The 922,746-nt window shown below is 41.0% G+C and carries 698 protein-coding genes, 16 tRNA genes, 3 rRNA genes, 28 pseudogenes and 2 CRISPR repeat arrays; of the genes and pseudogenes, 378 read left to right on the top strand and 367 right to left on the bottom strand.

What is annotated here, in order from left to right; translation table 11 throughout:
• Window positions 1-87: 87 nt before the first annotated feature.
• The 3 genes from ahbC to cobA form a co-directional block, all read right to left on the bottom strand.
• The gene (ahbC, locus tag M886_RS16240) at window positions 88-1,287 is read right to left on the bottom strand and encodes a 12,18-didecarboxysiroheme deacetylase (protein ID WP_011032263.1); all 1,200 of its coding nucleotides are present in this window, start codon (window positions 1,285-1,287) and stop codon (window positions 88-90) included.
• A 110-nt stretch (window positions 1,288-1,397) separates the two neighbouring features.
• Window positions 1,398-2,189 (bottom strand): uroporphyrinogen-III synthase, encoded by a 792-nt coding sequence (locus M886_RS16235; protein WP_015411011.1) that lies wholly within the window; start codon window positions 2,187-2,189, stop codon window positions 1,398-1,400.
• A 27-nt stretch (window positions 2,190-2,216) separates the two neighbouring features.
• Window positions 2,217-2,984, bottom strand: a complete 768-nt coding sequence (cobA, locus tag M886_RS16230; RefSeq protein ID WP_011032261.1) for a uroporphyrinogen-III C-methyltransferase — start codon at window positions 2,982-2,984, stop codon at window positions 2,217-2,219.
• Between the two features lie 453 nt (window positions 2,985-3,437).
• Here cobA and rnz point away from each other — a divergent pair, with 453 nt between their 5' ends.
• Entirely contained in the window at window positions 3,438-4,355 is a 918-nt protein-coding gene (gene rnz / locus M886_RS16225; RefSeq protein WP_011032260.1) for a ribonuclease Z, read from the top strand.
• A gap of 269 nt (window positions 4,356-4,624) precedes the next feature.
• Here the strand turns inward: rnz and M886_RS16220 are convergent, their stop codons facing one another.
• The gene (locus M886_RS16220) at window positions 4,625-4,885 is read right to left on the bottom strand and encodes a hypothetical protein (protein ID WP_011032259.1); all 261 of its coding nucleotides are present in this window, start codon (window positions 4,883-4,885) and stop codon (window positions 4,625-4,627) included.
• Window positions 4,886-5,138: 253 nt separating this feature from the next.
• Complete coding sequence (locus M886_RS16215; RefSeq protein WP_011032258.1) at window positions 5,139-6,257, bottom strand: AAA family ATPase; 1,119 nt, start codon at window positions 6,255-6,257, stop codon at window positions 5,139-5,141.
• A gap of 746 nt (window positions 6,258-7,003) precedes the next feature.
• Here M886_RS16215 and M886_RS16210 point away from each other — a divergent pair.
• Entirely contained in the window at window positions 7,004-7,192 is a 189-nt protein-coding gene (locus M886_RS16210; RefSeq protein WP_048038048.1) for a hypothetical protein, read from the top strand.
• 374 nt (window positions 7,193-7,566) lie between these two features.
• Window positions 7,567-8,052, top strand: coding sequence for a hypothetical protein (locus tag M886_RS16205; RefSeq protein ID WP_015411007.1), 486 nt, complete (start codon window positions 7,567-7,569; stop codon window positions 8,050-8,052).
• 177 nt (window positions 8,053-8,229) lie between these two features.
• Here M886_RS16205 and glmU (M886_RS16200) read toward each other — a convergent pair whose 3' ends face one another.
• The 4 genes from glmU (M886_RS16200) to glmU (M886_RS16185) form a co-directional block, all read right to left on the bottom strand.
• Window positions 8,230-9,423 (bottom strand): bifunctional sugar-1-phosphate nucleotidylyltransferase/acetyltransferase, encoded by a 1,194-nt coding sequence (gene glmU / locus M886_RS16200; protein WP_048051514.1) that lies wholly within the window; start codon window positions 9,421-9,423, stop codon window positions 8,230-8,232.
• Window positions 9,420-10,724 carry a phosphoglucosamine mutase gene (glmM, locus tag M886_RS16195; RefSeq protein WP_048051513.1) on the bottom strand — a complete coding sequence of 435 codons (1,305 nt, stop codon included), beginning with the start codon at window positions 10,722-10,724 and terminating at the stop codon, window positions 9,420-9,422. The genes glmU (M886_RS16200) and glmM overlap by 4 nt, the downstream gene beginning before the upstream one ends.
• Before the next feature lie 86 nt (window positions 10,725-10,810).
• Window positions 10,811-12,667 (bottom strand): glutamine--fructose-6-phosphate transaminase (isomerizing), encoded by a 1,857-nt coding sequence (gene glmS, locus M886_RS16190; RefSeq protein ID WP_048051512.1) that lies wholly within the window; start codon window positions 12,665-12,667, stop codon window positions 10,811-10,813.
• Window positions 12,668-12,689: 22 nt separating this feature from the next.
• Window positions 12,690-13,907 (bottom strand): bifunctional sugar-1-phosphate nucleotidylyltransferase/acetyltransferase, encoded by a 1,218-nt coding sequence (glmU, locus tag M886_RS16185; protein ID WP_048038047.1) that lies wholly within the window; start codon window positions 13,905-13,907, stop codon window positions 12,690-12,692.
• 538 nt (window positions 13,908-14,445) lie between these two features.
• On the opposite strand from glmU (M886_RS16185), the gene M886_RS16180 reads away from it, so the two are divergent.
• Window positions 14,446-15,366, top strand: a complete 921-nt coding sequence (locus M886_RS16180; protein WP_048051511.1) for a glycine betaine ABC transporter substrate-binding protein — start codon at window positions 14,446-14,448, stop codon at window positions 15,364-15,366.
• A 24-nt stretch (window positions 15,367-15,390) separates the two neighbouring features.
• Window positions 15,391-16,515: an ABC transporter ATP-binding protein gene (locus tag M886_RS16175; RefSeq protein ID WP_048051510.1), complete on the top strand. Its 1,125-nt coding sequence runs from the start codon at window positions 15,391-15,393 to the stop codon at window positions 16,513-16,515.
• Here M886_RS16175 and M886_RS18760 read toward each other — a convergent pair.
• Complete coding sequence (locus tag M886_RS18760) at window positions 16,508-16,681, bottom strand: hypothetical protein (RefSeq protein WP_155401200.1); 174 nt, start codon at window positions 16,679-16,681, stop codon at window positions 16,508-16,510. The two genes, M886_RS16175 and M886_RS18760, sit on opposite strands and share 8 nt — an antisense overlap.
• Before the next feature lie 74 nt (window positions 16,682-16,755).
• On the opposite strand from M886_RS18760, the gene M886_RS16165 reads away from it, so the two are divergent.
• The 6 genes from M886_RS16165 to M886_RS16140 all read left to right on the top strand — a co-directional run bounded on the left by M886_RS16165 (window position 16,756) and on the right by M886_RS16140 (window position 23,278).
• Entirely contained in the window at window positions 16,756-17,418 is a 663-nt protein-coding gene (locus tag M886_RS16165) for an ABC transporter permease (protein WP_048040376.1), read from the top strand.
• Window positions 17,409-18,029, top strand: coding sequence for an ABC transporter permease (locus M886_RS16160; protein WP_048041897.1), 621 nt, complete (start codon window positions 17,409-17,411; stop codon window positions 18,027-18,029). Before M886_RS16165 ends, M886_RS16160 begins: the two co-directional genes overlap by 10 nt.
• 264 nt (window positions 18,030-18,293) lie before the next feature.
• Complete coding sequence (locus tag M886_RS16155) at window positions 18,294-20,132, top strand: cation:proton antiporter domain-containing protein (protein WP_048051508.1); 1,839 nt, start codon at window positions 18,294-18,296, stop codon at window positions 20,130-20,132.
• Window positions 20,133-20,893: 761 nt separating this feature from the next.
• Window positions 20,894-22,159: a replication protein A gene (locus M886_RS16150; protein WP_048051507.1), complete on the top strand. Its 1,266-nt coding sequence runs from the start codon at window positions 20,894-20,896 to the stop codon at window positions 22,157-22,159.
• Entirely contained in the window at window positions 22,160-22,729 is a 570-nt protein-coding gene (locus M886_RS16145; protein WP_011032246.1) for an RPA family protein, read from the top strand.
• 327 nt (window positions 22,730-23,056) lie between these two features.
• Window positions 23,057-23,278 carry a hypothetical protein gene (locus M886_RS16140; protein WP_011032245.1) on the top strand — a complete coding sequence of 74 codons (222 nt, stop codon included), beginning with the start codon at window positions 23,057-23,059 and terminating at the stop codon, window positions 23,276-23,278.
• A 151-nt stretch (window positions 23,279-23,429) separates the two neighbouring features.
• Here M886_RS16140 and M886_RS16135 read toward each other — a convergent pair whose 3' ends face one another.
• From M886_RS16135 to M886_RS16115, 5 genes are all read right to left on the bottom strand, one after another.
• Window positions 23,430-23,978, bottom strand: a complete 549-nt coding sequence (locus tag M886_RS16135; RefSeq protein WP_048038042.1) for a metallophosphoesterase — start codon at window positions 23,976-23,978, stop codon at window positions 23,430-23,432.
• 267 nt (window positions 23,979-24,245) lie between these two features.
• Window positions 24,246-25,034, bottom strand: a complete 789-nt coding sequence (locus M886_RS16130) for a DUF7839 domain-containing protein (RefSeq protein WP_011032243.1) — start codon at window positions 25,032-25,034, stop codon at window positions 24,246-24,248.
• Window positions 25,034-25,555 (bottom strand): ArsR family transcriptional regulator, encoded by a 522-nt coding sequence (locus M886_RS16125; protein WP_011032242.1) that lies wholly within the window; start codon window positions 25,553-25,555, stop codon window positions 25,034-25,036. The genes M886_RS16130 and M886_RS16125 overlap by 1 nt, the downstream gene beginning before the upstream one ends.
• A gap of 63 nt (window positions 25,556-25,618) precedes the next feature.
• Complete coding sequence (locus M886_RS16120) at window positions 25,619-26,656, bottom strand: deoxyhypusine synthase (RefSeq protein ID WP_048051506.1); 1,038 nt, start codon at window positions 26,654-26,656, stop codon at window positions 25,619-25,621.
• A 432-nt stretch (window positions 26,657-27,088) separates the two neighbouring features.
• Window positions 27,089-27,586 (bottom strand): pyruvoyl-dependent arginine decarboxylase, encoded by a 498-nt coding sequence (locus tag M886_RS16115; protein WP_015410996.1) that lies wholly within the window; start codon window positions 27,584-27,586, stop codon window positions 27,089-27,091.
• Window positions 27,587-28,213: 627 nt separating this feature from the next.
• Here M886_RS16115 and M886_RS16110 point away from each other — a divergent pair.
• Both M886_RS16110 and M886_RS16105 read left to right on the top strand, forming a co-directional pair.
• Entirely contained in the window at window positions 28,214-28,864 is a 651-nt protein-coding gene (locus tag M886_RS16110) for a hypothetical protein (protein WP_048038038.1), read from the top strand.
• Window positions 28,865-28,949: 85 nt separating this feature from the next.
• A complete protein-coding gene (locus tag M886_RS16105; protein ID WP_235203994.1) occupies window positions 28,950-29,888 on the top strand; it encodes a nitrilase-related carbon-nitrogen hydrolase in 939 nt (312 codons plus the stop codon).
• 357 nt (window positions 29,889-30,245) lie between these two features.
• Here the strand turns inward: M886_RS16105 and leuS are convergent, their stop codons facing one another.
• The 9 genes from leuS to M886_RS16060 form a co-directional block, all read right to left on the bottom strand.
• Entirely contained in the window at window positions 30,246-33,146 is a 2,901-nt protein-coding gene (leuS, locus tag M886_RS16100; protein ID WP_048051505.1) for a leucine--tRNA ligase, read from the bottom strand.
• A gap of 291 nt (window positions 33,147-33,437) precedes the next feature.
• Window positions 33,438-34,655 (bottom strand): threonine synthase, encoded by a 1,218-nt coding sequence (gene thrC / locus M886_RS16095; RefSeq protein ID WP_048040374.1) that lies wholly within the window; start codon window positions 34,653-34,655, stop codon window positions 33,438-33,440.
• 419 nt (window positions 34,656-35,074) lie between these two features.
• Window positions 35,075-35,407 (bottom strand): DUF1622 domain-containing protein, encoded by a 333-nt coding sequence (locus M886_RS16090; protein WP_015410990.1) that lies wholly within the window; start codon window positions 35,405-35,407, stop codon window positions 35,075-35,077.
• A gap of 91 nt (window positions 35,408-35,498) precedes the next feature.
• Window positions 35,499-35,831 carry a DUF1622 domain-containing protein gene (locus M886_RS16085; protein WP_015410989.1) on the bottom strand — a complete coding sequence of 111 codons (333 nt, stop codon included), beginning with the start codon at window positions 35,829-35,831 and terminating at the stop codon, window positions 35,499-35,501.
• 424 nt (window positions 35,832-36,255) lie between these two features.
• On the bottom strand, window positions 36,256-39,201 hold the full coding sequence (locus M886_RS16080; protein ID WP_048051504.1) for a M1 family metallopeptidase: 2,946 nt from the start codon (window positions 39,199-39,201) through the stop codon (window positions 36,256-36,258).
• Between the two features lie 163 nt (window positions 39,202-39,364).
• Entirely contained in the window at window positions 39,365-40,426 is a 1,062-nt protein-coding gene (locus M886_RS16075) for a DNA cytosine methyltransferase (protein ID WP_200880728.1), read from the bottom strand.
• 25 nt (window positions 40,427-40,451) lie between these two features.
• A complete protein-coding gene (locus M886_RS16070) occupies window positions 40,452-40,853 on the bottom strand; it encodes a very short patch repair endonuclease (protein WP_048051503.1) in 402 nt (133 codons plus the stop codon).
• A 42-nt stretch (window positions 40,854-40,895) separates the two neighbouring features.
• Window positions 40,896-42,011 (bottom strand): PD-(D/E)XK nuclease family protein, encoded by a 1,116-nt coding sequence (locus M886_RS16065; protein WP_160173172.1) that lies wholly within the window; start codon window positions 42,009-42,011, stop codon window positions 40,896-40,898.
• A 34-nt stretch (window positions 42,012-42,045) separates the two neighbouring features.
• On the bottom strand, window positions 42,046-48,027 hold the full coding sequence (locus M886_RS16060; protein WP_048051501.1) for a DEAD/DEAH box helicase: 5,982 nt from the start codon (window positions 48,025-48,027) through the stop codon (window positions 42,046-42,048).
• 103 nt (window positions 48,028-48,130) lie between these two features.
• Here M886_RS16060 and M886_RS16055 point away from each other — a divergent pair, with 103 nt between their 5' ends.
• Window positions 48,131-50,215, top strand: coding sequence for a hypothetical protein (locus M886_RS16055; RefSeq protein ID WP_048051500.1), 2,085 nt, complete (start codon window positions 48,131-48,133; stop codon window positions 50,213-50,215).
• A 623-nt stretch (window positions 50,216-50,838) separates the two neighbouring features.
• Here the strand turns inward: M886_RS16055 and M886_RS16045 are convergent.
• Complete coding sequence (locus tag M886_RS16045; protein WP_048051498.1) at window positions 50,839-51,039, bottom strand: hypothetical protein; 201 nt, start codon at window positions 51,037-51,039, stop codon at window positions 50,839-50,841.
• 335 nt (window positions 51,040-51,374) lie between these two features.
• Window positions 51,375-51,836, bottom strand: coding sequence for a protease inhibitor I42 family protein (locus tag M886_RS16040; protein ID WP_048051497.1), 462 nt, complete (start codon window positions 51,834-51,836; stop codon window positions 51,375-51,377).
• 652 nt (window positions 51,837-52,488) lie between these two features.
• Here M886_RS16040 and M886_RS16035 point away from each other — a divergent pair.
• From M886_RS16035 to M886_RS16015, 5 genes are all read left to right on the top strand, one after another.
• Window positions 52,489-52,734 (top strand): hypothetical protein, encoded by a 246-nt coding sequence (locus M886_RS16035; protein WP_048037279.1) that lies wholly within the window; start codon window positions 52,489-52,491, stop codon window positions 52,732-52,734.
• A 490-nt stretch (window positions 52,735-53,224) separates the two neighbouring features.
• Window positions 53,225-53,515: a hypothetical protein gene (locus M886_RS16030; RefSeq protein WP_011032221.1), complete on the top strand. Its 291-nt coding sequence runs from the start codon at window positions 53,225-53,227 to the stop codon at window positions 53,513-53,515.
• Between the two features lie 284 nt (window positions 53,516-53,799).
• Window positions 53,800-54,600: a helix-turn-helix transcriptional regulator gene (locus M886_RS16025; RefSeq protein ID WP_011032220.1), complete on the top strand. Its 801-nt coding sequence runs from the start codon at window positions 53,800-53,802 to the stop codon at window positions 54,598-54,600.
• Between the two features lie 941 nt (window positions 54,601-55,541).
• Window positions 55,542-58,094, top strand: a complete 2,553-nt coding sequence (locus M886_RS16020) for a PKD domain-containing protein (RefSeq protein WP_235203993.1) — start codon at window positions 55,542-55,544, stop codon at window positions 58,092-58,094.
• A gap of 161 nt (window positions 58,095-58,255) precedes the next feature.
• The gene (locus M886_RS16015; protein WP_011032218.1) at window positions 58,256-58,549 is read left to right on the top strand and encodes a hypothetical protein; all 294 of its coding nucleotides are present in this window, start codon (window positions 58,256-58,258) and stop codon (window positions 58,547-58,549) included.
• Between the two features lie 5 nt (window positions 58,550-58,554).
• Here the strand turns inward: M886_RS16015 and M886_RS18755 are convergent, their stop codons facing one another.
• Window positions 58,555-58,716, bottom strand: coding sequence for a hypothetical protein (locus M886_RS18755; RefSeq protein ID WP_155395197.1), 162 nt, complete (start codon window positions 58,714-58,716; stop codon window positions 58,555-58,557).
• Between the two features lie 427 nt (window positions 58,717-59,143).
• Here M886_RS18755 and M886_RS16010 point away from each other — a divergent pair, with 427 nt between their 5' ends.
• Together M886_RS16010 and M886_RS16005 are read left to right on the top strand one after the other, a co-directional pair.
• Window positions 59,144-59,551: a DUF1699 family protein gene (locus M886_RS16010; protein ID WP_015410979.1), complete on the top strand. Its 408-nt coding sequence runs from the start codon at window positions 59,144-59,146 to the stop codon at window positions 59,549-59,551.
• A gap of 694 nt (window positions 59,552-60,245) precedes the next feature.
• Window positions 60,246-61,043, top strand: a complete 798-nt coding sequence (locus M886_RS16005; protein ID WP_011032216.1) for a helix-turn-helix transcriptional regulator — start codon at window positions 60,246-60,248, stop codon at window positions 61,041-61,043.
• A gap of 141 nt (window positions 61,044-61,184) precedes the next feature.
• On the opposite strand, the gene M886_RS16000 is transcribed toward M886_RS16005, so the two are convergent.
• The 3 genes and pseudogenes from M886_RS16000 to M886_RS15985 all read right to left on the bottom strand — a co-directional run bounded on the left by M886_RS16000 (window position 61,185) and on the right by M886_RS15985 (window position 65,274).
• A complete protein-coding gene (locus M886_RS16000) occupies window positions 61,185-61,634 on the bottom strand; it encodes a flavodoxin domain-containing protein (protein ID WP_011032215.1) in 450 nt (149 codons plus the stop codon).
• 159 nt (window positions 61,635-61,793) lie between these two features.
• Window positions 61,794-63,251 (bottom strand): annotated as a pseudogene (locus M886_RS15995) (IS66-like element ISMma15 family transposase).
• Window positions 63,252-63,405: 154 nt separating this feature from the next.
• Window positions 63,406-65,274: a PAS domain-containing protein gene (locus M886_RS15985; protein ID WP_235203992.1), complete on the bottom strand. Its 1,869-nt coding sequence runs from the start codon at window positions 65,272-65,274 to the stop codon at window positions 63,406-63,408.
• 1,415 nt (window positions 65,275-66,689) lie between these two features.
• Here M886_RS15985 and ilvD point away from each other — a divergent pair.
• Both ilvD and M886_RS18750 read left to right on the top strand, forming a co-directional pair.
• On the top strand, window positions 66,690-68,351 hold the full coding sequence (ilvD, locus tag M886_RS15980) for a dihydroxy-acid dehydratase (RefSeq protein ID WP_048040082.1): 1,662 nt from the start codon (window positions 66,690-66,692) through the stop codon (window positions 68,349-68,351).
• Between the two features lie 341 nt (window positions 68,352-68,692).
• Window positions 68,693-68,854, top strand: a complete 162-nt coding sequence (locus M886_RS18750; protein ID WP_015410975.1) for a hypothetical protein — start codon at window positions 68,693-68,695, stop codon at window positions 68,852-68,854.
• Between the two features lie 113 nt (window positions 68,855-68,967).
• Here M886_RS18750 and M886_RS15975 read toward each other — a convergent pair whose 3' ends face one another.
• The 4 genes from M886_RS15975 to mtxX form a co-directional block, all read right to left on the bottom strand.
• Window positions 68,968-69,324, bottom strand: coding sequence for a hypothetical protein (locus tag M886_RS15975; RefSeq protein WP_152558055.1), 357 nt, complete (start codon window positions 69,322-69,324; stop codon window positions 68,968-68,970).
• A gap of 509 nt (window positions 69,325-69,833) precedes the next feature.
• Window positions 69,834-70,766, bottom strand: coding sequence for a tetrahydromethanopterin S-methyltransferase subunit H (mtrH, locus tag M886_RS15970; RefSeq protein WP_048051495.1), 933 nt, complete (start codon window positions 70,764-70,766; stop codon window positions 69,834-69,836).
• 141 nt (window positions 70,767-70,907) lie between these two features.
• Window positions 70,908-71,501 carry a tetrahydromethanopterin S-methyltransferase subunit A gene (locus M886_RS15965; protein WP_084685110.1) on the bottom strand — a complete coding sequence of 198 codons (594 nt, stop codon included), beginning with the start codon at window positions 71,499-71,501 and terminating at the stop codon, window positions 70,908-70,910.
• A complete protein-coding gene (gene mtxX, locus M886_RS15960) occupies window positions 71,498-72,355 on the bottom strand; it encodes a methanogenesis marker protein Mmp4/MtxX (protein WP_048051493.1) in 858 nt (285 codons plus the stop codon). Before mtxX ends, M886_RS15965 begins: the two co-directional genes overlap by 4 nt.
• Before the next feature lie 443 nt (window positions 72,356-72,798).
• Between mtxX and M886_RS15955 the strand changes: the two genes are divergently transcribed.
• The 3 genes from M886_RS15955 (at window position 72,799) to M886_RS15940 (ending at window position 76,358) form a co-directional block, all read left to right on the top strand.
• Window positions 72,799-74,616 (top strand): replication factor C large subunit, encoded by a 1,818-nt coding sequence (locus tag M886_RS15955; RefSeq protein WP_048051492.1) that lies wholly within the window; start codon window positions 72,799-72,801, stop codon window positions 74,614-74,616.
• A 292-nt stretch (window positions 74,617-74,908) separates the two neighbouring features.
• Window positions 74,909-75,130, top strand: a complete 222-nt coding sequence (locus M886_RS15950) for a hypothetical protein (protein ID WP_152558054.1) — start codon at window positions 74,909-74,911, stop codon at window positions 75,128-75,130.
• A 1,154-nt stretch (window positions 75,131-76,284) separates the two neighbouring features.
• A tRNA-Val gene (locus M886_RS15940) sits at window positions 76,285-76,358 on the top strand.
• A gap of 523 nt (window positions 76,359-76,881) precedes the next feature.
• Here M886_RS15940 and M886_RS15935 read toward each other — a convergent pair.
• On the bottom strand, window positions 76,882-79,812 hold the full coding sequence (locus tag M886_RS15935) for a TOTE conflict system archaeo-eukaryotic primase domain-containing protein (RefSeq protein WP_152558053.1): 2,931 nt from the start codon (window positions 79,810-79,812) through the stop codon (window positions 76,882-76,884).
• A gap of 2,240 nt (window positions 79,813-82,052) precedes the next feature.
• On the opposite strand from M886_RS15935, the gene M886_RS15930 reads away from it, so the two are divergent.
• Entirely contained in the window at window positions 82,053-82,853 is an 801-nt protein-coding gene (locus tag M886_RS15930; protein WP_160173171.1) for a DUF2971 domain-containing protein, read from the top strand.
• Between the two features lie 429 nt (window positions 82,854-83,282).
• Here the strand turns inward: M886_RS15930 and M886_RS15925 are convergent, their stop codons facing one another.
• A complete protein-coding gene (locus M886_RS15925; RefSeq protein WP_152558052.1) occupies window positions 83,283-83,624 on the bottom strand; it encodes a hypothetical protein in 342 nt (113 codons plus the stop codon).
• Between the two features lie 2,087 nt (window positions 83,625-85,711).
• Here M886_RS15925 and M886_RS15920 point away from each other — a divergent pair.
• Both M886_RS15920 and M886_RS15915 read left to right on the top strand, forming a co-directional pair.
• Window positions 85,712-86,497, top strand: coding sequence for a tetratricopeptide repeat protein (locus M886_RS15920; RefSeq protein WP_084685108.1), 786 nt, complete (start codon window positions 85,712-85,714; stop codon window positions 86,495-86,497).
• Between the two features lie 41 nt (window positions 86,498-86,538).
• A complete protein-coding gene (locus tag M886_RS15915; RefSeq protein WP_048051488.1) occupies window positions 86,539-87,342 on the top strand; it encodes a hypothetical protein in 804 nt (267 codons plus the stop codon).
• A gap of 344 nt (window positions 87,343-87,686) precedes the next feature.
• Here the strand turns inward: M886_RS15915 and M886_RS15910 are convergent.
• Window positions 87,687-87,771 (bottom strand) — tRNA-Leu (locus M886_RS15910).
• 406 nt (window positions 87,772-88,177) lie between these two features.
• On the bottom strand, window positions 88,178-89,227 hold the full coding sequence (locus M886_RS15905) for an integrase (protein WP_048051487.1): 1,050 nt from the start codon (window positions 89,225-89,227) through the stop codon (window positions 88,178-88,180).
• A gap of 208 nt (window positions 89,228-89,435) precedes the next feature.
• Between M886_RS15905 and M886_RS15900 the strand changes: the two genes are divergently transcribed.
• On the top strand, window positions 89,436-89,663 hold the full coding sequence (locus M886_RS15900; RefSeq protein WP_011032206.1) for a winged helix-turn-helix domain-containing protein: 228 nt from the start codon (window positions 89,436-89,438) through the stop codon (window positions 89,661-89,663).
• A gap of 19 nt (window positions 89,664-89,682) precedes the next feature.
• Here M886_RS15900 and M886_RS19430 read toward each other — a convergent pair whose 3' ends face one another.
• Complete coding sequence (locus M886_RS19430; protein WP_268745867.1) at window positions 89,683-89,811, bottom strand: hypothetical protein; 129 nt, start codon at window positions 89,809-89,811, stop codon at window positions 89,683-89,685.
• Window positions 89,812-90,099: 288 nt separating this feature from the next.
• Here M886_RS19430 and M886_RS15895 point away from each other — a divergent pair, with 288 nt between their 5' ends.
• From M886_RS15895 to M886_RS15865, 7 genes are all read left to right on the top strand, one after another.
• Complete coding sequence (locus M886_RS15895; RefSeq protein WP_011032203.1) at window positions 90,100-90,756, top strand: flavodoxin family protein; 657 nt, start codon at window positions 90,100-90,102, stop codon at window positions 90,754-90,756.
• Window positions 90,757-90,842: 86 nt separating this feature from the next.
• Window positions 90,843-93,137, top strand: coding sequence for a CDC48 family AAA ATPase (locus M886_RS15890; protein ID WP_015410969.1), 2,295 nt, complete (start codon window positions 90,843-90,845; stop codon window positions 93,135-93,137).
• Window positions 93,138-93,764: 627 nt separating this feature from the next.
• On the top strand, window positions 93,765-94,328 hold the full coding sequence (locus M886_RS15885) for a helix-turn-helix domain-containing protein (protein WP_015410968.1): 564 nt from the start codon (window positions 93,765-93,767) through the stop codon (window positions 94,326-94,328).
• Between the two features lie 324 nt (window positions 94,329-94,652).
• Entirely contained in the window at window positions 94,653-95,804 is a 1,152-nt protein-coding gene (locus M886_RS15880) for a pyridoxal-phosphate-dependent aminotransferase family protein (protein WP_048051486.1), read from the top strand.
• Window positions 95,805-95,890: 86 nt separating this feature from the next.
• Complete coding sequence (ribC, locus tag M886_RS15875; protein ID WP_011032199.1) at window positions 95,891-96,355, top strand: riboflavin synthase; 465 nt, start codon at window positions 95,891-95,893, stop codon at window positions 96,353-96,355.
• A 49-nt stretch (window positions 96,356-96,404) separates the two neighbouring features.
• The gene (gene ribH / locus M886_RS15870) at window positions 96,405-96,809 is read left to right on the top strand and encodes a 6,7-dimethyl-8-ribityllumazine synthase (protein ID WP_011032198.1); all 405 of its coding nucleotides are present in this window, start codon (window positions 96,405-96,407) and stop codon (window positions 96,807-96,809) included.
• Between the two features lie 53 nt (window positions 96,810-96,862).
• Window positions 96,863-98,005 carry a pyridoxal phosphate-dependent aminotransferase gene (locus tag M886_RS15865; protein WP_011032197.1) on the top strand — a complete coding sequence of 381 codons (1,143 nt, stop codon included), beginning with the start codon at window positions 96,863-96,865 and terminating at the stop codon, window positions 98,003-98,005.
• 23 nt (window positions 98,006-98,028) lie between these two features.
• On the opposite strand, the gene M886_RS15860 is transcribed toward M886_RS15865, so the two are convergent.
• The gene (locus tag M886_RS15860) at window positions 98,029-98,484 is read right to left on the bottom strand and encodes an adenylyltransferase/cytidyltransferase family protein (protein ID WP_011032196.1); all 456 of its coding nucleotides are present in this window, start codon (window positions 98,482-98,484) and stop codon (window positions 98,029-98,031) included.
• A 329-nt stretch (window positions 98,485-98,813) separates the two neighbouring features.
• Between M886_RS15860 and M886_RS15855 the strand changes: the two genes are divergently transcribed.
• From M886_RS15855 to M886_RS15845, 3 genes are all read left to right on the top strand, one after another.
• Window positions 98,814-100,316: an L-aspartate semialdehyde sulfurtransferase gene (locus tag M886_RS15855; protein ID WP_011032195.1), complete on the top strand. Its 1,503-nt coding sequence runs from the start codon at window positions 98,814-98,816 to the stop codon at window positions 100,314-100,316.
• 2 nt (window positions 100,317-100,318) lie between these two features.
• Complete coding sequence (locus M886_RS15850) at window positions 100,319-100,705, top strand: 4Fe-4S binding protein (RefSeq protein WP_011032194.1); 387 nt, start codon at window positions 100,319-100,321, stop codon at window positions 100,703-100,705.
• Between the two features lie 474 nt (window positions 100,706-101,179).
• Window positions 101,180-101,992 carry a DUF166 domain-containing protein gene (locus M886_RS15845; protein WP_011032193.1) on the top strand — a complete coding sequence of 271 codons (813 nt, stop codon included), beginning with the start codon at window positions 101,180-101,182 and terminating at the stop codon, window positions 101,990-101,992.
• 114 nt (window positions 101,993-102,106) lie between these two features.
• Here the strand turns inward: M886_RS15845 and M886_RS15840 are convergent, their stop codons facing one another.
• Window positions 102,107-102,832, bottom strand: coding sequence for an AIM24 family protein (locus M886_RS15840; protein ID WP_048051485.1), 726 nt, complete (start codon window positions 102,830-102,832; stop codon window positions 102,107-102,109).
• A 202-nt stretch (window positions 102,833-103,034) separates the two neighbouring features.
• On the opposite strand from M886_RS15840, the gene M886_RS15835 reads away from it, so the two are divergent.
• Window positions 103,035-103,397 carry an Mth938-like domain-containing protein gene (locus tag M886_RS15835; protein WP_015410962.1) on the top strand — a complete coding sequence of 121 codons (363 nt, stop codon included), beginning with the start codon at window positions 103,035-103,037 and terminating at the stop codon, window positions 103,395-103,397.
• 170 nt (window positions 103,398-103,567) lie between these two features.
• Here M886_RS15835 and M886_RS15830 read toward each other — a convergent pair whose 3' ends face one another.
• Complete coding sequence (locus M886_RS15830; RefSeq protein WP_048048634.1) at window positions 103,568-104,455, bottom strand: mechanosensitive ion channel family protein; 888 nt, start codon at window positions 104,453-104,455, stop codon at window positions 103,568-103,570.
• 360 nt (window positions 104,456-104,815) lie between these two features.
• Here M886_RS15830 and M886_RS15825 point away from each other — a divergent pair, with 360 nt between their 5' ends.
• From M886_RS15825 to alaXM, 3 genes are all read left to right on the top strand, one after another.
• The gene (locus M886_RS15825) at window positions 104,816-106,093 is read left to right on the top strand and encodes a hypothetical protein (RefSeq protein ID WP_011032189.1); all 1,278 of its coding nucleotides are present in this window, start codon (window positions 104,816-104,818) and stop codon (window positions 106,091-106,093) included.
• Window positions 106,094-106,426: 333 nt separating this feature from the next.
• Window positions 106,427-109,750, top strand: a complete 3,324-nt coding sequence (locus M886_RS15820; protein ID WP_235203991.1) for a NosD domain-containing protein — start codon at window positions 106,427-106,429, stop codon at window positions 109,748-109,750.
• Window positions 109,751-110,060: 310 nt separating this feature from the next.
• Window positions 110,061-110,816: an alanyl-tRNA editing protein AlaXM gene (gene alaXM, locus M886_RS15815; protein ID WP_048037132.1), complete on the top strand. Its 756-nt coding sequence runs from the start codon at window positions 110,061-110,063 to the stop codon at window positions 110,814-110,816.
• Window positions 110,817-111,042: 226 nt separating this feature from the next.
• Here alaXM and M886_RS15810 read toward each other — a convergent pair whose 3' ends face one another.
• A complete protein-coding gene (locus M886_RS15810; protein ID WP_048051484.1) occupies window positions 111,043-111,414 on the bottom strand; it encodes a VOC family protein in 372 nt (123 codons plus the stop codon).
• A 601-nt stretch (window positions 111,415-112,015) separates the two neighbouring features.
• On the opposite strand from M886_RS15810, the gene M886_RS15805 reads away from it, so the two are divergent.
• Window positions 112,016-112,687: a diacylglycerol/polyprenol kinase family protein gene (locus M886_RS15805; RefSeq protein ID WP_048037143.1), complete on the top strand. Its 672-nt coding sequence runs from the start codon at window positions 112,016-112,018 to the stop codon at window positions 112,685-112,687.
• 811 nt (window positions 112,688-113,498) lie between these two features.
• Here M886_RS15805 and M886_RS15800 read toward each other — a convergent pair.
• Window positions 113,499-114,548 carry a calcium/sodium antiporter gene (locus M886_RS15800; RefSeq protein WP_011032184.1) on the bottom strand — a complete coding sequence of 350 codons (1,050 nt, stop codon included), beginning with the start codon at window positions 114,546-114,548 and terminating at the stop codon, window positions 113,499-113,501.
• Window positions 114,549-115,190: 642 nt separating this feature from the next.
• On the opposite strand from M886_RS15800, the gene M886_RS15795 reads away from it, so the two are divergent.
• The 3 genes from M886_RS15795 (at window position 115,191) to M886_RS15785 (ending at window position 116,638) form a co-directional block, all read left to right on the top strand.
• The gene (locus M886_RS15795; RefSeq protein WP_011032183.1) at window positions 115,191-115,418 is read left to right on the top strand and encodes a hypothetical protein; all 228 of its coding nucleotides are present in this window, start codon (window positions 115,191-115,193) and stop codon (window positions 115,416-115,418) included.
• Between the two features lie 82 nt (window positions 115,419-115,500).
• Entirely contained in the window at window positions 115,501-115,689 is a 189-nt protein-coding gene (locus tag M886_RS15790; RefSeq protein WP_011032182.1) for a DUF2795 domain-containing protein, read from the top strand.
• A 736-nt stretch (window positions 115,690-116,425) separates the two neighbouring features.
• Window positions 116,426-116,638: a CxxC-x17-CxxC domain-containing protein gene (locus M886_RS15785; protein WP_048043029.1), complete on the top strand. Its 213-nt coding sequence runs from the start codon at window positions 116,426-116,428 to the stop codon at window positions 116,636-116,638.
• A 215-nt stretch (window positions 116,639-116,853) separates the two neighbouring features.
• Here M886_RS15785 and M886_RS15780 read toward each other — a convergent pair whose 3' ends face one another.
• The 4 genes from M886_RS15780 to M886_RS15770 all read right to left on the bottom strand — a co-directional run bounded on the left by M886_RS15780 (window position 116,854) and on the right by M886_RS15770 (window position 118,394).
• Window positions 116,854-117,258 (bottom strand): hypothetical protein, encoded by a 405-nt coding sequence (locus tag M886_RS15780; protein WP_235203990.1) that lies wholly within the window; start codon window positions 117,256-117,258, stop codon window positions 116,854-116,856.
• Window positions 117,227-117,787 carry a toll/interleukin-1 receptor domain-containing protein gene (locus M886_RS15775; protein WP_048051482.1) on the bottom strand — a complete coding sequence of 187 codons (561 nt, stop codon included), beginning with the start codon at window positions 117,785-117,787 and terminating at the stop codon, window positions 117,227-117,229. The genes M886_RS15780 and M886_RS15775 overlap by 32 nt, the downstream gene beginning before the upstream one ends.
• Before the next feature lie 15 nt (window positions 117,788-117,802).
• Window positions 117,803-117,946 (bottom strand): hypothetical protein, encoded by a 144-nt coding sequence (locus M886_RS19000; RefSeq protein WP_200880727.1) that lies wholly within the window; start codon window positions 117,944-117,946, stop codon window positions 117,803-117,805.
• Window positions 117,947-118,184: 238 nt separating this feature from the next.
• On the bottom strand, window positions 118,185-118,394 hold the full coding sequence (locus tag M886_RS15770; protein ID WP_048051481.1) for a TOBE domain-containing protein: 210 nt from the start codon (window positions 118,392-118,394) through the stop codon (window positions 118,185-118,187).
• A 682-nt stretch (window positions 118,395-119,076) separates the two neighbouring features.
• Here M886_RS15770 and M886_RS15765 point away from each other — a divergent pair.
• From M886_RS15765 to M886_RS15745, 5 genes are all read left to right on the top strand, one after another.
• Window positions 119,077-119,766: an META domain-containing protein gene (locus tag M886_RS15765; protein ID WP_011032177.1), complete on the top strand. Its 690-nt coding sequence runs from the start codon at window positions 119,077-119,079 to the stop codon at window positions 119,764-119,766.
• A 554-nt stretch (window positions 119,767-120,320) separates the two neighbouring features.
• The gene (locus tag M886_RS15760; RefSeq protein ID WP_011032176.1) at window positions 120,321-121,103 is read left to right on the top strand and encodes a sulfide-dependent adenosine diphosphate thiazole synthase; all 783 of its coding nucleotides are present in this window, start codon (window positions 120,321-120,323) and stop codon (window positions 121,101-121,103) included.
• Between the two features lie 176 nt (window positions 121,104-121,279).
• Window positions 121,280-121,352: transfer RNA gene (locus M886_RS15755), tRNA-His, on the top strand.
• Between the two features lie 155 nt (window positions 121,353-121,507).
• A complete protein-coding gene (locus M886_RS15750; RefSeq protein ID WP_048051480.1) occupies window positions 121,508-123,232 on the top strand; it encodes a radical SAM protein in 1,725 nt (574 codons plus the stop codon).
• A 396-nt stretch (window positions 123,233-123,628) separates the two neighbouring features.
• Window positions 123,629-123,874 (top strand): hypothetical protein, encoded by a 246-nt coding sequence (locus tag M886_RS15745; protein ID WP_011032174.1) that lies wholly within the window; start codon window positions 123,629-123,631, stop codon window positions 123,872-123,874.
• A gap of 125 nt (window positions 123,875-123,999) precedes the next feature.
• Here the strand turns inward: M886_RS15745 and M886_RS15740 are convergent, their stop codons facing one another.
• Window positions 124,000-125,133, bottom strand: coding sequence for a hypothetical protein (locus tag M886_RS15740; RefSeq protein WP_048051478.1), 1,134 nt, complete (start codon window positions 125,131-125,133; stop codon window positions 124,000-124,002).
• Between the two features lie 849 nt (window positions 125,134-125,982).
• On the opposite strand from M886_RS15740, the gene M886_RS15735 reads away from it, so the two are divergent.
• The 4 genes from M886_RS15735 (at window position 125,983) to M886_RS15720 (ending at window position 131,015) form a co-directional block, all read left to right on the top strand.
• Window positions 125,983-128,247, top strand: a complete 2,265-nt coding sequence (locus M886_RS15735; protein ID WP_226987667.1) for a hypothetical protein — start codon at window positions 125,983-125,985, stop codon at window positions 128,245-128,247.
• A 179-nt stretch (window positions 128,248-128,426) separates the two neighbouring features.
• Complete coding sequence (locus M886_RS15730; RefSeq protein ID WP_048051780.1) at window positions 128,427-129,035, top strand: hypothetical protein; 609 nt, start codon at window positions 128,427-128,429, stop codon at window positions 129,033-129,035.
• 52 nt (window positions 129,036-129,087) lie between these two features.
• Entirely contained in the window at window positions 129,088-129,903 is an 816-nt protein-coding gene (locus tag M886_RS15725; RefSeq protein ID WP_048051477.1) for a hypothetical protein, read from the top strand.
• On the top strand, window positions 129,900-131,015 hold the full coding sequence (locus M886_RS15720; RefSeq protein ID WP_048040980.1) for a PGF-pre-PGF domain-containing protein: 1,116 nt from the start codon (window positions 129,900-129,902) through the stop codon (window positions 131,013-131,015). The genes M886_RS15725 and M886_RS15720 overlap by 4 nt, the downstream gene beginning before the upstream one ends.
• 274 nt (window positions 131,016-131,289) lie before the next feature.
• Here M886_RS15720 and M886_RS15715 read toward each other — a convergent pair.
• Window positions 131,290-131,361 (bottom strand) — tRNA-Gly (locus tag M886_RS15715).
• Window positions 131,362-131,952: 591 nt separating this feature from the next.
• Between M886_RS15715 and M886_RS15710 the strand changes: the two genes are divergently transcribed.
• The 3 genes from M886_RS15710 to M886_RS15695 all read left to right on the top strand — a co-directional run bounded on the left by M886_RS15710 (window position 131,953) and on the right by M886_RS15695 (window position 135,467).
• A complete protein-coding gene (locus tag M886_RS15710; RefSeq protein WP_048051476.1) occupies window positions 131,953-133,338 on the top strand; it encodes a YVTN family beta-propeller repeat protein in 1,386 nt (461 codons plus the stop codon).
• A gap of 388 nt (window positions 133,339-133,726) precedes the next feature.
• Window positions 133,727-135,064 carry a DHH family phosphoesterase gene (locus M886_RS15700; protein WP_048051474.1) on the top strand — a complete coding sequence of 446 codons (1,338 nt, stop codon included), beginning with the start codon at window positions 133,727-133,729 and terminating at the stop codon, window positions 135,062-135,064.
• Between the two features lie 163 nt (window positions 135,065-135,227).
• The gene (locus M886_RS15695) at window positions 135,228-135,467 is read left to right on the top strand and encodes a KEOPS complex subunit Pcc1 (protein WP_048051473.1); all 240 of its coding nucleotides are present in this window, start codon (window positions 135,228-135,230) and stop codon (window positions 135,465-135,467) included.
• Window positions 135,468-135,653: 186 nt separating this feature from the next.
• Here M886_RS15695 and M886_RS15690 read toward each other — a convergent pair whose 3' ends face one another.
• The gene (locus tag M886_RS15690; RefSeq protein WP_048051779.1) at window positions 135,654-137,828 is read right to left on the bottom strand and encodes a lectin like domain-containing protein; all 2,175 of its coding nucleotides are present in this window, start codon (window positions 137,826-137,828) and stop codon (window positions 135,654-135,656) included.
• A 674-nt stretch (window positions 137,829-138,502) separates the two neighbouring features.
• Between M886_RS15690 and M886_RS15680 the strand changes: the two genes are divergently transcribed.
• The 4 genes from M886_RS15680 to M886_RS15665 all read left to right on the top strand — a co-directional run bounded on the left by M886_RS15680 (window position 138,503) and on the right by M886_RS15665 (window position 140,934).
• The gene (locus tag M886_RS15680; RefSeq protein WP_048037772.1) at window positions 138,503-138,772 is read left to right on the top strand and encodes a ferritin family protein; all 270 of its coding nucleotides are present in this window, start codon (window positions 138,503-138,505) and stop codon (window positions 138,770-138,772) included.
• A gap of 266 nt (window positions 138,773-139,038) precedes the next feature.
• A complete protein-coding gene (locus M886_RS15675; protein WP_048051471.1) occupies window positions 139,039-139,497 on the top strand; it encodes a DNA polymerase ligase N-terminal domain-containing protein in 459 nt (152 codons plus the stop codon).
• 449 nt (window positions 139,498-139,946) lie between these two features.
• Window positions 139,947-140,318: an STAS-like domain-containing protein gene (locus M886_RS15670; RefSeq protein WP_048051470.1), complete on the top strand. Its 372-nt coding sequence runs from the start codon at window positions 139,947-139,949 to the stop codon at window positions 140,316-140,318.
• Window positions 140,311-140,934 (top strand): type II toxin-antitoxin system VapC family toxin, encoded by a 624-nt coding sequence (locus tag M886_RS15665; protein WP_048051469.1) that lies wholly within the window; start codon window positions 140,311-140,313, stop codon window positions 140,932-140,934. Before M886_RS15670 ends, M886_RS15665 begins: the two co-directional genes overlap by 8 nt.
• Before the next feature lie 70 nt (window positions 140,935-141,004).
• On the opposite strand, the gene M886_RS18115 is transcribed toward M886_RS15665, so the two are convergent.
• Entirely contained in the window at window positions 141,005-141,148 is a 144-nt protein-coding gene (locus M886_RS18115) for a type II toxin-antitoxin system HicB family antitoxin (RefSeq protein WP_268745890.1), read from the bottom strand.
• 130 nt (window positions 141,149-141,278) lie between these two features.
• Here M886_RS18115 and M886_RS15660 point away from each other — a divergent pair, with 130 nt between their 5' ends.
• Entirely contained in the window at window positions 141,279-141,524 is a 246-nt protein-coding gene (locus M886_RS15660) for a type II toxin-antitoxin system HicB family antitoxin (protein ID WP_048051468.1), read from the top strand.
• The gene (locus M886_RS15655) at window positions 141,493-141,702 is read left to right on the top strand and encodes a type II toxin-antitoxin system HicA family toxin (protein ID WP_235203988.1); all 210 of its coding nucleotides are present in this window, start codon (window positions 141,493-141,495) and stop codon (window positions 141,700-141,702) included. The genes M886_RS15660 and M886_RS15655 overlap by 32 nt, the downstream gene beginning before the upstream one ends.
• 159 nt (window positions 141,703-141,861) lie before the next feature.
• Here the strand turns inward: M886_RS15655 and M886_RS18110 are convergent, their stop codons facing one another.
• Complete coding sequence (locus tag M886_RS18110) at window positions 141,862-142,020, bottom strand: type II toxin-antitoxin system HicB family antitoxin (protein WP_084685106.1); 159 nt, start codon at window positions 142,018-142,020, stop codon at window positions 141,862-141,864.
• Window positions 142,021-142,504: 484 nt separating this feature from the next.
• Here M886_RS18110 and M886_RS15650 point away from each other — a divergent pair, with 484 nt between their 5' ends.
• Window positions 142,505-142,804 (top strand): hypothetical protein, encoded by a 300-nt coding sequence (locus tag M886_RS15650; RefSeq protein ID WP_048051467.1) that lies wholly within the window; start codon window positions 142,505-142,507, stop codon window positions 142,802-142,804.
• An 88-nt stretch (window positions 142,805-142,892) separates the two neighbouring features.
• Here the strand turns inward: M886_RS15650 and M886_RS19265 are convergent, their stop codons facing one another.
• The 3 genes from M886_RS19265 to M886_RS18950 form a co-directional block, all read right to left on the bottom strand.
• Complete coding sequence (locus M886_RS19265) at window positions 142,893-143,126, bottom strand: hypothetical protein (protein WP_235203987.1); 234 nt, start codon at window positions 143,124-143,126, stop codon at window positions 142,893-142,895.
• Window positions 143,127-143,217: 91 nt separating this feature from the next.
• Entirely contained in the window at window positions 143,218-143,448 is a 231-nt protein-coding gene (locus M886_RS19260; RefSeq protein ID WP_235203986.1) for a hypothetical protein, read from the bottom strand.
• Window positions 143,449-143,450: 2 nt separating this feature from the next.
• Window positions 143,451-143,594 carry a hypothetical protein gene (locus tag M886_RS18950; RefSeq protein ID WP_164477373.1) on the bottom strand — a complete coding sequence of 48 codons (144 nt, stop codon included), beginning with the start codon at window positions 143,592-143,594 and terminating at the stop codon, window positions 143,451-143,453.
• A 413-nt stretch (window positions 143,595-144,007) separates the two neighbouring features.
• Here M886_RS18950 and M886_RS18945 point away from each other — a divergent pair, with 413 nt between their 5' ends.
• The gene (locus M886_RS18945; RefSeq protein ID WP_162197327.1) at window positions 144,008-144,226 is read left to right on the top strand and encodes a hypothetical protein; all 219 of its coding nucleotides are present in this window, start codon (window positions 144,008-144,010) and stop codon (window positions 144,224-144,226) included.
• A gap of 188 nt (window positions 144,227-144,414) precedes the next feature.
• Window positions 144,415-144,621 carry a type II toxin-antitoxin system HicB family antitoxin gene (locus tag M886_RS15635; protein WP_048037954.1) on the top strand — a complete coding sequence of 69 codons (207 nt, stop codon included), beginning with the start codon at window positions 144,415-144,417 and terminating at the stop codon, window positions 144,619-144,621.
• A gap of 171 nt (window positions 144,622-144,792) precedes the next feature.
• Here the strand turns inward: M886_RS15635 and M886_RS15630 are convergent, their stop codons facing one another.
• The 3 genes from M886_RS15630 to M886_RS15625 form a co-directional block, all read right to left on the bottom strand.
• The gene (locus tag M886_RS15630; protein WP_048037951.1) at window positions 144,793-145,164 is read right to left on the bottom strand and encodes a DUF2283 domain-containing protein; all 372 of its coding nucleotides are present in this window, start codon (window positions 145,162-145,164) and stop codon (window positions 144,793-144,795) included.
• Window positions 145,165-145,228: 64 nt separating this feature from the next.
• Window positions 145,229-145,384, bottom strand: coding sequence for a hypothetical protein (locus M886_RS18745; protein ID WP_155395749.1), 156 nt, complete (start codon window positions 145,382-145,384; stop codon window positions 145,229-145,231).
• 239 nt (window positions 145,385-145,623) lie between these two features.
• Window positions 145,624-147,036, bottom strand: coding sequence for an RNA-binding domain-containing protein (locus tag M886_RS15625; protein WP_052724800.1), 1,413 nt, complete (start codon window positions 147,034-147,036; stop codon window positions 145,624-145,626).
• A 415-nt stretch (window positions 147,037-147,451) separates the two neighbouring features.
• On the opposite strand from M886_RS15625, the gene M886_RS15620 reads away from it, so the two are divergent.
• Together M886_RS15620 and M886_RS15615 are read left to right on the top strand one after the other, a co-directional pair.
• The gene (locus tag M886_RS15620; protein WP_048040455.1) at window positions 147,452-147,667 is read left to right on the top strand and encodes a hypothetical protein; all 216 of its coding nucleotides are present in this window, start codon (window positions 147,452-147,454) and stop codon (window positions 147,665-147,667) included.
• Between the two features lie 107 nt (window positions 147,668-147,774).
• Window positions 147,775-147,981, top strand: coding sequence for a type II toxin-antitoxin system HicB family antitoxin (locus tag M886_RS15615; RefSeq protein ID WP_048051466.1), 207 nt, complete (start codon window positions 147,775-147,777; stop codon window positions 147,979-147,981).
• 26 nt (window positions 147,982-148,007) lie between these two features.
• Here the strand turns inward: M886_RS15615 and M886_RS15610 are convergent, their stop codons facing one another.
• Window positions 148,008-148,379 (bottom strand): DUF2283 domain-containing protein, encoded by a 372-nt coding sequence (locus tag M886_RS15610; protein WP_048051465.1) that lies wholly within the window; start codon window positions 148,377-148,379, stop codon window positions 148,008-148,010.
• Window positions 148,354-148,692, bottom strand: a complete 339-nt coding sequence (locus M886_RS15605) for a hypothetical protein (protein ID WP_048051464.1) — start codon at window positions 148,690-148,692, stop codon at window positions 148,354-148,356. The genes M886_RS15610 and M886_RS15605 overlap by 26 nt, the downstream gene beginning before the upstream one ends.
• 226 nt (window positions 148,693-148,918) lie before the next feature.
• Here M886_RS15605 and M886_RS18740 point away from each other — a divergent pair, with 226 nt between their 5' ends.
• The 5 genes from M886_RS18740 to M886_RS15575 all read left to right on the top strand — a co-directional run bounded on the left by M886_RS18740 (window position 148,919) and on the right by M886_RS15575 (window position 156,622).
• The gene (locus tag M886_RS18740; RefSeq protein ID WP_048051463.1) at window positions 148,919-149,104 is read left to right on the top strand and encodes a hypothetical protein; all 186 of its coding nucleotides are present in this window, start codon (window positions 148,919-148,921) and stop codon (window positions 149,102-149,104) included.
• Window positions 149,105-149,765: 661 nt separating this feature from the next.
• Window positions 149,766-150,248, top strand: coding sequence for a hypothetical protein (locus M886_RS15590; protein ID WP_152558050.1), 483 nt, complete (start codon window positions 149,766-149,768; stop codon window positions 150,246-150,248).
• Window positions 150,249-150,567: 319 nt separating this feature from the next.
• A complete protein-coding gene (locus M886_RS15585) occupies window positions 150,568-153,066 on the top strand; it encodes a site-specific DNA-methyltransferase (RefSeq protein ID WP_048051460.1) in 2,499 nt (832 codons plus the stop codon).
• Between the two features lie 13 nt (window positions 153,067-153,079).
• Entirely contained in the window at window positions 153,080-155,863 is a 2,784-nt protein-coding gene (locus M886_RS15580) for a BPTD_3080 family restriction endonuclease (RefSeq protein ID WP_048051459.1), read from the top strand.
• Window positions 155,864-156,295: 432 nt separating this feature from the next.
• Window positions 156,296-156,622, top strand: a complete 327-nt coding sequence (locus M886_RS15575) for a GYD domain-containing protein (protein WP_048051458.1) — start codon at window positions 156,296-156,298, stop codon at window positions 156,620-156,622.
• 139 nt (window positions 156,623-156,761) lie between these two features.
• Here the strand turns inward: M886_RS15575 and M886_RS19425 are convergent, their stop codons facing one another.
• Complete coding sequence (locus M886_RS19425) at window positions 156,762-156,890, bottom strand: hypothetical protein (RefSeq protein ID WP_268745866.1); 129 nt, start codon at window positions 156,888-156,890, stop codon at window positions 156,762-156,764.
• A gap of 106 nt (window positions 156,891-156,996) precedes the next feature.
• Between M886_RS19425 and M886_RS15570 the strand changes: the two genes are divergently transcribed.
• Window positions 156,997-157,323, top strand: a complete 327-nt coding sequence (locus M886_RS15570; protein WP_048051457.1) for a GYD domain-containing protein — start codon at window positions 156,997-156,999, stop codon at window positions 157,321-157,323.
• 81 nt (window positions 157,324-157,404) lie between these two features.
• On the opposite strand, the gene M886_RS15565 is transcribed toward M886_RS15570, so the two are convergent.
• From M886_RS15565 to M886_RS15555, 3 genes are all read right to left on the bottom strand, one after another.
• Window positions 157,405-157,659 carry a type II toxin-antitoxin system MqsA family antitoxin gene (locus M886_RS15565; RefSeq protein ID WP_048051456.1) on the bottom strand — a complete coding sequence of 85 codons (255 nt, stop codon included), beginning with the start codon at window positions 157,657-157,659 and terminating at the stop codon, window positions 157,405-157,407.
• Window positions 157,660-157,775: 116 nt separating this feature from the next.
• A complete protein-coding gene (locus M886_RS15560; RefSeq protein ID WP_048051455.1) occupies window positions 157,776-158,123 on the bottom strand; it encodes a HepT-like ribonuclease domain-containing protein in 348 nt (115 codons plus the stop codon).
• Complete coding sequence (locus M886_RS15555) at window positions 158,120-158,431, bottom strand: nucleotidyltransferase family protein (RefSeq protein WP_011032141.1); 312 nt, start codon at window positions 158,429-158,431, stop codon at window positions 158,120-158,122. The genes M886_RS15560 and M886_RS15555 overlap by 4 nt, the downstream gene beginning before the upstream one ends.
• A 277-nt stretch (window positions 158,432-158,708) precedes the next feature.
• Between M886_RS15555 and M886_RS15550 the strand changes: the two genes are divergently transcribed.
• Window positions 158,709-159,041, top strand: coding sequence for a GYD domain-containing protein (locus M886_RS15550; RefSeq protein WP_011032140.1), 333 nt, complete (start codon window positions 158,709-158,711; stop codon window positions 159,039-159,041).
• A gap of 156 nt (window positions 159,042-159,197) precedes the next feature.
• On the opposite strand, the gene M886_RS15545 is transcribed toward M886_RS15550, so the two are convergent.
• Together M886_RS15545 and M886_RS18735 are read right to left on the bottom strand one after the other, a co-directional pair.
• On the bottom strand, window positions 159,198-159,965 hold the full coding sequence (locus M886_RS15545) for an SDR family oxidoreductase (RefSeq protein WP_011032139.1): 768 nt from the start codon (window positions 159,963-159,965) through the stop codon (window positions 159,198-159,200).
• A 301-nt stretch (window positions 159,966-160,266) separates the two neighbouring features.
• Window positions 160,267-160,434 (bottom strand): hypothetical protein, encoded by a 168-nt coding sequence (locus tag M886_RS18735; RefSeq protein WP_015410925.1) that lies wholly within the window; start codon window positions 160,432-160,434, stop codon window positions 160,267-160,269.
• A gap of 298 nt (window positions 160,435-160,732) precedes the next feature.
• Here M886_RS18735 and M886_RS18730 point away from each other — a divergent pair, with 298 nt between their 5' ends.
• Together M886_RS18730 and M886_RS15540 are read left to right on the top strand one after the other, a co-directional pair.
• The gene (locus M886_RS18730; RefSeq protein WP_155395600.1) at window positions 160,733-160,879 is read left to right on the top strand and encodes a hypothetical protein; all 147 of its coding nucleotides are present in this window, start codon (window positions 160,733-160,735) and stop codon (window positions 160,877-160,879) included.
• Window positions 160,880-161,011: 132 nt separating this feature from the next.
• A complete protein-coding gene (locus M886_RS15540) occupies window positions 161,012-161,626 on the top strand; it encodes a 30S ribosomal protein S3ae (RefSeq protein ID WP_011032138.1) in 615 nt (204 codons plus the stop codon).
• Window positions 161,627-162,139: 513 nt separating this feature from the next.
• On the opposite strand, the gene M886_RS15535 is transcribed toward M886_RS15540, so the two are convergent.
• Entirely contained in the window at window positions 162,140-164,638 is a 2,499-nt protein-coding gene (locus tag M886_RS15535; RefSeq protein ID WP_011032137.1) for a DNA topoisomerase I, read from the bottom strand.
• A 779-nt stretch (window positions 164,639-165,417) separates the two neighbouring features.
• Between M886_RS15535 and thiC the strand changes: the two genes are divergently transcribed.
• Complete coding sequence (thiC, locus tag M886_RS15530) at window positions 165,418-166,704, top strand: phosphomethylpyrimidine synthase (RefSeq protein WP_048051454.1); 1,287 nt, start codon at window positions 165,418-165,420, stop codon at window positions 166,702-166,704.
• Between the two features lie 182 nt (window positions 166,705-166,886).
• Here the strand turns inward: thiC and M886_RS15525 are convergent, their stop codons facing one another.
• On the bottom strand, window positions 166,887-167,957 hold the full coding sequence (locus M886_RS15525; RefSeq protein ID WP_235203985.1) for a DUF2156 domain-containing protein: 1,071 nt from the start codon (window positions 167,955-167,957) through the stop codon (window positions 166,887-166,889).
• Window positions 167,958-168,401: 444 nt separating this feature from the next.
• Here M886_RS15525 and M886_RS15515 point away from each other — a divergent pair, with 444 nt between their 5' ends.
• Entirely contained in the window at window positions 168,402-168,899 is a 498-nt protein-coding gene (locus M886_RS15515; protein WP_048051452.1) for a GNAT family N-acetyltransferase, read from the top strand.
• Window positions 168,900-168,952: 53 nt separating this feature from the next.
• On the opposite strand, the gene M886_RS15510 is transcribed toward M886_RS15515, so the two are convergent.
• The 3 genes from M886_RS15510 to M886_RS15500 all read right to left on the bottom strand — a co-directional run bounded on the left by M886_RS15510 (window position 168,953) and on the right by M886_RS15500 (window position 176,632).
• On the bottom strand, window positions 168,953-169,384 hold the full coding sequence (locus M886_RS15510; RefSeq protein WP_235203984.1) for a DUF3303 domain-containing protein: 432 nt from the start codon (window positions 169,382-169,384) through the stop codon (window positions 168,953-168,955).
• A gap of 728 nt (window positions 169,385-170,112) precedes the next feature.
• The gene (locus tag M886_RS15505; protein WP_268745889.1) at window positions 170,113-175,560 is read right to left on the bottom strand and encodes a tetratricopeptide repeat protein; all 5,448 of its coding nucleotides are present in this window, start codon (window positions 175,558-175,560) and stop codon (window positions 170,113-170,115) included.
• A 547-nt stretch (window positions 175,561-176,107) separates the two neighbouring features.
• Window positions 176,108-176,632 (bottom strand): O-acetyl-ADP-ribose deacetylase, encoded by a 525-nt coding sequence (locus M886_RS15500; RefSeq protein ID WP_200880726.1) that lies wholly within the window; start codon window positions 176,630-176,632, stop codon window positions 176,108-176,110.
• Between the two features lie 563 nt (window positions 176,633-177,195).
• Between M886_RS15500 and mtaA the strand changes: the two genes are divergently transcribed.
• Window positions 177,196-178,215, top strand: a complete 1,020-nt coding sequence (gene mtaA, locus M886_RS15495; RefSeq protein ID WP_011032130.1) for a methylcobamide:CoM methyltransferase MtaA — start codon at window positions 177,196-177,198, stop codon at window positions 178,213-178,215.
• Between the two features lie 402 nt (window positions 178,216-178,617).
• On the opposite strand, the gene mtaB is transcribed toward mtaA, so the two are convergent.
• Both mtaB and mtaC read right to left on the bottom strand, forming a co-directional pair.
• A complete protein-coding gene (mtaB, locus tag M886_RS15490; protein WP_048051450.1) occupies window positions 178,618-180,006 on the bottom strand; it encodes a methanol--corrinoid protein co-methyltransferase MtaB in 1,389 nt (462 codons plus the stop codon).
• Between the two features lie 13 nt (window positions 180,007-180,019).
• Window positions 180,020-180,802 carry a methanol--corrinoid protein MtaC gene (gene mtaC / locus M886_RS15485; RefSeq protein ID WP_084685105.1) on the bottom strand — a complete coding sequence of 261 codons (783 nt, stop codon included), beginning with the start codon at window positions 180,800-180,802 and terminating at the stop codon, window positions 180,020-180,022.
• A 1,220-nt stretch (window positions 180,803-182,022) separates the two neighbouring features.
• Between mtaC and M886_RS15475 the strand changes: the two genes are divergently transcribed.
• The 4 genes from M886_RS15475 to rrf all read left to right on the top strand — a co-directional run bounded on the left by M886_RS15475 (window position 182,023) and on the right by rrf (window position 186,872).
• Window positions 182,023-183,497: ribosomal RNA gene (locus M886_RS15475) — 16S ribosomal RNA — on the top strand.
• Between the two features lie 83 nt (window positions 183,498-183,580).
• Window positions 183,581-183,653 (top strand) — tRNA-Ala (locus tag M886_RS15470).
• 115 nt (window positions 183,654-183,768) lie between these two features.
• Window positions 183,769-186,675 (top strand): 23S ribosomal RNA (locus M886_RS15465).
• Between the two features lie 75 nt (window positions 186,676-186,750).
• Window positions 186,751-186,872 (top strand): 5S ribosomal RNA (gene rrf, locus M886_RS15460).
• The 16S, 23S and 5S rRNA genes sit together here with 1 tRNA gene alongside, the layout of an rRNA operon.
• Window positions 186,873-187,227: 355 nt before the next feature.
• Here rrf and cbiZ read toward each other — a convergent pair.
• Complete coding sequence (cbiZ, locus tag M886_RS15455; RefSeq protein ID WP_048051448.1) at window positions 187,228-187,830, bottom strand: adenosylcobinamide amidohydrolase; 603 nt, start codon at window positions 187,828-187,830, stop codon at window positions 187,228-187,230.
• A gap of 786 nt (window positions 187,831-188,616) precedes the next feature.
• Window positions 188,617-188,916 carry a hypothetical protein gene (locus tag M886_RS15450; RefSeq protein ID WP_053228909.1) on the bottom strand — a complete coding sequence of 100 codons (300 nt, stop codon included), beginning with the start codon at window positions 188,914-188,916 and terminating at the stop codon, window positions 188,617-188,619.
• Window positions 188,917-189,323: 407 nt separating this feature from the next.
• On the opposite strand from M886_RS15450, the gene M886_RS19255 reads away from it, so the two are divergent.
• Together M886_RS19255 and M886_RS15435 are read left to right on the top strand one after the other, a co-directional pair.
• Complete coding sequence (locus M886_RS19255; protein WP_084685104.1) at window positions 189,324-193,340, top strand: PAS domain S-box protein; 4,017 nt, start codon at window positions 189,324-189,326, stop codon at window positions 193,338-193,340.
• A gap of 50 nt (window positions 193,341-193,390) precedes the next feature.
• Window positions 193,391-198,145 carry a PAS domain S-box protein gene (locus tag M886_RS15435; RefSeq protein WP_048051447.1) on the top strand — a complete coding sequence of 1,585 codons (4,755 nt, stop codon included), beginning with the start codon at window positions 193,391-193,393 and terminating at the stop codon, window positions 198,143-198,145.
• Between the two features lie 206 nt (window positions 198,146-198,351).
• On the opposite strand, the gene M886_RS15430 is transcribed toward M886_RS15435, so the two are convergent.
• Window positions 198,352-199,449, bottom strand: a complete 1,098-nt coding sequence (locus M886_RS15430; protein ID WP_048051446.1) for a cation diffusion facilitator family transporter — start codon at window positions 199,447-199,449, stop codon at window positions 198,352-198,354.
• An 870-nt stretch (window positions 199,450-200,319) separates the two neighbouring features.
• Window positions 200,320-201,768 (bottom strand): saccharopine dehydrogenase C-terminal domain-containing protein, encoded by a 1,449-nt coding sequence (locus M886_RS15425; protein ID WP_048051445.1) that lies wholly within the window; start codon window positions 201,766-201,768, stop codon window positions 200,320-200,322.
• A gap of 1,024 nt (window positions 201,769-202,792) precedes the next feature.
• Between M886_RS15425 and M886_RS15415 the strand changes: the two genes are divergently transcribed.
• On the top strand, window positions 202,793-203,119 hold the full coding sequence (locus M886_RS15415; RefSeq protein ID WP_048038529.1) for a DUF2769 domain-containing protein: 327 nt from the start codon (window positions 202,793-202,795) through the stop codon (window positions 203,117-203,119).
• Between the two features lie 580 nt (window positions 203,120-203,699).
• On the top strand, window positions 203,700-204,698 hold the full coding sequence (locus M886_RS15405; RefSeq protein ID WP_080925746.1) for a catalase family peroxidase: 999 nt from the start codon (window positions 203,700-203,702) through the stop codon (window positions 204,696-204,698).
• Window positions 204,699-204,921: 223 nt separating this feature from the next.
• On the opposite strand, the gene M886_RS15400 is transcribed toward M886_RS15405, so the two are convergent.
• The 9 genes and pseudogenes from M886_RS15400 to M886_RS15365 all read right to left on the bottom strand — a co-directional run bounded on the left by M886_RS15400 (window position 204,922) and on the right by M886_RS15365 (window position 215,779).
• Window positions 204,922-205,275: a DUF488 domain-containing protein gene (locus M886_RS15400; protein ID WP_048038679.1), complete on the bottom strand. Its 354-nt coding sequence runs from the start codon at window positions 205,273-205,275 to the stop codon at window positions 204,922-204,924.
• A 545-nt stretch (window positions 205,276-205,820) separates the two neighbouring features.
• A pseudogene (locus M886_RS15395) lies at window positions 205,821-206,377 on the bottom strand (glycosyltransferase family 4 protein); the annotation flags it as partial.
• Complete coding sequence (locus tag M886_RS15390; protein ID WP_048038526.1) at window positions 206,378-206,806, bottom strand: ester cyclase; 429 nt, start codon at window positions 206,804-206,806, stop codon at window positions 206,378-206,380.
• A 45-nt stretch (window positions 206,807-206,851) separates the two neighbouring features.
• Window positions 206,852-207,190 carry a cupin domain-containing protein gene (locus M886_RS15385; RefSeq protein WP_048038525.1) on the bottom strand — a complete coding sequence of 113 codons (339 nt, stop codon included), beginning with the start codon at window positions 207,188-207,190 and terminating at the stop codon, window positions 206,852-206,854.
• A 154-nt stretch (window positions 207,191-207,344) separates the two neighbouring features.
• A complete protein-coding gene (gene hcp / locus M886_RS15380; protein WP_048038676.1) occupies window positions 207,345-208,973 on the bottom strand; it encodes a hydroxylamine reductase in 1,629 nt (542 codons plus the stop codon).
• 443 nt (window positions 208,974-209,416) lie between these two features.
• Window positions 209,417-211,600 (bottom strand): amylo-alpha-1,6-glucosidase, encoded by a 2,184-nt coding sequence (locus M886_RS15375; protein ID WP_050035715.1) that lies wholly within the window; start codon window positions 211,598-211,600, stop codon window positions 209,417-209,419.
• Between the two features lie 28 nt (window positions 211,601-211,628).
• Complete coding sequence (locus M886_RS18725) at window positions 211,629-211,778, bottom strand: hypothetical protein (RefSeq protein ID WP_155397867.1); 150 nt, start codon at window positions 211,776-211,778, stop codon at window positions 211,629-211,631.
• 387 nt (window positions 211,779-212,165) lie between these two features.
• On the bottom strand, window positions 212,166-214,172 hold the full coding sequence (locus M886_RS15370) for an alpha-amylase family glycosyl hydrolase (protein ID WP_048038674.1): 2,007 nt from the start codon (window positions 214,170-214,172) through the stop codon (window positions 212,166-212,168).
• Window positions 214,173-215,131: 959 nt separating this feature from the next.
• Window positions 215,132-215,779, bottom strand: a complete 648-nt coding sequence (locus M886_RS15365; RefSeq protein ID WP_048038672.1) for a hypothetical protein — start codon at window positions 215,777-215,779, stop codon at window positions 215,132-215,134.
• A 513-nt stretch (window positions 215,780-216,292) separates the two neighbouring features.
• On the opposite strand from M886_RS15365, the gene M886_RS19420 reads away from it, so the two are divergent.
• Entirely contained in the window at window positions 216,293-216,424 is a 132-nt protein-coding gene (locus M886_RS19420) for a hypothetical protein (RefSeq protein ID WP_259637115.1), read from the top strand.
• 32 nt (window positions 216,425-216,456) lie between these two features.
• Here the strand turns inward: M886_RS19420 and M886_RS15360 are convergent, their stop codons facing one another.
• Complete coding sequence (locus tag M886_RS15360; RefSeq protein WP_053228908.1) at window positions 216,457-218,928, bottom strand: PAS domain S-box protein; 2,472 nt, start codon at window positions 218,926-218,928, stop codon at window positions 216,457-216,459.
• 339 nt (window positions 218,929-219,267) lie between these two features.
• Here M886_RS15360 and M886_RS15350 point away from each other — a divergent pair.
• A pseudogene (locus tag M886_RS15350) lies at window positions 219,268-220,701 on the top strand (IS66-like element ISMma13 family transposase).
• Here the strand turns inward: M886_RS15350 and M886_RS15345 are convergent.
• The 4 genes from M886_RS15345 to M886_RS15330 form a co-directional block, all read right to left on the bottom strand.
• Window positions 220,687-220,908 carry a hypothetical protein gene (locus M886_RS15345; RefSeq protein ID WP_152558049.1) on the bottom strand — a complete coding sequence of 74 codons (222 nt, stop codon included), beginning with the start codon at window positions 220,906-220,908 and terminating at the stop codon, window positions 220,687-220,689. The pseudogene M886_RS15350 and the gene M886_RS15345 sit on opposite strands and share 15 nt — an antisense overlap.
• 361 nt (window positions 220,909-221,269) lie before the next feature.
• Window positions 221,270-222,883 carry a sensor histidine kinase gene (locus tag M886_RS17560; protein WP_052716858.1) on the bottom strand — a complete coding sequence of 538 codons (1,614 nt, stop codon included), beginning with the start codon at window positions 222,881-222,883 and terminating at the stop codon, window positions 221,270-221,272.
• 451 nt (window positions 222,884-223,334) lie between these two features.
• Entirely contained in the window at window positions 223,335-223,823 is a 489-nt protein-coding gene (locus tag M886_RS15335) for a GbsR/MarR family transcriptional regulator (RefSeq protein WP_048038670.1), read from the bottom strand.
• A 72-nt stretch (window positions 223,824-223,895) separates the two neighbouring features.
• Window positions 223,896-224,213: a DMT family transporter gene (locus M886_RS15330; RefSeq protein WP_048038667.1), complete on the bottom strand. Its 318-nt coding sequence runs from the start codon at window positions 224,211-224,213 to the stop codon at window positions 223,896-223,898.
• A gap of 148 nt (window positions 224,214-224,361) precedes the next feature.
• Between M886_RS15330 and M886_RS19415 the strand changes: the two genes are divergently transcribed.
• The gene (locus M886_RS19415; protein WP_259637114.1) at window positions 224,362-224,490 is read left to right on the top strand and encodes a hypothetical protein; all 129 of its coding nucleotides are present in this window, start codon (window positions 224,362-224,364) and stop codon (window positions 224,488-224,490) included.
• Window positions 224,491-224,640: 150 nt separating this feature from the next.
• Here M886_RS19415 and M886_RS15325 read toward each other — a convergent pair whose 3' ends face one another.
• Together M886_RS15325 and M886_RS15320 are read right to left on the bottom strand one after the other, a co-directional pair.
• Window positions 224,641-229,038, bottom strand: a complete 4,398-nt coding sequence (locus M886_RS15325; protein ID WP_048038666.1) for a hypothetical protein — start codon at window positions 229,036-229,038, stop codon at window positions 224,641-224,643.
• The gene (locus tag M886_RS15320) at window positions 229,025-229,771 is read right to left on the bottom strand and encodes a DUF6063 family protein (RefSeq protein WP_048051443.1); all 747 of its coding nucleotides are present in this window, start codon (window positions 229,769-229,771) and stop codon (window positions 229,025-229,027) included. Before M886_RS15320 ends, M886_RS15325 begins: the two co-directional genes overlap by 14 nt.
• 46 nt (window positions 229,772-229,817) lie before the next feature.
• On the opposite strand from M886_RS15320, the pseudogene M886_RS18100 reads away from it, so the two are divergent.
• A pseudogene (locus M886_RS18100) lies at window positions 229,818-230,914 on the top strand (IS630 family transposase).
• Window positions 230,915-230,959: 45 nt separating this feature from the next.
• Here the strand turns inward: M886_RS18100 and M886_RS15305 are convergent.
• Both M886_RS15305 and M886_RS15300 read right to left on the bottom strand, forming a co-directional pair.
• Entirely contained in the window at window positions 230,960-232,534 is a 1,575-nt protein-coding gene (locus tag M886_RS15305) for a hypothetical protein (RefSeq protein ID WP_048038663.1), read from the bottom strand.
• Window positions 232,521-233,600 carry a Wadjet anti-phage system protein JetD domain-containing protein gene (locus tag M886_RS15300; protein WP_048038524.1) on the bottom strand — a complete coding sequence of 360 codons (1,080 nt, stop codon included), beginning with the start codon at window positions 233,598-233,600 and terminating at the stop codon, window positions 232,521-232,523. Before M886_RS15300 ends, M886_RS15305 begins: the two co-directional genes overlap by 14 nt.
• 208 nt (window positions 233,601-233,808) lie before the next feature.
• Between M886_RS15300 and M886_RS15295 the strand changes: the two genes are divergently transcribed.
• From M886_RS15295 to M886_RS15270, 5 genes and pseudogenes are all read left to right on the top strand, one after another.
• The gene (locus tag M886_RS15295; protein WP_048038523.1) at window positions 233,809-237,114 is read left to right on the top strand and encodes an ATP-dependent helicase; all 3,306 of its coding nucleotides are present in this window, start codon (window positions 233,809-233,811) and stop codon (window positions 237,112-237,114) included.
• Window positions 237,114-239,546 carry an AAA family ATPase gene (locus tag M886_RS17555; RefSeq protein WP_052718739.1) on the top strand — a complete coding sequence of 811 codons (2,433 nt, stop codon included), beginning with the start codon at window positions 237,114-237,116 and terminating at the stop codon, window positions 239,544-239,546. The genes M886_RS15295 and M886_RS17555 overlap by 1 nt, the downstream gene beginning before the upstream one ends.
• Window position 239,547: 1 nt before the next feature.
• Entirely contained in the window at window positions 239,548-240,285 is a 738-nt protein-coding gene (locus M886_RS15285) for a 5-methylcytosine restriction system specificity protein McrC (protein ID WP_048051442.1), read from the top strand.
• Between the two features lie 42 nt (window positions 240,286-240,327).
• A pseudogene (locus M886_RS18095) lies at window positions 240,328-241,424 on the top strand (IS630 family transposase).
• A 27-nt stretch (window positions 241,425-241,451) separates the two neighbouring features.
• Window positions 241,452-242,072 (top strand): annotated as a pseudogene (locus M886_RS15270) (5-methylcytosine restriction system specificity protein McrC); the annotation flags it as partial.
• A 193-nt stretch (window positions 242,073-242,265) separates the two neighbouring features.
• Here the strand turns inward: M886_RS15270 and brxL are convergent.
• Together brxL and pglZ are read right to left on the bottom strand one after the other, a co-directional pair.
• On the bottom strand, window positions 242,266-244,314 hold the full coding sequence (gene brxL, locus M886_RS15265; protein WP_048051440.1) for a protease Lon-related BREX system protein BrxL: 2,049 nt from the start codon (window positions 244,312-244,314) through the stop codon (window positions 242,266-242,268).
• Between the two features lie 74 nt (window positions 244,315-244,388).
• On the bottom strand, window positions 244,389-247,091 hold the full coding sequence (gene pglZ, locus M886_RS15260; RefSeq protein WP_048051439.1) for a BREX-1 system phosphatase PglZ type A: 2,703 nt from the start codon (window positions 247,089-247,091) through the stop codon (window positions 244,389-244,391).
• Window positions 247,092-247,445: 354 nt separating this feature from the next.
• Between pglZ and M886_RS15255 the strand changes: the two genes are divergently transcribed.
• The gene (locus tag M886_RS15255; RefSeq protein ID WP_048051438.1) at window positions 247,446-248,099 is read left to right on the top strand and encodes a hypothetical protein; all 654 of its coding nucleotides are present in this window, start codon (window positions 247,446-247,448) and stop codon (window positions 248,097-248,099) included.
• A gap of 373 nt (window positions 248,100-248,472) precedes the next feature.
• On the opposite strand, the gene M886_RS15250 is transcribed toward M886_RS15255, so the two are convergent.
• The 3 genes from M886_RS15250 to pglX all read right to left on the bottom strand — a co-directional run bounded on the left by M886_RS15250 (window position 248,473) and on the right by pglX (window position 253,768).
• Window positions 248,473-248,781, bottom strand: a complete 309-nt coding sequence (locus M886_RS15250) for a Fic family protein (RefSeq protein ID WP_327036898.1) — start codon at window positions 248,779-248,781, stop codon at window positions 248,473-248,475.
• 116 nt (window positions 248,782-248,897) lie between these two features.
• On the bottom strand, window positions 248,898-250,262 hold the full coding sequence (locus tag M886_RS15245; RefSeq protein WP_048051437.1) for an AlbA family DNA-binding domain-containing protein: 1,365 nt from the start codon (window positions 250,260-250,262) through the stop codon (window positions 248,898-248,900).
• Complete coding sequence (gene pglX, locus M886_RS15240; protein ID WP_048041776.1) at window positions 250,259-253,768, bottom strand: BREX-1 system adenine-specific DNA-methyltransferase PglX; 3,510 nt, start codon at window positions 253,766-253,768, stop codon at window positions 250,259-250,261. The genes M886_RS15245 and pglX overlap by 4 nt, the downstream gene beginning before the upstream one ends.
• Window positions 253,769-254,005: 237 nt before the next feature.
• Between pglX and M886_RS15235 the strand changes: the two genes are divergently transcribed.
• A complete protein-coding gene (locus M886_RS15235; RefSeq protein ID WP_048037386.1) occupies window positions 254,006-256,363 on the top strand; it encodes a tetratricopeptide repeat protein in 2,358 nt (785 codons plus the stop codon).
• A 75-nt stretch (window positions 256,364-256,438) separates the two neighbouring features.
• Here M886_RS15235 and brxC read toward each other — a convergent pair whose 3' ends face one another.
• The 5 genes from brxC to purD all read right to left on the bottom strand — a co-directional run bounded on the left by brxC (window position 256,439) and on the right by purD (window position 264,117).
• Window positions 256,439-260,077 carry a BREX system P-loop protein BrxC gene (gene brxC, locus M886_RS15230; RefSeq protein ID WP_048037387.1) on the bottom strand — a complete coding sequence of 1,213 codons (3,639 nt, stop codon included), beginning with the start codon at window positions 260,075-260,077 and terminating at the stop codon, window positions 256,439-256,441.
• Between the two features lie 123 nt (window positions 260,078-260,200).
• Window positions 260,201-260,773 (bottom strand): DUF1788 domain-containing protein, encoded by a 573-nt coding sequence (locus M886_RS15225; protein ID WP_011032107.1) that lies wholly within the window; start codon window positions 260,771-260,773, stop codon window positions 260,201-260,203.
• A gap of 711 nt (window positions 260,774-261,484) precedes the next feature.
• Window positions 261,485-261,569, bottom strand: a tRNA-Leu gene (locus M886_RS15220).
• Between the two features lie 169 nt (window positions 261,570-261,738).
• Complete coding sequence (gene argF, locus M886_RS15215) at window positions 261,739-262,647, bottom strand: ornithine carbamoyltransferase (RefSeq protein WP_011032099.1); 909 nt, start codon at window positions 262,645-262,647, stop codon at window positions 261,739-261,741.
• 168 nt (window positions 262,648-262,815) lie between these two features.
• Complete coding sequence (gene purD / locus M886_RS15210) at window positions 262,816-264,117, bottom strand: phosphoribosylamine--glycine ligase (protein WP_048051436.1); 1,302 nt, start codon at window positions 264,115-264,117, stop codon at window positions 262,816-262,818.
• Between the two features lie 466 nt (window positions 264,118-264,583).
• Between purD and M886_RS15205 the strand changes: the two genes are divergently transcribed.
• A complete protein-coding gene (locus M886_RS15205; RefSeq protein ID WP_048051435.1) occupies window positions 264,584-264,895 on the top strand; it encodes a carboxymuconolactone decarboxylase family protein in 312 nt (103 codons plus the stop codon).
• 276 nt (window positions 264,896-265,171) lie between these two features.
• Here the strand turns inward: M886_RS15205 and pyrE are convergent, their stop codons facing one another.
• Both pyrE and M886_RS15195 read right to left on the bottom strand, forming a co-directional pair.
• Window positions 265,172-265,735 carry an orotate phosphoribosyltransferase gene (gene pyrE / locus M886_RS15200; protein WP_011032096.1) on the bottom strand — a complete coding sequence of 188 codons (564 nt, stop codon included), beginning with the start codon at window positions 265,733-265,735 and terminating at the stop codon, window positions 265,172-265,174.
• Window positions 265,736-265,824: 89 nt separating this feature from the next.
• Window positions 265,825-266,373, bottom strand: a complete 549-nt coding sequence (locus tag M886_RS15195) for a CDP-2,3-bis-(O-geranylgeranyl)-sn-glycerol synthase (RefSeq protein WP_268745888.1) — start codon at window positions 266,371-266,373, stop codon at window positions 265,825-265,827.
• 258 nt (window positions 266,374-266,631) lie between these two features.
• On the opposite strand from M886_RS15195, the gene M886_RS15190 reads away from it, so the two are divergent.
• The 3 genes from M886_RS15190 to M886_RS15180 all read left to right on the top strand — a co-directional run bounded on the left by M886_RS15190 (window position 266,632) and on the right by M886_RS15180 (window position 270,200).
• Complete coding sequence (locus M886_RS15190) at window positions 266,632-267,621, top strand: cytochrome c-type biogenesis CcmF C-terminal domain-containing protein (protein ID WP_011032094.1); 990 nt, start codon at window positions 266,632-266,634, stop codon at window positions 267,619-267,621.
• Window positions 267,622-267,681: 60 nt separating this feature from the next.
• Entirely contained in the window at window positions 267,682-268,743 is a 1,062-nt protein-coding gene (ccsA, locus tag M886_RS15185) for a cytochrome c biogenesis protein CcsA (protein WP_011032093.1), read from the top strand.
• A gap of 1,061 nt (window positions 268,744-269,804) precedes the next feature.
• Window positions 269,805-270,200: a hypothetical protein gene (locus M886_RS15180; protein ID WP_015410893.1), complete on the top strand. Its 396-nt coding sequence runs from the start codon at window positions 269,805-269,807 to the stop codon at window positions 270,198-270,200.
• Window positions 270,201-271,022: 822 nt separating this feature from the next.
• Here M886_RS15180 and M886_RS15170 read toward each other — a convergent pair.
• The 8 genes from M886_RS15170 to M886_RS15140 form a co-directional block, all read right to left on the bottom strand.
• Complete coding sequence (locus M886_RS15170) at window positions 271,023-271,235, bottom strand: MoaD/ThiS family protein (RefSeq protein WP_011032091.1); 213 nt, start codon at window positions 271,233-271,235, stop codon at window positions 271,023-271,025.
• Window positions 271,232-271,360, bottom strand: a complete 129-nt coding sequence (locus tag M886_RS19410) for a hypothetical protein (RefSeq protein WP_015410890.1) — start codon at window positions 271,358-271,360, stop codon at window positions 271,232-271,234. The genes M886_RS15170 and M886_RS19410 overlap by 4 nt, the downstream gene beginning before the upstream one ends.
• Window positions 271,361-271,847: 487 nt before the next feature.
• A tRNA-Gly gene (locus M886_RS15165) sits at window positions 271,848-271,919 on the bottom strand.
• Window positions 271,920-271,930: 11 nt separating this feature from the next.
• Window positions 271,931-272,005 (bottom strand) — tRNA-Phe (locus M886_RS15160).
• A gap of 61 nt (window positions 272,006-272,066) precedes the next feature.
• A tRNA-Val gene (locus M886_RS15155) sits at window positions 272,067-272,140 on the bottom strand.
• Between the two features lie 65 nt (window positions 272,141-272,205).
• Window positions 272,206-272,277: transfer RNA gene (locus M886_RS15150), tRNA-Gly, on the bottom strand.
• Between the two features lie 12 nt (window positions 272,278-272,289).
• Window positions 272,290-272,364, bottom strand: a tRNA-Phe gene (locus tag M886_RS15145).
• A gap of 125 nt (window positions 272,365-272,489) precedes the next feature.
• Window positions 272,490-272,563, bottom strand: a tRNA-Val gene (locus tag M886_RS15140).
• A 548-nt stretch (window positions 272,564-273,111) separates the two neighbouring features.
• On the opposite strand from M886_RS15140, the gene M886_RS15135 reads away from it, so the two are divergent.
• On the top strand, window positions 273,112-273,720 hold the full coding sequence (locus M886_RS15135) for an MBL fold metallo-hydrolase (protein ID WP_048051433.1): 609 nt from the start codon (window positions 273,112-273,114) through the stop codon (window positions 273,718-273,720).
• Between the two features lie 360 nt (window positions 273,721-274,080).
• Window positions 274,081-275,397 (top strand): methanogenesis marker 16 metalloprotein, encoded by a 1,317-nt coding sequence (locus M886_RS15130; RefSeq protein WP_048051432.1) that lies wholly within the window; start codon window positions 274,081-274,083, stop codon window positions 275,395-275,397.
• Between the two features lie 68 nt (window positions 275,398-275,465).
• Here the strand turns inward: M886_RS15130 and comE are convergent, their stop codons facing one another.
• From comE to M886_RS15115, 3 genes are all read right to left on the bottom strand, one after another.
• A complete protein-coding gene (gene comE, locus M886_RS15125) occupies window positions 275,466-276,623 on the bottom strand; it encodes a sulfopyruvate decarboxylase subunit beta (protein WP_048051771.1) in 1,158 nt (385 codons plus the stop codon).
• A 128-nt stretch (window positions 276,624-276,751) separates the two neighbouring features.
• Entirely contained in the window at window positions 276,752-278,002 is a 1,251-nt protein-coding gene (locus M886_RS15120) for a cysteate synthase (RefSeq protein WP_048051770.1), read from the bottom strand.
• A 333-nt stretch (window positions 278,003-278,335) separates the two neighbouring features.
• Window positions 278,336-278,794: a hypothetical protein gene (locus tag M886_RS15115; protein ID WP_048037402.1), complete on the bottom strand. Its 459-nt coding sequence runs from the start codon at window positions 278,792-278,794 to the stop codon at window positions 278,336-278,338.
• A gap of 216 nt (window positions 278,795-279,010) precedes the next feature.
• Between M886_RS15115 and M886_RS15110 the strand changes: the two genes are divergently transcribed.
• Window positions 279,011-279,220 carry a zinc ribbon domain-containing protein gene (locus tag M886_RS15110; RefSeq protein WP_048038490.1) on the top strand — a complete coding sequence of 70 codons (210 nt, stop codon included), beginning with the start codon at window positions 279,011-279,013 and terminating at the stop codon, window positions 279,218-279,220.
• Window positions 279,221-279,575: 355 nt separating this feature from the next.
• Here M886_RS15110 and M886_RS15105 read toward each other — a convergent pair whose 3' ends face one another.
• Window positions 279,576-280,346: a tetratricopeptide repeat protein gene (locus M886_RS15105; protein ID WP_048037403.1), complete on the bottom strand. Its 771-nt coding sequence runs from the start codon at window positions 280,344-280,346 to the stop codon at window positions 279,576-279,578.
• Window positions 280,347-280,572: 226 nt separating this feature from the next.
• Here M886_RS15105 and M886_RS15100 point away from each other — a divergent pair, with 226 nt between their 5' ends.
• Window positions 280,573-281,013: a hypothetical protein gene (locus M886_RS15100; protein ID WP_048051431.1), complete on the top strand. Its 441-nt coding sequence runs from the start codon at window positions 280,573-280,575 to the stop codon at window positions 281,011-281,013.
• Between the two features lie 7 nt (window positions 281,014-281,020).
• On the opposite strand, the gene M886_RS15095 is transcribed toward M886_RS15100, so the two are convergent.
• Window positions 281,021-281,785 carry a tetratricopeptide repeat protein gene (locus tag M886_RS15095; RefSeq protein ID WP_048051430.1) on the bottom strand — a complete coding sequence of 255 codons (765 nt, stop codon included), beginning with the start codon at window positions 281,783-281,785 and terminating at the stop codon, window positions 281,021-281,023.
• 449 nt (window positions 281,786-282,234) lie between these two features.
• Between M886_RS15095 and lonB the strand changes: the two genes are divergently transcribed.
• Genes lonB through M886_RS15080 form a run of 3 tightly spaced genes read left to right on the top strand, consistent with a single transcriptional unit; the run spans window position 282,235 to window position 286,960 of the window.
• Entirely contained in the window at window positions 282,235-284,304 is a 2,070-nt protein-coding gene (gene lonB, locus M886_RS15090) for an ATP-dependent protease LonB (protein ID WP_048037408.1), read from the top strand.
• 2 nt (window positions 284,305-284,306) lie between these two features.
• Window positions 284,307-285,647, top strand: coding sequence for a TldD/PmbA family protein (locus tag M886_RS15085; RefSeq protein WP_015410880.1), 1,341 nt, complete (start codon window positions 284,307-284,309; stop codon window positions 285,645-285,647).
• A gap of 2 nt (window positions 285,648-285,649) precedes the next feature.
• Window positions 285,650-286,960, top strand: coding sequence for a TldD/PmbA family protein (locus M886_RS15080; RefSeq protein ID WP_011032080.1), 1,311 nt, complete (start codon window positions 285,650-285,652; stop codon window positions 286,958-286,960).
• A 136-nt stretch (window positions 286,961-287,096) separates the two neighbouring features.
• Here the strand turns inward: M886_RS15080 and M886_RS15075 are convergent, their stop codons facing one another.
• The 5 genes from M886_RS15075 to cooS form a co-directional block, all read right to left on the bottom strand.
• Entirely contained in the window at window positions 287,097-287,543 is a 447-nt protein-coding gene (locus M886_RS15075; RefSeq protein ID WP_011032079.1) for a universal stress protein, read from the bottom strand.
• A 728-nt stretch (window positions 287,544-288,271) separates the two neighbouring features.
• Entirely contained in the window at window positions 288,272-289,210 is a 939-nt protein-coding gene (locus tag M886_RS15070; RefSeq protein WP_011032078.1) for a nucleoside recognition domain-containing protein, read from the bottom strand.
• A gap of 142 nt (window positions 289,211-289,352) precedes the next feature.
• A complete protein-coding gene (locus M886_RS15065) occupies window positions 289,353-289,814 on the bottom strand; it encodes a universal stress protein (RefSeq protein WP_011032077.1) in 462 nt (153 codons plus the stop codon).
• A gap of 392 nt (window positions 289,815-290,206) precedes the next feature.
• Entirely contained in the window at window positions 290,207-290,749 is a 543-nt protein-coding gene (locus M886_RS15060; protein WP_011032076.1) for a 4Fe-4S dicluster domain-containing protein, read from the bottom strand.
• 15 nt (window positions 290,750-290,764) lie between these two features.
• Complete coding sequence (cooS, locus tag M886_RS15055; RefSeq protein WP_048051429.1) at window positions 290,765-292,639, bottom strand: anaerobic carbon-monoxide dehydrogenase catalytic subunit; 1,875 nt, start codon at window positions 292,637-292,639, stop codon at window positions 290,765-290,767.
• 692 nt (window positions 292,640-293,331) lie between these two features.
• Between cooS and M886_RS15050 the strand changes: the two genes are divergently transcribed.
• From M886_RS15050 to M886_RS19405, 4 genes are all read left to right on the top strand, one after another.
• Complete coding sequence (locus M886_RS15050) at window positions 293,332-293,514, top strand: methytransferase partner Trm112 (protein ID WP_015410876.1); 183 nt, start codon at window positions 293,332-293,334, stop codon at window positions 293,512-293,514.
• Window positions 293,515-293,522: 8 nt separating this feature from the next.
• Window positions 293,523-294,287, top strand: a complete 765-nt coding sequence (locus M886_RS15045; protein WP_235203983.1) for a DUF7524 family protein — start codon at window positions 293,523-293,525, stop codon at window positions 294,285-294,287.
• 483 nt (window positions 294,288-294,770) lie between these two features.
• Window positions 294,771-296,375 carry a glutamine hydrolyzing CTP synthase gene (pyrG, locus tag M886_RS15040; protein WP_048051427.1) on the top strand — a complete coding sequence of 535 codons (1,605 nt, stop codon included), beginning with the start codon at window positions 294,771-294,773 and terminating at the stop codon, window positions 296,373-296,375.
• A gap of 190 nt (window positions 296,376-296,565) precedes the next feature.
• Window positions 296,566-296,700 carry a hypothetical protein gene (locus M886_RS19405; RefSeq protein ID WP_268745865.1) on the top strand — a complete coding sequence of 45 codons (135 nt, stop codon included), beginning with the start codon at window positions 296,566-296,568 and terminating at the stop codon, window positions 296,698-296,700.
• Between the two features lie 111 nt (window positions 296,701-296,811).
• Here M886_RS19405 and M886_RS18720 read toward each other — a convergent pair whose 3' ends face one another.
• Window positions 296,812-296,964: a hypothetical protein gene (locus tag M886_RS18720; RefSeq protein WP_160173170.1), complete on the bottom strand. Its 153-nt coding sequence runs from the start codon at window positions 296,962-296,964 to the stop codon at window positions 296,812-296,814.
• A 79-nt stretch (window positions 296,965-297,043) separates the two neighbouring features.
• Between M886_RS18720 and M886_RS18715 the strand changes: the two genes are divergently transcribed.
• Complete coding sequence (locus M886_RS18715) at window positions 297,044-297,196, top strand: hypothetical protein (protein ID WP_160173169.1); 153 nt, start codon at window positions 297,044-297,046, stop codon at window positions 297,194-297,196.
• Window positions 297,197-297,478: 282 nt separating this feature from the next.
• Window positions 297,479-298,063, top strand: coding sequence for a DUF4013 domain-containing protein (locus M886_RS15035; protein WP_235203982.1), 585 nt, complete (start codon window positions 297,479-297,481; stop codon window positions 298,061-298,063).
• 299 nt (window positions 298,064-298,362) lie between these two features.
• On the opposite strand, the gene truD is transcribed toward M886_RS15035, so the two are convergent.
• From truD to nifS, 6 genes are all read right to left on the bottom strand, one after another.
• Complete coding sequence (gene truD / locus M886_RS15030; RefSeq protein ID WP_048051426.1) at window positions 298,363-299,679, bottom strand: tRNA pseudouridine(13) synthase TruD; 1,317 nt, start codon at window positions 299,677-299,679, stop codon at window positions 298,363-298,365.
• Window positions 299,680-299,898: 219 nt separating this feature from the next.
• Window positions 299,899-301,134 (bottom strand): transglutaminase-like domain-containing protein, encoded by a 1,236-nt coding sequence (locus M886_RS15025; protein ID WP_048051425.1) that lies wholly within the window; start codon window positions 301,132-301,134, stop codon window positions 299,899-299,901.
• Window positions 301,135-301,254: 120 nt separating this feature from the next.
• On the bottom strand, window positions 301,255-301,602 hold the full coding sequence (pth2, locus tag M886_RS15020) for a peptidyl-tRNA hydrolase Pth2 (protein ID WP_048051424.1): 348 nt from the start codon (window positions 301,600-301,602) through the stop codon (window positions 301,255-301,257).
• Window positions 301,603-301,875: 273 nt separating this feature from the next.
• Entirely contained in the window at window positions 301,876-302,850 is a 975-nt protein-coding gene (gene mptN / locus M886_RS15015; protein ID WP_048051423.1) for a tetrahydromethanopterin:alpha-L-glutamate ligase, read from the bottom strand.
• 134 nt (window positions 302,851-302,984) lie between these two features.
• Complete coding sequence (gene nifU / locus M886_RS15010; protein WP_015410867.1) at window positions 302,985-303,374, bottom strand: Fe-S cluster assembly scaffold protein NifU; 390 nt, start codon at window positions 303,372-303,374, stop codon at window positions 302,985-302,987.
• A gap of 28 nt (window positions 303,375-303,402) precedes the next feature.
• Window positions 303,403-304,593, bottom strand: a complete 1,191-nt coding sequence (gene nifS / locus M886_RS15005; protein ID WP_048051422.1) for a cysteine desulfurase NifS — start codon at window positions 304,591-304,593, stop codon at window positions 303,403-303,405.
• A 236-nt stretch (window positions 304,594-304,829) separates the two neighbouring features.
• On the opposite strand from nifS, the gene M886_RS15000 reads away from it, so the two are divergent.
• Both M886_RS15000 and M886_RS14995 read left to right on the top strand, forming a co-directional pair.
• Entirely contained in the window at window positions 304,830-305,231 is a 402-nt protein-coding gene (locus M886_RS15000; RefSeq protein WP_011032062.1) for a CidA/LrgA family protein, read from the top strand.
• A gap of 1 nt (window position 305,232) precedes the next feature.
• A complete protein-coding gene (locus M886_RS14995; RefSeq protein WP_048051421.1) occupies window positions 305,233-305,949 on the top strand; it encodes an LrgB family protein in 717 nt (238 codons plus the stop codon).
• Between the two features lie 109 nt (window positions 305,950-306,058).
• On the opposite strand, the gene M886_RS14990 is transcribed toward M886_RS14995, so the two are convergent.
• Window positions 306,059-306,463, bottom strand: coding sequence for an FxsA family protein (locus M886_RS14990; RefSeq protein ID WP_048038251.1), 405 nt, complete (start codon window positions 306,461-306,463; stop codon window positions 306,059-306,061).
• A 572-nt stretch (window positions 306,464-307,035) separates the two neighbouring features.
• Between M886_RS14990 and M886_RS14985 the strand changes: the two genes are divergently transcribed.
• Window positions 307,036-307,275, top strand: a complete 240-nt coding sequence (locus tag M886_RS14985) for a hypothetical protein (RefSeq protein ID WP_048040185.1) — start codon at window positions 307,036-307,038, stop codon at window positions 307,273-307,275.
• A gap of 862 nt (window positions 307,276-308,137) precedes the next feature.
• Window positions 308,138-309,325 (top strand): tetratricopeptide repeat protein, encoded by a 1,188-nt coding sequence (locus M886_RS14980; protein ID WP_011032057.1) that lies wholly within the window; start codon window positions 308,138-308,140, stop codon window positions 309,323-309,325.
• A 337-nt stretch (window positions 309,326-309,662) separates the two neighbouring features.
• Here the strand turns inward: M886_RS14980 and M886_RS14975 are convergent, their stop codons facing one another.
• Window positions 309,663-310,451, bottom strand: a complete 789-nt coding sequence (locus M886_RS14975; RefSeq protein ID WP_226987661.1) for a metallophosphoesterase — start codon at window positions 310,449-310,451, stop codon at window positions 309,663-309,665.
• 446 nt (window positions 310,452-310,897) lie between these two features.
• On the opposite strand from M886_RS14975, the gene M886_RS14970 reads away from it, so the two are divergent.
• The 3 genes from M886_RS14970 (at window position 310,898) to M886_RS19245 (ending at window position 312,596) form a co-directional block, all read left to right on the top strand.
• Window positions 310,898-311,251, top strand: a complete 354-nt coding sequence (locus tag M886_RS14970; protein ID WP_011032055.1) for a hypothetical protein — start codon at window positions 310,898-310,900, stop codon at window positions 311,249-311,251.
• 286 nt (window positions 311,252-311,537) lie between these two features.
• The gene (locus M886_RS19250) at window positions 311,538-311,924 is read left to right on the top strand and encodes a hypothetical protein (protein WP_226987660.1); all 387 of its coding nucleotides are present in this window, start codon (window positions 311,538-311,540) and stop codon (window positions 311,922-311,924) included.
• Window positions 311,925-312,596 (top strand): tetratricopeptide repeat protein, encoded by a 672-nt coding sequence (locus M886_RS19245; protein WP_327036905.1) that lies wholly within the window; start codon window positions 311,925-311,927, stop codon window positions 312,594-312,596.
• Window positions 312,597-312,639: 43 nt separating this feature from the next.
• On the opposite strand, the gene M886_RS14960 is transcribed toward M886_RS19245, so the two are convergent.
• The gene (locus M886_RS14960) at window positions 312,640-313,350 is read right to left on the bottom strand and encodes a DUF434 domain-containing protein (RefSeq protein ID WP_048051420.1); all 711 of its coding nucleotides are present in this window, start codon (window positions 313,348-313,350) and stop codon (window positions 312,640-312,642) included.
• 212 nt (window positions 313,351-313,562) lie between these two features.
• Between M886_RS14960 and ala the strand changes: the two genes are divergently transcribed.
• The 7 genes from ala to M886_RS14925 all read left to right on the top strand — a co-directional run bounded on the left by ala (window position 313,563) and on the right by M886_RS14925 (window position 323,142).
• Window positions 313,563-314,543: an alanine dehydrogenase gene (gene ala, locus M886_RS14955; RefSeq protein WP_048051419.1), complete on the top strand. Its 981-nt coding sequence runs from the start codon at window positions 313,563-313,565 to the stop codon at window positions 314,541-314,543.
• A gap of 565 nt (window positions 314,544-315,108) precedes the next feature.
• The gene (gene hdrC / locus M886_RS14950; RefSeq protein ID WP_048051418.1) at window positions 315,109-315,648 is read left to right on the top strand and encodes a CoB--CoM heterodisulfide reductase subunit C; all 540 of its coding nucleotides are present in this window, start codon (window positions 315,109-315,111) and stop codon (window positions 315,646-315,648) included.
• Window positions 315,649-315,679: 31 nt separating this feature from the next.
• Window positions 315,680-316,663 (top strand): CoB--CoM heterodisulfide reductase subunit B, encoded by a 984-nt coding sequence (gene hdrB / locus M886_RS14945; RefSeq protein WP_048036481.1) that lies wholly within the window; start codon window positions 315,680-315,682, stop codon window positions 316,661-316,663.
• A 170-nt stretch (window positions 316,664-316,833) separates the two neighbouring features.
• Window positions 316,834-319,878, top strand: a complete 3,045-nt coding sequence (locus tag M886_RS14940) for a CoB--CoM heterodisulfide reductase iron-sulfur subunit A family protein (RefSeq protein WP_048051417.1) — start codon at window positions 316,834-316,836, stop codon at window positions 319,876-319,878.
• Window positions 319,878-320,324 (top strand): hydrogenase iron-sulfur subunit, encoded by a 447-nt coding sequence (locus tag M886_RS14935; protein WP_200880725.1) that lies wholly within the window; start codon window positions 319,878-319,880, stop codon window positions 320,322-320,324. The genes M886_RS14940 and M886_RS14935 overlap by 1 nt, the downstream gene beginning before the upstream one ends.
• 2 nt (window positions 320,325-320,326) lie before the next feature.
• The gene (locus M886_RS14930) at window positions 320,327-321,556 is read left to right on the top strand and encodes a Coenzyme F420 hydrogenase/dehydrogenase, beta subunit C-terminal domain (RefSeq protein WP_048051416.1); all 1,230 of its coding nucleotides are present in this window, start codon (window positions 320,327-320,329) and stop codon (window positions 321,554-321,556) included.
• Complete coding sequence (locus M886_RS14925; RefSeq protein ID WP_048051415.1) at window positions 321,547-323,142, top strand: hypothetical protein; 1,596 nt, start codon at window positions 321,547-321,549, stop codon at window positions 323,140-323,142. Before M886_RS14930 ends, M886_RS14925 begins: the two co-directional genes overlap by 10 nt.
• A gap of 173 nt (window positions 323,143-323,315) precedes the next feature.
• Here M886_RS14925 and M886_RS14920 read toward each other — a convergent pair whose 3' ends face one another.
• The gene (locus M886_RS14920; RefSeq protein ID WP_152558048.1) at window positions 323,316-324,035 is read right to left on the bottom strand and encodes a hypothetical protein; all 720 of its coding nucleotides are present in this window, start codon (window positions 324,033-324,035) and stop codon (window positions 323,316-323,318) included.
• A gap of 607 nt (window positions 324,036-324,642) precedes the next feature.
• Between M886_RS14920 and M886_RS14915 the strand changes: the two genes are divergently transcribed.
• Window positions 324,643-325,119 (top strand): erythromycin esterase family protein, encoded by a 477-nt coding sequence (locus tag M886_RS14915; protein ID WP_268745886.1) that lies wholly within the window; start codon window positions 324,643-324,645, stop codon window positions 325,117-325,119.
• A 304-nt stretch (window positions 325,120-325,423) separates the two neighbouring features.
• Window positions 325,424-326,520 (top strand): annotated as a pseudogene (locus M886_RS18090) (IS630 family transposase).
• Window positions 326,521-326,629: 109 nt separating this feature from the next.
• Here the strand turns inward: M886_RS18090 and M886_RS14900 are convergent.
• Window positions 326,630-328,087 carry a cobyric acid synthase gene (locus M886_RS14900; RefSeq protein ID WP_048051767.1) on the bottom strand — a complete coding sequence of 486 codons (1,458 nt, stop codon included), beginning with the start codon at window positions 328,085-328,087 and terminating at the stop codon, window positions 326,630-326,632.
• 527 nt (window positions 328,088-328,614) lie between these two features.
• On the opposite strand from M886_RS14900, the gene M886_RS14895 reads away from it, so the two are divergent.
• The 12 genes from M886_RS14895 (at window position 328,615) to M886_RS14840 (ending at window position 342,083) form a co-directional block, all read left to right on the top strand.
• Complete coding sequence (locus M886_RS14895) at window positions 328,615-329,763, top strand: hypothetical protein (RefSeq protein WP_015410857.1); 1,149 nt, start codon at window positions 328,615-328,617, stop codon at window positions 329,761-329,763.
• A gap of 58 nt (window positions 329,764-329,821) precedes the next feature.
• Window positions 329,822-330,991: an ABC transporter permease gene (locus tag M886_RS14890; protein WP_048036614.1), complete on the top strand. Its 1,170-nt coding sequence runs from the start codon at window positions 329,822-329,824 to the stop codon at window positions 330,989-330,991.
• Window positions 330,992-332,056: 1,065 nt separating this feature from the next.
• Window positions 332,057-332,278, top strand: coding sequence for a hypothetical protein (locus M886_RS14885; RefSeq protein WP_015410855.1), 222 nt, complete (start codon window positions 332,057-332,059; stop codon window positions 332,276-332,278).
• Between the two features lie 641 nt (window positions 332,279-332,919).
• Window positions 332,920-333,126 (top strand): hypothetical protein, encoded by a 207-nt coding sequence (locus tag M886_RS14880; RefSeq protein WP_011032043.1) that lies wholly within the window; start codon window positions 332,920-332,922, stop codon window positions 333,124-333,126.
• Between the two features lie 372 nt (window positions 333,127-333,498).
• Window positions 333,499-334,374 carry a DMT family transporter gene (locus M886_RS14875; RefSeq protein WP_011032042.1) on the top strand — a complete coding sequence of 292 codons (876 nt, stop codon included), beginning with the start codon at window positions 333,499-333,501 and terminating at the stop codon, window positions 334,372-334,374.
• A 358-nt stretch (window positions 334,375-334,732) separates the two neighbouring features.
• Complete coding sequence (locus tag M886_RS14870) at window positions 334,733-336,253, top strand: AMP phosphorylase (protein ID WP_193334224.1); 1,521 nt, start codon at window positions 334,733-334,735, stop codon at window positions 336,251-336,253.
• Window positions 336,254-336,344: 91 nt separating this feature from the next.
• Window positions 336,345-336,878, top strand: a complete 534-nt coding sequence (locus tag M886_RS14865) for a tRNA (cytidine(56)-2'-O)-methyltransferase (RefSeq protein ID WP_048036609.1) — start codon at window positions 336,345-336,347, stop codon at window positions 336,876-336,878.
• A 358-nt stretch (window positions 336,879-337,236) separates the two neighbouring features.
• Window positions 337,237-337,653: a hypothetical protein gene (locus M886_RS14860; RefSeq protein WP_230625043.1), complete on the top strand. Its 417-nt coding sequence runs from the start codon at window positions 337,237-337,239 to the stop codon at window positions 337,651-337,653.
• A 255-nt stretch (window positions 337,654-337,908) separates the two neighbouring features.
• The gene (locus M886_RS14855; RefSeq protein WP_048036612.1) at window positions 337,909-338,418 is read left to right on the top strand and encodes a shikimate kinase; all 510 of its coding nucleotides are present in this window, start codon (window positions 337,909-337,911) and stop codon (window positions 338,416-338,418) included.
• A gap of 435 nt (window positions 338,419-338,853) precedes the next feature.
• Window positions 338,854-339,132, top strand: coding sequence for an ACT domain-containing protein (locus tag M886_RS14850; protein ID WP_011032036.1), 279 nt, complete (start codon window positions 338,854-338,856; stop codon window positions 339,130-339,132).
• Window positions 339,133-339,158: 26 nt separating this feature from the next.
• On the top strand, window positions 339,159-340,520 hold the full coding sequence (locus M886_RS14845) for a PFL family protein (protein ID WP_048051413.1): 1,362 nt from the start codon (window positions 339,159-339,161) through the stop codon (window positions 340,518-340,520).
• A gap of 408 nt (window positions 340,521-340,928) precedes the next feature.
• Window positions 340,929-342,083, top strand: coding sequence for a hypothetical protein (locus tag M886_RS14840; RefSeq protein WP_048051412.1), 1,155 nt, complete (start codon window positions 340,929-340,931; stop codon window positions 342,081-342,083).
• A gap of 151 nt (window positions 342,084-342,234) precedes the next feature.
• Here the strand turns inward: M886_RS14840 and M886_RS14835 are convergent, their stop codons facing one another.
• Complete coding sequence (locus tag M886_RS14835) at window positions 342,235-343,131, bottom strand: hypothetical protein (protein ID WP_011032033.1); 897 nt, start codon at window positions 343,129-343,131, stop codon at window positions 342,235-342,237.
• A gap of 409 nt (window positions 343,132-343,540) precedes the next feature.
• Between M886_RS14835 and M886_RS14830 the strand changes: the two genes are divergently transcribed.
• Window positions 343,541-344,254, top strand: a complete 714-nt coding sequence (locus M886_RS14830) for a phosphoribosyltransferase (protein WP_316242974.1) — start codon at window positions 343,541-343,543, stop codon at window positions 344,252-344,254.
• Between the two features lie 437 nt (window positions 344,255-344,691).
• Here the strand turns inward: M886_RS14830 and M886_RS14825 are convergent, their stop codons facing one another.
• The 3 genes from M886_RS14825 to M886_RS14815 form a co-directional block, all read right to left on the bottom strand.
• The gene (locus tag M886_RS14825) at window positions 344,692-345,402 is read right to left on the bottom strand and encodes a metallophosphoesterase family protein (RefSeq protein WP_235204037.1); all 711 of its coding nucleotides are present in this window, start codon (window positions 345,400-345,402) and stop codon (window positions 344,692-344,694) included.
• 647 nt (window positions 345,403-346,049) lie between these two features.
• A complete protein-coding gene (locus tag M886_RS14820) occupies window positions 346,050-346,310 on the bottom strand; it encodes a hypothetical protein (protein ID WP_048051411.1) in 261 nt (86 codons plus the stop codon).
• Between the two features lie 226 nt (window positions 346,311-346,536).
• Complete coding sequence (locus M886_RS14815) at window positions 346,537-346,956, bottom strand: plastocyanin/azurin family copper-binding protein (protein ID WP_048051410.1); 420 nt, start codon at window positions 346,954-346,956, stop codon at window positions 346,537-346,539.
• A gap of 478 nt (window positions 346,957-347,434) precedes the next feature.
• Here M886_RS14815 and aspS point away from each other — a divergent pair, with 478 nt between their 5' ends.
• From aspS to thsA, 3 genes are all read left to right on the top strand, one after another.
• Window positions 347,435-348,769 (top strand): aspartate--tRNA(Asn) ligase, encoded by a 1,335-nt coding sequence (gene aspS / locus M886_RS14810; protein WP_048051409.1) that lies wholly within the window; start codon window positions 347,435-347,437, stop codon window positions 348,767-348,769.
• 112 nt (window positions 348,770-348,881) lie between these two features.
• Window positions 348,882-349,586: a ribose 5-phosphate isomerase A gene (rpiA, locus tag M886_RS14805; protein WP_048051408.1), complete on the top strand. Its 705-nt coding sequence runs from the start codon at window positions 348,882-348,884 to the stop codon at window positions 349,584-349,586.
• Between the two features lie 431 nt (window positions 349,587-350,017).
• Window positions 350,018-351,655: a thermosome subunit alpha gene (gene thsA / locus M886_RS14800; protein ID WP_048051407.1), complete on the top strand. Its 1,638-nt coding sequence runs from the start codon at window positions 350,018-350,020 to the stop codon at window positions 351,653-351,655.
• A 196-nt stretch (window positions 351,656-351,851) separates the two neighbouring features.
• Here thsA and M886_RS14795 read toward each other — a convergent pair whose 3' ends face one another.
• Window positions 351,852-352,520, bottom strand: a complete 669-nt coding sequence (locus M886_RS14795) for a DUF2119 domain-containing protein (protein WP_230670744.1) — start codon at window positions 352,518-352,520, stop codon at window positions 351,852-351,854.
• Between the two features lie 16 nt (window positions 352,521-352,536).
• A complete protein-coding gene (locus M886_RS14790; protein WP_048036293.1) occupies window positions 352,537-353,229 on the bottom strand; it encodes a S4 domain-containing protein in 693 nt (230 codons plus the stop codon).
• 420 nt (window positions 353,230-353,649) lie between these two features.
• Here M886_RS14790 and M886_RS14785 point away from each other — a divergent pair, with 420 nt between their 5' ends.
• The 7 genes from M886_RS14785 (at window position 353,650) to M886_RS14755 (ending at window position 367,494) form a co-directional block, all read left to right on the top strand.
• Window positions 353,650-354,585: a bile acid:sodium symporter family protein gene (locus M886_RS14785; RefSeq protein WP_048051406.1), complete on the top strand. Its 936-nt coding sequence runs from the start codon at window positions 353,650-353,652 to the stop codon at window positions 354,583-354,585.
• A 556-nt stretch (window positions 354,586-355,141) separates the two neighbouring features.
• Window positions 355,142-356,854: a hydantoinase/oxoprolinase family protein gene (locus M886_RS14780; RefSeq protein WP_048051405.1), complete on the top strand. Its 1,713-nt coding sequence runs from the start codon at window positions 355,142-355,144 to the stop codon at window positions 356,852-356,854.
• Window positions 356,851-358,395: a histone deacetylase family protein gene (locus M886_RS14775; RefSeq protein WP_048051404.1), complete on the top strand. Its 1,545-nt coding sequence runs from the start codon at window positions 356,851-356,853 to the stop codon at window positions 358,393-358,395. The genes M886_RS14780 and M886_RS14775 overlap by 4 nt, the downstream gene beginning before the upstream one ends.
• Window positions 358,396-359,047: 652 nt before the next feature.
• A complete protein-coding gene (locus M886_RS14770) occupies window positions 359,048-362,143 on the top strand; it encodes a NosD domain-containing protein (protein WP_048051403.1) in 3,096 nt (1,031 codons plus the stop codon).
• A gap of 560 nt (window positions 362,144-362,703) precedes the next feature.
• A complete protein-coding gene (locus tag M886_RS14765) occupies window positions 362,704-364,710 on the top strand; it encodes a right-handed parallel beta-helix repeat-containing protein (protein ID WP_048051402.1) in 2,007 nt (668 codons plus the stop codon).
• A 588-nt stretch (window positions 364,711-365,298) separates the two neighbouring features.
• On the top strand, window positions 365,299-366,663 hold the full coding sequence (locus M886_RS14760) for a NosD domain-containing protein (protein ID WP_011032017.1): 1,365 nt from the start codon (window positions 365,299-365,301) through the stop codon (window positions 366,661-366,663).
• A 165-nt stretch (window positions 366,664-366,828) separates the two neighbouring features.
• The gene (locus M886_RS14755; protein ID WP_053228905.1) at window positions 366,829-367,494 is read left to right on the top strand and encodes a class I SAM-dependent methyltransferase; all 666 of its coding nucleotides are present in this window, start codon (window positions 366,829-366,831) and stop codon (window positions 367,492-367,494) included.
• A gap of 115 nt (window positions 367,495-367,609) precedes the next feature.
• Here the strand turns inward: M886_RS14755 and M886_RS14750 are convergent, their stop codons facing one another.
• The 5 genes from M886_RS14750 to M886_RS14730 all read right to left on the bottom strand — a co-directional run bounded on the left by M886_RS14750 (window position 367,610) and on the right by M886_RS14730 (window position 370,900).
• Window positions 367,610-367,894, bottom strand: coding sequence for a hypothetical protein (locus M886_RS14750; protein ID WP_048051401.1), 285 nt, complete (start codon window positions 367,892-367,894; stop codon window positions 367,610-367,612).
• Window positions 367,895-368,028: 134 nt separating this feature from the next.
• Complete coding sequence (locus M886_RS14745) at window positions 368,029-368,427, bottom strand: molybdopterin dinucleotide binding domain-containing protein (RefSeq protein ID WP_048051400.1); 399 nt, start codon at window positions 368,425-368,427, stop codon at window positions 368,029-368,031.
• Entirely contained in the window at window positions 368,427-369,671 is a 1,245-nt protein-coding gene (locus M886_RS14740; RefSeq protein ID WP_015410834.1) for a formylmethanofuran dehydrogenase subunit B, read from the bottom strand. Before M886_RS14740 ends, M886_RS14745 begins: the two co-directional genes overlap by 1 nt.
• Window positions 369,672-369,680: 9 nt before the next feature.
• Window positions 369,681-370,145 (bottom strand): (Fe-S)-binding protein, encoded by a 465-nt coding sequence (locus M886_RS14735; protein WP_011032012.1) that lies wholly within the window; start codon window positions 370,143-370,145, stop codon window positions 369,681-369,683.
• Between the two features lie 473 nt (window positions 370,146-370,618).
• Window positions 370,619-370,900, bottom strand: coding sequence for a ferredoxin-thioredoxin reductase catalytic domain-containing protein (locus M886_RS14730; protein WP_015410832.1), 282 nt, complete (start codon window positions 370,898-370,900; stop codon window positions 370,619-370,621).
• 821 nt (window positions 370,901-371,721) lie between these two features.
• Between M886_RS14730 and hdrA2 the strand changes: the two genes are divergently transcribed.
• Together hdrA2 and M886_RS14720 are read left to right on the top strand one after the other, a co-directional pair.
• Window positions 371,722-374,103, top strand: coding sequence for a CoB-CoM heterodisulfide reductase HdrA2 (gene hdrA2 / locus M886_RS14725; RefSeq protein ID WP_048051399.1), 2,382 nt, complete (start codon window positions 371,722-371,724; stop codon window positions 374,101-374,103).
• On the top strand, window positions 374,100-375,602 hold the full coding sequence (locus M886_RS14720) for a 4Fe-4S dicluster domain-containing protein (RefSeq protein ID WP_048041516.1): 1,503 nt from the start codon (window positions 374,100-374,102) through the stop codon (window positions 375,600-375,602). The genes hdrA2 and M886_RS14720 overlap by 4 nt, the downstream gene beginning before the upstream one ends.
• 357 nt (window positions 375,603-375,959) lie before the next feature.
• Here M886_RS14720 and M886_RS14715 read toward each other — a convergent pair whose 3' ends face one another.
• From M886_RS14715 to M886_RS14700, 3 genes and pseudogenes are all read right to left on the bottom strand, one after another.
• Complete coding sequence (locus M886_RS14715; protein ID WP_015410829.1) at window positions 375,960-376,430, bottom strand: universal stress protein; 471 nt, start codon at window positions 376,428-376,430, stop codon at window positions 375,960-375,962.
• A gap of 590 nt (window positions 376,431-377,020) precedes the next feature.
• A pseudogene (locus tag M886_RS14710) lies at window positions 377,021-378,454 on the bottom strand (IS66-like element ISMma14 family transposase).
• A gap of 236 nt (window positions 378,455-378,690) precedes the next feature.
• The gene (locus M886_RS14700) at window positions 378,691-379,107 is read right to left on the bottom strand and encodes a nuclear transport factor 2 family protein (protein ID WP_048037829.1); all 417 of its coding nucleotides are present in this window, start codon (window positions 379,105-379,107) and stop codon (window positions 378,691-378,693) included.
• A 738-nt stretch (window positions 379,108-379,845) separates the two neighbouring features.
• Here M886_RS14700 and gatE point away from each other — a divergent pair.
• The 4 genes from gatE to M886_RS14680 all read left to right on the top strand — a co-directional run bounded on the left by gatE (window position 379,846) and on the right by M886_RS14680 (window position 386,164).
• Window positions 379,846-381,747, top strand: coding sequence for a Glu-tRNA(Gln) amidotransferase subunit GatE (gene gatE, locus M886_RS14695; protein ID WP_015410826.1), 1,902 nt, complete (start codon window positions 379,846-379,848; stop codon window positions 381,745-381,747).
• Window positions 381,748-382,342: 595 nt separating this feature from the next.
• On the top strand, window positions 382,343-382,738 hold the full coding sequence (locus tag M886_RS14690) for a response regulator (RefSeq protein WP_011032003.1): 396 nt from the start codon (window positions 382,343-382,345) through the stop codon (window positions 382,736-382,738).
• 517 nt (window positions 382,739-383,255) lie between these two features.
• A complete protein-coding gene (locus M886_RS14685; protein WP_015410824.1) occupies window positions 383,256-384,734 on the top strand; it encodes an aldehyde dehydrogenase family protein in 1,479 nt (492 codons plus the stop codon).
• Between the two features lie 20 nt (window positions 384,735-384,754).
• Window positions 384,755-386,164 (top strand): aminotransferase class III-fold pyridoxal phosphate-dependent enzyme, encoded by a 1,410-nt coding sequence (locus tag M886_RS14680; RefSeq protein ID WP_235203980.1) that lies wholly within the window; start codon window positions 384,755-384,757, stop codon window positions 386,162-386,164.
• Window positions 386,165-386,771: 607 nt separating this feature from the next.
• Here the strand turns inward: M886_RS14680 and M886_RS14675 are convergent.
• The 3 genes from M886_RS14675 to M886_RS14665 form a co-directional block, all read right to left on the bottom strand.
• Window positions 386,772-387,284, bottom strand: coding sequence for a hypothetical protein (locus M886_RS14675; protein WP_011032000.1), 513 nt, complete (start codon window positions 387,282-387,284; stop codon window positions 386,772-386,774).
• A gap of 76 nt (window positions 387,285-387,360) precedes the next feature.
• Window positions 387,361-388,443 carry an ankyrin repeat domain-containing protein gene (locus M886_RS14670; RefSeq protein ID WP_011031999.1) on the bottom strand — a complete coding sequence of 361 codons (1,083 nt, stop codon included), beginning with the start codon at window positions 388,441-388,443 and terminating at the stop codon, window positions 387,361-387,363.
• Between the two features lie 309 nt (window positions 388,444-388,752).
• A complete protein-coding gene (locus M886_RS14665; RefSeq protein ID WP_011031998.1) occupies window positions 388,753-389,595 on the bottom strand; it encodes a tetratricopeptide repeat protein in 843 nt (280 codons plus the stop codon).
• A 595-nt stretch (window positions 389,596-390,190) separates the two neighbouring features.
• Here M886_RS14665 and M886_RS14655 point away from each other — a divergent pair.
• Window positions 390,191-392,833, top strand: coding sequence for a NosD domain-containing protein (locus tag M886_RS14655; RefSeq protein ID WP_011031997.1), 2,643 nt, complete (start codon window positions 390,191-390,193; stop codon window positions 392,831-392,833).
• A gap of 57 nt (window positions 392,834-392,890) precedes the next feature.
• Window positions 392,891-393,049, top strand: a complete 159-nt coding sequence (locus tag M886_RS18085) for a hypothetical protein (protein WP_080503006.1) — start codon at window positions 392,891-392,893, stop codon at window positions 393,047-393,049.
• Window positions 393,050-393,143: 94 nt separating this feature from the next.
• Here the strand turns inward: M886_RS18085 and M886_RS14650 are convergent, their stop codons facing one another.
• From M886_RS14650 to M886_RS14640, 3 genes are all read right to left on the bottom strand, one after another.
• Complete coding sequence (locus M886_RS14650) at window positions 393,144-394,064, bottom strand: glycine betaine ABC transporter substrate-binding protein (RefSeq protein WP_048051397.1); 921 nt, start codon at window positions 394,062-394,064, stop codon at window positions 393,144-393,146.
• 173 nt (window positions 394,065-394,237) lie between these two features.
• Window positions 394,238-395,068 carry an ABC transporter permease gene (locus M886_RS14645; RefSeq protein WP_048051396.1) on the bottom strand — a complete coding sequence of 277 codons (831 nt, stop codon included), beginning with the start codon at window positions 395,066-395,068 and terminating at the stop codon, window positions 394,238-394,240.
• On the bottom strand, window positions 395,065-396,417 hold the full coding sequence (locus tag M886_RS14640) for a quaternary amine ABC transporter ATP-binding protein (RefSeq protein WP_048051395.1): 1,353 nt from the start codon (window positions 396,415-396,417) through the stop codon (window positions 395,065-395,067). Before M886_RS14640 ends, M886_RS14645 begins: the two co-directional genes overlap by 4 nt.
• A 975-nt stretch (window positions 396,418-397,392) precedes the next feature.
• Here M886_RS14640 and carA point away from each other — a divergent pair.
• The 8 genes and pseudogenes from carA to M886_RS14590 all read left to right on the top strand — a co-directional run bounded on the left by carA (window position 397,393) and on the right by M886_RS14590 (window position 410,675).
• Window positions 397,393-398,499 (top strand): glutamine-hydrolyzing carbamoyl-phosphate synthase small subunit, encoded by a 1,107-nt coding sequence (gene carA / locus M886_RS14635; protein ID WP_048037758.1) that lies wholly within the window; start codon window positions 397,393-397,395, stop codon window positions 398,497-398,499.
• On the top strand, window positions 398,499-401,720 hold the full coding sequence (gene carB / locus M886_RS14630; RefSeq protein WP_048051394.1) for a carbamoyl-phosphate synthase large subunit: 3,222 nt from the start codon (window positions 398,499-398,501) through the stop codon (window positions 401,718-401,720). The genes carA and carB overlap by 1 nt, the downstream gene beginning before the upstream one ends.
• A gap of 425 nt (window positions 401,721-402,145) precedes the next feature.
• Window positions 402,146-403,330 carry an argininosuccinate synthase gene (locus M886_RS14625; protein ID WP_048051393.1) on the top strand — a complete coding sequence of 395 codons (1,185 nt, stop codon included), beginning with the start codon at window positions 402,146-402,148 and terminating at the stop codon, window positions 403,328-403,330.
• Between the two features lie 326 nt (window positions 403,331-403,656).
• Entirely contained in the window at window positions 403,657-406,464 is a 2,808-nt protein-coding gene (locus M886_RS14620) for a HEAT repeat domain-containing protein (protein ID WP_053228904.1), read from the top strand.
• Window positions 406,465-406,655: 191 nt separating this feature from the next.
• Window positions 406,656-407,318 carry a DUF5677 domain-containing protein gene (locus tag M886_RS14615; protein ID WP_048051392.1) on the top strand — a complete coding sequence of 221 codons (663 nt, stop codon included), beginning with the start codon at window positions 406,656-406,658 and terminating at the stop codon, window positions 407,316-407,318.
• Between the two features lie 21 nt (window positions 407,319-407,339).
• Window positions 407,340-408,773 (top strand): annotated as a pseudogene (locus M886_RS14605) (IS66-like element ISMma13 family transposase).
• Window positions 408,774-409,223, top strand: a complete 450-nt coding sequence (locus tag M886_RS14600; protein ID WP_268745885.1) for a DUF5677 domain-containing protein — start codon at window positions 408,774-408,776, stop codon at window positions 409,221-409,223.
• 1,104 nt (window positions 409,224-410,327) lie between these two features.
• Window positions 410,328-410,675, top strand: a complete 348-nt coding sequence (locus tag M886_RS14590; protein WP_230625044.1) for a hypothetical protein — start codon at window positions 410,328-410,330, stop codon at window positions 410,673-410,675.
• A gap of 135 nt (window positions 410,676-410,810) precedes the next feature.
• On the opposite strand, the gene M886_RS14585 is transcribed toward M886_RS14590, so the two are convergent.
• Genes M886_RS14585 through M886_RS14575 form a run of 3 tightly spaced genes read right to left on the bottom strand, consistent with a single transcriptional unit; the run spans window position 410,811 to window position 411,503 of the window.
• Window positions 410,811-411,053, bottom strand: coding sequence for a type II toxin-antitoxin system HicB family antitoxin (locus M886_RS14585; protein WP_048038361.1), 243 nt, complete (start codon window positions 411,051-411,053; stop codon window positions 410,811-410,813).
• Between the two features lie 2 nt (window positions 411,054-411,055).
• Complete coding sequence (locus M886_RS14580; RefSeq protein ID WP_048038359.1) at window positions 411,056-411,250, bottom strand: type II toxin-antitoxin system HicA family toxin; 195 nt, start codon at window positions 411,248-411,250, stop codon at window positions 411,056-411,058.
• A gap of 22 nt (window positions 411,251-411,272) precedes the next feature.
• Window positions 411,273-411,503 (bottom strand): type II toxin-antitoxin system HicB family antitoxin, encoded by a 231-nt coding sequence (locus tag M886_RS14575; RefSeq protein ID WP_048038358.1) that lies wholly within the window; start codon window positions 411,501-411,503, stop codon window positions 411,273-411,275.
• 419 nt (window positions 411,504-411,922) lie between these two features.
• Between M886_RS14575 and M886_RS14570 the strand changes: the two genes are divergently transcribed.
• Window positions 411,923-412,177, top strand: a complete 255-nt coding sequence (locus tag M886_RS14570) for a nucleotidyltransferase family protein (protein WP_235203979.1) — start codon at window positions 411,923-411,925, stop codon at window positions 412,175-412,177.
• 54 nt (window positions 412,178-412,231) lie between these two features.
• Complete coding sequence (locus tag M886_RS14565) at window positions 412,232-412,534, top strand: HepT-like ribonuclease domain-containing protein (RefSeq protein ID WP_048037757.1); 303 nt, start codon at window positions 412,232-412,234, stop codon at window positions 412,532-412,534.
• 269 nt (window positions 412,535-412,803) lie between these two features.
• Here the strand turns inward: M886_RS14565 and M886_RS14560 are convergent, their stop codons facing one another.
• The gene (locus tag M886_RS14560) at window positions 412,804-415,401 is read right to left on the bottom strand and encodes a UvrD-helicase domain-containing protein (RefSeq protein ID WP_048051390.1); all 2,598 of its coding nucleotides are present in this window, start codon (window positions 415,399-415,401) and stop codon (window positions 412,804-412,806) included.
• Between the two features lie 501 nt (window positions 415,402-415,902).
• Here M886_RS14560 and M886_RS14555 point away from each other — a divergent pair.
• Entirely contained in the window at window positions 415,903-416,835 is a 933-nt protein-coding gene (locus M886_RS14555; RefSeq protein ID WP_050035795.1) for a Fic family protein, read from the top strand.
• A 79-nt stretch (window positions 416,836-416,914) separates the two neighbouring features.
• On the opposite strand, the gene M886_RS14550 is transcribed toward M886_RS14555, so the two are convergent.
• Together M886_RS14550 and M886_RS14545 are read right to left on the bottom strand one after the other, a co-directional pair.
• Entirely contained in the window at window positions 416,915-417,139 is a 225-nt protein-coding gene (locus tag M886_RS14550; RefSeq protein ID WP_048037760.1) for a type II toxin-antitoxin system HicA family toxin, read from the bottom strand.
• Entirely contained in the window at window positions 417,140-417,358 is a 219-nt protein-coding gene (locus tag M886_RS14545) for a type II toxin-antitoxin system HicB family antitoxin (protein ID WP_048037761.1), read from the bottom strand. It lies immediately after the preceding gene.
• 433 nt (window positions 417,359-417,791) lie between these two features.
• On the opposite strand from M886_RS14545, the gene M886_RS14540 reads away from it, so the two are divergent.
• A complete protein-coding gene (locus tag M886_RS14540; RefSeq protein WP_235203979.1) occupies window positions 417,792-418,046 on the top strand; it encodes a nucleotidyltransferase family protein in 255 nt (84 codons plus the stop codon).
• Window positions 418,047-418,100: 54 nt separating this feature from the next.
• Window positions 418,101-418,403 (top strand): HepT-like ribonuclease domain-containing protein, encoded by a 303-nt coding sequence (locus M886_RS14535; RefSeq protein WP_048037757.1) that lies wholly within the window; start codon window positions 418,101-418,103, stop codon window positions 418,401-418,403.
• 488 nt (window positions 418,404-418,891) lie between these two features.
• Here the strand turns inward: M886_RS14535 and M886_RS14525 are convergent, their stop codons facing one another.
• Entirely contained in the window at window positions 418,892-419,089 is a 198-nt protein-coding gene (locus tag M886_RS14525) for a CxxC-x17-CxxC domain-containing protein (protein ID WP_015410804.1), read from the bottom strand.
• 204 nt (window positions 419,090-419,293) lie between these two features.
• Between M886_RS14525 and M886_RS14515 the strand changes: the two are divergent.
• A pseudogene (locus M886_RS14515) lies at window positions 419,294-420,727 on the top strand (IS66-like element ISMma14 family transposase).
• Between the two features lie 15 nt (window positions 420,728-420,742).
• On the opposite strand, the gene M886_RS14510 reads toward M886_RS14515, so the two are convergent.
• Window positions 420,743-421,258 carry a DUF421 domain-containing protein gene (locus M886_RS14510; RefSeq protein ID WP_048040065.1) on the bottom strand — a complete coding sequence of 172 codons (516 nt, stop codon included), beginning with the start codon at window positions 421,256-421,258 and terminating at the stop codon, window positions 420,743-420,745.
• 195 nt (window positions 421,259-421,453) lie between these two features.
• Window positions 421,454-422,410, bottom strand: coding sequence for a mechanosensitive ion channel family protein (locus M886_RS14505; protein ID WP_048051388.1), 957 nt, complete (start codon window positions 422,408-422,410; stop codon window positions 421,454-421,456).
• 379 nt (window positions 422,411-422,789) lie between these two features.
• Between M886_RS14505 and M886_RS14500 the strand changes: the two genes are divergently transcribed.
• From M886_RS14500 to M886_RS14485, 4 genes are all read left to right on the top strand, one after another.
• On the top strand, window positions 422,790-423,524 hold the full coding sequence (locus M886_RS14500; RefSeq protein ID WP_011035152.1) for an AzlC family ABC transporter permease: 735 nt from the start codon (window positions 422,790-422,792) through the stop codon (window positions 423,522-423,524).
• 65 nt (window positions 423,525-423,589) lie between these two features.
• Window positions 423,590-423,928 (top strand): branched-chain amino acid transporter permease, encoded by a 339-nt coding sequence (locus tag M886_RS14495; RefSeq protein WP_011035153.1) that lies wholly within the window; start codon window positions 423,590-423,592, stop codon window positions 423,926-423,928.
• Between the two features lie 76 nt (window positions 423,929-424,004).
• Window positions 424,005-424,886, top strand: a complete 882-nt coding sequence (locus M886_RS14490; protein ID WP_048051387.1) for a 4Fe-4S binding protein — start codon at window positions 424,005-424,007, stop codon at window positions 424,884-424,886.
• A 1,133-nt stretch (window positions 424,887-426,019) separates the two neighbouring features.
• Entirely contained in the window at window positions 426,020-426,214 is a 195-nt protein-coding gene (locus tag M886_RS14485) for a hypothetical protein (RefSeq protein WP_048051386.1), read from the top strand.
• Here M886_RS14485 and M886_RS14480 read toward each other — a convergent pair.
• The 7 genes from M886_RS14480 to M886_RS14450 all read right to left on the bottom strand — a co-directional run bounded on the left by M886_RS14480 (window position 426,211) and on the right by M886_RS14450 (window position 433,027).
• Window positions 426,211-426,558, bottom strand: coding sequence for a hypothetical protein (locus M886_RS14480; RefSeq protein WP_048051385.1), 348 nt, complete (start codon window positions 426,556-426,558; stop codon window positions 426,211-426,213). The genes M886_RS14485 and M886_RS14480 overlap by 4 nt on opposite strands.
• A gap of 514 nt (window positions 426,559-427,072) precedes the next feature.
• A complete protein-coding gene (locus M886_RS14475; protein WP_048051384.1) occupies window positions 427,073-428,131 on the bottom strand; it encodes a polymer-forming cytoskeletal protein in 1,059 nt (352 codons plus the stop codon).
• Window positions 428,132-428,366: 235 nt separating this feature from the next.
• Window positions 428,367-428,876: a nitroreductase family protein gene (locus M886_RS14470; protein WP_015413181.1), complete on the bottom strand. Its 510-nt coding sequence runs from the start codon at window positions 428,874-428,876 to the stop codon at window positions 428,367-428,369.
• A 198-nt stretch (window positions 428,877-429,074) separates the two neighbouring features.
• Window positions 429,075-429,497, bottom strand: a complete 423-nt coding sequence (locus M886_RS19240) for a serine O-acetyltransferase (RefSeq protein ID WP_015413182.1) — start codon at window positions 429,495-429,497, stop codon at window positions 429,075-429,077.
• Window positions 429,498-430,494: 997 nt separating this feature from the next.
• The gene (locus tag M886_RS14460; protein WP_048051383.1) at window positions 430,495-431,040 is read right to left on the bottom strand and encodes a ferredoxin-thioredoxin reductase catalytic domain-containing protein; all 546 of its coding nucleotides are present in this window, start codon (window positions 431,038-431,040) and stop codon (window positions 430,495-430,497) included.
• Window positions 431,041-431,052: 12 nt separating this feature from the next.
• Entirely contained in the window at window positions 431,053-431,355 is a 303-nt protein-coding gene (locus tag M886_RS14455; protein WP_011035160.1) for a glutaredoxin family protein, read from the bottom strand.
• A gap of 193 nt (window positions 431,356-431,548) precedes the next feature.
• Entirely contained in the window at window positions 431,549-433,027 is a 1,479-nt protein-coding gene (locus M886_RS14450) for an MFS transporter (RefSeq protein WP_015413184.1), read from the bottom strand.
• Between the two features lie 893 nt (window positions 433,028-433,920).
• On the opposite strand from M886_RS14450, the gene M886_RS18430 reads away from it, so the two are divergent.
• Window positions 433,921-434,130, top strand: coding sequence for a hypothetical protein (locus M886_RS18430; RefSeq protein WP_137726727.1), 210 nt, complete (start codon window positions 433,921-433,923; stop codon window positions 434,128-434,130).
• Between the two features lie 639 nt (window positions 434,131-434,769).
• The gene (locus tag M886_RS14440) at window positions 434,770-435,894 is read left to right on the top strand and encodes a DUF21 domain-containing protein (RefSeq protein ID WP_011035163.1); all 1,125 of its coding nucleotides are present in this window, start codon (window positions 434,770-434,772) and stop codon (window positions 435,892-435,894) included.
• 207 nt (window positions 435,895-436,101) lie between these two features.
• On the opposite strand, the gene M886_RS18075 is transcribed toward M886_RS14440, so the two are convergent.
• Window positions 436,102-437,233 (bottom strand): IS630-like element ISMma9 family transposase gene (locus tag M886_RS18075; protein ID WP_152558040.1). Its coding sequence is split into 2 segments (ribosomal slippage): window positions 436,102-436,801 and window positions 436,800-437,233, totalling 1,134 coding nucleotides; the frame shifts between segments, so codons are not numbered across the junction.
• A 46-nt stretch (window positions 437,234-437,279) separates the two neighbouring features.
• On the opposite strand from M886_RS18075, the gene M886_RS14425 reads away from it, so the two are divergent.
• Window positions 437,280-438,527, top strand: coding sequence for a hemolysin family protein (locus M886_RS14425; protein ID WP_048051382.1), 1,248 nt, complete (start codon window positions 437,280-437,282; stop codon window positions 438,525-438,527).
• A gap of 69 nt (window positions 438,528-438,596) precedes the next feature.
• On the opposite strand, the gene M886_RS14420 is transcribed toward M886_RS14425, so the two are convergent.
• From M886_RS14420 to M886_RS14410, 3 genes are all read right to left on the bottom strand, one after another.
• Complete coding sequence (locus M886_RS14420) at window positions 438,597-440,273, bottom strand: SagB/ThcOx family dehydrogenase (RefSeq protein WP_048039959.1); 1,677 nt, start codon at window positions 440,271-440,273, stop codon at window positions 438,597-438,599.
• Window positions 440,274-440,400: 127 nt separating this feature from the next.
• A complete protein-coding gene (locus M886_RS14415; protein ID WP_048039958.1) occupies window positions 440,401-440,943 on the bottom strand; it encodes a DJ-1/PfpI family protein in 543 nt (180 codons plus the stop codon).
• Window positions 440,944-441,136: 193 nt separating this feature from the next.
• The gene (locus tag M886_RS14410; protein ID WP_015413189.1) at window positions 441,137-442,498 is read right to left on the bottom strand and encodes a TIGR00297 family protein; all 1,362 of its coding nucleotides are present in this window, start codon (window positions 442,496-442,498) and stop codon (window positions 441,137-441,139) included.
• 438 nt (window positions 442,499-442,936) lie between these two features.
• Here M886_RS14410 and M886_RS14405 point away from each other — a divergent pair, with 438 nt between their 5' ends.
• Window positions 442,937-444,385, top strand: coding sequence for a dihydrolipoyl dehydrogenase (locus tag M886_RS14405; RefSeq protein WP_015413190.1), 1,449 nt, complete (start codon window positions 442,937-442,939; stop codon window positions 444,383-444,385).
• A 422-nt stretch (window positions 444,386-444,807) separates the two neighbouring features.
• On the top strand, window positions 444,808-447,912 hold the full coding sequence (locus M886_RS14400; protein WP_048037653.1) for an Eco57I restriction-modification methylase domain-containing protein: 3,105 nt from the start codon (window positions 444,808-444,810) through the stop codon (window positions 447,910-447,912).
• Window positions 447,913-447,941: 29 nt separating this feature from the next.
• Here the strand turns inward: M886_RS14400 and M886_RS14395 are convergent, their stop codons facing one another.
• Both M886_RS14395 and M886_RS14390 read right to left on the bottom strand, forming a co-directional pair.
• The gene (locus tag M886_RS14395; protein ID WP_048037652.1) at window positions 447,942-448,790 is read right to left on the bottom strand and encodes a class I SAM-dependent methyltransferase; all 849 of its coding nucleotides are present in this window, start codon (window positions 448,788-448,790) and stop codon (window positions 447,942-447,944) included.
• Window positions 448,791-449,050: 260 nt separating this feature from the next.
• Window positions 449,051-450,991 carry a helicase C-terminal domain-containing protein gene (locus tag M886_RS14390; protein ID WP_048051763.1) on the bottom strand — a complete coding sequence of 647 codons (1,941 nt, stop codon included), beginning with the start codon at window positions 450,989-450,991 and terminating at the stop codon, window positions 449,051-449,053.
• A 250-nt stretch (window positions 450,992-451,241) separates the two neighbouring features.
• Between M886_RS14390 and M886_RS14385 the strand changes: the two genes are divergently transcribed.
• The 6 genes and pseudogenes from M886_RS14385 to M886_RS14355 all read left to right on the top strand — a co-directional run bounded on the left by M886_RS14385 (window position 451,242) and on the right by M886_RS14355 (window position 456,843).
• A complete protein-coding gene (locus M886_RS14385; RefSeq protein ID WP_011035172.1) occupies window positions 451,242-451,667 on the top strand; it encodes an inorganic diphosphatase in 426 nt (141 codons plus the stop codon).
• Between the two features lie 185 nt (window positions 451,668-451,852).
• Window positions 451,853-453,286, top strand: a pseudogene (locus tag M886_RS14375) (IS66-like element ISMma14 family transposase).
• A gap of 194 nt (window positions 453,287-453,480) precedes the next feature.
• The gene (locus M886_RS14370) at window positions 453,481-454,620 is read left to right on the top strand and encodes a TIGR04083 family peptide-modifying radical SAM enzyme (protein ID WP_011035173.1); all 1,140 of its coding nucleotides are present in this window, start codon (window positions 453,481-453,483) and stop codon (window positions 454,618-454,620) included.
• 188 nt (window positions 454,621-454,808) lie between these two features.
• Window positions 454,809-455,987, top strand: a complete 1,179-nt coding sequence (locus M886_RS14365) for a metallophosphoesterase (RefSeq protein ID WP_011035174.1) — start codon at window positions 454,809-454,811, stop codon at window positions 455,985-455,987.
• A gap of 125 nt (window positions 455,988-456,112) precedes the next feature.
• Window positions 456,113-456,484: a hypothetical protein gene (locus M886_RS14360; protein ID WP_048051381.1), complete on the top strand. Its 372-nt coding sequence runs from the start codon at window positions 456,113-456,115 to the stop codon at window positions 456,482-456,484.
• A 113-nt stretch (window positions 456,485-456,597) separates the two neighbouring features.
• Window positions 456,598-456,843 carry a DUF5683 domain-containing protein gene (locus tag M886_RS14355; RefSeq protein WP_048043149.1) on the top strand — a complete coding sequence of 82 codons (246 nt, stop codon included), beginning with the start codon at window positions 456,598-456,600 and terminating at the stop codon, window positions 456,841-456,843.
• A gap of 209 nt (window positions 456,844-457,052) precedes the next feature.
• Here M886_RS14355 and M886_RS19235 read toward each other — a convergent pair whose 3' ends face one another.
• On the bottom strand, window positions 457,053-457,634 hold the full coding sequence (locus tag M886_RS19235) for a PEF-CTERM sorting domain-containing protein (RefSeq protein ID WP_235203978.1): 582 nt from the start codon (window positions 457,632-457,634) through the stop codon (window positions 457,053-457,055).
• A gap of 1,193 nt (window positions 457,635-458,827) precedes the next feature.
• Here M886_RS19235 and M886_RS14345 point away from each other — a divergent pair.
• Window positions 458,828-459,415 carry a flavin reductase family protein gene (locus tag M886_RS14345; RefSeq protein ID WP_011035177.1) on the top strand — a complete coding sequence of 196 codons (588 nt, stop codon included), beginning with the start codon at window positions 458,828-458,830 and terminating at the stop codon, window positions 459,413-459,415.
• 114 nt (window positions 459,416-459,529) lie between these two features.
• Here M886_RS14345 and uvrB read toward each other — a convergent pair whose 3' ends face one another.
• The 4 genes from uvrB to M886_RS14325 form a co-directional block, all read right to left on the bottom strand.
• Window positions 459,530-461,542 (bottom strand): excinuclease ABC subunit UvrB, encoded by a 2,013-nt coding sequence (uvrB, locus tag M886_RS14340; RefSeq protein ID WP_011035178.1) that lies wholly within the window; start codon window positions 461,540-461,542, stop codon window positions 459,530-459,532.
• Between the two features lie 82 nt (window positions 461,543-461,624).
• Window positions 461,625-463,196 carry an excinuclease ABC subunit UvrC gene (gene uvrC / locus M886_RS14335; protein ID WP_011035179.1) on the bottom strand — a complete coding sequence of 524 codons (1,572 nt, stop codon included), beginning with the start codon at window positions 463,194-463,196 and terminating at the stop codon, window positions 461,625-461,627.
• A 191-nt stretch (window positions 463,197-463,387) separates the two neighbouring features.
• On the bottom strand, window positions 463,388-466,375 hold the full coding sequence (gene uvrA / locus M886_RS14330) for an excinuclease ABC subunit UvrA (RefSeq protein WP_048051379.1): 2,988 nt from the start codon (window positions 466,373-466,375) through the stop codon (window positions 463,388-463,390).
• Window positions 466,376-467,440: 1,065 nt separating this feature from the next.
• Entirely contained in the window at window positions 467,441-467,764 is a 324-nt protein-coding gene (locus tag M886_RS14325; protein ID WP_011035181.1) for a DsrE family protein, read from the bottom strand.
• Window positions 467,765-467,919: 155 nt separating this feature from the next.
• Between M886_RS14325 and M886_RS14320 the strand changes: the two genes are divergently transcribed.
• Window positions 467,920-468,792 carry an epoxyqueuosine reductase gene (locus tag M886_RS14320; protein ID WP_235203977.1) on the top strand — a complete coding sequence of 291 codons (873 nt, stop codon included), beginning with the start codon at window positions 467,920-467,922 and terminating at the stop codon, window positions 468,790-468,792.
• A 289-nt stretch (window positions 468,793-469,081) separates the two neighbouring features.
• The gene (locus M886_RS19230) at window positions 469,082-470,098 is read left to right on the top strand and encodes a restriction endonuclease (protein WP_235203976.1); all 1,017 of its coding nucleotides are present in this window, start codon (window positions 469,082-469,084) and stop codon (window positions 470,096-470,098) included.
• Window positions 470,099-470,189: 91 nt separating this feature from the next.
• Here M886_RS19230 and M886_RS14310 read toward each other — a convergent pair whose 3' ends face one another.
• Window positions 470,190-472,838 carry a PAS domain S-box protein gene (locus tag M886_RS14310; RefSeq protein WP_048051378.1) on the bottom strand — a complete coding sequence of 883 codons (2,649 nt, stop codon included), beginning with the start codon at window positions 472,836-472,838 and terminating at the stop codon, window positions 470,190-470,192.
• 630 nt (window positions 472,839-473,468) lie between these two features.
• On the opposite strand from M886_RS14310, the gene M886_RS14305 reads away from it, so the two are divergent.
• Window positions 473,469-473,660 (top strand): hypothetical protein, encoded by a 192-nt coding sequence (locus M886_RS14305; RefSeq protein ID WP_048051377.1) that lies wholly within the window; start codon window positions 473,469-473,471, stop codon window positions 473,658-473,660.
• A 128-nt stretch (window positions 473,661-473,788) separates the two neighbouring features.
• Here the strand turns inward: M886_RS14305 and M886_RS18065 are convergent, their stop codons facing one another.
• From M886_RS18065 to M886_RS14295, 5 genes and pseudogenes are all read right to left on the bottom strand, one after another.
• Window positions 473,789-473,950, bottom strand: coding sequence for a rubredoxin (locus M886_RS18065; RefSeq protein ID WP_084685100.1), 162 nt, complete (start codon window positions 473,948-473,950; stop codon window positions 473,789-473,791).
• A 45-nt stretch (window positions 473,951-473,995) separates the two neighbouring features.
• Window positions 473,996-474,202: a hypothetical protein gene (locus M886_RS19400; RefSeq protein WP_268745864.1), complete on the bottom strand. Its 207-nt coding sequence runs from the start codon at window positions 474,200-474,202 to the stop codon at window positions 473,996-473,998.
• A gap of 115 nt (window positions 474,203-474,317) precedes the next feature.
• Window positions 474,318-474,626 (bottom strand): annotated as a pseudogene (locus M886_RS19395) (glutamate dehydrogenase); the annotation flags it as partial.
• Window positions 474,547-475,173: a Glu/Leu/Phe/Val family dehydrogenase gene (locus tag M886_RS19220; RefSeq protein WP_235204035.1), complete on the bottom strand. Its 627-nt coding sequence runs from the start codon at window positions 475,171-475,173 to the stop codon at window positions 474,547-474,549. The gene M886_RS19220 and the pseudogene M886_RS19395, both read right to left, overlap by 80 nt.
• Window positions 475,174-475,383: 210 nt before the next feature.
• Window positions 475,384-476,655, bottom strand: coding sequence for a geranylgeranyl reductase family protein (locus tag M886_RS14295; protein ID WP_048051376.1), 1,272 nt, complete (start codon window positions 476,653-476,655; stop codon window positions 475,384-475,386).
• Between the two features lie 425 nt (window positions 476,656-477,080).
• Here M886_RS14295 and M886_RS14290 point away from each other — a divergent pair, with 425 nt between their 5' ends.
• From M886_RS14290 to M886_RS14255, 7 genes and pseudogenes are all read left to right on the top strand, one after another.
• Window positions 477,081-479,297: a phosphoadenosine phosphosulfate reductase domain-containing protein gene (locus M886_RS14290; RefSeq protein WP_048051375.1), complete on the top strand. Its 2,217-nt coding sequence runs from the start codon at window positions 477,081-477,083 to the stop codon at window positions 479,295-479,297.
• 738 nt (window positions 479,298-480,035) lie between these two features.
• Window positions 480,036-480,614, top strand: coding sequence for a hypothetical protein (locus tag M886_RS14285; protein WP_048051374.1), 579 nt, complete (start codon window positions 480,036-480,038; stop codon window positions 480,612-480,614).
• Between the two features lie 341 nt (window positions 480,615-480,955).
• Window positions 480,956-482,413, top strand: a pseudogene (locus M886_RS14275) (IS66-like element ISMma15 family transposase).
• 422 nt (window positions 482,414-482,835) lie between these two features.
• Window positions 482,836-483,936: an AI-2E family transporter gene (locus tag M886_RS14270; RefSeq protein ID WP_048051373.1), complete on the top strand. Its 1,101-nt coding sequence runs from the start codon at window positions 482,836-482,838 to the stop codon at window positions 483,934-483,936.
• Window positions 483,937-484,207: 271 nt separating this feature from the next.
• Window positions 484,208-486,115 (top strand): threonine--tRNA ligase, encoded by a 1,908-nt coding sequence (locus M886_RS14265; RefSeq protein ID WP_048051372.1) that lies wholly within the window; start codon window positions 484,208-484,210, stop codon window positions 486,113-486,115.
• Between the two features lie 540 nt (window positions 486,116-486,655).
• Entirely contained in the window at window positions 486,656-488,839 is a 2,184-nt protein-coding gene (locus tag M886_RS14260; RefSeq protein WP_048051371.1) for a DEAD/DEAH box helicase, read from the top strand.
• Between the two features lie 706 nt (window positions 488,840-489,545).
• Complete coding sequence (locus tag M886_RS14255) at window positions 489,546-490,391, top strand: type II CAAX prenyl endopeptidase Rce1 family protein (RefSeq protein ID WP_048051370.1); 846 nt, start codon at window positions 489,546-489,548, stop codon at window positions 490,389-490,391.
• A 142-nt stretch (window positions 490,392-490,533) separates the two neighbouring features.
• On the opposite strand, the gene M886_RS14250 is transcribed toward M886_RS14255, so the two are convergent.
• Window positions 490,534-491,076 (bottom strand): putative ATP-dependent zinc protease, encoded by a 543-nt coding sequence (locus M886_RS14250; protein WP_235203975.1) that lies wholly within the window; start codon window positions 491,074-491,076, stop codon window positions 490,534-490,536.
• 162 nt (window positions 491,077-491,238) lie between these two features.
• Here M886_RS14250 and M886_RS14245 point away from each other — a divergent pair, with 162 nt between their 5' ends.
• The 3 genes from M886_RS14245 (at window position 491,239) to M886_RS14235 (ending at window position 494,209) form a co-directional block, all read left to right on the top strand.
• Window positions 491,239-492,075 (top strand): alpha/beta hydrolase, encoded by an 837-nt coding sequence (locus tag M886_RS14245; protein WP_235203974.1) that lies wholly within the window; start codon window positions 491,239-491,241, stop codon window positions 492,073-492,075.
• Between the two features lie 735 nt (window positions 492,076-492,810).
• Window positions 492,811-493,617: an ATP-binding protein gene (locus M886_RS14240; protein WP_048051368.1), complete on the top strand. Its 807-nt coding sequence runs from the start codon at window positions 492,811-492,813 to the stop codon at window positions 493,615-493,617.
• On the top strand, window positions 493,595-494,209 hold the full coding sequence (locus M886_RS14235) for a class I SAM-dependent methyltransferase (RefSeq protein ID WP_048051367.1): 615 nt from the start codon (window positions 493,595-493,597) through the stop codon (window positions 494,207-494,209). Before M886_RS14240 ends, M886_RS14235 begins: the two co-directional genes overlap by 23 nt.
• 5 nt (window positions 494,210-494,214) lie before the next feature.
• Here M886_RS14235 and M886_RS14230 read toward each other — a convergent pair whose 3' ends face one another.
• Window positions 494,215-494,448, bottom strand: coding sequence for a hypothetical protein (locus M886_RS14230; protein WP_048051366.1), 234 nt, complete (start codon window positions 494,446-494,448; stop codon window positions 494,215-494,217).
• Between the two features lie 311 nt (window positions 494,449-494,759).
• Here M886_RS14230 and M886_RS14225 point away from each other — a divergent pair, with 311 nt between their 5' ends.
• Entirely contained in the window at window positions 494,760-495,986 is a 1,227-nt protein-coding gene (locus tag M886_RS14225) for an ABC transporter substrate-binding protein (protein ID WP_048051365.1), read from the top strand.
• Between the two features lie 266 nt (window positions 495,987-496,252).
• Here M886_RS14225 and M886_RS14220 read toward each other — a convergent pair whose 3' ends face one another.
• The 4 genes from M886_RS14220 to M886_RS14205 form a co-directional block, all read right to left on the bottom strand.
• Window positions 496,253-497,020: an ABC transporter ATP-binding protein gene (locus M886_RS14220; RefSeq protein ID WP_048051364.1), complete on the bottom strand. Its 768-nt coding sequence runs from the start codon at window positions 497,018-497,020 to the stop codon at window positions 496,253-496,255.
• Window positions 497,017-498,102, bottom strand: a complete 1,086-nt coding sequence (locus M886_RS14215) for a FecCD family ABC transporter permease (protein ID WP_048051363.1) — start codon at window positions 498,100-498,102, stop codon at window positions 497,017-497,019. The genes M886_RS14220 and M886_RS14215 overlap by 4 nt, the downstream gene beginning before the upstream one ends.
• A 117-nt stretch (window positions 498,103-498,219) precedes the next feature.
• Window positions 498,220-499,173, bottom strand: coding sequence for an acetylserotonin O-methyltransferase (locus tag M886_RS14210; protein WP_235203973.1), 954 nt, complete (start codon window positions 499,171-499,173; stop codon window positions 498,220-498,222).
• A 32-nt stretch (window positions 499,174-499,205) separates the two neighbouring features.
• Complete coding sequence (locus M886_RS14205; protein WP_235203972.1) at window positions 499,206-500,294, bottom strand: ABC transporter substrate-binding protein; 1,089 nt, start codon at window positions 500,292-500,294, stop codon at window positions 499,206-499,208.
• Window positions 500,295-501,450: 1,156 nt separating this feature from the next.
• On the opposite strand from M886_RS14205, the gene M886_RS14200 reads away from it, so the two are divergent.
• Both M886_RS14200 and M886_RS14195 read left to right on the top strand, forming a co-directional pair.
• A complete protein-coding gene (locus tag M886_RS14200; RefSeq protein ID WP_048051361.1) occupies window positions 501,451-501,909 on the top strand; it encodes a MarR family winged helix-turn-helix transcriptional regulator in 459 nt (152 codons plus the stop codon).
• A gap of 466 nt (window positions 501,910-502,375) precedes the next feature.
• The gene (locus tag M886_RS14195) at window positions 502,376-503,194 is read left to right on the top strand and encodes a nitroreductase family protein (protein ID WP_048051360.1); all 819 of its coding nucleotides are present in this window, start codon (window positions 502,376-502,378) and stop codon (window positions 503,192-503,194) included.
• 43 nt (window positions 503,195-503,237) lie between these two features.
• On the opposite strand, the gene M886_RS19390 is transcribed toward M886_RS14195, so the two are convergent.
• Both M886_RS19390 and M886_RS19385 read right to left on the bottom strand, forming a co-directional pair.
• A complete protein-coding gene (locus M886_RS19390; RefSeq protein WP_268745863.1) occupies window positions 503,238-503,525 on the bottom strand; it encodes a DJ-1/PfpI family protein in 288 nt (95 codons plus the stop codon).
• Complete coding sequence (locus tag M886_RS19385; protein WP_268745862.1) at window positions 503,461-503,868, bottom strand: DJ-1/PfpI family protein; 408 nt, start codon at window positions 503,866-503,868, stop codon at window positions 503,461-503,463. The genes M886_RS19390 and M886_RS19385 overlap by 65 nt, the downstream gene beginning before the upstream one ends.
• Before the next feature lie 240 nt (window positions 503,869-504,108).
• Here M886_RS19385 and M886_RS14180 point away from each other — a divergent pair, with 240 nt between their 5' ends.
• The gene (locus tag M886_RS14180) at window positions 504,109-504,519 is read left to right on the top strand and encodes a GNAT family N-acetyltransferase (RefSeq protein WP_230626523.1); all 411 of its coding nucleotides are present in this window, start codon (window positions 504,109-504,111) and stop codon (window positions 504,517-504,519) included.
• A 45-nt stretch (window positions 504,520-504,564) separates the two neighbouring features.
• A complete protein-coding gene (locus M886_RS19215) occupies window positions 504,565-504,720 on the top strand; it encodes a hypothetical protein (RefSeq protein WP_230626521.1) in 156 nt (51 codons plus the stop codon).
• A gap of 107 nt (window positions 504,721-504,827) precedes the next feature.
• On the opposite strand, the gene M886_RS14175 is transcribed toward M886_RS19215, so the two are convergent.
• Entirely contained in the window at window positions 504,828-505,616 is a 789-nt protein-coding gene (locus M886_RS14175; protein WP_015413216.1) for an HNH endonuclease, read from the bottom strand.
• Window positions 505,617-505,970: 354 nt separating this feature from the next.
• On the opposite strand from M886_RS14175, the gene M886_RS14170 reads away from it, so the two are divergent.
• Window positions 505,971-506,366, top strand: a complete 396-nt coding sequence (locus M886_RS14170; RefSeq protein WP_235203971.1) for a DUF6326 family protein — start codon at window positions 505,971-505,973, stop codon at window positions 506,364-506,366.
• Window positions 506,367-506,638: 272 nt separating this feature from the next.
• Here M886_RS14170 and M886_RS14165 read toward each other — a convergent pair whose 3' ends face one another.
• Window positions 506,639-507,319, bottom strand: coding sequence for a phosphoribosylanthranilate isomerase (locus tag M886_RS14165; RefSeq protein ID WP_048044996.1), 681 nt, complete (start codon window positions 507,317-507,319; stop codon window positions 506,639-506,641).
• 217 nt (window positions 507,320-507,536) lie between these two features.
• On the opposite strand from M886_RS14165, the gene M886_RS14160 reads away from it, so the two are divergent.
• From M886_RS14160 to M886_RS18415, 3 genes are all read left to right on the top strand, one after another.
• Window positions 507,537-507,947 carry a hypothetical protein gene (locus tag M886_RS14160; RefSeq protein ID WP_015413219.1) on the top strand — a complete coding sequence of 137 codons (411 nt, stop codon included), beginning with the start codon at window positions 507,537-507,539 and terminating at the stop codon, window positions 507,945-507,947.
• A 381-nt stretch (window positions 507,948-508,328) separates the two neighbouring features.
• Complete coding sequence (locus M886_RS14150; protein ID WP_015411731.1) at window positions 508,329-509,813, top strand: IS1182 family transposase; 1,485 nt, start codon at window positions 508,329-508,331, stop codon at window positions 509,811-509,813.
• 872 nt (window positions 509,814-510,685) lie between these two features.
• Window positions 510,686-510,877 (top strand): hypothetical protein, encoded by a 192-nt coding sequence (locus M886_RS18415; RefSeq protein ID WP_152558045.1) that lies wholly within the window; start codon window positions 510,686-510,688, stop codon window positions 510,875-510,877.
• A gap of 133 nt (window positions 510,878-511,010) precedes the next feature.
• Here M886_RS18415 and M886_RS14135 read toward each other — a convergent pair whose 3' ends face one another.
• On the bottom strand, window positions 511,011-511,529 hold the full coding sequence (locus tag M886_RS14135) for an NUDIX domain-containing protein (RefSeq protein WP_048040619.1): 519 nt from the start codon (window positions 511,527-511,529) through the stop codon (window positions 511,011-511,013).
• A gap of 646 nt (window positions 511,530-512,175) precedes the next feature.
• On the opposite strand from M886_RS14135, the gene M886_RS14130 reads away from it, so the two are divergent.
• Window positions 512,176-515,727, top strand: a complete 3,552-nt coding sequence (locus tag M886_RS14130; protein WP_048051359.1) for a NosD domain-containing protein — start codon at window positions 512,176-512,178, stop codon at window positions 515,725-515,727.
• Between the two features lie 308 nt (window positions 515,728-516,035).
• Here M886_RS14130 and M886_RS14120 read toward each other — a convergent pair whose 3' ends face one another.
• The 6 genes from M886_RS14120 to M886_RS14095 all read right to left on the bottom strand — a co-directional run bounded on the left by M886_RS14120 (window position 516,036) and on the right by M886_RS14095 (window position 522,827).
• Window positions 516,036-517,349, bottom strand: coding sequence for an MFS transporter (locus tag M886_RS14120; RefSeq protein ID WP_052718760.1), 1,314 nt, complete (start codon window positions 517,347-517,349; stop codon window positions 516,036-516,038).
• 68 nt (window positions 517,350-517,417) lie between these two features.
• Window positions 517,418-518,251, bottom strand: coding sequence for a nickel transporter permease (gene nikC / locus M886_RS14115; RefSeq protein WP_048038401.1), 834 nt, complete (start codon window positions 518,249-518,251; stop codon window positions 517,418-517,420).
• Window positions 518,235-519,179, bottom strand: coding sequence for a nickel ABC transporter permease (gene nikB, locus M886_RS14110; protein ID WP_048037536.1), 945 nt, complete (start codon window positions 519,177-519,179; stop codon window positions 518,235-518,237). Before nikB ends, nikC begins: the two co-directional genes overlap by 17 nt.
• A gap of 72 nt (window positions 519,180-519,251) precedes the next feature.
• Window positions 519,252-520,817: an ABC transporter substrate-binding protein gene (locus tag M886_RS14105; RefSeq protein WP_235203970.1), complete on the bottom strand. Its 1,566-nt coding sequence runs from the start codon at window positions 520,815-520,817 to the stop codon at window positions 519,252-519,254.
• Window positions 520,818-520,915: 98 nt separating this feature from the next.
• Window positions 520,916-521,902, bottom strand: coding sequence for an ABC transporter ATP-binding protein (locus M886_RS14100; protein WP_011035212.1), 987 nt, complete (start codon window positions 521,900-521,902; stop codon window positions 520,916-520,918).
• Window positions 521,895-522,827 carry an ABC transporter ATP-binding protein gene (locus M886_RS14095; protein WP_048051357.1) on the bottom strand — a complete coding sequence of 311 codons (933 nt, stop codon included), beginning with the start codon at window positions 522,825-522,827 and terminating at the stop codon, window positions 521,895-521,897. The genes M886_RS14100 and M886_RS14095 overlap by 8 nt, the downstream gene beginning before the upstream one ends.
• A gap of 1,063 nt (window positions 522,828-523,890) precedes the next feature.
• Between M886_RS14095 and M886_RS14085 the strand changes: the two genes are divergently transcribed.
• Entirely contained in the window at window positions 523,891-525,444 is a 1,554-nt protein-coding gene (locus tag M886_RS14085; RefSeq protein ID WP_015413230.1) for a dicarboxylate/amino acid:cation symporter, read from the top strand.
• A 241-nt stretch (window positions 525,445-525,685) separates the two neighbouring features.
• Here M886_RS14085 and M886_RS14080 read toward each other — a convergent pair whose 3' ends face one another.
• The 6 genes from M886_RS14080 to M886_RS14055 form a co-directional block, all read right to left on the bottom strand.
• Complete coding sequence (locus M886_RS14080; protein WP_048051355.1) at window positions 525,686-527,452, bottom strand: aldehyde ferredoxin oxidoreductase family protein; 1,767 nt, start codon at window positions 527,450-527,452, stop codon at window positions 525,686-525,688.
• Window positions 527,449-527,967, bottom strand: coding sequence for a 4Fe-4S binding protein (locus M886_RS14075; RefSeq protein WP_011035216.1), 519 nt, complete (start codon window positions 527,965-527,967; stop codon window positions 527,449-527,451). Before M886_RS14075 ends, M886_RS14080 begins: the two co-directional genes overlap by 4 nt.
• Before the next feature lie 502 nt (window positions 527,968-528,469).
• A complete protein-coding gene (locus tag M886_RS14070; RefSeq protein ID WP_015413232.1) occupies window positions 528,470-528,895 on the bottom strand; it encodes a hypothetical protein in 426 nt (141 codons plus the stop codon).
• Between the two features lie 85 nt (window positions 528,896-528,980).
• On the bottom strand, window positions 528,981-529,685 hold the full coding sequence (locus tag M886_RS14065) for a type 1 glutamine amidotransferase (protein ID WP_011035217.1): 705 nt from the start codon (window positions 529,683-529,685) through the stop codon (window positions 528,981-528,983).
• Between the two features lie 229 nt (window positions 529,686-529,914).
• Window positions 529,915-530,565 carry an HAD family hydrolase gene (locus tag M886_RS14060; RefSeq protein WP_048037495.1) on the bottom strand — a complete coding sequence of 217 codons (651 nt, stop codon included), beginning with the start codon at window positions 530,563-530,565 and terminating at the stop codon, window positions 529,915-529,917.
• Between the two features lie 156 nt (window positions 530,566-530,721).
• Entirely contained in the window at window positions 530,722-531,774 is a 1,053-nt protein-coding gene (locus M886_RS14055) for a tetratricopeptide repeat protein (RefSeq protein ID WP_011035219.1), read from the bottom strand.
• Between the two features lie 655 nt (window positions 531,775-532,429).
• On the opposite strand from M886_RS14055, the gene M886_RS14050 reads away from it, so the two are divergent.
• Both M886_RS14050 and M886_RS14045 read left to right on the top strand, forming a co-directional pair.
• Window positions 532,430-533,884: a phytoene desaturase family protein gene (locus M886_RS14050; RefSeq protein WP_048051354.1), complete on the top strand. Its 1,455-nt coding sequence runs from the start codon at window positions 532,430-532,432 to the stop codon at window positions 533,882-533,884.
• Between the two features lie 376 nt (window positions 533,885-534,260).
• Window positions 534,261-534,611: a Rieske (2Fe-2S) protein gene (locus M886_RS14045; RefSeq protein WP_015413236.1), complete on the top strand. Its 351-nt coding sequence runs from the start codon at window positions 534,261-534,263 to the stop codon at window positions 534,609-534,611.
• On the opposite strand, the gene M886_RS14040 is transcribed toward M886_RS14045, so the two are convergent.
• Window positions 534,598-535,002 (bottom strand): hypothetical protein, encoded by a 405-nt coding sequence (locus M886_RS14040; protein ID WP_152558044.1) that lies wholly within the window; start codon window positions 535,000-535,002, stop codon window positions 534,598-534,600. The genes M886_RS14045 and M886_RS14040 overlap by 14 nt on opposite strands.
• A 314-nt stretch (window positions 535,003-535,316) precedes the next feature.
• On the opposite strand from M886_RS14040, the gene M886_RS14035 reads away from it, so the two are divergent.
• A complete protein-coding gene (locus tag M886_RS14035) occupies window positions 535,317-535,973 on the top strand; it encodes a methyltransferase cognate corrinoid protein (RefSeq protein ID WP_048046403.1) in 657 nt (218 codons plus the stop codon).
• 19 nt (window positions 535,974-535,992) lie between these two features.
• Window positions 535,993-537,369: pseudogene (locus M886_RS18060) on the top strand (monomethylamine:corrinoid methyltransferase).
• Between the two features lie 131 nt (window positions 537,370-537,500).
• Here the strand turns inward: M886_RS18060 and M886_RS14020 are convergent.
• Window positions 537,501-537,746, bottom strand: coding sequence for a DUF2769 domain-containing protein (locus M886_RS14020; RefSeq protein WP_011035225.1), 246 nt, complete (start codon window positions 537,744-537,746; stop codon window positions 537,501-537,503).
• A gap of 587 nt (window positions 537,747-538,333) precedes the next feature.
• Between M886_RS14020 and M886_RS14015 the strand changes: the two genes are divergently transcribed.
• The 3 genes from M886_RS14015 to M886_RS14005 all read left to right on the top strand — a co-directional run bounded on the left by M886_RS14015 (window position 538,334) and on the right by M886_RS14005 (window position 541,578).
• Window positions 538,334-539,161 (top strand): hypothetical protein, encoded by an 828-nt coding sequence (locus M886_RS14015; protein WP_048046401.1) that lies wholly within the window; start codon window positions 538,334-538,336, stop codon window positions 539,159-539,161.
• Between the two features lie 160 nt (window positions 539,162-539,321).
• On the top strand, window positions 539,322-540,155 hold the full coding sequence (locus tag M886_RS14010) for a hypothetical protein (protein WP_048040627.1): 834 nt from the start codon (window positions 539,322-539,324) through the stop codon (window positions 540,153-540,155).
• Window positions 540,156-540,690: 535 nt separating this feature from the next.
• Window positions 540,691-541,578 carry a hypothetical protein gene (locus M886_RS14005; protein WP_048046400.1) on the top strand — a complete coding sequence of 296 codons (888 nt, stop codon included), beginning with the start codon at window positions 540,691-540,693 and terminating at the stop codon, window positions 541,576-541,578.
• A gap of 764 nt (window positions 541,579-542,342) precedes the next feature.
• On the opposite strand, the gene M886_RS14000 is transcribed toward M886_RS14005, so the two are convergent.
• Complete coding sequence (locus tag M886_RS14000; protein ID WP_011035229.1) at window positions 542,343-542,543, bottom strand: hypothetical protein; 201 nt, start codon at window positions 542,541-542,543, stop codon at window positions 542,343-542,345.
• A gap of 323 nt (window positions 542,544-542,866) precedes the next feature.
• Here M886_RS14000 and M886_RS13995 point away from each other — a divergent pair, with 323 nt between their 5' ends.
• The 3 genes and pseudogenes from M886_RS13995 to M886_RS13980 all read left to right on the top strand — a co-directional run bounded on the left by M886_RS13995 (window position 542,867) and on the right by M886_RS13980 (window position 546,424).
• The gene (locus tag M886_RS13995) at window positions 542,867-544,120 is read left to right on the top strand and encodes a tetratricopeptide repeat protein (protein WP_011035230.1); all 1,254 of its coding nucleotides are present in this window, start codon (window positions 542,867-542,869) and stop codon (window positions 544,118-544,120) included.
• A 294-nt stretch (window positions 544,121-544,414) separates the two neighbouring features.
• Window positions 544,415-545,848: pseudogene (locus M886_RS13985) on the top strand (IS66-like element ISMma14 family transposase).
• A 228-nt stretch (window positions 545,849-546,076) separates the two neighbouring features.
• Window positions 546,077-546,424: a hypothetical protein gene (locus tag M886_RS13980; RefSeq protein ID WP_015413244.1), complete on the top strand. Its 348-nt coding sequence runs from the start codon at window positions 546,077-546,079 to the stop codon at window positions 546,422-546,424.
• A gap of 203 nt (window positions 546,425-546,627) precedes the next feature.
• Here M886_RS13980 and M886_RS18935 read toward each other — a convergent pair whose 3' ends face one another.
• The 16 genes from M886_RS18935 to M886_RS18050 form a co-directional block, all read right to left on the bottom strand.
• Window positions 546,628-546,801, bottom strand: coding sequence for a hypothetical protein (locus M886_RS18935; RefSeq protein ID WP_162829141.1), 174 nt, complete (start codon window positions 546,799-546,801; stop codon window positions 546,628-546,630).
• Between the two features lie 362 nt (window positions 546,802-547,163).
• Complete coding sequence (locus M886_RS13975; protein WP_327036904.1) at window positions 547,164-547,643, bottom strand: hydrolase; 480 nt, start codon at window positions 547,641-547,643, stop codon at window positions 547,164-547,166.
• A gap of 104 nt (window positions 547,644-547,747) precedes the next feature.
• Window positions 547,748-547,948, bottom strand: a complete 201-nt coding sequence (locus tag M886_RS13970) for a hypothetical protein (RefSeq protein WP_048051352.1) — start codon at window positions 547,946-547,948, stop codon at window positions 547,748-547,750.
• Window positions 547,949-548,203: 255 nt separating this feature from the next.
• Window positions 548,204-548,770: a plasmid pRiA4b ORF-3 family protein gene (locus tag M886_RS13965; protein ID WP_048051351.1), complete on the bottom strand. Its 567-nt coding sequence runs from the start codon at window positions 548,768-548,770 to the stop codon at window positions 548,204-548,206.
• 133 nt (window positions 548,771-548,903) lie between these two features.
• Window positions 548,904-549,071, bottom strand: coding sequence for a DUF3024 domain-containing protein (locus M886_RS19600; protein ID WP_445928352.1), 168 nt, complete (start codon window positions 549,069-549,071; stop codon window positions 548,904-548,906).
• A 269-nt stretch (window positions 549,072-549,340) separates the two neighbouring features.
• Window positions 549,341-550,255: an SEC-C metal-binding domain-containing protein gene (locus tag M886_RS13960; protein ID WP_080934480.1), complete on the bottom strand. Its 915-nt coding sequence runs from the start codon at window positions 550,253-550,255 to the stop codon at window positions 549,341-549,343.
• 299 nt (window positions 550,256-550,554) lie between these two features.
• Entirely contained in the window at window positions 550,555-551,487 is a 933-nt protein-coding gene (locus M886_RS13955) for a hypothetical protein (RefSeq protein ID WP_048039912.1), read from the bottom strand.
• 10 nt (window positions 551,488-551,497) lie between these two features.
• Window positions 551,498-552,325, bottom strand: a complete 828-nt coding sequence (locus tag M886_RS13950) for a putative CRISPR-associated protein (RefSeq protein WP_048039910.1) — start codon at window positions 552,323-552,325, stop codon at window positions 551,498-551,500.
• Between the two features lie 12 nt (window positions 552,326-552,337).
• Complete coding sequence (gene cmr6, locus M886_RS13945; RefSeq protein WP_052716861.1) at window positions 552,338-553,162, bottom strand: type III-B CRISPR module RAMP protein Cmr6; 825 nt, start codon at window positions 553,160-553,162, stop codon at window positions 552,338-552,340.
• A gap of 2 nt (window positions 553,163-553,164) precedes the next feature.
• A complete protein-coding gene (gene cmr5, locus M886_RS13940) occupies window positions 553,165-553,575 on the bottom strand; it encodes a type III-B CRISPR module-associated protein Cmr5 (RefSeq protein WP_048039908.1) in 411 nt (136 codons plus the stop codon).
• Window positions 553,576-553,587: 12 nt separating this feature from the next.
• Window positions 553,588-554,562, bottom strand: a complete 975-nt coding sequence (cmr4, locus tag M886_RS13935) for a type III-B CRISPR module RAMP protein Cmr4 (RefSeq protein WP_048039906.1) — start codon at window positions 554,560-554,562, stop codon at window positions 553,588-553,590.
• A 1-nt stretch (window position 554,563) separates the two neighbouring features.
• Window positions 554,564-555,733 carry a type III-B CRISPR module-associated protein Cmr3 gene (gene cmr3 / locus M886_RS13930; protein WP_048039905.1) on the bottom strand — a complete coding sequence of 390 codons (1,170 nt, stop codon included), beginning with the start codon at window positions 555,731-555,733 and terminating at the stop codon, window positions 554,564-554,566.
• Window positions 555,730-557,646, bottom strand: coding sequence for a type III-B CRISPR-associated protein Cas10/Cmr2 (cas10, locus tag M886_RS13925; protein ID WP_048039903.1), 1,917 nt, complete (start codon window positions 557,644-557,646; stop codon window positions 555,730-555,732). The genes cmr3 and cas10 overlap by 4 nt, the downstream gene beginning before the upstream one ends.
• Window positions 557,643-558,746 (bottom strand): type III-B CRISPR module RAMP protein Cmr1, encoded by a 1,104-nt coding sequence (gene cmr1 / locus M886_RS13920; protein ID WP_048039901.1) that lies wholly within the window; start codon window positions 558,744-558,746, stop codon window positions 557,643-557,645. Before cmr1 ends, cas10 begins: the two co-directional genes overlap by 4 nt.
• A 66-nt stretch (window positions 558,747-558,812) precedes the next feature.
• Window positions 558,813-559,535, bottom strand: a complete 723-nt coding sequence (locus M886_RS13915) for a CRISPR-associated endonuclease Cas6 (protein WP_235203968.1) — start codon at window positions 559,533-559,535, stop codon at window positions 558,813-558,815.
• 73 nt (window positions 559,536-559,608) lie between these two features.
• A complete protein-coding gene (locus M886_RS18050; RefSeq protein WP_160173168.1) occupies window positions 559,609-560,733 on the bottom strand; it encodes a reverse transcriptase domain-containing protein in 1,125 nt (374 codons plus the stop codon).
• Between the two features lie 392 nt (window positions 560,734-561,125).
• A CRISPR array of direct repeats spans window positions 561,126-564,946; the repeat unit is 37 nt; unit sequence GTTTCAATCCTTGTTTTAGTGGATCTTGCTCGCGAAT.
• Between the two features lie 270 nt (window positions 564,947-565,216).
• Between M886_RS18050 and M886_RS13905 the strand changes: the two genes are divergently transcribed.
• Window positions 565,217-566,461, top strand: coding sequence for an IS110-like element ISMma5 family transposase (locus M886_RS13905; protein WP_011032006.1), 1,245 nt, complete (start codon window positions 565,217-565,219; stop codon window positions 566,459-566,461).
• Between the two features lie 38 nt (window positions 566,462-566,499).
• Window positions 566,500-570,396: direct repeats of the CRISPR family, unit length 37 nt; unit sequence GTTTCAATCCTTGTTTTAGTGGATCTTGCTCGCGAAT.
• Window positions 570,397-570,604: 208 nt separating this feature from the next.
• Here M886_RS13905 and M886_RS13900 read toward each other — a convergent pair.
• On the bottom strand, window positions 570,605-571,387 hold the full coding sequence (locus tag M886_RS13900; protein WP_048051350.1) for a GNAT family N-acetyltransferase: 783 nt from the start codon (window positions 571,385-571,387) through the stop codon (window positions 570,605-570,607).
• 643 nt (window positions 571,388-572,030) lie between these two features.
• On the opposite strand from M886_RS13900, the gene M886_RS13895 reads away from it, so the two are divergent.
• From M886_RS13895 to M886_RS13870, 6 genes are all read left to right on the top strand, one after another.
• Complete coding sequence (locus M886_RS13895; protein WP_048051758.1) at window positions 572,031-573,635, top strand: ABC transporter substrate-binding protein; 1,605 nt, start codon at window positions 572,031-572,033, stop codon at window positions 573,633-573,635.
• A 478-nt stretch (window positions 573,636-574,113) separates the two neighbouring features.
• Window positions 574,114-575,793: an ABC transporter substrate-binding protein gene (locus M886_RS13890; protein ID WP_152558042.1), complete on the top strand. Its 1,680-nt coding sequence runs from the start codon at window positions 574,114-574,116 to the stop codon at window positions 575,791-575,793.
• A gap of 333 nt (window positions 575,794-576,126) precedes the next feature.
• A complete protein-coding gene (locus M886_RS13885; RefSeq protein WP_011031959.1) occupies window positions 576,127-577,119 on the top strand; it encodes an ABC transporter permease in 993 nt (330 codons plus the stop codon).
• Window positions 577,120-577,141: 22 nt separating this feature from the next.
• Window positions 577,142-577,999, top strand: a complete 858-nt coding sequence (locus M886_RS13880; protein ID WP_011031960.1) for an ABC transporter permease — start codon at window positions 577,142-577,144, stop codon at window positions 577,997-577,999.
• 35 nt (window positions 578,000-578,034) lie between these two features.
• Window positions 578,035-579,012, top strand: a complete 978-nt coding sequence (locus tag M886_RS13875; RefSeq protein ID WP_011031961.1) for an oligopeptide/dipeptide ABC transporter ATP-binding protein — start codon at window positions 578,035-578,037, stop codon at window positions 579,010-579,012.
• Complete coding sequence (locus M886_RS13870) at window positions 579,002-579,613, top strand: ABC transporter ATP-binding protein (RefSeq protein ID WP_011031962.1); 612 nt, start codon at window positions 579,002-579,004, stop codon at window positions 579,611-579,613. The genes M886_RS13875 and M886_RS13870 overlap by 11 nt, the downstream gene beginning before the upstream one ends.
• Window positions 579,614-579,697: 84 nt before the next feature.
• Here M886_RS13870 and M886_RS13865 read toward each other — a convergent pair whose 3' ends face one another.
• The 4 genes from M886_RS13865 to M886_RS13855 form a co-directional block, all read right to left on the bottom strand.
• Complete coding sequence (locus M886_RS13865) at window positions 579,698-580,990, bottom strand: TIGR00341 family protein (RefSeq protein WP_048051349.1); 1,293 nt, start codon at window positions 580,988-580,990, stop codon at window positions 579,698-579,700.
• 129 nt (window positions 580,991-581,119) lie between these two features.
• The gene (locus M886_RS19480) at window positions 581,120-581,635 is read right to left on the bottom strand and encodes a hypothetical protein (protein ID WP_320414841.1); all 516 of its coding nucleotides are present in this window, start codon (window positions 581,633-581,635) and stop codon (window positions 581,120-581,122) included.
• Window positions 581,580-582,413 carry a TIGR00341 family protein gene (locus tag M886_RS19475; RefSeq protein ID WP_268765614.1) on the bottom strand — a complete coding sequence of 278 codons (834 nt, stop codon included), beginning with the start codon at window positions 582,411-582,413 and terminating at the stop codon, window positions 581,580-581,582. Before M886_RS19475 ends, M886_RS19480 begins: the two co-directional genes overlap by 56 nt.
• A 186-nt stretch (window positions 582,414-582,599) precedes the next feature.
• On the bottom strand, window positions 582,600-583,220 hold the full coding sequence (locus M886_RS13855; RefSeq protein ID WP_048037790.1) for a DUF998 domain-containing protein: 621 nt from the start codon (window positions 583,218-583,220) through the stop codon (window positions 582,600-582,602).
• Between the two features lie 727 nt (window positions 583,221-583,947).
• Between M886_RS13855 and M886_RS18930 the strand changes: the two genes are divergently transcribed.
• From M886_RS18930 to M886_RS13835, 6 genes are all read left to right on the top strand, one after another.
• Complete coding sequence (locus M886_RS18930; RefSeq protein ID WP_015410794.1) at window positions 583,948-584,103, top strand: hypothetical protein; 156 nt, start codon at window positions 583,948-583,950, stop codon at window positions 584,101-584,103.
• A gap of 157 nt (window positions 584,104-584,260) precedes the next feature.
• The gene (locus tag M886_RS13850; RefSeq protein ID WP_011031966.1) at window positions 584,261-584,668 is read left to right on the top strand and encodes a DUF1699 family protein; all 408 of its coding nucleotides are present in this window, start codon (window positions 584,261-584,263) and stop codon (window positions 584,666-584,668) included.
• 617 nt (window positions 584,669-585,285) lie between these two features.
• Window positions 585,286-585,462, top strand: a complete 177-nt coding sequence (locus M886_RS18710; RefSeq protein ID WP_015410796.1) for a molecular chaperone DnaJ — start codon at window positions 585,286-585,288, stop codon at window positions 585,460-585,462.
• Between the two features lie 439 nt (window positions 585,463-585,901).
• Window positions 585,902-586,267 (top strand): DUF1428 domain-containing protein, encoded by a 366-nt coding sequence (locus M886_RS13845; protein ID WP_011031967.1) that lies wholly within the window; start codon window positions 585,902-585,904, stop codon window positions 586,265-586,267.
• Between the two features lie 344 nt (window positions 586,268-586,611).
• Entirely contained in the window at window positions 586,612-587,103 is a 492-nt protein-coding gene (locus tag M886_RS13840; RefSeq protein WP_011031968.1) for a hypothetical protein, read from the top strand.
• A 215-nt stretch (window positions 587,104-587,318) separates the two neighbouring features.
• A complete protein-coding gene (locus tag M886_RS13835; RefSeq protein ID WP_327036903.1) occupies window positions 587,319-588,014 on the top strand; it encodes an undecaprenyl diphosphate synthase family protein in 696 nt (231 codons plus the stop codon).
• A gap of 195 nt (window positions 588,015-588,209) precedes the next feature.
• On the opposite strand, the gene M886_RS13830 is transcribed toward M886_RS13835, so the two are convergent.
• Window positions 588,210-588,797, bottom strand: a complete 588-nt coding sequence (locus M886_RS13830) for a class I SAM-dependent methyltransferase (RefSeq protein ID WP_015410800.1) — start codon at window positions 588,795-588,797, stop codon at window positions 588,210-588,212.
• A gap of 525 nt (window positions 588,798-589,322) precedes the next feature.
• Between M886_RS13830 and M886_RS13825 the strand changes: the two genes are divergently transcribed.
• The 3 genes from M886_RS13825 (at window position 589,323) to eif1A (ending at window position 590,815) form a co-directional block, all read left to right on the top strand.
• The gene (locus M886_RS13825; RefSeq protein ID WP_015410801.1) at window positions 589,323-589,511 is read left to right on the top strand and encodes a CxxC-x17-CxxC domain-containing protein; all 189 of its coding nucleotides are present in this window, start codon (window positions 589,323-589,325) and stop codon (window positions 589,509-589,511) included.
• A 543-nt stretch (window positions 589,512-590,054) separates the two neighbouring features.
• On the top strand, window positions 590,055-590,237 hold the full coding sequence (locus tag M886_RS13820; protein ID WP_015410803.1) for a CxxC-x17-CxxC domain-containing protein: 183 nt from the start codon (window positions 590,055-590,057) through the stop codon (window positions 590,235-590,237).
• A gap of 242 nt (window positions 590,238-590,479) precedes the next feature.
• Window positions 590,480-590,815 carry a translation initiation factor eIF-1A gene (eif1A, locus tag M886_RS18040; RefSeq protein WP_080503005.1) on the top strand — a complete coding sequence of 112 codons (336 nt, stop codon included), beginning with the start codon at window positions 590,480-590,482 and terminating at the stop codon, window positions 590,813-590,815.
• Window positions 590,816-591,652: 837 nt separating this feature from the next.
• Here eif1A and M886_RS13810 read toward each other — a convergent pair.
• The gene (locus M886_RS13810) at window positions 591,653-592,474 is read right to left on the bottom strand and encodes a class I SAM-dependent methyltransferase (RefSeq protein ID WP_048051347.1); all 822 of its coding nucleotides are present in this window, start codon (window positions 592,472-592,474) and stop codon (window positions 591,653-591,655) included.
• A gap of 1,047 nt (window positions 592,475-593,521) precedes the next feature.
• Here M886_RS13810 and M886_RS13805 point away from each other — a divergent pair.
• The gene (locus M886_RS13805) at window positions 593,522-594,826 is read left to right on the top strand and encodes an ISNCY family transposase (protein ID WP_048050816.1); all 1,305 of its coding nucleotides are present in this window, start codon (window positions 593,522-593,524) and stop codon (window positions 594,824-594,826) included.
• 506 nt (window positions 594,827-595,332) lie between these two features.
• On the opposite strand, the pseudogene M886_RS13800 reads toward M886_RS13805, so the two are convergent.
• From M886_RS13800 to M886_RS13785, 3 genes and pseudogenes are all read right to left on the bottom strand, one after another.
• Window positions 595,333-596,766: pseudogene (locus M886_RS13800) on the bottom strand (IS66-like element ISMma14 family transposase).
• 182 nt (window positions 596,767-596,948) lie between these two features.
• On the bottom strand, window positions 596,949-597,875 hold the full coding sequence (locus M886_RS13790; RefSeq protein WP_048051346.1) for a mechanosensitive ion channel family protein: 927 nt from the start codon (window positions 597,873-597,875) through the stop codon (window positions 596,949-596,951).
• Window positions 597,876-598,925 carry a hypothetical protein gene (locus M886_RS13785; RefSeq protein WP_235203966.1) on the bottom strand — a complete coding sequence of 350 codons (1,050 nt, stop codon included), beginning with the start codon at window positions 598,923-598,925 and terminating at the stop codon, window positions 597,876-597,878.
• Between the two features lie 296 nt (window positions 598,926-599,221).
• On the opposite strand from M886_RS13785, the gene M886_RS13780 reads away from it, so the two are divergent.
• Entirely contained in the window at window positions 599,222-599,725 is a 504-nt protein-coding gene (locus M886_RS13780; RefSeq protein ID WP_230625049.1) for a Holliday junction resolvase-like protein, read from the top strand.
• 190 nt (window positions 599,726-599,915) lie between these two features.
• On the opposite strand, the gene M886_RS13775 is transcribed toward M886_RS13780, so the two are convergent.
• Window positions 599,916-601,136 carry a hypothetical protein gene (locus M886_RS13775; protein WP_048041447.1) on the bottom strand — a complete coding sequence of 407 codons (1,221 nt, stop codon included), beginning with the start codon at window positions 601,134-601,136 and terminating at the stop codon, window positions 599,916-599,918.
• Window positions 601,137-601,198: 62 nt separating this feature from the next.
• Here M886_RS13775 and M886_RS13770 point away from each other — a divergent pair, with 62 nt between their 5' ends.
• Complete coding sequence (locus M886_RS13770) at window positions 601,199-601,432, top strand: hypothetical protein (protein ID WP_048051345.1); 234 nt, start codon at window positions 601,199-601,201, stop codon at window positions 601,430-601,432.
• 476 nt (window positions 601,433-601,908) lie between these two features.
• On the opposite strand, the gene M886_RS13765 is transcribed toward M886_RS13770, so the two are convergent.
• Together M886_RS13765 and M886_RS13760 are read right to left on the bottom strand one after the other, a co-directional pair.
• Complete coding sequence (locus tag M886_RS13765) at window positions 601,909-602,250, bottom strand: hypothetical protein (protein ID WP_048040333.1); 342 nt, start codon at window positions 602,248-602,250, stop codon at window positions 601,909-601,911.
• A gap of 526 nt (window positions 602,251-602,776) precedes the next feature.
• Window positions 602,777-603,949 (bottom strand): annotated as a pseudogene (locus tag M886_RS13760) (IS1634 family transposase); the annotation flags it as partial.
• Between the two features lie 706 nt (window positions 603,950-604,655).
• Between M886_RS13760 and M886_RS17550 the strand changes: the two are divergent.
• From M886_RS17550 to M886_RS18030, 3 genes are all read left to right on the top strand, one after another.
• Window positions 604,656-605,144 (top strand): tetratricopeptide repeat protein, encoded by a 489-nt coding sequence (locus M886_RS17550; protein ID WP_053228902.1) that lies wholly within the window; start codon window positions 604,656-604,658, stop codon window positions 605,142-605,144.
• 230 nt (window positions 605,145-605,374) lie between these two features.
• Window positions 605,375-606,619, top strand: a complete 1,245-nt coding sequence (locus M886_RS13750) for an IS110 family transposase (protein WP_048051344.1) — start codon at window positions 605,375-605,377, stop codon at window positions 606,617-606,619.
• Window positions 606,620-606,712: 93 nt separating this feature from the next.
• Window positions 606,713-608,329 (top strand): restriction endonuclease, encoded by a 1,617-nt coding sequence (locus M886_RS18030; protein WP_084685097.1) that lies wholly within the window; start codon window positions 606,713-606,715, stop codon window positions 608,327-608,329.
• Window positions 608,330-609,368: 1,039 nt separating this feature from the next.
• Here the strand turns inward: M886_RS18030 and M886_RS13735 are convergent.
• From M886_RS13735 to thiM, 5 genes are all read right to left on the bottom strand, one after another.
• Window positions 609,369-610,742, bottom strand: coding sequence for a radical SAM/SPASM domain-containing protein (locus M886_RS13735; protein ID WP_048051343.1), 1,374 nt, complete (start codon window positions 610,740-610,742; stop codon window positions 609,369-609,371).
• On the bottom strand, window positions 610,739-611,083 hold the full coding sequence (locus M886_RS13730) for a hypothetical protein (protein ID WP_048051342.1): 345 nt from the start codon (window positions 611,081-611,083) through the stop codon (window positions 610,739-610,741). Before M886_RS13730 ends, M886_RS13735 begins: the two co-directional genes overlap by 4 nt.
• 605 nt (window positions 611,084-611,688) lie before the next feature.
• Entirely contained in the window at window positions 611,689-612,255 is a 567-nt protein-coding gene (locus M886_RS13725) for an HdeD family acid-resistance protein (RefSeq protein ID WP_048037042.1), read from the bottom strand.
• 523 nt (window positions 612,256-612,778) lie between these two features.
• The gene (gene thiE / locus M886_RS13720) at window positions 612,779-613,501 is read right to left on the bottom strand and encodes a thiamine phosphate synthase (protein WP_080929507.1); all 723 of its coding nucleotides are present in this window, start codon (window positions 613,499-613,501) and stop codon (window positions 612,779-612,781) included.
• 261 nt (window positions 613,502-613,762) lie between these two features.
• Window positions 613,763-614,548 (bottom strand): hydroxyethylthiazole kinase, encoded by a 786-nt coding sequence (thiM, locus tag M886_RS13715; RefSeq protein ID WP_048037040.1) that lies wholly within the window; start codon window positions 614,546-614,548, stop codon window positions 613,763-613,765.
• Between the two features lie 416 nt (window positions 614,549-614,964).
• Here thiM and M886_RS19595 point away from each other — a divergent pair, with 416 nt between their 5' ends.
• Complete coding sequence (locus tag M886_RS19595) at window positions 614,965-615,081, top strand: helix-turn-helix transcriptional regulator (protein WP_268745882.1); 117 nt, start codon at window positions 614,965-614,967, stop codon at window positions 615,079-615,081.
• 322 nt (window positions 615,082-615,403) lie between these two features.
• Here M886_RS19595 and M886_RS13710 read toward each other — a convergent pair whose 3' ends face one another.
• The 4 genes from M886_RS13710 to M886_RS18705 all read right to left on the bottom strand — a co-directional run bounded on the left by M886_RS13710 (window position 615,404) and on the right by M886_RS18705 (window position 617,836).
• Window positions 615,404-615,634 carry a hypothetical protein gene (locus tag M886_RS13710; protein WP_048036556.1) on the bottom strand — a complete coding sequence of 77 codons (231 nt, stop codon included), beginning with the start codon at window positions 615,632-615,634 and terminating at the stop codon, window positions 615,404-615,406.
• 323 nt (window positions 615,635-615,957) lie between these two features.
• Window positions 615,958-616,647 carry a TIGR00153 family protein gene (locus M886_RS13705; RefSeq protein ID WP_048041965.1) on the bottom strand — a complete coding sequence of 230 codons (690 nt, stop codon included), beginning with the start codon at window positions 616,645-616,647 and terminating at the stop codon, window positions 615,958-615,960.
• The gene (locus M886_RS13700; protein WP_048041963.1) at window positions 616,647-617,672 is read right to left on the bottom strand and encodes an inorganic phosphate transporter; all 1,026 of its coding nucleotides are present in this window, start codon (window positions 617,670-617,672) and stop codon (window positions 616,647-616,649) included. The genes M886_RS13705 and M886_RS13700 overlap by 1 nt, the downstream gene beginning before the upstream one ends.
• Window positions 617,673-617,680: 8 nt before the next feature.
• Window positions 617,681-617,836, bottom strand: a complete 156-nt coding sequence (locus M886_RS18705; RefSeq protein ID WP_155396005.1) for a hypothetical protein — start codon at window positions 617,834-617,836, stop codon at window positions 617,681-617,683.
• 692 nt (window positions 617,837-618,528) lie between these two features.
• On the opposite strand from M886_RS18705, the gene M886_RS18015 reads away from it, so the two are divergent.
• A protein-coding gene (locus M886_RS18015) for an IS630-like element ISMma9 family transposase (RefSeq protein WP_076611411.1) occupies window positions 618,529-619,660 on the top strand; the annotation gives its coding sequence in 2 pieces (ribosomal slippage) (window positions 618,529-618,962 and window positions 618,961-619,660; 1,134 coding nt in all).
• A gap of 34 nt (window positions 619,661-619,694) precedes the next feature.
• Here the strand turns inward: M886_RS18015 and M886_RS19210 are convergent.
• The 5 genes from M886_RS19210 to M886_RS13670 all read right to left on the bottom strand — a co-directional run bounded on the left by M886_RS19210 (window position 619,695) and on the right by M886_RS13670 (window position 623,145).
• Window positions 619,695-619,919 carry a hypothetical protein gene (locus M886_RS19210; protein ID WP_011035122.1) on the bottom strand — a complete coding sequence of 75 codons (225 nt, stop codon included), beginning with the start codon at window positions 619,917-619,919 and terminating at the stop codon, window positions 619,695-619,697.
• Window positions 619,901-620,368 carry a phosphoribosyltransferase gene (locus M886_RS13685; RefSeq protein WP_011035121.1) on the bottom strand — a complete coding sequence of 156 codons (468 nt, stop codon included), beginning with the start codon at window positions 620,366-620,368 and terminating at the stop codon, window positions 619,901-619,903. The genes M886_RS19210 and M886_RS13685 overlap by 19 nt, the downstream gene beginning before the upstream one ends.
• Window positions 620,369-620,502: 134 nt before the next feature.
• Window positions 620,503-621,213: an SDR family NAD(P)-dependent oxidoreductase gene (locus tag M886_RS13680; RefSeq protein WP_048051341.1), complete on the bottom strand. Its 711-nt coding sequence runs from the start codon at window positions 621,211-621,213 to the stop codon at window positions 620,503-620,505.
• Window positions 621,214-621,388: 175 nt separating this feature from the next.
• Window positions 621,389-622,225, bottom strand: a complete 837-nt coding sequence (locus M886_RS13675; protein ID WP_011035119.1) for an ABC transporter permease — start codon at window positions 622,223-622,225, stop codon at window positions 621,389-621,391.
• 2 nt (window positions 622,226-622,227) lie between these two features.
• Complete coding sequence (locus M886_RS13670) at window positions 622,228-623,145, bottom strand: ATP-binding cassette domain-containing protein (RefSeq protein WP_235204033.1); 918 nt, start codon at window positions 623,143-623,145, stop codon at window positions 622,228-622,230.
• A 317-nt stretch (window positions 623,146-623,462) separates the two neighbouring features.
• Between M886_RS13670 and M886_RS13660 the strand changes: the two genes are divergently transcribed.
• On the top strand, window positions 623,463-623,825 hold the full coding sequence (locus tag M886_RS13660; RefSeq protein WP_011035117.1) for a SpoIIAA family protein: 363 nt from the start codon (window positions 623,463-623,465) through the stop codon (window positions 623,823-623,825).
• A gap of 137 nt (window positions 623,826-623,962) precedes the next feature.
• Here the strand turns inward: M886_RS13660 and M886_RS13655 are convergent, their stop codons facing one another.
• Together M886_RS13655 and M886_RS13650 are read right to left on the bottom strand one after the other, a co-directional pair.
• Entirely contained in the window at window positions 623,963-625,183 is a 1,221-nt protein-coding gene (locus M886_RS13655; RefSeq protein ID WP_048051340.1) for an ATP-grasp domain-containing protein, read from the bottom strand.
• A gap of 124 nt (window positions 625,184-625,307) precedes the next feature.
• A complete protein-coding gene (locus M886_RS13650; protein WP_048036564.1) occupies window positions 625,308-626,753 on the bottom strand; it encodes a flippase in 1,446 nt (481 codons plus the stop codon).
• Between the two features lie 204 nt (window positions 626,754-626,957).
• Between M886_RS13650 and M886_RS13645 the strand changes: the two genes are divergently transcribed.
• From M886_RS13645 to M886_RS13630, 4 genes are all read left to right on the top strand, one after another.
• Window positions 626,958-627,866 (top strand): glycosyltransferase, encoded by a 909-nt coding sequence (locus tag M886_RS13645; RefSeq protein WP_048051339.1) that lies wholly within the window; start codon window positions 626,958-626,960, stop codon window positions 627,864-627,866.
• A 300-nt stretch (window positions 627,867-628,166) separates the two neighbouring features.
• Window positions 628,167-628,529 (top strand): VOC family protein, encoded by a 363-nt coding sequence (locus tag M886_RS13640; RefSeq protein WP_048051338.1) that lies wholly within the window; start codon window positions 628,167-628,169, stop codon window positions 628,527-628,529.
• A 258-nt stretch (window positions 628,530-628,787) separates the two neighbouring features.
• The gene (locus M886_RS13635) at window positions 628,788-629,114 is read left to right on the top strand and encodes a hypothetical protein (protein ID WP_048051337.1); all 327 of its coding nucleotides are present in this window, start codon (window positions 628,788-628,790) and stop codon (window positions 629,112-629,114) included.
• Window positions 629,115-630,039: 925 nt separating this feature from the next.
• Window positions 630,040-630,894: a helix-turn-helix transcriptional regulator gene (locus M886_RS13630; RefSeq protein WP_230633359.1), complete on the top strand. Its 855-nt coding sequence runs from the start codon at window positions 630,040-630,042 to the stop codon at window positions 630,892-630,894.
• A gap of 319 nt (window positions 630,895-631,213) precedes the next feature.
• Here M886_RS13630 and M886_RS13625 read toward each other — a convergent pair whose 3' ends face one another.
• Window positions 631,214-631,603 (bottom strand): hypothetical protein, encoded by a 390-nt coding sequence (locus M886_RS13625; RefSeq protein ID WP_226987644.1) that lies wholly within the window; start codon window positions 631,601-631,603, stop codon window positions 631,214-631,216.
• A gap of 796 nt (window positions 631,604-632,399) precedes the next feature.
• On the opposite strand from M886_RS13625, the gene M886_RS13615 reads away from it, so the two are divergent.
• The gene (locus tag M886_RS13615; RefSeq protein ID WP_048051336.1) at window positions 632,400-633,248 is read left to right on the top strand and encodes an EFR1 family ferrodoxin; all 849 of its coding nucleotides are present in this window, start codon (window positions 632,400-632,402) and stop codon (window positions 633,246-633,248) included.
• A 146-nt stretch (window positions 633,249-633,394) separates the two neighbouring features.
• On the opposite strand, the gene hcp (M886_RS13610) is transcribed toward M886_RS13615, so the two are convergent.
• A complete protein-coding gene (hcp, locus tag M886_RS13610; RefSeq protein WP_011035108.1) occupies window positions 633,395-635,017 on the bottom strand; it encodes a hydroxylamine reductase in 1,623 nt (540 codons plus the stop codon).
• A gap of 600 nt (window positions 635,018-635,617) precedes the next feature.
• Here hcp (M886_RS13610) and ppcA point away from each other — a divergent pair.
• Window positions 635,618-637,198, top strand: a complete 1,581-nt coding sequence (gene ppcA / locus M886_RS13605) for a phosphoenolpyruvate carboxylase (protein WP_011035107.1) — start codon at window positions 635,618-635,620, stop codon at window positions 637,196-637,198.
• A 640-nt stretch (window positions 637,199-637,838) separates the two neighbouring features.
• Here ppcA and M886_RS19550 read toward each other — a convergent pair.
• The 5 genes from M886_RS19550 to M886_RS13585 all read right to left on the bottom strand — a co-directional run bounded on the left by M886_RS19550 (window position 637,839) and on the right by M886_RS13585 (window position 643,251).
• Window positions 637,839-638,294 (bottom strand): cation diffusion facilitator family transporter, encoded by a 456-nt coding sequence (locus M886_RS19550; protein WP_011035106.1) that lies wholly within the window; start codon window positions 638,292-638,294, stop codon window positions 637,839-637,841.
• On the bottom strand, window positions 638,291-638,422 hold the full coding sequence (locus M886_RS19545) for a hypothetical protein (protein ID WP_394296564.1): 132 nt from the start codon (window positions 638,420-638,422) through the stop codon (window positions 638,291-638,293). The genes M886_RS19550 and M886_RS19545 overlap by 4 nt, the downstream gene beginning before the upstream one ends.
• Window positions 638,423-638,814: 392 nt before the next feature.
• Window positions 638,815-639,789 (bottom strand): AEC family transporter, encoded by a 975-nt coding sequence (locus M886_RS13595; RefSeq protein WP_152558041.1) that lies wholly within the window; start codon window positions 639,787-639,789, stop codon window positions 638,815-638,817.
• A 138-nt stretch (window positions 639,790-639,927) separates the two neighbouring features.
• Window positions 639,928-640,311, bottom strand: coding sequence for an ArsR/SmtB family transcription factor (locus M886_RS13590; RefSeq protein ID WP_053228901.1), 384 nt, complete (start codon window positions 640,309-640,311; stop codon window positions 639,928-639,930).
• Window positions 640,312-640,632: 321 nt separating this feature from the next.
• A complete protein-coding gene (locus M886_RS13585) occupies window positions 640,633-643,251 on the bottom strand; it encodes a DUF3656 domain-containing U32 family peptidase (RefSeq protein WP_048051335.1) in 2,619 nt (872 codons plus the stop codon).
• An 882-nt stretch (window positions 643,252-644,133) separates the two neighbouring features.
• On the opposite strand from M886_RS13585, the gene M886_RS13580 reads away from it, so the two are divergent.
• The 4 genes from M886_RS13580 (at window position 644,134) to M886_RS13565 (ending at window position 649,717) form a co-directional block, all read left to right on the top strand.
• Window positions 644,134-644,496 carry a response regulator gene (locus M886_RS13580; RefSeq protein ID WP_048044688.1) on the top strand — a complete coding sequence of 121 codons (363 nt, stop codon included), beginning with the start codon at window positions 644,134-644,136 and terminating at the stop codon, window positions 644,494-644,496.
• Between the two features lie 49 nt (window positions 644,497-644,545).
• The gene (locus M886_RS13575) at window positions 644,546-647,224 is read left to right on the top strand and encodes a hybrid sensor histidine kinase/response regulator (protein WP_048051334.1); all 2,679 of its coding nucleotides are present in this window, start codon (window positions 644,546-644,548) and stop codon (window positions 647,222-647,224) included.
• Between the two features lie 778 nt (window positions 647,225-648,002).
• The gene (locus M886_RS13570) at window positions 648,003-648,191 is read left to right on the top strand and encodes a hypothetical protein (protein WP_048051333.1); all 189 of its coding nucleotides are present in this window, start codon (window positions 648,003-648,005) and stop codon (window positions 648,189-648,191) included.
• Window positions 648,192-648,223: 32 nt separating this feature from the next.
• On the top strand, window positions 648,224-649,717 hold the full coding sequence (locus M886_RS13565) for an MATE family efflux transporter (RefSeq protein WP_048051332.1): 1,494 nt from the start codon (window positions 648,224-648,226) through the stop codon (window positions 649,715-649,717).
• Window positions 649,718-649,925: 208 nt separating this feature from the next.
• Here the strand turns inward: M886_RS13565 and M886_RS13560 are convergent, their stop codons facing one another.
• Window positions 649,926-651,233, bottom strand: coding sequence for an IS4 family transposase (locus tag M886_RS13560; protein WP_048051331.1), 1,308 nt, complete (start codon window positions 651,231-651,233; stop codon window positions 649,926-649,928).
• Window positions 651,234-651,552: 319 nt separating this feature from the next.
• Between M886_RS13560 and rnhB the strand changes: the two genes are divergently transcribed.
• Window positions 651,553-652,215 (top strand): ribonuclease HII, encoded by a 663-nt coding sequence (rnhB, locus tag M886_RS13555; protein WP_048038370.1) that lies wholly within the window; start codon window positions 651,553-651,555, stop codon window positions 652,213-652,215.
• Between the two features lie 245 nt (window positions 652,216-652,460).
• On the opposite strand, the gene M886_RS13550 is transcribed toward rnhB, so the two are convergent.
• The gene (locus M886_RS13550; protein ID WP_048051330.1) at window positions 652,461-653,303 is read right to left on the bottom strand and encodes an MBL fold metallo-hydrolase; all 843 of its coding nucleotides are present in this window, start codon (window positions 653,301-653,303) and stop codon (window positions 652,461-652,463) included.
• Window positions 653,304-653,567: 264 nt separating this feature from the next.
• On the opposite strand from M886_RS13550, the gene M886_RS13545 reads away from it, so the two are divergent.
• Window positions 653,568-654,314 (top strand): hypothetical protein, encoded by a 747-nt coding sequence (locus M886_RS13545; RefSeq protein WP_048038367.1) that lies wholly within the window; start codon window positions 653,568-653,570, stop codon window positions 654,312-654,314.
• Between the two features lie 48 nt (window positions 654,315-654,362).
• On the opposite strand, the pseudogene M886_RS19540 reads toward M886_RS13545, so the two are convergent.
• The 8 genes and pseudogenes from M886_RS19540 to M886_RS13510 form a co-directional block, all read right to left on the bottom strand.
• A pseudogene (locus tag M886_RS19540) lies at window positions 654,363-654,437 on the bottom strand (pentapeptide repeat-containing protein); the annotation flags it as partial.
• Between the two features lie 51 nt (window positions 654,438-654,488).
• Window positions 654,489-655,091 (bottom strand): aminodeoxychorismate/anthranilate synthase component II, encoded by a 603-nt coding sequence (locus M886_RS13540; RefSeq protein WP_175413339.1) that lies wholly within the window; start codon window positions 655,089-655,091, stop codon window positions 654,489-654,491.
• A 45-nt stretch (window positions 655,092-655,136) separates the two neighbouring features.
• The gene (gene trpE / locus M886_RS13535) at window positions 655,137-656,999 is read right to left on the bottom strand and encodes an anthranilate synthase component I (RefSeq protein WP_048051329.1); all 1,863 of its coding nucleotides are present in this window, start codon (window positions 656,997-656,999) and stop codon (window positions 655,137-655,139) included.
• Window positions 656,986-657,690 carry a phosphoribosylanthranilate isomerase gene (locus M886_RS13530; RefSeq protein WP_015412826.1) on the bottom strand — a complete coding sequence of 235 codons (705 nt, stop codon included), beginning with the start codon at window positions 657,688-657,690 and terminating at the stop codon, window positions 656,986-656,988. Before M886_RS13530 ends, trpE begins: the two co-directional genes overlap by 14 nt.
• Window positions 657,687-658,799 (bottom strand): anthranilate phosphoribosyltransferase, encoded by a 1,113-nt coding sequence (trpD, locus tag M886_RS13525; protein WP_011034728.1) that lies wholly within the window; start codon window positions 658,797-658,799, stop codon window positions 657,687-657,689. Before trpD ends, M886_RS13530 begins: the two co-directional genes overlap by 4 nt.
• Before the next feature lie 32 nt (window positions 658,800-658,831).
• The gene (gene trpA, locus M886_RS13520; RefSeq protein WP_015412828.1) at window positions 658,832-659,647 is read right to left on the bottom strand and encodes a tryptophan synthase subunit alpha; all 816 of its coding nucleotides are present in this window, start codon (window positions 659,645-659,647) and stop codon (window positions 658,832-658,834) included.
• Between the two features lies 1 nt (window position 659,648).
• Complete coding sequence (gene trpB / locus M886_RS13515) at window positions 659,649-660,860, bottom strand: tryptophan synthase subunit beta (protein ID WP_015412829.1); 1,212 nt, start codon at window positions 660,858-660,860, stop codon at window positions 659,649-659,651.
• A 148-nt stretch (window positions 660,861-661,008) separates the two neighbouring features.
• Window positions 661,009-661,812: an indole-3-glycerol-phosphate synthase gene (locus tag M886_RS13510; protein WP_048038360.1), complete on the bottom strand. Its 804-nt coding sequence runs from the start codon at window positions 661,810-661,812 to the stop codon at window positions 661,009-661,011.
• A gap of 496 nt (window positions 661,813-662,308) precedes the next feature.
• On the opposite strand from M886_RS13510, the gene M886_RS13505 reads away from it, so the two are divergent.
• The 3 genes from M886_RS13505 to M886_RS13495 all read left to right on the top strand — a co-directional run bounded on the left by M886_RS13505 (window position 662,309) and on the right by M886_RS13495 (window position 666,376).
• The gene (locus M886_RS13505; protein ID WP_235203965.1) at window positions 662,309-663,292 is read left to right on the top strand and encodes a TIGR03885 family FMN-dependent LLM class oxidoreductase; all 984 of its coding nucleotides are present in this window, start codon (window positions 662,309-662,311) and stop codon (window positions 663,290-663,292) included.
• A 206-nt stretch (window positions 663,293-663,498) separates the two neighbouring features.
• Window positions 663,499-664,119, top strand: a complete 621-nt coding sequence (locus M886_RS13500; RefSeq protein ID WP_015412831.1) for a cyclase family protein — start codon at window positions 663,499-663,501, stop codon at window positions 664,117-664,119.
• Between the two features lie 187 nt (window positions 664,120-664,306).
• Window positions 664,307-666,376 carry an amylo-alpha-1,6-glucosidase gene (locus M886_RS13495; protein ID WP_084685095.1) on the top strand — a complete coding sequence of 690 codons (2,070 nt, stop codon included), beginning with the start codon at window positions 664,307-664,309 and terminating at the stop codon, window positions 666,374-666,376.
• 149 nt (window positions 666,377-666,525) lie between these two features.
• On the opposite strand, the gene M886_RS13490 is transcribed toward M886_RS13495, so the two are convergent.
• Window positions 666,526-667,092, bottom strand: a complete 567-nt coding sequence (locus M886_RS13490) for a hypothetical protein (RefSeq protein WP_011034736.1) — start codon at window positions 667,090-667,092, stop codon at window positions 666,526-666,528.
• A 931-nt stretch (window positions 667,093-668,023) separates the two neighbouring features.
• Here M886_RS13490 and M886_RS13480 point away from each other — a divergent pair.
• The 6 genes from M886_RS13480 (at window position 668,024) to M886_RS13455 (ending at window position 674,250) form a co-directional block, all read left to right on the top strand.
• On the top strand, window positions 668,024-668,491 hold the full coding sequence (locus M886_RS13480) for a peptidylprolyl isomerase (protein ID WP_011034737.1): 468 nt from the start codon (window positions 668,024-668,026) through the stop codon (window positions 668,489-668,491).
• 581 nt (window positions 668,492-669,072) lie between these two features.
• Window positions 669,073-670,734, top strand: coding sequence for an adenosylcobalamin-dependent ribonucleoside-diphosphate reductase (locus M886_RS13475; protein WP_048051328.1), 1,662 nt, complete (start codon window positions 669,073-669,075; stop codon window positions 670,732-670,734).
• Between the two features lie 158 nt (window positions 670,735-670,892).
• Window positions 670,893-671,858 (top strand): DMT family transporter, encoded by a 966-nt coding sequence (locus M886_RS13470; protein ID WP_048051327.1) that lies wholly within the window; start codon window positions 670,893-670,895, stop codon window positions 671,856-671,858.
• A gap of 103 nt (window positions 671,859-671,961) precedes the next feature.
• A complete protein-coding gene (locus M886_RS13465) occupies window positions 671,962-672,879 on the top strand; it encodes a DMT family transporter (RefSeq protein WP_048051753.1) in 918 nt (305 codons plus the stop codon).
• Window positions 672,880-673,101: 222 nt separating this feature from the next.
• The gene (locus M886_RS13460; protein WP_011034741.1) at window positions 673,102-673,785 is read left to right on the top strand and encodes an ABC transporter ATP-binding protein; all 684 of its coding nucleotides are present in this window, start codon (window positions 673,102-673,104) and stop codon (window positions 673,783-673,785) included.
• A gap of 9 nt (window positions 673,786-673,794) precedes the next feature.
• Window positions 673,795-674,250 carry a PPC domain-containing DNA-binding protein gene (locus M886_RS13455; RefSeq protein ID WP_011034742.1) on the top strand — a complete coding sequence of 152 codons (456 nt, stop codon included), beginning with the start codon at window positions 673,795-673,797 and terminating at the stop codon, window positions 674,248-674,250.
• Window positions 674,251-674,410: 160 nt separating this feature from the next.
• Here the strand turns inward: M886_RS13455 and M886_RS13450 are convergent, their stop codons facing one another.
• The gene (locus M886_RS13450; RefSeq protein ID WP_011034743.1) at window positions 674,411-674,800 is read right to left on the bottom strand and encodes a transcriptional regulator; all 390 of its coding nucleotides are present in this window, start codon (window positions 674,798-674,800) and stop codon (window positions 674,411-674,413) included.
• A gap of 682 nt (window positions 674,801-675,482) precedes the next feature.
• Between M886_RS13450 and eno the strand changes: the two genes are divergently transcribed.
• The 3 genes from eno (at window position 675,483) to M886_RS13430 (ending at window position 680,788) form a co-directional block, all read left to right on the top strand.
• Window positions 675,483-676,769 (top strand): phosphopyruvate hydratase, encoded by a 1,287-nt coding sequence (gene eno, locus M886_RS13440; RefSeq protein WP_011034744.1) that lies wholly within the window; start codon window positions 675,483-675,485, stop codon window positions 676,767-676,769.
• A 653-nt stretch (window positions 676,770-677,422) separates the two neighbouring features.
• A complete protein-coding gene (locus M886_RS13435; protein ID WP_048051325.1) occupies window positions 677,423-679,018 on the top strand; it encodes an AAA family ATPase in 1,596 nt (531 codons plus the stop codon).
• A 123-nt stretch (window positions 679,019-679,141) separates the two neighbouring features.
• Complete coding sequence (locus M886_RS13430; RefSeq protein WP_048051324.1) at window positions 679,142-680,788, top strand: vWA domain-containing protein; 1,647 nt, start codon at window positions 679,142-679,144, stop codon at window positions 680,786-680,788.
• Between the two features lie 78 nt (window positions 680,789-680,866).
• Here the strand turns inward: M886_RS13430 and M886_RS13425 are convergent, their stop codons facing one another.
• Window positions 680,867-682,579, bottom strand: coding sequence for a thiamine pyrophosphate-binding protein (locus M886_RS13425; protein ID WP_048051323.1), 1,713 nt, complete (start codon window positions 682,577-682,579; stop codon window positions 680,867-680,869).
• A gap of 483 nt (window positions 682,580-683,062) precedes the next feature.
• Between M886_RS13425 and M886_RS13420 the strand changes: the two genes are divergently transcribed.
• Entirely contained in the window at window positions 683,063-683,521 is a 459-nt protein-coding gene (locus M886_RS13420) for a pyridoxamine 5'-phosphate oxidase family protein (RefSeq protein WP_048051322.1), read from the top strand.
• 240 nt (window positions 683,522-683,761) lie between these two features.
• Here the strand turns inward: M886_RS13420 and M886_RS13415 are convergent.
• From M886_RS13415 to M886_RS13400, 3 genes and pseudogenes are all read right to left on the bottom strand, one after another.
• Window positions 683,762-684,941: pseudogene (locus tag M886_RS13415) on the bottom strand (IS256 family transposase).
• Window positions 684,942-685,119: 178 nt separating this feature from the next.
• On the bottom strand, window positions 685,120-685,293 hold the full coding sequence (locus tag M886_RS19205) for a hypothetical protein (RefSeq protein ID WP_235203964.1): 174 nt from the start codon (window positions 685,291-685,293) through the stop codon (window positions 685,120-685,122).
• 1,078 nt (window positions 685,294-686,371) lie between these two features.
• Window positions 686,372-687,541, bottom strand: a complete 1,170-nt coding sequence (locus M886_RS13400; RefSeq protein WP_048051318.1) for an RNA-guided endonuclease InsQ/TnpB family protein — start codon at window positions 687,539-687,541, stop codon at window positions 686,372-686,374.
• A gap of 337 nt (window positions 687,542-687,878) precedes the next feature.
• Between M886_RS13400 and M886_RS13395 the strand changes: the two genes are divergently transcribed.
• Window positions 687,879-688,505: a serine O-acetyltransferase gene (locus tag M886_RS13395; RefSeq protein ID WP_048037677.1), complete on the top strand. Its 627-nt coding sequence runs from the start codon at window positions 687,879-687,881 to the stop codon at window positions 688,503-688,505.
• A gap of 246 nt (window positions 688,506-688,751) precedes the next feature.
• Here the strand turns inward: M886_RS13395 and M886_RS13390 are convergent, their stop codons facing one another.
• The 3 genes from M886_RS13390 to M886_RS13380 form a co-directional block, all read right to left on the bottom strand.
• On the bottom strand, window positions 688,752-690,980 hold the full coding sequence (locus M886_RS13390; protein WP_048040303.1) for a PGF-pre-PGF domain-containing protein: 2,229 nt from the start codon (window positions 690,978-690,980) through the stop codon (window positions 688,752-688,754).
• 817 nt (window positions 690,981-691,797) lie between these two features.
• Entirely contained in the window at window positions 691,798-694,911 is a 3,114-nt protein-coding gene (locus M886_RS13385; protein WP_235203963.1) for a PGF-pre-PGF domain-containing protein, read from the bottom strand.
• 774 nt (window positions 694,912-695,685) lie between these two features.
• Entirely contained in the window at window positions 695,686-696,108 is a 423-nt protein-coding gene (locus M886_RS13380) for a secondary thiamine-phosphate synthase enzyme YjbQ (protein ID WP_048046518.1), read from the bottom strand.
• Between the two features lie 653 nt (window positions 696,109-696,761).
• On the opposite strand from M886_RS13380, the gene M886_RS13375 reads away from it, so the two are divergent.
• Window positions 696,762-697,202, top strand: a complete 441-nt coding sequence (locus M886_RS13375) for an IS1/IS1595 family N-terminal zinc-binding domain-containing protein (protein WP_048040321.1) — start codon at window positions 696,762-696,764, stop codon at window positions 697,200-697,202.
• A gap of 770 nt (window positions 697,203-697,972) precedes the next feature.
• Entirely contained in the window at window positions 697,973-699,562 is a 1,590-nt protein-coding gene (locus M886_RS13370) for a COG1470 family protein (protein WP_048051317.1), read from the top strand.
• 136 nt (window positions 699,563-699,698) lie between these two features.
• On the opposite strand, the gene M886_RS13365 is transcribed toward M886_RS13370, so the two are convergent.
• Window positions 699,699-700,328 carry a hypothetical protein gene (locus tag M886_RS13365; protein ID WP_015412920.1) on the bottom strand — a complete coding sequence of 210 codons (630 nt, stop codon included), beginning with the start codon at window positions 700,326-700,328 and terminating at the stop codon, window positions 699,699-699,701.
• A gap of 940 nt (window positions 700,329-701,268) precedes the next feature.
• Here M886_RS13365 and M886_RS13360 point away from each other — a divergent pair.
• Window positions 701,269-702,639, top strand: coding sequence for an MBL fold metallo-hydrolase (locus tag M886_RS13360; protein ID WP_048036760.1), 1,371 nt, complete (start codon window positions 701,269-701,271; stop codon window positions 702,637-702,639).
• A gap of 109 nt (window positions 702,640-702,748) precedes the next feature.
• Complete coding sequence (locus M886_RS13355) at window positions 702,749-703,942, top strand: DUF1015 domain-containing protein (RefSeq protein ID WP_048036759.1); 1,194 nt, start codon at window positions 702,749-702,751, stop codon at window positions 703,940-703,942.
• Window positions 703,943-703,988: 46 nt separating this feature from the next.
• Here M886_RS13355 and M886_RS17995 read toward each other — a convergent pair.
• Window positions 703,989-705,120, bottom strand: a protein-coding gene (locus tag M886_RS17995) for an IS630-like element ISMma9 family transposase (protein WP_152558040.1) whose coding sequence is annotated in 2 segments (ribosomal slippage) — window positions 703,989-704,688 and window positions 704,687-705,120 — 1,134 coding nt in all. Because the reading frame shifts where the segments join, the coding sequence is not laid out codon by codon here.
• 637 nt (window positions 705,121-705,757) lie between these two features.
• On the opposite strand from M886_RS17995, the gene M886_RS13335 reads away from it, so the two are divergent.
• The 6 genes from M886_RS13335 to M886_RS13310 all read left to right on the top strand — a co-directional run bounded on the left by M886_RS13335 (window position 705,758) and on the right by M886_RS13310 (window position 711,297).
• Entirely contained in the window at window positions 705,758-706,087 is a 330-nt protein-coding gene (locus tag M886_RS13335; protein ID WP_048037685.1) for a double zinc ribbon domain-containing protein, read from the top strand.
• 5 nt (window positions 706,088-706,092) lie between these two features.
• On the top strand, window positions 706,093-706,773 hold the full coding sequence (locus M886_RS13330) for a zinc ribbon domain-containing protein (protein WP_048051316.1): 681 nt from the start codon (window positions 706,093-706,095) through the stop codon (window positions 706,771-706,773).
• 429 nt (window positions 706,774-707,202) lie between these two features.
• The gene (locus M886_RS17990; protein WP_048037686.1) at window positions 707,203-707,358 is read left to right on the top strand and encodes a DUF1328 domain-containing protein; all 156 of its coding nucleotides are present in this window, start codon (window positions 707,203-707,205) and stop codon (window positions 707,356-707,358) included.
• Between the two features lie 1,458 nt (window positions 707,359-708,816).
• A complete protein-coding gene (locus tag M886_RS13320) occupies window positions 708,817-709,197 on the top strand; it encodes a hypothetical protein (RefSeq protein ID WP_015412913.1) in 381 nt (126 codons plus the stop codon).
• A 13-nt stretch (window positions 709,198-709,210) separates the two neighbouring features.
• Window positions 709,211-710,752 (top strand): flippase, encoded by a 1,542-nt coding sequence (locus M886_RS13315; protein WP_011034829.1) that lies wholly within the window; start codon window positions 709,211-709,213, stop codon window positions 710,750-710,752.
• A gap of 320 nt (window positions 710,753-711,072) precedes the next feature.
• The gene (locus tag M886_RS13310) at window positions 711,073-711,297 is read left to right on the top strand and encodes a hypothetical protein (RefSeq protein ID WP_226987618.1); all 225 of its coding nucleotides are present in this window, start codon (window positions 711,073-711,075) and stop codon (window positions 711,295-711,297) included.
• A 273-nt stretch (window positions 711,298-711,570) separates the two neighbouring features.
• Here the strand turns inward: M886_RS13310 and M886_RS13305 are convergent, their stop codons facing one another.
• Entirely contained in the window at window positions 711,571-711,831 is a 261-nt protein-coding gene (locus tag M886_RS13305) for a hypothetical protein (RefSeq protein WP_152558039.1), read from the bottom strand.
• A gap of 74 nt (window positions 711,832-711,905) precedes the next feature.
• Between M886_RS13305 and M886_RS13300 the strand changes: the two genes are divergently transcribed.
• The 3 genes from M886_RS13300 (at window position 711,906) to M886_RS17540 (ending at window position 721,196) form a co-directional block, all read left to right on the top strand.
• Window positions 711,906-712,718 carry a YihY/virulence factor BrkB family protein gene (locus M886_RS13300; RefSeq protein ID WP_235203962.1) on the top strand — a complete coding sequence of 271 codons (813 nt, stop codon included), beginning with the start codon at window positions 711,906-711,908 and terminating at the stop codon, window positions 712,716-712,718.
• Between the two features lie 446 nt (window positions 712,719-713,164).
• Window positions 713,165-717,562, top strand: a complete 4,398-nt coding sequence (locus M886_RS19200; protein ID WP_235203961.1) for a hypothetical protein — start codon at window positions 713,165-713,167, stop codon at window positions 717,560-717,562.
• 493 nt (window positions 717,563-718,055) lie between these two features.
• Window positions 718,056-721,196 carry a hypothetical protein gene (locus M886_RS17540; protein ID WP_053228899.1) on the top strand — a complete coding sequence of 1,047 codons (3,141 nt, stop codon included), beginning with the start codon at window positions 718,056-718,058 and terminating at the stop codon, window positions 721,194-721,196.
• A 395-nt stretch (window positions 721,197-721,591) separates the two neighbouring features.
• Here the strand turns inward: M886_RS17540 and M886_RS13280 are convergent, their stop codons facing one another.
• Window positions 721,592-722,881, bottom strand: a complete 1,290-nt coding sequence (locus tag M886_RS13280; RefSeq protein ID WP_200880724.1) for a hypothetical protein — start codon at window positions 722,879-722,881, stop codon at window positions 721,592-721,594.
• 347 nt (window positions 722,882-723,228) lie between these two features.
• On the opposite strand from M886_RS13280, the gene M886_RS13275 reads away from it, so the two are divergent.
• From M886_RS13275 to M886_RS19535, 5 genes are all read left to right on the top strand, one after another.
• Complete coding sequence (locus tag M886_RS13275; protein WP_152558037.1) at window positions 723,229-723,768, top strand: GNAT family N-acetyltransferase; 540 nt, start codon at window positions 723,229-723,231, stop codon at window positions 723,766-723,768.
• 719 nt (window positions 723,769-724,487) lie between these two features.
• Entirely contained in the window at window positions 724,488-724,817 is a 330-nt protein-coding gene (locus M886_RS13270) for a carboxymuconolactone decarboxylase family protein (protein ID WP_015412905.1), read from the top strand.
• A 1,264-nt stretch (window positions 724,818-726,081) separates the two neighbouring features.
• Window positions 726,082-727,278 (top strand): aldo/keto reductase, encoded by a 1,197-nt coding sequence (locus tag M886_RS13265; protein WP_048051747.1) that lies wholly within the window; start codon window positions 726,082-726,084, stop codon window positions 727,276-727,278.
• Window positions 727,279-727,393: 115 nt separating this feature from the next.
• Window positions 727,394-728,590, top strand: coding sequence for an aldo/keto reductase (locus M886_RS13260; protein WP_048051313.1), 1,197 nt, complete (start codon window positions 727,394-727,396; stop codon window positions 728,588-728,590).
• A 131-nt stretch (window positions 728,591-728,721) separates the two neighbouring features.
• The gene (locus M886_RS19535; RefSeq protein WP_084685092.1) at window positions 728,722-728,973 is read left to right on the top strand and encodes an ATP-binding protein; all 252 of its coding nucleotides are present in this window, start codon (window positions 728,722-728,724) and stop codon (window positions 728,971-728,973) included.
• Between the two features lie 63 nt (window positions 728,974-729,036).
• Here the strand turns inward: M886_RS19535 and M886_RS13255 are convergent, their stop codons facing one another.
• Window positions 729,037-729,603: a flavin reductase family protein gene (locus M886_RS13255; RefSeq protein WP_011034818.1), complete on the bottom strand. Its 567-nt coding sequence runs from the start codon at window positions 729,601-729,603 to the stop codon at window positions 729,037-729,039.
• A 385-nt stretch (window positions 729,604-729,988) separates the two neighbouring features.
• Between M886_RS13255 and M886_RS13250 the strand changes: the two genes are divergently transcribed.
• The 3 genes from M886_RS13250 to M886_RS13240 all read left to right on the top strand — a co-directional run bounded on the left by M886_RS13250 (window position 729,989) and on the right by M886_RS13240 (window position 732,710).
• Entirely contained in the window at window positions 729,989-730,600 is a 612-nt protein-coding gene (locus M886_RS13250; protein ID WP_048051312.1) for a hypothetical protein, read from the top strand.
• 19 nt (window positions 730,601-730,619) lie between these two features.
• Window positions 730,620-731,126 (top strand): Ig-like domain-containing protein, encoded by a 507-nt coding sequence (locus M886_RS13245; RefSeq protein ID WP_011034816.1) that lies wholly within the window; start codon window positions 730,620-730,622, stop codon window positions 731,124-731,126.
• Window positions 731,127-731,639: 513 nt separating this feature from the next.
• Window positions 731,640-732,710, top strand: a complete 1,071-nt coding sequence (locus M886_RS13240) for a formate--phosphoribosylaminoimidazolecarboxamide ligase (RefSeq protein WP_048051311.1) — start codon at window positions 731,640-731,642, stop codon at window positions 732,708-732,710.
• Between the two features lie 241 nt (window positions 732,711-732,951).
• On the opposite strand, the gene M886_RS13235 is transcribed toward M886_RS13240, so the two are convergent.
• From M886_RS13235 to M886_RS13225, 3 genes are all read right to left on the bottom strand, one after another.
• The gene (locus tag M886_RS13235) at window positions 732,952-734,256 is read right to left on the bottom strand and encodes an ISNCY family transposase (RefSeq protein ID WP_048050816.1); all 1,305 of its coding nucleotides are present in this window, start codon (window positions 734,254-734,256) and stop codon (window positions 732,952-732,954) included.
• Between the two features lie 109 nt (window positions 734,257-734,365).
• Window positions 734,366-738,118, bottom strand: a complete 3,753-nt coding sequence (locus tag M886_RS13230; RefSeq protein ID WP_048051310.1) for a hydantoinase B/oxoprolinase family protein — start codon at window positions 738,116-738,118, stop codon at window positions 734,366-734,368.
• 364 nt (window positions 738,119-738,482) lie between these two features.
• Entirely contained in the window at window positions 738,483-739,595 is a 1,113-nt protein-coding gene (locus M886_RS13225) for a phosphoserine transaminase (RefSeq protein WP_048036393.1), read from the bottom strand.
• Between the two features lie 314 nt (window positions 739,596-739,909).
• Between M886_RS13225 and ade the strand changes: the two genes are divergently transcribed.
• On the top strand, window positions 739,910-741,577 hold the full coding sequence (ade, locus tag M886_RS13220) for an adenine deaminase (protein WP_011034812.1): 1,668 nt from the start codon (window positions 739,910-739,912) through the stop codon (window positions 741,575-741,577).
• A 59-nt stretch (window positions 741,578-741,636) separates the two neighbouring features.
• Here ade and M886_RS13215 read toward each other — a convergent pair whose 3' ends face one another.
• Window positions 741,637-742,218 carry a DUF2121 domain-containing protein gene (locus M886_RS13215; protein WP_011034811.1) on the bottom strand — a complete coding sequence of 194 codons (582 nt, stop codon included), beginning with the start codon at window positions 742,216-742,218 and terminating at the stop codon, window positions 741,637-741,639.
• 1,189 nt (window positions 742,219-743,407) lie between these two features.
• Complete coding sequence (locus M886_RS13210) at window positions 743,408-744,100, bottom strand: hypothetical protein (protein WP_011034810.1); 693 nt, start codon at window positions 744,098-744,100, stop codon at window positions 743,408-743,410.
• Between the two features lie 536 nt (window positions 744,101-744,636).
• On the opposite strand from M886_RS13210, the gene M886_RS13205 reads away from it, so the two are divergent.
• Window positions 744,637-745,560, top strand: a complete 924-nt coding sequence (locus M886_RS13205; RefSeq protein ID WP_015412894.1) for a pirin family protein — start codon at window positions 744,637-744,639, stop codon at window positions 745,558-745,560.
• A gap of 193 nt (window positions 745,561-745,753) precedes the next feature.
• Window positions 745,754-746,218 carry an IS200/IS605-like element ISMma21 family transposase gene (tnpA, locus tag M886_RS13200; RefSeq protein WP_011032309.1) on the top strand — a complete coding sequence of 155 codons (465 nt, stop codon included), beginning with the start codon at window positions 745,754-745,756 and terminating at the stop codon, window positions 746,216-746,218.
• Between the two features lie 69 nt (window positions 746,219-746,287).
• On the opposite strand, the pseudogene M886_RS13195 reads toward tnpA, so the two are convergent.
• Window positions 746,288-747,764, bottom strand: a pseudogene (locus M886_RS13195) (IS1182 family transposase); the annotation flags it as partial.
• A gap of 535 nt (window positions 747,765-748,299) precedes the next feature.
• On the opposite strand from M886_RS13195, the gene M886_RS13190 reads away from it, so the two are divergent.
• From M886_RS13190 to M886_RS13135, 12 genes are all read left to right on the top strand, one after another.
• Window positions 748,300-749,400 carry a hypothetical protein gene (locus tag M886_RS13190; RefSeq protein ID WP_048038008.1) on the top strand — a complete coding sequence of 367 codons (1,101 nt, stop codon included), beginning with the start codon at window positions 748,300-748,302 and terminating at the stop codon, window positions 749,398-749,400.
• Window positions 749,401-749,600: 200 nt separating this feature from the next.
• Window positions 749,601-750,380, top strand: coding sequence for a hypothetical protein (locus M886_RS13185; RefSeq protein ID WP_011034806.1), 780 nt, complete (start codon window positions 749,601-749,603; stop codon window positions 750,378-750,380).
• A 700-nt stretch (window positions 750,381-751,080) separates the two neighbouring features.
• Window positions 751,081-752,190, top strand: a complete 1,110-nt coding sequence (locus M886_RS13180; RefSeq protein ID WP_048038007.1) for a transposase — start codon at window positions 751,081-751,083, stop codon at window positions 752,188-752,190.
• A 971-nt stretch (window positions 752,191-753,161) separates the two neighbouring features.
• A complete protein-coding gene (locus tag M886_RS13170) occupies window positions 753,162-754,082 on the top strand; it encodes a pirin family protein (protein ID WP_015412890.1) in 921 nt (306 codons plus the stop codon).
• Between the two features lie 489 nt (window positions 754,083-754,571).
• Entirely contained in the window at window positions 754,572-754,967 is a 396-nt protein-coding gene (locus M886_RS13165; protein WP_015412889.1) for a hypothetical protein, read from the top strand.
• 20 nt (window positions 754,968-754,987) lie between these two features.
• Complete coding sequence (locus tag M886_RS13160; protein ID WP_015412888.1) at window positions 754,988-755,194, top strand: helix-turn-helix transcriptional regulator; 207 nt, start codon at window positions 754,988-754,990, stop codon at window positions 755,192-755,194.
• Between the two features lie 232 nt (window positions 755,195-755,426).
• Complete coding sequence (locus M886_RS13155; RefSeq protein ID WP_011034801.1) at window positions 755,427-756,140, top strand: ABC transporter ATP-binding protein; 714 nt, start codon at window positions 755,427-755,429, stop codon at window positions 756,138-756,140.
• 153 nt (window positions 756,141-756,293) lie between these two features.
• Entirely contained in the window at window positions 756,294-757,646 is a 1,353-nt protein-coding gene (locus tag M886_RS13150; RefSeq protein ID WP_011034800.1) for a COG1361 S-layer family protein, read from the top strand.
• Between the two features lie 25 nt (window positions 757,647-757,671).
• Window positions 757,672-759,030 carry an ABC transporter permease gene (locus M886_RS13145; RefSeq protein ID WP_015412885.1) on the top strand — a complete coding sequence of 453 codons (1,359 nt, stop codon included), beginning with the start codon at window positions 757,672-757,674 and terminating at the stop codon, window positions 759,028-759,030.
• Window positions 759,027-759,158 carry a hypothetical protein gene (locus M886_RS19370; RefSeq protein WP_015412884.1) on the top strand — a complete coding sequence of 44 codons (132 nt, stop codon included), beginning with the start codon at window positions 759,027-759,029 and terminating at the stop codon, window positions 759,156-759,158. Before M886_RS13145 ends, M886_RS19370 begins: the two co-directional genes overlap by 4 nt.
• A gap of 102 nt (window positions 759,159-759,260) precedes the next feature.
• Complete coding sequence (locus tag M886_RS13140; protein ID WP_011034796.1) at window positions 759,261-759,749, top strand: phosphate-starvation-inducible PsiE family protein; 489 nt, start codon at window positions 759,261-759,263, stop codon at window positions 759,747-759,749.
• A 185-nt stretch (window positions 759,750-759,934) separates the two neighbouring features.
• Window positions 759,935-760,690, top strand: a complete 756-nt coding sequence (locus M886_RS13135) for an endonuclease III domain-containing protein (RefSeq protein WP_015412882.1) — start codon at window positions 759,935-759,937, stop codon at window positions 760,688-760,690.
• Between the two features lie 335 nt (window positions 760,691-761,025).
• Here the strand turns inward: M886_RS13135 and M886_RS13130 are convergent, their stop codons facing one another.
• Window positions 761,026-761,238 carry a hypothetical protein gene (locus M886_RS13130; RefSeq protein WP_011034794.1) on the bottom strand — a complete coding sequence of 71 codons (213 nt, stop codon included), beginning with the start codon at window positions 761,236-761,238 and terminating at the stop codon, window positions 761,026-761,028.
• Between the two features lie 506 nt (window positions 761,239-761,744).
• On the opposite strand from M886_RS13130, the gene M886_RS13125 reads away from it, so the two are divergent.
• The 6 genes from M886_RS13125 (at window position 761,745) to M886_RS13105 (ending at window position 769,173) form a co-directional block, all read left to right on the top strand.
• Window positions 761,745-763,751, top strand: coding sequence for a histidine kinase dimerization/phosphoacceptor domain -containing protein (locus M886_RS13125; RefSeq protein WP_048036443.1), 2,007 nt, complete (start codon window positions 761,745-761,747; stop codon window positions 763,749-763,751).
• A 1,008-nt stretch (window positions 763,752-764,759) separates the two neighbouring features.
• Window positions 764,760-765,365, top strand: coding sequence for a M23 family metallopeptidase (locus tag M886_RS13120; RefSeq protein WP_048036425.1), 606 nt, complete (start codon window positions 764,760-764,762; stop codon window positions 765,363-765,365).
• Between the two features lie 283 nt (window positions 765,366-765,648).
• Window positions 765,649-765,783 (top strand): hypothetical protein, encoded by a 135-nt coding sequence (locus tag M886_RS19365; protein ID WP_268745861.1) that lies wholly within the window; start codon window positions 765,649-765,651, stop codon window positions 765,781-765,783.
• 167 nt (window positions 765,784-765,950) lie between these two features.
• Window positions 765,951-766,976, top strand: a complete 1,026-nt coding sequence (locus M886_RS13115; RefSeq protein ID WP_048051309.1) for a hypothetical protein — start codon at window positions 765,951-765,953, stop codon at window positions 766,974-766,976.
• A gap of 118 nt (window positions 766,977-767,094) precedes the next feature.
• Window positions 767,095-767,778, top strand: coding sequence for a DUF72 domain-containing protein (locus M886_RS13110; RefSeq protein WP_048036428.1), 684 nt, complete (start codon window positions 767,095-767,097; stop codon window positions 767,776-767,778).
• 297 nt (window positions 767,779-768,075) lie between these two features.
• Entirely contained in the window at window positions 768,076-769,173 is a 1,098-nt protein-coding gene (locus tag M886_RS13105) for a hypothetical protein (protein ID WP_048036429.1), read from the top strand.
• Between the two features lie 350 nt (window positions 769,174-769,523).
• On the opposite strand, the gene M886_RS13100 is transcribed toward M886_RS13105, so the two are convergent.
• Together M886_RS13100 and M886_RS13095 are read right to left on the bottom strand one after the other, a co-directional pair.
• Window positions 769,524-772,280, bottom strand: a complete 2,757-nt coding sequence (locus tag M886_RS13100) for a hybrid sensor histidine kinase/response regulator (RefSeq protein WP_048051308.1) — start codon at window positions 772,278-772,280, stop codon at window positions 769,524-769,526.
• Between the two features lie 35 nt (window positions 772,281-772,315).
• Window positions 772,316-772,693, bottom strand: coding sequence for a response regulator (locus M886_RS13095; protein WP_048040288.1), 378 nt, complete (start codon window positions 772,691-772,693; stop codon window positions 772,316-772,318).
• Between the two features lie 861 nt (window positions 772,694-773,554).
• On the opposite strand from M886_RS13095, the gene M886_RS13085 reads away from it, so the two are divergent.
• Both M886_RS13085 and M886_RS13080 read left to right on the top strand, forming a co-directional pair.
• Entirely contained in the window at window positions 773,555-774,973 is a 1,419-nt protein-coding gene (locus tag M886_RS13085) for a tetratricopeptide repeat protein (RefSeq protein WP_084685091.1), read from the top strand.
• Between the two features lie 263 nt (window positions 774,974-775,236).
• The gene (locus M886_RS13080) at window positions 775,237-776,097 is read left to right on the top strand and encodes an SDH family Clp fold serine proteinase (protein WP_324291894.1); all 861 of its coding nucleotides are present in this window, start codon (window positions 775,237-775,239) and stop codon (window positions 776,095-776,097) included.
• A gap of 161 nt (window positions 776,098-776,258) precedes the next feature.
• On the opposite strand, the gene M886_RS13075 is transcribed toward M886_RS13080, so the two are convergent.
• The 4 genes from M886_RS13075 to M886_RS19195 form a co-directional block, all read right to left on the bottom strand.
• Window positions 776,259-777,302, bottom strand: a complete 1,044-nt coding sequence (locus tag M886_RS13075; protein WP_048036436.1) for an AI-2E family transporter — start codon at window positions 777,300-777,302, stop codon at window positions 776,259-776,261.
• Between the two features lie 90 nt (window positions 777,303-777,392).
• A complete protein-coding gene (gene dinB / locus M886_RS13070) occupies window positions 777,393-778,502 on the bottom strand; it encodes a DNA polymerase IV (RefSeq protein WP_048051307.1) in 1,110 nt (369 codons plus the stop codon).
• A 149-nt stretch (window positions 778,503-778,651) separates the two neighbouring features.
• Complete coding sequence (locus M886_RS13065) at window positions 778,652-779,308, bottom strand: hypothetical protein (RefSeq protein WP_048051306.1); 657 nt, start codon at window positions 779,306-779,308, stop codon at window positions 778,652-778,654.
• Between the two features lie 406 nt (window positions 779,309-779,714).
• Complete coding sequence (locus tag M886_RS19195) at window positions 779,715-779,918, bottom strand: hypothetical protein (RefSeq protein ID WP_048044891.1); 204 nt, start codon at window positions 779,916-779,918, stop codon at window positions 779,715-779,717.
• Here M886_RS19195 and M886_RS13055 point away from each other — a divergent pair.
• From M886_RS13055 to M886_RS13045, 3 genes are all read left to right on the top strand, one after another.
• A complete protein-coding gene (locus M886_RS13055) occupies window positions 779,863-780,279 on the top strand; it encodes a mitochondrial ATPase complex subunit ATP10 (RefSeq protein WP_235203960.1) in 417 nt (138 codons plus the stop codon). The two genes, M886_RS19195 and M886_RS13055, sit on opposite strands and share 56 nt — an antisense overlap.
• 18 nt (window positions 780,280-780,297) lie before the next feature.
• Complete coding sequence (locus tag M886_RS13050; RefSeq protein WP_048051745.1) at window positions 780,298-781,443, top strand: PQQ-dependent sugar dehydrogenase; 1,146 nt, start codon at window positions 780,298-780,300, stop codon at window positions 781,441-781,443.
• Between the two features lie 131 nt (window positions 781,444-781,574).
• On the top strand, window positions 781,575-781,859 hold the full coding sequence (locus M886_RS13045; protein ID WP_048051304.1) for a ferritin family protein: 285 nt from the start codon (window positions 781,575-781,577) through the stop codon (window positions 781,857-781,859).
• A gap of 1,005 nt (window positions 781,860-782,864) precedes the next feature.
• On the opposite strand, the gene M886_RS13040 is transcribed toward M886_RS13045, so the two are convergent.
• The 4 genes from M886_RS13040 to M886_RS13025 form a co-directional block, all read right to left on the bottom strand.
• Window positions 782,865-783,140 carry a DUF1294 domain-containing protein gene (locus M886_RS13040; RefSeq protein ID WP_048051303.1) on the bottom strand — a complete coding sequence of 92 codons (276 nt, stop codon included), beginning with the start codon at window positions 783,138-783,140 and terminating at the stop codon, window positions 782,865-782,867.
• A 149-nt stretch (window positions 783,141-783,289) separates the two neighbouring features.
• A complete protein-coding gene (locus M886_RS13035) occupies window positions 783,290-783,772 on the bottom strand; it encodes a hypothetical protein (RefSeq protein WP_048051302.1) in 483 nt (160 codons plus the stop codon).
• 139 nt (window positions 783,773-783,911) lie between these two features.
• Window positions 783,912-784,538: a methyltransferase family protein gene (locus M886_RS13030; protein ID WP_048051301.1), complete on the bottom strand. Its 627-nt coding sequence runs from the start codon at window positions 784,536-784,538 to the stop codon at window positions 783,912-783,914.
• Between the two features lie 502 nt (window positions 784,539-785,040).
• On the bottom strand, window positions 785,041-785,439 hold the full coding sequence (locus tag M886_RS13025; RefSeq protein WP_048037367.1) for a PKD domain-containing protein: 399 nt from the start codon (window positions 785,437-785,439) through the stop codon (window positions 785,041-785,043).
• 1,048 nt (window positions 785,440-786,487) lie between these two features.
• On the opposite strand from M886_RS13025, the gene M886_RS13020 reads away from it, so the two are divergent.
• On the top strand, window positions 786,488-787,789 hold the full coding sequence (locus M886_RS13020) for a phenylacetate--CoA ligase family protein (protein ID WP_048051300.1): 1,302 nt from the start codon (window positions 786,488-786,490) through the stop codon (window positions 787,787-787,789).
• 385 nt (window positions 787,790-788,174) lie between these two features.
• On the opposite strand, the gene M886_RS13010 is transcribed toward M886_RS13020, so the two are convergent.
• From M886_RS13010 to M886_RS13000, 3 genes are all read right to left on the bottom strand, one after another.
• Window positions 788,175-789,674, bottom strand: a complete 1,500-nt coding sequence (locus M886_RS13010; protein WP_053228898.1) for a hypothetical protein — start codon at window positions 789,672-789,674, stop codon at window positions 788,175-788,177.
• A gap of 679 nt (window positions 789,675-790,353) precedes the next feature.
• Window positions 790,354-791,823: a hypothetical protein gene (locus tag M886_RS13005; RefSeq protein WP_084685137.1), complete on the bottom strand. Its 1,470-nt coding sequence runs from the start codon at window positions 791,821-791,823 to the stop codon at window positions 790,354-790,356.
• Window positions 791,824-792,725: 902 nt separating this feature from the next.
• Window positions 792,726-793,622: a right-handed parallel beta-helix repeat-containing protein gene (locus M886_RS13000; RefSeq protein ID WP_048051297.1), complete on the bottom strand. Its 897-nt coding sequence runs from the start codon at window positions 793,620-793,622 to the stop codon at window positions 792,726-792,728.
• Window positions 793,623-794,464: 842 nt separating this feature from the next.
• On the opposite strand from M886_RS13000, the gene M886_RS12995 reads away from it, so the two are divergent.
• The 5 genes from M886_RS12995 to M886_RS12975 all read left to right on the top strand — a co-directional run bounded on the left by M886_RS12995 (window position 794,465) and on the right by M886_RS12975 (window position 798,764).
• Window positions 794,465-795,313, top strand: coding sequence for a methanogenesis marker 8 protein (locus tag M886_RS12995; protein WP_048040275.1), 849 nt, complete (start codon window positions 794,465-794,467; stop codon window positions 795,311-795,313).
• 219 nt (window positions 795,314-795,532) lie between these two features.
• Window positions 795,533-795,766: a hypothetical protein gene (locus M886_RS18985; RefSeq protein WP_048051296.1), complete on the top strand. Its 234-nt coding sequence runs from the start codon at window positions 795,533-795,535 to the stop codon at window positions 795,764-795,766.
• Between the two features lie 441 nt (window positions 795,767-796,207).
• Window positions 796,208-797,080 (top strand): winged helix-turn-helix domain-containing protein, encoded by an 873-nt coding sequence (locus tag M886_RS12985; RefSeq protein WP_048051743.1) that lies wholly within the window; start codon window positions 796,208-796,210, stop codon window positions 797,078-797,080.
• A 298-nt stretch (window positions 797,081-797,378) separates the two neighbouring features.
• Window positions 797,379-797,618, top strand: coding sequence for an MTH865 family protein (locus tag M886_RS12980; protein WP_011034767.1), 240 nt, complete (start codon window positions 797,379-797,381; stop codon window positions 797,616-797,618).
• Window positions 797,619-797,912: 294 nt separating this feature from the next.
• Window positions 797,913-798,764, top strand: coding sequence for a methanogenesis marker 8 protein (locus tag M886_RS12975; RefSeq protein WP_011034766.1), 852 nt, complete (start codon window positions 797,913-797,915; stop codon window positions 798,762-798,764).
• Window positions 798,765-799,251: 487 nt separating this feature from the next.
• Here the strand turns inward: M886_RS12975 and M886_RS19360 are convergent, their stop codons facing one another.
• The 5 genes from M886_RS19360 to M886_RS12955 all read right to left on the bottom strand — a co-directional run bounded on the left by M886_RS19360 (window position 799,252) and on the right by M886_RS12955 (window position 803,957).
• Window positions 799,252-799,386 carry a hypothetical protein gene (locus tag M886_RS19360; RefSeq protein WP_015412858.1) on the bottom strand — a complete coding sequence of 45 codons (135 nt, stop codon included), beginning with the start codon at window positions 799,384-799,386 and terminating at the stop codon, window positions 799,252-799,254.
• A 351-nt stretch (window positions 799,387-799,737) separates the two neighbouring features.
• On the bottom strand, window positions 799,738-800,163 hold the full coding sequence (locus M886_RS12970) for a potassium channel family protein (RefSeq protein WP_235203959.1): 426 nt from the start codon (window positions 800,161-800,163) through the stop codon (window positions 799,738-799,740).
• 209 nt (window positions 800,164-800,372) lie between these two features.
• Window positions 800,373-801,815 (bottom strand): hypothetical protein, encoded by a 1,443-nt coding sequence (locus tag M886_RS12965; protein ID WP_053228897.1) that lies wholly within the window; start codon window positions 801,813-801,815, stop codon window positions 800,373-800,375.
• Window positions 801,816-801,838: 23 nt separating this feature from the next.
• Entirely contained in the window at window positions 801,839-802,603 is a 765-nt protein-coding gene (locus M886_RS12960; RefSeq protein ID WP_048043316.1) for an ABC transporter ATP-binding protein, read from the bottom strand.
• Between the two features lie 301 nt (window positions 802,604-802,904).
• Window positions 802,905-803,957 (bottom strand): AI-2E family transporter, encoded by a 1,053-nt coding sequence (locus M886_RS12955; RefSeq protein ID WP_048045940.1) that lies wholly within the window; start codon window positions 803,955-803,957, stop codon window positions 802,905-802,907.
• Window positions 803,958-804,246: 289 nt separating this feature from the next.
• Here M886_RS12955 and M886_RS12950 point away from each other — a divergent pair, with 289 nt between their 5' ends.
• Together M886_RS12950 and M886_RS12940 are read left to right on the top strand one after the other, a co-directional pair.
• Complete coding sequence (locus M886_RS12950; RefSeq protein WP_152558035.1) at window positions 804,247-804,450, top strand: hypothetical protein; 204 nt, start codon at window positions 804,247-804,249, stop codon at window positions 804,448-804,450.
• Window positions 804,451-804,540: 90 nt separating this feature from the next.
• A pseudogene (locus M886_RS12940) lies at window positions 804,541-805,998 on the top strand (IS66-like element ISMma15 family transposase).
• A 203-nt stretch (window positions 805,999-806,201) separates the two neighbouring features.
• On the opposite strand, the gene M886_RS12935 reads toward M886_RS12940, so the two are convergent.
• The 6 genes and pseudogenes from M886_RS12935 to M886_RS12905 form a co-directional block, all read right to left on the bottom strand.
• Window positions 806,202-806,561: a TrmB family transcriptional regulator gene (locus tag M886_RS12935; RefSeq protein WP_011034761.1), complete on the bottom strand. Its 360-nt coding sequence runs from the start codon at window positions 806,559-806,561 to the stop codon at window positions 806,202-806,204.
• Between the two features lie 144 nt (window positions 806,562-806,705).
• The gene (locus M886_RS12930) at window positions 806,706-807,182 is read right to left on the bottom strand and encodes a MarR family winged helix-turn-helix transcriptional regulator (RefSeq protein WP_011034760.1); all 477 of its coding nucleotides are present in this window, start codon (window positions 807,180-807,182) and stop codon (window positions 806,706-806,708) included.
• 704 nt (window positions 807,183-807,886) lie between these two features.
• Window positions 807,887-808,414: pseudogene (locus tag M886_RS12925) on the bottom strand (MMPL family transporter); the annotation flags it as partial.
• A 16-nt stretch (window positions 808,415-808,430) separates the two neighbouring features.
• A pseudogene (locus M886_RS17930) lies at window positions 808,431-809,527 on the bottom strand (IS630-like element ISMma8 family transposase).
• 28 nt (window positions 809,528-809,555) lie between these two features.
• Window positions 809,556-811,463: a hydrophobe/amphiphile efflux-3 (HAE3) family transporter gene (locus M886_RS12910; protein ID WP_152558034.1), complete on the bottom strand. Its 1,908-nt coding sequence runs from the start codon at window positions 811,461-811,463 to the stop codon at window positions 809,556-809,558.
• Window positions 811,464-811,593: 130 nt separating this feature from the next.
• On the bottom strand, window positions 811,594-812,079 hold the full coding sequence (locus tag M886_RS12905) for a MarR family winged helix-turn-helix transcriptional regulator (protein WP_011034758.1): 486 nt from the start codon (window positions 812,077-812,079) through the stop codon (window positions 811,594-811,596).
• A gap of 522 nt (window positions 812,080-812,601) precedes the next feature.
• On the opposite strand from M886_RS12905, the gene M886_RS12900 reads away from it, so the two are divergent.
• Window positions 812,602-813,771 (top strand): ABC transporter permease, encoded by a 1,170-nt coding sequence (locus tag M886_RS12900; RefSeq protein WP_048038190.1) that lies wholly within the window; start codon window positions 812,602-812,604, stop codon window positions 813,769-813,771.
• Between the two features lie 88 nt (window positions 813,772-813,859).
• On the opposite strand, the gene M886_RS12895 is transcribed toward M886_RS12900, so the two are convergent.
• A complete protein-coding gene (locus tag M886_RS12895) occupies window positions 813,860-814,672 on the bottom strand; it encodes a sulfite exporter TauE/SafE family protein (protein WP_011034756.1) in 813 nt (270 codons plus the stop codon).
• Between the two features lie 423 nt (window positions 814,673-815,095).
• On the opposite strand from M886_RS12895, the gene M886_RS12890 reads away from it, so the two are divergent.
• Window positions 815,096-815,737, top strand: coding sequence for a hypothetical protein (locus M886_RS12890; protein ID WP_048051293.1), 642 nt, complete (start codon window positions 815,096-815,098; stop codon window positions 815,735-815,737).
• A 322-nt stretch (window positions 815,738-816,059) separates the two neighbouring features.
• On the opposite strand, the gene M886_RS12885 is transcribed toward M886_RS12890, so the two are convergent.
• Entirely contained in the window at window positions 816,060-816,293 is a 234-nt protein-coding gene (locus M886_RS12885; protein ID WP_015412847.1) for a hypothetical protein, read from the bottom strand.
• A 712-nt stretch (window positions 816,294-817,005) separates the two neighbouring features.
• Between M886_RS12885 and M886_RS12880 the strand changes: the two genes are divergently transcribed.
• Window positions 817,006-818,355, top strand: coding sequence for an APC family permease (locus M886_RS12880; RefSeq protein WP_048038187.1), 1,350 nt, complete (start codon window positions 817,006-817,008; stop codon window positions 818,353-818,355).
• A gap of 141 nt (window positions 818,356-818,496) precedes the next feature.
• Complete coding sequence (locus tag M886_RS12875) at window positions 818,497-819,009, top strand: amino acid permease (protein WP_235203958.1); 513 nt, start codon at window positions 818,497-818,499, stop codon at window positions 819,007-819,009.
• An 8-nt stretch (window positions 819,010-819,017) separates the two neighbouring features.
• On the opposite strand, the pseudogene M886_RS17925 reads toward M886_RS12875, so the two are convergent.
• Window positions 819,018-820,114: pseudogene (locus tag M886_RS17925) on the bottom strand (IS630-like element ISMma8 family transposase).
• A 57-nt stretch (window positions 820,115-820,171) separates the two neighbouring features.
• On the opposite strand from M886_RS17925, the gene M886_RS12860 reads away from it, so the two are divergent.
• The 9 genes and pseudogenes from M886_RS12860 to M886_RS18385 all read left to right on the top strand — a co-directional run.
• A complete protein-coding gene (locus M886_RS12860; RefSeq protein WP_235203957.1) occupies window positions 820,172-821,017 on the top strand; it encodes an APC family permease in 846 nt (281 codons plus the stop codon).
• 265 nt (window positions 821,018-821,282) lie between these two features.
• Window positions 821,283-821,669, top strand: a complete 387-nt coding sequence (locus M886_RS12855; protein ID WP_048037196.1) for an SET domain-containing protein — start codon at window positions 821,283-821,285, stop codon at window positions 821,667-821,669.
• Window positions 821,670-821,875: 206 nt separating this feature from the next.
• Window positions 821,876-822,694, top strand: a complete 819-nt coding sequence (locus M886_RS12850) for a hypothetical protein (RefSeq protein WP_048051292.1) — start codon at window positions 821,876-821,878, stop codon at window positions 822,692-822,694.
• Window positions 822,695-823,052: 358 nt separating this feature from the next.
• Window positions 823,053-824,429, top strand: coding sequence for a TRAFs-binding domain-containing protein (locus M886_RS12845; protein ID WP_048051291.1), 1,377 nt, complete (start codon window positions 823,053-823,055; stop codon window positions 824,427-824,429).
• A 186-nt stretch (window positions 824,430-824,615) separates the two neighbouring features.
• Window positions 824,616-825,563, top strand: coding sequence for a caspase family protein (locus M886_RS12840; protein WP_048051290.1), 948 nt, complete (start codon window positions 824,616-824,618; stop codon window positions 825,561-825,563).
• Between the two features lie 304 nt (window positions 825,564-825,867).
• The gene (locus M886_RS12835) at window positions 825,868-826,509 is read left to right on the top strand and encodes a hypothetical protein (protein ID WP_200880722.1); all 642 of its coding nucleotides are present in this window, start codon (window positions 825,868-825,870) and stop codon (window positions 826,507-826,509) included.
• Window positions 826,510-826,650: 141 nt separating this feature from the next.
• Window positions 826,651-826,866 carry a metal-dependent hydrolase gene (locus M886_RS17920; protein ID WP_084685088.1) on the top strand — a complete coding sequence of 72 codons (216 nt, stop codon included), beginning with the start codon at window positions 826,651-826,653 and terminating at the stop codon, window positions 826,864-826,866.
• Window positions 826,867-827,200: 334 nt separating this feature from the next.
• A pseudogene (locus M886_RS12830) lies at window positions 827,201-828,232 on the top strand (IS110 family transposase); the annotation flags it as partial.
• Window positions 828,233-828,353: 121 nt separating this feature from the next.
• A pseudogene (locus M886_RS18385) lies at window positions 828,354-828,563 on the top strand (IS110 family transposase); the annotation flags it as partial.
• 420 nt (window positions 828,564-828,983) lie between these two features.
• On the opposite strand, the gene M886_RS12825 reads toward M886_RS18385, so the two are convergent.
• A tRNA-Leu gene (locus M886_RS12825) sits at window positions 828,984-829,068 on the bottom strand.
• A gap of 97 nt (window positions 829,069-829,165) precedes the next feature.
• On the opposite strand from M886_RS12825, the gene M886_RS12820 reads away from it, so the two are divergent.
• Together M886_RS12820 and M886_RS12815 are read left to right on the top strand one after the other, a co-directional pair.
• Window positions 829,166-829,921 (top strand): MBL fold metallo-hydrolase, encoded by a 756-nt coding sequence (locus M886_RS12820; RefSeq protein ID WP_011034843.1) that lies wholly within the window; start codon window positions 829,166-829,168, stop codon window positions 829,919-829,921.
• Window positions 829,922-830,197: 276 nt separating this feature from the next.
• Complete coding sequence (locus tag M886_RS12815; RefSeq protein WP_011034844.1) at window positions 830,198-830,542, top strand: hypothetical protein; 345 nt, start codon at window positions 830,198-830,200, stop codon at window positions 830,540-830,542.
• Window positions 830,543-830,872: 330 nt separating this feature from the next.
• Here the strand turns inward: M886_RS12815 and M886_RS12810 are convergent, their stop codons facing one another.
• The 3 genes from M886_RS12810 to M886_RS12800 all read right to left on the bottom strand — a co-directional run bounded on the left by M886_RS12810 (window position 830,873) and on the right by M886_RS12800 (window position 835,673).
• Complete coding sequence (locus M886_RS12810; RefSeq protein WP_235204030.1) at window positions 830,873-832,153, bottom strand: glycosyltransferase; 1,281 nt, start codon at window positions 832,151-832,153, stop codon at window positions 830,873-830,875.
• Window positions 832,154-832,272: 119 nt separating this feature from the next.
• The gene (locus tag M886_RS12805; RefSeq protein ID WP_048051288.1) at window positions 832,273-833,283 is read right to left on the bottom strand and encodes a glycoside hydrolase family 130 protein; all 1,011 of its coding nucleotides are present in this window, start codon (window positions 833,281-833,283) and stop codon (window positions 832,273-832,275) included.
• Window positions 833,284-833,288: 5 nt separating this feature from the next.
• Window positions 833,289-835,673, bottom strand: coding sequence for a glycosyltransferase (locus tag M886_RS12800; protein ID WP_048051287.1), 2,385 nt, complete (start codon window positions 835,671-835,673; stop codon window positions 833,289-833,291).
• 1,150 nt (window positions 835,674-836,823) lie between these two features.
• Here M886_RS12800 and M886_RS12795 point away from each other — a divergent pair.
• Both M886_RS12795 and M886_RS12790 read left to right on the top strand, forming a co-directional pair.
• Window positions 836,824-838,851 (top strand): disaggregatase related repeat-containing protein, encoded by a 2,028-nt coding sequence (locus tag M886_RS12795; RefSeq protein ID WP_011034848.1) that lies wholly within the window; start codon window positions 836,824-836,826, stop codon window positions 838,849-838,851.
• 308 nt (window positions 838,852-839,159) lie between these two features.
• Entirely contained in the window at window positions 839,160-839,684 is a 525-nt protein-coding gene (locus M886_RS12790) for a hypothetical protein (RefSeq protein WP_011034849.1), read from the top strand.
• Between the two features lie 372 nt (window positions 839,685-840,056).
• Here M886_RS12790 and M886_RS12785 read toward each other — a convergent pair whose 3' ends face one another.
• The 4 genes from M886_RS12785 to M886_RS12770 form a co-directional block, all read right to left on the bottom strand.
• Window positions 840,057-840,464 carry a DUF1699 family protein gene (locus M886_RS12785; RefSeq protein WP_011034850.1) on the bottom strand — a complete coding sequence of 136 codons (408 nt, stop codon included), beginning with the start codon at window positions 840,462-840,464 and terminating at the stop codon, window positions 840,057-840,059.
• 652 nt (window positions 840,465-841,116) lie between these two features.
• Window positions 841,117-841,189: transfer RNA gene (locus M886_RS12780), tRNA-Gln, on the bottom strand.
• A 415-nt stretch (window positions 841,190-841,604) separates the two neighbouring features.
• On the bottom strand, window positions 841,605-842,006 hold the full coding sequence (locus tag M886_RS12775) for a hypothetical protein (RefSeq protein ID WP_011034851.1): 402 nt from the start codon (window positions 842,004-842,006) through the stop codon (window positions 841,605-841,607).
• A 50-nt stretch (window positions 842,007-842,056) separates the two neighbouring features.
• On the bottom strand, window positions 842,057-842,389 hold the full coding sequence (locus M886_RS12770; RefSeq protein WP_011034852.1) for a DUF2551 domain-containing protein: 333 nt from the start codon (window positions 842,387-842,389) through the stop codon (window positions 842,057-842,059).
• A 1,145-nt stretch (window positions 842,390-843,534) separates the two neighbouring features.
• On the opposite strand from M886_RS12770, the gene M886_RS12765 reads away from it, so the two are divergent.
• The 4 genes from M886_RS12765 (at window position 843,535) to pap (ending at window position 849,982) form a co-directional block, all read left to right on the top strand.
• The gene (locus M886_RS12765; RefSeq protein ID WP_011034853.1) at window positions 843,535-843,999 is read left to right on the top strand and encodes a hypothetical protein; all 465 of its coding nucleotides are present in this window, start codon (window positions 843,535-843,537) and stop codon (window positions 843,997-843,999) included.
• Between the two features lie 1,143 nt (window positions 844,000-845,142).
• Window positions 845,143-845,271, top strand: coding sequence for a hypothetical protein (locus M886_RS19355; protein WP_015412935.1), 129 nt, complete (start codon window positions 845,143-845,145; stop codon window positions 845,269-845,271).
• 1,369 nt (window positions 845,272-846,640) lie between these two features.
• Complete coding sequence (locus tag M886_RS12760) at window positions 846,641-847,945, top strand: ISNCY family transposase (protein ID WP_048040114.1); 1,305 nt, start codon at window positions 846,641-846,643, stop codon at window positions 847,943-847,945.
• Between the two features lie 525 nt (window positions 847,946-848,470).
• On the top strand, window positions 848,471-849,982 hold the full coding sequence (gene pap / locus M886_RS12755; RefSeq protein ID WP_080932917.1) for a polyphosphate:AMP phosphotransferase: 1,512 nt from the start codon (window positions 848,471-848,473) through the stop codon (window positions 849,980-849,982).
• Window positions 849,983-850,139: 157 nt separating this feature from the next.
• Here pap and M886_RS12750 read toward each other — a convergent pair whose 3' ends face one another.
• The 7 genes from M886_RS12750 to M886_RS12725 all read right to left on the bottom strand — a co-directional run bounded on the left by M886_RS12750 (window position 850,140) and on the right by M886_RS12725 (window position 859,279).
• Entirely contained in the window at window positions 850,140-850,646 is a 507-nt protein-coding gene (locus tag M886_RS12750; protein WP_048051286.1) for a response regulator, read from the bottom strand.
• Between the two features lie 499 nt (window positions 850,647-851,145).
• Entirely contained in the window at window positions 851,146-851,622 is a 477-nt protein-coding gene (locus M886_RS12745; protein ID WP_048048005.1) for a response regulator, read from the bottom strand.
• A gap of 2 nt (window positions 851,623-851,624) precedes the next feature.
• Window positions 851,625-853,007: a histidine kinase dimerization/phosphoacceptor domain -containing protein gene (locus tag M886_RS19590; protein WP_449288742.1), complete on the bottom strand. Its 1,383-nt coding sequence runs from the start codon at window positions 853,005-853,007 to the stop codon at window positions 851,625-851,627.
• Between the two features lie 15 nt (window positions 853,008-853,022).
• The gene (locus M886_RS19585) at window positions 853,023-854,255 is read right to left on the bottom strand and encodes a cache domain-containing protein (protein ID WP_449288741.1); all 1,233 of its coding nucleotides are present in this window, start codon (window positions 854,253-854,255) and stop codon (window positions 853,023-853,025) included.
• A 111-nt stretch (window positions 854,256-854,366) separates the two neighbouring features.
• Window positions 854,367-855,152: a helix-turn-helix transcriptional regulator gene (locus M886_RS12735; RefSeq protein ID WP_048051285.1), complete on the bottom strand. Its 786-nt coding sequence runs from the start codon at window positions 855,150-855,152 to the stop codon at window positions 854,367-854,369.
• A gap of 2,098 nt (window positions 855,153-857,250) precedes the next feature.
• Entirely contained in the window at window positions 857,251-858,060 is an 810-nt protein-coding gene (locus M886_RS12730) for a helix-turn-helix transcriptional regulator (protein ID WP_048041219.1), read from the bottom strand.
• A gap of 346 nt (window positions 858,061-858,406) precedes the next feature.
• Window positions 858,407-859,279, bottom strand: coding sequence for a PAS domain-containing protein (locus M886_RS12725; RefSeq protein WP_011034861.1), 873 nt, complete (start codon window positions 859,277-859,279; stop codon window positions 858,407-858,409).
• A 112-nt stretch (window positions 859,280-859,391) separates the two neighbouring features.
• On the opposite strand from M886_RS12725, the gene M886_RS19470 reads away from it, so the two are divergent.
• From M886_RS19470 to M886_RS12685, 5 genes and pseudogenes are all read left to right on the top strand, one after another.
• Window positions 859,392-859,844 (top strand): DUF2769 domain-containing protein, encoded by a 453-nt coding sequence (locus tag M886_RS19470; protein WP_327036902.1) that lies wholly within the window; start codon window positions 859,392-859,394, stop codon window positions 859,842-859,844.
• Between the two features lie 464 nt (window positions 859,845-860,308).
• Window positions 860,309-860,953 carry a dimethylamine corrinoid protein MtbC gene (mtbC, locus tag M886_RS12705; RefSeq protein WP_015412949.1) on the top strand — a complete coding sequence of 215 codons (645 nt, stop codon included), beginning with the start codon at window positions 860,309-860,311 and terminating at the stop codon, window positions 860,951-860,953.
• Between the two features lie 117 nt (window positions 860,954-861,070).
• Window positions 861,071-862,474, top strand: a pseudogene (mtbB, locus tag M886_RS12700) ([dimethylamine--corrinoid protein] Co-methyltransferase).
• A 264-nt stretch (window positions 862,475-862,738) separates the two neighbouring features.
• Window positions 862,739-864,184, top strand: a complete 1,446-nt coding sequence (locus M886_RS12690; protein WP_048036517.1) for an APC family permease — start codon at window positions 862,739-862,741, stop codon at window positions 864,182-864,184.
• A 266-nt stretch (window positions 864,185-864,450) separates the two neighbouring features.
• Window positions 864,451-866,970, top strand: a complete 2,520-nt coding sequence (locus tag M886_RS12685) for a histidine kinase dimerization/phosphoacceptor domain -containing protein (RefSeq protein ID WP_048051736.1) — start codon at window positions 864,451-864,453, stop codon at window positions 866,968-866,970.
• A gap of 198 nt (window positions 866,971-867,168) precedes the next feature.
• Here M886_RS12685 and M886_RS12680 read toward each other — a convergent pair whose 3' ends face one another.
• Window positions 867,169-868,080, bottom strand: a complete 912-nt coding sequence (locus M886_RS12680) for an MBL fold metallo-hydrolase (protein ID WP_048051283.1) — start codon at window positions 868,078-868,080, stop codon at window positions 867,169-867,171.
• 857 nt (window positions 868,081-868,937) lie between these two features.
• Between M886_RS12680 and ileS the strand changes: the two genes are divergently transcribed.
• The 4 genes from ileS to M886_RS12655 all read left to right on the top strand — a co-directional run bounded on the left by ileS (window position 868,938) and on the right by M886_RS12655 (window position 877,117).
• Complete coding sequence (gene ileS, locus M886_RS12675) at window positions 868,938-872,114, top strand: isoleucine--tRNA ligase (RefSeq protein WP_048051282.1); 3,177 nt, start codon at window positions 868,938-868,940, stop codon at window positions 872,112-872,114.
• 78 nt (window positions 872,115-872,192) lie between these two features.
• Entirely contained in the window at window positions 872,193-872,834 is a 642-nt protein-coding gene (locus M886_RS12670) for a 6-hydroxymethylpterin diphosphokinase MptE-like protein (protein WP_011034869.1), read from the top strand.
• A 2,174-nt stretch (window positions 872,835-875,008) separates the two neighbouring features.
• The gene (locus M886_RS17905; RefSeq protein WP_011034871.1) at window positions 875,009-875,206 is read left to right on the top strand and encodes a hypothetical protein; all 198 of its coding nucleotides are present in this window, start codon (window positions 875,009-875,011) and stop codon (window positions 875,204-875,206) included.
• Between the two features lie 534 nt (window positions 875,207-875,740).
• Entirely contained in the window at window positions 875,741-877,117 is a 1,377-nt protein-coding gene (locus tag M886_RS12655) for an ATP-binding protein (RefSeq protein ID WP_011034873.1), read from the top strand.
• Window positions 877,118-877,165: 48 nt separating this feature from the next.
• Here M886_RS12655 and M886_RS12650 read toward each other — a convergent pair whose 3' ends face one another.
• The 9 genes from M886_RS12650 to M886_RS12610 all read right to left on the bottom strand — a co-directional run bounded on the left by M886_RS12650 (window position 877,166) and on the right by M886_RS12610 (window position 890,448).
• Entirely contained in the window at window positions 877,166-878,410 is a 1,245-nt protein-coding gene (locus tag M886_RS12650; protein WP_048051281.1) for a hypothetical protein, read from the bottom strand.
• Between the two features lie 454 nt (window positions 878,411-878,864).
• Window positions 878,865-879,518 (bottom strand): DUF6036 family nucleotidyltransferase, encoded by a 654-nt coding sequence (locus tag M886_RS12645; protein ID WP_011034875.1) that lies wholly within the window; start codon window positions 879,516-879,518, stop codon window positions 878,865-878,867.
• 1 nt (window position 879,519) lies between these two features.
• Window positions 879,520-880,413, bottom strand: a complete 894-nt coding sequence (locus M886_RS12640) for a hypothetical protein (protein WP_048051280.1) — start codon at window positions 880,411-880,413, stop codon at window positions 879,520-879,522.
• A gap of 221 nt (window positions 880,414-880,634) precedes the next feature.
• Entirely contained in the window at window positions 880,635-884,075 is a 3,441-nt protein-coding gene (locus tag M886_RS12635) for a DEAD/DEAH box helicase family protein (protein ID WP_048051279.1), read from the bottom strand.
• Window positions 884,075-886,183 carry a GmrSD restriction endonuclease domain-containing protein gene (locus tag M886_RS12630; protein WP_048036458.1) on the bottom strand — a complete coding sequence of 703 codons (2,109 nt, stop codon included), beginning with the start codon at window positions 886,181-886,183 and terminating at the stop codon, window positions 884,075-884,077. Before M886_RS12630 ends, M886_RS12635 begins: the two co-directional genes overlap by 1 nt.
• Window positions 886,184-887,347: a restriction endonuclease subunit S gene (locus M886_RS12625; RefSeq protein ID WP_048040349.1), complete on the bottom strand. Its 1,164-nt coding sequence runs from the start codon at window positions 887,345-887,347 to the stop codon at window positions 886,184-886,186.
• A complete protein-coding gene (locus M886_RS12620; protein WP_048044682.1) occupies window positions 887,344-888,882 on the bottom strand; it encodes a class I SAM-dependent DNA methyltransferase in 1,539 nt (512 codons plus the stop codon). Before M886_RS12620 ends, M886_RS12625 begins: the two co-directional genes overlap by 4 nt.
• 564 nt (window positions 888,883-889,446) lie before the next feature.
• Entirely contained in the window at window positions 889,447-889,869 is a 423-nt protein-coding gene (locus M886_RS12615; protein WP_226987623.1) for a hypothetical protein, read from the bottom strand.
• Between the two features lie 213 nt (window positions 889,870-890,082).
• Window positions 890,083-890,448, bottom strand: coding sequence for a ribbon-helix-helix domain-containing protein (locus M886_RS12610; protein WP_048036453.1), 366 nt, complete (start codon window positions 890,446-890,448; stop codon window positions 890,083-890,085).
• Between the two features lie 141 nt (window positions 890,449-890,589).
• On the opposite strand from M886_RS12610, the gene M886_RS12605 reads away from it, so the two are divergent.
• A complete protein-coding gene (locus M886_RS12605; protein WP_226987622.1) occupies window positions 890,590-891,879 on the top strand; it encodes a sensor histidine kinase in 1,290 nt (429 codons plus the stop codon).
• Between the two features lie 122 nt (window positions 891,880-892,001).
• Here the strand turns inward: M886_RS12605 and M886_RS12600 are convergent.
• Window positions 892,002-893,435: pseudogene (locus M886_RS12600) on the bottom strand (IS66-like element ISMma14 family transposase).
• A gap of 325 nt (window positions 893,436-893,760) precedes the next feature.
• The gene (locus M886_RS12590) at window positions 893,761-894,849 is read right to left on the bottom strand and encodes a radical SAM protein (RefSeq protein WP_015412966.1); all 1,089 of its coding nucleotides are present in this window, start codon (window positions 894,847-894,849) and stop codon (window positions 893,761-893,763) included.
• A gap of 616 nt (window positions 894,850-895,465) precedes the next feature.
• Between M886_RS12590 and M886_RS12585 the strand changes: the two genes are divergently transcribed.
• Both M886_RS12585 and M886_RS19190 read left to right on the top strand, forming a co-directional pair.
• Window positions 895,466-896,296 (top strand): CbbQ/NirQ/NorQ/GpvN family protein, encoded by an 831-nt coding sequence (locus tag M886_RS12585; RefSeq protein ID WP_048051735.1) that lies wholly within the window; start codon window positions 895,466-895,468, stop codon window positions 896,294-896,296.
• An 8-nt stretch (window positions 896,297-896,304) separates the two neighbouring features.
• Window positions 896,305-900,417: a nitric oxide reductase activation protein NorD gene (locus M886_RS19190; RefSeq protein WP_235203955.1), complete on the top strand. Its 4,113-nt coding sequence runs from the start codon at window positions 896,305-896,307 to the stop codon at window positions 900,415-900,417.
• 61 nt (window positions 900,418-900,478) lie between these two features.
• On the opposite strand, the gene M886_RS12575 is transcribed toward M886_RS19190, so the two are convergent.
• Window positions 900,479-900,679, bottom strand: coding sequence for a hypothetical protein (locus M886_RS12575; protein ID WP_048049090.1), 201 nt, complete (start codon window positions 900,677-900,679; stop codon window positions 900,479-900,481).
• Between the two features lie 252 nt (window positions 900,680-900,931).
• On the opposite strand from M886_RS12575, the gene M886_RS12570 reads away from it, so the two are divergent.
• Entirely contained in the window at window positions 900,932-901,708 is a 777-nt protein-coding gene (locus M886_RS12570) for a winged helix-turn-helix domain-containing protein (protein WP_048051278.1), read from the top strand.
• A 517-nt stretch (window positions 901,709-902,225) separates the two neighbouring features.
• Here the strand turns inward: M886_RS12570 and M886_RS12565 are convergent.
• Window positions 902,226-902,456, bottom strand: coding sequence for a ferredoxin (locus tag M886_RS12565; protein ID WP_011034885.1), 231 nt, complete (start codon window positions 902,454-902,456; stop codon window positions 902,226-902,228).
• Window positions 902,457-902,889: 433 nt separating this feature from the next.
• Here M886_RS12565 and M886_RS17900 point away from each other — a divergent pair, with 433 nt between their 5' ends.
• On the top strand, window positions 902,890-903,513 hold the full coding sequence (locus M886_RS17900; RefSeq protein ID WP_235203954.1) for a SagB/ThcOx family dehydrogenase: 624 nt from the start codon (window positions 902,890-902,892) through the stop codon (window positions 903,511-903,513).
• Window positions 903,514-903,800: 287 nt separating this feature from the next.
• On the opposite strand, the gene M886_RS12550 is transcribed toward M886_RS17900, so the two are convergent.
• On the bottom strand, window positions 903,801-904,526 hold the full coding sequence (locus M886_RS12550; RefSeq protein ID WP_048051277.1) for a histidine phosphatase family protein: 726 nt from the start codon (window positions 904,524-904,526) through the stop codon (window positions 903,801-903,803).
• 217 nt (window positions 904,527-904,743) lie between these two features.
• Window positions 904,744-905,394, bottom strand: coding sequence for an HD domain-containing protein (locus tag M886_RS12545; RefSeq protein WP_048051276.1), 651 nt, complete (start codon window positions 905,392-905,394; stop codon window positions 904,744-904,746).
• Window positions 905,395-905,684: 290 nt separating this feature from the next.
• Between M886_RS12545 and M886_RS12540 the strand changes: the two genes are divergently transcribed.
• The gene (locus M886_RS12540) at window positions 905,685-907,109 is read left to right on the top strand and encodes a DEAD/DEAH box helicase (RefSeq protein WP_048051275.1); all 1,425 of its coding nucleotides are present in this window, start codon (window positions 905,685-905,687) and stop codon (window positions 907,107-907,109) included.
• Complete coding sequence (locus M886_RS12535) at window positions 907,096-909,006, top strand: DUF790 family protein (RefSeq protein ID WP_048040361.1); 1,911 nt, start codon at window positions 907,096-907,098, stop codon at window positions 909,004-909,006. Before M886_RS12540 ends, M886_RS12535 begins: the two co-directional genes overlap by 14 nt.
• Window positions 909,007-909,164: 158 nt before the next feature.
• Here the strand turns inward: M886_RS12535 and M886_RS12530 are convergent, their stop codons facing one another.
• Window positions 909,165-909,356 carry a hypothetical protein gene (locus tag M886_RS12530; RefSeq protein WP_011034903.1) on the bottom strand — a complete coding sequence of 64 codons (192 nt, stop codon included), beginning with the start codon at window positions 909,354-909,356 and terminating at the stop codon, window positions 909,165-909,167.
• 912 nt (window positions 909,357-910,268) lie between these two features.
• On the opposite strand from M886_RS12530, the gene M886_RS18700 reads away from it, so the two are divergent.
• The gene (locus tag M886_RS18700; protein WP_155396013.1) at window positions 910,269-910,505 is read left to right on the top strand and encodes a hypothetical protein; all 237 of its coding nucleotides are present in this window, start codon (window positions 910,269-910,271) and stop codon (window positions 910,503-910,505) included.
• Window positions 910,506-910,683: 178 nt separating this feature from the next.
• Here the strand turns inward: M886_RS18700 and M886_RS12520 are convergent, their stop codons facing one another.
• The 4 genes from M886_RS12520 to M886_RS12505 form a co-directional block, all read right to left on the bottom strand.
• The gene (locus M886_RS12520; protein ID WP_011034904.1) at window positions 910,684-910,881 is read right to left on the bottom strand and encodes an MM0924 family protein; all 198 of its coding nucleotides are present in this window, start codon (window positions 910,879-910,881) and stop codon (window positions 910,684-910,686) included.
• A 220-nt stretch (window positions 910,882-911,101) separates the two neighbouring features.
• Window positions 911,102-912,361 (bottom strand): DUF7544 domain-containing protein, encoded by a 1,260-nt coding sequence (locus tag M886_RS12515; RefSeq protein ID WP_048046455.1) that lies wholly within the window; start codon window positions 912,359-912,361, stop codon window positions 911,102-911,104.
• A gap of 176 nt (window positions 912,362-912,537) precedes the next feature.
• Entirely contained in the window at window positions 912,538-912,990 is a 453-nt protein-coding gene (locus tag M886_RS12510; RefSeq protein WP_011034906.1) for a GNAT family N-acetyltransferase, read from the bottom strand.
• A 142-nt stretch (window positions 912,991-913,132) separates the two neighbouring features.
• Window positions 913,133-913,226: transfer RNA gene (locus M886_RS12505), tRNA-Arg, on the bottom strand.
• A gap of 422 nt (window positions 913,227-913,648) precedes the next feature.
• Here M886_RS12505 and M886_RS12500 point away from each other — a divergent pair.
• A complete protein-coding gene (locus M886_RS12500) occupies window positions 913,649-914,371 on the top strand; it encodes an ATPase domain-containing protein (protein WP_011034907.1) in 723 nt (240 codons plus the stop codon).
• Window positions 914,340-915,218, top strand: a complete 879-nt coding sequence (locus M886_RS12495) for a response regulator (RefSeq protein WP_011034908.1) — start codon at window positions 914,340-914,342, stop codon at window positions 915,216-915,218. Before M886_RS12500 ends, M886_RS12495 begins: the two co-directional genes overlap by 32 nt.
• A gap of 55 nt (window positions 915,219-915,273) precedes the next feature.
• Here M886_RS12495 and M886_RS12490 read toward each other — a convergent pair whose 3' ends face one another.
• Together M886_RS12490 and M886_RS12485 are read right to left on the bottom strand one after the other, a co-directional pair.
• Window positions 915,274-915,990: an RAD55 family ATPase gene (locus M886_RS12490; RefSeq protein ID WP_011034909.1), complete on the bottom strand. Its 717-nt coding sequence runs from the start codon at window positions 915,988-915,990 to the stop codon at window positions 915,274-915,276.
• A 480-nt stretch (window positions 915,991-916,470) separates the two neighbouring features.
• Window positions 916,471-918,291 carry a site-2 protease family protein gene (locus tag M886_RS12485; protein WP_048051274.1) on the bottom strand — a complete coding sequence of 607 codons (1,821 nt, stop codon included), beginning with the start codon at window positions 918,289-918,291 and terminating at the stop codon, window positions 916,471-916,473.
• Between the two features lie 773 nt (window positions 918,292-919,064).
• On the opposite strand from M886_RS12485, the gene cutA reads away from it, so the two are divergent.
• On the top strand, window positions 919,065-919,370 hold the full coding sequence (gene cutA / locus M886_RS12480) for a divalent-cation tolerance protein CutA (RefSeq protein ID WP_015412981.1): 306 nt from the start codon (window positions 919,065-919,067) through the stop codon (window positions 919,368-919,370).
• Window positions 919,371-919,550: 180 nt separating this feature from the next.
• A tRNA-Leu gene (locus M886_RS12475) sits at window positions 919,551-919,633 on the top strand.
• A 204-nt stretch (window positions 919,634-919,837) separates the two neighbouring features.
• On the opposite strand, the gene M886_RS12470 is transcribed toward M886_RS12475, so the two are convergent.
• Together M886_RS12470 and M886_RS12465 are read right to left on the bottom strand one after the other, a co-directional pair.
• Window positions 919,838-920,653, bottom strand: a complete 816-nt coding sequence (locus M886_RS12470) for a COG1470 family protein (protein ID WP_048037843.1) — start codon at window positions 920,651-920,653, stop codon at window positions 919,838-919,840.
• A 650-nt stretch (window positions 920,654-921,303) separates the two neighbouring features.
• Window positions 921,304-922,479 (bottom strand): DUF2117 family protein, encoded by a 1,176-nt coding sequence (locus M886_RS12465; protein ID WP_048037842.1) that lies wholly within the window; start codon window positions 922,477-922,479, stop codon window positions 921,304-921,306.
• Window positions 922,480-922,746: the final 267 nt, after the last annotated feature.

Genomic DNA, 922,746 nt, shown 5'->3' with positions numbered 1-922,746 from the left:
AGAATGGTATAGTTCAAAAAATAACAGGAATTAAGGAACATTGAAATTTAAAAGAAACATTGAAATTTAATAAAGCCTGAATTGTTTTCAGGCTTCATCGTATCCTATTTCTTCTTTTGTAAGATAGCAAGCCGGGTCATCCGCCCATACGTTTCCGTATACTGCTTCGGCTCTTACCCTGAAGTTTCCGTTGCATACATCAAACCATTTGCATTTTGCACATCGGTCTCCGTTAGCCTGGATGAGGGGCTTCCTGTACTTGAGCCCTGCCATAAGTTCGTCACTGAGGTCGGTCCAGATCTCGCTGAAAGGTCTTTCCCGCACATTTCCGAAGGAGTAGTGCCTCCAGAACTGGTCGGCGTGGACCGAACCGTCCCAGGAAACGCATCCTATCCCTATTCCTGAGGAATTTCCCTGGTTCATTGAAAGGAGCTCAAAAATTTCGGCAGCCCTTTCAGGGTTTTCTTTCAGCATTTTCAGGTAAATGTAGGGGCCGTCGCAGTGGTTGTCCACGGTAAGTACTTCTGCAGGGAAGCCTTTTTCGTGCAGTTCCCTGGTCCTTTGCATGATCAGGTCAACAGCCTTTCTGGAATCTTCAAGAGAGAGGTCTTCATCCACCATTTTCGAGCCCCTGCCGGCATAGACAAGGTGGTAAAAGCAGATCCTGGGGATATTTTCTTTCTCAAGAAGGTCAAAGATCGCAGGAATATCCTTTACATTTTGTTTGTTGATTGTAAAGCGAAGACCTACCTTTATGCCTTCTTCCTGGCAGTTGTACAGGCCCCTGAGAGCCGCATCAAAAGCTCCAGACATGCCCCTGAATTTATCGTTAGTCTCCCTTATGCCGTCAAGCGAGATCCCCACATAAGAAAGCCCGACTTCCTTTAGCTTTTTTGCCAGGTCCTTATCAATGAGGGTGCCATTTGTTGAGATTACAGCTCTCATACCTTTTTCGCGGGCATAGGCTGCAAGTTCGGGCAGGTCCTTTCGAATAGTGGGCTCGCCACCCGAAAAGAGCATAACCGGGGACCCAAAAGCTGCAAGGTCATCGATAAGGGCTTTTCCTTCTTCTGTTGAGAGCTCGTTTTTGAACTCTTCATCCTTTGCCTGAGCGTAACAGTGGACACACTTCAGGTTGCAGCGGCGGGTCATGTTCCAGACCACAACCGGCTTTTTATCTTTTGAAAACTGCAGAAGGTGAGAGGGGAGCTTCTTTGAGTCCCTTCCATAACGAAGGGCGTCAGAAGGTTCCACGGTTCCGCAGTAAAGTTTTGAAATTCCTATCATATTGATCCTTAAAAGTGAGATTGTTTTCCAGAACCAGATTGTTCCACAGAACTATAATAAATATTGTTTTTTAACTGGAAATATTTTTAACCGGCTCTGGAACCGACTTTTCAGAACTCTTTCTTCATAGCCTTTATAAGGGCTTCAAAGGTGAACTCATCAGGGATCACGTTTGCATTGACCCCGTGTTTTTTCAGGGTATTTCCTGTCGGAGTCCCAATTGCGCCCACAACAGCCCTGCTGAGAATTTCTTTTACAGCTTCTGAAGCTCCCAGGTTTTCTGCGTGCTTCATAAATCCCCTGACCATCATAGAGCTTGTAAAGGCAAAGGCGTCAACCTCTCCCGAAAGGGTGCGCTCTATGAGCTCTTTCTGGGCTGCTCCTTCAGGGATGCTGAGAGTATATACATGGGTCTCGTAAACCGTTGCCCCACATTTTTCAAGGCCGTCTATTAAGAGTTTTGCCCCATAAGCGCTCCTTGCAAGGTCAACAGTTTTTCCTTTCACTTCAGGACAGAGAGCTTCTACGATTCCCTCGGAACTGTAATCCGCAGGCATGAAGGAGTTCTCAATTCCTATTCTCACAAGCTCTTTTTCCGTGTTGGGACCGATTGCTATTACTTTTCTTTTTTTAAGGGCTGTGATGAAGTTTTTCTTTTCATCTTCCGTTAGTTTATCCAGTGTGAAAGTTATCCCGTTTGCACTTGTGAAAACAACGTAGTCCGAAGTCCCGTCAATGACCCTCTGAATAAAAGGCTCGAAACCGTCATCTTTTATGCCTTCAAGCTTTATCATCGGGACACATAAAGGCTCAAATCCATAGTCCCTGGCAATAGCTTCGGATTTTTCGCGGTAACTTTCCGGCCTCATGATCGCAAGCACGGGAATTTTCTCTTCTGCCATATTTCTTTCTCCTGTCACTTCAGCAAGTTAAAACTCAGCCCCTGTAAGCTGTTCCCCTAGAATTTCGTGCAGGTTAACTACCTCTCCTACGACTGTGATGGCAGGGGCTTTTACTTTTCTCTCTTCCGCCAGGTCGGCGATATTTTCAAGGGTGCCCACGGTTACCCTCTGGTCAGGCCGGGTTCCCCTTTCAATGACTGCCACAGGGGTTTCAGGGTCTTTGCCGTGCTTTATGAGCTCTTCTGCATTTCGCCTGAGCATCTTTACGCCCATGAAGATTACAATGGTTCCGTTAAACTTTGCCAGAGTCTTCCAGTCGAGTCCGCTTTCTTCCTTTGTTGGGTCTTCGTGGCCGGTTATGAAAGTAACCATTGAAGTGCTTTCCCTGTGGGTTACAGGAATTCCGGCGTAGGCAGGCACTGCGATTGCGGAAGTGATCCCTGGCACGACTTCAAATTCTATACCTTCTGCTACAAGTACCTCGGCTTCCTCTCCTCCTCTTCCGAAAACGTAAGGGTCTCCCCCTTTCAGGCGGACTACCATTTTGCCCTCTTTTGCTTTCCGCACAAGTACATCGTTGATCTCAGACTGAGTCATGGTATGGTTGCCCGCATATTTTCCTACATCAATTTTTTCTGCGGTTTCCGGCATTGAGCTTAAAATTGTTTTTCCCGGAAGCTGGTCATAGATTATGACTTCAGCACTGTCGATCAGCCGGCGGGCTTTCAGGGTAAGAAGCTCAGGGTCACCTGGACCGGAACCCACAAGATAGACTTTTCCGTAATTTCCTGACATGTAACAACGGTTCCTTTTTTCTTTATTTATAATTGGTGATGGATTCTTCTTTGATGAATAATTCTCTTCATATACACCCAGGGAGATTATTCGTACCCGAATGGAATTTTTCCATAGCAGGCAGCTTCTGGGGAAGGTAAGATTCTTAGAAGAGATGTTAACAGAAATGCAAATCTGTAGGTTTTAAAGAGCTTTTATAATAAATAGTATCCCATCTTTATGCAGATTTATTACATATCTTCTATATATTATATCTCATATTTTTGTAATTCAATATCAATCACACCTGTTCACTGCGTATACTGAAAAAGTACCTGCAGATGGGCAGGAATCAATAAATACCCCTGATGTAATTATGAGTCCTTTATTACCAGCCAGTTTATCACAAATGGCCGTTTTATCATAAATGAATGGTCATCACATCAGTATTCAGCATAAATCAGTGAGTTCATCATGCTTCGCATTATTTTTCTCGGCACTGGAGGCTCTCTCCCGACCCGCAACAGAAACCCGTCTGCAGTGATTGTCAACCTGAAAGGGGAGCTCCTCCTCTTTGACTGTGGTGAAGGAACCCAGCAGCAGATGATGAGGGCAAAGACAGGAATGATGAGCCTGTCTTCTATTTTTGTCAGCCATTTTCATGCTGACCATTTCCTCGGGATTCCCGGCCTTATTCAAACAATGTCTTTCCTCGGCAGGAAAGAGCCGCTGACGATTTACGGACCTGAAGGGACAAAGGAGTTCACCGAGGTTTTTAAGGTCCTTGGATATTGCAACCTTAAATACGAAGTCAGAGGTGTCGAACTGAGTCCTGGGGACATTGTGGAAGGAAAAAATTATGTGGTCCGTGCTCTGAAGACCGAACACAGCACTCCGAGCCTCGGGTATTCTCTTATTGAAAACCCCAGGCCCGGACGTTTCAACAGGGAAAAGGCAGTAGAGCTTGGAGTTCTTCCTGGACCTCTTTTTGCGAAACTGCAGAAAGGCAACCCTGTAGAAGTAAATGGAAAGCTTGTAAAGCCCGAAGAAGTTGTGGGAGCTCCAAGGCCCGGAAGGACGGTTGTATACTCAGGAGACACCCGGCCCTGTGAAGCAGTGCTCGAAGCCAGCAGGGATGCTGATGTCCTGATTCATGATGGCAGTTTTGCAGACGAGATGGCAGGCTGGGCGGAAGAATCCATGCATTCGACAGCAGGCGAGGTTGCATCTCTCGCTAAAGAAGCCGGAGTCAGGCAACTTGTCCTTACCCATATCAGTTCACGTTATACTGATGATGTGGGACCTATCCTGAATGATTCGAGAAAAGTATTTGAAAATGTTATTGTAGCCGAAGACCTGATGGAACTTGAAGTCCCTTACAGACCTGATTGAGTCCACTGCTGAGGATATTAATAATTTAATTTTTAGAAACAAAGATTGAGATTCAGGTTACAGGATTTAAAAAGTAGATTCCAGGTTTAAAAAATGGGTTACAGGATTTAAGGTACAGGATTTAAAAAATAGGTTACAGGATTTAAGGTATATGATTTAAAAAGTCGATTCCAGGTTTAAAAAGTAGATTAAATCTCTCTTCAGGAAACAAACCTGTAGAAAGAATCTTTATTTTATCCGGATTACTTCCCGGCTTTACCATCACCTGTTCAAACAAGTGTCCAGTCAAGCGGTTTGTCTTCAGAGTTGTAGAGTGTAACTCTCATGGTCTTATCTTCTATTTCATAAATCGGCCTGATTCCAAGATAAAATGTGTCTCCAGGGTTTATTTCAATATCCCCGTTAACCCTTCCGAAGTACACCCTTCCTTGTGTGCCTTTTTCTTCAACTGTCACACCTTTCCAGGCCAGATTCTTGATCACACTTATAACACTGCACTCAAAACGGTCGACTTCACGTATTTCACTCATGGGAATCCCTTTTAAATCTTGTTTCGGATATCGTTAAGACTTTACTGAAATATGGTTTCTGATAGAAAATAATGATCTCCATACATAAAACTATCCCAGAGGATTCAACGGAAAAAGTATCTTTAATTTTTTTAAATTTTATAAAAAATAATACATAAGAGAGGTGTCTGAAAAAAATAAAATATAAGAGAGGTGTTTGAAACTTTTTATAAAAAGAAATAGAGGACACTTCTCTTTAATTTATACGTACAGGTTATACGTACAGGTGGGTCGGGTCCGGCATGAAATCTTTCCTGCCCAGTCTTGCAAGGGCTTTTTCAAAGTCTTTGCCGGTGACAATTTCCCTGTCTTCGATAATTGTCTGGTGCAGGGCGGTTTTAAGGATTTTCTCGACAATATCCCTTCCGGAAAGCCCTTTCGCTTTCTTTGCGAGTGCCTGAAAATCACACTCTTCGACACCCAGAGGGAAAGTTTTCACATTTGATTCCAGTATATGGACGATTTCTTCTTCTCCCGGAAGGACAAACTCTATTTCCTCTTCAAACCTGCTCCTTACTGCAGAGTCCAGGGAATTTATCCGGTTTGTCGAACAGATGGTACAGACTCCGTCGCGTTCGATAATCCCATCCATTTCTGTCAGGAGGGCATTTACAATTTCGCTGACATCCCCTCTGAGCTCCTGAAACCTTCTGTCAAGGGCTATTGCATCAAGCTCATCAATGAAAATTATGCAGGGAGCCATCTCCTCTGCCCTGTCATACAGCTGATGGATCTGGCGGGCTCCGTCTCCCACATATTCTCCTATCAGCTGGGTGGCTTTGACAGGAATGAGCGGAACATCGGTTTTGTTTGCGAGGGCTTTTGCAAGCATGGTTTTTCCCGTTCCGGAGGGTCCGAAAAACAGGATGTTTCTTGGCGCCCATTTTCCGAATCGTTCGGGCTCTTCAAGGAAGCGTTCGATCAGCCTGCATTTCTGCTTTGCAAGTTCCTGCCCTATGACATCTTCAAATATGACATCGCCTTTAATCTCTGAGGAAGAAGGAATTCCGCTTTCCTCTTCGGTTACTATAATTGAAGTTGAGCTGCCTATCATGGATTCTGCGGGTTCCACATCTATAATGCGGTATGCAAAGTCAGGGAACATTCTCCTGTCAAAGAGATAGTCCCCTTTGCGGGCGACATATCCGCTCCACTGTTCCCGTGCATAGAACTCAAATACATCCCTGTTTTCAATAACCGGATACTCTTCCATCATCCCGCTCAGGGGGTATCCTTCAGGTTTCAGGATAAGAAGTTCGGATGTGGACTTCGTAAATTCGGTATTGTTTTCATGAGTCTTTTTCGCATTCACTCGTTGTGAGACTGGTCGCACTTTGTTATCAACTCGAATACTTTTCTATATCCTATACTGACATGAAGGGCTAATAAAATTAACCCATGATCCTGCCCCTGGATTCGATTGCGAAAGCCTTCTCCTAACTCTATATAAAAAAATATTCTTTGTTCAAAAATGTTTTTTCCTGGTAAATGTTTCTTCCCGGTGAACTGTTTTTCTGGTGAACTGTTTTTTTTGCTACTACTTCTGTGATGTTATTGTATTCTTTATGATCTGTAAAGTTACCGTATCCTTATGACCTGTAAAGTTACTGTATTCTTTATGTTATATCTGTAAACTATCATTGAAATTCAGGTAAACATTATATATTCAGATATTTAATCTACAGATGTGAATCCTGAATGATATCACGTTGATGTAAAATATTTATAGGAGTACGAATAAAGAACTTATTGTTTAGAACCCGACTGGATAAATGATTATGCAGGCCTTATTAATTAGCTGTTTGAGTAAAAAGGCTTTCATAAAGAGTTCTTTGCAAATTTCCTGATTTATTCGTTTAATGTATGATGAAATAAACCAAAGGGAAAGCTAATATATTAGGGCAATAATATAAATCTTTTAATTATCAAATTGAAACTATTTTCTATAATAGTGAAAGCTGATAATTAATTATCAGTATATTATCTGATTAACACATTTGTATTGTATCGTATTAATGTAGAAAGTTAAACAACGTAAAAAAAGTTAAGCATCTAAGTTGCTTCCAGAGTATGATTTGTATGTTTACTATGGAGAATACGGAAGGTTTCGACCAGAAAACTCTTGACAAAATGAACGCTGAAGTCAAAAAGAGTATGAGCAAGCACGACCCAAAGTCGAAAAATTATAAAAAAATCTGTGAACAGGTTGAGGATCAGGTTTTCGACAAGTACTGTTCTGAAATATTCAGACCATCTCTTAAACTTTAAACCTTGCCGCTGGATAGCACTTATCCCGGTAAGTTTTTATTTTTCTTCTATTTTTTCTTCCATTTTTTTCCACTTTTCCTTCTATTTTTTTCCACTTTTCCTTCTATTTTTTTCCACTTTTCCTTCTATTTTTTTCCACTTTTCCTTCTATTTTTTCTTCCATTTTTTTCTCTTTTTCAGTTCTTGCATACCCGGAAGCCAATTATTTTTAAAAATATTTGTACTGCCTATTATACATTATCCGGAATTTCATCCTCTGCTATCTTACTTTTTTTGAACGTTTCTGTCTATTGAGAACTTTTTTATATTCAGGACTCTTATTTTCAGTTATGATTTCTTGCAGTAAAAATAGAATCCTGAGTTTATTTCTGGTTATGCTTTTGCTTGTTTCTTCGGCAGGGGTAGCTTCCAGTGCCGGTGATGTTAAACCTGCCAGCACCTTTAAAACTTCTGTTAATTCCAGTGCAGAGAACGATCTTTATTCCGAATTAAGCGCGCAGATGGAGCTTTACAACGAGAACTTTGATAATGTGCCCTCGCTTGTTCAAAGGCTGGTTGGAAGTGAAGAGATTGCCGGGAGAATCAAGCTCAACAATGGTGAGATGCTCTATGTAACCTTACTTATGAACGGTGGAAAAGTAGGAGACTTTTACAGATATGATACTCCTAACGATCCTAATTCTAAGTTCGGTCCTACCATAACCGTTGAATCCGATGAAGACACAATAAGAGAGATCCTTAATTCGGATGACCGGTTGAGAAAATCTGTAGAAAAAATGAACGACGGATCGCTTAAGGTAGAAATAGAAGGTTTTTTCCGAAAAACCGTGCTCTGGAGCATAAAGCAGCTATATTCGTAAGCGGACAATATATTTATGAGTTTCAAAAAGTCAAATCAGTATATAAAACCGGTTCACGGACTAAACTCAAAAACGAAATAAACTTCAAAAATTAATACAGGAAATTTCCCTCCTTAACCTGTAAGAGAAAAAGAGGGAGTTTTCGAAACTCCTTTTTTATATCTTTTTATCGGATTCTCAGTGCTTGACCACTTCTCCGGGAACTGTGGCTCTCCCTTTTCCCATTACGACCCCAATATTTATGCTTGTATTGATGCCTGTATGCACATCATCCCCCATTATCACACCGAGTTTTCGCCTGCCCGAATCTATAATCCTTCCTTTCAGCATTACTTTTATGTTCTTTCCGTCGTGGCGGAGGTTTGCAACTTTCGTGCCGGCTCCAAAATTACAGCGGCGCCCTATAACACTATCACCCACATAACTCAGGTGACCAATATGAGTGCCTTCCATAACAATTGTATTTTTTACCTCAACGGCATTCCCTATCCTTACTTTGTTGCCTATTGCTGTTGATGGGCGGATAAAGCAGTTAGGCCCTATATCGCAGTAATCTCCTATTACCACAGGTCCTTCGATATAAGCCCCGCTCCGGATAAGTGAGCCTTTTCCTATAGCGACCTCCCCTCTTAAAGTAACGTTTGGTTCAACATTACCCCGGCAGTATCCTTTCAGGGTTTTTAAGAGGTGCTCGTTTGCTTTCAGGAGGTCCCAGGGGTAACCTATGTCAATCCAGCTGTCTCCGAGAAGGCTGTAACCTGCAGGCGCTCCACTGTCGATCAGCATCTGGATGGAGTCTGTTATTTCAAGTTCTTTTCTTACAGAAAGCTCTGTCCTGTCAATAAAGCCAAAAATTGACTCCCGGAAGAGATAAATTCCGGCGTTTGCAAGCTTTGTTGGGGGGTTTTTTGGCTTTTCAATTATCCTGATTACTCTCTCTCCTTCAGTTTCAAGCACTCCGAAATCCGAGGGATTTTCTACCTCTTTTACGCAGATAACAGCTTCCTCTTTTCTTTCAAGCAGGGATTTTAAATCAGATTTTTCTATGAGCATGTCTCCGTTAAGCACAAGGAATGCTCCTTCAACGTGCCCTCTGGCATAGCCTATAGCATTTGCAGTCCCTAACTGCTCTTTCTGCTGCACGTACTCAATGCTCACTCCCCATCTGCTTCCGTCCCCGAAGTGAGTTTTTATCTGATCTTCCAGGTATCCTGTAATGAAGACAAAACCTTCAATGCCTGCTTCAACAGCCGAATCAAGGATATGTTCGAGTACGGGTTTGTTTGCTACCTGAAGCATCACCTTCGGGCAGTCGGAAGTAAGAGGTTCCATCCTTGTGCCTTTTCCTGCCACAAGGACAACAGCTTTCATTTAAGCGCCTCCTTCACTATTTTTTCTGCCATCTCATAGATCCCATCCACATTTTCCCGGGCTTCTGCAGTAATCCTGACTTTTGCTTCTGTGCCTGAAGGCCGGACAAGTACCCAGCCGTTTTCAAGTTCAACGCGGATACCGTCAATGTCAAGGACTTTTCCAAGAGGTTCCAGTTTTGATTTTGCCCGTTTCATAAACTCGGCTTTCTTTTCGTTTGCACAGGGTAAAGCGCCTCTCTTTGTGGCATAGACCGGAAGTTCTGCCCTTAATTCACTTAATTTCTTTTCATTGACAATTTCAACAAGTTTTGCAGCTGCATAGATCCCATCCGGGCAGTAAGAGATCTTCGGGAAAATCCAGCTTCCGGAGGGCTCTCCACCGTAGATTGCTTTGCACTGCTTTATGCCCTCTGCGACATAAACGTCCCCTACTCTCGTCCTTATGATTTCCGAGCCTTCAAGGTAATCGTCTACCATAAGAGAGGTATCCACAGGCACAACAACCGACCCTTTTTTGTCCCCGCACTCAAAACGCCCGAATATTGCAAGCAGTTCGTCTCCGGAAACGAAATTGCCTTTTTCGTCCACTGCCATCATCCTGTCTGCGTCGCCATCGTGAGCTATCCCAAGGTCAGCTCCGAATGCCACAACTGCTTTTTTAAGCAGGGAAAGATTCTGGTCATTTGGCTCGGGGTTTCTTGCCGGGAAATGCCCGTCAGGCTGGGAATTCAGGGTTATTATCTCGCAGCCGAGTTCCTGGAGGAGATAAGGGGTGATTGTACTCCCAGCCCCGCACCCGCAGTCAAGAACCACACGCAGCTTAGACTTTCCTACAAGACCCTCAATCATGTCCATGTGGTCTATGATGGCATTCTCGTCTTCAGCAATTTTACCTATTAAGTCCCAGGTAACCCGGGAAAAGTTTTCCTTTTCTATAGCTTCTTCAATCTCTTCCTGCTGGGCTGAATCAAAAGCCATCCCATCAGGGTTCCACAGCTTTATCCCAACATACTCCGAGGGGTTGTGGGAAGCTGTAACCATTACACCACACTCGTATTTCCTGGCTGCATAAGCAAGGGTGGGAGTGGTTACCATGCCTGCTTTTGTTACGTTACAGCCTGCCGCGGTCAGCCCTGCAACAAGGGCGTGCTCTATCATGGGAGCCGAAACCCTTGGGTCTCTCCCTATTACAGCAGTCTTTTTCCGGCTTCCGAGCACAAGTCCCACCTTCAGTGCAAGTTCGGGCGTAACTTCCGTATTGACTATACCTCTAATTCCTGAAGATCCGAAGAGTTTCATAAATCCCACTCCATATTTCCTGAAGTTCTATTTTTTCTGAAAGCTTGTTTATGGTTTAATTAACCGATCATTTAATAGTGGTGTATTTATTCTACAGTTACACTCTTTGCAAGGTTACGGGGCTTGTCAATAGCGCAGTCCCTGGCAAGAGCAGTGTAATAAGCAAGCAACTGAAGTACGACAACACTCAAAAGGGGAGCCAGAAGTTCGTCACACGAGGGAACTCTCAGGACAACGTCAGCATATTTTCCTATTTCAGTATCATTGATATTGGCAACTGCTATTACATACGCGTCCCTGGCTTTCACTTCTTTTATATTACTGAGCATCTTCTCATAAGTCTGCCCTTTCGTGGCAATCGCAACCACAGGAGCCCCTTCGTCAAGCAGGGCAATAGGGCCGTGTTTCAGTTCCCCTGCAGCAAAGCCTTCGGCATGTACATATGAGATCTCTTTGAGCTTCAGGGCTCCTTCGAGTGCTATGGGGTAGCTCAGGTGCCTTCCAAGGAAGAAATAGCTCTTTGAACAGGCAAAGTTCTCAGCACATTCCCTTATCACTTCTTTCTGGTTGAGGATCTGCTGGATCTCCCCCGGGACCTTTCTGATTTCCGTAATAAAACTTTTCACGTAGTCAGGACTGAGTTTGCCCCTGACGAGAGCGAATTTTACAGCGAGGAGATAAAGGAGGATAAGCTGGGTACTGAAAGTCTTCGTGGCAGCAACCCCTATCTCTGGACCTGCCCGGGTATAGAGAACACTGTTTGCTTCTCTTGTTATTGTGCTTCCCACCACATTTGTGATTGCAAGGGTGGGGCAGTTGTAAGACATGATTTCCCGAACAGCTGCAAGTGTGTCTGCAGTCTCTCCTGACTGGGTAATAGCAATTGCGAGGGTCCCTTCATGCATAACAGGGTTTCTATACCTGTATTCGGAGCAGATGTCAATATCGCAGTGAATTCCTGCCAGCTGTTCAAAAAGGTATTTTCCCAGCAAGCCTGCGTGCCAGGAAGTCCCGCAGGCGAGAATCTGAACCCTTGACAGTTTCTTTATTTCGTCATCATTGAGGTTCAGCTCCTTTAAGTATATGGCTCCTTCAAGCTCCGAGACCTTTCCTGCCAGGGTATTGTGGATTGCGCTGACCTGCTCATGGATTTCTTTAAGCATGAAATGTTCATAACCTGCTTTTTCCGCAGCTTCAAAGTCCCACTCTATTTTTTCTATCTTCTTTTCTTTGAGTTTTCCTTCCCTGTCAAATATCTCCACGCTGTCAGGTGTCAGGACTGCGGTCTCAAAGTCATCGACAAAGATTACGTCTCTGGTATGAATCAGAAAAGCAGTCACATCAGATGCAGCAAAATTTTCCCCTTTCCCGAGCCCTATAACCAGAGGGCTATCCTTGCGGGCAAGAACAATTTTTCCCTGCTCGTCCGCAGAGATTACTGCAAGGGCATATGACCCTTCAATCTCTTTTAAAGCTTCCCTGAGCCCTGCAAGAAGATTATTCCGGGCTTCTTTTCCATCCGGGCTTCCATATATGTGTTTGTGCAGAAGATGTGCGATAACTTCGGTATCGGTTTCGGATTTGAATTCATAACCTTCTCCGATAAGCCGCTCTTTTAGCGCCATGTAATTCTCAATAATCCCGTTATGTACAAGTGAGATTTTTACAGGGTTTCCTCCCGAATTATGGGGATGGGCATTTTCCGTACTTGGGCGGCCGTGAGTTGCCCAGCGAGTATGTCCTATCCCGATAGCTCCTTTCAGGTTTTTCGGAATTTCCGATTCAAGATTTATGATTTTTCCCACTGCTTTGTATGTCTCAACTCCGCTTCCAAGGACAGTAACCCCTGCGGAGTCATATCCCCTGTATTCGAGTTTTTTAAGAGATTCTATTATAACCGGCGCAGCAGCATTTCGCCCTGCATACCCTACAATTCCACACATTTTTTATCTCCTTCTTACGAGCTTAGAGGACCACCGAATCACGGGACAGGTCTCTGTAAATTGTATTTCCGGACTCTACCTGACAGTTTACCGCTATCATTACTCCGGCTTTAACAAGCACTCTGCCTCCTATGCGGTTGTCGTCCCCGAGTATAGTGCCGAGCTTTGGGGCTTTATGGACCTTGCAGTTTATGTTTATCTCAAGGTTTTCCTTTTCCTCTGCGGTAAAACCTGGGCCAAGTGTATTATTGCTTCCAATTATAGAATTTGAAATCTGTCCATGGGAAGAAATCCTGCAGTCATTCATTATGATGCTGTTCTGTATTTCGGTAAAGGACCTTATGGACACGTTGTCTCCTATAGTAGTGGAGGGCAAAATTACTACGTTAGGTCCTATATCACAGTTTTCCCCGATTACAACGGGACCTACAATATAGGTTCCGGAACGAATTATTGTGTTTTTCCCTATTGCGACATTTCCGCGGATTATTACTCCTTCTTCGAGCTCTCCTTCCTGCTTCAGGTTTTTGGAGGCATTTAATACGGTTGCATTCGCTTTCAGGAGGTCCCACGAGTGAACCGCGTCCAGCCATTTTGATTCTGTAGGGATTGAAGTAACCATTTTCCCCTCATCGATCATAAGCTGGAGAGTGTCGGTTATTGCATATTCTCCGTTTTCGGATATTGGGGTCTTTTCAATGGTTTCAAAGACCTGCGGCGTAAAAATATAAATTCCTGTATTTACAAGGCGGCTTAAGCCTCCGGGCCTTTTTTCCAGAATCTGGGTAACTTTCTTCTTTTCTTTCAATACCACTCCATAACCTGCCGTATCTTCCATTCTTACGGTTAAGAGGCTTGCATCACCTTCATAGTTATTAAGGAGGTCGGCGATGGTTTTAGGCTCTACAAGGTTGTCCCCGTTCAAAACAAGAAATTCGGAATCTTCGGGCCCTATCAGTTTTTTCGCCTGCTCAATTGCATGAGCTGTTCCAAGCTGGGCCTTTTGCTCCACATATGATATGTTTACCCCGAAATTAAGCCCGTCTTCAAAATAGTTCATGATGCGCTCTTTTTCATACCCGACAACCAGGATGATCTCTTTGATTTCGTTTTTTTCAAGCGAAGATATGACATGTTCCAGAATGGGCCTGTTAGCTACAGGAAGCATTACTTTGGAACGAGTAAGTGTAAGAGGCCTGCAGCGCAGTCCTTCCCCTGCTGCGAGGATAATAGCTTTCATAGAGTTAAAAAACATTTTTTAGAATTTATACATTCCCTTCAAAACCTGATGGATTAATATATAAAACTATATTTATACAAAATGACTCTTTAAAGACATTGTATATAATATACAAATGAAAAGCGGTTCAACAAAAGGAGAAAAATATATATAAAAAGCAGTGATTTTCTCTTCTAAAATATAAAGTAAGTTTCTGCTGTTTTTTCGAACATGATTAGAATATTATCTGTATTTTTCAGCTTTTTTCAAGCGGTTTTCAGGCCCATAAAGACAGTTTCTGCCCTGAGATAGCTTTAATGAACTGAATGAAGTGTCTGCTTTATATCAGGTAGGATAGGAAGGGCCAGAAACAGGTTAATATAATCCTTTACAACAGGTATATCATATATTTAAACGGTTTCCGTTTGCAGTACTTTATAAGTTTTTTGCTCATAAGAAGCTATAACTACCATCGACAGTAAATCTACAAATAAATCCGCTGATTTATTTAAAGGAAAATAGATACTGACCGGGAGTCGGATACTGAGGGGGGAATCAAATGAAATTTCGCTTTATTATAGTCCTGCTGCTTGCAGCCTCTCTTTTTTTCAGCGGCTGCGCGGAAAATAATCAAAATAGAGAGAATAATACGCAGCCTGCAGAAAAAGTTGTGATAGGAACAAAACTTTTCCAGGAATCCTATATTACTGCTCATATGGTTTCGCTTTTGCTCGAAGAGCAGGGGTATGATACTGAGGTCAAAGAGAACCTCGGAGGCACGCTTGTAAACTACGAGGCTTTGAAAAAAGGAGACATCCAGTCCTATATTGAATATACAGGGACAATTTACAGCCAGATCCTGAAAAAACCGCCTCTTGAGGAGTGGGACCCTGAAGTGGTATATGAAGAGTCAGAAAAGGGCATGCTTGAAAGCGATGGAGTAGTAATCGCATCAAGCCTGGGATTTGAAGATGCCTACGCTATAGCTGTTGACAGGGAATGGGCTGAAAACCAGGGAGTAAACACGATAAGTGACCTTGAGCCCTATGCTTCGGAAATGTCGGTGGGCACTGACCCGGAGTTTGCCACAAGAGAAGACGGGCTTCCGCAGCTTGCCCGCGTTTACGGATTTTCATTCAAAAACTACAATTCAATGGCTCCGGGCATAATGTACGAAGCTATGGAGAACAATGAGGTTGATGCTATAAGCGCTTATACCACGGATACCCGAAACGACCTCTACGGCCTGAAAGTGCTTGAAGACGATAAGCACGCTCTTCCTCCTTACGATGCCGTTGTTCTTGTTACCGAGTCCTTTGCAGAGGATAATCCAGAAGCCATGGAGGCACTTTCACAGCTTAATGGCAGGATTGACCAGGACACCATGAGGCGCCTTAATGGAGAATATGACATTGAAGGCAGGTCTGCAAAAGACATTGCCAGGGATTACCTGATAGAAGAAGGCCTGATATCTTCCTGAACACCGCATGTTAAGGCTCTGCCCATGTCATTCACAAAACTTTTTGACCGGATAGATTCAGTCCGACTTGAGAATATTACAAAAAAATACGGGGAGCATTTTGCCGTAAAAAACCTGAACCTGGAAATCAAGGGAGGAGAACTCCTTATTCTTATAGGAAGGAGCGGTTCGGGAAAGACAACGGCTATAAGGACCATAAACCGCCTTATAGAGCCTGACTCCGGTGCAGTGTTTATAAATGGGGTCGATACGAGAGAGTTTGACCCTGTCCGCCTGAGGCGGAATATCGGTTATGTGATCCAGAATATCGGGCTACTCCCTCACCTCAGGATCTCGGAAAATATCGGCCTGCTCCTTAAACTTGAGGGCTGGAAAGAAGAGAGGATCAGAAAAAGAGTGGGTGAACTGCTAAGCCTTGTTTCCCTTCCTCCTGAGAGTTTTATGGACCGCTACCCTCATGAACTGAGCGGAGGCCAGCAGCAGAGGGTCGGGCTTGCGAGAGCAATGGCTATGGACCCTCCTCTTTTTCTTATGGATGAACCTTTCGGCGCGCTTGATCCTCTCCTCAGGACTCAGCTTCAGGATGAGTTTTTCAGGATAAAAAAAGAGCTCGGGAGAACCATTGTTTTTGTCACGCACGATATTAACGAAGCTTTCAGGCTTGGAGACAGGATTGCAATTATGAATAATACCGAGCTCGTTCAGGTCGGGACCCCCGAAGAATTGATTTTTTCGCCAGCCAGTGACCTTGTTGCTGAAATCGCGGACTCAAAAAGGAAGTACAGGCATATAGATGCACTGAAGGCCGGTGACATGATGCAGCCTATTAATAGAGAATTAACTCTGGACCCCGAAATGCCTGCAGAAACTGCCCTTGACCTTATAGTGAGGAACGGGCTTGAACTTGCTTTTGTCACGTCCCCGGAAATTTCTGGACGGATTGGTTTAAACGATGTCCTGAAAGCCAGATCTGAAGGGAGAGAACTTAAAGAAGCCATAAAGCCCCTGCCCCTTTTCTCCTCCGGGGCTCCGCTTCTCGAAGCCCTTACAGAGCTCAAGTCCAGAGGAGAATCTATGGGGCTTGTAGTCGCAGATAACGAACCTGTCGGTGTCCTTTTTTCGGACCGGGTTCTCCAGAATCTTATTTGAGTTTACTTCGAGCCTTTTCAGTAGCGATCAAGGTGAAAAACAGCAGCCTGCCCGAAACATGAGATACTTTCTCTATGAGGCTGGAAGGGCTGGACGCCACTTCTTTATTTCCTGGCTTACCGCCTGAGCCCTTCCCCACAGTGATAGCAAAAATAATTACCCGCATACTGAAGAGATGATCCGGTTTAAAACCAAACCATGTGCAGAGGTACAGGAGCATATACCACTTGAGGTGATCGTATGATTATTGAAGGTCTGAATGATTTCACTGCAGAAATAATAAGAGTCTGGAACACTCAGATGCTCTCCCTCCGCACAGTTGAACATCTCTACATGTTTTTCTTTGCCCTCTTTTTTTCTATCCTTATTGGTGTAGTCACAGGAGTTCTTACCTACAGGAACCAGAAACTTGCAGGCCCGGTCCTTAACGGCCTGAACGTTGTGGAAACAGTCCCTGATGTGGCTCTGCTTGTCCTTCTGCTTCCCATATTCGGGATAGGTGCCGCACCGACAATAGTTGCTTCTATCCTCTATTCCATTCTCCCTATTGCCAGAAATACCTATACAGGCCTTTCAAACGTGCCCAGGGAATACATAGAAATTGCCGAAGCCCTGGGACTGACTCCCCGAGAAGTCCTTTTTAAAGTCCGTTTTCCCCTTTCCCTGCCACTGGTTGCCGGAGGCGTCAGGATTGCGGTCGTATTTACAATGGGGGTTGTAACCCTTGGAGGTCTGATTGCTGCAGGCGGGCTTGGGGCTGCCCTTCAGAACGGAATTCAACTCTATGATATGGGCACAATCCTTGTTACGGGTGCCTGGGTGGGGCTTCTTGCAGTGCTTCTGGACGGAATTGCAGGTATAATAGAAAAAATTCTTAAAGCGAGGTACGGGACATGGTCATAACTGCAGAAATTCTTGAGGCAACGCTTGAGCACCTTTTCCTTGCTTATACGGCTCTTCTTGTCGGAGCCCTTGTATCCGTTCCTCTGATATTCCTGTCCCTCTATAATGCAAAACTTGCTTCTCTCGTAATGAGGTTTTCCAACCTTGTTCAGGCAGTTCCCAGCTTTGCGGTCGTGGCTGTGGTTGTGCCTTTAATCGGGATTGGTTTTTTTCCAGCTGTTATAGCCATAATGTTAAGGGTATTGCTCCCCATAGTCAAAAATACATACATAGGCCTTTTCAACGTGGACCCTTCCCTGCTGGACTCCGCAAAAGGCATAGGGATGACCGATTTTCAGGTTCTCAGATATGTAAGGCTCCCAAATGCTTATCCAGCCATCTTTGCGGGCATAAAGTTTGCAGCTATCCTTGCCAACAGCATTGCGGTCCTTACAGCCCTTATAGGTGGTGGGGGCCTGGGGTCCATGATTTTCGAAGGACTTACAAACTTTAATACCAGCAAAATACTTGCAGGGACCCTCCCTGTCATACTCATAGCCCTTTTCCTTGACTTTTTCTTTTCAGCACTGGAAAAACGCTTAACTCCGGAATATCTTAAAAAATCAGGTTAAAATAAAAACCAGATGTTTTATGAATCTTTTAATAACAGGCTAAATTTATACATTATTCTTTTAAACTGGAGTTCCGGGAAGAAATTTTTCGGGAGCTGCCAACAGTCGGGATCCGGACCTCTATGGAAAATCGTATGATTAAATATGCATAATCATCAGATATTTTATGTTTTTTTGGTGATATTCTTTGATATCCTTCCGTTTAATTTATCCCTGATGTTTTCCTAATCTTTTAGTGAGTAATACATCTTTGCAGGGAGTCTCATGCTTGATCCTATACTCTTACTTGGACTTGTAGTTGCTGTGCTCGTTATGTCTCTTGCCGCAAGGGCACTCAGTTACTATTTTCGGCTCCCTTTTATCATTTTTCTGCTGATCGAAGGAATTATTGCCGGGCCCGAAGTCCTCAACCTGCTCGACCCTGCACTCTATATCGAAGGGTTGAGCGCCATCGTGGCAATCTCAATATCCGTGATTGTTTTTGATGGAGGGCTCCATATTGACCTGAAGCATATAAGGATGGTTCAGGAAAGCGTCCTCAAACTGACAACAATAGGAGTCCTTGTGACTTTTCTGGGGACCACAGCCCTGACCAGTATTCTGATAGATATCCCTCTTGAAATTGCAGCCCTATTCGGAGCCCTCGTCACTGCTACAGGACCTACAGTGATAACTCCTATTGTCAGAAATATCCAGATTAGCCACAGGCTTGGTAAAATTCTTGAACTTGAGGGGGTGCTGAATGATGCTGCAAGTGTAATCCTTGCGGCCATGGTCTTCGAATGGGTTGCAGCAGAACTTTCCGGGACTGATGCTGTAATCTTTATTTTTTACAGGTTAGGGATAGGAATTGCGCTGGGGTCTTTGAGTGGGTTTGCCCTTAGATGGTTTTTCACCCGGAAGATAGCGTTCAGCAAGCAGACTGTAAGGCTGGTTTCCCTGACTGCGGTATTTGCCTGTTTCGTCCTTTCGGAATACCTGGGTAATGAGTCAGGGATTCTGGCGGTAGCTATCTTTGGGATCATACTCGGGACTTCGGAGTTCCCTTATAAGGAGACTATCAAGGAGTTCAAAGGCGATATCGTCACTGTGATGCTCTCTCTTATTTTTATCCTGCTTGCGGCAATGCTTGAATTTGAAGATATCCAGAGAATAGGGGTAAGCGGGATAGTCCTTGTATTGCTTCTCGTATTTGTTATCCGCCCTATGGCGGTTTTCATCTCCATGTGGAACTCTCAGATCCGCACAAACGAGAAACTTTTTCTGTCCTTTATCGGGCCCAGGGGTGTTGTCCCGACTTCGGTTGCGACTTATTTTGCAATCAAACTCGATTCTATGGGAATTCTGGGTGGGCAGAGCCTTGTAGGGCTTGTTTTTCTTACGGTTATTATCACGGTCTTTTTGAGTGGAAGCCTATCAAAAAAAGTGGCAGAAATGCTGGAGGTAATCCCTATGGAAATTCTTATTATTGGTGGAGGAAAGGTAGGTAGAATCCTTGCCGAACGTTTTGACAGAAGAGGAGAAAATGTAATTGTTGTGGATATTTCAGAGAGCAACTGCAAGAAATGTATGGAACTTGGGATCCGGACAATCCAGGGCGATGCAGGAGATGTAAATATCATGAAAAAGGCAGGAATAGAGCATGCCAAATATGTGGTTACAACAACCAATAAGGATGATACCAACCTTCTCTTCTGCCAGATTGCCAAAACCTGTTTCGGATTCAGGGGTGATCAGCTGGTAGCCAGGGTAAATGAGATAGAAAACCTTCAGGCTTTCTGGAATCTGGGAATACGCGCCATTAGCCCTTCAATGACCACTGCAGTGATGCTTGAAAATATGATCGGAAGGCCTCATCTATTTTCCATGTGCGAAGTAGGGGGCGAGGGAGACATAATGGAAGTCAAGGTCACGAATCCCAGGGTGGTCGGAAGAGCTATCAAGGATATCCAGTTCCCTGAAAAAAGTCTCCTGGTTATGGTTCAGCGGGGGAGTGATTCTATTATCGCTCACGGAAACCTTGTACTTGAATATGAAGATATAGTAACCATCATTGGGGAAGGAGACGCAGCCAAGCAGACTGCCAGCACACTTTATAAGTAATTTCGATTAATATGTGAGATCTCCTCTGCCGGAAAAACTGTAAGACAAAAATAAATCTGTGAAAAAATAAATCCGTGAAAAAATAAATCTGTAAATCCGGCATAAATCTGTAAAACAAACATGAAACTATAGGATAAACACAAAACATTCAATTTTTAAGGTCCGGAAATGGAATTTGATATAATATTTTAATATATTTTTAGCTCCTGGGAGGAGCCTAACATCCCAAACTTTATTAATATGAATGCACAATCTATTCTAAAGTTGCTAAAAAACTTCTATTAAGCGACTGATTCCACTAATAATGTTAATCACAATATGAAATATTTATTACCAGAAAGTGCCTTGTGGATAGGCCACTGGATAGTTACTGGCAATATAAATAAGATCTAAAAATAGATCTACCGGACGAATTATTCCACCGCCATAATGACTATCCGGTTGCCTGAATAATTAATAAAATACATACTTGAGGAATATGAGGCTAATTTCGAGCAGAGACAGGAAAAGGAAAATTGAGGCTCTGAGAGGACGGGACTGCTTTAAATGGGGCAAACTCAGTTCTCAAAACCGGGTTGAGACTATGGAACAGGCGTCTTTTCAGGTTGCAGTTCATTGTTACAATTTTTAAGGGACGACTTTGCTCCATATCATACGAATACTTTCACCCCGCATCACTCAACTTTATATCCTCTGCTGCAGTAATTTAGAGTGCCTCACAATAAAATTATGATAACCATGAGGCTTGCGGAGAATGAAATATGAAACAAACTGCAGAATCCATTAGAGACCGGTTTATGAAACTCGGCATCGATGTTCCTGTTGAGGACATCGAAAGCAGACTCGACGAGCTGATTAAGAAGTTCAAGGTACCTTCTAACGAAGCGCAGCGCAGCGTAACAAACTACTTTTTGAAGAAATACTCCATTCCTAAAAATGAGTTTTATGTCAGGCAGGCTGAACCCCAGCTCACCAAAATTGTGGACATTGTAGAGAACGGGCAGTGGGCAAACCTTAAAGCAAAGGTTATTCAGCTGTGGGAAAACACTCATGAATCCATTTCTCAGGTCGGGCTTCTTGGGGATGAGACAGGAATCATAAAGTTTACCATCTGGAAAAATGCCGAACTTCCCCTTCTTGAACAGGGGGAAAGCTACCTTCTAAGAAGCATAGTTGTCGGGGAATACAATGACAGGTTCCAGGTCCAGGTTAACAAGAACAGTTCCATAGAGAAGCTCTCCGAGCCCGTTGAAGTTGGAGGCGGCGATTTCACTCCAGCAGCAAGGGAAGCTGAGCTGAGAAATATTGCTGACCTTACAGGAAACCAGTGGGCAACAGTAAGAGGGAAAGTTATCCAGCTCTGGGAGAACTCCCACGAATCTATAGGACAGGCAGGGCTTATAGGGGATGAGACCGGAGTCATCAAATTTACTAACTGGGCAAGTTCCGAGCTTCCGGATATGGAAGAGGGCAGGAGCTACCTGCTGAAGAATGTTGTTGTTAACGAATGGAACGGCAAGGCTCAGGTCCAGCTTAACAGGTCAAGTTCCATAGAAGAGCTCGACGAAGATATTGAAGTAAGGACCTCCATGTCTTCCTATTTCGGGGCAATGGTGGATATACAGACCGGTTCCGGGCTCATAAAACGCTGCCCTGAATGTAAAAGGGCTCTTGTTAAAGGGGCATGTGCAGAACACGGTAAAGTTAAAGGGGAATATGACCTCAGGATAAAAGCGGTCCTCGATTCCGGGACTTCCACTCAGGACGCCCTTATCAACAGGGAACTTACGGAAGAGCTTTCAGGCATCTCTCTTGACAGCGCCATTGCAATGGCTGCAGACGCTCTTGATCCGGGAGTCGTACTGGACAAGCTCAAACACGAGCTTGTCGGCAGGTATTATACCATCACCGGTCACAAGCTTGACCGCTATATCCTTGTAGAATCGATTACTCCACGGACTTCCCTTGACAGGGAGCTCCTTGACCAGATGCTTGCTGAACCGATTGCTCAGCCGGAGGTGGAGTAAATGGCAGGCTTCTTCAGAGAAGCGGCTCGCAGGGTTTTTGCCCGGGAGCTGAAAGACTCGAACCTCACCTCAAAGGATGAAAGCGACCAGTATGCCCCTCAATATCTCCTTACCCCCACAGGGGCAAAAGTGAACCGCATCTTTATTGTGGGCACACTCATTGAAAAAGAAGACATCGGGACCGACTCCGAATACTGGAGGGGCAGGGTTTCCGACCCAACAGGTTCCTTCCTTATTTATGCAGGACAGTACCAGCCAGAAGCCGCTCAGTTCCTTGCAGAATGCGAACTTCCGGCTTTTGTTGCCGTAATCGGCAAGACCAGTACCTATACCACGGACGACGGAAATGTCCTGACCTCAATCCGCCCTGAGTCTATCCAGCAGGTAGACGAGCTGACGAGGAATCTCTGGGTACTTGATACTGCAAAGCAGACCCTTGAAAGGATAAGAGCTGTTGAGGCACAGGAAGACCCCAACGCAAGGCTTGCAAAAGAGCACTATTCCATTGATACTGAAATTTACCGCGAAATGGTGAAAAAAGCTCTGGAATCACTTCAAGATAATACCTGAAAAAAGTAAAGCCTTAACTGAATAAAAATTATATTAAACAGTGGGAAATTCAGGGAATTTTTATCCTGAATTTTTTTACTTTTTATAACGAAACTTTATTTTATTGCCTATTTTTTTTACCTGTTTTTCTTATTCCTTTCCGGATTTCTTTCCAGATAGTTTCCCAAAATTAATATCTTGAAGGAATTACTTCTTTTTTTCCGGGATTAGAAAAGTAAAAGGCAAAATCTTGATAAATAAACGAAGCAGATATAAAATAAGTATTGTGTGCTTGAATTAGAACCTGTGCTAAAATTTATCAGTCAATCAATAAAATGAGATGATCCTGTGAAAACCTATCTTGTGGTCTGGTTTAGTAGCGAGGGAGTCCGTCCGTCTGAGGTCAACCAGAGGCTGCTGTCCCTGGGCTTTGAGCCCATGCAGGGCAGCTATGATTTTGTATATAACTGGAACAGCAATGTTGGTGTTGAAAAGATTCTCGAGTTTGGGGACAAAGTTTATCTGAGCCTTCAGGGCACCGGTGTAATGTTCAAACTGGAGACTATGTAAATTTTTGGTTTACTGAATAAGCAGTTCCAGAGACCTCACCTAGCGAGGCATGTGCCTAGTTCCGGCATTTAAGATTCCTTCCGTATCCCGGAATCTGGCATTTAAGACCCCCTCGAGTTTTAAATTTCCACCCCCATTTTTACTCTCACTTTTATTTATGGCCCTCTTCTTCTTTTTGCCTTTTCAGGGCATCCCGGAACTTTATATATCCGCAGCTGTCTCCTTCCAGGGTAATTATCCTTCCTTCTATGCTCCCTTTTTCGATTATGAGTTCTACAACACTTGGGTTTGACATCCTGGGCTTTGTAGGAGAACCCGGGCATACAAGCATTACATCCTTCCTTTCAATTATAGGGCGGTGGAGGTGCCCGAAAATCAGGACATCGACTTCCATTTCTTTTGCCAGGTAGCCCTGTGCGGTCGTGTCCATCACTGAGAGCCCTGCCTCGTGTACCACTCCTATCCTTACCCCTTCAACCTCAAATTTCATCCTTTCGGGAAGGAGCTTCCTGAGTTCGGGGCTGTCATCGTTTCCGGAAACGGCTTTCAGCTTGCCGCTGGCAGTAAAAGCCCGGTATGCTTCTACAGTGCTAAAATCCCCTGCATGGACAATAAGGTCGCAGTCTTCGAGAAGGGTTTGAAGCTGTCCCGGGATCTCTCCTGTCTTGAGATGGGTATCGGAAAGTATAATCAGTTTCATGGAAAACCTCCGTTATAAGTAAAATATACCATTTTAAGATAAAAATGTACAGCGTAAACTTCGGGAAGCCTTGGAACCAGGCTTAAATCCGGAATTCATACTTGAATCCGAAATCATACCGGGACCTGTAATCCATACTTGAATCCGAAATTATACCAGGACCTGTAACTCATACTGGAACCTGCAATTTAATTTACATTAAAAAAGTAAGTTTCGAGTTCCGGATACGTGGAACCCAAAATTAAATATAAAACGTTAAAAAGACTCTTATTCGACTGTCAGGTCAACGAGTTCATACTCGAGGTTTTCGGTTTCCAGCCTGTTAAGAAGAGCAGAGACCTGTTCGTCCACAGAAACCACAAGGGATGAAAGCCCGTGATATGCAGCCTCAATAACGGATTCGTTTGTCCCGAACATTACATTCGGGCTTATGCCTATCTTGCGGAGTGCGATTAAAGACTCAACGCCTATTGCTGCTATATAGGGTTTTGCGTCTGCCAGCATCTTCAGGCGCTCGAGGTCAACTTTTCTTGACCCTCCGCGCTCAACCCTTGGAACCTTGCAGATCGTGATGGTTGCATTTTCCAGGTCTATAAGGCCCTTGAGGCTGGTTACTCCCACATCTTCTCCTTCAGCAGCGTCGGATATAATGGCGCCTGATGCGCCTGTTACTTCCCTGCTGCTTACATAGAGGAGTCCGTGATCCATTTTCAGGTAGACCTGCTGGCCCTCTTTGACCTCCTCTCTTGTAATGGCTGTCCAGGTAGAGACATGGCTGATTATATCCTCCATGACAAAGCGGGCATACTGCTTCATTTCGGTTGCATTCTCAAGAACCCACTCTACGCCTTCTTTCGTTATCCTGTACCGGACACGGCCCTCGGTGACGATCAGCCCGTCATTCACAAGCTCCTTAATGTATTCGGAAACTGCCTGGGGGGTTATTCCTATTTTTGCGGCAATTTCTTTCTGCCTTACATTGGGCTGGTGGGCTGCAATCTCAATGAGGACCTGAAATTTGGTGACTCCGCTCTTGGTCTGGAGGATTTTAATCATCAATCGTAATTCTCCTCTACATCTTCAATTAATTTTAATCTCTGCCCCATTACTGAAAGCCTTTCGGACCTGCGGGCAACAGCACAGATATAGAACGGATTCCTATTAAGAGTCCTGGTGAGGTTGCTCATCGAGGTATTGCCTTCTTCTACCAGTCTTTCAAGTTCCTCCATAGCGTCCTTAACCTCTTCATAAGGCTTGAAGGTCAGCATAATAATGTCGCTGAGGTCTTCAAAAGAACACTGGAAGTTCACCTGGACCTTTGAATAAGAACTGTGGTATTCTTTCGAGGGTTTTTGCCCTGCTTCGGGAACTCTCCACTGGCTTTCAAGGAGCCCGGCTTTTTTCAGAATATGAAGGCTTTTTGATGAGTCTGTGCCTATAAACTCATCGATTTCCGCTCTGGTCATCCATTTGTTAGAAAGTGCGTCGAATATTTTTTTATGGGTTCTGGATCCAAAAGTCCTGAGTAATGGTACTAAATAGGAAGGATCGTTAATTATTCGAGTTCGTTTACCCATTTATGTCCTCTCCTTCTCGCCTTATCTTATCAGTTTCAAATATAATAAAGATTTGTAATGTAATTATTCGTTATAAGCAATCTCAAGCCCTTCGGGCCCGTCCCAGGAAAAGACAGGGGCAGTGCGTTTAACTCCGCGCGTCTTTTCATGCAAAGCATGGGCAACAATAGGAAGGGCAATGGTAGCGTCCACAAAAACCTGCACTTTTTTTGCCTGAGCTGCAACCTTGCCCCAGGAAACCGCTTCGTCAAAAGTGCAGCCTGAGAGCCCACCCCAGTGAGGAGAGTCCGAGGTATACTGGATAGCATATTCATGCCCCGGAACGTCCATTCCCAGAATAGAAGCTATCACTTCGGTCTGCTGGATAAAATTCTTCGGGACTCCTCCTCCTACATAGACCACGCCCGTATGCCCTGACTTTTCAACGATCTGTGTGATTTCGTCAACGTCTTTTATCTGGTCTATTTCGAGTTTGAGCCCTCTTCTCCTTGCAATGGTAAGCCCTATACCTATGGAACTGTCCGATAGGGCGGGCACGAATATGGGGACGTTATGCCTGTATGCACTTACTACTATCGAATCCTCGGCAGCTCCTCTCCTTACGAGCTCCTTCCCAAGAAGGTACATAAACTCTCTTGAAGAACAGCTTATCTCCCCGATTTCCTCTGCAAAATCCGCAATCAGGTTGTCTGCGTTCCTGAACTCTTCTTCAACTGCAAAGACGTCATAAATCCTGTCCACACCGTGTTCAAAGAGTTTTTCATCATTGGCAAGATGAGAGCCCACATAATGTTTTCTCCCGAGGGCTTCGTGAGAATCATGGAAGAGGTTTGCTCCTGTGCTTACAAGGCAGTCGATCATTCTTTCCCGGATAAGGTAAGAAATAACCCTGCGCATGCCGGCAGGAACCATGGCTCCGGACAGGCCCATGAGTACGGTAGTGTCCTTTTCTTTGAGCATGTTGCTCCATGCCTGAACAGATTCCGCAAGCTTTCTGCCCTGAAAACCTGTCCTGAGCATTCCGTCCATTAATTCGCTTACAGCCCTGTCCTTTACATCAATCGGAATTGTCGGGGTGTTAGTAAATACATTGTGATGCATACCATTCTCCATATAAATATAACAGATTGCGATATGTTTTGCCTGTAGCCCTTACTGCCTTCCCGCAGGTACCTGGCAATATACGGTAAGAGGCGCAAACAGCGTTAAGGGATTATATATTTTTTATTAAATATCAATATATGCAGACCCTCTTGCCTGCCGGCTTTTCACAGAGAGCGGCTACTCCCGGATAAGCTTTATTTTCTGTGTTTAAAAGTCATAAGTTAAATGAAATGCATATAATGAATGATAATGATTACTGGGAACTCCTGTGATAGTCGTATACCAGATAATGGTCAGGTAATCTGTAAAGGGACATCAATAGCAGACTTATCGCAAACAAACAATATACTGTAAACAACCAGTGTAACCAGTACTGTTATAATGTATATGAAACAGTAGTATTACCGTTTGTACAGGATATCCTGTTATTTAAATAACAAAAACTGCTGCGGATATTACAGTCATCCAGTCGCCGCTATCTTTTACTGTTGACGATCTGGGGATGCTGAAGGTTTTAAGAGGCTCTTCTTTTGTCCAGGTGCTGTACATGCTTTCTGCAAGTTTTACTGCGTGTGCACCTGCGTCCTGCGCGCTTTCTTCATAAGCGTGGTATTCGGAGATATAACCATGTTTGCTGATATCCACTGGAAGAGCACAGCCCACTGAACTTGTTAACGTTGTTCCGGGATCATTCGAAGAGATTCTGGACATTACACAGAAAACTATCTCTCCGGGGCTGAGTTCTTTCAGACCTTCCTCCTTTGTTACAATTTCACATCTCGGAGGCAGGATGGAACTCACAGTTACAAGGTTAAACTTTTCAATACATGCGTCCCGAAGGGCAACCTCAAATGATTCAAGTTTTTCGGGATGTGTACCGGCACCACTTGTAAAGAACACTTTTTTTGGAATTAACTTTGTAATCATCTTTGCATCCTTAAAATATCCTCAGTTTAAGCCTAAACCAGATAGCAATTATCATTTTTAAGCGTTGCCCTTCAATTTAGCTGAAAAAAGCTATTTTTTTGTTTTCCTGGTCCCGGCCGGACTTTAAAATTATATATCTTTATTTTAATTTTAATTCTTATTTTCTTTTCAGATAATCTTTACGTTGATTTTTCTAATCTTCAGTTCTTTTCTTTTGATAGGAAGAAGCTTAAAACCTCCAGGTTTTCAGCCTGGTGGCAGTTCACTTTTTCTGCTAAAGGAATATTCTCTAATATTAGCCTGATACTTTCAAGCTTTATTTGTTTCTTTACTTTCTTACTAATTTCTTTTTATTTTCACATCTTTTGTTAAGATTATTTCTTTTTATGAGCTTTCTGCAAAATCTCTCATAAGCTTTATATTGTGCAGGATAATTACATCGTGTGTTACTCCCTGCAATTTTCCTGTCCGCAGCTTTCTTATCCGGGAAAATTTTATTTTTCCGAAAGCTTCCGGAGTGCGGATCTGATTACCTGGTTATTGTAGCAGGAGATTGTGTTTTTCCGGCCCCGGGCCTGAAGACAACTACCATTAAATAACCTTCATCTTGATATAAAGGCAGAGAAAATGGCAGAGAAACTCAACCTTAAAGTTATGGAACTGCTCAATGGCAGGCGGCTCTCAATAAGCGGGCTCACGCGGGAACTGAAAGCTGAGGGAATAGAAGAACACAGGCTGGTTCTCACGGGCTACCTCAGGGCACTCAGAGATCTTGAATTACTGGACGAAGTTGAGGTCCCTCCTTCGAAAATTTATACTCTGCCTGAAAAAAACAAGGATCCTTTGCCGGATAAAGGCAGGGAAGCAGGGTCTGCGGACCCATCTGATCCCGAAAACATTTATCTCATTTTCAGGAACCAGCTCCTCAAAATTGACCTTGACTTCAGGATTCCTGTCGGAGTGTATGTAATTTCCCGGCTTTTCGAGAGGCCGTGTTTCCGCAGGGAATTAAAACTTGTAGGAATTACCCAGAAGCACCTTGACCGGTACATGGAAAAACCCGGGATTGTTTGTGAAGCCTCTGACTCGCACCTGAAAAAAGCCAGAGCCGATATCACAAAAATTGAGATACCTCCTGATGACCCTGCATATGAAATACGCGAAAACAGGGAAGAGGTAACAAAGCTTGCAAATGAAGTGCTTGCAGGCATGATAAAACACAGGATAGACCTTGAAGGGCTCGTAGCAAAAAGTAAGCAAACTACCCTGCTGCCCTGAAAGTTTTTATGCAGATTCTTTTGCAGGCCCCGAACCCTGAAACTTTTTAACTGTCCGAATCAGGAACGATCTTTAATCAAACCTCATGGTCATAAATATGAAAGTTGCCTGTATCCAGATGGATGTGCTTAACTGTAAGAAGCAGGAAAACCTTGAAAAAGCCCTCAGCATGGCTCTTAAAGCTGTTAAGAAAGGGGCAGAATTAGTCGTTTTTCCCGAAGTTTTTTCCACAGGCTTTTGCTATGAAAATATTGACCATGCAGCAGAAACCTTTCCCTCTCCTCTTCTTGAGAACCTGGCGTGTTTTTCCGAAGCCAACGACTGCATCATCCTGGGTTCTATCATTCTGAAGGATGGCAACGAATCAGGTGAAGAAAAATATTTTAGAGAGGAAGATACCGGTTTTTCAGGAAATGAAAATGAGATGCCGGTAAATAAAAATTCCACTGAAAATAAAAATTCCACTGAAAATAAAAATTTCACTGAAAATAAAAATTCCGCTGAAAATAAAAATTCTCCTTATTATAACCTCGGCTTCTGCTTCGAGTCCGGGGCTCTTGCAGGCACTTACCGCAAAACTCACCCTTTCAAAGCCGAAAATAAGTATTTCTCAAAAGGCAGTTCGATAGAGCCCATTTCCCTGAAAAAACAAGACCTGAAAATCGGCTTTGAGATCTGCTATGAACTCCGCTTTCCCGAGGTCGCAAGAAAACTGGCTCTTGCCGGCTCTGACCTGCTTGTAACCACAGCAGCTTTTCCGAATCCCAGGTCCGAACACTGGAAGGTCCTTGCAAAGGCAAGAGCAATAGAAAACCAGATCCCTCACATCGCCTGCAACCGCACAGGTTCTGCCCCTGACTGCAGTTATTTCGGGCACTCGATGATTATTGATGCCTGGGGAGAAGTAAAAGCCGATGCAGGAAGCAAAGAATGTGTAATAGTTCATGACCTTGACATGTCCCAGAAAGATGAGGTCCGAAAATTAATCCCTGTTTTTGAAGACAGAAGAGTGGAGCTTTACTGATACAGTCTTAACCTTTTTCCGGTCATTTCCAGCTGCCTGGCTGATATTCCATATTTGGATATTTTCCGGCGCGGCTAATGTTTTCAATTTTATATCCAGTACCAGATGGTTCGAGAGGAGCGCGGCACGTTTACAGAAAGAACCTGCGATTAATTTGCTGTCATTCAGGAAATAGATAACAGTAAATTAACCGGAGAGTTAACCGGAAAGGACCAGAAAACGAACATGAAATTCTTCGAAGAAGAGGCACAAAATATGAAAGTATTTGGGAGTACTTTCATGCCAGAGAAAAAAGTAAGAAATTCCGGGCTTTCTTACCTGCCCGGATGAGGAATGTTTCATTTATAAAGAAGTTTTTTATTCTTCCTTCTTTTCCTCGATATAAATTGCAGGCCTCAGGGGTTCTGCAAACCTGGATTTTTTCTGCGGATCATATTCCGGAGAATCTGCACTCTGGATCTCAACAGGGCAGCCGATTTCTTTCTCGAGGAAGGAGGCTGATTCTTTCAGGAGATCCTTTTCATCAAGGCCGAGGTAAGCAAAGGTCTCGTAGCGTTCCGCACCTCCGCTCTTGAATTCTGGCACTATTTTCTGGACGAACTTCGGAATTTCCTTGCCAAAGCGCTTGAGTTCAGGTTTTGCCATCAGGGTTTTGATGAGGGTTCCGACTTCAAGCGGAGCTTCGACCTGAAGTCCGCAGGCACACCTTATGGCTTCTGCTTTCCAGGCAGGGGCTGTGTAGAGATAGACCTTCTGAGGTGTCATCTTCGTAACCCTTATGATCTCTTCAATATCGTTCAGTGTACTCTTTACAGCCTCTTCTGAAAGCTCTGCACCGTTGTCTATGAGGTCTTCATTGTAGAGGGGGTACTGCGCAAGGGAAACCGGGTCTTCGTGCCCCATGGCTTCCCATACCTCCTCACAGAGATGGGGGGTGAAAGGAGCCATAAGCCTGACCCAGTTGTCCAGCACATAGTAGAGCAGGGCTTCCCCGCCTCTCCTCTGGTACCACCTGACATCATTTATGAGCAGGAAGAAGGAGTTCTGGATAGCTTCCCTGGTCTGGATGGAGTCAAGGGCAGCATTTGTTTCCTTTATGTAGTTCTGCATCCTTGAGAGCATCCAGCGGTCGATCTGCTTCAGCTCTGCACTCAGGGTCCCGCGCTTCCCGCTTTCAATAACATCCTTTGCAAAGGCATAGAACCTGTCGACCTGTCTGCGGGCAGAATCTATCCCTGCCTTCTGCCAGTCTGCGTCCTGAGTCTGTTCGGCTGTCGAGAGGATATACATCCTTGTTATGTCTGCTCCGTAAGAGCTGACCGCACTTTCCAGGGTCAGGATGGGACCTTTGGACTTGCTCATCTTTTGCCCTTCAAGGGAAACAAAACCATTTACTGCAAGGGCTTTTGGCCATTTTTCTTCTTCAAAGAGGGCTACGTGGTGGAAGAGGAAAAAGAGCAGGTGGTTCGGAACAAGGTCTTTTCCGGAAGAGCGCAGGTCAACAGGGTACCAGTAATTGAAGTGGCTGCGGATTTCTTCTATTAGCTCAGGTTTAAGCCCGGTTTCCGCAGAAACTGCCGCAGAATCGCCTTTTCCGAGAAGGACATAGTCGAAGAATGAAAGTGTAAGATGTTCAAGGGCAAGCTCGCCTTTTTCGATGAACCTTGCAATGATGTAGTAGCTCATGTAGATTGTCGAGTCCCCTAGAGATTCAATCAGCCATTCCTTATCAAAAGGAAGGCGGGTCCCTAGACCTTTTCTGCGTGCACATGCCTTGTCTTTGAGCCAGTCAACCTTATTTTCAAACTCAACCCTGTACTCTGTCGGGATGACCCGCATCTGGCCGAGGCATTTGTAAACCTTTGCTTTCCAGTCAGGGTTTGAGTAGTTCAGGAACCACTGGCCTTTAACCATGTTCACGACACATGGAGTCCCACAGCGGCATACCACGGGCTCGCTGAACTCATAGAAGGTCTCGCCTGCGTTTGAAGCCAGGAAGTCCCTGGTAAGTATGTCCTTTATCTTTGAAACAGGGTATCCTTTATATTTCCCTGTGAGCTCCTTAAGGACACCTCCGTGGAACTCTCTCCTGTATACGATTTTTGTTGCTTCTTCGGCTTTAGGGTCTTTCTGGTCTGAAATTCCCATGCTTTCCACAATTTCTTTTGCAGGGAACTCTCCGAATTCGGGGACCTGGATAAGGGAAATAAGTTCGATTTTCCTGAGGTCTTCGGTAATTCCATATTCACTCAGGTCAGCATCGTAAAGGTCGCGGAGGGCAAGGTAGTCAAAAGGCGCATGGGCAGGGACACTCATTACTATCCCGCTACCGTTCTCAGGCTTTACGAAGGACGCCGGAAGGGAGATTACCTCATCCCCGGTTACCGGGTTTGTGAGCTTGATTCCTATGATGGACTTTGCAGGCATGTCTTCAACATACTCGACTGTCCTGTCCGTAAAGGTCAATTTCCTGAAAGCGTCCCTGCTGACGACCCAGAACTCCACGTTTCCGTCCTTCTCAACCCTGGCTTTTACGTAATCGACATTCGGGTTTACCCAGAGGTTTGTCACTCCGTATGTCGTTTCAGGCCTGAGGGTAGCGCAGGGGAGGACGAGGTCTCTGTACCTGAACTTTATAAGGGTGTATTCCACGATTGTGGCTTCTTCTCCGTGCAGGATATCGTGGTCTTCCACAGGGTTGTTGTCGTTAGGACACCACTTTACAGGGTGGGAACCTTTTACGATGAGGTCCTTTTCTTCAAGCCGGGTGTACTGCCATTCTATGAATTTTTTGTAGGTAGGGTCAGTTGTTGTGAACTTGCGCCTCCAGTCAATGGAGTACCCTATCATGCGCATGGCTTTCTCAGCTTCTACCTTGAAATAGTCCACAATCTTTTCCGGAGTATCGAGGGCCGGCAGGATATCTCCGGGGATCCCGTGCAGGCGCTCATATACGTCCATGGTCTGCGGGTCCCGGCTTGCGATCAGTTCGGCAAGCCCGACAATCGGTGTGCCTGTTACATGGAAGCCCATGGGGTAAAGCACATTGTACCCGAGCATCCTTTTGTGCCTTGCAACCACGTCGCCTATTGTGAAGGTGCGGGTATGCCCTGCATGCAGGTTCCCGTTAAGATAAGGGTAAGGGATTGTTATGAAGAACTTTTCCCGCTTATCAGGTTCAGCCTGAAAAATCCGGCTCTCATTCCATTTTTTCTGCCATTTGTTCTCGATCTCGTGAGGCTTATAGTCCTGCTCCATTAGTGTCACGCCCACAGATAATTATCATGATTTAAAAGGATCTGGATACATCAGGGATGTTAATTATAACAGTAAACATCAGGGGAAGCTGATTGGCTCCCGGAAAACCTTAAAGAATTGAAGAGTACCGGACCAGACCGATAATATTTCAACTTTTTTCTGTTCCGGTACTTATGGTACTTATTTATACTTATCTTAGTACTTATCTTCGAATCCTTCCGAAAGGGCCTTTGATACAGTTGCAGTTTCTTGCCGCATATTGTTTTTTTAAGCCAGATTGTCCTTCAGGCTTTATTTTCCCTTCCCGAAAATCGCTTCCCGGATGGACTCGATGTTTGCATCAACGACAGTAGGTTCCTCACAGATGTCAATAACGGTCTGGGGGTCTTTAAGGAGGTGGCCTGTGGTAATGCAGACTACTGTTTCGTCCCTGCCTATGACTCCCATGTCAACGAGTTTCTTAAGACCAGCTACCGAGGCTGCACTTGCAGGTTCGACTCCTATACCCTCAAGCCTTGCAAGGTCTTTCTGGGCTGCAAGGATTTCTTCATCGGTTACGGACTCCGCAGTACCGCCGGATTCCCTTATAGCGTTCAGGGCTTTTGTTGCGTTCACAGGGTTTCCTATCCTGATTGCCGTTGCAACCGTCTCCGGGTTCTCTTCGGGAGTGATTTCCGGAGCCCCGTTTTTAATGGCTTTTACTATAGGGCAGGAGCCTGCTGCCTGAATTCCCGTCATCTTCGGGAGAGAGTCCGTGATGCCAAGGAGCTTGAACTCCCTGAAACCCTTGTAGATAGCAGTGATATTGCCTGCATTTCCTACGGGCAGGACAATCCTGTCAGGAACTTTGAAGCCGAGCTGGTCTGCAATCTCGAAGCCGATGGTCTTCTGGCCTTCCAGCCTGTAAGGGTTGATCGAGTTTAAGAGGTAGATCTTTTCCTGGGAGCAGAGAGTGCGCACAAGAGCGAGTGCATCATCAAAGTTTCCACGGATGCTGAGGACTTTTGCCCCGTGCATAAGTGCCTGGGCTACCTTTCCAAGGGCAACTTTTCCTGCCGGAAGAAGCACAACCACAGGTATTCCTGCTTTTGCCCCGTAGATTGCAAGGGCTGCCGAGGTGTTCCCGGTTGATGCACAGGCGACGGTACTCATTCCGAGTTCAAGTGCTTTTGTAACCCCAACAGTCATCCCCCTGTCCTTGAAAGAGCCGGTCGGGTTCATTCCTTCGTGTTTTACATAGAGTTCTTTAACTCCTATCTTTTCGGCAAGGCGGTCGCATCTGTAAAGTGGGGTCCCGCCTTCCTGTATGGTCACAGGTTCTCTTTCTATGGGGAGAAGTTCTGCATATTTCCAGACCGAAGGACATTCGGTCTTTAATTTTTCCATGTCGAGTTTAATTGAGGAATAATCATAAATAACATCAAGCAGCCCATCGCATTTGCTGCATGTATAGATTACTTCATCTTTTGAATACTCTGCACCGCACTCGATACATTTTAGATGATACATTAAATTGCTCCTGTATGTGATTTCAAATTTTTTGAACGCCGGGACCCTGTTCAGACCCGATCTAAATTTAAGGTGATCAGTATAACCCGGACTTCGGATTTTCAGGTTGAGAATCTGGATTTCGGATTAGTATAATATTAGAGTTTAATAATATTTTGTATCCTTAACACGCTACTTGCTTTTAAATTATACTGTTTCTGGCTTTTATATTAGGGAGAGCAACCCCGGTCTCCGGTTCAGGGGGTGTAAGCTTCAATTCTTATATGTGCTTTTTATTGGTGCCGGCTTATAAGGATAAAAACATAAAAGAACGGAACAGGAAATGCTCCACTGCACGAAGCACGTCCATGAACTTTCGGAGAAGTATGATCTCCTCGATATTAATATACGGGTTTTAAGGTCTCCGCGGATATTTCCGCTTAATCAAACTGGTATTCTTTAACCTCTTTACTCAGGAAATAGCCAAGAGTTGTCCTGATAAGTACGACAATGCCCAGGAGAACTAGTTCGGATAAAGAAGGGTCTCTCAGGGTCCCGAGAATGGCAACGACAATATAAAACTCAAGTCCGAAGAGTATTTTGTTTGTAAGCTTTTTTCTTATCTCTTCCAGAGAACAGGGCTTTTTTAGAGTTTCATACAATAAGAGCTCAAATGTCGCTCTCAGCCCCCCATAGATTATAATAACCGTCCCGATTGCCTCGAAAACCCATTCAAAAAACTGCAGAATATTCCTGAACAGATCCGAAACCATCCTGTATCCCTTCAATACGACATTTACCCTTTCAATACGACATTTATCCTTTAAATACGACACTTTCTTATATTTCACCGGATTCCGGGTTTCAGTCAAACTGGTACTCTTCGGCTTCTTTACTTAAGAAGTAGCCCAGGTAAGACCTTATTACCACGATAGCTCCTACAAGGAACAGTTCCTCCAGATAAGGCTTTCTCAGGGTCTCAAGCACATCTGCAACTATCAGAAGCTCAAGCCCGAAAAATATTTTATTTGTAAACTTCTTCCTTATGTGTTCATAACTGTAAGGTTTCCTGAAAGCCTCGACAAGTAAGATTTCAAGTGCAGCTCTTAACCCCCCAAAAACTATCAGGACTGCACTGACAATTTCAAAAAACTGTACGAAAATCCCCAGGATTACAGCAGCAAGTTCCGATACCATCCTTTACCCTGCCAGAAATATCCCCCAGATCCGTTCGGTTCAAACTGAACTTTTTAATAGACCGCAGTCTGTCAGTTTTTCCCATTTTTGCCGGTTAATACTTCCATTTAATTTATTCCTGCACAATATATCTATTCCTGCATGTTTCTAATCATAATTCTCCAATCATAACTCTCCAATCATAACTCTCTAAACATAAATCCCGGACTAAACATAAATCCCGGACTAAACATAAATCCCGGAAAGGACCGGAATAGATCTAAAGTTTTCCTGTAATAAAGAAGCTCCGATGAAGTCTTTTTCAACGGAGCAAAATTGTACTTCTATGCGTTGAGTTAAATTCGGATTTAATTTCGGATTAACTGTGGATTTAACTGTAGATTTAACTGTAGATTTAATTCTGGATTTACATTCTTTCAGAACTTTACGTTTGCAGAGCCGGAATCTTACCTTGCACTATCCCATAGGCTTCGACGGCTGCGGGAGCTCCGAGAAGAAGTTTCCTGATCCTGTTATATACACTCGGGTATTTCTGAGGGTCAAGCTCCGCAAGGAGGTCTGCAAGGATTTTAACCAGCGGGATATGGTATTTTATTTCCATCTGGTCTATGTTCGCAAAGGCGTTGAGGAGGTTGACCGTGGTATATTCGTTTACCGGAGCCAGTTTTCTCAGGACCTCTGCAAAGAGAACCCTGCCTTCTTCGGTCTCGAGGGACTTCTTGCGGTTGCGGGCAAAGCTCCCGTAAAGTGCACGCTGGTCGTTTGTCTGTTCTATCCTGAAAGCATCCGACCTTTCCATTTCCCTGACCAGTTCCACCGCATCAACGCTGCTGTTGCTTCCTATTACTGAGAGGAAGGCTTCCCAGGCGATCAGGTTCTTTTTCGATTCGGCTTCAAAGGCTCTCAGGACTTCTATTTTGTCAGGAGCCGAACTGTTCAGGTAAGCGGCAAAAGCACTCAGCCGGTCGGTCGTACAGGTCGCGGTCTCAAATTGCTGTTTTATAAGGGCATGGATGTCAGGGGCATCAAGGGTTGCAAGGACTCCCAGGCAGATGTTTTTAGCCTGCCTGCTCTTGATCACCCTTGCGGTTTCTTCCAGTGACCCGTCCCTCGGGACCGAGGCGTTTTCAAAGAAATTGTAGGCAGAGATGAGGGAGCTCCTGTACTTTCCGGCGACCGCTTTAAGGAGCTTCTGCTTTACATCATAAAGTGCCTGGTAGTGATGGGCAAACTCTTCGTCTTCTACGGATTCGAAAATGGTCAGAAACTGCCCTCCAGCCCTTTCAAGGAGCTGCCGGTCATTGAGGAGCCTGTAGTAAAGCTCTATAAAGTCTTCGGAGGGGGCAGACCCCGGAACTCTAAGGAGCCTCAGCTTTTCCCGGTCCACAAAGGTGTAGAAGGCGGTAAACCTGCCCACAATATCGCTGTCCTTCCTGACCTGCATGAGGAGCTCTTCCTGGCTTGCCCTGTATACAAGCTTGCCGTAGAAGGAGTACCCCCTGTTAAGGGAAAGGAATGAAGGCATACCCACATTTTCAATTACAATCTCTGCAGTTTCCCCGCTTACCCTTTCCAGCACTTCAACAATGTCTTTTCCTCTTTCGTCCACAAGGGCTGCCCTGAATGGGAATTTCCAGGGCTTTCCTCCGGCAGGGATGTGCTGCTTGAGGAAGAAAGTAAATTTCCCGGTAAGCTTGTCGTATTCGGCTGAGACATCGGCCACAGGGAATTTAGTCTGCCTGAGCCAGGTCTCAGACATCTCCTTTAAGGCCACTCCGCTCTCTTCTTCCATATCTTCTATCCAGTCCTGTGTGGAAGCATTGGAGTGCTGGAATTTTTTGAAGTAACGGTCAAGCCCCCGGACAAAAGTGTCTTTTCCTGTGAGGCTCTCGACCATGCGAACGTATTCAGGGGACTTTACATACGTAACCGCAGTGATCAGGTCGTTAGGGTCATTGAACCCATCAGGGATGATGGGCATGGAAGCAGCCCCCGAGTCCAGGGCAAAAGTCCCGGAAGCGGGTGCAAGAAGGTCAAGCACTCTCTGGAGCCTCTGATAGTCCTCACCGAAAAGAAAAGCGTGGTACTGCTCTTCTATGTGAACGGTCACAGCTTCATTTAACCAGATTTCAAACGGGCTTCTCCCGGTAACCTCGGACCCGTTCTGGTTGTGGTAGTACTCATGAACCTTGACCCGGATCATGTACTCAAAAGCAGGGTCGGTTATCTGCGGGAAAGGCATGATGCGGTTTGTGGTAATGGTTGTGTTCCCCACATTTTCCATGCCCCCGAAGTCCGAGTTCTGCATCCCGATTTCCCGGTACACGGTCCCTGTGTACCTGTACCCAGGAGTGATGTTTCTGTCAAGCCTGGAAAGCTCGTCCCTGATTTTCCGCAGCTCTTGTCCTTCTCCTGCTCTTTCTCCTTGTCCTTCTCCTGCTCTTTCTCCTTGTCCTTCTCTTTTTCCAACCTGTCCGTCTCCCCCGAGTCCGTCTTCTCCCTGTCCGGGTCTGGGCTTTGCCTCGATTTTCAGCTTCTCCCGCCTGCGGACAAGGTCCCACATAAGCTGCCTTATGGCCAGTCTGTCCTCATCGTACTGCTCAGGCCCTGTAAAGACATAGACCCACATTACGCAGTCGTGCAGGATATCAAGAGCCTTTTCCGCAGCCCTGGCATCGGAATCAGGAGGCACGAGCAGTTCCAGCATAAACGTGCTCCCGTCAGGGTATTCAAATTCCCTTTTAAAGGTCGCATAGGTCCCGACTCCGAGGAAAAAGAGATATGTAGCCATGGGCGTTACCGAGTTGTCGTAGACGATTTTGTCCCTGCCCGGTTTTACGGTATGCCTTTCTACAGCGACATCCCCGTTTGTTATGAGGTTTGTGTAGCGCGAGTCTGCAATGATGGTCGTCCTGTAAGTGCATTTTGCAGTCATGTCATCTATGCAGGGCACGATCCTCTGGAACCCCCACTGCTGGCACTGAGTGATCTGCTGCGGGGGAGCCCCTGCCGGAGTCTCGTCATAGTACAGCCCTTCAAGGATATTTTTTGTGGGCCTGCACACAGTGTCCGTAATGACCGCAATCTCGGTATTCGGCGGAATTACGTCCCTGAAGCTGATCTCAAGGATAGCATCATCTGTTCTGTACCTGTAAGAGACCTCGGACTGAAAACAGCTCACAGCCCTGATTTCAAGGTCCTTGCAGTTTAACTCCAGTTTCTCAATGGGCTCATCCTTTGTCCTGACCCTGAGAACGGACTTCACATTCGTCCTGTCATCGTAGATATCAAACACAAGGTCCATGTGCAGGACATCAACCCTGAGTTCCCCGAAATCTTCGGGATAATATTTGTACAGCCTGTTATTCATGAAATGCCACCGGATGAAAGTTATGAGTGTTAAGTTGTGGGATAGAAAAGGGAGAGGAGGGATTTAAATGTGTAGTTTGGGGGAGAGGGGGAGGGAGAAGGAGATGAAAATTATTATACAAAGAGGGATCCAATTAATTGGACCAAAAACTCATAAAATACCTTTAATAACCCATATTTTTAAAGTCAGTTTTAATTTTATTTGCAATTGCTTCTGCAAGTTTTATAGGAACAGCATTTCCAACCATCCTATACCCATCGTTAACACTTTTATAATTAAATATAAAATCATCAGGAAAAGTTTGGATTCTTGCGCATTCCCTAACAGAAAGCCTTCTAGGTGTTCCTTCACTTTTCTCAAATACCCACATATCTTTATCTACAAATTTCATTTTTGGGGAGTCAGGATGAAGTGGAGCTTGCCTCCCTGAGGCTTGTATTGTATATGATTGTTCATTCCATGTTTTTCTCCGGTTTCTTGACATGTATATGTATGAAAAGCCGCCGTTTAGGTATTCATGGTTAGCCACCTTTAATGACAGGTTTGCATAGTTCTTCTCCTTAGCAGGCGTCGCTTCAGGGAGGTCACGAATAATCTCCTCTAGTGTAACCCATTTTTTAAGACCTTTCTTTACTGCTAGTTCATTAAGTTCTTTTACATGGGTAGCTTTTGGGAAAATTATTTTTTTCTTTATGTCTTTTCTGTACCCTATTATTATTACTCTTTTGCGAACTTGAGGAACTCCATAATCACGTGCATCTACTAATTTTGGATTAACCCTATAACCTATTCTCTTCAGTTCAGAGAGGATTTTCTTAAATTCTTTTTCGTTTCTTTTAGACATTATCCCAGGAACGTTCTCGGCTACGAAAAATAAAGGTTTTTTTTCCCTTAAAATCCTAATATATTCTAAAAATAACAGTCCCCTCTCATCATTGAACCCTTCAAGCTTTCCACCTAAACTCCAGCTCTGGCAGGGTGGTCCACCAATAAACCCTTCTGCATCCGGAAGTGAATTAGCTACAATTCCCTTTATACACCTTGTATCGATTTCCATACCGTGGTTTTTCTTATATGTTTCCCAAACTGCACTATCATTGTCGTTTGCATATATGATTTCAAACCCGGCATTTCTGAACCCTAAATCTAGTCCACCACACCCAGAAAATAATGATACTACTTTCATTCTTATCAACTTAAAAATTGAACCATTGTTTTTTATCAAAGCAGAGTAAAGCCAGAAATAATAGTTAAATATTTTTAATTTCTTCCGTTAGCTTTGACTTAAAACCTTCAGACATAACTTCACATTCCCAAAAACGTAATACATTATATCCTTCCTCTTTAAGCATTTTTGTATATCTTTTATCCCTAGCAACATTACTTCCAATTTTCTTTTCCCAATATTCTCGATTTTTTTCTGGAATGTGCCCATGAATTGGGCACTTGTGCCAAAAGCAGCCATCAATAAAAATTATTGTGTTGAAATCCTTCAGATATACATCTGGATTTCCTTTCAAGGAAGGGTGCATTTTGTGTTTAATTTTGTTGCCTTTCAGAATATTATGAATCTTTTTTTCTGGTTTTGTCCACTTACTTTTAATCCTTGACATTATTCTGCTTCTAGTTTCTTGGGAAAATTTATCTACCATTCCTTTTCGGTATCCTTTAATTTAAATTCTGTATAAATGTATTCAATTATTTTGATATGATGTTGTGAGAAGCCCTTCTTGATATGCTTTTTCACCAGAATCAGCCAGCAATGAGAATATTACTACTTCATTTCCAATATTGTTCAAGGCAGGATGTCTCTCAATCGATAGGTTACGAATCGATATTATTTTCGAAGGATCGGCATCTAAAGAAATTTTTATGAATAAGTTGCCATTTCCTAGAATTTTTCGATCTATAATTGTTCCGGATATATCAATTGGCCACTTATCTTCTGATAGAATGTTTTGTGGCATAATTTCAAGGTAACTATTGCAGCCTGGTCTATACTGACAAAATTTGCAGTTTTCGGGATTTGGAGAAGATAATTCTCTAAATTTTTCAGGCTTTGTAAGGTTTTTCTTTATTATTATATTGTTTGTGTAATTTAGAATCTCAATTGCTTCTCGAAGCATTGCTTCGCATTCTGCGTTTGTGAAATCAACTTCAACAGAAGTTCCATCAATTCCTGCAATCTTTAATGAAACTGGCCATTTTCCATATTCTGAGTGATAGAGTGAAGAATACAATTTCAGTTGGATTTCATATTCTTCTTTCACTTTTGCACAGCTTCCGCAAGAGGACTCTTCAATGTATTTTCCTGTTTTGTAATCGATTATTATATCTCCATTTTCGGTTGGAATAATCGCATCTGCATATCCTCCTACTTTCCCATCAGTACTTTGGAGCCAAATCTCGTTCCTGCTATGATAAATGAATTTTTCTGAGATACTTGAATACTGCCCTGATTTTTGTTTTTCTAGGGAGAGGTTGTTTACAAATTTTTTACACAACAATTTTTTTACTTCATAATCAGTAGAATATTCCTTGATTGGCACAAGATGTTTTTCAATCCATGATTTTGTCATAGCCTTTTCTTTTTTATCAACAAGTTCAGACCAAATGGACTCGAAATCCCTCTTTTCACTAATTTTTTCTTCTTTTGCAATTTTTATAGTTTCGTGTATAATATTCCCTATATACGCATTTGGAGAATTTGGAAGCATTTTTGGAGCTTTTGACGTTACAAGTGTACCATGAAGGGCACATTTCTTAAACGCATAAAATATACTAGGGGATATCCTATGGATTGGAGTCAACTGTAGGGCTGTCGGCAAACTGTAGTAAATTATTTTAGAGCCCCCCTTCAACCTTCTGATGGCACCAACTTGGTCTCCTCAGGAGATTAAAGGTGTCTATATACCTTGGAGGTGAATTGCACTCTACAATTGCTTCGGCAAGGATACCACTTCGCCTATGAATGTCCCAAAGAGGATGAACTATTAAAATATCTCCATTTTTTGTAGAGATGCAGGGCAATTCCCCACACTTATGCACATTGCCACTGAAAGAAACGGAATAATTTTTGGCTTCTTTAAAAGCAAAATCAATCCACCCTTCTGAAACACCATATTTGAATTCAGGATAGTCGAAGTTACCATCTAAACCACACATATACTTAGAAGATTTCAAGGTCCTTAAATAAGAGAGTCCCAATCTCCAATCTAAAAGACCGTGATATCGCATATTTCTGAATGACATAATGCAATTGTAACATGCAGATTTGCAATTCTCTGAGTGGTTTTCAGAAAGCAAGTGATAAGAAAATGATTTTAGGTCTTTAGGTTCTATTATATCGTCTAAAATTTGTTCCCAGTTTTGGTAAATCCAATTAACGAACCCTGACCCATTTGGAAGCTTGTCCCCAAGTGTAATATCTCCAACATGTATGTTATCGATTTGTGAACGCTGAAAATTGCATATTTCTATTTCTTCAGGGTCAATATCCAATTCACTTGAGACGTGTGAACACAAAATAAAAGCAGCAGAATAAATTGCTGCTTTGACGCCTCCAAAAACAGTTGAATTAGGATACTGCCCTTTTTCTATCCTTATTGGATCTAAAGTAAGACCAAGTGGAACTTTTTGCGGCCTGAATTTTATTACATCTGTGATCTTGCTGGCTGCAAGCCCAATATGTTCGTATGAATCTGGCTTTTCGTCTGTAACCTTTTCGATATAGTCTTTGAAGATCCATTGGTTTTCAGGGCTAAAACCACACGATTCTTTAGGAACTTCCTTTTGGTCTTCATCTTCATCTTCTTCGTCGGGCTTAGAGTAAAAATGACCAGTCCTCAAAGTTGCGCCTTCAAAAAGCCTCCCGCCATTATCGTTTATCCTCCAAAGGTGGCAGTTGCTCTCAAAGGCGACATCACAATTTAAACCACTGAAATTCCCAAAATTTGGTTTGCGGATATCTGCTACGGATGATGTCATTCCAAAACTAATTTGTTCCATGTTTTTAGTGTCTTGCCCTTGAGAAAAGTCTGTCCTAAATGCAAGTGGGGTTGCAACTTCAATGGACTTAAAGTATTCTTCATCTGTTGTACCGCAATGCGGGCAAAGCTCTGCTTCAAATTCATCTTTCATCACAGAAACAGAACCACATTCTCTGCATCGGGAAATCCACCATCTGTATGGAAGCGGAGGGTCTTTTGGTCTCACTGTCATCCAGTGACCATTCCTCAACACAATCGGTTGGGTGAATCCAATTGCGGTGTGAATCGCGTGGTCTTTAGTTTTTTGTGCTCCTGGAGCAAATTCCGTTATAGCAATTTCGATATCTCTATCAATTGTTTTTGCTCCGTTTTTCCCAAATCCGTGGTATAATAGCCTTTGGCGCGAGGGAAGACCATATAAAGGCAATATCCCGGCTTCGGCTAGCCTTTCTGAAAGAGACTGGCTTGTAAATTCTTGGTTCTCAACAGCTTCATCTATTTTTTGTGGCAAGTATGTGGATAAATAATCCAACATGTCTTCTTCCAAATCTGAGTTTTCGGTTCCAACTAATGCGTGAATTATTGATCTTTTTAATTCTAAAGTTTCAAGGTTTGAAGAATCTAGCCATCCAGTTACTTTGCTCTTAACATCTTTCCATTCAATTACGCTGGGACCGTTTTCATCATTTTTACATGCATAACCAAATTCTCCATGGATATTTCCTCCTGATGGGCAGTGCCACCAGCGAACCCCTGCATCATAAAACGCAAACTTAAGGCATTCTTTTGCAAGCAGCCTTTCAGCAATCTGAATCTGACCGTCTCCTACAGTTACAAATGGAACTGGAGGTGAATCAATGATAATACGGTTTGGGTTAGAATAATGGTAGTCGTCATGAGTCCTCCCTCCGCGGCATAAGGTTAGTGCAAATGAAAATGCCTGCCCCCGCCTTCCAGCACGCCCAACCCGTTGCTGGTAATTAAACCTCTCTGGAGGCATGTTTGCAAGCATGACTGCTTGCAGGTTGCCAATGTCAACGCCGACTTCCATTGTAGTTGTGACGCTCAAGGCATCAATTGCTCTCACAGATGGAGGGGTATCTCCTTCTTCGCTGTTTATAATAAATCCCCGAAATAGCCTTTGCCGTTCTGCTTGGTTATCAGTTTGTCCAGTTAGCTCTTCGCACCTCAAACGCGTAGGCTCTCTTCCTTTAACTGCTGGCAAGGCTAAGTAATTTGATCTTCTAATATCTCCACACAATTTGTCAGGATTTACAAGCAATTCAGAGTGGCAATTTGTGCAAACTCCTGCTGAATAATGAAGATGAACTCTCCCACAATTAGCACACGTCCAAGCAGGGTCATCACTTGAAGCTAATTTCATTGATAATGCTTGTGTGTTAATTATACCACCTTTATGACCTAATTCTTGCAGCACGTCCCATACAGCTTTACCTGCAGTTGATTCATCGAGATCCCCATATTTTTTAAATACCGCCCTTAAGTGTTCTTTGAGTTTCGAGGGAACTCCCTCATATATGTAATATTTTTGAAGGTTTTTAAAATGTGGTGATCCCTCATGCCGCCAAGAATCACCCAATATCCGGATCGTTGAGTCACAAACTTGTTGAAATATATTCTGTTCAAGGTTCGCCTTTTTTGAATATTGCTGTAACTGATCCTCACTTAGAAAGCACTTTGGATATCCTAGACCAGAAGATTCAAAATTGTAGTACAAGCGGCTAAATAGAACTCCGCAAATATTCTTGCGGACTGCTTTTTTCATCGTTTTCTTTGCAATGTCAAAATCTTCGGATAGGTTTGGTTTCCATTGGAGTCTGTACATATCAAATAATTCGTGCCATGGGTGCCATTCATTATCCCATTTGAAGTTTCTATATTTTAAAGAAGGACCTGCAGGGTTGACTCCAAGAGTAATAAAAACCTCCAATAATTTCCCGCAAGCATATTCCCCAGAACCTTGAAAACGATCAATTAACAATGAAATGGGAATTACCCTTGAATTTTGTCTCTCTTTAATTTCTTTCAGGCGAGATTCAGCCTCACTGGTCATTTTTTCCAAAATCTTTCTAGTCGCTGGATCAGATTTTCTAAGAAGAGAAATTGCTTGTAAATCTTGTATAATCTGTTCTGCTTTAGACGGATAAACTTCAGCGAACCTTTTTATTGATTGGAGATTTTTGGATGTACCACTTGCTATCCTGCCCATTATTAATTTAATTGAAAGATCGCTCGCATTCTCCCCATTTTTTATTAGGTTATTGACATATTTTGCAAATTCATATTCTGTGACAACTGCATTTTGGATGCTTTGCACAAACACATCCCTAAACATGTCATTAAAATGATTTTTTTCGATACCTGTGGCCAGATCTGCTGCATCTTGTCTGCTGTCTGAGAAGGCAACAATTTTTTTTGTTTTTTCGGGCAGTTGTAGAAATATCTCATTTGTCAACAGTTCGCTAACTTTAGAGAAACCTGTCCTAAATCCTCTGATTGGAGAAATTAATTTTTTCCCAGTTCCATAATCTTGACCGCAATTTGCACATACCGATGGGAGAGCAGAATAGCTGTCTTCTTCTGTTGTATCTAAACGGTATAAATATCCCTTTATCCAGTCACTATGATTTGTCTCTGCTTTGGCGTGACCTTTTATTACATGCCCAGACATCGTGTCAAAGCTTGCAGGGATCCACTTTCCTCCTGACAACTTGATTTGAGAATTCCGTGTTTTTTGGTGCCATCCCCCCTTTCCTTTTTGGCTAATTTCCTGTTCCCCACAAGGCCAAAAAAGGGCAAACTCTTGATAAGTTCGTTGATTTATCACGGCTGTTGCTTTTTTGTCAGGTAGCCCCTCGATATCCGGATCAGTTGGCAATATTTCTAATTCGTCTTTATTTATTTGGAATCTGTTTCCCCCAAAATAAAGGGTTCCACAGTGTTCACAATAGAACACCTCCAGAACCCTTCTTCTTTCATCATAGTCACTAATAATTTGCGGATGTGCATACAGTTCTCCGATTGTTCTTCCGCCATTGCTATTTTTGGGAGGAATAGTAGATGCCCAAAGACCGTCAACATTTCTAAATAGCCAGTGAAAACGGAAAGAAGGAAGATGAGACTGTTTTCCAAAATTATTGGTTGCAGTTTCAATAGACCGGGCTTCATCGCAAACTCCACGGGATATGAAAACTCCTCTTACGGCCTCCCACAACTCTTCATCACCAATTGAGTAACCAAAAAGATTTTTTCCAAATTCTTCTAGAGGGACTGCTGGAACTTTTCTCTCGATATTGCATGCATGCAAAAGCCTTTTTTCCATCTCAACTTCTTCAGACTCAATTGCTTCTAAAAGTGCGATTTTTCCATTTGTTGAATTGATTTTTGGGCATAACGATTTAGCACAACTTAAAAATACATCATCCGGAATGTTTGGTGAAGCCTTTGCTAGAGAAATAAAAGGTTGTGGGTCAAGTAATGGGAAACCCTTGATTGTTCCTATATTTTCTTTTTCTCCAGAAATGATCCTAAATTCATTCCTTTCACCAAAAAAATCATAAAGAAACTCCAGGCTTTTGGGGTCATCTTTTTCGATTGAAGCGCTTGAAGCTAAAATCTTCAATTGTGGGTGACCGGGATGCAATCCCAGCCTGTTCAAAAAGAGTTTTAGAAGGTAGCTAACTTCAGCTCCTGATGACCCCCTATAAAGGTGAAGTTCATCGATAATTAAATGGAAAATATTTTCTTCACTTTTATTTAGCCATTCTTTTGTTTTTTCAAATATTCCACGATCTTCTTCCCTTGTTAGCATGATGCCAAGCATTGAAAAGTTTGTGATAAGTATGTCCGGTGGGCAGTCCTGCATATCCCATCGGGAACGCATTTCAGAACCATTGAGGCTAGGCCAAAAGTACCGAATCTTATCAAAATCTTCATCTAGGTTGACTTTGTCCTCTTTAACTTTTTTTGCAGCATCTATCGCATAATTGAACTCTTCTTCTTGTTCCCTCATTATTTTTGCAAGTTTGGTGATTTTCTCTTTATCGGGTCCACCTCCCTTTTCCGGAGGCTTAAATTCATGTCCTGGGATAGGTGTCCCACTGTTATATCGGCCAAAATAAAATTTATTATTTCCTCTGTGAACCTTGAACCATTTTCTTGCTTCATCAGAATCTAGGGCTTTTCTAAGGCGTGTCAATTGGTCTTCGACGAGTGCATTCATTGGATACAAAATCAATGCCCTTACTGCTGCATCTCGGCTTTCATGCCCCCGTTGTGCAACGCGCCTTGAAATATTGTTTCCAGCCTTTATTTCCTGTCTCCATTTTTTTCTCCATTCATTGTTTTTCCACCAGTCATCAGAATGTAAGTGTTTTTCATTAGGGAGTTTCCAATTGGAAGATTCATGGATAAGTGAGGCAAAAAGTGGGAGCAAGAATGATTCGGTCTTACCAGACCCGGTACCTGTTGTAATTACGCAATTTTTTCCTTGGAGGGCATATTGAAGCATATCAACTTGATGGCTATAAAGTTCAAAATCCCCAAGCAGCCCACAGGAAATTAGTGATTTAAATTCGGTGATCTCTTTTTCGTCCAACCCAGGCGTTTCTCTTTGTCCAAGTTGGTTTGGCTTTTTTCCAGATGATTTATATTTTTGAATTGGCTCTATCCAAGGATCTTTGGCAATCGTTCCTGGTTTTTTGAGCATTTGTTCCCTTTCCTCTTCAACTGAAGGAAATTTCGAAAAAAAGGCTGTTTTTAGATAGAGTAGAAAGTTATCTTTTATTGAATCAAATGTTCCAATTGGATCATTCATATTAACACCAGCAATCGTTCCCGATTTATACGAAACTTAGTAAGTAAATATATATATACTACTCACTGTTAATGACGTTATATAAAATCTCTGATTGATTCATATGTCTATAGTAGAAAATCTAATTCAAAACTCGGGGCTAAAGTTCAGGGAAAAGCCAATTACACTATCAGATGATGAATTGAAAATATTAGATGAACTTGGAAATAAATTTAAATCCAACAACGAATTAAAATTATTCTTTCAATTGCCTGAATCTAACAGTCTTATGTTAAGGCTTATAATTACAGAATTAGCATATTTATCTGTTGAGAAGCAAAATGTGTATTTTCTCACTGACGGTGTGGGAAAAAGCTTCTTGTTCAATACTTTAAAGGACTTGAATACTGGAATTACCGACGTATATAATTTATTAATGAAAAGTCCTCATCAAAGAGTAAAAATAACTCATCCTGATAAGATCAATGGATTGGATTATGATTCATCCCTCTTTGTTCATTTCCGAAACAAGGACATTAATGGTTTTTTTAGTTCTGCTAAAAGACAAATTATAATATTTACCAGCCGCGATCACGGAAAAAATGGCAAAGAATACTCTGAAATTAGTTCAGATTTAAAGGAAAAAAGCTGGAGTGAATTATATATTCACCTCCCAAAAAAGCAGACTGTTAAAGAAAAAGTTGCTAAAATTGATTTAGTAGACGATGAAGCAATATACAACTTTTTTAATTATCTTGACTCTTTTGCATTAGAACCAAATACATTTATAGAAAAAGTTGAAGAATACGGATATTTTTATTCAAGTTTGCCAGTGCCAATAAAATATTATTACAGTTACTATGACTACGAATTTAGAGGTCCAAAAAACGAACCTATCATTCCATCAGAAGCTTTTTCGAAGAGTATGGACATCGAAGCTTCAAAAAGATTGGCCATAGAATATCTTTGCAAACAAATTGAAAAAGAAACATTTGAAAAAAATATGAAATTTGATCACTTAGTATCATTAGCAGAGTTCTGTCATAAAAATGGGGAACAAACAGCAATATTATTCCCTAATAAGTTATTTTCAGAGGCTTTTGTATGGGCGCTTGAAAATATTAATACTGAATTTGAAGCCTTTGAGAAATATAATTTTTGTTGGTATCCGGAATTGTTATCTCGAGAACTGTTGCTAGATGAGCATATTGTGGATTGCATCTTTATCCCTTTTGTGCCTTCAGGAGAGATTCTCATCGATTCAAGTAATTTGGCTTCAAAAATAATTTTGGTTTTATATCAGCACGAGAAGCAGATATTAGAGCAATCTCTCAATAAGAACCTTGATTCTAGTGTTTTGAATAATTTAAGTTTAAGTTCTTCAAGCTCAGACAAACAGATGGAGCCTAAAAAGCCCTATAATCACAGTAAAAATTGGGCAAATTTAAATTTCAAAATTAATTATGATACTTATCGCAGATTCATTAGGTATTTAGAAAAAGATGACGTTCTTGAGGGACAAGTGTCATTTGAATACTCTGCTGTTGTTGATAGCAATAAATACATTATTACTTCACAGGATGGTGAGAAGTTCTCTTTGCATGGTTGGCAACATATAATTCTCCAAAAGCCTGGAGCATTATTTAATAATTATTGTTGGGTTTCACTTCAAGATGTAAAAAAGAACCAGACAATTACCATTGTCTCAAATGAATTACGATTTGATTATTTACAAAAAGAATTGTCTAATAACATGAAAGAAATAGGTCGTAACCTTAATGATTTAGTTGACTATGTGTCGGATTGGAAAAGTGCTTTATCGTCAGTTGCTGATAAGCATTCAATCTCTGAAGTGCAGAACTTATTGAAGAATAATGGTCTTTCTAGAAATTATGTTACAATTCGAAATTGGTTTGAAGGGCTTGATAGTGATCCCAAAGAATCAGCAACTGCGGCAATAATTAATCCTGGATATAATATTGGACCACAAGACCGCAATGACATCAAAATTTTTGGAGAAACATTTCGCATCCAAAAACTTATTGATAATTACAAATATATATCTGCTGCAATGGAATATTTCAGGACTTCTAACAGGCGTACGGGTCGGAAAGTGATGAGGCAAATACTTCAAGATGTTAAAAATGAAACCATTACCCAGCCTTTGAAAACGATAAAAATTAAGGATATAACAATTAAAGAAAATTAAATTTATCTTTAAGAGTAAACATTCCGAATTAACATTTTTAAGTTCGTATTTGGTTGGAGTGTAAATATAAGTTTTTAGACAAAAGGTCGTTAGTTGCTAGTGTCGCGTCAATCCTCAAGGATTAAAGGGTTCTGAATAGCTGTAACCGACTATATATGACACTTTACTGCTGACGCGACACTAGTTTCAAATTATCGATATCTTGACTAAAATGCTGCCAAGTTTCATTATCAAGTTTAGAAACATGCTTCAAGCCGCCTGGTTTAGCAGTGTTCAGACTGTGTAGTTTCCAATTTTCATAGTTATAGAAGCAGCAGAATAATCCCAAGCAGTAGCTTACAACATCATTATCAGTTTTCCGTAAGGCATCCCTTACAGTGTCGGAAATCCATAAGTTTTCAGCATTTTCATATTTGAGAATCCCAGGAAGGTGGTTTGTGGTAAAAGAAATCTTCTACTCGGTTGCGAATATCGCTTCCATGCCTGTCCTTTCAGTATGCCTTATCACCTTGGCATCAGGGTTTCAAAGTGGTTCAACTCCTATTAAGGAAGTCCTTAGCATCTTTAAAGCTCTCAAAGTTCCCAATCAGATAAGTATCACCGTCTGCTGTCAAGGCTGATTTTCAGGTTCCATGTTGTGCAATTCCTGAAGCCTCTTTGAGCAGTGCATTTTCATCAATATAACGCCAGATAAATTGGTTTTCCACCGCTCCACTTTTCTCTATTAAATCAACAATAAGCAAATTTGACTCTCTATTAAAAGTAATGTTTAAGGTATTACCCAGTTTCGTTTCGATCTCAAATTGCTTAATATTTGGATTCATATTTACCCCCGACTCATATCAATCTTTATTTGTACTACTTTGCTTTGAGTCCTACTCGATAATAAATATCGATGTTTGAATATATATAGCACTCATTTTAAATATTTATTTTGCTTAATTTTGCTTTCGAGAAGATTTATAACGAAATCGCCGTAAAAAGTGGTCTCGATATCTGGAATAAAAGGCTAAAAATCATCTCAGCGATTGAAACATGAACCTGCCAAAAACCAAAAATCAAAGCTCTTCTGGCAACCCCCAACGCAAGCTGGCGATGTATTTGACTGAAACTAAAAAAAAGTAAAAAAGGAAATAAAACCTGAGAAACAAAAAGCTTCTCAGATAACCTCAACAGCAAGTGTAAAGTTATCCTCAGTTCCGGTTGTGTTTTCCCAGGACCTCTTGTATATGCCGTTCACCTGCTGGCTGCCCTGATCCACGGCTTGAATAATCCATGAATGAGTTCCAGGGACACCAACCTTATCTTCGGCAGCTTCATCCTGAATATATTCGTCGCTGAGAACGCTGAGCCCCTCAGTCACGTTGAGTTCCCAGGAGTAGCCTGTGGACGGATTTTCCCTGAGCTGGAGTGTAAAATTCTCTCCGTTTTTGAGGCTTATGCTTGTCCCGTTGTCAGCTTCGGTTATGACCTGCCCTGTTTCCGGGGTTGCAGGCGATATTTGTTCGGAAACTCCCTGAGTTTCATTTCCTGCGTTCTCTGGCTCTTCGGCACAGCCGGCTGCAAAGACAACAGCAGCAATGACCGAGAGCATCACGATTAATTTTAACATTATCTTCATAACTGCCCCTCAAACCTCTTTTCCTTTTATTTCATAATGCCTGATTTATTGTAATTTTTACTGATTATTGTACTACAGTATTAATACTACTGGTTTTTTAAAATAAACCCTGAAGAACAATTGATAACTTTTATGGGAAAACTTAAGCCAGAAACCGGATAGAGCGAATTTTTAGACCTGCACACAGCAAAAAGTGCCCTCAATGGCCTCGATATCTGGAACAAAAGGCTAGAAATCATCCGGGCAATTGATATCTAATCCTTTTTCCCAGCTCAAAAACAGCTTCAGTCAAGACAGTGACCTTCCCTTTCACGCAAACTATATATACTTTCCAGCTCAAATAGTAATATTGTATAAAAGTCTCTAAATTGGAGAGTGTTTTTTCAGGTAATGCTGCACCCAGGGATCAATTCTAGTGAACCTTCAGATGCATCCTTTGAAGATTTCAACTTTTTATCTCGTTTTATGAGCTTTCTATAAGGCTTACGTTATACGTTTTATAACGGGGCCTTTGCTCTATACGAGCCGGTTGGATCTTCACAAAATTGCCTGAACTGAAATTTAAAAATAGACAGAAAAAACGAAAAAATTAGAAAAGCAAAAACTCTTTAAAACACTCTTTAAGACCTTTATTCGCGAGGTTTGAAATAAAATGTCAGAAGAATCCGATGATTCAGACAGTAGTGATAGTAGTGGTAGTAGTCGTCAGAAAATGTTCACAGCAGCCGGAATGGTCCTGTGCGTAATACAGTTCGCCTTCTTCGTGGGTATGATTTTGATGTTCATGGAGATGGACTTTGTAGAGGGCTTCAAGTTTATGCTGCTTGCGTATTCTTCAGCGTTCCTCTATAAGAACATGGAGAATTCCGGTATAATCCGGTTTGTAACAAGGAACTGATGACCCGTGTGGATTTAATTTCAGATCCACACTTTTATATCTCTGCTCTCTGTTCTGTTTCATATTTTACCTTCTTTCCAAATTTCTTTTTTTCATATTTCACCTTCTTCATCCCCTTTTCTCACGTTTCATTTCTTCATATTCCTCTTTTTCATTTTTCATTCTGGGTGTTTTTTGGGTGTTTTAAGAAACGATCCTCCTGGGTAAGACGATGCTGTCAGCAGGACCTGCTGTGTCCCTGAAGATAAACGAAACAGAGAACAGAGATCTGTCACGAAACAGAGAACAGAGGTCTGTCTGATATTTTTTCAAATTTTATGCTGTGATTAAAATACTTGATTTTTTTACTCAGGTTTCATGCTTCTCATATTTTCCTGAACTCTCTAAAATTTAACTAATTAATAAATAGAAAGAGAAATATAGGATTAATTTTTAGTATCAACAATAATTATTATGGGATAAATATGGATCTTTAATTTAAGGGATAAATATGGACCTTACATTGCAGATTGATACCGATTACTCGCTGCAGGAAGCAAGCGAGGTTGTTCGCTCGGCTCTGGAACATGAGAAGCATCTTGCAAAATATAAGGTACAGCGTTATGCAACGATCTGCGATGAATTTGAAGACCGGTACGACCTGATATCCACTGAACTCATCAAAAAAATTGAGGCTGGTGAATTTCTCGACGACGACAGGTTTTTCGACTGGTATGCCGCAAAAAAAGGGCTTGACCACTGGAAGAAAAAACTGAAGGTCCTTAATGCAGTCAGGTTCTGATTTGAAGGGTGCCGCCAGCTGCAAAATTTTGCTTTAATTAAACATCCTCGTTATCCCGATATTCATTTCCATTTAACTTTTATTTTTCATCTTCATTTCCATTTAACTTTTATTTTTCACCTTTATTCTTATCTTTTTTATTAACTTTGTTTCTTTTCAATCTCCGGTTTCACTCCTAATTTCTTCGTTTTTCCGGTGTACAGTAAAAGTGTGTAAATTTAACGATACTGTTAAATAGTTAAGTCTCTATCCTTTTACATCTAAATTTTTTTGACGGTGTTCTGATGGCTGAGAAAATTAAATTAACGGAACTGGTTTTCCTGTCTGAAAAAAGGAAGAAACTTCTTCTTTTTCTTAAAGATAAGCCGAGGACCATGGCTGAAATTCAGGAACACCTTTCTTCAGTCCCTGTTTCAATCCTTCCCCAGGTCAAGAAGTTAAAAGAAGGCAAGCTTGTAGTACAGAAAGGGCATGCCTACGAGCTCACTTTATTGGGGATGATAATCGCTGATAAAATGCCGCCATTTCTGGATACCCTGGACGTTCTGGAACAGAATTTCGATTACTGGGCAAAAAGGGACCTTGAAGGGATACCTCCTTTTTTAAGCAAAAGAATTTTTGAACTGAAGGGCTGTAAACTCATCGTTCCGGACGTAAGCCATATGTTCGAGCTCAGTCCTGAATTTGTAGATAGGCTTCACATATCCACACATATTCTGGGTTTTTCTTCTTATTTCCACCCTTCATTTACCACACTCTACCCTGAAATTGCAAAAAAAGGAGTGGAGATCTCTTTAATACTTGCGGACCCTGTGATTCAGAGGTTCAAAAAGGATTATGGGGAAGAGTTGCTTACCCTTATGAATTTCGAAAACGTCAGTATATTTGCCTTCCACGGGGACGCCAGGATTGCAGATTTCACAGTAACGGACACGTTTTTCCTGATTACTCTTTTTTCCAGGGATAAATATTTTGAACACGAAAGCCTGATGAGCATTGAACCTGAAGCCCTTAAATGGGGCACCGACCTTTTCTCACATATGCTGAAAGAAGCAACCCGGGCAACGGATGTTCAGGTCTTATGAACCGGAGTTTTAAATGTATTTTTTACTCCTGTAAATCATTTTCCTCGGTTTTCTGTCAATAACCTTCCCTGTTTTTTCTTTCCTGTTTTTTCTTTCCTGTTTTTTCTTTCCTGTTTTTCCTTTCCTGCTTTTTTACTCGCATTTTCATCGATTTTCTTTTTTCTTCTTTCCGAAAACTTTTCTTATCAGTTTTCCTATTAATTTCTCCTGTAGCCTGCCCGCACTTTCGATTTTCTTTCAGGCATAATTTCCTGAAAAAACAAAAAACTACTTTAAATATTTACAGGTTGCCTTTTTTCAGTCCCCGGTACCTTAGATATTTTTCTACTTTAATTTTCAGGTATGTAACTGCGAATGATAATAGCAATTTCTTTAATGGCAGGCCTGTCAAAACATAATTTCCGGTTCAGGCAAAAAAGGCTATTCGGATGGTCTTAATTCATAAAGCTTAATATTCAGGATATCAATTCCCATTTAAAATGTTAGCTTATTTATATAAAGAAATATTGGTAATATATTGGTAATATATTGTAAAAGAAAATGCTCTACTCTTTTCAGTAAATCTTAGAGCTTTTCATACCTGGAGTCAGATTAACAGTTACGATATTTACTTTTCTATAAGGAGCTGGAAAAGTAATGGTTCTAAAAAAAATAAATTAACTCTACTTTAATTTAATGATGGGGTGACCTGATTCGCATCTTGAAGCGTTATTCTCCGGTACGGGACCCGTGCTGCTGGATTTATAATTATGAAGAAAATACTGCTGATAGATTGTAAATAAGGATCTAAAACAGGCTTAAAGTCTTTTGTGAAATCAAGTGGATATTCGAGGGGGCAGGGGATGTCATCAGAAAAGTAAAAAGTAAACAGGGTGTGTTCATTGAAGCAAATAACGGTGTTAATCGTTTTATTTTTTTTATCTCCATTACTGGCGGTAGTTGTGGGTTCTGATTTAGGCTCCGCCGCAGATAGTGGAAATGAATCAATCACTGCGGACTTTTCAGCTTCTCCATTAACTGGTGAAGCTCCGCTAACAGTACAGTTTACTGACAGGTCAACAGGCAGTCCTGAAACATGGGAATGGGACTTCGGAGATGGGGGTACATCTAGCGCCAAAAACCCTTCCCATACATATTCCAGGGCTGGAACCTATACCGTGTCTCTTGAAGCGGGTAACGGCGTTTCTTCGGACAGTGAGGTCACGAAGAATTTTATTACTGTTAAGGAAAAACCTGTGGTCCCCGTTGTAGAAGCCAGCTTCAGTGCTAACACAACTTCAGGCAAAGCTCCTCTCACGGTCAGGTTTACGGACAGCTCAGGCGGAGGGCCGACAGCCTGGAAATGGGATTTCGGGGACAGTACCACTTCTGCCACACAGAACCCGGTCCATACTTATTCCGCTGCCGGAAAGTATTCCGTAACCCTCAGAGCAACTAACGGCACTGTCAGTGATGATATCACAAGATCAGACTACATTACTGTTGATGGAAATGGGCCACTGGCCAGCTTTACAGCTTCCCCGCTCGAGGGGCTGGCTCCTCTTGCCGTCCAGTTTACTGACACTTCAACCGGGAGCCCGACAAAATGGGAATGGGACTTTGGGGACGGCGGCAAATCAACCAGTAAAAGCCCTTCCCATACATATTCCGGAGCCGGGAAATATACAGTGAAATTAACAGTAACAAATTCATACGGGTCCGATACGGCTGATTCTTCCGTCAATGCATATTCAATCACTGCCCCTGTAGCTGATTTCTCCGCAAATCCGGTTTCAGGGTCGGTTCCCCTTTCTGTCCAGTTCACTGACATGAGCAGCAACGGTCCCACTGCCTGGGAATGGGATTTCAATTCGGACGGGGCTGTGGATTCGACTGAACAGAACCCCGTTTATGTATACACGTCTGAGGGGGTCTATTCTGTCACACTCAATGCAGTCAACGGCACTGCCACAGGCACTGAGACAAAATCCAGCTTTATTACGGCAGGAAATATGCCAGTGGCTGCTTTTACCGCATCCCCGCAGGAAGGAAATGCTCCTCTTACCGTTCAGTTTAACGACACTTCTTCCGGAAACGTGGATTCCTGGTTCTGGGAGTTTGGGGACGGCAATACTTCAACGGCCCGGAGCCCGTCTTACATTTATTCCAGCGCCGGGAATTATAACGTGAAATTGACCGTAACAAACTCTTTCGGGTCTAACAGCACTGAGGTCCCATCTTCAGTAAAAGTGCTCTCTGATACAGCCCCTTCCCCTGACTTTACATCAAACATTACTTCCGGCAAAGCTCCCCTTACTGTCCAGTTTGAAGACCTTTCCACAGGGGGCCCGACTGCCTGGGAATGGGACTTTAACTCGGACGGGACCATAGATTCAACCGAACAGAGCCCTGTACATGAGTTTGCAGATACGGGGTTCTATACGGTTACTTTGAGGGCAGGCAACGGCACTGCATGGGACAGCATTACCAAGTCCGAATATATTATGGTTGGAGACGGGCTACATGCTTCTTTTACCGTCTCTGCACGGGAAGGGGGTGTCCCTCTGGCTGTTCAGTTTACTGACACTTCAGTGGGTAACATAACCTCCTGGCACTGGGATTTTGGAGACGGCAGCACATCCACCTCTCAGAACCCAAGCCATGAATATACCGAAACCGGAAGTTATTCCGTAACCCTTAATGTCAGTAATGCCTACGGTTATAGCTCTGTCACATGGGCTGATTACATTAAAGCCGGTGAAGAGGAAAAGGTAAGCAGCGGGTCGGGAGGCTCTGGCGGGTCATCTTCCGGTGGCGGCGGTGGTGGTTCTCCCGAGCCTGCAAGCAATGTGGAGGTCAAGGAACTTGCTCAGGAATTCATCACTACAGGAGACCGCATTAAGTTCGAATTTACCAGAAACGCCACTGCTATTGTATATGTGAAGTTTGATTCCAAAAGGACCCTGGGAAAGACCACAACCATGATTGAACAGCTTAAAGGCAGGTCTGTCCTGACCCCAAAAGAACCTCCTGGAAAGGTCTATAAATACCTGAATATCTGGGTGGGGAATGAGGGCATTGCAGCTCCACAGAATATTGCCAATGCCATTATAGGTTTCAGGGTCAGAAGCACTGAAATTTCAAAAAACGAGACAGAGGGGCCTTCAGTTTTCATGTACAGGTATTCGGAAGGAAAATGGAATGCTCTTCCTACACGAAAAATGGGGGAAGACGGGCAGTACATGTATTTTGAGTCCAGAACTCCGGGTTTCTCTCCGTTTGCGATCATAACCGGAAAGAAAGCTATTGAATACAAAGAAAATGAGACCGAAACTGAGGAACCTCTGCCTGAGCTTCTAAAAGATAGCAGGCAGGCTGAAATGCCTGATTCCTGGTCCGTGCCAGCTGCTGAATATAAGGACTGGTCAGGAGTGTCCACAGCCATCAAGGTTATTGTCGGATTCCTGGTAATACTTCTTATAGGAATTGCTGTTACGGAAAAAAAGAAACGTTAATAAAAATCCGGCAAAAATAAAGTAGTTATGAAAATAGCCCATAAATGTAAACCGGGAAAATTCCCGGCTAATAAGCTACTATGTTCAGCTGTTTATTTTCATAATTACTTTATATGAAGCAAGCAATCACAAAATAAGAAATTTCTTTTACCGGGATAGACATGAGTTTCACGCTTAATATAGAAACTGGTTTTTCACCTCAGGAAGTACGTGAGGCTATCCGTTCTGCTCTGGAACATGAAAAGCATGTTGCAAAATACAAGATCGATCGATATTCTGCGATCTGTAAGGGTTTCGAGAAAAAGTTCGGGTACGGCTCAGGTGAGCTCAGGGAAAGGTTTGAAGCCGGTGGTATTGGAAAAGATAGTGATTTCTTTGACTGGTATACTGCGAAAAGAGAGCTTGATCACTGGAACCGGAAACTTGAGATCCTTTCCGGGATTTCTTTTTCATAGTGGTCTTAATATCTTTCCAGTGAAGTCAGGCTATGATTTATTCCTGAAGTTTTCTCTCTTTTTCTGAAGTTTTCTCTCTTTTCTGAATTGTTCTTCCCTGTTGGTTGTTGTTCTCTCGCAGGTAAACCGATCTGAAATATATTTCCATCTGGAATATCTGCGCGCACGCAGGATATGCTAATTTTCCGGACCCTGTGCCTTGCAAAACACTTCGAGAAAGTGCCCTGTCACGTATCCTGTAAATTTTAAGGTCAGGGCGTATATCATATGTCTTTTGTTAAAGAGCCTGATCCGGAAAAAATGAGTTATAAATTGTAAACTTTAAGATTATTCTTACGACAAATATGATTGTATTTTTCTTTCTTCTTCACGAAGGTTTATTGAGGGACTGAGGAGTTATCGAGTTCTCATACCCGGATCTGACTTTTATTTCCTTTTTGAGATTTTTCCTGTAACTCTTTGAGTTCTGCAAGAGGGCTGAAGGTGCAGAAAACTGTTTGAAAATTAGAGGGCGTGGTAGACAAATATTTATAATAAGTATAAGTAGTTAATATTGAGATAAAAACATAAAACTTTACAGTGGGGGAAGACATAGTGAAAATTAGAGTAGTTAGTTCAAGGGAAGAAATCTTTACACTAAATCCTAATGAGCGTGTTGTTCACCTGGCCTTCAGGCCTTCGAACAAGGACATTTTTGCACTTGTAGAAACCTGCCCGAAAATTGAGGTAATTCAGCTGCCGAAATCTTACAGGCGCACGGTCTCGAAGTCTATAGAAATGTTCCTTGAAATGCAGAGAATCCAGCTTATCGAAGGGGATGTCTGGGGCCACAGGAAAGACATTAATGAATATTACAGCATTCCATCATCTGTGATCGAAAAGATCAGAGAACTGAAGATGGAGGGCACGCCTGCTGAGAGGATAGAAGAAAAGGTTGCAAGGGAAAGCAAGCTTAACCCTGAAATGGTTGCTTATATCCTGACCAAGGAAGCTTCTGCCTGAGAACCCTGAAAATAAGGAATTTTCCAGTAAGGTATTTTTCCTTTCGTTCTTATGTACAACAGGATAATATTGAAAGATTAAACATCTTTCAAATATCCTTATTTGTTCTCCAGTCCCGGATTCAGTTTTCAGTTTAAGAGTCCTGGAAACTACTCCCGTAAACCGGGCAATAACGACATTTAGCTAGCGGGAGCTACAGAGCCCGAGGATTTTTTTTTGGACTGAGCCTGGGGATTATTTTTGCTTGGACTATTTTTGTTTTTTACTTTGGTGTATACTCTTAAAATTCTCGGCTGCAAAATCCTTCTATTTATTCATACCTTTTAAAAACCGTCAGAAGTAAGGTCTGGATTTTTATTGTATCCGGTTTTATAGTTCAGAGTTCTAGCTGGATTATTGCCTTAATCGCATTTTCGCCTTAATTGTATTTTCACCCAATTGAATTTTTATCTTAATTGTATTTTTATCTTAATTGCATTTTCAACTTTAAGAAACTTTAATCTTAAGCTAATTTTTTATCTTTATTGAATTTTTGCCTTAATTGAATTTTTACTTAAATGAAATTTTAAATCTTAACTGATTTTTATCCGATGAAATAGTCAAACAAGGTAATAACTTATATATTTTTGATGGCTGTAATATTTTTAGTCTTATCTTTATCTTTCTAGCTTTAGCAATGATAGGAGACTGAAGGGTGAAACTGGAACTCATAGAGCTGATTTTTCTTTCCGATAAACGAAAACAACTATTGCTTTTTCTCAGAAGCGGGACCAAAAACATGGATGAAATTACGGAAGCTCTTCAGGTAACTTCCACTTCTATCCTTCCCCAGATTAAGAAATTAAAAGATATGTCCCTGGTCTTACAGGAAGACAGGTCATATACTCTCTCTCCTATCGGAAAAGTTCTCGTTGAAAAAATGCAGCCTCTCGTCAGCACTATAGAGCTTTTTGAAGACAATTTCGAGTACTGGTCGGAAAAGGATCTGCAGGCGTTTACCCTCTCTTTTAAGAAAAGGCTTGGAGAGCTCGGTAAGTGTAAACTGATCCAGCCTGACCTCGACCGCATGTTCGAGCTCGACCCTGAAGTTGTTGAAGGACTTTCAAGCTCCGCTTACATCCTCGAAGCCATAGCTTACTTTTATCCGCCTATGATTGCTCTCTGCCAGGAGCTGGCAAAAAAAGGGGTTGAATTTTCATTCCTGATGTCTGAATCCGTCTATGAACGGTATTATACTGATTATATTGAAGATCTCAGGGATATGCTGGCTCTTAAAAACGTAAAATTTTTCCGATATTCGGGCGAGCTGAAAATTGCAAGCCTTACAGTTACCGACAAATTTTTTATGCTTTCACTCTTCCCTAAAAACCAGAGGCATTTTGACAGGGAGAGCCTTATATGCCACGAGCCTGCCGCGCTGAGTCTGGGGACAGAACTTTTCAATGAACTGCTGCTTGATTCAACGCAAATTACTGAAGTCCCTCATAAGTAACAAAAATCTGTGGAAGCAGAAAAAATAAGATGCCACCAGATGCCCTTTATATCAACTATTTTTGAGCTCTGGATGGTCTTCTTCCGGTTAACAGGATTCCGTTATTATGCCGGAATCTCCTGAATAGGATTCTTTTGACCGTTATTGCGTTTTTTTACTTCTCTGCTTTATTTTTTCGGCAATATCTACTCCAAGCCTCTTGCATTCCTGAAGGTCCTTGTCCGTGGGCTTGTGAAGGATCCTGAGTACGGGGTCTATAACGGTCATCCCCAGTTCCCTCATCTTTTCTGCTATCATTATGGGCGCTTCCCCGCTCCACCCGTAAGACCCGAAAGCAGCTCCCAGCTTGCCCTGCGGGTTGATGGAAACAAGGGTCTCATTCATAAATTTCTCCATGGGCAGCAGCATCTTGTAGTAAAAAGTCGAAGAACCAACCGCAATCGCTTCAGCTTCTTTGAGTTCTTCAGGCTTTACATCATAGAAACTGACGACCTTTACGTCCACATTCTTTGACTCTATCCCGTTCCCTATTGCTTCAGCCATATCCTTTGTATTCCCTGAGGTACTCAGATAAACTACTATTGCTTTCAACCTCTCTCCTCCTCTAGCAATAAATTATGATACCAGTGCAGTTCCGGACAAGGAGAGCAAAAACCGGCACTTGCGTATCTAAAGCTCAGAGATGGAAGGTACAACCCTGGCTTTCTCGCTCCCCAATTCGACATTATTTATAAAATTTGTTGTAACTATTCAGGGTATAGTTAACGGCGCTCTCTTGAGCGCCGCTATAATACCCTCCAAAACAGGTAATCCGTTCTTTCTAATTGTAGAGATGTAAGCTCTAATTCTGCAGAAAGCTTCCGCTCCTTGTATAGTTCTGAAAGTTCCTGATATTTTCTGCTGTAATTTCATCATCCTGATATCTCTTTCTGCTTGATTATTCTCAAACGGAACTTTCAAATCTGTCAGGAATCTCAGAATATTTTCTTTGTGTTCTATAAACCTATCTAGCAGATTCCTTGCTTTTGTTTTTGGATTTTTTCCACGTTTTCCTTTCTTTTCAGGATTTAGAGATTGTGGATTTTCTTCAATTCCTTTAATTATGATAGCATCGAACCTTTCTTCCAATGCTTTAATTTGCTCAAAATCCAGTTCTTTGACTTGATCCTTGCATTCGTCGGTATACTTTTTCATCTCAGTGAGCAATTCATTCATTTCTTTAGCCCACTGCTGTTTATAGTTCTCTTCAATTCCAGTAAGTTCTCTCTGTAAATGAGCATTACAGAGAGCATGATCACAGTCATAAACGTTGTAAGGTTTCCATCCGTCGTGAACTGCTACTCCCTTAAACTCCGGAAGAATACCCATAGCGTCTATTGCTTCTGCTCCTCTTTTTGAGTGAGGTAAATAACAGGTGTATTTCTCATTAGAAGCTACATGAAGCCAGTGTCGTTTTCCTTCGATCTTCATACCAGTTTCATCAAAATGGACAACATGAGAAATCATTAATTTCTCTCGAATAATGTTTTCAAAACACTCTAAATTCTGGAAACATTCTTTTTCTGCTCTAATTATCGTAGCAGGACAGATTTTTATTCCCATTATGTCCTCAAAAAATTCGGAAATTCTTTCATAGGGGATAAAATGGTGATTTTTACAGTAAATAGCTGAAGCTAAAATATTTGGACCATACTGAACTGGATATTTAACTGATTCAGGAAAAACAGCTTTATTTATTTTTCCACAGTAAGGGCAGGTCTTTATCTGACTTTTGTGTTCTGTAACAATCAGATTTACAGGAGGAATATCAAAGACCTGTCTTTTCTCATAGGCTTCAACTTCAACATTCTCAAGAGTATGGCCACATTCTTTGCAGCAACTCAAAGAATGTTCTATTACCTACTCAGGATGATCAACCATTTCAAGAGTTGTTCCTGGATGACCATCTTGACCTCCAGGTTTTTTGCCACTCTTTTTACGGAGACTCTTGGGGTTAGGTTTCTCCTTGATAAAAAAATCAGTAGAAGGAGGGCGACTGCTGTTACGACTGTTTTGGTTTAAACGAGATTCTAATACCTTTACACGTTCTTCGAGTTCAGCAATACGAATAGATTGTTCTTCTATGATAGTCTCAAGCCTCTGGATTACAGAAATTACAGCTTCAGGACCAGCGTCATAAATGATAAGAATCTCTTCACGTGTAAGCATAATAACGAAAGGAAATAGGATTCAATTTATATGCAATTTTTCCTCGAAAAGAGGAAAAATTGTAGCCTTTCAAAGGCTCTACCTGAATAGTTACAATTTGTTTTAAATAAGGATTTCGTCATCTTAACTAAGGTTCAGTTTTCGCTGGAGGTTATCATATAAAGTCTGCCTCTATCCGTATAGGGGCTATATAATTTACAACCTGCAGGGCGATGCTTTCAAGGAAATTGCGGACATTATGCGGAATCCTGTCCACAGTATGGGAGGCAAAATTCAGGCTGCCTATTACCTCGCCCCTGTGTTTCATAGGGATTACTGCGACTGCAGTGATCTTTTCTTTCCTTAACATGCCTGCCATCTCTTCCGCAAAAAAGCTCAGTTTATATACCGGCTTCTCAGTCCAGACCTGTTTTGCTTCCGGAGAGTCCGCCCTGTATGCATAAACTTTTTCTACAAAGTCGGAAGAAAGCCCCCTGTGTGCTACAATGTTGATCTGGTCAAGAAGCTCGTCTTTAAGATATATGCCCCCTGCATCTATTTCCTTTATCCTCAGACAGGAATCAAGAATAAGATTAAGCATAGACTGGAGGTTCCAGGTGCTGCTCAGGGCTATACTGAGTTCCCTCTGAATCTCGAGCATTTCCCGGGCTTCTTTTCTTTCTGTGACGTCAACGACTATTCCCTGGAAGTGAGTAACAGTGTTTTTACTGTCCCGCTGGATGTATGTCCTTTCTTCAACCCAGCGAACATTTCCGTCTCCTGTAATTATCCGGTATTCCATTTCAAAAGAGTCTAACTCTTCCCTGACAGCGCGTGCAAGGCTTTCAAAGACCGAATTGATATCTTCTTTGTAAATTATATCTCCATAGAGGATCTTTCCCGAAGTGAAGTCTTCCACACTGTATCCAAACTGTGTTATATTTTCCGAAACGAACTCCACAGGCCAGTTTTCCGTATTCTTCCAGAGAAAAGCTACTGCTGAACTTTTATTGACTATCGTTTTCAGAAGCTTCTGCATTTCCAGGGATTTTCTCAGAGCTTCTTCAATTTTTTTCCTGGGGGTTATATCCAGCACTATTCCCTGAAAGCAGGTAACACTCCCGTTTCCGTCCCTCTGAATGAAAGTCTTCTCGTTAACCCAGCGAAGGTCTCCGGCTTTTGTTAAAATTCTGTATTCGGAATTGAAGCTTACTTCCCCTTTCTGGATATGCCTCTCAAGCTCTCCTTCAACCCTTTTCAGGTCATCGGGATGTATTATTTTCCCGTAAAGGATACCCTGCGATATGAAATCGCTGGCTGTGTATCCGAACTGTACAATATTATCAGAGACAAAAGTTGCAGGCCAGTATTTTTCATTTTTCCAGAGGAAGACCACTGCAGGACTGTTGTTGATTACCGCAGTTAGCACTTTCTGCATTTCCAGGGCTTTTTTCAGTTTTTCTTCACTTCTTTTCCTCTCTGTGATATCGAGTACAACACCCTGAAAGTGGGTTACTTTTCCTTCCTGGTCTCTTTCAATAAAGCTCCTTTCATTCACCCAGCGTATTTTCCCGGCTTTTGAAAAAATCCTGTACTCCATGCTGAAGTCCGGAGCTCCCGTCAGAATCCTTTTTTGAAGCTCCTCACCAACTTTATTCAGGTCTTCGGGGTATATGATGTCTCCGTACAGTACCCTGCCCGAGATAAAATCCTCCACGGTATATCCGAAGTTCACCACATTTTCGGAAACAAACTCTGCAGGCCATTTTTCCTCGTTTTTCCAGAGAAATACCACTACCTGACTGTTATTGATTATCGTTTTCAGAGCCTCTTCCCTCTCCAGGGCTGCATGGAAGGCTTTCCCCCTTTCGCCGCCTGCAACATCTGCTGAATCGGGATACCTGTGATTTTTTTCTTCATATCCTGTATTCTTATCGTTCATCTTCTTCCAGCCGCCTGGCAAAGAGGTTCTAAATGATTTACTTACAGATGTTTTCAAAGCAGCAGACTGCCTGACTGCAAATCCGCATGTGTCCTGATTCACAGGTTTGCATGTCTGCAGGTCAGCTCCTGGTTTCCTATTCGCCTTTTTTATATAATTTGGTTTTTATCAAATATCAGTTTTTTTGGTTCTGGAATTTCCTCAAGTCTGGCTGCATTCTGCGAATTAGATAAATATTTATATCAAAATAGCCGGGCTTCTTCAACGCTGCCTTTTCTTTCTGTATTTCTTTTTGGCATCTATAGAAACTTATTTATAGTATAAAAAAGGTAATAAGATTCCGTATTCCGTGTATGTCCCGGAAAACTGTGGATTCGCTCAATCTTTCATGAACCCTTTACGAACCCCATCAGGAGAATAGCAATATTCTATCCGGATACTTGCCGACCAAAAGCGGAACCAACAGGATTTCAGGAAATGCCCGGAGTGCAGTAAAAACTGCAAACATGGAATACAAAAAATGGCAAAAAATCTGAAAAATGGCAAAAATAGCGAAAAGCCAGGAAATGGCAAAAGTGTATAAAATGGCGAAAAGTCTAAAAAATGGCAAAAAATAAAAAAATGGATAAAGTCAAAAAAGGCTAGAGCAAAAATAGTCCAAAAACCTAAAACCTCCATAAAAGGATCTGCAGTAAGGTTTTGAGGGATACCTTACTGTGATCCTTTTATTTCAAAATCATTTGTCCGATTGGATTAATGAGTTATATTTTTCATTAGTTATATTCTTCATTAGTTATATTTTTCATTAGTTATATTCTTCATTAGTTATATTTTTCATTAGTTATATTCTTCATTAGTTATATTTTTCATTAGTTATATTCTTCATTAGTTATATTCCTGCTCTTAGCTATTCTTTTTACTATTTATATGCTGAGTTTTTTCCTGTAATCAGGGAAAAAAAGTCTAATCTCCTCTGAACAAAAGTTTGTGAAAAAAAAGCCATATTTTTAAAAACATGATAAAAAACATACATGTGAAAAATAAACTCGGTGAACGGGTACAGCCCCTGGTGGCTAGATGTTGTGGCGGGTGTTGGTGTGATCTTGTAAATGTGTAGTTAGGGGCAGGCCCGTTCACTATGCTAAAATCAACATCAATGACTGGCTATATAAATATTTGGATATTATTATATTTAATTTCCGTTTTGTGATAGTAAATCTCCATTTTGAGGCTTTAACAGGGGTAATTTTTCCAGATTTTGTCCTTTTTATGTCCTTTTATTGTTAAACCAGAACGTTGCAACAGGAGGTCTTATCCCAGCGACACACTGTTTAATTTTTATTCCGTTTTATAACTTTCAGGTAACTCTCCCAGCCTCTTTGCAGTTTTTCTTCCCCAAGCTGTTTATACTATGAAGTTTTTTCCTATCTATACATTATCTATCTGTACATTATAATGGATTACGTTCATACTTTTCAGTGTCAAGATAACAAAGAGAGACTAACAGGAGATTCATTATGAGAAGTGCCATTATCAAAGAGGGGCCCGAACGTGCCGCAAACCGTTCCCTTCTGAAGGCAACAGGGGTCACGGACGCGGAAATGAAAAGGCCGTTCATAGCGGTTGTCAATTCCTGGAACGATATAATTCCTGGTCACATTCATCTGAACAAACTTGCTGAAGCTGTAAAGGCAGGAATCAGGAATGCCGGGGGAGTTCCTTTCGAGTTCCACACCATAGGGGTCTGCGACGGGATTGCAATGGGGCACGAGGGTATGAAATATTCTCTCCCAAGCAGGGAGGTTATAGAGGACACTATCGAGCTGATGGTCAGAGCCCACCAGTTTGACGGCATGGTCCTTATCCCCACATGTGACAAAATCGTTCCCGGGCACCTTATGGCAGCAGGCAGGCTTGACATTCCTGCAATCGTTGTAACAGGAGGGCCTATGCTCCCCGGATATGTGGACGACAAATATACTGACCTTATTTCAGTCTTTGAAGGTGTCGGCGCCTTCAGGGCAGGCAAACTTTCCGAAGCTGAGCTTGAAAGGCTTGAAAACCTTTCCTGTGCAGGAGCAGGGTCCTGTGCCGGGATGTTCACTGCAAACACAATGGCATGTATGACCGAAGCCCTCGGATTGAGTCTGCCAGGGTGTGCAACTGCACATGCCGTTGACGCAAAAAAAGTTCGCATCGCCAAGGAGTCCGGAGAGCGCATTGTTGAGCTTGTAAAACAGAACATAACGCCAAGGAAGATCGTCACTTACAAATCCTTTGAAAATGCCATAATGGTCGACATGGCAGTGGGAGGGAGCACAAATACAACCCTTCACCTTCCTGCCCTTGCCCATGAATTCGGGCTTGAATTGCCTCTTGAAGCCTTTGACGAACTGAGCAAGAAAACGCCCCACCTTATTTCCCTGAGGCCCGGAGGTCCCAATTTCATGCTCCATTTCGATCGGGCAGGCGGGGTCGAAGCAGTTATGCAGAGGCTTTCTTCCAAACTCCACCTTGACCAGCTTACGGTTAACGGCAAAACCATCGGAGAAAACATCAGCGAGCTTGAAATAATCAACCCGAAACTGAATGAAGAGATCATTAAAACTCTGGAAAACCCAATTCATGCAGAAGGAGGGATTGCAGTTCTCAAAGGCAGCCTCGCTCCCGATGGTTCGGTTGTAAAACAGGCTGCAGTTGACCCGAAAATGCGCGTACATACAGGACCTGCAAAAGTTTATGATTGTGAAGAAGACGCCATGAAGAGCATTCTTGCAGGAGAGGTTAAACCGGGAGATATTGTCGTCATCCGTTACGAAGGCCCCAAAGGCGGTCCGGGTATGAGGGAAATGCTCGCAGCCACAGCCGCAATCGGAGGTATGGGCCTGCTGGAATCCGTAGCTCTGGTGACTGACGGGAGGTTCTCCGGAGGCACAAGGGGACCATGTATAGGGCACGTTTCTCCTGAAGCCAGTGAAGGAGGCCCTATAGGCCTTGTAAAGGACGGAGACCTTATTGAAATCAATATTCCGGAAAGGGTATTGAACCTGAAAGTCTCTGAAGAAGAGCTTGAAAAGCGCAGATCTGTCTTTAATCCACCTGAAAAGAAAGTCACAGGTTACCTTGCAAGGTACCAGCGTGCCGTCCATTCCGCAAACACGGGCGGGATAGTGGACTGAGACTTTTCAATACTGCGTTTTCAGGGAGGTAAAAACCTCCTTTTTCCCTTTTTGAATTTAGCCCTCCTTTTTTTAAATAAAGGCAGTCAATTTCAGGTAACCCGTTTCAGGCAGTTCTTTCTGGACTCTTTGTTTTCCTTACTTTTTATTTACAGGGTCTTAATCTGTCAGTTTTCTAATCAGGGGGCACTATTTGCAGAGTTAAATATGTCTTCTGGAAACGTTTATAGTGCCCAAGGACCATCTTTTATATTGGCTTTTAATTCAAATCCAATCGTGCAATCGTTTTATTGAAAATATACTGAGAAATTCGGGAGGACGAGATTCTGGAAGTAGAGGGGTTGTGTTCAATCTGCGGGCGCCCTGCTAAACTTCATACATGCCATTTATGCGGAAGGCCTGTATGCAGCCAGTGCATGGATCATAAAAAAGGCGTCTGTATCAAATGTGCAGGCGGAAGGGAAGGTTCCTCACCTGTCTCTGAAGACCGCGAATTCAAATAAATCCGTAACTATCTGAAAGCCAGAAATAAAGTATCAATTAAGCTAATCAAATAAGAGCAGGATTTTTGAAGGAAATAAACAGGATTTTAAAGCCTTCTCTGGCTTATGTTAGCTCACCAGCCGTGAATTTCTCCTTCTGGCTCTTCCTCATCGCGGTAAAAACGAAATTCTTTTTTATCGGGATCTTCTACGAATACAAACTTTTCTTCAATTCCCACTTTTGCAAATGCAAGAGCATCATCTCCATTCCTTATAGCCGGCAGTATATCCACATCCACATGGTCCTGGATGCTGCTCTCCGGAAGAAAAGCCGTAATAATAAACCAGTCAATACCGCCCGTGTAACTGCTGCTTACATACCGGCTTTTGTCTGGCTGAATCTTCGTAGCCTTCTGATGCATTTCGCTCCCGTCAGCTCTGTAAGCCACAAACCGAATTATGTGCTTTGTTTTATTTTTAATTATAGCCATTACCCCTCTCCCTTTACTGATCCGGTGATATTTTTCCATTTTAAGGAATTTATATATTGAATCTACTTCCTGGAAGTAAATACTTTTTGATTCAAAGTTTTTATAAGTTGTTGGCCTCCCGAGTCCCGCCTCGGGAGGGCGGTGTCCTTTTCACTCGCTTCGCTCGCTCAAGAGGACTAGTTTCCGGGTGTTTTCTCTAAGCTGAATTCAGGAGGACTAATCTATGATAAATAAAGGTGGGCTTCTCAAGGGGTAGTAAAAAAAAGTATTTACGATTAATTTTGACCTGTGAATCCTTATTTGCCATGCCAGACTGTTCTCTGCCTTTTTATATTCCTGCTTTTTTACTTTCTGGCAGCCCGCCGGACAAGTTTATGGAGTCAATTTATTTGCCCTGTGGACTAAAGCCGGTTTTCCTGAAAAAGAAACTTATTTTCACTCAGGATTCCAGGCTTCGATTCAGGGGTGGATTAAACTGCTTTCTGGATATCAATCCGTATTTTAATAAATTAAACGAGAAAGTTAATTGGGTGCCTTTCTACTGGCTCTATATCAAGGTCGGCTACGGCTTCGGCAATCATAATATCGCTCATAGCAGCCATGGGAAAGATATATTCTGCGTACTCTATAGGGCCATAGAGGATGAAATCTCCGGCTGCAGCCTGCTGGAGGCAGGTAGAGCCTATGTCGCAGATCTTATACAGGACAGGGTCTTTTTCTTTCTGGCGGTTCAGCCAATTCCAGGCCGAGGGGGCGTTATGGATTCCTGAGCCTGTGGGATGGCCCCATTTTGCTTTTGCGGCAATCGTCATTCTGAGGGCTATTCCGGCTCCGTTTCCCATGGGGGTTATGCTCGGGTCTATAAGTTTGTTTACTATCCCGCACCTATCTGCAATTGAGAGAAGGCCTTCTTCTAACAGTCCTGCACCTGTCTCGAGCATTTCCATTCTGCCCTGAAGGGAGGAGTCTTTGGCATTGAAGCCCAGGATAATGGAACTGTCTATATCGGATTGTTCAAGGGCTTTTATTTCCGATGTGTTTATGCTCATATTTATGGAGTTATATACTGCCCTGTCCGCAAGCCCGATCTCACTCACGTATCCGGCAGCATGCGCACGTACAGGCCCTTCGGGAGAATCTATGAGAAAAGGAGAATCCGAAACCTCTGCAATAAAATCAATATAACGCGTGATACTCTCTGCGGTTGTGCCAAAGATGTGAACCATATGAGGGTTTCCGGTAGTATCCGAACCCGACTCTTGCAGATTTACGAGTTTTTCGGCAGCATCCCTGTCAAAAAGACCTTTTGGGGCGTCTTCGACAATCTCGTGCCTGTTGTAAAATATGGTCCCTGCAAGTACGGTAGGGAGTTCTCCAGGTTGTCCGCCCACTTTTATTCCTGCAATATTGGCAATTTCCTGCTCTTTCTGGAACTTAAACATTTTTGCACCCTCGAAATCCACGTTTATAAAAAATAAAAAATCATTGAAGTTTTAAATTTATTGATGTTTAAAATTTATTGAGATTTAGAATTCACTTTTATTGACCCGGGACTTCTCTTTATCCATTATTTTTTCAAAAGATCAGAGGTTTTCCGCAGTATAGATTATTCCTGCTTTTGAATCCATTACGAATTCCCCTGAAATTATTACATCTCCTGAAGTGGGGACTGCAAAAGAAGTCTGCCTTTTTTTAGGAGCGCAGACGAGCATGGGCTCTTCAGGGTACGCTTCTCCTTTATCCCTGTAGTCCTCAACAATCCTCCTGATCTCTTCAGGGTCATTCAGCCCAATTCTATTGAGAACTGTGACCTGCTGCTGGAAGCGTTCGACTGCAGTTTCGGATATGTTTTCTATAAAGGGAATTGCTCCCTGTGAACCGGTAATCCTGCCCTGTTCATCAATTCCGTTTGCATGGATTGCGAGGAGAGAATGCCCTGCCAGGTGGCCTCTTGACTCGGTTCCGCAGACCAGGACGTACCTGATATTGGAGTTTGAAATTACATTTACTATTATCTTTTCTACTCCCAGGTTTTCGGTTTTTGAACTGCCCCAGATAGCAGCATCAGGGCAGGCATCAAGGTGGCTTGCAAGAGTTACCACTGCAATTCTTGAATCGGTTTTTCCTGTAACATAGTCCCCTTTTACTGGGGGCCAGTTTTCTGCGATAAGCTTCAGTGAATCACCTTTTTTCTTTCCTTGTTCAGGTGGGACAGCGCACTTGCGAGCATAATGGCTTTTGTAAAATGCCCGCCAACCCTTGATGTGTCCACAAATACGTAATCGTCCATCAGAACAGGTGCTCCAAGCCCGTCACCTCCACCAAGGAAGGCAACTGTCCGGAAAATGAGGTTGCCCGAAATTCCGTCAGGAGCGATGATGAAGTTAGATTCTTTTACGGCATCTTCAATAAGGATTGTGTAGTGTTTGGTGTTAATTCCAAGTTCCAGAGCTCTCCCTGTTATAAATTCCCCGTCTGCGAGAGTCCTGTCCACACGTCTGTCCCTTCCTATATCTCCCATCCTTCCTCCGGAAAGAACTCCTACGGCAGGCTCGACTCCCAGCCTCCTGATGTGCTCTGCGCCAAGCGTGATCATTCGAAGCTTGTCCGAAATCGTGTTTCCTTCATCTATTCCGACAGGAGCGAGGAAAAAGGGTGTCCCGTCTGCTGTCAGGAGAAGGGCAAGCCTGCAAATCCTTTTCATTCCAAGGGCTTTTTTAAGGCTTGAAAGGGTTCCTGATGCTTTTGCAGTGCCTCTTATTACTGCATCCACCTTTCTTGAAACCAGGAGTTCTGAAAGGACTTTTTCGGGGTCCTCGGTATCTATAACCTCAAGCCCGGTTCCTATTTTATCGATTTCCTTTTTACTTCCTACAAGGACTACCTGTGCATATCCCAGTTCCTGGGCTTTCCATGCACTCTCAAGAGTCTTGTGATTGGGGTCTCTTATTCCCATAGCCACTCTTGCTCTGTTCGCCCGGGCTCGTGCTTCGATAGCTTCAAGGAGGGCATACATGCCGTTCTTTTCCATATCTATCCAGCTTTTATTTAATGCTTAAGTAGTTCAAAGAAAAACAAACACACATATTAATTAATTTTGCCCCTCCCGAGTTCCGTCTCGCCCGAGTTCCGTCTCGCCCGAGTTCCGTCTCGGGAGGACGGTGTCCTTTTCTCTCGCTTTGCTCGCTCAAGAGGACTAATTTATAGTTGACTTGCTCAGGAGGTCTAATTATAGTTGACTTGCTCAGGAGGTCTAATTATAGTTGACTTGCTCAGGAGGTCTAATTATAGTTGACTTGCTAAGGAGAGCTGGTTTATAGATAGTTGATTTCTTTTAAGTTGGAGGATTGAATTATAAGTTATTTATCCATGAAAGGTTTGAGGAAATTGTAAAACAGGGGGCAGGGGTCATTTTAAAAAAATTAAAACATATAAAGTTAATAATGAGTTCTCTTTTTATTGGTATGGTTTAAGATGATGTCGGCAATTGAATGGGCTGAAAAATACCGACCCCGGACCCTTGGAGATGTCGTGGGGAACAGGAAGGCAGTGCAGGATTTGAGAAAGTGGGCTGAGGAATGGCAGTCCGGGATTCCTGAGAAAAGGGCAGTGATTCTTTACGGGCCTGCAGGGATAGGGAAGACTTCAAGCGCTCACGCACTGGCAGGGGATATGGAATGGGAGGTTATAGAGCTCAATGCAAGCGACCAGAGGACTGCAGGTGTTATTGAGAAGATAGCCGGCTCAGCAGCGTCAATGAATACTTTTTTTGGGGGTAAGCGGCTCATTATACTTGATGAAGCTGACAATCTCCACGGGACTGCAGACAGGGGCGGGATGAAGGCTATTTCCGGGATCATAAAATCCACGCTCCAGCCGATAATACTTATTGCAAATGATATTTACGGGTTAACTCCCACAGTCCGGAACATTTGTCTGGAAATTAAGTTTGGGTCCGTGCAGAGCCGGTCCATGGTTCCCGCTTTGAAGAAGGTCTGTGAATCTGAGGGAGTCTCCTGCAGCCAGGAAGCTGTCCTGCAAATTGCAGAAAATGCGGGCGGAGACTTCAGGAGCGCTATCAATGATCTTCAGGCTGCAGCTAACGGGAAGAAGGCTCTCGAAGCTGAAGATATCAGCACTGCAGGCAGAGATGTTAAAGAGAATATCTTTAAGGCGATGCAGAAGATCTTTAAAAGCACTGACTGCAAAAGGGCTCTTGAATCCGCATACGGGCTTGATGAGAGTCCTGAGGATCTTGTGCACTGGATAGACGAGAACCTGCCAATCCAGTACGCGCGGAAGGATGGCGACCTCGAAGATATAAAAACGGGTTTTGGCTACCTTTCAAAGGCTGACATTTATCTCGGGCGCGTGAAGAAACGCCAGAACTACAGGATGTGGAGGTATGCCAGCATGCTCATGGTCTGCGGGGCTGCCCTTTCAAAGACAAGACCGTATCCTGGCTTTATTAAGTACCAGCAGCCTTCACTCTGGAGAAGGCTCGGGCAGACCCGTTCCAGGCGTGATATGCGGGATAATATTGCTTCAAAGATCGGGGAGCACAGCTTTGAGTCGATGCATTATTCCAGGAACAACCTTTTAGGTTTTTATTCAATATTGTTAAAGGATGAGGCGTCTGCTGTTGAACTTACTGCAAACCTCGGGCTTGAGCTTGAAGAACTGATGTACCTTTCAGGAAGCGCAAAGGTCAGCAAAAAACTTCAGAAAATTTACGATGAAGCCCAGAACCTTCTGGAAACGAAAAGGGATAGAACTGAAGAACAGGAATTTTTTAAGGCTCCTGCTCCTGCGGCAGATGATAAACAGGCAACTCTCCACTGTCCGGTTAATATTCCTGAAAAAGAAGGGAACGCTTCAGCCGAAAAACCCGAATCTCCCGGTCCCCAGTCTCCGGAAAGAAAGCAGAAAACCCTTGACCTTGGATTTGACACACCTCAAAAGCTTCCTGAGAAAAAAAGGTCTTCAGAAATGAAATTGCCTGAAAATCCTGAGCCTGCAGAAAATAATCTGTTCTCTCTTTCTGAGCCTCTGCCCGAAAAGGGTCCAATTCCTGACTTCGCAGGGAAAAAGTCCCTTCCTGAACTCGAAGAAGAGAAGCCGTCTCTTTCACCGTTAAAAAAGATGAGTCCGGCCAATAAAGAAGCTTCAAAACAGGGAGTGAAACAGGGAGCATCTGAAAAAGGTTCGCCTGCTGCAGATACGCAGGGAGGCATGGAAGATGGTTCGAAAAAAGCCGAACCTAAAAATCAGAAAACACTTTTTGACTTTTAAAACACTTTTTGAGTCTTAATTTCTTTCTTAAATAATAATCAATTCACTCATCCATAATCAACCAATTAATCAACCAGCCAATTAATCAACCAGCCAATTAATCAACCGATTATAAACCAGTTAATCAATTATTTCCCCTGTGGTTCTACAGTCAAGAAAGTGTTTTTCATTTTTTACTTTTCCAAGCCCTGTTAACATCAGAACTAAATTTTCATTGCCAGTGTAATTATATAAAATATCTATGAGTGTATTATGCAAATTCTCACTTATACAGAAGAGTGTGAGGATTTTTGTGAGCGGAATTACGGGGTTGACTTTTAATGAAAAAGAAGTTGCTGGTGTGTTTGGGAAGTTTGGACTGGAATCCGCTCACAAATATCACTATGCAACTTCCGTTATAAATACTTTTTTAATATATTTAGTATATCTCATCCCTGTTATATTTGCCTGGTCATTTGTCAGATGTTTCCCTGATTTATTTTACAGATTTACCGGAATCGCAAAACATAAATGATTTTTCTGTACTTTTCCGGCTAAAAGTGACTGAGTGGAAGAAGTTATTGCTACAGGGCGGGGTAAGGCTAAGTAAAACTTGAGTAATTGAGGTTGATAAAATTCGGGTAATTAAAGTTGAGTAAAACTCGAGTAATTGAGGTTGATAAAATTCGGGTAATTAAAGTTGAGTAAAACTCGAGTAATTGAGGTTGATAAAATTCGGGTAATTAAAGTTGAGAAAAACCCGGTTAACATTAGGAACTAATGAGATAAAACGGGATAGTGTTAAACAAAGTTGAGAAAAAAGCCGTTAGAAAAGTTGTGAGCGGGTTTGGGGAGTTTGGGGAATAGTTGGGGGGAATAGTTGGGGGATATGGGTTTGGGGTTATACTATGGAAAAGAGACCCGCTCACTTAGCATCAGTAATCATACATCCTATAAATAACTTTCGATTATATTCCACTTAATTTATAATTACAGTCTTATTGTTAAAATTTTATATAATAGTGTCTTATGATGGTGTTTTTATAATCTACTTTCCTCCCGGTAAGAAATCCGAACACTCATTCACATTAAAAGAAACATAGATAAGAATTAGTAGTACTGATCATTGATTCTCAAGATGGTTAAAAGAACACGATAAAATGATTTAAAAGGACAGAGAAAATCTTTCAGGCAACAGGCTCAATAAGCTAATATAAAAATTGGTATGAAGATGATATCAATGAAGCTGGTAAGAATTATTATGAAGGTAGTAGACTGAATAAAGCTGATTTAAGAATTAGTATGAGCGGGTTGGGGAGTATGAATTGGGGGTGTTGGGGTTATCTTACAAAAGAGAGACCCGCTCACATATTACATCATGCTAATCTCTTATAAATATATTTTGCTTGTATGTATTCTTGCTTAAAAAGTGTTGAAAGATGGCTATTAAATGCAGAACTTTTCACACGCATGCTGTGCTGTATTAATTTCCTGCTTCTTTTCTTCTCCTTGCCAGCCTTTTTATGGCGGTATGTGAAAATTAACTGGTATATAACGATTTCTGATTTGTGCTGATTTTTGACAGTTTTCTCCGAACAAAAGACATATATATAACTAGTGACATGTTGGACTTGCATTTCAAGCGGTTGCCTTTAAGGCTATCATAAGGAATGTTATTAGCAGCAAACTGGGCTCGTGGTCTAGTCGGTTATGACATCGCCTTTACACGGCGGGGATCCTGAGTTCGAATCTCAGCGGGCCCACTTTCTGTTTCTTCCTTGTTTTCTGATTTAGAGGTTTTATAGACCTCCTTTTCTAAAGCTTCTATTCTTGCTTCAAGGTCAGATTTCACTTCTGATTGTGTAACTTTAAGTTCACAGTTCAGCTCTTCATCCAAAGAAATCACATAAACAGACTTACCGTTTAATTCCGTTTTGAAAACATAAGCTGTTTCTCCGGCAAGGTTTATTTCAGATTGTGGGAGCCTTACTAAAGGATATGTAATCTCTGGTTTTACCTTATGTTTCATGACTTTGGATTTTCCCAGTAATTTCATTCTTCTACCTCTATAATATCAAACAAAAGGTTACTAAATATTTATGTAACTTTGCATTTTCTGATATATGATTAGAATTTGGAGGTAAAAACTAATTTTTAACAACCAAGCCTATTGATAGTTAGGTATCAATCTGTAGGGTCAGACACCCGTTCCCTTCGGTCACTCCCTACCGCCATGCCTACAGGGTAAGGGCTGGAAAGTGTCGGATAAGTGCCGGGAAGAGGGAGTCAATAAACTCCACACTTCCAGAAGTTCGGGCAGTCCTCACAGCCTATAAAGTTGTTAACCTTCTCATAAACAGTGTGGCAGGGTATAGGGGGATAATCCTTTTTCATTATCTGCCCGATGTGGTACAGGGTTTTTTCTTTGTTATAGTCCGGCTGAGTTTCAAAGAACTTGCAGATATCTCCGGGTTGCATCCCTGCGCTTATTAGCTCCCTTGCTATGAATACGCGGGTGAAGTTTCCTGCATCTCCCTCACCGTGTAACAGCATCTTAGAAGCTGTTAAAACGCAGGGCTTAACCTTGTACTCTCCTATGCTTACGGTGTTTACTGTGGGATTCTCTGTGGCTCTGGCGGCTTTCTTCCGAGCTTCCTTCGCTTCGTCTACATAAGCCTTGTAACCTGCAATATCAATGAATTTTATCTCAAGGTTTGAAATCTTCCGAAGAAACTTCCCACCCTGCATTATCTTCGACTTCTGCCCGCTTTTAATTCCGAGGGGTAGCTTAACAAAGTTCCCGAACTCGTCCGGGTTTATGTGCTCCTGCTTCGGGAATACCTCTATATCAGTATTCGGCTTATATCCCAATTCCCTTATAATGTCCCTGCCAAAAGCATAAGCGGCTGAAGCGTCCACAGGTTTAAGGAATATCCAGAAGTGATAAGAGTGCTCCCTTCCTGAAAGTTCCAGAACAAAAGGAATGTTCAACTTATTCAGGAATTCCTCAAGCTGTCCTTTCTGCTTCTCTGCTTCCTCTATACAGGCTTTTATCTCTGCCTTTGTTGCTTCCGGCTTAGGGTGTGCATCCACATCGAAACAAAGCCATTTTACAAGATTGGTATTGTTGTCGATCTGGTAGCCTCCTATAGTCATTTTCCCGGAAAGGTGGTCTTTAATGTCTTTGCTGGAAATGCTCTTTTTTACATCAAAATATCGAGTTGTTACAGGGTTATAAAGTTTATAAAGATCTTCCCTGTTAATGATTAATTTGATGAATTCCTCGTTAACTGTGTAAACTTTGCTCTCAAAATCGGAAAAACCGTCTATAATATTACATAGACGGTTCTTTGAATTTAGAAAGACTTTTTTAGACAGTTGACGGTGGTTTCCTGCATGGGTAACCATCTCTTCAAAGTTTTTGCAGTGAATTATTTTTGGTTGAGTAATTCCTGAACCTTCATATTCTATGGTTAATTTGTTCCTGCATCCGTTCCGGTGTTCCTCTATCCCGGTTATCTGCCTGTTAAATCCCCACTTAACACAGGCTCTTACATCGTCTATACAGCATCCAAGGGCGAATACTACAGAGGGGTTCTTTCCGTTTGGGTCTTTTACTCTGCTCCAAGCCTGCCATGTGTCGCAGTGTACCGACTCGTATAAAAGTTTTTTAGACTCATCTACTGTTTCGGTGATTGAGTCGAAGGCGTTTAAGGGTTTGTTTGCTATTCCTATAGCAATCATTATCCGGGCTTTCGCTGTTACTCCGATAGTATCCGAGCCTTTATAATAAATTACAGGGTGGGGCTTTCCTGCTTCCTTGAGTCCTTTTTCAATACTTCGGGCTTCCCTCTCGCTCAGTGCAATTATAAGGACTTCCTCGCCTTCGTAGGATTCCAGAATATCTATACATCTGCTGATAATTTCAGGGCGCATCTTATAGCGTGACCTGTCGCCTATGGCGTTATACTTCTTATTATCTGCAAGAATCAGCATTTTTTCATTATTGTTTGTCGGGTCACCTTGTCTGCCGAATGTGATTCTAAGAGGTGAGACTTTCCCAATAAAAAAATCTGAATAGTCCTTACTGCAAAAGGTAGCAGTAGTTAATATTATTCGCCTGCCTTCTCCCTGCATACTCATGGTAAAGTTTCTTATAGTGTCCACATACAAGAAATCGAGAGCGGATACTTTTATCTGAATAATCCCTCTATCCTTGATAGCATTGATAGACAGCTTCTGGCTTTTTCCGATTGCGTTAAATTGGAGAAGGGCTTTAACTTCCTCCATACTTAGATTATAGTCCTCTCTGTGCTTCGTAAGCTCGATAAGGTCTTTAATAAAGCCTGCTGTTTCCTTTCCTCTTGCGGCTCTCTCCTGTCCCTTGAAAGCTGGATTCTGATAATCAAGACTAAGGCGGTGGTTCCAGTATTTCGGACTCTCCGCGCCTCCGAGGACTTCATGAACTTTTATCTTAAAAGTGTCGTCCTCTGCTATTGCTTTCATTTGCTCTATAACGTTCTTGATATATTCGAAGTCCTGACAGGCAGAGTTATATTTATTAAAGTCTGTCCTGTATCCGTTTTTGCTGTCATAGACTATGTATTCCTGTTGCCTGCCGTATTGCAGTTCGTGGACTTCATCGAGGATAATATTCTTGCTTCCTGCAATACGGTTTAATATCTTTTCTGCGGTCGTCCCTTCCCGGAACATTACCGCAAGCTCTAAGGCGGCGATCTTAGCATAAGTTAATACGTATCCCTTTGCCTCTGGTCTTCTCTCCGGGGCTGTGATAGGACAGTAATCATAGTGCTCGCAGTCCTCGCACTTATCCGCAAGTGGCAGGTATTGCAATTCCTTAAGGTCGGGGTATTCTTCGCAGAGTTCCTGATTTTTTATACAGTTCATGTTAGATTGGATATGTATAACATCGAGTCCCGGCTTCTCACAGAAGTTTATAGAGTCCCTTACAATAGTCTCGTCCGCTATCTTATTTGTGGGAACTATACAAGTAAACTTTTCATCTCTGTTTCCCGATTCTGCGTTTAAGGAAGTTGTAGCTCCTGCCCTTGTGGTTTTAAAAACTTCTATATGTCCCTGTTGGAACATCTCGTATATTTCCCAAGCTGAAACAGTCCTTCTGTCCTGACTCTTCCGAGGACAGGCTTCTATAGGTTTCTGTGTTGGGTTTCTTTCACTTAATCTTTTCATCTTCATCATTTTTCCCGAAAACAAAGGGGGGAAACTTTTCACCATCAAGCGAAAAGACTAAATAGAAAAAAAGTAATAAATATTCCATTGTGAGATGGTTTTTAACTTACTCTTACTATTGAGTCAGTCCGCAGGAAGCAGTTTTAGGGTCGCCAAACTATAAAACTGTCTTCTGCCTTTGTTTTCTTTTTCTTTTTCTTTTGTTAGTTTTTGTTCTTCAGTTTGTACTTTCTCGGTTTGTCCCAGAGTGGACTGTTACATTTTTTATTCGCGCAGTTCTTCGGTGTTACGTTTGGGAACCTTTGCGGCCACGTATACCCGCACCGGTTGCACTTCAGGATTTTTATGTTTCCGCTTTCATAAACAACATTTTCCGGTTGCATACTAAGAACTCTAGGGTCAGCATATAAAAGGCAAACGCTCTTTTGAAAGAATTTAATACTCTGTGCATGTATAGCAATGTTAACTATTTATAACAAAATGTAAAACAAACTTTACATATTTTTAGACAGTTGAAACTCAAGAATTGAAAATTAATACTATACATGCCCTGGGCGTAAGCGATTTAATTTTTATAGATGGGGGCTGAATTAGTTTTATTAAATAGTATCTATTTAAATATCAATCATGTTTCTGTTTTCATAACAGAATAAAAAAGTAGCCGGTGTTAAAAACTGCTCATGTTATGCTTTTTAGTATAACAGGGGTAAAAAACAGTTAACAGTGTACTTATTATTCTCCCTTTCGTCACATACAATGTATTCTATTTAATCACAGGGCTTAGAGTCCTTCTTTTCTTAAATAAAGCATTTAAAACGGCTCTATAGCCTGCTTAGTCTGCTTTTGAGCCTTTTATTTTTCGGAAACATAAATCTTTACTGATAACGTTTTTATGTGTTCGGGTTCCCTTTCGGAGTTCCGAAGCTGTAAAAAGCAGTTACTGTATACTTTTCCTGGGTGGTTTTAGCAGTACTGTTAAGTTTTAGCTTTATTGACGACCTGGTACGCAGGTTTTTTGATAATAATCTGTTTTTCCTGCTGACATGGAGGTGACTCCACATTGAACACAGCACAAGTTGTTTCCTCCTTTGACCAGCAGTTTGTCTTCTACTCTGACTTCTACTCTGACTTCTACTCTGACTTCTACTCTGACTTCTACTCTGACTTCTACTCTGACAGGAAGACCTTACTTCTACTCTGGCAGGCGGTGCGGTGCTTCGCTCATCATAGAGATTTGATAATAATTCTCTCAGGATAGCATAGGGCTTAATTCAGGCTCTCTGTGAGGACTTCAGGACAGGACAGGACTAAAACCACTAAGGCACAAAATAAAAAAGGTCTTAAATCGCCTTAGAATCGGTCACTAATTTTCCTTGCAAAAAGGTCTAAAGACGGTAGATAATTGCTGATATACCATATGTATATATGATATATCTATCAGAATCTATCTATTTATCTATCTATATCATCTGAAATGGTTTTATCGTTTGTTTTTAATATTTTATACTTTATATTACTAATTGGAAAAATGAAGAATTATCCTGCTTACACCTACAGGATAGTTATTCCCTTGAAACATATATATGAAAGGCTTAAGGACGGCTACTAACTTTCGAAAGAAAGGGTTCTTAAGCCTGCCCTTTGTGGCTCACTCTTTTAAAATCTCTATTCTGTTCTCTTTGGTCTTTTTTCCCTTCCTGCCTGCATGGTCTTCTCTTTAGGCTGTTATACTGTTAGAGAGTAGTTGATTTTTGGATAATCACAATGGTGAACTTTCCCGTATAGGATAAAAAACTGCCCTTTCTGGATAATGGAAATGTCCCGGTCTGGCAGGATTCGATAAAAAGAAAGGTCATGCATATCAAAAGAATTCACATTCTTATTTTAGTTAAGCCTGAATAAAAGGCTGATTTTCGCCTCACTTCTTATAAGCTTTTAAGGAAGTCAGAACGAAAACAAATACGGTTAAATCGTGTCTCTCGCTATCGGTTACCATACTTCCTATGTGTATTTTTTGAGTGGCTTTTCATTTTCCCATGGCCTAAGCGGTGGAATACTGTACATTCCTGTATACTATGGAATAATTGAATTCAGAGAAGCATAGGTAAAACAGACAAAGTAAAACAATGAAGTATTTCCAGTAAATCAATGTTGTTTTATTTTTAAAGTATTTGTATTAGAAATACAGTATTTACTCAGTGGTTTATATGACAAATAAAAATTTAGTTTTTCAGTACAAGCATATTTTGAAACACGATGACAATCACACAGTAGATAATTTGTCTCATAAACAATTATATTTTAGGGATCCAGATGCATTTGAAGATAATGATGATTTCAATATCATGATATATGAGACTATGACGGAAGAAAAAATTATAGAATTGATCGCTTTGAAGAAGAAGTGTGATCCTTCTAAAGCAAATGAGATACTAAACGATTATGTAAATAATGGAACTGTAAAAAAAGAAGGGAATATTTATACCTACTATCAAAAAGTAAAAAAATTGACTAGAGTTTGCTGTTTTAGTAAAACATGTAATAGTCGTAAAATGTGGGAGAAGCATGCTGATAATCACCAAGGTATTTGCCTTTGTTTTCAGTATATCGAGGAAACGAATCCCGGAGACTACAATAAGTACATATTTACGCAACAGGGAGTAGTATGTCCACTTTATGACGTAATATACGTGCCTTCATTTAATGATCCGGATGCAATAGATATGTCAAATAATTATAGACACACCCAAGCATTTGATCGTGGACGTACAAAAAAAAACGATTATATATTCGAAGAGGAATGCAGAATAATCTATAGCAGGCACGTACTTGAAAATGATATACTTAATTATTTTGAAAGTGATCTAAGAGGAATCATTTTTGGCTCGAGGATAACCCGTGAAAATGCGGAATTAGTCTACAAAACTATACGAGAAAATTATGAAGTTACTGTAGAATTCTATAAATCGATAGAAACTTCAGACAGAGATACAGTTAAAATCGAAAAAATACCAGAGTTTGGTGAATATATTCAGAGCTTAACATAATTTGCAATTTATATCACACCGTCACTGTAGGTATAATGAAACAAATTGCAGACATTGAAAAAGTTTATAAGCATGTTTTCAATAATTTAGTAAATAGTTTGTTTTTAGCTAGTCCAATTGCTATAATAATTATATTTATTTTTGCATATATATATCAAACAGGGCCATTAAATTCATTATCATATTATAATTGCTTAATTTTCAGTGCAGAAACTTTTTTTTCATTTCCACATACACTGGAATATACACTCACAGGTACCTACAATTTATGTGCTTGGTTAGAAACTTGATCATAGAGCTTATCCCAAAACCAGTATTTATTCGACATCATAAGAATTTGAAAACTATTTTCTATATTACAAGAGTGATTGATTATTCCAAATTCCAGATACGGTGACATAGCTCTGAGTTTTGGGATAGGCTCGTGTATTAGTTATAACCCTCCCACAAAGTTCCTTTGGGTGATTCTTTTTCTACTGTACTGATCCATGCTCCAAGTTCGTTAAGGTGGTCTTGTATTTCTGTATCAGTCATGTCTTCTTCGGTAGCTTGGTCCCATAGATACTCCATATAGTTCCCTAGATCTTTAGGATAGTTTATTGAATCCTGATTTAACTGTTTATATAAGTTTGGAGCTCCAGTTTTATCACACACGGAAGTATCAAAGCGTGTTTGCAGATATTTTATGTCCCATCCATTTTCAATCTTTTCAATGCGATAATACATGTATCTATGATCTCTTCGAGAATATACTTTTAATTCAAATGTCATAAGTTTACCTCGCTAGTTGAAAATTCATTTTTTATATTATATGTTTTTCAAAAAAAAGTGATGTCCGGAGAGCCCTGTTTGTGATTACATCATCATTCTTGCGAGAACGACTGTAACCATAATGAGCTCTAAAAGCTCCCTTGGTTCAAACTCAATAGTCGTGATTTCACACTCCGAAGTTTATATGTGTTTTTTACTTTATGCGTTTTTTACTTCGAAGCATTAACATGCGCTTTTAGCTTTCTGCTTATAGCGTCTTCATGCGCTTCTTTCTGTCTCTTTGATGTCTTTTGATTTGATATCTTTTGATTTGATGTCTTTTGATATAGTTCATGTTTATTCGACATCCTATACAGAGACATTCAGGACTCTCTAGAGCAACAGTTTAGAAAAAGGGACCTGGGGTATATAAATTTAGTTTTTTCAATAAGACTCTGGAATACTTGAGGTATAAATTTTTTAAGTGGTTGAATTGAGGGATTCCCTCTTTTCCTTCCTTTCGTCCCTTCTCTTCTTATTGTAATTATCCTCTTTACATTTTTCACCACAGTACACTTTGTCTTTTTTGTTTGTGCTCTTTTTGGCTCGATAGTGGCTCTATTATAAGGCTCTCTATACTGTCTATGTGCATGTGTGGGTTATTCTTATACTCTTCTATCAGTGCCCTATATGGGCTTATACGTGCCTTTGTGCTAGGCTGTGCGGTGCTGTGTTGCTAAGATATGGCTCTGGAAGAGATTAGATTGAATCTTCCACAAGGAAGGATTACTCTCTATGGGAGTGGCGGGAATAGGTGCACAAAAATACTTTTATTTTTATCTTTATGCTATTTTAAATCGCATGTATATAATATATTTTCTTGAATGGGAACATACAAGGATGTGTGTGAAATCCTTATGGTGAGCCTGAGATTAAGCCAGAATTTGTATCTAAGATCTCTGATCAGATCAGCATAAAAAGTCCGGATGTTTTATCCTGCAGGGTCTGCAAGATCATTCCTCAGAGCCCACTGTTTTGGAATTATAATCAACTTTTCTTTTACTCTGTTTTTTCACTTTCAGTTCATATGTTCAAGTTAAGCCTTGTCTATTCATAGTAATTCTTTTCAATTATTTTTCCCACTTCATCTAAACATGCCGTTTTACTATATGTTTCTACTGATAACAAAACTTCTATGCCAATACTGCCACATCTAATCCAAGGTTGGTCTAACATTGTAACTTTTTATATAATGTTAAAACTGCCTCTTTTTTGTTTAAAAATTTCAGCCAGATTTCAGAGCAAAGAAAATTTCAGAAATACCGAATTCGGTTTTAAGGAAGGGGACGGAGCAACCGAATACATCGACCCAATGTTTCTGAGGCCTTTCTAATCAGGCCTTTTGATTCTTTTCATGTTGTGCTCGGGAGAAGGTGAATGAGTGGGAAGCTTTGGTTTCAAGTCAAAAGTAAAAATGTGTATGTTTTTACTGTAAAATGTAAAAATGTAAATTTACATGTAAAAATGTAAAACAGCATCAGAAGAAATTGTAAATTTTACAGTAGAATAGTAAAACGGCAACAAGAGCAATTGTAAATTTTACAATAATATAGTAAAAATAGCTTAATGAGAGGCTGTAAAGGAATTGTAAAATTTAATTAATTTTCATATGTTAGTAAAATTTGGTGATATAGCTCAAATTGGAAAGGGTTAAGGCTTGGGAAAACTTGGTTTTGGGGAAAAGGTTAAGATTTAAGGAAAAATTACCAAGTTTATTTGGCTTTTTAGCAAAATGAAAAATACACATAAACAAGCAGTCATATCTGGAATATAGGAAAAAATAAAGGAAAAATTAGAAAAAAATTGAAGATTCAAAAAAATACCTGTCTTTTCTATAAAACCGAATAAAAACATTATAATACATCGTCTTTAAATTTCTCTTATATTAGTCTGATTTTTTATACGGACATGCAAAAAGTGATTAAGAGATTTATAAGATTTTTGAGGAAACCAAGCTTAACTCATTAAAATATAATATCTGGCTCTATAACGTTGAGCATTATATTAAAGCAAATAACTTTAAATGTTGGACAAGTTGGACTATTTAAATGGATGGACAAATTATGTTTAAATGCTTTCATTGTGGTGGAAATCATAATTCGAGTTCATGTCCCATTAAATCTCAAGAAAAAACCACGAATGCGATTACAGAAATGGGATATAAACAACTATCCGCGATAAATAATCTGGTTTCAAAAGCTGATGAAATTGGGACAGAGTTGTCAAGCAATTTTAATGAAATGAGTGGCAAAATATCTCGCTTAGAGGAAAAAAATAGCGAAATATCTCATTCTTTAAGGGAAATTGTTTCTTCTCAAAGGGAAATTGTGGATGTTTTAGAATTACAACATTCTGAAACTATGTGGCTAATGGAAGAACAGCTAGGGGTTTTGACAGGAATTGGAGATATGATTAAAAACTCACAGGCTACACTTTCAGAAGAAAAGTTGCATATGGGGATTAATAGTCTAAAGGTAGGAATGATCAAGGAAGGTATGAAAAAATTACAAGAAGCGGTAGAGATCAATCCACTGGATTATAGAATATATATTGTAATGGGTCATGCATACCTAGAAATGAATGACCTGAAAAATGCTCTCGATAGATTTGAGTATGCTTATAAAAATGCTCGTACAAATGATTATAAAAGTTATAGTCTTTCATTGATTAGTCGCGTCTATTTTTGCTTGGGAGATCTGGAAAAAGCAATTGAATACATAAAATTAGCCATTAAAACATCTCCTGAAGAACCGGAATTTCAATACCATTATTCTACTTACTTAGCTCAGAAGTTAAGACCGGCAAGACTGAAATTTGAAGAGATAATTCCATAATTATAGGAGGTGATAGTATATCAAACCTTGAGAAAAAAGAAATGATTTCATCTCTTAGATATGCAATATCGAGAGATAGAAATTATTTTGTAAAAGCGGCAATAGATCCGATGTTCAAAAAAATTAGATCTCAAATAGATTCTTTACTTAATGATATACTTGAAGAAACAAAAAAAAATGTCCAGATTAAAGTATCTAATCTGGAAAAATACATGAAAAAGATGGAAAAATGGTTTTCTGGAAATTATGCATCTAGTGGAGAAGTGCAATTATATAATAGCATCAAACATAAAATAAAAGAAATTTATTCAAAATTAAGTTTGAATACTTATTTTGATTATGTTGATGCTTTACAACTTGCATCTTCAGCGAATGAAGAATTAAGGAAAATTCAATTGTCAATCAAAAACACGGTGACGTCTTCAGAAGATCGTATTATATCTAATGAAAAAAAATTAAAAGATACCTCATACGAATTATCTAACAAACGCCGTAAATATCACAAAGATATGTTAATTAATGTGGTTTTGGGGGTTTTTACACCACTAATAATTATTTATGGCTGTTTCTGGTTTTATAACGTATTTTTTTCGGGTTCGGGTTTGGATTTTGATCCTGTTAAATTTATACTGGGTGCAATAATACTTGGTATAATAGGGGGGTTATTAGGTCCTCTATTACTTCCTGCGATTATGCTTATGTTTGTAAATTTTTTCAGTATTTTTGACCCAATTAAAGAATACGAGTCTTATAAAAAAAAGGCAATAAACACTGAAAATGTGATAAAAGAAGAGAATATTATATTAAAACAAATAATTCCAATAGCAAAAGAGTCTATAATTTAGTTAGATTGGGTATGATAAGGATTAGTTATTTTTTGACCACAATAGTTTTGGGCTAACTGCCCAAGCAATGGCAGTACTCCGCTAAAAATCCCTCTTCTATATTTTCTCCTATTCATTTACCTCAGACGCTCCACCACTAAGCTAATCCTTAACTTTTTTCGGAGCTATTTAATGAGGATTATGAACATATCAAATCTGAACTTATCCTCATCTATGATCTGAGGATCTCTTTTTACAATCGTAAAATGTTTCTTAGTTAAGGCAACTTTAGAAAAGATATGGTTGTGCATAACTCACACACTTGCGTTGCGTTTTTTTGAGATACCTATATCCCAAAGTTTGAGTGCGAGAGGTGCGATTCGAACGCACGAACTCCTACAAGACCAGACTCTGAATCTGGCGCCTTTGACCTGGCTGGGCAACTCTCGCATGTTGGCTTGTTTACTGTTAAATGAAATATAGTCCTCTATGTTAAATTCTTGATCCAGCCCGTGTAGGCCGTGATGCTGGAAGAATAGCTGATGAAGTAATCTCACATCTTGCCGGGTTAATAGGTTCAAAAGTGACTGTGACACTGGAGATTGAGGCCGATATTCCATCGGGAGCTCCATACCATGTGGTTAGGGTCGTTACCGAAAACAGTCGGACACTAAAATTTACTAACCAGGGATTTGAAAAAGAGTAAAAACAACCATAACTCAATTAATTGGTGATGAAGGTACTGCACTAAATAGAGCACAGCTTAAACTACTTAGGACTTAAGCAGTTAATCTTTCAGTTCAACTGCTTAAGTCCTAACTACTAAAACATTACTTATACTATTTATTTACTGAAATTATATGGGGAGTTTCCCGATAAGCCTACTGTACTGATTTGTCGCCTGTTGCACTTTATTTAGGTAATGAGCACTTCCCACAGTAACGGATGCCCTACCTTGAATGAAATCAGCTACGCTTTCTGTAATCCCTTCCTTAATCATGAGGTTTAAATGCCATTTTCGAATGGTTTTTGCAGTTACACGTCCGCTTCTGATTTCTTTCATGACGCTACAATATGACTTGAGCCTGCATAGTTTCCTTAATTCAGGAATATATGAAGCAGGGAAAAATAGGTGAAATGTCTTCTTTGTACCGCTTGATAAATAAGAAGTTGGACAGTGGGCAACTTCACCTTCAATAACTATATTGCGTTCATCGAAGTTTTCAAGCATTCGATGGATATGAGTTAAGCGGTTTCCCGAATAGACCAATAAGCTATATACTAATTTCATCTCTTCAGGGCATTCTTCATATCCCTTTTTGATTTCTTCATTATTTACGTAAATTTCAACGACGCCTGATTTTTTGATCTTGATAAATCGTCTCCATTTTTCAAGGCTGTAGCCGCATATCTCATCGATTTCTTTATCTTCAAAATAGTTAAACAAATTGCGTAACCCACGTTCTTCTTTATCCTTCAAGGGTATACTTTTAAATTCTATGGGTTTATTTACAACTTTATTTTCAAAGAATTTTAACAGGGCGTTAAGATAGTCTCTCTGGGTATTTGCCGATATATTTTTATAGCTCAACCAATCTTTGACAAAATCTTTATGTTCATCCCATATACTATTGAGCGTTAAGCTTTTTTCACTAGTCTCTGTTGTTGGTAAATAATTTCCTTGTAAGGTGCTATCGCAATCAGTTCTTGAATTTAAAGGGTTTAACTGGTCGCATTGGTCGAATACAGCCTTTACACGGCGGGGATCCTGAGTTCGAATCTCAGCGGGCCCACTTTTATCATTTCTCTTCTGAATCTGGTTTATCAGATTAATAAAGGTTTTTTTTCTCTCTTTTTCAGTCCTTTTTCTGCCGAAACAGGGTAGTTTTCTTATATGAAGGGTCATTAATCTTTATCTTGTCCACAAAAACTTCAGGTTAAATTTTTTCTTTTTCAAACTTAATACTTTATATAATACTGATATCGTTATATAGAAAGGAGAACGATAAAGAATTAGAATCTTTGTTACCTACAAAAAGATACGCTTTAATATATTTTGAAAGCGTTAATCCTTACAAAGATCACTTCAAATCACAGTGGGGGAGGAGTTAGTATTGAAGAGAAGAAGCAGGACAGATATTGCAGTAGATATTTTAAGAGTGGCGATGAACGGGGCAAAGAAAACACATATTGTTTATGAAGTAAATCTGAACTTTAACATTGCTCAGAAGTATCTGGAAATGTTGAAAGAAAAAGAGCTTATCAGGCATGAAAACGGTGTTTTTATAACGACTGATAAGGGAAAAGTTTTCCAGGAAATGGCTAAAGAACTTAAGCTATAAGCATATTTTTTTCTTTAACTTAACTTTTTTTATTCTTTTTTAATTTTAATTCTTTTTTTGACCAGGTTATCGGCTCAATTTTTCTACTTTTTTCCTTTTCATAAGTACAGTATACAGAGTCCTTAAATTGCCCTTTTTTCTTTTTCAAGATTATATACTTTAAATTATTGTATTTTTTCAGGCTCTGGATCTCTGAATTTTACTTATTCTCTCTTTATTTGTCGAGCTTAATGGTAAAATCTGGCTGAAAATCTGGCTGAAAATCTGGCTGAAAATCAGATCAGATAAATTTCAGGATCAGAAGCAATCCTGCACCCTGGTGATATATGGCAGTTAATTAAAATATCTTTAATTATAATTATATTAGTTCAGTAATACTTTTTCTAAACATTTTTACTTCCCCGTATATATAACCGCTTTTAGAAACATATATATTATGGCGATAAAGGCACTTTTTTTGAACTGCACACTTAAAAAATCGCCACAGATATCGAACACCCATGCTCTGATTGATAAGGCTGTGGCTATTTTTAAAGAACTTGGTGTTGGTAGTGAAGTCATACGGGTTGTTGACTACAATATAGCTTTCGGGGTTTCTTCGGATGAAGGAAACGGGGATGAATGGCCTTTCATACTTGAAAAAATAAAAGATTGCAATATTCTGGTTATAGCTACCCCTATCTGGTTTGGAGTACTTTCTTCTGTAGCCAAAATGGTGATCGAAAGGCTGGATGGGACATATATGGAAGGAGATCCAGAAACCGGGCAGTATCCTTTATACGGAAAGGTTGCAGGGGTCATGGTTACGGGAAATGAAGACGGGGCACATGATGTATGTTCTACCATACTTTACAACCTCACGCACCTCGGATGTACCGTGCCTCCCAATGCGGACTGCTACTGGGTTGGAGATGCAGGTCCGGGTCCCAGCTATATAGAAGCAGGAGGGGAAAGACACCTTTATACTAATCGGACAGCGAGGTACATGGTGCATAACCTTACTTATTTCGCAAAGCTTCTGAAAGAAAACCCTATTCCAACCAGCCTGAAAAAGCTTGATGAGGAGGCAAAAAGAGTAAGTAATAAGGGCTAAAACTGCCCTGAAAGCACCAGATTAATCTTCACTATTTTACAAGTTTTGCTGGGCAGCATTTTACTGATCGAGATGGAGGGGAGTATTTGACTGAGGGGGATAAATCCACTATAAAACTTAAGGTTGCAGAAGCCGATCAACGCGATGTGGGAAAAGGAATTGTCCGGATTGACGAGAAATTCCGGGAGAAACTGGGACTGAAACCTTTTGATGTTGTGGAAATCAGAGGTGGAAAATCAACTTCTGCTCTGATAGGGCGTCCGTATCCCAGTGATTCCGGGCTTGATATTGTCCGCATGGACGGGCTTATCCGTATGAATGCAAAGACCAGCATAGGGGAATATGTGGACATCCGCAAAGCTGATTGGAAAGAAGCAAAGAGTGTGACCCTTGCGCCTGTAGCCAAGGGCATGCAGATCTACGCTCCCAGTGAGACCCTCAAAGCCGTATTCATGAACCGCACGGTTTCAAAAGGGGACTTTATCTCTACCACAAGCCTTCGGAGGTCGCGGGAAAGGGAAACTTTCGGCAAGGGGGTCATGTTCGAGGATTTCTTCCAGGACTTCTTCGGACAGGGTTTTGGGCAATCTTTCGGTCTTGGGGAAATAAAACTTCAGGTTGTATCCACATCTCCGTCCGGGATAGTAAAGATTACGGACATGACGCAGGTGGAACTTCTGCCGGAAGCAACGGAAATAACTCCTGAGCAAAACATTCCAACTGTAATGTACGAAGACCTGGGCGGGCTTAAAGATGCCATTGGCAAGGTCAGGGAAATGATAGAGCTGCCTCTGAAACACCCTGAGCTCTTTGACAGGCTCGGAATCGACGCTCCCAAGGGAGTGCTGCTTCATGGCCCTCCCGGGACGGGCAAAACTATGCTTGCAAAAGCCGTTGCTAATGAATCGGATGCTTATTTCATTTCAATTAACGGCCCCGAGATCATGTCAAAATACTATGGGGAATCCGAGAGGGCAATAAGGGAGATCTTTGAGGACGCAGAAAAGAATGCTCCTGCGATTATCTTCCTGGACGAAATTGATTCTATTGCCCCTAAAAGGGCTGAGGTCACGGGTGAAGTTGAACGGAGGGTGGTCGCCCAGCTTCTTTCCCTTATGGACGGGCTTAAAGCCCGCAAGAATGTGATTGTTATAGGGTCTACCAACCGCCCTGAAGCCATAGATATCGCACTCCGTCGTCCTGGAAGGTTTGACCGGGAGATTGAGCTCAGAGTTCCGGACACGGAAGGCAGGCTTGAGATTTTCCAGATTCATACAAGAGGGATGCCCCTTGCGGACAACGTAAATCTTATGGATTTTGCCCAGATAACCTACGGTTTTGTGGGGGCAGACATTGCTGCACTGTGCCGGGAAGCAGCCATGAGTGCTCTGAGGCGTATTTTGCCGAAAATCAACCTCAACGAGCCTGAAATCCCGGGTGAGATACTCGATTCCCTTCAGGTCACAAGGGAAGACTTTGAAAATGCCCTGAAAGATGTCCAGCCGTCTGCCATACGAGAGATCCTGATAGAGGTCCCCAATATTGGCTGGGATGACGTGGGAGGGCTTGGAGGGGTAAAAGAGCTCCTGAAAGAGGCTGTGGAATGGCCGTTGAAGAGTCCAGAGTCTTACAGGAATATAGGGGTTGAAGCTCCTAAAGGCGTGCTCTTATACGGCCCTCCGGGTACCGGGAAAACCCTCCTTGCAAAAGCTATTGCCCACGAGTCCGATGCTAACTTCATCACAGCCAAAGGAAGTGATCTCCTTTCCAAATGGTACGGTGAGTCTGAAAAAAGGATTGCAGAGGTATTTACGCGCGCAAGACAGGTCGCTCCGTCTATAATTTTCCTTGATGAACTCGATTCCCTTGCGCCGGTCCGCGGGGCTTCCACAGGTGAGCCTCAGGTCACAGCAAGAATCCTTAACCAGCTCCTCTCGGAAATGGACGGGCTTGAAGAGCTCAGGGCTGTTGTGGTAATCGGGGCAACCAACCGTCCTGATATGATAGACCCTGCCCTTCTCAGGCCTGGGCGTTTTGATGAGCTGATCCTTGTTCCTGTACCTGATGAGGGGGCACGCAGGGAGATTTTCAGGGTACATACCGAGAATATGGCTCTTGCAGAAGACGTTGATATTGAAAAACTTGTTTCTCTTACAGACCAGTATACGGGTGCGGATATTGCAGCTGTATGCAAAAAAGCGGGACGGTATGCTCTGCGTGAAGATCTGCATGCAAAAAACGTCAGACAAAAACACTTCCTTCAGGCAATTGAAGAGACAGGGCCTTCGGTCACCCCGGACACAATGAAATATTACCAGGCAATAAGAGGAGAGCTGAGAAAAAGAAAATCGAAGGAAATAGAGAGCCCTTACTATATCTGAGTACAGATAATGGGTTATACCTGCATTCATATTGCAGATCGTACACGAATTCGTATGGCAGGTTATACCTGCATTCATATTGCAGATTGTACCTGAATTCTTATGGCAGGTTATATCTGAATTTGTATGGCAGGTTTTGTCTGAATTCATATTGCCGATTGTATCTGAATACGGGTGAAAAGGCTCAAGGGGAAAATTCTGTTTTTATTTCCTTCTTTGAATTTTTTGTTATTTTCCTGTCTCTGCCTGCTCATCGGTTTATTTTGTTTGACTTTAGTTACTTCTATTGTCCCTTCATGTTTATATGTATATATGTATGTATAAATATATATTTATATTTATGTTTCTATTTAGATTTATATTTCAACTCTCTATTTTTTATCTTCAATAAAGATTTTTTATCCTCCAGGCTCTTTTTTATCTATGCGCCATAAATTCTCTAATAATGTCTTCATGCTATTTTTGTTAAAACATGGTTAATTTTTTAATTAAATTTATTATTGACAACCTGTTACAGATAGTAATTCCGGATCTGAATTAAGGGCATGCGGAAGCAATTTATATATAAACTTTTAAAATTATGTTAACCAATGGCATTAAATATAATAATTACTATCGGTAATATATATGCTGCTTCCAACACCCGAAGATCTTAAAAAAAGAAGAAATGAACTCGGGCTTACCCAGAGCGATCTGGCTAAAAGAGCAGGTGTAAGCCAGCCACTTATAGCCCGCATAGAATCTGGAGACGTAGACCCGAGACTCTCAACGGTCAGGAAAATTCTTGATGCTTTTGAGGAAGCTGAAAAGGAAAGGCAGATTCTTATAAGGGACCTTATGCACTCCCCGGTTCTTCATGTTTCGCCTGAAGACTCGGTAGAAGAAGTGGTGAACCTTATGCATGTTCATGGTTTTTCGCAGATTCCCGTGCTTGACAGGGGTGTACCTGTTGGCAGTGTTTCTGAAGATATGATTGTAAGGCTGATGGGCGAGAGCAAGAAAAAACCAATCTCTCAGTTGAAAGTTTCAGGGATAATGGGGGAGTCATTCCCTACAGTATCTCCCGGAATATCTATTTCAGTAGTTTCGCATATACTCGAAGGAAATCCTGCTGTACTTGTGGTAGAAAAAGGAACAGTCGTGGGAGTTGTAACAAAACACGACGTGATGAAGCTCCTTCAGGGTCAATGAGTTAATTTCTTTTTCTTTTTTCATGAGTTCAGGAGTTGAGTTTGAGCAGGGAAACACATAAGTTATATACTAGGATTCAATTAAACCTGAATCCTTAGTTTAATTCAGTGCTTGACCTGTCTGAAATGATCAAATTATCATAATATGTGTGGTTCAGAGGTATGAAAGATTTCCAGCCTTTCTAACACACTGGATCTGATGGAAATATTACCCTGAATTATTTCGGGATTGCATGATTGAAAATTACAGGTTCACTAAGTTTTCCCAATAAAAAACAAACAAAATTGTGAGCTAATCTTTGAAAAAGTGTGGAGCATAAAAAATATGGATCTGGAAGATACCCTTCTGATGATGCCTGGTCCCGTATCTGTTGCACCCAGGGTGCTCAGGGCGATGTCAAAACCGATGATCAACCACCGGAGTGCCGAATTTGCCGGAATTTATACTGATTGCAGGGGAATTCTTGCAGATGTTTTCCAGACAAAAAATGACATTTTCTTACTCAGTGGCTCCGGGACTGCAGGAATGGAAGCTGCTGTCGGGTCTGTAGCCGGAAGCGGGGACAAAGTCATTGCCATAGAAAACGGAAAATTCGGAGAGCGCTTTAAAGACCTTGCAGCTCTTTATGCTGAAGTAGTGCCGCTGGAATTTGAATGGGGCCTTCCTGTTGACCTCGAAAAGGTTAAGGAGAAACTCGAAGAAGGGGCAAAAGCCATCACCCTCGTCCACAATGAGACCTCTGCAGGCATTATGAACCCTGCTGCAGAAATTGGTAAACTTGCTAAAAAATACGATGCCCTTTTTATAATGGATGGTGTAACCTCTCTTGGGGGAGATGAAGTCAAAGTCGATGAATGGGGTGTTGACATTGCAATCGTAGGCTCACAGAAATGCTTTGCAGCTCCACCGGGAATGGCAGCCGTTTCAGTAAGCGAAAAAGCCTTTGAGGCTATGAACGGCATGAAGAAGAGGCTCTACTATAATGATCTTAAAGCATATAAAAAGAGCGGGGACAAGCCCAGGCCGGAAACACCTTATACACCTGCGATTCCTCTTTTCTATGCACTTCAGGAAGCTCTTCACATCGTAAAAGAAGAGGGAATGGAAGCCAGAATCAAAAGGCACAGGACCCTTTCCGAAGCTGTAAGGGCAGCAGCTGGTGCATTGAATATAGAGATGTTCCCTCAGCTCAATGAGTACAGCCAGTACTCCAACACAATCACAGCATTGAAATCCCCTGCAGGGATTGACGGAGAAGATATCAAAAATGATATGAAGAAGCGCGGCGTAATCATCGCTGGCGGGCAGGAACGCTTGAAGAGCAAGATTTTCAGGATTGGAAACATGGGTAATGTAACTGCAAGGGACGTTCTATCCACTATCCAGCAGCTGGAAATCGTGCTTCATAAGCACGGTTATATTGACAGCGTGGGAGCAGGTACTGAAGCTGCAACACGCGTTATTGACAGGCTATGAGAGGATTTTAAAAATTCTCCATGCCAGAGTTTATAAACGTTTCAGGAATACCAGAAGAACATATCTTAAATTCCGATCGGATTCACATGCCTACAATAGGGATTGCAGATACAACGTTTGCGCGCTATAATATGGGGCGTGCAGCAATTGACGAGATACAGAAAAATGTATCCGCACAGATTAAAAGAGTAACCGTACCCGGCATAAAGGACCTTCCGGTAGCAGCCAAAAAGCTTATCGAAGAAGAAGGCTGCGACATAGTAATGGCCCTTGGCATGCCTGGCGGCAAAGAAAAAGACAAAATGTGCGCTCATGAAGCTTCTCAGGGTCTTATTATGGCCCAGCTCATGACCAATACCCATATTATTGAGGTCTTTGTCCATGAGGATGAAGGAAAAGATGAGAAAGAACTCGCATTTCTGATGGACAGGCGGACCCGCGAACATGCTTTAAATGTGATAAAACTGCTCTTCAAGCCGGAAAAACTGGTCAGGGAAGCCGGCACCGGTCAAAGACAGGGGTTTGAAGATGCAGGCCCTTTAAGAATGTGATGTGACTTTAGTAACTTTAAATTAAAAACAAGACTGGAGACCTTATTCGATGACTATCAGCCTAGGATTTGTTGTAGCTGAATTTAACAGGGATCTTACCTATCAGATGGAGCTGCTTGGAAGAGAGCATGCAGAGTTCCTTGGGGCAACAGTTAAAGAGACTATTCTCGTGCCCGGGGTCTTTGATATGCCTCTTGCAATCAAAAAGCTCTGCCAGAGGGAAGATATTGATGCAGTGGTTACCATAGGGTCGGTAATCGAAGGCGAAACCGACCATGACCAGGTGGTTATGCAGCATGCCGCAAGAAAGATTATGGATCTTTCCCTTGAGTTCAACAAGCCGGTAACTCTTGGAATCCCCGGCCCGGGTATGACCAGGATGGCCGCACATGAACGTGTCGACTATGCCAAAAGGGCTGTCGAAGCTGCGGTAAAGCTGGTGCGGCGGCTGTGAAATTCTTTAACGTCTGATAAGCTAGCAAAATGTAATAAACCAGGACCATCCCTATGACATCCGCAAGGCTTAAGCGTGTAGAAGAATCCGCAACGATCAGGATCTCCAATATTGCAACCAGAATGATTAAAGAGGGTACAGACGTTATCAACTTTAGCCTTGGCGAACCTGATTTCGATACCCCGAAAAATATCTGCGATGCCGCAGCAAAGGCTATGTATGAGGGAAAAACCCATTATGCCCCTTCTGCAGGCATTCCGGAACTGAGATCTGCTATTGCCGAAAAACTGAGGACTGAGAACCATCTGGATGTGAGTGAAAAAGATGTGCTGGTCACTCCGGGTGCAAAGCAGGGGATTTTCGAAATAATGATGGGTTCCCTCGACGACGGGGATCAGGCCCTCCTCTTTGATCCTGCATGGGTAACTTATGATGCCTGCATCCGTTTTGCAGGGGCAGATACGGTTTGGGTTCCCACAGTTCCTGAGAAAGGTTTCCTGCCTGACAATTTTGCCGAATACATAAATGATAAAACAAAACTCATTGTTGTAAACAGCCCCGGCAACCCGACAGGCGGCGTATTCGGGAAAAAGACCCTTCAGTGCATTGCCGATATAGCAATTGACCATGACCTTCTGGTAGTCTCGGACGAGATCTATGAGAAAATCATCTATGACAGGGAACACATCAGCATCGGCAGCTTCGATGGGATGCAGGAGAGGACCATTACTGTAAACGGTTTTTCCAAAGCATACGCAATGACCGGCTGGAGGCTCGGATACCTGACAGCCCCTCCTGAGATTTTCAAGCTACTGCAGAAGATCCAGTCGCACTCCGTAAGCAGCGCTACCACCTTTGTCCAGTACGGCGGGCTTGAAGCCCTTCAGGGACCTCAGGAAGGGGTCAAGGCAATGGTAGACCGCTTTAAAATGCGCAGGGACATCCTTATTGACGGGCTGAATAAAATGGGGCTGGAATGCAAGAAGCCGGATGGTGCTTTTTACGCCTTTGCCAATGTAAGCGATTATGGAAACGGGACTGAAGTTGCTGAAAAGCTCCTGAAAGAAGCTCATGTGGCAGTAACTCCCGGAATCGCTTTCGGGTCTTCGGGCGAGGACTTTATCCGGATTTCCTATGCAACGTCCATTGATAGAATTCGTGAAGCCCTTGACAGGCTTGAAAAAGTGTTTGCATAAAACAGCAGGCGGTATGGGTAAGTTTACCCGTACCGTTTAAGGACTTCTTTTATAATTGTGCCGGTACTGCAAAGGGGGCATTCTTTTGAAAGCGGGATCCTTACTACTTTTGCAGGAAGCCCTCTTTTTGTAAGTTCTTTTTCCAGAATCTCTGTGTCAAAACGCTGGTCATAGCCCAGAGCAATGATGTCCGGTTTGATCTCCCTGAGAGGTTCGAACATGTCCTTTTCACTGCCAAGAATGGCTTTATTTACCGCTTTGAGTGCATCTACCATCTCAAGCCGCTGTTCCTCGGGAATCACTGGTTTCGGCTTATGGGTCACATTGGAATCCCTGGCAATAATGACAAAGAGCTCGTCTCCGAGAGCCTTCGCCTGGGCGAGGAAATAAACATGTCCCGGATGGAGAATATCAAAAGTTCCGGTAGCCAATACACGCGTCAATAAATCACCTGGACTCGGGTAATATCCTGCAAGCATAAGAAACTTACTGAAAATAACTTCATTTCCCTGCAGGTAAGAATTCCATGTTATACAGCTTGTAGATAATGTGAACAGTCATTGATTTTTCCGAAAATAACCTTAGACCTGATGAACCTCTGATTACCGCAAGTAATATATATTGTTTGTAAATATGACTAATAATTATTAAATGGAAACCTGACAGCAATAGCCTGAAGCCAGATAATGCAATGTCGGAATTTCCGGGTTATTATAGAGCTGGTTGTTACCCCCGGGATTATCACAAGTAATATATAATTCTGGCAAAAATTACCATCTAGATAAGTTTATAGCAAGAGGAAACCCGTATGGTAAAAAAATCAATTCATGAGATTAATAAAAAAATTGAAGATGGGAGCGTCAATGTAGTCACAGCCGAAGAAATGGTTGGAATTGTTGAAGACCTCGGCGTGGAAAGTGCTGCGAAAGAAGTGGATGTGGTGACAACAGGCACTTTCGGAGCCATGTGCTCATCAGGTTTGATGCTCAATCTGGGTCATTCAGAACCCCCGATTAAAATTCAGAAATTATGGTTCAATAATGTTGAGGCGTACAGCGGGATTGCTGCTGTTGATGCTTACCTCGGAGCTGCCCAGATCTCGGACACACGCGGGATTCAGTATGGAGGAGCACACGTTATTGAAGACCTTCTCAGGGGAAAAGAAATCAATGTTCATGCAACTTCCTACGGGACAGACTGCTACCCGAGAAAAGTGCTTGATACGGCGATCACCCTTGAAGACTTAAACGAAGCCGTTCTTCTCAACCCCAGGAACGCATACCAGAAATACAACGCTGCAACAAACAGTTCTAAAAGGATCCTGAATACTTATATGGGTGAGCTTCTGCCCAACTTCGGAAACGTCACTTATTCCGGAGCAGGAGTGCTTTCTCCCCTGTCAAACGACCCGGGATATGAAACTATAGGAACAGGCACAAGGATTTTTCTTGGAGGTGCGCAGGGTTATGTCATAGGCAACGGGACTCAGCATTCCCCATCCGGAAGTTTTGGAACCCTCATGCTTAAAGGGAACCTTAAGGAAATGAGCCCTGATTATTTAAGAGCCGCCTCTTTTGCAGGTTACGGGACAACCCTTTACATGGGAATCGGGATTCCTATTCCTATCCTGAATGAAAAGCTTGCAGCTGCAACTGCAGTACGTGACGAGGACATCACCACCAGTGTGCTTGACTATGCTATCGGAAGCAGGGACAAGCCTGTGGTCAGGCAGGTAAATTATGCCGAACTCAGATCTGGATCTGTGCAGATTGAAGGAAAGGATGTTCCAACATCTTCCCTTTCAAGCTTCAAGAACGCCAGAAAGATTGCAAATGAGCTGAAGGAATGGGTAAAACACGGAAAGTTCTTTGTCAGCATGCCTGTGGAAAAGCTTTGCAGTGAAGGCTCGGCAAAGCCCATGAAGCAGACTCAGGCAGTGCCTCTTGTAAAAGACGTTATGTCCGATTTCATCGTCACTATCAAAAAGGATCAGACTGTCCAGGACGCTGCAAAGAAAATCTGGGAGAACTCTTTCAACCACCTTGCAGTAGTTTCGGATACCGGTGAACTTGTAGGGATCCTCACAGCCTGGGATATCTCAAAGGCAGTCGCGGAAAACATTTTCGATTCCGTAGAAAGCGTTATGACGAAAAAGGTCCTTACCTGCGCCCCTAACGAACCTGTGGACCTTGCAGCCCGCAGGCTTGACCGCTACGGAGTTTCAGCAATGCCGGTGATTGATGCGCAGAAGAAAGTACTCGGGATTATCACAAGCGACAATATAAGCAAGCTCTTTGCAAGGAGGTACTGAGCATGAAAATAAAGATCTGCATCCCTACTGAAAGGATACATAACCCAATTATCTCCGAGTCCATCATAGAAACAGGGATCCTGCTTAATATTATGGTCGCAAACATTGACTCAACTTACGGAGAACTCATTGCAGACGTTAAAGATTCCAGGTTCGATAAAATTAAAAATGCTCTCGAGTCGAGAGGGGCAATCGTTGCAATTCTTGACCGGCCCATCCACAGGGACGAGGAAGAATGTGTTGAATGCGGAGCCTGCATTTCTGTCTGCCCTATGAATGTTTATGCCTTTGATGAGGACTGGAGCCTCTGCGTGGACGAAAAGAAATGTATCCAGTGCGGCATGTGCATCAAGATGTGCCCGCACGGGGCTTTAAAGCTGGGAGAATGAAAAACTGAGCCCCAGTTTTTTCATTTCTCTCCTTTTCATTTTTTATTTCCCGTTTATGTCCTTTTTTCTTTTTCTCCTTGTAGTTTCTTTTATTTCCCTCTTTGTGCCTCTTTTTTCCTTTCTCTTTTTTTTCAGCTTTCTATCCAGTTCATAAAATTCAGATAAGGGTATATGAGTGTATACCAATTTCTATTTCGAAACTCCCATTATTTATAGATTGAAACAAATAATTATAATGTACAGTAAGATGATAACGTAGGATGATAACAGGATAAAGTCATCTCTGCCAGAAGTGTGTGCGGTCTGAAGCATCTTCTTCCAGAACTGCATTTTAAAACTTATCAGCGACCTCCTTAAAAACAGGTTTTTTCTCTATATTTTTTTCATTATGGGAGATAAAAAGTGGAGGTAATTTTCACGAAGAAAACGAATTTGTGAAATGGCTTTGAAATCCTTGAAAGGGGGAATAATAATATGAAAATCCTCGTGCTTTATTCAGGCGAACTGGGAAAAAAAGTTATCCAGAATCTGGTGAACTCATCAAGTTTCTGTGTGTCCTGTGGTGAGCTCTGCAACCACTGTCGTCAGGCAAGGAAATCTTATGCGAACCTGATCGTAGGAATCCATGAGTTTGCAGATGACCTTCCGGCATTTATTGAAGAGCCTGCCCAGTATATGCCTCCGAATCTTCCTGAATGTGATCTGATCCTTGCAATAGGCATACACCCCGACCTGTTTGCAGCCATTCCCGAAGTTGTGCAGAAAACGGGGGCAAAAGCCGTAATTGCACCGTCCGAGGACTCAAAGAAGACTCCTGCCGGCGTCCTTGAGCAGCTCAGAAAAGAACTCGAAGCCATGGGTATCGAATTTGAGGCTCCAAAACCTTTCTGTGCTCTTGATAAGACCGGAAAGCCGGTAATAGACTCTTTCGTGGACCTCGGTTTCGGAAGGCCTGTACTGAGGATAGAGATGAGCCCTGACGGAAAAATGTTCATAGGAGCGGGTGTACTCAGGGACGCACCCTGCGGCTCAACCTGGTTTGTCGCAAAAAAACTCGGCTGGACCGATGTTTCGGGATATAAAGAAACCATCTCAGGCGCCCACCATTCTTACCCCTGCACAGCAAGCATGGACAAAGATCCCCAGATCGGAGATACCATCCTGCACAAAGCCGGATATATCATCAGGGAGGCTGTGGAAGAAGGCATGGAATGCGCAAAAAAGGAGAAAGAAAAGTTTTCGACAGCCTGCAGTGATGAAGCCCAGGCTCTGGCTTTTGAAAATTAAACCGGAAACGATGAAGGCACTCCTTCCCGTGCCTTCCCTTCTTTTACCTGGCAAAAAGCTTCCGGCGAATTAAATAAACATTCACCTGAGTTCTGTATAAAACGTTCACGTGCGTCAGGTATAAACGTTCACGTTCGAGACGCCTTTTTCATTTTTCTCCTGGGAATTAATTTCTTCGCAGGGCTGTACCACCACAAACCCTTCTCCTCTGAAGACCATCTGGGCGGATTCCCCTGTGCTTCTTCCTACAATAGTTTTCAGGGAGATATCGCTTTTTATTTCCGGCTCCATGTTCCCTGTCCAGGCAACTGTGGCGCCAGGGTCGGTGAATAGAGGGCGCTCTCCGGTCACTCTGAAGACCAGGGGCTCATTGTGAGTGCTAATGGCGAATACGCCGGTTCCCTCAAGTTTTACATTGTAAATCTCTTTTTCCGTTATCCCTGAAAGCTTTCTAATCATCCTGATGTCCCAGCTAATGGAGTCTTCAATGGTGAGGATATCATTGAAGTTTACGCAGATCGAGTTATTTTCAAGTTTCAGAATTGAGACTTTCTTTCCTCTATCTGCAAGGAAAAGCTTTCCCACCCCTTCGGCTTTTATAAAACTGACACCTTCTCCTGCAAGGGATATCTTTACCTTTCTGCTAATCCCGTGTTCGAGAGCTTCTTCCCGTGTAAACTTTATGTTTCCGGTATATGCCACCATGGATCCTATCCTGGTCCATACCGCACCTCTAAGATTCGCTCGCAGCAGATGGTCCCGTTCAAGTTCAAAATTTTCCTGCCCAGGGGCTCTTTCTCCCATACTTTTGATAAAATCTTCCAATAAGTAGCAGCCCATCTTTTTACCTCTGGGTATATTTTTATTTTTTTATTATTGTCTAAGTGTTTAATAGTTTCCAATAAATATAAATAAGTATTCCTGTGTTTTTTAATCTCAGGCAACCTTAGCAATTTAAGCAAGCTTCCTGTTATTTATATAATGCAAAACAATTGTATAATGTAAGATCTGGTTTTCCAGTTTTAGTTTCAGGAGGCAAACCATGAAACCAAAGATCGACTCCACAAGTTTTGGTTCAATTACTGTAGAAGGAGAGGCTTTTGATTATGATATTATTATCCGGCTTGACGGCAGGGTAGAAAAAAGGGAAAAAATGCTTTCGAAAGAAAAGTATGGGACTTCCCATAAGGTCTCTCTTGAAGAAGCCGAACATATTTACGAAGAAGGCACGGAGAAAATCATCATAGGAACCGGGCAGACGGGTTTTGTGGAACTTTCTGAAGAAGCTGAAGATTTTTTCAGAGGAAAAAGATGCGGGATAGAGCTTTTTCCAACTCCCTGGGCGATTGAACGCTGGAATGAAATCGAAGGCAGGGTTTCTGCAATGTTTCATATAACCTGCTGAAACAGCTCTGCTTTCAGTTTCTCACATTTGTATTTTCAATTTTTTTCGATTTTTCCAATTCCTTCTAATTTTTCAATTCTTTCTAATTTTTCAATTCTTTCTAATTTTTCAATTCTTTCTAATTTTTCAATTCTTTCTAATTTTTCGATTCTTCCTAATTTTTTCTAATTTTATTCGTATGCTCTTATGCCGGAGTTTGCTGTTTGAATTTCCATAATCTCTTTTCTTGTTTCCTTTGATTCTTTTATATAAATGTCCATCTGCGGGAAGGGTATTTCAATTCCTTCTCTTCTGTAAGCCTCAAAAATTCCGGCAGTAAGATAATTCTTTACCGCCATAAGATCCCCGGTCTTTGCCCATGCCCTGAGCTGCAGATTTACGGAAGAATTCGCAAGCTCTGTAGTAACCACTGAGGGTTCCGGGTCCTGAAGTACAGGGGGGTAACCTTTCATAAGGTCCAGGGCTATTTTGACAGCTTTTTCAAGGTCTGAATTATAGCTGATTCCCACATCCACTGAAGCTCTTCTTGTAGGCATACGGGTCATGTTGACAATTGAACTCCCCCAGACAAGCTTATTCGGGATTGTTATAAGCTGGTTGTCAGGCGTCAGGAGTTCAGTTGACATAATTCCTACGGATTTTACTTTTCCCGTCTGCCCGTTTACAGTTACCATTTCTCCGGTGTCAACGGGTCTGATCGCAGCAACCCATACCCCGGCTGCTATGTTTGTAAAGGTGTCCTGCATACCAAGCCCAAGGACCAGACCTATAACCGCAGAAAGCCCTACCACGTAACTGTCCACATCAAAACCCAGGCTCTTTAAAAATATCAGGACAACCACAACACACAGAAGGATTTTCAGAAAATGCCCAAGAAACTGCGTGGTAAGGGCAGGCAGTTTTGTTTTTTCGATCCCTCTCCTGAAAATACGCACAAGAAGTTTTACCAGAACAAGCCCGGCAACCAGTAATGCCAGTGAAAAGATCACTCTGGACACTGTTATATCAGTATACGGAATCACATGTTCTATAATTCCACTGCTTATTACGCCGTCCATTTTTTATCTCCTTTTTATTTCACAGATCTTTTATCCCAAATCAGAAAAGTTGGAAACGTTTTTATCTTACATCCAGTGATTCCTGACCTTAATCAGCGGAGAAGTATGGGCAGGACTGGATAGAGCAAACTTTAACATATACAGGGACTAAAGAAATATACCTTGAATAATTGCTTATGCCCTGAATTATTATCTGTACCCCAATTTACTGCAGGATTGCTGACTTACTAAATCCTCAGCTTTCTAAAATTATTTGTTATTTCAGGTATTAAATCTTACTGAATCACAAATATTATAAAGTTTTCTGCCTTTAAATTTATTAACCTGTATCTATCTTATCAAATTCCGGGAAGGCCTATATTGAAATGGATTAAAAAGCTCTTCGGAAAGCAGGAAAGCTCACACGAGAAGAATGCTTCTATCGAGATCGGTTTTGATGAACTGCCTGCATGGCTTGAGGAAAGCTCTCAAAAAATATCTTCAGAAATAAAGGGGGATGTCTCAGGGCTTTTTAAAGAGCTTGAGGCTGCGATTTCCGAGCTCAGGGAAAGCAATGACAATCTTCTGGAGGCAAAAGTTGAGGGAAATTTCGACATAAGAGCTGTTAAGCGGGCGAAGAGTAACCGTGAAAACGTAACAAAACAGGTAGGAGTATTTATAGATAAGCTTGGGATTCCGGAAAACACGGATTTTAAATCCCTTAAAGCGTTTCATGAATCAGCCATGCAGAGCCTGAACACCTGCCTTGAACATATGAACAGGAGCTTCCGGTATACCAGGCCTGTCTTTCCTCAGGAGTCAAAGGACGTTACTGACAGCCTCGGCAGGCTTGGCAAGGTCCTTAATGAGCTCAGGGAAACAATCCAGGGTCACAGGCGTGAAATGGAATCTATTGAAGAAGCTTCTAAAGGCATAAAAGAGGTCAGAGAAACCTGTTCTTTAATAAAAGCTGAAGAGGGCGAACTCGAAGCTAAAAACCGGAAACTCCAGGCTCTGAAAGATGAAATAGCCAGCAACAGTCGGGCTCTCGAAGAGCTTAAACAGGGAAAAGCCTGGCAAAAACTGCAAAGACTTCAGGAAGAGTCAACTCTTGCCGAAGGCAGGCTCAAAAAAGCCGAAGCAGGCCTGAACTCCCTGATTCTGCCTTTTTCAGGTAACCTCTCAAGAATAAAGAAACTCCATGAAAGCGGCAAATATACACTGAAGCCTGAGGTAAAGAAACAGCTCGATATCTGCCTTGAAAACCCTGTAAACCTTGAACCTTCCTTTTTCCCGGAGCTCCAGAAAGTTTTCGAGGACCATGCTCTTGATATACAGGCTCAGAAAAAAGAGAAAGCTCTGGCACAGGTCAGGTCCGCAGCCTCGGGTTTTGAAGAGAAGAAAAAAGAGTATATTGAAGCCCGGAAGGCGTTTGACTCCAGAAAATCAGAACTTGCAAGCTCGGATACCGGAGAACTTGCCTCGCTCGAACATAAGGAAGCAGAACTTCTTTCGAGAACCCTCCTGCTTGAAGAAGAGACCGAAAGTTCCGAAAAGAAACTGGCTGCCTTAAGAGACGATCTCAAAACCAGAGAAGAAAAACTTCAAGCCAGTGTTGCTGCAATTGATAGCGGCGTCAAGATAGGATTCCCATCCTGACTTAATTCTGGTTTTTTCTCTTTTCCGGGAAGGCCGCCTCCGGTGTCGAGCGCGCAGGAATGGTTCATTATCGCGTATAAGGTCACACCGGTCAGAATTTTTATAATTTTTCTTTTTTTAGCCCGTTTAATTGAGTTCACCCTTCAGGTTGATCTTAACAGTTTATTTTATCTGTATATCTTATGAATTTATAATTCATCAGCTCTTTAATTAATCTGGGGACTTAATCTTACGGGGACCGGGAGCTTTTTCAGATCATTGTCTGTTACCTGTGCTTTTTATGTAACTGCTGAAAGTTTTTCGGGCGATTAAAAAGCTGATGCGCTGGTTACTATGAGTAAGGTGTTGCTGCGTTTATCTGTTAAATTATTTCTGATCTCTATTTTTCTGTCATGGGCTGCGATCTTCTGTATTTCGGATGTGCAGAAGGCTTCTGCGGCTGAAATGGTTCTGGATGAAAATGAAAGCGGGAATGGCAGTGAAAACAGAGACTTTTTTCTTACAGACCTGAAGGAAGATGTTATTTATTCCGAAGAATCCATAACCCCTGCGCAGAAGAAGCTTTCAGAAGACCTGCTGAAGCTCTGTGACGAGCGCTATCTTTCAGGGGAAGAGTCTCCAGCGTCCCTGCGAGCCCGGATGATAAATCTGGGGCAGTTGAGTCAGAAAGATCCTGTAAGGGGAAGGGCAGCCGGTCCTGCAGAAGACGCTGAAGTCTTTTCAGGTTCGGGGCAAAATGCCAGCAAGTCTTCAGACCCTTCTTCAGAACCCTCTTTGTTTTCAGGTGATAAAGTCTATGTATACATCTATCTGAAGCCTTCTGCAAACAGCAGCGTACTTGAAGAGTATTGCGAAATTCAGGAAAGAGACGAAGAAAACCATATTGCTGTATCATGGGTCCCTCTTAAATCACTTGAAACCCTGGCTTCCCTTTCTGAAGTAAAAAATATTCAAACGGTTCTTCCCCCTTTTGTCAGTCAGGAAAACGCGGTTTCAGAGGGAGACTTTATCCTTAAATCCTCCAGCCTCAGGGATTCTTACGGTGTAAACGGGACAGGAATAAAAATAGGTATCATATCCGATGGCGTGGACAGTCTTGAGGATTCGCAGGCTGCAGGCAATATTTCCTATGGTGTGAATATTCTGAGCAATAAAATAGGAGGAAATGAAGGCACTGCCATGCTTGAGATTATCCAGGATATCGCCCCAGGTGCGGAGCTGTATTTCCATGACTGCGGGTCCAGCAGGCTTGAATTTAACAGGGCTGTAGATGCCCTTGTTAATGAAGGCTGTACAGTCATTTGTGATGATATTGGCTGGCTTTCAGAACCTTTTTTTGAAGACGGGATAGTTGCAAACCATATTAATGAAATCATAAAAAAGCACGACCTCCTCTACGTAAGCGCTGCAGGAAACTCAGGAGACAGCCATTACCAGGGCCTATTTTATGACAATGGGAGTGGCTGGCACGATTTCAGCAGCGGACAGGGGGAGGTGAAGAATCTGCAGCTAGAGATCAGGCCATCGGGAGAGACATGGGTTTTTCTTCAGTGGAACGACAGATGGGAACAATCGGGAAATAACTATGACCTCTACCTTAAAAATCGGGAAACTTCAGAGATTATCGCATCCAGCAAAGTCCATCAGGACGGGGACGATCTTCCCCTTGAATACATTATGTACACCAATAAGGGACAAAACACCCTCAACGCTTCTATCGAAGTTAAAAAAGTTTCAGGGGGAGCAAGAGAACTTGAACTCTATATTTACTACTGGCCTGGAGTAAAAGTCAATCCTGAAAACATAATTGCTGAAGACTCGATTTTCGGACATCCTGCCCTTCCTGATGCGGTAACCGTGGGAGCGGTCGGCATGGGAGAATCAGGAGATTATGAGATCGAGAATTTTTCTTCCATTGGTCCTGCTACGATTTTTTACCCTTCTCCTGAGGTCCGCCAGAAAGCTGACATTTCAGGGCCTGACGGTGTAAACGTCACAGGTGCAAAGGGGGTTTCAGAGCAGTTTTTCGGTACAAGTGCATCTTCCCCTCATGTTGCAGGTATTGCAGCTCTTGTCTGGAGCGCTTTCCCGGAAAAGTCGGCTATGGATATCAGGAGGCTGCTCTATACTTCTTCGACAGACCTCGGTAATCCCGGCTATGATACTATTTTCGGCCACGGGCTTGTGGACGCTTTAAAAATGTATGAGCAGGCATCAGGAGCTTCTTCCACTTTTACTGTGAAGCCTGGCGGGGACGGGGATTTTTCTTCAATCTCAGATGCGGTAAACTACAGCAGACCGGGAGACTCAATTTTCGTATATCCGGGAATATACCGGGAAAATATAGACCTTCCCTGGTCCCTTAACTTAAGTTCTGCTTCCGGGAAGCCTGAAGACACAGTTCTGGAAGCAGAAAACTTCGAAGAGCCTGTTCTTCATGTGACTGCAAATTCCGTAAACATCACCGGATTCAGCATAAACGGGCCTTCGGGAGCTGGCATTTATCTCGAAAGTGCGGGAAGCTGTGAACTTAAAAATAACAGAATATCAGGTTGCACGCAGGGAGTCCTGTTTGAGTGTTCATCAAACAACACCCTTCAGGGCAATAATCTCTCAAACAATACGGAAGGGCTCAGGTTAACGGATTCTTTCCTCAATACAATCTTCGAGAATGAATTTGAAAATGGAATCAATGTCAATGAAAGCTTAAGTCAAAACTTTCCGGAAGAAAGGTTTTCAGGTCTTCCAAACAACTGGAACACGGCTGAAGGTATAAAATATCTCTATAACGGCGGGATTTACGAAAGCCGTTTTGGAAACTTTTACTCTGATTACCGGGGCCCGGATGCAGACGGAAGCGGGATAGGGGACCTTCCTTACGGCAGTGATTCCTTCCCACTTACTGCCAGACCTGCATCATATTCCACGGGTTTCGAGATAGGGAATATAAGTCCTGCCCGGGACTCAGCCTCAGTTGAAGGGGATGTGCTGGATTTTGGAATAAGGTCCACGAGAAACTGCACTTTTAGCTGGCTTATAAACGGAACCCTGGTGCAGACAAATGAATCTGCTTCTTCTGCTGTTTTTTCAATTAATACTGGGGAGTTGAGAGGCATAATTACAGAAAACAGCGACACCGATCCTCCCGGGTCTAAATACAATCTGACAGTTATTGCAGCAAACGGCTCTTCATTCCTGCAACACAGCTGGAACTGGACTGTTTATCCTGCAGAAACAGGGGCAAACACATCCGGGAATGTGAGTGAAGATAATATAATCAGGAGCATCAGTTATGAAGGGAATGGCGGTAAGAGTACGGGAGGGAAAGCGGGCGAAGGACGCGGCGGGATTTCCAGTTTTCCTGAGCCTTCGGGTAATGTCGAGAACAGGGGAACAGCCGGTACCTCACCTTTTTCAGCCGCCGGTCAGGAGCAGGGCGAGCCTTTGCAGTTCTCCTCTCATACCGCGCAGAATAATTCTCCTGGAAAAGGTCCTGACGGGGCTCCGGAACTCTGGGTCGCACGTGAAAATGAAAGCGGCTCATCAGAAGAAGAAAGCGGAGAGGACAGAAATGTTCCCAGGAATGTCCCTTCTCTCACGTCAGGGACATCTATCTTTATCCTGCTTACAGGTGCACTGTGCATTAAAAGGGAATGAAATGAATATTAGGAAATGAAATGGAGATCCAAAAATCTGGGTGCAATGAATAAAGGCTGTCTCCAGGCCCTGAATCTTTAATTTTGAACCTCTAACTATGAACCTATAACTTATCTCCGGAATAATAAGTTATATTTGGAAACTCTTTTAAAGGAGCATCCAGTTACCTGATAGTATATTTTTGATTCATGTGCAGGCATTATTTTGATTATAATTTGTACTGAGATGTGGCTATTTGAGATTTGCCGGCTTCTTGAATGCCGCTTTTAAAGATGAGTCTATAAAAGTTCCTGACCGGAGAGGTTTACCAATGACAGAAGCGCTTTACTTCCTTGACTGTTACCTGAAAGAATTCGAAGCAACCGTTGAAAAAGTGACTGAAGGCAAGTATATTGTCCTTGACCGCACTGCTTTCTATCCCGAGAGCGGCGGGCAGCCCAGTGATACCGGTAAACTGGTCCGGGAAAGGGACGGGGCTGAATTTAAGGTTGTTTATGCGGGCAAGTTCAATGGAGACATAAGCCACGAGATCTCTCCTGAAGGCGAAACCGGAGCAGAAGGTCTTAAGGTTGGAGATAAAGTAAAAGGTATTATTGACTGGGACCGCCGTTACAGGCATATGCGCATGCATACTGCAACCCATGTGATTGCAAATGTGATCGAAAAAGAAGCAGGAGCCCAGATTACCGGAAACCAGCTGGGGCTTGACCAGAGCAGGGTTGATTTCAGCCTTGAGGCTTTTGACAGGGAAAAGTTCGCAGAATACGAAAAAATCGCAAATGAAATAATAGCCGAAAACCATTCCGTAAATCTCTACCTTGTCAGCCGCAAAGAAGCTGAAGAAAGATTATCAAGGCTTACCACGCTTGCCAAAGGTTTCTCTGAAGAGATAACTGAAGTCCGCCTTGTTGAAATCGAGGGCGTGACAATTGAAGCCTGTGGAGGGTCACACCTTAAAAATACAGGAGAGATTAAAGGAATAAAGATTGAAAAACTCCAGAACAAAGGGAAAAGTAACAGGAGAATGTACTTTTCGCTCCTGGACCAAGCTTCTGGACTGAAATAACCAGGTGAGTTGAATTTCTATGAAATCTTTTTCCTTTAATTTTTAACAGCAGGCTATTGCAGGCTATTAACAGTGCTTAGCTACAGACTAAATACAGACGGTTCTGGAAGTCTGAATTTCTTATGATAAAAAACAAAAAAACGTTTTTGTTCTCTATTTTTCAAAATTACCTTGAATCTACAGGATGGAAAGAATCCATAGGATGGAAAATTCCTGATACGCAAAATCACTCTGATTTCTCTTCGTCCTGCCAGAGCCCAAAAGCATTATTCTCAGTATCCATGCAGATTGCAAGATTTCCCCAGCCAGGGATAGCAGTTTTTGGCATCGGCACTCTGCCCCCTAATTTTTCCACCTTTTCCAGGTATTCATCCACTGAAGGAACTCCAATGTAATTCATTATTCTCTGGTCTGCTCCTTCTCTTTTCCTGAGGCCTCCTCCGGGTCCGGATTCCCCTTTAGGTCCTTCGGTTTCAATCAGGTAGTAATCCATTGTTTCCAGAGGCTTCTCAAATTTCCAGCCGAATAATCTGGAGTAAAAATTCTTTGCCCTCTCAGAATCATCCGCCGGGATATCAAAGTGAACTATTGTTGGCATGTTATCACAATAATACTGGACTTTGAAAGATTTAGTTTTTAAGGTAAAGAAGTTACCATAGGTAATTTCAAGTGGACATCTGGTGAGAGGGCGTTTCGGAAAATGCCTGATTTGTCAGTGATACAGCCTGATCTGCAAATTTATTATGTATATATTTATTATATTCAATGAATAATTCTTTATTACAACGGGAGCGCAGAGGGTCACGAATACCCCTTCCTTTAGGTAGGGGATGAAGTGAACCCTCGCCTCTTCGTTTTTCTCTTTAAATCTCTAAATCATAGCTTCCTTGTATAATAATCGTAAATCGGACCGGAAACCGAGGCAAATTTCAATCACTTATGTTCATGAAACCTTGTTAGAGGATGCTTAATTATCTGTCCCCGAGTAACCGGGCGGGCGGCCCGAAGCATACCCCATCCTTTAGGGTGGGGTGGCCGCCCGCAGTTTGATTTAATAATAAATTACTGAGCATATGAATCATATATTGGATCGCGGCACACATGAACCATGTATTGGCTCACCTTTCTTGATTTATTCCGCAGACTTTCATCCTGTTAATTAATCGGGTTAAGAAGATGTAAACTTATGAAGTGATTCTATGGTAAAACTGGATCAGGAAGGAGCAAAATGCGGTTATCGCGACGAAAAGGCTTCTCTTAAAGGTGAGCTTGAACGCCAGCTAATACACCTTTTTACAGGAATTTTTTTTATAATTTTTGTTTACTTAACGGGGGACCACGCACTAACCCTTCTCCTCCTCCTGCTGGTTTTTTATCTGGCAGTAATTTATGTTATTCTAAATGAAATGCTTCCCTCCCCACTTTACGCTTTCCTGTGCAGGTGGGGAAGGCCCGGAAAGCAGAATATCCCTCTTAAAGGGACTATCCTTCTGGTTTGCGGGATAGTAGTCTCTCTTATATTGTTCCCTGAAGAGATCGTATATGCTTCCATAGCAGTGGTCGGGTTTGGAGATTCGGTAGCAACCATTGCAGGCGTCACTCTTGGAAGGCATAAACTGCCTTATTCGGAAAATAAGAGTATCGAAGGAACTCTTGCAGGAATTCTGGCAGCCTTCCTCACATCCATGTTTTTTGTAACTCCTGTTCAGGCGTTTGTCGGGTCTGCGGGCGGAATGCTGCTGGAAAGCGTTGTGGATTTGCAGACAATAAAAGAACTTAATTCTCAGGCAGCTTACAAGTTTTTCTTAAATGATAATTTTTTAATCCCTGTATTTTCAGGCCTGCTTATGTTTATTGTCGGACTTTTTTAATTGACACTCCTCCATGCCCAAGCTTTAAATTGCATGAAGTATATATTTTATTTAACTAAAAAATATATTTAGATCTTATATATCTTTAAATGGGGGGTAAACAAGTGACAGGGATCATAAGGTTGATTATAGGATTGATTATTCTGATCATACTTATTCAGCTACTTCTCAGCTTGCTTTAATCGGCAGGAAAAGAGCGCTTCAGTTTTTTACCGGCGTAGTTACGGGAGAAGTTGGAGGACGGATAGACGGCAGCATGCCGGATAGCTGATATTTTCTATGTAACTGGAAATAAATTGAAAATAATAAACCTGAAACTTCTCTTCGATAGTCAAACATTAAAAAATAGCTTATACTGCATAAATAGAAATCATAAATAATATTCCACTCGGATAAAATGGAAATTCGAATAAATTGAAAATCCGGATAAAATGGAAATCCAAATAAATTGAAAATCCGGATAAAATGGAAATCCAAATAAATTGAAAATCCGGATAAAATGGAAATCCGAATATAAATATAAATCCGGATAATAACTACAACTTCAAATAAAAACAGAAATCAGGGTCGAAAATACAGGTCCGAATAAAAATATAAATCCCGATAGCAGGCTTAAAGGGAAAGGAAAATCATCAGATAAACGTATCACAGACATGCCCCAGTTGCTCTGCTTTTTAGCCATAAGGCACCTCCATGGTTTTTCCTGATAAATGCATTTTTTTAAGCTTGCCGTCTGTTATCCGGCCTTTCCTGCAAATATTTTTTTCCGAATGTCCTTTTTTCCAAATGTCCTGTCAATTTTTCAGGTACTTTAGCTGATTCTGAAGAGTACAAACAGGAAAGCTGCATATAGAGACATCAATGCAGCTCCTTCCCATCTTTTTATTTCCCAGCCTGTGCTGATGAATATAAGCAGGACCACGCTTATGAATATCATTACAGGAGCTGTAAAGACGAGGCTTATCTCTGCAACGGCGATCGGAAAGAGGAGACCGGAAACTCCAAGGATCATAAGTATATTTGTGATATTCGAGCCTATTATATTCCCAAGTGCAATATTTCCGTAACCCTGCCTTGCTGCGGATACCGTTACCGCAAGTTCGGGAAGGGAGGTCCCTATTGCAACCAGAGTAGTGCCTATGATGGTGTCCGGAATTCCGAGGAGCTCTGCAAAAAATATTGACTCACTGACGAAATACTTTGCTCCTATTATAATGGCTGCACAGCTCAATATCAGGGCAAGGATATCTTTTGAAAAGCTATTTTTTGGCTGGCAGTTTTTGTTGCCTGAATCTCCGTTAGTGCGGCTAACACCGTTATTTATGCCATTGATTTTCTGTCTTGCACTGTTTATATACTGGAACTTAACGAAATATTTTATGAATTCTTTGAAATAGAGCTTACCTTCATGTTTGTCTGTTTCTTCAAACAGGAAAAATGTGTAAGCTATATACAGCAGTAAGAACAGGCCGGCTTCGATTTTCGATAATTCCCCGTTGAGTGCAAAGGCAAAGAAAAGTAAAGCTGCAAAGAGCATTATATAGCCGTCTCTCCTTAGCATCTCAACTTCGGTTTTCATTGGAGAAAGAAATGCAGCAATTCCAACAATCAAACCTATGTTTGCAATGTTTGAACCTACAACATTTCCTATTACTATACCACTTGCCTGCTGGATAGAAGCAGCCATCGAAGAAGCAAGTTCGGGAATCGATGTACCGACTGCCACAAGGGTCAGCCCTATAATAAATTCCGAAATTCCAAGCTTCTTTGCAATCGATGATGCAGACTTAACGAAATAGTCTGACCCCTTGACCAGAAAAACCAGGCCAAGCAAAAGAATGAGAAAATTTGTTATGACCATAAAATAACGTCGGATCGATTTTTTCTGTTTACTCTAGTTCTTGATCTGGACCTTAATCTGCAGAACTCTTATTAAAGGTTTTCAGTTAAAAAAGAAATTAAAGATTTTGCTTATTCAGGAAGCTAAAACTTTTCTGGCCACGGATTAAATATTCCTGCTGACAGCCATTCCGGCTTGGAAAGTAACTTTTCAGACCGATAGCAGAGAAATGAACAGAGTTTCGGGCAGGTTAAACTCGGGTATATGAACTCAAAATATATGCCTCGCAATTAAAATTCGGTCACATATAGATTTTTTTTCTTAATAGCCTGCAAGGCATGGCCGTTTTCAGGGAAGTTTTTCTTCATAAGTCGTATGTTTATTTCCTGATAAAGTAATTTTTCCGATTCGATAGCCCTTTTGGAGAGGATTTTCTTTTGTCCATAAAGCTTATAACAGGGCTATATCAGGGGTTTAAACAAAAATCGGGATTATTTTATATCTTTTCTATTTTTCATTAATGCCAGATCTCATATTAATAAAAAATAAAGGGCTTCTAAAGCAAAATATTCATCTTCTAACAAACGTTTTAGTTGAATTATTTTTTATATTATTTATTGCATAATACTGAATGGAGGGTGGGCAAATAAGGGAAATTAGGTAATGGCTATCCTTAATCCTGCAAGGAGAACCTGTAAAAAAGGAGTCCTTACCAGATTGAGAAGTCCATTACAGGCACAGATTATCTGGCTAAAGATGCCCTGGAATGTGCCAGAGGAAAGATTCAGCTTCGGTGTCAGGCCCTGCCTTCAGGGATATAGATGCCTCCTGCTGATTACCAGAAACTCGAACTTTTTGAACGAAGATAACCGAAATAAGTACCGAATCTAAAGGAAATTTGCAACAGCAAATCTGGTAAGGGTCCAAAAGCGTTCGAAGGTTTACGATAAATAATCTATTATGGGGGAAAAATATGAAGACAAGTCCGATTGAAGTTCAGAAGGCTTTGAAGGGTATGGATTATCCTGCAAAGAAGAAAGATCTTATTGAACATGCCAAGAAGCATAAAGCAGGTAAGGATGTAATGTCAGTCCTCGAGGACCTTCCTGACCATGAATACTCCAATGCTGCCGATGTTAGCAGGGAGTTCGCAGGCAAATAACTTCTGAATAAACAGTACTTAGATGGGAGGCGAGTTATAAGCTTTAATGCTGGTCGAAGTTGAGGGATTTCAGGCTGTCTGGTTATCTGAAACATGATGAACTGGTAGACATACAGAACAGGAGAAGGTCCAGATTCTGGAGTTTGTGGCATCAAGACAACCCCTGAAATGTCTATAGCCTCTCATCTGGAGCAGGAAAAGATTCCGGAGGTTAAATGCCTCCCATTTTCAAAAATATTTTGGTTTATAGTTTTATTCTCGTCATTTTTTCCTCTTTCTTCTTATTTTCACTTTACTGGCCCCTGGATCAGGCTGAGAAAATATAAAACTGTCAGAGTCTAACTTTTCAGACCTATCCTTTCAGGCTCTTAATATTTTCAGACTTTTACCCTCAATTATTATGCGATCTGACCGTTTCTGGCTGTGAGATTAACTTTTCTGGACTTTTCATGTCACAGGCTTTTATATTGAACTTTCTCCCGGGTCATAATAACTGTTTTAAAAACAACTGTCTTATTTACTGCATAGAGGATCGCAAAAAATGCCTTTTAAAGTCCTGAAATAAACTGCGGGAGACTTCATAATAGTTCAAACAGCTGCAACAACAATAAATACCAACATGCCGGATATTTATTATTCAATTAGTTCATTGAGACACACTGCGGAATAACCCATGGGTGAGTGCGGGCTCTTGAATTACTTGATATAAAACCAGGATTAACCGAGGGGGAAATAAATGGAACGAAAAAGTTTCCAGAGTAAAGATCGGGACCAGAGCAGAGAAAGCGATTCCGGAAAAGAAGGCGGCTTCGGCAGAGAACCGCAAAAGATGTACACAGCAAAATGTTCTGACTGTGATATAGAAACCGAGGTGCCCTTCAAACCGGACCCTGACAGACCAGTCTACTGCAGGCAGTGCTATGCAAAGAGAAAAAGTAGAAACTTCTAAACCGAATGGGTTATCTGATAGTTTAATTTTGACAGATAAAACAGATACGCTTCGTACAGGCGATTTCTAAGCTGCTTCGAAATCTTATCTGTATCACTTAATTTTTTAATCTATATCACTTAATTTTTTAATCTATATCACTTAATTTTTGATCTTGCTTTATTTGCTTTTTGACGTATATCTATCTCCCTTTATTCTTCTTTCAAGTTTTTCTTTCAGCTTATTGATTCAAGTTCCCTTTCCAGTTTTGTTATATCAAACAGTACCCTTAACAGTTCATTCCTTCCATTGTCCCTCACGTCTATTTCTACAGGTTCGACAAGTGTATCTTTAACCGCTCTCCATTGTTCCCTGCGGATGTCGATAATTTCCCAGGGACCGGCAGAACTGTCTTTTACTCTGTCCCTGGAAAGCTGTAACAGCAGGTGTTTCTTTTCTGCAAGGGTAAGTTCTTCTATGCCCCTTACTTCAGCCTCACGGACAGCAGCTTCTCCCAATTTTGATTTTGCTTCTGCTGGTTCTCCGGGTTCTTCTCCGGCTTGTTGTATGAATTTTCCTTCCTCTTCCATGAATTCGCCTCTCTTCTGGTCAGGGTACGGGCCTGAAGGTTCTCGGGTCAAGGTAGATATTCCTCTGGCAGTAACTGCAGATGGTCTCGAGATGTTTTCCTGCAAGAAGAGCCTTATCAACCTCCTCTTCCGGAGAGATATACTGCGTCATTTCCTCCCCGCAGTAAGGACATTTTATTTTCAGCCAGTCAAGTTTAGTAAGCTGTCTTATGCCCTGTATGAGTTTTCCCAGGGCATCCTCATAGGTATCAGGGTAAAAGATAACCGGCTGGAGATGGCGGATAAGTACAGGCAGTTCGATTCCCGATTCTACAAGCGGTATTATCAGCTGGTTGAGTCCTGCAGCCAGCCCGATCTCCTGGTTCACTTCCGGAGAGCTTACTCCATCCTGTGTGATTAGAGGAATAACGCAGTCTGACTGGCGGACTCCAAAACGTATCCTTTCGGCAAGAGAAAGAATACGAGCTTTCCTGTACAGGGATGAATAGCTCTCTATTTCAACTGCCCAGAGAGTCCTTGCCAGTTCCCGGGCAAGCAATTCATCTTGCTCGCAATGAGATATGTAAATTTTTGTTATCATGCCTGCTGACTTGGTTCACAATTCTTGTTTTCCGGACTTATGTTCTGGTTCGGTTTCCGGTTCAGGCTCGGGTATCGGTTCGGGTGAAGGAACCGGCTGTGGTTCGGGTTCAGGCATAGGTTCAGGTTGAAAAGATGGTACTTTTTCTTCTTTTGGCAAAATGATTCCCCCCTCTAATATAACTTAAAATGCTCTCTTAAGGACAATCTTCTAAGGACAATTTCCTGTCAGTGTTTTTGATTTCCTTGAGGTATTGCCCTCTTATCAATTCGTGTATAATTCGTGTGGCTATGAGTTCCTGTTTAATTTCATTCTGACAGGTATGGGTTCCTGAAGTTATGGTTTATTATGACACATTAGTTGAATAACATTATTTGCAGTCCAGGAGTCATGCATCTCAGTCTGAGGCTAACATGACGCTTGAGGCTTTAATTACTGCATAGACATCATGCCCTTCTTTTAAACCCAGCTTTTCAGCCGAGTTTTTTGTTATGATCGAAGTAATCTCGGTACCTCCCGGAAGTTCGACCACGATTTCCGAATTAACCGATCCGTGTGTTATGCTCTTGACTTTGCCTTTAAGGACATTGCGCGCGCTTATTTTCATCTTATTCCCCATATTTCGGTTTTTATTTATTGATTTTTATTCTCTTATCAATAAGGTTAGTCTTGTGAATTATAGATGCATAGGAATCTGGTTTTCGAAACTTAATTACTGAATTTTAATCTTTGTTAATCTCTCAAATAAAAGCCGTCTCCGAAGGCAAATAATCTGTTAGAAGGTGTTTTTATAACAGGTGAAATATAGATGATACTGTTTAGAACGCTATTCAGATAGCAATATTCAGATAACACTATTCAGAAAATTTTTCATATTCCTGAATAAGAAGTCCGTATGGAGAATAACACTATATATTCTGCCTGTATCCGGCAGTTGATTTACCTGGTAGCTGATCTGTCAGGTAGCGATTTGCTGGCAGCTTGAATTTGCCTATTTTAAAAATTTCTCCATGCGGGTTTTCCTGTATGGTTTAACTGCCAGCCCTGTTTACTGAATAAAAAATCGCTGATTTTACTGAATAAAAGATCACTGATTATGGTTTTTGTTTGATAAGTGCTGTTTGTGGGCAGTATCTGCTCAGAACTCCCGGCAACGGACTGAAAGAAACATCTGGATGACTGCAGGTCAAATTGCAGTTAAAACAAAAGCTTTATTGAAAAGGCACATCTTTCCGTGTAATTAATCCATGTAATTAATACTTTCATGAAATTAAGTTATGAGGCGTACGATGAAAACCAGAAGTGCATCTATAACTCTTGTTTTACTCCTTACCATAGGGGTTATAACCGCAGTCTCTTTCTCACTCGGCTGTACTGAGCAGGAAGAAACTCCTGCTGAGCCTTCAGATAATACTCCCGTTGAACCTGTAGAAAGCGCTCCAGCTGAACCTGCAGATAATGATTCTGTTGATGCTCCTGCAGAAACCGAAGAGGAAACTTCTGCTGAACCTGTAGAGAACACTCCTGTCGAATCCGCAGGAGTCGTCCCTGAAGAGTCTTCGGGAAGCCCGGAAAGCTCAGGAGTCGATATAGAGGACCTGGAACCAATTTCTGCTGGCAATATCCAGGATACCGAATGGCAGTGGACCGGTTTCCAGGACTCTGACAGCCCTGATAGCCAGATAAAAGTGCCCAGCCCTGAAGATTATACGCTTTCCTTTTTCGCTGACGGCACATACTATATTAAAGCCGACTGCAACACCGGCAGCGGGACATATTCCCTGGAAGGAAATAGGCTTTTCCTTGACCTGCCGGTAACAACTCTTGTTGACTGCGGTCCTGAGTCCATGAATGGCGAATATATGTCTCTTTTACCCACTGTAGAGGCAGCAGCCATTGAGGACGGTCAGCTTGTCCTTTACCCCGGAAATGAAGGTGACAAAATGTTCTTTATTAATGGGGGGAAGGCTGAACGGTAAATGCTTGATTAAAAATAGACCTGGTTAATTGAGGTTCAGACCTGGTTAATTGAGGCTTAGATCTGGTTAATCAAGCCCCAATATTTTTGAGCTTCTTTCTTATTTTTGTTTTTTGGTCAGTGCCGCGAATTTTCTGTAAATTCAAAATCAATTTTCTGGGCATTTCAGGATACTGCATGTGAAACCATGCTAATGATCCTGAATTCCTGGCTCAAAAACTCTTAAAATTTGTAATTTTTCAGAAAAACTAGTGTCATGACAATTTAATTATTGAGCATAATTTATAGTATTTCTATGTCAATACATAACGATTCTTAACTTATAAAATGACCAAAAACTAAATGTTCATGACACTAGCACACTGCCGATTCTTTTGCGACACTACTATTTCTTTTTGCTTTTTCCCACCGATTCCAACAACTTTAAAAACAATGCCCTGTATCAAAATGTGAATTTAATGTTACGGATCAGGGTTAACAATTCCTGATTTATTTCTGAAAAATCCCGGATTTTTTTCCGGTCTTTCAACCGCATAAGCTTTATGAGAGATTAAAATGGAACTCGACGAAGTCATAATTACACGGGCAATTTTTGAAGAGTATTCTAAAACCTTCCTTGAATACACGGACATTGATGTGGCACTCGTAGGAGGCGGACCTGCAAACCTTGTGGCTGCAAAGTACCTGGCTGAAGCCGGGGCAAAGGTCGCTATTTATGAGCAGAAACTGTCCCTCGGGGGAGGGATGTGGGCTGGAGGCATGATGTTTCCGCGCATAGTTGTACAGGAAGAAGCCTGCCGCGTCCTGGACGACTTCGGGATCAGGTATAAGGAGTACGAGCCCGGGTATTTTGTGGCAAACTCCGTGGAATCCGTGGGAAAACTGATCGCAGGGGCAACGTCTGCAGGGGCTGAGGTCTTTAACCTTGTGAGCTTTGAAGACATCATGATCCGGGAGAATGACAGGGTTACGGGCATAGTAATTAACTGGGGACCTGTCACAACACAGCGCCTGCATGTGGATCCTCTCATGATCCGCACGAAACTCGTGATTGACGGTACAGGGCATGATGCAGTCGTCTGCAATACCATTCTCCGGAAAATCCCAAACGCAAAAATAGGGGAATTCGGCATCCTGGGAGAAAAGCCTATGTGGTCCGAGGTAGGAGAGCGCCTGGCTGTGGATGCAACCCAGGAGATCTATCCAGGACTTATTGTGGCAGGCATGGCTGCAAATGCCGCAACCCGTGCCCCAAGAATGGGTCCAGTCTTTGGAGGGATGCTCCTTTCCGGAGAAAAGGCTGCAAAACTTGCCCTTGACAGGCTTAAAAAGATCTGATCTGGCCGAAACCCCTGAGAGAAACCGGATTTTTTCTATTATTCCGGTACTTTTTTATGCCGGAAAACGGTAAGATTTCCTTCTCTTAAAAAGGTCAGCTGCTTTTCCCGGCAAAAACTTTATATAAAAAAACTCCTTCTATAGGTTGCTTCAAACCTGAAGTACCAGACCCTGTGGCCGGGGTAGGGTAGAGGTCCATCCTGTGGCCCTGTGGAGGCTACGACCCGAGTTCGATTCTCGGTCCCGGCCCTCAATTATTTTTTAATTGTCTATTATTGATTTCTCTTTTCTGGTTTCCTCTCTTTATTTCTGCTTCTGTGTTGTTTTAATTACCCTTAATTTAATATCCAGCTGCGCTCTATACTTCAATCTCCGGTTATCAAACAAAGGAAACAGGAACTTATATGAAAGCACTTATTATAGACGGCTACGTAGACGAACCCGCCTGTCTGGGAGTCCCTCCCTATCTTTCCCCTTATCCAAGGTATATAGCAGGAGCTCTGAGAGAACGCGGGCTTTCTGAAAATGACATTCATTACCTGACTATTGACACCCTGAGGGAAAATATTCCCGGAGCTGGCGAGCTTATTGGGAAGGCAGACCTTGTGGTTATTATTGCCGGCATGACCGTGCCCGGCAAATATCTGCGTGCATCTCCCATCTCTCCCGGAGAAATTGAAGCAATTTTCGGGGCTGCAAAGGGAATAAAAGTTATGGGCGGCCCTATAAGGCTCGGCTTCAGCAGCGAAGGCGGGAGGGCTGCAAAGGGCACGGAAAGCGGCATAAGCCTCGGAGATGCCGTACTTGCAAAAATGGACATTGAGGCTTTTATTTACGACCTTTTTGAGGACGGGATCGAAGGGGAAAGAAGTACTGGAAGCTTTCCTGTCAGGCTGAAAGATCAGGAGTCTATTGAGCACCGTTTCAGGACAACATCCGAGATCGGATGCTGGGGTGTCAGAGGGGCTTTTTTGATCAGGCAGCACCCGGATTACCCTCACTGCATGTGTGAGCTTGAAACATACAGGGGCTGCGGAAGGAAGGTTCACTGTTCTTTCTGCACTGAGCCTTTTTATGGGTCTTCGGACTACAGGCCCGTGGAGGATGTTGTTTCTGAAGTTTCCGCACTTTATTCTTACGGAGCACGCTATTTCAGAATCGGAAGGCAGCCTGACCTCTTTTCCTATCATGGGACAGACGCAGGTGGACCAGTGCCGAAGCCTGTGCCTGAGGTCCTTGAAAGGCTCTATAAAGGAATAAGGAATTCCGCACCCGGACTTTCCGTACTCCACATGGACAACGCAAACCCCATTACTCTTGCAACATATCCGGAAGAATCAGAGCAGATTCTGAAGACAATTGTCAAATTCCATACGCCGGGAGATGTGGCAGCTTTTGGTATGGAGACTGCCGATCCCGCAGTGGTTGCAGCAAATTCCCTCAAGGCGACCTCAGAAGAAGTCTTTGAAGCGATCAGGCTGGTCAACAGGTTTGGAGCTGTGCGCGGGGCAAACGGGCTTCCGGAAATTCTTCCGGGCATCAATTTTGTTCATGGCCTTATGGGCGAGACTAAAAAGACTTTCCAGTTAAATTATGCTTTCCTTCAAAAAGTTCTTGATTCGGGGCTTCTTCTCCGGAGAATTAACATCAGGCAGGTCATGGCATTTCCCGGAACTCCAATGTACGGCAGGGACGAAGCTGCAAAGAAGCACAAAAAACTCTTTCTGGATTATAAAGAACGGGTCAGGAAGAATATCGACCTTCCAATGCTCAGGAAGGTCGTGCCGGAAGGTACGGTACTGAGAGACGTGATGTGCGAGGTTCACGACAGGGATCTTACTTTTGGAAGGCAGATCGGTTCTTATCCTCTGCTCGTGGGGATCCCTTCCCTCCTTCCTTTGCGGAAATTCACAGATATCACTGTCACAGGGCACGGTATGCGTTCGATTACCGGAATTCCTTATCCACTGCACATTAACTCTGCTCCCCCGACTCTTATTCGATTTCTTCCAGGGATCGGTAAAAAAGCGGCTGCTTCCATAGCTGCCGGAATTCCCTATTCAAACAGGAATGATTTTCTTAAAAGAGTAAGCGAGGGAGAAAAGGTCATCGACTTTATTGAAATTTAATGCTCGAAAGAAGGTGTGGTACTCTGCCGTATGGCTCTTCTGGCTGATGTTTCGGTTCTTCAGGCTGATGCCTTTAATTTTTGCTCTGGATAAGCATACCCAAAACCTGAGTTAATCTTTTTTCACTTTTGCTATTTTTTCTTTTTTTCGAATTTAGTTATTTCTGGTTCTGTATAACTTTTGTATAACTTTTGTATAACTTTTGTATAACTTTTGTATAACTTTTGTATAACTGCAGTCTTTTTTCTATTTTTTAAATTGATGTTTTTTCAGACAATTCCTTCTCTTATATGCAACAGTCTTAAATTTTAAAACTTGAATTTCGGAATTTTTCTAATAAATAGCTATTTATTCAATCCCAAATCATTCTAAATGGGACATTTTTGGGGGATTTGCTTGAGCGATAGCACAGAAAATTTACATAGAGTGAAGATTGCTCTTCAGTTGAGTTTTATTTTGTGGGTCATGCTTGGAATTTTAATTCTTTATGCTACTTTTGAAGAGCAGTCCAGACTGTTCGTGACATTCCTGCTCCTCTGTTCGGTTATTTTTTTCACGCCCTTTCTTCCGGAAGGAACAGATTTACCTGAAGGAACAGGTTACAAAGAAATTGAAAACCTTGAAGGCTACAGGGAAGAATAAATTGAAAAAATAAGTTGTCCCTGCAAACAGGGAGTCCATATTAAAGTTATTTAAATCCTGATTACTCAGGTCTTATCCTATCTGATGATTTTCAAAACTTTTCAAACTAATATCTGGAAAATCTTTTAAGCTTCGCTGACTCTGAGGATGCGGGCAATCTCGTTTCCTTCAGGTCCTATGGATGATAGTTCGCTCGAAGCTTCGGACTTTGAAATGTATTTTTCTGTCCGGATACTTCCCGGCTCCTCTATTTTAATCGTTATTTCCCCTTCCATGTACCCTCTCTCAATGCATTCCCCTGCGAGCTTTCCGTATATTCCGGCTATAATCTTAAGGCAGTCAAAAATAACATTCTCTTCAACAGCATTTTTGCCGTCTATAAGGATCAGCCTGAGCTTTCTGAAAACCACTGAGTCTGTTACGAAATCTTTAATTTTTTCCATAAATATGGAAATGGAATCTTTATCCAGAGCGGGAGCCAGCTTTTCATCACCTGTTATTTCGTTGTCTCCATACATTATCAGAAATGTCCCGCCATCTGAAGTAATTATGAACCGGTTTTCCGCATCCTTATCTTCTATAACAGTTCTCGTAGTATTTTTTCCGTGCTCGATATTGGTAACGTAGAAACCTGACACGTCCAGCTTTTTTACCTTTTCTTCTTTTGAGAGGAATCCGCTTTTTGACCGCACGGGCAGAGTAAGTTTCTGGAGGTCTTCAACTTTCAGTGTATCCTGTATAAAACTCAGTTCAAATTCGTATCTCATGCCGTCGATAGAGCTTACCTGCCACCCTTTAAGCTTCCTGTCTTCGCTTGAAGCATAACAGGTGTGTTCGGAGCCATAAATGCTATTTTCAAAAAAAGGGCTGAGAGCTGTAAGTATCCTGTCTTCCAGCTGCCGTACTTCTATAAGTGCCAGCCTGTTCTGTTTGTCTATATCTTCAAGTTTTTCATTCTTTTTCAATAGCGATATGTTCGCACAGGTCTCTATTGTCTTGGATTTTATCTCAAGAACTTCTCCGGATTCATATCCCAGTGCACGTTCTTCTATACACTCAGTGATTTCTTTCTGGAACCTGTCTATTTCTTCAATTCCCGCCTGAGTAGTCCCCGTCTCTTCGATATTTACCTGTTTTATCTCTTTAATTGACTTTTCAAGAGGGATTACTTCTTTAGAAATCCGTATAAAGTCCTGAATATCCTGAATAAAGTCTCTCTGAACGGGAAATTCCGTTGAGTCCTGAAAGGTATATTTCATTTCAAATCCTCCCCTTTGGAAAAATTGCTTTTTAGAAAACTATGTTTTTTATGTTTAAATTTGTGAGCATATACCCTGGGATGGAAGAATTACCCACTTAAATTAATAAAATGAATTTTTTTATTCGATAGTCTGATTTCTTTTTTAATTATTTAATTTTTTAAAATCACTATTATTTAATCTATTTTTTACCGATACTTTTATTAAAAAATAAATTTTTTTAGAAAGATTTATATCAAATATTTGCGTAAGTTATGTCATATTATCGTCACAAGATAATATGAAAAGACATTATGAAAAGACATTATTAAAAGACATTATGAAAAGACATGTACCTGGTTAATGCTGATTTATTATCCCCTGGTGGTTTTCTTTAGTGAATTCACTGTTCAGGATTAATAAGTATATGTCTGATGCACCAATCTGACCGGTCGGCCAGGTATCAAAACGGGGTTGACTTACAATTCCCCTGATGCACAAGAACTAACGGGGTCAATTTTCTTGCTGCTCCAGAGGAAAAGCCAGCATATTTCCTCCCGAAAGGGTTTCAGAAAAGTGATGGCTTTCTTAGATATTAATTAAAGGCAATGTTAATCAGATCACTTTAATTCAGGGGGTGAAGGGCAAAGCAGTTTAGTAAAATATAAATTGCAAACTTATTACAGTCTTATTTTGTTTATTTCTTAACCACTCTATATATCTAATAATTTCTTGACTGTTTATGGGATTGTATACTTACTAACTGGAATCTGCTACAACTCGCCTACTTTAAAATATTATTTACACTATGATAAAAATGAAATTTCAAGATTTAGTTAATCAAAAATGTGCGGAATCTAGGTGCAGAACATGAAACAAAAATTAATATTATTCAGTGCACTGCTGATCATATCCCTTTTGGCAGGGACAGCAGGTGCAATTGGAGAAGCAGAAAATACAGATACTGTCTCGACCGGGATGACCGAGCCGAGCGTCAGCATTGCCTACAACGAAACCGGTCCTTTCAGGATGGGAGATGTTGTAAAGATCACTGCAACCTTCAGTGAACCTGTATATGATGCAGTGGCAATAGTTGGGTATAGCGTTCTCACGCCCGATTACTTTAACATGACCAACCTCAGCAACACTGTCTGGTCTTATGACTACGAAGTCCCGGCAGGTATAAATGATGCTGTGAATGTGACGGTCTATGGGATAGGTGGAACCGTAGACTTAATTGAGAAAACCGATATTCATGCTTTCGTGGTTGATAATGAAGCTCCGAGATTTGACAGAATTCAACCCAGCTCCACATATGTAAATACGGAGTGTGTTGTCTTCGAGTTCAGTGCTTTTGACAAACTGGACAATACAGTTGCCTACTCTCTCTTTATCAACGGTACTGAAAAGAAATCAGGAATTATAAATTCCAACGGAAGTGTAAAGTACGAGGTTGAAAAATCCGACAACTATTACCAGTGGGAAATCGTACTCGAGGACGATGCCGGAAATATCGGTGGCAGTGGACTCCAGGACCTGTATGTGGACACCAAGGATCCGAGCGTAACTCTTGTTTCTCCAGAAGATGGATTCGTTGACACAACAGGACTTCTGAACTTTAATTTCACATGCCGGGACACTTTGTCCGCAAACTGCGGCCTTGACCTTGATTACCAGCTGTATATAAATGGAGAACCTGAACTATTATTGGGTTCCGGTGAAATAGCTTCAGGGGAATATGCAGAAATTCCATATACAGCCCTCTTTGACGGCGCATACAACTGGTCTGTCCTTGTTGAGGACAAAGCAGGAAATAATTGCTCAGGTAAAGTCAGGAACTTCTACGTGAATACTGAAGGGCTTATTGTCGAGCTTATCTCTCCGAATAGTCTTGTTGACGGTGAGCTTGTCACTGCAGAACAGAAGTTTAACTTCAGTGTAATGGGAGGAGCAGGGCTGCCCTTTGGGTACGAACTGCTCATCAATGGCACGGAAGTTAAGAACGGCACTTCAGTTATCGGTGAAGAAGGGATAAGCTTCTGTTCCGTGGATGCAACGGTTGCTGACGGAATGAACATCCCCTGGACCGTGCGCATCACTGACTGTGCAGGCAGAATCTATCAGCCTGATCCGTTTTTCATTTCTGTTGATACCACTGCCCCTGCTCCTGTATCGAACCTGACTGTTGTCGATGCTTTCAGTGATACTACATGGTATTATACATACGATGAGCCCGGGCTTTACGTTTGCTGGGATAAAAATACTGAAGAAGACCTGTACGATGGAGCAGACGCTTACTATGGGACTCCATATGCGGTTTTCATCAGCGATTTTGAGCCTTCAGGCATTGAAGAAATGGAACTGGCAATGCCTGTAAGCAGCATCTATGACACTATAGACAATAAGGCTCTGTTTATGCACATCGGAATGTATCAAGGAAAACCCCTCGTCTATGGTAAAGACTACTGGGTTGCTGTTATCGCTCTGGATAGAGCTGGCAACTATGATGAATGCTTTACTATGTGCGGGCCTGTCCAGACATACGAAGATATGGATCTTACACTTGATGCAGGCTGGAACCTGAAATCCGTACCCAGGAGACTGGCTCCTTTCAATGCTGACACATGCTCGGTCTTTGGAGAAGGCAGCACAGTAATTTACTGGGACGGTGCCTGCTGGCAGTTCCCGAAGACTATAGAACCATGTAAGGGTTACTGGGTCTACACTCCGGAAGCCTGTGAAACCAATGTAAAGTTCAAGCCAATGCCTGTCGGCAGTGCAACACCGGATGTTCCTGCTTCTCTCGACCTTTGTGCAGGCTGGCAGATGATAGGACACACTTCAACTCAGCCTGCTCACTGGTCTGAGACTCTGGGTTCATTGCAGAGTGATAAGATTATTGCAAACTATAAGTTCTCCAACATAATCACGTATTCTCAAAATGAAGGCTGGGGAGGCACGATTAATCTTGGATTCCTGGATCTATTCGCTCAACCAGAGTCTGAGATCCCATACCCGGTTCAGACTCTTGAGTCCAGCGGTGCTATGGTCCCTGGACAGGGATACTGGATTTTCATGAAAGAAGACGGTACTTACGCATCCATTGAAAATGTAGAACTTTATCAGGCTGAATAAGTCCCGGTGAAGGGCCAATTTTAAAAGCAAGTACTTTTCAGCCAGTTGAGGCTGAAAGGTTCTTTTTTCTTTTTTTGCTTGCTAGCAATTGGAGGTAAATTATGAACAAAATATTGAAAAATAGTTTCTTAGGAACAGCTGTACTAATTTTATTTTTCTTAATAGCTGCCCATCCAGGTATGGCTGAGGATGTCCCTCCTCTCCCTATGACAGTAAATGGGGTTGCCTTTATTGATGGCTCTCCTGCTCCTGTAGATACTGCTGTTGCAGCTTATCTTAACGGAGAGTACGTAGAACAATTTCTGATTAATAATCCCGCGGGAAATTTCACTTTCTATATCTCAGGTAAAGCCGAAGATGAAGGAAAACCTGTTACTTTTACAATTGATGAAAAGGATACTGGCAAGAGTTTTACCTGGAAGTCAGGAACAGTAATTTCATCCGTTGAACTTTCTTTCGGCGATTCCGGGAGTTCTAAAAAGAGTTCAACTTCAAACTCGGGTTCAGGATCACTGGCAGTGTCCGGGGATAAGGAAGAAGACCGGGATATTATTGAAAATAGCGCAGTCACTCAACCGGATGTCGAGGTTCCGGAAGTAGCGGACGAGGAAAAAACTGTACAGGAAAATGCAGATGATGAAGTAAAGGTCGAAAAGACTGAAGGATCCTCTGACGAGTCTTCTAAAAAAGGCAGTGCTCCGGGTTTCCAGATAATTTATGCAGTTGCAGGCATCATTCTGCTCACTTTCGGGTCAAAGCTCTGGAGGGACTCGAAAAGGAAGCCCTGAAGGATTTTCCTTAATGGGTTTTTCGGATACGTAAAAACCTCAAGGTGATATGATGACCATCAAGGACAAACACTTAAGAACTTTAGTGTGCCTGGTTATCCTGGTACTGGGTATATCCCTTATTCCGGCTGCATCTGCCAGCGATATTCCTTCTATCCCCAACGTATTCCAAGGAAAATTGATCACAGAAGGCGCAGATGTACCTGAAGGAACTATAATCTCAGCTTATATAGATTCAAAGCTTGTTGGCTTGAAAACTATAGAGACAGAAGGTGAGTATCAGTTAGATGTATCAGGTACAGAAGAGGACAACGGGAAAAAAATAGTTTTCAAGCTGGGTCTTGTGGAATCTCCTGTTTCTGCAACATATCAGCATGGAGCTTCCCCGGTTACGCTTGACCTTCCTTTCAAGGGGGATTTTGTGCCTCCGGTTATAGAGAGCTGCTATGCATCTCCTGTTTATATCCTGAACGACGGGAAGGATTACTCAACTGTCAATGCAAAAGTTTCGGATGAGCTGTCCGGAGTTATGTCAGTAACCCTCGATCTTACCCCCATAGGTGGAGGAGTAGTATCAATGACACCTGAAAAAGGAGGCATTTATACCTGCAATGTGGACAGCACTCAGGCAGGAGAATTTAAATTCACCCTTACAGCAACGGATTACTTCGGTAATAAAATTACAGATTCTAATAGCATCTTGATCACTGCAGTTAAAGAAAATGAGCTTATAGCAAAGTTCGGAGGGGCTGACAGTAGCTTCTCTGCCGAAGAAATCAAAAATATTGTAAGTGACGGTAAAATCTCCAGCGCGGTCAAATATGCAATTCTGAACATTTACTATGCTGACGGGTGGGATAGGATATGAGGCAGCCTGAGTTTAAAATTGCGTTTGCGTTACTCATGGCTTTGATTTTATGTGCAGTTCCGGCTTCTGCAGGCAGTGCAGAAAGGGTTCTTCCGTCTTCAGTCAGTGCTAATGAGGTGTTTCAGGTAACAGTCAATGTAGCTGATTACGGCGCAGCAGGTCAGGTGCTTGAAAAGCTTCCTGCAGGTTTCACATTTGTCAGCTCAACCCTTCCGGAAAAAGCTGTAACTGTAAACGGAGATAAGGTCTCCTTCCTGCTGATGACAGAAAAAAGCTTCAGCTACACCCTTAAAGCTCCTGCATCATCCGGGACATACCAATTTTCGGGTATTTTAAGGGACATAAACAAAGCTGAATTCCCTATACTCCCTTCAAGCTCTTCCATTAAGGTCGGGTCAAGCTCTGGCGGGGGTTCAGGCGGCGGCTCAAAAAGTTCAGGCAGCAGTTCAGGCGGCGGAGCCGGAGGTTCCCCGGAACCTCAGAACAATGTTGAGGCTAAGGAACTGTCCCAGTCGTATGTTTCTGACGGAAAACACGTAAGGTTCGATTTCCCCAATGGTGTAACCTGCATAAGATATGTGGAGTTTGATGCCAGAAAGACCCTCGGGAAGATCACCACTATCGTTGAAATGCTTAAAGGCCAGTCGAAGCTGGTCCCGAGCCTGCCTGAAGGCACGGTTTATAAAAACGTAAACATCTGGGTGGGTTCCGGAGGAATCGCAAATTCCGATAATATCAAAAACGCGGTAGTTGGCTTCAGGGTTGAAAAAACCTGGCTTGATAAATATGGGGTTGACACGGATGACAAAGATTCGCTTAACCTCTGGTATTATGACAAAGGATGGACTAAACTCGAAACCACCAAACTGGATGAGAGTGACAGTACCTATGTCTATTATGAAGCCAGGACTCCGGGATTCGGGTCATTTGCAATTGTTGCAGCCGAACCCTCTTCAATAGAAATCGAGCCTGTTGATGAAGATACGGAAGGCACTATCTCTTCCGAGCCACAGAAGCCTGTAAGGAACTGGCGTTCTATGCCTGGATTTGAATCTGCTGCTTTTCTGGGAGCAGTCGGAGCTGCATATTGCGTCATGAGAAGGAAGTTTTGATGCCCGATAAATTTACGGTTTAAAGCAGCTTTAAACGCTGCTTTTTTCTCTTTTTTCACCCGAATTCCTTCTCGCCTGAGTCCCGTCTCGGGATTACGGTGTCCTTTTCACTCGCTGCGCTCGCTTAAGAGGACTAATTTTGAAGTTTTAAACAGTGAGATTCACTAAAAGGACTATTTTGTGGTTATCGACCGAAGAAAAATAAAAGATAAGCAAAAATAAGAAAAAAGTGACCTTAATTAAGGGACTGATACAGTCATTTTATATAATGATATACATTAGCCGGGATTCGAACCCGGGTTCGAGCGTTGGCAACGCCCAGTGATGACCGCTACACTACTGATGTTCTGTGATGACAGGGTGCCTGCCGCTTTTCTTATTATGGATTTTTTTATTAATTAAGTTAATCCCTGAGGGATTTTTTAGTATGCTGTTAGATGGGAAGTTACTCAGATTTTATGTATGATGGACTTTTTACCTCTTCTGGATCTATTATTCTTTTGTCCGTTACAACACCTTCATATTTTAACATATACTAATAATAATTCTGTATCAGGTGTGTTATTTTTACATTCATATATAAAGAGAAACCTACCAGAGACAACGCATATATACGTTTTTTACGCATTAGAATGTTTGAACTAACTTATTGATGTCGTGTGTGTAACATCGAAAATTATTAATTTTTAAAACGGTTTTTAATCTTTTTTCGATTATAAAGCAGAAATAGGGTAGAATGTGAAACGAAGAAATACGAAAACATTCTAACAACGGCGCATCTGGAGATTTATCGAAAATATATCAAATAAAATCTTTTAATCTCATTTTTATTTTCCTCTCTTTTTTTTAATTATTAAATATAAGGAAAATTTATTCGACTGAATTTATATCTCTTCCAATTATCTAAATATAAAGGCCCTATATTTGGAGGCTTAAATTGAAAGAAACAACATATAATAAAATACCCGGAGGACATGTCCTCATAATAATTTTAGGGATAACTGTCCTGGCTTTTTTAATGCTGGCGAGTGTCGCAGGCGCAGTGCCATTTGCATATATTACGAACTACGACGACAACACTACTTCTGTAATTGATATCGCAACAAACACTGTTACCTCCACGGTACCCGTAGGCATTCGCCCTGGTGGAGTTGCGGTCAGTCCGGATGGAACTAAGGTATATGTGGCTAACGATGACAGCAATAATATCTCTGTAATTGATACAACAACCAGCACTGTTACCTCCACGGTGCCTGTGGGACATGCTCCTTATGGAGTTGCAGTAAGTCCGGATGGAACAAAGGTATATGTGGCGAACCAAAACGACAGCAGTGTCTCTGTAATTAACACAACGACCAGCACTGTTATCGCCAGTGTTCCAGTAGATTACAGTCCTTCTGGAGTTGTAGTCAGTCCGGATGGAACAAAGGTATATGTGGCGAACTACGGCAGTAACACTACTTCCGTAATCGATACGTCTAATTACAGTATTACCTTCACGGTGCCTGTAGGAATTGCTCCTTATGGAGTTGCGATCAGTCCGGATGGAACAAAGGTATATGTGGCGAACTATGGCAGCAATACTACTTCTGTAATTGATACAGCCACAAACAACGTTATAGCCTCTGTGCCCGTAGGATGGAGTCCGGTTGGAGTTACAATTGCACCTGATGGAACAAAAGTATATGTGGCTAACCTGGGTAGCTCCAATGTCTCTATTATTGACACCGCTACAAACACAGTTACAGACTCTGTGAATGTAGGAATCGCTCCTTGTGGAGTTGCAGTTACCCCGGATGGATCAAAGTTATACGTAACGAACGCCGGTGACAACACTACTTCTGTAATTGACACCATAACCAACAACGTTACAGTCACTGTGGCTGTGGGAAAAACGCCCATCACCCTGGGTCAGTTTATAGGGGGACCAGTAACAGCAAGCAACACCAGTAAAGACACAGAAACCGATTGTAAGGGGATAGAAGATTATGTTCCAGATTATGCAGGTGGCGCTGTTATTCATATAAAAAATAGGGTTGGAAATGATATCGTCGTATCCTGGGCAAAGGAAGGTTCCCAAAAAGCTGTTTTCCAGGTGAATATTCCTGCAGGGCAAACGCGCACAGTCACAGCCCCTTCGGGTTCTTATGACGAATATATCCGAGCAGGATGTTCATGGTATATAGTAACCGATGGGCATATTGTTGTGGAATCTGGTTATGAATACAGCCTGGAATACTATACGGTTGTAGATAACAACACTATAGTATATGATGGAACTGGATTTAAACAAATACCTGATAGTCAAGCCCCGAAAATCTGACCAGCTTCAATTACAGGGGAGAGCGTAGGGTCACGAATGCCCTTCCATTCATGAGGCTGCCTTATAATTACTGCCAGTAATAACTTAATTCCTTTTTTTGATTTAAAGGCTTTATATGCCTTATTTTTTATGTGCTTTTGCCCTGAAATAGAATTATCAGACATCCTTTTTTGGGTTGGGTGGACACCCGCAGGTTGATTTTATACATTTTTCCGGGAATTGTGTTTTATATCATTAAGCCCGTATAGACGGCATCTTCCGGGAGCTGGCAGCTAAATTTTTAACTGATCCCTGTAATATACTGATTTCTGTAATACTGATTTCTGTAATATACTGATTTCTGTACCTGTCTTCTTACTTTGATATTGAATTTTACGAGTGATGAGCTTTGAGTGAGCTTGAAAAACTGATAAATCTTGCAAAAAATGCAGCCGATAAAATACGCAGGCATAAATTTGTGCGCGTGATTTCACATAACGATGCTGACGGGCTAACTTCAGCTGGAATAATGGCCCACGCCCTTTTGAGGGCTGGCATCCCTTTTCAGCTTTCAATAGCCGGCAAGCTGGACGGGGCTGTAATTGAAGAAGTGAACAGGAGCATCTCTTCAGGAGAACTTGTCATTTTCTGTGATATGGGCAGTGGGCATCCAGAACTTATTAAACAAGTGGGCGCGGATGTTGTTATACTTGACCACCACCAGCCAGTAGGTCAGTCCCCCGCAAAAGCTGTGGTAAACGCACATATGGTAGGAATAGACGGGGCAACGGATATCTCGGCTTCAGGAACCTGTTATCTTGTAGCTCGGGAACTCGGGACAGGAAACATCGACCTTGCAGGGCTCGCAATTGCAGGGGCAGTTGGAGACAGGCAGCTTTTCCGGACTGCAAATGCTTTCATCCTGGAAGAAGCCTTAAAATCAGGGGTTGTTTCCATCAGAAAAGGGTTAAAAGTCGGGGATGGAAATCTTGCAGACGTGCTCGCATACAGCAAAGAGCCTTTTCTGGATGTAACCGGTTACCCGGAAAAAGCGGCGGAATTCTTAAATCAGCTTGGGCTTTCCGGAAACATTGAAGATCTTTCCGAAGAAGAAACCTCAAAACTTGCCAGTGCTGTTGCCCTGAAACTTGTCAAACAGGCAAGCCCTGAAGCAATTGAAGCGGTTATCGGGGAAGTTTTCCTGCTCAACCGGGAACTTGTCCACAATGTTTATGATTTCATTTCCATACTCAATACCTGCGGGAAGCAAAAGGTTTACGGGCTTGCCCTCGCTCTCTGCCTGAAAGACGCAACTATCCTTGATGAAGCCCTTTCCCTTACAAAGGAGCATGAAAAGAATCTTGCCATCGATATCCGGAAAAATGTGGAAAATATTCGCAAAGGGGAAAACCTCTGGTATATCAGCACGGTTGAAGCCATTTCAACAGGGGACCTTGCAACAACCGTAGTCAGATACCTCCATCCCGAGCTTCCTTTTATCTGTGTAAACGAATCTGAAGGCATTTTAAAGGTTTCTGCCCGGGGTACCCGTGAACTCGTTTCAAAAGGGCTTGACCTTGCCTTTACCCTCAGGGAAGCTGCTGGTGCTGCAGGCGGAAACGGAGGAGGGCACAGTGTTGCATCCGGAGCTTCAATACCCTTGGGAAGTACGGAGGAGTTCCTGAGCATTGCAGACCGTATAATCGGGGAGCAGCTCAGGAAAAACGCCAGTGGGAAAGTAAAGTGATAATTTCAATGGGAAAGAAGAGCAAGTAAACGTGATAAGCATAAATAATGAACAAAAATTGATCCTGAAAACCAGCCGGCAGAAATTGAATGGTAAAAACAGAGTAAGCAAAATTAAAATAACCAGAGGCATAGAACTGGTGTAAAAACGCAGAGGCGAATTTATGAAAATTACAGGCACAATTGAGTTTCCTGACCCTGAATCAAGAAAATCCGCAGCCAGAATACTGAAAGCCCTTGCCCCGGATAATCTGAGGAGCATGGAAAGCGAGATAAGCAATGATAGGATTGCTGTGCGTTTTCATTCTGAGAAAATAGGTTCTCTCCTTGCGACCATTGATGATTTTCTCATGAATGTTAAGATCGGGGAAGGGGTCGAGCAGACTCTGGAAAAAGAAAGGTAAGAAGCCAGAGATAAAAAAATAATTGAGCAACTGAAGGCGTGGAATAAAAACAAAAAACACACATGATATTCTTCGAATAACATGCCCAAGAAATGAAAGTACTTGAGAGCACTTTCATGCCAAATTAACGGGAAACATTTTACAGTTTCCCTCTCATTTTACAGTTTCCCTCTTGTGATTCTCTTTTCAATTTGCAGCTCCTTCTTTCCAGAGCCTTATCAGTTTTATGAGTCCTTCGTCTGTTAGCCTGGTTTCTGTCCCTGGGATAGGTAGGCCGTTTTTATAGATGTGTATTGCTTCCTGGAGTTCTTCCGTGCTTATGTTTTTCCCATCCAGGGAGGTCAAATCGTCCCATGGGTTCCAGTCAACGACTGTCCAGTTCCAGGTAAGCATAACATTTTCGTTTCCTGTTATGACAAGCACGGTAACATCATATGTTCCTGGAAACAGAGTACTTTCCGAATATGAACTGCTTTTAACACCGGTTTCGGTAAGTTTTTTCGTTCCGTTAACATACCAGTTTGCACTGGTGTTATGATTTGTGCTGATATTGAATTCCTGCCTTTCCCCTTCATAGGTAGTGATATTTCCTCCGGGACTTGAAGAGATAATTGATAGAGGGCTTACTGTTATATAACCGGGTTTTATTTCGGTGTCAAAACCTTTCCTGTTGCTTGCATTTAATGAAACGGTATAATTTCCGTAAGATGTGTAGGTGCAGACAGGGTTTTTGGTTGTTGAGTCTGTAATCCCGTCCCCGTTAAAATCCCATTCCCATGACAGGGCACCTGTTGAAAGGTCAGTGAACTGGACTGTAAGAGGAGAAACCCAGCTGGTAATGTTTGATGAGAATCCAGCTTCTGGCAGCTCATTGACAGTTGTAAACGCCTTTATACAGAGGTTTGTTTCCGCGTATTCGACAACTGATGTCAGGTCCTTCCAGCTGTTTCCGTCCCGGCTTACATAGCTCTCCCCGGGATTTGCCTGTGCCTTACTGCTGTAATCGAGGTACTGTTTCTCAACTGCAAGAGGGTATACGTAAGAAGGATTCCTGCACTTTATAACAACAGAAAATTTCTCTCCCGGAATCAGGTTTACAGGAGAATTAAGTATGTGGGTGTGATATCCGGGAAATGAGCAGGTATCGCTTTCCTTTACAGCATAATTTTTTAATGAATTAACCGGGCCGTTTGTCGGGTTTTTGTATACATAGATCTCATAGGCCGTATTGAGATCTGTAGTATAGAACCCTATAGCTTCCAGTTTTTCATTTCTTTCCGTGGTAAAAACATTGCTTCCCCAGGCGGTTAATTCGGAATAACCTATTTGGGTTATCCAGCCGAGGGGGTCATACTGGTAGATATAGTCAAAATTCTCTTTTTCCGAAGCCGTAAAGACTGCATTTTCTCTGTATCCAATACTGGTATCATAATAGGAAATATAGAAATATCCATCTTCTCCCCAGGATTCTCCCCAGCTGTTCTTTACAATAAAAGCTCCATTTCCTGATGGAACCTGTTTGAACCTGTGTCTGTCAAAGGAATCATCCCAGCCTACTATGGTTATCGCATGATTTGCAGAATTTGATTCGGTGTATCTGTAGGTGTAATTCTTATCATGATAATCCGGCAAATTCCAGCATATTGTAGAAAACACAGCTCCCTTATCCATAAGTGCCCTTTTAATTAACTCGTTATCCAGAGGCCCGGTTCTCTCAGGCAGTACAATTACTTCCTGAACATGTTTCTGCACAGGAAGCCCTGCAGGGGAATTGACCGAATTTTCATTATATGGGTCTGCAGATTCATTTACAGGCCCTGACCAGCGGGTAAGATATGCCATGGCTATGAAAGAATTTCCACCGTTATCGGGAGTCAGGTCAAAACCATCGGAATAGTACCTTGTGACAAGATTTTTCATGTTATTTTCGGAAAAGTCTCTACTATTTCCCTCTGTCCCCAGAATATAAGATTCAAGGGATGCAAGGCTTGAAAAAGCCCAGCAGCTTCCGGTGTCTCCCTGGTTTTTTACAGATGTAATCCTTCCCTGTTCACGCAAATCATACGTTGAAGGGAGTTCCGAACCCTGCGCCCTGAGCAGAAGCTTTCCCCCCTTCTGTGAGAGTGCCGGTATATTTACCGGAGGGGGGGTATACCCCGGGCCTGAGGCATGCCCGTAGTCACAGGATGAAACAGGCTCTAATGATTCTGATTTTCCGGGGTTCAGAAATTCCGGGTTCAGAGGTGCTTCTTCAATTGCAGTGTCTGAAATTGATGTGCTGTTCAGGGGCGGCTCTAAGTTTTCGGCACTTCCGGCTGCGAGGTTCGGGCTGACGGACAGAGACGAAAATAAGATTATCATTGAAAGCAAAAAGGAATTTATCTTTTTCAAAAATTCTCGGCCTCGGATGGATTGGTTTTCAGTTAGATGAAAGACAGCATGGAGTAACTGGCATAGCAGGCATATCTCTAACTATTAATTTTTATACTGTCCGCCAATAGCAGTCCGGTCTTCTACAACTATCATTGCAATCAGCATGACCCCCAGTAAACCCCCATTAATTATCTATTCACATGATTAGTTTATAAAATTTGTGTATAAGTTATTCTCTAACATAATTCATTTTTATTGTCCAATCCAGAATTTATGCTTTTAAGTGTCTTTTTTCATAGAGCCTCCTTGAGTAAATTTTTTAAAAATAATCATGGATATTTGCTCAGTGTAAACAGGGCTAATAATAACCTTAATAAGCCTCAGTAACCTTTGATACGTCCCAATAGCCTGAATATGCCTCAATAACCCTTGATACGCCTCAATAAATATCAATAAACTTTTATACGTCTCAATGATCTGAATGTGCCTCAATAACCCTTGATACGCCTCGATAAACCTCAATAAATCTCAATAAATCTCAATAAAATACCTTAATAAAACTACAATAAAAGTTTCCAATAAATATAAAAAGTCGCAATAGAAAGAGACATTAAGTTTGCCTTTCCATATTCTAACAGGGCATAGTTAGAGGGGGTAAAAGTCTGTTTTCGGAAACACTTGCAGATCTTGAAAATATCAGCAAAAAAGACCTTGATAAGGAAATTCTGAGAGCCGCAATGATCGCAGAACTGGATGCTGTCAATCTCTATGAACAGATGGCAAACCTGACAAAAAACGAAGAAATACGTACTATCCTGCTTGATATTGCACGTGAAGAAAAGATCCATGTCGCCATGTTTGAAACCGTACTCCTGCAGGCGGATAAGGAGTTTTTAAAGATTTATGCGGATTATGCACTTGCCAGAAAATAAAAGAAGAATATTTCCCGATTTTTGTGGTTAACTGGTATCCTTGAATGACCGCAGGTTACATCTCAAACCCTTTTATACATGCGTCACACTTCAATTCCTTTCATATACGCATCGCACTTCTCTTGAAACCGCCTGCGTGAAGACGATCGGAATGAGAGCATAAGCCGCTCCGGAGAGGCTGGATTCCGAAATTTACGGTCTTTTTTCAAGCTTTGTGCCGCATAACCATTTATATCCTGCGCTGCCATATTTTCTATTGATCTCCCATGCTTGAAGAATATGAGAAGAAAAGGGATTTTAATAAGACCTCCGAACCCTCTGCCAGAGGGGAAGAGAAGAATTCCGATAAGCCTGTTTTTGTGGTTCAGCGCCATGATGCGACCAATCTCCATTATGATTTTCGCCTGGAAATGGACGGAGTCCTTAAGAGCTGGGCAGTTCCTAAAGAGCCTCCGAAAAGCCCGGGAACCAGGAGGCTCGCTATCGAGACTGAAGACCATCCACTCGGATATGCAGACTTTGAAGGGGAAATTCCAGAAGGACAGTACGGAGCCGGCAGAGTTGAGATCTGGGACAGGGGTACTTTTGAACTTCTAAAACACAACGAGAAAGAGATTATTATAACGCTTCACGGGGAAGAACTTGAAGGAGATTACGTACTGATAAAAACAAAGTACGGAAAAGAGGATAAAGGGTGGCTATTTTTCAAGAAAAAAACCGGTTAAGCTATTGAGGATTTAACTCTGAAGCGTGAAGTCCCTTCCTCGCCTTCATCAAAACTCAGGGAGGAGAAGTTCACGCATTTAATAATTTAAACGATTGCGAAGTTAAGCGATCGAGACATTATTCCTTGAGAAATTAATGCAGGAAATACTCTTAACCAGGGTAAACCGACAAAGTTATTGAAGGTAAAAGGAAAAGGTGTTAGAGGAATAATCAGTGAAATGAGATAACCGGTAAAAAATGCTGGATAAAAAAGATTACCGGTAAAAAGTGCTGGATAAAAAAGATTATCGGTAAAAAGTACTGGATAAAAGAGATGACCGATAAGAAGTACTGGATAAATGGATGATTTCCAAAATACAGAAGGATAACAGGCAAGAGAAGAGAGGTTTCGTCGGCTGTTTTTCGGCTCAAAACTCTGACTCTTGATCTCTGGCAAAGGAGTGATCAGATGGGGAAGGCTACGGAAGAAAAGGTAAAAATAAAGATTATTGAGACTGCAGGAATTAACTGCTGTGTTGCAGCCTGCGACGGGCAGAAAGTGCACGATAAAATTGCAGACGCTTTCCGCAAAAACAGGGTTGTTGAGCTTTCTTTTGCAGAAACCAATGAACTTACTCCTGCCTTCTTAAATTCGGCTGTGGGGCAGCTTTACGGGACCTTTCAGGCTGAGATTATTGAAAAAAGCCTTTCTTTTACTGACCTTGACCACGAAGATGAGATCGTCCTTAAGAGGGTAATGGAGCGGGCAAAAGGCTATTTTGAACACGCATATTCCTGCAGGAAAGCACTCAGGGATGTGATCGGGGGCGAAGATGCCTAAGAGTGTCCACCGCGCAACGGTCTATCCTGTAAGGCGCAGTGCGAGGCTCCGCCCCGGTAAAATCCTGCCTGTAAAACCAGGTCCTGCTCCTATCCATTCAATAGAGACCTATGACTTTCCTGAAGAAAGGAGTTATTTCTTTGATACCAATATCTGGCTCTACATCTACGGTCCCATAGGCTGGCCTGACCAGAAGTCGGCTGTCTATTCCAGGGCTTTAAGGGAAATCAGGAATTCAAACGGCACGATTTATATTAACTGCATGATAATCTCGGAGTTCATCAATGCCTTTTCGAGAATTGAGTTCAAACAGCAGACCACTCACTCAAGGTATAAGGATTTCAGGAACTCCATCAGCTTCCGCCCGGTTGCTGAAGATATCGCCTCAAACGTGAAAAAGATCCTCAGAAATACTCTCGCCTGTGATAATGATTTAAAAGTAATAGACCTGCCTGAAATCATGAGCTTTTTCGAGCAGGGAAAATATGATTTTAATGACCTCGTTTTTGCAGAGATCTGCCGTTCAGGGGAAATGGTTTTTGTAACACATGATAAGGATTTCAGCGAACTCGGGGTCGAGATTTTGACTGCAAATGAAAAGCTGCTGCGGAGGTGAGCAGGAAATCAGGCTTTTTGGCGACTTTTTCGGTTTGGCTTGAAGGGTAAGGAGTGTAGATTCCTCATTTCTATTTTTCGGCTTCAACCTCAAAGTAGAGTTCAATTGCTTCTTTTATTCTCCTGTTTAACTCGTCGAGTGTTTCTGCTTGTGTGTGACACCCGGGAAGTTCAGGCACAGAAGCTATGTAAATTCCGTCTTCGTCCTGTTCGATAAGACTCTGGTCTATTAGCTTTTTTCTCCTTTCATAGGAGGTTTCATAACGAAAGAGTTAACACTTAAGAATCCAGAAGGGAATCCTTAAGAGAAACGTTTTATAGCACTACTGCGGAAATCTCTTTATTATGGAAGAAACGTACAGATTTTCAGCTGTAGTTCAAAAGGAAGGAAAATGGTATGTTTCCTGGTGTCCGGAGCTTGATATTGCAAGCCAGGGAGAAACAATTGAAGAGGCCATCGAGAACCTGAAGGAAGCAATTGAACTTTACCTTGAGGACGAAGATGCTCAGACTCCGGCTGCTGGACAGGTTTTTACCACGACGGTAGAGGTTTCTTCCCATGCCAAAACTTCCCACCCCGTCAGCTCGTGAAGTCATAAGGGCTCTCAGCGGTCAGGGATTTCAGGTGGTATCTCAGAGGGGCCGCCACATCAAAATGAAAAAGGTAGATTTGACTGAAACGCGTATTGTTATTATTCCAGATCATTCAGAAATCCCTGCAGGAACCTTAAAGTCTATTATTCGACAAGCATTCGACAAGCAGGAATGACTGATGAAGAATTTATCAAACTTCTGTGATTTTTATTTGATTTTTATCTATCTTTAATAAGTTTGGTTCTTTCATTTAAAAAATTCGGGGCAAAGAAATTCGTAATTTAAACGTCTCTTTTGTGTGACATAGTCAAATCTAAAAGTTCCTTATAAATTGTTAGGCTTCAACTTCAAGGTACAGTTCGATTGCTTCTTTTATTCTCCTGTTTAACTCGTCAAGCGTCTTTGCCTGAGTGTGGCATCCCGGAAGTTCAGGCACAGAAGCTACATAAATTCCATCTTCGTCCTGTTCGATAACAACAGTAAATTCTCTCATTGACTGGCCTCGGTTTTCAGATATAAATCATATTCCAATGAGTTGATTTATAGCTGTGTTAACTTTCTCGTTTACTCTTTGCAGGTCTGTTTTCAGGAAGAAGTTATAGAAAAGCTGATTTCAAGGAGATTTTTGATATATTTCTGTAAAAATATATTTCCCGCACCTGCTGCTCCCCTCTCTCCCAATCTACCGTTTTTTTAGTTTTTGACCCTGCACCAAACCGGTCCGCGACAAAATCTCCAAATCATGAAATCTTCAAACCGGACCTCTGAATGGAAAATTCTTGATAGCGACCGGGAATAAGTGAGATTCATCTTCACGACAAATTTATCATCTGTGGAGATTAAAATACTATTGATTTCACCGGCACTGGTTGAGAAACTTGCCTGACATATAACAGAAAAAAGCTGCTGAAAGCAATTCTAAAGGGAATTCATAGAAATGCCCTTATAAAGAAGTTTACCGATTTGGGAAGAATATAATGCCTACAAAAGAAGAGATTGACAGCGAAATTATGGACCTCTGGGATGAGATCTTTGACCTTGACGACAGAAGCAAAGAAGAACTGAATATTAAGTATGCAGAATGGCGGAAAGTAGAACCGCGACTGGACGAAGGGGTAGATGAACTCATAATACATATAGATGCAATGACAGGAATCAGTGACGAAAGCATGCTTATTTACAGAGAGGTTAAGGAGATCAAAATCAGGTACAAACAGCAGAAAGATGAGATACAGGCAAGAATTGATGCGTTTAGTAAAGAAAAAGAAAAGATGTGAAGATGTGTTGATTTTTTTAGGGGGATAGCAAAAAAGAGTGTCTGAACAACTATTTATAAAGGAAAGTTGAGCTGCAATAGAAAAGCAGTTACACAAATGGATCCAGAGATTCGATTGGCTCAAGCTCTTCTACAATTGGCTGCATGTTCAAATAGAGCACGGGATATTCCTTCTTACTCGACCCTTTAACAAGTTTGAAACCATGCTTTATGTAAAAACCCACAGATTCCGGTTTTGAGTCGACTGTGACGTATCTGCATCCGGCGATATTCGATACTTTTTGAGTCAAATATATTGCAATATGCAGCATGTATGACCCCACTCCCCTGCCTGCAAAACTTTCGTGTGTGGCTAATCTTGCAAGTTTCAGGGCTGGGTATTTTGAATATGGGAATCCGTCTACACAATCTGAGTTATCGATTGATTTTAACCTGTATGGTATCAGTAGTTAAAGTGAAGTATCCTACCAATTGTTCCTGATAGTAACAGACATAGGTCTTGTTGATTAGCTGTTCTTGATTTATCAGGGCATCGTTTTTTAAAAAATCGTTAAGATCGGCGTTTTCACAGCAAAAAGATGAAACATCACTTTTCTTAGAAAGCGAATAAGTAACAAGTTCCAGATCCGGTATTTTATGCTGCACGCTTACAACCTGACTGTACTTGCAAGTTTCCTTGCCCGCTTAAACATTTCTATTTGTTGTCTGGTTGCAGGCTTCTTCTCGTTTTCCCAGAATTCCCTGGCGTCCTCACCTTCTAAGACAAGACCCAGTTCAATTGGCTTTGCCACAATTGTTTCCTCCTTATTTACAAAATAGAATTATAGAATATGAGTAAAATAGAATTGTAGAATATAAGTAACTATCTTAATTGGTTATTATCAGCTCGTTATATAATAAATATTGCTAAATTTACTTTTTCAAATCTGATGCCTTGATCTCCGGGGCAAAGATCTGTGTGATTGTTGTTCGCCTTTTCAGGAAATCATAAAATCCTCAAATCGGATCTGGAGTAGATAATCTTGATAGGACCGGCAACATTTGAGATTCTCCCACAAGACAAATTTATCTTTTGAACAAATAAAAGTGTTATTGATTTTCAATAATGGTTGAAAACTGGTTTTACAACCGACAGAAAAAAGTTGCTAAAAGAAATTAATAGGGATACCCTTATAGAGAGATCTAATGAATTGGGGAGAAAACAATGCCTGAAAAAGAAGAGATAGACAGCCAGATTATGGACCTCTGGGATGAAATCTTTGATCTCGAAGACAGAAGCAAAGAAAAACTGAATATTAAGTATGCAGAATGGCGGAAAGTAGAACCGCGATTGGACGAAGGGGTAGATGAACTCATAATACATATAGAGGCAATGACAGGAATCAGTGACGAAAGCATGCTTATCTACAAAGAAGTTAAGTAGATCAAAATCAGGTACAGGCAGCAGAAGGATAAGATACAGGCAAGAATTGATGAGCTGAATAAAGAGAAAGAAAGGATTTAAGGACGTGTGAGTTTTAAGGAGGAAAGGATGGAAGTCTGCCTTTTATTTACACGCTAAAATCATCAGAGGTAGAGTATATTAAATCTCAAAATCACCAATTAATCTTTATGCGGTTTACAATCAAACTTGAAGAATCTGAAGAAGGAGGTTATATCGCCCAGTGCCTTGAAATTCCTGCCGCTATTAGCGAAGGAGATACTAAAGAGGAGGCACTTGAAAACATCAAGGAAGCTATCCAGCTTGTCCTGGAAGTAACAAGAGAGCAGGCTCAGGTACTGGGAGAAATCGCTACAGTGGAGGTTTCAGTTGGCTAAATTGGGCAGTATGCCGATTTTTCTGTAAAATCACAAATTTCAATAAGTTTTTGAGTCAAAAATTCCATATCAAAAGATCCATTTTCCCCACAGTACACAATAACTTTACTTTGAATTTACAGCAAATTCGTGACACTGCCCTAAATTGCCTTCAGATTCAGGAAAAATAAATTAACAGCTAAGTGCTATCCCTTGAGTACTTATCGGAAGGTTCATGCTGTTCAGCCCGAGAGCATCAAGACCTTTGTCAACCAGTTTATTTCTCTTATTGACACTCATTTTCATTGTCAGCCTGATATTTTCTTCGCTAACTTCGATGCGAGCCTCAAAGTATTTTATGTTCCTCAAATCCTCTTTTGCAAGGTTAAACCTGTTTGAAGCATCAAGGATTTCAATAGCCATTATCTTGTTATCTTCGCTAATATCAAGGATTATTCCATCCAGGTCTATGGAAGACCTGTACTTTTTGTTGCTTCCGTAAAAGAAAATGCTATCATTTTCGAAATCGTAATCGTACTTAGTTACCAGAGATTCTTGCCTCATCCGGCCTCCTCCTCTTTTTTGCGTCTTCAAGGAAACAGGTCGTTGAAGCTTCAATATAAGATCCTCACATCTCTGTTGGGGAGGATTTGTCATAAAAAGCAAGACCCATCACACTTCGGCGGAGTTTCTGAATCAGATCACTATCAGATTTTCGGTTGATGGAACCGAGACGGATATAAGCCTCCTGGTCCATGCCTTCTTTTTTCAGCCAGTGCGACATATGTTTTACTGAGGAACTGCTTGAACGTTTTTGATTTAAGGTTTCTCAAGACCTTTCATGGTAATTTATTACTAGCTCATTGCTAGCTCACTACTAGCTCACTACTAGCTCACTACTAGCTCACTACTAGCTCACTACTAGCTCACTACTAGCTCACTACTGGCTTAAAAATGTCTGTTCTTTACGTAATTATCTGTGATTATTGACATCAATGACTTAAATAGTGAGACACGGTATATTTATTCTTCTTTTCTGAGTTCATAATATCCTGATGGGTCTCGCAGGCTTTTTCCTTGCCAAATAAGGTATTTGTTTTCAGTGAGTTTCTTTATTTTTCTTTTAACGGTCGATTTACTCTTACCCAGTATAGATTCTAGTTCTTTTGTACTTGCTTTACCTTTTTTCTCGATATAGGTTAAAACTTCCTTTTCATCTTCGTCCAGCTCAATAAGGTTCTGGTCTATCAGTTTTTTTTCTTCAATCCGTTTTTTGTAAAAAATCGTCTTGAAAAATCCACTGTCTTCCCTGAACTCCGGGTCAATAATTCCCCACTCTTTGCAGTATTTTCTCATCCTGAAAACACCGGTTCCAAACCCTTCTATCAGTCCCAATTCACTGAAGGTTCTGCCTATTATTTTGTTTCTATGTTCCGATACTCCTTTTCCCAGATCATCAAGAGTGATACTAGGAGGAAGGTGACCAGGGCTTGTAATTTCAATTCTATCATCAAATATAGCAAACTTTATGTCTGCACCTTTTCTTGAGTAGTCTCTATGGCAGACAGCGTTTACAAGTGCTTCTTTTATAGCTTTTTCCGGGTATTCGTATGCTTCTTTCCTGTAAAGGCCCTCAATCTTTGCTCCTCTCCGGATGTTCCGCTTGAAAAAAGCAGTTGCTTCTTCTACCTGGTTGAAGAGTGGGCCGGAAATAATACGCTGGTCGATAAACTCGTCCATTTCATTGCCTTTGAAGCGGGCACATCTTATTAATGCGCCAGGAAGGTAAGTGTCAGGTTCATCTGAAAAAAGAAGAATTCCAGCAACTGTGGGGAAAATGCTGCCGTTTAACTGAAGGGCAAAACGTTTCTTTTTAAAGAAATCATTGTTAATTTCGTTTTCAGGAATCCCCCTTACCTTTTCCCTCATCCTGAAGTAGAAAGCAAGATTTTCAGGCTCAAGTTCTTCCATGCCTGCATCCTGAACAGCGGTCTCATCAAAACTAATATTCATCCGCTGGCGCCTGAGCTCCTCAATAATTTCAGGGTCAGCCTTCCTGTTAGTAGACCCTACGCGCACGAAGGTTCCTTCCATCTCCCCTTTTTCTTTAAGGTGGTACGGCTTAAGCCTTCCAGGATAAACTTCAACCTTAAGGAGCAGCTTCCCTTCAATGTTATGGATCGTTGTATTGAAGGAGGGAATAGGCTCAAGCATTTCATAGGTAATATTTGCAACCTGCTCTTCAACATCATGGATTTCCAGCTCGTCAATACCTATCAAGGTTTTATCCCTGTCCCGTATTCCTATTATTATCGAGCCGCCAGCTCCGTTTGAAAAAGCGCATATTGTCTTTGCAATTGCAAGAGCACTTGGCATCTTTTCTTTGAATTCCAGGGTTCTGCCCTCAGAAGCTGCTAGAAGTTTCAGGATGGACATTTTTATCTGCTGTCAATTTAGTGCATGTTGGTTAAATATTTGTGCTTCTTCAAAGGCTCTTGTATTTTCCTTTACTGAGATCCTCAGCTTTATGTAGTAAATTTCTCGCACCATTGGTGCGAGATTTTAAAATTCACATTTCCGGTTTCTATGATTCTAATTTTAACTTACTCAGGTAACGTTTTTGTGACTAAAATCCAAGTTCAGGATTTCCTGGCTGAGTTTGAGATCTGTGAATTAGAGGAAAATTAATTCATAAACGGTTCATGATGGCTCATAATCTAATAAAAGTCAAAATAGTCAGAATATTTCTGTAAAAATATATTTCCCGCGCCTGCTGCTCCCCTCTCCCCACCTGCCGTTTTTTAGTTTTTCGATCCTGCCCCAAACCGGTCCGCGACAGAATATCTAGATCGTGAAATTTAAGTATGCAGAATGGTGGGAAGTAGAACTGCGACTGTACGAAGGGGTAGATGAACTCATGATACATATAGAGGCAATGACAAGAATCAGTGACGAAAGCATGCTTATCTACAAAGAAGTTAAGGAAATCAAAGTCAGGTACAAGCAGCAGAAGGATGAGATACAGGCAAGAATTGGTGAGCTGAATAAAGAGAAAGAAAGGATTTAAGGACGTGTGAGTTTCAAGGAGGGAAGGATGGAAGTCTGCCTTTTATTTACACGCTAAAATCGTCAGAGGTAGAGTATATTAAATCTCAAAATCACCAATTAATCTTTATGCGGTTTACAATCAAACTTGAAGAATCCGAGGAAGGAGGCTATACAGCCCAGTGCCTCGAAATTCCTGCCGCTATCAGCGAAGGAGATACTAAAGAGGAGGCGCTTGAAAACATTAAGGAGGCTATCCAGCTTGTTCTTGAAGTGACAAGAGAACAGGCTCAGGTTCTGGGAGAAATCGCTACAGTGGAGGTTTCAGCTGGCTAAATTGCTTTTGGCTTTAAAAAAATAAATTAACAGCTAAGTGCTATCCCTTGAGTACTTTTTGGAAGGTTCATGCTGTTCAGTCCGAGAGCATCAAGACCTTTGTCAACCAGTTTATTTCTCTTATTGACACTCATTTTCATTGTAAGTTTGATATTCTCTTCGCTAACTTCGATGCGAGCTTCAAAGTATTTGATATTGCGTAGATCTTCTTTTGCAAGGTTAAACCTGTCTGAAGCGTCAAGTATCTCAATAGCCATGATCTGGTTATCTTCACTAATATCAAGGATTATTCCGTCCAGATCTATTGAAGACCTGTAATTCTTGTTGCTTCCGTAAAAGAAAATGCTATCATTTTCGAAATCGTAATCGTACTTATTTACCAGAGATTCTTGCCTCATCCGGCCTCCTCCTCTTTTTTGCGTCTTCAAGGAAACAGGTTACAAGGTTAAGTATTGTTGGATTTATGCTCTTAATACTTACTATGACAATAAGGTCATAACTCTCGGTTCTTTCGTAATAGAGCTTGAATTTTTCTTGTTCCTGTTTAAGGATACCAACAGGTTGTTCTTTAAGGATTATGTTGTATATTTCATTTAAGTCTGGATGTATTTCACTTTTACGTTCCCGAATTCTTTCTTGAAAATGATATGTAGCATGTAGATTATCTGTTTCAATTTCAGATAAACAGTTTAATAAAGTGACTACATCCATCCCGTGACCTCAAGGTTGCTTTAAATTTAAAATGTCGTCTTATTCTATTCATAGTCTTAGATCTTTTTTGTTGATAACAGTAATGTATTATTTCTGTAAAAATATATTTCCCGCGCCTGCTGCTCCCCTCTCCCCCACCTACCTCTTATTAGTTTTTGATCCTTCACCAATCCGGTCCACGACAAAATCTCTAAGTCATGAATTCAAGTACGCAGAATGGCGGGAAGTGGAACCGCGACTGGACGAAGGAGTAGATGAACTCGTAATACATATAGAAGCAATGACAGGAATCAGTTTTGAAAGCATGCTTATTTACAGAGAGGTTAAGGAAATCAAAATCAGGTACAAGCAGCAGAAGGATGAAATACAGGCAAAAATTGATGAGTTGAATAAGGAAAAGGAAAGGATGTAAAGATGTGTTGAATTTTAAGGGTAAAGGGGTGGAAGTTAAGATATTTGAGGACGAGTTTTTTCAGGTGTGTTTTCATAAAAAAGGAAATTTCTTTTCTCTGGGCCTAATTATATAGTAATTTTTATTCATTAATTCTTTCGCTGCCTTGATTAAAGATTAATTGAAAATAGCCCCGAGTAGATTAGGTAGTTCTAAATTGTATCTTTTTTGTATTAAGGAAATTAAAACAATAGAGCGGACTATACGGTATAGTTGAGGGAGAGTTGACAATTATTTCTTATAATTTTTAGATTGGAAGTTAGAGTATTCACTGTTGAGTATTTTTAAGCTAAAAGTGTTTTTATAGTTTAGTGACGCCATGGAAAAAGTAAACTAGTTATTCAAATAAGTCTTTGTGTAAGTGAATAAAAAGATATTGAGATGATGTCAATGTCAAGCAGTTTAGAATATATTAATATAAAAAAATGCCCTATTTGTGGAGGTTCTCATAAATATGAGCTGGAGATTAGACGTTCTTTTGTATTCTCTTATGAAATTCCAAGAGCACAGGGGAGGAAAAAGAGGTTTATAAGACTTTTCCATTGCCCTAATAAAAATCAGGATTTCCAAGTGACTTTTTATTTGACCGAGTATCCTTCATCGGAGATCGAGTCCGTTAAGGTTGGCAAAAGCAATGAGAAATGAAAACAACTCATTGATACAGGAAATCGAAATAGAAGATGTATTTCCTATTTCCCCCCACAATAGGGCTCTGTATGAAGCTGGAAAAACTATGCTTACTGACTCGATTGAGACCAGTAGAGATTTTTGTAAATTTATGATTTCTCTAAGCACTGGAGCAATTCCTGTTTATTTTACAATTTTGAATTTCATAGTTTCCAAAGATTATACTTTTAATTTTAAACAAATTCTCTATGTAACAACCCCGAGTATAATTTTCCTTTTTTCTTCAATTTTTTTCTCAATTGGTTACTACCCTAAATCAGCTAATTTTTCATTGGATATACCAGATGAGATTGAGAATGAGAGATGTTCTATTTTAGCAAGGCGTTCTAAATTTAGTAAAATAGGTTTTAGTCTTTTCTTATTAGCAGCTTTGATTTCGATTTTCATCGTTACATATGCATATCTAATTGCTAGATAATATTTGACTTTTTAATTTGAAATCAACCTCTCTTGTGGAAAAGGCAATTGAAAAAGAAATAAATAAGTATTATATTGTGAAATTGCTTAGAACTTATTTGACCAAGATTTTTATCATCAACAAATATGCAATTATAAAAATATCTTCCCTTTTTAAGATATTAAGATTTATTCAAATATTGCTTTCTACATACGAAAATACTTAATTAATTAAAACATTATTTTGAATAATATTTTAATACGTCTTACAATAATCCCACAATTCAAGGGCTAGAAATAGATCTAAAATTTTGAAGAACGATTCCAATATAGGTGTTCTCATGGCAAACACTGAAGAAAAATCCATTGAGCAATATGATCATCTGGGTAAAGAAAGGATAAATAACCCTCAAGTAGGACTAGTAACTCCAATAACTGATCCTGATACAGGTGAAAAGAAACAATACGAATATGATCCGCATATTGACCCTCAACTTCAATGGGCAGGAAAAACAGAACACACTTCTTTTGAAGTTCCGACCGTTTCCTTACACGTGCACGAGAGAATTGATCCGAAAACAATTATAAGTTCATTCAAAAAAGGGAAAAAAAGAGTACAAGCATCACTTTTCGATGTCTACGAGAAACCCTTCAGAGAAGCTGTAGAATTTTATAAACACAAGGAGGGCTGGACCAACCGCTTGATAGCTGGGGACAGTTTGCTCGTCATGAATTCCTTGTTGGAAAAAGAAGGAATGGGTGGTCAGATTCAGATGATTTACATTGACCCTCCATATGGAATTAAATATGGCTCTAATTTTCAGCCTTTTGTAGGTAAAAGGGATGTCAAAGACGGAGATGAGGATTTAACAACTGAACCCGAAATGATTAAAGCTTTTAGAGATACCTGGGAGCTCGGCATTCACTCATATCTTGCTTATATGAGAGATAGATTATTGCTTGCTAAAGAGTTACTGATAGATTCCGGTTCTATCTTTGTTCAGATTTCAGATGAAAATGTGCATCTTGTTAGATGTTTGATGGATGAAGTTTTTGGATCTGAAAACTTTGTAAGTTTAATTACATTTCGTAAGAAAACAATGCCTTTAGGTGCTAAATACCTTGAAGAAACATGTGACTATATAATTTTTTATTCAAAACAGAAAGAAAACCTGAAGTATCATTCGTTATTTAAGCCAACTGATGTTCAGGGAGATAGCCATTGGAATATTGCCGAGTTTAAGGACAAAAAGCGTCGAAAATTAACTAAAGATGAAATTAATAACCATTCACTTGTAGGTGAAGAATTTACTCCATGTCGATTAGTTTTAATGTCTCCAATAGGATTTGATCCCAACCGTGTTTTTCCAATAAAAGTTAATGGAAGAGAGTATTTCCCAGCGAGAGGAAAATCTTGGAAAACTAACGAAGAGGGTGCAAAAAGATTATTAAAAGATGAAAGATTGGTTCCGTACGAAAAAGGAGACAGATTGATGTATCTTCTAAAATTATCTGACTATCCTGTCTCTCCAATTACTGCTCTGTGGGACGATACTTCGGCGCCAACAAATATGAGTTACGTTGTTGAAACGTCAACAAAACCAATTTCTAGATGTCTCCTTATGACTACTGATCCTGGAGATCTTGTTCTTGACATTACTTGTGGTTCAGGTACGACTGCTTATGTTGCAGAACAATGGGGACGCCGATGGATCACATGCGATACTTCTCGTGTGGCAGTGACTCTTGCCAAACAAAGGTTAATGACAGCTATTTTTGATTACTATCAGCTTGTCCATCCAGATGAAGGTGTAGGCAGTGGTTTCCTATATCAAACAGTTCCACACATCACACTTAAGTCTATTGCAAATAACGAGCCTTCAACAGACGAAACTCTTTATGATCAGCCTTTGATTGACAATAAGAAAACTCGTATTACAGGTCCATTTACAGTGGAGGCAGTACCCTCAATGACAGCCAAATCTCTAGGAGAAATTGAGCAGGAAAACAGTGGATTTGGTTTAAGCGTATCTCGCTCGGGTGAAACATTAAGGCAGGAAGAGTGGAGAGATGAATTATTAAGAGTGGGAGTGAGAGCTAAGGGCGGAAAAAAGATTGAGTTCACCAGAGTTGAGGCACTTTCTGGAACTCGTTATATTCAGGCTGAGGGAGAAACAAAGGAAGATCAACCTAAAAAGGTCCTTATAGTATTCGGGCCGGAACATGCACCTCTTGAACAGAGGGCAGTAGAAAATGCCTGGCAGGAAGCTCGGACTCTCAGACCAGATATACTTCTTTTCTGTGCTTTCCAGTTTGAAGAAGAGGCTGCTAAAGATATAGATGAGATGAAGCCGGAGATTGCAGGAATGCAACTTTTAAAGGCACAGATGAATGCTGATCTCTTTACTGAAGACCTGAAAAAGAAAAAATCTGGCAATGAAAGTTTCTGGTTGGTAGGACAGCCAGACATTGAACTCAGACATATTACCGAAGGCGATTATGCAGGAAAATATGAAGTAGAAGTACTTGGTTTTGATTACTATAATCCTAAGACTGGGGACGTAGAGAGTGGTGGAAAAAGTAATATAGCCATGTGGATGCTGGATACAGATTATGATGATAGGAGTCTTTTCCCGTCTCAGGTCTTTTTACCTATGGCTGGAGCTAAAGATGGATGGGCAAAACTTGCCAAGAATCTTAAAGCTGATATTGACACTGAAAAACTGGAAAAGTTCAGAAACACCATATCGATTCCGTTCGAAGCGGGTCGAAATTGGAAAATTGCTGTCAAGATAATCGATAACCGTGGAATCGAAAGTTTGAGAATTCTCAAACTGTAAAGGGGGATTGTATATGGAAGTGAAAAAAGTAATAGACAAGCTAATTATTAATTCCCCCTATGAAGAGCCTAAACAGTACTGGTTTTACGTAAGGGAAAGGCGCCTTTTTGAAAAGAGAGATGGTAGAAGACCTCCAGGTTATCTAATAGCCACTCAGGGAAGCGAGTCTTTTGACGATCCAGGAGTCTTTATAAAAATAGAACTCGTTGAAAAAATACGTGGCAAGGTAAAAGACTGGAAAGATAATGATTATCCAGGAGTAACAGGAGTAACAAAAAGATTACTAAAATACTGGCAAGATAAAGAAGAACGTACTAATAATCGTTTTTTCTTCTGCCAGCTTGAGGCTATTGAAACCCTTATTTGGCTTACCGAAGCTTCAGAATCTGAAAAAATAGGAATAGAGATTCCTTCAGATGGAGGAGATTTCTCTCGCTGGTGTAGCAAGATGGCTACAGGTTCAGGTAAAACCGTAGTTATGGCTATGCTCATTGCCTGGCAAGTATTGAATAAAGTAGCTTACCCTCAAGATACAAAGTTTTCTAAAAATATTTTAATAGTAGCTCCAGGCATAACAGTTAAAAATCGACTTTCTGTTCTTAATCCAAACGAATCTAATAATTATTATGAAGAATTCAATGTTGTTCCTCCAGGTTTGATTGAAAGGTTACGACAGGGTAAAGTAAAGATTATCAACTGGCACAAACTCGCTTGGGAAAACGAAGAAAAGATAGCAAAAAGAAAGAGCGTAGACAAGCGTGGAGCGAAGAGTGATGAAGCATATGTTAGAGAAGTGCTTGGGGAACTAAAAGATGCCAGCAATATCGTTGTCATAAATGACGAAGCGCATCATGCATGGCGTGTCCCTGCTGAAAGCAAGATAAAAGGAGTTAAAAAGGAAGAAATTGAAGAAAGCACAATCTGGGTTGGTGGATTAGACAGAATCAATCGTAAAAGAGGTATTCTTCGATGTTTTGATTTTTCCGCAACTCCTTTTGCTCCTTCAGGAAAAAAAGCTTCTGATGAAGCACTTTTTGAATGGATTGTAAGTGATTTTGGATTAAACGATGCAATAGAGTCAGGATTAGTAAAAACCCCCAGAATAGTTATCCGTGATGATGGCAGGAAAAGTGAGGAACTTAAATCCCGATTATACCATATATACAAGGACCCTGATATTCAAAACGACTTGAACTTAAAAGAAGACCCTTCATATCCTCTCCACGATTTTGTAATTAACGCTTATTATCTCCTTGGTAAAGACTGGCTAAAAACCAAAGAAGAATGGGAGAAAGAAGGTCATAAGATTCCTCCAGTTATGATAACTGTTGCAAATAGAACGGAGACTTCTGCCAGAATTAAACATGCTTTTGATCATAAAGAAATTCTCATTCCTGAGTTGTGCGATCCCGAAAAAACACTTCAAATTGATAGTAAAATCCTGAATGAAGCTGAAAGTGCAGAAGAAAATATTGATCTTTCTTCAGATATTGATGAACAAGAAGTTAAATTAACAAAACAAGAACAAGCAGAGTTGCTTCGCTGGAAAGTTAATACAATAGGAAAGATAGGAGAACCTGGAGAGCAGGTTCAAAATGTCATTTCAGTCGGGATGCTCTCTGAAGGATGGGATGCAAAGACTGTAACCCATATTATGGGTTTACGTGCTTTTTCAAGTCAACTCTTGTGTGAGCAAGTTGTGGGTAGAGGTCTTAGGCGAACTTCTTATGAAGTAGAAGACGATGGACTGTTTGAGCCTGAATATGTAAATATTTTTGGAGTGCCTTTTACTTTCCTTCCTCATGAAGGAGGAGAGGGAATTCCGAAACCAACGAAGCCTAGAACAGCAATCGAGCCGGTAAAAGATAAACAAAAGTATGAAATCTCTTGGCCAAACATATTGAGAATAGATCATGTATACCGTCCAGTTTTAAAACTTGACATGGAAAAAGTAACTCCAATTATATTGGATCCCTATGAAAATATAACTCAGGCAGAAATGGCTGCAATTATTGCAGGCAAACCTAATCCTGCAGCATTGTCCGAAATAGATCTGCAAGAAATTGCAGATAAGTTCAGGATTCAAACAGTCATATTTGAGGCTGCGAAAAGAATATTTAATAGCGAAAAGGACAGTTTAAAAGGAAACAAAGATCTCTTCCTTGCCCAACTTATAAAGATAACAAGTGATTTTATTTATGGTGAGAAAATTGTGATTAGTAGCCGTCATTACAGGGAAAATGAGCTGAAAAAAAGGGTATTAATTACAGTTAACATTAACAAAATTGTACAACATATTTGGAATGCCATTCGCGCAGAAAACACAGAAAAATTACTGCCTGTATTTGATAAGGAAAATCCTATCAGGTCAACAGCACAAATGCGTACATGGTATACCACAAAGCCTTGTGAACACACCAAGAAATCTCATATAAACCTCATAGTGGCGGATAGCACCTGGGAGGTATCAGAAGCCTATGTGTTAGATAAACGTCCTTTAGTAGATTCTTGGGTAAAAAATGACCACTTGGGTTTTACGATCTTATATAACTATAAAGGAGTTATCAAAAAATACTATCCAGATTTCATAATAAAGCTAGTAAACGGAGAATTTTTAGTATTAGAAACGAAAGGACAAGACGATGACCAGGATAGAACAAAGAGAGTATTCCTAAAAGAATGGGTTGAAGCGGTGAACAATCATGGTGGATTTGGAAAATGGCATGAAGATATTTCGCGCCATCCATCTGATGTGGAAGACATCATTGAAAAATATTGCTCACTTATTTCATCCTAATTTTTCTTCTTTTTTCAAATAACCCCTGAAAACTCATAATTGTACACTATCACTAAATTCCTGAACGGGAGTAGCTTTTAAAGGGGTTTGCTTGCGGATTTTTTATGCTCCTTTATTCTTCCTTTCATATCCTGATCTAGGTCGAGAAGAAATTTCTTCTCATCAGGGTGCAGCTTCACTTTAAAATCCAGACTTCATCATGGGTGCGTACTTTTCTTTTTCTTCCAGTTTTTTGTACTGATGATCTATGTCTGTTCCAAACTTGGTCCCAACTTTAAACCTATCCGAAAGACATTCTGACCTGCTGTAAATTTTACAAAAAAAGCATACATTATTACGGCAGGAAACACTTAATTTTATCTAAAACCTTTAATAGATATGTATATATTTTATCCATAGAAATATTAACCCAAGTAATTGAGAGGGGAATTAATGCCAGATTATTTACTTCAATTATCATTTGCGCCTGAAGCAGTAGCTACGTTAGTAGCAAATCCTCAAAACCGTGAAGAAGTAGCCCGTTCTTTAATTGAAAAAGTTGGGGGAAAGCTTAAAGGTTACTGGTTCGCACTTGGTGATTATGATGTGGTGCAAATCGCAACATTGCCTGATGATGAGAGTGCAGTAGCCCTTTCAATGGCCGTAATGGCTGGAGGTGCTGTAAAAGCGTTCAAAACTACACCGTTGCTATCGATGGACGAAGGCATTGAAGCCATGAAGAAAGCATCGGGGTTGGGATATAAGCCGCCAGGCAAATAATTAAGAAAAAACGCTTTTTCCTTTTTACTAGGCTATCAATCAACTGTCTGGATAGGGGCAAGAATAAAAATATCGATTTTTAGACTCAAGTCGAGCAGGAATTTTACTGCATCAGGGTGCAGTTTGACTTCAAAATCCATCAGATTTCATCCAGGGATACGAACTTCTCTTTTTCTTCCAGTTTTTTGTACTGGCTTTCCATGTTTGTTCCAAGCTTAGTCCCTATCCGAAAAGCATTGTAACCTGCTATAACTTTTACAATAATCAAAATGTGCTATTCGACAGGTAACACTCAATTTTATCTGAAACCTTTAATAGATATGTATATATTTTATCCATAGAAATATTAACCCGAGTAATTGGGAGGAGAATTAATGCAAGATTACCTTATTCAAATAGCATATACGCCTGAAGCAGTAGCTACATTAGTAGCAAATCCCCAAAATCGTGAAGAAATGGCACGCTCTTTAATTGAAAAACTTGGGGGAAAACTTAAAGGTATCTGGAACTCACTTGGCGATTATGATCTGGTGGAAATCGCAACATTACCTGATAATGTGAGCGCAGCAGCCCTATCTATGGCTATCCTGGCTGGAGGTGCTATAAAGATCTCCAAGACTACACCGTTGCTGACGCTTAACGACGGCATGGGGGCTATGGAGAAAGCATCGAAGCTGGAATACAAACCACCGGGCAAATGATTAAGAAAAGATTGCTTTTTCTTTTTTACCTGGCTTTCAATCAGCTTTTCGAATAGGGGCAAGAATAAACGTAATGAGGCATCACGCAACTATTTCGTCAAAACTCAATTCTCCGGCAGCTACAGGGTGCAGGAGCAGTTTTGACTCATGGAACTTTTTCATAACTATATCGATTTTTCTTGAAACCTCTGGAGTATAATATGCTTCCCCACAGTTTTCACGGACATAGGCGGAAACGTCTTTAATGGCGATGATCTGCTCTCCGACTTTTGCCACAAACTCGGTTTTCCCTTCAACGAGTTTGCCTTTACAGAAACTGCACCTTTCAGGCTTCATTTGTAATCTCTTCTAAGTGTAATCTAATTATCTATCGTTTTTTCACTGCCATTTTTTTAAAATTGACGGAGAGAAGCTTAAGGTAAAAAGGAGGTTTCCACATGCCTTTTAAATAATCAATTGCTAAAACTCAACTCTTCAATCAGTTTTTCAAGTCCTTTCTTTACTGTTGGAACTCTGTTTTTAGCGGTATCCCAGACGAGATCATAATCCACATTAAAATAGGCGTGTATCAAGCGATCCCTCATACCTGCCATACCTTTCCAATCAAGGTTTGGGGCTCGTGACTTTATATCTGCGGGGATGGCTTTCGATGCCTCTCCCAGTATCAGTAACTGATGAGCAACTGCACTCCTGGTTTTCTCGTCCTTTAAAAAAGTCTCTTTTTCCATACCTTGCAAGAAATCCTTTATATTTCTGGAAGAATCGAGCATTTCAGAAAGGTATAGAAGCGGAGATCTCATACCGGCACCAGTTCTCTTAGCACGTCATCCTTCATCATCGGGTGAAGAGCTCTCTCCGAAACAACATCCACTGAGATTCCAAAAAGATCTTCGAGGTAATCTCCAAGCCCCACAAGCTCAAAAAGGGATGCTCCTTCTCCAAATCTTACCAGGACATCAATATCACTTCCCTCTTTTTCCTCTCCACGTGCATATGAACCAAAAATTCCAATGATCTCAGCTTTGAATTTTTCTTTTATTTCATCCTTTCTTTCCAGGATAAGAAGCCGGATCTGATTGACATCAATGTGTATTTCTTTATCTTCCATAATATCCGTCTCTTATATTTCTTTCACTGCTGGAATTATATGGCTACTTTTCTCTATACTGATATAATATTTCATGTGTATATTCTTTTTCTGCAGTTTTGGTTCCAACTTGGTCCCAATTTAGAGCCCATCCGAAAAGTGTTACAACCTGCTGTAACTTTACAATAACCAAAATGTGCTATTCTACAAAAGCACTCAATTTTATTTAAAACCTTTAATAGATATGTATATATTTTATCTATAGAAATATTAATCCAAGTAATTGGGAGGGGAATTTATGCAAGATTACCTGATTCAAATATCCTATACGCCTGAAGCGGTAGCCAGATTAGTAAAAAATCCGGAAAATCGCGAAGAAGTGGCACGTTTTTTAATGGAAAAACTTGGGGGAAAACTTAAAGGTTTCTGGGTTTCATTTGGTGAATATGACTTGGTAGAAATTGCGACATTACCTGATAATGTAAGTGCAGAAGCCCTAACAATGGTTCTCCTGGCTGGAGGTGCCGTAAAGATGGTCAGGACCACACCGTTGATGTCGGTCAACGAAGGCATGGAGGCTATGGAGAAAGCAGCGAAGCTGGAACTGGAATACAGACCACCAGGCAAATAATTAAGAAGAAATCGCTTTTTCTTTTTTACCTGGCTTTCAACCAGCTTTTCGGATCAGTCTTATCTCGGTATGCAGTCGAAAATTAAAAAAGAATAAACTGCCCTCAGGCAGCTGAAAAAAACGCGAATCCTTCAAAAGGATTAATCTTCAATTACCTTAAAGTGCCGTCCAGCCGCCGTCAACCGTAATTATCTGGCCTGTAATATATTTTGATGCTTCGGACGCGAGGTAAACAACCGTTGTATCCAGGTCTCCTGTCTGTCCTGCACGTCCCATAGGGCACATAAATTCAATAATTTTTGCAAATTCCGGGTCAGCAACAACCCCTTCAGCCATTCCCAGGGCAAAATAACCGGGTCCGATCGCATTCACGGTAATGCCTTCTTTTGCCCATTCGGTTGCCAGGGACTTGGTGAGCATTAAAACTCCGCCTTTTGTAGAGCAGTAGGCTGTGACCGGCATTCCTTTCATCGACACAGTCGAATGAATCGATCCTATGTTAATGATTCTTCCGTATTTCTGCTTCAGCATTACTTTCCCGACTTCCCGCGCAAAGAAAAAAACACCATTCAGGTTGGTATCAATCATATTGCGCCACATTTCATCACTTGTTTTATCCGCAGCGTCAACAAGCCCGAGACCGGCATTGTTTACAAGTATATCTATTTTGCCGAAGTCTTTCTCTATTTTTTCAACCGCACTTTTAATCTGGTCTGTTTGCATCACGTCACAAATGTAATACCGGCAGGTTACGCCGATTTTTTCGATCTCCTTCTGGACTTCCTTTAATTTTTCTTCACGGCGTGCAACTATAGCAATATCTGCACCCTGGTTTGCCAAAGCCCTGGCAAACTCAACTCCAAGGCCCGATGAAGCACCTGTTACAATCGCAACTCTTCCAGTTAAATCAAATAGATTTTTCATTTTAACCCTCCTTATTCTTTATCCCCTTACGAAAAAAGGAACACTGTATATTGGAATCATATAGTTATGAGTCACATAGTTATGAGTCACATAGTTATGAGTCACATGGTTATATTAGATTTGTTGATCTCAATTTAAAACAGCAGTGTGGGAAAGTTCTGTAAAATCCAAACCTTTTACTCCGGAAGGTAACTCTTAAAACCCGTCATATCCTTTTTCTCCAGGATATTTCAAAAAAACAGTGTTGTTTTCACTGCATAAACGATTCTGTGACTTGCAGTTTTTTATTCCGTCTTTCGCTTCAGTTATACTTTTTTCTTATCCTGTCCGGGTCAAGATGGGGTTTTACTCCAGCACTGTGCAGCCTGACTTTAAAACCATCAGATTTTATCCAGAGATAAGGACTTCCTTTTTCTTCCAGTTTTTTGTACTGGCGTTTCATGAAAGTCTCGTAATCAACCTCATCCATAGATGCCTGATCCTGAAAAATGGCCTGAGGAATTCAGGAAAAGGGTATGTGAGCTGTCGAAATGAATCTATTTTCTCTAAATTTTCTTCTCATTTTTTATTCTTGCCTTTACCTTTAAACTTTTCAATGATGTTCAACCTATTTTTTCCTTTTTGCTTTCCTTGCTGTTGTGAACAGGAAAGCAGAACATGTTTCTGACCGATTTCTTTATATACGGAAATGATGTGTATAGTGGAGCCATTAACTAGTTAGTATCCGTTAATTTCTGAGAATATCTGGCCGATTTCCGGTCACATTTTTGACTATCAGGAGCCTGTGGCTGTCGGCAGATGGGATGGGGCCCCAGTCCGGAAATGCTAAGAGGCTCAGAGATTTTTGTATTGCATGGAGAAGGTTGCGCTGGAGCGATTCCTGTGGCAGTTCGGAACTGCGCAGAAGCGCCTGAAAACCTTTCACGCTCACTGATTATGGAAAGGCTCATCCGAGCATCCGGAAGATAAAAACCTGAAGTCGCCAGAGGGCGCCAGGTCAAAGCAAAATAAAACTACATACACGAAATTTACTTCGGAGGAATTACTTGGCAAGAAAGAAAGTACAGAGAAAGCTTGACGGATGGAAATCCAAGGAATGGTATAACATTGAAGCCCCTGCTTACTTAAACAGGGTTATTGTCGGAACTACAATGGCAGGAGACCCTTCCCTGCTTGTTGGCCGCAATGTTGAGACCACAGTCGGGGAACTCACAAACGACATGACCAAGAACAACACAAAGGTCATCCTCAGGGTCAACAACGTTGTCGGAGACATAGCCACCACCGACCTCATGGGCCACGAACTCACAACCGACTATGTCCGCTCTATCGTAAAGAGGCAGACCTCCAGGATCGATGCAAACGTCGATGTCCGGACCAAAGACGGCTTTGTTATCCGCGTCAAGCCAACCTGCTTCACCATCAAGAGAGCACGCTCAAGCCAGATGCAGGCTATCAGGGAAATGATGGTTGACATCGTCAAAAAGCGCGCATCAGAAACCGATTTCGAGACCTTTATGCAGGAAGCAATCCTTGGCAGGCTCTCAGCAGCCATCTACAGGCAGGCCAAGTTCATCTATCCGCTCCGCAGAGTTGAGATCAGGAAGACCCAGGTCGAAGCAATGCCCGCAGCTGCACCAGCCGCACCTGCCGCAGCATAATTATTTTCGACTGAAAATTAGAAGCAGGAGAAAATCCGAAAGGATTTTCTTATCTCTCTTTTGAATTTTGTTATTTCGGAACACTCTTCTCTTTTCTAAATTATCATTATAAGGCTTCCAATTTATTTTGTCCGTTTCTTCTGGATACGGATCGAGAATGCCTTATCCAGAGAACTGTTCCTCTCCTCCCGAAAACCGGTTTTAAATTCATTGTTAAATACAAAAGCCTTCGCCAGCTCATCTGACGGTTCTGCCCAAAAAGAAGAAAAAGTTTGTAGGAAGGGAGAAGTAGAACAAATAGAAAGTGGAAGACGTTTGGAAATGTGATAAGAGCAGAAATAAATTATTAGTCAGAAGTAATTATTAGTCTATTCTTCTTTTGTTCTTTTTTATTGCGGGAAAGGCCGCTATCCTTCGTCGAGCGTACAGGAACGGCTCTGTATAGCCAGTAAGGTTGCACGGTAGAGATATTATAACTCTATAACTTCATTTTTCGGCCCTCTTAAAAATCCTTCACTTCCGGTCTTTCCTGCTGTCTGCCACTGATACAGTTTTTGAAACTCTGCGAGCCGTCGTCCTTTCCTTATTTCTTGCCGTACTTCTCGCCCCGAGCTCTGCTCCAGAGTCTGCAGAAATCTTGCCCTGTGCTCTTGCTCCACTTCTGGGTCCCACTTTTTTCCAGTACTTTATTCCTTCAGTGCAGCGCCGGTTTATGCAGATATCTTCTTCCAGGCTTTCGTTTCCTTCTACCTCTTCTTTCAGCCTGAACAGCTTCCAGCCGCAGGTCTCACAGGTTTTGTCGAGGAGGGTCAGTTTTCCGGTTTTAGGAACGGAATGGGTATATCCACAACGCTTTGTACAGCCCAGGAAGCGGTTGTCTTTGAAAGATATCAGGAACATGCTTCCGTCACATTCAGGGCAGGGTCCCACGGTTTCAGGGGGATAGCACTCCTTTTCAAACTCGCATTTAAAGCAGGGTCCAATACCAACAGCCCAGTTGTATTTGTTTCCCACCTTCAGGACGGCTGCCCCTTCTTTTTTACATTCCTTGCTCCTGAGCACGGTAAGGGCTCCGGTCTTGGGTAGAGAGAAGGAGTTTCTGCAGTCAGGATAGCCTGTGCAGCCCACAAAACGCCCGGAATCCGTTTGTATGATTCTGAGAACGTGCCCGCAAGCCTTACATGTCCCGATGTAATTTTTCTTGTCTTCGAGGGCGGCTTCATCCTTTATTGTGCCTGCAATGTTTGAGGTAAGCTCTTTTTTGTTTGCTTCAAGCTGGGCATACATCTCTTTAATCAGGACCGTACCATCGGCAAGAGCCGCTTCGAACTCTTTTTTCCCGTCTTCAACTTCCTGGATAAGGGCTTCTATCTTTGAGCGGATATCAGGTTTTACAAGGATAGGGACGGACAGGGAAAGCCCTTCCATAAGGGTAAAACCTGTATCTAAGATTGAAATTGTCTTTCCTTTATTCTCGAAATACCCCCTCTTTTTGTTTGTTTCTATATGTGTAGGGGCTGTTGCTTTTGTCCCTATCCCGTGCCTGTCCATAAGGGTCAGGAGTTCGGCTTCTGTCAGTTTTTTCGGAGGGCTGGTCTTGGATTTTGTATTGCTCAGCTTTTTTACGTCTACTCTCTCTTTTTCCTCTACAAACGGGAGAAGCTTATCTTTTTTATTTTCAAACGGATAAACCTCAAGCCATCCCGGTTCTTTAAGCACGGTCCCCGAGGAGTCGAAAGGCTCTTCCTTAACCTGCAGGTGGAGGTGGGTTTTTTCGAAAACTGCTGCAGGCATGAGGTTTGCCAGGAAATGCCTTGCAATAAGGTCATAAACTTCAGCAGCCTGCGGTATATTTACTGCAGAACTGACCTCTCCCCTTGCAGCCGCCCTGATCGGGTGGATAGGTGGGTGGTCATGTGCGTCTTTTTCTCCATTCTTTGGAACTATCGGGGCAGAGAGGATTGATTCTGCAAATGGCTTATACTCTTTCTGCCTTGCGAAATCAAAGACCAGGGACTTGAAGTCAAAGTCATCTGCATATTTATTGGTCTCTGTCCTCGGGTAGCTCGTAAACCCTGCAAGGTAGAGCTGTTCTGCGGTTTCGAGTGCAACTTCGGGGCTGATCCCCAGGAACTTTGAAGCCCGCTTCAGGAACTCTGTGGTGTTAAGTGGATTTGGAGGGCTGGTTTTTGCTTCTTTTACGGTCTTCTTTACAACGAGTCCTTCTTTTGCCCCTTTCAGCCTCTTGAAGATTTCAGCTGCCTTTTCTTTGTCATGGATGTTTCCTGCCCTGTGGGTGCCTTCGAATTCCCCTCCTTTTGCAGCAAAAACCGCAGTAATCTTCCAGAAGTCCTTTGCCTCAAAAGCCCGGATAGCCTTTTCCCTTTCGTAAACAAACCCGCAGGTAGGAGTCTGGCAGGGCCCTATTGAAAGGACGTCTTTTGTCCTTGCTTTTTCCCTGACCGAGAGCGTAACAAAACGTGTAAATGCAGCCCCCATCTTCAGGTCAAGAATCTGCCTGGCTTCGGCAGCCATAGCAAGGTTGTGGTCAGGATCTACAGGGTTTTCAAAGGCTTTCCTGACTTCTTTTGGGGAAAGGGCTGAAAAGCGTGCCCTTGCAACAGGGACATCAGTGACCTCTTCGGCAAGGGTTTTTGCTTCAAACCCTATATTTTCCCCTTCCCGGTCATAGTCGCATGCAAGGATAATTTTGTCTGCCCTTTTTGCCAGGTTTTTTATTGCAGCTTCATACTCTTTCCTGGTCACAAATTTTTCCGGGTCAACTCCAAGCAGTGTCCCGGGGTCAACTTCACTCCATTTGTTATATTTTTCTGGAAAGTCGTAGTTCATGATGTGGCCGGAAAGCCCCATCACAAGCCACTCTTCTCCTTTCCATTTAAACTCGTAAGCAGGCAGCCCTTCCACTGATATTTTATCCACTTCCCCTTCGCCAAGGATGCTGGCGATCTGGGCTGCTGCTTTGTTTTTTTCTGCAAATGCGACAACTGTCATATAAAGTACCTTAACCTCTGTTAATGTGATATGGAATTTCGTAAGGAAAAGTAACGGAACAATTCTAAAATTTTAATGAACTTTGTGCGTAAAAATGTTCCGCACAAAACATTAAAGATGACGAATTAAGCATGGTATATTAAAGAAGCATGTAATGGTATGAAATGTTTTTTGGCCAGATTTTTGACTCTAATCGGTCAACTGCTCCAATTAATTGACTTTCTAATTAATTAACTTTCTAATTAATTAACTTTCTAATTAATTGACTTTCTATATGTATCCACGCTGCTTATTAAGCCCCTATCCTCTGTAAAAATCCTTCGCTTTATAAATAACAGGCGTGGATTTCCTGCACATGTATGCTCTACTTAATAGGGATACATTATTTATATATTTGTCTATTTATACATTACTGGGAGACTTTTCCGAATGTAAAAAGCTATATACCAGTTTACTCTCTGTTCTAAGCGACAAACTGGAATTTTCGGATTAATCAATTGTAATCATTTAACAGAGAATTCCGGATTAATCAATTTTAATCATTTAAAAGAGAAGTTTGTTCGGCTAGAAGGTTTACCCAATCAGATTATTTCATTATCATTATTATTGGTACATCTACCGGTAGTTCTTATTTTTTTACTGGTATGTCCTTATCGGTACATCCTGTTCAAGATTTAAACATTCAGATTCAGGACTTAAACGTTTATGGCTGGAATCTTCAGGACCTGAGTACTTCAGGACTGGAATACTACTCATCCACCTCACATACGGAGCAAAAAATGACGCTGATGGAAGATGCAAAAAAGGGGGTCATCACCCCTGAAATTGAAGCCGTGGCAAAAGCTGAAGGAATAGACGCCGAGATTGTCCGTTCCTGCGTTGCAAAAGGGCTGGTCGCCATTCCAAAGAATGCCAGGCGAGACACTTTCCCTGTCGGTATTGGAAAGTACATGAGCACAAAAATAAATGCAAATGTAGGGACCTCAAGGGACTGCATCGATATAGATGCTGAAATTGAAAAAGCAAAAGCTGCAGAAGCCTTCGGAGCCCATGCAGTGATGGACCTCTCAACAGGAGGAGACCTGGACGAGATCCGCACCCGCATCCTTAAAGCCGTAAACATCCCTGTAGGGACTGTCCCTATCTATCAGGCTGCAGCTTCCCGGAAAATTGTGGTGGAAATGAGCTCTGACGACATGTTCAATGCTGTCAGGAAACATGCCGAACAGGGAGTGGACTTTGTAACCGTACATGCCGGGGTCAACCTGAACTCCCTGGAGCGCCTTCGCCAGAGTGACCGGATTATGAATGTTGTCAGCCGCGGAGGCTCTTTTACCCTTGCCTGGATGCTGCACAACGGGGAAGACAACCCCTTTTATGCCGAATTTGACTATCTTCTTGAAATCGCAAAAGAATATGATATGACCCTGAGCCTTGGAGACGGCATGCGCCCCGGATGTATAGCAGACGCTTCCGACCGTCCCAAGTTCATGGAATTTATCACCCTCGGAGAGCTTGTAAAGCGCTCAAGGGAGGCAAATGTCCAGACTTTTGTTGAAGGACCCGGGCATGTCCCCTTAAACGAAATTGAACTCAGCGTCCGTGGCATGAAAGAACTCTGCGACGGAGCTCCCCTTTACCTTCTGGGCCCGCTTGTCACTGATATTGCTCCCGGTTTTGACCATATCACAGGCGCAATAGGAGGAGCAGTAGCAGGTATGCACGGAACTGACTTCCTCTGTATGGTAACTCCCTCAGAACACCTTGCTCTTCCATCTATCGAAGATATTAAAGAGGGACTGCTTGTAACAAAGCTTGCAGCTCACACCATAGACCTCATAAAAGAAGGGCCAAGAGAACGTGCATGGAAGCAGGATACAGCCATGGCCTATGCCCGAAGAGACCTTGACTGGGAAAAGCAGTTCGAGCTAGCAATCGACGGCGATCGCGCCCGTAAAATTCGGGACGCCAGAAAGACGGAAAGTGATGCCTGCTCCATGTGCGGTGAGCTCTGCGCAGTTAAAATCGTAAAGGAAGCTTTCGGGGAAAAGAAGGAAGAGGAGTAAAGATAGAAAAGAGTAAAGACAGAAATGAGTAAAGGCAGAAAAGAGTAAAGGCAGAAGAAGCAATTTCTTTTATTTCCTTTTTCTTTCAATTATCTAATTTTTTCTTCTTTTCAGTCTCCTCTTCCCTTTTTTGGAAAAACCGTTTTCCTGCGTCGAGATGGATAGTCATTTTGGGTGCCCCATCAATTAGTCCTCTTGAGCGCAGCGAAAAGGACCTCGTGCTCCCGAAGCGAAACTCGGGAAGGACCTCGTGCTCCCGAAGCGAAACTCGGGAAGGACCTCGTGCTCCCGAAGCGAAACTCGGGAAGGACCTCGTGCTCCCGAAACGAAACTCGGGAAGGACACCGTCCTCCCGAGACGGGACTCGGGCGTTTGAGCGAATATACTTCAACCATGTGGTGCGGGTGATATCTAAGCTTTGCCTCCCTGAGACCGCCAACCCCGAGATCGCTCTCCCGGTTGATATACTCCACTTCACCTGCAAGAGAAGCTGCTGTTTCTGCATTGATAGCCTTATATATCCCTTCGCAGTCCGGGAGTCCTTTCTCGAAATGGATCAGTGCCGTATCTGCGTTGAGCCGCTCAAAAATGGAAATGGCACCAACCTCCGAATCAACCCTTAGAAGAAAGCCTCTCAGGCGAAGTTCCATAAAATGTTCAACTGCATAGAAGGCTGCTTCTACCTCGTGGGAAAGAACCGGATTTTTATCACACCCTTTCCAATCTCTCCATTTTTTCAGGAGTTCCATAACCTCTTCCAGGTTTTCGGGTGTAATTGGTTCGACCGTGCTCATGCAGTTTCTGCGGAACCTGTTAAGATGGCTGCGGATTTTCTGGTATTTCTTTCCGGGAAGTTCTGCAAGGTCGGACGCTCTGTAGACATATTCAAAGTTATCTCTATCCGGCACCAGCTCAAGATCCGGCTCGAGTTCACGTATCCAGAGTGCAGTATCAGGATCTATGAATATAAGAGGTGTATTGTCGCTTACTTCCATTGCCAGCTGTATAAGCTCACGCATAAGTTCAGGGTCACGCGGGCCGATTGGAGGGTGAAACCGCGTAATCCCTCCGGTGGTGCCAGAAATTATTATATTTCCGTTCACGTATGCATACCGGTATTGTGTAAAATGGCTCCAGCAGACCATGTTTGTAAACGTGTTACTGCTATGGTTTTGTGGGTAAAGTTCACTGTGCCGTTCGAAAAATTCCCTGTCGGCAAGAGTGACAGGCTTGAAATCTTCCTCACAGAGCATCAGGGGACCCCTGAATTTCGTAAATGGAATGCTCTGTAAGTACAGCGTACGGGGTCTGTTTTCATCTCTCCAATCATTTTCTTCACTGATTCCCTGGTAAATCTTTTATCAGAAGTTATGCCGGATAGTAATTATCATGGACTGAGCAGGTATATTTGACTTTTTAAAATCATATTAAAATATATCTTCAATTTAATAGGTTTACGGATTTGAGTTTTGAAATCAATTATCTTGAACTCAATTACTATGAAATTAATTATCTTGAAATCAATTATCTTGAAGCCAATTATTATGAAATTAATTATTATGAAATTAATTATCTCGAAATAAATTATTATGAAACAGACTATTATGAAACAGATTATTATAAAATTAATTGTATACATCCATAAATTTCTGTAAATTTTCCAGGGTTATACAAACTGATACGAAAAAGGAATGAAGATGCCTGACACTGAGAAGAAACCCGCTTTGAACATCCGCTCTGCAAAAAAAGAAGATATCCCTCTTATCCTTGAGTTTATAAAAGGGATTGCCGAATTTGAAAAACTTACTCACCTTGTTACAGCCACGGAAGAAACCCTCGAGGAATCCATGTTCGGTGAAAAGCCTTATGCTGAGGTTTTCTTTGCCGAGCTTGACGGAGAGCCTGCTGGTTTTACGGTCTTTTTTCACAACTTCTCTACTTTCGTGGGAAAGCAGGGGCTCTATATCGAAGACATTTTTGTAAAGCCCGGGTTCAGGGGTAAAGGTATCGGAAAAGCAATGTTTATGCACTGCATTAATCTCGCGAAAGAAAGGAACTGCGGGAGAATAGAATGGGCGGTGCTCGACTGGAATCCTGCAAGGGAATTCTACGAATACTTCGGAGCCGGGCCTGTTGACGGCTGGCATATCTACCGCATGAGTGCGGATAAGTTCGAAAGTGCGCTTGAAAAATAAGTTTTAGAATTTTTTCTCCAGCTTTCCTGTATTCAGGGCGGGTATTTTAAAATTCAGGTTGTATCTTCCTGCTGGATGAAAGAGTGGTGTTCAAGCCGTTCCACTCTTTTCTCAAGCCCTTCTATCTGCTCAAAAATTTCTTCTGATCCCTCTTTACCCTGAGCAGTTCCCATGCCTTTTTCTCCTGCTTCCTCTGTTAGTTCCTGAGCCAGCTGCATAAATTTATCCAGTCTCATTATCGGGAAAGTCTCGAATTTGCATAGCCCCATAAAAGGGAGGACTGAAGCTGCATAGGTCTTCTCATCATCAGCTTCGTAGATCACAAACGTCCGGTAGCCCGTAAGGTCAGTCCATTCATCGATCACTTTTATGCCCTTCGGGTACTCATAATTCGCATAGAATTCCGCGACTTTTAACGAGTCTTTCGGCTCCCAGGTTATTATGTCCATAAGCAACATTTTCCTTGCACTCCCTTTAATGCGCATTTTCTTTAGTGTGCACTTTCTTTAATTTGCACTTTCTTTAATTTGCACTTTCTTTAATATGCACTCACTTTAATAATAAATTAGAATTATATTCAATCAATCTGTACATGGTTTAAAAGTACACTCAGCAAAGTTAAGTATTGTTTCTCTTTTCTCTTCATACGGGCATATATTTTAAAGAAACAATGTTCAGAAAAACCCTGAAAATATAAGGCTAAAAATTTCTTAAACTTAAAAACCTGCCATTTTTTTATATTATTTCATTATCATGACTGTGTGTACCATGCCATCATATGACAAACCTTAAATACAATTTCTGCTTATTTTTTCTTGCTAAAAGAAATAATCATATCCCTAATGCGAACAGACCTGCAAGACCCGCAAAAAACGTTAATATGCGGGTCAAACTAACAAACCGAACTGGTTTTTACGACTTCTAAAACACTTCTCAAAAATACTTCTCAATTTTTCCACTTTTCTCTTCATCCTGTTGGATCTTCACCCTGTTGCAGTTTCTTAAATTGTGCTCCGCCCAGGTTGCGTTTCGGGATCTAGAGAAATCTCAGGCTTTCTGTGAGTTGAACTGTAAGTACAACAGCAAGAAGTCCTTTTCACTCCCCGAATTGCGCCTCTGGAGTCCGCTGTCCTTTTCACTCGCTCCGCTCGCTTAAGAGGACTAATTTAAAAATTATAATTAAGCCTGGAATCAGGTTTCAAACTTAGTATAATTAGTATAATTCTTCATCATTTTCAAGAGACTTCAAAACCTCAAGTTTTTCCCTTGCGTCTGCCATATCCGGGTAAATGCGCAGGATTTCATCAAAAGCCCTTATAGCTTCCCCGAACCTTTCCAGTTTTCCGAGGATGACCCCCCTGTAATTCATGGACTGGACGTCCTGCGGGTTTATCCTGAGTAGTTTTTCGAAGGCTTTCAGGGATTCTTCATATTCTCCGATTTTTGCAAGGGAGATGCCCAGGTACCTCAGGGACTGCTCGTGCCAGGGGTTTATGGTCAGAGCTTCTTTAAATGCTCTGGCTGCGGTCTCGTAGAGTTTCTGTTTAAAGCAGACAACCCCTACATTATAAATCGCTTTTATATTATCCGGGTCCTTTTTGAGCACTCCGTCAAAGGCACGCAGAGCTTCCCTGTACTGGTCCAGCATGCAGAAAATAACTCCTTTATAGTTCAGGACATCGAGGTTATCAGGGGAAATCTCAAGGATGCGGTCAAAGTATCCCAGGGATTCCTGGGCCCTGTTTAATTTAATGAGGGTTGTGGCTGCATTATACAGGGCTTCTTCGTTTTTCGGGTTGAAGAGGGCTGCTTTTTCAAAGGCTTTCAGGGCTTCTTTGAGGTTGTCCAGTTCCAGGAGGCAGAGGCCCAGATAATTAAGGCTTTCAGGGTCTTCAGGAGATGTTTCAAGCAGCTGTTCAAAGGTTCTGGCAGCTTCTTCGTACTCTTCGAGGTTGAAAAGGACCAGAGCCATATTATAAAGTGCTTCTTCGTGTTCAGGCTCACATTCAAGAACCATGTCAAGTGCCTGCAGGGCTCTTTCGTAATTCTGAAGCTCTATACTGGCAATTCCCAGCATATAACAGGCTTCGGTATAATCAGGGGAGTCAGGGGCAAAAAGGAGCACTTTTTCAAGGTCTTTTGCAGCATCTTCAAAGTTGAGGGTCCTAAAACTTGCCACTGCACGGTTGTAAAGGACGTCTGCATTTTCAGGGCTCTCTTCAAGGACTGAACTGAAGGCATCCCTGGCTTCTTCATACCTGCAAAGTGAAAGAAGGGCAAGCCCTTTCTGTTCCTGGGCAGCTCTCAGGTCAGGTTTGAGTTCCAGAGCTCTGCTAAAAGCTTCCACTGCATCCTCATTCTGGTCAAGCCCCCTCATAACAAGGCCGCTTAAGTACCATATATCAGCAGCCATTGGATTTTTCTCAAGAACCTTTTCAAAGGTGTCGCAGGCATCTTCGTATTTCCCGGTTTTGAGCTGGGAAAGCCCCATTTTGGTCAAGGCGTCTTCCAGTTCAGGTTCGCCTACTTTCGACTCTTCCCAATCCGGGACAGCCTGTTTAAGGGCTTTCAGGGCTTCTTCGTAATGTTCCTGTGAAAACAGCACCAGCCCTTTTCCATACCATGCCTTTTTAAAGTCCGGATAAATCTCAATCAGGTCTGAAAATATTTCAAAGGCTTCTTCCTGTCTCCCCAGCTCCAGAAGTGCTATCCCCCTGTCATAAAGGGTTTCTTTTGAAGCCGACCCTTCTCTTGCAAGCTTTTCGAGAGGCAGGAGAGCTTCTTCAGGTTTTCCCAGCTCTATAAGAGCGGATGCAAACTTTTCAAGCAGTTCCTGACAGATCCGGGTATTTTCTTCCGGGCGTTTCTCGGGCTCATTTCCTTTTTCTCCCAGGGTTAAGTTTTCTGCGGAAAGTTCTAGAAGGAAATTTACTGCAGATACGGCTTCTTCCTGCCTGCCAAGTTCAAAAAGTGCAAGAGCTCTTTTTTGCAGGACATCAGGGTTCTGTACTTCTGCTTCAGGGAGTCTGTCAAAGGCTTTTAAAGCTCCTGCATAGTCTCCTGTTTCGAAACAGGAAAGCCCTGTGTAATAAGGAATATCAGGCTTCTGGCACCCGAGCTCAAGGGCTTTTCCAAACCCTTCCAGAGCTTCGGTGAAGTTTCCAATCCTGAAAAAGGCAAGCCCTTTAAGGTATTGCATGTATGTCTTTTTCGGGCAATATTCAAGCGCTTCTTTAAAAGCTTCCGCTGCTTCTCCATACCTTCCCAGTTCAAAGAGAGCGTATCCTCTCTGTTCAAGGGCATAAGAACAGTCAGGTTTGAGCTTCAGGACAAGGTCAAAAATGTCCAGAGAATCCTGTATTTTACCGAGGGCTTTTAAGGCAACTCCTTTCCGGAAAAGGACAGTTTTTCTTTCAGGGGTCTGACTGAGAACCTTCTCAAAGATCTCCAGGGCTTCTTCGTAGTGTCCCTGTTTGAAACATGCAGTGCTCAGGTGTGCGAGGGCTTCAGCATTTTCCGGGTCTCTGGAAATAACTTCCTTAAAACCCACCTCAGCTTCTTTATATCTTCCAAGCCTGAGCAGGGAGAGACTCTTCATGTAGATAAGGTCCGTATAAGCAGTTTCCGTGATTTGTTCCCGATCAGGAGTCGTCTTAAAAGCCTTTTCGAAAGCTTTCAGAGCCTCCTCAAACTTTCCCAGTTCAAAATTCGAAATCCCCAGCTGATAGCATATGTCGTGTGTGTCACGTAATGCAGAATTAATTTCAAGGGCTTTTTTGAAAGCTTCGGAAGCTTCCTCATATCTTCTAAGTTTTGAACATGACAGCCCTGTAAAGTACCAGCCTTCCGCAAAGTTCGGGTCCTGATCAGTAATCCTTTTAAATGCTTCAACTGCCTTTTCGTAAGCCTCCTGCCGGATAAACACAAGCCCCTTCAAGTAAAGTACGGAATTGGGTTTTTGAGGGTCCCGGGCTTTTTCACATATTCCTTCAGCTTTTTCATTTATCCCTTCAAAAAGTGCAAGAGCATTCTCATACTGTCCAAGCTCGAAATACTCAATTCCCAGCCTGAGTTTTGCCTCTTCAAGCCTCAGTTTTGAGTCTTTCCTTTCCGGGTCATGTTCAAGCAGGATTGAGAGGGCATCGACTGCTTCTTTATTCTTCTTCAGTTCAAAGAGGCAAATTGCCCTGTTTTCCAGGACTGAAAGGTTCTCAGGGTCTTTTTCCAGTACAGTTTCAAGAGCTTCGAAAGCAGCTTCATACTGCCCTGTTTCGAAAAGGCACTTTGCCCTGTATTCAAAAGCTGTATGAAGCCCAGAATTCAGGCGAGAAGCTGATTCAAATGCCTTTGCAGCTTCTTCCTGTCTTTGAAGGGTGTAAAGTATCATGCCCCTGTAGTACCAGGCAGTGTCAGAGTCGGGTTTTTTCTCAAGCACTCTCTCAAAGGTCTCAAGAGCAGATGCGCATTCTTTAAGTTTCATCTGGGCAAAGCCCTTCAGGACTCCGGCATCTTCGTAATCCGCATCTTTTGTAACTACTTCATCGAAAGCTTTTACAGCTTCCCCAAAGTTTTCCAGCTTCAGGAGAGCAAGCCCTTTCCTGTACCAGGCTTCTCTTGACGCGGATTTTTCAGTCAATATCCTTTCAAATGCCTGCAGGGCATTTTCATAATTTCCAAGCTCCATTGCAAGCTTTCCTCTCCTGCACTGGATTTCCAGGTCATAGGGGTTCTCTAAAGCAAGTTTTTCAAAGGTTTCCAGAGCTTTTTCATATTCTCCAAGTTCGGTTAATGCCACACCAAGGCTGTAGGACAGGTCAGGGTAATCGGGCCTGAGGGAAACGACTTTTTCAAGGTATTCAAGGGCAGTTTCTCTTCTTCCCAGTTTAAGAAGGGATATGCCCCGGTTGTAGAGCGAATCGATATCTTCAGGGTTTATCTTAAGGACTTCGGCAAAGGCTTCTTCAGCTTTTTCATATTCTTCTGAGGCAAAAAGTAAAAGCCCTCTATTCTTCCAGGCATCTTCGAAATCAGGTCTGAGTTTTATTGCTTCTTCAAAGGCTTCAAGGGCTTCTCCTGTTTTTCCAAGTTTTCCGAGAACTATTCCTTTCCTGTTCCAGCCCGTCTCAAGGTAGGGGTTCAGCCGCAGTCCCTCCTTAAAAGCTTCAAGAGCTTCTTCATAACACTCCAGGGAGTAAAGGGCAAAACCCATGTTCATCCAGCAGGTCTCATTATCAGGCTTCAGGCGTGCAGCATTTTCAAAAGCATCAATTGCAGGTTCTAGTTTGCCTGTATCAAGGAGAATAAGTCCTTTTTGAAGCCAGAGGTTATAGTTTTCAGGCTCTTTTTCAAGACTTTTCTCAAGGGGTCCAAGGGCTTCTTCAAAACGTCCGAGCCCTGCAAGCACTGTACCCCTTAGTTTCTGGGCTTCGGTAAAATCAGGATCATATTCAAGCAGTTTTTCAAGGGCATTCAGGGCTTCTTCGTGCTTCCCTGTTCTGGCAAGCAGAAGCCCCTGCTGGAGCCATGCATCTTTATTTTCAGGGTCAAGTTCAGTAACACGGGCAAAGGATTGGACAGCTTCGGCATAGTTCTGCAGTTTCAGAAGAGCAAGTGCCCTGCTGTACCAGATGTCCTTCGCATCAGGATAGATTCTGAGCATGGAATCAAAAGCTTCAAGGGCTTCTTCGTAGACCTCGAGTTTCATAAGTGCAAAACATCTGCAGCTCCAGGCTTCAAAATAAGAGGGATCGATCTTAATGGCTTCTTCAAAAGCTTTTATGGCTTCATTGAGCCTGAGAAGCTGTACAAGGGCAAAACCTTTCCTGAAACAGGCTTCCCTGTTATCGGGATTGAGTTTCAATACTTTTGAAAAGGTTTTTTCTGCTTCTTCGTATCTTGAAAGCTCGCTTAAGAGGATACCTTTATGGTAAAGTGCAGCCTCATTTGCAGGATATTTCTTTAAGAAATCTTCGAGAGCTTCAAGAGCTAAATCTTTTTTCCCTATCTTTGCAAGCAAAAGGCATTTCTGTTCAAGGGCGTTTTCATTTCTCGGATTTTCCCTTATAAGGGAATCAAAGCATTCCAGAGCACTGTCATATTTTTCAAGTTTTGCAAGGACAAGACCTTTTGCATAGCAGGCTTCGGAGTCCTTTGGGTTAATTTCAAGTGCACGTTCAAAATTCTCAAGAGCTTCTTCATACCTCTCTGCCTTTCCAGTCACTGTCCCCATTGCACACCAGGCGGCTGCATATTCAGGCATGAGTTCAAGAGCTTTTTCAAAACAAAGAATTGAAGCTTCAGTCCTGTCTATTTCGGCAAATGCAAGCCCTCTCATATACCAGATTTCAGGGTTGTCAGGGGAAGTTTCGAGGGCGCTTTCATAGGCTTCGAGGGATTCTCCAAATTTTAAGAGAGCTGCAAGACAGGTTCCTTTTCTATAGAGGGCATCGGAGTTTCCGGGTTCGAGCTGCAGGACTTCATTAAATGAATCGAGGGCCTCCTGGGGTTTTTTAATTTCAAGAAGAGCAAGACCCCTGTTAAATAGGGCTCCTGTATGTCCCGGGTTTTTATCCAGTATCTTATTGAATGTGTTTACAGCTTTTTCATATCTTTTATGTTTAACCAGGTCAAGGCCTCTTTGAAAGGCTTCATCGTAAACGATAATAATTCCTCCGATTCCCTTTTTTGCAATAAATCCTGCAGCTCATTTGAGTGTTATCTTATTATTATTTGCTACTTTCCTTTGAGTGTATTTCAAAAAAATTTATATCAATCAACTATTCCGCGAATTCATTTTGATAAATGTTATTAATGAATGTTATTTACATATGGTATCGATATATTTTTGATACTTACATATGGTATCGATATATTTTTTATACATTTTTACTGATATGCGTTTACTGATCCATATTAGGAATACGTGTTTAATTCCCGCTTTTTTGTGCAGGTGTTAATGGCATCTATAATTTGTTATCATGCCTTTGGATCTATAATTTGCTATCATATCTTTATCATTATAATTTTTATTTAGAACCTATTTTTCTAACATACTATATAAAGAATCTCCCATAAGTGTGTGTGGGAGAAAACTTTCAAAATTTAATTTTCTCATTGTTTACCACGCATTTGAGCAATCTCTTTGAAGACAGTTAAATTATTAAAAAATATGTATAAGATATTTCCATCTGAATTCTCTTATCACGGGCTCACAAGATTTTGCTCAAGGCTTTTTTGATGCTTTTGCAGCTGTCTTTGTTATAACAGACCAGATAAACAGTCTCAGGAATCTCGTTTTTCTGAAGAAACTCCTTCACCTGAGAAACTGCAATACCTGCTGCCCTTTCGGAAGGAAAACTATAGGCTCCTGTGCTTATGGCTGGAAAAGCAATTGTTTTTATTTTGTAATCCCTGGCAAGTTCAAGGCTTTTTCTGTAGCAGGAAGCCAGAAGTTCATTCTCTCCTTTTTCTCCTCCCTGCCACACAGGGCCAACTGTATGTATAATGTATTTTGCAGGCAGAAGGTATCCTGAAGTAATTTTTGCTTCTCCTGTAGGGCAGCCGTTAAGAGTTTTACACTCCTCAAGTAATGCAGGACCTGCAGCTCTGTGGATTGCTCCGTCTACTCCTCCGCCTCCCAGGAGTGTATTATTTGCAGCATTAACAATGGCATCCACTCTCATTTTCACTATATCGCCTTCGAATATCCTTATTCTATCTATGTTTAGCTCCATACGGATTCCTTCTTCTACTCTGGTATTCTGATTTTTCACCTGGTTTATCAGGAGATTTATCCCGTATTTTAGAGTTTCTTCTGGTTTAGAGTCTTTTTCTGGTAGCGGACTTTCTGAAGCTTATTTTTCTGACTTATTTTTCTGACTTATTTTTCTGACTTATTTTTCTGACTTATTTTTCTGACTTATTTTATTTTCACTTTTTTAAAAATCGTAGTTTTAATTTGTATTTTTTAAAGTTCACATTTTTAATTCGTATTCTCCCAAACAATGATATAGCATAAAACCCAGATTATAGTAGTCAGTCCGAAAACGGGGATTTCGGTGACCCGCAGGCTTAATTGCCCGCTTAATAAGCTCTAACCGCTCTTATACGCCTCCTGGGGTTACCGAGGCAATCCTGTTATAAAAATGGCTTAAAAACCAGAACCTAAACGGTCAGTATAAATTACTAAATAAATCAACGGTTAAAAACTGGACCGGAAAATTTCTTAAATATATTTCTTGACCGTGGCTGGACAGAGGCAGAATAAATCTCGAATCATTTCAACGGGGAGATTACCATGGGTGATATGACACTTAAGGAGAGACTTTTAAACGCATTGGAAGGAAAGCAGGTTGACAAAGTGCCTGTTTGTTCCGTGACTCAGACCGGGATTGTAGAATTGATGGATCAGGTGGGAGCACCCTGGCCAGAAGCTCACTCAGAACCTGAACTGATGGCAAAGCTGGCGATTGCAAATTATGAGGTCAGCGGGCTCGAAGCTGTGAGGGTTCCATACTGCCTGACAGTGCTTGCAGAAGCAATGGGATGTGAGGTCAATATGGGGACAAAAAACAGGCAGCCTTCTGTCACAGCTCACCCTTACCCCAAAGATCTCGAAGGTATGGAAATGCCTGAGAACCTGATTGATAAGGGCAGGATCCAGGCTGTCTTGGGCTCTATTAAAATCATCAGAGAAAAGGTAGGACCTGATGTGCCTATTATCGGCGGTATGGAAGGTCCGGTTACCCTTGCCTCCGACCTCTCAAGTGTAAAGACTTTTATGAAATGGTCTCTGAAAAAACCCGATCTTTTTGAGCAGGTACTTGATTTTGCTACCGAAGCCACAATAGCCTACGCAAACTCTATGGCTCTTGCAGGAGCAGACGTTGTTGCCATTGCGGACCCTGTTGCATCTCCTGACCTGATGAGTCCTGACTCCTTTAAAAATATACTTCAATCAAGACTTCAGAGGTTTTCCTCAAATGTGAATTCGGTCACAGTCCTGCACGTCTGCGGCAATGTAAATCCTATCCTTGACTATATGGCAGATTGTGGTTTCGAAGGTCTGAGTGTTGAAGAGAAAATAGGGAGCGTAAAGAAAGCCAAAGAAATACTCGGGGACAGAACCAGGCTCGTAGGAAACATTTCAAGCCCGTTCACTTTGCTTCCGGGCCCGGTTGACAAAATAAAAACCGAAGCCAGGCAGGCTCTTGATGACGGAGTTGACGTGCTGGCACCGGGATGTGGAATTGCGCCCATGACCCCTGTTTCACACATTAAAGCAATGGTAGAAGCCAGGGATGAATATTACGCCTGATTAATTGAAATATATCTCCACTTAATTTTTAATTTCATCTTTTAATCGAATGTGATTTTTAAAAATTTTTGTTTTTATATTTTTTCCTTTTATTATTACTTTTCCTTTTATTATCTCGTTTATTATTATTATTATTATTATTATTATTATTATTATTATTATTATTATTGTCTTTATTGTTCATATTGTTATCATTTTTCTCAGTTATTGACAGTAGTGCAAAGATAAAATAAGTGTTCTGAATGCTGAACGAAAACCCAGTACTGGTAAAAACCTGAGAGCATACTAAAGAAATCCAGTCATGAATGAAAAATTCGTAAAGTATACTGAAGAAAACCGCTGTAGAATATCTTAACAGGCTTTCGGGATAAGAAAAAGAAAAAGAAAAAAGTTACAGCCTGGTTAGAGGCCGTAGTTCTCTGGCTTGAATACTTTGACTTCCTGTTTATATTTTGTAAGGCAGTCGCTCATGAACTTGTCAGCATCGTCAGTAAGAGCTTCAAAAGATGTCTTTGCGTTTGCAAGTGCAGTTGTTTCGAACCTTGAGAGTTCGAGCTTACCTTTTGCTCCTTCTTCGACGATTTTGATGGTTTCGAGAGCGGCATTCTTTGCACGGAGGTAGATGTCGTCTCCGTTCCTGACAATTGCCTCTCCTACCCTGTAGGCATGCGGATATGCGAGGACATAGCCCTGCGCGTCTCTGTACATATCGGAAGCCACGAGTATGTCTCTCAGTACTTTCTCGTTGCCCGACTGGAGAGCGACGTTCATCATGGAACAGTCATATGCAAGGGTCTCAGACCAGCACTGAACTGTGGTACCGCCGAATTCACCATGGTATTCGACAGATTCATTGGACCAGAGGTCACAGCACTGCATGACGATGTTACCCATCAGGTCAGAGTGGGCACAGGTTGAGGTCTTACCTTCCTGAGCAATCGGAACTCCTGCAATTGACTTGACAATTGTGTTTTCATAACCGCAGTCTTTACCAGGGCCAGTTGCACCTGCTTCGTATGCCACGAGAGATCTCGCTGCTGATATGGTCCTGGCAATTATTGCTATTGTATGGGCAAGGTTCTTGTCAAGAAGACCTCCTGCAATGAACATTGCGGTGTTTGCCTGGGCACAGTCTGTGTCGCCGGCTGACACCACGTTATTCTTCTTTGCAATGTCAGAAATGTCTTTCCAGATCATTTCCATATCCATGCTACCCAGAACGCCTATACCGAAAAGTATGCCGGCCATGTCGTTCCTGAGAATGGCATAGTCAAAGATTTCTTTTCCACCCATTGATTCTACAGAAAGCATGTCTGCGCCACTCTTTGCACACTGCTCAAAGGCTTCTAGGAAGGTGTTGTACTTGTCTCCCCCTCTGAGCTCGAGGAAGTCCCTGCTCTCACGAATATCACCAATGGTGTGACGGAGAGCACACTTGATGCCGTATTCATCATGGTAGTCTTCCATGATGGTTTTCTGGGCGTGTGCAACAGCTGCACCCCATTCGGGATTGTTGGACATCTGCTGGACGTGTTCGGTTTCCAGAACAACAGCTGGAGCACCGATCTGGACCATCCTTGCCATGATGTCGGTAGTGATCCTTTCATATTCTTTTATGAGCTTTTCTTTGGATGCACCTGCTTCAGGCCTGGGAGCGTAGTTTACTTCAGGAGTTGTGTAGCCGGCCCCGATCTCGAGCCCGAGCCCTGCTTTGACGGGCTTGACGGCTTTTCCAAAGATCATTTCATCTGCGCTTGCATAAGACATTTTAGTACATCTGTTTACTGCCATCTACTCCACCTCCTCAGTGTCTATGGAATTTCTCCCTTAGTTTCACAACGTTGTCCCCATTTGCCTTGATGAAATCGGCTATTTTAGCGGCATCGGCTGCTTCTTCACCGTAAACCCCAAGCTCATACTGGGACACGAAATCCTGATTCACAGCACCGCCACCACATGCAAATGGGATCCTGTAGCCTTTCTCCATAAGCTTATCATTAACTTCCTTGAATGCATACATGGTCGTGGTCATCAGAGCAGTACCTGTTAGCATCATGGGATTTTCTTTTTCAACAGTTGCGATGACCTCATCTACAGGAACATCTCTTCCAAGGTCTACAACGTCATAGCCAGCTGCTCTCAGTAGTGCAGCCACAATATTCTTTCCGATATCATGGACGTCACCTTCTGCAACATGGCATACTACTTTTCCTTTTACTGTGGGTGCCTTTCCTGCCTTCTGCTTAACATGGTCGATACCTTCCAGCATAGCGTCAGCAGACATCATAACGTTTGGCAGGAAAATAATTCCTTCATCGTAAAGTCTGGTGACTACCCCCATACCAACCATCAATGCGTCATCTATTAGGGAGATTGGGTCCTTTCCAGAGCTAATGGCCTTTTCCAGTCCTTCTACAACGTCATCTTCTTCGCCTTCAAAAATGGCCTTTGCTATCGGATAAATTAATTCATCTTTTGGGTAAAGTTCTTCTGCAGCTTCTTCTGGTGTCATTTGCTTTTCCATTTTTACATTATAACGCACCAGAATCATACTGGGATCTATTTCTATCAAATATTTAACCTCCATTTAAGCTCTTGAGGAGCAATCCCTGGTTTAAGTAGGGGTAAAGGTCGGGCTAAAAAAGTTCCTGGTAAGACCTATAAAATACCGAGATACCCTCTAATTCCCCATTTTTTGATAAGGATACCTAAATATGATCTAATCAGGTATTAATTCCCAGAATCTTCCCAATTTCTTAAAGGGACTTACAACTCCCCTTAATTTAATTGTGATTCTATATATATAAAATTCACTGAGCAAGTCTAAGGTTCTAAGACTGAAAATAAGTAATTTCAGTCCTTAACGATACTGTTTTTTTCCAGCCTATAAGGCTGTATTTTTTTACAACAGGTACAGGACTTCATGTTTTTAGTGTGAAAATAGTGGTAATCATAGCTGAAGATGTTTGAAAAGATATTTGAAAAGATATTAGTTATGAAAAGAAATTATTAACGAATATCCAGATCACTTTATATTTCTTTATATACTGTCCCCTCATTCTTCTGATGCCTTTATTTCCAAAAGCAATTTCCATTCTCTCTTATACGGCAGTTTTTTATTCTCACGCAAAAAGTATTTATACGAGAGCTGCGTTTAGGAGATTCCCTGATCCGAGAGGTCAGGCGGCATACGCTTATGGATTTGTTGAATTATTACTTCTTCAATAAAATCTGTATGCAAGTGTATGGTAAGCAAAAAGCTTTATATACAAGAACGGTCTTGTATATTCCTCTTGTACAGTTAATGTGCAAGTCTCGCCTTCTTCCGATTTCACTAATCGGAAATGCGCTGTCTTTGCAGGTTCAGGCAAAATTCTTTGCATGGTATCTGCTTTGAAAAGCTGCGAGGTGGGAAAAGCTTTATATACAAAAGCTGTCTTTTATGTATCCTTCACACAGCTCAAATGTGTGAAAGTCATAAGAAGCTTTATTTCAAAGAAATGTCTTGTATGGGTTCTTCACATCCATAATGTTGTGAACCTGACAATACAAAGCTTTATATACAAGAAGCGTCTTGTATGTATCCCTCACACAGGTCAAATGTGTGGGTTGAAAATCAAATTCAATTTCATCTTTTAATGGAGTCAGGAGTTATTTCCTGACTGACGAGGATTTGTCGGTTCGGTTAATTCTGGGTGATATTTGTTATACTACATTTATCGCGACATGAACTAACTGAATTGATAGTTGTTAGTGCAAGTTTCTGCGACCAAGACCTTTAATTTTGAAGTGTGCGATACAATAACAATTCTGGTTGATCCTGCCAGAGGTTACTGCTATCGGTGTTCGCCTAAGCCATGCGAGTCATATGTAGCAATACATGGCGTACTGCTCAGTAACACGTGGATAACCTGCCCTTGGGACCGGCATAACCCCGGGAAACTGGGGATAATTCCGGATAACGCATATTTGCTGGAATGCTTTATGCGTCAAAAGGATTCGTCTGCCCAAGGATGGGTCTGCGGCCTATCAGGTAGTAGTGGGTGTAATGTACCTACTAGCCAGCGACGGGTACGGGTTGTGAGAGCAAGAGCCCGGAGATGGATTCTGAGACATGAATCCAGGCCCTACGGGGCGCAGCAGGCGCGAAAACTTTACAATGCGGGAAACCGTGATAAGGGGACACCGAGTGCCAGCATCATATGCTGGCTGTCCGGATGTGTAAAATACATCCGTTAGCAAGGGCCGGGCAAGACCGGTGCCAGCCGCCGCGGTAACACCGGCGGCCCGAGTGGTGATCGTGATTATTGGGTCTAAAGGGTCCGTAGCCGGTTTGGTCAGTCCTCCGGGAAATCTGATAGCTTAACTATTAGGCTTTCGGGGGATACTGCCAGACTTGGAACCGGGAGAGGTAAGAGGTACTACAGGGGTAGGAGTGAAATCTTGTAATCCCTGTGGGACCACCTGTGGCGAAGGCGTCTTACCAGAACGGGTTCGACGGTGAGGGACGAAAGCTGGGGGCACGAACCGGATTAGATACCCGGGTAGTCCCAGCCGTAAACGATGCTCGCTAGGTGTCAGGCATGGCGCGACCGTGTCTGGTGCCGCAGGGAAGCCGTGAAGCGAGCCACCTGGGAAGTACGGCCGCAAGGCTGAAACTTAAAGGAATTGGCGGGGGAGCACAACAACGGGTGGAGCCTGCGGTTTAATTGGACTCAACGCCGGACAACTCACCGGGGGCGACAGCAATATGTAGGCCAAGCTGAAGACTTTGCCTGAATCGCTGAGAGGAGGTGCATGGCCGTCGCCAGTTCGTACTGTGAAGCATCCTGTTAAGTCAGGCAACGAGCGAGACCCGTGCCCACTGTTACCAGCATGTCCTCCGGGACGATGGGTACTCTGTGGGGACCGCCGATGTTAAATCGGAGGAAGGTGCGGGCCACGGTAGGTCAGTATGCCCCGAATCTCCCGGGCTACACGCGGGCTACAATGGATGGGACAATGGGTCCCTCCCCTGAAAAGGGCTGGTAATCTCACAAACCCATTCGTAGTTCGGATCGAGGGCTGTAACTCGCCCTCGTGAAGCTGGAATCCGTAGTAATCGCGTTTCAATATAGCGCGGTGAATACGTCCCTGCTCCTTGCACACACCGCCCGTCAAACCACCCGAGTGAGGTATGGGTGAGGGCACGGACTCTGTGCCGTGTTCGAACCTGTGCTTTGCAAGGGGGGTTAAGTCGTAACAAGGTAGCCGTAGGGGAATCTGCGGCTGGATCACCTCCTAAGCATAAAACAATGTCACCCAGATGCCGATAAACCGAACAAATCCTCAAACCTGAGATCCATTTGGATCTCTTGTCTCTCTCGGGCTTGTAGATCAGCTGGAAGATCGCTGCCTTTGCAAGGCAGAGGCCCTGGGTTCGAGTCCCAGCAAGTCCATTTTTGTGCACCCGGAAAGTAAATTTTCGGGGAAGGATGGATAGCCTGCGCGGAACCGCAGGCACATGAAGTCGTGTATAGGTGCTGTATATTGAACGCTAACTGGACCTGGTTAGGTATACAGGAATTATGCTATCAGGTGGATGGCTCGGCTCAAGAGCTGATGAAGGACGTGCCAAGCTGCGATAAGCCCGGGGTAGGTGCATGGATCCAATGAACCCGGGATCTCCGAATGGGACCTCTCCATAGTGATCAGTCATGATCGGGAACGCTCCGAATTGAAACATCTCAGTAGGAGCTGGAAAAGAAATCAAACGAGATGCCGTAAGTAACGGCGAGTGAAACCGGCACAGTTCAAACCGAATCCCTTCGGGGAAATGTGGTGTTGTAGGGCTGTTCAAAAGTCTCGCGGCAAAACCAAACTTGCCTGGAACGGCAGACCATAGAGTGTGACAGTCACGTAGGTGTAAGCCAGAAGACGGGAACATGTCCCTGAGTACCGTGCGTCGGATATCGTGCGGGAATCCGGGGGGCACCAACCTCCAAAACTAAATACTCCTTGAGACCGATAGCGAAATAGTAGGGTGACCGAACGCTGAAAAGTACCCCGAGAAGGGAGGTGCAAAGTGCCTGAAACCTGATAGTGATGGAACGATACGGCATGAAAGGATCTTTGATATGAAGGAACCACTCGCGAGAGTGTTGTACGAATATCACTGCCAGTGTCGTATCTTACGTTTTGAAGAACGGGCCAGGGAGTGTATCTTGATGGCAATGGCTAACCTTTTAATTGGGCAGCCGAAGCGAAAGCAACATGTGCGCAACCCTTACGGGTGAGGCACGACGTATACAAGTGCGTGGAGTCATCGGGGTACGACCCGAAGCCGGGTGATCTAGGCGTGGGCAGGTTGAAGCGTGGCGAAAGCTACGTGGAGGACCGCAAGCGGTATTGATCTGCAAATCATTCGTGTGACCTGCGTCTCGTAGTGAAATGCTAATCTAACCCGGCATCCGCTGGTTCCTTCCGAAACATGTCGCAGCATGACCTGACTGGAGATTGTCGGTGGAGTAGAGCACTGATTGGCGGTTCCGGGGGGGAAACCCCTCGCCCGCTTGTCAAACTCCAAACCCACTGTCATCAAAGATAGTCGGAGTCCGGACTGCTGGGGTAAGCTTGTAGTCCGTAAGGGAGACAACCCAGCCCGTGGTTAAGGTCCCCAAGTGTCGACTAAGTGTAAACACTAAAGGGCGTCCCAAGCCCAAGACAGCTGGAAGGTTAGCTTAGAAGCAGCTACCCTTCAAAGAGTGCGTAACAGCTCACCAGTCGAGGTTTGGGGCCCCGAAAATTGACGGGGCTCAAGTCGACCACCGATACCACGGAGTACCGTAAGGTAATCTCGTAGGAAGGCGTTGTGTTCGGGCTGAAGCAGGGCTGTGAAGTCCTGTGGACCGTTCACAAACGAAAATCCTGGTAATAGTAGCAGCATAGCAGGGTGAGAATCCCTGCCGCCGAAGGGGCCAGGTTTCCTCGGCAATGTTCGTCAGCCGAGGGTTAGTCGGTCCTAAGACGTACCGTAATTCGAGTACGCCAAAAGGGAAACAGGTTAATATTCCTGTACCATTTAGCACTGAGTCTGACGTCTCAGGGCAGGCCGAGCGGCGCCGTCGCGCCGTCTAAGCAGCGAATCCCGTGGAGAGCCGTAATGGCGAGAATCGGGCGAATCTGTAATGGCTCAAGTCGGCTGCACCCAGGGACCCGTGAAAAGGCAGCTAAATGTCCGTACCGAGAACTGACACAGGTGCCCCTAGCTGAAAAGGCTAAGGCGTGTCGGAGTACTTCAGTTAAGGGAATTCGGCAAATTAGCTCCGTAACTTCGGGATAAGGAGTGCCTGCTGTGAAGACAGCAGGTCGCAGTGACCAGGGGGCTCTAACTGTCTAATACCAACATAGGAGATTGCAAACCCGTAAGGGCTAGTACAATCTCTGAATCCTGCTCAGTGCAGGTACCTGAAACCCCGGTTCAACGGGAAGAAGGGCCTGTAAACAGCGGGGGTAACTATGACCCTCTTAAGGTAGCGTAGTACCTTGTCGCTTAATTGGCGACTTGCATGAATGGATCAATGAGAGCCCTACTGTCCCTAACTGGAATCCGGTGAAGCTTACATTCTAGTGCACAGTCTAGAGACCTCTAGGGGGAAGTGAAGACCCCGTGGAGCTTTACTGCAGCCTGTCGCTGGGTTGTGGTTCTGGATGTACAGAGTAGGTAGGAGGCATCGAAGCGTGTGCGCCAGCATGCGTGGAGCCACAATTGGGACACTACCCTTCTGGGACTACGACCCTAACTCTGCGAAGAGGACCCCGATAGGTGGGCAGTTTGCCTGGGGCGGGACGCCCTTGAAAAGATATCAAGGGCGCGCAATGGTTGACTCAAGTGGGTCGGAAACTCACTGAAGAGTGCAAGAGCATAAGTCAGCCTGACGTTATTCAGCACAGCAGTGGATGACGAGACGAAAGTCGGTTCTAGCGAACTTTTGAGCCTCCTTGGTGGGGGCCAAAAATGACAGAAAAGTTACCCCGGGGATAATTGAGTCGTTGCCGGCAAGAGTACATATCGACCCGGCAGCTTGCTACCTCGATGTCGGTTCTTTCCATCCTGGCCGTGCAGCAGCGGCCAAGGGTGAGGTTGTTCGCCTATTAAAGGAGATCGTGAGCTGGGTTTAGACCGTCGTGAGACAGGTCGGTTACTATCTACTAGAGGTGCACAAGGTCTGCGGGTAAGCTGCTTTTAGTACGAGAGGAACCAAGCAGCGGCGCCACTGGTGTACCGGTTGTCTGACAAGGCATCGCCGGGCAGCTACGCGCTAAGGAATAAGAGCTGAATGCATCTAAGCTCGAAATCTGACCTAAAAAGAGACCTTTTTAAGGATTCCGGTAGAAGACCGGTTTGATAGAAACGGGATGTAAGCACCAAGGCAACGAGGTGTTCAGTCCGCGTTCACTAACTATCCGTTCCTTTCCCTAATTCAGGTCCAGGCGAAATTCAGTATGCAGCACTAACACGACTTTCATATTCCCCTATCCTTTTTATAGGTTGAGTTTGGCGGCCATAGCGGCAGGGCAACTCCTGTACCCATCCCGAACACAGAAGATAAGCCTGCCCGCGTTCCTTACTGTACTGAAGTGTGCGAGCCTTCGGGAACTCTGGATCGCTGCCAAGCTCACCTTATAATACTTTAATTTTAAAACCGATTTTTGAAATTGTTTTTTCTAATATTGTCTTTTTGAATGATTTTTCTGGTTTTTTGTTTTGATCTTATTCTTGTTTTAATCATTTACTGTCTTTCAGAACTTCGTTTATCAAATATTGTAATTGTTTACTACTTGCAGTCTCAAGCTTTTAAGCTATATTTGTCGATAAATCAAGACATATGCCTGAGACATTCCTTAACTTTCATTCTTACTTCCGGAGCCGCGTTTTCAGATCTAAAGAGCGCGCACCTCACGGTATCTTAAATAGGGCATGAGTGGTGGGAAATTTGATTAGTTTATATTGTATACTAAAACAGTTTTGTGTTATTCTCCTCTCAGCTCAAGCCCTGCTTTTACTCCTTTTATAACTGCTCCAGTAATCTTTTTTCCAAACTCCGTACTCGAGCCTGCATAAGGGATTTCCTGATTTGTCTTACTTTTCGGGCTCGCGTCTGAGCAGGTCTTATATGCAACAATAACTGCATCCGTATTGGTGCCCAGAAAATTGTATCCTTTTTCGAGAAGAGCAAGCCCTTTAGCTTCAGTAGCTGTGATGATTGCACCGAAGAGAGCTGTTTCTGATAGCCTTGCTTTTGAGACCAGAATTATGTTTATGGTCCCTGCCTTTGCCCTGAATTCCGAGCCGTTGCTTACGCCAGCTGTTATAAAAGCTGTCATATAATCGTCTTCAATGACCTGGAGGTATTCCATATTTACTGCTGTCAGAAGACCGAGACTGGCTGTTTCTATTCCGTCTTTTCGAGCTTCTTCTCTTATGAACTCCTCAGGACTTGGGGGATTAAAAGTCCTTGGCACCTGTTTATTAAAAATGTATTCTACCCGCGCACGGCCGCCGTTTAATCCGGTGCTTACGGCTTCAAAATCACCTTTTATAATGAGTGTCTGGTCTTTTATGTGGTATTGCATGTAAGGGCTCCGTTTTTAAAGAGGATGTATATTTCATATAGGTGGCGAGTTGCGAGATAGTATTGTGAGATAATATTTTCCAAACTCGTTACATAAGGTTACGAGATTTTATATTAAGTATTCCGGTCCTCTCGGATAAGTATAGCATTACATTCAGACTCTTTATGCAGTGTACGGTAATTCTTACTGATGTCAAAGTTTCTTTTCAATTTTTTTAGTTTTATAAATAATTATTATAATGAACTGATAAATGCCATCTTCGTTAAGTCAAAAACTCATAATTTGAAAAAACCGAAAAATCTTAAAAGTGAAGAGCTAATCTCAAAGGCAAGGAGCTAATCTTAAAAGCGAAGAGTTAATCTTGAAGGCAAACAGCTGAAAAACCAGGACATCTTTCTCAACTGTTAAAATAGACTATAGAATTAGAAAAGAGATGTTAATTCTATTTCTAATAAAATAATAAACGAAACTTAAATATATTAATTTATCATTATTATATATGGTAATTGGTATGGATGAACTGGGGGCAGTTCTAAGAAGAATTGACCCGATCATTCTCAACCTTTTGATTCTTTTATTTTTTGTAATGCTGGGGCTGATTGTGGTTGAGTTGGTTCTTAAATGTTTGGTAATTTGTAGCCCTTTTTAAAAATCTCGGCTTTTCATTTATTTTCTTATTTTTCTCTCATTTTACTTTTTTCTTCGCTCTAAATCCCGGCTTCTTATGATATATGAATACCTGTTGCATAGAATTCCTGATTGATTTGGAAAACCTAAAAAACACTTTTATTTTAGTGGGATTGGAGTTTTAAGGGGTGTGAACATCTGTCTTTTCTCTGCTTTATCTATAAAATTACGCACGACCTTAAGGTACTCATCTGTTTTTTCAAGGTGGTGTTGATGCGATGCATCCTCAAAGATAACAATCTCAGAGACCGGAAGTATGATGATAGTATTCAGTTGTAAACGGGGTAGCCTCATCATAACGCCCGCAGGGGAAAAGGGTTGGGAGGATATTTCTTTCAGGCGATCTTCTCGCTTGTAGACTTTAAGCGTTCCTGTAATTGTAAACTTGCTTGGACCCACATTTGCTCATATACTTCATGCCTTAATTTTTCCATAGCTCTATCCATGCAGTCTGGACAAGGGTCAGGCGGTACATACGGATACCTGGTACTATTCGTTCCTTCATGGATGGGTTACTGATACAGCTGTATTAGCCAATATTTGTTTAAATTTATCTTATTATGTTAACTTATAATTTGTTAGCAATATAAAAAAAGAAATTCAAATAATGCAAATCAAGGAAATGGCATTATAATATACTATAATATAATGTCTTAAAGTTATCAATACAACTGAATACAAATGATGTCTTGTTATATAACAGAAAGTAAAAGAGTATGGAAATCAAAAAACTATAATTTATTCGCTGATTGTTGAAGGCAGGTGTTTTGTCGGCTAGGTAATGGAGATTTAAGGGGGAAATAAAAGTGAAAACGGGGCAATCTCCAGCAACAGACTCGAATCCTGTGCTCAGTGTGGCTGTGGCAAAGGATGGTGTCGTTTTTAACTCAAATGAGGCAGGTGAGTCCTTACTGCATGAGTGGGGAGTGAGAGTAGGAGATAAATTACCTCCACATATCGAAATTTTTGTTCAAAGGGCAATTTCCCGGGAAGCTATTGAAAAAATAGAAGTTAAAATAGGCAAGAGAGTGTACTTTGTTGTATTTCACCTCTTACCCGAACAAGAATGCGTAAACATTTACGGATTTGATATAAGTGACAGTAAAAATCTTGAGGAAGAACTTCTTGAAGGTGAAACTCAAGAAAAGGTGAACCTGGAACTTGCCGAGATTATTGACGCTAAAGCAATCCAGTCCCTTATGAATGATTTTTATAGGCTTTCTCATATCCCCATGGCCCTGCTTGATCTTAAGGGCAATATTCTGGTAAGTGTTGGATGGCAGGATATCTGCACAAAATTTCACAGGGTTAATCCTGAAACCTGCAAGTACTGCATAGAAAGTGACATAAATCTAACTGCTGACGTTGCTCCGGGAGAATATAAGCTGTACAGGTGCAAGAACAATATGTGGGACGTAGTGACTCCCATTATGGTGGAAGGGCAACATGTAGGCAATATCTTCTCAGGGCAGTTCCTTTTTGATAATGAGCCTCTTGACTACGGTCTTTTCCTGTCCCAGGCCAGAAAATACGGCTTCAATGAGGAAGAGTATATAAAAGTGCTTGAAAAGGTCCCGCGTTTGAGCAGGGAAGCTGTGGATACAGGCATGGCTTTCTTCATGACCTTTGCCAATATGATCTCACAACTAAGCTACAGCAATATCAAGCTGTCTCAATCCCTGGCTGAACGTGATGCTGTGGTAGACGCGCTGAGAGAGAGCGAGAAACGTGAGCGGGCTCGCTCGGATGAGCTGGCAGTAGTATTGGATGCTGTTCCGGTCTCCGTTTATATAGCACACGATCCCAAGGCTCTTCAGATAACCGGCAACCGCCTCTCCTATGAATGGGTGCATGCTCCTGAGGGTACAAACTTCTCCAAGTCCGCTCCTGAAGGAGAGAGACCCGAGTTGTTTAAGTTATTCAAGGACGGGGTGGAGATGCAGCCTGAAGATATGCCCTCACAGGTGGCAGCTGCAGGTAGAGAGGTAAACGATTTCGAGCTAAACGTTGTATCTTCGGAAGGCAAGATACGACATGTTCTGGGCAATGCAAGACCCCTGTGTGACGAGCAGGGTAACCCGCGCGGATCTATTTCTGCATTCATAGATATTACCGAACGCAAAAAGGCAGAAGAAGCTCTTAGATTATCAAATATCTATAATCGCAGCCTTATCGAAGCCAGTCTGGATCCTTTAGTAACCATTGGGCCTGATGGCAAAATTACTGATGTAAATAATGCTACAGAAAAGGTTACCGGATATTCCAGAAATGATTTAATCGGTACTGATTTTTCAGATTACTTTACTGAGCCCGAGAAAGCCCGTGCAGGCTATCAGCAGGTATTCATGGATGGTGAAGTTAGGGATTATTCTCTGGAGATTCAACATAAAGATGGGCATATAACTCCTGTTCTGTACAATGCTTCAGTTTATACAGACGAGAATAGCGAGGTTATTGGTGTTTTTGCTGCTGCACGCGATATCACCGAACGTAAGAAGGCGCTGGAAACGCTTCGCTGTAGCGAGGATCAGTTTCGGGGACTAGTCCAGAATGTAAAATCTGGAGTTGCGCTTATTGATGAGACTGGCAGGTTCGCAGTGGTAAACCCATCATTTATGCAGATTTTTGGCCTGGATAGCGAGCTCGACATTCTAAATATTAATAGTCAGGAATGGAGCAGATGGGAAGTCTATGGAGAGGATGGTAAACTACTGCATGTCGATGACCATCCCGTTAGAAAGGCTGTGAGAACCGGTAAGCCCGTGAAAGACCAGCTCGTAGCCGTGCGGAATCCCGAGGAAAACGAACTCACCTGGATGCTGATAAGCGCCGAACCGGTCATGAAAGAAAATGGCCATATATACAGGATAATCTGCACTTACCATGACATTACCGAACGCAAACGGGCTGAAGAGGCGCTGCGGAAGAGTGAGGAGCGTTTTCGTGCTCTTGTAACGGCCAGTTCAGAAGTGGTATATCGTGTGAGTCCTGATTGGAGCGAGATGCGCCAGCTCTATGGTCGAGGTTTTCTTGCAGATACGGAAATCCCAAGTAGCTCATGGCTTCAGGAATATGTCCCTCCGGAAGATCAGCCTCGTGTGACAGCCGTCGTCAATGAAGCTATAAGTACAAAGAGCATTTATCAGCTGGAACATCGGGTCCGGCTAGCAGACGGCAGCCTTGGATGGATCTTCTCGCGTGCGGTTCCTATGCTGAATGCTAACGGCGAAATCGTTGAATGGTTTGGTGCCGCCAGCGACATCACCGAGCGCAAACGGGCCGAAGAGGCACTTCGTGAAAGCGAGGAGCGTCTGCGTCTCCTGGGCGACAACTTACCGAACAGTGCAGTTTATCAGTATATCCATGAGCCCGACGGCAGTGTCCGGTTTCTGTACTTCAGCACAGGTATCGAACGGCTCAACGGCATCAATGTCCAGGATGTGCTGTGTGACCCCAGCACACTGTACAGGCAAGTTCCGCCGGAATATTTAGAACGGGTCTTTGAAGCAGAGGCGCTTAGTGCGAGAGAGTTGTCGGATTTTGATATGGAAGTACCTATGCGGCTGCCAGATGGTCAGGAGAAGTGGATGCGACTTCACTCTCGTCCTCGCCGGCTTCCCGACGGCCGAACGATATGGGATGGCGTTCAAATAGATGTCACTAAGCAAAAGCAGGCAGAGGAAGATCTAAATAAAGTACATTATAATCTGGAAAAATTAGTTAAAGAGCGTACATCAGAGCTTGAAAAGGCTTATATTTCATTGAAAGAAAGTGAAAAAGGCCTCGCTGAAGCTCAAAGAATGGCTCATATTGGAAACTGGGAATGGGACATTGTAACTGGTAAAGCATATTGGTCTGAGGAAATGTATCGTATCTTCAGATGCGATTCTAGAGAATCAGCACCGTCTTATAACGAATTTTTAAATTACGTACATCCGGAAGATCGAGATTATTTGGATAGCGTCCTTAAGAAAGCTGTAAAAGGAGAAACTCACAGTATTGAATATAGAATCGTCTTGGGTAATGGGGAAGAGCGTGCAGTCCATATGCAATCTGAGGTCATTTTTGATGGAAAAAACAACCCTATCCGGATCAAAGGAATAATTCAGGATATTACAGAGCGTAAAGAAACAGAAGAAACCCTGAAAAATATTGAGACTGCCCGTAAAAAGGAAATCCACCATCGGATTAAGAATAATTTGCAGGTAATTTCCTCACTACTTGACCTTCAGGCTGATAAGTTCGATAATCCGACAGTTATTGAGGCTTTCAGAGAAAGCCAGAACCGGGTTATATCTATGGCTCTCATCCACGAAGAACTTTATAAAGGGGAAAATACCGATACTCTTAACTTTTCAACTTACATAAAAGAGTTAGCTGAAAATCTTTTCCAGACTTATAGCCTTAGTAGCAAAAACATCCATCTGAATATGGATCTGGAAGAAAATGCGTTATTTAATATGGATGTTGCTGTCCCGCTGGGAATAATTATCAATGAACTCGTTTCCAATTCCCTCAAACATGCATTTCCGGGCAGAGACAGTGGAGAAGTCCGAATCGAACTCCGCAGAGAAAAAAATGGAAAGCACAAAAAGGAATGTAATAAGGTCACCAGTTTTATTCTGGCTGTTTCAGACAATGGTATAGGCATTTCTGAAAATCTCAAAATTGAAGTTGCTGGTAGTCTTGGCATACAGCTGATAACCGCCCTTGTTCATCAGTTAGATGGGGAACTTGAACTTAATAGGAATAACGGAGCTGAATTTATTATTAAGTTTTCAGTAAGAGAAAAAAGTAATCAGGCGTCACATCCAGCAGTATAAAAGAATAAGTTAGGCATATTGCTGCCTAAGAGAGGGAGCCAGAGGGGAATATGGACACAAAAATGAAGCAATTTCCGACAAATATCTCTAATCCTGTGCTCAGTGTTGGAATGGATGGGACTGTTCTTTACTCAAATGAGGCTGGGGAGCCCTTGTTGCATGAGTGGGGCGTTAGAGTCGGAGAAAAATTGCCTTCAAGTATCGGATATATTGCGCAAAGGGTAATTTCTCGGAATAACCCGGAAAAAATCGAAGTTAAAGTGGGAAAAAGCGTATATCTGATTGTTTTTCACCCCTTATCCATGCAGGAGTGCGTAAACATTTCTGGATTCGATATAAGTGGTCAGAAAGAGTTTGAAGAAAAGCCTCTGGAGAGCAAAGAGAAATATCAGGATCTCTTCAATTTGACTGAACAGGCGGTACAGATTGGCGAGATCGTCTTTGATGAAAACGGTCGGTCAATCGATAATATAATTCTTGATGTTAATCTCGCGTATGAGAAGCATTCAGGTCTCAGGCGAGAACAGGTTATCGGTCGGGGTTTCAAAGAGATATTCCCCATCGTTGAGCAGAGATGGCTGGATCGCTACGGAGAGGTTGTTCGCACAGGTATGGGAATGCACTTCGAAGAATACAACGCTTCTCTTGACAGATGGTTCGAAGTATTTGCAAGCCCGATGGGAAGTAATCGTTTCATTGCGGTCTTTAGCGACATCACCAGGCACAAGCAGACAGAAGAGGATCTTCTCCGGTCGGAGCAACATTATCGACTTTTACATGAGACTATGCTTCAAGGTGTGGTCTACCAGGATGCAAGCGGTAAGATAATCTCCATGAATCCCGCAGCTGAGAGAATTCTTGGTAAAACTCCAGCTGAGTTCCTGGGTAGCTCTTCTGTGGGTGAAGAGTATCTTACTATCCGGGAGGACGGCTCTATGTTCCCGGGACTCGAGCATCCAGCTATGGTGTCCCTGCGAACAGGGCAGAAAGTGCAGGGCGTGGTGATGGGAGTTTACAATCCCCGGGAGAACTTCTATCGCTGGATCAACATTAATGCTGTGCCCATTTTCCGGACTGGAGAAGACAGGCCCTTCCAGGTATACACCCTGTTTGATGATATAACTGAACGCAAGCAGGAAGAACACAGGATACGCAGATACAATCGTATCCTTAAGGGAATCAACCGGATCTTCAGCAATGTAGTGCAGGCAAAAACAGAAGAAGAAGTGGGAAATGCATGTCTATCTGTAGCCCTGGAAGTGACCGGCAGCGAGTTTGGTTTCATTAATGAAATGGGTACCGACGGCCTTCTCCATGATGTTGCAAAAAGCGATCTGGGATGGGAACGGTGCTTCATGTACGACAAGACCGGACATCGCCGTCCTCCGAGCTTTTTTGCTGTCCATGGCCTGTACGGCAGTGTCATTATCAATGAGAAAGGCTTCTTTACCAGCGATCCGCCATCACATCCCGACAGTATCGGGATTCCATATGGTCATCCGCCGCTCACATCGTTTCTTGGCGTACCGCTTGTCCAGGACGGGAAAACGATTGGCTTGATCGCGGTTGCAAATCGTGAAGGGGGCTACAGCTCTGAGCAGCAGGAGGATCTCGAAGCTATCGCGCCGGCGGTGGTGCAGGCTCTGCAGAGGAAAAAGGCGGAAGAAGCTCTCAGGTTATCAAATATTTATAATCGTAGCCTTATCGAATCCAGTTTGGATCCTTTAGTAACCATTGGGCGTGATGGTAAAATTACGGATGTGAATTGTGCTACAGAACAGGTTACCGGATATTCCAGAAATGATTTGATTAAAACTGATTTTTCAGATTACTTTACTGAGCCTGAGAATGCTCGTGCAGGCTATAAGCAGGTATTTACAGATGGTGAAGTCCGGGATTATCCCCTTGAGATTCAGCATAAGGATGGACACATAACCCCTGTTTTGTACAATGCTTCAGTCTATAGAGACGAGAATGGAGAGGTTATTGGTGTTTTTGCGGCTGCCCGTGACATCACCGAGCGCAAGAGGGCGGAGCACCAGCTCAGTAACGAACTGGCGCGAGCGACCGGCTTATATGAGCTCTATACCCGATCATCGAACCTATCAGACCGCGAGCTCTACGATTTCGCACTCAATCAAGCCGTCAAGATAACCGATAGCACGATCGGCTTCTTTCACCTCGTCTCCGAGGACGAAAAAGAGATCATCCTCACCACCTGGAACCAGGAAGCATTGAGGTCATGCACGGCAGGGAACGAAGGGCACTACCCTATTGAAAAGGCAGGTAACTGGGTCGATTGCGTCCGGCTCAAGCGGCCGGTGGTCTACAATGACTTTCCTTCCTCACCGAACCAAAAAGGGCTGCCTGCCGGACACGCTACAGTGAATCGATTCATGAGCGTGCCGGTCACCGAGAACGGCAAGGTGAGGGTTATCTTCGGTGTGGGCAACAAGGTGGATGAGTACGACGACCGCGATGTTATGCAACTCCAATTGGTGGCCAATGAGCTTCACAAGATTATGAAGCTGCGCCGCATCGAGAATGAGGTTCGGGAGAGCGAGGCCTTCCTCCGAGACATCATGGAGAACGTCTCAGACGCCATCTTCGTCAAGGATAGAGAAGCCCGGATGATCCTGGCAAATACAGCTTTCTATAGGCTTATGGGCAAACCCCCTGAAGAGGTCCTCGGTAAGACCGTTGCCGATTTTCACCCTCCTGAGATCGCCAGGAAGCTAGCGGAGGACGACAAACGAGTCATGGAGGCCGGAAAAGGGACAACCTTAGAGGAGAGAATATTTACATCATATGGATGGCGCATCCTCCAGACTGTAAAAGCACCGTACTATGATGGACAGGGCAACATCATAGGATTGATAGGGGCTGCCCGTGACATCACCGAGCGCAAAAAAGCAGAAGAAGCTCTAAAAAAAGCATATGACAATTTAGATAAACTGGTTAAAGAACGTACAGCGGAGCTTGAGAAAGCTTATACCTCCTTGAAAGAAAGTGAAAAAGGTCTTGCTGAAGCTCAAAAGATGGCTCACATTGGAAATTGGGATTTGGATCTTGTAACTGGTGAAGTATTCTGGTCTGATGAGTTATATCAGATTTTTGGACGTAATCCTCAAGAATCAGGCGCAACTTACCATGAACTTTTAAATTATATACATCCCGATGATCGAGATTTTGTGGATAGTGCTATCAAGAAAGGTTTAAACGAAAAGCCATCTGGCATTGATTACAGGGTTGTACTGGCTAACGGGGAAGAACGCAACGTCCATGCGGAGAGCGAAGTCATTTTTGATGAGAATGATGTTCCTGTTCGAGCGAAGGGAATAGTCCAGGATATTACTGAGCGTAAAAAATCAGAAGAGAAAATTCGAAACTTAGCGAATATCGTGGAATCATCAAGTGATGCTATTGGCACTATATCCCTTGAGGGCGTTATTACAAGCTGGAATAAAGGAGCAGAGCAGGTTTATGGTTATTCAGCGGAAGAAATTCTTGGAAAGACTGAGTCCATCCTGACTCTACCCCATTTAAGTGAAGAAACAAAAAAATTAACTGACAGGGTTATAAAGGGAGAAAGAATCAATAATTATGAGACTTCACGGTTAAGAAAAGACGGCACAATAATAAATGTTTCATTAACTCTTTCTCCGGTTTTTGACGCCTCTGGAAAGCTGACTGCTGTCTCAGTCATTGCTAGAGATATAACCGAAAGAAAAAGAGTAGAAGAAAAACTTCGGGAAAGTGAGGAAAAGTACCGCAACATTGTAGAGACAGCAAACGAAGGTATACTCATAATAGACGATGAAGCCATAATCACTTACGCTAATAAGAAAATGGCGGATATGCTCGGATACACTCTGGAAGAAGGTCTTGGCAGACCGGTATGGGACTTTGCCGATGAAGAAAGTAAGACTATCCTCAAACAGAGTCTGGAAAAGAGACGGCAGGGTATCAATGGGAGTTACGAATTGAAATTAATATGTAAGGATGGCTCATCCTTATGGGCACTCATAAATGCTAAATCCATTTTTGATAAAGATGGCAAGTTTATGGGTACGGTGAGCATGCTCACTGATATTACCAAACGTAAAAAGGCTGAAGAAGCTCTGGAAAGGATGGATAAAGCCCGGATAAAAGAGATTCATCACAGAATCAAGAACAATTTGCAGATAATCTCTTCCCTGCTGGATCTCCAGGCTGAAAAGTTCGAGGACGAAAATGTTATAGAGTCTTTCAGGGAAGGCCAGAACAGGGTAATCTCAATGTCCCTCATCCATGAGGAACTCTATAAAGGAGAAGGGACCGATACACTGGACTTTTCTGCATACTTTAAAAAGTTAGCTGAAAACCTTTTCAAGACATACAACCTTAGCAGTAAAAATATCAGTCTGAGCATGGACCTGGAAGAAGACACTTTCTTTGATATGGATACTGCTGTCCCGTTAGGAATAATTGTTAATGAGTTAGTTTCAAATTCCCTCAAGCATGCATTTAACGAAGACGAAGAAGGGAAAATCCGAATCAAACTCTGCAGGGAAGAGAAGAATAGTGAGATGGGCATGTCTCTTTTTAGCCTGACAGTCTCGGACGACGGGAAAGGGCTTCCTGATGACATGGAATTAAAATGCGTCGAGTCACTTGGCCTTCAGTTAGTAAATATCCTTGTTGACCAGCTTGATGGAGAACTCCAACTTAAGCGGGGACAGGGTACGGAATTCACCGTCAAGTTTAAAGTAATAGAAAAAGATAATCCGGCTCATGCAGGCTTAAAATCACAAAAAAACGGATAAAAAAGTTTGGTGCGAGGGATTATTCAAACACACTAATTCCTACAAACTGGACTCTGAATCCATTTATATGAATGGAATTCGTGTCTTTGTCCTTGTAGAATATGATATACTTAAGCAATGATCCCTAAAAATAAATATAAAGCCCTTTTTTCAGTTCAGTTGTAGAAATCCTATAAAGGGTTCAATGAAACCAACTATCTGGAAACTCATTGGGGATAGACATTTACAACGTGTGTTTGTTTTCCATGTTGCATATCTGGATTTTCAGTCTCACTGTGACAACATTCCCCTGAGGCTTTTAGGGGGTCTACGCGGATAATGATGTCGGAAAGATAGGAAAAATTCTCCAGAAGCTTTTTTTCTACTGCGCTGGAAACTTCGTGCCCTTCTTCAACGGAAAGTGAAGAAGGAACGGAAGCCTTGATCTCTGCATGGAGCCTGTGCCCTATCCAGCGCACCCTGAGGTCTGTTACTTCACAGACACCTTCAACGCTTTCAGCAATATTTTTTACCCTGTCGATGATTTCAGGCTCAACGCCGTCAAGCAGGCGAGTAAATACGAGTTTACTGGAATCAAGAACTATTTTGAGAATGGTTATTGTTATCAGCATGCCTATAAGAGGGTCAAGGACCGGAAATCCTGACCACACACCGATTGCCCCTAACAGGACAGCAAGGCTGGTAAAGCCGTCCACCCTGGCATGATATCCATCTGCGACAAGGGCTGCACTCCCAATTTCTTTTCCAACTTTCATGCGGAACTCTGCAACAACTTCGTTTCCGATACAGCCTATGATTGCGGCAATTGCTACAGCTTTCAAATGATCTACGGGCTGAGGGTTTAAGAAGCGTGTCAGGGATTCATAGCCCGCAACTGCTGCACTGAAAAGGATGAGGATAACAATGATCACACCTGCAAGGTCTTCTGCTCTGCCATAACCATAAGAGAAGCGTTTGCTCGGTTTTTTTCTTGCCAGGGAAAAGGCGATTGCCAGGGGGATCGCTGTTGATGCGTCCCCGAAGTTATGGATGGTATCAGCAAGAAGGGCAACACTGCCCGAGACATACACAATGAAAATCTGCAGGACGGCTGTGATCATAAGCCCTATGAAAGACCATTTGACAGCCCAGAGCCCTCTGCTGGTAGCAGTTATTGAAGGATCTACAGCTCCGTGAGTATGACTGTGCCTGTGCCTGTGGGAGTGAGTTCTGGAATGAGTACAGGCGTGCTCATAACTCTTATGTGACTGTTCGGAACTTTCCTTCTTCCCGTGTGAATGATAATTGGAATGCTTTTCTGACATGATTACTCCAGATCAATAAGATTTTTTAAAACAATTTTTTTATCGGATACTCTATTGACTATTATATGCTCATCTGAAATTCATAGAAGAAGATTTAATTTTCAGTATCTGTTAAGCGTTTAAAAGAAGGTTTGTTGAAGCTAAAGCAATCTAATCTGTTTTTTTCTTTTGTTTTCGTTATATCCGCATCCTCTACTTACGATATTTTTTTAAAGACCGTGGGTTATATCTCTTTATTTTTTAAATAATTAATATACATTTTTTCTTATATGTCCTATATGGGAATACTTGGATCAAATGAAAATTGCTTCATCTGTCCTTAGTTGTATAATTAATTGATAAAGCTTTTCTTTCTAATTTGTCCTATATAAAAATACTCATATTTAAAAGAATGATGCTTTTGAACAAACAATAACAAACTGAGATCCGGGAATGCTCTAATTTATTTTATATCTTCATATGTGATGAAAATTCTATGTAATAACAATTAGATGCTCTGAACTATGAATTCAGTTTTTAGTGAGTTAAGGACTCAAAATAAAAGCCGCATCCCTATAAAATCGGGTCTCTTAAAACCGGGGCTTTTAAGACCGAGTCTCTAATAGAAATTGAGTCTCTAATAGAAATTGAGTCTAGGATAAAAATTGAGTCTAGGATAAAAATTGAGTTCAGGATAAAAACTGAGTTCAGGATAAAAATTGAGGCTCGAAAGTTGAATAACAGCAAAAGCCGAAAAAAGATAATGAGAAATGCAATTTTAACGCAGAAATCAGGTAAGCTCCCTCCAGGGCCAGATATCAGTCTGCTCTGATCAGTCTGTTCTGATTAGTCTGCTCTGGAAAGGGTTTACCTGGAATATCTCACTCCGGATTAACCTACGAAAATAAAATTCTCAAATTGCCATGGATCCGGGTCGTGCTTCACGGCGGGGCTTTCTTTGAAAAATATTTTGCGGTTTTTGAGTGGTGTCCAGTCCGAAGGTGTCGAAATAAATTTCCCGAGGTACGGTCTGGCAATATCCAGGACAAAATCATGGGGCAGGTCCTCAGGTGTTTTAACGCCTTCCCGCGGGTTTTCAAGCATCCATAGTATGGCAGCAACAATGCCTGCAGCTACCTGAAGAGTTGTAGCATTCTGGCCGGGAGCGAGGGACCTTGCTTCTTCAATGCTCAACGCACTCCCGGTCCACCAGGAATTATAAGAGTGGCCCATCAGGAGTGCTCCCATTATATCTTCGCCGGATACGATTTCATTTGTCATGATCCTGAGCCTGGGTTGAAGCTCATAATTCCTGCCACGCAATTCGCAAAGAGAGGAAAGGGTATCATGAGAGGGCATGTAAGCATAATGTACTGTGGGGCGATAGACCGCTTTTTCACCTTCCCAGACAGTTAGCAGTTTTGAAAGGCCATATGATTCTCCGTGACGGATCGCCATACCTACAATTTCTTCGTCAGGTATCCACGACCTGACCCATGTATTAACGCCCATCTGAGGAAGGAGAATTACATTTTTCGGTCCGTAAGGTGGTATATGTGCGAGGGGAGGCAATTTGCTCTCATGGGTACCCCAGGCTATTTCAACCGGAGCAATTCCTTCTTCTCTTAATCCTTCAATGCTCCATGTTCCTACAAATTCATTAACTTCCTTTGGCCGGCTGGCAATTTGAGTATCCCTCTCGCTGCAGTGGATCACCCTGATTCCCAGCTTCTGAGCCAGGCGGGCAAAGTCCCTGTTTTTTGCAAGAAGAGTAATTTCCTGTTCGTCTTCGGGTGATACTTTTTTGTCTTCACAGGTGCGGGCGGCAATATCCAGCAAGCCCTGTTTTACGAAGTGAGTTATCAGGCCCGGATTTGCTCCATGGTCAACAACAGCAGTCGGAGCATCTTTCCAGTCGCGGGAAAGTTCCTGCAGTCTCATTTGCCGTAAATAAAGAGATTTTTCCAATAAACTTTGAGTCAGAAATTTCTCAGCAGGGTCCCATACTTCAACCGAAGTATTAACGTACAGTACATCGTGGTCATGGCACCACTTGACGATTTCATTGGCATCGATATTCCACGAAAGATCAATGATCATTCCTTCGTTTTCCATATTTTGTGACAGGACCTGATCCAGATTTTTCGGGGTAATCTTTTCACGGACAAACGTTAATCCCTGATTTGTATATTTTTTCAGGGCTTTTGACTTGTCTTCAAAATCAATTAAGGTGATGTTTTCAAGCGGGATATCGAGCTTATCCAGTAAAAGGGGCAGGGTGCACTGTGAAACTGAACCATAACCAATAATCAGGACTTTATTGGAAAATCTTTTTTTCATAGGATTCGTAAACGTGAGACATGAATATAACTTTTCTCATATTAACTTCTCTCAATAATGCTACCTGATTTCTCCAAACTCTGGTGGAGGTTCATGGGATAAAGATAATCTACTTACATCTCACTAAAAAAATCCGGGTAATCTTTGCCATGGATCGTGACACATTTAGTCAAAACTTTTTTTATTTCAGTTCAGAAAGAGCTTTACAAACCGTTCAGGGCTGCATCCCGGGATATAGGCAGCTGATTAAGAAGTATTCTTAACAAAACAGGTTTGAGACGGCAAAAGCACGAGCCTGGTAGCGGTTAATAGGTAGTGAGATTCATGGAAAAGGAAATATTTTTTATTCAGCCTAATTCTGGACCCTTTTTCTCATATCTTTTCTCTTCCTTTTCGACCGCCGTTTGATCATTTGTAAGTTCTACTTCTTTTTGTGAATTTTGCTCGTAAATTAATCATAACCGGAAAATATTCTTGCTTTATCCTTTTCTCCGGAATTCCCACTTCCCTTGAAAGAGAGACGATTGCGTCTACCATCTTCTGAGGGCCACTTGTATAGAAAGTGCGCTCTATAAAATCTGGTATAAATCTTTTGACCATTTCTGCATTGACTCTCTCTGACACACCCTTCCAGTCTGATCCGGGTTTAGTAATTGTTTCAATTACTTTTATGTTTGGGTTTTCCGTCTGAATGCAAGGTAATGGAATCCCTGAGGTTTCTCAAACCTTACGCTCTTTATATCAGGTGTTCTCTGAATAGTCTCAACTACTTTTGTTTCAAAAAATCATTTTTACCCCACTAATCGATGATTACTCGAAAATTGATCCCGTATAATTTAGGTAAATCGACATATGACACACGTATGCAATAGGATTTACGTTGTTGAATTAACCTGAGTACTAAAAACTTATTTTCATTCCAACCGCATAAGTTGTGATTATTCCGGAAACTGAAAAGGCTTTTATGTTCTAAATTTAAGATATAGAATGAATATTTTTTAATTAATATTATTCGGGGGATAAAATGGATAAGAGAGGGAATTCGAAAGTTGCATACACTTTAGAGAATGTCAAAAAATGTATGTGCCCAAAGTGCCCTGTCCAGGCTGACAGCAAATGTGCAATGGATAAACTTGATAGTTTTATGAAAGGGTTGGAAACTGCACGGGAAGGAGATGTTCCGGAGCCTCAAAACGTTCCAGGAGTATACTGTTCCACAGGCAAAACCACCTGTCAGGATCTTAACCCTAACCAGCAATGCATTTGTTATACCTGTGCAGTCTGGAAAGAGTACAATCTCGGAGAAGGAACGCCGTCTATGTACTTCTGCCAGAACGGTAAAGCAACCTGATTTATAATTAGAAAATAAAAATGCTATATCTGGAAGCAGACAGTAAATTGGCAGAAATAAACTTTAGTTCATAAAAGAAGTTATTACGATATTGTTGTCTGAAGCAGTTCAACCTCTTGTAGAATTGTCAATGTTTTATTTGCATTTTTGAGGAGGGGAAGAAGGCGTATGTGATCAGCTGGTTCCTCAAAGAAGTTCGATGTGCCAGCTGATTCTGCATGGAGACAAGGAGCAGGTAGTCCCGATCGGCATCTCGACTCTTCTCTCTTTCAAGATCGTCAAGGACATCACGCTGAGACCTGCAGGGATGCGTCGAATAGTATGTGCACGACTCTTAAAGATCAGTGAACGAGGATTCGCTCGGTTTTTTCAATACATCAGACAGGGGCAAAACTGCCAGTCTTTGGTGAGTTTTGGAATAAACATTCTTTAGAGAAACAATGATTAAAAAGCACCATAAAGAATTGCTATCACCCAAAGAGTTGCTAACCTATGATATTGGGTTGCGTTGTAATACAGAAGGTTGGGAGGTCTTTCAACATGAAGCTAATAAGCAAAGTAATTGAAAGGAGAGTCTGTAATGCCATTGGATGATGCGCATCATACCTTTTTGAATGACGAAATTGGAGAGAAACGGGCAGAAGAAGAGCTAGAAGCTTCATCGCCCCAAAGCTCGACACCGGCTGAATTAGTCGATGCAATCAATCTGGTTTTCGGCAAGCAAACCTATAATCGAGCAATCCATGCGAAGGGCATCGTGTTAGAGGGAAGATTTCTCCCCAGCCCTTCGGCGGCAGCATTGAGTAAGGCGCCGCATTTTCAGAACGCAGCAGTCCCCGTGACAGTTCGTTTTTCCGATTTTGCAGGCATACCTACAATATCAGACACGGATGATCTTGCAAATCCGCGAGGTATGGCAGTGAAGTTTCATCTACCGGACGGATCGGAGACAGATCTTGTGATACATTCGTTCAATGGATTTCCCTCCGCCACTACTGATGAGTTTCGGGAACTCCTGATTGCAATTGGCTCAAGTGGACCCGGAGCTGCTACTCCGACGCCGGCTGACACTTACCTTGCAACACATCCAGTTGCGAAGTCGTTCCTGGAATCACAACAGCCTCCGCCAGTCAGCTATGCAACGCTCACTTATTTTGGAGTCAACAGTTACAAGTTCACCAATGCACAGGATCAGGTTGTTTTTGGTCGTTACCGCATCGAGCCTGAGGAGGGAAACCAGTTTTTGTCTGCAGAGGAGATTGAAAAAGCTTCTCCTGATTACCTTGCAGACGAGATTCGCCAGCGTCTGGCACGCGCACCAGTTAAGTTCGATTTACGCGTTCAAATATCGGAACCGGGAGATAAAATAGACGATCCTTCAATTGCGTGGCCTGGCACACGCAGGCTCGCCGATATAGGCCTAATCGAGATCACAAAAGTTATCCCAGATACTGATGCAGTGGAACGTGATCTTCTCTTCCTTCCCGCCCAATTACCCGAGGGAATCGAGCCGGCCGACCCTATGATCCAGTTTCGTAACGCTGCCTATGTTATCTCATACGGGCGCCGCCATCAATAATATACCAGGAAAATGAAGGTCATTAACGGATAAAACCATGAACATTCCATTTAAAGAATTTCAGTGAATTGCGGCTGATGTTGTGTAACTAGTACTGCGATTCCAAATAAATTCCTTATTTCAGAATAGAATTCTTGATCGTTGGGTAGATTGAAACATCAAGTTTTATTAAAATGGTTCGGAATCGGAGAGCTAGTTTTGTCTATTCAATTTTTCGCGATCACTATCTCTTTAATCTTGAGTCCAGGTACTCCTTTAAAACTGCGGCGTTATTTAAATCCTCATTTTTTGCGGCATAGAGCAGGGTCAGGTCAGTTTCTTTCGCTTTATCCATGAGTTTCTGTACATATTCTTCCTTTAGTTCCAGTTCTTCAAGATAGCATTTCCTGAACTCTTCCCATTTTTCAGGATCATGGGAAAACCATTTTCTAAGTTCGTCCCTGGGAGCTATCTCCTTTAACCACAGGTCAAGCCTGACTTCGTTTTTTCGAAGTCCCCTGGGCCAAAGCCTGTCTACAAGTACCCTGAATCCATCATGGTCTGATGGTTGTTCGTAAATCCTTTTTAGTCGAATCAACTACTTCCCCCCCTTTTAATTATTTAAACATTTTCTGAGTTCATTTTTTCCTCTACTCACTTTTTACTTTCCGGATGGGCTCTAAATGGTTTCTACGTGTCCAGATTTAACGACTAAAAGCAATAGCCCGAAGTCTGAGTTGCTGATTCTAATATTGCAGTTTGTAGCATATTATTTTTTAATAGTTCTATTTCCTTTTCAATTCCATCATTTCTTGCTTGGCCGAGATCAGTTTGTCTCTCATTTTAGATGCTCGCACCTCAGCTGCTTTAATTCCGTCCTGCAACTCTCATAAAGTTCTGATTCTTCAAGATCCGATTCCGCACGTAACTTTTCGACTCTCAATATTTTCCCTTAAATACTACCAACTGTTTCCAATGTGAGTTTATATACACGAAAACTCATTCTCAGCAAATTGAAGATCTAAATTTGATGGCTTTAAATTTTATTATACTGATCCTTTTTCAGGCAATTGCTTGTAAAGGTTCCCATTTTTGGGTGAAAATACCTTGATAGCTTTAAGAGAAATATCAGTTTTTTGATTTTCAGAAACTGGATTTGTGCTTTTCAACCAGCTTCTCATATACTTTCAAAGTTTTTTCAGCTATGGTTTTCCAGTTGTATTTCTGTTTAAGAAGATAGTTCCCTTTTTCTCCCATCTTGTTACGACCAAGCCTTTCAAGGATATAATTTAGGCCCCAGGCAATAGAAGAGGGTTCTTTATAAGCAATAATGCCTGTTTTGAAGTTTTCCACAAGTTCAACCACGGCGAGCATCCTTGTTGCGCCTCCTACAAGGATCACTTGTAACTATCGGTTTACTTGCGTCCCAGGCTTCAAGTACGATAATTCCGAAAGGCTCGTTCCTGCTAGGAATGCAAACAAGGTCACAGGCATTAAACCAGTCTATCACAGTATTATCCGCGGCATACCCAAGAAAGTTACAGGAATTTCCGATCCCAAGTTTATGAGCTTGATATTCACAAAGGGCGCGCATTTCCCCTTCTCCTGTGAGTACAAACTGTGCATTCTTTTTTCAGAACCTTTGCCGCAGCTTCTATTAGCAGGTCAGGACCTTTCTGATATGCCATCCTTCCAGTAAATTAACCCTGGTTCCCAGGTGAAGGAAAATTCCTTAACTGTTGCATCAGGCCGAGAAGGTTAGCCTCACCCCACAACTCGACAATCTTACCATCCTTAATACGGAAGATCTCTATGCCAGTCATGGTTATTGTTTTTTCTGTGGCCGGCAGACCCATAAAATCGCCTTTATGTATACCATGGGCTGTGAAGCGAGCAGCCACATTATCTCCTTCGGCAATCATATCTTCTATTGTAACATTGAGGTGTTCGAAGGCTGCTCTGCATGAGGTGATTACTTCTTTTATTCCATTTATTCCTGAAGATACAGGAAGAGGAACATGAAGAGTGAAATCAGATGATAGCAGTTCATTGGCAATATTTAGATTTCCTTTAGAGGGCCCTTCCTCAAAGAATCGACGGACTATTGCTTTATTCTCTTCTGTAGACATATTTCTCCTCTATTGTTTTATTTATCCTGTTTGTGTGATTTTGCTTCACAGCAAGCGTGTGGATTCGGTTTGTCTCGGGACTTTAACAACGAGTACTCTAAAGATTCCATCTCCGGGATTCAAAAGGCGGTGAGGAACTTTTGCAGGACTTTCAATTAACGTATCCATGCTGACCTCCTGTTGCTCATCCCCAATCTCAACAATGCCTTTCCCCTCAAGAATATAGAAAAAGACATTTGTTGGAGTGCTATGCTTTTTTAAGGCTTCTCCTGGCTTTAGTTCTATATGTACTGCTTGGGCATGTTCTGTATCATAGAGCATTCTAACGCTTACATTATGAGGATTCGGCTTTTCAGGTGAAGATTCCATATCAATAACTTTCATATTGTTCCCTCTTTTAACCATAATTTTATGTTATTCAGTATATTTTAATAATTTAGTTAGTGTTGCGTCAATGTTCAGAGATTTAATTTCTGAAAATCACAATTAATCTATGCGATATTTTGCTGTTGACGCAACACCAGTTTCTTCATAAAGTTCAAGCTTGATTCAGAAGTACTTTCATATCAGCTTCAACGGTTGTGTTTGGCCTGATATTGAAGTTTTCAACCAGCACTTTAAGGACGTTCGGCGAAACAAAGGCTGGGAGTGTAGGACCCAGGGTGATGTTCTTTACTCCAAGACTCAGGAGGGCAAGCAGAACAAGCACGGCTTTTTGCTCATACCATGCTATGTTGTAGGAAACAGGGAGATCATTTATGTCCTTGAGGCCGAAAGCCTCTGCAAGTTTCTGAGCTATTACTACAAGAGAGTATGAATCATTACACTGACCTGCATCGATTACTCTTGGGATTCCTTCTATATCTCCAAGATCCAGTTTGTTGTAGCGGTATTTTGCACAGCCGGCTGTCAGGATTACGGTGTCTTTTGGTAGGGCTTTTGCAAAATCTGTGTAGTAAGCTCTTTCCTTATGTCTGCCGTCGCAGCCTGCCATGACCATGAACCTGCTGATCTTTCCGGTTTTTACGGCATCTATTATCTTATCTGCAACAGAAATGGCTGCATCATGTGCGAAACCTCCGACTATTGTTCCACTTTCCAGTTGCTCGGGTGGCTTGCTCATTTTTGCCTGTTCTATAAGCGGAGTAAAGTCCTTTGTGCCATCTTCTTTTTCATATATATGGGTAAGCCCTTCAAAACCCACGACTCCTGTAGTGTAGATCCTGTTTCTGTATGATTCCCTTGGTGGGATTATGCAGTTTGTTGTCAGCAGGATGGGGCCGTTGAACTTTTCGAACTCTTCGTTCTGTCTCCACCAGGCATTTCCGTAATTGCCTACGAAATTGTCATATTTCTTAAATGCAGGATAAGAGTTTGCAGGCAGCATTTCTCCGTGGGTATAAACATCTATTCCGGTACCCTTTGTCTGCTCAAGGAGCTGTTCGAGATCCCTCAGGTCATGCCCACTGATAAGTATTCCAGGCCTATCTCTTACACCTATATTAACTACTGTCGGTTCAGGGTTTCCATATGTTTCTGTATTTGCTCTGTCAAGCAGGGCGAGGACAGAGACACCTTTCTGTCCGCACTCCAGGACAAGGCCGGTTAGGGCTTCTACTCCTAAGCTGTCGTCTGTTGTTGCAAACAGTCCTTTTTCTATAAACTCAAAGCTTGCTTCATCTTTATATCCCAGAATATAGGCATGGTGTGCATAAGCGGCCATTCCCTTCATCCCGTAGGTGAGAAGTTCTCTAAGGGATCGGATATCTTCATCTGCAGTTGAGTGAACAGCAACATCCAAATTTCCTATGTTTTCAGGGGTAACTGTAGCCACTGCAGGCAGGTCTTTTTCGGCATCTATTATTCCCGAAGGAAGCTTTGCCTTAATGTTGTCTCTGAGCTCAAATCCTTTCTTTATATAGGATTCAATTTCCTCCTTGTCAAAATTAGTGTTAGTAAGAGTGGCAAAGAAGCCGTCAAGAATAAAACGATCTGTTGCTTCTTCATTCAGACCTGCAGCCCTTGCTTTAAGATTATAAAAAGAGATGCTTTTGAGGACATAGATCAATCTGTCCTGAAGATCTGCAACTTCCCCTTTCTTGCCGCATACTCCATTTTTCGTACAACCTATTGACTTAAAAGTTTCTTGACATTGATTACAAAACATATTTTATCACCTTTAAAACTGTTATTCAGTTTACTCCCGGTTTTTTCATTCTTTCATATCTGCAGATCCAGTTTCTGAATCATTGAGGTGTAGTGTACTATATTTGTAGAATGTATCTGTAAAATACATTAGGGAACTATTTTCTATACGATAGTGGCTCATATATAGGAGACAGTTTCGATGTGGGTACCTTAATAATAAAAATTCAATTTCACAAAAAACCGGATGCACAATCTTTGTCGGAGGTAAGCTGGGAAGGAAGCCTGGACACGGGACAAAGCTGGCCAACATTAATTCCACCTCAGTAATGGTCTTGATTCTGTAGACACCGGGCAGGTGCCTGTGGTGTATATTGTTACTTTTGCCATACGCTCTAATTCTATTGTTATCCAGTTTCATTCAATTTTTTTTCAATTAGTTTCTTTTTTATTCATTCCCAAAATTTAATACTCGATGAGCACATTGATGTCCCCGATCTTCTTTGATACGTTGACCAGCGTCTCGTACTCGGCCTTCCTGAAATTCAGAGCGGTCAATGTGTTTCCAACTTTCATGTTGTTGAACTGCACATTGTCCAGCCAAGAAGGCAGATGTGGCTTGTTGATAATCAGCCGGTTGTTCAGGGCATCAGGAGCTATGCCCAGGCAGGCTGTGAGCATACATGGTATGGTTCCAGACGCCCATGCCTGCGGGCTACAGGCTATCGGGTATTTCACGGGGATGTCGTACTCAGAGCGAGTAAGCCCACTGAAGCATTCCGGCAGGCGGTAGCCCTCGAACGTCCTGGCCGCCTCGTATATGCCTGTGAACAATAAGGACATTTCATTGATGAACCCGTATTTTCTCAAGCCCATGCTAATGATTGCGTTGTCATGCGGCCAGACCGTGCCGTTGTGATATCCCAGCGGGTTGTACCGCTGCTCTTTAGATGATAGCGTGCGAATGCCCCATTCGGTGAACATGTCGTCTCTGAAGATCCTGTCGACCAGGTATTTTACGTATTTTTGATCGATAATTCCTGTCCACAGGCACTGTGCCGGGTTAGACGATATCACGTCACATACGCCTTCCGCATCCAGTGCCTGGGCGAAAAATTGACTGTCTTTCATCCAGAATTCACGGTTGAACCTCTCTTTCAGTTCCCTTGCTTCCTTTTCCAGCCTTGCTGCATCATTTTCCCGTCCCAGCTGCCTGAATAGAGGTGCAAGTTGCCTCTTCGCCATGTACACGTATCCCTGTACTTCGGCAACGGCGACCGGTTGTTTCGCCAGAGTGCCATCCGAGCGGCTGATGGAATCGGGAGAGTCCTTCCATCCCTGGTTGTAAATGCCCATTGGGGATCTCACCGCATAGTAGGCAAAACCATTTCCTTCCAGATTGGCGTAGACATCGATCCATTCCAGGGCCATATCCACATTGCCTTCCAGCTGCTTGACCAGTTCGATGTCCCCGGTCCAGTTTACGTATTCGGCCAGGAGGATCAGGAACAGAGGAGTAGCATCGACAGTGCCGTAGTAAGGCGAATGCGGGATCAGGTTCAGGTTCGCTAGCTCGCCCTGCCTCAGCTCGTGAAGCATTTTGCCGGGCTCCTGGTCCCTCCAGTTATCTGATCTGTTGCTCTGGAATTTTGCGTTCACCAGCAGTGTGCTTTTTGCCAGCCCTGCATCGAAAGGCAATAGCTGGAGAGCTGAGATTATGCTATCTCGCCCGAATAATGTGTCATACCAGGGCACCCCGGCCGAATGGAACACATCACCGTTAAGGCTCATGCGCATCATTTTCAGGTCAGACAGTGAGCGCACCATGATGCTGTTGAAAATGTTGTTGCTGGTTGGTATGCTGTCACTGTATTCGAGGGCCTTGACGTAGGACCTTATAATCTGGTTCATTCGCTCATCGGGATCTTTCACTGGCCGCTCAGGTTCCTGGCCGGGCTCGATCTCCTCTACGGAGATTTCCACATCAACTGTCTGTGACCCGCGTGGGGATATATCCAGTTCAAATGTGCATTTTTTTCCTTCGACCCTTGTGGGCAATGGATCAAATGCAATGATTGTGTTGCGATGAAGTTTGTCCTCTCCCTCGTAGGATAAGTAAAGCTTTTTGCCATCGAACCTGGTAGGCAACACTTCTCCGGAGGTCGGTGGGGCGATGCCCCTGACTGTGAACATGTCTGCGAAATCTGCGTTGAATTCAAAAGTAAGGCTCAGGGTCACAGGGAACGTGTTGAAGTTCCGGATAGTCTGGCTGTGCCGGATGCAGCCCGGTATGACCGTGGCAATAGTGCCAAGAAGCGTTTCTTTGGGGACGGTGGTGCCCGTGCAATCCTTCATTTCCGGGTTGGTGACCATAAGAGTTGATCTAAACCCTCTCACGTCACTGGATAGAACCTGCGTTGGAGGCATATCCATGAGCCGCATGAGAAAACCGCTCAGGTACCTGCAGTCACGGTAATAGAGGCCATATCCGTAATTTTCTATAATAGGTATCTCGCCATTCTCTTGCGTTACGAACGTCAGCCCATTATCCCTTATGACCATACTGTTGATGATGCTATTGGACAGGGTATGTCTCTTGTATATGTCCCATGCTTCAGGGATTTTCTCTCGTTCAGAAAGCTCTAGCATGCAAATTCCTCAAAACATGATATCAATTTTATATAGTGGCTGCAGCCTTCAGGACAGGCTCTGCCGTAAGGTCGCTTCTTACAAAAACTGCATAGTCGGACTGGTCGCACATCCAGGGAATCTGCTTTTCATCGTTATTGGCGTAAGCAGAGTTTTTTACATATGAAATCAATCTCAATGAACGCTAGTTTTTATAAGATCTCAATAAGTGCTAGTTTTTCGTAAGGTCCAAGAGTTGCACAGTTTTTGGAGTAAGTATTCATTTTCACCTGTTTTATGCACTTGCCTGATTAAGAAGCGATGTTAATATCTTCAACTGTTAATTCATTATCAGCAAGTACCACCGGACACTTCTTGCTGGTTGTGATAACCTATATGACGATGATTACAGCCTATATGCTTGAATTCTACACATTAGGAAAATACAATTAACCATATCCAGGAAAGTACTCTTGCTTTGCTGTTTATCCGAAAGTTTCAGTTCCCTTAAAAGAGAGACCATAGCATCTACCAACTCCAGCATCTACCATCTTCTTTATTTTAATTAAGATTAGAGGTTTTGGGATTAGTTCAACCACAGGGTTTGGTACGGCTCAAGAGAAACGATTAATTTTTCACATTTTAAACAAACGTTTATTTTTTCACGGTTAATAAGATTGACCATACATGTCGTTTTATTGATCTTTTCAGCTAAATCATTTAATAATGTAAGAGAAGTCTCCAATTCTTCTCCAGATAAATTATTTACAATGATTACATACTGATCATCACTATCTATCAGATAGGAAAAAATCTCTTTTTTGTCTGATTCTAACCTGGATAATTTTCCTCTTCCTAAAACAGGTATCCCTTTTCGCACTTCTATTAAGTTCCTGACTGTTTTGTAGATTATATTATCTTTCTTTGAACTATAGAAGTCGCTCTTTAAAATAGGACCACGGTTAATATCACGGCTATCAAAACAGCTTAAGTTTATATTTATTTTATTTAGAATTTCCTTACGCTTTTTTTCGGCTTTTTTTCCATATTCCGTGTTGTTTTTGGCTCCAATTTCATCTCCATAGTAAATCACAGGTATCCCGGGGAGAGAAAGAAGTATAGCAAAAGCAAGTTTGATTTTCGCGGGATTTTCGTCTAAGAAATTAGCCATTCTGCCGCTAATTCCAAGACCCTTAAATTCTTCACCTTTTGAAATTAATGAACCATAAATAATTTCTCGAGTACTAATATCAGCCATTTCAACGGTCAATTCATCATGTACTCTTAAAAATTGAGCCCATGCGGTGGATTCCGGGATAGCAGGAGTTTCCTCATGTACATTCCAAAAAAATTCATTATTTTCTGTAATCAGACTTGCCCAAATCGCAGGCATATGAGGGAAATTGTAAGCAACCTGAACCCCATCTGTTCGAGTTAAATTTTCGCCTCCATAAATATTAAAGGTGCGTTCTTTACCAAAATATTTAAGAACCTCTTCCGGGGGCTCACAAGCTTCAGCGTGGAAAATCGATCTGGGGCCGATTGCCTGATTAAATGAACTTAGAATTTTGATAATACAGTGGGTCTTTGGTTGATTTTCAGCATTTGTACCCTTTTCTTTTATAAGAAAAGGGATAGCGTCTAATCTAAATATATCTATACCTTTATTGCTCCAAAAACCTATCATTTTCTCCAAGACATAGTAAAGAACTTCAGGATTTTCCCAGTTTATATCAAGCTGGAAAGGATAAAAAGTATGATAGAAATAATAATCCTCTCCACCAATGCTGATTTTTCTATAGTGAGTTTCTTCACAGGCATCAGTAAAAATCATCCTCCTTTCTGATGGAGGGGTCCAGTCTTCTTCAATATATTTAATTATCGTACCGTCCTGCGAACGTTCATACTCCGGTGGTTCTTTTCGAAATATGAAATAACCCAGTTTACTGACATCACCGTTTAAAGCGTCCTGGAACCATTCATGCTGGTCCGAAAAATGATTCAATACTAAATCTGCCTGGATTTTAAACCCATATTTTTTCGCTTCTCCTATAAACTGATCAAATTCATCCATCCCACCAAGGTCTTCTCTAATTTTTTGAGGGTCTCGAACATCAAAGCCCGCGTCGCCCATCGGAGAATCCATAAACGGCAAAATATAAAGTGTTGTTACTCCCAGATCTTTAAGATAAGGGAGCATTTCTATTAAATCTTTAAATGTATTGGCAGCATTTTCATTTTTTACGCCAAATTGATCTGCATAAAACGTGTACATTATTTCATCTTTATACCAGCTGCTATCTCTTGTGATATCTTCCATTTTTAAAGAAGCTGTACGTTCCGATCTAATTCTTTCAATAATTTCCAGGATATTTGCAAACATCTCATCTACTTTGTCTTCTCCATAGACCTTTTCCAATGCTGGTTTAATATCAATTTCAAGTTGTTTTAAAAAGGTTATGAGTTCTGGTTCGGCTCTTTCAATAATTTCCAGAGAGTTTGCAAACATCTCAACTATGCTGTCTTCTCCATAGACTTTTTCCAATGCCGGTTCAAAATCTATCTCATTTTGTTTTGGAATTTCGTGTGCCATCAGACATCCTCTCTCGAGATCGGTGCAAAATCAAACAAACCCACGATAATCGCCTATATTTTGTATTAGATTCCAGTTCTCTTATTCGATCCTCTCAGGTATTATAAGACAACAAAAATACAAAAATAACTATGTTTCTTTATTACGTACTTCTTAATGTATTTATTTATTTTTTTATTATTGTCTGATGCTGGATGCTAATGTTTTTTTATCTGATTTGCGGCTGGTTGTGCGAATGTTGGGGTAATTTTCCAGAGGAGATTATATTTGGAATGTAAACGATACCAGAAAACATTATTTACTATTTATATGATGATAAAAACGAAAAAAAGAATAAAACGGTTTTCTTTTACGATAATATTCCGACTGAAACAGAAACGACTATAGACATTTAGCGGACAGGCCCATACGCATGGCCAAAATTTGAGACAGAATCCAATCTTCCCGTGATTCCTGAAAATCGTGGCGTCCACTTGTTGACCTCTGTATAAGAAACTGGTTACATAATCTATGTGGCAGGAATTACACGCCGGTCTATACCCACACGTTTCCACAAGCATACCAGGAAATACCTGAGCGGGGATTAAACAGTCTTGGACATATCTGCCGTGAAATACAGGGTCAGAAAAGAGATATGGCATGGATGGGGCTGGACGCCAGAGAAACTCAATGAGTACGAGCGCAGGAAAAAAGCGAGCTGGCGGCGGCTGCTAGAAAACAACTGGCGGCATTTCGCATTTTCGTAGAAGACGTAGGGGAGCCTCGGGTCCTTGAGCGAATCTAAGCGACAATCATGAATACCCTCTACGAAAAATTGAATTAAACATGAACAAGCAGCCGGCAATAAAGATGAAAGATAAAGATATAGATAAAGTTCCAATGGAACATAGAGTCTTCAATTTTCTAGAGATGACCGGAAAAAAAGGTCGATGCTAAAAAAAGGATAAATGGAAAATCAGTTAATAGAGTTTGTAAAGCTTGAAAAAAGTCTTTGTCCTTGATGGATCACTAAAAAAATATTTTACTTTTTCAGTGCAATATAAAAATGTATACCACGTATTACCATTTCTACTATACGCACTTTTTTTATCTTCACAGTGTTTTATATCCCCAATATCGTAAATCTGGACTTTTCCCAGACTGTCTATCCCCACCTGAAGCCACCCTGCAACCTCATAGCCCGCTTCGCTAAGCTCGACCAGATTTTCTCGAAACTCGAAAAGTTGTTCATCTGATAGCTTTATTAAATCTGATAAAGAAGTTTTTAATTTGGGTCGAACTAATCCTAAATAGTCCTCTCCGCTTGCTGTTTTTACTCCAAGCTTTACAACTCGAGTAGGGATAATAATTTTCAGTTTTTTAAGTTTGTTGTAAGTTTCGATTTCTTTAAGAAGCAGCACCCTAAATAACTTAGTTCTTGTATCAATATCTTGCATTTTTTCAGTATCAGTATAAGGTATGAACCGTTTTGGTACTTTGATCACAAGATTAGGATTATTATCGAGTTCATAAACTATACCAGCACCGCCAAAGCCCAACTCCTTAGAGCCGAATTTAATATCAGGATTACTGTCAAACCACGCCCTGTCCTCGGGTGAAAAGTCCATTCCTTATCCTTCCATATTAGCTTCTAACATTGGGGGATACGTCGGTCTCGGGAGCTCTTCCAGAATCCGTTATCTTATCTTCTCGTTTTCATCATGCTTAAGGAATGAAGAAAATATAATTTCAAACCATTATATGCTGATTTGTCTGTGATATGACTTGAAAATTGGGATTATAAAGCTATTTCCAGAGTGGAAATTTGAAGTTGTTTTCTACCACTCCTTAAAATTATAGATATAAACGAACTGTAAAAAAGAACTGTAAAAATATTAAGGTTCAATTAGAATCTGGTGTAAGTGCTGCAATTCAAACGCAATAACCTCCATACGGATAATCTCCGAACCTTCCTTTGATCTTTTGCGGGCGACCCTCTTATAGTTAAGATCAACATAGGAATTCAACATAGGAATTTAGACACTGAATAAAGTCCATATACCAGGAAACATTAGAAATAGAAAGAAAAAGAAGAGAGAAAGTCCGATAAAGGTAGATGGAATGAGTTCAAAAAGAAGAGTATGATCGAAAATTTCTTTAGCTGGATAGAGGCATGTAAAAAGGTGTTTACAAGGTATGAAATAAAAGAAATATCCTACCTGGGAGTTATAATATTAGCAGCAATAATGAGATTAAATCAAGTTTTGGGATGATCTCAATATGGATGATCTCAATATAAATGATATTATTCAATTGATTGTTTGATTCCTTGCGCAGATGACTGATTATCTCTATCTGTCACCGTAAAACGCACAGAGAATTCTGTCCCATTGTCTCTTTTCAATTCAAGCTCGCCATCAAGCTGGTCTACAAGGGAAGTTACTAGCTGCATGCCAAGAGTGTCAATACTTTCCATATCGAATTTTTCAGGAATGCCCACGCCATTATCTGAAACGGTCAGAACGAAATTGGTAATCTTACAGTCTTCGTTTATGCTTTTTGTACATTCTCCGTTTTCTTCTTTATACAGTTCTATCCGGATTTCTCCTTCCTTTCTATCGGGAAATGCATGTTTAAGAGAGTTCGAAACAAGTTCATTGACAATCATTCCTAAAGGAACTGCAGTGTCCATATCAAAGAATGCATTTTCCTCCAGATTCATCTTCAAGTTAATATCGAGATTTCCGACTACATAAGTCTGTAGAAGGTTCTCAGCAAGTTCCTCAATATAGGATGAGAAGTTCAAAGTTTCGAACCCTTCACCTTTGTACAGTTCCTCGTGTATCAGAGCCATGGATATAACTCTGTCCTGGCTTTCTCTGAAAGCTTTAAGGACTTCGGAATCCTGAATACACCCTCTGTTATTGAATCTCTCAGCCGTAAGATCCAGGAGGGAAGAAATAACTTGCAGGTTATTTTTTATCCTGTGATGAATTTCCTTCTGGCGGGCAATGTCCATTTTTGCCAGAGCTTCCTCTGCCTGCTTGCGCTCTGTGATGTCGCTGGAGGCACCGAACCATTCAATTATTTCGCCATTCTTATCGAGAAGCGGAACTGCACGTGAGGAAGTCCATCCAATGCTGCCGTCTGCTTGCCTGACCCGATGCTCCAGTTCGAAAATGCTTTTCGTCCGAATGGCTTCATTGATGACGGCTGTCACGTATGGCTGGTCTTCCGGGAGGATATATTCCTGAAGCCAGGTGGGGTTCAGGTTTTCCGTGTCGGAAAGAAAACCCCGGCCACAAAGCCGGTTCATACATCTCCAATCCGGGCTCATGCGGTATATCACTTCCGAACTGGCTGTCACAAGAGCGCGGAAGCGCTCCTCACTCTTCCGTAAAACCTCATCTGCCCGCTTGCGCTCAGTAATATCTCTGGCAATAGTTGAAACCGCCATAAGTTCTCCAGAAGAACTGAAAACTGGAGAAAGAGTTACTGAAACATTTATTAATGTGCCGTCTTTTCTTAATCGTAAAGTTTCGTAGTATCTTATTTTCTCGTTATTTTTAACTCTCTCAATCAGCTTTTTTATTTCCCCTTTTAAATTCTCTGGCTCAAGTGTTGAGACATTTTTCCCCAGAATCTCTTCAGCCGAATAACCATATACCTGCTCTGCTCCTTTATTCCAGCTGGTAACAATGCCTTTAAGAGATTGTGAAAAAATAGAATCATCTGATGACTCCACAACGTTTGCCAGGTGCTGAATTTTTTCTTCTCCTTTTATATGTTCGGTAATATCCTGGATTATCCCTCTAATCCGAACAGGGGTATTCTTCTCACTAAAAACAACTTTGCTTTGAGAATGGACTACTCGTTCTTCTCCATTAGCTGATACAATCCTATAATTAATATCAAAGGAACCTTCGTTTAGAGCTTTTTTAACGGCTTTATCTACATAGTCTCGATCTTCTGGATGTACATAATCTAAGAATGTATCATAAGTCATTTCAAATTCTTGAGGTTTAAGTCCAAAAATACGATACAATTCATCAGACCAGTACAATTTATCAGTTGCAAGATTCCTATCCCAATTTCCAAGGTGAGATATTCTCTGAGCTTCAGCAAGGCCTTTTTCGCTTCTTTTTAATGCCTCCTCGGCCTGCTTTTGCTTGTCGATGTCCTGGATAACAGTAATAATGCCTTTGATCTCCCCAGACTTGTTGCGGAAAGGTACAGAGCTTACGCGAGTCCAGATTTCTAGCCCACCGTCGAAAGTATAGAGAAAATCTAACCCTGGAGTTACGTTCTCGCCTTTAAGTGCTCTTGCTCCGGGCCATTCGGATTGCGGAATCAGGTGACCATCAGCTCCCCATGTTCGCCAACGCCAGCTATTTTCAGAGTCACGCGATGGAATTGAGCCACTCACGAGGTCGCTGAGTAAACTATTGCTGATCAACCGGCGTCCTTGGGGGTCAAAGAGTCCGGTACCTACTGGTAGCTGCTCGAGAAAAGCGAAAAGTAATGCTTCACTCTCACGTAGCGCCTCTTCAGCTTTCTTGCGCTCGATAAGCTGTATTTCAGTTTCCACCCTTGACTTTTGTATTTCCTCGCGAGTCAGAAATTCCCGCCTGCGCCAGAAATGAAGCAGCCAGCTAGATATAACGGCAATGGCATTCACCATTAACATGCTGAGGAGCACCACAAAGGAAGCTTGTGGCGATACCCTCAGACCGGGTACAATAATTAATGTCTGCCCGATAGTGTACACCAGAGCCATAATAACCTGGTTTGTAAACCGGTTTGGGATAGCGAGAACTATGATGAAGACCGCGAGGACTGTGACAATTGTATGAGCGACAAAGTTTTCAGGTCGGGTCGAATTAATCGCGATGTTGGCAAGCGCGAAAAAAAGAACCCAAAAGAATACAGCCCGGTCATAGGAGTGATAGTTTGAAAGTTCTTTAAGGCTTTTGAGGAACAGGACTGTGTACGCAGTAAAAACAAGTCTAAGCGCTAAAAGCGCAGTAACTATTCAGGCAGCCTTTTAAAGGCTACAATTTTTCCTCTTTTCGAGGAAAAATTGGATATAAATTGAATCCTATTTTGTTTCGTTATCATGCTTACACGTGAAGAGATTCTTGCTTTGTGTGCTTCAAACCCTGAAGTCATTGCTTACATTGTGAGTCTTGAAACTCAAATTAAAGAACTTACTGAAAGGTTGATAGCCTTAGAATCTCGTTTAAACCAAAACAGTCGTAACAGCAGTCGCCCTCCTTCTACTGATTTTTTTGTCAAGGAGAAACCTAATCCCAAGAGTCTCCGTAAAAAGAGCGGAAAGAAACCTGGAGGTCAAGATGGTCATCCTGGAACAACTCTTGAAATGGTTGATGATCCTGAGTAGGTAATAGAACATTCTTTGAGTTGCTGCAAAGAATGTGGCCATACTCTTGAGAATGTTGAAGTTGAAGCCTATGAGAAAAGACAGGTCTTTGATATTCCTCCTGTAAACCTGATTGTTACAGAACACAAAAGCCAGATTAAGACCTGTCCTCACTGTGGAAGAATAAATAAAGCTGTTTTTCCTGAATCAGTAAAATATCCAGTTCAGTATGGTCCAAATATTTTAGCTTCAGCTATTTACTGTAAAAATCACCATTTTATCCCCTATGAAAGAATTTCTGAGTTTTTTGAGGATATTATGGGAATAAAAATCTGTCCTGCTACGATAATTAGAGCAGAAAAAGAATGTTTCCAGAATTTAGAGTGTTTTGAAAACATTATTCGAGAGAAATTAATGACTTCTTATGTTGTCCATTTTGATGAAACTGGTATGAAAATCGAAGGAAAAAGACACTGGCTTCATGTAGCTTCTAATGACAAATACACCTGTTATTTACCTCACTCAAAAAGAGGAGCAGAAGCAATAGACGCTATGGGAATTCTTCCGGAGTTTAAGGGAGTAGCAGTTCACGACGGATGGAAACCTTACAACGTTTATGACTGTGATCATGCTCTCTGTAATGCTCATTTACAGAGAGAACTTACTGGAATTGAAGAGAACTATAAACAGCAGTGGGCTAAAGAAATGAATAAATTACTCACTGAGATGAAAAAGTATACTGATGAATGTAAGGAGCAAGTCAAAGAACTGGACTTTGAGCAAATTAAAGCATTGGAAGAAAGGTTTGATGCTATAATCATGAAAGGGATTGAGGAAAATCCACAATCTCTAAATCCTGAAAAACAAGGAAAACGTGGAAAGAATCCAAAGACAAAAGCAAGGAATCTGTTGGATAGGTTTATAGAACACAAAGAAAAGATCCTGAGATTCCTGAAAGATTTGAAAGTTCCGTTTGAGAATAATCAGGCAGAAAGAGATATCAGGATGATGAAACTACAGCAAAAGATATCAGGAACTTTCAGAACAACACAAGGAGCGCAAGCTTTCTGCAGAATGAGAGCTTACATCTCTACAATTAGAAAGAACGGATTACTTGTTTTGGAGGGTATTATAGCGGCGCTCAAGGGAGCGCCGTTAACTATAACCTGAATAGTTACAAAGCGCATAGAATTTACCTGAAAACCCAAGAAAACCATAGTCATTGACCAGAAGAGCTACAAAGGGCAGGAGGACCAGAAAAATAAAAATCCGGGCCTGAGATATGTCCTCACCAAAGTTAGCCTGTCGGAAGCGATCCTCCTGCTCCGCACTCAACCCAAATGCCAGCCATTTCTGGATGCCTCTGACTGAGTTCATTTTTTCATACCCCATATTTCAATATAATTAATAAAATGGCTCCAGGCCTGCGCCAGAGTTTATTTACTTCTTTATTCAACTAGATTATATATAGTAAACGAGCTTTTGTCAGTCTAGAACATATACGCTCATTTAATAACGCTGATAGCGCCGTATCTATAATTACCACAACAGATTAACTTTTAATTATCAGAGCTGGCCCCAAAAACCATTTTTTATCAATCGAAACCCATAAGAAATTTTTGATAGTTAAAAACTCAATCGGTTATCTGGACATCTTAATTCTTGTAAATAAAGATATCGATGCTGAATTCATCGTTTAACCATCTGAATCCCAATCAACTCTTCTGTTCAATGAAACTTATCTCTGTACAATGAAACTTATCTTGAACTCAGTACCTTTATCTCTTTTTAACTCGATTTCACCGTCTATCTGTTCAACCAGAATATTTACAAGCTGGAGTCCGAGAGAATTCGAACTCTCGAGACCTATCTCTTCCGGGATTCCTTTCCCGTTATCCGATAGCTCGAGTATGTAATTGAAGCCACTTTTTCCCATACAGTCCTTATCTGAGACAGGAATGTCACTCTTAGAGGCAGAATTTTTAGTTCTGAGGAGGTTTATTTGGATTTCACCTTTTCCAGCAGGAAAGGCATGCTTAAAAGAGTTTGAAACTAGCTCGTTTACAATAATCCCAAGAGGTATTGCTGTATCCATATCAAGGTCAACCTGCTCAAGGTTCAACTTGAAACTGATGTCCTTATTCCCAATATTATATGAACCAAAGAGGTCTGCAGTTAGCTTTCTCAGATAACTTCCAAATTCAAGGGTGTCTATTTTATCTCCTTTATATAACTCTTCGTGAATAAGAGCCATAGAGATTACGCGGTTCTGGCTTTCCATAAAAGCTTCGATAACTTCCGAAACTTTACAAACTTCACGGTGAGAAAACTTTTCTTTCTGAAGGTCAAGCAAGGATGAAATAACCTGCAGATTGTTCTTAATCCTGTGGTGAATTTCTTTTATGCGAGCCTCTTCAATCTTTACCAAAGCTTCTTCTGCTTTTTTACGCTCGGTGATGTCAACGTCCATCTTGAGTATCATAGGAGAACCGTCAACATCCGTGAACGGAAAATCATAGACATCAATCACGCTTCCATCCGGGATGGTGACTTCCCAATGGTGGGGTTGACCGGTTTCAAGCACCTTATATGATTCGCAGAATTCACAAGGCTCGGCAAGTCCATGACGATATTCATGACAGCGTCTGCCGCCTGACTCGCCAAACTTTTCACGGAAACTGCGGTTGGCAAAGGCGACGTGATAGTCAGGTACTAACAGGCATATCATTGCCGGCAGCGTCTCCAGCACGTCAAAGAGCCGCTGCCTCTCTGCCTGAACTGCCGCATGTGCCTGTTTGGTCTCGGTGATATCTATACCTACCTCCAGGATGAGTGTGGAACCATCTGAATCCTTGAACGGGTAGTCGTAGATGTCATAATTGCGGCCGTCTGGCCCTGTCCATTCCCAACGATGAGGTAAACCCGTTTTGAGCACCTTGTAGGTTTCACAGTTTTCGCAGGGTTCAACGCGCTGGAAGAGATATTCATAGCAACGCCGGCCCTCAGACTTGCCGAAGTGCTCTTCAAAGAAATGGTTTGCAAACGGCACCTGGTAATCCGGGGAGAGCAGTACCACGTAGGCCGGCAATATATCCAGCAATCTGTTCAATTGCTCCCGTCCGGCTTTAACGGCCTCATCAACCTTACAACGCGCTTCGTTCTCTTTGAGTGCCTCCTCTGGTTTCTTGCGCTCATTAATGTCGCTTTTAAGTTCTTCAGCTTCTGTTAGACATCTTTTCAGGCTCTGTACTTCGTCTTGTAAAGCGCTATTCTCATCTAATAAGGCGTGATTCTCATCTAACAGTGCCTGATACGATACAGGCTCCTGTTCTTTTGCCCCTTTAGAAAGCATGCTTATAATATCCTTCCAAATGTCAATTATTTTTTATTGATTTGGATTTTCAAAAAAAATTCATAGCTCACATTGCTGAAGGAGGTAGTTTTAGTGCTGCCGGGTCAGGGAACCTTTCTTAAATTAGTGCCACATAAAAAGAACGTATTCAATGATTGCTTTTTCGATATTCTGAAATTTATGTTAAATTGATCATCTGTTAATAAAAAGATTTGGATAAAATGGTAACTATTAGTTAGGGCTTCTATTTGAGGATCAAAATAAAGTACAATAGAAGTCGTGGGCAGGGTTGCACTTTAGATAGCTGAAGGTTTAATTATATTGATTTCCAAGCCCAACCGCGTAAGTCCTTTTTAATTCAATTTTGCAAAGTATCCCACTCCGGCTACACCTGTCCTGGGCTAGAGCACTCTGCCACCGAGTTCATTATGTGATCTGGAGTTGGCAATAACTAAACTTGATTCTTTTTCAGACGATCTATTTGATAGTATACATAGCGGATCAATTCTTCAAACTTATTAATTTCAGATAGATAATTTTCATACGTATGGAGTTTAGTGTTTTGTTCCTGAGTAGTTGCATTTTCTCTATATTCCTCTATAAGGGGAGTTATTTTCTTCTTTGCAATGTCCAGTTCGGTTTCAAATCCATTCCTGATCTGGATAGCAAAAGCGTCTAACAGGTTTTTTTCCATATATAGATATGTCCTGCGAGACCCTGGCTTATATATCCTTTTTATGCTCCAGAATTGTTCAATATTTTTAATCTTAAGGCTGATGGAAGCAAGACTATATCCTGTTCTCTGTGCCAATTCCTCCATACTTATTTCATCTGATTCAAAGTTAAGTATCGACAGGATTTGTGCAGTGATGTCATCAACCCCATAACCCTTAAAAATCTCATGACCGATGTCAATTATCTTTTCTTCAATATCCTTCATTTTTCTCACTCATCTCTCACACATAAATCAGATTATTTCCTATCAATATCAGGAGTTAGATGATCAGAATAATCAGGCTGATACCAGTTTTAATCCGCCAATACCAATGACAATTAATCCAATAAAGAAAATCCGTGTTATATTCATTGACTCATTAAAAAGGAATATTCCCAATACTGTTGTCCCAATAATACCAATACCTGTCCAAACTGCATAAGCTGTTCCAACAGGCAATGTTCTCAGAGCTTTTTCCAATAGATACATGCTTAAAATTAAAGTAATAACCGTAAATACCACTGGATAGAATCTGGTTAATCCATTGCTGTATTTTAGTCCGATTGCCCATCCGGTTTCAAATAACCCTGCAATTATTAAAAGTATCCATTCCATGCTTATTCCTTTCACAGTTTTTAATAAATATTAAAAGCTATTGATGTTAAATTTGTATTTATATATTTCGAAAGAAGAATTCGCGGTTAGTAGACAGTAGGGTATCTGAATCCGAATTACTTAATCCGAATTACTTGAACATGAACGCATGGACTTTATCTGTGATGCTGAAGTCATGGATGCGAACCATAATTTCTTAAGGGCTGCATGGAACGCAGAGAACCCTGATAAGCCACAAATAAAAATTAATTATCTCTTTGATGTGAAACTACAATAAAGACTGTAGTGGATTTAAAGGTACTTAGCACGGACCCAGAAAGTCTTGAAACCTAACTCTTCTGTAGCATTCTGTCTTTTTCATATATCATCATGGTAATTTCCAAGATATCATCTTCTCTACTCTCTAAAGGAGGTACTTTAATTATTCTCAGTACATTGATATTGACAGTTGTCCTCCGCGCTTTTGGCGCTCTATACGATCCAAAATCTCGCTTCTAGCCCTTACTTGGATGCCTATACGAGTTCGATCGTTTGTAGATAATTCCTCTGTAAGAAGATGATTTATTGGAAAAAATTCCATTACATTTGTACCAATTTTGTGTCCAGGACAGATTAACTGAACATTGTTTCTCTCAAGAATTGCCCATATTTTTTCCCAGAGATAATATGAACTGGTTGTCCCAAATGGATTGTCTATCACTAGGACTTTTGACGTATTTTTATCTCTTCTGTCAACCACAATATCTCTGATATATGACATGAGCACTACCAAAAATATGATATACATGGCATTTTCCTGACCTCCGGACGCCTGTATCCTTTCCCATCTCTGGAATTTAAGCGAGTTTCTGTCAATTTTACGTATGTCCAGCTTAAGCAATTTCATGTCCAGAACTTTATTTATTAAATACGCAGGGGTAAGATTATTTATTAACTCTTTTTTGCCAATATTACCGACTTCAATTTCCTGGATGAGTTCTTGGATGTAGTACCTCATTTCAGATTCAGCACGTTCTTCAGAGTATTCACAATCGTTGAAGTTTATTCGAACCATCTCTTCCAGGGTCCCATCCACATCTATTTTTGACAACTTGACAAATTTGTGCAAGTAATCCCTATACAACATTGCAATACCTAATGCCTGAGCAACTATATTCTCTTCGACACTTTTAAGAGAGTCCGCCTGTTTCTGATGCATTTCCATTCTTGAAGTTATGGTACAGGAATAGTCTTGCAGAGCATTTGCATTGCTTTCTGCCTCTCTTAGGGTATTTGCAACTAGGAGTTTCTGTCTCACAACATCTTTAAAATAAGAAGCAACTGGCAAATCAACGATTTTATTCAGGAACTGTTCTTTAGCAACGTTGAATTTGCTTTTTCTGTTTTCAACGTTTTCCTTAGTATTTTTCAAAAGATTCTCTATTTCCTTGTGACTGATAAGTTCTACAGCTATCTCAACAGCCTGTGTTTCAATTTTATAAACATCACTCAAGATCTTATAATGATCCAGGCTATTTTTAAGAGATTCTAGTTCCTTTTCCGTTTTCTTGCATAGATTTTCTAGCCCTACTATCTTTTCAACTAGACGATAGCTCTCTTTTTGATTTTTGGTTAGTTCTTCATCTACCAGAGTTGAATCAATGAGAAAGGAGTCCGCTAAGTAAACCTTTCCAGATTTGGCATTAAATCTATGACACTTCTCTTCAAACTCTCTCGTGAGAAGAAGTAGGTTATCACTCGCTTTGTGAAGTCTGGAATTCATATCCTCCAAATTAGCCTGTACATTTTCTATTTCTTTCTTTAGAAACTCCAGATGATCGTCGGGATACGGCTGACTTCTACTATTGGCTTTGATGCTTTCAATTGACACTTCTAAGTTTTTGATATCTTTTAAAAACACTTCTATTAGAGATTTGTTCTTTTCTATCCTATGATCAATTTGTTCAATGTTCCCGCTAACCTGGTTGAGTACACTATTAACTGAGATCCACTTTGAGCGGAGTGTGTCTGTATCCTTTTCCGGCAATTTATCTACATTCACATTTCGATACTGAACAAATGACTTTACCTCTTTATCGAGCATGCTCTTTTGTAAGTAAAGAGACCGCACAGAACTGTCTTTTTCCTTAGAGTCAATGTCCAGCTTGTATTTTAGGTTCTTTTTCTCCCTATGCTGAGTTTCTACATTATTCAGGGTCAATTTGCTCTGTTCCAGAGCTCTTGTTTTTTCTACAATTTCATCCATTATCTTATTTAGATCGATGAGCAGATCACGTTTCTCTTTTAGCTTTTCCTGCTTTTCTTGAGTAGTCAATAGACTTGATTTAGCCTGCTCAAGAGCTACACTATCGTCTTCATTTTTTTTTCGGATACTGACCAAATTGTTTCCTTCCTCTTTTTTCAGAGATTCGTACTCTGACAACCTCTCATGCAGTTCAGATTCATAAGTTACAGGATAAGTATAGAGATAAAAGGAAAGAGCTTCTCTGTCGTTCTTAGCAACTTTAAGTGAATTATCACAGCGAACGATTTGTTGCTCGACATCTTTGATCTTTTCCTCTATGCGATTAATCGTGTTTTCTCTATTGAGAACATTAACGTAATACTCAGCATCTCTTGAAGGTATAAACACATTTTCGAGAGAGACTTTTTTATTTTCCTGGATACTTGAAATGCCTGTAAGAATTACTGAGGAATCCATTATTTTGGGTGATAAATGATTTCGCGGATTTTTAACAAGGGCGTCGAAATCATCATTAGCAAGAATTATTGCTTTAGGAAGCCACGGGACATTATTCAATAGCTTTCTTTGACCATCAGTATCTAGATCCTTGAGGTACTCAGCTCCGCTCCGAGCAAATTTAAAGCGGTCTCTTAATAAGGTGAGCGCATCTTCAAAATCTTCGCTTAAGGCAAAACCGTATTCCTGTACCATCTTCAATTCTTGTTTAAGTTCCTTGTGGGTTTTTCTGGCTGTTGACAACAGTTCCTGAGTGTCATTAATCTCTTTATCTACTGTAAGGAGACAGGGTTCGATGTCAGTCCCTTCACGGGCTTCAACAATATCTAGCACTGCTCTTCTATCCGATTCAAACTTGAGGATGTTGGCTCTTACCTTCTCGATGTTTTCTTCAGTGTTTTTAATTTGACTTTGAATATATTTAATTTCAATTTCACTAGTTAAAAGACTAGATTTCAACGTTTCTATTTCATCTGCTAACTGTTTGAGTTTGCCCTCAAGTTCCTCTATAAGTTCTCCTGTTGCTTCGACTTCGTCTTCTATAATCAGGCCACAAGTGATCCTTGAATATTGAGCATATTGGTTATTAAGTACAGATTCGCGTTTTTTCAGGTTTTTAAGTTCGTCATCATATCGGGATATTTCTTTACCCAAAAAATTCAATTCGTTATGAAGCTGTCCGATGATATGTTGACAGTCACTTATTTTCTCCTGAATTTCATTTTTAGCTTTCATTTCAGCTTCATACTGTTCAGAAACCATATCCAAGTCTTCCGAAATACGTAAGAACAAACTTTTTCCAATAGTGTCTCGCTCACCAAACAATTCATTATTCTGCTTTCTTATATTTTCCAGAGTGTTTTGGGATTCACGGATCTCACTGTTGAGGTTTTGAATCTCAAGATACTTGTTTGTGGCAGTTGCAAAATTCGATTTATGTTTTAGGTCTTGAAGTGATTTTTCAACCCCTTCTTTTTCGACCCTCAGCTCTTCTAAAACAGTTTTGCTTTTATTCACTTTTATATTAAGCCGCATTAATTCGAATCTTTCGATATCATGTTCGACTTTCTCGTGCAATCTCTTTGTTTCGTTAAGGTCAAATTCAGCTTTTTCAAGATTAGAAAGCGTCTCAGTTACTTTCAAATCATGAGCCTTATACTGAGAAGAGGCAATAAGTTTAGCCTCATCAAATTTCTGATGGGATTCGATTACTTTATTGTTTTCATCAATTATCTTATTGACTTCTGAATTAAGTGTTGTATACTCCTTGACGTGCTCGACTTCCTCTTTAAGCCTCTTTAAATCTTCCTGGGACTGATAAAGTGCACTCGCAAGTGACTCGCTACTTTTTTCCTCAGAATTGTCTCCACTGAACCGACGTTTATCTCTTAAACATTCATCTGTAGTGTTTATTAAGAGTTTTTCAACAAGAGTTCGGGAGGTGCCATAATTACCTCCAAAGTAGGTCTTCAGGTAGTTTTCATCTTTATTGATGCTCTGAACCAATCGCCACTCTGCCTCGAGTAAATTATATTCCTTGATTCGTTCCTTGTACTCTCTAATAGTTTCAGTTATCCATATATTGAAATCTCCACTTTTTTCTTTTAACATGGAAAGTGTTTTGGAAAAATCCATAACCACAAACTCGTTATTTTCCCATCTACATAAGGGGATTCTAAAGATATCCAAGTCATTTGACTTATCGTAGAGATGGATGTAGCTGAAATGGTTCACACCCCCACTCTCGAGAAGATCATCAGGGTCATCTTTCTTTTTCGCACAAAATCCTGTAAGCAAGTACTTGTGTTCATATAACCCTTCATCAAGTTCCCATTCAGCCAGAACATGCGTTGTCCTATTTGGATCCCCTCCTTCAAACATAGCCTTAAAAGGTTTTTTTGAATCAAGATGTGATTTCGGTATGATGCACTGCAATAATAGCATTACAAGGACGGATTTGCCACCACCGTTAACAAGTTCATACGTTGCGCTAAGACCGTCAAAAGGCATGAGAAAATCCTGGTATATGCCCTTGCCTTCATTGAACTGGGCATTAATAATTCGGAGGTTTTTAAGTTTCGGCATTCTTTTCTTCCTCCAAACAAGTCAAATCATCAATGAACTCTATTATGTCTGTTTGAACGTCTGACCTGTTATACGCTTCAGACACGATTGCTTTGAATCTTTCCGTAGGATAAACTGCATTATTGTGCTCATCTACCAGTCTGTGTTTTTTCATAAAAATAACAGTTTCATTTATGATCGCAGTCTTTGAACTGGTACCTTTTTGTTTGATCTCAATATCTGAATCATCTCTGAATTCTACGTTTGGCAAACTATCCCATAAGTCTTTAATTTCCCTGAAATTAAATTTATACTCTTCACTGATTTTATCCAGATCTTCAAAATCAGATAATGCCCGAATTTTTGCTTCTATAATTCCTATAAGGTAATTTTTAGGAAGGTTTATGCGAAGTGTGTCATGAAAGGATTCTTTGTAAAATTCGCTTACTATTACATTCATTATGAAAAAGACTGTGTACATTTCGGGGTTTTTGAATCCTCTCCCGAGTTCATTTTTAACATCTTCATTAGTATAACCAAAAACACGGTTTCCAACTCCGGCACTCAAAAATATTGAATCTCCGCGTCCGCAAACGTATAGTCCGAGTTTTTCAGCACAAAAATCAAGCGCTTCCCTTATTTCGCTTTCTTGTTCATAACGCATGAAGTGTTTTGGATACACAAATCTTTCAATTGAGCCAGTTGACAACATCTGATAAAGCATATCAAAAGCGATTCCTAGTGTCTCAACCATTTAATTATTAGTCATCATTATAAACGTTGAATACTTTTATACCTTCATGCTACAGATTCAACTTGCAGATAATGAAGTAAATTTCCTTCAGGATTTTGTGAGAAAAGGACGTAAAAGCGCAAGAGAACTAACTCGAGCCCGTATTCTCCTTCTATCAAACCAGCAAACAGAAATCACTGAAATCGTGAAAATATTAGGTATTTCCAGGAGTACCACTTTGAATATACGGAAAAGATACCTTGATGAAGGTCTCCCCAATGCTCTTTTTGACAAATCGAGATCTGGTCAACCTATAAAATACACTGAAAAACATGTTGCAGAAGTAATCGCTTTAGCCTGCAGCAGTTCCCCTGATGGAAGCAAAAGATGGTCTCTTTCCCTGCTTACTGAAGAACTTAGGAAAAAAGAAGGATTTGAAACTATAGGTAAAGAGAGTGTCAGGCTTATTTTGAAAAAAGCAAAACTAAACCTTGGTTAAGACGGATGTGGTGTATTCAGACTATCGATACTGAATATAGAGACAGGATGTATGACATTCTTAGTCTGTATGAAGAGGATTATGATCCTAAAAAACCTCTTATCTGTCTTGACGAGAAGCCTAAGCAACTGCTCAGGGATAAAAGAATGAGCATTCCTATGAAGCTTGGAAGTTCAGAAAAATATGATTATGAGTATGTCAGAAACGGAACAGCAAACATATTCATGGCGGTAGAGTTCAAAGCAGGAAAAAGGGTAACTCAGGTAACCAAAAGAAGAACAATGAAGGATTTTGCACAATTCATGAAGATTCTTGTCACAGAAGAATATTCTGAAGCAGAAGTCATCAGACTGGTTACGGATAATCTCAATATCCATAAAGAGAAGTCATTCTACGAAGCATTCTCAGAAGAGGAAGCAAAGAAGATTCTGGACAAGATAGAGTTCCATTACACGCCAAAACATGCAAGCTGGCTCAATGCTGCTGAAATCGAGATCAATGTCATGGATATCGAATGTACAGGAAGAAGGATCGGGGACATCGAGACGCTTAAAAATGAAGTGGATTCATGGACAAAGAGAAGGAATGAACACAAAAGGAAAATTGAATGGAAGTTTACAAGGAAGAATGCAGATGAGAAAATGTCAAAGTATTATGTGAAATAATTAAATGGTCATGACACTAGATTCTCTTTTTCAAATTTCACATAATCACTTCATAATAAATTTCATGTTTGATATATAAGCACTGAACCCTTTTTTAATATTTATTATCTCGTCCGGAAAGGATGTAACGATAAAAGTGGAACTTGAAAGACCGAGTGCTTCATGTGCGGATAGTAACGCCTCTAGGATCAGTTCACGATTGGAGTGGCACGATAATTTTAGTTTATTAAATTCAAACCGAGTGACGTTTAGTTCCTTGTTTTTCAGTTTTTGAGAATTATCAGAGGCTTGCGCGTTTACATCATCAATATCAACATTAAGCGAAAACAGGAAGGGAATCAGATCCATATTTTGCAGTGCTTCAGGTCCAAGTGTATCTTCAACTGTCTTAAGATATACTTCAAGGGTTAAATCCCCGCCATGATCCTCTACACACCCGAGTAACGCATGAGCATAAACTCTAAAATTGTTTCTTTGCCGTTCATCAACTGTTCCATCAATAAGCTTTTTTTCACTCCATTCATCATTCTGCCTTGTTTCGGAAACTTCAGATTTTTTACGGCTTACAATCTGCGATTCAAATATTTTGTATAAACTAAAAGACCTAGTGGTTTTAGGTAGGAACATAGGGTGCATTCCAATAACATGAACATCATTTGGATAATTTTGCCTAATATTGTTTTCGAGGATTTCCTTAAAATGCCATTTTCTATCGAATAACGAGTTTACCCTGATCCGACAAATTTTCTCATACTCTCCCGGCAGGTCTGTATACTCCTTCAGTAATCCGGAGTGAAGCTGATAACCACGGTCGAGCTCAGTAGAAATTTGCTTAAGGATCAAGAAATCCTTTTCATTCGCACTTTTGTTGGAAATATTGATGATTTCTTCGTGATTTTTTGTTAATTCTAAAAGAGTGGTTCTGACTTCTTCAAATAAAATTTTTTCTTGTTGAAGTTGGCTAAAAACTCCCTCTGAGAAAATGGAATAATCCTCAACTACATCGGCTCCTCCATACAGCATTTTCTCTAACAAATTCTGTTTTTTTTCTTTTTTGCGAAGAACCTCAAGATTGAGTTCTCTTACCGTATTCAATGCAGTTACGAAAGAACCATTTTCAATCTGCTTTTTAAAAAGGATTAAGCTCACAGAAATTTTTGATTCCTCTGGCAGTTCCTTGATGCTTATCATGAAATCAAGTCCTGCATCACTGATTTGGTAAGCCTTGTTACTTACATCATATTCTATCAGATGCACATAATGACCATCTTTCTTTCTACGGATAGGGTCCATATATTCAAAATGATACGATTCTCCGTCTCTGTCCGTTTCTAGAATAGTCAATAATGTACGTGTTACCTGTTTGCTGTTAGTCTCATAATCCATATACATTTCATTGAGTATATTCTTTATATGTACCTCAATTTCATCTACCTTCAGGGAACGTCCACGTAGTTTTCCCTCCTCGATTAATAAGGTCAAAACACTAAGTGCGATATAGGGTAAATCATATTCCAGATTATTCCGATAAGAATACGCATAGATCCGGAAAAATGGATAATAACATTTTAAATGCCTCATCCGTTCGTTAATGTCCTGGAAATGTTTAGCGTATTCCAATCATACGCAGCCTCCTCATATCTGTTTTATTGACAACTTCTTGAGGAATGTATTTTTGAGCAGATATAATCTCTTCAATTACTTTTCTAGTCTCGTGGCTGAAGAAATCGATGAATGGAGACAGCGACTCTTCGTTTATTTTACGGCATTTCCGCAGAGGTTTGGCGTTTTCCTGCCCAGATTTATTCAACATATATTCATATAATGAAACTGCTGGACGAATATTATACTCTGAAAAGGTACTCCTTAACCGATTAAAAATAAGTATTCCTTCCTGATCCATATCCCCAAAATAATAATAATGATCAGTTGTCTTACCGCCCACCATCTGTATAAACTCAAACTTACTTACAACGGCGTTTCCTTCCCCGTATATAAGTAAATGAATATCTGTAAGTTCTCTGCTTAAAGTTGCATCCATGAACGTCCAGAAGGTATCCTTATTCTCCACAATAAGAATTTTCCGGGCTAATATATCACTTAAACTTTCATACTCTTTGGCTTTAATATAGAAAAATGGTTCTGGTTTTTTCTCAGCCTTTATGTCCTTGATTGTCAGGTTCAGTCGGTTTAAAATAATTTCTCCGTCAATAGATGCATTTTTTGGGGAAGTAATTGCTTTTTCATCCCCGAATATCAAATATGATCTTTCATTAGCAGTAAGGACTTCACAATCATTATCCATCATTAAATCATTAATCCTGCGTATAAACTCCCTATGCGCACGATATTCCTCAATGTGCTTTAAATAGTAGCTCATATTGAGTTTGCATGAAAGTCCTCTCAGTTCTTCTGCTGGTATCTCTTCATCACACTGTCTGAAGTAATGTCTATTAATCTCATACTTGCTAGGTAATCCCTCATACTGTTGCAGCTTTTTTGCGCTTTTCAAAGGGACCAGCACATTCTCATCGATCAGTTTTTTAATTACATCAATAAACGGCCTGTTTAGCCATGGATCTGAAATTAAGTTTATACCGCCGTTTTTCAGTTCTCCAACTATGTATTTTATCTCAACTCTTTTTTTTGCATATTGCTCAAGTATTTCTAAAACTTGTTCCTCCATGCTTTACATTTCCTTCTTTCATTTCTGATTAAGGTTCAGGTTATAACTAATAAATATTTAATATCTCACTTACTATATTTTTTTATTGCGTGTTTTGATAAAGATGACATGTATCGCTGGTTTCCAGAAGATTAATAACTTTAATATTTTTATACATGCCTGTCTTTCTGAAATACAAAAATAAACAAAATAGTTTCGGGGCATCCGCATGTTAGAAGAACTCCTCACAAACCTCACTTCCAGGCAAAGAGATGCAGTTGAGCATGTTTCAGGTCCTTTCTTAATCCTTGCAGGGGCAGGTACAGGTAAGACTACAACAATCACTGGCAAAATTGCCTGTATGATCAAAGTACAGGGAGTTAAACCGGAAAAGATTCTCGCTCTTACTTTTTCAAGAGAAGCTGCCAGAAATATGGAAAAGAAAATCTATGGACTTTTAGGGCAAGGGACCAATGTAAAGGTAAGTACTTTTCATGCCTTCTGTGCCGAATTGATAAGAGATAATTCTGAAAAGTGTGGGATTTCGGAGCAATTTACCATTTTTGAGGAAATTGATGTAGCTATCCTGATTTATAAGGATCTGGGTACAACATCGAGAAATGCAACTTTATACTCCAGCACAATCGCAAAAGCAAAGGATTTGAACATTTCTATTAGTAAGTTCAAAGATTATCTTGAAACAAGAAAGGAATCGTTACTTAACTTTGCTGAAGAAAGCAGATTTGAGCAGTTTTATAACGAGTGCAAGGTCAACCTGAACACATTTCATTTAAAGGATAGTAGTCAGCAAAAAGCCCTGAAAGATGAAAAGAAAAAATGGCAGAAATTTATCGGACTTTATGATGAATATCGTAAATATGCTGATTTCATCAACGCCTGGGAAACGTATGAAAAGAGAAAGAAAACCCTGAATTGCCTTGATTACGGGGATCTTAATAAAATTGCCCTTGATTTCCTTAACACCTATGGCACAGCAGAGTTGAATGACACCTATACCCATATTATTGTTGACGAGTTTCAGGATACTAATTACGTGCAGTTCGAACTTATCAAACACCTGACTGCAAGGGAGAAAAATATCACAGTGGTTGCAGATGCAAACCAGAGCATCTATGCTTTCCGGGGAGCATACGCGAATAATATAGAAGAGTTTAAAGAGCAGTTCGGGATTTTAGAAAAAGATGTTGTATCCCTTGATACGAGTTTCAGGTCAACAAATAAGATCCTCAAGGTAGCCCACAGACTGATCTCACATAATTACCCAGAAGACCGAAAAGGCGAATGTCTCCTTCTCAAGAACTGTAATGATAACGAGGGCAAAAATGTAGTCGTCCAGGAAACAAAAGATGATGGCGAAGAAGCAAGAAAAATAGTAGAACAGATTGAACTCTATATTGAAAATGATGTTCCCCTTAAAGAAATTGTAGTCCTTTATCGAACCCATAACCAAGGAAGACATATCAGACAGGCGCTCCAGAGGCGCGAAATTCCTGTGATTGTGAAGGATGATGCAGACTATTTGAAACAACCCGAAATCAAGACCGTACTTTCCTATCTCTACATATTAAACAATCTCATGGATCCTACTCCAAGAGGCACAGAGGCCTGGTGGCGACTCTTTCATTACAATAACAGCCTTAAAAATAGCGATTCAGTTCGTATAGGAGAGTACACCCAGCGAAACAAAGTTCGTTTTCAGGAAGCCATTTACCACCATCTTGACGAGATAGAGTTAAGCGAAAACGGATGCAAGACTGTCGAAAAAGTAAAAGAAACAATCAGGGTTCTTAGCGAGAAAAAACTGCTGGATGTCTCCGACCTTCTTCTTGAAATTTACGATCTAAGTGGAATTGTAAGACACCTTAATAGGCTGGATACGCTGAAAACCAGGGAAGCTTTTCTTAACCTCCGAAACCTGCATGAAATGGCAAAGAAATTTGAACAATTTCATAATAGAGAGCTTTTTGGCTTCATCGATTACCTTGAGATCCTTGACGAGATGGGGGGCAACCCTGAATCTGCAAAAATCAGGGAAGACGATGCTGTAAGCCTGATGAGCATCCATGCAGCAAAAGGACTCGAATTCAGGGTTGTTTTTGTGACCAGCATGGCAAAGGATAAATTCCCTCTATTAAGGGGTGGGCAAGATTTTCTAATTCCACTGGAAATGATGGAACAGTACTGTGATCTTTTCTCAGCGAAGTTAAGTGAAGCAGAGCTCGAGAAGGCTATTAAGGAACGAAAAAAAGAAATAAGATTTGAAGACGAACGCCGACTTTGTTACGTCGCGTTTACGCGAGCAAAAGAAGACCTTATACTTACTCTTTCTCTTGAGTATGGCGGTAAGGAGCGGGAGCCATCCGAGTTTTTGATGGAAATTGGATATGATCGCTGGAGAGACCTAGAAAGTCCTCTGGACAGGGAAGCAAACGCTAACACAGAAATGGAGACTACTTTTGATGCTCTTGACCTGTCTTACCGGAGAGACTTTGAGATCAAAACTGCAGGTTTTGTGAGAGACGATGAGCTTGAAAGGGAGAAAAACAGGTGTATACAACAGCTTATTGAAGCCCTTGATAAGGACCTTGAGGAAGCTGTACACTACCTGATGGTATACAGAGCCCTCAGGGACGGCGGATGCGGGAATTACCTTGAAGAATTACAGCATAAATGGAGTACGATAGATCCTGCTATGAGAGCAGGAGAGATCCTCACAAAAATAAAGGTCAGAAATAATGGTTTAAGGTTCAGTCCGGAAGCATTCAGTTTCAGCTTTTCCGCTTTGAAGGCATATGAAAACTGTCCGAAACAGTATGAATTGCAGGAAATCCTGCGCATGCCAAGCCGGAAGAATGAAGATTCCACAGGAGCTATGACAAGGGGGAGTTTCGTACATAAGGTACTTGAAACCGCAGTTAAAGAAAAGGTTGCAGAAAAGCAGGCACTATATGAGATAGCTAAAACTCTTCATAAAAAGCCAGAATGGATATATGCAGATCTCGAATCTACCCTTCCTCTTTTTGAAGTATTCTGGCTCCGAAACAAAGACCGGATCTCAAATAACCTCATGGTAGAACAGTGGTTTTCAGTCCCTATAGACGGCTTCGTTTTCAAGGGTATTATTGATAGAATCGATTTGCTTGACCCCTCCAAAAAAGAGGTCGAGATAATTGATTACAAAACTGGGAAATATGATGTGAGTCCCGAAGACCGTTCAAGGCAGCTTCTACTCTACGCAAAAGGTTTTGAACACATGTACCCCGGATACACGGCGAAAAAGCTCACACTTGACATGCTGGCTCTAGAAAAACCCAGGAGTTTTGAGCTGCAGGAGGACGGAGAGTACAGGGGTACTGAAGGCAGAGTAAGTCCACTTGATAGAGGAACAATCGACTCTATGGTGGAGACTGCACAAAGGATTGCTCATGATTATGAGCATGGTTTTGAAGGGACAGAGGATCCGGAAATCTGCAAGGAGTGCGGGTTTAGATTGTACTGTGACGGTGTTAATTAATGAAATTGACTAAGAAAAATATATTGGAAGCTATCTCGATTGCCAGATTAATTGTTGATGAAAATTTGGTAGGGAGCCAATTATACGAAAGAGATGATGAAGAGATAAGGATAAAAAACAGATATAACTCGACTATTAAACCTAAAATTGAAGAATTTAAATCAAATAACGATGGAAATACGCCAAATAAACTTTTAAAATTGTATTTAGAAGTGTTTATAAGTAAAAAAGGATACAGCGACAAATTTGACGTAAAAGGATTTCATTATAAAGGTCAAGTTGTTAATTCATATGTTTGGGCTGCTATCACAAAAAAAGATAGCTCAATTGATGACATGAAGGCCTCTAAATGTCCTCAGCTTTATATACGGATCGCTGATTCTTACATTCTCTTTGGCTTACGCTATGGAAAACATGTCCAAAACAGTGACAAATGTGTTCAATTTGTTAAATCTGATAAAGGATTGAAGAAGCAACTTCTTGAATTAGTAAATTCCAATAAAGAGATTCATGTCTTTGATGAGAATGAAACTTATGAAGTTGAATTAAGAAAATATGAAGATATAGATAATAACTGGACAGAGAATATAAGGCTAGTTAGTGTAGTAAAAGAAAGCGAAATTCCGGACAATATTGAGAATAGGATATATAATACATTGGATAATCTTTTTGAAGTATTCTTAAAGATATCTGAAATTGAGTCTGTATATGTAAAAGGACGTGGTTCTGTTATAATTGAGGAAGATTCTGCTTCAATGAAGAATGAATGTCTTCGAATGAAAAAACTACTATCCAACAAAAAACAGGTTATTCTATATGGTCCACCTGGAACAGGTAAAACCTACGTTGCATCCAACTTCATAAAATCAAATACTTCTGACCAGATATACAACGAAAAACAGACTATTCCTTATGACTCTTCTAAAAAAGATGATACTTTTGTTACGTCTAATTTAATAAAATCAGATACATCTGACCAGACAACCAAAGAAAAAATCTCTATTGATCGAAAATTTTTCTTTTATGGGTCTAAGCTTACTTATCCGAAAATTCAAGAGCTTTGGAACAAATCAGAATCTACACTAGATATTAATAGTAACATGCATAGAAAAGAGACAATTGATATAATAAAGGCTGGAGATATGCTTTTTATTTATGCTGCCAGTCCTAGAAAGAAAGTTATTGGTATTGCTGAATTTATTCAAAAGGAACTCCAATGGGATGGTAAACTAATTTTTAGAATCAAAAATCTAAAACAAATGAGAAATGGTCCTACATTGGAGGATCTTAGAAATGACAGTATATTATCAAAATCTGAACCTATTATAAATGAATTAAAAGGCAACTTGAATCCAATTAATAAAGATGCAGCTTTAAGACTGCTGAAATTATCGAAGGTTTCACTTGATAATTCAAATGTCGAGAATATAATTGAACCAGAAGTTGTGCAAAATCATGAATTCTCAAAGGTTGAGAAAATAGCCGAACCAGAAATTTCAAAGAATCATGAATTAATCACTTATTACGAATTTATTACATTCCATCCCAGCTTTTCATATGAAGATTTCATTGAAGGGCTACGCCCTCTTAACAATGATGATGGTCAGATATCTTATAAGGTAGACGAAGGTTTGTTTAAAAGATATTCTAGATTTGCTTTCAATGCTCTCATGGCTAAAGCAGAAATCGAAAAAGAATGGGGGCAGATGGAAAATATTCCACAACTGACCGTAGAAGAAAAAGAAAAAGCCAAAAAAGCCGCTGGAGAAGTTTCATTCTACCTTGTAATTGATGAAATCAATAGAGGAGATATTTCGCGTATTTTTGGAGAATTGATTACACTTCTTGAGTCAGATAAGCGCCTTACAGCTGACAATGAACTAATTATCACTCTCCCATACTCCAAAACAAAATTTGCAGTTTCACCTAATCTCTATCTTATAGGCACCATGAATACAGCTGACAAATCAATTGCTCTAATTGACATTGCACTCAGGCGCCGTTTTGGATTTATTGAAATGATGCCTGATTATAGTGTACTCGAAGAGAAGCTAGTAAATGAGGATAAAGATATCAAGGAAGTATTCGATCTTTCAATTCAAGCGCTTAAAAAAGTCAATGAAAATATCCTCAAAACCTACGATAGGGATCATCAAATAGGACACAGTTATTTATTAAAACTCAAAGACTCTAAATCACGCAATGATGCAATTGAGGATTTCCGTTTCATCTGGTATTATGAAATCCTTCCGCTTATGCAGGAATATTTCTATGACGCACCTGCAAAACTCAAACAGGTTTTGGGGAATGAATTTATAGTAGTTGAGAATCGCTCATTTTCCTTTATTGATAACCTTGAGGGGGAAGAGTTCATAAAAACCATCCAGAGAGTGGTAAATTCAGAAAAGAGGCAGAACGAAATAGGTGACTAAGTTGACCATTTCGATTGCAACTCTTTTTGAATACGTTACTTATAATGTAGTCCTGTCAACAGAAAAAGATTATTATTCTGAAAATTCAAGGACCCTTCATTTAACTGAAGAAACTCTTAATGAACTTGAAAAGATTAACAAAACCAATAAATTTCTGGATATCGGAAGAAAAACCCTCAAACCACGGAATTGTATTGGAGTCGTAAAAGCTGGTAGTATCACAATCGAAATATTGCCTAAACTGTTTAAAGATGACAGATATGAACAGCATAGGGCCGTTATTGCAAGAAACCTGCTCAAAATGCTTTCATATTCTGAAAAATTGTCATTAAAGGAGATAGATTCGGCAGACCTTGATACAGAAGAACTTGATTTCTTTGAAATTTTTATCTACTTTTTTGCGAAGAATTTAAATGAATTAATCAAATCGACTCAGAGAAGAGAGTATATCAAAAATTCTGAAGAGCTCCGTTTTATCAGGGAAAGAATAGACACAAGACGCTATACAAATCCCGCACGCTTGCATATTATCCCATGTAATTACCATGAGTTATCTATTGATACTACCCTCAATCGTACACTAAAATACACATGTTATTTGATGTCTAGAATGGTAAAAAATTTCAATTCATTCAGGCTGCTCAGATCAATATCAGGAATTCTTGATTCAGTTACACTTTATCCTGTATCACTTGCAGAGATTGACAGGATTTCTTTTACTAGTGTCTCAACCATTTAATTATTAGTCATCATTATAAACGTTGAATACTTTTATACCTTCATGCTACAGATTCAACTTGCAGATAATGAAGTAAATTTCCTTCAGGATTTTGTGAGAAAAGGACGTAAAAGCGCAAGAGAACTAACTCGAGCCCGTATTCTCCTTCTATCAAACCAGCAAACAGAAATCACTGAAATCGTGAAAATATTAGGTATTTCCAGGAGTACCACTTTGAATATACGGAAAAGATACCTTGATGAAGGTCTCCCCAATGCTCTTTTTGACAAATCGAGATCTGGTCAACCTATAAAATACACTGAAAAACATGTTGCAGAAGTAATCGCTTTAGCCTGCAGCAGTTCCCCTGATGGAAGCAAAAGATGGTCTCTTTCCCTGCTTACTGAAGAACTTAGGAAAAAAGAAGGATTTGAAACTATAGGTAAAGAGAGTGTCAGGCTTATTTTGAAAAAAGCAAAACTAAACCTTGGTTAAGACGGATGTGGTGTATTCAGACTATCGATACTGAATATAGAGACAGGATGTATGACATTCTTAGTCTGTATGAAGAGGATTATGATCCTAAAAAACCTCTTATCTGTCTTGACGAGAAGCCTAAGCAACTGCTCAGGGATAAAAGAATGAGCATTCCTATGAAGCTTGGAAGTTCAGAAAAATATGATTATGAGTATGTCAGAAACGGAACAGCAAACATATTCATGGCGGTAGAGTTCAAAGCAGGAAAAAGGGTAACTCAGGTAACCAAAAGAAGAACAATGAAGGATTTTGCACAATTCATGAAGATTCTTGTCACAGAAGAATATTCTGAAGCAGAAGTCATCAGACTGGTTACGGATAATCTCAATATCCATAAAGAGAAGTCATTCTACGAAGCATTCTCAGAAGAGGAAGCAAAGAAGATTCTGGACAAGATAGAGTTCCATTACACGCCAAAACATGCAAGCTGGCTCAATGCTGCTGAAATCGAGATCAATGTCATGGATATCGAATGTACAGGAAGAAGGATCGGGGACATCGAGACGCTTAAAAATGAAGTGGATTCATGGACAAAGAGAAGGAATGAACACAAAAGGAAAATTGAATGGAAGTTTACAAGGAAGAATGCAGATGAGAAAATGTCAAAGTATTATGTGAAATAATTAAATGGTCATGACACTAGGTTAAACAGAAAGTTCGAGCCGTTTATCAGAATATGCCGGATATTTCTCTCCCATTCCACGCTTACTCTTCAAGCTTCAGATGTGGAGACATTTTCTCTTCTAATACCTATGGAAACTCTTTTTGAAGAATTCATAGCTAAAGTGATAAAAGAGGACCCAGATTATTTCTTTGGCCCGCAAACTTCGGTCTCAACACAGCAATATATCGGTAAATTAGCTAGCTCTGAGGATGGCTCTGGCGTGTTCAACCTACAGCCGGATATTGTTATTAAAAGAGGGCCAGATGTTGCAATCATTGATACTAAATATAAGCTTCTGGATGACGAAAAACGCAAATATGGAGTGTCACAGGCTGATATGTACCAAATGTATGCGTATGTGACAAAAAAAGATGCTATTAGTTCGATGCTCCTTTACCCAGATACTGAATTAAAAGAGCAAAGGACTTTTTATTATAACCTGGAAAATGAAGGAAAAAGAAGTGTGCCGCTCTATATTACATCGATAAAGCTATCATACGACTTGACAAATGAGAAAGAGTGGTCTGAGTTCAGAAAAGATCTAAGAAATGTTCTCACAAAATTTTTTCCTAATCTTAATCTCTTAGGATTTACAAAATTGAACTGAGAAACAATAGTTTTAAACCTTTAACTATGCAAAATAATGATTTAAACCATAAAGTCTATTGAGCTTGTTTTTTCATTTCAAGTGTGTAAGTTCAAAATCCTACTGCCATTTAGAAAAATGAGTAAGTCTCCACATTTGCAAAAAATATAGAGTTAATTTGTGCCTGCGATCTTCTGAAGTTTACTTCAATAAATTAAATCAGCGCCATCGACTTGTACACTGCATCTATAGGATCCTCATAAAACGAAATCTGGAACTTACTGAAAAGATCCGGTGGCACTGTTGCAATCTTTCCTGCAGAAGAAATTGGAATCATTACCCTCTTTGCCCCTGCATCAAGGCAGACCTGCAAAAGACCAGCAAGATTTTCAAGTATACCTACAGAGCCGCCGATTGTCATACTCCCTAGAATTGCAGTCTGTTCCTGAAGTGACCTTTCCAATGCGCCGGAGCAGAGGCTGATGAAGGCTGGAAGGGCAAGTTCTTCTGACATGCCAACTCCGTAAAGGTCCTGGACGTGCAAAAAGTAATCCTTTTCTTTTACAGATATGCTCTGACTTATGGATTTTGCATTGGCTTTGAAGTAATTGAATGCCGTTTTTATGGATTCCTTTGTCTGAGTATTTGAGCCTGTACCTGATTTTTCATATTTTCCCGAGCCTGCAACTACCTGAACTTCAAACTTGTAAATCCCAATTTTACCAGATTCGGTAGCTCCAACAGCATAGGCTTCACCAGGTTTTGTGATACCTGCAGGGATAATCTTGTTTCCACCGCTTTCTGGGACGGACACGAAGGATTCTTTCAGGTTTTCATTGTCAATATAGGAGAAATTGACATCGAAGAACTCGATCCCTCCTATTTTTTTAAGCTGCTCTTTCACGCGCCTTCTTCCAACGAGGGTATACTCAAGGATCTCCTGCGCCTGTTCCCTGGTGATATTCTCATCCGGGTAAATGAGTTTCATAAGACCTGAGAAGGTCTTTTTAACGGCGATCACATCACGCTGGTTCAGGTTGTTCCCTAGCTTAAAGAATCTGTTTATGTTGTCGGCGTAGGACCTCTTCCTCATTTCCCTGAAGAATTCTGCAATATAGTCAACTATGAATCCATACCTGTCCGTAAAGTGTTCAGGCCTGAACTTCGGGATTTCCCAGCCAGGGAGGTAATAGTGCATCCTGTCGAAAAAGGCGGTATCGCTGTTCATGGCTTCCGGGAAGGGAGAGAACAGGTGTGAAGTCTTTAATAAGGACTCAATACTCTGGTTGACATTTCCAACAAAAACAATGGAAGCGTTTGCGTTCTTTTGCTCTTTTCCCCTCGCAAAGGAGCCTGAGGCCATATAGTCTTTAAGGATCTGTATTCCGTCCTTGTCTTTGAAACGGATTCCTGCAACCTCGTCAAACGCCACAACGTCCCAGAACCCAACAAGCCCTATCTGTCGGGTGCCCATGTTGTAGAAAAGGTTTGCAACTGTGGTCTGCCCTCCGGACATCAGGATGGTGTTTGGGGATATTTCCTTGTAAACATGAGATTTTCCAGTACTTTTCGGGCCGAGTTCGCAGAGGTTATAATTATTTTCGACAAGAGGAACAAGCCTTTCGAGCATATGCCACTTTGTGGAAGTTTCAAGCTGGGTAGGCTCCATCCCAATGCTTCTCATCAGAACGTCAATCCACTCATCTTTGGTGAAGTTCTTTCTTTCAGCTAGGATCTCCTGGATATTCACGTTTGGGATCTGGATGGGTTTTAAACTAGAGATAATGAATGGCGAAGAAGCTGATTCTGTTGAGTATTCCATCTTGATCATGCACCAGATTCCACCGCCTAGAAGCTTGTCGTATTTTATGACATAATCAGAGTCAATTTCAATGTTTTTGAGCCCAAGGTTGGAGAACTCAGCTTCGTAGATATCTCTCCTTTCATTGAGCATGACCGTGATTTTGTCAATAACCGTATAGTAGCCCGTCTCACGGATCCTTGACTTGATCTTTTCGGCTTCATCTGGCCGGACATAGTTCTGGGACAGGATACTTTTTACTATCTGGATGCCTTCCTGAATCACTTCTTCATCATCGTCAGCGCAGTAAGAGCCGAGAAGATATTCCAGCACATAGACAGGGACGTTATGCCCAACTTTCAGCAATTTTGTAAGGTCTTTTCGTACAACTCTGCCAGGAAAATGCTGGATTAATTTTCTGTCGGTTTCGAGGCTTGCTGTCCCAAGAAATTCTTCGGTCATTTTTATCCTGTCCCAATTACAATATCCCTACACTCTTTTTATCCCGAATTTTTGAGCATAATTTATTTTTCAACTTAGAAGTCATCAAAGTCGCCAATCAGAAGGTCAAGTTCGAATGGAATCCGTGCAACCTCTTTGATTTCGTTTTTATCTCCGTCAATTAATTTGAGGTAGTATGTTTTATTCTCGAGATTGCTTCCAAGAGTAAGCATCACAGTGTACTGTCTTTCTTCGGGCTCGTCGGATTCGTTATTGGCAATAATAATTTTTTCATCACTGACTACTTTTTCCTGCCCACCATTAACATCCCATAGAGAAACTTTTATGGTGCGGGGTTCCATTTTATCAGTAACTTTTTCGGTTTGGAAAATCTTTACTTTAAACTTGTTACTTGTAATCTTTTTCCGGTCGTTTATTACCGAGACATTGACTTTACCGTGCTTGATACCCTTCTTATCAATAGCCTTTTCATTCCGCCTATGGTTATATGTCAGAACTGGAATAACAATTTCCTGAGGAGAAGCTCCTCCGTGCACGAAATTGAGCCCACCTCCCTGAAGCTTGAACCTGAGATCTGCTTTAGGGATATAGGCAAAAAGGGGAGTGTGGTTCTGCCCGAGAATATGGCGCATGTCAAAGCTGTGTATGTTATCCAGTGAATTATCCTGTGCAAGTTCCTGGTCACTCAGGATAAATCTCTTTGTTGTGTCAATTATGCGAGATTTGTCAAATAATGAGGTATCTACTTTATCTACACTTTCCATATTGTCTCTTCTGTAAAGAAAACCGTGATCTGCTGTGACAATGATATTTGTGGTGTTTAAAGTATCACTCAAATGCTTGACAAGTTTCTTGATCTCTTGAATTGTTTCTTCAACGGCACTGAAAACACTATTTTCCGAGGACTGTTTATCCCCAGTTGAATCTATTTTATTGTGGTATATGTAAAGGACTCTTTTTCCCTTGATGAGTTCTCTTGCCTCTTCTCGGCTGTACCTCATGAAGTCTTCATAATTAAATGCAAGTGAATCTTCATATTTACTTTGCAGGATTTTATTCCTTTTTTCAAGCCCCTCAGAACTTACACCGTCTACAAAAATTTCTCTCCCTTTATATTCCAGAGCATTATGAGGAAGCAAACTTGCCATTCCAAGCTTTGTGTATGAGGGTAAAACTCCTGCCATGTAGCTGAGTTCGGGAAGTCCCCAGGTATCTTTGTTGAGGATTTCAAAAAGCTCTGCGGCTGCTTCGTAGCGAAGTGCATCGGAGATTATGACTGCAACTTTACTCCGATCATCCTTTTGCAGGATCTTATTTGCTACATGCTGTTTGTAAAAACTCTTCTGGCTTTCTGCAAGCTCGATCTTCCACTGCCCTTTAAGATCGGATTCAATAAGACTACTCCATTTCAATAACAATTTTCCGAGCAGCTTGTTGGTGTAAAGGTCTTCAACCTGTGGCCTGAGATTCTTCTTAAGGATATCTTTTTCCTGCTCTTTGTCATAGTAATAGTAAAATTTCCTGTAGAGATAATCGATCTGGTAGTAAGTCTCAGCATACGCTTTGAATAACTCGTATAAGCTGGGAGTGTTTTCAAGTGCTTTAGATGCTCTTGGATTTTCATAATAGTTCAGAGAAAATTGGAAGAGCTTAACTGCATGTTCAAGTGCGTTATAGATATTCTCATACTCTGAAAACCAGTGCTTTGTCCGGCGGGTATCGATCCAGGAAAGGTAGTTTTTAAAATCCTCTTCTGTTGAATCTACAGGACTGTTCAGGGATTTGAGTATGTGAACAATTAGAGCTTTGTCAAATGTCTCAACAGCTTCAGCTTCAAGATATGTCTGTGCATCTCTTTTATCCAGTGCTGCCTGCAGGTTCTTTTCCAGATCCTGGCCGTTTTCTGCAAGGATATCTCTTGTGTATTTTTCAAATGTTTTGGAATCCCGTGAGCTGTCCATCCAGTGTTTGAGGAAGATCTGACACTCGTTTTCTTTTCTATTCACATACTGGTCGTAACCTGAAAGGGAAATTCCGGAATACCGCTTCATGTGTGTGATCAGGAAGCTAAGGAAAAGTTTCTTCAGTGTAGGATTCTTTACCGAAAATCCGAAGTCATTTTCAGAAAGTTCCCAGAAATTTTCCTCCAGCCCGAACTTTGATATATTCTCCCAGATAGAATTTTCAGCTTCATCCAAGGATTTAAGCATGATGTCCCTTACAATCTGCTTAAACTCAGGAGCCTGCGTTTTTGAGAAAACAGCCAGCATGCCCAGAATGAACTCTTTTTCGCGCCAGTCTTTCTGGTGGAGCTTCTTTAAAGGCTGAACTCTTTCTTTCTGGTTGCCGAAAAATTTCTCATATTCGGTGAAGAAGTCATCCAGCTCATGTCCATCAATCTCAAATTCGCTCTTGATGTCTGAAATCCGGCTATTTTCGAATCTAGAAGAATATAGCTGGATATCAAAAAGCCAGTTAGATTCGTGTGATCTTTCTTTGTCTGGACAGTAGATTAAATAATTTGATACCATATCTTCAATTTCAAGAAGTTTTTTGGTTTCAAAGTAATTATTGTCAAGGGTATGGAATTTGATGTTGTTTTCTTTCAGAATCTGTATTATTTCTTCAAGCTCTTCTCCGGGAGCATTCTTCTCCTGATCCCAGGCAGTTTTATCCCTGTCGTACCAGAAAACGATTTTTCTTTTCTCATAGTCTTTCAGTTCTGAAGGAGAAAATTTTTTGAGTATACTATTACTGGTTTTTTCTACATTGACCATGAAAATCCATATCCTGCTGTTATTCTGGAAATATTCTGGAAAGGCTTAATTGAGAACTACAGATTTAGATACTTTATTCCTGAAATACTCTTTGATTTTTAAAAGATTTTACTAACTTTGTAAGTTGGTCGGTCGCATATCGCATGCAAATAATACTAGAGTCAAAATAAATTAATTACTACATAACATCATATACTTGTGCTAAAATTGTTAAAAATTGTTGTCTTCTGGACAGGACGTGCTTTTAATGAGAGTTGTACATTTAGAAACAACCATTCTGCAACTACTCTTCAAATATTATTTGTATGATTAAAAGATATATTACAATAGTAAATATTTTAAGGAATGAAGGGTATGAAACTGTTTTTACGGACAATAAAAGATGCCTGTACTACATACTTAATGCCAGAAAGAGAAAAAATCCAGACATTTGAAACCGCAAAACAAAAAGCTGAACAAATATTAATAAATAAAAGCCTTATTTTCCCTTATATTGTCGAATTGGAATCTTTCCCTTTATTCGATCGATCTAAAAAAAGGATTTCTATTAACTATTATTTTACTTCAATAGCAACATATGATAAAGAGACATATGATAAAATATCGAGTCATTATGGAACAATTGTGATAAGAGTCAACAAGAATTGCCTAAATAAAGGGAGCGATTTAATACTATTCTGTATACTTCATGAATATGCTCACGGGATATATGAGTTATTTGAACCATATGTAGTGTTATCTGATAATTGCATGAGAACAAAAGATATAACCCTAAATATGATTGACTATATTTGTTTTAACTCTCCATATTTCGAAAAAAGAAGTGAGAACGATCTCGAAAACAAAAAGAAGACATTTTGTCACACTATAGCACATTATTTAATTGACGGTAATATTCAATTGTCCAAACAAAAAGTTTACCAAGATAAATTAAATCAAGCGTGCGAAATTGTACTACAGAGCTTCAAGGAATCTATAAAAAAGCAAGTAAGGAAAAACCCGATCTGATTGTCATTGGATTCGTTATATTCAGTGGATTCTCTATAAACAATTTACCAACTATACAGCTTTATTTCATATTTACTAATTGTGACGTCGGCATTTTTGTGGCGTATTTGTTTCTGGCGAAGTTAGATTGATTATGGTTTTTAATATCTTTAGTTTGGCATCTTTTATGCGATTATGGCGCATTTACCCTTTTTATGCCTCGTTATGTCCTCATTGTCCCTTTAGGGCTGTTTTTCTTTTACAAACTTATTGTTTTCTAGTTTTGCGGCTTATGAGGCTTTAATGAAGCTTTTGAGATATTTATGTAGTATTACTGATGCTTGAACTCAGGTTTATAATCTAACGAGTTCCCTTTCCTTTACTCCCTACCTTTTCAAAGACTCTTTTTTCCAGAGTTCTGATTTGGTTCCTCGCTTTCCGTGACCTCTTTATCTATAAGTGCCTTCCCTTTAGCCGTCAGGCGGTATTTCTGTTTGTTGTTTGTGGGTTTTTCCGGAATCGTCATTTCAATTAATCTTGCATTGAGGGCAGGGTGGAGATAATTATCTCTGAAGGTAGGTCGATGCTTAATATTCAAAGTACTGCGGAGGTCATAGGGGGATTTTTCTCCGTCTTTAAGTGCCAGTAACAATCTTTGAACCTGGTCATATGACTGGATCGGTGACTGGATCGGTTGATTCACTGGAGTTGGGAGTTTTGAAACTTCATTGAACCCAATCCCATATTTTTTTGTTATTTAGTGCGGTTTTTGCGGTATTAATGCGGTATTAATGCGGTTTTTGCGGTATTAATGCGGTATTATTGTGGCTTGAGCCCAGGATTTATAATGTAGTGGGTTCCCCTTCCCCTACTCCCTATCTTTTCAAAGATTCCTTTCTCAACGAGGTCTTTGAGTTCCATTGTCGCAAGCCGTTCTTTAACTTCACAAATTTCCTGATATTCCTTATTGGTAATCTTTCCCTTCTCCTTTACATGGAGTACAGCCTTAATTTGCCTTTCATTAAGACCAATATTTCTAAGATATTCTTCATTTAAAATCCCTTTTTTGAAAATCACACGAAAGCCCTGATACTCTTCAAAAACCGGCTCAGGAAGCCCTGCTTCTCTGCAGTAATTTTGCATCTTCTCTATTCCACTGCCCCACTGCTCGATTATTCCGGTGTCAAAGAATACTTCTGCTATTCCTTTGTTCCTCAGTTTCGAGGCATGAGGCTTGAAAAGGTCTTCCATTGTAAGACCAAGAGGCAGACCTCCGGGGCTCCATACTATCAGTTCATTTTCATAGATCCGGATCTCAATATGAGCCAGAGCTGTATAGTCCCTGTGGCAAACCGCATTTACAACAGCTTCTCTGATAGCTTCTAACGGGTAGTCCCAGACCTCTTCTCTCTCTGGCTTTCCAGTCATTACGAATTTAACGCTGGTATTCTTCCTGACAAAACCCATGGCTTCTTCTACCTGTTCAAAGAGCGTACCCTCAATCAGCCGGTCGTCAATTACGAGAGTCTGGTCCTTGAACCGTCCACAGTGGATTACAGCCTGGGAGAGAAAACGCCTTCCATCCTTGCAGAACAGGAGTCCTGCGGCCCATGTAGGCTTCCCATCTATTACAAGTTCCATTTTTTTGAGAACCTGGATAGGGTCTTCCTCTTCTCCAAATCCTTTTCTTCCAGATACTCTTGCCTTTCGGATATATCTGCTGACCTTTTCAAGGTCAAGATCTTCAAGGGACTTTCCAGCCGCTGGAAACCTATCCCAGCTCATCCCTGTAGACTGCAGGTGCATCTCTGCAATTTCCTGCGAATTCATACTCCGGTTGCTGTTATTTACCCGTTTGAAGCACCTTCCCCGGACAGATACGGGTTTTATAGGGTATTCAGGGACATTTACCACTACAACCTTCTTTCCCTCAAATTCAAGCACCTCTATTTCAGGGATAAGCTTTGGTTCGGTTTTGTCTGAGACCTGGTTTGCCCATTTAGCCAGAGTTTCTTTTCCAACATCTACTCCGGTGATGTTTCCTTTATCAGAAACCCCTATAAGGATCATTCCACCTTTTGCGTTAGCAAAAGCTACGGCTGATTCTACGGTTCTGTCATCGAATTTTTCTTTGAATTCAAGGGTTTCGGATTCGCCGGATTTGATAAGGGAATGGAAGTTCATATCTTCCCAACCAACCCCTCAAACTTCTTATAATTCTCCACAACCCCATCATCCAGATCAATCTCGATCATCTGATCTGCTTTATTTTTTAGCAGTTCATCATACTTCACGAGCTCATTAATCTTTTTATTAAGTTTAGCAAGTTCTGACTCGGCTTTTCCACTATTCTTAGAATTTTCAGTAATTTCCTTTTCCAGAAGCGATCTCTGAGCATCAAGCTTTGACTCAAAGTCCAGCAAATAATCTATCCTCATTTTCGCCAGAGTAGTTTTATCGTACCTGTGCATGTAAACGAGCGCATTGAAAGCTTTTCCTTTTTCTGAAGAAGTAAAGAGCCAGTAAATCGGCCTTTTCTTATACATTTTCACGTGATCGCTGTAGAAATCTTTCAGGAAATAATTCCGGATAACCTTTTCAGGAGCTTCATTCTTCTTCGAAAGTGCCCCTGCAATAAAGTCCAGGTTTTCAGAGAGCGTTTCCGCTCCAAAAGTAAGCTTCAAAAACTCTTTGAACCTGCCTACGATGTCGTCTGTGTAGTATTCATCGTCCAGAATAGGGATAATATTGTCTTCATCCGGCAGGAAAGTAGCTTCAGGGACTTTTTCTTTAAAATCAGTTAGCTTTTCTCCCTTATTTGCAAGGATCAGCCCTTCCTTTTCAGGTGAATATCGTCCGAACATACAGCCGACAGAATAGGAAATTAATTCTTTTATGGTATCTGTCAGGAGCAGAGCTTCCAGTTCTTCTTTGGTTTTGTTGTTAGCGTAGCGATAATGGGGATTGCATGTTAGAGTGATTTCAGAAAGCGGAACTTCTGGAGTTAGTTCGTCCTGCAAACCGTAGGCTTCTATGAAAATACGGTTGTTCTCTTCCTCCAGCCTCTGTGTTTCAAGAGTTATTTCTTTCCAATAGGCTCTGAGTTTGATGTAGGTTTCACTGAGAGTTGGCTGGTGGAATTCAGGTTGGAGAAGTGGAAGGGTGATGAAGTCCCAGGAGGTTTCGTAGGAGTTCCAGTCAGATTTATGAATTTCAATAATACTTTTAACAACATCTTCATAATCAGAGATATTGCATTTATCTATCACAGGAATTAAAGCAACGTTGCCAACCTGAAAGTTTAATGTAGGATTCATGGTTTTCATAAAAACATGAGAAATTTTGGAGCATAATAATCCGGTTAAAAAATACTTGTTCTGAGAAGATGGGAATAGGGAGGAACCACCAACATCAAATATCGCTTGTGAATCTGAATAACGAACCCCAAAATAAGATGAACTTACAAAAGACCAAGTAATTGATTCCTTGAAATAATGTTCACGATTTTGTGGTCGTGAACGCAGCTTCCCATTTTGATCCGTAAAATTTCTTATTTCATAGCCATCATTTTCCCAGTTTACGATATTTTCATTGTTTCCATACCACTTTCTATAATCTCCACCCTTGTTATAAGGAAACCACTTTCTAGATAAATCATGTTTCCTATTTATACTGAAGCTCGTTTTTTTTGCTGAAACCTCGAACCAATATCGGACAAATATATCGTTGCTACCAGTTTGCAATCCAACTTTAACTGGAGCAATACTTTCAAGTCTCTTATTGTGTTCAAATATATCTGTGATCTTCTCACTTACCCAATAAGCAATCGGGCTCCCCGGAATTTTCTTTAAGTCGGCGGCGGAGGCGCGAGCAAGTCTGTCATTCTGCATAGGAAATTGCTTTGGTTTATTTTCTTCTGTTAAATCCTCATAGTAAACATACGAAAAATGACCCCTAAAGTCAGGTTTCTTTGTTTTGTTCCAGACAGTTGCTGCCGTTCCAAAAGCAATGCCCATCACCATATTTGCCATGTGAACCATACAATCAATTGTTACCTCATCCAGTAAGCGTTCTCTCAGCTTTTCGTATGATGATAGGAACATCCAGCTTTGCATTGTAACCATTGCGTTGTATCCGTGATTAAGGGTTAAATTAAAACCACGCTCAATAAACATTGCAAAACAGTCTGATTTGCTATCTGGATAATTGTCCTGAGCAAATGTTCTCAGCCTGTTATTCATGCCTTTACCACCCATATATGGTGGATTGGCAATGACAACATGATATTTCGGACTTAGGTAATCTGCTTGCTTCAGAGCCTTCATAACGTTTTGATGATTTGCAAGAAGGGATAGGTTACCTGAAAGATTTTTCGATTCCAGCAATTGTAAAAGATCCGATACATTCTTTGCAGCCGGCCTTATAAGAGAACCGAAATTATCGGCTTCTGCAAACTGGGACAGAGTAGCTCTATGAGCATTGGTGAAAAGCTCACTTCCAACTGCATCTATGTAAGCATTAAGTTCTCCCTGCTCAAAAGCAACGTTTTCCAGCATACAGATATTGGGCTGGATCTGCTTTTTGAAAAAGTGGCGGTCTTTGCCCCTTGCCTTCATGGTCAGCGCAAAGCCTGCAAGTTCTCCTGCACGCTTATCGATCTCGATCCCGAAGAGGTTATGGGTCAAGATCAGTTCCGGAATTTCGGAGGGAGCGTAACCTTCTTCTTCGTAAATCGAATACAGCAGATCAAAAGCATAGACAAGCATGTGCCCCGAACCGCAGGCAGGGTCGCATATCCTGATCTCTTCAGGAGAATTGATTTTCAGAAAATCTGTTTCCTGCTGTTCCGGCTTTATGTAATACTCCATCCGGTCAACAAGGCTGGATTCCGGACGGTTGAGCATCCACAGGCGTCCCAGGGAGTTTTCCACAAGATAGCGGACAATCCAGTGGGGGGTGAAAAGCTGGGTAACAGCAGGGATGTTTTCCTTACTAATCTTAATATTTTTCTTCAGGTCGGCAAAGACTTTGTCTTTCTTGGGGGCAATATAGTCCTGGTAGATCCAGCCTATGATTTCAACTTCCTGCCAGTCCTCGTTCGGGATAATTGAGTTCAAGTCGTTCAGGACAGAGCCGGTATGGAGAAGCTTGTCAGGGAAAAGGAGTTCGGTATAGTCTTCGATTTTCTCGAAGAGAAAAGGCATTATTTTGTTCAGATAATTGCAGAGCTTTAGAATCAGGTATTTGTAGAGTTCTTCATCTTTGTTTTCGGCTTTGAGGTCAAGAACTAAATCTCGGTTAAGATTCAGAAAGTCAAGTTTCAGGGCGTTTGTAAGAATGTCGGGTTCGGGTTTATTCGGGTCGGTTGAGGTGAAAACTTTTATCTGGTCCGGAAGGCAGCCGTTCATCTCCATGAACTTGAGAGCTACAAGGCGGTTGAACCAGGCATAAGTTACTTCTTCCATTACCTGTTCGTAGCCTTTTTCCTTGATCTGCTTTACAAGCTGAGAGCGCTGGTTTTTGATTTTTGAATTGAAGACTTTGCCGTTAATGATAACTGAATCGGCATGTTCTTCCACGGCATGGATTTCTTCAGGTAAAATTCCGTAATAGGCTGCCTGGCTTCTTACTTCTGCGTTTAACTTGTCCCGAACCTTGTTTGAGAATTCGATTATTGCTGATTTGTCCATATTTCCAGAACCCGATCTCATTTTTCAACTGGTTGAGAAATTTATATGACTTATAATATTTGATGGGTTTATAAGTTTTTTGAGTTTTGACCTGTTCGGGATCTTTATTTTGATTGATGTGCCTGAAATTCAAATTGAAGGTACGGTTTTTTTGGCGGGGTCGGGCTTTATGCTTATTTTTTTGGAAGTCGCCGGGCTGGACGATATCTTTTATTACCTGAATTGTAATCTACGTGTATGTCCAGGCAGTTTGCGGATAAAATACAACGGATTCTTGAAACCTCTCTGGTCCAGATCAACACGGGGAAAACCAAAAAGGCATTTGAAAACCTTGCAAAAGCCGAAAAGCTTTTAGATAAGGCAAAAAGACCGGACTACCAGTGCTCTATCCTTATGTTGAAAGGGAGAGCTTTTCTTGCCGAACAAAGGAATGAAGAAGCCCTGCAGGAGTTCCAGAAGCTAATGGAATTTTCCGTGCCGCTCTTTCTGGATGCTCCGGAAAACCCTGTCCATCAGTACTATGTCTATAATTCATTTGGTTTTACCATAAAAGCTCTCTCCGAGATAGATAGTGTTTCTAAAATGGAGGAGTACTTTTACAGGGACAAAAAATATTTCGACAAAATTTTTGCCGCTTATGACGAGCTCATTGCCCGGGTCCCGGACAACTCTGAGTATATACAGAACTACCTGAAAGTCCTGGAAAATATCATGACCTATCACCTGGATGCGCAAAAGCTTGAAGAAGAGCCCGTGATTTTCGAAAGAATCGTGCAGAATTACGGGAGATTATTTGAACTGGTTCCCGGAAAACTGGAATTGTTTAAGAAACTGCAGCTGCTGACCGAACAATTTAAAAATTATTGTCTATTATCCAGGAACTTCGAAGCCGCAAACACGGTATTTGGGCAGATAGAAGAAATCTATTCCGGAATCCTCAAAAAAGAACCGGGACACATTCTCGTCTCCGCTCATCTTCTTTTCTTATACGAGACCTCTGCAGACCTGTACACAAAACTTGGGAAAATCGAAAAAGCCGAAGAAAGCTACCTCCAGGCCCTTGATTTCCTCTCCAAAAAACAGCGGGCAAGTCCGGGAAATACTACTTACGTCCGGCAGCAGGGCAAGGTTTACCGGATGCTCGGAAGGGCCTTTTATGAAGCCGGGGACTCTGGAAAAGCAGCTCAATACGCCGGAAAAGCTCTTGAAATTCTCAGAGAATTGGCCGGGAAAAATCCGGAGGACCTGCATTATCAGTATGAAATTTCCGACGACTTTACCGGGCTTGGGAAACTGTTTGAAGACATAGGGGACATAGAACGTGCAAAAGAATGCCATATGCAGGAAATCAATATCTACAGGAATATTCACGAAAGAGACCCCGAAGATGAGGTGAGCGAAGCAAATATAGCCGCAACCCTCGACCGGATCGGACACCTTTACGCAGGAAAAGGGGAAACGGAAACTGCAAAACAGTACTATGAACAGGGCCTTGAAGCCTATGAAAAACTGTCTGAATCCTATCCCGAAGATATCGACCATGAAGTAGGAATTGCAAATACCCTGGGTTACATAGGGAAACAGTATTCGGACCCTGAGCCAGAAACCGCTCTGAAATACTACAAAAAAGCTCTCGGCATCCTTGAAGATGTGGTACAAACGTTCCCGGACGTTCCAGTTTACAAAGAAGATCTCATCCAGACCCTCGGGGACCTTGAATCCCTGGCTTCAGGGCAAAAACAATATGAAAATGCAATCCTGTACCGTGAGCGCATTACAGAACTGAGCCGCCAGCTTGCCAGCGAAAACCCCGAAAACTTAGATTACAAAAAAGAACTCGCCCTTTCCTTCAAACACATGGGGCTGCTTTATGAAAAAGCAGAAAAACCGGAACCTGCAAAACAGCAGTATTCAAAATCAGCCGACGTCTTCAGGCAGGTCCTGCAGAATGAAAACGAAAAAGATCTCATGAAAGGCCTTCTTGCTCTTGACCTCCAGAAGCAAGCAACTATACTCATCCATGAAAAGAATTATGGTCTTGCAAAAGAATACCTGGTCCTTCTCCGCGATTACTATGAAGCCCTGTACGAAAAAGACCCCGAAAAACCGGAAAACTGGAAAGCCGTCTGTGAAATTAGGACCCTTTGCGGGATATTACATAAATCCATGGGAAATTACGACGCAGCTATCCAGATCTACAAATCAGTCTTCTCTGTCCTGAATAAGCATCCAGTATCTGATCCCGATAACCCTGATTACCAGTCAATTATCGGTGTATTATATACCCAGCTGGGAATTGCGTATCATCTGGCAGACGAGTATGATAAATCAAAAGAAGCCTTTGAAAAAAGTATACCCATAAACGTAAAACTGCTTGATGAAGAAACTGAAAATTTCTTACACATGGGAGATATGGCAGTAGCATTTACAGAATATTCAAAGTTACTCACAAGCATGGGCATGAAAAAAGAAGCCGAAGAATACGCTGCAAAAGCAGACGAGATAAAGGAAAAGATAATGAAAAAATTTAGGTTTGATGAATCTACAATGTTTGATGAATCTACAATAGAAGATGGAGACAAAAAAGATCTCTGAGATTCAGACGAACGCAGATTTCAATAAAAAAGGTTCAATAAATTAGTTTCAATAAAATTAAAAAGAGGGTGTAATTCACACCCTTATGTTCTTTTCCTTGAGGATTCCCATCAATTTTTCTCTGAGCTGTGTAATATATTCCTCAACATCTTCTTCGGTTTCCAGCATTTTTCCACATCTGAAAAATGCTATATTGCTGATAACTTCAGTATTTCTCTGAGGGGCCGCCGGAGGAACAATTTTTGTTTCTGCTCCTGTGTCGTGGTCCACAGATTTTGTTGCCGGAGTTCCCGGATTATCTAAAGCCTCAGGTCTTGTCTTATATTCATTCTTCTTCTGCTCTTCCCGGATAGTCTGCCTTTCCCGGTCCATCTGCCTGTAAGCTTCTACCCTCTGAGAATTTATAATCTGAACCTGGCTCTGGACAAGAGCACAGTCCTCAGCATCTTCTATCGTCCTTTCTATCACATTGAAGAGCCTTAGCACTGTTTCCTTGAAATCGTCAGAAAAGATTTCGTCTGAAAGCTCCCTCTCAAGCTCTTTTGTAACAGCATCAAGGTTATCTCTGATCTCTTTTTTCCGGGCAGAAAGGGCATCCTGTATTGCAACTTCTATCCTCTTCTTCAGTACTGGGAGCTGGCGGATCTGAGAGTAGGGTTCTTCCATGTTCAAAATTCTGTTAACTTCTTCAATATCTGCTCTTGTTTCTTTACTGAGGAACTGGATATTTCTGGAGTAATCCCTGTACTTATGGGCAAGCCTCCTGAAGATCTCAACCTGGGAGCCGTTAAAGAAGTTCTTCACAGGCTCTGCATCGGCGTGCAGCTCTTCAAATTCGGTTTTTCGTAAGGCTGCAGCTCTGAAAAAAGATGAAGGGTCTGAGTTTTCTGTCAGTTCTTTCAGGAATTTCCTGTAGGCTTCTATCCGGGCTCTACCAGGGAAGCTCCCTTCTTCTTCATATCTTCCTTCGATTACCTGCAGAGCTGAAAGCTCTTCCCTGAATATTTTCTCTGCAGTTTCGTAGAGTTCGCCTTCTTTTTCCGGCAGGCTCAGTTTTTCGAAAAGGTCGGAAAGGATCTTCTTTACGGTTTTGAGGTCTTCTTCTCCGGTCTTTTCCCTGATTTCTATGACCACTTTGTCAGCTTCATCCCTTCTTGTCAGGTGCTTTGCCGTAGCACTCGCATCATTAAACAGGTACTCGGACTGGTAGCGAAGTTTGATCTCTTCTCTAAGGTAAAGAATTGCCACAAGCCCTGAAATCGTCATTTCTTTCCAGCCATAGGGCTTCTTCATGAAGCGTTCCTTTAAATCGCTTAACAGGACCCTTCCGCTTCTCCCGTACTTCAGCTGGATGTAGTCAAGCATCTCCTTTAATGCAAGCCTGTTTATTTCACTGCCTTCAACTCCGAACCTCTCAAGGTCGTCCGAGCGCAGGACTCTGAGCACTTCGCTATCGTTTTCATAGTCCTTTATAACATATCCGGCTTTGTTGTAAACGTTCTGTATAAGTAAGTCGAGCCCTTCCTTTATGCGCTCTTTAGGGCTGGATTTCTCAGGGATTACTTCCTTGTTGTCAACAAAAACCCTTGAATCCGAGACCCCTTTCTGGACCAGTTCCAGGGCTTTTGCTCTTGCACTGTTAGCATTCTGCTGTTTTGTGGAAAGAATATTCTGGATTTCCACATTGTTCCGGTTTGAGGAGTTTTGCTTGAGATACTTCTCTATTTTCAGGTAAGACCTTATCTGGTCGATCAACTCGTCTTCCGGAAGTATGAAAAGCAAGGTGTCCGTTGAATCTATATTGCTTAAATTCTCGCCGCTCAGGGACTGCTGATTTCCTTTTTTACTGTTATACTGGTCTGAAAGAGGGGTCAGGAATTTGATTGTAAGGTCTGCACCTGTGACAGTCTTCTCCCTGTTATCAATAGCTCTGTTAAACTTGTAGTCCTTATGAGATGCCGGGCAGATCCCCTGTTTCTGCTCATAAAGCATCGTATGGATCTCTTCAAGGATCTGGTGCTCTTCGATTTCTACCCTTTTGATGTCCTTGTTAATCTCTTGCTCCTCATTTGTCAGGAAATAATACTTGTCTTCGGACTTGTTAATCAGGTTCTGGTCTTCGAGTTTCCGCAGGGATTCAACGATTCTTTCTTTCAGTTTGAGCTTATTTTCATCAACTGAGGAAATGGAGAGTACTATCAGGTTGTCAAGGTTAGGCTCAATTTCCGGAATACTCCTGATCATAAACAGGATTTCCAGAAGTTCGCAGTCTTTGTCATTAAGAAAATCGTTCTTCCGGGCATGGGAGATTGTTCTTGCGATAATCGGGTCAAGGAAGCCTTCAATAGTCTCATAGAAAGCATGGAAAGGAATCAGCATCCCTACATTGTTTTCGCAGTAGTTCTCGGTAGACTCTTTAAAGGCGCTGAGCATCGACCTTTCCCCTTTTGCCAGGTGTTTGCCCGTAAACCCTGTTTCTCTGATCCTGTCAAAGACCTTCTGCACAAGGTTGAACTGGTAGGGGACAAAAGGATATACGTTTACAAAGTCATCTTCGTTTTTGTAGACTTTAATTTCAGCCCGGTTTGAAAAAGCAAGCAGATTTCTGAGTATTGTCTGCTTTTCAGCATAGTAAGAAGCCAGAACGTCCCTGTATTCCTCTTTCTTATGCAGAATCCTTTTCTTGATAACCTCGTCCACATTAGCGCTGGTAAGTCCCAGTCTGGTGTTAAAACGTCCCTGAATCTTGGAAAAGTCGTAACTTTTCACGTGTTCCTTTGTAACAGTATCAATATCAGCCTGTGAAGTGACTGCAACCCAGGCTTTTCCCCTTAGTTTAGTCCCAAGTTCTTCCACAATGGTCTGGAGGTTGAGCATCAGCTCGCTGTTTTCTCCTATATACTGTCCCACTTCGTCCACCAGGAAAATTATCTGATGGTCTTTTCCTTTCGATTTGCAGTACTTATCGAGCTTATTTGCAAATTTCTCAACGCTAAAAGTATAGCCTGCTCCATCGTTTTCAAACAGCCTGGTAGCAGCTTCCTTACTCATGTGGCCACAGTTTTCGAGAGCTTCTATAATATCGTCCTGCTCAAAACTATAGGTAACTCTTCTTTCTTCCCATGGATCTCCGTTTATGAGCTCGAATTGGGTTTTAAATGCTTCATAAAGCCCTTTTTCTTCAAGGTCTTCTTCAAGGTCTGCGATCCAGAAAACATCCCCCAGGTACCCTCTCATATCATTGAAAGCCCTCATGAAGATATTTACAATCTGTTCGTCGCCTTTGTTTGCAGTGTTTGCTTTGGAATCAATATTAAAGAGAATAACATCTTTGGTGCCTGTAGTAACGGCTTTTTCGATATTGGCAAAAATAGCGGGGTCTGTTATTTTTTCCCTGAAAAATTCGAGTGCCGTTTTCCCATGAACTTCCCTATTTGCCAGTAAATATGAAAGGATCTTGAGGAAATGTGATTTTCCTGAACCGAAGAACCCTGAGATCCAGACTCCTATTCTGTCTGTGGGTTCTTCAAGTGCTGCAGCATAATTTCTGAAAAATGTATCAAAATGCTTTCTGGACTCCCCTGTTACCACATACTCATCAAGTTCGGTATAGACGCTCCTTTCGTCTTCCTGATCAACCTTTATTACCCCGTTGATATCTCTTCGGATATCTTTTTCGAATAAATCTTCTATTTTTATTTCTGTGGCTGTCATGTTTAGCACTCTGAATAAATATTAGTTTGAATTGAGTTTCTATGTGAGTTAAATTTAAGATTCTGGATGTTATCTGAAAACCTGAAACTCTCCATAGAGTAGTCCCGAACAAATTTCTAAAATTTACATTGCCTCTGGCATCAAGCGGAAAGCTCTGTAGTAGTTCTTGCTTTTGAATTCTCCAAATAAGCTCAGGTCAAGCCCGCTGAATTTTCCAGGATAAAACATCACAAGAGGCTTTTTACCTGTAACGGAATGAAGGTTATTAAGGACAGAATGAGCTCTGACCATTGGCCAGGCATTTCCCACTCCTGTCAGGAAAATAATATCATAGTTTCCCTGAAGTATCTCGGAGATTTCTTTCTTTGTAGCATCCTGGTTAAGAATAAGTCTTATCTTCTCAAGTAAGGCGTCTGAACCCTTTTTCCTTTCAAACTGGGTTATTTTTTCATCACTAAGCTTCTGACTTAGTATTTTGAGACACAGATCGTACAGGTTAATCTCAATTATTTTAAGAGAATATTTGGTCTCAAAGCCTGTAACCATCTTTTCAATTGTGTCTCTGACTAGAAGCTCTTTATCAGGCTCATAATCAAATATCCAGTATGGGATTTCATTTCCCAATCCTTTACATTCCAGAAAATCCGTTGTTTTTATCTTTTCTTTAAAGAGTTCCAGACGCTCTTCAAGTTTCATAAATTTAGAATACAGCACTATCTATAAATCGGTTATTATTTTCAGCCAGTACTGTATTATCTTTTTTAAGCTTCTGAGTCAAAAGTCTCAGTAAGCTGTTTTAATAGATTAATGTTCAATGCAGGTGCAAGTAATGGCATCTGCACCAACCCACCTGTTCCTCATGCAACTGATAACTACATGCATACAGGTGACGGTTTTTTCTCTCAGAGCTTCATCAATTGTACACATTCTATCGAAAAATTTCTGGCACTTTGGAAAGGAAGCAGTCCCATGGGTGGAATATACATTCTTTCAATATTTACAAATAATTTAATTCAAATTCTTTATAGAATGTCTATATGTGTAAACTGCAAACCCTACTTATATTTAAGAAAGTATTTGTTAGTGTGGACGGGTGTAGAGCAGGTCGTTTTCAATTGCACTTCTAGTTCGAGAGAAGAGATTCGAATATCTGAACTCCTTCGCGATAAACAGTCTTTTGGAAGCTTATGGTTCAGTTTTTATACAGAATGCTGATTCAAAGGCATCTGAGAAAATAGTTCAGAATGGATTAAAATAAATAACTAAAAGAGAGTTTAAATGCGAGGGGTGGGATTCAAACACACGAAATCCTTCGATAACAGATCTTAAGTCCGTTGCTTAAGAGATTAATCTTGCCACAACTCACAAGAAGCTTTATAAATCATAGAATTAATCAAAAAAATTAAGTGCGAGAGGTGCGATTCGAACGCACGAACTCCTACAAGACTGGACTCTGAATCCAGCGCCTTTGACCTGGCTGGGCAACTCTCGCACGATGTGGCTTATGTTCAGCAGCACATAGTAGTGCTCTTTGTTCTTATACTTTTTCCTTGAAAGCCTTCTCGGAAGGTGAAAAAACCCGATAACTTCTAATATATATTTATTTCATATGAGTCCTCTCAATCATAGAGGAGAAATATAGAGGAGAAATTGATGAAATTTTATCTCATCAATTTCAGGATAAGGGCTTTCTGCGCGTGAAGGCGGTTTTCTGCCTCTTCGAAGATCACGGAGTTTGGGCCGTCCATAACTTCGTCCGTGATTTCAAGGCCTCTCCTGGCAGGAAGGCAGTGCATTACTATTACATCCGGTTTTGCGACTCCGAGGAGTTCGGTGTTGACCTGGAAAGAACCAAAATCTTTCAGGCGCTTTTCCTGCTCTGCTTCGTCCCCCATGGAGACCCAGACATCAGTATAGATTATATCTGCGTCTTTTGCGGCAGTTTTGGGGTCATCTGTTATTGAGAATTTGCCTCCCAGGGCTTTCGCTTTCTCGAGGAACTCGGCTCCGGGTTCGTAACCTTCAGGGCAGGCAATGACAAACTCCATTCCCATGATTGCAGAGCCCAGGAGGGCGGAATTGCAGACATTGTTCCCGTCTCCTATCCAGGCGAACTTCAGGCCTTCAAACCTGTTTTTATATTCCATGATGGTCATGAAATCGCCAAGGATCTGGCATGGGTGTTCCCGGTCCGAGAGGGCATTTATCACGGGTATGGTCGAGAATCTGGCAAGCTTTTCCACGGTGTCGTGGCTCATAACCCTTGCCATGATCCCGTGCAGGTATCCGGAAAGGGTCCTCGCTGTATCTTCAATTGTCTCGCCTCTTCCTACCTGGATATCCCTGGAGTTAAGGTAAAGGGCGTGTCCTCCGAAATCGCTCATTGCAACCTCAAAGGATACCCTCGTCCTTGTAGAGGATTTTTCGAAAATCATTCCAAGGCTTTTGTGCTTCAGGTACTCGGTAGGTTCTCCTGCCTTACGTTTTTTCTTCAGGTCCGCTGCCGATTCAAGGAGTTCGTATATCTCCTCCCTGGACAGGTCAGTTATAGAAAGTACATCTCTCTTCATCGTCTCAAATCCCGACTTCTTTACGGCTGAGTTTAAACTTCTGGCTGAAACCAAACTTTAAATCTGGGCTTTATTTCCAGGCTCTGTTTTATTTCCAGGCTTTATTATTACTGCATAGTACTTATTTACACATATTTAGATGCGGCACTTATGTATAGTTTTTAACAATCAGCCTCTAAGTTCTTTCATATGGTCTATTCTTTTCTGGATAAGACTCGCTGTGCCTATATCTCTCCTGAAGAAAAGTTCACCCTGAATATTTTCAAGAGCATTCTGAGCGACTTTCTCTGCAGCCTCTATTGTTTCTGCACACCCGACAACAGCAACGGCGCGGGAAGCAGTGGTGTAAATTTTCCCTTCTTTTTCATACACACTTGCATAGTAAACTGAAGCTTCCCCTATATCTCCTACAATTACTTCGCTGTCTTTTTTCGGGTTATCCGGGTAGCCTGCAGGAACTGCGTATTTGCAGACCGTAGCTTTCCTGCTGAACTTCACAGGCAGGTCGCCAAGGGTTCCTTTTGTCACGGCAGACATTATTTCTATAAAATCGGTCTCTATAAGGGGGATAACGTTCATGGCTTCAGGGTCTCCGAACCTGGCATTGAACTCCACGACTTTGGGGCCTCTGGATGTAAGGATAAACTGCCCGTAAAGAATCCCCTGGTACCCTGTTCCGGTTTCCTCACAAAGGGCTGTTACTGTATGCTGCATAATCTTTTTTGCCTTACCGATATCTTCCGGAAGCATGAAAGGAAGGATCTCTCCTGCATCTGTGTAAGAGCCCATGCCGCCAGTATTTGGCCCGAGGTCCCCTTCATAAGCCCTCTTATGGTCCTGCACTGCAGGGAAAAAGGCAAGGTTCTTTCCGTCAACAAAAGCCTGGAGGGTAAATTCTTCTCCTATGAAACGCTCCTCAATAACAACGGGTCCCTTTTCCAGAAGCTCGCTTGTGTATTCCCTGGCAGCTTTGATGTCAGGTAGCTGGTCGCCCATGACTTTTACACCTTTGCCACCTGTAAGTCCCGAGGGCTTAACTGCAACGTCACCAAGTTTTTCAATGAAAGCGTGTGCAGGAGCTTCTTCCGTAAAAACCTCATAGGCAGGGCAGCCTTCGATCCCGTATTTCTTCATGAAATTTCTTGCCCATGCCTTGTCAAATTCAATAACAGCACAGGCCTTTTTAGGTCCTACAACGGGAATTCCGGCATCCCAGAGGGCATCTGCAACTCCTGCTGCAAGGGGAGCTTCAGGCCCCACAAAAGCCATTTCTATCTTTCTGGCTTTTGCATATTCGACAACTTTTTCAACCTCTGTTTCTTTTTCGAGCAGGAAATCCTCACAGAGGGCGGCAATTCCCGGATTTTTCTTTGCCATTAACGCATAAAGGATGGGGTTATGCTTGCTTTTCTTAATTCCTTCGGCAATGGCGTGTTCCCTTCCGCCGCCGCCGATAAGCAAAATTTTCATTTTCATTCTCCTTGTTCAAAAAAATTTATTTTTCAATTGAAATTTGTTCTCAATACCTTTGAGGAAATATCGTGAAAAAAAAGGTAATGGATTATGGAACTCACAAGACCTTTCTTTCAATTTAAAAATATTTTCATTTTTATAAATGATATTTTTAGCCAGCAACACAATAAAGGATTTCCTAATTCTCTATTTCTTTTGATAAATATCTTCTCATTGTTAAGCTTCTTATTTATATAAAAATCCTGCAAGTTTTAATTTCTCTTTAGAGTTCTGTTTTTTATCTTCTTTAATAACTTTCTCTTAATACTTTTTATCAGTTTAGAATTGGAATAATCACACTTTAAGATTATCAACTGAAAGCAAAAGTAGAAACATTCCAAGTATCTATAAAAACATAAAATCTAATTTATCTGAGATCTACTAAATATAAAAAATGAACCAGATTCTTCAAAAGGTGACATCTATGAATCAAAATCCGTATGGGATCTTCCAGAACGAATGCCCGGAAGTTGCAGCACGTTTTAACGACCTCATTGAAGCGCAAAAGGCTTTAAAAGGTCTCGATGCTAAATCAAAGCAGCTAATCAACATCGCTATCCAGACAGCTAACCGAAACCCAAGAGGTGTGCAGATGCATGCCATGATGGCAAAGAACGAAGGCGCAACTCGCGATGAAATTGTCGGCGCTGTGGTATTAAACCTTCATCATTCCGGTTTTGCATCAGTTCTTGACTGCCTGCCTGCTGCAATAAAAGGTTTTGAAGGTGAATTTTAAATGTTATTATTATTATTATTATTATTATTATTATTATTATTATTATTATTATTATTATTATTATTATTATTATTATTATTGTAATATTACAATATTACAATATTACAATATTATTACAATATTACAATATTATTACAATATTACAATATTACAATATTATTATAATATTACAATATTATTATAATATTACAATATTATTACTGTTATTATTATTTCAATTTATAAGGATCCTAATTTTATTAAATAGAGATTCAGGAAAGTGCTACTGCACTTTCTTTATTTTAACAGGTCGCTTGCACTTACAAGAGGCACAAGTTCGACATCTGCTTCTTTCAGTTTTTCCCCTGCCCCTTCTTCTCTGTCCACTACTGTGATAACGTATTTTAAACTGGCTCCTGCTTCTCTGACAACCTCGATCGCATCTCTCACCGAGCCCCCGCTGGTTGTTACGTCTTCAAGCATTACAAGCCTGTCCTCGGGTTTCAGGTCTCCAACAAACCTGCTTTTTGTGCCGTAGTCCTTGACGGATTTTCTCACAATCAGAAGTGGGAGTTCAGTCTCCAGGGAAACAGCGGTTGCCAGAGGGACTCCTCCGAGTTCCACACCTGCAACTGTATCCACATCCATTTCTTTTATCCTGAGGGCTGCCTGCCTGGCAATTATTTTCAGGGTTTTCGGGTCCGTGCTGGCTTTCTTGATGTCTATATAATACTTGCTTTTCTTTCCCGAAGCAAGTGTGAAGTCCCCGTAACGGACAGCTCCGCAGGCTTTCAGGGCTGCGATAAGTTCCTGTTTCTGTTGTTCAAAATTATTTCCTGTTTCTGAATTTGTTTTGCTCATTTTCTCACCGGTATTTGCAGCCTTATTAATGCTATATGTGTTTTCTTAGATTTTTCCTGTAAGGATATTATTAAATTCCCCGGAAATTTTCACCACGGTTCTTTCTTTACACCTATAAAATATCCGATTATGTTTGTCGTAAGATGCAGGAGAGGCGTTATTATAATAACTGTAAGCATAATTCCCGGGGTGAAATTGCTCAGGAACCACTCAGGGGCAGCAAGGTATGTAAATACCCAGGCTCCGACCACAAAGTCAAGCTGGTCCACGAGAGGCAGTGACGCTCCCCTTTTCAGTCCCATTCTGCGTTTGAAAAAGCTCTTGAACATGTCCCCGAAAAGCGCACCTGAAGCAAGGGCAAGCACAACTATCAACGAACTTGTATAATCCGGGCCGAATCCGGGCATTTCGATTCCCAGTATCTCAAACCCTCTGAAACTCAGCCATACCTCAACACAGCCTGCAAGAAACCCGCAAAATATGCCTGAAAAGAGCCCTCTATATGTCTTTCCGTCTCCGAGGATCCTTCTCCCGTCTTTATATGTCCTGCCTCCATCAATCGGTTTTCCGCCCCCGAAAACAGCTGCGAAGGGATTGGAAAGGTAAGCAGGGATCATCAGCCAGAACGCTTTGATTATCAGCTCTATCGTGGTATCATCTCTTTAATTCCTTGTTACTTTTTTCCGGGGCAGAAGTTAATCCTTCCCACACCCTTATCCATCTTATTTTTTTCTTCATAGCCAGCAAAAGATGGAGTAATTAAACTCTCGCTGTTTTCTTCAGAAATCCTTTATTTTCATGTATGTTTAAATAATGGGCTTAAGTAAATATTATCCCTATTTAATTGTATTTATTTTATTAAGTTGTATATTTTATTCACACTCTCAAGGTTTTTTATGAAAAGACTGAATGATATTCTTACACTGCGAAACACTCTATTTGCTACAGTCTCGGTGCTGACCCTGCTTGCCGCCCTGATCACGATGGGGCTTTTAACCCCTTTTATCGTCAGGCTCGGTACAGGAGAAGAAATTCTTCTTGATGCCGCTTATTTTAATTTGCGGGCAGCTCTGCCCACTCTTGCCCTTGTAATGCTGCTCACCCTCTGCCTCCTCATAAAGAGTGCAGGGAAAAAGGCAGGCCTCCTGGTATTTGGGCTGGGAATTGCAGGGTCCGCATTTTCGGCTGCATTTTCCCTGTTTTCCAGTCTGCCTGTTAATATTTCTTTTCCGGTCCTTATAGCGGCATTTTTTGCAGTTGTATACAGACTTCTTTCTTTAAAGGAAAAAAGCCTGAAAGGAATTCTCCGGAAAGCAGGGCCTCATATTATCCACCTGGGGGCAGTCCTGCTCCTTGTCGGGATCATATTCAGCACAAATATGAACCTTGAGGATTCTGCAGTGGTACCTGTCGGAGAAATGGCTACTTTTAAGCCTATGGGTTACAGCGTCCTTATCACTGATATAATATCCGGGGTCGAAGGGGAACCCTATGGCGGTCATTCTGGTTCTTCTTACGTAAGCACGATTTATTTTGATGTGTACAGATGGGGGCAGCCTTTTGACAGCGGGCAGGTAAGGTATATAAGCGACTTTAAATGGCAGCAGTCCTACACCGAGACCTATATCCGCAGGGGGCTTCTGGAAGAACTTTTTATCGCCCCTAAATCCATAGACACGGAAGCACGGGCCGTGGAACTTTACATTCGAAAGGTGCCTTTTATGAGCTCTCTCTGGGGAGGGTTTTATCTGATGGTGCTGGGAGTTCTGATCCTTTTCATTTCGGGTTCTCTGGAAGGGGAAAAAGCACTCCAGAAAATGAGCTTTGCGGAAACTGTCCTTTCGAAAGAGCTTCCTGAGGAAATAAAAACGAGAACTGAAAAATGAAATTAAATAGAACCGGGCTGGTAAAACAATGCATGACACGGGTGTGCAGATGGTGATTGTATGAATACTGGAATGGGGCTCATCTGGATAGCCGGAGCTTCAGGGCTGCTTGCTTTTTTTACTTCCCTGCTTTACTTCTTGAAGCAGGATAAAAAATTTATGATCCTCTCACAAAAACTGGAATTTGCAGCAGGAGCAGGAATAATCATTGCGATATCCCTGCTTGTTTATCACTTAGTTGGGGTTGATACCGAATACGGTTATGTTTTTCAACACTCCAGCGCTGACCTCGCCTTGAAGTACAGGTTCTCAGCACTCTGGGCAGGTCAGGAAGGGTCTTTTCTGGTCTGGACAGGCTTTATCTTCATAATGATTGCAGCCACGCGTTTCACACGAGCAGGAAAAGTACTCGGAGAGACGGAGCTTTTTGCACTTATGAAGTCAGTTTCCCTATTTGTAGCTTCTGCATTTTTGCTTCTTCTGGTATTGAAAAATCCTTTCTCAATGTATTATCTAACATGGGCAGGAGTGCCTGAAGTTACAAACTGGAATCTGTTTGCAGAGCCTTTTGTTGCTTCTTACGGACAGGGCATGAACCCTTTGCTCAGGAACTTCTGGATGGCCATACACCCCCCTCTTCTGTTCCTTGGCTATGCAGCTTTTACCCTTCCTTTTGCTGCTGCAATTTCAGGTCTTATCCTCAGGGACAGCAGGTGGCAGGAATTTGCAACCGGATGGATGCGTGTTTCCTGGTTCTTCCTTACAATGGGGATAGGTTCTGGAGCCTTCTGGGCGTATGAGGTACTTGGCTGGGGTGCCTGGTACTGGACCTGGGATCCGGTCGAGACTTCCTCGCTTATCCCCTGGCTTACAGCAACGGCTTATCTGCATGCAAAATTACGGTTCCGCAATGATGAGTACGGCTTCATGCTCCCTATGCTTGCCCTTGTTTCTTTTATTCTGGTAATTTTCTCGACTTTTGTCACAAGAAGCGGGCTGTGGGTATCTGTCCATTCATGGCAGGACTTCACAGCAGAAGGGATGGTTATTGCTCTATTCCTGATTATTATAGCGGGTTCAAGCACAATTCTTCTGGTCAGAAAGTATTTCAGTGAGGATTAAATAAGCAGCCCAGGTAATGTATTGTGAGGAAATTCTCTGGGAAGCAAGTTCACTTGAAAATAAAGGAGATTAATTGAGAAGTGAAGCATATTAATCGAAATCAAAAAAATTAATTGAAAAGTAACTGGAATTGATTGAACATTAAAGCAAATTGATTGAGAATCAAAGCAATAATTGAAAACCAAAGCAGTTAATTGAAAATCAAAGCAATAATTGAAAATTAACTGAAATTAACCCTGGAAAAGATTCCTTAAATTTTGGCTTCATGAAGCTCTTTATTGAGTTTTCTCCCTTTTACAGATCTTTAATTTTTTAACTCTTTTAAGTTTTTTAACTTTATCCCAATTGGGCGCTTTCAGGATAAGACCTCTTAAAGATCGAGAAGAATGTTTCAGATTCACCCGTTTTTCTGGCTAATTGTCTGGTCTGTCTGAAACCGGGATATAAACATTTCTAAATTATCTTTGACGTTTTATTGTCAGGATTTTTGCCTGCAATTTCTTTTATCAGTGCAATTATAATATTTTTGTTGTGATGCCTTCAGGTTTTTATCCGGGTCATGGGATTATTATGTTTCATATAATTAATTATTTTTTCATAAGTTCTAATGTCAGGTGTAGTTGAAAGTTTTTCAATTCCTTTTTAATATATACAACTTTAAATAGTATGAGTACATTATTAAATGTTGGAAATGAATAACCTTCTAATTATATACGTATACAGGTTTAATTACTGAACCGGTACGTATTTTCCCATCAATTTCACAAAACGGTTCTCTGGTGGTCGGTTATGAAAATGTACTGTATTTGTTTTTAATAACCGGTTGTTGGACTTAAAACGTAAACAATCCGCTCGATTGTGAAAAAACGCTTTTTATTTCATTCAAAGTTTTAAAACGGGATAGACTACCATATAAATATTTATATGGAGTAAAACTTTTGAAGTCGGAATTAGCTTTAACAGGTGATTATGAAAGCTACCTTTTAAGGTCTGAATTATAATTGCCTCCAAATTCTTTAACTGACAAAATAAATTATAAAATAGACTATGAAGGGGTTATCATGAAAGACTATGAAGTAAAAGTGCTGGACGAAAACGACCACATTTTTATTGAAACGTTACGAAATCTCGGGATGTCGAGAAACGTTGCCACAACTATGGCATATCTTATGAATGTTGACGAAGCTTCATCCCGTGAAATTGAAATCAGTACCGGACTGAGACAGCCTGAAGTCAGTCTCGCTATGAGGCTCATGCGCAATCAGTCTTGGGTCAACGTACGCTCGGAAAAGAAACCCGGTAAAGGGCGCCCAATAAAGATATATTCCCTTGCAGCCCCTGTTGATGAGATCATAAGCTATTATGAAGATAAAATCTACAAGGAATCTCAGGCAACGATCTCAGCAATTAAAAAACTGAAGGTTATGAGCAAAAAGGTGCCTCTTACTCCCAAGTAAGTAACTCAAAAGGGTTAGTCCATAATGGCTGACAGCCCTTTCGGGAATTCACCATTATGGAAATCAAATCCTTCCATAATATATTTATTTAATTTTTCTTCTTTCTGTTTTCCCATGATATTCAGTTTTTTCGTATCTTTCAAGTTCTTTTCTTTAATTTCTTAGATTTCTTCTCTTTGCTTTCTTAAATCATTCTTTATTTTCTTATACCCTTCTCTCTACTTTCTTAGATCCTTTCCTTTGTTTTTTAAACTCTCTTCTTTAATTTATCATGTCCTATTTATTATGTTCTTTCCTTCACTTTCCAGGGTTTTCTTACAGATGTTCTCGATATGGTTCTCATCGGTATTTTTCCTGGTTACCGAGATTATTGATTCCACTAATAAAGTCGATAACGCGTGGTTGGATCTAATGTTAAATCTAAAACCTGAAGCTGAAAGGCCCACATTGTTAATGACTGCTATAAAAGGAAGACCTCGCAGAAAATTGATCTCACAGAAAACTGATATTGCGAAAGTAAACTTAGAAAAGTAACTTTGTAGAAAATTGATCTTGCAGAAATAATCTTGCAGAAATAATCTTACAGAAAATAATCTTACAGAAAATAATCTTACAGAAAATAATCTTACAGAAATAACCTCAAAGAAATACTCTTACAGAAATAACCTCAAAGAAATAACCTCAAAGAAATACTCTTACAGAAATAACCTCAAAGAAATAACCTCAAAAAAATAACCTTGCAGAAAAATAACCTTTAAAATCTCTCTAAAAAGGGGGAAAAATAAGTCTCAATAAAGAAGGGGCACTGCCCTTAAGGGCAGATCATCCACCTGTTACAACTTTTAATATCGTTAGTTTATCAGAACCTATAGCCCCATCAAGGGGAACAGCATTCCCTCCATTTAATACAAGTACTGTTTCCTGATTTATGTTCAGCTCATCAAGCAGGTCTTCGTAGGTGGCTGTTTCAGCCACTTCTACGGTCTGCTCGACAATCTCTCCAGCTTGAATAGTTATGTGTACTTTTTTACTCACTCTAGTGTTCCACCGCCGCTTACCTGAATTTCGTCTACGATTTCCTTTATTAACTTCTGCTCCAGTTCATATTCTTTTCTAACGCCTTTCCTTTCTGCATTTCTTTTCTGGAACTTTCCTGTCATGGTTAAATCTCCTTACGATTTTTCAGGTTGCAACTTAGTGGGTATAATCTCTTCCAACAAACTCTCTTGTCTTTTCGAGATGTATATCCAATAATTATAATGATCTTTTGTTTTAATTAAGCTTTTGGTTAACGAACTTTTAGGTTAACATTGTCTTGTTTTCATATCACATTGGCGTATTTCTTCCTTACTTCTTAATATTTTTATCTGTTAACAATGCAACTGATTACGTTTGAATGATTAACCTTCTATGCACAAAACTTTCTATTCTCTCTAATAACTAATAATATTTGATCCGGAACAGGTTATCTTATTAAAAGCTGACATTTATTGTGATATCTTTAATTGTTTATGACCTGAATATCCCTGCTTATTAATCTTAGTGGATAAATCCGGACAAAAAGCACACAAATCAAAGAAAAAAGTTAAATGATAATTGGAAAACTAAGGAAAAAAGATTTGATCATAAACATGGTCAATAAAATTATACACCAGCCGGGATTCGAACCCGGGTTCGAGCGTTGGCAACGCCCGGTGATGACCGCTACACTACTGATGTTCCCTGTTTTTTGGTGCCCAGACCCGGATTCGAACCGGGGACAACTGCCTCTTCAGGGCAGCGCTCTCCCACTGAGCTACCTGGGCAGGCAGATATGGCAGTAACGTGATAAATGCAGGTTCACTGCCTGATTAATATTATTTAATATGGGCCCGCTGAGATTCGAACTCAGGACCTCCGCCATGTCAAGGCGACGTCATAACCGTCTAGACCACGAGCCCTATGTGATGTCTTATATTCCCTATAACAAGATACATACTTGAAATAAGGATAACTAAAAAAGTTATACACCAGCCGGGATTCGAACCCGGGTTCGAGCGTTGGCAACGCCCGGTGATGACCGCTACACTACTGATGTTCCCTGTTTTTTTGGTGCCCAGACCCGGATTCGAACCGGGGACAACTGCCTCTTCAGGGCAGCGCTCTCCCACTGAGCTACCTGGGCAGGCAGATCTAATACTGCAGGTTCCTCTTCAAGAACATATCTTAAAAGAACTGGCAGTATTTTCGTTTTTCGCTTCCCAGAAAAAACTCTGGAAAGGTCCTGACTGTTTTTTCTAAATTCTTAAGTGGGCCCGCTGAGATTCGAACTCAGGACCTCCGCCATGTCAAGGCGACGTCATAACCGTCTAGACCACGAGCCCTCTACAATGTGTATTGCTTCCGTTTCTCGCACGGAAGTGCAACACCATAGTACGCATCATCATTTATATAAGTTTTGGGTGGTTCAGGCTTTTTTTGCTGGATAGAGTCCTGATAAAGCAAAATATCTTGCACTGTTTTGTAACCGATTTATCCATCGATGTGAAGAATGCTAAAAATTAATGCAAGAAAGCGTTGAAAATACAACTGTTTAATAAAGGTAAATGGAGAGCCGGGCAGAGAGCTATTTTATGAAAAACTCAATAATAGGGACGGCTAATTATCTGTTTCTCCATATTCACCGGGGGAATTTCCAATATCTTTAAACGGAACAACCAGGCTAAAATGTGGCAGCATGAATGATAATAGGCCAGAAAGTGACAGGCCAAATATTGAAAGATTAAACATTGAAAGATCGGATACTTATAGATCAGACAGTGATAAATCATACACTAAAAGACTGGATACTGATAAGCCTTACAGTATTATTACTGTCCCAATGGGTCATTCAAACTCTTACCTTATAGTTACAGGAGGTTAGGGAATTCTTGTGGATGCGGGACACCCTGGCAAAATCAAGAACCTCCAAATTGCTCTTGAAAGAAACCACATTAATTTTACCGATATAGTTCTGGTAGTCCTCACCCACACTCATTATGATCATGTGAGTTGCCTTGCCGAAATAAAAGAAAAGAGCGGGGCAAAAATTCTTGTTCATGCAGAGGAAAAAGAATGCCTGGAAAAGGGTACAACTCCCTTTCCTGAGGGCACTTTATGGTTCTCAAGAATCATTTCCCGGATAGGAAACACCTTCATGTTATCAAAGTCAAGATACAAGCCTGTGAGTTCTGATATTGTTGTAAATGATAAATATGATCTGGACAGGTATGTCCCTCACGCAAAAATCATCTCAACTCCAGGCCATACTGCAGGCTCTATCAGTCTTGTTATTAAAAATGAGGTTGCATTCGTTGGTGATACTCTTTTTAATGTCATCCCAGGGACAATTTTCCCTCCTTTTGCAGATGATGTACCTAAACTTTTAAAGAGCTGGGAGTTATTGATTGATTCGGGGTGCAGGACATTTTATCCAGGTCATGGCAGACCTTTAACTTTCAAGAAATTGAAAGATTCCTATGGGAAAATTATTAAAAAATGAACTGGCACCCGGCACCCTTATTTATATTTATATTTATATTTATATTTATATTTATATTTATATTTATAGCTTAATTAACCGGGCAGTGTATTAGAAATTAAAAAACGAAGCCTTTTCTTCTTACCCTTTAGATTCTTCTTATTCTGATTTTGTTCACCTTTTAATTCTGCTCATTCTTCTAATATAGTGCTTCGATTTCCTGAGTATCATCAGTTTTCCGAATAAACACCAATTTTCCCATCTGGCTGAATACACTCCCATGTACTCTGCATCCAGTTAACCTGTCTCTAAATGAATGGTAAATAGATGGCATCATTCCATCTAAAATATGATGAATACGTTATCTGCGCTGAGGGTAACATGAACGGAGCATCTGCTAATATAGAAGAACACAGGACTATCCTGGAAATTCAGGCAAAAATTGATGCCGGAGAAGCCGTAGTCTTTACAGCTGAAGAAATCAGCTCCAGGATCAGGGCAGGAGAAGAAATAGGGCTCGAAGATGTCGATGTTGTAACCACCGCCACCCGCGGAATCATGAGCGGAACTTATGCAGTTTTCTCATTCAAAGTCTCAGAACCTGACTCTTTTATAAAAGCTTCTGAAGTTTTTCTGAACGGTGTGCCGGCAGTTGTTGGGCCGTGCCCCAACGAAAGGCTCGGTGTCCTTGACATTATAGTACTCGGGACAGCTCACAGTGTCTCAGATCCCCGTTACGGAGGTGGGCATCTTTTCCGGGACATGGTTGAAGGAAAAATCATTCGCGTTGACGTAACCACAAATGAAGGCAAGTGTTTCTCCGTAGATACCTGCCTTTCTGAAATCCCATTTGCACGTCTTTATGCAACCAGACATGCATTTAAAAATTACAGAGCGTTTGTAAATCCCGGTAAGGACCCTATCAACACTATTTTCCATGCCCTGCCTTTTGAAGGGGAGTTCAGGGAGATGACTTTCTGCGGTTGCGGAGAGTTGAACCCCATTGAAAACGACCCCGGACTCGAGACAATAGGGATCGGGACAAGAGTTCTGATCAACGGGGCTGAAGGTTTTGTCACAGGCCAGGGCACTCGCAGCGTTCCTGATAACCCCAACCTTACCGGTTTTGCGGATCTTCATGATATGGTCCCTGAGTACATGGGAGGCTTTGTAACTTCTGGAGGCCCTGAAATTATCAATACGTGGGCTGTCCCTATCCCTGTACTTTCCAGGAGTATGCTGGAAAATATCCTTAAACTGGACAGCCAGATCCCGCTCAAACTGGTGGACGTAGCGGGCAGGATTCCCCTTTGCGATATAACATACGGGGACGTCTGGGATAACGCAGACCTGAGAGTAAAGTACGATCCAGGAAAATGTATTAACTGCAAGGTTTGCCCTGTGGCTGAGGCGTGTCCAATGGGCGCAGTAAGCAAAGAAGAAAACGGAGCTGAACATAACCCTGAACTCTGCTTTAACTGCGGGCTCTGTATTTCAAGGTGCAGAGGGGAAGCCTTCAGGGCAAACCTGGGTACTGTCAAATGTGAAGCCGGAGGTTGTCTCAGAGATATCAAGGTAACTCTGCGCCAGTCTGACCGTGCAAGGGCAGTAAAAGCCGCACAGGAACTTAAAGAACAGCTTCTTACGGGAAGGTTCAGGCTCACAGAACCGGTTGACAAAATAAGCTGGAGAGAATAAAGGGTTAAAGAATAAGGCTTGAGAGATTAACCCCTGATCAAATCTCAATAAGCCTGAATCAAACCCTTTTAATTCTTTTTTGCTTCAAGGGCTTCTTTGAATTGCTTTGCGGCACCTTCGGGGCTCAGTGGAATGTTTGGAGCGTTTGTATTTCCCGGCTTCAGGATTACGTGGATCAAAGCCAGCTCCTTCATGTCTCTAAACTTTTTGAATGCTTTTATCAGGTCTTCTCTGGTATTTACTTTGGCTGTGTTTGTGATCCCGCAGGCGTTTGCAAATATTTCGAGGTCAATGTACCTGAGAGCGCAGGTTTCCTGGGAACCTGTAGACCCGTAGGCGCCGTTATCAAGGGCAATAATAATGAGGTTTTTCGGGGATTCTTTTGCAATCTCAAGAAGGGCATTTGGGTTCATAAGCAGGCTTCCGTCTCCGTCAAAAGCGACAACTGTTTTTTCGGAACGGAGGGCAATTCCCATACCTATGGAAGAGACAAGCCCCATTGAGCCAAACATATAGAAATTAAGGTCCCTGTCTTTACAGGCATAAAGTTCCTTGCAGGGGACTCCCAGGTTTGTTACAGTAACTTCGTCATCAAGCTCTGAAGCTATTGCGCAGATGGCATCGTTTCTCAGCATTACCGGCTTGAGGACCTCTTTTTTGAGGAAAATACTGCATGTCCTTTCCATAACCTCCGGCTTTTCTGGCATTCCTGCACCCTGCCAGGCGCAGCACTCTGAAGCTTCCCAGACTTTTGGGGAGATCAGGGCTATATGGGGCCTGGAATTTTCAAAGGCGTCACTGATTACATTTTCAATCTGGTGGAGTTTTTCAACCTCATCGATTATTGTGTATGCAAGCCCTGCCCCTTCAAGAATAGCAGGCAGGTGGACTCCGAGAGGAACCTGGGCTTCAATTGCTTCTTTGTAAACGCCACGCCAGCTCGTCAGGACAGGCAGGGGTATTTTACAGGTCACGTTCAGGGATTCAAGGGCATTGATCATATTCCCCAGCCCTGTGCTTTGAATCAGCATTAAGGGCTTTCCGCCTGCAAGATAGAACCCGGCGCAAATTCCCACCCCGTTTTCTTCCCTTGTCATCTTGATTTCTGGAAAATTTTTTGAGACCAGGGGAAGCAGATTTTTAATCCTGTCACAGGGCAGGGTTGCCACGAGGTCAATTCCTGCTTTTTTCATGAGTGTTATTACTTCTTCTTCCGGGTTTAACATGCCTATACCTTCTGCCGTGCTTATGCTTATGAGTATTATGAGCCTGTTTTTCTTACAGGTTTCTATTAACAGATTTACACAGATTTTTGTTATGTTTTTTGAAATTTGATTCCGGACGTAATGGAAGTTCAAATCTTCAGTTCATCAAGTGAGACTTCAGAACTGCTGACTGTAACATCAGGTTCAACCTGGAATAGCGTAAAGTCTTCTTTCAGCCGCTTAAAACCTCCGCCTGCAATATTAAGGAGAATGGCATCGCCTTTTTCCACTTTTCCGGCTTCTACAGCTTTTAACAGGGAAGCAGCCGCAACTGCGGAAGGTTCCAGGATGTCTATCCCTTCGAGGGACTCAAAAAGGGTTTTTGCTTCAAGAGCCTCTTCTCTTGTGATGGCATACATTATCCCGTCCGTGTCGACAAGTGCATCATATAGCCCTCCAGTTATGGAATAAGGAGGAGCCCTGTTGGTGAGAACGGTAGCATATGTCTCTTCTATCTGCTTTTTTGCATCCTTCATGTCAATTTCAGGGATGATTTCCCTTCTTCCTGCCCTCCAGGCATTGTACATGGGAACAAATGGGAGGTTCTGGGCAAGCTGGAGTTTTGGAAGCTTTGAGCCGAAACGCCCGTCGTCCCTGAGCCGCAGTGAAGCTTCCCATGCTGACATTCCTCCCGTACCGCTCCCTACAGCCTGGAAATAGTGGTCAGGCATTTTTCCTATGGTCACGGCTGCATCAAGCATTACAGTTCCCATCCCTTCCCTTCTGGCAACGTTTCTTGCCCCTCCTTCGGGAACCATTCCCGGGAGTTTTGCAAGCCTGCCTGCAAGGTTGATAGCATCGGTGTAATCATTACCCGGAGTCATGCTGATAAGATGAATGGAATCAGCAGGTTCTTCAGGCAGCCAGATGCTCGAAACGCCTGAATCCGGGACCACTATATAAGCGTCCGTGCCTGTAAGGGACGAAGAATATGCAAAAGCCCTCCCGGTGTTGCCTGCAGAGGCAAGAACTATGGCTTTTCCGCCGGACTCTTTGAGAAGCTGCATTGTAGGGTGGGCTTCCAGTTCTTTGAAACTGCAGGTTTTAATCAATGCCCCTCTTTCGGGCCAGTACCCGCTGAACCCTATATACAGGTTGGAAAGCCCGAGTTCCTTTGCGAGAGCTTCGCTTTTGTAAGTGATTGGCCCCGCTTCTGTGGTAAGCTCTTCCTGTACAGGGAGCCAGGAATGGAATCTCCCTATTCCGGGCTGGTCTCTAAGTTCCAGCTTTTTTTCAAAGTAATCCGCCCTCAAAAGGGAGTCGTCATTATCACAGGTTAGCCTGTATTCCTGTCCGTATTCCCTTCCGCATTTCAGACATTTTAATGTGAATCTTCCCATTGCTATCAAAGAAAATTGGGTTTCTTTTACTAAATATATATTCCTGAAACATCTACTTTATATCCTTTATGTGATATTTCCTATCATTAGTTTCCTATTTGAGCTATTTGATTTCGGAGAATGGAAGAAATAAACGCAAATAAATGTAAGAAAAATAAGAAGCTTGAATTAAAGAAATCGTATAAAGAAACCATCTAAAGAAACAAAATAAAGGAATCGTACAAATAAATCCTATAAATCGTACAAATAAATCATATCAATCATATAAACAAATCATAAATGAAATTGAATTAGTGGAAGGCAGGACCGCCATTGAGAATCCGGACTATAATTTCAAACATAGAATATGTCTGGAGTAGCCCTGGCATATTCTATATTTTGCCTTGTCCTGTCGGGATAAACAAGGGTGAGTATATCCGGCTGTATTCCCAGTTCTCTTGAGTCGTGAAGGTAGTATTCATCGTCATGTCTGGAAATGTCGTTTACGTGGATTAATGCACTGGATCTGCCTATCCTGCGGACCTCTATATTTTCAAAATCAAAAAATATATCCTTTATTTTTGGCTCCAGATGCTTGCTCCCGAACATGAACATATAAACCTGGGCAAAAGGGCTCAGATGGTATTTTATCTGGACATTCGCATCCGTCCTGTTAAATTCAATCACCATAGTGTCAATATGGATGTAATTCCCTTCCCCGAACTGCTCCGAGTCTTCTCCCGGTGAGATTTTTGCAGCCATTAAAGCAGCCGAGATTATCAGGGCGATTGTAATTATAGCTTTTACTTTCATGTGTGTAACGCTGTATTGGTTTTCTTTTCTAATATATTTATTTCTTAAAAATTGTAAGCCTATTAAGGAATCTCTCCTGCACCTGCAGTTCTGCAATAACATTAAATAGCGTAAAAATAAAGCTATTCCATACTTCAAACTATCTAAAAATAAATGTGAGAATAAATGTGAGAATAAAAGTGAGAATAAAAATGAGAATAAAAATGAGGCTGAAAAATGAGCAAAAACATTAACTTCGTCTGCCCTAAATGCGGAAACAGCTCCTACGACATCGGTGAGATCCGCACAACAGGTGGCTTGATCAGCAAGCTTCTCGATATTCAGAATAAAAAATTCACCCACATCACCTGCAAGCACTGCAAATACACAGAACTCTACCAGGCTGACAGCAGCATGCTCGGGAACATTTTCGACCTGTTCACATAATATCAGCAATAAGAGAGTTTTCAGCGCCCGAGTCCCGTCTCGCTCGAATTGCGCCTCGGGAGTCCGCTGTCCTTTTTACTCCCCGAATTGCGCCTCGGGAGTCCGCTGTCCTTTTCACTCGCTTCGCTCGTTCAAGAGGACTAATTAAAATATTATAACAGTAAGTTTTAGTAAGAAAGCAAAATAATCAAAAAAAGCTCTGACCCTTGCAACAATATTCGCTATTTCGTGTCTTTTTTGTTACGCTCGATGGAGACAATGTTTGTTTTATAAATTCTGATAAATAAAAAATTCATGTATGTAAAAAGAGAAACGTTTCTTTGAAGATTATTCAATTTGCTTCAGAAATCATGTTTCAAACCTTTTCAAGCTTTTTCCGCCTGAGGGCAATTTCTTCCTTGAGCTTCTGATCTCTGGGGTCTTTTTTGCTCAGGATTTCCAGGATTTCAAGAGATTCTTTGAAGTTCTTTTTTGCTGCTTCTTTTTGCCCTTTTTGAGAAAAGAGGATTCCAAGGTTATTAAGGGTCATTTCTTTATCTGAGAGATATTCCGTATCTTCAGGGTATTTTTGAAGGAGCTTTTCATATATTTCCAGGGCTTTTTCGTATTTTTCTTCTGCTTCTTCTAACTGTCCCTTGCTGAAGAGGAGTTCTCCGAGGTTGTTGAGGGTATTTCCTGCATACATTTGATAAAAGGTGTTTTCCGGGTGGGAATCAAGAAGCTTCTGGCAGATCTCAAGTCCGGTCTCATAGCATTGTTTCGATAGGATAAAGTTGCCAGCTCTCTGAAAAATGTTGCCGAGGTTTCCGATATTGTTGAGGTTAAGACGGATGGTGTCTGTATAGAGTTCGTTTGCCGGGTCTTCTAAGAGTGATTTATAGCTGATTTTTAAGGAAAAAACGTAAGTATCCAGAGCTTCTTCAAGCCTGCCAAGGGACTGAAGGATTTGACCCCTCGCTTTTAAGGTGTGGAACAGGATAGCTTCGCTTTTTGCTTCCTGTGCGGCATTTTCAGCTTTCTGGAGCGCTTCAAGGGATTCCTCGGGCTTTCCTTCCTGCATCAGGTCAATTGTTCTGTTAAAATGTTTTACTGCTTCTTCTCTCAGTCTATCGGGCTTCTCAGGCATATTAAAAAGAGGGCTTTTATTGCCTTATAGCTTATGTTGTCGAATTCGTTTTTTCTTCCTGTTCCTTTCTTTTTCCAACTTTTTATATATTATTAAAAACTATATAATAAATATAATAGGTATTAAAGTTTTAATAGATATTGGAGTTTTATATCTTCTTAAACGCGCGTTTTCTGGATATTTTACTGTTCATCTACATTGAAGGGGTACTTACAGGCAGGGCAGTATGGATCGGGAGACAGAGAAAGAGAAAATGGACAGAAGTTTATACAGGACTGGCATTCGGGCTGATAGAAAAGGCAGGTATGAAAAATTCTTAATTATCTTAATCGGAATCCTGCTCGTGGCTATCTTTTTCTATACCTTTTACATAGGTCAGCTTCTCTGGGGTATAATCATTGATATCCTTATCCTGAGGATTTACTTCCTTGTGCAGCAGGAAAGACGTTATTTCACCGAATGCGACCTGAACGAGGATGAAGCCGGAACTCCTCACGACCCCGGAACAAAGAGAAAGGTCAGGCTTGCAAATATCCTGATCACTTTATTTGTTCTCGGACTTGTAGTTTACTCTTATTTTACTCTTCAGTTTATATGGGGGGTGGTCGTCGGGCTGATGGTTCTCTTTTATGTTCACATGCTGCTGTTTTCCGGAAAAAACCTTTGAAGGACTTTTAAAGCCCTTTCAGTCTTTCCTCTGTCAGGGCGATGGCTTCTTTAACCTTCTCATTTTCAGGCTGCTGGTCCAGCAGACTTTCCTGCAATTCCAGAGCTTTTTCAAGTTTCTCTTTTGCCGCTCCAGATTCTTCAGGCACCTGATGTTTGAGGCAACTTCCTAACTGGCTGAGCGCGACTGAAAGTTCTGCCTGATAACCGAGGTTGTCGGGCTTCTCTTTATAAAGTTTTTCGTAAATTTCAATAGCTTCTCTCAGGATTTCACAGGCTTTTTCGAGGGAGCCGGATTCCATAAGAAGTTCACCGTAATTGTTCAGGTTTTCTCCGGCATAAGATTGGTATACAGCATTCTGAGGGTCCTTTTTGATCAGATCGAAATAAATTTTTCGGGCTTGAGAATAATATTCGTCAGCTTTATCAATTTCGCTTTTCTTTTTCAGGAGATTTCCAGTATTGCTCAGGGTTGTACCCATGTAATGCTGGTAATCAGCATTTTCCGGGTCAGTTTTCAGGAGATCTGAACCAGCTTCAAGGGCTTTTTCATAAGCTTCAAGAGCCTGGTCGTATTCTTTTGCCGAATAGAGGATGCCCCCACGGGTAAAAAGGATATAATAGAGAGCATCTGTTGATTTCGACTGCCTTGCAGATGTTTCGGCTTTATCCAGAGTCTCTAGAGCTTTATCCAGTTTTCCTTTCTTGATCTGGCTTACAGCACTGTGAATCTGCTTTAGAAGGAGAAGATTTTTTACCTTGCTTCTGGCCATGAGAGAGAATTCCTTCCTGTTTTTTAAATAACTGTCGATATCGATTGTCAGGCACTGGATGAACTCCTCAATACAGAGTTTCAGGTCAGGTGATATTTATATAGGGGATATCGCATATTCATGTAAAAAATATCCTGCAAATTCTCCTGTGCATTAATTTGATATTTAATTTTTCCGTCCAGAACTTCGGATCTAATATTAACCAGCAAATAGTATATAATGAAAGGCTTCTATATACTGTATGTACAGTGGTAGGTTAATTTTATATACAGTAAGTTTATATAATTAGCCGAAGTATGGATGGGGTTACAGTAACTTCAGGAATCTGTTATTGTAACAGCCGCTTTTCCCGTTATTCTACTCAGATTTATTGTTTTTTCAAAAGCGTCAAGTATATAATCTCGATCAGATAACGTCTATCAAATAACGTTCGAATATGTGAGCTAACCATGGTGTATAATAATAATCAGAACATAGACGGATCTTCGGAGAATATGGACAGGCAGGCCCATAAAATGGAAGAGCCTGTTCCGAAAGTTGATCCGTCTGCGGCCGACCAGACAAAGGATGAGCCTAACAAGGTCATGGCCGAGTCTGAGTTACATGAAGATATAGATGAAGATGTTGACATCGGCTTCCAGTTTGAAGACACTTCAAATATAGAGGTCCCCAAGCTCCTTATTGACCAGGTGCTGGGTCAGGAACACGCAGTGGAGGTCGTGAGGAAGGCCGCCAGCCAGAGGCGTCACATCATGATGATAGGGACTCCAGGTACAGGAAAGTCCCTGCTTGCAAAAGCAATGGCAGAACTTCTTCCTAAAGAGGAGCTCAAGGATATCCTTGTATATCCCAATCTTGAGGATCTCAATAACCCCAAGATAAGAGAGGTTCCGGCCGGAAAAGGTAGAGAAATTGTCATGGCTCACAAGATGGAAGCAAGAAAGAAAGCCCAGGCACGGAACATGCTTATGATGCTCTTTGTTGTGGGTATTATTATCTATTCTTATTTCGTCTCTCAGCTTCTCTGGGGTATTATTGCAGGCATAATGATTCTCATGTTAACCCGCCAGTTCCTTCCCAAAGAGGAAATGATGATTCCGAAAATGGCGGTTTCAAATTATGATAAGGAGCACGCACCTTACATCGATGCAACCGGAGCCCACGCCGGAGCTCTGCTTGGTGATGTCAGGCACGACCCGTTCCAGTCCGGAGGGCTTGAGACCCCTGCACACGACAGGGTAGAAGCCGGAGACATTCACAAAGCCCACAAAGGTGTGCTTTTCATTGACGAAATCAACACTCTCAGGCTTGAGTCACAGCAGAGCCTCCTGACCGCGCTTCAGGAAAAGGAATACCCGATTACCGGGCAGTCCGAAAGAAGCTCCGGAGCTCTTGTTAAGACCGAGCCTGTACCCTGTGACTTTATTATGGTCTCTGCAGGGAACCTGGACGCTGTTCAGAAAATGCACCCCGCACTCAGGTCAAGGATAAAAGGTTACGGGTATGAAGTCTACATGCGGGACTCCATGGAAGACACACATGAAAACCGGAAGAAACTTGTCCGCTTCGTTGCCCAGGAAGTCATGAGAGACGGTCACATCCCTCACTTTGACGAGGGAGCTGTAGAAGAAGTGATAAGGGAAGCCAGAAGGCGTGCAGGCAGGAAAGGCCACCTTACCCTCAAACTCCGTGACCTCGGAGGGCTTGTGCGTGTTGCAGGCGATATTGCCCATTCCGAAGGCGCTCCGCTTACAACTTCCGAGCATGTTCTTGCAGCGAAGAGGATTGCAAGGTCCATAGAACAGCAGCTTGCAGACAGCTACCTCGAACAGCGCAAGGAATATGAGTCTTTCCTCAGGAAAGGTTCCGCTGTCGGAAGAGTCAACGGGCTTGCAGTTATGGGCGGAGATTCGGGAATCGTACTTCCGATTGTATCCGAAGTCACCCCTGCCCTTTCCGGAGCAGAGGGGCGAATTATTGCCACAGGTAAACTCAAGACTATTGCAAAAGAAGCTGTGCAGAACGTATCCGCAGTTATCAAGAATATGACAGGCACGGATGTCTCGCGCCATGATGTCCACATTCAGTTTGTTGGGACATATGAAGGTGTGGAAGGAGACAGTGCATCGGTTTCCATAGCAACTGCAGTAATTTCTGCCATTGAAAAGATTCCTGTGGATCAGACTGTCGCAATGACCGGTTCTCTTTCTGTAAGGGGAGATGTCCTGCCTGTTGGCGGTGTCACCTACAAGATCGAGGCAGCAGCCCAGGCCGGCATGAAGAAAGTCATCATACCCAAAGCCAACGAGGCAGATGTTCTTGTTGAAAAGGCATACAGGGAAAAGATCCAGATCATTCCTGTTTCCTCAATAGCCGAAGTAATGGAACACAGCCTTGTGGGTCCGAGAAAGAATACAATTATTGAAAAACTCAAAAATATTACAAAACTAAGTTTCGACATCCCGGAAGTATCACCCGCTTCCGTACAGGCTATTAATCTCTTCGGGTGCAGGAACTGATCATGAATAGTATTATGCAGGACATTAAATTTTATGACTGCAGGGTGATAGAAGGCAGTTCCACTTCTATCGTCCTGGATAACGGAAAGATAGAAGAAATATCCCGAAACTTCACAAAGGGGGCCGGAATAAGGGCCCTCTGCGGAGGTTCCTGGGGCTATACGGCTGTTGAAGGGGATATTAACCTTAAACGCGGGGTCGACACGGCCTCAAAACTTGCTTTTTCTATGAATGCGAGCACCCCCAAAGAAGATGTAGAACTTGCAGCCGTGGATTCTCCTGAAGTAAGGGATCTTCCTGAGGTAAGGACTAACCCTAGAGATATTGCAATTGAAGAAAAAGTAAGCCTTTTGAAGAGTATTGAAGAACACGCAAAGCTTGAAGGTGTTCACAGTACAAAGGTAATGTATCTCGAGTCTGAGTTTAAAGTTGATTACCGGAACTCCGAAGGTCTGGAATGTGAATATGAGCTTTTAAATGTCGGTTTTGCAGTCTCTGCCGTTGCTTCGGAAAACGGCGTTTATCAGGCAGGCAGGGAAAGCCGTTTCGGGTACGGTTATGAGCTTTTTGAAAACGAAAATGTTCTCGAACTTGCCGGAAAAGCGGGAAAGACCGCGCTTGAACTCTTAAAAGCTAAAACACCTAAAGGCGGGGAAATGCCTGTGGTGCTTGACCAGGAGCTGGCAGGCGTATTTGCCCATGAAGCCGTGGGGCATGCTTCAGAAGCCGACCTTGTGCTTGAAGGTGATTCCATTCTTGAAAACAGGATAGGAGAACAGATCGCATCTCCGCTTATTAACATTATTGACGACCCGACTCTGCATGAGTTTGGATATTATCCTTTTGATGCAGAAGGTTCGGAGTCAAAAAGGACTGAGATAATAAAGGACGGAATTTTTAACTCTTATCTCCACTCCCGGGAAACAGCAGCCAAACTTGGAGGAACTCCGGGAAACTGCAGGGCTCAGGGTTATTCCATGCCTGTTGTCAGGATGAGCAACACATTCATTGACAACGGAGATTCCAGGTTTGAAGAGATGCTCGAGGAAGTAAAGGACGGCATGTACCTTATAGGGTCAAGAGGCGGACAGGTAAACACCGGAGAAGGTATATTCCAGTTCAATGCCGAAAAAGGGTACCTTATAAAAAACGGAGAGCTTACCGGGCTCTTAAGGGACGTCTCTCTTTCAGGAAAGACGCTTGAAATCCTTAACCATGTGACCCTGGTCGGCAACGACCTGAAAATGACTGCCGGAAGGTGCGGAAAAGCCGGACAGCTTGTACCTGTGTCTGACGGGTCCCCACATATTGCCATTTCGAAAGCACTTGTAGGAGGTGCCTGAAGATGTACGAGCTTGCAGAAAAAGCCCTGAAAATGGCAGAACAGGCAGGAGCCGAAGAAGCCGAAATTTATTACGCTGCAAACCATTCTACAAGCGTCAATTTCAAAAAAGATGCCCTTGAAAGCGCAAAGGACCGTTTCTCTGAAGGGCTGGGAATTCGTGCTATAGTAAACGGAGCAGTGGGCTTTTCCAGCACCAATTCTGTAGCAGAACTCGAGAATGCCGTAAAGATTGCGGTTGCAGAAGCCCGTGTCCGGGAAAGTGACCCTGACTGGGTAGCACTTCCTTCAAACGGGAAATACCCTCAGGTCTCAGGCATTTTCGACAAAAAAGTTGAGGCTCTCAAACTCGAGGAATGCATAGGCTATGCCGTAGAACTCGTTGAAGGTACAAAAGAGACTCCAGGCACGCTTCCTACCTCTGGAGGGTTTACCCGTTCTAAGAGCAAAAGGCTTATCCTGAACACAAACGGGATAGAAATAGAAGAGGAGTCAACAGCAGTTTCCGGTTTTGTCGATGTTATCACCGTAAACGGAGATACCTCTACAGCCTATGACTTTGCTGTTTCCCGGTCTCTTGATATTGATTTTTTTGTTCTCGGGAAAAACGCTTCTGACCTTGCCCTGAAATCCAGAAGTGGAATAAAAATCGAGCCCCAGAAAACCGATGTTATTTTTCACCCATTTGCCTTTTCTGACATTCTTGAAGAAGCCCTCGCTCCCTCTCTTGACGCTGACAATGTGCAAAAAGGACGTTCCGGCCTGATAGAAAAGCTCGGGGATGAAATTGCTGTTTCCGAACTGTGCATTTACGACGATGGGCTGATTGAAGCAGGCATAGAAACCTCAGCTTCGGATGACGAAGGAGTTCCTTCTCAGCACACCACAGTTATTGAAAACGGCGTCCTTAAGTCCTACCTCTATGACAGCTACACGGCAGGAAAAGCCGGTGTGAAAAGTACAGGAAACGGTTCAAGGTCATCTTATACAAGCCCTCCTTCGGTGGGGCTCAGGAACTTCATAATCGATTATCCTCAGGAGGACGTTATTGCAAATACTTCCTCAGGGATTTTCGTAAACACAATTATCGGCGCTCATACCGCAAACTCGATTTCCGGGGACTTTTCCGTAGAAGCCAGAAATGCCTTTACAATCAAAGACGGAGCCCTGGATAAGCCTGTAAAATCTATTATGATTTCGGGCAATGCTTTCGAGCTCCTTAAGAACATCACAGGTGCAGGCCTGGACGTGAGGAAAGTTGGTGGCATAATCACGCCCTCTATCCGGGTCTCCGGTCTGAGTGTAATCGGATAAAACAGTATTTTTAATATCTGAGCCATTGCAGTCAGTTTTTTCTGTCTTCAAAGGCTCAGATTTCAGCTAACTTCAGATTTAAACTCTGAAGCCCTCTTTTTTTATTTAATTCCTTATCTATCAGCTTTTATTTCTGTTAGGGGTTTTCTTCTCTTACCACAAGTACAGGTGTCTTTGAATGCCTCACCACTTTTTCGGCTACGCTGCCAAGCAGGAACCTGTCAAGTCCGGTTTTTCCGAGTGTCCCCATTACGATCATTTCAGTGCCCTGCTGTTCTGCAAACTCCACAATTTTATCTGCAGGGTTCCCTTCAAGCAGTACGGATTCCACCTCTACTCCGGCAGCTTTTGCGCTCTCTTCCACAAAACGGGTAGCCTGTTCGCCTTCCTTCCTGAAATGCTCCATAGCAGCTCTTTCCCAGCCGAAGTCTCGCGGAGAACGGGTTGCTGCAACTATAACGTACACAGCGTAAAGTTTAGCTCCGCTCAGCCTTGCTATTTCAACGGCAGTCTCAACTGCTTTTTTTACAAGCTCGGAACCATCGGTTGCAACCATTATTTTTTTAAAAGTTTCTTCTCTCATGCCATATCCCTCAATTTTATTCTCTTTTAAGCCTTATAAGATCCGTTTTTCTATAGAAGGCTCATGATGGCTATGTTTTCTTTCCAGTTCTAATATTCTGTGTGTATATATTTATTTCATATTATAGTGTGGCAATTATCGTTTAAATCTCTTTTTAGTATAATCTAAAATGATTGGAATCTTTTTATGCCAGGATTAGTATTATTACAAAAAGATAATGGTTATGAAATTACATAACTCTTTTAATTTAATTTTTAATCAATTTTTCTTTTATTCTCTCTTTTCATCCAGGACAGGCAATGACATTCCTGTTCATATTAATATCATTTTCTGTTTAATTAGTCATATAAGGAAAGAATATCTGAAAATTTAGTATTTTTTTTCTATTTATGGTACAAAAAGGCATTGTATTTTTTTGTGCCAAAAACTTTATATATTGCTTACTCCTCTGTTGAGCTTGGTGAACGGGCCAAGCTCAAAATCAAATATTATTGCTCATAATTAAATCCAACATATTTTAACCTCCTTCAAAAAACCCCGTTCACTAACTTGCTTTTAATATTTTTTTAAGTATATACAACTAAACTTTAGTTCAGTTTTATCCATCTGTCTTTCCTTTCTTGTGATCTTCACTTAATTATTTTAACATTTTTATATCCTGAGGCTCTTTTGAGAAAATATTTATTTGATACAACTTGACAATTATTTTTAAAACCCATTTGTTATTTTCAGGAAACCATACTGAGCAGTATTAGCAGAATTGCAAACCTTACAAGTATACTTATTGATGTCGAATATGCAACAATCTGAACTCCAAGGCGCGTCCCGAAAATAGCTACCTTCCTCGGGAGCTGGCTGCGGATAGCAAAAATCGGGAGCATGAACATGCTGCCCAGCATAAGTACGATCATTGCCTGTACCTCTGTCATCTCTCCCGAATGGATCATGGGTCCGAGAAGGGAAATTCCCAGAATGGGGCTCGCTACGTAACTTGTAAGAGGGACAATTGTCTCCGGCGGGATTTTAAACAGCTCTGCAAGAGGAAGCACACTGAAAATTTCGAAAGCTCCCTTTTCCTGAAGGATGAAAATAACCGTGGTTGCTATAAGGTAAATTCCTGCTATCTTCAGAAAGAGCCTGAACTCTTTCCTGAATGCACGCTCAAAAGCAGTCTTCAGGGACACTTTTTCTCTGCTCCGGGTTTCAGGGGCTTTACAGGAATTGCCCTTAAGAAATATCCTGCTCGCAACCGCAATAAGCAGAACTTTTACCACGGCAGTGAACACAAATACAAGAGAGTAAAATCCTCCGACCACAAGCCCGAGTGCGGGAAGCACTATAGGGATCTGATAGGTGAAAAGTTCCCTGAAATAGGCAGGTGTCGCATTCATCATCGAACATAGAAGGACTTCCCTGTCGTTGATGCAGTTTTCTTTTTTTGCCTGAAGAAGCATGCTGTTTGCGGCATCTGCAGACCCTATTGCCACGACAAAAGAAGAAGCACAGGTCTCAGGAAGGTTCGTATAGGCAAAAACAGGGCTTGCAAGTTTTGAAAATTTCTGCATCAGGCCAAGCTCTACAAGTACACTGGTGCCTACAAGCCCGACAAAAATCATTACAAGCACAGGAAGCGCAAAATCCAGTACGCTGAGAAAGAGTTCTATCATTGAAAGACATTTGGACCGGGCAGGTAAATCAATCTATCCCGAAAAAGTTCGGAGCTCCTGCCCGGAAACCTTTCGCTTTATGTTTTTACACATGGAGTTTCTGCATATGCCGCCTGTTTTTGTGTCCGGTACGTATGCTTCATCACTCTGTTTCCAATTCTTTTACGACCAGTACGGCTTTTCTGGAATGCCTCACCACGTTCTGAGCAACGCTTCCGAGTAAAAACCTCTCAATTCCCGTCTTTCCCAGTGTTCCCAGTACTATGAGGTCGATATTATTTTTTTCCGCGAAATCGACAATTTCATTTGCCGGGCCCCCTTCAAGAATAACGGGTTCAACATCCACATCAGCAGCTTTTCCGGCAGTTTCCACATAAGCTGTCGCTTCTACCCCCTCAGCATTTAACTGCTCTTTCATTGCTCTTTCCCATCCAAGGTCTCTGGGATGGCCAAACGTATACCCTCCACCGGCAGCAACAACATATACTGCATAAAGTTTTGCCCTGCTAAGCTTTGCAAGTTCAACAGCGGTACTGACAGCTTTTTTTACATTTTCCGAGCCATCTGTTGCGACCATTATTTTTCTGTAAAGATTACTGTTCATACCTGACTCCCTTTTTCAGTTCTTTATATTAATATCACGATAATCCTTTATATAGTATCATTCATGGAGGCTAACCGGATAAGAGAGATCAAACTCCTTTCAGGATTTATCAGAAAAAAAGAACCAGGATTACAGGAAGGACTAATCTACTTGTTTGAATCTACTCGTTTGAATCTACTCGTTTGCTGGAGAAGTTGAAAAAACCTTTCTGATCGCCTCTGGAGAAATCTATCAGCAGGTAAGTAGCATCAACCAGGCACCAGCAGAAACCCTGTACTCCATCTGAGAGAATATCCGGCTACTTTACTGTTTCACGACGAAAAATAAAACCTGGAAAACCCATTACCATAAATGATGTTTTCCAGTATATTTTTTAATTTGCCCTGGAGTTTTCAGAAATAGCTAAAAGCCTTTGTTTCCGGATGCCTCTTTATATCCAGAAATACAAGAGCGTGTGTTGGGCAGGCTTCAACACATGCAGGTAATTCCCTTTCCCCGCATAGATCACATCTTACAATTGTCCCTTCTTCAGTCTGCCTGTCGATTACTCCATAGTTGTGTGACATGGAAGAGCTCCAGCACCCTGAAACAAGGAGTAAGAGATACAGGGGCGAAAAACGGGTGCATACAGTAGAACATTTCCAGCAGTCCACGCAAAGCTCATTATTGTGATTTACAGTACCTGTTACTGTGTCCTTGGAAAGAGCTTTTGTGGGGCAAACCGAAACGCAGGGTGCATCCTCGCAGTGACGGCAGGAGATAGGAACTGAGGCTTCAAGTGCGTGGATGTATTCAACAGAGATGCGTTTTTTCGGGACTTTTTCTTCTCCTAAAGCCTGGAAAAGGTTCTTGCTTTTTGAATGGGAAACAGCACAGGCAACCTCACAGGAGCGGCAGCCCATGCAGCGTTCCGGCAGGATGATCACGTCTTTCATTACGTTCCTCCTCCCTCAGTTCAGGCCCAATGCTTTTCTTTTTCCTTCAATGTGCTCAAGCATCAGGTTTGCGGCTTTGAAGGGGTCAGGCTCAACTGCAAAGCTTGCTCCAATAACATTATCCAGGCCTTTTGTCAGAAGAGCCGTGACTGCCTGGCTTCCAAGGACAGGTGGAACAGTGCCCAGTACTGTAAACACTCCTGAAGAAACAACATAAGCTCCTATACTCACTGCTTTTTCGCTCATCCACTCCGGAGCTGCTCCGGCAGCAGGCAGGTCGCTTATGTCGACTCCCAGGCTCTTTGCAATTGCCGAGGCAAGCACCAGGATTCGGCTGATATCCACGCAGGAACCCATATGCAGAACAGGTGGAATGCCGAGAGCCTCGCAGACTCCTTTAAGACCATCCCCTGCCTGGGCAGCAGCCTCAGGTACAAGGAGCCCGGCTTCAGCACAGGCAATTGCATTGCATCCCGTGGTAACCACAAGGACATTATTTTTTATCAGCTCCTTTACAAGGTTCACGTGCCCGTAATTGTGCTGGACCTTTACATTATTACATCCGACAACTGCTCCGATCCCTTTCACCGCACCTCCGGCAATCGCATCGATGAGTGGAGCAGGGCTGCCGCCAAGGGCTTTAAGGATTGCCTCCGCACTGAAGCCGACCATGCACTCCTGCTTTTCTTCCGGAATATTTACCTTTTCGATATTCCTGTTAGGAAAGTTTTCTACAGCTGTTCTCACAATCTCCCTTGCGGTGTCATAAGCTCTTTCTTCATGGAATTCCATTCTCACAGTTCCGGGGAAATCAGCTTTAGGCGATGTGGATATGAATTTCGTGTGATAACAGCCTGTAAGGTTTCCCAGGGCTGGCATTATACACTGCACGTCCACTATCATTGCTTCTACAGCACCTGTAACCACTGCAAGTTCCTGCTGAAGGAAGTTTCCTGCAATAGGGGTCCCATGGCGCATCAGGGTTTCATTTCCCGTACAGCAAATTCCGGCAACATTGATTCCTGCTGCCCCTTTCTCTTTTGCGAGTTCAAGAAGTTCAGGGTCCTCCGCAGCTTGCACAATCATTTCCGAGAGGATTGGTTCATGCCCGTGGATGATCACGTTTACCTTGTCATGGGAGAGCACGCCGAGGTTTACAGTACTCTTCTTCGGTTCAGGTGTTCCGAAAAGGACATCCTGTATCTCGGTTGCGATCATGGAACCGCCCCAGCCGTCCGAGAGACTGGTCCTCAACCCATGCAGGAGTATATGAGTTGCATCGTTATCCACTCCTATATGCGTCCTGTGCATGCATTCTACAATTTCCCTGTCAACTCCTCTGGGCTCTATTCCGAGACTTGTCCACAGCCTGAGCCTTGCTTCGGGGGCACGGCGTGTATACTGTATAGGGCCTTCCTGCTTTCCAAATTCCGCAAGCAGGGCACTGGCAAGTTCTCCTGCTACTTCTTCAGGGCTTTTTCCCTCCAAGGAAATCCCGTATTCTGAAGCAAGAGAGAACAGTTTTGTTTTATCTTTTATCCCGTAGCTTCCTGCTTCTCCTTCAGTCATTTTCTTAAAAGTCAACACTGCGTCCCTGGCATGGTCCGAATGTGCTGCTGCTCCTGCAGCAATCATTCTTAAGAGATTCCGGGCAACAATAATATCTGCCGTAGCGCCGCATATCCCTTTCTCAGCCCCTTCCCCAAAAGGGTCTATCCGGCAGGGTCCCATATTGCAGTTCCTGCAGCAAATCCCCAATTGCCCAAAACTGCACTGAGGCAGTTGCTTTTCATACCTGTCCCAGGCAGTTTCTATGCCTTCATTTTCCGCTTTCTCCAGCATTTTCTGACTTGCTGGGTCGATGCTTTTCTCAAATGCCGTTTGTTTCATTCTACATCCCACACCTTTATCTGTACATTTTTGAGATTGCTCGAAAATCCAGTTTTCATTTTTTTAAGATGTCTTCAAACCCAAAAAGTGCGACAACCCGGGTTAACATGATTTCTCTGAATCTCAACTTTTCCAGTTTAATAAATTATTCAGAATATCAAAAGCTATTGTTTTATATACTTTCTTTAAAAAAGCAACGCGTTAATATATATCTAAAGTTATAACTTTCTGCAGAAATCTAAAACCCAACTCACAAATAGACTATTAAATGATAGGTTAGCTGTAAGTACTTAGATTACATTAAAATAGGAAGATGAATTGAAGAATGATTCATTGAAAACATTAAATTTCCAGTATTACAGAGATCAAAGGGTAGAGATAGGAAAAGCCAGTTCTACAGATAATTCCACTGGTCAGGAGTTAAAAATCACTGTCTGAATACAAAATCACTGGAATTAGAAATGTCAAAAATAGGGATACGAGACCTGTGGGCGAACATGAAGTCTGCAAAGATATAAGTAAATGGCTCTGGCGGATATACCCTGATTAAATGTAAATACAAGGATAAGTTTTTCATATCCGGGATTATGAAGATAAGAAGCAGGAAATATAAAACAAAACATTTAACTATTCCTGCGAAAAGTAAAACTCTGTCTCCCCTATCGCAAAAGTGGCTTTGATGGTGAATTTTTGTGAAAAAAGACCTTATGGATATTCTGGCCTGCCCTGTGTGTAAGGGCGACCTGACTTTGAACGTTGTTGAAGAAAATAAAGAAGAGGTCATATCAGGAACCCTCTACTGCCCTGTCTGTAAAGAGCATTACCCCATAGACGAAGGGATTCCGAACTTGCTTCCTGCAGACCTCAGGAACTGATGTGAGGGGTGAACTTGGAGCAGATATTCCAGAACGTTATTATCAATCGGCAGGAAATAAATTCAATTGAGTTTGAAAAAGAAAATATTGAAATCCCTCTTTATCCAGGCGGAGAACAGACCTTTGAAATCCTTATCACAAACTACGGATCCCCAACACATATTCACCTTTCCGTCAGTGACGAGCTGAAAGGGCAGATTACATTTTTGCGGGACAACCCTTATGTCCTTCAGAAAGAATATGTTTCTGCAGTCGCAAGAATTCCGCAGGACGGCAGGGTACTTACAAATGGTCAGATTTTTATAACCGCAGGTTACGGCTCAAAGAAGAAAAGTTTTCCTGTCCAGCTCGGAAAAGTTGAGGCAAAGACTCAGGAGCCCCAAAAAGATGAGCTTGATAAATGGGAAGAAGAGAGCGAAGAGTTAAGACCCTCAAGACCTTTCGTAGTAGAGCCAGCAAAAAAGGCTTCCCGCTCCCGGATGTCAGGAGGAAGCGGATTTGGCGGAATATCAGCTTCAGCCTTCAAGAACTTCAGGGGAGGATTCCCGGCTTCTTCAGGAAAACGGACCAGAAAAGGCACCGGGGAAAACGAAAGGTTTCCCCTTATTCTGGCTCTGGGAGGATTTTTACTGCTTGTATCTTCATTCCTTCTTTATTTCCTGCTGCCAGAGAGCCTCCAGTTCGATGTAAGTTTTACCCAATCCCTTTTGTTCTCGATTCTGTTTGTGACCTGTACGACCTACATCCTGCTAAAGTTTATGGACGAAATTTAAGTACCGTTTACGGGCTTAATGTTCCGCGGTTCAGCTAATGTAAATAGCTTGAAGTAAAACCCTGTGAAACAAATTCTGGATTAAGCAAAAGGTTTCTGATAAGATGCTCAGTTAACTCACCTGTCCGAACCTTTTGTTTATTCTCAGGCTCTTTTGAGCTTTTAATTTTTTAAGTCTGGACCGGTTTGATTCTAAAAACATGGAACTGTTTTTATTATTTACGTTATGCCCTTTCTAAATTCTATCTCTTTACGTTCCGTCCTTTTTAAGTTATGTCTCTTTACTTTCTGTCATTTCCAAGTGCTGTCTCTTTTAGAATCAGAGAGTAATTTTTATATCATGAAGATATTGGTATTGTGTTCGTACACAAGAATTAAATCAGGAATTGTATAAGTTACACTTCTAAGTACTTTTTAATCTGACATTTACAGGACTGTATTCAGTCCGGAATTCTTATTAGAAAATTATCGAGGAAGCTTACCCATGAAGTATATCGTAGTTACCGGTGGGGTGATGAGCGGGCTTGGGAAAGGCATCACCATCGCGTCCATCGGCAGAAACCTGAAAAATAAAGGTTATAAAGTTACGGCTATCAAGATCGACCCTTACATCAATATCGATGCAGGTACCATGAGCCCTTACCAGCACGGGGAAGTTTTTGTGCTCAGGGACGGAGGCGAAGTTGACTTGGATCTCGGAAACTACGAGAGGTTCCTTGACACGGAACTCACCAGGGACCACAACATAACAACTGGCAAGGTTTATCAGGAAGTGATCGCCAAAGAAAGGAGGGGAGACTACCTCGGAAAAACCGTCCAGATTATTCCTCACATTACAAATGAGATCAAAAATAAAATAAGAAAAGTTGCAGCAAGGAGCGGGGCTGATGTCTGTCTTATTGAGATAGGAGGGACTGTAGGAGACATTGAGAGCATGCCTTTCCTTGAAGCAGTCCGCCAGATGCACAGGGAAGAACCTTCTGAAAACATTGTTTTTATCCATGTGACCCTTGTAATGGAAGATTTGCAGGGAGAACAGAAGACCAAACCTACGCAGCACTCGGTGAAAGAACTCCGGGCACTTGGGCTGAGCCCCGAAGTGATAGTTACAAGGTCAAAGACTCCCCTCCAGGAAAGCGCCAAGGAAAAAATTGCCTTATTCTGTGATGTTCCCCAGGAGCTGGTTATCAGCGCCCATGATGCCGGCGACATTTACGAAGTGCCTCTTGAGATCGAGGAGCAGGGACTGACCACCCAGCTTATGAAGCACCTGAGGCTGGAGTCCGGTGTTGATGATGGTGGCTGGAGAGAAATGGTTGCAAGGATGAAGTCCACAACCGACGAGGTAAAGCTGGCAATCGTGGGCAAATATACAAATCTCGAAGATTCCTATCTCAGCATCCTTGAAGCTGTAAAGCACGGAGGAATTGATAACGCGTGCAGGGTTGAAGTCAACATGGTTGAAGCTGAGACCCTTGAAGAAGACCTGGCAGAAGTTGAAAAACTAAAACAGTATGATGGCATCCTGATTCCAGGCGGCTTCGGAGGCCGTGGGACTGAAGGGAAGATGCTTGCAATTAAATTTGCCAGGGAAAACGACATCCCGTTCCTTGGAATCTGCCTGGGTATGCAGCTTGCGGTAATTGAGTTTGCAAGAAATGTGGCAAACCTTGAAAACGCAAACAGCACGGAGTTTGATGAAGATACTCCTTACCCTGTGATTGATATCCTCCCGGAACAGACCGGAGTTGCGGATATGGGAGGCACCATGCGTCTTGGGGACTATGATGCTATCCTGAAAGAAGGCTCCTTTGCCACAAAGCTCTATGGGACCAATTATATTGTTGAGCGTCACCGCCACAGGTATGAGGTAAACCCCGAATTCGTGGACAGGCTTGAATCCTTTGGCATAGTGTTTTCCGGCAAAAATAAAAATAGAATGGAAATTGCCGAAATCCCAGGAAAACGATTTTTCTTTGCCTCCCAGTTCCACCCTGAGTTCAAGTCGAGACCAGGCAGGCCGTCTCCTCCATTTAAAGGGCTCGTCAGGGCAATGTGTAAATACAGGAAGGAAAGAGAAGTCCAGTAGTCAGATTAAGGACAGCATTTGCTGGATGACTCAGGAACTTTATAAAAACGCCAGTTTCCCTTTCTCGGGAAACTGATAAATAGTTTTAAAAATGAAATTAATGGGTTAATGTGGTATCTGCTGGGGTACTGAACTGGCATCGTACCTTGCGGATATTTCTGTTTCATTAAATTCTATGAAGGTATATACCATGGCAATGTCTAAAAAAGATATGGATAAGAAAAAGGTAGCTAAGAAAGAAAAGATGCAGGAGCTGGAAAAAATGGCTTCCGCAGGCAGCAAGGACGCAAAGAAGAAGCTGGCAAAGGAAATGAAGAAAAAATAACCCTAACACTTTTCTTCTTTTTGCGTGATATTTATGAGAAAAACCGGGACTTATTAATTCATGTCCCGGAAATTTTTCTCAATTAGATGTAATTAAGGACTTTTTGAGTTCTTAAGAACTTTTTATGTGGGTTTTTCTAATTTTTTGAGTTCTTAATTTGCTGAATATTTTTATTATTTTGCTGAATATTTTTATGTATTCCTCTCCAAGGTATTTCCTTCCTTTCGAAACCTTTCTGTCAAAATCATTAAATAGTTTATACATTTAATTTCCTGACTTACTGTAATATTTGACTAATTATAAGCTGCAAAAATAATGTGGCGAGGTTGCGTCAGCAATCCTGTTGAAAGATCGTCATATGGTAATGGATAAGAAAGATTTTGAACAGATTTCTAACTCTAAGGCTCGGAAAGAAATGGAAAAACTGCAGAAGAAAGCTTCTTCAGGTGATAAAAAAGCAAAGAAAACGCTTGAAAAAGAGAAAAAGAAAAAATAACCGGTAAGTTTTTCCTTTCAGGACACTGATGAGAAGATCTGGAGGGGTTAGAAATAATCCCTTATCCAGGCTTTCATATCCAGGCCTTCATATCCAGGCTTTCAATTTCACAAATCAATCCAGCTGTTTACGATATATTTTCAAACAGATTTTTATAATTCTAAATCTCTTTTTCTTTTTTCAATTTTAACTTTCTCTGTAAATTTATTTACTAAAGTTTATCTATTTCTCTACTCTTATTTTTACAAAGTTTTATATATCTGAAAAATAGCAGTATATTTGGTGATCATTATAGAAACCATCAGTTTCTCAGAAGCTTTCAAATATCCTTTTAAAACGCCAGCAAGGCTCCTTTATGCACTTTTGCTAATAATTCCAGTTATAGGATGGCTTGCACTCTTCGGTTACACTGTAAGGCTTATCAATGAGTTTGTTGAAGGCAGATATGAAGGCCTTATAAAACTCGATTTTATGGAAGACCTGAAACTCGGGTTTATAGTTTTTCTGAAAGCGCTTCCTTTCTACATAGTATATGCGATTATATTGTATGCTGCAACTTATGTCAGCGAAATTTTCGGAAACCTCGTCAGCGTGTTACTGGGGGTCTTTGTGATTCCTTTACTCGCTGTTAATTTTATGAGGAAACAGACTATTGAATCCTTCTTTGAATTTGACATCCTGAATATTGTCAGGAACAATTTTGGAGAGTATATTACGACAGTCCTGAAACAGTATGCTCTTAGTTTTATATTTCTAATTCTCTCAATCGTAATTGTGGGGCTGCCTGCACTCATGTTTACAAATACAATCTTTATCGCAAACATGTATGGAAGACTGGTGGAAAAGGGGGCAGGTTCCAGTCTGTAATAAAATCTAATAGTTTATATCAGATTCAGCCGTATCATTTTCGGCCTGAATATTTTTTTCTTTAATTTCAATACACGCTTTTTACGTTGATTTGTTTTTAGTTATACAGGAACAAAACCGTTTCTGGCACAGGTTCATGACGAAAAGCCTTTTTGCGTGCCCTGTATATAAGAAGGTCAGAGTGCCGTGAAGCACCTGGTCCGCATGCCAAAAAAAGTAAGGTATAGAGCTTTGAGCTGTCAGTTTTTACTGCAGCATATTTTTTGCAGCCCTGCCGGTTTTTTTGAGTTTTCAGTTTCTCAACTCATCTGCAGAGGGTCCACTTTCATGTATTCTCGCAGAACGGTTGTAGCATAACTCCCTTTCGGCAGCATGAACTCAAGAACTGCCTTTGATTTTCCGGGGTTCACTTCATCTTCTCCAGCCTCAAACTTCGGTTTGACCTCCAGGAGAACTTCCCTTCTGGTACCCTTTGAGCTCATTTCAGGGAATTCTTCTATGTTAAAGCCCTCAAGAGAAACTCCAAGTTCTTTAAGAACCTCGTTTTCTATTTCTCCCGGAAGCCCGGATGCAAACTCAGTATTATAACCCGGAAGCGGGGCAGTTATGAAGGCTCTGCCGAGCTTTAGCAGGCGGTTCATGGCATTTACGGTTTCGGAAGTAACTTTTTCGGTCTTTGAGGAATCCGGAAGCCCGACTTCGTTTCTGAAACAGACTATATCCCCTTCAACCGCCCGGTTCAATGGTATGCCGGCTTCTATCCTGCGGCAGAGGATTATATTGTAAATATAGGACTGGTACCCGTGTACGAACATCCTGTAAAGGTTTTGCGGAAGCACGCGGAAAGATCCGGAATAGTCTTCAGGATTTGCTATCAAATGGTTCATCATAGCCCTTTCGTGGCCCAGACGGAGAGGATAGGTTTTGAGCCCTTCTTTGAAATCCAGGGTGTCTTTGACAAACTGGCGGGCATTTTTTGTTTCCTCTGGTTCTTCCGGGAAAGGTTCGGCAATGTAAAGGAGGGATGCTTTTTCAAAGTTCCCTTCAACAATGGCTTTTCCTACCAGGTGAGTTACAGGACGGACAGAGCCGAAGCGCTGAATCCCGAAAAAGTTGGGGACACCTCCCTGAGCAAGAATTTGATCAGTGGTCTTTTTGAGCAGAGCATCTGTCTCTTCCGGGGAATTCTCAATATTTCTCACTGTAATCCTGAAATCATTTCCCCACAGATCCCCAAGTTCTACGGATTTCCGGGAGCGTCCGAGCACTTTCAGCTCTATGTCCTTCAGGTGAATTTTTTCTATTTCTGATGCATCGGTATCAAATATGCTGATTTTCTGTGTGGTAAGAGCTCTTTTGTCCTTCGTGCCTGCAACACTGATTCTTTTCTGGCTTACCTGCAGGATCCTTGAGAGAGTCCGGGTCAGGTGGTGCGTGTCCCAGTCCCTTTTTGTAATTTCAACAATGAGGTATTTTCCTTCCTCGCCTTCCTCACGGTTTGTTATTTCTTTTACAATGAAATCCTCTATCTCCTGGCGGAGCTGCCCTCCAAGACCTGTGGTATCGGTAGAATAAAGATTTATTCCTATCTGTTTTTCAATTTCCGGGACTTCCATAGGTTATAAACACTCCTTTAATAATATTAATAGGTTTGATAATCTGAATAGGTTTGGTAAACTGGACAAGTCTTTGAATCATATTAACAGCCGTTTTTTTGAATAATAGTAAAAGGGTAAAACATGCTGATCGGCTGTTGAGGTCAACAGTTTTTAAAAATATCCTTTCCTGCGTGTTGCCCGATATGCAAAACTTACCTTATTTGTGCTATGGAATTATTAAATCGCTCTGGTGCTGATGTCAATCACTTTTACCTGCCTTGTGTCTACAAATGTCCAGCTTCTTTTAGTTTCGTTTCCTTCCAATCCCCGAATCATTGTCTGGGCCGTTTTTCCGGGGAGTCCGCCTGCATAAAGGCTGGAAGTCGGGTCGAGCATAATCCAGGAACCATATTCATCGGTCAGGTAGTTTACGTCGACATTTCCGTAATAAGCCCTCACTCCCTTAACCGCACCTTCGATTGAATCGGTCCCGTTGCCCAGATAAACAGCTGTAAAAGCATGGTTATCTGTCAGATAAATTCTTGTTGTGCCTCCGATAGCTTCGACCATGGAAGAGAGAAGAATTGCCTGATCCTCACAATCTCCTGCACCGATTCGCAGGGTAACATTGGCTGGCTCCCATATATCATTCCCTCTGGGGTCGCTTACGTATTCGACTTCTTCTTTTACCATGTCAAAGAGGGCACAGACCTGATACATATTATAAGCCCCGGGATATGAGCGGGCTGTTTCGGCTGCTCTGGTTCTCACGGAAGGCTCGGAGGACTCCACCAGTCCATTTATTGTTTTAAAGTAATAATCAGGATTGTACCGGTATTTCGGGTTATGTTTTTCAGGCATTGTCTTCAGATCGGTGGTGAACCCGTTCAGGTAATAGGGGTCGTACTCGTGCCATTTCCCTTCTGACGTCGAGGCAAGAAGCCAGAGTACAATACTGAATCTGGCTTTTTCTTCATCAGGAACCTGCACCGCGATTATCCCTAGTATCTGCTCCTCTCCCGGGGAAAGCAAAACTCCGCAGTCTTCGGAATAAAGCCTGTTTCTGGAAGTGTTAACCGAAACTCCGTACCTGTCAATAAATATCGGGTTTCTGCCTTCGTTTTTAATTCCCACTCTCAGGTAACCTATCCCACCCTGGAAAAGCTCTGAGGTCTGATAGCTACTGCTGAGAGAGAAGCCGGGCTGTAACGGAGTCCTCAGAATAGGAGTAAGTTCTTTCTTTGAAGTGGAATACGAGGGTATTACCGGGGAAGTAAAAGAAGCTATATCCGGTATGAATGCCTCTTCGGCTTCATCCCCGGAACTCAGCCCAAGATATTCTTTCAATTCGTCTGTAATATTGTCAGCAGTGTTCGGAAAGAGAAATCCAGTTATTATTATCAGTAAAAGGAATATACACAGGATAGCAATTATTGAGGCTAGCTCTTTCTCTGAAATCTCTAACCTGTTCATGTACGTCCTCCTGTATATAACAGCAGGCAGAATTTTTTTCCTGTCTGTGAAAACATCTCTTCTGATATCCTTTGCTGGCTTTTTAAACTTGACTATATTTTTTACCCGGAAATCCTGAAGTTAAACGAGTTTAAGGTCTTTTGTAACTTTATCTATAAGCTCTTCTTTTGCCGGCCCTATCCCGAGCACTGTAACGGTTCCGGGAGGGATCTCAGTAAGGCCCGCGTCCTGTATAAGAGCAGTAGGGAGCCCTTCCCGCCTTGCTTTCTCTTTAAGCTCATAAAGTTCCTTAATGCTCGGGACTTTCAGGACAATTTTCTTTTGCCCTCCTTCTTTCCATTTTTCAAGGTCGCCTTTACTTGCCCATTCAGCTGCAGAAAGGGCAGCGTGAGCCACCTGTACAGCAAATTTGCCTTTAGAAAGTTTCAGGTCGTCCCGGGTAACTATACACTGTTTGTATTCACTCATCTTTTGCCTCTGACTATTCAAAGGCAACCTATATCTTAATGTTTTCTGTGCGGTCTTCCCGGCTGGAAATCCGGATCTGTTTTAAAATTTCAATAACTTTTTCTTGACCGATTGTCCTCAGGATAATCGTTTTCGGACTGCTTATGTCAAAAGCAGCTCTTATCGTTTTTACGGGTCCGCCGGCTGAATCAGCAGTCTACGGGTTTGATAATTCCTTTATGAATTCTCTTTCTAAAATATGTTATACTAACTCCAATCAGATTTATAGTTAATTCATAAAATATTTTTAAGGTGTTCCAGAATGTGGTCTGCGGGATTTATTCCCCAGGCATCAAAAATCCCTTTTCCTGAAGGTGTTCCGTTGACTTCAAGTATCCTTGGACTTTTCCTGTTTTCACTGCTCGTGCCTTCGGTTTTTTTGTTTTCTTCCGATTCTTCCGTGCCTTCTATAATATCAATGCCTGCAAATGTCGTCCCAAGCGCAAGTGAAGCTTTTTCGGCAATTTTTTCCTGCTCATCGGTAAGAACGCATCTATCCGAACTTCCTCCCTGGCTCAGGTTGTTCACCCAGGAGCCAGCAGCAGCTTTTCTATAAATAGCTCCTATGGCAGTGCCGCCCACAACAAAAGCCCTTATGTCTCTCCCCGGGTTTTCTATAAATTCCTGAATATAGAGCATCCCTTTCTCTTCAAGCAGCTTTTCAAGAATTTCCTCAACAGGTGCAGGCTCAATCTTTCGGTCTGAAAACCGGATTTCCCGGTTCTTTACCCTTGCAATATCCTTCCCTTTATATCCAAAAACAGGTTTTATAACAGCGTCCCCGAATTTTGATATTACTTTTAATGCTGCCTCCAGACTCTGGACAGCTACAGTTTCGGGTACAGGAAGCCCGGCTTTTGCAAGAAGATAAGAAGCATGGTATTTGTTTGCCGCATTCTGGATGGCTTCAGGAGAGTTTATAACCGGGACCCCTTCTGCCTCGAGTTCCCTGAGTATGTCAAACCTGAATGAAACCCCTTCAAAAGCCCCTGCACCCACATCCCGTACAATAAGTGCATCAAGGTCTGAGAGCAGAACTTCACCTGCTTTAAAAATGGAGGCTGGCTCAGAAATGCCTGAATTTATCCTGACTTCCGCACCCCTGAGGTCAAAAACAAGAGGGGAAAAACCTTTTTCTTTTGCCGCTTTGATGAGTGCCCGGGTTGTCCAGTCTTCAGGATCAGTAATTGCAATCCCTATTTTTTTCATAGGGTATGATCTGATACTTTTATAATCAAGTTTGCGATATGGGTTAAATCATATTTTCAATTGAAATATCCGGGGCTAAAAGAGTTCGGAAAGGTGATCATGCAGAGTTTAGCCCTGAGGATCTTTACCTTTTTTCAGGTCTTTTCTTCCAGAGGTTCAAGCCCCTGCTTTTTGCGGTAATCATTGATCGCTCTGTGGGTAGCTTCCCTCGAAACTACCGAACATTCAAGTTTTCCCGGAGGCAGCCCTTCAAGGGCTTCGGCTACAGCTTCATCTGTAAGCTCCCAGGCTTCTTCAAGGGTTTTGCCCTTTATCATTTCAGTTGCCATGCTGCTGGAAGCTATTGCTGCTGCACAGCCAAAAGTCTTGAACTTTACATCTTCTATTCTGTTGTCCCGTATTTTCAGGAAGATCTTCATCTGGTCCCCGTGAGGGTTTCCTGCTTCTCCGATGCCATCCGCATTTTCTATTTCCCCCACGTTTCTCGGATTCATAAAATGGTCCATTACTTTCTTATTATACACAAAATTCCCCCACTTACGTTCTTTGTATTCATTTTTCACATGCACCTGATGGTTTATAGAACGGAGATATAGCCCTTAATTTTTCAACGACCTGAGGCAGGACTTCGAGTACGTAATCGACATCTTCTTCGGTATTTGCATCTCCCAGAGTCAGGCGCAAAGAGCCCTGGGCAATTTCCGGGGGCACCCCTATTGCGCTGAGCACATGTGAAGGGTCAAGAGAGCCAGAAGAACAGGCACTGCCTGTTGAACTGCAAATACCCATCTGGTCAAGCATAAGCAGCAGGGACTCCCCTTCTATATACTCAAAACTGAAGTTCAGGTTTCCTGGGAGGCGCTTTTCCGGGTGCCCGTTCAGCCTGCAGTGGGGAATTTCCATTATTCCTTTCCTTAAACGGTCCCTCATTTTTCTTATCTTTTCAGCATGCTTCTCGATATTTGCAGTCGCAAGCTCTATAGCCTTTCCCATTCCGGCAATTCCCGCAACATTTTCTGTCCCCGCCCGTTTCCCTTTTTCCTGTGCTCCCCCGTGAATGTAGCTGTCAATTTCAGTCCCTTCTCTAATATATAGAGCCCCTATTCCTTTTGGCCCATAGAATTTATGCGCGGAAAGTGAGAGCATATTCACATCCCTGTCTTTCCCCTTCAGGTCAAGAGAAAAATTGCCTATTGCCTGTACGGCATCGGTATGGAAAGGAACCCCGTGCTCTCCGGCAACCTTCCCTATCTCTGATATGGGCTCGATTGTCCCTATTTCATTATTGGCGTACATGACCGAAATAAGGATAGTGTCTTCTCTTATTGCAGCTTCCAGTTCTGCAGGGTCTACAAGTCCGTATTCGTCCACAGGCAGATAGGTTACATCAAATCCCTTAGTTTCAAGATACTTGCAGGGGTAAAGCACGGCGTGGTGTTCGATTGGTATGGTGATAATATGTTTCCCTTTTTTACGCCTGGCAAAAGCAGTTCCTTTAACAGCCCAGTTGTCAGACTCCGTCCCCCCTGAAGTGAAGTAAATTTCTTCGGGGCTGGCTCCAAGAGCCTTTGCAAGCTTTTCCCTCGCAGTTTCCACAGCTTCTTTTCCTTCCCTGCCTATTGAATACAGGGAAGAAGGATTCCCGAAATGGTCTTTCAAAAAAGGCAGCATAGTTTCAACCACTTCCGGTTTTATGAAAGTGGTGGCTGCGTGGTCCATGTATACTAAGCGGTTCTCTCCCATCAGAACACCCAAGGAAAATAGGAGTTCGCCTGATATGAATTTATTGTGTGCCCTACAAAAGCTTTCATTTTTATCCGGCACTGCGAATCCCACTATTCTCCAGGAATCCGGATAATTCTTTGAGTTAACTTCCCGGCCTGTAATCCTGAGTACACTGTAACAACTTTTCCTTATCGAGAAGGTATTTATAATTCAATTTCTTTAGTCCATTTCCAATTAAGGAGGAAAATGAGCTTTTGCTAAAACAATTTTCAATTATTCTCAGCATTTATTTTCTGGGCGAGCTGCTTCAAAAAACATTCGGGCTGCCCATTCCCGGCAATATCCTGGGCATGTTAATCCTTTTTTTCGGCCTGCTTGCAGGTGTGGTCAGGCTTGAAATGATAGACAGGATAAGCGATTTTCTACTCGATAACCTGGCTTTTTTCTTTCTCCCTGCAGGGGTCAGCCTCATAACATGCTTTGCCGTGCTTGAAGGTAAATGGACTGCAGTTCTCGGGGTCTCCATTATCTCAACAGTAATAATCCTGGGAGTTACGGGATTGACAGTTGAATTTGTCAAAAAGTTAAGTGGAAAAGAGGTCATGGTGCATAAAAAAGCGAAATCATCCGACAGGAAGACAGAAGAGGTGACCTGAAGTGCAGGCCGATTTTTTGAATGAATTTCTGGGCACGCCTCTTTTTGGGATTCTTCTTTCCCTTGCTGCTTTTCAGGCAGGCAGCCTGCTCTATAAGAAAACCCGTTTTTCCGTCTTCAATCCTCTCCTTGTGGGCATTGCGCTTGTGATTCTCGTCCTTCTTTACTTCAGGATAGATTTTGAGACCTATAATGTAGGTGGAGATTACATTTCGTTCTTTCTCGGACCTGCAACTGTAGTCCTTGCCGTTCCCCTCTACAAAAAAATCCAGCTCCTGAAAAATGACGCCGTGCCTATAATTGCAGGCATAAGTGCAGGCTGCATTGCGGGCATTTCAAGCATTTTGATCTTCTCAAGTCTTTTGGGACTTGATAATGTCATAACCAGTTCTCTTGTTCCCAAATCCGTAACCACGCCCATAGGAATAGAGATTTCAAAACAGATAGGTGGCATGCCTGCAATAACAGTGGCTGCAATTTCGATAACCGGAATTATAGGAGCTGTACTGGGTCCGTTCATCTGCCGCTCTTTCCGGATAAAAGATAGCGTTGCAGTCGGGATCGCGATCGGGACTTCTTCTCATGCTCTCGGGACAACCCGGGCAATAGAGCTTGGAGAAACCGAAGGAGCAATGAGCGGACTTGCAATAGGAATCGCCGGGCTAATTACGGTTTTTCTGGCGCCTGCGCTTCTTTACGTGTTCGGGGTTCTTCCATAATGATTGTTCTGAAACTATAGGACGATCCCTGATTCTGTCCTGAAACGTCTCCGTATGGTCTGATTACCGGTATGTTACATACCCGAAATACTGTCATTTCTGAATGCGGTCATCTGAAATCAGTATACATCCTCATCTGGATGTTGCCCTGCTGTATCTTTTTCCTTATGATCCCTTTTGCTATTCTCACATAGATCTCCCGGATCTGAGGAATAAGCATGGAAAACCCTATGGTATCTGTCAGGAAGCCAGGGGTCAGAAGGGCAAAGCCCCCGATTAATACAAAGAGTCCATGAAGGAGTTCGTTTCCAGGCATGTAACCCTGCATGGTTGCGTCCTGGATCTGACGGAGCACCCTGAAACCCTGGCTTTTTGTCAGGTAAGCCCCGATGCCTGCGGTGATCAAAATAATGAGAACGGTATTGAGAGCTCCGATTATTTCCCCTACCTTGAGCAGGAGATAAATCTCCACAACGGGAATTATCAGAAACAGAGAAAAGAGTTTGAGAAACATGATGATCAATTTCAGGGATATTTAAATTATTACTGTTATCTGTGGTTATGGTTACTGTTTATCTGTGGCGATAATTATTGAATCTATAGTGATGATTACTGATCATCTGTGGCGATAGTTATTGAATCTATGTGATGATTACTGGTTATCTATAGTAATAATTATCGGATATCCGCGGCAAGGCTATTGGATATCTATTTTTTGCCGGTGCAAACGATTATCTCATGCTTTTAAGCAATAAGGAGAGTATACTTCTCATATATTGTTTTTTCTGAACAATAAATAAAAGTTTTTTATGTATGAATATGTTTTCATGCAGGAACATGTTTTCTTGATTAAAAAATATTCTATTCAGGTTCAGAATCTGTTTTTCAACCCTGAGGTAAAATATAAGTTTATTTTCTGTTTGCTTTAAGGATTATTAAGTGAAATACAAGCAGAAAGCAGGAATGAAGAAACAGAATAGATGAATGAAACCGGATTGAAGCAGGATTGAAGAAAGAGATTGAAGCAGGACTGAAGCAGGAATGAAGAAACCTGTTAAATAAATGAAATGGGATTAAGTAAGAGAAATGAAAGAAACAAATAGCGCAAAAAATGTGGTAAAATCCGGGAAAAAAGAACAGTCTCCCGGAAGATGGATGCCTGCAGGAATCGGGGCGGGCGCAACAGTCGGAATACTGTTTGGAAACTTTATCCTTGCACCGTCTATGAGTTCTCAGGTTATGGGGCTGGTTCTCGGAATGTTGATGGGAGCTGGTGCAGGGCTGGTCATGGGACTGTCTTTTGGCTTCAGGAAAAGCTCAGAATAACTAAAGATAATCAAATTAAAGATAATCAAATTAAAGATAATCAAATTAAAGATAATCAAATTAAAGATAATCAAATTAAAGATAATCAAATTAAAGATAATCAAATTAAAAATAATCAAATTTAAGGAATATTACCAGAGGATAGAGATCTACCAGAGTACAGATCTACCAGAGTACAGAGATCTACCAGAGGACAGATCTACCAGAGGACAGAGGTCTAAAACTTTTGACGCCTGATCTCATCTCTTTTAATTTTCGTTGATTATTATACTTCTCCGTGTCTTCTCAGGTTCTCTTCTTAAATTGACTTTTATTTTTTTAATGACAGACTGCTTTTTGATCGGATAATTTAGCTGACTATCACTATTCTTTTAATACGGCTGGTTATTTTTTAGTTCCTGGTTTATACCCTATTCGAAATTTTTTAATTTTTATCCTTAACTATGGTTACTATCATTCGATGTGCTTTTCTTTTCCAATCGTATTTTTATTTATTTAGTGTTTCCTTTTCCATTCTATTAAATCGTATCATTTTTTATGTTTTTATAATTGCTATTTTATTTTTATTACCTTTTCTGTCTTGCAATGCTCGATTTTTATCTTGTGGAATTTATTTTTTTAGGAAAACAGTGTCTCTCGATCCAATTACTGTTTTATTTTAAGTTACAAAGGGATAGAGTGTTATATGATAATTGTAATATTATACTGATTCTCTTATGCACTATTCAAACACTAATATTATGTCGGATAGTGATACTGACTATTCACTCACTAATATATTCAACTAAATGTAAAACTATACTCTGGATGTTACACTGACAATCCCCCATTAAAAACACTACCCTTCTGAGGTGCCGGATGTATGGATTTTGAAGTAATTGATGACTTTGTGTACGAAGTAATTGGAATAATCGGGTCTGACCAGAACAACCTGTCCTGTGCAGCCGATTTTGCTCTGGAAAATTCGAAAGAAAAATCGTTCTCCCCCGAACTCCTGCTCAACCTGTCCAGTGCTTGCAGGAAGCAAAAAATGCATATGGAAGAATATGTGTTTGCAAAGGTCTGTTTGACGCAGGCTTCCGGAAAGCTCCGCGAAGATTCCTGTTATGCGCTGGGTACTGCGGCACATCTGCTTGGCTTTTCCCCTGAAGCCGAAGCAAGCTACCTTGAAGTCCTGAAAGAAAACCCCGGGAATGCGGATGCGCGATGTGCTTATGCTGAACTTCTTTTAGAGCTTGGAAGGATTGAAGATGCAGAAAATGAGTATAAAACCGTACTTGAAAACTCACCCGAACATGTAAAGGCAAATGCAGGGTACGCTTACCTCCTTACCGAGTACGGGTATTTCAGGGAAGCAGAAGACCGTTACCTGATAGCTCTTGCCGGCAATCCCGATTATGTTCCTGCCAGAGGTGGGTATGCAAATATGCTTTTTGAGCTTGGAAGACTCAGGGATGCTGAAAAAGAGTACAGGCTTGCAATGAAGCTTGACCCTGAAGACCCGAGCCTCCACCACAATTTCGGAGTTCTTCTCTCCTTCCTAGAGCGTTATTCAGAAGCCGAAGAAGAATACAGAAAAGCTCTTTCCCTTAACCCCAGGCACAGGAGGACTCTTTTCAACTACGGAAACCTTCTTGCAAGGGAAGGCAGAGTCTCGGAAGCTGAAAAACAGTACCTGGAAGCCCTTGCCCTTGACCAGAATGATGCAAAAGTGCATTCCAATTATGCAAACCTCCTTGCCCGTTTCGGCAGGAGATATGAGGCTGAAATCGAATATAAAAAAGCTCTCAGCCTTGACCCGGAAAGTGCCGAGGGGCATTACAGCTATGGAAACCTCCTTTCGGAACTCGGGCGCTTCTCCGAAGCAGAGGAAGAATATAAGAAAGCCCTTAACCTGAACCCCTATTATCCTCCTCTCCACTACAGCTACGGGCTGCTTATGAGAAAAATGAGGCGTTTCGACGAGGCTAAAATACAGTACATGAAAGCCATGCAGCTTGACCCGGATATCGGGAGCAAAATGACAGAAACCTGGATTATTCTGGATTAATAACAAATGCGGAAACCGGAATTATTCTTGATTAACAAAAAATACCGAAACTGGATTATTCCGGATTAATAATACCGAAAATAGGGTCAGTCAGAAAAGGCAGTTTGAAACATCTTTCAGTACTATTGAAAGAAGACGTTCGCTGCATAAGTCTAGCATCCGTCCTCAGAATTTTAAACTTTATATATTTCTTTCTTAACTTAAAAGCAGTTCACAGCCGGCAAAACATAAAAATTCTGTCTGAAAGAGTGGCTCAGGGTGGTGGTTTTCTACTATTCAAAGTTTCTTTCAGACCACTAAGTTTTACCTGCACAGCCAAATTTTCATTTTACTGGTCTCAGCTTTCGAAAGTAATTATTTTTATTTCCTCTCTTCTCATCATTCCGAAAGCAGCAGCATTTCCAAGTCCAACATAATCAGGGCAGGAAAAAAGGGAAAGGAGTTTCCCATCAAACCACCATTCATACCCGGTCCTTAAGGCTGTATGCCCTCTTATGATTCTTTTCAGGCTATTCACTTTTAAAAAGCCTTCAACGATATCAGGTCCGAATTCCCTGACGGTAGAACCTCTTGATGAGGTGACCAGCCCCGGGCGTTCAGACGGGTCATTCCAGAGATAAGGAAATGCCCCTTCCTTTGTGATAGTATCGATATTTTCTGTTCCGTTGATTCCCCCGTGTACGCAGAAAGTATGTCCAGATACCAATGCTGCTACCGGCAGCCTTTCGTATGTCCTGCTGATCTCAAGAAGAAAATCCCTGTCAAAATCTATCTCTTCAAAAAAGCCGTAATAAATATTCATATCAGCACTTTCATGGTTTCCCCTCAAAAGAAAGACATCCTCAGGCTCTTCGAGTTTCATCCGGAAAAGCTCTATGAGGACTTCCGTACCCTCCGTTCCGCGGTCCACATAGTCTCCCAGAAAGAGAATTTTTTTACAGCCCAGTTTTTTTCTCATTGCTATAATAAACTCAAGGGCATCAAGGTTTCCATGTATATCTCCTATCAGCATAATTAATTCGGGATCAATCCTGAGCACAGCAGGTTCGGATTCCAGAATCCCATTTATCTCCGGCATAATCAGGCGCAATTCTTGCTTTTTTCTTGCTTTTCTCAGGCTGGTCACAATAAACTCCCCCTGATAATCCTTTTTAATCATTCCTGCTTTATATACTTTCTGAAAATTTTTATGTGTTATGTATAAGCAGTTGAATGTATAACTGAGATATGATTTGCTGTTATCTATCAGAGTATAAATCTCTGTATATGTATAGCTATACTCTTTTTATAGCTATATTCTGCGGGTGCATCTATAAATCCGATGTGCGTATACGCTTAAACATAAATAGACAACCTGATTGTAGAAAATTTGACAGCAACCTTGTCATAAAAATCCGGTCATAAAAATCCGGTCATACACTATCTGGTCATAAAGATACTTGATTGAAAAGAATACAGAATTATTTAAGATACATTTAAGACCCCTGCAAAAAAATCACGTCTAAATTCAGGGATAAAAAGGAGGAGTGCTGGACGGTAGAATTTGACATAAGCGAACAGGATCCCGAAGAGATGGATCTTGCAGATATTGCACTTGAATATGACGAGCTGGTCTCGGCAATATCTGTTCTTGAAAAGCGGCGGGAAGAACTCAGGAACCGTATTCTGAATACTTTTGACGAGAAAGGAATAGATATCCTGAGAATAGGAAATGTGGAACTTAAGAGGAAAAGAGTGGACTGGAAACTCTGGAAGATAAGAAAGCTGAAATCATATCTTCAGGAGCGGGAACTCTGGGATATGGTTGAATCCGTTGACAGGAAAACCCTCACTAAACTGATTGAAAGAGGTTTCCTGACCGAACAGGAGCTGGAGGGCATGTATGATATCGAGCCGAGGTACAGTCTGTATGTGAACAGGGTTTAATAAGTAAGTAAGTAAGTAAGTGAGTAAGTAAGTGAGTAAGTAAAAATTAAATTCATGTGTTTTTATTCGCAGCATGGGATGCGGGAGGAAATCTTTCCCAATTTTCTGAATATATTATCCTGTCGGTCAAACGCTGTTCTATTCTTTAATTTTTATTTTTTCGGTTTGCTCTGATACCTTGTATTTTGAAATCCATCTTTTCCAATTTATTGTATCCATTTAATATAACTAATTATTTATAGTCTGCCAAATAAATTGAATCTGGTCATAAATTTTAGGAGGTTTTTTGAGCATGGAAATGGATGCCGTAGACAAGCTGGTTTTTCATGTAATCGAGAAGGTCTCTGAAGATGAATGTGATCTCGATAAGGCAACTGAGTCTGTCATTTCTTTTTCACATGAGAATTTGCTTTCACCTGAGACCCTGCTGAAACTCTCCTTTATTTTCGGCAATGATAAGATGTTCCGGGAAGAATATGTAGTCTCAAGGGCTTCTGCTTCTCTTTTCTCAGGTAAAATGCGGGAAGAAGCCCATATGGTGGCAGGAAAAACGGCTTCTTTACTGGGGCTTATGGAATCCGCTGCCAGAGAATTCAAAGAAATTCTTGAAGAAAACCCGGGAAATATAGAAGCCCTCTGCGGATATGGATCTATGCTTGCCGGGGCAGGGTAGCTGGACGGAGCACGGATTCAGTATGAAAAAGCTCTTGAGTTCAATCCTGACCATGTGGAAACCCTTTGCAGTTATGGCTGCCTGCTTTACAGGCTCAGCCAGCTGGATAAAGCCGAAGAAGTATATAGAAGAGCCCTTCTTCTTGACCCCGATCATGTCGAATCGCACTGCGGGTATGGAATTTTGCTCAACAGGCGCGGACAGAAAACCGAAGCAGGCCTCCATTATGCACGTGCTCTTGAAATCGACCCGGAGCACGTTGAATCAAATTTCCGCTATGCACGTCTGCTTGAGGAAAAAGGGGAGCCAATCGAGGCCGAAACTTATTACATAGTAGCTCTCAAAGCAGACCCTGAAAGCTCTAAACTCCACCTTTATTATGCCCGCCTGCTTGCACAACACGGACTCATCCATGGGGCAAGAGTGCACTTCAGGTATGCGCTTAAAATTAGCCCTGAAGACGTTGAAGCTCACTGCGAATATGCAGGGCTGCTTGCCAGGTTCGGGCACAGGCATGAAGCTGAAGTTCAGTACAAAAAAGCCCTTGAACTCAACCCCGGGCATTTTGGGAGCCTTTCCGGTTATGGAGATCTGCTTAAAGAAAAAGGGCAGTACGCCGAAGCTGAAAAAATTTACAGGCAGGCAGAATGTTTCAGACAGGACGCCTGGTAATAAATTAATAATCCCTGTCCGCTCAGGCTGGCAAAGCCAGGATTCAGTAAAGCCGTAGAGGCTCAATTCCTTTTTTTTCCATAAGGCAGGCAGGGATATCAAGTACCTGCCGAACTGAATCGATTATAATTCCATCTGAAGTCGCAATGATAAGGTTTTTTTCTGAATTTCCTCCTTCTCTTTTCAGGTCAAAATCCGCAGTTTTTGATGTGTATGCGTCTCCCAAAATCCCGTAATTTTCAATTTTGCGGCGGATGAAACCTGCAAGTTCTCCACTCCGGCTAATCTGTGAATCAAGAAGGAAGCTTACTGACTTCGGGCTGGCTTCTGATAAAAATTCAAGGACTGAGTCAAGGGCTTCTTCGAGATCTTCAGCCTGGTTTTTTTTGCCGAAATAATAGCGTGTGTCCCTGATATATCCGTCGTCGCAGAACCACATGGGTTCGTTTTTGCGGAGGCTGTCGACACTCAGCAGGACATTGTACCCATCAAGCAGAAGGTCTCTGTTATTTATGCTATCACAGGCTATTTTCTTCCTGATCCTCGAGACTACTTTTTCCGGGGAAACAATTACTCTGCTGAGAATGTGCCGCTCCTCTGCGCTTAGCCTGGAATGCTCAGCTACAAAACGGATAGTTGCGAATTTAGGATAGCCCCAGCGCAGGATACTCCGGATATCTCTGGCAGGCTTCAACAATTTTTCTTTCGGGTCTGACCCGGGAAAAGAGGCAGTACTCTCTTGCATAATTCTCATTTCACGAAGGAAGTTCTTTAAATGAGTGAAGATATGTTATATATACATATTTGCACAAATAAAAATAGCAATCTTGCTACCCGACAGTTAATTTGCCTGTTTGTCTGTCGGTTTCTATTCCGGTTTATTCAATTTAAGTCTGGTTTTCAACCGGAAGCCAGCTTATATTCAGAATGTGAGGTATCTTTATGGCTCCGATTGAGGGTTGTAATATGGAAGTTTTGTGGCTGGCTCAGGAAGAAGTAAAAAGTGTTATGGACATGCATTCCGATATGCAGGTAGTTGAAAGGGCTTTCAGGCAGCACGGGCTTGGCAAGGTGCAGATGCCGCCTAAGTCCTATCTTTACTATACTGCTTACAACGGCGACCTGCGTACAATGCCTGCATACCTTGAAGAAGAGGACATTACTGGCGTAAAGATTGTAAATGTCCACCCCGGAAACCCCACGCGCAACCTGCCCACAGTAATGGCGCTGATCATTCTTATTTCCCCTGAGACCGGAGCCCCCGTAGCGATCATGGACGGGACCTACCTGACAGATATCAGGACAGGTGCAGCCGGTGGAATTGCCGCAAAATACCTTGCAAAGAAAGACTCGAAAGTAATCGGGCTTGTAGGCGCAGGAAACCAGGCAAGGACCCAGCTTGAATCTCTTTGTGAGGTTTATGAGCCTGAATCTGTCAGGATTACCTCCAGGACAAAGGAAAGCTGTGAACAGTTTATCCGGGATATGGCAGATATCGTGCCCTGCGAAATTCATTATGAAAAAAGCATTGAAAAGGTCTGCGACTGCGATATCCTTGTCACAACAACCCCTTCCAGAAAACCAATTGTAAAAGCCAGCTGGATCAAAGAAGGCACTCATATAAATGCAATAGGCGCAGATGCAGTGGGAAAAGAAGAACTTGACCCCGAAATTCTCCTCCGTGCCAAGGTTATTGTCGACGACATGATCCAGGCTCTCCATTCCGGGGAAGTGAACGTCCCCCTGTCCAAACACTATATCTCGGAAAATGATATCCATGCCCAGCTCGGAGAAGTGATGGTCGGTCTCAAGCCCGGAAGGACCAGTGAGGAAGAGATTACGATATTTGATTCCACAGGGCTTGCAATCCAGGATGTAGCAACCGCACACCTGGTCTATGAAAGGGCTGTCCGTGAAGGGCTTGGCAGACAGGTCCGTATGTTCTGAGGCCAGTAAACTATTTTCCATTTTTTCCTGGTTTTATTATCTATTCAATATTTTTTAATTGTTAGCAAAGCATTTGTAATTTTTTATCTTCTGGCACTCTGGAGTGATGCGAAAAGGAGCACTCTTTTTCCAGTTTTTACTCATTCTAACTATACTATTTTATTCAGCATCTATTTTTTCATGTAATTTCGTTAAATAGGTCCGTAACGGCTAATATTTCATTTGTTAAATATTTTTTCCCGTTATATTTTTTAATTATTTATCATGATAAATACGCGAAACGTTTAAATATATTATTCTATTATTACCCCACGGGCATTTTAAGTTAACCTGGGGGTAAAAAGCCCGGTTAACCTGCCTTTTCAGATAATGGAGATTCATGCATATAATGATTCACGCATTTAATTTACGCATTCGGTAATGCCTCTCAAAAATGGATGGGCATTTGAGGAATCACCTGAAACCTGAAAAATTATTAAGCTGAAAAATTATCAAGCTGAAAAATTATCCAGATTTGAGATTATCTATCAATTCAAAAACGAAGAAAAGTATCAGGGATAAACCTATGAAACACCCTATAAAAACCTCAGAATCCGACCCCGCTTTTTTCGAAGAAATCAAAGAAGAAGCCGGAGCGGAAAAAATTCTGATGTGTTTTAACTGCAAGGGCTGCTCCACAGGCTGCCCGGTGACTGATGTTGTGCCTGAGTACAACATAAAAAAACTTCTGCGCATGTCTGCAATGGGGCTGCGGGACCGTGTGCTCAACAGCGAGCACCTGTGGTACTGCACTACCTGCTTCAGGTGTCAAGAACGATGCCCAGAAGGAGTAAAAACCGTGGACACCATACTTAAGCTCCGAAGTATTGCCGTAAAGAACGGCGTCATGCTTCCAGCTCATAAAAAAATCGCTGAGTACGTAATGCGTACCGGGCATGGTGTTCCGATTGATGAGCAGAACAGGAAAAAGCGGAAAGAGCTGGAACTGGATGAACTGCCTGGAACCGTGCACTCCTGCCCGGAAGCCCTTGAAGAAGTAAGGCAGCTCATTAAAGCCTGTGAGTTTGACAGGCTTGCAGGTTTTGACCAGTCTTCTCCGACCTGAAATACGAATTTGCGATAAGAGGCTGAAAAACATGACGAAAAACAGTACAGATAGCCCGGAACGTAACCTTTCACTCTTTTTAGGTTGTATCGCCCCTAACCGCTATCCAGGCATTGAAAGCGCCACCAGGAACGTAATGGAGCGGCTTGGGATTTCCCTTAAAGAACTTGAAGGGGCTTCCTGCTGTCCTGCCCCTGGAGTATTCCAGTCCTTTGACAAAAAGACCTGGCTCACTCTCGCAAGCCGCAACCTCTGCCTTTCGGAAGCCCTGGATGCTGATCTTCTTACCGTATGCAACGGCTGTTATGCCACACTTGCAGACACAAACCGGATCCTGAAAGAAGATAACGACGAAAAAGCAGGAGTCAACGAAAAGCTTTCGGAAATCGGAAAGGAATTTGCCGGGAAAATTGAGGTCAGGCATATAGTAGAATACCTTTTCAGGGAAGTAAGCCCCGTAAAAATCCGGGACGAAATCACTCACCCGCTTGACCTCAGGGTTGCAGTTCACTACGGATGCCATTTGATAAAGCCGTCCCATGAAAGAAAACTTGGAAGTGTGGAGAATCCTTCTTTTTTTGATGAACTGGTAGAGGCTACAGGAGCCCGCAGCATAGAATATGAGGACAAAACAGCCTGCTGCGGAGCAGGGGGAGGAGCCCGCTCAGCCGTACAGGACGTGGCTCTCAGGCTTATGGAAAAAAAGCTCGAGCACATGCAGAGAGCAGATGTTGACTGTATCGTGGACGCCTGTCCTTTCTGCCACCTTCAGTTTGACCAGGGGCAGTATGAGCTTGCAGGCCTTCAAGGAAAAGAGTTCAGCATTCCTGTACTGCATTACTCTCAGCTCCTCGGGCTTGCTCTCGGATATTCCCCTGAAGAACTGGGCATTTACTTAAACCGCACTCAAAATTCTGAATTCTATACAAAGCTTGGGGAAATGGCTGAAAATAAGTTCCCGGGTAAAAAACTCGGTGAAGGAATAGATTCTCAAAAGGGTGGAGTGCCCGTATGAGCTTCAGGCTGCCTTTAAGATAAGCTGGAAAAAGCCGGATACAGGCTAAAAAAGCTAAAAAGAGCTAAAAGGCTGGTAAAAGCTGAAAAGCGCTTAAAGCACCGGAATACATTGAAAAAATACTGTGCTGAAGCAGAATTATCTGAAAAACATCTGCAGGAGCTGAAAGCATGAAAACGGATATAACCGGAGCAGTAGCTGTAGTCGGGGGAGGGATTGCAGGAGTACAGGCTTCCCTTGACCTTGCAAACAGCGGGTATAAAGTTTACCTTATAGAGTCCGGGCCGACTATAGGTGGAAAAATGGCCCAGCTTGACAAGACTTTTCCGACTTCGGACTGTGCAGCCTGCATCCTCTCTCCCAAACTTGTGGAAGCCAGCAGGCACCCGAATATAGAACTGCTCACATACAGCGAAGTCCTTGCCATTAACGGGGCTGCCGGAGACTTTACCGTAAAAGTCAGGAAAAAAGCAAGGTATGTGGACGAGACAAAATGTACCGGATGCGGGGACTGCATTGAAAAGTGCCCCAAAAAAGTCCCGGACGCGTTCAACGAAGGTCTTGCCCCGAGGAAAGCTATTTACCTCGCCTTTCCGCAGGCTGTTCCCAGAATCATGACAATTGACCCTGAAAACTGCATATATCTCAGGAGAGGTAAATGCGGAAACTGTGCAAAGGTCTGCAAAAGGGGAGCAATTGATTACACTCAAAAAGATAAGGAACTTTCCCTCAAAGCAGGAGCCGTAATCCTTGCTGCGGGTTTTGAGGCTTTTAATCCGAAAGGGCTTGAGGCTTACAGGTCTGAGCATCCTGACGTTGTAACTTCCCTCCAGTTTGAGAGGCTTTTGAATGCATCAGGACCTTATCACGGGCACCTCCAGACCTCAAAAGGAAAAGAACCTAAAAAGATCGCTTTTATTCAATGTGTGGGGTCAAGAAACCAGAAATTGCAGAAAAAACACTGTTCCTCGGTATGCTGCATGTACGCCGTAAAACAGGCAGTTATCGCAAAGGAACATGACCCGGAAATTGAATGTGCAATTTTCAATATAGACATCAGGGCTTTCGGTAAAGGCTTTGAAGAGTTTTACCAGCGTGCAAAAAACGAGAAAAAAGTCCGTTTTATCCGTTCTCGCCCTTCCTGTGTTGAAGCCGATCCCCTGAAGGGTGGACTGAGGATACCTTACGAGAAAGAGGACGGCAGCATAGCCCATGAAGAATTCGACATGATAGTCCTTTCGATAGGCATAGGGGCTTCGGAATCAGGAAAAGAACTTGCCAGGCTTGCAGGAGTAGGGCTTACAGGAGCCGGATTTGTCAACACTTCAATAGAAAACCCCATGAGTACGGACAGGCCCGGAATTTTCGCTGCAGGAGCGGTGCAGGGTCCGAAAGATATCCCTGATACCGTGTCTCAGGCAAGTGGGGCAGCTGCAAAAGCCGGGGCTCTTCTCTCTCCTGCCCGTGGGACTCTGGTGAGCAAGAAGGAGTTCCCACCAGAAAAAACAGTTGAAGGAGAATCAAAGGTTGGTGTGGTTGTCTGTCACTGCGGCACTAACATAGGCGGCTTTGTCAATGTCCCTGAAGTGACCAGCTATGCAGGCAAGCTTGAAAATGTAGCGGTTGCAAGGGAAGAAATGTACGCCTGCTCTGAAGATGCCCAGGAAAGGATCAGGGAAATGATTGCCGAGCATGGGCTGAACAGGGTACTTGTCGCCTCCTGCACCCCGAGGACTCACGAGCCCCTCTTCCAGGAGAGTTGCAGAGCTGCAGGGCTGAACCCCTACCTCTTTGAGCTTGTGAACATAAGGGAACACTGCTCCTGGATCCATCAGCAGGAGCCTGAAAAAGCCACTGAGAAAGCAAAAGATATCGTAAGGATGGGGGTTTCGAGAGTCAGGCACCTTACTCCACTTTATAAGCAGGAACTCTCTCTCGGGCACAATGCACTCGTGCTAGGAGGAGGGATTTCAGGTTTGCATTCAGCTCTCGAGATTGCAGAAAACGGGTTTGAAGTCCTGCTTGTGGAAAAAGAACCCGAACCAGGAGGGCTTCTCAAAAATATAACAGCCCTTCAGGACGGCAGGAAGACTCAGAAAATCCTTATCCCTCTCATAGAAAAAGTCAGGGCTCATCCACTTATCAAGGTACTTACAGGTTCTGAGCTTGTTGATGTCAGCGGCTCGGTTGGAAATTTCAAAGGCAGGGTAAGGGACAGAGAAGGTAAAGAACAGGAAATTTATTTTGCAGTGGCGGTCCTTGCAACCGGAGCCGAAGAGCTTTCACCTTCAGGATACTTCAGTTACGGAGAATTTCCAAACGTTGTAACCCAGTCCGAACTTGAAGCAGAGCTCGAAGGGGATTTCAGGGCAAAACACGTGGTAATGGTCCAGTGTGCAGGGAGCAGGAATAAAGAACGACCTTACTGTTCCAGGGTCTGCTGCATAACTGCAGTTAAAAATGCCCTCCGCATCAAGGAAAGGGACCCATCTGCTGCCGTACACGTGCTGTACAGGGAAATGCGCACCTATGGGGCATGGGAAGAACTCTACTCAAGAGCAAGAGCTGCAGGCATCCGGTTTATAGCTTATTCCGACAACAGGCTGCCCTGGATAGGAGAAAATGAAGTCCGTGTGTACGATGAGATCACAGGTTTTGACCTGGAAATTGAGGCAGATCTTATAGTGTTGAGTGCTCCGCTTGTGGCTCCCGATTCAAACAGGAAGGTTGCTCCCATGTTTAAAGTCCCTCTGGACTCAAACGGTTTTTTCCTGGAAGTCCATATAAAGCTGAGACCTGTGGACTTCGCAACTGAGGGGGTCTTCCTCTGCGGAACAGCCCAGGCTCCCAAGCTTGTAGACGAAAGTATTGCCCAGGCTGCGGCTGCAGCTTCGCGGGCATGTACTATCCTCTCAAGGGAGTCCCTCGAATCTAGTGCTGATATCTCAAAAGTCAACGCCGAAATCTGTGTGGGGTGCGGAGCATGTGAGAAGGTTTGCCCTTACGGGGCAATCAGCCTGACAGAGGTTTTGCTCGAAAAACATGGTATTTCTTACATGGCAAGGAAATCTTCAGTCAACCCTGCACTCTGCAAAGGCTGTGGAGCCTGTGCTATGAGCTGCCCGACAGGGGCACTCGACCAGCAGCATTTCAGAAATGACCAGCTCCTTGCCCAGGTGAAAGATGTCTTTACTTATTCTGAGGAGGTCCGCTAATGGAACCTGACAAAAACGAAATATCTGAGGCATGGGAGCCCAAAATTGTAATGTTCTGCTGCAACTGGTGTTCCTATGCTGGCGCAGATGGGGCCGGAATCGGGCGTTTCCAGCAGCCTGCAAATATGCGCATAATCCGTGTAATGTGTTCAAGCAGGATAGACCCTGTACATGTATTTTCAGCTTTCCTTGAGGGAGTGGACGCTGTGCTTATCACGGGCTGCCACCTCGGGGACTGCCACTACATAAATGGAAACGAAAAAACCCTTGTAAAATTCAATTTCATGCGTTCAATGTTAAAAGAGCTCGGCCTTGAAGAGGAAAGGCTGCAGCTCAACTGGATCTCGGCATCTGAAGGCGAAAAGTTTGCCGAGGTTGTCCGCATGGTTACGGAACAGGTCAGGCAGCTTGGTCCCAGTGTTTTAAAACCCGAAGGAGTGGCCTGAAGATGTCAGGACTAAAAGATGCTTCCGATGTTAAAGCAGGGGATAAACTGCTTGGCTGGGCTGCCTCCGAAGATGTCAGGTCTCGCGGGGCTTCCGGAGGGCTTGTAACAGCTATGCTCGCAGCTGCCCTTGAGACAGGATTTGTGGACAGGGTGCTTGTCCTGAAAAAGGTCAGCGAATTCGAAGCCTATCCTGTATTTACTTCGGACGTGCAGGAAGTCCTGGAATCAGCAGGCTCCATGCATTCGGTGCCTGTAAACCTTGCCAGGTACCTGAAGCCAGAGACCTGCTTCGGAAAAATAGCCCTGCCAGCAAAACCCTGTGATGTAAGAGCAGTTATTGAGAGGGCGAAAAGGAATGTCCTCTCGTCTGAGAATACTTACGTAATAGGCCTTAACTGCGGGGGGACAATGCACCCGGAAAAAGTCAGGAAAATGCTTGAGACTGTCTACAGGCTTGATCCTGAAGAGATTGCAGGAGAAGAAATTGTAAAGGGAAAGCTTGTTTTCTTCACGAAAGACGGCAAAGAACACGCAGTCCCTATTGATGACCTTGAAGCCGAAGACCTCGGAAGAAGAGACTCCTGCCGCTACTGTCAGGTGAAAATCCCCACTAATGCTGACCTGGCATGCGGGAACTGGGGTATACCAGGAGAGCTAGCAGGAAAAGCCACTTTTGTAGAGGTTATGACAGAAAAAGGGGCAGAACTCTTGAAAAAAGCAGTTAAAGCAGGTTTTGCCGAGTTTATAAAGGCTGAAGAAAGAGGAATTTCTGCCCGGGAAAAAGTTAACAGAGTGATGCTCGGGATGAGCGAGAAAAGGAAAGCTGAAGTATTTACCCCTATTGAAAATGGAGAAGAGCGCTTCGAGTATTTCCGGAAAGGGCTTAAAAACTGCATCCACTGTGAAGCCTGTAAGGCAGTATGTCCTGTCTGCACCTGCGGTGAGGATTCAAAATGTACTGCTTACTCTTCCCCTGAAGACAGCTACAAAATGTCCCTTTTCCATATGGTGCGTTTCCTTCACCTTTCGGATTCCTGTATAGGCTGCGGGCAGTGTGAAGATGTCTGCCCTGCTGAAATTCCGCTTACACGCCTTTACCAGCGTTTTGCTGTTCCTGTCCAGAAAGAATACAGGTACCTTCCGGGTATGTCAGACAGGACTCCGCCTTTCTTTGCCCTTAAGCCCGAAGACAATGAAGACAAAGAAGGAGGTGGCTGTTCATGCAGATGAAGGACGGGAAAAAGGTGTGCCCGGAAAACGTATATTCAAGCATATGTCCCGGATGCGGGCTTGCCTGCGGGCTTTATATCAGGGAAAATATTTCCGAAAACGGAGAGTCGTCGGTGTCTGTGGACTTCCGTAAGAGTTCACCTGTAAATGCAGGCAAACTCTGCAGGTTCGGGCTGAAACTTCCGCTTTATTATGCCGGACCTCAGGCTTCGAGAGTAAAGGGGCAGGACTCTGGACTTGAAGATGCTATTTCGGAAACGATAAGGATTTTGAAAGCTGCACCCGCAGAAAGCCTGGCTTTCTTCTCCGTGGGTAATACAACAAATGAAGAACAGAAAGTTTTTTCAGCCCTTGCAGGCGTTTTTGGTCTCGATGTGGAAACCGGGATGGACGTCTACTCGTCGCTTCCGGCGAGGATGCACAATGCACTTAACCGGAGTATATCCCTGGAGGAAGTTGAAAATGCAGGGCAGATAACTCTCTTTGTTGATCCTTATTCTCAATATCCCCTGCTTCTCAGGAGGATTCTCAGGGCAAAAGAAAAAGGAGCAGAAGTTATCTGCATAGGGCCCAGGCAGCTGTCTGTTGCTGATAAGCAGTTCTGCCTGAAGCCGGCAGAGTATGTAAAATCCCTGTGCCCTTCCCCGAAATCCGTGATCATAGCTGATATTCACCCTTACTCTGACCCTGAGCATATGAAAGTGGTCATCGATCTTGCAGAAGCTTCAGGTTCGAAAATACTATTCCTCAAGCCCTTTGTGAATTCTACAGGGATGGAGACGCTTGCAGCAAACAGGAAACAGCGCACTCTGAAAAAACTTCTTCAGGACATAGATTCCGGGAAAATAAAAACACTCTTCTGCCTGGAATCCGATCTTCTTGAGCTTGCACCTGACAGGGAGGCCACAGTCCTGACCCTTTCGAAGCTGGACACCCTGATCGTTCAGACTTCAAGGCAGGGAGAATTTTTCAGGCTTGCCGATATAGTAATTGCATCCGAACAATTTTACCGCAAACAGGGTACGGTACTCAATGCGGAAGGAAGGCTGCTTTCGGCAGGTGGAAACTCAACTATCGGTTTCGATATCCTTTCCAGCCTGGCGGAGGCTTTTGGAAAACAGCCTGATTTCGAGTCGGTTCAGAAAGAGGTTTACGAGAGTTTCGGGATAAAGGAAGCAGGCGATTTCGCTTTAAAGGCATCTTTTGAGTCTTATTTAATCTCAGATGAACCTCCTGAAGTTGAAACCTCCTGCTTAAAGTGCAAACCCGGTCAGGAGGAAAGCTACAGGTCATTTTCGGAAACCTGTACAGAACCCAGCCCAGCATCTTTTTCAGCTTCACTGGTTTATTCTCTTTCCCCTTTTATGTGGCACGGACTTGAAGACAACAACGATTTTGTAGAACTTAATCTGCAAATGGCCCGCATGCTGGGGCTTAAAAAAGGAGGCACCGTAAAAATCAGGGCTCAGGGAAAAATGGCTGATATGAAGTTCAGGGTATCGAGCATTGAAAACGGCTATTTACTTTCCGCTCAGAAGCTGCCAGTTGCAAGCTTTTCAGGAAATGAAGTGGAGCTTTCTAGATAAAAAAGATGTCTGACCGGAAAAAGATGTCTCACCGAACCGCTGCCAATTTGAAATGGTGAAGGAAGTAATTATAGCTCCATAGACTGAGAATTCTATGGAGCCGCATTTTTTTCTTTCTGGTCTTTCTTCTCAATCTTTACTGGACACGAGGCATCGGTTGTAAGAAAGACTTTTTAAATAATTTTGCCTATTTTTTGCTTTGATCCTTTTTCTTTTTCAGGGTTAAGGGTAAGTTTTTCTTTTTCAGGATTCAGGGTTAATTCTTGTTCCATACTTCCCACGGTAATTATATAATCGCCTGCGGGAAGCGAATCAGTATCATAGTTGAATTTGAAATTTCCTTTTTCGTCAGCTTGTGCAGCTTCGTAACAGGTCTCGAATGTGAGTTTTACCTGTCCATTTTTTGCCTGTCCGGTGTTCGAATTACTTTTACACGTGTTTTTATCAGATTCTTCTTTTTTGCTTACAACATCTCCGTCAATTTTCACGAAATAACTCATCCAGGACGGTATTTTTGATTGAGATAGTGAGGCTTCGCCTTCCAGGGCGTTTGAGTGTCTCGTAAACCACCTGAATTTCTTAACCCTTACGTTTATGTCTCTGACCTTAACGCCGTCTTCTCCGGTGGCATTGACTTTGAAGGAGTTTTCACCTCCTGATATTGTTTTTGGAATGAACAGCTTATTTATCTGATATTTGTAACCTTTACCTGAAACAGGGACCATTTCTTCATGTAAAATAGTTACTTCAATTATTTCATTATTGGATGCCTCTCCTGAAATTGTGATTTCATCCCCTACACGGGGGCAGGCAGGAGATAATTCCCAGTGAGTAACATCAGCAGATGCGGGTAATATCAGGATTCCCGCGGCAGCACAAAACAGAATTACCATAAAAAGGGTTTTCCTCTGAAAAGCATATCTCAAAATGAATCCTCCTTTAATGCCTGCCTGATTTTTCATGCAGACCATAGAAGTAATTTTTATAAATGAAATTCTCTTTAATTATCTTTGAAAAGCATTTTTAACTAATGTTACTTTATTAGTTTTAAAATTTTTGCTTAAACTTCTCTTCCAGTAACACTATCTAAATTTTTATACTATTTTTCTTTTTGAATTTGTGTTATCCGGGTAGATGGAAGAAAAGATATTATAATTGTTATTTCCAAAATCGGCATCATTTAAACATCTGCTGTTTATCCCTGAATGATTTTTCATATAGGTAATTCCCGAAAAATAACCGACACGTTTTTAAGAGAAATAAAAGTGTTGAACTGGCTCATTAATATAATTATCGGTTTTTCATACTGCAAACTTTTACTTTTAAAGCCTGAATTTAGTGATCTCAGATAAGTAAAATAAGTAAAACAAGTTTATAAGAGATAAAATACTCAGTATCAAAATATATATTGATGCATCTGTGGCGCGTCAGTTATTGAACTATCATGCCGCACTGGCGAGAAAGCTGGAGCCAGGGAGATGACTTGTTGAAGGTCTCGGCATCCGTGACGCGATGATGGCGAATAATCTGGAGTACATCGTGTCCCGTGAACGTGGCCGGGGTAAAGTGCTGGTTTTTGCACACAATAACCATCTCCAGCGAGGAAAGGCACAATGGCAACTTGGAGCTGACCTGCTGGCATGGTGGCCGGTGGGATCTCACCTCAATAAGATTTTTGGCGATCGTTATGCGGTAATTGGTTCTGCCGTGAGCGTTTCTTATACCAGTGAAATCGGTCAGCCTGAAGCCGGTACTCTTGAATCGTGGCTTACTTCTGTTCCAGAGCCGGCAAGGTTTATTCCAACTCATGCAGGCAGAGGGCTTCCAGCTTCGGAGATTGCATCTCTTCAGCCCCGCTCCGGAAGCATAAAGAACCCTACCTATTTCTCACTAACTCCTCGAAGTCTCACCGACTTCGACTGGCTTGCTGTCCTTAACTCAACCCAATACAGCCGGGGAGGACCGACGCTGAAATAAAATGACTTTAATCTTAGCAGCAATTTGATAGAATATAAAAGTTTTAAAGCGGCCCGGTTTTCAGGGGGGTTATAAAAATCGGTGTTTATTCAGGTTTTTAAGATAAATAAACTGGTCTTATCAATCAGTCTTACTTTAATTAAGGAGAACAAATTCACAATGAATAAATAGATAGGATAAAAATTATTATACATTGAGCGGGTCCTGAGGAAAGTCAGCCTCTGCAAGCATTGTACGTTACCCTAGTGTCTCAACCATTTAATTATTAGTCATCATTATAAACGTTGAATACTTTTATACCTTCATGCTACAGATTCAACTTGCAGATAATGAAGTAAATTTCCTTCAGGATTTTGTGAGAAAAGGACGTAAAAGCGCAAGAGAACTAACTCGAGCCCGTATTCTCCTTCTATCAAACCAGCAAACAGAAATCACTGAAATCGTGAAAATATTAGGTATTTCCAGGAGTACCACTTTGAATATACGGAAAAGATACCTTGATGAAGGTCTCCCCAATGCTCTTTTTGACAAATCGAGATCTGGTCAACCTATAAAATACACTGAAAAACATGTTGCAGAAGTAATCGCTTTAGCCTGCAGCAGTTCCCCTGATGGAAGCAAAAGATGGTCTCTTTCCCTGCTTACTGAAGAACTTAGGAAAAAAGAAGGATTTGAAACTATAGGTAAAGAGAGTGTCAGGCTTATTTTGAAAAAAGCAAAACTAAACCTTGGTTAAGACGGATGTGGTGTATTCAGACTATCGATACTGAATATAGAGACAGGATGTATGACATTCTTAGTCTGTATGAAGAGGATTATGATCCTAAAAAACCTCTTATCTGTCTTGACGAGAAGCCTAAGCAACTGCTCAGGGATAAAAGAATGAGCATTCCTATGAAGCTTGGAAGTTCAGAAAAATATGATTATGAGTATGTCAGAAACGGAACAGCAAACATATTCATGGCGGTAGAGTTCAAAGCAGGAAAAAGGGTAACTCAGGTAACCAAAAGAAGAACAATGAAGGATTTTGCACAATTCATGAAGATTCTTGTCACAGAAGAATATTCTGAAGCAGAAGTCATCAGACTGGTTACGGATAATCTCAATATCCATAAAGAGAAGTCATTCTACGAAGCATTCTCAGAAGAGGAAGCAAAGAAGATTCTGGACAAGATAGAGTTCCATTACACGCCAAAACATGCAAGCTGGCTCAATGCTGCTGAAATCGAGATCAATGTCATGGATATCGAATGTACAGGAAGAAGGATCGGGGACATCGAGACGCTTAAAAATGAAGTGGATTCATGGACAAAGAGAAGGAATGAACACAAAAGGAAAATTGAATGGAAGTTTACAAGGAAGAATGCAGATGAGAAAATGTCAAAGTATTATGTGAAATAATTAAATGGTCATGACACTAGGTTCCATTTTTTATTCCAGCTATTCCCCATACTTCCGCAGAACCTGCTCAAAAACTGTTTTTTATGCTTTATTTCTCTGCGTGTCTGTTTCAGACTCCTGCGATCTCGAAGAGCTTTTCCATGTCAACGTTCCGCTCAACCACATTTGCGAGCTCTTCGTAAGCATCGTTTTCATTTATTGCCTCATCTGGTTCGTATTCCAGGCCCTTCTTCTCATAAAGATACCGGACAAGGGCATTTCTTATATTCCTGTTATCAAAAAGCCCGTGAAGGTATGTGCCGATTACGAGACCGTTCTCATCAATAGCTCCATCGTCTCCGAAAACGGTGCGGTTTGAATCCGTAACTCCCATATGGATCTCATAACCTTTTATCTCTTCACCATCTATGGGTTTCAGGATAGGGCCGTAACCATTGACTTTTTTTGTTACCTGGACAGTTCTCTTTTTATATTCCCCGAATCTGGTCCCTATGTCCAGAAGTCCCAGGCCTTCAAACTCGGCTTCGACTCCGTTCTCTACTCCGGAATCAAAGATAGTCCTGCCAAGCATCTGGTAACCGCCACAGATCCCGAAGATAGGGACTTTTCCTTTGAAAGCCTGAATTTTTTTGTCCATCCCACTTGCTCTGAGGTCAAGAAGGTCATTAACAGTGTTTTTCGTCCCAGGGATCATGATCGCATCAGGGTTTCCGAGTTCTTCGTTGATGTCCACATACCTAACTTTTACGAGCCCCTCAAGGGGTTCGAAGTCCGTAAAGTTTGAGATCCTTGGCAAGCGGATTACTGCAACCTCTATTTCTTTTTCTGCCTTTGAATCCTCTTTATCTCCGAGAGAGACCGAATCTTCGGAAGGGATGCGGAGCTTGAAATGAGGAAGGACCCCAAGCACAGGGATTCCGGTTTTATCCTCAAGCTGCTTGAGTCCGGGTCTCAGGATTTCTATGTCGCCCCTGAACTTGTTGATTATAAACCCTTTGACGTTTTTCCTTACATCTTCAGGCAGAAGGACAACAGTGCCGTAAAGGCTTGCAAACACGCCTCCCCTTTCAATATCTCCTACAAGGATTATAGGGGCCTGTGTGAGCCTTGCAGTACCCACATTCACGATGTCCCTCTCATAAAGGTTGATTTCTGCAGCTCCTCCGGCTCCTTCCATAACAATAATGTCATGCTCTTTCCAGAGCCTTTCAAGGGCTCCTTTAAGCACTGCGTGCATCTCTTCAATGGAATCGTAATACTGGCCTGCACTTTTGTCAGCATAGGGTTCGCCCAGCAGGACTACCTGGGAAACGCAGTCCCCTTTTGGTTTCAGGAGAACAGGGTTCATATCTGCAGTGGGTTCAGTGCCTGCGGCTTTTGCCTGAATTGCCTGTGCAATCCCTATCTCCTTTCCGTCCTTTGTAATCCAGGAGTTCAGGCTCATATTCTGAGCCTTGAAAGGAGCAACCCTGTAGCTTCTGGACAGGATCCTGCATATGGCAGTTACGACTGAACTTTTTCCAACATGAGAGGCGGTTCCCAGGATCAATAGGCTTTTTTTCTCCATTTTTACCATACCTTCTGCGCAAACAGGCTTTTTATAATTCAAATACAAGTAATGGTTTTAACTGACAATTTATTAAAATCAAAGTAAGATTTTTGCTTTTGCAGATATAAATCAAGTAAACTTGTTTAAATTTAATAATTGTCATCTTATACTTCAACTAAAGAATAAATAGTTTCGGATTCATTGCAGCTTTTGTTTAGTTAACTTTAGCGAAATTTTGATTTTTCTGCCTTTTTTCCTTTTCAATTTTTGTTTTCTTATATTTCTCCTTATCTTTGAGTTCAATTACATTTTATCACACATTTTTTACTATTTTACTATTCATTTACCATTTTACTATTCATTTACCATTTTTTCCGTACATTTTTTACCTTACTACGCTTTACTTCCTTACTTCTCTCACTTTTTCGCCATAATTTTTCGATTTATCCGCAGCTTCCCGTATGAAAAAATGAATTTATCCGGCTACATTTCTTTTAAATAAGATCAAAACAATCTTTTTGTTATCGAATCGGGGAAAAAAGATCATGAAAGCCGTGCTTTTCTTACTTGTTTTACTTCTTCTTTCAGTAATTCCTGCTTCAGCAGCAGACTCTTCCAGGGTAGATGGAACAGGCTCAGCCCGCATAGACGAACTTTACAGCGATATAGAGTCCTTTGATGTGACATTTTATTCCTCTCAGGAGGAAGAGAACCTGACCCTTGAAATGTCTCTGATGAAATCAGGTGTAAATGAAAAGGTCGTCAGTACACAGGAATTTTCAACTGGCAGTTTTCCTGCAAACACAAAAGTTACGAAAGCTGGCTTCTGGAATGTCAGGAATGCCGAACGAGGGGCTTATACTCTGAAAGCAAAGCTTCTGGATCAGGGGGAGGTGCTTTCGGAATCCGAATATAATTTTGTCTACGGAAGCAACTCGGCCTTAAGGCTTCAGGTAGATGATCTTGTCCCCAACTCCGAAGGGATTGCTGTTGTAATTTCCCCGAAGCAGGCTTCACTTTTTGATATTGAGTACATGCTTGTAGACGGGCATGATGTGGTATACAGGACAAAAACCGAAAAGGCATCCCTCACAAGCGTTCCGGAAACCTTTTCTGCTTCCTGGGGCACCCTTCTTGAAAACAATAAAGAGTACTCTGGTAGAGTAAAGATCAAGGTCTATTCCCCCAGTCGGGGATTTATAAGCTCAACCGAGAACTTCACTGCCAGGGATGATGCCGAAATTACTGATATTTATGAGGACGAGACCGGGGCAAGTGCAACTGTTTTTGGGCGTTCCCAGGTGCCTTTTGAAGGAAGCCTGGTTTTCACCGTTTATAAAGTGAAGGAAGGCTCAGGGCATAACAGTTCTGTGCTCGTAGAGTCTGCCCGTGAAAGAGTCCCAGTGCTTCTTACTGATGACGACGAGACAGTTGAAGTTGCCTGGAAAGAAAGGCTTACAGAAGGAGTCTACAGGCTTGAAATCGAACTCACAGGCAACGATGGGGACCTTATCGAACGCAGGGAAACCATTATTGAGTCTGACCTCCCTCCGGCAAATGCAAGTGAGGTAAGCCCTGACGCAGGGCGTGAAACTCCGGATGAAAATGAAGGTAATGGCATTCCGGGCTTTTCGTTTACTGCCGGAATTTTAGGTCTTTTCATTGTTTTCGGCTTTATTAAAAAGCTGCATTAATCAAATAAGGATAAATCTCAGTGAAAATTAGAATAAATCTCAAAAATCCGTGAATCTCATGAATTATGAACTCTTTATCGCCTTCAGGCAGATTCGGGCAAGAAAATTCCAGACTCTTCTTTCGGTAGGAGCTATAGCCATTGCTGTAATGGTACTTACGGTTTCCCAGGCACTAATGGTGGGTTTTACAGGAGAACTTTATAAAACTACCGTTGACAAACTCCCGCATGTCTCGGTCTCACCTCAGGAAGGCGAGGATTATATCTATCTTTACGGGACTCTCATGGAAAGGATCGGTACGATTGAGGGAGTCACCGCAGTTTCCCCTTTCCTTACAGGGCAGGCTTCTTTCAGGTTCAAGGACAATTCCCTGAACGCCGAGTTAAGGGGCGTGGTTCCTTCACAGGAAAATGAAATAAGCTCTATTGAAGAAGATATTGTTGAAGGCAGTTTCAGGGAACTGGAATTTTCAAGAAATACTGTTGTTATAGGCTCAAAACTGGCGGAAAAACTCGAAGTTAACCTTGGGGATTCCATAGCTGTGTCTTTTCCGAACGCAAATCCCCTCTCTCTCAGGGTTGTAGGGATTTTTCATACGAGATCTCCTCTGGATGAGTCTTTGACCTATACATCCCTTGATACTGCCCGGCGGTTCTATGATGTCCCCAATGTGGTTAACGGCGTCTGGGTACGGCTTTCTGATTTTAACAGGGACCGTGAAGTTGCAGAGGAGATCGAAGAACTCGGTTATAATGCGAGGGGATGGACAGAGACAAACCCTGCAATCCTCCGCACGATTGCTATTGAAAGAACATCGAATAACGTTGTATACGGGCTTATTATTGTCATAGCTTCTTTTGGTGTGGTAAGCACCCTGAACCTTTCAGTAATAGGCGCGACAGGCCAGATAGGTATGCTCCGCGCTATGGGCGCCCCGGTTTTAAGTATCCAGAGAATTTTCATACTCCAGAGCGGGATTCTTGGCCTTCTGGGAGCTCTTGTAGGTACTTTTGCTGGGGTTCTCATATCCCTGGCAATAGGACAGTATGAGATTCCCTCAACGCAGGCAGATGTTTACGCTGGCATGTCCTTTATCCCTATTGTCGTGCGGGCTCAGGACATCCTTATTATAATTCTCGCAGTTTTCCTTCTGAACCTTATTACAGGAATTTATCCCGCCAGGCAGGCAGCGAAGCTGGACCCTGTGAAAGCTATAAGCACAAGGTAATCATGCTGAATATCTTATCATGCGAGCCCCAAAATACTCGATTTTATGCCGGATATTCCGAAGGTCTGATGTGTACGTTAATAGAAAATTAAACCGCAGGATTGAAGCTTAAAACTATATAGAAGTGTAAATAAGTAGTTAGGACAGATAAGTACAATAAATCCATGAGCATTTGGATAAAGTTATTAGAGGTAGAAATTCTCCTTTCAGGTAAATTCTCCTTTCAGGTAAATTCTCCTTTCAGGTAAATTCTCCTTTCAGGTAAATTCTTCGTTAAAGCAGCAGTTTTTCCCTGTTTTCCCTTTTATTCATCAAATCATTAGAAATAATTTATGATTGCAAAAAAATTAATGAGGCTCTTAAAATTATCTATCACATTAAACATTTCAACGAGAGCCAATACGTCACCAGGATTGAAATTTCAATTCCGGTAAATATATATCTTTTTTGACGAATGATTACTTACTTAGTAAGCGTAGCGAACAGAAACAAACAAGAACCTTGTGCAGGAATTCTCATCAACTGATCATTGCATGGGAATTCTCTTTTTTTATTTTTACAGCCTACCGGCTGAAATAACTTTTTTATAGCTGTAATCTGTTTTTTCAGACGTACTGTACTTTTTTTAAGGAAGCTCTTCCTGAATTTCAACGACTGTTCTTAATAACTTTAGCTTTTCAGAAGAATTTCGAAAACTTTATTTATGCTGATATTATATCTCTGTTCGCTAATTTGTAGCACAGACCGAACATTTGGGTGGGGGATTACCGACAGCTGATCACTGTCAAAAGGGAATTCCCTTTTTATTTTTCTTTTCCGAATACTATTTTTTAGCTTGCATTAACCTCTTTTTAAAAATTACTAATTTTTTTGATTTTTCTGCAGTTTTTAAATTTTATTGCATGGACGTTTTTCCAGAAATTTGATAAATTTTCTGTCTTCGTGAATATACAATTGCAGTTAAACTGCAGTTTGCGCAAAAAAATCTTTTATATAATTTCGGATATTACGGCTTCTGTCACCGGATACAAATATTTATATTCTTTGGTAGATAATTTTACTTTGATGGATGATAGCAAAGAATACCAGCTTTATCTTGAAGCCCTTGATGAAGAACGGTCTGCATGGTCCAGGAGGACTGCTATAAAGAGGCTCAGCGAATGCAAAACAGAAGAGTCTCTTTATTATCTTAACGAACTTGTTGTTGACAGGTATTTTCTGGTTCCGGATTGGCTTAAAAAGGTTGCAAGGGAATATTACGTATCTCTATGCCTCGAGTTCCTCTAATAGCTTAATTTTTAATAAACTACCCTTCAAACCTTTTTCTTTTAATAGCCGTACCCAGGTTTATATTCCAGAAGCTCAGGCTCCTTCAAAGGCGGATGATAAGCGACTTTCTATTTCAAAAGTCCATGCTCCTTCAAAAGCATACGACAGGCAACTTTCTATTTCAAAAGTGAATTCTTTTTAGTTCAGTTCAGCCAGGATTCAAAATCAAAAACTTTAAATTTATTTAGAACCAGAAAAAAGCGTATCTCTGCCAGATCTGGTATATACAAAGCACATAATTCTTAAGCAGCCCGATACTCCTGTAATATCCTGAGAATCGGTATGCTTAAGGCTGTGAAGGTACCCTTTACTAATATATTCTTATCTCTGGCTACTGTACTAAATTAAGAACCGCTTCTTTCCGCTAACTTATATAAAAGATACCTGATTCTTTGTTGAATTCGGGCTTTTATGATTAATGAGCTTATTGATTACTTATAAAGAGTAAGTTGGAAGCAGTAAGTTAAAAACTTATTTGAATGAATATCTGTTTAAAAGATAATTTGTTTAAAAGATGATTTGTTTAAATGATAATTTGTTTAAACGATAATTCGTTGTAACGATAATCTGCTGTAATTATCTCAGGAGGAACCATATTTATGCCTAAGGATACCGAAAAGACATTGGGAGTACCGGCAGCAATTCTGTTGCTTATTGGAGGAGTATTCACAGTTATTTTATTCTATTTTATGTTCCAATTTGCTGAACAGGAAAACCTTATTATGGTCATCTTAACTGCATTATTAATAGGCGTGGTTTCAATGATTGTAGCTAAAGTTCTGGGCCGCATATCCAGGATCAGATGACCGGGGTTAAGTGCACGCTTACTTTTATTAATTTCTTTTCCTCTCTTTTTTCTGCACCATTACCAGATCATAAATTTTATTGTTTAATCAGGAATTACTCTGAATTTTTTATCGGGCATCTTGGGCGTCTTATCAATGCTGATATTCCTGAAAGGTCAAGTCTGTAAAAAATACAATAAAAAATAATTCATTCTGAATTTTCTCTGGTTTGAGGAATAACTATTCAAATATGCTCTGCTTTCAGTTGAATATTCCATCTAAAATTCCGCTAAACAAAGATTTCAAATGAAATTCCGTTAAACAAGGTTTCAAATGAAAAAGAGTCTCTAAAAAAGGTATCTTAAACCGAAGATCTGGAGAAGAGGTTAAGGAATGCAAAAACGGGCATATTTACTTATTGCTGTGAGTGGTTCCCTTTGGGGTACAATAGGAATTTTTGTCCGGGAGCTCTACGGTTTAGGGTTTTCTACTCTTCAGATCGTAACCATGAGGGTGTTCTCAGCGGCTGTTATCATGCTGCTATACCTTCTTTTTACAAAACCGGAACTGCTGAAAATCAGATTCCGGGATTCTCTTTATTTTGTGGGGACAGGTATCCTCAGCATTGTTTTCTTTAACCTCTGTTATTTTATCACCATCAGAGAGACGTCTATAGCAATTGCAGTCACCCTCCTGTATACAGCCCCTGCATTTGTTGCAATACTTTCCAGGATTATTTTCAGGGAAAGCCTGGATGCAAAAAAACTTTTTTCTCTGGGCCTTACCCTCACAGGGTGTGCTTTTGTAACCGGCTACCTTCCTGAACTCGGAAATTCTCCCTCTATCACTCTGCCCTGGCTCCTTACAGGGCTGGGGGCAGGTTTCGGGTATGCCCTTTACAGTATTTTCGGAAAAGTTGCTCTTAAAAAGTACGATACTGTAACAATCACAGCCTACACTTTCTTTTTTGCCAGCCTTGCCCTCCTGCCTCTGGTTAGCTTTGAAACTTCAGGAGAGGCTTTCTCTACGGGAAGTTTCTGGACCTACCTTATAGGTCTTGGCTTCTTCCCCACTGTTCTTGCCTATTTGCTTTACACAAAAGGGCTTGAAGAAGTCGAATCTAGCAGGGCGGCTATAGTAGCGACAGTAGAGCCTGTAGTGGCTACCTTTGCAGGTTTCTTCTTTTTCAGGGAAATAGTGTCAGGCTGGCAACTGGCAGGGATACTCTTTGTACTTGCAGGTGTGGTGCTTATACAGGAGAGAAAATGAAAATTTCCTCAAATTTTCTCCCTAAACTCTAATTTTTAATCTTTTTTCACTGCATGCTTTCAGTTTTCTTTTTGCTTTCACAGAATCGCTTAGAATAATAACAAGGTTAATATGTCTGGTAAGTTCTGTATTTAGTCTGATATCTTATCTGATAATGTGAATATCATCTGATATCATACCTTACTTCCCATGTCCTTTACTCCATATGTGCTACGTTTGATCTTTTCCCGCCACATATTTTCAGATTTTCTGTTAGTTTTCGGCGCTGAAAAAGCCAGCAGAATATCTGGTCCGGGCGAAATAAATTACAATGACATAATCATAATTATATTGAGAATGAAAAGGATGGTGTTATTTGATGCAGTTGAAGCTGGAACATTATAATATAAAAATTGGACAGCACAAAGTGTTGCTGAATATTGTCGATGCGAAAGAACTGGGAGTCAACCCCGGAGATAGGGTCCGCATCCGGGGGCATCAAAGCCTTTCTGCCATTGTGGACACAACTGATGACATGGTTCCTCCGGGAACTCTTGGTGTCTTTACTGAAGTTTATGAACATTTCGAAGACTGGGATAAGCCGGTAGAAGTTGTCCCTTCTTTTCGCTCAAAATCCGCAGCCGTTATCAAAAAAATGCTGGACAAAAAGCCTGTTGTACAGGACGAGATCAAAATGCTTGTAAGCGATATCGTTGATGAAAACCTGAGCGATGTCGAGCTTTCTGCCTTTATAACAGCTTCATATATCCACGGGATGACCGATGACGAAGTCGAATGGCTGACAAGGGCAATGATAGATACAGGAGACACTATCGAATTCGATACGCACCCTATTATGGACAAGCACTCGATAGGTGGGGTTCCCGGAAACAAGATTTCTCTCCTTATTGTCCCCATAGTTGCCGCAAACGGGCTGCTCATCCCAAAGACCAGTTCAAGGGCTATCACGGGTGCAGGCGGGACTGCCGACCTTATGGAAGTGCTCTCTCCTGTTGAGTTCAGCTCGCAGGAAGTAAAGGAGATAACCGAAAAGGTAGGAGGAGCACTCGTCTGGGGCGGAGCTACAAATATTGCGCCTGCAGATGATAAGCTCATCAAAATTGAATATCCCCTGTCCATTGACCCTTATTACCAGATGCTTGCCTCAATCATGGCAAAAAAAGGAGCCATCGGGGCAGACAATGTGGTAATGGATATCCCTGTCGGGCCGGGCACGAAGGTCCCCACAGTTCAGGAAGGACAGAAACTGGCCAGAGACCTCATCAACCTCGGGCACAGACTTGGAATGAATGTTGAGTGCGCTATTACTTACGGTTCGTCTCCTATCGGGAGGAGAGTAGGACCTTCTCTGGAAGTAAAGGAAGCCATGAAAGTCCTTGAGAGCATGGAAGGTCCAAACAGCCTTATTGAAAAGAGCGCGGCTCTCGCAGGCATTCTTCTTGAAATGGGAGGGGCAGCTCCGAGAGATCAGGGAAAAGAGCTTGCACTTGAAACTCTCAGGAGTGGAAAAGCTCTCGAGAAAATGAAACAGATCATTGAAGCCCAGGGAGGAGACCCGAACATCAAGTCCGATGATATTCAGACAGGGCAGTACACTGCTGATATTTTTGCTTCTACGGACGGGTATGTTATGGAGTTCGACAACAAATGGATAATTGAGATTGCCAGGCTTGCAGGAGCTCCAAATGACAAGGGAGCTGGAGTTGCAATACACAAAAAGAGAGGAGAACAGGTTAAAAAAGGAGATCCGATTCTCACCATATATGCCGAAAAAGAGATCAAACTTGATAATGCACTGGCAACGGCACAGAGGACAAACCCGATAATAGTCGAAGGCATGCTTCTCAGAAGAATTCCTGGAACTTATGGGTTCCAGTAATATTTCTGTAAGAACAATTTTCTCTTTTTTTCTTTTTTTCAATGAAAGCTCAGTGAAACCCTTTAATACCTTGTCAGGGTTTTAGCCGGACATGAAGAGAATTGTATTACTGCGCCTGGGGCACCGCCCTGAGAGGGACAAGAGGATTACCACACACGTTGGCTTAACTGCCAGGATGCTTGGAGCTGAAGGCATGCTTCTTGCTTCTGATGACTCCGGGATTGTGCAGAGCCTTGAAGATGTGGTCAGGCGCTGGGGTGGAAACTTTTACATTAAAAATAATGTCAGCTTTAAACAGGAAATCAGAAACTGGAAAGAAGGAGGAGGTAAAGTCTGCCACCTTTCCATGTACGGAGTCAACCTTCCGGATCTTGCTGACGAGCTTAAAAAGTGCGACAAATTAATGATTGTTGTGGGTGCGGAAAAAGTTCCTCCCGAAATTTATCAGCTCGCTGACTGGAACGTGGCCGTGGGAAGCCAGCCCCATTCCGAAGTTGCGGCAGTTGCAATTACAATGGACAGAATCGCTGAGGGTGAACCTCTTGAAAAAGAGTTTTCGGGCGCTGAACTGACAATTGTCCCTGCCGAAAGGGGCAAACACGTAATCGAAAATGCCGGGGAATGAAACGGGTTCAGCAGGTCATGACAGCAGCTTCTTGATTTTTATCTTTTATATTTTTGACACTATGTTTTGTTACGAATATTTAGAAAAGTGTTAAATATAAGTTCGTCCTAGGATAAATGTCTACAGGCAGTTATTCCTCCTGCTAACGTCAGGGCCCGGATTTTTCCGTTTTTGTTCCCGCCAGTAGGGGCTGGCAGGTGTGATTTCATCACGGATCCGGAGAATTGATTTTTTTTCGGTTGAGGGGTACATGCTGGCAAACTTTTCCAGTCAGACGCTTTATTTGCCAGGCATCCCTCTATTTTTTCCTCTTTTTTGAAATATAGATATATTCAAATAATATTAAAATGTAAGACTAATGACTCATATGGATCTGGTAGCGCGGGAAATTAATTTATTAGCAGGATCTGTGCTTCTTTTTGTAGTTCTGGCTCTATTTTTTCATTTTTACAAAATCAGGCTGCTCTCTCATTCCCTCAGGCTCTGCAACTGGATCTGCGGGATGGCAATCAGTTCTGACAGCCCCTGGGTCAAAATGTTTGTTCTTCACCTTGTGTTTTTCATAAGGTTTCTTATGTACCTTGCAATTATTTCTCTTGAACAGGTGGATAAGCTTACAACCAGAAGCCTTTTCAGGCATTATATCTCAGGCAGCAGAATTGTTCTCCTTGAGTATATGTCTGTATTCACTCATTCCTCCAGTGAAATTGAAAAAAATATTTATAGTCGGAACTTCCAGGCTGCAGGCAGAACAGAACAGTTTATCAAAAAATAATTTCCTGGAATTCCATATAACATTTTATGCCCGATGCTTTTTTTCTCAATTTTCGTAAGTATGGACTAATTATTTCTGATATGCGTGAAGTATTTTTAGTGCGTCCTATGAATTTTCTTTTTCTTTAAAATATTCACGTTGTATCTTTTATATAGCAGAAGATTATATTCTGTCCTGAAATTATGGACTGCCGATCTTCATATCTGAAATTTTCGGCATCTTGTTCTTGATTTTATGGGCAGGAAGCGTGTGGTAATGAACATAACATTAATCGGTATGGCAGGAGCGGGGAAAAGTACCATAGGAAAAGCGCTTGCAAAACGTCTGGATTATACTTTTATTGATGTTGACCGTTTGATCACAGATAAAACTGGAATGCCCCTCCAGGTACTCATTGATAAACAGGGCGATTCTGCTCTTCTCAGATTTGAGGAAGAAGCTATTCTGGGTCTTGGGCAGGTGGATAACTGTATTATTTCCCCGGGAGGGAGCGTAATTTATTCCGAAAAATCCATGGTCTACTTAAAAAACATCTCAAAAGTTGTCTTTCTGGACGCTTCTTTCAGGAGCATCGCAAGGCGAATACCGAATGCAAGAAGAAGAGGTATAGTGGGCCTGAGGGATAGAAGCCTTAAAGAACTATTTGAAGAAAGGCTGGTTCTGTATAATAAATACGCTGATTTCTCCGTAAAAATCAGGGGAAAGGAAAATATTCAGGGGATTGTAGATCGAGTGATCAGGCTCTGTTTTATGGTGGAATCCTGATTTGAGCATTAATTTTTCCTGAATAAGAGACTGATCCTGTTTTGTTTGTTTTCCATTCATTTCTATCTGTTTTCATACATTATTATATATTATTATACATTATTATATATTTCACATATTATTATATATTTCACATATTATTATATATTTCACATATTATTATATATTTCATATATTTTTGTGCATTTTTATCTGTCTTCATATGTTTTTATCTATTTTCATATAATTTTATATAATTTCATCCATTTGTTTAGCTGAGACGATCAACACATGTATCGGTCTGAACCTTCTGCTTTAACAGTTTTATACCAGCATGGAGTTTCTACTCTAACAGTTTACTTTATTATCTATCAGGTCTTCAATCTCGACAAAATTCTTTGCTTACAGTTTTCATACACCGACCTGCAGACAAGCAGGCTTATCAGGAGATATTTCATGACATCAAGCCGTTTTATTATCACGGTCATTGGCAGTGACAGAGTAGGAATTGTTGCCAGGATCACCACTGTAATGGCCAGTTACAACGTGAATATTGTCGACATCAGCCAGACCATCATGCAGGGCATCTTTACAATGATTATGCTCGCAGAAGCCCCGAAGGAAAACTTTGACCTTGCAGCTTTCCAGCAGGCTATGGACGCCGAAGGCAAAAGCCTTGGAGTTGAGGTCAAAGTTCAGCATGAAGACGCTTTCCGTTTCATGCACAGGATCTGATTTTTCAGGAAGGGAGGATTTTTTTCATGCTTATAAACCCTAAAGAAATCCTGGAGACAATCCAGATGGTCAGGATGGAACATCTGGACATCAGGACCGTTACCATGGGGATCAGCCTCAGGGACTGCAGCCACCCTGATATTGAGATATTTAACGAAAATATCTACGCGAAAATAACCTCGCGGGCAAAAGACCTTGTCCGGACGACAAATGAAATCCAGAGCCTTTACGGGATCCCTATCATCAACCGCAGGATTTCTGTGACCCCCATAGCGATAGCAGCAGAAAGCTGCAGGTCTCGGGACTTTGTATCTATTGCAAAGACGATGGACGAAGCTGCAAAAGAAGCAGGTGTCGATTTTATCGGCGGGTTCAGTGCCCTTGTCCATAAAGGGGAAACTGGCGGGGACCTGAAATTAATAAATTCCATTCCTGAAGCTCTTGCATCTACAGAAAAGGTCTGCTCGTCCGTTAATGTTGCAACCACAAAGGCGGGAATTAACATGGATGCAGTCGGCCTTATGGGAAAAGTAATCAAAAAGACTGCGGAACTGACCTCTGACAGAGACGGGATAGGCTGTGCTAAACTCGTGGTTTTTGCAAATGCTCCTGATGACAACCCTTTTATGGCAGGAGCTTTTCACGGAATTGGGGAACCCGAATGTGTTATTAATGTGGGCGTAAGCGGGCCTGGTGTGGTTAATGCAGCTGTTTGCGAGCTCGAAAACCCTGACCTCACGGAGATTTCCGAGACAATCAAAAGGACAGCTTTCAAAATTACGCGCATGGGAGAAATGGTCGGAAGAGAGGTCTCAAGAAGGCTCGGCGTTGAATTCGGGATTCTCGACCTTTCGCTTGCTCCAACTCCGGCTATCGGGGACAGTGTTGCAGCAATTCTGGAAGCTATGGGCCTTGAACGCTGTGGAGCCCATGGCACGACTGCAGCCCTTGCACTTCTTAATGATGCAGTAAAAAAAGGAGGAGCAATGGCTTCTTCTTCTGTGGGAGGTCTCAGCGGGGCTTTCATTCCTGTAAGTGAAGATGCAGGCATGATTGAAGCGGTAAAAGCCGGAGCTCTCTCTCTTGAAAAACTCGAAGCCATGACCTGTGTCTGTTCAGTCGGGCTTGACATGATAGCAGTCCCGGGAGATACTCCTGCAACTACCCTTTCTGCAATCATTGCTGATGAAATGGCTATAGGGGTAGTAAACAAAAAGACAACAGCAGTCAGAGTGATTCCAGCACCCGGAAAAGAAGTTGGGGATTCTGTGGAATTTGGCGGGCTGCTCGGCAGTGCCCCTGTTATGCCTGTAAGCAATTTCAGTTCAGAAACTTTCATAAAGCGGGGGGGAAGAATTCCGGCTCCTATCCAGTCATTGACAAACTGAAATATTGTCCCTAAAATTGAATCCACTCTGGCAGGTAGCTCTTCAGTATGTTCTCATGAACCAGCATATTCTTATGAAGTCGGAATATGCTGGTTCAGTTTTCATGTATTTGTTTTTAGAGTGACCTTTTTCATTTCAACTATTCTTTCATTTCAACTGTTCTTTCATTTCAACTATTCTTTCATTTCAACTATTCTTTCATTTCAACTATTTTTTCATCTCATCTATTTTTCCAATACCTTCAAAATTAAACGTTATAAAAAAAACTATTGTAGATAGAAAAAATTTTTACCTATCAAACTGTTTACTTATTGATATTGTTTTATTTGTGTCCTCGATTTTTAAAGTCACAGGACGCCTCAAAAACGGGCTTCAGTAACAGGAATAAGAAACAGAGGAGAGAGTTATTTGAACCCGAAATATCTTAAAATAGTGATTTTGTCGCTCCTTTTAATTTGCTTTACAGGCGTATCAGGAGCGAAACCGAGCAGCGGGCATTCAGGAAATACAGGATTTCCGGACTACACTGAAGGCGCGCAATACGATACTGATTTCGATGCCAGCTTTATGTCGGAATGGTGGTACCAGAATGGGGATATGAGGCTTGTTGGGGAAGATGGAGATGTGAAAAATCTTGCTTTTTTTACCGTACTTGTTCACCAGGAATCTCCAACGTTTTTTTATGATTCAAAATCAGATACGCAGCTTTCGAATATGGTAACTTTCTATGGGCTTTATCCTTATGGGGAGGAGCCTTCTGACAACTATACCCTGGTTTTTGTGCCGAGGGATGAAATAGAAACCTATATCGGGTTTCATAAGCCATACCTTGATTTCACTTACCCTGAAGGTTTAAGGAAATTTTACGGTTCGGCGTTTAAAGGATACAATCTGGATTACGCTTACGACAACGTTCAGTTGGACCTGTTTTTCAAACCTCTCGCAGAAAAAACGATCGACAGTGCAACAGATCCCGTCAATTTTACCACATACGAATATGCTTATGGAAAACTTCACGGCAGTGTTATGCTTGACGGCAAAAAATATAGAGTTACGCAGGCTGACGGGTACTTTGACCACATGACCCCCTATACAAGGGACCAGCCTGTATGGGAATGGGAGCTTCATGGGTGGAGCTGGTCAGAACTTACAACTGACAGTTATCAGACTGTGTTCTATGGGGTAAGAGGATCTGATGGGTGTGATGATTATGAATATAAGCACCTGACCCTGATAGACAAAAATAAAGGTAAGGTAATTGCAGAATACTCAGGTGACGAAGTAATCATCAGCGAAAGTGACTGGACAGAAGCGAAAGTCAAAGAGCAGACCGTGGAAAGACCAGCCAGCCTTCAAATATCGGCTCCTGACCTGAATATCTCCATAAATGCAGAAAGTGTTATCCAGCTTGATAGGTCATCTCAGGAAGAGCCTGTGGGATTTGTTGATTTCATGTCTTTCCAGCCCGATGAGGCAACAATTGAGTACAGGGGTGATCTTGAACAGGGAAGCGCCTTCTATGAATATATGGTTTCTGACCGGGTTATTTTCCCGCCGCAGTAAATACGGTGCAGGTTTACAGAAATAAGGTTCTGAAGGCAAGTTCACATGGTCTTGAATTTTCAGGGGATTTTCCCCCTTTTCATATTTTTGTCCTGAAATGCGGCACCTCTCATTAATTCTGACCGGGCATGTTATCACGGCAGTCCAGGAATTATTTCGCATTCACCCACAGTGACCTCATAATTTCTCTTATTTCTTCTATTTTCTTTATACTTTCTTCATTATTTATAACATCAAAATCGTTAAAAGTCTCAAGTGCAACCTTTGCTGCAATTGAGGCACCATTAAGGTACCTGTTGCCTGCGCTGCCCACAATTGTCTGGAGGGCTGAAGCAGCCTGAAAAACGGCACTTTCCATTTCCTCTTCCTCCGCGCTTTTTCCTATCTCTTCGATAGAAGATGCTATGCTTCCCGTAGCGTTCTGGAGGCTTTCCTCCATAGCCGCTGCAGCCATTTCTTCCAGCATAATCTCTGCTCCGATGGCAGCTTCTTCAAGCATTTTCTGAGCAGCCAGCTTTCCGGTGTCTCCGAGGCAGGAGACACATATGGCAGCGTTTTCCGAAGCATCGGAAAATTTCGTTCTGGCAGCCGCTTTTCCGATCTCTCCAAGCCCTATTGTAACCGCGATAGCTTCCTTTTCTCTGTTCATGAGAGCTGCCGTATTTCCGCTTTTCCCGAGCATTGACGCTGCTAGCTTTGCAACCGTTTCCAGGTGCTGTTCCATAGCCGTTTTTCCTATTGTTCCGAAGGAGAGCAGGACCTTGACAGTCGTATTTTCCATATTTTGCTTCATCGAGCACTGGAGTATTTTATCCAGAGACCTTATAGCACTGACTGCCGCATTTTCCATTCCCTGAAGGGCAGCAGCCTTTCCTATCTCTTTTATGGAAGCTACCGTTTGCTCGGCTTCCAGTTCCTTTCTCTCATTGAGGTAGCCTTTGCCTATCTCTGTCAGAGAGGCAAGAGCCCGGCTTACTCCTTCGTCAAACCCTTCATCGATGAAAGCCAGACCTTCCTGAATTATGCTATTGTGATCTTTTGAAAGCATAGCTTTGAAGCTCCTTTTCGACAGTATAGCCTCTATTCCACAATCTTCTGCTTCTTATACTGCAGCCACTTTTAAGACGCAACTTTTACTATAATAGCTGCTTAAAATATTCTCTTTTTTATTTCATTTGTTATAGTTCTGCCAGAAAATTAAATATAATAAGGTGTCAGAAAAACAGGAATTATAAGATGAGATCTAAGTTTGTTCTTCCTGAAAAGTCCTTATTTCATGAATTCTCCTGTTTCTCCCTTATTTGCCATATCTGTTTGCTTTCCCTCACTCAAATATTTTCAGGTAATAATATGTATTTTCATGTATAATATTGATCCCATCTTTACAACATCGATACGGATGGTAAATAAAATAACAGATAAAACGATATTTTATGTGAAGAAAGAAGGCGGTTTATCTGAGTAGAGAAAAAGCACCCAGGAAATCAACCTTTTCTCCTGCAGAAAAGAGATCTTTTAAGTGTGAGCTTATAAGCTTTGAAGATGTTTACCGCATTTCCAGGCTTCTTGCCCGGAAAATCAAGGCTTCAGGATACAAACCCGACCTTATAATTGCTATAGGAAGGGGAGGATATGTCCCCGGAAGGCTGGTTTCTGACTTCCTGCTTTTCAGTGACCTGACCTCCATAAAGGTCGAACACTATCTAAGAGGTGCTGAAATGAAGGCAGAAGCGAGAATTCGATTTCCTCTCTCTGTTGATATCAGCGGGAAAAAGGTGCTTATTGTAGATGACGTAACCGATACCGGAGATACCCTGAAGCTTTCTATCGGTTATGTGCAGAGCCTGAACGCTTCTGAAATCAGAACTGCGGTTCTGCAGCACAAAACATGCTCTTCTTTTGTTCCGGATTTTTATGGCCAGAAGATCATCAGGTGGCGCTGGATCATTTATCCCTGGGCTCGTTATGAGGATCTGGCAGGTTTTACCAAAAGGATTCTTGAAGATGGGGCTATTGATGTCTCCCGGATAATATATGAGCTTAAAGACAGGCATGGTCTTGAGGTCGGAGAAAAAGAAATCCTTGAAATACTGCATGACCTGGCTGAGAGAAAAGAGATCGAGAAAACTGAAGTGGATAATCTGGTTAAATGGCAGGTCAGGATGAAATAAAATAGTAAATTGTTTTATCTGTCTTTCATGAAAGGTTTTTGCTTTTTAGCTGGTAAATCCTATGTTTTTGTTCAATAAACCTTTACTTATTTTGAAAAATATATATTTTTTATCATAACTTATATGCAGATCCGAAAAATAAAGAAAAATTGTTATCCTGAAAATATCACGATCCGGAGGTTCTCAAACTGTCATATATTCTTTTTTGAAGATACCCTCCACAATTAAAAATGGCAGTTTTTCAAAAGCTGCGCATTTAAGAATTTAAAGGAAAAATGAGGAAATTAGGGGAGTAATCAAAAAATTAGAGGAATACTAAGGAGTTTAAGGGAAGAACAGGCAAATTAAAGGAAAAATAAAAAATTTAAGGGGAGAATAAGGGGAATTAGGGAAAAAAGGGAGGAAATTGGAGGAAAAAAGGAGGTGCTTTAAACACCTCACATCACTGTTTCTGTAATAAATTCAATATTTCCTTGAGGGAAAACCCTTGAAACACGGACTTTCCAACCGCCGTCTTCAATTTTTTCGGATTCTCCATTTCCGTTTTTCTTGCTGTTCTCTGCCTGGATCAGATTAAAGCACTGAGTGGTTTTGCCTCTGGTCTTGGAAGAGCAGAAAGTTCCCGCGTTTACAACAAGCATGTTGTTCAGGTTCCATACATGCGGAATGTGGCAGTGCCCACAAAGTACAAGGTTTACCCTGCATTTGTTCAGGAGGTCAAGTACATCTCCGGCATCGACAAGGACAGTATTTTCCCTGCCGGCAAGAGGAATAGGGACAAGGTGATGGTGCAGGGCAAATACCTTGAAATTTTCTCCTGAAAAAGCTTCTTTGATCCAGCCATAATTTTCTCTTCCCAGATGGCCGTCATCAATGTCAGGTTGAGAGGAATCAGCTCCCACAATAGTCATATTTCCAAGGTTCCGGGTCTGGAACCGGTTTTCGAAAAGATCTTCAAAGTGCAGATATCCGGCGTTTTTGGAGTCGTGGTTTCCAGGGACAAGGACCCTGTTTTTGCACTCGATCCTGTCAATAAACATCTTTACTCCATCATATTCGGCTGAAAACCCGTTTTCTGTCAGGTCGCCTGTAATTACTACAATGTCCGGATTCAGCTGGTTTATGCTTTGCAGCATGGATTCGGCAATTTCCGGGACAAAGTACGCTTCCGAATAATGAATATCTGATAGGTGTACAATCTGTATAATTTTTTATTCCTCTTTTACAGTGAAATTTCTAATACTTATTATATTCAGAACCTCTGAATTCAGTCCTATTATATATACCTATCTGGTAAAACTACATATTTTCAAAAATCTAATTATAATTCATTAAAAATGCTAGAATTGAGACTTAATCCTTTTTTAAGCAGTATAGGTATTTACTTAATTTACATTCATGTAGAATATGCAGCAAAAGGTCATATAATAATTTCCAAAATCTGTTCAGTTTTATTTTCTATTCAATCTCAGGGCTCGAGTCAAATACTGACATGGAATTTCTCGAAAAAAGAATTTTTTTGGGTTGACTAAAATCAAATTTGATACCTATTTCAGGATCTGGTGTTTAGGAAGACGTGTAAAAACCCCTGAGCTAAAGACTCAGGTTTTACGCTTCTTTATATAAATATGAATTAAATAAGGATGAATCAGCTAAATATAAAAATTTTAAGTTGTTTCCCGATAATTAAAACCGATAATTAAAAAATAGGGTTCAATTCGGGACGCCTCTTAATTTGACAGTATTTTTGGTGTGTTTTTTCCTCAAAAAGGATTTTTTAGAGGTCCTGAGAGCATCAGTCATTTGGATACAGGCAGACATAGTGTTTAATTATCTCACCGTTTTTGTTTTCCTCATACTGGAGGGCATAGAGCCATCCTTTCCAGACAATTTCATCTTCAAAAATCATATCTGGCTTCCAGTCCTTCGGTACTATCCCGGTTGCTACAAAGGAATCAATATTATGAAGTATTTTTGTTACCCCTTCCTCTTTCATTGTCTTTGTCGGCGCACTTTTACACGCTGGATCAATCTCACTGATATCTACTTCACCCATTGTCAGTCACACTCCTTTATCATAGGGTTGTTTATGGCCCAATAAAAACTCTACGTCCTATCCATATATAATCCTCTGAGAGCCATCAAACAAGTTTGGAAAGTAAAAAAATAAAACTTCAGGAGGGGAGTTCTGTCAAGTTATAAAAGATCAGAATGTGGATTAATGCTGTCATTTTCCTTATCGATTTTTTATTTTACTAATTCATATAAGGAACTCTTCGTATTCAGGCCCCTATAGCTTCTACAGTTACTTCCCCTTCCATCCAGGGGTGTACTGAACAGATATACGGGTAAGTTCCTTCCTTTTCAAAAGTATAGATAAATTTCTCTCCTTTCTGAAGGTAATCTGATTCAATACCTGAACCCACCACGTCATGAAGGACAGTATCGTTATTAGTCCACATTACAGTCTGCCCAATTTTTACAGTAATATTCTGGGGTATATATGTATAATTCCTTATCTCTACGTTAGCTATATCAGATTTTGCTCCACTGGAAGTTTCCTCGGCTCCTACCGCTCCCCCTTTATCCACTTCCTCTAAAGGTATAGAAGGTTCAGGTTCATCCGAACCCTCATTCTCAACACAACCCGCAACAAAAAACACACCAAGAATTATTAAAAAAATTAATATTTTCTTTCTCATAATATTTTTCTCCTCTTAACCTCACAGCTTTTATGCCTGTATCCCATTTTGGCCCTTTATTTATTTCTTTTCTGATTTCTATCTCTTTAACCCAGTCCTAAAACCTGAACTTAATCATCTGTAAATCAACCCTCTCAGGAATAAAATAACTCCTCGGCCACAACCGGGTCTTCAATATCAAACCAATAATTCAGTAAACTACTCCGGGAGAAGCAAAAGCATTACCAATCCCATAGTCGTCCCTCTGGATTTCAGCCTACGATGCAACTGCAAATTAGTCTTTTTAAGGTCAACTCATACTGCTTCTTTATAAATCAGTCCTCTTGAGCGAGCGAAGCGAGCGAAAAGGACCTCGTGCTCCCGAAGCGAAATTCGGGCGGTGCAACAAATACATTAATAATGAGTTATGACTATTCACCTACGTTTCAGCTTCATTCTTATATTTACGTTTAATTTATCCCCTAATTAAGGTGAATTTATGTCTTTAGCAAATCTCAGAACGCATTATACAGCCGATGTCAGACCGGATAAGGTTGAGAACGGTCAGAAAGTAACCCTTGCAGGCTGGGTCCATGAGGTCAGAGACCTCGGAGGGATCTGTTTTGTCGTGCTCCGGGACAGGGAAGGAAAGGCTCAGGTCACACTTGTAAAGAAAAAGATTGATAAAGATCTCTTTGATGCAGCCAGAAGGCTCGTCCGCGAGTCCGTAATTTCCGTGACCGGCTCTGTCAAGTTTGAAGAAAAAGCACCGAACGGCTATGAACTTCTCCCTGACGAGATCAATGTCCTGAACGTCTCAGGTTCTCCTCTTCCAATGGACACCACCGGAAAGGTGGAAGCAGAACTCGACACAAGGCTTGACTCCCGCTTCATCGATCTGAGAAGAGCAGAGACAACTGCGGTCTTCAAGATAAGACACGAATCCCTCCGGGCTATAAGGGAATACTTTGTAAAACACAACTTTATAGAAACCGCAACTCCAAAGGTCGTTGCTACAGCAACAGAAGGCGGAACTGCCCTTTTCCCGATAACCTATTTTGACAGGGAAGCTTTTCTCAACCAGAGCCCACAGCTTTTCAAGCAGATCCTTATGAGCGGCGGGTTTGACAGGGTCTTTGAAATAGGGCCGATTTTCAGGGCAGAAGAACATGATACACGCAGGCACTTAAACGAAGCCACTTCCATTGACGTGGAGGTCAGTTTTGCAGACCACTTTGATGTAATGGAGCTCCTGGAAAACCTTGTGGCTTATGTTTACACGCGAGTAATCGAGAACTGCAAATCCTCCCTTGAAGTACTCGGGGTTGACCTGAAGGTTCCGAAGACTCCTTTCCTCAAGCTCACCTATGATGAAGTGATAGAGATCATAAACAGCCGCTGTGAAGAAAAAATGCACTGGGGAGATGACCTGGGCACACTCGGAGAGCACACCGTCGGTGACTACGTTTACGAGACCACAGGCGAGTCCCATTACTTCATCATCGACTGGCCCACGGAAATCAAACCTTTCTATGCCATGCCTTACGAAGACAGGCCTGAATTCAGCAAGTCCTTTGATATGATGCACCGCACAATGGAGCTCTCTTCAGGAGCCCAGCGTATTCACATTCCTTCCCTGCTTAAGAACAGGATCGAGTCCCAGGGTTTAAACCCTGACGGTTTTGAGTTCTACCTCAAAGCTTTCGAATACGGGATGCCTCCGCATGCAGGATGGGGAATGGGCTGTGAACGCTTTGTCATGACCATGCTGGGGACTGATAATATCCGGGATACCGTACTCTTCCCGAGGGACAGGAGAAGACTTTCTCCCTGATCCCCTCCAATTTTTCATTTAAACTTGAAAGGACTTACTGTTTCTGAAAACATCTGTTGAATATGTTAACTTTTTCAGTTAACTTTTTTAGAGCTGAAAGGCGGAAAACAATATGACGGAAAGAAATACTTCTACTGATTCTCCGGAAAAACGGGCGGCAGGAATTGCTGCGGCAGGGCTTGTCAGCTCAGGGATGGTTGTAGGGCTCGGTACGGGTTCGACAGTTGCATATACTATAAAAGAGCTGGGGCGCAGGGTAAAGGAGGAAGGCCTCGACATCCTCGGGGTTGTTACCTCCTACCAGTCCGAAATGCTGGCAATAGATGCCGGGATAAGGCTTACCACCCTTTCTCAGGACCCTGAACTGGATATTGCAATTGACGGAGCTGACCAGATAGACTCCAACCTTTATGCCATCAAAGGAGGCGGGGCTGCTCATACAAGGGAAAAGATCGTTTCCGTGTCTGCAAAAAGGTTTGTAGTTGTAGCCGACGACTCTAAAACCAGTACGCAGCTTGATAAGCCTGTGCCTGTTGAAGTCCTTCCCTTTGCAAAAGAACCTGCAGTGAACAGGATCCGGAAACTTGGGGGAGAACCCAGACTCAGGTCTGCCGTAAAAAAAGATGGTCCCGTTATAACGGATAATGGAAACTTTGTTCTTGATGTCGAATTTGGCGTTATAAAAGATCCTGAGGCTCTTGCCCTTCAATTGTCTGCGGTTCCTGGAGTTGTTGAGCACGGAATTTTTAGTAATGTTACTGAACTTTACATAGGGAAAAAAGACGGGTCCGTAAAAATTATATCCAGACAGAAGTGAAGGGTTTCGCAGGCAAATTTATAATTAATTTGCTGAATAATTCGTAGCGAATTTGCTGAATTAATATAAAAACCCGCAGGTAAGAGCCGAAAAAGCTGATAAAAACCTGATATCTTAAAGGCAGCGTTCTCTCAATATCTTCTTTTAAAGATTGATTCTGTGAGAAGGAGAATACTGCCTTTTTTACTTCAAAGGATAACAGTAAGCGGAAACAGCATTCATTTTGTAAAATAACAGGCCTGACCGGTATATTTTTATAGAAGTATTATCAGTTATTTCCTGATAAATTACTACCTGCGAGTCAAAGAAATTGCGCAAAATAAAGTGTCTGGTTTCGAGATTTCAGATTAAGAAACCGAGCCGGAATGTCTTTCGCATTATCAGTTATTTGTCCTTCAATTCATACCATTATTTCAGGAGGTTTCGTTCAGATGGATAAAGGTGGCCAGCCAGTCTTTATAATAGATCCGAGAAAGGAACAGACAAAGGGAAGAGACACACTCAGCATGAACATTGCAGCCGCAAAGGCAGTAGCAAACATAGTTAAGAGTACCCTCGGACCCAGGGGAATGGACAAGATGCTTGTAAACCCTCTGGGAGATATCACCATCACAAACGATGGTGCCACTATCTTACATGACATGGACATCGAGCATCCTACAGCCAAGATGATTGTGGAAGTTGCCCAGTCTCTGGAAAATTCTGCAGGAGACGGGACAACAAGCGCTGTTGTGTTCACCGGTGCCCTGCTGGAAAAAGCGGAAAGTCTTATTGAAAAGGGTGTCCACCCGGCGGTAGTCGTTAAAGGTTACAGGCTTGCAGCAGAGAAAGCTGTTGAGGTTTTTGAGAAGCTTGCAGTCCCAGCAAAAGAAAGGGAGCTGCTTATCAAAGCTGCCAGGACATCCATTACTGGCAAGGCTTCTGAAAAATACAGCAATTTGATTGCAGAAATCTGTGTGGACGCAGTTCTTGCAATTCATGAGGACGGAAAAGCCGACCTTAAACATATCATCCTTTCTAAAGATGTTGGCGGGCTTGTTGAAGACACCGAATTCGTGGAAGGCATTGTGATCGACAAGGTTGCTCTTGATAAAAAAGCCCCTCTGAAGATCGTAAACCCGAATATCGCTCTCATTGATGCTCCTATGGAGACTGCAAAGACAGCAAACAAAGCCAAGCTCCAGATCAGCACTGTAAGCGATATCGAAAATTTTGTGAAGCAGGAAGATGCAGCCCTCTTTGAAATGGCGGATTACGTAATCAGGGCAGGGGCAAATGCAGTCTTCTGTTCCAAGGGCATGGATGACAAGGTTGCAGCTTACCTCCAGAACAGGGGCATATATGCAACCCGCAGGGTGAAGAACGAAGACATGCAGCACCTTGCAGATGCTACGGGAGGAAGGCCTGTCAGAAATATAAAAGAACTTACTGAAAAAGAACTCGGGCATGCAGGGCTCCTTGAGCAGGACAGGGATGACGAGCAGGGCAAAACCTACCTCAGGGACTGCAAAGGTGCGAAATCAGTCTCAATCGTTCTCCGCGGCGGAACAGAGCATGTCGTGGACAACCTGGAAAGGGCAGTTGATGACGCTCTCAAGGTTGCCAAATGCGTCGTTGAAGATGGCATGGTAGTTGCTGGCGGCGGGGCTTCGGAAATGGAAGTTGCGCTCTCTCTCCGTTCTTATGCTTCCAGTGTAGGCGGACGTGAACAGATGGCAATTGCAGCTTTTGCTGAGGCTCTTGAAGAGATCCCGAGAACGATTGCAAGAAATGCAGGTCTTGACACCATTAATACCATTGTGAACCTGCGTGCAAAACACGCTGACAACAAAAATGCAGGTTTGAACGTCCTTACGGGCGCTGCCGAAGATATGCTTGAAAAAGGCATCATCGACCCCCTGAGAGTTAAGGTCAATTCCATCAAAGCAGGGTCAGAAGCTGCGACAATGGTGCTCCGTGTGGACAGCATGCTCCGCGCCCAGCGTACGGATATGCAGGACGTCAAACCCGAGCACAGGGCAAGCACCTATGAAGGGATGTCTGCACCTGCACTAAACATGCACAGATAAACCTGAATCTTATTAAGCCGGATTCTTTTTCAGTTTAATAATTGAAAAAGAATCTACCTGTTTATTCAGGCAGGCTGCAGAAAAAACTGCAGCTTACTCTTTTTTCTTCGGGAGTTCCTTCTCAGAAATGATTTAACTCTCTTATATTACTTTCAGATAAATTCTCATTTCTGTAACTTCTCATTCCGGCAAATTTTCAGATTTCCCCGTAAAATTGGCGGTAATCTTCGATAGCTTTCTTTGCCTGCTCAGGAAATTCCTTTTTCAAGTATTCGATGAACCCGTCCCTTGATTCTGCCTCTTTAAGAACCTCAAGAATACCGGCTACAAACTCCCCTGACCTGAAATTCTCTTTCTGAATCTCAAAAGAGAGGCAAAGAGCTTCTTTTGGGAAATACTTCTTCCGGATCCAGGGAGAAACCGAACCCAGCAGAACTCCTTCTTTCAGTACGCTGTAAGCAGGAACTCCGATTCTATCCATCCTGTCCCTTCCTGAGAGTTTCTCAAAATTCTCTCCGGAATAGGAGTGAAGTTCAATATAGATTTGAGGTTTCAGGGATTCAACGGCTTCAAGTATGCCTTTTCCCATTCCGGGGTAGTAATCCGGGTCAAGAGTTGAGATATATTTTCCTCTTTTTACGAGAGGGATCAATGCAAGAGTCCCTTTTTCAGGCGGCTTTATTCCCATCAGGATTTCTGTTGTGTCTTTCCATTCGTCTCCGTGAAGCCCTGCGACAAAAAGTCGGACAGGTTTTCCGTGCCCATAGATTTTCAGTCCGGTTTCATCAGGGTACACACTTTCAACGCATATATCCGTACAGCTGGTTTTTTCCGGAGAGGGGCCGACTTTTTCTTCAGCAGCCATCCGCTTAAATTCCTTTTTATTCGTTTTCTTCAGTTGACTCTTTTCCTTCAAGGAAAGGTCTTTTTGCAACCACGTAAATTTCCTGTTTTTCCGAGCTGAGTACCTGCTGTATTTCAAGTCCCAGATTCTCTATCCTGCTCAGGATAGGTTTCGGGTTTTTCTTTTTTGGGATTTTTATTACCTGAAGCAGCCTTCCCCCTTCTTTCAGGAGAGGGAGCATTCTGGAAAGGGCTTTAATTGAGTCCTCGGGTTCGAGAGTCATGTCTGACAGGATAACATCGACAGGTTCCTCAGAGAGCTCTTTAAGAGGTATTGTAAACACGTCCCCGAATATTATTTCCACATTTTCCCGTTCATATGCGATTTTTCCAAGTTCGCTCCTGAAATCCCTGCTGAACTCTATGCCTTTTACATGGTCTGCAATCTCGGAAGCAAAAAGGAGAAAACCGCCTGCACTCGACCCGAGGTCAAGAACCCTGTCTCCGGGTTTAAGGACCCCGCTTTCTTCCTGAACAAATTTGAGTTTGAAGTATCCCTGTGGCTGGTCCAGGCCTTCGGCAACTTCTATTGTATCATCAATTGAGACGTCTCTTGAGACTTTTGTGACCGCAATGCCGTTAACTTTAACTTTTCCGTCAAGAATTGCAGTCTTTGCTCGTCCCCTGGACTTGAAGTGTCCCATCTCTACAAGGTATGCATCCAGTCTCATGGGGCATTGTATCGCAGAGCCTGTATATATAGGTAGCAAGTAGAAAAGTAATAAATAAGAAATTCAGGAAAAATCTCTTAATAAATAGAGCTTAAAGAACCGTTTTCCGGAAGGATGATCAAAATCTTACAGTTTCTTTAAAGCCCACAATTTTTTTAAAATTATAGAATATGTTTAATAACTTGAGCTTTTTAAAAACTTGAGTTTTTTAAAACCTGATTTTGTTATAAGCCTTGCAGTTTGTTTAAAACTCATATTTTTCTTTTTAATCGTAACTAAAATGGAATTTTCCTGCTGTTTATGCAATTTCGAAATTAATTACAACTTTATTATTTATTGGGAATATATAGATATTTATTTAAATAACAATCTTAGTTAGTTTATAACTCAAACGTCTGTTGATGAGACGGTGTACAAAAAATGCTTAAAAAGTTTACTTCGTTATTTTCCTTATGGGCGGTGCTTCTATCTGCAGTAGCATATTTATATCCTGAATATTTTGCTCCCCATAATAATCTCATAGTACCTTTTTTAAGCCTGATAATGCTGGGAATGGGAGTTACACTTTCAGTTGACAGTTTCCTTGAAGTCCTTAAGCGGCCTCATGTGGTTTTACTGGGCACCCTTATGCAGTATACCCTTATGCCTCTTGCTGCATGGGCAGTCTCCATCGCTTTAAATCTGCCTGCAGACCTTATGGCGGGTGTGATCCTGCTTGGATGCTGTCCGGGTGGCACTGCTTCAAACGTTATCTGCTACCTTGCAAAAGGCGATGTTGCACTTCCAATAGTGCTTACGTCCGTATCCACCATGATTGCCTTTCTTGCAACTCCGTTTCTTACCTGGCTCTTTATAGGGCAGACCGTGGAGGTCGACGTTACAGGCATGCTTGTAAGTGTGATAAATATCGTAGTTGTACCTGTAGCGCTCGGGCTTGCTATCAATTATTTCTTTGAATCACGAATAAAGGCGGTCAGGGACGTTTTTCCTGCCATTTCAGCTGCTGCCATAGTAATAATTATTGCCATAATTATAGGGACAAATAGTGAAAACCTTGAACAGAGCGGTCCCTTAGTTCTTCTTGCTGTGATTCTACATAATAGTCTCGGGCTTGCAGGAGGCTACGGGGCTGCAAAAGCTCTGAAATTCAGTGAGAAAGAGGCAAGAACCATTGCAATCGAGGTGGGAATGCAGAACTCGGGCCTCAGCGTTGCTCTTGCGATAAAACATTTCACTGCTGCGGCAGCTCTGCCGGGTGCTATTTTCAGTATCTGGCATAACCTGTCCGGAGCTTTCCTTGCAGGGCACTGGTCGAAAGAAACAGAATTTGATCGCGATAAACATGAGATCTCCTGAAATAACGGAAATCTCCACCAAGAGGTTGGGGTGAGACCTGAAAAGGTTTCACACTGAGGTAAAAGAACAAGGGTTGGAGACAAAAGGAAAAGTTCAGAGGAGCCCGAAAGTTCTCTGGACTTTTTCTTTATTCACTCCAGAACTCTCAGATTTCTCTTCGCGAGGACGGCGCCCTTTTATTTCTTAATTCTTACTGGATTTATTGATTCACGCTTTTTTATAGCATTAAGGTTGTACCGTGATTATAAGCTTTAGTCTGGTTTGCAGGAGGCTGCATTTCCCTGCGCATAAAATGGCATAAAAACACAGGTATCCGGACATCAGACAGAATAGGTACATCCCGGATATTTTCGGGGTTATTCCCTAATAAATATCCTGTAGATTTTTTACAGGACTGCGAATATGGAAACAAAGTACACACTTTATGGAAACAAAGTACACACTTATTTCTATACCTAAATCAATTGAAACTGGCTACAAGCCACATTTATTATAAATTTACTAAAGTGAAATAATTGAAGATATATTCATTCAGGTGAGGATAGGCGAATTGTGAATGCTAATAGGAATTGATGTAGGGGGCACCACCACGGATGCGGTGCTTATAAGGAACGGAGAGGTATACAGCACAGCCAAGGTTCCCACGGAGCCAGGAGACCTTTTGAAGTCTCTTCTCGGTGCCCTTGATGAGGTTAGCAGAGGAGTTCCCCCGGAACAGTTTGAGAGGGTGGTGTTCAGTACAACTGTAATAACAAACCTTATTGCAGAGGGTAAAACCGAGAGGGTAGCTTTACTGCTCATCCCGGGCCCTGGAGTTAACCCCGCAAGTTACGTTTTTCCCGACAGTTTCTGTATTAAGGGAGCTATGGATTACAGGGGAAGGGAAATACAGCCCATAGACGAGGAAGAGGTTCGGGGGACTGTAAGCCGGATAAGGGATCAGGGCTTTTTAAGGGTTGCTGTGGTAAGCAAATTCGGGCAGAGAAACCCTTCTCATGAACTCAGGATAGAAGAAATCATCAGGGAAATGCACCCGGACTGTAAAGTGGAACTCGGTCATAAAGTTTCAGGCAAACTGAATTTCCCAAGAAGGGTCGCTACTTCTATGCTGGCATCCGCTACAGGAGAGCATTACCAGAAATTCGTTTCTGAGATCAAAAAAGCCCTGGAGGAAAGAAAAATCCGGGCTTCTGTCTTTATTCTTAAAGCTGATGGAGGGACTCTGCCAATTGAAAAATCAGTGGAACTCCCTGTGGAGACTATTTTTTCAGGCCCTGCTGCAAGCACTATAGGAGCCCTTGCCATTACCCCTGAAGGGCAAACATCCGTTGTGGTGGATATAGGCGGGACGACTACAGACCTTGCCCTTATCCTCTCTGGAAAACCGCTTATCGCTTCCAAAGGTGCCAGGCTGGGAGATTTCCTGACCCATGTCCGGGCTTTTGCTGTCCGCTCGATAGCTGTAGGAGGAGACAGCATTGTAAGGGTTAAAGAAACAGACAGTGGGCTCAGGACGATAAGCATAGGGCCTGAAAGGGTGGGTCCGGCTTACTGCATGGGAGGAAAAGAGCCAACCCCTACGGATGCTTTGAGAGTTCTCAGGCTTGTGGAAGTAGGAGATTCTCAAAGGGCAAATGAGGCAATATCTTCTGTAGCTTCCAGTCTTGGTAAATCTGTACTGGAAACCGCGTCCCTTATAGTGGACATAACCGCAGAAATGATTGCACAGGCAGTGAGAGAGATGTTTCTTGAATGGGAACAGGAGCCTGCTTACAGAATATGGGAAGTTCTGCAGAAGAAAAAAGAAAGGCCTGAAAATGTGGTCGGAATAGGCGGCGGGGCAAAAGGCCTGATTGCAGGGGTTGCGGAAAAATTGAATGCTAAACCGGTTATTCCCTCCCATTCGGAGGTTGGAAATGCTATCGGGGCAGCTGTTGCAAGGCCTACTCTTACTCTCAACCTGCGCATTGATACCGAGCAGAAGGTCTATTCGGTAGCCGAAGATGGAGAGATTGCAAGCCTTAAATTTACGAATATCGGGAATTTCAACAGGATGCGTTCGGAAGAAGCCGAAACCCTTGCAGCAAAACTTCTCAGGGACCGTGCAAAAAGGTTTGGGATTTCCGAGTACGTGGAAGAAGCCGAAGTTGTTAGCAGCGAAGTTTTTAACATAGTGGAAGGCTGGCTTACTGTGGGGAGGCTTTTTGACGTAAGTATGCAGATCCCGGCAGGCCTCATTCCAGAATGGAGCAGGAGGGGAAAGGCATGAAACTCGGGATCGGGAAGATTAAGGATGTACTCAAAAGCGGAGCCGGAAAAAGTACTGAATCCGGGAGAGAAGAACAAAAAATAGAGGAAATTGAGCCTGATAGGGTGGAGGAAGCTACAGTGACTGCAAAAATTTCAGAGCAGGAATCAGAAAATACACCCGAAAAGGAACATCTGGTTCCAATGAACAGGACAGAATGTAAAAAAACAGGTCTTATTTTCTTCCCCGCTTTTGACTGGGCAATTTCCCCAACCCACCCGGAAAGGGAGGAACGTCTCCTCTATACCCGGGACCAGATTTTTGAAGAAGGGCTGATGGATCTCCCGCAGATAGCAGAGTACAAGCCGCGCCTTGCGGAGTTTAAGGACATTGCAAGGGTCCATTTCTGTGTCCCGGACATAAAAGCTCAGGCTACAACTCCACATCTGATTGCGGCTGGCAGCTGTCTTGTACTTGCCGATGCCCTCATGCGAGGAGAAGTTAAAAACGCTTTCGCCCTCGTCCGCCCTCCGGGCCACCACGCCATGACAGTTGCTCACGGAAACCGCGGTTTTTGCAATATCAATAATGAAGCAATCCTTGTAGAGTACCTGAGAAAAAAATACGGGATCCGCAGGATCGCAATTGTGGACACCGATGTCCATCACGGGGACGGGACACAGGAGATTTTTTACAATGACCCGGACATACTTTTTATTTCTTTCCACCAGGACGGGAGGACACTCTATCCAGGATCCGGTTTTACGAACGAACTGGGAGGCCCGAAAGCCCTGGGCAGGACAATAAATATTCCTCTTCCTCCGGGGACTCCGGATGAGGGCATACTCTACGTTCTTGATTCTCTGGTGATGCCCATCCTCGAGGACTTCAAACCCGAGCTTGTCCTCAATTCTGCAGGGCAGGACAACCATTATACAGATCCTCTCGCAAACATGCGTTTTTCCGCACAGGGCTATGCAAAACTGAATGAAAAACTTGGACCTGATATGGCAGTTCTTGAAGGGGGCTATGCGATCCAGAGTGCTCTGCCTTATGTAAATACAGGAATAATCCTTGCCATGGCAGGGCTTGATTATTCCTGTGTAATGGAGCCCGATTTCAAGCCCGGGATGTTTGTGCAGGCTGCAAGGGACAGGCAGATACTGGAAGGAGTTGTTGCAACTCAGCTGGAAAACTGGAAAAACCGGGACAGGCTTGTAGAAGAAGAGATCGCAAAACATGGGGACTTTTACCGCCGGAAAAAACAGATCTTCTACGATACCGATATGATTCAGGAAGTCCAGGAAGAAACAATCAAAATGTGCCCTGACTGCCAGGGTTATGTAACCATAGACTCGCGTGCTCACAGAAGCATAAACGACACAAGGATATTCGGAGTTTCAGTCCCTATCTATGCATGCAGTCGCTGCCAGGCAGAAGCGGAGGAGGAATACAAAAAGAGACTCAAATCTCCAGAATATGAATATGTCTATCTTCAGGATAAGAAAGCAGATGAATACAGGGCATACAATATGAGAACAAAACAGGAGATAGTCTACTGAAAAACCGTTTAAAGACGCCTGTAATAAAGGCCTGCAATAATTTTAAATAATTTTTTTAGAATAAATTTCTTTTTTTAGAATAAATTTCTTTTTTTAGAATAGATTTCTTTTTATTACTGTATGTTACTTTTCTTCTTTTTTCTGCACTACAATGTATGCATAGCTCTCTATATCTTTTATTCTTTTTTATTTTAATGTTTATTCGAATTCAATCAAAAACACTTAAAATATATTAATTTTTCTCTTTTAAACTTAATTTATTTTGTTAACGCCGTATATTACCTCCAAATTTATGATTAACTTCACTCTGCAGTATAATTCCCATATATTCAATGCTATAATCTTTAATCTTTATATCAATTGTAATTGAATGCTGATTCCGTCAATATTCTGCTGGATATCCTGTTAATTTTGTCATGGAATGCAGTCTGAATCTTATATCAGTTTTATTTCAATAAAATAACTTCACTCTGCGTAGTCCTATAACTTTATCTCCTCCTGAAAATATTAATTATCACCAATATGTTTATATTGTATTCGCAGTTAATGTCTAACTAATTGTAGGAAGTATATTTGAAAAATTTCTTCTATGACGGGAGGAATTAGAATAAACAGAATAAGAATTTTAATACTAGCCACTCTCATATTAACATTGAGCTCCTGTGCAGGGGCAGCGGCTGATATTTATGTTAATTCTACGGATTCAATACAGGCTGCTGTTACCGCTGCGAATCAGGGCGATGTTATTATCGTTGACCCCGGAACGTATACGGAAAATGTCGATATAAACGGAAAAACTAACCTTTTAATCAAGTCTTCCGCAGATCCGGCAGATACGGTGATCGCACCTGCTGACGTGAACAAAGATGTAATCACTATACGGAACAGTAATACCGTAACAATTCAAGGATTGAATATTACTGGAGCAGGAAACGACAAAGCAGGCATTTATGTGTATAAAAGTAACAACTGTAACGTTGAGAACAACATATTACACAATGATGCACTGGGGATATATCTGAAGGGTTCGGATTACACTCTGGTACGCAATAATATAGCCACCAAAAACAATAACCCAGGCACGGGCAGAGCTATCAATATTGAACAGTCCAATTACACTGATGTTTTGAGCAACAGTGTCTTGAATCAGAGATATGGAATTTATGTTTCTGATTCCAGAGCTAACAGGGTATTGGAAAATACTGTAAACCTGAGTAGAGACAATGGTATACACGTGCAGTATGCAACAAATATTACTGTCGAAAATAACAGATTAAACTCAAATGGAATGTACGGGATAATTCTGTCAAACTCAAACGAAAACTTCCTGAGAAGTAATAATGTGTTTAACAGTACCAATAATAGTATTGAGGTTTATACTTCTTCAGGAAATGAAATCTTAAATAATATAATTTCTGACAGCTCTATAGACACGCTCACTCATGGAATTCACCTGAACACTGCATATAATAATGTCCTGAGAAACAATACTGTTTCAAAAAACGACTATGGAATAGCCATGATATATTCCAACAACAATAATGTTGTCAACAATACTGCATCCGATAATAATAGGGGCATTTACCTGGCTTATACGTCAAGCGCAAACACGGTTTCAGGAAATAAGGTGCATTCAAGCTTAAATGGCGGCATAGTTCTCCAGAACTGCAGTAACAACAATATTATCAGCAATGAAGCAACACTGAATACCGGCGGCAGTACCACCAATGGTATTATTCTCGGGGGCGCCAGCAACAATAACGTGTCCAATAATATCGCTTCCGAAAACCGCAGAGGTATTTATATAACCTCAGGATCCAGCGGAAATAAGGTTTCAGGCAATACCTTGAATTCAAATACAGGCCACGGTATTTATCTTGAAAATGCAGGTACCGATAATAACCTTAGCAGCAATGTTGCCAGTTCAAATGGTGTTTACGGGATTTACCTTGTGAATTCGAACAACACCGCCCTGTTCAACAATATCGCTACAGGCAATTCTAAAGGTATCTATGTAATGACTTCAAACGGGAACACTATCTCCGAAAATGAGGTATATAATAATAATGTAGATGTTGATAACTCAAATGGGATAATGATCTCGCTTTCCAGCAACAACAAAGTTTCAGGAAATAAGGCTTATAATAATCCGTATGGAATTTCTTTGAATTCCTCAACAAACAATAATATCTCAAGCAATCGTGTATATCTGAACAGCAGGGCCGGTGTGTACTTATGCCGTCAGAGTACTCGTAACCTTATTTTCAATAACTACCTGAATAATTCAGTGAATGCGGACAACAATAACAATCTGAGTACCTGGAACGTAACAAAAACTTCAGGTAGAAACATTGCAGGTGGGTCCAATATCGGAGGAAACTACTGGGCTGATCCTGTACAGTATAATGACCACTCCCAGATATACAAAAATAATGATGCAGACGGGGACGGCATTATTGATATCATATATGAAGGAGATCAATTAACAGACTATCTCCCGCTTTTAGAAGTTTACCTTGTGCTTCCTGAGGCGGACTTCAGCACCAACGTTACCCAGGGATATGCTCCTCTTACAGTCGAGTTTACCGACCTTTCACAAAATGCAATCGGATGGAACTGGGACTTCGGAGACGGGGCCAGTTCACCCGAAAAGAATACAACGCATACTTACTCGACAGCAGGAAACTATACAGTTACCCTGAGAGCAAATAACCTGAATGGTACAGCTTCAAAGACTGCTGCCATAGCTGTACTGCAGCCTGAACAGGAAGGAAATGGAAGTGCAGTTCTTCCTGTAGCAGACTTTACAGCTAATGTTACCATGGGATACTACCCTCTTACGGTGCTCTTTACTGACACTTCCCAGAACTCGGTATCAAGGAGCTGGGACGTTAATGGTGACGGAGTAGAGGACTCAAATGAAACAAGCTTTGTTTATACGTACAACTACAGAGGGACTTACCCAGCTAAACTGACTGCTTTCAATGCAAACGGCACAGCTGAAAAAACCGCTACAATAACTGTAGATAAAAAGAGCAGTGGCGGAAGCAGTGGTGGCGGTGGCGGTGGAGGTTCACCTGAGCCTGCAAAGAACGTCGAAGTAAAAGAACTCTCACAGGTATTCATTTCCAATGGAAAAGCCATAAAGTTTGATTTCGCCAAGAATGCAACCTGTGTTTGTTATGTAGGCTTCGATTCCAAGAAGACCGTCGGCAAGACCACCACGATTGCCGAGCAGTTGAAAAACAAATCCACACTTGTCTCCAACCTTTCAGATGGGGAAGTCTACAGGTATTTCAATGTCTGGGTTGGGAACAGCGGGTTTGCAAGCTCAAGTAACATCGAGAATCCCGAAATCGGTTTCAAGGTTGATAAATCCTGGGTCACAGACAAAAATATAGATCAGGATTCAATCACCCTTAACAGATACAGCGACAAAAAATGGGAACAGATTCCGGCCAGCCTGCTGAAAGAAGACAGCAAATACCTGTACTTTACAGCCGATGTTCCGGGATATACTTTCTTCGCGATAACCGGTAAAGAAAACGCTTCTACTGAAAAGACTGTAACTGAAACAGAAGCTGATAAGCCTGCAAATGAGCCTGTCAACTCTGATGATCTTTCAGGAGATGTGGGATTGGAACCTGCTCCGGAATCCGATAAGAAAGAAAAAACAGCCATGCCGGGTTTTGAAATTGTTTGCGGAATAGTAAGCCTTTCTGCGGCATTCATGTACAGGCGGAAGTAAAAAATTGAAACAGAAATATAGCAGATTTAATCTCAAAAATGACGGATGGAGGTTTCAATCTTCATCCCGTTTTACTTTATTTTTTTATGCATTTTCACATTTTTTGTTTCTGTTTTTTACTTACTTATTTTTATCCTGCTTTTACTCTCTTCCTTTTTCTTCATATTGTTTCAACCTCACTTTCTAACTCATATTCCTGACTTATCTTGTTCCAAAATCTTCTTTTCACAGGGAATAGGAGAAAAATATCTTAAATCTGAAAGTGAAACAATTTCAGTGAGATAGGGTATTATTCAGGAGCATGCCTGCCTGTGATAAATAAAATCTAAGGCTGGTTCGTGAAGGAGCAACTGTTAGATTGTTATTATGAAAGCTGATTTCAAACATTGAAAAAGAGAAGGTATGGAATTTACTTAAACAGACTCGAATCGATTTTCTTTTCTTTATGCACTTTTATCGCTATTATTCTGACATTATTTTCTAATAGATTTATATTATTTCATGTTTATTTCAACATGGGATATATAAATCTGAATAATAAATAACATCTGACGTGGGGGATGAACATAAACAGAGTATTTGCTCTATTTTTAGCCTTAGTAGTCTTTTCATCAGGTTTGGGTATAGGAGCTGCAGCTGAAATTACTGTCCAGCCCGGACAATCGATACAGGACGCATTGAATAGCTCAGTCTCGGGTGATGAGATTATCATAAGCCCTGGAAACTATGCTGACAATCTCAGGATAACGACAGGTGATATTACTGTCAGGTCGGCTTCCGGGAATCCTGAAGATACGATAGTGACAGCAGCCAGTCCGGCTGAAGATGTTTTTTATGTTGAAGCCAGCAACGTAACAATTACAGGGCTCGGCATAAATGGTGCAGGATATGACCGTGCCGGCGTTTATCTGATAAGATCAAATAACTGTATTATTGAAAATAATGAATTTTTAAATAACGCTCTCGGAATATACCTCAAGAACTCTACATATAACCTTATTCTCAATAATACGGCAGCAGCGGGTAAGCGAGCGGTCAATGTTGAGAGGTCAAACTACAATACAATCTCAGGAAATAATGTTTCAGAGCAGAGGTTCGGGATCTATTTCCTTGTATCCGAAGCGAACACAGCTTCGAATAATCAGGTAAGTGGGAGCGCCGACCATGGAATTGTCCTCGAAAGTTGCAGTGATACCAGCCTTATGAATAATACTGTAAGCTCAAATGAGGATAACGGCATTCACATCGTTGGTTCGACCAACAACAGCCTTACAGGAAATACAGCGGATTCAAACCTTGTCTATGGGATTTATCTGAGGGATTCAAACGGCAACAACCTTGCAGACAACAAAGCATTAAACAACAGCAGAGGTATTTTCCTGTTAAGGTCGGGCGAAAGTGAACTGTCGGGTAATGAAGTTTCAAACAATAGAAACGGCATTCTGCTAACGTCTGCAGGAAACAGCAGTATACTGTATAGCACGGTTTTACAGAACAATGCCTCCGGGATATCTTTACTTAATTCCACTTACTGCAATATCAGTGAGAATGTGCTTTCCGGCAATACACTCGGAATAGACCTGGCTTTCTCAAACAACAGTACAATCGTTAATAACAACATTCAGGAAGGAGGAAGAGGCCTTAACCTCCAGGACTCGAACTACAATATACTTGTAAACAATACAGCTCTGAAAAACAGGTATGGAGCCTACCTGCTTCGCTCTGGCTGGAATGTGTTCTCCAATAATATAGCAAGCGAAAGCGATGACCACGGTATCGTCCTGGAGAACTCAAGCAACAGTAACGAACTTAGCGACAATAAAGCAGACTCTAACCGCGCTTATGGCATATACCTCACAGGTTCAAATAATAACGATATCAGTAACAATGAAGCATCCGAAAATTCAAGGGGTATTTACCTTATGACGTCTAACGGGAACGCCCTTTTGAATAATACGGTTTTGAATAATGGAGAATATGCAATTCTGTTGGCGTATTCATCAGGTAACGATATACTGGAAAACGAGGCTTCGAGCAGCAACAGGGGTATTCACCTGAGCACCTCCGATGACAACACGCTTTCAGGCAATAATATTGTCTCAAACGGTGTTTCCGGCTTACATATGACTTCGACAAGCAACAATAACACCTTCTTTAATAACTATCTAAACAATAATGTTAATGCGGATGTTAAGCAGGGCAGTGTCGGAAATGTCTGGAATACAACAAAAACCAAAGGCACAAGCATAACAGGCGGACCATATCTGGGGGGCAATTTCTGGGGAAAACCTGATGGGACAGGCTTCTCTCAGACAACAGCCGATTCCGATGTAGACGGTATTGCCGATGGGGAGTTTAATATTTCAAACAGCGGCTATGCGGACTATCTTCCTCTTGTAGCTGTTTCCGATACAGAGCAGCCCGTAATTCCTGAAAATTTAACGGATGACGAGCCGGAAATGCCAGAAAATGAAACGGAAACGAATATTAACACAACAGAAACTAACACAACGGAAACAACTATCAGCGAGACAGAAACGGATACTTACGAAAACGAGACTGCATAAAAAAATCCGCTCAAAAAATGAAAAATAATGAAAAATATACCGGGCATGAAGTTCAGTTTACAGCCTGAAACTGAACGATTCAACCGAATTAAAGAAGACTGGATGGAGGAATAATTCCTTCATCTTAATTTTTCTTTTATTTATTGCCTGCAGGAAGTCAGAGATTATGAATACTCAGTCCTGCCGGCTGTAATGGAATGAAGTTACTCCTCTTTCTGTTTTCTATTTTTTGTTTAATGGTAGCTTCTTTGTGAAATGTCGGAAATCGGACAGTGTCTTGATGGTGGAATTGCAATCCCCGGATCAAAGAAACCCTGTTAAAAAGTACTCCGAATCATTTACAGGTAACTGCGCCGTTTTCAATTTGATTTATATCTATTTTATATGTTAATTTATATTAATCAAGTGCTAATTTAAACAAGTTTATTTATATTAGGTGTAAGGTTTTTCATTATTATCAATCATACTGTCTTTGCAGGAGAAGTTACAATAAACAGATTAATTATTTTACTTGCAGCTTTTTTTGTTCTTCTGTCAATTACCGGCACAGGAACTGCAGCTGAGATTTTTGTCCAGAAAGGAGATTCATTGCAGGAAGCTGTAAACAGTGCGCTTCCAGGTGACGTGATTATCGTAAAGCCAGGCAGTTATTACGATCACGTTACTGTAACAACGAATAACCTTGTAATAAGGTCAGAATCAGGCAACCCTGAGGATACTGTAATCGAGGGTTACAACCCGACTGCCGATGTGTTCACGATAGAGGCAGATAATATAACACTTGAAGGGTTCACGATTATGGGAGCCGGAGCTAATTGTTCGGGCTTATGCCTTCATGGGTGCACTAATTGCCTTATTGACAGCAATACATTTTTTAATGACTTCAGGGGAATATACCTGAAATCCTCTTTGAATAATGATATTTTAAATAATATAGTTATCAAAGGTGGCAGAGGGATCAGTATTGAGGAGTCTAACCACAACTCAGTTTCAAAAAATAAAGTTTCTGAATGTGGGTATGGGATCAATCTCCTGAACTCGAAGGATAACAGGATTTCTAAAAATACAGTTGCTGGAAACAAAGATTACGGCATCCTGGTCCAGTCTTCTGACAGCAATACGTTTTCCAGAAATAATGCTTCTGAAAACGGCAGAGGCATTCACATAGGAAACTCTGACGGCAACACACTTTCCAATAACAAGATTTCTTTAAACGAGGTTCACGGTCTTTTTGTCTGTCCGAAAAGCGATAAGAATCTCGTTTATAACAACTATTTCAGTAACACCCTGAATGTAGAGGCAAATAACGGAACTTCAAATGTTTACCATAAGTCCAGGACTAAAGGTGAAAATATCGTAGGCGGGCCTTACATCGGAGGAAATTACTGGGCAACACCCGAAGGGTCAGGCTTTTCGGAAACGGCAGCTGATAACAATGGAGACGGCATTGCTGATGAGAAATACCTTTTTGAAACCAGTGATTACTTTGATCCTTTGCCTCTTATAGCTTACAAGCCCCCGGAACCTGTCCTTCCAACAGCAAACCTGAGCATCAATACTCCGGAGGATTATGCCCCGCTTTCTGTACAGTTCACTGACCTTTCGGAAAACGCAACTTCAAGAACCTGGGACTTTGAAAACGATGGCGTCATTGATTCCCCGGATGAGACCCCGGTTTATACATACCCTTCTCCGGGAACCTATACCGTTAATTTGACCGCAGCCTGTGAGAACGGCACGGACACGAAACTTATAACAATAAATGTCGGGGAAAATAATGTAGCTGAGATACAGCCGGAATCAGCCCCAGGCGAGGAAAGCATGAGCACTACAGGCTCACAGGCAGAGCAGAACTCCGAACAGGAAGGGATCAGCTCTATTCCTGGCTTTGAAATGCTTTACGGGATATTCTGTCTGCTTGCTATATTCCTGTATAAAGAAAGCACAAAATAATAGTAAATGAGAATAAGCAGCTTCATAAGGAAAATATAACAGTATAAATTGAAGTTTCATAAGGATAAGGATAACAGTATAAATCGAAGCTTCATAAGGATACGGATTACAGTATATAAAAAATGAAGCTTCATAAGGAAAAAGCTTCATACGAAAAACAGTAGAGTGAATCTTTCATCTGGAGGGATCCTGATAAAGCCCTGGAAAGCCTTTGAGATGCATGCAGAAGAATACGATGCCTGGTATGAGAAATACAAACCTGCATATGAGTCTGAGCTTCTTGCCCTGAAGACCTTTACTCCTGAGAATCCGGAAAACCTTAAGGCTCTTGAGGTCGGGGCCGGAACAGGCAGGTTTGCAGCTTCTCTCGGGCTTTCTTACGGACTCGAACCTGCAAGGGCAATGGCAGAGATTGCAGAAAAAAGAGGCATCCAGATGGTACTCGGGGTTGCAGAAACCCTCCCTTTCAAAAGACAGAGTTTTGATCTTGTTTTGATCGTGGCTGCACTCTCTCTTTTTAAAGACCCGGTTCAGGCACTCCGCGAGGCTGCAGCCGTTCTTAAACCCGGAGGAAAAATCGTTGCAGGAATACTTGACAGAGACAGCCTTCATGGAGATTTTTATGAAGCCGGGAAAAAGGAAGGCAAGTTTTCTTCAGAGGCTAAATTCCTTTCAAGCGCAGAAGTGTCAGCCTGGCTTACAGGTCTCGGGTTCAAAGAAATTAAAATCTGCCAGACACTTTATATGCAGCCTGAAAAAATAGAACATATAGAACTTCCGCAAAAGGGGTCCGGGACAGGAAGTTTTGCTGTGATCTCAGCCAGAAAATAAATGAACGAATGATAAACATTTCTGCGTCAGGCCGGCAGTAACGGCTTATTATGGTGGTTAAGGCTAATCGTCAAAGATAGATTTTAAGATCAACTTTCTACTTAATCTCAACCTGCTACTTTATTTTGCTCTGAATTTCACTCAATCTCTTTTTTCCGATCTCAATTAATTTCATCAGTTTACTGTATTCGTTTTCTGATATTAAAATTCCCGGAGTTAAGGTTTTCACATTACTCCCTTCAGAGTAAAGCAGAATTCCATTCCAGGCTGCAAAATGAGAACCTGACAGGTACTCGCAGGGCAGTTCCCATCTGGATTTTACGTTTTCAAAGCCGTCAAAGATATAAAAAACAGTTCCGTTTTTCAGGGTCCGGGTAAATCTAAGGAATACATCAGCCATGCTTTCATCCTCATGCCAGAGAAAAAACTGAAAGGGAAGAAGATAAATAAGAAAAAAATTTCCGTTTTTAAGTTCCCTTTAAAGGCTTTTTTGTTTCTTAAGCCTGTCAGGAGACAATTAAAACCCGAGCAGAGTTAAAGCCCAAGTTCAGTCAGTTTTTGCCCTTTCGCACTGGTGACGGTCACGGAGATGTCTTTAAATTTAGGGATTCCCGTACCGCCGGTTTCGTCCGAGACAAGCATATTTGACCATGGGCTTTTAGGCATATACGCAATGCCTCTGTGAGATGGCTCATATCCTGATTCTTCGGCTTTGACCACAACTGTTCCGAAAGAGTTTTTCAGGATTACGGTTTCGCCTTTTTTCACATTCAGCTGCTTGAGGTCTGCAGGGTCCATTTTTATTACGGCAGAGCGGTCCCTGTACTCTTCCCCGAACCGGTTTTCAATCATGGCTTTGTCCTGAAAGATATCCCTGTAGGTTACAATCTTTACCTTTATTTCAGGGGCTTTAAGAAAAGATCCGAAATCCATCAGAGAGCCTCCATTATCTTTTTGAGAACTGTTTCATCCGAAGGGCGTTTTGTCTCAACGGCAGGCTTAAAGTCAACCTTCACTCCGTCCATACGTATTGCACTTCCTCCTGACTCTACTCCATCGATTGCAGTGCTGATGTAAACTTTTGCATTTCTGGATGTGAGGGTTTCACAGGGGTCGAGCACGATCACAGGGACTTCAAGCAGGTTCTTTGCAATAGACCTGGGAAGGATTGAGAACGGGTCCGAACCAATGATAAGTGCGGCATCAACTGTTTTTTCTTTAAGAGATTCAACGACAGAATATTCCGGCCCGTGTTTCACAGTTCCGTCTTCAAATTTTACACTGTTCACGTACCCGGTTTCCTTAAAGAGGTTTTCATTAAAGCCCCGCGTATTGTACTGTCTTATCATGGGTACGAGATGGAAGTTTGCTTTTTCGTTCAGGGCGTTCATGAGCCTGATAAAATGTTCGATGTTTTCCAGAGAATAGACAAGACCACGCCCTACGAAAACGACGCCGAATTTTGCCCCTTTGAGGATATTTGCCAGCTCAAGGATTCTCTTGGGGGGGAAGTTGTAAGAGGTTTTTGGGAGCTTTCCGGCAAGCGCTGCAATAAGGGCGTCAATAAACTCGGCATCTCCTCCCGGAGGAATCTGGAAGAAATAATTCCCGCAGATCTTTGCAGTATGGGACTTCCGGACATCTATGCAAATTGCAGTCCTCTCTTCTTCCCAGCCTCTCTGCTTTTCAGTCCCCCTGGGGAAATAGGCGTATTTAGAAAGTTGACGCGGGTGGGAGTCCGAGGGGTCTGTTCCCCAGAAAATAGAAACATCGGCTTTGTTCCTTACATCATCAAGAGTGCAGACCTTGGTTTTGTTGTTAAGGAGAGCTTCAATTACTTCACCAAGGCTAAATGAAGAAGCATCATCCAGAGTTGCACTGGTTTTTTTTGCAAGCTCGATCGCAAGTTTCTGGGCTTCGTTGCTGGAAGTCCCAAGACCGAAAATCAGAGGGTTTTTTGCATTCTTCAGGATAGTTGCAGCCTCGCTGATAGCAGTTGTTTCGTCTACGGGTTTATTGTCTACCAGGAAAGCGGCACTTTCCTTCCCGTCTTTCATGTGGGCTACCCCTATCCTGCAGGCAGTATAGACTTTATTTATTTTATTATTTTCAACATCTACTTCTATGTCATCGCAGAGCATCCCGCAGCCTGTGCATACGTAATAGTTTTTCTCCATCCTCTCGCCTCACACAAACTCGATTGCCTCTACAGGGCAGGTCACTATACAGCCATTACAGAGGATCTTATTCTTCCCGAATCTGCGGCACTCCCCCAGGTTCTGGGCTTTCACAACTCCATCTTCGACGGTCAGGACAAGCCTGCCAGGATTCGTTGGGGCTTTTCCCGAGCCCACTCCGTAGGGGTCATTTGCTACATTCGGAGGGCAGGCAACCACGCAGTTCCCGCAACCAAAACAGAGGTCTTCATGAACTATAAGTCCGGTTTCGGTTGCTCCTTCCGAAGGCTTGAAAATCTCGCTGAGTTTTTCATAACTTTCTTTATATTTGGGTTCCTCTTTCAGGGGCGGGCAGTCCTCGGGTGTCAGCTCGCGGGCCATAAGGGCAACTGCAAAAGCCATACATGAGGTTTTTCCACATTTTTTGCAGTTAGTCTTTGGAAGCATCTGATAGAGTTCCATTGCATTTGTCATTACAGGTCACCCTTGAGTCAAATTTGTGATTTAATTTATCTTGAATTTAATTATATTAAAGAGGATGGCAGATTAGCCATATGTCATTATTGCCACACAGGCATATGGGGTTAACCGAATATTTCCTCTTTAAAAAGGTCCGGTTTGAAGGAAACGCTACTTGATAACATCAGGTGTTTGAATTCCTGCATATCATGCTTTAATATATTTAGTTAAAGAGATGAATGTAATCTACCTTAAACTATTGCTTTTTAATTCTCAATGTTAATCTTAATTTACAGTGTTAACTGTTTCCAGAAACCTGGGAACAATAGTAAAGTTCACACTTTCTGCAGGCTGAAAGACAGTATTATGATGTGAGTGAATGATTTGAGCGGCTGAAAGAAAGGAAAAACTTTCAGGTATTTCCTCTCCCGCCTTCTCCATCTGTATTTGACACCTGCTTTCCGAGAATGTCTGATATAGCAGCTGGATCAGGAAGGCTTAAAGAAAAGTTCGCAGTGACAGTTCCCGTCTTTTTCAATTTCATCCTTATGGTATACGCAGGGGCAAACTATTTTCTTGTCCTCGCTCTCATCCCCGGTTACTATCCTGCATGGGCAATAACGCCTGCCGAACCTTTCTACCCTTGAAGCGAGCCCGTCAAGGACGTAGTCAAGGGCTTCTTTGTCCGGATTAAGCCTGAAGCCTGCCTTGTTTGCATATTTTTCTGTCCATTCGTACATCTTATCTTTTAATTCATCGTGTTCACTCATGTAGAATTCCCTCCTGTTTTTGTAGGAGTGATACTGGTTATTTACAGGATCTCGTATACGTAAGTATAGTTCTATGGTCAGGAATATTTTTGTTCTTACAATTGCTATATATTTAACTGTTCAAAGCTCCTTAAATACTATTTCAATCTATTCCCAAAGGAGTTTCCCTCATATACGAGAAATTATTTGATAACATTCGGTACTGATTGATCGATTACGAATTAAGTTCTCAAACTATAAATCAATTAGTAAGCGGTATAAAAGCTATTGAGCTGTGCTCCTTATTTATTCAGGTTCACCGGAAACTTATACATAAAGCTTGAGATTAATCGGAAAGTTAATATAGATATATTTATAATATTCGTAACATAAATAGCATCTGTAATATATAAATCATGTTTTGCATATCTTGAAATTATCACGGAAACTGCCGGAAAAATTACTTAAAAACTACTGCTTCTCTATCCATTATTATAAGGCGCAGGTCAAAGGTTTCCACAACTTTTACAAATAAAGGTTTTGATTTTGTATAAAACGGCTACATATTTATCCTGTTTGAGAGAAAATTTATATTGAGATTTATAAACCGAAATCATACTTACTGAAAAGCCAGAAAGAAAGCTTTTCCATGATGTGCAGATAATTTGCTGGGCCAGAACTGTTCAGTGACTATTTTTCTGCACGGCTGTTAATCCTGCAGAATATTCTGCAGAATCAGAATTCTGAACTTTTAACTTACAAATTATATTATAATCATATAACAAAATATATGCCATAGGTCAAACTCTAGGACTATTCATGGATATCAGGAGTAAACAAGCATGAGAATCGGAGTCTACATTTGCCATTGCGGACTGAATATTGCAGGAGTAATTGATGTTTCAGCCCTTGAAGAAATGGCAGGTGAACTGGAAGATGTGGTGCTTGCCCGGGAAGTACAGTTTCTATGTTCCGATTCCGGACAGGAAGGCATCATAAAGGACATAAAAGATAATAAAATCGACAGGGTTGTGATAGCAGCCTGTTCCCCAAGGCTGCACGAAAAAACATTCAGGCATGTCATGGAAAAAGCCGACCTCAACCCTTACCTTATGGAAATGGTAAACATAAGGGAGCAGTGCTCCTGGGTACACGCGGATGACCCCCAGATGGCGACCCAGAAGGCTTTTGACCTGATAAGGATGGGAGTTGCAAAAGCCCGTTTCCTGAGGGAATTGAGCGCGACAAGCTCTAAAGCCAGCAGAAATGTCCTTATCATAGGCGGAGGGGTTGCAGGAATAGAAGCCGCCTTAAACCTCGCAGAAGCCGGCTTTCCCGTAACCATGGTAGAAAGGGAATCCACAATCGGGGGCAAAATGGCTCTTATGAATGAGGTATTCCCGACAAACGACTGTTCTATCTGCGTGCTTGCCCCCAAAATGACTGAAGTTCAGAACCACCCCAACATTACTCTTTATACATATTCTGAGGTCACAGATATCTCAGGTTCCGTTGGAAAATTCCATGTTAGGGTCACACGCAAACCCAGGTTCGTTCTTGAAGACAAATGTAAAGGCTGTGTTGACCTTTGCTCAGAGGTCTGTCCCGTAGAAATAGAAAACCCCATGAACTATGGGATTGGGAAGTCCCGGGCAATCTATATGCCAATTCCGCAGTCAGTCCCGCAGGTAGTGCTTATAGACCCTGACCACTGTGTAGGCTGCGGACTCTGCCAGCTTGCATGTCCTGCAGAGGCTGTGGACTACGAGCAGAAACCCGAAGAAATAGAGTTCGAAGCAGGGGCAGTGATTGTTTCAACAGGCTACCAGCTCTTTGATGCTTCCCGGAAAAAAGAATACGGGTTTGGAAAATACCCTGATGTCATAACGAATATGCAGCTTGAAAGGATGCTGAACTCCGCGGGACCCACAGGTGGGAGAGTCCTTGTGCCTTCAACAGGTCAGCCTCCAGAGAGTGTCGCATTTATTCAGTGTGTCGGGTCAAGGGACAAAACCGTAGGCAACGAACACTGTTCAAGAGTCTGCTGCATGGCAGCCCTTAAAAATTCCCAGATGGTTAAGGAACGCTACCCTGGTACTGATATCACGATCCACTATATAGATATCCGGGCTGCAGGGGAGATGTATGAAGAATATTACGCCAGGACGCAGGGGATGGGTGTGGACTTCATCCGGGGAAAGGTCGCTGAGGTCTACGCCGGCGAAGACGGAAGGCCTGTTGTCCGCTACGAAAATACTCTTGAGTCCAGAGTTGAAGAAGAAGCTCACGACCTTGTTGTGCTTTCCACAGGGTACGAGCCGAGCAAAGCCGCAGAAGGAATTGGCAGGATGCTTAACCTTGCCCGGCGCCCTGACCGCTTTTTTGCAAGCGCACACCCGAAAATGCGCCCTGTTGATGCTCCGGTGAGCGGAGTCTTCCTTGCGGGCTGCGCTTCGGGACCCAAAGAGATCCAGGTTTCCATAGCCCAGGGCAGTGCCTGTGCTTCCAAAGTTATGCAGCTCCTGGGCACGGGAGAACTTGAAGCTGACCCCATGGGTGCACATGTTGACCCTGATAAATGTATAGGCTGCAGGACATGTGTTGAAGTCTGCAAGTTCGGAAAGATAAGCATTGTCGATAAAAAGGCTGTCGTTGACGAGGTTTCGTGCTACGGTTGCGGTGACTGCAGTGCTGCATGCCCGGTAGGTGCAATCCAGATGCGGAACTTTGAAAATGAGCAGATTCTTGCGCAGGTCAGAGCTGCGACATCCCATAAGTCCCAGTGCCCCTTTGTTGTCGCTTTTCTCTGCAACTGGTGCAGTTATGCCTGTGCAGACCTTACCGGAATGTCCAGGATACATTACCCGACAAACATAAGGGTTATCCGTACCATGTGTTCTGCCAGGATAAACCCGGAGTTCGTCCTTGAAGCCCTCAAAGGCGGAGCTGACGGTGTGCTTGTTGCGGGCTGCAGGATGGACGAATGCCATTATATTCACGGAAATTTTGATGCCAAAAAGCGCATGGACGTTTTAAAAGAGGTCATAAAGGAAATAGGGCTTGACCCGAAAAGGCTCAGGACACTCTGGATCTCGGCTGCAGAAGGAGAACGTTTCTCGAACACGATTACCGAGTTTGTAAAGGAACTTGAAGAAATAGGGCCCATAGGGAGTGAACTCAAGCAAGAATACACCGCAACCGGACTCGAGGAGGTGGCTAAATGAGCGAGAAACTTCCGGAACATCCCGGAGAATGTCCTGAAAAATGCCCGGACCAGGAAATTCACGTATGTAACGGGTGCTGTGGTACCGGAGAAGGAGAAGAGCCTGAAATAGGAGAAAACGAGGTTTCGGGTCTGGATTCTGAAGATTTAGAATTTGAAGAGCCTGAAGCTGCAGTTTCCGGGGACAGCGAGGGTGAGGAACAGGAAAAGATCACGGTCACAACCAGTATGGACATTCAGGGAACTCATTTCATTTACACTCAGGCTACTGAGAAGTCCCTCAAAATCCTCGATTACGATTACAAGCGTTGCAATGGCTGCGGTATCTGTGCGGAAATCTGCCCTACAAAAGCCCTTGAAATGGGCCCGCTGCATGAGATCGCAACCGGGCTTGATGCCCCTGCTGTAATGATGGACCTTGAGAAATGTACGTTCTGCAGGATGTGCTCAAACCTCTGTCCTGTGCATGCCATTTCCTTTGAAGCGGTTGGAGAGGTCCCTGATGAAAAACAGTACCCTAAATACGATACCTTTGTAAATATCAATGAAAAATGCCTGCCCTGCCTCCTCTGTGAAGGAGCCTGCCCGCAGGACGCAATAGAAGTGGAATTCACTTTTCCGAAAAAGGAAGAGATCGCTCCATTTAAAGAAGGTGTGGAAGGTGAGATTGAAATTGATCTCGAAAAATGCAACTTCTGCGGGATCTGTGCTAAATTCTGCGACGCGGTTATTCTGCTTGAGCGCGAACCCACTCCTGACAACCCTGTACCTTTTGAGCAAATTCTTGTTGATACTGACAGATGTGACTACTGTGTGCTCTGCCAGGATATCTGCCCTGAAGAAGCAATAAAGGTTAAAGGGGAACGCCCCTGTGAAGCCCCAAAGGTGGAAGGAAAAGTAAAAGTAGACGACCTGAAATGTACCCAGTGTGCCCGGTGCCAGGCTGTCTGTCCTTATGAAGCTGTTGACCTCCAGAAGCCCATGGAAGGGAAACTGAGCCTTATCGAGGTTAATTTGAAGGAATGTGATCCCCAGGGCTGTCGCGGCTGCTTTAATGTCTGCCCCTCGGATCTCTGGTACGTGCCGACAGACCCTGAAGATCCGCGCAAGATAGCTTTTGCCGAGGAATACTGCATGTACTGCGGAGCCTGTGTGAAAGCCTGCCACCTTGATGCCATAAAGGTGGAAAGAACTGATGTCCACCACACCGAAATTCCTGATACTCCCTGGGCAACCCAGTGGAGGGATGCGATCGAGTCCCTGAAAACCGGCTCAAGGAAAGGAGTTGACCGCGCAGTCTTCAGGGAAACGGAAACCCTCAAAGCCCAGAAGTTTATGGGTATAGAGCCTCCGTGTACTGATGAAGAGGCGCTTGCAGCCGTGCAGGCAAAAATCGATTCTCTCATTCCTGTACTCAAGAGCGCAAAAGTCAGGAAGCTCTGGGAAACAGACTCCCCGGAAAATACTGCTGCAGCAGTTAAAAAGAAGATTGAGGGCTGAAAATCTGACGAAATCTGTAAGGTTCCGGATTTACTATCCTTTTCTAAATTTATTACATTTTTCTAAAAAATCTGCGACCGGGCTGAGAAGGCTGAAAAAATACTTTCTTACCCGGAAAGCCTGTTTTTAATCTCAGGTTTCAGAGCTCTCTTCCATTTATCCCGGCGCCCTGCAAAGAAAACAGAGGGATATTGAAGGTCAGAAAATAAAAGGGAAAATTAGAAAATAATGTTTGAAGAAACTATAAAGATAAGAAAGGTGTGTTACAGCCAGTGGCGCTGTTCAAGTCAGATAATTGCTTCCTGTCCCCTAAAAAGCGCTTTTATATTCAATCTCCAGATACACACTTTTCTATGTTCAATTTTCAGATACGCACTTTTCCTTTACAACCAGAACAGGTATCTTTGAGTGCCTGACCATATTTTCCGCAACGCTGCCCAGAAGGAGCCTGTCAAGTCCGGTTTTTCCCAGGCTGCCCATGACAATGATATCCATTTTTTCCTCTCTGGAATAGCGGATAAGTTCGGCTGCCGGATGCCCTTCAAGCAGGACAGGCTCTACCTTTACTCCTCCCATTTCACCTGTTCCTGCTACATAGTTTACAGCCTGGACACCTTCTTTTTTCAAAACTTCGCGCATTCTTTCCCAGTCCAGGTCTACCGCCATAGAAGAAAAATAATCCGTTGATACAACATAGACTGCGTAAACAGTCCCTCCGCTCAGGCGTGCTATTTCTATGGCATGATTGGCAGCCATCCTGGAACAGACAGAGCCATCGGTTGCAATCATTATTTTCTTAAAACTAACATTTCCCATGAAGAATCCCATTTACTTATTTCCCCGCAAGAAATATAACAGCATCGCGTCCGGTAAGTATGCAAAGCAGGCAAATTTTAATTCTGGAGCTTCTTTTGAAAATGATGTTAAAGAAAGCAAGAACAGTTATTTTCGGATGACCTGCGATCAGTTCAAAACTATACTTCTATATATGGGAAAAAATTATTGTATTAATTATGGCAGACTTTCTTGGGAATTTCCTATCCGCTTTGAAACAGAATATTCCATATTTAAAAGACCGCGACGTAAATTCTGAAATAATGCTGGGAATATTGATGCATTTATTCCTGGTCGTTTGCTTTATCGGTTTATTTGGTTTGTTAGTAATGAAGTTTATGTAATTTCAGTAAAATGCAGTCTCTATTCAACTGTTGTATAAAATATTCTATGAAATAATTTGAAAATCAACAATATTATCCTAAAATTTTAACAATTTTTAATCTTCTATTTTAACTCCAGACTTTTCCAATATTTTCGATCTTTTATTCTTATATAACATTCTGACTATTTCCAACTTTGTTTTTTGTTTCACTTCCTTTCATAAGCAAAATAAAAAATAAAGGTTAAAAATACGTAACTGCTCAGAGTATAGTTAACGGCGCTCCTATGAGCGCCGCACGAATACCCTCTAAAACAGGTAAACCGTTCTTTTTTCCTGTAGAAATGTACGCCCTAATTCTGCAGAAAGCTTGCGCTCCCATTGCTTTTCTGAAAGTTCCCGATATTTTCTGCTGTAGTTTCATCATCCTGATATCTCTTTCTGCCTGATTATTATCAAATGGAACTTTCAAATCTGTCAGGAATCTCAGAATCTTTTCTTTGTGTTCTATAAACCTATCCAGCAGATTCCTTGATTTTGTTTTTGGATTTTTACCGCGTTTTCCCTGTTTTTCAGGATTTAGAGAATGCGGATTTTCTTCAAGCGCTCTAATGATAATTGCATCAAACCTTTCTTCCAATGCTTTAATTTGCTCAAAATCAGGTTCTCTTAATTGCTCTTTACACTCATCAGTGTATTTCTTCATCTCAGTGAGCAGTTCATTCATCTCTTTAGCCCATGTCTGTTTATAGTTCTCTTCAATTCCTGTAAGTTCTCTCTGTAAATGAGCGTTACACAGAGCATGATCACAATCATAAACGTTGTAAGGTTTCCATCCATCATGAACTGCTACTCCCTTAAACTTCGGAAGAATTCCCATAGCATCTATTGCTTCTGCTCCTCTTTTTGTATGAGCAAAATAACATGTGTATTTTTCATTAGAAGCTACATGAAGCCAGTGTCTTTTTCCTTCAATCTTCATACCAGTTTCATCAAAATTGATTACAGGCGAGGCTAATAACTTCTCTCTAATAACGTTTTCAAATTCCTCTAAATTCTGGAAACATTCTCTTTCTGCTCTAATTATCGTAGCAGGACAGATTTTTATTCCCATAATGTCTTCAAATAACTCAGAAATTCTATCATAAGGAACAAACTGGTAATTTTTACAGTAAATAGCTGAAGCTAAAATATTAGGGCCATACTGAACCGGATATTTCACTGATTCGGGAAAAACGGCTTTATTCAACTTTCCACAACAAGGACAGGTTTTAATCTGACTTTTATGTTCTGTAACAATTAGATTTACGGGAGGAATGTCAAAGACCTGTCTTCTCTCATAAGCTTCAACTTCAACATTCTCAAGGGTAGATCCGCATTCTTTGCAGCAGGTCAAAGAATGTTCTATTACCTACTCAGGATGATCAACCATATCAAGAGTCGTGCCTGGATGACCTTCCTGACCTCCAGGTTTCTTCCCGCTTGGTTTACGCAGACTCTTGGGATTAGGTTTCTCTTTGACAAAATAATCAGTAGAAGGAGGTCGACTGCTGTTACGACTGTTTTGATTTAAACGAGATTCTAAGGCTACAAGTCTTTCAGTGAGTTCTTTAACTTGAGATTCTAAACTCTCAATGTAAGCTACAATAATTTCAGGATTTGAAGCACAGTAAGAAAGAATCTCATCACGTTTCATAAAGCTAAAAAGGAATCATTTTATATCCAATTTTTCCTCGGAACGAGGAAAAATGTGTAGCCTCGTTAAGGCTACCTGAATAGTTACAAAAATACAGGAGAAATTCAATTGCATGGAGAAGTTCAATTATATTGAGAAGTTCAATTATATTGAGAAGTTCAATTATATTGGGAATTCAATTATATTGGGAATTCAATTATATTGAGAAGTTCAATTGATCCCTGCCAGGAAAGCATTTAATCAAAAAACTGGCTCTGGTCCGGGAAAGAAAAATGTCCCTGCACTATGAGCCATCTATTTTCGCGTTTCTCAAAAACTTCTGTAATCCTTGAAGAAAATTTAGTTTTTCTCCCGTCAATCTTCGCCTTGAAAACGGCATCCATAGATGCCCATGCTACATTGCCAACCGCGGAAACTGATATCCATTTATATTCGAGACCAGGTTCTTCAATTTGAGACCAGTCGCGCTCAAACTGGGATTTAATAGCTTCAGAGCCCATAAATTTTTCATCTGCACCGGTGCCGTATATAACGACATCGTCATCAGGTGCAATAAGAGACATTGCACTTTCCAGGTCGTGTTTTGCATAACTCTCGGCAAATTTTTTCAGAACATCCATGACTGCTTTTTCTGTTTCACTGTCTGCTTTCATAGCGTCTCCCTCAAAATTATTAGCTAATTCTGAATAACAGTGAAAAGATTTAAAGATTCTTCTTTGTAACATTTTAGTGTATGTTTTATTTTATGTACAAATTTTAAGGCCAGGTCTTTTATTTCTCTGAAAATAAGAATATGTGGTGCAAAATTCTGCCTTTTAAGTCCAGAAACTTTCTCTGCTTAAATGTGACAGTTAATATTAATTTCTTTTTCAATTTACTTTTTAGCCGTTTTTTATTCACTCTTTTAACTTCTTTTGTTATCTTCTTTTGTTATCTTCTTTTGTTATCTTCTTTTGTTAACTTCTTTTGTTATCTTCTTTTGTTATCTTCTTTTGTTATCTTCTTTTGTTATCTTCTTTTGTTAATTTCTTTTTCAGTTAAATAAACCCATTAACTACTTTACTCTTATATACAGAGATACCTTTATACATTCTACCACACCTTTTACATTCAGTTTCTTGTTAATATTATTATATTGACAACTGCCAGCGCAGCACCTAATAAGAGCTAAGAAATGGACAAGGCGCAGAAAAAGGGTTAAGAGAAGAGGGAAATAGCCAGCCGATTAGCCAGCCGATGGACTTAAAAGTAAAAGGAGAGCAAAGAGAGCTAGATTTGAAGTAAAAGTTAAGGAAAGCCAGGGTAAAGCTGAGGGAAATTAAAGAAATCAATGGAAAACCAGAGAGAGTTAAAAGGATCACGGCGCTTCCTGCTTAGATTCGGGTGAAATCATGGAAAAATACGATTACAGTGAACTTGGGCTGAAAGCCGGGCTTGAAATTCACCAGCAACTGGATTCTAAAGAGAAACTTTTTTGCAGGTGTCCGACCCTTATAAGGGACATCGAGGATTCGGACTTTGAATTTTTCAGGTACCTCAGGGCTACGGAAAGTGAGATGGGAGAGAAAGACAGGGCTGCGGTGGAGCAGACCAAAATCAGAAGGAAGTATATTTACAAAGCTTATGACACTACCTGCCTTGTCGAAAACGATGAGGAACCGCCAGGGGAACTCAACAGGGAAGCTCTGGACATCTCCCTCGGGGTTGCAAAGCTTTTCAATATGAAACCCGTAGACCAGATGCATGTGATGAGAAAGATCGTGGTAGACGGGTCAAACACCAGCGGCTTTCAGAGGACTGCGTTTCTTGCGAGCGACGGAAATATTGAGACTTCGGAAGGTCGGTGCGGAATTGATAGCCTCTGTGTGGAAGAGGAAGCTGCCCAGAAAATAGAGGAAATCGGAGACTCAATCATTTATTCTCTGGACAGGCTTGGAATCCCTCTCGTTGAAATCGCCACCGCTCCCGATATTAAATCCCCAAGGCATGCACGTGAGGTTGCGGAATATATAGGAATGGTCCTCAGGTCTACAGGGAAGGTAAAGAGAGGGCTGGGCACAATCAGGCAGGATGTCAATATCTCAATTGCCAGAGGCGCAAGGGTTGAAATCAAAGGGGTTCAGGCCCTGGACCTTATAGAAGACATTGTCCGCAGGGAAGTTGAAAGGCAGTTAAACCTTCTCTTTATCAGGCAGGAACTTCTTGAAAGAAAAGCCTTTGTCTGCGAAGAAATCTATGATGCAACAGGGCTTTTTGTGGATACCAAATCCAAAGTCCTGCAGAAAGGTATAAAAAAGGGAGCGATCCTGGCTGCCCGCCTGAGAAAATTCAACGGGCTTGTGGGCAGGGAGGTCCAGCCTGGAAGAAGGCTCGGGACTGAGTTTTCGGACAGGGCAAAAACTGCAGGTGTTGGGGGAATCTTCCATACAGACGAACTTCCTAATTACGGGATAACAGAAAAGGAAGTGCAGGCTTTAAGGGACGCTATAGGTGCAAACCCGGACGATGCAATTATCATGGTTGCGGATGAGCCCGAAAAATCCAGGCTTGCAATCGAAGCGGTGATTCTCAGAGCAAAAGAAGCTATCGAGGGAATCCCCGAGGAGACCAGAAAAGCCCTGCCTGATGGAAACACTGCTTACATGCGTCCCCTGCCAGGTGCAGCAAGAATGTACCCTGAAACCGATGTTCCTCAGATAGAGATCTCGCAGGAATACTTTGATTCCATAGAAGTCCCGGAGCTCCTTACGGAAAGGGCAAAGAGGTTTGCTTCCGAAAGCGGCCTGAATAAAGAACTTGCTGAAAAGATAGCTTATTCGAAATACCTTCCTCTTTTCGAGGCTTTACTGGATACCTACAGCGATAATGAACACGTTAATTCAACACTGATTGCCAGGACACTTGTAGGAATTGTCCCTGAGATCAGAAGAAACGGGGCTGAAACTGACAACCTTACGGATGAGCACTTCAGTGGGGTTTTTGCAGCAATATCAAATCAGGAAATCGCAAAAGAAGCCATCCAGGATCTTTTGACCGCACTTGCAAAGGAGCCTGAAATAACAGTCCAGCAGGCGATTTCAAATCTCGGCCTGAGCGCCTTTGATCCCGAAGAAATCGAAAATTTCATTAAAAATATGGTCCGGGAGAAAGGAGATTTCATTAAAGAAAAAGGCCCTGCAGCCCTTGGCCCTCTTATGGGCATTGTCATGAAAGAGTTCAGAGGAAAGGTTGACGGAAAGATCCTCAGCCATATGCTGAAAAGAGAGATAGATAGCTTTATTAATCAGGGGTAATCCCTGATCTTTTTTCCCATTTTTTCCGCTATTTTTTGTTATTTTTTCTTCTATTTTTTCTGCTACTTTTTGTTATTTTTTCTTCTATTCTTTTTCTTCTATTTTTCCTGCAATTTCTTCCAGTTTATCTCTTTTAAGGTTAATTTTTTGTTAATTTTTCGTTCCTGTGTTTTCTTTTTAATCCTTTCGCATCTTTAATAAATTTTTTAAAAGAAAGGATGTTTTCTTTGCTGACATGCGATAAAACAGGTCTTAAAACCTGTTCACTTATTATCTATGTAAGTTAACTTTTTATATTAACTAAAAGATCTTCTTACTTATAACATAAAAATTCAGTTGATAAGTATGCTATAATGCTATTTCAAAATCATACAATATCAAAAGACTTAATTCCTTTCTTTCGGGGTTGAGCTTGCAAAAGGGGGATATGGGTATGACATACTACTTTAGCCTGGCATATTTAAGTTTCTTCTGAAACTACTAAAAATGCAACTGAACTACAAAGCTTCTTACAATAGTGGAGGAACTCGAAAGTTCCTGGTTACATAGTGTAACTATAAATTTTATCAGTCATAAACTTGCGGAGAAAACCCCCATGAAAGTATTGCTTGTAGACGACGATCCAGTATTCCTGGAGCTATCAAAGACCTTCCTGGAAGTGTTCCATGATATAAATTCTGATACCGTAGAATCTGCAGGGAAGGCTCTGGAAAAGTTAGACGAACGTTCCTATGACGTGGTAGTTTCTGATTATGACATGCCCTGTGTGGACGGCATCTCATTCCTGAAAATTATCCGCGACAAAAAAATCGATATTCCTTTTATCCTGTTTACCGGAGTTGGCAAAGAAGAAATCATGAGCCAGGCAATCGAAAACGGCGCCGATTCCTTTGTCCAGAAAAGGGGAGACCCCAAGGCTCAGTACTCCGAACTTTCCCAGCAGATCTGTAAGATCGTTAATAACAGGTCCGATGTTAAGATTATAAATTAAGTGAAATCAATAACCTTAATCAGTCAGACTATATTGCTTCAATCAAATTAATTATTTTAATCCTTCAATATTAACCCTTCAATATTAATCCTTCAATATTAATCCTTCAATATTAATCCTTCAATATTAATCCTTCAATATTAATCCTTCAATGAGTTGATCCCAAAACTCAAAATTGCTCCTCACAATCTCGAATTCAGGATACTCAATCGATTTTCGAATCATGAGCTATAATTCTGAAACTTTCATTATTTGAGAATAAAATTGGTTTTGGGATAAGCTCAATATTAATCATTCATTCTCAGCTATTCTATTAATCATTTTTAATAATCATTTTTAATAGCCAATTATCATTTTTAGCCTCTCCTTTCTTTTTTCTATGGTCAGTTTAATACTTTATTCCCCAGGGCTTTAACTGAGATTACAGTCGAAAGGCCTGAAAATATTTATGTCCGGCCGAAACTGTTTTCTGGATATATTTATGTGGTATTATACTCATTGTTCTTAGAGGGGTATTGTGATTCGGGAGTATAAGTTACTGATAGGTGGGGAGTCGGTAGACTCATCAACCGGAGAAACTTTTGATGACATCAATCCGGCTACTCTTGAAAACCTTGCCACGTTACAGGTCGCAGGAATCGAAGATGTGGACCGGGCAGTTGAGGCTGCAGAGGCAGGGTTCAGGGTATGGAGTGAAGTTCCGGCTCCTGGAAGGGCTGAGGTCCTTTTCAGGGCAGCGCGCATAATGCAGGAGAGAAAAGAAGGCCTTGCCAGACTCATGACAGAAGAGATGGGAAAGGTCCTGCCCGAGACCAGGGGTGATGTACAGGAAGCAATAGACATTACCATTTACGCTGCAGGGGAAGGCAGAAGGATGTTTGGGGAAACAACGACCTCAGAACTCAGGGACAAGTTCTGCATGACCGTGCTAAGGCCTGTAGGAGTTGTGGGCATGATAACACCCTGGAACTTTCCTATTGCGATTCCCAGCTGGAAGATCATGCCAGCCCTTATTGCAGGGAATGCGATCGTGTTCAAGCCTGCAAGCGATACGCCCCTGCTTACCATAAAACTTGTAGAAATCCTGATGGAGGCGGGCCTGCCTCCAGGAGTCATAAACATCGTTCCCGGACCTGGAGGAAGTACCGGAAAAGCAATAGTCCAGCACCCCCGAATAAGAGCAATTTCATTTACAGGAAGCCTTGATACCGGGAAATGGATCATGGAAGAGTGTGCAAAATCCATGAAGCGGGTCTCTTTAGAGCTGGGTGGAAAAAATCCTGTTATTGTAATGGATGATGCAAACCTTGAGCTTGCCCTTGAAGGCGTGGTCTGGGGAGCTTTCGGGACAACAGGCCAGCGCTGTACAGCTACGAGCAGGCTGATCCTTCACGAAAAAATAAAGGATGAATTCATAAAAAGGCTGCTCGCAAAAACAAAGTCTCTCAGGGTGGGAAACGGGCTCCTGCCTGAAACGGACGTGGGGCCTGTAATTAATAAAGCCCAGCTTGAGAAAATAGAAAAGTACGTCAGGATAGGAAAGGAAGAAGGTGCAGCTATCCTGGTTGGAGGGAACAGGATAGATCCGGGTCTTCCCGGTTATTTCTTCGAACCGACCATATTTACGGATGTCAGTCCTGAAATGAGGATTGCACAGGAAGAAATCTTCGGGCCCGTGCTAAGCATAATCACTGTTTCGGATTTTGACGAGGCTATTGAGGTTGCAAATAACATCAAGTACGGTCTCTCATCTGCGATTTATACTGAAAATGTTAGAACCGCTTTCAGGGCAATTGAAAAACTGGAAGCAGGAATCACATATGTTAATGCCCCTACTATAGGTGCCGAAGTCCATCTTCCTTTCGGGGGCATAAAAGGAACCGGGAACGGTTTCAGGGAAGCTGGAACAGAGGCGATTAAAGAATTCACCGAGGTAAAAGCCGTATATATAGATTACAGCGGCAGGCTACAAAAAGCCCAGATAGATACAGAATAAAAGTGGAAGGGGAGAGGTTTTTGAATCACAGGACTCCGGAAGAGCTTGAAAAATGGAAGAATACCGGCAAAACGGAAGGACCAGAAGACTCAATGAAAGAACTGGAAACAGAATTCAATTCTTTTGAACAGGAAGTCGGGCTGCTCGATACTGTCGGCCCGAAAGCCAGGGAGATAATAGGGCAGGACTGCAGCATGGTGTCTGCATGTGTGTCCCGCCCCTATCCTCTGGTTGTTGACAGGGCGAAAGGTTCCGTAGTCAGGGATATTGATGGAAAAGAGTACATAGATTTTGTTGCAGGGATTGCTGTCATGAACGCGGGCTACTCAAATCCCGAGGTCCAAGCTGCAATTTCCGCACAGCTTGAAAAAATGGTCCACTGCGGATACGGGGACTTTTTTGCCGAGCCCCCCCTGAAACTTGCAAAAAAGCTGAGGGATCTTTCTGGTTACTCAAAAGTCTTTTACTGCAACAGCGGAGCTGAGTCTATAGAGGCTGCAATGAAACTTTCCCTCTGGAAAACAAAGCGCCAGAACTTTATCTCTTTTTACAATGCTTTTCACGGCCGGACACTCGGAGCCCTCTCCCTTACATGCTCTAAAGTCAGGCACAAAGAGCATTTCCCTACCATCCGTACCGTACACACTGACTATGCCTACTGCTACCGCTGCCCTCTGAACCTCGATTATCCTTCCTGCGGGATCGAATGTGCAAAGCAGATTGAAAACCTGGTTTTCCGGAGAGAGCTAAGCCCGGAAGACACTGCCGCAGTTTTTGTTGAACCGATCCAGGGAGAAGGAGGATATATAGTCCCTCCTGTAGAGTTTCATAAGGAGGTAAGGAAGATCTGTACGGATAACGATGTTCTTCTCGTGGCTGACGAAGTCCAGACGGGCTGTTTTAGGACAGGTCCTTTCCTTGCCATGGAAAATTTTGAGGTAAGGGCTGACATTACCTGCCTTGCAAAAGCCCTGGGTTCAGGTCTTCCCATAGGCGCAATGCTTGCAGACGATGAGCTCATGGACTGGCCTCCCGGAGTCCACTCAAATACCTTCGGAGGAAATCTCCTTTCCTCAGCCGCAGCCCTTGCTTCCCTTGAATTCCTGGAAAAAGAGAACACAGAAAACCATGTCCGGGAAATGGGCGCTCATATCCGGCACCTCCTCAGGGAGCTTCAGGAAAATTTCCCCTGCATAGGAGATGTCCGGGGTCTCGGACTCATGACAGGTGTGGAAATCGTAAAACCGGATAAATCCATAGACCCTGTCAGGAGGGATAAAATAATCAGGGAGGCTTTTAAGGATGGAGTCCTGCTCCTTCCCTGCGGAGACTCCGTAATCCGTTTCTCTCCCCCCCTTGTTATGACTGACGAAGAAGCCGACCTCGGGCTCGATAAATTTGAAAAGGCACTGAAAAAAGCGGTGAGATGAAGTTAAATTAGATGCAGTGAGATGAAGTTAAATAAAGATGCATCATGAAAGTGCGGTAAATGCAGTATATAATTTTTACATAACCTCATGCTGGCTACTTTATAATTCTCCATGATCCTGATAACTTACAAGCATTTTTAAGTAATGCTTGCATATTAAATCATATGAACTATAAGAACAATGATCGGTTTGAGTACAATGGTTCAGCTTTTATTGTTTTTATAACTGTTATTGCAATAGCTGTAAGCCTTTTAGGGATAATGGTGTCTATCAGGTAAATGTCTGTGAAATAACCAGTTTCCTGTTAACCACTGAAAACAACTATTTTATATTGATTCAACAGGACAGACCTAAAAATCGAAGACTCAGGAAACAGATAGAAAATTAATAAAAGAGTATAAAAAAGAGCAGTTTACTGGCCTGGTTAATAAATTATAGATTACGCTCTAATTTTTCCTTATATTATCTATTTTTTTGTGCTCTCTCTTTTTCTTATATACTCCCTATTTTTGTGCTCTCTATTTTTGTGCTCTCTATTTTTGTACACTCTATTTTTCTTATGTGCTCTCTTTTTCTTATTCCTGCTCTTTATTTCTGTTTTTCCACTTCACTGCTCTTTTGTTTCGCTTTCAGATGGCCTGAGAGTGGTCATCCTGCTCCTGACAGGTCCCACAGGAAGGTCTGCGCAAATGGTGAGAGAATCAGTTTTATTTCCTGAAAGAGTTCTTCCTGCAAGGTCAGGCTTAATCTCAAGCCCCAACCCGACAGGAACTTCGGGGTTTTCGGCTTTAAGCCCTGTGAGAGGGCTGGAAAGAGAACAGGAGACAAGCCCGAGGGCAGAGTCCGAAACAAGCCTTGGAAGGGGTTCAGGGCTCAGGCGGGAAACCCCTGAAGAAGAAAGCCCGAGGTCTCTTTCGGGAGAGAGCCTGTTATTGAAGTCAGGTAAAATTCCCCTGAACTGGTCAAGAGAAGGGCTTGAGAAAGTAGCTGATTCGTAAACAGGAGTAAGCTGTCCGGCAGGTATTTTTTTATGGTTTTCACTGGCTGCACTGTCAGAAGTATGCGAAGCTGAAACGGAATCTCCTGGTTTGCTGCTGGTCATAGCTCTATGGATTGTCACGATGGTATATCAATTATACGAGGGCTTTCCTTCTTTTTTCATTGTAATGTGGAAGGAGATTTGCATTCAAGGCAGATCAGGAACTGGAATATGTACGGACGCTGGTAAGCAAATCAACAATTTCTTCAAAACCTACCTCTGCCGCCAGGTCCGCAGCAGTTTTGTTATTTTTGTCCTCAATATTAATATCCGCGCCTGCTTTGATGAGAAGCTCAACGATGTCCTTGCGCCCTGTCTGTGCCGAAAACATCAAAGCTGTAAGTCCGGCTTCGTCCGGAATATTGAGGCTGGCACCGCCTTCAATAAGCAGATTTACAATATCCCTGTACCCCCTATCTGCTGCATAAATCAGGGCAGTATTTCCGTTTTTATCCTGGAGGTTGAGGTCGGCGCCTGCATTGACAAGCAGTTCAACAATACCTTTATGTCCGATTTTTGTTGCAGCAACCAGAGCTGTTTTACCGCTATTGTCCTGAATATTCAGGTCAGCACCGGCTTTAATGAGCAGTTCGGCAATGTCCCTGTGCGCTCTATCTGCAGCACAAATCAGAGCCGTTTCACCGTTTTCGTCCTGAATATTAAGATCGGTACCGGCATCAATAAGCTGATCAGCAATATTCTTGTACCCTACTTTTACCGCAAATTTCAGAGCAGTTTCGCCGTTTTCGTCCTGAAAATTGAGGTCAGCTCCATTTTTAACGAGCAAATCAATAATGTCACCCCGTTCTATTTTAGCTGCAGAGATTAAAGCGGTATTGCCGTTTTCGTCCTGAAGATCAAGATTGGGACCGCTTTCAATAAGCAGTCCTATGACATCCCTGTATCCCTTATCAGCTGCAGAAATCAGAGCAGTCTTGCCGTACGCATCCTGATAATTAACGTCAACTTTATTGCTTCTCAAAAGTTTCTCCACGTTTTCTGTCTGCCCCTGTTTGGAAGCCTCTAAAAAGCTCTGATTTTTATCTCTGCCAAATAAATTAGATATAAAATCCATCAGTATTTTCTCCTCAAACCTCTCATATTTTACCGTCTGCAGGAATGCAGTTATCCCTGCGCCTTTAATTGAAACATATAAATTTTTAATTGAAACACGTAAATTTTTAATTGAATCATGTAAATTTTTAATTGAAACCTGTAAGTAAAAGAATACCGTATTCATTACAAGGTATCACAAAATGTATCTAACTATATGTCCGCCTGGTTTATGAATTTGTTTTCTGGAACTGGATATAAATACAGTAATAATTACAGTAATAATAAGAGTCAACGATATCAAATCCAGCCTGCGGTACAGCGATTTTGCACAGAGAAGTTCCAGAAAACAATATTAATTAGTTTGTGAAAGGCAATATTAGTATGCGACAAGGCAAGTATAAATAAATAGCCTTGAAAGCCACATTAAATCGTTTTCGTTAAAGGCATGGAGCCAGACTTTAAAAGGGCCTGTTGCATTCATTCTTTTTAATAATTACCCGTTAATTTTCATTTCACAAAACTCTTTTCCTTTCATGGCAGCTTCATTTCCAGGGCTGAGTTTCAGGGCATGTACATAGCACTTGAAAGCCTCTCCGTATTCGGAAAATTCACAGAGAAGGTCTCCTCCGGCGAGAAGGGAATTCAGGTGGTCAGGGTCGCTTTCAAGAGCCATTTTACAGGCTTCAAGGGCTTTTTCCTTTTCCCCCAGTTCCAGAAACACGTTTCCTTTCCAGTACCAGGTCTCAGCATTGTCAGGTCTCATAATGGGGGCTTTATTTCTGGAGAAGAAACTAAACCTTGGAAGTTTGCATGCCCAATCCGAAGCCTGTCTGGGTTCGGTTTCCAGGGCTCTGTCGAAGGTCTCCAGTGCTTTTTCTGGAAGACCCATCTTTGCATAAACTATTCCTTTACTTGTCAGGATTTTAGGAGATCCGGGATCAAGAGAGAGAGCCTTTTCAAAAGACTCCAGGGCTTCTTCATTCCTGCCCAGGGCAGAGAGCACAAAACCTCTGTTTGACCATTCTATGGGGCTGTCAGGTTTAATTTCAAGAAAGGAATCAATGATGTCCAGAGCCTCCTGATACCTTTCGAGCTTAAAAAGAGACATTCCGCAAAAGGACCTGGCTTCCTGTGCCTTTTCGCAAAATTCCTTTCCTCTGTCCTCCTTTCCTTTTTCAAAAAGAATATCTGCCATTTTTTTCCATGCTTTTTCCGCCTCCCAATAAGCAGCAAGAGCTTCTTCATAGCTTCCCATCTGGAAAAAAATCCTGGCTTTCTTAGAGTTCTCCTCTGCCAGTCTATCAAAGTCTCTGAGCGAGTTCGCCATTTTTGCCATTTTTTTGCCTCATGTTACAGCTGTAAGAAATATTAAAATTCGAGTTTTCAGAATGAGAATTGCCATCATGCGCATTCTGAAGTGGTTTAGTTAAATCGAATTTTAATCTGAAAAATTATCATGATAAAGGAATGATATTTTGTAATATATAATGTTTTAAATTTATCCCGAAGCACTTCCCCAATAGTAATATAGTAAAATAGTGAAAAATGAATAATAATAGTAGTAATAGCAGTAATAATAGTGATAATAGTAATAATAATAGTGATAATAGTAATAATAGTAATAATATCAAGATACAAACGGAAGTCCAGAGTTATATGTATCAACTTGATACGTATTATGCTGATGGCATTCTTCTTTTCTATTTCTTCGATTCCAACGCTTCTCATATAGCCAGAATCATCATAGCTCCACTATTATGCCTTCTTTTGAAATACCTTTATATTTCTACATAGCTCGTTTCAATTCATCCTTTATTTCTGAAAATAATTAATCAAAAATAACTATGGAAATTAAAATATATTATATTTAATTAATAAGATTTATATTAATATTAATAAGGGATTATCTTATAATAGAATGGGGGAAATAAATGAGGAAAATACTAATTTTTTTAATAGTTCTAATTTTTATTTTTATAATATCTATTTCAGCTACTTCATCAGCAAAGGAAATTACAGTGGATGATGGTTCTGGAGCTGATTTCAGATCAATTCAGGAAGCTGTGAATAATTCTGTACCAGGGGACACAATAACCGTGATGCCTGGAATTTATACTGAAAACGTTCTTGTCAATATAACCGGGCTAACTATCAAGTCAGAATCAAACAATGGTGATGCGCAGGTAAAACCGCTAAATGAAAGTGTAAGTACCTTTCTGATAACAGCTAATAGCACAACGATCAGTGGTTTAAATATAACAGGAGCCAGTAAGATGAATCATAAAAATGCAATCTTTGCTTATAGCAAGAGGAATAATGTAACAGGTAATACTATTGAAAACGGTTCTATTTTTCTGGGATCCTACATGCCAAGCAATTTAAAAATCATCTTTCATGGCGATATGAATAATGTGACAGGTAATATCATTGAAAACGGTTCTATTTTTCTGGGATCCGAGATTTCAGGCAATTTAATAGCCGAAAATAAAATTTCTAACGGCGAAGAGGGTGTATATATTTCCTGCTGTGGAGGAAATAATACAGTATCAGGTAATACGATCTCAAATTGTTCCACTGGCATCTCCGAAGGGGATCAGGGAGCAGATATTCGTAATAACAGGATTACTGACTGCGATTGTGGGATTTGGCTTTCGATGTCAAGTTCAGGAATTGAAAATAATACAATATTAAACTGTGATGTAGGGATTATTTTAGGTGACGCTTGTACTGTTGACATAATCAACAATACAATAACATCCTGTACAGAATGTGGGATTTTTAATAGGGGAAATTATGACCGTAGAAGAATCTACAATAATTATTTTAACAATAGTCTAAACGTAAAGTTTGGACCTGGCGAAGGGGGAAATATCTGGAACAGTTCACTTGCTTCAGGCAGTAACATTGCCGATGGCCCTTACATTGGAGGAAACTTCTGGGCAAAGCCAGATGGGACCGGATTCTCCCAGATCTGCGTGGATCTGGATAGGAATGGGATCGGAGACCTGCCTTATAATATCTATGAGAATGAATTTGACTATTTGCCTCTTGTATCTATGTCCAGTCTGCAAAATTCAGTTACTCCAACTGCTAACTTTACAGCCAGCGTCACTAATGGTCCTGCACCCCTTGTTGTCAAGTTTTCAGACCTTTCGAAAAACGCAGTTGCGTGGAACTGGGACTTTGATAATGATGGTATATCAGATTCCACAGAACAAAATCCTGTACATGTGTACAGAGCTCAAGGAAATTATACAGTTAATTTGACAGCTAGCAATGGATTCAATACTAATTCCAAACTTGCAAACATAAGCGTTGAAAAAAGGGTTTCATCCACGTGGCCGTTTATATACATTATAGGTGGAACTGTCTCTGTAATTGACACAGCCACAGGATTAGTTATAACCAAAGTAAAAGTAGGACGTTCAATGCCTGAAGGAGTTGCAGTCACGCCAGATGGAAAAAAGGCATATGTACCTGACCGTTGGGGTGTTAATGTATCCGTAGTTGATACTGCAACAAATACTGTTATAGACACTGTGAAAGTAGGATCTGATCCCTATGGAGTTGCAATCAGTCCTGATGGAAAAAAGGTATATGTGGCTAACAGTGGCAGCAATAATATTTCTATAATTAACACCGACGCAAACACTGTTACAGCTACTGTGCCTGTTGGAATTAGCCCTACTGGAGTTGCTGTCGTACCGGATGGATCAAAGGTGTATGTGGCGAATTCAGGCAGTTATCCAAGCTACGAGGGTACTGTTTCTGTAATTGATACAGCTACTAGCATGGTCACAGCTACGGTACATGTAGGAAATCATCCTTCTAGAGTTGCAGTAACCCCGGATGGAAAAAAGGTATATGTGGCAAACTGGGGTCATTATGTCTCTGTAGTTGATACAGCTACAAATACTGTTACAGCTACGGTGGATGTAGATAATTCTCCTGATGAAATTGTTGTCAATCCTACAGGAACAAAGGTATATGTGGCAGGAATGAAGAAGGGATATGCTGCTGGCACAGACGATGGTTTCGTCTCTGCAATTGGTACCTCAAACAATACTATTATAGCTACAATGGATATTGTAGGAGGCAGTCCTATAGGACTTGCAGTAACCCCAGATGGAAAAACGGTGTATGTGGCAAACAGCAACATTTCTGGTAACAGTACTCTCTCTGTAATTGACACCTCAAACGATACTGTCTCAGCAACAGTGAATATCGAGACTCCTGGTAGAATTGCAATCATCCCGGATCCGGAATCAGTATTTCCGGTAGCTAATTTCAGCAGCAATGTCAGTGAAGGTTTTGCACCTCTCTCAGTTCAGTTTACCGACAGCTCCGAAAACACAACGGGGTGGAACTGGAACTTTGGTGATGGAGCTGCTTCAAAAGAACAGAATCCAGCTCACACTTATTTATCACCAGGAAACTATACAGCTTGTCTGATAGTAAACAACCCGGATGGTACAGATTCGAAGTTTACTACAATAACTGTGCTGGAAAGTAGTTCTGGCGATGATAGTCAGTCCAGTGGAGGAAGCAGCAAGGGCGGCAGCAGCGGTGGTTGAGGCGGATCCCCTGTACCTGCAAAAAACGTTGAGGTCAAGGAACTTTTTCAGGTCTTCATTACAAACGGAAACCCTGTAAAGTTTAATTTCCCAAAGAACGCCAATGCTATTGTTTATTTGAGTTTTGATTCAAGAAGACCGCTGGCAAGACAACAACCATTTTTGAGAAATGCTAAAAAACAAATCCACGCTTACCCCGGATTCACTCGAAGGTAAGTCGGTCATTTTCAAAAATTGAATTGTAGAAATAGAAATGAATAAAGAACCGTAGAAATTATAAATCAGGTAAAAAAATAGGAAGAAGGGAATTTTACTCTTCTACTTCTTTTCCTATCCATTCATTGACTTTTTCCGGATTGTTCTCGACCCATTTTGCTGCAGCTTCTTCAGGAGCCATTCCACTTTCAATATCTACCATAACAGACTGAATATCCTCGTGGGTCCAGGCAAATCTTTCAAGGATACCATAAAGGTTAGGCATATCTTCTTCGAGGCCCTGCCTTGCAAGAGTCTCAACATTATCTGCTTCTCCGTAATATCCCTGGGGGTCGTCAAGGTACTTGAGGTCCCAGCGGTTAAAAGCCCAGTGAGGGGACCAGAGCGTCACAACAACAGGCTCTTCGTTATTTATGGCTCTTTGCAGAGCTGCGGTCATGCCTGCACTGCTGCTAGAGACGAGAGTGTAGTCAAGGTCATACGCTTCGATTACATCTTCGGTAATCTGCATGACTCCAGCTCCCGGGTCGATGCCGATGATTTCTCCATTAAACATTTCTTTATTATCATTCAGGTCTTCAATGGAATTGACCTCTTCTACATAAGTCGGGACAGCAAGCCCGATTGTGCAATCTTCCAGGTTCACCCTGACAGAGTCAATCCTGTCTCCGTATGTTTCCCAGTAGTTCGCCTGGGTCTGGGGGAGCCATGCTGATGTTGTGAAATCGAATTCTCCGGAAGCCACACCCTGATAAAGGGGTCCCGCATCCACTGCAATTATCTCCACATCAGTATACCCTGCCTGCTGGAGAACCTGCTGGATCACGTTGGTACTGGCAATTTCTCCATCCCAGAGGACGTACCCGATTTCCACTGGCTGATTGTATTCAGCAGCATCTGCTGTTTCTTCAGTGCCTTCCTGTGTATCGTCCGCACAACCTGCCCCGAAAATAAAGAGGCCAAGTACAAGCCCGACTATAAATAATGATTTCAGTTTTTTCTTATTTAATTTCACCTTTTCACCTTTGCATTGTTCAATATGACACAACCAGTTCCACAACACAATCAATTTATTATGGTTGTAATCTGGCCGTTGTTGTGTCTAATATAAAATTCCCAAACGGCCTGGGAAAGAGTATATCGATATAAACACATTGTGAATCGATAAATGGAAAAGATACCCAATCTTTACTTCGGACTGAGGTTTTGAGTTATTCTGTCAAGGATCACAGCAAGAATAACAATTCCGAGCCCTGCTTCGAAGCCAAGGCCTATGTCAACCCTCTGTATCCCGAAGAGCACCTGGTAACCAAGACCTCTTGCTCCTATCATGGCGGCTATAACTACCATTGAAAGGGAAAGCATAATACACTGGTTAACTCCTGCCATAATTGTCGGCAGGGCCGCAGGCAGCTCAACTTTAACAAGCTTTTGCCAGGGTGTTGACCCAAAGGCATCCGCAACCTCCTTAAGCTCCCGAGGAACCTGGCGGATTCCTAGATTGGTCAAACGAATGGTAGGAGGCATTGCAAACACAAGGGTTGCAATCATGCCCGGGACGTTTCCAAGCCCGAAGAAGATCAGGGCGGGAATGAGGTAAACAAAAGAAGGCATGGTCTGCATAAGGTCCAGGATCGGCTTCAGGACGTTAAAGAAGAAATCACTTTTAGCAGCGAGAATTCCCAGGGGAATTCCTATAACCAGTGCCAGAAATGCCGAGGAGATCACAAGGGAAAGTGTTTCCATTGAAAGTGTCCATAGTCGCAAATTCTCAATCAACAGGAGACCGATAAAAGTTCCCACCGCAAGTTTTAGATTTTTCTTGCCTGTGAAATAAGCCAGGGCAGCAATAAGCAGCGCGAAAATGAGAGGTGGGAAAAGAATCAGAAAGTCCCTGAATCCAGTAATCATAAAACCAAGGAAATCGCTTATAATGTCCAGGAGCCAGCCAAGATTGAGCTCGATCCAGTAGACTGCAATCTCAACGTAATCTCCTATAGGAATTTTGGAGAAAATCACATTTTAACCTCCACATTTTCAGATTTTTGACTAATATCTTCCACTTCGGAAGAAAGTCCCTTCTCTGAAGCGGGGTTTTCCTGCTGTCCTTTGTTGTCTAAAATCTCCTTATTTTTGTCTTGAACAGGCTCTCCTTCTCCTGCTGAAGCTTCTTCAGGCACATCTTCAGACATTGCAAGAGCTCCGAGAACGGTTCCACGAATGATGATTCCCTTGAGTTTTCTGCTTTCGTCAACTACAGGAAGAGGATAACTGCTGTTTGCAATTAAAGGAATGATCTCGGAGAGGGGCATATCAAGAGGTATGGAAGGGATTTCCCTGATGATAGATTCTAAATTCTTTTTTGATTTTAGAGCTTCTACAGCGTCGTCTATCATAATTATACCCTTCAAGAGTCTATTTTTTCCTTCAACCACAAAGATTGAAGAAATTCCATATTCTTTCATCAACTGCACAGCGACCCTGGGTCCGGAATTTATAGATACCAGCGGTTCAGGCCTCCACATTACGTTTTCTGCAGTCAGGACTTTTGAGCGGTCTACACCCTTTACAAACTGGGACACGTAGTTATCTGCCGGATTGGTAAGAATTTCTTCCGGGGTTCCGATCTGTACAATTTCCCCGTCTTTCATCAAAGCAATACGATCTCCCAGCTTAAGTGCCTCATCCAGATCATGTGAAACAAAAACGATTGTTTTTTGCAGCTTGTCTTCAAGAGATAGAAGCTCATCCTGCATTTCATTCCTGATAAGAGGATCAAGGGCACTGAAAGCCTCGTCCATTAGTAGAATATCGGGGTCATTTGCAAGAGCTCGTGCAAGCCCTACCCTTTGCTTCATTCCCCCACTGAGCTGAGTTATTTTGCTATCTTCATAACCTTTCAGTCCAACAGTATTTATTGCCTCTACTGCTTTGGAATACCGTTCCTTTTTAGGTACTCCCTGGATCTCCAGTCCATATGCAACGTTGTCCAGTACGGTCCTGTGAGGAAGAAGAGCAAAGTTCTGGAAAACCATTCCGAGTTTGGTCCTGCGGACTTTTCGGAGCTGTTCTGCGTCCATTACTGATATATCCTGTCCATCAATCAAGATTTTTCCACTTGTGGGATTGATCAGGCGGTTTATACAGCGCAAAAGAGTAGACTTTCCGGACCCTGAAAGCCCCATGAGCACGAAAATTTCTCCGTCGTACACATCAAAATTAATATTGTTAAGGCCGACAGTCTGCTTTGTTTTTTCAAAAATTTCGTTTTTTGTATGTCCTTCCTTGAGAAGGGATAACACTTCCTGAGGATTTTTACCAAAAATCTTGGTAAGATTCTTGATTTCTATTTTAGCTATTTCACTCACAAATTATACCTCGATTTACTCGAAGATTTTTTTCTAGAATACATGTAAAAATAATAATAAATAGTTATTATTTCGACTATCCCGGGTATTTAAAATTACTCCGTGTATTCTATACCATTGCCAAAGTTATAAACTTACCAGCCTTTATGAAAATACAGATTATGACCATTAATTGTAAATCTTTTAAAAGTTGTAATCAGTACAAAGTGTTAAAACACGCTTCATATCAAAGTGCCAAAATATTAAAGCGTCAATTATACTATCAATTGTACTCATCGATTATTGCAGGTCATATAAAGTATTACAAATCATTGTATTTTTACAAAAAATTTGTAACTTATTTGAGCTTTTCAGATCGTAGAAGTCTAAAAAGACTGTCGTTTAAAAGACTGTTTTATTTTGCATAACTACTTTTCAAGAAATCATATATATAATTTACTGCTAAATATTTAAACACTAAATCTTTCCAATTGCGTAAGTAATACAAAAAATACGCTTGTAGAGATTGTTTTTTTACATGAACTTCCCTTATTAATTCTACTCTTGAAGTTCTTTAGACATATCACCATAATAACCCACCTAAATAATATATTGAGAAAGTAGTGGGGGAGTATTAGGGAAGTATTGACTACAATATTGACTAATCATCAATTTGTCTAAAGAAAATTTCTTAAAAAATAAAATTTCCAAAGATAATTTTCCCAACTGCTTAACATATAATTAAGAAAGAATATATATAAATATTCGTATTATATGAAAGGTATTCTAAAAGATGATTATCAAAAAAAGATGGTTATAAAAAAGACGATTATCAAAAAAGATGGTTATCAAAAAAGATGGTTATAAAAAAAGACGATTATAAAAAAAGACGATTATAAAAAAAGACGATTATAAAATTGTATGTTTATAAAGTGACTTCTCCAATCATCGCAACACTTATACATGTCTTATGACATTTACTCGCAGGTTCAGATGATGAAAGCAGTACTAGGATTAGAAGATGGAACAGTTATTAAGGGCACCGGTTTTGGTGCCGAAGGCACAGCTTGCGGCGAACTCGTTTTTACCACTCAATTCACAGGATATGAGGAGGCTCTGACTGACCCTTCCTACAAGGGCCAGATTTTAATGTTTACTTACCCTTTGATAGGGAATTATGGGGTCAGCGGAGAGAGGTTCCAGTCCGACAACATCCATGCTGAGGGGCTTGTTGTCAGGGAAGCCTGCAAAAAACCCTATCACTACAAATCCACCCGTTCTATCCACAAATTTTTAGAGGATGAAGGAAAACCAGGGATTGAAGGCGTGGACACCCGTATGCTCACAATAGGGGCAAGGGAGCATGGGACCATGCGTGCAGCCCTTATCACAGGGAGTGACGATGGGGAAGAAGCCGTTGATATGGCGAGGAACTTTCCGCAGGTAACGGACGAAGAACTTATTGCACGCGTAACCTGCAAAGAACCCCGCTTTATTCCCGGAGCAGCCGGAGCATGGAAAGGAAGCGGCAAACCCAAACATGCAGTTGTGGTCGACCTCGGCATAAAGAGGAACATCATAAACAACCTGCATAAAAGGGGAATTGACCTGACCCTGGTTCCTGCAACCACAAAACCAGAAGAAATCGCAGGCTACGAGCCTGACATGCTATTTATCTCAAACGGTCCAGGAGACCCGGAAAAAGCAACGGATGCTATCAATGCCGTAAAGGCTTTTGCAGGCACGATTCCGGTAGCAGGGATCTGCTTCGGGCACCAGATTATCTCCCTTGCAATGGGAGCAAGGACATACAAGCTTAAATTCGGGCACAGGGGAGGAAACCAGCCCGTAAAGGACCTTATTGAAAACAGGATCTTCATAAGCTCCCAGAACCATGGATATGCTGTCGATGCGGATTCCCTTGAAGGGACAGGGCTCTATGTAAAATACCTTAACGCAAACGACAAAACCGTTGAAGGGGTTTCCCACAAAGACCTCGACATCTTCAGTGTGCAGTTCCACCCTGAAGCACAGGCAGGTCCTCTGGATACCGAGGAAACGTTCTTCGGCAAGGTAGTGAAGGTCCTCGGAGGGGGTCTCTGATGCCTAAACGTGAAGACATAAAGAAAGTTCTGCTTATAGGTTCAGGGCCGATTACAATCGGGCAGGCTGCAGAGTTTGACTTCTCAGGAAGCCAGGCTTGCAGGTCCTTAAAAGAAGAAGGCGTGCAGGTTGTGCTTGTAAACTCAAACCCTGCAACCATTATGACCGACCCCGAAATGGCGGATTCGGTCTATATCGAGCCTCTCGATGCAAGGATCATAGAAAAAATCATTGAAAAGGAACGCCCTGACGGGATAATCGCAGGCATTGGCGGGCAGACCGGCCTTAATATTACCAGTGAACTTGCAGAAATGGGCGTCTTTGAGAAATACGGCGTCCAGATCCTGGGAACTCCTGTTGAAGCCATCAAAAACACGGAAGACAGGGAACTCTTCAAGGAGACCATGCTAAGTATAGGAGAGAAAGTGCCTCTTAGCAGGGCAGTCCATTCCTTAAAAGAAGCCGAAGAGGTCGTTGAAGAACTCGGTCTCCCTCTTATTATCCGCCCGGCTTACACCCTTGGCGGCGCTGGCGGTGGAATTGCCCGCACAAAAGAAGAACTCCTTGAGATCACGGAACGCGGGCTCAGGCGCAGCCGCATTAACCAGGTGCTTATAGAAGAAAGCGTTCTCGGCTGGGCAGAAGTCGAGTACGAGGTCATGAGGGATGCAAACGATACCTGTATCGTCATCTGTAACATGGAAAACATAGACCCCATGGGCGTGCACACTGGAGAATCAGCAGTAGTCGCCCCGTCCCAGACCCTGAGTGATGAAGAGCACCAGATGCTCAGGAGTGCTTCCATTAAGATCATCCGCGCCCTCAAGATCGAAGGAGGGTGCAACATCCAGTACGCCTTAAAAGAAGGCGACTACAGAATTGTCGAGGTAAACCCCAGGGTTTCCAGGTCTTCAGCCCTTGCGTCCAAAGCAACAGGCTACCCGATTGCCCGCGTAACTGCAAAGATCGCAATAGGGATGACCCTTGACGAAATCGTGAACAGCGTCACAAAGAGCACACCTGCCTCTTTTGAGCCGGCTCTTGACTACGTGATTACAAAGATCCCGAGGTGGCCTTTTGACAAGTTCACCACCGCAGACAAGACCCTGACCACGGCCATGAAAAGCACGGGAGAAATCATGGCAATAGGCAGGACAATTGAGGAGTCTCTCCTGAAGGCTTTCAAGTCTCTTGACATCGACTCTCAACTCGGGATAAAACGCTGGGACGAGCCTGAGATAAAAACTCTCCTCAAGACCCCAACAAGTGAACGCCTTTTTGTAATCTTCCATGCGCTTGAGAGAGGAATGTCGATAAAGGAGATTGCCGAACTCACGAGCATCAACCCCTTCTTTATCTCAAAGATGAAAAAGATCGTTGAGATGGAAAAGCACATCAGGACAGAAGAACTGACCCCTGAGTTCCTGCGCGAAGTAAAAAGGATGGGCTTCCCTGACAGCCGCCTTGCAGAGCTGACCGGAAAAACAAGGGAACAGATAAGCGACTTCAGGCACGAAGAAGGAATTTTAGCCACCTTCAAGATGGTAGATACCTGTGCAGCCGAGTTCGAGGCAGCAACTCCTTACTACTATTCTACTTACGAAGATACCTGCGAGACAAACTCAACAGACAAAAAGAAAATCCTCATCCTCGGTGCAGGTCCCATCAGGATAGGGCAGGGAATAGAGTTCGACTACTGTACCGTCCATGCAGTAACCGCGCTCAGGGAAGAAGGCATAGAGACACATATAATTAACAACAACCCTGAAACCGTGTCTACTGACTTTGACACTTCGGACAAGCTTTTTTTTGAACCCCTCACAATGGAATACGTGATGAACGTTATTGAACGTGAGAGGCCTGACGGTGTCCTTGTGCAGTTCGGAGGGCAGACCTCGGTTAACCTTGCGCTCCCCCTGAAAAAGGAATTGGAGCGCAGGACAGACCTTGACACTGTGATTCTCGGGACAGACCCCGAAGATATGGACCTTGCCGAGGACAGGGAAAAGTTCTACCTCCTTATGCAGGAACTCGGAATCCCGCAGCCTGAAGGAGGATATGCAACTTCGCAGCAGGAAGCTATCGAGGTTGCAAAGAGGATCGGTTTCCCGGTACTTGTGCGCCCCTCCTATGTGCTAGGCGGCAGGGCAATGGAAATCGTTTACGACGAAATCGACCTCGAACGCTACATGAAAGAAGCAGTCAGGGTTTCACCGGAACACCCGATCCTTATAGATGACTTCCTTGAAGCAGCCTGCGAAATCGATGTTGATGCGGTCTGCGACCAGAAAGACGTACTGATCGGCGCAATCATGGAGCACATCGAGGAAGCCGGCGTCCATTCAGGAGACTCTGCCTGTGTAATTCCGCCCCAATCGCTCTCCAAGGAGGTCCTTGACCAGGTAAGGGACTATACAAGGAAGATAGCTCTCGGCCTGAGGGTCAAGGGTCTGATAAATATCCAGATGGCAGAAAAAGGCGGAAAGGTCTTTGTGCTTGAAGCAAACCCGCGTTCAAGCAGGACAATTCCTTTCGTCTCAAAAGCAGTCGGAATCCCGCTTGCAAAGATTGCAGCCAAAGTGATTGCAGGTCACAGTTTAAAAGATCTCGGCTACACTGACGAGCCAAAGCCAAAACATGTCTCGATTAAAGAAGTCCTCCTGCCCTTTGACAAGCTCCCGGGAGCAGACCCTGTACTCGGACCTGAAATGAAGAGTACGGGAGAAGTCATGGGCGTTGACTACGACTTCGGAAGGGCATATTACAAGGCAGAACTTGCAGCCGATAACCTCCTGCCCCTTACGGGAAAAGTCTTCCTCTCAATCAGGAACGCTGACAAGCCCGAACTTGTGGAAGCTGCGAGAAAACTTCAGGCAGCAGGCCTCGAACTCATGGGCACAAGGGGAACTGTGAACTACCTTGCGCAGCACGGCATCTTCATGGACACAGTTAAGAAGGTGCATGACGGAAGCCCGAACGTTATCGATATGATGCGCAGGGACGAAGTCGACCTCATCATTAACACCCCAACAAGCAAGATGTCCCGCAAAGACGGCTACAGGATCAGGCGTGCGGCTGTCGACTTCAAGGTCCCGTACATCACCACGATCCAGGCTGCGGTTGCAGCGGCTGATGCTATTGAGACCATGAAGAAAGGACAGGACCTTACTATCAAATCCATCAACGAGTATCATAGAGAGATGGAACAGAAGGAAGAGTAAGGTAAAGTAAAGAAAAAAAACTGTCAGCAGGTAACTCTTAAATGAGTGCCTGTTGAAGAGTATTATTTAAAAAACCGTTGTGCAACGGAAAATTTCATTTGAATCGCAGCTGGCGGGGCGGTTTCCCGTCCTCCGGCAAAACAATAATTAGTTTTTGAATCTACCAGCTGTTAGCTGTCAAATTTACAGGATTAAACTTACTGCTACCAAAATTATTAAACTTATTAATCTTATTAACCCATAGCAAATCGATCTATTAGCAGATCAATCTGTTAACTCATTGATTCATTAACATATCAAAATAACATATCGATCCGTTAGCAGACCAGTTCATTAATATATTAATTTATTAGCCTGTTATTTAATTGACGCGCCAATCGTTTTGGTTCTTATCATATATCCGCCAGATAAGGGGTAGTAAAAGCATGGTAAAAAAAGTTGCACTTGCATATTCCGGTGGGCTTGACACCTCTGTGTGCATTCCCATCCTCAAAGAAAAGTACGGTTACGATGAAGTAATTACAATTTCGGTAGACGTCGGCCAGCCCGAAGAGGAAATCAGGAAGGCTGATGCGAAAGCCCAGAAGATCAGCAACAAGCACTACACGATCGATGCAAAGGAAGAATTCGTAAGGGACTACATCTTCCCCCTGATAAAAGCCAACGGAAACTACGAAGGCTATGTCATGGGCACGTCCGTAGCCCGCCCTCTGATCGCCAAAAAAGTGGTGGAAGCAGCCAAAAAAGAAGGTGCAGTTGCCCTTGCCCACGGCTGTACGGGAAAAGGAAATGACCAGCTCCGTTTTGAAGCCGTATTCCGCCAGACCGACATGGACGTTATTGCCCCCATGCGTGAGATGAACCTGACCCGCGAATGGGAAATCAATTACGCAAAAGAGCACGGAATCCCTGTCGAAGCCACAAAGTCCAAACCATGGAGCGTTGACGAAAACATCTGGAGCCGCAGCATCGAAGGCGGCAGGCTTGAAGACCCGTCTTTTGTCCCGCCGGAAGAGATCTACGAGTGGACAAAGTCCCCGGAAGATGCGCCGAACGAGCCCAGGATCGTTGACATTGACTTTGAAGCCGGTGTCCCTGTCGCAATTGACGGCGAAAAGCTCGGCGGCTACGCCCTTGTCAAGAAGATGAACGAAATTGCAGGCGAGAACGGCGTCGGCAGGACAGATATGATCGAAGACCGCGTGCTCGGCTTAAAAGCACGTGAGAACTACGAGCACCCGGCTGCAACCGTGCTTCTGGCAGCCCACGCCGACCTCGAGAAACTCGTCCTTACCCGCGGGGAACTGAAGTTCAAGAAGATCGTTGAAGAGCAGTGGTCCGAAATGGCATACGCAGGCCTTGTGGACGACCCCCTCTTTGCCGACCTCAACGCTTTTATCGACAAGTCGCAGGAAAGGGTCACAGGCACAGTGAAAGTGAAGCTCTACAAAGGCGCACTTACTATCCTTGCCCGCAGCTCTCCAAATGCGCTTTATTCTGAGGATCTCGTTTCGTTTGACAGCCAGACGATTGATCAGAAGGATGCGGAAGGGTTTGCGAAGTATCACGGGTTCCAGGCGAGGATGTACAGGAAAGTTGTGGGGAAATAATTTTTTAGGTCTTCAATTTATCCGCTCTCTTTTAAGAGGGCAGACTTTTCTTTTTTTCGTTTAATTTTGGTTTAGTTCTGAATTTGTGTTTTTTTGTATATGGGGTTTCAAAATAGTTAGTTAAGTAACTTTTTTAGAGCTACAGGAATAAGTATCTTAATGATTATTGTCACCGTGCGCAGCACGGGCCTTTCCATGAAGAAATAAAATATAAAAAGTAGAATAAGTTTATTCGCCGTTTTGTAAAAGTTTCTATATTATCTCTGAGTTGGATAAAAAGAATAATTTATAATTTAGGGATGTTAAGGAATTAGTGGTGTGAAACATTGATTGATCAGGAGGAAATTCATAGAAAGTGTAATAGCTGTGATCCACAAGAACGTAAAATAGCAGTGGGTCAGTTATGTAATAGTTTTGGATTACTTCTTGATAATAATCAGGCTTGGGATGACTTACATAAATTAACATTAGACAGAAATAGCTTTGTTCGGGAGAAAGCAGCAGGAGCATTAAAAACTGCTTTACAATACTCGCCTAGTAAAAAACAAACATGGGAAGATTTACATAGATTAATTTCAGACCAGAACAACTATGTGCGACGGGAAGCAGTAGAGGCACTAAGAACTGTTTTTCAATATGCGCCTGACAAAAAAAGGGCTTGGAAAGATGTAATAAGATTAACTATAGACAAAAACAGCTATGTTAGACGAGAGGCAGCCGGAACTCTAAAAATTGCTTTACAAAGCATGTCTAACATAAAACAAATATGGCCTGATCTACGTGGACTATTTTTGAATAAAGATTACTATATGAGACTGGAGGCCATAGAGGCACTAAGAACTATTTTTCAACATGTACCTGACAAAAAACAGGCATGGGAAGATCTAATCAGGCTGACAGCAGATGAAGAGAAGACTGTGAGAAGGGACGTAGCAGTCGTAATGAAGATTGCTCTACAATATGCACCTGACAAACAGAAAGCATGGGAAGACTTACACAGATTAACTTTAGATAGAAACGCTGATGTCAAAAAGGGAGTAGCAGTTGTAGTGAAGACTGCTTTCCAATATATACCTGACAAACAACAGATATGGGAAGACTTACACAGATTAACCCTAGATGAAAATGATGATGTGAGAAAGGATGCAGTGAGGTCATTGGAGACTGCATTTCAATATATGTCTGACAAACAGAAAGCATGGGAAGACTTACACAGATTGACCTTAGATAAAAATAGTGATGTGAGGAGTCGTGCAGTGTGGATATTGGGAACTTCATTTCAATATTTACCTGACAAAAAGCAAGCATGGGAAGATTTACACAGATTAACAACAGATGGAGACAGCACTGTGCGGCGTGCAGTAGCAAGTGCTGTTGGGTTAGTTTTTCAACATATATCTGAGAAAGAAAAATTATGGGAAGATTTACACATATTGACCTCAGATAAAAACAGTAATGTGAGACGGGGCGCGACGAGTACCCTTGGATCAGTTTTTCATCTTGTACCTGACAAACAACAGGCATGGGAAGATCTAATTAAGCTTACATTAGATGAAGATAAAACTGTGAAAAGGGGAGCAGCAGTTGTAATAGGGACTGCTTTTCAGAATATGCCTGACAAACAAAAGGTATGGGAAGATTTACATAGTCTAACTTCGTCTGACGACAGCCACGTTAGAGGGGGAGCAGCACGTGTTTTTGGGTATATTTTTCAACACGTAACTGACAAAAAACAGATTTGGGATGATTTACAAAGTTTGACATCAGACAGATACAGTATTGTACAAGCCAATGCGAACCATTCTCTTGGACGAATTTCTATTTTTAAGGCATCTCAATCAGAAGGTGAAGAAACCTATGTAGAAGAATTGGAAAAAGCAATCGAATTTTTTGAAAAAGCATCCCTCGAGACTGTTTCAAGAAATCCTTCCAGTTTTTGTTTACCATTTTACCGTTCATTTTACATGATAATCAACGCCCAAAAGCAGCAGGCAAAAGATGAATTTGAGAAATATCTTACAGAAGCAAAAAATGCAATAGAAGGGTCAGAGAATAAAAAACTACTTTTTGAGGCAGTTGAAAACCTTGCAAATGCATTAAGAGAAGTCCAAGATCTTGAAAGTATGGATTTCGAAACAAAGAAAAATGAGTTAGATTTTTACAGGAAGTACTGTGAGCAAGCCTCTGAATTAATGAAACAGACCGAAAAAACAGCACCTTCTGCTACAAAAGTAATGATAATAGGCTCAAGAATACTTGACAGAAAACTAAAATCCCTCCTCGAAGAAATCCAAGCAAAAGCAAAGACCGCGTGCCGGGAATCTCAAGGTACTGATACAGAAGAAATTGCATGCGCCGTCAGTAGAGAAGTTCAGAAATGGGACATAAGTAATCCTGCAGACATGGCAGAATACATAGAAGATATTTCGTATTCTCTTAAAGGAAAAGTACGAAGTCATTCTGAAAATGAGTACCTTCTCCGTAAAATTGAGTTAATGAGGAGAGAGACAGATCTTACTAAAAAATTCCAACTTTTAAGTTTCGTAATAGGGGAAATCCCTACTATAAAAGTGGTTCAAGAGGAAGCTGTAAAGAGAGGAATTGATGAAATTAGGCAAGATATTGCTTCAGTGGATAAAAAAGTTGACGAAAAAACGACTACAATTCTAAATAAATTAGATGAAATTCAAGAAGAACTAAATCTAGGATTTGAAAAGCTGGACAAGCTTTCTACTGAAATTGGAGGAAGAGAAGGAGAAAATATAAAGATCTTTTCAGAAAAGCTTCTTGAAATGACGAAAAAAGGAGATTCTGAAGCTATTGAATGTTTCCTTGAAGAATTACTCAAAGATGAAAGCGTTTTAATTACAGAAATAGATAGCTCTTCTGCACCTAAAAACAAAAAGGAAGAGTCAAAAAGAAGTATATCTAAACTCAGATCCCTACTAGATAAAGTAAAGAATCCCACAAAGGCATTTGGGAAAGATGTAGCTAAAGAGATAGTTGTTGGTTATGCCGCAAAAGGAATTATAGATATCGTTATACCAATGATGTTTTTGGCTGTTTTTGGGGTTCCGATACCGTCTCATATTACAGATATCTTGGCAATAGTCACAAAGGAATTAAAAGAATAATTTCACAAATAGTAGTTTATCCTAAAAACTGCGTTTCTTTAAAATTGCCAACGATTTCATATATTTTAAATCCTAAGAATTATTTTTTGTATTTGTGAAAAAAATTATTGCTGAGGCTTATACAAAGGCTTTGATTGAGTCGATGCCGTAAAATCAGAACATAAGTAATTTGTGAAGTGAGTGATCACAACATGAAAACTGATGATAGTAATACAAATAACAAGAAAAATAAGGACTATTTAGATCTGTTTAGTATCCCCTCAGAAGTTAAGGAAGCAATAAACCAGTTTCATGAAGAGATTATAAACAATGCCTCAGACACCTTGCAAGAAAATAATGACGAAATAGAGAATTTTAAGAAAAGAGTAAATAACTTTTGGAAAAAACCCTTGGATTTACTGGATTTACTTTTAATATACTCCCGACAAATGGGATCGAAATTTAACAAAGAAATGAGGACAATTGCTGAAAAAGAGAATGACTATGTTTTTTTGGCATTAACCAGACTCCATGCTAAAGCTTGTCTCGTTAGTCAAGAAATTGCCATATTAATGAAACATGGATATGCATCTGGTGCACATGCTCGATGGCGAAGTCTTCACGAAATTGCAGTTACTGCATTGTTCATAAAAGAGCACGGTAATGAAGTGGCAGAACAATATCTCAATTATCGATATATAGAATCCTATTATGCAATGAGGCAATATAAAGTACATGCAAAGAAATTAAATTATGAGCCACTTGAAGAAGAAGAAGAAAATACTACCAATGTAAAGAATTTTTGTAACTATTCAGGCAGCCTTTTAAAGGCTACAATTTTTCCTCTTTTCGAGGAAAAATTGGATATAAATTGAATCCTATTTTGTTTCGTTATCATGCTTACACGTGAAGAGATTCTTGCTTTGTGTGCTTCAAACCCTGAAGTCATTGCTTACATTGTGAGTCTTGAAACTCAAATTAAAGAACTTACTGAAAGGTTGATAGCCTTAGAATCTCGTTTAAACCAAAACAGTCGTAACAGCAGTCGCCCTCCTTCTACTGATTTTTTTGTCAAGGAGAAACCTAATCCCAAGAGTCTCCGTAAAAAGAGCGGAAAGAAACCTGGAGGTCAAGATGGTCATCCTGGAACAACTCTTGAAATGGTTGATGATCCTGAGTAGGTAATAGAACATTCTTTGAGTTGCTGCAAAGAATGTGGCCATACTCTTGAGAATGTTGAAGTTGAAGCCTATGAGAAAAGACAGGTCTTTGATATTCCTCCTGTAAACCTGATTGTTACAGAACACAAAAGCCAGATTAAGACCTGTCCTCACTGTGGAAGAATAAATAAAGCTGTTTTTCCTGAATCAGTAAAATATCCAGTTCAGTATGGTCCAAATATTTTAGCTTCAGCTATTTACTGTAAAAATCACCATTTTATCCCCTATGAAAGAATTTCTGAGTTTTTTGAGGATATTATGGGAATAAAAATCTGTCCTGCTACGATAATTAGAGCAGAAAAAGAATGTTTCCAGAATTTAGAGTGTTTTGAAAACATTATTCGAGAGAAATTAATGACTTCTTATGTTGTCCATTTTGATGAAACTGGTATGAAAATCGAAGGAAAAAGACACTGGCTTCATGTAGCTTCTAATGACAAATACACCTGTTATTTACCTCACTCAAAAAGAGGAGCAGAAGCAATAGACGCTATGGGAATTCTTCCGGAGTTTAAGGGAGTAGCAGTTCACGACGGATGGAAACCTTACAACGTTTATGACTGTGATCATGCTCTCTGTAATGCTCATTTACAGAGAGAACTTACTGGAATTGAAGAGAACTATAAACAGCAGTGGGCTAAAGAAATGAATAAATTACTCACTGAGATGAAAAAGTATACTGATGAATGTAAGGAGCAAGTCAAAGAACTGGACTTTGAGCAAATTAAAGCATTGGAAGAAAGGTTTGATGCTATAATCATGAAAGGGATTGAGGAAAATCCACAATCTCTAAATCCTGAAAAACAAGGAAAACGTGGAAAGAATCCAAAGACAAAAGCAAGGAATCTGTTGGATAGGTTTATAGAACACAAAGAAAAGATCCTGAGATTCCTGAAAGATTTGAAAGTTCCGTTTGAGAATAATCAGGCAGAAAGAGATATCAGGATGATGAAACTACAGCAAAAGATATCAGGAACTTTCAGAACAACACAAGGAGCGCAAGCTTTCTGCAGAATGAGAGCTTACATCTCTACAATTAGAAAGAACGGATTACTTGTTTTGGAGGGTATTATAGCGGCGCTCAAGGGAGCGCCGTTAACTATAACCTGAATAGTTACGAATTTTTTTGTTAAAAAGTATGGAAGATCTTTTGAAAATCCTTATGGGTGGGCTTCAAAAGAGCTAAATAAGCCCAGACCAAACTTTGCTGACATTGAAAAATCTGTTGGTGTGAACCACATGCGTCCTTATTACAAGATGGCTAGTAATGCCGTTCATGCAGATTCAAAAGGAACTTTTTTCAACATAGGAATATCTGAATTCGATGAAGAAAAGATTCTTCTTGCAGGACCAAGTGACTCCGGATTAGCTGATCCGGGTTCAGGTACGGCTTTATCGATGAATCTAATTAATTCAACTCTTATAATTTCAAGACCAACTGCAGAAAACTTAATTCTTTTACAGGCAACATCGATGTTAGTAAATGAAATTAACGAAGCGTTTCTTGAAGCACATAGATTTATTGAAGAGCAGACTGAGGGAAAGGCTCTACATATTTAAACATTAGATCTTAAACTCTTCAACAGAAAAGAAACATTTTGTATATGGTTTGGGATTTATGCGAATATAAAAAATATAGTAAATATGGAAAGAAGGAAATAAATAGCATTCAAATTTCGCCTAGACTTTTCATAATACAAATCAGCTTCTTGTGTACCATAATATTCATTATAGACATCATCTTTCAAAGACGCTTTAACATGATTATCGTAAATCCAAATGCCTATTCCGTATATCATAATTAGAAAAGAGGCAGATCTAAGTTTGCCTATGTCAATATCAAATAAATTGGATACAAATGAAGACAGAAATATGAAAGTTGAAATACAGATACCAAATTTATATGGTTGATTATCAAGAAGATTATGTATATCTGTAAAGGAATCCATATAGATCTTTTAAACATTAACTTAACATTTTATAAATGTTTCATTCAATTTCTAATTTTAATTAGAAAACAGTTCTCTAAAGGAAAATTGATTAATCTAAAGAAGCCCTGCAAAGTGCCCCTTATAAAGCTGCAAATATCGCGGGTTTTTTAATTTCACTTTTCTTAACATTATCTCAACAAACATGTTCGGGGTAGATTTAAGCAGACCGCCGGCAGGAAAAAATATATTTCAATTGAATTGGTTCTGGGGAAGATTTTCATATCAAATCCGGCGGTCCAGTTTTGGACAGATTTCCTTTATCCACAAATCACCCGAAAAATGTCGCTTGAATCAGAAATACCCTCAGAGGAGAAAGAATCGATTAATCTAAAGAAGCCCTGCAAAGTGCCCCTTCTAAACTTGCAAAAATCACGGGTTTTTCAATTTCACTTTTCTTAACTCTTTTTTCAACAAATGTTTTCGGGGTAGATTTAAGCAGACCGCCGGCAGGAAAAAATATATTTTAAATGAATTGATGATGGGGAAGATTTTCATTTCTTATTTGGCGGTCCAGTTTTTACATTTCACCGTAACTCTAAAACGTCCCTCAACGGAAAAGAATTACTTTAATCTGAAATCCAGCCCTGCGAAGTGCTCCTTCTGAATTTGCAATTTAACTGAATGAATAACCTTCTAAATATTCAAGTTCATGATGCTGTATAGTGATGTTTTTATGCAAGAAAGGAAAGTCAAAGTTATGGACTTCACAGGGGAATGGCACATTTATGAGATGGAACAATGGGATGAGGACTATTTCAATATGGACGTTCAGGCTTATATTATGATAGAGCCAGACAACATGGGGCATTTTCAGTTTGGCTTAGTTTATGGTGATATCGACGGAAGAATCGTTGAATATGCCGATGGCAAAAGATTTGAATTCACCTTTGAAGGAAATGAGGAGTGCGACCATGTTTTTGGTAGTGGCTGGGTAAAAATTAAAGAAAAAGACGTACTGGAGGGCGAGTTTAGATTTCATCTTGGAGATAGTTCTACCTTTTTAGCAATGAGAGCAAAATAACAAACTGAAGTTTTTCAATTTCACTTTTCTTAACTTTATCTTAACAAACTTATTTGGAGAAGATTTTAGCAGGCCGCCGGCAGGAAAAATATATTTAAAGTTACTTGAAAAGAGATTTGAAGTAAGAAAAATAACTCAAACTATTTCAGAACCTGTAGAGGGCTTTTCAGCAATAGCCACATACTCGGCAAAGGATTCTGATTCTGGAATCGGTAGATTGTCCTCTAGCAGTCCCTGCACGTGCATTTCAATGGCTTCATAGATATTTTTCTCTGCTTCCTCTCGCGTGGAACCGGTAGCCACACAGCCTGGCAGATCAGGTGAATACGCTGAATAATTGTTGTTTGCTTTTTCGATTACAACGAGGAAACGGTGCATGATTAGTCCTCCACTTTTAATTGTGCTTGTTTTAAGATGCTGTTCAATGTCCCTGGAGCAAGATCATCTCCACTATGACCTGCAATTGTCACCCTGCCTGGTTTAGCAGGATGTTTGTATTGCCGGTGGCTACCTTTTGTTACAACCAGATACCAGCCATCGGCTTCAAGAAGCTTTATGACCTCACGTACTTTCATTTCAATCTGTCTTCATGGATATTTAGATGTAATTCGAAAGCTTACGGAATCCAGGCAGGTGAAATCCATTTCTTAACCTGAAAGCGATCCATTCATCGATAACTTCTTCCAGGTTTCTGCGACATTCTTCAAGATTCTTGCCCGTAGCCCATACACCCTCAAGTTCGGGAATTTCACCATAATAAGGTTCTTCGTCATCGATTATTTCGTATTTTGCCTTTTCAAGGGCTGCCTGGATATACTGGATAAGCATGATCACGCCTTTCCGAACTGATGTATCTAGTTTTATGCTGTTTAAATCTTATATAGATTCTGCGGATCGGGTAATTAAGTTTTTGATTCTTGATACAACCGAAGAAGGAGATAAGTGAAAATTATCAGCCTTGCAAAGTGCCCCTTATAAAGCTGCAAAAATCACGGCTTTTTCGATTTAACTTTTCTTACATTACTTTAACAAACGTGTTCGGGGTAGATTTAAGCAGACCGCCGGCAGGAAAAATATATTTAAAATGAATTGAACGTAAAGACTGGAAATTTCTGCCACCTTTCTTAGTAATTATAAATACTACAACTGCAGAATACTATAACGTACCAAAAGAGACCAGATAGAGCCTGAAAATAATGCCGAAAAACCCAACAGAAGCTGAAATCTATATCCAAAAACTTCATGAAATGCTCCCGGAACTTAAAGAAAAATACCACGTTAGTTACCTGGGAATTTTTGGGTCCTACATAAGGGGAGAGCAGAAACCCGGAAGTGATCTGGACGTACTCGTTGAGTTTTCCAGAACCCCTACTATTTTTAAATTTGTCAACCTTGAAAACTACCTTTCGGAGGCTCTGGGCGTTAAGGTAGACCTTGTTATGAAAGATGCGTTAAAGCCGAATATTGGCAAACATATCCTTAAAGAAGTTGAAGCCGTCTGAAGAGGGATTGAAATTCGCGAAGCAAAAGACTATGTCCAGGACATCTACGATGCAATGGAAGCAGCAGAAGAATTTGTTAACGGCTGGACATTTGAAGAGTTTGCCGAAGATCGCAAAACACAGTTTGCAGTAATCAGAGCTCTGGAAATCATTGGCGAAGCAACAAAGAATATCCCATATGAAATGCGCGAAAAATACCCTTTTGTTCCGTGGAAAGACCTTGCAGGCATACGGGACAAATTAATCCACGCTTACTTTGGAGTTAATCTGAAAGTGGTTTGGTTATCTGTTAAAGAGGGTATTCCCGAAGCAAAGCCAGATATCAAACACATACTGGATGAAATGTCGCTTGAATAAGAAAAATCCCCCACAAGGAAAAAGAATCGCTTAATCTAAAAAAGCCCTGCAAAGTGCCCCTTTTAAAGCTGCAAAAATCACGGGTTTTGATTCGCTTTTCTAACTTAATTTTAACAAACGTGTTCGGGGTTGATTTAAGCAGACCGCCGGCAGGAAAAATATATTTAAATCGTATTCGCTAGCTTTTAAACAAACTACATTTTAAGTAAAAGAATGCCTAGCTTTAATAGATATAAATCTTTTAGAATTAAAATTTCTGATACTTTAATTCAGTTATTGAGTTCATAAAAAGTAACCTTGTTTTCAATTTCATGTATAAATTTGCTTACCGAATCTTTTCGAGTGTAAATTATCAGGTCATTCATAGCTCTTGTTACAGCAACGTAAAAGAGTCTCCTTTCTTCCTCATATCTATCTCTTTTACGTGAAAGAATTGCTGGCTCGAAAATATCTGGATTTTCTATTTCGCAGGGAAAACCGTACAAGTCTTCCACCACGTCGAGCAGGAAAACAGCTTTTGCCTGCAAACCTTTGCTTTTATGCACTGTCATAAAAGGTATTTTATTCGGATTTTTACTCCCATCAAAAGAAATAGGAACAGCTTGAGTTTTAGCGTACTCCATTAACATATTCTTCATCTTAAGATTTTTTCCAATTCTTGATAGAAGTAGAATATCTTTTGGTTCATAACCGTCATCAAGATAATGCTTTATTGAATAAACACAATGACTGGCAATTTGAGAATAATACAGATTTGTTGATCTTCGGTTATATTTTGAGACATATATTTTTATAGGATTCTCAGTGGTATTCCTAGCAAAAGTATTTTTTTCGATATGTGAACCTCTATTGTGTTTTATAACTTCAGCACCTGTATCCACTATAGACTTACAGCTTCTATAATTTACAGAAAGATCGGTTCTGGCTGGATGGTCGAAGTACTCAGGAAAGTTAACAAAAAAGTCGAGATCAGAACCTGAGAAACCCATTATACTCTGCCAATCATCGCCTACACAGAATAGTTTACACCCACCATTCTTCTTCATGAGTTCGCGTATAAGCTCATACCTTTGAGCACTTATATCCTGATATTCATCAATTAAGATTTGGGCAAAAGAATTTCTGTATAGTTCCTGATTCTCTTTCAGTTCTTTTACAGCAAGATTGATCATATCAGCAAAGTCAATTTTGTTTTCAGCTCTCAATTCGTTTTCATAAAGCTCATAAATATCTAATGCAATCCCGGCAAAAGCTTCTTGTTTTGCAGACCATCTTTCGCTTCGTAACCTTTGCTTAACACTCTCTGGAGGCAGATTGTACGTTTTAGCAATTGTTATGAATCGGCTAATGTTGAAAGAAAGACCTCTTACAGACTCTTTACATCCGTAGTTCACTCTACTGATAAGTTGATCATAAGGAATAGGGGTGAATTTAAAATCTTTATTGGGATACTTTATTTTTAATGCCTTTGTCATTCTTTCAATTAATATTTCCTCAAATTTTTCTCCCTTGAATTCATAACTTGCGATTTCTACAAGAGAATATTTATCTTGCTGTGCAAACTTCTCTTTTTTTCTCTTCATCCCAAGTTTGTATTCTTCTGACGCGTTTTTACCTTCAAACCAGTCTGGAACTCCTCCATTTTTGTCTATTGCCCAATGCTCAAGGTAAATATCATAATCTGGAAAGAAAAAATCGGGCTTTGGAGACTTTTTATTACCGTTAGAATCAGTATACATCATCCATCTAGCGGGGTCTTCATAACGTATTTTAACTCTTTCTCCATTCAGGTTATGACTAATGAAAAAGTTCAATATCGCCCTTTCAGCCTCACTTTTGACCTCAGTTCCGTCAAGAGCCGTATATGTTAAATTCGCCATATATTTGTAGAACTCTTCTTTTTTCTGAAAGTCTTCCTGGCTCTTTATTACCTCATTGTCATGGTATAATCTCATATAGTCTACAATTTTCTTCTGGAAATCTCCGTTTGTTTTTCTAAGGTTGAATAAATGATCAATATAATTTGAAAATTCTTTGTTAAAATTAGAACCTGAAAACTTCAATTTGGGAGTTTCTTTTCCAGAAATTTTGCTCCCTTCTTCCAAGATTTTCTTTCCCAATGAATGAAAAGTTCTGACTTCCGCCTCTTCAATACTAAACCTATCTTTAAGTCTGTTTTTAACCTCTTCAGCAGCTTTATTCTGATAAGCAAGAATGAGTATCTTTTTTGCGTCAACTTTATCTGGTGCTCTTTCCGTTAGATAAGCAGTTCTTGTGATCAAAACTTCGGTTTTTCCAGAACCAGCCCCTGCTACAACTAAATTATGTGTATCATCAGTCACTATTGCTCTTTTCTGTGAGTTATCTAGAGGAAAAGAAGATTTCTGGAACAAGTAATCATACTTTTGGATTCTTTGTTGAATAAACTCTTCATTGTCATATCTCTTTAACTCACTCGACAAATAAGACAATTCTATTATCGATTTATTAACAAAATCATTGGATGGCTCATCGAAAAGTTTACTTCGATTTTTAAAAGAAGAACAGGCAGTTAGGCATTTTGCGCAAATATCAATTAGGTCCTTCTGTTCATGATAAGTCAGATAAGACTCCTTTCTTATATTGTATAATTCATGCTTCAAATACAGTTCAGATATATCCTTTTCAATATTTTTTTTTGCTTCTTCACTTATGGTTCCTTTTTCAATTTTTAAAATTTTATTTCTGACTTCCAGAATTTCGGTTATGCATATTTCGTAAATTCTTTTAAATGAATTTGTAATTGGAGAGATAAGCGATAAAATAAATGACCTCAGTTTACCTTTTTTAAATTCTGATAAATTTTCATTTCTATTGCCTAAAACCATTCTAGTGCCTTCTAGTAGCTGAAAAAAATTTTTGATATGTATGATCTGAATATTTATACATACATTCTATAAAAATGTAGGTAAATCGGAAACTGAAATTTCTAAAATATTCTATAGATTAGTAGACATGTTAAAATAAAAACAATTGGTCCTGTAGATTTTTCTTCTAATCTGCAAAAATCAAAGTTTTTGGTTCTTTTTTCTTACCTTTATCTTAACAACCGTATTCGGGGTAGATTTAAGCAGACCGCCGGCAGGAAAAATATATTTTAAAATAAATGATGTATTGAGAAATAGTATATCGGATCATTACAATTATTGCCAATACCGATACTTTTTTGACTAATGCCAATTTCATGTATTTACAGCTAATTGTCTGAAATACCTTTCTCTTGGATAAACCAGCTCGGCTACAAGAGTATAAGTGCTCTTAATATCGGATAGCTCAAAAATTTGCCGATACCGATATAAACTATGGATACATATCGGATATGTAGAATTATGGAAGATACCGATACTCACCTGATTCAAGAAAAACTTCTTGCACGAATAAATGAAAAAATGAAGCAGCTAAACTCCATGCGGCCCATTCCGGCAGACGCTTTAGGCAGGCTCCATGAAGAGATGAGGTTAGTGCACACCTACCACTCGAACGCGATAGAAGGGAATACGCTAACACTCCAGGAAACAAAACTTGTCCTGGAAGAAGGGCTGACTATCGGAGGAAAATCTCTTCGAGAGCACCTTGAGGCGAGCAATAATGCAAAAGCTTTTGACCGGATGGAAGAGTTAGCAAAGAAAAAACGTTCAATAGACCATATCATAATTCAGGAAATCCATGAAATTGTAACCAGAGGCATACTTGAAGATGCAGGCAGATACCGCACCAGAAATGTGAGGATAACCGGCGCAGTAAAATCTCCGCCCGATTGGTCGAAGATAGTGAAATTGATGGATGAGCTTATCGAAAAAGTAGCTGAAAGCAAAGCTCATCCCCTTGAAACAGCTTCTTTACTGCACCACAGGTTTGTTGAAATTCATCCATTCAGCGATGGAAACGGACGGGTAGCCCGGCTCCTCACAAATTTATATTTGATTGCAAGGGATTATCCTCCTGTCGTGCTCAAAAAAGAGGACAGGGAAAAATATTACAAGTCCCTTAGAGCCGCAGATGCTGGAAATCTGGGATCATTTGCCAATTTCATAGCAAAAGCTGTAGACGAAAACCTGACTCTCTATCTCTCCATCTCAGGAGGAAAGGACGAACTGCTGCCTCTAAAAGAACTTGCCATGGTAACTCCTTATTCTCAGGAATATCTCAGCCTGAGGGCCAGACAGGGACTTCTGGACGCTGTAAAAATAGGAAAAACATGGCACAGTTCAAAACGTGCGGTTGAACAGTATCTATCTGAGCATGGAAAAAAAGATGTTTGATTTCTGTATCCTTTACAAACGTATTCTGGGTAGATTTAAGCAGACCGCCGGCAGGAAAAAATAATCAAATCAAATAAGTTTACTTTAAAAGAGCTTCGAATTCTTCTACCGTGAGCCCGGAAGCTTTAATCAAGTTTCTTAAAAGACCCGGCTTCAGTTCTTTGTGATTCGGGACAGTAAGCGTAACTTTTGATCCTTCCTTTCTCAGGACAACGTGGCTTCCTACCTGCCGGTGTGGGAGCCAGCCAGCTTTAGAAAAAGCTTTGATTGCCTGCATTCCGGAAATTACAGGAAGTCCAAACATTTAAGCAACCACATCAACAACTCTGCAGGAGGATTTTCCAATGCATTCCTGCAAGTCGTCTTCTGCAAGGGATTCCAGGCAAGCCTGAATCGCTTCTTTAATGTTTTCGATAGCTTCTTCTACAGTATCTCCCTGTGAAAAACAGCCTGGCAAACCGGGGCAGCTGGCAATAAATCCCCCTACATCTTCGTCTTCCTCAAGGATAATTTTGAACCGCATAAGACCGATTATGAGGTTTTTGCTTAATATTTGTATGGGTAAGGGTTTAATGTTGAGGTTTTTGATACATAATTCACTTGAAAAATGTATCTTGAATCAGAAATTCCCCATGAGGAAAAAGAATCGCTAAATCTAAAGAAGCTCGGCAAAGTGCCCCTTTTAAAGCTGCAAAAATCACGGGTTTTTCGATTTCGCTTTTCTTACCTTTATCTTAACAACCGTATTCGGGGTAGATTTAAGCAGACCGCCGGCAGGAAAAATATATTTCAAATGAATTGAACGTAAAGACTGGAAATTTCTGCCACCTTTCTTAGTAATTATAAATACTACAACTGCAGAATACTATAACGTACCAAAAGAGACCAGATAGAGTCTGAAAATAATGCCGAAAAACCCAACAGAAGCTGAAATCTATATCCAAAAACTTCATGAAATGCTCCCGGAACTTAAAGAAAAATACCACGTTAGTTACCTGGGAATTTTTGGGTCCTACATAAGGGGAGAGCAGAAACCCGGAAGTGATCTGGACGTACTCGTTGAGTTTTCCAGAACCCCTACTATTTTTAAATTTGTCAACCTTGAAAACTACCTTTCGGAGGCTCTGGGCGTTAAGGTAGACCTTGTTATGAAAGATGCGTTAAAGCCGAATATTGGCAAACATATCCTTAAAGAAGTTGAAGCCGTCTGAAGAGGGATTGAAATTCGCGAAGCAAAAGACTATGTCCAGGACATCTACGATGCAATGGAAGCAGCAGAAGAATTTGTTAACGGCTGGACATTTGAAGAGTTTGCCGAAGATCGCAAAACACAGTTTGCAGTAATCAGAGCTCTGGAAATCATTGGCGAAGCAACAAAGAATATCCCATATGAAATGCGCGAAAAATACCCTTTTGTTCCGTGGAAAGACCTTGCAGGCATACGGGACAAATTAATCCACGCTTACTTTGGAGTTAATCTGAAAGTGGTTTGGTTATCTGTTAAAGAGGGTATTCCCGAAGCAAAGCCAGATATCAAACACATACTGGATGAAATGTCGCTTGAATAAGAAAAATCTCCCACAAGGAAAAAGAATCGCTTAATCTAAAAAAGCCCTGCAAAGTGCCCCTTTTAAAGCTGCAAAAATCACGGGTTTTTCGATTTCGCTTTTCTTACCTTTATCTTAACAACCGTATTCGGGGTAGATTTAAGCAGACCGCCGGCAGGAAAAATATATTTAAAATGAATTGTTTATGGGCAAAGATTTTTAATTTCTTATTTGACGGTCCAGTTCCGGATAGACCCTCCAAAAATATGACTCAGTTAACAGTTTTTCACTTTAATTCGAAAACAACCACTCTAGTCAAAAAAATACTGATAACACTTGAAAATAGCCCGGGGCAAAACCTATCGATAAAAGTAAAACTGATTGTCCCGAAGAAGATTTTATCAATCTGCAAAATTTCTGGATTATGAAAAAGTATATTCTGGATCTAAGTTACATTAAAAAAGTGGAAAAGAATGAGTATTGATATAAACTCAGTTAAACTATAACACTTAGTATCTGTCTTCTCTTGGTTTCCTGTGTTTAGGAAGACATTCTCTGCAGTAAACCGGTCTTTCCGGATCAGGTTTGAAAGGCACTTCGGTTTCAACACCACAATCAGAACATTTTGTCTTGTGCATTTCCCTTGGAGCTCCGAAACCTCCGCGGTGGCTGTCTCTTCCCCTACTTCCTCTGTCATTAAAGGCCATTTTGTTTCACCTTTGGTTTTTAGTTGTTGGTTATTGCTGAAAAATAAGATTGTATACGACTCTTTGGTTAAAAACAAAAATTGGTTTTTAACAACAGATTGTTATACATCTTTTTCTGTAACTATTCAGGTAGCCTTAACGAGGCTACACATTTTTCCTCGTTCCGAGGAAAAATTGGATATAAAATGATTCCTTTTTAGCTTTATGAAACGTGATGAGATTCTTTCTTACTGTGCTTCAAATCCTGAAATTATTGTAGCTTACATTGAGAGTTTAGAATCTCAAGTTAAAGAACTCACTGAAAGACTTGTAGCCTTAGAATCTCGTTTAAATCAAAACAGTCGTAACAGCAGTCGACCTCCTTCTACTGATTATTTTGTCAAAGAGAAACCTAATCCCAAGAGTCTGCGTAAACCAAGCGGGAAGAAACCTGGAGGTCAGGAAGGTCATCCAGGCACGACTCTTGATATGGTTGATCATCCTGAGTAGGTAATAGAACATTCTTTGACCTGCTGCAAAGAATGCGGATCTACCCTTGAGAATGTTGAAGTTGAAGCTTATGAGAGAAGACAGGTCTTTGACATTCCTCCCGTAAATCTAATTGTTACAGAACATAAAAGTCAGATTAAAACCTGTCCTTGTTGTGGAAAGTTGAATAAAGCCGTTTTTCCCGAATCAGTGAAATATCCGGTTCAGTATGGCCCTAATATTTTAGCTTCAGCTATTTACTGTAAAAATTACCAGTTTGTTCCTTATGATAGAATTTCTGAGTTATTTGAAGACATTATGGGAATAAAAATCTGTCCTGCTACGATAATTAGAGCAGAAAGAGAATGTTTCCAGAATTTAGAGGAATTTGAAAACGTTATTAGAGAGAAGTTATTAGCCTCGCCTGTAATCAATTTTGATGAAACTGGTATGAAGATTGAAGGAAAAAGACACTGGCTTCATGTAGCTTCTAATGAAAAATACACATGTTATTTTGCTCATACAAAAAGAGGAGCAGAAGCAATAGATGCTATGGGAATTCTTCCGAAGTTTAAGGGAGTAGCAGTTCATGATGGATGGAAACCTTACAACGTTTATGATTGTGATCATGCTCTGTGTAACGCTCATTTACAGAGAGAACTTACAGGAATTGAAGAGAACTATAAACAGACATGGGCTAAAGAGATGAATGAACTGCTCACTGAGATGAAGAAATACACTGATGAGTGTAAAGAGCAATTAAGAGAACCTGATTTTGAGCAAATTAAAGCATTGGAAGAAAGGTTTGATGCAATTATCATTAGAGCGCTTGAAGAAAATCCGCATTCTCTAAATCCTGAAAAACAGGGAAAACGCGGTAAAAATCCAAAAACAAAATCAAGGAATCTGCTGGATAGGTTTATAGAACACAAAGAAAAGATTCTGAGATTCCTGACAGATTTGAAAGTTCCATTTGATAATAATCAGGCAGAAAGAGATATCAGGATGATGAAACTACAGCAGAAAATATCGGGAACTTTCAGAAAAGCAATGGGAGCGCAAGCTTTCTGCAGAATTAGGGCGTACATTTCTACAGGAAAAAAGAACGGTTTACCTGTTTTAGAGGGTATTCGTGCGGCGCTCATAGGAGCGCCGTTAACTATACTCTGAGCAGTTACTAAAATTTTAAACTTTTAACCCGGTAATCTTAAGCTCTTTCCCTTCTTTTTCTGACTGGCCTATTATTGAGAAACTTCCATCAGTTTCAAGGATTACAGCCCCCACATCTTCCAGATTTGCATGCCCCTCATTCCGTACAGACTGCTCAATCTCACTTTCAACGACCCTGGACCGTTTCATAGCGTCTTTAAGATACTCTCCATTGTAATAAACAAGGGTTGGCTCTCCCCTTACAACCCCTTTAATGAAGTCCGATCTTACGGTTAACCAGGAAATCATATGCTGCAGCCATATAAGAACTGCAAGACCCGTTAACCCTTCTGAAAGGGAAATATCTTTACTCAAAATGAAGGACCCGAAGGTAGACCCGAGTGCGACCGTAATTACAAAATCAAATGCGTTAAGCTTGGAAAGAGTGCGTTTTCCGGAAACCCTTAAAAAAAATATAAGTGCAATATACCCCGCAATTCCAAGAACCAGAACCCTTACAATATCACTCCATGTATTGAAAAACCATCCCACTGCCTTAATCCCCCGAAACAGGCAAGTTAAAAACTCTTTAAGGTTATGGACATCACATGTTTACGGATACCAGTTATAACTGGTTGTTCCTTTTATATTATACATTGTATTGAAGAACCTGAATTTTCTGGAAGGAAAGAACCCCTAAAAATATTCGGGTCTCCGGAAAGGAATTAATTTTAAAAATTTTATATTTCACTGGCCTTTTTCCGGAGAGTTCATAAAATCAATACCTACTGCAGTTCCTACCATAATGTCCTCTTCTTTTTCCAGAGCTTCAAGAATATTTGTGGTTAAAAGGTGACTGACCGCCCGCCTTTTTCTGGGCGCTACCACATACCTTAACCGCATTTCTATCCAGTTTTCCTGCAGCTTTGTATAAAGCTGGGTCTTCACATCATAGGTTGTGGTAAAATACTTTTCTCCCATGAGAAGGAGTTCTGTCTGTGCCAGTCTTTCGAACTCCTCCACCACCGGGCCTGCAGTTTGGAGGGCAATTTCCTCGGCTTTTTTCCAGTTGCTGCCGTATATTAACAGAATCCTGACTTCATCCCAGATAAAAGAATAGTCCCTTGTGTAGTTTTTTATCGTCTGGTTGAGGGCAAAGCTGTTAGGGATGTGAAGAATTCTGCCTGTGTACTGGTCTGCATCTATCCATTCCCTTATTTCCATAACTGCGGTACTGAAGCTCCCTATGTCAAGCACATCGCCGGTGCTGTCCCCGACCTGTATCCTGTCCCCGGCTTTAAATGGGCGGGACAGAATTATCAGAATCCCTCCTGCCAGGTTTCGTAAAACGTCCTGAAGCGCAATTGCAACTCCTGCACTCAGAATCCCATAGGCTATGAGCAGAGTGCTTGTCCTCTCGACCCAGATCGCAAAAAGGGAGGCAAAAGCAAGGACCGTAACAAGGATAGATACGGTTTTCCTCAGAGTATACCTGTCTCTGGCGGTAGAAACCTTTCTAAGGATAAGGTTTCCTGCAAGGGAATTTATTACATAAGCCAGAAAAATGATAATTAAAGAGATAAGAAGAGCGTCAAGCAGAGACCGGTCCTCAAAAATATAAAAATCGGTGAAGTACCTGATATATGAAGTAAAAAGGATTAAAACCAGCAGAATAAAAAAGTTCAGTCGCTGGAGAACTTTCATGTAATTAAATATGATGTTTTTTATATATCAATATAGGCAGCTTTTTCGAAGTTTACTCAGGTTCAAAACTTCTCTCGAAATGAGGTTTTCATCGGAATTATACTGAGTCAAATGACTACTTCTTTTTCAATCCACTCTGTATTCAGTCTTTATCCGAATTTCAATCATTATTCTATTAATAATCTTTAATATCCCTTAATTTTGAAATGTATTAGAAATTATTATAATTTGTAAATCAATTTAATGAAAAATCCTCGATATTTGCTATAATCCATTAACGGTTGTGATATTTATTCAATATCTTTAAATATAATAAACACGTTTTCCGTTTTTTATTTTTCAAGAAACATTCTACGAAAGAGACAGCAGAAGATATAGTATGACTCAAAACAGGGTAAACAGGCACGGAATAGATGATAAGGATGTTTTCACAGGTGCCCTCAAAACCACAGTTCCTGTATTTCTCGGATATATCCCTCTCGGAATGGCTTTTGGTTTCCTGCTGGACGGCGCAGGATACCACTGGATTTACGCTTTTCTCATGAGCCTTCTGGTTTATGCCGGTTCAGGTCAGTTTCTGGCAGTAGCTTTACTTGCTGCAGGGGCAGGACTCACGGAATTTGTTATAGCTACTCTGCTCCTTAACCTCAGGCATGCGTTTTATGGCCTATCTCTGCTGGAAAAATTTTCCGACGTCGGGAAAGTCAAGCCTTACCTTATATTTGCATTAACGGACGAGACCTATGCACTTCTGACCACGACAGAAGTCCCTAAAGGAGGGTCAAAATCGAGGTTTTACTTTTACATTGCAGCTCTTGACCACCTTTACTGGATTACGGGGTCCGTACTCGGGGCATTGCTTGGTTCCCTGCTGGACCTCAACCTTGAGGGTATGGCTTTTGTTCTGACAGCTCTCTTTGTGGTGCTGACAATAGAACAGTATTTCAGTTCCAGGGTACGCTTCCCTTTCATAGCAGCAGTGGGAGCAGGAACTCTTTCCCTTATCCTCTTCAGCCCTGAAAACATGTTATTGATTTCGATTATTCTTGGGACTCTGATCCTTATGAGCAGGGAAAAATTAACGCAAAAAAATATAAGTATAAATAATGGGTAGGGTGAAACCCACACGGCAGAAGTGGCAAATATTAAAGTCAAGGAAAGTTCCACGGAGGAAAGCTGATGAGCGGGAACCTCCAGATGCTTGTAACCATTGCTGTAATAGCCCTTGCAACCTTTGCCACAAGGGTTCTCCCCTTCCTGTGTTTTGGGTCAAGGGAACCACCGGCAATGCTTTCTACGGTTGAGAAAAACCTTCCTCCTATGATCCTTTTACTGCTGGTTATTTACTGCTTAAAAGACGTTCAGTGGTTTTCAGCCCCTTACGGGTTTCCGGAACTGTTTACCATAGGAGTTGTTGCAGGGCTTCACTTCTGGAAAAGAAACGCAATGCTCAGCATTTTTGCAGGGACAGGGATATACATGGCACTTGTACAGCTGGATTTATTTTCTTTCCTTTAATCTTTTCAGTTAATATATATAATTCATAAAATTTATATAGGTCGTCCATCATGCCTCATAAAGTGAAGTGACTTATATGGCTGAGAAAAAGATTGATTTATCCTCGATAAAAAGTAAAGGTTTCCTTCCTCAGAGACAGGAAAATATGTTTTCAATGCGGCTGAAAGTCGTGAGCGGTAACCTGGATGCTGAAAAACTGCGTGCAATTGCAGATGCAGCCGAGAAATATGGTTCCGGCTATGTCCACATAACCTCAAGGCAGCAGATTGAGGTCCCTTTTGTAAAACTTGAAGATATAGAAGCTGCAAGAAATGAACTTGAAAAGAAAGGCATTTCAGGCGGTTCCGCCGGAAAAAGAGTAAGAGCCGTGGTAGCCTGTCAGGGGAACAGGGTCTGCAGAAACGGGTTGATTGACTGCGAAAGACTGGCGTGCATAATCGATAAAAAGTATTTCGGGGAAGCAGTCCCGAAGAAGCTCAAAATTGCAGTAACCGGATGCCCTGCAGCATGTGTAAGGCCGCAAGATAATGATTTTGGCATAATGGGCACGGTAAAGCCTGAAGTCCTGGAGGAAAACTGTGTCGGCTGCAAGCGCTGTGAAAAGGCGTGTAAAATGGGAGCAATAAAAGTCGTTGAGGATAAAGCCTCTATAGATACAGAAAAATGCATCCTCTGCGGGGCATGTATTGCAGCCTGCAGAAAAGATGCCCTGAGGGCAGAAAAAACCGGGTGTACGGTTTTTGCAGGAGGAAAAGCAGGACTCCGCCCCAAACAGGGTACAAAAATTCTTGAGCTTGCAGAGGAAAAGCAGCTTTTCTCTGTCCTTGAAAAAACCTTTGATTATTACAGGAACGAAGGGCTTGAAGGAGAGAGGCTCGGAGACCTCATTGAAAGGCTCGGGATTGAAAGATACCTGGATGCAATCGGGCACTCACCTTGTGATGGCGATTTATCCTGAATACCGGGAATTAAAAAGGTAATTTTACAGACTGGCTTTCTGTTGCAGGCTACTTTAATAGTCCTGATATCCAGTTACTCTTTTTACGCCTGCCTGAATTATCTGATGAATATTTCAGCCAGGTAAAGCCAGTTTTAGGCAGGTGAAGCCAGTAAAATCTCATTTTATTTTTTACAGTTCTTTCAGCCTGTATATGGGTGAAAATGCCCTTTAAAACCGGTACTATATCAAATAAGCCTGATTTATTGGAACAAAAACGGCAGGTATATCTGTAAAAATGTTATGATATGTTTGACTTTCAAGGAACTTCTTGCAATTGATCGAAAGCAGAATAAATAAAAAACATCTCGCAATGATTATATTTATGTGAAGATATTTAACTGCAATGAAAAAAGCCGGACGAAGCAGGCGATTCCATACCTGCCATAACAATGAGCGTCACATGAGTGTCACATGATAGCGTTTTTAGCGTCTCTTTATATCCTTAAAATGATTCTATTTTACTGGATTGCGAAGAGAATAATAAAATGGAGAAAAAAGAGACGAAGCAGGTCGCCTTTTAAAGCTAATTAAATGCCGGCATCGGACCTTATCCAGATCGGCATTATTCAGGATAGATTTTGTATTAAGATTTTGTATTAAGATTTTGTAAATACTGCAATTGATTCCTTTTTATCATGGAGCGCTTCTTCAACAACTCTCCGAAAATCTTCGTGGTCTTCAAATGTGAGATATGCTTCTTTTTCCATTGTTACAACCTCTTTAAAATTCCAGACCTTTGTTTTGTTTAATACTTTATTTTCTTTAATTTGACCTGACCGCTTTTCGGAACTTTATAAATCTGAGTTCCGAAATAGGTGGAAGGTTCTGAGCCCATATTCTCAACTCCCTGCCTGGGGTCCAGCCCACAGGTTATGAGAAAACCCTGTTACCCATATTCCAGATATGTATAATAACAGAGTAATATATATCATAATTGACCCCAAAAATTTTTCCTATTTTGAAATTTCAATCGTATTAAAAAATTATATGGTATCTAATTTTTTAATACGCATCAAGTAACAGATATTGCATAAAAAGCTCCTTACACATCCTGAAATTTTATGTTAAATTATTTTGTGTCAAAATGATTTTTGAGACAATTAAGTAAAATAACAGGCAGCTGGGGAGGAAAAACCAAGCATTTTTCAGCAACTTATTTCAGGATAGCGGCTTATTTCAGGATAGCAGCTTATTTCTGGATAGCGGCTTATTTCAGGATGCTTGCAAAATTCTGCCGGTTCCATAAGGCAGCAAATCGCCAGCAATCGAATTCAGAGATAACTTAAGGGGACAGTAATGGCCTGAATGCAACGGTTTCGGGGCTGTCCTCTGGCTTTTCAGGTATCGAATTGCAGTATTCGTTCCATATTTTTCTGGCCATAAGACAGACGTGTATTGAGGAGGAAGAGTCTCCGAATTTCTTATGGAAAACTCCCACAAAGTATATGTTTTTCTTTTCAGGGATCCGGTTCTGCATGTATTTAATTCCCATATTGCTGAAAACGCCGTTGAAACGAGATTCAACTGCTACAGCCACAATATCTTCAGAAGAACCGTAATAATTTCTCGCAGTGGTAATGATTAAGCGTTCAATTCCGAGTTTTGGAGCACAGTAAGTCTGCAAAAACATAACTGGATAGAGTATTATATCGTCGTTTTTACATAACTTGAAGATTTCTTCAAAAAGCCCAAAATCCTTTCTTCGCAGTCAAGAGGTTCCAAAGGCTGTTTCATTTCATAAAAAGCAACTCCACCTTCATTCTACCGCAGTAAAACAGTAACGAAAAAACGGTTATGGGTAATCATGGACTCACCATTATTGATTTCATGCCTGAAAAATAGTCAATACTCAGTGGATAAATTTTTCAATGTATAAAATAAGGATATTTATAGTAATAAAGCTTAATCAAAAAAATTACACTGTTGGGTGCCAAAAGTATTACCTGAGCAGGTGAACGGGTATTGCAATGTATGTAAACATGCACTGTTTTAAGCTCAATACTTTTAGCAAAAAAAGTGATATGGTGGAAGAACGCCCACCACTCCTTGATCCCACCACTCCTTGATAATAGTTTTCATCAAATGTAACCTGGTTACACGGAAATTTTTCTATTTGTCTTTTATTGCTTCTTCTATTACTCTTATTACCTTTCAGGCTTTGCCTTCCCTGCAAGCCAGATTCCGATTGCTCCCAGCCCTATAAGCATTGCAATGAAACCTGCTAATGAACCAAGGAAAGGAATTTCATACACAATTGCAAATATAACTGCTCCGAGAAGGTAATATACCATTTTCCCGGCTTCTTTTTTAAAGACTTTATTGTAGACAATTGTACCTGCAAGCAGTTTGACCGGCACAGTAGCGATAAGTACTGCAAGTGCCAGGAAAAGGATCAGCAGGATCGAAAGGCTCCATCCGAATACTGTAAATAAAAGGATTAGAGAAAGCACAGGCACGAAAATGAGGAGTAAAAATCCCACAATTCCGGCTTTCAGCGTCAAGTCCCTCACAACCCCCGAAATTTCGCTTATAAAAACCGGGAAAGTGTAGATAAGGATAAAGCCCAGAGCCAGAGCCGCCAGAAGCCCCAGGATAAAGGAAAAGATGCCGAAACCCCGGGATTCGCCTGCATACTGTTCCTGCGCTGTCCTTGTAACACTCAGGTTTCCTCCAACGTCGTTTTCGAGGTCAGAAGGATAATTCTGGGCTTCAAGTTCAAGGTCTCCTTTAAGCTCAAAGTCCTCCCCAGTGCGTAGAGTTCCGGCAGAGACAGAGCCGTCTCCGTTTACGACCCCGTTAAGGTTTACATCCCCTCCTGCCAGCAGGACATCCCCTTCAACCGTGCTGTCCTGAGAGAGGAAAATCTGCCCTCCTGCCGCTACCAGGTCGCCACCTACATCTCCGTTTACGCGGATAATTCCTCCGAATGCTATGATATTTCCTGAAACATCCCCGTTAACGGTCAGTTCTCCGCCGGCACCGATGAAATCATCCATGACATTTCCGTTTATTTTGATTGTCGACCCTGCAAGCACCAGATCTCCCTGGATGTCCTGGTCGACCTGCAGGTCATTTCCACCGCCGAAAACATTTCCTGAACTGGTATATTCAAGATAACTTTCTTCTGCAGCACCTGCCGAAAAAGGCAGGACAGAGAAGAGTACTGTTAATAAAACAAGCAGAGATAACAGCTTATTTCTCATAAACTCACCTTCTACCATATAATAACAGAACGATTCGTAACAGAATATTTGTAACAGAATATATTTATTAAACTGACTATAAATATCGAAATATTCTGAATAATATATTCCGATTTACTGCTATAAATAGATAAAAACCCTTAGAAAAACTCAGATAGAGTTAAAAAGTAAAAACATAAGAAAAAAACCTCCAATTTGCTATCTGATTTTTATCGGATTTGTTTTTATGGAGGTTTTACCAGGAATTGTCATGAACTCTTGAGACTTCGTACCTTGATCTTCCGGACTTTTCTTCTGCAGGATAGCCTATTGCAATTGCAGAAAACGGAATCATGTTCTCAGGAATGTTAAGAAGCTCCCGAATCCCGGTGACAAGTTTTTCAGCCGGGTAAATTCCTATCCAGACAGCTCCAAGCCCCTGGTCATGGGCAGCCAGCAGCATATTTTCACATGCCGCCGAGCAGTCCTGAACCCAGAAATCTTTGAACCGGGGAGCTTCAGGGTCTGCGCAGACGAGCAAAGCAGCAGGAGCGTTCTTTAACATCTTTGCATAAGGATGTATTTCCGAAATCTTTTCTAGCAGGTCGTGCCTGTCAATAATAATGAAATGCCAGGGCTGTTCATCCCCTGCTGATGGCGCACTCATTCCTGCTTTAAGAATAATCTCAATCTTATCCCTACCTACCGGGTCCGGCAGATACTTCCGTATACTTCTTCTGGTTAGAATCGCTTCCATTGTTTCCATAAATATTACCCCCATTCGTTATTGTTTTTTAATAATGGATAAAACTATTGATAAAAGGAATAAATTGCACGGCAGTTTAAAAGAGGAATCATAAGTGAATAATAAAAAAGCATGGCTGAAAGTAGAAATGAATATCCCCGGAAGAGTGCCGCTAAATATTAATTGGGGCTGCTTTTTCAGTCTGAAAAATTGATTAACTTACTCAGCTACACCGGCGCGCTCAATAGTTTCCTGTGAAACAGGGACTGAAACGGTTTTTGTAGCGGCAATTACCATTCCATCAGATCCCTTATTGCTTATTTTCTTTGCAGGGACTCCTGCAATTGAAATTCCCCTCTCATAGAAGGACCTGTTTACCACGGAATTTGCCCCGATTGCAATATTATCAGCAATCTCAACACTTCCAAAGATTTTGGCACCCGGCCCTATATACACGCCATTTCCGATTTTAGGCGCCAGAAAAATATTGTCCCTTCCGGACCCTATATTGGTACAGGCATGTATCCTGCAGTTTTCTCCAACCCTGGCACCTTTGTTTACAACGATAGTCCCTCTATGGGCTATGCATAACCCGGGTCCGAAAACATTTATCGGAATGCTGAATCCAAGGCGAATGCTCATCCTGTGGAACCTGAAAAGTATATATTTTAAATACAGTTTATGAAGTAATGAATTCCGGCAGTTGCTGTAATACTCAGCCTGCCTTAATAATCTCTGAAACTTCCAGATATCATCACCGATCAGTCTGGGTTTTTTACAGTTTTTTCCCAGGGCTAATCGGTCTGCTTCGAGATAGAACTCGTAATCTCTCTTTGACTTAATCGTATAGAAATCCCCCTCACCATACAATTATCTGTACACGCAGGTCTTCATCTCATACTGCTGGCTTCCCGGTTTAAATGTACAGGTTCGAATGCAAAAATCCGGAAATACTGAGACCCATATTAATCCCGCTTATCGGAATTCTGGAACCACCCTTATAAGCTGAAACTCAATTGATCAGTTAATACAAAATATAATATTTACAGTTTTGAATTTTAAATGTTTACATTAATATAAATTTTAGATTCAAATTCAACGAATATTTATGATTTACGTAGCCTATAGAAGTCACCGTCAGTCATCAACGGCATCTATGATTACGGATCAAATTAAAAAATCATCAACATTAACCAGTTTGTTCATGTATTGAAACCGCCTAAAGGGGAACTTTTCTCTATTTGCATTTTCCAGGAACTGCCCCTTATGACCAGAAATTTTTATTTTTGAATATTCCTGGAACGATATTATCATTAAAAACAAAGCTTATTAAATCTTACTATTTATATACATTATTTACAAAAGTTGGTACTGAATAATAGCTAATTTATAATTTCCGCCTGTCATCCCGAATTAAAGTTACCCGGATAAAAAAAGGATGGATAGAAGGTTAAAAACTTACTGGAAAAATTACCATTATGTGAGATTACCTGAAATAGAAATTTTCAGATCTTGGTTTATATATTGATTTTAATGAGCTTTGGACAAAAGAAAAGAAGTATTCTTAAAAAATTACCCGGTAACTTATAAAACAAACAGAGGAAACGTTTCATAATTAAAAAAGAAAGAAATGCGGTAATTACATGAACCGCTCGAACCTTTCTTTTCTGGCTTTACAGATAGGACAGACTCCCGGAGCCTCGTCCATGGCACAGAGATATCCACAGACTTTACATCTCCACACCGGTTTTGAAAGTTTCCCTGAAAATTCCATGCTATCCATCATCTCCTCTCTCTTCTTTCCTTCAGCCCTTTCAGCCTCTCTCTGTTCCTTTGGAGGGCGTCTTTCAGGAATCGATTCAACCTCTCTTTCCCCCCGGATAACCTCATCCGAAACATAAAGCGCACAGTAGCAGGCTCCATAATCATTCAGGTCCGGGTCTCTGTAGTAGCAGGGACAGACAATGTCCAGATCTTCTTCAAGGTTACTGGCAGAGAGCCTGCACGGACAGCACCAGTAGCCGTAGCGTATTTCATTCTCCAGCAGACCACGTACCAGGTCCTTTGTGAACTCCACTTCAGGGTTAAGGTGGTAGCCTGACTTTTCGACCTGATCTTTCAGCCGCCTATAGACAATATCCACCTGTTCTTCGGATACGCCCTGTTCATCTTCCTCTCCTTTCAACCCAACACCTCCTCAGAAGCCCAGGCTTTCCCGGATTTCTTTTTCCTTAAAGCCCACAATTGCCTTTTCATCGTTTATGATAGTAGTAGGGAAAGAAACTGAAGGGTTGAAGCGCCTTACTTCCTCAACAGCCTCCTCTTCTTCCTTTCCTTCGAGCCTGTCCACGTAAACATAATCGAAATCCACTCCAAGGTCTGTGAGCAATTTCTTTGTTTTTTTACACCATACGCAGGTACTGAGCCCGTACATTATGACTTTGCCCCTGTCAACTCCTGAAACATGGTTTCCTCTGTCTTTCTGGCCAAATAGATTCACTTAACAAACCCCCTGGTAAGTATGTTAGCTGTTTGTTTATGGTATAATCAATCAAGTAAAACATTTCATGGCAGACATTTCATGATATCTGACAGTAGAGAATGAGCCAGCCAGATATTAGATTTTATAACTCCTTATCTGAAAATGTCGGATATAGTATATAAAATTGAGATATACCCTGGCTCTGTTCACCTTACAATTTTTTACTTCCTTCCGACAAATTATGCTGGGCCTGAGTTGTTTTTCCTCTCACCAGAGATGCAAATACTCCAATAATACAGAATATAGTAAACAGTATAAATGCATAGTGAAGGCTCGAAACGAATCTGGGATAATACTCGGGCGTGATCTGCACCGGGCCGATAACAACCGCAAAAATCATCATCGCAATACCCATGGAGAGCATCTGCCCAAGAAGCCTCATAGTTCCGTTCATCCCTGATGCAACGCCGTAGAATCTCTTATCGACCGCGCTCATGATTGCATTGGTATTTGGGGACGAAAAGAACCCAAAACCCGTTCCGAGCACCACCAGGCAGATAACCAGATACCATATAGGGGTAGTTTCCTGAAGAAAGATCAGGAGGAAGAGCCCGAAAGAAGTGAGCGCCATCCCTGCAGATGCAACAATGCGCGGTTCAATCCTGTCTGAGAGCCTTCCGGCAACTGGAGAAATCATCGCCTGGATGACAGGCTGTGCTACAAGGATAAGTCCTGCATGCTGTGAAGTAAAGCCTTTTGTGTACTGGAGGTCGAGGCTCAGAAGAAAGGTCACTGCATAAGTTGCACTGTAGTTTATAAGTGCGGACAGGTTCGAGAGGGCAAAAACCCTGTTTTTTGTCAGGAGACTGATGTCAAGAACAGGAAAAGGCACTCTTATCTCGTAAAGTGCAAAAATAATAATTCCGATAAATCCTGCTGCTATAAGGGCAGCCCCTTCAATGTCGGGAAGAATTGAAAAACCGTACATTGTGGCAACGACCGCCGCACCGTATATAATGGAGCCCGCCAGGTCAAATTTCTCCCCTTTACACTCAAGCCAATCGCCTTTCAGCTTCCAGAGAATTAGAAGAACGGTAATAAAGCCTAGAGGGACATTTACAAAAAAGATGCTCCTCCAGCCGAGATAATGCGTCATAATGCCGCCGAGGAAAGGGCCAAGAGAAAGCCCGAGATAGACTGCAGTTACATATATCCCGAGAACTTTCCCGCGCTCCCTGGGCGGAAAAACAGAAGTAAGAATAGCAACCCCGGTCCCGAATATCATGGCACTGCCTATTCCCTGCAAAACCCGCACCCTGATAAGCATTTCTGTTGAAGGGACCATGGTCATCAGGAGGGACGCAAGGCTGAAGATAGCAATTCCGTATAGAAAAACCTTTTTTCTCCCGTAAATATCCGCAATTTTTCCGAATGGCACAAGACACACTGCCGAGGACAGGAGATAAGCGGTCGCAACCCAGGAAAGAGCAATTGCGTCCATATGGAACTCTTTCCCGATCGTGGGCAGGGCGATATTCACTGCCGAACCATCAAAAGGAGTAATGAATCCCGAAAGTATCGCAATAAGGAGTACGACACGTTTTTCTGCAGCTCTGTCAGGAGTATCGTTAGTGCGGCATATTTCCGGAACTTCATCAGGTGCTCCGGTTTTTTTCATTTCTTTTACCATGTTAATCACAGATCGGAAGGATAATAATCTTCTATATGAAAGGCCTGAGGTTCCGGAAGGTTCTGATATTTCGGGGCTGTCTTTAGAAGCAATCCCTGCTCCGGGATGTCCTTCTTTGTCAGGGCCAACTGATTAAGAACCTTAGTATAACCTGCTTGTAATTAAAGATTATACAATTCGGCCTGCTTTTACACTGACTTTTAAACCGACTTTTAAACCGACTTTTAAACCGACTTTTAAACCGACTTTTAAACCGACTTTTAAACCAACTTTTAAACCAACTTTTAAACCAACTTTTAAATTATCAACCTGATTTTTTCACACGAATTCGTTTCTCCACAGGCCTGAAGGAAATCATATAAAGAGTAACGCCGCACAGGCCAGAATATCTTTTATCTCTCAGAAAAAAGTTTTAAAATTATATAGCACCGGAAACCCAGCCAGCTTGCCCACGGCTCTGCCCAGAAAACAGAAAGAAATGAGAAGAAAGCAGAAAGAAATGAGAAGAAAGCAGAAAGAAATGAGAAGAAAGCAGAAAGAAATGAGAAGAAAGCAGAAAGAAATGAGAAGAAAGCAGAAAGAAATGAGAAGAAAGCAGAAAGAAATAAGAAGAAAGATTGCACTGGCTTCTGTTTTTTACTTCAAGATTTTCTATTTTTTTGCTTCTTTTTTGAGGCTTGCTCGCTATCAGCCAGATCTTTAATTTTCTGCTATGTAAATGTTAATTTTCTGGCCTGCAAGCGTTCAATAAATAGAAAAGCTAATTCTGGAAAGATCTAATACTGGCTTTAAAATTTGTTACGTCAAATTAATTTTTGATTGAAATCAATTTTTGGGGTCATTCATTTAATATAATTTACCTTATTATTATATGCTGGAGTTGGGAAGTCGAATTGGGAAGTGGAGATGGGACATCATTCCACAAAAAGAATATCCTGGGGGTTGCTGGTCCGTTCTTCGAATCAATGTGCTTGGGGGAGCATAACATTCGAAGAGACTGTATTGGGGGATACAGTAGATACAGCACCTCTGGGCTTCTTCTTACATTACTTATTTTGAGAATTATTATCAATTTGATAATGGAATTTGATGACGGAAATTGATGATGAAAATTTAAGAGATTTTATTCATGAGAAAATATTCATGAGAAAACTAAAATTTTACCAGGATGCCATGCTAAGCTGAAAGTAAGTTCAGATGACAAGACCGTTTACTGCATTGTTTGCAAATACTGGACAAAACTGTGGCCTATAAAAAGAAGAGACAGTATCTTCTGGGATTGAATAATGATTTTCTGTTTTAACAAACCATACAGGCAGCTTGCATAATTAAGGCTTTAGCTTCTCGTATTTAACTAAGATATAAGTTTTTCTTTTACAAAATGTTTACCTGGATTAAAATCTCTCTATTTTATTTCCTATCTTTCTAAGTAAGCCTTGCGTTATATTAAGCAGGTCCCAGGCCAGATAAACTATTTACCTCTGACGCTCATGTTCTGGGAAGAGTGAATGAATAGGAGGCAATGGCTTCGGGTCAAAAGTAAAAATATGTATACTTTTGCTGTAAAATGTAAAAGCTGTAATAAAATGTAAATTTGACAGTAACAATGATATTAAGCCAGGTAATTGAGATTAAGTTTATAAGAGATTAATTGATTAAGGGTTCGAATAGATTTATACAGATATTAAAAAGGATATAAACTATACAGAGGATATAGACTTTACAGAGGATATAGACTTACAATGAATGAAATCATTACCTGGATACTGATTGTAATTTGCCTGACACAGTCTGCTGTTTTTTCAGGGCTAACAATCGGTATTTTCGGCCTCGGAAGGCTGAGGCTTGAAATTGAAGCCGAAGCGAATAATAAAAACGCAATTAAAATCCTGCAGGTCCGGAGGGACTCAAATTTTCTGCTTACCACCCTGCTATGGGGAAACGTGGGCGTAAACGTGCTTATTGCCCAGCTTACTGATTCCGTAATGGCAGGGACTTTTGCATTTCTATTTTCGACCTTTGGCATTACCTGTTTCGGAGAGATCATGCCCCAGGCTTATTTCTCAAGGAATGCTCTTGACATTGGGGCAAAGCTTACCCCTCTTGTCCGCTTTTACCAGATGCTTCTCTATCCTGTGGCAAAGCCGACAGCGCTTGTCCTTGACTGGTGGTTGGGCAGGGAAAAACTCGAATTGTTCAGGGAACAGGCAATGCGAATTATGCTCGAAAAACATATCGAGTCAGGAAAGACAGATATAGGGACTTTTGAAGGGATAGGAGCCCTGAACTTCCTTTCCATAGACGATGTCAGCATTTCTGACGAGGGCTCCATAATAGACTCGAGGAGCATCATTTCTCTTCCTGTGGAAAATAACCGCCCTGTCTTTCCTCCTTTTAACAGGGAACCTTCTGACCCTTTTCTCCAGAAAATCGAAGCATCCGGAAAAAAATGGGTAATAATTACCAGCCCGGAAAATGAACCTGTGATGGTACTCGACGCTGATGGCTTTCTGAGGGATGCGGTTTACAAAAAAGGGCCTTTTCTTCCGCTCATTTACTGCCATTTCCCTGTAGTGGTAAAATCTCCTGAAACCAGGCTTGAAAAAGTGATCCGGCAGTTCAAAGTGTATCCGCAATACCCTGAAGACGATGTAATCGACCAGGACCTGATTCTATACTGGGGAGAAGAAAAACGCATAATAACAGGGTCGGACATTCTGGGGCGTCTTCTCCGCGGAATTGTAGTAGAATGCGAACTGGGATCAGGATGTGAGATACCTGTACCTCCTTCACAGCCCGGGTTTGTCAGAAGGACAGCTTTCAGGAGAGGAAAGAAAAAAGAGATTGAAAACCTGAAGAGAAAATAACAAAAAAATTACAGATTTACTGAAAAAAGTACAGATTTACTGAAATAAGGAGGCCTGTTTCTTTTTGCCTCCTGTTCTGTAAATAGCTTTAAATTATAATCCGTCTAATATTTGAAAAATGCCCTATCTCCCTGAAGTTATCATTATCCTTGTTCTCATCGCGCTTAATGGCATTTTTGCCATGTCAGAATTTGCCCTAGTGTCGCGTCAATCCTCAATAGTCGGATAAAGACGTGACAATTTTATCCTTGCATCATCTGTTGTAAATTGCCATTTAACCTTTGAATTTTTGTTGTTTCTGTAATTTTGCCATGCCAAAACTTCTTTTCTGACAAACTCGATGTTATCCATTCTCCTTTTTAAACATTGACCTGTAAGTACATTCAGTTCAATCTCTGCCATGTTCAACCAGCTTCCATGTTTTGGCGTGTAGACGAACTCAAATCTGTCCCATAGCGCCTTTGCTTTTGGTGGTGGAAATGTTTCGTAGAGAGATCCAGGTATGTGCGTGTTTAGATTGTCCATTACTAACGTAATTTTATCTGCATTTTCATGTTGAACTTCTATTTCTTCGAGAAAATAAGCCCAATCTCTCTTTGTTTTTCTTTCAGTGATCTTTACCATTCTTTTCCCTGTCAACGGTTCACAGGCAAGGAATATATTGCACATTCCATTTCGCTTGTATTCATAATCGTACTTTTCTGGCTTCCCTGTTGAGCAGGGGATAGGGATCCGGGTTTCTGCAATCAGTTGTTTTGGGGATTCGTCCATACACACAACAGGATTTCGTGGATCAAACGGACGTTTATAAACGTCCAGAACCATTTCCATATTCGCAACAAAACTACTGTTTTGTTCTGGAGGAATTACCCATTGTTTCCTTTGCCAGGGTTTGATTTCGTTTTTTTAAAGTACGGCGTACTGTTTCGTGAGAAATTTCCTCGAAATAACCAAGTTCTACAGCCTTATCGGCTAATAATCTTAACGACCATCTTGCAAAACCTTCAGGGGGTTGACTGCAACTAAGGGCGACTAAATGGGCTTCAAGATCACCATCAACTTTTTTAGTATAAATGCGCTCGCTTTCTTTCCCGTTAAGGGCAACTTCAAGACCTTCTTCAACAAATCTCTTCTTAACACGGTCAATTTTTTTCATACTAATATTCAGGACACGTGAGATTTCTTCATTGGTTGAATGGCTAACATTCAATTCACTTTTATCGCAATTAAGCAAAATCAGAGCATTGAGAATTTGTTGAGAGTTATGTTTTCCCTTTGAAGCAAGTTCACAAAGAGATCTACGTTCATCTCCGGTAAGTGTCACAGTATATTTAATCATGAATGATACTTATGAAGATCATCCAATATAACGCTTAAGACTTCCCATCGGTGACACGATACTAGTTTCAGCCAAGAAAATCCGCCTCAGGCAAAAAGCGGAAAAAGGAGATGCAGGGGCTGAGACTGCACTCAAACTCTCAAATGAACCCACCGCATTTCTCTCTACGGTACAGATAGGAATCACCCTTGTAGGCATCTTTGCAGGCGCATTCGGGGGAGCCACGATAGCAGGAGAACTTGATACTTACCTCCGGGACTTTCCGGCTCTTGCTCGATACAGTGCCACCCTCAGCATTACTCTTGTAGTGCTTATAATCACATATCTGACCTTAATCTTTGGTGAACTTGTTCCAAAGCAGCTTGCACTCAATAATGCGGAAACAATTGCTTCCCGTGTCGCAAAACCCATGTTTTTTCTTTCTCTCATGGCAAGGCCTCTTGTACTTGTTCTGAGCTATTCAACCGATGCTGTCCTCAGGCTGTTGAGAGTCAGGAAGATAATCGGGCCGCCAGTAACTGAAGAGGAAATCAAGATCATGATTGAGGAAGGGACCGAAGCAGGAGTGTTTGAAAGAGCCGAGATGAGCATGATAGAAGGTGTTTTTGACATCGGTGACCGCCGGGTTGAATCACTGATGACCCACCGCTCTGACATTATCGCTTTCGACCTGGACGACCCTGTTGATGAGAACCTGAAGAAAATGATTGCAAGCGGAAGGTCAAATTTTCCGGTATATGAACGGGATCTGGACGATGTCATAGGGATAGTTTCCGTAAAAGATGTCCTGGCAAGGCTTATTGAAAGCGGTAAAGTTGATATCAGGGCCTCAGTCACCAAACCACTCTTTGCACCTGAAGCTATAACAGTCCTGAAACTCCTCGAATCTTTCAAGGAAACAGGCATGCACATCGCCCTGATCACAGATGAATATGGAAGCGTCCAGGGCATTATTACCCTGCATGACATCCTTGAAGCTATAGTTGGAGACGTCCGTTCCCTTGGCGAGTCGGAAGAAGAGCAGATTACCGTCCTTGAAAACGGCTCCTGGCTTATTGACGGGGATACTCCTGTTAATAAATTAAAATATGTCTTATCAGTTGATTCATTTCCAGGAGAGGATCAGGGTTATTACCTGACTATTGCCGGGCTGATCATGTACATCCTGCAAAGAATTCCCAAAACAGGAGACCATATGGAATTCAACGGGCTGAGATACGAGGTGGTCGATATGGACGGCATTAGAATAGACAAAGTGATGGTCACAAAGGTCCCGGAAGTCTCCAAAGACTGAACACATTATGAACACATTACGAACACATTATGAACACATTATGTCTTCCAGAGCCGAAAAAATAATATGTTATTTTACGTATGCGGGGAAAGTCACAACACCAATCTCCTGAAGTGGTGATCCTACTGCAAAATGATAGAGGTCCTGGTACTCAAGTCCTTTAAGACCAAGGGTTTCATGCAGTGGGTCGTCAAAAAAACACCCTATCCCGCAACCCCTGAAACCGCGGGCTTCTGCTTCAAGATAAAGGATTTGCCCCAGGATTCCGCATTCCCAGAAAAGGCAAGGGTAGACCCAGGAGCCAAACTTTTTCAGAGGCTCTTCGAATTCGGAAAGCATGCAGGCAGTAAAACAGGCATCTGAAGCTTTTCTCTGAGAACATGAAAGCTGGGCAGCAAAGTCGTAAAGGTTTTCTTCTACAAGCATGTAAAGCTCAAGTTCGTGAGGGCAGCTCTCAGGCTTCTCCCAGAGGAAATCCTGCCTGAACCTGGATTTAAGCTTCTCTTTTTCACCTGATTTCCTGAGGAAAATATAAAGTCCGGGGAAAAGCCCTTTTACCCGGTTTACAAAGAGGAGAAGATGTGAAAATGGCCCGAAAGGAAGGGTATTGAGAACAGGATTTTTATCGGGAAGTGTTCTCCTCAGCATGCCATAAAAATCCTCTTTTTCCATGTAAGCACTGTTATTCATTTCAATAGCACTTCTCCGCATGTGAATCACTCTACGCAGAGGAGCCGCCTCCAGGTCCGAATGAGTTCCGTGATCCGGGACTTCCCCGGATAAACCCGAAGTCTGAATTTCAGGCTTCGGTTCCGCCTGTTTTTCACCGAAATGATTGGTATTTCCTTTTCTTGTAACTGACGAAGCCTTTTCAATGCCAGCCCATTCCACATGTGCAGGGCTCAGCCGGTCAGGAACGCCAGCCCAGTAAAGCTTTTCAAAATCCGGAATCGCAGATGAGGAAACTTTGCCGGAGATACATTCCTTTCCTGCAGGATAAACTGCAAGAAGACAGGCTGGCTCTTCTTTTTCCGGCCCCTGCCTTCCTGAAATGCCCAGAACTTTTGCGATATCCTCGGAAGCCATATCCGCAAGCAGGCATGTCTTCCAGCCCAGTCCTGATGCAGCAAAGCTTAGAGCAGCAATAGCATGTCCGAGGTCGTGGTTTGCATACCTGAAAGCCCGGACTCCGTATTTCCAGGCGACCCGCCAGTAAATCGAAGTAAGCCCAATAAAAAATGTGCCTTCCGGAAAGCCGGAACTTAATTTTTTCCACGTTTCTCCGGAAAATTCAGCTCTTAATTCGAGTGCATGCGGCAGAGGAGAATAGTGGCAGACAGAAGGTTTTTTCAGAAGTCCCGGAACAGGACCGGAAATAAGGTAAACCTCTGTTGGGTGAAGGTTTCCGCTTGAGGGGTTGATGCGGAGAGGCCACCTGGCGCTTCCTGCCTTCTTCCACACCGACAGGGCAAAGCTGTCAAAAAAAAGCTGAGAAATGCTTCTGCGGCTGATCCCTGAAGGTTCCAGTTTCTCAGGACAGAATGCCTGTTCATAGCCCGGAAGAAGTTCGGTATTGATGTTTTTCTCATCCCAGGTATCCAGCTTAAGGACCGGAGCTCCTCTGTAGCTGAGAAAAGGGTCTGGCTTGATCTCCATATCAAGAAATCGAGGGCCTGAAGCATAGGCTTTAAAGCCATGCTTGCTGGTCTGATGATAGGACAGTAAGGCTTCAAGTTCTGCGTTCATAACAGGTCACCAGCTTTTCCAGAGAATAACAGCTTTACTATGAAATAACAGCTTTACTATGAAATAACAGCTTTACTATGAAATGGCAGTTTACTTCCGAGTATTTCACAATGCAGAGATTGAGGTATCACGCTTTTTTCAGGGCTTTGAGAACGGCTTTTCCGAATGCTTCCGCACTCTTTGGGTCCCTGCCTGTCACCACCCTGCCCGAAACTACAACATCCCTGTCCTGATAGACAGCACCGTACTTCTCAAGCTCGGTTACGGTATCCGGACTGTTAAAAACAGTGCTCTCTTTGCCTTTTAACACTCCGGCTCTTGCAAGAACCACAGGAGAAATGCAGATTGCAGAAACCACCTTTTTCCTGGAGTCGGCTTCCTTTACAAGTCCTCGCAGGTAATGGTTGTCCCAGAGGTATTTTCTTGAACCGCCTCCTCCGGAAATGACAATTGCATCATAATCATCAATTCTGGCTTCGGAAATCCTGATATCGGGTTTGATCGTGCCTCCAAGCGTTCCTTTTGCAGTATTTTCAGACTCGGCCGCAACCGTAACTTTTGCTCCGGCAGATTCGAATACCTGCTTTGGGACAAAACACTCTTCATCTCTGAACTGTTCCTGGGCAATAACAAGCAAAATTTTTTTACCTTCATATTCGGGTCCTGTCATCTGGTCACCTTCCTGTGAATTAGAAGTAAGATCTCCGCTATCCTTATTGAAAATCAATATGTGTGAAAAGACACTGCAATAACCCTACCCGGATAAAGATATACTCCTGGAGATATAAAGGGTTGCCTTTAAGAAGTAAAAATTATAACGAAAAATTTTAACGTATAAAAAAAGTATCATTGTGAGATTTTAATCAAAATCCGGATACCAGGAGATATATTGCTGCCGAAACCCCCGCTCCTGCAAAGGTTGCAGCAAAGTTTACCCCGCTGTTTGAGAGCAGGCCTCTTTTCTGAAGAGTTGCTCCGAGAAGGCTGTCTATATTAGTCCCGAAAAAGCCTCCCGCAGTTGTAATGAGGACGGAAAGAAAAAGATCGCTGGAAATTCCAAGAGCGTATCCGAGCACACCTATGATTGCAGAGCCAAAAATTGCAGCAAGTTCACCAAGGAGGGAAACTGCCCCGTCAGATCCTGGTTCTGAAGGCTTGAGGGTTGTTATCATTATTGGCTTTCCTTTTGCCGTGGTCCCTATTTCACTTGCAAGAGTGTCACCCGTGGCAGTTGCAACAGTACCCATATAAGCATAAATAATGGGAAGGCTCTGATCCGGAAAGACGCCGTAAGCTACTGCCAGGACAAGAGCAGCCGTACTGTTAGAGAACACGTTTTCATAGCTTCGGATCCCGTTTTTAGCCTGTGCAATCCCTATGGATTCTTTATATGCATACTTGTACCTGGTAAACCCGCCGCCCAGAATGAAGAAAGTGAGCAGGAGCAAAAACCAGGGGAGCCCGCTGAAAACTATAATCAGGACCCCAAGCAGGGCTGCGCTGAGAAGGGCAGAAACATCGGCAATTTTTGCCCTGTAAGCCAGGGCACCGAGGAAAAGGGAGAAAACGAGGGCTACCAGCATTTTCTCGGGAGGAACCCAGTACCTGAATTCCTCGAAAATCCACATCATCATCCCTGCTCCCAGAGGCACAGGGATATTACGGTCTATCTTTGAAGGGATGGATTCAAAAAGAGAACCCGTAACCGCTCCAATAACAGCTATGAAAAAAATAAAGTTGTACGAAACCGGAAGATTTTGCCAGTAAACAATCCAGCTTGCTGCAACAAAAGCTGCAATAATCCTCAGCGCGAGAAAAATAGAACTCCATATTATTGAGAATCTTCTCTGCCTCCTCCTGCTTTTTTCAGACTCAAAGTCAGCTGTGAAACCTCTTTCTGAAAAAAAGGAGCTATGGTTTCCCACTGCTGCGACTGCGAAGGCGGCAAGAACTATATAAAACGGAAACGTGTAGGGAAGGTCTTTAGAAACTGCAGAAACAAGCAGCATCAGGGAAAAGGAAAAAGAAAGGCAGACTGCATCCCTGCTGCAGGAAAGAAACTTTCCGGAAAATCTCAGCAACAGGAAAACTCCGAGAGAAAGAACGAGAAGAAGGTCTACTCCTGCAAAAGGGGCTATTAGAATAAGCAGGAGATATAACACATGCATCACAGGGATTCCATGATAGGAACACCCATTCTCAAGGAGGGGGATAGCTCTGTTCATTCTAGGACATCTGTTGTTTTTTATTCTTCCTGAAAAGCTAGTTAGAATAGGTCTTTCTTTATAAATAGATAGTTGTTTTTCCGTGATAGACAGTTATTTTTCCGTGACAGATAGTTATTGTTTCTCACAGGTCGTTGTTTTTCTTAATAGACAGTTGTTCTTTCTCAGGCAATTGCTTAAATTTAAACCAAATTTAAAAATACATTCTACTTTTCTACTTTATTACTTACGCCCGGAAGGATGTTTTGCAAGTCTGGATTTTACGGGAAAAACTGGATAATTTCTCTGGATTGAGCTCACTTAATGAAGAAATATTCGTGAACCGGGAATAAATGTAATTAGCAAAACAGACAGATAACTATTGCAGTTAATAAATATTGCAGTTAACAGACCAGAAATGGCAGGATCTGATTTCACACATACTTGAGGGGTATAAGGATGAAAGATTATGACCTGATTGTAATAGGTACCGGCTCCGGGATGAATTATGTAAACTCTATAATTGATTCGAATCCTAAGATGAAGATAGCTGTTATCGATAAAGACGAACCTGGCGGGATCTGCCTTACACGGGGATGTATCCCTTCAAAGCTTTTGCTTTACCCTGCAGAACTTGTCAGGGATCTTGAAACGGCTCCTCTTTTCGGGATCAAACTCGAAATAAAGGATATCGAGTTCCGAACTATCATGGAGAGGATGCGCAAAAGAATAGGTGAGGACATAGAGATGATAAGGCAGGGGCTAACGGAGAATGATTATCTTGATTATTATCCCGAGACTGCAGAATTCATTTCTCCCTACACCCTGAAGGCAGGGGATGAAATCCTCCATTCCGAAATGATCTTTCTGTGCACGGGTTCAAAGCCTGCGGTCCCGCCTGTTAGAGGACTTGAAGAAGCCGGTTACCTTACAAGTGATACCGTGCTCGGGCTCAACGAATGTCCGAAAAGCCTTGCCATTCTCGGAGGGAGTTACATAGGGGCTGAGTACGGGCACTTTTTTTCTGCTATGGGAGCTGAAGTAACAGTTATAGGCAGAAATCAGCATTTCCTCCCCCAGGAAGAGCCCGAGGTCTCCGAACTTGCCAGGATAAAAATGTCAGAATACATGCGCATACTTACAAATCACGAAGCGATAGAGGTCAGAAAAGAAAAGGGAGGGCAAAAAACAGTTATTGCAAAGGACAGGGGCTCGGGAGAAGAAACCGAAGTTACTGCAGACGAGATCCTCGTTGCAACAGGCAGAGCCCCGAACAATGATATTCTCCACCCTGAAAAGGCAGGGATTAAAACAGACCCCCATGGCTGGATTTTAGTCAACGAGTATCTTGAAACCTCACAGCCGAATATCTGGGCTTTCGGGGACGCAAACGGAAAATATCTTCTCAAGCATGTTGGAAACTATGAATCCGGAATAGTTTACCTGAACGCTATAATGCAGGAAAAAGTAAAGGTAGACTATCATGCCGTACCACACGCAGTTTTTTCCTATCCTGAGATTGCAGGGGTAGGGATGTCAGAAAAGGAAGCGATAGAAGAATTTGGGGAAAAAAGAGTAATCATAGGCTTCAAACTCTTTGAAGACACTGCAAAGGGATCTGCTATGGAAACGAGGGATTATTTCGTAAAGGTAATTCTGGACGGTCTGGAAGATAAAATCCTGGGCGCTCATATTATAGGACCCCATGCCTCGGTCCTGATACACCAGATAATTCCTCTCATGTACACGGCATCAAGGAGCGCAAAACCGATGATGCAAATGATGGATATCCACCCGGCACTCAGTGAAGTGGTCAAGCGAGCTTTTTATTCAAGGCTGTCCCCTGAACACTACCACCATGTTATGAAACATCTCGGGCTTGAGGATGAAGACTCTGTTGAAGGCTGACTTAGAGTAAACTATCAATGAGCTGAACCCAGCACGACGTCCATTTTGCCCGCTCTCTTCGTTCAAATAGATTAATTAAAACTCCTGACCCATACAGCAGTATTCAGCTATACCGAACCGTTCCTGTCACGCTCGACGCAGGAGAGCGGCCTTTACCGGAAAGAAGAGAAAAAAGAAAAAGACTGAAAATAATTTTTTTGTGATTTTGTTAATTCTCAAATTTCTTCATTCATTTCTATTTTTGAGAATGATTATTTTGATAGTTTTTGATAACTTAATATTAAGTTTTGGGATCTATTATACAATTATTATCTCTAATCGGCTCTTTACATAATTTAAAAATCAACTTATACTAGAACTTCTTTCTTCTTTACAGTATTAGAAAACCAATATTTTCTTTTTATCATACCCAACGTGATACCATGTCTGCTCCCCCTCAAATAATTGAGCTTGTCACTCGTTTTGATAACTATTATGAGAGATACAAGTCTCTTTCGTATAATGAAACACAGGTAAGAAGAGAATTTATTGATCCGTTTTTTAAGGCGTTAGGATGGGATGTGGATAATACACAGGCATTTGATGATAGATACAAAGAAGTTATTCACGAAGATGCTATAAAGGTGAGCGGGAAGACAAAAGCGCCTGACTACTCTTTTAGAATAGGTGGTGTCCGGAAATTTTTTGTTGAGGCGAAAAAGCCAGCAGTAAATCTTAAGGAAAACCCCGAGCCTGCTTATCAACTTCGCCGTTATGCCTGGAGCGCAAAGTTGCCATTAAGCATACTGACAGATTTTGAAGAATTTACTGTGTTTGATTGTACAAAGAAACCTTCTCCCAGCGATAAATCATCAATGGGAAGAATAGAGTATTACACTTACAGAGATTATATCGAAAAATGGGATGAAATTGAATCTAAGTATTCTAAAAGGTCAATTCTTACAGGAAAATTTGACGACCTTGCAGACAGTCTGGTGAACAGGAAAGGCGGAAGAGGAACAGCAGGGATTGATGACGCATTCCTGACTGAAATAGAAGAATGGCGTGATATCCTTGCCAAGAATATTGCACTTAGAAACAATGAACTTTCTGTGAGGGAGCTAAACCTTGCAGTGCAAAAAATCATTGACAGAATCATCTTTTTGAGAATTTGTGAAGACAGGGGCATAGAAGAGTATGGGCAGCTCAAAAAGAAAGCTGAGGGTAAAGAGATTTATGAAAACCTGAAAGACCTGTTTATATATGCAGACGAAAAATACAATTCCGGACTCTTCCACTTCAGAAAAGAAGATTGGATGGAAGAGCCAGATATTTTAACACTCTCCCTAAAAATCGATGATAAAATACTCAAGCAGATTTTAAGCCATCTTTATTATCCTGAGAGTCCTTATGAGTTTTCCGTGTTCCCTGCTGACATTCTCGGGCAGGTTTACGAGCAATTTTTAGGTAAGGTTATAAGGCTTACAGAGTCTCATCAAGCAAAGATTGAAGAGAAACCCGAGGTTAAAAAAGCGGGTGGAGTATATTATACTCCTACATATATTGTGGACTATATTGTCAGGAATACTGTTGGAAGGCTTGTTGAAGGCAAAACACCGGATGAAGTCTCAGAGATAAAAATTCTTGACCCTGCGTGCGGTTCAGGCTCTTTTTTAATAGGTGCTTACCAGTATCTTCTGGACTGGCACATTAGCTGGTATATGGAAAAGCTTGTTCCACTTATAAAGGAAGGAAAAACTGCAACTGACAGAGAAGTACAAAAACTCCTGCCAGTAAAACCTGTTCCAAAGAAAAAAGGAAAAAAGAAGAACAGGCATGCAGGAATTGACTATGATTTCCCGATATACCAGATGAGTGAGACTGACTGGCGTTTGACATCGGAAGAGAAAAAGAGAATTCTATTGAATAATATTTTTGGTGTTGATATCGACCAGCAGGCTGTAGAGGTCACAAAACTTTCTCTTCTCCTGAAGGTGCTGGAAGGCGAAAAAGGTGAGCGCATCTCGAAGCAGCTTACAATCACTCAGGAAAGGGTACTGCCTTCCCTGCACGAAAATATAAAGTGTGGAAACTCATTGATTGGTCTGGATATCTATGAGAATATTCCATCTACTCTTGATAATGAAGAGGATTTATACAGAATTAATCCCTTTGACTGGAACAGTGGATTTCCTGAAGTTTTTGAGAAAGGTGGATTTGATGCTGTAATTGGGAATCCTCCGTATGTCCGGCAGGAACTTTTGAAAGGACAGAAAGAATATTTCAAAGACCGATATGAAGTATATCACGGAAGCGCTGATCTTTATGCTTATTTTATAGAGAAGGGGATTTCCCTTCTTAAAGAGAATGGGCAGTTCTCTTATATCGTTGCAAATAAATGGATGAGAGCTAATTATGGAAAACCTCTTCGTGCATGGCTGAGTAAAAAGCCGATTGAAGAAATCATTGATTTTGGTGACCTTCCAGTCTTTAAAAAGGCGACAACATACCCCTGTATATTAAGAGTATCAAAAGGAGCGCCAAAGCAGCGTTTTAAGGTTGTCCAGGTCGCTACACTGGACTTCTCGGATTTATCGCAATACGTCAAAGAGAATGGACATTCTATCAATCAAGATTCACTCGATGATAATGGATGGTCACTTGTAGATCAAAATACCAGGCTGCTTCTGGATAAGCTCATGAAATCCGGCGTGCCTCTTGGAGAATATGTTGAAAAGAAAATATATTACGGCATTAAGACCGGTCTAAACGAGGCATTTGTTATTGGTGAAACCACAAAGGACCGATTGATTGCTGAAGATCCAAAGAATGCAGAAGTTATTAAACCATTTTTAGCAGGGCGTGAAATTAAGAGATATATTGACCTTAAACCACAGCAATATCTCATTTTGTTTGAAAAAGGTTGGACAAATAAAAATTCAGGAAATATTAAAAATAAATGGATTTGGTTGAAAGAAAAGTACCCATCCATTGCAAATCACCTTGAACCTTTCACAAAAGACGGTGAAAGCAGGTATGATAAAGGAGATTATTGGTGGGAATTAAGATCATGCGATTATTATAGAGAGTTTGAAGAAGAAAAAATATTGTATGCAGAGATAGCGACAACCGGACAGTTCACTCTGGATAATAATGGATTATATTCTGATACAACCTCGTATATTATGGGAAGTAATTCACTTTATTTATTAGGCATTTTAAACTCAAGATTATGGACTTTTATGTTTTCTAATGTTAGTTCTATTATCAGAGGGGGATTTTTCAGATGGAAACGTCAATACATGGAAAATCTCCCTGTCTATCCAATTGATTCCTCCAATCCCGAAGATATGGCCAAGCATAATAAAATGGTACAACTTGTCAAACAAATGCTTGAACTGAACAAAAAACTTGATAATTCCAAGCTTGGTATAGAAAAAGAGATGATCCAGCGCCGGATTGAAGCTACAGATGCGGAAATCAACAGGCTGGTTTATCATCTCTACGATTTGAACGAGGAAGAGATTAAGATTGTGGAAATGAAATAAAATTGAGCCTATTATTTTAGCCCAGGTTTTCATTTTTTAATCAAATCAAAAACCCACCTGCTAACTCCCGGAGCAACATTTCCTGTGCGCCTGTAAAATTCAACCTTAAGCCCCATTTTTCTGTATTTTTCAATTAATTCCGGGATCTGATTCTCGGTTTTGAAAGTGTAAAAATGAATGTGTCCGCCCTTTTTTATAAAGCAAGAAATCATTTCTAAAAAATGGTCCATACCGTAAGGAGTTGGTACAATTGCCCTGTCAAAGCCGTTTTCCGGAACCCTGAATCCCTCAGCTTCCAGAGAACCCGGATTGCTGAGAACAAGTCCGGCATCTCCCTGGATAACCGTGACCTGTTTTTCAAGTTTGTTCAACCGGACATTTTCTTTCAGACAGGCACAGGCTTCAGGATTTATCTCGATTGCGCAGACCTTTGTCTCCTTTCCAGCAGAAGGGAGCACAAAAGGACCCACGCCTGCAAAAGGAATCAAAACAGACTCTCCAGACAGGACTTTTGAAGCTACACGTGCTCTTTCCCAGTAGAGCCTGGGGTTGAAGAAAACCTTTCTCACATCCATTCTGTATGTGTAGCCGTTTTCCCTGTGAAATGTTTCTGCGGATTCCCCGGCGAGAAGTTCAAAATGAGCTACCCTGCGTTCCCCTTCGAGTTTGCTAACCTTGTTGAGCACTGCCCTCGTGTTGCCTCTCATAGAGAGAATGTTTGAAACAATAGCCTCTCTATAAGCCCCTAATTCCGGGGGAATCGAAATTACTGCAATATCACCTATATAGTCGAAGCGTTTCGGAACCAGGGGAAGTAGGGGCTCTTCCACTATTCCTTTCATTGAATCTCGCAGGGTTACTCTGTTTCGATAACTCATCTAATAAACCTCTATAGAAAAGATTGCAGGATTTTGTCCTTTCAGCCTCTTTGTCAGACCACTTAATTGTTCAAGAATCTCGTTTTTCAGATATTTTCATATTTGACCTTTACCCTTGCATTTCAGTATTATTAACTTCAGCTTTATAGCTGGAGTTTTTGACTCAAAAGACCTATGGAACTGAATAGAGTTTTATTAGTATGTTAAGAGGTAACAAGAACCACCGCGTAATTTACTTCATTTCTACTTATTAAAAAAGGTCAGTTAAACATTCGTTTTATGTGTCTTGATTTTTGTCTATGTTCGGCTTTTCTGAAAATTTTCCTTGTCAGTTTATTAAGAAAAAATGCATCTTTACCTTTCATACCTTCAAGCTTTGAAATTTCTTTGTTATTCCTAACATGCCTGGTGAATAGCCTCATAAGCTCGGGTTGTTGAATTGCAAAGGACGTGAATCTTGTATCAAGTGTGAAAGTTACCGCATAATCAGTTTCTGTCCTTACTGATCGTCCGATTGCTTGAATGATTACAATTGCAGTCTTATAAACATATGAAAGCGGTCTTAATTTCATTTTTTCTTCTAGCTCTTTACGCCTTGATATTCTGGTATCTGCTAGATCAGGGTAAGGAACCTTAATCATGACCTGGAACCTGGAAAGATCATCTTTCAGATCCACGCCTTCGGTCATGGAAGGAGAGACTAAAACAGTTCCTTCTCCAATTCTGGACAGGTGCTCCTGCAACTTTTCTTCCCTGTTTGCCGAATTATGGAAAATCAACCTATCCTTATAAGCAGAATATTTCTCGATAAAATCTGAAATCCTGTAAGTAGCGCAATGAATAATCCCTTTATCCTCAGGGAACAGTTCCAGGATCATATCAATTCTTTCTACCACTTCTTTATAAAATTCCTCTTCCTCTTCCGGGGTCTCGTCATTATAATATTTAAAATTTGCAATCCCCAGGTTAAAGACCTTATTCTTTTCTTTGGGATACACAGGCGGGATTTCTAGATATTCGATTTCGGCGGGATTAATACCTAAATCGTTAGCTACCACGGCAGGATTTAGAATCGTAGCTGACATAATGACATTGATGTTTCCCAGTCTCAGATACCTGTCGTATGCATACTGGCTAATCCGGACAGGCTGGAATTCTATACTTTTTAAACCACTTCCTTTCTCGAAAAATTCCTCTTTGACTACCCAGTTATCCAGATTCTTAGAAATATCCTTTAAAAATGGCTCAATTTTACTCATCCTTAGACTATTCACTTTCTGCAGGTCCATATTCAGGTCATCGAGTCTTTGAATTTTACCCCTGATCTTTTCCTGAATGTCGGGTATTTCAGGATCATTAGCAGTTGCCACACTGTGTTCCAGATTTATTTTTATATCCAGCTCCTCTTTAGCAAGCTTTTTGATGTTCTCTTCTGCCAATATAGCAGCTTCTCTCAGCTTCATTAACCAGCCCGCATGTAGTCTTAATTTCTGCTCATTCTCCATATCAGAATCGGGAGTCACGAACTGTATTTTAAAATCGCCTAGAAACTTATTAATTAAAGTTAAATTTTCATATACGATAGGCACTTTGATAAACGCAATAATCATAGCTTCTATATTGTGCCCTTCATCTGAAATCAGGATCTTTCTTCCTACGAAATCCCCTGCAAAATTAGCCTCATGCAATAGATACTGGTAATTGTGGACCACTCCAAAATTATTCAGGGCTTTTGCCTTGTCTATCCAGTAATCACATCTTTCCGGATCCCCGGTGGGTCCTGTCCAGTATTTAGTACAATGGTCTCTTTCAGAATAATAAGCAGGATATTTTGTCTCTTTTGTCCCAGGTTTTCGAGAGCACATTAAGTCCTGAACCACACAGGCTCCAAGATCACAGGTTTTTCCATCATTCCTGGTTTTACATATGTAGTTGGAACGGCCCTTCACCGTCAGTAGATCTGGGAAATCGGCCAGATACTGATCCTGCAGTGATTTTGTAGCTGTGCAGACATATCCCTCCCCAAAATACTTCATCACAGTATAAGCAATAGCGCTTTTTCCCACCCCAGTAGGAGCCTGAATTAAAATGTATTTCTTTCCCTGTTTAATCGCTTTTTCTATGCCTGTAAGCACAGCTATTTGTGCATCCCTGGGCAGATATTTTTTCGGAAAATATTCTAAGATTTCACTCTCTTCCATTTTCTCTTTTTTGAGAAGAGTCGATTTAATATATAATTTTTCCAAAAACCGTTGAAGTCCCTCTTATTCAATCTCATCCAATTGGTTTTGATGAGCATTTTAAACAAAAGAATTAAGTTCTTAATAGTAGTTGATTGAAAACGAATAAGTGATATACGGCTCAAAATTAAAAGGCTTAAATGGATGGAAAAGAAGATAGACAGAAGTGATTATAGAAGGCTGCTTCCGAATTATATACAGGAAATTTTCCATGAAAATAGTAATAGAAACTCCCAAATACAGTTTTTGGAAATACCAGAAAACAGACAAAGGCTACGAAAGAGCTTTCTTTTCTCCCTTACCCACGATCTTTAATTACGGCTTCATTGAAGGCACAACAGGCCCGGACGGCATGGAAGAGGATGTAGTTGTGCTGGGACCCCGCCTCCCCAGAGGGAGTACGCTTGAAAGAGAGAACTTTGACGGAACAGTAATGTTCCTTGACAATTCTATCAGGGATGATAAGAAACTGGTATATATAAGCGGCTTTCGCTCTCCAGTCGTGCTGGCTTTTTATTTCAGGCTTTATGCGCTTTTCAAGATTTTTCTTTATGCTTTTCGTGAAGGGAAAATTTCAAGATGCAGGTTTGAAGGAATCGTGCTCGAGGGATCTGATAGAAAAAACTGTCATAACTAAAAAACTGTCATAACTAAAAGACTCTCATAACTAAAAAACTGTTCTAACCGAAAAATTGTCCTAACTGAAAAACTGCCCCGCAAAAAAGTTAAAAAGAAGTAACTATTCAGGTAGCCTTAACGAGGCTACACATTTTTCCTCGTTCCGAGGAAAAATTGGATATAAAATGATTCCTTTTTAGCTTTATGAAACGTGATGAGATTCTTTCTTACTGTGCTTCAAATCCTGAAATTATTGTAGCTTACATTGAGAGTTTAGAATCTCAAGTTAAAGAACTCACTGAAAGACTTGTAGCCTTAGAATCTCGTTTAAATCAAAACAGTCGTAACAGCAGTCGACCTCCTTCTACTGATTATTTTGTCAAAGAGAAACCTAATCCCAAGAGTCTGCGTAAACCAAGCGGGAAGAAACCTGGAGGTCAGGAAGGTCATCCAGGCACGACTCTTGATATGGTTGATCATCCTGAGTAGGTAATAGAACATTCTTTGACCTGCTGCAAAGAATGCGGATCTACCCTTGAGAATGTTGAAGTTGAAGCTTATGAGAGAAGACAGGTCTTTGACATTCCTCCCGTAAATCTAATTGTTACAGAACATAAAAGTCAGATTAAAACCTGTCCTTGTTGTGGAAAGTTGAATAAAGCCGTTTTTCCCGAATCAGTGAAATATCCGGTTCAGTATGGCCCTAATATTTTAGCTTCAGCTATTTACTGTAAAAATTACCAGTTTGTTCCTTATGATAGAATTTCTGAGTTATTTGAAGACATTATGGGAATAAAAATCTGTCCTGCTACGATAATTAGAGCAGAAAGAGAATGTTTCCAGAATTTAGAGGAATTTGAAAACGTTATTAGAGAGAAGTTATTAGCCTCGCCTGTAATCAATTTTGATGAAACTGGTATGAAGATTGAAGGAAAAAGACACTGGCTTCATGTAGCTTCTAATGAAAAATACACATGTTATTTTGCTCATACAAAAAGAGGAGCAGAAGCAATAGATGCTATGGGAATTCTTCCGAAGTTTAAGGGAGTAGCAGTTCATGATGGATGGAAACCTTACAACGTTTATGATTGTGATCATGCTCTGTGTAACGCTCATTTACAGAGAGAACTTACAGGAATTGAAGAGAACTATAAACAGACATGGGCTAAAGAGATGAATGAACTGCTCACTGAGATGAAGAAATACACTGATGAGTGTAAAGAGCAATTAAGAGAACCTGATTTTGAGCAAATTAAAGCATTGGAAGAAAGGTTTGATGCAATTATCATTAGAGCGCTTGAAGAAAATCCGCATTCTCTAAATCCTGAAAAACAGGGAAAACGCGGTAAAAATCCAAAAACAAAATCAAGGAATCTGCTGGATAGGTTTATAGAACACAAAGAAAAGATTCTGAGATTCCTGACAGATTTGAAAGTTCCATTTGATAATAATCAGGCAGAAAGAGATATCAGGATGATGAAACTACAGCAGAAAATATCGGGAACTTTCAGAAAAGCAATGGGAGCGCAAGCTTTCTGCAGAATTAGGGCGTACATTTCTACAGGAAAAAAGAACGGTTTACCTGTTTTAGAGGGTATTCGTGCGGCGCTCATAGGAGCGCCGTTAACTATACTCTGAGCAGTTACAAAAAGAAAATGATAAGCGTCAAACGGGATTGAAGAAAATTAAGTAGAGATATCCAGAATTAGAGATATCCAGAATTATACTGAAAATCATCAGAGAAAAAATATTTACTATCTGGCGGGTGTAAGGGGCTACTTTTAGAAAACTACTAATAATTTAAAGAAGCTTAAAAAAAGGGTGCTTTAAATATGCCTTTTCATGTGATGCTGATCCCTACCCTTGGCTGTCCCGCTAACTGTAATTATTGCTGGAGTTCGGAAGAAAAATCTCCTATCATGAGCATCGAAACCATTAAAGAGGTGGTTGAATGGCTCAAAATATTCAGGCAGGATTCCGTTACTTTTACTTTTCATGGCGGAGAGCCGCTCCTTGCAGGAGAGAAATTTTACAGGGAAGCCTTGCCGTTACTTGCTGAAGGTTTAAGTCCCAGAAATATTGCTTTTGCCATACAGACAAACCTCTGGAAACTTACACCTGAAATAGCCGAGATTTTTGCCAGGTACAATGTCCCTATCGGTTCCAGTCTGGACGGCCCTCAGGAGCTTAACGACCTTCAGAGGGGAAAGGGCTACTATGAAAAGACCATGAAAGGCTATGAAATTGCAAAGGATCACGGGCTTACTGTGAGATTCATCGCAACCTTCACATCCCATTCCGTGAAATTCAAAGAGGATATTTTCAATTTTTACCTGGAAAAAGACCTGACACTTAAACTGCACCCCTGCCTGCCGTCTTTAAAAGGTGACAACCCGGAAAAATGGGCACTTGACCCTGTGGAATACGGGAATCTTTTAATTTACCTTCTTGATAAGTACCTCGAAAACCTGGGCAGGATTGAAGTCATGAATATTGACCATATGTGCAAATGCGTTTTCACAGGCAGAGGCACTGTCTGCACCTTCGTAGACTGCATGGGAGATACTTTTGCGGTTGGCCCAGACGGAGGCATATACCCCTGCTACCGCTTTGTAGGCATGCCAGAATATGTCATGGGAAACGTTCACGACCGCCCGACCATGGCAGACCTTGCTCAATCTGACGCCTGGAAGCTCATGCATAAATATAAGGAATTTGTGGACAGTGCATGCAGCAAATGCGCCCATATCAAATACTGCAGGGGTGGGTGCCCTTACAACGCTCTGGTGCCCACGGACGGGGAAATAAAAGCTGTTGACCCGCACTGCATTGCTTATAAAATGATTTTTGACGAAATAACTGATCGGGTGAACCAGGAGATGTTCGGATCAGGCGGAATGGATATGTTTATGCCACAGACAATGAGCCCTTCAAAGCCAGGAATCATGTCTCTCATGCTTAAGAAAATTTAAAAACAAAAACATAAAAACAAAAATACTGAAAACTGTAATAAAATCTTAATGATCGATGCCTCTTCTCAGGCATTGGTTTTAATCAAAAGAGTATTTGAGTTAGAAGAATATTTGAATTAGACGAATACTGGAATTAGAAGAATATTTTGCCGGAAAATTAAATAAAGCAGTAAATAAGACCGTATACGATGACAGACAAAAGAGGGAATAACGGAAAAACAGGTTTACTTTTTCCCGCTATTTTTACTATTTTTGTCTCAATCTATGCTGCCGGAAATTACTATGTAGGTTTGCGCTTTTTTCAATCAATACAGAGCCTTATAGAGCCTTATTCTTTGTTCTACTGGAGCGGTTATGCGTTTCTTGTGATATCGCTTTTTGCAGGCAGGTTAGGAAAGAGGTTTTATCCCGGATACGTTAATGATCTCTTTGCTGTAACGGGAAACTACTGGGTTGGTGCTGTTTATTATTCGCTCCTGATATGGGCTGGTATTGACGTTCTTCATTTCTTAACCAGTCTCATCTTCCCCGCTACTCGGATAATTAAATACCCCTCATTTTACTTTGGACTTGCAGTTTTGCTTCTTGTCTTTCTTCTTTTGCTATACGGAACCTGGAATGCGCGTCATCCGCGCATCGTACACTACGATATCACAATCAAAAAATCAGTACCTGATTTACCAGAGCTCCATGCTGTCATGGTATCCGACATACACCTTGGTCTGGTTGTTGATAAAGATCGCCTCAAAGAGATGGTTAACAGAATTAACGAACTTGATCCGGATGTCGTATTTCTTGCCGGAGATACTATAGATGAAGATGTAAGGCTATTTGCCAGCAATAAAATGCCGGAGATATTGAAAAAGTTGAAATCCAGATACGGCGTGTATGCAGTTCTTGGAAACCATGAATACATTGGCGGCAATAATGAGCTGGCAGTGGAATATCTGCAACAGGCTGGCATTCATGTACTGGTTGACAAATGCATAAAAGTAAATAACCATTTTTATGTAGCTGGTCGAGATGACCGGGTGGCAGGCAGAATGAATGGAAAAAAGCGACTGGAGCTGTCCAGGCTTGTAGATGGCATAGATCACACTCTTCCGATCATTTTGCTAGACCACCAGCCCATTAATCTGAAGGAGGGACAGCTAAATGGAATCGATTTACAGTTATCCGGGCATACGCACGCTGGACAGTTTTTTCCCAATACTTTAATCTCTAAACGTGTATTCGAAAACAGCTGGGGTTATTTAAAAAAGGGAGAATGTCAAATAATTGTTTCAGCCGGTTTCGGCACATGGGGTCCTCCAATACGAATTGGCAGCAATTCCGAAATCACAGATATAAAAATTTCTTTCGTGTGATCAAAAGCATAACTGAATCTTCAGGATATTTACAGGACACTTTTAAGTTTGCTGTTTAGTAATAATTTATTTTTGTTTTTCTTTTTTGAGATAGTTTATATAGGTCCACTCTCTAAACTAAGCATATGAACGAGGGCAAGATCAAGAACACCATAACCAGAAGCTTTGAACTTCAGGACTACAGGATAGAAGGTACAGAACTTTCCGGTTTCTGGGCAGACCTTCTCAGCAAAGAAGAACTGACGGTTGAAGTAAATTACATACCTGAAAACAAAAAGACCTTCAGTCCCGAAGAAACAAAAAACCTTACTGGAGAGATCTGCGAAAAATGTAAAAACTTTGAAACCCAGCTGCCCGAAAACATTAGATGTGAAGCGACATTCAAAGACTTTGGAGAAAAAGTTTACAGAACCGATCAAAAGGATTTTGAACTGGAGACCGGAGAAATAGACGAAATTAAGGTTGTTTACCGCTTCTTTGTAGCTTATTATGTTTAATTAGTATGTTCACCTTTTTATTATTAAACAAATATATTTAGTATCAAATAAGTAAAGGTATCTTCAAGTAAAGAGATAACCAAAAATCAGAAGCCTGCATAAGAGTGTGAAATATGCCTCAACCACGAAAAAATCCGGGTGCCGCCGTTGTACTGTCATTCTTTATTCCGGGTCTCGGACAAATTTACAATGGGCAGATAATGAAAGGGATCATTTTTATAATTCTTGCCTCGATTTTCGGCTTCCTTACAGTAGTTTTAGTAGGTTACGTTCTTTATCCTCTTTTCTGGATTTATAACCTCTATGATGCTTACAATACTGCAAGGGAAATTAATGAAAAGTATGGTGGATATTACTAAAATGAGCTTTCAGGAAGATATTCCAGAAAAAAGAATTTGTTTCATACTCATTTTTTTCGTACTCAGATTGAAATCTTTTAACCTTTTGCCTGATATATACTCTGAATAATCTTTTTACGAAGAATAAAACCTAGGAGAGGGATTTCAAAAAAAAGAGAAAAAAGAAAAAATTAGTTTTAAAGGGAATTCGCGCCCTAAAAATTACTCTTTTATTCTTGTTTTTTGCGCCCGAAAATAAACATTAGACCCAGTATTGCTGCAACAGGAAGGGCCATTGTGGGGAATTCAGGAACTTCAACATTCCCATTCGAGAATTTAGCACTGCTGGTTGACATACCATTTACATTTACTCCCCAAGCAACATGAGCACCATAATATGACGTTTCAGGAGTCCCCGAAAATTTCACATGAATTGTAGTAAAAATATCTTGGTTAGCCCCAGGTCTTGGTAATTTAGCTGTGGTAAAGTCTAGTTGTACACCATTTTCGTCTGTAAAACCACCACCAATATTATCATCTTCCTTATATTTATAACCAGAAATAGGATTGCCATTTACATCTGTTACAGAATATGGATCTGTAATATCGATTGTTAAACCAGAAGGAAGTCCTACTAAATCAAACCAACCTTGCGGATAATAATCATCTGGGTCTGAAGTTTCTAGATTTTTCAGTGGAGTCACAATAAAAGTTGCTTCATTACCTGAAACACTTACAACAACTTTTTGTACACTAGTAGCTCCTGGCTCATTAGCTACATTAAGATCAATAGCTAGAGCTGTATTTGTCAAAGAAATAAGACATATCAATGTTCCAATTATAAACTTTAACCTCACCAGTCAAAACCTCCTTTAGAGAATAAAATGAATGTGATTTTATTAATCTATAAAGAGATAAACTTATTTAGTTTAATATATTTCATACAGTATAGATACAAAAAATGTAATAATCAACATCTATAGCCGTTTAATATGTGATTAAATTATTAAAATTATTGATATTAAAGTTCTGTAAAATAATATAGACAATATTTTAAAAAAATAAGGGATGACTGGGGATGGCTTTTGATACTGAATTATGATCATTTGCTCATATTTCCAGGATCAATCTGAGGTTAATCTTTTTACTTTCTCTAATTTAATACTCATAGCCTGTTTTTCTAAGCAAAATATAATGCAAAAAAATCATAGGAAACAGGCAGGAGAGCCCCAATAGAAAAGAAGTTCATGAACGCAGAATAGGAAAAGATAAGATGCAAGAAGAATAGAAGTAACTGGATATTCAGAAAGAGATGAGAAAGGATTTGAAGATGAAGACTCCGGCGATTCTGACTATGAAAAGTGATAATCAAATATTGAACTCACGAAAATACGAAAATAAAAGAAAGATTTAAATAAAATAAATTTATTCCTCCAAAGTCATTCGCGCAGTATTTTTTTCTGCTGTTAACAATGAAAATCAATCTATAATTTATGCAACCGATAGAGTTATTGAGGGGAATATTGATACCGAAATTCAGTGGAATCTTATTAATGTTACGGTTTCGGCGTCGGAATTCTATCTAACACATTTGCAGTATATACCTGTTGCATATGCTATGCTGGTTATGTAACCCGCATCTAGATAGGAATGTGGCATTTATGAATAGCTGACCCGGTAACATGCTAACCGGTGTGAAAGAGACAAACGGATATAAACACTGTCAGAGTTTGCTGTTAATACTCTTGTTAACGTTTTTTATGTGCATTTATTCTGTTTGTGAAATCGAAGAGTATTGATTCTGTATATTCTGACCTTATTGTATATTCTGACCTTATTGTATATCTGACCTTACTGTATATTTTGACCTTATAACCCGTCAGATATAGTAGACATTTATTTTTACTGAAATTGTATTTAAGTAATAAAATATTTAATTTTTATAACATATAGTATTAAATATGTGATGACTTATAAGGGTTAATTAAATTAGTAAGGTGAGAAAATGAAATTAAAGCCAGGTAAAAGAGAACAGATATTTCCCCTTCCTGTTGCCCTTATTTCCACTATCTCGAAGAATGGGGTCCGGAATGTAGCTCCGTGGTCCAATATAACTCCAATCCTCCGCCCCCTAGAGGAAGTAATACTTGCTTCATGGATAAAGCGAGATACTCTCATGAACATCCGTGAAACAGGAGAATTTGTTATAAATATACCTCGTGCAGGAATGGAAGAAGCTGTTATGGTCTGCTCCCGGAATTATCCGCCGGAGGTTGACGAGTTTGAAATGGCCGGGCTGAAGACCCGTCCTTCTGAAAAAGTTAAGGTTCCCGGTGTTGAAGGGTGCATTGCCTGGGCGGAATGTATCCTTGTAGAGGAGATCCTGAGAGAAAAGTTCTCCCTCATCATAGGAAAAGTCGTAAACCTGGAAGTTGACGATGACTTTTTTGACGAAGAAGGCAAGATGGATTTCGAAAAAGCAAAACCACTGTCCTGCATCCTGGGACCAAAAGGACTTACTTTTACCTGCCCAGGAAGCACCGGCAAGTCAGCAGACTATTCTGAGATGTTTCTCGGAGGAAAGGGGTCTTAAGCCCGATCCCATGAACTTGTGCCATATGGTTATATGACAAAAAGAATTTGTTTTCCAGTGAAAAGATGAGATAGCTGACTTCCCAGATGTTCAGCCATCTCTCAAACAATCTTTTCACACTGCTTTTATCTCTTTTTCCAGCTTCTTTATAAGTTCCCTGACCTGGATTGCACGCTCGAAGTCCAGCCTGTCAGCAGCTTCCCTCATCTCTGCATCCAGTTCGATAATCACGTTTGGAATATCGGTTTTCGGAATATGTTTTGTATCCGTGATATCCACAACTTTTTCTCGAATTGGTTTTCTGATGGTTGTAGGGACAATGCCGTGTTCTTCGTTGTAAGCTATTTGCATTGAACGGCGGCGCTCGGTTTCCTGAACTGCTGATTTGATGGAATCGGTCATGTTGTCGGCATAGAGGACGACCCTTGAGCTGGAGTTCCGTGCTGCTCTGCCTATAATCTGGATAAGGCTCTTTGAGTTCCTGAGGAAACCTTCTTTGTCTGCATCAAGGATTCCAATGAAACCAACTTCAGGAATATCAAGCCCTTCCCTGAGAAGGTTGATGCCAACAAGGACATCAAACTTGCCGAGGCGCAGTTCGCGGATAATTTCCGTCCTTTCAATGGTCTTTATATCCGAGTGCAGGTAGCGTGCCTTGATCTCATTTTTCGCCAGGAATTCAGTTAGTTCTTCTGCTAGCTTTTTGGTAAGCGTGGTCACAAGGGCGCGATCTCCCCTCTCCACTATTTTCCTGATCTCCTGCATAACGTCCCTGACCTGGCCTTCAAGGGGACGCACTTCAACCTCAGGGTCAACAAGGCCTGTCGGGCGGATGATCTGTTCCACGACCCGGGAAGAATGTTCACGCTCGTAGTCTGCAGGTGTTGCCGAGACAAAGATCACATTTTTCATGTATTTTTCAAATTCTTCAAACTTAAGGGGCCTGTTGTCAAAAGCACTTGGAAGCCTGAAACCGTAATCTACAAGGCTCTTTTTCCTTGACCTGTCCCCATTATACATCCCGTGCAGCTGCGGAATCGTCTGGTGGCTCTCATCAATAACCAGAAGGAAGTCATCCGGGAAATAGTCAAGCAGGCAGAAAGGCTTCTCTCCAGGCTGTCTATGGTCAAAATGCCTTGAATAGTTTTCTATCCCCTTGCAGCTGCCGGTTTCCTGGATCATTTCCATATCATAGAGCGTGCGCTGCTTTAACCTGTGGGACTCAAGCAACCCGAGTTCGGGAAGACGTTCTTCAAGTTCTTCAAGAATAAACTGGATTGCGCTTTTCTGTTCCTCTTCAGGGATAACATAGTGCCTGGCAGGATAGACGAAGAAATAGTCCATATCCTCTTTTCTCTGCCCGGTTTGCTTGTCCACTTCGGAAATCCGGTCCACCTCGTCCCCGAAAAGTTCTATCCTGATTATGTCATCAAAGTAACCGGGAATGATATCAATTGTATCTCCTTTTACTCTGAAGCGCCCTGGCATGAGTTCAAGGTCGTTTCTCTCAAACTGGATGTCGATCAGTTTCTCAAGGATTTCCTTTCTGTGAACCTTATCCCCAACTTTAAGTTCAAAACCCATCTTCTGGAAGTTTTCAGGATTTCCCAGACCGTAGATGCAGGACACGGATGCCACCACAATCACGTCCTGCCTTGACATCAGGGAAGCTGTGGCTGCAAGGCGCATCTGTTCGATTTTCGGGTTTATCATTGCATCTTTTTCAATATACTGGTCTTTTGCTGGGAGATAGGACTCTGGCTGGTAATAATCGTAATATGAGACAAAATATTCAACGCGGTTTTCAGGGAAGAATTCCCTGAACTCATTATATAACTGAGCAGCAAGGGTTTTATTGTGGGCAATAACGAGAGTAGGTTTTCGGATCTGGTTTATAACATTTGCAACTGTATAGGTCTTACCTGACCCTGTCACCCCGAGAAGGGTCTGGAACGGCTCTCCTTTCTTCAGTCCGTCCACAAGTTTTTCTATTGCTTCAGGCTGGGAACCTTTGGGTTCAAAATCGGAAACAAGTTTAAAAGGAGGGCTTTCCCAGTACCGTTCATCGTATATTGTTTCAAACTTATTTTCAGCTAACTCCCCGGTTGTCTGGCTGGAAACTTTCATAGAATTATGACCTTCTTAAGCATATGGAATTGATTAATATATTTGCGGAGTCGATTACAGTATTGATTACTGTACCAATGACTCATTTCTGTATCAATGCTTTCTGTCTTAACAGGCGGTTATAGTTAATAGCGAACCTGTGAGCTTCGTCCCTGATTTCCTGGACAAAAAGAGATGCTTTCTCATCTTTTTTGATAGGAAGAGGAGACTTGAGTCCCGGGACATAAATCTCTTCTTCGCGTTTGGCTATTGAGATAATGGGAACCTTTACCCTGAGCTTCCGTAGTTCCTGGAAAGCTGAAGAAAGCTGCCCTTTTCCCCCATCAATAATTATCAGGTCAGGCATTTCATGTTTGTCCTCAAGCAGTCGGGAATAACGCCTCCGCACAACTTCGGCAATGGAAGCGAAGTCGTCAATCCCTTCCACGCTTTCTATTTTGAAGCGGCGGTAATTATGCTTATCAGGCCTGCCTCCCCTGAACTGCACCATTGAACCGACTGTAGCCGTGCCTGAAAGGTGGGAAATATCAAAGCATTCAATAACATTCGGGATCTTTGGTAAGGAAAGTTTACTCTGCAGGGCTTCAAGCTTTTTCCTGTCCCCGAAGAATCCAATCTCAACATTTTTAAGGACAAGGTCAAGAAGCTCTTTTTTATCTCCCTGTTTCGGGACCGCTACTTTCACTTTCTTTCCCTTCACATGTGCCAGGAACTCTACAAGAGACTCATCAAGCGGTTCCGGAACTATCAGTTCTTCAGGAGGGTCGTTCTCGGAATAATACTGTACGAGAAACTCTTCCAGAAAATCCTCCCCAAAAGCAAAGACAAAGTCCTGCTTGTCTTCCAGGGTACCTTTGTAAACCTTAAAAAGCATGAGGTAAACGTTATTGTCCCTGACGATGTAATTCAGGATGTCCTCATCATACTTTTTCTGCCTCTCCATATTCTGTTTTTCCTGGAGGTATTCAAGGGCTGCAATCTCGTCCCTGAGTTCCATTGCCTGCTCAAACATCTGTTTTGCAGCCATTTCTTTCATCTCTGTTTCCATGGACTCTATGAGTTCCCTGATATTGCCTTTAAGGACAGAAATGGCTTTTTTTACTTTCTCTCCGTATTCCTCAACGGAAACACTGCTAATGCAGGGACCGCTGCACGCTCCTATGTGGTAGCGCAGGCAGGCACGTGAAGGCATTTTCCTGCAGGTCCTGAGCTGGAATGTTTTTCTTACAACCTCAAAAATATAGTCCCGTTCTCTGGCAGAGACAAACGGTCCGAAGAACTCTCCCTCTCCGGTATTCTTACGCGCAATCCTGATCCTGGGAAACTTTTCTCCCGTGAGGTGGATGCAGGCGTACCGTTTTGAGTCCTTGAGCATTATATTGTATCTGGGCCAGTGCTTCTTGATCAGGGTATTTTCGAGGAGAAAGGCTTCTACCTCGGTATTCGTAACAATAAAATCAAGGCCTCTGGCAAACTGCATAAGGCTTGCAGTTTTAGGGTCGTGGTCCCTTTTCTGGAAATAGCTGCTCACCCTTTTTTTGAGGTCCTTTGCTTTCCCAACATAAAGTACAATCCCTTCCTCATCCTTGAAGAGATAACAGCCAGGCAGATGCGGAAGAGCTTCCAGGTCGATCATTTTTGAACCACGTCCCATTAAAATCTTGTTTCAGATTTCATCGGATTCTATTTTTTATCAGGGTATTATTCATCTGGAGAATACTATTTTCAAGAAGAATATTATTTTCGAGAAAAATACTATTTCCAAGAAAAATACTATTTTCAAGAAGAATACTATTTTTCAGGAAAAATATTATTTTTCAGGAAAATTTTCCAGAGTACTGCCTCTCAAACTTTTTGAAGAATCTTTTCTTCAAATGTATCGTCTGTTCTGTCAAATTCCTCTGGCTCTTCGTCGAGGTTTTCATCCGATTCTTCCTCTAATTCCTCGAAATCGGTTCCGAAATCTTCCTCTTCTTCAAAAACAGCCTCTACAGGCTGTGATCCCGGTTCCAAATAAAGGTTTGCGTTTGCCAGAATTCTGGGAGCAAGGAATCTCCCTGTATAGCTCTCCTGAACCATGGCAACCTCCTCAGGTGTACCTGCTGCAATAATTTCCCCACCTGCGTGTCCTCCTTCGGGACCAAGGTCGATTATATGGTCTGCGGATTTGATAACATCCAGGTTGTGTTCGATTACAACAACGGTGTTTCCTTTTGCAACAAGCCCGTTAAGGACTGAAATTAACTTTTTAACGTCATGGAAATGCAGGCCTGTCGTGGGCTCGTCAAGGAGGTATATCGTCTTTCCGGTACACTTTTTGGAGAGTTCCCTTGTGAGTTTGATCCTCTGGGCTTCCCCTCCGGAAAGGGTTGTGGAACTCTGCCCGAGCTTGATATATCCAAGGCCTACACGTACGAGAGTATTGAGCTTGCCGTTAATCGCTGGCACATTTTCAAAATGCTCTGCTGCTTCTTCCACAGTCATGTCCAGAACTTCGGCAATTGACTTGCCCCTGTATTTTACTTCAAGGGTTTCCCTGTTATAGCGCGTTCCCTTGCACTCTTCACATTCGATGTAAACATCAGGCAGGAAATTCATCTCGATTTTAATCAGCCCTTCTCCCTGGCAGGCTTCACAGCGCCCTCCTTTTACGTTGAAAGAGAAACGCCCGTTTTTGTATCCCCGGATTTTTGCTTCCTTAGTTTCGGCAAAAGCCTGCCTGACAGCATCAAAGACCTTGGTATAGGTGGCAGGGTTTGAGCGTGGAGTCCTGCCTATGGGGCTCTGGTCGATAACAATTACCTTATCAATCTCGGAATCAAAGATAAGCTCGTCATATTCCCCGGGAGTTACGCTTGATTTGTTGATCTTTTTCGTGAGGGCTTTGTAAAGGGTATCGTAAATAAGGGTGGATTTTCCTGAACCTGAAACCCCTGTGACCACAGTAAGGAGCCCTATGGGGATATTTGCATCCACATCTTTCAGGTTATTCTCCCTGCAGCCTTTCAGACGGATAAAGGAATCGCTCTGTCGGCGAATAGCAGGAGGCTTTATCTGCTTTTCTCCGGACAGGTATTTGCCTGTCAGAGATTCCGGATTTTTCTCAATTTCCGAAGGCGTTCCTTCGGCTACCACATACCCTCCATGTATCCCCGCTCCGGGACCAATATCAAGCACATAATCCGCAGCCCGGATAGTATCTTCATCGTGCTCCACCACAATGAGAGTATTCCCGAGATCTCTAAGAGTCTGAAGGGTCTCAATAAGCCGTTCATTATCTCTCTGGTGCAGCCCTATAGAAGGCTCGTCAAGAACGTAGAGCACGCCCATAAGGTTTGAGCCTAACTGGGTTGCCAGCCTGATCCTCTGGGCTTCTCCGCCTGAGAGTGAGCCTGCACTTCGGGAAAGGGTGAGATAACTGAGCCCTACGTGTTCAAGGAAACCCAGGCGGGAACGAATTTCCTTAAGCACCTGCTTTGCGATTTCCTGTTCTTTTTGTGGGAGTTTCAGGTCTTCAAAAAACCGGACTGATTGGGAAATGGACAGGTCTGTAATATCCACTATTGACTTGTCCGCGATTTTGACTGCAAGAACCTTTTCTTTCAGGCGCTTGCCCTCACATTTAGGACAGGGGTGGACCTGCATGAATTTCTCAAGTTCTTTTCTCCGGTACTCGGACTTGGTCTGGCTGTAAAGCCTTTCGGACTGAGGAAGAAGACCTTCCCATGTGCCTTTATGGGACCACTGTGCATCCCCATTTTTCATGCTCATGCTAAACTGGATGCGTTCATCCGAGCCGTAGATAAGAGCGTTATACTGCTTTTCGGAAAGAGCTTCGATAGGAGTAAATACATCAAAGCCAAAATGTTTTGCAACAGCAGCAAGATGCTGGCTCCGGTAGCCGTCAAGATAGTTCCTGTAAACAGCAACTGCTCCGTCAGCAATGCACAGGCTTTTATCCGGAATTATGAGGTCAGGGTCAAGTTCCATCTTAAACCCGAGCCCATTGCAGGCTTCGCAAGCCCCGAAAGGACTGTTGAAAGAAAACATCCTGGGCTGGAGTTCCTCAAAAGCCATCCCGCAGACAGGACATGCCATGTTAGAAGAGTAAAGATGGTCTTTTCCTTCCGAATCCACAGCAATCAGGAGTCCGGCGGCTTTTTGAAGTGCATTTTCACAGGCTTCGACAAGCCTTGACCGGTCTTCGGAAGGGTCCAGCCTGTCGATTACAGCTTCAATATCGTGTTTTTTGTACCTGTCAAGGGAGATTTCGTCATCTGTCCTGTGGATCTCCCCGTTCACCCTTACCCTGGTGAACCCTTCGCTGTTGAGGTCCCTGAAAAGCTGCTGGTAAGTTCCTTTTTTCTGACGGACTAGGGGTGCGAGGATTGTAACCATTCCCTCACATTCCCTGCTGAGGCTGTCAGCAATCCTTTCCGGAGACCGGGACTCGATTTTTATGCCGTGAACAGGACAGTAGGGAGTCCCAACCCTTGCAAAAAGCAGCCTGAGGTAGTCATAAATTTCTGTTACAGTCCCCACCGTACTCCTGGGATTTTTAGAGGTGGTTTTCTGTTCTATGGAAATTGCCGGAGACAGCCCTTCAATGCTGTCCACATCCGGCTTGTTCATAAGCCCGAGGAACTGCCGCGCATAAGCAGAGAGCGACTCAACATAGCGCCGTTGACCTTCGGCATAAATAGTGTCAAAGGCGAGGGTTGATTTTCCCGACCCTGACACACCGGTAATTACAATTAACCTGTCCCGCGGAAGCTCCACGGTAATGTCTTTCAGGTTGTGTTCCCGTGCCCCTTTGATTATGATATTTTTCATTTTCCTTCTCTCGGGTTTTTTCTTCGTAATTGGGATAAAGCTGGAGTTTAAAAAGTTTGGGTTAAGTTCCTGAAATCAGGCAAAACATCTGAAACCGGATACGTGTTTAAAGAAAGCTGTTCCGTGCAGGATGGCACATTTAACCAGATGATAATTTAACCGGATGATGATTTAACCGGATGATAATTGAAAGAACTGAATGGATTAATGGATTAATTCTGTGATTGATCCTGTTTGCCATTTTTATGTAATTTATTATGTCTGTTTTTCTCACCAGCAGGCATTGAATTTCCTGTAATCAATTGCCCGGATATCCCGAATATTCAACACGCATAACAACACGCAGACTTTTTATTAATAAAGTTATATAGCAGGGTGAAAGTATTAAACAACACTTTATCGGAAAAACATGTTAGAAACGGGTCACATGCTGTCGAATCTCTAACCATTTTATCTCTCTCTTTTTAACCCTGTTTCCTGAATACTTTCATTATCTAGAATACATTCATTATCTGGAAAACATTCAAGATTCTGTGCTCAGAATATATATGTAACTTTTATTTTCAACCACAGCCCACTCTGACAGCCTTCGTTATTTTAATACTCAGCCTTTTCAAGCAGTTAAGGTTCCCTCTGAAGCCCGGAAAAACATTTTAAAAAAGAGGATTCTGAGGTAATGCCCTGTGAAACTGCAATCAAAAACTGATATTATCTGGATTATACAGCGATACGTACATCATGGTTATGATATAAATAATTATCCAATTAATTATATTTTAGTACCGAGATATAATCAAAAAATTTGCCCAGAAACTTAATTACGACCCTCATCGAGCAGGAAAAAATGACTCAGTAAAGCGAGAGAGTTGATTAGCACAGGTTTCCTTTTACCCCGTAAACCGGATTTAAATTTGTATAATATCGGAAACTTGCCAGCCTGTCCGGCGCCCCTCAAAAAAAGTAGAAATATGAAATGAAATTCCTGACTGGGCATCTATGAGGGATTTAATCATAGAGGAACAGCATAATATGCCATGAAATTACGCCTTCGATTCCGGAATCAGCTTAACCAAATGTCAAAATTCTGTTAGATTCTTCAACTATATGGAGAAGATCACGCATGGTGGAGATCGGACAAACCTCGCTTCCCACCATTTGCCTTGCTTTAAGGCAGGTTCCACACGCGAAGATTTTGCCACTGTTCCCCATAAAAAGCTTTATTTGTTCCTGAACATTGAACTTCTCATCCCTGATATTCTCTGACTCCACTCCTCTTCCCAGAAGGAAGATTTTCACTTCATGGTCATTAAGCAATGAAGTCGTGCCGAATCTAAATGCATTCCACACTGTTTCAGGTTCGCTGGTGTTTATTATTATTCCAATTATCATATTATTTTCTTTAACTTTTCACTTATATGAGACTTTGTCATTACTTATTGCTTAAACGTAATAGCGATTTTTTCTATTCTTTCCTTTCTTTCGTCTGCAAGTGTTTCTCCTTTGTCGAGTGGAACAATCCCCATCCCGAATATAGATGGATGGAAATGTTCAAATTGTGGGAAAATTATCTCCCTGTAGGGATAAGGAATCATAAAGAAGGGATATCCACGACTGAAGATCTGAAAAAAGCTCTCCTGCAGAAATGCGAAAGTATGGACATACCCATGGTTAGGGTTGCCAGTGTTGAGAGATGGAAAAATCCTCCGTTTTTGCCGTGGATGCCTGAAGAATTCTATCCTCAGTCCATATATCCTGAAGCAAAATCAGTAATAGTTATCGGACTGCCGATCCCTCTTCCGGTACTGGAGACGTCCCCCTCAATATATTACCGCGAACTGTATAATACCGTAAATTCCCTGCTGGACCAGTACACATATCGGCTTGCCAATTTCCTGACCTCCAAAGGATACCCATCCGTTTTCGTGCCCAGAGACGGATATGGGGGCATTCAGGTACTTCTCGAAAATCCCATTGCATTCTTTTCTCACAGGCACGCCGCTCTCCTTGCCGGGCTGGGAAACTTTGGGGTAAACAACACGATACTTACACCGGAGTACGGTCCCAGGGTCCGTTTCGGTTCAATCCTGTCCACAGCCAAGCTTCCTTCAGACCCAATGCTGGAAACTCAGCTCTGCACTCGCTGTATGCGCTGTGTAAAAATGTGTCCGTCGAACGCTCTTAAAAAGGAAGATTACCCTGACGCACTGACAGATAAGAAAGCATGTTCCTCATACAGTGCTGAACTTAACAAACGTTACATTTCACCCTGCGGAATATGTATCAAGGTCTGCCCGATAGGAAAAGATCGAGAGCTGTATAATAGGGACAACGACGCGATATACATAGATGAGGACCTATTTCCCGAGCATCATAAAGCCTGGAAGCATGTCAGGTCTTATGGCGGGAAAAAGCTGTAGTTACCTGACAATAAAACAGCAAATGAAGATATACTTGATGGGAATAAGATATACTTGATGGGAATAAGATATACTTGATGGGAATAAGATATACTTGATGGGAATAAGATATACTTGATGGGAATACTGGACGGCTGAGGTATCCTATTCATTCTACGATCAAGTTTTTTTTCAGGAAAGAAAGAGCATTAGTATTTCTGTCGAATATTCGCTAGCTTGCTGCTGGAATGGAAAACTTTTTAATATACTCTCTATTTTTATATTTACTTTTTATACAGAGGGCTGAAAAATGAAAAATCCATCGTCCATTGCAGAGGTTGATACTTTAACTACTCCATCAGAGATAAGAGCAGTACCAATTTCATTAGAAGATAATACTCCAGCAGATTACCCGGTATCCAGTATTCCTGTAGTCCAGCAAAAACCAAAATTTTCAAATATTTTCTCAAAAATAGCTTATTTTATATTTGGATCAATATTTATATTTCTTGGATTTGGCTTTTTATTAGAAGAATTATTTTTATTGAGTATAATTAGTTTTTTTATTGCGATCCTTATTTTTAAATTAGAAGTTAGCCGACTAATAGCTCCGACAAAACCAAAATTATTACACCTTATTCTGTATATAACTTATCTTGCTATAGCATCTATTAGTTTAATCTCTGGTTTATTAATAATAGTAAGCTCACCGATAGTGAGTATATTATTCCTTTTGATAACAGTTGCATTTTTAAATTTTGCTTTTCTATGGAAGCCTGAAAAACAAATGATTCGTCCAAAAGAGACCAAGAAGAATCTTCTGGTCGCTTTTCTGGTCGCTTTTCTGGTCGCTGGAAAGGTACTTGTGGTCTCTTTTCTGATCGTAGGAAAGAAGTTTTTGAAAGTTTTAAAAAAATGGTCAGAACAAAAAAAATTAAGAAAAAACAGATTGAGAGATATAAATGTAATATTAGCCAGTATAGATGGAATGGAAGGATATGAATTTGAAGGTTTTCTAAAGTCTGTTTTTGAAAGATTGGGATATTCGGTAATTCATACTCCTTTATCTGGAGACCAGGGAGCAGACCTTATTTTATCAGGAAATAAAGGAAGGATCGCTGTTCAGGCTAAACGTTATTCAAGTAAAGTTTCGAATAAAGCAGTACAGGAAGTTGTAGCGTCTAAAGCTTTATACAAATGTACCGAAGGTTTAGTAGTTACAAATAACTATTTTACAAACTCTGCCATTGAATTAGCTGAAGCTAATGGTATAGGTTTAATTGACAGAGAAAAACTCAAAAAAATGATTATAAAATCCTATAGTTAAATAATGCAGTTAAATAATAGTTAATATATTAAATAATAGTTAATATATGGTGACGGACAGCATCAGAAATATGTCACCATTCAGTTTTTCCTCAGAATCCCTTGTCCTCGAACCTTATAGTGAACCTGGTTTGATCTCCTTTTTCAATCTCAACCGTTCCATCGAGCTGTTCTACCAGGGCATTTACAAGCTGCAAACCAAGGGTATCGGGATTATAAAAATCGATATTTTCCGGGAAGCAACCCCCGCTGTCCGAGTAAACAAGTTTAAACCCTGTCTGAATTCCCGGCCCTGCTGTGCCAATACAGCTGCTGGATTCGATAAAAGATCCTGATATTTCAGGCAGCCTGCAAAGAGAGATACTGATCTCGCCGTCGGCACCTCTGGAAAACGCATATTTCAGCGAGTTTGAAAAGAGCTCGTTAATAATAATCCCTAGAGGGACTGCAGTATCTATTCCAAGGAATGTGTGGTCCACATCAAGGAAAAGATGGACTTTCTCATTTCCGATCCTGTAGGAATAAAGGAGTTCGGAAGTCAATTTCTTCAAATAGGCTGCAAAATCTATGCTTGTGGTATCCTCGGATTTGTGAAGCTCTTCATGAATAATGGACATGGAAGCAACACGGTTTTCACTTTCCCTGAACGCTTCAATTACATCCCTGTCTTTAAACTTATCAGCCTGAAGGCTCAGCAGGGACGAAACTATTTGAAGGTTATTTTTAATCCTGTGGTGGATTTCCCTCATGCCTATTGCTTCGGCTTTTGCAAGGGTTTCCTCAGCTTTTTTCTTCGGAGTAATATCATAAGCATATCCCTGTATAAACTCTGTTTCACCGTTCTCATTGCAGATATTATGGATTAACTCATGGACCCATCTCACAGTTCCATCTTTTCTCCTGAACCTGTAGTCATACTCCATAATAGAATTGGGGACAGAACTCATTTTATTCCTGCAATTATCGAGCAATGAAAAATCTTCCGGATCAAGAAGATTAAAAAAATTTATCCTGCCGGATATGAGGTCTTTCTCTGTGTACCCGGTTATTTCCTCGACTGCCCCTTCCATAAATAGAGGGGTAAAATTCCTGTCCAGTTTAAATGCTATCCCTTTAAAGTTCTGTAAAAATGACCGGTACATCTCTTCGCTTTCCTTCAGTTTTTGCGAGGAAAGTTTGAGTTCTGTAATATCCTTCATTACCCCGAGGGCTTTGCATACGAGCCCTTCTTCGTCCTTCAGATAGACACCTTTGTTCTCCACGGAAAAATAGCTTCCATCTTTCCGACGGAACCTGAATTCTTCATTGAATTTTTCTCCTGTGTTCCAGCACTTTTTAAATTCCTGCTGCACTCTTCTGCGCTCATCAGGGTGAATGTGCTCAAGCCAGTCATAATAACTGAAATTCTGCATTTCATTATAGGTGTAGCCCGTAAGTTCCTTAACAGCGCCTGCCCATTCTCCATAGCCGTTTCTCAGGTCAAATTCGTATATCAGCTGACCTGTCTGCTCGGCAGCCAGCCTGTATCTCTCTTCACTTTTTAACAGGCTACCTTCTGTACGTTTTTGCCCGGTTATATCAAGCATTACCCCTACAAGACCTTCCATATCCCCATTAAGATTTCGGTATGCAGCTTTGTTAATAAGAAACTGCCTGAGCAACCCATCAGAGCACATTATTCTGGATTCATAAATCAGGCTTCCCCCTCTCTGAAGCAACTGCCTGTCCGTTCTTTTGTAAACATTTCCCAGTTCCTGCGGAATTTTCTCGAGAAACTCATCTATAGAGCATCCTGCTACTTTCTCCTTTGGTATCCCCAGGATCATTTTTGCAAAGAGGTCGTTGCATCCGCGATAGATCCCTTCCCTGTCTTTGTAAAACACAGGGGCAGGGATCGTATCCACAAGGGTTTCAAGGAAAAGAACCTTATCCAGAAGTGTGCTCTCCACCTTATTCCTTTCAAAGGCTAATGAAAGCATGGATGCAATGCCTTTCAAAAAACAGGCATCCTCTTTTGTAAATTTCTCTTTTCTGGTGCTGTGGACTGCAAGGACTCCATACGGTTTTTCGAGGCTTCCTACAAGGACACTGATTCCGTGAGTAATTTCCGAATACCCATAAAGTCCCATTCTTTCGATTGAACCTTTTTTGTCCAGGTCCTCTATATTAATAGGTTTTTTTGAAAGAACAGTATATCCTGCTACCGAAGACTCTTCCCTTTTAATAACCTTGCCTGTATCTTCCGGCTTCCATCCGACCCCTGCTTCAACCAGAAAGTTTCCATCATTTAAAAGTTTCAGAATTTTGCAGTATTTTGCATCAAGCGTGGAAATAATTAAATTAAAGGATTCGTCCAGCAATGTCTGAAGGTCTGTGCATATAAGTGACAGCTCCGCAACCCTGGTAAAAGCTTCATAATATCTGTCTATCAAAGATAGTTTTCTTTCCATTTTTTTAGATGAATTTATGTCTGATGTATGGAGAACAGTGTATTTACCGTCAGCAGAAGGGACAAAAGTAGCCAGATAAGTTTTTTCGCCTGCTTTAAGTTCCAGGCATTCTGACTTTCTTCTGAAAGCTGCTTTTCGTACAATTTTATGGATATTTAAAGGGACTTTCCCGCCAGGGATGCTCCCCCATTCTTCAATCAATGGCTTCCCTGCCTCATTAGAATAGGTAATTACCCCTTCTTTTTCGATCTTCAGGACAGGGGTGGGGCTGTTTAAAAGAAATTCTTCCATCCACTCAATTCCTGCTTCACTTTTTTTTATGTCAACGTTTATATTACCACCCCTGCCACCAAGTGCTGTTCCTTTTGCTTTCGACTTATTCCCCGGGATCTGGATTGTCTGTCCAGAGCTTCATGTTTTCCTAAATAGTTTCCACGAAATCCTATTCGGTAGTCACATGTATGATAAGATTATTGACATATTAATATTTTGGATATAAATTTAAAAGAAATTAAATAAGACTGAGCAGCAGGCGGGTAAGAAATACTTACAGCTCTGAATAAATATGAATCTATAAAAACAGGACATTAGAAGTATTAATCGAAAACGCTATTAATGTAAGGTATCAATCAAAGCCCTAGTATTGAAAAACATCAATTGAAAACACTATTACTGAAAAACATCAATCAAAATCATTGTTACCGTAAAACATCAATTGAAAACACTATTACTGAAAAGCATAATTAAAAACACTACGACTGAAAAACATCAATCAAAAACATCAGTACTGACATGCATCTGAAAACCTGTATCTGAAATAAATTCGGATGTACTTATCGATATGTTATATAATGTGATTTATAACAGGACTTATAATATTACTTCGATTTCTATAAGTGAGTTTTAAGTGAGGTGTTTTTTATGGAAGAGTTTAACCAGCTCAAAAGGAAACTTGATGAAATGAGTGTTCCGGAACTTTATGAGTATGTAAAGAAAAAATACCCTGAAAATGATGAACTCTCACTCGGGTCAAAAAAGTTAATAATCAGAAAAGTCCTTAACTTTGAAAGAAACCGTCTTAATGAACTGGAAGATGCTGGTTGCAAGGGTTAATAATTCTTAGCCCCTTTATCTGGGCGTCAGGTATCTTTAAAACTTAAACTTAAACTTAAACTTAAACTTAAACTTAAACTTAAACTTAAACTTAAACTTAAACTTAAACTTAAACTTAAACTTAAAACTTACACTTTTTCAAACATTTCCCTGGAAACTCCGCACCTCGGGCATTTCCAGGATTTAGGAAGCTCTTCAAACCCCGTATCAGGAGCTATGGACTGTGAAGAATCTCCCAGGCCAGGGTTGTAAAGATATCCACAATTGCTACATCTGTACGCTCGAATCACCGTCCTTTTTCGCTGCTTTACCCATTAATACCTGTATTTATACCTTTATTCATTGCTTTCCGAACTTTTCTTTATCCCTTTTTCCTTTTCAGGTCTGTTATTACAGGACTCAGATCCATCCCCTGAGCTGCATGGCTCGACAACCCTTCCAACAGCTAGTGTATAGGCAGCCTGCCGCATGCCGGCATTGTTTTTTTCGGCAAAGTAGAAAACCGAATGATACGCTTCTTTCATCTTTTTTTCTAGGCGCATTTCTACTTCCTTTTCGTCCCACTGTATGCTGGACTCGTTCTGGACCATTTTCAAAATAAGAAACAATGGCCCCTCCCCCGTTGCAAAGAATATCAGGGATTATGTGGACCCCGTTCGAAATGAGTAACTCTTCTGCTTCCCGGGTCGTGGGCCCATTGGCCATTTCGGCGAGAATTTTCGGTCTTACCTTTTCCGCATTTTCTATGCTTATTAAGTCCTCAAGGGCAGCCGGGATAAGGATATCCACATCAAGTTCCAGAAGCTCCTTATTGCTGAGATTTTCCGCTTCCGGATAGCCCAGCACGGAACCTGTGGAATGCTTATACCCGGAAACATCCTCAGGGTCAAGCCCTTTTCCGGAGTAAATAGCTCCTTTGCTGTCGCTTACAGCCACAACTCTGCAGCCGAAGAGTTTCTTTGCAAGGTAAGCAGCGTGGTATCCGACGTTTCCGAACCCCTGGGACAGCAACTTTTGCATCTTCAAGCTCTATCCCCAGTTTTTTTGCAGCTTCCCTTACCGCATACAGGCCGCCTTTAGCCGTTGCATCAAACCTGCCAGCAGAACCTCCCAGACTTGTGGGTTTGCCTGTAATTGCGCCGAAGACATTTTTTCCTGCGAGTTTCGAGTACTCGTCCATCATCCATGCCATAATTTGCGGGTTTGTATACATATCTGGAGCAGGTATATCCCTATCAGGGCCTATAATCTGGTAAACTCCGCGGATATATGCCCTGCTAAGGCGCTCCAGCTCCCGGTGTGAAAGCTCTTTTGGGGAACAGACAACTCCTCCCTTTGCTCCTCCCAGAGGCAGCCTGTGTAGGGCACATTTCCAGGTCATCAGGGCTGCAAGGGCGCGTATAGTCTCCATTGTTTCATGCGGATGAAAACGTATCCCTCCTTTGGCAGGTCCCAGGGCTTCGTTATACTGGACTCTGAAACCCTTGAAAACCTTTATGGAACCATCATCCATATGAATGGGCAGGGAGACGTAGAGTTCTCTCATGGGCATTTTCAGGAACGCTTCCATATCAGGAGTGAGCCTGAGCCCTGCAGAACATGTGCAAAGGTGCATTTTTACATCATCAAGAAGTTTAGAACCTGAACCCACATTTACCCCTGTAATATAAGGGATTCCCGGGATTTATAGCCCTTACAGTAAAAATCAGGACTCCGGATCAGTTTAAAAGAGCGTTTTTATAAATGTCCCGAAGGCTTTCATGAGCCTCAAGGAATTTCCCGAAAACATCAGCTTTCTCATGAGGATCGAGGGATGGTCCATATCTCCGTATTCCGTGATCGTGTTCAGGATTGACGGGGTATTCAAAGAGCCTATGAGTTCATTCAACTGTTTGTCTTCCAGCTTTCCCATATAATCATGGATTTTCATGCCTATTTCGAGTTCTTTTGCAAGCCCCTTTCTCCAGAGCCTGTCGTATTCCGAAAGCCTGTTTGCAGAGGTATCATTTTCAAGGGCTGCTTCTGCTGCGACTCTTCCTGCGATTTTTGCTGCAAAAGCCCCGGTGTAAACTCCTCCCCCGGATGTGGGTTTAGCCTGCCCTGCGGCATCGCCTGCAAGAAGGACTCCCCCCGTATATGTTTTATCCTGAGGACCTACAGGGATCCCGCCAACCACAAAGTCGAGCATGCCTCCGGAGTATCTTGCTTTTATGTGGGGGTTGGAGCGCAATAATTTTTCAAGATAATAAAGGGGGGAATTCTCACCATATCCGTTCCTGAAAGCGAGCTCGGGGTCTATTGCAAGCCCTATACGCGAGATTTTTTCATCAAGGGGAACTGTCCAGGCAAAAAAACCCGGAGCTGAAGAGCCTGGGAACAGTTCGACAAAATCACTGTCTTCCGAGGCATATGGAGCTTCTACCTGGATTCCCGGAAGCACACGAGCAGGTCTTCCAAGCCCGGCATAACTGGCTATGCGGCTTTTTACTCCGTCTGCCCCAATGACCACAGAAGCAGATACGGTTCCAGGCTTGCCGTTTTTGACTATCCGGAGTTTTACGGGAGAGCCCGTTTCTTTTTTACCACTTTCTCCTGTTGTCCCTGTACCAGTCTCAGAGTTTTCTTTTTCGAACCCTACAGCCCTTGTTTTTAGGGAGAGCTCAACGCCTTCTTCCACAGCCATTACTGCAAGGGCGCGGTCAAAATTTTTTCGGGAAACAACATATGCCCTTGTATGCTTTCCATCAACAGGCAGGCACTGACCTTCAGGAGCGTAAACAAAAGCCCCACGCACGGAATTGAATACAAATTCGTCCGAGGGCTTGAGGTCACACTCTTCAACAGCTCTGGTGCTCAGGAGCCCTGTACATCCCACAGGTGATCCTATTGAAGCGTGCTCTTCGAGAAGAAGGACTTTTGCCCCGTTCATTGCCGCATAGCGGGCAGCAGTAGAGCCCACAGGACCGGCTCCCACCACAATAACATCATATTTCATACCTTATCACATTCGTTTAAAAAGCCGCTTTTGACTAACAGAAGAGTTTCGCTGAAAGCCTTAATCCATTTTAGAAGGCTCTGGTGATTACAGGAAATTTAATATACTTATGCTTCATATAAAGCATTTAATATAACAGTTTAAATATAAGTTTTCAGATATATATTACGGCAGATCATTTTGTATAATATTCCATGCAGTTTATAATACTTCATGTACTCCATTAATTATTCCATTAATAATTCATATAGTTCAGTAGAAATCAAAGACAGTACATTTTTAAAATATTTACAGATTTTCTTCTATTAAATATTGCTTTCTCTCAAAATATTGATATATTGATAAACTCATCCTTGCAGAAAACTGAACGATAAGATACTTAACCGTTTCTTCGAACTACCTTTGAACTACCGGTCAGGGCTTCCATGCATCAGAAAAAAGAAAAAAACCAGACTTCCGGCTCACAAAAACAAAAAAGAAATAATCCGGGCAAAAACAGCCCGAAAAAAAACAGTCAGGACAGAAACAGCCCGCACACCCGTGAAAAAGGGGCAGGAAACAGGCCACGGGATTTAAGGGATTTTAAAGAGAAACCCTCCGAAAAAAAGAATTCAGGCTCTCAAAAATGGCATGATACGGATGTTTCAAAGAAAAAATCCTCTCCGCGCTTCGAATATGAAGACGATTACATATTCTGGTGCAGGAAATGCAACCTGCCCCTCATAGGGGAAGAATGTGGCATCTGCGGCAGTAAAGGTGAGATACTTCATCTTTCCCAGCCTGCCGATGTAAGGTTCTGCTCCCCTTATGAACATGAAGTCCTGGCAGGGCAGCTGATTTCATCATTTGGCTGCAACCCTATTAAAGGCAGGCTTGTGCTTCTGAATAAAATCCCTGGAGAAGACAAAACAGATGAGGTCATTGTGGATGGTTTCATTTTCGGAGTTCTCAGTTTCGAACTATCCAGAATGGATTACCGGTTTGAGCCTTCTCTCCATGGAGCAAAAATCCTCCTCAAATATGCAGAGGGCAAAAAAGTCAAAATTAGAAAAACAAACCGACATATCAATGGAAAAAACATCCCTATTGAGCTTATTGACTCTTTTGCTGGTGATATAAAAGCAGGGGATTTTGTCCTTGTGACCGCGGGCAGCCTTAGCGGTTACGGGGTTTCTTACATTAGTGGAGCTGAATTTTCAGCCCTGAAGGGCTTTTCAGAGCCCGCTCAATCCGAAAGCGAAGCAAAAATTCTCAGAGTCAGAAAGGTTGACAGCAGTGAGGTTTCCCTGCACCCCGAAAACCCGGATTTAGGGACATGCATAGAAGCTAACAGAAAACATTTGCAGGCTCTGGGGAAAAATGCCATCAACACCATCCGCGGGATTGTTTCAAGGAATGAGTACAGGGATTTACCGGTCTATGTGTCTTTCAGCGGGGGAAAAGACAGCCTCGTTGTGCTTGACCTTGCAAAGGCTGCCCTCAAACAGAGAGAGTTTAAGGCTTTTTTCCTGAATACAGGGATAGAATTTCCGGAAACTGTGGATTTCGCCCGGACTTTCTGCAGGGAGATGAAAGTCCCGCTTGAAGAAATGAACTCGGGATCTGCTTTCTGGGAGCAGGTAGATAAATTCGGGCCTCCTGCAAAGGACTTCCGCTGGTGCTGCAAGGTCTGCAAACTGGCTTCGGCAGGAGACCTGGAAACAGAAAAAGGAAACTGCTCCCTTCAGGAAAAGAAAACTTCAAATGCGGTAGCTTACCTGACAGTAGACGGAAAACGGAAACACGAATCTTTCTCAAGGGCGAGGATTGCAGCAAGTGAGACAAATCCCTTCGTCCCTGCACAGCTAAATATTTTCCCCATCCGGGACTGGCGTGCACTTGAAGTCTGGCTTTACATCCACTGGAGGGGGCTCTCATATAATCCGCTCTATGACCTGGGCTTTGAAAGGGTCGGTTGCTGGCTCTGCCCATCTGCCCTTGCTGCCGAATATGCCAGGGTGGAAGAACTGCACCCTGAAATGCATGCCAGATGGAACGCTTTTCTGCTTGAGTGGGCGAAAACACGCGGGCTTTCAAAAGAGTTCATAGAACATGGTTTCTGGCGCTGGAAAGAATTGCCTCCGAAAATGCTCAGGCTGGCAGAAGAGCTCGGGATCTCTGTCCTTGCGAAAGAAAAAGCCGAAGGCTTTGAAATCGAAGTCGTTTCAGGGATCTCTCCCTGCAAAGCCGGAGGTTTTTCCGTAGAAGCAGGGGTTAAAGGCATAAAGGAAAAAGAAGTCGCAGATTTCATTAACGTTCTCGGGAAGACTGTTTATGCGGAAGAGCTGGGCATGGTACTGGTAAAAACCGGAACCGGGACTGTGAAGTTTTTCTCTAATGGAAACCTGATTGTAAGCTCGGAAACGAAAGAAAAGGCTGTCCAGCTTTTTAAGGAAACTGCAAAACAGCTAGTGAGGCTTTCCCGCTGCACTGGCTGCGGAATCTGTGAAAAAGCCTGCCCTGTCGGGGCGGTTTCTATAAAAGAAGGGAAGCCACTTGTAAGTGAAGCCTGCATAAGGTGCGGAAAGTGCATGGAATCCTGTGTGGTAACCAGGTATTTCGACAAAATTGTTCCCGACCTTGATGAAAAGCTAAAGGTTTGAATTGAAACACATGAGAACTGAAAGTTCTGGCGGTTCGGACAACCGGGAGATATTATTGTTGGATGGTGGCGTAAAATCTATTATACTGAATGATCGGCGTAAAACCTCTCATTTTTCAATACAATTTTTCTACTTTACTTTTTCTGGAGGTAGCTAACGCAGATTTATTCGAAGAATTCTTTTTTCATCCGTTTGACTGCTATTCTTTTTGGCATTTGACGAACTGATTTCCATTTTCCGCCTGGTTTTTTCTTATTTTCAAATTATTTAATTGAGTCTTCTGACATTTTTACAATTTCATCAAGCTTGAATTTCTGCGCGACTACTAAAATATTTTCTAAATTCATTTCTGGATTTCCTCGATGACGATATTTTTAGTTTGTTGATACTAAAAGATACAGAATTTGTTATAGTCTTGGCGTTTCTGCGCCAGCTTCCCTTAGACTTTTATAAGCTATCAGCCCTTTTTACGAAGTCTCCAGTCTCTATCTCACTGTGAAGTTCTCCAAAGGATGCTCCAACAACTTATGGGCTTGTACAGTAACAATTCGATTGATTAAATTATCTCAGGCAAACGACCTGAAACAAATGGATTCTATGCAACTGGATTCTATGCAACTAAGGTTTAAAAGAAATATTTAAAAGTTGCAGGCGTGTATTGAATATGAATATTTTCTAAATGAAAAATAAAGGACAAGATTACTCATGCGACAACTGAATTCGCTTTATATTCTCACCTTGATCCTGCTTCTTGCAGCTCCAGATATCGCAGCTGCTTCATTTATATCAGAAGCTGCTGAAATTCCGTACCAGATAAATAATTCGGACCGCATAATAATCGGCACGGTAACAGAAATTGATTCTCATTACAATTACTCGATTATTACAGTTAAAGTTGAGGAATGGCTTTACAATCCTCTGCCCACTGAAGTAATAAAAATAAGAACCGAAGTCGGTACAAATGTTTCGACCGAAACTGAAGCCGATTTTAATCTGAAAGAATCGTCACTCTTGATGCTAAAGGATGAAAATCTCGACGAACTGCTTTTCCGTGTCGCCATTGGTGACCCAGGAAAACATCCTGTTTCAGATAGAGATGCAGTAATCGAGGAGTTGAAAACTCAAGGTAAGTGGGAGGAAGAAAATCAAACAGTGGATAAAACAAAAGATACTGAAATATCAGGTAACAGAGAAGGAGCTGGTGAGCAGGAAGAAGGATCCAACACTACTAAGGAATCAAAAACTACTCCATTTGTAAGTCCGGTTTGGGCGTTTGCAGGGATATTGGGTGCAATAACATATGCGAGGAGGAAGTAAATGCAAGGAGGAAGTAAATGCAAGGAGGAAGTAAATGCAAAGAGGAAGTAAATTTTTTTCTTTTCTTTGGAAATCTATAGAACAAGAATCGATGAATATTTTTGAAAATTATCCTAAATCCAAATATTCTATAATGGAACAAACAGTTTTTGGATACAGATAAAAAACGCACATGAAATTCTTCGAATAACAGGCCCAAAAAATGAAAGTATCTGGAAGTACTTTCATGCAAAATAAATAAATAAATGTAACTATTCAGGTAGAGCCTTTGAAAGGCTACAATTTTTCCTCTTTTCGAGGAAAAATTGCATATAAATTGAATCCTATTTCCTTTCGTTATTATGCTTACACGTGAAGAGATTCTTATCATTTATGACGCTGGTCCTGAAGCTGTAATTTCTGTAATCCAGAGGCTTGAGACTATCATAGAAGAACAATCTATTCGTATTGCTGAACTCGAAGAACGTGTAAAGGTATTAGAATCTCGTTTAAACCAAAACAGTCGTAACAGCAGTCGCCCTCCTTCTACTGATTTTTTTATCAAGGAGAAACCTAACCCCAAGAGTCTCCGTAAAAAGAGTGGCAAAAAACCTGGAGGTCAAGATGGTCATCCAGGAACAACTCTTGAAATGGTTGATCATCCTGAGTAGGTAATAGAACATTCTTTGAGTTGCTGCAAAGAATGTGGCCATACTCTTGAGAATGTTGAAGTTGAAGCCTATGAGAAAAGACAGGTCTTTGATATTCCTCCTGTAAATCTGATTGTTACAGAACACAAAAGTCAGATAAAGACCTGCCCTTACTGTGGAAAAATAAATAAAGCTGTTTTTCCTGAATCAGTTAAATATCCAGTTCAGTATGGTCCAAATATTTTAGCTTCAGCTATTTACTGTAAAAATCACCATTTTATCCCCTATGAAAGAATTTCCGAATTTTTTGAGGACATAATGGGAATAAAAATCTGTCCTGCTACGATAATTAGAGCAGAAAAAGAATGTTTCCAGAATTTAGAGTGTTTTGAAAACATTATTCGAGAGAAATTAATGATTTCTCATGTTGTCCATTTTGATGAAACTGGTATGAAGATCGAAGGAAAACGACACTGGCTTCATGTAGCTTCTAATGAGAAATACACCTGTTATTTACCTCACTCAAAAAGAGGAGCAGAAGCAATAGACGCTATGGGTATTCTTCCGGAGTTTAAGGGAGTAGCAGTTCACGACGGATGGAAACCTTACAACGTTTATGACTGTGATCATGCTCTCTGTAATGCTCATTTACAGAGAGAACTTACTGGAATTGAAGAGAACTATAAACAGCAGTGGGCTAAAGAAATGAATGAATTGCTCACTGAGATGAAAAAGTATACCGACGAATGCAAGGATCAAGTCAAAGAACTGGATTTTGAGCAAATTAAAGCATTGGAAGAAAGGTTCGATGCTATCATAATTAAAGGAATTGAAGAAAATCCACAATCTCTAAATCCTGAAAAGAAAGGAAAACGTGGAAAAAATCCAAAAACAAAAGCAAGGAATCTGCTAGATAGGTTTATAGAACACAAAGAAAATATTCTGAGATTCCTGACAGATTTGAAAGTTCCGTTTGAGAATAATCAAGCAGAAAGAGATATCAGGATGATGAAATTACAGCAGAAAATATCAGGAACTTTCAGAACTATACAAGGAGCGGAAGCTTTCTGCAGAATTAGAGCTTACATCTCTACAATTAGAAAGAACGGATTACCTGTTTTGGAGGGTATTATAGCGGCGCTCAAGAGAGCGCCGTTAACTATACCCTGAATAGTTACAAATAAATAAATAAATAAATAGTTAAATAGATGAATAAAAATTCTGGCTGTCCTGAAAAGGTCTGAATTCATAGTTATTAAACATTTCTGTGATATTTTTAAATAGTTTCTAATTATATTTCCATATTGTAACTGTTATCTTGCCCTGCCCTTTAAGACAGGACACCCTGGATACTTCCCGGTAATGCCTGATATTCTCTGCCGATTACAGGGCCTGAATCCGGAATAACTGGCTAAGCTTCTAGACAATGACCCGTTGTCCTGTTTGAATTTAACTTTGAGCTTAATAACACTTTATTCAGCTTTGTTCAGTCAAACTCAAGTCACCGTTTACTGTCATCAATTTAACTCTGAAATAATTTATTATATTTCATATTAAATTACTATCATCCACTCATATAATGGAACCGAAGAATGAGATTTAACTACCCACCTGACGGAGTCAGCCAGATTATTGCCAGCCGATGGAAAATAGGAGCAACTATTGCATTAGCTGTGCTTCTGTTCTTTGCTTTACTTATTCTGCTACCCCTGGCAGATGGAATAGTGCTGGGACTGGTCTTTGCTTATATTGCCAGGCCTATCCAGGTGAAGTTTGGTAAGTATAGAAAAATAGGAGCTCTGGTCGCAAGCCTCTGTATTTTCGTCCCTATAATATTCATTATAGGGGCAGGAATTGTTGAGATCCTTAACCAGTTCTCCTGGTTTATTGAAAACCAGGCTTCAGTTATGAATGGAATTCTGGAGTTCATACATTCACTTCAAATCCCGGATGCTTATGTCGAAAGGTTAAATAATGCAATCTGGAACCTTTTTACGTCTCTTCTCCCTGCTTTCGGCAGCATAGGACTGATCGCATATGCCCAGAGCATAGGACTTTTCGTAATTAACTTCTTAATTTCGATATTCTTCTGTTATTTCCTGCTCGCCGATGGGGACAGGCTTTACTGTGCTTTTCTCGGCGTAATTCCCGGAGACTATCAACCTGTTGTAAACCGTTATGCTGCTCATCTGGACCTTATCCTGAAAGGGGTTTTTATAGGAAATGCCTATTCCGCCCTGATAGTCAGCGTGACTTCGGTTTTCGTCTTTTACGCTTTCGGATTTACCCATGTGCTTGCCCTTGCAACCCTGATTTTCATAGCCTCGGTTATCCCTCTTTTTGCCGGATACATGGTGCTTGTGCCCCTGGCTATAGTGCGTTATTTTGACCAGGGAGTTGAAAGTGCATCACTTTTCTTTATTGTTTCTTCCCTTGTAATCTATGGTCCTCCTGAGCTTATTCTCAGGCCCTACCTGACCAGCCTGAAATCAAAGATCCATCCGATGCTGCTTATGCTCGCCTTCCTTGGAGGGGCATTCGTGGGAGGGATTGCAGGTTTTTTTGCAGCCCCAATCCTTCTGGGAGCGCTCGTTGCAGCTTACAGGGTCTATCAGGAGCAAATCCACCCGGAAATGGTTGCCCGGGCTGACCCTGACCTATGGAATCCAGCAGAATCATGCAGGACTGATTGAAAAATAGTCATCAATGAAACGAAAGGGATTGTTTTATATCATTGCAGGATGTTAGGACTGTCATATATTCTTCTTTGCTTCCTTTAATCAGGATCTACTGACAGGTACAGACCTCAAACAGCCTTAAAATCAGGTCATAATGTTAAACCCCGGTACTGGGTTACAGTACGGTGTATAATACTGGGTTATTAATACTGTTTGATTCTCTGTTTGACCAGAAACCGAGGTTAATTCGGAATCCATATTCGGCTTAGAAAACACAGGTGATAGAATGCAGTTATTGCTCATTCACTCTGATTATATTGAATACGAAACCAAAAAACAAACTCCAGTTGCTGAAAAAATTGAAGAGTCTCTAAAGTCGGGAAGGCTTGAGGAAGCCCTCACCGCTTTTACGGCTGTGGAAAGTGTAGATGAAGCCAATCCAGAAGAAGCTATAGAAAAGGCTGTCTCTGAAATTGAAAAAGTTGCAGCCCAGGTCAAAACAAACCGCATAATGCTTTATCCTTACGCCCACCTGAGTTCTGACCTTTCCTCTCCGAAAGTTGCAGTTCAGGTTTTAAAAGGTATGGAAACAGCTCTCTCGGCTAAATACGAGGTAAAAAGAGCTCCTTTCGGATGGTACAAAGCTTTTACCGTAAGCTGCAAAGGACATCCTCTCTCCGAACTTTCCAGAAGCATCCGCCCCGAGGGGACAGCAAAACCATCGTGTAAAGTTATGGCAGTCGAGGAAAAAGAAGAAGTCGTTTCCGAAGCCCTGAAAGCTGAAGGCACTGCAAGGTCTTACTGGCGCATCCTGACTCCGGATGGAGAACTTCACGAAGTCGAAAACTTTGATCTGACACCCTACCCCAAACTTCAGCAGTTTGTGAATTACGAAATTTCCAAGAGCAGGGCAGTTGAGCGTGCCCCTCCTCATGTTGAACTCATGCGCAGGCTCGAGCTTGCAGACTATGAACCCGGGTCAGACTCAGGGAACATGCGCTATTATCCCAAAGGAAGGCTTGTCAAGTCCCTCATTGAAAACTACGTGCTTGATGTCGCAACCGAATTCGGGGCAATGGAAGTTGAAACCCCCCTGATGTACGACATGAACCACCCGACCCTCAAGAAATATCTTGACAGGTTCCCGGCAAGGCAGTACTCGATCGAGTCTGACAAGAGACATATGTTCCTGCGCTTTGCAGCCTGTTTCGGGCAGTTCCTTATGAACCACGACATGACGATCTCCTACAAGAACCTGCCTCTCAGGATGATCGAAATGACCCGCTACAGCTTCAGAAAAGAACAGCGCGGAGAACTCGTGGGCTTGAGGAGACTCAGGGCTTTTACAATGCCTGATATGCACACTCTCTGTGAGGACATGGACCAGGCTGTAAACCAGTTCAAGGAACAGTATGACCTCTGCATCAGCGTGCTTGAAAACGTGGGGATCCATATTAACGATTATGAAGTTGCCATCCGCTTCACCAGGGACTTTTACGAGGCAAACAAAGACCTTGTGGTCAACATGGCAAAAACCGTTAACAAGCCTGTGCTTGTGGAGATGTGGGACACCAGGTTCTTCTACTTCGTGCTCAAATTCGAGTTTAACTTCGTGGACGCCCTTGCCAAGGCGAGCGCACTTTCTACTGTCCAGATTGATGTGGAAAATGCCGAAAGGTACGATATCTCCTATGTCAATGCTGACGGCAAGCTGGAAAGGCCGACCGTACTCCACTGCTCCCCAAGCGGCGCAATCGAGCGCTGCATTTATGCCCTCCTTGAAAAAGCTGCAATGGAAACCGAAGAGGGAAAGGTCCCGATGCTGCCTGTCTGGCTTTCTCCAACTCAGGTAAGGATTGTGCCGATTTCCGAGAAGCACATTGCCTTTGCCGAAGATGTTGCAAAGAAACTGGACTTCAGGGTCGATGTTGATGACCGCGACCTGTCCATAGGAAAGAAGATCAGGGAAGCCGGCAGGGAATGGGTGCCTTATGTTGTGGTAATAGGAGATAAGGAAATGGAAGAAGGCACTATTAACGTAACCATCCGTGAGGAGTCCGAACAGGAAAAGCCGAAGAAAGTGCAGATGACTCCGGAAGAGCTCAATGCCCGCATAAAAGAAGAGACTTCCGGCAAACCTTACAGGAAACTGCCGCTTGCAAAATACCTTTCCGCAAGGCCAAAGTTCCTCTAAAGAATTGAGTTAAGGTTTTCCTTCCTTTCAGGGAGTATGGAAAATTCAAAGGGCGCCCTCTTTAATGGGCTTTCCTTTAACTTTTCCTTTAAATCTTTAAAGCATTTACTTTCAAAACAGTTATATTTTTATGGTTACGTTATATATTTATGGTTACTATGGTTTACAGGCATAATTCCAGAACTATATATAATAATAACTCTTATACCGCCGTAATTCTTATATTGCCGTAGTTATTTATTATTGAAAAGGGATTCCTTTTAATTCAAAGAACTTCGGACATACTCTTTTCGGTTTCAGAACGAATTTCTATTTCAGGACGAAAGGGGACGGTCCGGATTTAGTCCAGATTTCTTGACTGAAGATTTTTATTTGTTATTTTGCAGTGAGGGGAATTAATTCTCAGAATCTTTCCAGTTGCATGCACTGTTTCCTGTGCATGGAGCATGCAGTTTTCCGGAAAACTCTTTGAAAGGTAGCTTTCTGGTTTTAGAAAATATTCAAAATCTCAAAAGTTAAAATTATAAGGACCGCGTACTGATGACAATTTCAAATGAAGCCGCAGCCGGCATGGAAACAGTCGAGCTAGAGCCCTTGAGGGAAGATAAGAAAAGGATCTTTAAGGATATTCTGGGGTATTTCGAAACCCATCAGAGAGGCTATATCAAAGTTCCAACGGGTTGGGGCAAGACTTTTCTTGCAAAACACATAATGAGAAAATACTACGAGGACGGAAAGATTGTACTTTTCCTGATTTCTAAAAACAATCCTCTCCTGAGCCAGACTTATTACGACAGGAAAAGAGAGAAGCCTCTTTTTCCCAGTAGTGCGCTCCTCTCCTCCGAACATAAAATCTCAAGAAAAGAGATTGCAGAAGCTCTAAAAAAATCCGCAAAGGAGAAAGAGGGGTTTGTGCTCTTTGCTTCTTTGCAGACACTGCTCGGGAAACAGGCGTCTGAAATAAAAGAATTGCTTCTCGAATACGCCGACCTTGCAATAGTGGACGAGATCCACAATTTCATCAACAACAGAGGAAATAGTTTTCTCAACGAGCTGGGAGAACGGACCAGAATCATGGGGATGACTGCAACTCCTTTCCAGGGTGTTGTAGGAAATGTCAAGTTCGTGGACGAGATTGCCGGGGACATGAGGGAGGTTTATACAAAGACCCTGCCCGAATGTATCCTTGATAATGAGCTTGCACCTCTAAAGTATACCATTGCAGAAAGCTCGGAAGATATCTTTGAGATATTCGATTTTGAAAAAGGGCTGGACGAGCTTGATAAACAGGATCTTTTCCTTGACTGCAGTACGGCTGACAAATTAAAAAAGGTAATTAAAAGGACACAGCTTGCAAAAGATGTCTACGACTCGATGATAAAACAGAAGAACTCAAAGACCCTTATTTTCTGTGCCCCTGTCCGAAAGAAGGTCTACGGTGCCGGAGCTGAAGGGGAAGAAATAAATGCTTTTCACGCAAAAATTACCGCTTCGGTCTTTAACGAAGAAATCCCGGTCCAGAAGCTTGAAAAGGACCCTGACCCTGTTTTACCTCTTGATTTTGATAATTATACCCCTGAAGGGGAATTTAAAAACACAGCTTTTATAACATCGGAACTGCCAAAGGATGAACAGAATTCCCTTTTAGCAGCTTTCAGGGATGCTGAAAAGCCCCCCTACATTTTATGTACGGTGGGAATGCTGATTGAAGGTTTTGATTTTCCGGCTCTTGAATCCCTTATCCTGCTGCGACCCACTCTTAGCATGAGGCTCTTTGAGCAGCAGGTAGGAAGGGTCACGAGGCTTTCTCCGGTTTCCGGAAAGAATAAGGGCAACATCTTTGAGATATCGGACAGCATAGACTCACTCTATCAGCGTTTCGGAGAAGGGGTTTTTAATGGGGAAAAAGTTGACCAGGTCCAGATGCTCCAGCCTGAAATCCGCCTCGAAGAACTTTTCTCTGAAGGAGACGCAGCCCGGGCAATTGAGGAAGGAAAAATAGAGATCAATAAGGTTGACTTCAGTGCTCCTGCAAAGGGAAAAGGAAAAGGTGCCCGGATACAGGAAATGCCTGTAAGGCTCCCTCCGACCGCCATAAGGTCAAAGTATTTTTCGCGCCTGCTTGCCCTTACCGAAGAAAAGGACATTGGAGCCTTTGAGCGCGAAAAGCGGGAACTCATGAGGGCTGCCCTCCGGTTCAGAGTAAGGGAACTTATGGACGCAGAAGAGCTTTCCGGACTTTCAGCCAGAATAAATAAGCTTAAACGTGAAGCCTACGAAGACCGCAGGCTGGGAGATCTTTCCAGGCAGCATAAGCCCAAGGTTTTCGGGGAAGTCGAATGGCTCCTGAAACTTCAGGCTTTGAATTCCCTCAAATATAACGGCAGAAGAATCTCTGCTCCCGAGAAAAACAAAATCCTGAGGACCCTGGGATTTGAGCCCGACATGAGGAAAATAGACAGCTACAGGTTGAAATGCCTTAAACTCGGTTCTGCCCAGAAGACCATCCCTGACCTTGTCAAAGTACTCGGTTTCGTGAGCCGCCTCTCATCTTCAGAAACCTACCAGTTCCTTGATAAAAAGAAAAAAGAACAGTGGAAGCGAGAGTTTCTGCCTGCGGTTTACTGGGGGTTCTGCTTTATCGAGGACTCTCCGGAACTGAAAGAGCTTTTCGAGTCCACGGAATGGGACAGGCGGGTCAAGAATATTATCAGGCAAAAGTAATCTGGCGCTTCCGGTTCAGTCATGGTTTTGGATTAATTTTTTAGGACCAATCGATTGATATTAATTTGAATACCCGGGGCTGGAAGTTTTAGTTTTTCTTCTGGCCTTTGAGGACTGAAATTGGCGTGCCATCCGGAGAAATACTTTCTTCAGTCCCTGAGTGCCTTTTTTAATTTCTGGCTTCCGACCGGAAGCCCTGCAAAAAAACAGAAAAATATGAAGAAAAAACCCGAGTAAAAAAAAATTGAGTGAAAACATGAAGACGAAAACAGGGTGAAAAAGAGATTCAAATTTATATATTTTTCAGGCAGAATTTGATTTGTTCATTTTCTGTTTTCTGTCACAGTTTTTTCAATAGTTTTTACTTACTGTTTTGTTCTCACTTCTTCTCTCTGGTTTTTTAGGAAAGGTATTTCTCCTTAGTCGAGAGGGACAAAAGTGGTTTGGTAGGCCTGATATGGTTGTACGGGTACTAATTGTTCTCTCAAGAGCCTTATTACTAATGGGGAAGTTTTCCATCTCTGCAGTAAGCTAGCGGTGTATCGAATGAAATTACTTAATGCAATCAAAAGCCGGAAATTTTATTGATAGGTACATGAATTTAACAATCCTGGACAATTAAGTTATACAAGAATAGCATAATTAGGTATAACTTGTCAAATCTTTCTTAATGAAAATTATAAATATTTGCTATGTGGAGAGTTATATGGATAACAAAATTATTCGTAATGTTGTTGTGTTTATTGTTGTTGTTATTCTCAGCGGGTGGATAGGTGTTCTTGTAGGCTCTGTCCTTACCGAGCAGCCCAAAGGTGATTCTCCTGGTATGGGAATATGGTTGGTAACACCTATGCTGGCTGCAATTACAATAACTATTTTTTCAAGGGGCAACTGGAATGATCTTGGTTTCAAGCCAAATTTCAAAGGAAACATAAAGTGGTATTTTATTGCAGCTCTGGTTTTTCCTGTTGTAACATCAATTGTTCTGATAATCGGAGTTATAACAGATTGGATTGACACATCAACCCTCGACCTCAGACCTTTTATTCTGGTGTTTTCCAGTACCCTGTTATTTAATTTTATTAAAAATATTTTTGATGGGACCCCTTTGTTCAGTTATCTAACTCCAAAGCTCGTCAAATTAAACTTTAATGATTGGAAGATCTATCTCACTGTTGGCAGTGTTTGGGGAATCTGGCATCTTCCATATTTTTTGGTCTTTTTACCCGAAACTGATATTCAAGCAGTGTTACCTGTCAGCCGAGCTATAATTATCATTTTTATGATTATAACAATGATACTCTGGTCGGTGATGTTCATTGAGCTTTACAGGGTAACAAAATCGATCTGGCCGGGGGTTGTATTACATATGGTAGAGGATTCACTAATAAATCCTTTAGTTATATCAGGTTTTATCAGCATTGCAGCAGGAAAAGAAATTCTTATTTCACCAATCATTGGGATTATTACTTCAATTCTTTACTTACTAATCGGATTAGGAATAAGAACTTATAGAATACAGGCAAGCCAGAAGACTGTTAATAGCGAATAACATTTGTTAATCTAATAGCGAATAACATTTGTTAATCCGATATATTGTTTTACCTGTTTGCAAATTATTTATTGGGCTCTTAATTACCACTGGACCGCTGCAAACATGATAATCATAATGCTTATTTTTGTCCCAGAGGTCTTTACTGGTCTTTAACGTATTCAAAGCTCCATAGGGGAATCCCTTCAACTTCTCCTTTCTTAAGATGCTCCAGCTCGTGAGCTGCACTGTATGCCGGCGTACCTTTCAGTTGTATGCATTTTTTCTCCAGCTCCCTGACAGTTATCTTCCTGCTTCCCGGGTTTACTTCTGCAAATATGATCCTTTTCGCCTGCAGGGCTATTATGTAAGGTCTTTCAACCAGTTCCCGCTCTTCTTTTGTCCCGCATTTTTCGAGCCTTCGGACTACTCCTTCTTGAGCCAGGACTTCGGGGTCGATAAAAAAGTATATCTTTTCCAGGGTATAGCCGGTTTTGCTTTCCTCATCATAATAGGTGATCACATCTTTTACTGCCATGCTTTTTGTTTCTTCGGTAGCATAACTCCATGAGCCGCCGGATTTCAGTGAAAGCAGAAAAGGAAGAAAGAGGTCTCCCTGGATTCCAAAACTGGAAATCATATCCCTTTCCAGGGCTGAAAATCTGAAGATAGCCCTGATTTCTTCGGCATCCATGTTCTCATCCATTTATTAAGAGTTCTAATGCTGAAGTCTATTTAATTTTTGCCCGTACAGAAAAATCAATGAAACTTTACAGATAAAGGCTCATATTATTACTGATCGGAATCTATCGCTGACCATCTATTGCTGACCGGAATTGCTTCATAGCTTGGGGGATTTGCAGGTTCTTTGAGACCCTGCTTAAAGACCAGAAATATAATCGAAAATGTAATTGAGAATGTAATCGAAAATGTAATTGAAAGAATTCGAATAAAATATATCCTTTCCTTATGGATAAGTGAGATAATGGATAAAAGACATTTTTATATATTAAATAATAAAATTCGTATTCCTGCCATCCTGTGGGGAAAACAGAGTGAAAAGCTGTTAATTGAAGTCCATGGCAACCTTTCCAGTAAAGAGGATACCGTAATTTCCATGATGGCACAGAAAGCCGTTGAAAAAGGTTACCAGGCACTGAGCTTTGACCTGCCCATGCACGGTGAGCGTGTGGATGAGGAATATGCCTGTATTCCAGAAAATTGCGTAAGTGATCTGGCTGCTATTTACGAATATGCAAAGTCACTTGCATCTGACATTCACCTGTTTGCGTGCAGCATGGGGGCTTATTTCAGTCTTCTTGCCTATCACGACCTGAACATAAAGCAGAGTTTGTTTCTCTCGCCTATCGTCGATATGGAACGTATCATAAGCAAGATGATGGAAAGTTTCCAGGTAAGTGAAGAAAGATTGAAAGCAGAACATGAAATCCGATTGCCGAACGGGCAGGTGCTGGAATGGAACTATTATTGCTACGTGAGAGAAAACCCGATTCGTTTTGAATGGAAAGTACCAACTGCTATTCTGTATGGTTCTGACGATAAACTGACAGAATTGGACGAGATTTCAATATTTGCAGACAGGTATCAATCAAAGGTTAAGGTCTTGGAACACGGGGAACATTACTTCCATACTGAAGAGCAATTGAAGGTATTTGATAAATGGGCAGATGAAAATCTGCTGTAAAACTTGATAGATACTGCAATAGAGAAGTATCCAGCCTGTTATTCTGTGCCCATGCAATGGTCGCATGACTCAGGCTTCACAGACAGAGAAAAGATCACCGTTTAAGCTGGTGCGACTCATCCCGGATCCTTTTTTGGTGACGATTCTCTAGCTTTCAGGTTTTGATCGGCAACTCAAAAATAAGAGACTTATAAGTTTTTTTGAGCTCTGGCATTACTCATCAAATTATTCAGTGATGCATAAAAAAGAATGCTTTTGATGGGCTTCAAATCTCTTCAAAATCAATAAACGCTGATTATTCTCTTCTTCAAAGACATATATTGCGGAAGCAGTCCAGTTAAAAAAGACTTGATCTAAATTTAAATTTTGTCAGCAAGTATGATACAATAAGAGTCTGCTCTTCAGGTTTACTTTAAAGCCTGACAAGCTGAAACATGTCTGGCAAAACCTGCAATATTTAGGTGACATTTGCATTCATATCTCATTGAGAGGGTTATTTTTGTAAGCTTTTTTTGCCTGGATCACATTCTCCTCCTAGATTTTAGGATGTGGGTTTCAAATCATAAGATATAAATAGAATTTGTTAATTAGTAGTTAGTATTCTTATAATAAGAATACTAAATATACTATTTAGGATTATTAGTATTCTTATTGTACCACAAAAGATGTGTTAATTCAGAAATACTGTGAAAACATGAACAGAACAGAACTTGTTGAAATCTTGGAGAATAAAATATGAAGAGTAATAAAAATGCATACAAACTCGCTATATGTGGAAAAGGAGGAAGTGGTAAGAGTACCATTGCAGCTCTCCTTGCAAAGGCTCTCGTAGAGAATGAAAATTCCGTTCTTGTTATCGATACCGATGAGTCGAACTTCGGTCTTCACAGGCAACTGGGAGTCGGTCTTCCTCCAGATTTCATGGAATATTTCGGCGGCAAAAGTGCTGTCCTTGAGAAAATAATGCAAGCAGCACCTGACTGGGATTCTGTCTCTTTTTTTGAGGAGAAATTAAGTTTTGCTGACATTCCTGCAGCATATATTTCGAAGAACGGGGAGGCGAAACTCCTTGCCATAGGAAAGATACACGAAGTTGGAGAAGGATGCGCCTGTTCAATGGGAATGCTGGTAAAAGAATTTATCGAAAAGTTGAGGTTGAACAATGGCGAAGTTGTCATTGTTGACACTGAAGCAGGCATCGAACATTTCGGAAGGGGTATTGAAAAGAGTGTAGATGCTGTTCTCATGGTAATTGATCCCTCTTACGAATCCCTTAAATTGTCCGAAAAGGTAGCCGATTTAAGTAGCAGCATTCGCAAACCGATATTCTTTATTCTAAACAAAGTCGACGAATCAAACGAACAGTTCATGCGAGAAACCGTAGGCAACAGGCATACAGTCATTGCAGCTGTTCCGGCAGACCCTGCTCTTTCACTTGCAGGGCTGAGGGGTGAAGAGATTATGGCAGGTCACACTGAAATTCAGCATCTCTTACAGACCCTTGCGGAGAAATGCGGATATGAAGAACATAAAAATCTGTAAAAAAGAATGTGACCCTGATCCCGCTCGTAGGGAAAACAAACAAAGGCATGGCCGAAGCAGTTTCTGGATGCATGACCCTGATTTAATATTCAACGAGCTGAAACTGAAAGACGGAGACTATTTTCTTGACATGGGCTGTGGACCGGGAGATTATTCAATTTGGGCTTCCAAAATTGTCGGGAATTCCGGGATAGTATATGCTCTGGAAAAGTGGCAGGATCTTATTGATGATCTGACAGAAAAAGTTGATCTGAAAGAATTAACGAATATCGTGGGAATAGTTTCTGATATTACCAAACCATTATCTATCGAAGAAGGCTGTATCGATGTTTATTTTATTTCCACCGTGCTGCATTCTCTTGATCTGGCTAAAGACAGTAATATGATATTCAATGAGATCCACAGAGTTTTAAAACCTGATGGGCGCCTGGCAATTATCGAATGCAAAAAAGAAGAAATGTCTTTTGGTCCGCCGCTGCACATGCGTTTATCACCTGAAGAACTGGAAAACATAATAACGAAATATGGTTTTGAAAAGATAGACCTGACAGATCTTGGTTATAATTATATGATCCAGTTCAGGAAAAACTGATAAAATTAATAGTAGCAGAAGCAGTCAAAAATAACATACTGGAAGACGACCGCATCGATCTCAATAAAGGTTTCCCAAAAAAGGCTTCCTCTCCAACCGGGATGCGAGAAGACATGTAATTTTTCGAGCCACGAAAAGTTTGAATTTTTTGTAGTTCTCGGAATCTTCGCGTCCCAGAATTCTTCTTTCTTCCAGATAAGAGGAACGCCTGCCATCACTGGCGCTGCTCTTGAAACCATTTATCCAATTATTGGCACCTGGACTCAGCCCCTGAATTTTATTTCAGGATGCCTGATGTCACCACACATCTTGTCGCGAAGGTACGGGATGAGACTCCGATCTTCACCCCATCCTCGGAGGCGTGGTCACAGGCCAGATCTCTAAGGCAAGCCGGAAAAATGCCGGGAAAATACCCAGATCAGCATGCTTGCAATCAGCATGTAGAGTAAATGCGGTAAGGAGAATAGACTATGATCTCGAACGTGATTAACTTGAATGATATATCAGACTGTAAAATGATAGGCTGTGAAATCCGGCGGGAGGAATGTAGATGCAGCAGAAATCCCTGATTATTCTGAGCCTTATTCTTCTCCTTGTGACGGCTATTACAGGATGCACACAGGCACCCATGCAGACTACTGAGGAAAAGCCCGTTACCGGCGGCGAGTACCGGATAGTAACCGACAGCCGGGGAGTTGAGGTAAAGGTGCCGGTCAACATCGAGCGGGTAGTTACCGTCTCAGATGGCCTTGTAGAGGAGGTAATGGTGGTCCTCAACGTCAATAATACTCTGGTTGGTCTTGGTTCAAAAGGCCTCCAGTACGAAGGAGATTTTACTTATCCTGATGAGAACGGCACTAATGTTACTGTGAGTGGGGGCAAACACATTGTTCTTGCCCTTTCTCCAGATGTTAAAGCTCTCCCCCTGGTAATGGACTACGGTGTGGCTATGAACTACGAGACCCTCGCCTCTGTTGAGCCCGATATTGTCATCATTCGTTTAGGGGACTCTTCGTTTCTTTCTGCAGAGGATGATAATGCGAAGAAGACAATCCAGACAATCGAATCTCTCGGAATCCCTCTTGTCGTTCTTTATAGTCCCAGTTGTTATGAAAATTCTAATCCGACAGCGATTTCGGATGAGATCCACATCATAGGACAGGTTTTTGGAAAGGAGGAAGAAGCCGATCGAATTGCTTCTTGCCTCGAGTCCAGACAGGAAATGATCAAAAAAAGGACACAGAATATTTCTGAAGAGGAAAAACCTGATGTGTTGGTATTAGGTCTCTCCCCCATGCACCGTACAGAGACATCAGTCGGCATCGCCTGGGGTCTGAAAACTACAGAGTCGTATATGATCGAGGACGTTGTCAATGCAAAAAACGCTTTACGTTCCGACCTGGGTTCCTTTGAGATTGTCAGTACCGAAAAGGTCCTGGCGATGAACCCCGATGTCATTGTAATCGGCACTGCAGCACACTATGCTCCTCCTGAGGAACTGTATGAGGCTCCGTATTACAAAAACCTTCGCGAACTCCAGGCTGTGAAAAACCACAGAGTCGTCTCTCTTCCCTACTCTCCTCGAAACAGTGCAAAGCGCCTGGAATATCCCCTCGACCTGATGGTTATCGCAAAGGCGGTATACCCTGAAAAATTCGAGGATATTGACCTTAACGAATGGATATTGTCATTTTATCAGGACGTTTATGGCATTGACCGTGATACAGCAATACAGCTTCTTTCGGCTCAGTTGATGGACTGGTGTGTGGAAACATAAACTGGAAAATCATTTATGAGGGTATTTTCGACTGAAGACATCAAAAAATTCTCTTGTTTGTAGCACATCCCTACTATAGGTTATCATTTGTTTGAAGAAACTTTTTAAAGGATTTATAAAATACATTATGCCTGTTCTCCATGAAAATCATGGAGATTGGGTACTCTCAGGCCAAATTGAGATGTAAGATTCTGTTTAATTATGAACTTTTACTCATTTCATATAATCTTTCCAGTATCTTGAACGTTTTTTCATAACATTAAGGTTTATACCGGTCTTTTCGGAATGATATGCGGCAGATTATCCTCGAGCACCACAGCAGCCTCAACATCATAGACCGCTCTGATATTATCCTGTGTCAGGACAGAAACAGGATCCCCTGCTGCGAATATCTTCCCTCCTTTGAGCATGATGATCTTATCCGTATACCTGGAAGCAAGATTGAGATCATGGATTACAAGAATAGAAAGCAGCTCCTGTTTTTCTACAAGGGCGCGGATGATATCCATCACTTCAAGCTGGTTCCTTATGTCCAGTTTGGAAGTCGGTTCATCAAGGAGGAGCACCCGGCTATTCTGGGCGAGTGCTCGTGCGATCATTACTCGCTGCTGCTGGCCGCCGGAGAGTTCCGAATTGTAACGGAGTGAAACCTGTTCAAGGTTCAGCATCTTGATAGCTCTAGCAGCAATCTCAACATCGTCCTTACTGATCCTCCAGGACGAAAACGGACGCCTGCCCATAAGCACCGTATCAAAAACAGTTGCCTGAAAGGTGGTAGATAACTCCTGGGGCACATAGCCGAAATTTCGAGCGATTTCTACCGCGTCCATGTCACGGGTCTTCTGCCCGTCAAGGCAGACCCACCCGCTCTTTGGCTTAAGAACATTATTGATGCAGCGGAGCAGCGTGCTTTTTCCGGCACCGTTCGGCCCTATTATGCCAACCACGCACGGTTTGCAAAACTCCATTGAAATCCCATGTAGCACAGGCACTGAAGCATATGAGAGCTTGACCCCGTCGATAGAGAGCCTCAACAGTACTCCCTCCCGTACATGATCAAATACACAAAGAAAGGAACACCAAGGAATGCCGTGATCACCCCTACGGGAATAACTGCAGGTGAGAGAACAGTACGTGCAATAGAGTCAGAGATTATCAGGAAAACTGCTCCCATTAGCCCGGATGAAGGGATAAGGAAACGGTTATCTCCTCCAATGATCAGCCGGCAGATATGTGGCGAGACAAGCCCGATAAACCCTATTGCTCCAACAAAACTGACAACTCCTGCAACCAGAAGTGACGAGACTGCCATGATAAGGATCCGGAACCTTTTGACATCAATTCCAAGGCTCTTTGCACTCTCGTCTCCTGCCCCTATTATATTAAGGTCCCAGGACTTCCAGATGAGTACAGGAACAAGTATTACTATAATGGGAATAACAAAACGAAAATCCTCCCATCTTGCTTTTCCGAGGTCCCCTACCATCCAGAACATTGCCCACTTTACTGCTTCCGCTTCTGCAAAATATTCTGCAAATGTCGTGAGGGCCTGGAAGAAAAACATCACAGCGATCCCGGTCAGGACCATAGCTTCTGCTGAGCCTCCTTTTTTCTCCGCAACGGCGATAATGACCGCTGCAGCTATCAGTGAGAAGAAAAAGGCGTTCCCGACAATAAGATACTTGCCTGCAAAAATTCCGGTCCCAAATACGATAGCGATCGCCGCCCCAAATCCTGCTGCTGACGCAATTCCGAGCATATACGGATCAGCAAGAGGGTTTTTCAAAGCTCCCTGCATCGCCGCTCCTGCTGTTCCGAGGGCAACCCCGGCAAAGAGTCCCATAAAAATTCGGGGAAACCGGAGTTTCCAGAGGCAGACATCCGCTACCCAGGAACTCTCTACAATATCAGGAAATATTTTGCTAAGAAGTGAGGCATACACATCCCCAAAAGAGATGTCGGCAGCCCCGGTCGCAGCTGAGATCCCGACGCTGACAATAATGAGCAGGCATAAGGCAAAGATAAAAAGGATTTTTTTATGTGTAAAGTGATAATACCTCTCTGTAATATGGCCTGTTTCTTCTGGAAATATGTTTTTTTGTAAGTCATAATCCATACGCTGTCAACCCGTTTGATCCTCTATCCTTGCTTAGTCCTCTGTCCGTTCTGGACTTTTTCGGGCGATATCAATATCTAAAGGACCTGCATCAAAGTTAATTGTCTGTGACCGTACCTACCGAAATCCTGCATTGAGTATCGAGTTTACGATAAGTCCCTTTCTAAGACTGCAATTATACCCTGAAAGAGCGCTGGGCATCATATTGAGGACGTGGATAGACGGTTTTGTGCCCTCGTCATATATCCCATCATGAAGACTTACAAAGGTTCCTCCCGGATTGAGTGCATCATAAATCTTTTTCACCATCTTATCCATGCAGTCCCTGGCAAAATTAAGTGTACAGCTGGCAAGTATCAGGTCATAACCACTGCCAAGCGGGTCGTTAAGGTAATCGCCTCCGATAGTTGTTATTCTATCCGAAAGTCCATACTCTGCTATGAACTCCCCAGTGACATTAACTACAGCCGGCTGGTCAAACACCGCACCTTCCATTGACGGATGGCGGGATAATACTGCAATTCCCACCAGCCCTGGACCTCCTCCCAGGTCAAGCATTTTCTTCATCGAAGAAAATTCCGGCAATGCTGAGATAATATCCGCTACCTTCTGAGCGGTTCCTGAACGTTCCCAGTTTGCCATTGACCGCGCGTATCTTATCCAAAACTCCTCAGAATTCATTCCTCCTTCTTCTGTAAAGGCTGGCCCATTTTTGACCCTTTCAGCTATCGTTTTTGGACTCATGGCCAGACGTTCATACTCAAATAAAATCAGGTCTCCATAGTAGGTAGGGCGGCCGGTGACCAGATATTGCTCAGCTTCTGGACTGTTCTGGTAGAACCCGTCCTTTTTTATCACAAGTTCGCAGGCAGCCAGTAAATTGAGGTATTCTGCCGTCATTTTGGCATTAAATCCGCATTTTTCAGCAAGTTCTTCTGCCCGGACAGGCTTGATTAGCTGGTCAAAGATTGCAAGCTCAACTCCCGCAACCATCGCATTTGTCTTAACGGGTGCAAGGGACATTTCATATATTCTGGTTAGTGGGACTATAATTTCCGGAAATTCTTTCATAGTTGTCACTCTCCTGTCTGTTAAAAATGCAGTTAAGCCGGATAGGCAAATAGTCCGGCATTAGAAAGGTTATAGTCAGCTTTTATGAACCTATCCAGATATTCCTGATGAAGGGCCTCGGGGTCGAGATCAGGAAACTCTTCAGGATAGAACCACTTGGCCATGTAAGCTATAGCAATGATATTTCTTGGGGTGGAAAGCAATTCATTATGAAGCAGGTATACTTTTTTGTTTTTTACAGCGTCAGTGTGTGCAAAGACGTCCTGCCGCATGATTTCTTCCTGAATTTCTTTACCACTCTCAGAAGCCAGTTCCGAATCATTGACAGCATATCCGAATGTGTCAGGGTAATGCTGGTCCCAGCACATAACTACAATGGCATCGATGTCCTGTTCAAGAACCCATTCTTTATCGACATCTCCATAAGCAAAAGGCAGATCTCCTGCAATGTTTTTTCCACCGGCAGCGTTAAAGAACTCGTTTCCACCGGGCATTTCTTTCCCATAGGTTTTTATTTGTTCAGGAGTGTCGGAAAAAGCCTTATAAAACACATTCAGGCGGTCTTCCTGGGTTATCCGCGAAGTTTTAGTTACTATAGGATCATAAATTCCGCTGTAAAACTCGATATATTCCTGAGCTTCTTCCTCTTTCCCGGTAACCATTCCGATTATCTTAATAGTATCACAGAATGAGTCAGGATTTAGTGTATCAACGAAAACAACCGGTATGTCAGGTTCAAGCGCATTGATTATTTCTTCAGTAGTGCCATACCATTCGAATTTTGGCAGGATTAGAATATCTGGCTGGGTTTCTATAGTTTTTTCATAGTTGATATCCATAGGATTTCTGACCGGACATATTGCAGGAATTTTATCCAGAATCGGATAAAACTTCTCATCAGATATGTACCCGTCTCTTGCTACAACTCGATCCCAGGCTCCGACAGCTTTGAGGACTTCAGCAACCGAGTAATGTGTATATGCAATTCTTTCGGCGGGTTTATCAAGAGTCACTTCTCTACCAAGGGCATCAATAATTATTATCTTAGTATCTGTAGCTGTTGTGTTTGTTTTCTGTTCAGTTGCGGTTGAGAAGACTACAAAGAGTAATATTAGAAGCAAAGCACCAAATCCAATACCTAATTTCTTTATATGTGTTATATTTCCTACCTCCAGTTTTTGTATTTACTTTTGTCTTTATTTTGTATCCAGGGATGATTTTCGTTCTAGAGAATTGAGAATTTAGTTTATTTTTATTAACATGAAATAATACAAAATTACTTGAATTCAACTTTATTTTACTAAAAATCAAATTAACTTTGTTTGAAATAATGATCAAATGCCTATAAAAAGATTTGTATTCTAACTATAAGAATAAAGATTAAATTGATAAAACAAATTACTTTGTATTAACCTTGTGAGGTTACAGTCTGAAAGTTAAACTATGACTGTTAAAAACATGATTTTTTTACTGATTTTTGAACAGGCAGTAAATCATAATTTCTTCAAAAATTCCAATTGAAAATAGAAAGGAACCCTGTTCTAGTTTATTAAACCCTGTTCATGGTTTATTATCGAGTGAAATGTTGCATTCTGGAAAATTTTGTTTAAATAGAGGCAAAAATAAGTGAAAAGCAAACTTCCATGGTAATTGAAAAGTTTCTTCAATTTTTTCTTTCCGCTAATTTGTTTAGTACCATGAAAGTTCTATTTTTCAAGGCACATTTCGCAGGATTTTATTTTAAGGCAGCATAAGTTTGAAAATAAGCATTTTTAATGAGAGATAAATGAACTTTCCATTTTTTGGATTTTAAGTCTCATATTCCATTTAGGAATAAAGAAGATATAGTCTCATTATTTTTGTTCTCGATATCGTCTTCAGCAATGGCTGTGAAGTCATTCCTAAAGTAAATACTAGAAATTATATTTTTACCATTCCTTAATATCGGATTATGAGCTGATCTCAAAACTCAAAATTGTGTCTTTTTATTTCAAATTTTGAATTATCTGCGGGTCTACTGATTAAGAAAATAGTTTGAAAGTTCTTGCCGACATACGAAAAAATTGGTTTTGGAATGGGCCCTATAGTAATGTCTGAATTTTTAGTTTGAAATCATATTGTTTAAATGTGAACAATATTATTTATAATAGTCTGATTTAAACGATATAATTATAAACTATATGAATTCAAAGAATGCATTCTAACAAACAAATTCTGACCTACAGCCATGGAATAGTCATCCTTCTAGATATACACAAATTAATGGTATGAAATTATATGAAATCGAAAAAGCTAAAAGAAGCAGCTGAACTCCAGTTTGACCTCCTTAATCTCTTCCACAAGAATTTTGCAAAGATTTTCCATGAGATTACCTATGGCCCCTATAACCTGAACAAAAACCAGAAAAGAGCTATTATAGCCATAGGAAGAAATGAGGAAATAATCCCTTCTGTCCTTGGGGAGTATCTGGATCTTCAGAGAGGAAGTCTGACATCAATAATTGATTCCCTGGAAAAAGAGGGACTCATCTTCAGGAAAGGAGACCCTGAGGATCGCAGAAAAACTATTTTATCCCTTACCAAAGCCGGTAAAGAATACAGGAATTGGTTAAATGCAGCAATTCAGGCTAAAGTCTCAGAGATCCTTGATAGGCTGGATGAGGAAGAAATTGACAGCTATCGAGAAAGTATGGAAAATATGATAACGTTTTTTGAGAAGCTGGATGAAAGAGCTTGAGAAAACGGCCCATTAATTGGCTATTATGAAAATATAATTATAAAAAGGTTGAAGTTCAAACACTTAGAACTTGTTATCATCGCAAAATAAGTTGAAGTGAATCAACTTTGCAGGAGTTATGAAATGCGGATAACTTCTAAACTATATAAAACAATAAGTAACTCCTTAATTACATCATCCGAAACCGAAAAGTCGAGGTTTTCTCTTCTTAACAGGGATTTCTCTGAGTTCTGAACAGGGATTTCTTTGAGTTCAGAACTTCATTGCTGATTATGTAAATAGGTACTTCCCTGGAATAGACAAATATAGGCAAGTATGCTGCTTTTTATCATTTGGCCAGGCAGTAATAGAATTAATGAAGCAAAATTAATGAAACTTCACAGGCAGAGAATCAAAGAGAAGTAATAAATGCTGGCTGGTCAATATATTTGCTCTTAACGGAATTTTCCTTACAGGATTTGATACAATGGCTCATATTATTGTTGATCAGGACCTCTGCACAAAGTGCGGCATTTGCGTAAACGTATGCCCATCACATATCATCAATCCGGCTGATGAGTCCCATCTTCCACACGTGCCGGAAGAAAACATTTTGCGTTGCATGTATTGCGGGCACTGCGAGGCCTTCTGCCCCTCCCAGGCTCTTGTCCTTAACCTCTGCCCTGATGAAAAAGTCCCCCTGCCTGAAGGTGCTGGCAACATCCCTCCTGAGGATATAGCCTTCTATCTCAAGAAACGCAGGTCTATCCGGCATTTTACCAGGGAACCCGTGCCAAAGGAGAAAATTCTTGAAGTCCTGGGTATAGCCCGCTACGCAGCGTCCGGAACCAACGGCCAGCCTGTGGAGTGGATTGTTGTCCATGACCCTGAGAAAGTGAAAAAAGTAGCCGGGCTTACTATTGAATGGATGAAAACCCTGCTGAACACACCACATCCCATGAGCGGCTACGTACCTGCGCTCATTTCGGCATGGGAACAGGGATATGATGTCATTTGCCGGGATGCCCCGCATCTGCTTTTCGCCCATATTCCCGAAGAAAGTCCGATTGCATCCATTGATGCCATTATCGCACTCACGCATTTCGATATTGCCGCGCCTGCATTCGGTATCGGGACCTGCTGGGCGGGATTTGTTGGAGCTGCTTCCATGTTCTATGAGCCTCTGCAGAAAGAGCTCAATTTGCCTGCAGGAAGAAAATTTGCTTACGCAATGATGTTTGGCAACCCGCAGTATAAAGCTTATGGAATCCCCCGCAGGAAGCCGCTTCAAGTGACGTGGCATTAAGGCTTTGAAAGGTTTCTAAAAGTCTTGGCAGGATAAGGGCTGTTCAGTCCCTTTTCCTCAAATACTCAGGAGCCTGCGGAATTTTATGCATCATAGCATATGACCTGCCGGAAGGGTAGTATTCGGCACCGAGCTGAATTCTGCCTGCCGTTTTTTCATCCGTCATGTATTCGACAAATTCGAGCGCCATATCAATGCCAGCAGAAATGCCTGCAGAGGTCCAGATATTTCCGTCCCTTACAATACGTTCCTCCACCACCTCCACGTCATCCAGTTCTCGTAATCTGGGGAGTGAAGCCCAGTGAGTGGTAGCCCGTTTGTTTGTGAGCAAGCCGGCGCGGTAGAGGATAAAATGTGCCTGTGCAGACGGAAAGCACGGCTTTGCAGTTCTTAGCCTGCGAGGCAACGAATTGAATAAGAGATGGGTTATCCACCTCTTTGCGCGTGCCTTCACCGCCCGGAACAAGGAGAAAATCAAGTGGAGGGCAATCTGCAAACGTGGCGTGAGGATTTATTGACATTCCCTTGTTACAGACCACGGGTCCGGGATTTTCGGCAACCATCAGGCACTTTTCAGGCCCCTGGCCAAATTTGCTCCAGAGAGATATTATTTCCCAGGGTCCTGTAAGATCCAGTTCTTCGAGACCCGGAAAAACTAAAAATCCGAAATTCATGTTCCAAAGTTTGTGAATGTTCAGTATATATTTTTCTGTTATTCTTTCTGTTATTCTTTCTCTAATTTTTCTTCCATTTTCTTTCTCATTTTTTCTCTCATTTTTCGCCCATAAGGGAAGACCTTATTTTGCGACCGGAAACATAAAGGCAAAAAATAAAGTAGAAAACAGACAAAAAACAAAGCAGAAAAATATTTTAAAAATATTCACATTCTTGTTTTGAAAAAGAGGAAGATCATAATGAACATTTCAATCCGTCCGGAAGAAGAGAACGATTTTAAAAATGTGGAACATATGATAAGAGAAGCATTCTGGGATCTGTATCAATCAGGGTGTGTCGAACACCTTATCGCCCACAATATGAGAAAATCACCTGATTTTGTAAAGGAACTGGACTATGTTGCATGTGATGGCGACACGATCGTGGGCAATATAATCTATTCAAGGGCAAAAGTGGTCAATGACGAGAACGATGAATTCGAAGTCCTGTGCATGGGCCCTCTCGGAGTACTGTCTTCATATCAGAAAAAAGGTATTGGCTCTTTACTGATGAACAACACTATTGAAAAAGCAAGGCAACTGGGATATAAAGCTATATTCATTTTTGGCAATCCGGAATATTATAACAGGTTCGGTTTCAGAAATACCTGAGAATATAATATTCAGACATCTTCCGCTGAAAACTTCGATGCTTTCATGGCACTGGAACTCTACAGCGGAAGCCTGAAACAGGTATCCGGAAAGTTTTTCGCATCAGGTTCTTTTGAGGTCACTGAGGAAGAACTTGAGAATTTCGAAAAGGAGTTCCCTCATAAAACAAAACATGTTACAGATACCCAGTTATCTCATTGAATGTTATTCCGGATTTATTTTTTTGAATCTAACTCTTGAAGGACTGGGATAACCTGTACACTATGCATTCTTGAGAAATGGAAATACAAACACTCAGCAAAATACAATTAATTTTTGTTTGCTAACAGTAATTTTTGTAATTCTTTTAGAGATAGGACTTTATCCTTTCTTCTATGAATCATACGATGACAATTAGCACAAACACAGATTAAATCTGTTTCAGCATTTATTGGAACGGAACCTCCCCCTTCATAAAGCGGTTTTATATGATGAACTTCAATGTAATCTTTCCCTATTTCACCATATACCTTTTCAAAATCAAATCCACATCCCTGGCATACAGTTCCATGTATTCTAATAGCATTACGTCTATTTATTGAATTTCGTTCATATTGAGTAGTATAACGCATTATAATTTTACCATCTTTCCGGTTTTCTATAGAGCAACTTTTAAGCTCTTCTTCTTCAGATGGAAACTTTTTTTCATCTACTAGACCAAGCTCTTCTATTGCCTGGACTAATTCATCTCTTACCTTCCAAACAAAATGGTTACCCTCTTTGTAGTCTTCATACCACCCTTCAAATGGTACAATGAATTTTGATTCATTACCTTGAGTTCCGATTACTTCAAATCGATTAAGATACTTGATAATTCTATTAGTTAAACCAATGACGTATCCATTGTATGGAGTACCTTTCAACTCAGATGGATACTTTGCCATTATTGCTTGACTTGTAGCTCGATGATCAATTTCGTAGTACCATTTCAAAATCATATCCAAATATTTAGGTCCAAAAATTTTTGGATTCTGAAGCATTGATTTCCAGGCTTCCACAGTGATATCAATGTCTGCTTCATATCGACCATCAGAATACCTCAAGTATCGCTTTTCCATCAATAATCGCCTTTCAATTTAGAGTATACATAAGTAAAGGTACAATTACCTTTGAAACGTTAAATTTTTTGATTGCAGCGTCTCTGTCACATCCTCGTGTTTTCAATAACAATCTATAATCAGAGTTACGCTGGCGTACCCCGCTGTGAGCTACAGGGTATTCGACTGAAATAACAACCTTTTATCTGATTTGAACGTTCTTTGTTACAATTTCCCATGCATCCTGTATGACATAATAAGTAAATTAAGTTTCAAATAAAATAAAAATTGCGTGCGGAAAGTAGAAGAGTTATGATAGGGAAAAAATAGTAAAAGATAAAGTTACTTTAAGAGATCTCTAAGGAGGCAGAAGTTTTGGAAGATTGGAGGATAAAGATTTCAGTGCTCTGGCTTTTTGCATCAATTGCCTTTCTGGCTCATCAGATAATAGTGCTTATGGAACCGGGCATCATAGCACAATTAATGGCAGGAATGGCAGAAGGCCAGAAAATAAGCCCTGGTATGATATTATTTTTTGCAATCTTAATGCTGGTTCCAATGATTATGGCTTTCCTATCCCTTACCTTGAAAGATTCACTGAACCGCTGGTTAAATATCATCGTGGGCGCGGTCTTTGCTGTTCTGTGGTTTACCAGCGTAATTGAGGCTGCACAGTCTGCATACTGGGGCGGGACACTAATGACACTTTCAGCAGCCGTAGCTTCGGCACTAATCGTATGGTATGCATGGAAGCACCTCCTGGCATCATAACCAATACTAAAAGAAAATGTGATAATATACATCATGATACCTGTAATGTTGAGTAGCACATGTCAAGACACTGAAAAAGGCTAGAAATTATGATAAATCGCACTAATAACCTTAAATCGCACTAATAATCTGATTAATAATTCCACCAATAATACCTGAAAACAGGCAAAAGTTAACAGCTAAAAAACCCTGAATTTTCTTCTTACGGCCTGGTTTTTCTTTTAAAGGTTAGTTTTTCTTCCAAAGATTAATTTTTCTTCTAAAGCCCAGGTTTAATTTTCTAAAGATAAATTTCTTACCTTGAAAAATTCATTTTTTGCACGATGTACGAAATTAATCACTTTCATTTCATTTTTAAAGCCATTGGAGTCTTTAAGCCCGGAACTGGCGTCTACACCATATGGATTTACAACCCGTATAGCTTCTCCAACATTTTCCGGAGTCAAACCTCCTGCCAGGATAACTGGTCGTGACACCTCTTTAACAATTTTTCTGCTAATGCTCCAATCATGGACTAAACCTGTTGAACCCACTTTATCATTGGCTAAATCAAGAGTGTCCAGGATGAAAGCATCTACCACAGATTCGAAGGGTTTCATAGCATGAATAACCCCTGGCCCGATGACGTGAAAGTTTTTGATTATTTTTATATTAGGGAAGGTTTTTCGCAGTGATATGATACTATCAACCGTACAATCAGAATGCAACTGGACAGAAGTAACACCTGTTTCATGCACCAGACCAGAGATTTCTTCAGCGTCATCCAGTTCCGTAACCAGAACCGGTGAAATATAAGGCGGGCATTCTCTCACAATTTTTTGGGCTAGATGTTTGTCGATAAAATCGTCTGAATTATGCTTCCGTCCCACTACCAGTCCAATGGCATCAGCTCCACAGTATGCAGCCATAACAGCATCTTCGACCCTTTTAATACCACAAACTTTTATTCTCATGATTGATGATTTTCTCCTGAAAAGCCTTTGATGGTGCTCTGACAGGTCAGGCGCAAATTTATTGATTACTTTGAAAAACAACACCTTTTATATAAACCATCTGAAGTTTTATATAAATCACCTGAAGTTTTATATAAACAATCTGAAGTTAATACTTTCACACAGCTCGGCTACTCCTTTTAGCCTGATACTCATAATATATTATGAGGTTGGTTAAATGGATACATCAAAGAAATATATAAGAATGTGCTCACTTGCGAAGGAAATTCAGAAAAAATGGGTATTCCAGTCCGGGGATTTTGTTTATAATCCCGCTTTTGAAAAAGTTGAGGTTTTGCTCTATCCCGGAAATAATTCTATTAACTATATCTGGCTGCCGAGACAGGATCAGCTACAAGAGATCTGTATCGCTTTTTTTATGCATAATCTGAGAATATCGAAATTCGAAGCATCCTTAAAATTTCTGGAATGGTACTCCGGACGCCTTAGATATGCTTTCGAACACGGGCTTAAGAATGGAAATGATTTCATTGACCCGGGAGAAGAACTTCTGTTAAACCGTGCAATGATAATGATGCACTGGAGAAAATGGAACGGGGAAAACTGGGTAAAGGCTCTGGCAACGTGAGCATTAATTTGAATGCCAATGGGCTTGAGGTTAGATGTAATCTCAGCAACTCTGAAGCAAATAGAAAACATCAGGCTTAAATCCTTTCCATACCGCGAATTTATTCCCCTCCAGTCCGGCGAAGCCAGAAACCTTAAGTCCTACTGTGCCTATTTTACTTTAAAATACATTTTTATCTTTTTTAAGGTACTCTGCATCATACGAAGTAAAATGATAAGCCGTTACTCTTAATAGCTATGTTCTGGAAAGGAAAGTGTAAGGTATTGGTTTCAGGTCAAAAGTAAAAATATCAGGTTGTCTCAAAACTATACCTGATCGCACATTTGGGTCAGAAACCCGTAATCTTTATCTTTTTTACAAAACTAAATTCCAGTGTTTCCCATGTTTAGAAAATACGATCAAAAGCAGCAGTTTTTACTTCCATTAAACCTGGAAGATTTTGTTCCTGAAAATCATCTCGCCCGAGTACTAAACGACATCGTAGATGTCGTTGATATCACTGCTATTGAATCCACTTATTCTAAGGAAGGCTGCCCAGCCTATCATCCAATAATTCTTTTAAAAATATTACTTTATGGTTATCTTATAGGCATTAGAAGTTCACGTAAACTGCAACAAATGACTCAAACTGATACTGCATTTATGTATCTGGCAGCCATGCAAAAACCTGATTTTCATACTATTTGTCGATTCCGTTCAACTCACCTTGGTCCTATTAAAGAGATATTTTCCCAGGTTGTCACTTTTTGTAAAGAAATGGATATGATTGGTTCCAGTATCTCGATTGACGGAACAAAGATCAAGGCAAATGCTTCATCAAGACAAAGCAAGAGTTCGGATTCTCTCGAAAAAGAAATAGATCGGATACTAAAAGAGAGTATTGAGACAGATAAGTATGAAGATGAAATTTATGGTGACTCAACACCATATCAGATTCCAGAAGAGCTAGTTGACAAGAAGAAAAGATTAGAGAAGATTAAAAACGCTAAGAAGAAGCTTGATGAAGAAAAGCTGAAAAAAGTAAACATCACAGACAACGATGCTCGAATTATGAAACATAAAGATGGGAGCAAGAAACCTTCATACAACTGTCAGGTTGCTGTTGATGAAAAGGAACAAATTATCGTTGCAGCAGACGTTGTCAACGAAGAAAACGACCTGCATCAAGTAGAACCAATCATACAGAACGTAAAAAATACACTGGGATATAAACCAACAATCGTGCTTGCAGATGCAGGTTATTTTTCATATGAGAATCTGGAATTTTTACAGGAAGAAGGCATTGATGCTTACATTCCTGACAACTACTATAAAGCTGAAAAAGAAGGAAAAACCAGGAAGTTCAGGAAATCTCTTTTTAAATACGACGAAGAAAAAGACTGCTATTATTGTCCTGCTGCTTTTGAAATTCCCTTTTCAAGAATACAAAAGAGGAAAGGTGAGCCTGATTTAAGGTATTATGTCTGTAGCTATTGTTCTCAGTGTGTGTTGAAAAATGCATGTACTGAGAGTGGAAAAAGAACAATAACAAGAGATCCTCGAGAACATTTAATGAAGGATATGAGGGCTAAACTGAACACAGAAGAGGGTACGGAAAAGTATCAGAAAAGAATGTCTACCGTAGAACCTGTGTTTGGACAGATGAAACAGGATAGAGGGTTTAGGGAATTTCTGCTGAGGGGGAAAAGGAAAACAGGAATTGAATTTGTTATGATGTGCACTGTACACAATATAAAGAAAATAGCAGATTTCATAAAAAGACAAGGGAAAAACCTGAAAGAAATGCTGAAAATGATAGTTGGAGGAGAAAGTAAAGGATGGAATAAGGGGAGAATTCAAGCGAGAATGGCAAATACGCTATGTTGAGCTATGAAAATTTACTTTTTCTTGTTGAAATGAAATAAAAATTGAAAGGGCATTACCCAATTGTAGAATTAAAAATGGTTTTGAGACTACCTGATATGCATAGTTTTTAGGTTATACCTCATTAGCTGGTTGATATTTTATCGTTGAATAATTTTTGTTCATCTGAACCTGTTTTCTGAGCTTAACTGAGCAGGAAATTAAGTGTGCATTAAGCAGAAAGCGAGAGTAGGCCACGGATGTATGAATATCTGGAAAATATCAACTGATTATTAGAGGACCACCTAACTTTTGGAAAAGAAACACTTTATTTTGGGTCAGGCAACTCTTTAAAATTAACGGTTATGCAGTATCTCCACACTCGCATACAAAAAATTCGAGATACCCTATACACATAAAATTAGTGAGAGAAGTGAGATTCAAACTTATGAATCCCTCCGTAAATGGATTAATTTCGACTTTTATAGTTTTGAAATCGGCTGAAAAAACGCTCGAAAACTTTATAGACCTTTTTGAAGCAAAAATTTATACGAGAAAGAAGACTTATTTAAACATATCAAATTATCAAAAAGAAGATTCCCTTATCTTTATAAAAAGATTGATAATTTTCCGGCAGGTAATTTTAATCTCAAAAAAGATGATTTGAAGCCTTACCTGGCTAAATACCGGAAAATTTGTCCTGATTGAGATTATTTAATGAAGTTTATTACGATTATAAAAAGTAAAAAGCTTATAAATTTATAAAGTTTATTAGTCGTGGAGGGTGAAAAATGACAAAAAGGCAATTTGCAGTCGTCTGTAGCTTCTTATTCATAATAGCCCATATGTTCAGGCGGTGGAAACAGATGCAAAAATCCCATATTTGGAAGGGATTTTTGAGCGAATCCATGTGGGTAGAGGGCTATGGGGATCTATCGCATCTCAGGAAATTGCTTTTCTGGCTGAATTATCCGTTCTCTTATGCCAGATATTCATATGACGTTGTATGGGACCGTGTTGATAGACTGGGCAATGTATATTCGAGGACAAGGTCCACAGAAATAAGTATTGAATTCCAGAGGATTTGAACTTTCAAAGTATAATGTGGACAGTAACTCATAGAGCGAAATAAAACGAAATAAAACGAAATCGAGCGTTAAGCAAAATTAAGCAAAGGAAAGCAAAGGAAAGCAGGGAAATCAAAGGAATAATTATCGTTGTTTAAAATAGTGTAGTTTGCCTGTACCTTTTTTCCATTCCTGAACGCTCTCCCTTTTGAGAATAGTGTAAAATATCCACAAGCCTGTCAATAAAACCCGCCTGCCCTTTTCTTATCTTTTTCCTGGCAAGCTCAATATCGAACCAGCCTGCTTTATCGACTTCGGGGTATTTCCGTATTTTCCCGGAATTTTTTGGCCACTCGAGCGTAAAAGTATTACTCACGACATCAGTTACATCCAGGTCTTTTTCAAGAGCCCATGCATGAACTATCTTGCTGCCGGACTGTTTTATCTCTCCCATGTCTATAAACTCCCCATCAACCTCAAAACCTGTCTCTTCTCTAAACTCTCTTTTTGCCGTGTCCAGAGGGCTTTCATTCTTTTCCGGCAGCCCTTTAGGTATCGACCACACGCCATAATCTTTTTTTGCCCAGATTGGCCCGCCCGGGTGGACCAGCATCATCTCCAGTCGTTCGTCTCTGAACCTGAATATAAGAATGCCATTGCTGTAAACACTCATTTTCCTGCCCCCTCCGGACTTCCTCAATCTCAATCGAATAGCCAGTTAATTAAAAATCAAAATAGCTTGTTGCTGCCTTTATCCTGAAATCAGAGCTTTCCCAGATATTCCTTGCTTACTGTTTCTTAAATGCATTTTACTTTTTGTTCAATGCGTCTTAATGTTTTTTTAATGCATTTTTATTTAATGCAATTTTGTTTAACGCACTTTTCTTTAATGCAATTTTCTTTAATGAAATTTTGTTTAATGAAATTTTGTTTAATGAAATTTTGTTTAATGAAATTTTGTTTAATGAAATTTTGTTTAATGAAATTTGTTCTTTCTCTGCAAATTGATATTTTTGATTTTCATATGCATTTTCCTCTTACTCTGCAAATTTATGATTTTACTTCTCATTTATAGCCCTCGATTAACACATTTTACTCAGCAGTAGACATATATCGGCATGAGTTTCCTTTAAGCATCAAATTATTTATATCAGTACTGCACAAATATTGCAACAATATATAAAAATTTATAAGATATTTCATCTGAAATAAAATTACAATCAGCCCTATACTGATGTAATTCATATGTGAGGAGACTTTAAAAAATGGGTATACTATATAAAAAAAATAGCTTACAAATTTTAACACTACTGGTTTTTTTGCTTATCGTAATAAACGGCAGCGCATCCGCAAAATCTTCGCCTTCCGTGCTTTATGTGGATACAGAAGGCAACGGAAATTATACAACTATTCAGGATGCAGTTAATAATGCAACGTCCGGAGACACGATTATTGTCTATCCCGGGACATATACCGAAAACGTTAATGTTAATGTCTCAAACCTGAGCATTCTCTCATATTCAGGAAACCCTGAGGACACAACTGTAAAATACCTGGGTGTACTGAGCCACAACTTCAAAATAAGCGCCAGCGATGTCACAATAAGTGGTTTCAACATTGCAGGGTCATATCCTACAGGAATTTATATGAGCGGGGTCTCCGGGGTTAACATTAACGGCAACAGGTTCTCAGGAAATGGCTGCAGTGTTCAGATTCAGGGTTCGAGCAGATGCAGCCTGCTCAATAATACGGTTACGAATTCTGCAGATAAGGGGTTCTATATACAGACTTCAAGTAACTGCACCCTTGCAGGTAACACCGTTTCAAATACATCTTCTTACGGCATCTACCTGCTGTCCTCCGGCAACTGTACCCTGGATGGCAATGCAATCTCGAACGTTTTAGGAAACGGGGTCTACCTGTATAATTCCGGCAACTGCAATTTTACCGGCAATACAGTGTCAAACATAACAGGAAATACTTATGTAAGTACTTATGATAGCGGGAAAGGAATCAATCTGTATAACTCAGGCGGCTGCACTCTGGCAGGCAATACGGTTTCAGACACAGACCATTACGGTATACATCTGGATAGTTCCAGCAACTGCATTCTCACAGCTAACGCCATCTCAGATACTTTTTATGAAGGCATATGCGTGTATCAATCAAACGGCAGTACTCTGGACAGCAACACAATTTCAAATGCTACGGACGGTATCTACCTCTATTATTCCGGTGGCTGTAATCTTACCGGCAACAGGATATCAGATACTTATGACGACGGCATTTATATGTATGAGTCCAACAGCTGCACTCTTTCCGGCAACGAAATATCAGACAGCCCATACGGGCTCTATATTACCTCCTCTGATTACTGTACCCTGACCGGCAATATGGTTTCAAACACAAATTACGGCCTCAGTATGTATTATTCCACTGGAACTGTCCTGAGAAATAACACGGCAAGTTCAGGAAAATACGGATTCCGCCTCTATGATCTCGAAAACTGCACACTTGCAAACAACAATATGTCCGGGAACTGGTATAACTTCAGGCTCCACAGCGATGAGTCCGATCTGAATCACACAACCGGAAACACAATTGATACCAGCAATCTTGTAGACGGAAAACCCATTTATTATCTGGAGGGGGTTCAAAACCCATCAATAAGAACTGATGCTGGAGTTGTTTATTGCATAAACTGCGGAAATGCCAAAATTAAGGACCTTGTGCTGCAGAATAACACATATGCGATTTACCTGTATAACACGAGCTCAAATCTGCAAAACAACACTATAAATAATACCGAATTTGGAGTCAGGATTGCATATTCCCATAATGTCAATGTCTCGGACAGCAGGATTGATAATTCACTATATTCAGGAATTGAGCTTGATGAAGCAATGAATATATCAATTAACAATAATACTGTTCAAAATTCCACACAGGGGGTTTATATTTTCAGTTCCCGCAACTGCACGCTCACCGGCAATTTCATCCGGGACTCAGGCGTCAGATACCTGCTCTATAACTCTGCAAATTCGGAGATTAACTCTGTAAATTCAGAGCTTATTAAAGAAGAAGAAAATACCCCCATAAAAGAGAACAGTCCTGGAAACTCGAAGCTTTACGGGGTCCGGGGTGGCTATGGTGTTGGAATCCGTTCGGAATATTCCTGGGATCTCAGGTTTGAGAATAATATTGTTGACAACGAGGACATCGCAGGAATTTATCTTGAGGAATGCCAGAATGTCGGGTTTGTGAAAAACCTGGTACGGGATACAGGGGTTGTGGGAATTTATGCTATGGAATCTTCAGGTGTGGAGTTCATGGACAATACCGTTCAGAATGTAACCGGCATATATTTGCTGCCTTCATCTAAAAATCCCTCCTTTGTCAGCTCGCCTCTTGTCAGCGGAGGTCCCGATTTCCTGGGATACGGGATCTATTTCGCCAATTTACAGGACCTCAAACTTAAAGGCAATACTGTTAAAGACTGCTCTTCTGTATGGGGGGTGTCTCTTATCGAACCAGTAAATGCAACACTTGCAAACAACACTCTTCAAAACTGCCTGGGAGGGCTTGTTGCCATATCTGGCGAGACCGTCAGCATAAGCGGCTGTTCCGCAAACAACTGCATTTCAGGAGGAATCCTGGTTATCAATAACGAAGAAAGAGCTGGGGACGGATATACGGTCTCAGGCTGCACGGTGGAGGGAAGTTACCTTGGGCTTCTGGCTGCTGGAGAAGGCAATTTTACAGGTAATACCCTGTCAGGAAATTCTTACGGACTGGTGATTTATGATGTAAATAACAGCCTTATCTGTGACAACATAGTGACCGGGAACTGCCTTGCTGGAATTGCCTTTGACCCTGATCTGGAAGAAATTATTCCTCACACAGGTCTTTTAAGGAGCATGGAAAGTCCAGCAAGCGGAAACAACACTATTTACAATAACTACTTCAACAACGTAAATAACACCCTGTTTTGCAGCGAGGCAAACAATACCTGGAACACCAGTAAAACAGCAGGAAAAAGCATAGTCGGAGGCCCGTACCTGGGAGGCAACTACTGGGCAAACCCCAGCGGGACAGGCTTTTCCGAAAACTGCACTGATGCTGACAGGGACGGAATTGCGGATTCGTCCTGTGAAATCAAAAACGGGACATTTGACTATCTGCCCCTTACGGTTATTCCTTCCACAAAGACCACGCACAAGAGTTCCACAAACTACGTCCCATCAGGTGTAAGTCCCGGAGTAACAGGTATGGACAGTGTACAGAAAAGGGTTGTTGCAGGAACCCTAACAGGCTTCAAATTCAATAACCCTGTTTCCGACATACTGAGACTCAGTTTTACTTCACAGAAGTATTCAGGAAATGTCATTGTAAGGGTTGAAGTCTTTGGGGACGCAGGTCCGGAAGAAAAACCCGAAGGAGAAGTTTACAGGCTTATGAATATCCGGATAGGAAATGAAAGGTTCGAAAGTGAAAGTAATATCAGGGGAGCTTCCATCAACTTCAGGGTAGTGAAGAGCTGGGTCGAGGAAAACAATATTGACGTCTCCACCATAAAGATAAACAGGTTCCACAATGAGAAATGGAACCCTCTCGCTACGGAAATGAACTATGAAGATGAAGAATACTACTATTTCACTGCAGAGACGCCCGGCTTCTCCAGATATGCGATTACCGGAGAAAAACTCGGTAATGCAGTAGTTACTCCGGCTCAGGATGAAGAAAAAGAATCAGTTACAGGAGAAGAGCAGACAGCCGGGATCAGAAGGAGAACGCCAGGATTCGAAAGTATTTTTGCGGTTTTCGGCGTCCTTGCTTCGGTATTCTTTGCAAAGAAGAGACTCCTGAAATAAACAATTTATGAAATCAGGGAATATTAATTTATGTTCCCTGATTATCCTTTTTGGATTCAGATTATTCTATTTTCCCCGGATTATCCTTTTTGGATCCAGATTACTCTTTTTGTCTCTGATTATTATAATCTGGTTTCTGTTATTAATCTGGTTTCTGTTATTAATCTGGTTTCTGTTATTAATCTGGTTTCTGTTATTAATCTGGTTTCTGTTATTAATCTGGTTTCTGTTATTAATCTGGTTTCTGTTATTAATCTGGTTTCTGTTATTAATCTGGTTTCTGTTATTAATCCCATATTGGGTGGAAATCATAAAGCGGCACCTGAAACCTTCTGCTGTTTTTCCATTTTGTCAAAGAAGACATAATAAAGCACTGCGGCCACTCCATAAATGCCGCAGGTCAGAAAGAACGGAAGGGTATAATAACCGCGAGCCATCATCAGACCGCCGGCATAGGTGCTCAGGCCCACAAATGTATAGCAGCTCATCCAGACCAGGCTGTTTACTGTCGCTCTATTGTCTTCGCTGACAATCTCCATATTGAAACTGCTCATTATCGGGTTTGCCATATTCATTATAGATGTCCTCATGATGTATCCGAATGCGGCTACTGCAAGTATGGACGTGGAGGTGAAGAGCAGAAGGAAAGGAATTGAAGCAAGCTGGACCAGGGATATAACCTTCACCTTTCCGAACCCTTCAGTAAGTAAGGGGACGCATAGCAGAGTGAACATCATTACAAGCTGGGAAATGGAAAAGATAACCCCTATTTGCTCAGAACCGGCTCCGAGGACAACATCGAAGTAAACATTGAAATAAGGCAGGATCAGCCCCCAGCCCATGCCTATGAGCCCGTTTACCACAATTAATTTTCGGATAGTTCCTGACCTTAAAACTGAAAAAAGAGTAGAAAATAGAGCTGGTTTCTCTGCAAGCCCGGTCTTTTTATTTTTGATAAATACCAGAGGGAACAGGGAAAACAGGACTGCAGCTAAAGATGCATATAAAGAAAGCTGGTAAGCCTCCGGGCCTGAAGGGTCGAGGTCAAGGGAGTTAATAAAGACCTGAGGTAAAGTCCCTCCCGCAAGGTTTCCCAGCATAACTCCTATGGTGTACAGAAGGTAGTACATCGAAAACAGATGCATCCTTTCATAGCTTGTGGAGTTCTCAACCATGAACGTTGATGCTGTAACGATTTTTAGTGACGAGGATGCCCCATAGAGAATGCTGAAAAAAGCCAGAAGGAACATTGATCTTGTGGTGTACAGAACTGCAAACGAAAACAGGAGCATTAGGCATGAAAGTAACAGGGTATTTTTTCTGCCCGCCCTGTCACAGAAAGTGGCTGCCGGAATTGCAAAGAGTCCGGTGGATATGGAAACGAGTGAGAGCATAAGTCCAAGGAAGTCTTCCTTAAACCCGAGCCTGAGGATATACAGATTGAAGATTACTTCATAGATTCCCAGGCTTAAAGAGAGCATGAAAATGTATGCCAGGAACAGGGATGCGTTCCTGCTGAAGCCGTTTATCTTTGATACATACCCGTTTGCAGCATTTATGGTCATGGTCTGGAGAAACCTGCTGTTAAGTTGTCTGCTATTTAATGATTCATGCTTTTTCATGGTAGCTGCTCTGAGAGGTCTGGAACAATGGCGTGTTCACCGGATAGTGAAATTATCCTTTAATACTGTCATTCGATGTCTTTCCGCGTCCTCGGGTCAATAAGATCTCTTAATTCATCTCCAAGGTAGTTGAAAGCCAGGACCACAAGCATGATGGCAATTCCGGGAAAAACCATAATGTAGGGGGCAGACCGGATGTATGTCTTACCTTCATTGAGCATGGATCCCCATTCCGGGGTTGGAGGCTGTACCCCAAAGCCCAGGAAGCTGAGGCCTGCTGCAGACAGTATAACATATCCCATTCCTATGGTTGCCATTACTATCAGCGGAGATATTATATTCGGGATTACGTGGTGCACAATCACATGCATATCCCCCACCCCAAGCCCTTTTGAAGCTTTGATGTAATCCTGCTCTTTTACTGATATTACAGAGCTTCTTGCCAGGCGGGCATAGCCAGCCCAGTCCACAACAATAAGGGCTATGACCAGATTCGTGAACCCTGCCCCGAAAAGCCCTGCTATGCCGAGAGCGAGCAGAAGGCTTGGAAACGCCAGAAAAGCATCAACTATCCGCATAACTGCTTCATCCGCCCACCCTCCATAATATCCAGATAGACTCCCTACGGCAAGGCCAAGTGCCAGGGCAGAGCTTACTACCAGAAGCCCAACAGACAGGGATATTCTTGCGCCGAAAATGATGCGGCTCAATATACAGCGTCCCATATGGTCTGTACCCAGAGGGAACTCCCTGCAGGGCTCTTTAAGCCGAAGTTCAAGATTGGCTTTTTCGGGATCATGAGGCGCTATATACCCTGCAAAAATCGCTGCAAGTATGAAAAAAACAAGGATCCCTGCACTGAGGAAGAATCCAGGATTTTTCTTATTAATTTTTGTTTTCATATCTGATCCTCGGGTTGAGGTAAGCGTAGGATATGTCCACTGCAAAATTGACCAGCACAAATATCACAGCAATGAAGAGCACACAGCCCTGTATCATCGGGTAATCCTTGCTGAGTATGGATGAAACTATGAGATTTCCTATCCCTGGCCACGAGAAGATTGTCTCAACTATGACAGAACCGTTCAGCAGGTACCCAAAATTCAAGCCTGCAACCGTTACCACGGGGATGAGGGAGTTCTTCAAAGCGTGCCTGAAAATAACCATATGCTCAGGAACTCCTTTTGCTCTGGCTGCCCGGACGTAGTCCTGCTGAAGCACTTCGATCATGCTTGATCTCATCAGTCTCATGGTTACAGCTGCATAACCCGTCCCGAGGGTAACAGCAGGCAGGAAGAGATAAGTAATCCCTCCGTCTCCGTATCCTGACGAAGGCAGAACCTTCAGTGTAAGTGCGAAAACTATTATCAGGAGGTAAGCCTGCCAGAAATTGGGCATGGAAACGCCTGCAAGTGCAAAAAGCCTGCAGACATCATCAATAACAGTTCCCTTTTTCACGGCAGAGATGATTCCAAGAGGGAGTGCAATCACAAGGGAAACCAGCATACTGACCACTGCAAGCTTAAGGGTGACTTTGAAGCACCTGAAAATAGCCTCAGATACTCCTACACCTGTCATGTACGACTCTCCCAGGTCTCCGCGGAGAACTCTGCCCATCCAGTTAATATACTGGATATGTACAGGTTCATCAAGCCCTGTTTTAGCCCTGAACTCCTCCACGGCTTTCCGGTCAACTCCTCCCCCCGGGTTCATAATGGCGTTTTCTGCAGTATCTCCGGGAGAGATATAGATTATAGAAAAACTGATCACAGATACCAGTAAAAGGACAGGGACAAGGAGTAAAAGCCTTCGAGCTATGAATTCTATCACATGCCAGACCTCCTGTTTTTTGTGGATATACTTTATTCTGAAGCCCCGGAAAAACTCCGGGACCACCGAAACTTATTCATCTATGGATATGTCCTTGGTCAGGAAAGTGATCTCATTGGGGTACTGTTTGAACCCTGCCACTTTCTTATTTGTTCCAACAAGGGAGTTCTGGTAGAATACGAATATTTCAGGGCATTCGTCCAGTACCTGTTCCTGAACTTTGTCGTAATACTCCTTTCTTTCTGTCTGGTTCATGGTCTGCCGGCCGGCTTTTATCCATTCGTCTACCTCCGGGTTCGAGTAGCTCAATTTCTGTGCTTCAGCTCCTGTAGACTCAAAATGCTTTGAAACAAAGTAGTCAGGGTCCCCTGTAGGAGCTACTGTCCATGCATAGAGGGAAAGGTCGTAGTCTTTGTTATTCAGGTCCGTTTCCAGTGCCCCTTTATCAAGGATGGTGACGCTGGTCTTTATCCCTACAGACTCAAACTGGGCTTCAATCACCTCGGCAGCGGGTTTAAGCTGAGGCCGGCCAGTGTAGGTCTTTATATTCAGTTCGAAAGGCTTTCCATCATATTCCAGCCAGCCGTCCCCATTAATGTCCTCCAGGCCGGCTTCGGTCAGGAGACTTCTGACTTTTTGTTCGTCCCTTGAGACCATGTCTATCCTGTCGTTTATGGACCAGCTCATCATGGACCCGAAAAAGCTCTTTGCAGGAGTCCCGCCAACACCCTCAAGGGCAGTGTCCACAATTTGCTGGCGGTCAATGGCATAGTTCAGTGCCTGCCTGAATTTTACATCATTCAGAGGCTCTTTATTCATATTTACATACAGGAAGTAGGTTCTTAAGGTAGGGGTGGAGTATATTTTATATTCAGGGTTATTGTGGAGGCCGGCAATTTCGGACTGGGGGAGACCGTCAGCAATGTCCACTTCATTGCTTTCCAGCTTGAAGAGCCTGGTCATTTCATCGGTGACAAAATAGATAATGGCCCTGTCCACCCCGGCTGTACCATTCCAGTAGTTGTCGTTCTTTTTCAGGGATAGGCTCACGTCCTGGGTATAACTTTCAAATTTAAAAGGACCGGTCCCGACTGGTGCGATATTCAGATCTGTACCCGGGCTGACTATGGAAGTTACGGGGTCTGTGAGGCTTGCTATGGTGGGTGCATATGTAGAATTTGTTTTTATTGTGACTGCGCTGTCAGAGTATTTGCTTATGGACTCAATAAAGTCGTATTCTCCTTTTCTTGTATTATTATCATCAAGAACCCTGTTAAGTGAATATATAACAGCGTCTGCGTTCAGGGGCGTGCCGTCATGGAACTTTACCCCTTCCCTTATGAAAATCCTCCATTCGGTATCCGAGACCTGTTCGTATTTTGTAGCTAGTTCAGGCTGGAGGTTCATGTTTTCATCATAACTGAAAAGGGTTTCATATACTCCGGCTTCTCGCAGATACCAGCCAGTCCATTTAACTGCAGGGTCAAGAGTGCCTTCAGGACCGAAAGTAGCTGCATACCTGAGGGTGCTCTCCTGGCCTGATGGTTTTGTCTGGTTTGCAGATGCGGTTTTTTCTTCACTATCCTGGTCGATACACAGCGACCCAAGGACTGTAGCCATGACTAAAAGCATGACCATAAATGTAATTCGGTTTCTTTTACTCAAGTACATAGAATCCTCTCCACATTTTTTACTGCATTCCTGAAATGTCATTATTCCGGAGTTCCGTAATAATATCATACAGGAGGCTGAATAATGACAGCATCCGTTTTGTCTTCACATTCATCCCGATAAGATTCAGGAACACGTTTTTTAAGTGCATGATGACATGCCACCAGGTGGTTGTTTGTTAATTCTTTCAACTCTGGTTTTTCCGTAAGGCATATCTTTGATCTTGAGGGACATTCCTGATAGTAAGAACATGCAGTCTCCACAGCTTTCCCGCATCCACTGTTGTCAACCTCGACATCAGTATCTCCTACTAACAGCAGCTCTGTGTAGGGGTGAAGAGGAGACTGAAAAATATCATCTATTTTTCCGGTTTCCACGATCTTTCCGCGGTACATCACAGCTACCCTGTCGCACATGTGTTTCATCAGCTCAAGGTCGTGCGATATGAAGAGCATGGTAAGCGCGTATTCTTCCTTCAGGTCCTTCAAAAGGTTCAAAATCTGCGCCTGCACTGAGACGTCAAGGGATGCTGTCGGCTCATCGGCAACAATAAAAACAGGTTCAAGGGCAAGCACTCTTGCGATAACCACCCTCTGGTTTTGCCCCCCGCTGAGCTGGTGAGGAAAGCGGCTGACATGTTCCGGCCCCAGCCCGACCTTCCTGATAAGCTCATTGATCCTGTTTTTGACCATTTCCTCGCCGTTTCCTTTAAGTTTAAGAGGTTCGGCTATACTCTGCCCTATGGTCATCCTGGGGTCAAGGGAGGAGTCGGGGTCCTGGAATATCATCTGCATACTGGGGCGGATGCTGTTCAGGGCTTTATTGTCAAGTGCTGTCAGGTCTGTTCCGTTGAAAATGATTTTTCCTTCCGCTGGTTCGATCAGCCTCAGGATGCACTGTCCGAGAGTGGACTTTCCGCTCCCGCTTTCCCCCACCACTCCGAGGGTTTCTCCTTTTTTTATGTAAAGGGATACACCGTCAAGAGCTTTGATTCTGGTCCTGGAGATGATTCCTGAAGTAAATGTTTTCTTAAGGCCAGAAACCTCAAGCATAAAGGAAACACCTCACAAGCCTGCCGTTTTTTTCGATCATGGGGGGGTGTTCGGTTCTGCACCTGTCACTGCAATAATTACAGCGTGGGTGGAACCTGCACCCCTGCGGGGGATCGATCAAAGAAGGGCTGCTGCCTTTTATAGGCTTAAGCCCCCTGGAAGGAAGTGAGTTAAAAAACCCACCTGTATAGGGATGCAGTTGTTTTTCAAACATCAATGCTGCAGGAGAGACCTCCACCAGTTCCCCGGCATACATTACAGCAATCCTGTCGCATACTTTCTCTGCAACTCCAAGGTCATGAGTGATAATCAGCATAGTCTTTTTTTCAGAGATCTCTTTCAGAAGCTTTACTATGTTTCTTTTTACGGTTACATCGAGTCCCTTAGTGGGCTCATCAGCGATAATAAAGCGGGGCTCACTGGCAATTCCCATTGCTATTACTGCCCTCTCTTTCATCCCCCCGCTGTACTGGTGAGGATAATCCTTTACCCTTTTTTGGGGATCACCGATCCTCACTCTTTCAAGGAGCTTTTCTGCCATTTTGACAGCCAGGCTGCCTTTTACGTGTTTATGAAGCATTAATGGTTCAGCTATCTGAGAGCCTACCGTCAAAACGGGGTTAAGGGAACTTCCGGGGTTCTGGGGTATCATGCCAATTTCTTTACCCCGGAGTTTCCTCATATCTTCTTTATCAATCAGATACAGATTTTCTCCACGGTAGAGTATATCCCCTTTGAAGATCACGTCTTCCTGCAGAAGCCTGATGATAGAAAGCCCAAGAACGCTTTTTCCGCAGCCGGATTCTCCAATAAGTCCCAGAACTTCATCTTCAGCAATAGAGAGATCTACCCCATTTACCGCTCTGACCAGCCCATCGTCAGTAGGAAAATCAACGTACAAACTGGAAATAGTAAGTAAACTCAACCTGAAACACCCTTTTTAAAGTAAACTCCACGTCTATCCTGACCAGAAAACTACATTTATATACACTTTACAAAGTATCTGGCATTGGTAAATGATTTTTATACTCTGGTAGAATATCTTAAGAAATATAAACAATCGATATTAAGTAACACTTATTACCCATCAAGGTAACAATTGTTACCCTGATCGCTTTTTTCTGAATAATTTATTCTGAATATATTTTTTGAATAATTTATTCTGAATACATTTTTTGAATAATTTATTCTGAATACATTTTTTGAATAATTTATTCTGAATATGAGTTTTATTTCGATGCGCCATATTCTGTTTGACTTTCTCACTTTATAACTTATGAAAAATATATAATGGACTAAACTTTTGACATGATAATATTAAATAATAAAATTATATCGATTCTTATACATTTATTATACACTTAGAGCAGGTAAATAAAACTTCCGAAATTGTCATAAATGCTAAATCCTGCTTGTCTTTCAGGACTTCTAATAAGGGTGCTGTTACTGATCTCTGTACTGATCTCTGTACTGATCTCTGTAAGGGAGGAATGGGTTAAACACTCTGCAAAAAATGATGAAAGAAGGCAAACAGCCTTTCCGAAAAAGTCAACAGGTTCATAAAAGCAAAACCCTCAGATCCGTAAAAAGAGAAGAAAATCAAAATTTAAGAAGGTTTATAAGAAAATAATTTCAAAGTGGAAAATGAACCTGATCGCACATATTCTTAAAAACAGTCATTTATTTCAGTTTTGTCGCTATATCCCCTGACCCGTTTATTATCTCCTTCAAAGGAATTTATAAAGAAACTCATACTGGAGAATTGGATCAACCTGATAAGTTGCTATGTATTTTTCTAAGCTTTTATATAATTTAATGAGAATGTATTATACAAATGTACATATTGAATTTATTGAATTAAATGTGCAATTTAGCCGGAAAAAAGAACAATTTAGCCCGAAAAACGTACAATTATAGCCGGAAAATTAAATTGAGACTTAAAAGGAAGAAGTAAACGCTGAACCCCTAACGATTTTATTGTGATCCCCATGAAAGAGAAGGAAAACCGTTATATCCCGAACCCGAGGGGGTTCGCTCAGGAAATCGCAGAGGAAACAAAGCTTCTTCGCCAGGAAATTACTGAAGGGATTACGCGTATTTATTACCCCCTGGATTTCAGGCGAAATAACTCTTTGAAAAACCTGAGTAATCAGCTCCGCGATTTGCTTGAAAAGAAGCTCTGGCTGAAGATTCTCATAGCTATGGGGCTTGGTGTTCTGATGGGGCTTTTCCTCGGGCCATTCGGAGGATACGTTGACCCGGTTTATGCGGAAATTATAGGGGAATGGATCGCCCTTCCGGGTTATATTTTCCTGGGTCTTCTGAAGATGATCGTGGTCCCGCTTGTCTTTGCCTCAATAATTCTGGGGGTGGCTTCGAGCCAGAGCATGAGCGCCCTTAAAAAGACAGGGCTTTTAACAGCTACTTATTTTGTAATAACAACAGCAATCTCAACCGCTATTGGGATAGGAATGGCTTTCTATATCCGCCCCGGGAAGTTTATAAGTGGAGATCTAGTTGAGAGCGCTTTAGGGAGCCAGACTCAGACAATATCTACTGGCCCGGGATTCGACCCTTCTGCCCTGACCCTGCCTTCAACGCTTATCGGAGGCCTCCTTCCTTCTAACCCTCTTGGAGCTCTTGCCAGCGGGGAAATGCTGCAGGTTGTGATTATTGCAGTAATTATAGGCATTGCCCTTGTATCCCTGAACAAAGAACAATCTACCCCAATGGTAAGCTTTCTCACCTCAGTTCAGGCTGTATGCATGACAGTGGTAAAATGGAGCATGACCCTCGCACCGATCGCAGTTTTCGGGCTTCTTACAAAATTCACCATCAAGCTCGGTATTGAAGCCCTTCTGGGAATGGCTGTGTATGTGGGTACGGTTCTTGCAAGCCTGATGCTCCTCATGCTCCTGAACCTTCTTATTGTCTCTCTTGTTGCAAGGTATAACCCGTTTGAATTCCTGAAAGCTATCCGGGACGTTATGCTCCTTGCTTTTTCAACTTCCAGCTCGGCTGCAGTCATGCCCTTATCCATAAAAACAGCAGAAGAAAGGTTAGGAGTAAAACCTTCGATTTCACAGTTCGTTGTCCCTCTAGGAGCAACCATAAACATGAACGGGACTGCTCTTTATCAGGGCGTGGCAACAATTTTCCTGGCTGAAGTCTTCGGGATAGACCTCGGGCCTTTCCAGCTCCTTGTAGTAATGACCATGGCTGTTGCAGCCTCAATAGGAACGCCTTCAATACCCGGGGTGGGAATCGTTGTCCTTGCAATGATCCTTAACAGCGTAGGAATTCCCACAAGCGGAGTAGCACTTATAATGGGAGTGGACAGGATCCTTGATATGAGCAGGACGGCTGTGAATGTTGCAGGGGATCTCGTTACCTGCAAAGTTATGGACCGCTGGGTCAGGGAAAAGCCTGAAAGAAAAGCTGAAGAAACATCCAAAATCGAAACTAAAAACCCTGAAGAGAAAACTGGTGATAAGGTAAAAACAAACACCGATCTTACAGCATCTGAGAGCTCGAATGTTTAACCCTCAAAGTATGTTTTGCCCTTAAAGTATATTCAACCTTAGAATATATTTAACCATTAAAATATATTTAACCATTAAAATATATTTAACCATTAAAATATATTGGACCATTAAAATATATTGGACCATTAAAGTAAAATTCTATAGGAAGAAACGTAAAACCCCTGAATCTTTAGCTCGGGGGCGATTGAAGAGATCTCCTTTATCTTTAAGGCCTCCCGGCCCCTGACAGCTTCGAAGATTATAAAATCCCTCTCTTTTCCTTATACATTTCTATCGCTTTCCTGACCCTGTCTTCTTCGAGCTTTCCTGTGGTGGTGGCAGTTTCAAAAAACCTTTTAGGGAGGGCGATGTCTTCAAAACTGAACCCGAATTTTTTCTTAAGCTCGTATTTTTTTCTGAAGATGTCCTTTCCCAGATCTTCCAGCTCTGCTTCTGTCCTGTCTATTCCAATGCATTTGAGAGCCAGAACCATATTTTCATATGTATAGACATTCCGTGCAAAGAGGCAGGAAACCATGGAGTTAAGGGCATTGCGGCGGTCTTCTTCGTTAATTATGTAATCAACTATCTTCTCATCCGTAGTTGGATGATTGAATGCTTTCTGGTCAGCTGAATAGCCTGCATTGTCAAGATGGGAATGGCGAGAACCTACAGTAAGCCCGAGTGTATTCCCAAGCCCTGTATGGTAGCCTGGAATCTCAAGCCCTCCTATCCGGATAGCAAATTCTTCCCCCCCATAGATTTTTGAAGCATATTCCACACCTTTTCCAAGAGCGGAATAAAATTCATTGGGAGCCTGAACCACCAGTTCTATTGCGCGCAAATAAGATGCTTTGTCTCCCCAGGACAGTTTGAGCCCGAGCGTATCATCAGTGGAAATTTTCCCCCGCAAAAGCATCTCAGTAGCCCATGCAAGCACCACTCCCATGCTGATAATATCAACACCGGCTTTTTCACAGGCATCAATAAGTTCCAGCACTGCTTCAGGATCCGTAACTCCAAGATTTGAGCCAAGCGCGTAGATAAGTTCAAAGTCATAAGATACGTTAAGGGTCTCATATTCATGGGCTTTTGAGAAAGGCCGTTTGAGCATGGCAATATGTACGCAGCCTATAGGGCAGCCTGCGCATGATACCCTGCGGATCAGATATTTTTCTGCAAAGTTTTCTCCGGAGATATTTTCCACGCCTTCAATAGAGGTTTCCTGCAGGTTCCGGGTTGGAAGACCTTTGAGTTCGTTCAGGACAAGGATGTTTTCGCTTGTCCCGAGGTTGTGGTATTTCTCAGTCAACCCGGTTTTCACTATTGTATCATAAAGCATGCTGCATGCTTTTCTGTAGGCTTTGTGATCAGGGCTTTTTATTTCTTTATTTCCGGAAATAAGAAGAGCTTTGAGTTTTTTTGCCCCAAAAACAGTCCCGAGCCCCAGACGCCCGAAGTGGCGGTAAGTGTCAACATTGACGCTCGCATACGTGATTCCTCTTTCTCCTGCAGGCCCTATCCTGATAATACTGCGCCTGCCTGCTCCGGGCTCGACTTCGCGGAGGATTTTCCCCACATCAATTGCCGAGGACAGGTGCCATATGGACGAGGCGTCCCTGAATGTAACCCTGTCGTCGTGAACTGCCACATAAACCGGATACCTGGAAGCACCTTTGATGACAATAGTTTCGTATCCCGAATAACGCATGGACATTGCAAGGTGGCCGCCTGCATAGGATTCTCCCAGTTCTCCATTAAGGGGGGAACGAAATAATGCAACAGTTTTTGTGCAGGTCGGATATACGCCTGAGAGGGGGCCTGTGCTGAGGATTACTGGCATTTCAGGGCCAAGAGGACCTGTTCCTTCTTTATACTCTTCAAGCATGAGGTTTGTAGCAACTCCAATACCCCCCAGATACTTTTCATAGAGGTCCCGCCTTTCCTCAATATGGTAGCTCTGGCTGCTCAGGTCAATATAGAGTACATTTGTAAGACCTGAAATGGCGTACTTCTCTGTTGTCATTTTTCCTCCCCGGACTCCTCTTTTCCGTAAAGTTCCTTATGAGATGCAGTGGGGCTAGCCGGGCCTGTCTCCTCAACCGGACCTGTGTCAGTAACCTTTATTTCTCCGCTGTCATCTACTTCAATCATTTCCAGGACATCATGGGGGCAGAATTTCGTGCATACGCCACAGTGTTTGCAGATTACGGCTTTTTTTTCAGCATCCAGGTGAATAGCTCCCACAAGGCAGGCTTCCATACAGTTTCCGCAGCCGTCGCAGATTTCTCTATTGAGGTTGACTCCTCCTCCTTTCCTTTTGGTCAGTGCTCCAAGAGGACAGGCTCTCATGCACGGAGGGTCCACACAGGCATGGCAGACAATCTGAGCATAAGCAGTTTCTATCCCGCCTTTTGTCTGGATGTCAATCCGGCTGTTTTTTACAGATATGGTATCGTACCACGTCCTTGCACAGGCCATCATACAGGAATAGCAGCCTATGCAACGGGCCGGGTTTGCAACTTTTAACCTTTTTGGCATCGCGTTCCCACTCTGGATTCCCTTTTCATGAAAATAGGTTTCTTCAGTTTATATAATGTGGCATTGAAATAAAAAAGCAGTATAGCTCCTATATATTGAGAGCCTGAAAAATAGCAGGGATTTCTTTTTCAATATATTAAGACGGCAAAGGTGATTAAAAAAGCTCTTTTCCTGAATGAAATAGAAAGGTCTTTATTGTTGAATCACATAAATAGGATAGCGGATTCCGGTTTGTCAATTTGACAAAAAGAGTAGCTATCGAAGATATCTGGCCTGGAAGATTCATATGCAACAAGATGAAATCATACAGCACCACAAAATGATGCAGCAGAACAAGGTGATAATCGGTACGTTCAGTGTATTTTTCATTTTAATAACGCTGATCAGTCTGTACTGGGTATGACCTCAAAATGCTTTCTGGGCAGTGGATGTGTACCCTAAGCTCAGATGCAAAAAATGTTGCAAGCACGGAACCGGGTATTTTCTTCATGGTTCCGACCAGTCATCTGAAGATCATCCTGGATGTCGGGAAGCCCACGTTTTCTCTGGCTTTTCCTGGCAGGTCATACAGGTTGATAAAAGTTCCATTTTGGCCGGCCCGGCAGAGGACGTTGTAGAAAAATGGCCCTGGCTTAAAGCAGCGGAACATGGAACATGACTCATCATACACCCTTTCCATATCTAAAGAAACCCTGAAGAAGATGTTGCTGGAAAAAGGGCTTTTAAAGACCTGGAAAAGGTGAAAAGACAGGAAGTGCAGGGTGTGTGAACCTGCAAAAGAGTAATCGTGGAGAGGCCCTGAAAGGCGAGGGAGACAGGAAGGGAAATTAGTTTTCCTTGATTTCAGGGTTACTATTTTCGAATAGAATTTTTTGGAATTATTACATAAAGCGTACCTGGAGCTGTTTTTTGTTATCAGGCACCTCATTGTTTTTGCTGCTTTTTCAGATACTTCCCGAAACCGACAGGGAGAAAAAAGGAGCGCCTTTTTTCAGGGAAGACGAGAAGGCTATTTAGAGCATAATAGCTTTTTCAATATTATCCATTAGCCTGAACATTAATTTCTTTGATTCTGTAAGGTAATCTTTTCTGTCCAGCATTTCGTTTTCTCTCTGGATGTATTTCCCTTCTACGAATTCATCCCTGCAGTTTTCGATCACATTCCTTATGGACTGTTCACTCATTTCCAGATGGAACTGCAGACCTATTACCCTGTCCCCGTAAATGAACCCCTGATTTTTACAGGCTTGGCTTTCAAAGAGCCGCTTTGCCCCTTCAGGTAGTCCGAAAGTATCTCCGTGCCAGTGAAATGCAGTGAATTTTTCGGGCATGCCTTCGAGGATAGAAAGTTCAGATTTTCCATCCTTAACAACAGATACGGGAAACCATCCTATCTCTTTATAGTCATTCTTAAACACTTTTGCCTTGAGGACATCGGCAAGCAGCTGGGCTCCAAGACAGATTCCAAGAACTGCTTTTCCTTCCGAAACGGCTTTTTCCAGAAATTTTTTTTCTTCCTTCAGCCAGGGATATTTATCATACTCGTAAATATTCATGGGCCCTCCCATGACTAAAAGGAGATCGAATGAACCGGTTTCCGGAAAGTTTTCGCTTTCGTATGCATGAGTGGTTGACAGGAGATGATTTTTCTCTTCAATCCATTCGTTAATGGTTCCAGGGACTTCAAACCTGACGTGCTGGATGCAGTGTATTTTCACTCTGGATTACCTCTGATTCACCAGTTTTTGATTAAAAAAATGGTATTGTTATTATTTAACTGAAGAGTTATTATTTAACTGAAGAATTAAGTCTTTAAAAGCCCTGTTAGAATTTTTATGAATGTGTTTATATCCACTTATCTTCTCGATTGAAAAGTTCTGATAAATTCTTTAAACTCAATTAAACATTTTAAATCTGATGAAACCTGTAGAAAGTAAGATAAAACCTTCAGATTTTGATAAGCTCTTTAAGTTCTGATAAATTATTTAATACCTTTATGCACGGATACTGTAAAAACTCTTTTTCGTTTGTCGTCCCTGTGGTCACCGCAGCAAAATCTACATTTGCTGCAAGAGCTGTTTTAGCGTCAACAAGGCTGTCCCCAATGTACAGCACATCATTCATCTTCGAGTTAAGGCTGCCAATTGCAAGTAAAAGCCCTTCGGGAGAAGGCTTTGGAACTTTAACATCTTCTCCTCCCACAATAACATCTACAAGGTGTGAAATGCCGTGGAGGTTTAATGTCTCGTCTATTCTATAATGATATTTTGTAGTCACAATTCCGGTATAAATTCCATTATATTTTAACCGCTGAAGTGTGCTTGCAGTATCCTCAAAAAGCCTGGTGTTTTTTAACATGATTTCATCGGCTTTTTCCCGGAATAAAGTTTTAAAACAATTTATCAGGACTTCATCTTTATGACCCGTCAGCTGTACAAATGCTTCGTCCAGAGGCAAACCTACAGTTCTTTTTATGCTTTCACAGTCATGTTCGGGAATGCCCAGCCTGCTGAATGCGTGGTTGAAACTTGATACAATACCATATGTGGCATCTGCAAGTGTGTAGTCAAAATCGAAAATAACGGTACTGTACTTCATTTTTCCGCCTCTATAAAATTGCAGAACTAAGAAAAATTTAAGGTTCAATTATCTTTGAATTCATGGCAAGTGAGATCCAGAATATAAATAATAATAATAATAATAATACATAGTCCAAATTATAGTACAGAGTCCTGTTTATAGTACAGAGTCCTGTTATTTTTCATCCTGTTTGAGTCCGGACAGGATTGAAGTTTTGAGGGTTAAGGCATTTATATCTTCAGCATTGATTCGTAAGGCATTTTCCACTGCAGATAACGCCTGTTTATACTTTCCAAGTTCAAAGAGAATGGACCCCTTATTAAACCAGGCTTCAAATATATTTGGATTCCTTTGAAGTGCTTTATCAAGTGCTCTAAGAGCTTCTTCAGGCCTGCCGATCATATAAAGAGTGGAACCTTTTAAGTTCCAGGCATCTGCATCTCGGGGATTGAGCTCGAGGGATTTATTGAAAGCCTCTATAGCTTCCTCATACCTGCCAAGCATGTAAAGAGCAGAACCTTTATTCCGCAGGATATCTGCATCTTTCGGGTTACTTTCGAGACATCTGTCAAATTCCTTTACTGCTTCTTCGTATTTGCCCAGTTTATAAGAAGATTTTCCTCTGCGTTCCCAGATGCCGGGATGTTTTGGGGGTTGATCCTGGGTATTACCTGTTCTTCTTATCAGCCTCTCGTTTTCAAGAGTTTGAAGCATGTTTTTATGTGATTCGATTTCGGGATCTTCAGGATAAATAGCTGAAATCTCGTCAAGTGCATTTAAAGCCTCTCTGTACCTTCCAAGTTTGCACAGGGAAAATGCCTTGAATTTCAGTGCATATCTATAGTTGATACCATAGCTTTTTATCCATGTATCCAGTTTTTCTTCCGACGTCTTTTCTGACATGCTTTCCAGAGCACCGTCAAAGGCATCTATTGCGCCGTTATATTTGCCGGTCTTATAGAGGACCGTGCCTTTAATCAGCCATGCTTCAGTAAAATTTTTGTTTTCGTATATTTCCTTATTGAGGAAAGATAATATTTTGTTTATGGTTAGAATGCTCTCGTTTTTAAGAGAATAATTTTCATCCTGCATTAAGGACCCGATGATGTTAATTATGTCCAGGTAACTTTCCTTCTGTTCATTTACTTCCGAACCGGTAGATTCTTCATCGAGTGATGAGCTTTTTTCTGTTTTTTCGAATTCGTATTCATCTTCTTTCCCAGTCATAGCATCAGAACCTCACTAAAATACACACATCAGTAAACATCAATAAATATCAGTAATATACACATCAATAAGCCTCATTAACATACACATAATAAACATCAGTAATCAATCGGTTAATTCAGAGGATTCTTACAGAAACATATAAATATTAAATTAAATCCAGATAGTTCCCTCTTAACCGGCAACTCTCCCTGATATGATATTTACAACAAAATACAAAAATATACTTTTTATGAGCATATCCTGAGAAAATAAGTTTTACTGTTTTGCGCCCTGAAGAAAAATAAGCACTGAAAAACTTTCAGATCAGTAATCTGTTAAGACAAAGTTCAGGAAAACTTTTAAGACAAAGTTCAGGAAAAAAGCCGAATTATGAAAATTTCCAGCATTCGGAATAATATTAAATACTATTTTTCTCTCTATACTACTTCTACAGATAGAAAGAAGATATCAAGTTATCTTCTTTGAATCATAAATTACATATAAAAGAATTCCAAACATAACCCCCTGTTTAAAATAATTTATTAAAATTTTGAAGATAATTTTTGTTAAAAATATGTTCGGCACATACAGAGAATATTGTGAGTTAAGATCATATGATGCATTAATGCATTAACTTAAACGATTCATGGAAAAAATAGAGGTAGTTTAGGGAATGAAGAAATATGATGTAATTGTTGTCGGAGCTGGAGTAAGCGGGCTTCTAGCTGCGCTGACGCTTTCAAAGCATGGAAAGAAAGTCCTTGTTCTTGAAAAAGGAGAGCATCTAGGGGGGAACTGCAACAGCTATGTGGTAGACGGCTATCAGGTTGACACCGGAGCACATGCAATAACCCATCTGATAGAGGGACCACTACCAAGACTGATGGATAATTATTTTGACTTCCTCCCTGTGTTTGAGGACTACGGTTATTATTATGTAAGAACTGAAAACGGTTTAACCAAAGTTCCTTCGAACCTGAAGGACTTCGTGACTTTTGATGTACTCCCAAGGAAAGACAGGCTTATCCTTTCACAGACCCTCACGAAAGCCCTTACTCTTTCATCTTTCGGGATAGACCTTTCGGACCAGTCGGTTTATGATTTTCTCCCAAAGAACCTATGTAAAGATACCTACGACTTTGTGGATACGATCTCGGGTTTTCTTTCGGGAAAGTCGATGAAAGATACCTCTGCACAGCGTGTTCTCTCTGGCAGCAGTTTTGTCAGGGACAGCATTACGCAGGAGCAGTTTGATGCTATGATAGGCAAGTTCGAGCACAAAAAACGACAGTCAACTGAGTCTATCCTCTCATCAATCCTCCCATATCACCTTCATGCTTCCCTGCAGGCCCGTGTGGATAAAGTTGCCCAGCCGTTCACATCTCTTGAGAGGCTTGCCACAAACAAAGTAAACTATTCCCAGGGATACCCGAGAAAAGGATTGAAAGCCCTTTTAAATGCAATTCTTTATTCCTTCCCCGATACCGTGGAAATAAAATCCGAATGCGAAGTGACGGGCATCCTGGTAGAGAGCGAGAAGGTTTATGGAGTGGAAGCAGACGATATTTATCTGGCTGACCTGATTATCTATACAGGCTTTGCAACCGACCTCCCGGAACTCATTAAGGATCTGCCGCAAGCTTATATCGAAGAGCTGAAAGGGATTGTTCACACCAAAAGCCTTACAATCTGGCTCGGGCTAAAAGAGGAGCTTCCCGAATTCAAATATACGGGCTCTGAGATATGGTTCAAGGATTTTGCTTACTGGGCAATGCCTATCAGCAATTATGACCCTTCCCTTGCCCCTAAAGATAAGCAGCTTGTAGGTTTTTCTTTTGTGATAGACTCGGAACAGACAGAAGAACATGAGCTTAAAAAAGCCTATGACACTATTTTCCGCGCCCTTCCCAATATTGAAAAATACATTGACATGCAGCATGAGCAGATCATGATTCCTGAAAAAGCCGCAGTCACAATTAATGGAAAATTTTCGGATATCCGGACTCCGGTCAAAAACCTGTATATTGCAGGCACGGATACGGACAGGAGAAGTATGGGCATTACGAGGGCAGCGTACTCGATAATAGAGCTTTTGAAAATCCTCAATGAGGATGGGAATCTCCATTAAGCACCTGAGTCGAGCACCCGAGTCAAATTAAAAATCGAAATTCTCTAATTTTTTCTTTTTTACTTGTTCTTTTTTCGATCTTTTTTACTTGTTCTTTTTCTCCTTTTTTTACTCGTTCTTCTTTTCACCCGTTCTTCTTTTCACTCGTTTTTTTCTCTTTTTTACTCGTTTTTCGTTCCTTTCTTTTTATTCTTTCTGCTCCCTCTGCCTCAGTCCGCTTTTTATTCTCTTTATTTCTTTAATTTCATTTTATTTGAGTTCAGCAAAACTTATACGTGGCCAGTCCAATGATTAACTGGAAAGAAAAGAATTCCGGGATTAAAAGAGACCGGGAATGGAATTAATCTCGCAATTCCGGTTTCTGGCGGTTGGTGATATGTCTTCTGAAAAAGTACCTGAAAAAAACTCGAATTCTGATTTTGAGCCTCCCTGGTTTTTTGCAGCTGAAGAAAACAGTCTGAAAGAAGGAAATCTTCTGCGCGTTCAACCAGGGGGCAGAAATGTGTTACTCCTTAAGGCTGAAGGCGAAATTCATGCTTTCACAAATCTCTGCCCTCATGCGAAATGCCCTATGGACAGGGGCACGCTTAAAGAATTTATATTGACGTGCATCTGCCACGGCAGAAAGTTCGATGTCAGGACAGGTGAGTGCCTTAATGATTCACTGCAGTTGAAGCGTTATGAGTGGAAAATTGAGGGCGGAAAGGTTGGAGTCAAAATTGAATAAATCCGGAAGCTACCGGGAGTGAAAAACAAAAACCTGTCCTGGAAAAAGTACCTGCCTCGAACACATAAACAATATATCCGTTGTTAAGGGATTTTAAGATTAACCATACTGCAACAGGGAGAGAAGCAGCAACAGGGGGAAACAGTATTAACGGGGATTCTGGCATTAAAGGAATTTTGAGCCTTTTTTTCGGGCTGATCAGCGTATTTATTTCTCTTTCTTTCTGGGTCGGGATAGGCAGCCTGTTCCTTACATCCTTTGCAATACCATTTGCCCTTGCAGGGATTGTCCTTGCCAGATCACGCCTCAAAGAAAGCAGGGACTCAACTGCACAGGCAGGGCTTACAGCAAGTGTATTCGGGTTTTTGCTGAACATTGCATCATTCATCATGTTTCTCGCCTATTTCAGGTGAACTCTTTTAACGCGAAGCTTTATTACCAGATCTGCACGGCCTGCGGCTATTTTTCAATTTCTCAAAAAAATTATTTACTTCAGGTTTTATACTATTTTATTTTTATATTCACCGAATATTATTTACATGTGAATCCATTTTCCCGCATTTCTCGGGGGTAAATTATATATAGTTATTAGATTCGATAGAAATTTATTTATATTAATAAACGGTAAAGAGATTCCGATAGCCGGCTAATAGAGAAATTTCCTGTACAAAAAAGGACTGGAAAACAGAAAGAAGTGATTATGGGATGACAAATACTGAAATATTTAACAAGTTAACCAATGCGATCGTAACTCAGGACATCGCAGGCTGCGCAAAGCTGACTCAGGAAGCCCTGGATGCAGGAATTTCCCCTCTTGACATTATCACAAAGGGCCTTTCCCCAGGAATGAAGATTATCGGTGACAAGTTCGAAGCTGCAGAGATCTTTCTGCCTCAGATCATGATGTCCGGAAAAGCCATGAGCAGCGCAATGGGAATCCTTACCCCCGAGCTTGAGAAGACCAGAGTAGAAGGAGAGGAAGGAACCGGGCTTGCAATCACCTTTGTTGCAGAAGGAGACATCCACGATATCGGTCACCGCCTTGTTACAACCATGCTCGGAGCAAACGGGTTTGATATCCTTGACCTTGGAGTAGACGTCCTTAACGAGACTGTTATTGAAGAGGCTGCAAAGCGCAAGGGGCAGAAAATCATTCTTGTTGGCTCAGCCCTTATGACCACCTCCATGCTTGGCCAGAAAGACCTCATGGACAGGCTCAGGGAAGAAAACCTCAGGGACAGCGTAAAATGCATGTTCGGAGGAGCACCTGTATCCGACAAATGGATTGATGAAATCGGTGCGGACGCAACCGCAGAAAATGCTGCAGAAGCTGCAAAAGTTGCACTTAACATTATGAAATAAACCTGGGAGGCAAAAGCACATGACATTCAGAAAATCATTTGATTGCTACGACTTCTACGACAGGGCAAAAGTAGGAGAGAAGTGCACCCAGGACGACTGGGACCTTATGAAGATCCCTATGAAAGCAATGGAGCTCAAGCAGAAGTACGGGCTTGACTTCAAAGGAGAGTTTGTCCCAACAGACAAGGGCATGATGGAGAAGCTCTTCCAGGCAGGATTTGAGATGCTCCTTGAGTGTGGTATCTACTGTACGGACACTCACAGGATCGTAAAGTATACCGAAGACGAAATCTGGGACGCAATCAACAACGTCCAGAAAGAATTCACACTCGGTACTGGCAGGGACGCAGTAAACGTAAGGAAGAGAAGTGTTGGCGACAAGAGGAAGCCAATCGTTCAGGGCGGTCCTACCGGGTCTCCAATCTCTGAAGAAGTTTTCATGCCAGTACACATGAGCTACGCTCTTGAGAGAGAAGTGGACACAATCGTAGACGGTGTAATGACATCAGTACGTGGAAAAGCTCCGATTCCAGGAAGCCCCTACGAAGTCCTCGCAGCAAAGACAGAAACACGCCTTATAAAGCAGGCATGCGCTATGGCAGGACGCCCGGGAATGGGCATATAGGGACCAGAGACTTCCCTGTCAGCTCAGGGAAATATATCCTCTGACTGCATGGGAGGCCAGATCTCATCAGACAGCCACGAAGTGTCACAGCTCAACGAACTCAAGATCGACCTTGATGCCATTGCAGTAATCGCACACTACAAAGGAAACAGCGACATTATCATGGACGAACAGATGCCGATCTTCGGAGGATACGCAGGCGGCATTGAAGAAACAACAATTGTTGACATTGCAACACACATCAACGCTTTTGTTATGAGCAGTGCAAGCTGGCACCTTGACGGGCCTGTCCACATCCGCTGGGGATCGACCAACACAAGGGAAACTCTGACCATTGCAGGATGGGCATGTGCAACTATTTCAGAGTTTACGGATATGCTCTCAGGAAACCAGTACTACCCGTGCGCAGGTCCGTGTACTGAGATGTGTCTCCTCGAAGCTTCAGCACAGTCTATTACAGACACGGCATCTGGAAGGGAAATCCTATCAGGTGTGGCATCCGCAAAGGGTGTAGTGACTGACAAGACAACAGGTATGGAAGCAAGGATGATGGGAGAAGTAGCAAGGGCAACTGCAGGTATGGAAATCTCAGAAGTTAACAAGGCCCTCAATGCTCTTGTGCCGCTTTATGAGAAGAATTACGCAACTGCACCAGCAGGAAAGACTTTCCAGGAATGCTACGACGTAAAGACAATTACCCCAACTGAAGAATACATGCAGGTATATGACGGAGCAAGGAAGAAGCTCGAAGACCTGGGACTTGTATTCTAAGAAAAAAGTATAAATCAGCTGATCTGGGCTTTTGAGCCCGAATCAGTTATTTCCCACTAATTAATTTATGGTGTTCCTTCTTTCGCTTTCCGATAGTAACTTATTCAGGGCCTGGAAAACAGGTTACTGGTTTATTTCTCTGACGATTCCCTCATACAATAATACGAATTCTCGAACCCAACTCTTTTTGCAATAGGACATTCTGAGCATATGCATCCATTTTTTTCGCTTATGTATTTGCTTTTCGATATCGTGTCCAGGCAGAATCCACCTCTTTCCCCGCTTTCAACCCATGAAGGACAGTCAGGGCAGATACACATCTGTGTGACAATTTCTTCCTGTTTTGTAATTGATGGAATATGCGTTGAATCTTCCATACAGCTCCCCCTATTCCAGAATCCTGTTTTTATCCCTTTAATATTGGCTTCCAATTTAAAAAATATCTGGCTTTGCAGAATTGAGGCTCTATCTGCAGGGAATTGATGATTACGAGAAAAAGCAGAACAGGAAGATTGTGATTAAGTCTCAGGTCCAGAGAAAGTTTTGAAGAAAAAATGAAGGAAGTTAGTTGCTCACGAGTCAACGTCAGGAACGGACAGGAAGAAGGGATGAAACCTATCCTTCTAGAGTAATCGTTTCGATTCTCGTGTGTGTGTGAAATGAGGCTTTGATTTACTCGTAAGCAACCGGTATCTTACTACCGTATATTTCTATTTAAAACTTTTGGTAATGAGAAATTCTGATTATTATGTCATTGAAAAATATATCAGGCAGTATTTCACAGGGTCAGGCATTTTCATTATATGTTAAAAGAGGAAAAAGTAGAATTCTTCAGCACCTTTCTTATCCATTTATGACAAAGCTAATATCCTCACATATCCATACATAATCAAAAGAGAATCTGGGGGCATGAAGGATTCTACCGCTTGACGAAGAAGAAGCCTTAGAGATAGGGCTGGCTTCGGTGGAAGAAAAAGATGAAGCCGGTGTAATCGAGATCCTTTACTACCTGTCAGGGCTTGCAGCAAGATATGCAAATGAAGGACTGGAAAATGATACCAGGAAGTTAATTGAATACATGAAAGAGATCGGGGTAGCATCGGCTCTTGCACGGCAAGAGATAGTTGTTACGAATACCATTCTACTTTTTTCTCCTGTTGCAAAAGAAGCTTGCAGACAGGGAATGGAAAATGCTCTTGTCAACATTGCACTTGCCCTTGGGGAAGTTGGAAAGGCGGCAGCCGGGCAGAAGATGGAAATCCCGGCAAAAACTGCAGCTTCGTGTCTTGGGGAAATGGGAAATACCGCAGCCTTTACAAAGACCAGAAAAGAAATAATCGCAATCATTTTTGCTCTTGGGGAGATTGGAAAAAGCTTAACAAATCAGAGTCTGGGAGATGTCGCAAACAGTACGGTAGCTTTACTTGGGGAAACAGGAAAAGTTGCAGCAAACCAGAAATTTGAAGATGCAACATTGAATGTCGAGCTTCTGTTACAGGAAATAGGAAAGGGTGCAATTGAAAAAAACCTTAAAGAAACTGCCAGTACCAGTGCCCGCTTACTTGGGGATCTCGGAAAAGCCGCTGACAGGCAGGGGCTTGAAAGGGCATTGCTTCAGGCGGTTTACTCCCTTGAGACGATTAAATTCGATGCAGAAGACCGCTATCTCATGAATGCATCCATCATAGCTGAAGTAGCTCTCATGCATTTTGAGAGTCTGGATCTAAACAAACTGGAAGAAAAGCTGAATAAGAATTTCAGAGGGAAGAGAAGATTTACCAATAACGATTGATAAGTATTTCGAGTCCCGAATGAAGCATTCCAGGCGAAAACTCATACGAGCATCTGAAAAACTTGACCTGTTTTACGAGAGCAGGGTTTGAATGCCGTAAGGCAATCTCACACCGGGGATTACCTGCCTGATAATAAGAAATCTAAATGGGGTGTTCTGAATGTCTATTTTAAACGAATCCAGGGCAATAGACCTTGGCTTGAGTTCTGTTAAAGATAATAATGAACTGGGAGTATTGAGGTCTATAGATTTTTTAACAGATCAGGGAACAAAGTATATAAATCAGGGGCTTGAGCCTGACGCAAAAAGGACCATAATCAGTATAAGAGATATTGGAAACGCCGCTGCTCTTCAAAAAATGGAGCTTGGAGTTCTGATCTCCCTGGTATCGCTGGGGAGGATGGCTGAGGTTGCAAGAGAGCAGAAAATGTCTAATGCCGGTTTGAGCATTATTTACTCTCTCTGTGCAGTCGGAAAGTCCGCAGTCGGACAGGAGATGGAAGCAGCAGTCAGGATTGCAGTTGCATACCTCGGAGAGATTACAAACTCTGCCTCCCTCCATAACCTGAAAAGGGAATCCCTTGTGTCTACTCTTGCCATAGGAGCCATAGGAAAAGAGACATCCGGGCAGCAAATAATCAGGGTTCCGGAAAACGGCGGGATCTTTTCCGCAGGATCAGGCATTTTTTCATCCATTCAGGAGATGGAGCCGACCATTTTTACTGAAGAACTCCAGGGCACCCTGGCACACCTTATGGAGCACAGGGGAGAGATCCGACCTTTTCAGCACACTCCTATTTTTACCAGCCAGCATTTCTCGGATACAGACTTCAGAAACTTTGAGGATATTATTATAAAGGCTTCCAATGCGCTTGGAACCATGATGCTTGAACCAGGGGAAAAGTTTCTTGTAAGCTATATGCTCATGACAAAGCTTTCTATTGAAACTTTTAATGGGTCTGAATATATCCATGAAGCTGAATCCTTTGAGTGAGAAAATTGCCTTAAAAAACAGATATCAAACCTTAATTCTAATTTTCCCCGTAAGATTTTTACAGTAAGATTTATTCAATAAAATTCATTCTGTGAAATTTATCCGATAAGATCCATTCTGCAAAATTTTATCAATTAAAATTTATTTCTTGAGATTTATTCAGTAAAATTTTTTCAGTAAAATTTTATCCATAATTTCAATTCATGGTTTTTACCGGAACATGCTTGCTGAACTTTAAACAGCTTTTTGCCCATGATAAAAAAATGGCCTTTCAGCCGATCAGCGGCTTCATATCTTAAAAGTTTCTCAATTTAAGAATCTTCATTACAAAATAGCAAAAATAATAATCATCGGATTTCATAGAGTAAAGCCAGGAAATACCCCTGCAACAGTTCAATCCGGCCTAAGAATTTATTGCTGTGTAAAATATATAAATTAACACCTGCAGCAAAAAATAAACTTAACGGTGTGAAATGTGCAGGAAAACAGGATTAAAGGTTTAATTGACATAAACTGACAAAAAGGGGCAAAAAGAATGATCACATTAAACGAAGCAGAGGCGGTCGATGCAGGCATATCCTCAGTTGAGGAGAGAAACGAGAGCAGAGTTTTCCAGGCCCTTGATTCCCTTACAGGAATTGCAGAAGGTTTCATTTCTGAAAATGAAGAGGCAGATGCTGCAAGAGTTATCCTGTCGATTTCGGATATTGCACAGGCGGCTACACAGGAAGGTATGGAACTTGTTACGATCAGTTCAGTCCTTGCCCTCGGAAAACTGGCAAAAGCAGCTGCAAAAAAAGGACATGTGATGGCTCTGAACAGAGCAACAGTAGCAACAGGAAAACTGGGGAAAGTAGCAGCATCAAACTCTATGGAAGCGGGCTCAAAAGTAGCTGCCACAACCTTAATGGAAATATGGAACTTTTCATATCCTGAAAACAAAGACCGTGAAGAATTGTTTGCTTTTTCCCTGCTCTTAAAAGACATAGGAGCTGCTGCAGCGGGACAGGGTATGGAAGAAGCTCTGCTTAATGCAGTAACCTGTCTTGGAGAAGCAGGAAAAAAAGAAGCTGCAGAAAAACTGGAAACCGAAACCATCAACACTCTTCTGCTGCTTGAAGAAATAGGCGGGCTTGCTGCAGAAAAATACTTTGACGAAGCCCTGAGTTCCGTAGCCCTTTCTATTGAAGAAACGGGAAAGATCGCCTTAAAGAAGGGTCTCCGTGAGGCTGCACTCCAGAGCCAGTGGGCTCTTGAAAGCTTGAAAATACAGGCTGAAGAAAAAGCCCTTACCAATTCCCCTATTGTTGCGGAAATGGCTCTTGAAAGCTTTAAATTTACAGATATTGCAGAGACCAGTGAAAATATAGAAAAACTTCACGAAATAAAGGAGATACAGAAAAAAGTTTATTCAGGCCTGTAAAAGGGAGAGCCCCCGAAACCTTATTTATTATTTTTTTCTCTACTTTTTCCGGATTTTTTATTTCTATCTATTTACGCGGATCGTTTACATGTCTGTCTTTCAGAAAAATATATTTGATTGATTCGCTTCCAGTTCTAACTTTTTATAGCCTGCAGGTAATAAAACCCAATAACTTAAAACAACTATCTAGGGATCTCTGCAAATATTTAATCCAGAAGATAATTATTACTTTTTGACTCCTTTTCAAAGATCATTTATTAAATATTATTAAAAAAGTTTATGCTGGCAGGGAGAAGGTAAGGAGTGGAACCCTTTTCCCTGCCACGGAGGTTGTATTGCTGGTACTCACACGGGCAATATGCCAGAAACCCGCCTGAGTTATTATTCAGATGATATATATTATACATGTGATGTATTTAACTCTTTCGTTTTAATGAAAACGTTAGTCTGTTTTGATTAATAATTTCCATAGTTTTCAGCGGACAGGGAACATAAAACATGTATGGACATAAGTGCCCGTATAAAGTCATTAATATAATAAAATTAAATAATGTTTTGTCTTGAAAAAAATTAATTTATAATGAATAGGAGAATATTGTTCAAATAATAATCGTGTTTAACGTGCCTGTTTCTTTTCAAATCAACCTGTATTCTGCCATCGTAAACTTTAGTATTTTAAAAGTTAGCTGCATCAGCCAGAAAAATATGGTGGTATCGGCAGTACCAGGAAAGAGATTTTGCCGGCATCTCTTCAGTAAACCTGTTTATTTCTTTCCGGCCAGTACGGTACACGGGCGCGACATAATCAGGACCAGTTCTTTTATTTCACCAATTGTGGGCTTGATAAAATTAGATATCTGCCCATTCTCATAAAAGCCTCCCGTAACTGCATGTACTTTGTCAATACCTTTAATGATCCTGATGCCCGGGCTCAGAACAAAAGCTTCTATTCTGCCGGGATTCATGTAAGATTCATATGATTATCATTGAGGTGACTATTTTACCAGCAATAAATTCCAGTCTAATGAATACTATTTAAATGAAAAAGGATGAAGAGATCAGATATACATGTGAAAGGGGTTCGTCCTTTCTGAGGATTAAGTTTCTGATCAGTAATTCAGAATTATTATTTAGATGACTAACAGGATCAGCTTAAAATAAGAGAACGGAGTTTGAAATAAGATTTCCCGAAATATAAACCAGAGAATACGCCCTTCAGGGGAGGCTGGGCATTACTGATTTTCATTTACGAAATACCACTCCAGAACAATTAAATGGGACCGATACTATGGCAAATGATTCTGATGAAAATAGAGGAAAAAAGGTAGATAGACCCGGCAGAACAGGCAGGGCAGGAAAGACAGGAAAACCTGATAGAGCATATAAAACAGGTAAAACCGGAAAGACAGGAAGAAAAGCTACGGAAAGGGCTGATAATGCTGGTGAGACAGTCTATGACCGCCTGAATAAATCCCTCAAACAGTATGAAAAAACCCTTGAGAAAAACCCTGATGATGCAGGCGCATGGGCGGGAAAAGCCTCGGTGTACCTGAAGCACAGAATGTACAGGGATTCCCTGGAAGCCTTTGAAAAAGCCCTTGAGATAGACCCAAGAAACCCGTCTTACCTTTATGAAAAGGGTTTCGTGCTCCTCCAGCTTAACAGAGAAGAAGATGCCCTGAAAGCTTTTGACATGCTGCTTGAAATAAAACCTGACAGCGACAAAGCCTGGAACCTGAAAACTTCAGTTCTCTGCAGGCTCGGTCAGCAAGAAAAAGCCCTTGAAGCTTCTGAAAAAGCCCTTGCTTTCAATTCCAGGCTTGCAGGTGCATGGCACGCGAAAGGCTCTGCCCTTTCTGACCTTGGAAGATACGAAGAAGCCATACAGGCTTACGATGCCGCCCTGAAAATAAAACCAAATATGGCACGAGCCTGGGAGGGAAAAGCCTTTGCTCTCTACAGCCTGGACAGGCCAGTTGAATCCATAATCGCCTATGACTCTGCTCTCAAAATAAACCCTGATAATGCAAAGACATGGACCGGAAAAGCAATGGTCCACCTCAGGCTTGGCAAATACAAAAAAGCACTTGATCCCTGTAATAAAGCTATCACAATAAAGCCAGATTCTGCCGACGCCTGGTACTGTAAAGGTGTTGCTCTTTCAGGACTGGATAAGGACGAAGAAGCCCTTGGAGCCCTTGAGAGAGCCATCAGAATCGATCCGGAACATGCAGACGCAAGAAAAGCCAGAAATGCCGTAAGCTCCAAACTCGGAATCGGCCTCGAAGACGAGGAAGAAGAAATGGAAGAGAAAAAGCCGGAACCGAGGAAGAGCGTCTGGACGCGGAAAGAGCCTACAACTGAGATAATAAAGAGAACAGGAGAGCAGGGAAGAGAGAAGAGAGAGGAAAAGGTCAGGAGAAGTAAAAAGGCAGGGGAAAAGCCAGAAGAAAAAGGTGATGAGAAAAACCGGGATCAGGTAAAAGAGCGAAGAGGCAAAGAAAGCAGGAAAAATACAGGAAAAGGTCAGGAGAAAAAATAATTCACGTTCTTATAGCGTGGTTATTTCATAGTGCGGTTATTTCATAATGTGGTTATTTCATAATCTGGTTACTTTATGGTGAGGTTATTTTATAATGTGGCTGGGAGTTAAACCGGCTGATTATAAATGACGCCTGGTTAGACGGTTAACCACACCTTTATTACAACCGAGTAGCCTGTTTTTCAGTTCAGAAAAGTAAACTTTTCTGTAACTATTCAGGTAGCCTTAACGAGGCTACACATTTTTCCTCGTTCCGAGGAAAAATTGGATATAAAATGATTCCTTTTTAGCTTTATGAAACGTGATGAGATTCTTTCTTACTGTGCTTCAAATCCTGAAATTATTGTAGCTTACATTGAGAGTTTAGAATCTCAAGTTAAAGAACTCACTGAAAGACTTGTAGCCTTAGAATCTCGTTTAAATCAAAACAGTCGTAACAGCAGTCGACCTCCTTCTACTGATTATTTTGTCAAAGAGAAACCTAATCCCAAGAGTCTGCGTAAACCAAGCGGGAAGAAACCTGGAGGTCAGGAAGGTCATCCAGGCACGACTCTTGATATGGTTGATCATCCTGAGTAGGTAATAGAACATTCTTTGACCTGCTGCAAAGAATGCGGATCTACCCTTGAGAATGTTGAAGTTGAAGCTTATGAGAGAAGACAGGTCTTTGACATTCCTCCCGTAAATCTAATTGTTACAGAACATAAAAGTCAGATTAAAACCTGTCCTTGTTGTGGAAAGTTGAATAAAGCCGTTTTTCCCGAATCAGTGAAATATCCGGTTCAGTATGGCCCTAATATTTTAGCTTCAGCTATTTACTGTAAAAATTACCAGTTTGTTCCTTATGATAGAATTTCTGAGTTATTTGAAGACATTATGGGAATAAAAATCTGTCCTGCTACGATAATTAGAGCAGAAAGAGAATGTTTCCAGAATTTAGAGGAATTTGAAAACGTTATTAGAGAGAAGTTATTAGCCTCGCCTGTAATCAATTTTGATGAAACTGGTATGAAGATTGAAGGAAAAAGACACTGGCTTCATGTAGCTTCTAATGAAAAATACACATGTTATTTTGCTCATACAAAAAGAGGAGCAGAAGCAATAGATGCTATGGGAATTCTTCCGAAGTTTAAGGGAGTAGCAGTTCATGATGGATGGAAACCTTACAACGTTTATGATTGTGATCATGCTCTGTGTAACGCTCATTTACAGAGAGAACTTACAGGAATTGAAGAGAACTATAAACAGACATGGGCTAAAGAGATGAATGAACTGCTCACTGAGATGAAGAAATACACTGATGAGTGTAAAGAGCAATTAAGAGAACCTGATTTTGAGCAAATTAAAGCATTGGAAGAAAGGTTTGATGCAATTATCATTAGAGCGCTTGAAGAAAATCCGCATTCTCTAAATCCTGAAAAACAGGGAAAACGCGGTAAAAATCCAAAAACAAAATCAAGGAATCTGCTGGATAGGTTTATAGAACACAAAGAAAAGATTCTGAGATTCCTGACAGATTTGAAAGTTCCATTTGATAATAATCAGGCAGAAAGAGATATCAGGATGATGAAACTACAGCAGAAAATATCGGGAACTTTCAGAAAAGCAATGGGAGCGCAAGCTTTCTGCAGAATTAGGGCGTACATTTCTACAGGAAAAAAGAACGGTTTACCTGTTTTAGAGGGTATTCGTGCGGCGCTCATAGGAGCGCCGTTAACTATACTCTGAGCAGTTACACTTTTCTTAAGGAAAAGCTCCGGTTTATTGATAATTTTTAAAATGGATTAAGGGCAAAGAATTTCCATATTTTACATACTCCTCTGCTTTTCCAGCCTATGTATTTTTACTCTGGTCTTTTCTTTCAGATGGGTTTTTATATTATGAAGTATCTTCATCCCAAAAAAATTGGTCCAATAAGGGTGTTCAACAATTATCAAATATCTGGAAGGCGATTTTATGATTCAAAACGTAGCTCAAATGCGTGAAGTAAGCCGCTCGGCGGTAAACCCCATAAGAAATGGAATGAGTAATCTATTTACAACTTTTAACGGTATGGAATTTGATAAGCCTCTATATTTTTTCACTCTGCCAGGCTTTATTCTTATGGCAGGAGGGCTGAATATGAGCCTTAATCTTATAATGGCAGCTTATCCGGCTGGAAGTTTTGATATGGGGTCTGCGATCGGGGTATTTTTGTTAACTCTCACAGGGATCTTTATGTCTTTTACCGGAATTCTGCTGCATTCAATATCCAGGTTGATAAGGTATAAAAAGATAAATTGTGAAAGCCTGCGAACCAGGTGAGCAGCCCTCGAGAGAAAAGGCTAAAGATTAAGATTAAGATTAAGTCCAGATATCTAACTGGTACTCAAATAATACAAAATAAATTAAAATAAAGTAAAAAGGAAGATGAAGAAAAATAGAAAAAAAAGTAAAATAATAAAAATAAAGTAAAAAAGTAAAGTAAAAAACTCAAATTTATTAAAAAACTTAAATTTATACTCGATTTAATATTTAATCGGATTAGAACCGTACCTTGTACCGGTTCTTTTTTCTGCTTCTCCTTCTACTTTTACTTTATGCCAGTCTGAACGATGTTCCTTATGCATGAATTTTTTTACAGCATAAGCGAGTCCTGTTGTTGCTAAGGCTAGACCTACAATTTTCATGGTTTTAGACATAATAATTCCCCCAAATTATTATTGTACCTTATTGTTTATGAAAGTTCGCAAAGAGGCAAAAAGATCTCATCATGAAAGCGGTCATCACACAGCAGAGAGATGACACCTGAACGAAAAGGCAGTTTGTTACTGATGCCGGCCCTATAATATTGAAAAAAATAGTTTTAACCGTTTTTAAGTTGAAGTTCTCTGAATAAACAATCAGGTCTGCAATAAACAGTTTAGTTAACAATAAACAGTCCTGTTTGCAATGAACAGTCTGGTTTGCAATGAACAGTCTGGTTTGCAATAAATAGTTAGTTCCAGTAAACGGACAGATTTTAAATAAACAGTCTGTTAGATATCTATTTATTGTTAAAGATTTACTGCACTTCTCCAACAACCACCACATAATTTTTTCCGTATTTTTCAGCGCAGGCCGGACAGGTAGTGTACCACATATACCATTTTTTAATTTCAAGACCCTGGCTTTTTGCGTAACCTTCAAAGTCCGCACACCATTCCCCTGTTTTTTCGAAATCTCCCTCGTATGCTCTGGTCAGAAACTTTCCACTCAGGGTTACGTTTTCAGCTCCGGCTACTTCTCTATCAACAGCCAGATAAATGTCCATACTGCTTTCCGAAGTGTGATCCGAAAGGCAGAGCCAGTCAGGCATTTCCGCTCCAGCGCTTGCAACTTTTTCGTTCATCCTCATTATTACTTCTCCAAAGTTAAGAGGCATGTAATTCTGAGTGGTAACGGAATCTTTGATAAACTTTTTATTCTTCCATTCGAAGAGTTTTCCATCCCAGGGGGCTGGGTCAAACCTGGGGCAACATTCAGGCGTTTCGAGTTCACTTATAATAATTTTTCACCCTGTTAATAATAACTTTAGGGGTTATTTTAGGTTTTGGTTTTAGTTTTAAGGAAGAAATTTTCTACCCTGACCAATCTCGAGTGTAGAAATCAAGCTCGTTCCTCAGTTCCTGTTTTAGTGGAAATTTCGTCGGAGTAGACACCTTCCAGCTTTCCTTCTTCAAGCAGGTAAACAACTTCATCTGTGGCCAGTTTTTTGTCGATTACGCAATTTTTCAGAAAAACGACTATTTTTTCTCTGTCAGTATTGCAATTCCGGGGAAATTTCCCTTTTGATGGCACTGCATTCATGAAAATCTCACCCTACTTTTTTGATTAAAAAGAAACAATCAGCCTTGTCTGCCATATTCCACATCTTCCATATCTGCTTTACATTTAAACAGTTTTACATGTTAACGGCTTTACATGTTAACCATTTCACATGTTAACGGTTTCAAATGTTAACAGCCTTGCCTTTCAACAGATCTTCAAATTAAGTCTCAAAACAGGAAAAAAGAAAAAAACCTCAAACTGTGGTGTACATCCGTGTTCGGAAGCGTTTGCGGTTCAGAAAGAGACGTCTTTTGGGTCAAAGTATTCGGGGTCAAAATCATCCCCCAGCCATAACACAGTATCTTCATATTCCTCATGCTCAGAGTCCTTCAGGACCTCCAGCATCTCTTCATAGCCCCAGACCCCTCCGCTGTCTTCGGGGACGGCTGCCCTTTTTCCTGCAGTACAGATGGGATACTCTACACTTTCTTTTCGAGGAAGGATTTTTTCAAGCCGAACTTTCACCTGCCAGTTGTCCCCGAAATCATAGATGTACAGAGCTTCTTTATTTTCCAGCGTAAAATAATCGGAGAGTTTTGCTTTCTTTTCCGACACGAGAGGCCCTCCAAAAGCTTCAAAATCATCTCCTTCAGTCCCGATTCTATCAAGCATCCCGGTCTTCGGGTTTACCATCTCGAATTCATGCAGGTGGTAATCTTCCCAGTCCATTACCGCCTGAATGGCATCATGAAGTTTCAGGAAAGTATAATTTTCCGGCACCTGGATTCGCCTCCAGATCTGAGGAGTAATGCCTTTTATGGAAAGCTTTAGCTGGTACACCTTCTCAAAAGTCTTTTTCATAAAATTTTCACCCGGATAAATTATCTTAATCTCACTATTTCAGGTTTTGGGGGATTTTTGTCCCGAATCAGTTAAATTTTGTAACACATAATAAGAAAATTTCTTAATCTGCGGCCGATGAATGGTCTTTTCTTCATGGCTGGAAGTGGGGAAAATCCCTGATCGTCTCCAAACATTCATCAACGGACAGGTCTTGAAAAATTTCAAACCACTTCCCTGTGTGTCTCATGTATGAAAGATTGAATAAACCGTCACCAGCATATTCCATGCGGGCGAACTTAACTTCAAAGAATGGGGATATGGAACGCGGGTCCGGGGAAGCGTACTTCGCACAAAAGTAAAAGAAATTAAAAGAGTGAAATACTTTTGGGATAAAACAGCTGGGCCAGGATAAGAAAAAACGATGAACTCGAAAGCGAGTTCAGGCTTCATCCTGGAGAGAGTTCTACTTTTTTAGCAGGGAAAGTAGAGTAATCAAATCAAGGTTTTGAGAGTTAACTTAGCGTTTATCTTACACTTGCAAAACCTTTCGGAGACCATCTGAAAACAACTCAATCTATCTCCTGTAACTCAATCTATCTCCTGTAATAGTTTTTTTGCTGCTTCCAGATCCCCAAGCTCAGTGTATGATTCAGCTTCTGCTCTGAGCATATTTTCCAGTATCGATTTATCCGATTTTGGGAAACGCCGACAGAAGTCCTGGCAGTATTTTATCCTTTTTGCGTAAAAGGATTTATCTTTCATCCCTGCGCTGCCCAGTTCAATTTCAAAATCCTGGCACCAATTAAAAATACTTTGCGTCAGATCCGGAATGAATTTATCGGCTTCAGTAACGGACTTTATATGAGGAGGAACAATACTTATTATCATGTCCCAGGTCTTTTCCCATTTTTCCAGTCCTCCGCCGTAATTCTGTTTATCAATGTCTTCGTAGCCTTCCTGCATCAAATCATCGATCATTTCTAAATTGTATTTCTCCGGGATTATCCGGTTCCATAACTCTATCATTGCCAGCCAGATGAAATCTTCATCCAGACCTGGGGCATGGAAATCCTGTGTATAATAATGATCTTCTGCTAATTGAATTGCAGAGATATGATTTTGAGCCTGTTTTTTAAAACGTTCTATTTCGAAATCAACATTCATTGATTGCAACTTTTCAATTATTTCTGAAGTGCTCATCTTTTTTACTTTATCAATACTCCACATTCTTTGAATAAACTCTTTGAAGTCCACATCCCTGTCACCGGAATATTTTTCAAGTTCTTTACCAATTTTTTCCAGTTCCTCGGGATTATCCTGCAATTTCTGTTCAAACCTCATAATGGCTAACCGGTTAATGACTTGAGCTTCAGATTTTGGACTAGTTTTAGATTTTGAAGTAGTTAGATTCGCATCGGCTGCTTTTTTACCTAAACAACAATGTTTATATTTTTTACCTGAACCACATGGACACGGATCATTTCTGCCGATTTTCTTAGACATTCTGGTTAACCCCTTTAGAAAAATTTGAAGAAATAGAATTCCAATCTTTGTTTTAATGGATCTTGTTATCGAATGAATTTGTCTGTTCTCTTATTTGCGTTTTTCGTCTGCATTTCAATCCTTGTTTTAGTGGAATCTACTTCTCGACAAAAATTATGTACGAAATAAAAAAATGAGAAAATCAGTTTCAATCCTTGTTTTAGTGGAAGCTACCTCTCGACTTGGAGAAGTATCCGGTCTTCCTGAGCCCTCAACTGGTTTCAATCCTTGCTTTAACGAGTCCTTCAAAACTATATCTTTCAAAAAGGCTCAGAAACTGTTTTTTCTTCCCATAACAACTGGACAACTATTCCTATAAATAATGAAAATGTCGCATAGAAAAATAACTGGGAGGTATAGCTTAAAATGTAAGAAAAGAATGTTTCAAAACCAGTTTCAGAATTCGTAGAGACCTGAAATAAACCAATTATTAGAAACACAAATGAAATGACTAGCGAATAGGAAGTGCCCATTTTTAAAACATAACATGCTCTTTTCTTTGCTATCTGAGTTATTATAGTACCTTGTGTTATTTTTAGACACTCAAAAGTTAGGTAACCATAAGATAATACAAGTAAAGCGAGTGAATATAATAAAAGCAAAAATGGTTGGTTACTGCTTACAAATTTATAAATCTCACTTGATGTTGCAATTACTATAGACCCAACAAGGATTGAAGCAATTAAACGTGGTAAACTTATTTGTAAACGAATTATAGGATTTTTTTTTGGCGAATTCTTCCACATTTCTTTTGAGTCAAATATATTGTATCTTTTAAGTAAGTAGCCAATACATAAATCGATATAAAATTGTTTTGTTTCTGCATCATTATCTAATGCGTGAAATAACTCACTTTCAGAACTACATATTTTCTTTAGATCATTCTCTCTGTCTATACCCTTAGATTTTAAAAATTTAAAAATGAAATCACATTTGTCACTAGTGCAACACTTAAACCAGTAGTGTTGCCACGAATCCTTTATGGGAATAGGAGTATTTTTTTCTTGATGATCTTTTATATCTTCAAATGCAAGTTTTCTTGCAATATAGGCACTTTCGGGAGTTGGGGGCGCGTTTTCTGGAATTATAGGTAAATTTTCAAATATAATTATGTTAGGCCAGATATCTTTTAAGATATCATTTATTCGTTTAACGTATTCTGCTTCCTTTATTTCATTATATATGTCTGTCATTTAATCGCTCTCAAAAAGGACAAGGTGAACCACGGCTGGGTTTATATTTGGGATTTTTTATATCATGTGTACATGCGTTTAACCATTCACTAGGCTCTCCTATTGAGTCAAACCAAATCTCGGAAATTTCGCTATAACTTGTATTTTCATGTAGATAGAATACCCTAACTTTTGAGAAATGATATGCTGCAGCTCCAAATAATATTGAAAGAGCTTTGTAACCTCCAGTAGGATTGAAAATATACTCATTAATACCGTCAAATTTCGAGATTAGATCTTTCCATAGATGTTTTAAAGCCTTTTCAAACTGATATAAATCGCTTGGGTCAAGTCCTTTGACTTCCCAGGGTTCGCAAATTTGTACATCTGAAAGCAAGTCGTAATCTTTCAGGATATTTGATAATATCATTGCACAGTATCTGCCTTCTTCGTTATCCGAATGAAGTAAAACAATTTTGTCATCTTCTCCAAGAGGTGGTTCATTTTCTGTTTTTCGCAGCCGGGGATGAGGATTTGAATTTAAAATCTTGTCATCCTCTCCAAGAGGTGGTTTACTTTTGATGCCTTCCAAACAAAGCTGTATAGCCCTTAGTGATGCGAGTTCAGCAGGTAGATCTCTCAAGTATAAATCTTCCCACGCAGAGGGATCAAATTCTTTAGCTAAATCGATACCATCGTTCAGAGCCTGTTTCAGTTTACTGTTACATACCGATTCATATCCCATCCTTTCTTGTTCATCTTTCATCTCTGAGAGAGAATCTTTACAAAGTTCCCCATATTTCCAACAACATGATTTAAAAAGACTTGTTCCACAGGTTGTAATTATTATTCTTGGCATCCAATCACCTTTTTACTTAAAATAACCATAACTTGAATCAGTTTTTGCACCGACTCCAAATGTTTTTAGCGAATTTATAACGAGTTCTTTCACGAGTTTAAGATCTTCTTCCAAATTTCCTTTACTGTGCCCTAAAGCAGGAGCGATTGCAAACTCAAATTCAACCCCTTTTTTCACTGCAAGGAAGTAAACAGGAACTGGATTTTGATCGTCACTTGGCAATTTCTTCTTTTGGTAATAGTCCTGATAATGTGGAGTGAAAACATCCATTTCGAAAAAATCATACATGTATTTTCGATCTAAATTTTTAGGCCATGCATCCAAAAATATTATACTCCCTTTTTGGGAGTTTTTTTCATCAGGAGAGTTTCCAAAAATCATATTTACAATATCCTTATCAAGATCTTCAAACTCTTCACAATAATGTCTAGTAACACCTTTTATTGCAGACCCTGGTATTACGGGAAACCCATAATATGGATGAATGGAAATCGAATTTTCGAGAATTGATTCTCCCCCATGATTGACTATAACTCTGGTATTGGTACTAAGTGAAAATGGCAGTGTTTTTGGGAGGGAGTTCTTTCTATTTTTCAGAAGATTGTACTGAGCAGTACTTAGGGGAATTTTGTATTTTGTTATTTTTTTAATGTGTTTAAATCTACAGGTTTCCTTGTCTCTTGGATTATCCTCATTATTTAGAGTGGGAAAACCATCACCAGTTGCTCCCCATAAAAAATACTTGTCAAAAATGAGAGCTGGATTTACATCTATGGAAGTAGAGATTTCTCTCACATGCTTGATGTTCTTTCTCCATTGAGAATTCTCCAGCACCATTGTTATTCCCCACTTGCAAGCATTGCATCTGCGAATCTTTTCAGCCAGAGTATAAGAGCCTTAGATTCCTGGGTTTTTTGTATAATTTCCTCATCCGTGTAATCCAGAAGAGATAAATAAAGTTCCAATGGTTCTATGCTTCCACTACTATCCAGAATCCATGTCAAGATATGTTTTGCAAGAAGTTCATAGTGAGTATAGTTTTTATTTTCCCTACCACTTTCCTCATCTTTTGTTTTGCTGATGAAAAATGATAGAGTTTGTATCAGTCCTGATTTTTGGATTAAAGCGCCGGAAGAGCGGACTGCGCTATGATACTTTTTTTCAATTTCATCGCTTTTGTTTTCGATATCTTTAACGCATCTATATGCATACTCTGCTCTCCCATGATCAAGATTTTTATCAACTATCATTTAATCCCCTCATTAGCTTTGTTTGCTAACGATATCATTTGGTGGAAGGTTTAATAAAGAAAGCTTAACAATTCCTTTTCCGGTAGTCGCATCTCCCCCAATTTGAATTGCTGACTGATCTGGGAAGTCTTTCTTAAAATAATCCATAATATCTTTTGCTTTCAAGGGTGTGTCTTTTTTTCTGGACTTTTCATAAATCATAGTACTATACATGATAGATTCGGAAGGAAGATACTCTGTGTAGCGAAGTGAACCATCTTTTGTAGTTCCGTTTTCCCCGATCCTAATATTTGGAACTATCTCGGTTGCGTTGGTGATAAAATATCTGAATGTATCATCATCTAATAAAACAAGTTTCTTTTCAAATTCACTTTTCAAGAAACTATCTTTAACATTCCCATATACCTTTTCTCCAATAACCTTTGCAATGTTTTCGAATTCATCAGAGTCCACACAAGTAACAGGAAATTCCTCAAGGAAAATTTTATTCTTTTGCAGGCAGAGCTCGTTATTTCCAGAAGGACATATCAGAGCATTGTTCAGACCTGAGCGAACTTGCGTCATTGATTCAGTGAGTTCTGGAAACTGCTTTTCTAATCCCATCAAGCAAAGTTTTTCGTAAAAGCGCCAAAGTACATGGGGACTGGTTATCCATGCAAAACATCCCTTAACGGATCTTACAGGAAATGCAAGAATCTGCCCGTCACCAAAAGAAATTGCACCGGAATGTTTCTCTCCTTTACCGGGGGGAGGGCCAAAAAGCAGCTCAACACATTGAGAACCCCTTTCTTCATATGAATCTCTAAGTACGCCCTTTATTGAGGATGCCTGGATGATAGGGAATTGTGTCGTTCTTTCTCGTAAAATCGGATTATCTACAAACCCCAACCCTTCTCCAGAACCATTATGAAGAGGTGTAACTACATTAACAAACATAATTCCATATTCCGGAAGCTCGTTATCCGGAAGCTTATTATCTTGTATCATTTTACCAACACCCAATTAATCCTATACCGAAACCAGCACTTGGATATTCGTCAGATAAACTGGCTCCGAAATGATATTTATCAAAAAACTCTTTAAATTTCTCTTTGCTCCAATATTCTGCCTCAAAGAAATAAACGCTACCGGCACGAACAGCTCTTTTTATGGGTCTTGGTTTTCCTCCCAACACATCTTCGTTGGTTTTGCACCCACTTTTCCACCCACTTATATGGAGTGGTTTGTTAACAGCTGCTCCGACTAGGGTGGCATCACTAAATTCAGAAGGCAGTTCTAAACGCCATCCGTTCTTGAAAATTGCTGGAGTTGCAAAATATATGAAAAATCTTTTCCTGCATTGGATTTCATCTAAAATCTCCGGCTGTTCCGGAATTATCATAGTATTTTCGCATTTAACTGAAACTTTTTTCCTTTCTCCTCCAAGAGATATTGTTTTATTGGGTAGGTCCAATTCTTCTATACCTTCTACAAACACCGTAAAACCAGACTGTACATAGTTTCGTTTCCTAAGCTGATCTTTGAAACGCAGGTGGACGGCAGTATAAAGAAAATGTTCTTCAGGTGTTTTCGAGCACTTTGAAATCGCGTGGCCGTACCTGGTTTCTTTTGCAAAAAAAGAATCTTCTGATTTGGATTTAAGAGTTGAACGAAAATTAAGTTTTCCTGCCAGGTATTTGGACATTTCTTCAGCAGGGATGTATTCACCTAATGGTTTAAGATCTAATATTTTATCATCTGACCTTGGCATTTTTAGTGGTCTTAATTTTTCATCGTTAATGTCCCATAGCCATTCTTTGTTTTCATATGGTAATAGCACATGAGGCACATAGGGACGTTTTGTTGCCTCAACCCAGAGATTTTCTGGAGAAGGGAAATATATTCTGCCGCCTTCTTGTAGGAAGAGACCTTTGATTTTCAAAGGAGTATCCACAAGCTTTTCATCATATTTTCCAAGCTTCGGATGTTCATATTTCCCATGAACAAATTTCCTTCTTTCATTTTCGGGAGTATTTTCAAGTACAGCGTTTCCGATTGCTCCATAAAACGTTAGAGGGGAAGGAAAATTAAAATCTGCCGTTGTTTCTTCTCCAGCATCGAAAGAGCGTGAATCCCTGAAAAAAAGTGTGTCAAGGGGATTGAGATTTATTTGGATCACTTCAAATCACCTCCTATCTGCTCTCTTACCAAGAAAAGAGCTATTTGGAGGAAGTTTTCAAAATTTTCTTTTGTATTTTTAACTTGGTTGTTCTTTTCAGGGTCTGCCATGTAAATAAATGATTCTGCAAGTAAGTCCAGAGTAAGAATTCCTTTTTTGAATTCAACTTTCCATAAATTAGACTCTGAAGGCATGTGACGCTTTAACAACCTCCAAAACTCGGATTTAAACATCTCCTCACTCAGTTTCCATGTAGATTTACGTTCATTATATTCATAAAAAGAGGGAAGTTCTTCCATAAAGTCACGAACAAAGCTCGGACTCAATTTTTTCTCTGGACTTTCGAGCATAAATGAAACAAAATATCGCAAAACATCCAGAACCTTAACGGAGTCTAAATTTTGAAGAGTCGGAGTTCTGATTTCCCATTTGTAACCCCACGTAACAACAGACCCTGAAAATAGTCTTAGTGTAATGCAGAAGGCGTCCTTGTCTTTAAACGATTTTTTCGCCTCCTCAACATTTTTCCGAGCTTCTTCTAAACCTCTTCGGAGGGGATCTTTGTGATGAAGGATTACAATTCCGGCACTGGAAGTTTGTTTTATGTTTGATTTCCTGAATTCACTGATAAAACAGGATCTGGCTTTATTGGCTGTTGAAAGAGAAGTTTCCAGAGGAAGAAATGCAAGGAGATCGTCCCCTCCAGAATATACGCAAAGGCCATTACCGTTACCTTCCTCTTGACTTTTTATCAACTCGGATGTATTTGATCCGGTATCTGCCAGAATTTCACTGAGTTTTTTCTGATAATTGAGGGTAAAATCAGCATCTTTAAGAATATCTCCTGAAGTAAGTTTTACCTCTCCAGACATGAGTTTCCCCATGTTATCGCCATCCATCATCAAAATTGAATAGTATTTTGATGGCTCTTTTATCCCAAGAGACTCATAAGCTGCACTCAGGCTTTTTTTAGTATCCTCACAGAGCTTCCTGAAATCTGGATTATCGGGTATCCCATACTCCTTTTTGAAAAAATCATAATTTAAATAGTCTTCATAATAACACTCCCCATTTTTATAAGTGTTATCAATAACGTTTCCAATTCGTTTGACGTTATCTGTGAATTCTTTGATCTCATGCTTTTCATTTTTGTTCTGTTCGATTAATTTTTTTGCAATTGCTGCTGAAACGTCCATTACAGAGTCAAACTTTTGGGGAGATACATCTATGTCATCTGGATTCAGAAGTCTTTTCAATAAGCAAATTGAACATAGTATTTCATTTTCTCGTATTCTTGCTTTGAATTTTTCTTGGACGCTTGAATAAATCTCCTGTGGATATTCTCTACGGCCACATTGATTACATTTTTGAATATAACTTCCTTCCCATGAATCAAAAGTTCTTGTTACTTTTCTTTCATTGAAAAAATGAATAATTTCTTTTACTTTTGGTTTATATTCACTGTTTAGTTCCTCAATTACTATAGGAACTGCCACCCAGTTCATATAAAAGGGGGATTTAATTTTCTGGTTGTAATACCCCTTACAATCAGGAGGTAACTTCCTGTTGACTTCTTTTTGCATATCATTCCAAAAATTCTGTAATCCTATTTCCATCTGGGAAATTGTTTCATGGAATTCGGATTTCGGAATTACTGCCATGTATATATTGGGAAGAGAAGACAAACGTTCTTTTGAATATTTTATATGTGGATAGATTATGGCTTCTAAACCATATGTATCAAATATTGGTTTCATGGTTCTGAATGTAGCTAAAGAAAGCAAGCGACTTCCTATATAAAGATCCCTTGTTTTTCTTGCTTCACTTATGAACTCTTGAACAGGACCAATGGAAACTCTAAGGAGGCAGAATTCATCTCCATAATGTTTAATTTTTTCGATCAGTTCGTTCATAAAGTGCCTCCATTCAGATTATAGACAAAAATACTTTCACCATTTATTTGCATGTTTTTGAGGTACGATAATGCACAACCATTTGTGTCTTGCCTTTCGACTTTTTTTTGCTGGCACCAACTAACTGCGGGTACGAGTTTTTCGATATTTTCCGTATTTATTTTATGAAATCTTATTAACACAGGGGAAGCCATACGGTGTGTGCCTTTTGCCCATCCTAATCCATTACATTCCGAATCCCCGTGAAATTTGGCAATTGCATCATTTCTGTCAATGAAACCAGCATTCCCAATAAATATCTGTCCACAGCTTCGCAGTAAAAAGAAAGGAGAATTCACTGGATTATTTGCTCCACAGATAGATGCAGATAATTTTTCGTTGTGCACAAAACTATTTTCTTCAACCCATAAACTGCAAACATTCCACATCAGATTCAGTCCTTTTCTTAAATGTTCTTCAATTTTCCAAGTATCCTCAAAAGTTTCTTTTAGTGGAAGTTCGATTGTTTTTTCATTTAAGCGAAATAAAAATGGATTTCTTTTGCTATTAGAACAGATAACTGGAGAACCAAATCCTCTTCTTTCCCTTTTCCCTACAGCGCCTAGATTACCCCATACCCAGATAATGGAAAACAGAACCTTTACCTCCATTTCAGACATAGTACTGCGAGGAATAATCTGTATTCTGTAAGATGAGTTTTCAAGATAACCTTGACTCGTTGCTGGATTATTAGATTTCCCTTTGAAATTACATTGATAGCACCCTTTTCCCTTACAATTACGGCAGGGTTTATTAAATCCAAGTTTTATACTATCGTCCGGAATCTCGTTTTCTTTATCAATGATCATCCTAAATTTTGCACCAATTTTGTTACCTTTTGAATCTTTAGTATCAGCCGAACCAAATATTCTACTTTCTAAAAAGAGTAATTCCTCACTTCTTATTTCTTTATACATACCCCCTATTACAGCTCTAAACCAAAAACGCCAAGACCCTCTGAGAGCCTTTCCTGTAAGACCAGCACTATCAACAGAGTATTTGTTTGCTCCATCAATAAGTAGGGGTGTAATGAACCTGACTCTAAATTCCTTTACTTCCACAATTTACCTCCATAATTAAAGTTTTCTGCCTCTCTCAGGAGGAGTATTTACAAACCTTCAAATTCTTTACATCCTTATTTTCCTCACAGTCCCAAACCCCTTCGCAACCCCTTTTCCTACCCCCATGAAATCCGGAATCAAAAAATTAGCTATAAATCCACCTGTAAACGAAGTAAAATCCATTTTTTTGTACTTTGAAAGCCTGAGCTCCATATCTACATCACATTTTATGGTATCAGGAACCGTATATCCAAAAGTCTTTGACATCGAGAGCAAATTTCCTGCCAGGGTCTTTCTTAGCATTTCCTTTTGCTCTTCGGGGTTTCTGGTCTCAAGAAATTTTTCCTCATTCTCTTTATTAAGGGCAAGCCAGGGGGTTAGGAATTCGTAAAAGTAAATGCTTTTTGTAAGCCCAAAGTCCTGTTTTTTGATCCTCATGGACCTTTCAGTGATTTCAAAGTTTTCGTAAGGAAGAGTGACCGTATCAAATTTGTCAAATAAACCTTTCAAGATTTCTGCTCCTTCATTTACACCGACCACGAGAGGAATCCTGTCAAGAACTTTGTACTGCACAAGAGGGTAGCGGTAACAAAACCTGTCGGTATTGTGGTTATGGAGGAGGTCGTATTCATTGAATTTTGACGCAAAGAAACCACGGATCTGATTTGCATCTCCCCTGAATTCCCCTGCGCCTTCAAAAGTCATTTCAAGGGTTTTAAGTTTAATATTTTCCGGAGTCATGAGAAATACAACGAAATTTTTAAAAATATCTTTTTCAATTTTGTTCATGTTAGTTTTAACATAAATACATTTTGATATTTATTGAGAAGCATTTCTACGAAAATAAAAACATAATATATATTTATATAAATTTTTGGATCTTTTCATTGAAGCTCTGCTCAATTCTTTCAAGCCCGGCAGCATAATCCGTATGCCTGTAATAGCTCATCCAGGGGTCAACAACATCACAAATATTTTTTATTAAATTATCCAGGGCCTGAACTTTGTTTTCATCGTCTTTATGGGCTTTTTCTATTCTTGCTGTACTATCTATACTTCTGACATTACTTCCAATGCTTTCAATACTCTCGACCATCTTCTCAATGGACCCTTCGGTAGGCATAACTCTTATAACGCTCCCAGCCCCGTTTTCCTCCTCAATTTCCTCAAAGTAGAAACCTACAAATTCAAACCCATTTGCGGCAGTCCCGACATAGGTCTTTTCTTTGTTTAAATCAAGGCCTAATTCAGCCATAACTGCCTTAACTCTGTCCGGATTGATCCATTCTTTAGAAAGGACCACAAAATCATCTGCAAAACGAACAAGATGCTCAACTGAATCTCCTTCAACATTCTTGAGCCCTATCTCAGCCCAGTGGTTGTCGAACTGGTCAAGGTAGAAGTTTACAAGAAGCGGAGAGATTATCCCGCCCTGAAGTAGCCCTTTTCCAGAATCTTTCCCTGAACCGCCTGCCTGTGAGCCTTTTTTGAGCCAGCTCTCGACCAGGGAAAGTATTAATTTGTCTTCGATTCTCGTTTTGAGGATCTTCAGGAGCTTATCATGTGGGATGCTGTCAAAACAGTCCTCTATATCTCCTTTCAAATAATGTATACTACCGGCTTCTAGCCACTTGTACACCTCAAGGCTTGCAAGTTTTGCAGACCTGTATGCCCTGTAACCATAAGAGCAGTTTTCAAAATCAGCTTCAAAAATAGGCTCAAGGACAAGTTTTACAGCTCCCTGGACAAGCCGGTCTCTCAGGGTTAAAATTCCAAGCTGCCTTTTCTCTCCATTCCTCTTTGGAATTTCGACTCTTTTTACTTCATCGGCAGTATACCGGCCTTCTTCAAGCTCCTTCTTTACGGATCGAATGAATTTGTCGACCCCTGAAGCCTCTACCTGCTGGATAGTGAGGGACTCAAAACCGGTGCTTTTTGTGTTCCTGTTAAGGTTCTTCCAGGCTGTGTGCAGGATCTCATCTTTCAAAAGCAGTTTTTTAAGTTTCTTAAACTTCTTTTCGGGGTTTCTCTTCGCTTTGCTGTATAGTTTCAGTTGTATTTTGGCTAGAGTCTGGTTTTGAATATCAGGTACCTCCGTAAATGGTTATTAATTTTCAGTCGTCTACAGATCCTGATATACTTAGCCGCGAAGAATTCGGTTTTTTCCCGAATTAGAGTTACTGGTGCTGTTTTTTAGAAGAATTTTAAAAAAGTTTAGGGACTCAAAGAACAACTTTCAATCCTTGTTTTAGTGGAAGCTACTTCTCGACTTTTTAAATCACAGAAAACCGAACGAACGATTCAAGTTTCAATCCTTGTTTTAGTGGAAGCTACTTCTCGACCTCAGAATTGTTATCTGGAATTTAAAACATAAAATAAGTTTCAATCCTTGTTTTAGTGGATCTTGCTCACGAATAGTGCATTTGTCATTCTTGATCACCTCAGAGTCCCGGTTTCAATCCTTGTTTTAGTGGATCTTGCTCACGAATTTTGACATCAGGAGCAGGAGATGGGAAGTCGAAAGTTTCAATCCTTGTTTTAGTGGATCTTGCTCACGAATGGTTCAATGGGGTCATGTGGGGCATGTATCCACTTGTTTCAATCCTTGTTTTAGTGGATCTTGCTCACGAATTAGACCAGATTTTGGAGTGGAAATATAGGTAATTGTTTCAATCCTTGTTTTAGTGGATCTTGCTCGCGAATCCTTGACGATTTGGTAAAGCAGTTACAGTACGATCTGTTTCAATCCTTGTTTTAGTGGATCTTGCTCGCGAATTAAAAGGGATAATTGGTAAAAACGAGGCAATAACGGAGTTTCAATCCTTGTTTTAGTGGATCTTGCTCGCGAATGTGTTTCATCGTCTGTTGCAATTACAATTCTATAGTTTCAATCCTTGTTTTAGTGGATCTTGCTCGCGAATCTTTTCTATCAAAACATCAATTATATGCCTATCAGTTTCAATCCTTGTTTTAGTGGATCTTGCTCGCGAATAAGTATCGAGAGATGAATATCGAATTTGTTATGGTTTCAATCCTTGTTTTAGTGGATCTTGCTCGCGAATCTACCTGTAATACCTGTATTTCGGATACCTTTTCCTGGTTTCAATCCTTGTTTTAGTGGATCTTGCTCGCGAATTAGAATATAGCGATAGGAATAACTTCAATTGTGTTTGTTTCAATCCTTGTTTTAGTGGATCTTGCTCGCGAATTCAACACAAACCCGCACGGAAGCTGCAACACTGGCATGTTTCAATCCTTGTTTTAGTGGATCTTGCTCGCGAATTTAACATACTAACGTATTTTTATCAAATATGGTGAAGTTTCAATCCTTGTTTTAGTGGATCTTGCTCGCGAATGGATATCATATCTCTCGGGTCCGGAAACGATGATGCGTTTCAATCCTTGTTTTAGTGGATCTTGCTCGCGAATCGTTATTGAGTATGAGGATCGGAGACATGTACATACAGTTTCAATCCTTGTTTTAGTGGATCTTGCTCGCGAATCCAGTCCTCTTCCGTGCCCTGGTAATTATCGACGGAAGTTTCAATCCTTGTTTTAGTGGATCTTGCTCGCGAATCCCCATCATATTTATCAAATGCGTTTTTTAAGATGTGTTTCAATCCTTGTTTTAGTGGATCTTGCTCGCGAATACAGGTGGTCATATGACAGCCGAACTTGAAAACAAAAGTTTCAATCCTTGTTTTAGTGGATCTTGCTCGCGAATCGGGGTTAATTTGGTTCAAAAAACTTCAGATGTACGAGTTTCAATCCTTGTTTTAGTGGATCTTGCTCGCGAATACTACAAGAGCCGCCACAATAAACACCTGAATGGTTTCAATCCTTGTTTTAGTGGATCTTGCTCGCGAATATGTTGAATGTGGAGGAAACGTAACGAGGAGATATGTTTCAATCCTTGTTTTAGTGGATCTTGCTCGCGAATTCTTTACTAGGGGGAGTCGGAAGTCCTTATCCACATAAGTTTCAATCCTTGTTTTAGTGGATCTTGCTCGCGAATTCCGTATATCAACACTCTTGAAGGCAAGCACTACAGTTTCAATCCTTGTTTTAGTGGATCTTGCTCGCGAATGGGATAATGATAAGGATTGCTGGCAGGTGAAATTTGTTTCAATCCTTGTTTTAGTGGATCTTGCTCGCGAATAAGAACGTTTTTGGAGAAAAGGATTTTTCACAGAGGTTTCAATCCTTGTTTTAGTGGATCTTGCTCGCGAATCAGAAATGTGGAAAGATTTCCATCTCAACGACTGGTTTCAATCCTTGTTTTAGTGGATCTTGCTCGCGAATTACCTGATAATGTAAATAGGCTTGCAAATAGTGAATTGTTTCAATCCTTGTTTTAGTGGATCTTGCTCGCGAATGCAGGTTCAGACATGGTTGCAGTAGGGATGTGGGAGTTTCAATCCTTGTTTTAGTGGATCTTGCTCGCGAATTTGTTCAAAACACCAACAACAGTTATACTGTATTGGGTTTCAATCCTTGTTTTAGTGGATCTTGCTCGCGAATTATTCTCCGGTTTTTTGTGTCATCTTTGCACCCAGTTTCAATCCTTGTTTTAGTGGATCTTGCTCGCGAATGATAAAAACAACTCATCTCAATCTTCTGAACGTTAGTTGTTTCAATCCTTGTTTTAGTGGATCTTGCTCGCGAATTTTCTGAAACAGGAATTTATCACATTTCGTATGATTTGTTTCAATCCTTGTTTTAGTGGATCTTGCTCGCGAATTCGAATTTGCTATTTTTTGCCTACTTGCTTTATACAGTTTCAATCCTTGTTTTAGTGGATCTTGCTCGCGAATTTTATCGAGAAACTTAATCTCCTTTCATTTCTTTTTTGTTTCAATCCTTGTTTTAGTGGATCTTGCTCGCGAATCTGACAGTTTTTATCTGTAGAGAAATGGGCTGCAAGTTTCAATCCTTGTTTTAGTGGATCTTGCTCGCGAATCTGTATATTCACTCCATTATCATTTCGTTCAGTGTGGTTTCAATCCTTGTTTTAGTGGATCTTGCTCGCGAATATCCATACAAGGGTAGAGGAAATTTCTATGTATCAAGTTTCAATCCTTGTTTTAGTGGATCTTGCTCGCGAATTCGCCGAAGAGGTAGGCTGCAAGAATCTACTTGTAACGTTTCAATCCTTGTTTTAGTGGATCTTGCTCGCGAATCGAATTCAGATAGCACCCTTTCCACTTTTGACATGAAAGTTTCAATCCTTGTTTTAGTGGATCTTGCTCGCGAATCTACCTCTGCTAAAACCTTCTGCTAATTTTTCTTCAAAGTTTCAATCCTTGTTTTAGTGGATCTTGCTCGCGAATTTCTCGTTTCATCCGTACACAATGTCAATATTTAGTTTCAATCCTTGTTTTAGTGGATCTTGCTCGCGAATTTATAATCCGTACGGGACGGCAGGATACAATACAAGTTTCAATCCTTGTTTTAGTGGATCTTGCTCGCGAATAATACAGTTCTTGACGGGCAAGGACAGGCAACCAGTTTCAATCCTTGTTTTAGTGGATCTTGCTCGCGAATTACAGACCCAAGTGGATTTAAAGAGGAAAAATTAGGTTTCAATCCTTGTTTTAGTGGATCTTGCTCGCGAATATAATTCTGCATTGAAATGGTATAAAGATCAAATGTTTCAATCCTTGTTTTAGTGGATCTTGCTCGCGAATAGAAAATACGATGATGAAACCATACTAGATGCTGCACGGTTTCAATCCTTGTTTTAGTGGATCTTGCTCGCGAATAAGTTTACAAGCGAGTGCTTGGATATATGTGAGAAAAGTTTCAATCCTTGTTTTAGTGGATCTTGCTCGCGAATATGTAATATATTTTCTTTTTCCCCTTTTACAATAGTGTTTCAATCCTTGTTTTAGTGGATCTTGCTCGCGAATTTCATTTTTGCATGGAATGTTATATCATTGGTGATAGTTTCAACCCTTGTTTTAGTGGATCTTGCTCGCGAATATATGGCTTCGTCGGATCGGATGATACTGTTCATGGTTTCAATCCTTGTTTTAGTGGATCTTGCTCGCGAATCGCAAAATCACCTGGCGGGATGCCAGTGTCAGACGGAGTTTCAATCCTTGTTTTAGTGGATCTTGCTCGCGAATTCTACTGAACTGGTAGAGGATGTTATTCGGCTCTGGTTTCAATCCTTGTTTTAGTGGATCTTGCTCGCGAATAGAAAGGAGGGATAAATACAGTCAAAAAACACACATGATATTCTTGGAATAACATGCCCAAAAAATGAAAGTCTTTTTCACTTAGCTTTTTTGATAATAGAACTCCATCATTACCTTTGGACAGGAAGGTTGTTTTTACTTTGGTTCTCCGAAGCCGTCAAAAAACTAACCATTGAATTGCCATCGAAGGCCCAGATGTGACCTTGATCACGGATGCCAAATTGCCTTTGAAGCAATTCTACTGTCCTGGAAATGATGGAGTAATGTAAATTGGACGGAGAAATAAACAAATCTTGTGGTTTAGACATTCACAAACGTTTTGTTATTGCTACTATCCTCAGTAGATCCGGTGAAAAACAACAACATCGTTTTGCCAGAGATGATGATGGGATTTTAGATCTTAAAAATTTAGTAACCTCTGAAAAATGTGATGTTGTTGCCTGTGAATCAACAAGTGATTTCTGGGTTCCGATTTATGAGGCATTGATAGATCATTTGCCTGTTATAGTTGGAAATGCTCGAGATATGAAAGCATTTACACATAAAAAAACAGATAAAATAGATTCCGAAGTAATTGCAAAACTTGCATTGAATAAGATGGTTCAACCATCAAGAGTTTTTCCGAAGAAACATAGAGAATTCAGGTCATACGTCAGGCTTCGCCTAACTCTTGTAAGAAAAAGAACGGACATTAAAAATGAAGCTCATGCAATTCTTTCCTCCGAAATGTTACATCTGGGTGATGTTCTGACTGACATTTTTGGAAAAAATGGTAGAGCAATTCTAGCAGGAATCTCTTCAGGTAAAAATATTGATCAAATTATAGAGTCGCTTTCTCCAAATGTTCGGAAAAAGAGTGTTCAGATAAGGGAAATTCTGGATAGAGAAATATCACAGAGTGCTGCAATAAGGCTTCAGATATGTCTGAACCTTATAAAACATTTAGATGAAGAAATTGAAGTTCTTGAAAGAGAAATTTTCAATTATGCTTATCAAAAGCATAAAAGGGAAATGGAAATTTTGATGTCAGTTCCAGGTATTGGGGAGCTTGGTGCGGCAACTCTAATTGCTGAAATAGGAGATTTCAGGGATTTTCCAACGGGAGATAAACTTGCTTCATGGCTTGGAATAGTTCCTAATGTGTATCAATCTGCAGATAAATACCATAACGGAAGAATCACTAAGAGAGGATCAAAAGTAGCAAGGTGGATTCTAACTCAGATTGCTCAAGCAGCAGCAAGAAAGAAAAATAGCAGATTAAAGGAGTTTTTTAACAGGAAAAAGAAGACAATTGGATATGCTAAGGCAATTATTGCCTTAGCAAGGAAAATTGCAACAATAATATGGCATTTGATCACAAACGATGAGATGTACGAAGATGAAACAGGATACCAAAAGGGAGAAGTTAAAAAGAGAAAGATTGTTGAGGCAGACATATTCTCGGTTGATGAAAGGATAACAATAATTAGTGGAATTATCGCAATTATGGGAAAAAAGGAAGGAGAGAGTACGTGATGAGTTTTCTCATCATGGACTTTCATGCCAAATAAAAAGTTTCAATCCTTGTTTTAGTGGATCTTGCTCGCGAATTGGATTCTAGATGTTTTAATGCACTACTCTTCTTGAGTTTCAATCCTTGTTTTAGTGGATCTTGCTCGCGAATAAAGTGTATGAAGAAGTGATGCACGTTGGAGGAGACAGTTTCAATCCTTGTTTTAGTGGATCTTGCTCGCGAATTTGCTTACAATAATAGGAGATGGTAAGATCAATCTGTTTCAATCCTTGTTTTAGTGGATCTTGCTCGCGAATAAGGAAAATGTATATCGTTATACATCAATTACGTGTTTCAATCCTTGTTTTAGTGGATCTTGCTCGCGAATGATTAGAGCCATCTGGCATGGTGATCTTGGAATTAGTTTCAATCCTTGTTTTAGTGGATCTTGCTCGCGAATACGATGAGGATTATTTTTCCGACATAGAAGACACGAGTTTCAATCCTTGTTTTAGTGGATCTTGCTCGCGAATCTCAGTGCCGGTTGTAAGTGTCACAGATACACTATTGTTTCAATCCTTGTTTTAGTGGATCTTGCTCGCGAATTTTCCTCCTACGTTACTACAACATACTATATACCCGTTTCAATCCTTGTTTTAGTGGATCTTGCTCGCGAATCTGAACCTGTCCAGTACCATTCAGAAGACCCAGGGTGTTTCAATCCTTGTTTTAGTGGATCTTGCTCGCGAATTGGAGCAAGGGAACGCAGGAAGTTGAAGCATGAATAGTTTCAATCCTTGTTTTAGTGGATCTTGCTCGCGAATCTCTTTCGCCGGAATATCCTTCTCTGGATCACCATAAGTTTCAATCCTTGTTTTAGTGGATCTTGCTCGCGAATTGTGTATTACATCGCATAGATAACGAATCAGGAGAACGTTTCAATCCTTGTTTTAGTGGATCTTGCTCGCGAATAGTTAACCGGATTTGCAAGAAAGAACATTTTTTTAAGTTTCAATCCTTGTTTTAGTGGATCTTGCTCGCGAATTTGGACTCGGAACGGTGACAACTTAAGGAGGGAGTTTCAATCCTTGTTTTAGTGGATCTTGCTCGCGAATGAAAGCCGCAACATGCAGTTACACGGCTCTTGGAAGTTTCAATCCTTGTTTTAGTGGATCTTGCTCGCGAATGTAGTAATCGGAAAGATTATTACCTACAAGGTGGGTTTCAATCCTTGTTTTAGTGGATCTTGCTCGCGAATTAAAAAAATGTGGCTGGATTATCTTGTAGAAGGTTGTTTCAATCCTTGTTTTAGTGGATCTTGCTCGCGAATAGGGGATTACACTAGGCTTGTAAATATCGTTGAATGGTTTCAATCCTTGTTTTAGTGGATCTTGCTCGCGAATTTCCAACGAGCCGAAAAGATAGCTAAGATAGCTAGTTTCAATCCTTGTTTTAGTGGATCTTGCTCGCGAATGATACGTGAACCTCTATGACAGCATGTATGACTATGTGTTTCAATCCTTGTTTTAGTGGATCTTGCTCGCGAATTCTTACCTTTAACTCTAAAGAAATCGCCAATTTGTTTCAATCCTTGTTTTAGTGGATCTTGCTCGCGAATTTTTTCAACTGCTCCACAGGTTCAGACTTCTTAAGTTTCAATCCTTGTTTTAGTGGATCTTGCTCGCGAATGGTCTTCTCGCTGTGCCTCCGCGCTCCCTGAGAAGTTTCAATCCTTGTTTTAGTGGATCTTGCTCGCGAATACGTCATAATCTGGGATTTTCAAAAAAAAGAAACGAGGGTTTCAATCCTTGTTTTAGTGGATCTTGCTCGCGAATACGTAGCAACCCCCGAACAGATTGAAGCAGGAGTTTTGTTTCAATCCTTGTTTTAGTGGATCTTGCTCGCGAATATGATTTCATTTACGTCCCATCCGGCAAGAGCGAGGGTTTCAATCCTTGTTTTAGTGGATCTTGCTCGCGAATAATTTAGATTTGTTGTGTTTGTAGCTTCGAGGAATGAAGTTTCAATCCTTGTTTTAGTGGATCTTGCTCGCGAATTAGAGGTGATTATTATAGTAGTAACAACTATAAAACGTTTCAATCCTTGTTTTAGTGGATCTTGCTCGCGAATGAAGTGTATCTTATGCGCCACGTACATCTAACTTTAGTTTCAATCCTTGTTTTAGTGGATCTTGCTCGCGAATAAAGTTACGATAGAAGACTTTAAAGAATGTGTGATTGAGTTTCAATCCTTGTTTTAGTGGATCTTGCTCGCGAATCCTATGGAATCACCAAAGAAAAGTGGGATAACGTTTTGTTTCAATCCTTGTTTTAGTGGATCTTGCTCGCGAATTTAATAAACTACAAACTGAATTTGAAGTAGCCAAGGAGTTTCAATCCTTGTTTTAGTGGATCTTGCTCGCGAATGAGATACTTGTTGAAGCAGGACACCCGGCTGAGAAATGTTTCAATCCTTGTTTTAGTGGATCTTGCTCGCGAATAAGAAACAGCTTGATACTCAACTTAGAGGCTGGATGTTTCAATCCTTGTTTTAGTGGATCTTGCTCGCGAATCTGGTGTAGCAAAAGCAATTGCTAATTATTCCGCTTCGTTTCAATCCTTGTTTTAGTGGATCTTGCTCGCGAATTTTGGTACGGTGATGATTTTTATTGTGAGGACTGTTGTTTCAATCCTTGTTTTAGTGGATCTTGCTCGCGAATTACCAAAACTGAAAGCATGGAGCAAAACTGAAAAAGTTTCAATCCTTGTTTTAGTGGATCTTGCTCGCGAATAGGTATCGGGCTCTTCTCCCTGCGACTCCTGAATAAGTTTCAATCCTTGTTTTAGTGGATCTTGCTCGCGAATAAATTACAGACGGGCTATTAGGAACTCCTGATAAAGGTTTCAATCCTTGTTTTAGTGGATCTTGCTCGCGAATAATCTGAAGAGTGCTCTTCTTAATGTTTTACTTTTTTGTTTCAATCCTTGTTTTAGTGGATCTTGCTCGCGAATCAAGGCCCTCCGTGATTGACCTCTACACTAAGGGAGTAGTTTCAATCCTTGTTTTAGTGGATCTTGCTCGCGAATCATTTGGAATTTTCACTTTTCCTATCATGCTGCGTAGTTTCAATCCTTGTTTTAGTGGATCTTGCTCGCGAATTGAAAGGTAAAACACCTACAATATGGTTTAATATGTTTCAATCCTTGTTTTAGTGGATCTTGCTCGCGAATATCACCAAAACTCGAATGATGTATTGGCAGATCCATAGTTTCAATCCTTGTTTTAGTGGATCTTGCTCGCGAATAAGAACGTTTTTGGAGAAAAGGATTTTTCACAGAGGTTTCAATCCTTGTTTTAGTGGATCTTGCTCGCGAATCTGTTCTGGTTCTTCCTGCTCTTCTACCTCTTGAAGTTTCAATCCTTGTTTTAGTGGATCTTGCTCGCGAATAGATACAGGTTTAGCCCTTATTGCATCTACAGTACTAGTTTCAATCCTTGTTTTAGTGGATCTTGCTCGCGAATGCTCCAGCTACAGCACCTTGACTCTGAATATCCTGTTTCAATCCTTGTTTTAGTGGATCTTGCTCGCGAATACTTTAGGAGCACGTACATGCGTGACTTTAATTTTTAGTTTCAATCCTTGTTTTAGTGGATCTTGCTCGCGAATTGGCTGCTACAATTGATGTAGGGAACGAGTACGAGTGGTTTCAATCCTTGTTTTAGTGGATCTTGCTCGCGAATTGAAGCTGCAAATAAGAAGAGAAGCGGGTTAATAGAGTTTCAATCCTTGTTTTAGTGGATCTTGCTCGCGAATTGGGATTCCGCAAGGGAAGCAACTAAACAGTTAAAGTTTCAATCCTTGTTTTAGTGGATCTTGCTCGCGAATAATATGGTTTTTTGCAGGTGCCCTAGTACAATATTGTTTCAATCCTTGTTTTAGTGGATCTTGCTCGCGAATAGGGCAAAAATTTCCGTTATTTGGCCAGAAAAGGCCTGAAATGAGCCCTTTTTTGGGGCTAAAATTCTTACTGGAAAATTATCAAACCCTTTATAAATACAAGAAAAAAAGGGTTTTTTAGTGGTTTGGAAACATCTCAAAATATGCTTTTCTTTCTATTAAACTTTTGTTTTTAAATCTGTGGACGGGTTTTGAAATCTGGTATGGACTATTTAAATTTGATTATTTTTCTCATAATGTTTTCAAATCTTGTATTACTGATTGGATGATGACTGATAACCTTGCCATTATAAATAATACAGAAGGTCCCGAAAGCACAGGGCACATGCTGAGCCTCATCTGAACTCTCAAGGTCAATCAGGTTAGCCTTTATTTTCAATTTCTCCCTTGCAGTTTTCAAAATAGCATCCACGTTTTTTACTGAGTATGGGCACTGGGCTGAACGGATAACAGTCAGGCCTTCTCCATATTTCTCCGTGTCCAGCGATATATTTTTAAATTTCGGATCGTCGGCTCCCGGGTTGAATTTTAAAACCAGTAATTCAAAATCAGGTTCAACCTCATCAACAGGTACAAATCCTTTTTTTAAGAAAATATCTTTTTTAGCCATAAATGAGCCGTTTCTTGTAACAACCGCAACGCCCTGCATGTTTGCTTCTTTTGCATCCTTAATGCACTCTTCGATCAAAGAAGAAGCATAGCCTTTCCCTTTAAACTCGTTTTTGAATCCGACAAAAATGCAATGGATGAACATATATCCTTCTGCATCTACCGGGCGGTGTGCATATTTTCCCGGAATGTATTCAAGCATGCCCTGATAACCGCCTTCTCTTGAAAAAATTACTTTTATCCTGAGCCCTTTAGAATAATATTCCTTAAACCAGTCGATTTTCCGTCTTAACTCAAGGTGTTTTTTAAAATCTTTGTATCCGCAAACCCCGTAGTCAGCAATGTTCTCAGGATTAAGATCTATTATTTCTATATCAGGCATATATGCTCCACGAAATATTTAATGACTTTACAATTTTTTCATTACAATTTTTCCATTACAATTTTTCCACTAAAATTTTTCATTATTTTTTTCTATCCAGTGTAAAAACATGATACTGCTATATAAATGACACTTTCTGGCAGTTTGATGCTTTGAGTTTGAGATTTTTAATTTTGGCGTATCGGTTCCTGGATTTCAGTCTTAATATTTTAAATCCTTGAATTTTAAAATTTAGACTTTTAAATTCTGATCCTTTGAATTCTCAAATTTTTGACTCATTTTCAACAACCTATTACTGTAGATGATAAAAACCCACATTTGAGTAAAAATTCATATTTAGTATTACATTTAGAAATAAAGTATACATTTTAGTATTACATTCATTTAGGAAAGTATATATACAAAAATGTTTTAATTCAGTTTGTCTTAAAAATCGTTAAAAAAGTATTACATAATTATAATTGTTTAATGCAAGGTAGTATTAAACATTTCACAATCGGGAAAAATACAGGTTAAGGAGTATTGTAAAGTAATTCCAGATTTTAATAAAAAACAAGGAGGAGTTTTGATTAAGAAAAATCAGCAGTATTTGCTCATAGGCTCAATAATCATAGTTATAGCAGCTGCCATTATTGTCAGCTCTATGTCCAGCCCTGCAGCAGATTCGAAACCCACAGAACAGACTTCCCAGGTTGCCGGGGAAACGGCGCTCCAGGGGTCCGAAGAACTGAGCTCTCCAGGGTCTGACGAACTGGTTGCAGCCGTAGGGACCCATGGCGGAGAGCCGGAAACCGGCTTTGATCCTATCTCCGGATGGGGCTATAACCACGAACCACTGGTCCAGAGCACGCTTTTCAAAAGGGACAGTGAGGCAAATCTGATCAACGATCTGGCTACGGATTATACTATTAGCGATGATGGACTGAAATGGACTGTCAAAATAAGGAGCGACGTGAAATTCCATGATGGAGAACCTCTAACAGCTAAGGACGTAGCCTTCACTTTTAATACGGCAGCAGATGCTAGCGGCAGTGCGGATTTGTCCGTGCTGGAAAAAGCCACAGCAGTCGATGATTATACCGTTGAATTTAACTTGAACGACCCTCAGTCCACCTTCATCAATAAACTGGTAGCTCTTGGCATTGTCCCTGAACATGCTTACAACGCTGAAACTTACGGGTCCAACCCGATAGGGTCGGGACCATACAAATTTGTACAGTGGGATAAAGGGCAGCAGGTAATCTTTGAAGCAAATCCGGACTATTACGGACAGGAACCGTACTTTAAAAAGCTGACAATACTCTTTATGGACTCTGATGCTGCTTTTGCGGCAGCTAAATCCGGACAGATCGATCTGGCTGAGGTTCCTTCCACATTTGCCGATCAGAAAGTTGATGGAATGAAAATAGTTTCTCTGGAGTCTATTGATGCCCGTGGAATAAGTTTCCCGATGAACCCGAATACTGGAGAGAAAACCGAAAATGGCTACGTAATTGGAAACGATGTGACTTCTGATCCTGCAATAAGAAAAGCTCTGAACATCGGGATAGACAGGCAGGCACTGGTTGACGGTGCTTTGAACGGACAGGGGAAAGAAGAATTCACAGGCGTGGACAAACTGCCCTGGGGTAATAAAGAAGCCATTTTCGAAGACGGAGATATAGAAGGAGCAAAGAAAATCCTTGCCGAAGGCGGCTGGACTGATACTGACGGAGACAGCATTGTTGAGAAAAAAGGCCTGAAAGCCGAATTTACCCTTTTATATCCTGCAAATGCCCAGGAAAGGCAGGCACTGGCGGTTTCGATGGATGAAGAAGCTAAAAAACTGGGTATAAATATTAAAGTTGAAGGTAAGAGCTGGGATGAAATTTACACCCTTTGCTATTCGACTCCAAATGTCTGGGGTTACGGATCACTGGATCCGACTGACATATACTTAAGATACTACAGCAAGAGCTACGATCCCTCAACCCGTAACAACGTAATAATGTACAATAATCCTGCTGTGGACAAGTACCTGAGGACAGCCATAACCAGTCCTGACCAGGAAACAGCCAACAAAAACTGGCAGCTGGCTGCATGGGACGGGACAACAGGATTCTCCGCAGAAGGGGATGCTTCCTGGATGTGGATGGCGACCATTAATTATGTCTACATAATGGATGAAGACCTTGATATCGGAACTCCAAAAATACAGCCCCATGGGGCAGATATCTTTGGCAGCATTCTGGAATGGAAACGTGCATGAGATTAAACAGGGATTTGAGTATTCACTCAAATCCTCTTATTTTTACAGGTTATTCGGGGAGACTATCTTCATTCAATAGACAGGATCAAAATCGTTTAATACTGAGATAAAAATTAAACTGTCGATACTCCCTGCTTTTGATAATAAAAAATTATATTTTTTATTCATAGAATACTTACCAAAAAACTCAGCAAGAATTAAGAATTTATATTTAGTGTTACTAAATTTTCTAAAATTTAGATTAAATATTACATATTTATGGTAAAGTACTTATAGAAAAAATTGGTTTTAGTTCCATTTAACATTACTTTAAGAAAAAGTAACACTTCTACAGATTTCCTGTACAAATATTATTCAAAAAACTCTCGTTATTTCAATAAAGATTCATAGAAAACCGCTATGAGTTTCAGTCGAGAGTATTCAGGATACTAATATATCAGGAGGAGTTCCGATCAAGAAAAACCAGCAACATCTGTCTGTGGGGACATTAATCGTAATTATAACAATTATTGGTATTATCACTTCCATGTCCGGCTGCGTATCCAGCCCAACGGATGATTCCGAACTGGGTTCTGCATCAGGCTCAGAGTCAGGTTCTGTATCAGCCAGCTCGACTTCCAGGGCTTCCGATGAACTGGTAGTAAATGTGTATTCGCATACAGGAGAACCGGAAACAGGGTTTGACCCTCTTCTCGGATGGGGATGCGGTCATGTGAATTTTGAGCCATTAATACAGAGCACCCTCTTCAAAACAGATGATGAAGGCGGTATCATAAATGACCTTGCTACAGGTTATTCTGCCAGTCCTGACGGGAAGACATGGACTGTAAATGTAAGAGATGATGTCAAATTCACGGATGGAGAGAAGCTAACAGCTGAAGACGTTGCATTTACATTCAATACTGCAATTGGAAGTAATTCCGAACTCGACATGAGTAACCTTGAAAATGCCAGGGCAGTAAATGATACGGCTGTTGAATTCAATTTAAAAGAGCCCCAGTCCAGTTTCATATGGAGACTCAGGTATGTTGGGATTGTGCCTGAGCATGCCTATAAAAAAGAAACCTATGGAGCCAGCCCGATCGGTTCAGGCCCGTACAAACTGGTACAGTGGGACAAAGGTCAGCAGGCGATCTTTGAACTTAATGACAATTACTATGGACAGAAGCCGTACTTCAAAAAAATAACCATGTTATTCCTGGACAAGGATACTGCATTTGCAGCTGCAAAGTCCGGCAATGTTGACATAGCTGAAATCGATATTACCCATGCAAACCAGTCCATAAACGGCTATGATATAATCTCGCTTCCTTCCTCAAGGGCATTCGGAGTTTCTTTCCCCATGCAGAACAATACCGGCAAAAAAAGCCTTACTGGAGACACGATCGGCAACAATGTAACTGCAGATATCGCAGTCCGGAAAGCTTTGAACACGGGAATTGACAGAAAAGCCATACTTGACGGAGTAATATACGGAAAAGGGGATGTGGAATACACCGGAGTAGACCAGAGAACATTTGGAAACCCCGAAGCCAGGATAAAAGACTCAAAACCTGAAGAAGCTATAAAAATACTTGAAGATGCAGGCTGGAAAGATACAGACGGCGACGGAATCCGGGAAAAAGACGGAACTAAAGCAGAATTTAAACTGTATTACTCTTCCTCTGACCAGACAAGGCAGGCTCTTTCAGTAGCCGTAAGCGAGCAGGCAAAAAAATTAGGTATAAAAATAAACCTTGTCGGCACAAACTGGGATGAAATATACGCAAACCAGTACAGTTCAGCGGTTTTATACGCCTACAGCAGTATAGATACTTTCAATCTGTACCAGCAATACCATACTAAAGAAGCCGATGATACATACAGAAACCCTGGCCTTTACAGCAACCCTTTTGTGGACGGGTATCTGGAAACAGCCTTGAGAACTTCAGACCAGGAACAGGCTATTGAAAACTGGAAGTTAGCTGCATACGATGGAAATACCGGTTTTGGGCCTTCCGCGGATGCAACATGGCTGTGGCTTGTAACAATGGACTATCTCTACGCGGTGGATGAAACCATAGATATGGGAACCCCGGAGAAAAATGCCGGGTCAGATATTTTAGGAAACATCTACGAGTGGACAAGGACAAGTGCAACAGATACAGCTCAGAAATGAGTGATACTAAAAAAAGAGAAATGGTTCAAAGCAAATGGCGATTAGAAATAAATGCTGATTAAAGTGAGAGATTCTGCCACTTTAATAAACTGCGCTTTGAATCCCCCTTTTTATTTGGCATGAAAGTGCTCTCAAGTACTTTCATTTTATGGGCATGTTATTCGAAGAATATCATGTGCGTTTTTTATTTACAGCCATAACTGAGAGTACAAATGTAAGATACCTGGAGAATCTATTTCAACCTATGGATAAGAATATTAATTGAAATAATAACAAATATTGCAATAATCCTGAAGTAAGTTTATTATCAAGTAACAATAATGAGGGAAGAGTGTGCCGGATACCGAAAAAATAGCGAGTTTTGCAGGAAAAAAAATACTCAGGCTGGTAAGTCTTCTTGCTGTAGTTTGTTTTGTAAGTTTCATGCTTATTCAATACTCGCCCATAGACCCTGTTAGAGCCTATATAGGAGAAATGACAGTCAGTGAAGAGCATAAAGCCAAACTTGAAGAATATTGGGGAGTCAATACTCCTCCGCAGGAAAAATTCCTGAACTGGGCAGGAAATATTCTCAAAGGGGATTTTGGGGTATCATTGATTTACCGGATGCCTGTTGCCGATGTGATTAAAGAAAGAGCTATGGCCTCTTTTGTCCTTATGGCAACTTCATGGCTGTTTTCAGGAGTGCTGGGCTTCATCCTGGGCATAGTGGCAGGAATGAATAAGGGCACATGGATTGACAGAGCAATAAAAACTTACTGTTACGTGCTGGCAGCCACCCCGACATTCTGGCTGGCACTGGTTCTGCTAATGGTATTTTCTGTAAGTCTGGGGTGGTTCCCGATAGGCCTGAGTGTACCCATAGGGGTTACGGCTGAAAATGTAACTTTTTTTGACCGGATACAGCATTTAATTCTCCCTGCATTGACCCTGAGTTTACTGGGAGTAGCCCAGATTGCAATGTTTACCCGGGAAAAACTAATCGAAGTTCTTTCCAGCGATTATGTGTTATTCGCAAAAGCAAGAGGTGAAAAAGGGCTGGACCTGGTATTAAGACATGGGATAAGAAACGTTGCACTTCCTGCAATTACTCTGCAATTTTTAGGGTTCAGCGAATTGTTCGGAGGAGCAGTTCTTGTTGAGCAGGTATTCTCCTATCCTGGAATCGGACAGGCAGCAGTAGCAGCAGGGTTGAGATCTGATGTGCCTCTGCTTTTAGGGGTAGTCATTTTCAGTGCTATATTTGTCTTTTGCGGAAACCTGATTGCTGACACTATTTACGAATTCGTTGACCCCAGAATAAAACAGCAGGAGGCAACAGTATGAACATTATAGAGGAGGCTGGATTATGAGCACTGCTGTTGTAACAGCTAACAAAGGAGTATTCCGGGGACTGAACCTGAGACAGAAGACCCTGCTGATTATAGGTCTGACATCACTTTTGCTGCTTACGATAGTGGTTTCAAGTGTCACTATGGATGAAGATTCCTTGAAGACCGATTTTGGCTCTAAAAACCTTAACCCTTCAGCTGAACATCCGTTTGGGACAGACTGGATGGGAAGGGACATGTTTATACGTACCGTCAAGGGGCTTGGTTTAAGCATTCTGGTCGGAGCTTTTGCTTCTACAATCAGTACTGTACTGGCTGTAGTGTTGGGCCTTCTATCAAGTGCAGGGAAAGCTGTAGATTCCTTTGTTTCCTGGCTGGTGGACCTGTTTCTTTCGATCCCTCACCTTCTTTTGATAATTCTTATCTCCATAGGACTCGGAGGAGGAGCTTATGGAGTCATTATGGGTGTTGCGTTAACGCACTGGACAAGCCTGACAAGGGTGGTCAGAGCAGAGATCAAGCAGCTCAAGACCCAGGAATACATCCATATTTCGAAAAACCTTGGAAAATCAAAATGGTGGATAGCCACAAAACACATTCTACCCCATTTAATTCCGCAGATATTGCTTGGCACTATTTTGATGTTTCCTCATGCTATTCTGCACGAAGCTTCGGTCACATTCCTTGGATTTGGGCTTTCCCCTCACGAACCGGCAATTGGTATCATTTTATCAGAGTCTATGAAATACCTTTCCGCAGGATACTGGTGGCTTGCATTTTTCCCAGGGTTATCACTCCTGATTGTGGTTCTGGCATTTGACATGATAGGAGACAATCTGGGAAAAATAATTGATCCGAAAACTGCTCATGAATGAGTTGTATGTGAAAATTTCAATCTAAAGGTGGGAACATGAAAAATAAAGCTAAGAATAATGCTGAAGAAAGCAGGAAAACTGAAGCCCTGTTAAAAGTAAAAGATCTCTCACTCTCCTTTATCCAGTACACCTCAGGGCTCAGACAGACCGAGCTAAAAGTAATTTCCAATTTAAGTATAGAGGCTTATAGAGGAAAAATACTGGCTGTTGTGGGATCAAGCGGTTCCGGGAAAAGCCTTCTTGCCCATGCTATTTTAGGAATTTTGCCTCCTAACGCGATACTTAATGGAAAAATTGAATACAATGGCATGCAGCTTACTCAGGAAAAGAAAGAAGAAATCAGGGGTAAAGAAATAGCCCTGGTTCCCCAATCCGTAACTTATCTGGACCCTTTAATGAGGGTTTCAGATCAGGTAATAGGGTGTGTGGAGGAAGAAAAAGCAGGATTGATGAAGAAGCTCCAGAGGGAAATCTTTCAGAGATACGGCTTAAAACCGGATGTTGAAAGAATGTTTCCTCATGAACTCTCAGGCGGGATGACCAGAAGAGTCCTGGTTTCCACTGCAGTAATAGGCTCTGCAAAGCTTGTAATTGCAGACGAACCCACCCCTGGATTGGATGAAAAGACTCTGAATGAGACGCTGTATTACTTAAAAGACATGGCAAATAAAGGCTGTGCAGTAATAGTTATAACTCATGATATAGAGGCAGCGCTAAAGATTTCCGATAAAATTGCCGTCTTTTATGCAGGCACAGTCCTGGAAGTAGCCAATGCTGCAGATTTCAAAAACGATGGTGAGAACTTAAGGCATCCTTATACCCGGGCACTCTGGAATGCACTTCCCCAGAATAAATTCCAGGCAATTGAAGGGCATCAGCCAATGCAGGATGAAGTTATTGACGGATGTATTTTTTACGACAGGTGCTCAAAAAAGAACGAACTCTGCTCTAAAGGCATTCCTCAATTTCAAAATGTCAATGGAGGAATTGTGAGGTGCAATAATGTATCTTAAATGCGAGAATATAAGTTTCGGATACAAAAAAAACAGTCTGGTTTTAGATAATGTAAGTCTGTCTTTAAGAAGCGGTGAGGTTCTGGGCCTTGTAGGAGACAGCGGAAGTGGAAAATCAACCCTGTGTAAAATCCTTGCTGGCTATGAAAACAAATATCAGGGAAAAGTAAGCCTCGACGGAAAAGAAATTCCATCAAAAGGATATAACCCTGTCCAGCTCATATTCCAGCATCCGGAAAAGGCTGTAAACCCGAAATGGAAAATGAAAGATATTTTAAATGAGGGACATAACGTTCCGCAGGAGATTCTGGACTCATTCGGGATAAAAAAAGGCTGGCTTAACCGCTGGCCAAATGAGCTTTCGGGAGGAGAGCTTCAGAGGTTTGCACTTGCAAGAGCTCTGGGGTCTGAAACTAAATTTTTAATAGCGGATGAAATAACCACGATGCTGGACGCTATTACTCAGGCTCAGATATGGAACACGGTTCTGGAGATAGTTAAAGAGAGGAATATCGGAGTACTGGTCGTAAGCCACGAGAAAAATTTGATCAAAAAGTTATGTCACGATGTTGTTTATTTAAAGGATGTGAACAGGGTCTGACACTATTGAAAGTCTGACACTATTGAAAGTCTGACACTATTGATGAGCTGATTTTTTCAATTTTTTTAGAGCTATAAAGAGTTTTCAAGTGGTCTGCTGAGCTTCTATGAACCCTACCCTGACCCTGACTTCTCTGCCTGTAAACTCTGTCAGGCGGTCATCAATCCTCTGAGCTATACCCGGGGGCAGTTCCTGACCTGCCCTGCGATATAAAATGACTGTTACCCTTGCAGGTTCATTTAAAATCAGGTCCGCAGGTCTATAACTGACATCTACACTCTCAGTGACCAGTCTCATATCCTCATATTCGGATTCATTAAGCATAACTGATACTTCTGCTTTTGCCTGCTGTTCTATAAGCGCGGTTTGTGAGGATACATAGGTTACAAGCCCGAGTACAGTTGAAAGTATTGCTATTGCTACTCCGAGCACCAGAATATTCAAGACCACAGCTTTACGGGCTCTGCCTACAGCCGAAGATCCGAGGGGCCTGAAGCCTGAAAGCCAGAAAAGGATAAGAGCGGAGATATTGATAGCAAGCACATTTACCAGCACCAGAACCGCAGAAATAATCGCTACTGCAGGTAGCCCAAACGCAAACCCAAGCCCTGAAGTTGCTGCGGGAGGGACAAGGGCAGCTGCAATCGCAACCCCTACAAGGGCAGACCCTGCATTTCTTATGATACTTATGGCACCTGCAATACCGGATCCCAGAGCAAGAAATAGAGACAGGAAGGTTGGGTTTGTGCGCTCAGCTACCTGTGAAATCTCGCGGATATCTATTCCTGGCGGCATCATGCCTAATTCCGTGATCAGAAAGCCGATAAAGGCACCTACTGCGATTGCAAGCAAAAGGCCTGCCACCTGTAGAGTTAACCCGCGAGTAATAAGCTTCCGATCATAAACAACTGTACCTACACTTGTAGAGATTGCAGGTCCCATTAAAGGAGCTATAACCATGGCTCCAATTATTGTGGCAACCGAATCGAGGAGGAGCCCGGCAGTTGCAATAGCCGTGCTCAGCACCAGAAATGCGATATATGTTGAGGCAGGAGGGGCAAGATCTTCTGCACGCGCAATGAGCTCTTCTCTGGAAATCCGCTGGTCAGGAAAGCGTTTTTTCAGGACATCGATCCGCTTCGAAATCACCATCTCCGGTGACAGGACAATCGTATATGTATCCTCGCTAATTCCTGCCTTGCGCAGCTTTTCAAGCAAAGGTTCGACTCCGACAGGAGGCACGGGAAACTGGATAACAGCTTCAAAGTCTCCTCTTCCGGTCTCGTTCCATACTGCGTAGTCAATCTCCTCGCTGTCGAGAGCTTCCAGTACAGAATCTTTCTTTCCTTCCGGGATAAGTACCTCAACCAGACGCATAACAAAAATACGTTTTCTGGATATATTATTATAATTGAAGGTGAAATAAAACAGGCAGCAGCAAGAAGCTAGAATTTTCAGGTAAAAATACAGACTAATAAAAGTTAGAATTTAATTATAAGAAGACAATTATGGGAAGCTCTGTGCTTCTACGAAGCCAACTCTGATCATGATATCTTTGCCCGTAGATTCTGTCAGGCGCATGTTCGCTTTGCGGGCTATGTCAGGAGGGACCTCCTGGCCTGCTCTACGGCCTACAAGAACAGAGATCTTTGCAGGTTTATTTAAGAGGATATCTGCAGGCATATAGTCAACTGTAACCCCTTCAAGTGTCAGACCCATTTCTGCATATTCGGGTTCCTGAAACATGGCTGTCATTTCTCCGTTTATTTCCTGTTCTACAAGGGTTGCCTGGAAGGAAGTATACGTAACAAGCCCGAGAGCTACGGAAAGTAAGGCAATTAAAAGGGCAAGGAAAACAGTATGCGATATCACAGAAGAACGAGCACGTCCGGCTGCTTCTGTTCCTTCCGGGCGAAAACCGGAAATCCAGAGCATGATCAGAGCTGAGATGTTAACTGCAAGCAGATTAACAAGCACAAGCACGGCAGCTGCAATTGCCACTCCGGAAAGCCCCCATGCGATTCCCAGCCCTGAAGTTGCAGCCGGAGGGACAAGAGCGATCGCAATTGCAAACCCCTACAAGAGCAGACCCTGAACCCCGTATTATACTGATAGCGCCTGCTATGCCTGACCCCAGGGCAAGGAAAAGGGACAGAAAGTTAGGGCTTGTCCTTTCGGCGACCTGTGGGATTTCACGAATATCGAGACCGGGAGGCAAAAGTATGGATTCTTTCAGAAGTACTCCAAGCAGTGCACCTATCGCAATTGCAAGCAGAAGCCCTCCCACCTGCATCTTTATCCCTCTGGAAGCAAGTTTCCTGTTATCGAGGACAGTCCCTACACTCGCAGATATGGCAGGCCCCATAAGCGGAGCCACAACCATAGCCCCGATAATTGTTGCAGCAGAATCGAGCAGGAGACCGCCGGTTGCAATAACCGTACTCAGGACAAGAAATGCAATATAGGTCGAAGTTTCGGGTGCAAGGTCCTCTGCGCGTGCAGTTAATTCTTCCCTTGAGATTCGGGATCCGGAATAACGCTGCTTCAGAGCTTCGATGCGGGTCGAGACTACAGTTTCAGGCGCCAGGACGATTGTATAAGTGTTTTCGCTGACCCCGGCTTTGCGCAACCTCTCAAGCACCGGTTCCACGCCAATAGGAGGAACTGGAAACTGAACAAGGGCCTCAAAGTCCTTTCTTCCTGTTTCGTCCCATACGGCATAGTCTATTCCCTCGTCATCCAGAACTGCCAGCACAGGCTGCCTCTTCCCCACAGGAATAAGTACCTGAACCAGACGCATAATAAATATACGCTATTCGAATAATTATTATTAACCAGAATAAAATAAAACATGCAGTATAAATTACAAAAAAATATAACTTATAGTAGCCAGGTGTTTGAATTTTCAAATAAAGCTTCAAGTTAATTGAGACACCGGAAAATCAAATTTCTGTTATAGGTTTAGCTGATTATAGTTTTAATGATTTTATGGACGTGAATACCCCATCAGGTATCCGCCAAAACCAGTTACCCAGAGAAGGATTGGATATGCGATCCATCTCTCCAGCCCACCGATGCCCAGGACCGCAAAGGGGCTTGCATCCAGCATGATGTAATAAAGAATAAGGTCTAAAAGTGAGATTCCTCCAAGTAATACTGAAAAATAATTCAACGGCGCCCCCTGTATCCTGGAACTCACAACTGCTGATAACCCGCCTGCTAGAAAAGCGAGAAGGGCAAAAATGGCATGGATATCACCATAACTCCCATCAAAGACCCCCACGCCCAGCACGCCTGCTCCAAAAAGAACTGTCAGTAAAGTAACAGACTGTTTCCTGAATGCGTGGTGAATAAAATAAGCAGCGGCAGTAATCAAAAGTCCTGAAACTAACATTGAAGTATTGAAAATGGTTGCAGAAGGCTCTATAATAATACTGTCAGGGGGCACGGTTGCACCAAGATCGCTTATTGCATTCTGGGCTGTACTGTATCCGGGATAAAGAGTCTCAGCCGTTATTATTCCCATGAAAGCCAGCACTCCTGCAGCAAATAAAAGTGCTCCGGCGATATTTTCACTTCTTATGCGAGGGTGTGATCTGTCAGCCATGAAAATCAGATAAATCATGGAAAGCAAAGATATTTAGAGCTTATGTTAAGATTCTTATAGCTTATGTTAAGATTCCATGCTTCCGGGAAAGAACTGTCAAATTACCAGAAAAAACTATCAGTCCAATAACATGGCATGGACTGGATTTCTGTAGAAAGCGAGATAAAAATATATACATGACATAAATACTGGAATACAACCAGTAAGAAAATCTGATCATTTTAAAAAACAGTAGAAAATGAGGATAGAAATTGCTGTGAATCTCCGGTTAAATCTTCGATTAAATATTCACCTTTTTTATCACCATTTTTCGTCCTGCCACTGCCCTATCAGGACTGTTTATGCTTCTTATCTGAAAGTCTTTCAGGGAACTCATGAAGCTACAGGATCAAATCTAATTTTATAGAGGCACTGATTAAAGCCTGAAACTTACAAAATCAGTGAAGAAGATAATTAACCCAATCATTGGAAGAAATATCAAAATGAAAGTGAGTATAATAGATATTAAATGAAGTGAAAAACAGGAAAAATCTGAAAACCACTATTCTCCAGCCTATTGTTTCTTTAGTTGATTCAACAAATCTAATATTACCAGTAGTCACGAAATACTATCTAAATAATATTAGTTCAATGAGATAACTATTTATAAGAAGTAGATCTACTTAATATCAAAGTACAATCAAAAAAGAACTTAACAGTTGGGAGAGAAAAACAGGTGGTGATGTATATGGAGTATGTAAGAAAAACCTGTCCAATTTGTGGAAGTGAGTTTGTAGTCTTAAAAAAAGTGGAAGAAAAAGCAATATACTGCACACTTGAATGTCTTTCAGCAGCTCAGGGAAAAGTCAAGAAAGATAAAGTTTCTTCCGTGGCGTCTGCATAAATAGATTCGAATTCATAATGAACAGTAGAATTTATTAAATATCTTAAATCTGAAGAAATTAGATACAAAAATCAACCTAAAAGAAAATAACCTAAAAGAAAATCAACTTAAAAGATTAACTTTAATCAAGAAATAACTTTAGAGTGGGGGAAAAAATATGAGAATAAGAGTTGTCAGTTCAAGGGAAGAAATTTTTACACTTAATCCGAATGAGCGTATTGTTCACCTGGCTTTCAGGCCGTCTAACAAGGACATCTTCGGACTGGTTGAAACCTGCCCGAAGATTGAGGTTATCCAGTTACCCAAATCATACATGCGTACAGTTTCAAGGTCCATAGAGATGTTCCTTCAGATGCAGAGAGTCCAGCTCCTTGAGGGAGATGTGTGGGGACACAGGAAAGATATAAACGAATATTACGAAATTCCGTCCTCAGTGATCGAGAAAATAAAAGAAATGAAGAACGAAGGAAAAACCGCAGAGGAAATTGAGAAAAAGGTTGCAAGGGAAAGCAAGCTTAACCCGGGAATGGTAGGCTATATCCTGAACAAGGAAGCTTCTGCCTGAATACAATGCATGATAAAAAAGCTGGTGGGTGTTTTTAGGAGATCAGGTAAGACAGAAATGGGAAAATCTGTCATTATCTAATCTCCTTCTTAAATCATGAGAATTTTATTAATTTTTTAATTTATTTATTTTTCTAACACATTTATTAGCTTTTTCTAACACATTTATTAGCTTTTTCTAACACATTTATTAGCTTTTTAATATATTTATAGACATTAAATACCTTCCTTTAAATATCTGCCTTTAAATACCTGTCTTGACTATTAAAGATCACTATTAATTTTTTAATATTGTCATTGACTTATAATTCTATATTATTTTTTGATTGTTTGCGGACAGCTGACATGTAAATGATGATATAGTGCTGATTTTCCTGACTCTACAGGGCATAAAAGTTCAGTTATAAGTATGTATTACAAAAAGAGCAGATTTATTCCTCAAATATTCTTCAAATATTCCTCAAATACTCACAAAAGAAAGAAATCATCAGGAAGATTGTTTCCAAACAACTTTAATATTGAACGGCAATGATAAAAATAATCATAGTTTTAACTGCATCTTAACTCAAATGCGTATAACCTTAAACACCAGTATTTACTGAAAATTGGGGGTAGATTATGAGCGACATCTGTCGTAACTGTGAAGGTCTTGGAAAAGAAAAATGCTGGAACTGTGAAGGGGCAGGCAGGACATGGAAAGAGATTAAAAACGAAATGGGATGGGAAAAATGTCCCCTTTGCGGCGGAGAAGGGTTTAACAGCTGCTTAAACTGTGACGGAACAGGAAGAGTTTGAATATACCTGAAATAGTAGAACAAAAGAATTTAATAAAGATATTTGTTTAGCGAAGATGTTTTTTACAGGGAGCTATAAATAGAAACATACCGGGTTTTTACAGATAAAGATAGAACACTTTTCATGATTGATTGTTAATTATCTTCAGGCTGCCAGCCGGGATAACTTTTAAGAGAGCAGTATATTTCTTAAAAGCTAACACTTTCTTACAGGCTGATACTTTCTTATAAATCGAACCTTTCTTATAAATCGAACCTTTCTTATAAATCGAACCTTTCTTATAAACTGATCCATAAAGATTTTTGTAAAATTATCCTTTAAGGCAAAAAAGAAAAAAATTCTCAGGGACAAACTGTACCTCCTGATACAGATTTCCATGAAGCTCAAAATAAGAAAAAATTCAGAATACGAGATACAAAAGTAAAAGGAGAGAAAAAATATGGAAAAGTACGTGGACGGATTTTTGATTCCTATCGCTAAAGACAAGGTAAACAAATACAGAGAAATTGCCCAAAAATCAAGTCAGATATGGAAAGATCTTGGCGCTTTAGAGTATTACGAATGTATAGGGGACGACCTGGACATAGAAGAACTGGTTTCTTTTAAAAAAGTAGTTAATGCCTCTGAAGAAGAAACCGTAATTTTCTCATGGATTGTCTACGAATCAAAAGAGCAGAGAGACAAAGTAAATGAAGCAGTTATGAATGACCCGAGAATGAAAGAAATGATGGAAACCAGCGAATATGATCTGTTTGATTACAGGCGCATGTCATATGGGGGGTTCAAAACACTGGTGAGTCTTTAACCTGACACATTGTTGCAGCCTGCCTCAGTATTTCGGTGGCTTTTTAAAGAATTAAAAAAGGCTGAAGAAAATAGATAACTGTCAGATATAAAGGGGATTTTGCAACTGGATTTAATTTCAGGTAAGGGATCTTTTTCACAGCAAAGACTGTTTGGATCAAAGGAACGTTTCTCAGGTGAATCACACATCATACAAATAATCATGGAAAGAATCATAAAAAGAGCATCTTTTAATCAAAGTCCTTTAATTACTACTGTATTCAATTCTTTGCAATAAAAACCTGTTGAGAAGCGTTTTATATAATCATACCAGTAAAATGTGTAAAAATTCGCAGGCGAAACCACATGACTCATGAAGATTATATGCTGATTTTTGGATCAAATGTGTACGCAGACCAGATGTACACGGTATCGTATCAGGACAGGGACACCGGAGACAGAACTCCCCTGTTTACTCTGGAAAACTCCGAAGACGGTCTGATTCTAACAGCTGAAATCCGGGATAAAGATTCCGAACTTATTGCAAAAATCGATAGAAATGAGTTCACCCAAATTAACGAAAATTTTGACTTGCAGGGAGAAATCGAAAATGAAAAAGGCCTCACATTAACAGGAAAAGAAAACGGCGATGTCGTTTTTAATGCCAGAATTACAGAAGATGGATATGTTGCAGTAAGCGGAACTTTTTATGCAGAAGGTAAGAAAATCTTTATTACTGACCGTAAGGTGGAAATAAACGATACTCCCAGGCAAACCATAAACGGCGTGAACGTGCACGATACCATTTTTATCGGAAACAATAATATCACTATAACAGACGATGGTTTGAAGTTTTGAGCGGGTTTATGATTAGTATAACTCTGGTGATAAACTAAAATAATCTTCCTGATACCCGACTAATACCAAATATTTTTTTAGCGGGATGCACAGGCAGTTGATATTTTAGTTAAAAGTACTTTTTTAATCGATATATGAAAAATCTTCTTTCATCGCCATACAGTTAAATCATATTTTTCATAGGTTTTGTTGTCCGGTTCCGGTGAAGGTTATTTATAGCATTTTTAAGCAAAGAAATAGGGGGATATTTTCTGGATATACCAAAATTTAAAAGACTGCCCGGGCACATAGCTATAATACCGGACGGCAACAGGAGATGGGCTCTGGCTCGAGGGCTGGAAAAACATGAAGGATACAGCAGTGGAATAATCCCGGGCCTGGAAGTATACGATATTTGCGTAAAAATAGGAATAGGCGAAGTTACTTTTTTTGGGTTTACTCAGGATAATACAAAAAGGCCTCAAATTCAGAGAAAAGCGTTTACAGATGCCTGTATAAAATCAGTTCAGGAAATTGCAAAACGTGATGCTGAAATACTTGTGGTGGGGAATACTAATTCGGATATATTTCCAGAAGAATTGCTTGAATATACAAAGAGAACCAAAGTTGGAAAAGGTAAAATAAAGATAAATTTTTTGATAAATTATGGCTGGTACTGGGATTTAACATATGCATATGATAACTCCCCTGACGGTAAAAAAATGATAGAGAATATTGCATCAGCAGAAATTCCAAGAGTAGACCTGCTTATTCGCTGGGGAGGAAGATGTAGACTCAGTGGAATGCTACCGGTTCAAACGGTATATTCGGACATATATGTGGTTAACGAAATGTGGCCGGACTTTAAGCCAGAACACTTATTCAAAGCACTGGAATTTTATCAAAAACAGGATATTACACTGGGTGGGTAAAAAGAGATATTCCTGTTTAATTGGTCAGTATTATCTAATCTTTGCAGATTTATCTAATCTTTGCGGATTTATCTGATCTTTGCGGATTTATCTGATCTTTGTGAATCTATCTGATCTTTGTGAAATTAGGAGTACATTTGAAGAGCTGGTTAACTGTACAATTTACCGGTGTTTTAGCAAAAATTTTTTTCCCAATTAACTTCTTGTAGCCGATAAAAGGTAGGCTTTTCTGCGACTCGGACTGAGCAGTGAATCGAAAACAGCTTCTTTGATATAGGTTATATCAAAAACAGGTGAAAAAGTACTCTCTATTTCAGCCTTTGAGAGTCTTCTGGGCAGCTCGTATTCTCCCGGTTCCTTATCAGAGAAACAGAGCATGAAATATTTGCCGCCTTCCCTCAGCACCCTGTGCACCTGCTGCGCAAAAACACGTCTCTGCTCATCCATCATCACATGAAATAATCCGGAATCTATGACGACATCGAACTCGCCTTCCTCGAAAAGCCGGTTCATCTGTAAGGCATCTTCAACGACAAATTTTACCTTAACATGTCGCTCTGTAGCTTTCGCTTTTGCATCGGAGATGGCGTTTTCAGCAAGATCTATACCGATGACATCACAGCCATTCATAGCCAGAATTATCGCATTTTCGCCTCTGCCACACCCTATATCAAGAGCTCGGCCAGGCTTGATTTCTCCATTTTTTATGAGGGCTTCAAAAGCAGGCTGAGGGTGATCGAGATCCCATGGTGGCGTGCCCTTATAAACATCATCCCAGAACAAATTTTTCCTCCTCAAAAATCAAACTGCGGGCGGCCACCCCACCCTAAAGGATGGGGTATGCTTCGGGCCGCCCGCCCGGTTACTCGGGGACAGATAATTAAGCATCCTCTAACAAGGTTTCATGAACATAAGTGATTGAAATTTGCCTCGGTTTCCGGTCCGATTTACGATTATTATACAAGGAAGCTATGATTTAGAGATTTAAAGAGAAAAACGAAGAGGCGAGGGTTCACTTCATCCCCTACCTAAAGGAAGGGGTATTCGTGACCCTCTGCGCTCCCGTTGTAATAAAAATATTAATCTTCGATTGTTACAACTTCATTCAGGATATACTCGCATATAATTTCGCTGTATATCTTATTTCATAAATAGATTTATATATATTAAGTGCCACGTATGTGTGTTGATAAATAAAGAGACGTATAATAATCTGCCATTAAAAACCAATTTTTGTTTTTAATCAAAGAGTTCTATACAATCTTATTTTCAAACAAACAGCAAAAACTAAAACAAGGTGAAACAAAAATGGCTTTTAATGACAGAAACTTCAGAGGAAATTCTAACTTCGGCGCGCCCAGAGAAATGCACAAAGCTACCTGTTCTGACTGTAATGTTGAGACAGAGGTACCTTTCAAGCCAGATCCAGAAAGACCGGTTTACTGCAGGGATTGTCTTCCTAACCACAGGACTCCCAGAGAAAACCGCAGATACTGAATATTGTTTGTGTAATTGAATTACATCAACACTTATTTCTTTTCTACTTTTTTTAGGTCTCTCTCAGGCCTACCCTGGATACGAAATATACTTTTTACCTGTAACCTTTTGCAGTTTAAGCAGGATTACTTCACAGAGCCAATAAGTCATGTGATCTGTAATTTTCGACTTAAAAACAGCCATCTCAAAGATAGTGAAAATTTTCAAGCAATTATGGTTTAAAAGGTATATTATCAATAAGTGGACTGCTGCCTTCTCTGTAAAGTCTCTTTAAACTAATTTAAAGAGGATTTTCCCTTTTGAGAGTCATTTGAGAGTCATTTGAGAGTCATTTGAAAGTCATTTGGAAACAGAGAGTGTAATTTTTTTATATAGGTACTTTTATGTAACTTGACTGTATGTTGTATGTGTTGAAAATAAAGAGACGTATGATCTGTTATTAAAAACCTATTTTCGTTTTTAATCTAGGGAATATACAATCTTGTTTTTAAAACTATAAATATCCACTTATAAATATCCACTACAAGTGGAGGTGAAACGAAAATGGCTTTTAATGACAGAAATTTCAGGGGAAATTCCGGAGGTTTCCGCGGTAACAGCGGACCAAGGGAAATGACAAAAGTTACCTGTTCTGATTGCGGCGTTGAAACTGAAGTACCGTTCAAACCTACCGAAGGCAGACCAGTATACTGCAGGGAATGTCTTCCTAAACACAGGAAATTCTGAAGATAATCTGCATCAGGCATTGTTAATTTTGTAATTTAATTTTACATTAATGCCTGATTCATCTTTTCTTTTTGTTATTTTGGTTTATTCTCTTCATTTCTTTACCTGTTTCTGCCTGATGAAGGCAGGAGGATAAGAGCAAACCAGCATCGAGAACAGAACCGGTACGAATTATTCAATTTAAAACTTAATAAATCAATAGAAATATTCAAAGGAGGAATTACCTGGCAAACTACAGAAGTATTGTAAGAAAGAGACAGGCGGGATCAAATAAACCAGTAAATTCAGGAGATAAACCTGAAACATCAAGAGTACGAGTCCCCCGCAAGGACAGAAATGAAGTTCTGGCAACGGTTGCAAGTTTACTCGGCTCGAAAAGAGTGACACTTCAGTGCATGGACGGAGTTGTCCGCATGGGAAGGATTCCGGGCTCTAAAAAAAAGAGAATGTGGATCCGCGAAGGTGATGTAGTAATAGCCAATCCCTGGGAAGTTCAGGACTCCAAAGCCGAAGTTACCTGGAAATACACCAGGCCCCAGGTAGAATGGCTTGAGCGGAAAGGCTATCTTAAGTATTGATTTAAAGGTATCGATAAGGACGCCTGATATAACAGGTATCTAAAAAAGGTGTCTGAAAAAAGACGCCTAAAATCTACATTTTACTTTTCTGAGAAGCGTTTCTCCATTGCTGCATGCAAGGTTCTATAGCCAATGACTTATTTACATGCCTCGTACTTTAGCATTATATTATTATGAAAAAATGCTGAAACTTATCATTATTTCTTATCTTTTTTTTAAATATATTATTCCCGCCGGCGGTCTGCTTAAATCTTCCCCAAATACATTTGTTAAGATAACGCTAAGAAAGGGGAACTAAAAAACCCGTGATTTTCGCAGCTTTATAAGGGGCACTTTGCAGGGCTTCTTTAGATTAAGCGATTCTTTTTCCTTTGAGGGAGTTTTTCTGATTAAAGTGGTGTTTTCAAAGTGAATAAAGTGTCAAGAAAAGCTTTCATTTCATAGCCGATCCGAAAAGTCAACATGAGTGTTGAAAAACCATAATAGATTTCATTGGTCATCGGTTAAGGAATTTTCTTGCCTGAAGGCTATCGATTTTGTACTATACACCTACCTATAATTTCACCTTATTTATCTGAAATCAATACATGGTTCCAGTCCACAACATGTTGAAATTTATGAGAACTGTTGTGAGAATGGAGGCAATTTGTCACGATTCCTCACTTAACCGAAGACGCATGTAATAGATTTATAATATCAGAGTATCCATTCACATCAGAGCATCCATTCTGATTTTGAATATTGAATATTGTAAAATTATAGTAGGTAACTATTTTTCGGATAATCTCTAAGCCGTGAAAGACCTGGTGAAATCTCTGTTATTTATTTTATATCCCTTTAAATCCCTTCTTGCGTTTTTGTTGCGATTGCAAACAGCGTAATGTTTCCAAAACCAATGTCTTCCGGAGTCTGAGCTTTCCTGAATTCTTCAGTAATTTCCTGTCTGAGCTTTTCCCGGGTCTCGTTGGAAATGTCTTTTAAAATCCCCCTGGAGCTGTCCTTCTCTTCCAGGTGCTGCAAAAACTCTTCTGGAGAATTATACTTCCGTGGGACAGCTCTTGGCTCTATTGAGATGCTGGTAAAGCCTGCTCCTGAAAGTAGATCGTGGAGTTCAGGTGAAGTTACTTTTTTCATACCCCTGTGCCATTCATGACGCCTTTCAATTCCAAATTTTGCAAGAACGGGGTCTATCAGTGCCTTCATCGTGTTGGGGCTGTTTCTGTCAAGTGTTGTCATGCCGACCTTGCCTCCTGGCCGGAGCACCCGAAATATTTCATTAAGGGCGGTTTTCTTATCATCAACCCAGTGGAATGAGGAGCAGAAATATGCATGGTTTATCGAGTTATCCGGTATGTCTTGGAGATTCTCAGCCTGTCTTACCAGAAAACGGACATTGCCGGAGGAATCTACCTCAAACTTTTTTCGTGCAAGCTCGATCCGATATGAAGAAGGGTCGATCCCCGTGAGTTTGCCAGCCGGTCCAATAATTCCAGCAACATTCAGGGCCTGTCTCCCTGTTCCACAGCCAACGTCGAGCACGAAATCGCCTTTCTTTATTCCCATCATTTCTATCAGTACATGTCCTTTCTGGAACTGGTGATCACAGTTTCGGTCATACCTTTCGGCACCTTCAGGAGAATCCCAGTCAATTTCACTCATTTTCGTTCACCTTCTTGAATCTTAACAGACATTCTGGCAGAGATAAATCATTATCAATCCAACTTGAGGTTTCTCTTACTTTCAAAAGATAAGAGAGTTAACCCCCTGCTTTACAGAAAAAACAAAGAACCTGATTTTCAAGCAGAAGTATGAAATTACTATATTTGATTCTTACTAACTGGAGTAAAATATATATACATTTCTTATTTTTTCTGAAAAATTAAGAATAAGAAGTAGCTATAAGAAACAAACTGCTGAACACAAACGAAATCTTTTCTCAATGCAATCCAGTTGAATTATATTTTACCTTCCGGCGGTCTGCTTAAATCTACCCCGAACACGTTTGTTAAGATAAAGTTAAGAAAAGCGAAACTGAAAAACCTCTGATTTTGTAAATTTAGAAGGGGAACTTTTCAGGGCTTTTTTAGATTGAGCGATCCTTTACCTTTCAGGGAAATTTTTAGATTCAAGAGACTTTGTCAAGTTAATTATGGACTGAAGAAACTAGCCAGAAAATAGATCGTTAATAAGAGGTGAAAAATTTCTCCTTATCCTTTCCAGGTAACTCAAAATTGATTCGAAAAAGGTAAGTTGGAGTCATCTATCTATATGTCTTTTTATATGATTCTGAAATATCTGTTATTATGGTTGACACACCCGAAAATTTACCCGGTTGGGTAATTTGGCTTATTATTATATTTGCTATTCTCACAATTTTGGTAAAATGGATATTACCTGTTATAAACTCCTAATTCTGAGACCGATATGGCAATTTAAAATTCAAAAAAACAGGCACAAACTCATTAGAAACTAAAATTGAGTGTCTTTATTCTAATATTTTTTAACCATTTTCCAGTTTTAAATATTTAGAAGTATTCAAAACTGGGCCCCAAATACGAAATAAGAATCTTTCCGGTCAAAAATCAATTAAAATATATTTTTCCTGCCGGAGGGACTCAGTTCCAAAATCTAGTGATAAAAGTAAGTATAACATCACTACACAAAATTATAATTCTATAATTATGTAATGATGTTACGGCACAAACAATGGTAACTATAAACCTTACTCTTAATAACTTTTCGGAGCTCCCTGCTCTTTTAGACGTTTTTGGTTGTTTTGGAAACGATTATGAATATACTACACGAGGAATTTTTCGTAGAAAAATTCCTCCAATCTGTTCTATTTGTAGTACTCCAATGGTTCATAATGGCTATAATCCCCATACCAAACAAGGTCTTGGAGAAATCATCATTGGTCGATATAAATGCTCAAATTGTGGTAGTACACACGAAGAAGATCATAGTTTTTGGGAAGATTTGAAGACTTTACTTTTTGATTCATTCAATAATTTCTTCAAGTTACTCAGATACCATAACGTTTCATACGATGGAATTTCTGATGTAATGGGTTTCATTTTTCCAAGATCAAAAAGCACTGTCTTAAGAGCATTCTACAATGGAATGGAAAAGGAAACTGTTCCATATTCAGAAAATATACATATGGTGCATTATGACGAACAGCATCCAAAAGAAGGACGATGTCAGAAATACCGTTTAACCTTACTGGACGCAAAAACTCAAACAACAATAGCAGATGACCTTTTTGATGATAAGAGTCCAGAAACAATCAAGGAATTTCTACGGAAAAATCTTGATGCATCAGAACCTGTATTTATCGTTACGGATTTTGATAAGAGATATCCTGATATATTAAAGGAAATTTTTGGAGATAAGTTAGTTCATCAATATTGTTTGATGCACTTAAACAAGCTTATAGTTAGTGATTTCCCAAAGAATACAACGATTGAACAGGAACTATTGAAGTACAGGTTATTGAATATATTTTACAATCGAGAGAATGAAATTAAATTTTTGGAAGAACTTCAATCTGAAGAACTCAACGTAATTAATAATGAAGAAAAACATCAAGAATGGAGTAAAAAAGCAAAAAAGGAATTTAACCAATTTAGACGTAAATTAAAGCTTGAAAGAAGACGAAAAAAGGAAAATCTTCCACTTAATAGTCTTGAAAAAGCAAGAGATAACTTCGATAAATTAATGGAAAATATAAGAACATACGATCAAACGATTCAAAAACGATTATGGATGATCAATAAACACTGGTTAAATCTTACTTTGTTCCATTATCTTCCAGGAGCGCCAGCGACAAATAACCCTATAGAAAGCTATTATTCTAAAAGTCTAAAAACTGATAACAAGAAGCAGTTCAGGACTGATAAAGGAATTGGGAACCAGATTAAACTTACTCAAATGAGAAGATTAAATTTGCTCAAGAAACCACAAAAGTCATTTCTGGAATTGTTCAGATTATTTAATCCATTTAAGCTTTAGTAATCTAGTTTGAGAGAGGAGTTAAGGATTATGTAGCGGAGCGTATCGATTTTAGGCAAAAAATAAAGTGAAAAGTTAAAGGAATAAAAGAATTCTTTGGCATTCATGCCAAAGAAATTGTTTCTCAAGGAATATTACAGTTTATTTGGGCAGTTAGCAGAGAAAAGTGAAGATTTAAGGAAGAAAAAAATGAGAAATCACTAAATTATGAAATTGTGTCGCCGGAGGTCTGCTTAAATCTATCCTGAACACGTTTGTTAAGATAATGTTAAGAAAAGCGAAATTAAAAAACATAATTTTTGTAACTTTATAAGAGCACTTTGCAGTGCTGATAATTTTGCTTTATTAGAGAATCAACCAGAATTGGAATTTCATGCATTTTGTCTGCTCATAAACCCTGATCACAAAGTTTTCTCTCAATTAAAAGAATATATTTTTTATAATTATGGAAATAGTTATATATTTTAAATGCAATGTAGATATATTGAAAATAAAAAGGTAACTGCTCAGAGTATAGTTAACGGCGCTCCTATGAGCGCCGCACGAATACCCTCTAAAACAGGTAAACCGTTCTTTTTTCCTGTAGAAATGTACGCCCTAATTCTGCAGAAAGCTTGCGCTCCCATTGCTTTTCTGAAAGTTCCCGATATTTTCTGCTGTAGTTTCATCATCCTGATATCTCTTTCTGCCTGATTATTATCAAATGGAACTTTCAAATCTGTCAGGAATCTCAGAATCTTTTCTTTGTGTTCTATAAACCTATCCAGCAGATTCCTTGATTTTGTTTTTGGATTTTTACCGCGTTTTCCCTGTTTTTCAGGATTTAGAGAATGCGGATTTTCTTCAAGCGCTCTAATGATAATTGCATCAAACCTTTCTTCCAATGCTTTAATTTGCTCAAAATCAGGTTCTCTTAATTGCTCTTTACACTCATCAGTGTATTTCTTCATCTCAGTGAGCAGTTCATTCATCTCTTTAGCCCATGTCTGTTTATAGTTCTCTTCAATTCCTGTAAGTTCTCTCTGTAAATGAGCGTTACACAGAGCATGATCACAATCATAAACGTTGTAAGGTTTCCATCCATCATGAACTGCTACTCCCTTAAACTTCGGAAGAATTCCCATAGCATCTATTGCTTCTGCTCCTCTTTTTGTATGAGCAAAATAACATGTGTATTTTTCATTAGAAGCTACATGAAGCCAGTGTCTTTTTCCTTCAATCTTCATACCAGTTTCATCAAAATTGATTACAGGCGAGGCTAATAACTTCTCTCTAATAACGTTTTCAAATTCCTCTAAATTCTGGAAACATTCTCTTTCTGCTCTAATTATCGTAGCAGGACAGATTTTTATTCCCATAATGTCTTCAAATAACTCAGAAATTCTATCATAAGGAACAAACTGGTAATTTTTACAGTAAATAGCTGAAGCTAAAATATTAGGGCCATACTGAACCGGATATTTCACTGATTCGGGAAAAACGGCTTTATTCAACTTTCCACAACAAGGACAGGTTTTAATCTGACTTTTATGTTCTGTAACAATTAGATTTACGGGAGGAATGTCAAAGACCTGTCTTCTCTCATAAGCTTCAACTTCAACATTCTCAAGGGTAGATCCGCATTCTTTGCAGCAGGTCAAAGAATGTTCTATTACCTACTCAGGATGATCAACCATATCAAGAGTCGTGCCTGGATGACCTTCCTGACCTCCAGGTTTCTTCCCGCTTGGTTTACGCAGACTCTTGGGATTAGGTTTCTCTTTGACAAAATAATCAGTAGAAGGAGGTCGACTGCTGTTACGACTGTTTTGATTTAAACGAGATTCTAAGGCTACAAGTCTTTCAGTGAGTTCTTTAACTTGAGATTCTAAACTCTCAATGTAAGCTACAATAATTTCAGGATTTGAAGCACAGTAAGAAAGAATCTCATCACGTTTCATAAAGCTAAAAAGGAATCATTTTATATCCAATTTTTCCTCGGAACGAGGAAAAATGTGTAGCCTCGTTAAGGCTACCTGAATAGTTACAAATTTTAAAACTTAAAATTTTAAAACTTAAAAGTTTAAAGAATTATTAAAGTAAAATGAAGTGACACAAAGCGAACTGATAGATGAAAACAGGCTTAAAGGTCAGAATTTCCCTGATCCATGTCGAATTCGGATTCTTTCCTGTTTGTCCTGAACCGGACGTTTCTTACGGAGTCACTTGATTCGCGCTCTTCTGATGGCGGGACGCTCAGGATATGAAGGTGAGGAGCCCTGATCCCTTTATTCTTAAATTCCATCCAGGCTCTTGTATGAACATCGGATTCAAACTTGAACTCGTCTCTCAGATCATTAACATATGCTCTGGCTCTTAACCTGGTATAAAAAGGAAGAGCTTTGTGAAGCAGGGTGATGGGGCTGTTTTTGGAGATATAAACATACCTTGAGCTCACAACCGTTTCCCTTAAAATTTCCATTGCTGTCTTTACGTCTGATTCGGATTCTATATACAGGTCTATTACGACCATCATTTCCGAAGCCCCATCATTGGCGCTGGCAACAGCTTCACTGAATATCAGGCTGTTTGGGGCTGTAACGGTATCGTCGTCCGGTGTGGTCAGTTTTGTTGCCCTGAGCCCTATGTCAGTAACTTCCCCGTAATATTCTCCAATAGATATTTTGTCCCCTATCTGGTAGGGTTTTTCAAAAGTAATCACGATTCCGCCTACAAAATCAGCAAAAAGGTCCTTAACTCCAAAACCGATGGCTGCGCCCATAAGTCCTGTGAGGAGAAACAGTTCAGGCCCGAAAATTATGAATATTTCTCTGGAGATATAATAAAATGCCAGGATATATATTACAAACTTTATCACAGGAATTAGCATTTTTGCTTTTATCCTTCCATTTCTGCTCATTTTTTCTGAAATTTTTGATAGAATGACAGAAATTATTGTGCTGAGTATATAAGCAATGGAAATAACAAGAATCATATTGATGAGAGTTTCAGTATCAATAGACCTTATTGCCTCCAGAAGCTGCTCCCTTCCTGACTCCCCGTCTACCATTTACCACACCAGCCTTAGTTTTTCCAGATAAGCAATAACACTTCCAAGAGCTTCAGGCCTGACGCGATAAGAACCTGCTTCATCTTTAATAACCAATTCCTGAGCTATTAACCTGAAGAGAATTTCATCCGCCCTTAAAACAGATCCTATCATTTCGATGATTTCGGTTTTCTTCAGGCTCTGGTACGAAAGAATAAGGCTCAAAACAAAAGACTCTTCGTATTCAAGTTCTATATCATATGAAAACTGACCTATGTATTCGGGTTTTATCCGGGGGTAGTCAATCCCGAGTTCCCAGATCCTCAATGCAACTCCGGGGTTGCCTTCTGATTCGAGATAGATCTTTTCAAATACCCGGTCCTCTGCAGATTTTATCTCCTCTTTTTTAAGAAAGCGGCCCTTAAGGTAAGAGGTATTTATTTTTATAACGGGAATGAGCATTTTCTTGCCCAGCAAAGCCAGGTCAAGAGGGTATTTTGCTATGTACAGTATAGGCTCCTTTTCGGAATCTTTACCGTCATCAAATCTGATCTCTGCTTCTCCGTATCTTTTGAGGATAAAAGTCCTGAGATTCTTTTTTTCGAAGGAAGGGACGAAAATCTGTACTGGAAAGTACTTCCCGATCTTGAAGGCTTCGTTTAAATATCTCCAGGAATAAAGGTTCCAGGTAGTTATAAACAGCCTTTCCTGAGAGCTTATCATTTTCAGAAACTCATAAAATACATCAAAACCGCCTGTTTTTTTCATGTAAAAAAAGTGGCAGTTGTCAAAGAGCACAATCCTTTTAGCATCATCAGGCAGGGAAATTTCCTTTCTGTCCCGGACAATTCTGGATAAAGTGATCCCTGTTGATCTGGTTGAATTTAACCTCCTTATCTCACCAAGCAGAGCTGTCTTTCCTGCAAGAGTTCCGGCTATTATGGCTATGTTAAGCTTTTTCCCAACTTCAAAATCAGCAATTGCGGACTGAATTTCTCCAATTTCTTCTCGCAACCCTATAATCTCACTGAAGCCTTCTTTCCCAGAGTTTTCAGGCTGAATCTCCACCATATCCTCTATCTTATATTAAATGTATTCTGCTTATAGCTAACGGTATTTGTGTAATACCTTGATGTTGTGTGTCATCCTTGATGATGTAACAGCCTTGATGATGTAACAACTTTGATGATGTAACAACTTTGATGTATGCCTGGAAAATGGAAATCCTTCTGGAACTTTTAAATATTTATAGTCATTTATAGAGTCTGAGATTTATTCGTTGAAATATATTCCCTGAGATTTATGTATTGACCTCTCCTCTCAGATGAATTTATTTTTATTTCATGTGAACAACTTTTTCCGGAGAAATGACCGTGACCGACTGGATGATTTCAACCCTTATCCTTTTCCTTGCCCTCCTTATTGTTTACCTTTTCCTTAAATACATTAAATTGAAGGGCAGGGTAGAATCACGAGCAAGAGACCTGTATGAGTCCTGGCAGGCAAGGGAAATGGACCGCCAGGTTTCCGAAAAAGCTGATACTCTTTTCAGGACATGGAAGCTCGACGAGGAGAAAAAAATCCGCCAGGACGCGATAAAGAAAAGCGAAGCCGTTATCCGCGGCAAAGTCACTGAACACCTTATCCCTTATTTCCCGGACTTTGAATATAACCCCAAAGATGCAAGGTTTCTCGGGACTCCTGTGGATTTTATTGTTTTTGACGGGCTTTCCGAAGGGGAAATGAATAAGGTGGTCTTTGTTGAGGTCAAGTCCGGAAAAACCGGTGCACTTTCCCAGAGAGAGAAGCTTGTCAGGGAATGCATAAACCGGGGAAAGGTTAGCTATGAAATTATTCACAACAGGGAGTAAATTCTTTTAACTCTCTGCCTTTACTTTTAACTCTCTGCCTTTAAGCAGATAGCAGAATCTGGAGAGTTAGCAGAAAGGGTTAGAAGATATCGAAGAGCAGGCAAAATAGAAGAGTCAGCAGGAATGGAACCTGCTAACCCCTTTTGAGAGAATAAACCTATTCTACTGAACCCCTGGCAGTATTAAGAGCTTATTCAGTACCTGTATCATTCTGCAACCGGTAAAAATGATACTCGTATGGTTCCCAGGCATCTCTGATGGTCCCATCAGTAACATTCACCGTCCTGTTTTCCCATAAGACATCATACCTTCCTTCAGGCACGCCGGTAATGGTTGCATCGTTTGCCGTACCATTCGATTCCGTAAAATCCAGCATACTTGACGATCCAACCAGTATTCTGCCATCCACATCAGTAAACATGTAAGCTGTGACAGAAGAAATTGTTCCCCCCGGGTCCGAAGTTATATTTGTCCTGCCGCTGGTCACGTCGGTTGCCAGAAGTGTCCGGTTATCATTCATTATCCAGGGCCAGACCTCTTCGTATTTCGGCTTAAATCCTTCCCATCCTGTATAGCCTGGGGTCCCTTCCGCATATTTATATGCATATGAAAAAACACCCTGAGCCCCGCCTAAAATTCCCATGACAACCTGGCTTTCATGACGGTCAGCCACTTTTTTCGTGGTATTCAGGTCAGGGTCGCGAGCATTAACTTCAAGAGCCTGACCAAACGCCTCTGTTGTTAGGTATACTGTTTTTCCCGCATTTTTCCAGTCCGGAGCATTGGAGATGAGGTTGCCGTATACCCAGGCGTGCGGGCGTTCAGGATGGAATTTCGTGTAGCTGGTGAAGTAACAGACATCCAGCCCCGGAATAAATTCTTCATCATCAGGCCCTGTCTGCATGTCGCCCAGGTAATCGCCGGCAACGGCATCCGGGAAGTATTTTTTCATACCCGTGTACATGCTGATAAGTGTTGAAGGGCTTCCTTCCTCGTCAGGGAAGTACACGCCGTAGAAATCATCATCAGTAACACCCATACCCCTGACTTCTTCCCAGAAGCTTTCAGATTCCATCTGAGGGCCTCCAGTGACTACCAGATATTTTGAAATTCCGAGCTGTTTTCCCCTGTTAACGTTATCGACGAACTGCTGTGGAGTTATATAGGTGCTCCATCCGAGGTGGACAAGCGTGGCATTATCTTCTAAAAACTGAGTGCCGGTTTCCCATCCCATCATCCCGTATGGAGGGGCTGTCCCGCGCGGATATGGAAATTCATCCTCCGAAGATGAGTCTTCGCTGGAAGCGTTCTGTTCGCCTGATGTCTGTGCTGCAGATAAGCCGATGATTAGAACACAGATCAGGAGTGCTGAAGCACAGACAGTTAAGCATAAATTATCCCTATTTTTCATAATTCCCATCCCATTTCTTATTTGCCCATATGCAAGTTATCCTGCAATTATTATAAAATTAAATGATATTTATAATTGCAGGTAATGCCCTGCCAGTTAGGAGCCTGTCTGAAACACAGCAATGGAAAAAAGTAAAGATTCAGCACATCAAATTCCAGGCTCCTGCCATTAAATTTCAGGACCAGGTTATTAAATTCCAGGCTAGGTCATTAAATTCCATGCTCAAACCATCAAATTCCAGGATCAAGCCGTTAAATTTCAGGCGCAGGCAGAGATATTCTTTTATGTATGTATGAATAATTCAGGTAGTAATATATTAGAGGTGTTTTGAGTGTATTGCCGTTATCTCATAATAGTAAATCCAGATTCGGATAGTGAAACCTGTACGTGCGAAGTTGCTCCAAAAAAGGGTAAATTACCTGCCAGTGTGATATCTAAATACTGCAAAGGCGACTACGAGAGTTGTCAGAGATTTGTGTACCGTTCACACATGATGCCCTAAGAAAATTCAGAATCAAAATTCAGAATCTTACTGGCATAACTAAATCTCAATTAAAATTTTAATAATGTTTAATCAATTATATACTCTTTATATGTACTATATGTCGCTATGTACTATATGTCGCCACGAAGAAAATGAAAAATTAAAAAAGAGAATAAAAATTTAAAAAAGAGAAATTTATATCTTTATTAATACTTTACTTGTTTAATACTTTACTTGTTTAATACTTTACTTGTTTAACATTTACTTGTTTAATACCTTAATACTTTATCAGTACTGGATCGGATTAGAACCATACCTTGTGCCGGTTCTCTTTTCGCCTTCTTCTTTTGCTTTAAATTCTTCTTTTGTTTCAGATTCTTTTGTTTTAAATCCATGTACCTTTGCTTTAAACACATGTACTTTTGTTTTAGCTCCTTCTACTTTTGTCTTGACTCCCTCTACTTTTGTTTTAACTCCCTCCACTTTCGTTTTGGATCCTTCTACCTTTGATTTGAACGAATTACAGAGGCAGCAACCATCTTTGCAGTATGTTATCCGCGTATGCTTTACAATGCAAGCAAGCCCTATTACGGCCAGAATATAAACTACTATTTTCATAAGTTTATTCATAGTTATCCCCCAGTCTAATTGGACTTCATAGTTTATGAAGTTAATTCGTGCATTAAATAATAATAATGTTAAAGTGAGAGATATGCCAGCTAAACCATCAAAAATTCAATGCTTACCATCCTGTTGACGCAACAGTAAGAATGTTTAGAAAAGAACCCGGGGTATGAAGTGTGTTCCCGGCCGGGGTGGAGAGTATAACCAGAAGGTTCTGGATAAGTGATAGTTACAAGCATCTTTTAATTTTTCTTGTAATTTCCATAAAAACCAGAAAATTATTTTTTAGTGGCAATTTGCGGCACTTACGCAGAGCAAAGATAATGATTTACGATAAGACTTCATGCGTCTTCGGTTAAGTGAAGAATCGTGATAAATTGCCTCCATTCCTACGACATTCATCAAATATTTAATTTCATTATAGGCATGAACAGGATATCGATTTCATGTAAATCGACCAAAATTTAAGATAGGCTTCTGGTGCAAAATCGATAGCTTTCAGGCAAAAAAATTCCTTAACCGATGACCAATGAATCTGGATTTCATTTTTTAACGAATGGAATATTTTCTCAATAGAATCCTTTTTTCTGTATGTTATCAATGCATCTTCAAGTGTCAAATTCCTGTTTGATTTCAGACAAAAAAAATCCTTCTCTTCCATTAATTAGTGAAGCTTTCAGGAGTTCAATAGCTTCCTCATCACTAAGCTCTTCGAGCTTAGTTCTAAAAGAGTAATCAATCTCAATTAACTCATTATTTACTCTGAACTTCTTAGGAAGTTTTTTCTTGTTTACTACAGCTTTCTGAATCTCTTTTGCTTCCTTTAACTTCCTCATAACAGCTCTTGCTTTTGCTTCTAACTGTCTTTTCTGTAAAGATTCAGAGAAATAGAAGTATTTGATGCTGCTAGGCTTGACGATTTTTATCCCATATATACCTTTTTCGGAATCTATTAGTTCTGCTTTTTCCAGATAAAAGTTCTCTATTATTTTATCGTCACTTGTATTCAGTTTCATGGCAGTGAGATATTCCATCTCAGCATCCTGTATACTCTTGAGATTATCAGTGGTATTAGCTCCTTTATCAAAAATAATAAGAGAACCTTTTTTAAGTTTACTTTTTACCTGGTTATATGTGTCAGAGAAATGCTCCAGATCAAGAACGTTTCCTCTATTCACTGTAACTCCAATAGGAATGTTAATGGGATTAGCTAATTCACTAATTCCAACGGTTATCTGTGGCTTATCAGGTCTGTAATCTCTGCTATACCCGTATTTACCAAGGTTGGATTTAGTTCCGAAAAGAACTATACTCGTCCAATCAAGGTTTACATCTGTCTCTTCAAAAGCGTATACAGAAAACAGAGAATCCAGAATATCAGAGAGAATTTCCTCTCTGTTACGTCCTAAAAGTTCAAGAGTTCTGTAAAGAACTCTTTCATGAAACTGTTCAAGATTTAAGATATCGAGAATCTCTTTCTGATTTAACCATTTGCCAGCTTCTTTAATACTAAAATTCTCAGTAAGTTTGTAGCTTAACAAACCAATTAGTAAACTATTGAGATCAAGGCCCTTGCTTTTATATTTGCCAAAAATGTCACAGAAGTTAAGCTTTTCATAAAAAAGTTGGACAGCAAGGATCGAGCCAATAGGAACACATTCTTGTTAGGAATTGTAGGAAATGCTCTCTGTTTTGTGATGTTCATTTGACCAAAGAACATAAAACAGGGAGCACTTATTTTTATCTAACTGTCAAAGTCAGGTTAGAAAGTTCCCCTAATAAAAAATCAAGTATTATTTTATATAGATGTTTAAATAAAAACTATTTTTTATACGTAGCTGTAAGTTCTTTGCAAACATAAAATTTTAAAAAATATTACTTAATAAAAATTGATTCTTCTTTTTCAGCCCACTTTCCACAGATGTCCTTTCAATTTTTACAATTTTTCTTGCTATCGTTTTTTCTGAAATTAGCCTTGGTTACTCCAACATTTATTTTTGAAATTTTCCAAAATTTTCGGCTTTTTGCCTTAATTGAAAATTTCCAGCAGTCATTTCCATGAGTTTCAGTTAAGATAATTACTGCAAATTTTTTAAATAATTCTCCAAAAACGATAGCAAGAAAACTGTTATTTTTTTGAAGACATCTGCGGAAAGAAAGTTTCAGCGTTTGTCTGAACAAATAGATTATTTTTATACATAATTTGAAGATTAAATATTCTTCCTATTTATAAAACCTAGATAAAATTAAATCACCTGTTCTTCTCAGCTCAAAATGTACCTATAATTCGATATACTTATATAAATTTGTTAAAAATACTCTTTTAAAATCCACTCTTTTCCAGAAAAAAGATAATATATAAATAATATTCATATTATCCCACTAAAATTTATTCAAGCGAAGGTTTGTCTATGAGTTCAGTGTTAATTTTTTTTATTGGAGTATTAATACTCATTTATATTTTTGGTCAGAGAAAAGATGAAAAAAGTACTCGATTATTGAAGGAAACTAAAAATTGCGAAGTAATAAGTGAACTGAAAGAACCTGTAAATTATAAAATAATACGTGAGTTTGTTCAAAAATATAAAAGAGAACCTTCAAGAAGTGAACTCCAAGATCTAAAAAAGATGATTCATACTAAGAAAAATGAGAGTAAAATTAGTAACGAATCTTTAAGGATGTTCATAAACTCAGAACTGGAGAAGTTAGACGAAAGTAAATTGCTGGATGAGGGTTGTAGACTGTCAAAAGAGGGAAAAATCGAAGAAGCCATAAAGTGTTACGATATAGCAATCTCAGCCAATCCAAAAAATGTATATGCTTGGTATAACAAAGGAAACACACTTCTTAACATGGGCAGATATCAAGAAGCTATGCATTGTTTTAAAAAACGCACATGATATTCTTTGAATAACATGCCCAAAAAATGAAAGTTTTTTTCTTTACCTTTTTTAGAATTTAACTCCATCATTACTTTTGGACAGGAAGGTTGTTTTTACTTTGGTTCTACGAAACCGTCAAAAAACTAACCATTGAATTGCTATCGAAGGCCCAGATGTGACTTTGATCACGGATGCCAAATTGCCTTTGAGGCAATTCTACTGTCCTGGAAATGATGGAGTAATATAAATTGGGAGAAGAAATAAACAAATCTTGTGGTTTAGACATTCACAAACGTTTTGTTATTGCTACAATTCTGACTAGATCCGGTGAAAAACAGCAACAGCGTTTTGATAGAAATGATGATGGAATTTTAAACCTTAAAAATTGGGTAACATCAGAAAAATGTGATGTTGTTGCATGTGAGTCAACAAGTGACTTCTGGATTCCAATTTATGAGTCGTTGATAGATCATTTGCCTGTCATAGTTGGAAATGCTCGAGATATGAAGGCATTTACACATAAAAAAACGGATAAAATAGATTCAGAAGTAATTGCACAACTTGCATTGAATAAAATGATTCAGCCATCAAGAGTATTTCCGAAAAGGCATAGGGAATTCAGGTCATACGTTAGGCTTCGCCTAACTCTCGTAAGAAAAAGAACAGACATTAAGAATGAAGCTCATGCTATTCTTTCTTCCGAAATGTTACATCTGGGTGATGTTCTAGCTGATATTTTTGGAAAAAATGGTAGAGCAATTCTAGCAGGAATCTCTTCAGGAAAAAATGTTGAGCAAATTATAGGATCGCTTTCTCCAAATGTTCGGAAAAAAAGTGTTCAGATAAGGGAAATTCTGGACAGAGAAATATCCCAGAGTGCTGCAATCAGGCTTCAGATATGCCTCAACCTTATAAAACATTTAGATGATGAAATTGAAGTTCTGGAAAGAGAAATTTTCAATTATGCTTATCAAAAGCATAAAAGGGAAATGGAAATTTTAATGTCAGTTCCAGGAATTGGAGAACTTGGTGCGGCAACTCTAATTGCTGAAATAGGAAATTTCAGCGATTTTCCATCGGGAGATAAACTTGCTTCATGGCTTGGAATAGTTCCTAATGTATATCAATCTGCAGATAAATACCATAACGGAAGAATCACTAAGAGAGGATCTAAAGTAGCAAGGTGGATTCTGACTCAGATTGCTCAGGCAGCAGCAAGAAAGAAAAATAGCAAGTTAAAAGAGTTTTTTAACAAGAAAAAGAAGTCAATTGGATATGCAAAGGCGATTATTGCTCTAGCAAGGAAAATTGCAACGATAATATGGTATTTGATAACAAATGATGAGATGTACCAAGATGAAACAGGATATCAAAAGGGAGAAGTTCAAAAGAGGAAGATTGTGGAAACCGAGATATTCTCGGTTGATGAAAGGATAATAATAATTAGTGGAATTACCGCAATTGTGGGAAAAAAGGAACGAGAGAGTACGTGAAAAAAAATAATCACGTACTTTCATGCCAAAGTAAAAAATATTGATTCTAAATTATATACTCAACTATATTCGGAAAAAGATGAAGCTAGGAATTTGATTAATATTAGTTGGGAATTATCATTAAAAGAAAAATATGATGAAGCTATAGAATATTGTGGTAGAGCAGTCTCAGTAGATCATAGATATGCAGACGATGCAGCTAGGAAAATAAGTAGCATAGGTTATAGATTGTCAGATGAAGGGAAGTATGAAGAAGCTATAAAATTTTACAATAAAGCGATCTTAGCTAATCCAATGTATGCAAATGATGTCGCTACCACATTAATGGAAATTAGCTGGAGATTATCAGGTGAAGGAAAACATAATGAAGCTAAAATATTTTATAATCTAGCGATTTCGTTTAATCACAATTGTGCATCCACTGTGGCTAGTGAATATTTCCATAAAGGTTGTACACTGTCAAATGAAGGAAAATATGGAGAGGCTATAAAATACTATGATAGAGCAACCTCAATTAACCCCAACTTTAAAAGAGCTTGGTCTAATAAAGGAAATACCTATCGTAAGATGGGTGCACACTCAGAAACTAAAACTTGCTTTGAAAAAGTAAAAGCTATTGATGAAGTAAACCTTCAAAAAAGAGAAGCGGCTAAGAGAAAAATTGATAATAAATTAATGGAAGAGAAACAAAATTTGGAAGAAAAATTTAAAGTAATTTTAAATAAAAATCCAGCTACACTTGAGGAGTTTGTCCAGTATTTTTTATCAACCTACCTACATAATTATCCAGAACATATAAATGAATTTAAAAGATTGCTTTATTTATCCCAAAAAAGAACCTCTGATGAAATTGAAGAAGCAATAAAATCTTATTTTACAAATATCATCTCTCTTGAAGGAATGGGTGACTCCTTTCACATTTTTGAATCAACATATAATTTTGGGCTGATTTACGAGTTCGCGAAAAAATATGATACCCATTTTGAGAAATCAGACCTTGAGAAGCTAAACAAACTTCTAGTTCAAAGAGGGACAAGATTTCACGATATTAAGGTATTGGAAGATCTTGTTACTTGTGCTATAAAAAAACAAAATTATGTAAATTTTAAGAAAGAAATGTTAGCACCACATCCTTCAAATGAGACACAATTAATAAAGCAGTTTATAAAAGTGTCTAAAAATGATATAGATGCTAATATGGATATGTTTTTTATGCTTTTATTAGAGCTTGAGATCACAAATCCATCTCTAGTAGAGATTAAAATGTTAAATCTAACTTTAGATGAATTTAAAGAACTTATGAGTACTAAAATCTTTGGTGTGAGTCTGATTTCTGATGCAAATGAAAGATTCACAATTAATGATGTTGACAATATGGATGGTTACGAGTTTGAAAATTTCATAGGCTCACTTTATGAAAAAATGGGATATTTAGTTGAACAAACTCCAAAATCAGGTGATCAAGGAGCAGACCTTATAATAACCAAGTTTGGTGAGAGAACTGCTGTACAAACTAAAAACTATAGAGAAAACGTCTCAAATAAAGCAGTCCAAGAAGTGGTAGCCTCTCAGGCTTTTCATAAGTGCACTTCTTGTAGTGTTGTAACAAATAGCTACTTTACAAAATCTGCAATGGAATTAGGGAATGCTAATGGTATTAAACTAGTCGATAGAGAAGAACTTAAAGTTTTAATTGACAAATATATGTAAGTATTTTCTAATGTGTGATGAGTTTTATTCTTCTAATTTTTCACTTATTTTTTGTTACGTCCGTGAATTTTACTAAAAGGTATAAAATAATTGCTATTTTACAACTCTTTCACAACTTCCATTGATGCCATTTTACTAAAAGATGCAAAATTTACAATTTCTCTTGATATCGTTTTTCTATTTTACCTGTAAATTTACATTTTTACATTTTACAGTAAAAACATACACATTTTACCTTTGACTTGAAACCAAAGCCTACCACTTATTCACTCTATCTAGAACATGAGAGTTAAGAGTAAACGGCTTATCTGACATAGCATTTTGCTTCATATAATGCAATGTGCCTTGGAAAACCTTAGTTTCTTCCAGTCAACATAAGAAATACTCAGAATCTTTTGCCTTATGTCATAGGAATCAATCCTCTCAATCCCATATTCAGGTTTAACAAAGTCCAGTTTTTCCTTTTTGCTAGTGAGATAATGGGCTAATTCCCTTACCTTCAAAAAGATAACATAACTCCAGGTGCTTTCTTTCCCTTGGTAACTTACTTTTTTGTTCAGTATATTGGAAAACTTATTAACATCTTCCTGGCTCCTGTAGGTTTCAGCCTGAGATTGTAATTTTCTGTCCTTATGAAATCTTTACTTTCCATAGCTCCACTTTCAACCAGACTTATAAAGCCAAATTAACAAGGACAGATTGGTCTATAAAATCAAATATTATAATTTATGCGGTCACTTTGACTTCATTTATTTGGCGTAGAATGGATCTCGTAATGAAAAAAGCGCATTAAAACAGGAAACTGGGAAAAGGATTTTTGAAGAGGTCGCGTGAGTATGATCCGAAGACATCAATAATAAAAAAATGATGGAATCGTTTTCTTCCGAAAGGGTGGGTTTTTAGCCTGTTACAAGGCTATTCGTGGGCTCGAGTCCTCCCTGAATAAATTCGTGAGTACAGGTTCCCCGGATTTCCTGTAAGATATTGCAAATCTCTTAAAGTCTCAGGCGACCCCTTAATACAGCCATTTTCGGACACATTAGCAGGACTTATCGGTAGCTGCTCTCTGAGCCTTCAAATAAGAAAACCTAGCCCGAACGTAATTTTCCAGACCATATTTCCATTCCTTGCACTCAGGTCTGCCCGAATTAATGAACATAGCCTGGTGGGCACAGCCCCCCATGCAGATCGGCAGCATCTTGCACTTCACGCAGTCCGTGTACTCAAAAGGTTCCCAGGCAAGCCAATGGATCTCACGGTTTCCCTTCTCTTCGTTTTGCCGCGCCAGGTCTCCGATTTTTCCGATGCTTGCGGCTTTGTTGCCTATTTCGGTCCAGCACTTGTACATGTCGCCGTCGGGGTCCAGGACAAAAGCGTTCGCCCGGTTGGCGTCACAGGCGCGGGCAAACCTCGGATAAAAGGACTCTCTGCCAGCGTCGAATCCCATCAGGTTTAAGTTTTTACAGAAAGCCTGGTTTGTTGCCGAAAATTCTTCGGTAAGCATGCAGGAACTCTCATACGACCTGCATCCTGCGGTATAGGGTATAACATGGCCCAGGTAAATGAATACATCACTCAGGTCGTTCTCCTTTAACACGTCGAGGAGTCTGCTAACATTGTCAATGTTGGAGCGGTCAATATTTACGCGAATATATGTCTCAAGACCGTTTGCCTTCAGGAGCTTGATTCCTTCAAGAATCCGGTCGAATGTTGGACCGTTGCTTCCTTTAAGCATTCTGCGGCTGTTATGCACTTCGCGGGGCCCGTCCAGGGTAACGTGAATAAACTTAATCCTGTTCTTCCGGAGATTCCGCACTGTGCCGGGGTCTTCCGAAAGCAGATAGCCGTTGGTAACCATGCCGGCAGAATATCCGACTTTATGCTCTTCCGCAATGGCGATTATTTTCTGTGATAAATCAAAAACAGTTTCTTTTGCCAGGAGCGGCTCGCCGCCATACCAGGTTACGAATATATCTTTTCCTGCCTCTGCTATCCCCTCAACATAGTCGAGTAAATCCTGCTGTATCTTTTCTGGCATGAAAGCGTTTTGATGGCTGTTCTCGCTCTGGCTTTTATCCGATTGCTCGAAGCAATAGGAGCAAGCAAAATTGCAGGCTAAAGTGGGAGCGATAACCAGTCTGGCTATCGGGCTGTCATACTTGTCGCTGTTATAATTAAATTTAACCATTCTCAGTTCGTCAGCAGTGTCGTCAACAACGAATCCTCCTTTTCGCAGCTCGTCAACGAATTGTCTTTCGTTTTCTGGCAGGAGAGCGTAATCAAACTGAGGAACGTTCAACAAATCTATACGGCTCTTTCTCACTTCAGCCAGTGCCGTGGTAAGGCTATTAAAAATCATTACTTTGTCCGGGTCATCTGCTGACCAGACAAAATTATAAACTGAAGGTTTCATCTCTGTAATTTATTTTTAATCTGTTCTTTATTCCTGATTTGTACCTGATCCCTAATTTTTTCTTTGTTCTTAATCTGTGCCTGATCCCTTATCTGTACCTGGTCACCGATATTGCTGTTACACTCGCAGAACCCGCAACCTCCTACACCGTCGCATCCGACACTCCTGCCTGCGGCTCCCTTCAATTTCTGTGGCAATATCAGGCGGACAACATCAGCAGATTCCTCAGCAACTTTAAATTTAGCATTCGTACTCGTTCCTGCTTCAGGGATTGCCTGCTGCTTGACTTCCTCACGAGACAGTGTGCCTGTCGATTTGATTTCTTTTTTAATTTTTCCCATTATTTTGACCCCTATCAATTATCAGAAAATGTTTATATTTTTCTTACTTTATACATATCTTAACTTGAGTTAATATTTAATACTGATTGATAGTATAAACATTTAACTACAGATATAAATGTCAGATATAGTTTGATAAAAATAATATTTATCTGTTTAATTTACAAAAAGCGGCCTTTGAAGATAAAACCGTTCGAAGATTAATTGTTCGAAGAAAAACCGTTAAAAGATAAATTGTTTGAAGAGAAACCGTTAAAAGATGAATTGTTCGAAGATATACTGGCTTATTCTCTACAACTGTCGGTTTTTTTGCAATCTATGTTAAAAGTAAACCAATATACTGGCTGAAATGCGTCATGAGCCGCTGCAACTCTACATACAGCAGGTTCTGTTTTGTTTCATTAATTGTAAAGGGCACAAGATCGATCATAATCACTGATTTTCACTACACTGTCTTCCTGCCGGACAAAGTGTATGGTCAGTATACCGGAAACACCTTTCACATCCTGAGCACATTTTTACAGGTTAGCTGTTTCTAACGTGGATTGCAAACTCAGGAACTGCCATATCCCTGTCAGCGGCAGAAAGATCTACTTAATCATTCTTCAGGTTCTCATTTTAATTCCCCAGATAACTGCTCCAATTCCCCCGATAACAAAGAAAACTCCAAATATCCATGGCAGAATAATGACTCCAGCCAGAGAATTGGTCAACAGGAGCAATCCCAGGACTATGGTAAGCGCACCAAGAATTCCTGTACCCCAGTCCCCTCCTTTAAGTGCCGAAGTAATTATCACGGCACCATTAACAAGAGCTAAGATTCCGATAAAGATTATAAGTAATCTTAGAACGATGTAAGGACTGATTACAGGATACATCAGTATAACAGCTCCCGCAATAATGCTCAGGATACCCGAAAGCAGCTTCCATTTTCCGTCCCTTGTAAAAACCAGTGCCCGTATAAATGAAAAAATTCCTTCTACCAGCCAGAAAATGGCCAGAATTTGTATTAGCAGAATGGTGGTTGCTATGGGCTCGTATAAGAGGAATATACCTACAATAATAGCAATAATTCCTTCCAGAAGGACCGACCACCAGAGTTCCTGAGGTACTTTTGGTTCCTGAGGTACTTTTAACTCTGTTCTGGAATCAGCATCAACAGGTTGTTCCATATATCCCATCCCCCTTTTCCTAACTTTATAAAAAGTAGTTCGTCTTCTTTCTTTTGACCCACATTTACCCTTCCCTTATTATGTGCCGACAAAAATGAGTTTAAATTTATCATTATATAATATTATTCAGTGAATATAATATTATAAGAAATATAAATTAGGAATCAGTGTTAAAAGAAGGAATAAATGTGAATTAAAAACTCATATTATCTGGTTGTCAAGTTTGTTTTTGTGACCAGGGGTTTTAAGGTAAACATATTCTGCTCATAGTTCTCTTTCAACAGCTATTAAGAACTGGTTTTCGGGCAGGGCTTCCGGACAGGCTGGCGAATGTGCTATTGTAAATTATGAGTCTAAAAAATGTCACTGGGGGTCGAGATACTTATTATCTCTGGCTTTCAGTCCGCAAAAAATCTGCACGGCACGGAAGAGAAAAACTGGAAAAAATTTCAGAGTATCTGAAATGTATCAATAATACTCTGAAATGTATCAATAAATACTCTGAAATGTTTCAATCAGGTGATCATTTACTGCTGCCAGTACCTTTTATCTCCCGAATAATGTCAATGAACTCTCTGGTTTCTTTTTTTACATCGTCGCTGCAAACAACCGCAGAAATTGCAACAAGACTGTCAGCTCCATTTTCAATAACGCTTCTGCAATTCTCCTTATTAATTCCACCGATGGCAACCACGGGAATTTTTATTGCGTTCCTGACTTCCCTTATGCTGGCAGGTCCGATCCCCTTTCCTGCATCTTTCTTCGTAGAAGTATCGAATATGGAGCCAAGACCTACATAATCCGCACCGCTTTTTTCTGCTTTGATCGCTTCATCGACGTTGTGGACTGTGAGACCGATTATCTTATTTGCGCCCAGGATCTTTCTTGCAGTTTCAACTGGCATGTCGTCCTGGCCTATATGGACTCCGTCCGCATCGACTGCCAGAGAGACATCGATTCTGTCATTTATAAGAAAAATTGCTCTCCCGCTGCAAATTTTCTTGATTTCGGCTGCTTTGTCGATCATCTCTCCTGTGCTCTTGCATTTCTCCCGGTACTGGACAATTTTACAGCCTGCTTCAACTGACTCCTTTACATCAGACAGAGTCCCTTTTTTTGAGAGCCCGGAGTCTGTCACAAGATAAAAATCGATATCTTTTAAAAGAGAATTTTTCCAGGTCAGGTGATTCTTATCTGAGGCCTTTTGGCTGGAAGTTTCCTTCGGGTTGCAGTTTTTCTTTTCCATTGAGTTTCAACTCATTCAAGATGCGTGTTTAAAAATAATCTGTATAATATAATTTATGTGAAATTATTTATATAATATGACTTATGTGAAATTATTTATATAAAATAACTTATATGAAATAACTTATATAATATAACTCTTGTAAAATACTTTTTCAGTTTCAGCGCTTTATTCGGTTTCAGTATTTTATTCAGATCCGTTTTTTACCCGATTTTCATTTCTTCAGGTTCAGTGTCTATCCGATTTCGCTGTCTATTGGGTTCACAGCTCTTCAACTTTCATCATATCCTGTACCTTTTCGTCCGACAGGTTGAACACTTCGTCATACAGGTTTACCTTAAAACTTCCGGGACCTTCTGACTTTTTAGCTGCAAGCTCTCCTGCGGCTCCAAAATAGCATAAGGCGTCTTTGGCGGCATCGCAGTAATCCGGATTGACCGAAGCAAAAGAGCCAATGATTGATGCAGCCATGCAACCGGTACCGACAATTGACCCCATAAGCTCGTGCCCGTTTTTTACAACAAATGTTCTGTTCCCGTCGCTTATTACGTCTTCTTTTCCTGTCATTACCACGACTGAAGAGCTTGATTTTGCAAATTCTTTTGCAACTTTTTCGGGGTCAGCGCTGATAGAGGTCGATTCAACACCTTTAGTTTCAGCATTTTCGCCTGCGAGTTTTGCAATCTCGGAATAATTGCCCTTGATTATATCAACACGGACGGATCCGAGAATTTTTGCAGCCATCTCATCCCTGAATCTGGTGGCTCCGACTCCGACCGCATCGAGCACAACAGGGATTTTTTTCTCATTTGCAGCGGCAGCAGAGAGAAGCATGGAATCTATGATTTCTGAAGTAAGGGTCCCTATATTCAGCACAAGCGCAGATGAGATCCCTGTCATATCAGCACATTCTTCAGGTGCATGCGCCATTACAGGGAGCGCGCCAAAGGCTCTTGTTATATTTGCGCAGTCGTAAATAGTTACCCAGTTAGTGATATGGTGAACCAGGGGTTTTGTTTCCCTTATTGTTTTTAACGGGTTTTTCATTAATTATTCCTCGATAGCGTTTTAAATTCCGTGTATAATGAGTGTCACAAATTATGAAATTGTGCTTATTATGAAATGAAATTTCTGCATCCGAATGAATGTTTTCTTAGAAAACATTATCGAAAATGATTATTTTTAGGCTGCTGGCTGCTTTATTAATGACACTAGTTTCTTTTCTGTTTTTATCTCTTTTCTTCTATGCGTAGAAATTCCATGTCTTCAGGTCTCTGCATATTCTTTCTGTGTATAAAAATCCTCTTAGAAACAAAAAATTCGGTGAGTATCGCAACTGTCCCGGCATCCTGACCGGTTTAAAATATCTTTTTGTTTTTCCGAAAACGACACAATTAAATAAAGGAATTAAGCAGCAAGAACTTGCTGAAGCACTTGGGGTTTCCAGATAAACAACAGGTTCTCTGGAAAATGGACGGTACAACCCGTCTATCATTTTAGCTTTTAAAATTGCCAGATATTTTAACATTGCAATTGAAGAAGTTTTCATTTACGAGGAAGAAAACGATGATAAAAATTAATAGTCAGGTTCGAAATTATGAGTTGATCCCAAAACTCAAAATGCTCCTCATAATCTTGAATTCAGGATACTCAATCGATTTTCGAATCATGAGCTATAAGTCTGAAACTTTCATTATTTGAGAATAAAATTGGTTTTGGGATGAGCTCTATATCTGGTTGGGATAGTGCAGGAATTATCGCAGGGTGTTTATCTGCTATTAAATTATACGGCAGGGAGCTTGGGTTATTGTTACACTTGTTGTAGCATTACTTATAAAAGGGCAGACTGTCCTGTTTTAAGCTACCCGTTTCCTGCCCGTTTTCTCCCAACTATTTTTGTGTTTATGCCCTTTCTTTTTTACCCAACGAGTTTAAGACTATCACGAAAGTGGATACGAATATTATACCGAGTACTGCCATATTTAAGGGGCTGTTTATAACTGAACTGAAAAAGGGAGTGGTAATTGAATAAACCTCGTTTTGCAGCCCGTAATAAGCCGATTCCAGAAGTAATGCAATAAGAGATATTAAACCGGCTATCAGAAAACTGCGTATTAATGTATCAAGTTTCATTGTCATCCTCTTTTAGAACTGTATATGAAAATATAAATAAATTTATTTCGATCGAATGTCTCAAGATTTTTCCAGCAAAAATTCCCGAAAACGGAGCAGGATAATAAAGATTTTCTTCTCTCGCTTTGTTTGATAGTTTAAATTGTATACTTTAAATAGTAAAGCATTATTCGCTTTATCGAATTTTTTCTTTTCCGCTAGACAAGGGGAGGATCCGTATCAAAAAGCCGAAACAGAGGGAAGCAAAATAAATACTGCTAATAATTAAAAAAATATAAAAAATTAAATATAAATAATTAGATATAAAAAAGGTAAGAAGAAATTTACCTTCTGAGGATCATGGACCTCAGCCTATCAGCAGCACTTGCAGACTTGTCTGCAATGCCTCCTATCCTTTCGACAAGCCCCATAAGGTGGCAGACTCCTGCTCCTCCTATGGCAGACTCGTGTTCAAAGATCTTTTTTAAGAGAGCGGTCTCAAGCACATCCACATCGTGTTCCAGTTTTTCCACTTCAGGAACGAGCTGCAGGATCTCTTTGATTTCTTCTTTACTGAAAGAAGTAGCCAGGAGCTTGTAAAGCTCACCTACAAGCCGGTCATACATCCTGGCTGTTTTCAAAGAGGTTGCCATGAGTTCCAGAAAGCCCTCCTTGATCTCATCCGGGAGGTCTTTGCAGGGGCGCAGGGTCATCCAGTAGGCTGAAGCCTGGGCAAAATCAGCTATGGAGTCCTGCTGTTTAAGGAATGAAAGGAGATCTTTTTTGTTTACGGGCAGCCTGACGGAAGAGGGTATGCTTGCTCTGATTTTCTGTTTTATTTTATCTGCTTCGTGCTCCAGTACGTCGATTTCTTCAGTACGTTCATCAAGAAGTGCCTGATTTCCTGTACAGTATGCTTCCATTGCTTCAGAAAGCTTTTCTACTGCAAGCACTCCTTTTCTGGCATGTGTTTCCAGGGGGACGAAAGGAGATTCTGCGACCACGTCGAGTACGGAACGGATGTAGTCTTTCATCAAAATATCACCTCGAGCCCCACAAAAATTATTGCCGATGTAAGGGCAGCTATGGGGACTGTTGCTATCCAGGAAGAAATAATCCTCCATATCACGCCAAGATCAACGGCTGCAAGCCCTCCTGCAAGTCCCACGCCGATAACCGAACCTACAAGAGTATGGGTGGTCGAAATAGGGAGAGAACTGTAACTGTGCAGCAGAACAACCGATGCAGTTGCAAACTGTGCGGAAAAGCCGCGTGTTGGGGTGAGTTCCGTGATTTTTGACCCTATGGTCTCAACCACTTTATAGCCCCAGGTTGCCATGCCTATTACCATGCCGAGGCCGCCCATTACAAGTACCCATATTGGGACTCCGGTTCCTGTTACTCCCAGTACGTTAAGTGCGGCAGAGAGAGGACCTACAGCGTTTGCTACATCGTTTGACCCGTGCGCAAATGCGATATAGCAGCCAGTTATGATCTGTAAGAATAAGAATTTTTTCTCAACTGCAGGCATATCCGAAGCCCTGTGGAGGTAAAGGCTCCTTATTATAGAGAATATCAGAAACGCAAAGATCGCACCAAGAGCCGGAGATATAAACCAGCTGGCAATGATTTTCAGAAGGACAGTCCAGTGAATATCAGAAAAAGAGATAATTCCGTTATAAGCTGCAATCAGCCCGAAACCGAGCACAGAACCGACAATGGAATGGCTGGTTGAGACAGGGAGGTTATAAAAAGTTGCTAGAGTTACCCAGAAACTTGCAGCAAGAATCGAGGCCAGCATCCCCAGAACCACGATATCCGGATGAATGCTGCTGATCATATCAATAGGAACAATCCCCTTTGCAATTGTTGAGGTAACCCGGTTTCCGAAGACCACGGCACCCAGGAACTCAAACACAGCGGCAATAATAATGACCTGCTTTATTGTCAGGGCACCCGTTCCGACTGAAGTCCCCATAGCATTTGCGAGGTCGTTTGCCCCTATGTTCCAGGCCATGTATAAGCCTGCAAGTATAATTGCTATGACAAGTAAATCCATTTTTTTCCTTACTCCAGAGATTTTAACTCCAAAAATGCTATAACTGCCATGATAATTTGGACATCATCCACTTGTGCTTGATTTATGGAGTCTGCATGTGTTTTTCTTAAGTCAATAAATCTTATGGTATTCCAGACCATTTCATTATATTTTATATTTTCCATATATTTCAGGCGGCTCTATATAATCTATAGATCTATATATGCCTATTTTTAATATATTCTTATTTCTTCTTCCGGATGCGGAGATCCTTACAGAATTCCTTTGTTCCCTGTTTGTCCAATTTACAAAGTTATCGCTCGATCACGATTTATAAAAATCGATTTTTCAAAAAGAAGTATAATCAGGTCTTATTTTTATAAGAAATGCGAGAAGTGTAATATTTAGTCGGGCTTTATCTGTAGTTGTCCTTTACCTGCTTCTGGTTGATGTTTTTCCAGCAGTTTTCATGCTAAACAGGGATGTGTATTTTGCAGGACGTGTATTTTGCAGGACGTGTATTTTGCAGGGTGTATTTTGCAGATAGAATATTTCCCGGTTTCAAGAAAACACAAGTTTTTTATCTTAATGAGTTTATTCCCAAATTTCTGATAAAACCATCCATGGCTTAAGAAAAAAATGTACTGTATATTAAAATGAATTGAACCTGAAAGCATCAGACCTGATAAGAATCGGACCGGATAAGAACTGGACCTGAATTCCGTGTTTCTAGTGTCGCGTCAGCAGTAAAATGTCATATATAGTCGGTTATAGCTACTCAAATTCTTTAATCTTTGAGGATTGACGCGACACTAGTGTCGTGTCACCGATGGAAAGTCTTAAGCGTTATATTGAATGATCTTCATAAGTATCATTCATGATTAAATATACTGTGACACTTACCGAAGATGAACGTAGATCTCTTTGTGAACTTGCTTCAAAGGGAAAACATAACTCTCAACAAATTCTCAATGCTCTGATTTTGCTTAATTGCGATAAAAGTGAATTGAATGTTAGCCATTCAACCAATGAAGAAATCTCACGTGTCCTGAATATTAGTATGAAAAAAATTGACCGTGTTAAGAAGAGATTTGTTGAAGAAGGTCTTGAAGTTGCCCTTAACGGGAAAGAAAGCGAGCGCATTTATAATAAAAAAGTTGATGGTGATCTTGAAGCCCATTTAGTCGCCCTTAGTTGCAGTCAACCCCCTGAAGGTTTTGCAAGATGGTCGTTAAGATTATTAGCCGATAAGGCTGTAGAACTTGGTTATTTCGAGGAAATTTCTCACGAAACAGTACGCCGTACTTTAAAAAAACGAAATCAAACCCTGGCAAAGGAAACAATGGGTAATTCCTCCAGAACAAAACAGTAGCTTTGTTGCGAATATGGAAATGGTTCTGGACGTTTATAAACGTCCATTTGATCCACGAAATCCTGTTGTGTGTATGGACGAATCCCCAAAACAATTGATTGCAGAAACCCGGATCCCTATCCCCTGCTCAACAGGGAAGCCAGAAAAGTACGATTATGAATACAAGCGAAATGGAATGTGCAATATATTCCTTGCCTGTGAACCGTTGACAGGGAAAAGAATGGTAAAGATCACTGAAAGAAAAACAAAGAGAGATTGGGCTTATTTTCTCGAAGAAATAGAAGTTCAACATGAAAATGCAGATAAAATTACGTTAGTAATGGACAATCTAAACACGCACATACCTGGATCTCTCTACGAAACATTTCCACCACCAAAAGCAAAGGCGCTATGGGACAGATTTGAGTTCGTCTACACGCCAAAACATGGAAGCTGGTTGAACATGGCAGAGATTGAACTGAATGTACTTACAGGTCAATGTTTAAAAAGGAGAATGGATAACATCGAGTTTGTCAGAAAAGAAGTTTTGGCATGGCAAAATTACAGAAACAACAAAAATTCAAAGGTTAAATGGCAATTTACAACAGATGATGCAAGGATAAAATTGTCACGTCTTTATCCGACTATTGAGGATTGACGCGACACTAGCTTCATTCTTCACTCTTTTCCTGTCAGGTGCCCGGTTCTGATAGATCAAAATCGTGTTCCTTCATCTCTTTTTCCCTGATCCTTTCCCTCAGCAGGTCAAGCACCTCTTCGTCCGAGACGTCATACCAGTTCTCGTAAACCTGAGCAACAGCCCTGAAACTGGCAGGAGTCTCGAGCACGACGATCTCATCGGCTTCTTTTGCTATTACATCTGCTATCTCTTTTCCAGCTACTGGTACGGCAACCACAATTTTTTTGCCTTTTTATTCCTGCAGAGTTCTATGGCTGCCCTCATGGTGGAGCCCATAGCAATTCCGTCATCAACCAGGATGACTGTCCTTCCTGCAATATCAGGTAGAGGCTTTCCCCCTCTCAGGGCATTTATGCGTCTTTCTATTTCCGCGATCTGTTCTTTTTTGATCCGTTCAACAGTTTCTCCGGCGAGCCAGTAACCTGCATTTTCAATAATAACCGTGCTGCCGTTCTCGGCAACCGCTCCGAATCCGGCTTCAGGATTGTCAGGAAAAGGCAGTTTCCTTGCAATTACAAGGCAAAAGTCAGTTCCCAGCCTTTTCGAAACCTGAAGTCCCACTTCAACTCCTCCGCGCGGAATGGCAAGAACTACAGGGTGTTCTTCCCTGTATTTTTCAAGAGCTTGAGCCAGCTTCTCCCCTGCATCTTTACGGTTTTTGAACATGATTTCACCCTGATTTTAAAGAATCTTTATTTTTTTAAACATAAAAAACAGAATCCGGTAAAGCAAAATATTAAACAAATATGAATTAAGCTGAGATAATTAATGTAATAATTAAACAACTCTCACAGGAGACCTTAAACAACTCTCACAGGAGACCTGTAAACCTCAACCGTAGAGCCTGAAGGGAGGGGGTTTTTTGGCAAACAGAGTTCAAGAACCTTCCTTGAAACATCTTCGGGTTTCAGGGCAGGCTTATCCGAATGCAGAGAGCGGTACATGTCAGTATCAACGCTTGAAGGGCAGACTGCATATACCCTGACTCCTCCTCCTATTTCATAAGCAATAGACTCAGTAAAACCGATTACTGCAAATTTTGAAGCACTGTATATGGAGAGTTTTGGTATTCCATGTTTTCCTGCGCCTGAAGATATATTTATTATCCTGCCTTCTCCTCTTTTAAGAAAATATGGAAGGGCATATTTCGTACAGAAGAACATGCCTTTTAAATTAGTATCCATAATATTATCATATTCTTCTGTTGATGTTTCCACCATATACTTCCTGTATGCTACCCCTGCATTGTTAACCAGGATGTCAATCCTTCCAAAAGCATCTACAGCCTCTGAAATCATGTTTTCAACATCCTCTTCTACTCTGATGTCCGTACTCACCGGAAGAGCCTTTCTGCCTTCCTTTTCCACCATCCGGGCAGTTTCACGAATATCTTTTTCTGTCCTTGCAGCAATTACAATGTCGGCTCCTTCTCTTGCGAGTGCCAGGCATATCGCCCTTCCTATTCCTTTTCCCCCGCCGGTTACAACGGCTGTTTGCCCCATCAATTTCATAAAAATCGCTTTGCTTAATATTTAACAGAATAAAGGATAATGTTTTTGGAAACACTGTTCCTGATATTAATTTCTGATCAGGAACCAGGATGGGAGTTGCCTGAACTGAAATATCTGTATTATATTCTCGCGCTTTCAGGGATGAGGGTGGGACATGTGGAGCATCTGTCCCGGCTTATGTAACTGTGACCTTGCTGAACCTCCATCTCGCAATAATAAACATTATCCCCGCAAAAGCCAGCAGGGCGATATAGGACGCAAGTATCTCTCCCTGAGTGTAAGTATAGCGGATTCCGATTGCAGAAAAGTCGCTTCCTATTGCAAAATACCTGATCCCGTTGACAAGGTGAGTTAGAGGGTTGATGGTGGACAGAGCCCGAAGCACAGGGGGAAACGAATCCACAGGATAAAGGGCGTTGCTTGTGAAAAAGAAAGGCATGGTAAGAAGGGTAATTACTGCCTGCATCCCTTCCGGGCTTTCCATGGTTATAGCTATTGCAGCCGAAAGGAAAAGAAATCCCAGGGAAAAAGTGCCTACAAAAACAATGATTCCAGCAAGAGAGTAAAGGATCTGCACCGGGTCATAGCCCCCGAAAAATTCAACCCCCAGTAAAAGCCCGAAAACCATTATTACGGCTGCCTGAATAAAGGACTTGGTCATGCCGGACAGGCCTATACCAATGATAACATGGATCCTTGGCAGCGGGCTTGAGAATGTTTCACGCATAAGCCCCCAGTTTTTATCAAAAAGAAGGACAGTGCCCCCGAACAGGCTTGTAAAAAGAGTAGTCATCGCAATAACGCCTGCCCCTATGAAAGTCAGGTAACCGACAGTTTTTACACCCGGAACTACCGGCATTGTTGCAGTCAGCCTTTCAAAATTGTTTGACATTGCAATCCCGAAAAATGCAAGCCAGAGTGCGGGCTGGATAAGGGATGAAAACAGGAGAGCTCGGAAACGGATAAACCTGAGCATATCGCGCCAGTAAATGGTAAGGAACCCGGTATGCATCCTTAGCGCCCCCTGCTCCTGGGGATCACGACAGCTCCTTTTTCCGCACCGCTGTCTCTCAATTCCCTGCCCGTATAATGGACAAAAACGTCATCCATTGAAGGCTTTTTCAGGTTCACTGCCTTAATTTTGATCCCTCTGCTTCGAAGCCTGTCCATTACCTCGGGCAGCAGATAGGTCCCGTCAACATTAACCATAACCACTATCCCTTTCGTTTTTTCCCTGATCCCTTTTACACTGTCGAGGTCCTTTAACAGCTCTGCAGCTTCCCAGTTGTCACTCGTTTCCAAATAAATGAGGTCCTGGCCAAGTGTGTTTTTTAGCTCCCAGGACCTGCCTGTAATTACTATCTTCCCATGGTCTATGATGCTGATCCTGTCACTGAGCTGGTCAGCTTCGTCCATGTAGTGCGTGGTCAAAAAAATAGTTGTGCCCTGATGATTGATATCCCTTAAATAGTCCCAGATCCTTATCCTGGTCTGAGGGTCAAGCCCTATTGTAGGCTCATCCAGGAAGAGCACCTTCGGCTGCGTCATAAGCCCCCTTGCGATCTCGAGTCTTCGTTTCATCCCTCCGCTCAGGTGTCTGGTGAGAGTATCTTTCTTCCCTTCAAGCTCTACCAGGCTGACCAGTTCTTCAATTCTTTCCTGCCTCTCAGCCTTTGACATGGAATAGAGCCTTCCGTGATATTCCAGAATCTCCTTTACTGTCATGTCCCTGTCAAGTGTGAGCTCCTGAAAAACAATCCCTATGGACTCCCTGATCTTTTCAGGCTCATGCTTCAAATCATGCCCTGCAATCTTTGCACTCCCTTTCTGAACAGGCAGGAGGGTGGTGAGGATATTGATTACAGTACTTTTCCCGGCTCCATTTGGCCCGAGAAAGGAGAAGATTTCTCCTCGCCTGACAGTAAAGCTGATATTATCGACTGCTTTTATCTCGCCGAAAAAATACTCCAGGTTGTTTACTTCTATGACATTGTCTTCCAGAGCAGGTACCCCATTTCCCCTTTACGTTAAAAGGATTGGACCTTCAGTGATAAATAGATTTTTTGCCTCACGGAATCCATTTTACATATTTCCCCAAAGTGCGATCAGGATAAAATAAAAATAAGTTTTCATTTTTTTGATTACAGGTGAACTTTCCTGTTTCGCGTCAAGATTTATATTCATTTAGAATAATAATATTTATTAGCTCTGTACTGTTTTAAAATAAATAGAATAAGAGGGGAAGTGAAATGATAGAGCTCATACCTGGTTTTCCTGAAAATGTCGTAGCAGTTACCGCAAGTGGAGTGCTAACCGGAGAAGATTATGAAAAAGTGCTTGTCCCTGCTATAGAAGAGAAAGTAAAGAAATATGGAAAGATTCGCCTCCTGTATCAATTGAATGAGAGGTTCGAGGGATTTACCGATAAAGCTATGTTTGAGGATGCCACGATTGGAATTCGGCATATCACAGACTTTGAAAGAATTGCGGTTATCTCAGATGTGGAATGGATAATTAATGCCGTGAAAATATTCGAATTTATTATTCCCGGCTCTGTAAGAGTCTACAGGAATAAAGAATTTCCCGAAGCAAAAGCCTGGATCAGCGAGTGAACCCATATTAACCTTTGTTAAACAATTAAGTGGACACAGTCGAGCCAGACTTACCCTGGCTTAAAAATGAATGCTACTGAATCGGAGCCATTGCTATCATAAGCGAAAGATATACCCATTCTTTTCTTTTTTGATTATTATGGCCTGAATAATTCCCGACCTTCCGGTGTTAGAATCGCGGGTGTAGTCTCCTTGAAACTGATATATTCCTTCAAATCCGATTTCAGAATCCTTTCGATCTCTTTCCAGCTGCTGTCCTTTGTTTCCGTAAACAGGTAACCAAAAAGCCCGTATTTTTCATGATCAGCTTTCCTCAGCTCCAGTGGTTTCTCAAAGTCGGAGAGCAGTCTTTCATAGTCAAAAGCTTTTACGGATTTCGAATCAATGTCCGGAGTCTTATTCAAAATCACAAGGCAGAATTTCCTTTCATCCCTGCCTTCGAGAATATTATCCCAGTCTGGCTCAAGCTGTTCCAGGAAGTACCTGTAGGTATTAATCCCGTAAGCAAAATATGCAATATCAGTTGTGCACCAGCCGGCGAAACGCATAGGGTTCACTTCTATTGGCTGGATTCTCCTGTCTGACCCTATCCGGAATTCCAGGTGAAGGGGAAAACTCCTGAGCCTGGCAAGATTTCCTATTTCTTTTAAGAGGTCTTCAACGGTTTCCCTGTAAGTTTCCATAACCGATTTTGAGGTAAAATATACCCTGTCGCTGACATCATTTTCAGAAGAGAAGATGTGTTTTAATATATTGAGGATTACTGGTTTCCCTTTGCTGTTAAAGTAAGCATCAACTGCAAATTCTTCTCCTTCGATGTTTTCCTCGATAATGAATTTTCCAGTATCGAGAACCTGCACAGGATAACGGCCCCTGATTTCTTCGACTTCGATTTTTATGCGCTCAAGGACAGCGTCCCACTCTTCATCAGTTGAAACTTTGTAAACTCCCAGACTGAAAAAACCTGTCGCCGGTTTTATTATGAAGGGCTTTTTTATTTCCTCAGTCTGGATTTCGTCCAGCTTGTCAAACTCAATGCCCTGGAAATAAAAGTCGGGATATATCCTTTCCAGCAGCTCTCTAAATTTGATTTTGTTTTTGAAAAGCTGTATTTTCTCAGGCAGCCCGGTAAACCCGAGATTTTCCGAGATCCAGCCAATGGAGTTTTCGGAACTGGAATAAATAGCATATTCGCCTTTTCCTTTTATGAATTCGATAAACTCAGCTTCTTCAAGAAGCCTGAGCTTTTTTTCTGTATCAATTCCGGCTGCCATTTCATTTTTTAAAACGGGGATCTGAAGCTCTGCAGCAGTGTTTTTTAGAAATTCAGAGACATAAGGGTAGTCGAGGATCAACATTTTTCTAACCTTTCTTAATATTTTTCGGCTCGGGGTATAAAGCCGGGTAACGCGGGAGGTGAGTAATTAAAACAGGCTGATAATATTAGTTTTGGGGTTGATTTTGTGGTCTAATGCACTAAAATTAAAATTTTTTAGAGTTAAGGCGTGATGCAGGAAATAGTTTCAAAAAAATAGTTTTATCATCGGAGTCTATCCAGCCCGTGGTATAAAGGACTGCAGCAAAAAGAGGGACTGAAACAGCACTGAGAAACATGATGTCGGCATACGGTTCCAGAAGGATAATGAATAAAGAAACTACGCCTGCCCCTATGATGGGAGAAATTGTTCCTTTGAGCGGGTTTTCATGTAAAAGGTTCTTATGGACCCAGATCAGACCAAACACCATTGACCCCAGTACTGAAAGTACCGTGGCGACAGCAGCGCCGATGTAACCTGTTGAAGGGATCAGGATAAGGTTCAGGGATACGTTCAGGAGAGCGGCTAAAATAGCTGTTTTTGAGATTATTTGCTGGTTTCCGCTTGAAACACAGGTAGAACTGATAAGTACACTTATGAATGTGATGGCTGTTGCCCAGATAAGGATCTGCAAAGCAATTACTGAGTTCTGATACTCCGGGCCGTAAAAGATCAGGATAATCTTTTCCGAAGCAAAGGTTACCAGAACTGCAATTAGCAAACCTGAAGCAAAAAGATACTTGAATGTCCTGGCATATGCGAAACTGAATGAGTTAAAAGAGTCCTTAAAGTACCTGGACATTAAAGGAAAGGTTGAGGTTGTAAAAGCGGATGGGAGGAAGACAAGAGCATCCGTAAGGCGGTAGGCAGCGGAATAAAAGCCTACTTCAGCATCCCCGCGCAAAAACGAGAGCATGAGTACATCGATCTTGAAATATACCACTGTAAAGACCGAAGCAATTGCTATTGGAATAGCTTCCCTCAATAACTGTTTTATTAAAGTGATATCAGGATTAAATGATACTTTAACTAATTTCTTTGAAAATAATACCATTAACAAGTTGTGCACGAAAGTGGCTGAAACAGAGGCAAAAATAAAGGTATTGAGCGTTGAGTTTATAGCAACTGCAAGGAAAACAAATAACAGAAGACAGACCCGGCTTACAAGGTTAAATAACAGAGAGTATTCCATTCTCAGTTTTGCTTCATATATGATTCCGTAAGCTCCTGTCCCACTTATCAGGAGGCCCAGAGATGCTATATAAAGGGCATTTTTTGTTGAGGAAGGAAATCCTATGAGGTTTATCAGAATAAAGGCTAAAATTATGGCAACGAATGAAAGAAAAAATTTTATTATAGTCCCGTTGCCTATAAGTTTTCCAGCTTTTCCAGGTTCTTTTGCAGCCTCTCTTACAAGTATCTGATGAACTCCCATATCAGGGATAAAACTGAAGAAATAGATAAAAGCAAAAGCGAAAGAAAATATTCCATAGTCTTCGGGTCCAAGGTGACGGGCGATATATAACATCGCGAAGAAACTTAGAATATTTGTTGCAATGCCGTTAAGAAACAAAAACCCGCTATTTCGTGCAAGGTATTTAACTGTCTGCATAAAAATATCTATAAGGACTAGGGGGTAGAAGGATATAACTTTATTGCTGATTCATTCCGGAGGCGATTATTAAATTTTACATAAAATAATTGTAATGCTTCCAGTACTCCCTGTAAAAATAAGTTTAAGAAGAGATATATTTGTTAACACAGTAACTATATATCCTTCTAACTTTATTTAGTTATTGAGGGGGAATGAATACCTGTGTATGTTTTGATAACACCTGTAAAAGATGAGGACAAGCTTCTTCAAGACGTAGCTGCATCCGTAATTAATCAGACTGTAAAGCCTGTCCTCTGGTTAATTATTGATGACGGAAGCACAGACAGCTCTCCAAAAATAATACACAGTCTTGTGTCCAGATATTTCTGGATAAAAACCATACGTTTGCCTCCCCATACCAGAGACATAATTTTTCACGTATCTTATGTGTATAAAACCGGGTTTGATTTCGCATTGAGTTATTGCGAGAGGAACAATATTGACTATAATTTTATCGCTTCAATAGACTCGGATACCATACTTGAAGAAGAATATTTTGAAAAAGTAATAAGAGAATTTGAAACCAATAAAAAACTGGGAATTGCGAGCGGGGGATTATACCATGAAATTGACGGAAAATTAAAGCTTTCCGGGCAGGCTGAAAACTTCCCTTCAGGTACAGGAAGAGTATGGTCAAAAGAATGTTTTTTCGATACTGATGGCTTTTCCTTAGAACCCTCTGCGGATTCGATCTCAAATGTGAAAGCCATACTCAGAGGCTGGCAAATCCAGAGGTTTAACGAAATCCAGATGGTAGAAAAAAGATTAACAAGCAGTGCCGAAGGCTTGTGGAAAGGATACAGGTACAACGGATACATGGCTTATTATTTAAATAAAAATCCGGTATTAATACTGCTAAATGTATTGAATTACACTTTAAAGAGACCGCATTACACAGGAGTGGCCTTTTTACTCGGATATATAAAGCCAGTAATTAAAAAAGAAGAACGAATAAAAGATATCGAAATTCGGGAGTATTACTGGAGTTACAGGTTAATCGAATACAAAAAACTGGTACACAGGAGAATGAAATCCCTGGTTTCCGCAGCTGAAACAGCTCAACTTAAATAAGATTTCTATCTAATTGTATTTTGTTCAAATAATATTTTGTTCAAATAATATTTTGTTCAAATAATATTTTGTTCAAATAATATTTTGTTCAAATAATATTTTGTTCAAATAATATGGCAGTGTCGCGAATTTGTTGTAAATTCCAGGTTAATTTTTTGGAGACTGTATGCGGAACTAATTTACCGACCTCGAATTTTTGACTCAAAAACTTCTTAAATTTGTAATTTTACAGAAAAATTGGCACACTGCCTTCAAATACGTTACAAAAGATTTTTACACGACATTGAACGTGTTAGTAATATGAAAATACTTCAAATCCTCTCCCGCCTCTATGTAGCCGACCTTAATCCCGCTCTCGAATTCTACGAGGAACTCCTAGGAACTCCTGTTGCTATGCGTTTTGAAATCCCGCAAACAGGCGTGGAACTGGCTCAGATAAGTAATATTTTGCTTATAGCTGGCTCTGAAGACGCTCTGAAACCATTCAGAAATACACAGGCTACGTTTCTTGTTGATTCTCTCGATAAGTTCAAAACTTTTCTTGAAGAAAATGGAGCAGAAATCATCCGGGGACCTTCAAAAGTTCCGACAGGCAGGAACATGACGGTAAGACATTCAGACGGGTCGGTGATAGAATATGTGGAGCATTCAAAAATAGAGTGAAAAACCCGTAATTCACTGAATAATCATCGGTGGACTTGCGAGCATAATATACATTATTCAGGCTCCTACAGTAAATTAAAAGTTTAGAAATACTTATTTTTTAAATTAACCTATTTTAAGCCTTTTTTTATGATAAGTATATTTATATTTAATCCAATCAATATTTAAATCAGCAATTAATAGATCCCCTATCTATGAGCAATTCCATTTAATAGAATGGAATTGCCATTTCATTGAATTGAACCGGGAGTAGGGTTTATGGAAAATAAGAAACTCACTAAAATAAAAAAGACTCTTGCTATATTGCTGGTACTGTGTTTCGCGCTGTCAGTGATAGCTGCGCCAGCAACCGCAGCTTCTAATAACAAAGGCTATAAAGACGGTTACAATAAGGGATATAAAGATGGCAAAAAACAGAGCGACAAAGACTGTAAACAATACGGCAGCATGGAAAACCTCCTGAAAATTCCCGCGCCTGTCCTTAAGGATAGCTGGAAAAAATCCTATAAAAATAGTTACAGAAAAGGCTACGAAAAAGGATACATAGACGGCTATAATGGAAATAGGTATTTGTGTTTGAAATAAGGTTGTGTTTGAAATAAGGTTGTGTTTGAAATAAGGAAGAAAATTTTCGAAAACCTGAATTTTCAAACATAAAAATATGCGTCCTTTTTAAGCACTGATACTTCACTTATCAGGATGCTATTTTATTCCCTCTTTTTTTGTTTAGAGCATAGAATACTCAAAGAATTTTATCCGCTCTATCCTTACCAGAATCTAATGAAGAAAAGTTTCTATAATTAAGTTATATTAAAATTTTTGGTAATATATAACCTGCATTAATTCGTAATTCGTATCAGGTTTTTTGGATTGTATTTTTACGATGTTATAAATTCAGATCATAATATGTTTCATATAAATATAAATAATATGAACGAAATGAATTCATAAACTCAATAGAATACAGTAAATATCGAATGGGGATTGGAGAAGGCTATAAAATTAAAGAGCTGCAGGCATGCGCAAGAATATCAGTGAACCTGGGTTAAGTTTATCAAGCTTATCCCTACATAAACATTATTTATAATCGACATCAGTTAAACACCTTATCATAACAGAAACTTATGATTATTTCTAATTGAGAATCAATATAATATTGAATCTGAAATAGCCCGTGCTAAAAGAGACAATTTAAACGTGACAGTAATAACAACACCAGGGTTAAGTTATTGAATGAGGGAGAGGGGACAAGCCGTATTACACAAAAAAACAGCAGGTTCAAAAAAAGGATGTTAAAACATGTATTTTGAATGCAGGTAATTTTGAATCCGACAGTGCCCTGTATTTGAATTGATGCAAAGAAATTTCATACTTGCAGTTTTAGCACATAATCCCCTAGACCCAATTTACATATTGAATTCAGGGGGAAATGAATCTGAGGGTTTACATCATTTGCATTGGTGTTTTACTTGTTTTAGGGTTATCCGGGCTCGCTTCTGGGGTGCCCTTCATGGAAGACAAAAACACCACCATTGCAACAGTCCATGGAGTGACATATGCGTGGGATACCCTTGAGCCTGTAAATGATACTGTAATTGATGTAAACTCCAATCCACCTCAATCAATAGTAGCAAAAGACGGCGCTTATTCTTTTGAATTAACGCCTGGGGACTATACTATAAAAGCCAGTTATTACGAGAACAATAGTCTGATTTATTCGAAAGAAACAACCATCGAGATTGAAGATGAAGGAACTTACGTTCTTGATCTCCTTCTTTATCCGGTTTCAGATAAGAGGGCAACTGAAACAGTCGCGGCTAAAATGAATTCAAATGGTGCGGTTGCCAGCGGGCAAACAAAAAACATCTTGTCAATTATAAGTTATCTGCCAGTAGCTATTGCACTTTTCCTGCCAGTAGCTATTGTAGTAGCTATTGTACTTTTTCTTCTCGGGGGAGTTTATGAAATAACTAAAAAGTATAGAAAAAGAAATGAAAAAAGGTCTCAGCAGGGAAAAATTAACATCTCCGGGCTCCTGGTAAAGGCTCTCACCAGGCCCACTTATTCTGGCTTTAACCCGGTTGGAGAAGCGTCCATGATAGAGCCGGTAATAGAATCCGGAGAAAACTCTGTAATTGAGACCAATGCTCTTAAAAAAGAGCCGCTCACTCCGGAACTGAATGATGTCCTGAATATAATTAGAGGCAATAAGGGAAGGATTACTCAGAAAGACCTGCGGGGCAGATTGAAGTATTCAGAGGTAAAAGTCAGCCTTCTCCTGTCAGAACTTGAAAAAAGAGGATTGATTAAGAAGTTTAAGAATGGGCGAGAGAATATTGTGGTTTTAATAGAAGAAGATCCCTGAATTGTGATTTTAATAGAGAAAGAGTTCTGATTTGTAATTTTTATAGAAAAAGAGCCCTGAAACTCCGGGTATCCAGGAAATAGTTTGGAATTTTCAGGATTATTTCTGAAATTTATTCCAGCCTCTGTATTTAAGGCCTCTGTGTTTGAGAATAAAAGCAACTAAGGGGTTACTTTACTCCTTACAGAGAATGGAATCGTAACCCCTTTACTCCTCCACAGTAAAGAAGCCATAGTTTCTTTACTCCAGAGGGGTATATGATAATGAATTAAATCTTTATTTTTTATACTAGATTTAATTAACTTCTGCCTTTATATAATTAGCACACCTTATAGCAGCCGCCGAACCAGCTGTTATACATGAAGAGCCATTTCATGTAAGCATTAAACCATTTCATATAGAGTATGTACCATTTTTTGTATGCCTGGGTGTGTTTCTTCGTATTCCAGTGCTTCCTCTCTTTGTCGAATTTACCCTTTTGTTTGTTCCAGTTGTTCTTTTCTTTATCAAGTTTCTTCTTCTTGGCACTGTCTACTTTTTTGAACCTATCGTCTTTCTTAGGGTCCTTCTTATTGAACTTATCAAACTTATTGTCCCTCTTATCGTCCTTCTTGTACTTTTCATCATATCCCGCACTTGCCGATGCAGCTGTCACTGACAGTAAAAAACAGACTGCTATAAATACGCTCAGTATTTTCTTTATTTTCAACTACCATCCACTCCTTTATTTTATTTTGATCTTTTATTGATGTTAGATATGGAAAATCGATGATTTTTCCAGACATTCCTGACTTTTCCGAAAACACCGATTTGTTCTGTTTTGCCCCAAAATGTCTTTCCGGCTATCTGCCGGTTGCTGAAATCAATTTATATTCAAACCGTCTTGCCGCCATCTTGCGGCTTGACAATTCTAAAATTCCCCAGATTAAATATAAATATACTTATATCTGAAAACAACTTATACTGGTTTAATTAAGAAAATAAATGTTATTAAGAATCTGAAAGAAAAAATAAGATTTTTTAAGTTTTTAAATCGATTAATAATTCTATTTGATCCGTATAAAGTTGTTAAAATACCTTAAACATCATATTTTGTAAATGGATTCTTGAAAAAATCGGGAATAAAAGTTCCATTTCATTTCGTCCCGGAGAAAAAAGGCACCTCTTTTATTAAATATTGGTAATTTAATTTTATCAATAGTTTGCGTCAGTTGTTTATTTACCAGGCATTTCTGTAAGTTACTGGCAAAGAAATTTCCTTATTAAAAAAAGAGATAAACTTAAATTTACTTTAAAGTGAAAAGTGATTAAAAGAAGATATGTGGAGAAATAAATATTTCTAAACTTTTAATTTCAGATAAGTTTGCCATCAGACAGCAGAATACATATAAAGGCTTTTAAAATATCATATTTTAAAAAATAAGCGCTATTTTCGCCTATTCAATAATTATTCATTGCTGGCAAGAACAGGCAAATATAGTAGATAAAGGAGAAATGGAAGAGAAATGGAAATTTATTATTTTTCTGGAACCGGCAATTCTCTATATGTAGCAAAGGAATTACAAAATAGAGTTCCAGAAACAGATCTGATCCCTGTTGTAAGCCTTCTGGAGAAAGACATTATAGAAACAAACGCAGAAACAGTAGGTTTCGTCTTCCCTATCCATAGAATGACAATCCCCATTCCTGTAAAGAAGTTCCTTAAGAAACTGAATCTAAAATCAGCCAGCTATATATTTGCAGTAGCTACAAGGGCGGGAACTCAGCACGTAGCTTTTGTTGAGATAGATAATATTCTGAAAAAACAGGGCAAAATTCTGAACTCATGTTTTTCTATAAACATGGCCTGTAATGATCCGAGAGATAAAGACTGGCACCCGGTAACAAAAGAGATGATTGAAAATCTTGAATCCGGGGTCCGGATCAGACTGAATTCAATCCGGAAAATAATCGTGAATAAAGAAAACAGCCGGGAAGAATACTCTGAGCTCACTCCTGCCGGTTACTTACTGGAACATTCGCTTCGTTTAGGACTGGCTTATTCTGAGCACAGGGGCACAGAAGATTATTTTTATTCAGATTCAAAATGTACGGGCTGCGGCATATGTGAAAAGGTTTGCTTATCCGGAAAAATAAAAATGATTGATAAAAAACCTGTATGGCAGAGAGGCATAAATTGTTATCTCTGCTATGCATGTCTTAATTATTGCCCGGTACACTCCATTCAAATCAAATCCAGAATCTACCTGAAATCGTATACCGAAGAAAATGAAAGGTACTGTCACCCATATGCAACGGCAGATGATATTGCAGAACAAAAAAGTAACTCGTATAAACAGGGCGAAATGGCTTGATGTTGTTACTTCAAAAAGAATATTAAGTAAGATGCCGGCTTTAAAAAGCATCTTACTTTTCCGGATAACTTCCGGCGGTGTGCGTTTTAACTGGATTTTTCTTTAAAGATCTGTCGGTCTCAAACTTCAGGAATGCTTTTACCCGCTCAACCCAGCAGGACTTTCATATCTTCTTCTACAGTTGTGTTGGGTCTGATATTGAAGTTATCAACCAGTACCTTGAGAACATTCGGAGAGACAAAAGCCGGAAGGGTCGGGCCGAGGACTATGTTTTTCACTCCGAGGCTCAGAAGGGCGAGCAGGACAAGTACGGCTTTCTGCTCATACCAGGCAATGTTGTAAGAGATAGGAAGGTCATTTATGTCCTCAAGCCCGAAGGCTTCTGCAAGCTTCTGGGCTATTACCACAAGCGAGTAACAGTCGTTGCACTGCCCGGCGTCGAGAACTCTCGGAATTCCTCCGATGTCGCCCAGGTCGAGCTTGTTGTAGCGGTATTTTGCACAGCCTGCGGTCAGGATTACTGTGTTTTCTGGAAGGGCTTTTGCAAACTCGGTGTAATATGCCCTTTCCTTGTGCCTTCCGTCACAGCCTGCCATGACCATGAACCTGCTGATTTTTCCTGTTTTTACGGCATCTATGATCTTATCCGCAACCGATAAGGCTGCTTCATGTGCAAAGCCTCCCATGATTGTCCCGCTTTCCAGTTGTTCAGGGGGCTTGCTCATTTTTGCCTGTTCTATAAGGGAGGTGAAATCTTTTGTTCCGTCTTCTTTTTCGTGGATATGTGGAAGCCCTTCAAAGCCCACAACCCCGGTCGTGTAGATCCTGTTTCTGTATGACTCTCTTGGCGGGATTATGCAATTTGTGGTCATGAGGACTGGGCCGTTAAACTTTTCAAACTCCTCATTCTGTCTCCACCAGGCGTTACCATAGTTGCCCGCAAAATTGTCGTACTTCTTAAAGGCAGGATATGAGTTTGCGGGAAGCATCTCTCCGTGAGTGTAGACATCGATTCCTGTTCCCTTTGTCTGCTCAAGGAGCTGTTCAAGGTCCAGAAGGTCATGCCCGCTGATGAGGATTCCCGGATTTCCCCTTACGCCAATATTGACTGCAGTCGGCTCGGGGCTACCATAGGTCTCGGTGTTTGCCTTATCAAGCAGTGCAAGTACTGATACGCCTTTTTGCCCGCATTCAAGAACAAGGCCGATAAGGTCATCCACACCTATGGTGTCGTCTGTTGTGGCAACCAGCCCTTTTTCAATGAATTTAAAGATCTCTTCGTCTTTATACCCGAGGATATAGGCGTGGTGTGCATATGCAGCCATTCCCTTCATTCCATATGTCAGCAATTCTCTAAGAGACCGGACATCTTCGTTTTGCGTGGAGTGGACAGCGACATCCATCCCTGTTATGTTTTCGGGGGTGACCTTTGCCACATCAGGGAGGTCTTCTTCGGCAGGCAGAGTTCCGGCTGGCAGTTTTGCCTTAATGGAGTCACGGATCTCAAACCCTTTCTTTATATAGGATTCAATTGCCTGTTTGTCAAAGTTAGTGTTCGTAAGAGTTGCAAAGAAAGCGTCAAGTACAATTTTGTCGGCTGTTTCCTCATTAAGGCCCAGTTCTCTTGCCTTCAGGTTATAATAAGAGACGCTTTTAAGGACGTATAAAAGCCTGTCCTGCAGGTCTGCAACTTCCCCTTTTTTGCCGCATACGCCGTTTTTAGTACACCCTATTACGTTAAGCGCTTCCTGACATTGATTACAGAACATAAAATTTCACCTCATATATGTTTAAACTATTAGCTTCCAGCTTTCCCTTTATTCAATTTTTTTCTGCAGTTTTTATACCTTTTATTGTTCTTAAGAAAGATATCTTTTTATACCTTTTATTTTTCTTAAGAAAGATATCTTTTTAATACCGCTATCATTAAGATACTCTTTTCTATGTGATTGTAAATCATATATAGCAGACAGTTTCGAAATAGGTATCAGTATCGAAGCCTATACTAACTAAGAACATATCAGGAGCCTGAAGATAGATAAAACCGCTGAATAGAAAATGCAGGAAGTTTGGGGAGCTCAGAGACGGGCTTTTTCTTGCACTGTTATTTTTCTGGTACAGGATTACTATTTTTGATGAAATACAGAGAATAGTTTTAAACTTTAGATTTAAACTTCAGATTTTAACGTTAACTTATTGTCAACGAAAAGGTTTATTACTGAGTAAACGTTCTTTACCGCTGCCATTTTGGAATTATTTGAAGGTTGACAATATAGCAGAACTGACAATTAATATGTCAGCCGATAAAAAGAATTGAAAAATGAAGAAATTTAGAAGTTGCCCCTGTCAGGCAGCGAGGGTACAGTTTCATGAGCAAAAAAGCAACCTATCCGAAAGTAATGTGCACGCAGCACCCGGACTCTGCATCAAAATATATCTCCACGCAGGAAGAACCCGGTGAAGCCATTGAAGCTGCGGTGGTATTCGGCTGTGACGAATATATGCCGGATTATGAAGGGAAGGCAACTCCTTACCACCAGAACGTCCAGATAGTATCCAGATTCATAGAAGAAACGGACCTTATACCCGGAAAAGACATTTTCATTACTCCGCGTGCTCCGAGCGCAGCTCAGGAAAACCGGTTCAGGCAGCTTATGGTCATGATGTCCATTGCCGAAGCCAACCACGGAGCCCTTGAATATTCGGATGTGCAGGCAATTAACGAATTTGTTCACCCAATGACAGGCACGGTAGGGGAAATTCTTGACGCTCAGCAGCACATGGTAGATGTGGGCGAACTTGCAAAAAAAGAATTCGGTGTTGCAATGGAGGTCCCGCGTATAATTCCCCTGATAGAGGATGCTCCTGCCCTGCTTCATGCAAAAGAACTTGCAGAAAACACACTCCTTTCCTGGGAAAAACGGTTTGGAGCTGCACCGGAAAAATTCAGGGTATTCCTGGGCAAATCCGATTCTGCCCTCTCTTTCGGACACGTGGCAAGCACGCTCTCATGCAAATACGCCATAAGCGGGATTTCCGAACTGGACTTAGAACTTGACACCAGCACAGGCATCATATTCGGAGCAGGGACTCTGCCTTTTAGAGGGCACCTGAGCCTGAAAAATGCTGAAAACTTTTTCAGGGAATATCGGGGCATAGGGACAATCACCCTCCAGTCAGCTGTCAGGTACAGCCACGATAAAGGAGAAGCTGAAGCCCTGGTACGCCTTGCAGAAGAGAGGCTTCCGGAATCTCCAGAAATCTATTCCGGCGAAGAAAAAGAAGAGATTGTAAACCTTATAGGAATTTTCGGGGCAAGGTATAACCGCATTATCCGTGAAATGTCCTGCACCATAAACCAGCTTGCAGGCCTCCTACCTCAGCAGCGGGACCGCCTTATGCATAAAGGGACAGGAGGTTATTCGAGGAATGTTCCCGATATTTCAGGCCTGGTATGCCTCTGCCGGAAGGATGTCGGAAAAGAGCTCAGCGCGAGTATGCCTGCAGAAGACCTGAACCTCCCACGGGCTATTAAGTTCACAGGTGCGCTTTATTCAATAGGCCTGCCTCCGGAGTTTATAGGCACGGGCACAGCCCTTGAAGAAGCCAGGGAAAAGCTGGGAGAAGAAGCCTGTGAAAGGCTGCTTAAGAAATATTTCCCTTCCCTTGCCAGTGACCTGAGCTTTGCATCCGGCTACCTGGACCTCAATGTAGCTTCCCGCTTCCTTCCGGAAGCCTGCCTGAAAGAAATCCGCAAAGACATTGAGGTCTTGCGCGACACTTTCAGCCTTAAAGTCCAGCCAGAACCCTCGTACCGCATCCTGCTCGAAATGATGCAGCCAGACCTTTTGCAGGCAGGAACGAAAGGAAACTGCATGGATGAAGAAGTCTCGCAGCTTGTATGTTCAACTCTCACCAAAATGGGAAAAATCAGAAAGGCTCTGGGTTAAGGATAAAAATTCCCTAACCTCCTGAACCTTTTTGAATCAATATATTATAGAAGCCCCAGCCAGCTTGTCTGACAGCCCTTCATAAAAATTAGAAAATAGTTGAAGGGATGAGCATAAAATACTTGAAATAGATAGGGCATTAGATCACTGTTTGTCCATTATCTTCTTTTTGCTTTTTGGTAAAGGCCACTCTCCTGCGTCGAGCGGGACAAAAAAGCATGAAAAAGTCTTTACTGGAAGATTCATATTTTTAGCAAAAAATCACTCATTTTTATTACTATTTCCAGAATATGCCTCGCAGAGACGGCTTTATAAAGTAAATTATTGAGAGTAATCAAATTCAGGCGATCTTGAGAAAATAGTCAACCGTGTTATAAACACATATAAATTTATGATAATTTGTAAGTTTATCTGCTTTTTAGTAATTAATTTATTTTTTATCAACAAGATTATAGCTAAAATTTAGAGTAAACACTGCAGCAGCATGGTATATGAAGCTTGTAGGTCTCATTGAATCATAGAGCACATAGAACATTGTATTTTTTTATAATATTTTCCAAATAAACTTACACAATGGTGCAAAGAAAAAATAATGCTCTGAACCTCAATACTTTCTCATAAACCTCATTTTTTATGCAAATCAGGTTCTTTTATTAGTGGCTGCCTTCTGTAAAACGGGCACAAAGTGGAAGCATTCGCCGGGAGCTGTGCTGGGATCTACATGAATATTAGTACCTGAAATATGTGGCAAACTCTTCAGAAGCTTTTCTCTTGTTCTATTGGCAATTTCGTGCCCTTCTTCAACTGAAAGCGAAGGCGAAACAGAAATGTTGATCTCTGCATGAAGCCTATGCCCTATCCAGCGAACTCTGAGATCCGTGACTTCGCAAACCCCATCGACGCTTTCAGCAATACTTTTTACTTTATCGATGGTCTCAGGCTCAACACCATCAAGAAGACGAATAAATACAGGCTTACTTGTATCAATAACTATTTTCAGAATAGCAACTATAATCAGCAGACCAATAAGGGGATCAATTATTGGATATCCTAACCATACTCCTATTGCTCCTATAAGTACTGCAAGACTGGTCAAGCCATCAAAAAAACTATTGCAAGGGGAATTGCAGTTGCAGAGTCCCCAAAATTATGAATTGTGTCCGCAAGAAGGGCAACACTTCCAGACATAAAAACAATGATAAATTGCAGAATCGCTGTTACCATCATTCCTATAAATGACCATTTAAGAACTCGGAGACCTTTACTCGTAGCAAGTGTAGAGGGATCTACCTTTCCATGAGTATTGCTGTGCCCGTGAAAATGAGAGAGAAACCCATGTTTATGATTTTGCTCATGAGATCCTCATAAGTATTATTCTCATTTAATTGATTGTTGGTATTCTCACTGTTCATTTTTTTGCCAAATTTAATTTAGTTTTTAAGCCCAAGTTTGGTGAATATTTTATAAATAAATATTTATAAATATAATCTCATTTCTTATTTTTTTCATCATAAGTTTTTTTAAAGAATTAATACAGATAGAAAGTTTCTCATAATGCATTTATTCCAAATTTAAGGCAAATGTAGTAAGTATAGAAGAATCTACTTTTCCGTAAGTCACGTTGTAAAAAACACCACCACGGGAATCGTCACTATACTTACAGCCAGCGTTGCAGCCGTTATCCCAGCGGCGTAGGCACCTTCGTGTCCGTATAGCTTTGCGATCATTGGCACGACCGTCATCGTCGGCAGGGACATCAGGATGATCATGGACCAGATCATGTTATTCGGCAGACCCGTCATCAACAGGAGCTTGCCCAAAAGGATCGGCAAAATGATCATTTTAACAACAATGCCGAAATACAGATCTTTTGTTTTGAATGCGGTCTTCCAGTCGGAGTAGAAGATCAAAGCGCCCAGATAGATCATGGCCATAGCACCTACCGCGTTTTTGATCGTCTGAAGTGTATCATCAATGACTGTCGGCAGCTTTGCACCGATCATAATGAAGATGAGTGCCAAAGCAATTGCAACGATGTTGGGGTTCACAAAGCTCTTTAATGTTATTTTCGCTTTTTTATCGGATGCAGTTGCAAGATACACCCCATAAGTCCAGAACAGGAGTTGATCAACAATACTGAACAACGCTAGATACAAAATGCCGTCCTTCGGAAATAGAGCTATAAGCAGCGGTACACCGACAAATCCGGTGTTTCCGAAAATGAACGCAAACTGAAAAACCTTTGCTTTGTCGCCGGCCGGGCGAAGCCCTTTTGCTATAATCCAGGTAACGGCTGAAATGACCACATAAAACAGAGCCGCAAGACCGATCATTGCGGCATTCTCCCAGACCATCTGCCTTGTCGTTCCGGCATAGGTCATATAAAAGATCAGCACAGGCAGAAAGATCTTTGAAACCAGTTTGGCAAGATCCGGTAGATAATTTTCCTGGATAACACCCTGCTTAGCCGCCACATTTCCGACTAGAAGAATACTGAAGAAAAGGATCATCTGATGAACGACGATTGAAAACAACATCTTGTAAATCTCCTTTTTGTTAATCTTGAAAGCGCGATAGGAATGCTGAGCCACACACGAGCCTGCGATATTTACGGATCAGTTCATATAATTATAGTTCCATTCTCTATAAGATTATAGGCAAATACTTATAGTCAAGACATTATATATTCATTAACACTCGAATACTTATAATCAAGAAGCAATATCCGCTTACTGATGTTTATTATTATTATTATTATTATTATTATTATTATTATTATTATAAGGACATTTGTCACAAGAAAAGTTATATTGGCATCTCTCAAAGGCTGTCTTAAATAATTCATCTATGTCCTTTCTATATTCAGCCAACACATCGGAATTAATTTTATAAAAGACTCTAAAACCTCTTCGATTTTCTTCAAGTATTCCAATATTCTTTAAAACCTTTATATGCTGAGATGTGGCAGGTTGAGAAATGTTAAGTTGTTTAGCTACATCAGAAACACAAAAGGTTTCGTTATTATTAGAAGCAAATATTTTTATTATTTTTAGTCTTTTTTCATCACCAAGGGCTTTGAGAACTTCAGCCATGTTTTTGATATGACCTTTCACAAATTTACCTCTCAATTATAAGTATATAAGCATTCACTTATACATATCAGTCAGGTATTACAAATATTTTTCTTATTTATCCTTGAGATAGTTGTGCTGCAACTAGCAAACAGGTTTCTTTTTTCGGGTTCTTAGTAAAGAAAGTTATTCCTCAATCCTTACAGGCTTTTTCTATCAGGGATTTCTCTCGTTTCCCTGTTGTTGAACGAGCGAAGCGAGTGAAATAGACTTCGTGCTGTTGCACTTGCAGTGCAACTCCCAGGAAATCTCCGATTTCCTGTGATCCCGAGGCACAATTCGGGCGAGGCACAATTCGGGTAATTAAACTCCCTTAAAATAATGCCCTGTCGTATATTCAATCCCTCTTGCAGGCTTCAATTTTACCTCTTCTCCTGCAATAGCCTGTTTATACACTTTTGTAATCTCTTTTACCTCGGTAGGGGTATTGAGCGAAAGGTCAAGCCTGAGCACGTCCACGCCGTACCCTTTCATATTCTTAACATACTTCAGCATATCAAGTACCTTCGAATTATAGATCAGAGTTCTGGTGCCAAGGCGCTGGACAGGAAATTCGGAGCCACTCTGATCGACAAGGAGTACCTCGCTTTCTTTTCTTATCATCTTCCTGTCAACAAGGGGCTTTAAGAGGTCATTTTCCGTAATAAGCATCAATTCCCTGCCGTAAACTAAAACTTCGGTCTGGCCTGAAACCTCACATGCTTGGAGCGTCTCACAGACGTTTTTTATTTCGCTCAGGTTCAGTTCGCTCGAAAGGGTTACCCTGTATGCACCTGCCTGGTAGAAGGTGCTTGCAGTAAAGGCATTGAAGATATTGAGATCTTTCTGGGCAACAAAAGGTATGGAAAGCTTTTTTGCAAGCTGTGATGCTCCCAGATTTGAACATGCCACTGTAAAACCAGCGTCTCTTACTTTTTCCAGAAGGGGTTTTAATCCCCCCAGTTCCCGATCGTGCGTAATTCTGGGGATCCTGAAAACCAGTTCTGTTTTTTCTGCTTTCAAATCCTCAAGCCTATCAGCACTGTTGGGAGACATCAGTACTTCAAAGAAAGAAATCGGGATATAAGCAATATCAGCCCCGGCTGAGGCTGCCTGCAAGAGAGAAGGAATATTCTGCACTTCAACGCTCAGAAGGAGTTTCTTTGAAGCTGTGTCTCTTAACCCTCTCCCTTCCTTTTTCATGCCGACTGAACTTATCAGGGCTGCTTCATTTTTACTCCCGGCATCGCCTTCTAAAGAGCACAGATGATTGAAACCTTCCAGGTCAGGGCATTTTTGCTCTTTTTTATTTGTCTTCAGGATTTTTTCGAGCAGTAGATCAGCAGCCTTCCGCCTCGTATTCTTCAGCACGCCGACAGGGATAAAGATATTTTCATCAGCTTCTATCTCAACAGATACGGCTTCAAAAGGAGTATCTCCAAGGCTTTCCATTGCTTTTCTTATCTGCTCTTCGGTTGTTGGCGCTTTTTCGGCTCCCTGGACAATATAATCATCAGCAAATTCCGCAGAAGAGGTCTCTTCGGTTTTGCTGTCTTTTTCGTTTGCTTCTCTTTTTTTGTCTTCCTTTCTGATTTCAACCGTAAACTGCTCCCCTTTTCTGGCTTTTACTTTCAGGCTTACAGGGAGAGTTTTCAGTTTTGCTTTCTGGAGGGTATCAAGGAGCTGCGTGTCTGTTGTAAGGTAGAGTTCATCTCCTCTCTGGACTGCTCTGCCTGTTTTTGAACTTATCTCAAGCCCGACTTTCTCGCCTTTTTTTGCACTTTTTACGTGCTCGCCTGAAATAGTGACAATTCCGGTTACTGCAGAACCAAGCATCCTTTCCCTTGTAAAGATGCTTATGCCGTCTTTTACCTGAATATTCTCTTCAAGCCGGACTGTAAGTTTTGTACTTCCTTTTGAGCGGGAAATGTCCAGGACTTTCCCAAGGAACGCCCCATAATTTGAGCTGTATTTGGGATGAGATACCCCTTTTTCCCCCAGTATGAAGCCCCTGGTAAATCCCCTGTAAAAAAGTTTTGCAAGCTCGTTTTCCCTTGCTTCAAGCTCCTCCTTAGTCGGTTTTTCTCCGGGGGTGCAGATCTTTTCAACTGCGGTTTTGTAAGCGGCAGCACTTGCAGTCACATATTCGGGTTTTTTCATCCTGCCTTCAATTTTAAGGCTTACAACTCCGGTTTTTATTATGTCTTCAATCCCTGTGAGGGTGGAAAGTTCGGCACAGCTTATGGGATAGCTGCCTGCGACATATTTTTCGTCAATTTCCCTATCGTTTACCAGAAACCTGTACCTCCGTCTGCACGGCTGGGCACAGGCTCCCCTGTTTGCGCTTCTGTCGTGCAGGAAACTGCTGAAGAGGCATTTGCCCGAGTAGGAATAGCAGAGGGCTCCGTGGACAAAGACTTCAATATCCACTCCAGAGTTGTCTACAATATCTTTTACCTCAGCTGTGGTGAGTTCCCTTGAAACTATCACCCTTTTTGCTCCCAGCCCCGCTACAAAGTCAACTCCTTCTTTACTGTGGATGGTCATCTGCGTGCTTGCGTGAAGGCTCAGGTCAGGATAGATTTCGTTTAAAAGCCTGAGAAGCCCAAGGTCCTGCAGGATAACTGCATCTATCCCGGCTGCGTATGCACGGTCCACAATATCAAGGGCATGCTGAAGTTCTTTTTGTTTGAGAGGGATGTTCAGGGCAAGGTATACACGGACTCCGTGCGAATGTGCAAGGTCAACGGCAGCTTCCAGGTCATCAATGGTGAAATTTTTAGCTCCCTGACGGGCATTGAATTCGCCGACCCCAAGGTAGACAGCATCAGCTCCTCCTTTTATCGCTCCAAGCAGGGCTTCATGATCTCCAGCAGGAGAAAGGATTTCCGGGGGAGTACAGATTAAATTTTTAGCATATATATCAGGTATTTTAGCAGACATGATGATCAGCAGTATTTTTCAGATAAATTGAATCTTCACTAAATCTAATTTTCAGGTGGATTGAATTCTTCAGACAAATCCAATCTTAAAGGTAAATAAATCCAATCTTAGAGGTAGATTGAATTCTTCAGACAAATCCAATCTCATATGTAAATCGAAGCCTCAGACAAATCGAATCTTAAAGGTGAATCAAATCTTCAGGTAAATTTTATTATGTCGGACAGGAACTTTAATAACTGCAAATAAAAATCACTGCAAAAAAGGGCTTAAGCAATTCGTTCAGAAAGATTGTGAACTACCCCTGCTCCTCTGGAGTTGAGTAAGAACTCTCTACCTTAAAGTAAAAGCGTAAACGTGCTTTTCGCATAAAAAACAGATGGTAAAAAAATATTAACAAAGTGTTTATTAGTGAAATATATCAATATATTAAGTATCAATATAGTAATATAGTGAAAACTGCTGTAAGCCCATCTTATTAAGATTTGCCCTGGATGACTATTTTTAAGATATATTCTGGATATTGTTATTGAGATTTACGCTGGATAACTGTTTTTGAGACCTTCTCTAAATTCTTTTTTAAGATATTCTCCGGGCTAATTTTTTGAGACTCACGCCGAGTGAATTTTTCAGGTTCATCCTGCGATTTATTTTCACTTTACGGTGGTACATAGACCACCATGCCCCGATAATGGCAATATAAATATATTTATTTGAATTAATACTGAAACTTATTTAAATAACTAAATTAAATATACCAATAAATATTAGTAAGTTTAACGAATTTCTTTTAAGGGAATATTTATTCCGGTAAAAAAATAATGCATGTAAGTTCATGTAAGGCTGCGAAAGTTAGGGGGAAAAATAATACGGAGGCCGTTGCCTGTGAAAAATATACTTGTTGTTGAAGACAATCCGTTAATTATGGAACTTGTCAGGACTTTATTGCTCTCATTCGGGTATGAGTCACTGGAAGCTTATGATGGGATTACAGCCTTAAAACTTTGTAAAAAAAATAAATTAAACTTAATATTATTAGATATACAGTTACCCGGGATTGATGGGGCAGAGGTACTAAAAATATTAAAAGAAGACCCTGAGACAGAGGAAATCCCTGTTGTTGCTCTTACAGCCCATGCCATGCGTGGAGATGAGGAGAAGTTTCTGAAAGCAGGGTGCAGTGCTTATATTTCCAAGCCTATCGACATCCAGAGGTTCAAATCTGTTGTAGAAAAATTCAGTGCGTGAAGTGAAAACTGGAATCAAGAGTATTATCTTTACTTATGGGGTTTATATAATGCCAGATCTTTTCAAGGGTCTATTTGGGAAAAAATCGAATGAACTGTTCATTATTCTAGCTGTCGGTCTCTTATTCACATTCTTTGCCTCGTATTTTGGCCTTTTCGAATCCATTGTTTTATTTGTTGAAGAATACAATCCCCGGAAACTTGGGGGTCTTCTCACTCTCTCAGTCTATCTCGCTTTTGCTCTTGGAATTTTTTCCCTGAGGCGCTGGATGGAACTTGAAAATGCTCTGGTGCTTCAGGAGAAGACAGAAGAAAGCCTCAAAGAAAAAGATAAAAGATACAGGGCTCTCTTTGAACATTCAAATGATGCGATCATAATTCTTAACGGTGAAAAAGTCCTGGACCTCAATAAAAAAGGACGTGAAGCCTTCGGACTGGGTGTGAGGGAGCTTGATAATATCTCAATTGGGTCTCTATTGTCTGAAAAAGATCTACCGGCAGTTAGAGATGCCCTGAAAACAACCCTCGAAAACGGGAGTGCATGTTTTGAAATGAAATTTCGGAAGCAGAATGGAAAGGTTATTGATGTGGAGGTCAGCTCTTCCTTCCTGAGCCTTGAGGAAGGAGAAATACAGTGTGTTGCAAGGGATATAACCACACGCAAAAAAGCTGAAAAAAATGAACGTGAAAGCCGGGAAAGGCTCAAAAAAATAATAGACAATGCACTTTGCGGTATCCTGCTTGTAGATGCCTCCACGCACGAAATTGTAGATGCGAATCCAGCAGCAGTAGAAGCAATAGGACTTCCAGGGCACAGGCTCACAGGAAACGTCTGTCATAAGTTCATTTGCCCTGTTGAGGAAGGGAAATGTCCGATAACAGACTTCAAGCAGTCAGTAGATAAGTCTGAAAGGATGCTTCTCAACGGAAAAGGGGAATCGTTTCCCGTCCTGAAGAGTGTTGTCCCTGTAAAAATAGGGGAAAATGAATACTTTATAGAAAGTTTCATTGACCTTTCGGAACGCAAAAAAACTGAAGAAGAACTGCTGCAGGCAAAACTGGCTGCAGAGAGCGCAAACCGTGCCAAGAGCGAGTTCCTGACTAACATGAGCCATGAACTGCGGACGCCCCTTACTGCGATAATAGGGTTTTCGGACGTAATGCTGGGCGGAATGAGCGGGGAATTCAGTGAGCAGAATAAAAAGTTTCTCAATAATATAGCTAACAGTGGAAAGCATCTCCTGACTCTTATAAATAACATTCTTGACCTTTCTAAAATTGAAGCAGGAAAAATGGAACTTGAGTTTGAGATGTTCTCTGTGTCCGAGGTATTTAATGATACAAGAGCCGTAACCTCTGCTCTTGCCCTGAAGAAGGACATTTCAGTGAAATACAATGTAGATTCTGAAATCTTAGTCTATGCCGACAGGGTGCGTTTCAAGCAGATCATTTACAACCTTGTAAGCAACGCCATAAAATTCACCCCCGACAGAGGCTCGGTAATTGTTTCAGCATTAAAGACTGAAGATTCTGTCAGGATCAGTGTCTCTGATACAGGGATAGGAATCTCAGAGGAAAACCAGAAGCTCCTTTTCCAGCCATTCAGGCAGATAGATGCGAGTATTAACCGCCATTACGAAGGCACAGGACTGGGGCTGGCGCTGGTGAAAAAATTCGTAAACCTTCATGGAGGCAGGGTGTGGGTTGAAAGCGAACCCGGAAAAGGCTCGACTTTTGAATTTGAATTGCCTTTGAAATGCGGAATAACTTCCGAAACCAGGATAAATAATCCGGATGCTTCCAAAAAAATAGCCTCTTCACCGGCTGAAAAAACAGTACCTGAAAACCATGTATCAGACAAACCAGCATTTGAAAAGCCCGAAAGAGAAGAAAACATAAAACCAGAAGCAAACAATAAAAGCAGGCTTCCGGAAATTATAGAGCCTTCGGGAGATTCAGGGGAAAAGAACCTTGTGATGGTCGTTGAAGACGACGAAATGGCAAAAGAACTTTTAACTATCACACTTTCGGAGGCCGGGTACAGAGTTGTTACCGTTTCCAGCGGGAGGGAGGCTCTTTTGCTTGCACGTGAGCTGAAACCTTCAGTAATTACTCTTGACATAATGCTCCCCGGAGTGAGCGGCTGGGATATCCTCAAAAACCTGAAACACGATTCTGCAACGTCCGATATTCCTATCCTGGTTATCTCCATGAATGATGAAAAAAACTGCAGCATTTTATGGGGTGCAGTTGACCACCTGATAAAGCCTGTGGAAAAAGAACGCCTCCTATCAAGCCTGCAAAAAGTAAAAGGGGCAATAAATGCAAAGTCATCCCCCAGGGTTTTAATCGTGGACGACGAACCAACAATAGTCGAGCTTTTCAGTTCCATTATCAAAGAGGAAGGATACGAACCTGTCTGTGCATATGGAGGCAAAGAAGCAGTCGATAAGATTAGAAACGGCCATCCCGATATAATCATTCTTGACCTGATGATGCCTCATTTTACAGGTTTTGACCTTATCAAAGTCCTCAAAGAAAATCCAGAGACCATAGATATACCTGTTATCGTATGTACTGCAAAGGAACTAACGTTTGAAGAAAAGGATCTGCTCAATAGAAACGTTTCTTATATTATGAAGAAAGGAAACATAACAAGAGAAGTACTTCTAAGTGTACTACAGAAAGTTGAGGATAAAAAATTCAAAAGCAAACAGACAAATTCCTGACTCTCAGAAATCAGAAGCCAGGAGTATTATTGTCTCCTGAATTAATTGTCTTCTGGATTAATTGTCTCCTGGATTAATTGTCTCCTGGATTAATTGTCTCCTGAATTATTTCTGGATTTTTGAAATAGTTCCTGGAAAGGTCTTTTAAAAAAATCTGACTACAATATGCAATCCGAAAATACATAACATTGACAGGGCAGCATATTACAAATTAAAGAGTAAAGCTTACTCTCTTTTATCTGTTCTTTATTTCTGATCTTTCTTCCTCACCTTAACTTTTTGGTATATTTTAGATAACAAATCTGGAGATCAGGTTAAAGGAGATTCCATTCTTTTATGAGGCAGATAAGGAGGCTCCATTCTTTTATGAGGACAGATCTCCGATAGAGGTCATCGTATATGTTTTTTGTCTCTGAATGAACAACTTGGTTAAAGAGAAGAGGATGTGAATGTATAAATATAGCATAAATAGTAATTAATGTTTAAATATCCACAAATGAAGCTGAAAGATCAACTATTCAGTCTAAAAATCTGAACATCAGCTTGTTATCAATATTTATAGATCACATAATCACTGTTCAGAATTTTAATCTGAATGTTTTACGCATTAATTCCTGTCCGGAATTTTTATCAAGGAGACTTTATCGAAAATTTCCTGTCTGGATTGAATCCGGATTTGCCGGTATAACTATGATGGAACTTTGTAACAATTTACTTTGTAATAATTTACTTTGTAACAATTTAAAATCGTTCTCTTGAAGCATCACAGGGACGGAAAATGTTACCCCCTCAACCGCTTAAAAGGTTGATCGGTGCTGTTAAATTTTTAAAAGAACTGGAAACCGGAAAAGACACTTTCAATCATCTCGAATACTCTCAATCGTCTCGATTTGAAGAGGTTCATGATGGAAAAAGCCCGGGCTTTTATCTGTCTACAATGATTGAAGACATGTCTGTATTTTCATGAAGTAGAGGTCCGCAGCCTGAGGAGGCCATGGCATGATCAGCAATGAAGAAATGAAGTCCGGAAATATATTAAATCTGTTCTGTAAATTCGCCCTCCCGGCAGTTGTGGGAGTGCTTATCGCCGGAATTCAGGGAATTATTGACGGCTTTTTTATAGGGAATGCAATTGGAAGCCATGGACTCGCAGGAATCACCCTCGCATATCCCCCTTATCTGGCTATAATTGCAGCAGGAATAATTATAGGAATAGGCTCATCCAGCCTGATAGCCCTGAGACTTGGAGAAGGAAAAACGGGGGAAGCCCTGGAAATTATGAATAACGCCTTTCCTTTATGCCTCATTGCAGGAGCAGTCTTTACAGCAGGAGGATTGATTTTTTGCAGGACTTCCATAAGCTTGCTCGGGACAAACGGACCTGCACTTTCCTTAGCCAGTGAATATCTCCACATAATCTTCGCGGGCTCGGTCTTTATGATCCTTGCAATTGCCCTCGACCCTCTGGTAAGGAATAATGGAAAGCCCAGGCTCTGCATGAAAATAATGGTTGCAGGAGTGCTTGCAAATATTGTGCTTGACTACCTTCTGGTCATGCACATGGAAATGGGAATGACAGGTGCAGCCACAGCAACAGTCCTTTCCTTTATCCTGCCGGCGGTGCTGCTTACTCATCACCTTCTCAGCAGCCAGGCAAAGCTCAGGCTCAGGATAAAATCCATGAGAGTCAAAACTGCTACCGCATTGAAGATCCTTAAAGCCGGTGTCCCGTCCTTTGTCATGCAGATGTCATTTGCTCTTATGCTTTTTGTACAGAACTACATGCTTCTCAGGTACGGCTCGGAACTTGCAGTCTCAGCATATGGCGTTATAGGATACATATTTTCAATATTCTACATGCTCTTTGAAGGCATAGCTCTCGGAGTCCAGCCGATTATAGGCTTCAACTACGGAGCCGGTAATTACGAAAGAGTGTTAAAAACCCTGAAATTGACAATCTTCTCATGTACCCTGATAGGAACTCTGGGGTTTACGCTTATATACCTCTTCCCTGAGAGCCTGGTCCAGATCTTCAGCCAGAGCGACTCCGAGCTGCTCGATGCCACACTTCAGGGAATGGACATTTTCATGTTCTCTCTGCTTGTTGAAGGGACAGTTTTGCTCACTGCGGTTTATTACCAGTCAATCAACAGGGTCAGAGCAGCACTCTTCATCCATCTTGGAAAGATCTTCATCTTCCTTTTCCCCCTGCTTTTTATTCTGCCCCATTTCTTTGACCTGAATGGTGTCTGGGCTGCATCACCGGCTACGGAATATCTCATGGCAGCAGTTGTGATGGTCATGCTTTCAAAAGAGTTTGATTTCCTGAGAAACAGCAGAAAAGTAGAAATCAAGCAGCCGGTAACTTTAAAGATAACTTCAAAGGTAGCTTCAAAACATGAAACATCTGCTTCCAGAAACACCGCAAAAACGGGGAATGAAGAATGCACAGGTTTTATTCCTTTCAAGCATACTGAAAGGGAAGCCTCGTAAATTATCTTCTTCTGAGCCTTCCTAAATTACTTTCTACCAAATACTTCATTTTTTAATCATCTTATTCATAATCTGAATATTTTTCTTATTCATGATCTGAATATTTTCCAACAATCATATTCCCAATGATATTATTTTTCATTGGTCATCGGTTAAGGATTTATTTCCTTCTCCTGTTACTTTTTTTTGAGTCTAATTTCTCCATTTCTTATTCAAACCATTCTTCTCTGAACCTTTCTCTGTTTACATGCGGATCCAATGCTTGACTTTCATATACACTCATTATCGTTTCAAAAGTTCTTTGAATTCCACATCTATTCAGAATTACTGTCAACAGATCTGATGCATTCTCTGCAAATATTGTGCTCCAACGTAACTGCGTATATTGAGCCATTTTTTCAGGATGAGCTGTTGAGTTTCTTACAAGAGAATAAATTCTTCTGCTAACGATTAGTGTTAACATTGCTGTCCATATTAGAGCCTCAATTACCTGCACATTCTTTGTTTCAAGAACGTCAAGAGCGTATTTGCTTTTTAACTCCTTAAACAGCAGTTCTATGTCCCATCTTGCCCCATACAATTTTGCAATGTCTTTTGCATTCAAAATATCTTTCTGAATATTTGTGATATATATGTGATGTTTTTCATCCTCATCATTATATACCGCAACAAGACGTACAAGCATCTCATCCTGTTTTTGTTTGCCTTTATATGCTCTTCTTTTGAATGATATTTTCACAACTGCATCAACATCTTTTCCAGAAAGTTGCTGAATGCATTCACTAACAGGTTTTCCCACGAATTCTTTGCTTTTTGTCTTAGAAAGTCCCTCTTCAACAGAAACAAGAACTGGATCCATATTCTTCTTTATTCTTGAAACAAAATATCCTCCATTTTCCTCAACCTTTGCAAACATCTGAGTTTTGTAAAAACCAAGATCAACAAGAAGAATACGGTCTTTGATCCAGGGACCTATTTTCAATGTTTTTATCTCAGCTGTTTTCTCAGAGTATAAAGCAACGGTTTTAGGTCCGTTAGCAACTGCACTTACCATAACTCCTACTTTTACTCCAGCAGCTACTGTTCTTGTTCTTGCTGCTGGAAATTTGTCTGCTAAAGAGGAGTGAAGACAAACAATTGTACTATCCTGGATGAGAACATCCTGGAAGTTTTCGAGTTTTTTGCTAAGTTTTCTGCCAGGATCTTTTGCAAGCTCTTCTATGCCGTGAATGACACACTGATGAAGAAACTCAACAAGCTCTGGTGTGAAGCAATAGTGCCAGCTGCTATCACTTATGGTCTTATTTGCTTCTTTTTCATAGTCTCTTTTCAAACTGGCAAGTGTACGCTGCAAACGAACACCAAAACTGAGAGTTAAAACCCAATAGATGATGACAGGGTCAATTTTACGCTCACGTTTTATGAGACCAGTTTCTTTGGCAGTTTGCCTCAACCAATCTTCGGGAAACATTTCCCGAAGAGAGTCTTCAAGAGTAGGTGGGGGACGAGGAGACATAGATAAACTAATAGTTAGGGTATTAATATAAAAACACATACGGGAGTGATTTTCTAACGCTTAACCGATGACGCATGAAATATAACATTTTAACTGGTTGAAATTTCATAATATAAACGTTTCTCAAAAAATCTCCCTAACCCATCTGCAAAAGCTGAACCTGAACAGGAAAAAATGGACCAGGACATTAAGCTTAAATCAATGGAGATGTGTTTTTCAGAGGATCCTATTAAGACTATTTAATACTTTAAAAAATGTACCTGTGCCTACTTTTATAAAGTAAAAAAGCTCTCTTCCTTCAGCAGGAGATAACCATAGAATGATGATCGCAGGAATTGATGAAGCCGGAAAAGGTCCGGTAATCGGGCCCATGTGTATAGGCGGCGTAAAAATCGATGAGTCTAAAGCCCACATACTCAAAGTTCTGGGAGTTGCGGACTCCAAAAAGCTGACGCCGAAAAAGAGGGAGCAGCTTGCATCCCAGATAAAAAAGCATGCTGACGGCTATTTTATTTTTGAGGTCAGCCCTTCTCAGATTGACGAGCTCCGGAAAATAATGAGCATGAACGAGATCATGGTTGTCTGCTTTGCAAAAGTGCTTGAGCAGCTTAAGCCGGATATCGTGTATGCAGATGCCGCTGATGTAAAAGCTGAACGCTTTGCCGAAAACCTGCTCAGGCAGTACGCAAAAACAAGTCCTGACCATGCAAAGAAAATAAAGGTAGTCTCCATGCACCAGGCAGATGCGATTTATCCTGTGGTGTCGGCAGCCTCTATCATTGCAAAGGTGCGCAGGGACGAGCTGATAGAAGAGCTCAAAAGAGAATGGTGCATAGATTTCGGAAGCGGCTATCCTTCGGATCCCAAGACCAGAGGGTTCCTGCTGAAATGGGGAAAAGAGCACAGAGGAGATTTTCCCGATATCGTCAGGCAGTCCTGGCAGACTGTGGAAAATATCCGCGAAGAATTGAAAAAAGGCTGAATAACAAGGCTGAATAAAAAAATAAATAAAGGGCTGGAAGAAAAGGCTGAATAACAAAGCTTTATAAAATGTTGAATAAAAAGCCGAATAAATAACTGAATAAATAACTGAATAAATAACTGAATAAATAACTGAATAAATAACTGAATAAATAACTGAATAAAAGGCTTGAGGAAAAATTCCCAGTAATCTTCAGAACTGCTCCATTCTCCTTTAAATCAAGCCTGTGGAAAAAGAAAAAATAGTTAAAGGTACTCAATTTGCAGCCCGGCTCCTACTTCTTCAAGCCTGCAAACCTTTGAAAGCTCGATTTTTGAATTCAGGTCAGTACAGTGGCACGCATGTATGCAGGCAGGGTTAAGTTTTTTAAGGTATTCGAGAGTCCCCCGCATCCGTTCTTCCGAGGGTTTCAGGAGGTGAAAGCCGCCTATTATATCAAGGACCCTGCTGTCTCCGCAGACCTCTTTTGCATACTCCGTGATATTACAGATCCCTGAATGGGAACAGCCCGTGATGATGACAAGCCCTACCCCGGTCCTGTACGCAAGAGCGGTGTCATCCGGAAGGAGGTCGGGAATTTTGTTTCCTTCTCTGTCCTGCACATATCCGACAGCTGCCCCCTTCTCAAAGGAGAAGTTCCTGGGAATTTCTCCAAGAAAAACCAGTTTCTCGCTCAACCAGACAGGAGTGCTTGAAAGCTGCATCCTGAAATGTTCCGAGAGTTTTTTAGGAGTTAGCAGGCTTCCGATTTCACCAATATCTTCAATTTTTTTGCTTTCGAAGACAAGGGGATGGGCTATAAGAACTGGAGACCTGAAAGGAAGTTTTTCTATCCCTGCTTCAAGGAATAAGCGGACCAGGGGCTCAAGTCCCCAGCTGTGGTCCAGGTGCCCGTGGGAGAGTACCACGTAATCAAGGTCCAGAAGTGAAAGCCCCATTTTCCGGGCGTTTTTGAGGAAAATATCCGAGTATCCGATATCAAAAAGCACTCTGGTGCCAGAGTCCTCCAGCAGGAAGGACAGACCGGGTTCGGCAAGGAAATACCTGTCAATAAGGGTGTTATTGTCAACAAGGACCGTGAGTTTCATGAAGGGTTAAATTTGCCTGAAGCGTATATAAGTGTATTATAACAATGTTACTAAACCTGTAAAATAACAATGTTACTAAACCTGTAAAGCATCATCCAGTTTTTCCTTTTTTCACTGTCTTCTTTTATTCTTAAAATTATAACCTAAAACTCTTTACAAATTTCCAAAAATATAGGAAGACTAATATCTGAGTATTCCTATATAAATAACTAAATTCTTAAAACTGGTATTTTTTACAGGATTTTACTTGAAAGGGGTTTAAATATGTTCTCAATAAACGAACAAAAAGCTATTGAACTTGGAGAATCTGGAGAAAAAGCAGTAAGGGAACAGAACGAATATGACGCTCTTCAATATGTTGAGTACCTCCGGGAGTTCGCAGAAGAACTGCTCAGCGCAGACTTTGAAACAGATTTAAAAAGAGTCGCCATTTCCCTCCGGAACATAGGTAATAAAGCTGTCCAGAAGAATTTTGGATCGGTTGCATCCGGTGCTGTGGAGGTAGTTGATTCTCTTGCGGGTTCTCTGGTAGAAAAAGGATACTCCAATGCTCTCTGGTCTTTCTCAAAAGCCGCACAGGAAATTGGAAAAGGAGCCGCACAGGTTGAAATGCCCGAAACTGCAGAAAATGCCGTGAAGGCTCTTGAGAAGATAGGAAGAGGGGCTGTTGAAAAAAGGATGGAAGTTGTAACCCTCTGGACAACCATGTCGCTTGAAGAAATAGGCTATCTTGCAGGCAAGAAACAGCTTGAAGACCTGAGCAATTCAGCAAAAGATGCGAGGGAAAGAGTTATACAATTTTCAGAGGATAGCGGATTCATTCCAAGAGAACAAATTGTGAAATACCCTCAACTTATCTCCCAGACCTTAAGCGAATTCTCAGACCTGCAGAACCTTCAGCCTGCAGGCTATGGTGAGAACAGACCAAATGAGGAATTCACGGAAGAAGAATTCTTCGAAGAAGAGGCTGAGGAAGAGCCTGAAACGGAGGCTTCTGGAAAAGAAAAATAATACTCACAAGCTGTTAACAGGTATAAAGTTGAATTAATTTAAGTTAGATTAAGTTAAGTTAGATTCAGTTAAGTTAGATTCAGTTAAGTTAGATTCAGTTAAGTTAGATTCAGTTAAGTTAGATTCAGTTAAGTTAAATTAATGTAGTTCAGGCAGAAAAAAAGACCTGGCTGTTTAAACAGCCGGCTGCCTTTTTTTAAAGTCCCTTGAGATTTCAAGAAATCTTTCTATTATTTTTAACCCATCCGGGGTAAGTACGGATTCCGGGTGGAACTGCAGTCCGTAGATAGGGAATTCTGAATGTTCAACTGCCATAATGGTTCCGTCTTCTGCAAGGGCAGTAACTTTTATTCCGGGAGCCGGATCTCCAATTTCAAGCGAATGGTAACGGCCTGCTTCAAACTTTTCTTCAAGTGTTGTAAAGAGAGCCGACTCCGCATGCCTGATTCTTGAACTTTTACCGTGCACAGGCCCAACCTTACATCTCCGTACAGGTCCGCCAAATGCCACATTAATTGCCTGGTGCCCGAGACAGACCCCCAGAAGAGGAATTTCCCTGCCCATTTCCCTGATTATTTCCAGACAGTTCCCTATGTCCCTCGGGTCAGAAGGATTTCCTGGACCTGGAGAAATCACAAGTGCATCAGGTTTTATTTCTTTCAATTCTTCCAGAGTAACCGTGTTAGGAAGAACCAGAGTATCTTTTTCGAAATATGAGATGTAATCTACAAGATTCCATACGAAAGAATCTTTATTGTTTATGAAAACTATTTTCATCTGAAAATCCCTTCTGGAGCTTTTATCCGAAGTTTTTTGTTTCACTCAGAGCTCAGTTTCTCCACCTATAGCTGTAAGCATTGCTGCCATTTTCCTTTCTGTTTCCCTGAACTCATATGCAGGATCGGAATCCGCAACAATCCCTGCCCCTGACTGTAATGAAACCTTTTTCCCCTGTATAAGCAGGGTTCTTATCACTATTGCAAAATCAGCGTCCCCGTTCCAGCTGTAATACCCGACTCCACCGCCGTAAATCCCCCTCGGGGCTGTTTCAAGTTCGGAAATAATCTCCATTGCCCTGATTTTCGGAGCTCCTGAAAGGGTCCCTGCAGGAAAGATTGCCCTGAAGGCATCGAACTGGTCGCATTCAGGCCTCAGGGTTCCCGAAACCGTACTTTCTATGTGCTGTACATGAGAATACTTGAGGACTTTCATAAATCCTGAAACTTTTACGGAGCCGCTTTCGCAAACCATGCGGACATCGTTTCTCCCCAGGTCAACCAGCATTACATGTTCCGCCCTTTCTTTTTCATCATTGAGCATATGGGAAGCCAGTATTTCATCTTCAACTTCGGATTTCCCCCTTGGGCATGTGCCTGCAATGGGATTTATCATAACTGTACGCTTATGTACAGTCATCAGGGTTTCAGGGCTTGCCCCCACTATTGCCAGGTCTCCGAACTCGAAAATATACATATAAGGACTGGGGTTTATCGCCCTGAGCTGTGCATAAAGCTCGAATGGAGGTTGTTCAAGCCTGAACTCACATTTTCTGGACAGGACAGCCTGGAAGATATCCCCTGCAAAAATGTGTTCTTTTGCCCTGAGTACAGAAGTTTCAAACTCAGATCTGTCAGAACTGCAGACCTGTAAAGGTGAACCTGACCCTTCCAACTGTAATCCTGTTGAGTTTGACGCTGTTGATTGTAATTCTGCTGACTTTAATTCTGCTGACTTTAATTCTGCTGACTTTAATTTCGTTGGCTGTAATTCTGTTGACTTTAATTCTATTGATTGTGGTCCTGCCAACTGATGCAGAAATGCTGTTTTTCCTGTACTCTCATACAGGGAAACTTCCCTGATAGTTGAGTAAAGTTTTTCTGCCTCTGAAAGGGCTTCTTCATATATTCTTCCTGCATCCGAACCTGGATTGATAAAGGGAGTGATCACGATATAGACCTCTTCGGTCAGGTGGTCGAAAACATAACTTTTCGTGACCAGAAGGTACTGAAGTTCCGGAATTTCGGATTCAAAGCCCTTATCAGCCCCAAGCCAGCTGTCATAAACTGCATCATAAGCCGTGTACCCGATAGCTCCTCCGAGAAAAGTCTGCCTTTCAAAGCGCTTTTCATTGAGGAACTCAATCCCGTTTACCGGAGGAAAAACCAGGCGAAGTGCATCAAAAGAGTCTTTTCCTTCCGGGATAGGAGCCGTGAATTGTCGGAGTTTTCGCACTTCAGTTTTCTCTTCTTCAGTTTTCTCTTCTTCACGTTTTTTGTTTTTGTTTTTGTTTTCGTTTTCTTTAGTTACTTCTTCTACTTCTTCTCCCGTTCCGGCTGAGAATACTTTTTTCACTTTTGAGACAATTTCTTCAAAAAAATCAGAGGCATTAGGGTTAAGGAGTTCAAGGGAAAGCTTCCTGTCATTAATTGTCAGAAGAGAATCCGGGGAGTTTCCAACAAAAGAATACCTTGCTTTGCTCGCCTGTTTTTCCACGGATTCGAGAAGATAGGAGTATCCTGAACTTTCTGAACATCCAGATTTTTTCAGTATTTGATAAAGATCGAGAGGAGAACAGGAACGAGAACATTTTGAATCCACTTTTGCAAGAAGCTGGATAAGACCCGGTTTTTCAATCCCTGATACAAGTTTCTTAAACTCTTCTTCCCCAATGTCAAAGGAAAGCATTGGCACACCTCACTTCTTCAATAAAACTTCTTATTTTTACGGCATCTTTTATTCCGAGAGTTTCTACTCCAGAAGCCGTATCCACAGCATAGGGGGAAACAATCCTTATCGCCTCCTGTACATTTTCCGGCTTGAGCCCGCCTGCAAGTATTAAAGGAAGTTCAGTTTCTTCCGCGATTCTTCTGCTCAGGTCCCAATCATGAACGTAGCCAGTACCGCCGGTTTTTCCTGCAACCCCGGAGTCCAGAAGAATGCTGTCCACAACTCCGCTTTCTTCCAGCCTGCGGATCTCATCAAGAAGGTGTTTTACAGGGCTCTGGACTCTGGAAGCTCCCATTCCGGCAGGCACAGAAAGTGTTTTTATAATGGGGATGTCTGTTTTTCCTCTTATTATCTCAAGTTCAACAGAAGACAGATTTGAGTGGATCTGTACAATATCGGGTCTTACTTTCTCGATGAGTTCCAGAGCCCTCGAAGAGTTTTCAGGCATTATGACCATTACGGAATCAAGACATTCAGGAAGCTTTGAGATCAGGGAAGCTGCAGTGTCAGAATCAATTTTTCTCGGGCTTTCGACAGGGACTTCGGTTATGAATCCAACTGCATCGGCTCCATAGAGGGCTGCCATTTCCATATCTTCAGGGCTGCACATCCCGCAGATTTTTATTCTGGTTTTCAGTCTTTTTCTCATGCCTGTTCCCCGGAAGCCGGGCTTAACATGGAAACCCTGGAAGGTGACAAAGCTGTTTTTCCCGGGATAAAGCCCTGTTTTTTATCTATTTGATAAAATTCGCCGGTAAAAGTCCTGAACTGGTTGAATTTTACCATGACCTTGCCGCTGTCTATTGCGTCTTCCGCAATAGGAATTGCCTGCCTGATAGACCCCACAATCCCGCTTACGTAAAGGGCTGCAGCTGCATTGAGGATAATAAGATCCCTTTTAGGCCCTTTTTGCCCCTTAAAAATGCACAGCAGGTCTCTTGCGTTTTCTTTTGGGCTACCTCCCTTTGTGTCTCCCGGGCTTGCCCGCAGCATGCCAAGGGATTCCGGGGTAAGTGTATACGTTGAAACCTTTCCGTTTTTTAATTCCGCAACATAGGTTTCCCCTGTGTTTGTAATTTCATCCATTCCATCCCCGTGCACAACAAGTGCATGTTCTGTTCCGAGTTCTGCAAGGGCATATGCTATGGGTTCGCAGAGGTTTTTATCAAAAACCCCAACAACCTGCCCTTTTGCTCCTGCAGGATTCGTCAGCGGACCAAGGATATTGAAAACCGTTCTCACCCCCAGCTTTTTTCTCACCCCTGCAACCCTCTTCATTGCAGGGTGGAAAACAGGAGCAAACATGAAGCCTATACCTATCTTTTCTATTGTTTTCCTGACATATTCCGGGGAAAGATCCACTTTAATTCCCAGAGCCTCAAGCACGTCGGAACTTCCTGTCATGGAAGTGGCTGCCCTGTTTCCGTGCTTTGCTACGGGAACGCCGGCTGCTGCAGTTACGATTGCAGCTGCAGTTGATACATTGATGGTGTTGAGCCCGTCCCCTCCTGTCCCGCAGGTGTCCACGATCCTGAAGGGGGTGTTTGGTTTGATCATATTTCCAGCTTTTTTCATTCCTCTTACAAAACCGACTATTTCCTGCGGCTTCTCGCCTTTAGCCTTTAGAGCGAGCAGAAATGTCTCTATTTCCCCGTCTTCGGCTGTGCTCAGAACCTCTTCAAGTGCAGCTTCGGCTTCCTCTGAACTCAGATCACAGCCTTCTTCAAGCTTTTTAATATATTCCTTTATTTTCTGCATTTTCCTCTCTCCCATATCCACCTGTTATGCCTTCAGTTCGCTTCAAGCATACCGGATTTGAGTTCCCTTGCAAGGGTTTCCAGTCTTTCGTTTACGTCTGTTCCTTCCTCAATTATCCTCACAAATGCCGAGCCTACAATTACACCATCCGCTCCGGCTTTTCTAACCTCGGCAGCCTGCTCCCCCGTAGAAATCCCGAAGCCAACTGCTTTTGGAATGTCGGTATTTACTCTGGACAGCAGTTCTTTTGTTGAACCTGCAACATCGTCTCTTGCTCCCGTAACTCCGAGCCTTGATACAAGGTAGATGAAACCTGACCCCCTCTGCAGGATTTTTCGGATTCTTGCTTCTGTTGTGGTGGGTGCGACCAGAAATATAAGGTCAAGTCCATGGGCATCGCAGCCTGTTTTCAGGTCAGCTGCTTCCTCTACCGGGATATCGGGTATTATAAGTCCGCTAATTCCTGCCTCTGCGGCATTTTCCACAAATTTCTCTACTCCATACCTGAAAACAGGGTTATAGTAAGTCATGCACACAAGAGGGACATCAACCTCAAGGGCTCTGGCAAACGCGAAGTAGCGTTCAATATCCATGCCTTGTGCAAGTGCTCTCTGTCCTGCTACCTGGATAGTAGGTCCGTCGGCCACTGGGTCTGAGAACGGGAATCCGAGCTCGATTATATCCGCTCCCCCTTTTGCCAGGGCTTTTACAACCTCTGAGCTTGCCTCAAAAGTGGGATCGCCTGCCATCACATAACCTATAAGAGCTCCTTCTTTTTTCTCCCTGAGTTCATCGAATTTTTCGGAAATTTTTGGTCTTTTAAGAACCGCCTTAAGTTCAGTTTTCATTTCATATCCCTCTCTTCAGGCTCAGTACGGTTTCCAGGTCTTTGTCCCCTCGCCCTGAAAGGTTTACAACCACAAATTCCCCGAGTTCTCCTGATTCAGCAGCCTTTTTAAGGTATGCAAGGGCATGGGAGGATTCAAGGGCAGGAATAATCCCTTCAAGCCTGCTCAGCTCGTTAAAAGCTTCAACTGCTTCGTCGTCTGTCACGTAACGGGCTGTAACCCTGCCGCTTTCTGCCAGGGAAGCCAGTTCAGGTCCCACTCCTGAATAGTCAAGCCCGGCAGACACGGATTCTGACTCAAGGATCTGCCCGTTTTTGTCCTGCAGAACCTTTGTCCTTGCCCCGTGCAGGATTCCTTCTTCTCCTGCGCAGAGGGAAGCTGAGTGAAGAGCTGCTTTTTCCGTGCATCTCAAAGCTTTTCCTCCGGCTTCCACAGCAATCAGCCTGACATCCCGGTCTTCGATAAACGGATAGAAAGTCCCCATTGCATTGCTCCCTCCTCCTGCGCAGGCGATTATTGTGTCGGGAAGCCTGCCTTCTTTTTCCATTGCCTGCTCCTTTACTTCCCTCCCTATTACGCTCTGGAAGTCCCTTACGATCATGGGATAGGGATGGGGGCCCACAACCGAGCCTATAAGGTAATGTGTGTTTCCTATGTTCGTAACCCAGTCCCTGAAAGCCTCGTTGATCGCGTCCTTGAGTGTTTTTGAGCCAGTCTTTACGGGTTTTACCTCGGTTCCCATGAGTTCCATTCTGTATGCATTCATCTGCTGTCGTTTGACATCTTTTGCCCCCATGTAGACGACAGTTTCAAACCCCAGGTTTGCCCCTGCCATTGCAGTTGCAGTCCCGTGCTGTCCTGCTCCGGTTTCGGCAATCAGCCTGGTTTTTCCCATATATTTCGCAAGGAGGGCCTGCCCTATGGCGTTGTTTAACTTGTGGGCTCCTCCGTGCACAAGGTCTTCCCTCTTGAGGTAGATCTTTGTCCCGTATTTCCTGCTGAGGTTCCGGGCAAGATAAAGAGGAGTTTCTCTGCCCGCAAAATCCATCAGGTAGTGGTCGAGTTCTGCAAGGAATTCAGGATCGTTTTTGTATCTCTCATAACCTTCCTCAAGCTCTTCCAGAGCCGGCATGAGGACTTCTGGCACGTACTGCCCTCCATATTTCCCGTACTTTCCTTTTACCTGTAATTCTGAAATTATAGCTGCTGCCAATTTGATTACTCCTTTATTTTCCTGATTTATGGTTTATTTAGTCGTGATTTTATGAAAAAGAATTATTTACCTGGTTTTGAAGTGAAAAAGGATTTTTTAGCCTTATTTTCGCAGGCTAAAACTCCTGAAAATCGAAAAAAAGCAGTTATTAACGCCAGCAAAAGCCCTGGACGAATTCTTTAGTTTTGTCGAAAACCGAGTCACTTTCCATAAGTGCAGACCCTATAAGCACAGCGTCTGCCCCTGCCAGCATCACTCGCCTGACATCTGAGGGACTGTTCATCCCGCTCTCGCTTATGATAAGATGGCTGGTCCCGTGTTCAAGGTCGTATTCCCGGATGAGGGGTGCAAGCTCTTCCGTGGTAGCCAGGTCGATTTTAAGGGTCTCGAAATTCCGGTTGTTGACCCCTATTATTTTTGTATCCGTTTCCAGGGCAAGTTCAAGGTCTTCCCTGCTGTGCACCTCTACAAGGGGCTCAAATCCTTTTTCAATGGCAAGCTCGACAAATGCTCCAAGCTCTTTTCCAAGGATTCCTGCTATCAGGAGCACGAGATCGCTTCCCTCTTCTTCAAGCTGCACTCTATCAATAATGAAGTCCTTCCTGAGTACAGGCAGGCACACAGTTTTCCTTACTTCTTTCAAGTTTTCTAGCGAACCCCGAAACACTCCCGGCTCTGTAAGGACAGAGATTGCAACAGCACCTGCTTCCTCCATTTCCAGTGCAAGATCAGCAGCCACGGACGGCGGAACTTCCCTGAAACTCTTTCCAGGGGACGCAGGCTTGACCTCTGCAATTACAGGAACCCTGCCTTCTGCCTGTGAGGCTGCCACAGCGGCAATAAAGTCTCTTTTCCGGAACTGCGGCTGCGATCTCTTTTTGTAAGCATCAGGCCCAAAAGTTTGGATTCGGGTCTTTGTTGTGTTAAGGATATGGAGAATTGAATCGTGCATTATGGATCACTGACGTATAGTTGTGTACAACAATGTCTAATGCTGTACTTGATATAAAAAGATTTCGGATGATGACAGGAGTTTAAAAAGTAACCACTTAGAAGTGACAGATTAAGAGTTCTGCGGATTTTGAGTAAATTTATCAGTTCTGCCGGGGTACGGGCTGAAGAAATAGCTGACAGTTCATTTCTATACAGAAACGCTGTCGTGCCATGCAGTTTGAGAAAAACTGATAGACTCTGATGAACATTCCCTCAAGTATGGGAAACACTTCTTTTGATCTTCAGGTGTTTGATGAATTTTAAAGGCAAAAATTGAAATTACAAAAAATCTGTATTAAATTTTTCCAGTAGAAATGAAGGGGTAAAAAATGGACCCGTATAACAATGCCTGACCAATTATCCAGCAAAAAGGTTGTGACTTGAATGATTCTTTAGTCAGGTTATTGCTTTCCTCAATTACCTTTATCTGCAATTGGGAATAAAGGGTTTTTATGGTGGGGTTATCATATCATGTTTCTCATGAGCAGTTCAAGCCCGGGGAGCTTTTAAACTGGGTTCAGCTGGCTGAACAAGCCGGATTTACCGGGGCTTTATCTTCGGACCACTTTAAGCCCTGGAGCAGCAGGCAGGCTGAACAGGGAGGAACAGGTTTTGCATGGTCATGGCTTGGAGCGGCTATGCAGGCTACTTCACTTGAATTTGGAGTCGTAAACGCTCCCGGGCAAAGGTACCATCCTGCAATTATCGCTCAGGCTGCAGCAACCCTGGCTGAAATGTTCCCAGGCAGGTTCTGGATGGCACTCGGGAGCGGTCAGGCTTTAAACGAGAGAATAACAGGGGAGCTGTACCCTCCCAAGTTTGAAAGAAATGAAAGGCTGCGGGAGTGTGTGGAAGTAATAAGGGCGCTGTTTTCAGGAGAGACGGTATCTTATTACGGGTCTTATATAACTGTAGAAGAAGCCAGGCTTTATGTTAAGCCTGAAACTATGCCAAAAATTATCGGGGCAGCACTCACCCCTGAGACCGCAAAATGGGCAGGTGGCTGGGCAGATGGAATGGTGACAGTATCACAGCCATACAATAAACTCAGAAAAATGGTGGGTGCTTTTCATGAAGGTGGAGGAGAAGGAAAACCTATGTACCTTCAGGTCCACCTTTCATATTCCAACACCGATGAAAAGGCTCGCCAGGGGGCTTATGAGCAGTGGAAAAACAACACTATCGAAAGTATTGTTGAAGAGGAGATTTACACTCCAGAACAGTTTGATTCGGCTTCAAAATATATAAGACCCGACGACCTGGACGAACATATAAGGATTTCTTGCGAGCCTGAGAAACACATCGAATGGATTCAAAAAGATATCGAGCTTGGTTTCAGTAATATCATTTTGCATAATGCCAATTCTGAACAGGAGAAATTCATCAGGGATTTTGGAGAAAAGGTTCTTCCTGTGCTTAAAAAAGAATCCATTCCATAAATGGTCCAATTTATTAATTTACTTAATAGTTCAGTTTATTAATTTACTTAATAGTTCAGTTTATTAATTTACTTAATAGTCCAGTTTATTAATTTACTTAATAGTCCAGTTTATTAATTTACTGAATATTTCAGATTATTCGCTTAATTTTATTATCTTTTGTCGGCATCTGTATTTATTGTGGAGTATCTGTGGGGGTATCACGGATGACAGAGATTATTGATATAAGCCTTGATATAACTGAAGATACGGTTGTAATGCCCGAGAACCCTGAATTCGATAAGGAAAGACTGGCTTCAATCGGGAAAGAAGGGTATGAACTGTATAAAATATGTATGAGTAACCATATAGGTACGCATATTGATGCACCAGCTCATTTTGTTTCGGAAGGGGCCCTAATAAATCAGCTGGATCTGGACACTTTAATGGGAAAGGCACTGGTTGTAGAGATAAAGGACGAGCACAAAATATCTGTTGATGAGTTTAAAAGAGTGAATTTAAAAGACAATATCCGGCTGTTGTTTAAAACAAGGAATTCGGAACTCATAGCCGAAAATAAGCTCACTAAAGACTTTGTTTACATAGAAGAGCAGGCTGCCGGCCATCTTGTAAAAAATGGAGTAAAGCTGATCGGGCTTGACTATTTTACTATCGACCGTATCGAAGATCAGGATAAGCCTGCTCATAAAGAATTTGCAGGAAACGGTGTTGTGGTTATTGAAGGGGTGAATCTCCTGAATGTAGAGCCGGGAGAGTATGAACTTGTTGCACTGCCCATAAAGATAAATGCTGATGGGGCTCCTGCAAGAGTTATTTTAAGGAGATAATTATGTCCTTTTACTTATTTTAAGGAGATTTTATTTTTTTAATTAAATTCAAAATAGAGAAGAGAAACCTGAACGGAAAGAAAAACTGCCCTCAAACTTCAGTAAAGGTTGAAAACTAGCAACTGCTCTTCGGTATTCGGAAAGACGGAATGGGGCAGATAGACCGGGGTTATACGGAGAGAGAAATGTGACCTATCAAACAAAATCTGAAATACGAATCGTCAACGGAGAAACATTCATCATATCAGATCCTGTTGGAAATATACATCAGAAGGGTAATCGCAGTCTTGGCTTTTTCTTCAGGGATACACGTTTTTTATCTGAGCTGATTTTGAAAATAAATGATCAGGATCTATCTATATTGAGCGCAAAGGAAGTGAATTATTTCTGGTCAACTCATTATGCTACTCTTCCTTTTGAATCCATATTTGAGTCCCACCCCATTACGATTATTAGAAGACGTGCAGCAGGCAACGGAGCCAGAGAAGAAATTATAATACATAATTATAAAACTGAACCTGTGGATTTAACCTTATCAGTACAGCTTGATGCTGACTTTGTGGACATCATAGAATTAAAAAGTTCTCAGGATCCGGAAGCAAAACCTGTTATTGAGATTAATCCGGAAGAATATCAGCATATTTTTGTATATCGGGCTAACGGGATATGCAGGAAAACTATAATTCAATGTGAATCCGGAGCGCAAATTGAAAATAAAAAAATAAGTTTCAATATTAATATTCCTGCAAAAGAGGTCTGGAGGACCTGTTTGACGATTCGTCCTGTCTGGGAAGATGACATCATAGAGCCTGAATATTTATGTAAAGATCTTGATGAAAATAAAATATTTTTACATAAATCCCTGCAGGAATGGCTGGACAGGGTCCCCAGGTTAACCGGGCATTGCAGCATTTTATCCAGGACATATGGGCACAGCTTGATGGATTTAGCTGCACTCAGATTTTACATAGCCCCGGGAAAAAAACCTGTAATAGCAGCAGGCATGCCGTGGTACATGGCTTTATTCGGCCGTGATAGTTTAATCACATCTTACCAGTGCTGTTTTATTGCTCCGGATATCGCGTTCAATACATTGAGAAATTTAGCAAATCTTCAGGGAAAAGAATATAATTATTTTAAGGATGAAGAACCAGGAAAGATTCTTCATGAACTAAGGTTTGGAGAAAAAACGCTACTGGGAAAGAAACCTTATAGCCCGTATTTCGGATCTGCTGACACCTGTCAGTTGTTCCTTATTCTGCTCCACGAGGTATTTAAATGGACAGGCAATAAAGAATTTGTTAATGAGTTTAAGGAACCAGCGCTAAAAGCCCTTTACTGGATTGACAATTTTGGGGATATGGACGGCGACGGGTATGTAGAATATAAGAAAAGATCAAAAGAAGGGCTTGATAACCACTGCTGGAAAGATTCTGGCACCAGTATGATTTTCAGTGATTCAAGGCTTGCCGAAGCTCCCATAGCTACGGTTGAGTTTCAGGGTTATATCTATGACGCGAAGATCAGGCTTGCCGAACTGGCGGAGGAAGTCTGGGATGACCCCTCTTTTGCAGAAGAATTGAGAAATCAGGCAAGAGAGTTAAAAAGGCGTTTTAACAGAGATTTCTGGATAGAGGACAGGGGAGGGTATTTTGCTCTTGGGCTGGATAAAAACAAGGAAAAAATTGATTCAATGACATCAAATATGGGGCATCTTCTCTGGAGCGGAATAGTTGAAGATGACAGGGCTGGTATTATCGTCAAACAACTGATGAGCAGGGACCTTTATAACGGCTGGGGAATTCGCACGCTATCCAGTCACGACAGGGGATATAATCCTATTGAGTATCATAACGGGACGGTATGGCCCCATGATAACAGTTTAATCGCAGAGGGATTTATAAAATATGGGTACAGGGATGAAGCAAACCGGATAATAACAAACCTTCTGGAAGCTTCTCAATATTTTGACAGCAGGTTCCCTGAGGTATTTGCAGGCTACCAGAGGACTGAAGTTGATTTCCCAGTGTCGTATCCGACTTCATCCATACCTCAGGCGTGGGCTGCTGGTGCAAGCATGCTATTTTTACGGCTTATTTTAGGACTTGAACCTGACCGCAAAAGCCAGAGTATAAAAATAGATCCTTATTTGCCTCAGGTGATTGAGGATATTTGCGTGGAAAACATCAGGCTGTTCAATAAAAAATTTTCAGTATTTGCAGGAAAAGGTCGTTCAGAAATAAAATTGTCAGAATGAAGGCAAGAGCCAGGGACCTGTCCCTCTTTTATCCTGCAAAGATATATTTCATGATTAAATGGTGTATTTAATTCATCAGACATGCCGTTATGTTTTTGAGCTTTTTTAACAGTTGTGGATTCCTATTTTAAAATTTTTTTGAATATTTATTAATTTTCCATGTGGTCGTAAACAGTGATCATTGCCCTGGTTATTCTGTACATGTCTTCAAGTATCGGTGTTGTGGCTTCAGGGCTCCCCAGGGTTGCATTTGCAGCATCAAGCATATCCTGTGGATATACGAGGCTTGCGTTCAGGTCTTCAATGGCGCTGTCAAACGTATGCATGGTGGCATTTGCTTTACTCATGTTTGTCGGATCATCCACAAAATCAATAGTTGAGTTAACAGCATTTATCCCTGTAGATGTTCCTTCTATTGTGGGCTGCAGGAAAGGATATTCTTCAGAGCGTTCACTGAGAGTTTCATTTATAAGATTCAGGTTAAGGTGAAGCAGGCTAAGCATGGATTTCAGAAATTTGAAGCCCAGCCCCAGCTCAGTCTCAATACTTTCGGTTTCATTATAAGAATTCGCTGAGTATTCTGTTAAGTTTATTTTTCCTTCTTCATATTCAGGACTTGTCCCATCCGTAACCGTTTCAGCTGAAGCCGGATACACAGCCAGAAGGATGAAGAAGCCTGCGGCTAACCACAGGCTAAAAACCTGACCTCTGCTCATAAAAATCTACTCCACTGCGTTCATCAGAACTTTTAGACCGATTTATGTGGCATGTATCAAATCTTAACAATTTTTGAAGAATTTTGACAAAATTTACCTGCTTTCTTCCCATTATAATATAATCTAATCAGTCTATAAAAATGTAAGTATTTGAATAAAATAATCGAAGAAGTGTAAATCCTGGAAAAATGTCAAAAAATCCTGGAAAAATGTCAAAAAATCCCGAAAAAAGGTCAAAATAACCTGAAGTCCATATAGATTTTTTAAAATCCAGTAAAATCAAGCCATCTGTTATACTGAAAGTTTGGAAAATAAAATGTCAGGTTGTACTGTATGAGAGTAAAATGTACTGTATGAGAGTAAAATCTCCTCCTCTCACTCAAAAACTTTAAATAATCGCAAAAATTGGAATTATAATTTTATTCTTATATTAACAACGAACGAATTTTTATTGAATTTTTATACAGGCTTTTCAGTTCCCCCTCAGATACGCTATTAACCGGGCATTCGGGCGCCTTAAATCATGAGTAATAATCAGGAATTTAAACACTATGTACAACTGGCTTTTTTCTCCTGAAGTGCCCGAAGTAAGGAAATCTCTTCTGCCTGAGACTCCCGCCTGAGACTCTTTAAAGACCCGGTCCAGCAACATAAACATGGCAAAAACTAATAAATGGAATGCTGTGAAGTCCTGAATTAGCCTTCAGGGGAAGCTCACTTCGATGATTCGTAAATTAATCCTTTTGCTTTCAGATGCGGGTTATACCTCGCAGAAAAAGTCGCTTGAGAGTAGCGAAAAGGACGTCTTACTCCCGAGGCGAAACTCGAGGAGCGCAGGATTTACATGTAAGGCGAGCATAGAGTGCAAAGAAGCCGGCAAAAAGACAGGCACACATATAAATCTAATTAAAAGACCGAAAGAGGAACAGAAATGGCTGTATGGAAGGGAAAGAAAGTGGTTTTTCATACCACTATGGGTGACATCACTATCGAACTTTTTGAAGATATGCCGATCACGGCAGGAAACTTTGCAAAACTTGTGGACCAGGGCTTCTATGATGGCGTAATTTTCCACAGGATAATTGACAAGTTCATGATACAGGGCGGAGACCCGACTGGAACGGGCACTGGAGGGCCAGGTTATGAGATCCCTGACGAATTCACAAAGCACAACAGGAACGACAAGGGCACTATTTCCATGGCAAACGCAGGACCAAACACTGGCGGGAGCCAGTTCTTCATCAACCTCGTAAATAATAACTACCTTGATAAAATGCACCCTGTATTTGGAAAGGTGGTGGAAGGCATGGATGTCGTCGATGCCATGGGAAAAGTAAAGACTGACCGTCAGGACCGTCCGAAAACTGAAGTAAAAATCATAAAAGCTGAACTGGTCTGAAGTTTTGAGTAACCGGACCATTCAACACTTCTTTTAAATTTTTATTTTTTTATTTGTTATTTTTTACTTTGTTTTTTGTGCCTTTTTTAACTTTCATTTTTATACTTTTTTAACTTTCATTTTTTGTACCTGCTATAGGAGAATTCCAGGTTTATATTATAGTGGGTTGCAGCCCTTCCCACGACGAAAAAGAAGAAAAATAACCGATTTAAATAATTGCCAAAATATGAAAAAATTGAATGAAAACAATTGAAGACAGAATGGAAACTATAATCAAGAACTGCGAAAACCAAGTACTGCAAAAATATTAGTCGGTTCAAATGAAACTTATTGTTGTTTCTGATTATACGTTCTAACCGGATTTTCGGATATACTGATAAAAAATACCGTCCAATAAGAAATATAAGATGTTTTTAGAAAACAACGGTAACGTGTAACAGGAATGCGTAACAAGTCACGCATAACAGGATACGTATAACAAGTTACGCGTAACAGGAAATGTATAATAATTCACGCATAACAGGAAATTCCATTAAAAACTGTGAGTAAAAACTGCTGAATATGCGGGAGAAGCGATTTTTGTGTCTGAAACCGGAGAAGAATTTGATCTTCTTGCAATTGAGACTCTTAAATCCAGGTACCTTCAGGAAGGAGAGAAAGATTGGGAGGACGTCTGCAAGAGGGTAGCGAAAGCAATTGCATTAAACCGGGGAGAGTATACCGAGTTTCTTGACATTATTCTCAGTAAAGCCTTCATTCCAAGCTCTCCAACTCTTATGAATGCGGGGACACCTTCAGGCCAGCTTTCAGCCTGTTTTGTCATACCTGTTGAGGACGGAATAGAAAAAATATTTGATTCTGTCAAGACTGCTGCCCTTATACAGAAGACAGGAGGAGGTACGGGTTTTAATTTCTCAAAGATCAGGCCCGACGGCTCTGTTACTGTCTCAGGTGTGGGTACTGCGAGCGGACCTGTAGCTTTAATGCGGCTCTTTAATGAGGCTACCGAGATTGTAAAACATTTTGGGAAAAGAAAAGGCGCCAATATGGGGATTCTCGATATTTCCCATAATGACATTATTTCTTTTATAAGGGCAAAACGGACTGAAGGAGTCCTGAGTAATTTCAATATCTCTGTCATGCTTACCGATTCTTTCATGAGCCTGGCTGACGAAGGAAGGATGGATGAGGTCTGGAATACAGAAACAGGCACAAAAATAGGAGAAATATTTTCCGAAATCGTCGAGGGGATCTGGAAAAATGGAGAGCCGGGGGTTCTTTTCTATGACCACATAAACAGGGACAATTTCACACCTGCACTTGGAGACATTTCAGCGACAAACCCGTGCGGAGAAGAACCTCTCCTGCCTTTTGAATCCTGCAACCTGGGAAGCATTAATCTTTCCATACTTGTTGAGGACGGAAAAGTTAACCGGGACTCACTCAGGGAAGCAGTCCGAAAAGCTGTCCGTTTCCTGGATAATGAAATCGATGTAAATGTTTATCCTGTCCCGGAGATTGAGGAGGCAACAAAAAAGACACGAAAAATCGGGCTTGGAGTCATGGGCTTTCATGATATGCTTTTGAAACTCGGGCTGCCCTATGACTCGGAAGAAGCTCTCAGGCTTGCAGAAAAACTTATGGGCCAGATTAACCGGGCTGCTATCCGGGAGTCAGAAAAACTTGCAGCCGAAAAAGGGCCTTTTCCGGAATACGAAAACTCAATATGGGAATTTCCAGTAAGAAACGCAACATTAACTGCAATCGCCCCTACTGGCACTATAAGCATCCTCGCCGGCTGCTCGGCAGGAATTGAGCCTGTTTTCAGCTGGGTTTACAGGCGGGCCAGGGTAGCTGGAAAGGAATTCATGCTTGTGCATCCTTTTTTTGAAGCACATTTCAAGCAAAAGCTTCCGAAACCTGATTACGACCGGCTGCTTGAGCATGTATATGCTCACGGAACTCTGCAGGACATAACAGATTCAAAAATAGTGAGCGAGGAAGAAAAAGAGCTCTTCAGGTCAGCCCTTGATATTAACTGGAAAACTCACATCGATATACAGGCAGCCTTTCAGAGACACTGCCATGCAGGGATCTCAAAAACCATAAACATGCCTGTAGATGCCGGAAAAGAGGATATAGGGAAGGCTCTGATTTATGCCTGGAAACAGGGATTGAAAGGGCTTACAATCTACAGGACAGGAAGCAGACAACATGTTGTTCTCAATTTAAAAAAGCGCTGAAATATATATCCGAAAAGAATATGCTAAGTGTTAACCTGCGCTGAAATATAATAATAATTTTCATACCAAATGTATAAAATTTTTTATAAAGTGTTATACTACTGGAATCGTTGTTATCTTACTAAAAATATATATACATTCGTATCCCCTCATATAGCATGATTGCTGCCTCTAAACATCACCTTGAATTGCTCACCGCATGTGTTATTTATGGTACCGTCGGAATTTTTATGGAATATCTTAGGGACATGTCTGTTGGCTCCATTATTTTCTATAGAGTCCTCTTCGGGCTGTCAGCTATACTGTGCTATCTTGCAATTACCGGAAACCTCAGTCAACTTGCGTTAAAAAAGAAGAAAAAATACCTTCTTCTTTTAGGAATCTTATATGTTTCACAGATGTTTTCCTACTATTCTGCAATCCGGTACCTCGGTGCTTCTTCTGCCGTCCTTCTCCTTTATACAGATCCCATATACCTGACTTTCCTTGCTCCTGCTCTTCTTGGAGAAAAGAATACTGAGAAAACTATTTTTGCCCTTTTCCTTGGCCTCATAGGTGTATTTTACGTAACAAGACCTGAAGGCGGCTTTGAACAGATTGCATTCGGAAGCGACTATCTCAAAGGTGTGGTTTTCGGGCTCGTAGGCGGCCTTTTCAGCAGCGGTGTCATTATCTCCGTCCGCTACCTGAGAAACGAATACAACGGGCTTACCCAGCTGGTCTGGCAGAGTGTGATCAGTCTGGTCTTCCTGTCTCCTTTCGCAGTCACCCTGCCAGGACAGGTTCTTGTAGAAAACCTTTATACCCTCATGCTTTTCGGAGTAATGATTACAGGTATAGGTGCAGTGTTTTACATAAGAGGGGTTGCAGGAGTAAGTGCCATCACAGGCAGTATCCTGACCCTTCTTGAGCCTGTTTCCTGCATATTCTTCGATTACACTGTGCTGGGGAGCGATGTACACAGTGGAATGCTTATCGGATGTTTCTTTATCCTTGCAGCAGCAATTGTGATAAGCCTTGATAACTGCGTGTTTCTCAGAAAATTTATCTTCGGGGAAAAACTGGCCTCCAGCATAAAATTGCCTTTCTGGAAAAAAGAACTTTTAAGACCTCAGGGAAAATAAATTCCCTTCTTTCTTTTTATATTTCTGAGTTCAGAAAAAAATCCCGCTGAAAACCCGGTCTTACTCCAAAAAATATATATCCACAGTGTTTTATTTCTCGAATGTGCCAGTTCAGGAAAATTCTTTCAAGCCATATTCAGAGGTCATAACAGGCAGCATCATTTACGGTACCATTGGGGTTTTTCTGGACCGGGTTCAGGATATGTCTGTAGGGTCCGTTTTATTCTGCAGGCTTTTATTCGGCGTATTCATGATTTTCTTTTACCTGCTGCTGAGCGGAAGCCTGGAACAGCTCAGACTTCGCAGGAACAGAAAATATCTTTTACTGCTGGGTTTCCTTAATGCTGTAACAGGAATATGCTATCTATCTGCTATAAGGCACAGCGGGATTTCCACTGCCGTCCTTCTCCTTTATACGGCTCCGGTATATGTCAATCTGCTTGCTCCGGCAATTCTCGGCGAGAAGGGCAGCAGTAAAAGTTTCCTGCCTCTCATCCTTTCGGTTTTGGGGGTATTGCTTATTACGCGTCCCGGTGAAATTCTGCTTAACATTAGTGCAGGCTCCGAGTTCATAAAGGGCCTGTTATACGGCATACTTTCAGGAATCTCTTTCGGTACGACAATAATTCTGATCCGTTACCTGAGGCATGACTATACAGGGATCTCCCAGACTTTCTGGCTGACCGGAGTAAGCCTTCTTTTTATGTTGCCATCAGCACTTTTAACTCCTGCCTCAGTATTCTTAAAGAATTTCGATACTCTGTTTCTCTTTGGTATAACTATAACCTTCGCTGCTATCCTCTACCTCAGGGGAATTTCAGGCATAAAAGCGCAGACTGGCAGCATTCTTGCCCTTCTGGAACCCGTATCAGGAATCTTTTTTGACACGGTTGTCCTGAGAAGCCCGTTTTATATTTCGACTCTCCTGGGCTGCGTGTTAATTCTTACAGCAGCTTATCTCGTGAGTAGAAATGGAACCGGAGACCAGAGTCTAAAAACCGATAACCAACCAGTACTCTGATAGGTTTATGGTCTGTGCAATTCGATAATGGTGATATATTAATGGGCACAACAAAAATGATCAGCGATATTACGATAGGTGCTGCAGGGTTCAGGCTTTAAAATAGAATTTGCCGGACACAGGCAGTTAATTTTTAATATGTTTTCCATCCCGCTCCCAAAAGCTCTTTACTTAAGACCTCCTCTATTTTTAAGACTGAAGTTTTGAAATCGCAGGAAAAGCATGACAGACGAAATCCCAATTATAGAGCTTAAGAACCTGACCAAAACTTACAAAAACGGGGTTGAATTTCGCGCTCTTGACAGCGCAAACCTGATAATTCAAAAAGGGGAATTTGTTGCAATTGTAGGTCCTTCTGGTTCAGGCAAAAGCACACTTATGCATCTCATAGGTCTGCTGGACACGCCCAGCTCAGGAACCCTTCTTATAGACGGCAGGGACGTAACAAAGATGTCGGATAAGGAACGTTCCGCAGTGAGAAACAGGATGCTTGGCTTTATTTTCCAGTACCACCACCTTCTTCCCGATTTTACTGCTCTCGAAAACGTAATGATGCCGCTCCTGATTGCGGGAAAGAGCAGGGATGAAGCAAAGTCTGTTGCAGAAAAACTCCTTAAAGAGGTCGGGCTCGCAGACAGAATAGACCACAGGCCAGGAGAACTTTCAGGCGGGCAAAACCAGAGGGTTGCTGTAGCCCGGGCTCTCAGCTGTTCCCCGGCAATCGTGCTCGGAGACGAGCCAACAGGTAACCTTGATACGAAAACAGGGGATTTAATCTATGAACTTCTCCGCAGACTGAACAGAGAGTATAATCAGACATTTATTGTGGTAACCCACAATGAAGAGCTGGCTGGAAAAGCCGACAGGGTTATCAAAATTGTGGACGGAAAAATAACGGATCAGTGAGGGGAAATAATGGAGTACGCAAAAGGAAGGATAGGAAGGGTCTTTACCGTAAGGATTGACCACGGGGATGACCTGATTCTTGAACTTATCAAACTTGCAGAACTTGAGAAGATCGAGTCTGCTGTGTTTATGCTGCTGGGTGCATTGAAGGAAGGAAAACTTGTTGCAGGTCCGAAAGAAAACAGAAGGCCTCCTGAACCTGTCTGGACCGGCTTCAGTGACGCCCGTGAGATTCTCGGGATCGGGGACATTTTTCAGGAGGACGGGGAGCCCAAAATTCACCTTCATGCAGGGACAGCCCGGGGTGATGACATTAAACTGGGTTGCCTGCGAGGGGAAAGTGAAGTTTTCATGGTTGTAGAAGTATTTATTTTCGAGTTAGAAGGAATTTCTGCCAGAAGGATAATGGATCCGGAGCAGGGGTTTGCCCCCGTGAGCTTTATACAGATCCCTGATAACGAATAATATTTTCCAATTGATATAAATATAGTATTGTTCTGGAACCGGCCAGTTTAAGCTGAAAATGATGGAAAACAGATCTAGCAAATTGTCCCATTTCCATTTTTAAGAAACTTATTTTTCAGTTATTCAAACTTAATTGTTCCGAATTAGAACTGCAGTAAGGCTAGTTTTGCATTATGATTTCCAGTTCCCGTAATCTTTTTAGTGCAATCATCTTCTCGGTATTATCTCTTAAAAATTCCTCTTCGAGAGTCTGTACTATTTTCGGGAATGGCACAGTTAACTGGTAATATTTTACAGGTCTGCCTTTTCCTTTATTCTTCTTTTCGGACCTTTCATCCACCCAGCCCCTATCCCTTAGAGGGCGCATGGCTACACTCACTTCCGGTTGTCTGAGTCCGGAAACGAGTTCGATGTGAAGGGATCTGAGCTCTTTACAGTCTTTTAAACATACGATTGCGGTGGCCTCTGTCCTCGGGAGTCCCAGGCTCTGGAGCATATCAATGATTGAATACTCTTTTTCGGTTAAATTAACTGGAGAATCTTCGGTCATCGAGAATGAATAATACTTTCAGGTTTATATATTTTATGTAGATAAAATTATTTTTTTAAATAAATTGGGTACTGTAACCAGATAAAAAAGGTATCTAACCCTAGTAGTTCCTTTTTCATGGAGTTTGTGTATAAAAGACTTGAAGAACAAATCTCCAGAAAAAAATAGACTTTGTAGTTCTAACCAAAACCTTTAAAGCATGGGTTTGCAGGAATAAACATCTCTTAAGCAGAAAATAGACATTCAGGAAACAAAAAAAGAGGTTCTGTTGTTCCGGGAGATAGATGTCCTTGAAAGCTGGAAATAAATACTTCAGATAAATAAATAATCGGCTTTAGGCGCATTAATCTCTTCTATCCTTTAAATGGGGAAGATTTGCTCTGAAAAGATATGTGTGAATTCTCAAAACAGGATTCCTTAAAATGAGATTCCTTACATACTGCTGCCCTGAGATAGAATTGTCGTAGAAGAATAAAAAAGGAATGTCTCCTCTGAAAAAGAATATCTCTTCCGGAAAATGCAGGCACATCACTCAGTTAAATTATTCGTCCGAACCGGATAAAGAATTAAATACAATTCGGACATGTAACGCTTAGATTAACTGACGCATAGATCAACTAAAAGTCAAGTTCAAATAACAGAATATATGTATAGATAGTCAGAGATTAGAAAGGGTGAAATGATGTCGTATATCGGTTTACAGCAGGATTCTGGAGAATATAAGATCCAAAAGATACATGCTCGGGAGATCCTGGACTCAAGGGGAAATCCCACAGTTGAAGTTGATGTGTTTACACCTAAAGGATTTGGCAGGGCAAGTGTTCCTTCAGGAGCTTCCACGGGTACGAATGAAGCCCTTGAACTGCGTGATGCAGATCCTAACAGGTACGGAGGAAAAGGAGTCCTGACCGCAGTCAAGAACGTAAATACCATTATCCAGAAGGAACTGCTTGGACTTGATGTGCGAAACCAGCGGGAAATCGACGAGCTTATGATAGAGCTCGATGAGACCGAAAACAAATCTAACCTTGGAGCAAATGCCATTCTTGGCGTATCCATGGCAGTTGCAAAAGCTGCAGCTGACTCTCTTAATATACCGCTTTACCGTTATTTCGGCGGCTCCAACGCTTTTACCCTCCCAGTGCCCACAATGAATGTCCTGAATGGAGGAAAACATGCAGGAAACGAGCTTGCAATTCAGGAATTCATGATTCAGCCGAAAGGCGCAGAGACCTTCTACGAAGCTCTTCAGATCGGGGCTGAGATTTACCAGACCCTCGGGAAGTTCCTGGAGAATAAATACGGACGCTCTTCTACTAACGTGGGTTACGAAGGCGGGTACGCTCCAAAAATGGGCGAGTCCACAGAAGCCCTTGATGCGCTCGTACACGCAATTGAAGAAGCAGGCTATACCGAGTCTGAGGTCACAATAGGTCTTGATGCCGCAGCAACCGAGTTTTATGAAGAGGAATTCTATAACATTGACGGGAAGAAACTGGCTGCTCCTGAACTGCTTGACTATTATGTGGAGCTTGTAAACTCTTACCCGATCCTTTCTATTGAAGACCCCTTCTATGAGGAAGCCTTCGAAGACTTTGAAGCGCTTACCAATGAACTCTGGGACACAATCATTGTAGGTGACGACCTCTTTGTCACAAACATTGAAAGGCTGTCAAAAGGAGTGGACATGGGAGCAGCAAATGCCCTCCTTCTCAAAGTTAACCAGATTGGCTCAATCTCGGAAGCTTTTGATGCCGCAAGCATGGCTTCCAGAAACGGCTACACAGTAATTGTAAGCCATCGCTCTGCAGAAACTGAAGATACGACCATTTCAGACCTCGCGGTTGCAATAGGAGCTGAAATGATAAAGACCGGTGCACCGGCACGCGGCGAGAGAACTGCAAAATACAACCAGCTTCTCAGAATAGAAGAAGACCTTGGCGAAGTTGCACATTATGTGCAGCTCTAACCCTTTTTAATGCAGTTTTCTAATTTTTACCTTTTTTATTTTCATTCTTTTCGGCTTTTTACTTATTTTCAGTTTTTTACTTATTTCCTCATTTCCATTTCCCTATTCTTATTTCCATTTCCATTTTCATTTTCATTTTCTTCTTTACATTTTTATTTTTTTCTTTACATTTTCATTTTCGTTTTCATTTTCTTCTTTATATTTGACCACGTTACATATGACCACGAGCAAAAATCTTCTGCATCTTTTCTTATGGCCCTTCCTTCGGCATGGAGTATGAGATTTTACGGCAAATGATTATAATTTATCCATTTTTTAGTCCTCTTTATCAAAGCATAGTGAGAGAAATGTACAGCGAGCTGTTGTACTGTACAGCGGGCTGTTGTACTTGCAGTCCGACTCCCGGAAACTCAGGATTTTATGTGAAATAAGGCGTGATACTGGCAGGAGAAAGAAAATTGCAAGATTTAAAATAGGATCAGGCTAAAGACTTAGAAAAAAGACTGAAAACAGCTTTCGAAAACTCTTTTATCCAGCGTTACCTCATTATGGAATTATCTTATCAATAAAATTATTTCATAACCACACTACTATACTGTTGTACTACCATACCGTTATATGACTATTACAGTACCATATTACCATACTGTTATATGGCTATTACAATACCGGGAGGCTTGAACCTGAAAGAGACCCTTCTTGAGATAAAGGCAGAATTTGCAGGATACTTTAAAGAACGCGAAGCTGAGATTAACGGCTCTCTTCTCGCTGTCCTTTCAGGAGAAAACCTTCTCTTTCTCGGTCCTCCCGGTACGGCCAAAACCCAGCTTGCAGGAAGCATCTGCCAGATAATTGAAGGAGGGAACTTTTTTAATTACCTCCTGACCAGCTTTTCCACTCCTGAAGAGATTTTCGGGCCCCTTTCCTTAAAAGCCCTTGAAGAAGACGAGTTCAGGAGAAATATAAACGGATGCCTCCCGACTGCCCATGTTGCTCTGCTGGACGAGATCTTTAAAGCAAGCAGCGCTATCCTCAACAGCCTCCTTACCATACTGAATGAAAGAAAATACCATAACGGAAGAGAGATAGTTGATGTTCCCCTGCTGTCCGTCTTCGGGGCTTCAAACGAACTTCCGGAAGAAGACGAAAGTCTTGAGGCCCTTTATGACCGTTTCCTGTTCAGGTACAGGCTCTCATATATCCAGGACGATGAAAACTTCAAAAATCTTCTTTTCAGAGAACCCGAAGATTTCAGACCTTCTGCACGCATCCCGGTCTCAGAAATCGAAGAGCTCCGCAAAAATGCAAATTCTCTTTCTGTTGACCCTGATGTTGAGGTAATCGTCACCGAACTCAGGAAGAACCTCCAGCTTCAGGAGATAGAGATTTCGGACAGGCGCTGGAAAAGGATAGTCCAGGTCTTGAAAGTTGCAGCCTGCAGCAGCGGGTGTTCGGCTGTTGACAGGACAATGGCTCTTTTGCTCCAGCACATGCTCTGGAACCTCCCCGAAGAAAGAGAGACCATCAGAAAAGCAGTTTTTAAGCTCGTCGTTTCAGGAGGAACAGATACGGAAAAGCTCCGCCAGGATGCTGAAGACTTGAGGACAGCACTTAGTATTGCCCTGAAAAACGAACTCCCTGTTAGAGTAGTCTGCGACAGCTGCGGGGAAGAGTTTCAACTGAGGGAAAATCTTGAGGTTCATCATGCTGCCTGCCCGAACCACAGCTATACTCTCAGGCAGGAGGGGAATTCGAGGATTTACCCTTACGATAATCTGGTGAAGGAAATCGAATCTCTTCATGTGAGTTCAGGAAAGAAAAGTACCCTGTCTCAAAGCCAGAGAGAGGTTTTCGAAATAGAATTCGAAGCCCTGGCTGACAGAATAAACAGAGTAAAAAAGCGCCTGGAAGAAGAAAAAGAACTGCTCAGGGACCTGATGGAGGCAAACATCTGGCTTTCGACTGCTGACAGAAACGAAGCCCTGCTCCTGCATGATACCGGTAGCTCAGAGCTTTCAGGCACGGAAGAATTCATAGCTGAAATCCGTGATATTCTGAGCCTGCAAGATAAAGGAGGTAGGGCTGCAGGATCCGTACCCGTAAAACCTTCATCTTCCGGGCTATTATCTGAAGTTTCTCACTCAGGCTCTCATGCCGCAAAAGTGGAAGCAAAAGTCCAGGCATCTGATTTGGGAAACAATGCCGGAGGTTTCATAAAAGGGCTCGGGTCCAGATTCAAGCTCAGATAAAAAGCAAAACTGGTATCGAAATATTGTTTAAGGTGTTAAGATATTAGTCAATATCAGATACTGGTCAGTTATTGATGTATTGTCAGTTATTGAGGTGTTGGAACGGAAGACAAAACCGGTTTTTTGAGCTCTCTGGACAGCGCCCCATCAGGGTCTTACTCGTTTTTTTCAAGAAACAGGCTCTGGCATGATTCTCTTTCAGTCCAGAGACAGACGGCTTTTCTTCTTGAAGGGGAATTGAGAAGCATCATCGCTTATCCCAGGACAATCCCCAGGTCTCTGCGTGAAAAAATATCTGAAGTTATCGCACTTGAAATTCTTTTTGGCCAGCCGTATGAAATAAAAGATACTGAAAAGTTTATAGGACTTGCAGGGGCTTTTTACCCAATCTTCCTGACTTTGAAAAACTCAAGGCCATGGCCCAGGCTTCAGAAGATTGCAAAACGAAGCAGGGGAGCCGGGGTTGCATGTTTGAAACTTCTTCTTCCTTTAATTTATGACCTTATGGAACGCTTTTCAGAAAATAGAGGCCCGAATTCGGAAACAGGATTATTAAAGGAACTGAATGCTGAAACAGAAGCCATCCTGAAGGAATTTGAAAAAATCCTTAAACAAACTTTCCTCCTGAGGCAAAAAAGTTATTCAGATGACTCTTCATCTGGAGATTCTCCGGGATCAAGTTCTTTTTCCGGGAATCCCGATATTTATGAAGCTGTCCTCGGCTTCATGCAGCAGGACGGAAGCCAGGCTTTTCTTGACGGGATAATGGAAGGAGTGTACAGCAGGATGCAGGAGTTCATCTCTGAAATGGAAGAAAACCTGGACCTGTTTGATATCCTTGCCCTGCTCTTCCCTGGCAGAAGCTGGAGTTATTCCGTAAAAGAACTTAAAAAAGAGCCTTTTTATGTCCAGCTCAGGATGTTGAAAAGCTATTCGGCTTTTTTTGAGAAAAACCCTGACCTGAGAAGGATAATAAATTTTATAGGCAGGCAGGAATTTGACCCTCCTTCTGACCGCATACGTTATTCTCCTTTTGGAAAAAACCGGATCCAGACTGTAAGGTTTTCGGACTCGATAAATAACCTGCTGCCCATGGAAGCCGCAAAGCTCCTTAACCCTGCTCTGAAGCGAAAATTCTATGCTGACATGCTTGAAGGAAAACTCCTGAGCTACCAGCTTCTTGGCAAACACTACACAGGCCCTCCCCGAATAAAACCCAGAGGCCCTATGATTGCGCTCGTCGACACCTCGGGATCAATGCACGGGACTCCCCAGACCCTTGCAAAGTCTGCAGTGCTTGCAATGGCAAAGCTGATGCTCTCCCAACAGCGGGATATGAAGGTTATCCTTTTTGCTTCCACAAGCCAGCACCTTGAAATTGAGCTCAGCAATAGAAAAAAGATGTCGGAGAGATTTCTTAACTTCCTCCTCTACACTTTTGGCGGCGGAACAGATTTCAATACCGCGCTTGCTTCAGGCCTTAAATCCCTTAACGAAAAAGACTTTCAGGGTGCAGACCTGCTTTTTATTACAGACGGGAAGTCCGAAATTTCTGATGAACTTGTCCTGGCTCGCTGGGAAGAGGCAAAAAAGAAGTATAACGCAAAGGTCTATTCGCTGATAGTCGGAGGCAGCGGAGCAGGCGGGCTTTCGCAGATCTCGGATTATACGTATATTGTGGAGATGGAGCAGGATAAGGAAAGTTCTGGAGGCAGAGTGAAGCTGGTAAAATGTGAGACCGGAGGATTTGAAATTAATAAAATTTCCTGAATATCCGGAACTGTTTTATCCGTAACTGAAACTCTGCTTTCGCTTTCTCCTCCGTCTTCAGAACATAGTTTTTAGATGTCAAGTTGATTTAATGTAAGGGCCAAGGATCATATCTTTATAAGACCCCCCTGCCGGGACCCTGGGATACAGGATCTCTTCCCTGTCAGTGCAGGCTTCCAGGAAGCAATGTCCCTCTGCACTCATAAATGCTTCCATTTTCACATTCAAATCATTTCTGTTGCTTACCCTCTCTGCATAACTGAAACCAAATGACCTTGCAATCTCTGCAAAATTCACATCTTTTGGCCTTTGTGTTCCTGTGCGTACTCCTTCATAAGCTGCATCCTGAAGGTTCTGGACCATACCATCGCTTCTGTTATTCAACATGAGAATCTTGATTGGAAGGTTCAGTGATGCAATAGTATGCAGTTCTCCCAGATTCATTCTCAGGCTGCCGTCACCATCGATTGCTATAACTCCTGAATGTGGGTTCGCATAATGGACACCGATTGCTGTGGGCAGGGAAAAGCCCATCGTGCCAAAGGAGCCGGAAGTCATGAAAGATTTTGGGCATTGCATTGACAGGTACTGAGCTGCAAGTATCTGGTGGTTGCCTACACCAGTAGTTATTTTGGTGCTTTTGTCGACGTAGTTTGCAAGCATTGAAATGACCTCGGCAGCCTGTATGTATTCGGATGATCTGTTGTAATTCAGAGGCCACGACTTTTTCAGGTATCTTGCACGCATCTGCCATTCCCGAATATCAAGACGGATATTATGCTTCCTGGCATAATTCAACAGGTCTCGGAGCGCTGTGGCGGCATCCCCTATGAATGTGAATTTCGGGCTGCGCTCGATTTTTATCTGATGCATTTTTTCGGGATTGATATCAATGTAAGCTATGTCAGTACCTATTGCAAACCCGACCTTTTCCGCAACCCGGTCATCCCATCTTACTCCGATAGCGAAGAATAAGTCGTTCTCCTGTATGAGCATGTTTGCATAAGGTGTACCGAACATTCCCAGCATTCCCAGGTTCATGTCATGCCTTTCGTCAACGACACCTTTTGCCATAAGTGTATTGACAGAAGGTATTCCGAAAAGCTCATTGAATTCCCTGACTGCCTGGCTTCCGGACTCCGAATTCAGACCGCCTCCAAGATAGAGCAGGGGCCTTCTGGAGTTGAGCAGCAGCTTAAAAAAATTTTCACACTGGCCTTCAGACAGATGTCTATCATCATGATAACTTCCCTCGAACCTTTTGACGTCCATACCATGATACTCATGGTTTTTTATCTGTTTGTCAAGAGGAAAATCTATGACTACAGGTCCGGGTTTTCCTGACTTTGAAAAGTAATAGGCATCCTTGATTATGGTTTCTATGTCATCACCATTGGAGAGCTGTATGACCTTTTTGGCTGCATCCCTGAAGATACCTCTTACGTTAATATGCTGAAAGGAATCGGTGCCTATCTTATGCTCAGGGACCTGCCCTGCAAATACAAGCAGGGGAATGCTGTCCCCATAAGCATCAGCAACACTCGTGAGCGCGTTAGTTATGGCAGGTCCGGATGTAACTATAGCCACACCTACCCGGTTACTTGACCGTGAATAGCCTGCCGCGCTGAATGCTGCAGATTGCTCATTGGAATTAACTATAATCTCAATATCACTATGCCTGAGGGCATGAAATACCGGAAGTATTGCTGCTCCCGTATAGCCAAAGATATGTTTGACACCAAGGTCCTCCAGACACTTAATCAGGACTTCTGCTCCATTCATTTCTTTCATCTTAAAACACCCGGAAAGAAACAAAACTGGCACAGAATGCACTATTCAGTATAATAACCAAAAACAGCACACTTGAGCCAGAATGATTTCTTTTTCTTGCTCAAGCAAATAGTACTACCACTACTACAGTTACTACGGATACAGGAAAATCGGATTCCGTGTACTTTGTGGTAGAACTTAACATTAGGAGAGTAGAAGAAGAATCTTATACTTAAGAGTTGTCATGGGTTTTCTGACTATTCGGCATCGGAGCGTGGAGAAATTCTGAAAACCGATTGCAGAAGAATTATTAATAAACCAGCCTATAAAAGCTGAGCATGTCTTTTTTTCAAGTTTTATCTTATCTAATATTGTTTTAGATGTAATTATTGTTTTAGATGCAATATCTAAAATATAAATGAAAAGTTATCAGGTTAGTAAGCTTTATAGAATTTAGTAAGCTTTATAAAATTTTTCACAAATTATCTCTTTCAGGTGAAAAAAATGGGAAGCCAGAAATTGATATCTGACAGGCAGCAAATCGAAGACATCCTTTCAAAAGCAAAATTTATCCGCATCGCTCTCTCTGATGACGAAACGCCGTACATCGTCCCAATGTCTTTCGGCTATAAGGAAAACGCTATCTATCTCCACAGCTCCCAGAAAGGCAGGAAAATTGAAATTCTTAAAAAGAACCCCAGGGTCTGTTTTGAAGCCGCCGCCGAAACAGAACTTATTACTGCTAATGACCCCTGCAAATACAATGTTCGCTACAGGAGTGTTATCGGGCACGGGAGGGCAAAGTTTCTGGAAGATTATAGCGAAAAAGTCAGGGGGCTTACTGTGCTTTCAGAGCATTACGGAAAGAAGGGACCGTTTGAATTTGAGGAGTGGAAGGTTAACAGGTTGTGTGTGATTAAGATTGAGATTAAAAGGATTACTGGAAAAGAAAGTGGATTTTAATCCTTGTCCCTTTACCCCGAAAACCGTTTTTCAAGCCATAGTTAGATATAAGCACCTCAGCCAGCTTGTTTGGCGGCTCTGCTCAAAAAACAGAAAGAAAATTGAGACTAAAGAAGAAGCTTGAAAAATAAGTCTTTATTAGCAAGTTTAGGTCCTATTTACATCCTGATAGATTTATGCCCGGCAGTGTGTTTAATTTTCTGTAAAATCTACTCTCTACCCCTTACTCTTCTTTTTTGATTACTGTTCCATTACTATATACTTGTTTCCTGTGATCCAGTCTTCATTTATATCAATTAGTATTGAGACTACCAGTCTCAATACTGAGTCCTGGTTAGGAAATGCTCCAACTACCTTGCTTCTTCTTTTGAGCTCCTTGTTGGTCCTCTCCATCATATTTGTTGTCCTTATTTTTTTCCAGTGTTTTTCTGGAAACTGCATATAGTTCATTGCATCATACTGAAAACTTTCAAGGGTATCAGCTGCGCCTTCATACCCCATACTATCCAGTTCCATAATCAGGTCATTCAACTTCTGACGGTCTACTAATGCTTCTTTTATCTTCTCAGCCACTTCTTTCTGCTTCTTTTTTGGCATTTTCTTGAGAACTTGTCTTGTCAGATGTACGTGGCACATCTGCCAGCTTGATCCAATAAAAGACTCTTGGACTGCTTTCTGTATTCCTTTATGACCATCAGAAATAATTAACTTGACACCTCTTAACCCTCTTTTTTTCAGATCATCGAATAGATCTTCCCAGAACATAGAGGCTTCACTGTCTGCTAATCTTGTTCCAAGAATCTCACGGTAACCATCATCCCTGATCCCAGCAACTACAAAGAGAGCTTTGTTTTCGTAATGAAGTCCATCTCTTACCTTGAAATAAGTCGCATCGATAAGCAAGTAAGGGATTTCATGTTCTATTGGCTTTGAGAGAAATTCTTCAACCTTCTCATCCAGTTCTTTTGTAATCCTGGAAACACAAGAGGCTGAAATTTCTCCTACTCCTAATGCAGTCATGACCTTTTTCACCCTTCGGGTGGAAACTCCTTGAAGGTAAGATTCAGCTACAGCGGTTAAGATGGCCTTTTCAACTCTTGAATATTTCTCAAAAACCTGAGTTTCAAAGGGAAACTCACGGAATTGAGGCTTTAACAATTCGAGTTTTCCATGCTTGGTCAGGAGAGTTCGGGGTTTGTAGCCGTTTCTACTGGCTTTACGTGAATCTGTCCTCTCATAACGTTGTGCACCAGCTTGGAGGAGGGCTTCCTCCTCCATTACAAGGTTTAAAAACCACGTAATTAAATGGCGAATTCCATCTTCCTGATCGACAAGATAATCTTTTATGAGTGGGAATAAATTAACCATTGACTCTGCATCCTCTTTTTTTTGTGGTGAAAGGAAAAGGATACAGAGTCAATCATATTTTACAGAACTTTCGGTACACTGCCTTTATGCCCTGTAGGAAATTTGGCTATTTTCACTCTTATTTTTGTTTTTTTAATTTGGCATGAAAGTACTTCCAGATACTTTCATTTTTTGGGCATGTTATTCCAGGAATATCATGAGCGTTTTTTGGGTATGTTATTCCAGGAATATCATGTGCGTTTTTTGTCTTCTTTATTCCATTCCATTAAAGCCTTCTCTATAGATATCAATGTAAAAATAGTAGTATTGAATATCTCGTCCGGATGTTGTGGCATCCAGCTGATTTCATCGAGGACGTCTTTTGGGAGCCTGACAATATCGTTCATTTCTTCTCCAATTGTCATGAAATACTCAGTATATCGTGAACCATATCTACTTTTATTAGACGCGGTGATAGAGATATACTGAGTAAACGATCCATCATTCATTATATCTCTTGAATATCTGTATTGAATTTCTTTGGCACAATCAGAGTAATCGTTGTTGAGTCTTCTGATGGTATCTGGAATCGATTCACCATTCTTCTGCAAAGCTTTCAGGTCTGAAAATACACTTTTAGAAAGTCTGATAGTTTTGTAGTGCTTCATATTACTATTAATTTAATTAAACATATTAATCTTCTACTACATATGTAGTTAATATTCTCTGTGCCAAAATTCTCTTTCTTCAAAATTTATTTAAATGGGGTTTTGCTAAAATTGATATTAGTGCTATAAAAGCAAATAAATAGCTTATTATGGTATATTTTACCAAAAAATTACTTTTAAAGCCTTTAAATTAGTGCTGAAAAATGCCTTTGAATACGAATCAAGCTTCATAAACTGATATAATATTACTTACAAATAAAAAATTATAATTTATTAGGATTTATTTCCAAAAACTTCATAAAATTATAAATATCTATTGTGTTTTTAAAGTTTAAATGGAGTTTGTTTGGTAATTAATAGCTTATTAATAGTTCTAATAGTACATAAGGGGATATAAAAGTATTAAATGGATTTTAAATCATTAATAAATAAATTTTTAATAAACTAAGATGTATTAATGATCATTAGTGGAAATAAAGGAATATAAGGGATAATAGCAAAACCTCAAATGTTATAAAATTTTTTGTACTCTGGTTTGTAAAATTAATTAAGGTTTTCTACAAAGCCATAGAAAAAGTCAACCTTATGCTAACTGGATGGGAAAAATACAGCGAATGCGGTTTGCATCTCGCTCTATTCCTTTCAGTACCTCAACGGCCGCTTTCATGTCCAACTCATTATAACGAAACGCCATCCGCAATAATTCATCAGGAGCCATCTTATCATATTTATCAACCCTGGGCACTTTATTCCTTATCTCATATTCCGTCATGTAACTATGTACGTCAACTACTCGTCACTAAAGTGACAAGCATGGATATCCCTGATTTCTCTCTCAGATCATACTATCCGTATGGGTGGTTGACAGACACCCCTGTGACTCTAAGATATACCTATAGTCACGTGTTCTATGTTCGATGTTTCGAGCACCATTTAAATCGGCATTAAGATCAAAACCACAAGCCGTACATCGAAACTTTAATCCATTTCGATTGTTTTTAGATATGTGGTTACACCTGCAACAAGTCTGAGAAGTATATTCTGGATTTACATACTCTGTTATTATTCCAACATTTTTGGCTTTATAATCAATAAACTGTTGTAACTGATAGAAAGCCCAACTGTTATGGAGGTATTTTTGTTTCTTTCTCAACTTATTATTAGTACGATCTCTTATTCCGGTTAAGTCCTCTAAACCGATTACAGAAACACTATTTTCAACTGCAAATTTTACAATTGCTTTAGAGATGCAATGATTAACATCTGTCATTAGACGTTTCTCTTTCCCTGCTAACCGTTTCAGTACACGTTTAGCTGACAAAGTTCCCTTAGATTGTAATCTTGCTCTCATATTTTTGTAGACATTTCTCTGGTTCTTTATTTCTCCGCCAGCAAAGAATTTGCATTTCTTGTCAGTGGTAGATGTAACCGCAAGATAATTAATGCCTACATCAACACCCATGAAAGTAGAAGCGTCCTCGATTTTCTTCTCAGGTAATTCCTGAGAAATGGTTAGATGGAAATAATAATCTCCGTCTTTATGTTTCACTACTTTGGATGCTTCAAATTTCCACGGATCTTTAAAAAATGGTAATACATATTCGTAATTCTGGATTTGGTATGTCTTTCTTCCGTGACTGAAAGTAGTGATACTCACCGAATTTTCTGAGATGATGTAATCTCTCTTGTATGATAATGTCATGGATGTCGGAGAATACGTTACTTTCTGCCAATAACTCATACCTATTTTTGCCAGTTCTACTATTGTTTTGTACGTTCCTGCTACTTGTCTTGGTATGTTACAACTTACCTGAGATTTCAATCCAATTTTTTCTCTGAGATAAGGATACACCATCTTTTGTAATTTCATAGCAGGTATTATTTTTCCGTGTTCAAAAATAATGTTGGATGTGTAATTCATACCTTTAGTGTATTTTTGCATGGTTTCTACTAAATCAAAATCTGGATTTAGAATTTTTAGTTGTATTGTTTTAGTAGATTCCATAATACCCAAGATTCACATAAATGTATTTATAGATTTTGTGTGAAACTATGCTCATGCAGGGGTCGTTAAGATGACGCATTCCTCCCGCCACTAAAGTAACGGGAATCCTGCTTAGAGTCTTGAAGTAAAAAGTCAGACCTGTAAACATCGTGGTTAAATTGAAGTTTTAGGAAGTAGACGGATTCCATTTATATACCAGTAAATGAATGTCATTTTAGCTGGCGAAGGCTTAAAATCCTGTTTCAAAGAGTTTGGGGATTAAAGGCGCCTGTTCAACTCATCCCATGGTCTGAAGTTTAAAGTAAGATTAATATTATAAAATTCAGGAATATAATTCATGATAAGGTCAAAACACGAATATGAATACTATTTAGAAGCAGATAGAATTGCGCTGGGCAAAAAAAGGAAAAAGCCGCGGCTGTTTTTAGATGAAGTATGGGTGTTTCAGAGATTATTGAGGAAAATAGAGTATTATAAAAACTGTAAAAAATCTATTTTTTATCGTCCCTATTATTATTATCTGTATTTAAAGTTTCATCTGCTAAGAACTTTCCTTGGGTTTTATATAGAGCCAAATGTTTTTGGGCCGGGCTTATCAATAAGCCACCCGGGCACGATTATTGTCAACGGAAATGCAAGAATAGGCGAGAACTGCAGGATACATGTATGTACGGTTATAGGAATCAAAGCCGGATCAGAAGATGAGAATTTGACGCCAAAAATAGGAAATAACATTTACATAGGACCGGGAGCAAAAATATTCGGGGATATAAAAATTGCCGACGGAATAGCTATAGGAGCCAATTCAGTTGTGAACAAGTCTTTCACAGAACCAAATATAGGAATCGCAGGGGTTCCAGCCATAAAAATAAATGATAAGGGCTCTGAAAACCTGCTTCCAAATAAAGCACTTGAAGCATTAAAAGAAAATTATCCAGAACTCTTCAAAAAATCTAAAGAGTAATCTGATATTTCCCGGGGATTTATCATGAATTTTGTTTTCTGTAGAAATGGACTCCAGGTATTAGTATCTCTGGACTAACTTACTAAAAATGTAAAATATAGAATATAAAGTATAAAATATAGAACATAGAATATAAAATATAAAATATAGAATGTAAAATATAAAATATGATACATAAATAATTAAAAAAGGTAAGGAATTAACAAATAGATGATAAGGCTCAATGTCCCTACCATCTCAGTGGAATTATCTCCTTCTGCACAGTACACCAAGAAGTCCGATAATGCAATAAATCAGCTCAAATCCGGGCATACTTATTTTTTCTTTCTCAGGAGTAACTTTATTTTCCGTCTGCTCAGGCTTTACTTCAATTCCTGGCCCTTTACTTTCATTGTTCTGTTCAGGAATTTCAATATCAGGTTCAGGCATTATATCAATCACGTTTTCTTTTGCTGCCGCCCTGCCCGTTATTGCAAAAGGAGAGAATCCCGGAGTTTCTGCCGTAAAATACAGGTATGTGCCATCTTCCCCTGATAAACTGGTTAAAAGCGGATTCCATTTTTCATCATTATACCTGTTAAGGGTTATAGAAGACTGTTCAATCTTTTCCTCCCGTATCCATGTCTTATTAACCCTGAAACATATTACCGGATTTTCAATACTATCTGAGGTTCCGTATCCACTGTTCCCGACCCAGAGATTAAAATATTTATATACATTTTCTGGAGGCGGGGATGAGACCAGAACGGATTTATTTTTCAGCATCTCTACAGTGGCTGTTGTCTTACCGGTTGTCTTTTTTGAATCAAAACCTATATACAAAACGCAGGTCGCATTCTTTGAAAAGTCAAACTTTACTCCTTTTCCATTCGTAATGAAGACCTGAGAAAGTTCCTTTACCTCAATGTTTCTGGGAGTTTCGGGAGAACCACCTGTACCGCCGCCACCGCCGCTGCTCTTTCCACTGTTATCTTTATCGTTTTTCTCATCATCTCCTTCATCTCCATTGTTTCCGTTATCGTCATCACTGCTGTTATTTGACATGTCAATTTCTGATTTTGAGGCATATCTCGTATTTCCGTACGGACCAATGTTTATCCTGTCTCCGTTGGGTTCCGGTTCATTAGAATAATCGGATAAAGAATAACCCGCATCGATGCAGGGAGAACTTATATTATCAATTACCCAGCTGCTGCCATTCCAGCGGCCTGCTTTTGACTTCAGGTGATAGTCATGTTTATCCCTGTCTGCGTATTGAGGATCTGCAACTATATCCCATGGTGATGCTTCAACACCTGCATAGTCGCCGCCTAAATTGTTATATAGAGAGTTATTTTGCAGGACAAAAAAATGTGTTTCCGGGAGCTGGTTGCGTATCCCATATCCCGCAATTCCGGATGCTGATGAGCGGATATTGCTTATTATGTTGTTTCTTACTGTGAGGACATATCCCGAACCATCAGGAGAATGATAATAAGTTTTATCCTGGGCAATACCGTTTCCGTATGCCCCATCAATAACGTTGTTTTCAATAAGCCCATTGAACCCTTCGGACACGATTCCGCCTATCAACTTATTGTTTGAATCAGTTCCAGTATCGTAAATCTGGTTATGATGAATGTGGACATATGCCGAAGAGTTAGAATAGCTTCCCGATCCGAAAACCAGAATTCCTGGCAGTGCGGTATTGTATATTGTGTTAGCATATATCTCAATGTTATCCATTGCAAAGTCAGATCCGTCCTTCTGGATCTCAATACCCGCACCACCGGAACTTTCGGAGGTAATAGTGTTATTATAGAACCTTGCATGGTTTGTATTATATAACCTCAGACCGCTGTTCGTTCTGCAGATAATTATATTGTCATAAGCTTCCACGCCTGAACAGAGAATAGCATACAGGACATCGTGGCCCAGCATGTATGCGTTATTATTACAGAATTTTACATTGGAGCATCTGTCAGCCTTTAAACCGTCCCCATGGTTATTTGTCAGATACATATCACACACGCTTATGTTTTGACAATCGCTCAGGTGAATAAAATTATAGTAGCCGTCTCCGCTGACTACATTTCTGTTTCCTTTCCTGTTCCCGTCAAGAGTAAAACCGCGAATCGTAATGTCGTGGCTGCCAGATTTATTTTCTTTAATCATCGGCTGCGATCTGGCCCAGTTAGCACTGCTGGTAAGCTTTATTGTTGCATTTGAATCTCCTTCAAGGATCGTATTGCTGTCTATCAGAAGAGCACTGTCAACAACATATGTAAACGGCCCTTTGAGATAGACAGTTGTATATTCAGGATTTTCAGCTACAAATTTAAGGGCCTGATTAATCTGCACATGATCATCAATTCCATCACAGTTAAAGTCTCCACTTTCATTTCCATCAACGTACACTACTGGCGCTGCCATGCACAGAGCAACAGGAACGTGTATAAGTACCAGGAAGACTGTAAGTAAAAAAATAATTAACATTCGATTCAACTCTAATCACCCTTAAATTATCTGCAGCTCGAAATTACGTCATATATTTTTCAGTTAAACTATATTAATTCTGAATAAATCAGGAGTTAAACTGAACTCCAGAACATAATTAAAATTTTAAAATTTTATATGATACTTCGTGGACCCATTTTCCATAACGTGAATATGGGCATATCCTGCCTTTTTGAATTCAGGAAGACTCCTGTACAGGGGATAAGCAACCATTCAGGTTCAGCTTTCTTCCCCTCAAAACCTTTATTGTTCAATGTAGTCAAAATCAACATCAATAAGCCTTATTTTTCAGGTTGAAGTGATACAGGATTTCTTCTCATGAATTACTGTTAAAAATTTATATTTCCTCATCGGAAGGTTTTTCGCTTTTTTACTCAATATAACTACATCGAACTTAGTATAAATATTTATTTAGTTAAAGCGCTGTGCCCAAAACGACTGAATAGATGTGGGTATAAAAATTTTCAGCAGATCGCAGGATAAAAAGTGTTAAGATTAATTTCCCAGTTTACATCTTTCACGTGTATTATTTATAAAAAGTAATAATAGATAGGGATAAGATAAACAGAAATGTTTATTGTTCTTTTTCTCTCATCAAACATTCAAATGTTTTAAATTATGAACTCTATGATAAAAACAGAATATGAAAACTATAAAAACAGAATATGAAAACTATAAAAACAGAATATGAAAACCCATATAAAAGTAAGAAAAAAATAGCGAATTAATAGCAGGGCAAGTTAACCCCGCCATCAGGCTGCAATTTATTAAATACCACCTTCTTTTTACGGTTTATTCAATATTGTCTCCTTTTACACAGGAGCACTCCAGACAACCCGATAATACAATAAATCATCTCAAATCCGGGCATACCTGAGTTTTCTTGCTGAGGAACCTCTTTGTTTTCTGCTTTTTCAGACTCTTTTTCAAATTTTGATTCCGTGTTTCCGCTTTGTATGGAATCTTCAGTCTCAGGCTGTATTTCAATTACAATCTTTTTTGCTGTAATTGCAAAGGGCGAAAACCCCGGAGTTTCTGCTGTGTAATAGAGGTATCTGTCATCATTCCTGAGCAGGTTGGTGGGAAGCTCATTCCATTTCTTCTCACTGTACCTGTTAAGGACGATTGAAGACTCATCAATATTTTTTTCCTCAACCCAGGATTTTTTTACTCTGAAGCATACAACCGCATTTTCTATGTTCTCTTCGGTCGCATACCCTCCATTCCCAACCCAGATATTCAGATAATTGTAGACTTCTCCAGCTGGTTTTTCCGGAGTGAGAGTTGATTGATTTTTCAGCATTTCAACAATAGTTGTGGTCTTACCTGCAGTTTTTCTGGCATTAAAACATAAAGAAACAACATCAGTAACGTTCTTCGGGAAATCAAACGTTATACGATTACCATTTGCGATGAAGACCTGGGAGAGCTCTTTTACCTTAATGTTTTTAGCAGGTTCCGGAGAACCGCCTGTGCTGCCGCCTCCTCCACCTCTTCCGCTCTTCTCATCTACAGTTATCTTGATGGTTTTTGAATCTGTACCGTTTTCATTGATAGCTGTCAGTTTAGCAGTGTAAATCCCTGGAGAGAAATATTTATAAACAAAACATGATTCGTTTGAATCCTCAACCCCGTCGTCATTAATGTCCCAGCTTATCGATGTTGCTTCTTTCGAAAGGTCTTTGAAGGTTATTGAAAGGGGAGCATAGCCTCGTGTTGCACTGGCAGTGAAATCTGCTATTGGAAGGCCATTATCTTCAACGTCTTCCCCTTGAAGCACAGTTATAACAGCATTTTTTGAATCCGTGCCGTTGGCATTGCTTACTTTAAGGCTGACAGTATAGCTTCCTGCTGCCAGATATGTATGGACTGGATTTTGATTATCTGATATCTCTCCGTCCCCAAAGTTCCAGTTCCATGAGGACGGGTTCCCGGTACTGGCATCTGTAAACTGGACAGTCAGTGGAGCATTTCCATGTGTCACATTGGATGTAAAGTTAGACGACGGAGGCCTGGGCATCACTATTATGTAATTTACTTTTTGGATACTGTCAGATCCTCTTTCATTTGTCACATTTAACCGGACAGGGTATGTCCCTGCAGCAGAATAAGTATGAACTGGATTCTTAATCGTTGATCTATCTCCGTCTCCGAAATCCCATAACCAGGAAACAGGAAGCCCTAATGATGTGTCTTTGAATGCTACATTCAACGGCTGGTATCCAGTCGTGACATCACTGGTAAAATTAGCAACCGGAACTGACGGTAGAATTACCGTAATAGTCTGAAACATTGAATGAGTGGAAACATCATTTGATACCGTCAGATTAGCCCTATAAGTTCCCGGTTCTGTATATATATGAGTGACATTTGAAGTACTGCTGACAGGTGAACCGTCCCCAAAATCAAGCTGTTCTATGGTCTGGTTGACGCTGTAATCCGTAAAAGTCACACTTTCCCCTGCCAGGATGCTCTCTGCAGAAACCGTGAATCTTGCAGTTACACTGGAAAATCTGGCAGGCCTTACCCAGGATGGGTCACCCAGGTCTCCCATGCAGTAAAATGCTCCTCCATTCCGGCTGGTATAGTTTAAAATTTCATCCAGTCTCGCTGTTGAAGTTTGATATCTGTCAGTAACGTTTGGAGTAATTGTGTGCCCGTATAACACCAGTACATGGCCTGTCCTTATCGCATAATCAATTCCAGCTTTTATAGACTCCAGGCTAACATCCCTGCTTTCATCGATTTCAACCCCATATAGAAGCCGAGAATCATCCCATTTGTAATAAGCCAGTGGCGTCTCAGTTATATTGCCGTTTATAATATTTGGGACTCCAGTTCTGAGCGTCCGGAAATAAGGGGCTAGTATAGAATCACTGGTTGGGTTTCTGTCTGAATAGGGGTATGCAAGAGTATAAACCGGATAACCATAACGGGTAATCTCCACAATGTTCGGGTATATTTCCTGGTCCAGCCATTCTGTAGAAGTATGATTTACTAGAAATAGCCTTGAATTTGTGTGGTTATACCCATGTGCAGCTATTTCCCAGCCAGCAAAATGAAGTGCATCCAGTTCATTTACTAAAGTCTGAGTGGGGATCTCCCTGTTATTTATTTTATTTACATTGATAGTGCAGGTAGCATTATATTTCTGGAATATTGACAGATGTTTGTAACACGTATCAATATGTCCTGTATCGTCCCAGGATAGAGCGATTCCTCCCGGCCGATTGGAGTCTCTTATGTTGTGGATATCTTTCACATATAGATCCAGGATTTCAGAGGGATTCAGTGCTCTGTCGTATTCATAAAACGCGTATACTGTCCCGTCCAACCCATGCTCGGCATCAGGGGACGATCCTATTGTCCAGCTGTTTGTATTGTTGCCTGAACCCAGAACACCTGCCCTGTAGTCCACCCCTTTTCCGCTGGCAATTCCGTTAATGTATAACTGAGCATGAGAGCCATCATATGTTACAATAGCTTCATAATCTTCTTCGAGCTCGACCTGACAGTCGCTGTAACCGACAACGGAATAACCGTCTGCACAAATTTCATACTCAATTCTTGAATTTGTGTGATCAAGACTGATCCTGCATATGTCATTGCCTCTGGAAACTAGATATGTACAGTTAGTTGGACTGCTGGAATTACAACGGAAAAATACTCCAAATGTTATATCAGGATCTGTGAATTCGAGCTCTTTACTCTCAGGAATCACTATTCTGTTCTGTCCGTTAAAATGTCTTGCCTTCTGTCCTGTTGACAGGGTAAAGGTTGTACTTCCATAATTAATACTGTGGTCTCCGTACCCGGAACTGTCAACTATAGCATTTCCGCTGCCTTCACACCAGTTGTAATATACAGGCTGGTTTGTATCCGCATACGCAGTACCGGCGAGACAAATCATAAACACGAGAAATAGTCCATATTTTAAATATGGTTTAAACTTATTAAATTTCATTGGATCAAACCTCTTAATGCGAAAACATGAACCGTTTTTTCTTTACATAGTGATTAAAAACCTCCTTCTTCAGGTTATAATGCAAAAAATCCTCATCTGAGAGACAAGCCAGACCCATCAGTGTATTGTTTTCTAAACAGTGTGTTGTTTTCTAAATCGCGACAGGTATTTTATAAAGTTTAATTAAGATATTTAAATTTTTGAAATTTCTGACTTTATTGAACTTTTTTAATCTGTAGTAGCCCAAAAATATTCTTTTTACCAGAATATTTAATTTCAAAACAAACTCACAGTCTGGTTTGACCGAGGAAATACGTTGCAAACAGGATTAATTTTCACACACTGTTAACTACGACATAGTAATATTTATAATTAAGTTGATTGAGCCCAAAATATACTAAAAGAAAGAATTCAGGAAGAATTACAATATTAAAAATAAAATAAAATAAAATAAAATAAAAAAGAAAAGAAAAGAGAGGACGAAGAAAAAGAAAAGAAATAGTAAAGGAAAAGAAGAACAGGAATAAAAGAGAAAAGAAGGAACAAAGAAAAAGAAGAATAAATATAAAGAAGAATAAATATAAAGAAGAATAAATATAAAGAAGAATAAATATAAAGAAGAATAAATATAAAGAAGAATAAATATAAAGAAAAATAAATTAAAAAGAGTTGAATCAGCATTAACTTAAAGAAACTTGTTTCCTTAAAAAATAAAGCTTTTTAAAAATCCCCGATAATTTGCAGCACGATTTTTCTTAACTTCTCAATTCTGTCGAAATTTATGTATACTATCTGCTGCCATGTCCCGAGTGTCAGCTTTTTTTCAACAAAAGGGACTGTAAGGCTCGGACCGAGCAGGAATGATCTTAAGTGAGAGCCGCCATTAAAATCTCCCCATGTTTTATGGTGATGATAATCTTCATTCAGGGGAATGAGTTTATCAAGGATTTCTGAAATGTCTTTAGAGAGATTCGACTCAAATTCCATTGTACTTATTGCTCCTGTTGACCCGACGCAGAACACCGTAACTGTTCCATTTTTTATCTCTGATTTTTCAATTTCTTCCGATACCGTTCCGGTTATATCAACAATTCCGCAGTCTTCTTTAGCAGTGACTGAAATTTCTCTTGTTTCTACAGGCATAAAAGGATATTAGCAGGGCAGATTAAATATTCTTTCAAATCCCCGTGGAAAGAGTAAATTCATTTTTATGGTTTAAACTCTGAACTTCCTTTTATATTGAATTTATCTGCAGGTTTCCTGCTGCAGTTTTTATTGAAAAAAACATGCCTCTGCCTGATTTTTTGCCTGAGTTATTGATATACTTTGATATTCGGGAGATTACAGAATAAATATTTTATGGCAATTTTTGTACTATTATAAAACGTTTATCAATTTATTTTACAAAAATCTATTTCTGGTAGACATGATAATTAGTAAAATAGATATATCAATAAAACCATAACTTATTAATTAAATTATTCCAGTTCAAAAAATCATACTTAATCATACAGAATTATCGGTCAAAAATTGAAGTGATCATGGTACTTCCTTGCAGAAAGGGACACTATTGCAGTATAATTTGAGATCAATAATTCTAAAAATTTTTGCAAATTTATTATTGTAATTGAAAAAATGTAAAAAATGCATCGCTGGATACAGATTTAAATTTATTTAAAAATTATGTAGAACCATGAATAAATCTTCGTTTAAAAATTAAAGTGTAATTATATTCATATTGAATTTAATTTCATATCGGAAAACCAAAACAAAAAGGGATCCAGGGAGGAAAATATATGATCAGAAAAACAGATGAAGTCGTGTGCCCAAATCCAAAATGTTCATATTATCTTAAAGCTGAGGGAAAAGCCATAATCAAACGTGGAAAATATAAAACAGGGCATCAGAGATATTACTGCAAACATTGTGAGAAATTCTTTATGGATACTATAGGCACGGCTATATATCGCAAACATCTGTCTAAAGAAGAAATAAGAATGATATACCGGCTTTTCCTAGAAAAAAATGGAATCAGAAGCATTGAAAGGATAACAGGACACCACAGAGATACAATAAGCAACCTTCTAAAAGATACTGTCAAAAATGAAAAGACGGAAGACTATCTAATCAACCAGATAGGTCTGACAGCTGAAGAATGTGAGAAATTATGGATATTTCTGGAAAAAAAGAGAAATTCTTCCCGAAACTCCTTAAAACAGAAGGATAATAACTCATAAATAAATTGGACAAGTAAAAGCTGCAGGCTGTATCTATTAATGAGATATACAGATAATCTATAAAGATAATCTATAAAGATAGTCTATAAAGATAGTCTATAAAGATAATCTATAAAGATAATTTAGAAAAATAACTTAGGGAATAATTTAGAAAAATAACTTAGGGAATAATTTAGAAAAATAACTTAGGGAATAATTTAGAAAAATAACTTAGGGAGCAATTTAGAAAAATAATTTAGGGAGTAATTTAAGGAATAATTTTTCATAAAATGTGTATTAATAATATATTTTTTTTATATATTGACCTTTCTGAAGATATTTTTATATTCATTTTCGTATGGATTTGTTTCAGCTCTTTTTCTACAACACTCAAGAAAAATTTCTCAATGTAATAAGTATTTTATACAAGGACAGCTATCAATTATGCAACTTCTGCACTCTGTAAAAATGGCAGATGCCGGATAGTTGGTTATGGGGAGTCGCTGTACACAAAGCAAACTGGTTGCAGATCTATTTCGTAGCTAACAGCATCTCTTTCTGTGATATGACATGAAGGTTTCGGGAATCTGAGTGCACTGGTTACAGGGAGTATTATTCCTGACTGAAATCCTGACTAAACGCCTGGCTGAAGCAAAAAATGTGAAATTCTGGAGTTCAGCCATCTGTATTCAGTCCTTAAAATATGTAAAAAAAGATCAACTGATTATATATTAAATTTTCTTAATGTAATTAAACTGATAAAGGGTCAAAATTTAAAGAGGAGTAGAACTATGAGTAAAAACTCATTTTTGAAAATAATATCCCTGTTTTTAGGGATAATGCTATGCGCGGCAACGATACCGGCTTCATTTGCTCAAATCGAAAATATGGAAAAATCAGCCGCCGGACCTGCCAGCACCACGGGTTCGAATAAAATTGTAATACACGATATAAACCCAGGTTATTTTGACCTGTATCTCCAGCAGGGAGAAAGTAGCAGTTTCACTGTTAGTTTTAAAAACAACGGCAAGAAATCACTTGACATAGAACCGAAAATTGCATCTGTGCCTTACAGCATTGATTTTAACGAAAGCTGGATAAGCATATCCCCGGCAAACGTAACAGTAGAGGCTGGTGCAGAACAGGAGTTTACTGTTGAAGTAAATATTCCGGAGGATGCGGGTACAGGGTATTATGAAACCTACATAGCCTTCACAGACGATGTATATTCCGAAGAGGATTATTATCCACAGTATGTCAATGCAATGTACCTTTCAATTTCGGTTTCTGCCATAACACATGAGATAAATCCCGCTTACTATGACCTGTACCTGCGTCAGGGAGATAATGAAGTCTTCAATGTAAGTTTTAAAAATAATGGTAACAAAGCCCTTGAAATAGAACCAAAAGTTGTGGATGTACCTTACAGCGTTGATTTTAATGAAAGCTGGATAAGCGTATTCCCGGCAAACGTAACAGTAGAAGCTGGTGCAGAACAGGAGTTTACCGTTGAAGTAAATATTCCGGAAGATGAAGAAGGCGGGTACTATGAAGCCTGCATAGCTTTTACCGATGATGTATATTCCGAAGAAGATCCCTACCCGCAATATATCAACTCAATGTATCTTTCCATTTCGGTTCCGGTTTATCCGAAGCTTGAGCTTCAGACAAATTACATTGACGATACTGTTGAGGCCGGAAAAGAATACGAGTATACGGTGAAAATCAAAAATGTTGCAGGTAAAAACATAACCATCGATCCGGAAGTAACCGGCTACAGCTATTCATTTGATGAATTTGGTCTTGACGACGACGAAATAGAAATCACGGCACCCTCAACATTAGAACCTGGAGAAATTGCTGACATGATCATCCGGGTTCCTGTACCGGAAAATGCAACAGGAACTTATGACCGGTATATTGAAATGAAAGTCAATGGAGGCGAGAATGGAGGATATGAGCCACAGCTGGAGCTTTACCTGACAGTTATGCATCAGCCCTCAGTTCCTTATGTTAAAACCTTCAGTACCAAGAATGAAGATCCGATAACAATTGAAGTTTCCACTTATTCATACGGTCCTGATTCATGGCTGCGTAACCCCCCAAGAGATGAAGTCCCATCTTTTGAACTGAGTATGAAATATAATTCAACCCCTGTTGACATGACACTTGTAAAAACAACTATGAATGGCGATGTAAGTATTGGAGGGGATTATTTCCCATCATGGTCAAATAATGAACACGATATCTACCAAAGTTCCGGCAGTTATTACACTGAAACATATGTAGTATCCGGAGCGATCGGAGACTGGGAACTTGAAATCCTTCCGAAAAACGCACAAAATTTTCATTATTCGATAAGTATTGGAGATTCGGAATAAACTCAGAATAAATAATGTAAGTAAACGTTAAAATTGAGATTACAAAAAGCCGGCGGGACCTGATTTTTCTTTCTTCCGGAATCCCGCCCCCAATTTTTTTATTTCCTTTTTTTCATTATTTAAAAGTTGAACAATATTACAGATCTCCTGCCAGCAATTCTATAATATACGGGTCATAAGCTTCCGTTGGACGGCCTGAGACCAGCGCAATATAATAATCTGCAACAATCGAAGCCTGCTGTTCCCGGTTATAATTACAAAAGTGCGGATTTGCACCAAGAATATATCCGTAGCCTTCTGTTGCTCTGGCATAAGACGCCTCAATCATGTATCTTGAGCCTATATGTTCCATCTGTGATACATGAGCCAGTTCATGGATAAGCCATTTCATATGCGAATTCCCGGGAGCAGGTTTAATTCTTTTATTGAAGTTGATGGTGCGAAAAGAGGTTATCCCCATGCCCGAGCATTTATGCCTCTTTGCCCCAAGCCAGGCGATCAGCGAGTTTTCGTCAATGCGTACTTTTCGGTAATTTATACTGTCTCCAAAAACCTTTCTGGCTTCCTGCTCCTCTATCCGGGTTAGCCTTCGGGTATTTGGTTTCATGGTCTGCCACAGAAGGTCCATAAGTTCAGGAAAACTGAAGATGTCCAGGGTTTTTGCCAATATTCTTCCTGCCCACACGGTAGTAAATAGCATAATCTCGCGCATCCCTTTATGAAAATTCTTTCCTTCATTCTCGTCCAGGGTTATTGAACCTTTCAAATCCTCTCACCCATATATTAGTTTATAAACAACGCTTCAGCTCTTCAAGTTTCCTCAAGTTTGAGACTAAAGAGGATTATTGAGATTGAAGGTTACTGAAAACTTCTTTTAACCTGTAATTTATTGAGATTAAAAGCGACTGAATGCTTCTTTTATCCCCATAGGAGTAAGGATGGTATAAACTTCAGGATATAAACTTCAGGATAGTAAAAAGGTGGAAAAAGAAGAGAGCAGGGAAAAGAGAAATAAAGAAAAAATGCAGGAAAAAAGCAGCAAAAGCGGAGAACAGAAAAGATAGAGAACAGCAAAAACGGAGAACAGAAAAGGTAGAGAACAGCAAAAACGGAGAACAGAAAAGGTAGAGTAAGAAAACGCCCGAAAGCCATTGTTCCGACTGTAGCCCCCGATACAGTTGTTCCATAGATACGCTCCCCCAAGCATATCTCCCGGAACAGGAACTGTGGCTTTCGGGCCATTCTTCTACTTACTCATTCATACCAATTACTCACTCGTTCATCCATTCACTCCTGGTTACAAATATAGAATTGACTCTTAATTATTTTAAATTAATTATACCAAAAATTACCCGAAAGCGAATTGTTTTTTCACGTAAAATATTTCAAAACCAGCAATCTGTTATATTACTTCAAAAAAACATACCTTCAAACCTGAACAAACATATCGGGTAATAACGTTATTTAAGAAAGTGATTTTCAGCCAGAAATTTTCGGTTATAGCAGGAATGAAAGGACAAGGGTTTGCTTTCGAATAGTTTTTCCTGAAAAATTCCTCAAAAAACATATGAGGCATGCAGTTGTATAATAAAAGCACGGCAAATTAAAAAAAGTCGAGACCTGATAACCTGTAAAAGGTACGTAAGGCGACTGCAAAATAATTGTAAATATATCGAATAAAAGGGAATATAATTGCGGGGTTAATTATGATATTTGAGCGCATCAAGTCTGAGGGACTGGCTCATCTTTCTTATTTTGTCGGTTCTGGAAATGAAGCCATTGTTATCGATCCCAGGAGAGACTGCCAGATATACTTAGATATTGCCAGAAGAGAGGGCATGAAAATAAAATATATTTTTGAAACGCACAGAAATGAAGACTATGTAATTGGCTCTCTGGAACTGAAGGAGTTGACGGATGCAGAGATCTACCACGGTAAGGGAGTAGATTTTAAATACGGAATTTTTGTCAGCGACGAACAGGAGTTTAATTTCGGGTCTATGAAGCTGACTGCTCTGCATACTCCCGGGCATACCGATGAAAGCATGTCCTATGCGCTCACAGACCCGGACTCAGGAAAAGCGCCTTTAATGGTTTTCACAGGAGATGCCCTTTTCGTAGGTGATGTGGGAAGAACCGACCTTTACGGGCCTGAAGAAATTCCAAGGATGGCAGCAAACCTGTATGAGAGCATTTTTAGTAAGATTCTTCCCCTGGGAGACGGAGTAATACTCTGCCCTGCACACGGTGCGGGTTCTCTCTGTGGAGGAGCCATCTCCAAAAGAGAATACAGTACCCTGGGCCTCGAACGTATTCAGAATCCTGCTCTTCAGAGGACTGATAAAGAAAAGTTCATAAAGTTTAAGCTTGAAGAAAAGCTTGAATTTCCCCCTTATTTTAAAAAAATGGAGCAGTATAACCTTCAGGGCCCTCCTTTGCTGAAAGGGCTTCCAGTTCCGGAGCTGCTTTTTCCGAAAGAGTTCGTAAAAGAGATGGAAAAAGGGGCAATGGTTGTGGACACGCGTATGCCGCATTCTTTCGGAGGAGCGCATATAAAAGGTTCATACGGAATCTGGCTTAAAGGACTGCCTTATTATGCAGGCTGGGTGCTCCCTTACGATAAGCCCATACTTCTCGTACTTGAAGAGAAAGATCAGCTTGAGGCCGCTGTCAGCTATCTGGTCAGAATAGGGTATGACAGTATAGCAGGTTTCCTGAATGGAGGAATTTCATCCTGGTATATGAAAGCCCTGCCTGTAGAAAGCCTGAACCTGATATCTGTCCAGAGCCTGAAAGATAAAATCGAGAAGAATGAGGAAATGGTAATTCTGGACGTAAGGCGGGACGAGGAATGGGAAAAAGGACATATTGAAGGAGCAAGGCACGTATACGTAGGTCATCTGGAAGAGAATCTGGATAAAGTCCCCCGGAATAGTCCGATAATTGTTTACTGCGATTCGTCCAGACGTTCAAATATAGCGGCTTCGATTCTGAAAAAGAACGGATATGACATGGTGTACAATGTACTCGGCAGCATGACTGCATGGAAGAACGCCGGATATAAAGTTGTGAAATGAAAGGATTTTTAATCCGGGTTATATTTTTTAACGCCCCTTTTTTTACCTGGAGCCCTGCAAGATCTGGAGTTTAGAAATCTTTATATCTTCTTTCTATTTTTTATTAGCCATGATTTTGCACGTTCCGAACATTCTTCTTCCAGAGACTAACTGGAAAGAATGGGCAGTAATTGCCTGTGACCAGCACACTCAGGACCTGGACTACTGGAAAAGAGTTGAAGAATTTGTTGGAGATACCCCTTCTGCTCTGAATCTTATTTATCCTGAGATATACCTTCCTTTAGACGAAAAAAGAGTGGATGAAATTCATAAAGCAATGCACAGCTATAGAGATATCCTTATTGACCACGGTCCCTGCTTTATTCTTGTAAAGCGCAATTTTTCCGGCAGGGAAAGGACAGGTCTGGTTGCAGCAGTTGACCTGGAAGAATACGAATACACCGGAACTGACTCTTTTATCCGGCCAACTGAAAAAACAATCAAAGAAAGGCTTCCTGCAAGAGTCAAGATAAGAGAAAATGCAGAACTCGAGCTTACTCACGTCCTTATTCTGTATGATGACCCGGACTTTTCCGTTCTCCCAGGAAACACAGAAGGTCCTGTTTATGAAGGGGATAAGGTCTATGATTTTGACCTGATGGAAGACGGCGGGCATATTAAGGGCTTTAAAATCAGCGACAGAAATGTGCTTGAAGAAATTTCGAAAAAGATTGAATCCCTTGGTATCCTGCTTGCCGGGGACGGGAACCACAGCCTTGCAGCTGCAAAGAGTTTCTGGGAAACAATTAAAAAGACAGTCCCGGACAACCATCCCGCAAGGTACGCACTTGTTGAGCTTGTGAATATCCATGACCCGGGCCTTACCTTTGAGCCGATTCACAGGCTTGTCAGGGGAATAAATCCCGAAAAACTGCTCGAAAGGTTTGATGCAAAGATCGTAGAGTCATCTTTATTCAATTCAGGTACCGAATGTGAGAATAAACCGGAAGGCGGCCATTCAATCGAGTTTGTTACAAAAAACAGACGTGGTTTCCTTATATTTGATAAGCCCAAACATGACCTTGAGGTTGAAACCCTTGATGAAATCATTGACGATTACGCTGTCGAATACGAACATGACCCTGAAGTCGTTGAGAAGCTCGGAAAAGAGCCGGAAAGCATTGGTTTCTTCCTTCCCCCATTAAAAAGAAATGAGTTTTTTGCTCTTATAAAGAAGAAAGGAATCCTTCCACGGAAGTCATTTTCCCTTGGAAAGGAAAACGAGAAAAGGTATTATATTGAGGCCAGAAGAATTATGCAATAATTCTTCCATACCTTTTTCACTAATCCCGGCAGCTCCTAGTGTCGCGTCAATCCTCAATAGTCGGATAAAGACGTGACAATTTTATCCTTGCATCATCTGTTGTAAATTGCCATTTAACCTTTGAATTTTTGTTGTTTCTGTAATTTTGCCATGCCAAAACTTCTTTTCTGACAAACTCGATGTTATCCATTCTCCTTTTTAAACATTGACCTGTAAGTACATTCAGTTCAATCTCTGCCATGTTCAACCAGCTTCCATGTTTTGGCGTGTAGACGAACTCAAATCTGTCCCATAGCGCCTTTGCTTTTGGTGGTGGAAATGTTTCGTAGAGAGATCCAGGTATGTGCGTGTTTAGATTGTCCATTACTAACGTAATTTTATCTGCATTTTCATGTTGAACTTCTATTTCTTCGAGAAAATAAGCCCAATCTCTCTTTGTTTTTCTTTCAGTGATCTTTACCATTCTTTTCCCTGTCAACGGTTCACAGGCAAGGAATATATTGCACATTCCATTTCGCTTGTATTCATAATCGTACTTTTCTGGCTTCCCTGTTGAGCAGGGGATAGGGATCCGGGTTTCTGCAATCAGTTGTTTTGGGGATTCGTCCATACACACAACAGGATTTCGTGGATCAAACGGACGTTTATAAACGTCCAGAACCATTTCCATATTCGCAACAAAACTACTGTTTTGTTCTGGAGGAATTACCCATTGTTTCCTTTGCCAGGGTTTGATTTCGTTTTTTTAAAGTACGGCGTACTGTTTCGTGAGAAATTTCCTCGAAATAACCAAGTTCTACAGCCTTATCGGCTAATAATCTTAACGACCATCTTGCAAAACCTTCAGGGGGTTGACTGCAACTAAGGGCGACTAAATGGGCTTCAAGATCACCATCAACTTTTTTAGTATAAATGCGCTCGCTTTCTTTCCCGTTAAGGGCAACTTCAAGACCTTCTTCAACAAATCTCTTCTTAACACGGTCAATTTTTTTCATACTAATATTCAGGACACGTGAGATTTCTTCATTGGTTGAATGGCTAACATTCAATTCACTTTTATCGCAATTAAGCAAAATCAGAGCATTGAGAATTTGTTGAGAGTTATGTTTTCCCTTTGAAGCAAGTTCACAAAGAGATCTACGTTCATCTCCGGTAAGTGTCACAGTATATTTAATCATGAATGATACTTATGAAGATCATCCAATATAACGCTTAAGACTTCCCATCGGTGACACGATACTAGTTATTTTTCTGATTATCCTGTTGATGTTCTTTATTACCCGCAATTCATTCTATACAGCCATCCTTCCTGTCGTCACCGCCAGAAAAGAAGCAAAGGAGCTGAAAAAAAGAATACTGCATAAAGGTTCTGGCATAGTAAACAAGACTTCTCAGAAAAGAAAATTCAGTTTATGTTTTTGCCTGATCCTGAAATGTAAGGTAAATAACAAACTCCGGCACCTGGGAGAAGGCATTTAATTTTCAAATTCTACTGAATTTAGCTTGAGAAGATTAAAACAAAATCTTTTGGGCGCCGTTCTGTTTTATTTTTATCAATACGGGCGAGAAAGATAGATGAATATTAAATTTATAATAGAATCTTCGAAAATATTATTTTTTTGATAATATAATAAAGCGTATTTTTTCTAACGGAGAAAAAACAGGTCAATTAAATAAAACTAAATGCTAAATTTTTTATTATTCCAGATTTTACATATCATTACCGGAAATTTCAAAAACTACGATACAATAATTAATAATAGTTTATTTGTCCGGGCATCTTCCAGGCAAATGGAATTAAAGGGTTGTAGAAAGATGGCAAGTTATAAACATCCGTGTAAATACTGTGGGAAATTGATCGCTCGTGATTCCAATTTCTGCCCGTTCTGTACCCAGGAAAATCCTCTTGGGCCCATTAGATGCCCGATATGCCGATACCCTCTTGAGGACGGTGCAAAGGCCTGCGGTCACTGCGGCATTTTACTGTGGAAAATATGTGAAAGCTGCGGAAAAGAGACTTTTCTGGGGGACAAATGCAGCTATTGCGGTACTCCGATTATTGTTGTCTGCCCCAACCCCAAATGCAGGGCCGAACAGCCTCCTACAAACAGGAATTGTGTCAAATGCGGTAAACCGCTAAGGTGATAAAAATGGGATCTCGAAAGTCACAGCTCCAGCCTTTTACAAGGAATTATGAAGACAACAGTTCAGAATCAGGTTTCCAGTTTACTTTTTACTGTGATATCTGTCAGGATGGCTACAAAACAAGGTTCATAGAATCCAGGACTTATAAAAAGACGGGCATTTTCGGAATGGTAGGAAAAGCTCTTTCTGCTGGCTCTGACCTTGTAGGCCAGTACGGCGTTGGAAATGCAATTGAAAGAGGTGTGGACATCTTCAATGACCGCAAGCAGGGGATGTCCCCAGAATGGCGTAAAGAGTGGGAAGGCGCTTTTGAAATAGCCCAGAATGAAGCAAAAGAACATTTCCTCAGGTGCCCACGGTGCAAACATTATGTCTGCGAAGCCGACTGGAACGAGCAGGACAATCTCTGTGTGGGATGCGCACCAAGGGAAAATGTTGAGCTGACCGCAATAAGGGCGGAACGTATGGTAGATGAAATGAGGGAAAAAGCTGAAAATACAAGCGTATTCAAAGGGAATATAGAGAGAAGGCAGACTTTATGCCCTGAATGCGGTAAACCATCAGGTGAAGGAAAATTCTGCAATAACTGCGGAGCATCTCTTTCTCTCACAAAATGCCCGAATTGCGGAAATAAAGTGTCCATCGGCACCAGGTTCTGCGGTGAATGCGGAACAAAGTTGAATTAAAAGAATGGAAGAAGGGGCAGGGCTATGTGCAGCCCTATCTCCTTTTTAAAACATCTCATATATTTTGAACTTCATAGATTTATCAGGCCTTTTTTAATTTCCCTTTTTGTTATTCCCCTGAGCAGGATGGCAGGGGCAAATACCAAACCTTCTGAGATTGTTTCTTGATTTTTAGAGCTATTTATAATACTGCTTTTAAACTGTCATTGATACTGCACTTTACAAACTGTTAATGTAATAAAAGATGTGAAGAAACAATCTATTAAAAAGTCACAATAACAAAAACAACTGAATTAAAATGTCAATCTGCTGAATTCAGGATAAAGGACATCTTTTTCCGTAAAACCGAGTTACTTTGACAGTCAAATTATAAATACCTTTAATCTAATAATCAATTTATCAGTTAAATGAAGGTTGGGAGAGTAAAATATGGCGGATCTAATCGGATTAGCAGTTGTATTTTTAATTTTAGCATTAATTGCATATATATTGGGTGCGCGGGGAATTGCCGGTTTTTCTATGACTATCGCAAAATGGCTTGTTATAATCTTTGTTATACTTGCGATAATCTCGCTGATTTTATGACGGTATCCCGCATTACAGTTGTGCTGTAAAGGTGATAATGGCATAAAGCAGTTTTATGTCCATGGATCTTTTTTCACCTTAAAAGATAGAAAAGCCGTCGAGACAGAGTTTTTTGTTATCTGGTGTAATATACGTCATTGATATTGCACCATATTTACTATTTTTCAAGTTTTCTTTCCTTTAAATTCATTGTTTTTTATAGACAAATGTATTTTCATAATCTGAACAGATGAGCTCAGTGCATTCATAATCGTTATTTTATTCTGCGGAGCTCAATGCATTTCTAATTGTTATTTTTTCTGTGATAGGAGACAATATTTATTCGTAACTCATATTTATTCAACACTGTTGATTTTTAATGATTCGGCTGTATAAAGTTGAAATCTGACAACCTTTTAGAGAATACTGTATGGAAAATTTTTGTTCAAGATAAGAAGAATAATAATAATGATAAATCGTGATGTTTTTTTGACTTTATTGCTTTAATCTGCTTTTCAGAAACGAAGTCTTTTTGATCCAACCTCCAAACAAAAAAACAGTAAGAAAAAACGCCTCCTGCTCCCTAAAATCCCTACATGAGGAATAAGTTTAGAGATGTCCGAAAAAGGCAAATCAGAATTCTCGGTTTTGATAGAGTGTTATTGAGGCTTATTTACGGAAATGGTGCCCTAATATGGCTCCAGGGTCTGAGCCCGAATGATGAAATTTACATAAGAATCAGGCCTTCAACAGGACATTCAGAAAAATACATTGTAAATGACTTTTTCTCTTCGGTACCTGTTTAACCCGATAATGATAATCAGGCGTTCGCATAGAAACGTTTAAATACTTAGTTGAGCAGGTACTCCTACTAAAATTTGGGGGAACTTTCAATGAAATTAAATAAGTTGGAGCTTCTCCTATTTTAAGAAAAAAGATCAAGCTTACAAAACGCACGCTATTGCCTGTCAGCAGCTAACAGGCACCCAGGCCGGCTGCTGGTTCTTTGAAGCAATGGCTCGTATCCCTAAACAGCTATTGTGCAAAAAAGGGCAGCAGGTTCAAAACTGGTTTGCTGAAATCCGCGGAAATGGAAAATAAGCTGCCTTTTAAGATGCCGGTGAGCATTACCCGATGCCACCGGTAAAAATACCCAAAACCATCTGGCAGAAAACCTGACAGGGTACTGCCATGCTTATGCTTTGAATCAGTTTCGATTCGAGCCAGAACCCTATTTATCCGAGCAATCGGAGCCCTACCCCGATCCAACGCATGGGGCGCTGCCTGAGAAGATCTACCCAACCCTAATTTCTCGGTACTGCAAGAAGTCCAGCTATCATTGAGTGTTCAGACACTTAATCCCGGAAACTGAATCCAGCGGGAAACCCAGCCCGTGGTTCAATCACATCCTGCCTGGACTCCAGCCCCAGCACAATCGAAGACCTATCTTCATCCAACCCAAAAGGTCGTAAGCGAACCATGTCGATTGTTTATCAGAAACCCCAGTTAGACACTGTCCTGGCTCTCCCTGAAGCAACAGGGCAGGAAATCGAGCAAAGAAACAGAAACGACAATACATTTAAGATTTCCAGCTGTTTTAAGGAATTTGAAACAGCAGACTTTGAAACCCTGAACCCTAAAATGAAATTTTCTATCCATCCCGCTCCCCATTACATTTCATCAAATGCCAGCACCCTATCAGGCAAGATGTGCACGGTTGAAGAATCAGGTTTAGCTCTACTGAAGACTGCAAAGAAAATCTTCCTGGACTTTAATCGGTTAACTGAGAGTTATCCAGTCGTAACTGACAGGGCATCAGAACTCTGTTCCTGCCCTAAAACCCCGGAAAACAGGAATTAAGGCGGGGAGCTTCATGTCAGTTAACGAATCTGTTAACCGGATAGTGGGCGGTTCCGGTGTAATACTTGCAGGGACCTTCCTCGGGATGCTTCTCGACATCCTTATTAAAAAAGTAATGACATCTCACCTCTCGCCAGCCGACTTCGGCACATATTCCCTTGCGCTGACCGTGATATCGATCACAGGTGCTGTCGCAACCCTCGGACTCAATGAGGGGGTCCCGAGATATATTGCGTTCTTCAGGGGCAGGCAGGAGGAACAGAAGGTACATGAGTTAATAATATCAGCAATACTCATGGGCCTGATTGCTGGTTTGCTAGCCATCCTGGTCTCACCTTCACTCTTCGAAAGCCTGGCAGGAAAAGGATTTGATGCACAGGGCCAGATTCTGTCCGTAGTCAAGATCCTTGTCTTTGCTATCCCGTTCACCATACTCCTGAACCTCACAGTAGCAATCTACAGGGGATTCGACCGCACGAATGTTAACATGTACTTCTATAACATCATAAGACCTTTATCCCTGCTCGGATTTGCTTCAGCTGCCGTATACTTCGGAGCGTCCCTTAAAGGAGTAGTATTTGCAGACCTGATTTCAATGGTCTTTACTTTCAGTATAATGTCGGTATACTTTGTAAAGAAGCCGCCGGTAAAGCCCGAATGGAAAATTAAATTCAGCGAGCCCACCAGACAGCTGATAAGGTATTCATTCCCGCTCCTGATAACTGCAACCCTGCTGAACCTCATGAGCTGGATAGACACCATAATGCTCGGTTATTTCAGACCGGCTGAAGTTGTGGGAGTTTACAACGCAGTGTACCCTATTGTTGGGTTCCTGTCCCTTGTAATAGCCTCCATGGGCTATGTGTATGTCCCGGTAGCATCAAAGCTGTGGGGCCTTAACAAAACTCAACCTGTTGGTTCGATATATGCGGTAATGACCAAATGGTGCTTCCTACTTACATTCCCGATCTTTGCACTGATATTCGTGTACCCTGAGTTTCTTATCACTAAACTCTACGGAGCGGAGTATGTAGGCGGTACAACGGCCCTGCGCATCCTTGCCATGGGGTTCATAGCAAACTCATATTTCGGGTTCAACTACCATACCCTACTGGCTTCCGGGGACTCTGACTTCCTGATGAGGTGTTCGGTTGCAAGTGCAGGAATTAACGCAGTTGTTAACTTCATGCTTATACCTGAATACGGCATGATAGGTGCAGCTATAGGAACTGCCGTATCCTATGCATCCATAGAAGTTTCAATGACCTTAAGAGCCTGGAGGAAGCAGAAAATGCACCCCTTCACTTCAATGTACAGAAAACTGACCCTGGTTTGTGTTGTCATGACCGCAACCATGCTGGCTGCAAAAATAATAATTCCACTTTCAGGAGCAGCCTGGGAGTATGCAGTTTTCATCATCGTATACTTTGCAGTCATTCATTACGCAAAGATACTGGACAAAGATGAGATAAGCATGGTAGACGAGATAAGGAAAAACATCAGGCAGAATGTCAGTGTTCATGTCCCTCAGGCAATAAAGACTCTCGTACCATAATTTGTCTGGGATTTAAATAATCGGCAAAAACTCTCTTTGAGAGATGCCGATCCCTTTTTTAATTTAATTAAATTATAAGACTGCAAACATCGATATAAAATTAAAAACCTGAGATTTGTTTTTTCAGTCGTTTCTGTCGAAAAATAGAAAAGATTATATGAAGTGAAGGAGTACAGGTCAGTATTAAATATTTTAAACAATCGCTGGCTTTAAAAAGGAGAAAGTAGAAAAGAGTAGAGACTATGAAAAGAGACAAGTTTTCCGGAACCAGAAAAAATGATAATAAATCCACCCCCTGTACAGGGATTTGTACAGGGATTATGTCTGTACCAAAAATATGCTCTTTTTCAAAACCAATGCAAAAAAGTCCCGTTTCTGAGAGAGGAAAGTCAATACTCACTGATAACAAAATTCCTGAAGCAAAATCCCATAAAAAAGGAAATTATGATAGTGTATCGCGCAAAGCTCCAATATTTTCTTTACCTTCTTTTATAAGGATAAGAGCCACGGATAAGGACGGAAACACTATTGAAGTTACATATTGATTAACTTAATTATTAGAATCAACAAAAATATTTATGAGAACCATAAAAGACCAAACAGCCAGATTAAACCTTTAGGGTTACAAACTTTCTCATTTTATTAAATATCAGACGTTCACTCTGATTTTTAAAGTTATTTAAGGGCTGGATTCGAATCTGGAAGAATAATAAATAAATGATAGCTAGTTCTAAGATTTGAGCCAAAATTTTAAACCAGAATTTTGAAAAAAAGCTCTAGATATTCTGAATAAGAACGCTCAGGTTTTAAGGTGATTATTATTCTGAAGGAAAGAAGTATAACCTCTGAAATATCTCTGAAATATCTCTGAAATATCTCTGAAATATCTCTGAAATATCTCTGAAATATCTCTGAAATATCTCTGAAATATCCTGAAATATTTCTGAAATAACCTGAAATAACCTGAAATAACCTGAAAAATCTCTGAAATATTTCTGAAATATTTCTGGAATCAACTTTTGCGTATATGTTATTTTTCTTCCTGAAACCTTTCTTTCATTTTCAGGGAAAAAGGTCAATGGGCAGTTATAAAAGACATTTAATAAAATGAATCACATCATTGGTTGGGGAAATTATGAAGCCTGGGTATACTTTGGATCTGGTTACCAGAACAGTAAAGGAATGGATGGAGGATGACGCAAAGACTCACAGTGCCGCACTGGCATTTTATTTTGTGTTAAGCCTTCCTGCTCTTATACTATTTTCGATATCATTGGGAAGTATTTTTTTAAAATCAAGCCGTCTTCAGGAAAACATAATCGAGTATCTGCAGGGTTCGGTTGACCAGAGCATCATAGATATGATGTATGCGCTTTTCGAAAACACCCCTGAGGTAAATTTCCTCTCACTCGGAGCGTTAATAGGTTTTTTGCTCCTGCTCTGGTCTGCAAGCAATGTTTTCAGGCAGTTGAAGGACTTCCTTGAGAAAGCCTGGGATATCAAACATGTAGAATCCAGTACCATTAAAGACTTTATAAAAAATGCAATCGTCTCTTTTTTTATAGTTATAGGTATTGGAGGGCTCCTTGTCTTCAGCATACTTATCGAAGGAGTGCTTTATACTGTTTCCAGGCTGTTTCAGGGAGTTTTTCCCTTTTCACCTTCCGTTGCCCAGTATACCGGGTCAGCAGCCAGCTTCCTTATCCTTGTACTTTTTTTTATGCTTGTATACAGGGTACTGCCGGATACAAAACTTGGACTTAAACCTGTGTTTGTAGGGTCGCTAGTGACGGTAATTCTCATAACTATAGGCAAGTATGCAATGAGCCTCTATTTCCTGTACAGCAACCCTGTAAGTGTTTATGGAGCAATCGGGTCAACAGTTGGATTATTTCTCCTGATATATTATTCTTCAATTATGATTACAATTGGTGCTGAGTTTACAAAAGTTTATTCTGAATTATAACAATCCTGTTTTTAACGTTCTCTTTTAATATTGGAAAAAAATTAGGAATTTAATATAGCAAAAACAGATTTCTATTGTCGTTTTCCTTTTTTGTGCGTTTTGAGAAAGCTGTTCTCCTGTTCAGGAAACTAAACTCAAAGAGCAAAGCTCATGCAATTGAAAAACTGATTTTAAACATTATTTGAAACTTATTTTTCACTTAGCAATAATGAATACTTTTGCTACAGAAAATATTATATTATTATTTTTATTTGGAACTTTTATAATACAAAATAATAAACTTTTCTATATTATCCAAAATAAGAATATTTATATTAACTAATAAAACTTAATCTTTAATTAAATTTTTTATACATCCATAATTAGAAATTAAAATACACCTATGACCAGATTTGGAAAAGAATTTGAGGGAAAGTTAAAAAATTTCGTATTAGGGGTAGGATCAGATGGAATTAAACAAAAGAACGGTAATTAGTTGTGGGATTTTTTTCGTTTTACTTTTAATTACCATAGGGAACACATCTGCAGGTTCGGAACAGAACTCTGCTATCTACGAAGACAGGATAGTTTGGCAGGATGACAGCAACGGAAGTTGGGATATTCAAATGTACAATATTTCCACTTCCACTAAAACTCAAATAACCAGTAATGAAGCAGACCAGAAGGGTCCTGCTATTTACGGGGACAGAATAGTCTGGACCGACTGGCGCAATGGAGGAAGCGGATATTCCTGGGATCCCTCTGTAAACTGGGATATCTACATGTATGATATTTCCACTCAACAAGAAATTCAGATAACCACCAGTGAATCAAATCAGAGTGAGCCTGCGATATATAAAGACAAAATAGTATGGCAGGACGACCGCAATGGAAACTTAGATATTTACATGTATGATATCTCCACATCTACGGAAACCCGGCTCACAAACAATTTATCAGATGAAATGTCACCGGATATTTATGAAGATAGAATAGTGTGGAGTGAAGATCAGGTGATCTATATGTATAATATCTCCACTTCCACGAAAACCCAGATTACTCCCTACTGGTGGGGCTGGAACGGAGGGTCTGATGAGTATTATGGAGATATGACCCGGAATCCTCTCATTTACGGAGACAGGATAGTTTATGAGGCTGAAACCGGAACAGGAAACTACCTGATTGAGGTTTATGACCTGTCTAATTCCACCACACAAACCATCGGTTTGATAGATGATGCATATGGTCCTGCAATTTATGGTGACAAGATAGTATGGCTGAACATTCCAGGTGGCACTCCTAAAAGTACCGAAGAAACCGGGGATATTTACATGTACGATTTTTCTACTTCTACGGAAACCCGGATAACCACAAATGATTCAGATCAGTTAGAACCTGCAATTTACGGGGACAGAATAGTATGGACCGATTGGCGAAATGCAGTGAGTTATGATGACGCTTCGGATATCTATATGTACGACCTCTCTAATTCCGAAGAAATCCAGATTACTACAGCTGAGGAAGAACAGCTGACACAGGGTACGGAAACCCGGATCACTACAAATTATTCAGACCAGAAGGGTCCTTCTATTTACGGGGACAGAATAGTCTGGACCGATTGGCGAAATGGAAATGAGCATGACTTTATAAATGGCGATATTTACATGTATGATATCTCCACTTCTACGGAAACTCAGATTACCGACAATAAATCATCTCAGTCCACACCTGCTATCTACGGAGACAGAATAGTGTGGTCTGATTATCGCAATGACAATGGAACTTACATGAATTCTGATATCTACATGTATGATCTCTCAACTCATAAAGAAACACAAATCAGTACCAGTGGATCAGCATACTCGCCTGCTATTTACGAGGACAGGATCGTGTGGCAGGATTGGCGTAATGACAATGGTAGTTATACAAATTTAGATGTTTACATGTATGACCTCTCAACTCACAAAGAAACTCAAATCACTACCAATGGATCAAGGCAGTACGATCCTGCAATCTATGGTGACAGGATAGTATGGTGTGATTCTCGAAATGGAGACGATTATAATCCATTGGATATCTACATGTACGATCTCTCTACTTCCAGGGAAACTCAGATTACCACCAGTGAATCAGTATCCTCGCCTGCTATCTACGGGGACAGGATAGTGTGGAACAGTCAAAAGATAAATGGAAATGGAGATATCTACATGTACGACCTTTCTACTGGCATTGAAACTCGAGTAGTCCCCAGTTCGTCATCATCTTATTCGGCTATATATGAGGACAGGATCGTGTGGGAGGACGCTAAGAAGTATAATGGAAATTCTGATATCTACATGTACAATCTCTCTACTTCTACAAAAACTAAGATTACTGCCAATGAATCAGTACGATGGTGTCATCCCAGTATCTACGGGGATAGAATAGTATGGGAAGATGTACGCAATGGAAACAGAGACATCTACATGTTTACCCTCGCTTCGTCTGAAGTGCCACCTCTCGATGATAATGAGACTGATGAGGGTAATGGATCAGACAATGAAACTGAGGTTCCTGACAATGACTCAGATAATGGAGATGACACAGGATCAGACAATGAAACCGAAGGCGTGGAAACCCAGATAACTACCAGTAACTCAAACCAGTTAAATCCCGATGTCTACAGTGACAGAATAGTGTGGCAGGATGAACGTAATGGAGGAAATTCAGAATATTGGGATCCCACTGGAAACTGGGATATCTACATGTACGATGTTTCTACTTCCACGGAATCCCAGATAACCGCCGGTGAATCATGTCAGATCAATCCTGCTATTTATGGGGAGAAGATCGTGTGGGAGGATGACCGTGATGGGAAATCCAATATCTACATGTATGACCTTTTCACTCAACAGGAAACTCAGATATCAACAAGCGGAACCGCGTACTATCCTGCAATCTATGGGGACAGGATTGTTTGGAAGGATACTCGAGATGAAAAATCCGATATTTACATGTATAATATCTCTACCTCTCAGGAAACTCAGATATCAACAAAAGGAATAGCTTATGGAGGCAAACCTTCCGGTCCTGATATATACAAAGATAAAATCGTGTGGCAGGAACTGGAGGAGTTCGCCGACTTCACCAATCTTGTCCTGTACAACCTTTCCACTCAACAGGAAACTCAGATAACCACCAGTGGATACGGAGGAGTAAGTATTACTGGTTTCTACAGTTTTGCTATCCATGACGATAAGATAGTGATGTGTACTCCTGTTGGAGATGATGCCAGTAATATCATGGCGTATGATATCTCCACTCAGGAAACAGCCGATATTGGTAGTGGAAAGCCATTGAGTCCTGATATTTACGGTGACAGGATAGCGTACGAGGAAGTGTCATGGGAGGGTGACTACGTTGATGACCCATACCACTATTATTATAATATTTACGTATATGACCTTGCCACTGAACAGGGAATTCAGGTCTCCAATAGCGGAACAGCTTATAATCCCGCTATTAACAGTGATAGGATAGTGTGGGAAGATAGGCGCAATGGAAATTCTGATATCTACATGTTTACCCTCGCTTCATCTGAAGTGCCACCTCTCGATGATAATGAGACTGATGAGGGTAATGGGACAGACAATGAAACTGAGGTTCCTGACAATGACTCAGATAATGGAGATGACACAGGATCAGACAATGAAACCGAAGTTCCGGACAATTGTTCTGAATCAACTCCTCTTGATATTATACAGGCTCTCAAGGAATATGTGGAATGTACATATGAATGCCATGAGAAGACCAGAACAGGGCTGGTTTCTCTCCTTGATAAGGCTATGTGCTACTACGAAAAAGGTGAAGATGAAAATGCCATCTGTACGCTTGAGTCTTTCATTCATCTAGCCGAAAAAATGAAGGAATGCAAGAAGATTTCAGCTGATGAAGCAGGTTACATGATAAGGGAAGCACAGAAAATTGTCGACCAGATGGATGAAGGAGATGGAACAGACAATGGCATTGAGGTTTCAGACAATGACTCCGATAGTGAAGCAGGCAATGTAACTGACGAAGTCTGCGCAGAAACAAAACCAGTTTCTAAACCCGAATGTGAAGAAAATAAACCAGTATGTAAACCAGAATGCGAAGAAACTAAACCAGAATGTGAAGAAACTAAACCAGTATGTAAACCAGAATGCGAAGAAACTAAACCAGAATGTGAAGAAACTAAACCAGTATGTAAAGAAACTAAACCGGTATGTAAACCAGCCTGCGAAAAACCAGAAAAAGTAGGTGAAGAACCCAAAAAAGTTTGTAAACCTGCATGCGAAGAAAATAAAGAAGTAAAGAAGACGGTCTGCGAAGAAACTAAGCCGGTATGTGAAAAACAGAAAACATCCTGTGAAGAACAAAAACAGGTTTCTGAACCAGCCTGTAAAGAAACTAATTCAGTCTGCGAAGAAACAAAACCAGTATGCGATGAATCTAAACCAGTTTGTAAACCAGTCTGTAATTACATTGAAGAAGTAAGTGAAGACGCTGGAGAAGTGAGTGAAGATAAAGAAGAAAGCTCGAATACTGAAGAAGAAGTTTCTGAACCTGGAAAGAAAGAAGAAGTCGTGGTTGAAGAAGTTTCCGAACCTGAAAAAGCAATTTCGGAGCCTGTAAGGAAAGAAGAAGTAAGCCTGAATACTGAAAAAGTAAGTGAAGATGAAGAAGTAGGTGAAGATGAAGAAGTAGGTGAAGATGAAGAAGTAGGTGAAGATGAAGAAGTAGGTGAAGATAAAGAAGTAGATGAAGATAAAGAAGTAGATGAAGATAAAGAAGTAAGTGAAGATGAAGAAGTAAATGAGGATATCGATCAGATAGTGACAAATTAAGGCTTAGGATTGAAGTTAACACATTCAGGAAGTGATAACAAAAAACCAGTGACCTCATATTCAATCATCATTTTTTTCTTTTTGCGTTTTTGAGAAAGCCGCTCTCCTTCGTCTAACGGGACAAATTTGGCATGAAAAGAACACTGTCATCCCAAGGCGCAATTCAGGAAGTTAAAACTTAAGGAGCAAAGCTTGCACATTTTAAAAACCTGATTTTAAACACATTTTAGAATTTATTTTCTATTTAGCAATTATGAAAACTTTTGCTTCAAAAAATATTATATTTATCATCATTATTCCGCAATTTCACAATACTAAATAATAAACATTTCTATTTCATTTAAAAGAAGAATATCTATATTCTCTCATAAAATATAACTTTTAATAAAATTCTTTTCATAAGTCGAGAGTTAGAAATTAAAATACAGAGATAACCGAATTCTGGAAAGAATTCCAGAGAAAGTTAAAAAATTTCGTATTAGGGGTAGAATCGATGGAATTAAACAAAAGAACGGTAATTAGTTGTGGGATTTTTTTCGTTTTACTTTTAATTACCATAGGGAATGCGGCTGCAATTCTGGAGGAGGGTACGGGGACCAGGGTCATTAGCAATGAAGCAGATCAAACGTCTCTGGATATCGATGGAGACAGGATTGTATGGGCAGACAACCGGAATGAGGAAGGTCAGACGTATTATTGGATTCCCGATGGAAACTGGGACATATACATGTACGATCTCTCCACTTCCACGGAAACTCAGATAACCAGCAATAACTCAACGCAGTTAAATCCTGTTATCTATGAGGACAGGATGGTGTGGGAGGACAATAGAAATGGAAACTGGGATATCTACATGTACGACCTCTCCACTTCCATGGAAACCCGGATAACCGCCAACGAATCAAATCAGAGTGAGCCTGCTATTTACGAGGATAAAATAGTGTGGCAGGATGAGCGCAACGGGAACCGGGACATTTATATGTACGACCTTTCCACTTCCACGGAAACCCGGATAACCACAAATGAATCAAATCAGAGTGAGCCTGCTATTTACGGGGACAAAATAGTATGGGTGGACGAAGTACCAACAGATGATCCTGAATTTGTACCTTACCCGTATCTATCCGTATACAACGCAATCTGCGTGTACAATCTTTCCACTTCCACAGAAATTCAGCTTTCTCCCGGAGTGAGGATGTGGAACCCCTCAATCTACGGGAGCAAAATTGTATGGGGAGAAGAAGATTCTGTTGGAAATGAACTCATGATTAATATGTATGACCTCTCCACTTCCAAGGGAGCTTTAATAGCCTATGAAAGAACTGGTTCTGCTGATATCTACGAGGACAGAATAGTGTGGACTCAGGATTTGTGGGATTTGAGAGATCATGTTTTCATGTATAATATTTCCACTTCCACTCAAACCGAGTTGACTGCTGAAGGTGTACATGATGAGGGTTCTGGCCTCTACCCTGCTATTTACGGGGACAGGATTGTTTGGGTACCCCCAAGTGGCGGAATCTACATGTTTACCCTTGCTTCTGCCGGATATCCTGTAGACGACAGTAATAAAGAAGCGGGAACTGAAACGCAGATCACCACAAATGGATGGGATCAGGTCAATCCTTCTATCTATGGAGACAGAATAGTTTGGGAGCAGGATTCTATTAATTCTTATGGATATCCTTCAGGAAACGGGGATATCTACATGTACGATCTCTCCACTCACAAAGAAATCCAGGTCACTGATGAAAGTTCAGATGAAGAATCTCCTGCTATTTACGGGGATAGGGTTGTGTGGACAGACAGTTATAGCGTGTGGATGGACAGTATTAATTGGTGGGTAGAAAATGATAGTATTTGCATTTACAATATTTCTACTTCTAATAAAACCAGAATAACCAATAATAGATGTGACTCTCCTGTTATCTACAAGGACAGAATAGTGTGGGAAGATTTTCATATCTACATATATGATAATTCCACTTCCACAAAAACCCAGATAACCTCCCACCTGCATAATAAGGCTTCTCCTGCGATCTATGAGGACATAATAGTATGGGGAGACGATAGAAATGGGAATGATGACATCTATATGTACGATATTTCTACTTTCACAGAAACCCAGATAACCACCAATAGTTCAAATCAAAGGCTTCCTGCAATCTATGAGGACAGAATAGTATGGGAAGACGACAGAAATGGGAACTGGGACATTTACATGTACAGTCTCTCCAATTCAACGGAAATTCAGATAACTACCAATGAATCCAATCAGGGGTTCCCTGCGATCCATGGAGACAGGATTATATGGGTAGATGATCGCAATGGAAGGCGCAATATTTACATGTACAATCTTTCTACTTCAAGGGAAACTCAGATCACTACAAATGGATCGGTGTATGGGCCATTTATGGATGATCTATGGGTCATATATGGAGGAGGACCTTCTATCTATGGGGATAGAATTGTTTGGGAAGATAGGCGCAATGGAAATTCTGATATCTACATGTTTACCCTCGCTTCATCTGAAGTGCCACCTCTCGATGATAATGAGACTGATGAGGGTAATGGGACAGACAATGAAACTGAGGTTCCTGACAATGACTCAGATAATGGAGATGACACAGGATCAGACAATGAAACCGAAGTTCCGGACAATTGTTCTGAATCAACTCCTCTTGATAGTATAAAGGCTCTCAAGGAATATGTGGAATGTACATATGAATGCCATGAGAAGACCAGAACAGGGCTGGTTTCTCTCCTTGATAAGGCGATGTGCTACTACGAAAAAGGTGAAGATGAAAATGCCATCTGTACGCTTGAGTCTTTCATTCATCTAGCCGAAAAAATGAAGGAATGCAAGAAGATTTCAGCTGATGAAGCAGGTTACATGATAGGTGAAGCACAGAAAATTGTCGACCAGATGGATGAAGGAGATGTAACAGACAATGGCATTGAGGTTTCAGACAATGGCTCCGATAGTGAAGCAGACAATGTAACTGAAGAAGTCTGCGAAGAAACAAAACCAGTTTGTAAACCAGAATGTGAAGAAAATAAACCAGTAGAAAAACCAATCTGCGAAAAACCTAAACCAGAATGTAAAGAAAATAAACCTGTTTTTAAAGAAACAAAACCAGTTTGTAAGCCAGTCTGCGAAAAACCCAAAAAAGTATGTGAAGAACCAAAAAAAGTTAGTAAACCGGCATGCGAAGAAAATAAAGAAGTAAAGAAGACGGTCTGCGAAGAAACCAAACCAGTATGTGATGAATCTAAACCAGTATGCGACGAACCTAAACCAGTTTGTAAGCCAGTCTGTAATTACATTGAAGAAGTAAGTGAAGACGCTGGAGAAGTGAGTGAAGATAAAGAAGAAAGCTCGAATACTGAAGAAGAAGTTTCTGAACCTGGAAAGAAAGAAGAAGTCGTGGTTGAAGAAGTTTCCGAACCTGAAAAAGCAATTTCGGAGCCTGTAAGGAAAGAAGAAGTAAGCCTGAATACTGAAAAAGTAAGTGAAGATGAAGAAGTAGGTGAAGATGAAGAAGTAGGTGAAGATAAAGAAGTAGATGAAGATAAAGAAGTAAGTGAAGATGAAGAAGTAAATGAGGATATCGATCAGATAGTGACAAATTAAGGCTTAGGATTGAAGTTAACACATTCAGGAGGTGATAACAAAAAACCAGCGACCTCATATTCAATCATCATTTTTTTCTTTTTTGATCTATTAAGACCAGGTTCCCGGAATCGTACTCCAAAACTGAAGGAGCTTAAGGAAACAATCTCCACATCCTACAGTTTGAAGACCTTTTCAAGCATAGGGAAGATTCATTCCATTATATTGCTAACAATAGAAAATATAGCCTGTTTACCTTTGTATTCAATAAGCTACATATTCAGCTCTACAGGAAAAAGGATGCCATCTTTACGGACAGCCGTAATCTTTACTGTTGCCTTTCCATTTCGATATAGCTCTCTTACCTGCTTTAAAAGTGTAAATAATACTTTTTTAAAAGTGTAAATAATACTTTTTTAAATATCAGGATGCCAGCGCTCCATATGCATTTTATGGGTTTTCAGATAGGCTCCTTTTTTGTAGAAATGGTCATAAAATTCGAGGTCAAGGTGATGGGCCTGAAGATAAGGCATAACAAAAATGCTCGGGACTGTACCTGGAAACTTCCCAAACCGGTCATAGATATGCTGGGCCTGCAGGGCGACACAGTCCCTGAACTCTTCATTATGGGGCACAGCACTGCTCCGGACTGCCCCTGTATCCTTATAGTAGCCAGGAGTGTCAGGGTTGAAAGGTCCTCCTTTTCCAAACTTCCTTTCGGTAAGGGCATCAACCGCATGGCGCATATCCCTGTAGTGAGGAGGAGTATAGCCCTCAAAAACTCCCGGAAGCCCTGTAGGATTGGGAAGCGCCCATCGGTCATCTGTGTCATACCTGAAGCCAAGCCCGGAAACTTCAGGATTTCCGCTTGCTCCAAGGATTGTAAAAGGGTCTACACCATTAAACATCCAGCCACCAAGTCCCATAGCCTGCAGCATGAGCATGCCTGCATAACAGGCAATAGAGAGCTCTGCAGTTGCTTCCGAAAAAGACCACAGTTCAAGAAAACTCAGGGGCAAAGGGTTTTCCGTATCTACAAGCCCGCTGAACTTTTCAAGCCCTTCTATCTCCTCCCCATGGATATCATCAAAGAAACAGACTCCGTTCTGCGTATAGTAACAGATCCCGGCAAGTACATGCTGCGCCAGGTCTGCCACAGGAATGATCAGGGTAGTTCCGGGATGATTTACCACCCATGTGTTATGAGCTTCAACATAGGGCGTTTCAGGAGGGATTTTCAGCCTGCCCTCTGAAATTTTACGGACTCTTGTCCTGTGAGCTTTAATCAGTTCCTCTGCATCAAAAGTCCCGTTTTCCGAGCGTGATGCGAGTTCAGGAGCATCACGTGTTTCAAAGAAATATACTCCATTATCGTCGGTAAAAAAGAGTTCACTTGTATGAAAGCCGGCAGCGGAAGGAAATGTGCGCCCTCCGGCGCTGCAAGCGTAATTTGAAAGAGCGGGTGCATACCTTTCCCCGCGCATTATAAGGTTATGCCAGCCCGTGTTGCCCGCTGCTGCGGACAGGATAGCCATCTGCTCCCATTCTGTGAGAGGCAGAGGGTGATATTTTGATTTGTACTTAAAGTAGCCGTCCGGTATGGAAGCCCCCATAAAAAAACGGCGTGCTCTTCTTCCAAAAAGTGCGTCCATAAGTCTGAAGTCGAAAGCATCTGTAAAACCCGATGGAATGTTTTCCTTACCCACCTTATATTCCCCCTAAAAGAGATGACAAAATCACTTAAAAAGGTATTCTTGTATAATTAAAGATGAAATACTGCTTGTTTTTGGACAAATTATGGTTTTGCAGGTTCTCTTCATACGAGTTATTAAAATGCAATTAAAGAACATTATATCCATAATTTTATATAATATTAATTATTATTATAAACCAGGGCATCTGAAAAACTCTTTTCATACACTCAGCAGTTTTTAAACCCCCACTCCCAAACCACTCCAAACCCTCAGATGCCCATTCCCCCATGTTTCATGCTCCTACAATCTGAATTCAACTTACCAAAAAGATTATCTTTTAAAAAACCTTAATCTGTTGCATGTCTCCTATCCTTTTTCCTATCGTTACAGAAAGGTTGTCTCTTGTTCCTGCGACTGTTAAACTCTATCTTATGGAACTGCATGACCGCCCTGCTTTTGCTTCAAACCTCAATGCGCGTGTCCCTGAGGAGTGGCCACCTGATCAAATAACTCCTGAAGTGATCGAAGAATTCCTGGGACGGATGAGGACAAAAGATAGAAAAATCTGGAGTTTTTACTGGCTTCTGCACCAGAAAAGTCCTGAACTGCCTGTCCTGATAGGCAGCGGAGGATTTCTTGCTCACGAAAATGGAACCCTTGAGATAGGGTATTCCGTCCTTCCCGATTACCAGAATAATGGATATGCAACGGAGGCTGTACGGTCAATGCGGGAATGGGCACTTTCCAGCCTTGGAAATGACTGCATTATAGCCAATACTTATCCACACCTCAAGTCTTCTATCCGCGTTCTGGAAAAAAACGGTTTTTATCTTAAAGGGAACGGGCCAGAAGAAGGGATTATCACTTATGAATTTAGACCCGAAAAAGGAGGCTCCTGATTCTTTTCTGATCCATTTCCAATCCATTTCCAATCCATTTCCAATCCATTTCCAATCCATTTCCAATCCTTCTTTTCTCATCCATCTCTGATCCTTTTCTAATCCTTTTCTAATCCGTATTTAAAGTTTTACAGACATTTTTTGATTTCAAAATATTTAATAAATGTTGAAGTAAATGGCCTGAAGCGAATCATTTCAAATTGAAAGTGCAGAATGGATACCGCTAAATGTAAAAAATAATTTGAGTACTGCGAAAAATGGCTGAGAAATAGCAGCATAAACTTAATTTTATATATTAATGAGTATTATATACTTATTGGGCATCTGAAAAACTTTTTTAGAATACCCGGTTTTCTATCCCCAATCCCACCTCACCGAAAAACAGATGCCCCCCCTTCTAATCTTATTTTTTGGAATACTTTTTTCTCTGTTAAACCCTTTTTGCACGAATTCTGGCTGTTTTTGCAATCCATTACTTACATTGCTTTTAATTTAATATGCAATATTACATCCTGACTCATTACATCCTGACACATTGCATTCCGACATATTGTATCCTGATATATTTTGTAAGAAAACCGAATTTTTAATAAAAGAAAACAGTAATGAGAAGTAAACAGTAATAATAAGTAAACAGTAATAATAAGTAAACAGTAATAATAAGTAAACAGACTGATATATACAAACAAAAAACATGCCCAAAAGTGTGATCAGGATTTTTGGGTAAAAACCTGAAAGGAGATGATAAATTGTCAGAAAACCCATTGCAGGTTATAATGGATAAGGACCCTGAATTCTTCAAGCTTCTGGAAAGCACGCGCGGACTCGCATTTTCTGAAGGCGGGATGCCAATGAAATATAAACTGCTTATTGCAATGTCGCTTGATGCAGCTAATGGTGCCGTTGACGGTGTAAAAGTCCTTGCAATCCAGGCAATGCAGGCAGGAGCTACAAAAGAAGAAGTTCTGGAAGCATTGAGGATAACTCAGTACATTTTCGGAGTTGGAAGCGTTTACACGGCTGCAAGAGCTTTGAATGACGTCCTATGAAAGTTAATTCAAGCATTCTCAGGTAGTTATTACTGCCTGAGATTTCATTTCATAAAACACCTTTCGTTAATGTAGCATCCGATATGAAAGCCATATTAATCCAGCGGATTAATAAGACAGATTTTTATCTGTCAGAGCAAAAGGATTTAGAAGTTAGATTTTATCTGTTAGATCAGCAGGATTTAGAAGTTAGATTTTTTCTCAGGACATAGAAGTAATTTTATAGCCGCGTTTTACCCTCCTGTTTTCTACAGACGGTCTCCGGATAAAACAAAAACGAAAATTTCACTATTTTTATATGTAATTGCGAACATAATATAATTAACAGGGCATCTGAGAAACTTTTTTCTAGACATATCCCAAACTCATATCCACCTAGACTCAATCCCAAATAACAGGTGCCCTGTTTTTCCCTTGAAAACTTAATTGTGTCCGTTAACAAGTATTTTACTTCCGGGATTTTGCATGTTTATCAGCGTTGATGCATTTTTTTCTGTGAACCAGGAAATCAAACTGCGCGCACCCACCCAACCCTGTCGAGGCTTCCTATAATATTGATAGTAATAAAAAATAATAAAAAAGCAGATAAGACCTTTAAATCAAAAAATAAGGATTTATAATATTAACAAAGGTAATTACAGGACAGCCCGTTAATTACAGGGTATTCGTGGCCCTTTGCGCTCCCGTAGTCATAAATGAGAACATTGATTCTGAACTAAAAACCTTTATTCTAGATATATATCTAAAATAGATTATTAAAATAGGAATCTAATTTTAAGACATTATTATGAGAAATGATAATGGCGGAAATGGGGAAAAGCCGTATTCATTTTTCAGCTAAAAACGACTCTGAAATTAGGTGTACTTTGATTGTCTGAGAACTGAAATCCGTCACTATTTACAAACTTTACATGGAGAGAGAAAAAGGAGGCTTCTCCTGAAAAACACATAACGCCGTTTAGCGGCACATATCTCGTCTTTGTCACCTGAACCTGAATAGAAAAGATGCTGGAAAAATACACGGTAGGAAAGGATCAGATTGGAACTTCTGCCTTCTGGCCGGATATCAGATGGCTGTGAACTTCATCCGGGGCTCATTTTCAAAGATAAGGAGAAAAAAAGGAGAAAGAGAGGGGAAAAAGAGGAAAAAGAGAGAAAAAACGGAAAAAGAAACAAAAAGAAGCGGAAAATAGAAGAAAGAGAGGAGAAAGAGAGAAAAAAGCAGAAAGAGAAACAAAAAGAGAGGGAACAAGGGGGGAAAAGAATACTCTACAGAAGGATGCCTGGGAATGGAGACAGGCTTTCAATACTTGGTTTGGGATGCATGAGGCTTCCTGTAAAAGAAGGAAAGATTGACCGTGAGAGGGCAAAGAGCCAGGTGCAGTATTTAATAGATCACGGGGTAAATTATATTGATACAGCATGGACGTATCATCTTGGAGAAAATGAGCCTTTCCTGGGCAGTGTCCTTGCTGATGGATACCGCGAAAAGGTTAAAATTGCAACAAAACTCCCTTCATGGACTGTGAAAAGCAGGGGAGAGATGGACAGGATTTTAAATTCACAGCTTGAAAGGCTCAGAACCGACCATATCGATTACTATCTCCTTCATAACCTTACAGGGGTGTTATGGGACAAAATGAAAGACCTCGGTGTCCTGGACTTTCTTGAAAGGGCAAAGGCTGACGGGCGTATAATTAATGCAGGTTTTTCGTTCCATGACTCGGTTGAGGACTTTAAAACTATTATCGATGCGTATCCCTGGACTTTCTGCCAGATCCAGTACAATTTCCTGGATGAAAAAAACCAGGCAGGGACAGAAGGGCTTGAATATGCAGCTTCAAAGGGGCTGGGAATTATAGTTATGGAACCCCTGAGGGGAGGAAAGCTCACCACTCTGATGCCATCTGAAATAAAAACAATATGGGAAGAGGCAGAAGTAAATCACACGCCTGCAGAATGGGCTTTACGCTGGGTATGGAACCACCCTGAAATTACTGTTGTGCTCTCGGGAATGAATGAAGAGTCTCATATCGAAGAAAACCTGAGAACAGCAGATGAAGCATATCCGGACTCCATGACTGAGAAAGAACTCCAGCTTATAAGCAGGGTTGAACAGAAATACCGAACACTTATGAATACAGGATGTACGGGCTGCAGATACTGTATGCCCTGCACCTCCGGAGTTGATATCCCTACCTGTTTTGAAGTGTACGACAACCTTTACCTTTCGGGAAACGAAAATGAAGGAAAGTTGATGTATGCGGCAAAAGCAGGCGGAATAATAAGAGGTGATATTCCCGGATACGCTTCACGATGTATACAGTGTAAGGAGTGCCTTGAAAAATGTCCGCAGCACCTGAATATACCAGAACTGCTTAAAGTTGTTGCAGACAAATTTGAGGGACCTGATCTGGAAACGTGGAAAGCTGCTGCAAAACAGACTTTCAGAGTAGAGTGAAGGTTAAAAAGGATTACTTATTTAAAGACCAGGGAAAGATTAAGATCCAGACTCATTTAAAAATTAGAAGCCTTTTAAAAGCAGAGAAACAACTTAAAACGGTAAGGTGCCGGAAATGCTGTACAGAAAAATGCCAGGAAACGGAGACGAACTTTCAATACTCGGATTCGGATGCATGCGTCTCCCTCTCAAAGAAGGGAAAATAAATGAAGAAAAAGCCAGACAGCAGCTCCGGGATGCAATCGATCACGGGGTAAACTATATTGATACAGCCTGGCCTTACCATATGGGAGAAAGCGAGCCTTTCCTGGGCAGTGTCCTTGCTGATGGATACCGCGAAAAGGTTAAAATTGCAACAAAACTGCCCTCATGGTCCGTTAAAGGCAGGGAAGACATGGACAGGTTCCTCAATGCCCAGCTTGAAAGGCTCAATACGGACTATATAGACTATTACCTTGTCCACGGGCTTGTGGGAGCACTGTGGGATAAGATGGAAAAGCTTGACATTCTCAGTTTTCTTGACAGGGCAAAAGCTGATGGACGCATAATCAATGCGGGCTTTTCTTTCCATGGATCAATTAAAGATTTCAAGAGGATCGTGGATTCCTATCCCTGGACTTTCTGCCAGATCCAGTACAATTTCCTGGATGAAAAGAACCAGGCAGGGACAGAAGGGCTTGAATATGCAGCTTCAAAAGGGCTGGGAGTTATAATTATGGAACCCCTGAGGGGAGGCAAGCTGACAGATCCTGTGCCTTCTGAAATCCAGGACATCTGGAATGAAGCAGAGATAAAACGCACGCCTGCAGAATGGGCTCTCCGCTGGATATGGAACCGCCCTGAAGTTACTGTCGTGCTCTCAGGAATGAATGAAGAGGCACACATAGGAGAAAACCTGAAAATAGCAGGTGAAGCTTATCCGCACTCGCTGAAAGAATCTGAACTGCAGCTTGTTAAAAAAGTGGAGCAGAAATACCGCAAGCTTATGAAAACAGGATGTACAGGCTGCAGATACTGTATCCCCTGCCCTTCAGGGGTAGATATTCCAGGCTGTTTTGAGATCTACGATAATTATTATCTCTCAGGAAACGAGAAAGAAGCAAAACTCATGTATGCGGCAAAACCCGGAGGAATAATAAGAGGTGATGTTCCGGGATATGCCTCACAGTGTGTGCAATGCGGGCAGTGTGTAGAAAAATGTCCGCAACAGCTGGATATACCTTCTTTCCTTGAAGCCGTTAAAGAAGAATTTGAAGGTAAAAATTTTAAAGGGTGGAAAGTTATCGCAAAAAAGTCTTTTGGAAAAGAGTAAAAACAGCCATCTACCAGCTCTTTGTTTATCTTTTTTATCCGATGGCTTTCTTCATGACCCGAATCGTTCAGGCTGTTTTTGACACTGGTCCTTAACTGACATGCTAATCTCCTGAAGCTTATCAATGCCAGATTCACAGACATAGAAGCAGAAACTACTGTAAGGAATACAGGTATAGGGATGTCAAAGAGGAAACCAGGAAGGTCTTTCAGCCTTTTACACAGCTTGAAAACCCCGAATATAGGGATCAGACAGGGGCAGGACCCGGGATTTCTCCTGTCAAGAAGTTTGTGGAAATGCATGCAGGCAGAATCCGGGTTGAGAGCGAGCCTGGCAGGGGAAGCAGGTTTATTTTCACCATCCCGCTTAACCTGAGCAACTGACTCCCTGCATGGTCCTGCCCCTGAAATAATCCTGCCGTAAAGATAATATCTATTTTAAAAGGTTCAGGACATTTTGCCTATATAAAACGCTTTTCCGAGATTTCTACCAATACTGTAGTAGCTTTTATTTCCTGTCCCGTATATAACAGGTTTTATTCTTTCGATATCAGGATTCCCGTTTTCGTCAAGTACATATTCTTCTGCCTTTATGTCCATGATCTCTCCTACAAACATGGTGTGAAGCCCAACTTCAAGGCTGTGGAGAAGTTTGCACTCAAGTACTACCGGAAATTCTCCTACATACGGGGCTGGAACAAGCTCGCTCCTTACCGGCGTCAGAGAGGCGCACTCAAACTTATTTTCATCCTTCCCGCTTGCAATGCCGAAATAATCAGCCTCCCTCACAAAAACTTCAGATGGAATGCTTACAGTGAACGCCTTATTCTCAACAATGCCGGCATAACTGTAGGTAGCTTTTCTTAAAGAGACGCTGATGCACGGAGGGTTCGAACAGCAGATCCCTGCCCAAGCTACAGTCATAGCATTGGGTTTTCCATTCATGTCATAGGTACCGACAACCCATGCAGGGGTCGGAAAAGCAAGTGGTTTTGCTCCGATCGATTGTTTCATGGTTAAAGCCTCTATTTGAGAATACAGAATGCTTTCGTGAAATAACTTTACAGGACTTTATTACTGCCTTTATCTTTTTATTTTTACCTGAATTTTTTACTCCGGATTTCGGGGAAATTTAAAAACTCCGGTTATCCAGGTTAAGTTTCCATTAAGATAGTTTTCAATAAGATATGGTGCCTTTTCAATTAATCTCCGGGATTATTTGTTAGAGATATTATGTAATGAAACGCATGTCAATTAGAATTTATTATAGAAATTATATGGTTGCCGTTATATATTATGTGAGATATAGGATAAATACCGAAGTATTGGAATAATTGCTCTTCTATCCGGAGGATGATTAAAAGGGGATTCTTCGGTCAGGAAAATTCGGGGGTATAAAATGTTAAGCAAATACGGTAAGCTGTTGCTGGGCGCGTATATCCTGAAAAAGTTCATTTCTGAAGACTCTAACCAGGTTTCCGAGCAAAAAACGAATGGAATAATGAGCAGGTGCGGGAAGTTGATTCTGGCCACCTATCTGGTAAACTGGCTAAAGTCAGGAAAGCACTACGGAACCAGAGAGCATGAAGAGAGCACTGGAGGATTGCTGCATAAACATGGAAAGTTAATGCTTACTACTTATGCTGTAAAAAAGCTAAAACCAAAAAAATCAGAGAAGGAGGCAGAAAAACCTGATCTGGGTATGAAATCGCCTGTTCATGGCAGCTTGTCTTTACTGCACAGAGCGAAAAAATACGGGAAATGGGCACTTGGAGTATACCTCCTTAGAAAGTTTAAACATCCAGAGCCAGCAGCTAAGATTAAAGAAGTAGTTGATAAAGAAGCACATGAAGAAGGTAAGGGACCATCCATGATCACATTCAACAGAATAGTAGTAGGCGTACTTGCCGGTGTTACTGCTATAGTGGGCGCACTTGCAGGTGTTACTGCTATATATGCGATTAAAAAATACAGGGCCAAACACTGCGGACACAAATCTGGTGTGGAATAAATACTCCGGGGGCCCGGAAATGAGAAGAAACTGGTATAAAGTACTGGTGTATGCCTTTGCAGGGACCGCACTTTTTTGTATAGTTAAAAAGTACGTGCATGACAGGTCTTTCTATCCCGCGTTGAAAACTATTCCAGTACCTTTCAAACGCGGGCCCGCACCTCCTGCAGTAAAAGCAATTTATCCTGACAGGCAGACTTTTGCTTACAGGCGTGACTCTCCTATCTGGATTGAGTTTGACATGCCTATGAATAACGCAACAATTACGAATGACACCGTAATAGTAAAAAGTTCCGCATCAGAAAAACCTGTGGACGGGATTCTGGACGCAGGGTCGAGAATGCTGATGTTCCGTCCCTATAACGAATATCCTATGGATGAAAACGGAGCCGAGATAACAATAACTCTGCTTGGCAGTGAAACAGGATCAGGGTTTATAATGGATGAGAGGGGAATTGCTCTGGACGGCAATAAAGATGGGAAAGCCGGAGGAGACTTTGTATATACTTACAGGATCGTGAGATAAAATAAGATGAAACATCACACCCGTTAAATCATCCCTGATTTCTGAAAAACGGTTCAATTCCCCCCGCATTTATTCATTCTTTTTTACCTTAAATTTTTCTTGAATCAAGATTTACTGCTTATCCTTTATCATTATTTGTTTTATATGTTTATTCTTTATCTTCATGTATTTTTTATGCTTATCCGTTATCTTCATGTATTTTTTATATTTATCCTTTTATCTTCATTCATTTTTTATGCTTATCCTTATATTCTCTATTTATCGACCGGTATTTTTTCAAGCCTTTGTTCTCTATTTATCACTCTCTTTATTTCATATTTTTTTATTTTTCATCCATCACTCTCTATTATTCATATCTTTTTATCCTCTCTTTTACTTGTCATTTCCGTCCAATACCTTCTATAGAGAACCTTTTTATTGATCCAGCACAGATGCATTACCGGTTATACACTGGCACCAAATATTAATCTTAAAAGCGACTTAATACCAATCTAAATATTCGCCGGAGCAATTATGATCACAAAACAGCAGGTTCTTGAATTTCTGAAAGATTACGACTTGGATAACATTACCATTGCAACAATCTGTTCTCACTCAAGCCTCCAGATCTTTGACGGGGCGAGAAAAGAAGGTTTCAGGACTCTCGGGATCTGCGTTGGCAAACCTCCCAAATTCTATGATGCGTTTCCCAGGGCAAAACCTGATGAATACCTTGTTCTCGAGAATTACGAAGACCTGATTAACAGGGCTGAGGAACTCAGAAAGAAAAATACTATCATAATCCCCCATAGTTCACTTATTTATTATTTTGGCAGGGAAAATTTCACCGGAATGGAAGTACCCACTTTCGGAAACAGGACTTCAATAGAATGGGAATCTGACAGGGATAAAGAAAGCAGGTGGTTCCTTGGAGCAGGCATTCACATGCCCAAAAAAATAGATGATCCTCATGATATCAAAGGGCCTGTAATGGTTGAGTATGAAGGAGCAAAAGGAGGAAAAGGCTTCTTTGTTGCAAAGAATTACAAGGAATTCAGTGAGCTTGTAGACCACACTCAAAAGTATACAATTCATGAATACATCAACGGGACCCGCTACGACCTCCATTATTTCTATTCCCCGATCCGGAACGACGGATATACCCTGAGCAAAGGCAGCCTTGAGCTCCTGAGCATGGACCGCAGGGTAGAATCCAACGCAGATGAGATTTTCAGGCTCGGCTCCCCGAGAGAACTTATAGAGTCAGGAATCTGCCCGACATATGTACTTACAGGAAATGTTCCCCTCGTTGCAAGAGAATCAATTCTGTCGCGCATCTTTTCCCTTGGAGAACAGGTAGTCGAAGAGTCTCTTGCCCTTTTCGGAGGGATTACAGGAGCGTTCTGTATCGAAGCAGTTATTACGGACTCGCTTGATATCAAAGTCTTCGAACTTTCAAGCAGGATCGTGTCAGGAACAAACCTTTACATTTCAGGTTCCCCTTACTCTGACCTCATGCAGAAACGCCTTTCCACAGGACGGAGAATAGCCCTGGAAATTAAAGAGGCAGCAAAGTCAAACCAGCTGGATAAAATACTGTCATAAAAATTAAAAATCAATTAAAACGACACAATTTCATAATTTAGTGATTTCTCATTTTTTTCTTCCTTAAATCTTCACTTTTCTCTGCTAACTGCCCAAATAAACTGTAATATTCCTTGAGAAACAATTTCTTTGGCATGAATGCCAAAGAATTCTTTTATTCCTTTAACTTTTCACTTTATTTTTTGCCTAAAATCGATACGCTCCGCTACATAATCCTTAACTCCTCTCTCAAACTAGATTACTAAAGCTTAAATGGATTAAATAATCTGAACAATTCCAGAAATGACTTTTGTGGTTTCTTGAGCAAATTTAATCTTCTCATTTGAGTAAGTTTAATCTGGTTCCCAATTCCTTTATCAGTCCTGAACTGCTTCTTGTTATCAGTTTTTAGACTTTTAGAATAATAGCTTTCTATAGGGTTATTTGTCGCTGGCGCTCCTGGAAGATAATGGAACAAAGTAAGATTTAACCAGTGTTTATTGATCATCCATAATCGTTTTTGAATCGTTTGATCGTATGTTCTTATATTTTCCATTAATTTATCGAAGTTATCTCTTGCTTTTTCAAGACTATTAAGTGGAAGATTTTCCTTTTTTCGTCTTCTTTCAAGCTTTAATTTACGTCTAAATTGGTTAAATTCCTTTTTTGCTTTTTTACTCCATTCTTGATGTTTTTCTTCATTATTAATTACGTTGAGTTCTTCAGATTGAAGTTCTTCCAAAAATTTAATTTCATTCTCTCGATTGTAAAATATATTCAATAACCTGTACTTCAATAGTTCCTGTTCAATCGTTGTATTCTTTGGGAAATCACTAACTATAAGCTTGTTTAAGTGCATCAAACAATATTGATGAACTAACTTATCTCCAAAAATTTCCTTTAATATATCAGGATATCTCTTATCAAAATCCGTAACGATAAATACAGGTTCTGATGCATCAAGATTTTTCCGTAGAAATTCCTTGATTGTTTCTGGACTCTTATCATCAAAAAGGTCATCTGCTATTGTTGTTTGAGTTTTTGCGTCCAGTAAGGTTAAACGGTATTTCTGACATCGTCCTTCTTTTGGATGCTGTTCGTCATAATGCACCATATGTATATTTTCTGAATATGGAACAGTTTCCTTTTCCATTCCATTGTAGAATGCTCTTAAGACAGTGCTTTTTGATCTTGGAAAAATGAAACCCATTACATCAGAAATTCCATCGTATGAAACGTTATGGTATCTGAGTAACTTGAAGAAATTATTGAATGAATCAAAAAGTAAAGTCTTCAAATCTTCCCAAAAACTATGATCTTCTTCGTGTGTACTACCACAATTTGAGCATTTATATCGACCAATGATGATTTCTCCAAGACCTTGTTTGGTATGGGGATTATAGCCATTATGAACCATTGGAGTACTACAAATAGAACAGATTGGAGGAATTTTTCTACGAAAAATTCCTCGTGTAGTATATTCATAATCGTTTCCAAAACAACCAAAAACGTCTAAAAGAGCAGGGAGCTCCGAAAAGTTATTAAGAGTAAGGTTTATAGTTACCATTGTTTGTGCCGTAACATCATTACATAATTATAGAATTATAATTTTGTGTAGTGATGTTATACTTACTTTTATCACTAGATTTTGGAACTGAGTCATTAAAACGTTTTTATTATTTTTCAGGCCTGAAGTTTTCAGGTCTGCCATACCCTCCACCACCCGGCGTCTCAATCACAAACACGTCCTCGCTTTTCAGCTTTAACTCCGCCTTTCCTCCAGCTTCGATAACCCTGCCATCCCTGCGGATAAGAGTATTCTTTCCGCATTTTCCGGGCATACCGCCTTTGAGCCCGAAAGGAGGGAATTTCCTGTGGCTTGAAAGGATAGCTGCATCCATATCTTTCAAAAACCTGAACTTTCTGACAACTCCGTTCCCACCCCTGAATTCGCCTTCTCCTCCGCTCCCCTGCCGGATGGAAAACTCTTCGAGCAAAACCGGAAACCGCGTTTCAAGGACCTCAGGGTCTGTTATTCTGGAATTGGTCATATGGGTATGGACAGCATCAGTTCCTGAAAAACCCGGACCGGCTCCGGAACCTCCGCATATAGTCTCATAGTACTGGAAATCAGCATTACCGAAGGTGAAATTGTTCATAGTGCCCTGGGAAGCTGCAAGGCTTCCGAGAGCTCCGAAAATAGCGTCAACAATGTACTGCGAAGTCTCAACATTTCCGGCAACAACGGATGCTGGAGGCTCAGGCTTCAGCATGGAACCTTCAGGAATTATAATTTCAAGCGGCCTTAAACAGCCTGCATTCAGAGGGATATCACTTTTCACAAGAGTCCTGAACGCATAGAGGACAGCAGCCAGGCAGACAGAGGCAGGAGCATTGAAATTACTCGGGAGCTGAGAAGATGTCCCGGAAAAATCGATCTTTGCATTCCGGTTTTCACGGTCGATTTTAACCTTCACTTTAATTGCGTTTCCGTCATCAAGAGGATACGTAAATTCCCCGTCCTCAAGCCTGTCAATAACCCTTCTGACAGCTTCTTCCGCATTGTCCTGAACATGGCCCATATAGGCCTCCACAGTCTCAAGGGAAAATTCCTCTACCATCCTGTGCAGTTCCTGAAGCCCTTTTTCATTTGCAGCTACCTGTGCCCTTATGTCAGCAACGTTCTGGTCAGGGTTCCTTGCAGGATATTTGCCCGAACCGAGCCATAACCTTAATTTTTCTTCGAGAAACCTTCCCTGTTCAACTATTTTCATGCCTTCGCTGAGCACACCTTCTTCTTCGATTGTCCTGCTGTCAGGAGGCATGGAACCCGGAGTAACTCCTCCTACATCAGCATGGTGACCCCGGGAAGCAAGGTAAAAAAGAATCTCTCCTAAATTGCCTGACATGGGAGTAACAACCGTGAGGTCAGGCAGATGGGTCCCTCCATGATAGGGAGAATTGATGAGGTACACGTCTCCTGCAGTCATTTCCACAGAGCGCGCCCGGATAAGATACTTCACGCACTCGCCCATGGAACCCAGGTGCACAGGGATGTGGGGGGCATTTGCTATCAGGTTTCCTTTGCCGTCAAAAATCGCACAGGAAAAATCCAGCCTCTCCTTTATGTTCACGGAATGAGCCGTGTTCTGCAGGGTGTAGCCCATCTGTTCTGCTACGGACATAAACCTGTTATTGAAAATCTCAAGCATCACAGGGTCAGCCTCTGTCCCTATAGCTGTTCTGGCAGGAAGCGGAATTCTACGGGTAAGAAGAAGGTGGTTTCGAGCGGTGATTTCACCCTGCCAGCCAGGTTCGATTATAATGGTAGTGTTTTTTTCGGTAAGAATTGCAGGTCCGTTTATGCAGGCTCCGGGTTTGAGAGTTTCCATATCAAAAACCGGGGTTCCATACAACCCTCCGTAGCTGTACATCCGAACCCTGGAGACAGGCGAAGGTACTGTATTTTTGTCAGGTTCAAGCAGGGGGTCAGAGGCTCTCTCGGTTACCCCGACAATTTCTACAGATGCAGCTTCTACAACAATGGGCTTATCTTCCATTATAAATCCGAAGCGTTTTTTATGGGCTTCCTCAAAGCCAGACCTGAGAGATTCGGCGCTGTCTGCAAAGTCCACAGAGAGCTGGGTGTCCGAACCTGCATATCGCATATGTGCCCTGTAAATCACATTTATGCAGTCCTCATGAACCCCCTGTTCAAGCATGGAAAACCTACCTTCACTTTCAAGCCCTGAAAAAACAGATTTTAATTCATCTACCAGCTCTTTAGACAGTTCAGCCCCGATATACTGTTCTTTTATCAGTCTCTGGTCTGCAAGCCCCATACCGTATGCAGAAAGGACTCCTGCATAGGGATGAATGAAAATACTTTTGATCCCGAGAGCATCTGCCACCCTGCACGCATGCTGAGCTCCAGCTCCCCCAAAGCAGCAGAGTGTGTATTCTTTTACATTATACCCCCGCTGAACCGAGATTTTCTTGATTGCGTTTGCCATATTCTCGACTGCTACGGAAAGAAAACCTTCTGCTGCCTGTTCAGGGCTCAGGGTATTCCCGTTTGCAGAAACTGTTTCAGCAAGCTCTTCAAATTTTCTGCGCACAATTTCGGAATCCAGAGGCTGGTTTGCCTCTGAGCCAAAAATCCTGGGAAAAAAATCGGGCTGCAGTTTTCCAAGCATAAGGTTGCAGTCCGTGACCGTAAGAGGACCGCCTTTCCTGTAACAGGCTGGGCCCGGGTCCGAGCCTGCAGAATCAGGTCCTACCCTGAACCTTCCCCCTTCGTAGTGGAGAATCGAGCCCCCGCCTGCTGCAACCGTATGAATTCTCATCATGGGAGAGCGAAGGCGCACACCTGCAACCTCTGTTTCGAGGCTGCGTTCGTATTCCCCGCTGTACTGGGCTACATCGGTAGATGTTCCTCCCATGTCAAAGGTAATTATCTTTTTTGCCCCCGCCATTTCCGATGTTGCAACTGCCCCAACTATTCCCCCGGCAGGTCCCGAAAGTATGCAGTCTTTACCCTGAAAAATTCCCGAGTCTATAAGCCCGCCGCTTGACTGCATGAACATGAGTTTTGGACCATTTACAGCACTGTATTTCATTTCACTAACTTCTTCAGGGTTGCCGAGAGTTTTCCTTTCTTCCTTTCTTCCTCTTTCTTCCTTTCTTCCTCTTTCTTCCTTTCTTCCTCTTTCTTCCTTTCTTCCTTTTTCTTGCAGGCTATCTTCTAACATATCAACATACCTGCGCAGCACCGGAGAGAGATAAGCATCAACAACTGCTGTTTCCCCTCTGCTCACGAATTTTATTAGCGGGCTTGCCTGATGGGACAGGGATATCTGTGTAAAACCGATTTCTGTGGCAAGCCTGCCGAGCATAAGCTCATGTTCCGGATACCGGTAGGAATGCATAAGGATGACCGCAGCAGAACGGATGCCGGCTTTATAAACTTCTTCAAGCTCTTTTTTAGCACTCTCAAGGTCCAGGGGCACAATCTCTTCCCCGTCTGCGCTATACCTGCCGGAAACTTCGATAACCCTCTCATAAAGCTGGTCAGGAAGTTCGATTTTCTGCGCAAAAATGTCCGGACGGTTCTGGTACCCTATTCTGAGAGCATCTCCAAACCCCCGGGTTATAACAAGAACAGTGCGCTCTCCTTTTCTTTCAAGAAGAGCATTCGTGCCCACGGTTGTGCCCATTTTTATGGCTTCAACTTCTTCCGAAGGAAAAGGGGCGTTTTGAGGCAGCCTAAGGATCTGGCGGATCCCGTGCATGGCTGCGTCTTCGTAATGAGAAGGGTCTTCGGAAAGGAGCTTGTGTGTGATCAGTTTTCCATCAGGGCTGCGGGCTACGATATCTGTGAATGTGCCTCCGCGGTCTATCCAGAACTGCCATCGGGCTTTGGGGGACATGAAGGGAATAACTGTAGAGGTGGTATTAATTATTAATCGGAATTTTTGAGGTTCGGGCTTGATTTCCGTAGAAGGTCGAACTTATTTTCAAAAAGAATATAAAGAGAATAAATCTTGATCGTGAGATTCAAATAAAAATAAAAAGCTTTTGGAGTTAAAGTGTGATGAAAAAGTAAGAAAATTGAAAATTTCTCTGATAAATCAGGTGTGAAAAAAGGATTTTGAAGGGATATTTAAAATCTGTCGGCGTAAGACAAATTTTGAGATAAAACATCCTTTTGCTATCAGCAAAAAAGATATTAACGATCTCTCGCGGACCCTTCTTTGCTGATAAAAAAAGGATTTTATTATTTAAAGGATTTTATTATTTAACCAAATCGTAAGCCCATTCGATCCATTCACAGAGGCATTCTAAATCCTCTTTCTCAATGGTAGCACCGCACCAGATACGCAAGCCTGAAGGGGCATCCCGGTAAGAACCGATGTCATAAGCAACTTTTTCATTCTCAAGCATTTTAATCAGTTCTTTAAGCTTTTCTTCGGATAAATCAACTTTAAAGCAGACACTGGTGCTGGACCTTATCTCTTTTGTTTCCGCTAAGAAATGGATCCAGTTATTTTTAGCAACAAACGCCTCAAAGACCGCCAGGTTTTCGTTTGTCCGCTGGATAAGTTGTTTAAGCCCTCCTACAGACTCTGCCCATTTTAATGTTGCCAGCCAATCTTCATTAGCCAGCATGGAGGGAGTGTTAATAGTAGAGCCTTCAAAAATCTCCTTATTCAGTTTACCACCTTTGGTCAGCCGGAAAATCTTGGGCAGTGGCCAGGCAGGAGTATAACTTTCTAAACGCTGAACAGCCCGCGGAGATAAAATAAGCATCCCGTGCGCACCTTCCCCACCTAAAACCTTCTGCCATGAGAAGGTAAGGACATCCAGTTTATGGTAGGGTATATCCATAGCAAATACAGCAGAGGTGGCATCGCAAAGCGTGAGCCCTTCTCGGGAATCAGGAATCCAGTCGCCATTGGGTACTTTGACTCCGCTTGTAGTCCCATTCCAGACAAAGACGACATCATTCTTGAAATCGACATTCTCTAAATCCGGTAATTTTCCGTACTCTGCCTCAAAAACTCGGGTATCTTTTAATTTTAACTGCTTGGTGATGTCGGTTGCCCATTCTTTACTGAAAGATTCCCAAACCAGAACATCAACCCCGCGGCACCCCAGCATAGACCACAAGCACATTTCAAAAGCGCCTGTATCGGAGGCCGGTACAATACCTACCAGATAATCAGAAGGAAGTCCAAGCATATCTCTTGTTCTTTTAATTGCTTCGGCCAATTTTTCCTTGCCGGGTTTGCTCCGATGTGACCGGCCAAAAGGTGCATCATTCAGCTCTTCAATAGAATAACCTGGATGTTTGGCACAGGGCCCTGAAGAAAAACAGGGATTTTTAGGAACTCTTGTTGGTTTCATTTTGTCTTATCCTTTTTGGTACTGCTATGTCTTCAGGGGATAAAAAATTTTCCAGTTACAGGCGGACATGTAAGTATAGTCATCCCCGAAGGCTTAACAGTGTATCTTTTTTTATCTTTTCGTGCTACTTTTACATGGTCGAAATCGATGTTCGTAACCAACAAAAAACCGCCTATATATTTCTATAGTTTTTTGCATTTGATGAAGATAATCGACCAATTAACCTGTATCTTCCTTTTTTATTCTTTTTCTCCAAGTTCCTAATACTGGTTTTTTGGAAAAATTTATCCATTGTTGTGGTGAAATAAACCCTCATGAAAAAGTACATGGGGATTATTGTTGACGCTATTTCCAGACGGCAGTTCAAAGGCGAAATTACCGTTGAAAACGGAAAGATCATTCGTGTAGAAGAAAAGGAACACGATAATGAGCAGTACATCCTGCCAGGGCTCGTGGATGCCCATGTGCACATCGAAAGCTCCATGACCGTACCTTCGGTTTTCGCCCGGATGGCTGTTGCAAAGGGCACGGTTGCAGTTGTCAGTGATCCCCACGAAATTGCAAACGTTATGGGGGAAGAGGGAATTGAGTTTATGCTTGAGGATTCAAAAAAATCCCCCCTGAAAGTCTATTTTGGAGTGCCTTCGTGTGTACCTGCTACACCTTTCGAATCATCGGGGGCTGTTCTGGACATAAATGCTGTTGACCGCCTGCTGGCAAAGGATGACCTGCATTACCTTTCCGAGATGATGAATTTCCCGGGTGTGATTTTGGAATTCCCGGATGTGATGGCAAAACTGGAGTCTGCCAGAAAACACGGTAAAGTTATAGACGGACACGCGCCCGGTTTAAGGGGAGCTGACCTGCAGAAATACATAGGGGCAGGGATTTCAACAGATCATGAATGTTTTGAATATGAAGAAGCTCGCGAGAAAATAGAGCTCGGGATGAAAATCCTTATCCGGGAAGGTAGTTCAGCCAGGAATTTCGAAACCCTGTATCCACTGATAGACGAATATCCGGATCATGTCATGCTATGCACAGATGATTCCCACCCTGATACCCTGATATACGAAGGACATATTGATAAGCTGATCCGGCGCGGGCAGGAAAAGGGGCTTGATATCTATAACCTCATCAGGACAGCTGTTTTCAACCCTGTAGAGCACTACGGGCTTAATGTAGGGCTGCTGCGCGAAGGAGACCCTGCGGATTTCATCATTGTGGATAACCTGAAGTCTTTCAATATTCTGAGTACATTTATAGACGGGGAATGCGTTTACGAGAACGGGAAGGTTCTTTTCCCTCTGGAAAAAGTTCCTGCTAAAAATGTATTTAACAGGAATAAAATTTCAATTGACGATGTAAAACTCGTACCCCCTGCAGGAGCAATTCAGGAGCAAACAACAGAAAAGGGGATTAAAAAAATCAGGGTAATAGTTGCAAATGACGGAGAACTGGTTACAGGCCAGGAACTTATTGTGCCAAAAATTGAAAACGGCAATCTTGTTTCGGACCCTGAAAGAGATATTTTGAAGATGGTTGTCCTGAGCAGGTATTCTGATGACCCTGTCCGTATCGGGTTCATAAAGAATATAGGCCTGGAAAAAGGCGCCATTGCAAGCAGCATTGCCCACGACAGCCATAATATCATTGCAGTGGGTGCCACAGACGAGGACATAGTTGAAACTGTTAACAGGCTGATAAAAAATAAAGGAGGCATCGCTGTCGGGACAGCAGAAAACCTTCTTGACCTCCCGCTTGAGGTTGCGGGCCTTATGAGCACCCTGGAAGGAGAAGAAGTAGCGTCCCGCTACCACCTGCTAAATGAAGAAGCCCGGAAGCTGGGAACTTCCCTCGAGTCGCCTTTCATGACCCTTGCATTCATGTCCCTTCTGGTAATTCCAGAACTTAAACTGGGAGACAAAGGGCTCTTTGATGTAACTAAATTTGAGTTTGTCGATCTTTTTGCAGACGAATAAGCAGAATAAGGAGAAGGAGGACAGAGAAGGCAGAAAACATCTTACCAGTCATTTATTTTTCAGCAGTTTCTGTCCTTTTCCACAACTTTCAAAACATCAGCATTCGATGCAGTCTGCACAATCATGAACTGTTTGCTCACAGAAGCTGTTTTTCTGGCCACAGTTTCCATGCACAGGATGAGGATCTTCACCGCATCCTGCAGATTGCTTTTTTTAGTCCAGTTATCTTTAAAACACTTGTTTGCTACCTGTTTGGTAAACTCGTTTCCGAATGCTATGAAATTGCTTCCCTTCCCCTGCGAAGTAAGAGTCATCTCAGTATTGATCAGTTCGGCTATTGCGAAATTTCCTGCCGAGGCATACAGCCTTCTTTTTTTAACGACTCCGCCTTCAGCCGAAGAAACTTCCCCTACAAGGACACCGTTTCTTTCCGAGACTTTCTCCTTGCAATCCGCAACCGTTATTTTGACCCCAAACTCCTCTGCTTTCTTTTGCATTTCCTCATCCGTAACTATTGATCCGCTGTAAAGCTCTTTTTCGAGCTTCTCTCTATCGGGCTTTTCCCCTTCAAAAGTAATTTCGCGCATATCTCCTGCCATGACTGCACCGTTCTTTCCAATAAAAGCAATAACAAGGGTCATTATAATCTGCTCCAGAACCTTTCTTTAAAAGATCTTTACTTTTAAGGTATTATATTTCTTATTGTTGAGCTGATCCAAAACTAGAAATTATCTCCCTATATCGAACTTTGAATATTAATCGATCCTCTGATCGTGAAGACCTTTCTGAGACCAATATTACCAGCCACATTTTTCTTTATCCCCATAATTTCATTATTCTTGGGATAGTCTGCAAATCACTAAACCAGTCACAATACCAGATGCTCTTGACTTTGCACTTTATTGATAGTCGTATTCAAGAAAATAGTGATGATTGGCTTGAAATTTTTTACGTTAAACTATTTTTTGCTTGAAAATAATTTTTGATATAATTTATTTTATATAATTTAGCTTATTAGTATATGCTGGAGTTGGGAAGTCGAATTGGAAAGTGGGGTATTATCTGCCACCAAAAGAATAACCTGGAGGCCGCTGATTCTTCTTCGAATCTGACATGTTTGGGGGAGCATGGTATTCGAAGAGACTGTATTGGGGGATACGGTAAACTGCGGCTCCGGTTTTCTTCTCTTAAGACTCGTTATCAAACTTAAAAATAAAAAATTCAAAAATTCAAGGGATTTATCATGAAACATCTAAAAATATGTCCAAAATGCAACGCTGATCTAAAAATGCGCTCAGATGGTAAGACCCAGTACTGTGATGTTTGCAGTTACTGGACAGAAGCAGGTACCGCAAGACTTGATTCAATAATGATTTACGCATGAGAAGCCGGCACGAAGAATTCCGAGAGTTTTCTTTAATTTCCTGCCCCGCAAACTCAAAAGCCGAGAAGTCAATTAAGCAGCTTTAATATTGAATTAAAGCTCTTGGTGACTATAAAAAAGAGTCTTCTTGGAATCTTGTTGAATTGATAATTAATCATCTTCACTTCTCGTTTAATCATTCAAAGGGGCGGGTTACCAGGTTATTGGGTATCTAAAACTAAATAAATAGATAAAGATTACTCAAAAGGGAAAAATTTCAGCTACTTCTCAGCGCATCCCTGAGATTCGGAATGTAAACATGAAGCTGATTCTAAATAAGCTGCATTCTCCAACTTCTTTTTGCCTGAGATGTTCCTGGAATTATTCTATTGTCTCTTTCCGCCTCCTTCCGTAAACCTTCTGTACTCGCCGATGAGATGAATCTGGAATTTTTTGTGTTTTGTACTTTAATGGTCTTTACAATATTCCCTGAGATTTGGAATATTGACATAAAGAGGCATTGTAAATAAGTTGTATTCTCCAGCTTCTTTTTGCCTTAGATATTCGTGGAGTTTTTCTATTGCCTCCTCCTGGACATCTTCAGGCATACAGCTACTTCTTACCATTGAAATAAACGCATCGGGTCCCTTATCCTCCATGGCTCTTATTAACCAGCATAAAATATTATGCTTTGTAGTATCATCAGGATGGTCCAGGAGCTTAAACATGGTAAAAGCATCTTCAGAAGAGATATAATCAGAGATACTAATGGAAGCCCTTGCTGAAATAACTCCTCCCGAAGTTTTGAGGATAAAAATCAAACTCTTCTTTATATCATCTCTCTCTTCTTCCGAAAATTCTGTAGAGTTGATTCCCTGAAGTCCTACTACAGTAGCTAGGATATAATAAGAGTTTTTCTTCTCTCTTAACCCTTTAAGGATGCAGCTTGCCCTTATGTCCCCGGGTATGAGAGAAGGGTGGAACAGGAGGTTGGACACTGCTTGAGGGCTGTTCCACTTCTGGAGTGTGGAACGAATTTTCTTAATATCTTTCCTATTTAATTGCTTTATATTCGATCCTATTTTCGTTAAGTCGTTCAGATCCTCTTCCTTAAGAAAAGCTTTCAGATCACGACTTATCCTAATAGAAAAAACACCCATATGCTGTATCCCCAAACATTACGATAGAACTGTGAGGAAAATATTAATGAGACTTACTGTATAGTTAGTTTTCTTTTTTTTCAACGATTAGTCCATAAATTATCTTTGATGAGTATTAACTGTATAACATGTATCTTATTGTACTTAAGTTTATTCTTTATAGACTAATTTGAAGAAAAAGTTGCTGATTAAGATCAAGTTACTAGTTTATTGATATAACAAGGTTAATCAATTAATTCATAAACAAATTCTACTACACTACTAACGCCGAAAATCATATTTTTCCAACAAAACCAAATAGATCAACTGCAATACTTACATAGGGGGGATCAGATGGGTATAAACAAAGGAATAGAAAAATCCCAGGAAGTTTACTCATCGTTAAAAATCAGGAAATTATTATCAGGAAGATCTATGATTTGGCAGGATTGCAACGTAATCACGACAACCTCCATTTGTTTCTCTTCAATCAAATGAACTTGCGGCTCAGGTTTTTGTTTCCATATGGAGGAAATGTCTTTCAAGAGGTGGTAATTATGGTGGATAATCTCAGAAAAATAAGAAAAATAAGGAAGAGTATACCAACTATCGAGGGAGCGGGGGTACACCTTAAGAGAGCTTTTGGATTCCAGCATGTTCCTGCGTTTGACCCTTTTTTGTTGTTTGATGAGTTTCGTTCGGAAAAACCTGAGGAGTATAGTATGGGATTTCCCTGGCACCCTCACAGGGGGATTGAGACCATCACTTATGTCCTTAAGGGAGAAATCAGACATAAGGACAGCCTGGGAAACAGTGGAATAATTCGGTCCGGAGAAGTGCAGTGGATGACTGCCGGGAGCGGAATTGTCCATCAGGAAATGCCACATGGGGATGAAAATAGGGCTTTATGGGGCTTTCAGCTCTGGGCAAACCTTCCGGCTGCGCACAAAATGATGAAGCCTCGCTACCGGGAGATCAAAATCAACCGGATTCCCGAGCTTTTCATGGGAAAAGGGCTGAAAGTAAGAATTATTTGCGGAGAAGTAAACGGGGTTGAAGGGCCTGTACGTGGAATAGTAACCGATCCCGAATACCTGGATGTGGCAGTCCCGCCAGAAGAGAAGTTTTTCCATATAACAGTTCCTGGTTATACTGTTTTTGCATATATTATTGAGGGCAGTGGACATTTCGACAGAGAAAAAGGTGCCTGTGCTTTTGAGGTTGAAGGGGGAAGATACCTTGACCAGGCAGAGGACTGTATAATAGATAAGGAGTCCCTGGTCCTTTACGGGGATGGGGATTCTGTTGAAGTGACTGCAGGGGATAAAGGTGTAAGGTTTCTTCTTATATCTGGTAAACCCATCGGCGAACCTGTCGCCTGGTACGGGCCGGTTGTCATGAACACTAAAGAAGAGTTGAGAGTGGCCTTTGAAGAATACAGACAGGGTTCTTTTACCAGATACCGGGAGAAAAGAAAATAGATTTACTCTTATTACTAAGGGAGCGCAGAGGGTCACGAATACCCCATCCTTTAGGGTGGGGATGAAGTGAACCCTCGCCTCTGCGTTTTTCACTTTAAATATCTTAATCCTTGCTTTTTTTGTAAAATAAGCTTGTTTTTGGCACCATAGCCACCGATGGTGCCATCCATCTATGGCTAGGATGTGATATCAGTTGGAATTACACAGTTTTAGCCATGGCTATGGTCAGATTACCTACCACATCGTGTTGGTGCCTAAGTATCGATACAGTATATTCTACAATAAGCGAATTAAAAAAGATTGCGAGTTAATTTTCAGTAACATTTGCACTAAAAATGGCTACAAAATACATGCAATGGAAGTAGTAGACAATCATGTTCACTTGTTTCTGGAATTCCATCCAAGTAATTCTCTGTCAGAGGTAATTCAATATTTGAAAGGAGGCAGTTCTTACAGACTGTTCAAGCTCCATCCTGATCTTAAAAAACAGTATTGGGGTGGAAGTCTATGGTCAAATGGAAAGTTCTATCGATCCGTTGGAAACGTAACTGCTGATACAATTAAGCATTACATTAAAGAATCGCAAGGAAAACCGAGTGAAGAGTCTCAATTGTATAGATTCATGAGATCCGAGCAAAGAAAACTTGATGATTTCTAACTACCAGAACAACCGGGCGGGCGGCCCGAAGCATACCCCATCCTTTAGGGTGGGGTGGCCGCCCGCAATTTGATTAAAGTAAATCCATATCTTTCTTAAATTTATTGCTGTACATACTAAATTAAATTCATTCCTGACTGATTTTAATCCTCGTGTGAGAAATTCTCTAAACCCAAGATTCTCTTTATAGTTTCCTATTACAGGTTCTACTACCTGCTTTCTTTGTCCGTATATTTTTTTGCTACTTCTGTTTTCATTTTATCTGCTAATTGCTTTCTTTCTTTATAAAAATCAGCTATTTTTAAATGTCTAATTCCATCCTTTCTTTTTGTACAGTTTATACTAAACTCACATTTTCTGCATTCAGTACCTTTGTAAAGTCTGTATTTTTTCTTTCTTTGTCATAGCCTTCATATACAAACTTCAATTTTTGATTTTCAGGGCAAATGAATTCATCATTTTCTTCATTATACTTAAAATTACTAGTAACGAATCTAATATCGTCAACGCTTTCTGTTGATGTTTTAGTTGCTTCTTCGTGCTCTGGGATATATGGATCCAGTTTCTTTTGATTTAAAAAATGTATGTTATTTCCACTATAACATCCATTGTCTGCACATATTTTAGTGCCTTCTTTTAACAAACCACAATTTCCTTCCACAAGTTCAATCTGTGATTTCAATTGATAAGTGTCAGTTCTATCTTGACAGATCTCATTTGCAACAATAATTCCCAGTTTATGATCCACTGTTATTTGAGTATTATACGTCAGATCAAATGTTCCCTTTTTGTTTTTCATAAACCGAGATTCATGATCAGTCAAGCTCACTTTCTCAATACTATCTTTTTCAAATTCATCAACTGCTTCTTTAATTATGTCTTCAATCTCTTTTTTTCTAGTATCAGATTTATCCTTGTTTACTTGCTTTATGTACTTCGCAACTACAGCTTTTACTTTATGTTTTTCACTTTCATTCAGCTGATCGTAGCCACGGCAGTTTCCAAAATGCTCATCCTCAACTTTGTCTATTTCAATGCTTTTTTTTAATTCATTCTTAACATATTCTCCAATAACCCTTAAGACCTCTTCCAAAACTACATTGTTTTTTGATGCAGAAGCTTTTACCATGGATCCGTCAGTGCTTAACTGCTCGAGACCTATTACTCCTAGATCCTTAGCTGCCTTAACTGTGTTTTTGAACAATTCAGTAATCAGTTTCTTATTTTCTTTTCTAAAGTCACTGATTGTTCTAAAATCAGGCTGCGGATTTTCAGCCAAATAAATGTAAACTACATTTTCTCGAACACTACGAGCTATTGCTCTCGATGATCGAACTCTATCAAGCATTGACTGAAGCAAAATTTTACACATTATGCATGGGTGGTAGGCAGGATGTCCAGAGCCATCATACCTTATTTCAAATTCACTGAAATCCATTTCATCTACAAAAGATTCAACTAAGTAACAGATATGATCTGAAGGAATAAGATCTCGAATATCTGGAGGTAAAGTCCAAAATTGATTCTTTGATTCGATAAACGCCATGAAGCAAAATATTCTTAATAAATTATATAATGATTTATATATTCCGAAACAGAAACTACGATTACCTAAGGTAATTGTCGGACAGCCTGTGAAAAGCGGGGTGAAATTGTACTAGCCTTGAAGTAATCTCGCAGCCTTGGGGCTGTAAGTAGTTCAAGAATACTAAAAATCAAAATCAACACAATTATTAGCTTACTGGACGTTATATTGTACTATTCAAGTTCTTATAAAATAGATTGAATGTATATGGAGAAAATCTATATATTTAGAATCTCTCTCCATACCATCAAACAATCAATGGTCAAGGATTAGTTTCAGATTCAAAACTAGTTCAAAAATCGAATGGTTTGAGAATTTATACAGAAAAACTTATAAAGAATTAGATACAAGGAATTTATGGAGTTTGGAAGTAGTTTTCCTCAATCACCCCGAACTCCATAAAATACGCCCTATGAGGCACAATCAAGTTAGCTGTGCTTTTATTTAAGCTTACCTGATTCTGCCTCTTGGAATAATAATACTAGGAGAAAGACGAATGAGTAAGAACAAAATTACAATAGGAATACTTCTTTTGACAATGCTTGTTGGTATGGCATTGATACCATCAGCAATGGCTTTCACCGAAGAACAGCAAACCGACCTAACCAAAGATGCTGCTCAGTTAAAGATTGAAGCTTTGGAAACTGAGCTAGGTGAAGAAGGAATGAAAAAAGTTGCGGATTACCTGGAGCTTCAGGCTTCTTTACCGGATGTAGTGAAACGTATGCCATATAGGGGACTTGCTTTTTCTGCTACTGATCCTGAAAGTCAAGCTATTAAAATGAAATATATTGATAACTTCGATGTTTCCAAGGAGGAAAAAGAGAAATATAAAGCTGGACTGCAGGACATCTGGGACAGGTATCCGGATAAAATAACGAAGGATGACTACGCTTTCATGAGTGAACTGGGTCCAATGATTGACAAAGAAGCTTTCAGGGAACACACGGCTGTTGGGGTAAAGTGGGCAAGCTCTAATCATCAAGATTTTGCTTACTATGCTTGTGACGGGTCTGCTTATGGAAATTATGCAAGTGATACAGCTGATGACCCGGATGATCCTTGGTTTGAGCTTCCGGGATATCGGTACTATAATCATTACTGGGATGCTGATTGGCATGTCGGAGGCGCACCAACTAGATGTGATGGTTTTGCAGATACTGCGCAAATCTGGGTTGCTAATGGACTTCTAGAGGAAGCACATGAAGATTTTGGACTTGCCAGTCACTATTTGTCGGATACTGGCAATCCGTTCCATTCAGCTGGAGCAGTTGATCAGATAGGGAATTTCGTGGAGAATCTGTTCAATACTAATAACCATGATCTGTATGAGATTTATATATCTGATCAGTGGGACAGCGGGTATGATTTTGGTGACTATGTTAGTAGCAATACTCAGGCTATTACTGTGACTGATCCAGAACAGGCAGTGAAGGATAATGCTGATTTTAGTTCTCAGTATTTTGACTATATTTGGGACGAGATAGAGAATAATCCAGATACATTTGATTCGGATATCTACGTAGCGTACTATACTGCTCAATGTGTCCGAAATACTGCAAAATGTAACCATGGATTGTATGATTACATTATGTAAGTTGATGAAATCTGAAACGGAGTTTATGTTTAAGAAGATGCCTTCAAAGGCATCTCTTTCTTTACTATTGTATCGATTCCAAAATAAGTCCGTTGCTTAGCGGGAAATTCATTGATCCGTAGATCTATTCAAAAGCCGGTATTGTGAACATACTTCGGAATCGCAGTACTATTATTTTTTTCCTATAAATGGTGATCTAAGTGGATTTTGTTAGTCATTTCATTTTGAAAGTTAAGGAGAAGATGCCTTTAGAGGCCCTTCTTTTCGTTTTACAACATATATGGCTTGCTGTTTTTGTTTTAACATTGGGCATATCGATAGGGACAGGAATTAACTTTGGTCTAGACGTAGTCGCCTTACTGATAACGCTAGGAATGTTTGTTCTGTTTTTTATGCCGATAGTCTCTATTGGACAGAATATTGTTCAGAGCAGGAAGGATATTAGAAAAGTTTTGTGCTGTGTACCTTTACTAATCGCTGCTGTGTATCAAACTCTGGTAGTTGTGTTTGGATATACTAAATTTATGATCTATGAATCTCATCCTGATTCGTTGGTTTATGCTTTACTGCTTCCGGTTCAGAGACTGGGGGAAACCGCAATCTATCCTACAACTGATAAAATATTCTACATGGGTTTTCCGTATAACCAGCTGCCTCAATTTACAGCCTATATTATCGTTTTCCCAATCAGTTTGCTTATTTACTTATTACCTTCGATAGATTATGACAGGACGAAGATCACAAAAGAAATGAAACTAATTGCTTTGCTCCCTCTCTTTTGTGTTGCTATTCCAGTAATTGTGCAGACAGTTAAAATGAAGCTGGGATTAATCGATGAGCTTATGATTCAATTTTTCTGGTCTGAGATACTCTCAAACATAAGACTAATGGGACTCTTCCTGTTAATGCCTATGTTGAGTATCCTGTATATAAGGCACTATCAAAGAACGAAAAGAACCAATGTCGAGAATTTTACGTGAACACAGAGATTTTTTGTTGTTTAGTTAAGCTGGGAAAATTTTGTCAGATTTCTGTTTTACCAGTTACTACAATAATCCATTACACCTCAACTAATTCTAATGCTTTACTTGTGGAATTTGCTCCACAGGTTTCAGAAACACCAAACTTTACCTCTGGAGAGAAAGGTCAAATTAGTCTTGGTTTAAAAATAGAGTTTTGAAATCCTTAGGACTTACGCACTTGAGATTCAAAATCATTGTCAGTAGACCTTGCTGTTAAATCGTTGGTTTAGACAGTTGAAGGTTTAGAGCCATTGTTTTTCAGTTCAACCGCGTAAGTCCTAATCCTTTATACATGGATGGTGTTTATGTGGTTTGAATTCAAAAATAGCAGAAATTTGACATTTCTGGTTCTTTTGTCAATTTGTGCGAAGCCTGTGAACTTTGTAAAGCCTAATCATTTAGAGGCTATACAAGGAAAGCAAGGAATCATATGGGTATAGGCAAGATCTCTTTGCCATGAAGCTGTGTACAACTCCAAAAACCCATATTGAACAAAATCTAAAGTGACTATGTATTTTTGACCACATTTTTTTAATCATATATGAGAATCTCAAATTAGGATTTTGACTTAAAAACCTATTCTTTTTTCCACTAACTCTGATAGACTTTCCTTTATTCGAGAGTTTCAACTTTAAATTATGCCATATATGTCGTTCTCATGCGGAAAAACAGTATGTTATATAAAGGAGTCCTCTTCGAGGACTCCCTGGATAACTATTTTAGCAGAGAAAGCACCTCAATTTGCCAATTCCTGTACTTCCTCTGCATTGACGATATTGCAAAGCACGTAGAACGTACTTTTTATACCAACAAAAGTTGGCACTTTAAATACAGTGTTTCTTCTATGATAAAACTCTTTGTTGTCAAGTGTTTCAGGAATCTTTCATATGATAAAACCATTTCTTCCTTAACAGAGGAAGAAGCTATCTTGCTTTCTTTTTATGACGAAAATGACCATATAAAACTTCCTTCTGGTGGAACCCTTCATCATTTTGTGAAGTATAGACTTGGAGAGGAAGGAGTCAATGAGATCATGATGTTGTTAGGTGAAAAAATCCTCAAACTCTCATCAGCAAAGGAAGCTAAGATTGATTCCACTCCCCTTGAAGCTTCAAGATACGATAAACATGCTGATTACAATTCTCATTATGAATGTAAAATGGATAAGGCGCATATTACAATGGTTGGAACTTATCCTGTTTTTATGACTCATACAAAGGGAGTTGCTGGTGACTCTCCAGAACTTATCACCCATATTGAAGCTCTAAAGAAGATGAACGCTGATCTCGACTTGTATTCTGCAGATGGAGGTTATGATTCATTCCTTAATCATTCTGACATTTGGTATCACCTGGATGCAAAACCGATTATCTCCTATGCCTCAAATGCCGTAATCAAAAAAGAAGGTGAAGAGGAAAGAATCAATCACTGGGTAAATAAAAAATGGAGAATCGGTGGAGATGTTCATGCACCAATGGAAAACAAACTCAAATTTCTATATGAGATTGGAAGGAAAGAGCAGGTAGGAATGTATCTGAGAAACCAGAACATGAGAGATGAAGCTTTTGATGAACAGTATAAAAAGAGAGCCGAATGTGAAAAGATACATGGATATATTAAAGGTACAGTAAAATTCGATATCAGAAGAGTAAGAAATCAGAGTAGAAAACTCTACTCTCTATTGAGTTTCATATCATATCAACTACTGGTGTTGACAGAAATGCAAAATAAGGTTGGAGATAAGAATTCATTTGGGAGATACTTTTAAAGAAGTGGATATCAAATTAGATTAAAGGTTTTAAATGCTAATTTGAGATCCTCTATATATTGTTTCATTTTGTCAAGTATATATAAATACTATGAGAGTATATAGGATTTCATGGTAAAACTACAAAAAAATGAGAGCAGAGGCACATATTGGCTAACTGTGCACATTCATGCAAACTTGAATTACGCTGACTAGGTGTAGATACAGACCGATTCGCAGGTGCTACGCAACAAAGACCACAAAATGAGGTGTATTGTCCTTATTGATGCCCAATATTGGATAGCTATTCTGAGTAAGCCTGTGGGCGTAGTTTGCCGAAAATCGAATATCCTTTTCGATTACTTACAACAAAGGGTGAAGAAGCAGGTTGGGTACTGCCTGAGGGCTGTTTCACTTATTGAGTGTGAACGAATTTTCTTAATATCTCTTTATGCAAAAAATAATTAGACTAACCTGCATAGCAACCTTTTATTTCTTATAAGAAAATAATCTTTAATATATGGACTTTAATGTTAATTAATAATATAATTTTAGATTCCATTATACATAAGATCCTTTTTATATTTATTATCGAATATATTTTTACATGTTTTTTTCTACATATTTTATTAATATCTTACCTTCGAACAGTTTAAATATAATTATCCACATAATTTAAATCAAGTACTGCAGCCTGATCTGAATCACTGGAAACCTGATTTTTCCAAAAAATCAAATAGATCGACTGCAATACTTACATAGGGGGACCGGTATGGGTGCAATCACAGGAACTATAGAGACTCCAGAGAGTTTGTTCATTATTAAAGATTAGGAAATTATTATCAGACAGAATTGCAGTTCGGCAGAATTGCAATGTAATCACAACAGCCTGCATTCATTTTTCTGTGGTCAGGAGGATTTAGACTCTTTTACTTTTATAATTTACTTTTATGAGAGAACAGAGAATTATTCTTCGAGAGGTGGTAATTATAATGGCTAATCTCAGAAGAGTAAGAAAAATAAGGAAGAGTATGCCAACCATTGAGGGGGCAGGGGTGCACCTGAAGAGAGCTTTCGGATTCCGGCATGTACCTGAGTTCGATCCTTTTTTGTTATTTGATGAGTTTCATTCGGAAAAACCTGAGGAGTACATTATGGGATTTCCAAGGCACCCGCACCGAGGAGTTGAAACTATTACTTATGTCCTGCAGGGGGAAATAAGGCATGAGGACAGCCTGGGAAACAGAGGTGTAATCCGGCCTGGCGAGGTGCAGTGGATGACTGCTGGAAGTGGGATTATCCATCAGGAAATGCCACAGGGAGATGAAAGCGGGAATCTATGGGGTTTTCAACTCTGGGCAAATCTTCCGTCTTCCCATAAAATGATGGAACCACGCTATCAGGGAGTTAAAAGCAGCCGAATACCCGAACTTCTTATGGAAAAGGGTCTGAAGGTAAGGATTATTTGCGGAGAAGTAAACGGCGTTGAGGGACCTGTTAAGGAAATAGCTACCGACCCCGAATACCTGGATATTACAGTCCCGGCAGAGGAGAAGTTTTTCCATATAACAGCTCCGGACCATACTGTTTTTGCATATGTTATAGAGGGAAGCGGCTATTTTGACAGGGAAAAAGACCCCTGTGCGTTTGAGGTTGAAGGAGAAAGATACCTCCATCCTGCAGGAGACTGCATAATATACCCCGAAACCCTGGTCCTCTATGGAGCTGGAGATTCCATTGAGGTAACCGCAGGGGATGAAGGAGTAAGGTTTCTTCTTATGTCCGGAAGACCTATTGGTGAACCTGTTGCCTGGTACGGCCCGATTGTCATGAATACAAAAGAAGAACTAAGAGCGGCTTTTGAGGAATACAGACAGGGGACATTTGCAAGAGACGCGGAAAGACAAACATAAACCATATAAACCCATTGTCTTTTTCATGGAGCCTGTGTCTTTACTGTACACATTTCTACGTAGATACCTTATCTTCCTGATGATGGTCTTGCTAATGGAAAGATCAGAAGTTTGCCTGAAGACTACTGAATTTTTTTGCTGATATTAACCGGACCTTAAATTAAAGTTTTCTGACTAAAGTCCTCTTTTTTGCAAGGCTTTTTACAAGGCTTTTTTGCAAGGTTTTAAATATCAAAATATGTTATTTATATCTAACATATGTTAGTTAAATCTAACTTTATGTTAGTAATTCCGAACAATATGTTGCAAATAAAAGACATACAATCATAAATATTCCATAAATATACAATCATAAATAATCCATAAATATACAATCATAAATATTCCATAAATAATCATAGTTTCAATCAGAAATCTTCGGCAAAGGCACATTAAATAATACAGGATCAAAGGCACATTAAGTAAAGCCGGGTTATTAGGGGATATAAAATGAAAAATATAAAAAAAGTGTACAGATACAGGCTTATTTCAGGAATAATTCTTCTACTTGCAGGGATAATGTTGACGGTTTTTTTTGAAGGCGATTCTTCAATTCCGGTTATTTTGATAGTCATGGGAATGGTCATTTTTCTTATTACAGCATTCAGGCTTTTCAGGCAGGGGGATCTGCCAGACAGGGACGAAAGGACAAAGAAGCTTGCAGCGTACGGAATTACATATTCCTGGCTCTTTACGCTTGTGCTTATCACAGTACTTTACTGGATTGAATTCCTGAACCTTGCTGACTTTACAGCTGAAGCAATTTTAGGCATATTGCTTTTCTTTATGCTTATCTCAGCAAATGTTTTCAGGTGGTTTTTCATGCAAAAAGGCGATGTGGAATAAAGACCTGCGGAGGATAAAGGGTGAAAACAAGGATCAAAGAGTTTCGGGCAAGGCATGACCTGACCCAGGAAGCTCTTGCAAACCTAGTGGGAGTTCGGAGAGAAACTATTGTTTTTCTGGAAAAAGGGAAATATAACCCCTCTCTGAAACTTGCCTGCAGGATAGCCAGATCTCTGGATACCACAATTGATGAACTGTTTATCTTTGAGGACACTGACTTTGAATAAACCCCAATGAAAGAAGAATTATTTTAAAAAAATGATATCAGTCTTGTAAGGGCTTTTTTGAAATTAATTTTGAACTGAAATTATCCGGGAATACTTCACCTTCATTCTGCTAAAGTAATTGCCTTATTTTTTAAGTTCTAATGAGAGAGTACAATTTCTAAAAAGAAAGCGAAATTAAATAAGTTTTTAAAGAACATGTTATATTAAATAAGCAAGTCATTCAGGAGAAAACATGGAAAATACATTGATTGCCTTCCAGAATGTCTGGAAAACTTATCAGATGGGAGAAGTTCAGGTCAATGCTTTGAAAAATGTGAGCGTGAAGCTTGGAAGAGGGGAATTTGCCGCAATAATCGGGCCCTCAGGAAGCGGGAAGTCTACAATGATGAACCTGGTTGGCTGTCTTGATATCCCTTCAAAGGGCAAAATTTTCCTGAAAGGCAGGGATATATCCCTGCTTCAGGAATCTGACCTTGCCGCCCTCAGAGGCAGGACAATAGGATTTGTTTTCCAGCAGTACAACCTGATTCCCGGGATGACGGCTCTTGAGAACGTTCTTCTGCCCCTTGAAATCCAGGAAATGGATGACAGAATTGCGGAAAAAAAAGCAAAGGAACTTCTTAACCTCGTGGGGCTCTCGGACAAGATGCAGAATAAGCCTTCACAGCTTTCAGGAGGGCAGCAGCAGAGAGTTTCTATTGCAAGAGCACTTGCCTGCGATCCCGAAATAATCCTTGCTGACGAGCCGACAGGTGCGCTTGACAGCATAACCGGTCAGGAAGTGATTTCAATCCTTTACAGGCTCTGGAAGGAAAAAAACAAAACAGTAGTTATGGTCACACACGACCTGCACCTTGCACAGTATGCCAGAAGGCACATTCAGCTCAAGGACGGAGAGATGGTCAGGGACAGCCCTAACAAAGAACAGATCAGCCCTGAAACCTGAACCACACAATAAATTCAGTTTAAGGAGAGAACCGGGTAAAGTAACAACTGGACAAATTTCATTCCATATTCAAAATGGTTTTTCTGTTAAAATTTCTCGAAAATAGACAAACCGGAGTAATCGACAAACCGGAGTAAACCGAGGTATCCAAAAATGGGTGACAAACAAATTAGCCTTATATTCATTTTTCTTCTGGGTTTTCTTTTATGCAGCGGAACTGCCCTGGCTGCGAGTGACTTTAATTCAAGCTCAAGCCTCGATAAAGGCCTGAGTGTTGACCTGTTAAACCAGGACCCTGATCCCGTGAAACCCGGAGATGTGCTTGAAGTAAGGATTGCTATAGAAAATACAGGTTATAAGGATGTAGAGAACTGTTTTGTGAGAATAGAGCCGGATTACCCTTTTAAGGCTCTTTCAGGGGAAGACCTTGTAAAAAAGATAGGCACACTCGGAAAACGCTCTGAAAATGACCGCAGAAAAGTCCTGAAGTTCAAAGTAGGAGTTGAAAACGATGTCAATGAAGGCACTTATCCCCTGAAAGTTTACCTTTACTCAACAGATACGAAAAATAAAGTTTCCCTTAACAGGGAGCTAAAAATTGATATTGACAGCGAATCAAACGCTGAAATAGAATATATCAGTGTTGAGAAACTGATACCAGGAGAGAAGACAGAACTTACTTTCGGCATAAAAAACGTAGGAAATTCCCCCTTAAAAAACTCAATGTTTTCCTGGGAATGCACAAATGACGTGATCCTGCCCGTAGGCTCGAGCAATGTCAAGCACGTTAACCTGATTGATGTCGGAGAAACTGCCAATGTCAGCTTTGAGGTTCTGACCAATGTGAATACAAAGCCCGGTCTCTATAAACTGGACATGATTCTGACATACGACGACATTGAAGAACTTCAGACAATAACGGAAGCAGGCACTGTAGAGAACGAGAAGCGCAAGACAATCAAAAGCAAAGCAGGGATCTACATAGGAGGGACCACGGATTTCGACATCGCTTTTATGGAAAGGGGACCCACAGGCACCTACACATTTTCAGTATCTAATATAGGTAATAATGGTGCAAACTCGGTAAAGGTTTCTGTCCCGCTTCAGGAGAACTGGACCGTGATTGACGGCGGCAATTCAGTGGTTCTCGGTAACCTGGCAAAAGGGGACTATACAATTGCAGATTTCAACCTGAAACCTGCAACTGTTGGAAAAGAGCTGCCTCTTAAATTTGAAATCAGTTACACCTCCAGTGACGGGATCAGGCAGGTAGAGGAAAATGTGATCTCACTTTACGCATCCTCTTCAACTCAGTCAAAAGGATCCTCGATGACAGACGAAAACAGTAAGTCAGGCATACTGTCGTATAAACTCTTCTTCCTTCTCCTGCTCGGTGCTGTGGGCTTTTTTATTTATAAACAGCATCAGAAAAAGGTGGTAGAAAAGAATGCCAGAGAAAATTTGACCAGCGAAAGCCAGATAGACGAAAAGAAAACAGGTGAATAAATCCTGAACCCGGATCTGTGGTTCCATGAAACTGGCAAAGATTTTGAAAATTGCCCTAAATATGGTCAAAGCTAATAAGCTGAGGAGCTGGCTGACCATAATAGGGGTTATCATAGGCATTGCCTCGGTAATGGCAATCGTTACGACCGGGGAGTACTTTCAAGAACAGGTTACGGAAACCCTTGAGGGGCTTGGGGGGGATACTATTACAATAGTAGCCTCAGTTCCTTTTGAAATTTATTCTGAAGAAGATATGGAGTATGAAGAAAATTCAGAAGAAATCCCGGGAGAATCCGGGGCAACAATTGCAGGGACCGGAGAGGGACCTGAGAACTTCACTTCTGAGCCCATGGAAATCGAACCCGAAACAGAGGCAGCACTCACAAGAAAGGATGTATTTGTCCTGAGGAGCATTCCGGCTGTTGAATATGTAAACGTCAACGTCCAGACGGGAGCGCAATTGAAATTCGGAAGCGAGTCAACTTACGTCTGGGTTAATGGTGTTGATCCCGGCGTCTGGCCTCACATTACAAAGAAGAAGATAGGAGAGGGCAGGATGCTGGCACCCGGAGACAGGGCAGTTGTGGTTATTTCAAGCGAACTTGCAAAAGGGACTTTTGAAAAGGAGGTAAGGCTTAACCAGATGATCCCCTTAAACGGAAAATCCTATCGGGTAGTGGGGATACTGGCTAAGGACGGAGGGCTTTTAGGAGGTATGGGAGGGCTTTTTGGAAGCAGTGTTTATATGCCGTACCAGGAGGTCTACTCTCTGCAAAATAATGAAGAGGACCTGTCTGAAAGAGAGCAGGATGTATATGATAACATAGAGATCAAGCTCCATGATGAGGCAGATTATGACGCAGCCCTTCAGGAGATAGAGCGCAAATTAAGGCTTGCAAGAAGAGTTACTGAAGATAAGCAGGACTTCTATGTCAGCTCCTCAAAAGAGACAATCGAAAGTACGCAAAAATTGATTAACGGACTTACATCATTTCTAGCCTTCATTGCAGGCATTTCCCTTCTTGTCGGTTCAACAGGGATCGCTAACACAATGTTTACTTCCGTGCTTGAGAAGACGAAGGAAATCGGGATTATGAAAGCGATAGGAGCAAAGAATAGCGATATAATGATGATTTTCCTTTGCAATGCTGCAATGATCAGCCTTGTAGGCGGAATGATAGGTATCCTTCTGGGCACAGCTGCTGTCCAGCTGATTCTTTTCTTTATTTCAGTAAAAATGAACGTTCCTTTTGAATTTGCCCTCAGCCTGAAAGGCACAGTTATTGCAACCCTGGTCTCCATAGCAGTCGGGCTGATTGCAGGCCTTGTACCGGCAAAGAATGCATCCGAATTGAAACCGGTTGACGCTCTCAGATATGAATGAAAAAATCAAAACTGGCAGCAAGATTCAGCTCTGTTTTTGGAGCCGGCATGAAGAAAGGAAAAGAAATGAAGAAAAGCAGAGAAATGAAGAAAAGCAGAGGAATGAAGAAAAGCAGAGGAATGAAGTAAAATATAAATATATACTTTTTATATAAATATATAATTTCATGTAAAAAGCTCTATATAATCTAAAAAATGTTTAGTTAGTGTTTTATATGGAGAGGATAAAAAATGGATAGTCTAAAATTATTTAAGCAGGTTACTGATGCGATTACCACAATCATCCTTTATGTACTGCTGCTTGCATTGATTGTGGGAATGGCAAAAACCCTGCTTGAGATTCGCTTTATTGTCTTTGAGTCTCTAGAAAGCGGATTCAATCACATGGTAACAAGCGTACTGACAGTTTTTATTGTTATTGACCTTTTCAAAGCCTTTGTTGATTATCATGAACATGACAGGATCAAGCTTACTGATATTACGGATGCCACCATCCTGATAGTCCTGCGTGAAATTGCAGTTGGCCTTTACGCCCAGAAATTCGGATACGAGTATGTCCTGAGCCTTGCTGTACTGCTGCTTGTGCTGGGAGTAATAAGAGTGCTTGCAGTCCAGTACTCTCCGGCGTCGAGGTCCTCAAATTATCAGGTTTCCTTAAAGGAAGAGACCCAGCCTTCAAAGACAGGCCTGAGCGCCATGCTTGACCCGGTGCAGAATTGACCCTGAAGAAACAACCCTTCAGGTAATATTGAGCCGTTATTTTCTCATTTGCCCCTTCAGGCAGAATGAGAAATACATTTTTTCTCTTATCCCTGCTTCATAATAAGGACGGAAATTCCAGGTTAATTGAGCTGAACTTCAAAGCATAATATTTTTAAACGATTCCCCTGGCATAATATGTTATAATGAAAAATTTGCTTAGAAAAAAAGTTCAGAACCCCAATGCTGAAAAAAACGGCGCCGGCCCTGTTATCCTGAAGATCTACAACTTTCTATTTGATTCATACGGTCCTCAGGGCTGGTGGCCTTTAACAGAACTCCATGGCAGCATTGGAACAAATCCCACAAAAACAGGTTCTGTGCAGGGATATCATCCGGGAGATTATACCTATCCGCAATCAGACAGCCAGAAGTTTGAAATTGTATGTGGAGCCCTGCTCACCCAGAATACCAGCTGGCTTCAGGTCGAAAGAGCCCTGATAAATCTGAAACTTATGGACTCACTTTCCCCGGAAAAAATCCTCGCTCTTAAACCTGAAACCTTAAAAGAAGCCATAAAACCTTCAGGTTATTATAACCAGAAAGCCTTACGCCTGAAAATCCTTGCAGAATGGTTTCTGAGACTTGAAGGCAAAAATCCTGAGAGGAATGAACTGCTTTCATTAAAAGGCGTGGGACCCGAGACCGCGGATTCGATACTGCTCTACGCTTTTAAACAACCTTCGTTTGTAGTTGACGCGTATACCAGGAGAATAATGAGTAACCTTGGCCTGGCTGACGAGAAAGCAAAATATTCAGAAATCAAGGCATTGTTTGAGGAGAATCTGCCGGAAGACCTGGCCATATATCAGGAATATCATGCCCTTCTCGTAGAACATGCAAAGAGATACTATCAAAAGAAGATTTTTTATTCCAGATGCCCTCTCCTGAATATTACCTGAACATGAAGCAGCCAGAACTGGATTTCAGGACCTGAAAATTTGCCTCTGAAAACTGAAAATATCTGAAGAAATATAGCTCTGAAGAATTATAGCTCTGAAAAATTATGGCATTATAACCTGAAAATTCGCATCAATTAAAATGTTTAAGGGAATAAGAACTGGCTACTTAAGAAACTCCGACTGAAGTTCCCGCTGTATAATGTTTCTTATCCGAATTAAATACTTGGTTCAGTGATCAGATTTTTCCCGGACAATTATGCCCTGTTCAGCAGTCAAATACCTGATCTGATCCAGATTTCGTCATGCGCTGGTCTGTGTTTTCTTGCGTTTTGTCCTTACAGGAGCTTTATTCCGTACCAGTCGGAAAGTTCTGCATCAAGAACGCCCTCGTGGACCATCTTCTCGATCTCGTTTTCGACCTGTCCGTAAGTGAACTTATAGTCGTATGAGATTGCTGAGATCACGTCTGGGCTATGGCAGAACCTGTCTGGAAATGCCCTGTTGAACGTTTCCACATTCTTGATAATTATATTTCTAAGTTTTTCCATTTTTATCACCTTCTTTGTTTTTAATTTATAGTTATTTTAGTTCAGTCTCGGTTTCTGTTTCTCTTCGACATAATATAGTCTATGCACCACATATAAATAGATATCCTAAATATTTACTATATTCCATGCATATCTATATAGAAAGCGAAATAGGGGAGTTTGACAATTTGAGCAATATGAATAACTCACATTAAATATTTATCAGGTAAACTTATATAACTTTTGTGCTCAGTAAGAGATATCTGACAGAAAAAACATCCAGAATACCCGGAGGAAATAATTTATTCAAATAAATCTATACATGGAGTGATAATAAAAAAGACAGGAAATAACTACGAAAACAGACAGGAAATAACTACGAAAACCTTTGCTTTGGACCTCCCGCATAAGTTTATCACCGCTTAGCGGGTTACTTTTCCGATCACTAACGGTAGCAAATTTTATACCATTAAATGTTTACTTTCAGGTCAAGGGTGTTAAACGGATATCTCGGGGAAAGGAGAAAAATGGAACAGCTGGCATATCAGAACCCAAATCCTGTGCTCAGGGCAGGAGCTGATGGAAAAATTATTTATTCAAATAACGCAAGCGAAGCCCTGTTAAAAAAATGGGATACTGGAATGGGAGAAAAACTGCCTCCTTCGATAGAGAATCTCGTTAAAAAAGTTGTCAAGGGTACTTCTCATGAAAAAATAGAAGTTAGAGCAGGAAAAAAAGTCTATCTCGTAACCTTTTATCCCGTGCCTGGAGAGGACTATGCAAACATCTACGGGTTTGAGATAACCGGACAGAAGAAGCTGGAACAAAAACTGCGTATCAAGGAAAAGCAGTATGATGCTCTCTATACTCTGGGAAGGATTGCCCTTAAATGTGAAAGTCTGCAGGCTTTTCTGGATGAAAGCGTGAAACTGATTGCAAAGACTCTGGACCTTGAATTCTGCAAAATCCTTGAACTCAAGCCGGATGGAAATTTCCTGGTTATAGCGGGCACAGGATGGAAACCCGGGTATGTAGGCTTTGCTTTTGTGAAAGGGGGCAAATGGTCCCAGGCAGGGTACACTATTTTTTCAAAAGTGCCCGTTATCGTAAAAAATTTTGCAGAAGAAAACCGTTTTGAAGCCCCGGAAATTCTGCGAGAGCATAATATTGCAAGTGGAATGAGCGTTATTATAGGAGATGTGGAGAAGCCCTTTGGAGTACTGGGAGCCCATTCCGCAAAAAAAAGAAAGTTTACTGCAGATGAAACTTTCTTTTTAAATTCTGTTGCATTCATAATTGCAGAGGTAATCGAACGCAGGTATGCGGAAGAAGAGTTGCATCAGTATAAAGAAAAATTGGAGGAGATCGTTAAAGAGAGGACCATAGAACTTACCAGAGCAAATGAGCAGTTATCTATGGAAATTTCCAGGCGTAAAAAAGTAGAAAAGGACCTTGAAAACAGTGTTTATTTCCTTAAGACACTCCTTGACGCGATACCCTCTCCTGTATTTTACAGGAACCTTGAAGGCATCTATCAGGGCTGCAATGATAAGTTTTCCAGGAAAATTCTCAACCTCCCAAAAACAGAGATAATAGGGCATTCAATGCAGGAATTCAGGGAACAATTCTCTGAAGAAACTCTGCGTGAAACAGAATACAATGATAAAATACTGTTGAAAGAAGGAAAAAGCCTGCCTAATGAATTGAAAATAAAATGTGCAATAGACGGACAATTAAGAGATTTCCTTGTCTATAAAGCCACATACAGCAACCTGGCAGGCGAAGTGATAGGGATCGTAGGCGTAATGCTTGATATCACAGAACGAAAAAAAGCAGAAAAAGCTCTTTTGAAAACCGAGGAGATAAGAAAAAAAGAAATCCATCACAGGATAAAAAATAATCTTCAGGTCATCTCGTCCCTTCTCAGCCTCCAGGCAGAAAATTTCAGTGATAAAAAAGTAAAAGAATCTTTCCACGACAGCCAGAACCGTGTAATATCAATGTCCCTTATCCACGAAGAACTTTACAGAACAGGAGAAACCGGAGATGTGGAAAGTTTTGATTTTAAGGCATATATCCAGAAACTTGCAAATGAGCTTTTTCGTTCGTACGTGGTGGGAAACAAAGACCTTCACTTAAAGCTGGACATGGAAAATGTGTTTCTCGGAATGGATACAGGAATCCCCCTGGGGATTATTATTAACGAACTTGTATCCAACTCTTTAAAACATGCTTTTCCCGGTGGAGGAGGCGGAGAAGTTAATATCAGGCTTCACAGGCTGCATAACGGTGAAAACAGGAGCTGCAAAGACCAGGACACATGCGCTGTCTCCGAGTTCCTGCTGATTGTCTCCGATAACGGAACAGGCCTTCCCGAAAATATCGATTTCAGGAACACCTCGTCTCTCGGGCTTCAACTCGTAAATATCCTGGTAGACCAGATTGGAGGCAGTATAGAACTTAAAAAAGGAGAAGGGACTGAATTCAGGATAAAATTTAGAGAAGAAGTATGTCCAGAGAAAAAACAAAAATAAAACCCGACACTTAACTCAATTACTACATTGAAACTCGGCAGTAAATTCAAACTATAGAGCCTCTCCGGACATATGGGAATCAAATCCAGCCTGCTGGCTGAAGAAAGCCTCGAGCTCAACACATGCTGATTTTCATAAGTATCAGAGACTACGGATATATTGTAATCTCAGGCATTATGCTGAGGCATAACTTAACAAACACTATTGCAAAAATCAGCAGTGAAATGTTAACCACAGCTTCTACCAGCCGTCCCATAAACTAAGATTGTGATTTCAAATACATAACCCTTTTTCTTACACAGTTTCTTCCGATTTTATGCCTGCGCAGAAAAAAACCGGCTGCAGATTTGATAAGTTCCAGGTTTTGAACACCGAAACTGAAGCGTCAATTCGATTAAAATCGAAAAACCCGGAGCTAAGAGAAGATATAATCGGTTTAGAATTAAAATATGGAAGCAAAATTCGAAATTAAAATAGATAGAAAAGAGATATTAAATGGGTATTGTGACCCATAAGGCCCGATCCACAATTTAATGTAGTTCTTTACTCGGTAAAGTTATGCTTATTTAAGTTACTACTTAGTCAAGTCATTACCTATTTAAGTTACTACTTAGTCAAGTCATTACCTATTTAAGTTACTACTTAGTCAAGTCATTACCTATTTAAGTTACATACTTTCTTTGTACGTCTTCTTCATAGATCTGGGACTGACCTTATGGATCAATTTATAGTATGGCGTTAAAGGTATAAAAAAATAACGATAAGGATTTTTCCTTTAGAAAGTAATGGTTCCCGGTACACCGGCCCGGGTTAATAAAATGACCGGCTATTTACAATAATATTAAGGACTAAAGATAAGATTTATAAAGTCGTTTTTTTTGGAGAATTTAAGGAAATTTCTAATTCTGGTCAATGAAATTTCTGGCTACAAACCATTCTAAAAAAAGTGTATGCTGGAATCTCTGCTGCAAAGAAAAGCTTTTCAACTTCGCAGTCTACTGAAAACCCATGAAACAATGGTCCCTAAATACAAAGCTTACAGAAGAAACGGCATCGGAAGAAATAATTCTGGAAAAAATTGTTTCCGGAAGAATTCCGCAAAAAAGAGAACCCGGATCTTTCTGGGAAGACAGGGGAGACAGATACCACTGCGGAATTGACCTTTATGCCCCCGTGAATACAGAGGTGTTTTCGGTTGAAGGCGGAATTGTCGCAGAAACCGGTCTGATGACCTCGCCTGAGATCCTGCCTTACTGGAACCCTACACATTATGTTATAATTGAACACGAAAAGGGGCTTTTCTGCAAATACGGTGAGCTTGCAGGCTTTACCATGAAAAAAGGAGACGAAGTCGAGCCAGGGAGTTTGATCGGGCGTGTGGGAATGGTGCTGAACTCCGCAAGAATAGATAATTCCTGCCCGCTTTATATCCAGAGGCTGAAGAATAAAAACCCGAGTATGCTCCATTTTGAAGTATGGGAAAATGAGCCCATTGCTGTTCACAGGAAGTATCTCGGAGGCAACTGGTTTGCCGAAGAAATGCCAGAAAATTTAAGGGATCCTTCGGGATATTTAAAGGCTAAAAGGATATTTTACACAGAAATAACTGGCTAAAAAACGGAAGTTCGACTGAAAATTCCGGCTAACATTGCAAATATTTCATAACAAATGTCAAATATATTCATAATGTACGAGTATGTGTTTTTGGCACTTTCTGGTTTGAAAAGTTAACTAGTTTTGCAAATTAAGGCTAAATATGGTCATAGGCACATATTAAAAATATATACGAAAAATAGATTATTTTAAGATATATTTATTAAACTGGAGAATCGATATACAGATTCAATATAACATAATAGATAATCAAAAACATTTAATATACAGATAGAAATTGATGATGGAGTGTAACAAAAACAAGTTCACAAAAATAAGTTCACATAGAAATAAAATCACCCACGACTCTTACATTTCTTACGGCTCTTACATGAGGGGATGCAAGACTCTTCAGGAAAGGATGAAAGGATCTATATAAAAACGCTCATGATATTCTTGGAATAAAATGCCCAAAAAATGAAAGTATCTGGAAGCACTTTCATGCTAAAGTAAACAATTTATAACCAATTAGGGTAATCATTATTAAAGACACAGATCTCTGACTTATAACACATTTAAGATTTTGAAAACTATCTGGTGGTATTCATGTCAATTCCGGGCTGCAAAAAATTTCCTGTGGATGAAAAAATTGAGACATTCCAGAAACTGCCGGTGATAAAAAATTATTATCTGGTCCTTGGTGGTGGAAAAATCGGCACTGATTTTCTTCAGTATGCCCGAAAAAACAATTTTCCTTTTGTGCTTGTCATCGACAGCGACGAAAATGCGTCGGCTTCAAAAGAGGCTCAGGTCCTTGAGACCGAAAGCGAGCTTTTAAGCCTTTTGAGGAAAAAAACAGAAGCTTCCCTTAAGAAAACCGGAAATGGTTCACGGTCAGGGAAGGGAAGCGAAGGAGAAAATGATATACCGGAAACCGGGAAATCAGAGGCATACTTCTATAAAATGGACATTCACAGAGTTCCTTTCCTCTTCAGCTCAGGCATTCCCGAATATATTATTCCTGCAATTCCCTTTCATGCAGCTGCATATATGCTTGCAGATCTCCTGAAGTTCCCGATACTTGATGCATGCAAAGGCGAAAGAAATAAAGAAAACCTTGCTGAAATATCCAGCCCCGAAGAAGGCTTTTCAGGGGAAAAAAGCCCTGTAAGTGAGCTGTTTATCAAGCCTGAAGATCCGGGACTTATGAGTTACTTCAATAATATTGAATCAGTGTTTCCCGAAGATGTAATCGCAGGCAGTTACCCCGAACACGGCATGTTATTTCTGTCATATGCCAGGGAAGGAGAGATCTGTCCTGACGGCTGCCCTGGACCGAGAGACAGGTGTCCTGCTTTCGGGAGGAAAAAACCCAGAACCATTACCGAATACACCCGGGAACTTGTTCATAGCGTTCCGGGATGGGTCTTTGAGAGCCACCAGATGAAGCCCGGAACCGGAGGGCTGAAAGGAGCGGAATTCAGGCAAAATATCCTGGAAATCCTGGAATTTTTGGGCAATATTCAGTGCGGGGGAAACGAAAAAAAACCCGAAAAAATCGAGGACAGGGCTTTTTTCATAGCTACCACCTGCACATGCCATGGAGTTTTGAACCTCTTCTATGTCACCTGAATATAATGTTACCTGAATATGGCGTCCGGATCCAGTATAAGTAAAGGCTTCCGTGCTTTACCGGAAAATTGAACCAAAAATACATCTGTGAGCAGCCCAGATATCTGCAGGGGATTATATGGATGCTTTTGTAGGCACAAGCGGCTGGTATTATGAGTGGAATAAAAAGAAAAACCTAGACTGGTTCGTGGAGAACTCAGGTCTTAATTCTGTAGAGCTCAATGCAAGTTTTTACAGGTTTCCTTTTCCAGGCAACATAAAAAACTGGGGCGAAAAAGGCAAGGGTCTCAGATGGAGTGTAAAAGTACACAGGTCCATAACCCACTGGCGCCAGTTCAGTGAGAGTGCACTTGAAATATGGGAGAACTTTAGAGGACTGTTCAAACCTATGGACCACTTAATTGATTTCTATCTTTTCCAGGCGCCTCCCAGGTTCGAGGAGATTGAAAGAGCCCTCAAATTTGCAGAAAAAACTGGGCTTGGCGAAAGGTTTGCTCTGGAAATAAGGAATAGGGAGCTTCTCGGGAATGATGAGCTCTGCGGAAGGTTTCTGAACAGGGTTACCCTTGTATCCGTGGACTCTCCCGATTACATTAACCGCATATTTCCCGGAAAAACAGTTTATATGAGGATGCACGGAAGAGAAAACTGGTACAGCTATAACTATCCTCGGGGAGAAATAAAAGAAACCATAAGGAAAATAACGGAATTGGAACGTGAAAAAGTCTATATTTATTTCAATAATAACCATAAGATGCTTGAAAATGCAAGGAAAGCATTAAAAGCCTTTTCTGATTTGTAAACCCTTAAGATCTTCCTTTGTTTTCAAAAAATTCCCTTTAAAGTATAGAAAAACTATTATGAATAATGTCTCTTGTTATGATTTGTTTTTGTGTTAACCTGTTTTAGTAGCTCAATCGTTAGCTCATATTATGAATAAATTATTATATAAAGAGGTATATTTTAGATTTGATCCGGATATCCCCCATAGTCAAAAGTTAAATGTCTCAAAATAAGAGTCAAATTTTTCTGGCATTGTAACTGATGACAATAAGATATTTGCCCGGAACTCCCTATATATAAAAAAGAAGTGAAATATATGTTCTGGAGTAAAGACGATATTGTCGAAAGGCTGAGCAAAATACCCAGAACGCTCGAAGATATCTCTATAGATATCTTTGAAGGCGTACCCCCAGCAAATGACCTGGTGTATAAAACAGACCTTTCAAAAGAACATTGCATAGATGCGACCAGCGGCTGCAGAAACCCTCAAACAAATATAAGTGTAGAACAGGTGAGCATAGAACAGGAACTTATGTACCCTTACATGGATGGCTCAGCTTCCGGCGAATTCGCCATTCCATCCGAGCAGTACCGGTTTATGCTGCCCTATGAGATACTGGACTACAATATCAGGAAAGAATACAGAATCATTCAGCCTGAGGAATTGAAAACCAAGTTTCCCATAGCTTATAATCAGCTGATGGAAGCAAAACAGAACTCCGAAACCGGAAAACAGAACCTTGATTCTGCCGACTGCTACCGCCTGGAAGATGAAAGTTTCCTGCAGTATATAAAAACACCAAAAATAATTGTCACCAGCAACTACCGTCTCCGTGCTTCATATGATGTTGAAGGAAAACATGTGTTTTCAGAAGGAATAGGAGTTGTACTTGGAGACCCAACGCTCTATCATTACATCACAGCTGTGCTTAACTCTTCAATAGCAAGAGCTCTTCCTGAGATATGGAACCGTGAAAATATGCAGAGCAAGAACCAGCTGAATTCCAGGATGCTCAAAAGGTTCCCGATAGAGTTCCCTAAAAAACAGATCACTGAGACCCTTATAAGCACAATCTGCAGGTACCTGATTTACCTTAACCGGCAGAAGCAGACTGCAAGGGACTACTCCATACCCGGCTACCAGAAACTGATAGACTTCTACAGAAGAATTGCAGATCTTCTGATCCTGGACACTTACATCACGAATGACCTTGATCCGAAGTTTCTTGAAATCCTTGCAGAAAACATCACAGCGTCTGGAGAAGAATTCGAATACAGCGATGACATTAACCTCCTGATAGGGCTTCAGGAAATAAAGAAAAACATTCTGGAATCTGCCAGTTTCCGTGAATGCAGGTTCAACAGCGAATTCACGAATATCCTGGCTACCCTGAAAAACAACGGCGCCTGGTAAAGAAATCGGGACAAAAAATAAGGAATCAGGTTTTAAGGATTTTTAGTTTTTATTCCTTCATTTTAAACCAATCTTTTTCCAGCCGGTTTTTCAGGTCAATTTTTTTCCGGTTTATTTCTTCCGGTTAATTTCCTGATTTATTTCTTCTGATTAATTTCCCGGTTTATTTCTGTTGTCTAAGGTTTAATTTATTTCAGATGATTAAGTTATATTATCAATATTATCAAAGAATTAATTTATTTTAAATATTTAATTTATTTTAAATGTCTAATTTATTTTAAATGTCTAATTTATTTTAAATGTCTAATTTATTTTAAATATTTAATTTTCAGACAATCGCTTTCAGACTATCACCCTTCAGTCCTGAATGAATCTGATTGGAAAACTTCCTGATATGCCGGAGAAGCAAATGTTCCGCAGTTCACTGGCTCTAGACTCCTTATCAGCTCAAGAAGCTTTCGTTTATTCAAGTCCTCTTTTTGCATAACAAATGAAATGCTGCTGTTTAACATTTTCATTTCCTGCATACTCAGGTCTTTAGAAGTGCATACAATTACAGGGATGTCCACGGTTTGAGGGTTTTTCTTGAGGGCTTTTATTACTTCAAATCCGGAAACATCCGGCATGTTAAGGTCAAGAATTATAGCATCGGGAATTTCTGTGGATGCTTTATCAATTGCTTCTTTTCCTCCCTGTGCCAGGCTGATAACGTAACCCTCGAATTCAATCATAGAGGATATAAGTTCCAGCATGGATTTCTGGTCATCTGCGATCAGGATTTTTGGAGAGACCTTTTGTGATTTCTTTTTCAAACGTTCAAGGGTTGAAAGCAAGACTGATTTCTCAACCGGTTTTACGAGATGGTCAAATGCTCCCCAGAGCATCTTGCAGTCGTTTTTTTCGGTTATTGACAGGACAAGCACCGGAATCCCGGAAGTCACGCTGTCTTTTTTCAGGTTTTCAAGAACATCCCATCCATTCATTTCCGGAAGCATAAGGTCCAGAGTGATTACAAAAGGCTTTAATTTCTGGGCAAGGGAGAGAGCTTCTTTTCCGGTCGCAGCCTGGACTACCCTATATCCTGCTTCTTTTAATGTGAAAAACAGAAGCTCCCTGGACAACCTGTCATCTTCAACAACCATAACAAGAGGAGCAGAGACATCAGAACCACAGGATTTGAAACCAATAGTGATGTCTTCCATTTTCGGTATTTTGACAGGAATTTCTGCTCCGGATTCGGTCAGTTCATTTAGAACTATGGGTTCAACCGGTTTCCCGGATTCAATTGCTTTCCCTGTTATAACAGGACCCTCGATGGCATTTACTTCACCTGTTTCGGCTGTTTTATGTGCCGTTTCAGCTGTTTCATGTGCCCGGAATATTTCCCCGGATTTCAGGGTCTTAACAGGGACCTCAAAAGTGAAGGTTGAGCCTTTTCCGGGCTCACTTTCAACCCATATCCTTCCTCCGTGCATCTCTATAAATTTCTTTGAAAGCACGAGACCGAGCCCTGTCCCTTCGTATTTTCGGCTGAGTGTGGAATCAATCTGCTTAAAGGGCTTGAAGAGCTGTTTGATTTCATCTTTAGAAATTCCTATACCGGTATCGGATACTGAAACCCTGACCCCTTTTTCAGATACTGTCCCCAGAACTTCAACAGAGCCGCCTTCCTGGGTAAACTTTACTGCATTGCTTACCAGGTTATACATGATCTGCTTGAAGCGTGTCCTGTCCGCATAAACAAAGAAACCCGGCTCCACATTAAAGTCCATTGAGATGTTTTTCTTAAGAGCGAGAGGGGAGAGGATATTTTTAGTATTGGAAAAAATATCCTGAAGGGAGAAATAATCAGGCTGAAGTTCCATTTTACCGGCTTCTATCTTGGAAAGATCCAGAATACTGTTTATGAGCGAAAGGAGATGTTTTCCACTGGTGGAGATATTTCCGAGAAACTTTTTATTGAGTTCGTCAAACTCTCCTGTTGACCCTCCGAGCATGAGCTCAGAAAAACCGATTATAGCAGTAAGGGGGGTTCGCAGTTCATGACTCATGGTCGCAAGGAATTCGCTCATTGAACGGTTTGCGCTTTCAGCTGCAATTTTTGCCTGCAGGAGTTCTTCCTCAGCCTGTTTCCGGTCCGAGAGATCTATGAAGCTTTCGACAAAATAACCCGTTCCCCCTATTGAGACGGGCACAACGCTTCTGAGGATAGGTAAAGTCTTTCCTGTAGCTGTAAGAAGTATACTTTCAGAAAGGTCTCCGGCCTGGTCCAGAGAAAGTGCAGCACAGTTCTCTTCCCCGTGCTGGCCGATTAACCGGTAACAGGTCATGCCTATGAGTTCTTTTTCGGAATAGCCTGCAGTTTTCAATGCTATAGGATTAGCATTAATAATTTTTCGGGAAGAAGATTCGATCAGAAGGATACCACACAGGGTATTGTCAAGAATGGCTTTGAGCCTTTCCCGGTTTTCCTGCTCGGATCTTTCCATGTTTTTACTGAAGGTGATGTCCTGGGCTACCAACTGAACAATATTATCCTTTCGATCAATAAGTGACAGGTTGACCTTAATATCAACAATTTCCCCTTCTGGTTTCTGATATCTCATTTCAAAATTAGATGAACCCTGTCTGAAAGTCTCTTTAAATGCCTGCTGAAGTTCAGGAAGGTACTCCGCCTGAATAAAAGACATCAGAGAGACATTAAAAGGGCGTTTCTGTCCGAAACCGAAAATTTCGCAGCCTTTTTTATTAATATCCAGGACTTTTTTTCCGTCCGAAATAATAACAGCATCGCTGGACTGTTCAAAAAGAGTCCTGTACATTCTGTCTTTTTCTTCAAGATCACATTCTGCTTCCCTGTAAAGTACAAGGGTGTTTTCGAGTTCCGTCCACCTACGGAGGGAAAAAATTCCCATTCCGAAGGAGACATACACTGAAAGAACAAGCATAAGCCCCAGACCTTCGCTATCGCAGGATTCAATAAATATTACAATGGATTCAAAAAGGTTATAACTGGAAGCCGCAACTGTGAATATAAATCCCAGAACCAGAATAATTATCAGTTCATTAGATTTTTTTGTGAACGGTGGCTTTAAAATATTTTCCATCCACTCATCCCCTTAAAAGACCCCTTTTAAATTCCTTATAGTACCGGATGCCCGCCAATGCATGAATCTAACATTGATTTGAGCCTTTCAATCTCAATAGGCTTTGAGATATAGCCGTTGCACCCTGCTTTTAAGAACCTGTCCTCGTCACCCTGCATGGCATGAGCTGTAAGAGCAATTACAGGAGTCCTGCAGACTTCCGGGAGGTTTTTGATTTCTTTAAGGACTTCAAGCCCGTCAAGTCCCGGAAGCTGTATGTCAAGAAGTATAAGGTCGAACCTGTTTTCTTTAACAATTTTGAGAGCTTCAAATCCATCCCTGGCTTCCTTACTCTCATACCCAAAAGTAGTAAGAAGGAATCTGATGAGTTCCATAATTATAGCGCTGTCCTCAACCACGAGTATATTTTTCATTACATGACCCCTCATATATTCTAAGGGATCTGACAAGATACAGATGCCTCTGGTTAACGGACTTCTTCCAAAGTCTGGACTGTTATCTCCTGGAGATGCTGCTACCAGACCGTATAAAGGTCATAAGTCCCTTAAAGCGCCAGAGCTAAAAATAAAAAGTATTTTTGGCAGACCCCTTAGACAATTAATCAAGTACCCTGTCGTTTTCCCCAAATTCAAAAAACTTACCAGCCGGCAAGTTAAACATATTATTTAATTTCCCCAGATATGGTAAAATGTATTAATTTTTAAAAGTTAAACAGTAATTGTATTACATACATATAAAAACTTTGTCTATTGACAAGAAAAAGCCAGATCAGCAGGTAAATAGAATTTATTTTCTTAATAAGAAAAACGATGTTTCTCAAAAAACAGGATAATAGCTGGTAAATAGCGGGTAAATAGCTGGAGAATATCCGGAGAATATCCAGAGAATGAAGGAAAATTGACCCGGAAGAAAATCTACAGGCAGGTCTGAAATATAAGAATGAGAAGCAAATGAAACATTAAATCAATTATAAGGTCCGAAAATATCAGGATAATACAGGAGCAAAAATACAGGTACAGAAATACAGGTACAGAAACAAAGAGAGATTAAAAGGAAGAAAAGTAGCTGTATAATACTTTTATATAATTTTATAACTATAATACCCCAATATAACTTTAACTGTTATACCCTGATGTAACTTTGTAGCTATAATATTCCGATGCAACTTTAATACTTCAATAGATCCTATAATACCCTTAATATAGGATCAATCCGGATATTTACAGTTAGAATATCCACTAAAGACCTTAATTATTCTGCTTTTCATTCAGGAGGTGCAAATTACGGTTAATCCAGAGAAAGATTCTGAAAAAGAGGAAATTTCTGCTAAAAACGGCATTGAAAACCACAGGGTTCTGTTTGAAAGGTATGAGGAAAGGTTAAAGAACCTGGACCCGGAACTGCTTACACCTGAGGACGAAATTGTTTTACAGGAAGCATTCACGCATGCAAAAGAGTTTCTGGGGCCTGAGGAAGTAATAAAATGGTTTACAGTTGCTGCCGAACCCTTCTACAGGTCAGCAAACTGGAAAATCCTTTTACCCATATATGAAGAACTGCTTGACACCGCAGAAAGAGAACTCGGACCTGAATCTTCAGGAACTGCAGCTGTACTGAGCGGGCTTGCAGGAGTCTATCGTTACATGGGGAAACATGAAGACTCCCTGAAGCTGTATTTAAGAGCACTCAGCATCCGTGAAAAAATTCCTGGCTCTGACCATCCCGAGACCGCGGATACTCTCAGCGAACTTGGAATCCTCTGCTCTGTTATGGATAGGCTGGAAGAAGCTCTTTCATATTACACAAAAGCCCTCGAAATTCAGGAAAGGTTCCTGAGCCCTGAGAACCTTGGAGCCATCAGGACCCTTAACAGGACAGCTTTTTATTATAAGCTGATTGAAAAACCGGAAAAAGCAGAAGAATTTTTTTCCCGGTCCCTTGAACTACTTGGGACGCTGGCAGAAAGGGAGCCGGAGAACAGGAAGGTCCTGGCTTATACTGCCGGCACACTGAACAATCTCGGTGTCCTTCTCTCGGAAACGGGAAAACTTGAGAAAGCCGAGGAAATTTACGGGCAGGCACTCAAACTCCAGGAAAAGGTATACGGAAAAGAACACCCTCAGATAGCCCAGACCCTGAACAACCTTGCTCTTCTTTATTTCCAGACGACAAAGTATGAAAAAGCCCTTATCCTCTACACACGCTCCCTTGAAATCATGGAAAACCTGGGAAAAACCGAGCATACAGGCTTTGCAACAACCCTGAACAACCTTGCAGGGGTCTATGTCCAGAAAGGGAGGAACGAAAGAGCCCTTGAACTTTATACCAGAGCTCTTGAAATCCGGGAGCGCATCCTTGGCCTGGATAATCCCGAAGTTGCCAAGACCCTGAACAACCTTGGCGAACTGTACAGGATCATGGGAAAGCATAAAAAAGCGCTTCCCCTCTACACCCGCGCTCTAAAAATCTATGAGTTCACACTTGGACCATCGCACCCGGATGTGGGCACAACCCTGAACAACCTCGCAGGCCTGCATGAAAGTATGGGAGAATATGAAACTGCAATCGATCTTTACGAAAAAGCCCTTGACATAATTGAAAAAGAGTACGGGCCTGAGCATCCGTATTTCAAAATTACGAGGAACAACCTGCTCGGCCTGTATGAGAAGATGGAAAGGAGCTGGAGGAGCTGAACTTAAGGAGCTGGAATTTTAAGAGTAGAAATTAATAGATTCAGGACAAATTAAGAGCGGATAAATTGAACAGGATAAATTAAAACACGATAAATTAAGAGCGGATAAACTAAAACACGATAAATTAAAACACGATAAATTAAAACACGATAAATTAAAATAAGACAAACTAAAATAAATTAAGACAGAATAAATCAAAACAGAATATAATAATCTGTGCTTTAGAAATCTGTACTGGAAGCCCAGATAGTTCTTAATGGAAAATTGAGGGGGATTTTCTGGTTCTAATTGACGGTATAACATTTGATGTCTGGGATCTGACTTTTCTTCTGTTTGCTTTTTTCTTTCTTTATGCTATAATATACCCGCAGTCTCAACTCAAAAAAATCCGTATGCAGCGTATGGCAAAAATGAAAGCCATGGAAAAACACCACGGATATAAGGTACTTACAATGATACACAGGCGGGAGATGATATCCTTATTCGGGCTTCCCGCCTATCAGTCCATAGATGAAGAAGACGCCGAGCAGGTCCTGCGCTGGATAAGGAAATACAGGGACTATCCGCTTGAGCTGATCCTTCATACCCCCGGAGGGCAGCTTCACGCCAGCATCCAGATTGCCCGCGCCCTGAAGAACCACCCAAAAAAGACCCGTGTGCTCATCCCTCATTATTCTATGTCAGGGGGTACGATTATTGCCCTTGCAGCAGACGAAATAGTAATGGATAAAGATGCCGTCATAGGGCCAATAGACCCCCAGGTTGGAGATCCCATAAGGGGAGTCTTTCCGGCGCCTTCCTGGATCCATGCCGCAGAAACTAAAAAAGAAGACGCTGATGATTCTACTCTTGTTATGAGCGATATATCGAGAAAAGCCCTCAGGCTCACACGAAACGTTGCAAAAGAGCTCCTTGAAGGTAAGATTCAGCCTGACGGAAAAGAAGACAGGCTTGAAGAGGTTGTCGAAAAACTGGTCAGCGGGGAAATGATACACAGCACTCCTCTCTCAGCCAGAGAAGCAAAAGAACTCGGGCTTTCAGTTAATACGGACTTCCCTGAGGACGTGCATGATTTCATGCGGCTTTTCCGCCCCGTGAAAAAGACTGTAGAATACGTGGGATAAAAACAAATTAAGGGAAGTGTGCTAGGAAGTGTGCCAAGAACTGTAGTCTGGCGTGAGACAATGTTTTTTTTGACCCGAAAAAACTATTTTTAAATTTCCGCAAATATAACAACTTCTACCAGCTTTCCATGTGGTGGTTTCAGCTTACACCGCAGTATATTTTATTCCTTATCAGAAAGGTATTCTTCAGAAAACATTTTTACAGTGAGGTAAAAATAAGCCAGTAAGAGGGGACCGATGATAATTCCTACAAGCCCGAAAAGCGGGATTCCTATGAAGATCCCAAGCAAAGACTGAAAAGGATGAATTTTCCCTACTTTTTTCTGGATTACAGGCCTAAAAAAACTGGAGTCTGATACGCTCAGAAAAATTCCTGTTATGAGGATACCTGCTGCTGCAACATAGTCCTGCTGGAGAAATTGAATAATTACTGCCGGGATCCAGATAATGGGTGTTCCGACAACAGGCAGAAAAGACAGGACTGCTGCAATAGACCCCCAGAGAAAAGCTCCCTGGACTCCAAAAATAAGAAAGGAAACGATCAGAATTCCGCCTTCAATTACGGCAATAGCGCCGCTGGCGATAAGAGTTGTACGGACAATGTTCCTGAACTCATTGAGAAGGATAACAGTGTTCTTTGTATTGAAAGGAATTGCCAGAAAAAGGTTTTGCATAAAATCCGATTCCTCTCCTGTTAAAAGGTAATAAAACAGGAAATACATTATAAGCAAACCAATTGCCCGGTGGCTGATGCTCTGAATTGAACCGACCACGAGCAAACTCAGGAAATTGATGATTTGAGTGGCAAGGTCCATTACCCTTTCTTCAAAATTGATCTGGAAGATGTTTTCAGAGATTCCAAACCTTGAAAAGAAATTGTTAAAAAAACGGTCTCCGACTTCAATAGTCGCCATAATAGCTTCCTGATTCAATAAAATCTGCTGGATCTCAATAATAACCATGCTCAGGAGAAAAAAAAGAGGGATCAGTACAAGAAATATGGAAATAATTATAACCAGAAGCGCCGAGACCTGCCTGTTAAGCCGGGTTTTTTTGAGTAAAAAACGGTATAGAGGCTTGAAGGTAATAAAAAGAATAAAGCCTCCAAAAAGATAGTCTACGTAAGGAAAAATAGCATAAATAATGACTGCACTCAGTGCGACAATAAGAAAGAGAGCAAGTGCCGTCCTGACCTGTCTTTCCATCAAACATAATCTGTCTTCTTGTTATAAAATATATAAGCATAAGAGAGCTTTCAGGTCAAATCCAGGAACTTTCCGGACCCGAACAGGAAATTAAGGAAAATCTGTAATCAAAGTCTGCCTTTCATCTCTTTCCCTGAGTTTAGTAACCCCGACACCTACAAGCCTGAACTTTCGCCTGCCTGTAAATTCCGACAAAAGCTGCATTGCTGTCCTTTTAATCACAAAAACGTCCGAAGTCCAGATAGAAAGGGTTCTTGACCGCGTATAGATGGAAAAATCCTCAAAACGGACCGTAAGGGTTACGGTTTTAAAAAGAAAACTGTGCTTCATGAGAGAGCCGTGCACGCTCTCTATAAGAAGGTCCAGGGAACCGGAAACTTTCACAGGGTCATCTGTATCCTCCGCAAAAGTTCCGTGCCTGCTTATTGATTTTACGCTTTCTTTTTCTACAAGCTCTTCAAAGTCGAGACCGTTTGCCAGCTGTTTTAGCCTGAACCCCATTTTTCCTAACTTTTCGGAAAGCATCTGTACATCCCAGTTTGCAAGCTCTTCCACCCTGTTTATCCCCATTTTTTTAAGAGTTTCCTCTGTCTTTTCTCCAACTCCGGGAATTCTGGAAACCGGCAGTGGAAAAAGAAAATCTCTGACATCTTCTGGCCTGACAACGGTAAGTCCGTCAGGCTTCTGAAAGCCTGAAGCAATTTTTGAAACAAGCCTGTTCGGCCCAACCCCGACAGAACATGTGATCTTCTGCTGCCTCTGTACCTCGTCCTTAATTCTTAAAGCATAAAGGGCGGCTTCTTCAAAATTCCTGACCCCTGAACCGGGTATAAGATAGGCTTCATCAACGCTGACCTGCTGGAACTTTTCTGCAAATCCCCGCAAAATTTCCATTACCCCTGCTGAGACCCCTGCATAGAGCTTCATGTTCACAGGCAAAAATACAGCATCAGGGCAGAACCTGTAAGCCTGAGAGATCGGCATTGCAGAATGGATTCCATACTTTCTTGCCGCGTATGAGCAGGTGCTTACCACTCCCCTTCCTGAACCTCCTTTAGGGTCAGAACCCACAATTACGGGCAGATTTTTCAGTTCCGGCCTCTCCCTTACCTCTACAGACGCAAAAAAACTGTCCATGTCTACATGAAAGACAATTCTCCTTTCAGAGCTGTTCTTTTTGGGATTGGAGGCAGGCATCACATAAGATAGAATAGAACAGATAAAAAAGGCTTGAGGAAGTAGGGTGAAAGTATTAATTTCGGGACAGGGAAATGAATTTTTCAGGCTTATGTAACTATAATTTCTATTCAGGGGCTGAAATATTACCTGAACCCTTTTAAAAGGTCAATTTAATAGTCTTTGTCTCCATCTCCGTCTTCATCTTCATTGTCACTTACTCCGTACATTGTTGCTTTCGATAAATAACATATTCCCGTAGCCGGCAACAGGATATTCAGGTAAAAAGCCAGAGGCAGCATTATTGACTGAACACTTCCCGGGCTGGATAATCCCTTCAGTACAGAAAAAAGAAAAATTGCAGAAAAAATACTTGTTGCAGATGTGACCACGATGTATAGTTCTGTTAAACTATCCTGCCCGTATGAGGTCAGGAAAAGTAGTAACGAACAGGGGGACAGCAAAGCCAGTAAGACAAGCCAGAGAGTTTCTGACGTACTTATGGGGCCTTCGAGAAGCGTATTTCCGTTAAAACAGATAAGAAGATTCGCGATAACCAGCAAAGCCAGGGAAATGCACAGAGGGGCTGCCAGATACCACCTGGCCAGTATTTTTCGGGCTTCCAGCAGGAAAAACACGGAGCCGGAAACAGAGATAATGCTGAGTAACTCGATAATGGCGATGAAAAGAAGATCGTATGCCGGCAAATAACGAATTGCAGGATCAGGTATTGTAACGGGAATAAAGTGGAATACAACAGATACAAAACCTGCAACCCATGCTGTCAGAAAGACAGCCGACGTTAAAGCCAGAGCACTGTTTATCTTCATTAACCGTCACCGCAAATGTAAAGTTAACAGGTATGATACAGGCATCCATATTCAGATAGAGAGACAACAGCGGCTAATTCTGGCGAACCAGACACAGAAGCTTACCATTAAGGTGCTGCAGCCCAATAACCCCCAATTGTAAATGAATGCATACCCCGTATATCCGTATGAATGCATACCCCGTATATCCGTATGAATGCATACCCCACATATCCGTATGAATGCACACCCCGCATATCCCGTATAATACAGATAATAGAATAGATCCCCTACTCTAAATATTTCATGCTCTATGTTGTTACAGGCAAAGAAAGTAATTACAGAAAAGGCATTTCGCCAGAAAAAGCATTTCTATAGTACAGCAAATTATATAATATGGGCACTAACCTGAACCATTTGAACGGATTCAAACTTTAATTTCAGCTAAAAATTGGGGGGATTTCATCAAAGCAGGGCAGGGAAGTTCAAAAGCTGCAAAAGATATAATCGGACAGCCGTTTCCTGAAATAACATCAAAATCACTTGCAGGGAGAGTTGTACATCTTCCGGAAGAGGTGAAAGGAAAAGTAACGCTCGTCTGTATTGCTTTTATTCGAAGTGCGCAGAGCATGATAGATTCATGGGCTCGACCTTTTGAGCAGGAGTTCGGGAAAGATAGAAGGTTTACGGTTTACGAAGTTCCCATGATAAATAAAGGCTGGAAGGTCCTTTCCCTGATGATCGATTCCGGAATGAGAGGAGGAATACCTGTAGAAAAACATGATAATGTGGTCACTTTCTACGGGGACTATTCAGGCTACCGGAACGCTCTCGGAATGGAAAATACAGAGCTAGCATACGTTTTTTTACTGGATCAGGAGGGCGTTATCTGCTGGAAAGGGGAGGGTTATTCCAGCCCTGAAACCGAAAAGGAACTTCTCAGCACTGCAATGGCTCTCAGACCAGCAGCTCTCAAACAACGGGGTCTTTAAGTAAAAATGGAGGGGAAAATGAAAGGGACAAGGATAATACTTGGCTTTTTTGCTCTTGCCATACTTATTTTTTCAGCTTATGCTGTCCTGAGAACCGTGCCCATTAACGAATGCGGGGATAACGGGACAGGCATTGAATGTATCGGACTTCCTCCGGGTTTTTCCATTGATTATTATGCCGAAGGTGTTGAAGGTGCGAGGTCCATGGCTCTCAGTCCGGAAGGAACGCTTTTTGCAGGAAGCCGGGGTGCCGGGAAAGTCTATGCCATGACCGACCGGGACGGAGACAATAAAGCTGATGATGTACTCGTAATTGCCGAGGGCCTGGATATGCCCAATGGGGTGGCATTCAGGAACGGTTCACTTTATGTAGCCGAAATTTCAAGGGTGCTCCGGTACGATGATATCGAAGCAAGACTTGAAAACCCTCCCGACCCTGTAGTTGTTAGAGGAGATTTCCCTGCAGACAGGTCGCACGGCTGGAAATACATAAAATTCGGACCGGATGGAAAGCTGTATGTGCCTGTCGGTATGCCGTGCAATGTCTGCAACCTCGAAGAGGAAGAGGAACGCTATGGGACGATTATGCGTATGGAGCCTGACGGGAGCCAGCCCGAGATTTTTGCAAGAGGGATAAGGAATACGGTAGGTTTTGCCTGGAACCCCGAAACCGGAGAGCTGTGGTTTACTGACAACGGCAGGGACTGGCTGGGGGATGATCTGCCTCCGGATGAACTCAACAGGGCGCCCGTGCCCGGGATGCATTTTGGCTTTCCATACTGCCATGGGAAAGATACCCCTGACCCTGAATACGGAGAACTCCGGGACTGCTCGGAGTTTACAGCGCCTGAGGTTGAACTGGGCCCGCATGTGGCCGCACTCGGTATGACCTTTTACAATGGCAGCATGTTCCCGGAAGAATACAGGAATCAGATCTTTATTGCCGAGCACGGTTCCTGGAACAGGAAAATTCCCATAGGCTACAGGGTTTCCCTTGTCAGGCTTGAGAACGGGACTCCTGTAAGTTATGAGCCTTTTGCCGACGGCTGGCTTCAGGGGCTTGCGTCCTGGGGAAGGCCCGTGGATGTGCTCGTAATGCCTGACGGAGCTCTGCTCGTGTCGGATGATAAAAATAATGTTATTTACAGGATCAGTTATAGCTGAAAATACTGCCTTAAAAACACATTTTAAACATAGTCAGAAGAGCCGGAATAATTGAAAAGCCTGCCGAATTCCGAATTCAGTAAAATTACTTATGATTATATCTTCATATACGATAAGCAGGGGGTAAATAATTGTTATCTAAAATTCCTGTAGACCTTAAGAAAATATCCGGAGAAGATATAGATAAGGAAATACTCAGAGCCGGGATTGTTGCCGAGATTGATGCCATAAATCTTTATGAGCAGATGGCTGCCCTTACGCAAAACGAAAATATAAAACGTGTCCTTCTGGATGTGGCAAAAGAAGAAAAAACACATATAGGGGAGTTTCAGGCACTTTTACTCAGGTTTGATGAGCAGCAAAAACAGGAACTTGAAGAAGGAAGTAAGGAGGTTGAAGAGGAGTTGTCCAGGTGAGCAGCTCAAATAATACATGAAGCAATACATAAAGCCTCTGATTTTTGGATTATTAACTTTTTCCGGATTATTTAAAGACTATGGAAGTTTCCGTTAACTTCTAATTCCATAGAGAGAAGCATAAAAACTCTGAGATAAAAACTCAGGCTTTTTACACAAAAACCAATAACTTAATATAAATTGAGATATACCGAAACTGCTAAAGAGGATGTTACTATCACATTGCGTTCAATATCACGAAAAAGTTAAAAGGAGCGGGTAGAATGTCGCCTGTCGAAATACAAATGTCAGTAAATGCATTGTTTTTTTCGTCCATATGTGCAATAATGTTATTCGTCGCTAACGAGTTTTTTGCCTGGCAGAGTCCAAAATATCATCAGATAAATCCTTTTTTGTATACCTGGAAGATGATCAAGACAATGAAGTTATGGTGAACTGAGATATTACCCATGCGTTGAGACAGGCACCGAAAGTGAGACTATATAAACTCTCAACCTTGAGAACACATAATTTTAGCAGTGCTGGAAAAAAAGAAATTATCTTTTTTGAACCATTCACCCGAAAAACTGGCATTTTCCCGCTCCTGTACTCATCCTCCATCTCAGTTAGCTTCTAATGTGAAAGGGTGTTTTATGGTAAAGTGAATTTATTACTTTCTTTAAAGAGTGCAGGATATAACGTATCTTATTCTCCTATTCTTCATGGTAAAATACAAAGAAGCTTTAAAATGAAAATCCAGTATTATCAGCTCAATGCTTTTTGATCTTATCCAAAACTCAAACGTTGACGGGGTGAGATTTCTAAAATAAGATTATTGCGGTTCTCGTGTGAGTGGGAAATAGTTGACATCACTGACAGGCTATGTTTTTGAAGAAGCGTTCTATCAATATTTGATAGGCTGTACATCAGTTACTTCTAAACTCTTTTAAATGTATTAAAAAACAGATACCTTAAGAGCATTTCCACCCTAAATTTTGAAAAATTGACTTTATGAAACCTTTATACTTAAACCAGGTTTATCCAGAGAACCAGCAGAAGGTGAACTCCAATAAACGCAGGCACAGAGTACCTGAACAGGGGTTTCTGCGTCTTGTGTCTGAACTGTACCATTCCAAGCCACGCTCCGATTGGACCGAAAAATGCAGCTATCAACAGGCTCTGTTCCGAAATGCGCCATTTTTCCTTTCTTGCTTTGTATTTATCCATCCCGTAAAGGGCAAAAGAAACTGCGTTAAGGACGATATAAACGAGAGGGAAAAGAAAGTAAACAGGACCTGTCATGAAAAAGAAATATCCTTCATAATAATTAAAGGCTGTGATGTTCGATAGAAACTATTTTATTTTGATTTCTATGAAGAATTTTATAATTTAATTCAACTTTGGATAATTGAAATCTGGCTTTCATCAACGTGGTTGGAACTGATTTTTCGTTATACTTCCAGGCTGCGGAGAATTTTAGATGAAACCGCCATTCCCATGCAGGTGTCCAGTGTTTCCGAAGACATCATTCCTATTACCTTTCCTCCCTGCACGATAGGAGAGCCGCTATCCTCTGGAGCCGGCATATCGTGGCACTGGAATCCCAGAAAAAGTAATGAAGCCCCGGAGTTAGCTACCCGGCAATAATGGATGGTACGGGTATCATTGATAAGCTCAGCCAGTTCCAGCTCAGCCGGGATGCCAAATTCCGTGATTTTAACCGGGGTATAAGGAGGAAGCTCTATAAGGACGACACCGTGATCTTTCAGAATTCGCGTGACAGTAAATTTCTTTCCATCAATTATCGGACGGTCTCCTTCTTCCTGGAATAAATGGGAAACCGTGACCGCGTAAAGCACTCCTTTGAGTAAGATTACAGCACCGATAATACCGCGTTTTCCATTGTGAAAAAAAGAACTGCCTGCTTTTATCATAAGTTTCGCCAGCCTGCAGGTTTCGCCTGGGTATGGTTATTGTATTTTCGGGGTTTACGTAAAATTAGGTTTCAATTATATTTAACTTTAATATAAAAAAGATTTATTAACTGAGGATTATTCGATCACTCAGAAGTTTTTACTCAGATGCTTTATCACCCGGGTTCTTAACGCTTCCCTTTAATCCTGGAATAATTCTGTGAACCTTTTTCTGGTATTCCCTATACTCATCACCGAACTGTGCCACAAGCCTTGTTTCCCAGTGCAGAGATCCCAGGAACAGGTAAACAGTGGTCAGAAGGTATACGATAAGAAGGTTTACGGTCATAAAGGGAGTGAGCAGCATTACGATCAGTCCCGAGAGCAGGAAGGGATCCCTTACCCACCTGTAAATTCCCCTTATCTTCAGGGAACCTTCTTCTGAAGCCTGCGGACCGGACAGCTGCGAGCGTATTTTAAACCTGTGCGGTGCATTCCAAAAAGCCAGGGGAGCAAGAATACCTGCAATAAACTGTCCGCCGACCATGAGCCAGCGCCAGGGAGAAGGTATTTTATAGAGGATACGCCCCGGGTTTTTATAGAGATGATAAGCAAGCGGCAATATGGTCAGAACTGCAACAAGACTGTATGCCGGCAGATAAAGTTTTTCTGCCCAGGGACCGGCAGCTTTCATGACCAGGCGTTTGAAGGGCAGGCTAGCAGTCAGGCTGTGAATAGCTGCAAATGCTACCAGAGAAAAAACAGGTGTAGTTTTAGAAGAAACCAAATCCAGCAATCCCCTTTATTTTATTTAAATAGCTAATATCTCCACACTAATATGAAAAGTTTACTATAGTGCCCAAAAAAGAGTGGAAGTGAGGACAATTAACTGGACTGATTGAGATAGAAGATAATCGAAGTGCAGGATGATTGATATGGAAGGATTGATACGGGTCAATGCTCATAAAGTTTAAACATTATACTGATGGCAACGTAAATCTCATTGGCAGTAGCATAAATTTCATCTTGACTGTCAGGTAAGCCATAGTAGAAAATTCCCATAAAGATTCCTGGGTAAAGAGCTAAAAAATAAGGATTATTGAGAAATGGTTTTGAAGAAATGGTTTTGAAGAAATGGTTTTGAAGAAATGGTTTTGAAGAAATGGTTTTGAAGAAACGTTTTTGAAAAATGTTATTGGGGTAGTTATTATAAATTATATTGAGGTGGTCGTAAAAATTGAAAATGTTAAGTCAACTTATAATCAAGTCGACTTACGACGTTTTCAAATTTATTTAGTAACAATAGTTTTATGAACCCATAGCTTTCCGTTGTAACCAGTGCACTTGATAGTCAGACAGCTAATATAATAACCATTCTTTGCATACTTGTGTACCGGATTTTTTAGCTGTGGGGTAATTTTCGTTCCTTCCAGATGAGTCCCATCTCCAAAGTCCCACCTGATATATGTCTCTGTACCTTTAGACAGGTCCTTGAACTGTACTATTCGTGAATCAGTACTCGAAGCTGGTACCGCCGTATAATCAATGTAATTACCCCCACCGGTTAGACGTTGTGTTGCTGGGGGAGTTCCTGCGCCAAGGGGAGTTTTGTACACATTAAGTGCTGCAGAGGCTGCTGAAGACAATAAAGCCAGAATCATCAATGTGGCGAAAACAGACAGTGTCATTTTCCATATGTACTTTCTATTATTTTTCAGTTTATTTCCCTCCTGTTTTTTTCATCACATGATCCGGGATGCCCCGTAATCAAAAATAACAGAATAAAATTACTCAAAAACTACAGGAGAAATTAACATATAAACATACTTATTTTCTAGAAATTAAATAAAAATTAAGATGCCAGTTTAAAACTTGATAATGCTTTATTTTCCCGTCTAAAACATGATAACAGTATAAATTCATTTATTAATAGCCTCCCCCGTTTTAATCAAAAAAATAAGGACTATGAGGAGGTTATAGAGTATACGGATCTGGAGAAATTTCTTTATTATTGAGAGAGTTAGGAGGTTATTGATGTGTTGACTTCCGAGTCAGGGCGTCCTTAAATCTCTTAATTTCCAGTAAGAATTGACGAAATATCCACAAGTTATAAAATTTTATAAATTTCAGGTATATGGTAAATACAATGCTTAAAAAATGGCTAAAATACAATACTCAAATATGGCTAAAATACAATACTCAAATATGGTTAAAATACAATACTCAAATATGGCTATTCTGTGCCAGAATCCAAGTGTCTTAAAGCCATTAATTTAACTGGTCCGGATGCTCATGAAGTTCTTTTGAATGAAATGACACTGAGTAAAAACATTTTAGCATGAGACTTCCAGAAGCCTTTCAGAGTCCTTACTGGTCTGACAATTATCAGCCTGTGAAAAGTGGATCCGTGAGAGTGAGGATTTCATGAGAACAGAAACTTATAATAAAAACACAGATTTTCTAAATATCCAGAATTGCGTTTTTTCACCTATCGACATACAAAAGGTTAGTGCAAAGGGTAGAATTTAAACCATCAGATTTTCTTCCCTTCCAGATATAGAAATTCACTCAACAATATTTATATGTGGGAAGGGTTACAGTAAAGAAGGATTTTTCCAAACATTTTATATTACTGATAAGATTAATTAATATAGCATGACATGTAGAGACATGGCATTCATGCATTAAAACTTATGACCTGAGAATGGTTTCACAAATCAAAAGAAGGTTCTGTTAATGAAATACTGGCAGCCGAAATACGAAACAATGAACCCCGAAGAAATGAAGAAATTGCAGCTGAAACGCCTTCAGAAAAGCGTAAAGCTGGTCTATGACAATGTTCCTTTTTACAGGCAGAATTTCAAAGCAGCCGGAGTCACTCCTGATGATATAAAAACCCTCGATGATGTCCGTAAACTGCCTTTCACACGCAAAACAGACCTTCGGGACAATTATCCATTCGGCCTTTTTGCTGCAAAAAAAGAAGATATAGTACGCATTCATGCATCCTCAGGGACAAGTGGAAAACCAACGGTTGTCGGTTATACTGCAAAGGACATAGAGACATGGTCAGACCTTATCGCCCGCAGCCTCACAATGATAGGCCTTTCAAAGGGCGACACGATCCAGAACTCCATGAACTACGGCCTCTTTACAGGCGGGCTCGGATTCCACTACGGAGTTGAAAGGATGGGAGCGATGATCGTGCCGGCAGCAACAGGAAACACTGCCAGGCAGCTTGAGATGATGATTGACTTCGGGGTAACAGCAGTCCACTGCACTCCTTCCTACGCTTTCTACCTTGCAGAAACCGCAGAAGAACTCGACCTTATAGACAAGCTATCTTTAAAAGCAGCAATCTTTGGAGGCGAGCCCTGGTCGGAAAACACCCGCAAGCAGCTTGAGAAAAGGCTCAACCTCAAAGCCTACGACTGCTACGGCTTATCCGAAATGTTCGGGCCCGGTGTCGGCTTCGAATGCCAGGAACAGGACGGTCTGCACATCTGGAGCGACAACTTTCTTGTAGAAGTCCTTGACGAAAACGGAGAGCAGGTTTCAGAAGGCGAAAAAGGCGAACTTGTCATTTCCTCAATCAACAAAGAAGGCTTCTGTAATATCAGATACCGCACAGGCGACATGACAAAACTCCTCGAGTCAGAATGCGACTGCGGCAGGACAACCACAAAGATCTCACGCCTGCTCGGCAGGGCCGACGACATGCTTATAGTCAGAGGGATTAACGTTTTCCCCTCCCAGATCCAGGACGTAATTTCAAAGATCCCGCAGGTAGGCGAACACTTCCAGTTGATCCTCGACCGCAACAAACACATGCTCGATGAACTCACAATCGAAGTTGAACTCGAAGAAAATGCCTTTACCGGCGACCTCAAAGACTTAAAAGCCGTCCAGGACCATGTACAGCACGAACTTAAAGCTGTCCTGAATATTCGCACAAACGTCGAACTGCTGGAGAAAGGTAGCATAGAGAGGACCGCAGGAAAGGCAAAGAGAATCATTGACAGAAGACCTCAGATCTGACATCCATGCAGTTTGGAGTCATTGTTTACTAACTTAAATGGTCAGGGAATTTTTATTCTCTGATCCCTTCAACTTTTTTGCTTCCGTTAAGCAATTTTTTGATTCTTTTTTTCAAACAACAACCATGTTGAAAATATCGCTTTTTAAAGCCCCAGGCAACTACACGCTCGACGCAGGCGAGTGGCTTTTCCGTAAAAGCTGCAAAAAAGATGGATTTCCTGAATTTAAGAAGAGTCCTAAAAACCAGTTAAAACCTGAAAATTATTCATTTTAACCTTTCTAAATAGCAAGAAGGTATAATAATATAAGGCTCTGACGTTATAGCCAAAAAGATAAGGAATGTGTTGAAATAACACATTCATCCAGAGCTTGAACTTGCTTAATATTAGGAGCTCATGTTACCAGAGCTCATTGGATCAAACTTTATAGCCCTATCATACACGATTTCTGAGTAAGCTGGGCCGGTTTTTGTAGTGTTTTCCATATAGAGTCTCCAGGCAATGAAAAGAGGCTTATCCAGTTCTATACCATAAGCTCCCTGACCATAAGGAACTTCGTAGCAGTATTGATCATCCTCACTGCAGTTCCTGGCGAGCTTGTAAACATACAGGTATTTCGCATTGGGATTGTCAGGGAGGTATTCCTCAGCAGATCCACTGAAATCTGCGTCTGTGATTGCTCTGACACCGTTCCATGCATCTGCTCCGTATATTACAAAGTTCGAGTACGTCGCCTTTCCTGTGGCTGCATGATTAACCCCATAGACAATTATGAACTCATCTGTATCGTTGCCCAGAGTAATTCCAGGGTCTCTGAGGAAAGGATAGTACTGCGAGGTGTCAAAGAAAGGAGGTGTAGGCGAAGAGATACTCTGGTTTGCTGTCCAGAGATAGCACGCGTCGTTAGCTGGACCCAGGACATTTATACCTCTCTGGATAGCATCAGTCCCTACAGGAACTGTCTGACTGGTTGGAAGCTCTGTGGCATTTGATTCGTTATACTTGTCAAGAATCGCAATCCTTAGCTCTTCGAGATCATCCATGAGGTCAAACTCTGTTTGCCCGGTTCCACGAACCCTTAGCTCCGGATAATCATACGGGTCAAGTTCAACAGTTTCGTTGGGAGTAATCCTGAAAACAGTACCGGTTGAATTATTGATGTAATTCTCACCAGCCTGGGTGTCATTGAACAGGGCCGGGCGGATAAATGAGGCAAATGTATCTGAATCATTCTCCACGCCCAGGTTCAGTATGACAGAGGGAAGAACCTGGGTATTAATTATATTATCCGAATATCCTGCAGACTCGGCAGCAGCCCGGATGCGCTGGTCAATGCCTCTGTCAGCAGTAACGATTATTACTGTGGTTTGATTGAAAGGATTTCCAGAAGCCCCATCCGGAGTCCCTTCGGTTTTGATAACCAGGTTGTTTATCGTATCTGCTAAAGTAGCAAAGATCCATCTCCTCTCGTTCCCGATTGTCCTGTGTATCACAAAATTTTCGTAGCTGAAGTACCTGCATTCAGGCGGTGTCCTTCCCACGAAAACAACAGCCTCATCAGGACCAAGATTCCAGAAAGGAGTTGTATTCTCACTTACTCCAAGCGTACTGGTTATTTGATTAATTCCTTCTTCTACTTCATAACCAGGCGCCGGTGGAACAAAATAGATCAGATATTTTGTGGTGGGATTATTTCCGTATGCAGAAGGCATTACTCCTTCCTCATATAACCTGAGAAAATCAAAAAATCCCAAGTCACCTTCCTGTACGATGAATCCATCCTGTTCTAAAGCCTGTTGAAAAGCCTCTGTGTCATCTACCTCTGTGTCGTTTACCTCTGTGTCGTTTATTTCCATATCCTGTGCAAGGGCAGTTCCTATTGACATTGTGAACAAAACGGCAAGTAGTATCACTACTAAATAATTTTTCGTATACTTTTCCCCCTATCATTTATACTTATTCTCGCAAAGAATTGCATTTAAAAAAGAAGAATCGCATTTAAAAAGAAAGAATCTCTTTAAATACTTTATAAGCATGTATGATTTTGATACTTCTTAAAAATGAAATGTAATTCTTTACAATGGATACTATAATTATAATTAAATATATTAGAAACCTTGGTGGAACATTAACTAAACTTGGATAGTTGATCTGTTGATTGTTCGAATGATTCCTTATTCCCATACTGCTTTCACCTGTTCTTACTTTGTTAAAATAAAGTACAGAAATACCCAAAGCACCTAAAAAATTTTAAGTATATTTTCATATTATTCCCCAGAACAGTCAAATATAAATACTGCTTTCTAAGAACCAGGGAAATCCAACGCTCGACGAAGGAGAGCAGCCTTTCCCGTGAAGTATGCAAAAAAGATGGATTTCCTGAATTTAAGAAGAGTCCTAAAAACCAGTTAAAACCTGAAAATTATTCATTTTAACCTTTCTAAATAGCAAGAAGGTATAATAATATAAGGCTCTGACGTTATAGCCAAAAAATAAGGAATGTGTTGAAGTAACACATTCAGTCAGAGCTTGAATTTCTTAATCAAAGCTTGAACTTACTTAACATTAGGAGCTCATGTTACCAGAATCATTTGTGTCGAACTTTATAGCCCGGTCATACACAATCTCCGAGTAAGCTGGTCCGGTCCTTGTTGTGTTTTCCAAGTAGGCCCTCCAGGTAATAACAAGTGGTTGATCCAGCTCTATACCGTGAACTCCTTGACCATAAGGAACCTCATAGCAGTACTGATCATCTTCGCTGCAGTTCCTGGCGAGCTTGTAGACATACAGGTATTTCGCATTTGGATTGTCAGGGAGGTATTCCTCGGCAGATCCGTTGAAATCCTCATCAGTTATTGCTCTAACGCCGTTCCACACATCTGCTCCATATACTGCGAAGTTCGAGTATGTCGCCTTTCCTGTGGCTGCATGGTTAACCCCATAGACGATTATGAATTCGTCGGAATCATTGCCCAGAGTAACTGCAGGGTCTCGAATGAAAGGATAGTATTCCGAAGTGTCAAAGAAAGGAGGTGTCGGCGAAGAGATAGTCTGGTTTGCTGTCCATAGATAAGCTGCATCGTTGGTAGGACCTACGCCGTTGACTCCTCTCTGAATAGCATCACTCCCTACAGGAACTGCCTGACTGGTCGGAAGCTCTGTGGCATTCGATTCATTATATCTTTCGAGAATCGCAACCCTTAGCTCTTCGAGATCATCCATAAGCTCAAACTCTGTTTGCCCGGTTCCACGGACCCTCAGTTCCGGATAATCATACGGGTCAAGTTCCGTAGTGTTGTTGGGAGTGATCCTGAAAATAGTTGCAGGTGTATTATTGATGTAATTCTCTTCATCCTGGGTATCATTGAATAGGGCAGGGCGGACAAATGAGGCAAATGTATCTGAATCATTCTCCATTCCCATGTTCAGCATGGCCGAGGGAAGAACCTGGGTATTTATTATATTGTCCGAATATCCTGAAGACTCGGCAGCGGCCCGGACGCGCTGGTCAATACCTCTGTCAGCAGTAATGATTATTACCGTGTTTTGATCGAATGGATTTCCAGGCTCTCCATCTGGCGTTCCTTCAGTTTTGATAACCAGATTGTTTATCGTATCTACTACGTTGGCAAAGATCCATCTCCTCTCATTCCCAATTGTCCTGTGCATTAACATATAATCATAACTGAAGTACCTGCATTCCGGCGGGGTTCTTCCCACGAAAACAACAGCCTCATCAGGACCAAGGTTCCAGAAAGGAGTTGTGTTACCGCTCACTCCAAGCGTACTGGTTATTTGATTAATTCGTTCTTCTACTTCATAACCAGGTGCCGGTGGAACAAAATAGATCAGATATTTTGTGGTAGGATTGTTTCCATATGCAGAAGGTAATACTCCTTTCTCCAATAGCCTGAGTAAATCAAAATAGGCCAGATCACCTTCCTGTACGATGAATCCATCCTGTTCTAAAGCCTGTTGAAGAGCCTCTGTGTCGTTCGCTTCTGTGATATTTACCTCTGAGTCATTTGCTTCCATATCCTGTGCAAGGGCAGTTCCTGTTAATACAGCGAACAAAATGCCGAGCATTATAACTAATAAATAATTTTTCATATTCCATATCCCCCTATCATCCATAGTTATTTTCGCAAAAAATACACTAAAAAAGAAGTATTGCATCTAAAAGGAGAGGATCTCCCTCAATCTCTTCTATGACCACATGCTTTTGATTCTTTCTAAAATAAAGTGTAATTCTTTGCAATTAATACTATAATTAAAATTAAATATATTAGAAACCTTGGTGGAACGTTAGCTAAATTTGGATAGTGGATCTGTAAATTGTTCAAACGATACCTTATGTCCACCCTGTTTTGGTCTGTTCTCACTTTTTGAAAATAATGATATTTATTAAATAATGCCATAGAAGTTCACAAAACATCTAGCAGAATTTAAAGTCCCATATTCCAGATTATATTTCATGGCCAGTGTAAATACTGCTTTCTAAGAACCTGGGAAACTCAACGCCTGACGAAGAAGAGTGGACTTTCCCGTAAAACCTGTACAGAAGCTGAAGTTGAAAACTCTATTAGAAACAGGCTGGATGGAACTTTAAAACAGCTAAAACCTGGAAACCAGTCACTTCTCAGTGGTGAAATGATCATGGTGATGTTATTGAAAAATATCTGAGAGGTATACAGTTAGCCATGATGATGTTATTGAAAAATATCAGGGCGATATACAGCAGTCCATGCAAAACTGTAATAAAAGCAATTGAATACTATAAGCAGGCACTGACAGTATCAAAAGTCAGTGATCCGGAATAAAAAGAGAAAAAGAATGGAAACTTTTATTCCAAACAATTTTTATTTCTAGTCCTGAGATATAGAAAGTAAAATAGATTTTCTCTCAGATAATTCTGAGAGTTTTCCGTTTGAAATTGCTTATCCACAGTTTTCAATTCTGTTATCGTGGATATTTACATTTGTTTCCTGTGTGTTCAAACGTATTACTGCAGGCACTGGCAGGTCATGGAAATAGTTTCCAGATGCTTCTATGTTTTTGAGATTTCCCTGCAGTTCAAGACCAGCATATCCGCCGCCTGATGTTGTACATTCATTGTTCTTCATTACTCCATCAGTTACGGAATCAAACCTGACGGATGAGTTGGTCCGGTTAATAAACTTGGAATTCTTAACTGTGATGCCATTTACGTGGTATGCATACACGCCGTCATGGCCGCACTTGTTTACAGTTACGGAATCTATCATTACGTTGCTTGATTTTGAAATAAGCAGCGCATCATTGCAACCGTTCTGGAACGTAACGCCCTGGATTGTCAGTCCGTTACAGTTTATTATGGTTGCCATATTGTAGCTTGAAGTTCCGAGCCTGATGCCAGGATAATAGTCACTCTGGCTTCCGTCAACAGTTAAGTTTTCTATTTTAACGTTGCTTGCAGAACCGCCCCTTATCATTATCATGGCTTTCTTTTCTGCAATACTGCTCTCACGACTACCCCAGAGAGGAAGCCCTTTGGCAAGCTTAATTGTTACACCGGAATCTCCGGCAAGGGTTGTGTCACTTCCAATCAGAAGAGAGTCACCAATGTCGTATGTGAACGGGCCTTTAAGCTGGACAGTTGTGCCCGGATTTGCTGCTGCAAATTCTAACGCCTGGTTAATCTGGACGTGGTCGTCCACTCCATCACAGTTGTAGTCTCCACTTCCATCTCCGGTAACAGTTATAGTCTGTGTGTTCTCGCCGCCTAATACAGAAGGTACGGTTGTTAAAGTAAGGCATATTGCGAGGAATAGGGTTCCTAGCTGTCTTTTTAGCATCGTATCACCTTTGGGTTGGATTTTTAGAACCTGAGTAAACTCAAGTTCTGCAGGTTAGTTGTGTGTTTTTTCCCAGAGTCAATACGGCTGTTAAGAGACTTCCTGTTATCAAGGATAGGGTCCCCTGATGCCTCTTCAGCACTGTATCACTCTGGGATGGATCTTTGGAGGGAAATAAACAGAATCAGATCTATAGGGTAATTCGATATTTCCCATTATTTATTAAAATTATATATTACGTGTTCGTAATACCATTTTTCCGACATATCTAACTAGATAATATTGGATGATCTAATCAGGTCGGCTCTATGCTTGTTATTCAAAAATTTCTATTACGTGTGCGTAATATTTTTGAACCTATCAAATGGTTCTCTGCGATTTATGTGAGGCGGACACACTGTACACAGAGTCTCCACTTTCCTGCTGCCTTATAGGGATCAGGCACTGTAAGTGGCCGGAAATTAGAAGTTTTGCCTTCTATAAACAGAATATGTTACTGACCACAGGAAATTATTCCTCCGGTCAATACCTCCTTGTGTTGATGAATCATGAACTTAACCAGGCTAATTATTCTGCCGAAAAATTCCGGCTCAAATGAAAGAATTAACCTGTTATTGAATTCCTGACTTGACATTCTACGTCTACACGGTAATAATATAAAATATTATTGGTATTATAAAATGCATATGATATATATAATAGAATGTATACAGTTATTAATCGTTAGAACCCTCCAAAACCAATAAACTATTAAGCAATCAACCACAAACTTTACCTGTAACTTTTTCCTAATTTGAATTTCTTAACAATCATATTTTTGCTCAGCTCTTAAAGGTGAAACTATGCCCCACATAATGGAATTACTTGGAAAAACAAGAGTCGTCGTAAAAGATGGAAAGGTTATCGAGGTCGGAGAGCCTGAAGTCAAATGGTGCCCCCTCTTTGCTAAAATACGCGGAATCCAGAAAATCACCCCTGATGAAGTCAGGAAGAATATGGAGTTCAGGATCAGTGATTTCGGGATGTTTACCGATAAACGCAGGCTTGAACTCGAAGACTTTGTAGGATTTGGAGCATCCGAGGTTATGATGACGGGCCTGAGCAGGGGTTTACTGGACACAACAGTAACCGCCTGTGAAGGCGCAGGGACCGTAATTTCCAACAACCCTACCCTTGTCCAGGGCATGGGAGGCAGGATGTCCGGCCTTGTCGAAACAGAGCCTATAGAAGGTATAATAAACGGGATTACAGAGCGCGGCGGGATCGTGCTTGACCCTTCAACCGCAAAAATGGACCCTGCTGCAGGAGTGAAAAAAGCAGCAGAGCTCGGTTACAAAAAGATCGCAGTAACCGTTGCCTTCGCCGAGACTGCAAAAGAGGTTCGGAAACTTGAGTCCGAGCTCGGGCTTGACCTGATAGTCATAGGGGTACATGTTACAGGTCTGGACAGGGAAGAAGCCCAGGCCCTTGTAGAAAATTCAGACATTGTAACCAGCTGCGCTTCAAAGCCCATCAGGGACCTTGTAAAGCCCCTCGCTCAGGTTGGGACTGCTGTACCTCTTTTTGCCCTTACCCAGAAGGGAAAAGAACTTGTTATTGAAAGGGCAAAGGACATCAAAAGCCCGATTCTGATCAATACCATGGCTCTTCCTGTTCTACCTGAGCACAAACAGCCAAAGGACCTTAAATAAATCAAAATAAATCAAAATAAATCAAAATAAAGCAAAATAAAATGAATAATGAAATAAAAGAATAAAATGAATAATGAAATAAGGCGGCTTAAACCATTAAAGCCGTTACTACTTTTTAGTAATCCCAGGCTTTTGTATTTTTGATTTTCTCATTTTTATCTTTTATTTAATCTGTATTTTCACAGACCGAACCACATTCCCAATATAGAAATCGGGGGAATGGAGTACAGTATCTACAACTCTCTGGACATCTACGATGCTGAAACCAGGGAGATGTATCGGTTCAAAAAGGTAAAAGTTAACGAATATCCATCGGAAAAGGGTGACAAAAGGTGGATTATTACTGCTGAAGATGGTAAAGTATTAATGGTCACAAAGAGCTACTGCAAAGAGACTTTCAGCTTCACTAATAACTTCAATTTCAGGTTTTCAGGTATATTGAGAACTTTATAGACGTTGTCGATTTTCAGTTCGGAATCGGGGGTAGGGTTATAACATTACAGGAGACAGGAAGTGGACTTGGCATGGTGGAAGATACTTCAGGGTTCGTAATATAAATTTTTAAAATCCTATTTTTTTAATCATATCTTTTTAATCATATTTTTTTAATCATATCTTTTTAATCATATCTTTCAAAATCTTATCTTTTTAAAATACTATCTTTTTAAAATACTATCTTTTTTCATCAGCTAATTCTCAAATTCATTTCTTTGTTGATCTTTTTTGTGGATTTGATCACACTCAGAAATGTTCAATCAAAACAGTATAAGAAAGCTCAAAATATTTACTGGAGAAAACTTAATATTTTACTTTGCTTTCAGGAAATATGTACAGTACAATAACTTTAAAGGTTATGACAAAAACTTTAACAATAAAGCAGGAAAATATGGAAATATGAAAAATGGAAATAAAAAAGCGGGCCTTCCTGGGGACTCAGTAATATCCGAAGGACAGGAAATGGCAGAAGTAAAAGCTATAAGGGAAAAGCTTTCCGAAATGCACAGTGATATTAAAAAAGTCATGGAATTCACCAGCAGGCTGCGCCTGGAAGCTGCTCTTGAAAATTCAAGACAGGAGTACTCAAACGCTCTTCTCAGCCACCTCTTCGAGGATATAGATACAGGGCTTGAGAAAAATATGGTGAAAAAATGCCCTGAAAAGCAAAAGTGTACCTCTGCATTTACAGCCCTCCTGCAACAGAATGCAGGGCTTATAAAGAAAAACAGGGTGGACGATGCTCTAATCTGGGATAGCAGAAAAAAGCTGGAAGAGTTGAGGTGTGGGGCTCCTTACAGTAAATGTGAGAAATGCTTTTCAGAAGTTTCGAGCCTTCTCGTAAAACAGGTCAATCTCATGCGTTCCATGAGGATTTACGCAGATAATCAGGAACAGAAACCGAATATCTCAGCACTCAAAACCTCAGCGGTTATGAGCGAGATTCTTGAGCCGATCTCAAACCTCCAGCGCCTGGAAATTCTAAGGGCGGTAGCGTTAGAAGCAAAAAGCTTCTCCGCTTTTTCCGAGCTCACCGGCCTCAGAGGAGGAAATTTGCTCTTCCATCTCCAGAAGCTTACGGAAAGCGGGCTGATCATGCAGCAGCATGAGAGAGGGGACTATATGATCACCGAAAAAGGATTCAGGATACTTCAAGGCCTGAACGAAATTTATTCCTCACTTCAAGGTTATCCACTTCAAAATTCTTCAAGAAAGGAATCCGAAGAGAATGACTCCCAGAAAAGAAAAGATACTCCAGAGCTGGCCGTTTAAGTCCGGGTATTTTTGACCCCGGTTTTTCGGTATTTATTGACAATTTTACACTGCTTCTTACCATCTGGAAGATCAGGTAATCCAGGATTACGATAATACAGTGGAATGCATTAACTACATTCCAGTGCCGATTAAGTATATATCAATAACCTGCCAATATAGGATTGTAGAATGAGTTCTCCGGGGAAATCAGGCTGCACAGAACCAGAAAATCGGGCAACAGGGAAATGGAAAAGCAGAAAGGAAAAGATTAGAGGAAAGACAAAATTAGAAAAAAACAAAAATATGAGGAATAAAAATGACTGTAAGAGATGACATTCACGGACAGATTGTTGCAGGCTTAAAAGGTGCAAAGTTTCCCATAAACACTCCCGAGGAATTGCTCGCTGCTTTTCCTGCGGGTGCAGACACCACATGCAGATCAGGCGACCTTGCAGTTACTGCAGGAGAAGCAGGCAAATTGCTTACTCCAGCAGATTTTCCGTTCAGGGATGCAAAACAGGTGGCAGACACAATAGTTGACCGGGCAGGGCTTTAAGTCCTGCTTACTTATTTCTTCATTCGCTTTCAGTTCCCTTTTTCTCTCTTTCTTTCTGTATTGTTTTTCTATCCCTGCTCAGCACCTCACTTCCGGAACAAATCTGAGGTTTCATTTCAGGTCATAAAACCAATGTTATTAGCCTGAGAAGATCAACCTGTAAAGATCCTATTCCTGTGAGATAGAAATCCAGGAATTAAGCAGGAATAATAAGGTAAAAATTACAATATTGAACCACAATATTAAATGATACAATTTTTAATACAATGTTTCTTTTCAGGAGGGTGGTTTTAAATGCCTCATATAATGGAAATGATGGGGAAAGCAAGAGTAGTCGTAAAAGACGGAAAAGTTATAGAAGTCGGAATCCCTGAAGTAGAATGGTGCCCTCTTTTTGTCAAACTGCGGGGAGTTGAAAAGATGACTCCTGATGAAATCAGGAAAAACATGGAGGCCCGGATCAGCGAGCTGGGAATGTTCACGGAAAACCGCAGGCTTGAATTTGAAACAACTGTTGTTGCCTTCGGAGCCTCAGAAATAATGATGAGCGGTCTCACCAGTGGCTTCCTTGAAACAACCGTAACAGCCTGTGACGGAGCAGGAACCGTGATATCAGGCAATCCTGCGCTGGTTCAGGGAATAGGAGGGAGGATGTCCGGCTTAATCGAAACCGAACCTATAGATGCACTGATCAGAGGAATAGAAGAACGAGGAGGAACTGTTTTGGATCCTGCAACCGCAACCATAGATCCTGCAGGCGGAGTAAGAAAAGCAGCTGAACTTGGCTATAAGAAAATTGCAGTTACAATTGCAGATGCCAAGACCGCAAAAAATGTCAGGAAAATAGAATCCGAATCAGGGCTTGACCTTTTCGTTATTGCAGTACACGTAACAGGCATCAGCAGGGAAGAAGCCCAGGAGCTTCTGGATAACTCGGATATTGTGATCAGCTGTGCTTCAAAATATATAAGGGAACTTGCAAAACCTCTTGTGCAGGTAGCGGCTGCAATTCCCCTATTTGCTCTCACAAAGAAAGGAAAAGAACTTGTGATCGAAAGGGCAAAAGATATCGAGAGCCCAATTCTGATCAATACCATGCCACTGCCGGTTATACCTGAGCATAAACAGCCGAGAGAACTGATTTGAAGGCAATAAATTCTAAAAATTATTTCCCAGAAGGGGCAAATAGAAGAGTTTTAATGGAAAACAAAAGGATAAAAAGCTCAAATGGGAAATAGAAAGATAAAAAGCTCAAATGGGAAATAAAAAGATAAAAAAGTTCACTCTAATTTTTCAGGGTTTTCCGGACTGCCAGAATTGACTGCTAGAAATAAGCAGTCCGGGTCCCTGTGGTTTGACTTAAAAAAACAGCAGCTTATCAATTTTTAAAATTTTAATTGATTTTCCAGTACTCAATTTATAAATATTGCTTTAATTACTTTTTAATTTACTGATTTTTAAATATTGCTTTAATTTACGTTTTTTAGTTATCGTTTTTTAAATACAGTTTTCAGTCACTTTAGAACTCTTGATGTTTAAACCTACTGTATTTCCAGTTTTAAGAATATTTGAATTTTAAACTTTGATAAGTTACTGCTGAGAGGGTTGGCTTTATGAGGTAACCGGTTTGTTATTATTTCTTTGAACCTTTGGATAGTTTGCTGTCAGCTTTTGCATTCTTCTTTGCTGGTGCTGGAGCTTTTGCCTGTGTTTTTCCACATTCTGCTCCTGTTTTTGGAGCTTTCTCAGTTGCTGTATTTTTTGCCATTAAAACACCTCTGACTTAATATTTTATATAAGTATGCTGAATACTGTTTTAAATAAATATATAAGTTTTGAACCAGAATGTTAACTTATTCAAAAAACTATTATGTAAATCAACTATCAACTAGAATTGAGCCCGTGACCATAATCAAATTACGGAGCCTGTAACCATAATCAATTTACAATAACTATACAGTATCTGAAAGTAACTTAATTCCAGAATTCCAGAAAAACTGGTTGAGAATAAAGATGGTTGAGAATAAAGATGGTTGAGAATAAAGATGGTTGAGAATAAAGATGGTTGAGAATAAGATAAAACACAGGGGCACAGGAGAAAGTCTGGAATGGATAGGCTTTACTTTTTTCCTTTTAACTTCCCGATTATTCCAGATAAATTAATTCTGGTTTGATATTCAGTTTCGGGGTTCTTTTGATTTTTAATCTGAGAATTCTCTTTTTCTCGCATCTTCTTATCGATATTTTCCATTCTTTTATCTATTAAATATTCCCCAATCGGAGTGACAAAGCCAACAAGTATCCCCAGTCCCAGAAAAATATCGATTACAGTAAAAATCTTACCCAGGTCTGTTTGAGGCGTAAAATCCCCGTATCCTACAGTTGCCAGTGTTATTACCGAAAAATAGAAAGAATCAAGCCAGCTCCAGCCCTCAACAGAATGATAGAAAAAAGTACCTGAAGCAAGCGTCAGTGTAGTAAGGTACAGAAGGGATCGGAATTTTGGATCCTTAAGAAGCGTTTTTACTGTATTTAAAAACATCATTATTGTAAAAAGAAACGGTATCGTAACCTATATCCCCCACCGCTGTTGATCTTGCTTTGTCCTTTTCTCATGCTATGAATCAGAGAATTCTGAAGGGTTTTCCCCTATTACTTCTCTCTCCAAGGCTTAAAAAGACATCTATGAGGAGGGTTAACCTGTGATTACTCCATGTACAGGAGTAAATACAGGCTTCCAGAAACTGAAAGTTCTTAAAAGCACTGGCAATTGTTACCGTCCCATTTCTCAAAACCTTTCCCGAAGAGGTAAAGGGCAAAAGGAACCAGCAGCAGATCCACAAGAGAATAATAAGGGCCAAACATGGAAAGAACTATGTTAAGCATCAGTAAAGGCACGACCGAAAGCGTATAAAGGGCAAAGGTCTTTGCGTTGTAGAGATTAGTGGACGGGGAAAGCCCGGTAAGGTAAACGAGTACTGCAACCATATACAGTGAAATCGTAAGGAAAAGCAGCATTGATGGGATAAGGGACCCGGGTTCGTTTTTAAGGGCAAGCAGTGTAAGGATTGCCAGCGGAATGAGGTTGAGGAAAAGATAGCTGTTCAGTTTGCTCTTTATCATGTCAGATACTTTCAGGGGGAGAAAGGCGTAAGAAGAAAAAATATCATACTCGGTAAGCCAGTTATACATTGAAGATGAAAGCACACCCAGCACCAGAGCAAAGATTGTAAGTGTACTTAAAGCAGGCATTACTCTTCCCAGAGCGGACAGGAGTATCCATACAAGCGTAAGAGGCAATAAAAAAGAGAAAATTACTTTTCCAAGCCCTCCTTCACTCCTTTTAAGGTCAAGGGAATCTTTTGCAACAAAGGCTGCATATCTGTATGAACCCAGAAGCCTGCATAGTTTTGAAAAAGAGTTTGAAAAACTCTTTTGAGACTGTGGAAAATCGATTTTAAGGAAAATTATTGACAGGGCTGAAGGGACAAGAATCAGGATGCCGGAGTGCAGGAGCTTGCTTACTGAAGGGTCAAGGAAAAAGGAGAGGCTTGGAAGGCTGTAAAGGACATTCTGGTTCATGTTTCCGGATATGTGGAGCAGGAGAATGGAAGCAATGAAGAGGCAGAAAAGTGAGATCTTTCCTGAATGAGCGTAAACTGTGGACAGGAAGAAAACTGTAGAAATACCAATCACAAAAGAAAGGGAAAGGGTCAGAACAAGCGTCAGAAGAACCGAAGGAATACTGAATATCCCAGCAGGGACAAATTCTGCAGCAAGAGAAAAACCTGCAACAAAAGGCAGAATATAGAGAACAAAATAATATACTATATCTTTTCCAAGAAAATTAGCAAAGATAAATCTTTCAGAAACCGGAAGCACGCGTGAAGAATATGCGATCAGGCTTGCCTGCCCGAAGCGTCGGTTCATGAATTCGCGGCTCATGAGCCCGAAAGCACCGATCATACACCCTAGAAGCAGGAAAAAGTAATGTATTCCTAAAGCTATCTGGGTATCGGTAACTATTTCCCTGAAAACAGGCAGGACAAGGCTTACAAAAAATGTAAATAAAAAAATAAAGACCGGAAAGAGGGCAAAACCTCTATGCCCGAAAAGGCTTGAGTGCATCCTCCATTCTTCTTTGACCATGTTTTTGAAAATGTCAAACATAAAATCCCTGCAGATCGTTGTTTTCATAATTACTGTTTTTACACCTGCTCTCAGACCGGGAGAGGAACTTCTGTTGTAGGTTTTTGCATAATATCGTTTGAAATTTCTTTCCGCCTGCTGACAAGATCAAGGAAGAAGCCTTCAAAATTCCTTTTCTGAAGTTCGGGATCGTCAAGGCGGCCTGTATAGACCAGTTTTCCTCTGTAAATTACCCCTATGCTTGTGCAGATCTCTTTTGCAATTTCAAGAATATGAGTGGAAATGAAAATCGTACCTCCATTATTCACATAACCCTTCAGGAAATCCTTGACCTTCTTCTGCATTACAGGATCTAGATTGATAAGAGGCTCATCGATAATGGCAAGTTCTGGCTCATGTAGAAAAGCCTGGGCAAACATAAGTTTCTGCCTTGTGCCTCGTGAAAGGTCTTTGCATAACGAGTCTTTCTGGTCTGCAAAGTCAAAGAAATCAAACCATTTACTGCAGGCTTCTTCATAGTGTTCCATTTTCCGGATTTTTGCAACGAAATGAAGATACTCTTCCGCGGTTAGAAAACTTGGAGGAGTTTCCTGTTCAGGAATAACGCCCACAAGCTCCCTGACTCTAAGAGGGTCTTCGAGTACATTTATCCCGTGAACCCTCAGAGTTCCTGAGGTCGGCTTTATCTGCCCAGTAAGCATTTTAATCATAGTCGTTTTTCCGGAGCCGTTTGGGCCAAGAAGGCCAAAAAGCTCACCTTTTCCTATAGAAAGGTCAACACCGTCTACTGCCTGTGTTTGCCCGTAGAACTTGGAGAGACCCTTTACTTCAATCATATTTCAGGCTCCTTTAAGCTGTGATTTTCCTTAAGTCAAATATCTTTTTACAAATACTCTTTATATATTTTTAAGCCTTTCTGTTTTAAGATATATAATAGGTAATGTGAATAATAAAAGAGAAAGAGAATAAAAGAGAAAGAGAATAAAAGAGAAAGAGAATAAAAGAGAAAGAGAATAAAAGAGAAAGAGAATAAAAGAGAAAGAGAATAAAAGAGAAAGAGAATAAAAGAGAAAGAGAATAAAAAAAGAAAGAGAATAAAAAAGAAAGAAAATAAAAAAGAAAGGGAATATAAAAGAATTAATCTTTATTGTATATATTAATTAGTTCTACATAGGACTCTTTCACAATTATTTTATAGATAATATATATCGGGATTGCGAGTACCATTCCGAGAGGACCTAAAAGTTTGGACGCTGCAAGGGTCAGGATCACACTTAAGAGAGGGTTAATATTTACTTTTTCTGAGATCATGAAAGGAATGAGGTAGAGGTTATCAATAGTCTGGGCAATGACGACGGTTATTACTGCAAAAAGGGCTGTCATCAGGCTGTCTATATAGCCTATAATAACCGGAGGGATTGCTCCCAGGATAGGACCGATATAAGGAATAATATTCAGAAAACCTGCCAGAATGCCCAGAAAAAGCCACCCATCAAGACCTCCGAGATAAAATCCGATACAGCAAATAAGACCTATGATAGCCGACTCAAGCATTTTAGCACTGAAAAAATCCTCCAGCTCACGGCCAATGCTTTCTAAAGCCCTGAGAATTCCATCTGCATGTTCGGGAGGGGCATAAGCATGAATATAATCCCCTATCTTGTTATGGTGCTTGAAATACATGCCAAACATTAGAGGGATTACCAGCACTCCGGTAAGGAAATAGTAAGAAACTTTTGAAACTAGATCCGTAATCCCGGAAAAGATGGTGTTTCCTATCTTTTGCAGGTCTTCAGGTTTTATAAGGCCGGAATCTGCAAGCTTTGAAAGCTCGGACTCGTGCTCGGTAAAAAGGGCTGAGGCTCCGCTTGCATAGTCCTGCTGTATGTTGCCTATGTCCCCTATAAGGGCTCCAATGCCCTGAACCTGGCTGCTGAGGAAAAACAGGACCAGAAGCCCCGAACCTGTAAGCAGGATCAAGCCAACTGTTTTTCTGTTGCAGTTCGGAAACCTGTCCATGCACCTGTTAAATATCTCTATTACTTTTTCCACAATCAGGATAAGGATTGCTCCTGCAATAAGAACTATGAAAATGTCTTCAAAATAGAAGAGAATTGCGAAAAATAAGACAAAAAGTATGGTTGTCAATGCCAGAAACTGCCATATGTTCCTGTTGGTGCTGAGAGGCATGCGTTCCTACCTTTAAATTTCTATCCGGATATTATTAAACTATTTATGAATCTAAGATTTTTAGTTTCCAGATAGTTCTCTGAAAATATAAATAGTAGCTCCTTTGAGTTAAAGAACAGTCTCTTTAAATAATTCATTGAGTTAAAGAATGATCTCTTTATAATTATTTGAGTTAAAGAATGGCATTTTTAAGTCAAAGAGTAATTCCTTTGAGTCCACAAATATATAGAATAGGACTTACGCGGTTGAACTGAAAAACGATGGCGTAAAACCTTCAACTATCTAAACTATGGTTTCAACATCAATGCCTATTGGTCTTGATTTTAAATCTCAAGTGCGTAAGTCCTATAGAAAAGAAAAAAATCAGAAGTTATACTCATGTACCGGAAAAAGCTCTGTAAAAAGAGATGGATTTGTAAAAAGAGATGGATTTGTAAAAAGAGATAAATCTGTAGAAAGAGATAGCTTTGTAAAAAGAGATTATTCGCCGTAACTATTCAGGTAGAGCCTTTGAAAGGCTACAATTTTTCCTCTTTTCGAGGAAAAATTGCATATAAATTGAATCCTATTTCCTTTCGTTATTATGCTTACACGTGAAGAGATTCTTATCATTTATGACGCTGGTCCTGAAGCTGTAATTTCTGTAATCCAGAGGCTTGAGACTATCATAGAAGAACAATCTATTCGTATTGCTGAACTCGAAGAACGTGTAAAGGTATTAGAATCTCGTTTAAACCAAAACAGTCGTAACAGCAGTCGCCCTCCTTCTACTGATTTTTTTATCAAGGAGAAACCTAACCCCAAGAGTCTCCGTAAAAAGAGTGGCAAAAAACCTGGAGGTCAAGATGGTCATCCAGGAACAACTCTTGAAATGGTTGATCATCCTGAGTAGGTAATAGAACATTCTTTGAGTTGCTGCAAAGAATGTGGCCATACTCTTGAGAATGTTGAAGTTGAAGCCTATGAGAAAAGACAGGTCTTTGATATTCCTCCTGTAAATCTGATTGTTACAGAACACAAAAGTCAGATAAAGACCTGCCCTTACTGTGGAAAAATAAATAAAGCTGTTTTTCCTGAATCAGTTAAATATCCAGTTCAGTATGGTCCAAATATTTTAGCTTCAGCTATTTACTGTAAAAATCACCATTTTATCCCCTATGAAAGAATTTCTGAGTTTTTTGAGGATATTATGGGAATAAAAATCTGTCCTGCTACGATAATTAGAGCAGAAAAAGAATGTTTCCAGAATTTAGAGTGTTTTGAAAACATTATTCGAGAGAAATTAATGATTTCTCATGTTGTCCATTTTGATGAAACTGGTATGAAGATCGAAGGAAAACGACACTGGCTTCATGTAGCTTCTAATGAGAAATACACCTGTTATTTACCTCACTCAAAAAGAGGAGCAGAAGCAATAGACGCTATGGGTATTCTTCCGGAGTTTAAGGGAGTAGCAGTTCACGACGGATGGAAACCTTACAACGTTTATGACTGTGATCATGCTCTCTGTAATGCTCATTTACAGAGAGAACTTACTGGAATTGAAGAGAACTATAAACAGCAGTGGGCTAAAGAAATGAATGAATTGCTCACTGAGATGAAAAAGTATACCGACGAATGCAAGGATCAAGTCAAAGAACTGGATTTTGAGCAAATTAAAGCATTGGAAGAAAGGTTCGATGCTATCATAATTAAAGGAATTGAAGAAAATCCACAATCTCTAAATCCTGAAAAGAAAGGAAAACGTGGAAAAAATCCAAAAACAAAAGCAAGGAATCTGCTAGATAGGTTTATAGAACACAAAGAAAATATTCTGAGATTCCTGACAGATTTGAAAGTTCCGTTTGAGAATAATCAAGCAGAAAGAGATATCAGGATGATGAAATTACAGCAGAAAATATCAGGAACTTTCAGAACTATACAAGGAGCGGAAGCTTTCTGCAGAATTAGAGCTTACATCTCTACAATTAGAAAGAACGGATTACCTGTTTTGGAGGGTATTATAGCGGCGCTCAAGAGAGCGCCGTTAACTATACCCTGAATAGTTACTATTCGCCTTTCATTTTTTCAATCATTCTTTTGTTCAGGCATTCCAAATTTCAATCATTCTTATTTATCAGACTTCTATCTTATCAGACTTCTATCTTATCAGACTTCTATCTTATCAGACTTCTATCTTATCAGACTTCTATCTTATCAGACTTCTATCTTATCAGACTTCTATCTTATCAGACTTCTATCTTATCAGACCTTAATCCTTTCTCTATAAAAACCTTCAGAAACAAAATCACTGTTTCCGGGATTCAGGGAATTCAGTTCACTGGCAGTTTCCCTTAAAAAGAGCAAAAAATCCGACTTTAACCTTAAAATGAGCTCTTCTGGCTGGATGCAGCAAAAAATGGTTGGTTCACCTTCGATTATTCTGACATAACCTTTTTTCTCCATCGTTCTGAGAGTTCCATATATCTTGGGTCTCGGAACTCCCGCATTTTCGGCAATTTCACTTGCCTTTGCCTGTTTCAGGCAGACAAGACTCGAATAAACCTTGGCTTCGTTGCCGGTAAAACCCAATTTCTGAAGGTTCTCAATAAGCTTAAGAGTCATTCAGGCTTCCTCCTTCTTAATGTTCCGGGATCTGATCTAACTGAAAATTTCATTATCCAGCGATTCTATTACCTCTTAAATTCCCTCAAGAATTTTGCTGTCTTTAAAGAATATTATTTATTAAACTCTCCATCTACTATACTGTCACCTTAAGCCGGCAGCTCTGCTTGCTTCTATTTTTCCCAGGATTCTTACCATGGTCTCAAGGCTTTCCATATAACTCTCAATGTCCTCATCATCGACAAACTGAAGCAACTCTTCAGATATTTCAGTGGTAATCTGGCTTAAGTCATTATAATAGTCAAGCCCTTTTTCAGTCAAAGAAACAAGCACTTTTCTCCTGTCATTGGTGTCGGTTTTTCTGAAAACGATCCCCTTCTTTTCCAGGTCGTCAACCATCCTTGTTAAACTGCTCTTATCCATTCCTGTATACTTTCCAAGAGTGGAGGGCATAATTTCTCCTTCAATTCCCATGATCTTAATTACAATGGGCTGGTTCTTGCTCAGTTCCCTGAACTTGCCTGCTGTTTTTTTCTGAAAGGTCTGCTCAAAAATCAGGTTAGCAAGAGCGTCCCTTTCCACTGATAACAGAATTATCTTACTCAGTATTGCCTCATCCATTTTTACCATTCCTTTTTAGCGTACCTGGCCAATCCCCATGAAAAATAACCTGTAACTTCCGGGACTATAACAAACTACCATGAATAAACAAATCTCCACGAATAAATTGAATTTACAATTATACAAAATCATATAATTGATAATCATACAGTTGATAAATCAACTAATATTAGATACTATATAAGTATTTCGACATTATCGATCCGGTCTTAAAAGTCAAACCTGAAAATTGAACACAATATAAAACCCATCTTAATTCCTGAACCTGCTCTGTACTTGATTTATATAGTACCTTCAAAGGCCTGTCTGGTGACATCCAGAGTCGAAAGAATGATAGAAAAATCCGGAACCTTCAATGAAGTTCACTGCAATAAGTATTCAGTTCGTCCTCCTGAGCGAAGCGAAAAGGACAGCGGACTGAAGAGACGCAAATCTGCCGAAAAGGAAAGAGTACTGTAGAGCCGCAACTCTGCCGGAAAGGACCCCGTTCTCCTGAAGCAGAATTCGGGCAAACAGGACTCCTTCTTCCCGATACAGGACTCAGGCGAGAAAAAAGAGCTTGAATCACGACTTATCCGGCACTCAGGTCTCGATTCATAAGTTCACAGGGATAAGTTCACAGGGATAAGTTCACAGGGCAGCGAATAAGTCTGATTTCATGCTCTTTTCTTCTCCGGGCGGTGAGTTTATCCGACCCGTGCCATTCAGGTAACTGAATATTTTGCCCTCAGGTTTTTCATGAAAACCCCAATTTTCTCCAGTATTCCGGGCTTTTTTCCTCCCTGGCTGTCCATGAGGACTATCAGGGGTGGGAAAATAACGAAGGTTACAACCAGTGCCAGGAGGACATCTATGACAGTCACCAGTCCGAAATTACTTATCATGGGGAAAGGTGAAAATATAAGGGCTGCAAACCCGAAAACTGTTGTGGCTCCCGAAGCGATAAGGGCAGTGCCAGTGGTGGAAGAAGCCTGGAAAATAGCTTCCACAGGGCTCATTCCAGCATTCTTTTCTTCAAAATAACGTTCCATCATAAGGATCGCATATTCAGAGCCCACTCCAAGAATCAGCGCACCCATAACTGCAGTCATTGGGTTATAGGCAATTCCAAGCCCTTCCATGACAAGGCCTGACCATCCGATTACCACCAGCATCGGGATAATGGGAGAAAGAGCCTTTACGATGTTCCTGTAAACAACCAGGAGACCCACAAATACCAGGAAAACACCTAGTGTCTTAGCAACTTAATTATGGTGCATAATGCTTGGACATTTTCTCATCAGCAACTTTTCTCGTAAACTTCCAGTTGATCTTACTTTCATGTTCATTTCTTCTCTTTGTCCATGCACCCACTTCGTGGGTAAGTGTCTGCATATCTCCGATCCTTCTGTCTGTACATTCAATATCCATTACATTGATCTCTATTTCTGCAGCATTAAGCCAACTTGCATGTTTTGGTGTGTAATGGAATTCTATCTTGTCCAGAATCTTTTTTGCTTCCTCTTCGCTGAATGTTTCGTAGAATGACTTTTCTTTATGGATATTGAGATTATCCGTAACCAGTCGGATGACTTCAGCTTCAGAATATTTTTCAGTAAGGAGAATTTTCACGAATTGTGCAAAATCCTTCATAGTTCTTCTTTCGGTGACTTGAGTCACCCTTTTTCCTGCTTTAAATTCTACTGCCACGAATACATTTGCGGTTCCATTCCTGACATATTCGTAATCATATTTTTCTGGACTTCCAGGTTTCATTGGGATAGCTTTCCTCTTATCTCCAAGAAGTTGTTTTGGTTTCTCGTCAAGGCATATGAGAGGTTTTTTCGGGTCATATTTTTCTTCATAGAGGTTGAGAATGTTGTACATTCTTTCTCTATACTCGGCATTTATCTTTTGAATGCACCACATCCGTCTTAACCAAGGTTTAGTTTTGCTTTTTTTAGAATAAGCCGGATGCTCTCCTTGTTTATTGTTTCAAACCCTTCTCTCATCTTCAGTTCTTCAGTAAGCAGTACAAGTGTCCACTTTTTTCTTCCATCAGGAGGTTTGGTACATGCTTGCGCTATGATTTCAGCCGTGTGCTTTTCGGTGTATTTTATAGGCTGGCCAGTTCTTGTTTTATCTTCAAGAGCGCTTTGGAGACCTTCATCCAAGTACCTTTTCTTGATTCGCCCAACAGTATTCCTACTAACATTCAATATCTCTACGATCTCGGTGTTCTTTTTATTCTTGTTGGCAAGTAACAGGATTCGTGCTCTTGTTAGTTCTCGTGCACTTTTCTGTCCCTTTTTAACAAAGTCTATGAGGTACTGCACCTCATCTTCTTCAAGTTTTATTTTTGCCATGAATGAAGATACAGATGGGATTCAAAGTTTATAATAATGACTCAAAATTAAGTTGCCATGACACTAGTAAAGTCATCTGACTTCTGCCTGTTGTGAGCCCGGCAAGCATATCAATAATAACTACAGAGTTTCCCGTAACCGTAACCGAAACTCCGGGAGGCGGCTGCAACCATTGTATATCCTGCAGGATAATATCCCTGAGCTCTTTAATTCCTGCAACTTCAAGGTCTGCCATTGCGTTTCCTATATCGAGGTCGATATGAAGCAGCTGACCTCCTTCTATGTATTGCTGTTTCTGGCTTGCGGGGATTTCGTCATATATCGCCTGAATTTCCTCCGAAGTCTCGGGAATTATCCCGCTGTTTCGTTCTTTTACGAGATCTACAATGCTTGAGGCACTATGAACATGCCCTCTGTTTTCAACCTCGTGCCGGCAAAACTCATCTATCCACCTCAGCAACTCCGGATCACTTGTATCTTTTACTCTCAGGATAACATTCAGGTGGTCCCCAGACCCCGATAATATATTCTGCATGTTTTTATAATTGATCAGGGAAGGCATGTCCTGAGGGATAAAGGAATTGGTGTCTGTCTGGATGGGAATTGACTGGTCAACATAAAGCCCTGCACAGCAGGTAAAAAGGGCAAATATAAGGACCAGTGTAGAATATTTGAGCGTAAGACCAGTGATTTTTCTCAGGATTTTTTCAATTATTCCAGGTTCACGCTCTCCAGTGACGGAAATAGAACCATATCCAGAATATTCAGAATTTTTGGAGTCTGATTCTAACCCGTGATCTTCACTATCGTCCGCTTTGCTCTTTTTTAATTTCTTCATAAATAATCCATACGGATTCTTTCGAGAGATCCAGTCAAAACTGTAAAGGGTAATCAGCCCGAAAAAGAGTGAAGAAATGTAACACATGATTACACCTATGAGCAGGAGTTTTCCAAAGTCCTGGATCATAGGGACAACAGAAGTAAATAGAGAGATAAAACCGAGAGCTGTCATTACAAGAGCTATCAACACTGCAGGTGCTGTGTTCTTGACCGTAGATACAAGAGCCTGAGAAGAAGTTTTTCCTGCCCGGATCTCCTCTTCCATCCTGTTGTGGAACTGAATAGAATAGTCGATTCCAATGCCTATCAATACTGGAAAAGCTGCCATTGAAACCATTGTCATAGGCACTCCGAGATACCCCATGACCCCGAAAGTAAAAAGGACTCCTAACAATACAACAGGGAGCGGAAGCAGTCCCCACCTGACATTCCTGAACACAAGTAAAAGTACGACCACCATAAGTATCCCGGCAATTCCCAGAAGAGTGCCCATACTGGTCCCCATCTCACTTTGAATGTCAAGCATCAGGGAAGGCTTGCCTGTAAGAGTCAATTTATAGCCAGGAGGAAATTCAGCTCCTTCCAGCGCGAGTTCTATGTTATTGATCATGTCTTCCTGCTGCTGGTTTGTGCTGTCCCCTTCTATCTGAATAATTATGAGCGCATGGGTTTTATCAATTACCAGGTTTTTGAAATACTCCGGGTATCTCTCCATCATTTCCCGGATTTCACGGTCAGAATCCGGAATCTTTAACCTCCCCGACTCTGCATAATTAATTTGCTTTATAATGGAAGCAGGACTTGAAACTGTGGTGACTCCGGGAACAATAAGGACCTGCTGCTCGAGAAGGTCGGCAGCTTTCATGATAGCCCGGGTACCCACATCATTTCCCTCAACCATCAATATGATGCTATCCGTGCTGAAAGTTTTCAGGAAAAGATGGTCATAGTCCTTGTATAGCTGCGAATCTTTTGATACCTGGGTCTCGGTTCCAGATGCCATTTCAATATACTGGGCACCCTGCAGGGAAAGAAGGATCAGCAAAAATACAAGGGCCATTGTAACCTTACGGTTATTCAGAATAAAAAATCCCATTTTTTCAAAAACGTTTTTTATAAGAAATCCCCCTGAGGAGGCTGTTTTTCACTTAGGTATGTTTTTCAGTCAGGTTTGTTACGGATTACAGTATATTTTATCCGGGATTCGGGTTTTACTGCACTTGATATTATTTACCATTTGATATTGAGGAATCAATTTTCCTCAAAACTCGAAGCATTGTTTCAAGGCTATTTTCAAAATCCCGGAAGTCCTGCTCCCCAGCTAACCCCAGGAGCTCCACAGACATCTCCTCGCTTATTTTATTCAGTATTTCGGAACACTTTTCCCCTTTTTCAGTCAGGGAAACGAGGACTTTCCTGCGGTCTTCAGGGTCGTTATTTCTCCGGACAAACCCTTTTTCTTCAAGAGAATCCACCATCCTTGAAAGGCTGCTGCGGTCCATGCCCATATATATCCCTATAGTTGAGGGCATAATTTCCTTTTCCAGCCCGATTATCATGAGGGCAGCAGGTTGATTTTTGCTGAGTTCTTTAAGTTCGGCGTTTTTGGATGCAGCTATTTTTTTAAAAAACATTTCTTCAAACAATTTGCTGTGAAGTGCCCGGAATTCAAGGTCCATCAACCTTATCTTCTTAATTCTTTCGGGGTCCATTTTTCCTCCAGGGTCCTAAAGCAGGAGTTAATAATATACCGGCAGGTGAAATTTGATTATAGTAGGAAGATAGTTCGTATTTGGATTGATGAAAATTCATCAAAAATGTAGTAATCGAGACGATTCAATACTATTTAAAAATATCCATCAGCAAAATTTGCCTGCATTTTTGGAAGAAATGCTCCTCATTATCAAACATTGGGAAAAGTAAGGTGATGAGAGTATAGTTGCACCTGAAATATTGTGCTTTTTTCCCGTTGCCAGAAACAGATTTATATTAGCCCTCTAAAAATGAATACAGAAGTGTAAATTTCAGGAATGCCTGGAAAATCAGATACTTTTCATTGTTTGATTATTCGAAATTTATGGAGCCCCGAATATCCGAAAAAATCTAATCACTTAAAGTCCCTGAAGTCGGAATCTTAAAAGTGAAATGCTGAGAAGGTTGAACTTGCCTGAAACTTTGCAGGTATGATGTTCCTGAAAACCTGGCAGTCTGGTAAGATAAGGGAGTTTATCCAGATGTATGAACTGAAAATTGCTTTAAGGCAGATATTATCCAGAAAAAAGCAGACCCTTTTTGCTATACTTGCCGTTGCTCTGGCAGTTGCCGTTATCACAGTGATGATGGCAATGCTTTCAGGTTTTCAGGACGAGCTTGTAAGGTCAAGCATCGAAAATAACCCCCATATCGTTATCAGTCCTCAGGATGAGGGAGAAGAGTTCATCCATCTTTACAGGTACACCTCAGCTTTAATTGCTAAAAAAGAAGGGGTTATAGCCGTATCCCCCAAATACCTGGGCCAGGCTGCGCTTGAATATCGGGACAATGCCGAAGGTGTTTCACTTCAGGGAGTTAACCCTGAATCCGAAGAGAACGTTATGAGGGTAAATAAAGACGTTATAGAAGGAGACCTCCTGACCCTTGTCCATACGAAGTACGGAATCCTTCTCGGTGACAGGCTTGCGGAAAATCTTGAGGTCCATATAGGGGATAGGGTGGACGTTGTTTTTCCAGGATCGCAGACAACTTCCTTTAAGGTGGTAGGCCTGGTTCATACCGGTACTGCTGCAGATGAAACCATAGCCTATGCAAGACTGGATTCAGTACAGGACTTTTTCAATGAACCCGGAGTAGTAAGCACCATAGGGGTAAGGGTTGCAGATCCTTACCAGGCAAACGTTATCGCATCTTCGATTGAGAGGGAAACCGGGCTGAATGCAGTAAGCTGGAGTGAAGCAAACGCCGAAATCCTCGGGCTTCTGGAAACCCAGATGGTTTTTGTAAATATTTTTTACCTCCTCATTTACGGGATTGCAGGCTTTGGGATTGCAAACACCCTTATTACCATTGTTGCCCAGAGGACAAGGGAAATAGGAATCCTGAAAGCTATGGGAGCCTCGCAAAAAAGCATAATGGTGATATTTATTTTCCAGTCACTGGTTCTCGGAGCCATAGGCCTGGTCCTCGGCACGGTTCTGGGTTATATTACAATTGTTGCGCTTCAGAACTATAAAATAGAGGTCCCTCAGGAGATGTATTTCGGGCTTCAGACCCTGCCCCTTGAAGTAGAAGCACTCAATTTTGTATATGCCGCTTTCTTTGCTTTCATCGTCAACATCCTCTCAGGGATTTATCCTGCGCGCAAAGCCTCAAAACTCGACCCTGTAAAAGCTATTGAAAGCGCCTGAAAAAGAGAGATTATGAAAGCTATCGAGAGTCCCTGAACAGGAGAGATTATAATCCTCAACAATTTAAGTTCTGAAATGGCCTGATTCGTCAGAGAATTCCTATCATTTCCAGCCCCACGTAGATCATGAGAAGTACAAAAAGATGCTTCAGGTACTCGGGATTTACGATATGAGCTATATCTGCCCCTTTTCTTGCCGCAAAAAAACCGGGAATTGCCAGCAGAACCCAGTTAAGAAGATTTATATATCCAAGGGAATAAGGCGGAAGTCCAGGCTGGCCCCATCCGTGGATTATGTATCCAAGTGAGCCTCCAAAGGATGTGAACATTATTACCGCAGCCGAAGTCCCTACAGCTTTCAACATGTCAAAATGCAGGAAAATCAACATAATGGGGATTCCAATTACTCCTCCTCCTATTCCGAGAAGCCCGGAAAAAAAGCCTATGAGGATACCGGCAAAGATGTAAGAGAGTTTCCTGGTGCTTATCTCTTCTGTTTCTTTTGCAGCAGGTGTTTTATAGGTCCTGACCGCTCCGATAATGACCACAATACCAAAGGTTGTGCTCAGTACGGATGCAGGAAGGTAAGATGCTACAGCCGAACCCCCGAAACTGGCAACCGACCCGAAAATTCCCATAAGAGTTGCCTGCCTCCATAGCACAGCCTTCTTCCGCTGGTACTTCAGAGTTACACTGATGGAATTTAACAGGATTACAAAAAGGCTTGTTCCGAGAGCTATCCTTATGGCAATGTCAGGATGAAGCCCGTTTTCCTGCAAAAGCCAGTACTGGACCGGGAACATGATAAAACCCCCTCCTACTCCCAGCAGGCCAGAAATTACACCTGTAAATGCGCCTGTGAGAAAGAGGGTTACAATATAAAGAGGCTCTACAGAAGTCATTTTAATATCCTGATTTTCAGTATTCTATTTTCGGGATATAAGGACAGTTCTAAGGTTAAGGACATTCCTTTAATTAAGAAATAACTCGGATTAAGAACAGGTTTCAGGTCTCTTTTTACATGGGATTTGCAGCTTATTTGAGTTAATAGTATCGTACTGGAAATATACGGTACTGCCACTTATCGTTAGACGGAAAAACCCGGAACTTGCAGAGAAGTCATACTTGAAGGGATAAATCATGGGTTAAGAGGGTGACTGTTTCTCTTAAATAATTTACCCATGAAAAGTCTTTTTTTCTGCGCAACAAATATTTAAAATGAATTGTAAGTTATTATCCAGAAGCAGGTTTACAAACGTTTACCATAATCAGTTAACCATACCGGCTTTATAATTCTACGAAAACCGGGTTAAAGAGGCGCTTTTATGATAAAAATAGATTTACACGGCACATACAACCTTTATTATGCGATTCTTGGAATGCGGAACCCCATGAATTCCTGGCACCTTATGGACAGCAGCGAGCCTGATCAGGCAGGGAACTGTACACTTGGGGAAAAAGACCTTAACCTTGCCCAGCGCCTGACTCTCGCAGGAAACGAGCACGGCAAGTTTCTCCGGTTCATTACGGTCTGTTTTGACCTCACAGCTCCCCTTTATTGGTGGAAAGAGTTTGATACATACAAGTTTACGGAAAAGAATTCAACCTCAACAATGCATAAGCTTACAAGCAGGGGCCTTGCTCCTCATGATTTTTCTTTTGATGAGATGACCGAATACAGGAACACACAGATAAGACACCTGAATGACCTTATCAAGGCTTACAAATCGCGTGAAGGAGACAGCGAGGAGGACAATGCTTACCGGAAAGCAGTTTTTAGGGAGCTTGTTCAGGACCTTCCGAGCGCTTACATGCAGAAGAGGACAGTCATAACAAACTATGCCGAACTCAGGAACATTTATTTCCAGCGCCGCCACCACAAGCTTGATGAGTGGAGAGAGTTCTGTGACTGGATGAAAGAAAATCTTCCTTATGCACAGGAACTTATCTGCATAGAAAAAGATTAAAACAGAAGATGGATATGAAAATAACAGTTAAAAGTAGTTTTTCAGGGTTTTAAAAACCCTGTTTCTATCTTCTATTTCAAATTTTTTTAAAATTCCCTTTTATCTATATCAGTATAATATATTATAAAATATATTGTAATATGCTACAATATACTATAATATACTATAATAGACTATAATAGACTATAATAGACTATAATAGACTACAATATAATATAATATAATATAATATACTACAATACGTCACATTATTATTTTAATAGTCTATTGGATTTATTCCATTTTTGATATTTACTTCCACGCCGAACTAAAAATAGTGAGTTCAGGCTGCAATATCAAAAGGATAAATTTCCTCCCATCTATCTCCTGTAAACGAACTGATGCCTCCTTCTTCTATCCTCATCTGCATTGTGTCCCCTCCCAGTCTGATAGTTATAAAGTCTCCACATTCGTAATAATCGCATTTAACAGGAGAAGAATTCCCGTATCGCAAAAAGGCAGTGCCGCAGTCATACAGAACGAGATAATCATTACCTGATTGGAATTTTCGCTTCATGTGGGGGTCTCCATGACTTCGAATTCTCTTGTAGTGCAAATTATTAAATTTATTTTTAATGTATTGTTATATTTCTTTATTAATTTTTTGCCTGTGTTATATTTCTCCTCTATTTAACCGGAGTGGAGTTCTTCCAGATAACCCGAATAAAAAAATAATATATAGATGGATTGATACCTAGATAAAAATAACATATAGATTAATTGATAACCCGAATAAAAAAATAACATATAGATGGATTGATACCTAGATAAAAATAACATATAGATTAATTGATAACCTAGATAAAAATAACACATAGATGGATTGATAATCCAGAAGAATTGAGATAAAAAGAATAAAAAAGGAGATAGACAGCCATAATCCAGGTCTACTTTATTACTTTTAATGCTTTTTTAAGGTTTTTCTTCCTGTTTTCAGCTTTCAACACCTTTTTTCAACTTTTATTCTCTTTATAGTAAGATCGCCAGAAAAACTGGCCTGAAATTTTACATTATTTTTTAAGTGAGATTCCTGCTTGGGAATGATATCTCCGGGCTTATTAGATATTTTACCTTTATGCAGGTCTCAAATAGAATACCTGCAGCCTAAAAAACGCAAAGGTTATAGGGCTGAAAGTTTTTTCTATCTCTTCACCTTTACTTCATATTCCCATAGCCGCCGGTAAAACCTGTTGATAAGTATGAATCCTTAAACTTGAAGGATAAAAATCATGACAGAACTGAAAAAAACAGTAACTCTGGGGCGAGGTGTGGTCCTTGCAATTCTTATGGTCATAGGTTCGGGACTCCTCGGACTGCCCGGTCTGGTCGCCGATGCGGGAACGGTTCAGGAAGTAGTTTTCGGCTGGCTCCTGATTATCCTGGCTGCAATGCCTCTTATTCAGATCTGTGCAGAACTTGGAAAGAAATTCCCATATTCAGGGGGACTTTTTCATTATGCCCGTGAGGCTGTAGGAGAATGGGGAGGATATGCAGTAACCGCTCTCGTCTGTGGTTCCTTCATCCTTGGAGAACCGGCTGTTGCCCTCATTGGCGGAGAGTATCTTCAGCATATCTTTGGCCTGTCTGATTATGGAGTGCATCTGCTGGCTTTTCTCATTATCACAGCCATGACTCTTATAACGGTTGCCGGAGTCAGGCTTGTTTCATTTTTCAACTACGCAGCGGTAGTCATACTTTTGTTCCTGATTGCAGCACTTACTTTCTATAACTTCAATTTCTTTTCCTCGGGGCTGGTTTTTTCAATAAATGCTCTATTTGAAGGCATATCAGGAATTACAGGCATGGTTTTGGGAATTTCCGGCTCCGATAGTCCTGTCCATTTTCCTGACCCTTATAATGTCTGGAAAATTTCTGCCCTGCTTTTCTGGGCTTTTCTGGGCTGGGAGAATATGTCATTTGGGCTGGGAGAACTACAGAATCCCGAAAAAAATGTTAAGCGGGTTTTCTGGCTAAGCTTCGGGTTGACAATTTTTATTTACCTGATGCTTGCAGCCACAAGTATAGGAGCAGATGCTGACGGAATTCCCCTTAGCGGGGCTTCCGGGCTTGTGGAGCTGGTTAAATTTACGCCTCCGGGAAATTTGCTTATCTGGCTGATGGGCGTAGTTATCATTGCCAATGTGACCTGCTGGAATTTTGCTTCAAGCCGTCTTGTCTACGCATCAGGAAAGGAAGAAGTACTTCCGGCTTTTCTGGGTAAAATTTCAAAACGGGGACAGCCCATGGCAAGCATCTTGAGCATGTATATTGCTTTTGTGCTGGTGCTTCTGATAACCTGTGTGTTCGATATTTCAGTTTCTTCCCTGCTCATGCTTGTGAACCAGAATTTCCTCTTCCTTTACGGCTTTATTCTGCTCTCTTACTGGAAGACAGAAACCGGCTGGAGGCGCTGGGTGTATTCGGGTTTTTCCTTCCTTTCCATTTCCTTCCTTGTCTCGGGCTTTACCTGGAAAATTCTGTATTCTGTTGCTCTTACAGGAATCGGGTATTACGGTTTTGTCAGGAAAAACGCAAAGAAGAAAGAAAAGGAAGAAAAAGCAGCTTATACGGCTTATTAAGGTCTGCAAAACCGAACCTTTAAATCAATTTCTACTTAACCTGTAGTGGCGAATATATATAAGTAGCACAAAATATATTTGCTGATAAATATTCGTTAATAATATTTGCTGGAACTTTACCGGACACATGTAAGAGGAAAAATGAGAAAACTGGAAAAAACAATCACGCTCAGGAGGGGACTGGGACTTGCAATCTGCATGCTTATCGGGACAGGCATTCTGGCACTGCCCGGTCTTGCGCTCGATGCCGGCAGCGCTCATGAAGCGATTCTTGGCTGGTTCCTGATTGCCCTTATTGCAGTACCTCTTATACAGATCTGCGCCCGCCTGGGCCTGAAATTCCCTTCAACTGCAGGGCTTGCAGGGTATGCCGAAGAAGCCGTGGGTCCCTGGGGAGGGTATGCAGTCTCGTATCTTGTAGGCGGTTCTTTCTTTTTCGGGCTTCCTGCTGTTGCTCTTATCGGCAGCGAATACATGAAGCAGCTATTCAGCCTGACAGAGACAGGAGTAGCCCTGTTTGCAGTCCTTCTTGTAACATTAATGTTTATCTCAAACCTGGCAGGAATGAAAGCAGTATCCATGATCAACTATGCGGCTCTGGCTGTATTATTTCTGCTTACGGGCCTTCTTATAGTTTTTAACCTAGTGTCTTAGCAACTTAATTATGGTGCATAATGCTTGGACATTTTCTCATCAGCAACTTTTCTCGTAAACTTCCAGTTGATCTTACTTTCATGTTCATTTCTTCTCTTTGTCCATGCACCCACTTCGTGGGTAAGTGTCTGCATATCTCCGATCCTTCTGTCTGTACATTCAATATCCATTACATTGATCTCTATTTCTGCAGCATTAAGCCAACTTGCATGTTTTGGTGTGTAATGGAATTCTATCTTGTCCAGAATCTTTTTTGCTTCCTCTTCGCTGAATGTTTCGTAGAATGACTTTTCTTTATGGATATTGAGATTATCCGTAACCAGTCGGATGACTTCAGCTTCAGAATATTTTTCAGTAAGGAGAATTTTCACGAATTGTGCAAAATCCTTCATAGTTCTTCTTTCGGTGACTTGAGTCACCCTTTTTCCTGCTTTAAATTCTACTGCCACGAATACATTTGCGGTTCCATTCCTGACATATTCGTAATCATATTTTTCTGGACTTCCAGGTTTCATTGGGATAGCTTTCCTCTTATCTCCAAGAAGTTGTTTTGGTTTCTCGTCAAGGCATATGAGAGGTTTTTTCGGGTCATATTTTTCTTCATAGAGGTTGAGAATGTTGTACATTCTTTCTCTATACTCGGCATTTATCTTTTGAATGCACCACATCCGTCTTAACCAAGGTTTAGTTTTGCTTTTTTTAGAATAAGCCGGATGCTCTCCTTGTTTATTGTTTCAAACCCTTCTCTCATCTTCAGTTCTTCAGTAAGCAGTACAAGTGTCCACTTTTTTCTTCCATCAGGAGGTTTGGTACATGCTTGCGCTATGATTTCAGCCGTGTGCTTTTCGGTGTATTTTATAGGCTGGCCAGTTCTTGTTTTATCTTCAAGAGCGCTTTGGAGACCTTCATCCAAGTACCTTTTCTTGATTCGCCCAACAGTATTCCTACTAACATTCAATATCTCTACGATCTCGGTGTTCTTTTTATTCTTGTTGGCAAGTAACAGGATTCGTGCTCTTGTTAGTTCTCGTGCACTTTTCTGTCCCTTTTTAACAAAGTCTATGAGGTACTGCACCTCATCTTCTTCAAGTTTTATTTTTGCCATGAATGAAGATACAGATGGGATTCAAAGTTTATAATAATGACTCAAAATTAAGTTGCCATGACACTAGATTTCCTGGGTTCGGGACTAGAGGTTGCCGGTGAAGTTTTCAGGGGCAGTGAAAAAATAGACCTTAGCAATGTCTGGAATGTCTCAGCACTTCTTTTCTGGGCATTCATTGGCTGGGAAAACCTTTCTTTTTCCCTCGGGGAGATAAAAGAACCCGAGAAAAACGTGCCTTTACTTTACTGGTTGAGTTTTGCACTTGTAACCTCGATTTATATTGTCCTGGCTCTCATAAGTACAGGAGCAAGTGCCTCAGGTGTCCCCCTGGAAGGGGCTGCGGGTCTTTCAGGACTTGTCCTTTTTACTCCCGGTGGAAGCCTGCTTATATGGCTTATGGTAATAGTAATTGCAGCAAACGCCTGTTCGTGGAATTTTACTGCAAGCCGCCTGCTCTATTCCGGGGGCAGGACAGGTGCCTTCCCTGATGTTTTTGGCAAGCTTTCAGGAAAGAATATCCCCGTATCCAGCCTTTTGGGGCTGTATGTCCTGTCAATATTACTTATCCTCGGAACTTACGTTTTCAAAATCCCTGTGTCAGCCATGATGCTGCTCGTAAACCAGAACTTCGTATTCCTCTATGCCTTTATCATTATCGCCTACTGGAAAACAGAAACTGGCTGGCAGAAATGGGTTTTTTCGGTTCTTGCACTCCTGTCTCTTAGTTTTCTGGTCTCAGGTTTTACGTGGAAAATCATTTACCCTGTCTTTTTGATAGGGCTTGGATACTGGAGATTTCTCGGGAGAAAGAATTCCGAAAAAACCATTTCCTCCAGAAAGGAACATGTAATTCGGGAAGAAGCCCAGGAAATACCCTGCCTTACCCGGCATCAGGAACAATAGTAATTCTGCTGTCTCTACTGTTTCTACTGTTTCTACTGTCTCTGCTGTCTCTGCTGTCTCTGCTGTCTCCGCTATCTAAAAATTCCGCGGTTTCAAAAATGTTAGTATGGACTTCTAAAAGGGTTGCAATATTTTTGGAACGCCTGCAAAAATTTACAAAAACCTTTTTATGAAAATCTTCTGACAGAAAATTATAAATGAGTTGACTTCAGAAAATAATGCAATAGTTCCAGGCAGTTTACAATACGTGCAGGAGCCTGATCAAATGTCATTGATAAGTGTTAAAGACGCACCAGGAAAAGGTAGAGGCGTATTTGCACAGAGAGATCTTAAAAAAGGTGAAGTGATAGAAACCTGTCCGGTTATCGTCCTTCCTCCTGAAGAAGTAAATACTCTTGAGCTTACCCGGCTCTACAATTATTACTTCGCATGGGGAACCGATTCAACAGCAGCAGCGATTGCTTTGGGCTATGGATCCCTTTATAACCACTCGTACACCCCAAACGCAAAATACCAGAAAGACTTCAACAACGGCCTTTTAAAATACGTCTGTATAAAAGATATAAAGAAAGATGAGGAAATTACCATAAACTATAACTGTGACCCTGAAGACAAAACCCCGGTCTGGTTTGATGTTGCAAGCCAGAACTGATTTTTTGTATCATAAATTATTATGGTACCATAGAATAGTATGGCATCATAGAATAGTATGATTTCAACATTTTTTAATTTTAATTTTTAATTTTTAATTTTAATTTTTAATTTTAATTTTTAATTTTAATTTTAATTTTTAATTTGACTTTCTGTAGTATTTCTATTCCATAGCTACGTTTAAAGAACATATCCGGGTTTCTATAAATGGAAAATATACTTTTTGATGCCTTAAAACTCAGTCTGTTCGAAACTTTCTGTGTCACAGGTGCTCTGATCCTCACAGGCATACTCCTTGGGATACTTGAGTACAGAGCCAACTTTTATATCCAGAGTATTTTCGGCATGAAAGGAATTATGCTTACATCCTGGTTAGGCACTCCTATTCACGAATCAGGCCACCTTCTCATGTGCTACCTTTTCAAGCACAAAGTAAGTGAATTCAAACTATTTACCCTGAAACCCAGGGATGGAGTACTGGGATACGTCAACCACAGCTGGAACTCAAAAAGCCTTTATCAGAATATAGGGAACTTTTTCATAGGCATGGGTCCCATATTCAGCGGAACAGCAGCTCTTATTCTTGGAATGTACCTTTTCCTTCCAGATTCCTTTTCCACTTTTTCAAATTATCTTTCTTTTGAACCCGGAAAGCCCGATTCACAGACGTTAGCGGATATTTTCATGCTGACAATCCAGCTTTTTAAAAGCATTTTTACGGCAGAAAATCTGGCTTCCCCCGGTTTTTTGATTTATTTTGCTCTTGCAATTGCGATTTCCTCCCACATAGCTCTGAGCAAAGAAGACCTTAAAGGAGCAGGGAGAGGCCTGATTACTATCTTTTTCTTCATTTTACTGGTGAATGCCTTTGCCCTGCTTCTCAATACCGATTTTTCCGGCTTTTTTATGAGGATCCTGGTTCTGAATATTTATATGCTTGCGTTTTCAATGATTTCAGTTGTTTTTTCTTTAATCAGGCTGGTTTTAAGTGCTTTTGTTTATATGCTTGTGCATAAAATCATATGATAGACAACATTTTTTCTTTCTGGAGTCAGTTGTAGAACTATTTTCCGATATGAAATTATGGTTCGCACATACCAAAAAATAGAAATGATCAAAGCTGCACTGGTCCGCCCAGATGCAAACAAATGTGATATTCAACTTGAATAATCATTGCTTATTTCTAAGTATGCTATTAATAAAAATCAAAAATGCATATTTCTAAAATAATTTGTCTATATATTTTAAACATAAGTATCACATCCTTATAAAAAAAGACTTATTTGCTTCCAATGTAATTTTCAAGTGCTGATTTCTTAACTCTGAAGTCATCAGCAAATTGAAAATATTGCCTTCATAGGGAATTATTGGACTGGGTGAATTAATGAGCGGAAATAATTACAAATCAATATGTTTCGTTGCTATGCCCTATGGCAAGAAAACTGATTTGGCAACTGGAACTGAAATCGATTTTGACAAAATATACGAATTGGCCATAAAACCAGCAATTGAGGAAGCGGGACTGGAGCCACTGCGTGGTGATGAAGAGCTAACCGGGGGGATAATTCATACTACAATGTTTGCCAGGCTATTACTTTCAGAGTATGTTGTGGCTGATTTAACTCTTTCCAATCCGAACGTATTTTATGAACTGGGAATCCGTCACGCCGTCAAACCATTTACTACAGTGCCCATTTACGCCAAAATACATCCTTTACCTTTTGACGTGGACATGATTAGGTCAATTGGTTATAACCTAAAAAACGGTATTTTATCAAAAGAGGCAGCTGAAAATCTAAAATCTGAACTTATGAAACGTATTCAACAAGCGATCAACGGTCCTCAAGCAAATGACAGCCCACTATTTGAATTGATCCCGAAATTTCCAGCTATCAAGCTGCCATATGAAGTAACATACTCTTTTAGAGAACGAGTTAGCCACGACAAAGAATTCCATGAACGTCTTGACAAGGCCAAATTAAAACCATCTAATCAGGAACGATGTGTGGCCCTTCTAGAGATTCAAGAAGATTTAGGTGATCTGAAAGGAACTCAAGCTAGTATACTCTTAGATCTGATGCTCTCTTTTCGCAGTGTGGAAGCCTGGAACAAAATGACGGATTTATGCGAAGCTTTTCCGGATTATTTAAAAAATAATATCTTTGTACGTCAGCAGTGGGCCTTTTCACTAAATCGACGAAACAAACCGGGAGATAGGGATAAAGCTGTTTCACTTCTCACAGAGGTTATGAAAGAATATGGTCCCGATCCCGAGACTCTTGGTATATTAGGGCGCATACACAAGGACCGCTACCGTGAAGCAAAAGAGAAGGGGAGCATTATAGCTTTAGCTGCCCTGGACGAATCAATCTCTACTTATGTTGAGGGCTTCAATTCAGATCCTCGTGATTACTATCCGGGCATAAATGCTATTACACTACTTATCGAGAAAGGCGATAAAGAAGCTTTGAAAAAGGCGGAACAGCTAGCTCCGCTCGTAAGTTTTGCAGTGGCTCGCCGTGGTGGTGCCAGTTCCAATAACTACTGGGATCTTGCTACGGTACTCGAACTTAATTGTATAAGCTGTGATTGGGTTTCTGCAGTAAACGTTTTACCAAAAGTTCTAGACAAAGCAAAAGAATCATGGATGCTAAAGTCCACATCAGACAATCTTAGAATGTTAAAACAGGCTCGTATTTGCCAAGGTCATAATATAGAAAAGCTTCAAGAGATTATCAAAGAATTCGAGAAATGTATATGATTTAAAGTAAGTAGATTGACAAAGAGCTTGAAATTGCAGAGTACTTGGAAGACCTATAATTGCTGTTGAACTTGGGGATCAGAAAGAACATCGAGAATTGTAAAAAAGCATGTTGATAGGATTGTAAAATGGGACACTAAGTCAATAGTTGGTGCAATAAGGGACTGGGCATAAGGTGATGGAATCATGAGAAAGGCATTGGTTATAGGAATCGATAATTATCCATACGATCCATTAGAGGGCTGTGTAAATGACGCTGTATGTGTGGCCAGTCTACTGAAAAAAAATGGAGATGAATCCCCCAATTTTGATGTTAGATTAATTACAAATCCTTCAGACAGGCAGGATATTACCACAACAAGAAGGTTAATTGATGAACTTTTTGAAACACATAGTGATGTTGCGTTATTTTATTACGCGGGTCATGGTTTGTTAAAATCTACAGGTGGGTATATTATTACATCAGATTTTAAAACACATAATGAAGAAATACCTATGAGCGAAATCCTTGGTCTTGCAATAAACTCAAGAGCTAGAAGTAAAATCATTATCTTAGATTGTTGTCATGCGGGCTCCTTTGCGGAATCAAATCTTGGAAACTCAAGTATTTCCAATTTATGCGATGAGTTGACAGTAATTACAGCTAGTCGTGACATCGAGTCTGCAGATGAAATAGGTGGCCATGGAGTATTCACTTCATTATTAATAGATGCACTTCAAGGGGGAGCTGCAGATATTCGGGGACATATCACAGCTGGAAGTATATATGCTTACATAGATTCTGCTCTTAGTGCCTGGGCACAAAGGCCTATTTTCAAAACAAATGTTTCCAGATTTGTACCAATCAGGAGCATAAATCCAAAAATATCACTTGAAAAGCTGAGACGAATTCCCAAATACTTCCCAAAGCCTGAAAATGAATTTAAATTGGATCCTTCTTATGAACCTACTTCAGAGAAGGCTATTGCTTTTAAATGTGCGATATTCAAGGATTTACAAGATTTTGAATCTGAAGGACTTGTAAAACCTGTGGATGAAGAACATATGTATTATGCTGCAATGAATTCAAAATCTTGTAAGTTGACCGCTTTAGGATATCACTATTGGAGATTAGTCAAACAAAACAAACTATAATTTCATTTTGGCAAGAATTAATACTCAAATCTCTATTGTCCAGCAATTAGGCTCGGTTATTTACTCACTTAATATGAGATGATCGTCTTACCCCTTCAGATTTAAACTTGCCTTTATACAGATGTTTTAATAATCGGCCTTCAAAATCGAATTCCTTACTATTTTATCTATTGCTACGCCTCTATATATCAAAACGAAAAATTTTTAATCGTTTGTGAAATGATGGTTTCTAATCAAAAGCTGATGGGATCAAATCTAATTTTAAATTTCCGCATAATCGCAAAAGAGTTTTTAAAATGGTTCTATGGAAATTCCAGTGTTTCTTAGTTATGCAAAGCCATTCAATCAAAAACAAACAAAATTTATCCTCAAAGTTGCAGGACATTTAGTAGAGAATGGCTTCAAGCCGAGAACTCTAGGAATTACCGACAATAGTACTTCAGCACCATTAATCAAAATAAGAGAGATAATAAATGAATCTCATGGGCTATTATCAGTTGCATTTAGGCGAAGTTTTATAGAAAAAGGAGTTGGTAAACCTAATACAAATCTGACAGGGCATACACAGTACGATATTTCTCAAAAATGGATTACAAGTCCCTACTGTCAAATTGAACCTTCCATGGCTTTTCAAATAGATATGCCCATCTTGATTTTTAGGGAAAAAGGGGTTATTGATGATGGTATTCTTGAAAAAGGCGTTGTTGGTTCCTATATGCCTGAATTTGATCTCGATTCCTCAATTGATCAATATTTCAAATCTTCCGAATGGAATCAGTTGCTTGCTGAATGGAAAGAGTCAGTACTAGAATATAAAAGGTGGAAACAGTTCAAATCGGATGTGCTTGTCCGCCACATAATAAGTTGCTGCATCTGTGAAGAAAAAGGGATAACATTCGATCATTTGTATAAGGCATTCAAAATGTCTATAGATAGAGAAGGTTGAAATCATTATGAAAAATTTGCAGCCATTATTGATGCGGATGGAAATTTTGAAAGTAGATATAGAATTCCTAAGCACTCACTAGAATCTGATTATATCTTAATCTGTAATACTGTTTTCAAAGATTGACCATTCAATTTCAATATTACTTCCATAAATCAGCAGCATAGAAAGTTTTTCCATTCTCTTCTTTTCCTGGCCATTTTGCTGCTATATCTTAATCAGATCTATTTGAATCTTATAACTGTAGGGTCGGCAGATAAAGTTACTATCTGGCTCTTTTTTGCAGGGGCTGGGTATGCTTCGCATCTGGTGCTAGACGCGCTTACGCCTTCAGGACTTCCGATCGTGGGGCTGTAAGTGGTTTCTATGAATTTCGACCCATACAACATCACTCGTTTTACCGGGTCTGTCTTTTCACGCTCGACGAAGGAGAGCGGTCGTCTCAAAAAACACACATGATATTCTTGGAATAACATGCCCAAAAAATGAAAGTCCTTTTCACTTAGCTTTTTTGATAATAGAACTCCATCATTACCTTTGGACAGGAAGGTTGTTTTTACTTTGGTTCTCCGAAGCCGTCAAAAAACTAACCATTGAATTGCCATCGAAGGCCCAGATGTGACCTTGATAACGGATGCCAAATTGCCTTTGAAGCAATTCTACTGTCCTGGAAATGATAGAGTAATGTAAATTGGACGGAGAAATAAACAAATCTTGTGGTTTAGACATTCACAAACGTTTTGTTATTGCTACTACACTCAGTAGATCCGGTGAAAAACAACAACATCGTTTTGCCAGAGATGATGATGGGATTTTAGATCTTAAAAATTTGGTAACCTCTGAAAAATGTGATGTTGTTGCCTGTGAATCAACAAGTGATTTCTGGGTTCCGATTTATGAGGCATTGATAGATCATTTGCCTGTTATAGTCGGAAATGCTCGAAACATGAAAGCATTTACACATAAAAAAACAGATAAAATAGATTCCGAAGTAATTGCACAACTTGCGTTGAATAAAATGGTTCAACCATCAAGAGTTTTTCCGAAAAGGCATAGAGAATTCAGGTCATATGTCAGGCTTCGCCTAACTCTTGTAAGAAAAAGAACGGACATTAAAAATGAAGCTCATGCAATTCTTTCCTCCGAAATGTTACATCTGGGTGATGTTCTGACTGACATTTTTGGAAAAAATGGTAGAGCAATTCTAGCAGGAATCTCTTCAGGTAAAAATATTGATCAAATTATAGAGTCGCTTTCTCCAAATGTTCGGAAAAAGAGTGTTCAGATAAGGGAAATTCTAGATAGAGAAATATCACAGAGTGCTGCAATAAGGCTTCATATATGTCTGAACCTTATAAAACATTTAGATGAAGAAATTGAAGTTCTTGAAAGAGAAATTTTCAATTATGCTTATCAAAAGCATAAAAGGGAAATGAAAATTTTGATGTCAGTTCCAGGTATTGGAGAGCTTGGTGCGGCAACTCTAATTGCTGAAATAGGAGATTTCAGGGATTTTCCAACGGGAGATAAACTTGCTTCATGGCTTGGAATAGTTCCCAATGTGTATCAAACTGCAGATAAATACCATAACGGAAGAATCACTAAGAGAGGATCAAAAGTAGCAAGGTGGATTCTAACTCAGATTGCTCAGGCAGCAGCAAGAAAGAAGAATAGTAGCTTAAAAGAGTTTTTTAACAGGAAAAAGAAGACAATTGGATATGCTAAGGAATGGTGAAAATTTAATTTCAAACACTTATGCCCTATATTGCCATTAATGATGTTGGGAAGTGCAATTATAGAACCATTACCAAGTGAAAACTTGAAGTCATATTTCAACCATTCCTAAGGCAATTATTGCCTTAGCAAGGAAAATTGCAACAATAATATGGCATCTGATCACAAACGATGAGATGTACGAAGATGAAACCGGATACCAAAAGGGAGAAGTTAAAAAGAGAAAGATTGTTGAGGCAGAGATATTCTAGGTTGATGAAAGGATAACAATAATTAGTGGAATTATCGCAATTATGGGAAAAAGGAAGGAGAGAGTACGTGATGAGTTTTCTCATCATGGACTTTCATGCCAAATAAAACTAATGTTACTTCCAGTTACTAAAATTTCGACACAATCCCAAAATCTAGTGATAACCATAAAAATCAAAAATCACTAGATTTTGAATATGGCACAATTCTTTGAGCATGACATATTGACCCGCGCCAGAAGAGCTTGAATATTGAGTTTGATCGAAAATTGAATTCTGCAGGGGAATTCAAGATTTCAATCAAAAAATGTAGAAATCACTAGATTTTGGAACTGAGTCAAAATTTCTATAACCTTATTTTTTTGGTTATTTTTGAGGAGTTAACTTCTAAATATTAACTAGTGTGCGCCATTTATACATGAGTGTACACTTTTTCGAGCTACATGTGCCCTAACAACAGATTCGGAGATAGATGTAACAACAAAATACAGATGCGAGGGGTGGGATTCGAACCCACGAAATCCTTCGATATCGGATCTTAAGTCCGACGCCTTTGGCCTGGCTGGGCAACCCTCGCGCCTGGGGAAAAATCAGTCAATTTTGAGCCGCAAAAACTTTGTTACGCAGACATGCTTTAAATAAAGTTAAATTATTTAAAGTTTATTCTCTACCTTATGGAGATTACATTTCTTGGCACTGGAGTTGCGATCCCTCAAAAGGGTCGGGTACAGTCAGGAGTAATGGTCAGGCTTGAGGAAAAACCTCTGCTTATTGACTGCGGGAGCGGTGTTTTGAGCCGTTTTCCCGATGCCGGAATCTTACATACGAACGTTGATACCGTACTTCTTTCACACCTTCACCTTGACCACGTAGCTGACCTGATCCCTCTCGTGAAAGCGAACTGGCTCAGAGGAAAGACTGATATGAGGATTTATGGCCCTGACGGGACTGAAGACTGGTTTTCAACAGTGCTTGGAGCTTATGAATATATCCTGGATGGGGTAAACGTGGATGTTATAGAACTCTCTCCCGGAAAAGAATTCACACCTGAAGGATTTGACTGTGAAATAACCTGTGCAGCCGCTGCCCATAGTGTCCCGACTCTGGCATACCGCGTGACAGCAGAAGATGGAGAATTTGTTTACTCTGGCGACACCGAGCCCTGCAGGGATGTAATGGACCTCGCAGTTGAAACCGACCTACTTATTCACGAGTGCTCCTTCCCCGCGGGCACAAAAGTAACAAACCATACTACTCCAGTCACGCTGGCCGAAATGCTTGAGGAATACAACATGGAGATCGGAAGCATCTGCCTGACGCATTTCTATCCCGAGATGAGAGGACATGAAAGAGAAGCAGTGCACCGCCTGAAAGGTTATGGCGATGGCGAGATTATCCTTGCAGAAGACCTTATGAGACTTGAGCTGTAATCCTGCCCGAGTCCTACCTGAGACCCGACTCTCCCGGAGTTGTGTTTCGGGAGCTTTCTTCTTTAACATTTTCTTTTTCTTTCTGGGAAGCCTGCAAGAGAGGGTACATGCGTATCCTGAGGGGATACATGTATATCCTGTTATGAGAATTAAGAAACTCCTGAAAATATTAAGTTCTGCAGCCCCATGAATTAAATAGCAGAAGCATGAATCATCTTTTGTTCAGAAATAACTCTAAATCGGACTTAACCACTTACATATATTGTGAGCGATTACATGGCAAGAATACTTTCAGAAACGGATATTGGAGTATTGAAGACGCTTGCACCTGAGTGTGAAGGGTACCTCTGTTCAGGGTCAGGTGTTAATTACCGTTCTATCCTTCCACCTGTGGCAAACCACTTCTCAAAGGATGCAGACGATTTTTTGAGAAGGATCAAATTGCTCTCAAGGTATGACCTTGAATACCTTATCAGGCTTATCCTCTCAGGAGAAGAAAGCCTGGGATGTATCCCCCCTGATTATTTTGTCCTTTTTGTAGGAAACGTATCTGAAAGGCTGGGAGAGGATATTGCAGCTCAGGTTAGACGGGCATATGAAGGTTCTGAATGTCCTTCCTGAAAACCTGAATATCCAAAACATGAAGGAATAAAGACTAAACACTGAACTAAAGACTAAACACTGAACTAAAGACTAAACACTGAACTAAAGACTAAACACTGAACTAAAGACTAAACACTGAACTAAAGACTAAACACTGAACTAAAGACTAAACACTGAACTAAAGACTAAACACTGAACTAAAGACTAAACACTGAACTAAAGACTAAACACTGAACTCGAAGGATATTTTTACCGCCAAAAAAGAACAGGTATTGATCTGGAATAACTGTATCTGCTCCCGGACCCAAGGTAAGTACCTTTCCAGCTGTCTCCCTGCGCAGGATAAAATCACGCTCTTCCGTATTTGTCCTCAAACCTTTCTATGTCATCTTCTCCCAGGTAATCCCCCTGTGCAATCTCGATGAATACAAGGTTTTGACCGCCTGTGTTTTTTACGCGGTGTATTTCTTTTACTCCAAGATCGACAGAATCTCCTGAGAAAACTCTTATCTGGTCAGTATTTTTAGTTACAAAACCTTCTCCGCTGACAATATACCAGTGTTCCTGCCTGTGGGCATGGCGCTGGAGAGAGATTTCTTCCTGAGGAAGGACGGTTATGCGCTTTACTTTATACCCCGGTTTTTCGGTAAGGATCTCATAAAAACCCCAGGGCCTTTTCTCCTCGCGTTTGTATTTTTCCAGAATCGTTTCATATACTTTAATGTAGTCTTCAACCATCCTCTCAACAGAGAACCGTTTTTCCACGCTTTCCCTGCACTTTTTTCGGGATATGGAACCGAGCTTCTGCACACCTTCTACGGCTTCCTCGACTCCGTTTACGAGAAACCCTGTTTCTCCATCAATAATCAGTTCAGGCATTGCACCTTTGTTTATTGCAATTACAGGCGTTCCGCAGGTAAGGGCTTCAACCACACCGAGCCCGAAAGCCTCTTCATAATTGATCATATGCAGGAGAGCCCGGGCATGTGAGAGGAGGTCCTTTTTATGTTGATGAGATACGTGCCCCTCGTAAATGATCTGCTCGCTGTCTATATGGGGTGCGACTTCATTTTCGAAATACTCAGGGTCAGCAATAAAGCCGGCTATCTTCAGTCTCATTCCTGTCCTTTTTGCAACTTCTATCGCTTCTTTCGTGCCTTTATCCCTGTGAATACGGGATATATAAAGAAGGTAATCTTCGGGACTCTCATTAAAAGGAAAGCTCTCTGTATCTATTCCGTGATGGACTGTTGCTATATATTCCAGCTCATCGCACCTGTAGGCGTCACTTATGGAGACATAAAAGGTGCTGTTGTTGTATTTTTTATAGACCGGAAGAATTCTTCTCGAAGAAATGCCGTGTACGGTTGTTACAACAGGCGTGTCTACAAGCCTGCTGTAGGTAAGAGGCAGGTAATCAAAATGATTATGGATTATATCAAATTCATCTGCCCTCTCAAAAACCTCAGAAATGTGCAGGCACTCGTACACTTTCACATGGATGTTTTTATCTTCTTCGTATGGTCTTGGGCACACTGCATGAAGCTTGCCTGAAGTGTGAGAGTCGGCTGTTGCAAAAAGCGTAACGTCAATACCCCGTTTTACCAGTCCTTCGGTCAATAGGGACACCATTGCCTCCCAAGGACCGTACTTTTTAGGCGGTGTACTCCAGGCAATCGGAGATAACATGGCAATTCTGATAACTATCCCCTTCTTTATGTTTGGTTATATTTCTTATTCCCACAATTTTATCTGGGAGTAACCTGTTTGTGGCCCTCAAAAAATCTACAGTATTCATCCGGACACTGCTCCTCAGGACATTCATGGATGTACTTCAGAACATCACTGACTTTTGCGGTTGCAAGGGATACGGATGTGTCTGCACTCCCGTAATAAATGCGGATCTCATCATCAAAAAGAACCCATCCGCAGGGGAAAACAACATCATTGACATCTCCGCTGCGTTCATATAGTTCACGTGGACCGAAAATCCAGCCCTCTGACCTGTGGAGCACTTTTCTGGGGTCATCAGGGTCAAGGAGAGCCATTCCAAGCCGATAACTTGCTTTGGATGTTGTCTGGCGTACACCGTGATACATAATTAACCATCCGTCAGATACGCGGATTGGCTGAGGTGATAAACCTATTTTGCGTGCGTCCCACCACCCTCCGTCCCTGGCGTAAAGAAGAACCTCGTGTTCTCCCCAGTATTTCATATCAGGGGAAAATGAGATCCAGATATTTGCTTTTGCCCCTGCAATATTGGACACAGGCCTGTGCAGCATTGCCCATCTATCTTTAAATTTTACAGGAAAGATGGCGGCGTCTTTATTCTCAGGAGGCAGGGTAGGTCCTATCCTTTCAAAAGTCTTGAAATCTTCAGTAAAGGCGAGAGCTGTTAATGGACCGGAATCCGAAAAGGCCGTATATGCCACAGCCCATTTTCCTATTTCATCTATGTAGGTTATACGCGGGTCTTCAATGCCGTATATTTCTTCAGGGTAGTTTACAGGGTCAGGAGCAAAGGTCGGCTCGGGATCAATCTCCCATCCGTCTATCCCATTGTCACTCCTGGCAATAGTAAAGTGAGAAAATCCCCTGTGGTCTTCGACCCGAACCAGCAATAATGTCTTACCGTCTACTATTACGGCTGCAGGGTTAAAAACAGAATTAGCCTGATAAGGCCAGTCCTCAACTGTCAGTATAGGATTTCTTTTATATCTTACAAACAGCTCTCCGTGGTCTTTCCAGATTGCCATATTATTCACTCCGCCTGATTAACTGAAAGCAGGCTCTTTCTTTTAGGCATAACTTCTTCACTTGCTGCCTGCTGGAATAGTGTGCCGTAAGCTTTGTCTGAATGCCTGTTTAATGAGTTTAAAGCCATGAGATAACAGATTACGGATTCCGCACCCTGGTTGCAGTTCATCCCGTCGCAGTTGAGCCCATCGCAAACCGAACCTGTAGAAGAGTCATACATGGGAGTTATCAGGCGGTTCCTGCCCAGGAAAAACTCAAAGGAGTACCGTGCAAGCTCCAGGTATTTTCTTTCCCGGACAGTCTCATAAGCTGAAATATAAGCCTGAGTAAGGTAGCCGGCTTCTATTGGCTGCTGGTCAAAAATCGGTTTTTCACCATTGCAGGAATACCAGCCCTGATTCCCGACAATATCGAAAAAGTCGCCTTTCCACTGTATCTCGGTGAGGAAGTCCAGGGTAGCAAGTCCGACTTTTCTGTAAGTCCGGTTTTTGGTGTAGTTGTATGCCAGTATAAGGGACTCACTGAGTTTCGCATTGCTGTATGTGATCGTGGGTTCAAACCAGTTCCAGTCCTCTTTATGATTGCTCTCGTAAAGCTCAACCAGGGAGTCTGCGTGGCTGGTAAATATGGATTCAAAGGTATCCCTGTCCACAAGGGCATTTATAGATTTGACAGCGTCCCTGCGGGAAACGAAAGTAGATTCAAATTCGTCTGCATCCACTCCTGCTCTGAGCATCTCATAAAGCCCGCACATAATGTAGGCTTTTGCCCGGGGATAGTTCAGTTTCTCCATATGCGGCTTTGACTTGCTGATGAGTGTGTGTGCAAGTGTGCGTATATTTTTTGAAATATACGGGCAGCTTACCACGTGTCCAAGCCCGTAAACCGCACGCCCCAGAGTATCTTCACTTCCCTCCTTATCCAGAAATTCCCTTTTATAATTCATAAAGTTATGAAAGTGCCCTGTTTCTGTCTGGGCGTGCTCAAGGAAGCTCATGTATGTGGTAATTAATTTCCAGAGCTCTTCGGCTTTTTCCTGACTATCTATGAGCTGGGTCAGTGCAACAAGCCCTCTGCCCACATCATCCGTACTGTACCCGTGATGCCTGGCAGGTACACCCAGATTGCTGTGCTGTATAATGCCCACATCGTCTGTCAGCAGTTTAAGGTAATCAAGCTTAACCTCTGGAGGATGGTCTGGAAGGAAGTTAAATCTGTTCTGTATTCTGGGATAGGTGTTGTAATTCTTCAAAGCCTTGGCAAAAACGGTGTTATACTCTTTACCTATGTTTTTCCAGGTCATTTTTCTGCCAAAATCGTATGCCTTTTTGCGCATTTTGTTACACTCGTCCGGGTTTTCAATCAGGTATAAAAGGGAATTTTTAAAACCATCCTTATCTCCAAAATCCACGAGTATTCCCCGGTCGTCGGCAAGCATTTCCCGAGCATACCAGTAAGGGGTGGATACGATTGCCTTTCCCATGCCTATGGCATAGGTAAGGGCTCCGCTTACTATCTGTTCTCTGGAAAGGTAAGGAGAAGCGTAAATATCGCTGGCCAGGATATAGTTGCAGAGCTCTTCTTTCTCAACGAATTTGTCGTGGAATACCACATTCTTCTCAAGCCCGAGTTCGGAGACACGTTTCTTCAGGTACTCTCTATAAGCTTCTCCGCTATGCTTTTTAACCACAGGATGGGTAGCACCGAGGATAAGGTAAATGAGGCCAGGATATTTGTTTACGACCTCGGGAAGAGCATCAAGCATACTTTCTATGCCCTTGTTCTGGCTCAGGAGTCCAAAGGTGAGGATAAGCGGGGAGCCTTTCACGTTTAGAATCCGTTTATATTTGGCACAGTCATTAAATGGATAGTCAGGTAAGCCGTGAAAAATAACCTCTATTTTTTCGTCCGGAACTTTATAAACCTCTTTCAGCATATCGACTGCGGTCTGGCTCATTACAACCAGTTTTTCCGAGTACTGGATCAATTTTTCCGTGGATGCGCGGTATTCAGGCAGCGGTTCACGGATCACGGTATGCAGTGTAGTAATCACAGGTTTGTTTATCCCTGATAGAAGAGTGAATATGTGATCTCCTGCATTTCCCCAAAAAAGCCCGAATTCATGTTGAAGACACACGATATCTGCATCGGACTGGTTTATAAAATCCGCAGCCCGGTGATAGTCTTCGAGTTTGTTTCTTTCTATTTGAAAAACGACTTCTTCCGGATAATCATAGGTTTCAGACGGGTCATTAAGCGCAATGACCTCACAACGTATATCTTCATGCACTCCGGCGACTGAATTTAAAAGATCAAATGTAAATGTAGCAATCCCACATTCTTTTGGAACATAGGTTCCTATAAACAAAACTTTCAGTTGCTTATTCAACAATTTCCCCCCAATTAGAGAACCAGACAGAACTTTGTGTCAACACTATTTAAAACACTTAATTAAGTATGCTCCCCACCTGATAACACTTAATTAAGCTGTAAATTTAGCTGTACTGCCTGATTTTAACAGTTCTATTTTTTAACTTTATATATTTTTTAACCGTATACTCTGTTCTCAGCTCAATATGTATCAGCCTCGATATTTGGACAAAGACCATATATCCGCAAAGTTTACCTTCGTATCAAATATAACCTATTTATATTTATCTTAAAATACGAAACTACTTAAAAAACACATAGCTAAATGTTTAAAACATATAGTTAAACTTTATTATTCCTGGCTTTCATCCGCTCAGTTTACTTCTATAGAGCGATTTTGTGATCCTCCATGGACCATCACTTTGCTAAAATTTAGCAAAATGAGTAGCAAAACGTTGACTGGTTATAATAATTGTATTCAATATTATATAATCTTATTTATATATATAATTACACTAGTTGGCTTAAAAAATCTGTGGTTCTTCATTTAAATATTGTAACTCAATAGAAAGTCAAAGGTAACTTTTGTAAAATTGAGCTGCAGAAAAATAGTGTAGGGGAGCTATCATATTTAATATCTATATACTTCTGGCCTGATGTAAACAATAAAATCATTCTACTCCTGTTTATAGCTCAAGATCTTTAGTCTGAATCACTGGTTATTTGAATGATTTTCATCCGTATCAATCTGGCTTTAATATTTTCAGTAGTTGCAAAGCCAGCAGTAACATGATTGGTCCAGATCAGTCCGATTTTTTCAGACATCTTTATAATTTAAATCAATAAGTGCCGCAAATATTTTTATAATATAATGTATAAAGTACAGTATAACTTGGATAATTAACTTAGGGAGATCAATATAAGTTATTGATACTGTTTGCAACCGGGATATCCGGTACAGACAGGAAAATTAAATACTTTAAAAAATCCTGCATTATTTGTCCAGACCAAAAACCAGTATTGTATTTTCGGGTCTGTATCCGTTTTAAGGTTTCTTCTGGAGAACAATTATTCAGGCAGTGGACACTGTCTGCAGGATGGAGATTTTCTGACTACTATCTATATTTTTTGATTATTAAGATCTTAAATTTACTTAATATTAATTTCAGGTGATAATTCTGCTTAACCGTAAATCAGTAATAATTTTTTTAGTAATTTGCTTCGTCCTGTCAGGTTTCTCAGGCGCTTCAAGCGCTGGTTCTGCACCTGTTGTCTATGTGGCAGGAGACGGCAGCGGCGATTATAATTGTGACGGAAAAGATGACCATATACAGATAAATCAGGCACTCAAATACGTTTCTGAGAACTCAGCATATACAACTGTCCATCTCAAAGGTCCTTTCACATACGTAATAAATGAGACTCTTCTGATAGGCAACAATACAATTCTTGAAGGGGACTCCGGCGCGAAGATAAAGCTTGTAAGTAATGCTAACTGGGATGTCAAAAAACCGATGATGAAGGAGAGAAGTTCAGGCAGCCATGATATTACTATCCGGGGTTTTACGATAGACGGAAACAGGGAAGGAAACACCAATGTAGAGAGTGGAAAGGGTTACCACAACCTTATCCACCTGAAAAACTGCCAGAACATAAATGTATATAATATGAATTTGACCAGCAATCACGGCGACGGCCTGAAAACAGACAGCTGTTCGGGCATAAAGCTCCATGACAGCACTATATACCGGCTCGGACACGACGGGCTCTATGCCAGCAGCTGTTCGGATATCGAGGCTTATAATAATACGATAACCTGCAGGACAAACAGTGGGCTCAGGCTTTACAATTCCAATAGAGCACGTCTGCATGACAACATAATCACATCAGACGGTTCTGGAGGAGCGGGAATTGAAATCCAGAAGTATAATTCTCCCGTTATGGACGATATTGAAATCTATAATAACGTGATATACAAAACTGCCCGTGTGGGGATGTGGATTTTCGGAGCAGGATCTTACCCTGACTCATCGGCAGATCTCCACATTCACCATAACCAGATATATGATACCGGGACAAAGTCCAGCAGCATCATAATAGGTGGAATAATTTCCGACGGATTCAACGCTCTCATTGAGAACAACGTGATTGACGGAGTCTACGGAGCTGGAATCGTACAGAAAAATGTGTATTCTTCAGCGCCTTCAGGCTCAGGTTACGTACTTACATTGAGAAACAATATAATTACAAACTCCAGATCTTCTTCAGGAGGAAGTGGATGTGGGGTGTCTAACGAATTAACAGGTACACATTCTTTTGTCCTGCAGAACAATTGCTTCTACGGAAATGAAGCTGGAAACTGCAAAAATGTCCAAGTTTCATCTTCCGATATAAAAGCAGACCCCCGGTATGCTGACAGGAATAACCATGACTACCATCTTAAATCAAATACGGGAAGGTGGAATGGGAAAAGCTGGGTGAATGACGGTATAAATTCTCCCTGTATAGATGCAGGATACAGCCTCTCGGACTATTCTGCCGAACCTCAGGACAACGGGGGCAGGATTAACATCGGGGCTTACGGAAACACGAAATATGCTTCCAAATCCGGATCAGCAGGAGATCAGGCAGCAGGAAAGGTCTATGATAACCGCCTTCGTGAAGCTTCCCCAGAAGCTGTTTTTCAGAATACTTCTTTTATTGATATCGGCGGGATGAGTACGGGCAGGTACAGGGATGCAATGTGGTTTGACCTTAGCAAGTACGAAACCTCAGCAGAAATTGATAATGCAACTCTTTCCCTCTACTGGTATTATCCCGCAGGAAAAACAAGACCTGAAGATACCGTAATAGAGGTTTACAGGCCTGCCTCTGCCTGGAACCCTGATTATGTGAGCTGGAATAAGAGAGACAGAGGAATTGCCTGGAAAAATCCCGGAGGAGACTGGTACGATAAAAACGGAGTCCTTCAGGGCAGTACTCCGTATGCCACGGTAACTCTTAAGAGCAGCACTCTTCCTGACAACAAATATTACAAGCTTGATGTAACCGATCTCATAAATGAGTACATAGGCGGAAAATATGTAAACACCGGTTTTTTAATAAAAGCTCGCACTGAAAACAATAATTACATAGCTTTTTACAGTATGGAGGCAGGAAGTGAAAACCAGCGTCCTAAATTGGACCTGAAAACATAATCCGGTTTCAACAATTATTTAAGGAAAAGTTTTACAGGGTGCAGGATAGTACAGGAAAAGGATAGTACAGGTGAAGAATAATACAGGAAAAGGATCAGTATATTTGATTTCAAACTTTTAAGGAATATAAACTTAATTTAACTTATTTTCCTCCTTTCTTTTCTACAGCTGTCTTTTCCTTCCTTTTTTTCTTATTTCAATTTCTCGTCCCTGAAAATTCGGATTTATTTTGGCCATAACTATGAAAAAATTTAAGAACCTAATGTTGCATATACAGTTAAACTATAATTTAAATGTTGGCGATTGATATGGCAACCAGTGAAGCAAGACAGAAGGCTAATCTAAGAAGAATGAAAGAATTAATGGAAGAAATTGAAAACACTATAGATGATTCTGCTTTGATTGACGAATTAAATGAGCTTATGAGAAAACGCTATCCACTGTCTTTGAAATGGCATCTGATTATATTTAAAAGTGAAGTCGAGAGGAGTTTAAAGTTTCTGGAAGATATAAGAAAAGAAGAAATGAAAATAGCTGGCAAAAATAGAAAACAGGGAAAAGGGCCAAAAGAGGGCCTGAAACAGATTTATTATAAATCCTCAGATATTCCGGGCGCATACAGACTTGATTATTGTCTGGTATATGATACAGATATTAACCAGTATAAATGGCTAAGATGCAACACCCCAAGAAATACGAGAGCAAAGGTTTTCACAATTCCAAAATCGATGATTGGAGAAGATAGGCTCCACTGGAGTGAAGAAACAAAACAGAAGTGGGGAGAAGACAGTATCGGGCAGATGGAACTGGTTGAGAGGGCTATAAACAATTAAAAGTTCTCGTGTCATACCTACGTGCATTGAAGTCCACCAGCGTAAGAGAACTTATAAAACCGGCTGTATAATACCATTATATAAGGTTAATAAGGGTTCTCAGGGCCGGGATGAAGCAAAAATCTGAAAAAGTAAGAATCCAAATCTGAAACATAGAAAGGATTTAAATCTGAAATTTAGTTTTCCGTATTAAAACAGAGTATTCTTGTAAATTGATCTAAATTAAATGTTGAAATTTCTTGGATTTTCAGGAGAGGACTGCTGAAGAAGAGATCCTGCTGGAGAGTATATTTGTAGTTTGTAGTGCGGAATCGATTATCTATACATTCCAATCTCCAGCAGATCTCAGGGATCATACCTTTTCTGTGCAGATCAGGCAGGTATTTCCTTATTCATAATATAAGCAACCATCTCAGGGTTCAGTTTGCTTTCCCTTGAAACTTTTCTCTCTATTTCTTCAGCAGCTTTTCCTTCTGTTTTCATATCTTTTATCTTTTCAATAACCGAGGAAGGAATTGCATAGTATTCGTTTATGTCTTTCCTGTGACCCCAGACATCTCCCTCAAGAAGCTGAACCCTCTGCATCTGAAGGAACATGGCTATGGACTTTGATACCGTGCGTTTGTAGGATTTAGGTAGCTGTACTACCTCAATCCTGGGGCAGGTTTCAACAAGTCCGAAGATATCTTTGTTTGATGGTCTGAAAGCCAGGTGAACAAGACGCTCATTCGGATTAAGTGTAAAGATTTCTTCCCTTGTACTGACTACTCTTATTCTCATGTTTTTCCCCCGCTATAAGCTGTTTTGTGGTTTTACTTTATAATTGTATTATGTTTTTACTTCAGTATTATATTACATATACTTACTATAAATAGTTATCTCATTAAACTAATATTATTTTGATAGTATATGCACCAGTTTACTCATATTGTGAAGGTGAAATGATGATTAAAATGCATTTTACCCTCTAAAAACCGCTTTTAAAGGCTATTTTTTGATTTCTTGATAAGTTTAAACCTAACTTTTGCGAAATATCAAAAGAAAAATATTTAGTTAAACTATGTAAATTATTTAGGTATAATTCCAAAATATTTTTGTATTCTCACAAATTATTTTCGTTTTTTACAGAGACTTGCAGGCAACATTCATGTTTTTCTGCAAGGCACAAAAAGAAAAATACAACAAATTAACGAATAGATAATTAAAAGCAAAAGAAAACAAAAAAGACATAAGAAAGCGAAAGAAAGCCATAAGAAAATAAAAAAATCATAAGAAAGAGAAAGAAAGCCAGAAGAGAGTAAATGCAGCAAAAAAAACTATATGAACGCAAAAAAGTCATAAGAATATCAAAAGATTTTAAGAAACCAGGCGAAGTTTAAAAAAGATAAATTGCTTAAAGTTTGGGATTTAACAGTGTAAATAAAAGTGTGTATAGCCCGGCACGGATTCGAACCGAGGTTGCAGGATCCAGAGTCCCGCATGATTGACCACTACACTACCGGGCTTCGATGATTTTTCGCTGTGGGGCGTGATTCTTGCGCCCTGAAGCGTATCTTCTAAAGGAGGATTTTATATATATAGCTTTCGGCTGGATGCCTGCAGATATGTCAAATGTGCGGCAAAAAATCATCTGATATGAAATTCTGTTGAAAGTTAAATCTATTGAAAAATAACTCTCCTGCGCCTTCTAGAATGAGCAAAATATAATCTAAGGTTGAAAAGTTGATCTAAGGTTAAAAAAGATGATCTAAGGTTAAAAAAGATGATCTAAGGTTAAAAAAGTTGATCTAAGGTTAAAAAAGATGATCTAAGGTTTAAATAGATAATCTCAAGTTAAAAAAGATGATCTAAGATTAAAAAAGATTATCTAAGGTTAAAAAAATAATCTCAGGTTAAAATAAGTAATTCTTTTGGTACAGATCAAAGACTTTCTTCTGGCTGCTCAAGGACAGCGGTCCACCACCAGCGTGCCATATCAATAAGGTCTTTTGAAAACTGGCCTGAAAGTCGATACTCTTTATTTTTGATGGAAATGAGCCCTGCGCCGAGGAGCTTGTTTCTCATTGCATAAAAGGAGGCACGACCTATCTGCAGCTCTTCGAGAACAGCCTTCCATTCATCGGTCCGGATAGCATTACCTGCCGCCTGCCGTTCTTCAACCATTGTAAGAAATTTCCGGCCCCGGACAGCAGTGGCGTCTTCCTGAAAAATACGCCGCATAAGGTTGTAATAAGGGTCCCTTGAATGGCTTACACGGGTATTGGCGTCTGACCGTACAACAATGGTAGTTGCTGTTCTGGGTGCGTTTTTTACAATTGACATTGTCTATCAGAAACCACGTGAAAATGAGAAATGCCGGAATATTGATTTTTTCAGGCTGTGGAGTCATTTATTGTCTTTTCAGGCGATGCAACTATTTTCATAATCAGGTCTATGTATTCCTCTCTCAGGAGATAAACCATGGGGGTTTTATAGGACTCCTTATGTGCTCTCAGTATTCCAAGTTTTGAATGTATATACCCTACCATGGATGCTACTGTATTTCTTGATACATTGTATTTACTTGAAAGCATTTCATGAAGCTCGTCAATAGTTGCTTTCTTTACCTTGATGAAGATACACAGTATAGCCCTTCGATATCCATTGGAATCAACTTCAAGGAATTTCTCTAATCTGGATTTAATTTTAGCTCGGATGGATACCATAATTACCACCTTTACTGATGTAGTAAACTATCTCAGTTATAGCTCTATATATAGGTTTGTAAATTTATTCGTCCTGATGTAAATGGATATTAAAGCTCCTGCTCTTCAGGCAATATTAGGTGCTTCAAGTTTCAACCCTGTGTATGATATGTTCTTTCTTCAATATATCACTTTTTATCATCCATTCACACCGTCTTTGCACCTGGGATTCTCCCGGAATTGGCTTACCTGGAGATCTATCCTTTCATATTTTCCATTTTTAGCTGCCCTGTTTTATAAAGTATTATTCTTATTGTCAGAGCTGAAAAAGTCTTCGAATTTTCTGCCGGAAATTTGAATACTTACACAATATATTTACTTAATAACATTATTATTTTCTTACAATCATATATATTAAACTTGTGTTCAATACTCCAAAATCGATTAAATTTATATTATTGATATAACGCAAAATCCGTTTTTCTGTTTGTCCAGGACATTTTTCAAATCAGTTCTGCGTTCTGCTAGAAGTAGCAAAGCCTTTTCATGCTATTGATTTTTGATTTCACTTTTTCTTAATGGTGTAATAAATCTTTTTCTTCAAGTGAAACCATTACATATAAAAAAGATGTTTAAAAATCTATCGTTGAATAAATTCTCAAAAGTTTTTCTTATTGGATGAGAGACGATTAAAAACAAAAATCTGATATATACTCAAATAAGCTGGCTTAAGTCTTGCAAAAGTAATTTTTAGGAAAACATATAGTTTGTATAAATTTTGAATCCAGAAAAAGTAGATTGTTGGATATGTTGCTTAAGAACGCTTCACCAAAACTAAAAACTATAACTAAAATTTAGGTCAAAAACGTGGAAAAACTATGCAGGTATTGTGTAACTTATTTTTGTTACTATTTTGCTCATAGTGATTTTCTCACCCGGTGTCACTCATACAGAAATTTATGTTGGTGATCAATTAGTTTTATGATTTGTAAAAAGTATGCAAAAAAGTTCTGTTTTTTATTAATACTCCTTAAAAACGAAGAGTATCTATACCCGATTAATATTAATAGGGTTACGACCTTAGACAGAAATCAAAGAGGAATTAACACCATCCTGGAATAAAAAAATTTGCGTTCAGGGGCTCGGCCTCTTCAGGAGCGGACGACATGGAATATAAGTACGACCTCAATGAAAAAGCACTTTACATCGAAGAAAACCGGATACCTGCATACAGCATGGAAAAAAACGAGATTGGCAACTGCACAGGCTGTGACTCCATTCTCATGAGCCTCAGCTATCACACTGCCGAAGAAAATATATTGGTCGTAACAAAATGTGCTTCCTGTGGTGCCTTTTATGCAAATATTTATGATTCCGACTGGAACTGGGTGGATGAGGCTCAGATCTCACTGCTTCCGATCCCGATTCCTATAAGCAACCCTGTGGTTGACAGCTGGGAAGACCTTAAAGCCATACCTATTAAAAAGCTGGAGGCTGTTTTTTCAAAAGGAGAAATAGAAGCTCTTTTTGCCAGGGCAAGAGATAATACTCCGATCCGCCAGTACCTTTACCGGGCCCGCAAAAAATATGGACTTTTTGAAGAAATTTTTAATTTGAAACTGGAATTCTGATTCTGTTACATAAAACTTGTATAAAAATATCTTTTGTGGTATTTCTCAGGTAGAACACTGACAAAAAACTTAGTTTAATATAATAATTAATATTAAGTTACTTGAAATTTAAAAGATTAATTCCCAGATTTGCCATGTAATAACTATGTAATAAAAATTTGTTCAGGGCAAACATGTGCTATAGTTCAAATTCTCACTGTTTATAATTCAAATTCGCACTATTAATTCACTATTAATTCTCCTTTAATGGCAGATCTCTGATACTCGATGAATAAAAATCTGCGTCATCAAAAATTTCCTTTAACAAAAATCTCTCTGACAGTTAATTATTAAACTCCTGTAAGGAAAAAATCTTCTGAAAATCAGATTTCGCTAACAGGTCCCGCCGCTGCTGAATAAAAAACTGTTTATAGCTGCCTGGCAATAACGGATAATCTAACTAAGAAATGAGAATATAACTGAAAAATGAGAATATAATTGAAAAGAGCCTTCCTGATTTAAAGCAAAAATTAAAAGCTCTTGAGATATCGTTTCGCTATGCATAATTACTGTGTTACTGTTATATTATTATCATATTACCGTTAGTTGCTGTTTGTTTTTGAGTAGTGGCTTCAAAAACTGATAATGATAAAATTATTTACAAAATATTTTTATATCCTTCTATATTTTGCCTTATTATATTTTATAGATGCTATTTTTAATATTTTTTATGATTGTTAAGTATTTTTTATCTATATGTTTTAGCATGTTTTTAATTTGAATAGTGTAGAGGTCATGGTACAAATCATAATATATAAAAATACCCTGATATTGTATTATTTTTTTATAAAAAATATATTTTGTTAGTTAATTTTATCGAGTCTATACAAATAAATTAAAAAATAAAAGGAATTCTGTGAAATTAATTTATTGAATTTATAATTTTGCCTAACTTTTTAACTGCTTCTAGATGCTATAATTTATGTTTCCAAACAAAATCTGAATTTTTTAATATTAAACACTCCTTATAATTATCTTTATGCATAACGTCTGCTCTTGATTTAAAAGCCGAACTTTGAGAAAGACCTGCCATAACAGACAGGATATAATGAAAAATTTATTCTTATACCATATGTGAATGAATTTTATCAGAGGTGAAATTTTATGCGAAACACCCAATTTTGTGAACTCGGTTATTCCATGGACTATATGAATACGCCATATTTGACCGATAACCGCCCTATTAACTACGAAACAATAGTAAGGAAAAACAATCCTGAAAAATATGCCTGATTATTCCTACATATTATAAGAACAAGTTATGATAGGATTTTTATTAAGAGGTATTAAGGGTTATATTTGCAAATAGTCAGTTATTTTTAGCTATATTCCATAATTATTTTAAAAAATTTCTTTGGACGATTTTTATTCTATGCGTTTTTGATCTACTTTGAACAAAATAGTCTACACTATCTGATCAAAAAAATATATTATAAATATAGCATAATAATTCAAAATATGTACATAATTGTTTGATATTTTTGCTCAAAATGCCTGTAAAAGTAGTAGTTTAGTATAATATATAATAACCTATAGCTTATTTCTCAGATATTTCTTTACATTAAATCTCTTAAAATATCTATAATTAATATTAGCTTAATTTTTAGCTACTTGATAAACTATATATTCTTATTTTGTAAGTTATGTGCAAAAAATTATATCTATAATTCTTAATATATCTAAAAGCTGACGTCATTCTACTTATATTGATATTAATTACACATATTCAATAATAGTTATTATAAATTAATTCTATATTCTATGATATCTAATTCAAAATATTTTTTAAAAAAGATAATTTTTAATAACATTAATTATTAATCTTATTGTAAGTATATATTATAATGCTTATAAATGAATTAAAGTATTATTAATACATATATTGAATTACGTCTTTTAAATAGTATAATCTTTTAACAGGGGAAAAAGAATGAAATTATGACAGATTATAAAAAATTATATTTCTATATGTGTTATATATGGGAATATAGGTAATTATTTATAAACACACATTATAATATATAATCTTTTTAATGTATTTTTTTTGGAATATTTTGAGATCTGAAATTGATTAATTATATAAAATATATAATATATAGAATATATTGTTTTTTTGAAGATATTTAAAAAAAGCTCAGGTTTGATATGTTAATATCTAACTATATTTATAATTTAACTATTAGTCTCAATAGTGTAGACCAGGCGAGTCAAAATAGCTGTAAAAAGCATATTGGTTAATTAATACTCAGTTTTACTATTTTTTCCTTAAGTTTAATATATAAAATTAAGTTTGGGCATTATCCTTATAAATTGACTGCTTTTTAATGGCTGAAAAATTGCTCTTTATTGTCAGATAGAAAATGTTCTTAAACAAAAATTTTAAGCGCATGTTAATTTGTTTCGTCTCAGATCATCTCAGTCTCAAATAATATCCCTGATGTTTCAGACAATCTCTATTATTTTTTGTATTTTTTATTCAACTCTTTTTATTATCACATTGTTCAATCTGACTCAGTTCCAAAATCTAGTGATAAAAGTAAGTGTAACATCACTACACAAAATTATAATTCTATAATTATGTAATGATGTTACGGCACAAACAATGGTAACTATAAACCTTACTCTTAATAACTTTTCGGAGCTCCCTGCTCTTTTAGACGTTTTTGGTTGTTTTGGAAACAATTATGAATACACTACACAAGGAATTTTTCGTAGAAAAATTCCTCCAGTCTGTTCAATTTGTAATACTCCAATGGTTCATAATGGCTATAACCCCCATACTAAACAAGGTCTTGGAGAAATCAACATTGGTAGATATAAATGCTCAAATTGTGGTCGTACATACGAAGAAGATTATAGTTTTTGGGGAGATCTGAAAGCTTTACTTTTTGATTCATTCAATGATTTCTTCAAGTTACTCAGATACCATAACGTTTCATACGATGGAATTTCTGATATAATGGAATTCATCTATCCAATATCAAGAAGCACTATTTTAAGAGCATTCTACAAAGAAATGGAACAGGAAACTGTTCCATTTTCAGAAAATATACATATGGTACACTATGACGAACAACATCCAAAAGAAGGAAGGTGTCAGAAATACCGTTTAACCTTACTGGATGCAAAAACTCAAACAACGATAGCAGATGAACTTTTTGAAGATAAGAATCCAGAAACTATTAAGGAGTTTCTGCAGAAAAATCTTGATCCATCAGAGCCTGTGTTTATCGTTACGGATTTTGATAAGAGATACCCTGATATATTAAAGGAAATTTTTGGGGATAAGTTAGTCCATCAATATTGTTTGATGCACTTAAACAAGCTTATAGTTAGTGATTTCCCAAAGAATACAACGATTGAACAGGAACTATTGAAGTACAGGTTATTGAATATATTCTACAATCGAGAAAATGAGATTAAATTTCTGGAAAAACTTCTATCTGAAGAACTCAACGTAATTACTAATGAAGAAAAACATCAAGAATGGAGTAAAAAAGCAAAAAAGGAATTTAACCAGTTTAGACATAAATTAAAGCTTAAAAGAAGACGAAAAAAGGAAAATCTCCCACTTAATAGCCTTGAAAAAGCAAAAGATAACTTTGATAAATTAATGCAAAATATAAGGACATATGATGAAACGATTCAAAAAAGATTGTGGATGATCAATAAACACTGGTTAAATCTTACTTTGTTCCATTATCTTCCAGGAGCGCCAGCGACAAATAACCCTATTGAAAGCTATTATTCAAAAAGTCTAAAAACCGACAACAAGAAGCAGTTCAGGACTGACAAAGGAATTGAGAACCAGATTAAACTTACTCAAATGAGAAGGTTAAATTTGCTCAAGAAACCACAAAAGTCATTTCTGGAATTGTTCAGATTATTTAATCCATTTAAGCTTTAGTAATCTATTTTGAGAGAGGAATTAAGGATTATGTAGCGGAGCGTATCGATTTTAGGCAAAAAATAAGTGAAAAATTAAAAGAATAAAAGAATTCTTTGGAATTCATGCCAAAGAAATTGTTTCTCAAGGATTATTACAGTTTATTTGGACGGTTAGCAGAGAAAAATGAAGATTTAAGAAAGGAAAAAATGAGAAATCACTAAATTATGAAATTGTGTCGTTCAATCTGTGTTAAAAATTTAAATAATTGGCGGGAGTATTACATTAGATATTTGTAATAGATGTTTTGTACCAGTGCAATAATCTTAACTTAGCACATTTAATCTTAATTTAGCACATTTATCATTGGCCTGAAAGGCAGATAGGCATGAAAATAATTGGATATAATTATAAACTTTGCACTATATGTTAAATAAAATATATTTTATAATAAAATGATATGTATCAGTTATTTCGTCTGTCTAATATTTCTCCCGATATGGAGAAATGAAAACCATCACTTTAAGAACAGCAGGGGGCTAAAGAATTCTTGAAAATGTTGACCTTTCCCGGGAAATAACTAATGGGGAATACAAGCAGAGTATGAAAACGCTTCAGGTTAAGCTGGGTGAGCTTCAACGGAAGGCATGGGAATTAAAAATACCCATTATAATTGTTTTTGAAGGCTGGCACGCGTCAGGAATGGGAGAGGACATCAACCGTTTCATACTTCCCCTGGACCCGAGAGGCTTTGATTTCCATACGATGAGGAGGCCCTGCTATAAGGAAGAGCTAAAGCCTTTCCTGCTTCATTTCTGGTCCAGGATCCCTGTCAGGGGGAGAATAGGAATTTTTGATCGGAGCTGGTACAGCAGGGCAGTAATTGAGCTATTTGCTAAGGAAAAAAATGAAGATGCTCTCGAAAAAACGCTCGAAGAACTGACCTATTTTGAGCGACAGCTTTCGGATGACGGGTACCTGATACTCAAATTCTTTCTGCATATCAGTGAAAAAGAGCAGAAGGAGCGCTTTAAGGAAATAAAAAAGAGAGGCATACCTCTCATTCTTGAAGAATATAAAGATAAAAACGGGAAAGACCTTGAATTTATTGAAGGCTATGAAGAATACCTGCCTGTTGTTGAAAGGATACTCGAAAGAACCGATGTGCCTTACGCTCCCTGGACAATAATTGAGGCAAATGACAGGAACTTTGCAGTTCTGAAAATAATGTCAAAGGTTGCCGGTGCGATTGAGAAATGCATTGAAAAAGTAACGCGCACACCGGGGGAGCAGACAATAAAATACCTGGACATGGCAAAAGAAAAGCTCCCTGCCCTTGACGGTTCAGTCCTGGAAAAGGTAGACCTGTCAAAAAGTATTACTCTGGAAGAGTACAGAGAATCAAAAAAGCTCTTTCAGGAAAAAATCGAAAACCTTCAGTACGAACTGTTAAAAAGAAAACGTTCTACAGTTGTCGTTTTTGAGGGCTGGGATGCTGCAGGAAAAGGGGGAAATATCCACCGCCTTGTTGAAGAGCTTAACCCGAGGCTTTACAGGGTCGTGCCTGTAGGTTCTCCAAATGATTATGAAAAAGCCCACCAGTACCTCTGGCGCTTCTGTAGTGCAACCCCCATGGCAGGGCACATGACCATTTTTGATAGAAGCTGGTACGGGCGCGTCCTTGTAGAGAGAGTGGAAGGGTTCAGTACGGAAGAAGAATGGGGAAGGGCTTACAGGGAGATAAATGAATTTGAAAAAATACTTTATGACTCAGGAGCAATTATCCTGAAGTTCTGGCTGCATATAGATAAGGAAACCCAGCTGGAACGTTTTGAAAGCCGGCTTACTGACCCGGAGAAACGCTGGAAAATCACGGAAGATGACTGGAGGAACAGGAACCGCTGGGACGATTATGAAATCGCAGTCAATGAAATGCTTCAGAAAACCAGCACCATTGGAGCTCCCTGGATTGTCGTTGAATCAAATGACAAGCGGCACTCCAGAATAAAAGTCCTTAAAACGGTAGCTGAAGCCATTGAAAAAGAACTTGGAACCTGAATGCCCGGGTTGAGCCAGAAAATCATTTTAAGGTTTGAAACCATATTAGAAGCCTGAAATGCTTTTAAAAAGGAAAAAGAAGTATGCTTAAGTATTTAAGCATGTTTAAGTATTTAAGTATATTAAATATCTATTTTGCTTAAATATCGTTTTGCATTCAAAGCCGTTCAGTGCACTTAACGGATTCGGAAAGTTTTTCGGGCGTTTTTTCACTTTTTTTGGGAGCATGTTCAGGGTTTCTTAAGGGATTTTCAGCATTAAGGGAACTTCTTCCATGCTCATTTTTTTCCATCCTCTGTCTGCGCAGGGCCACATCAATGCTCTTTTGCAGGTCTTTTTCATCAAAAGGCTTCACGATATATCCAGAAGGTCCCGTTTTCCAGGCATGTTCCACTATTTTGCTTTCCGAACAGGCAGTCAGGTAAACCACAGGGATGCCAAAGCGTACTTTGATCTCTTTTGCAGCCTCTATCCCGTTCATCTCCCCTTTAAGCATTATATCCATAAGCACAAGGTCAGGAAAGCTGCTTTCCGCTTTATTAATGGCTTCTTCTCCAGAGGAAGCAACGCCTGCCAGTGTGTACCCCAGATTCTTAAGCATGCGCTTTATTCCCATAGCGACAATATATTCGTCTTCGACAATTAGAATTCGTCCTTCTGGCATTCACTACACCTTCGTTTTGTATCCCAGCATCCTGATCGTTTTTATTCCCCGGTTTTCCCTGCTGAAATTGCTCATTTGACAACCAGTACCTTTATCAATCTTTCCATCAGCTGGATACAAAATCCTATCCTCTTCTCAAAAAACGCCCTGTATTACAACTAATAAAAACAAATATAAATTCCTGGCCAAATAAAGATTCATCCCGGATTTTCTTCATATACACCGTTTTTATATTCCAGGAACTATATAGCCTCCCCTCTGCGGTATTGACAGAAGGAAGCAGATTATTTAAGACCCCTGTCCCTGGCAGGACTGACAGGTAATGACAGGGGATACAGGATATTTTAAAGCTATTCAAATTTTTAACCGGGAAAATAGTTTCAGATAAAAAAGACTGCCGGAAGAAAAAAATCCCGCAAAGCAGTTCCAATAAATTTTATAGAATTAATTAAACTTATTGAATGAAAGAAGAACCCCACAGGGAAAAAGGTAATTTACCTTATTTTTTCTCTTCAACTTCTTTGATTTCTCCTTCAATTTCTCCTTCAATTTCCTCTTCTTCAATTTCTCCTTCAATCCCTTCTTCAATGTCCTTTTTTTCTTTCCTGGACCTGTGCAGAGCTATTTCTATATTGCTGTGAAGGTCTTTTTCATCAAACGGCTTCACGATATATCCGGAGGGCCCTGTTTTTTTCACTCTCTCAAGAATATTGCTGTCTGAATAAGCAGTTAGATAGACTATGGGCACATCAAAGCGCTCTTTTATCTCTTTTGCAGCCTCCACGCCGTCAAGTTCACCTTTAAGCATTATGTCCATCAATATGAGATCAGGAAATGTACTTTCGGCTTTGCTTATGGCATCTTTTCCGGATGACGCTACACCTGTAACCGTGTATCCCAGGCTTTTTAGCATACGCTTTATTCCCATAGCAACGATATGTTCGTCTTCAACAATCAAAATTCGTCCTTCTGCCATTCTCACACCCTGGTTTTATACTTCAGCTCCTGAAAAATAATTTTGAACCCGGTTCCCCTGCTGGTATCAAGTTCTATGCTTCCGTTAATCTGGTCAACAAGTGCAGTCACAAGCTGGAGCCCGAGGGAATCCGTATCTCTAAAGTCAAGACCCTCAGGGAAGCCTCTGCCATTGTCCCTTACAATAAGAGTGAGCCTATCCTCTGCTTTTCTGTCCTCTGCTTTTTTATCTTCCTGTAATCTGCTGATACCATTAAAGTCTGTTTTCTCGCTCATAGCCACTTTAGCTTCTGCATTATTATAATTTTCTGTATAAAGATTACCCCTTTCATTTCTGTGCAGCCGGATGCAAATCTCTCCGTCTTCTCCTTTGGAAAAAGCATGTTTAAGAGAGTTTGAAACCAGTTCATTTATAATAATGCCCAGGGGTACCGCAGTGTCCATTCCGAGGAATATGTTTTCAATATCAAGCCTTAGACTTACGTTTCCATCGCCCACGGAATAGGAATGGAAGAGGTAGTCTGAGAGGTCTTTGATATAATCTGCAAAGTCCACACTTACCATATCTTCGGACTGGTAGAGTTTTTCATGCACGAGGGCCATTGACTTGACTCTGTGCTGGCTCTCTATAAAGGCTTCGATTACCTTTTCATCGCTGAAATTGCCTGATTCGAGATAGAGAAGGGTTGAGATTACCTGGAGATTGTTTTTAATCCTGTGGTGGATCTCTTTCTTATGGATCTCTTCTATCTGAAGGAGGGCTTCTTCAGCTTTTTTGTGTTCGGTTACGTCAAGGATAACTCCCTGGAGGTGGACTTCGCATCTCTCATCCCTGTGGATAAACGTTCTTTCATCCACCCAGCGGACCTCTCCGGATCTGGTCAGGACCCTGTACTCCGAATTATAGAGATTACATCCTGACTCCACATTTCTGGCAAGCTCTTCCTGGATCTTTTGAAGGTCTTCCGGATGTATGATATTTTCATAGAAAACTCTCTTTGAAATAAAATCTTCAACTTCATATCCTAAAAGGCTAACATTTTCCGAGACAAATTCCGCAGGCCAGCCTGGTTCGTATTTCCATAAAAACACAATTACAGGACTGTTGTTAATGACCCTTTCCATCTCTTCTTTAAGCTTGTTGGAATGTTCCAGCTCCATTGCATAATCCAGCAGGGCTTTTTCCGCTACTCTCCTCTGCATGGTGATAAGGTCGAGTACCCTTCGAGTCTCTTCGATCCCGTCCGTAAGGAGCTTGAAATCCCCATGCCCGTGCACGGAGATCTCACGCTTAAAATCATAGTTCTGAAAAGCTGTCAGGACAGCATTGGAGTCATCTATAATCATATTGAGGGTCTCGGAGAACTTATCAAGAGTGTCCCCCAATTCCCTGAACTCTCCCTAGACATCCACATTAACCCTTTCTTTTAACTCCCCTTTCGCAAGGGCATTGGTGACCCGTATGGTTTCCCGCACAGGGACAACAACAGCTTTAAGAATCTCATTCAACCCCGTAGGTATCTCCTGAAAATCAACTTCCACATCGGTATTCGCCCTCACATCCAGCTTCCCTTTAACAGCCTCCTGTGCGATATTTTTGAAATCATCAACAATATCATCAATAGGTCTTGTAATTGACCTGGCAATCATATGAGCAAGAGCAGCCATAAACACGATTGAGATGGCAGAGATGATGAGAAGCCGGTCCCTCAGGTCCTTTACTCCGGCAAGCATTTCCTCTTTGGGAACGACAAGCACAAAAGAAAAATCTCCTGTTTTTACGGGCTCGTAAAACATTATCACGGTTTTGCCTGTTATAGGGTCCTTAATTTCAACATGCCCTCCTATCCCCTCGCGGATGTCAGATGCAGCATTTTTTATCTCTTCCACATCAAAGTCAGAGAGGCTTTTTTCTCCAATCCAGTTTTTCTGTGTGGGATGAGAGAGAAAAATTCCCGTATTGCTTACCATGAAAGCATATCCGGTATCAAAAGTGCGTATACTGCTTGCTACCTCGTCCACGTACTCAAGAGGGACGTCCACACCTGCTATCCCTGCAAATTCCCCGTTTTTAAAAATAGGGGAGTCATAACTTACCATGAATATTCCTTCATAAAAATAAGGTTCTGTCAGGGTATCTTTTCCGGTTGTTTTTGGAAGCTGGTAATAATCAGAGGAATCATAATGGACAAGAGGTTCGATGATCACAGGTCCATTGATTTTGTTGCAGTAAGGTACAAACCTGCCTGTTGAATCGTGCCCTGGAGCATTAATATAGTTTTTATCCCTGCCGTCAAAAGCATCCGGCTCATAACCCAGATAGACGCCTATCAGCTGTGGGTTCTCGTTAAGTATCCTTTTGATAATGCTCATTGCCTCTTCCCTGTCCTGGGATCCGTACTCAGCCATGGTGCAGGCAAGTGTCCTTGCAATAGCCTGGTTTGCCTCCATCTGTGCATCAAACTGATTTGCATAATTGCCTGCCATCTCGATAGATTTCTCATATGCAAGCTTTTCTTCCTGAGAGGTCACGGTCCCTATTATAACAGCAGTGGATACGGCAAGGATAAGGAAAACTCCAACAACAATAAAAATAACCAGCTTGGGTTTCAGGGGGACATTTTTTAACCTCATATTACTGGACTCCCGCAAATCAGGGTTCTGGGAAAGATTCAGCATGGGACGCTAACCAGCTGCTTTAAAAATCCGGGGAAATTCTGGGGGATTAAATAATTTGAAGGGGAATTAAATATCTGTGACTTTTCTGGCTGACTTTTTATAATGCTTGAAAAGCTCCCTGCCCCAGCAAAGGGCACTTTCATCAAAGCTCATCACCTTTCTGTGGTCATATTTCCCCTGCCTGTCGAAAAGGCAAAGGTACATGAAACGGTCAGTAACGACGATGGTAGGAATATTGAGGCTTTCTCCACAGACCATTACGGTTGTGTTTTCGGACTCGAGGAGAGACCTGAGCTCGTCGGGGGTCTCATTTTTCAGCCTCTCAAACACGGATTCTGTCAGTACGAGTTCAACTTCGGCTTTGCTCTTTGCAAGTTTTGAATAAAGCGAAGGGTAAAGGGGATGATAATATGAAAGGGAACTCAGGATGCTCCTGGATTTCATAATGTTTTCCGTAAACTCCCTCGGAAGGTCAAAAAGGTGGTTCAGGTCAGGTTCAATCACCATACACTCCCCAAGCTCTCCAAGGCGCATGAACAGGTCGTGGGGTATGGCGCTCACATCACGGCTTGCCCAGTATTCCTTGTTTTCCTCGATAACCTCAAGGGTATTCAGGAGAGGGAGCATGTTCCCTACAACCAGTGTCCCGATGTCAGAAAGCTCGTAGGTATTTCCATTCTGGAGAATTAACCCCTGCTTATTCAGGATCTTTATCTGGGGCATCATTGCTTTGGAATTTACGTTGAGTGACGTCTTTATCTGCTCAATGTCCCTTGGTCCTTCCATAAGCAAAAGGAGGAGGTTTTTTCTTTTTTCAGAAAGCCATATAGTATCACATAAAGAGGAGCTCATTGCTAGTTCTTACTATAAATAAACTTTTATTAATATGTTATGTCTCGTATTTCCGGTAGACTAAAAATTAACTGAGTGCCAGTTTAACTGGAATTGCTGTTAAACAATCCCTCCAATTTCGAGGATTTTAAGCCTTTCAAAAAATTTAATGACATCAAAAACTCCTGCGTGAGAAGATTATCCTTTTACTCTTTCCTTTACATGAGAGTTTTGACAGGGCATTACAGGTTGGGCTAAATATTATTGAGACAATAAAACTATTCAGGCGCAGAAAAACAAAACGGTAAAAGCACATTTAACGCGGTAAAAATGTGCATAATCTAAAATTGGCCGGAGTATCGGCCGGAAAAAATGGCAAGAATAAATGCTGTCGCATCCTCAAAATGAGAACCTAAAAATGAGAACCTAAAATGAGAAACCTCCATTGAAGGAATAAAATCAGTTCCGGAAAATTAAATACGAGGAACAAAAAGAAGCAGGCCGATAGCTGATATCTAATGGCGGTCAGCTTTCGTTACTGCTTCTTATTCTGCAATTGCATTACGAGTGTCCCGGGAGAGTAGCAGGTGGGAATGCTATTCTCTTCAGGGCTCTCAAAAACTATTCTCAAAAGACAATACTTTTTTCAGGATTTATCTGTAGTTTCAGGTTATTGATCCGGATTTATTCTGCTTTTTCTGAGTTGTTCGAAATTAATGCCTGTTCTTTTTCATATTTTAAAATTTAAAGTATTTATCTTTCTAATCTACCTTTACAATTTAGTTCGCCAGTTTAAAATCTGATCTTTTCAGATTCAATTCCTTTTTACTTCAGGCATGATTCGCTTTTATCTCAATTTCAATTTTGTTTAGATAATATCTGCATATCTAGATCAGATAATGTCTTCATATTTTATTCAGATAATGTCTACATATCTTGTTCAGATAATATCTGCATATTTAGTTCGGATAATATGTGCATATTTAGTTCGGATAAATATATACAATTTTTAGCTGAGAAATTTTTGAAGCCTTTGAAAAATCTCATGAAAAAGGCAATTTCCAATGACTCTTTCTCGAGCCCTGGCCAGCTGAAGAAACTTTACAGGTTGGGCTATATAATATAAGATATATAAAAGGGAGGTGTCAGGAAAAGAGGTTCAACCTGAATGATTTGAGGCTGAAAAGAAGGGAAGGCTTTATTCCGAAAAATAAAGCCGTGCTTCAAAGAAAGAAAGCGTATAAAACTTTAATACGCCAGAAAGAACCTTAAAGTGGATATGAGCGTGCTGGATATGAGTTTGGGAACTTTCTTAAAACAATGCACAACTCTTTTAATCCACTGAAATTTCCTTATATAAATTAAAGGTGTCCGGCGGGATGCCTGTCAAAAAATGTGTCGATAAAAAATAAATGGGTTTGGGAATTCATCAAAACTGTCCGTCAGGAAATGAAGTATGGACAAAGCAAATTAAAGAATAGAGCGGCTGGACTCTTCCAGAAGCATATTCTGTTGAGAAGAAGTCCTGATTAGCGGACTACCATGTCAGACAGAGCTCAGGATCTCAGGTATGGATTGCGAATTTGAAAGTGGTCCTAATGGCGACCTGGGAAATGGCAAACCTGAGCTCATGTCAGACCTGGATAATCAAAATGATCTGGATAACCGAATAAGCGGGAGCATATAACTGGCATGATTCAGGGTCTGCACTTTTATCTCTTCTTCGGATAAAATACACAGAAAAATCAATGCAGGCTTAAATACTGAGATTTCTTTTTTTCTTCATTTTCCTGGCGAATATTTAAATCTGCATAGTTTGTTTTTATGCTCGGTTAGACTCGCTAATTAAGACCATTTCCATAAAACCATTTCAAGAATTGATATAATTTTCAGTGACAACTGCTTATAAAACCGCTTGTAAAATCACATATAAAAGCATATATAAAATAAATATATAAAAAACATATATAGCCTTTCTAAGATCGTTCACAGGCTTTAAAGATTATTTCCAGCTCTTTAAAAGATCTGCTGGCTCTGCAAAAATCATTCCGGTTTTAGTCCTTTTTCATACTGAACCCATTTCTACGCTGTACAGTTCCTTTTCCGCTGATGTCCTTTTTCAGGCTGTACTGATATAACTGTCAATACTCTCAACACGTTCGGAATTCTTCTCGTAGTAATCATAGAGTTCCTTGCCCCAGGCAAGAGCACCGGGTTCAAAAGATATTACAAACTTCCGGTCAAATGTCCCCTCTTTGGGAAAAAGAGCTACTCCCATGAAATTGTCTGCAGCTATAATGGTGGGAATCTTTTCACAATCCTTACAGACCATAAGCTTTGCATTTTCCATATTAAGTAACTTCATGGTATGCTCCCTGTAATCCTCTTCAGCCCATCTTTTGAGGATTGGTCCTGGAAGGATAAGGGACACAGATGTTCCTTTCTGTACAAGCTCAAGATAAAAAGAAGGAAAAAGAGGATGGAAATAAGAAACCAGAGCTTCGAATTTTCTAGATTTTTTAGCGTTTTCGACATATTCAGGGATCAATTCGAACATATGTTCTATTTTGGGCTCGATTGTAATGCAGTGACCAAGTTCCTCAATACGGCGAAGAAGAAATGGAGGAATTTTACTCATGTCTCTGTCAGCCCAGTAATCTGCGTTTTCTTCCAGCACGGAAATAGTATCCAGAAGGGGTTTCATTTTCTCGGCTATAATTTTTCCAATCTCGCTTAGCCTGTAAACATCCCTGTCCTGTATTACAAGGTGCTTTTCCTTCAACATTTTTATCTGGGGCTGGACTGAGGTTGCGCTTGCTTTAAGGGTTTTCTTGAGCGTATTGATATCTTTCGGTCCCTCAAGCAAAAGAAGAATAACATTCTTTCTTTTTTCAGATAAAAAAATCAGGTCAAGCAGAGAGTCTTCCATATTATGCACCTCAACTGGACACAGCCTTCTCCGGCTGTATATTTACAATGTAATTAATAAAGCATCGGCATCAAATATAATTATCACGTATATTATGTTTAAAGCTCTTATTCAGGGCATGTGATAAATGCACTTTGCACATAGAACAATGAACCACTTTTATTGATATATATAAATATATTTTCTTATATCTTATACATATCGTTCGCTTCAGTAACTTTTCTCTTATAATTATTCTTTGTTAAAGCCGGTTTAAAGAAATTAAAAATATAAAGGAGACAGACCGGAAGGAAAAAACAGAAAAAGACGAACCCGAAAGGGAAATATGAAAAAAGAAAAATAATCTTCAGGGCTTTACTCTGTCGGTTATGTCTTCTATGATGCCCTGGAAATTGGTTACCTGCCCTTCCTGGTTGCGCTGTATAAAGGTTTTTTCTTCCACCCAGCGCACCTCTCCTGAGGCTGTAAGGATCCTGTACTGGCGGTTGAACTCTTTTCCCCCTTCTTCGCAGTTCTCTTCGAGTTCCAGCTCTACGAGAAGAAGGTCTTCAGGGTGGACGATTTTTCCATAAAGGACTCTCCCGGAAATAAAATCTTCCGGAGCATACCCGAATTGCCGGACATTTTCGGATACATAAATTGTGGGCCAGTATTTTTCTGCTTTCCAGAGGAAAACTACCATAGAACTGTTATTAATCACTGTTTCGAGCGCTCTCTGCCTCTCAAGCAGGGCTTTTTGTTTTTCCATGAGGGCTTTCTGGCTCTCAAGGGCGTCGCGCAGTGCTATTTCGTTTTTAATCTCTGTGGTGATATCCCTGACAATGCCCTGAAAATTAACCACTCTTCCCTTTTCATCTCTCTGGATAAAGGTTTTTTCTTCTACCCAGAGGATCTCCCCACTACCTGTAATAACCCTATATCTGGTGACAAAATCGTCTTTTCCGATTTCACAGCATGTGGTGAGTTCTTTTCTTACCCTGTCTATATCCTCGGAATGAACAATATTTCCATACATTATCCTGCCTGTAAGGAAGTCCTCTGCACTGTACCCCAGCTGGCTTACGTTTTCCGATACGTATTTGGCGGGCCAGTCTTCTTCCGGGGCCCAGAGAAAAGCCATTACAGGGCTGTTGTTTATCACAGTTTCTAGAATTCGCTGTCTTTCCAGTACCTCATCAATAATAGTTTCATCGCTTTCAGCTACCTGATTGAATCCCATAGTATCCCTCTTCCTCCAGATATTTTTTTATATTCCAGAACCCTTACAGCACAGGTGAAAATGTATTTATAAAATCCTCTATCAATATACAATATATTTTGACATCTTATAAATTCATCCTTTTTTATACAGGGGGAGTATTCTGGTCTCGGAGATACCATCCAAAAATATAGAAAACATAGGAACTTCAGAAGTAGAAGAATTCTCTGGGAACAGGCAAGATGTTATCCAGGGAGCCAGAGAAGAATATGGAAGGTATTTTGGCATCTGCGGTTCATACCACCACCTGAAAGCCTGCCTCTGCAAATACTGTTCTTCTTATCCGGGCGGTGCAGGGATGTTTTGTGCTCGAGGAGGCATGGAAACCGGAAAAGGAAAAAAAGACGAATGCCTCTGTGAAACATGTGTGGTCTTCAAAAAGTTCCGGCTTGAAGGTGAGTATTTCTGCCAGCTCAAAGAAAAAGAGGAAGATTTTGAGAAAAAATATGTTGCTCCGGATATCTGTACGGATTTTCGGACAAGTGCCGGGACAATCAGGGTCTGCGTGCTGGGAGAGAAAAAATAATTCGATATCCCATACCAAATAATTATGAATTTATTTAAGTATGAATTTATTTAAGTATGAATTTATTTAAGTATGAATTTATTTAAGTATGAATCCATTAAAGATATGGAAAGGCAGGGTCAGACGCAGAACTTATGCAGAACTTATGCAGAACTTATGCAGAACTTATCTGTTTTTATTCTGTTTTCCTGATATAGAGCCTGTTTTAGAGCCTGTTTTTGCTGGCATTGAATATTTCAACACTATCGTAAAATCCTGTCCTTTGATCTTTTACTAAAGAGACTTTCTTTTTCCTTTCAGCCTATACAGTACACAGGGGAAGTGCCATCTCCATACCTTTAAGAAAAAACATCAGGGGCTGGGCTATATAATTTTACAAATATAATATGTACAATCAGAAATCAGGACTCAGTAACGGTGTCCGGATACTGAAGAGAGATTCTGGCGAAATTGGAGGTTTAAAAATGGCAACTAAAGAAGAACTTATTCAGGAGCTTTCGGATTCAATAATCTCCTGTAAAAAGGATGCAGTACTTGCTGCAGTTGAAAAAGCAAAGCAGGTTATGGAGCCTGCGGAAATAATCGAAAATGGGCTTGCTGCCGGCATGAACCAGGTAGGAGTTTTATTTGAGAGAGGGAAACTCTTCCTGCCCCATGTGATGATGGCAGCCGATGCAATGACTGCCGGAGTCAAAGTACTTGAAGCGGATATGCCTGCAGGGGCAGCGACAAAGAAACTCGGAGTCATTGTAAATGGGACAGTAGAAGGAGACGTTCATGACATAGGCAAATCAATCGTCTCAACAATGCTGCAGTCTGCAGGCTTTGAAGTCCACGATATAGGCAGGGACGTTCCCATAAAGAACTTTGTCGAGAAAGCAAAAGAAGTTAATGCAAACATGATAGGGATCTCTGCCCTTATGACCACAACCCTGCAGGGCCAGAGAGAGGTTATTGAACTTCTTAAAGAAGAAGGGCTGCGCAGCCGTGTTAAAGTGATGGTAGGCGGCGCTCCTGCGACCCAGGCATGGGCTGATAAAATAGGCGCAGACTGCTATGCAGAAAACGCAAGCGAAGCTGTAGCAAAGGCAAAAGAACTGCTTCTCTGAACCCCTGATTGCAGTCCAGTTGTTTTGTTAAAATTGCAGCTTAATTTAAATTATACATTTTGATTATCCAGGTTCATTTTAGTCCGGGAAATCTCATAAAAGCAACGGAGAATAAAAATGGCAACCGAATATGCTTTAAGGATGGGAGACGGGAAACGGATCTTCCTTACTAAGGACAAGATCATAGAGGAGCTTGAGGCAGGAATGGCGAATGCCTCTGACCTCGGTGAAATTCCCGACCTCAGCGGCGATGAAATCGACAAGCTTGCAGAAATTTTGATGATGCCCGGCAAAACCGTCAGTGTCGAGCAGGGCATGGAAGTCCCTGTCACACACGACATAGGCACACTAAGGCTTGACGGTGACCAGGGCAACAGTGGTGTTGGTATACCTTCCAGCCGTCTTGTCGGGTGCATGATGCACGAAAGGGCATTTGGCGCTGACACAATGGAACTGGGTCACATCGACTACAGCTACAAGCCTGTAAAGCCTGTCGTAGCAAACGAGTGCCAGGCAATGGAAGTCTGCCAGCAGAACATGATCATTCCGCTCTTTTACGGTGCAATGCCGAACATGGGGCTGTACTACACTCCTGACGGACCTTTCGAAAACCCCGGAGACCTCATGAAGGCTTTCAAGATCCAGGAAGCCTGGGACTCCATGGAACATGCAGCCGCGCACCTTACAAGGGACACAGTGTGGGTTATGCAGAAACTCTTTGCCTCGGGAGCAGACGGCGTTAACTTTGACACCACCGCTGCCGCAGGCGATGCTGACATGTACGGTACCCTCCATGCAATCGAGGCTCTGAGGAAAGAGTTCCCTGACATGTACATTGAAGCAGGCATGGCTGGCGAATGTGTACTTGGTATGCACGGTAACCTCCAGTATGACGGGGTTACACTTGCAGGGCTCTGGCCACACCAGCAGGCTCCTCTTATTGCAAAAGCAGGTGCAAACGTTTTCGGGCCTGTGTGCAACACCAACACAAGCAAGACCTCTCCATGGAACCTTGCACGCGCTGTCAACTTTATGAAAGCAGCAGTTCAGGCTTCTTCAATTCCCTGCCATGTTGACATGGGCATGGGCGTCGGCGGAATTCCCATGCTTGAAACTCCTCCGATTGATGCCGTTACAAGGGCAAGCAAGGCAATGGTCGAGATTGCAGGCGTAGACGGCATATAGATCGGGGTCGGCGACCCTCTGGGTATGCCGATTTCCCACATAATGGCTTCAGGTATGACAGGAATGAGAGCAGCAGGAGACCTTGTTGCAAGGATGCAGTTCTCAAAGAACATGAAGATTAAAGAGGCAAAGGAATACGTTGCAAAGAAGCTAAATGTAGAAACCATGGACCTGGCGGATGAATATGTTATGCGCGAACTCCGTGAGGAACTCGACATAGGCGTGATCACTTCAGTGCCTGGTGCTGCAAAGGGAATTGCCGCTAAAATGAATATCGAGAAACTACTCGATGTAAAGATAAATTCCTGCAATCTATTCAGGAAACAGACAAGATAAACACACTGAATAAGAGAACCGGATTCTCACAAAAAAGCCAGAAAAAGAAGAATCAGGAGCCTGTCTTACCTGAAATTCTTCAGTAAAAGAGGAGATTTTTCGGGGATGCTTCGGCAGAAAAACCGGAACAGTCTCCCTTTCCGGCTCCTGAATATCTTCCGAATTTGTATCCGTTTTTCTGCTTGCAGTTCTGCAGGCTTATTTTTCTGCAGGAGCTGTGCGAATCATCAGGCTAAACTAACAAATAGTAGAGGAGTGTGTAAAATGAGCGATGAAAATAACGAATCCGGGGGGCTTCAGCGGACAATTGACTGGAAACAGGGGCTTGCAATTGCTCTCGGTGTTCCTGTGCTGATCCTGCCTTCTATAGGTTACTTTGCAAGCTATGTCTGGGCTTTTGCGATCCTTGTCTGGGCACTTTCTGTTTTCCAGGGATTCATGCAGAACTTTGCCTACGGAGAACTTGCAACAATGTTTCCAAGGGCCTCCGGACTTCCTGGATTTGCCCAGAGCGTATTTAGAGCGAGTGATGAAAATAAACGATATGAAAAGAGCAAGTTACTTGGAGGTTTCAGTGCATGGAGTTACTGGTTTGCCTGGAACCCTGTGCTTGCTATCTTTTCAATCCTTATCGGAAGTTACCTCAAAGGGCTTATCCCTGCATTTGCAGGAGTGCCTGACCTTGCCATGTATCTTGTATCCGGTGCAACTGTGTTTCTGTTCCTTATCCTGGTAAACTACCGCGGGCTTTCAGGAGGCGCAACGCTTGGGTATATCCTTGCGGTTCTTTCGCTTGCCCCGCTTATAATTATCTCTCTTGCACCTTTCGCAACAGGACACTTCGAGATGAGCAATATAACAGGTTCCTGGCTTCCGACTGACTGGAGCTGGGATGTACAGCACATACTTATCCTTCTCGGGCTTTTTGCAATGGCACAGTGGAGCGCCTGCGCGTGGGAAACTGCGGCTATCTACGGGCCTGAATACAAGCAGCCCAGGTCCGATGTGCCCAAAGCCCTCTTCATCTGCGGAGCTATCTGCCTTGTGACCTTTATCCTTGTCCAGGCTGCCTGTACAGGGACTCTGGGTGTTGAAGGAATCCTTGCTGAGCCTTTCTCTCCCATGCTTCCCATGGCTCAGATGACTCTGGGTTCAATAGGAGGATCCCTTGCCATCCTCATGCTTATTGCGGCAATGATCCTTATTATCCAGACTGCTTTCCTGGGAGCTTCAAGGGCCATGTACTCCATGGCTGGAGAAGGAAATCTGCCCAAGTTTTTCGGAAAGATGAACATTTACGGAACCCCGGTCAATGCAATGATCGTTATTGCCCTCTTTAACATGGGTTTCATCTTCCTCGGGACACCTGCAGCCATCCTCGCAGCTTCTGCAATAGGATATGTCTGTGCTAACGGGATCAGCCTTTTTGCATACGTGAAAGCAAAATTCGACCCGCGCTTCTCGACGCTTGAGAGACCTTTCAAAGCTCCAGGGGGCTGGCAGTATGTTGCTGCTTTCTTCGGGTTCTTTAACCTGCCTCTCTGTCTGATAGGGATTGTTTATCTCAACAGCCTTGAAGTGGGCTGGGCTTCCACAATAGTCGGTTTCGTGGTACTCGCCCTTTACATCCCCCTGTGGTTCTACTCTCAGAAAGAGGGAGCTTCGGAGACAGGGAAAGAAAAAATTGCAGTGAGTGAAAACTCGGTATAAGTGAGTGAAAACTCAGTATAAATTTTGAATGGCAATGCAGGAAAAACTCCTGCATTATTTTTACTTAATTTTACATAATTTTACTTAATTTAATTTTTTAGCCCTTAAGGAAGTTTTTTAGAAGTTTTTAAATATTTCAAGTTCTTATAAAATTAAATCATTAAAAGTGGTCGTTCCTGTTTTTTTCAGAATATGGGCCCGTGAAAAAATGCTCTATTTTCCCCCTTTCGGCAGCTAAAACGAGAGGAAAAATATTGAGGATTAAAATGTTTAGCAACACCCCCTTAAGAACGAAAATGATTGTTTACACGGTGCTGGGAGTCTTTTTGATCCTTACAGCCTCCACAGCTGTGATCATTTCCACTGTCACGACCCAGGAAGAAAAATTGGCATACCAGCAGTCGGTTGAAATGGCTTCCAATTATGCAAATCAGTTCGATGCGGATATGAAAGCCAACCTGGCCATCGCAAGGACGATTTCAACAATAATGGAAAGCTATGAAACCGCAGACCGGGATGAAGCCCTCCTGATTCTGGAAAACCTGCTCCGGGACAACCCTCACCTTCTGGGGACCTATGTTGCTTTTGAGCCCGATGCCTTTGACAGGAAAGATGCCGAATATACAAACTCTCCTGCTCACGATGAAACCGGCAGGTTTGTCCCTTACTGGAATAAAATGAACGGGACTGCTTCAGTTGCCCCCCTGCTTCATTACGACAGCTCGGACTACTACCAGCTTCCGAAAGCTACGGAAAAAGACGTGCTTACGGAACCTTATTTTTATGAAGGGGTGTTTATGGTGAGCTACGTTTCTCCGATCATGAAAGACGGAGAGTTCGCAGGGATTGGAGGGGTGGATGTTTCACTGGAATACGTGGATGAGGTGGTAAGCAAGGTCAGGACTTTTGACACCGGATACGCTTTTATGGTAAGCAACAGCGGGGTCATTCTCTCTCATCCTACACATAAGGACTGGATAGGGAAAAAAGACCTTTATGATTTTGGAGGGGAAGAGCTCAAAAAAGCCTCCCGGGATATAAAAAATGGAATTGGTGGACACCTTGAGACCGCAGACCCCACAACAGGAAAAACCGTAATCCTTTTTTACGAGCCTGTAGAGACCGGGGACTTTGCTTTTGTTCTGGTTGTTCCTAAAGAAGAAATGCTTGCCGGAGTAGCTGACCTGAGAGAGAGGCTTCTTATCATATCTGCGGTTTCGATCCTTTTCATGGCTGCCCTTGCTTATATGATTGCAAGGTCCGTAACAGAGCCGATTAACAGGATCGTAAAAGACTTCAAGAGCATTGCTGAGGACGCCGTAAAAGGGGAACTCGGAGTCAGAGCTGATACGGATGTGGAAATCGACTTTCAGGAAATACCCAAAGGCCTGAATGAGATTCTCAATGCTGTAGTTATCCCTATCAGGGAAACTATGAGAGTCACAAATGCCCTTGCAAAAGGGGAATTAAAAGAAAGGGTTAATGTGGATGTCCAGGGAGAGTTCAGGGAGCTTGAGGACACTCTTGATAAGTTTTCCGAAACCCTCAATATGATTATAGATGACTCTAATGCTGTCCTGAAGGCTTTCCAGCATAATAATTTCAAGAGGCCTATCCAGGTCAAGGGGCAGGGAGATTTCAAGCTCCTTACGGACGGAATTGAAGAGACGCGCCTGGTGCTTGACAGGGTTACAACACAGCGAAGGGAAGCGGAAAAATCTCTTCTCGAATATGCGAGGAAACTTGAACACTCAAACAGGTTAAAAGAAGAGCTTGAGAGCATAATTAACAGCAGCCCTGTTATTGTCTTTTTATGGAAGTATGAAGAGGGCTGGCCTATAGAATTTGTCTCGGAAAACGTTACAAGGCTCGGATATGAAGTGGAAGACTTTACTTCAAGAAAAATCCTTTACGGGAATATAGTATATCCCGGTGACCTTGAGAAAGTTGAGCGTGAGCTTGCAAGAAATATTGAATTCGGCTGTGAAGATTACAGTTCAGAATACAGAATACTTACCAAGTCAGGAGAAGTACGCTGGGTGGATGAAAGGACCTTTATTCAGAGAGATGAAAAAGGTGAGATCCGTCTGCAGGGGATTATCCTCGACATAACCGAGCACAAGAAAGCCGAAGAAGCCCTTTTGCAGATGGTAGAAATCCGCAAAAAGGAAATTCACCACAGGATTAAAAACAACCTCCAGGTAATCTCAACCCTTCTCTATCTCGAATCAGGTAATTTCAGCGACGAAAAGGTTATAGAGGCTTTCAGGGAAAGCCAGCACAGGGTCAAATCCATGGCTCTTGTCCACGAAAAGCTCTACCAGTCCGAAGACATGATAAGCGTGGACTTTTCAGACTATATCCAGAACCTTGCAAATTACCTTTTCGGGGCTTATTCCGTGGGTGATAAAAATATCAGCCTGAAACTTGACGTTGATAATATTTTCCTTGGCATGGACACTTCTGTCCCTCTGGGTATTATTATCAATGAACTTGTCTCAAATGCCCTGAAACATGCATTCCAGAAAAAGGAAAGCGGTGAGATTTGCGTCTGCCTTAAAAAAGAAGAGGAAAGAAACCGTGAAGGGAACTGTTTCTCACTTGTTGTAAGAGATAACGGCAGAGGCTTCCCTAAAGAAATTGATTTCCGGGAAACTGATTCTCTGGGCTTGCAGCTTGTAATTAACCTTGTGGACCAGATTGAAGGGAGCATTGAACTTAATACGCATGAGGGAACAGAATTCAGGATAAGGTTTAAGGAATTAAGATACAGGCAGAGAATGTGATTTATCCGCAAACGAGAATCATTAAAGACAGTGCAATACCTGAAGGGCTTTATATTGAACACCTTAAGAGTTATTGTATTTAACACCCGAAGAGTCATTGTATTCAGCACCTTAAGGGTCATTGTATTCAGCACCTTAAGGGTCAATGTATTCAATATCTTAAGAGGATCCTGTGATAATGGATCTTATGATAATAGTTCACAATAGATAGTCCTCAACACCCGCTTCACTCTTTTCATAAGCTTCGTGCCAGCCACGGGGCACAGGCATTTCTTCATACAGGTTTTTTCTCTGCGCCTCAAGCAATTCAGGTTTTTTACCCATAAACTCCGCGGCGCATACAACTGTATTTTTTACCATTCCTGCGAGGTCTTTTAACCACCTGTAGCCCTCAAGAGACCTCAGGAGGTGGTGGTCAAGGATAAGGGTGCCTGCATTTTCGGCAAGCAGAAGGGCATTTTCGAGCGCCTCTTTAGAAGCTTCTGGGACATGATGGGAGAGGTAGAGAGGAGGTCCGGAAACAAAAACAACTGAAGGCTTCCAGGCAAGTATCTGCATGACAACCTCCCTGTCCAGAAGCTGGATATCCGAACCATGAACAAACACTTTATCTCCTTCAGAGACCCTGGTCATCATCACCGTGCCAAATCCCTTACCTCTCGTCCCGTGAGGTACAGCGGGCGAAAAACTGACACCTTCAGAACTGACACCTTCAGAAGCAGGAAGAGAATGCCCTAAATAGCGAAAAAACTCTTTTCTCCTTTGTAGGGACAACCCCGAAATATTTCCCGGACCTTTGCACCAGAACCTGACCCCTTTTAAATCGGGGAGATCTTCCACTGGCAATTGATAAGGGTCTTCGACTTTCATGGGCATGTGGTCCCCATGGTAATGGCTGATTACTATGTCTGTTGTGCCCTCGAATTCCGCAAGAATTTTCTCCCTGATCCTGAGGGCAGCTGCCACCTCCACAGGGTGCGGAAGCAAACCGTACCGCAGGCGAGCAAGGGCAACTCCGGGATCGATAAGGATCTTTCTCTCCCCGGTCTTCACAATACACGCAAGGGACCGTGCTCCGAAAGACTCGCACCCCAGTATCTTAATCTGCATATGTTTCTATCCTTTTTCAGGAATAAAAGCCCTTTCAGGAATATTTTTAAGAACCATTTTATACAGACTTTATACAGACCCGGGTAGAAAGAAAAAAAGAGCAGGCAGATCAAATCCTGTTTTTTGAAACAGTTCTATCTCTTTCGCCGAGCGGGAAAAGAACAATCAGGAAAAATGAGGGTTTCTCTAGTCAAGTATATAAAGATCCTCCAACTCCTTTATGAACCTCACGTTTCTTCTTCCAAATTAGCCCTTTTTTCTTCCAAATTAGTCCTTTCTCCTTCCAAATTGGTCCTCTTGAGCGAGCAAAGCGAGCGAAAAGGACACCGCCCTCCCGAGGCGGGACTCGGGCGAGACGAGAATCGGGCGAGACGAGAATCGGCGAGACGTGCTCGGGAGATGTGAAATTCGGAAAACAATAGATTAACTTTTCTGAGGTCACAAAAAGCTTAAATTAAGTACAGTAATACTGAATAAACTGATTTGGTGTACATCAGGCCTTTTTATCTGCCTGAAATCGCAGGTTTGTTTTTCAGGTAAGGATTTTTGTACGTCAAATATTTGACTGAGTTAATTATTATACATGGCTGGTAACGGACATTAAATATACTTTAATATATTTGGTACCTTACCTGTCAGAAGTTTGTTATTAGTCAGATATTTATTATTCACTGACCAGTAATCTACCTGAAAATCACTCATAAATCCGGCTAATGGCAGTCATGTCAATATAAGCCTGTGAGTATAAATGCTGTCATCATCAGCCTGTCATAATTACTTATTAGCAGTTTATCAAAAATTAACAGGATTGAATAGACGGTTTACCTCAATTTATCTTTCATCAGGGAGACTCCCATATGATAAAAGAAATCACTGCCAAATATGACGCAGAACAAATAGAAAAAAAAGTAACGCAGTTCTGGGAAGACAGCGATGCCTATCGGAAAACCCGTGAGCACCGCAAGACCGGAAAAAGACTTTTTTTCGTTGACGGTCCTCCGTACACCACGGGACATATTCACCTGGGGACTGCCTGGAACAAGATCATTAAAGATTCCATTCTCCGCTATTATTCCATGAACAACCGCTACATTCTTGAGCGCCCTGGCTGGGACATGCACGGCCTTCCTATTGAGGTTAAGGTCGAAGGCGTTCTCGGCTTCAAGTCCAAAAAGGACATTGAAAGCTTCGGGGTAGAGAACTTTATTGAAAAATGCAAGGAATTCGCTATCAAGCAGAAGCAGGCAATGACCGAGCAGTTCCAGAGGCTCGGAGTATGGCTCCAGTGGCCAGACCCCTATATGACCTTAAAAGACGAGTATATCGAAGCTGCCTGGTGGACTCTCAAGCAGGCAAGTGAAAAGGATCTCCTTGAAGTGGGCAAGCGTTCCGTAAACTGGTGCCCGCGCTGTGAGACTGCAATTGCAGACTCCGAGGTCGAATATTCTGAAAGGACTGACCCTTCAATCTATGTCAAATTCAGGGTCAAAGGCGAAGAAAACACTTTCATAGTCATCTGGACAACCACGCCCTGGACAATCCCTGCAAACGTGGCAGTGGCTGTTCACCCTGCTTACGAGTACTCCAAATTCAGGGCAATCAGGCAGGACGGCTCGGAAGAAATCCTTATCGCAGCCACTGAACTTATTAAAAACGTCCTCAAGCAGGGCAGGTATACGGACTTTGAAGTGCTTGAGACTATGCTCGGGGAAGAGTTAACAAAGCTCGAATACGAAAGCCCTGTCGGGGACCTCGTGCCTGTCCAGAACGAGATAAAGCACGGTGTTTACCTTGCAGACTTCGTAACCGTGGAAAATACAGGCTGTGTACATATCGCGCCCGGACACGGTATGGACGACTTCAACCTCGGAGCAAAGCATAAGCTCCCTATCCTCTGTCCCGTTGGCTCAAACGGTTCATATACCGAAGAAGCAGGGGAATATGCCGGCAAGAACGTTAAAGAAGCAAACCCCATTATAATCGAAGACCTCAAAGCCCGCAACAGGCTCCTTGCCGAAGGCACGGTCACACACAGGTATGGGCACTGCTGGCGCTGCAAGACCCCCATCATCTACCTTGCAACTGAGCAGTGGTTCCTCAAGGTTACCGAAATCAAGGAAAAAATGCTCGAAGAAATTGATGCGGTAGACTGGTACCCTGACTGGGCAGGTTCAGCCAGGTTCAGGACCTGGGTTGAGGGTGCACGTGACTGGTGCATTTCCAGGCAGCGTTACTGGGGAATTCCAATTCCTGTGTGGAAATGCAAAAAATGCGGAAAGCTCGAGGTAATAGGTACAAAAGCAGAACTTCTGGAAAAGGCAGGATTAAACGGCGATATAGAACTTCACCGCCCCTATGTGGACAGAGTTACCGTACCCTGTGAGTGCGGCGGGGAGAAAAAGCGTGTTGAAGATGTCTTTGACGTCTGGTTTGACTCGGCTGTAGCTTCCTGGGCAACCCTCAAGTTCCCGCAGACCCGGGATCAGTTTGATGAATGGTGGCCTGCTGACTTTATTACCGAAGGGCATGACCAGACAAGAGGATGGTTCTATTCCCAGCTCGGAGCAAGCATGGTCGGCTTTGGAAGGGCTCCCTATAAGAGCGTGCTCATGCACGGGTTTACCCTTGACGCCGGCGGAAAGAAGATGTCCAAGAGCCTTGGAAACGTAATTTCACCTCTGGATATCATAGGCAGGTTCGGGGCGGATACCCTGCGCGCTTACGTGCTCTCCTCAAGTGCGCCCTGGGACGACCTCAAGTTTAATCTGGAAGAAGTTGAGACCATCCACCGTTCTATCAACATCCTCTGGAACGTTTTCAGGTTCCCGCTGCCGTACATGGCACTTGACAACTTTGACCCCATGCAGGTCAGCCTTGATTCCGTAAGAGATGCCCTGCGCGAAGAAGACAGGTGGATTCTCTCAAGAGCCCAGTCCGTGGTAAAATCTGTGGACGAAGCCATGAGCGGGTACTTGCTGCACAAAGCAGTCCGTGAGATCCTCGATTTTACTCTCGAAGACCTCTCACGCTGGTACATCCAGCTTATCCGCCCGAGAACCTGGACCGAGGCTGACGACCCTGACAAGCTTGCAGCTTACTGTGTGCTTTACGAGGTCTATGTAACCATTACAAAACTGATCTCGCCTTTCATGCCCTACCTGGCTGAAGAGATGTACCAGAACCTTATCAGGAACGTGGACCCGAAAGCTCCAGAATCTGTCCATATGTGCGATTGGCCGAAGGTCAATGAAGCTTACCTTGACACCAAACTTGAAGAAGCCATGAACACCGCACGCTCAATTGTGGAAGCTGCCTCAAACGCCCGCCAGAAGGCAGGAAGAAAACTCAGGTGGCCCATTTCCAGAATTGTTGTCTCCCCTGAAAGCGAGGATGCAGCAAGAGCTGTTGAAAGGCTGCGTTCTGTCCTTATGGACCAGACAAATTCCAAAGACATTGTGCTCACAGGCGTGGGCAAGAGCTGGGATGAACTCGGGCTTGAGGTTATTCCTGATCCCGGAAAGATAGGACCTGTATTCAAGAGGGACGCCGGAAAGGTTGTCCCTGCCCTGCAGAAAGTTGACGGCTTTGCTCTAAAGAAAGCCTTTGCCGAAGCAGGCGAATTCGAGCTTACCCTGGCTGATGGAAGCACTGTTAAGGTTACTCCGGAAATGGCAAACTTTAAAGAGACCCTGCCTGAAGGAACAGCCAGTGCCGAGTCCGATGCCGGTCCTGTTTATGTGGATGCAAACCTTACTCCCGAGCTCGAAGCTGAAGGGTATGCAAGGGAAGTAATCCGCAGGCTTCAGGACATGAGGAAAGAGCTTGACCTTGTTGTGGACGAAAACATTCAGGTTTCTGTCCGGATTGAAGACGAAAGGGTATTGAAGCTCGTTGAAACCCTCAAAGGCCTCATCGCAGAAGAGGTTAGAGCCGATGTATTTGATATCGGCAGCGGGGTCAATGTTTCCGGAGACCTTGTAAAGGACTGGGATGTGGAAGGCATTGCCATGAAAATGGGAATTGCAAAGAAATAATTTAGAAATTTATTTAGGAACATAACTCAAGAAAGAAATCTAAACTCAGAAACGAAAAACAGGAAAGGAGTTATACATATGGACTTTGCTGCCTGGGAGCCGATATATGAAAGAATTCTTAAGGACTTCGGGTTCGACCGCGAAGGTGATGAAAAGGCAGCCAGGTTCCTTTCCAGCATGCTGACTGTGAAAAATACTGTCAGCCTTTCTGAACTCGAAGCTGTGATTTCGGAAAAGCCAGTCCTGGCCTGTGGAAATGCTCCCGGGCTGAGGGCTGAACTTTCAAAAATTGATCTTTCCGCTTTTGTTATTATTGCAGCCGACGGAGCTTCTGCTGCTTTTATGGACATGGGACGGGTGCCTGAGGTCATATGTACTGACCTGGACGGCAATTCCGAATCTGATCTAGAAAAAGAGATCGTTGCCTGTGAGCAGGGCTCTATTGTCCTTATCCACGCCCACGGAGACAACCTGGATAAGCTGGAAAAATACGTTCCCAGGTTCAAACGCTTTATTGCGACCACCCAGGCAGAGCCCTTCGATAAAGTATATAATTTCGGCGGGTTCAGTGACGGGGACCGATGCGTTTTTGTAGCCCAGAACTTCAGGGCTAAAAGTGTCAGGCTTGCAGGGTTTGATTTTGAAGACCCGTGTGTAAATCCGATTAAGAAAAAGAAGTTAAAATGGGCTAAAGAATTGATCGGAATGCTGGGAGTTTGAATTTAAAGGCTTTTCTTCAGGAGACGGCAGTTATATAAAATAAGAATTCATGCTTATTTATATTATAGCTAATTATAAATCTTCTTAACGAAGAAGGACTTTTCAAGAAAAAAAACCAATTGAAATAGTTTATAATTAGAAAGGGTTATCTGCCGTTTCAGCTGATTTTAAAATCTCTAAAGTTTTTTGTCTGAGTTAAAAGGGTTTATAATCCCTCAGTTTCCACTAAAAACCTTATTTTTCTCTTTTTTGCATAAAAGGCAAATAAAAAACTTATTTCAGGAATTTACAGTTAAAATTATCACCGGCAATTTAAATTTAGAAGTTAGTCATTTATTTACAGCATTATTTCTCCAAAATCTCAAGGACTATTTAATGATAAGTATCGTTAATTCTGTTGATTTTATATATCCAGCGAGTATATATTTATTTATACTCTCAGGCAATTAAAGTTTAGTCTGTATTCCCTGTAAACAGGAAGTGAAACCGGACTAACATGTATAATAATTGTACTGAGTAGAATATGATTGTGGGGGTTGATAAAAGAGTTTGACTGTAAGGAGTGATTATACTATTAAATGACTAATTTTAACTCAAAAACTCCATTCTTTCCACTAATGTACAGAAAAAACAGGATAATAAACTAAAGACATATACAAATAAAATCAGGAGGAAAATATAATGGGATTTTTCAGTCTCTATTACAGCAAGGTAACAGTGATCTATTCAAAGACAACCCTCAGCATCTTTGGCTGGTTCTTCTGAAGTTAAATAAAGCAGAATGAACTGCCTGAGCTGAACAAATCTTCTCATAGCCATCCTTTCAAAATATAATGAACACGTCCCCGGGGTTGTTATATTTTGAATTTATGGCTTATGCTTATTTTTACTGATAACATCTGGTCATAATACACTCTTTTTCAGGCTTTAGACTCTTTTTACAGGCTTCCTGTATAATTCTTTAAAAATTGGCTGTATTCCACATATTTTAAACTAAAAAATGTTTAAACCAGCTTAATCAAATTGGTATGCTAAACTTTTATTTTTCAGAAATGATTAAGGAATGGTAAAAATACAACTTCAAATATTCACTTTGGGAATGGCTTCATGGTCATTGCTAAAGACAATATCAAGAACAAAAATCATGAAATTATATCTTCTTTATTCCTAAGTCATTTTACAGGATTTTTTACTTAGAAATCTACTTTAAAAATTTCTTCAATTTTTTTCATTACTGCAGGAAAAGCTGAAGTTAAATTGTATGTATCTTAAAAGTGTTGTATTCTCTTCTTCGGGCAAGATAGCCTTATTTGAGAGCATTAATGAGATTTAGTTCTGAAAGGGGATCTGGATGTGCCTGAACCTTTATTTCCGCCTGGGAAATATGCTGAATAACAATATCCTGATATTTCCGGGTATTTCCTGGGGTTATAATTTTTAAATTAAAAGGAAAAGAAAGCTTGATTTCGGGCTGCATTTCTGCGCGGATTTTCCAAGTCTACCAATAATAAGAAAATATTATTCTTGTGAATTTATATAATTTATCAATATCTATTTATTTTATACTCTCTGGCGACCACGATTAAATCTGCTCCTTTCTGAATGAAAATCGATCTAAAATTTCTCAAAAAGAGTTGCCGTGAGTAAAACACCAGACGGGGGGGTCGATAAAGGGTTAGGTTTAATGGATAATCTAGCAGGAAAAAACTTGCATAACCTTAAGAACCCACTTTCTTAATATGTAAAGATCAAGAACCGTTTAGTAAATAGTGGAGGGAAATAATATGTGTGGATGCTACAGTTTCTTTAACTTAAAATGGTGTTTCTTTAAGATAAAATTCTTTAAATGTTTCCAGAACTTCTGTGGCTGCAGATAGTAATACAGGCTGAGCCAGTAGCTTAGCCGGCAGATTACTGAATATTAAAGAAAATATAATCTTCAGTCATCAAATCAGGGTATTAAAGGCGTTTTCAATAAATTCGATACTTTCAATAACTTCGACACTTTCAATAACTTCTTATTCCCCGATTTGGTGACTATCTATCTTTATTTCTTTATATGTTTTCATTTCAGGATATATATAATAATTTGAATAATCTCTATGGATTTTTTTAATTATACTGAAAAGCTGTTTTTCAGGTTTTATCCTTCGGTATGCGTGGAGTAATGCAAAATGAAAAAGGGAAAATGTCCGAAATGCGGAAGCGAAAATCTCGATCCAGGCCACATAATTGGAGAACGTATAGGTTATGAGTCTGACAGTGAATGCTATTTTACCGGCCCAATGCGCGAATTTAAAGTGTATGTTTGTCTGGATTGCGGATTTACCGAATTTTATGTAGATGTGAAAAATCAAAAAGGTGAAGTTTGAATTTGTATTAAATACCTGTTATAAGCTGAACAGGCGGCATAGATAGTACAAATTACAGATATAACAGATAGTACAAATTACAGATGTAACGGATATAACAGATATAACAAATAGCAGATAAAACAGATATAAAAGATATGACAAATAATAAATTTTCAGGAAAAACTCAACGGAAAAACATATTGTGTTTCCTGGGAGTTCATAAGTGGGAAAGAAGTGGAGGGCTGAATATTTACTCTTCAAATGTAAGAGAAAAATATTTCTTATGCAAAAGATGCGGGAAAAAGAAAACGGTATATGAGCCTAAAAAAGACTGAAATGCTTTATGACTATCCTGCTAAAATTTCTAAAAAACAACATAACGATAAAAATCTAAAAAACAACATAACGATAAAAATCTAAAGAAACAATATAACGATAAAAATCTAAAAAATAATGCTAGCGATAAAAATGCCCGGTTTATGTCCGTCCATTTAAAAGGTCAAATCTGCCAGAATAACTATATAGTTTCACTTCATAAATTATTATGATCACATGCAGAGAATTGAACTCCTTCCCCTGGTTCTTGACAATCAAACCTTTTTCCAAAACTGCCCGGACATAATCCCCCGCATCATTCCGTTTTCTCCCTGTCTGGATGGGAGTGAGGTCAATTTTATCTGCGGCCCTCTTCATACAGGCAAGACATCTTTTTTGAGGCAGGTTGCAGGCTCTTTGCAGGGTTTGAAGGTTTACATCAATTTCGAGGACAGCAGATTTAGAGACCTGAAACCCGAAACCCTCCAGGAAATCAAGGAAATAGCAGCTGAGTATTGCATAAAAGGACCTGAAGATGAGGAAGGACTTGCAGGAAAAGATATAGATGATAAGGAAAGACCTGAAGTGCCTGTTTCTTATTTCCTTGATGAGATCCATTACCTTCCCGGGTGGGGAGACCGGGTTTACAGCCTTCAAAATGATGGAGCACGCGTATTTGTAACATCTTCTTCCGCCGGTATTATATCTAAGGAAATTTCTTCGCGCTTTGCAGATGGGATTAAAATCATCAGGCTGCTGCCTTTTTCCTTTAAAGAATATCTCACCCTTAAAGGGCTCAGGGTACCAAGACCCAATTTCCTTACTCCATCAAGGTGTGACGAAATGCTGTGCCTGTTCCTTCAATATTTTGAAAACGGCGGCTTTCCGGAGATCATCAAAAGCGGAGATTTCAGGCTTTCCAGGAAGTATTTTGAAGAAACTTTGCAAAAAGAAATTATTGAAAGGCATACTATTCAGGACCCTGAAGGGCTGAAAAAGCTTGCAGTATTTTTGATCTCGAATATGGCATCGGAATATTCAATTGACACTCTGAAACGGGCAGGCGGAATCAAGGATGAAGCCACTGTCCGAAATTATCTGGACTACCTTGAAGAGGCTTTTTTACTGTACCGGGTCCCCATGTTCAGGCATAAATCCGAAAAACCGGATTACGGGAAAGAAGGTGAAAATGAAAATGAGAGAGAAAGCAATATCCCGTGCAAAGTATATGCCGGGGACACAGGCTTTTTCAAGTCAGTATTCCCCAGATATCCTGACAGCCTGGGGCTGAGGTTTGAAAACCTTGTCTTCCTTGAGCTTCTCAGAAAGGGAAAGCAGGTCTATTATTTCCATAACACAAGAGAATGTGATTTCCTTATAGCCGAAAAAGAAAGCCAAAAAGTTACGGCTGCAGTTCAGGTCTGCCTCTGCTTCGGGGGTACTGCAGTAAGGGAAAGGGAGGTTCTCGGGCTTATGGAAGCCATGGAAGAATTCGGGCTTAACGAGGGGCTCATCCTTACCATGGATGACGAAGAGGTTATGGAAATAGAAGGGAAGGACGGAGAAAATAAAAGAATAATAATTAACTCTGTCTGGAAATGGATGCTGGAATAAACCCTATTCTGGTTCTGGAATAAACTCGATTTTCATACAGTTTTTCCGTTACACATTTTCACGTTTTCTTCTGATTTCCGTAGAAGATGTTCCATCATCTTCGTATTTATCCAGGGATACAATCTCGCAAAATTCAGGGACATCAGGATTGATGCAAAATTCAGTTGATTTTCTGTGAAATACCATAAAGCGTATATTCTTCTCCTTAAAATGCTTTAAAATGGCAGGTATGTTGACTGTGCCTCCATAATATTTCGCGTCAAACAGCCTGTTAAAAGTATCTGCTCCGATGATAAAGGTGCTGTCCGGGAAAAGGTCCGCTTTCTGAAGGAAAAGCGGCGCATTCGTCAGACAAATGCCGCCCATGAAGTTTTCTTTTTTGTGTATCCTTAAAGAATCAAGCCTCTGGTTCAGTGAAATAAAATCTATGGGAGGCTTGTCCACATTTGTCAACGAAATTTCGAAGTGGACGGGCTCCCCAAGCTTTTCCGAAGCCAGTCTTGCCATAAGGACGTGATTTCTATGGCAGGGGTCAAAAGATCCGGGGAACACAAGCCTGATCTTTTCGGGCTCTTCAGGCTCTCCGGGTTCTTCGAAGGCTTCTGGTTCTTTTAAATTGATTCTGGCCATGCTCAGGGTTTCATAATTATTATCCTGACTAATCTTCCGCTGTTTCAGGAGATCTCCAACAGGCCTGGAGACAAACTCATATTTTTCAATAACCTCTTCATTTTTTCCTTCCCCTGTTTCAATCACGTCCGATAAATCTATCTCATAAACTCCGCAGTGACGGGCAAGTACATTGAAAATCAGGAGCGCAGCAATCTTTTCTTCCTCTTCCCTTGTCCTGTCTGCTGTCAATTCAAGAGAACTTACTCCTGTCTTACAGTCTGCCTGGATGGCAACATGGATTTCGTGCTTCCTGCCTTCCCGTTCGTTTTCTGCTTTTAGTTTGCAGGTCGCTCCAATCCCTATTATTTCCTGGCCTGCAAACTCATTTGCTTTAGACAGTTCAAGGGCTCGCTGGTAAGCGACCATTGCCATTAATCTCGCAGTTTTTTCAGAGCAGTATTTTTCAGGCTTCCTGCCGAGAAAACGGTCCATGGAATCTGTACTGTAAGGAACGACAGCATCAAGTACAGTTGCAGAGCCGCTGCCGTGGCGGAGGAGCTCCCCAATAATTTCTGCCCCGCCGCCGGTTATTGCAAGGACGGTTTTGCAGGGTGATCTGTGAATCTGGAAAATGTGTTCAATAGGCACACTGGATTTATCTGTAGCCAATTTGTCTACCATCAGTTCTGTGAATACATTTGATGAGATTATAAATATTATTATTCACGGCAGCCTACCTTTATTTACATGATACCGATTCAAAAACTCAAACTTCAGGTCCCCAATATTTTCGTGCATAAGTGCCTTGAAACCGGGGTTCATTTGGCTTTCAGTTACCAGGGCTCTCACCGGTCGAAAGCGCTGTGAAGCGAACGGCTTTCCCAAAATGCAAAAATAATTCAATCTGCTGTAACAAAATTAACAAAAACAGTTTTACCAGTATTTTCTATTAAAATACGAATAATTTAAATAATTTCTTATTTTACTGGAAATTATTTGCTATTATGTGTCTGATTTTTCTCGGTTAATGTGGAGTTTTCGCCACATTCGTATATAAAGTATGTGAACATTTCCACATAATGCTAAATCAAAAATTAAATTTTTGTTTAACTTTCTGTTCAACTCCCGTATTTTCTTAATTCATTTCATAATATTCTTCGCTCAGTCTTTCCACTTCCTCAAGTATTGGAATATAGAGTCCTTCGTCTGCAAGTATGTCAAGTCTTTCTCCAACCCACGTTATCCATACATTCTGTCCACTTAATTTTATTTGGTTTTTAAGTTCGTCAAGGATTATTTCCCATTCAACTCCTCTTTTTGCAAGAGAAATACAGTCTTCAATGTCCCCGCTCCTTTCGGTCATTGTCTTGAACAGGAAAACATCTTCATTGGAGCAAAGATAAACAGCAAGTTTGTCCAGAACTAAATATTCTCTGCCTCGTTCTATCATCGAATCTGTGACCGAAAACTTTCCGCAGACACTTGTCTGAAAAAGATCTATTCTGAAATCTTCTCGCTCAAGGACCTGACTAATGTTTAAATGGATGTATTCAGAAGTTGGTTTTGTATTTTTAAAACCAAGAATATTGAGAGTATTTTCAAATAGCTTAAACTCATGACCATTTCGAACTACGAGGTCTATGTCTTTTGTTGCAGGTTTAAGACCCTGTTCCAGAAGTACGGTCCCGCCGATAACAAAAATTGCAAGTTTTTCAGTTTCAGGAGTTCTGGGCAAGAAGTTATCAATTTCCTTAAAAAGCTTCTGAATTTCCTCTACACTTTCTATCATGTTACTTCCTTTCCTTTATCTCAATTCCATAAATCTCCGCTTTCTCCTTTATTTCTTCAAAAGAAGGATATCCCTTGACCCTTTCCCCCTGCAGGACAAGTTTCAGGTTTTCAACGATGTCGTGCTTAATATCCTTTAATTCTCCCTCAAACTTACAATAGAACAGTGCAAGGAATATGAAATGCCTGACTGAAGGCTCTTTTTCCGCAACATAAAGCGCATGCCGGAAGATATCTTCTTTTGTAAGCTCTTTTTCCGGCTCTTTTTCCGAATAGTAGTAATAGGTTGTTGGCAAAAGGATCTTAATCCCCTCTTTTTCAAAAACCGAGAACCCTGTTTTTTCCCCGGAATCACTATCATACTTATTGGAATAGATGACCTCACCCCTATCCCTGTAGTATATTATCGAGTTATAGGGCACTCGCGGATCAAGAAGCCTTTCGACATCCCTTATTTCCCTTAGAAGGTCAGCCACATCTCCCCAGAGCTTTTCATTGAGTGCATAAAGATCCCCATCCTTTTTTACCAGGCTTATTTTCAGGGCTTTTTTCAAGAAAGCATATACAGTGCTCTTTTTCACATCCGCTTCTTCAGTGATTTCATCTACAGTTTTTGCTTCAAGAAGAGAGATGAGAATTGAGATTCCGGAATCTGCCAGAAGAGGGATTAAGTTCGGGTAAGAATCGAGAACTCGGGTAAGCCTGACCATCAACGTGCTTTTTTTCGGGATGATTTTCCCTGCTGAGATGGAGGCAAGGTCTTTTTCTTCAAGCTTTTGTACGATTCGGTAAATGTGCTTTTCACTTTTTTTGAGAGCTTCGGCTACGGCGCTTATTGAGGTGTTACCTTTTGCGAGTTCTGCGATAATCTGGAGTTCGGTCTTTGAAAAATGCATTAATTCCAATAATATGCGAATAGAATATAAGGTTTCGTATTTTAGTGGAAAAATTATAAGTTTGTGCAAGAGCTTCTTGCACAAATTTTCTCTTAGCTAGGAAAGATTTTCATAATTTTGGAGTCTTTTCCTCGCAAATCAGCAAACCGAGTATATCAGTCTTAATCATATACGCACTGTGTAGACTATTTGCTCATAACCCCTGAAGCAGTTCAAAAACCTTAAGCAATAATTTGTTGCAAACCCGAAGAAGCAAGCGCTGTTGCTGTTATCTGTTCCAGTGCTGTTATCAGCTCATCCACCTGCACCGAGGTAAAAAGCCCATCTGGACCCTGTGGTGTAAGGTCAGTAAATGGCGATTCGTAAAGTAACGACGCATCCATTGCCCCGTGTTCGGTAAGGTGGTTAATGATCAGGTTTATGAACTCTATCTGGTTTGCCGTCAGTGTCTTGCCCAGCAGGAATGTTGCCAGTGACTTTTTTGCAGCTTCCCTGTCAAGTCCTATCAGTGAGCGCACGAAGAGGCCGAGTCCGTTTGAAATCTCTTTAGCACGGGCAATTTCTTCCGGTCCTCCTAACCCGCTTTCAGAGAGTATCCTTTCCAGATTATCAAGATCAGATGCAGTCAAGGGCTCGTTCATCCTGAGCTTATGTATGACAGCATTGTCCTGATGTTCCAGGAGGAAAGCCCGGGTCTTGGCACGAAACTTCTCAAAATTTCCGGATGCAGCAAAGCCAGGCAATTCCACATTGATTTCGCCGCCCATTTCGTCTTTGAAATCTGTGTAAATCGGCTTTCTGCTGTGTTTTTCTATAAGTTTTACCAGGTCACGGAGACGCCGTCTAAGTTTTTCCAGCATTGGAGTTGTAACATTCTCCCACCATTCATCGGTCTGCACGTCCAGAATCAGAGGCATCTGGTCGCGTACCATAGGGATGGCAGATTTTTCTTCCAGAAGACCTGCAATATCCCTTACCCTGTCACGCAGGCGCTCAAAACCAGGTTCTGAACGAAGCAGAGCGAGCTGCAGGTTCAGGACAAGGAGGTCAAAACGCTTTGCCTCTTCTACTTCAGGCTGCAGTTCCGAAGGCAGGCCTGCGACTTCGTGGGAAAGTTCGGAGAGGTCTTCACCGGAGAGCTTCAACCAGGCTTCGGGCTTTGAGTATTTCTCGACAAGACGCCTTTTTGGGCGCACGACAAAGTTGTCCGGGTTCATCGAGGCAATTTCACTGTGAAGCGCTTCGGCAATCAAAAAGCGAACTTCTACTTCTGTTTCTGGCTCGCCGTATATTTCGGGGGTTTCTGCACCGGCGCCACAATCGCTGTTAGCTTTAAGTTTTTTGTCCAGCTCGGAGAGCAGTTCTAGCCGTGATTTGAACAGGCGCGTTCCAAGCGAATCTCCCAGTGAACCGTCAGTGGTTTCAGGGTTCTGGCTGAAGAACTCAAGGTTCTGGCAGTAATCGAAAAGGTAAAAGAACTGTTTGTCCTTTCCGGGTTCGAAAAGGTCAGGACAGAGCCTTGTGCCTCGCCCCACCATCTGCCAGAACTTTGTCCGGGAACGCACCAGTTTGAAGAATACCAGGTTAACAACCTCAGGCACATCGATCCCGGTATCGAGCATGTCCACTGAGATTGCAATATGCGGGGCTTTTTCTTTGACCGAGAAATTGTCTATCAGGCTCTGGGCATATTCGGTCTTGAAAGTGATTACACGGGCGAATTCACCCTTGAAATGCGGATAATTTGCATTGAACCGCTCGGCAATGTACTCGGCATGAGCCTGGTTTTTGGCAAAGAGGATGGTCTTTCCAAGGCGGTCGCCGCCAGCGACTTTCAGGCCACGTTCCATCATGTGGGAAAGTACTTTGTCCACGGTGTCCCTGTTAAACAGCCATTTGTTGACGGCTTCGGCTTCTACCCTATTGGGGATTTCTCCGTCTTCATCCCCCCAGTCAAGAGATTCCCACTGTTCCTTATCTTCATCAGAGAGATCGTCGTAATTGATCCCCTGGCGCTGGAACTTAAGGGGCACTGAAACAGCTTGCGGAGGGACAAGGAATCCGTCTTTTACGGCTTCTTCGAGCTGGTAGGCGTCTGTGGGGACACCGGGCTCGAGGTCAAAGAGGCTGTAGGTGTTGCGTTCGATTTCGTTTTTTGGGGTTGCAGTAAGGCCAACAAGCAGAGAATCAAAGTAATCGAAAATAGCTTTATATTTTTTGAAAACGGAGCGGTGGGCTTCATCGATAATTACAATGTCGAAGTGCCCTACTCCAAAGCGGCGCTGCCCGCTGTTTATTTCTTCTATCTGTTTCATCATTGTGGGATAGGTGGAAACAAAAACCCGCCCATCGGTGTCCTTTTCCGTGACAAGGTTCACAGGGGCGGAGTCTGGAAGGTGCTTTTTGAAAGCGTTTACAGCCTGGTTGACAAGAGCTACCCTGTCTGCAAGGAAAAGCACGCGTTTTACCCAGTTGCAGCGCATGAGGAGGTCGCAGAGCGCGATTACGGTTCGGGTCTTGCCTGCGCCTGTTGCCATTACTATGAGGGCTTTCCTGTCATTGTCCTTTTCAAAAGCTTCCCCTATGCGCCGGATGGCTCTGGTCTGGTAGTAGCGTTCGACGATTGCGGAATTTATCTCAGATTCAGAGAGAGGCCTTCGGCTTTTGCGCCTCTGGATGAGGAGTTCCAGTTCGGATTTTTTGTAGAAGCCCTGGACCTGCCTTGGAGGATACATGGAGTCATCCCAGACCCAGGTCTCGTACCCGTTTGAGTAGAAGATCACAGGCCTTTGCCCGAACTGGTTTTCGAGGCAGTCGGCATAGAGTTTTGCCTGCTGCTGGCCGACCCGAGGGTCTCTTGTGGTGCGTTTTGCTTCGACAAGGGCAAGGGGTTTGCCGTCGTCACCCCAGAGCACGTAGTCTACAAATCCGATCCCTTTTTCGTTTGGCATACCCGAAACTTCAAATTCCCTGTCCTGAGCTTTATCGAGGGGCCAGCCGGCTTCTTTAAGCAGGAGGTCAATCAGGCTTTTCCGGGTCTCAGCTTCGGAATAATCGTGGGTGTCCGTCAGCAGGGCTGAAGCTTCTTTTGCTTTTGCGACTTCGGCACGCAGGCGTTTGAGTTCTTCGTCCAGTGCGGATTTGTCGGAGAGAAGCTCAGAGAGTTTTTCGTCTTTTTCACGGAGGCTGGCTTCAAGGTTCCGGAGCTGCTCCATTGTCTGCCTGGGTACGGTTGTTTTCGGCAGTTCGTCAGGGTTGAAGCTCAGCCCTGGCTCAGGCTTTTCTTTTCTTGCATAGGTGCGGGCAAGCCAGTAGCTGATGTGAAAAAGTTCGTTTATGGCTGTTAAAGAATCATGCAGCAGGACTGTGCTATTGCTGTGAACAGCCTGGTTTCCAAGTCGGATAATGACCCGCGCTTTGTTGAAGATTGCCTCTCCCGCAACCTTCTTGAATGTTGGCTCATGGATAAGAGCACTCAAATTTTCCTGATACGGCAGAAGCAGGGAATAATCGTGCTTGTACATCCACTGCACAGCCAGCTCCAGAGCCCTGCGAGCGTAAAAACAGGCAGTGCGAGGGTCAGGATAGACTGCATTTGAGGCTTTTTCGGCTGCCTCATACAGAGAAGGCCATTCGGCTTCGAGAAAGGCAAAATTAGTCATTAATATCCTCCGTTATCCATCTGGTGTTCGAAAGATTGCCGCACCAGACCTATTACATAGGGCAGGTCATTCAGTGATCCGAGGCCGACTTTTACGTCTCCATTTCCCCAACAACCGACATCGGAAACGTCCTTGCAGAGCCCTTTTGGGTCGTTTATGGCAGAAAAAGGTAGATTGAGCGACAGGATCAGCCGTTTGGCTTGTGGTATCACATCCACAAAGTTAGTCTCAGCTTTATAGGCGACATAAAGCTTGAGAAACTCCTCGGTTACACAGGGATCAAGAGCTAATACTTCCTTGCGGAAGGCTTCGAAAAGCTCATGCACTGTTCCCGTTAACAGGTATGGATGATCTTCAATTGTGTAACCAGATGCTGTAGCCTTTGGCCTGTACGCCTCAAGGGTATCGGTAGTCAGTTTTGGCATTGCCCATACATTAAGAGCTGTTTCTGCCAGCCTGCTTGCCCTTTCTTTAATTGTCTCTTCATTCCACTGGTCGAGCTGACCAAGTCCTTTATTGAGTTTGAGCGGGCTTTCCTTAAAACCGCCAGGCATGTCACGTTTCTCTGCGAAAGACCTGTCACTATATTCTGAGTTGTAGCCAGTGAGTGTGAGGTTGCCAAGAGTATGAAGCCACGTTTCATGAATTCGTTTCCACTCTATGCCAAGTTCTGTTTTCCAGTCTGTGGAGAGATTCTCATTCTGTGGCATTATATGCTCGATAGTATACTCATCTACCTGCACACGTTCTTTACGTTCGTAGTTTTCCAAACGTCTTATCCAATAGCTGCGGCTTCGGAAGTTGTAGAGGTCCCGGATTTTCAATTCACGCCTGAACTCTTCATCGTTTGGAAAGCGGCGATATGATGGCAATTGAAAAAAGTATACCTGGATGCTTTTGAGATAACGATCCTTTTTTAGAGCTCTGGAAAAGGTTGCAAAGGTCTTGTTCATCGAGTTTGTAGGGATAGAACAGATAGCACGCCGGAACACATAGGATTCGATCAGCCGAACTGCTGCAACAAAATCTTCTCTTGACAGCATTCCGGTTGCATAGTCGTGATAAAGTTCGAGCAAGAATGGATAAGCTACATCTACTCTAAGCTCGCGTAAGTCGTGGAAAGCAAGTTTCAAATCCGGATCTGTCTCTTTTCCGAGTGCCATAGCGCAGAAGTAGCGGGAAAAGGTCCGGATGTCTGCTACAAGCGCTTCTACTCCTGCCTGTGCCGTTTTTGTGGAATTAGCATGAACCTTAAAAGCTTCATAAACTTCACCTATTCTGGGGATCTCTCCAGTTTTAACGGTCAGGTAATGACGCATGAAGCCATCAAACTGCTCACTGTAAGCTTCCTGTCCGAAGTCCACTTCCATTGGCCGCCAGAACTGTTCATAAAGCCTTGTCTGTAATTGCGGTTCCAGCCCCATAAGGATGTAGTTGCGGATTAGATCGGCCTGGCCAAGTTCTTTGCCGGTTGAGTTCATGCTTTCAAAAATAAGCTGCGGGTTGTCCTGATCGCGATTGAGTGCGATATCAACCACTATAAGCTTTGCCAGCCCTTTACACAGAGAAGTTAGATTTTCTTTACATCCGGCAATCCATGACTCGAAAAGTTTGAAATTTTCTGTTATCCGCAGAGAGTACTCTTTTGGCTGTTCTCTGTTGGAGACGATAGAGGTAAGCGAATCCTTATCAGTCTGTGAAAGGATAAGTTTGTAATATTTTTCTCCCTCTTCTTCAGGGTTGAGTAAATAATAATTGCGCAGTTTTCGAGGTGAAAACCCTTCCAGAGGTTCACGTCTTTCTTCATCCAATTTTTCCAGAGCTCTGGCAAGGGCAGCTATCAGCAGGGTTACTGTGGTTAGACGCTGCTGACCGTCAATTACGAGCAGAGGAGACTGATTGGTTACATGATAGATTCCTTTTTCTATGTAAACAATAGAGCCAACAAAGTGAGCTGAGATATCGTCATTACTGCCTGTACGAAGAATATCATCCCATAACTGCTGACACTCTTTTTCAGTCCATGAGTAAGTGCGTTGGTATATGGGAATTACAAATTGAGGGGATTTTCTGAGAAAATCAAGAAGTTTGGCTTCAGTGGCTTTCATTTACAGTTCGCCCCTGAAAGCCCGGTACTGGAGAGAGGCAAAAAGCTCATTCAATTCTGCCAGCGAGGCTTTGTGCACAATTTTCATCCTTTCCAAGGTATCAATACGGTGGGAAAATTCTTTTTGGAGGTGAAGAGGTGGGAGGAAGATTTTGATTTTAACCATCCTGGTCAAGCCCAGATCCCGATTCGCAATTCCATGTGTCAGTACCTGTGACTGTTGGTAGCAGAACTCATTATTGAGCATTGATTCTAACCATAGAGAATCGACCTTCTCTGGGTCAGGCTTCAAGAGTGATACGTGGACCCAGATGGCGAATAGTCGATCAGTTTTTACAGTCGCTGCAAGTCCTGTGGTTCCACCCTTCGTGTAGAGGATGTCACCTCTTTCAGGTTTGCACTTTCTCCACTGAATTTCGGCGTCCTCTTTACTAATAAATTTCAAATCCTCCCAAGTAATTTCTCCCGCTCGCACATGTCGCGTTGAAAGGAACGGTACTCCATTTTCTGTATATTCTGGGCTGACGTGAGGACCATCCGAGGCACTGAATATTACGTCTCCAAGCTTGGCGTGTAGCCATCCTTTAGGATTAGCTACAGGATCACCGAACATATCTATGAAAATAGCTTGAGTAAGTTCATCAAGCTGAGCAAGAGAGGCTCGACGTTTAGCTCGAAGAGCCTCCGCACGGTCCAGAATATCTGCAATCCTTTTTTGTTCCTCCAGAGGGGGAAGTGGGATTTTGATCTTCTCTACAAACGCTGGGCGTGCTCTTAGTAAAGAGCCCCCTACACCCGAAACTGTGCTCATGAATTTTGAATGGAAAGGATCACTAACTAAAACATGCCGAAGATAATTTGGATATATTTTTTCACTTCGAAAGACAATCCACTCACCGGACGCGATTATTCTCCGGCCTTGTTTTTCACCGACAACCCATGAGCGGCGAATGTGTGGAACTATTTTAGAAAGAAGGACATCACCGGGCTCAACAATTTGTTTGGTTGAACCGATTAATTTACCGGCCACCACTTCCGGTTGTCTACTATCAAAAGCAGGAATACTATAAAGGTCGAAGACTTCACCCGGGAACTTTGAAGGGTCTACTGAACCAGATTTCTTCGCCATAATCTCGCCGAGCGAAATTGTCTGGACTCCATTCATTCCAGCATCTCCCCTAACTCTGTCATCCCCTGCTGAATTTCAGCTTCCAGCTTTGCGAGGCTTTCAAGTATCTCTTTCGGGGCTCTGTATTCCACTTCCTCATGCACAACTTCCTTGTAGCGGTTCAGGGAAAGGTCGTAACCCTGGGCTGCGATGTCGGCTTTTGGCACGCAGAAGCTCTGTTCTGTCCTGGCACGTTTGAGTTCGCCGTAATTGCGCTCCTGCCAGCGGGCAAGGACATCAGGCAGGTTATTTTTCGCGTGCTCGTCCTCAGAAAGCTCTGCTGACGGAACAGGACCCAGTTTATCCTCGCTCAAAAGCGGGCTCCGCTTATCGTCAAGGCTCCAGCCGTCCGCCTGCATATCGTAGAACCAGACGTGGTCCGTGCCTCCTGAATTTGTTTTCGTAAAAAAGAGGATAGCAGTTGAAACCCCTGCATACGGCTTGAAAACGCCGCCCGGAAGCGAAACAACCGCATCAAGCTTCTGCTCCTCAACAAGCATCCGGCGGAGCTCCTTATGGGCTTTGCTTGAGCCGAAAAGCACGCCGTCAGGAACGATAACAGCAGCCCGTCCACCCGGCTTGAGGAGGCGCATAAAAAGGGCAACGAAAAGCAGTTCTGTCTTTTTGGTCTTGACAACCTTCAGGAGTTCCTTTGAAGTGCTCTCATAGTCGAGCGATCCGGCAAAAGGAGGATTTGCAAGCACAAGCGTATAGGCTTCTTCGTCGCTCGCGTAGTCCTGCGCCAGAGAGTCACGGTATCTGATGTCCGGGTTTTCCACGCCGTGCAGGAGCATATTCATGCTGCCTATGCGGAGCATCGTGTTGTCGAAATCAAACCCGTGGAACATCCTTTCGTGGAAATGCTTTTTCAGCTTCTCGTCGTGCAGGGTATTCGGGTGGTGCTTGCGCAGGTGTTCGCCGGCGCATACCAGAAAACCGGCAGTTCCGCATGCGGGATCACATATGATGTCTGTCGGCTGCGGTGCAGTCAGTTCCACCATAAGCTGGATAATGTGGCGCGGAGTCCTGAACTGGCCGTTCTGGCCGGCAGTTGCGATCTTGCCGAGCATATATTCGTAGAGGTCGCCTTTTGTGTCTCGGTCTTCCATCGGTACGTCGTCGAGAAGGTCCACGACCCTTGAAAGGAGAGCAGGCGTTGGAATCGTGAAGCGGGCACCTTCCATGTGTTTTGCATAGGTGGAATCGTCCCCTCCCAGTGTTCGCAGGAAAGGAAAAACGTGTTCGCTGACTACCGTAAACATCTCCGCAGGCGTGAAGTTTTTGAAACGGGACCAGCGCATATCTTCGTAGGGGAGGTTCCTTTCATCCTTGCCCTCGGGGAAAATGCGGCGCTCTATAGTGCGTTTGAGGCGGGCTGACTTGTTTTCTTCCAGCGTGTGGAGGTCGTCCAGCCTCCGTAAAAACAGCAGGTAAGTAATTTGTTCAATAACTTCGAGGGGGTTTGCTATCCCGCCGGACCAGAAAGTGTCCCATATACGGTCGATTTTGTTTTTCAGTTCACCTGTAATCATTTTTATTCCTCTGTAAATCCGGCTTGCAGCTTCATGTCCTGTTTCTTAACTGCGGTTCGGTTAACGTTATTTTCACTCATTTTTTAGCCTGAGATCTGTTCACAATTAGTGTTTTAATGAAAATTTCGGTTATCTGAGTCATTTTCTTTGAAGATTTTCTATTAAGGAATACCTGCTAATCTTTTTAACTCTTGCTCTTTTTCATAGTCTTTTCAAATTTACGGGTAGTCTTTTCTATCTTAAATTATTCCCTCTCTTTATTTTCTTTAGTTGTAGCAGGCAAGAAAAAACAAAAAAGGTTTTTCGCTTTTCATTTTGATTTTGAGAAGGCCGGGTGACTGAGACAACCGGTGAGAGCCTTGGCTATTAAAAGTAAAATACAAAAAAGGATGCCATAAAATCAGGAAATCAAATCCAAAAAAGATTTAGGGATGATAAAACAAAATCTTTTATGCCAGCACGGATATGAGATTGTGTCTAAATCTCTATCCATTTTACTTTGTGAGTCTTTTACAGTTCTGGATTCACAACTCAGTAAGGTAATGATGACGAGGAGTTATGAATTCATAGCCTGATAAACTGGGAACAAGAATCTAACAAAAAATAGAGAGTATTTTTCTTCGTGTAACTTCCCGGTTCTTCCGGGTCAGCGAAATAGAGCCTTTTTCTATCTGGACAATACATGCCAAGCTCAAGCTGGATTCTCTCAATAATCCCCATGCAGCAGCTTTCTGTAACTCCGTAGTTTTCTTCCAAAACTTCTATCAGGTTTTCTACTTCAATTCCGTCATAGATAACTTTTTGCAGGCTCTTCAGGATACTTCTTACGAGTTCTTCTTCGGTTAAAGAATCCTGTATCTCGATATTTTCAATCACATACCTGCAAGCCTCCCTTTCTCCCTCGAAATGCAGATATTCCAGAGCAGATAACCTGATGTCATGGTACATATCACTATCACAAATCGGACAATGTATTTTTATAAACATTATTAACCCCTCTATATGATAATAAAATCACATCTAGCAATATAAGAACTAATCAAGCATGATGAAAGTAATCAAAAACTTGAGTGTGGAATAAATTTCTTGAGAACTAAAATGACATCATCCTCAAACTTGTGGTACACAGGTAGAGAAAGAACTATGCTTCTATAAAGGACTAACAGGTGCGACCCCCAATTTAATTATGTGAATAAGATTTTATTCAAAAAAAACTTTTCTAAGTTTTTGCTCTTTAGTTCCTTCCCCTTTTTCCGATTCCACAATATTTTTACTCAAATTTTCCAATTCCTTATATATAAGTACACCAAGCGTATCTTCAAGACTAAGATTTAATTTTTCAGATATCCTGGAAAGAATTTGAACATTTTTTTTAGATAAGAAAACCGGCTCCACTTCTTCTTTACCCCAATGTAAAAGCACAACCTTTTCGATATCCATTTTTTTTATTTGCATAACGCAAAACTCAATACCATGACTTCTACTGCTGAATATTTTTTCATCACACAATCTATCAAGCCATGATGCTAAATCGTTATCCATTGAGATAGTGAACCGTTCTTTCATCACTAAATCATATAACTGATTATAATATAAACAATTGTATGAAAATCGAACCAATACTAAATTACTTATAAGAATAAGTATTAGAATAGTATGATAATTACACCAACAAAGTGTCAAAAAAAATACGAAGAGGGAGGGAGAGTGCTGGATCGAAAGAGGAATGTAATAGAAGAGTCCTGCGGCACAATGTTTGGTACAGTTTCAAGACATTCATTAAGTATAATCATCCTGTTGACTCCTTTGTTTTTGATGGATAAAGGAGAAGAGAAAACAAAAGCAAAATCCACATCTTGGGAAAAAACAGCGTTTTTATGGAGAGAGGAAAACGAAAGTGAACTTTCGGGCAGGACGCTGCTGAATGATGAAAATGACTGCCGTTTACTCGTACAGAATATAAAAGGCTTTATAGGGTTCAGGGCGAATGAGAACTTTGAACCGGTATTTATTGATGGAGATGTGAAAGGCATAACCGGTTATGATAAAAAGGATTTTCTATCCAGAGAAGCAAGATGGTTAGAAATAATCGTATCTGAAGACTTACCTCTAATTTTTAAGAATGTAAAAACAGCTTTGTCTAACCCGGTTGCACCCGCCGAAATCGAGTATCGCATACGGAACAGAGATGGTGATATAAAGTGGATCAGGCAGGTTATTCAGAAAACTCCGTCGGGTTCTGGAAAGCACGGAGAAGTACAGGGATTTATTCGTGATATCACCGTAAGTAAACTGGCAGCAATTTCTCTGGAAAAAATTGAGAATGTACGCATAAAAGAAGTTAATCACAGGATAAAAAATAACCTTCAGGTGATCTCATCCCTGCTAAGTCTCGAAGCTGAAAAATCCACCGATCCGGAAATTCTTGAAGTCTTTCGGAAAAGTCAGAATCGTATAGCTACAATGTCTCTGATCCATCAAAAACTCTGCATAGGAGAAACACATATCATTGATTTTTCAGACTATCTTCGGAAACTTACTGAAGGACTTTTCGGTTCCTACCGGGTAGGAACTGAAAGGGTCAATCTGAGACTGGAACTCGAACAGGTTTATATGGCAACAGATACCGCAGTACCTCTTGGCATTATTGTCAACGAACTGGTTTCAAACTCTCTGAAACACGCCTTTCTACCTGGAGAAGGGGGAGAAATTCGAGTAAGTCTTTCCCGGATGAAGAATTACGAAAAAGAATTTAAAAACTCCGGAAACTCAGGAATTGTACCGAGCTACTCAAATGGAAAAGATTTACAGTTCATCCTGACCGTAGAAGACAATGGCCGGGGAATTCCGAAATTAGTGAACCTTCAGAATAGTAATTCTCTTGGATTGCAGCTCGTAAACATTTTTGTTGAACAGATCGGAGGTTCTATTGAACTTAAAAGAGACAGAGGGACAAAGTTTAATATCCACTTCAGTAAGCTAGAAAAAGAAAAATGAGGCTTTCCTAGACATTAATTTCAGTCAGGCATGTAAAAGTATGCTCTTGCTGTAGGGAATATGGCAAGTATAAGCCAACTTTCCGCAGTAAAATTTTAGATGTCATAATTATTTGTAACTGCTCAGAGTATAGTTAACGGCGCTCCTATGAGCGCCGCACGAATACCCTCTAAAACAGGTAAACCGTTCTTTTTTCCTGTAGAAATGTACGCCCTAATTCTGCAGAAAGCTTGCGCTCCCATTGCTTTTCTGAAAGTTCCCGATATTTTCTGCTGTAGTTTCATCATCCTGATATCTCTTTCTGCCTGATTATTATCAAATGGAACTTTCAAATCTGTCAGGAATCTCAGAATCTTTTCTTTGTGTTCTATAAACCTATCCAGCAGATTCCTTGATTTTGTTTTTGGATTTTTACCGCGTTTTCCCTGTTTTTCAGGATTTAGAGAATGCGGATTTTCTTCAAGCGCTCTAATGATAATTGCATCAAACCTTTCTTCCAATGCTTTAATTTGCTCAAAATCAGGTTCTCTTAATTGCTCTTTACACTCATCAGTGTATTTCTTCATCTCAGTGAGCAGTTCATTCATCTCTTTAGCCCATGTCTGTTTATAGTTCTCTTCAATTCCTGTAAGTTCTCTCTGTAAATGAGCGTTACACAGAGCATGATCACAATCATAAACGTTGTAAGGTTTCCATCCATCATGAACTGCTACTCCCTTAAACTTCGGAAGAATTCCCATAGCATCTATTGCTTCTGCTCCTCTTTTTGTATGAGCAAAATAACATGTGTATTTTTCATTAGAAGCTACATGAAGCCAGTGTCTTTTTCCTTCAATCTTCATACCAGTTTCATCAAAATTGATTACAGGCGAGGCTAATAACTTCTCTCTAATAACGTTTTCAAATTCCTCTAAATTCTGGAAACATTCTCTTTCTGCTCTAATTATCGTAGCAGGACAGATTTTTATTCCCATAATGTCTTCAAATAACTCAGAAATTCTATCATAAGGAACAAACTGGTAATTTTTACAGTAAATAGCTGAAGCTAAAATATTAGGGCCATACTGAACCGGATATTTCACTGATTCGGGAAAAACGGCTTTATTCAACTTTCCACAACAAGGACAGGTTTTAATCTGACTTTTATGTTCTGTAACAATTAGATTTACGGGAGGAATGTCAAAGACCTGTCTTCTCTCATAAGCTTCAACTTCAACATTCTCAAGGGTAGATCCGCATTCTTTGCAGCAGGTCAAAGAATGTTCTATTACCTACTCAGGATGATCAACCATATCAAGAGTCGTGCCTGGATGACCTTCCTGACCTCCAGGTTTCTTCCCGCTTGGTTTACGCAGACTCTTGGGATTAGGTTTCTCTTTGACAAAATAATCAGTAGAAGGAGGTCGACTGCTGTTACGACTGTTTTGATTTAAACGAGATTCTAAGGCTACAAGTCTTTCAGTGAGTTCTTTAACTTGAGATTCTAAACTCTCAATGTAAGCTACAATAATTTCAGGATTTGAAGCACAGTAAGAAAGAATCTCATCACGTTTCATAAAGCTAAAAAGGAATCATTTTATATCCAATTTTTCCTCGGAACGAGGAAAAATGTGTAGCCTCGTTAAGGCTACCTGAATAGTTACAATTATTTTTGTTATCGATTTGAAACTAACGTCGGGTAATTGGACATTTATGCATGAGGTAAAAGCAACTATAGGAGCTTTAGAGACTAAAAATGATATCAATTAATTATCATCAAGTTACACCAATGGTCAAAATTACTTAATCTGTTTCAAAAACGCAATCAGGGAAAATGTCGATTTTCTAAAAAATACTGCAGAACGTGGGTTGAACTTAGACTTCTCCTTTTTTAAAATCCACTCAGACAAGTAAATCCTCAATACCTGCCTCTCTTACAATCTCAATTGCCTTCTCCTCTTCTTCTGCGGTGAGCTGGCGGGCAATTTCCGGGTATTCCATTGCACGGTAGCAGGGCATGTACTGGAACATAAGGTTGAACCTGGTCTCAGGGATATTTTTTGCAACCCATTCTGCGATCGGTTTTGTGCAGCATTCGAGGTTGTCCGGGAGGACGAGGTGTCTGAGAAGGACTTCTGCTGTTTCGTAAGCGAATTTGAAGTTCGGCTGGACGATTTCGAGATAATTCTTTATTTTTGAATATTTACGGGCACAGTCATTGTTTCCGTATTTGAAATCCCCGAGGTAGACATCCACCACTCCTTCCAGAATTTCTGCAATCTCAGGGGAATGATACATATTTGAGTTCCAGATAACCGGGTTGTTTTGTGAGGTTTCCCTGATGGTTTTGAGGATAGTGTATGTGTGAGGGGTAGGGGTTACGAAATTCACATTTTTAGCCCCATGGAGACGCCTTAAGTCTATCAGTTTTGCAAGCTTCCTGGGCTCAACCTTTGTTCCGCATTTCGGACATGTGGAGATTTCCCAGTTCTGGCAGTAGACGCAGGCAAAGACGCAGCCTGAAAAGAAAATAGTGTGTGAAGGGACGAGTTCGGGCTCTTCTCCCATATGCATGAATTCGGAGGAGTAATAAGAAGAATCTGTCAGCCTGCAAAAGCCTTTTTCACCCTCTTCTCTGTTGACCCCGCAGTTCCATCCGCAACAGGAACAGTTCCTGAGCATCCTGCCCACAATTGTGATCTTGAGGTCAAGCAAAGACGTGCTGGCTTTAGGGATCTCAAGGAAACTTTCCGTATACATCCTCAGCCTGTCCGGGCTATCTGCATAAACAAGGGAGTCCATAGCTTCTATGTCAAGGCTTTCCCGCAGTTTCCTGTACTCTCTGATGCTTGCTTCATGGATTCTCCGGAGCTCTTCAAGTTCCATTTCAGGATCAAATTCGACTGAAATTCTCTCTGTTATCCGGCACAGGGCAGGCATTTCATCTCCCTGCACCCTGAGATAGCGTTTCAGGTATTTCGGGACTGCCATACTAGGATATCTGTTTGCATGGGTTATAGGTTTATTGTAAAACTTTTTTATTGTGAAACTTCAATTGTTGCAACCATGTAGACATTGACAAAGGTAGACGTTGACAACCGCAGCGAATAAAGAGTAAAAATTTTCTGAGAGAAAGTTTTCTGAGAGAAAGTTTTCTGAGAGAAAGTTTTCTGAGGTAATATTTTCTGAGCAAAAGTTTTCTGGGGAAAAGTTCTCCCCGCCGCAGGAAGTAGTAAACTGAAACATTCAGGTCCGTTTTTTGACGCTATTTGTTAGCTGTTTTATCTATACAGAACCCGGATCTGGTATTTTTCAGTTTTCCTTCCCTGCACCGCGTCGAGGAAACCGCAACCTGCCTTTAAGTATAAGAAAATAATTGGCAAACCAGGCTATTGATATGGGTATTTTCCATAATTAACCGGTCCTCAATTTCTTAATTTTTTCCATCAATTTATATCTGTGCATCGTGAATAGGTGAAAAATAACAGTTATTTTTGAAGAATTTTAAGGGGTCTGGTTTTGAACCGCGGACATGCAATGGTTCGAAACATCAAAGCAAATATATTCAATAAAAAATAAAATAACTGTATTCAGATGGGAGATAAATATGGACAATAAATGCCAGTTTTTCAGGGAAATTCCTCTGGAAGAATGTTTTGTTGATAAAGAGCCTTACTACGTTCCCGTGGGAAATGAGGTAGAGGTCTTTATGGCAGCCTACAAAAACCGGCTGCCGGTAATCCTTAAGGGGCCTACCGGGTGTGGAAAAACTCGTTTTATGGAATACATGGCATACAGGCTGAAGCGGCCTTTGATTACTGTTGCATGCCATGAGGACCTTACTGCAACTGACCTTGTGGGGAGGTTTTTGATAAAGGGGGAATCCATTGAATGGAGCGACGGGCCTTTAACAAAAGCAGTGAAAAGCGGAGCTATATGTTACCTTGATGAGGTCGTTGAAGCCAGGAAAGATACAATTGTTGTTATCCATCCTCTCACCGATGACAGGAGAATAATCCCTGTTGATAAGCTGGGCGTGATAATGAAAGCCCCTGCCGGGTTTATGCTTGCAGTTTCCTATAACCCGGGCTACCAGAGTGTTGTGAAGGACCTGAAGCAAAGTACGCGCCAGAGGTTTATTTCCATAGATTTCGACTACCCGCCTGCGGACCTTGAGGTCCAGATTGTGGCACATGAAAGCGGCATTGGGCAGGAAATGGCAAAGTACCTGGTAGAGATCGGGGCGCGAATAAGGAACTTCAAACACCACGGGCTGGAAGAAGGTGTCAGCACACGGCTCCTGATCTATGCCGGAAAACTAATACGTGAAGGCATAGAGCCCGCAAAGGCGTGCCAGATAGCAATGGTCAGGCCTATCACGGACAACCCGGACCTGCAGGTCAGCCTTGATGAGATCATCTCTGCAATAATGGAGTGATAAGCAGATTGTCCTCTTATACAGAAAAACAGGATAAGCTATCCCGTAAAAGCGCCGGGGAAGGCTATCGGGAAATCAATGCAGAAAAACCCCGGTTTCAGGAGGAGTTTCGAGGATACTTTAAGGAAGACCTCTATGAATTGATAAGGTCGAATTTTCCGAAACCTGACGCTGAAGATATTTCCAGGGCTGCTGGACAATTTGCAGAATTTGACCGGGCTGAACTGAACATCCTGCTGCACCCCGGGAAATTTATCACTAAAAAAGGAAAGAGAGTTCAGGCAGCCTATCTTAAAGCGGCACCTGCGATCTATAAACTCACAGAGCCCCCGGAATCCCGGAAAGCCCTGATAAGCCAGAAAAACTGGCAGTATCAGATAAGCCAGCAAGAGCAGAGTCAGATATATCAGAACAGGACAGGAAAGACAAAGAACCAGATAAAGCAGACTAAGACTGAACCTGAAAAGATAGAGCAGACAGACCAGGATCAGATAAAGCAGGGTAAGATAGGACCTGAGAAGATAGACCGTGGAGAAGAAAAAGTTCAGATAAACCCGGAGTTCAGCAAATGGCTCTCAATTGCCAGTAAAGCTTCAGAATTAAGCTTTTCCTGTTTTGAGGGTTTCTTTAACTCTTCGCCTGTAATCCTTGAGAAAAAAGGTCCAGAAGGACTGCCCCTTTTGGAAAAATGGACAGAAATCGGAATTTCCCTTGCTGAAAAAAGCAATCAGTTTGCAATTATTTACTTCAATCATACGGCGAATGCAGTGGTTTCGGATAAGTTTTCTGCTGATAGTGCCCCCACTTCATTTTCCGGGGACATTTCCAGTGGTTCCGCTGGTCTTGAGGGCTTTAGAGAATTCATAAGCTTCGGAGAGAGATTTTCAGGCTTGAATGCTAGGCTTGCTGAAGTATATTTTGAGCACCTCCCTGGTATGCTGGATCTCCTTTCTCATGAAGGGCTCAGGCTTTTTTACAGCATAACCGATAGTCTGCTGAAGTTTCGGTGGGAGATCGCCGCCGATATTTTTGATGAAGCAAAAGATGTGTTTTCCGCCATTCCACCCCCGAGACAAAAAGAGCTTCTTACAGCGTTAAATAAATTCGCAGGCTGCATGGAAACCTTTCCGAGTTGTTCAGACAGGGCTGCTGCTGCACCTGCATTATTTAAAAATGCTCCTGCAGCAATGGCAAACCTTGACAGCAGAGGTTTTGAAGCCTGGGTGTCAATAGCTGAAGAAATCACGGATATAAGCTCTGATGCAGCTGTTACTTTCCTTAATCGGAGCCCTGGAGCCCTCAGGTACCTGAAAATCAACGAACTCAGGCAGTGGGCTGAAAAGGGAATTACTCTGCTCTCTTTTGAAAAACAGGCTTTTGAGAGCTTTTATGAAAGCAGCTTTAAAGGGCTGGAAAAACACCTTCAATCTCTTAATTCTGAGGAAAGGAATCTTTTACTTGATATCGGAGCCGAAATCGCGCTTATAAATCCTGGCTGTACTGGCAGTTACTTTGAAAACTCACCTCCTGCCCTCAGGCTGCTTTCAGGCAGTGAGTTCAAAACCTGGGCGGATACGGGAACCGGCATTTCGAAAGGCAGTTCCAGTTCCGGTTCGGATTATTTTAAAAATTCGGTTACTTCTTTTAGAAAAATACCTGCTTCTTACCATGCTGAAATACTTGAAACAGCAGAACCTTTGCTTGAAAAAGACTGGCTGCTTGCAGGAAAATTTTTTGAAAACCTGCCCGATATTATTGAAAAATCAAAAATCGGGGACATAAGGAAATGGGCAGATATAGGGACAAAAATATATGATACTGATAGAAATCTTTCTGTAGATTATTTTACTTACTCAGCCCTGCTCCTATCCGAACTTGACATTTATGAACTGGAAGAGTGGGCTCTTAAAGGGCTTGAAATTTTTAAAAACAATGCCTCTCTTGGGAGGCCTTACTTTTCCTTAAAGTCCCGAAGTTCAAATGATTTCATTGACGAACTTACAGGAGGAGTTGCCCTTAAAAACGTTGCAAATATACTCAGGTATTATGCAATGGGACTTTCAGGCACCAGTTTTAATATCCGTTCAAAAAAAGAGCTCCCGGGTTATACCATAACCGGCTCTGTGAACCCCATTATTTCAGGCAGGACCATCTTTCTTGAACCCGGAATCAAAAAATATGGAAACTTCCAGGATAATTTCAAAATATATAAGTTAAGTATAATGCATGAGGTAGGCCATGCCAGGTTCAGTTCTCTGGAATCTTCGCAGGAATTAATTGACGAACTGATAGGCAAGATAAGTGCAAAATATGGGACTAATAAAAGTTTCAGGGCTAAAAGGACTGAAAAGGCTGAAATAATCGAAAAGGTTGAAAAGTCTGAGAGGATTGAAAAGCCCGGAAAGACTGAGAGGATTGAAAAAGCTGAGAGGATTGAAAAGTCTGGAAAAGCTGAGAGGATTGAAAAATCTGGAAAGGCTGAAGAGAAAAGCCAATTTTCAGGGGATATATCATCAGGGAAAAGGGTCAATATTTCTGCCATAATATCCATGTTTCCCAATAAGGTTCTGGCAGCAAGCATATTCGGTGTACTTGAAGATGCAAGAATTGAGTACCTGATAATGGACCTTTACCGGGGAGTGCGTTCGGATCTTGAATCCATAAGACAGCAGATGCTGCTTTCAAGGCCAGCTCCTGAAGGAGAGCTTGAGAAGCTCATGGAAACCCTGCTGTGGCTTTCAACCTTGCATAACCCTCCTTTTGAGCTCGCTGAAGATACCGGACCTATTTTTAATAAAATCCGCACTGTATTGCAGGGCAGGGTTTTACAGCCAGATTCCTCTATTTTAACCTCTCTGGAAGCTACTTTTGCCATATACAGCCTGTTTGAGAGTATTCTTGGCCCGCTGGAATACCGGAAATACGAGATGTTAAAGAATATTGAATACAGGGGTATGGGGTCTGGTATATTTGATTCGAAGGGCTCTCTTGACCCGGATGAGCACAGGAATGTGATCAGGAGCTTTATTCCAGAGAATGAAAGCAGTTCTGCAATTAGCAGAGAACAACCTGTAAAAGAAGAAACTGAAAAAGAAAAACTGGAAAAGAAACCCTGTGCATCGGACAGGAACTGGAAAGCACTTAGCAGTTGCAGGTATGACGAATGGGACTGTGTGATAAATGATTACAGGTCAAACTGGTGTGCTGTAAACGAGATAGAGCCTGTCGGCGGTTCAGGCGAATATTACGCAGGTGCTTACGACCGTTACCGCAACGAAATTGCACTCATAAAAAATGTTTTTACCAGAATGAAACCGGAATCTTTCCAGAGGCTGAAAGGTCAAACGGACGGAACAGAGATTGATATTGATGCTTTTTCCAATGCTCTGATAGAACGAAGATGCGGAATTAATCCTGATGAGAAACTTTATGTTAGAAGGGATAAACGCAAAAGAGATGTCGCCACACTCTTTCTTGTAGATGTAAGTGCCTCTACGCGGAAAAGGCTTGGACAGGAAGAGTCTCGAATTTGGGAAAAAAAGAGTGCTGGGGAAAAACGGGGCATTGAAGGAAGAAAAAGCAGTGTGCAAAGAAGGAGCATTATAGATGTTGAAAAGGATGCCCTGATAATAATGGCTCAGGCGCTTGAAACCATAGGGGACAGATATGCTATATACGCATTTTCCGGCCATACAAGGGAAGGCGTGGAGTATTACGTTATTAAAGAGTTCGACGAAGAACTATCAGGTGATGTGGAAAAAAGAATAAGCCTGCTGGAGCCAATAGCTAATACAAGGCTTGGGGCTGCAATCCGCCATTCCATAAAAAAATTAGACCAGGTCAGCTCAGAAACAAAGATCCTTATCCTGCTTTCGGATGGAGAGCCTTATGATACCTGCTACGGAGAAGGGGCATATCAGGGAAAATATGCTGAAGAAGACACAAAAATAGCCATTCAGGAAGGAAATAATCGGGGCATTCACTTCTTTTGCATTACTGTTGATTCCAGCCCCGGAGACTACCTTGACAAAATATTTTCCGACTTCGGGTACACAATAATCGATGATGCACGAATTCTTCCGGAAAGGCTTCCTCTACTCTATAAACGGCTAACTACGTAAGTAATCCCGAAACCAGAATGAATATAAAAAAATTAAAGGAGCAGAATTTAATAAAGTATTTTTACTGTCCCTGAAGCCTCTGCCCGGCTATCGTCAGTGCTTCACCCAGTGCTTTTGCAAGCTCACAGTTCTGGTTGCATTTTGAGGCACAGGTGCAGTATCTGGGGACGTTCTCCATCATCCACTGTCCAAGGAAGCCGAAGGCTTTAAGCTGTTCTTCGTTTGCAGCCTGTACAAAATTATTGAGGTCCTTTAGTTCCATTTATTATCACCGGCTTTCAGAACGCTGTATATATTTATATACCTGAGCGTTATTATTATGTACAAGTTTGAGATTGTATAGAAAAATGACCTTAACAGAAGTTAGAAAAGTAATGGGATCAGAAAAACAAAAATGAAAAAGAAATAATTGGGAACTGGAGTTTCATTCATTGAATTATTGCGTACACAAAATCATATACACAAAATCGTATTTGCATTATTTTTCTAACAACAGACTTTGAGGCTGATAAGAGTGGAGACTACAAAGGCAGATTCCGAGCTTCATTATATAGAAGAGCTGCATTCAATTAAAGAAGAAGTAACATCCCTCAGAAACGACTTTTCACGTTTTTTGCAGAGAGCTAACCAGCAGCATATTGATGAAATGCTTGCAGAGATGAGAAAAAATTTTATGAAACCGATGGTAGATTATCTTTGCGAGGATGCAAACGAAAGGATGCACAGTCAGATGACGCGGAACTGCGGGATGAGGGAGCTTTGTGAAGTTACGTTCAAAGAGCTTTTGCAGGAAACTGCAGGGCTTGTTGTCAGGCCAAAAATCGAAGCTGCGACTATAAAAATGTACAGGGATAAACTTGAAGAATTAAAAAAAGAGGCAAAAAGCCCCCTGTGCAGCAGGTGCTTTTCTGAAGCCGGCAATCTTTTTGAAAAGCAGGTCAAAATTATGCGTTCCCTCCAGATATATGAAGACAGGGAAGATATGGACGAAAAAGGAGACATAAGTGCAATAGAGCCTGAAAAGATAGTGTCCGAAGTCTGCGAGCCAGTAGCAAACAGGCAGAGGCTTCTTATGCTCAAGGCGCTTTCGGGTGAGAACAAGACCTTTTCCGAACTTTCTAAACTCACAGGGCTTCGTGGAGGAAACCTGTTATTCCATCTGCAGAAACTGCTTGATACAGGCATGGTTCTGCAGAGAAGCGAGAGGGGAGACTATATTATTACAAGAAAGGGATATTCAACCCTTCAGGGTTTGTCAAGAATATATTCCGAGATAGGTCTAATTGACTGAGAATTTAAGAATCTGATCGGGAAAAGGCAAAAACAGAGAGAAATTAAACAAATATAAGATAAAATAAAAATAGACTCAGTTCCAAAATCTAGTGATTTCTACATTTTTTGATTGAAATCTTGAATTCCCCTGCAGAATTCAATTTTCGATCAAACTCAATATCCAAGCTCTTCTGGCACAGGTCAATATGTCATGCTCAAAGAATTGTGCCATATTCAAAATCTAGTGATTTTTGATTTTTATGGTTATCACTAGATTTTGGCATTGTGTCTAAAAATAAGTTAAAATATATAAATCAAAATAAGTATAGAATCAAAAAATATATAAATCAAAATAAATATAAAATTAAAAAAACACAAAATTAAATCGAATATAAATTAAATCGAATATTTAGTAAAAGAAATATAAAATCAAATAAATATAAGTTGATAAATATAAATTAAAACAAACATAAACTGAAAAATAGAAGCTAAATAAAGAAATGTTAAAAAAACTTGCTTAAATTTACAGGTCAGGTTTAGCCGTCATTGCCTATAGCTTCAACCGGGCAGGCTTCCAATGCCTCTTCACATGCCTCTTTTTCTTCATCATTTTCAGGCTGCTTATACACAAAAGCAGTTGAATCGTCTTCCTTCATCTTGAAGTTCTCAGGTGCGGTGTCCACGCATAAATTGCATGCGATGCAGCTGTAGTCACAGTAATAAGGTCCCGGGACATTTTCAGAAACTTTGTCATTCTTGTCAGCCATATTTTACTCCCCTGTTGTGTTATCTTACAATTAATTCTGCAATAAGATAAATCTGGAGAGTTTTATATATATTTTCGCATTAAAAACACTCTTTAAAACCGTGAGACTTTAAAACCCTGAGACCAGACTTTATTCTTCCATACCCGAAAAATAATGTTTTTCAGTAACCTTTACCTCTCGGGCTCTTGAACCGGGATTTTAAGCTGCTTTTTTCGAGCTCTGAAATCTGATTCAAAACGGAATGCTCTGTTTTTCCGGAAAACATATTCAATTGCAGGCAATTTTTTATTAGATAGGATGCATAAAATTATCTATTTATTGACCTGTCATCTGAACTGTCATCTGACCTTATCTAATCTGACAGTGTATAAATGCCTCATTCAGGCTAAAAAAGCAATAACCGCGTTTAAAAAACAGGTTAAGGGGGAATATTATGGTAACGAATGATTTTACAGACCTGCCCATGAAGATCAAGCTGCCTGAACCTGAAGCTTCAGGTTTAAGCCGGATAGAGGAATTGCTTGCAAAAAGAAGATCAGTCCGAAAATATGCCGAAAAAGGGCTGCCTGAAGAGGTCATTTCCCGTTTTCTCTGGGCAGCCCAGGGAATAAGTTCAGGAGAAGGTTTAAGGACATGCCCTTCCGCAGGAGCTCTTTATCCTCTTGAAATCCATGCTGTAGTGGGAGAGGGAAACGGGCTTGAACCCGGGATTTACAGGTACGTTGCAGAAGAGCATGCCCTCACTCAGGAAATTCCAGGAGATATGAGAGAAAAGCTTGCAGGAGCAGCTCTTTCCCAGCCAATGGTCAGCAAAGCTCCGGTTTCTCTTGCAATCTCCGCAGTCTACCCGCGGATGACAGGAAAATACGGAAAAAGAGGTATCCGTTATGCTAACATGGAAGCCGGACATGCAGCCCAGAACATCTACCTCCTGGGTGTGGAACTTGGAATAGGAACCTGTGCCATAGGGGCTTTTGAAGACGATGATGTTAAAAAAGTCCTCAAACTGCCAGCAAATGAAGAACCTCTTTATATCCTGCCGCTTGGATACATCTGACTCCTGATTGTGTCCTGGACAGAAAAATCATGAATTTTCCCTTCAGCTGCACTTTAAGTGCAACAGTACGCAGCCCTTTTCACCCTCTCTGCCTGCTCAGGAAGACCAGTTTCTCCCTGTGCATTTTGAGCAGGCAGCCGGGCAAGCTGGAGGATGTCTCCTGGTCTCCTCTACTGTATGATCTGACGGCCGGTTTCCGGGATAAGAGGCTGAAAAAGAAACTGAAAAGAAAAAAGGGATTAAAAAAGAACTGAAAAGAAATTAGGGATTAAAAACGAAAAAGGGGATTAAATATTCCTTTTCAGCTCAGGTCCGAGCTCTTCATTTTCCCTGACAAGTTTTCCTTCAGAAAAATGGTAGATTGCAAGCTCGCCAGTGGACAACCTTACTTCCCTGATATCTTTGTCAGAAATGCCCTCTATGTATTTGACAAGAGCCCTCAGGCTGCTCTGGTGGGCGCAGATCAGCACATTTTTTCCTTCTTCAAGGGCAGGCATGACTTTTTTCCGGAAATAGGGAACTGTGCGCTCATAGACGGCTTTCAGGCTTTCCCCTTCCGGAGGCCCCGGTTCAAAGTTCCAGCGCCAGTTTGCTACCTGTTCTGCACCGTATTTTTCTTCCATTTTCTGCTTTTTTCTGCCCTGAAGTTTGCCATAATAACGCTCGTTCAGAGCGGGAGTCGTATAAACCGGGATAAGGTCTTCTCCGAGCTTTTCGGGGTAGGAATACCAGTCAAACTTTTCCGGAATCACTTTAGCATCTGTTTGCTCGTATACAACAACCCCTGTTTTTTTCTGGCCGGAAAGTATGATGAAAAGGGTTTCCTGTGTTCGGACAAGGTCTGATGCAAAAGCAATGTCTATTTCTATGTTTTCAAGCGCTTTAGAGCATTCGAGAGCTTCTTCAATTCCTTTCCTGCTTAACGGAATGTCAATCCAGCCCGAAAGCCTTTCCCCTGGCTTCAGGCCAGGTTCTCCATGCCTGACAAGTATAAGATGACCCGTGATTATCACCCTTTGAATCCTTCAGAATAGTATCTCTGGATAATGTATTTGTATATGGTAAAATTACTGGAATATTGTAGAATTATTGAAATGTTGTGGAACTATTGAAATGTTATGGGACTATTGAGATATTGTAGAATTGCCGGTACATGGCAGATTACTGAAACATAATGAGTAATACGGAAGCAGCACTGGCTCATATCTTCCTGATTCATATATTCTTTTATCATTTTTTTATCTCAGATACGAATTCAAGTTTCGTACTGTACAGGAGGTGCCAGAGGTCGCCTTTTTTACGCATTCTTTCGGCATCAATTGCTGACCCGTTGCCCTTGATCTCAAACCGTATGCTCTGTTTTCCATAACTAACCTGCCCGAGCTTGCTTCCCATCCTGCTGTAGTCCAGGGCATCGGCAAGCCTTACAAGGGAGGCTACTTTCAGGGTAAGGACCTGCAGGTCTTCAGGCATATTTCCGAAGTCTTTTTCGGCGAGTTTGCTGAGTTTCTTTTCCCCGATTTTCTTTTTATGCAGAAAAGCCGTCCAGGCAACAACCTGCCATAGTTTCTCGGGCAGATTTGCAGGTGGGTGCAGGAGCAGGATATCTCTTCCTGCCTTATGATGGTTTTCCAGGTCCGTAGCCACTCCTGCATCATGGACCAGAGCTGCTATTTCCACAAGCTTTCGGAACTCAGGGCGGAGCCCGTGTACAGGAGCAAGGACATCGAAAAGCTCGAGAACATTTCGTGCCACATTGTCGGCATGGCTGCGTTCAATCCCGTATTTATGGAAAAGGGCTTCCAGTTCAAGAGGCTCAGGGGAGGGCTTTTCCTCATCTTCCGATGTGCCGTTTCCCGAAGAGATTGAATTTGTGTTCACTTAATCCCCTTTCTTACCTATTCTTTCTGTTTCTTTTTATTATTCACTTATTTTTCTCACATTTTTTTCTCTAATTTTTTTATTTTAAGCTGCCGGTAAAAATGTAATTCTTTTACTTTATGTAATCATATTTAAGCAATAAAGCCATTTGTTATTCTTCATTATGCTTCTTCTGTAAATATTAAGTATAAAAATTTATTTAGATTTTCGTTTCAATGCCAGAAAAATCCAGCCGGCGAGCCTGCCGATAACTGAAATATTATATATAATGTCCGGACTCTTAATAAACAATGCTCAAAATCAGCTTCAAGCAGGGAACCATTCTTATAAAAGGAAATGTCAGGGTCCCGAACTCTGTGTGGGATGAAAGGAGCGAAAGCTTCAGGGCTCCGGCAATGTACTACAAAGATATTATTAATTATCTGAAAGATTCAGGGATCGATTTTGAAGACTCAGTCCTTGACCTTCTTCCCTGTCCCGACCTCGCAGCAGCTTACGAAGCCTCAGGAAAGAAGCTGAAGTTAAGGGACTATCAGGCAGAAGCACTTATCTCCTGGGGAGAAAATGAGAAACGGGGAGTGCTTGTCCTGCCAACAGGAAGCGGAAAAACACTTACAGGTATCCGGGCAATCGCGGGCTGCAATACTCCTGCCCTTGTGGTCGTCCCGACCCTTGACCTGCTTGAACAGTGGAAGAAAGAGCTTGAAGAAGCCTTTTCCATGGAGATCGGAAAGCTTGGGGGAGGAGATAAGAAAATCTTTCCGGTGACGGTTTCCACGTATGATTCTGCTTACATTCACGCCGAAACCCTTGGGAACAGGTTCGGTCTTATTATTTTTGATGAAGTTCACCACCTGCCCGCAACCGGTTACAGGAGCATTGCAGAGTTTTCCGCATCTCCATGCAGACTCGGGCTCACAGCCACATATGAAAGGGAAGATGGGCTGCATACAGAACTCAACCGGCTTGTCGGAGGCAAAGTTTACGAAAAAAAGGTATCTGAACTTGCAGGTGGGCATCTCGCCCCCTATACGATAAAACGGGTTTCTGTTGCTCTCACCGATGAAGAGCAGAAAGAATACGAAAAGAAATACTCCGTATTTCTTGATTACCTCAGAAAAACCGGAATGATAATGAGAAGTCCGCAGGACTTTCAAAAACTGGTTATGAAAAGCGGAAGAGATCCTGAAGCCAGAAAAGCCCTCCTGGCGAGAAATGCAGCAAGAGACCTTGCCTTTAACAGTGATTCGAAAATTGAGAAACTGAGGGAAATCCTGGAACAGCACAGAGATGACAGAATTTTCATATTCACAGAACACAACCGGCTTGTGCACCGGATTTCCAATTCTTTTTTTATCCCGGCCATTACTTACAGGACTCCTTCAAAAGAGAGGAGTTCCATTCTCGAAAAGTTCAGGGAAGGAAGGTACAGGGCTGTCGTTACCTCAAAGGTACTTGACGAAGGGATCGATGTCCCGGAAGCAAATATAGGGATTATAGCAAGCGGGACAGGCAGCAAAAGGGCATACGTCCAGAGGCTTGGAAGGATACTGAGGCAAAAAGAAGGGAAGGAAGCCGTGCTCTACGAGATTATTGCTGAAGAAACCACGGAAACAGGGACTGCAAAGAGAAGAAAAGAAGCTGTTTCAACCAGAAAAAAACCCGATAAGGCAGAAGCCAAAAGTCAGGAAGGTGTTTCTCGTGCTGACATCTGACCTCCTAGTAACCCGCATCTCCAGAGGAAAGATCAGGCCTGCATATTCGGTTTTTGACTCTGAAAACCTTGAACTTGCAGGGCTACTTATAGAGACTTTCAGGCAGCATGTCGGAAAAACATATGGTGACCTCCTTACGGAACTCGAAGGCTATGAAGAGATGAACTACCGCTTTATCAGGGGACTTTCGCAGCTCCTCGGGAGGCGGGCTGTGGTTGAGACATCTTCGGCTGTTGACCCTTCCAGAGCCAGGGAAGCTGTCTTTGAAGCCTGTGGGGGCATGGCTCTTTTTCCTGAAGAAAGGCAAAAGGCGCTGCAAATAGCTGCAAAAAACCTTTTAGTTTCAGTTTCAGACCTTGAAAAATCTCTGTGGGCAGACCTTGAGGAAAACCAGGTTCTTAAAGAATTCGACCCTCCTGCCCCTGCAGAACTCCTCAGGCAGTACAACATTTCCCTTACCCAGACTCTGCTTTTCCGTGCCATTGACCTTGATATCTGGATAAAGGGAGATTTTCAGAGAGTCCTCTGGAAAATCCTCAGGTTCGGGCTTATGTATTCCCTTGAGGATGCGCAGGAAGAAGGTGGAATAAAAGAAACTGAGGGAGAAAAAAAGCTGATAAAAGAAAATGAGAGAAAAGAAAGCCCAGTAAAAGAAAGTGAGAGAAAAGAAAACAAAAGAAATGACGAAAACGAAGAAATTGAAAAACTAAAAAGTGTTCATCTTCATCTTGATGGGCCTGCGTCACTTTTCAGAATGTCGGAAAGGTATGGGAATTCTTTTGCAAAACTCTTTCCCGCTCTCCTCAAAACAAAAGGCTGGAGATTGAAGGCAGGCATTCTGCATAAAGGTTATCAGGGAAAGAGGATCCTTGAATTTTCTCTTGACAGTTCTGAAGAAGCTTTCAGGTTCATGCGGAAAGTGTCCGGCTATCCTGAAAGTGTTTCTCGCGACTATCAGTTTGCTGAAGAAAAGAAAGGATATGGAATTGAAACCGGAATGGAAACAGGGTACGAGGGCCAGCCTGTAGAAAGGCAATCCGTAGCCCAGGAAGTAGAAACAGACGCTGCAAGTGAAGTCTTTGATAGCGCTTTTGAACAGCAATTTGCAAGCTTAAGTTTCGGGGGCTGGGACGTGAGAAGAGAACCTGCAATACTGAAAGCAGGCAGGTTCGCTTTTGTACCGGATTTTTCCCTGCAGAAGAACGGGATAAAAGTATATGCAGAAATTGTTGGCTTCTGGACTCCCGAATACCTTAAAAAGAAAGTCGAGAAACTCAAAGAGGTAAAAGAACCTGTTATTCTCCTGATTAACAGGAAACTCAAATGTTCCGAAAAAGATTTTCCTGCACAGGACGTCATTTTCTTCGACAGGAAGATCCCGGCAAACGAAGTCACTCAGGTGCTCAGAAAATACGAGGAAAAAAAACTTGCAGAAGATAGGTCAAGGATACACGAAATAGAAATCCCTCTCTCAGGGGAAATTATTAATCTTGAAAAGATCGCAGCCAGAAATGGAGTTATGCTTGAAGCTTTAAAAAAGGTTCTTGAAGAGAGATTTGAAAAAATACAGGAACCTGAAAAATCCGAAGTTCGGGAAAAATTCGAAGGGTACAGAGATTCCGGAAAAGAGCATGAAAATATTGGAAACTACAGAGACTACAGAGACTACGTGCTTCTTGAAAATTACATAATTCACAGGCAGTTGCTTGAGAAAATAAATCTTGAGCTTGAAAAGCCCGGCGCAGCAGAGACGTATGCTGATGCAGTAAAAATCTTTGAGGATTTCGGGTTTGACAGCGGCCTCTTTTATCCCGTACTCGAACACCTGAAGTATAGAGTAATCTGGGCAGGGCTCAGTGAAGAAAATGCAAAAATTAAAAAAATTCCAGACAGGTAATCTGCAAATTCAGGTTAAAAGAAAAGAAAGAAAAGCCGGTGCGGATTCACTTCTGCTCTTCCCAAAAGAAGACCCCAAAAGAGACCCCAAAAGAAAATATATGTGTCACTCGCACTATCAGTTACATTACCGCAACCTAAATCCCATAGTAATAAACTTTAGACCTCAACCCCGTCCAGCTTTACTATGAAGTTCACCTCAACTTTTGAAATATTGAGGTTAGTTTCAAGATCTGTTTCGTATTCTGCAAGTAAACTTTTAATGGCAGTTTCTAACGATTGTTTTAAATCAGTAACGGTTTCATCCATCAATATCGTTTTTTCAGCCTCAGTCAGGTTAGAAAGCGTCATTCTGTCCCACTCCAAAAAATGTTTAGATTAATCCCAGTTTTGTTTAGACCCTTTATAATTTCTGATTTGCTTTTTCGGTTTGCGTTTTCAGTTTTTATTTTTACTTTTCACTTTTAGTCTTCGTTTTTATTTTCGTTTTTAATCTTCGTATTTAATCTTCATTTCAATCTTCGTTTTTAGTTTCGTTTATCCAGTCAGAACCTGTGCTTTGTAAATTCATTCTGAAACGCAAACGTATCTTCCAGAAATGCAAACAAGTCCGTTCTGTAACTCAACCCCACCTACCAGTTCAGCATTCTCAAGCACCTGTTGCAAAAGCTGTACTATCATCTGGAGCTTACTCCCAATCCCCAGAAGCTCAATGCTACCCCCGATAAACCATAATCTATTGTTTAATGGTATTATGTTTTATCAATAGTATAACTGGTATAGTTGTATAAATACTTATTCTGTGTAAAATGGGCATCATTGGGCGTTATTTCTCAGAATATAGGAGATAACTTTAAATAAGAGAACAGTTTCAAAACTTATAATGTTATGAAAAATATAACTCAGTTGGCAGCTTTACTTTTTTAAAAAAATTTATATAAAGTACAGAAAAAAAATAGAATCTTTTAGTTTTTGATACTTTAGTTTTTGATACTTAATTCTTAACAATAAAAAGTAAGGTTTTTAATATTAATTTTTTTATTAAAACAAAGATAAATGGTTTTAAATAGTCTGAATTTTCGAAATTATTGCGGCAGAGATGCGACTCTCCAGCAATGAGCCTGATCAGGGGAGGTCGAAGCACCAGGTTGTATATCTTTCACCAGTTTAACCGCACCTGCTTACATAACCTGCCCGGGCAGAGCTGCCAGAAGAGCTTGAGAAGTCGGCTGTATTCAGTGTAGATGCAATTATTTTTCAGGGTTGAGAAAAGCATTGTTTTTACATTCAGGCTACAGGCAATTTAAAAACAGAGGACAAAAAGGAGGAATAATAGAAGGAGGAAAAATAGAAGTAAGAAAAATAGAAGTAAGAAAAATAGAAGGAAGAAAAATAGAAGGAAGAAAAATAGAAGTAAGAAAAATAGAAGGAAGAAAAATAGAAGGAGGAATAACAGAAACCTCCTTAAAACCTGATAAAAGGAATAATATTCGGGCTTAGAAGAACCTGAGTTCTTTTCTTTGCTTTTGTTTTGAGTTTACCTGTTAACTTTAATGAAACCCGGTATATTTTCATATTCCTGCTATCACTATTTTTCTGCGATATTTTTCTACAATACTGTTTTTTGTGGTATCTTTTTGCACCATTATTTTATGATATAATTTATTTTAACACATTCTTACTTGCCAAGGGTTTTCCACATTACAGCAATTTTTTCTATTTCAATATGCGTGTAACCCTCTTCTTTTATAGTCCATTTAAGGCTCAGGACTCCATCATTACATTCAGCAGCGATTCCCCGGTATGTTGTGTTTCCCCCGATGTCAATTTCTACTTCCTTGCCCAGATAATATTTCTCAATGAACTCCTGTTTCATACTTATCAACTCCTGGTTTATGCTTCGGATACAGAGAGACCCGTATGGTGTTTACCAAGTATAGTTAGTATCAGGATGCTATATTATATCTTAAAAAACTGAGATTCTGAACTCAGTTAAGGAAAGAGAATAAAAGAGGAGATTCCAGGGTTTACCCGGAGTTTTTTATAAAATATTCCTGAGCAAGTCCGGGAGAGCGGAACCCGAACATCTTTAAGGGTTAAAAATCACGGCTGGCAGGTGTTTCTGAACCGTCTGAACCGTTTGAATTGTCTGATCCGGGTCTGGATGACTCAGGCATCTCATTTTCCGGTGAATACCATTCCGATGAATTCTGTTCTGATGAATTTTGTTCCGATGAATTTTGCTCAGGTAAATTCTGTTCCGAACTGCTTAAACCTGTTCCGATCTCTCCCTGACCTGTCCCCGGTTCTCCTGCGGGCTTATCGAAAAACGGAATATTTAACCCGTCAAACCACTTTTCAAGGAAAGTCAGCAGGTGGTACTTCAGGAAAACTGCAAACGGTACACTCAGCATCATCAGTAATGCAAATGTAAACAGGATTTCTGCCAGGACAAAAAGAGCCAGAATTATCCAGATCAATGGTTCAGAAACGAAAGTGGAGAGGATATAATAGGCTATCCCATCAATAACAAGGGAAACAATAATCAGTACCAGAAACAGCACGATAAACAGGATCAATGCCAGGAAACCAACCCCGATTCCCAGAAGGAACCTTATAAGCCAGTAGACCAGAATTTCCTGCCAGTTTTTCCTGAAATTCCTGTAGACCATGTTGAAAGATGTGAGAATCCCGGTTTCCCTGTAAATGGAAACAGGGATTGCAAGGCTTAAAAAAGAGTTTATGACTGCCCCTACCAGGGCAAGAAGGATAATTACGCCAAAAATCCACAGTATCCCACCTACAAGAGCAGGTACTGAAAAATCAGGAGACTCTGTAACGAATATTGAGACAAAAGGCAGCAGAGAAAGAACAAAAATTATGAAAAAAAGGAGACCTATGGCCAGACGTATGAGAAGGAGATTAAAGCCTTTCCCCATAAACTTTTTAAAATAAGCCCGGAGCTTTACTTCATTTTTTACCAGAGATTCTACAAAAACAAACTCCATGACACTTGAAATATAAGAAAAGACGATAACGAAAAGAATTAAGAGAATTATTGCAGCAGCTATAATTATTAATGGGTCTATGGACTGAACATAGCCAAGGCCTGTCCAGGATATGTCATACGGGGACGCAGGCACATCACCGGGCACAATGGCAGGAACATCGCTCCCCCAATCTTCGGAGCCCATATTATAGTTAGTTCCCTGACCTCCATAACTGGACCCGAGACCTCCAACGAAAAAAACAATAATTGCAAGTTTTACCCATTTCCAGAAATCAAAAGGTTCTAAAAGAGCTTTTTTTGTCCGTGAAAAAGCTCTATCTATCGCATCTATTGCGTACCAGGTCATAATATCTAATTTTATTTTTCGAATAAGTAATTATCCGTAAAATGGAATTTTACGGTACGACATAATATGAGCATCAGACCGGACAGGCTCTTAACCTGATTGGCTGGTTAAGAAATTGCCGTATGAGATGAACTTCAGACCATGTTTGCTCTTAATCTGATTAGCTGGTTGAGAACTTACAGTCTTTTCACCATGGAAATATGCTCGATTCCGGATTCAGGAAAGGTATTACCATAAGCAACAAAGCCGAACTTCCCGTAAAACCCGCTTGCATGGGTCTGTGCATGGATATGCACCTCTTTTGCTCCCAGTTCAGCGGCTTTTTCCAGAAGCTTTTCCACAACGAGCTTTCCTGCCTGTTTTCCCCGGTGTTCTTTAAGGACTGAAATTCTTCCAATAATCCAGTATTTTTCAGATTTAAAAAGCCTCCCTGTGGCTACCGGACTGCCATCCGCATACACGACTGCATGATGAGACTTCAGGTCCGCTTCGTCAAATTCCTCTTCTTCCGGCACATTCTGTTCATTTATAAAAACGTTTCTTCGGATTTGGAAAGCATCCTCCAGGTTCCCTTTATGTTTTACATCTATCCATTTTACTTCCAGAGGATATTCGCTCTCTTTTCCCATTTTACGCCTCTTTTTTGATTCATTTTTTTCATTACCGGTAAAGACAAATTGAGGAAAACGTTCCCGGATAACCGACCCTCAAATTCACTGAAAAGCAGAATAAAGCAGAATTAAACATTACTTGTAAAATAAAACAGGTTAACGGGCCCGCCGCGATTCGAACACGAGTCAATGGGTGTCTTCGTAAGAATCTTACTTCGAAGCCCATTAGGATATCCTGGCTACCCCACGAGCCCGCGGTGCCGCTGTATTGATAGCAACTATCCATATTAAAGGTTTCTCTCAAAAATAAGAAAAAGGGAAAAAAGGAGGGCAAATTAAAAATTGCCTTGTTATGAAAATGTTTATGAAGCCATACAGATAAAATAAATATGTATAGTTGAGAGAAATTAAAGGATTTATGTCCAAATGAGTCGAAATAAATTCAAAAATTACTAAAAAGGATAATTATAAAATGCAGACATAACTTTTATATTACAAAAGTTCTTTTAATATATGCAGAAAATTTCCGATATCATACAGTCATATTCATTCAATTAAAGATCCTGCAAGTAGATTTTTCTGGACAAATTTATCAAAACAGATATCAAATCATTTTTGCCCACTAAAATGGTAATGTGTTAAGAATTATTTAAACAAATAATGAGGGCTTATCAGAATGGATAGAGTTTCAACAGGCATAGAGGAGCTTGATAGAAAATTGAGCGGAGGTTATCCCGGGAATAAAGCAACCCTGATAACAGGCGTAGCCGGGAGTGGAAAAACTATCTATGGAATCCATTTCCTTCACAGGAGCTGTGTTGAAGGAAGAAAATGCCTGATGATCGCAACTGAAGAAACTCCTGAAGATATTCTTTACCAGGCAGAATTGCTGGGGCATGACATTAAGCCTTACTATGAAAGCGGGCAGCTTGTCATAGAAAACATATTTGAGAGCCGCTCGGAAATCATAGGGCAGACAAGATACGGTTTTAAACCTGAAAGCCTTGATATCGAGCTCCCTAACCTTATAGAATTCATACGCGACGGAACAGAATGCCTTGTCATAGATAACCTGGGAACCTTTGCTCTGAGAGTTCCCAAAAAAAAGTTAAGGGACCAGTTTGACGGGCTGAACTACCTTGTGAGAAAAAAAAGCTGTACCACCCTCCTGATCATGGATGAATCAGCTCACAACCTGACCAACCAGCTAGCTGAATATTCGGTCTACGGTACTATTCGCCTTCTGGTAAAAGAGAACGCCTATCTGGGGAAAATGGAGCGCTACCTGTGCATATCCAAGATGCGCAGCACTCCTATATCCCCTGATATGTCGATATTTGAAATCACATCCGAAGGGATTAAAATTCATGAAACAAAAGGAGGAAGCCTTGTTGAATGAAAATAACAGGCCGAAAGTCCTCATAGTGGATGACATGAGGGAGAATGTCGAGCTGATGGAAGCCTATCTTGCGGTTGAACCTTACAAAGTTTTCTGTGCTTACGGGGGAAAAGAAGCTCTCAGGATAGTGGATAAAGAAAAACCCGATATCGTCCTTCTGGATGTTATGATGCCTGAAGTCAACGGCTACGAGGTCTGCAAAATCCTCAAGGAAAACCCCGAGACCCAGTTTATTCCGGTACTTATGCTTACCGCTCTTTCTGAACTTGAAGACCGCATAAAAGGGATTGAGGTAGGAGCAGATGACTTCCTCACAAAACCCATAAACAGGCTTGAGCTGAAAACCAGAGTGAAGTCTCTCCTCAGAGTCAAATACCTTCACGACAGGCTGGTTGCTGACAGGGACAGCCTTGAAGTAAAAAACAGAGTGCAGAGCATCCTCACTGCCGTAATTCCTACCCTGCTCCAGTCCGTATCCAATGAAGAGAAAAAGGTCATTATAAACCAGATGACAGGCATGGTCGAAAAGACACTTCTTGAGATGTACCACTTCGAAAACAGGGAAATGGATCTGGCTTACGCAGGGAATGTCTGTGCAGAAATAATGAACCAGCTTGGCGGGAGCTTTTATTCTACTATGGGAGAAAATGATAAGATCTGGATAGTAAAAGGAACCAGATGCCCATGGAAAGGGGAAGAAGCCCGCAAAAACCCTATCCTCTGCACACTGACCCGAAAAATATTTTCAAATATAACCCTGAAAGTAGATTCAGGCTGCAGGCTTGAAGCCCTGAAAACCATTGGAAACAGAAATGACTGCTGCGAATTCCTGATAAAAGCAGCATAATATGTTTTTATTTCCTTTCAGTAAAAATCTCCCTTTCATTCATAATCCCCGAGATTTACGGAGATTTCATGCCTGAAATAACCCTTATCCCCTGCGAAGTGATGTCAAAAAGGGAATATTTGACAGGCACAGGTGTGTTTCTCATTTTTTCAATATAGAGATACTGTTTTGTTTTCCCGGAAATGAAGTTTTCCTGTGTAATGAGTCTCATAAGCCCGAAAACCATATAGCCCGTAAGCCTCTGGGTAGTATTGTAAGAGTCCTCGTCCATGACAAAGAGACTTGTACATCCGTTTTTCAGGAGGATAATGCTTATTGAACTGAACTCATCTGCGAACTCCCTTATATCATGATTTATGGCCATTACTCCGATGTTGTCAATAACCACAACATCAACTTCCGTAGACATGGAACTTAAGTATTCGATTATGTCCGTGTCCACGGCACAGAGCCCCTTTCCGAATTTGGAAACGCTTTTAATCTTGTTTATTTTGTCTTCGAATATATTCCTGATATTGAGCTGCCCGCTTTCAATGAAAGGATCAAGGCCAATCCCGAGACTGTGTGCCTGAGTGAGTACGTCTTCAGTGAGTTCTCTTGTAAGAACAAGTATGCATTTTCTTCCGTCCTGGCAACTCCTGTGAAGAAAGTGAAGCCCGAGGATAGTTTTTCCAGAACCCGGAGGCCCGGTAACAAGAATGCTCTTTCCCCTGGGATATCCCCCGTCCATAAGTAAATCCAGTCCTTCCACTCCGGTAGGCAAGTTTTCCATACTATCACATCTTCAGTCTCGATATATTTTAAATTCAAATAGCCTGAATTAACGGATTTTTCTAAATTAACAGGTAATTAAAATTGTTTTTTAACATAATTGTCTTAACTACTTTATAGTGTTGTCGTTCAGTTTAAATCTTTGAAAAATGACCGGTGTAGTTTTGTTGAAGATATAAAGTCCTAAAGTCCTAAAGTCCTAAAGTCCTGTGAGTTTCTGTGAATCTATAAATTTTTTTCTTAAGTAAACCAGAAAATAATCATTAAGCATAAAAACCTGTGACAAAAAAATAAGCAGTATCAGAAGCCAGTAAAAATCGAATCGCCAGGAAAGCGGAATAAGGCAGAATAAAGCGGAATAACCAAAAGAGCCGGAAAAATAAGCTTAATTCCGGCTTTTCGATTATCGGATAATTAATTTGAGTTCATATTTTGATGCTTTCTGGATGCTGTTACATTTTTGCGGTTTTCAGATCACTGTTCATATCAACTGCCCTACGAAAGGCCCGAATATCATGAAGAGGAATGATAACAGGATCAGCATCGAGAAACTCGCCGTAATTGAATTTGAGATCCTTTCAGATACTGATTCGTTCTTCGTAAATTTGTACATAAGCGAATAGGTGTAGTCCCTGAATACATGTCCTCCGTCAAGCGGAACCGCGGGCAGGCAGTTGAACAGGCCCACGTAGAAGTTCAGCCATCCAATCCAGAGCAGGGAGTTTGCTATCCAGAAAATCCCGACTCCAAGGGGCTCTGCCCATCCGACAGGGTGGTAAAACTGTGCAATCGTGCCTGAAAAGCCGCGGAAGCCCTCACCTGCAAAACCGTATATCGGAAGCCCGAAAAGGATGATCCAGCCTATAGGCTCGGAAAGCAGGGAAGGTATCTGTTTGAGTGCTTCAAGATAGAACTTTGCCTGGGGCATCCAGATGGACATTCCAAGCGCAGGACATTCCAGAACTCCTTCACCTCCATATGATACTCCAAGGAAGCCGATGTCACCGCCCGTAGGGTGGGGGGCCAGAAGAACACTAAAGACAGCAGTGCCGTTTTCAGTGAGGTCGCCGGTATAATTTGTTGAGGGGAGCAGTTCCACTTCTATGGTCTGGTTTGGTTCTGTCCCTTCCATGAAGTCTACGAAACTTGCAATACTTCGCATTTGTGTGTCATCAATCCGGATCATTGTCATTCCGGTTTCGATTCCTGCCTCTTCTGCAGGACTTCCTTCAACAATCCCTCCTACAGGCACTCCGTTGAGGCATTCTTCTGAAGATGAAGGGACTTTTAACTCGTAGACTGAAACGGTATCATCTTTTGAGGCATGTATTCGTAAAGTGTCTCCTGGTTCAACGGTTTCAAGATAGGAAAGAAAATCCATTCCAGTAGTGATATTTGTATCATCTACCCGCGTAATCACCATGTCTTCCTGAAGCCCTGCAGTCTGGGCAGGAGAACTTTCGTTTATGCCAACTATCATGGCATCGCTCAGGGGAGCAATTGCTCCCAGCACAGGCCCAAAAAAGAGCAGCAGGGCTATAAAAGCAACGCAGAAATTGGCCATAACTCCTGCGGCAAGGATACGGGCTCTCTGGGTTCTTGTGGCAATTACTTCAGGTTTGTTCCCTGTTTTCTCACGTGCAGGGGAAACTGCCTCTCCGTTTTGAATTTCTTTCAGCTTTTTTTCTTCCTTTTCCCTCTCTTCCCAGGCTTCTATTTCTTCAATTGTGGCTGTCAGAGGAAGCTCTTTTTTTACTTCTTCTTTTTTGCCGAATAGCTGCTCATCGTCAGGTTCCGCAAAACCTCCTATGGGGACGAGGGCGAACAGAATTCCCATAGATTTGACTCTGATGTTTTCAACCCTGCACAGGATTGCATGGGAAAATTCGTGCACCACAAGCGTGACAATGAGGGCAATTACACCCCAGGTAAAGGGAATAAACTCATTTACACCCGGAATCAGAAAGATATTCCTTGGGGAATTATATTTTCCAGGTTCGGGAACACTGTCGTTGAGGAACGAGGTATAAAGGGCAAGGTCTGAAATGACAATGACCAGGAACATAGCAGCCATGCCTGCAAACATCATCAGGATCCCGATATTTGCAAAAATTCTCCAGTAGCGTTTCGGGCGGGCAAGTATGTCCAGCAGCTTAAGACCTTTCGTTGTCCTTATCATAAGGATGGGGAGAGGCCCAAAAGTGCTTATGTTATACTTTTCCAGAATGCCCCTTCTGTCCAGAATGGAGACAAGGAACCAGTACATTAAAAAAATACCCAGTACAATGCTTGTGCCGCTCAAGGAAATTCTCCGAAATTATTAAGCCGAACCATTATAGGCTCTCGTTTGTGATTTTTATTTTAATAAACTTATCTGGTGATCAGTCTTTACAGCTTGGGTATAACTTCCACTTAAACGTCAACAGATAAATGATAATAGATAAATGTTAACAGATAAGTGTTAATAGATTAAAGTTAACAGATAAATGTTAACAGGTTGAATGTTGACAGATAAATGCAGCAGATTTAATGACGATTGATTAGTTGTTAAGAAATATAACAGTATATAGAATACATCTTTAATAAAGAGGTTAACGCCGCAAGTGAACTTCCAGCGCGATATGCAACTTCTATCGCGGTATGCAATCTCCAGCTGCATATTAAGCAGCAATTGTCCGGAGCCGGCATACATTCAAATAATTTAGATATTCAAATAATTAATCCTGTTACACCCCGTAGTCTATTCTGTTATAAATAGGTTTTAGTTTCTCTGCATATAGCACTGAACTCTGCGGGTAATAATACATCATAATTATATAAAAAGGTACATGGAATTGCAGGTTTATTCTTCCGTCAAGGTAACTTTTACATCAAGATTATTTTATGGCAGGCCAGTTTACGGCCGCATGTAAACAGCCACATATAATATAAAGATCTCAGCATCGGGGGTTATATTTTATGTCCCGGAGGCAATAGATAATAATGAGCAATTAATGAATAATGCTCAGTTTATAAGACTCAGCATATGCTCAGCATATTTCTGATTATAACTACTTTGTATGAGGTGTCTGTTTCATGATCGGAATCGTATATATAACAGCCGGGAGCATGGATAATGCATCTGAAATTGCAAGAGAGCTGGTCGCAAGAAGGCTTGCAGCCTGCGTAAATATGTTTCCGATATATTCAATCTACAGGTGGAACGAAAAGGTGGAGGAGCAGAACGAAGTAGCCCTGTTCGCCAAGACCGACTCTTCCCGCCTGGAAGAGATCATTGAAACCGTGAGGTTCCTACACACCTATGACCTGCCTGCTATCGAATTCTGGGAGGTTAAAGGCGAGCAGGATTACCTCGACTGGGTGCATGTAAACAGCTCGTAAGAAAAATAAACCCTCCGGACAGGAATAAACTTAAAGCCTGAAGCCGATATTTTGTAGCCGAAAGCTGAAATAAAAGTATCCGGAATTACCCGCTTTCGTAATAATTAGCAGGATTGGTTCGTTCACAGGATTAGCTTTATATGCTAGTTATAACTTTACCTATTTGGATTTCCGAAAAGCGCGGGAGTAACCAAGCGGTCAACGGTGGCAGACTCAAGATCTGTTCGTGCAGACGTTCAGGGGTTCGAATCCCTTCTCCCGCACCTGAAATTCTCGGATTTTTTGCTTTCTTTTAATCTTTCTATTTTCGATCTATTTCTCAAATGGCTATTAAGTTGCTTCTGAGTTAAGCAAGAATCAGGCCACAGCTTCGGGTCTACACGGGTCCATATCGAGAACGATTACATACAGAACGACTTCATCATAACAAAAAGTCAATTTGTGAGATTTGCCCGGCATATTTTGAATCAGTTTAATATTTTTGTCAGGCGGATTTTAATGAAATTATCAATGTACTGAATAATATCCCTGTAAATTTTATTTAGTTCTTCAAGTTTCTTTTTAGTATCCTCAAATCTCTCTTTTGTATTATCCTCAATCCTTCTGCCTGTATCCTCGAATTTCCTGGTTACTTTTCCAAGGCTGGTTGTTGCATTATCAAGACTTTTGTCTGCAGTTTCCTCCCAGTTTTTGGTAGAGTTTTTCAATTTTTCACCCGCAGATGTGATATCCTGTCTGGAATCAACCACCAGATTGCTGGCGTTTTCGACAAGCTGCTGGGATATTTCTTTCACTTTTGCGCTATTGAAAGACCCGGAAAAACTTTTGCTTCCTCCCGAGGAACTGGTACCAGAAGAGCCGACCTCTGAATAGTTTACTTCTGAGGCAGAAATCTCTATATGGACAGGGATTATAATTCCGGCTCCCACGATTTTTCCTGATACGGTACAGGGAATTTTTATGTTGCATTCAACATCTGTTTCTTCTGTTGCAGGAACATTGAGTTTGACTTTAACTTCCCTGTATTCCCCTGCTTTCAGATCAAAAGAAGTTGAGGAAAATGTAAACCAATCTTCACAGGCACCCTCTTCAACGAAAATCCCATATGTTGCGGCTTCGTTTCCTGTGTTTATCACATATAGCGATTGCTCTGCAGACGTTTCTGGAGCGAGCCTGAAACTCAGGTTTCCCGGGCTTGCTCCAACCCCTATACTTGAAGAGCCTGCAGCAGCCTGCACCGAAATAATAAGAGCGACAATGAGTAACACAATTATAAGTCTCATCCGCAAACCTCAGTATTTTCAATATCTATTTATGAACAATTCAGAGACTATTCTTGCACGAGATCTTGTCCTGAAGCCTCAAATCAAAAACTCAGACTTTACAATTCATTTTGAAATATTTTCCTAACGACATTCATATATTAAAGATATTTGATTTTGTTTTTTTTCATAATAATATTGAACATTATATTAATTATTATGCCTTTTGTGTTAATTAAGTACTATTAGAAATAGATATCTAGAAAAGATATGACTGAAAACAAGATTTGACTAAAAGAGAACCAACAAAAAAGAGATTTAACAAAAACAAGACATCTGACTAAGGAATGGTGAAAATTTAATTTCAAACACTTATGCCCTATATTGCCATTAATGATGTTGGGAAGTGCAATTATAGAACCATTACCAAGTGAAAACTTGAAGTCATATTTCAATCATTCCTAAAAAAGAGAACTTACAAAAAAGAGAACTTACAAAAAAGAGAACTTACAAAAAAGAGAACTTACAAAAAAGAGAACTTACAAAAAGAGAGTTATCTGACTAGAAAAAATATAACTTTGCAGATTTCAAAAACAGCAATCCGGGAAAATTCTGGATTCTGTAAACCGGTTGTAGCTTTTTCATTAGCTCCGATTTTTGTGTTAATTAATTCAGTACTCTGAAATAGATTCCAGGAGATCTCCTGCAAGTTTTATGATTCTTGGTTTCAGATCATCAATATTTTCAAAACAGGCTATCTGTTCTCCTGAAAAGATGTGCTGTTTAATCTCTTTCCCTAACTCATCATCTTTTCCCTGTTTTAAATGAAGAAGCAGGGAACCAGGAGAATATCTCACTTCCGTAGCAAGTTCGTCACAGTCACCGTCTGTAACTCCAAGGATAGGGATTCCAAATCTGGAGAAAATGTTTCCTGCAATCTCCGTGGTGTCATCTCCAATAGTAATTACAAAGCCTGCACCTTTCATCATATCTAACGAACGTTCAGCGCAGTGGTCTATAAGAATAACCTTAACCCCACCTTCCAAAAGTTTCTCCTGTGAAAAACCCTTTTTCAAAGAGGCAGTTTTCGCCATCCATTCATTTTTTCCTTCCATTGAATCATAAAAGTCGTCGGAGTTTTTTCGGGAAGTTGCGGTTTTCACCCAGGCTATAGAAAGATCTACAGGCACTCTTTCCTCATGCTTATGAAGGATCTCAATACCCTGCTCTTTTATAATTCCCCCTTCCATTGAAGTAAGAAAACCATTCTCCGAGATGAGAGCGACTTCAGAAGAAGTGGCTTTTCCGACCACGATCCCTTCAACCATTATGTTTGCCCCGGGAAAGGTCGATATTCTTCTCAGGACCCGGGTTCCATACTTGCTGATTTCTATAGTGTTTACAGGCGATGGAGGCCGGGAAATCTTCATATTAAGCAGGCTGGATAGTTTTTCAGCATAGGGCAAAGCAACCCTGTTCCATGGGATGAGTTCACCATCAGGGCGGCCTGGCCTTTCAATTTGAATAAGAGGCTTTTCTTCAGGATTTTTTAAATGCGAAACTACGATCCTTCCAAAAGTTCGGCCGGTAGTCAGTTCCTTTCCGTGGTTAAGGAGACAGACCAGGTCCTTTGATCTGAAGAAATGCTCTATGCAGGTGCTTGGCTTCATCAACCTGCCAACTTCAACCAGATTTTCCATGCCGGCATCAATCGCCGCAATTTTTCCCATGGTTCCGCAGAGACAGGCATCTATACAATTATCTCCAGAGAGAAGCGTAAGAATATTTTCGACTGTCTTGGGAGAATCCATAAGCTGAAAGTTATGAATTACTATTCCAATCTGCATATGTTAAACACATGTATAGTCAAACTAATTATAGTCATCGAAATTGTTTTGTAATAAAAATTTACCAGTTTTTTCGAAATAATTTGTATTATTGCTTCCTTAATTAGTCATATTTTCCTGACAGGTACTCTGAGACTTCTTCAGCTAATAGGCTTGCAGGCATGTGGTAATTCAGTCTAGCCACTCCTATTTACGAATAACATACAATATATTATTCCCCCGTTTAACTTAATAAAATATAGGTAAAAATCAAAAAGGATATATATT

The sequence above is a fragment of the Methanosarcina soligelidi genome (assembly GCF_000744315.1).
Lineage (GTDB): Archaea > Halobacteriota > Methanosarcinia > Methanosarcinales > Methanosarcinaceae > Methanosarcina > Methanosarcina mazei.
Note: the sequence above shows the minus strand (reverse complement) of the source record. Positions and strands in the feature narration are given on the sequence as shown.

Excerpts from the sequence above, each read along its gene's own strand:
- ahbC (WP_011032263.1), bottom strand. The coding sequence starts at position 1,287 with ATGATAGGAATTTCAAAACTTTACTGCGGAACCGTGGAACCTTCTGAC.
- M886_RS16235 (WP_015411011.1), bottom strand. The coding sequence starts at position 2,189 with ATGGCAGAAGAGAAAATTCCCGTGCTTGCGATCATGAGGCCGGAAAGT.
- cobA (WP_011032261.1), bottom strand. The coding sequence starts at position 2,984 with ATGTCAGGAAATTACGGAAAAGTCTATCTTGTGGGTTCCGGTCCAGGT.
- rnz (WP_011032260.1), top strand. The coding sequence starts at position 3,438 with ATGCTTCGCATTATTTTTCTCGGCACTGGAGGCTCTCTCCCGACCCGC.
- M886_RS16220 (WP_011032259.1), bottom strand. The coding sequence starts at position 4,885 with ATGAGTGAAATACGTGAAGTCGACCGTTTTGAGTGCAGTGTTATAAGT.
- M886_RS16210 (WP_048038048.1), top strand. The coding sequence starts at position 7,004 with ATGTTTACTATGGAGAATACGGAAGGTTTCGACCAGAAAACTCTTGAC.
- M886_RS16205 (WP_015411007.1), top strand. The coding sequence starts at position 7,567 with ATGCTTTTGCTTGTTTCTTCGGCAGGGGTAGCTTCCAGTGCCGGTGAT.
- glmU (WP_048051514.1), bottom strand. The coding sequence starts at position 9,423 with ATGAAAGCTGTTGTCCTTGTGGCAGGAAAAGGCACAAGGATGGAACCT.
- glmM (WP_048051513.1), bottom strand. The coding sequence starts at position 10,724 with ATGAAACTCTTCGGATCTTCAGGAATTAGAGGTATAGTCAATACGGAA.
- glmS (WP_048051512.1), bottom strand. The coding sequence starts at position 12,667 with ATGTGTGGAATTGTAGGGTATGCAGGGCGAAATGCTGCTGCGCCGGTT.
- glmU (WP_048038047.1), bottom strand. The coding sequence starts at position 13,907 with ATGAAAGCTATTATCCTCGCAGCAGGGGAAGGACTGCGCTGCAGGCCT.
- M886_RS16180 (WP_048051511.1), top strand. The coding sequence starts at position 14,446 with ATGAAATTTCGCTTTATTATAGTCCTGCTGCTTGCAGCCTCTCTTTTT.
- M886_RS16175 (WP_048051510.1), top strand. The coding sequence starts at position 15,391 with ATGTCATTCACAAAACTTTTTGACCGGATAGATTCAGTCCGACTTGAG.
- M886_RS18760 (WP_155401200.1), bottom strand. The coding sequence starts at position 16,681 with ATGCGGGTAATTATTTTTGCTATCACTGTGGGGAAGGGCTCAGGCGGT.
- M886_RS16165 (WP_048040376.1), top strand. The coding sequence starts at position 16,756 with ATGATTATTGAAGGTCTGAATGATTTCACTGCAGAAATAATAAGAGTC.
- M886_RS16160 (WP_048041897.1), top strand. The coding sequence starts at position 17,409 with ATGGTCATAACTGCAGAAATTCTTGAGGCAACGCTTGAGCACCTTTTC.
- M886_RS16155 (WP_048051508.1), top strand. The coding sequence starts at position 18,294 with ATGCTTGATCCTATACTCTTACTTGGACTTGTAGTTGCTGTGCTCGTT.
- M886_RS16150 (WP_048051507.1), top strand. The coding sequence starts at position 20,894 with ATGAAACAAACTGCAGAATCCATTAGAGACCGGTTTATGAAACTCGGC.
- M886_RS16145 (WP_011032246.1), top strand. The coding sequence starts at position 22,160 with ATGGCAGGCTTCTTCAGAGAAGCGGCTCGCAGGGTTTTTGCCCGGGAG.
- M886_RS16135 (WP_048038042.1), bottom strand. The coding sequence starts at position 23,978 with ATGAAACTGATTATACTTTCCGATACCCATCTCAAGACAGGAGAGATC.
- M886_RS16130 (WP_011032243.1), bottom strand. The coding sequence starts at position 25,034 with ATGATTAAAATCCTCCAGACCAAGAGCGGAGTCACCAAATTTCAGGTC.
- M886_RS16125 (WP_011032242.1), bottom strand. The coding sequence starts at position 25,555 with ATGGGTAAACGAACTCGAATAATTAACGATCCTTCCTATTTAGTACCA.
- M886_RS16120 (WP_048051506.1), bottom strand. The coding sequence starts at position 26,656 with ATGCATCACAATGTATTTACTAACACCCCGACAATTCCGATTGATGTA.
- M886_RS16115 (WP_015410996.1), bottom strand. The coding sequence starts at position 27,586 with ATGATTACAAAGTTAATTCCAAAAAAAGTGTTCTTTACAAGTGGTGCC.
- M886_RS16110 (WP_048038038.1), top strand. The coding sequence starts at position 28,214 with ATGGCAGAGAAACTCAACCTTAAAGTTATGGAACTGCTCAATGGCAGG.
- M886_RS16105 (WP_235203994.1), top strand. The coding sequence starts at position 28,950 with ATGGTCATAAATATGAAAGTTGCCTGTATCCAGATGGATGTGCTTAAC.
- leuS (WP_048051505.1), bottom strand. The coding sequence starts at position 33,146 with ATGGAGCAGGACTATAAGCCTCACGAGATCGAGAACAAATGGCAGAAA.
- thrC (WP_048040374.1), bottom strand. The coding sequence starts at position 34,655 with ATGTATCATCTAAAATGTATCGAGTGCGGTGCAGAGTATTCAAAAGAT.
- M886_RS16090 (WP_015410990.1), bottom strand. The coding sequence starts at position 35,407 with ATGGTTTCGGATCTGTTCAGGAATATTCTGCAGTTTTTTGAATGGGTT.
- M886_RS16085 (WP_015410989.1), bottom strand. The coding sequence starts at position 35,831 with ATGGTATCGGAACTTGCTGCTGTAATCCTGGGGATTTTCGTACAGTTT.
- M886_RS16080 (WP_048051504.1), bottom strand. The coding sequence starts at position 39,201 with ATGAATAACAGGCTGTACAAATATTATCCCGAAGATTTCGGGGAACTC.
- M886_RS16070 (WP_048051503.1), bottom strand. The coding sequence starts at position 40,853 with ATGGTAGATAAATTTTCCCAAGAAACTAGAAGCAGAATAATGTCAAGG.
- M886_RS16060 (WP_048051501.1), bottom strand. The coding sequence starts at position 48,027 with ATGAATGATCCAATTGGAACATTTGATTCAATAAAAGATAACTTTCTA.
- M886_RS16055 (WP_048051500.1), top strand. The coding sequence starts at position 48,131 with ATGTCTATAGTAGAAAATCTAATTCAAAACTCGGGGCTAAAGTTCAGG.
- M886_RS16045 (WP_048051498.1), bottom strand. The coding sequence starts at position 51,039 with ATGAATCCAAATATTAAGCAATTTGAGATCGAAACGAAACTGGGTAAT.
- M886_RS16040 (WP_048051497.1), bottom strand. The coding sequence starts at position 51,836 with ATGAAGATAATGTTAAAATTAATCGTGATGCTCTCGGTCATTGCTGCT.
- M886_RS16035 (WP_048037279.1), top strand. The coding sequence starts at position 52,489 with ATGTCAGAAGAATCCGATGATTCAGACAGTAGTGATAGTAGTGGTAGT.
- M886_RS16030 (WP_011032221.1), top strand. The coding sequence starts at position 53,225 with ATGGACCTTACATTGCAGATTGATACCGATTACTCGCTGCAGGAAGCA.
- M886_RS16025 (WP_011032220.1), top strand. The coding sequence starts at position 53,800 with ATGGCTGAGAAAATTAAATTAACGGAACTGGTTTTCCTGTCTGAAAAA.
- M886_RS16015 (WP_011032218.1), top strand. The coding sequence starts at position 58,256 with ATGAGTTTCACGCTTAATATAGAAACTGGTTTTTCACCTCAGGAAGTA.
- ilvD (WP_048040082.1), top strand. The coding sequence starts at position 66,690 with ATGAGAAGTGCCATTATCAAAGAGGGGCCCGAACGTGCCGCAAACCGT.
- M886_RS15975 (WP_152558055.1), bottom strand. The coding sequence starts at position 69,324 with ATGGCTATAATTAAAAATAAAACAAAGCACATAATTCGGTTTGTGGCT.
- mtrH (WP_048051495.1), bottom strand. The coding sequence starts at position 70,766 with ATGTTTAAGTTCCAGAAAGAGCAGGAAATTGCCAATATTGCAGGAATA.
- mtxX (WP_048051493.1), bottom strand. The coding sequence starts at position 72,355 with ATGGAAAAGAACGGCATGTATGCCCTCCTTGAAGCTATCGAAGCACGA.
- M886_RS15955 (WP_048051492.1), top strand. The coding sequence starts at position 72,799 with ATGATGTCGGCAATTGAATGGGCTGAAAAATACCGACCCCGGACCCTT.
- M886_RS15935 (WP_152558053.1), bottom strand. The coding sequence starts at position 79,812 with ATGAAGATGAAAAGATTAAGTGAAAGAAACCCAACACAGAAACCTATA.
- M886_RS15925 (WP_152558052.1), bottom strand. The coding sequence starts at position 83,624 with ATGACATTTGAATTAAAAGTATATTCTCGAAGAGATCATAGATACATG.
- M886_RS15920 (WP_084685108.1), top strand. The coding sequence starts at position 85,712 with ATGGATGGACAAATTATGTTTAAATGCTTTCATTGTGGTGGAAATCAT.
- M886_RS15915 (WP_048051488.1), top strand. The coding sequence starts at position 86,539 with ATGATTTCATCTCTTAGATATGCAATATCGAGAGATAGAAATTATTTT.
- M886_RS15905 (WP_048051487.1), bottom strand. The coding sequence starts at position 89,227 with ATGACCCTTCATATAAGAAAACTACCCTGTTTCGGCAGAAAAAGGACT.
- M886_RS15895 (WP_011032203.1), top strand. The coding sequence starts at position 90,100 with ATGGCGATAAAGGCACTTTTTTTGAACTGCACACTTAAAAAATCGCCA.
- M886_RS15885 (WP_015410968.1), top strand. The coding sequence starts at position 93,765 with ATGCTGCTTCCAACACCCGAAGATCTTAAAAAAAGAAGAAATGAACTC.
- M886_RS15880 (WP_048051486.1), top strand. The coding sequence starts at position 94,653 with ATGGATCTGGAAGATACCCTTCTGATGATGCCTGGTCCCGTATCTGTT.
- ribC (WP_011032199.1), top strand. The coding sequence starts at position 95,891 with ATGCCTACAATAGGGATTGCAGATACAACGTTTGCGCGCTATAATATG.
- ribH (WP_011032198.1), top strand. The coding sequence starts at position 96,405 with ATGACTATCAGCCTAGGATTTGTTGTAGCTGAATTTAACAGGGATCTT.
- M886_RS15865 (WP_011032197.1), top strand. The coding sequence starts at position 96,863 with ATGACATCCGCAAGGCTTAAGCGTGTAGAAGAATCCGCAACGATCAGG.
- M886_RS15860 (WP_011032196.1), bottom strand. The coding sequence starts at position 98,484 with ATGCTTGCAGGATATTACCCGAGTCCAGGTGATTTATTGACGCGTGTA.
- M886_RS15855 (WP_011032195.1), top strand. The coding sequence starts at position 98,814 with ATGGTAAAAAAATCAATTCATGAGATTAATAAAAAAATTGAAGATGGG.
- M886_RS15850 (WP_011032194.1), top strand. The coding sequence starts at position 100,319 with ATGAAAATAAAGATCTGCATCCCTACTGAAAGGATACATAACCCAATT.
- M886_RS15845 (WP_011032193.1), top strand. The coding sequence starts at position 101,180 with ATGAAAATCCTCGTGCTTTATTCAGGCGAACTGGGAAAAAAAGTTATC.
- M886_RS15840 (WP_048051485.1), bottom strand. The coding sequence starts at position 102,832 with ATGGGCTGCTACTTATTGGAAGATTTTATCAAAAGTATGGGAGAAAGA.
- M886_RS15835 (WP_015410962.1), top strand. The coding sequence starts at position 103,035 with ATGAAACCAAAGATCGACTCCACAAGTTTTGGTTCAATTACTGTAGAA.
- M886_RS15830 (WP_048048634.1), bottom strand. The coding sequence starts at position 104,455 with ATGGACGGCGTAATAAGCAGTGGAATTATAGAACATGTGATTCCGTAT.
- M886_RS15820 (WP_235203991.1), top strand. The coding sequence starts at position 106,427 with ATGAGTAAGGTGTTGCTGCGTTTATCTGTTAAATTATTTCTGATCTCT.
- alaXM (WP_048037132.1), top strand. The coding sequence starts at position 110,061 with ATGACAGAAGCGCTTTACTTCCTTGACTGTTACCTGAAAGAATTCGAA.
- M886_RS15810 (WP_048051484.1), bottom strand. The coding sequence starts at position 111,414 with ATGCCAACAATAGTTCACTTTGATATCCCGGCGGATGATTCTGAGAGG.
- M886_RS15805 (WP_048037143.1), top strand. The coding sequence starts at position 112,016 with ATGGTAAAACTGGATCAGGAAGGAGCAAAATGCGGTTATCGCGACGAA.
- M886_RS15800 (WP_011032184.1), bottom strand. The coding sequence starts at position 114,548 with ATGGTCATAACAAATTTTCTCATTCTTTTGCTTGGCCTGGTTTTTCTG.
- M886_RS15795 (WP_011032183.1), top strand. The coding sequence starts at position 115,191 with ATGGCTATCCTTAATCCTGCAAGGAGAACCTGTAAAAAAGGAGTCCTT.
- M886_RS15790 (WP_011032182.1), top strand. The coding sequence starts at position 115,501 with ATGAAGACAAGTCCGATTGAAGTTCAGAAGGCTTTGAAGGGTATGGAT.
- M886_RS15785 (WP_048043029.1), top strand. The coding sequence starts at position 116,426 with ATGGAACGAAAAAGTTTCCAGAGTAAAGATCGGGACCAGAGCAGAGAA.
- M886_RS15775 (WP_048051482.1), bottom strand. The coding sequence starts at position 117,787 with ATGATAACAAAAATTTACATATCTCATTGCGAGCAAGATGAATTGCTT.
- M886_RS15770 (WP_048051481.1), bottom strand. The coding sequence starts at position 118,394 with ATGAAAATAAGCGCGCGCAATGTCCTTAAAGGCAAAGTCAAGAGCATA.
- M886_RS15765 (WP_011032177.1), top strand. The coding sequence starts at position 119,077 with ATGAAAACCAGAAGTGCATCTATAACTCTTGTTTTACTCCTTACCATA.
- M886_RS15760 (WP_011032176.1), top strand. The coding sequence starts at position 120,321 with ATGGAACTCGACGAAGTCATAATTACACGGGCAATTTTTGAAGAGTAT.
- M886_RS15750 (WP_048051480.1), top strand. The coding sequence starts at position 121,508 with ATGAAAGCACTTATTATAGACGGCTACGTAGACGAACCCGCCTGTCTG.
- M886_RS15740 (WP_048051478.1), bottom strand. The coding sequence starts at position 125,133 with ATGAAATATACCTTTCAGGACTCAACGGAATTTCCCGTTCAGAGAGAC.
- M886_RS15735 (WP_226987667.1), top strand. The coding sequence starts at position 125,983 with ATGAAACAAAAATTAATATTATTCAGTGCACTGCTGATCATATCCCTT.
- M886_RS15730 (WP_048051780.1), top strand. The coding sequence starts at position 128,427 with ATGGCTGAGGATGTCCCTCCTCTCCCTATGACAGTAAATGGGGTTGCC.
- M886_RS15725 (WP_048051477.1), top strand. The coding sequence starts at position 129,088 with ATGACCATCAAGGACAAACACTTAAGAACTTTAGTGTGCCTGGTTATC.
- M886_RS15720 (WP_048040980.1), top strand. The coding sequence starts at position 129,900 with ATGAGGCAGCCTGAGTTTAAAATTGCGTTTGCGTTACTCATGGCTTTG.
- M886_RS15695 (WP_048051473.1), top strand. The coding sequence starts at position 135,228 with ATGAAAATTACAGGCACAATTGAGTTTCCTGACCCTGAATCAAGAAAA.
- M886_RS15690 (WP_048051779.1), bottom strand. The coding sequence starts at position 137,828 with ATGATAATCTTATTTTCGTCTCTGTCCGTCAGCCCGAACCTCGCAGCC.
- M886_RS15675 (WP_048051471.1), top strand. The coding sequence starts at position 139,039 with ATGCTTGAAGAATATGAGAAGAAAAGGGATTTTAATAAGACCTCCGAA.
- M886_RS15670 (WP_048051470.1), top strand. The coding sequence starts at position 139,947 with ATGGGGAAGGCTACGGAAGAAAAGGTAAAAATAAAGATTATTGAGACT.
- M886_RS15665 (WP_048051469.1), top strand. The coding sequence starts at position 140,311 with ATGCCTAAGAGTGTCCACCGCGCAACGGTCTATCCTGTAAGGCGCAGT.
- M886_RS15660 (WP_048051468.1), top strand. The coding sequence starts at position 141,279 with ATGGAAGAAACGTACAGATTTTCAGCTGTAGTTCAAAAGGAAGGAAAA.
- M886_RS15655 (WP_235203988.1), top strand. The coding sequence starts at position 141,493 with ATGCCAAAACTTCCCACCCCGTCAGCTCGTGAAGTCATAAGGGCTCTC.
- M886_RS18110 (WP_084685106.1), bottom strand. The coding sequence starts at position 142,020 with ATGAGAGAATTTACTGTTGTTATCGAACAGGACGAAGATGGAATTTAT.
- M886_RS15650 (WP_048051467.1), top strand. The coding sequence starts at position 142,505 with ATGCCTACAAAAGAAGAGATTGACAGCGAAATTATGGACCTCTGGGAT.
- M886_RS18945 (WP_162197327.1), top strand. The coding sequence starts at position 144,008 with ATGCCTGAAAAAGAAGAGATAGACAGCCAGATTATGGACCTCTGGGAT.
- M886_RS15635 (WP_048037954.1), top strand. The coding sequence starts at position 144,415 with ATGCGGTTTACAATCAAACTTGAAGAATCTGAAGAAGGAGGTTATATC.
- M886_RS15630 (WP_048037951.1), bottom strand. The coding sequence starts at position 145,164 with ATGAGGCAAGAATCTCTGGTAACTAAGTACGATTACGATTTCGAAAAT.
- M886_RS18745 (WP_155395749.1), bottom strand. The coding sequence starts at position 145,384 with ATGTCGCACTGGCTGAAAAAAGAAGGCATGGACCAGGAGGCTTATATC.
- M886_RS15625 (WP_052724800.1), bottom strand. The coding sequence starts at position 147,036 with ATGTCCATCCTGAAACTTCTAGCAGCTTCTGAGGGCAGAACCCTGGAA.
- M886_RS15615 (WP_048051466.1), top strand. The coding sequence starts at position 147,775 with ATGCGGTTTACAATCAAACTTGAAGAATCCGAGGAAGGAGGCTATACA.
- M886_RS15610 (WP_048051465.1), bottom strand. The coding sequence starts at position 148,379 with ATGAGGCAAGAATCTCTGGTAAATAAGTACGATTACGATTTCGAAAAT.
- M886_RS15605 (WP_048051464.1), bottom strand. The coding sequence starts at position 148,692 with ATGGATGTAGTCACTTTATTAAACTGTTTATCTGAAATTGAAACAGAT.
- M886_RS15585 (WP_048051460.1), top strand. The coding sequence starts at position 150,568 with ATGGCAAACACTGAAGAAAAATCCATTGAGCAATATGATCATCTGGGT.
- M886_RS15580 (WP_048051459.1), top strand. The coding sequence starts at position 153,080 with ATGGAAGTGAAAAAAGTAATAGACAAGCTAATTATTAATTCCCCCTAT.
- M886_RS15575 (WP_048051458.1), top strand. The coding sequence starts at position 156,296 with ATGCCAGATTATTTACTTCAATTATCATTTGCGCCTGAAGCAGTAGCT.
- M886_RS15570 (WP_048051457.1), top strand. The coding sequence starts at position 156,997 with ATGCAAGATTACCTTATTCAAATAGCATATACGCCTGAAGCAGTAGCT.
- M886_RS15565 (WP_048051456.1), bottom strand. The coding sequence starts at position 157,659 with ATGAAGCCTGAAAGGTGCAGTTTCTGTAAAGGCAAACTCGTTGAAGGG.
- M886_RS15560 (WP_048051455.1), bottom strand. The coding sequence starts at position 158,123 with ATGAGATCTCCGCTTCTATACCTTTCTGAAATGCTCGATTCTTCCAGA.
- M886_RS15555 (WP_011032141.1), bottom strand. The coding sequence starts at position 158,431 with ATGGAAGATAAAGAAATACACATTGATGTCAATCAGATCCGGCTTCTT.
- M886_RS15550 (WP_011032140.1), top strand. The coding sequence starts at position 158,709 with ATGCAAGATTACCTGATTCAAATATCCTATACGCCTGAAGCGGTAGCC.
- M886_RS15545 (WP_011032139.1), bottom strand. The coding sequence starts at position 159,965 with ATGAAAAATCTATTTGATTTAACTGGAAGAGTTGCGATTGTAACAGGT.
- M886_RS18735 (WP_015410925.1), bottom strand. The coding sequence starts at position 160,434 with ATGGATGAGGTTGATTACGAGACTTTCATGAAACGCCAGTACAAAAAA.
- M886_RS15535 (WP_011032137.1), bottom strand. The coding sequence starts at position 164,638 with ATGACAGTTGTCGCATTTGCAGAAAAAAACAAAGCAGCAGCCCAGATC.
- thiC (WP_048051454.1), top strand. The coding sequence starts at position 165,418 with ATGACGCTGATGGAAGATGCAAAAAAGGGGGTCATCACCCCTGAAATT.
- M886_RS15525 (WP_235203985.1), bottom strand. The coding sequence starts at position 167,957 with ATGCTCTGTGAGGAAGATTTCAAGCCTGTCACTCTTGCCGACAGGGAA.
- M886_RS15515 (WP_048051452.1), top strand. The coding sequence starts at position 168,402 with ATGCCTGACACTGAGAAGAAACCCGCTTTGAACATCCGCTCTGCAAAA.
- M886_RS15510 (WP_235203984.1), bottom strand. The coding sequence starts at position 169,384 with ATGCGCATTAAAGGGAGTGCAAGGAAAATGTTGCTTATGGACATAATA.
- M886_RS15500 (WP_200880726.1), bottom strand. The coding sequence starts at position 176,632 with ATGGAGCTAAACATAGATAGAATAAGGATATTCGAAGGCGATATAGTG.
- mtaA (WP_011032130.1), top strand. The coding sequence starts at position 177,196 with ATGGGTGATATGACACTTAAGGAGAGACTTTTAAACGCATTGGAAGGA.
- mtaB (WP_048051450.1), bottom strand. The coding sequence starts at position 180,006 with ATGGCAGTAAACAGATGTACTAAAATGTCTTATGCAAGCGCAGATGAA.
- mtaC (WP_084685105.1), bottom strand. The coding sequence starts at position 180,802 with ATGGAGGTTAAATATTTGATAGAAATAGATCCCAGTATGATTCTGGTG.
- cbiZ (WP_048051448.1), bottom strand. The coding sequence starts at position 187,830 with ATGCAATACCACATAAAAGACCAGACACTCATTATAAAAGGTGATTTT.
- M886_RS15435 (WP_048051447.1), top strand. The coding sequence starts at position 193,391 with ATGGACACAAAAATGAAGCAATTTCCGACAAATATCTCTAATCCTGTG.
- M886_RS15430 (WP_048051446.1), bottom strand. The coding sequence starts at position 199,449 with ATGTCAGAAAAGCATTCCAATTATCATTCACACGGGAAGAAGGAAAGT.
- M886_RS15425 (WP_048051445.1), bottom strand. The coding sequence starts at position 201,768 with ATGAAAAAAAGATTTTCCAATAAAGTCCTGATTATTGGTTATGGTTCA.
- M886_RS15415 (WP_048038529.1), top strand. The coding sequence starts at position 202,793 with ATGGATAAGAGAGGGAATTCGAAAGTTGCATACACTTTAGAGAATGTC.
- M886_RS15405 (WP_080925746.1), top strand. The coding sequence starts at position 203,700 with ATGCCATTGGATGATGCGCATCATACCTTTTTGAATGACGAAATTGGA.
- M886_RS15390 (WP_048038526.1), bottom strand. The coding sequence starts at position 206,806 with ATGTCTACAGAAGAGAATAAAGCAATAGTCCGTCGATTCTTTGAGGAA.
- M886_RS15385 (WP_048038525.1), bottom strand. The coding sequence starts at position 207,190 with ATGAAAGTTATTGATATGGAATCTTCACCTGAAAAGCCGAATCCTCAT.
- hcp (WP_048038676.1), bottom strand. The coding sequence starts at position 208,973 with ATGTTTTGTAATCAATGTCAAGAAACTTTTAAGTCAATAGGTTGTACG.
- M886_RS15375 (WP_050035715.1), bottom strand. The coding sequence starts at position 211,600 with ATGCTAGAGCTTTCTGAACGAGAGAAAATCCCTGAAGCATGGGACATA.
- M886_RS15370 (WP_048038674.1), bottom strand. The coding sequence starts at position 214,172 with ATGGCACACGAAATTCCAAAACAAAATGAGATAGATTTTGAACCGGCA.
- M886_RS15365 (WP_048038672.1), bottom strand. The coding sequence starts at position 215,779 with ATGGACTTTTCACCCGAGGACAGGGCGTGGTTTGACAGTAATCCTGAT.
- M886_RS19420 (WP_259637115.1), top strand. The coding sequence starts at position 216,293 with ATGATCGAAAATTTCTTTAGCTGGATAGAGGCATGTAAAAAGGTGTTT.
- M886_RS15360 (WP_053228908.1), bottom strand. The coding sequence starts at position 218,928 with ATGGCTCTGGTGTACACTATCGGGCAGACATTAATTATTGTACCCGGT.
- M886_RS15345 (WP_152558049.1), bottom strand. The coding sequence starts at position 220,908 with ATGAACTCAGTCAGAGGCATCCAGAAATGGCTGGCATTTGGGTTGAGT.
- M886_RS17560 (WP_052716858.1), bottom strand. The coding sequence starts at position 222,883 with ATGCTTTCTAAAGGGGCAAAAGAACAGGAGCCTGTATCGTATCAGGCA.
- M886_RS15335 (WP_048038670.1), bottom strand. The coding sequence starts at position 223,823 with ATGAAGGATATTGAAGAAAAGATAATTGACATCGGTCATGAGATTTTT.
- M886_RS15330 (WP_048038667.1), bottom strand. The coding sequence starts at position 224,213 with ATGGAATGGATACTTTTAATAATTGCAGGGTTATTTGAAACCGGATGG.
- M886_RS19415 (WP_259637114.1), top strand. The coding sequence starts at position 224,362 with ATGGACTTTATCTGTGATGCTGAAGTCATGGATGCGAACCATAATTTC.
- M886_RS15325 (WP_048038666.1), bottom strand. The coding sequence starts at position 229,038 with ATGCCGAAACTTAAAAACCTCCGAATTATTAATGCCCAGTTCAATGAA.
- M886_RS15320 (WP_048051443.1), bottom strand. The coding sequence starts at position 229,771 with ATGGTTGAGACACTAGGAATCGCTTTTGATATGCTTTATCAGATGTTG.
- M886_RS15300 (WP_048038524.1), bottom strand. The coding sequence starts at position 233,600 with ATGGAGGAACAAGTTTTAGAAATACTTGAGCAATATGCAAAAAAAAGA.
- M886_RS15295 (WP_048038523.1), top strand. The coding sequence starts at position 233,809 with ATGTTAGAAGAACTCCTCACAAACCTCACTTCCAGGCAAAGAGATGCA.
- M886_RS17555 (WP_052718739.1), top strand. The coding sequence starts at position 237,114 with ATGAAATTGACTAAGAAAAATATATTGGAAGCTATCTCGATTGCCAGA.
- brxL (WP_048051440.1), bottom strand. The coding sequence starts at position 244,314 with ATGACCGAAGAATTTCTTGGGACAGCAAGCCTCGAAACCGACAGAAAA.
- pglZ (WP_048051439.1), bottom strand. The coding sequence starts at position 247,091 with ATGGTCAATGTAGAAAAAACCAGTAATAGTATACTCAAAAAATTTTCT.
- M886_RS15255 (WP_048051438.1), top strand. The coding sequence starts at position 247,446 with ATGAAACTGTTTTTACGGACAATAAAAGATGCCTGTACTACATACTTA.
- M886_RS15245 (WP_048051437.1), bottom strand. The coding sequence starts at position 250,262 with ATGAACTTCCATTCCCTTATCAAATCCGGCGAATCCGAAACCCTTGAA.
- pglX (WP_048041776.1), bottom strand. The coding sequence starts at position 253,768 with ATGGACAAATCAGCAATAATCGAATTCTCAAACAAGGTTCGGGACAAG.
- M886_RS15235 (WP_048037386.1), top strand. The coding sequence starts at position 254,006 with ATGTCCAGGCAGTTTGCGGATAAAATACAACGGATTCTTGAAACCTCT.
- brxC (WP_048037387.1), bottom strand. The coding sequence starts at position 260,077 with ATGACAGCCACAGAAATAAAAATAGAAGATTTATTCGAAAAAGATATC.
- M886_RS15225 (WP_011032107.1), bottom strand. The coding sequence starts at position 260,773 with ATGAAACTTGAAGAGCGTCTGGAACTCTTTAAAGAAAAGATAAAAACA.
- argF (WP_011032099.1), bottom strand. The coding sequence starts at position 262,647 with ATGAAGAGAGATGTACTTTCTATAACTGACCTGTCCAGGGAGGAGATA.
- purD (WP_048051436.1), bottom strand. The coding sequence starts at position 264,117 with ATGAAAATTTTGCTTATCGGCGGCGGCGGAAGGGAACACGCCATTGCC.
- M886_RS15205 (WP_048051435.1), top strand. The coding sequence starts at position 264,584 with ATGAATCAAAATCCGTATGGGATCTTCCAGAACGAATGCCCGGAAGTT.
- pyrE (WP_011032096.1), bottom strand. The coding sequence starts at position 265,735 with ATGAGCAAAACAAATTCAGAAACAGGAAATAATTTTGAACAACAGAAA.
- M886_RS15190 (WP_011032094.1), top strand. The coding sequence starts at position 266,632 with ATGAAAAGACTGAATGATATTCTTACACTGCGAAACACTCTATTTGCT.
- ccsA (WP_011032093.1), top strand. The coding sequence starts at position 267,682 with ATGAATACTGGAATGGGGCTCATCTGGATAGCCGGAGCTTCAGGGCTG.
- M886_RS15180 (WP_015410893.1), top strand. The coding sequence starts at position 269,805 with ATGAAAGACTATGAAGTAAAAGTGCTGGACGAAAACGACCACATTTTT.
- M886_RS19410 (WP_015410890.1), bottom strand. The coding sequence starts at position 271,360 with ATGACAGGAAAGTTCCAGAAAAGAAATGCAGAAAGGAAAGGCGTTAGA.
- M886_RS15130 (WP_048051432.1), top strand. The coding sequence starts at position 274,081 with ATGAACGGAGCATCTGCTAATATAGAAGAACACAGGACTATCCTGGAA.
- comE (WP_048051771.1), bottom strand. The coding sequence starts at position 276,623 with ATGTTAAACCCGGAAGAAGAAGTAATAACACTCATGAAAAAAGCAGGA.
- M886_RS15120 (WP_048051770.1), bottom strand. The coding sequence starts at position 278,002 with ATGGGAAGATTCACATTAAAATGTCTGAAATGCGGAAGGGAATACGGA.
- M886_RS15115 (WP_048037402.1), bottom strand. The coding sequence starts at position 278,794 with ATGAAAGTAAAAGCTATAATTACAATCGCCCTGATAATCTCGGCTGCT.
- M886_RS15110 (WP_048038490.1), top strand. The coding sequence starts at position 279,011 with ATGAGCAAAAACATTAACTTCGTCTGCCCTAAATGCGGAAACAGCTCC.
- M886_RS15105 (WP_048037403.1), bottom strand. The coding sequence starts at position 280,346 with ATGCCTGAGAAGCCCGATAGACTGAGAGAAGAAGCAGTAAAACATTTT.
- M886_RS15100 (WP_048051431.1), top strand. The coding sequence starts at position 280,573 with ATGGATCGGGAGACAGAGAAAGAGAAAATGGACAGAAGTTTATACAGG.
- M886_RS15095 (WP_048051430.1), bottom strand. The coding sequence starts at position 281,785 with ATGGCCAGAAGCAAGGTAAAAAATCTTCTCCTTCTAAAGCAGATTCAC.
- lonB (WP_048037408.1), top strand. The coding sequence starts at position 282,235 with ATGGTGTATAATAATAATCAGAACATAGACGGATCTTCGGAGAATATG.
- M886_RS15085 (WP_015410880.1), top strand. The coding sequence starts at position 284,307 with ATGAATAGTATTATGCAGGACATTAAATTTTATGACTGCAGGGTGATA.
- M886_RS15080 (WP_011032080.1), top strand. The coding sequence starts at position 285,650 with ATGTACGAGCTTGCAGAAAAAGCCCTGAAAATGGCAGAACAGGCAGGA.
- M886_RS15075 (WP_011032079.1), bottom strand. The coding sequence starts at position 287,543 with ATGAGAGAAGAAACTTTTAAAAAAATAATGGTTGCAACCGATGGTTCC.
- M886_RS15070 (WP_011032078.1), bottom strand. The coding sequence starts at position 289,210 with ATGATAGAACTCTTTCTCAGCGTACTGGATTTTGCGCTTCCTGTGCTT.
- M886_RS15065 (WP_011032077.1), bottom strand. The coding sequence starts at position 289,814 with ATGAACAGTAATCTTTACAGAAAAATAATGGTCGCAACAGATGGCTCG.
- M886_RS15060 (WP_011032076.1), bottom strand. The coding sequence starts at position 290,749 with ATGAAAGACGTGATCATCCTGCCGGAACGCTGCATGGGCTGCCGCTCC.
- cooS (WP_048051429.1), bottom strand. The coding sequence starts at position 292,639 with ATGAAACAAACGGCATTTGAGAAAAGCATCGACCCAGCAAGTCAGAAA.
- pyrG (WP_048051427.1), top strand. The coding sequence starts at position 294,771 with ATGAAGTATATCGTAGTTACCGGTGGGGTGATGAGCGGGCTTGGGAAA.
- M886_RS19405 (WP_268745865.1), top strand. The coding sequence starts at position 296,566 with ATGGCAATGTCTAAAAAAGATATGGATAAGAAAAAGGTAGCTAAGAAA.
- M886_RS18720 (WP_160173170.1), bottom strand. The coding sequence starts at position 296,964 with ATGTATAAACTATTTAATGATTTTGACAGAAAGGTTTCGAAAGGAAGG.
- truD (WP_048051426.1), bottom strand. The coding sequence starts at position 299,679 with ATGGAAGTCCCGGAAATTGAAAAACAGATAGGAATAAATCTTTATTCT.
- M886_RS15025 (WP_048051425.1), bottom strand. The coding sequence starts at position 301,134 with ATGAACAGGTTAGAGATTTCAGAGAAAGAGCTAGCCTCAATAATTGCT.
- pth2 (WP_048051424.1), bottom strand. The coding sequence starts at position 301,602 with ATGAGTGAATACAAACAGTGTATAGTTACCCGGGACGACCTGAAACTT.
- mptN (WP_048051423.1), bottom strand. The coding sequence starts at position 302,850 with ATGAAAAAAATAGGGATTGCAATTACTGATCCTGAAGACTGGACAACC.
- nifS (WP_048051422.1), bottom strand. The coding sequence starts at position 304,593 with ATGGGAGAGAACCGCTTAGTATACATGGACCACGCAGCCACCACTTTC.
- M886_RS14990 (WP_048038251.1), bottom strand. The coding sequence starts at position 306,463 with ATGTTTCTCAAACTCTTTTCTCTGTTTCTGATAATTCCCGTTGTGGAG.
- M886_RS14985 (WP_048040185.1), top strand. The coding sequence starts at position 307,036 with ATGAAAGAAACAAATAGCGCAAAAAATGTGGTAAAATCCGGGAAAAAA.
- M886_RS14980 (WP_011032057.1), top strand. The coding sequence starts at position 308,138 with ATGGATTTTGAAGTAATTGATGACTTTGTGTACGAAGTAATTGGAATA.
- M886_RS14970 (WP_011032055.1), top strand. The coding sequence starts at position 310,898 with ATGGATCTTGCAGATATTGCACTTGAATATGACGAGCTGGTCTCGGCA.
- M886_RS14960 (WP_048051420.1), bottom strand. The coding sequence starts at position 313,350 with ATGAGAATTATGCAAGAGAGTACTGCCTCTTTTCCCGGGTCAGACCCG.
- ala (WP_048051419.1), top strand. The coding sequence starts at position 313,563 with ATGGAAGTTTTGTGGCTGGCTCAGGAAGAAGTAAAAAGTGTTATGGAC.
- hdrC (WP_048051418.1), top strand. The coding sequence starts at position 315,109 with ATGAAACACCCTATAAAAACCTCAGAATCCGACCCCGCTTTTTTCGAA.
- hdrB (WP_048036481.1), top strand. The coding sequence starts at position 315,680 with ATGACGAAAAACAGTACAGATAGCCCGGAACGTAACCTTTCACTCTTT.
- M886_RS14940 (WP_048051417.1), top strand. The coding sequence starts at position 316,834 with ATGAAAACGGATATAACCGGAGCAGTAGCTGTAGTCGGGGGAGGGATT.
- M886_RS14935 (WP_200880725.1), top strand. The coding sequence starts at position 319,878 with ATGGAACCTGACAAAAACGAAATATCTGAGGCATGGGAGCCCAAAATT.
- M886_RS14930 (WP_048051416.1), top strand. The coding sequence starts at position 320,327 with ATGTCAGGACTAAAAGATGCTTCCGATGTTAAAGCAGGGGATAAACTG.
- M886_RS14925 (WP_048051415.1), top strand. The coding sequence starts at position 321,547 with ATGCAGATGAAGGACGGGAAAAAGGTGTGCCCGGAAAACGTATATTCA.
- M886_RS14920 (WP_152558048.1), bottom strand. The coding sequence starts at position 324,035 with ATGGTAATTCTGTTTTGTGCTGCCGCGGGAATCCTGATATTACCCGCA.
- M886_RS14900 (WP_048051767.1), bottom strand. The coding sequence starts at position 328,087 with ATGGAGAAAAAAAGCCTATTGATCCTGGGAACCGCCTCTCATGTTGGA.
- M886_RS14895 (WP_015410857.1), top strand. The coding sequence starts at position 328,615 with ATGAAAGCCGTGCTTTTCTTACTTGTTTTACTTCTTCTTTCAGTAATT.
- M886_RS14890 (WP_048036614.1), top strand. The coding sequence starts at position 329,822 with ATGAATTATGAACTCTTTATCGCCTTCAGGCAGATTCGGGCAAGAAAA.
- M886_RS14885 (WP_015410855.1), top strand. The coding sequence starts at position 332,057 with ATGGATGATAGCAAAGAATACCAGCTTTATCTTGAAGCCCTTGATGAA.
- M886_RS14880 (WP_011032043.1), top strand. The coding sequence starts at position 332,920 with ATGCCTAAGGATACCGAAAAGACATTGGGAGTACCGGCAGCAATTCTG.
- M886_RS14875 (WP_011032042.1), top strand. The coding sequence starts at position 333,499 with ATGCAAAAACGGGCATATTTACTTATTGCTGTGAGTGGTTCCCTTTGG.
- M886_RS14870 (WP_193334224.1), top strand. The coding sequence starts at position 334,733 with ATGCAGTTGAAGCTGGAACATTATAATATAAAAATTGGACAGCACAAA.
- M886_RS14865 (WP_048036609.1), top strand. The coding sequence starts at position 336,345 with ATGAAGAGAATTGTATTACTGCGCCTGGGGCACCGCCCTGAGAGGGAC.
- M886_RS14860 (WP_230625043.1), top strand. The coding sequence starts at position 337,237 with ATGACTCATATGGATCTGGTAGCGCGGGAAATTAATTTATTAGCAGGA.
- M886_RS14855 (WP_048036612.1), top strand. The coding sequence starts at position 337,909 with ATGAACATAACATTAATCGGTATGGCAGGAGCGGGGAAAAGTACCATA.
- M886_RS14850 (WP_011032036.1), top strand. The coding sequence starts at position 338,854 with ATGACATCAAGCCGTTTTATTATCACGGTCATTGGCAGTGACAGAGTA.
- M886_RS14845 (WP_048051413.1), top strand. The coding sequence starts at position 339,159 with ATGCTTATAAACCCTAAAGAAATCCTGGAGACAATCCAGATGGTCAGG.
- M886_RS14835 (WP_011032033.1), bottom strand. The coding sequence starts at position 343,131 with ATGCTTTCAAAAGATCACAATAGCATAATTCAGGAAGGTCTGGCTTTC.
- M886_RS14820 (WP_048051411.1), bottom strand. The coding sequence starts at position 346,310 with ATGGGTGAAGTAGATATCAGTGAGATTGATCCAGCGTGTAAAAGTGCG.
- M886_RS14815 (WP_048051410.1), bottom strand. The coding sequence starts at position 346,956 with ATGAGAAAGAAAATATTAATTTTTTTAATAATTCTTGGTGTGTTTTTT.
- aspS (WP_048051409.1), top strand. The coding sequence starts at position 347,435 with ATGTCTTTAGCAAATCTCAGAACGCATTATACAGCCGATGTCAGACCG.
- rpiA (WP_048051408.1), top strand. The coding sequence starts at position 348,882 with ATGACGGAAAGAAATACTTCTACTGATTCTCCGGAAAAACGGGCGGCA.
- thsA (WP_048051407.1), top strand. The coding sequence starts at position 350,018 with ATGGATAAAGGTGGCCAGCCAGTCTTTATAATAGATCCGAGAAAGGAA.
- M886_RS14795 (WP_230670744.1), bottom strand. The coding sequence starts at position 352,520 with ATGGCTGCTGAAGAAAAAGTCGGCCCCTCTCCGGAAAAAACCAGCTGT.
- M886_RS14790 (WP_048036293.1), bottom strand. The coding sequence starts at position 353,229 with ATGAGACTGGATGCATACCTTGTAGAGATGGGACACTTCAAGTCCAGG.
- M886_RS14785 (WP_048051406.1), top strand. The coding sequence starts at position 353,650 with ATGCTTAAAAAGTTTACTTCGTTATTTTCCTTATGGGCGGTGCTTCTA.
- M886_RS14780 (WP_048051405.1), top strand. The coding sequence starts at position 355,142 with ATGCTAATAGGAATTGATGTAGGGGGCACCACCACGGATGCGGTGCTT.
- M886_RS14775 (WP_048051404.1), top strand. The coding sequence starts at position 356,851 with ATGAAACTCGGGATCGGGAAGATTAAGGATGTACTCAAAAGCGGAGCC.
- M886_RS14765 (WP_048051402.1), top strand. The coding sequence starts at position 362,704 with ATGAACATAAACAGAGTATTTGCTCTATTTTTAGCCTTAGTAGTCTTT.
- M886_RS14750 (WP_048051401.1), bottom strand. The coding sequence starts at position 367,894 with ATGGCTGATGTATTCCTTAGATTTACCCGGACCCTGAAAAACGGAACT.
- M886_RS14745 (WP_048051400.1), bottom strand. The coding sequence starts at position 368,427 with ATGGATTTCGGATCTTTTCTTAAAGCCCCTGAAATAAAGGTAAAGATT.
- M886_RS14740 (WP_015410834.1), bottom strand. The coding sequence starts at position 369,671 with ATGGAGAAAAACTATTACGTATGCACAGGCTGCGGGATGCTCTGCGAT.
- M886_RS14735 (WP_011032012.1), bottom strand. The coding sequence starts at position 370,145 with ATGACAAATGCAATGGAACTCTATCAGATGCTTCCAAAGACTAACTGC.
- M886_RS14730 (WP_015410832.1), bottom strand. The coding sequence starts at position 370,900 with ATGAGTGAACACGATGAATTAAAAGATAAGATGTACGAATGGACAGAA.
- hdrA2 (WP_048051399.1), top strand. The coding sequence starts at position 371,722 with ATGAGAATCGGAGTCTACATTTGCCATTGCGGACTGAATATTGCAGGA.
- M886_RS14720 (WP_048041516.1), top strand. The coding sequence starts at position 374,100 with ATGAGCGAGAAACTTCCGGAACATCCCGGAGAATGTCCTGAAAAATGC.
- M886_RS14715 (WP_015410829.1), bottom strand. The coding sequence starts at position 376,430 with ATGGGATTCTTCATGGGAAATGTTAGTTTTAAGAAAATAATGATTGCA.
- M886_RS14700 (WP_048037829.1), bottom strand. The coding sequence starts at position 379,107 with ATGAAAGCAGACAGTGAAACAGAAAAAGCAGTCATGGATGTTCTGAAA.
- gatE (WP_015410826.1), top strand. The coding sequence starts at position 379,846 with ATGGAAAAATACGATTACAGTGAACTTGGGCTGAAAGCCGGGCTTGAA.
- M886_RS14690 (WP_011032003.1), top strand. The coding sequence starts at position 382,343 with ATGAAAGTATTGCTTGTAGACGACGATCCAGTATTCCTGGAGCTATCA.
- M886_RS14670 (WP_011031999.1), bottom strand. The coding sequence starts at position 388,443 with ATGAATACGGTATTCTTTTACTTACAGGTTTCAATTAAAAATTTACAT.
- M886_RS14665 (WP_011031998.1), bottom strand. The coding sequence starts at position 389,595 with ATGGCAAAAATGGCGAACTCGCTCAGAGACTTTGATAGACTGGCAGAG.
- M886_RS14655 (WP_011031997.1), top strand. The coding sequence starts at position 390,191 with ATGAGGAAAATACTAATTTTTTTAATAGTTCTAATTTTTATTTTTATA.
- carA (WP_048037758.1), top strand. The coding sequence starts at position 397,393 with ATGAAAGCAGTACTAGGATTAGAAGATGGAACAGTTATTAAGGGCACC.
- carB (WP_048051394.1), top strand. The coding sequence starts at position 398,499 with ATGCCTAAACGTGAAGACATAAAGAAAGTTCTGCTTATAGGTTCAGGG.
- M886_RS14625 (WP_048051393.1), top strand. The coding sequence starts at position 402,146 with ATGGTAAAAAAAGTTGCACTTGCATATTCCGGTGGGCTTGACACCTCT.
- M886_RS14615 (WP_048051392.1), top strand. The coding sequence starts at position 406,656 with ATGAAAACTGATGATAGTAATACAAATAACAAGAAAAATAAGGACTAT.
- M886_RS14590 (WP_230625044.1), top strand. The coding sequence starts at position 410,328 with ATGCAAGAAAGGAAAGTCAAAGTTATGGACTTCACAGGGGAATGGCAC.
- M886_RS14585 (WP_048038361.1), bottom strand. The coding sequence starts at position 411,053 with ATGCACCGTTTCCTCGTTGTAATCGAAAAAGCAAACAACAATTATTCA.
- M886_RS14580 (WP_048038359.1), bottom strand. The coding sequence starts at position 411,250 with ATGAAAGTACGTGAGGTCATAAAGCTTCTTGAAGCCGATGGCTGGTAT.
- M886_RS14575 (WP_048038358.1), bottom strand. The coding sequence starts at position 411,503 with ATGCTTATCCAGTATATCCAGGCAGCCCTTGAAAAGGCAAAATACGAA.
- M886_RS14570 (WP_235203979.1), top strand. The coding sequence starts at position 411,923 with ATGCTCCCGGAACTTAAAGAAAAATACCACGTTAGTTACCTGGGAATT.
- M886_RS14565 (WP_048037757.1), top strand. The coding sequence starts at position 412,232 with ATGGAAGCAGCAGAAGAATTTGTTAACGGCTGGACATTTGAAGAGTTT.
- M886_RS14560 (WP_048051390.1), bottom strand. The coding sequence starts at position 415,401 with ATGGTTTTAGGCAATAGAAATGAAAATTTATCAGAATTTAAAAAAGGT.
- M886_RS14555 (WP_050035795.1), top strand. The coding sequence starts at position 415,903 with ATGGAAGATACCGATACTCACCTGATTCAAGAAAAACTTCTTGCACGA.
- M886_RS14550 (WP_048037760.1), bottom strand. The coding sequence starts at position 417,139 with ATGTTTGGACTTCCTGTAATTTCCGGAATGCAGGCAATCAAAGCTTTT.
- M886_RS14545 (WP_048037761.1), bottom strand. The coding sequence starts at position 417,358 with ATGCGGTTCAAAATTATCCTTGAGGAAGACGAAGATGTAGGGGGATTT.
- M886_RS14540 (WP_235203979.1), top strand. The coding sequence starts at position 417,792 with ATGCTCCCGGAACTTAAAGAAAAATACCACGTTAGTTACCTGGGAATT.
- M886_RS14535 (WP_048037757.1), top strand. The coding sequence starts at position 418,101 with ATGGAAGCAGCAGAAGAATTTGTTAACGGCTGGACATTTGAAGAGTTT.
- M886_RS14525 (WP_015410804.1), bottom strand. The coding sequence starts at position 419,089 with ATGGCCTTTAATGACAGAGGAAGTAGGGGAAGAGACAGCCACCGCGGA.
- M886_RS14505 (WP_048051388.1), bottom strand. The coding sequence starts at position 422,410 with ATGAAAGTTCTCCAGCGACTGAACTTTTTTATTCTGCTGGTTTTAATC.
- M886_RS14500 (WP_011035152.1), top strand. The coding sequence starts at position 422,790 with ATGACTCAAAACAGGGTAAACAGGCACGGAATAGATGATAAGGATGTT.
- M886_RS14495 (WP_011035153.1), top strand. The coding sequence starts at position 423,590 with ATGAGCGGGAACCTCCAGATGCTTGTAACCATTGCTGTAATAGCCCTT.
- M886_RS14490 (WP_048051387.1), top strand. The coding sequence starts at position 424,005 with ATGGCTGAGAAAAAGATTGATTTATCCTCGATAAAAAGTAAAGGTTTC.
- M886_RS14480 (WP_048051385.1), bottom strand. The coding sequence starts at position 426,558 with ATGTTTTTGCAGACTTACTGTGCTCCAAAACTCGGAATTGAACGCTTA.
- M886_RS14475 (WP_048051384.1), bottom strand. The coding sequence starts at position 428,131 with ATGAGAAATAAGCTGTTATCTCTGCTTGTTTTATTAACAGTACTCTTC.
- M886_RS14470 (WP_015413181.1), bottom strand. The coding sequence starts at position 428,876 with ATGGAAACAATGGAAGCGATTCTAACCAGAAGAAGTATACGGAAGTAT.
- M886_RS19240 (WP_015413182.1), bottom strand. The coding sequence starts at position 429,497 with ATGAGCATTCGCCTTGGATTCAGCATTCCGATAAATGTTTTCGGACCC.
- M886_RS14450 (WP_015413184.1), bottom strand. The coding sequence starts at position 433,027 with ATGGTAAAAGAAATGAAAAAAACCGGAGCACCTGATGAAGTTCCGGAA.
- M886_RS14440 (WP_011035163.1), top strand. The coding sequence starts at position 434,770 with ATGAATGAAATCATTACCTGGATACTGATTGTAATTTGCCTGACACAG.
- M886_RS14420 (WP_048039959.1), bottom strand. The coding sequence starts at position 440,273 with ATGAACGCAGAACTTGAAGCCTTACTGTCCTATCATCAGACCAGCAAG.
- M886_RS14415 (WP_048039958.1), bottom strand. The coding sequence starts at position 440,943 with ATGACAGGACCCGAATATGAAGGTAAAAAAATTTTGCTTGTTATTGCC.
- M886_RS14410 (WP_015413189.1), bottom strand. The coding sequence starts at position 442,498 with ATGAACAGAGCTATCCCCCTCCTTGAGAATGGGTGTTCCTATCATGGA.
- M886_RS14405 (WP_015413190.1), top strand. The coding sequence starts at position 442,937 with ATGAAAGATTATGACCTGATTGTAATAGGTACCGGCTCCGGGATGAAT.
- M886_RS14400 (WP_048037653.1), top strand. The coding sequence starts at position 444,808 with ATGTCTGCTCCCCCTCAAATAATTGAGCTTGTCACTCGTTTTGATAAC.
- M886_RS14395 (WP_048037652.1), bottom strand. The coding sequence starts at position 448,790 with ATGAGTTATCGAAACAGAGTAACCCTGCGAGATTCAATGAAAGGAATA.
- M886_RS14390 (WP_048051763.1), bottom strand. The coding sequence starts at position 450,991 with ATGGAAGAGAGTGAAATCTTAGAATATTTTCCGAAAAAATATCTGCCC.
- M886_RS14385 (WP_011035172.1), top strand. The coding sequence starts at position 451,242 with ATGAAAATAGTAATAGAAACTCCCAAATACAGTTTTTGGAAATACCAG.
- M886_RS14370 (WP_011035173.1), top strand. The coding sequence starts at position 453,481 with ATGCCTTTTCATGTGATGCTGATCCCTACCCTTGGCTGTCCCGCTAAC.
- M886_RS14365 (WP_011035174.1), top strand. The coding sequence starts at position 454,809 with ATGACAGACAAAAGAGGGAATAACGGAAAAACAGGTTTACTTTTTCCC.
- M886_RS14360 (WP_048051381.1), top strand. The coding sequence starts at position 456,113 with ATGAACGAGGGCAAGATCAAGAACACCATAACCAGAAGCTTTGAACTT.
- M886_RS14355 (WP_048043149.1), top strand. The coding sequence starts at position 456,598 with ATGCCTCAACCACGAAAAAATCCGGGTGCCGCCGTTGTACTGTCATTC.
- M886_RS14345 (WP_011035177.1), top strand. The coding sequence starts at position 458,828 with ATGAAATTAAAGCCAGGTAAAAGAGAACAGATATTTCCCCTTCCTGTT.
- uvrB (WP_011035178.1), bottom strand. The coding sequence starts at position 461,542 with ATGAAAGTTTCCAGCCAGACAACCGGGGAGTTAGCTGAAAATAAGTTT.
- uvrC (WP_011035179.1), bottom strand. The coding sequence starts at position 463,196 with ATGGGACGTGGTTCAAAAATGATCGACCTGGAAGCTCTTCCGCATCTG.
- uvrA (WP_048051379.1), bottom strand. The coding sequence starts at position 466,375 with ATGAAAAATATCATAATCAAAGGGGCACGGGAACACAACCTGAAAGAC.
- M886_RS14325 (WP_011035181.1), bottom strand. The coding sequence starts at position 467,764 with ATGATAATTGGAATAATAATAAACACCAGCGAACCTGAAACAGTGTGG.
- M886_RS14320 (WP_235203977.1), top strand. The coding sequence starts at position 467,920 with ATGTTCAAATTGTGGGAAAATTATCTCCCTGTAGGGATAAGGAATCAT.
- M886_RS19230 (WP_235203976.1), top strand. The coding sequence starts at position 469,082 with ATGAAAAATCCATCGTCCATTGCAGAGGTTGATACTTTAACTACTCCA.
- M886_RS14310 (WP_048051378.1), bottom strand. The coding sequence starts at position 472,838 with ATGGAAGAATTTCTTTTAAACAGCCCCACCCCTGTCCTGAAGATCGAA.
- M886_RS14305 (WP_048051377.1), top strand. The coding sequence starts at position 473,469 with ATGGAAGAGTTTAACCAGCTCAAAAGGAAACTTGATGAAATGAGTGTT.
- M886_RS19400 (WP_268745864.1), bottom strand. The coding sequence starts at position 474,202 with ATGCGCCTAGAAAAAAAGATGAAAGAAGCGTATCATTCGGTTTTCTAC.
- M886_RS19220 (WP_235204035.1), bottom strand. The coding sequence starts at position 475,173 with ATGGATGATGGTTCCATAAAGGTTTTCAAGGGTTTCAGAGTCCAGTAT.
- M886_RS14295 (WP_048051376.1), bottom strand. The coding sequence starts at position 476,655 with ATGAAATATGATGTTATTGTGGTGGGAGCCGGTCCTGTGGGCTCTACT.
- M886_RS14290 (WP_048051375.1), top strand. The coding sequence starts at position 477,081 with ATGCATCAGAAAAAAGAAAAAAACCAGACTTCCGGCTCACAAAAACAA.
- M886_RS14270 (WP_048051373.1), top strand. The coding sequence starts at position 482,836 with ATGAGATTTAACTACCCACCTGACGGAGTCAGCCAGATTATTGCCAGC.
- M886_RS14265 (WP_048051372.1), top strand. The coding sequence starts at position 484,208 with ATGCAGTTATTGCTCATTCACTCTGATTATATTGAATACGAAACCAAA.
- M886_RS14260 (WP_048051371.1), top strand. The coding sequence starts at position 486,656 with ATGACAATTTCAAATGAAGCCGCAGCCGGCATGGAAACAGTCGAGCTA.
- M886_RS14255 (WP_048051370.1), top strand. The coding sequence starts at position 489,546 with ATGGATAACAAAATTATTCGTAATGTTGTTGTGTTTATTGTTGTTGTT.
- M886_RS14250 (WP_235203975.1), bottom strand. The coding sequence starts at position 491,076 with ATGGATGAGAACATGGATGCCGAAGAAATCAGGGCTATCTTCAGATTT.
- M886_RS14240 (WP_048051368.1), top strand. The coding sequence starts at position 492,811 with ATGAAGAGTAATAAAAATGCATACAAACTCGCTATATGTGGAAAAGGA.
- M886_RS14235 (WP_048051367.1), top strand. The coding sequence starts at position 493,595 with ATGAAGAACATAAAAATCTGTAAAAAAGAATGTGACCCTGATCCCGCT.
- M886_RS14230 (WP_048051366.1), bottom strand. The coding sequence starts at position 494,448 with ATGGTTTCAAGAGCAGCGCCAGTGATGGCAGGCGTTCCTCTTATCTGG.
- M886_RS14225 (WP_048051365.1), top strand. The coding sequence starts at position 494,760 with ATGCAGCAGAAATCCCTGATTATTCTGAGCCTTATTCTTCTCCTTGTG.
- M886_RS14215 (WP_048051363.1), bottom strand. The coding sequence starts at position 498,102 with ATGGATTATGACTTACAAAAAAACATATTTCCAGAAGAAACAGGCCAT.
- M886_RS14210 (WP_235203973.1), bottom strand. The coding sequence starts at position 499,173 with ATGAAAGAATTTCCGGAAATTATAGTCCCACTAACCAGAATATATGAA.
- M886_RS14200 (WP_048051361.1), top strand. The coding sequence starts at position 501,451 with ATGAAATCGAAAAAGCTAAAAGAAGCAGCTGAACTCCAGTTTGACCTC.
- M886_RS14195 (WP_048051360.1), top strand. The coding sequence starts at position 502,376 with ATGGCTCATATTATTGTTGATCAGGACCTCTGCACAAAGTGCGGCATT.
- M886_RS19385 (WP_268745862.1), bottom strand. The coding sequence starts at position 503,868 with ATGAATTTCGGATTTTTAGTTTTTCCGGGTCTCGAAGAACTGGATCTT.
- M886_RS14180 (WP_230626523.1), top strand. The coding sequence starts at position 504,109 with ATGAACATTTCAATCCGTCCGGAAGAAGAGAACGATTTTAAAAATGTG.
- M886_RS19215 (WP_230626521.1), top strand. The coding sequence starts at position 504,565 with ATGGCACTGGAACTCTACAGCGGAAGCCTGAAACAGGTATCCGGAAAG.
- M886_RS14175 (WP_015413216.1), bottom strand. The coding sequence starts at position 505,616 with ATGGAAAAGCGATACTTGAGGTATTCTGATGGTCGATATGAAGCAGAC.
- M886_RS14165 (WP_048044996.1), bottom strand. The coding sequence starts at position 507,319 with ATGAGAATAAAAGTTTGTGGTATTAAAAGGGTCGAAGATGCTGTTATG.
- M886_RS14160 (WP_015413219.1), top strand. The coding sequence starts at position 507,537 with ATGGATACATCAAAGAAATATATAAGAATGTGCTCACTTGCGAAGGAA.
- M886_RS14150 (WP_015411731.1), top strand. The coding sequence starts at position 508,329 with ATGTTTAGAAAATACGATCAAAAGCAGCAGTTTTTACTTCCATTAAAC.
- M886_RS14135 (WP_048040619.1), bottom strand. The coding sequence starts at position 511,529 with ATGAGTGTTTACAGCAATGGCATTCTTATATTCAGGTTCAGAGACGAA.
- M886_RS14120 (WP_052718760.1), bottom strand. The coding sequence starts at position 517,349 with ATGAAAAAGCATGAATCATTAAATAGCAGACAACTTAACAGCAGGTTT.
- nikC (WP_048038401.1), bottom strand. The coding sequence starts at position 518,251 with ATGAAAACAAAAATTAATAAGAAAAATCCTGGATTCTTCCTCAGTGCA.
- M886_RS14105 (WP_235203970.1), bottom strand. The coding sequence starts at position 520,817 with ATGGTCATGCTTTTAGTCATGGCTACAGTCCTTGGGTCGCTGTGTATC.
- M886_RS14100 (WP_011035212.1), bottom strand. The coding sequence starts at position 521,902 with ATGCTTGAGGTTTCTGGCCTTAAGAAAACATTTACTTCAGGAATCATC.
- M886_RS14085 (WP_015413230.1), top strand. The coding sequence starts at position 523,891 with ATGAAAGAGAAGGAAAACCGTTATATCCCGAACCCGAGGGGGTTCGCT.
- M886_RS14080 (WP_048051355.1), bottom strand. The coding sequence starts at position 527,452 with ATGACAACAGAGAAGTACGCCATTTCAGGTCTTACAAATGTACTCTAT.
- M886_RS14075 (WP_011035216.1), bottom strand. The coding sequence starts at position 527,967 with ATGCCAAAAAGGTTAAAAGTTGCAAACCCGGCCCGTTGCATAGGCTGC.
- M886_RS14070 (WP_015413232.1), bottom strand. The coding sequence starts at position 528,895 with ATGAGGTGCCTGATAACAAAAAACAGCTCCAGGTACGCTTTATGTAAT.
- M886_RS14060 (WP_048037495.1), bottom strand. The coding sequence starts at position 530,565 with ATGAAGTACAGTACCGTTATTTTCGATTTTGACTACACACTTGCAGAT.
- M886_RS14055 (WP_011035219.1), bottom strand. The coding sequence starts at position 531,774 with ATGACTGGGAAAGAAGATGAATACGAATTCGAAAAAACAGAAAAAAGC.
- M886_RS14050 (WP_048051354.1), top strand. The coding sequence starts at position 532,430 with ATGAAGAAATATGATGTAATTGTTGTCGGAGCTGGAGTAAGCGGGCTT.
- M886_RS14045 (WP_015413236.1), top strand. The coding sequence starts at position 534,261 with ATGTCTTCTGAAAAAGTACCTGAAAAAAACTCGAATTCTGATTTTGAG.
- M886_RS14040 (WP_152558044.1), bottom strand. The coding sequence starts at position 535,002 with ATGATGAATGATGCAATGTTCAGCAAAAACCCGAATACACTTGCTGTA.
- M886_RS14035 (WP_048046403.1), top strand. The coding sequence starts at position 535,317 with ATGACAAATACTGAAATATTTAACAAGTTAACCAATGCGATCGTAACT.
- M886_RS14020 (WP_011035225.1), bottom strand. The coding sequence starts at position 537,746 with ATGGAAGATTCAACGCATATTCCATCAATTACAAAACAGGAAGAAATT.
- M886_RS14010 (WP_048040627.1), top strand. The coding sequence starts at position 539,322 with ATGTCTATTTTAAACGAATCCAGGGCAATAGACCTTGGCTTGAGTTCT.
- M886_RS14005 (WP_048046400.1), top strand. The coding sequence starts at position 540,691 with ATGATCACATTAAACGAAGCAGAGGCGGTCGATGCAGGCATATCCTCA.
- M886_RS14000 (WP_011035229.1), bottom strand. The coding sequence starts at position 542,543 with ATGAATCCCGGCAGAATAGAAGCTTTTGTTCTGAGCCCGGGCATCAGG.
- M886_RS13995 (WP_011035230.1), top strand. The coding sequence starts at position 542,867 with ATGGCAAATGATTCTGATGAAAATAGAGGAAAAAAGGTAGATAGACCC.
- M886_RS13980 (WP_015413244.1), top strand. The coding sequence starts at position 546,077 with ATGATTCAAAACGTAGCTCAAATGCGTGAAGTAAGCCGCTCGGCGGTA.
- M886_RS18935 (WP_162829141.1), bottom strand. The coding sequence starts at position 546,801 with ATGTCTAAAACCATGAAAATTGTAGGTCTAGCCTTAGCAACAACAGGA.
- M886_RS13970 (WP_048051352.1), bottom strand. The coding sequence starts at position 547,948 with ATGAATGCAGTGCCATCAAAAGGGAAATTTCCCCGGAATTGCAATACT.
- M886_RS13965 (WP_048051351.1), bottom strand. The coding sequence starts at position 548,770 with ATGAAAAAGACTTTTGAGAAGGTGTACCAGCTAAAGCTTTCCATAAAA.
- M886_RS13960 (WP_080934480.1), bottom strand. The coding sequence starts at position 550,255 with ATGTCTAAGAAAATCGGCAGAAATGATCCGTGTCCATGTGGTTCAGGT.
- M886_RS13955 (WP_048039912.1), bottom strand. The coding sequence starts at position 551,487 with ATGACAGACATATATAATGAAATAAAGGAAGCAGAATACGTTAAACGA.
- M886_RS13950 (WP_048039910.1), bottom strand. The coding sequence starts at position 552,325 with ATGCCAAGAATAATAATTACAACCTGTGGAACAAGTCTTTTTAAATCA.
- cmr6 (WP_052716861.1), bottom strand. The coding sequence starts at position 553,162 with ATGGTGCTGGAGAATTCTCAATGGAGAAAGAACATCAAGCATGTGAGA.
- cmr5 (WP_048039908.1), bottom strand. The coding sequence starts at position 553,575 with ATGATAGTTGATAAAAATCTTGATCATGGGAGAGCAGAGTATGCATAT.
- cmr4 (WP_048039906.1), bottom strand. The coding sequence starts at position 554,562 with ATGATACAAGATAATAAGCTTCCGGATAACGAGCTTCCGGAATATGGA.
- cas10 (WP_048039903.1), bottom strand. The coding sequence starts at position 557,646 with ATGAACGAACTGATCGAAAAAATTAAACATTATGGAGATGAATTCTGC.
- M886_RS13915 (WP_235203968.1), bottom strand. The coding sequence starts at position 559,535 with ATGAACAAAATTGAAAAAGATATTTTTAAAAATTTCGTTGTATTTCTC.
- M886_RS13900 (WP_048051350.1), bottom strand. The coding sequence starts at position 571,387 with ATGCCTGATATAGAAATAATAGATCTTAATCCTGAGAACATTGCTGAC.
- M886_RS13895 (WP_048051758.1), top strand. The coding sequence starts at position 572,031 with ATGTCCAGCCCTGCAGCAGATTCGAAACCCACAGAACAGACTTCCCAG.
- M886_RS13880 (WP_011031960.1), top strand. The coding sequence starts at position 577,142 with ATGAGCACTGCTGTTGTAACAGCTAACAAAGGAGTATTCCGGGGACTG.
- M886_RS13875 (WP_011031961.1), top strand. The coding sequence starts at position 578,035 with ATGAAAAATAAAGCTAAGAATAATGCTGAAGAAAGCAGGAAAACTGAA.
- M886_RS13870 (WP_011031962.1), top strand. The coding sequence starts at position 579,002 with ATGTATCTTAAATGCGAGAATATAAGTTTCGGATACAAAAAAAACAGT.
- M886_RS13865 (WP_048051349.1), bottom strand. The coding sequence starts at position 580,990 with ATGCGTCTGGTTGAGGTACTTATCCCGGAAGGAAAGAAAGATTCTGTA.
- M886_RS19475 (WP_268765614.1), bottom strand. The coding sequence starts at position 582,413 with ATGCGTCTGGTTCAGGTACTTATTCCTGTGGGGAAGAGGCAGCCTGTG.
- M886_RS13855 (WP_048037790.1), bottom strand. The coding sequence starts at position 583,220 with ATGGCTGACAGATCACACCCTCGCATAAGAAGTGAAAATATCGCCGGA.
- M886_RS18930 (WP_015410794.1), top strand. The coding sequence starts at position 583,948 with ATGGAGTATGTAAGAAAAACCTGTCCAATTTGTGGAAGTGAGTTTGTA.
- M886_RS13850 (WP_011031966.1), top strand. The coding sequence starts at position 584,261 with ATGAGAATAAGAGTTGTCAGTTCAAGGGAAGAAATTTTTACACTTAAT.
- M886_RS18710 (WP_015410796.1), top strand. The coding sequence starts at position 585,286 with ATGAGCGACATCTGTCGTAACTGTGAAGGTCTTGGAAAAGAAAAATGC.
- M886_RS13845 (WP_011031967.1), top strand. The coding sequence starts at position 585,902 with ATGGAAAAGTACGTGGACGGATTTTTGATTCCTATCGCTAAAGACAAG.
- M886_RS13840 (WP_011031968.1), top strand. The coding sequence starts at position 586,612 with ATGACTCATGAAGATTATATGCTGATTTTTGGATCAAATGTGTACGCA.
- M886_RS13825 (WP_015410801.1), top strand. The coding sequence starts at position 589,323 with ATGGCTTTTAATGACAGAAACTTCAGAGGAAATTCTAACTTCGGCGCG.
- M886_RS13820 (WP_015410803.1), top strand. The coding sequence starts at position 590,055 with ATGGCTTTTAATGACAGAAATTTCAGGGGAAATTCCGGAGGTTTCCGC.
- M886_RS13810 (WP_048051347.1), bottom strand. The coding sequence starts at position 592,474 with ATGAGTGAAATTGACTGGGATTCTCCTGAAGGTGCCGAAAGGTATGAC.
- M886_RS13805 (WP_048050816.1), top strand. The coding sequence starts at position 593,522 with ATGGTAACTATAAACCTTACTCTTAATAACTTTTCGGAGCTCCCTGCT.
- M886_RS13790 (WP_048051346.1), bottom strand. The coding sequence starts at position 597,875 with ATGGTAGACGGGGAGTCAGGAAGGGAGCAGCTTCTGGAGGCAATAAGG.
- M886_RS13785 (WP_235203966.1), bottom strand. The coding sequence starts at position 598,925 with ATGGTGGAGATTCAGCCTGAAAACTCTGGGAAAGAAGGCTTCAGTGAG.
- M886_RS13780 (WP_230625049.1), top strand. The coding sequence starts at position 599,222 with ATGACCGTGACCGACTGGATGATTTCAACCCTTATCCTTTTCCTTGCC.
- M886_RS13775 (WP_048041447.1), bottom strand. The coding sequence starts at position 601,136 with ATGAAAAATAGGGATAATTTATGCTTAACTGTCTGTGCTTCAGCACTC.
- M886_RS13770 (WP_048051345.1), top strand. The coding sequence starts at position 601,199 with ATGATATTTATAATTGCAGGTAATGCCCTGCCAGTTAGGAGCCTGTCT.
- M886_RS13765 (WP_048040333.1), bottom strand. The coding sequence starts at position 602,250 with ATGAATAAACTTATGAAAATAGTAGTTTATATTCTGGCCGTAATAGGG.
- M886_RS17550 (WP_053228902.1), top strand. The coding sequence starts at position 604,656 with ATGAGTTCAGTGTTAATTTTTTTTATTGGAGTATTAATACTCATTTAT.
- M886_RS13735 (WP_048051343.1), bottom strand. The coding sequence starts at position 610,742 with ATGAAACCTTCAGTTTATAATTTTGTCTGGTCAGCAGATGACCCGGAC.
- M886_RS13730 (WP_048051342.1), bottom strand. The coding sequence starts at position 611,083 with ATGGGAAAAATTAAAAAAGAAATCAAATCGACAGGCACACTGTCTCGT.
- M886_RS13725 (WP_048037042.1), bottom strand. The coding sequence starts at position 612,255 with ATGGAACAACCTGTTGATGCTGATTCCAGAACAGAGTTAAAAGTACCT.
- thiE (WP_080929507.1), bottom strand. The coding sequence starts at position 613,501 with ATGGAAAAGAAAAACTGCAACCCGAAGGAAACTTCCAGCCAAAAGGCC.
- thiM (WP_048037040.1), bottom strand. The coding sequence starts at position 614,548 with ATGAAAAACCCGTTAAAAACAATAAGGGAAACAAAACCCCTGGTTCAC.
- M886_RS13710 (WP_048036556.1), bottom strand. The coding sequence starts at position 615,634 with ATGAAACTTGATACATTAATACGCAGTTTTCTGATAGCCGGTTTAATA.
- M886_RS13705 (WP_048041965.1), bottom strand. The coding sequence starts at position 616,647 with ATGAAAGACTACATCCGTTCCGTACTCGACGTGGTCGCAGAATCTCCT.
- M886_RS13700 (WP_048041963.1), bottom strand. The coding sequence starts at position 617,672 with ATGGATTTACTTGTCATAGCAATTATACTTGCAGGCTTATACATGGCC.
- M886_RS18705 (WP_155396005.1), bottom strand. The coding sequence starts at position 617,836 with ATGGAAAATATAAAATATAATGAAATGGTCTGGAATACCATAAGATTT.
- M886_RS13685 (WP_011035121.1), bottom strand. The coding sequence starts at position 620,368 with ATGTTCAAAAACCGTAAAGATGCAGGGGAGAAGCTGGCTCAAGCTCTT.
- M886_RS13680 (WP_048051341.1), bottom strand. The coding sequence starts at position 621,213 with ATGAAATTGATGGGGCAAACAGCCGTTGTAACCGGCGGGGGAAAAGGA.
- M886_RS13675 (WP_011035119.1), bottom strand. The coding sequence starts at position 622,225 with ATGCATACCGGGTTCCTTACCATTTACTGGCGCGATATGCTCAGGTTT.
- M886_RS13660 (WP_011035117.1), top strand. The coding sequence starts at position 623,463 with ATGATAGAGCTCATACCTGGTTTTCCTGAAAATGTCGTAGCAGTTACC.
- M886_RS13655 (WP_048051340.1), bottom strand. The coding sequence starts at position 625,183 with ATGTTGATCCTCGACTACCCTTATGTCTCTGAATTTCTAAAAAACACT.
- M886_RS13650 (WP_048036564.1), bottom strand. The coding sequence starts at position 626,753 with ATGCAGACAGTTAAATACCTTGCACGAAATAGCGGGTTTTTGTTTCTT.
- M886_RS13640 (WP_048051338.1), top strand. The coding sequence starts at position 628,167 with ATGAAAATACTTCAAATCCTCTCCCGCCTCTATGTAGCCGACCTTAAT.
- M886_RS13635 (WP_048051337.1), top strand. The coding sequence starts at position 628,788 with ATGGAAAATAAGAAACTCACTAAAATAAAAAAGACTCTTGCTATATTG.
- M886_RS13630 (WP_230633359.1), top strand. The coding sequence starts at position 630,040 with ATGGAAGACAAAAACACCACCATTGCAACAGTCCATGGAGTGACATAT.
- M886_RS13615 (WP_048051336.1), top strand. The coding sequence starts at position 632,400 with ATGGAAATTTATTATTTTTCTGGAACCGGCAATTCTCTATATGTAGCA.
- hcp (WP_011035108.1), bottom strand. The coding sequence starts at position 635,017 with ATGTTCTGTAATCAATGTCAGGAAGCGCTTAACGTAATAGGGTGTACT.
- ppcA (WP_011035107.1), top strand. The coding sequence starts at position 635,618 with ATGAGCAAAAAAGCAACCTATCCGAAAGTAATGTGCACGCAGCACCCG.
- M886_RS19545 (WP_394296564.1), bottom strand. The coding sequence starts at position 638,422 with ATGGTAACAGCGATTCTGCAATTTATCATTGTTTTTATGTCTGGAAGT.
- M886_RS13585 (WP_048051335.1), bottom strand. The coding sequence starts at position 643,251 with ATGTCTGCTAAAATACCTGATATATATGCTAAAAATTTAATCTGTACT.
- M886_RS13575 (WP_048051334.1), top strand. The coding sequence starts at position 644,546 with ATGCCAGATCTTTTCAAGGGTCTATTTGGGAAAAAATCGAATGAACTG.
- M886_RS13570 (WP_048051333.1), top strand. The coding sequence starts at position 648,003 with ATGTTACCCCCTCAACCGCTTAAAAGGTTGATCGGTGCTGTTAAATTT.
- M886_RS13565 (WP_048051332.1), top strand. The coding sequence starts at position 648,224 with ATGATCAGCAATGAAGAAATGAAGTCCGGAAATATATTAAATCTGTTC.
- M886_RS13560 (WP_048051331.1), bottom strand. The coding sequence starts at position 651,233 with ATGTCTCCTCGTCCCCCACCTACTCTTGAAGACTCTCTTCGGGAAATG.
- rnhB (WP_048038370.1), top strand. The coding sequence starts at position 651,553 with ATGATGATCGCAGGAATTGATGAAGCCGGAAAAGGTCCGGTAATCGGG.
- M886_RS13550 (WP_048051330.1), bottom strand. The coding sequence starts at position 653,303 with ATGAAACTCACGGTCCTTGTTGACAATAACACCCTTATTGACAGGTAT.
- M886_RS13545 (WP_048038367.1), top strand. The coding sequence starts at position 653,568 with ATGTTCTCAATAAACGAACAAAAAGCTATTGAACTTGGAGAATCTGGA.
- M886_RS13540 (WP_175413339.1), bottom strand. The coding sequence starts at position 655,091 with ATGAAAATAGTTTTCATAAACAATAAAGATTCTTTCGTATGGAATCTT.
- trpE (WP_048051329.1), bottom strand. The coding sequence starts at position 656,999 with ATGCTTTCCTTTGACATTGGGGAAGAAGAGTTTAAGAAACTTGTATCA.
- M886_RS13530 (WP_015412826.1), bottom strand. The coding sequence starts at position 657,690 with ATGAGAAAAAGACTGAAAACCAGAATAAAAATCTGCGGGATGTGCAGC.
- trpD (WP_011034728.1), bottom strand. The coding sequence starts at position 658,799 with ATGCAGAAAATAAAGGAATATATTAAAAAGCTTGAAGAAGGCTGTGAT.
- trpA (WP_015412828.1), bottom strand. The coding sequence starts at position 659,647 with ATGAAAACTGAACTTAAGGCGGTTCTTAAAAGACCAAAAATTTCCGAA.
- M886_RS13510 (WP_048038360.1), bottom strand. The coding sequence starts at position 661,812 with ATGCACGATTCAATTCTCCATATCCTTAACACAACAAAGACCCGAATC.
- M886_RS13500 (WP_015412831.1), top strand. The coding sequence starts at position 663,499 with ATGACAGAGATTATTGATATAAGCCTTGATATAACTGAAGATACGGTT.
- M886_RS13490 (WP_011034736.1), bottom strand. The coding sequence starts at position 667,092 with ATGAGCAGAGGTCAGGTTTTTAGCCTGTGGTTAGCCGCAGGCTTCTTC.
- M886_RS13480 (WP_011034737.1), top strand. The coding sequence starts at position 668,024 with ATGGCTGTATGGAAGGGAAAGAAAGTGGTTTTTCATACCACTATGGGT.
- M886_RS13470 (WP_048051327.1), top strand. The coding sequence starts at position 670,893 with ATGATTGCTGCCTCTAAACATCACCTTGAATTGCTCACCGCATGTGTT.
- M886_RS13460 (WP_011034741.1), top strand. The coding sequence starts at position 673,102 with ATGACAGACGAAATCCCAATTATAGAGCTTAAGAACCTGACCAAAACT.
- M886_RS13455 (WP_011034742.1), top strand. The coding sequence starts at position 673,795 with ATGGAGTACGCAAAAGGAAGGATAGGAAGGGTCTTTACCGTAAGGATT.
- M886_RS13450 (WP_011034743.1), bottom strand. The coding sequence starts at position 674,800 with ATGACCGAAGATTCTCCAGTTAATTTAACCGAAAAAGAGTATTCAATC.
- eno (WP_011034744.1), top strand. The coding sequence starts at position 675,483 with ATGTCGTATATCGGTTTACAGCAGGATTCTGGAGAATATAAGATCCAA.
- M886_RS13435 (WP_048051325.1), top strand. The coding sequence starts at position 677,423 with ATGGCTATTACAATACCGGGAGGCTTGAACCTGAAAGAGACCCTTCTT.
- M886_RS13425 (WP_048051323.1), bottom strand. The coding sequence starts at position 682,579 with ATGAAAGAAATGAATGGAGCAGAAGTCCTGATTAAGTGTCTGGAGGAC.
- M886_RS13420 (WP_048051322.1), top strand. The coding sequence starts at position 683,063 with ATGGGAAGCCAGAAATTGATATCTGACAGGCAGCAAATCGAAGACATC.
- M886_RS19205 (WP_235203964.1), bottom strand. The coding sequence starts at position 685,293 with ATGACAATTGGAGAAGAAATGAACGATATTGTCAGGCTCCCAAAAGAC.
- M886_RS13400 (WP_048051318.1), bottom strand. The coding sequence starts at position 687,541 with ATGGAATCTACTAAAACAATACAACTAAAAATTCTAAATCCAGATTTT.
- M886_RS13395 (WP_048037677.1), top strand. The coding sequence starts at position 687,879 with ATGATAAGGTCAAAACACGAATATGAATACTATTTAGAAGCAGATAGA.
- M886_RS13390 (WP_048040303.1), bottom strand. The coding sequence starts at position 690,980 with ATGTTAATTATTTTTTTACTTACAGTCTTCCTGGTACTTATACACGTT.
- M886_RS13385 (WP_235203963.1), bottom strand. The coding sequence starts at position 694,911 with ATGATTTGTCTCGCCGGTACTGCGTATGCGGATACAAACCAGCCTGTA.
- M886_RS13380 (WP_048046518.1), bottom strand. The coding sequence starts at position 696,108 with ATGCCTGTAGAAACAAGAGAAATTTCAGTCACTGCTAAAGAAGACTGC.
- M886_RS13375 (WP_048040321.1), top strand. The coding sequence starts at position 696,762 with ATGATCAGAAAAACAGATGAAGTCGTGTGCCCAAATCCAAAATGTTCA.
- M886_RS13370 (WP_048051317.1), top strand. The coding sequence starts at position 697,973 with ATGAGTAAAAACTCATTTTTGAAAATAATATCCCTGTTTTTAGGGATA.
- M886_RS13360 (WP_048036760.1), top strand. The coding sequence starts at position 701,269 with ATGATATTTGAGCGCATCAAGTCTGAGGGACTGGCTCATCTTTCTTAT.
- M886_RS13355 (WP_048036759.1), top strand. The coding sequence starts at position 702,749 with ATGATTTTGCACGTTCCGAACATTCTTCTTCCAGAGACTAACTGGAAA.
- M886_RS13335 (WP_048037685.1), top strand. The coding sequence starts at position 705,758 with ATGGCAAGTTATAAACATCCGTGTAAATACTGTGGGAAATTGATCGCT.
- M886_RS13330 (WP_048051316.1), top strand. The coding sequence starts at position 706,093 with ATGGGATCTCGAAAGTCACAGCTCCAGCCTTTTACAAGGAATTATGAA.
- M886_RS17990 (WP_048037686.1), top strand. The coding sequence starts at position 707,203 with ATGGCGGATCTAATCGGATTAGCAGTTGTATTTTTAATTTTAGCATTA.
- M886_RS13320 (WP_015412913.1), top strand. The coding sequence starts at position 708,817 with ATGTCGATTGTTTATCAGAAACCCCAGTTAGACACTGTCCTGGCTCTC.
- M886_RS13315 (WP_011034829.1), top strand. The coding sequence starts at position 709,211 with ATGTCAGTTAACGAATCTGTTAACCGGATAGTGGGCGGTTCCGGTGTA.
- M886_RS13310 (WP_226987618.1), top strand. The coding sequence starts at position 711,073 with ATGTCTGTACCAAAAATATGCTCTTTTTCAAAACCAATGCAAAAAAGT.
- M886_RS19200 (WP_235203961.1), top strand. The coding sequence starts at position 713,165 with ATGGAATTAAACAAAAGAACGGTAATTAGTTGTGGGATTTTTTTCGTT.
- M886_RS17540 (WP_053228899.1), top strand. The coding sequence starts at position 718,056 with ATGGAATTAAACAAAAGAACGGTAATTAGTTGTGGGATTTTTTTCGTT.
- M886_RS13275 (WP_152558037.1), top strand. The coding sequence starts at position 723,229 with ATGTCTCCTATCCTTTTTCCTATCGTTACAGAAAGGTTGTCTCTTGTT.
- M886_RS13260 (WP_048051313.1), top strand. The coding sequence starts at position 727,394 with ATGCTGTACAGAAAAATGCCAGGAAACGGAGACGAACTTTCAATACTC.
- M886_RS13255 (WP_011034818.1), bottom strand. The coding sequence starts at position 729,603 with ATGAAACAATCGATCGGAGCAAAACCACTTGCTTTTCCGACCCCTGCA.
- M886_RS13250 (WP_048051312.1), top strand. The coding sequence starts at position 729,989 with ATGTTAAGCAAATACGGTAAGCTGTTGCTGGGCGCGTATATCCTGAAA.
- M886_RS13245 (WP_011034816.1), top strand. The coding sequence starts at position 730,620 with ATGAGAAGAAACTGGTATAAAGTACTGGTGTATGCCTTTGCAGGGACC.
- M886_RS13240 (WP_048051311.1), top strand. The coding sequence starts at position 731,640 with ATGATCACAAAACAGCAGGTTCTTGAATTTCTGAAAGATTACGACTTG.
- M886_RS13235 (WP_048050816.1), bottom strand. The coding sequence starts at position 734,256 with ATGGTAACTATAAACCTTACTCTTAATAACTTTTCGGAGCTCCCTGCT.
- M886_RS13230 (WP_048051310.1), bottom strand. The coding sequence starts at position 738,118 with ATGTCCCCCAAAGCCCGATGGCAGTTCTGGATAGACCGCGGAGGCACA.
- M886_RS13225 (WP_048036393.1), bottom strand. The coding sequence starts at position 739,595 with ATGAAACCAACAAGAGTTCCTAAAAATCCCTGTTTTTCTTCAGGGCCC.
- ade (WP_011034812.1), top strand. The coding sequence starts at position 739,910 with ATGAAAAAGTACATGGGGATTATTGTTGACGCTATTTCCAGACGGCAG.
- M886_RS13215 (WP_011034811.1), bottom strand. The coding sequence starts at position 742,218 with ATGACCCTTGTTATTGCTTTTATTGGAAAGAACGGTGCAGTCATGGCA.
- M886_RS13210 (WP_011034810.1), bottom strand. The coding sequence starts at position 744,100 with ATGGGTGTTTTTTCTATTAGGATAAGTCGTGATCTGAAAGCTTTTCTT.
- M886_RS13205 (WP_015412894.1), top strand. The coding sequence starts at position 744,637 with ATGGTGGATAATCTCAGAAAAATAAGAAAAATAAGGAAGAGTATACCA.
- M886_RS13190 (WP_048038008.1), top strand. The coding sequence starts at position 748,300 with ATGAGTAAGAACAAAATTACAATAGGAATACTTCTTTTGACAATGCTT.
- M886_RS13180 (WP_048038007.1), top strand. The coding sequence starts at position 751,081 with ATGCGGAAAAACAGTATGTTATATAAAGGAGTCCTCTTCGAGGACTCC.
- M886_RS13170 (WP_015412890.1), top strand. The coding sequence starts at position 753,162 with ATGGCTAATCTCAGAAGAGTAAGAAAAATAAGGAAGAGTATGCCAACC.
- M886_RS13165 (WP_015412889.1), top strand. The coding sequence starts at position 754,572 with ATGAAAAATATAAAAAAAGTGTACAGATACAGGCTTATTTCAGGAATA.
- M886_RS13155 (WP_011034801.1), top strand. The coding sequence starts at position 755,427 with ATGGAAAATACATTGATTGCCTTCCAGAATGTCTGGAAAACTTATCAG.
- M886_RS13150 (WP_011034800.1), top strand. The coding sequence starts at position 756,294 with ATGGGTGACAAACAAATTAGCCTTATATTCATTTTTCTTCTGGGTTTT.
- M886_RS13145 (WP_015412885.1), top strand. The coding sequence starts at position 757,672 with ATGAAACTGGCAAAGATTTTGAAAATTGCCCTAAATATGGTCAAAGCT.
- M886_RS19370 (WP_015412884.1), top strand. The coding sequence starts at position 759,027 with ATGAAAAAATCAAAACTGGCAGCAAGATTCAGCTCTGTTTTTGGAGCC.
- M886_RS13140 (WP_011034796.1), top strand. The coding sequence starts at position 759,261 with ATGGATAGTCTAAAATTATTTAAGCAGGTTACTGATGCGATTACCACA.
- M886_RS13135 (WP_015412882.1), top strand. The coding sequence starts at position 759,935 with ATGAAAAATTTGCTTAGAAAAAAAGTTCAGAACCCCAATGCTGAAAAA.
- M886_RS13130 (WP_011034794.1), bottom strand. The coding sequence starts at position 761,238 with ATGGAAAAACTTAGAAATATAATTATCAAGAATGTGGAAACGTTCAAC.
- M886_RS13125 (WP_048036443.1), top strand. The coding sequence starts at position 761,745 with ATGGAACAGCTGGCATATCAGAACCCAAATCCTGTGCTCAGGGCAGGA.
- M886_RS13120 (WP_048036425.1), top strand. The coding sequence starts at position 764,760 with ATGAAACAATGGTCCCTAAATACAAAGCTTACAGAAGAAACGGCATCG.
- M886_RS19365 (WP_268745861.1), top strand. The coding sequence starts at position 765,649 with ATGGAGTGTAACAAAAACAAGTTCACAAAAATAAGTTCACATAGAAAT.
- M886_RS13115 (WP_048051309.1), top strand. The coding sequence starts at position 765,951 with ATGTCAATTCCGGGCTGCAAAAAATTTCCTGTGGATGAAAAAATTGAG.
- M886_RS13110 (WP_048036428.1), top strand. The coding sequence starts at position 767,095 with ATGGATGCTTTTGTAGGCACAAGCGGCTGGTATTATGAGTGGAATAAA.
- M886_RS13105 (WP_048036429.1), top strand. The coding sequence starts at position 768,076 with ATGTTCTGGAGTAAAGACGATATTGTCGAAAGGCTGAGCAAAATACCC.
- M886_RS13100 (WP_048051308.1), bottom strand. The coding sequence starts at position 772,280 with ATGGAAAATATTTTAAAGCCACCGTTCACAAAAAAATCTAATGAACTG.
- M886_RS13095 (WP_048040288.1), bottom strand. The coding sequence starts at position 772,693 with ATGAAAAATATACTCGTGGTTGAGGACAGCGCTATAATTATGGAACTC.
- M886_RS13075 (WP_048036436.1), bottom strand. The coding sequence starts at position 777,302 with ATGGAAAGACAGGTCAGGACGGCACTTGCTCTCTTTCTTATTGTCGCA.
- M886_RS13065 (WP_048051306.1), bottom strand. The coding sequence starts at position 779,308 with ATGAAGATAAACAGTGCTCTGGCTTTAACGTCGGCTGTCTTTCTGACA.
- M886_RS19195 (WP_048044891.1), bottom strand. The coding sequence starts at position 779,918 with ATGCTCTGCGCACTTCGAATAAAAGCAATACAGACGAGCGTTACTTTT.
- M886_RS13050 (WP_048051745.1), top strand. The coding sequence starts at position 780,298 with ATGAAAGGGACAAGGATAATACTTGGCTTTTTTGCTCTTGCCATACTT.
- M886_RS13040 (WP_048051303.1), bottom strand. The coding sequence starts at position 783,140 with ATGACAGGTCCTGTTTACTTTCTTTTCCCTCTCGTTTATATCGTCCTT.
- M886_RS13035 (WP_048051302.1), bottom strand. The coding sequence starts at position 783,772 with ATGATAAAAGCAGGCAGTTCTTTTTTTCACAATGGAAAACGCGGTATT.
- M886_RS13025 (WP_048037367.1), bottom strand. The coding sequence starts at position 785,439 with ATGACACTGTCTGTTTTCGCCACATTGATGATTCTGGCTTTATTGTCT.
- M886_RS13020 (WP_048051300.1), top strand. The coding sequence starts at position 786,488 with ATGAAATACTGGCAGCCGAAATACGAAACAATGAACCCCGAAGAAATG.
- M886_RS13010 (WP_053228898.1), bottom strand. The coding sequence starts at position 789,674 with ATGTCAATAGGAACTGCCCTTGCACAGGATATGGAAATAAACGACACA.
- M886_RS13005 (WP_084685137.1), bottom strand. The coding sequence starts at position 791,823 with ATGGAAGCAAATGACTCAGAGGTAAATATCACAGAAGCGAACGACACA.
- M886_RS13000 (WP_048051297.1), bottom strand. The coding sequence starts at position 793,622 with ATGCTAAAAAGACAGCTAGGAACCCTATTCCTCGCAATATGCCTTACT.
- M886_RS12995 (WP_048040275.1), top strand. The coding sequence starts at position 794,465 with ATGCCCCACATAATGGAATTACTTGGAAAAACAAGAGTCGTCGTAAAA.
- M886_RS18985 (WP_048051296.1), top strand. The coding sequence starts at position 795,533 with ATGGAGTACAGTATCTACAACTCTCTGGACATCTACGATGCTGAAACC.
- M886_RS12985 (WP_048051743.1), top strand. The coding sequence starts at position 796,208 with ATGAAAAATGGAAATAAAAAAGCGGGCCTTCCTGGGGACTCAGTAATA.
- M886_RS12980 (WP_011034767.1), top strand. The coding sequence starts at position 797,379 with ATGACTGTAAGAGATGACATTCACGGACAGATTGTTGCAGGCTTAAAA.
- M886_RS12975 (WP_011034766.1), top strand. The coding sequence starts at position 797,913 with ATGCCTCATATAATGGAAATGATGGGGAAAGCAAGAGTAGTCGTAAAA.
- M886_RS19360 (WP_015412858.1), bottom strand. The coding sequence starts at position 799,386 with ATGGCAAAAAATACAGCAACTGAGAAAGCTCCAAAAACAGGAGCAGAA.
- M886_RS12970 (WP_235203959.1), bottom strand. The coding sequence starts at position 800,163 with ATGATGTTTTTAAATACAGTAAAAACGCTTCTTAAGGATCCAAAATTC.
- M886_RS12965 (WP_053228897.1), bottom strand. The coding sequence starts at position 801,815 with ATGAAAACAACGATCTGCAGGGATTTTATGTTTGACATTTTCAAAAAC.
- M886_RS12960 (WP_048043316.1), bottom strand. The coding sequence starts at position 802,603 with ATGATTGAAGTAAAGGGTCTCTCCAAGTTCTACGGGCAAACACAGGCA.
- M886_RS12955 (WP_048045940.1), bottom strand. The coding sequence starts at position 803,957 with ATGCCTCTCAGCACCAACAGGAACATATGGCAGTTTCTGGCATTGACA.
- M886_RS12950 (WP_152558035.1), top strand. The coding sequence starts at position 804,247 with ATGGTTTCAACATCAATGCCTATTGGTCTTGATTTTAAATCTCAAGTG.
- M886_RS12935 (WP_011034761.1), bottom strand. The coding sequence starts at position 806,561 with ATGACTCTTAAGCTTATTGAGAACCTTCAGAAATTGGGTTTTACCGGC.
- M886_RS12930 (WP_011034760.1), bottom strand. The coding sequence starts at position 807,182 with ATGGATGAGGCAATACTGAGTAAGATAATTCTGTTATCAGTGGAAAGG.
- M886_RS12910 (WP_152558034.1), bottom strand. The coding sequence starts at position 811,463 with ATGGGATTTTTTATTCTGAATAACCGTAAGGTTACAATGGCCCTTGTA.
- M886_RS12905 (WP_011034758.1), bottom strand. The coding sequence starts at position 812,079 with ATGGACCCCGAAAGAATTAAGAAGATAAGGTTGATGGACCTTGAATTC.
- M886_RS12900 (WP_048038190.1), top strand. The coding sequence starts at position 812,602 with ATGTATGAACTGAAAATTGCTTTAAGGCAGATATTATCCAGAAAAAAG.
- M886_RS12895 (WP_011034756.1), bottom strand. The coding sequence starts at position 814,672 with ATGACTTCTGTAGAGCCTCTTTATATTGTAACCCTCTTTCTCACAGGC.
- M886_RS12890 (WP_048051293.1), top strand. The coding sequence starts at position 815,096 with ATGATAAAAATAGATTTACACGGCACATACAACCTTTATTATGCGATT.
- M886_RS12885 (WP_015412847.1), bottom strand. The coding sequence starts at position 816,293 with ATGAAGCGAAAATTCCAATCAGGTAATGATTATCTCGTTCTGTATGAC.
- M886_RS12880 (WP_048038187.1), top strand. The coding sequence starts at position 817,006 with ATGACAGAACTGAAAAAAACAGTAACTCTGGGGCGAGGTGTGGTCCTT.
- M886_RS12875 (WP_235203958.1), top strand. The coding sequence starts at position 818,497 with ATGAGAAAACTGGAAAAAACAATCACGCTCAGGAGGGGACTGGGACTT.
- M886_RS12860 (WP_235203957.1), top strand. The coding sequence starts at position 820,172 with ATGACACTAGATTTCCTGGGTTCGGGACTAGAGGTTGCCGGTGAAGTT.
- M886_RS12855 (WP_048037196.1), top strand. The coding sequence starts at position 821,283 with ATGTCATTGATAAGTGTTAAAGACGCACCAGGAAAAGGTAGAGGCGTA.
- M886_RS12850 (WP_048051292.1), top strand. The coding sequence starts at position 821,876 with ATGGAAAATATACTTTTTGATGCCTTAAAACTCAGTCTGTTCGAAACT.
- M886_RS12845 (WP_048051291.1), top strand. The coding sequence starts at position 823,053 with ATGAGCGGAAATAATTACAAATCAATATGTTTCGTTGCTATGCCCTAT.
- M886_RS12840 (WP_048051290.1), top strand. The coding sequence starts at position 824,616 with ATGAGAAAGGCATTGGTTATAGGAATCGATAATTATCCATACGATCCA.
- M886_RS12835 (WP_200880722.1), top strand. The coding sequence starts at position 825,868 with ATGGAAATTCCAGTGTTTCTTAGTTATGCAAAGCCATTCAATCAAAAA.
- M886_RS12820 (WP_011034843.1), top strand. The coding sequence starts at position 829,166 with ATGGAGATTACATTTCTTGGCACTGGAGTTGCGATCCCTCAAAAGGGT.
- M886_RS12815 (WP_011034844.1), top strand. The coding sequence starts at position 830,198 with ATGGCAAGAATACTTTCAGAAACGGATATTGGAGTATTGAAGACGCTT.
- M886_RS12805 (WP_048051288.1), bottom strand. The coding sequence starts at position 833,283 with ATGGCAATCTGGAAAGACCACGGAGAGCTGTTTGTAAGATATAAAAGA.
- M886_RS12790 (WP_011034849.1), top strand. The coding sequence starts at position 839,160 with ATGGCAACCAGTGAAGCAAGACAGAAGGCTAATCTAAGAAGAATGAAA.
- M886_RS12785 (WP_011034850.1), bottom strand. The coding sequence starts at position 840,464 with ATGAGAATAAGAGTAGTCAGTACAAGGGAAGAAATCTTTACACTTAAT.
- M886_RS12775 (WP_011034851.1), bottom strand. The coding sequence starts at position 842,006 with ATGTCAATTGTAAAAAACGCACCCAGAACAGCAACTACCATTGTTGTA.
- M886_RS12770 (WP_011034852.1), bottom strand. The coding sequence starts at position 842,389 with ATGGTATCCATCCGAGCTAAAATTAAATCCAGATTAGAGAAATTCCTT.
- M886_RS12765 (WP_011034853.1), top strand. The coding sequence starts at position 843,535 with ATGGAATATAAGTACGACCTCAATGAAAAAGCACTTTACATCGAAGAA.
- M886_RS19355 (WP_015412935.1), top strand. The coding sequence starts at position 845,143 with ATGCGAAACACCCAATTTTGTGAACTCGGTTATTCCATGGACTATATG.
- M886_RS12760 (WP_048040114.1), top strand. The coding sequence starts at position 846,641 with ATGGTAACTATAAACCTTACTCTTAATAACTTTTCGGAGCTCCCTGCT.
- M886_RS12750 (WP_048051286.1), bottom strand. The coding sequence starts at position 850,646 with ATGCCAGAAGGACGAATTCTAATTGTCGAAGACGAATATATTGTCGCT.
- M886_RS12745 (WP_048048005.1), bottom strand. The coding sequence starts at position 851,622 with ATGGCAGAAGGACGAATTTTGATTGTTGAAGACGAACATATCGTTGCT.
- M886_RS19585 (WP_449288741.1), bottom strand. The coding sequence starts at position 854,255 with ATGAGGTTAAAAAATGTCCCCCTGAAACCCAAGCTGGTTATTTTTATT.
- M886_RS12735 (WP_048051285.1), bottom strand. The coding sequence starts at position 855,152 with ATGAGCTCCTCTTTATGTGATACTATATGGCTTTCTGAAAAAAGAAAA.
- M886_RS12730 (WP_048041219.1), bottom strand. The coding sequence starts at position 858,060 with ATGGAAGACTCTCTGCTTGACCTGATTTTTTTATCTGAAAAAAGAAAG.
- M886_RS12725 (WP_011034861.1), bottom strand. The coding sequence starts at position 859,279 with ATGGGATTCAATCAGGTAGCTGAAAGCGATGAAACTATTATTGATGAG.
- mtbC (WP_015412949.1), top strand. The coding sequence starts at position 860,309 with ATGGCAACTAAAGAAGAACTTATTCAGGAGCTTTCGGATTCAATAATC.
- M886_RS12690 (WP_048036517.1), top strand. The coding sequence starts at position 862,739 with ATGAGCGATGAAAATAACGAATCCGGGGGGCTTCAGCGGACAATTGAC.
- M886_RS12685 (WP_048051736.1), top strand. The coding sequence starts at position 864,451 with ATGTTTAGCAACACCCCCTTAAGAACGAAAATGATTGTTTACACGGTG.
- M886_RS12680 (WP_048051283.1), bottom strand. The coding sequence starts at position 868,080 with ATGCAGATTAAGATACTGGGGTGCGAGTCTTTCGGAGCACGGTCCCTT.
- ileS (WP_048051282.1), top strand. The coding sequence starts at position 868,938 with ATGATAAAAGAAATCACTGCCAAATATGACGCAGAACAAATAGAAAAA.
- M886_RS12670 (WP_011034869.1), top strand. The coding sequence starts at position 872,193 with ATGGACTTTGCTGCCTGGGAGCCGATATATGAAAGAATTCTTAAGGAC.
- M886_RS17905 (WP_011034871.1), top strand. The coding sequence starts at position 875,009 with ATGAAAAAGGGAAAATGTCCGAAATGCGGAAGCGAAAATCTCGATCCA.
- M886_RS12655 (WP_011034873.1), top strand. The coding sequence starts at position 875,741 with ATGCAGAGAATTGAACTCCTTCCCCTGGTTCTTGACAATCAAACCTTT.
- M886_RS12650 (WP_048051281.1), bottom strand. The coding sequence starts at position 878,410 with ATGGTAGACAAATTGGCTACAGATAAATCCAGTGTGCCTATTGAACAC.
- M886_RS12645 (WP_011034875.1), bottom strand. The coding sequence starts at position 879,518 with ATGATAGAAAGTGTAGAGGAAATTCAGAAGCTTTTTAAGGAAATTGAT.
- M886_RS12640 (WP_048051280.1), bottom strand. The coding sequence starts at position 880,413 with ATGCATTTTTCAAAGACCGAACTCCAGATTATCGCAGAACTCGCAAAA.
- M886_RS12635 (WP_048051279.1), bottom strand. The coding sequence starts at position 884,075 with ATGACTAATTTTGCCTTTCTCGAAGCCGAATGGCCTTCTCTGTATGAG.
- M886_RS12630 (WP_048036458.1), bottom strand. The coding sequence starts at position 886,183 with ATGAAAGCCACTGAAGCCAAACTTCTTGATTTTCTCAGAAAATCCCCT.
- M886_RS12625 (WP_048040349.1), bottom strand. The coding sequence starts at position 887,347 with ATGAATGGAGTCCAGACAATTTCGCTCGGCGAGATTATGGCGAAGAAA.
- M886_RS12620 (WP_048044682.1), bottom strand. The coding sequence starts at position 888,882 with ATGATTACAGGTGAACTGAAAAACAAAATCGACCGTATATGGGACACT.
- M886_RS12615 (WP_226987623.1), bottom strand. The coding sequence starts at position 889,869 with ATGTTTATAAAAATACATTGTCCGATTTGTGATAGTGATATGTACCAT.
- M886_RS12610 (WP_048036453.1), bottom strand. The coding sequence starts at position 890,448 with ATGAAAGAACGGTTCACTATCTCAATGGATAACGATTTAGCATCATGG.
- M886_RS12590 (WP_015412966.1), bottom strand. The coding sequence starts at position 894,849 with ATGGCAGTCCCGAAATACCTGAAACGCTATCTCAGGGTGCAGGGAGAT.
- M886_RS12585 (WP_048051735.1), top strand. The coding sequence starts at position 895,466 with ATGGACAATAAATGCCAGTTTTTCAGGGAAATTCCTCTGGAAGAATGT.
- M886_RS12575 (WP_048049090.1), bottom strand. The coding sequence starts at position 900,679 with ATGGAACTAAAGGACCTCAATAATTTTGTACAGGCTGCAAACGAAGAA.
- M886_RS12565 (WP_011034885.1), bottom strand. The coding sequence starts at position 902,456 with ATGGCTGACAAGAATGACAAAGTTTCTGAAAATGTCCCGGGACCTTAT.
- M886_RS17900 (WP_235203954.1), top strand. The coding sequence starts at position 902,890 with ATGGTAACGAATGATTTTACAGACCTGCCCATGAAGATCAAGCTGCCT.
- M886_RS12540 (WP_048051275.1), top strand. The coding sequence starts at position 905,685 with ATGCTCAAAATCAGCTTCAAGCAGGGAACCATTCTTATAAAAGGAAAT.
- M886_RS12530 (WP_011034903.1), bottom strand. The coding sequence starts at position 909,356 with ATGACGCTTTCTAACCTGACTGAGGCTGAAAAAACGATATTGATGGAT.
- M886_RS12520 (WP_011034904.1), bottom strand. The coding sequence starts at position 910,881 with ATGAAACAGGAGTTCATTGAGAAATATTATCTGGGCAAGGAAGTAGAA.
- M886_RS12515 (WP_048046455.1), bottom strand. The coding sequence starts at position 912,361 with ATGACCTGGTACGCAATAGATGCGATAGATAGAGCTTTTTCACGGACA.
- M886_RS12510 (WP_011034906.1), bottom strand. The coding sequence starts at position 912,990 with ATGGGAAAAGAGAGCGAATATCCTCTGGAAGTAAAATGGATAGATGTA.
- M886_RS12500 (WP_011034907.1), top strand. The coding sequence starts at position 913,649 with ATGGATAGAGTTTCAACAGGCATAGAGGAGCTTGATAGAAAATTGAGC.
- M886_RS12495 (WP_011034908.1), top strand. The coding sequence starts at position 914,340 with ATGAAACAAAAGGAGGAAGCCTTGTTGAATGAAAATAACAGGCCGAAA.
- M886_RS12490 (WP_011034909.1), bottom strand. The coding sequence starts at position 915,990 with ATGGAAAACTTGCCTACCGGAGTGGAAGGACTGGATTTACTTATGGAC.
- cutA (WP_015412981.1), top strand. The coding sequence starts at position 919,065 with ATGATCGGAATCGTATATATAACAGCCGGGAGCATGGATAATGCATCT.
- M886_RS12470 (WP_048037843.1), bottom strand. The coding sequence starts at position 920,653 with ATGAGACTTATAATTGTGTTACTCATTGTCGCTCTTATTATTTCGGTG.
- M886_RS12465 (WP_048037842.1), bottom strand. The coding sequence starts at position 922,479 with ATGCAGATTGGAATAGTAATTCATAACTTTCAGCTTATGGATTCTCCC.